This is a genomic window from Bacillus sp. CH140a_4T, assembly GCF_008923725.1.
In the GTDB taxonomy this organism is placed as follows: Bacteria; Bacillota; Bacilli; order Bacillales; family Bacillaceae_G; genus Bacillus_A.
The window spans coordinates 1-712,188 of record NZ_WBPF01000016.1 but is presented as its reverse complement, the minus strand read 5'-3'; the positions used below and the strand labels follow the sequence as shown (position 1 = coordinate 712,188).

General features: G+C 35.7%; 747 protein-coding genes, 10 tRNA genes, 17 pseudogenes, 12 riboswitches and 6 other annotated features. Of the genes and pseudogenes, 242 read left to right on the top strand and 532 right to left on the bottom strand.

Features of this window, described 5'->3' with window-relative positions:
• Positions 1–35: 35 nt before the first annotated feature.
• From folE to F8162_RS19205, 11 genes are all read right to left on the bottom strand, one after another.
• Positions 36–605 carry a GTP cyclohydrolase I FolE gene (gene folE, locus F8162_RS19255; protein ID WP_001151482.1) on the bottom strand — a complete coding sequence of 190 codons (570 nt, stop codon included), beginning with the start codon at positions 603–605 and terminating at the stop codon, positions 36–38.
• Between the two features lie 120 nt (positions 606–725).
• The gene (locus F8162_RS19250; RefSeq protein ID WP_001043860.1) at positions 726–998 is read right to left on the bottom strand and encodes an HU family DNA-binding protein; all 273 of its coding nucleotides are present in this window, start codon (positions 996–998) and stop codon (positions 726–728) included.
• A gap of 298 nt (positions 999–1,296) precedes the next feature.
• The gene (gene spoIVA / locus F8162_RS19245; RefSeq protein WP_000416519.1) at positions 1,297–2,775 is read right to left on the bottom strand and encodes a stage IV sporulation protein A; all 1,479 of its coding nucleotides are present in this window, start codon (positions 2,773–2,775) and stop codon (positions 1,297–1,299) included.
• A gap of 242 nt (positions 2,776–3,017) precedes the next feature.
• Positions 3,018–3,731: a hypothetical protein gene (locus F8162_RS19240; protein ID WP_151631074.1), complete on the bottom strand. Its 714-nt coding sequence runs from the start codon at positions 3,729–3,731 to the stop codon at positions 3,018–3,020.
• A gap of 63 nt (positions 3,732–3,794) precedes the next feature.
• Positions 3,795–3,998, bottom strand: coding sequence for a DUF2768 domain-containing protein (locus F8162_RS19235; RefSeq protein WP_001288997.1), 204 nt, complete (start codon positions 3,996–3,998; stop codon positions 3,795–3,797).
• A 268-nt stretch (positions 3,999–4,266) separates the two neighbouring features.
• Positions 4,267–4,518, bottom strand: coding sequence for a stage VI sporulation protein F (locus tag F8162_RS19230; protein WP_000369753.1), 252 nt, complete (start codon positions 4,516–4,518; stop codon positions 4,267–4,269).
• A gap of 115 nt (positions 4,519–4,633) precedes the next feature.
• On the bottom strand, positions 4,634–5,656 hold the full coding sequence (locus F8162_RS19225; RefSeq protein ID WP_151631075.1) for an NAD(P)H-dependent glycerol-3-phosphate dehydrogenase: 1,023 nt from the start codon (positions 5,654–5,656) through the stop codon (positions 4,634–4,636).
• Between the two features lie 18 nt (positions 5,657–5,674).
• Positions 5,675–6,985, bottom strand: coding sequence for a ribosome biogenesis GTPase Der (gene der / locus F8162_RS19220; RefSeq protein ID WP_001125888.1), 1,311 nt, complete (start codon positions 6,983–6,985; stop codon positions 5,675–5,677).
• Between the two features lie 124 nt (positions 6,986–7,109).
• The gene (locus tag F8162_RS19215) at positions 7,110–7,295 is read right to left on the bottom strand and encodes a capping complex subunit for YIEGIA (protein WP_151631076.1); all 186 of its coding nucleotides are present in this window, start codon (positions 7,293–7,295) and stop codon (positions 7,110–7,112) included.
• Positions 7,292–8,185 carry a YIEGIA family protein gene (locus F8162_RS19210; protein ID WP_151631077.1) on the bottom strand — a complete coding sequence of 298 codons (894 nt, stop codon included), beginning with the start codon at positions 8,183–8,185 and terminating at the stop codon, positions 7,292–7,294. The genes F8162_RS19215 and F8162_RS19210 overlap by 4 nt, the downstream gene beginning before the upstream one ends.
• On the bottom strand, positions 8,178–8,789 hold the full coding sequence (locus tag F8162_RS19205) for a hypothetical protein (RefSeq protein WP_151631768.1): 612 nt from the start codon (positions 8,787–8,789) through the stop codon (positions 8,178–8,180). The genes F8162_RS19210 and F8162_RS19205 overlap by 8 nt, the downstream gene beginning before the upstream one ends.
• Before the next feature lie 116 nt (positions 8,790–8,905).
• Between F8162_RS19205 and F8162_RS19200 the strand changes: the two genes are divergently transcribed.
• Positions 8,906–9,040: a YpzI family protein gene (locus tag F8162_RS19200; protein WP_000513900.1), complete on the top strand. Its 135-nt coding sequence runs from the start codon at positions 8,906–8,908 to the stop codon at positions 9,038–9,040.
• A 324-nt stretch (positions 9,041–9,364) separates the two neighbouring features.
• On the opposite strand, the gene F8162_RS19195 is transcribed toward F8162_RS19200, so the two are convergent.
• The 4 genes from F8162_RS19195 to F8162_RS28800 all read right to left on the bottom strand — a co-directional run bounded on the left by F8162_RS19195 (position 9,365) and on the right by F8162_RS28800 (position 12,889).
• Complete coding sequence (locus F8162_RS19195; RefSeq protein WP_151631078.1) at positions 9,365–10,414, bottom strand: type 2 isopentenyl-diphosphate Delta-isomerase; 1,050 nt, start codon at positions 10,412–10,414, stop codon at positions 9,365–9,367.
• 12 nt (positions 10,415–10,426) lie between these two features.
• Positions 10,427–11,575, bottom strand: coding sequence for a 30S ribosomal protein S1 (gene rpsA / locus F8162_RS19190; protein WP_151631079.1), 1,149 nt, complete (start codon positions 11,573–11,575; stop codon positions 10,427–10,429).
• A gap of 334 nt (positions 11,576–11,909) precedes the next feature.
• Positions 11,910–12,587 carry a (d)CMP kinase gene (cmk, locus tag F8162_RS19185; RefSeq protein WP_151631080.1) on the bottom strand — a complete coding sequence of 226 codons (678 nt, stop codon included), beginning with the start codon at positions 12,585–12,587 and terminating at the stop codon, positions 11,910–11,912.
• 128 nt (positions 12,588–12,715) lie between these two features.
• Positions 12,716–12,889, bottom strand: a complete 174-nt coding sequence (locus F8162_RS28800) for a YpfB family protein (RefSeq protein ID WP_192797639.1) — start codon at positions 12,887–12,889, stop codon at positions 12,716–12,718.
• Between the two features lie 158 nt (positions 12,890–13,047).
• Between F8162_RS28800 and ansA the strand changes: the two genes are divergently transcribed.
• A complete protein-coding gene (gene ansA, locus F8162_RS19180) occupies positions 13,048–14,022 on the top strand; it encodes an asparaginase (RefSeq protein ID WP_151631081.1) in 975 nt (324 codons plus the stop codon).
• Positions 14,023–14,081: 59 nt separating this feature from the next.
• Here the strand turns inward: ansA and F8162_RS19175 are convergent, their stop codons facing one another.
• The 12 genes from F8162_RS19175 to F8162_RS19120 all read right to left on the bottom strand — a co-directional run bounded on the left by F8162_RS19175 (position 14,082) and on the right by F8162_RS19120 (position 24,083).
• Positions 14,082–15,062, bottom strand: a complete 981-nt coding sequence (locus tag F8162_RS19175) for a YpdA family putative bacillithiol disulfide reductase (RefSeq protein WP_151631082.1) — start codon at positions 15,060–15,062, stop codon at positions 14,082–14,084.
• A 109-nt stretch (positions 15,063–15,171) separates the two neighbouring features.
• The gene (locus F8162_RS19170; protein ID WP_001240648.1) at positions 15,172–15,702 is read right to left on the bottom strand and encodes an N-acetylmuramoyl-L-alanine amidase family protein; all 531 of its coding nucleotides are present in this window, start codon (positions 15,700–15,702) and stop codon (positions 15,172–15,174) included.
• A gap of 79 nt (positions 15,703–15,781) precedes the next feature.
• On the bottom strand, positions 15,782–16,018 hold the full coding sequence (locus tag F8162_RS19165) for a DUF3961 domain-containing protein (RefSeq protein ID WP_098385274.1): 237 nt from the start codon (positions 16,016–16,018) through the stop codon (positions 15,782–15,784).
• 97 nt (positions 16,019–16,115) lie between these two features.
• Complete coding sequence (locus F8162_RS19160) at positions 16,116–16,325, bottom strand: hypothetical protein (RefSeq protein ID WP_151631083.1); 210 nt, start codon at positions 16,323–16,325, stop codon at positions 16,116–16,118.
• Between the two features lie 78 nt (positions 16,326–16,403).
• A complete protein-coding gene (gudB, locus tag F8162_RS19155; protein ID WP_000225171.1) occupies positions 16,404–17,690 on the bottom strand; it encodes an NAD-specific glutamate dehydrogenase in 1,287 nt (428 codons plus the stop codon).
• Positions 17,691–18,041: 351 nt separating this feature from the next.
• Positions 18,042–18,650, bottom strand: a complete 609-nt coding sequence (locus tag F8162_RS19150; RefSeq protein ID WP_001235391.1) for a genetic competence negative regulator — start codon at positions 18,648–18,650, stop codon at positions 18,042–18,044.
• Positions 18,651–18,727: 77 nt separating this feature from the next.
• Positions 18,728–19,603 (bottom strand): MerR family transcriptional regulator, encoded by an 876-nt coding sequence (locus F8162_RS19145; RefSeq protein ID WP_151631084.1) that lies wholly within the window; start codon positions 19,601–19,603, stop codon positions 18,728–18,730.
• On the bottom strand, positions 19,603–20,379 hold the full coding sequence (locus tag F8162_RS19140) for a metallophosphoesterase (RefSeq protein ID WP_151631085.1): 777 nt from the start codon (positions 20,377–20,379) through the stop codon (positions 19,603–19,605). The genes F8162_RS19145 and F8162_RS19140 overlap by 1 nt, the downstream gene beginning before the upstream one ends.
• Positions 20,380–20,437: 58 nt before the next feature.
• Complete coding sequence (locus F8162_RS19135) at positions 20,438–20,917, bottom strand: LysM peptidoglycan-binding domain-containing protein (RefSeq protein WP_151631086.1); 480 nt, start codon at positions 20,915–20,917, stop codon at positions 20,438–20,440.
• Positions 20,918–20,939: 22 nt separating this feature from the next.
• Complete coding sequence (locus F8162_RS19130; RefSeq protein ID WP_151631770.1) at positions 20,940–21,503, bottom strand: CPBP family intramembrane glutamic endopeptidase; 564 nt, start codon at positions 21,501–21,503, stop codon at positions 20,940–20,942.
• Positions 21,503–23,032 (bottom strand): RecQ family ATP-dependent DNA helicase, encoded by a 1,530-nt coding sequence (locus tag F8162_RS19125; protein WP_151631087.1) that lies wholly within the window; start codon positions 23,030–23,032, stop codon positions 21,503–21,505. The genes F8162_RS19130 and F8162_RS19125 overlap by 1 nt, the downstream gene beginning before the upstream one ends.
• On the bottom strand, positions 23,022–24,083 hold the full coding sequence (locus F8162_RS19120; protein WP_151631088.1) for a helix-turn-helix domain-containing protein: 1,062 nt from the start codon (positions 24,081–24,083) through the stop codon (positions 23,022–23,024). The genes F8162_RS19125 and F8162_RS19120 overlap by 11 nt, the downstream gene beginning before the upstream one ends.
• A gap of 298 nt (positions 24,084–24,381) precedes the next feature.
• Here F8162_RS19120 and F8162_RS19115 point away from each other — a divergent pair, with 298 nt between their 5' ends.
• On the top strand, positions 24,382–24,630 hold the full coding sequence (locus F8162_RS19115) for a ferredoxin (RefSeq protein ID WP_001151994.1): 249 nt from the start codon (positions 24,382–24,384) through the stop codon (positions 24,628–24,630).
• A gap of 122 nt (positions 24,631–24,752) precedes the next feature.
• Here the strand turns inward: F8162_RS19115 and F8162_RS19110 are convergent, their stop codons facing one another.
• Entirely contained in the window at positions 24,753–25,331 is a 579-nt protein-coding gene (locus F8162_RS19110; RefSeq protein ID WP_151631089.1) for an ECF transporter S component, read from the bottom strand.
• Between the two features lie 162 nt (positions 25,332–25,493).
• A riboswitch (FMN riboswitch) is annotated at positions 25,494–25,633 on the bottom strand.
• 245 nt (positions 25,634–25,878) lie between these two features.
• Here F8162_RS19110 and F8162_RS19105 point away from each other — a divergent pair.
• Positions 25,879–26,565 (top strand): hypothetical protein, encoded by a 687-nt coding sequence (locus F8162_RS19105; RefSeq protein WP_151631090.1) that lies wholly within the window; start codon positions 25,879–25,881, stop codon positions 26,563–26,565.
• A 28-nt stretch (positions 26,566–26,593) separates the two neighbouring features.
• Here F8162_RS19105 and F8162_RS19100 read toward each other — a convergent pair whose 3' ends face one another.
• The 14 genes from F8162_RS19100 to F8162_RS19035 form a co-directional block, all read right to left on the bottom strand.
• Positions 26,594–27,208 carry a peptidoglycan DD-metalloendopeptidase family protein gene (locus tag F8162_RS19100; protein ID WP_151631091.1) on the bottom strand — a complete coding sequence of 205 codons (615 nt, stop codon included), beginning with the start codon at positions 27,206–27,208 and terminating at the stop codon, positions 26,594–26,596.
• A gap of 84 nt (positions 27,209–27,292) precedes the next feature.
• Entirely contained in the window at positions 27,293–27,874 is a 582-nt protein-coding gene (locus F8162_RS19095; protein ID WP_151631092.1) for a cob(I)yrinic acid a,c-diamide adenosyltransferase, read from the bottom strand.
• 134 nt (positions 27,875–28,008) lie between these two features.
• Complete coding sequence (gene resE / locus F8162_RS19090; RefSeq protein ID WP_151631093.1) at positions 28,009–29,784, bottom strand: sensor histidine kinase ResE; 1,776 nt, start codon at positions 29,782–29,784, stop codon at positions 28,009–28,011.
• The gene (resD, locus tag F8162_RS19085; protein WP_000426862.1) at positions 29,784–30,500 is read right to left on the bottom strand and encodes a DNA-binding response regulator ResD; all 717 of its coding nucleotides are present in this window, start codon (positions 30,498–30,500) and stop codon (positions 29,784–29,786) included. Before resD ends, resE begins: the two co-directional genes overlap by 1 nt.
• Before the next feature lie 301 nt (positions 30,501–30,801).
• Positions 30,802–31,959, bottom strand: a complete 1,158-nt coding sequence (gene resC / locus F8162_RS19080; protein WP_151631094.1) for a cytochrome c biogenesis protein ResC — start codon at positions 31,957–31,959, stop codon at positions 30,802–30,804.
• A gap of 14 nt (positions 31,960–31,973) precedes the next feature.
• Positions 31,974–33,599: a cytochrome c biogenesis protein ResB gene (gene resB, locus F8162_RS19075; RefSeq protein ID WP_151631095.1), complete on the bottom strand. Its 1,626-nt coding sequence runs from the start codon at positions 33,597–33,599 to the stop codon at positions 31,974–31,976.
• 121 nt (positions 33,600–33,720) lie between these two features.
• Complete coding sequence (resA, locus tag F8162_RS19070; RefSeq protein ID WP_151631096.1) at positions 33,721–34,242, bottom strand: thiol-disulfide oxidoreductase ResA; 522 nt, start codon at positions 34,240–34,242, stop codon at positions 33,721–33,723.
• A 93-nt stretch (positions 34,243–34,335) separates the two neighbouring features.
• The gene (rluB, locus tag F8162_RS19065) at positions 34,336–35,064 is read right to left on the bottom strand and encodes a 23S rRNA pseudouridine(2605) synthase RluB (RefSeq protein ID WP_000440552.1); all 729 of its coding nucleotides are present in this window, start codon (positions 35,062–35,064) and stop codon (positions 34,336–34,338) included.
• A gap of 289 nt (positions 35,065–35,353) precedes the next feature.
• Positions 35,354–35,884 (bottom strand): spore maturation protein SpmB, encoded by a 531-nt coding sequence (gene spmB / locus F8162_RS19060; protein ID WP_000029510.1) that lies wholly within the window; start codon positions 35,882–35,884, stop codon positions 35,354–35,356.
• The gene (spmA, locus tag F8162_RS19055) at positions 35,881–36,477 is read right to left on the bottom strand and encodes a spore maturation protein SpmA (RefSeq protein ID WP_151631097.1); all 597 of its coding nucleotides are present in this window, start codon (positions 36,475–36,477) and stop codon (positions 35,881–35,883) included. The genes spmB and spmA overlap by 4 nt, the downstream gene beginning before the upstream one ends.
• A complete protein-coding gene (gene dacB, locus F8162_RS19050) occupies positions 36,470–37,594 on the bottom strand; it encodes a D-alanyl-D-alanine carboxypeptidase DacB (protein WP_151631098.1) in 1,125 nt (374 codons plus the stop codon). The genes spmA and dacB overlap by 8 nt, the downstream gene beginning before the upstream one ends.
• Before the next feature lie 111 nt (positions 37,595–37,705).
• Positions 37,706–38,620 carry a superoxide dismutase gene (locus F8162_RS19045; protein ID WP_151631099.1) on the bottom strand — a complete coding sequence of 305 codons (915 nt, stop codon included), beginning with the start codon at positions 38,618–38,620 and terminating at the stop codon, positions 37,706–37,708.
• A gap of 105 nt (positions 38,621–38,725) precedes the next feature.
• Positions 38,726–39,217 (bottom strand): YpuI family protein, encoded by a 492-nt coding sequence (locus F8162_RS19040; protein WP_151631100.1) that lies wholly within the window; start codon positions 39,215–39,217, stop codon positions 38,726–38,728.
• Positions 39,218–39,238: 21 nt separating this feature from the next.
• Positions 39,239–39,628 (bottom strand): hypothetical protein, encoded by a 390-nt coding sequence (locus F8162_RS19035; RefSeq protein ID WP_151631101.1) that lies wholly within the window; start codon positions 39,626–39,628, stop codon positions 39,239–39,241.
• A gap of 186 nt (positions 39,629–39,814) precedes the next feature.
• Between F8162_RS19035 and mprF the strand changes: the two genes are divergently transcribed.
• Entirely contained in the window at positions 39,815–42,400 is a 2,586-nt protein-coding gene (gene mprF / locus F8162_RS19030) for a bifunctional lysylphosphatidylglycerol flippase/synthetase MprF (RefSeq protein ID WP_151631102.1), read from the top strand.
• A 4-nt stretch (positions 42,401–42,404) separates the two neighbouring features.
• Here the strand turns inward: mprF and F8162_RS19025 are convergent, their stop codons facing one another.
• A complete protein-coding gene (locus tag F8162_RS19025; protein WP_151631103.1) occupies positions 42,405–43,193 on the bottom strand; it encodes a hypothetical protein in 789 nt (262 codons plus the stop codon).
• 175 nt (positions 43,194–43,368) lie between these two features.
• Here F8162_RS19025 and deoD point away from each other — a divergent pair, with 175 nt between their 5' ends.
• From deoD to F8162_RS19005, 4 genes are all read left to right on the top strand, one after another.
• Entirely contained in the window at positions 43,369–44,076 is a 708-nt protein-coding gene (gene deoD, locus F8162_RS19020; protein WP_151631104.1) for a purine-nucleoside phosphorylase, read from the top strand.
• A gap of 156 nt (positions 44,077–44,232) precedes the next feature.
• Positions 44,233–46,044, top strand: a complete 1,812-nt coding sequence (locus F8162_RS19015) for a sensor histidine kinase (RefSeq protein WP_151631105.1) — start codon at positions 44,233–44,235, stop codon at positions 46,042–46,044.
• Between the two features lie 107 nt (positions 46,045–46,151).
• On the top strand, positions 46,152–46,682 hold the full coding sequence (locus F8162_RS19010; protein WP_000806236.1) for a tyrosine-type recombinase/integrase: 531 nt from the start codon (positions 46,152–46,154) through the stop codon (positions 46,680–46,682).
• 120 nt (positions 46,683–46,802) lie between these two features.
• Complete coding sequence (locus F8162_RS19005) at positions 46,803–46,997, top strand: DUF3924 family protein (RefSeq protein ID WP_151631106.1); 195 nt, start codon at positions 46,803–46,805, stop codon at positions 46,995–46,997.
• Between the two features lie 289 nt (positions 46,998–47,286).
• On the opposite strand, the gene F8162_RS19000 is transcribed toward F8162_RS19005, so the two are convergent.
• A complete protein-coding gene (locus F8162_RS19000; protein ID WP_151631107.1) occupies positions 47,287–48,132 on the bottom strand; it encodes a DUF72 domain-containing protein in 846 nt (281 codons plus the stop codon).
• 160 nt (positions 48,133–48,292) lie between these two features.
• On the opposite strand from F8162_RS19000, the gene F8162_RS18995 reads away from it, so the two are divergent.
• The 3 genes and pseudogenes from F8162_RS18995 to F8162_RS18980 all read left to right on the top strand — a co-directional run bounded on the left by F8162_RS18995 (position 48,293) and on the right by F8162_RS18980 (position 51,385).
• Positions 48,293–49,564 (top strand): PAS domain-containing sensor histidine kinase, encoded by a 1,272-nt coding sequence (locus F8162_RS18995; RefSeq protein WP_151631108.1) that lies wholly within the window; start codon positions 48,293–48,295, stop codon positions 49,562–49,564.
• A gap of 228 nt (positions 49,565–49,792) precedes the next feature.
• Positions 49,793–50,761, top strand: a pseudogene (locus F8162_RS29350) (Gly-Xaa-Xaa repeat protein); the annotation flags it as partial.
• 195 nt (positions 50,762–50,956) lie between these two features.
• Positions 50,957–51,385: a hypothetical protein gene (locus tag F8162_RS18980; protein WP_151631109.1), complete on the top strand. Its 429-nt coding sequence runs from the start codon at positions 50,957–50,959 to the stop codon at positions 51,383–51,385.
• 124 nt (positions 51,386–51,509) lie between these two features.
• On the opposite strand, the gene F8162_RS18975 is transcribed toward F8162_RS18980, so the two are convergent.
• Positions 51,510–53,552 carry a transglycosylase domain-containing protein gene (locus F8162_RS18975; RefSeq protein WP_151631110.1) on the bottom strand — a complete coding sequence of 681 codons (2,043 nt, stop codon included), beginning with the start codon at positions 53,550–53,552 and terminating at the stop codon, positions 51,510–51,512.
• Positions 53,553–53,864: 312 nt separating this feature from the next.
• Between F8162_RS18975 and F8162_RS18970 the strand changes: the two genes are divergently transcribed.
• The 3 genes from F8162_RS18970 (at position 53,865) to F8162_RS18960 (ending at position 56,413) form a co-directional block, all read left to right on the top strand.
• Positions 53,865–54,485, top strand: coding sequence for a DUF47 domain-containing protein (locus F8162_RS18970; protein ID WP_000231446.1), 621 nt, complete (start codon positions 53,865–53,867; stop codon positions 54,483–54,485).
• Between the two features lie 11 nt (positions 54,486–54,496).
• The gene (locus F8162_RS18965; RefSeq protein ID WP_151631111.1) at positions 54,497–55,495 is read left to right on the top strand and encodes an inorganic phosphate transporter; all 999 of its coding nucleotides are present in this window, start codon (positions 54,497–54,499) and stop codon (positions 55,493–55,495) included.
• Positions 55,496–55,612: 117 nt separating this feature from the next.
• Positions 55,613–56,413 (top strand): sulfite exporter TauE/SafE family protein, encoded by an 801-nt coding sequence (locus tag F8162_RS18960; protein ID WP_000455763.1) that lies wholly within the window; start codon positions 55,613–55,615, stop codon positions 56,411–56,413.
• Positions 56,414–56,707: 294 nt separating this feature from the next.
• Here F8162_RS18960 and F8162_RS18955 read toward each other — a convergent pair whose 3' ends face one another.
• Positions 56,708–56,935, bottom strand: a complete 228-nt coding sequence (locus tag F8162_RS18955; RefSeq protein ID WP_000882907.1) for a hypothetical protein — start codon at positions 56,933–56,935, stop codon at positions 56,708–56,710.
• A 169-nt stretch (positions 56,936–57,104) separates the two neighbouring features.
• Between F8162_RS18955 and F8162_RS18950 the strand changes: the two genes are divergently transcribed.
• Positions 57,105–57,617 carry a Crp/Fnr family transcriptional regulator gene (locus tag F8162_RS18950; protein WP_000600574.1) on the top strand — a complete coding sequence of 171 codons (513 nt, stop codon included), beginning with the start codon at positions 57,105–57,107 and terminating at the stop codon, positions 57,615–57,617.
• Between the two features lie 31 nt (positions 57,618–57,648).
• Here F8162_RS18950 and hmpA read toward each other — a convergent pair whose 3' ends face one another.
• From hmpA to F8162_RS18935, 3 genes are all read right to left on the bottom strand, one after another.
• Positions 57,649–58,857 (bottom strand): NO-inducible flavohemoprotein, encoded by a 1,209-nt coding sequence (gene hmpA, locus F8162_RS18945; RefSeq protein WP_151631112.1) that lies wholly within the window; start codon positions 58,855–58,857, stop codon positions 57,649–57,651.
• 159 nt (positions 58,858–59,016) lie between these two features.
• A complete protein-coding gene (locus F8162_RS18940) occupies positions 59,017–59,535 on the bottom strand; it encodes a hypothetical protein (RefSeq protein ID WP_151631113.1) in 519 nt (172 codons plus the stop codon).
• Positions 59,536–59,649: 114 nt separating this feature from the next.
• Positions 59,650–60,747, bottom strand: coding sequence for a site-2 protease family protein (locus F8162_RS18935; RefSeq protein ID WP_151631114.1), 1,098 nt, complete (start codon positions 60,745–60,747; stop codon positions 59,650–59,652).
• Between the two features lie 147 nt (positions 60,748–60,894).
• Here F8162_RS18935 and F8162_RS18930 point away from each other — a divergent pair, with 147 nt between their 5' ends.
• Positions 60,895–61,092 (top strand): hypothetical protein, encoded by a 198-nt coding sequence (locus F8162_RS18930; RefSeq protein WP_001053353.1) that lies wholly within the window; start codon positions 60,895–60,897, stop codon positions 61,090–61,092.
• A 107-nt stretch (positions 61,093–61,199) separates the two neighbouring features.
• Here F8162_RS18930 and F8162_RS18925 read toward each other — a convergent pair whose 3' ends face one another.
• A complete protein-coding gene (locus F8162_RS18925; RefSeq protein ID WP_151631115.1) occupies positions 61,200–62,051 on the bottom strand; it encodes a hypothetical protein in 852 nt (283 codons plus the stop codon).
• A gap of 107 nt (positions 62,052–62,158) precedes the next feature.
• Between F8162_RS18925 and F8162_RS18920 the strand changes: the two genes are divergently transcribed.
• Complete coding sequence (locus tag F8162_RS18920; RefSeq protein WP_151631116.1) at positions 62,159–62,935, top strand: class I SAM-dependent methyltransferase; 777 nt, start codon at positions 62,159–62,161, stop codon at positions 62,933–62,935.
• 39 nt (positions 62,936–62,974) lie between these two features.
• Here the strand turns inward: F8162_RS18920 and F8162_RS18915 are convergent, their stop codons facing one another.
• Positions 62,975–63,184, bottom strand: coding sequence for a hypothetical protein (locus F8162_RS18915; RefSeq protein WP_000880630.1), 210 nt, complete (start codon positions 63,182–63,184; stop codon positions 62,975–62,977).
• A gap of 271 nt (positions 63,185–63,455) precedes the next feature.
• Positions 63,456–63,714, top strand: a binding site (T-box leader).
• A 56-nt stretch (positions 63,715–63,770) separates the two neighbouring features.
• Here F8162_RS18915 and brnQ3 point away from each other — a divergent pair.
• Entirely contained in the window at positions 63,771–65,126 is a 1,356-nt protein-coding gene (brnQ3, locus tag F8162_RS18910) for a branched-chain amino acid transport system II carrier protein BrnQ3 (protein WP_151631117.1), read from the top strand.
• 24 nt (positions 65,127–65,150) lie between these two features.
• Here the strand turns inward: brnQ3 and F8162_RS18905 are convergent, their stop codons facing one another.
• The 9 genes from F8162_RS18905 to gltP form a co-directional block, all read right to left on the bottom strand.
• Positions 65,151–65,489 (bottom strand): DUF3922 domain-containing protein, encoded by a 339-nt coding sequence (locus F8162_RS18905; RefSeq protein WP_151631118.1) that lies wholly within the window; start codon positions 65,487–65,489, stop codon positions 65,151–65,153.
• A gap of 205 nt (positions 65,490–65,694) precedes the next feature.
• Positions 65,695–66,327 carry a response regulator gene (locus tag F8162_RS18900; RefSeq protein ID WP_042982762.1) on the bottom strand — a complete coding sequence of 211 codons (633 nt, stop codon included), beginning with the start codon at positions 66,325–66,327 and terminating at the stop codon, positions 65,695–65,697.
• The gene (locus F8162_RS18895; protein ID WP_151631119.1) at positions 66,324–67,379 is read right to left on the bottom strand and encodes a sensor histidine kinase; all 1,056 of its coding nucleotides are present in this window, start codon (positions 67,377–67,379) and stop codon (positions 66,324–66,326) included. Before F8162_RS18895 ends, F8162_RS18900 begins: the two co-directional genes overlap by 4 nt.
• Positions 67,379–68,119, bottom strand: coding sequence for a cell wall-active antibiotics response protein LiaF (gene liaF / locus F8162_RS18890; protein WP_075308724.1), 741 nt, complete (start codon positions 68,117–68,119; stop codon positions 67,379–67,381). The genes F8162_RS18895 and liaF overlap by 1 nt, the downstream gene beginning before the upstream one ends.
• Before the next feature lie 106 nt (positions 68,120–68,225).
• A complete protein-coding gene (locus tag F8162_RS18885; protein ID WP_001980961.1) occupies positions 68,226–68,888 on the bottom strand; it encodes a PspA/IM30 family protein in 663 nt (220 codons plus the stop codon).
• A 51-nt stretch (positions 68,889–68,939) separates the two neighbouring features.
• Complete coding sequence (locus tag F8162_RS18880; RefSeq protein ID WP_151631120.1) at positions 68,940–69,296, bottom strand: flagellar basal body rod protein; 357 nt, start codon at positions 69,294–69,296, stop codon at positions 68,940–68,942.
• 229 nt (positions 69,297–69,525) lie between these two features.
• A complete protein-coding gene (locus tag F8162_RS18875) occupies positions 69,526–70,842 on the bottom strand; it encodes a Na+/H+ antiporter NhaC family protein (RefSeq protein ID WP_151631121.1) in 1,317 nt (438 codons plus the stop codon).
• Positions 70,843–70,936: 94 nt separating this feature from the next.
• A riboswitch (SAM riboswitch) is annotated at positions 70,937–71,042 on the bottom strand.
• 120 nt (positions 71,043–71,162) lie between these two features.
• On the bottom strand, positions 71,163–71,681 hold the full coding sequence (locus F8162_RS18870; protein ID WP_151631122.1) for a DUF402 domain-containing protein: 519 nt from the start codon (positions 71,679–71,681) through the stop codon (positions 71,163–71,165).
• Positions 71,682–71,747: 66 nt separating this feature from the next.
• The gene (gene gltP / locus F8162_RS18865; protein WP_151631123.1) at positions 71,748–73,019 is read right to left on the bottom strand and encodes a glutamate/aspartate:proton symporter GltP; all 1,272 of its coding nucleotides are present in this window, start codon (positions 73,017–73,019) and stop codon (positions 71,748–71,750) included.
• A 494-nt stretch (positions 73,020–73,513) separates the two neighbouring features.
• Between gltP and F8162_RS18860 the strand changes: the two genes are divergently transcribed.
• A complete protein-coding gene (locus tag F8162_RS18860) occupies positions 73,514–74,785 on the top strand; it encodes a murein hydrolase activator EnvC family protein (RefSeq protein ID WP_151631124.1) in 1,272 nt (423 codons plus the stop codon).
• A 102-nt stretch (positions 74,786–74,887) separates the two neighbouring features.
• Positions 74,888–75,049 carry a hypothetical protein gene (locus F8162_RS28795; RefSeq protein ID WP_192797638.1) on the top strand — a complete coding sequence of 54 codons (162 nt, stop codon included), beginning with the start codon at positions 74,888–74,890 and terminating at the stop codon, positions 75,047–75,049.
• A gap of 30 nt (positions 75,050–75,079) precedes the next feature.
• Here the strand turns inward: F8162_RS28795 and F8162_RS18855 are convergent, their stop codons facing one another.
• The 12 genes from F8162_RS18855 to F8162_RS18800 form a co-directional block, all read right to left on the bottom strand.
• Entirely contained in the window at positions 75,080–76,435 is a 1,356-nt protein-coding gene (locus F8162_RS18855; RefSeq protein WP_141499056.1) for a sodium-dependent transporter, read from the bottom strand.
• Between the two features lie 111 nt (positions 76,436–76,546).
• Positions 76,547–76,794: a binding site (T-box leader), on the bottom strand.
• A gap of 61 nt (positions 76,795–76,855) precedes the next feature.
• Complete coding sequence (locus F8162_RS18850; RefSeq protein WP_151631125.1) at positions 76,856–77,473, bottom strand: NAD(P)-binding protein; 618 nt, start codon at positions 77,471–77,473, stop codon at positions 76,856–76,858.
• Positions 77,448–78,203, bottom strand: coding sequence for a sirohydrochlorin chelatase (locus tag F8162_RS18845; protein ID WP_151631126.1), 756 nt, complete (start codon positions 78,201–78,203; stop codon positions 77,448–77,450). Before F8162_RS18845 ends, F8162_RS18850 begins: the two co-directional genes overlap by 26 nt.
• 1 nt (position 78,204) lies before the next feature.
• Entirely contained in the window at positions 78,205–78,981 is a 777-nt protein-coding gene (cobA, locus tag F8162_RS18840) for a uroporphyrinogen-III C-methyltransferase (protein ID WP_098130899.1), read from the bottom strand.
• A gap of 85 nt (positions 78,982–79,066) precedes the next feature.
• Positions 79,067–79,267, bottom strand: a complete 201-nt coding sequence (locus F8162_RS18835) for a DUF3906 family protein (RefSeq protein WP_071757530.1) — start codon at positions 79,265–79,267, stop codon at positions 79,067–79,069.
• 10 nt (positions 79,268–79,277) lie between these two features.
• Positions 79,278–80,900, bottom strand: a complete 1,623-nt coding sequence (locus F8162_RS18830; protein WP_151631127.1) for a nitrite/sulfite reductase — start codon at positions 80,898–80,900, stop codon at positions 79,278–79,280.
• A 12-nt stretch (positions 80,901–80,912) separates the two neighbouring features.
• A complete protein-coding gene (gene cysC, locus F8162_RS18825; protein WP_151631128.1) occupies positions 80,913–81,506 on the bottom strand; it encodes an adenylyl-sulfate kinase in 594 nt (197 codons plus the stop codon).
• A gap of 12 nt (positions 81,507–81,518) precedes the next feature.
• A complete protein-coding gene (gene sat, locus F8162_RS18820; RefSeq protein ID WP_151631129.1) occupies positions 81,519–82,655 on the bottom strand; it encodes a sulfate adenylyltransferase in 1,137 nt (378 codons plus the stop codon).
• Positions 82,656–82,693: 38 nt separating this feature from the next.
• Positions 82,694–83,398 carry a phosphoadenylyl-sulfate reductase gene (locus F8162_RS18815; RefSeq protein ID WP_151631130.1) on the bottom strand — a complete coding sequence of 235 codons (705 nt, stop codon included), beginning with the start codon at positions 83,396–83,398 and terminating at the stop codon, positions 82,694–82,696.
• A gap of 86 nt (positions 83,399–83,484) precedes the next feature.
• On the bottom strand, positions 83,485–83,628 hold the full coding sequence (locus tag F8162_RS18810) for a YezD family protein (protein WP_000116163.1): 144 nt from the start codon (positions 83,626–83,628) through the stop codon (positions 83,485–83,487).
• 72 nt (positions 83,629–83,700) lie between these two features.
• Positions 83,701–83,809: riboswitch (SAM riboswitch) on the bottom strand.
• A gap of 116 nt (positions 83,810–83,925) precedes the next feature.
• Positions 83,926–85,242 carry a diaminopimelate decarboxylase gene (gene lysA, locus F8162_RS18805; protein WP_151631131.1) on the bottom strand — a complete coding sequence of 439 codons (1,317 nt, stop codon included), beginning with the start codon at positions 85,240–85,242 and terminating at the stop codon, positions 83,926–83,928.
• A gap of 180 nt (positions 85,243–85,422) precedes the next feature.
• A riboswitch (Lysine riboswitch) is annotated at positions 85,423–85,604 on the bottom strand.
• 89 nt (positions 85,605–85,693) lie between these two features.
• Positions 85,694–86,089: a DUF3888 domain-containing protein gene (locus tag F8162_RS18800; protein ID WP_144613832.1), complete on the bottom strand. Its 396-nt coding sequence runs from the start codon at positions 86,087–86,089 to the stop codon at positions 85,694–85,696.
• Positions 86,090–86,343: 254 nt separating this feature from the next.
• Here F8162_RS18800 and F8162_RS18795 point away from each other — a divergent pair, with 254 nt between their 5' ends.
• Positions 86,344–88,230, top strand: coding sequence for an LTA synthase family protein (locus tag F8162_RS18795; protein ID WP_151631132.1), 1,887 nt, complete (start codon positions 86,344–86,346; stop codon positions 88,228–88,230).
• A gap of 181 nt (positions 88,231–88,411) precedes the next feature.
• Positions 88,412–89,113 (top strand): CDP-diacylglycerol--serine O-phosphatidyltransferase, encoded by a 702-nt coding sequence (gene pssA / locus F8162_RS18790; protein WP_151631133.1) that lies wholly within the window; start codon positions 88,412–88,414, stop codon positions 89,111–89,113.
• A gap of 103 nt (positions 89,114–89,216) precedes the next feature.
• On the opposite strand, the gene F8162_RS18785 is transcribed toward pssA (F8162_RS18790), so the two are convergent.
• The 21 genes and pseudogenes from F8162_RS18785 to F8162_RS29345 all read right to left on the bottom strand — a co-directional run bounded on the left by F8162_RS18785 (position 89,217) and on the right by F8162_RS29345 (position 107,810).
• Positions 89,217–90,188, bottom strand: a complete 972-nt coding sequence (locus F8162_RS18785) for an NAD(P)-dependent oxidoreductase (RefSeq protein ID WP_225990162.1) — start codon at positions 90,186–90,188, stop codon at positions 89,217–89,219.
• Between the two features lie 145 nt (positions 90,189–90,333).
• Entirely contained in the window at positions 90,334–90,501 is a 168-nt protein-coding gene (locus tag F8162_RS18780; RefSeq protein ID WP_001118881.1) for a YozQ family protein, read from the bottom strand.
• Between the two features lie 68 nt (positions 90,502–90,569).
• Positions 90,570–91,589: a histidinol phosphate phosphatase domain-containing protein gene (locus F8162_RS18775; RefSeq protein ID WP_151631135.1), complete on the bottom strand. Its 1,020-nt coding sequence runs from the start codon at positions 91,587–91,589 to the stop codon at positions 90,570–90,572.
• 13 nt (positions 91,590–91,602) lie between these two features.
• Positions 91,603–91,926 (bottom strand): phosphoribosyl-ATP diphosphatase, encoded by a 324-nt coding sequence (hisE, locus tag F8162_RS18770; RefSeq protein WP_151631136.1) that lies wholly within the window; start codon positions 91,924–91,926, stop codon positions 91,603–91,605.
• 10 nt (positions 91,927–91,936) lie between these two features.
• Complete coding sequence (hisI, locus tag F8162_RS18765) at positions 91,937–92,242, bottom strand: phosphoribosyl-AMP cyclohydrolase (RefSeq protein ID WP_151631137.1); 306 nt, start codon at positions 92,240–92,242, stop codon at positions 91,937–91,939.
• A complete protein-coding gene (gene hisF / locus F8162_RS18760) occupies positions 92,239–92,997 on the bottom strand; it encodes an imidazoleglycerol phosphate synthase cyclase subunit (protein ID WP_151631138.1) in 759 nt (252 codons plus the stop codon). The genes hisI and hisF overlap by 4 nt, the downstream gene beginning before the upstream one ends.
• Complete coding sequence (gene hisA / locus F8162_RS18755) at positions 92,991–93,710, bottom strand: 1-(5-phosphoribosyl)-5-[(5-phosphoribosylamino)methylideneamino]imidazole-4-carboxamide isomerase (RefSeq protein ID WP_151631139.1); 720 nt, start codon at positions 93,708–93,710, stop codon at positions 92,991–92,993. Before hisA ends, hisF begins: the two co-directional genes overlap by 7 nt.
• Positions 93,683–94,312, bottom strand: coding sequence for an imidazole glycerol phosphate synthase subunit HisH (hisH, locus tag F8162_RS18750; protein WP_151631140.1), 630 nt, complete (start codon positions 94,310–94,312; stop codon positions 93,683–93,685). The genes hisA and hisH overlap by 28 nt, the downstream gene beginning before the upstream one ends.
• Positions 94,313–94,897, bottom strand: a complete 585-nt coding sequence (gene hisB / locus F8162_RS18745) for an imidazoleglycerol-phosphate dehydratase HisB (RefSeq protein ID WP_151631141.1) — start codon at positions 94,895–94,897, stop codon at positions 94,313–94,315.
• On the bottom strand, positions 94,897–96,186 hold the full coding sequence (gene hisD / locus F8162_RS18740; RefSeq protein ID WP_151631142.1) for a histidinol dehydrogenase: 1,290 nt from the start codon (positions 96,184–96,186) through the stop codon (positions 94,897–94,899). Before hisD ends, hisB begins: the two co-directional genes overlap by 1 nt.
• A gap of 11 nt (positions 96,187–96,197) precedes the next feature.
• A complete protein-coding gene (gene hisG / locus F8162_RS18735; protein ID WP_151631143.1) occupies positions 96,198–96,833 on the bottom strand; it encodes an ATP phosphoribosyltransferase in 636 nt (211 codons plus the stop codon).
• Positions 96,809–98,071 (bottom strand): ATP phosphoribosyltransferase regulatory subunit, encoded by a 1,263-nt coding sequence (gene hisZ, locus F8162_RS18730; RefSeq protein ID WP_151631144.1) that lies wholly within the window; start codon positions 98,069–98,071, stop codon positions 96,809–96,811. Before hisZ ends, hisG begins: the two co-directional genes overlap by 25 nt.
• 308 nt (positions 98,072–98,379) lie before the next feature.
• Positions 98,380–98,961, bottom strand: coding sequence for a 3-isopropylmalate dehydratase small subunit (gene leuD, locus F8162_RS18725; RefSeq protein WP_151631145.1), 582 nt, complete (start codon positions 98,959–98,961; stop codon positions 98,380–98,382).
• Positions 98,939–100,333, bottom strand: coding sequence for a 3-isopropylmalate dehydratase large subunit (gene leuC / locus F8162_RS18720; protein WP_151631146.1), 1,395 nt, complete (start codon positions 100,331–100,333; stop codon positions 98,939–98,941). Before leuC ends, leuD begins: the two co-directional genes overlap by 23 nt.
• A complete protein-coding gene (gene leuB, locus F8162_RS18715; RefSeq protein ID WP_151631147.1) occupies positions 100,333–101,397 on the bottom strand; it encodes a 3-isopropylmalate dehydrogenase in 1,065 nt (354 codons plus the stop codon). The genes leuC and leuB overlap by 1 nt, the downstream gene beginning before the upstream one ends.
• A gap of 77 nt (positions 101,398–101,474) precedes the next feature.
• The gene (leuA, locus tag F8162_RS18710; RefSeq protein ID WP_151631148.1) at positions 101,475–102,995 is read right to left on the bottom strand and encodes a 2-isopropylmalate synthase; all 1,521 of its coding nucleotides are present in this window, start codon (positions 102,993–102,995) and stop codon (positions 101,475–101,477) included.
• Between the two features lies 1 nt (position 102,996).
• On the bottom strand, positions 102,997–104,007 hold the full coding sequence (gene ilvC / locus F8162_RS18705) for a ketol-acid reductoisomerase (protein ID WP_151631149.1): 1,011 nt from the start codon (positions 104,005–104,007) through the stop codon (positions 102,997–102,999).
• 26 nt (positions 104,008–104,033) lie between these two features.
• The gene (gene ilvN, locus F8162_RS18700; RefSeq protein WP_000822948.1) at positions 104,034–104,543 is read right to left on the bottom strand and encodes an acetolactate synthase small subunit; all 510 of its coding nucleotides are present in this window, start codon (positions 104,541–104,543) and stop codon (positions 104,034–104,036) included.
• Entirely contained in the window at positions 104,540–106,240 is a 1,701-nt protein-coding gene (gene ilvB / locus F8162_RS18695) for an acetolactate synthase large subunit (RefSeq protein WP_144613797.1), read from the bottom strand. Before ilvB ends, ilvN begins: the two co-directional genes overlap by 4 nt.
• 73 nt (positions 106,241–106,313) lie before the next feature.
• Positions 106,314–106,541: a binding site (T-box leader), on the bottom strand.
• Between the two features lie 16 nt (positions 106,542–106,557).
• Complete coding sequence (ilvE, locus tag F8162_RS18690) at positions 106,558–107,454, bottom strand: branched-chain-amino-acid transaminase (protein WP_001005497.1); 897 nt, start codon at positions 107,452–107,454, stop codon at positions 106,558–106,560.
• 158 nt (positions 107,455–107,612) lie between these two features.
• A pseudogene (locus tag F8162_RS29345) lies at positions 107,613–107,810 on the bottom strand (hypothetical protein).
• A 59-nt stretch (positions 107,811–107,869) separates the two neighbouring features.
• Between F8162_RS29345 and F8162_RS18680 the strand changes: the two are divergent.
• Together F8162_RS18680 and F8162_RS18675 are read left to right on the top strand one after the other, a co-directional pair.
• On the top strand, positions 107,870–108,109 hold the full coding sequence (locus tag F8162_RS18680) for a DUF3911 family protein (protein WP_000752504.1): 240 nt from the start codon (positions 107,870–107,872) through the stop codon (positions 108,107–108,109).
• A 126-nt stretch (positions 108,110–108,235) separates the two neighbouring features.
• Positions 108,236–108,460, top strand: a pseudogene (locus F8162_RS18675) (YkuS family protein); the annotation flags it as partial.
• A gap of 356 nt (positions 108,461–108,816) precedes the next feature.
• Here F8162_RS18675 and F8162_RS18670 read toward each other — a convergent pair.
• Both F8162_RS18670 and ytfJ read right to left on the bottom strand, forming a co-directional pair.
• Complete coding sequence (locus F8162_RS18670; RefSeq protein ID WP_000608225.1) at positions 108,817–108,906, bottom strand: hypothetical protein; 90 nt, start codon at positions 108,904–108,906, stop codon at positions 108,817–108,819.
• 108 nt (positions 108,907–109,014) lie between these two features.
• Positions 109,015–109,482, bottom strand: a complete 468-nt coding sequence (gene ytfJ / locus F8162_RS18665; RefSeq protein ID WP_151631150.1) for a GerW family sporulation protein — start codon at positions 109,480–109,482, stop codon at positions 109,015–109,017.
• 112 nt (positions 109,483–109,594) lie between these two features.
• Between ytfJ and F8162_RS18660 the strand changes: the two genes are divergently transcribed.
• The gene (locus F8162_RS18660; RefSeq protein WP_151631774.1) at positions 109,595–109,987 is read left to right on the top strand and encodes an imidazole glycerol phosphate synthase; all 393 of its coding nucleotides are present in this window, start codon (positions 109,595–109,597) and stop codon (positions 109,985–109,987) included.
• Between the two features lie 33 nt (positions 109,988–110,020).
• Here the strand turns inward: F8162_RS18660 and F8162_RS18655 are convergent, their stop codons facing one another.
• Positions 110,021–111,364 (bottom strand): TrkH family potassium uptake protein, encoded by a 1,344-nt coding sequence (locus F8162_RS18655; RefSeq protein WP_151631151.1) that lies wholly within the window; start codon positions 111,362–111,364, stop codon positions 110,021–110,023.
• A 1,204-nt stretch (positions 111,365–112,568) separates the two neighbouring features.
• On the opposite strand from F8162_RS18655, the gene F8162_RS18650 reads away from it, so the two are divergent.
• A complete protein-coding gene (locus tag F8162_RS18650) occupies positions 112,569–113,804 on the top strand; it encodes a dicarboxylate/amino acid:cation symporter (protein WP_098111732.1) in 1,236 nt (411 codons plus the stop codon).
• Positions 113,805–113,826: 22 nt separating this feature from the next.
• Here the strand turns inward: F8162_RS18650 and F8162_RS18645 are convergent, their stop codons facing one another.
• Both F8162_RS18645 and F8162_RS18640 read right to left on the bottom strand, forming a co-directional pair.
• Positions 113,827–113,982 carry a hypothetical protein gene (locus F8162_RS18645; protein ID WP_042982698.1) on the bottom strand — a complete coding sequence of 52 codons (156 nt, stop codon included), beginning with the start codon at positions 113,980–113,982 and terminating at the stop codon, positions 113,827–113,829.
• A gap of 136 nt (positions 113,983–114,118) precedes the next feature.
• Positions 114,119–114,538, bottom strand: a complete 420-nt coding sequence (locus tag F8162_RS18640; protein ID WP_000081442.1) for a MarR family winged helix-turn-helix transcriptional regulator — start codon at positions 114,536–114,538, stop codon at positions 114,119–114,121.
• Positions 114,539–114,674: 136 nt separating this feature from the next.
• On the opposite strand from F8162_RS18640, the gene F8162_RS18635 reads away from it, so the two are divergent.
• The gene (locus F8162_RS18635; protein ID WP_151631152.1) at positions 114,675–115,130 is read left to right on the top strand and encodes a regulatory YrvL family protein; all 456 of its coding nucleotides are present in this window, start codon (positions 114,675–114,677) and stop codon (positions 115,128–115,130) included.
• Between the two features lie 33 nt (positions 115,131–115,163).
• Positions 115,164–115,751 (top strand): thioredoxin family protein, encoded by a 588-nt coding sequence (locus tag F8162_RS18630; RefSeq protein ID WP_097816720.1) that lies wholly within the window; start codon positions 115,164–115,166, stop codon positions 115,749–115,751.
• A gap of 29 nt (positions 115,752–115,780) precedes the next feature.
• Here the strand turns inward: F8162_RS18630 and uppP are convergent, their stop codons facing one another.
• On the bottom strand, positions 115,781–116,575 hold the full coding sequence (gene uppP, locus F8162_RS18625) for a bacitracin resistance undecaprenyl-diphosphatase (protein WP_151631153.1): 795 nt from the start codon (positions 116,573–116,575) through the stop codon (positions 115,781–115,783).
• Positions 116,576–116,756: 181 nt separating this feature from the next.
• Between uppP and F8162_RS18620 the strand changes: the two genes are divergently transcribed.
• The 3 genes from F8162_RS18620 (at position 116,757) to F8162_RS28790 (ending at position 118,532) form a co-directional block, all read left to right on the top strand.
• Positions 116,757–118,121 (top strand): MATE family efflux transporter, encoded by a 1,365-nt coding sequence (locus tag F8162_RS18620; protein ID WP_151631154.1) that lies wholly within the window; start codon positions 116,757–116,759, stop codon positions 118,119–118,121.
• A 69-nt stretch (positions 118,122–118,190) separates the two neighbouring features.
• Positions 118,191–118,364 (top strand): hypothetical protein, encoded by a 174-nt coding sequence (locus F8162_RS18615; RefSeq protein ID WP_000343562.1) that lies wholly within the window; start codon positions 118,191–118,193, stop codon positions 118,362–118,364.
• Between the two features lie 18 nt (positions 118,365–118,382).
• Positions 118,383–118,532 carry a hypothetical protein gene (locus F8162_RS28790; protein ID WP_192797637.1) on the top strand — a complete coding sequence of 50 codons (150 nt, stop codon included), beginning with the start codon at positions 118,383–118,385 and terminating at the stop codon, positions 118,530–118,532.
• Positions 118,533–118,594: 62 nt separating this feature from the next.
• Here F8162_RS28790 and F8162_RS18610 read toward each other — a convergent pair.
• Positions 118,595–119,091 (bottom strand): annotated as a pseudogene (locus tag F8162_RS18610) (biotin transporter BioY).
• Positions 119,092–119,196: 105 nt separating this feature from the next.
• Here F8162_RS18610 and F8162_RS18605 point away from each other — a divergent pair.
• Positions 119,197–120,099: an aminoglycoside phosphotransferase family protein gene (locus F8162_RS18605; protein ID WP_151631155.1), complete on the top strand. Its 903-nt coding sequence runs from the start codon at positions 119,197–119,199 to the stop codon at positions 120,097–120,099.
• 2 nt (positions 120,100–120,101) lie between these two features.
• Here F8162_RS18605 and F8162_RS28785 read toward each other — a convergent pair whose 3' ends face one another.
• From F8162_RS28785 to amaA, 5 genes are all read right to left on the bottom strand, one after another.
• On the bottom strand, positions 120,102–120,263 hold the full coding sequence (locus tag F8162_RS28785; protein WP_016088745.1) for a hypothetical protein: 162 nt from the start codon (positions 120,261–120,263) through the stop codon (positions 120,102–120,104).
• Between the two features lie 98 nt (positions 120,264–120,361).
• Positions 120,362–121,135 carry a hypothetical protein gene (locus F8162_RS18600; RefSeq protein ID WP_151631156.1) on the bottom strand — a complete coding sequence of 258 codons (774 nt, stop codon included), beginning with the start codon at positions 121,133–121,135 and terminating at the stop codon, positions 120,362–120,364.
• A 24-nt stretch (positions 121,136–121,159) separates the two neighbouring features.
• The gene (locus F8162_RS18595) at positions 121,160–121,606 is read right to left on the bottom strand and encodes a flavodoxin (RefSeq protein WP_151631157.1); all 447 of its coding nucleotides are present in this window, start codon (positions 121,604–121,606) and stop codon (positions 121,160–121,162) included.
• Positions 121,599–121,781: a hypothetical protein gene (locus tag F8162_RS18590; protein WP_151631158.1), complete on the bottom strand. Its 183-nt coding sequence runs from the start codon at positions 121,779–121,781 to the stop codon at positions 121,599–121,601. The genes F8162_RS18595 and F8162_RS18590 overlap by 8 nt, the downstream gene beginning before the upstream one ends.
• Positions 121,782–122,001: 220 nt before the next feature.
• The gene (gene amaA, locus F8162_RS18585) at positions 122,002–123,171 is read right to left on the bottom strand and encodes an N-acyl-aliphatic-L-amino acid amidohydrolase (RefSeq protein ID WP_151631159.1); all 1,170 of its coding nucleotides are present in this window, start codon (positions 123,169–123,171) and stop codon (positions 122,002–122,004) included.
• A gap of 336 nt (positions 123,172–123,507) precedes the next feature.
• On the opposite strand from amaA, the gene F8162_RS18580 reads away from it, so the two are divergent.
• From F8162_RS18580 to dltD, 5 genes are all read left to right on the top strand, one after another.
• Complete coding sequence (locus tag F8162_RS18580; protein ID WP_000440293.1) at positions 123,508–123,654, top strand: teichoic acid D-Ala incorporation-associated protein DltX; 147 nt, start codon at positions 123,508–123,510, stop codon at positions 123,652–123,654.
• 12 nt (positions 123,655–123,666) lie between these two features.
• Positions 123,667–125,181 (top strand): D-alanine--poly(phosphoribitol) ligase subunit DltA, encoded by a 1,515-nt coding sequence (gene dltA / locus F8162_RS18575; RefSeq protein WP_151631160.1) that lies wholly within the window; start codon positions 123,667–123,669, stop codon positions 125,179–125,181.
• Positions 125,178–126,344 carry a D-alanyl-lipoteichoic acid biosynthesis protein DltB gene (gene dltB / locus F8162_RS18570; RefSeq protein WP_000127944.1) on the top strand — a complete coding sequence of 389 codons (1,167 nt, stop codon included), beginning with the start codon at positions 125,178–125,180 and terminating at the stop codon, positions 126,342–126,344. Before dltA ends, dltB begins: the two co-directional genes overlap by 4 nt.
• Positions 126,345–126,413: 69 nt before the next feature.
• Positions 126,414–126,653 carry a D-alanine--poly(phosphoribitol) ligase subunit DltC gene (gene dltC, locus F8162_RS18565; RefSeq protein WP_000807310.1) on the top strand — a complete coding sequence of 80 codons (240 nt, stop codon included), beginning with the start codon at positions 126,414–126,416 and terminating at the stop codon, positions 126,651–126,653.
• Positions 126,650–127,825, top strand: a complete 1,176-nt coding sequence (gene dltD, locus F8162_RS18560; RefSeq protein ID WP_151631161.1) for a D-alanyl-lipoteichoic acid biosynthesis protein DltD — start codon at positions 126,650–126,652, stop codon at positions 127,823–127,825. Before dltC ends, dltD begins: the two co-directional genes overlap by 4 nt.
• A gap of 17 nt (positions 127,826–127,842) precedes the next feature.
• Here dltD and F8162_RS18555 read toward each other — a convergent pair whose 3' ends face one another.
• Positions 127,843–128,937, bottom strand: coding sequence for an NAD(P)H-dependent flavin oxidoreductase (locus F8162_RS18555; RefSeq protein ID WP_151631162.1), 1,095 nt, complete (start codon positions 128,935–128,937; stop codon positions 127,843–127,845).
• Between the two features lie 115 nt (positions 128,938–129,052).
• Here F8162_RS18555 and F8162_RS18550 point away from each other — a divergent pair, with 115 nt between their 5' ends.
• Positions 129,053–129,973, top strand: a complete 921-nt coding sequence (locus F8162_RS18550; protein ID WP_151631163.1) for a S66 peptidase family protein — start codon at positions 129,053–129,055, stop codon at positions 129,971–129,973.
• 27 nt (positions 129,974–130,000) lie between these two features.
• Here the strand turns inward: F8162_RS18550 and F8162_RS18545 are convergent, their stop codons facing one another.
• A complete protein-coding gene (locus F8162_RS18545) occupies positions 130,001–130,399 on the bottom strand; it encodes an SseB family protein (RefSeq protein WP_087958001.1) in 399 nt (132 codons plus the stop codon).
• Positions 130,400–130,581: 182 nt separating this feature from the next.
• A complete protein-coding gene (locus F8162_RS18540; RefSeq protein ID WP_151631164.1) occupies positions 130,582–131,073 on the bottom strand; it encodes a carboxymuconolactone decarboxylase family protein in 492 nt (163 codons plus the stop codon).
• A gap of 63 nt (positions 131,074–131,136) precedes the next feature.
• On the opposite strand from F8162_RS18540, the gene F8162_RS18535 reads away from it, so the two are divergent.
• Together F8162_RS18535 and F8162_RS18530 are read left to right on the top strand one after the other, a co-directional pair.
• On the top strand, positions 131,137–131,589 hold the full coding sequence (locus F8162_RS18535) for an Lrp/AsnC family transcriptional regulator (protein ID WP_151631165.1): 453 nt from the start codon (positions 131,137–131,139) through the stop codon (positions 131,587–131,589).
• A gap of 100 nt (positions 131,590–131,689) precedes the next feature.
• Positions 131,690–131,872 carry a DUF3913 family protein gene (locus tag F8162_RS18530; RefSeq protein ID WP_000707104.1) on the top strand — a complete coding sequence of 61 codons (183 nt, stop codon included), beginning with the start codon at positions 131,690–131,692 and terminating at the stop codon, positions 131,870–131,872.
• Positions 131,873–131,901: 29 nt separating this feature from the next.
• Here the strand turns inward: F8162_RS18530 and F8162_RS18525 are convergent, their stop codons facing one another.
• From F8162_RS18525 to F8162_RS18465, 12 genes and pseudogenes are all read right to left on the bottom strand, one after another.
• Entirely contained in the window at positions 131,902–132,915 is a 1,014-nt protein-coding gene (locus F8162_RS18525; RefSeq protein ID WP_151631166.1) for a CPBP family intramembrane glutamic endopeptidase, read from the bottom strand.
• Positions 132,916–133,103: 188 nt separating this feature from the next.
• Positions 133,104–133,880, bottom strand: a complete 777-nt coding sequence (locus tag F8162_RS18520; protein WP_151631167.1) for an ABC transporter permease — start codon at positions 133,878–133,880, stop codon at positions 133,104–133,106.
• Complete coding sequence (locus tag F8162_RS18515) at positions 133,880–134,782, bottom strand: ABC transporter ATP-binding protein (protein ID WP_151631168.1); 903 nt, start codon at positions 134,780–134,782, stop codon at positions 133,880–133,882. The genes F8162_RS18520 and F8162_RS18515 overlap by 1 nt, the downstream gene beginning before the upstream one ends.
• A 14-nt stretch (positions 134,783–134,796) precedes the next feature.
• Positions 134,797–135,585, bottom strand: a complete 789-nt coding sequence (locus tag F8162_RS18510) for an ABC transporter permease (RefSeq protein ID WP_151631169.1) — start codon at positions 135,583–135,585, stop codon at positions 134,797–134,799.
• Entirely contained in the window at positions 135,582–136,280 is a 699-nt protein-coding gene (locus F8162_RS18505; RefSeq protein WP_151631170.1) for an ABC transporter ATP-binding protein, read from the bottom strand. Before F8162_RS18505 ends, F8162_RS18510 begins: the two co-directional genes overlap by 4 nt.
• Complete coding sequence (locus F8162_RS18500; protein WP_000687513.1) at positions 136,277–136,657, bottom strand: GntR family transcriptional regulator; 381 nt, start codon at positions 136,655–136,657, stop codon at positions 136,277–136,279. The genes F8162_RS18505 and F8162_RS18500 overlap by 4 nt, the downstream gene beginning before the upstream one ends.
• A 216-nt stretch (positions 136,658–136,873) precedes the next feature.
• Positions 136,874–137,842 (bottom strand): class 1b ribonucleoside-diphosphate reductase subunit beta, encoded by a 969-nt coding sequence (nrdF, locus tag F8162_RS18495; protein ID WP_151631171.1) that lies wholly within the window; start codon positions 137,840–137,842, stop codon positions 136,874–136,876.
• A 94-nt stretch (positions 137,843–137,936) separates the two neighbouring features.
• Entirely contained in the window at positions 137,937–138,887 is a 951-nt protein-coding gene (locus F8162_RS18490; protein ID WP_313956675.1) for a ribonucleotide reductase, read from the bottom strand.
• A 382-nt stretch (positions 138,888–139,269) separates the two neighbouring features.
• A pseudogene (locus F8162_RS18485) lies at positions 139,270–140,397 on the bottom strand (ribonucleotide reductase N-terminal alpha domain-containing protein); the annotation flags it as partial.
• Positions 140,384–140,743, bottom strand: a complete 360-nt coding sequence (gene nrdI / locus F8162_RS18480; protein ID WP_000634376.1) for a class Ib ribonucleoside-diphosphate reductase assembly flavoprotein NrdI — start codon at positions 140,741–140,743, stop codon at positions 140,384–140,386. The pseudogene F8162_RS18485 and the gene nrdI, both read right to left, overlap by 14 nt.
• Positions 140,744–141,219: 476 nt before the next feature.
• The gene (locus F8162_RS18470; RefSeq protein WP_000502201.1) at positions 141,220–141,537 is read right to left on the bottom strand and encodes a hypothetical protein; all 318 of its coding nucleotides are present in this window, start codon (positions 141,535–141,537) and stop codon (positions 141,220–141,222) included.
• A gap of 26 nt (positions 141,538–141,563) precedes the next feature.
• Entirely contained in the window at positions 141,564–141,758 is a 195-nt protein-coding gene (locus F8162_RS18465; RefSeq protein ID WP_000344283.1) for a hypothetical protein, read from the bottom strand.
• Positions 141,759–142,002: 244 nt separating this feature from the next.
• On the opposite strand from F8162_RS18465, the gene F8162_RS18460 reads away from it, so the two are divergent.
• The gene (locus F8162_RS18460) at positions 142,003–142,581 is read left to right on the top strand and encodes a GNAT family N-acetyltransferase (RefSeq protein ID WP_151631172.1); all 579 of its coding nucleotides are present in this window, start codon (positions 142,003–142,005) and stop codon (positions 142,579–142,581) included.
• Between the two features lie 35 nt (positions 142,582–142,616).
• Here the strand turns inward: F8162_RS18460 and F8162_RS18455 are convergent, their stop codons facing one another.
• Together F8162_RS18455 and F8162_RS18450 are read right to left on the bottom strand one after the other, a co-directional pair.
• Positions 142,617–143,219 (bottom strand): histidine phosphatase family protein, encoded by a 603-nt coding sequence (locus F8162_RS18455; RefSeq protein WP_151631173.1) that lies wholly within the window; start codon positions 143,217–143,219, stop codon positions 142,617–142,619.
• 88 nt (positions 143,220–143,307) lie between these two features.
• Positions 143,308–143,466 (bottom strand): hypothetical protein, encoded by a 159-nt coding sequence (locus tag F8162_RS18450; protein ID WP_192797646.1) that lies wholly within the window; start codon positions 143,464–143,466, stop codon positions 143,308–143,310.
• A gap of 257 nt (positions 143,467–143,723) precedes the next feature.
• Between F8162_RS18450 and F8162_RS18440 the strand changes: the two genes are divergently transcribed.
• Positions 143,724–143,909 (top strand): YkvS family protein, encoded by a 186-nt coding sequence (locus tag F8162_RS18440; protein WP_001165081.1) that lies wholly within the window; start codon positions 143,724–143,726, stop codon positions 143,907–143,909.
• Between the two features lie 55 nt (positions 143,910–143,964).
• On the opposite strand, the gene queF is transcribed toward F8162_RS18440, so the two are convergent.
• Genes queF through queC form a run of 4 tightly spaced genes read right to left on the bottom strand, consistent with a single transcriptional unit; the run spans position 143,965 to position 146,343 of the window.
• Complete coding sequence (queF, locus tag F8162_RS18435; protein ID WP_000918895.1) at positions 143,965–144,462, bottom strand: preQ(1) synthase; 498 nt, start codon at positions 144,460–144,462, stop codon at positions 143,965–143,967.
• 18 nt (positions 144,463–144,480) lie between these two features.
• On the bottom strand, positions 144,481–145,197 hold the full coding sequence (gene queE, locus F8162_RS18430) for a 7-carboxy-7-deazaguanine synthase QueE (protein ID WP_151631175.1): 717 nt from the start codon (positions 145,195–145,197) through the stop codon (positions 144,481–144,483).
• A complete protein-coding gene (queD, locus tag F8162_RS18425; protein ID WP_000368410.1) occupies positions 145,190–145,681 on the bottom strand; it encodes a 6-carboxytetrahydropterin synthase QueD in 492 nt (163 codons plus the stop codon). The genes queE and queD overlap by 8 nt, the downstream gene beginning before the upstream one ends.
• Entirely contained in the window at positions 145,681–146,343 is a 663-nt protein-coding gene (gene queC, locus F8162_RS18420; protein WP_151631176.1) for a 7-cyano-7-deazaguanine synthase QueC, read from the bottom strand. Before queC ends, queD begins: the two co-directional genes overlap by 1 nt.
• A 93-nt stretch (positions 146,344–146,436) precedes the next feature.
• A riboswitch (PreQ1 riboswitch) is annotated at positions 146,437–146,480 on the bottom strand.
• A gap of 212 nt (positions 146,481–146,692) precedes the next feature.
• Here queC and kinB point away from each other — a divergent pair.
• Complete coding sequence (gene kinB / locus F8162_RS18415; RefSeq protein ID WP_151631177.1) at positions 146,693–147,901, top strand: sporulation sensor histidine kinase KinB; 1,209 nt, start codon at positions 146,693–146,695, stop codon at positions 147,899–147,901.
• Between the two features lie 11 nt (positions 147,902–147,912).
• Here kinB and F8162_RS29090 read toward each other — a convergent pair whose 3' ends face one another.
• The 4 genes from F8162_RS29090 to F8162_RS18395 all read right to left on the bottom strand — a co-directional run bounded on the left by F8162_RS29090 (position 147,913) and on the right by F8162_RS18395 (position 151,104).
• A complete protein-coding gene (locus F8162_RS29090) occupies positions 147,913–148,029 on the bottom strand; it encodes a DUF6254 family protein (protein ID WP_000038254.1) in 117 nt (38 codons plus the stop codon).
• Positions 148,030–148,129: 100 nt separating this feature from the next.
• Positions 148,130–148,663, bottom strand: coding sequence for a DinB family protein (locus F8162_RS18405; protein ID WP_087979889.1), 534 nt, complete (start codon positions 148,661–148,663; stop codon positions 148,130–148,132).
• Between the two features lie 139 nt (positions 148,664–148,802).
• Positions 148,803–150,497: a M3 family oligoendopeptidase gene (locus F8162_RS18400; protein WP_151631178.1), complete on the bottom strand. Its 1,695-nt coding sequence runs from the start codon at positions 150,495–150,497 to the stop codon at positions 148,803–148,805.
• 160 nt (positions 150,498–150,657) lie between these two features.
• On the bottom strand, positions 150,658–151,104 hold the full coding sequence (locus F8162_RS18395; RefSeq protein WP_000203340.1) for a MarR family winged helix-turn-helix transcriptional regulator: 447 nt from the start codon (positions 151,102–151,104) through the stop codon (positions 150,658–150,660).
• 189 nt (positions 151,105–151,293) lie between these two features.
• Between F8162_RS18395 and F8162_RS18390 the strand changes: the two genes are divergently transcribed.
• Positions 151,294–152,790, top strand: coding sequence for a DUF3149 domain-containing protein (locus F8162_RS18390; protein ID WP_151631179.1), 1,497 nt, complete (start codon positions 151,294–151,296; stop codon positions 152,788–152,790).
• Positions 152,791–152,819: 29 nt separating this feature from the next.
• On the opposite strand, the gene F8162_RS18385 is transcribed toward F8162_RS18390, so the two are convergent.
• Positions 152,820–153,101: an aspartyl-phosphate phosphatase Spo0E family protein gene (locus F8162_RS18385; RefSeq protein ID WP_000495532.1), complete on the bottom strand. Its 282-nt coding sequence runs from the start codon at positions 153,099–153,101 to the stop codon at positions 152,820–152,822.
• A gap of 337 nt (positions 153,102–153,438) precedes the next feature.
• Here F8162_RS18385 and F8162_RS18380 point away from each other — a divergent pair, with 337 nt between their 5' ends.
• Positions 153,439–154,209 carry a divergent polysaccharide deacetylase family protein gene (locus F8162_RS18380; protein ID WP_151631180.1) on the top strand — a complete coding sequence of 257 codons (771 nt, stop codon included), beginning with the start codon at positions 153,439–153,441 and terminating at the stop codon, positions 154,207–154,209.
• Between the two features lie 67 nt (positions 154,210–154,276).
• Here F8162_RS18380 and cbpA read toward each other — a convergent pair whose 3' ends face one another.
• The 11 genes from cbpA to F8162_RS28780 form a co-directional block, all read right to left on the bottom strand.
• Positions 154,277–154,900 carry a cyclic di-AMP binding protein CbpA gene (gene cbpA, locus F8162_RS18375; protein ID WP_151631181.1) on the bottom strand — a complete coding sequence of 208 codons (624 nt, stop codon included), beginning with the start codon at positions 154,898–154,900 and terminating at the stop codon, positions 154,277–154,279.
• A 125-nt stretch (positions 154,901–155,025) separates the two neighbouring features.
• Entirely contained in the window at positions 155,026–155,655 is a 630-nt protein-coding gene (locus F8162_RS18370) for a class II aldolase/adducin family protein (protein ID WP_151631182.1), read from the bottom strand.
• Between the two features lie 248 nt (positions 155,656–155,903).
• The gene (locus F8162_RS18365; RefSeq protein WP_151631183.1) at positions 155,904–158,186 is read right to left on the bottom strand and encodes an NEAT domain-containing leucine-rich repeat protein; all 2,283 of its coding nucleotides are present in this window, start codon (positions 158,184–158,186) and stop codon (positions 155,904–155,906) included.
• A 431-nt stretch (positions 158,187–158,617) separates the two neighbouring features.
• On the bottom strand, positions 158,618–159,400 hold the full coding sequence (locus F8162_RS18360) for a DeoR/GlpR family DNA-binding transcription regulator (protein ID WP_151631184.1): 783 nt from the start codon (positions 159,398–159,400) through the stop codon (positions 158,618–158,620).
• Positions 159,401–159,440: 40 nt separating this feature from the next.
• Positions 159,441–160,625, bottom strand: coding sequence for a saccharopine dehydrogenase family protein (locus F8162_RS18355; RefSeq protein WP_151631185.1), 1,185 nt, complete (start codon positions 160,623–160,625; stop codon positions 159,441–159,443).
• Positions 160,622–161,719: a 2-aminoethylphosphonate--pyruvate transaminase gene (phnW, locus tag F8162_RS18350; RefSeq protein ID WP_151631186.1), complete on the bottom strand. Its 1,098-nt coding sequence runs from the start codon at positions 161,717–161,719 to the stop codon at positions 160,622–160,624. Before phnW ends, F8162_RS18355 begins: the two co-directional genes overlap by 4 nt.
• A 15-nt stretch (positions 161,720–161,734) precedes the next feature.
• Entirely contained in the window at positions 161,735–162,529 is a 795-nt protein-coding gene (gene phnX, locus F8162_RS18345) for a phosphonoacetaldehyde hydrolase (RefSeq protein ID WP_151631187.1), read from the bottom strand.
• Positions 162,530–162,703: 174 nt separating this feature from the next.
• Entirely contained in the window at positions 162,704–164,461 is a 1,758-nt protein-coding gene (locus F8162_RS18335; RefSeq protein WP_151631189.1) for a putative 2-aminoethylphosphonate ABC transporter permease subunit, read from the bottom strand.
• Positions 164,462–165,463: a putative 2-aminoethylphosphonate ABC transporter ATP-binding protein gene (locus F8162_RS18330; protein ID WP_151631190.1), complete on the bottom strand. Its 1,002-nt coding sequence runs from the start codon at positions 165,461–165,463 to the stop codon at positions 164,462–164,464.
• 20 nt (positions 165,464–165,483) lie between these two features.
• On the bottom strand, positions 165,484–166,560 hold the full coding sequence (locus F8162_RS18325) for a putative 2-aminoethylphosphonate ABC transporter substrate-binding protein (RefSeq protein WP_151631191.1): 1,077 nt from the start codon (positions 166,558–166,560) through the stop codon (positions 165,484–165,486).
• A 227-nt stretch (positions 166,561–166,787) separates the two neighbouring features.
• Entirely contained in the window at positions 166,788–166,940 is a 153-nt protein-coding gene (locus F8162_RS28780) for a hypothetical protein (protein WP_000240799.1), read from the bottom strand.
• A 147-nt stretch (positions 166,941–167,087) separates the two neighbouring features.
• On the opposite strand from F8162_RS28780, the gene F8162_RS18315 reads away from it, so the two are divergent.
• Complete coding sequence (locus F8162_RS18315) at positions 167,088–167,423, top strand: DUF3905 domain-containing protein (protein WP_151631192.1); 336 nt, start codon at positions 167,088–167,090, stop codon at positions 167,421–167,423.
• A 38-nt stretch (positions 167,424–167,461) separates the two neighbouring features.
• Here the strand turns inward: F8162_RS18315 and F8162_RS18310 are convergent, their stop codons facing one another.
• From F8162_RS18310 to phaR, 5 genes are all read right to left on the bottom strand, one after another.
• A complete protein-coding gene (locus F8162_RS18310; protein WP_151631193.1) occupies positions 167,462–168,811 on the bottom strand; it encodes a TrkH family potassium uptake protein in 1,350 nt (449 codons plus the stop codon).
• A 24-nt stretch (positions 168,812–168,835) separates the two neighbouring features.
• Positions 168,836–170,029 carry an NAD(P)/FAD-dependent oxidoreductase gene (locus tag F8162_RS18305; RefSeq protein WP_151631194.1) on the bottom strand — a complete coding sequence of 398 codons (1,194 nt, stop codon included), beginning with the start codon at positions 170,027–170,029 and terminating at the stop codon, positions 168,836–168,838.
• A 94-nt stretch (positions 170,030–170,123) separates the two neighbouring features.
• Entirely contained in the window at positions 170,124–171,209 is a 1,086-nt protein-coding gene (phaC, locus tag F8162_RS18300; RefSeq protein ID WP_000206842.1) for a class III poly(R)-hydroxyalkanoic acid synthase subunit PhaC, read from the bottom strand.
• 82 nt (positions 171,210–171,291) lie between these two features.
• A complete protein-coding gene (locus F8162_RS18295) occupies positions 171,292–172,035 on the bottom strand; it encodes an acetoacetyl-CoA reductase (protein WP_151631195.1) in 744 nt (247 codons plus the stop codon).
• A gap of 153 nt (positions 172,036–172,188) precedes the next feature.
• Entirely contained in the window at positions 172,189–172,671 is a 483-nt protein-coding gene (phaR, locus tag F8162_RS18290; protein ID WP_151631196.1) for a polyhydroxyalkanoic acid synthase subunit PhaR, read from the bottom strand.
• A 198-nt stretch (positions 172,672–172,869) separates the two neighbouring features.
• Between phaR and phaQ the strand changes: the two genes are divergently transcribed.
• From phaQ to F8162_RS18255, 7 genes are all read left to right on the top strand, one after another.
• Positions 172,870–173,322: a poly-beta-hydroxybutyrate-responsive repressor gene (gene phaQ, locus F8162_RS18285; RefSeq protein WP_000903018.1), complete on the top strand. Its 453-nt coding sequence runs from the start codon at positions 172,870–172,872 to the stop codon at positions 173,320–173,322.
• A 42-nt stretch (positions 173,323–173,364) separates the two neighbouring features.
• Entirely contained in the window at positions 173,365–173,889 is a 525-nt protein-coding gene (phaP, locus tag F8162_RS18280; RefSeq protein ID WP_000448584.1) for a polyhydroxyalkanoic acid inclusion protein PhaP, read from the top strand.
• A 101-nt stretch (positions 173,890–173,990) separates the two neighbouring features.
• Entirely contained in the window at positions 173,991–174,434 is a 444-nt protein-coding gene (locus F8162_RS18275) for a MaoC family dehydratase (RefSeq protein ID WP_151631197.1), read from the top strand.
• A 147-nt stretch (positions 174,435–174,581) separates the two neighbouring features.
• Positions 174,582–174,767, top strand: a complete 186-nt coding sequence (locus F8162_RS18270; RefSeq protein ID WP_000241212.1) for an alpha/beta-type small acid-soluble spore protein — start codon at positions 174,582–174,584, stop codon at positions 174,765–174,767.
• Positions 174,768–174,881: 114 nt separating this feature from the next.
• Complete coding sequence (locus F8162_RS18265; RefSeq protein WP_151631198.1) at positions 174,882–176,201, top strand: TrkH family potassium uptake protein; 1,320 nt, start codon at positions 174,882–174,884, stop codon at positions 176,199–176,201.
• A gap of 38 nt (positions 176,202–176,239) precedes the next feature.
• Positions 176,240–176,404: riboswitch (yybP-ykoY riboswitch) on the top strand.
• Positions 176,405–176,495: 91 nt separating this feature from the next.
• Positions 176,496–177,290, top strand: a complete 795-nt coding sequence (locus F8162_RS18260) for a TerC family protein (RefSeq protein ID WP_151631199.1) — start codon at positions 176,496–176,498, stop codon at positions 177,288–177,290.
• Between the two features lie 201 nt (positions 177,291–177,491).
• Positions 177,492–178,343 carry a formate/nitrite transporter family protein gene (locus F8162_RS18255; protein WP_151631200.1) on the top strand — a complete coding sequence of 284 codons (852 nt, stop codon included), beginning with the start codon at positions 177,492–177,494 and terminating at the stop codon, positions 178,341–178,343.
• A gap of 27 nt (positions 178,344–178,370) precedes the next feature.
• Here F8162_RS18255 and F8162_RS18250 read toward each other — a convergent pair whose 3' ends face one another.
• From F8162_RS18250 to F8162_RS18210, 9 genes and pseudogenes are all read right to left on the bottom strand, one after another.
• Positions 178,371–178,682: a cyclic-phosphate processing receiver domain-containing protein gene (locus tag F8162_RS18250; protein ID WP_151631201.1), complete on the bottom strand. Its 312-nt coding sequence runs from the start codon at positions 178,680–178,682 to the stop codon at positions 178,371–178,373.
• A gap of 14 nt (positions 178,683–178,696) precedes the next feature.
• Positions 178,697–179,419, bottom strand: coding sequence for a prepilin peptidase (locus F8162_RS18245; RefSeq protein WP_151631202.1), 723 nt, complete (start codon positions 179,417–179,419; stop codon positions 178,697–178,699).
• A 112-nt stretch (positions 179,420–179,531) separates the two neighbouring features.
• Positions 179,532–180,242, bottom strand: coding sequence for a LutC/YkgG family protein (locus tag F8162_RS18240; RefSeq protein WP_151631203.1), 711 nt, complete (start codon positions 180,240–180,242; stop codon positions 179,532–179,534).
• A complete protein-coding gene (locus F8162_RS18235; protein ID WP_151631204.1) occupies positions 180,242–181,663 on the bottom strand; it encodes a LutB/LldF family L-lactate oxidation iron-sulfur protein in 1,422 nt (473 codons plus the stop codon). The genes F8162_RS18240 and F8162_RS18235 overlap by 1 nt, the downstream gene beginning before the upstream one ends.
• 16 nt (positions 181,664–181,679) lie before the next feature.
• The gene (locus F8162_RS18230) at positions 181,680–182,399 is read right to left on the bottom strand and encodes a (Fe-S)-binding protein (RefSeq protein WP_120341896.1); all 720 of its coding nucleotides are present in this window, start codon (positions 182,397–182,399) and stop codon (positions 181,680–181,682) included.
• A gap of 168 nt (positions 182,400–182,567) precedes the next feature.
• A pseudogene (locus F8162_RS18225) lies at positions 182,568–183,223 on the bottom strand (FadR/GntR family transcriptional regulator).
• A 261-nt stretch (positions 183,224–183,484) separates the two neighbouring features.
• On the bottom strand, positions 183,485–184,885 hold the full coding sequence (locus tag F8162_RS18220; protein ID WP_151631206.1) for a sensor histidine kinase: 1,401 nt from the start codon (positions 184,883–184,885) through the stop codon (positions 183,485–183,487).
• A 3-nt stretch (positions 184,886–184,888) separates the two neighbouring features.
• A complete protein-coding gene (locus F8162_RS18215; RefSeq protein WP_000049882.1) occupies positions 184,889–185,560 on the bottom strand; it encodes a response regulator transcription factor in 672 nt (223 codons plus the stop codon).
• Positions 185,553–186,527, bottom strand: a complete 975-nt coding sequence (locus F8162_RS18210) for a YncE family protein (RefSeq protein WP_151631207.1) — start codon at positions 186,525–186,527, stop codon at positions 185,553–185,555. The genes F8162_RS18215 and F8162_RS18210 overlap by 8 nt, the downstream gene beginning before the upstream one ends.
• A gap of 136 nt (positions 186,528–186,663) precedes the next feature.
• On the opposite strand from F8162_RS18210, the gene F8162_RS18205 reads away from it, so the two are divergent.
• From F8162_RS18205 to F8162_RS18190, 4 genes are all read left to right on the top strand, one after another.
• Entirely contained in the window at positions 186,664–187,779 is a 1,116-nt protein-coding gene (locus F8162_RS18205) for a CdaR family transcriptional regulator (RefSeq protein ID WP_151631208.1), read from the top strand.
• 117 nt (positions 187,780–187,896) lie between these two features.
• Positions 187,897–189,309 (top strand): glycolate oxidase subunit GlcD, encoded by a 1,413-nt coding sequence (gene glcD, locus F8162_RS18200; protein ID WP_151631209.1) that lies wholly within the window; start codon positions 187,897–187,899, stop codon positions 189,307–189,309.
• Positions 189,306–190,634 carry a (Fe-S)-binding protein gene (locus tag F8162_RS18195; RefSeq protein WP_087957922.1) on the top strand — a complete coding sequence of 443 codons (1,329 nt, stop codon included), beginning with the start codon at positions 189,306–189,308 and terminating at the stop codon, positions 190,632–190,634. The genes glcD and F8162_RS18195 overlap by 4 nt, the downstream gene beginning before the upstream one ends.
• Positions 190,635–191,098: 464 nt before the next feature.
• A complete protein-coding gene (locus tag F8162_RS18190; RefSeq protein WP_088083445.1) occupies positions 191,099–191,926 on the top strand; it encodes a CAP domain-containing protein in 828 nt (275 codons plus the stop codon).
• 41 nt (positions 191,927–191,967) lie between these two features.
• On the opposite strand, the gene F8162_RS18185 is transcribed toward F8162_RS18190, so the two are convergent.
• From F8162_RS18185 to inhA1, 11 genes are all read right to left on the bottom strand, one after another.
• Positions 191,968–192,573: a DUF1648 domain-containing protein gene (locus F8162_RS18185; RefSeq protein WP_151631210.1), complete on the bottom strand. Its 606-nt coding sequence runs from the start codon at positions 192,571–192,573 to the stop codon at positions 191,968–191,970.
• Between the two features lie 91 nt (positions 192,574–192,664).
• A complete protein-coding gene (locus F8162_RS18180; protein WP_151631211.1) occupies positions 192,665–193,588 on the bottom strand; it encodes an RluA family pseudouridine synthase in 924 nt (307 codons plus the stop codon).
• Positions 193,589–193,688: 100 nt separating this feature from the next.
• Positions 193,689–194,105: a hypothetical protein gene (locus F8162_RS18175; protein WP_000490295.1), complete on the bottom strand. Its 417-nt coding sequence runs from the start codon at positions 194,103–194,105 to the stop codon at positions 193,689–193,691.
• Positions 194,106–194,205: 100 nt separating this feature from the next.
• Positions 194,206–196,398 carry an MMPL family transporter gene (locus F8162_RS18170; protein ID WP_151631212.1) on the bottom strand — a complete coding sequence of 731 codons (2,193 nt, stop codon included), beginning with the start codon at positions 196,396–196,398 and terminating at the stop codon, positions 194,206–194,208.
• Positions 196,399–196,508: 110 nt separating this feature from the next.
• A complete protein-coding gene (locus F8162_RS18165) occupies positions 196,509–197,156 on the bottom strand; it encodes a phosphatase PAP2 family protein (RefSeq protein WP_151631213.1) in 648 nt (215 codons plus the stop codon).
• 59 nt (positions 197,157–197,215) lie between these two features.
• Positions 197,216–198,265 (bottom strand): spermidine/putrescine ABC transporter substrate-binding protein PotD, encoded by a 1,050-nt coding sequence (gene potD, locus F8162_RS18160; RefSeq protein WP_048561458.1) that lies wholly within the window; start codon positions 198,263–198,265, stop codon positions 197,216–197,218.
• Between the two features lie 38 nt (positions 198,266–198,303).
• Positions 198,304–199,104 (bottom strand): spermidine/putrescine ABC transporter permease PotC, encoded by an 801-nt coding sequence (gene potC, locus F8162_RS18155; protein ID WP_048561459.1) that lies wholly within the window; start codon positions 199,102–199,104, stop codon positions 198,304–198,306.
• A 6-nt stretch (positions 199,105–199,110) separates the two neighbouring features.
• On the bottom strand, positions 199,111–199,959 hold the full coding sequence (gene potB, locus F8162_RS18150; protein ID WP_151631214.1) for a spermidine/putrescine ABC transporter permease PotB: 849 nt from the start codon (positions 199,957–199,959) through the stop codon (positions 199,111–199,113).
• Positions 199,956–200,939 carry a spermidine/putrescine ABC transporter ATP-binding protein PotA gene (potA, locus tag F8162_RS18145; RefSeq protein ID WP_151631215.1) on the bottom strand — a complete coding sequence of 328 codons (984 nt, stop codon included), beginning with the start codon at positions 200,937–200,939 and terminating at the stop codon, positions 199,956–199,958. The genes potB and potA overlap by 4 nt, the downstream gene beginning before the upstream one ends.
• A gap of 236 nt (positions 200,940–201,175) precedes the next feature.
• Positions 201,176–202,543 (bottom strand): aldehyde dehydrogenase, encoded by a 1,368-nt coding sequence (locus F8162_RS18140; RefSeq protein WP_151631216.1) that lies wholly within the window; start codon positions 202,541–202,543, stop codon positions 201,176–201,178.
• Between the two features lie 171 nt (positions 202,544–202,714).
• The gene (gene inhA1, locus F8162_RS18135) at positions 202,715–205,102 is read right to left on the bottom strand and encodes a M6 family metalloprotease immune inhibitor InhA1 (protein ID WP_151631217.1); all 2,388 of its coding nucleotides are present in this window, start codon (positions 205,100–205,102) and stop codon (positions 202,715–202,717) included.
• Between the two features lie 342 nt (positions 205,103–205,444).
• Here inhA1 and F8162_RS18130 point away from each other — a divergent pair, with 342 nt between their 5' ends.
• Positions 205,445–205,579 (top strand): anti-repressor SinI family protein, encoded by a 135-nt coding sequence (locus F8162_RS18130; RefSeq protein WP_000276217.1) that lies wholly within the window; start codon positions 205,445–205,447, stop codon positions 205,577–205,579.
• A 79-nt stretch (positions 205,580–205,658) separates the two neighbouring features.
• Complete coding sequence (locus F8162_RS18125) at positions 205,659–205,982, top strand: helix-turn-helix domain-containing protein (RefSeq protein WP_000578867.1); 324 nt, start codon at positions 205,659–205,661, stop codon at positions 205,980–205,982.
• A 74-nt stretch (positions 205,983–206,056) separates the two neighbouring features.
• Here the strand turns inward: F8162_RS18125 and calY are convergent, their stop codons facing one another.
• From calY to F8162_RS18095, 6 genes are all read right to left on the bottom strand, one after another.
• Positions 206,057–206,650 carry a biofilm matrix protein CalY gene (gene calY, locus F8162_RS18120; protein WP_151631218.1) on the bottom strand — a complete coding sequence of 198 codons (594 nt, stop codon included), beginning with the start codon at positions 206,648–206,650 and terminating at the stop codon, positions 206,057–206,059.
• A gap of 404 nt (positions 206,651–207,054) precedes the next feature.
• Positions 207,055–207,879, bottom strand: a complete 825-nt coding sequence (locus tag F8162_RS18115; RefSeq protein ID WP_151631219.1) for a DUF4047 domain-containing protein — start codon at positions 207,877–207,879, stop codon at positions 207,055–207,057.
• A gap of 162 nt (positions 207,880–208,041) precedes the next feature.
• Positions 208,042–208,629: a CalY family protein gene (locus tag F8162_RS18110; protein ID WP_151631220.1), complete on the bottom strand. Its 588-nt coding sequence runs from the start codon at positions 208,627–208,629 to the stop codon at positions 208,042–208,044.
• Between the two features lie 62 nt (positions 208,630–208,691).
• Positions 208,692–209,261, bottom strand: coding sequence for a signal peptidase I SipW (gene sipW, locus F8162_RS18105; protein WP_151631221.1), 570 nt, complete (start codon positions 209,259–209,261; stop codon positions 208,692–208,694).
• A gap of 193 nt (positions 209,262–209,454) precedes the next feature.
• Entirely contained in the window at positions 209,455–210,741 is a 1,287-nt protein-coding gene (locus tag F8162_RS18100) for a D-alanyl-D-alanine carboxypeptidase family protein (RefSeq protein ID WP_151631222.1), read from the bottom strand.
• A gap of 155 nt (positions 210,742–210,896) precedes the next feature.
• Positions 210,897–211,124: a hypothetical protein gene (locus tag F8162_RS18095; protein WP_151631223.1), complete on the bottom strand. Its 228-nt coding sequence runs from the start codon at positions 211,122–211,124 to the stop codon at positions 210,897–210,899.
• Between the two features lie 406 nt (positions 211,125–211,530).
• Between F8162_RS18095 and F8162_RS18090 the strand changes: the two are divergent.
• The 4 genes and pseudogenes from F8162_RS18090 to F8162_RS18075 all read left to right on the top strand — a co-directional run.
• A pseudogene (locus tag F8162_RS18090) lies at positions 211,531–211,752 on the top strand (hypothetical protein); the annotation flags it as partial.
• Positions 211,753–212,180: 428 nt separating this feature from the next.
• Entirely contained in the window at positions 212,181–213,101 is a 921-nt protein-coding gene (locus tag F8162_RS18085; RefSeq protein WP_061681411.1) for a tyrosine-type recombinase/integrase, read from the top strand.
• Positions 213,102–213,255: 154 nt separating this feature from the next.
• Entirely contained in the window at positions 213,256–214,038 is a 783-nt protein-coding gene (locus F8162_RS18080; RefSeq protein ID WP_151631225.1) for a helix-turn-helix domain-containing protein, read from the top strand.
• A 157-nt stretch (positions 214,039–214,195) separates the two neighbouring features.
• A complete protein-coding gene (locus F8162_RS18075) occupies positions 214,196–214,642 on the top strand; it encodes a hypothetical protein (RefSeq protein ID WP_151631226.1) in 447 nt (148 codons plus the stop codon).
• Positions 214,643–215,612: 970 nt separating this feature from the next.
• On the opposite strand, the gene F8162_RS18065 is transcribed toward F8162_RS18075, so the two are convergent.
• The 8 genes from F8162_RS18065 to F8162_RS18025 form a co-directional block, all read right to left on the bottom strand.
• Positions 215,613–216,128: a hypothetical protein gene (locus F8162_RS18065; protein ID WP_151631227.1), complete on the bottom strand. Its 516-nt coding sequence runs from the start codon at positions 216,126–216,128 to the stop codon at positions 215,613–215,615.
• Position 216,129: 1 nt separating this feature from the next.
• Entirely contained in the window at positions 216,130–216,330 is a 201-nt protein-coding gene (locus F8162_RS18060) for a hypothetical protein (RefSeq protein WP_000182715.1), read from the bottom strand.
• A gap of 12 nt (positions 216,331–216,342) precedes the next feature.
• Complete coding sequence (locus tag F8162_RS18055) at positions 216,343–216,831, bottom strand: hypothetical protein (RefSeq protein ID WP_151631228.1); 489 nt, start codon at positions 216,829–216,831, stop codon at positions 216,343–216,345.
• A 64-nt stretch (positions 216,832–216,895) separates the two neighbouring features.
• The gene (locus tag F8162_RS18050) at positions 216,896–217,792 is read right to left on the bottom strand and encodes a hypothetical protein (protein WP_151631229.1); all 897 of its coding nucleotides are present in this window, start codon (positions 217,790–217,792) and stop codon (positions 216,896–216,898) included.
• 212 nt (positions 217,793–218,004) lie between these two features.
• Positions 218,005–218,247, bottom strand: a complete 243-nt coding sequence (locus F8162_RS18045; protein WP_151631230.1) for a hypothetical protein — start codon at positions 218,245–218,247, stop codon at positions 218,005–218,007.
• Positions 218,248–218,653: 406 nt separating this feature from the next.
• Positions 218,654–219,142, bottom strand: coding sequence for a hypothetical protein (locus F8162_RS18040; protein WP_151631231.1), 489 nt, complete (start codon positions 219,140–219,142; stop codon positions 218,654–218,656).
• Positions 219,143–219,419: 277 nt separating this feature from the next.
• Positions 219,420–220,268 carry a hypothetical protein gene (locus F8162_RS18030; RefSeq protein WP_151631233.1) on the bottom strand — a complete coding sequence of 283 codons (849 nt, stop codon included), beginning with the start codon at positions 220,266–220,268 and terminating at the stop codon, positions 219,420–219,422.
• Positions 220,269–220,469, bottom strand: a complete 201-nt coding sequence (locus tag F8162_RS18025) for a helix-turn-helix domain-containing protein (protein WP_151631234.1) — start codon at positions 220,467–220,469, stop codon at positions 220,269–220,271.
• Between the two features lie 2,134 nt (positions 220,470–222,603).
• Here F8162_RS18025 and F8162_RS18020 point away from each other — a divergent pair.
• From F8162_RS18020 to F8162_RS17990, 7 genes are all read left to right on the top strand, one after another.
• Positions 222,604–222,897 carry a hypothetical protein gene (locus tag F8162_RS18020; RefSeq protein ID WP_225990161.1) on the top strand — a complete coding sequence of 98 codons (294 nt, stop codon included), beginning with the start codon at positions 222,604–222,606 and terminating at the stop codon, positions 222,895–222,897.
• A 132-nt stretch (positions 222,898–223,029) separates the two neighbouring features.
• Positions 223,030–223,102 (top strand) — tRNA-Val (locus F8162_RS18015).
• 117 nt (positions 223,103–223,219) lie between these two features.
• Positions 223,220–224,137 carry a tyrosine-type recombinase/integrase gene (locus F8162_RS18010; protein WP_225990160.1) on the top strand — a complete coding sequence of 306 codons (918 nt, stop codon included), beginning with the start codon at positions 223,220–223,222 and terminating at the stop codon, positions 224,135–224,137.
• Between the two features lie 796 nt (positions 224,138–224,933).
• Complete coding sequence (locus F8162_RS18005) at positions 224,934–226,199, top strand: DEAD/DEAH box helicase family protein (RefSeq protein WP_151631235.1); 1,266 nt, start codon at positions 224,934–224,936, stop codon at positions 226,197–226,199.
• Between the two features lie 306 nt (positions 226,200–226,505).
• Complete coding sequence (locus F8162_RS18000) at positions 226,506–226,739, top strand: hypothetical protein (RefSeq protein WP_151631236.1); 234 nt, start codon at positions 226,506–226,508, stop codon at positions 226,737–226,739.
• Positions 226,740–226,994: 255 nt separating this feature from the next.
• A complete protein-coding gene (locus F8162_RS17995) occupies positions 226,995–227,225 on the top strand; it encodes a hypothetical protein (protein WP_001973030.1) in 231 nt (76 codons plus the stop codon).
• Between the two features lie 50 nt (positions 227,226–227,275).
• Positions 227,276–227,506 carry a hypothetical protein gene (locus tag F8162_RS17990; RefSeq protein WP_098815415.1) on the top strand — a complete coding sequence of 77 codons (231 nt, stop codon included), beginning with the start codon at positions 227,276–227,278 and terminating at the stop codon, positions 227,504–227,506.
• 291 nt (positions 227,507–227,797) lie between these two features.
• Here F8162_RS17990 and F8162_RS17985 read toward each other — a convergent pair whose 3' ends face one another.
• A complete protein-coding gene (locus tag F8162_RS17985) occupies positions 227,798–228,352 on the bottom strand; it encodes a recombinase family protein (protein ID WP_151631237.1) in 555 nt (184 codons plus the stop codon).
• Between the two features lie 340 nt (positions 228,353–228,692).
• On the opposite strand from F8162_RS17985, the gene F8162_RS17980 reads away from it, so the two are divergent.
• The 5 genes from F8162_RS17980 to F8162_RS17960 all read left to right on the top strand — a co-directional run bounded on the left by F8162_RS17980 (position 228,693) and on the right by F8162_RS17960 (position 232,835).
• The gene (locus F8162_RS17980; RefSeq protein WP_151631238.1) at positions 228,693–228,971 is read left to right on the top strand and encodes a hypothetical protein; all 279 of its coding nucleotides are present in this window, start codon (positions 228,693–228,695) and stop codon (positions 228,969–228,971) included.
• A gap of 76 nt (positions 228,972–229,047) precedes the next feature.
• Positions 229,048–229,755 (top strand): hypothetical protein, encoded by a 708-nt coding sequence (locus F8162_RS17975; RefSeq protein ID WP_151631239.1) that lies wholly within the window; start codon positions 229,048–229,050, stop codon positions 229,753–229,755.
• Positions 229,739–230,401, top strand: a complete 663-nt coding sequence (locus F8162_RS17970) for a class I SAM-dependent methyltransferase (protein WP_192797636.1) — start codon at positions 229,739–229,741, stop codon at positions 230,399–230,401. The genes F8162_RS17975 and F8162_RS17970 overlap by 17 nt, the downstream gene beginning before the upstream one ends.
• Positions 230,402–231,494: 1,093 nt before the next feature.
• Positions 231,495–232,079 carry a hypothetical protein gene (locus F8162_RS17965; RefSeq protein ID WP_151631241.1) on the top strand — a complete coding sequence of 195 codons (585 nt, stop codon included), beginning with the start codon at positions 231,495–231,497 and terminating at the stop codon, positions 232,077–232,079.
• A 468-nt stretch (positions 232,080–232,547) separates the two neighbouring features.
• Positions 232,548–232,835, top strand: a complete 288-nt coding sequence (locus F8162_RS17960) for a chromosome segregation protein SMC (protein WP_151631242.1) — start codon at positions 232,548–232,550, stop codon at positions 232,833–232,835.
• On the opposite strand, the gene F8162_RS17955 is transcribed toward F8162_RS17960, so the two are convergent.
• From F8162_RS17955 to F8162_RS17875, 17 genes are all read right to left on the bottom strand, one after another.
• Positions 232,832–233,008: a helix-turn-helix domain-containing protein gene (locus F8162_RS17955; protein ID WP_151631243.1), complete on the bottom strand. Its 177-nt coding sequence runs from the start codon at positions 233,006–233,008 to the stop codon at positions 232,832–232,834. The genes F8162_RS17960 and F8162_RS17955 overlap by 4 nt on opposite strands.
• 84 nt (positions 233,009–233,092) lie before the next feature.
• Complete coding sequence (locus tag F8162_RS17950; protein WP_151631244.1) at positions 233,093–233,377, bottom strand: hypothetical protein; 285 nt, start codon at positions 233,375–233,377, stop codon at positions 233,093–233,095.
• A gap of 160 nt (positions 233,378–233,537) precedes the next feature.
• Positions 233,538–233,906 carry a cysteine-rich VLP protein gene (locus F8162_RS17945; RefSeq protein ID WP_151631245.1) on the bottom strand — a complete coding sequence of 123 codons (369 nt, stop codon included), beginning with the start codon at positions 233,904–233,906 and terminating at the stop codon, positions 233,538–233,540.
• A gap of 36 nt (positions 233,907–233,942) precedes the next feature.
• Positions 233,943–234,131: a hypothetical protein gene (locus tag F8162_RS17940; protein ID WP_151631246.1), complete on the bottom strand. Its 189-nt coding sequence runs from the start codon at positions 234,129–234,131 to the stop codon at positions 233,943–233,945.
• 2 nt (positions 234,132–234,133) lie between these two features.
• A complete protein-coding gene (locus F8162_RS17935) occupies positions 234,134–234,796 on the bottom strand; it encodes a hypothetical protein (RefSeq protein WP_151631247.1) in 663 nt (220 codons plus the stop codon).
• An 11-nt stretch (positions 234,797–234,807) separates the two neighbouring features.
• The gene (locus F8162_RS17930; RefSeq protein ID WP_151631248.1) at positions 234,808–235,089 is read right to left on the bottom strand and encodes a helix-turn-helix domain-containing protein; all 282 of its coding nucleotides are present in this window, start codon (positions 235,087–235,089) and stop codon (positions 234,808–234,810) included.
• Between the two features lie 924 nt (positions 235,090–236,013).
• Positions 236,014–236,202 (bottom strand): hypothetical protein, encoded by a 189-nt coding sequence (locus F8162_RS17925; protein WP_151631249.1) that lies wholly within the window; start codon positions 236,200–236,202, stop codon positions 236,014–236,016.
• A 40-nt stretch (positions 236,203–236,242) separates the two neighbouring features.
• Positions 236,243–236,491: a DUF4176 domain-containing protein gene (locus F8162_RS17920; protein WP_000771625.1), complete on the bottom strand. Its 249-nt coding sequence runs from the start codon at positions 236,489–236,491 to the stop codon at positions 236,243–236,245.
• Positions 236,492–236,493: 2 nt separating this feature from the next.
• On the bottom strand, positions 236,494–236,682 hold the full coding sequence (locus tag F8162_RS17915; RefSeq protein WP_000589989.1) for a hypothetical protein: 189 nt from the start codon (positions 236,680–236,682) through the stop codon (positions 236,494–236,496).
• Positions 236,683–236,686: 4 nt separating this feature from the next.
• Complete coding sequence (locus F8162_RS17910) at positions 236,687–237,574, bottom strand: WXG100 family type VII secretion target (RefSeq protein WP_192797635.1); 888 nt, start codon at positions 237,572–237,574, stop codon at positions 236,687–236,689.
• 446 nt (positions 237,575–238,020) lie between these two features.
• The gene (locus tag F8162_RS17905; RefSeq protein WP_048545067.1) at positions 238,021–238,617 is read right to left on the bottom strand and encodes a hypothetical protein; all 597 of its coding nucleotides are present in this window, start codon (positions 238,615–238,617) and stop codon (positions 238,021–238,023) included.
• A 157-nt stretch (positions 238,618–238,774) separates the two neighbouring features.
• A complete protein-coding gene (locus F8162_RS17900) occupies positions 238,775–239,320 on the bottom strand; it encodes a hypothetical protein (protein WP_151631251.1) in 546 nt (181 codons plus the stop codon).
• 81 nt (positions 239,321–239,401) lie between these two features.
• Entirely contained in the window at positions 239,402–239,671 is a 270-nt protein-coding gene (locus F8162_RS17895) for a hypothetical protein (protein WP_151631252.1), read from the bottom strand.
• 18 nt (positions 239,672–239,689) lie between these two features.
• Positions 239,690–240,049 carry a hypothetical protein gene (locus F8162_RS17890; RefSeq protein WP_151631253.1) on the bottom strand — a complete coding sequence of 120 codons (360 nt, stop codon included), beginning with the start codon at positions 240,047–240,049 and terminating at the stop codon, positions 239,690–239,692.
• A gap of 125 nt (positions 240,050–240,174) precedes the next feature.
• A complete protein-coding gene (locus F8162_RS17885; protein WP_001178300.1) occupies positions 240,175–240,357 on the bottom strand; it encodes a DUF3976 domain-containing protein in 183 nt (60 codons plus the stop codon).
• Positions 240,358–240,385: 28 nt separating this feature from the next.
• Positions 240,386–240,763: a permease gene (locus tag F8162_RS17880; protein ID WP_151631254.1), complete on the bottom strand. Its 378-nt coding sequence runs from the start codon at positions 240,761–240,763 to the stop codon at positions 240,386–240,388.
• A gap of 2 nt (positions 240,764–240,765) precedes the next feature.
• The gene (locus tag F8162_RS17875) at positions 240,766–240,975 is read right to left on the bottom strand and encodes a helix-turn-helix transcriptional regulator (RefSeq protein ID WP_000428510.1); all 210 of its coding nucleotides are present in this window, start codon (positions 240,973–240,975) and stop codon (positions 240,766–240,768) included.
• A gap of 812 nt (positions 240,976–241,787) precedes the next feature.
• Here F8162_RS17875 and odhA point away from each other — a divergent pair.
• From odhA to F8162_RS17850, 5 genes are all read left to right on the top strand, one after another.
• Complete coding sequence (odhA, locus tag F8162_RS17870) at positions 241,788–244,655, top strand: 2-oxoglutarate dehydrogenase E1 component (RefSeq protein WP_151631255.1); 2,868 nt, start codon at positions 241,788–241,790, stop codon at positions 244,653–244,655.
• Between the two features lie 132 nt (positions 244,656–244,787).
• Entirely contained in the window at positions 244,788–246,047 is a 1,260-nt protein-coding gene (gene odhB, locus F8162_RS17865; RefSeq protein ID WP_151631256.1) for a 2-oxoglutarate dehydrogenase complex dihydrolipoyllysine-residue succinyltransferase, read from the top strand.
• A gap of 124 nt (positions 246,048–246,171) precedes the next feature.
• Complete coding sequence (locus tag F8162_RS17860) at positions 246,172–248,091, top strand: putative thiazole-containing bacteriocin maturation protein (protein WP_151631257.1); 1,920 nt, start codon at positions 246,172–246,174, stop codon at positions 248,089–248,091.
• A complete protein-coding gene (locus F8162_RS17855) occupies positions 248,088–250,037 on the top strand; it encodes a TOMM precursor leader peptide-binding protein (protein ID WP_151631258.1) in 1,950 nt (649 codons plus the stop codon). Before F8162_RS17860 ends, F8162_RS17855 begins: the two co-directional genes overlap by 4 nt.
• Positions 250,038–250,052: 15 nt before the next feature.
• Positions 250,053–251,594: a SagB family peptide dehydrogenase gene (locus F8162_RS17850; RefSeq protein ID WP_151631259.1), complete on the top strand. Its 1,542-nt coding sequence runs from the start codon at positions 250,053–250,055 to the stop codon at positions 251,592–251,594.
• 30 nt (positions 251,595–251,624) lie between these two features.
• On the opposite strand, the gene F8162_RS17845 is transcribed toward F8162_RS17850, so the two are convergent.
• The 3 genes from F8162_RS17845 to F8162_RS17835 all read right to left on the bottom strand — a co-directional run bounded on the left by F8162_RS17845 (position 251,625) and on the right by F8162_RS17835 (position 254,105).
• Positions 251,625–252,035 (bottom strand): DUF3908 family protein, encoded by a 411-nt coding sequence (locus F8162_RS17845; RefSeq protein WP_151631260.1) that lies wholly within the window; start codon positions 252,033–252,035, stop codon positions 251,625–251,627.
• A gap of 145 nt (positions 252,036–252,180) precedes the next feature.
• On the bottom strand, positions 252,181–252,669 hold the full coding sequence (locus F8162_RS17840; protein ID WP_151631261.1) for a GNAT family N-acetyltransferase: 489 nt from the start codon (positions 252,667–252,669) through the stop codon (positions 252,181–252,183).
• A 101-nt stretch (positions 252,670–252,770) separates the two neighbouring features.
• On the bottom strand, positions 252,771–254,105 hold the full coding sequence (locus tag F8162_RS17835) for an FAD-dependent oxidoreductase (RefSeq protein WP_151631262.1): 1,335 nt from the start codon (positions 254,103–254,105) through the stop codon (positions 252,771–252,773).
• 205 nt (positions 254,106–254,310) lie between these two features.
• On the opposite strand from F8162_RS17835, the gene F8162_RS17830 reads away from it, so the two are divergent.
• Complete coding sequence (locus F8162_RS17830) at positions 254,311–254,802, top strand: hypothetical protein (RefSeq protein ID WP_151631263.1); 492 nt, start codon at positions 254,311–254,313, stop codon at positions 254,800–254,802.
• A gap of 43 nt (positions 254,803–254,845) precedes the next feature.
• On the opposite strand, the gene F8162_RS17825 is transcribed toward F8162_RS17830, so the two are convergent.
• Both F8162_RS17825 and F8162_RS17820 read right to left on the bottom strand, forming a co-directional pair.
• Positions 254,846–256,081: a TcaA 3rd/4th domain-containing protein gene (locus tag F8162_RS17825; protein ID WP_151631264.1), complete on the bottom strand. Its 1,236-nt coding sequence runs from the start codon at positions 256,079–256,081 to the stop codon at positions 254,846–254,848.
• A 19-nt stretch (positions 256,082–256,100) separates the two neighbouring features.
• Complete coding sequence (locus F8162_RS17820) at positions 256,101–256,886, bottom strand: zinc ribbon domain-containing protein (protein ID WP_151631265.1); 786 nt, start codon at positions 256,884–256,886, stop codon at positions 256,101–256,103.
• A 197-nt stretch (positions 256,887–257,083) separates the two neighbouring features.
• Between F8162_RS17820 and F8162_RS17815 the strand changes: the two genes are divergently transcribed.
• Positions 257,084–257,917, top strand: a complete 834-nt coding sequence (locus F8162_RS17815) for a hypothetical protein (RefSeq protein ID WP_151631266.1) — start codon at positions 257,084–257,086, stop codon at positions 257,915–257,917.
• A gap of 45 nt (positions 257,918–257,962) precedes the next feature.
• Here F8162_RS17815 and F8162_RS17810 read toward each other — a convergent pair whose 3' ends face one another.
• From F8162_RS17810 to trpE, 12 genes are all read right to left on the bottom strand, one after another.
• The gene (locus F8162_RS17810; protein WP_151631267.1) at positions 257,963–258,934 is read right to left on the bottom strand and encodes a DUF4179 domain-containing protein; all 972 of its coding nucleotides are present in this window, start codon (positions 258,932–258,934) and stop codon (positions 257,963–257,965) included.
• Positions 258,935–258,938: 4 nt separating this feature from the next.
• The gene (locus F8162_RS17805; protein WP_151631268.1) at positions 258,939–259,478 is read right to left on the bottom strand and encodes a sigma-70 family RNA polymerase sigma factor; all 540 of its coding nucleotides are present in this window, start codon (positions 259,476–259,478) and stop codon (positions 258,939–258,941) included.
• Between the two features lie 164 nt (positions 259,479–259,642).
• Positions 259,643–260,326 carry a DUF2278 family protein gene (locus F8162_RS17800; protein WP_151631269.1) on the bottom strand — a complete coding sequence of 228 codons (684 nt, stop codon included), beginning with the start codon at positions 260,324–260,326 and terminating at the stop codon, positions 259,643–259,645.
• Between the two features lie 90 nt (positions 260,327–260,416).
• Complete coding sequence (locus tag F8162_RS17795) at positions 260,417–261,916, bottom strand: L-lactate permease (RefSeq protein ID WP_151631270.1); 1,500 nt, start codon at positions 261,914–261,916, stop codon at positions 260,417–260,419.
• Between the two features lie 110 nt (positions 261,917–262,026).
• Positions 262,027–262,386 (bottom strand): DUF4029 domain-containing protein, encoded by a 360-nt coding sequence (locus F8162_RS17790; RefSeq protein ID WP_151631271.1) that lies wholly within the window; start codon positions 262,384–262,386, stop codon positions 262,027–262,029.
• A 74-nt stretch (positions 262,387–262,460) separates the two neighbouring features.
• Positions 262,461–263,237, bottom strand: a complete 777-nt coding sequence (gene trpA / locus F8162_RS17785; RefSeq protein WP_151631272.1) for a tryptophan synthase subunit alpha — start codon at positions 263,235–263,237, stop codon at positions 262,461–262,463.
• 3 nt (positions 263,238–263,240) lie between these two features.
• The gene (gene trpB / locus F8162_RS17780; RefSeq protein ID WP_151631273.1) at positions 263,241–264,434 is read right to left on the bottom strand and encodes a tryptophan synthase subunit beta; all 1,194 of its coding nucleotides are present in this window, start codon (positions 264,432–264,434) and stop codon (positions 263,241–263,243) included.
• Positions 264,431–265,045 carry a phosphoribosylanthranilate isomerase gene (locus F8162_RS17775; protein WP_151631274.1) on the bottom strand — a complete coding sequence of 205 codons (615 nt, stop codon included), beginning with the start codon at positions 265,043–265,045 and terminating at the stop codon, positions 264,431–264,433. Before F8162_RS17775 ends, trpB begins: the two co-directional genes overlap by 4 nt.
• Positions 265,042–265,803: an indole-3-glycerol phosphate synthase TrpC gene (gene trpC, locus F8162_RS17770; RefSeq protein WP_151631275.1), complete on the bottom strand. Its 762-nt coding sequence runs from the start codon at positions 265,801–265,803 to the stop codon at positions 265,042–265,044. Before trpC ends, F8162_RS17775 begins: the two co-directional genes overlap by 4 nt.
• 1 nt (position 265,804) lies before the next feature.
• Positions 265,805–266,830 carry an anthranilate phosphoribosyltransferase gene (gene trpD, locus F8162_RS17765; protein ID WP_151631276.1) on the bottom strand — a complete coding sequence of 342 codons (1,026 nt, stop codon included), beginning with the start codon at positions 266,828–266,830 and terminating at the stop codon, positions 265,805–265,807.
• A complete protein-coding gene (locus F8162_RS17760; protein WP_151631277.1) occupies positions 266,827–267,414 on the bottom strand; it encodes an aminodeoxychorismate/anthranilate synthase component II in 588 nt (195 codons plus the stop codon). Before F8162_RS17760 ends, trpD begins: the two co-directional genes overlap by 4 nt.
• Positions 267,411–268,829: an anthranilate synthase component I gene (gene trpE / locus F8162_RS17755; protein WP_151631278.1), complete on the bottom strand. Its 1,419-nt coding sequence runs from the start codon at positions 268,827–268,829 to the stop codon at positions 267,411–267,413. Before trpE ends, F8162_RS17760 begins: the two co-directional genes overlap by 4 nt.
• A gap of 52 nt (positions 268,830–268,881) precedes the next feature.
• Positions 268,882–269,126 (bottom strand) — a binding site (T-box leader).
• 42 nt (positions 269,127–269,168) lie between these two features.
• Positions 269,169–269,406: a binding site (T-box leader), on the bottom strand.
• 306 nt (positions 269,407–269,712) lie between these two features.
• Between trpE and putP the strand changes: the two genes are divergently transcribed.
• Entirely contained in the window at positions 269,713–271,191 is a 1,479-nt protein-coding gene (gene putP / locus F8162_RS17750; RefSeq protein ID WP_151631279.1) for a sodium/proline symporter PutP, read from the top strand.
• A 158-nt stretch (positions 271,192–271,349) separates the two neighbouring features.
• Entirely contained in the window at positions 271,350–271,748 is a 399-nt protein-coding gene (locus F8162_RS17745; protein WP_151631280.1) for an Ig-like domain-containing protein, read from the top strand.
• Positions 271,749–271,772: 24 nt separating this feature from the next.
• Here F8162_RS17745 and F8162_RS17740 read toward each other — a convergent pair whose 3' ends face one another.
• Entirely contained in the window at positions 271,773–272,168 is a 396-nt protein-coding gene (locus F8162_RS17740) for a PH domain-containing protein (protein ID WP_151631281.1), read from the bottom strand.
• 228 nt (positions 272,169–272,396) lie between these two features.
• Positions 272,397–273,308 carry a DMT family transporter gene (locus tag F8162_RS17735; protein WP_151631282.1) on the bottom strand — a complete coding sequence of 304 codons (912 nt, stop codon included), beginning with the start codon at positions 273,306–273,308 and terminating at the stop codon, positions 272,397–272,399.
• Positions 273,309–273,511: 203 nt separating this feature from the next.
• Here F8162_RS17735 and F8162_RS17730 point away from each other — a divergent pair, with 203 nt between their 5' ends.
• The 6 genes from F8162_RS17730 (at position 273,512) to exsF (ending at position 278,735) form a co-directional block, all read left to right on the top strand.
• Positions 273,512–274,243 (top strand): alpha/beta hydrolase, encoded by a 732-nt coding sequence (locus F8162_RS17730; protein ID WP_151631283.1) that lies wholly within the window; start codon positions 273,512–273,514, stop codon positions 274,241–274,243.
• A gap of 93 nt (positions 274,244–274,336) precedes the next feature.
• The gene (locus F8162_RS17725; RefSeq protein WP_151631284.1) at positions 274,337–274,855 is read left to right on the top strand and encodes a YjcG family protein; all 519 of its coding nucleotides are present in this window, start codon (positions 274,337–274,339) and stop codon (positions 274,853–274,855) included.
• A 1-nt stretch (position 274,856) separates the two neighbouring features.
• Positions 274,857–275,279: a GNAT family N-acetyltransferase gene (locus tag F8162_RS17720; RefSeq protein ID WP_151631285.1), complete on the top strand. Its 423-nt coding sequence runs from the start codon at positions 274,857–274,859 to the stop codon at positions 275,277–275,279.
• A gap of 99 nt (positions 275,280–275,378) precedes the next feature.
• A complete protein-coding gene (locus tag F8162_RS17715; protein WP_151631286.1) occupies positions 275,379–277,445 on the top strand; it encodes an ATP-dependent helicase in 2,067 nt (688 codons plus the stop codon).
• Between the two features lie 142 nt (positions 277,446–277,587).
• The gene (gene cotY / locus F8162_RS17710; protein WP_151631287.1) at positions 277,588–278,064 is read left to right on the top strand and encodes a spore coat protein CotY; all 477 of its coding nucleotides are present in this window, start codon (positions 277,588–277,590) and stop codon (positions 278,062–278,064) included.
• 167 nt (positions 278,065–278,231) lie between these two features.
• The gene (gene exsF / locus F8162_RS17705) at positions 278,232–278,735 is read left to right on the top strand and encodes an exosporium protein ExsF (protein WP_000492933.1); all 504 of its coding nucleotides are present in this window, start codon (positions 278,232–278,234) and stop codon (positions 278,733–278,735) included.
• A 78-nt stretch (positions 278,736–278,813) separates the two neighbouring features.
• Here the strand turns inward: exsF and F8162_RS17700 are convergent, their stop codons facing one another.
• Positions 278,814–278,999 (bottom strand): cytochrome C oxidase subunit III, encoded by a 186-nt coding sequence (locus F8162_RS17700; protein ID WP_151631288.1) that lies wholly within the window; start codon positions 278,997–278,999, stop codon positions 278,814–278,816.
• Between the two features lie 101 nt (positions 279,000–279,100).
• Positions 279,101–279,460, bottom strand: a complete 360-nt coding sequence (locus F8162_RS17695; RefSeq protein ID WP_000899661.1) for a DUF1360 domain-containing protein — start codon at positions 279,458–279,460, stop codon at positions 279,101–279,103.
• A gap of 125 nt (positions 279,461–279,585) precedes the next feature.
• Between F8162_RS17695 and exsY the strand changes: the two genes are divergently transcribed.
• Positions 279,586–280,044, top strand: a complete 459-nt coding sequence (gene exsY, locus F8162_RS17690; protein WP_001277728.1) for an exosporium assembly protein ExsY — start codon at positions 279,586–279,588, stop codon at positions 280,042–280,044.
• A 60-nt stretch (positions 280,045–280,104) separates the two neighbouring features.
• Here exsY and F8162_RS17685 read toward each other — a convergent pair whose 3' ends face one another.
• The 10 genes from F8162_RS17685 to F8162_RS17640 form a co-directional block, all read right to left on the bottom strand.
• Positions 280,105–280,635 carry a spore coat CotO family protein gene (locus F8162_RS17685; RefSeq protein WP_151631289.1) on the bottom strand — a complete coding sequence of 177 codons (531 nt, stop codon included), beginning with the start codon at positions 280,633–280,635 and terminating at the stop codon, positions 280,105–280,107.
• A gap of 141 nt (positions 280,636–280,776) precedes the next feature.
• Complete coding sequence (gene fabI / locus F8162_RS17680; RefSeq protein ID WP_000421885.1) at positions 280,777–281,547, bottom strand: enoyl-ACP reductase FabI; 771 nt, start codon at positions 281,545–281,547, stop codon at positions 280,777–280,779.
• 109 nt (positions 281,548–281,656) lie between these two features.
• A complete protein-coding gene (rfbD, locus tag F8162_RS17675; RefSeq protein ID WP_151631290.1) occupies positions 281,657–282,511 on the bottom strand; it encodes a dTDP-4-dehydrorhamnose reductase in 855 nt (284 codons plus the stop codon).
• Positions 282,508–283,494: a dTDP-glucose 4,6-dehydratase gene (gene rfbB, locus F8162_RS17670; RefSeq protein ID WP_151631291.1), complete on the bottom strand. Its 987-nt coding sequence runs from the start codon at positions 283,492–283,494 to the stop codon at positions 282,508–282,510. The genes rfbD and rfbB overlap by 4 nt, the downstream gene beginning before the upstream one ends.
• Positions 283,495–283,509: 15 nt before the next feature.
• The gene (gene rfbC / locus F8162_RS17665) at positions 283,510–284,055 is read right to left on the bottom strand and encodes a dTDP-4-dehydrorhamnose 3,5-epimerase (protein WP_151631292.1); all 546 of its coding nucleotides are present in this window, start codon (positions 284,053–284,055) and stop codon (positions 283,510–283,512) included.
• An 8-nt stretch (positions 284,056–284,063) separates the two neighbouring features.
• Complete coding sequence (locus tag F8162_RS17660) at positions 284,064–284,801, bottom strand: sugar phosphate nucleotidyltransferase (RefSeq protein WP_151631293.1); 738 nt, start codon at positions 284,799–284,801, stop codon at positions 284,064–284,066.
• Between the two features lie 14 nt (positions 284,802–284,815).
• Entirely contained in the window at positions 284,816–285,496 is a 681-nt protein-coding gene (locus F8162_RS17655) for a glycosyltransferase family protein (protein WP_151631294.1), read from the bottom strand.
• A 12-nt stretch (positions 285,497–285,508) separates the two neighbouring features.
• Positions 285,509–286,195: a glycosyltransferase family protein gene (locus F8162_RS17650; RefSeq protein WP_151631295.1), complete on the bottom strand. Its 687-nt coding sequence runs from the start codon at positions 286,193–286,195 to the stop codon at positions 285,509–285,511.
• A complete protein-coding gene (locus tag F8162_RS17645) occupies positions 286,192–286,881 on the bottom strand; it encodes a class I SAM-dependent methyltransferase (RefSeq protein WP_151631296.1) in 690 nt (229 codons plus the stop codon). The genes F8162_RS17650 and F8162_RS17645 overlap by 4 nt, the downstream gene beginning before the upstream one ends.
• 151 nt (positions 286,882–287,032) lie before the next feature.
• Entirely contained in the window at positions 287,033–288,133 is a 1,101-nt protein-coding gene (locus F8162_RS17640) for a glycosyltransferase (RefSeq protein WP_151631297.1), read from the bottom strand.
• Positions 288,134–288,298: 165 nt separating this feature from the next.
• Here F8162_RS17640 and F8162_RS17635 point away from each other — a divergent pair, with 165 nt between their 5' ends.
• The 7 genes from F8162_RS17635 to F8162_RS17605 all read left to right on the top strand — a co-directional run bounded on the left by F8162_RS17635 (position 288,299) and on the right by F8162_RS17605 (position 295,708).
• Complete coding sequence (locus F8162_RS17635; RefSeq protein WP_151631298.1) at positions 288,299–289,249, top strand: BclA C-terminal domain-containing protein; 951 nt, start codon at positions 288,299–288,301, stop codon at positions 289,247–289,249.
• Between the two features lie 123 nt (positions 289,250–289,372).
• The gene (locus tag F8162_RS17630) at positions 289,373–290,218 is read left to right on the top strand and encodes a TylF/MycF family methyltransferase (RefSeq protein ID WP_151631299.1); all 846 of its coding nucleotides are present in this window, start codon (positions 289,373–289,375) and stop codon (positions 290,216–290,218) included.
• 138 nt (positions 290,219–290,356) lie between these two features.
• Complete coding sequence (locus F8162_RS17625; RefSeq protein ID WP_151631300.1) at positions 290,357–291,115, top strand: class I SAM-dependent methyltransferase; 759 nt, start codon at positions 290,357–290,359, stop codon at positions 291,113–291,115.
• A 6-nt stretch (positions 291,116–291,121) separates the two neighbouring features.
• The gene (locus F8162_RS17620; protein ID WP_151631301.1) at positions 291,122–292,057 is read left to right on the top strand and encodes a glycosyltransferase family 2 protein; all 936 of its coding nucleotides are present in this window, start codon (positions 291,122–291,124) and stop codon (positions 292,055–292,057) included.
• Between the two features lie 146 nt (positions 292,058–292,203).
• Entirely contained in the window at positions 292,204–293,364 is a 1,161-nt protein-coding gene (locus tag F8162_RS17615) for an FtsW/RodA/SpoVE family cell cycle protein (protein ID WP_151631302.1), read from the top strand.
• A gap of 73 nt (positions 293,365–293,437) precedes the next feature.
• On the top strand, positions 293,438–294,178 hold the full coding sequence (gene prpE / locus F8162_RS17610; RefSeq protein WP_151631303.1) for a bis(5'-nucleosyl)-tetraphosphatase PrpE: 741 nt from the start codon (positions 293,438–293,440) through the stop codon (positions 294,176–294,178).
• Positions 294,179–294,319: 141 nt separating this feature from the next.
• Complete coding sequence (locus tag F8162_RS17605; protein ID WP_151631304.1) at positions 294,320–295,708, top strand: peptidase G2 autoproteolytic cleavage domain-containing protein; 1,389 nt, start codon at positions 294,320–294,322, stop codon at positions 295,706–295,708.
• A 48-nt stretch (positions 295,709–295,756) separates the two neighbouring features.
• On the opposite strand, the gene F8162_RS17600 is transcribed toward F8162_RS17605, so the two are convergent.
• From F8162_RS17600 to F8162_RS17585, 4 genes are read right to left on the bottom strand one after another with little or no spacing between them, the layout of a single operon-like run.
• Positions 295,757–296,650 (bottom strand): RluA family pseudouridine synthase, encoded by an 894-nt coding sequence (locus F8162_RS17600; RefSeq protein ID WP_151631305.1) that lies wholly within the window; start codon positions 296,648–296,650, stop codon positions 295,757–295,759.
• Positions 296,651–296,665: 15 nt separating this feature from the next.
• On the bottom strand, positions 296,666–297,463 hold the full coding sequence (locus F8162_RS17595) for an NAD kinase (RefSeq protein ID WP_151631306.1): 798 nt from the start codon (positions 297,461–297,463) through the stop codon (positions 296,666–296,668).
• A gap of 18 nt (positions 297,464–297,481) precedes the next feature.
• Positions 297,482–298,120 carry a GTP pyrophosphokinase family protein gene (locus F8162_RS17590; protein ID WP_151631307.1) on the bottom strand — a complete coding sequence of 213 codons (639 nt, stop codon included), beginning with the start codon at positions 298,118–298,120 and terminating at the stop codon, positions 297,482–297,484.
• A 30-nt stretch (positions 298,121–298,150) separates the two neighbouring features.
• Positions 298,151–298,522 carry a hypothetical protein gene (locus F8162_RS17585; RefSeq protein ID WP_151631308.1) on the bottom strand — a complete coding sequence of 124 codons (372 nt, stop codon included), beginning with the start codon at positions 298,520–298,522 and terminating at the stop codon, positions 298,151–298,153.
• Between the two features lie 146 nt (positions 298,523–298,668).
• On the opposite strand from F8162_RS17585, the gene F8162_RS17580 reads away from it, so the two are divergent.
• The 4 genes from F8162_RS17580 (at position 298,669) to F8162_RS28775 (ending at position 301,122) form a co-directional block, all read left to right on the top strand.
• Positions 298,669–299,247, top strand: coding sequence for a CYTH domain-containing protein (locus F8162_RS17580; protein ID WP_151631309.1), 579 nt, complete (start codon positions 298,669–298,671; stop codon positions 299,245–299,247).
• 179 nt (positions 299,248–299,426) lie between these two features.
• Positions 299,427–299,825, top strand: a complete 399-nt coding sequence (locus tag F8162_RS17575) for a hypothetical protein (RefSeq protein WP_000043382.1) — start codon at positions 299,427–299,429, stop codon at positions 299,823–299,825.
• Positions 299,825–300,718, top strand: coding sequence for a ClpXP adapter SpxH family protein (locus F8162_RS17570; protein WP_151631310.1), 894 nt, complete (start codon positions 299,825–299,827; stop codon positions 300,716–300,718). Before F8162_RS17575 ends, F8162_RS17570 begins: the two co-directional genes overlap by 1 nt.
• Positions 300,719–300,948: 230 nt before the next feature.
• On the top strand, positions 300,949–301,122 hold the full coding sequence (locus tag F8162_RS28775; RefSeq protein ID WP_046957017.1) for a hypothetical protein: 174 nt from the start codon (positions 300,949–300,951) through the stop codon (positions 301,120–301,122).
• A gap of 128 nt (positions 301,123–301,250) precedes the next feature.
• On the opposite strand, the gene pepF is transcribed toward F8162_RS28775, so the two are convergent.
• The 4 genes from pepF to mecA form a co-directional block, all read right to left on the bottom strand.
• A complete protein-coding gene (gene pepF, locus F8162_RS17565) occupies positions 301,251–303,077 on the bottom strand; it encodes an oligoendopeptidase F (RefSeq protein WP_151631311.1) in 1,827 nt (608 codons plus the stop codon).
• Positions 303,078–303,127: 50 nt separating this feature from the next.
• A complete protein-coding gene (locus F8162_RS17560) occupies positions 303,128–304,372 on the bottom strand; it encodes a competence protein CoiA (RefSeq protein WP_151631312.1) in 1,245 nt (414 codons plus the stop codon).
• An 80-nt stretch (positions 304,373–304,452) separates the two neighbouring features.
• Positions 304,453–305,997 (bottom strand): cardiolipin synthase, encoded by a 1,545-nt coding sequence (locus F8162_RS17555; protein WP_000799207.1) that lies wholly within the window; start codon positions 305,995–305,997, stop codon positions 304,453–304,455.
• 72 nt (positions 305,998–306,069) lie between these two features.
• Positions 306,070–306,753 (bottom strand): adaptor protein MecA, encoded by a 684-nt coding sequence (mecA, locus tag F8162_RS17550; RefSeq protein WP_000350711.1) that lies wholly within the window; start codon positions 306,751–306,753, stop codon positions 306,070–306,072.
• A 342-nt stretch (positions 306,754–307,095) separates the two neighbouring features.
• Between mecA and F8162_RS17545 the strand changes: the two genes are divergently transcribed.
• Positions 307,096–307,770, top strand: a complete 675-nt coding sequence (locus F8162_RS17545; protein ID WP_151631313.1) for a TerC family protein — start codon at positions 307,096–307,098, stop codon at positions 307,768–307,770.
• A gap of 49 nt (positions 307,771–307,819) precedes the next feature.
• On the opposite strand, the gene spx is transcribed toward F8162_RS17545, so the two are convergent.
• Positions 307,820–308,215, bottom strand: a complete 396-nt coding sequence (gene spx, locus F8162_RS17540) for a transcriptional regulator Spx (RefSeq protein WP_000258267.1) — start codon at positions 308,213–308,215, stop codon at positions 307,820–307,822.
• 593 nt (positions 308,216–308,808) lie between these two features.
• Here spx and F8162_RS17535 point away from each other — a divergent pair.
• The gene (locus tag F8162_RS17535; protein WP_000559976.1) at positions 308,809–309,012 is read left to right on the top strand and encodes a hypothetical protein; all 204 of its coding nucleotides are present in this window, start codon (positions 308,809–308,811) and stop codon (positions 309,010–309,012) included.
• Between the two features lie 28 nt (positions 309,013–309,040).
• Here F8162_RS17535 and F8162_RS17530 read toward each other — a convergent pair whose 3' ends face one another.
• Entirely contained in the window at positions 309,041–310,687 is a 1,647-nt protein-coding gene (locus tag F8162_RS17530; RefSeq protein ID WP_151631314.1) for a peptide ABC transporter substrate-binding protein, read from the bottom strand.
• A gap of 352 nt (positions 310,688–311,039) precedes the next feature.
• On the opposite strand from F8162_RS17530, the gene F8162_RS17525 reads away from it, so the two are divergent.
• Positions 311,040–312,485: an MATE family efflux transporter gene (locus F8162_RS17525; RefSeq protein ID WP_151631315.1), complete on the top strand. Its 1,446-nt coding sequence runs from the start codon at positions 311,040–311,042 to the stop codon at positions 312,483–312,485.
• A gap of 86 nt (positions 312,486–312,571) precedes the next feature.
• Here the strand turns inward: F8162_RS17525 and F8162_RS17520 are convergent, their stop codons facing one another.
• The 7 genes from F8162_RS17520 to F8162_RS17490 all read right to left on the bottom strand — a co-directional run bounded on the left by F8162_RS17520 (position 312,572) and on the right by F8162_RS17490 (position 319,849).
• A complete protein-coding gene (locus F8162_RS17520) occupies positions 312,572–313,261 on the bottom strand; it encodes a cardiolipin synthase (RefSeq protein WP_151631316.1) in 690 nt (229 codons plus the stop codon).
• Positions 313,262–313,280: 19 nt separating this feature from the next.
• Positions 313,281–313,787: a matrixin family metalloprotease gene (locus F8162_RS17515; protein ID WP_151631776.1), complete on the bottom strand. Its 507-nt coding sequence runs from the start codon at positions 313,785–313,787 to the stop codon at positions 313,281–313,283.
• Between the two features lie 370 nt (positions 313,788–314,157).
• Positions 314,158–315,093 carry an ABC transporter ATP-binding protein gene (locus F8162_RS17510; protein WP_144613526.1) on the bottom strand — a complete coding sequence of 312 codons (936 nt, stop codon included), beginning with the start codon at positions 315,091–315,093 and terminating at the stop codon, positions 314,158–314,160.
• Positions 315,086–316,129 (bottom strand): ABC transporter ATP-binding protein, encoded by a 1,044-nt coding sequence (locus F8162_RS17505; protein WP_000854348.1) that lies wholly within the window; start codon positions 316,127–316,129, stop codon positions 315,086–315,088. Before F8162_RS17505 ends, F8162_RS17510 begins: the two co-directional genes overlap by 8 nt.
• Before the next feature lie 18 nt (positions 316,130–316,147).
• Entirely contained in the window at positions 316,148–317,164 is a 1,017-nt protein-coding gene (gene opp3C, locus F8162_RS17500) for an oligopeptide ABC transporter permease (protein ID WP_000974097.1), read from the bottom strand.
• Positions 317,161–318,090, bottom strand: coding sequence for an oligopeptide ABC transporter permease (gene opp3b / locus F8162_RS17495; RefSeq protein ID WP_000534165.1), 930 nt, complete (start codon positions 318,088–318,090; stop codon positions 317,161–317,163). The genes opp3C and opp3b overlap by 4 nt, the downstream gene beginning before the upstream one ends.
• Before the next feature lie 127 nt (positions 318,091–318,217).
• Complete coding sequence (locus F8162_RS17490) at positions 318,218–319,849, bottom strand: peptide ABC transporter substrate-binding protein (protein WP_151631317.1); 1,632 nt, start codon at positions 319,847–319,849, stop codon at positions 318,218–318,220.
• Positions 319,850–320,168: 319 nt separating this feature from the next.
• Here F8162_RS17490 and F8162_RS17480 point away from each other — a divergent pair, with 319 nt between their 5' ends.
• The gene (locus F8162_RS17480) at positions 320,169–320,549 is read left to right on the top strand and encodes a DUF3899 domain-containing protein (RefSeq protein ID WP_001044993.1); all 381 of its coding nucleotides are present in this window, start codon (positions 320,169–320,171) and stop codon (positions 320,547–320,549) included.
• A gap of 105 nt (positions 320,550–320,654) precedes the next feature.
• Positions 320,655–320,871, top strand: a binding site (T-box leader).
• Between the two features lie 75 nt (positions 320,872–320,946).
• A complete protein-coding gene (gene trpS, locus F8162_RS17475; RefSeq protein ID WP_098254665.1) occupies positions 320,947–321,936 on the top strand; it encodes a tryptophan--tRNA ligase in 990 nt (329 codons plus the stop codon).
• Between the two features lie 278 nt (positions 321,937–322,214).
• On the opposite strand, the gene F8162_RS17470 is transcribed toward trpS, so the two are convergent.
• The 7 genes from F8162_RS17470 to F8162_RS17440 form a co-directional block, all read right to left on the bottom strand.
• Positions 322,215–322,961, bottom strand: a complete 747-nt coding sequence (locus F8162_RS17470; RefSeq protein WP_151631318.1) for a YjbA family protein — start codon at positions 322,959–322,961, stop codon at positions 322,215–322,217.
• A 142-nt stretch (positions 322,962–323,103) separates the two neighbouring features.
• Complete coding sequence (locus F8162_RS17465) at positions 323,104–323,892, bottom strand: DUF2268 domain-containing protein (RefSeq protein WP_151631319.1); 789 nt, start codon at positions 323,890–323,892, stop codon at positions 323,104–323,106.
• 106 nt (positions 323,893–323,998) lie between these two features.
• The gene (gene fabF / locus F8162_RS17460) at positions 323,999–325,237 is read right to left on the bottom strand and encodes a beta-ketoacyl-ACP synthase II (RefSeq protein ID WP_000412643.1); all 1,239 of its coding nucleotides are present in this window, start codon (positions 325,235–325,237) and stop codon (positions 323,999–324,001) included.
• Positions 325,238–325,268: 31 nt separating this feature from the next.
• On the bottom strand, positions 325,269–326,201 hold the full coding sequence (gene fabH, locus F8162_RS17455) for a beta-ketoacyl-ACP synthase III (RefSeq protein WP_151631320.1): 933 nt from the start codon (positions 326,199–326,201) through the stop codon (positions 325,269–325,271).
• 398 nt (positions 326,202–326,599) lie between these two features.
• Positions 326,600–326,776: a ComZ family protein gene (locus F8162_RS17450; protein ID WP_048559636.1), complete on the bottom strand. Its 177-nt coding sequence runs from the start codon at positions 326,774–326,776 to the stop codon at positions 326,600–326,602.
• 53 nt (positions 326,777–326,829) lie between these two features.
• Entirely contained in the window at positions 326,830–327,702 is an 873-nt protein-coding gene (locus F8162_RS17445) for an NAD-dependent epimerase/dehydratase family protein (protein ID WP_151631321.1), read from the bottom strand.
• A gap of 29 nt (positions 327,703–327,731) precedes the next feature.
• On the bottom strand, positions 327,732–328,466 hold the full coding sequence (locus F8162_RS17440) for a hydrolase (RefSeq protein WP_061678725.1): 735 nt from the start codon (positions 328,464–328,466) through the stop codon (positions 327,732–327,734).
• Positions 328,467–328,622: 156 nt separating this feature from the next.
• Here F8162_RS17440 and F8162_RS17435 point away from each other — a divergent pair, with 156 nt between their 5' ends.
• Entirely contained in the window at positions 328,623–328,805 is a 183-nt protein-coding gene (locus tag F8162_RS17435) for a YjzD family protein (RefSeq protein WP_001211112.1), read from the top strand.
• 37 nt (positions 328,806–328,842) lie between these two features.
• Here the strand turns inward: F8162_RS17435 and clpB are convergent, their stop codons facing one another.
• Together clpB and F8162_RS17425 are read right to left on the bottom strand one after the other, a co-directional pair.
• Positions 328,843–331,443 carry an ATP-dependent chaperone ClpB gene (gene clpB, locus F8162_RS17430; RefSeq protein ID WP_151631322.1) on the bottom strand — a complete coding sequence of 867 codons (2,601 nt, stop codon included), beginning with the start codon at positions 331,441–331,443 and terminating at the stop codon, positions 328,843–328,845.
• Positions 331,444–331,643: 200 nt separating this feature from the next.
• Positions 331,644–331,823 (bottom strand): YjzC family protein, encoded by a 180-nt coding sequence (locus F8162_RS17425; protein WP_000531421.1) that lies wholly within the window; start codon positions 331,821–331,823, stop codon positions 331,644–331,646.
• A gap of 491 nt (positions 331,824–332,314) precedes the next feature.
• On the opposite strand from F8162_RS17425, the gene F8162_RS17420 reads away from it, so the two are divergent.
• The 3 genes from F8162_RS17420 (at position 332,315) to F8162_RS17410 (ending at position 333,568) form a co-directional block, all read left to right on the top strand.
• Entirely contained in the window at positions 332,315–333,124 is an 810-nt protein-coding gene (locus F8162_RS17420; protein WP_151631323.1) for a Cof-type HAD-IIB family hydrolase, read from the top strand.
• Between the two features lie 105 nt (positions 333,125–333,229).
• Positions 333,230–333,370, top strand: a complete 141-nt coding sequence (locus F8162_RS17415; protein ID WP_000516816.1) for a hypothetical protein — start codon at positions 333,230–333,232, stop codon at positions 333,368–333,370.
• Entirely contained in the window at positions 333,371–333,568 is a 198-nt protein-coding gene (locus F8162_RS17410; RefSeq protein ID WP_000527398.1) for a DUF3813 domain-containing protein, read from the top strand. It abuts the gene before it with no gap.
• 25 nt (positions 333,569–333,593) lie between these two features.
• On the opposite strand, the gene F8162_RS17405 is transcribed toward F8162_RS17410, so the two are convergent.
• A complete protein-coding gene (locus F8162_RS17405; protein WP_098682216.1) occupies positions 333,594–334,451 on the bottom strand; it encodes a YitT family protein in 858 nt (285 codons plus the stop codon).
• A 100-nt stretch (positions 334,452–334,551) separates the two neighbouring features.
• Between F8162_RS17405 and F8162_RS17400 the strand changes: the two genes are divergently transcribed.
• Positions 334,552–334,683, top strand: a complete 132-nt coding sequence (locus F8162_RS17400) for a DUF3941 domain-containing protein (RefSeq protein ID WP_001120851.1) — start codon at positions 334,552–334,554, stop codon at positions 334,681–334,683.
• A gap of 129 nt (positions 334,684–334,812) precedes the next feature.
• Entirely contained in the window at positions 334,813–335,670 is an 858-nt protein-coding gene (gene prsA, locus F8162_RS17395; protein WP_151631324.1) for a peptidylprolyl isomerase PrsA, read from the top strand.
• Between the two features lie 201 nt (positions 335,671–335,871).
• Here prsA (F8162_RS17395) and F8162_RS17390 read toward each other — a convergent pair whose 3' ends face one another.
• The 3 genes from F8162_RS17390 to F8162_RS17380 form a co-directional block, all read right to left on the bottom strand.
• Complete coding sequence (locus F8162_RS17390; RefSeq protein ID WP_151631325.1) at positions 335,872–336,066, bottom strand: hypothetical protein; 195 nt, start codon at positions 336,064–336,066, stop codon at positions 335,872–335,874.
• Positions 336,067–336,092: 26 nt separating this feature from the next.
• A complete protein-coding gene (locus F8162_RS17385; protein WP_151631326.1) occupies positions 336,093–336,797 on the bottom strand; it encodes a hypothetical protein in 705 nt (234 codons plus the stop codon).
• Between the two features lie 185 nt (positions 336,798–336,982).
• Positions 336,983–337,837, bottom strand: coding sequence for a S1 RNA-binding domain-containing protein (locus F8162_RS17380; RefSeq protein ID WP_151631327.1), 855 nt, complete (start codon positions 337,835–337,837; stop codon positions 336,983–336,985).
• A gap of 359 nt (positions 337,838–338,196) precedes the next feature.
• Between F8162_RS17380 and F8162_RS17370 the strand changes: the two genes are divergently transcribed.
• Positions 338,197–338,688 carry a YajQ family cyclic di-GMP-binding protein gene (locus F8162_RS17370; protein ID WP_061678717.1) on the top strand — a complete coding sequence of 164 codons (492 nt, stop codon included), beginning with the start codon at positions 338,197–338,199 and terminating at the stop codon, positions 338,686–338,688.
• A gap of 732 nt (positions 338,689–339,420) precedes the next feature.
• On the opposite strand, the gene F8162_RS17365 is transcribed toward F8162_RS17370, so the two are convergent.
• From F8162_RS17365 to F8162_RS17355, 3 genes are all read right to left on the bottom strand, one after another.
• A complete protein-coding gene (locus F8162_RS17365) occupies positions 339,421–340,302 on the bottom strand; it encodes a helix-turn-helix domain-containing protein (protein ID WP_151631329.1) in 882 nt (293 codons plus the stop codon).
• A 215-nt stretch (positions 340,303–340,517) separates the two neighbouring features.
• A complete protein-coding gene (locus tag F8162_RS17360; protein ID WP_151631330.1) occupies positions 340,518–340,745 on the bottom strand; it encodes a hypothetical protein in 228 nt (75 codons plus the stop codon).
• A 46-nt stretch (positions 340,746–340,791) separates the two neighbouring features.
• Entirely contained in the window at positions 340,792–342,093 is a 1,302-nt protein-coding gene (locus tag F8162_RS17355; RefSeq protein WP_151631331.1) for an alpha-amylase family glycosyl hydrolase, read from the bottom strand.
• 213 nt (positions 342,094–342,306) lie between these two features.
• On the opposite strand from F8162_RS17355, the gene F8162_RS17350 reads away from it, so the two are divergent.
• The gene (locus tag F8162_RS17350; RefSeq protein WP_151631332.1) at positions 342,307–343,539 is read left to right on the top strand and encodes an ammonium transporter; all 1,233 of its coding nucleotides are present in this window, start codon (positions 342,307–342,309) and stop codon (positions 343,537–343,539) included.
• A gap of 228 nt (positions 343,540–343,767) precedes the next feature.
• Here the strand turns inward: F8162_RS17350 and katB are convergent, their stop codons facing one another.
• From katB to asnB, 3 genes are all read right to left on the bottom strand, one after another.
• Entirely contained in the window at positions 343,768–345,234 is a 1,467-nt protein-coding gene (gene katB, locus F8162_RS17345) for a catalase KatB (protein ID WP_151631333.1), read from the bottom strand.
• A gap of 59 nt (positions 345,235–345,293) precedes the next feature.
• Positions 345,294–346,253 carry a ferrochelatase gene (gene hemH, locus F8162_RS17340; RefSeq protein WP_151631334.1) on the bottom strand — a complete coding sequence of 320 codons (960 nt, stop codon included), beginning with the start codon at positions 346,251–346,253 and terminating at the stop codon, positions 345,294–345,296.
• Between the two features lie 187 nt (positions 346,254–346,440).
• The gene (asnB, locus tag F8162_RS17335; RefSeq protein ID WP_151631335.1) at positions 346,441–348,288 is read right to left on the bottom strand and encodes an asparagine synthase (glutamine-hydrolyzing); all 1,848 of its coding nucleotides are present in this window, start codon (positions 348,286–348,288) and stop codon (positions 346,441–346,443) included.
• A 239-nt stretch (positions 348,289–348,527) separates the two neighbouring features.
• Here asnB and F8162_RS17330 point away from each other — a divergent pair, with 239 nt between their 5' ends.
• Positions 348,528–349,082, top strand: a complete 555-nt coding sequence (locus F8162_RS17330; RefSeq protein ID WP_151631336.1) for a DUF2777 domain-containing protein — start codon at positions 348,528–348,530, stop codon at positions 349,080–349,082.
• Positions 349,083–349,140: 58 nt separating this feature from the next.
• On the opposite strand, the gene F8162_RS17325 is transcribed toward F8162_RS17330, so the two are convergent.
• Positions 349,141–349,506 carry a YisL family protein gene (locus F8162_RS17325; RefSeq protein ID WP_151631337.1) on the bottom strand — a complete coding sequence of 122 codons (366 nt, stop codon included), beginning with the start codon at positions 349,504–349,506 and terminating at the stop codon, positions 349,141–349,143.
• 150 nt (positions 349,507–349,656) lie between these two features.
• On the opposite strand from F8162_RS17325, the gene rocD reads away from it, so the two are divergent.
• Entirely contained in the window at positions 349,657–350,847 is a 1,191-nt protein-coding gene (gene rocD / locus F8162_RS17320; protein WP_151631338.1) for an ornithine aminotransferase, read from the top strand.
• 110 nt (positions 350,848–350,957) lie between these two features.
• Positions 350,958–351,242: a hypothetical protein gene (locus F8162_RS17315; protein ID WP_070805472.1), complete on the top strand. Its 285-nt coding sequence runs from the start codon at positions 350,958–350,960 to the stop codon at positions 351,240–351,242.
• A 40-nt stretch (positions 351,243–351,282) separates the two neighbouring features.
• Here the strand turns inward: F8162_RS17315 and F8162_RS17310 are convergent, their stop codons facing one another.
• Positions 351,283–352,182 (bottom strand): fumarylacetoacetate hydrolase family protein, encoded by a 900-nt coding sequence (locus tag F8162_RS17310; protein WP_192797634.1) that lies wholly within the window; start codon positions 352,180–352,182, stop codon positions 351,283–351,285.
• Between the two features lie 246 nt (positions 352,183–352,428).
• Between F8162_RS17310 and F8162_RS17305 the strand changes: the two genes are divergently transcribed.
• The 7 genes from F8162_RS17305 (at position 352,429) to gerPF (ending at position 354,690) form a co-directional block, all read left to right on the top strand.
• The gene (locus F8162_RS17305) at positions 352,429–352,608 is read left to right on the top strand and encodes an aspartyl-phosphate phosphatase Spo0E family protein (protein WP_000462840.1); all 180 of its coding nucleotides are present in this window, start codon (positions 352,429–352,431) and stop codon (positions 352,606–352,608) included.
• 96 nt (positions 352,609–352,704) lie between these two features.
• Positions 352,705–352,926, top strand: a complete 222-nt coding sequence (gerPA, locus tag F8162_RS17300) for a spore germination protein GerPA (protein WP_151631339.1) — start codon at positions 352,705–352,707, stop codon at positions 352,924–352,926.
• A gap of 14 nt (positions 352,927–352,940) precedes the next feature.
• Positions 352,941–353,147: a spore germination protein GerPB gene (gene gerPB, locus F8162_RS17295; protein WP_001012506.1), complete on the top strand. Its 207-nt coding sequence runs from the start codon at positions 352,941–352,943 to the stop codon at positions 353,145–353,147.
• A 67-nt stretch (positions 353,148–353,214) separates the two neighbouring features.
• On the top strand, positions 353,215–353,829 hold the full coding sequence (gene gerPC / locus F8162_RS17290) for a spore germination protein GerPC (RefSeq protein ID WP_151631340.1): 615 nt from the start codon (positions 353,215–353,217) through the stop codon (positions 353,827–353,829).
• 7 nt (positions 353,830–353,836) lie between these two features.
• On the top strand, positions 353,837–354,031 hold the full coding sequence (gerPD, locus tag F8162_RS17285) for a spore germination protein GerPD (protein ID WP_001052805.1): 195 nt from the start codon (positions 353,837–353,839) through the stop codon (positions 354,029–354,031).
• A 14-nt stretch (positions 354,032–354,045) separates the two neighbouring features.
• Positions 354,046–354,441, top strand: coding sequence for a spore germination protein GerPE (locus F8162_RS17280; RefSeq protein ID WP_151631341.1), 396 nt, complete (start codon positions 354,046–354,048; stop codon positions 354,439–354,441).
• 33 nt (positions 354,442–354,474) lie between these two features.
• Positions 354,475–354,690, top strand: coding sequence for a spore germination protein GerPF (gene gerPF / locus F8162_RS17275; protein WP_001141570.1), 216 nt, complete (start codon positions 354,475–354,477; stop codon positions 354,688–354,690).
• 80 nt (positions 354,691–354,770) lie between these two features.
• On the opposite strand, the gene F8162_RS17270 is transcribed toward gerPF, so the two are convergent.
• The 6 genes from F8162_RS17270 to F8162_RS17240 all read right to left on the bottom strand — a co-directional run bounded on the left by F8162_RS17270 (position 354,771) and on the right by F8162_RS17240 (position 364,554).
• A complete protein-coding gene (locus F8162_RS17270) occupies positions 354,771–355,058 on the bottom strand; it encodes an RNA polymerase alpha subunit C-terminal domain-containing protein (RefSeq protein ID WP_151631342.1) in 288 nt (95 codons plus the stop codon).
• 12 nt (positions 355,059–355,070) lie between these two features.
• Positions 355,071–358,796, bottom strand: coding sequence for a helicase-exonuclease AddAB subunit AddA (gene addA, locus F8162_RS17265; RefSeq protein WP_151631343.1), 3,726 nt, complete (start codon positions 358,794–358,796; stop codon positions 355,071–355,073).
• Complete coding sequence (gene addB / locus F8162_RS17260; RefSeq protein ID WP_151631344.1) at positions 358,793–362,308, bottom strand: helicase-exonuclease AddAB subunit AddB; 3,516 nt, start codon at positions 362,306–362,308, stop codon at positions 358,793–358,795. Before addB ends, addA begins: the two co-directional genes overlap by 4 nt.
• 116 nt (positions 362,309–362,424) lie before the next feature.
• The gene (gene lepB, locus F8162_RS17255) at positions 362,425–362,988 is read right to left on the bottom strand and encodes a signal peptidase I (RefSeq protein ID WP_151631345.1); all 564 of its coding nucleotides are present in this window, start codon (positions 362,986–362,988) and stop codon (positions 362,425–362,427) included.
• 56 nt (positions 362,989–363,044) lie between these two features.
• A complete protein-coding gene (locus F8162_RS17250) occupies positions 363,045–363,638 on the bottom strand; it encodes a TVP38/TMEM64 family protein (RefSeq protein ID WP_098669828.1) in 594 nt (197 codons plus the stop codon).
• 334 nt (positions 363,639–363,972) lie between these two features.
• Positions 363,973–364,554 carry a competence protein ComK gene (locus tag F8162_RS17240; protein WP_151631347.1) on the bottom strand — a complete coding sequence of 194 codons (582 nt, stop codon included), beginning with the start codon at positions 364,552–364,554 and terminating at the stop codon, positions 363,973–363,975.
• 284 nt (positions 364,555–364,838) lie between these two features.
• Here F8162_RS17240 and F8162_RS17235 point away from each other — a divergent pair, with 284 nt between their 5' ends.
• Entirely contained in the window at positions 364,839–365,024 is a 186-nt protein-coding gene (locus F8162_RS17235; protein ID WP_076535956.1) for a hypothetical protein, read from the top strand.
• Positions 365,025–365,049: 25 nt separating this feature from the next.
• Here the strand turns inward: F8162_RS17235 and F8162_RS17230 are convergent, their stop codons facing one another.
• Positions 365,050–365,325: a hypothetical protein gene (locus F8162_RS17230; RefSeq protein ID WP_151631348.1), complete on the bottom strand. Its 276-nt coding sequence runs from the start codon at positions 365,323–365,325 to the stop codon at positions 365,050–365,052.
• 103 nt (positions 365,326–365,428) lie between these two features.
• Complete coding sequence (gene cspA, locus F8162_RS17225) at positions 365,429–365,632, bottom strand: RNA chaperone/antiterminator CspA (RefSeq protein WP_000301522.1); 204 nt, start codon at positions 365,630–365,632, stop codon at positions 365,429–365,431.
• Between the two features lie 365 nt (positions 365,633–365,997).
• Between cspA and F8162_RS17220 the strand changes: the two genes are divergently transcribed.
• Positions 365,998–366,789: a phosphotransferase gene (locus tag F8162_RS17220; protein WP_151631349.1), complete on the top strand. Its 792-nt coding sequence runs from the start codon at positions 365,998–366,000 to the stop codon at positions 366,787–366,789.
• A gap of 161 nt (positions 366,790–366,950) precedes the next feature.
• Here F8162_RS17220 and aceA read toward each other — a convergent pair whose 3' ends face one another.
• The 13 genes and pseudogenes from aceA to F8162_RS17160 form a co-directional block, all read right to left on the bottom strand.
• On the bottom strand, positions 366,951–368,228 hold the full coding sequence (gene aceA, locus F8162_RS17215; protein ID WP_064476845.1) for an isocitrate lyase: 1,278 nt from the start codon (positions 368,226–368,228) through the stop codon (positions 366,951–366,953).
• 23 nt (positions 368,229–368,251) lie between these two features.
• The gene (aceB, locus tag F8162_RS17210; protein WP_151631350.1) at positions 368,252–369,841 is read right to left on the bottom strand and encodes a malate synthase A; all 1,590 of its coding nucleotides are present in this window, start codon (positions 369,839–369,841) and stop codon (positions 368,252–368,254) included.
• Positions 369,842–370,029: 188 nt separating this feature from the next.
• A complete protein-coding gene (locus F8162_RS17205) occupies positions 370,030–370,692 on the bottom strand; it encodes an S-layer homology domain-containing protein (protein WP_151631351.1) in 663 nt (220 codons plus the stop codon).
• A gap of 338 nt (positions 370,693–371,030) precedes the next feature.
• Positions 371,031–371,690: an S-layer homology domain-containing protein gene (locus F8162_RS17200; RefSeq protein WP_151631352.1), complete on the bottom strand. Its 660-nt coding sequence runs from the start codon at positions 371,688–371,690 to the stop codon at positions 371,031–371,033.
• 442 nt (positions 371,691–372,132) lie between these two features.
• Positions 372,133–372,804, bottom strand: coding sequence for an S-layer homology domain-containing protein (locus tag F8162_RS17195; RefSeq protein WP_151631353.1), 672 nt, complete (start codon positions 372,802–372,804; stop codon positions 372,133–372,135).
• A gap of 79 nt (positions 372,805–372,883) precedes the next feature.
• Positions 372,884–373,792, bottom strand: coding sequence for a DMT family transporter (locus F8162_RS17190; RefSeq protein ID WP_151631354.1), 909 nt, complete (start codon positions 373,790–373,792; stop codon positions 372,884–372,886).
• Between the two features lie 210 nt (positions 373,793–374,002).
• Positions 374,003–374,794 (bottom strand): methyl-accepting chemotaxis protein, encoded by a 792-nt coding sequence (locus F8162_RS29465; RefSeq protein ID WP_413226576.1) that lies wholly within the window; start codon positions 374,792–374,794, stop codon positions 374,003–374,005.
• 156 nt (positions 374,795–374,950) lie between these two features.
• A pseudogene (locus tag F8162_RS29460) lies at positions 374,951–375,730 on the bottom strand (MCP four helix bundle domain-containing protein); the annotation flags it as partial.
• Positions 375,731–375,865: 135 nt separating this feature from the next.
• On the bottom strand, positions 375,866–377,134 hold the full coding sequence (locus F8162_RS17180; protein WP_151631356.1) for a M48 family metallopeptidase: 1,269 nt from the start codon (positions 377,132–377,134) through the stop codon (positions 375,866–375,868).
• Between the two features lie 133 nt (positions 377,135–377,267).
• A pseudogene (locus F8162_RS17175) lies at positions 377,268–377,455 on the bottom strand (hypothetical protein).
• Between the two features lie 11 nt (positions 377,456–377,466).
• Entirely contained in the window at positions 377,467–377,766 is a 300-nt protein-coding gene (locus F8162_RS17170) for a hypothetical protein (protein WP_151631357.1), read from the bottom strand.
• A gap of 31 nt (positions 377,767–377,797) precedes the next feature.
• A pseudogene (locus F8162_RS17165) lies at positions 377,798–378,118 on the bottom strand (hypothetical protein).
• 1 nt (position 378,119) lies between these two features.
• Positions 378,120–378,974: a CPBP family intramembrane glutamic endopeptidase gene (locus F8162_RS17160; protein ID WP_151631358.1), complete on the bottom strand. Its 855-nt coding sequence runs from the start codon at positions 378,972–378,974 to the stop codon at positions 378,120–378,122.
• Between the two features lie 134 nt (positions 378,975–379,108).
• Between F8162_RS17160 and F8162_RS17155 the strand changes: the two genes are divergently transcribed.
• Together F8162_RS17155 and F8162_RS17150 are read left to right on the top strand one after the other, a co-directional pair.
• Positions 379,109–379,813, top strand: a complete 705-nt coding sequence (locus tag F8162_RS17155; RefSeq protein WP_151631359.1) for a response regulator transcription factor — start codon at positions 379,109–379,111, stop codon at positions 379,811–379,813.
• A gap of 9 nt (positions 379,814–379,822) precedes the next feature.
• Positions 379,823–381,565, top strand: a complete 1,743-nt coding sequence (locus tag F8162_RS17150; RefSeq protein WP_151631360.1) for a sensor histidine kinase — start codon at positions 379,823–379,825, stop codon at positions 381,563–381,565.
• Between the two features lie 218 nt (positions 381,566–381,783).
• Here F8162_RS17150 and F8162_RS17145 read toward each other — a convergent pair whose 3' ends face one another.
• Positions 381,784–382,686, bottom strand: a complete 903-nt coding sequence (locus F8162_RS17145; protein ID WP_087957680.1) for an AraC family transcriptional regulator — start codon at positions 382,684–382,686, stop codon at positions 381,784–381,786.
• A gap of 137 nt (positions 382,687–382,823) precedes the next feature.
• Here F8162_RS17145 and F8162_RS17140 point away from each other — a divergent pair, with 137 nt between their 5' ends.
• Complete coding sequence (locus F8162_RS17140; protein ID WP_151631361.1) at positions 382,824–383,309, top strand: RNA polymerase sigma factor; 486 nt, start codon at positions 382,824–382,826, stop codon at positions 383,307–383,309.
• A gap of 5 nt (positions 383,310–383,314) precedes the next feature.
• A complete protein-coding gene (locus F8162_RS17135; protein WP_151631362.1) occupies positions 383,315–384,439 on the top strand; it encodes an anti-sigma factor in 1,125 nt (374 codons plus the stop codon).
• 41 nt (positions 384,440–384,480) lie between these two features.
• Here the strand turns inward: F8162_RS17135 and F8162_RS17130 are convergent, their stop codons facing one another.
• On the bottom strand, positions 384,481–385,458 hold the full coding sequence (locus tag F8162_RS17130; protein WP_151631363.1) for an HD domain-containing protein: 978 nt from the start codon (positions 385,456–385,458) through the stop codon (positions 384,481–384,483).
• Positions 385,459–385,784: 326 nt separating this feature from the next.
• Here F8162_RS17130 and F8162_RS17125 point away from each other — a divergent pair, with 326 nt between their 5' ends.
• Together F8162_RS17125 and F8162_RS17120 are read left to right on the top strand one after the other, a co-directional pair.
• Positions 385,785–386,138, top strand: coding sequence for a DUF5412 family protein (locus tag F8162_RS17125; protein WP_151631364.1), 354 nt, complete (start codon positions 385,785–385,787; stop codon positions 386,136–386,138).
• Between the two features lie 181 nt (positions 386,139–386,319).
• A complete protein-coding gene (locus tag F8162_RS17120) occupies positions 386,320–387,210 on the top strand; it encodes a CPBP family intramembrane glutamic endopeptidase (protein ID WP_151631365.1) in 891 nt (296 codons plus the stop codon).
• 143 nt (positions 387,211–387,353) lie between these two features.
• Here the strand turns inward: F8162_RS17120 and F8162_RS17115 are convergent, their stop codons facing one another.
• A complete protein-coding gene (locus F8162_RS17115; RefSeq protein WP_151631366.1) occupies positions 387,354–388,460 on the bottom strand; it encodes a metallophosphoesterase in 1,107 nt (368 codons plus the stop codon).
• Between the two features lie 296 nt (positions 388,461–388,756).
• Between F8162_RS17115 and F8162_RS17110 the strand changes: the two genes are divergently transcribed.
• Positions 388,757–389,302: a TetR/AcrR family transcriptional regulator gene (locus F8162_RS17110; RefSeq protein ID WP_151631367.1), complete on the top strand. Its 546-nt coding sequence runs from the start codon at positions 388,757–388,759 to the stop codon at positions 389,300–389,302.
• A gap of 72 nt (positions 389,303–389,374) precedes the next feature.
• On the opposite strand, the gene F8162_RS17105 is transcribed toward F8162_RS17110, so the two are convergent.
• The 6 genes from F8162_RS17105 to F8162_RS17080 all read right to left on the bottom strand — a co-directional run bounded on the left by F8162_RS17105 (position 389,375) and on the right by F8162_RS17080 (position 394,917).
• Positions 389,375–390,400: an S-layer homology domain-containing protein gene (locus tag F8162_RS17105; RefSeq protein WP_151631368.1), complete on the bottom strand. Its 1,026-nt coding sequence runs from the start codon at positions 390,398–390,400 to the stop codon at positions 389,375–389,377.
• A gap of 82 nt (positions 390,401–390,482) precedes the next feature.
• A complete protein-coding gene (locus F8162_RS17100; RefSeq protein WP_151631369.1) occupies positions 390,483–390,734 on the bottom strand; it encodes a hypothetical protein in 252 nt (83 codons plus the stop codon).
• A gap of 112 nt (positions 390,735–390,846) precedes the next feature.
• Entirely contained in the window at positions 390,847–392,379 is a 1,533-nt protein-coding gene (locus F8162_RS17095; RefSeq protein ID WP_151631370.1) for a fatty acid--CoA ligase family protein, read from the bottom strand.
• 161 nt (positions 392,380–392,540) lie between these two features.
• Positions 392,541–392,969, bottom strand: a complete 429-nt coding sequence (locus tag F8162_RS17090; protein WP_151631371.1) for a hypothetical protein — start codon at positions 392,967–392,969, stop codon at positions 392,541–392,543.
• A gap of 214 nt (positions 392,970–393,183) precedes the next feature.
• Complete coding sequence (locus tag F8162_RS17085; protein ID WP_151631372.1) at positions 393,184–394,173, bottom strand: lipoate--protein ligase; 990 nt, start codon at positions 394,171–394,173, stop codon at positions 393,184–393,186.
• A gap of 9 nt (positions 394,174–394,182) precedes the next feature.
• Entirely contained in the window at positions 394,183–394,917 is a 735-nt protein-coding gene (locus F8162_RS17080) for an MBL fold metallo-hydrolase (protein ID WP_151631373.1), read from the bottom strand.
• 180 nt (positions 394,918–395,097) lie between these two features.
• Between F8162_RS17080 and yhfH the strand changes: the two genes are divergently transcribed.
• Entirely contained in the window at positions 395,098–395,226 is a 129-nt protein-coding gene (gene yhfH / locus F8162_RS17075; protein WP_000567010.1) for a protein YhfH, read from the top strand.
• 39 nt (positions 395,227–395,265) lie between these two features.
• Here yhfH and F8162_RS17070 read toward each other — a convergent pair whose 3' ends face one another.
• Positions 395,266–396,282: a LacI family DNA-binding transcriptional regulator gene (locus F8162_RS17070; protein ID WP_000103724.1), complete on the bottom strand. Its 1,017-nt coding sequence runs from the start codon at positions 396,280–396,282 to the stop codon at positions 395,266–395,268.
• A 197-nt stretch (positions 396,283–396,479) separates the two neighbouring features.
• On the opposite strand from F8162_RS17070, the pseudogene F8162_RS17065 reads away from it, so the two are divergent.
• Both F8162_RS17065 and F8162_RS17060 read left to right on the top strand, forming a co-directional pair.
• Positions 396,480–397,383: pseudogene (locus tag F8162_RS17065) on the top strand (helix-turn-helix transcriptional regulator).
• Between the two features lie 84 nt (positions 397,384–397,467).
• Positions 397,468–397,968 carry a DinB family protein gene (locus tag F8162_RS17060; RefSeq protein WP_151631374.1) on the top strand — a complete coding sequence of 167 codons (501 nt, stop codon included), beginning with the start codon at positions 397,468–397,470 and terminating at the stop codon, positions 397,966–397,968.
• Positions 397,969–398,087: 119 nt separating this feature from the next.
• On the opposite strand, the gene F8162_RS17055 is transcribed toward F8162_RS17060, so the two are convergent.
• The 5 genes from F8162_RS17055 to F8162_RS17035 form a co-directional block, all read right to left on the bottom strand.
• The gene (locus tag F8162_RS17055) at positions 398,088–398,597 is read right to left on the bottom strand and encodes a GNAT family N-acetyltransferase (RefSeq protein WP_151631375.1); all 510 of its coding nucleotides are present in this window, start codon (positions 398,595–398,597) and stop codon (positions 398,088–398,090) included.
• A gap of 71 nt (positions 398,598–398,668) precedes the next feature.
• The gene (locus tag F8162_RS17050) at positions 398,669–398,974 is read right to left on the bottom strand and encodes a DUF2087 domain-containing protein (protein ID WP_151631376.1); all 306 of its coding nucleotides are present in this window, start codon (positions 398,972–398,974) and stop codon (positions 398,669–398,671) included.
• A 36-nt stretch (positions 398,975–399,010) separates the two neighbouring features.
• Positions 399,011–399,226 (bottom strand): hypothetical protein, encoded by a 216-nt coding sequence (locus tag F8162_RS17045; protein ID WP_151631377.1) that lies wholly within the window; start codon positions 399,224–399,226, stop codon positions 399,011–399,013.
• Positions 399,227–399,370: 144 nt separating this feature from the next.
• On the bottom strand, positions 399,371–402,184 hold the full coding sequence (locus tag F8162_RS17040) for a YhgE/Pip domain-containing protein (RefSeq protein ID WP_151631378.1): 2,814 nt from the start codon (positions 402,182–402,184) through the stop codon (positions 399,371–399,373).
• 218 nt (positions 402,185–402,402) lie between these two features.
• Positions 402,403–402,975, bottom strand: coding sequence for a TetR/AcrR family transcriptional regulator (locus tag F8162_RS17035; protein WP_000963378.1), 573 nt, complete (start codon positions 402,973–402,975; stop codon positions 402,403–402,405).
• Positions 402,976–403,301: 326 nt separating this feature from the next.
• Between F8162_RS17035 and F8162_RS17030 the strand changes: the two genes are divergently transcribed.
• Positions 403,302–404,156 carry a hypothetical protein gene (locus F8162_RS17030; protein ID WP_151631379.1) on the top strand — a complete coding sequence of 285 codons (855 nt, stop codon included), beginning with the start codon at positions 403,302–403,304 and terminating at the stop codon, positions 404,154–404,156.
• Positions 404,157–404,216: 60 nt separating this feature from the next.
• Here the strand turns inward: F8162_RS17030 and F8162_RS17025 are convergent, their stop codons facing one another.
• Together F8162_RS17025 and F8162_RS17020 are read right to left on the bottom strand one after the other, a co-directional pair.
• Positions 404,217–404,510, bottom strand: a complete 294-nt coding sequence (locus F8162_RS17025) for a hypothetical protein (RefSeq protein ID WP_151631380.1) — start codon at positions 404,508–404,510, stop codon at positions 404,217–404,219.
• A 103-nt stretch (positions 404,511–404,613) separates the two neighbouring features.
• Positions 404,614–406,980, bottom strand: coding sequence for a DUF6359 domain-containing protein (locus F8162_RS17020; protein WP_151631381.1), 2,367 nt, complete (start codon positions 406,978–406,980; stop codon positions 404,614–404,616).
• 241 nt (positions 406,981–407,221) lie between these two features.
• Between F8162_RS17020 and F8162_RS17015 the strand changes: the two genes are divergently transcribed.
• Positions 407,222–408,574 (top strand): DUF4026 domain-containing protein, encoded by a 1,353-nt coding sequence (locus F8162_RS17015; RefSeq protein WP_151631382.1) that lies wholly within the window; start codon positions 407,222–407,224, stop codon positions 408,572–408,574.
• Between the two features lie 39 nt (positions 408,575–408,613).
• Here F8162_RS17015 and hemY read toward each other — a convergent pair whose 3' ends face one another.
• The 4 genes from hemY to F8162_RS16995 all read right to left on the bottom strand — a co-directional run bounded on the left by hemY (position 408,614) and on the right by F8162_RS16995 (position 414,346).
• Positions 408,614–410,035 (bottom strand): protoporphyrinogen oxidase, encoded by a 1,422-nt coding sequence (gene hemY, locus F8162_RS17010; protein ID WP_151631383.1) that lies wholly within the window; start codon positions 410,033–410,035, stop codon positions 408,614–408,616.
• Between the two features lie 19 nt (positions 410,036–410,054).
• Complete coding sequence (hemH, locus tag F8162_RS17005) at positions 410,055–410,990, bottom strand: ferrochelatase (protein ID WP_144613384.1); 936 nt, start codon at positions 410,988–410,990, stop codon at positions 410,055–410,057.
• A gap of 14 nt (positions 410,991–411,004) precedes the next feature.
• The gene (gene hemE / locus F8162_RS17000; RefSeq protein WP_151631384.1) at positions 411,005–412,051 is read right to left on the bottom strand and encodes a uroporphyrinogen decarboxylase; all 1,047 of its coding nucleotides are present in this window, start codon (positions 412,049–412,051) and stop codon (positions 411,005–411,007) included.
• A gap of 177 nt (positions 412,052–412,228) precedes the next feature.
• A complete protein-coding gene (locus F8162_RS16995; protein WP_151631385.1) occupies positions 412,229–414,346 on the bottom strand; it encodes a transglycosylase domain-containing protein in 2,118 nt (705 codons plus the stop codon).
• A gap of 128 nt (positions 414,347–414,474) precedes the next feature.
• Between F8162_RS16995 and hmoB the strand changes: the two genes are divergently transcribed.
• A complete protein-coding gene (gene hmoB, locus F8162_RS16990; RefSeq protein WP_002150035.1) occupies positions 414,475–414,978 on the top strand; it encodes a heme-degrading monooxygenase HmoB in 504 nt (167 codons plus the stop codon).
• A gap of 158 nt (positions 414,979–415,136) precedes the next feature.
• Here the strand turns inward: hmoB and F8162_RS16985 are convergent, their stop codons facing one another.
• From F8162_RS16985 to F8162_RS16945, 10 genes are all read right to left on the bottom strand, one after another.
• Positions 415,137–416,555 (bottom strand): PH domain-containing protein, encoded by a 1,419-nt coding sequence (locus tag F8162_RS16985; RefSeq protein WP_151631386.1) that lies wholly within the window; start codon positions 416,553–416,555, stop codon positions 415,137–415,139.
• Positions 416,548–417,024, bottom strand: coding sequence for a PH domain-containing protein (locus tag F8162_RS16980; protein ID WP_001182711.1), 477 nt, complete (start codon positions 417,022–417,024; stop codon positions 416,548–416,550). Before F8162_RS16980 ends, F8162_RS16985 begins: the two co-directional genes overlap by 8 nt.
• 75 nt (positions 417,025–417,099) lie before the next feature.
• Entirely contained in the window at positions 417,100–417,396 is a 297-nt protein-coding gene (locus F8162_RS16975; protein ID WP_151631387.1) for a protoporphyrinogen oxidase, read from the bottom strand.
• A gap of 250 nt (positions 417,397–417,646) precedes the next feature.
• Positions 417,647–418,636, bottom strand: coding sequence for a hypothetical protein (locus tag F8162_RS16970; protein WP_151631388.1), 990 nt, complete (start codon positions 418,634–418,636; stop codon positions 417,647–417,649).
• 999 nt (positions 418,637–419,635) lie between these two features.
• Positions 419,636–421,228: an S-layer homology domain-containing protein gene (locus F8162_RS16965; RefSeq protein ID WP_151631389.1), complete on the bottom strand. Its 1,593-nt coding sequence runs from the start codon at positions 421,226–421,228 to the stop codon at positions 419,636–419,638.
• A gap of 311 nt (positions 421,229–421,539) precedes the next feature.
• Positions 421,540–421,731: a hypothetical protein gene (locus F8162_RS16960; protein ID WP_151631390.1), complete on the bottom strand. Its 192-nt coding sequence runs from the start codon at positions 421,729–421,731 to the stop codon at positions 421,540–421,542.
• 461 nt (positions 421,732–422,192) lie between these two features.
• Positions 422,193–423,632: a PH domain-containing protein gene (locus F8162_RS16955; protein ID WP_151631391.1), complete on the bottom strand. Its 1,440-nt coding sequence runs from the start codon at positions 423,630–423,632 to the stop codon at positions 422,193–422,195.
• A complete protein-coding gene (locus F8162_RS16950; RefSeq protein WP_064473826.1) occupies positions 423,625–424,101 on the bottom strand; it encodes a PH domain-containing protein in 477 nt (158 codons plus the stop codon). The genes F8162_RS16955 and F8162_RS16950 overlap by 8 nt, the downstream gene beginning before the upstream one ends.
• 79 nt (positions 424,102–424,180) lie before the next feature.
• Positions 424,181–424,348, bottom strand: a complete 168-nt coding sequence (locus tag F8162_RS28770) for a hypothetical protein (protein ID WP_063222392.1) — start codon at positions 424,346–424,348, stop codon at positions 424,181–424,183.
• A gap of 2 nt (positions 424,349–424,350) precedes the next feature.
• Positions 424,351–424,932, bottom strand: coding sequence for a TetR/AcrR family transcriptional regulator (locus tag F8162_RS16945; protein WP_151631392.1), 582 nt, complete (start codon positions 424,930–424,932; stop codon positions 424,351–424,353).
• A 156-nt stretch (positions 424,933–425,088) separates the two neighbouring features.
• Here F8162_RS16945 and yjcZ point away from each other — a divergent pair, with 156 nt between their 5' ends.
• Positions 425,089–425,232: a sporulation protein YjcZ gene (gene yjcZ, locus F8162_RS16940; RefSeq protein WP_151631780.1), complete on the top strand. Its 144-nt coding sequence runs from the start codon at positions 425,089–425,091 to the stop codon at positions 425,230–425,232.
• 38 nt (positions 425,233–425,270) lie between these two features.
• On the opposite strand, the gene ecsC is transcribed toward yjcZ, so the two are convergent.
• From ecsC to ecsA, 3 genes are read right to left on the bottom strand one after another with little or no spacing between them, the layout of a single operon-like run.
• The gene (gene ecsC / locus F8162_RS16935; RefSeq protein ID WP_151631393.1) at positions 425,271–425,978 is read right to left on the bottom strand and encodes an ecs operon protein EcsC; all 708 of its coding nucleotides are present in this window, start codon (positions 425,976–425,978) and stop codon (positions 425,271–425,273) included.
• A 13-nt stretch (positions 425,979–425,991) separates the two neighbouring features.
• Entirely contained in the window at positions 425,992–427,203 is a 1,212-nt protein-coding gene (gene ecsB, locus F8162_RS16930) for an ABC transporter permease EcsB (protein WP_151631394.1), read from the bottom strand.
• Complete coding sequence (gene ecsA, locus F8162_RS16925) at positions 427,196–427,939, bottom strand: ABC transporter ATP-binding protein EcsA (protein ID WP_001292603.1); 744 nt, start codon at positions 427,937–427,939, stop codon at positions 427,196–427,198. The genes ecsB and ecsA overlap by 8 nt, the downstream gene beginning before the upstream one ends.
• Before the next feature lie 560 nt (positions 427,940–428,499).
• Here ecsA and F8162_RS16920 point away from each other — a divergent pair.
• From F8162_RS16920 to F8162_RS16910, 3 genes are all read left to right on the top strand, one after another.
• Positions 428,500–428,934 (top strand): HIT family protein, encoded by a 435-nt coding sequence (locus F8162_RS16920; protein WP_001016840.1) that lies wholly within the window; start codon positions 428,500–428,502, stop codon positions 428,932–428,934.
• 185 nt (positions 428,935–429,119) lie between these two features.
• Positions 429,120–429,482: a YtxH domain-containing protein gene (locus F8162_RS16915; RefSeq protein ID WP_000030296.1), complete on the top strand. Its 363-nt coding sequence runs from the start codon at positions 429,120–429,122 to the stop codon at positions 429,480–429,482.
• A gap of 298 nt (positions 429,483–429,780) precedes the next feature.
• Positions 429,781–430,338, top strand: coding sequence for an HTH-type transcriptional regulator Hpr (locus tag F8162_RS16910; protein WP_000834920.1), 558 nt, complete (start codon positions 429,781–429,783; stop codon positions 430,336–430,338).
• A 5-nt stretch (positions 430,339–430,343) separates the two neighbouring features.
• On the opposite strand, the gene F8162_RS16905 is transcribed toward F8162_RS16910, so the two are convergent.
• The gene (locus F8162_RS16905; protein ID WP_151631395.1) at positions 430,344–430,679 is read right to left on the bottom strand and encodes a DUF1878 family protein; all 336 of its coding nucleotides are present in this window, start codon (positions 430,677–430,679) and stop codon (positions 430,344–430,346) included.
• A gap of 118 nt (positions 430,680–430,797) precedes the next feature.
• On the opposite strand from F8162_RS16905, the gene F8162_RS16900 reads away from it, so the two are divergent.
• On the top strand, positions 430,798–430,992 hold the full coding sequence (locus F8162_RS16900; RefSeq protein ID WP_000172690.1) for a hypothetical protein: 195 nt from the start codon (positions 430,798–430,800) through the stop codon (positions 430,990–430,992).
• A 30-nt stretch (positions 430,993–431,022) separates the two neighbouring features.
• Here F8162_RS16900 and F8162_RS29340 read toward each other — a convergent pair whose 3' ends face one another.
• Entirely contained in the window at positions 431,023–431,136 is a 114-nt protein-coding gene (locus F8162_RS29340; RefSeq protein ID WP_002007073.1) for a hypothetical protein, read from the bottom strand.
• Positions 431,137–431,415: 279 nt separating this feature from the next.
• Here F8162_RS29340 and prsA (F8162_RS16895) point away from each other — a divergent pair, with 279 nt between their 5' ends.
• Positions 431,416–432,279: a peptidylprolyl isomerase PrsA gene (gene prsA, locus F8162_RS16895; protein ID WP_151631396.1), complete on the top strand. Its 864-nt coding sequence runs from the start codon at positions 431,416–431,418 to the stop codon at positions 432,277–432,279.
• 193 nt (positions 432,280–432,472) lie between these two features.
• Here prsA (F8162_RS16895) and F8162_RS16890 read toward each other — a convergent pair whose 3' ends face one another.
• Positions 432,473–432,718 (bottom strand): cytoplasmic protein, encoded by a 246-nt coding sequence (locus F8162_RS16890; RefSeq protein ID WP_151631397.1) that lies wholly within the window; start codon positions 432,716–432,718, stop codon positions 432,473–432,475.
• A gap of 279 nt (positions 432,719–432,997) precedes the next feature.
• Between F8162_RS16890 and helD the strand changes: the two genes are divergently transcribed.
• The gene (gene helD / locus F8162_RS16885) at positions 432,998–435,328 is read left to right on the top strand and encodes an RNA polymerase recycling motor HelD (RefSeq protein WP_151631398.1); all 2,331 of its coding nucleotides are present in this window, start codon (positions 432,998–433,000) and stop codon (positions 435,326–435,328) included.
• Between the two features lie 116 nt (positions 435,329–435,444).
• Here helD and F8162_RS16880 read toward each other — a convergent pair whose 3' ends face one another.
• The 16 genes from F8162_RS16880 to F8162_RS16800 form a co-directional block, all read right to left on the bottom strand.
• A complete protein-coding gene (locus tag F8162_RS16880) occupies positions 435,445–436,101 on the bottom strand; it encodes a CPBP family intramembrane glutamic endopeptidase (RefSeq protein WP_151631399.1) in 657 nt (218 codons plus the stop codon).
• 258 nt (positions 436,102–436,359) lie between these two features.
• Positions 436,360–437,607, bottom strand: a complete 1,248-nt coding sequence (locus tag F8162_RS16875) for an FtsW/RodA/SpoVE family cell cycle protein (protein ID WP_151631400.1) — start codon at positions 437,605–437,607, stop codon at positions 436,360–436,362.
• 7 nt (positions 437,608–437,614) lie between these two features.
• Entirely contained in the window at positions 437,615–438,022 is a 408-nt protein-coding gene (locus F8162_RS16870; RefSeq protein ID WP_151631401.1) for a PadR family transcriptional regulator, read from the bottom strand.
• Between the two features lie 4 nt (positions 438,023–438,026).
• Complete coding sequence (locus tag F8162_RS16865; RefSeq protein WP_151631402.1) at positions 438,027–438,560, bottom strand: sigma-70 family RNA polymerase sigma factor; 534 nt, start codon at positions 438,558–438,560, stop codon at positions 438,027–438,029.
• 281 nt (positions 438,561–438,841) lie between these two features.
• Positions 438,842–439,252: a DUF2283 domain-containing protein gene (locus F8162_RS16860; RefSeq protein ID WP_151631403.1), complete on the bottom strand. Its 411-nt coding sequence runs from the start codon at positions 439,250–439,252 to the stop codon at positions 438,842–438,844.
• 158 nt (positions 439,253–439,410) lie between these two features.
• The gene (gene glpD / locus F8162_RS16855; RefSeq protein ID WP_151631404.1) at positions 439,411–441,093 is read right to left on the bottom strand and encodes an aerobic glycerol-3-phosphate dehydrogenase; all 1,683 of its coding nucleotides are present in this window, start codon (positions 441,091–441,093) and stop codon (positions 439,411–439,413) included.
• Positions 441,094–441,226: 133 nt separating this feature from the next.
• Positions 441,227–442,717 carry a glycerol kinase GlpK gene (glpK, locus tag F8162_RS16850; protein WP_151631405.1) on the bottom strand — a complete coding sequence of 497 codons (1,491 nt, stop codon included), beginning with the start codon at positions 442,715–442,717 and terminating at the stop codon, positions 441,227–441,229.
• Between the two features lie 13 nt (positions 442,718–442,730).
• Positions 442,731–443,552 (bottom strand): glycerol uptake facilitator protein GlpF, encoded by an 822-nt coding sequence (glpF, locus tag F8162_RS16845; RefSeq protein WP_063222412.1) that lies wholly within the window; start codon positions 443,550–443,552, stop codon positions 442,731–442,733.
• A gap of 228 nt (positions 443,553–443,780) precedes the next feature.
• The gene (glpP, locus tag F8162_RS16840) at positions 443,781–444,341 is read right to left on the bottom strand and encodes a glycerol uptake operon antiterminator GlpP (RefSeq protein ID WP_060629825.1); all 561 of its coding nucleotides are present in this window, start codon (positions 444,339–444,341) and stop codon (positions 443,781–443,783) included.
• 97 nt (positions 444,342–444,438) lie between these two features.
• Complete coding sequence (locus F8162_RS16835) at positions 444,439–444,888, bottom strand: helix-turn-helix domain-containing protein (RefSeq protein ID WP_151631406.1); 450 nt, start codon at positions 444,886–444,888, stop codon at positions 444,439–444,441.
• Between the two features lie 353 nt (positions 444,889–445,241).
• Complete coding sequence (locus tag F8162_RS16825) at positions 445,242–445,442, bottom strand: sporulation YhaL family protein (protein WP_000449226.1); 201 nt, start codon at positions 445,440–445,442, stop codon at positions 445,242–445,244.
• Positions 445,443–445,518: 76 nt separating this feature from the next.
• Positions 445,519–446,391, bottom strand: a complete 873-nt coding sequence (locus tag F8162_RS16820) for an alpha/beta fold hydrolase (RefSeq protein ID WP_151631408.1) — start codon at positions 446,389–446,391, stop codon at positions 445,519–445,521.
• Between the two features lie 238 nt (positions 446,392–446,629).
• Positions 446,630–446,866, bottom strand: a complete 237-nt coding sequence (locus tag F8162_RS16815) for a Phr family secreted Rap phosphatase inhibitor (protein ID WP_151631409.1) — start codon at positions 446,864–446,866, stop codon at positions 446,630–446,632.
• On the bottom strand, positions 446,866–447,960 hold the full coding sequence (locus F8162_RS16810) for a hypothetical protein (RefSeq protein WP_151631410.1): 1,095 nt from the start codon (positions 447,958–447,960) through the stop codon (positions 446,866–446,868). The genes F8162_RS16815 and F8162_RS16810 overlap by 1 nt, the downstream gene beginning before the upstream one ends.
• Before the next feature lie 256 nt (positions 447,961–448,216).
• Positions 448,217–449,194 carry a ring-cleaving dioxygenase gene (locus F8162_RS16805; RefSeq protein ID WP_151631411.1) on the bottom strand — a complete coding sequence of 326 codons (978 nt, stop codon included), beginning with the start codon at positions 449,192–449,194 and terminating at the stop codon, positions 448,217–448,219.
• Between the two features lie 44 nt (positions 449,195–449,238).
• Positions 449,239–450,183: a ring-cleaving dioxygenase gene (locus F8162_RS16800; RefSeq protein WP_151631412.1), complete on the bottom strand. Its 945-nt coding sequence runs from the start codon at positions 450,181–450,183 to the stop codon at positions 449,239–449,241.
• A gap of 648 nt (positions 450,184–450,831) precedes the next feature.
• Here F8162_RS16800 and F8162_RS28765 point away from each other — a divergent pair.
• Positions 450,832–451,002, top strand: a complete 171-nt coding sequence (locus F8162_RS28765) for a hypothetical protein (protein ID WP_192797645.1) — start codon at positions 450,832–450,834, stop codon at positions 451,000–451,002.
• Between the two features lie 17 nt (positions 451,003–451,019).
• The gene (locus F8162_RS16790) at positions 451,020–451,808 is read left to right on the top strand and encodes an MBL fold metallo-hydrolase (RefSeq protein ID WP_151631414.1); all 789 of its coding nucleotides are present in this window, start codon (positions 451,020–451,022) and stop codon (positions 451,806–451,808) included.
• Positions 451,809–452,097: 289 nt separating this feature from the next.
• Here the strand turns inward: F8162_RS16790 and yhaM are convergent, their stop codons facing one another.
• The 3 genes from yhaM to F8162_RS16775 are packed head-to-tail and all read right to left on the bottom strand — an operon-like array spanning position 452,098 to position 457,246.
• Positions 452,098–453,042, bottom strand: a complete 945-nt coding sequence (gene yhaM, locus F8162_RS16785; protein ID WP_151631415.1) for a 3'-5' exoribonuclease YhaM — start codon at positions 453,040–453,042, stop codon at positions 452,098–452,100.
• Positions 453,043–453,083: 41 nt separating this feature from the next.
• Positions 453,084–456,008 carry an ATP-binding protein gene (locus F8162_RS16780; RefSeq protein ID WP_151631416.1) on the bottom strand — a complete coding sequence of 975 codons (2,925 nt, stop codon included), beginning with the start codon at positions 456,006–456,008 and terminating at the stop codon, positions 453,084–453,086.
• On the bottom strand, positions 456,005–457,246 hold the full coding sequence (locus tag F8162_RS16775) for a metallophosphoesterase family protein (RefSeq protein WP_151631417.1): 1,242 nt from the start codon (positions 457,244–457,246) through the stop codon (positions 456,005–456,007). Before F8162_RS16775 ends, F8162_RS16780 begins: the two co-directional genes overlap by 4 nt.
• Positions 457,247–457,473: 227 nt before the next feature.
• On the opposite strand from F8162_RS16775, the gene F8162_RS16770 reads away from it, so the two are divergent.
• The gene (locus tag F8162_RS16770) at positions 457,474–457,659 is read left to right on the top strand and encodes a YhzD family protein (protein WP_000539551.1); all 186 of its coding nucleotides are present in this window, start codon (positions 457,474–457,476) and stop codon (positions 457,657–457,659) included.
• A gap of 26 nt (positions 457,660–457,685) precedes the next feature.
• Here the strand turns inward: F8162_RS16770 and F8162_RS16765 are convergent, their stop codons facing one another.
• Positions 457,686–458,048, bottom strand: coding sequence for a hypothetical protein (locus F8162_RS16765; protein WP_151631418.1), 363 nt, complete (start codon positions 458,046–458,048; stop codon positions 457,686–457,688).
• Between the two features lie 154 nt (positions 458,049–458,202).
• Between F8162_RS16765 and F8162_RS16760 the strand changes: the two genes are divergently transcribed.
• Positions 458,203–458,343, top strand: coding sequence for a YflJ family protein (locus F8162_RS16760; RefSeq protein ID WP_000273536.1), 141 nt, complete (start codon positions 458,203–458,205; stop codon positions 458,341–458,343).
• 33 nt (positions 458,344–458,376) lie between these two features.
• Here the strand turns inward: F8162_RS16760 and F8162_RS16755 are convergent, their stop codons facing one another.
• The 4 genes from F8162_RS16755 to F8162_RS16740 all read right to left on the bottom strand — a co-directional run bounded on the left by F8162_RS16755 (position 458,377) and on the right by F8162_RS16740 (position 461,368).
• A complete protein-coding gene (locus tag F8162_RS16755) occupies positions 458,377–458,796 on the bottom strand; it encodes a hypothetical protein (RefSeq protein ID WP_151631419.1) in 420 nt (139 codons plus the stop codon).
• 122 nt (positions 458,797–458,918) lie between these two features.
• Entirely contained in the window at positions 458,919–459,353 is a 435-nt protein-coding gene (locus F8162_RS16750; protein ID WP_151631420.1) for a hypothetical protein, read from the bottom strand.
• 163 nt (positions 459,354–459,516) lie between these two features.
• Positions 459,517–460,161 (bottom strand): response regulator, encoded by a 645-nt coding sequence (locus F8162_RS16745; protein WP_151631421.1) that lies wholly within the window; start codon positions 460,159–460,161, stop codon positions 459,517–459,519.
• A complete protein-coding gene (locus F8162_RS16740) occupies positions 460,151–461,368 on the bottom strand; it encodes a sensor histidine kinase (protein ID WP_151631422.1) in 1,218 nt (405 codons plus the stop codon). The genes F8162_RS16745 and F8162_RS16740 overlap by 11 nt, the downstream gene beginning before the upstream one ends.
• A gap of 352 nt (positions 461,369–461,720) precedes the next feature.
• Here F8162_RS16740 and F8162_RS16735 point away from each other — a divergent pair, with 352 nt between their 5' ends.
• The 4 genes from F8162_RS16735 to F8162_RS16720 all read left to right on the top strand — a co-directional run bounded on the left by F8162_RS16735 (position 461,721) and on the right by F8162_RS16720 (position 465,179).
• Complete coding sequence (locus tag F8162_RS16735; protein WP_151631423.1) at positions 461,721–462,713, top strand: zinc-dependent alcohol dehydrogenase family protein; 993 nt, start codon at positions 461,721–461,723, stop codon at positions 462,711–462,713.
• A gap of 161 nt (positions 462,714–462,874) precedes the next feature.
• Positions 462,875–463,555: a FadR/GntR family transcriptional regulator gene (locus F8162_RS16730; protein ID WP_151631424.1), complete on the top strand. Its 681-nt coding sequence runs from the start codon at positions 462,875–462,877 to the stop codon at positions 463,553–463,555.
• 70 nt (positions 463,556–463,625) lie between these two features.
• Positions 463,626–464,816 (top strand): CynX/NimT family MFS transporter, encoded by a 1,191-nt coding sequence (locus tag F8162_RS16725; protein WP_151631425.1) that lies wholly within the window; start codon positions 463,626–463,628, stop codon positions 464,814–464,816.
• A 57-nt stretch (positions 464,817–464,873) separates the two neighbouring features.
• Positions 464,874–465,179, top strand: a complete 306-nt coding sequence (locus tag F8162_RS16720) for a hypothetical protein (RefSeq protein ID WP_151631426.1) — start codon at positions 464,874–464,876, stop codon at positions 465,177–465,179.
• Between the two features lie 495 nt (positions 465,180–465,674).
• Here F8162_RS16720 and F8162_RS16715 read toward each other — a convergent pair whose 3' ends face one another.
• The 4 genes from F8162_RS16715 to F8162_RS28760 form a co-directional block, all read right to left on the bottom strand.
• Positions 465,675–465,986, bottom strand: a complete 312-nt coding sequence (locus tag F8162_RS16715; RefSeq protein WP_071747895.1) for a heavy metal-binding domain-containing protein — start codon at positions 465,984–465,986, stop codon at positions 465,675–465,677.
• 138 nt (positions 465,987–466,124) lie between these two features.
• On the bottom strand, positions 466,125–466,328 hold the full coding sequence (locus F8162_RS16710; protein ID WP_151631427.1) for a DUF4028 family protein: 204 nt from the start codon (positions 466,326–466,328) through the stop codon (positions 466,125–466,127).
• A 138-nt stretch (positions 466,329–466,466) separates the two neighbouring features.
• Positions 466,467–466,997, bottom strand: coding sequence for a general stress protein (locus F8162_RS16705; RefSeq protein ID WP_151631428.1), 531 nt, complete (start codon positions 466,995–466,997; stop codon positions 466,467–466,469).
• Positions 466,998–467,033: 36 nt separating this feature from the next.
• The gene (locus tag F8162_RS28760) at positions 467,034–467,174 is read right to left on the bottom strand and encodes a hypothetical protein (RefSeq protein ID WP_016089038.1); all 141 of its coding nucleotides are present in this window, start codon (positions 467,172–467,174) and stop codon (positions 467,034–467,036) included.
• A 223-nt stretch (positions 467,175–467,397) separates the two neighbouring features.
• On the opposite strand from F8162_RS28760, the gene F8162_RS16700 reads away from it, so the two are divergent.
• From F8162_RS16700 to F8162_RS16690, 3 genes are all read left to right on the top strand, one after another.
• Positions 467,398–467,649, top strand: coding sequence for a hypothetical protein (locus tag F8162_RS16700; protein WP_151631429.1), 252 nt, complete (start codon positions 467,398–467,400; stop codon positions 467,647–467,649).
• A gap of 353 nt (positions 467,650–468,002) precedes the next feature.
• Positions 468,003–470,693 carry an ATP-binding protein gene (locus tag F8162_RS16695; protein ID WP_151631430.1) on the top strand — a complete coding sequence of 897 codons (2,691 nt, stop codon included), beginning with the start codon at positions 468,003–468,005 and terminating at the stop codon, positions 470,691–470,693.
• A gap of 16 nt (positions 470,694–470,709) precedes the next feature.
• Complete coding sequence (locus tag F8162_RS16690; protein ID WP_151631431.1) at positions 470,710–471,567, top strand: CheR family methyltransferase; 858 nt, start codon at positions 470,710–470,712, stop codon at positions 471,565–471,567.
• 39 nt (positions 471,568–471,606) lie between these two features.
• Here F8162_RS16690 and F8162_RS16685 read toward each other — a convergent pair whose 3' ends face one another.
• The 5 genes from F8162_RS16685 to rsbV all read right to left on the bottom strand — a co-directional run bounded on the left by F8162_RS16685 (position 471,607) and on the right by rsbV (position 475,057).
• Positions 471,607–472,749: a fused response regulator/phosphatase gene (locus F8162_RS16685; protein WP_151631432.1), complete on the bottom strand. Its 1,143-nt coding sequence runs from the start codon at positions 472,747–472,749 to the stop codon at positions 471,607–471,609.
• Positions 472,750–472,979: 230 nt separating this feature from the next.
• On the bottom strand, positions 472,980–473,420 hold the full coding sequence (locus F8162_RS16680; RefSeq protein ID WP_048526516.1) for a ferritin-like domain-containing protein: 441 nt from the start codon (positions 473,418–473,420) through the stop codon (positions 472,980–472,982).
• A gap of 70 nt (positions 473,421–473,490) precedes the next feature.
• Entirely contained in the window at positions 473,491–474,267 is a 777-nt protein-coding gene (gene sigB, locus F8162_RS16675) for an RNA polymerase sigma factor SigB (RefSeq protein WP_151631433.1), read from the bottom strand.
• The gene (gene rsbW, locus F8162_RS16670) at positions 474,230–474,712 is read right to left on the bottom strand and encodes an anti-sigma B factor RsbW (protein WP_151631434.1); all 483 of its coding nucleotides are present in this window, start codon (positions 474,710–474,712) and stop codon (positions 474,230–474,232) included. Before rsbW ends, sigB begins: the two co-directional genes overlap by 38 nt.
• A gap of 6 nt (positions 474,713–474,718) precedes the next feature.
• The gene (rsbV, locus tag F8162_RS16665) at positions 474,719–475,057 is read right to left on the bottom strand and encodes an anti sigma b factor antagonist RsbV (RefSeq protein ID WP_151631435.1); all 339 of its coding nucleotides are present in this window, start codon (positions 475,055–475,057) and stop codon (positions 474,719–474,721) included.
• Between the two features lie 198 nt (positions 475,058–475,255).
• Here rsbV and F8162_RS16660 point away from each other — a divergent pair, with 198 nt between their 5' ends.
• Positions 475,256–475,456: a methyltransferase gene (locus F8162_RS16660; protein WP_151631436.1), complete on the top strand. Its 201-nt coding sequence runs from the start codon at positions 475,256–475,258 to the stop codon at positions 475,454–475,456.
• Between the two features lie 163 nt (positions 475,457–475,619).
• On the opposite strand, the gene F8162_RS16655 is transcribed toward F8162_RS16660, so the two are convergent.
• The 3 genes from F8162_RS16655 to F8162_RS16645 form a co-directional block, all read right to left on the bottom strand.
• Positions 475,620–475,871: a GlsB/YeaQ/YmgE family stress response membrane protein gene (locus F8162_RS16655; RefSeq protein WP_000522903.1), complete on the bottom strand. Its 252-nt coding sequence runs from the start codon at positions 475,869–475,871 to the stop codon at positions 475,620–475,622.
• Positions 475,872–475,946: 75 nt separating this feature from the next.
• Positions 475,947–476,147 carry a CsbD family protein gene (locus tag F8162_RS16650; RefSeq protein ID WP_098221792.1) on the bottom strand — a complete coding sequence of 67 codons (201 nt, stop codon included), beginning with the start codon at positions 476,145–476,147 and terminating at the stop codon, positions 475,947–475,949.
• 35 nt (positions 476,148–476,182) lie between these two features.
• A complete protein-coding gene (locus tag F8162_RS16645; RefSeq protein ID WP_132133935.1) occupies positions 476,183–476,572 on the bottom strand; it encodes a general stress protein in 390 nt (129 codons plus the stop codon).
• Between the two features lie 107 nt (positions 476,573–476,679).
• Between F8162_RS16645 and F8162_RS16640 the strand changes: the two genes are divergently transcribed.
• Complete coding sequence (locus F8162_RS16640; RefSeq protein ID WP_151631437.1) at positions 476,680–477,048, top strand: VOC family protein; 369 nt, start codon at positions 476,680–476,682, stop codon at positions 477,046–477,048.
• 95 nt (positions 477,049–477,143) lie between these two features.
• The gene (locus F8162_RS16635) at positions 477,144–477,611 is read left to right on the top strand and encodes a hypothetical protein (RefSeq protein ID WP_151631438.1); all 468 of its coding nucleotides are present in this window, start codon (positions 477,144–477,146) and stop codon (positions 477,609–477,611) included.
• Positions 477,612–477,781: 170 nt separating this feature from the next.
• Here the strand turns inward: F8162_RS16635 and F8162_RS16630 are convergent, their stop codons facing one another.
• The 7 genes from F8162_RS16630 to F8162_RS16600 form a co-directional block, all read right to left on the bottom strand.
• On the bottom strand, positions 477,782–478,690 hold the full coding sequence (locus F8162_RS16630; protein WP_151631439.1) for an alpha/beta fold hydrolase: 909 nt from the start codon (positions 478,688–478,690) through the stop codon (positions 477,782–477,784).
• 419 nt (positions 478,691–479,109) lie between these two features.
• The gene (locus tag F8162_RS16620; protein WP_151631441.1) at positions 479,110–479,709 is read right to left on the bottom strand and encodes a DUF6241 domain-containing protein; all 600 of its coding nucleotides are present in this window, start codon (positions 479,707–479,709) and stop codon (positions 479,110–479,112) included.
• A gap of 145 nt (positions 479,710–479,854) precedes the next feature.
• The gene (locus tag F8162_RS16615; protein WP_151631442.1) at positions 479,855–481,591 is read right to left on the bottom strand and encodes an S-layer homology domain-containing protein; all 1,737 of its coding nucleotides are present in this window, start codon (positions 481,589–481,591) and stop codon (positions 479,855–479,857) included.
• A 545-nt stretch (positions 481,592–482,136) separates the two neighbouring features.
• Positions 482,137–482,382, bottom strand: coding sequence for a hypothetical protein (locus F8162_RS16610; RefSeq protein ID WP_225990159.1), 246 nt, complete (start codon positions 482,380–482,382; stop codon positions 482,137–482,139).
• A 207-nt stretch (positions 482,383–482,589) separates the two neighbouring features.
• On the bottom strand, positions 482,590–482,736 hold the full coding sequence (locus tag F8162_RS16605; RefSeq protein WP_151631443.1) for a class IIb bacteriocin, lactobin A/cerein 7B family: 147 nt from the start codon (positions 482,734–482,736) through the stop codon (positions 482,590–482,592).
• A 127-nt stretch (positions 482,737–482,863) separates the two neighbouring features.
• Positions 482,864–483,004 (bottom strand): hypothetical protein, encoded by a 141-nt coding sequence (locus tag F8162_RS28755; protein ID WP_000069042.1) that lies wholly within the window; start codon positions 483,002–483,004, stop codon positions 482,864–482,866.
• 479 nt (positions 483,005–483,483) lie between these two features.
• Positions 483,484–483,765, bottom strand: coding sequence for an LCI fold-containing protein (locus tag F8162_RS16600; protein ID WP_151631444.1), 282 nt, complete (start codon positions 483,763–483,765; stop codon positions 483,484–483,486).
• Positions 483,766–484,168: 403 nt separating this feature from the next.
• Between F8162_RS16600 and F8162_RS16595 the strand changes: the two genes are divergently transcribed.
• Positions 484,169–484,279, top strand: a complete 111-nt coding sequence (locus F8162_RS16595; protein ID WP_080470949.1) for a YjcZ family sporulation protein — start codon at positions 484,169–484,171, stop codon at positions 484,277–484,279.
• Between the two features lie 238 nt (positions 484,280–484,517).
• Here the strand turns inward: F8162_RS16595 and dhaK are convergent, their stop codons facing one another.
• Positions 484,518–486,269, bottom strand: coding sequence for a dihydroxyacetone kinase subunit DhaK (gene dhaK, locus F8162_RS16590; protein WP_151631445.1), 1,752 nt, complete (start codon positions 486,267–486,269; stop codon positions 484,518–484,520).
• Positions 486,270–486,447: 178 nt separating this feature from the next.
• Here dhaK and dhaS point away from each other — a divergent pair, with 178 nt between their 5' ends.
• Both dhaS and dhaQ read left to right on the top strand, forming a co-directional pair.
• Positions 486,448–487,014, top strand: a complete 567-nt coding sequence (gene dhaS / locus F8162_RS16580) for a dihydroxyacetone kinase transcriptional activator DhaS (RefSeq protein ID WP_000204220.1) — start codon at positions 486,448–486,450, stop codon at positions 487,012–487,014.
• Positions 487,015–487,033: 19 nt separating this feature from the next.
• On the top strand, positions 487,034–488,032 hold the full coding sequence (dhaQ, locus tag F8162_RS16575) for a DhaKLM operon coactivator DhaQ (RefSeq protein ID WP_151631446.1): 999 nt from the start codon (positions 487,034–487,036) through the stop codon (positions 488,030–488,032).
• Positions 488,033–488,130: 98 nt separating this feature from the next.
• On the opposite strand, the gene F8162_RS16570 is transcribed toward dhaQ, so the two are convergent.
• On the bottom strand, positions 488,131–488,769 hold the full coding sequence (locus F8162_RS16570) for a VanZ family protein (protein ID WP_151631447.1): 639 nt from the start codon (positions 488,767–488,769) through the stop codon (positions 488,131–488,133).
• 242 nt (positions 488,770–489,011) lie between these two features.
• Here F8162_RS16570 and F8162_RS16565 point away from each other — a divergent pair, with 242 nt between their 5' ends.
• Entirely contained in the window at positions 489,012–489,452 is a 441-nt protein-coding gene (locus tag F8162_RS16565) for a hypothetical protein (RefSeq protein ID WP_151631448.1), read from the top strand.
• Between the two features lie 95 nt (positions 489,453–489,547).
• Here the strand turns inward: F8162_RS16565 and F8162_RS16560 are convergent, their stop codons facing one another.
• The 3 genes from F8162_RS16560 to F8162_RS16550 are packed head-to-tail and all read right to left on the bottom strand — an operon-like array spanning position 489,548 to position 490,967.
• Complete coding sequence (locus F8162_RS16560) at positions 489,548–489,919, bottom strand: ATP synthase subunit I (RefSeq protein WP_151631449.1); 372 nt, start codon at positions 489,917–489,919, stop codon at positions 489,548–489,550.
• 22 nt (positions 489,920–489,941) lie between these two features.
• Complete coding sequence (gene pssA / locus F8162_RS16555) at positions 489,942–490,475, bottom strand: CDP-diacylglycerol--serine O-phosphatidyltransferase (RefSeq protein ID WP_151631782.1); 534 nt, start codon at positions 490,473–490,475, stop codon at positions 489,942–489,944.
• A gap of 33 nt (positions 490,476–490,508) precedes the next feature.
• The gene (locus F8162_RS16550) at positions 490,509–490,967 is read right to left on the bottom strand and encodes a MarR family winged helix-turn-helix transcriptional regulator (protein ID WP_151631450.1); all 459 of its coding nucleotides are present in this window, start codon (positions 490,965–490,967) and stop codon (positions 490,509–490,511) included.
• A gap of 438 nt (positions 490,968–491,405) precedes the next feature.
• Between F8162_RS16550 and F8162_RS16545 the strand changes: the two genes are divergently transcribed.
• Together F8162_RS16545 and F8162_RS16540 are read left to right on the top strand one after the other, a co-directional pair.
• Positions 491,406–491,672 (top strand): YmzC family protein, encoded by a 267-nt coding sequence (locus F8162_RS16545; protein WP_151631451.1) that lies wholly within the window; start codon positions 491,406–491,408, stop codon positions 491,670–491,672.
• Positions 491,673–491,825: 153 nt separating this feature from the next.
• Positions 491,826–491,936 carry a YjcZ family sporulation protein gene (locus F8162_RS16540; RefSeq protein WP_151298907.1) on the top strand — a complete coding sequence of 37 codons (111 nt, stop codon included), beginning with the start codon at positions 491,826–491,828 and terminating at the stop codon, positions 491,934–491,936.
• Positions 491,937–492,584: 648 nt separating this feature from the next.
• Here F8162_RS16540 and F8162_RS16535 read toward each other — a convergent pair.
• Positions 492,585–492,830: a hypothetical protein gene (locus tag F8162_RS16535; RefSeq protein WP_151631452.1), complete on the bottom strand. Its 246-nt coding sequence runs from the start codon at positions 492,828–492,830 to the stop codon at positions 492,585–492,587.
• Positions 492,831–493,440: 610 nt separating this feature from the next.
• On the opposite strand from F8162_RS16535, the gene F8162_RS16525 reads away from it, so the two are divergent.
• The 3 genes from F8162_RS16525 to F8162_RS16515 are packed head-to-tail and all read left to right on the top strand — an operon-like array spanning position 493,441 to position 494,824.
• Positions 493,441–494,316, top strand: a complete 876-nt coding sequence (locus tag F8162_RS16525) for a WXG100 family type VII secretion target (RefSeq protein ID WP_151631453.1) — start codon at positions 493,441–493,443, stop codon at positions 494,314–494,316.
• 20 nt (positions 494,317–494,336) lie between these two features.
• Positions 494,337–494,555 (top strand): hypothetical protein, encoded by a 219-nt coding sequence (locus F8162_RS16520; RefSeq protein WP_151631454.1) that lies wholly within the window; start codon positions 494,337–494,339, stop codon positions 494,553–494,555.
• 11 nt (positions 494,556–494,566) lie between these two features.
• Positions 494,567–494,824 carry a DUF4176 domain-containing protein gene (locus F8162_RS16515; protein ID WP_000432147.1) on the top strand — a complete coding sequence of 86 codons (258 nt, stop codon included), beginning with the start codon at positions 494,567–494,569 and terminating at the stop codon, positions 494,822–494,824.
• A 32-nt stretch (positions 494,825–494,856) separates the two neighbouring features.
• Here the strand turns inward: F8162_RS16515 and F8162_RS16510 are convergent, their stop codons facing one another.
• Both F8162_RS16510 and F8162_RS16505 read right to left on the bottom strand, forming a co-directional pair.
• Positions 494,857–495,639: a hypothetical protein gene (locus F8162_RS16510; RefSeq protein WP_151631455.1), complete on the bottom strand. Its 783-nt coding sequence runs from the start codon at positions 495,637–495,639 to the stop codon at positions 494,857–494,859.
• A 481-nt stretch (positions 495,640–496,120) separates the two neighbouring features.
• Positions 496,121–496,366 (bottom strand): hypothetical protein, encoded by a 246-nt coding sequence (locus F8162_RS16505; protein WP_151631456.1) that lies wholly within the window; start codon positions 496,364–496,366, stop codon positions 496,121–496,123.
• Between the two features lie 201 nt (positions 496,367–496,567).
• On the opposite strand from F8162_RS16505, the gene F8162_RS16500 reads away from it, so the two are divergent.
• From F8162_RS16500 to F8162_RS16480, 5 genes are all read left to right on the top strand, one after another.
• Entirely contained in the window at positions 496,568–496,693 is a 126-nt protein-coding gene (locus F8162_RS16500) for a YjcZ family sporulation protein (protein ID WP_000540385.1), read from the top strand.
• Between the two features lie 233 nt (positions 496,694–496,926).
• Positions 496,927–497,268: a PadR family transcriptional regulator gene (locus tag F8162_RS16495; protein WP_151631457.1), complete on the top strand. Its 342-nt coding sequence runs from the start codon at positions 496,927–496,929 to the stop codon at positions 497,266–497,268.
• Positions 497,261–497,743, top strand: coding sequence for a hypothetical protein (locus F8162_RS16490; RefSeq protein WP_151631458.1), 483 nt, complete (start codon positions 497,261–497,263; stop codon positions 497,741–497,743). Before F8162_RS16495 ends, F8162_RS16490 begins: the two co-directional genes overlap by 8 nt.
• Positions 497,740–498,267, top strand: coding sequence for a permease (locus tag F8162_RS16485; RefSeq protein ID WP_151631459.1), 528 nt, complete (start codon positions 497,740–497,742; stop codon positions 498,265–498,267). Before F8162_RS16490 ends, F8162_RS16485 begins: the two co-directional genes overlap by 4 nt.
• Positions 498,268–498,471: 204 nt before the next feature.
• Positions 498,472–498,672 carry a hypothetical protein gene (locus tag F8162_RS16480; RefSeq protein ID WP_151631460.1) on the top strand — a complete coding sequence of 67 codons (201 nt, stop codon included), beginning with the start codon at positions 498,472–498,474 and terminating at the stop codon, positions 498,670–498,672.
• Between the two features lie 191 nt (positions 498,673–498,863).
• On the opposite strand, the gene F8162_RS16475 is transcribed toward F8162_RS16480, so the two are convergent.
• Entirely contained in the window at positions 498,864–500,339 is a 1,476-nt protein-coding gene (locus F8162_RS16475) for an MDR family MFS transporter (protein WP_151631461.1), read from the bottom strand.
• Positions 500,340–500,481: 142 nt separating this feature from the next.
• On the opposite strand from F8162_RS16475, the gene F8162_RS16470 reads away from it, so the two are divergent.
• Together F8162_RS16470 and F8162_RS16460 are read left to right on the top strand one after the other, a co-directional pair.
• Positions 500,482–501,057 (top strand): TetR/AcrR family transcriptional regulator, encoded by a 576-nt coding sequence (locus F8162_RS16470; RefSeq protein WP_151631462.1) that lies wholly within the window; start codon positions 500,482–500,484, stop codon positions 501,055–501,057.
• Between the two features lie 108 nt (positions 501,058–501,165).
• Positions 501,166–501,363: pseudogene (locus F8162_RS16460) on the top strand (EamA family transporter); the annotation flags it as partial.
• A gap of 189 nt (positions 501,364–501,552) precedes the next feature.
• Here F8162_RS16460 and F8162_RS16455 read toward each other — a convergent pair.
• Positions 501,553–502,320: a TSUP family transporter gene (locus F8162_RS16455; RefSeq protein ID WP_151631463.1), complete on the bottom strand. Its 768-nt coding sequence runs from the start codon at positions 502,318–502,320 to the stop codon at positions 501,553–501,555.
• 188 nt (positions 502,321–502,508) lie between these two features.
• Between F8162_RS16455 and F8162_RS16450 the strand changes: the two genes are divergently transcribed.
• Positions 502,509–503,294 (top strand): TrmB family transcriptional regulator, encoded by a 786-nt coding sequence (locus F8162_RS16450; protein WP_151631464.1) that lies wholly within the window; start codon positions 502,509–502,511, stop codon positions 503,292–503,294.
• 91 nt (positions 503,295–503,385) lie between these two features.
• Here F8162_RS16450 and dnaB read toward each other — a convergent pair whose 3' ends face one another.
• The 8 genes and pseudogenes from dnaB to F8162_RS16405 all read right to left on the bottom strand — a co-directional run.
• Positions 503,386–504,672: a replicative DNA helicase gene (gene dnaB, locus F8162_RS16445; protein ID WP_151631465.1), complete on the bottom strand. Its 1,287-nt coding sequence runs from the start codon at positions 504,670–504,672 to the stop codon at positions 503,386–503,388.
• Entirely contained in the window at positions 504,669–505,529 is an 861-nt protein-coding gene (locus tag F8162_RS16440; RefSeq protein ID WP_151631466.1) for a DnaD domain-containing protein, read from the bottom strand. Before F8162_RS16440 ends, dnaB begins: the two co-directional genes overlap by 4 nt.
• A gap of 157 nt (positions 505,530–505,686) precedes the next feature.
• Positions 505,687–506,049: a nucleoside triphosphate pyrophosphohydrolase gene (locus F8162_RS16435; RefSeq protein WP_151631467.1), complete on the bottom strand. Its 363-nt coding sequence runs from the start codon at positions 506,047–506,049 to the stop codon at positions 505,687–505,689.
• A gap of 81 nt (positions 506,050–506,130) precedes the next feature.
• Entirely contained in the window at positions 506,131–506,862 is a 732-nt protein-coding gene (locus F8162_RS16430) for a hypothetical protein (protein ID WP_151631468.1), read from the bottom strand.
• Positions 506,863–507,169: 307 nt separating this feature from the next.
• Positions 507,170–507,907, bottom strand: coding sequence for a MerR family transcriptional regulator (locus F8162_RS16425; RefSeq protein WP_151631469.1), 738 nt, complete (start codon positions 507,905–507,907; stop codon positions 507,170–507,172).
• 8 nt (positions 507,908–507,915) lie between these two features.
• Positions 507,916–508,167 carry a hypothetical protein gene (locus F8162_RS16420; protein ID WP_151631470.1) on the bottom strand — a complete coding sequence of 84 codons (252 nt, stop codon included), beginning with the start codon at positions 508,165–508,167 and terminating at the stop codon, positions 507,916–507,918.
• Positions 508,168–508,170: 3 nt separating this feature from the next.
• Complete coding sequence (locus tag F8162_RS16415; RefSeq protein ID WP_151631471.1) at positions 508,171–508,509, bottom strand: DUF4870 domain-containing protein; 339 nt, start codon at positions 508,507–508,509, stop codon at positions 508,171–508,173.
• A gap of 485 nt (positions 508,510–508,994) precedes the next feature.
• Positions 508,995–509,411: pseudogene (locus F8162_RS16405) on the bottom strand (recombinase family protein); the annotation flags it as partial.
• 101 nt (positions 509,412–509,512) lie between these two features.
• Here F8162_RS16405 and F8162_RS16400 point away from each other — a divergent pair.
• The 3 genes from F8162_RS16400 to F8162_RS16390 all read left to right on the top strand — a co-directional run bounded on the left by F8162_RS16400 (position 509,513) and on the right by F8162_RS16390 (position 511,571).
• Positions 509,513–510,475 carry a hypothetical protein gene (locus F8162_RS16400; protein ID WP_151631472.1) on the top strand — a complete coding sequence of 321 codons (963 nt, stop codon included), beginning with the start codon at positions 509,513–509,515 and terminating at the stop codon, positions 510,473–510,475.
• A gap of 320 nt (positions 510,476–510,795) precedes the next feature.
• Positions 510,796–511,290 (top strand): hypothetical protein, encoded by a 495-nt coding sequence (locus tag F8162_RS16395; RefSeq protein WP_098541720.1) that lies wholly within the window; start codon positions 510,796–510,798, stop codon positions 511,288–511,290.
• An 83-nt stretch (positions 511,291–511,373) separates the two neighbouring features.
• A complete protein-coding gene (locus F8162_RS16390) occupies positions 511,374–511,571 on the top strand; it encodes a hypothetical protein (RefSeq protein WP_151631473.1) in 198 nt (65 codons plus the stop codon).
• Between the two features lie 335 nt (positions 511,572–511,906).
• Here F8162_RS16390 and F8162_RS16385 read toward each other — a convergent pair whose 3' ends face one another.
• The 10 genes from F8162_RS16385 to dcm form a co-directional block, all read right to left on the bottom strand.
• Positions 511,907–512,680 (bottom strand): DUF6339 family protein, encoded by a 774-nt coding sequence (locus F8162_RS16385; RefSeq protein WP_151631474.1) that lies wholly within the window; start codon positions 512,678–512,680, stop codon positions 511,907–511,909.
• Positions 512,673–513,536, bottom strand: coding sequence for a hypothetical protein (locus F8162_RS16380; RefSeq protein ID WP_151631475.1), 864 nt, complete (start codon positions 513,534–513,536; stop codon positions 512,673–512,675). The genes F8162_RS16385 and F8162_RS16380 overlap by 8 nt, the downstream gene beginning before the upstream one ends.
• A complete protein-coding gene (locus tag F8162_RS16375) occupies positions 513,520–515,478 on the bottom strand; it encodes a hypothetical protein (protein ID WP_151631476.1) in 1,959 nt (652 codons plus the stop codon). Before F8162_RS16375 ends, F8162_RS16380 begins: the two co-directional genes overlap by 17 nt.
• Positions 515,479–515,513: 35 nt before the next feature.
• Complete coding sequence (locus F8162_RS16370) at positions 515,514–515,747, bottom strand: hypothetical protein (RefSeq protein WP_151631477.1); 234 nt, start codon at positions 515,745–515,747, stop codon at positions 515,514–515,516.
• 900 nt (positions 515,748–516,647) lie between these two features.
• A complete protein-coding gene (locus tag F8162_RS16365) occupies positions 516,648–517,256 on the bottom strand; it encodes a BglII/BstYI family type II restriction endonuclease (protein ID WP_151631478.1) in 609 nt (202 codons plus the stop codon).
• A 161-nt stretch (positions 517,257–517,417) separates the two neighbouring features.
• Complete coding sequence (locus F8162_RS16360) at positions 517,418–518,824, bottom strand: UvrD-helicase domain-containing protein (RefSeq protein ID WP_151631479.1); 1,407 nt, start codon at positions 518,822–518,824, stop codon at positions 517,418–517,420.
• Positions 518,825–518,839: 15 nt separating this feature from the next.
• Complete coding sequence (locus tag F8162_RS28750; protein WP_151631480.1) at positions 518,840–519,022, bottom strand: hypothetical protein; 183 nt, start codon at positions 519,020–519,022, stop codon at positions 518,840–518,842.
• A complete protein-coding gene (locus F8162_RS16355) occupies positions 519,019–521,727 on the bottom strand; it encodes a hypothetical protein (protein WP_151631481.1) in 2,709 nt (902 codons plus the stop codon). The genes F8162_RS28750 and F8162_RS16355 overlap by 4 nt, the downstream gene beginning before the upstream one ends.
• 18 nt (positions 521,728–521,745) lie before the next feature.
• Complete coding sequence (locus F8162_RS16350; RefSeq protein ID WP_151631482.1) at positions 521,746–524,826, bottom strand: UvrD-helicase domain-containing protein; 3,081 nt, start codon at positions 524,824–524,826, stop codon at positions 521,746–521,748.
• Between the two features lie 578 nt (positions 524,827–525,404).
• Entirely contained in the window at positions 525,405–526,688 is a 1,284-nt protein-coding gene (gene dcm, locus F8162_RS16345; RefSeq protein WP_151631483.1) for a DNA (cytosine-5-)-methyltransferase, read from the bottom strand.
• A gap of 340 nt (positions 526,689–527,028) precedes the next feature.
• Between dcm and F8162_RS16340 the strand changes: the two genes are divergently transcribed.
• Positions 527,029–528,423, top strand: a complete 1,395-nt coding sequence (locus F8162_RS16340; protein ID WP_151631484.1) for a Sau3AI family type II restriction endonuclease — start codon at positions 527,029–527,031, stop codon at positions 528,421–528,423.
• 123 nt (positions 528,424–528,546) lie between these two features.
• Here F8162_RS16340 and F8162_RS16335 read toward each other — a convergent pair whose 3' ends face one another.
• From F8162_RS16335 to F8162_RS16325, 3 genes are read right to left on the bottom strand one after another with little or no spacing between them, the layout of a single operon-like run.
• On the bottom strand, positions 528,547–529,521 hold the full coding sequence (locus F8162_RS16335) for a tripartite tricarboxylate transporter substrate binding protein (protein WP_151631485.1): 975 nt from the start codon (positions 529,519–529,521) through the stop codon (positions 528,547–528,549).
• Positions 529,518–530,195, bottom strand: coding sequence for a response regulator (locus tag F8162_RS16330; protein ID WP_098022767.1), 678 nt, complete (start codon positions 530,193–530,195; stop codon positions 529,518–529,520). The genes F8162_RS16335 and F8162_RS16330 overlap by 4 nt, the downstream gene beginning before the upstream one ends.
• A gap of 19 nt (positions 530,196–530,214) precedes the next feature.
• On the bottom strand, positions 530,215–531,804 hold the full coding sequence (locus F8162_RS16325) for a sensor histidine kinase (RefSeq protein WP_151631486.1): 1,590 nt from the start codon (positions 531,802–531,804) through the stop codon (positions 530,215–530,217).
• Between the two features lie 224 nt (positions 531,805–532,028).
• Between F8162_RS16325 and F8162_RS16320 the strand changes: the two genes are divergently transcribed.
• Entirely contained in the window at positions 532,029–533,351 is a 1,323-nt protein-coding gene (locus tag F8162_RS16320; RefSeq protein WP_098639808.1) for an MFS transporter, read from the top strand.
• 266 nt (positions 533,352–533,617) lie between these two features.
• Here F8162_RS16320 and F8162_RS29455 read toward each other — a convergent pair whose 3' ends face one another.
• Both F8162_RS29455 and F8162_RS16310 read right to left on the bottom strand, forming a co-directional pair.
• On the bottom strand, positions 533,618–533,740 hold the full coding sequence (locus tag F8162_RS29455; RefSeq protein WP_151631487.1) for a DUF5065 family protein: 123 nt from the start codon (positions 533,738–533,740) through the stop codon (positions 533,618–533,620).
• 396 nt (positions 533,741–534,136) lie between these two features.
• Complete coding sequence (locus F8162_RS16310) at positions 534,137–534,592, bottom strand: DUF5065 family protein (protein WP_151631488.1); 456 nt, start codon at positions 534,590–534,592, stop codon at positions 534,137–534,139.
• 1,312 nt (positions 534,593–535,904) lie between these two features.
• Here F8162_RS16310 and F8162_RS16305 point away from each other — a divergent pair.
• Positions 535,905–536,147, top strand: coding sequence for a hypothetical protein (locus tag F8162_RS16305; RefSeq protein WP_151631489.1), 243 nt, complete (start codon positions 535,905–535,907; stop codon positions 536,145–536,147).
• Positions 536,148–536,216: 69 nt separating this feature from the next.
• Here F8162_RS16305 and F8162_RS16300 read toward each other — a convergent pair whose 3' ends face one another.
• Positions 536,217–538,529, bottom strand: a complete 2,313-nt coding sequence (locus F8162_RS16300; RefSeq protein WP_151631490.1) for a glycoside hydrolase domain-containing protein — start codon at positions 538,527–538,529, stop codon at positions 536,217–536,219.
• Positions 538,530–539,390: 861 nt separating this feature from the next.
• On the opposite strand from F8162_RS16300, the gene F8162_RS16295 reads away from it, so the two are divergent.
• Positions 539,391–539,744, top strand: coding sequence for a helix-turn-helix domain-containing protein (locus F8162_RS16295; RefSeq protein WP_000578775.1), 354 nt, complete (start codon positions 539,391–539,393; stop codon positions 539,742–539,744).
• Positions 539,745–539,950: 206 nt separating this feature from the next.
• On the opposite strand, the gene F8162_RS16290 is transcribed toward F8162_RS16295, so the two are convergent.
• The 5 genes from F8162_RS16290 to F8162_RS16270 all read right to left on the bottom strand — a co-directional run bounded on the left by F8162_RS16290 (position 539,951) and on the right by F8162_RS16270 (position 542,898).
• Positions 539,951–540,199: a glutaredoxin domain-containing protein gene (locus tag F8162_RS16290; RefSeq protein ID WP_225990158.1), complete on the bottom strand. Its 249-nt coding sequence runs from the start codon at positions 540,197–540,199 to the stop codon at positions 539,951–539,953.
• Between the two features lie 188 nt (positions 540,200–540,387).
• A complete protein-coding gene (locus tag F8162_RS16285; RefSeq protein WP_151631491.1) occupies positions 540,388–540,609 on the bottom strand; it encodes a hypothetical protein in 222 nt (73 codons plus the stop codon).
• Positions 540,610–540,612: 3 nt separating this feature from the next.
• Positions 540,613–541,206, bottom strand: a complete 594-nt coding sequence (locus F8162_RS16280) for a sigma-70 family RNA polymerase sigma factor (protein ID WP_225990157.1) — start codon at positions 541,204–541,206, stop codon at positions 540,613–540,615.
• A gap of 372 nt (positions 541,207–541,578) precedes the next feature.
• Positions 541,579–542,634: an N-acetylmuramoyl-L-alanine amidase gene (locus tag F8162_RS16275; protein WP_151631492.1), complete on the bottom strand. Its 1,056-nt coding sequence runs from the start codon at positions 542,632–542,634 to the stop codon at positions 541,579–541,581.
• Positions 542,635–542,637: 3 nt separating this feature from the next.
• Positions 542,638–542,898 (bottom strand): BhlA/UviB family holin-like peptide, encoded by a 261-nt coding sequence (locus F8162_RS16270; protein WP_000392449.1) that lies wholly within the window; start codon positions 542,896–542,898, stop codon positions 542,638–542,640.
• Positions 542,899–543,530: 632 nt separating this feature from the next.
• Here F8162_RS16270 and F8162_RS29450 point away from each other — a divergent pair.
• A pseudogene (locus tag F8162_RS29450) lies at positions 543,531–543,668 on the top strand (DDE-type integrase/transposase/recombinase); the annotation flags it as partial.
• A gap of 49 nt (positions 543,669–543,717) precedes the next feature.
• Here F8162_RS29450 and F8162_RS16260 read toward each other — a convergent pair.
• Positions 543,718–544,224 carry a DUF6241 domain-containing protein gene (locus tag F8162_RS16260; RefSeq protein WP_151631493.1) on the bottom strand — a complete coding sequence of 169 codons (507 nt, stop codon included), beginning with the start codon at positions 544,222–544,224 and terminating at the stop codon, positions 543,718–543,720.
• A gap of 490 nt (positions 544,225–544,714) precedes the next feature.
• On the opposite strand from F8162_RS16260, the pseudogene F8162_RS29070 reads away from it, so the two are divergent.
• Positions 544,715–545,013: pseudogene (locus F8162_RS29070) on the top strand (hypothetical protein).
• A 604-nt stretch (positions 545,014–545,617) separates the two neighbouring features.
• Here the strand turns inward: F8162_RS29070 and F8162_RS16250 are convergent.
• Complete coding sequence (locus F8162_RS16250) at positions 545,618–546,001, bottom strand: hypothetical protein (protein ID WP_151631494.1); 384 nt, start codon at positions 545,999–546,001, stop codon at positions 545,618–545,620.
• A 157-nt stretch (positions 546,002–546,158) separates the two neighbouring features.
• Here F8162_RS16250 and F8162_RS16245 point away from each other — a divergent pair, with 157 nt between their 5' ends.
• Entirely contained in the window at positions 546,159–546,545 is a 387-nt protein-coding gene (locus F8162_RS16245) for a hypothetical protein (RefSeq protein ID WP_151631495.1), read from the top strand.
• A 594-nt stretch (positions 546,546–547,139) separates the two neighbouring features.
• On the opposite strand, the gene F8162_RS16240 is transcribed toward F8162_RS16245, so the two are convergent.
• From F8162_RS16240 to F8162_RS16190, 10 genes are all read right to left on the bottom strand, one after another.
• On the bottom strand, positions 547,140–547,478 hold the full coding sequence (locus F8162_RS16240; RefSeq protein ID WP_151631496.1) for a hypothetical protein: 339 nt from the start codon (positions 547,476–547,478) through the stop codon (positions 547,140–547,142).
• A 1,080-nt stretch (positions 547,479–548,558) separates the two neighbouring features.
• On the bottom strand, positions 548,559–549,005 hold the full coding sequence (locus tag F8162_RS16235) for a sigma factor-like helix-turn-helix DNA-binding protein (protein ID WP_151631497.1): 447 nt from the start codon (positions 549,003–549,005) through the stop codon (positions 548,559–548,561).
• Positions 549,006–549,597: 592 nt separating this feature from the next.
• Positions 549,598–550,902 (bottom strand): DnaB-like helicase C-terminal domain-containing protein, encoded by a 1,305-nt coding sequence (locus F8162_RS16225; RefSeq protein ID WP_151631499.1) that lies wholly within the window; start codon positions 550,900–550,902, stop codon positions 549,598–549,600.
• A 10-nt stretch (positions 550,903–550,912) separates the two neighbouring features.
• On the bottom strand, positions 550,913–551,650 hold the full coding sequence (locus F8162_RS16220; RefSeq protein ID WP_151631500.1) for a helix-turn-helix domain-containing protein: 738 nt from the start codon (positions 551,648–551,650) through the stop codon (positions 550,913–550,915).
• A 123-nt stretch (positions 551,651–551,773) separates the two neighbouring features.
• Positions 551,774–551,956, bottom strand: coding sequence for a limonene cyclase (locus F8162_RS16215; protein ID WP_151631501.1), 183 nt, complete (start codon positions 551,954–551,956; stop codon positions 551,774–551,776).
• Between the two features lies 1 nt (position 551,957).
• Entirely contained in the window at positions 551,958–552,158 is a 201-nt protein-coding gene (locus F8162_RS16210; RefSeq protein WP_001970319.1) for a hypothetical protein, read from the bottom strand.
• Between the two features lie 129 nt (positions 552,159–552,287).
• On the bottom strand, positions 552,288–553,004 hold the full coding sequence (locus tag F8162_RS16205; protein ID WP_151631502.1) for a Rha family transcriptional regulator: 717 nt from the start codon (positions 553,002–553,004) through the stop codon (positions 552,288–552,290).
• Between the two features lie 368 nt (positions 553,005–553,372).
• The gene (locus tag F8162_RS29245; protein WP_001041146.1) at positions 553,373–553,495 is read right to left on the bottom strand and encodes a hypothetical protein; all 123 of its coding nucleotides are present in this window, start codon (positions 553,493–553,495) and stop codon (positions 553,373–553,375) included.
• Between the two features lie 1,031 nt (positions 553,496–554,526).
• Positions 554,527–555,504: an ornithine cyclodeaminase family protein gene (locus F8162_RS16195; RefSeq protein WP_151631503.1), complete on the bottom strand. Its 978-nt coding sequence runs from the start codon at positions 555,502–555,504 to the stop codon at positions 554,527–554,529.
• 19 nt (positions 555,505–555,523) lie between these two features.
• A complete protein-coding gene (locus F8162_RS16190; protein WP_151631504.1) occupies positions 555,524–556,528 on the bottom strand; it encodes a proline racemase family protein in 1,005 nt (334 codons plus the stop codon).
• 137 nt (positions 556,529–556,665) lie between these two features.
• Between F8162_RS16190 and F8162_RS16185 the strand changes: the two genes are divergently transcribed.
• Positions 556,666–556,908: a YflJ family protein gene (locus F8162_RS16185; protein ID WP_151631505.1), complete on the top strand. Its 243-nt coding sequence runs from the start codon at positions 556,666–556,668 to the stop codon at positions 556,906–556,908.
• 223 nt (positions 556,909–557,131) lie between these two features.
• Here F8162_RS16185 and F8162_RS16180 read toward each other — a convergent pair whose 3' ends face one another.
• The 3 genes from F8162_RS16180 to F8162_RS16170 form a co-directional block, all read right to left on the bottom strand.
• Entirely contained in the window at positions 557,132–558,085 is a 954-nt protein-coding gene (locus F8162_RS16180) for a TRM11 family SAM-dependent methyltransferase (protein ID WP_151631506.1), read from the bottom strand.
• A gap of 149 nt (positions 558,086–558,234) precedes the next feature.
• On the bottom strand, positions 558,235–559,824 hold the full coding sequence (locus F8162_RS16175; RefSeq protein WP_151631507.1) for an N-acetylmuramoyl-L-alanine amidase: 1,590 nt from the start codon (positions 559,822–559,824) through the stop codon (positions 558,235–558,237).
• 240 nt (positions 559,825–560,064) lie between these two features.
• Positions 560,065–561,114 carry a M42 family metallopeptidase gene (locus F8162_RS16170; protein WP_151631508.1) on the bottom strand — a complete coding sequence of 350 codons (1,050 nt, stop codon included), beginning with the start codon at positions 561,112–561,114 and terminating at the stop codon, positions 560,065–560,067.
• Positions 561,115–561,240: 126 nt separating this feature from the next.
• On the opposite strand from F8162_RS16170, the gene F8162_RS16165 reads away from it, so the two are divergent.
• On the top strand, positions 561,241–561,420 hold the full coding sequence (locus F8162_RS16165; protein WP_151631509.1) for a hypothetical protein: 180 nt from the start codon (positions 561,241–561,243) through the stop codon (positions 561,418–561,420).
• Positions 561,421–561,441: 21 nt separating this feature from the next.
• On the opposite strand, the gene F8162_RS16160 is transcribed toward F8162_RS16165, so the two are convergent.
• The 3 genes from F8162_RS16160 to F8162_RS16150 all read right to left on the bottom strand — a co-directional run bounded on the left by F8162_RS16160 (position 561,442) and on the right by F8162_RS16150 (position 563,007).
• Positions 561,442–561,768: a nucleoside triphosphate pyrophosphohydrolase gene (locus tag F8162_RS16160; RefSeq protein WP_001277353.1), complete on the bottom strand. Its 327-nt coding sequence runs from the start codon at positions 561,766–561,768 to the stop codon at positions 561,442–561,444.
• A 17-nt stretch (positions 561,769–561,785) separates the two neighbouring features.
• Positions 561,786–562,106: a hypothetical protein gene (locus tag F8162_RS16155; protein ID WP_151631510.1), complete on the bottom strand. Its 321-nt coding sequence runs from the start codon at positions 562,104–562,106 to the stop codon at positions 561,786–561,788.
• 112 nt (positions 562,107–562,218) lie between these two features.
• A complete protein-coding gene (locus tag F8162_RS16150) occupies positions 562,219–563,007 on the bottom strand; it encodes an enoyl-CoA hydratase (protein WP_048526430.1) in 789 nt (262 codons plus the stop codon).
• Positions 563,008–563,306: 299 nt separating this feature from the next.
• Here F8162_RS16150 and F8162_RS16145 point away from each other — a divergent pair, with 299 nt between their 5' ends.
• Positions 563,307–564,686 carry an O-antigen ligase family protein gene (locus tag F8162_RS16145; protein ID WP_151631511.1) on the top strand — a complete coding sequence of 460 codons (1,380 nt, stop codon included), beginning with the start codon at positions 563,307–563,309 and terminating at the stop codon, positions 564,684–564,686.
• A 39-nt stretch (positions 564,687–564,725) separates the two neighbouring features.
• Here F8162_RS16145 and F8162_RS16140 read toward each other — a convergent pair whose 3' ends face one another.
• Both F8162_RS16140 and F8162_RS16135 read right to left on the bottom strand, forming a co-directional pair.
• Positions 564,726–565,757 (bottom strand): hypothetical protein, encoded by a 1,032-nt coding sequence (locus tag F8162_RS16140; protein WP_151631512.1) that lies wholly within the window; start codon positions 565,755–565,757, stop codon positions 564,726–564,728.
• A gap of 9 nt (positions 565,758–565,766) precedes the next feature.
• Positions 565,767–567,224, bottom strand: a complete 1,458-nt coding sequence (locus tag F8162_RS16135; protein ID WP_151631513.1) for an MBOAT family O-acyltransferase — start codon at positions 567,222–567,224, stop codon at positions 565,767–565,769.
• 227 nt (positions 567,225–567,451) lie between these two features.
• Between F8162_RS16135 and F8162_RS16130 the strand changes: the two genes are divergently transcribed.
• Together F8162_RS16130 and patB1 are read left to right on the top strand one after the other, a co-directional pair.
• Positions 567,452–568,867 (top strand): MBOAT family O-acyltransferase, encoded by a 1,416-nt coding sequence (locus F8162_RS16130; RefSeq protein ID WP_087957520.1) that lies wholly within the window; start codon positions 567,452–567,454, stop codon positions 568,865–568,867.
• A 121-nt stretch (positions 568,868–568,988) separates the two neighbouring features.
• Positions 568,989–570,179 carry a secondary cell wall polysaccharide O-acetyltransferase PatB1 gene (patB1, locus tag F8162_RS16125; RefSeq protein WP_151631514.1) on the top strand — a complete coding sequence of 397 codons (1,191 nt, stop codon included), beginning with the start codon at positions 568,989–568,991 and terminating at the stop codon, positions 570,177–570,179.
• 97 nt (positions 570,180–570,276) lie between these two features.
• Here patB1 and ea1 read toward each other — a convergent pair whose 3' ends face one another.
• From ea1 to F8162_RS16105, 4 genes are all read right to left on the bottom strand, one after another.
• On the bottom strand, positions 570,277–572,865 hold the full coding sequence (gene ea1 / locus F8162_RS16120) for an S-layer protein EA1 (protein ID WP_151631515.1): 2,589 nt from the start codon (positions 572,863–572,865) through the stop codon (positions 570,277–570,279).
• Between the two features lie 726 nt (positions 572,866–573,591).
• On the bottom strand, positions 573,592–576,036 hold the full coding sequence (gene sap, locus F8162_RS16115) for an S-layer protein Sap (RefSeq protein ID WP_151631516.1): 2,445 nt from the start codon (positions 576,034–576,036) through the stop codon (positions 573,592–573,594).
• Positions 576,037–576,720: 684 nt separating this feature from the next.
• Positions 576,721–577,818, bottom strand: a complete 1,098-nt coding sequence (gene csaB, locus F8162_RS16110; RefSeq protein WP_151631517.1) for a polysaccharide pyruvyl transferase CsaB — start codon at positions 577,816–577,818, stop codon at positions 576,721–576,723.
• A 141-nt stretch (positions 577,819–577,959) separates the two neighbouring features.
• Positions 577,960–579,480, bottom strand: coding sequence for a polysaccharide biosynthesis protein (locus tag F8162_RS16105; RefSeq protein WP_151631518.1), 1,521 nt, complete (start codon positions 579,478–579,480; stop codon positions 577,960–577,962).
• Between the two features lie 282 nt (positions 579,481–579,762).
• On the opposite strand from F8162_RS16105, the gene secA2 reads away from it, so the two are divergent.
• Positions 579,763–582,129: an accessory Sec system translocase SecA2 gene (secA2, locus tag F8162_RS16100; protein WP_151631519.1), complete on the top strand. Its 2,367-nt coding sequence runs from the start codon at positions 579,763–579,765 to the stop codon at positions 582,127–582,129.
• A gap of 14 nt (positions 582,130–582,143) precedes the next feature.
• Positions 582,144–583,025, top strand: coding sequence for an accessory Sec system S-layer assembly protein (locus tag F8162_RS16095; protein WP_151631520.1), 882 nt, complete (start codon positions 582,144–582,146; stop codon positions 583,023–583,025).
• A 111-nt stretch (positions 583,026–583,136) separates the two neighbouring features.
• Here F8162_RS16095 and F8162_RS16090 read toward each other — a convergent pair whose 3' ends face one another.
• Positions 583,137–583,508, bottom strand: a complete 372-nt coding sequence (locus F8162_RS16090; RefSeq protein WP_151631521.1) for a hypothetical protein — start codon at positions 583,506–583,508, stop codon at positions 583,137–583,139.
• A 197-nt stretch (positions 583,509–583,705) separates the two neighbouring features.
• On the bottom strand, positions 583,706–585,184 hold the full coding sequence (locus F8162_RS16085) for a SulP family inorganic anion transporter (RefSeq protein ID WP_151631522.1): 1,479 nt from the start codon (positions 585,182–585,184) through the stop codon (positions 583,706–583,708).
• Positions 585,185–585,370: 186 nt separating this feature from the next.
• Here F8162_RS16085 and F8162_RS16080 point away from each other — a divergent pair, with 186 nt between their 5' ends.
• Positions 585,371–585,835 carry a hypothetical protein gene (locus F8162_RS16080; protein WP_000955004.1) on the top strand — a complete coding sequence of 155 codons (465 nt, stop codon included), beginning with the start codon at positions 585,371–585,373 and terminating at the stop codon, positions 585,833–585,835.
• A 27-nt stretch (positions 585,836–585,862) separates the two neighbouring features.
• On the opposite strand, the gene F8162_RS16075 is transcribed toward F8162_RS16080, so the two are convergent.
• Together F8162_RS16075 and F8162_RS16070 are read right to left on the bottom strand one after the other, a co-directional pair.
• Positions 585,863–587,419 carry a fatty acid--CoA ligase gene (locus F8162_RS16075; protein ID WP_151631523.1) on the bottom strand — a complete coding sequence of 519 codons (1,557 nt, stop codon included), beginning with the start codon at positions 587,417–587,419 and terminating at the stop codon, positions 585,863–585,865.
• Positions 587,420–587,770: 351 nt separating this feature from the next.
• Positions 587,771–589,261 (bottom strand): coproporphyrinogen III oxidase, encoded by a 1,491-nt coding sequence (locus F8162_RS16070; RefSeq protein WP_151631524.1) that lies wholly within the window; start codon positions 589,259–589,261, stop codon positions 587,771–587,773.
• 260 nt (positions 589,262–589,521) lie between these two features.
• Between F8162_RS16070 and F8162_RS16065 the strand changes: the two genes are divergently transcribed.
• Positions 589,522–591,261 (top strand): N-acetylmuramoyl-L-alanine amidase, encoded by a 1,740-nt coding sequence (locus tag F8162_RS16065; RefSeq protein WP_151631525.1) that lies wholly within the window; start codon positions 589,522–589,524, stop codon positions 591,259–591,261.
• Positions 591,262–591,298: 37 nt separating this feature from the next.
• On the opposite strand, the gene F8162_RS16060 is transcribed toward F8162_RS16065, so the two are convergent.
• On the bottom strand, positions 591,299–592,171 hold the full coding sequence (locus tag F8162_RS16060; RefSeq protein WP_151631526.1) for a Cof-type HAD-IIB family hydrolase: 873 nt from the start codon (positions 592,169–592,171) through the stop codon (positions 591,299–591,301).
• Between the two features lie 134 nt (positions 592,172–592,305).
• On the opposite strand from F8162_RS16060, the gene F8162_RS16055 reads away from it, so the two are divergent.
• Positions 592,306–592,923 carry a DNA-3-methyladenine glycosylase gene (locus F8162_RS16055; protein ID WP_151631527.1) on the top strand — a complete coding sequence of 206 codons (618 nt, stop codon included), beginning with the start codon at positions 592,306–592,308 and terminating at the stop codon, positions 592,921–592,923.
• A gap of 82 nt (positions 592,924–593,005) precedes the next feature.
• Here F8162_RS16055 and alsD read toward each other — a convergent pair whose 3' ends face one another.
• Both alsD and alsS read right to left on the bottom strand, forming a co-directional pair.
• Positions 593,006–593,764 (bottom strand): alpha-acetolactate decarboxylase, encoded by a 759-nt coding sequence (alsD, locus tag F8162_RS16050; RefSeq protein ID WP_151631528.1) that lies wholly within the window; start codon positions 593,762–593,764, stop codon positions 593,006–593,008.
• Between the two features lie 16 nt (positions 593,765–593,780).
• The gene (alsS, locus tag F8162_RS16045; RefSeq protein WP_151631529.1) at positions 593,781–595,469 is read right to left on the bottom strand and encodes an acetolactate synthase AlsS; all 1,689 of its coding nucleotides are present in this window, start codon (positions 595,467–595,469) and stop codon (positions 593,781–593,783) included.
• Between the two features lie 359 nt (positions 595,470–595,828).
• Between alsS and F8162_RS16040 the strand changes: the two genes are divergently transcribed.
• Together F8162_RS16040 and F8162_RS16035 are read left to right on the top strand one after the other, a co-directional pair.
• Positions 595,829–596,386: an HAAS signaling domain-containing protein gene (locus F8162_RS16040; protein ID WP_151631530.1), complete on the top strand. Its 558-nt coding sequence runs from the start codon at positions 595,829–595,831 to the stop codon at positions 596,384–596,386.
• 24 nt (positions 596,387–596,410) lie between these two features.
• Positions 596,411–597,031: an NDxxF motif lipoprotein gene (locus F8162_RS16035; protein WP_151631531.1), complete on the top strand. Its 621-nt coding sequence runs from the start codon at positions 596,411–596,413 to the stop codon at positions 597,029–597,031.
• A gap of 40 nt (positions 597,032–597,071) precedes the next feature.
• Here the strand turns inward: F8162_RS16035 and F8162_RS16030 are convergent, their stop codons facing one another.
• Both F8162_RS16030 and F8162_RS16025 read right to left on the bottom strand, forming a co-directional pair.
• Complete coding sequence (locus F8162_RS16030; protein ID WP_151631532.1) at positions 597,072–597,428, bottom strand: YlbF/YmcA family competence regulator; 357 nt, start codon at positions 597,426–597,428, stop codon at positions 597,072–597,074.
• Between the two features lie 143 nt (positions 597,429–597,571).
• Positions 597,572–598,708 carry a DUF445 domain-containing protein gene (locus tag F8162_RS16025; RefSeq protein ID WP_151631533.1) on the bottom strand — a complete coding sequence of 379 codons (1,137 nt, stop codon included), beginning with the start codon at positions 598,706–598,708 and terminating at the stop codon, positions 597,572–597,574.
• Between the two features lie 134 nt (positions 598,709–598,842).
• Here F8162_RS16025 and F8162_RS16020 point away from each other — a divergent pair, with 134 nt between their 5' ends.
• Together F8162_RS16020 and F8162_RS16015 are read left to right on the top strand one after the other, a co-directional pair.
• Positions 598,843–599,895 carry a YheC/YheD family protein gene (locus F8162_RS16020; RefSeq protein WP_151631534.1) on the top strand — a complete coding sequence of 351 codons (1,053 nt, stop codon included), beginning with the start codon at positions 598,843–598,845 and terminating at the stop codon, positions 599,893–599,895.
• 20 nt (positions 599,896–599,915) lie between these two features.
• The gene (locus F8162_RS16015; protein WP_151631535.1) at positions 599,916–601,376 is read left to right on the top strand and encodes a YheC/YheD family protein; all 1,461 of its coding nucleotides are present in this window, start codon (positions 599,916–599,918) and stop codon (positions 601,374–601,376) included.
• A 16-nt stretch (positions 601,377–601,392) separates the two neighbouring features.
• Here the strand turns inward: F8162_RS16015 and F8162_RS16010 are convergent, their stop codons facing one another.
• Entirely contained in the window at positions 601,393–601,638 is a 246-nt protein-coding gene (locus tag F8162_RS16010) for a hypothetical protein (protein WP_151631788.1), read from the bottom strand.
• A 398-nt stretch (positions 601,639–602,036) separates the two neighbouring features.
• Here F8162_RS16010 and sasP point away from each other — a divergent pair, with 398 nt between their 5' ends.
• Entirely contained in the window at positions 602,037–602,240 is a 204-nt protein-coding gene (gene sasP / locus F8162_RS16005; RefSeq protein ID WP_000013349.1) for a small acid-soluble spore protein, SasP family, read from the top strand.
• Between the two features lie 51 nt (positions 602,241–602,291).
• Here sasP and F8162_RS16000 read toward each other — a convergent pair whose 3' ends face one another.
• The 5 genes from F8162_RS16000 to F8162_RS15975 form a co-directional block, all read right to left on the bottom strand.
• On the bottom strand, positions 602,292–603,026 hold the full coding sequence (locus F8162_RS16000) for an amino acid ABC transporter ATP-binding protein (RefSeq protein WP_098884280.1): 735 nt from the start codon (positions 603,024–603,026) through the stop codon (positions 602,292–602,294).
• Positions 603,027–603,054: 28 nt separating this feature from the next.
• Entirely contained in the window at positions 603,055–603,753 is a 699-nt protein-coding gene (locus tag F8162_RS15995; protein WP_033657688.1) for an amino acid ABC transporter permease, read from the bottom strand.
• Positions 603,740–604,537, bottom strand: coding sequence for an amino acid ABC transporter substrate-binding protein (locus F8162_RS15990; RefSeq protein WP_151631536.1), 798 nt, complete (start codon positions 604,535–604,537; stop codon positions 603,740–603,742). The genes F8162_RS15995 and F8162_RS15990 overlap by 14 nt, the downstream gene beginning before the upstream one ends.
• Before the next feature lie 293 nt (positions 604,538–604,830).
• Positions 604,831–606,831: an ABC transporter ATP-binding protein gene (locus F8162_RS15980; protein ID WP_151631537.1), complete on the bottom strand. Its 2,001-nt coding sequence runs from the start codon at positions 606,829–606,831 to the stop codon at positions 604,831–604,833.
• The gene (locus tag F8162_RS15975; protein ID WP_151631538.1) at positions 606,828–608,588 is read right to left on the bottom strand and encodes an ABC transporter ATP-binding protein; all 1,761 of its coding nucleotides are present in this window, start codon (positions 608,586–608,588) and stop codon (positions 606,828–606,830) included. The genes F8162_RS15980 and F8162_RS15975 overlap by 4 nt, the downstream gene beginning before the upstream one ends.
• A gap of 585 nt (positions 608,589–609,173) precedes the next feature.
• Here F8162_RS15975 and gapN point away from each other — a divergent pair.
• The 5 genes from gapN to F8162_RS15945 all read left to right on the top strand — a co-directional run bounded on the left by gapN (position 609,174) and on the right by F8162_RS15945 (position 615,124).
• Positions 609,174–610,613, top strand: coding sequence for an NADP-dependent glyceraldehyde-3-phosphate dehydrogenase (gapN, locus tag F8162_RS15965; protein WP_061677872.1), 1,440 nt, complete (start codon positions 609,174–609,176; stop codon positions 610,611–610,613).
• 177 nt (positions 610,614–610,790) lie between these two features.
• Positions 610,791–610,972: riboswitch (Lysine riboswitch) on the top strand.
• Between the two features lie 146 nt (positions 610,973–611,118).
• Entirely contained in the window at positions 611,119–612,543 is a 1,425-nt protein-coding gene (locus F8162_RS15960; RefSeq protein WP_151631539.1) for an amino acid permease, read from the top strand.
• 60 nt (positions 612,544–612,603) lie between these two features.
• Positions 612,604–613,803 carry an ABC transporter permease gene (locus F8162_RS15955; RefSeq protein ID WP_151631540.1) on the top strand — a complete coding sequence of 400 codons (1,200 nt, stop codon included), beginning with the start codon at positions 612,604–612,606 and terminating at the stop codon, positions 613,801–613,803.
• A gap of 281 nt (positions 613,804–614,084) precedes the next feature.
• Positions 614,085–614,600 (top strand): type 1 glutamine amidotransferase domain-containing protein, encoded by a 516-nt coding sequence (locus F8162_RS15950; RefSeq protein ID WP_151631541.1) that lies wholly within the window; start codon positions 614,085–614,087, stop codon positions 614,598–614,600.
• 320 nt (positions 614,601–614,920) lie between these two features.
• Entirely contained in the window at positions 614,921–615,124 is a 204-nt protein-coding gene (locus F8162_RS15945; protein WP_151631542.1) for a hypothetical protein, read from the top strand.
• Between the two features lie 82 nt (positions 615,125–615,206).
• Here the strand turns inward: F8162_RS15945 and F8162_RS15940 are convergent, their stop codons facing one another.
• From F8162_RS15940 to F8162_RS15915, 6 genes are all read right to left on the bottom strand, one after another.
• Entirely contained in the window at positions 615,207–616,409 is a 1,203-nt protein-coding gene (locus F8162_RS15940; RefSeq protein ID WP_151631543.1) for an MFS transporter, read from the bottom strand.
• A 214-nt stretch (positions 616,410–616,623) separates the two neighbouring features.
• On the bottom strand, positions 616,624–617,202 hold the full coding sequence (locus F8162_RS15935) for a TetR family transcriptional regulator (protein WP_151631544.1): 579 nt from the start codon (positions 617,200–617,202) through the stop codon (positions 616,624–616,626).
• A 129-nt stretch (positions 617,203–617,331) separates the two neighbouring features.
• Positions 617,332–617,646, bottom strand: a complete 315-nt coding sequence (locus F8162_RS15930) for a DMT family transporter (protein ID WP_000539674.1) — start codon at positions 617,644–617,646, stop codon at positions 617,332–617,334.
• A 2-nt stretch (positions 617,647–617,648) separates the two neighbouring features.
• Complete coding sequence (locus tag F8162_RS15925; RefSeq protein WP_151631545.1) at positions 617,649–617,993, bottom strand: DMT family transporter; 345 nt, start codon at positions 617,991–617,993, stop codon at positions 617,649–617,651.
• A 356-nt stretch (positions 617,994–618,349) separates the two neighbouring features.
• Positions 618,350–618,805, bottom strand: a complete 456-nt coding sequence (locus F8162_RS15920; RefSeq protein WP_151631546.1) for an N-acetyltransferase — start codon at positions 618,803–618,805, stop codon at positions 618,350–618,352.
• 128 nt (positions 618,806–618,933) lie between these two features.
• Positions 618,934–619,428: an Lrp/AsnC family transcriptional regulator gene (locus tag F8162_RS15915; RefSeq protein ID WP_000446106.1), complete on the bottom strand. Its 495-nt coding sequence runs from the start codon at positions 619,426–619,428 to the stop codon at positions 618,934–618,936.
• 203 nt (positions 619,429–619,631) lie between these two features.
• On the opposite strand from F8162_RS15915, the gene F8162_RS15910 reads away from it, so the two are divergent.
• Positions 619,632–620,543, top strand: coding sequence for a DMT family transporter (locus tag F8162_RS15910; RefSeq protein WP_151631547.1), 912 nt, complete (start codon positions 619,632–619,634; stop codon positions 620,541–620,543).
• A 34-nt stretch (positions 620,544–620,577) separates the two neighbouring features.
• Here F8162_RS15910 and F8162_RS15905 read toward each other — a convergent pair whose 3' ends face one another.
• From F8162_RS15905 to F8162_RS15865, 9 genes are all read right to left on the bottom strand, one after another.
• Entirely contained in the window at positions 620,578–621,063 is a 486-nt protein-coding gene (locus F8162_RS15905; RefSeq protein WP_151631548.1) for a PRK06770 family protein, read from the bottom strand.
• Positions 621,063–621,464, bottom strand: a complete 402-nt coding sequence (locus F8162_RS15900; RefSeq protein WP_151631549.1) for a nuclear transport factor 2 family protein — start codon at positions 621,462–621,464, stop codon at positions 621,063–621,065. The genes F8162_RS15905 and F8162_RS15900 overlap by 1 nt, the downstream gene beginning before the upstream one ends.
• A 155-nt stretch (positions 621,465–621,619) precedes the next feature.
• Entirely contained in the window at positions 621,620–622,024 is a 405-nt protein-coding gene (locus F8162_RS15895; protein WP_151631550.1) for a DoxX family protein, read from the bottom strand.
• 160 nt (positions 622,025–622,184) lie between these two features.
• The gene (locus tag F8162_RS15890) at positions 622,185–623,249 is read right to left on the bottom strand and encodes a DUF871 domain-containing protein (RefSeq protein ID WP_151631551.1); all 1,065 of its coding nucleotides are present in this window, start codon (positions 623,247–623,249) and stop codon (positions 622,185–622,187) included.
• A 47-nt stretch (positions 623,250–623,296) separates the two neighbouring features.
• Positions 623,297–624,661 (bottom strand): PTS transporter subunit EIIC, encoded by a 1,365-nt coding sequence (locus tag F8162_RS15885; RefSeq protein ID WP_151631552.1) that lies wholly within the window; start codon positions 624,659–624,661, stop codon positions 623,297–623,299.
• A gap of 35 nt (positions 624,662–624,696) precedes the next feature.
• Positions 624,697–625,581: an N-acetylmuramic acid 6-phosphate etherase gene (murQ, locus tag F8162_RS15880; protein WP_098275716.1), complete on the bottom strand. Its 885-nt coding sequence runs from the start codon at positions 625,579–625,581 to the stop codon at positions 624,697–624,699.
• Between the two features lie 155 nt (positions 625,582–625,736).
• Positions 625,737–626,600 (bottom strand): MurR/RpiR family transcriptional regulator, encoded by an 864-nt coding sequence (locus F8162_RS15875; protein ID WP_151631553.1) that lies wholly within the window; start codon positions 626,598–626,600, stop codon positions 625,737–625,739.
• Positions 626,601–626,629: 29 nt separating this feature from the next.
• The gene (locus tag F8162_RS15870; RefSeq protein WP_151631554.1) at positions 626,630–626,944 is read right to left on the bottom strand and encodes an outer surface protein; all 315 of its coding nucleotides are present in this window, start codon (positions 626,942–626,944) and stop codon (positions 626,630–626,632) included.
• Between the two features lie 125 nt (positions 626,945–627,069).
• Positions 627,070–628,197, bottom strand: a complete 1,128-nt coding sequence (locus F8162_RS15865) for a cation:proton antiporter (protein WP_151631555.1) — start codon at positions 628,195–628,197, stop codon at positions 627,070–627,072.
• Positions 628,198–628,472: 275 nt separating this feature from the next.
• On the opposite strand from F8162_RS15865, the gene F8162_RS15860 reads away from it, so the two are divergent.
• Complete coding sequence (locus tag F8162_RS15860) at positions 628,473–629,876, top strand: amino acid permease (RefSeq protein ID WP_151631556.1); 1,404 nt, start codon at positions 628,473–628,475, stop codon at positions 629,874–629,876.
• A 28-nt stretch (positions 629,877–629,904) separates the two neighbouring features.
• On the opposite strand, the gene F8162_RS28740 is transcribed toward F8162_RS15860, so the two are convergent.
• The 3 genes from F8162_RS28740 to F8162_RS15850 all read right to left on the bottom strand — a co-directional run bounded on the left by F8162_RS28740 (position 629,905) and on the right by F8162_RS15850 (position 632,834).
• Complete coding sequence (locus F8162_RS28740) at positions 629,905–630,075, bottom strand: hypothetical protein (RefSeq protein ID WP_192797632.1); 171 nt, start codon at positions 630,073–630,075, stop codon at positions 629,905–629,907.
• 12 nt (positions 630,076–630,087) lie between these two features.
• Positions 630,088–630,291, bottom strand: coding sequence for a hypothetical protein (locus tag F8162_RS15855; RefSeq protein WP_000391504.1), 204 nt, complete (start codon positions 630,289–630,291; stop codon positions 630,088–630,090).
• Positions 630,292–630,371: 80 nt separating this feature from the next.
• A complete protein-coding gene (locus tag F8162_RS15850; RefSeq protein WP_151631557.1) occupies positions 630,372–632,834 on the bottom strand; it encodes a LamG-like jellyroll fold domain-containing protein in 2,463 nt (820 codons plus the stop codon).
• A 351-nt stretch (positions 632,835–633,185) separates the two neighbouring features.
• Here F8162_RS15850 and F8162_RS15845 point away from each other — a divergent pair, with 351 nt between their 5' ends.
• Positions 633,186–633,611 (top strand): S-Ena type endospore appendage, encoded by a 426-nt coding sequence (locus F8162_RS15845; protein ID WP_078184515.1) that lies wholly within the window; start codon positions 633,186–633,188, stop codon positions 633,609–633,611.
• A gap of 58 nt (positions 633,612–633,669) precedes the next feature.
• On the opposite strand, the gene F8162_RS15840 is transcribed toward F8162_RS15845, so the two are convergent.
• The 4 genes from F8162_RS15840 to F8162_RS15825 all read right to left on the bottom strand — a co-directional run bounded on the left by F8162_RS15840 (position 633,670) and on the right by F8162_RS15825 (position 635,412).
• A complete protein-coding gene (locus F8162_RS15840; RefSeq protein ID WP_000525812.1) occupies positions 633,670–634,014 on the bottom strand; it encodes a DUF3992 domain-containing protein in 345 nt (114 codons plus the stop codon).
• Between the two features lie 20 nt (positions 634,015–634,034).
• Positions 634,035–634,403, bottom strand: a complete 369-nt coding sequence (locus F8162_RS15835; protein WP_151631558.1) for a DUF3992 domain-containing protein — start codon at positions 634,401–634,403, stop codon at positions 634,035–634,037.
• 110 nt (positions 634,404–634,513) lie between these two features.
• Positions 634,514–635,119 carry a DedA family protein gene (locus tag F8162_RS15830; RefSeq protein ID WP_151631559.1) on the bottom strand — a complete coding sequence of 202 codons (606 nt, stop codon included), beginning with the start codon at positions 635,117–635,119 and terminating at the stop codon, positions 634,514–634,516.
• Between the two features lie 11 nt (positions 635,120–635,130).
• On the bottom strand, positions 635,131–635,412 hold the full coding sequence (locus F8162_RS15825; RefSeq protein ID WP_000733849.1) for a YkvA family protein: 282 nt from the start codon (positions 635,410–635,412) through the stop codon (positions 635,131–635,133).
• A 366-nt stretch (positions 635,413–635,778) separates the two neighbouring features.
• Here F8162_RS15825 and F8162_RS15820 point away from each other — a divergent pair.
• Positions 635,779–636,582, top strand: a pseudogene (locus F8162_RS15820) (Ku protein); the annotation flags it as partial.
• Between the two features lie 17 nt (positions 636,583–636,599).
• On the opposite strand, the gene F8162_RS15815 reads toward F8162_RS15820, so the two are convergent.
• Both F8162_RS15815 and F8162_RS15810 read right to left on the bottom strand, forming a co-directional pair.
• On the bottom strand, positions 636,600–637,379 hold the full coding sequence (locus F8162_RS15815) for a DUF2935 domain-containing protein (RefSeq protein WP_151631561.1): 780 nt from the start codon (positions 637,377–637,379) through the stop codon (positions 636,600–636,602).
• A 13-nt stretch (positions 637,380–637,392) separates the two neighbouring features.
• A complete protein-coding gene (locus tag F8162_RS15810) occupies positions 637,393–637,755 on the bottom strand; it encodes a VOC family protein (protein WP_151631562.1) in 363 nt (120 codons plus the stop codon).
• A gap of 108 nt (positions 637,756–637,863) precedes the next feature.
• Between F8162_RS15810 and F8162_RS15805 the strand changes: the two genes are divergently transcribed.
• The 4 genes from F8162_RS15805 to brnQ2 all read left to right on the top strand — a co-directional run bounded on the left by F8162_RS15805 (position 637,864) and on the right by brnQ2 (position 640,467).
• Positions 637,864–638,079 carry a spore coat associated protein CotJA gene (locus tag F8162_RS15805; RefSeq protein WP_098662787.1) on the top strand — a complete coding sequence of 72 codons (216 nt, stop codon included), beginning with the start codon at positions 637,864–637,866 and terminating at the stop codon, positions 638,077–638,079.
• A gap of 8 nt (positions 638,080–638,087) precedes the next feature.
• On the top strand, positions 638,088–638,351 hold the full coding sequence (locus F8162_RS15800) for a spore coat protein CotJB (RefSeq protein WP_136699588.1): 264 nt from the start codon (positions 638,088–638,090) through the stop codon (positions 638,349–638,351).
• Positions 638,352–638,363: 12 nt separating this feature from the next.
• Positions 638,364–638,933, top strand: coding sequence for a spore coat protein CotJC (gene cotJC / locus F8162_RS15795; RefSeq protein WP_151631563.1), 570 nt, complete (start codon positions 638,364–638,366; stop codon positions 638,931–638,933).
• A 217-nt stretch (positions 638,934–639,150) separates the two neighbouring features.
• Positions 639,151–640,467 carry a branched-chain amino acid transport system II carrier protein BrnQ2 gene (gene brnQ2, locus F8162_RS15790; protein WP_151631564.1) on the top strand — a complete coding sequence of 439 codons (1,317 nt, stop codon included), beginning with the start codon at positions 639,151–639,153 and terminating at the stop codon, positions 640,465–640,467.
• 37 nt (positions 640,468–640,504) lie between these two features.
• On the opposite strand, the gene F8162_RS15785 is transcribed toward brnQ2, so the two are convergent.
• The 4 genes from F8162_RS15785 to F8162_RS15770 form a co-directional block, all read right to left on the bottom strand.
• On the bottom strand, positions 640,505–642,427 hold the full coding sequence (locus tag F8162_RS15785) for an FtsX-like permease family protein (RefSeq protein WP_151631565.1): 1,923 nt from the start codon (positions 642,425–642,427) through the stop codon (positions 640,505–640,507).
• A 139-nt stretch (positions 642,428–642,566) separates the two neighbouring features.
• Positions 642,567–643,571, bottom strand: coding sequence for an ABC transporter permease (locus tag F8162_RS15780; RefSeq protein WP_151631566.1), 1,005 nt, complete (start codon positions 643,569–643,571; stop codon positions 642,567–642,569).
• A gap of 1 nt (position 643,572) precedes the next feature.
• Positions 643,573–644,439 carry an ABC transporter permease subunit gene (locus tag F8162_RS15775; protein ID WP_151631567.1) on the bottom strand — a complete coding sequence of 289 codons (867 nt, stop codon included), beginning with the start codon at positions 644,437–644,439 and terminating at the stop codon, positions 643,573–643,575.
• Between the two features lie 88 nt (positions 644,440–644,527).
• Entirely contained in the window at positions 644,528–645,262 is a 735-nt protein-coding gene (locus F8162_RS15770) for a TIGR02206 family membrane protein (RefSeq protein ID WP_151631568.1), read from the bottom strand.
• Between the two features lie 211 nt (positions 645,263–645,473).
• Between F8162_RS15770 and F8162_RS15765 the strand changes: the two genes are divergently transcribed.
• The 4 genes from F8162_RS15765 (at position 645,474) to entC (ending at position 650,402) form a co-directional block, all read left to right on the top strand.
• On the top strand, positions 645,474–646,580 hold the full coding sequence (locus F8162_RS15765; RefSeq protein ID WP_151631569.1) for an efflux RND transporter periplasmic adaptor subunit: 1,107 nt from the start codon (positions 645,474–645,476) through the stop codon (positions 646,578–646,580).
• On the top strand, positions 646,577–647,251 hold the full coding sequence (locus F8162_RS15760) for an ABC transporter ATP-binding protein (RefSeq protein WP_000609098.1): 675 nt from the start codon (positions 646,577–646,579) through the stop codon (positions 647,249–647,251). Before F8162_RS15765 ends, F8162_RS15760 begins: the two co-directional genes overlap by 4 nt.
• Positions 647,252–647,277: 26 nt before the next feature.
• A complete protein-coding gene (locus F8162_RS15755; protein WP_406517277.1) occupies positions 647,278–648,429 on the top strand; it encodes an ABC transporter permease in 1,152 nt (383 codons plus the stop codon).
• Positions 648,430–649,028: 599 nt separating this feature from the next.
• Positions 649,029–650,402, top strand: coding sequence for a cell wall-binding protein EntC (entC, locus tag F8162_RS15750; RefSeq protein WP_151631570.1), 1,374 nt, complete (start codon positions 649,029–649,031; stop codon positions 650,400–650,402).
• A gap of 103 nt (positions 650,403–650,505) precedes the next feature.
• On the opposite strand, the pseudogene F8162_RS15745 reads toward entC, so the two are convergent.
• From F8162_RS15745 to F8162_RS15710, 8 genes and pseudogenes are all read right to left on the bottom strand, one after another.
• Positions 650,506–651,378, bottom strand: a pseudogene (locus tag F8162_RS15745) (HEAT repeat domain-containing protein).
• A gap of 103 nt (positions 651,379–651,481) precedes the next feature.
• Positions 651,482–652,567, bottom strand: a complete 1,086-nt coding sequence (locus F8162_RS15740; RefSeq protein ID WP_151631571.1) for a DUF871 domain-containing protein — start codon at positions 652,565–652,567, stop codon at positions 651,482–651,484.
• On the bottom strand, positions 652,557–652,835 hold the full coding sequence (locus F8162_RS15735) for a hypothetical protein (RefSeq protein WP_151631572.1): 279 nt from the start codon (positions 652,833–652,835) through the stop codon (positions 652,557–652,559). Before F8162_RS15735 ends, F8162_RS15740 begins: the two co-directional genes overlap by 11 nt.
• Positions 652,811–654,121: a PTS sugar transporter subunit IIC gene (locus F8162_RS15730; RefSeq protein ID WP_151631573.1), complete on the bottom strand. Its 1,311-nt coding sequence runs from the start codon at positions 654,119–654,121 to the stop codon at positions 652,811–652,813. Before F8162_RS15730 ends, F8162_RS15735 begins: the two co-directional genes overlap by 25 nt.
• Before the next feature lie 82 nt (positions 654,122–654,203).
• Positions 654,204–654,509 (bottom strand): PTS sugar transporter subunit IIB, encoded by a 306-nt coding sequence (locus F8162_RS15725; RefSeq protein WP_151631574.1) that lies wholly within the window; start codon positions 654,507–654,509, stop codon positions 654,204–654,206.
• A 1-nt stretch (position 654,510) separates the two neighbouring features.
• The gene (locus F8162_RS15720; protein WP_097857971.1) at positions 654,511–654,831 is read right to left on the bottom strand and encodes a PTS lactose/cellobiose transporter subunit IIA; all 321 of its coding nucleotides are present in this window, start codon (positions 654,829–654,831) and stop codon (positions 654,511–654,513) included.
• Between the two features lie 110 nt (positions 654,832–654,941).
• Positions 654,942–656,882 (bottom strand): BglG family transcription antiterminator, encoded by a 1,941-nt coding sequence (locus F8162_RS15715; RefSeq protein ID WP_151631575.1) that lies wholly within the window; start codon positions 656,880–656,882, stop codon positions 654,942–654,944.
• Between the two features lie 225 nt (positions 656,883–657,107).
• On the bottom strand, positions 657,108–658,196 hold the full coding sequence (locus F8162_RS15710; RefSeq protein WP_151631576.1) for a DUF871 domain-containing protein: 1,089 nt from the start codon (positions 658,194–658,196) through the stop codon (positions 657,108–657,110).
• 318 nt (positions 658,197–658,514) lie between these two features.
• On the opposite strand from F8162_RS15710, the gene F8162_RS15700 reads away from it, so the two are divergent.
• Both F8162_RS15700 and F8162_RS15695 read left to right on the top strand, forming a co-directional pair.
• Entirely contained in the window at positions 658,515–659,717 is a 1,203-nt protein-coding gene (locus F8162_RS15700) for an MFS transporter (protein ID WP_048562484.1), read from the top strand.
• Positions 659,718–660,049: 332 nt separating this feature from the next.
• Entirely contained in the window at positions 660,050–661,705 is a 1,656-nt protein-coding gene (locus F8162_RS15695; RefSeq protein ID WP_151631577.1) for a Na/Pi cotransporter family protein, read from the top strand.
• A gap of 34 nt (positions 661,706–661,739) precedes the next feature.
• Here F8162_RS15695 and F8162_RS15690 read toward each other — a convergent pair whose 3' ends face one another.
• Positions 661,740–662,738: a YhdH/YhfP family quinone oxidoreductase gene (locus F8162_RS15690; RefSeq protein WP_151631578.1), complete on the bottom strand. Its 999-nt coding sequence runs from the start codon at positions 662,736–662,738 to the stop codon at positions 661,740–661,742.
• A 314-nt stretch (positions 662,739–663,052) separates the two neighbouring features.
• On the opposite strand from F8162_RS15690, the gene F8162_RS15685 reads away from it, so the two are divergent.
• On the top strand, positions 663,053–664,255 hold the full coding sequence (locus F8162_RS15685) for an LCP family protein (protein ID WP_151631579.1): 1,203 nt from the start codon (positions 663,053–663,055) through the stop codon (positions 664,253–664,255).
• Positions 664,256–664,403: 148 nt separating this feature from the next.
• A complete protein-coding gene (locus tag F8162_RS15680) occupies positions 664,404–664,844 on the top strand; it encodes a hypothetical protein (RefSeq protein WP_076535726.1) in 441 nt (146 codons plus the stop codon).
• Positions 664,845–664,883: 39 nt separating this feature from the next.
• Here F8162_RS15680 and F8162_RS15675 read toward each other — a convergent pair whose 3' ends face one another.
• The 9 genes from F8162_RS15675 to F8162_RS15635 form a co-directional block, all read right to left on the bottom strand.
• Positions 664,884–665,648: a sulfite exporter TauE/SafE family protein gene (locus F8162_RS15675; protein ID WP_151631580.1), complete on the bottom strand. Its 765-nt coding sequence runs from the start codon at positions 665,646–665,648 to the stop codon at positions 664,884–664,886.
• A gap of 33 nt (positions 665,649–665,681) precedes the next feature.
• Positions 665,682–666,161: a DsrE/DsrF/DrsH-like family protein gene (locus F8162_RS15670; RefSeq protein ID WP_151631581.1), complete on the bottom strand. Its 480-nt coding sequence runs from the start codon at positions 666,159–666,161 to the stop codon at positions 665,682–665,684.
• 66 nt (positions 666,162–666,227) lie between these two features.
• Positions 666,228–666,524 (bottom strand): rhodanese-like domain-containing protein, encoded by a 297-nt coding sequence (locus F8162_RS15665; protein WP_151631582.1) that lies wholly within the window; start codon positions 666,522–666,524, stop codon positions 666,228–666,230.
• A 14-nt stretch (positions 666,525–666,538) separates the two neighbouring features.
• Positions 666,539–666,898: a rhodanese-like domain-containing protein gene (locus tag F8162_RS15660; protein WP_151631583.1), complete on the bottom strand. Its 360-nt coding sequence runs from the start codon at positions 666,896–666,898 to the stop codon at positions 666,539–666,541.
• Between the two features lie 30 nt (positions 666,899–666,928).
• Positions 666,929–667,156, bottom strand: a complete 228-nt coding sequence (locus F8162_RS15655; RefSeq protein ID WP_151631584.1) for a sulfurtransferase TusA family protein — start codon at positions 667,154–667,156, stop codon at positions 666,929–666,931.
• 34 nt (positions 667,157–667,190) lie between these two features.
• On the bottom strand, positions 667,191–668,321 hold the full coding sequence (locus F8162_RS15650; RefSeq protein ID WP_151631585.1) for an MBL fold metallo-hydrolase: 1,131 nt from the start codon (positions 668,319–668,321) through the stop codon (positions 667,191–667,193).
• Between the two features lie 38 nt (positions 668,322–668,359).
• A complete protein-coding gene (locus F8162_RS15645; RefSeq protein WP_151631586.1) occupies positions 668,360–668,920 on the bottom strand; it encodes a sulfurtransferase TusA family protein in 561 nt (186 codons plus the stop codon).
• Positions 668,921–669,008: 88 nt separating this feature from the next.
• Entirely contained in the window at positions 669,009–669,272 is a 264-nt protein-coding gene (locus F8162_RS15640; RefSeq protein ID WP_000456206.1) for a metal-sensitive transcriptional regulator, read from the bottom strand.
• Between the two features lie 187 nt (positions 669,273–669,459).
• On the bottom strand, positions 669,460–670,044 hold the full coding sequence (locus F8162_RS15635) for a DUF3238 domain-containing protein (RefSeq protein ID WP_151631587.1): 585 nt from the start codon (positions 670,042–670,044) through the stop codon (positions 669,460–669,462).
• 143 nt (positions 670,045–670,187) lie between these two features.
• On the opposite strand from F8162_RS15635, the gene F8162_RS15630 reads away from it, so the two are divergent.
• The gene (locus F8162_RS15630; protein WP_151631588.1) at positions 670,188–670,661 is read left to right on the top strand and encodes a MarR family winged helix-turn-helix transcriptional regulator; all 474 of its coding nucleotides are present in this window, start codon (positions 670,188–670,190) and stop codon (positions 670,659–670,661) included.
• A 128-nt stretch (positions 670,662–670,789) separates the two neighbouring features.
• On the opposite strand, the gene F8162_RS15625 is transcribed toward F8162_RS15630, so the two are convergent.
• From F8162_RS15625 to F8162_RS15615, 3 genes are all read right to left on the bottom strand, one after another.
• Entirely contained in the window at positions 670,790–672,052 is a 1,263-nt protein-coding gene (locus F8162_RS15625; protein ID WP_151631589.1) for a neutral/alkaline non-lysosomal ceramidase N-terminal domain-containing protein, read from the bottom strand.
• A gap of 108 nt (positions 672,053–672,160) precedes the next feature.
• Positions 672,161–673,576 (bottom strand): stage V sporulation protein SpoVR, encoded by a 1,416-nt coding sequence (spoVR, locus tag F8162_RS15620; RefSeq protein ID WP_151631590.1) that lies wholly within the window; start codon positions 673,574–673,576, stop codon positions 672,161–672,163.
• A gap of 114 nt (positions 673,577–673,690) precedes the next feature.
• Positions 673,691–674,251 carry a nitroreductase gene (locus F8162_RS15615; protein WP_000214810.1) on the bottom strand — a complete coding sequence of 187 codons (561 nt, stop codon included), beginning with the start codon at positions 674,249–674,251 and terminating at the stop codon, positions 673,691–673,693.
• A 232-nt stretch (positions 674,252–674,483) separates the two neighbouring features.
• Between F8162_RS15615 and F8162_RS15610 the strand changes: the two genes are divergently transcribed.
• From F8162_RS15610 to F8162_RS15570, 9 genes are all read left to right on the top strand, one after another.
• On the top strand, positions 674,484–675,080 hold the full coding sequence (locus tag F8162_RS15610; RefSeq protein ID WP_151631591.1) for a hypothetical protein: 597 nt from the start codon (positions 674,484–674,486) through the stop codon (positions 675,078–675,080).
• A gap of 127 nt (positions 675,081–675,207) precedes the next feature.
• The gene (locus tag F8162_RS15605) at positions 675,208–676,713 is read left to right on the top strand and encodes a spore germination protein (RefSeq protein WP_151631592.1); all 1,506 of its coding nucleotides are present in this window, start codon (positions 675,208–675,210) and stop codon (positions 676,711–676,713) included.
• The gene (locus F8162_RS15600) at positions 676,710–677,792 is read left to right on the top strand and encodes a Ger(x)C family spore germination protein (protein ID WP_151631593.1); all 1,083 of its coding nucleotides are present in this window, start codon (positions 676,710–676,712) and stop codon (positions 677,790–677,792) included. Before F8162_RS15605 ends, F8162_RS15600 begins: the two co-directional genes overlap by 4 nt.
• Positions 677,793–677,804: 12 nt before the next feature.
• On the top strand, positions 677,805–678,905 hold the full coding sequence (locus F8162_RS15595; RefSeq protein ID WP_151631594.1) for a GerAB/ArcD/ProY family transporter: 1,101 nt from the start codon (positions 677,805–677,807) through the stop codon (positions 678,903–678,905).
• A gap of 52 nt (positions 678,906–678,957) precedes the next feature.
• Positions 678,958–679,467: a PCYCGC domain-containing protein gene (locus F8162_RS15590; protein ID WP_151631595.1), complete on the top strand. Its 510-nt coding sequence runs from the start codon at positions 678,958–678,960 to the stop codon at positions 679,465–679,467.
• Between the two features lie 120 nt (positions 679,468–679,587).
• Positions 679,588–679,836 (top strand): YhdB family protein, encoded by a 249-nt coding sequence (locus F8162_RS15585; protein ID WP_001195460.1) that lies wholly within the window; start codon positions 679,588–679,590, stop codon positions 679,834–679,836.
• Positions 679,837–680,000: 164 nt separating this feature from the next.
• Positions 680,001–680,420, top strand: coding sequence for a disulfide oxidoreductase (locus F8162_RS15580; protein WP_151631596.1), 420 nt, complete (start codon positions 680,001–680,003; stop codon positions 680,418–680,420).
• Between the two features lie 12 nt (positions 680,421–680,432).
• A complete protein-coding gene (locus F8162_RS15575) occupies positions 680,433–680,885 on the top strand; it encodes a thioredoxin family protein (RefSeq protein ID WP_151631597.1) in 453 nt (150 codons plus the stop codon).
• Positions 680,886–680,958: 73 nt separating this feature from the next.
• The gene (locus F8162_RS15570; protein ID WP_151631598.1) at positions 680,959–681,174 is read left to right on the top strand and encodes a DUF1540 domain-containing protein; all 216 of its coding nucleotides are present in this window, start codon (positions 680,959–680,961) and stop codon (positions 681,172–681,174) included.
• Positions 681,175–681,207: 33 nt separating this feature from the next.
• On the opposite strand, the gene F8162_RS15565 is transcribed toward F8162_RS15570, so the two are convergent.
• The 3 genes from F8162_RS15565 to F8162_RS15555 form a co-directional block, all read right to left on the bottom strand.
• Positions 681,208–681,459 (bottom strand): hypothetical protein, encoded by a 252-nt coding sequence (locus tag F8162_RS15565; protein ID WP_151631599.1) that lies wholly within the window; start codon positions 681,457–681,459, stop codon positions 681,208–681,210.
• A gap of 104 nt (positions 681,460–681,563) precedes the next feature.
• Positions 681,564–682,325: a L,D-transpeptidase gene (locus tag F8162_RS15560; protein WP_151631600.1), complete on the bottom strand. Its 762-nt coding sequence runs from the start codon at positions 682,323–682,325 to the stop codon at positions 681,564–681,566.
• A 68-nt stretch (positions 682,326–682,393) separates the two neighbouring features.
• The gene (locus F8162_RS15555) at positions 682,394–683,260 is read right to left on the bottom strand and encodes an SDR family oxidoreductase (protein WP_151631601.1); all 867 of its coding nucleotides are present in this window, start codon (positions 683,258–683,260) and stop codon (positions 682,394–682,396) included.
• Between the two features lie 202 nt (positions 683,261–683,462).
• On the opposite strand from F8162_RS15555, the gene F8162_RS15550 reads away from it, so the two are divergent.
• From F8162_RS15550 to F8162_RS15535, 4 genes are all read left to right on the top strand, one after another.
• Positions 683,463–684,764: an NCS2 family permease gene (locus tag F8162_RS15550; protein WP_097890211.1), complete on the top strand. Its 1,302-nt coding sequence runs from the start codon at positions 683,463–683,465 to the stop codon at positions 684,762–684,764.
• Between the two features lie 90 nt (positions 684,765–684,854).
• A riboswitch (SAM riboswitch) is annotated at positions 684,855–684,960 on the top strand.
• Positions 684,961–685,048: 88 nt separating this feature from the next.
• Complete coding sequence (locus F8162_RS15545; protein ID WP_151631602.1) at positions 685,049–686,161, top strand: sugar ABC transporter substrate-binding protein; 1,113 nt, start codon at positions 685,049–685,051, stop codon at positions 686,159–686,161.
• A complete protein-coding gene (locus tag F8162_RS15540; RefSeq protein ID WP_151631790.1) occupies positions 686,158–687,645 on the top strand; it encodes a sugar ABC transporter ATP-binding protein in 1,488 nt (495 codons plus the stop codon). The genes F8162_RS15545 and F8162_RS15540 overlap by 4 nt, the downstream gene beginning before the upstream one ends.
• Complete coding sequence (locus tag F8162_RS15535) at positions 687,629–688,618, top strand: ABC transporter permease (RefSeq protein ID WP_151631603.1); 990 nt, start codon at positions 687,629–687,631, stop codon at positions 688,616–688,618. The genes F8162_RS15540 and F8162_RS15535 overlap by 17 nt, the downstream gene beginning before the upstream one ends.
• A 27-nt stretch (positions 688,619–688,645) precedes the next feature.
• Here the strand turns inward: F8162_RS15535 and F8162_RS15530 are convergent, their stop codons facing one another.
• The 4 genes from F8162_RS15530 to F8162_RS15515 form a co-directional block, all read right to left on the bottom strand.
• Entirely contained in the window at positions 688,646–688,918 is a 273-nt protein-coding gene (locus tag F8162_RS15530) for a sugar ABC transporter ATPase (protein ID WP_151631604.1), read from the bottom strand.
• A 55-nt stretch (positions 688,919–688,973) separates the two neighbouring features.
• Positions 688,974–689,177 carry a hypothetical protein gene (locus tag F8162_RS15525; RefSeq protein ID WP_151631605.1) on the bottom strand — a complete coding sequence of 68 codons (204 nt, stop codon included), beginning with the start codon at positions 689,175–689,177 and terminating at the stop codon, positions 688,974–688,976.
• Between the two features lie 126 nt (positions 689,178–689,303).
• Positions 689,304–690,158, bottom strand: coding sequence for a patatin family protein (locus F8162_RS15520; protein ID WP_151631606.1), 855 nt, complete (start codon positions 690,156–690,158; stop codon positions 689,304–689,306).
• A gap of 128 nt (positions 690,159–690,286) precedes the next feature.
• Positions 690,287–690,748, bottom strand: a complete 462-nt coding sequence (locus F8162_RS15515; RefSeq protein WP_151631607.1) for a MarR family transcriptional regulator — start codon at positions 690,746–690,748, stop codon at positions 690,287–690,289.
• Between the two features lie 140 nt (positions 690,749–690,888).
• On the opposite strand from F8162_RS15515, the gene F8162_RS15510 reads away from it, so the two are divergent.
• Positions 690,889–692,070 (top strand): MFS transporter, encoded by a 1,182-nt coding sequence (locus F8162_RS15510; protein ID WP_151631608.1) that lies wholly within the window; start codon positions 690,889–690,891, stop codon positions 692,068–692,070.
• A gap of 22 nt (positions 692,071–692,092) precedes the next feature.
• On the opposite strand, the gene kdpDN is transcribed toward F8162_RS15510, so the two are convergent.
• The 18 genes from kdpDN to tenA all read right to left on the bottom strand — a co-directional run bounded on the left by kdpDN (position 692,093) and on the right by tenA (position 707,069).
• Positions 692,093–693,247 (bottom strand): KdpD-like non-kinase potassium sensor, encoded by a 1,155-nt coding sequence (kdpDN, locus tag F8162_RS15505; protein ID WP_151631609.1) that lies wholly within the window; start codon positions 693,245–693,247, stop codon positions 692,093–692,095.
• Between the two features lie 56 nt (positions 693,248–693,303).
• A complete protein-coding gene (gene kdpC / locus F8162_RS15500; RefSeq protein ID WP_151631610.1) occupies positions 693,304–693,885 on the bottom strand; it encodes a K(+)-transporting ATPase subunit C in 582 nt (193 codons plus the stop codon).
• A 16-nt stretch (positions 693,886–693,901) separates the two neighbouring features.
• Positions 693,902–695,992 carry a potassium-transporting ATPase subunit KdpB gene (gene kdpB, locus F8162_RS15495; RefSeq protein ID WP_151631611.1) on the bottom strand — a complete coding sequence of 697 codons (2,091 nt, stop codon included), beginning with the start codon at positions 695,990–695,992 and terminating at the stop codon, positions 693,902–693,904.
• A gap of 13 nt (positions 695,993–696,005) precedes the next feature.
• The gene (gene kdpA / locus F8162_RS15490) at positions 696,006–697,673 is read right to left on the bottom strand and encodes a potassium-transporting ATPase subunit KdpA (protein ID WP_151631612.1); all 1,668 of its coding nucleotides are present in this window, start codon (positions 697,671–697,673) and stop codon (positions 696,006–696,008) included.
• 19 nt (positions 697,674–697,692) lie between these two features.
• On the bottom strand, positions 697,693–697,773 hold the full coding sequence (kdpF, locus tag F8162_RS15485; protein WP_000150656.1) for a K(+)-transporting ATPase subunit F: 81 nt from the start codon (positions 697,771–697,773) through the stop codon (positions 697,693–697,695).
• The gene (locus tag F8162_RS15480) at positions 697,770–697,874 is read right to left on the bottom strand and encodes a SipW-dependent-type signal peptide-containing protein (protein ID WP_000887889.1); all 105 of its coding nucleotides are present in this window, start codon (positions 697,872–697,874) and stop codon (positions 697,770–697,772) included. Before F8162_RS15480 ends, kdpF begins: the two co-directional genes overlap by 4 nt.
• 99 nt (positions 697,875–697,973) lie before the next feature.
• A riboswitch (cyclic di-AMP (ydaO/yuaA leader) is annotated at positions 697,974–698,119 on the bottom strand.
• Positions 698,120–698,380: 261 nt separating this feature from the next.
• Positions 698,381–698,611, bottom strand: a complete 231-nt coding sequence (locus F8162_RS15475) for a hypothetical protein (protein ID WP_151631613.1) — start codon at positions 698,609–698,611, stop codon at positions 698,381–698,383.
• A gap of 16 nt (positions 698,612–698,627) precedes the next feature.
• Positions 698,628–699,014 (bottom strand): hypothetical protein, encoded by a 387-nt coding sequence (locus tag F8162_RS15470; protein ID WP_151631614.1) that lies wholly within the window; start codon positions 699,012–699,014, stop codon positions 698,628–698,630.
• Positions 699,015–699,107: 93 nt separating this feature from the next.
• Positions 699,108–699,255, bottom strand: a riboswitch (cyclic di-AMP (ydaO/yuaA leader).
• Between the two features lie 85 nt (positions 699,256–699,340).
• The gene (gene thiD / locus F8162_RS15465; RefSeq protein ID WP_151631615.1) at positions 699,341–700,162 is read right to left on the bottom strand and encodes a bifunctional hydroxymethylpyrimidine kinase/phosphomethylpyrimidine kinase; all 822 of its coding nucleotides are present in this window, start codon (positions 700,160–700,162) and stop codon (positions 699,341–699,343) included.
• Positions 700,163–700,168: 6 nt separating this feature from the next.
• On the bottom strand, positions 700,169–701,188 hold the full coding sequence (locus F8162_RS15460) for a thiazole biosynthesis adenylyltransferase ThiF (protein ID WP_151631616.1): 1,020 nt from the start codon (positions 701,186–701,188) through the stop codon (positions 700,169–700,171).
• The gene (gene thiG / locus F8162_RS15455; RefSeq protein ID WP_151631617.1) at positions 701,181–701,951 is read right to left on the bottom strand and encodes a thiazole synthase; all 771 of its coding nucleotides are present in this window, start codon (positions 701,949–701,951) and stop codon (positions 701,181–701,183) included. The genes F8162_RS15460 and thiG overlap by 8 nt, the downstream gene beginning before the upstream one ends.
• A 2-nt stretch (positions 701,952–701,953) precedes the next feature.
• On the bottom strand, positions 701,954–702,157 hold the full coding sequence (gene thiS, locus F8162_RS15450) for a sulfur carrier protein ThiS (RefSeq protein WP_001049508.1): 204 nt from the start codon (positions 702,155–702,157) through the stop codon (positions 701,954–701,956).
• A gap of 15 nt (positions 702,158–702,172) precedes the next feature.
• The gene (gene thiO / locus F8162_RS15445) at positions 702,173–703,282 is read right to left on the bottom strand and encodes a glycine oxidase ThiO (RefSeq protein ID WP_151631618.1); all 1,110 of its coding nucleotides are present in this window, start codon (positions 703,280–703,282) and stop codon (positions 702,173–702,175) included.
• Complete coding sequence (tenI, locus tag F8162_RS15440) at positions 703,275–703,895, bottom strand: thiazole tautomerase TenI (RefSeq protein ID WP_151631619.1); 621 nt, start codon at positions 703,893–703,895, stop codon at positions 703,275–703,277. The genes thiO and tenI overlap by 8 nt, the downstream gene beginning before the upstream one ends.
• Positions 703,896–703,905: 10 nt before the next feature.
• The gene (locus F8162_RS15435; RefSeq protein ID WP_151631620.1) at positions 703,906–704,907 is read right to left on the bottom strand and encodes an ABC transporter substrate-binding protein; all 1,002 of its coding nucleotides are present in this window, start codon (positions 704,905–704,907) and stop codon (positions 703,906–703,908) included.
• On the bottom strand, positions 704,904–705,656 hold the full coding sequence (locus tag F8162_RS15430; RefSeq protein WP_151631792.1) for an ABC transporter permease: 753 nt from the start codon (positions 705,654–705,656) through the stop codon (positions 704,904–704,906). Before F8162_RS15430 ends, F8162_RS15435 begins: the two co-directional genes overlap by 4 nt.
• Positions 705,656–706,405, bottom strand: coding sequence for an ABC transporter ATP-binding protein (locus F8162_RS15425; protein ID WP_151631621.1), 750 nt, complete (start codon positions 706,403–706,405; stop codon positions 705,656–705,658). Before F8162_RS15425 ends, F8162_RS15430 begins: the two co-directional genes overlap by 1 nt.
• Positions 706,374–707,069: a thiaminase II gene (gene tenA, locus F8162_RS15420; protein WP_087957401.1), complete on the bottom strand. Its 696-nt coding sequence runs from the start codon at positions 707,067–707,069 to the stop codon at positions 706,374–706,376. Before tenA ends, F8162_RS15425 begins: the two co-directional genes overlap by 32 nt.
• An 82-nt stretch (positions 707,070–707,151) precedes the next feature.
• Positions 707,152–707,254, bottom strand: a riboswitch (TPP riboswitch).
• 59 nt (positions 707,255–707,313) lie between these two features.
• Positions 707,314–707,425, bottom strand: a riboswitch (TPP riboswitch).
• A 265-nt stretch (positions 707,426–707,690) separates the two neighbouring features.
• Between tenA and F8162_RS15415 the strand changes: the two genes are divergently transcribed.
• Positions 707,691–708,845, top strand: coding sequence for an SH3 domain-containing protein (locus tag F8162_RS15415; RefSeq protein ID WP_151631622.1), 1,155 nt, complete (start codon positions 707,691–707,693; stop codon positions 708,843–708,845).
• Positions 708,846–708,850: 5 nt separating this feature from the next.
• On the top strand, positions 708,851–709,189 hold the full coding sequence (locus tag F8162_RS15410) for a hypothetical protein (protein ID WP_151631623.1): 339 nt from the start codon (positions 708,851–708,853) through the stop codon (positions 709,187–709,189).
• 241 nt (positions 709,190–709,430) lie between these two features.
• Here the strand turns inward: F8162_RS15410 and F8162_RS15405 are convergent, their stop codons facing one another.
• The 11 genes from F8162_RS15405 to F8162_RS15355 all read right to left on the bottom strand — a co-directional run bounded on the left by F8162_RS15405 (position 709,431) and on the right by F8162_RS15355 (position 712,188).
• The gene (locus F8162_RS15405; protein ID WP_151631624.1) at positions 709,431–710,582 is read right to left on the bottom strand and encodes a DUF3965 domain-containing protein; all 1,152 of its coding nucleotides are present in this window, start codon (positions 710,580–710,582) and stop codon (positions 709,431–709,433) included.
• Between the two features lie 297 nt (positions 710,583–710,879).
• Entirely contained in the window at positions 710,880–711,299 is a 420-nt protein-coding gene (locus tag F8162_RS15400) for a CBS domain-containing protein (RefSeq protein ID WP_151631625.1), read from the bottom strand.
• A 129-nt stretch (positions 711,300–711,428) separates the two neighbouring features.
• Positions 711,429–711,500 (bottom strand) — tRNA-Glu (locus F8162_RS15395).
• Position 711,501: 1 nt separating this feature from the next.
• Positions 711,502–711,576: transfer RNA gene (locus tag F8162_RS15390), tRNA-Asn, on the bottom strand.
• A gap of 10 nt (positions 711,577–711,586) precedes the next feature.
• A tRNA-Ile gene (locus tag F8162_RS15385) sits at positions 711,587–711,663 on the bottom strand.
• Positions 711,664–711,674: 11 nt separating this feature from the next.
• Positions 711,675–711,745, bottom strand: a tRNA-Trp gene (locus tag F8162_RS15380).
• Between the two features lie 6 nt (positions 711,746–711,751).
• A tRNA-Thr gene (locus tag F8162_RS15375) sits at positions 711,752–711,824 on the bottom strand.
• 9 nt (positions 711,825–711,833) lie between these two features.
• A tRNA-Phe gene (locus tag F8162_RS15370) sits at positions 711,834–711,909 on the bottom strand.
• An 8-nt stretch (positions 711,910–711,917) separates the two neighbouring features.
• A tRNA-Asp gene (locus tag F8162_RS15365) sits at positions 711,918–711,993 on the bottom strand.
• Positions 711,994–711,996: 3 nt separating this feature from the next.
• Positions 711,997–712,073 (bottom strand) — tRNA-Met (locus F8162_RS15360).
• 22 nt (positions 712,074–712,095) lie between these two features.
• A tRNA-Ser gene (locus tag F8162_RS15355) sits at positions 712,096–712,188 on the bottom strand.

Genomic DNA, 712,188 nt, shown 5'->3' with positions numbered 1-712,188 from the left:
AAAAAAAAAAAAGAAAAGCAGTTTCCCACTTTTCTTTACTTCGTTTTAATAAAAGATAAAATTTCACTACGTGCCGCAGCATCATTTTCTAGCACACCACGTACTGCTGTTGTTACTGTTTTCGCGCCTGGCTTTTTCACGCCACGCATCGTCATGCACATATGTTCCGCTTCTACTACTACCATTACACCATGCGGCTCTAGTACTTCCATAATAGAGTTCGCTACTGTTGATGTAATACGTTCTTGTAGTTGTGGACGACGTGCAATTGTATCTACAGTGCGAGCTAATTTACTTAACCCTGTCACTTTTCCGCCTTGCGGAATATATGCAACGTGAGCAACTCCATAGAATGGAACTAAATGATGCTCACACATCGAATAAAACGGTATATCTTTTACTAATACAAGCTCCTCGTGATCTTCTCCGAACACTTTATGTAAATGTTCTTTCGGATCTTCATGCATACCTGAGAACACTTCTGCGTACATTTTCGCAACACGCTTTGGTGTATCAAGTACTCCCTCACGATTTGGGTCATCTCCGATTGCCTCTAAAATAAGGCGTACTGCATGCTCAATTTGTTCTAAATTAACTTTTGCCATCCGCTAGCCCTCCCGAAAACCTAAAAGTGATACGAACACATTCTAGCATATTTATGTTTTTAAAAGCAAAAAGAAGAGTTTCCAAAAAGGAAACTCTTCTTCCCTGTTAATATGTAAGGATTATTTAACCGCATCTTTTAACGCTTTACCAGGTTTGAATGCAGGTACTTTACTTGCAGCGATTTCAATCTCCTCACCTGTTTGTGGGTTACGACCTTTACGAGCCGCACGCTCACGAACTTCGAAGTTACCGAATCCGATCAGTTGTACTTTATCACCTTGTTTTAAAGCTTCTAAGATAGAATCAAAAACAGCGTCTACTGCTTTTGTTGCGTCCTTTTTAGAAAGGGAACTTGCTTCTGCAACAGCATTGATTAAATCTGTCTTGTTCATGCCATTCACCTCCTCCCAAAGATAAGACTGTATAATGATCATAAAATGAGTCTTACTTTCATTTGTAGGCAATTTTTGCAAATTCTATACTACAAAGATGTAGATAAATCATTATCAACGCCTATATTATACGATTCTCCTTTATAATTCAATATTTTTAAGGAAATTCTTACTCTTAAAATGTGAAAATCTGATGAAACTTGACAATTTACAACAATATATTAGATAATGACTGTTTATTTTTCTATTTCATACGCGAAAATCAAAAAAATCCCTCTACGATGAGAGGGATTTTTTCTTATAATATAATCGCAATTAATCCGCCAGATCCTTCATTAATAATTCTTTCTAGCGTTTCTTTTAATTTATATCTCGCATTTTCTGGCATTAAAGATAGTTTCGCCTGAATGCCTTCTCGAACAATAGAGCTAAGCGAACGTCCAAATATGTCAGAATTCCAAATTGATAATGGATCATCTTCAAAATCTTGCATTAAATAACGAACTAATTCTTCACTTTGCTTTTCAGTACCAATGATTGGCTCAAACGTAGACTCCACATCTACTTTAATCATATGAATAGACGGAGCTACAGCTTTTAATTTCACACCAAACCTTGAACCGTGACGAATAATTTCTGGCTCATCTAAGCTCATATCAGCTAACGCAGGCGCCGCTACACCATATCCTGTTTGCTTTACCATACGCAGGGCATCCGCCACTTGATCGTATTCTATTTTCGCATGGGATAAATCGAGCATAAGCTTCAATAAATGATCTTTCCCTCGAATTTCCACTCCTACTACTTCTTTTAAAATTTGATCATATAATTCATCTGGTGCATATAAATCAATTTCTGCTACGCCTTGCCCCATATCAATGCCAGCTAGGCTCGCTCGATCAATAAATTCATACTGACTAAACTGCCACACGACACGGTCCACATCACGAAGACGTTTTATATCCTTAACAGTCTCTTGAACAGCTTCTTGATAACTTTGGCGTAACCAATGCCCTTCATTTAACACCATTACCCAGCTCGGAAGGTTCACATTCACTTCTAAAACAGGGAACTCAAATAACGCCTCTCGAAGTACATTGTACACATCTGTTTCTCTTAAACTTTCGACACTCATCGCAATGACTGGGATATCATATTCTTCAGATAAACTTTGGCGCAATTGCTCTGTATCTGGATGATACGGCTGTACAGTGTTGATGATCATAATGAAAGGTTTTCCGACTTCTTTTAACTCATTTACGACGCGTTCTTCTGCCTCTATATAATCTCTTCTTGGAATTTCACCAATCGTTCCATCTGTTGTAATTACAACACCAATCGTTGAATGTTCTTGAATTACTTTACGTGTGCCGATTTCTGCAGCTTCATGGAATGGAATAGGTTCTTCATACCAAGGAGTATTAATCATGCGCGGGCCATTCTCATCTTCATAGCCTTTTGCTCCTGGAACTGTATATCCAACGCAATCTACCAATCGAATATTCACTTCAAGACCTTCATCTACTTCGATAGAAACCGCTTGGTTTGGAACAAACTTCGGTTCCGTCGTCATAATTGTACGACCAGCAGCACTTTGAGGCAGTTCATCCTGCGCCCTTTGACGGTCAGACTCATTCTCAATATTAGGAATAACTACAAGTTCCATAAATTTTTTAATGAATGTTGATTTCCCTGTTCGAACAGCTCCTACAACTCCAAAATAAATATCACCGCCTGTGCGTTCCGCAATATCTTTAAAAATATCTACCTTTTCCAAGTGATTCCCTCCCTCAATATTTTTGGGAATAATTCCACGTTTATAGTCAACTAATACCTTCTCTAACGTTGTCTATAATATCTGATATAATATAATGGTATTCTAGAAGTTCGGACAATATATCATATAATTTTGTCCAATTTCATATGACTATTAAAAAATACCTTTTGTTTGCATCGTAAGTTGTGTAACATAAAAAACCTTTCTTCTAGAACTTATTCACTAAAAGAAAGGTTCATGACTTATGATTTTAAAAAAATTGGTTCTCCATTCTTTACCGTATACGGTAAAGAATACGCAGGTACAAATGGAGAATCTTTCGAAAGTATATTCCGAATATCTTCTCCCTCCTTAAATTGCCCTTCATTTTTTTTCAACGCTTCATATAAATCGATTCTATAATCAACAAAAACTTCTCCCTTTTCATTGATTACAAACGGAAGCCCTTTACCAGAATACGGACTTGTCACTTGCGGTACATCTTTATATCCTAGTTTTTTGAAATCTAATTCATACACTCCATCTGAAATTATCTTTTTAAAAGGTGGATATTGATGTTCATCCCGATACATCCGAAGCTTTAATGATAACTGCTGAATTTGTTCAGCCATCCTAACATCAATTAACTTTACTGTCGGGTTTGTTTCAACGTCTATTAATACGTATTGATATACTCCTCCGCTTTCATACGCGTTCCCTGGCGCTTCTTGTATGTAACGCGGAGCAATCTTTTGAAAATCGATTGGATACTTTTGATAAATAGGCGTATTCATATCCCGCGTCTTAATTGGCAATATCCCACCATTTTGCTCCTTAAATGTCGCAACAGCTTTTTGAACGACCTGTAGCTGATCTTCATAAGGAACAGCATTTTGTTTCATATTTTCTTTCGGATACAGACATCCTGTTAAAAGGCTCATACAACAAAATATTAAAATAATATGGACTTTTTTCACTAGCAATCACCTTTCATACTAATATAACTTACTCCGTATGTAGCATTTTCGAGACCATTCCCTTTACTGCTGTACAGGTCCACTAAATACAACAAGAAAAATAACAATTCCTGACACAACCATAAGGGTGTAGGCTACCAAAGCTGTAATCCCTTTCAAAATTTTATTCTTTATTTTATATCTGCTTAGCAAAATAAAACTTACTGCAAAAAACATAAATCCAATTGCCCCTAAAGCAAACCACATTTTTATAAGCCCTTCCGACATATACACACCCCTTTTTATTAATCTATTTTTATACTATTTTAACAAATTAAAATCTTTAAACAAATACAAAAAGAACATTTTACTGCAAATTGCGAATATGTAACTGTAATCAATAGGTTTTTCAGTATTTTCCACTAGTCTCCATAAACATAAAAACCGAAGCGAGTGTATCCTCTCGCTTCGGTTGACCAAATATGCCCAAAACAGCTCTATTCCAATACTTTCATGGCTATCATATGCAATCTACAAACTCTTTGTTTCTCATATTTTATTTTTTAAACATTTTGCTTAACGAGCCAAAATCTGCTGGCATATTATTGTTAATAATCGCTTTTACAATTTGATCCTCTTGTTCTTTTGGCACTTCACGTCCTGCCATAAGAGCCACTTGATGAATCAATTGACGAAGCACAGTCTCATCACGTAAATTCGCATTTTGTACAGATGATGCTAATTTAAAAATATCTTCTTTATTCACTTTCGCTTCTTTTTCAATGTTATTAAAAATGTTATTATCCATTCTTTTCACCCTCTCCTCAAGTTACTCTTCATCCTATGCAAAAATAAAAAAATGGTGAAAAGACCCAAACAAATAAAAAGCGACAGAAGTACAATTGTACTTCTGTCGCTTTTCTTTAAAGTAAATCAGGTATAGCTTCTACTTCGTGTTTTCGAACACGCCCCATTAATGAGCCTACTGCATCTTTTACATTATTCCCATTAAATAGCACGTCATATAAAGCAGCTGTAATCGGCATTTCCACTTCCATTTTCTCTGCCAATTCATGAGCAGCTTTCGTTGTTCTTACACCTTCCACAACCATACCCATGCTTTCTAACACTTCTTCTAAAGAGTGCCCTTTTCCAAGTAAATTACCCGCGCGCCAATTTCGGCTATGAACACTTGTACAAGTTACAATTAAGTCTCCCATACCAGTTAGACCAGCAAACGTTAACGGATTTCCGCCCATTTTTCTTCCTAAGCGAGCGATCTCTGTTAAACCACGTGTCATTAGTGCCGCTTTCGCATTATCACCTAATCCAAGACCATCAGTTATCCCAGCAGCTAACGCGATAATATTTTTTAACGCACCACCAAGTTCAACTCCAACGATATCTGGATTTGTGTATACACGGAAGTAACTATTCATAAACAAATCTTGTACTTCCTCAGCCGCTTCCATACGCTTTGCTGCAGACGTAACAGTTGTCGCTTGACGTAAACCAACTTCTTCAGCATGACTCGGTCCAGACAGTACAACAACATCTTTAATTAAGTCCTCTGGAATTTCTTCCTCAATCACTTCCGAAATACGTTTTGACGTACCAGGTTCAATTCCTTTACTTGCATGAATCCAAGTAGTCGGACCCGCTACATATTTCTTCATATCTTGTAATACTTCTCTATACGCTTTCGTTGGTACTACAAGAAGTACTACATTTACATCTACTAATGCTTCTTCTAAAGAAGAGTAGGCTACGATTGTGCTTGGCAATGTAATTCCTGGAAGGTATCGACTATTCTCATGTTTGGTATTAATCTCATCCATAAGTTCAGAACGATTTCCCCAAATACGTACATCATGTCCATTGTCAGCTAATACCATCGCTAACGCTGTTCCCCAGCTACCTGCTCCTATTACTGTGATTTTTGTCATAAAATCACATCCTCTCCATTAGTCTCTTGCTCTAGCGATAATGTGAATCGGTGTTCCTACAAAACCGAAAGCTTCACGTAAACGATTCTTTAAGAAGCGCTCATATGAAAAGTGCATTAATTCTGTATCGTTTACAAATATAACAAATGTTGGTGGTTTTACCGCAACCTGTGTCGCATAGAAGATTTTCAGACGGCTACCATTATGAGTTGGTGTTGGATTCATCGCTACCGCATCCATAATTACATCATTTAATACGTTCGTTTGAATACGGATACTATGGCTTTCATTTACTTCATTAATAACTGGTAATAATGTTTGTGTACGTTTTTTCGTTTTCGCAGATAAGAATACAATCGGTGCGTACTCTAAAAATTGGAAATGAGCACGGATGTTTTCTTCAAATGCTTTCATTGTTTTTTCATCTTTTTTCACTGCATCCCATTTGTTTACGACGATAATAACAGCACGTCCTGAATCATGAGCATATCCAGCGATTTTTTTATCCTGTTCAATAATACCTTCTTCTCCGTCTAAAACAACTAAAACAACGTCAGAACGTTCAATTGCTCTAAGTGCACGAAGTACACTATACTTTTCTGTGCTTTCGTATACTTTCCCTTTTTTACGCATACCAGCTGTATCGATGATTACATAATCTTGACCATCTTTACTATATGGTGTATCAACAGCATCACGTGTCGTTCCCGCTATATTACTTACAATTACACGTTCTTGCCCAAGAAGTGCATTTACAAGTGATGATTTCCCTACATTTGGACGTCCAATTAAAGAGAAACGGATTGTTTCATCGTCATACGCTTCTTCTTCAATCTTTGGAAAATGATTTGCAGCTTCATCTAACAAATCACCAAGTCCTAAACCGTGTGTACCTGAAATCGGGAATGGCTCACCAAATCCTAATGCATAAAAATCATAAATATCACTACGCATTTCTGGATTATCAACCTTATTTACCGCAAGTACAATTGGTTTTTTAGAACGATATAAAATTTTAGCAACTTCTTCATCTGCTGCAGTTACACCATCGCGACCATTCGTCATAAAAATGATAACATCCGCTTCATCAATCGCTACTTCCGCTTGTTGACGAATTTGTGTCAAGAACGGCTCGTCTCCAATATCAATTCCACCTGTATCAATAATGTTAAACTCATGATTTAACCATTCTCCCGCACTATAAATACGGTCTCGCGTTATACCTGGTATATCTTCTACGATTGAAACTCTTTCTCCAACAATTCTATTGAAAATAGTAGATTTTCCTACGTTCGGGCGGCCTACTATTGCTATTACTGGTTTCGGCATATACTTTCATCCTTTCAACTTGCTTCTGTTTATTATGTAAAAAACCCTTCTTTGTGCAAGAAGGGATTTGCATTCCAGAATATTTCTCAGCGTATCAAAACACCTCACATTATACCACACGTTACTAATGTTTCACAATAATATATACATTCTCTTGTAAGCGATGCGCAATACCATCTAAAATTGCCTCTAAATTATTTGCAACAAATTCTAATTCATCTGTCGATTCACAAGTAAACAAAGGGGCACCACCAGCAAATTTATCCGGTGTTGTTGTAATAACCGCGAGAATTACACTTTCTAACATCATCTTTTATCTCCCCTTCCTTTCGGGGCTTCCGATGACATATGAACAGCACTTTCTAACGTCGGCACATTCCCTATGACACCTATCGCTTTTTCTGCATCTTGATCTTGTGGCAAGACAAAAATCCCAACCCTACCATCTTCTAAATCACGCTTTGCTAACGGCACAAGCGCTGGCGTACCAGAATCTCTATAAATCCCTAAAGCAACAGAAACATCATGTAAAATAGCTTGTCGTTGTCCTAAGTTTGAGATTGTCACCATCGCATCAATTGTTTTCGGCCTTAAAATAAAGCCCATTCCATATTTCATAATTTCCTCTTGCCTTGCTGGCAATCCAATATTCATAATGTAAATATTATCAATATACAGCCCCGCTCCTTCAAAACGAAGTGGAACATGCTCGATATCAACAAGATCATGTAACCTTTTGCCAGACATTAATTTTTTCGCGATAATAAATGCGATGATAGCCATAATTACTCCTGCAATCCATGAACGGAACCCTATATACGCAAACGTCGTTGCAAACGACGTTAACATCGCCAAATAGTTGCGACTTTCAAAAACTAATGCAATCCCTTCAATATATGTATTTCCACGCGGTACGAGCTCATATCCATCTAATTGTTGAAGGGTATTTCTTTCCATATTACGCACATCACGAAACTGTGTTGCTGCTAATGTAAGAAATGTAATAGCAGAAAAATCTTTTTTCAAAATCGACGGAATCGCAATCGCTCCTAAAGCCGCTGCAATTAACCCCATCGCAACGTGAATAATTTTCCCGTGGAGCCTCGTCGGATATTGACGCGTATCTGTCCGGAGCATTAGCACTCTCGTTACTGTACCCGCTATTACTCCGCATAAAATGGCCGGTGTATATTCAGTCATGTATTACCCTCGCCTTTCTTTTACGTGCTTTCCTCTTAAACTGTTCCATGTATACTGATGCTTTTGCAATCCAAAATAAAATTGCCATGAAAAATGTAGCAACGGCGACGATATCAAAAAACGCTAAACTTCCGTAATCATAAGGGAAATGTAGTTTTCGAAAAATAAGTGTCACTAACAACTCCCCCTGTAACATCCCTATATAAAGAGAACATAATCGTAATATGCGATCCTCATGCAATACAACCGATGCATACACAAGAGCACCACTTAACAAAAACAACCTGTCCACCACAATCCAAATCGGATCATATACTTCTAACAAATGAAAACTTGTATATAACATTGCAATAATAAGTGCCGAAAGTAAGCTATATAATTTTTTCCAAATAGAATAGAGCGTGGTTCCTATAAAAGCTACAATACAAAGCAACAGTGCATTTACTGATACCGTGAATGAAGCAATCTTTACATGTAACGGAGAGCAAATAATAAAAATCAATATACAAGCGCTTATCTTCCACCGAATAGAGTCCTTTTTCATAAAAAAAGTTACAATAATCCACCCTATCCAAGCTACAAAATAAAAAGTACTCCCTTCCATCATTTCACCTCCTATGTTTTCCATTATGGGAACTTTTTATGAAAGTTAATCCACTTTCTTCGCGCATAGTTTTTTCATATAACAGCAACACTTTTAATAAGGAGGTGCTATTCATTATGGGTAAAGATCGTCAAGAACGAAAACTAAGAGAATCACGACGCGTTGAATCTGACCGTGACCAATCACTACAATATCCGGGGGCTACTGGACTGGATACACCAGAGCAAGCTCGCAAGCAGAATCAGCACTAATGAATACAAAAAGACGGTTTCGATATTGTACGAAACCGTCTTTCACATTTTTATTTATATCAAAATAATATTTCATGTATAAATCTTTCTAGGATTTATTTTTACCTCCACCTATTTTCTTTGACAAAATTAAACCCTTTCCAATAATTCATCAGTACAATATCTATATTTTTCAACCTCTATTTCAGTCGCAATTTTCACGAGCTAATGTTTATATACATAATAATAATTTTATTTTTTACTTTGATAGAATATTAATTCATTCCTCACTTTATATTACTAAAAAAGAACAGAAAACAAAAAATCAACCCCACGTTTGATTTTTTATCTTCTACTATAATGCGTCGTATCAATACCACGCTGCGTTAACCAATGATACGTTTCGCCCTTTACAACAAGAGGTACAGCCTGTAACTCTTCTATCGTCTTTGCACCAAGAGCTGTCATAATAAATTTCAAATCTGTATGTAAAAGATCAATTTCATCCACTAACTTCTCGATACCATCTTGCATTAAAATACGTAAAAAGTATCCAGCAAACGCAGTTGTATTCGCCCCTAATGCGATTGCTTTCGCTACGTCAAGTGCTGTTTGTATACCCCCAGATGCAATAAAAGAGAGGTTATTATTTGTAGAGGTTGCTTCAATAATCGAGGTAGCTGTTTGTATGCCCCAGTTATTAAAATAAGAAAGCATTCGCTGTCTTCTTTCATTTTCAACAGCAGCAAAATTCGTACCACCTTGTCCACCAATATCAATTGCCGTTACACCTACACTCGCTAACTGTTGTATTGTTTCCTTACTCATCCCAAATCCAACTTCTTTCACAATGACAGGAACTTTACTATTTAAAACAATTTTCTCAATGCGCTGAAGTACACCAGTAAAGTCACGGTCTCCTTCTGGCATCGTTAACTCTTGTATGACATTTAAATGAATTTGCAATGCATTTGCTTCAATCATATCAACAGCACGCTCTGCCTGTTCGATAGTTGCCTCACTACCTAAATTAGCAAAGAAAATACCATTCGGATTTACCTTTCTGATAATCTTATAAGAAGCAGCCTCACTTTCATCTTTTAACGCCGCCATTTGCGAACCTACAGCCATAGCAAGATTATGATGTTTCGCTACATATGCTAATTTCTCATTAATATGTAACGTTTTCTCTCCTCCACCACCAGTCATCGCATTGATAAAAATCGGCGAACTTAGTGAAAGTTCGCCGATTTTTGTTTCACATGTTATTGTGTCATAACTTGAATTTGGCAAACCTTGATGCACAAAATCAACATCATGAAAGCCATGCGTACGAGACTGACCAGTAGAAAGAGCGTATTCAATATGATCTAATTTACGTTTTGCCCTTACCACTTGTACCCCTCTTTATTTCTTTAATTTTTTCAGTTGTTCACCAATAATATCACTTAATTGGAAAGTAGCAGAATCAGCATTTGGCTCATACTGACTGTAATCTTCAATTACATTATTTTCCTCAAGCGCTTCTTTTATACTTAAAGAAATACGTTTCTCTGCTACATGGACTTCAAGTACTTTCACTTTTACTTCTTGTCCCATTTCCAATACTTCATTTGGATTTTTCACGTGACGATTTGCAATTTGAGATACGTGCACAAGACCTTCAACGCCAGGTAAAACTTCAACGAATGCACCGAATGTAACAAGACGTTTTACGACTCCTTCACGAATATCTCCAGCTTTTAGTTCGCCAGCCACATTTTCCCAAGGCCCTGGTTGAGCTGCTTTAATTGATAAAGAAATACGTTGTGTATCAGCATCAACAGATAACACCTTAACCTTTACCTTTTGACCTTGCTCTAATACTTCAGAAGGTTGCTCTACTCGTTCGTGTGAAATTTGTGAAATATGAACTAAACCGTCCACACCACCAACGTTAACGAAAGCACCAAAATCCGTTAATCGTTGCACTGTTCCTTCAACAACGTCTCCTTCTTTTAATGAAGAAATCGCTTCTTTTTTCTTAGAATCTAGTTCTAATTCTACTACTGCTTTATGCGAAAGGATTACACGATTTTTTTCGCGGTCTAATTCAACAATTTTCACGGCTAATGTTTTGCCTTTATAGTCAGTAAAATCTTCTACATAATGTACTTCTACAAGTGAAGCTGGGATAAAACCACGAACACCAAGGTCCACCACTAATCCACCATTCACAATATCTTTTACAGTAACATCAAACACATGACCAGAAGTGAATTTCTCTTGTAATTCTACCCATGCTTTTTCTGCATCAACAGCACGTTTAGATAAGACAAGATCTTCTTCTTCTAATTTAATAACCTTTAATTCTAGTGTTTGATCTAATTCTACAACATCGCTTGCTTTTTCAATATGAACGTTAGCTAATTCACTAATTGGAATTACGCCATCTGTTTTGTATCCAACATTTACAAGCACTTGTTTCTCTTCAACTTTCGTTACAGAACCTGTAACAACGTCACCAACTTGTAATTCTTTTGAATCCATAACTTCTTCATTCATTTTCTCTACCATGGAAATACCTCCCTACAGAATTGACAAAGCATTTTTTATGTATATACGAAATGAAAACAATTGTTTTCATTTGCATGTTTAAGAATTTATCATCACATACTTGATTTTCATAAATTTCACTAGAAAATATATTAAACTTATATAAATAGTATACAGCAAAATCATCTTGAAGAAAGTATGTTTTGAAATATAATAGCGAATATATTCTGAAAGTTTTATCTCTCTTTTACTAACTTCTTACAAATCTGATCATTTGTCAAGGAAAGAGACTCACAATTCACGTATCCTTTACATTTCTATACAAACAAAAAAAGAAAGAGGCTATCCCCTTTCTTTATTTCGCAAACACTCCTGAAACAATACTCATAATTTTTTGGACAACTTCTTCAATTGATAAAGAAGTTGTATCTAATTCCAATGCATCATCAGCCTTTTTGAGAGGAGAAACTTCGCGTTCTGAATCTAATTTATCACGCTGAGCAATTTCTTTTTTCAACTGCTCTAAATTAGAATCGAAACCTTTATTCATATTTTCTAAATGTCTTCTTTCTGCTCTTTCTTCAACAGAAGCAAGCATAAAGATCTTCACTTCAGCATCTGGTAACACATGTGTACCAATATCACGGCCATCCATTACAACGCCGCCTTTTTCCGCTAACTCTTGTTGACGACGTACCATTTCTTCACGAACAAGGCGATGTTTCGCCACAATAGATACTCGATTCGTCACCTCAGGTGTACGAATTACTTCAGAAACATCTTGTCCATTTAAAAATACAAGTTGTGTATTTTCTCCTTGCTGAAAGTCAATATTTACATTCTTTACAACTTCCATTAACTTCTCTTCATTCTCAATGTCCACTTTTTGTTCAAGGGCTGCATATGTAATCGTGCGGTACATTGCGCCTGTATCAATATAAACGTATGAAAGTTTCTTTGCCACAACTTTTGCAACCGTACTTTTTCCAGCAGCTGCTGGACCATCTATAGCAATTGAAATTCGTTTATCCATTGTAACACCTCATTTTTTCACTTATAAAACAAAACGAAAAGCAGGTATTCTCCTGCTTCTTCTCATTTGCTTCACGTCATTAAATCCTCAATTATTGTAGCATACTCCTTCATAGAAGAAAATGAAAACTACCTATTCACCTGTAAGATTTCTGTTTTGTTTTTTACCACGACACCTTCATAATAAACAATTTTAGATAAATATTTCACTGATGACTTATGTATAAATAACAATTGCACAATACAAAGACAAATGAATTGTATTACTAATATACGAATAAAAATTTTCTCCATCTTTTTCAACGTAATTGCTTCCTCCTATCCTATATTTACACATCGTACATATAGCAGTTAATTTTATTGTCATTTTCGAGGCATACTTTTATACATTTCCATTGTCGAATTTACTCAAAACATGTTATGTTCTAAATGTATTTTTCAACTTGAAAGGGGTATAAGCATTGAAAAGAATCCTAGTTTTACACACAGGTGGAACAATTGCAATGGAGGAAGATAAAGAAACTGGGGTCGTACAACCAGGTGAAAAAAATCCTCTTTTAAAATTTATTCCTGATTTAGAAGGCGATGTTGATTTAATCGTTGAAGATGTGTTCCATCTACCATCTCCTCATATGACACCGAGCGAAATGTTACAATTACAAGTCATCATTGATGAAAGAGTAAAACAAGACAACATTCATGGCGTAGTCATTACGCATGGTACGGATACATTAGAAGAAACAGCCTATTTCTTAGATTTAACAGTGCAAGCAACTATTCCAATCGTTGTAACAGGCGCAATGCGTTCTAGTAATGAATTAGGTGCTGATGGTCTATATAACTTCTTATCGGCTGTAAAAGTCGCTAGCTGTAGTGAAGCTGCTGAAAAAGGTGTTTTAGTCGTATTAAACGACGAAATTCATTGCGCTACAAATGTAACGAAAACACATACAAGTAACGTGGCAACATTCCAGAGTCCACAGTATGGACCAATTGGTATGGTAACAAAGCGCGGCGTTGTATTCCATCACGCTTTAGTACATCACGAAACATATTCAGTAAATAAGGTTTCTAAAAACGTAGTCGTTCTAAAAGCATACGCTGGTATGGATGATATATTGTTAGCAGCAATTGAAAATCTTCCAGTAGACGGGATTGTTATTGAAGCACTTGGACAAGGTAATTTACCTCCAAGAACACTTCCTAGTCTAGAACGATTAATAAACAAAGGAATTCCTGTCGTATTAGTTTCTCGCTGTTTCAACGGCATCGTTCAAGATGTATATTCATATGAAGGTGGCGGCAAACAATTAAAAGATATGGGTATTGTATTCACATACGGCTTAAATGCTCAAAAAGCACGTATTAAATTATTAGTTGCATTAGAGAATACAAATTCTCATGAAACAATCCAAAATATGTTTATGCACAATTAAAAATATGTTTATGCACAATTAAAAAAGAAGCTGTCGAAGTTTATTTCGACAGCTTCTTCTTATATTTCTCTTGACGCAATGATTTGCGCAATCGCATCCCCATGAAATCTACCGTTCTCGATAAATATTTCATTCGCATTATTTCCAGCAGCAATTACACCTGCAATGAAAATATTTTCAGCGTTCGTTTCCATCGTATCCTCTGCATAAATCGGACGTCCTGTTTTGTCATCAATCCGAACACCCATCTTCGTTAAGAAACTATGATCAGGATGGTAACCAGTCATCGCAAATACAAAATCATTTTGGATTGTATATGCCTCATCATCAACTGTAAACGTTAATGTATGTTCAGTAATTTTTTTCACGTGAGCCCCAAAATGCATTTGAATTGTGCCGCTTCGTACTAACGCCTCAAACTCCGGCAAAATCCACGGCTTAATGCTTGGTGAATACTCACTTCCGCGATATAGCACCGTTACACGCGCACCGGCTTTAACAAGTTCTAACGCGGCATCTACACTCGAGTTTTTTCCACCTATAACTACTACATCTCGATCAAAATAAGGATGTCCCTCTTTAAAATAGTGAGCTACTTTCTTCAGTTCCTCACCTGGAACGTTCATATAATTTGGATTGTCATAATATCCAGTTGCTACAACAATATATTTCGCTATATATATTTCTATACTTCCGTCACGCTTTGTCGTCTCAACCTGAAAAACTTCTCCATCCTTTTGAATGTTCTCCACTCGTTCAAAAGCATTTACACGTACAGATTTACGCTTTACTACTTCACGATAATACGCAAGTGCTTGATTTCGAACTGGCTTACGATTTTCTGTAATAAAAGCTACATCACCAATTTCTAATTTTTCACTAGAAGAGAAAAATGTTTGATGAGTTGGATAATTATAAATCGCATTTACAATGTTTCCTTTTTCAATTACTAACGGATTTATCCCTACCTTTTGCAACGAAATTGCCGCTGCTAATCCGCACGGACCGCCTCCAATTATGATAGCTGTTTCTTTCTGCATACTCAGCTCACTCCTAGTCTTCTACCAATACGCTATTTATAAAAACAAGAAAAAACCTACTTACAGCAGTAGGCACCTATCTTTATTGTATTCATTTTTCATATATTTGTCATCTAAACGAAACGTACATCCGATAGACATCTGCTAAAAACTGCTGAAATTTAATACCTTGTTTCCCTAATACATTTTCAGGATCAATCTTTCTAGCTGGATCAAGTGTTTTATGTGATACGATATCTTTCTTCGGATTCAAGCCGAAGTTTTGACATAAATACGCATGATACCACGTAAAACGAGTATATGCTTCCCAAAAGTTAACATCACCGCCATAACAAAGTTCCACTCCAATAGCAGCCTTATTGGCATCATAACCATATAAGTCATTATCTGTCGGCACACCATATCGAACATGATAGGCGACTTCATTTATAGGAACAATTTCCAATATTGTTTTATCATCTATAAATGTATGTGCCGAGGCTTTCGGTTGTATCTCATTAAAATAATCCCGATTGCCTATCGCATTGCTACCAGGGTTCCCCGTATCATGACTTACAATAAACCTGACTTTAGAAAGAGGAATTCCCGGTCGTGAACTTCCATATCCAATATAGTTACGCTCTATAGGAAACATCGCCATTACTACCAACTCCCGCTTCAGAAGATTACTTTACCTCCTTATATATGTATTCGGTAGCAATGTCCTTATAGCATATTTCTTACGCGAAGAGAAAATCGAAAATATTTGATGTGAATACCATAAATAGTAAAATACTTACAGCAACTCCATAAAAACCGTAAAACCAAACGCAATCTTCTTTCGTATCTAAACCGAAAAATGTATTTACTGATTGCAATAATGTGCCGCGCTTACTTTGTTTGTTTCTTAATACTTCCACTCGTTCTACAACATCTGCTGGCATCATAAATCTTTGGTCTACTGTCATTTTCATTATTTATCTCTCCTTAAAATCATTTCCGTTTTGTTTATCTAAGGAGAGTATAGCACATTTGTTCGTGCAGAACAAGCGTTCTTTTTATTTTTATTTTATTTTATTTTTCAGCCAACCAAGTAAGAATCGAGATTACAAAGGCTATAATCGGTCCTACTACAACTGCACCAAATATTAAAAACAATAACCCTTCTCCGAACACCCGAACGCTACTTGTTTTTTTGGCTTTCATCGTTCTTGCGAGTTCTCCCTCTAGCCTCTTAACCTTTTCTTCTAATTGTTCTACTCGTCCCATCATTTCATTTTCCATATACAACACCTCACACTAATACTTCAACAAAAAAACGTGATTCCCTCGAAAGGAATCACGTTTTCTCACAATATAATATTATACCCAACCTCTGAAGCGACTTGCCTCAGCCATTTTACGAACACCGACCATATACGCTGCTAAGCGCATGTTCACTTTACGAACTTGTGCTGTTTCATAAATAGAATCAAATGATCTTACCATTACTTTTTCTAAACGTTGTTCTACTTCTTCTTCAGTCCAGTAATAACCTTGGTTATTTTGCACCCACTCAAAGTAAGATACTGTTACACCACCAGCACTTGCTAATACGTCTGGAACAAGTAAAATTCCGCGATCTGTTAAAATTTTAGTTGCTTCTAATGTTGTTGGACCATTTGCAGCTTCAACAACGATTTTTGCTTTAATATTATTAGCATTTTCTTCTGTAATTTGGTTCTCAATTGCAGCTGGAACTAAAATGTCGCAATCAAGTTCTAACAATTCTTTGTTTGAAATTGTATTATTAAATAGTTTTGTTACTGTACCGAAGCTATCACGACGGTCTAATAAATAATCAATATCTAATCCGTTTGGATCATGCAATGCACCGTAAGCATCCGAAATTGCAATAACTTTCGCGCCTGCATCATGCATAAATTTAGCTAAGAAGCTACCAGCATTACCGAATCCTTGAACAACAACACGTGCACCTTTAATATCAATGTCGCGTTTTTTTGCAGCTTCGCGAATACAAATTGTTACACCTTTCGCCGTTGCTGTTTCACGTCCATGTGATCCACCTAATACAAGTGGCTTACCTGTAATAAATCCCGGTGAATTAAATTCATCAATACGGCTATATTCATCCATCATCCATGCCATAATTTGAGAGTTTGTGAATACATCTGGAGCTGGAATATCTTTCGTCGGTCCTACGATTTGGCTAATTGCTCGTACATAACCGCGGCTTAATCTTTCTAACTCACGGAATGACATTTCACGTGGGTCACAGATAATTCCACCTTTACCTCCACCGTATGGTAGATCAACAATACCACATTTTAAACTCATCCAAATCGAAAGTGCTTTCACTTCATTTTCTGTTACATTCGGATGGAAGCGAATTCCACCTTTCGTTGGACCAACAGCATCATTATGTTGCGCACGATATCCTGTAAATATTTTAACAGTCCCGTCATCCATACGAACTGGTATTTTCACTGTCATCATACGAATTGGTTCTTTTAATAATTCATATACTTCGTTTGGATAACCCAATTTTTCTAATGCTTCACTAATAACAATTTGTGTCGAATTCAATAGTTCAAAATGTTGTTCCCTTTGTTGTTGTGTTTTTGTTTGAGTTCCCTTTTCGGCTACCATAGTAAGTAAACCCCCTGTAATTTCACTTGTTTAGTAAACCTTCATTGCCTAGTATACACCGTTAAATTTGGAATGCAATAGAAAACGCTAACAAATATATACAAACTATTTCCTGTTGCAAGCGTTTTCACTATCATTATAGTCCTTTTATTACTTTTAGAAAAGTAAAATACTTAAATATTTAAATATTTTTTATTTTAATTACATACAGCACCTGGAAAAGATATATGTAAGTATAATAAAGAATGCTCCAATATTTATGATTCCCGCTATATCATTAATCATTTTGAAATTTTCAGACCGACATTTTAAGTTTTTCCAAATAAAAAACAAAACCTTAGCTATGTTATATTAGCTAAGGTTTTGTTTTTTCACAAAGTAATTGTGTATTTGTTCAATTGCTTGAGAAGCCATTAATTCTTTACCATACTCCATTAGACGATAAATAGTTGCTGTAGACGGATTACCATATTCCGCTAAAATCGCTATAAAATCTGCCTTCAGTAATTGAACTTGCTCCTCTTCTTCCATCCAAAGATAGAAACGACCATCCCACGTATATAGTTTTCCGCCAGTTACATCAAGGTTATATAAACGATTCGACAGGTTAATTACGTCGTCTAGTGTAGCAAACTCATAAAGTATATGCTCACTTTCATCTAGAGTCACTTGCATTTCAATAAACTCGTCACGGAACTCATCATCTGTATCCACATCTTGATGTTCTTTCGTTACAATTACGACCATTCCTTGCGCTTGTAGAGAAAATACTTCAACTGCAATCGGACCATCCGCTTCAAATCCTAGTTCCTTATTTGCTTCTTGCATCATATCACGAAATAATTGCTGTACTTTCGGTGCATTTCTCCACAAATCTTCTTTCGTTAATCCTCGTTCAGATAAATCATCAAATGTTAAGAAAATTTTTATCTTATTGTAATTTAATCGTTCCAGCCTCATCTCATACCCTCCCTACGTAACCAATGAATATAATTCTTATTATATGAAATAGAAAATAGATGGTTCTTTTCGAACAACTATTCTAACATTTTTAACCAATCATCCCATTCTTCTTTCGTATCACCAATTAGGCATGTTTGAATGTTCAACTGATCTCGAGAACCTATTTCTCCTATAAACCCAACAAAAAGGCTCTCACTTTTTTCTTGCAACAAATTCATGTCGTTCATCGCGTTCTTAAGTTCTCGTCCGTCATCAAAAGAGACTACTACATATGTAGGTTGTATTTGCTCAACAGCTAACAAAATACCATCTTCCGCTAAGCTTGACCTAATATATATCACCTCATATCCTTTTAAGCGTAAATACGTTGAGAAAACAAACCCTTTCAACATATTATTTTCTAACACGACAACTTTGTGTATAGAAGAAAATGATGATGCATTATGATACACCATTCCTAGACGAGTTTGTAAAAATGATACGACATATTGGAATTGCACCAATGTAACTTCATTATTATTTTTTAACGTTAACAATTTATTTGACACTTGAAGAACAATACTTGCTATAACTTTTTCTGTTGCATAAATACTGAAAGCCTCGTTTAACAATGCAGAAATTGTAATTTCATCAAATTTTAACAAAGCTTGTAGTAAATCGTCCACTAAAACAACTTCTCTATCGTAATGTATTTCTTTTTGAACATTACGCTGCAAACGATTCCCTTCTAATAATTGAACCGCTTGTCCAATCATCATGCCGGATGAAACCTTGTCCATTAACCATTTCAAAATTTGAATATGCTCTTCTGTATATAATCGATGCCCCGCATGATTCCGCTTTGGGGCAATAATTTGATATCGTCTTTCCCATGCACGAAGCGTACTCGGCTGAATTCCAATTATATTCGAAACCGCTTTTATGTTATATTTCCCGTTTAGAGTTGGCATCATTTCCCTCCGCATAACGTAATAATATGTGTTTGAGCAGGTGCCCGGAAGCGAAGTGGAATCAACGTTGTTCCATACCCATTACTAACAAAAAGCGTCATATTTGAACGCTTATATACGCCACCTTTTAAATATTTTTTAGATGGGAATAATCGAATCTGTCCCCCATGTGTATGTCCACTTAACACAAGTGAAATTTGTTCTTTTCCAGACATTTTATTTATTATATCAGGGTTGTGGCTAATTAATATGCGAAAACCATCTTCTTTGCAATCAGCCAACGCTAAATCTAAACGATCACGTTTCAAACCAACATCATCTACACCGAGTAAACAAATTTTTTCTCCTAGTTCAGACTCAAATACAACTCTTGTATTATCTAAAACTTTCACATTATTTTCTAATAACAAAGCATCTAATTCATGATATTCAATCTCATAATCATTATTTCCCCATACAAAATATACAGGAGCTATCGCTCTTAACTTTTGTATATTTGCAGAGATTTTCGATAAAGGGACGCCTCTTTCCGCTAAATCACCGCCAATAATTACAAGGTCTACTTTTCCTTTTACTTGTTCAATTAATGAACTTGAGATGACCCTTCTATGAATATCAGAAATAAAAAACACCTTTACTTCTTGAAAACTTTTCGGAAATTCTTCAAAAAGTAAAGTATGCTCTAACACAGTATTACGCATCGCTTCTGTATACATTACAAGAAGAAATATAATACCAATACATATGAGAGTACTTAATAAGATAATCCATATCATATATTTTTTACTCCCTTCCTCATAAAGATAACCCTCAGTTTTTATAGTAGGTATGTTACTAGCTCTCCTGCTTTACGGACTTATCTTTTATCGGAATTTTTATTTCTTGACCTACATTCACTTCATCTTCTTGTAAATCATTATACTTTTTAATCACTTCGATCCCAGTTTCATCTGAAAAATATTGCTTCGCTATACTTTCTAAAGTTTCTCCCTCTTTCACCGTATGCGTTACTACTTTCTCAGATGTTGCCTCAGACTCAGATTTAGCTGAATCAAAGAAAATGACCTCAAACGCACTTTTCCCAGCGTTATTACCATCACTTTTCACCTGAATATATTTATCTGTATACCATAAAATACTAATTGGCAGTAATATGAATAGAAATGTTAAAACTCGGACGAAAATATGATTCATTTTAAACTTTTCTTTTTTCTCTTTATTTCTATGAATTTCACTACGCGGCGGTAAACCTTCTTTTTCTTCCACTCGCTCAACTTCTAATTCCTCTTCAAAATCAGGAATTCGTTTTCTCATGTTGTTCACCACCACCTTCCATTTATTTTCTTAATTGGAGTCCCATTATAAAATCAACAAGAAAGTGTGCAAAGATTGTTATAAACAAATTCCCTGTCCATTCAAATACATAACCAAAGACAAAACTAATGAAACAGACGAAACAAAACAAAAATGGCTTTTTTATATACCGAATATGTAACACTGCAAATACTAAACTCGCTATTACAATTCCAAAGTGCGTCTGCACTACACCTCTAAATAGAAATTCTTCTGCAAAACCGATAATGAACGTAATAACGAGTAGATGTATAACTGACATTCCTTGAAACATCCTATCGTTAATACCACCATCATCAAACCAAGACTCTGGAAATACTCGCATTGCAACATAATCTAATAACACAATACCAATTGCTAATAAGCCACCTATTATAAATATAGACACCGGTTCCCACTTCCACAGACTATACACTGATTTTATATCTCGGAATAATATATATGCTAGTAAACAACCGATACCGATAATAATGAACTGTGTGATATACAGATTCAGCCTTATTTCTTTCGGACTCATATCTTCAATATTATGCCTTTGAATGTTCATCATTCCCCCATCTTTTCTAGACCGAAAAGCTTTTGTAACTCTGTTTCCCAATTATAGTCGAAATCCGATTGTAGCGCTTGTCTTTTTTTATAATCTGTTTTTGTAATACTACAATAGTCACAGCAATTTTTTAACTCATTCTCTTTTCTATAACCGAACTGTTGCAACAAATATTCACGTCTACACCCTTTCACTTGTATCCATGATTTCATGTTTTCTAGTTCACTATATTTATTACGTAGCCTTATTTCTACTTCAGCTATTAATCTGTTCATAATTTCATCTGACAAGCTCTCTAATTTTAATTTTCGCTGTTGTATGATTCCAAGCTGTTCGAGATGATAGCGGATGAAACGCCAATATTGTTCATTAAATCTTGCTGCATTATAACAAATTTCTTCTACCTCTTCTATTGGTAATTCTTTCGTTTGAAACATTTTTTCTTGTAGTAAAGAGAATAAAAATTGTATTTGCGACTGACTTGGCAATTCATCTTCAATTATTGAAATTGGTAAATCGTGATCTAACGGACTACATAGTAAGATAGCTATACTCGGTTCACCATTTCTTCCAGCTCTTCCGATTTCTTGTAAATAGGAAGCTATATTAGTCGGATAATGAAAATGAATAATATAGCTCGTATTCGACTTATTTACTCCCATACCAAAAGCACTTGTACATATTACAAGCTGCAACTGGTCATTCATAAACTGCTGTTGAATTAACATACGCTCTTCATGTTCCATACCACCATGATAAAAAGCGACACCAGTCACGCCTTTTCCTCTTAAATATTCCGTTAAACGTTCTGTCCACGCTCTACTTGAACAATATACAATCCCTGGTCCTTGCAAATACATCACCTGGTCCAAAAGCGCCTCTTTCTTCTCTTCTATCGTCTCCACAAATTGTACTTCCATTGCAATATTCGGACGATCAATAGAGTATACATGCTGGGCGACATTCTTTAAACTCAAACTCTCTGCTATATCCCGGAGTACATCTTTCGTCGCTGTCGCCGTTAATGCTAGCACCGCAGGAGACCCGATATTCTCAATGACTACATTTAGTTTTTTATAGTCTGGTCTAAAATCATAACCCCATTGTGAAATACAATGAGCCTCATCCACAACAAATAATGAAATATGAACTTTCTTCAATTCTCTTATTAACACTTCCGACTGCAACATCTCTGGTGAAACAAAAATAAATTTATATGAAGCTAATTTTTTCATCGCTTCTCTTTTTTCGTGTAATGTCCGAAAACTATTAAATGCTATTACTCGGTTTTTCACTACATACTTTAATTGTGTAACCTGATCTTCCATCAAAGATAATAATGGTGATACAACAAGTACTGTTCCTTCTTGCATTAGCCCTGGAAGTTGATAGCACATAGACTTCCCTCTTCCAGTCGGGAGCATCGCTATAACATCTTTTCCTTCTAATAAATCTGTAATTACCCCTTTTTGCCCTGGACGAAATTCAGAATATCCAAACCATCTATATAAATATTCCTCAAGCTTCATTTATACCCTCCATCCGCGCCAATACAAGACGAACTTCAAAATAAGAGATACCCTCTCCAACCGCTTGTTTCAACTCACGCAACTTACGTGTTTGTAATGCCTCAATTACTTTTGTTACTCTATCTATTTTGTCTTTTTCCATAAACATCTCGATTGAAAACTCTTTTTCCCTCAAAGCAATTTCAACAAAATGATCTTCTATCGTTGCAACCTTTAAATTTCTAATTATCGCTATTTCATCTAAAGAGCGTCCTTGTCTCCAAAAATTATATGTTTTTTTCGTTGATAAACTAAATAATTCAGCTCTCTCATTTGGATAAGAGATAATCTCAGCTAATAGCGGAAATTCATTTTCTTTATCGCGAACTTCTTGTATAAAGAAGTGAATTGTACCCCAAAATAAAAAATACACCTGGAATATATCTTGTTTCGTAATTTCCGCTAATTGCTGCAATGTACAACCGATACGTTCATATCCTGTTAATCGATATGTTACAATCGTCGCTTCTACCACATCACCTTTTCCTAAAAGATTATGTATTTCTTTCCATAATCTTTTCGCCAATTCACTTCGCCTATATGGTACACCTGTTAAAAAGCGTTTTACCCACACTGTTATTTCTGTATCTTGTTGAATGGGAATAAACTTCGTATTATTCTGTTGTAAATTAGATATAGTTTGAATAATTAATGATAATCGTTTCCAAAATGTTTCACCTAATTCACCATAGTGTAAACCATGTAAATACGCGGGAAAAGCATACACTTCCTCCCATGTATGCAACTGCATTTTACCTTTAGATGTTAACAAATATGTATTTTCATGTATTTCTTGAATCAAATCTGCTTGCAACAACTTTGTAACTTCACGATCATAGTCTGTTCTATTTAACGATTTATATATTCCAAACAAAAATGAAATTCGGAACATATTTCCATCTTGTAACGTTTGCGAAGATCGTTTTCCTTTTAATAAATAATAAATAGAAGAAACGGTCCTTTCACCATTCAATTGTTTTAAACAATACAATAAAGTATATTGTAGTTGCATTACCGCTTCCACCTTTCAATCTAACTTAATTACTTTTTAGTATGATTGCACCATTCTACGTTACTCATTAAACTTATCATATCGGCACTATGTACTTGTATATAGTATATTGTACCAAACGAAATAACATTTACGTATTTTGAAAATCTTATGACATAATGCAAAAATTAGTTGACACTCTAATTGATAAGGATTATCATTATAATTTTATGTTGAAAAGTTTTAAAAACCGTTTTACAATAAGGTTATAATTTTTATGGCGAGCTTTTCACATACATATTATCAGGAGGGAAAAAAGATGGCAAAATATACAATCGTTGATAAAGATACTTGTATCGCATGTGGTGCTTGCGGCGCTGCTGCACCAGACATTTATGATTATGATGATGAAGGTATTGCGTTTGTAACATTAGACGATAACCAAGGTATCGTTGAAATTCCAGATGTATTAATTGAAGATATGATGGATGCATTCGAAGGTTGTCCAACTGACTCAATTAAAGTTGCTGATGAATCATTTGATGGCGACTCTTTAAAATTCGAATAGTCTTTTATTAACTTCAAAAAATATCCCTCATTAATATGAGGGATATTTTTTGTTTTCTATTTTCATTCTACTTAATAAAAAACCATTAGTAGTTCCATACTACTAATGGTTTTATTTTACATTTATGCATTTTTCATTTTTGCAAACACCCATACTTTCAGGCGTGAGAATAACGCTACAAATACAATTGTCACAACAATTCCTTTAATCAAATTAAATGGTAAGATTGCAGTTACAACCGTCGTTCTTATAGCTTCGCTAGACATAGCTGGTGAATTTAAAAACCAAGTGTAAGCTGGGAATATGATGATGTAATTTAATACACTCATAATGAGCGCCATTGTAATTGTCCCTAGCATTAATCCTGTCGTTAAACTTTTAACAGTACGATACTTCCTAAATAAGAAAGCTGCTGGTCCAATAAATAAACATCCTGCAATAAAGTTAGCTATTTCTCCAACTGGTACTCCCGTTAAACTCCCTTGAATCCCGTAATGTAAAATGTTCTTTATCGCCTCTACAATTATCCCTGCAACTGGCCCGAAAATAATCGCAGCAATTAAAGCTGGTACATCACTAAAATCAATCTTTAAAAATGGCGGAAGCCCAGGGAACGGGAAGTCCAACATCATCAGTAAATATGCAATACTACTTAGCATCGCTACACTCACCATCTGCAATACACTGTTTTTTTGTTTCATCTTTCTCTCTCCTTTTCCATCGATCTTCTCATGGAAAGTGGAAAGGTTCTGCTATGCCTACTTTTTCATAGAACGAAAAAACCCTTTGTGTTTTACACAAAGGGAGAATTTAAGGCACATCAAACAGACGTTCAAATCCATATCTTTTTTGAACGCTTGAACCTCCATCTTCTCCCATCCAGACTGTACTGTCGGCTTTGGAATCACACCAAATCCTGCCTTAACGGCTCGCGGGCTTAGAACAAAATCACATATAGTTCATCACCGCCGGTCGGGATTTTCACCCTGCCCCGAAGATAGACCGATATTCTATTTTCCATTCCATTATACAACAACATGATCGTATTGTGAACAAAAAAAGCGTAACTTATTAAAAATAAGTTATTAATTTTATATAACCAAAACTAGTCATTTTATTTTACAATACACCCCATATTTTTTAGTATTCGGCATTTCTTCTATGAATCCCCTAGTCATATATAATTAAAAGTGATAAGATGTTGAATTGTTAAGATAAGAACATTTTCTGGATTACGGAGGAAATGTCATGGAGAAAGAAAAGAGACACTCTATTCGAGAAGCAATGAAAAAAAACTTACGAAAAGAATACTTTTACTTAAAAAAAGAATTACTTTTCTACTGCCCAATTGATTTAGGCACATTCTCAAGCGAGACATACTATGCTGCTTTCGACGAGGATGGCATCAGTATTTATCAGTATGATAAAAAAACAGAAAGTAAATTAAAATTATGTGAGCGTCATCCGTGGAAGAGTTGGAATAAAGTGAAGGTGGATCATTATTTAACAACCTCTCAATTTATTTTCCAAGGGGAGCGAAACTGGATATTATCCATTTTCCAAAAAGGAAAAGAAGCTCAAAAAATAATTGAAGAGCATACATCTTTACAAACTGAAGTTGTGTCCCGCTCTTTCTTGAAAAAACTTCCAGGTTTTCGTTCTAATGCACCATTGAATAAGTACATCGGCAGCATTTGCTACACTGCACTTATTGCATTTTTATTAAAATGGATGATTCCATTTCAAGCACCACAAATCGCCCTGTACTCCATTTCAATCGGTTTTATGCTTCTTGGTTTACTTTGTTTAACAATCGGTTTAATTGAACCGACTATTGTACTGTTTCGAACAAATGAAAAAACAAGAACGAAAGTATTTTACTTATATAGCTACTTAGCTATTTCTGGATTTATATGTGTCTTTATTTTTTGGTAAAAAAAGAGCTAGTTAAACTAGCTCTTTTTTACTTTACGTATAATTGTTGATTTGGATAAATAAGCTCTTGCTGCAAGTCGTTTTTTTCTTTTATTTCCTTAACTGACATACTAAATTTCCGTGCAATACTAACTAAAGTGTCTCCTTTTTGGACGACATATAATGATGAAGAAACGGCTTCATTTCTTTGTTCATGTAAAACAAGCAACGGATTCATCGCATTCTTTTTCGCCATCGTCCATCTTCCTTGATGAACTTCTAAATGCAAGTGCGCACCTCGCGATTCTCCTGTGTTTCCTACTTCTCCAATTATTTTTCCTTTTGAAATATAATCCCCTTGAACTACATATCTCTTATTTAAATGTGCATATACAGCCTCATATTCTCCATGTTTAATAAATACAACGTTTCCGTAACTACTGGAATAATAAGACTTTGTTACCTTACCTTCTTGAATTGCTGCCACAGGCGCGCCGATCGGTGCCGCTATATCTATACCGTAGTGTTTTCCGTGCCTTGTCCCAAAATAATCACTTATCTGTCCTTCAACAGGCCATGTCCATTGATTTTCCTCTGCGTATACATGTAATTGAGATAAAAACAATACTGTCAATAACATGACGCCACATTTTAACACTTTCATATACATCCTCCGTTTTCTAATTACCACCATACCTTCTCTATTTTGGTATATTACAGAAAAAAGTATACAAAAAAAGAAAGTGGATCACTCCACTTCCTTCTCATTTTTATCCCGAAAAACGATTGCACTACGATTATACTCTACATCTTTTACTTGTAATCGAGCATTTATTACTCTAGCTACTGCAAACAAATAATCAGATATTCTATTTACATACTTTAGAATAACTTCATTGATTTCTCCTTCTTTTTGTAAAGACACTATACATCGTTCTGCTCGCCTTACAACTGTACGTGCCATATGAATAGCAGCAGCCGGTTCGCTTCCACCTGGTAAAATAAAGCGCTCTAGCGGCGGTGCTTCTTCTATATACAAATCAATCCTTCTTTCTAAGCTTTCGACCATTTCAATCGTCACTTTATAAGGGATTTTCCCTGCTACTATCGCCAAGTCTCCTCCGCAATCAAATAATTCATGTTGAATATTTTCAAGTTCATTGTAAATATCTCCGAAAGACCCGCCTTGTAGCTTCGTCATTGCATACCCAATATGAGAATTCGCCTCATCTATTGTGCCATATGCTTCAACTCGGATATCATCTTTATCCACTCTGCCACCTATTACACTTGTTTTCCCTTTATCTCCTGTTTTTGTGTATAGTTTCATCGCTTTACGACACCCCTCTTATTATTCTTCATTCGACTAAGATAGAAAAAAGTTCTACTATTATTTATTTAATTGATTTACAAAAAAATAAAAACAGTAGAACTTTATTCATTATCAACTTTAAAAACGCATATCTAAATTATACGATTCGGTAAATATACAGAGAATGTAGTTCCCTCTCCAACAACACTTGAAACAGCAATTTTCCCCTCATGGCCTTGCACAATATTTTTTGCAATCGCAAGTCCGAGTCCTGTTCCACCTTTTTTCCCACGTGTTCTTGCTTTATCAGCTTTATAGAAACGATCAAATAAAAATGGAATATCTTCTTCGGGAATACCAGCGCCCGAATCTTGCACTTCAAAAATAAGTCCATTATTTTTCGTATCAATTACAAGCGTTACATGCCCGCCTGCATTCGTATGACGAATTGCGTTATCAATTAAATTCGTCAATACTTGTTCCATACGATCTGCATCAAACGGGTATTGCTCAATTGGATTTTGGAAATCAACCGTTAATTCGACTTCTTTATCCTTTGCAATCCCTTGGAATTTACGACCTATTTTTTCAACGAAAGGATGAATATCTACTTCACCGATATGTAACTCTACATTACCACTTTCCATACGCGCTAAATCTAACAATTCATTTACAAGTTTACCTAAACGAACGGATTCATCATAAATGATTTGAACAAACTCATTAATTTCTTCTTTCGTTTGCACAATATCATCTAAAATTGCTTCACTGTATCCTTGAAGCATTACCATCGGTGTACGAAGTTCATGTGATACGTTCGCAATAAAGTCTTGGCGCATCTTCTCAAGACGGCGTTCTTCCGTCATATCACGCAATACTGCTACAGCACCACGAATTTTTGTTTGATTGTAAAGCGGCGTCATAAGAACTACGTAGTTACCTTTTTGTAAATTAATTTCAACTACTTGTTGTTGTTCGCTTTCTACAACGAGATGGAATAGTTCAACAAGTTCAGAAGGTAGCTTTTTACTTAATTCTACTTCTTTTTCTTCTTGCCAAACTTGTAAGAAATGTTCAGCCGGCGGATTGATTACAACAACTTCGCCTTCCTGATTTAACGTAATAACCCCATCTGCCATACTACTTAAAATACTAGCTAACTGTTCTTTTTCTTGCTGCAGGGCATTCATATTAAACTTCAACTGTTTCCCCATTTGATTTAAGGCCGTTGCAAGCTCACCAATCTCGTCCTGAGATACCATAGGAGCTTTCGCATCAAACTTCCCACGCGATACCTCAAAAGCAACCTCACGCATTTTACGAAGTGGTGCTGTAATTCGAGTAGATAAGAAGAATGCAAAGAAAGTTGTTAATATAATCGCAATCCCTGCTGATAAGAATATAAAATCAGTCGTTCTTTCCATACCTTGTATCGGCACTTGTAACGATTCGTATACGAACACTGCACTTTGATTTTTTGAATGTACTGGTTTTCCGACAATCATAATATCATTTTCAGTGTTTTTATTCTTTCTACTATTAGAGGCTTTTCTAATGTTATTCTTAATTTCTTTTTTGTCTGTAAAAACAGCCGCTAATTCTTTATCTTCTTTCAAATCATCCATTGTAAGAGTGACTAAACCTTCTTGTTTCGGCGAAGAAGATATTTCTTTACCATCTTCTACAATAATGATCCTTGAAAGTGGATCAGAGAATTTGTACGCGATATTCTCAATCGTTTTTACATCGGCACCTTCTTCAATTAACTCTGAAACACTTGTTGCAACTTTTTGAAGCCTAGTTTCACTCATATCAACATAATATGTTCTAAAAAACTGTGAAAGTAAAATTGCAACAAATCCAAGCACAAACGAAACGAGAAGTAATATGGTCATCCATAACTTCCCTACTACACTTCTCCAAAGCATCAGTCGTTCACAACCTCAAACTTGTAACCTACGCCCCAAACGGTAACAATCATCTTCGCAGCATCTGGTGATTTTTTGCTTAACTTCTCACGTAAACGCTTTACATGCGTATCAACTGTACGTAAATCTCCGAAGAATTCATATTGCCATACTTCTTTTAACAATTGCTCACGATCAAACACTTTATCAGGCGCTTTCGCTAAGAATAATAGTAATTCGTACTCTTTCGGTGTTAGGTTCACCTCATTACCATCTGCTGTAACACGGTGTGCATCATTATCAATTGTTAAATGAGGGAACACAGTAACATCTTTTGTCGTTGTATCTTGTGTAAAGAATGTTGTTGGTACAGAACGGCGTAAGACCGCTTTCACACGAAGCACTACTTCACGTGGGCTAAATGGTTTCACAATATAATCATCTGTGCCTACCTCAAACCCTTGTACTCGGTTTACTTCTTCACCCTTTGCTGTCAACATAATAATTGGTGTCGCTTTCTTCTCACGAACCCCTTTACACACTTCAATACCATCTTTACCAGGCATCATAAGATCTAATAGGATTAAATCGTAATCATTTTGTAACGCCATTTCTAAAGCTGTATCACCATTGTCCGCTTCTTCAATTGTGTATTGTTCTCTTTCTAAATACATTTTCAACAAACGACGAATACGATCCTCATCATCTACAATTAAAATTCTTGATTCATTTTCCATTTCTACCCGTTGCGTACTTTACCACAACGGTTTACACCTACCCTTCTACACTAGTATGTTGCGCTATTCTCGTTTATTTAAGCAATCTTCTAAATGTTTCACTTCCCATATTATGCTTCACAAGAATAATAAAGTTTGTTCAATTTTTTTCCAAAACTATGTATTTTTTTTGAACAGTATATAATGTCCTCGACATCATTTTACAAAATCAACCGCTACTTTGTCATGTTTTTCTCAAAAAAGAAGAAAAGTTGACAAAAATAAAATAGGAAAGTGACATTCACTCTCCTATTTTATTTCTCTATGCGTATGAATGTAAACCCGCGATAATTAAGTTTACTACAATAAAGTTAAACATAATGATTGCAAAACCAATTACCGCTAACCACGCTGACTTCTCTCCGTGCCACCCTTTTGATAAGCGTAAATGTAATACCGCCGCATAAAAGAGCCAAGTAATAAGCGCCCAAACCTCTTTTGGATCCCAGCCCCAAAAACGCGTCCACGCTATTTGTGCCCAAATCATCGCAAAGACTAAAGCTCCTAATGTAAACACTGGGAATCCAATTGCAATAGATCGATATCCGATTTCATCTAGTAAATCACTATTTGTATTCTTTACTAACGGCTGAAGTGCTGCCGATACTCGTTTCCGTAAAACAAGTCTTAATACGATATATAGTAACGTTCCAACTAACACTGACCAAATTACAGTATTTAATTTTTTTGCATTTACAATCGCTGGAACTTCAACTGTCGGCTCTAATTTATTTTCTGTCAATAACTTTCCTTCGTGCGGTCCCACTAAAGCCGGCAGGTTGTACTTCATTTCCACTTGTTGTTCATTTTTATCAATCCATTGAAACTTCGCTTCATATTTCATACTAGAAAATACCGTTGTCACTCCAATAAAACCAACTGTACAAACAAGTGTGAACACGACCGTTTCTAGCCAAAATGTACGTTTGCTTCTCGTTGATTGATCTACATTTTTCAATAAATACATAACGCCCGTAATAAAACTAATTGCTAAAATTGCTTGTCCTGCTGCTGCAGTCGTCACGTGAATATGTAGCCAATTACTTTTTAAAGAAGGAATAAGCGGAGATATCTCCCTCGGAAACATACTTGCATAGGCAATTAATAAAAGCGCAACTGGTAATGCAAAGAGTCCAATTATACTTACGCGATACATAAAATACATGACAATAAATGCCCCGACAAGCATCATGCCGAAAAATGTACCGAATTCAAAAAAGTTACTAACTGGTGCATGTCCTGATGCAATCCATCTTGTAACAAAATATACTGTTTGTGCAATAAATCCTAAAATTGTAATCGTTATTCCTACATTTGCCCATTTATGACCCTTTTCTTTAATTGCTCCCCCGAAAAATAGAGTGGCAATTAAATATAAAATAAATGCGGTAAAGAGAAAGTTACTACTTATTTGCACCATATCGTTTCCCCACCTTAACTAAATTTTTTATCCACTATTTTATCGCTTGGTTGCGGAATTGCTGTACCTTCTAGTACTCTTTCAATATCTTTCTTTAAACCGAACCAATTTTTATTCGTATGTCCTGCAATCCACCATTCATCATTAACGCGTTGTATCCAAATACGGCGATGATTCCAATACATCCCTTGAATGACACCAACCATAAATATAAATCCTCCAATACCAAGAATCCAAAGCGTTAAATCTTTCCTTATAGTAAGTGCTGTTGCATTTTGCATTTCCACACCTGCAAATGACATTTTATATTTGTTATTCCCGTCTGGTTCTATATTTTGCTGAATACCAACAAAACTCACTTCACCGTCTGGTGTTTCAGGCGTAAACATTTTAAACACAAATGCAGGGTTGTTTGGCAATTTCGTTTTCGTATTTGGTCTTCCATTCTCATCAAAATAAAAATCAGGGAAATAGCTTAATAGTTCTAAAGAATAACCATTTCCTAAATCGAATTTTTCTGTAGGATTCGTTAAATCAACTTTGATTGGTCCCCACTTTTGGTTATTTTCTTTATTTTGCAAATGGAATGACATACTTTTAAATTCACTTTCTTTGTAATCCACTTGATATACAGCAAATTGATCAAATTTCAGCGGTTCATTTACTCGAATTTCCGCTTCTTTTACTTTTTCTAATTTCGGTTTTTGTCCTGCTATATTTTCGCCGACTGCTTTATACAATACAGCATTGGTTTGGAAGTTTTTCGCAATCATTTTATCACCTACACGGTCAATTGCTTCATCAAAAACTTCCTTGTCCTTACTTTTATCATAAACTTCCTTTATAAATTTCTCGTTTTTTAAATAGTATTGACCATCCGTTCCTGGTATTTCTTTCGTTTCACCGTCACGTAACCAAAGCGCTTCGTCTACGTACATACTCGGTAAAAAACGGAGCATTGCACCGAATAAAAAGATAATGAGACCAATATGATTCACATATGGACCCCAGCGTGAAAACCGTCCCTTTTCAGCTAAAATGTTACCGTCTTCCACTTTCACATTATAGTTCGTTTTCTTTAAATTCATTTGGACTCTTTCCAAATCACCATCTCGCGGTGTACCAGTGCCGTATAACCTTTGTCTCTTTAAAAAGCTAGGGTGTCTTTTCACACCTTGCTTCTTTAAAGCTTTATAAAGCGGAATGACACGGTCTAAGCTACATATCACAAGTGAAATACCAATTGAAGCAATTAAAATCATATACCACCATGAACCATATAAATTATTAAATCCTAATTGATAGTATAATTGCCCTAAAAATCCGTATTCTTGCTTATAATATTCAGCGGGTGCAACCCCTGGAGTTATGTACATTTCTTGCGGAAAAATAGTTCCAATCGCCGATGCAGCTAAAGTAATTACAATGAGCCATACACCCACTTTTACAGAAGAGAAAAAGCTCCAAATTTTATCGACTATCGTTTTTGTTTGCGTGAGAGATCTTCGAGCACTCCCCTCATAGCGCATATCCAATAGTTTTATATTTTCATTGCTTTCAAACGGTTTCCCGCAAGCTTCACAAAAAACAGTTCCTATTGGATTCACATGTCCACATTCACACTTAATTTCTTTCAACACTCTCACCGCCCTTGTATCTATGTGTACTATTGTATATTCTAACCTTAAGTTACCATAATACTCAGAATTTTTAAACCGAAGGTACTATAGGTAAGCACCTCCTATGTAAAGGCTTTCTTTATTAGGGAGTAATTTTCTTTAAATATCCTTCTAACTGTTCTTTCGTTTGTTCACCTATAATTTGTTCCACTACTATTCCATTTTTATCAATCAAGAAGCTTGTCGGTAATGGTCCTACCCCATATGTGCTTATGATTTTTGTTCCTTTATCAATAGCAACCGGGAATTTCAAATCATATTGTTTCACAAAGTTCTTAACAGCAATATCTGTTTCATCTGCATCTAACGCAATGATTTCTACGCCTTTTTCTTTATACTTTGGATATAATTCGTTCATATAAGGCATTTCTTTCTCACAAGGTTTACACCAAGTGCCCCAAAAGTTTAAAAATACACCTTTTCCCTTTAAATCTTTTAATTCAATTTTCTTTCCTTCTAAATCTGTCACAACAAAGTTAGGTGCTTCTTTTCCGATTTGCATTTTCTCTTTATCAGCAAAGAATCCTTGATAAAGTGTAAATCCTACAGCACCGCTTAAAATGAGCAGAATAATAACGCGAAATAATAAGCGATTTTTTTTCATATTGTCTCCCCTCTCTTCGACGAGTGATAAATATATGTATTTTTAATAAATCACCAGCGGAGCATTCCACTGGTGAAAGTTTCACACTATCGATTAGCGCGGCTTTGTAGAAGCCAATGCACGTAATTGTTTCACCTCATGTGGTGACAATTCTCTCGCATCACCAGGTCGCAAGCTACCCACTTCTAAAAAGGCGTAGCGTTCACGCTTTAGTTTCACTACTTTACAATCTAACGCTTCAAACATGCGGCGTACTTGACGATTACGTCCTTCATGAATCGTTAATTGTACAATCGCCGTTTCTTTACGCTTGTCCCAAGAAATAATTTTCACTTGTGCTGGTGCTGTTTTCCCATCTTCTAATGCAACACCTCGTTCTAACATGCGAATTTTCTCACCTGTTAATGGCCCTTTAATTTTTGCAACATATGTTTTTTCAACTTTATATCTCGGATGCATTAATACATTTGCAAATTCCCCATCATTTGTCATCAATAATACGCCAGACGTATCATAATCTAAGCGTCCAATTGGGAATAAACGTTGTCTAATTTCAGGGAAAAAGTCTGTTACAACACTTCTTCCTTTATCATCTGATACACTTGAAATTACGCCAGTTGGTTTATATAGTAAAAAATAAACAGGTTCTTCTTTTTCAAGAGGGATGTTATTTACTTCTACTTTATCTTGAGGAGTTACTTTCGTTCCTAACTCCTTTACTATTTTTCCATTCACTTTTACTTTTCCTTGCTGAATTAATTCCTCAGCCTTTCTTCTCGATGCAATACCTGCTTGCGCAATCACTTTTTGTAATCGTTCCATTTCTTTTTTTCACCTCGAATTTATCTTACCTTACATTAGAAAGACTTGGCAACCGCATACACTTGACGGCTTTTCGCTTCATCTCACTTAAACAACATAGCGATGATAATAAACATATAAAGGTCAAATCATGTTTTTACCTTTTATTATTGTCCACCTTTTTCATATTTCTCACAATAAAAGTTCATCATTTTGTCAAAATTACCGCATAAAAAAACCACTATTAAGCAACAACTTAATAGTGGTCGTATACGTATTATAAGCGAAATAGCATAAAAAATGAATAGCATTACTGAAACAATAAAGAAACAAACACAATTGAACAAATAATTCCGATTAAATCGGCAAAAAGTCCTACTTTTAATGCATCTCCCATTTTTCTAATTCCAACGGCTCCGAAGTATACTGTTAAAATATAAAAAGTTGTATCTGTACTTCCTTGCATCGTAGAAGCTAGCCTTCCAATAAACGAGTCTGGCCCATATGTGGCAATTAAATCGGTCGTAATACTTAAACCAGCAGAGCCTGAGATAGGGCGTATAAGTGCTAGCGGAACAATTTCTGCTGGGACATGAATTAAATCTAACATCGGCTTCATTACTGATATCATTGCATCTAATGCACCTGAAGCTCGAAATATAGAAATAGATACGAGCATCCCAACCATAAACGGTAAAATGGAGATCGCAATTTGAATTCCTTCTTTTCCTCCCTCAACAAACGATTCATAGGTTGGCACTTTCTTGATCGTTCCATATAAAAGGATAAAACCAATTACACAAGGGATTACCCATAATGAAATTGTATTTACAATGCTCATTTTTTCCGCCCCTTCCTACTCCTTCTTCGGTAAAAATAGCGGTCAATCCAAATCGCTCCGATCATAGAGAGTACTTGTGCAATGAATGTTACCCCAACAATTTCAGTAGGATTTGCTGATTCATACGTCATTCGAATCGAAATCACGGTTGTAGGAATTAAAGTAATTGCTGATGTATTTAACGCGAGAAACGTCACCATAGAACGGCTTGCCGAATCCTTCCCTCCATTTAACTCTTTCAATTGTTCCATCGCTTTAATACCAAGAGGAGTCGCTGCATTACCTAATCCAAAAAAGTTCGCCATCATATTCGATAAAATAAATCCCATTGACGGATGATCTTTCGGTATTTCTGGAAACAACCTTTTTACTATTGGCATAAAAAATGACACTAACTTTTTTAACAACCCTGCTTCCTCTGCAATTTTCATTAAACCGAGCCAAAATACTAAAACACTAATGAGTCCTATACAAATTGTTACTGCATCTTTTGCCCCGTCAAATACAGCTTTATTTATTTCTTCCATCGTTCCGTTTATCATGGCATAAACAATCCCTATGACCGCCATCGCTACCCATACGAGATTAACCATCGCTCCCAACACCTATCATATGAGAAAAGATTTCTTTCACATTATTCCAATACATTCCCGTCCTAGCTACTAACTTTCGTTTACTATAAAATAAATTCCGTTCTCCAACTCTCTCATTGCCAACATAAATTTCTGTCTTCCCAACCTTTACCCCATCTTTAAGTTTTGCACTTTTATCGAGTTCAACTTTTAATACGACATCCTTTCTTTCCTGCTCAGTTAACGGCACCGCAAAACTATTTTTCGTATATACATGATTGGCATATTTCTTTTCAGTTATTTCAGCAAGAGCTCCTTGTCCTATAACGTTCGTTTGCTTGAAACGTTCAAAACCTTTATCAAATAAATTCATATGATCATCCCAATCACTAGAAGCGCTCAAAGTTACAACGATTAGATCTAGTCCATCTTTTGATGCTGTGGTAACAAGCGTCCGTCCTGCTTTCTTCGTAAAACCTGTTTTTCCTCCTGTTGCAAATTCATAATACGACGTCACAAGTTTATGTTTGTTTTTCCACGGATAATCCCACGAATCTGATTTATAAGTTTTTGTCCCAAAAATCTTCTTAAAGGTTTCGTTCCCCATTGCATACTTCGTTAAAAGTGCCATATCATAAGCAGACGAATAATGAGATCCATCTCCATCCAAGCCATGTGGGTTTGAAAAGTGCGTATCTTTCATTCCAATTTGTTTCGCCTTTTCGTTCATTAAATATACGAACCCTTCTATACTCCCTCCTACATTTTCAGCAATTACTTGGGCTGCATCATTACCAGATCTAAGCATGAGTCCGTATACTAAATCCTCTAACTTCACTTTCTGTCCAGGCTTTAAATAAATTGCTGAACCTTCTACTCTTACTGCTTCATTACTAACCGATACCATTTCTTTCATTTTGCCTGATTCAGCAGCTAACAAGGCAGTCATAATTTTTGTTATACTAGCAATCTTTTGTGGCTCATGTTCTGCTTTTCCGTATAATACACGACCTGACTGTTGCTCCATTAATACAGCATTTCGAGCACTGACATTACTGTTCATCTTTGCATATGTAGGAATTGGCATAACACTTGCGTACATAATAAGAAGCGTGATTATTACACAAATTCGTCTCATATTTCCCCCCACGTCCTTTTGGCACTTTTTGTACAAGTGTATGCTTGGCCTTTTAAAATATGAACGAAATATCCCTCACATTCCAATAAAAAAGACGCAGAGAGCCTGCGTCTAATACGGTGTCCATTCAATTTGTTTCGCACTTTCAAATCTTTTTTCCACATCAGGCCAATTGACAACATTCCACCAGTTTTTAATATATTCATCTTTTCGATTTTGATATTGTAAATAATACGCATGTTCCCACACGTCTAGTACGAGGAGCGGTATCGTATCCCATTGTGTAAATAATTGATGAAGTGTACTCTGCAAAATTTCTAACCTTCCAGATCGTGGCACCCAAACGAGAATCGCCCATCCTGATCCTTCCACTTTAGAAGCTGCTTCTGTGAAATGTTTTTGAAAACGTAAAAAACTCCCAAAATCTTGTTCAATTTGTTGTGAAAGAGCCCCTCTTGGACTTCCGCCACCATCTTTTTTCATGTTATTCCAAAATATCGTGTGTAAGTAATGACCTGATCCATGAAACGCCGCTTCTCTTTCCCAATGCTTAATTAAATCAAATTGATTCGTTTTTCTCGCTTCTTCCATCATCTTTTCTGCTTTATTTAATCCTTCCACGTAACTACGATGATGTTTATCATGGTGTAACATCATAATTTCTCTAGAAATATACGGTTCTAACGCATTATACGGATAAGATAATGGTGGAAGTGTGTGTCCTCCAATTGGAACAGCTCGTTCACTATCCCCTCTTTCATATAGTTCATATTCCTCTTCTCCCTGCACGAACACTTCCTGCAAATGATGTTGAATATGCTCTACATCATCACTTATTTCATACATAAACTCTGCATCTGTATCATACTCATGCTCTTTCATACGGTCTAATAACGTTTGAATTTTATAAGCAAGCATATGGACATCATACACTTCCATTGCACGACTATCTAATACATGAAGAACACTTTCACACCAGCTTTCTACTTCATGAAAGTAATCTGTAAATACACCTTGCTGACTCATGTTACACCTCCTTAATGCTATCCCCTTAAATATATTCAAAGGAAATCCCTTATATAACTGTACAAAAGGAAAAGAAGCTAATTCCCCTTAGCTCCTTTTTCGCCATTAATATTTGTGTAACATCTTTGTTTGATAATCCGTCTCATAATATTCTAGTTCTTCACGCATCAATTGAAATTTACCTTCTAAACTCTTCATCACTTGCTCTATAGATGCAGGTGGCGTTTGTTGAAAAACGATGGAGTTTTTCCCTGTATAAGCAGATCGACTATTTTCGTACCAATGATCATTCTTTGGTGAAAAAAACTCAGCTATTACTTGATGATAAATTTTATATAGAATCTTTTCAGCTGCTGTTTTTCGAAATGGCTGGCTATTTAACAAAACAAAACATGCATCATGTCCTTCTTCACAAAAAACGAGAAGACGTCTTATTGACGCTAATAACCCTTTATAATATTGTTCATTCCCTGCTGGTGTCTCTTCTAATAAAGAAGGCAACGTATGATAATTTACATAATTGGTTATCAAAGTAATAACATCTTCTAAAAACATAGAAACTTGTTCTGTTTGATTTTCAACCATTAGATTAGACATTTTTCCCTCTCCTTTGCCATTTCACGCTATTTCTACTCTTTTATTTTTATGTAATTCAGCCAATATTTCTTGTGCTTTCACCACTGTTCCCGCATCAAAATATTGTTGGAATTCTTCTATATTATTTAAATACAAACGTTTTTGCATGCGAAGCTTATTCTCTTTCAGTAAACAACATATCGCTACAATATCCCGCAAATATATGTCTTGTTCTTCTACTTTACATACTGGATTTCCTTCAAAAGGAGTAATTTCTTGTAAAACTTCTTCAAAATACCGAACGTATAAAACGGAAAAGATTCTTTCTTTATCATTTAATATATATTTCACTTCAGATCTATTAAAAAAATCTTCTGATGTATTAGGTTTTGCTTTCTCTAGCTCATACCCCGCATAACCCATTATAATCATCTACTTCCCCTCTCTTCCTTCTTCCAATTCATTTTAACTTAATTTTCTGACAAACGAAATACTCTTTTAAATATAACTATCATAAAAAATAGCTTCCTTATACAGGAATTTACCTTTTTATTTTTCTTGAAGTTTGTCATAATAATATTATTGTCTCAGTTTTCTTATACAAGGAGAGTTGTATTTATGTCGTTTTCATGGAAACGTTTCTTACAAATCGGGAAAATTATCTTCCCATTTGTTGTATTAACAATTGTATTCTTTCAAGCAAAAAAAGAATTAGCAGGCATTTCTTTTTTAGAAGCAATCAATACAATTAAAAACATTCCAACCGGAGGAGTCTTTTTAGCAATTACACTTGGTGCATTTGCCGTATCAACAATGTTCTTTTATGACTATGTTATGCTTCGTTATTTAAAAGCTGATATACCCGTCCAAAAGATTTTCCGCATCTCATGGATTGCTAATACTTTAAATGGATTTATCGGATTTGGTGGTCTCGTTGGAGCTGGTGTACGCACAATGCTTTATCGTCCATACATAAAAGAAAATGGCAAACTTATTAAAAGTATCGCTTGGATGACAACCGCTTTTATTAACGGATTAGCTATTCTTTCATTCCTCGGACTTATCGGAATATTAGACACAAGTTTTATTTTGCATGAAAAACCGTGGCTATGGCCTGTTCTTATCTTTTTCGCTCTTTTCGTCCCTATATATATCGGCTTTTCTAAACTAAAAAATAGAAAAACAAAGCAAACCGAAGGACTAGAAGAAGGAGAAGAAGAGAAAAACCCAACTGTATTATACTCATTAGTTTCATTAGTCGAGTGGATATCTGCTGGTATTGTTATGTACGTCATATTAATATTATTTGGCATCGATATCGAATTTCAAAAGTTTTTAGGTGTATATGTAATCGCAGCTTTAGCTGGCGTTGTTAGCCTTGTACCTGGTGGACTTGGGTCATTTGATCTTGTCTTTTTAACTGGACTCGGACAATACGGCATTGATACAGGCGTATTACTACCTGCTATGTTATTATATCGCCTCGTTTATTACATTTTACCTTTCTGCCTTGGTCTTATTTTTGCAGCTTTTGAAATGACAGGCGTGGCCATTAAAAAGTTTGAAGATAAACCTTTTATTGCGCCTGCATTAGAAACGACTGGTGTTATATGGACTTTGCAGCGTGACTTTCTAGGAAAGTTAGGTTCTTGGGCATCTGCTGCTTTAACAGTATTTGCTGGCTTAATGGTTATTTTATCGACCATTCTACCGACAAGTATAAACCGAGCACACGCCTTACATATTCTAGCTCCAAAACATCTTATTCAATTTTCTTTTAGCTTATCACTAACATTCGGTATTCTCCTCCTGATCCTTTCACGAGGCATATATTATGGAACAAAGCGTTCTTACTATATGACGATTATTTCTTTAATAGGAGCAGCCATCTTTAATACGCTAAAAGGGATTGATATTGAAGAGACGTTTATTTTATTAATCGTACTCGCTGTATTATATATGCTTCGTAAAAGATTTGTACGCGAGAAAATGGAAGTCTCCCTTTCTGATATGGTAAAAGTTTTTATATTCTTACTCATAACTTTATATTTATATAAAAACTTAGGTATTTTATTTGCAGGTGCAAAAGAAGCTTTTAAACCTGATTTTGTCGTTCGTAATATTACGCAAGTGAAACGAAGTGCATTAGCAGCTGCCTTTTTCGTTCCTACATTTTTACTGATTGGCTCACTCATTGCTAATCGTTATCGAAATGAATTTCCCGGGCAACCAGCTAATGATAAAAGATTGCAAAACTTTTTAGATGAACATGATGGAAATGTACTGAGTCATTTAGGATTTTTAGGAGATAAACAATTCTTCTTCAGTAGTGATGGGAAAGCGCTCCTTCTCTTCTCTATAACTGGAAAACGTCTCGTTGTGCTAGGCGATCCAATCGGGGATCCCTCCTCCTACCGTACTGTGTTACAAGAGTTTTTAGCTGAGGCTGATCGATTTGGATACATTTGTGTATTCTACCAAATAGAAAGTAAATGGATGAGTTTATATCATGATTTTGGTTACAACTTCTTTAAGCTTGGCGAAGAAGCTGTCGTTGATTTGAATACATTTACAATAACGGGGAAAAAACGGGCCGGTATGCGAGCGACTTTCAACCGTTTTGAACGAGAAGGCTATACATTCTCTATTCACCAGCCACCTCTCTCAAACGAGTTATTTGAAGAGTTAAGAAAAGTTTCAGATGCGTGGCTCGGCGGAAAAAAAGAGAAAGGTTTTTCACTCGGATACTTTGACCGTGAATATATTAGCCGCGCACCTATTGCTACATTATCTGATGCGGATGGAAAAATCATCGCATTTACAACTTTTATGCCCGTATATCAAGACGGATCGTTGTCTGTTGATTTAATGCGATATTATCCAGATGCACCTAGCGGCATTATGGATGCAATTTTCATCCACCTATTCCAGTGGGCAAAAGAAAATGAATACCATTCCTTTAATATTGGTATGGCACCACTTTCAAATGTAGGTTTATCGACACAGTCTTTCTGGTCTGAACGAGTTGCTGCTGCCATCTTTAATAATGTTCGTTATACGTATAGTTTCAGCGGGTTACGACATTTTAAAGAAAAATACAAACCAGCATGGAGCGGTAAATATTTAGCATTTAGAAAGAATCATTCTTTACCAATTACAATGCTCTCTGTAACAAAATTAATAGGAAAAAGAAAAAACGGCTAAACATTTAGCTGTTTTTTCTTTTTTGAACTTGTACAATAAATTCTTTTTCATATTTCTTACCATTTATATAGAAATCTCCCCATATTTTATACGTTCCTTCAGCAGGGAATGTAATACGATATTGTAATTGCTCATCTGTATCAACAGGTATTGCGTATAAAAAATTTTCTCTCGTTTCGTCCACGATATAGAGCGACTCCACTTCTCCTCTCTCTGAATGTAATTTCAATTTCTCACCCTTTTTCGCTTGGAATTGAAATGTTAACGTCGCTGGTTCATTCGGATGTAATGCACCAAATAAAAGAGAAACTTCATACTCCCCTATTTTTTTTGTAAGTACACTATCGATTGGAAATTTGACTTTCTTCTTATTTTTCTCCTCTACTTCTTTCCCAAAATCTTTCTTCGAAAATGATTTCACCGACTTGTTTTTGTCTTCATATAAAAATATTGTATATCTTTCATCTTTCGCTATTTTGGAAGATACTTTATATGATCCATTCCCTGCAAATGTAGGTTTCATTTGTTGTACATGCTTTAATTGTCCGTCCACAATAACTGCCCGAATTTGATCATTTACACCACGAACTTCATTATTTTTATTATTTAGTAATTGAAACGAAATATCTACTTTCTCATTTCCTTTTCCATTTGACACATCCCATTTTACTTCCTGAACATCACCTACAGTCTCTGTAGTTTCTTGATACTTTTTTATGTAAAATCCGCCTACTACAATAAATAACAAAGCAACAAGTCCAATGACGAGATTTTTCAAAACATCACCTACCATTTTTATTGTCTCTGTTCATACAAAACTTCTTACATATATATTCTAGATTATGATTTATGAAATCCTCCTGTTTTGCACATATTACAAATAATAAAAAGATTTTAATTGAAAGGATTCGTAGTGTATAATGCAAATGATATTGATTTCTATCAATACATTATAAGGAGGACTTTTCATGAGTGTACATATTGAAGCAAAACAAGGCGAAATTGCTGAATCTATCCTATTACCTGGTGATCCATTACGTGCAAAATATATTGCGGAAACATTTCTAGAGGACGTTACGTGCTATAATAAAGTGCGTGGTATGTTAGGTTTCACTGGAACTTATAAAGGAAAACGTGTATCTGTTCAAGGTACAGGTATGGGTGTTCCTTCTATTTCTATTTATGTAAACGAATTAATCCAAAGCTACGGAGTTAAAAATTTAATTCGCGTTGGAACTTGCGGTGCGATTCAAAAAGACGTAAAAGTACGTGACGTTATTATTGCAATGACAGCTTGTACGGATTCTAATATGAATCGTTTAACATTCCCAGGTTTTGATTTTGCACCAGCTGCAAACTTTGACCTTTTAAAGAAAGCTTACGATGCTGGAACTGAAAAAGGCTTACACGTTCGTGTTGGTAATGTTTTAACAGCAGATGTATTTTACCGCGAAAGCATGGACATGGTTAAAAAACTTGGAGAGTACGGTGTACTAGCCGTAGAAATGGAAACAACTGCTCTTTATACATTAGCAGCAAAATACGGTGTAAATGCGTTATCTGTATTAACAGTAAGCGATCACATCTTCACTGGTGAAGAAACAACATCTGAAGAGCGTCAAACTACATTTAACGAAATGATTGAAATCGCTTTAGATGCAGCAATTCAACAATAATACATTAAAGAACTCGTCATACGTCTGTCGAGTTCTTTTTATGTGACTTTTTATTAAAAACTACTTTCAGAAGAGACAGATTTTCCCCTCTACTTTTTTGTAACGTTTGTTATAATTAAGAAATCATTTACAGTATTTCTCACAAGAGGTGACGCAGTGAAAAACAGAAGTATCGTCTTTAAACTATTTTTATTAACATCAACATTATTTACAATCATATTCCTCCTTTTTTTCTTAGGGCAATCTCTATTTTTAGAGAAATTTTATATTAATAAAAAAGTAAAAACCGTCCAAACAGCTTTTGAAAAATTCGTGGCCAATTATGAAAAAAGTGAAAAAGATCCTGAGGAAATTAGAAAACTAAAACAAGAATTTCATGATAAAACAAATGCTGATATGCAATTTTTAAATTCTGAGGGCATTATTAAAAGTGATAATAATTACTACATTGATATCATTAATCCTAAAAATAATGAAACATATTTCATTCCACTCAATAACCTTTTAACGCCCGAAGAATATAAGAAATTCGAAAACTTAGGATTGAAAAAAGATGGCATGATAAACGTCGTCGGTTTGGTACGAGGGAAAACAATAACACCACTAGAATTGACAACAAATTATAATCGATGGCAAAACGAACGTTTCAATTCAGATTTTCAATCCATTAATGGCAATCCTGCTAAAAATAGACTTACAAACCGGTCCAAAACTGTGACTCAAATTGAGTTTACTGGTATTGTATCTAAATTACAGCTTCCATCAAAAGCCGAGGTTCGTCTTGCAAATGATTTTGAAACATTACAAGCCGTTCAATATTTTGCAGAGATTATTAGAAATGGCACTGCTAACTCGCACCAATTAAACACTTATATAATAGATGGTGGAGAGAATATAAAAAATAGTATCTTTGTAAAACCTATTGTGGAAAATGGAAAAATTACAGAATACGCTTTTGCAATAGCATCTTTACAGCCTGTTAATGAAGCAATGCTCGTTTTAAAGGATTATTATGTCTATGCCTTAATCATCGTATTTCTCGTCATTATTTTATTATCCTTCTACTACTCAAAAATCATTGTGAAACCATTAATTAAAATTAATCGTGTTACAAAGAAAATGGCCAATTTTGATTTTAGCGAGAAATTACCTGTGACAGCAGACGATGAAATTGGTGGGCTTTCCGGTAGTATTAATACGTTATCTGTAAACTTAAAAGACCGAATCGATCGGTTAAATGTTGCCAATACAAAATTACAACAAGATATTGAACGCGAACGTCAATTAGAGAAAACGCGAAAAGAATTCATTTCTGGTGTATCACACGAATTAAAAACACCACTTAGTGTAATTAGAAGTTTCGCAGAAGGAATTAAAGATGGCGTTAGTAAAGACACGACGTATTACACAGATGTTATTTTAGAAGAAACCGAAAACATGAACAGACTTATTGTTGAAATGTTAGAATTAGCAAAATTAGAATCAGGTACGTACAAATTAGATATGACGACTTTCTCAATCGGCGAATTAATTCAACAAGTCTATACAAAGTTATTATTTAGCATGGAAGAAAAACATTTACAAGTGAACATAGATGTAGACTCTTCTATATTTGTTAAAGCAAATCGTAGTCGTATTGAGCAAGTGGTTGTGAACTTACTTAGCAATGCAATTCGCTATACGCCAGAAGGAGAAAAAATACAAGTTTCCGTTATAACAATGGAAGATACAGTAAAAGTCGAAATCGAAAACACAGGAAACCCTATCCCAGAAGAAAGTCTTGAAAAAATTTGGGATCGTTTCTACCGTTTAGATGCATCTCGTAGCCGTCATACTGGTGGTACTGGTCTCGGATTATCTATTGTAAAAAACATCTTAGACCTCCACCATGCCGAGTACGGTGTATATAACACAACTAATAGTGTTGTATTCTACTTTAATTTACAAAAAGTAAAAGAAGTCAAATAATTTGTCTTAATTTCACTAGGAGTTCACATGAAATTCACACTCTCCCTTTATAGTAAGAAACAAGTTAATCCTTTCCTTTACACATATAAAAGAGGAGAGTGCGTGAAATGAAACAAGCAGGACAACCTATTCAAAATGAAAAACAATTAGAAACTATCAAAAATATACTTTTACAATCTTCGAAACGTGATGGCTTATTATTCGTATTAGCTGTAAATTCTGGCTTAAAAGTAAGTGAAATCTTACAATTAAAAGTTAGTGATGTAATCGATGAAAATGAAAATGTTCGCCATTCCATTTTATTTTACAATGAAAAAGTAAAGAAACATAAATGGTTTGCTGTTAATGAAGACTTACAGCACGCGATCGAAGACTACATGAAAGAACGTAAAACCTGGAAACGTAATGAACCATTATTAAAGTCTCAAAAAGGAACAAAATCTATTACGAGACAACATGCATGGTACATTTTAAACAAAGCTGCAAAAGAAGTTGGATTAGAAGGGATTAGCTCACATACACTTCGAAAAACTTGGGGATATTGTGCATACAAATCAGGTGTTGACATCGCATTTTTACAACACTTCTTTGATCATAGTACTCCATCAAAAACTTTAAAGTATATCGGTATTGCTTAATAACTCTTATACATAAAAAAGGTTACCATTTTATAAATGGTAACCTTTTTTATGTTTCACATTCTCTTTCCTTGTCTCTCCTATATTGTAGTGGTACTCTAATAGTAAGGGGGAGAAATTATGAACACATTAACAATTGAATTACCGAAAGAAACGGCTGAAAAACTTGATTTATTAAAACAAGCTTATGAAAAGAAAACAGGTGCTTCCATTTCTGAGAGTACTCTAGTTCAAACACTTATCTCAAAAGAATTTATCCAAGCGATAACTCCTTTTGATTTACAACAATTCGTCACTGAAAAAGAACAGCATTAATTGCTGTTCTTTTTTTGGTACTTTATCAGTAGTTTTCTAGATACCCCGAAAAACTTCTTTACGTCAGCCACACTTTTTTAGGAATCTCCCTACTTTTAATGTCTCATAAAAAGTTTTTTATTTATTTTTCCGAAAACTATTGACAATGATAATGATAACCATTATCATTTATTACGAAGCCAACAATTGATGAATCAACCAAACGCTCAGTAACATTGTTACCCCTCTTTTTCATATAGAAAGGCACTGTACATTCCCCCTGTTTGTACAGTGCCTTTCTTGTTTATTATCATTCAAACAAATTTAATTGCTCGGGCTTCGGCTCGCCATATGTAACGTTCATCATTTTCATAAGCTGTTTCGCATTATCGGCTGCATCTCCGCCCGAATTGTTGTTAAATAGTACATATATGTTCTTTGTCTTCTTTTTTAATTGCTCTAATCTTTCTACCCATTCTTCTAATTCTTTATTGTTGTAGCGATATAAACAACGAACCGCTCTCCAATTTTCTCCTTTATCAAGCCAGCCATGAACATTTCGACCATGAAAACGTATTAACACCATCTCTGTATTCGTTACTTCTAATACGAGCGGTACCGAACCTATCCCGGCCTGTGGCTCATCACAAATGGTATGAATCCATTTCTCTTGTTCCAAAAACTGTAGCGTCTTATCTCTCATTTTCGGATAAAACCATGTTTGATTCCGAAATTCTATAGCACATGGCAAACCTTCCATTTTTTCTTTCGTATATCGAAGAAAATCTACATTTTTCTTTTTACAATCAAACCATGGTGGATATTGAAATAAAATCGTTTTTAATTTACCAGCTTCTATTAAAGGAAGAATGGATTGTTTATATACATCAAACATTTCGTCAAACGTAGAAAAAGGAATTTCACCTTTCATATGTCCCGTCATCCCTTGATATGCTTTTACAACAAAAGAAAAATCTTGCGGTGTCTCCATTGCCCATTTTGTATAGTTTCGTGCAGGTTGCATCGCATAAAATGAACTATCCACTTCTACAATAGGAAAATGCTCACTATATGTTCGTAATTTATTTCTATTTTCATAGGGATCTATATATAAAGAATCATGATCTCCCCATCCTGTTACTCCAATGAAAAGCAAATATATCCCTCCCTTTTTCACTTCACCTTCTGTTCATTCAACTCACTTCCTGAACACTTCGACTAATCAATTTCATTAAGTAGTCCCTTCTTTCAGAGTATCCGTATAAAAATATGATATACTAGATGGAAGAATTTTTAAATTGAGGGGTTATTTATTTATGCTTCCACACGATGATATTGTATCTCATGAAAAACGAATAGAAGAACTAGAAAATAAAGTGCGTTTTTATGAAGAACTTGTGAATCAATTGCCACATCATTTCACATACAAAAATCCACATATTGGTTTACACATAAAGAAAACGAGAACGACTCATTCCATTCAAAACATACAAAAAGAAAATAAAGAGGCTGATTTTCAACTTACTTGCGATTCATTATTTTTATTTGAACAACTTGAAACATACTTTGTTCATATTTTTGATGCTTTTTCACATCATGTAACCTTTGTTGATAATAAAGGAAATATAACTTTATGTAATCAAGCTGCAGCAGATGATTTTGGTGTAATACGAAATGATATAATTGGAAAACCAATTCAACAATTACTAAACTTGCCAGAAGAAAAAATTAAAGCTCTTGAAACATTAAGAACGGGAACAGAAATATATAATGAAGAAGTTTTAGACAAAAACTACGGCATTATAAATAACCGAATTATTCGTGATTATAACGGAGAGATTTTTAGAGTTATTAGTGTCTTTCATTATTTAAACACAGAACGTGATGCAGAGAAGTTTTCTTTAGCGGGACGAATCGCAGCTGGTATTGCACATGAAGTACGTAATCCTCTTACAACCGTACGGGGTTATTTACAATTTTTACAAGAAAGTGTTTCTCCGTCTAATAAAGAATTATTTAAAAACTTACTTATCCCTGAATTAGATCGTGCAAATAGTATTATTACAAAATTTTTATCTATTTCAAAAACACGCGAATTTACAAGAGAACCGTTTCCTATTAATACATTTTTACGAGAGTATATTCAACAGTTACTAGCTAGTGAAGTCTTTTTACACAACATTTCAATTGATTATAATTTTTCTACCGAATTAGATGATATATTAGTCCATATCGATCGTCACGAACTTGTGCAAGTTTTTTTAAACTTATTTCAGAACGCTGTCGATGCTCAAAGTGAAAAAAAACTTTCTATCCAAATCACTAGTTATCGCCTGGATAATTTTGTCCGTATTACTTTCACTGATAATGGAATTGGTATTCCCACAGCCATTCAAGAATATATCTTTGATCCATTCTTCTCAACAAAAGATTCGGGCACAGGACTGGGCTTGTCAGTAACGAAGAAAATTATTCAAAATCATAACGGTACATTAAAAATGACTAGTAATCAAGATGGTACAACTTTCACTATTTCAATTCCAATTTTACCTAAAACGACTATTGAAAGATTAAATGAATACACATGAGGTACTCCTTCACAAACTGCATGCCAATTGTTATATACTCCTAACAATTAGCATGCTTTTTTTATGTTAAACTATCCTTCTTTACGATCTATAAATCTTTCACTATTTCTTAATTATTTTTGCTTGATAGGCAAAATTCTTATTTTTTTAGAAATAGTAGTTTGTCCATCACGAATTTAGTATAATTTTCATTTTAATATATAGTAACGACTATTGATTCTATGAAAGAAAGGAAAAGTATTTTATGGTAATGATTGTTGCGAAGTAAGAGCTTGTAGTTTTATTAACATCTCTAAGTCCGAACTTACAGAGTTTGTTAGACCTCTTCAAGCCCTTGGTCAAGCTATTCAAGCTGTCTTTCAAAACCCTTCTCAATATAATATTGATAACTTAATTGATGCCCTAAATAACCTTCAAAAATTCCTCAATCTCTTAGATTTATCTCCTGCACAAAAACAAATTGGAAATTCTATTATTGCTAATCTATTAACTATTTTAACGACAAAGCCATTCTCATGCGGAGCATTGTACGTTGAGCTACAAAGCTTGCTTAATTATTTATTGTATATTGCTAAGTTATTCAAAGTAGATTGTTGTACAATCGACAAACTAGTTAAACTCATAACAGAAATCCAAACTATCCTAATTCAATACGGATCAGGTTGCCTTGGAGGAGGAGCAACAGGCGCTACTGGCGCTACCGGGCCTCAGGGTGCTACTGGACCTCAAGGACCGGCTGGGGCTCAAGGGGCTACTTGTACCTCAAGGTACAACTGGCGCTACTGGACCAGCGGGTACTCCAATTCCTGTAACTATCGCGGCAATCGGAAACTCAAATCCACAAACCATATCACCTGGAACAAACATCCAATTCAATCAAGTTTTTGAAATAAATAATATTAATTTTAATGATACTGCAGATACTTTAACAATTTTAGAAACAGGCGTATACGATATTAGTTCTCAGCGTCTACAACTTTCCCAGGATCTTCACCATTTGGATTCGGTATTTCATTCAATGGCCAACCACCTACTCGTAATTTCTCGACTAACGTTATCGGTAGTGCTGTTTCTTTCTCTACAATTGTCACTTTACAAGCTGGTACAACGATTTCTGTACAACCTACAGCAAACACTATTTCTATTCCTAACACAGGCGATACAACTGCAACACTATCTGTATTCCGAATTTACTAATTTTCACTCAATAAGTATATTTATAATAATATGTATTGTTTAACCGTGCATTAAATCTCTCTTTATATAGAAAGGAGCACTTATTTGGGAGGATAAGTGCTCCTTCTTTACGTTTCTTTACCTCAAATTTACTCTATCTTAATCCTCATTTTGTATGATAAATATTGAAGTCAAAGATATGAAAGAGGGATGATAATGAGAGTTATGTCACTAATGCGCACTTGGTTTGCTCTTATGATATGCATCATTTTATGTGTAGGATTTTTTTTAACTCTAAAATATTCCATAATATCAAAGGCAGAGAGAAAAACTGTTCCATACAAACTTTTGTATACAAAGCAAAGTAACATCCCTTATTCCAATACCACAAATAATGAAAAAAAAGTTATAAAAGGAATGCTTATTACGAAAGCTTCTAGTTCCGAAGCGTTACTTCAAATTGCTGAAACGATTAAAGACCAGTATACAAATAAAAAAATCGATGAAATCACACTTTCTATCCACAATGAAAATAATGGTAATTACGAAGAAGAATTACTTTACGAACCTATTAGTAAAGGGAAAATAGTCGTCACATACGATTCCGAATCCTTTGGCAGTACGAACATTTTACTTAACGAGTAATATTATGTACCTTAATGGATATGGATTAATAAATAGTAGGAATAGACAAAAATCTCCACCGATTAAAGTTTCATTTTGTTTTTCATACGAAAAAGAGGCGAATGTTGTTATTCGCCTCTTTCTTTCACCAAAATGAAGGAATCCACTCTTTCACTTTATCAAGCCACTCCTGTTGCTCTTGTTTTCGCTGTTGTTCCTCCTCTTTCCTTCTCTTCTCTTCTTCTTTTCTTCGTTTTTCCTCTTCTATTGTAGTCAATTGTTTTTTATAATCAGCCTCAGATATGAGCGATAACTGGAATGCTTTTTGAGCTGGATTGACATTCGCTTTTTTCATAATATCCCGGAACATTGTCGTCGTAATTTGACTTCCCCCCGGAACATAATGATCACTATCTGTTTTATCATATCCTACCCAAATCGCACCTACTAAATCTGGTGTGTATCCAACAAACCATGAATCCTTTGCACCAGTGCTCGGTCCATTTACAATTTGAGTAGTTCCTGTCTTACCTGCCGTATCAACATTATAAACTTTCGCCTTTTCGCCCGTTCCCTTTTCAACAACACCTTTTAATAAATATGTCATCTTTTGAGCAATTTTCTCGCTCGTCACCCGTGTCTCTTTCTTATACCACTTTCCAATTGTTTCACCTTCAGCATTTTGTATCTCCCTAATCGCATGAGCTTCCACTTGAACACCGTCATTTGCAAATGTACTATACGCTTGAGCCATTACAAACGGAGAGGTTCCCACATGCATCCCGCCTAAAGCAATCGGATACGTACGATCTTCTGGCACTAATGGAATACCAAATCGCTCTAAAGATTTCAATCCTTTATCTAATCCGATTTGCTCCAATAGCCAAACAGCTGACACATTGTACGACTTTGCCACGGCTTCATACATTGTCACATCACCGTGAAAAGTATGATCACTATTTTGTGGTTTATATTCTTTAATATTAAATGGTTCATCTTTTAATATATCGTATACTTCATACCCTTCCTCTAACGCTGGTACATATACAGCCAGAGGCTTTAACGTTGAGCCCGGTTGTCTTTTTAATTGGGTTGCATGGTTAAACTGTAAAAACTGATACGGACCTCTACCTCCAACTAAAGCTGGTACACCACCTGTTTTTGGATTCATAAGAACTACACCCGTTTGCATAAGCTGGTCCGATCCATTATCTTTGAAATAACTCTCATTATTCACAACGTCTTCCACAGCCTGTTGTTTTTTCGGATCAAGCTCTGTATAAATACGATAACCACCCGCTAAAATTTCATTTTGTGTTAATTCGTACTTGTCCATCGCTTCCCTAACAATATAGTCTACATATTGAGAGTATTTCCCCTTGTATTTATCATCCACACCACGTTTTAATACAAGGCCGCTCTCTTTTTCTTTATTATACTGTTCGTCAGAAATATATCCTTGCTCTTTCATTAAACTTAATACGACATTACGTCGTTCGATTGACTTATTAAAGTTTTTATAAGGCGAATACGCAGACGGTGCTTTAATCAAGCCTGCAATCGTTGCAGCTTCTGAAACTGTTAAATCTTTTACATCTTTATCAAAATAAGATTTAGCTGCCCTTTTTATCCCCCAAGCACCTTCACCAAAATAAATTTGATTCATATACATTTCAATAATTTCATCTTTCGTATACGTACGCTCTATTTTTTTTGTTAAAAAATATTCCTTTATTTTTCGAGAGTATGTGCGATCTTGTGTCAGAAATACATTTTTCGCAAGTTGTTGTGTAATTGTACTTCCCCCTGCTACAACTTCTCCTGCTGTAATATTTTTAAAAACTGCACTTATAATTCCACTATAGTAAATACCGTGATGGTTAAAAAATTCCTTATCTTCTACTGCAACAATTGCCTGTACCATAATATCAGGAATATCTTTCCTTTTAACACCTTCTGTTTTAGAAGAAGCTAATTTAGTCGCAACTTCATTATTTGCATCATAAATTAAGGTTGGTTGCGGAACAGCTTGTTTTAATTCAGATATGTCTTGAATAGAAATTATTATATTTATAGCAATAAATAGAGTAGCAAGTAAACTTCCTAATACAATTAATGAATTACGAAGTTTCTTCCTCTTGTTGAACCACTCCCGCATGTTTTTTAAGTGAGTGTTCTTCAATTTCATTCGTTCACTTCCTTCGTTTGTTTACACTCTTCTTTTCAAAAGGAAGAATATACCTCCTTTTAAATTTATTATAATAACGTAGTCTTTCCTGTAGTGTAAAGCTTTTCTTTCACATTCATACTTTTTGCAAGAAAAGGACATTCTACAAGTAAGATATTCAATATTGATTATTAATATTATTAATACAACAATGAGAGTTATGTTAAGTTTTTGTAAACTTTTCGATAAAATGTTTTAAAAAACGACAGTTTTTTGTTAGAATTGACTAGCCAATATATTTTACATATATTACTTTTGTGGGGGTAACTAATAATGGTCTTTAAATCAAAAAAAGATAAATTTTCTGAAATGTTAATGAATGTTTCCGAAAATTTAAAAGAAGGCGCGCAGTTTTTCGTGGAGTATAAAATTAAAAATGCTAGCGATTTAAAAGAGTTTTCTATGCGCATGAAAGAGTATGAGTCAAAAGGTGACTCATTTATTCACGAAATCATTATGGAGCTAAACAAAGCGTTTATTACTCCTATTGAACGTGAGGACATCCTACAACTTGCAATGAGTATGGATGATGTATTAGACGGATTAGATCATAGTGCTGGTCTATTCGAAATGTATTCTATTACAGAAGCTGATGAATACATGATTAAATTCGTTGAAGCAATTAATCAATGTGCGATTGAGATTGCAAATTCTGTTGAACTACTGTCTAAAAAGAAGTTAGTCGACATTCGTACGAACGCGATTAAGATTAAGGATTATGAATCACAATGTGATGATATTCGCCGTCATGCGATTAAGCACTTATTCTCTCGTGAGAAAGATCCGATTAAGATTATTCAATACAAAGAGATTTACGAAGAGCTTGAAGAAGTAGCGGATAGCTGCCAAAGCGTTGCAAACGTATTAGAAACAATTATTATGAAGAACGCGTAAGGAGTTTGATCATGGATACACTCTTGATACTGACCGTTTTAGTAGTCATTTGCGCTTTAGCTTTTGACTTTATCAATGGATTTCACGATACAGCAAACGCTATTGCAACGGCTGTTTCAACGAAAGCTCTAAAGCCTAGACATGCAATTATTATGGCAGCTATTATGAACTTTTTAGGTGCGATGACATTTACAGGTGTAGCAAAAACGATTACAAAAGATATCGTTGATCCATTTGCCTTGCAAAATGGTTCTCTTGTAATTTTAGCTGCTTTACTTGCGGCAATAGCTTGGAATTTAATTACTTGGTACTACGGTATTCCAAGTAGTTCTTCGCATGCAATTATTGGCTCAATCGCAGGTGCAGCTATCGCTGCTGCTGGTATTAGCTCTTTAAATCTTAAAGGGTTCATAAAAATTCTTGAAGCTTTAATCATTTCACCGATTATCGCTTTTGTTATTGGTTATATCGTATACAGTATTTTTAAAGTGGTCTTTAAAAACTTTAACTTAACGAAAACGAACAAAAACTTCCGTATATTCCAGATCTTCACTGCAGCATTACAAGCTTATACACATGGTACAAATGATGCACAAAAAGCAATGGGAATCATTACGATGGCTCTTATGGCCAATAACTATCATACTTCTGACGACATCCCGTTCTGGGTACAATTATCTTGTGCAATCGCAATGGGTCTTGGTACTTCTGTCGGCGGATGGAAAATTATTAAAACTGTCGGTGGACAAATTATGAAAATTCGTCCTGTAAATGGGGTAGCTGCTGATTTATCATCATCACTTGTTATTTTCGGTGCAACATTCATTCACTTACCAGTTAGTACAACGCACGTTATCTCTTCTTCTATTTTAGGGGTTGGTGCTTCACATCGTGTGAAAGGTGTAAAATGGGGAACTGCAAAACGCATGTTAATTACATGGGTTATTACACTTCCTATTTCAGCTTCGTTAGCTGCATTATTTTACTCTTTATTACACTTAATCTTTTAATTAAAAGTCGTCTTCCTTATTTTTCTAGGAAGACGACTTTTTTGTGAACAAACCTTTTTCTTATTAAAAAGCGTGTATAATAATTGGTGGATAAGTTATATAGAGGAGTTGGCAATTTTGGAATACATCATGTTACTTTTCATCGGGCTAATCGCCGGGACAGTCGGAAGTCTAGTCGGGCTTGGTGGCGGAATTATTATTGTTCCGTTATTAATCGGATTACACAGTCTATCACCACAACTTGCAGTAGGAACTTCAATGGTAACAGTCGTTTTTACAGGACTATCTTCCACCCTTACTTATATGAAACATAAACGAGTAGATTACAAAAGTGGACTTATTTTATTTATCGGGAGTGGCCCTGGTGGTATCATCGGCTCGTGGGCAAACAAATTTTTAAACCAAGATACATTTTCTTTATATTTTGGGATTTTCCTTATTTTCGTCTCCATTCTTCTTATGTTACGAGACAAATTAAACCCTCTTTCTTTATCAAATATGACGGTAATTAAGCGTTCTTTTACAGATAACGAAGGAAACACTGTACACTATCAATTCCCACCGCTTCTCGCTATCTTTATCGCCTTTATAGTTGGTTTTATATCTGGGTTATTTGGAATTGGCGGCGGTGCCTTACTTGTTCCAGCAATGATGCTACTTTTTGCATTCCCAGCACATATTGCTGTAGCAACTTCGATGTTTATCGTATTTCTATCAGCCATTGTAAGTTCTGCAACTCACATCTCTCTTGGAAATGTCAGCTGGATTTACGCATTAATTCTTATTCCTGGTGCATGGATTGGCGGAAAAATCGGGGCTTATATTAATACAAAATTAAGTGGTAAGGCCGTAATTAATTTATTACGTATCACATTAATTATTCTCGGAACTAGATTAATCATTACTTCTTTTTTATAACGCGTTCTTTTTAGAATGCGTTTTTTCTTATACACATGAATATAAAAATCCTCCTAAAAGAACAAATAAAATTAAACAAACACATAATAACATATAATTGGAAATATGTACTTTCTTCAAGTTGACCACTCCTATAACTGCGACTGTTATCTTTATGATAGCGAAAAAATAATTTACTTGCAGTTACAAAGTGCTAACAATGCAAAATCATTTATTACAAATTTTATCCTTATATTTCATTTCTTTGTATATTCTATCGGTTTAATAAAAAAAGATGTCATATTGACATCTTTTTTAATGAAGAAGTGACCATCCCATAAAATCCTCATGTACTTGGCACGCCCTCTTATCGTTTCGATCATATAATTCAGCATAACTATCTGTTTCTTCATCATAAGCCATCGTATAAATAATTTGGCCGTCTACTTCAACGGATAACACGACTCCACCTTTCATCTCTTCTACATGAATGATAGCATTCGCCGGAATTCTCATATCCGTCATTTTTATCGCATCTAACAATATACTAAACCCCCTACAGCGTATTCATTGCTAGTACTATTACACACTAAATAGTATACTACTGTAATAGCATATATTTCGTCAATGAAATTGCTGTTTAAAAGCATATTGTCTTTATACATATACGCTAAAATAAAAGAAATAGAAATGTTTAAATGGGGGGCTAACATTGATTCTACACAAAGGAGATGTACTATTCCGTCAAGGCGAGGACGGTCCTTTATATTTTATAAAAACAGGTTTATTAAAAGTAGTACGGATAGAAGAAGATGGAACACCATTTCTATTCAACATTATCGTTCCAGGTGAAACGATACCTCATCATTCTTTAATTTCACCGAAGGAATATCACGGTACAGCAATCGCTTTAATGAAAACAGAAGTTGAACCTATAATTAGTAATGAATGGTACGATCAACTTCAGGCAAACCCTGCATCATATGCAAATATTGCTATGCAACTACAATCAAAATTAAGAATGATGCAACAACGTATCGATCAATTGACAACCGTCTCTCCGAAAGAACGTCTACATCGTTTACAAGAGTGGTTCACACTATATTTAGGTGACATTCCTATATATGAAATATTAACACAAACTGAAATTGGTCAACTCATAGGTATACGCCGTGAAACAGTAAATCGGCTGTTACGAGAACAAATAAAAAACGAGGTAAAATAATACCTCGTTTTTTGCTTATTTCAAACCTCATCTATTGTAAGCTTGCTGCTGGACCGAAAAACTCATAGTGAATATGCTCTTGTTTCACACCTAAATCAGTTAGTGCAGCATTTATATGCTTCATAAATGGTACAGGACCACAGAAATAAAATGCTGCTTCAGTTGTCGGAATAATCGTTTGTAACCATTCAGCTTCAATGAAACCTTCTTTATCAAAGTTCCTCATTTCCAAATCTTTTTCAGTTGGTGCAGAATAGCAAGTATACGCTTTAACTTGTTCGTATTCATTATCTACTGCCTCAACGTGTTCTTTCATTGCATGTGTATTACTATTTATCGCTGCATGAACAAAACATACATTACGTTTTGAATCTTGTTCAATTAAAGTATTTAGCATACTCATCATTGGTGTAATACCTACTCCACCACTAATTAATACAACTGGTAATGTTGAATCCATATTTAATATGAAATCTCCTGCTGGTGCACTTACTGGTAACATATCCCCTTCTTCTACATGATCATGTAAGTAGTTAGATACTTTACCGTCCGGTGTATCTACACCTTTTTCTTTCTTTACACTAATACGATAATATTCTTTTCCTGGAGCATCTGATAAGCTATATTGACGATTATGTGTATATGTTTCACCTTCTATATTTATTTGAATCGTTACATATTGTCCTGGGATGAATGAAGAAACTTTCCCGCCATCTTCAGGTTTTAAATAAAATGATGTAATAACGTCGCTTTCCTTCACTTTTTTAACAACCACAAAGTTACGGAAATCTTTCCATCCACCTTCTTTATGTGCTGCTTCTTCATACATCTCTGCTTCAATGCTAATGAATGCATCAGCAATGACACCATATGCTTCTCCCCATGCATTTAAAACTTCATCAGGTGCACCTGCGACCTCTTTAATTGCACGTAGTAAACATGTACCTACAATTGGGTAATGCTCCGCTTTAATACCTAAACTTCTATGCTTATGACCAATTTGTTTTACAACTGGAATAATAGCTTCTAAATTATCAATATACGTTGCCGCTGCATAAACAGCATTCGCTAACGCTTGTTGTTGTCTTCCCTTTTTCTGATTTGTATGGTTGAAAATATTCAATAACTCCGGATGTTCCGAAAATAAAATTTCATAAAATCTCGTTGTAATTTCAACGCCTTTTTCTTGTAATAATGGTACTGTTGACTTTACGATTTCAATTGTTTTTTCACTTAACATTGTATCCCACTCCTCTATTTCCTTAACTGTTTTTAGTTTAACTGAATTGTATAATACAGATTGTGATTTTAATCACTATTAACACGGTGTTTTTGTGAAAAATATATGAACATTGTACTTACAAAAGAAAATAAGCCAACTAGAATTCTAGCTAGCTTATTATTTGGACTGTATAGCTTGTTCAATTACCCTTATATCTTTCCCATCTCCAAATTCTGTATACCCCCAGATGTTCGTTTCACCTCTATATTTATTTACGATAATATCTAAGTCATGGTATACACGATGTGCATAAACTACATACTCAATATTTTGAAGTTCCACACCTTTTTTTACAATTTCATAGCTTCTATTTACATCACGTTTTATTTTTTCATTCTTTATTTCTTTATGTATATTTTTTAAAGACGATTCTTGTTGTTGAAACCATTGTTTAAATTGGTTCCAGTCCCCTTCTGTATAATTCTCTGCTTTACCATAATTTAAGAAATTATTATAACTTTCATGTGTCGTACGAATAAAATCAAGCACTTTTGTCTCTTCTTGTACATCTTCTACTTGAGCTATTGTATTTACCTCAGCAGGCTTATTCGCATAATGTAACAGTACTTTCATAAGGCTATAGCTCGCAATGATCATTACGATAATAATCCCGAATACCCTTAACAATTTCTTCATATACAGAACTCCTTCTCTACTAAAGATATTACAAAATATGACTATACTTGTAACATTCTCTCGTAAAAATATAATTCCTGTATAAACCATTCCTATCATTTCGACAATATTTTTCTATACATTTCTCCTTGGCAAATGTTCTTGTAAAACAATATATCCTTCATAAGCTGTGTAACCGAGTATAGCCATTAATCCGATATAACAAGCAAATACTGTCCATTTCGTTTTCGTATCCACTTTGTAATAGTTTTCCTGTTGTCTCTTTTCTGCATCCCATTCCTGTAATTTTTTTTCTGACATTTCAAATGCTTCTCTTATATGAATTGTATATGTTTCTTTTTCATCTTCATATGGGACGTAATCAAGTGGCTCAAACTTTGGTAAAAGATACTCTAACACTTCAATCCTTTGAAGTTCTCCTGTTTTTAATTCTTTCTCTCGTTCTTTTTGTCTTAATATATTTATTTCATGTTGCATCATATAAATATTTCGATGCACTGCACCTGTTTCTTTTAACTCCTCTTCAAGCCTTGCAACATATTCTTTCATTCCATCAATTCTATATCCTAATTCCTTAATTGGCTCTTCTCTCTTTATTACTCTATATAATTCCATACAGCCGATAATAAAGATAAACCCTCCCAGAATACTTTTAAAGTAAATGGAATAACCGAGCAATACAATAAGGCCCGCTCCCCAAATCTTTGTACTTACAACTGAGATAATTCGTCCACCATCTAATGGAGAAACCGGAATCAAGTTAAAGAAGTTAATCATACTTCCAAGTAAAATAATTAATGCCCAAAATGGCTCTTTCGTTATTATATAAAGTGGAATCGCAGGTAAAAATGACAACAATCCGAAAAGAGGTCCCATGAAGGCGATGTAAGCCTCATCTTTTGCATTTTTCGGCATCTCTTTCATCCCAATAAGAGCGCCCATAAATGGAATAAATATTGCTGGCGATGTTGGTATCCCCTTTCTTTTCGCAGCCCATAAATGGCCCATTTCATGAATAAACAATAAATAAATGAGCGCTACCCCAAATTTCCAACCATATATAACTGCGTATGCACCAAGCGATAGAAACATACTAAATACCGTTGAAAACTTTGCTAATTTAAAAATTGCAAATACCCACTTTAACTTAGAAAGTAAAAATAACCCTATTGCAACAATAATTCCCCATAACCCTTTTCTATTATTTTTCATATTCCTCTCCTTTATCTCTCATTAATGATTCATATTCATGAAAGCTTGTTCTTTTCTCTATTATGACATATTTTTTTCTATCGTTAGAAATAATGTTTATTTAATCCATTTTTAGCCAAAAATATAAATACAAGGAGGTGTATACAGATGAATTTGCAATCTCTCATAATAGGCGCTCTATCGTTTTTAGCTTCAACTCTTATTTTTTATACCGTTAGCTACGTATTATTATTAGATTTGTTGCCCAATCACGTATTTATTGCTCTTATCATCCTTTCCGCTCTTATGATTTCTTTTCTTATTACACGAAAATCAATGAATGAGCCATCTGCAAAAGCAAAGTAATAGAGAGGGGTGTTTTCCCCCTCTCTATTATCATTTCCTAGGAAAGGCCATATAGACTTTACGAATTATATTCATTCCGATCCGTAAGGGCTGATTATAGTTTCACTTTATCTTTGTAAATTCATTTTTTCACCATACTCTTTAACAATTTGAATGATATTTTGAAAAACACCTATTTTTTCTTTTTTACTATTCAATATTTTCAAATCATAATTTTCATAATATGTTTCTAATGACTTTAATTGTGATTCTGAAGCATCTTTTATCGGAACAGTAGCATGCAATTCATACTGTTTATACCCTTCCTTTACCTTTTCACCTGAAATTTTTTCACTCTCTTTTGTTCCAATTAATTTTTGAACTTTTTCCGGATAAATGACTTGCAAATAATATTCTCGTTCCTTCTCTAACTTGTTGTATAGTGATTGTGAAATCGTATACCGTACCGTATAATTCACTTTTTGATCGCCTGCTTTAATATGAAACGCGGTAATTTGCAAATCTTTTTTTGTTACTTCCGTTAAAGGGCCTACCTGCATCTCATCTTCTTTTTGTTCTGAAGCATTTGGAAATATAGCCAACAGCTTTTCCGTATCTTTTTTATCCAACATATACATATCTGTCTTATGTTGTACCCAACCTCGTCTGTCTTCTCCTCTTAGCCATGCATAATATGTTTCTTTTTTTCCATCTCTACTAATTTGTATTTCATATTCCGGTTCACCAAAACTACCTGTTACTTCTTGTTTTTCCGCTTTATCTATAATGTCTATTACTAACTTCGCTTCTAATTCCTGTAACTTTTTCTCTTTATGTTTTTTTTGTATAACGGTTACCCCTATTGTTTCTTTCACTTCATTCACCGTCTCTTCTACTTTTTCTGTTTCTTTTTTTGGCTCTGTTTGACTACAAGATGCTAGTAACATAGCAAATAACAACAATACATATTTCCTTTTCAACTTAATCCTCCCTTTACAATAAGAAATCCTTATAATCTTCATACAAAAAACAAAAACGTGACACACTATAAAATACGCTATACTAAGCATTGAAGGGAGGTCTTTTCATGTCCATTAATTTTCATGATGCAAATAATAAATACACATACGCACAGCGAAACACCCATATTTCTTGGGGAGAAATGATAAAAAGTATTACAAATATACAAAACAAGCAAATAATTGATATCGGTTGTGGTGGCGGAATTTATACGAAAGAACTTGCTCTTATGGGAGCAAAAAGTGTTGTTGGACTGGATTTTTCCAAAGAAATATTACAAGCTGCAAAAGAAAATTGTAGCGGCTTTTCAAACATTTCATTCATTAACGGCGATGCGCATAGCGTCCCATCTCCTAATGATACATTCGACATTGTTATTTCGCGCGCAGTGATTCATCATTTACACGACATTCCTACATTTCTACGTGAAGCTTCTCGTATATTAAAGAAAAACGGTGTACTTATTGTACAAGACCGAACCATCGAAGATTGTACAATTCCTGGAAACCCCGAACACATCCGTGGATATTTTTTCTCTATCTTTCCAAAACTCATTGAAATTGAATCAAAAAGACGTCCAAAAACCGACACGATACAACAAGAATTACAAAAATATTTTCTTCACGTGTTCCCCACTCAAACACAATGGGAAGTACGAAAAATACATGATTCTGTAGAAGCATTGCTACAAGATTTATCACCTCGAACAGGTCGATCCATTCTATACGAATTAACAGATTATGAACTTTCTCAACTTCTACAACAAGTACAGACTGCCTTGCAAAACGTCTCTCCTATTATCGAAAGAGATCGGTGGACAATTTGGAGCGCTATGAAATTGTAAGGAAGGAAGCCTCACAAAATAATGTGAGGCTTCCTTCTTTCATAATCTAATTTTGCAACACTCTTGATATCCTCCACTTCTGGCCTGTGCACTTCCACACTTCGGACATACTAAATATCTAGACTGATTTGTCAACAAACTACCTTTTTGAAAGAGTAAAACTTCTGCTTGTTTAAACGAACGCGAATAATATAACCACATAAAACCAATTATAGCAATAATGCCAAATAATACTCCCATCGCAAGCATTTCAGTCACCTCTTTTGGTTTGTTCTTTCCAGCAAGTGGATTGTTGTATTATTCTCTGTAAATTCAAACAATACCTTCTTTACTCCTATAAATATCAACTTTCTCCACAAATTTTACAATTCTCTACAAAATTTTACTCCCATTTTACAATTCACCATTCCCTTTACCGCAACAAACATCTCATTCGATATTTCTGGATATAAATATATCTTTCAAAAAAATATTGACTTTCAAAAAAAAACATGCAACAATACTGTCAGAATACTTGAATAAAAATTCATTGACGAGAACGAGTACGTTATAGGACTGTCCCCCAGAGAGTTGGCGATTTGCTGAAAGCCAACGTTCAGTGCATAGCCGAAAATCATCTCCGAGAAGTAGAACCGAATGTTACAGTAAGTTCTTACCGGCTGTCCCCCGTTACAAGGAACACGTATCATGTTGTACGTTGTAAAGCCGTATACATATAGACTCATTTCTACATGTATAAATTAGGGTGGTATCGCGGGTAAATATAACTCGTCCCTTTCTTTAGGGACGAGTTTTTTGTGTTCTTACAAATGAATTTAAAAAAGGAGGAAAAACAATGAACACTGTATCAAAAAAACATATTTTTTCCACGGGTCTTATGCTATTTTCTTTATTTTTTGGGGCAGGTAATTTAATTTTCCCTCCCATGCTTGGACAAAATGCAGGTGAAAACTTTTGGCCAGCGATGATTGGATTTTTACTAACAGGAGTCGGTTTACCACTATTAACCGTTATTGCAATTTCTTTATCAGGAAATGGTATGCAACAACTCGCAAGTCATGTTCACCCATTATTCGGAATTTTCTTTACTGTAGTTGTATACATCGCAATTGGTCCTTCTATGGGAATTCCACGCGTTGCAAATGTCGCTTATGAAATGGGTGTGAGTTCTTTCTTGCCAGAAACAATTCGCTCTAGTAACCTAGCACTATTTTTATACACGGTCATCTTCTTCGCTATCGTATTTTGGCTTAGTTTAAATCCATCTAAACTCGTCGCTCGCATCGGAAATATATTAACACCTATTTTATTACTCTCTATTTTCTTATTATTTGTTAAAAGTGTATTTACACCACTCGGGCAATCAGGACAAGCAATGCAAGAGTATCAAACTTCTCCAATCTTCAAAGGTTTTATGGAAGGATACTTAACGATGGATACCATTTCTGCACTTGCATTTGGAATTATCGTTGTAAATGCCATTCGCTCTAACGGTGTGAAGGATCGTAAATCCATTGCCATTGCAACAGCAAAAGCAGGACTTATTGCCGCTACCGGTCTCGTACTTGTATATGGTGCACTTGGCTGGCTCGGTGCAACTAGCGTCTCTCTCGGATATGCAAAAAATGGCGGACAATTACTTACTGTTATCGTACAACAATTATTCGGTCCATACGGTTTACTTCTATTATCTCTAATCGTTACACTCGCCTGCTTAACAACATGTGTTGGACTTGTATCTGCATGTAGTCAATATTTCTCAACATTATTGACTACATTTTCATACAAAATGTTCGCTAGCATCATTTGTACATTAGGATTATTAGTTGCCAACTTAGGTTTAACAAAAATTATTGCCATCTCTGTTCCAATTCTACTTGTTGTATATCCAGTTGCAATTGTACTCGTCCTACTATCGTTACTTCATAAATATTTCGGTGGATATCGCTTTGTTTATGTAGGTGCTTTAATTGGAGCAGCAATCGTAAGTGTATTTGATGGATTAAAACAAGGTGGTATTTCAGTTTCATTTATCACACCATATTTTGAATTTATCCCTTTATATAAGGAAGGAATAGGCTGGTTAATACCAGCCTTAGCCGGAGCTCTCATCGGCCTTACAATCGCTAAACTAAGCGGTGCGAAAAAAGTGCCCTTACTAACCGAACCTCGTGAAGTAAAAGCATCCTAAAAAAACTCCCGCAAGGGAGTTTTTTTACATTTGATAAGCAGTATGATTAAAACTACTTATTTTATACGCTTTCGTATAATAGTCGATATTTGTATCCACTGTTTCTACTTTGACAACATCATAGCAATCTTCTTGCTTTACTAAAAATAAATAGTACTCTTCTGTCGCCTCAACAATTGCAATTTTATCTGTTTCAACATTATATTGTTCACAAAGCGCTTGTAATGCGTTCACATAATCCCCTAATTTTTTAGACTTATCCATACCAAATATAGTTTGAACTAACATATACATTCTCCCCTTTGTATGTACTGTTAATAACTTAATGATAACGCTTACATTTATTGACGTCAATAAAAAGATTTAGCACAAACTAATAATCAGTGGGGATAGCCCCCCACTGATTAAAGTTTCACTTTACCCCGCATTAACAGGCAGTAAAACTCCCACCTCAAAATTCAGCGACTGCGAAGATGTTAGGCGGAAGATAACTGCCCGTAAAAGCCCGATTGCTGAAGGCTAATAATCAGCAGGGATAACCCCTCCCACTGATTAAAGTTTCACTTTATCATTTCGTCAATTGATGTCTAAACGCATAAATAACCGCCTGCGTACGATCACTTACATTTAATTTATTTAATATATTACTCACATGTGTCTTTACTGTTTTGAGGGCAATAAACAGTTCATCTGCAATCTCTTGATTACTTTTCCCCTCTGCAATTAATAACAAAATTTCTGACTCTCTTTCTGTTAAGTCCTCATGCAAAGGTTGTTCTTTCTTCTGACGCATACGTGACATCATTTTACCAGTAACTTTTGGTTCTAATACCGTTTCTCCATCATAAGTAGCTCGTACAGCATCTGCTATATCACTCGCTCTTGAAGTTTTTAATAAATAACTTGTCGCTCCCGCCTCAATAACAGGATACAATTTCTCATCATCTAAAAAGCTCGTTACAACTACAATTTTTGCTTCTGGCCATTCCTGAATAATTGCACGTGTTGCTTCAACCCCATCCATTTCATCCATGACAAGGTCCATCAAAATAATATCCGGTCTTAATTGCAAAGCTAACTCTGCACCTTTTCTTCCATTTTCAGCTTCTCCAACTACTTCAATATCTGGCTGCGTTGATAAATATGCTGATACACCCATCCGAACCATTTCATGATCATCCACTAGTAATACTTTTATCATGATTCTCCCCCTTTCTCAATCATAATCGGTACTTTCACTTCTATTTGCGTACCTTTAGCCGGAAAACTAAGCACTTTTAATGTCCCACCAATTTCATGAACACGCTCTTGCATGGATCTTAGACCATATGAACCAGCTTTATTAACTCCAACTTCAAATCCAACGCCATCATCAATAATTTTTAGAATTGCATATTGATCAATTTTTCGAAGACGCACTTCCGTTTTCTTTGCCTTCGCATGCCGTAAAGTATTAGACAGCGCCTCTTGTACAATGCGGAATAAATGATCTTCTACACCTTTTTTCAATTCTATTGGCTCAATTAACCATTCAATTTTCATATGTTGCTTTCTAGACAGTTCTGTTAATAACTCTTCTATACCCTCTGTTAGTTTCTTACCTTCTAACTGCACCGGGCGTAAATGAAGAAGCAATGCTCTCATTTCTGACTGTGCATTTACAACCATATTTTCAACGAGCTGCAACTGTTTTTTCGTCATTTCTGGAATTTCAGCTACTTGTTCATTAATAGCCGACATCATCATCGACATTGCAAAAAGCTGCTGACTTACAGAATCATGCAGCTCCCTCGCTAACCGATGCCTTTCCTGGGAAATCGCTTCTTGTCTCATCTCTTCATTCCAATGAGCTCGTTCATTCGTTACTTTTTGAAAGAGTCCAGCTTGCTCCTCTAATCGACGAGCCAGAACGATTACTTTTCGTTCCACTTCATGAAATTCATCATCTGCAGTAAACGAAACATCGCTCGGAAAATTCCCTCGCTCTACTTCAAATAGAAAAGTATTTAATCCTTGTATACGCTGCTCTATATAATAACCGATTGCATATCCTACAATTCCCCCGATAAGTAAACTTGTAGTCATAATAAACAAGCCAATTGGAACAGAAGCGATGGATTCCTTCCATAATAAATCATACACTTGTTGCTCACTTTTCCATACATATACAATTGTACAAATAAGTGCGATACTAACAGAGGACAACATAGAATAACGAATATACATCCACGAAATATTTTTTTGTTTTTTCATTATACTTTCCTCACTTCCGTATCGCCTACGACAAGCGAAGAAATAATTTTAATACGACGAGGAGCCTCTTTATACTGCTCTGTTCTAAATGTAACATTGCGGTTAAATCCTGTTTCTTCATGACCTGGCAGAAGCACACGTCCGACAATAACAGAATGATTTAAAGACAGTTCAATATCATATGGCACATATAAACGAATATTACCAACGACACCGCGAATAACAATTACCGTCTCCCCTTCTGGGATCATAGCAGTTGTTAAATCTATTTCCACATCACAAGCACCATATTGAACATTAATATCCTCAAGTTCATAAATATGATCCATCATTCGTATATTCCCTACAAACATATTTTTTAAATACGGTTCTGTACGATATATTTGCTTCTCTTCGTCTATAATCCCTTTTTCTTTAATTTCAACCTTCATTGCTTTTTGCTGATGTCCTTGTTGAATCAGTTGATAACCAATTAAAGCTAAACAAGCAAATACGACAAGAACAAATGCTGCTGATGAAAATAAGAAGAATAAAAATACGATACCACCAACAAATAAAAAGACATTTCCCCTTACATAACGATTCTTCTTACGATAATGCCTTCCAAACATAAGCATAATAAATGCAAAAATGAGACCACCTGGTTCAAAATGTCCAAGTATCATATCAAGAAAAAGACCGAATCCAAATATGATGAGGAGCATCCCCATTAATTGTGTTTTTGAAAATTGTTTCTTCATTTCAGCTCCCCCCTTCTTGTTACATATACATAGAAGAAAAGGCATTGCTTTCCAACACCTTTTCTCCTATCACTATATCATAAGCCTGTTTTATAATATACTACTATTATTTTGTTAACTCTTTCGTTAACGATACATCATTCTTTTCTTTCATTTCGCGCTCCAGCTTTGCAATTTTCATATCAAATGTATCACGCTCATGCTCCTCATTCATACGAGTTTCTAAGTCACGAATATGATCTTCAATTTCTTCAAAGCGTAAGAACGGATTGTTTTCATCCATTTTATGCATCGCTGTATTCATACGACGATTTGCATGTGCCATATTTTCACGTGCCATTAGTTCCATGCGCTTTGCGTGCATTTCTTTTAATTTGTTTTTCATTTCAGAGAGACGACGCTCTAACTCATCGATTTGCTCTACAACACCTGCATACATTTCTTCTAATCGAGTTACTTGCCCTTCATAATAAGCTACTTCTTCTAATGCACGTTCGTGTAACTGTAATTCGCCTGCTTCTTGAGCGATGATAGCCTGTTTTGATCTTTTATTAACGAAATAACGTGCTTGCTCAAGCTCACGAGCGAAATTAGATTTTAATGTTTTATGACGCTGAATTAACTTCTCAATTTTTGTTGTTTCACGCTCACTATCGCGTAAATATTGGTTTAACATAGCAATTGGATTTTTTCTTTCTTTCTCATCTAACACATTATGAAAATCTGCTAAAATTGCATCGCGTACACGTCCGAATAAAGATTGTTTCATTATAATCTTCCTCTCTTCTACTTTATAAATTTGATTTTTATTAATTTTTTATTAGTTTTTCATTAACTTGTTCCACTCATCTTCAAAGTTGCTATATGGTTTAGAACTTTCTGATGCAGAATCAACAACTACATTTTTTTCTTTTTTCCACTCACGGTATCCGTAGTATAAAACTACTACTGCTGCGATACCGATTAGTGCTGGGGAATGAGAAAGGGCGATGGACAAGCCGATCAAACCAACAATACCCCAAGCTAACTTTCCAAAAAATGATTGTGCTCGCACAAATGATTTATAGCTCCAGTACACAACTCCTGCTCCAATTGCGAATCCTATAATACCAGCAAGACTGCCAAGAGCAATTAAAGCTAAAATACCAGCCGCGATAAACGCTAGAAATTGTTTCATCTTGTGCTTGCCTCCCTTCGATTTGATACTCTTATCTTAACTATTTTTTCTTTTTTCCATAACGAGCTTAAGAACCGTTTTCGACTCAGACTTAAGACTGAGTTGCATTCAGCCTTTTGTAAAAACATGCGGTAGCATCGCATCATTCACTCTTTTAGCGCACATAAAAAGCCGTACAGAGAACATTCTCTGTACGGCTTTCGTTTCAATTCATAAATTTCATTTTTCATTATGCTGTTTTGTGATACTCTTTCTTTCCCGCTACTTTAGAAAACCTCGGGAAACCAATTAATATAGAAATGATTCCACATACTCCAACTAAGATCGGATAAAACGCATATGGTAGCAATTCAATCGGAGATAACGCCGCAAACCCTGCTGCTGTTAACATTTGTGCGCCGTACGGTATTAATCCTTGCACACAACATGAGAAAAGATCTAATACACTCGCTGATTTACGTGGATCAATTTCATACTGATTTGCAATGTTTTTCGCAAGTGGACCTGTAAAGATAATAGAAATCGTATTATTCGCTGTACACATATTCGTCATACCTACTAAACCAGCAATACCAAACTCTGCTCCTTTTTTAGAACGAATATTACGTGTTAAAAGATTCATTAAATATTGAATGCCACCATTATATTGAATCAGTTCGACCATACCGCCAATTAAAATAGCAAGTAATACTAACTCCATCATACCGCCCATTCCAGTCGTTACACTTTTAAAGAAACTCTCTAACGTGTAACTGCCATCAAAAAGACCGATAACGCCAGATAGTACAGTTCCACCAGTTAACACAATAAGTACATTCCAGCCAAGCAATGCTGTAATAAGTACTCCTGCATACGGTAAAATCTTTATCCAGTCAAAGCTATGCGCTTTAACTTGCGTATCGCTTCCTAAAGTAAGTATTACTAACAGTACAATTGTAATAATAGCCGCTGGTAATACAATTAAAAAGTTCGTTTTAAACTTATCTTTCATTTCTGTTCCTTGTGAGCGTACAGCTGCAATTGTTGTATCTGAAATAAATGATAAATTATCACCAAACATTGCTCCACCAACAACAGTAGCCATCGTAAGTGCAATGGAGATATCAGTTTGCCCACTAATCCCTACAGCAATTGGTGCTAATGCAGCTATTGTTCCCATTGAAGTTCCCATCGCTAATGAAATAAATGCCCCGATAACAAAAATTCCAGCTACGATAAACCCTTGCGGTAAAATGGATAACGCTAAGTTAACTGTAGAATCAACGCCGCCCATCCCTTTTGCTGTTTCAGAAAACGCTCCTGCCAGTACAAAAATCAGAACCATAATCATAATATCTGGGTTCCCTGCACCTTTAGCAAATCGTTCTACTTTTACATTAAAACTTTCTTTACGATTCATTGCTAAAGCGACTCCTACAGCAATTGAAATTGCTACAAGTATCGGCAATTTATAGAAATCACCTGTAATAATTCCAGAACCAATAAATAGCGCCAAAAATATCCCAAGTGGTAATAAAGCCAAACCATTTCCTCTCGTTTCTTTCAAAGTACCATCTCTCCCTAGTTTCAACCTTTTTCTAATAAATAACAAAAGACCTCTTCCAATGAGAAGAGGTCTTATACATGTATAAGAAACGCTCTTCTCATCTTTCAAGCACATGCTTGCTGGATTTGGCACAGCACTCTGAAATCGAGTCCGCTGCCGAGGCATCGTAGGGCCAGTCCCTCCGCCTCTCTTTATAAGAAGGTTTCATATTTATTTTTTAATAATAATTTCTTCCCTAACTTTACTCGCTTACAAAACAAAAGTCAATTATTTTTTGTATAGATTTTTTTGGTAATTATGCAAAAAATTGAATACAACAATCATTTTAACTTTTTGATCTCTTCTTCCAATATTGAAATCCAATAAAATTCACTATTTTTTATTGCATCTATTATCCATTTCGTGGTGTACCAAGCTAACTCATACTCTTCTTTTGTAACATTGCCACTTTTATAAGCATCCTCTAGCTCATCTTCATCTAGTACATACACCTTACCGTTCGGTAATAATACTACATCTAAATATAAATCATCAAAATACGGTAATCCATGGTCGTCAATTTTATATTCTTTTGCCACATCGATGTAATATTGCACTAATTTTTTCTGATCATCTAACATAGCTGTAATCGCAAAGTTTTTCCCTTTTATGAAATATTGAATCCACGTATATTGATTCCCTGCAATACAAAGTTCTTTACCATCATATTCTTTACAACTAGGCTCTCTAACTTTTTTTATTTCCAGTATTCCTAGCATTCCTTCTTCTACTCGCTTAACCGTATAATCCTTCTCTATTAGTCGCTTCCACGAAGAACCGTCACCATATTTGCGTTTCATTACGTCCACTCCCCTTCTATATAGAAAAGCCCCCACATATTATGTGAGAGCTTGTTCAAATTATAATTAAGCTGCTTGCTTATTAGAAATTTCTTTCAAATAAGCTTGTCCTTTTTCAGCATCATACTGACCTTCCCACTTAGACATAACTACAGCTGCTAAAGAGTTACCTACAACGTTAACTGCTGTACGAGCCATATCTAAAATACGGTCAATACCAGCGATGAAGGCTAAACCTTCAGCTGGAATACCTACTGTACCAAGTGTCGCTAATAATACAACGAATGATACGCCCGGTACACCCGCAATACCTTTTGATGTAACCATTAATACAAGTAATAATGTAACTTGTTGAGAAATAGATAAATCAATACCGTACATTTGCGCTAAGAAAATAGCTGCAATTGCTTGATATAAAGTTGATCCATCTAAGTTAAATGAATAACCTGTCGGAATAACGAAAGATGTAATTGCTTTCGGACAACCAAACTTCTCCATTTTCTCCATAATTTTCGGTAAAACTGTTTCTGAACTTGCTGTAGAGTAAGCTAAGATCAGTTCGTCTTTTAAAATCTTGAAGAATTGGAAAATGTTAATTCCAAATATTTTCGCTGTAAGTCCTAAGACAACTACAACGAAGAAGATCATTGCTCCATAGACGACAATTAGTAATTTCCCTAATGGAATTAATGACGCAAGACCAAATGTAGAAACTGTAACACCGATTAGTGCAAATACACCAAATGGTGCAAATTTCATAACCTGGTTCGTTACGTAAAACATTGCATCAGCTACACCTTGGAAAAATTGAAGAACTGGTCTTCCTCTTTCACCAATTGCTGCGACACCTAAACCAAATAATACAGAGAAGAAGATAATAGCAAGCATATCTCCGTCAGCTAATGACTTCATAATGTTCGTTGGAACAATATTTACAAATGTATCTGCAAATGAATGACTTTGTACCTGCTCTGTCGTATGTGTATATTTCGAAATATCTGTCTTTGTTAACTGCTCCATATTTACGCCTTTTCCTGGTTGGAAAATATTAGCAATCAATAGACCAACAATAATTGCAAGTGTTGTAATAATTTCAAAATAAATAATTGTTTTTCCGCCTAGTCGGCCTAGTTTTTTAACATCGCCAACACCAGCAACCCCAACAACAATACTTGCTACAACAATTGGTACAACGATCATTTTAATTAATCGGATGAAAATATCACCAATTGGTTGTAAGTACTTCACTACAGCTGGATTATCAAAGAAAATCGCACCAACTGCAATACCTAACGCAAGACCAATTAATATTTGCCATGCAAGTCCTATTCTTTTCATATTTGTTGTAACCCCCTCTTCGATGTGTCACTCTACCTCTCATTCTATATCTATAAAACTTGAAATTAAGAGTATTACATATTGTTCGACAATTCACTACATTTTGTCCCTGTTAAAAATCATAAATCAAAATTTAAAATCTGACAACAAAATAAGTTTGCCCGAACGCAAATAATTTTCTTGACAAAAACAAAACCCATGTCAGAAAACCTCACATGAGAACGATTCCTTATCAGTGTTTTATTGGATTCCTCTCTACTATTTTACTATATAAAATAAATATATTTTTTCCTTTATTTTACAATAAAATCCAAAAAATACATCCTTGTTGAACGAATAAAAAAGCGCATCCAACATGACAATTATCATTAAAAAATGATAAATTCCGACAAAACTTAGCAATTTTATAAATTTTTCTTTACATTATGGTTACAACGATAGACACTCTTCTTCTTATGATATATAACATTCATAGGGAAAGGAGCCAGACAACCATGAAAAAGAAATTTGCAGCGTTTAGTGTTTTAGCAGCAGGAACGATTTTTGTTTCTCCACTACTTTCACCTGTATACGCTGAAACGAATCAAGATAAATTATCTAATATTCAATCTGAATTAGAAGGAAAACAAAATGACTTACAAAATAAATCAGCTGAGAAAGAACAAATAGAAAAGGAAATTCAAGAATTACAAAAGAAAATTGATGACTTAACTACTTCTATTAATAAAAACGAAGCTGAATTAAACGATACAAAAAAAGAAATTAGCAAAACACAACAAGTAATTACCGAGAAAAAGAAACATATAGAACAATTACAAACAAACATAGATACACGTCAGGAAGTTATTAAGCAACGTTTACAATCTATGCAAGAAAAACCTCGTACAAATATTATTACAGAGGTAATAACAACTTCTACAAATATCGCTGATCTTGTTGATAATATGTATTCTGTAAGTTTAATTTTAAACAACGATACAGATATTGTAAAAAAACAAACAACTGATCAAAATGCTGTGGCGAAAGAAAAAGAAGCTGTTGAGAAAAAAGAGCAACAACTGAAAGAATCCGAGCAAAAATTAGAACAAAAACAGCAAGAATTACAAAATAACCAACAACAGCAGCAAACCTTTATTAGCGATCTACATACGAAAGTAGCAAAAGTAGATTCAGAGATTGAAGGATTAGAAGAATCCAAAGGTATTTTAGAAAACCAGCGTCAAGCTGTTCAAAAAGCAATTGAAGAAGAAAAGCGTGCCGAAGAGGCTCGTAAAGCTGAGGAAGCTCGCAAGGCAGAAGAAGCTCGTAAACAAGCTACTACATCTGCTCAAACAGCTCAAGCAGCTCCAACACCACACGATACAAATATTGGCGGATTTATTAAGCCAGCAGCTGGATCAAAAACTTCTGGGTTTGGCGTGCGCTCTATAGATAACCATAAAGGAATCGATATCGCAGCCTCAGGAACTGTTCCAATTATTGCCGCTGCTGATGGCGTAGTTATTCGCTCAGAATTATCATCTAGTTACGGAAATGTTGTGTACTTATCTCACCGTATAAACGGAAAAACATATACGACAGTATATGCTCATATGAGTAGCCGTTCTGTATCAAATGGACAAACTGTAAAACAAGGCACTCAACTTGGATTTATGGGGAACACTGGCCAATCATACGGACAACATTTACACTTCGAACTTCACCTTGGAGAATGGAATGTCGGCAAGACAAATGCAGTTGATCCATCTCCTTATATCGGATTATAGAAAAAACTCGGTGCATACCGAGTTTTTTTATTTCCACTTCACAAACTATAGGCATTCCACATAGACTACTACTAAATGCCTATAGTTTACGAAGTGAATCATATGAATACACAATTACAACAAAAAATAGAAGAAGCTAGAGAAACTTACATTGGCCGGTTATTTACATTTGGCGGCTCAGCATTATTTTTAATCGGATCATTCATTGCAGTCGTCACAACCTATAAAGCGTATAATCGTTTATTAAATACACCTACAACATAATAAAAAGACGGAGAAATCTCCGTCTTTTTATTATGCAAACATTTTAAATACGCCTATCGCATTTAAAAATACAATAATTACAGTTACTGGAATAACATAACGAAGCAAGAAGAACCAAATATTAAATAATGTTTTCCCTTTCGTTTCCGTAACTTCTAATTCTTTCATTAACATCTCTTTACTCATTTTATTTGGTACGAATAGCGAAATGGCTAGTACTCCGAGCGGCAGCAATACATTACTTACCGAAAAATCGACGAAATCAAAGAATGTCTTACCAAATATTTTCACATCACTCATAATTCCAAACGATAATGCTGACGGGATTCCAACTGCAAAAATAAGAATACCAATTAATAATGATGCTGACGGACGCTTTTTCTCATTATCTTTCGCAACAGATGCTACTACAATTTCAAGCATGGAAATAGCAGATGTTAACGTTGCAAAGAAGAATAAAACTAAAAACATAATGAAGAAAAATTGTCCAAATGGTATTTTTGCAAATACTGCCGGAAGGACGATAAATAGTAGTCCTGGTCCTTCAGTCGGCTTAACGCCTAATGCGAAAATCGCCGGGAAAATTGCTAATCCTGCAAGCACTGTAATAAAAACAGTTAAACTTACAATAGATGTTGCTGATTTAGCTAAATGTTCTTCTTTCTTCAAATATGAACTATACGTGACCATTACTGAGGCACCTACTGTTAGCGAGAAGAACGATTGTCCCATCGCGTATAAAATCGTATCTGCTGTCAGCTTTGAAAAATCTGGTTTTAAGAAGAACTCTACCCCAGCAAATGCACCATCCAGTGTTAACGCACGAACAATGATCGCAATAAATAAAATAAATAATAGCGGCATCATATACTTACTTGCTTTTTCTATCCCTTTCTCTACACCTTTACTTACAACAAAAATAGTGCAAAGCATAAAGATAAATTGTGCTCCAATCGCGCTTACTGGATTTGAAATCGTTTCACCAAACAACTTTCCATAATCAACAACACCATTCCAGAAACTTCCTGTAACACTATAGTATAAATACAGTAATATCCATCCACCTACAACACTATAAAAAGAGAGTACACTAAAACAAGTTACAACTCCCATACGACCAATCCAAGGATATACTTTACTATTTGGTACTAGTACTTTATAAGCTGTAACCGCCTCTTTTTGAGTGCTACGTCCAATAACAAACTCCGCTAATAGTAAAGGCATACCTATAAATAAAGTTAATAGTAAAAATACAAGGAAGAATGCGCCTCCCCCACCATTACCTGCAACATATGGAAATTTCCATATGGCACCAAGACCTACTGCGGCTCCGGCTGCTGCGAGTACAAAGCCTATTTTCGACGTCCATTGCTGTGTTTCTTTCATCATAAATTCTCCTTTTCTGAATATTTAAACTTTTATTAATTATACACTTTCATTTCATACTCGCACACCTCCTTTAGAAAATAAAAAAGTCCCCTACACGCAAATATGCATGTAGAGGACGATATATGTAATGTAAATACCGTGGTACCACCTCAATTGGATTGATAAATCCCACTTGTTCAAGTACAGGAAAACTCCGATACTCTATCCTTTTAACGGCGGAACCCGGGTTGCCTACTACAATGTTCAACATACCTCTCGCAAGCCCATTCTGTATATTTTATCGTACCGGGCTCCCACCTTACCCCAGCTCTCTGAACGTATCAAATATACATACTCTTCTTGCTCATCGATTTCATTTATTGAAGTTACTTGTGATTATAAATTATATTTTTATAGTTGTAAAGTACAATTTATTCATTATCCTATATGAACTCTTCTCTCTAATTCTTGTAAAAACAATTCTCTTTTTTGTTCATTTTGAACATATATCGACTTTAATACTTCTTGTAACAATATATTTCTCTCTCTTTTCTCTATTTGTAATTCTTTCACTTTTATTCTAACTTCGTATAAAAAATCAAGATACGATTCATACACCTCATCATATTTATTTGCGATATCATCACGGATTTTTTTTGCCAGTTTCGGACTTGCCCCTCCAGTAGAAACAGCCACATTCAGTAATCCTCGATGAATCGCCGCCGGAAAATGAACATTCCCACTTTCCGGATTCGTAATAACATTTACTAATTGATTCTCTGCACTATCTTCAGCAACTTGTTCATTTAATACACCATCACCACTCGCTGCAACAACTAAAAAAGCACCTTGAATATCACTTTTTTCATACTCCCTTTGATACCAACGAATTTGCTTTTCTTCCACTAGTTTCACTAAATTCGCATCCAATTCAGGACTTATCACAATTATATCCGCACCTTGTTTTAGTAAAGGAATAATTTTAAATCCCGCGACTTTCCCTCCACCAATGACAACAACACGTTTCTTCTCAACTCGCACTGTAAGTGGATACATATTGATCCCCCTTCAATAATTTCTTCGTTTTTTGAATTAACATATACTGAAACGCTTCATTCTTTCCTAAATACGGACTTATTTTTATATCACCCAACTCATATCGGCCCACTTCTTTTTCAATATGTTTCATAAGTAAACCTGTAAATAACAAGTAAGGTAGCACAACGATGTTCTTTTCTTTTCGTTCTACAACTTCCTTTAACTTCTCCTCAAATTTCGGCTCAGCAGCCGCTAAATAACAAACCTCTACTTTTTTAATTCTCTCTTCCGTTTGAAATAAAGAAGCGATCCAGTTTATATCTCGTAATAAGTCAGGATCACTGCTCCCTCTTGCAACGAGAAGTAGCGTCACTTCATTCTTATCTTCCTGTTCAATGCCACTTCCGCTATATACCGATTTAACAAGTGTTTCTGATACACCAAACGGGTTACCATAGGTCACTTTAACATTCGAAAATTGATTATTTAACTTCTCCAATGCAAACGGGATATCTTTTTTCACATGACCTGCCGCTAATAAAAAAACTGGAACAACAATAATCTCTGTAGCACCACGCTTCACACATGTACGGAACCCTTCATCAATATTCGGACTCGCTAACTCCAAAAAACAAACTTCTTGAATACTTGCCTCTACACGGTTCATGCATGACGTAATAAATGCAACCGCTTCTTCTTTAGCTGCTTTCAAACGACTTCCATGACATATATATAAGATGGCTTTCATTTTATAACACTCCACTTACTTGATACGTACTTTCTGTCTGTTTCTCAAACCAATGGATTTTTTCTCTAAAACGGACCACTTCTCCAATTACAATCATGCTCGGATTTTGAATTTGTTCTTTTTTGGCAACATCTACAATTGTTCCTAACGTCCCAACAACTGTGCGCTGCATAGACGTCGTTCCTCGCTCAATAATAGCAGCAGGTGTACTTTTATCTTTTCCATGCTTCATCAGTTGCTCACATATGTAGGGTAAATTACTAACCCCCATATATACAGCTAAAGTCTCTACACCTTTCGCTAAATGTTCCCACTTCACTTCTTCTTCAGCATCTTCTTTCCTATGCCCTGTCACAATAGCAAAACTTGCGCTTGCATCACGATGTGTCACTGGAATACCAGCATAAGCAGGAGCAGCTATTCCAGCTGAAATACCAGGAACGATTTCAAATGGTACCCCTTGCTTTGCTAACGCTTCAGCTTCTTCTCCCCCTCTCCCAAATACAAATGGATCGCCGCCCTTAAGCCTCGTTACAACTTTTCCTTTTTTCGCATATTTAATAAGAAACGTGTTAATTGTCTCTTGCTTCATCGTGTGATAATTTGGTAGTTTTCCGCAATAAATTAAATCCGCTTCAGGCTTTGCATAGGAAAGTAACTCTTTATTTACGAGACGGTCGTACAAAATAACATCTGCCTTCTCAATACATTTTAACCCTTTCACAGTAATTAAATCTGGATCACCAGGACCCGCACCAACGATATAAACCTTCCCCATTATCTCTCCTCATTTCTACTATTAAAGTGAAACTTCCATCCTTATATACGAATGGAAGTTTTCATTATTTCGTATTACTTTTTCCTTACTCATGAATAACAAAAGCCGCCCCTTTTCGAATCTTCTTTTTTTCAAATAGGGAAATCTCCTTTACTTCTGGCAACGGTAAAAAATGCTTTTCAAGCTCCATCTCCGCGAGCTTAAATGCCTGTTCTTCACTTTGAGCAACGACAACAATCGGAACAATACTATTTATTAACACAGCTTCAAATCGATATAAATCCATATTGTCCCTCCTAAGACGCTATTAATTCTTCTAGCACGTTATTTAACGCTATTTGTAATGTATCTACACCAATACGACCGACAAAATCATAAAACGTTTCAGCTGGTAATTTATTCTCTTTGAAATAACTTATAAATGAAGCAAGTACATCAGGTAGATCCTCGCCATCTATTTTCCCTTTTAACTTTTGATTATAAGCACCACCATCTAACAACGTTCCACCTACATATATTTCAAATGCTTCAACAATTCCTTTTTCCTTCGTTTTCATTTTCACTCCTTGTAATCCAATATCAGCAATTTGACGTTGACCACATGAATTCGGGCATCCTACCATATGAATACGAACCGGAACATCGAGCGCAATTTGTGTATCTAAGTATTTGGCAATTTTTCGCAATCTTTCTTTCGTTTCTACTAAAGCAAGATTGCAATATTCAATACCAGTACAAGAAACCGCATGACCGATAAACGATTCCGGACTTGCTGATATTGCTTCAAACAATGGCTCATTTAGTAAACCCTTCACATTTTCTGGCGGAACATTCGGAATAATGAAGTTTTGCGAGTTACATGTACGAATCTGCCCATTTCCATACTGCTTAGCAATTTTTGCAATCTCAAACATTTCTTTTGCATGTAGACGTCCTACCGGCACATTAAAACCTACATATTTTAGTCCATCTTGTTTTTGATCTTGAACACCATAAAAGTATCCAGCATTCCAGCCTTTAAGAGCACTTTCACCTTTACTTTGCAATGGTCCTGTATACTCTATTAGTTTCTCTTTAAATTTCTCTGCTCCCCAGTCTGCAACAAGAAATTTCAAACGAGCTAAATGACGTTTTTCACGGTATCCAAAATCACGGAATATCGTAGCAATCGCAATCGCTACCGTCTTCACTTCTTCTGGTAAAACAAATACATCTAATTCATCAGCTAAATATGGACGAGCTGATAATCCACCGCCTACTTTTATATGAAAACCAACTTTTTTCTCACCATCTATTTCTTTCGTAGCAGGTGTAAATGCTACACAGTTAATCTCTGCATTTGCTGAATTATAAATGTTAGAACTAATAGACATTTTAAATTTACGTGGTAAGTTAGAAAACTCTTCATTATGTTGGAAATAGTCATATACCTCTTTTACAATACTAGTTGTATCAAACAGTTCATTTACATCAATGCCAGCAAGTGGATTTCCTGTAATATTACGCGTTATATCACCACACGCTCCAGCTGAAGATAACCCAACTCTCGCTAATCTTTTAAAAATATCTGGAATTTGATGAATTTCTAACCAATGAAACTGAATCGCCTGTCTTGTTGTAATATCTATTACGTCACGCCCATAATCCTCAGCGACAGAGGCAAGCACTTCTGCCTGTGCATTCGTAATAATCCCTGAAGGAATATTTACACGCATCATAAAATATCCAGCTTCTTTCGGTCTTTGTAAATACAACCCTGCCCATTTGAATGCGTCCCACTCTTCTTTCGGAATAGATTCGAAGCCATTCTCCGCATAGTAAGGAATATCATTAAAGATTTCCAATCCATCTTTTTTTAATTTATTTTTCTCAGTTTGATTTAATTTTTCCTTGTTAGCCCATACTTTTTCATAACTCATATTTTACTCCCCCTATATAAAACTACGCTCTTGTAGGTACTTCACGATTTGTTCTGCACATTCTTCAATAGAATACTTGTGTGTTTCTACAATTAATTCCGCTTGTTCTGGTTCCTCATACGGTGAATCAACACCAGTAAATTCTTTAATATCACCTTGTCTTGCTTTTTTATAAAGCCCTTTCGGGTCACGCTTCTCACACTCTTCAATTGGACACTTTACAAACACTTCTATAAACTCATCTACCGCTAATAGATCTCTAACTTGTTTTCGGTCTACTCGAAACGGTGAAATAAACGCTGTAAGAACAACAGTACCTTGATCTACAAATAGCTTCGCCACTTCACCAATCCGTCTTATATTTTCCATACGATCACTTTCAGAAAAACCTAAGTCTTTATTTAAACCGTGGCGTATATTATCTCCATCTAGTACATAGTTTCCAATATTCTTTTCAAATAGTTTACGAGCAACCGCGTTCGCCACCGTAGATTTACCTGAAGCTGATAGACCAGTAAACCAAACTACAAAACTATGATGCCCATTTCTTACTCTTCTCTCATCTTTTGAAACAGATGCTGTATGCCAAGTAATATTCGTATCCATGTCATTCTCTCCCTATTCTGTTACTACTTCTTTTTTCAAACCTTTAATTAGCACTTCCACTACTTCTTTACGACTAAATGTACTCGGCGGAACCTCACCGTTTCTTAATAGTTCTCTTACTTTTGTACCTGATAAAATGACATGATCTTCTTTTCCATGCGGGCATGTTTTCGTCGAAGCCATCGCTTCACATTTCGCGCAGTAAAAACTATGTTCAAAAAATAACGGTGTAATCCCTAACTCTTCCACTGTAAAGTTTGTAAAAATTTCTTGTGCTTCATAAGTCCCGTAATAATCTCCTACTCCTGCATGATCGCGCCCTACGATAAAATGGGTGCATCCAAAATTCTTTCTGACTAATGCATGGAATATCGCTTCCCTCGGTCCTGCGTAACGCATCGCTGCAGGAAATACACCTAAAAAGACACGATCTTTCGGATAATAGTTTTGAAGTAATACTTCATAGCTTTCCATCCTTACATCAGCAGGAATATCGTCTGACTTCGTTTCCCCAACGAGTGGATTTAAAAAGAGACCATCTACAATTTCAAGAGCAGATTTTTGAATGTATTCATGGGCACGATGTACCGGATTTCTCGTTTGAAATCCAACCACTGTTTTCCAACCACGTTTTTTAAATTCTTCTCTCGTTTCAATTGGATCTAAATGATAAGAAGGAAACGGATTATTTTCAAAGCGTTTTGTAAGAATAATAGCTCCTCCAACGTAAACGTTCGGTCGTTCATATAATTTTTTCACTCCCGGATGAGCCTCATCCGCCGTTTTATACACAAGTAACGCTTCTTTTTCCTTGTCAGGTACGAAAATATCTTCTATTTGAATGACACCATATACATTTCCAGCATTAACAAGTTTTACTCCCTCTCCAGCTTTCAGACTCTCTGCTACCTCTTCTGTTACTGGTAATGTAATCGGTATACTCCATACGCTCCCGTCTGCTAAGCGAAGCGTTTCTACGACTGAATCATAATCTTTCTTTCCTAAAAAACCAGTAAGCGGGCTATACCCCCCTGTCGCTAATAGCTCTAAATCACTTAACGCAATGTTGTCTAGTTCAATTTCTTTTTCGATTTGTGATACGTCGTAAGTCTCGTCTATACGATTTATTAATTCGTTTCTTGTACTCATTTTCTATTTCCTCTCTTAGCTTTATTTTCAAATTCATCTTATTGGTAATGAAGACCACATTCTGTTTTCACTTTCCCGGCCCACCTACCATCTCTCGAATCGCCACCCTCACCTACAGGTAATGTACACTTCTCACACCCAATACTTGGATACCCAACATCATGCAGCGGGTTATATGGTAAGCTATGTTTGTATACATATCGCCACACTTCTTTCCACGTCCAATGAATGAGTGGACAAACTTTAATAGATTGAAAGCGATGATCTTGATTTATAAACTTTGTATGCTTACGTGTTTCTGATTGTTCCCTCCTTAAGCCCGATATCCACGCTTTTTCCGCTGCTAATGATTTCTCTAACGGTAAAATTTTTCTAATTTTACAACAAAGATTTGGATTACTTTCCCATAATTTCTCACCATGCAACTTCGCTTGTTCATCAAGCGTAAGTTCCGGCTGTTTTTCTATAATATTTAATGAAGGAAATCGTTTCCGCACTTTTTGAATTAATTCATACGTTTCTTGAAAATGAACATTCGTATCTAAAAATACAACTTTAGCAGATGGATTTACTTGGTTTATAAGATGCAGCAATACCATCCCTTCCACCCCGAAGCTACATGCGTATACAATTTCACTTTTATATTCTTTATAAGCCCAACTTAATACAGATAGCGCGCCTTTCGTTTCATCTTCTTCTGAAAATGAAACATTATTTTCTTCCCACGTTTCATACGTCAACATGTTCTTTCCCCCTGTAAAAGCAAAAAGACGGTTTTAACCTAATAACATAGGTTAAAACCGCCTCTAGTTTTTCTAGTCAGCGCTTTTTACTTTAAACGTACTTTTTCACTTTTCTCTAATTGAATGACTTTCCCGTCTTGCACAACAATTGTAATTGAACCATATTTCATATCAGCAAGCATCGCTTGAATTTTCTCAGATACTTCCTCAAAATGTTCCCGTACGCTCACGCGAACAGCCCCCCTTTTTATTCATAAAAAAAATCTTTCCCATTTCGAAAAGACTGTTCGGTAATATATTTTACCTTATCTTTCAAAATGGATTCCATTTTGCTGGATTTAGCACCTTGCTTTCTATAAGCAGGTTGCCGAGCTTCGTCGGGCCAGTTCCCTCCGCTTCTCTTGATAAGCTTTGTATTTGTATTTTATCACAATTCTGATTTTTTTCAATCCTAGTTTTCCGATATATTTTAATTATTTTATTTTATAAAAAAGGAATTGCCCATCCGAACAACTCCTTTTCTCTATTTAAACAAGTTCTTTAATACGTATGCGATCGTTCCCAATAATATTTTCATATGTTTCGCGTTCCACTACAATTTGCGATGTTCCACCTTTCGCAAAGACGACAGCTGGTCTCCGAATTCGATTATAATTATTCGCCATCGAATAGCCATATGCTCCTGTACAAGAAATTGCTAGTAAATCGGAAGAAGCGACTTTCGGTAAGTGAATATCCCAAATCAGCATATCTCCACTCTCACAACATTTCCCAGCAATCGAAACGAGTTCCTCATTCGCATCATTCCCTCTATTCGCTAACATTGCTTCATAACGAGCGTTATATAAAGCAGGTCTTAAATTATCCGTCATTCCACCATCTACTGAAACATATTTTCTTATGCCAGGAATATCTTTCACCGATCCGACTGTATAAAGTGTCGTTCCAGCATCACCTACAATACTACGGCCTGGTTCAACCCAAATTTCTGGCAATGGATAGTTACATACTGTAAATTGTTCTCTCACTGCACTCGTTACAGCTCGCACATATGTCTCAAGTGTTAATGGCGTATCCGAATCTGTGTAGCGTATTCCGAAGCCTCCGCCTACGTTTAACACTTTTACTACATAGTTTGTTTGCTCTCTCACTTCTTCTAAAAATTGGCGAAGAACTTCAATTGCTCGAACAAAACCAGCTGTTTCAAATATTTGTGATCCAATATGGGAATGAATACCTAACACGTTATAATTTGATTTTTGTAAAGCAAGCTCAATTGCCTGCATCGCTTGACCATTTGAAACACCAAATCCAAATTTTGAATCCTCTTGGCCTGTTGTAATATATTCATGTGTGTGCGCCTCTACTCCAGGCGTTACACGAATTAATATGTTCACAAATTTCCCATGTTGCACTGCTAAATCATGCAAAATTTCTAATTCTAAAAAATTATCGACTACAAAACAACCAATATTCGCCTGAAGAGCCATCACGATCTCTTCTTCTGTTTTATTATTGCCGTGAAAATGAATGCGCGATGCCGGAAACCCTGCTTGAAGCGCAGTATATAATTCCCCTCCAGAAACAACATCTAACGACATATTTTCTTCACGAGCTACTCGGCACATCTCCATGCACAAGAACGCCTTGCTTGCATATGCTACTTGATAAGAGAAACCACTTTCTTTAAAAGCACGATGAAACGCGCGGCACTTTCCTCGAATTGACTCTTCATCGTATACATAAAGTGGTGTTCCGTATTGTTTTGCTAGCTGCGTCGTATCGCACCCTCCAATTTCTAAGTGTCCTTGCCCATTGATTCGGCTTGTGCCGTGTAAATACATTTGAATTCCTCCCTTATTTCCTCTAAAACTCATAACCCCAATCTTCTATTCATTGCAGCACGCTTTTAGATAGACAAAAAACGCGCGGAACAATGTTCACACGCGTTTCTTATTAGGAAAAATATATATTGAAAAAATAAACGAGTTGTTATCTCCTCAAAATAAGAAACCGCATCAACATCTCCAAATAGCTCTCCATAAAATAAATCTTATGACAGTACTACATTTATTCAATGCAGTCCCAATATATGAATAAGATGGTTATTCTTATATTTCGGCAATAGTCCCTTTCAACCTATGATCACAGATTCCATTAAATCTCCCATAGCTTACTCTTTCCTATTGCGGCCTCTACCTTTGAGAGTAGATGAGGTAAGTCTATTTAATTTTCAAACATCTAATTGTTGCTATTAACAATACCAAAGGACCATTTTATTTGTCAAACAATTTTTTATATTGTTTTTTTGCAGTTTAATTTCGTGTCATTTGGTAAGCGCTTTACTATTATCTTTGTTACTTCCCATTCGCCCTCTTCGTTATTAAAAGTAATCGTTACCTTCTCAAATGGTGGAACAATTTTCCCACCAATCTGTTCATACTTCGTCACTTCAATAACCGCTTGAAATAAATATGTACCGCTATACACTTTTTTTAAACTGATGATTTTAGGACATTGATAAGGTTTCAAATTCCCATATTGTTTTTCAATTGCTTTATTTATTTTCGGAAATAAAACAGAATAAAGGGCATCTTCCATAAGAGGTGCATCATATTGAGCTACCGACACACTCGGTGAAGCAAAAAGTATAACACTACTGCATACTATAAAATATAATAATTTTCGCATTATAACCTCCGTATTGTTACACGATTCTTTCTACGCACGACAATAATCATACATAGGAACTCCGTTTTATTGTCTCCTACCGCCCTTTTTCTACTCAATTATTATAAAAAAGCCCACAACTCTCTTTTATTTTCGTATAATGATACTCATAGTATAATAAACATAATAATAAAGGACTGTTCGTATATATATAATGAGGCGCTAATCAAATCGGCTCACAAGAACTGTCATGCTTTTTAGGAGAGGAGTATATTATGCTACAACGTCTGTTTCCAAAACTGCGATTTGCACTCGTTGCAGTCGTTTTATTATGGATAAAAACATATATTGTGTACAAGCTAGCATTTGATATTAAAATTGATAATTTCTTTGAAGAATTTATGCTTTTTATTAATCCACTAGCTGCGTTACTTTTATTTTTCGGTTTTGCTTTATTTGCGTCTAAAAACCGAAACCGCATTATAGTTGGAATTAGTTTTATACTATCATTCATTTTATTTGGAAATGCAATGTTTTATGGGTTTTATAACGATTTCGTTACATTCCCAGTATTATTTCAAACAAATAATATGGCTGATTTAGGGACAAGTATAAAAGAACTCTTTACGTATAAAACATTACTTTTATTTGCAGACGCAATTATTTTAATGTTTCTTTCACGTAAATTCCCATCATTTTGTGATAACTCACCACTTTCCCGCACAGAAAAGCGAACTTTCTTTGGCGGTGTAACAGCATTATTAGCCTTGCAAATTGTCGTTTCCGTTATTTATAAGCCACAAATGTTCTCACGCTCATTTGATCGTCAAACAGTCGTGAAAAATTTAGGTTTATACACATACCATCTATTTGATATTACACTTCAATCTAAATCTTCAGCTGAACGTGTATTTGCAAGTGGTGACGGGTTCTCTGAAATTAAAAACTATACAGACTCAAAAGATAAGCAAGTTGATAAAAACTTATTTGGAGCTGCAAAAGGTAAAAATGTCATTTTAATTTCCATGGAATCTACACAAAGTTTTGTTATTAATAAAAAAATAAATGGAAAAGAAATCACTCCATTTTTAAACGAATTTATTAAAGATAGTTTTTATTTCGATAACTTCTATCATCAAACAGGACAAGGCAAAACTTCTGATGCAGAATTTATCGTTGAAAATTCACTTTATCCGTTAGACCGCGGTTCTGTATTCTTTACTCACGCAACAAATGAATATACTGCTACACCAGAACAGTTAAAGAAATACGGATATTCTTCTGCTGTCTTCCATTCAAACGATAAAACATTTTGGAATCGTGATGTAATGTATCCTGCACTTGGATATGATCGTTACTTTAATTTAAATGATTACGTAGGCACAGAACAAATGTCTGTCGGTTGGGGGTTAAAAGATAAAGAGTTCTTTGAACAATCTATTCCAAAGCTAAAATCTTTACCACAGCCGTTCTATACAAAATTCATTACTTTAACAAACCATTTTCCGTTTCTTCTAAATCCAGAAGACCAATATGTTGATGAGTTCAATTCAGAAAGTGGTGTTGTAAACCGTTACTTCCCAACCGTTCGTTACACAGATGAAGCTCTTAAACGATTTATTAAACAATTAAAAGAAGAAGGACTATATGATAATTCCGTTATTGTCATTTACGGAGATCATTACGGTATTTCTGAAAACCATAACGCAGCAATGGCTCAGTTCCTTGGGAAAGACGCTATTACACCGTTTGATTCTATGCAATTACAACGCGTCCCTCTCATTATTCATGTACCTGGTCAAGAAGGAAAAGTCATTTCTAAAGTATCTGGTCAAATTGATATTAAACCAACGCTACTTCATTTACTTGGCATTAAAACAAATCAATCCGTTGAATTTGGAACTGACTTATTCATTGAAGAAGAAGACCCACTTATGGTAATGCGTGATGGTAGCTTCGTTTCAGAAGATTATGTGTATACAAAAAACATGTGCTATAAACGAAATACAGGTGAAGAAGCGGACATTTCATTATGCCAGCCGAATATTGAAAAAGCGAAAAATGAATTGAAACTCTCCGACAAACTCATTTATGGAGATTTATTACGTTTCGACCCTAACAATCGGTATAAAACTGGAACGATGACAACGAAATTTGAATAATACACGAAGCAACTTTATAAAAGTTGCTTCTTTTTTCACTTATTTTTCAAATCATTCTTCTATGAAATCTTTCACAAATTGGGAATTTTTTTCGTATGAGGAAGAAATTTATGGTATGATAAAATAAGTAAACTTTCATACACTAATTAAGAATTTATTACAGAAAGCAAGGGATCAGATTTTGTATAGAGCAGCTATTCCAAACTTATTTACGCTCGGAAATTTATATAGTGGATTCTTGTCAATCGGCTATGCATCTTTAGGATATTATAAATCAGCTGCTATTTTAGTACTTATCGGGATGATGTTAGATAGTCTTGATGGGCGTGTTGCTCGTTTATTACGCGTTGATTCACAAATGGGAAAAGAGCTTGATTCACTTGCAGATGTCGTAACATTTGGTGCAGCACCTGCTGTTCTTATGTATTACACATCTTTCTCCAATTACGGAATCATCGGACTATACATAGCGGGACTATTCCCTCTTTTCGGAGCATATCGTTTAGCACGATTTAATGTAACACCATCTTCTACTTCAATGAAATATTTCACTGGGGTACCGATTACAGCAGCGGGAGGGCTTGTTGCTTTCTTAACATTATTTTCACATACCATTCCAAAAATCGTTCTTATTACAGTCTTTGTAACGTTCGCATTTTTAATGGTGAGCCGCATTCGTATCCCAAGTTTAAAAGATGTACCACTTCCACGATATAGCATCATTATTACACTATTTTTAGTTGGAAGCATTATCACAATGTACCAAACAGGGATCGGTAATTTTTCTGTTTTCTTATTCATTGCTATTCCACTATACATTTTGTATATGCTATCTCAATTTCTTAGACAAAGACCATCTAAAAGAGCAAATAAAGAAAAATAAGAAAAACCTTCCGATTCCGGAAGGTTTCTTTTTATGCCATAAAAGCCCGATTGATGTAGGCTAATAATGAGAGGGGGATGCCCGCTCTCATTAAAGCTTCACTTTATTTTGTAATCAATACCTTTTGATTTACAAGTGTTACTGGCTCTTCACCGTTTAATACAGCTAAAATATTTTTCACTGCCATTTCAGCCATCGCATCACGCGTTTCGAATGTTGCATTTCCTACGTGAGGAGCAAGTACTACATTCTTTAATCCTTTTAGCTCTTCTGTAATTTTCGGTTCAAATTCAAACACGTCAAGAGCTGCCCCTTCAATTTCATTCGTTTTTAATGCATGAGCAAGTGCAAATTCATGCATAATTGGTCCACGAGAAGCATTTATAATATACGCTGTTTTCTTCATCATTTTGAACTGTTCTTCATCAATCATATGATGCAATTTCGGATTATAAGCACAATTAATTGTAATAAAGTCTGCTGTTTGTAATAATTCTTCTAATGTTACATATTTTACTTCCAGTTCACTTTCAGCTTCAAGCTTTCGATTTGGTCCTGTATATAAAACATTCATTCCAAATGCTTTCGCGCGCTTTGCAACTGCCTTTCCGATTTCTCCAAGGCCAATAATTCCAATTGTTTTACCGTGTACTTCGCGTCCTAAGAAAAATAACGGTGCCCATCCATTAAATCCAGTTGTACGACATAACGTATCACCTTCAGGAATTCTACGTGCAGCTGCTAAAAGAAGTGCAAATGTTAATTCAGCTGTCGCTTCCGTTGATACTTTCGGTGTATTCGTTACCGAAATCCCTTTTTCTCCAGCATACGTGTAATCAATATTATCGTAACCAGCACCATAGTTTGCAACAATCTTTAAATTAGGTGCCGCATCAATCACTTCTTTTGTCACCTTTGTAGAAAGTAGACTTAACAATGCATCTTTATCTTTAACACGCTCTGTTAATTCATCTAAAGAAATTAACGCCTCTTTATCGTACATTTCTACATCATGATCCTTTAATAATTCTAATCCGATTGCTGGAATTTTTCCTGCTACTAATATTTTTGCCACTACTAACACCTCTTCTACAGAAAATAAGATAGCTCTTATCTTTCATTGTAAGAAATCCACATATAAAAACCAAGGAATTTGATTATAGTTTTCAAAATCGACACTTTTCCATGAAAAAAAGAGGAGATGCAAGTCTCCTCTCTTCTTATGCTTTCTCTTGTGATTCTTTTCCAAGCTTCACATCGATCGTTCCTTCTGCAACTGTATCACTAATTTGTTCCTCGATAACGGATTGAGAAGTAGCATTCGTTTCAGAAGTATACGCTTGTTGCTGTGCACCTTGTACATTTTGTTTATTTTGTTGTTTCGCCATTTCTTACCCTCCTTTTTATTCTTTCTTATTTTGAACAAAAAGGAAGGTTTTCATCAAAAAAATCGTGATTATTTTGAAATTGTTACTTCTTCTTCCAGTAATCTCATCGTTCTGACTCGTTTCGTAAATGTAGCTAAATGAGTAATATCATGATTACGCAATGTCTTTATATTCTCTTCCACATATTTTCCTAAATCATTCGGATAATGAGCATCTGAGGAAAGGGTAATTGGGACGCCACGCTTAGCTAATACTTGTAAATATAGCGGACTCGGACACATTTCACGTACAGGATAACGAAAGTACAATCCCGCATTTATTTCCGTTGCCGTATTTGTTTCTACTAATGCACGCGCAATTTCCTTATAATACGAAAGTTGTTCATTCTCATCTAACCGATAATTAAATACTTTTATGTTATCAAGATGAGCTATAATATCAAATAATTCAGAGCGAACTGCACACTCAACCGTTTTGAAAAACGTTTCATATAAAGCATATAAGTCATGTTCCTCAAAATCTTCTTTCGTATCTGGATTATCAAATCCCCAGCCATTCAAAAAATGAACGGAACCAATTACATAATCAAAGTCTCCTAATGCGAGTAAAGATTGTAATTCTTGTTCACCACCAATAAAATAATCCGCTTCAATTCCAAGTTTAAGCGTAACACCTCTTTTACTCCACCGTTCTTTCGCCTCTTCAATTGCCTTTGTAAAATCATGTAGTGACGCTACCCTTACTTGGTCTAACCACTCCTTCTGTAAACGCCCCAGCCTCGAATCACTAATATCGACATATCTTTCATAGTATTCTTTTGCTTCATAAAAACGGTATAAATGATCGACAATACCAACTTCTTTTATACCTTTTCGCAAAGCTTCTTCTAAATATAAATCAATCCATTTCGTTGTAAATGGCCCTTCTTTCACACGTCTTTGCAGGCGTTCTTGTGTTTTCACAAGCCATTCCATAGAATATTTTTCTTCTTTAAGCGGTTCATAATGTTGTAATGCTTCATTTATTTTAGCTAGCCACCCTATTGAATATGGCCCTTCTTCTAAATGAATGTGATAATCCACCTTCATCTATATTCCCCCCTTATAATGTATCTATGTCTCTTCTGTCCCCTACTCTCGAAAGCTTCCCATTTCTTTCTGTCACTTCCTCCATAACATCTTCTAATGATATATTTTTTTCAGCTAATAAAACGAAGCAGTGATACAATACATCCACCATTTCTTTCACTAATTCTTCTTTATCATTATTTTTAGATGCGATAATTACTTCCGAACATTCCTCACCAATTTTTTTTAAAATTTTATCTTCTCCTTTTGAAAACAAGTAATTTGTATATGATTCAGGAAGTGGATTTCCCTTTCGTTCTTCAATTGTCTCAAACAGTAGTGTAAAGGCGTTTTCCATATGTATCCCCCTATATAATTTTATAATGAAAACACGTTTTCTCTCCCGTATGGCAAGCAGGTCCTACTTGCTTTACGACAACAACAATTGAATCTTGATCACAATCTAAATAAAGAGATTGCACATATTGGACATTTCCTGATGTTTTTCCTTTATTCCATAACGACCTTCTTGAACGAGAATAAAACCATGTTCTTTTCGTTTCTAGCGTTTTTTCATATGCTTCTTCATTCATATAAGCTAGCATTAAAATTTCTTTTGTACCTTCTTCAATTACGACTGCTGGTAGTAGTCCTTTTGAAAAGTTAGGTTTCATAACCGCACCTCAATGTTTGCGTTTCTTAATTTTCTCTTTACGTCCTGCACTGTCGCCTCACCATAATGAAAGATGGATGCTGCTAACGCTGCATCAACTGTTGTTTTTTGAAAAACTTCTATAATGTGATCAGCATGACCACAGCCACCTGACGCAATGACTGGTACGGAAACACTTTTTGAAATTTCTTCTGTTAAGCGAAGATCATATCCGTTTTTCGTTCCATCTGCATCCATACTCGTTAACAAAATTTCGCCTGCTCCTAGCTCGGTAACGCGCTTTGCCCACCCGATTGCATCCATTCCCGTATCAACTCTTCCGCCGTTCACATATACATTCCACTTACCTTCTGCTATTTGTCTAGCATCAATTGCTACTACAATACATTGTGAGCCAAAGTGTTCTGCCCCTTCTTCGATTAATCTTGGGTTTCGCATTGCTGCTGAGTTAATTGAAACTTTATCTGCCCCAGCTCTTAGTAAATTGTACATATCTTTAACACTTGAAATCCCCCCGCCAACTGTAAGAGGAATAAATACTTTTGATGCTGTTTTTTCTACAACATCTATAATCGTTTTTCGTCCTTCATGCGTTGCCGTAATATCTAAAAATACTATTTCATCTGCTCCCGCCTCATTATATAAAGCGGCTATTTCAACAGGATCACCGACATCTTGTAATCCTATAAAATTTACACCCTTTACGACTCGCCCTTCTTTCACATCTAGACATGGAATAATGCGTTTTGCTAACATAACTTCGTTACCTCTAACACTTCTTCTAAATCAATCTTTTTCTCGTAAAGAGCCTTACCAATTATGACGCCATATATATTCATATCATTTAATTTTTTCACATCTTGAATAGAGGCCACTCCTCCAGAAGCAATAAGACGCATAGCAACGTTTTTTTGTAGTAACTCCAATTGCTCTATATTCGGCCCTGCAAGTGTCCCGTCTTTCGAAATGTCTGTAAACACAATCGTTTGAACGCCTACATTCTCCATTTGCTTCGCTAAATCAATGTAAGAAATTTCAGACACATCAAGCCAGCCTCTCGTTGCTACGAAACCATTTTTCGCATCAATACCAACAATGATTTTTTCTTTATATAGAAGAACAGCCTCTTCTAAAAATGCCTTATCATAAAGAGCAGCTGTTCCTAAAATCACTTTATCTACACCTACTGACAATAGTTTCTCTACCGCTAGAAGCGATCGAATTCCTCCTCCAACTTGTACAGAAATACGTACTGCCTTGCAAATTTTTTCAATGATCGGCAAGTTTAACGAATCACCTGCAACTGCACCATCTAAATCAACGATGTGTAATCTTTTTGCTCCAAACTTTTCAAATATAATCGCTTGTGCAACCGGATCTTCATTCATTACTGTTTCTTTACTAAACTCCCCTTGATAAAGTCTAACGCAGCGTCCCCCTTTTAAATCGATAGCTGGGAAGATTTCCATGCTTCTACCACTCCTTTGAAATTTTTCAAAATTTGCATTCCTATATCACCACTTTTTTCAGGATGAAACTGTGCGCCATATATACTTCCTTTTGCTACAAAACCAGGTACGTTCACTCCATATTCACTTATTCCATACACAATTTCATTTGGACAATCTGCGTAATAAGAGTGGACATAGTATACGAAAGAACCATCTTCTACTCCATTCCAAAGTGCTATTTCTCCCTCTTTCTTTAACTCATTCCATCCCATATGTGGAATTTTATAAGGAACCTTTAACTTTCGAATAACACCTGGCAATAAACCTAATCCGTTACAGTCTTGCAGTTCCTCACTTTTTTCAAATAAAAGCTGCATTCCTAAGCAAATGCCTAGAAGCGGTTTTCCTGAACGTCCGACTTCTTTTAATACACGCACTAAATCTTTTTCTTCCAATACATCCATCGCTTTCGGAAATGCTCCTACTCCTGGTAAAATCACTCCATCACTTCTAAAAATCTCTTCTTTATCACTCGTTACGATGTACTCTGCTCCAATATATTTTAATGCTTGTTCTACACTACGAATATTTCCCATTCCATAATCTATAATAGCAATCAATTACAACATCCCTTTCGTTGAATTTACACCAGTAATGTTGGCATTTCTTTCGACCGCTTCTCTAAGCGCTCTACCAAACGCTTTAAATAACGCTTCAATTTTGTGATGTGTATTGCTTCCGTATAAAATGCGAGCATGTAATGTAATATTGGCAGCATGCGCAACTGCTCTAAAAAACTCTTCCGTTAGTTCTGTATCAAAATCCCCTAGCTTCGGATTCGTTAATTCTCCTTGAAATACAATATACGAGCGCCCGCTTATATCAATTGCGACAAAACCTAAAGACTCATCCATCGGTACATATGCGGAGCCGTAACGGTTAATTCCCTCTTTACTTTGCAATGCTTCTTTCAAACAATTTCCGAGTACAATTCCAACATCTTCAACTGTATGATGTGCATCAACGAATACATCGCCTTCCGCCTCCACTTGCAAACCGAATCTTCCATGCCTTGCAAATAAAGTTAGCATATGATCAAAAAATCCAACTCCCGTTTGTACAGAAACGCTCTTGCCTTCATCAAGCTGCAAACTTAATTTTATTTTTGTTTCTGTCGTCTCACGTATTTGACTGGACTCACGCATTATTCTTCCTCCTCAAATCGTATTTGAATTGCTCTCGCATGCGCATGTAACCCTTCTTTATTGGCAAGTTCTACAATATGATGTTGTACATCTCTTAACGCTTCCTCCGTATAAGACAGAAAGCTTGATTTTTTCACGAAATCATCGACTGATAACGGCGAGAAAAACCTTGCCGTTCCACTTGTGGGTAACACGTGATTCGGTCCTGCTAAATAATCACCGAGCGGTTCTGGTGCATATGGTCCAAGAAAGATAGATCCTGCATGCTTCACATAAGCTAGAGCATTCATCGGTTCTTTTATATGTAACTCTAAATGTTCTGGAGCGATTTCATTCGATAATTGGAGTGCCTCATCTAAAGAGGGAACGATACAAATAGCTCCATTTCTATTTATCGATTCACGTGCAATTTCGCTTCTTGGTAATGTTTCTAACTGTCTTTCTATCTCTTTTTCTACTTCTTTTGCTAACTCTATATTCGTTGTAATACAAATTGCCGTTGCTCTCTCGTCATGTTCTGCTTGTGATAATAAATCAGCAGCGATATATTTTGCATTACCGGTTTCATCAGCAATAACTACAATTTCTGACGGTCCAGCGATCATATCGATATTTACTATTCCGTATACTTCTCGTTTCGCTAGAGCGACATACAAATTTCCAGGTCCAACTATTTTATCCACTTTCGGAATCGATTCCGTCCCGTATGCTAAAGCAGCAATTGCTTGCGCACCACCTATCGTATAAATTTCATCTACCCCTGCAAGACTTGCAGCAACTAAAATATGTGGATCAATTCCTCCTTCTCTCGGCGGTGTTACCATTACAATCTTTTCCACACCAGCGAGTTTTGCTGGCAATACATTCATTAATACTGATGAAGGATACGAAGCAGTTCCGCCTGGCACATATACCCCTACATTTTCTAACGGTCGAATGATTTGTCCTCTAATAATGCCTTTACTCGCACAATCGAATATAGATTGCCTTTTTTGCTTTTCGTGATGCGAAATAATGTTTTTCTTCGCCTCTTGTAACGCTTCTAAAAATGAATTCTCTACAACTATACCCGCTTGTTTTATTTCTTCTTCACTTACACGAAACTCTTTCATCTTTACACCATCAAACTTGTTTGTATAAAAGGATAGGGCCTCATCCCTATTTTCCCTTACATTTCGAACGATTTCATTTACACTCCTTTGAACAGTTTCTTCTATTACAATAGCGTTTTCTCGTAGCAATTTTATTTTCGATAACGCCTTTTGAAAATCTTCAGAAACGATCTCCATTACAAGTCCCCCTATTTTCCTGACAAAATTTCTTGCTCCATCATATTTATAATACCGAATATTTCGTCTTTTTTAGTTTTTAATGCAGCCTTATTTACAATCATTCGAGCGGATATAGAACACATTTCTTCAAATACAACGAGCCCATTTTCTTGTAATGTTTTTCCTGTTTCAACAATATCAACAATCGCATCTGCCAATCCAAGAATAGGAGCAATTTCTACAGAACCTTCTATTTTTATAATTTCTACATCCTCTCCTTTATCATGAAAATAGTTAGAAGTAATATGTGGATATTTCGTCGCAATACGTTTCTTCCCGTAGCTCTTCGCGTTATAAGTAGGAATAGAAGCAACACAAAACTTACACACGCCTACTCCTAAATCCAACATTTCATAAATATCTTTTTCGTTTTCCATTAAAACATCTTTTCCAACGACCCCAATATCAGCTACTCCATGTTCTACATAAGTAGCAACATCTACTGCTTTCACTAAAATAAATGAAACATCTGTATTTTTACTTTGAAAGACAAGCTTTCGTCCCTTATTTTTGAGCTCTGAACAATCAATTCCAATCTGTTCAAAGAGCGGAATCACATGCTTCTCTAATCTTCCTTTCGTTAACGCAATTTGAATGTTACGCATGAAGTTTCTCCTTCTTTCTGGACTACCCATTTCTCTTTCCACACATATTCCACTAATGATTCATTCTTTGCCTCAACGACCGTTACGATTTGATTTTTTCTTGCAAATTGAAAAGTGTCGGTTACATTAGAGAATAAGGATAGCTCTACTTTTTTCCCGTCCTTTTGAAGTAAATTTCGTAACCTTTCCGCTTCTGCTAATCTATTTAACTCATAATGAACGATAATATCTATTCTCTTTCGTTCATATGGTTCTTGCTGCTCTTGCAGTGCCTTCACAATTTGATTGACTTGTACCGCGAGTCCAACAGCCGGCAGCATCTCTCCAAAATTTCCAATTAACTCATCATATCTTCCGCCACTAACAATTTCTTCTCCAATTTCATATATATATCCCTTGAAAATAACTCCCGTATAGTAATCTAAATGTTGGATCATACCTAAATCAATTGATATGTAAGATCCATAGCCTAGTTTTTCAATTGCTTCATATATCTCTTTCACTCTTGCAATAGCCATTTTCATTTCATTACTTGAGGCGAGTTTTTCTGCTTCCTCAATCACTTCTAAATTCCCAAATAGCCTTGGTAATTTCTCAAGTAATCTTACTGTTTCATCACATCGATCTAATTTCTTTTCTCTAATAAAATTTGATAGAGCAGCATAATTTTTACTTTCAATGTATGTCCTAAGTACTCTCTCTTCTTCCTCATGAATGGAGAGCTTTTTGACAATACATTTATATAACTGCACTTGCCCAATCTCTATTGTAAAAGATTGCACCTTCACTTTTTGAAGTGATTGAATGACGCTTATTACGCATTCAATTTCAGCTCTTACATTATCAATCCCAATAATTTCAATACCACTTTGTACAATTTCATTATATTTTCCAGTAAGGGACTCATTCGCCCGAAATACATTCCCACCATACGTCAGTTTTAGCGGCGTATCCCACCGCTGCGTTCCCATTACTCTCGCTAAAGGAATTGTCATATCTGGACGCAAGACGATAATCCGTCCCTTTTCATCAAAAAATTTATACATCTTTTCTTCATCTATCGGTCTATTTTGAAAGGCAAAAACATCATAAAATTCAATTGTAGGTGTCCTTATTTCCTCATAACCTCGCTCTAAAAAAGTACGTCTTAATTTTTGCTCCACTTCTTCAATTAACGTACATTCTTCGAATAAATAGTCTCTCGCTCCATTTGGATTTGCCCGTTTCCATTTTGTCATCTAAATTCTCACACCTTTCCCTTTCTAATGTATGCCTATTTCATTCACCTAAACCGAAAATAAAAAGAGCCTTGTAGACAAAATACCTACAAGGCTCTTTAGTAGAGTGTAGGTACAACGGGAATAACCCTTGTGCCTACACGTTTTCACGCTAGGTGCAAGGGCTTTATGTATGATGATGTATTTGTGTAAGCATTTTAATAGATTGTATTGTTTTCATAATACTTACTCCCTTTCTCCTCTGATTTTTACATAGTATATAATACTTAATTCTGAATGTAAATACATTTTGAAGATTCCGTTATTTCTTAATATAAAGCTACTTTCCTTTCATATTCTACAATTTCTTGTTCATATTGCATCGTAATACTAATTTCATCTAGACCATTTAATAATTTCTCTTTCCACATTTTCTCGATTGTAAAATGAAACCTGTGTGTACTCGTTGTAATGACTTCATTCTCTAAATCTACTTCTATTTGTTCTCTCGCATCCGTTTTGGCAAGTTGTTCTCCCATTTCTTTATCCATTACAATTGGTAACATACCATTTTTCATACAATTCATATAAAAAATATCTGCAAACCCGCCAGCGATAATAACGCGAAAACCATAATCAGCAAGCGCCCAAGGAGCATGTTCTCTTGAAGAACCGCAACCAAAATTATCACCTGTAATTAATATACTTGCTCCTTTTCTATCTTGTGCATTAAGCGGAAAATTAGGGCTTTCATGGCGGTTATTATCATACCGCCACTCATCAAATAAATATTTTCCAAATCCCGTCCTTTCAATTCTCTTTAAATATTGCTTCGGAATAATTTGATCTGTATCAATATTATCATTCATCAGTACTGCGGCAGTACCTTTATGAATACGAAATGGCTCCATCATAACTCTCCTTTCTAGTATCAACAAAATGACCATATAACGCAGCTGCTGCTGCCATTGCTGGGCTAACTAAATGTGTTCGTGCCCCTTTTCCTTGTCTTCCTTCAAAATTTCGATTTGAAGTGGAGGCACAATGTTCTCCTTCAGGTACTTGATCTGGATTCATTCCAAGACACATGGAACATCCAGGTTCTCTCCATTCAAATCCAGCTTCTTCAAATATGCGATGTAGTCCTTTTTGCATCGCTGCTTCTCTTACTCTTTTCGATCCCGGCACAACGAGTGCTCGCACACCTTCTTTTACCTTTCTCCCTTTCACAACAGATGCAGCAATTTCTAAATCAGAAAGCCTGGAATTTGTACAAGATCCAATAAAAACATGCTGAACTGGAATGTCATACGTACTTTGTCCAGGGCTTAATCCCATATAAGAAAATGCTCTTTCATCATTTGCATCATGCTTTTCCGGCAACTTTTCATCAATACGAACACCCATACTTGGGTTTGTCCCCCACGTAACGTACGGTGCTAAATCCGTCACATCTATCAAAATATGTAAATCATACATTGCATCTGCATCTGTATAAAGTTCAGACCATTTTTTCTCGAAAGTTTCATAGTCTTTCGGTGCATATTTACGCCCCTTTACATAAGCAAATGTTTTTTCATCTGGTGCTATAATACCAGCCTTCGCTCCCCCTTCAATTGCCATATTACAAAGCGTCATTCTCTCTTCCATCTCCATAGACCCAATCGTCTCTCCGTAAAATTCCATTACGTATCCAGTTCCAACTGCTACACCGTACTTTGAAAGGAGATGCAAAATAATATCTTTTGCGTAAACACCTTTCTGTAATTTCCCTTTTAACTCAATACCCATTGCTTTCGGTTTTCTTTGCCATAACGTTTGCGTTGCCAATACATGTTCCACTTCACTTGTACCAATACCAAATGCTAGTGCGCCAAACGCACCATGTGTGGCTGTATGACTATCACCACAAACAATTGTTTTCCCTGGCTGCGTGAGCCCAAGTTCTGGTCCGATAACATGAACGATTCCTTGTTCTTCATCCCCGATATCAGCTAACGGCACCTGAAATTGTTTACAATTTTCCCGAAGTGTATCTAGTTGTTGCTTCGCAATGCGATCGGTAATATTCCAAACATCTTTTGTTGGAATATTGTGATCCATCGTTGCGAATGTTAAATCAGGTCTGCGAACCGTTCGATTTGTAAGCCGCAAGCCTTCAAAGGCTTGCGGTGACGTTACTTCATGAACAAGATGAAGATCGATATATAATAAATCTAATCCATTTTCGTTTGTCGTAACTACGTGTCTTTCCCAAAGTTTATCTAGCAGCCTTTTTCCCATTATCTCCCTCTCCCCACTAACGCTTGCTCTTCCATCTCTTGTATAACTGCCTTCGTAAATGAAGTTGTCGTCTCATCTCCTCCAATATCTGCTGTACATTTTCCTAATTTAAGAACTGCAGATATCGCAGATTCAATTGCATTCCCTTCTCTCGTTAATTCAAATGATTGCCCAAGCATCATTGCAACAGAGCGCATCATTGCAATTGGATTCGCCTTATTTTTCCCGGCAATATCCGGTGCTGATCCGTGAATAGGCTCGTATAATGAAGGTCCCTTTTCCGCGTGACTTGCTGATGGAAGCATTCCTAATGATCCAGCTAATACGGAAGCTTCGTCGCTCAAAATATCCCCAAATAAATTTTCCGTTACAATTACATCAAACCTTCCTGGATTCCGAATTAACTCCATAGCAGCGGCATCTACTAAAATATGTTCTAGTTCAACGTCTGGATAACGAAGTGCTACTTCTTCCGTAACAGTTCTCCATAGTTTACTAGACTCTAAAACATTCGCCTTATCAATAGATGTTACTTTTTTCTTCCGCTTACTCGCTAGTTGAAAGGCATAAGAAACAATCCGTTCAATTTCATGACGATGATACGTAAGTGTATCTGTTGCTACTTCGTCCGTTCGTTCTTTCGGATAAGAAAAATAAATTCCACCTGTTAATTCACGAACGACAACGAAATCAATTTCATCAGCGTTTTTTAATGGCGATAAATGTGCCGTTGCGCTTTCTACCGTTACAGGGCGAACATTTGCAAATACACCAAGTCCTTTTCTTAGAGCTAATAATCCTTTCTCCGGTCTTTCTTTCGCAGCATCCCACCTTGGTCCACCAACCGCTCCCAGTAAAACCGCATCACTTGCTAAACAAGCGGCAAGCGTTCGTTGTGGTAATGGTTGCCCATTTAAATCGATAGCACTCCCGCCAAAGTACTCATCTTGCAAGTAAAAATGATGTCCATATAACCTTTCTACCATATGCAATACTTCCTTCGCACTTTCCATAATTTCTGGGCCAACACCATCACCAGCTAAACAAACGATACGTTTTTCCAATTTCAACACTCCTTTAACTGAATTTTCAGAACTTTAATTTGATAGGTAAGGAAGCTTCTCCCTCACCCATCAAAAACTTATTTCACAAGCGCTATAAGAGATTTTAATTTTCCTGCTGCATGGACATATGCTCTTGCCGACGCTTCCAATACGTCTTGCGCAACACCAAAACCTGATACTTGATGCGTTCCTTCTTTTAATTCAACATGAACATGAGCCAGTGCGTCTTGACCTTGTGTAATAGATTGTATGCGGTAATCCGCCAATTCACATTCTAATCCTAAAATTCTTTGGATTGCATTATAGATCGCCTCAATACTACCAGAACCAGTAGCTGCATCTTCGTATACATTTCCTTCCTCGTCTTTTAGTACAACTGTCGCGCATTGTGTACTATTTGATACGAAATGTACTTGCAGTTGCGTAATGTTATATTGCTGAGCCGCAAATGCTGCTTCCCCAAGCATAAGTGCACGTAAATCTTCCTCCGTAATCTCCTTCTTACGATCAGCTAATTTTTTAAACGCTTCAAACACCGCATCTCGTTCTTCCTTTGTAAATTCATAGCCAAGCTCTTTCATTTTTTCTGTAAACGCGTGACGGCCAGAATGTTTTCCAAGTACAAATAGGTTTTGAGATTCGCCTACTAGCTCTGGTTCAATAATTTCATATGTTGTCACTTCTTTTAGAACACCGTCTTGATGAATTCCTGATTCATGAGCGAACGCATTCGCTCCAACGATCGCTTTATTTTTCGGTACAACCATCCCTGTTAATCTGCTTACTAATGTACTTGTCGCTTTAATTTCTTTTAGCGTCATAGAAGATTCTGCTTTATAGAAATCTTTTCTAATATGAAGAGCAACTGCGACCTCTTCTAGCGCCGCATTCCCTGCTCTTTCTCCAATTCCATTCATTGTTCCTTCTACTTGCAACGCTCCGCCTTCAACCGCAGCTAATGAATTTGCCACTGCCATCCCAAGATCATCGTGACAATGACAAGAGAAAATTGCTTTTTCATATGAAGGAACGGATTCTTGTAAGTATTTAAAAAGAGAATAATATTCTTCTGGATTCGTATATCCAACTGTATCTGGAATATTAATTACATTCGCTCCTGCACGAATCGCAACTTCTACTGCTTCAGCTAAAAAATCTCTTGCTGTTCTTGTCGCATCTTCTGCAGAAAATTGTACTGTCGGAAATAATGATTTCCCGAGTGTAACCGAGCGGTGAATACTATCTAATACATCTTCTTTTGACATACAAAGTTTATATTTCATATGAATATCACTTGTAGCTAAGAATACGTGTAGACGAGGAGATACGGCACCTTTCACCGCTTCATATGCTCTTCGAATATCACTTTCTTTCGCTCTAGCTAAACTCATAACTGTAGCATTTTGAATCGTATTTGCGATGCGTTTTACCGATTGAAAATCCCCTTCGGAAGCTGCTGCAAAACCAGCTTCCATGACATTAATACCTAGTCTCTCTAATTGCCTTGCAATTTGCAATTTCTCTTGTTCATTTAAATTCACTCCTGGTGATTGTTCGCCATCACGTAGCGTCGTATCCATGAACAAAATCTGCTTCATATTATTTGACCCCTGCCTTTACTCGCGGCTGTACGAAAGGCATCATTTCACGTAATTTACGTCCAACTACTTCGATTTCATGTTCATTCTCTTTCTCATTTGTCGCATGGAAATTTGGTTTTCCTGCTTTATGCTCTGCAATCCAGCCTCTTGCAAATGTACCATCTTGAATTTCTGCTAGCACTGCACCCATCGCTTTCTTCGTATCTTCCGTTACAACGCGTGGTCCTGATACGAAGTCGCCCCACTGCGCTGTATCTGAAACTGAATATCTCATATTTTCAAGTCCGCCTTCATACATAAGGTCAACGATTAGTTTTAGTTCATGTAAACATTCAAAATATGCAAGTTCCGGCTGATATCCGGCATCAACTAACGTTTCAAATCCAGCTTTTACTAGCGCAGTTACTCCGCCGCAAAGCACAGCTTGCTCCCCAAATAAATCTGTTTCCGTTTCTTCTTTAAATGTCGTTTCTAGTACACCAGCTCTCGTAGCTCCAATTCCATCAGCATAAGAAAGTGCCTTTTCAGTCGCAACTCCTGTTGCATCTTGATATACTGCAAATAATGCAGGAACAGCTCCTCCTTCAGCAAACGTACGACGTACGAGATGCCCTGGTCCTTTTGGTGCTACTAGAAATACATCTACATTTGCTGGTGGTTTCACTTGATCAAAGTGAACATTAAATCCGTGTGCAAAAACGAGAGAATTTCCTGCCTGTAAATTCGGCTTAATTTCCGCTTCATATACTTCTGGCTGCAGTTCATCCGGTAGTAAAATCATTACTACATCAGCTTTTCCCGCTGCTTCTGCTACTGTATATACAGAAAATCCATCTTCTTTCGCCTTATCCCAAGACTTCCCTTTTCTTAAACCTACTACTACATCAAATCCGTTATCACGTAAGTTTTGCGCATGCGCATGACCTTGCGATCCGTATCCAATGATTGCTACTTTCTTTTCTTTTAATACATTTACCATTACATCTTTCTCATAATAAACTTTTGCCATTTTCATTTCCCCCTATATTTAAATGATTATTGAATTAACATAACTTGCTTATCTTGTTTTTTCATACTACGCGTAAATGCTGTTACACCTGTTCTAGCAATTTCTTTCAAACCGTACGGACGAAGTAATTCAATTAATGCTTCTACTTTCTCCTGCGTACCAGTTACTTGCACAACTATGGAATCCTTCCCAACATCTATTACAGCGGCTCGAAACGGTTCAATTAAACTATATAATTCTGCTCTTGCTACTGATGTTGCGACTTTAATAAGTGCAAGTTCTCTTGCGATCATCGCTTCTTCTGTAATATCTGATACTTTCAGAACATCAATTTGCTTATGAAGTTGTTTAATTAACTGCTCCACTTGCTGTTCATTTTCAACGTGTACAACAATCGTCATCCGCGATATATCTGATGATTCTGTATGACCTACTGAAATACTTTCAATATTAAAATGTCTTCGTGTCATAACACCTGTAATTCGGTTTAACACACCACTTTGATTTCGAACTGTCGCTGTAACAATTCTCTTCACCTTTTTTCCACTCCCTCCATTTGGTGAACACCTTTCCCTGGTGCAACCATCGGCATTACCTTTTCTGATTGAAGTACACGGCAATCAATTACGACTGGTTCTTGTAATTTAATCGCCTGCTGTATTTGCTTCTTTGCAAGAAGTGGATCATCTATGCGCACTCCTTTTATGCCATATGCATTCGCAAGAGCAACGAAATCTGGTTGACACGATAGTAAAGAGTGCGAATATCTTTTGTTATAAAATTCATCTTGCCATTGTCTTACCATTCCTAAAGCTTCATTATTTAAAATAAATACTTTAACAGGTAAAGAGTGTTCTTTTAACACACTTAATTCTTGCAAGGTCATTTGAAATCCAGCGTCACCGACAATTGCAATAACTAGTTCTTCAGGCTTTGCAATTTGTGCACCAATTGCTGCTGGAAATCCGAATCCCATCGTCCCTAATCCTCCTGAAGTTACCCATTTATCTGGGTTTTTCAGCGGATAATATTGGGCTGCCCACATTTGATGTTGCCCAACATCTGTTGTTACAATCGCTTCTCCTTTCGTAATTTCATATAACATATCAATTGCATATTGAGGCTTAATACTTTCTGAATTTCGTTTATAAGATAGTGGATACTTTTCTTTTCTACTCTTTAATAAAGAGAGCCACTTATGATGATTTTCTTTCCTTCCTTCTGGTTGAAGTAATACTTCTAGCGCTCGCTTAGCACTTGCAACAATAGGAATTTCAGTCGGTACATTTTTTCCGATTTCCGCCGGATCAATATCGATATGCGCAACAGTCGCCTCTTTAGCAAAATAAGCTAAATTTCCAGTAAGGCGATCATCGAATCTTGCACCTATATTAATAAGTAAGTCGCATTCATATAACGCCATATTAGCTGTGTAAGAACCATGCATCCCTCCCATCCCTAGAAAAAGCTCATCATCCGGCGGAAAACCACCAAGACCAAGTAATGTATGCACAACAGGAATTTCATATTTACGAGCAAAACTTGTTAATTCTTTCGAAGCTTTCGCATGCAATACACCTGCTCCAGCTAAAATTAACGGTTTTTTTGAAGTCTCAATTGCTTGTAATAATTTGTTTATTTGGAGTAGATTCGGTTCATAATTAGGGTTGTATCCTGGTAAATCCATTTGTACGTCATTACATCGTTCTCCTTGCTCTACTACCATATCTTTCGGAAGGTCAATAACGACTGGGCCTGGTCTTCCTGTTCTAGCAATATGAAATGCTTCTTTAATAATTCGAGGTAAATCTGAAGCCTTTCGCACTTGATAGTTATGTTTTGTCACCGGCATCGTAAGGCCCATAATATCCGCTTCTTGGAAAGCATCACTTCCAATTAACGTTGTTGCTACTTGCCCTGTAAATACAACAAGTGGTAATGAATCAATCATCGCATCTGCTAGACCCGTAATAACATTTGTAGCACCTGGTCCACTCGTTGCAATGACAACCCCTGGATTACCAGTAATTCTGGCATACCCTTCAGCGGCGTGAATAGCTCCTTGCTCATGCCTTGTTAAAATATGCGGAATTTCACAGTCATAGAGTGCATCATAAAGAGGTAAAACAGCACCACCAGGATAACCAAAAATCACCTCTACTCCTTCCTTTTCTAGCGCTTCTAACAATAGCTGTGCACCAGTTGCCAGTTTCTCTTCCGTTTTTGAAGACATTGTTCTTATAAGCCCCCTTTTTGAAAACTTTTATCAATAAAAAAAATCCTACGTCCACACTCCAGCTATGTGCTGAAGGGACGAAAGATTTCGCGGTACCACCCTTCTTTGCAAGAATACTCTTGCCTCAGTGACCCATAAATGAGTCTAGCTAATAACGGAGCTACCGTCTAAGCCTAGACAAACGCTTCAGCTTAGCACTCAAGGGCGATGTTCGTCGACGTGAACCATCGGTTTTCAGCAACCACCGACTCTCTGTGAGGCTTCACAATCAACTACTCCTCCCTCTCAACGCTTTCTTATGTTATAAAAAGTTGTTATCCAACTTTATTTTCTTCATAAATCTTCTCTCCATCTTCTATAACTAACTTTCGGAATTCTTCTAATAAACGATTCGTATGTGGACCTGTTTGCCCTAAACCAATCGTTCTACCATCTACTGTCGTAACAGCAATTACTTCAGCAGCCGTTCCTGTTAAAAATACTTCATCAGCTACATATACATCATGTCTTGTAAATAACTCTTCTCTAACGTCATATCCAAGTTTTTCACCGATTTCTAAAATAGCGTTTCGTGTAATACCTTCTAACGCTCCAGCAGAACTTGGGGGTGTAATTAATTTATTTCCTTTTACAATAAACACGTTATCTCCTGAGCCTTCAGCTACGTATCCTTGATCATTTAACATAAGTGCTTCTTGTACTCCAGCTAATTTCGCTTCAATACGAACTAAAATATTGTTTAAGTAATTTAATGATTTTACTTGAGGCGACAAAACATCTGGACGGTTTCGGCGCGTTGCAACTGTTACCACCGGAATCCCCTTTTCATAATATTCTTGAGGGAATAAAGATAGTTGTTCTGCAATTACTACTACATTCGGTTTCTTACAAGAATCAGGATCTAATCCAAGATTTCCTGCTCCTCTCGATACAACAAGGCGAATGTATCCATTAGATAATTTATTTTGTCGAATCGTCTCAACAACAATATTCGTTACTTCATCTAAAGAATATGGAATTTCTAACATGATGGATTTTGCTGATTCATATAACCGGACAAGATGCTCTCTCAAACGGAAAACATTACCGCTATATACTCTAATTCCTTCAAATACTCCATCGCCATATAAATAACCATGATCATATACTGAAACTTTTGCCTCGTCTTTTGGAACAAATTCTCCATTTAAGAAAATCCATTGCTCGTTCACTGGAAAGCGCCTCCTATGTTCTATGAATTTTTTATTGTTTCCTAGTTTACTCTCCTTTCTAAATAAATCAAGTGAATTTTTTGAAAATTTATAATTTTTAATCGTACGTACATCTTTGATTATATTGATTTAACAGCATTGTTAACGTTTACAAAAAGTCAAAATTTTTTTTCGCCAATTTTCACTAAAAAAAATATTTGTTTAAAAGAAGGATTTTCATCAATTGATACGAATCTATTGTATTCAATAAACGGACGTCCGTTTTTATAAATTCAGGAATATATAACGACTTTTGCTGAAAAAGGGGGAAAATAATAAAAATAACGCTGTCTAAAAATAACATTCATATTTTTCATCTCGCAATCATAATCCTATTTTTAAAAAACAATTTGTCAAAATGAAGGAGGAAATCAATATGGCGTGTGTACAAATTAAAGGAACGAGACAAGAGGTAGTAGAAATGCTTCAACTATTTGATCTAATGGATACGAAAGGTTTTTGTAAATTCGATAATTATGTAGAAGTAGAACCAAATAATAAAGAACATAATAATTTTATTGCTTCCATCGACATTCATTCAAATACTTCTTCTGCCCAAGATACTTTAAACGATCAATTCGTAAGTCAAATGCTTACTGGTGTATATAACGACTAAATAAAGTGATACTTTAATCAAGCTACCCGTAAATAGCAGGATAAATATATGCTTCCTACCGTCTTTGCGTAAATATATGCGATGTACTAGAGCATACTAGCAACTAGATGGTAGAAGATGCGAATTATGGCTAGAATCGGCGTTGAAAACTCATTAACAGATGTTCAGCAACAAGGACATGAAGTTGTTACCCTTAACTCCGAACAGAATGCACAAGGGTGCGATTGTTGTGTTGTAACTGGGCAAGATTCCAATATGATGGGTATTGCAGATGCATCCATTAAGAGAGCTGTAATTACAACTCATGGTTTAACAACGGATGAAATTTGTGAGCAAGTTGAGAGCCGTACTAAAAAAAGAAAGAGGACCCCTTTTGAAAAGGAGTCCTCTTTTTTATATTCACCTAACGGGAAAGTAACATATATACTGGATGAAAGCCCTACCTCTCTCTCATCATTACGGTTCCACTGACCGCTCCTTGATTCACTAGTATACATATAAAGCTTACAAATACAATTTATAGGGTTTGTTCACAAAAGTTGTTGGTAAGATTACCCGATCTTTTGCAAACTTTTCGTATTATATTCATAAGATCTATTTACTTTACACTAGCTGTAACCGAGACACGAATTAAAATTTTAACACCAATACAATAACTTGTCAACTTTTTTTACAAATTAAAAACAGACAGTAACGGTTTGTCTGTTTTAGAATGGAGCCTTTTCTTTTATTACATATACAACAAAGCCGCTTACTAACATACATAAGCCAACGACTAAGTTTTTGATATTAATCATAAATTCCTCTCCCTTATTCCACACATCATATATATTTAAAGTTCATTTATTCCGATCATCCTAAAGCGCACTTTTTCTAATATATCATAATTCCTAAAAAATGCAAGTTCACTTTTGACGATTATTTACAAATTTATCTACAGTGCTTGGTACAGTATTTAAAGCCTTCTCAATTAAATGCGTACTACTATTGAGGTGCAACACTTGCACACCGTTAGAACCAACTACTAAAAAAGCAACTGGGCTAATAGAAACTCCAGCCCCGCTCCCGCCTCCAAATGGATGACTTTGCTTGTGCTCTTTATGCTGCCCTTGTCCGTTATTATGTTTTTCAGAAATAAAATCACCTTTAAAGTCACTTCCGCCAGCTCCAAAACCGAAAGCCACTTGTGATACTGTTAATACTACATTTCCGTCAGCTGTTGAAACTGGGCTGCCCACAATTGTATTTACATCTACCATCTCTTTTAAATTTGTCATTGCTGTTTTCATTAAACTTTCAATTGGATGTTCCATTATGTATTGCACCCTTTCCTCATTATTCTTTTTTATACTTTCCAAAATAGAGGAAGTCATACTAACTTTTCCTATTTCAAAAAAACAATTTCCACCTTTTAAATGGATATTACTCCCTGTACATACTCGGATAAAAAGGAAAAAGAGATACATACTACTATTGAACCTTGTTATGAAAGGAGTCATGACTTTGACTGAGAAATTTGATGAGTATAAAAAAAGAGATAGAATAGATAGTGATTATAGTGACTATAAAGAAGAGTATGCAGCTGAAGTTGCACCACAGCGCATTGATTATGATTACGATGAGAAGGATCATACAGGTGATGTAAGATCGTCCGCCGCTGGATCAACTGCTGGCTTTATCGCTCTTGCCTTATCTATCTTATCACTCTTTACCTTCCCAACATTGTTTGGTCTTGTTTCTGTATTACTAGGTATTTACGCTTATAATCGCGGAGCTACTGTAACTGGTGGTATCGCTGCGATCGTCGGCGGAATTGCAGCACTCATTGCAATTTTATTCCGAGTAGCGCTTATCGGATTATTGTTCTCCCTTTTTTAAAAAGAAAAAGGTATCTCGCTTATGCGGGATACCTTATCCTGTAAATACATCTTCCGATGGATATTTAATTTTTTGTTTTGCTGGTCGCGCTAAAGAAAAGACAAGTGTTAACGGACCAATTAATCCGCAAAACATAACAAACATAATAATACATTTTCCAAACGCTGATAACTTTGCAGTAATCCCCATCGTTAACCCTACTGTACCGAACGCTGAAATTGTTTCAAATAGTAACTGAATAAAACTGAAGTTTTCTGTAAGCATTAATACAAATACAGCTGCAAAAATGAGTATTTGACTGGCAACAGCAATCGCTAACGCCCTCGTTACTGTCGACATTTTTATTGTGCGCTGAAATAATACGATTTCCTCTTTCTTTCTAAAGAAAGAAAGGACAGATGTAACTAAAATAACAAACGTTGTTAATTTAATCCCTCCACCTGTTGATACACTTCCTGCACCAATAAACATTAAAACCATCGTAAATAATATAGATGATTCTTCCATTCCCCCATAGTCAACTGTATTAAATCCAGCAGTACGAGGAGTAATACCTTGGAAGAAAGAAGCCCATAACTTTTCATTTAAAGGTAAATTCCCTAACGTCTTCACATTATTATATTCCAATACAAAAATCACAATCATCGCTATCACATTTAGCACTATTGTTCCAACAATCATGATTTTGGAATGAAGTGATAATTTTCGAAAACTACGGCTATACCATATATCAATTAATACAGTAAAACCGAGGCCACCTATTACAATTAAAGAACAAATCCCAATATTAATAATAGGATCTCCTACATACCTTGTTAAATTATCCGGCCATAGAGCAAATCCAGCATTATTATAAGAAGCAATAACGTGAAAAATACTATAGTATACACCTTTTCCAAAGCCAAACTCTGGAATAAAGCGAAATGATAAAAAGATGACCCCAATAAGCTCAATACAAATTGAAAATATAAAGACACGTTTTACTAATTTTACGAGACCACCTATATTTGTCTGATTAAATGCCTCTCCAATTAATAAGCGATGGCGTAACCCGATTTTTTTGCCTAATACCCAAACAATTAAAATGGCAATTGTCATAAGACCTAGACCGCCTGTTTGAATTAAAAACATAATTACAATTTCGCCAAACATCGTAAACGTACTTGCAGTATCTACTACTCCCAATCCCGTTACAGTTGCTGCTGACGTTGCCGTAAAGAAAGCATCTATCCAACTAATATGTACTTTCGTTGCAAATGGTAACTTTAATAACAAACCGCCTACCACAATTAAGCAGAAAAAACCTAATGCTAATATTTGTGGTGGATTTAATCGTATAAAACGATTATACAGCCCTTGTCTTTTTGTTACTTCCATTTCACTAACTCCCTTTTCCCCTTATAAATAAAAGCTTATAAGAAACCTTAAACAGCGCGATAAACCTTATATTCTTATAATATAGTTGAGCATAATCCTTTTTTTCCTAGTTTTCAACTTTTATTTATACTCGAACTTCATTTCATTTATGACAAGGCACCTTCTATTACATTTCTTCTTACTCTACAACTCTTGTAATAATCATTTTATATGTATTGTTTCTCAAATTCTCATATCTTTCACTCTATGTTCACATGAGGGTCACATCCACCTTTTATAGTATATGTATCGGAGCTGTTCCTCCCTAATTTATAAGACATTCCCCAGTGTCTTGAACAGCTTTCCATCCCTAATTAAATTGACATAAATTGTCCCCTTCCTTTGACCATCATTTGCGATGGTCTTATTTTTTGTTTACTCTACCATTTATTTAAAACTTCCTCTCTCTTTCACTCTATGTTCACAGCTCCGGTACATCCACCTTTTATAGTATATGTACCGGAGCTGTTCCTCCCTAATTTATAAGACATTCCCCAGTGTCTTGAACAGCTTTCCATCCCTAATTAAATTGACATAAATTGTCCCCTTCCTTTGGCCATCATTTGTGATGGTCTTATTTTTTGTTTACTCTACCATTTATTTAAAACTTCCTCTCTCTTTCACTCTATGTTCACATAGGGGTCACATCCATCTTTTATAGTATATGTATCGAAGTTGTTCCTCCCTAATTTATAAGACATTCCCCAGTGTCTTGAACAACTTCCATCCCTAATTAAATTGACATAAATTGTCCCCTTCCTTTGACCATCTCTTATGTGATGGTCTTATTTTTTGTTTACTCTACCTCTTATTTAAAACTCCCTCTCTCTTTCACTCTATGTTCACACCAAGGTCACATCTATCTTTTATAGTATATGTATCGAAGTTGTTCCTCCCTAATTTATAAGACATTCCCCAGTGTCTTGAACAACTTCCATCCCTAATTAAATTGACATAAATTGTCCCCTTCCCTAGACCATCCTATGCGATGGTCTATTTTGTTTTATAAATAGATTATTTAACTTTTTTTGCTTACTTTAGCAAAAGCAATCTATATTTAAATACAAATTTTTATACAAAATATTCAGAAAATACTGTCAAAACAAGTAGTTTTTCGGTACAATTAATGTAGAAAGCAATTTCACAAAAATAAGGGGGGGTTTTATTGAAACAAACAAAAGCAATCTTAATTGCATTATTTCTCGGTTTAGTTGTCGGACTCACTTTAAATTTAGCTGCACCATCCATTTTTGAACCATTAAATCAATATGTGTTCAATCCACTTGGTCAATTGTTTATTCGCCTCATTAAAATGCTAGTTGTTCCTGTTGTATTCATTTCTATCGTACTTGGAGCTGCTGGGCTTGGGGACCCGAAGCAACTTGGAAGAATTGGCTTAAAATCAATTTCATTCTTTCTTGTAACTACAGCCGTTGCCATCTCTATTGCAGTTACATTTGCACTTATTATACAACCAGGATCTGGTGGTAATTTTAAAACCGAAGGGCTTAAATATGAAGGTGCAAAAACCGAAACATCTTTCGTGGATACATTGCTAAATATCGTACCAGATAACCCAGCAAAAGCGATGGCTGATGGAAACATGTTACAAATTATTGCCTTTGCCGTATTAATCGGACTCGGTATAGCTATTTTAGGAAAACGGGTTCAAGGTATCCATTCATTACTTGAACAGGGCAACGAATTAATGATGTATCTCGTTAATCTCGTTATGAAATTAGCTCCAATCGGAACATTTGGATTGCTCGCTTCATCCGTTGGTAAAATGGGGCTTGCAGGCGTCGCTGCGATGTTCAAGTATATGATTGTCGTTATGCTAGTACTTATTATTCACGGCGTCTTCGTCTATGGCGGATTATTAAAGGTATTAGCAAAAGAAAGTATTGTCCGTTTCTTTAAACATTTCGGACCGGTAATGGCAATTGGATTTAGTACATCTAGCTCTAATGCATCTCTTCCATTTGCAATGAAAACCGCACAAGAAAAACTTGGTGTTCCAAAAGCGATTAGCTCTTTTGTACAACCACTAGGTGCAACGATTAATATGGATGGTACTGCCATTATGCAAGGTGTAGCAACTGTGTTTATCGCTCAAGTATACGGAGTTGATCTTACTATGTCCCAATTAGCTGTCGTCGTATTAACTGCTGTACTAGCTAGTATCGGTACTGCCGGTGTACCAGGTGTTGGACTAGTAATGCTGACGATGGTTTTAAATCAAGTAAATCTACCAGTAGAAGGTATTGCCTTAATTATCGGTATTGACCGCATTCTAGATATGTCACGAACAGCTGTAAACATTTCTGGTGATGCAATTTGCGCAATGATTGTCGCAAAATCAGAAGAAAAATATAATACGGATCAATCTGCAGCATCTTAAATCAAAAAAGGAGTGAATTATTTCACTCCTTTTTTGATTTACTTCCTTTTTTCGAACGATATTCTTTTCCTTTATTATCATTACCAGTCTCAAATTCAGAACTAAACTCTTGCTGAAATTGACCTGATTTCGGTGAGCCTTGATTTCCGCTCCCTTTACTACCATTACGATTTGTCATATTTCTGCCCCCTTTCTTTACTAGTAGTATGTTACATATTTTCTTTTTTATAATCTTTTACATACGAAAGAAGACCTTCCTCATATAAGGAAAGTCTTCACCTTTTTTGCGTAAGCGTTTTCTTACTAATAATGACTTAAATAAGTTTTTTAGAAATAGATATCATTATATTCATTTCTTCTTCTGAAAGCGCGGAGAATCTTTCTTGTAAATATTTCTTTTTCTCCCCTTCCATTTTCGCAACTAAATCTTTTCCTTGTTCTGTAATCTCCAAATATACAACTCTGCGATCTGACGTAGAACGTGAACGAGTTACAAAACCTTTATTAATTAATTTTTCTGTAACAGCTGTAATATGACTATTCGACACATTTAACTCATTGGCTACACGTGATACCATTTCTTTATTCGTACGATTCAATATTCTAAGGACGATGAACTCATTCCACGGTATGTAACCACCAAATATCTTTCCAATATCATTACGCAACGTGCGGAACATAGCAAAAACATTTGTCGATAGTTCTTCCATTAATTGCTCTCGATTTTGAGACAACTTTGACAGCCCCTTTATTTCATTTAGTTAAATAAAAACCTTATTAATAATCTTACATGAAATCTTACTTTTTGTCACCTTATTTCCCCATAATTCGTAGTTTTTTAATAGATATTTCATGATACAATAAAATTGAATTTCCAGAAAAAGGAGTTGGGATAGTGGGGAAGAAGACAAGTTTTCTAATCTTAATCTAAAAGATAAGACTTTGATTATTGGTTTTGTTATTCTGTTTCTCATTATAATTTTTGTATTTATATTCTTTGTATATGTAGGAATCTTTCATATTACAGGTATAGAGTATAGGTCACGCACTGCTTTACTTCTATTTTTTCTATTAATCACTTTCTTAGACGGTATTACATTCTTTATCTTCGGTCTCCTCAAGGCGTTACTATATCCAATGACAAAAAACATGCCAAATTGGCTGGCTATTACTCTTTTTGCAATCATTGAAATTACACTAGATTGGTTCGTCATTCATACTGCCGATGATTGGATAGAGAGCGTACAACTGTCCAATCTTACTGAATTATGTGTCGTACTATTCCTTTTCCTATTAAATCAATTATTAGGTGACAAGAAAGAGTAAGAATACAAGCTTTTCTATATAAAAATTGGTACAATGAAAACAAATCATACTAAAGAGGTGTTACTTATGAACTTACAACAATGGGCTGATAAAGGTATGTCCTTTGATACATATGTGAATGAAATGAAAGTAAATCAATACGAGCTACTGCACATTTACAATAACTTTTTAATTCCAAATGAATTACTTCCTGTATTAGAAGAACGCCAAAATGATCAGTGGCGTGTTATCGTATTAACAGCTGATTGGTGTGGTGACGCTCTTTTATGCGTACCTGTTATGAAACGAATTTCTGAAGTTGCAAATATTGATATGAGATTATTAATTCGCGATGAAAACTTAGAATTAATGGATCAATATTTAACAAATGGAACAGCACGTGCCATTCCAATTTTTATTTTCATTGATAAAGATGGAAATGAACAAGCCGTTTGGGGACCACGCGCTCCGAAAGTACAAGAATTAGTAACTTCAATGCGCGCTACATTGCCTGAAAAAGAAGATCCAACATTCGAAGAGAAACAAAAAGAAATGTACGCTAATTTCCGTGCCACATTAGCTGATGATACTTCTCTTTGGGAACATGTAATGGAAAGTATGATGGAAAAAGTAGTAAAATAAAAAAACTGCCGAACTCGGCAGTTTTTTTATTACATAATGAAGAAGAAATAGAATACCGCAGCTAAAATGAAACGGTAGTAAGCGAACGGTGTTAGTTTTACACGAGCTAATAATTTTAAGAATGAAACAATTGCAAGCATCGCAACAACGAATGCTGTAATAAATCCTGTTGCAAATAATGGGATATCAGCCGTACTTAATATATCCCAGCTTTTAATTAAATCTAAACCACTTGCAGCTACCATCATTGGTACTGCTAAAATAAATGTATATTCAGCCGCCGCTGTATGTGACACGCGAGCTAATAAACCACCACTTATTGTAGAACCAGAACGAGAAAATCCCGGCCAAAGCGCTAAACATTGGAACATTCCAATTGTAAAAGCTTGCTTATATGTGATTTCATCTAATGTTCTTGCTGTACTTGGTTTCGAAAACTTCTCAGCAACAATCATTAAAATACCACCAGCCACTAAACTGATGACAACTGGGCCTGGCCCAAATAAAACTTCTTTAATCGTACTATGGAATAATACACCAAGTACGCCGGCAGGAATCATCCCGATAATAATATGTAATAAATTTAACGATGGTCCTTCTGTTACTTTCCCTACACCTACTAAAGACCATAGACGCTTCCAAAATATAACGACAACTGCTAAAATCGATCCCAATTGAATAACAACTTCGAAAACTTTCGCTCTCTCGTCGTTAAATCCAAGTAAATGACCTGTTAAAATCATATGTCCTGTTGATGATACTGGTAAAAACTCTGTTAAACCTTCAACAGCACCCATGATTATTCCAATTAACCAATCAGCCACGAGTAGTGCCTCCTTAATAACGAATATGTAATTTTTCACACCTTATCATAATACCTTATCCCCTTTTAAAGTGCATCTTTTTTTTATTGCTTGTACATATTGTATACGCGTATTTCTTTTCTATTTTTTAATTAAATTGTATGATAGTAAGAGTTTGTTTTTTTAGCGGAAAGGGGATTTTATGAAAGAAACTAATTCATTCTCACAAAAATTAAAGCAATTTGTATTACTATTTTTCCCGATTTTCGTTACGCAAATGTCATTATTTGCAATGAGTTTTTTCGATACGACAATGTCAGGACATGCAAGCCCTATTGATTTAGCAGGTGTCGCGATTGGCACAAGTATATGGATTCCAGTTAGTACGGGATTAACAGGAATTTTGATGGCCACTACTCCAATTGTTGCACAACTCGTTGGATCTAAGAAAAAAGAAGATGTTCCACACGTTGTTATACAAGCAGTATATTTAGCTATTTGTGCTAGTTTTGTTGTTATCCTTATCGGATTCTTCGCTGTTTCGCCTATTTTAAACGGCATGCGATTAGAAGAACCTGTGGAACGTATTGCAGCGCAGTTTTTAAGTATTATTGCAATTGGAATTATTCCTTTATTTACTTACACTGTTTTACGCGGATTTATTGATGCATTAGGAAAAACTCGTACAACGATGATCATTACATTACTATCATTACCAATTAACGTAGTATTAAATTATGTATTAATTTTCGGTCATTTCGGTTTTCCAAAACTCGGTGGTGTCGGGGCAGCAATTGCTTCTGCAGCAACCTATTGGTGCATTTTAATTATTACCGTTATAATTATTCGTACGAAAGAGCCTTTCGCATCTTTCCATATCTTTAAACAATTATATCGTCCTTCTCTTTCGAGTTGGAAAGAATTCTTAAAACTTGGCGTCCCTATCGGATTTGCTATCTTTTTTGAAACGAGTATTTTCGCTGCGGTAACACTTATGATGAGTAATTTTAGTACGACAACAATTGCAGCCCACCAAGCAGCTATGAACTTCGCTTCCTTGTTATATATGACTCCTTTAAGTTTAGCAATGGCAATGACCATCGCTGTTGGATTCGAAGTTGGAGCAAAACGATATAATAACGCAAAACAATATGGATTTATAGGGATTGGCTTAGCACTTGCATTCGCCCTATTGTATTCCATTCTTCTTTACTTCTTTGATGATGAAATTGCTTCTATTTATACGACAGATGTACAAGTCCATCATTTAGCAAAAGAATTTCTTATATTTGCGATTTTATTTCAAATTTCAGATGCAATTGCAACGCCTGTACAAGGGGCTCTACGTGGTTATAAAGACGTAAATGTTGCCTTAATTATGACATTAATCGCTTATTGGGTAATCGGTCTCCCTCTCGGTTACATATTAGCAACGTATACGGACTGGGCAGCAAAAGGATACTGGATCGGTCTTATTATCGGTCTAGCATTTGGCGCCATTTTCCTTCTTTTCCGTCTCTTTCAAGTGCAAAGACAATATACAACAGAAAACCACCGCTCGCGATAGAGGGTGGTTTTCTTTATGCATATTTTTTCTATGAACGTATAACATAATGAAAAAGAAAGGTGGATGTATATGGACGAAAAAGAAAAAAAGCAATCATTCAATGAAGAATTCGCCCCTGAAATTTCACCTGGATATCGGCAAGATGTACATAAGCCACCGAAATATAAAAACACTTCGTTTTTAATGGGTATTACCATCTTTGCTGCTGTATTACTTGTACTTATCATTTTCGTTTATTTTTGATGGAAGGTGATTTATTATATGAAGAAACAAGATTCCAATCGTTCAAAAAGAACTGTAAAAACAGAAAAAGGATATGCAGGTGATTCTGTTCTTACGCAGAAACAAGTCGAGCAAGGAAATTTATATATTGCTCAAAAAGAATTTGGTCAACAAAATGAAAATCTTTAGAATCCCTCAAAGAACTGGGGGATTTTTTTATCGGCTATTTGTGGTACTATTTATGTTTCACTTTATTGTACATACTGCTTTTGTTCTAACACCTTAAATATATTATTAACCTTTACAATTTTTATTTCATAATTCAATTTCATTTCGCTTCTCTTACCATTCTCAGTCCCGCAACGTACGCTACAGTTTGATAGAGAAAGCTTTCATCCGTCACTTCACGTATGTCCTCGTTTATAAATTTATACTCTAAATCTCGAAAACGATTTGGATAATAATTTTCTATTAATCGGTCATATCCTCTATTTAAAAATATTTCTTCACTTTTTCGTTTCACAGCTTCTTTATTAATAAACTCAAACACTGATAGTTGCTCTGTCACAAAATGTTCTCCTACCTTTTTCATTTCATTATGAGTTAAAGTTTCTATACTTTTGTTCTGTAATCCCTTATTTAATTCGTACTGATTAATCGGTTTATAACTAGCAAAAACCTCCTCTTTATATGCCCAAAACAATCCAAAAGCGATACATAAAGAAGTAATTAGTATCCTTTTCTTCATAACAATCCCGCTCCCTCTTCATAATGATAGTTATATTTTAACATATAGAAAGAAAATTCTGATATCATAAACTAGAATAAGTTAACTTAGAAACGAGGAACAATTATGGACTCTTACAATCAATATATAAAAGAAGCCTTGCCTAATCTTTCTATACATTCCTATAGACAAAATGAAGAAGGGTGGGATAATGTAGCGGTTATCGTAAATGATGAGCTACTGTTTCGTTTCCCTAGAAAACAGGAATATGCAATGCGCATTCCGTTAGAAAAAGAACTATGCACACTTCTCTCTTATTCACTACGTGAAATTGAGGTTCCAAAGTACCACCTATTCTATAAAAAGGATACTGATACTATTCCACTTTGCAGTTACTATACTCTCATTCATGGTGAACCGTTAAAAACAGAAATAGTTACTACACTAGAAAAACAAGAACGGAAAGCACTTATTACACAATTAGCCACCTTCCTTGCGGCTCTACATAGTATTCCTTTAAAACGTGTGAAAGCGTTAGGATTCCCTGTTGAAAAAACACTTACCTACTGGAAAGAGCTACAAACTAAGTTAAATCAGTATGTTACTAATAGTCTTACTTCGTTACAGAAATCATCTTTAAATCGTTTATTCGAAAATTTCTTTACTTTTATCGATACAACCAATTTTCAAAATACAATTATTCACGCTGATTTTACACATCATCACATTTTATTTAATAAGCAGAACAAAAACATTTCAGGGATTATCGATTTTGGTGATGCTCAAATTGGCGATCCTGCTTTTGATTTTGCTGGGCTATATTATGATTTCGGACGTGAATTTACTACATCTGTATATGAACAATACAGTACGCTTATTTCACACGATGATCCACTACTCATTCACCGCATCACAAGTTTTTATCAGTACAGTCCTTTACTACATAATATTATTTATAGCTTTGAAACAAAGAATGAACTTGCATTCCTAGCGGGTACAGGACAATTGAAAGTAATACTACAGGGATGAGATTACATTCTCTCCCTATACTCTCTCTCCTCATACATCATTAACTTTTTATCCATTTCAACAATGACTTGATACAGTTGAAATGCTTGTAAAATTTGCAGTTGAATTCCAAAAGGAGCATTCTGTTCTTTTAACCATTGAAATACTTTCGTTTCATCCTTCATTGATTATTCCTCCCTTTATTAAAATCTGCTACAAATATACGGTAAATGATGAAAAGCTTTTCATGTCAATAACAAAAAAGGATACAAACTTGTATCCTTTAATGTACGATATTTTTCTTCTGTTTCGCTTCTTTCTTTGCTTCTTCCCTTTGGCATTCACTACGAAACGCACAACTTATACACTCAGAACGAAAATGACGCTCTGTATAATGCTCAGGTTGTTGTAACATTTCTTTCATTCTAGATAAATCAGCCATCCCAGTTATAATATCTTCCTGTTTCGGAATGTACTCGTACTTAGTTCCTTCTATTAAATTAATAACTTCAATTTTTCCAGGAAGAATGCCGAAAGCTTTATAACTAAATACTGTCATTAACTTTTGACAAAGAGCAAGCATTTCCTCATCCGCATCGACAACATACTTTTTAATTACAAACGACTCAGTACTCCACTCACCAACTTCTAATGTCAATGACATGTGGACACCTAGCTCTTCCATATATGTTTGAAATTTTTCATATAAAAATAACGGCGGTGTCTGACTATCATCTCTTTCAACAAACTGTAATAAGTGATCTGTTAGCTTTGCTAACACAATATAATACTCCGTCTTTGAAGCAAACATATTAATCCTTACTTTTTTCCAATACTTTTCTATTAATATTAAAAGTACGATTTTCGTTTGTTGGCCCGCAGGTAGTGTGTAATATTCGTTAATAATTCGATTCACAATCATTTGTGCGATTTGTTGCCACTCAAATGAAGAAGGTTCTCTTCTTTTTATATGACGAAAATAAAATTTGTGCGGACAACGCATAAAATCATACAAATGATAATCGGTCATCGTTTTGATTGCGATTTTCTCGTGCACTTGCTCTTCATCTCCCTTCTGCCATTAAGAAAGGTGTTTCACGAATTCAGCTCCAAACTGTAAACATTTTTCTACATCTTCATCTTCTGGCGTTAATTCTACTTTTAGTCCTTCTAACACAACTGCAGCTCCGCGCTCTTGTAGCTTTTCTATTAAAATGTCAACCGCCACGCCGTATTTCGGATAAGCTGAATCACATGATCCGAATACTGCGGCCTTTTTCCCATTTAAATCAATAGAATCCATTGCGTCATAAAAATCTAAAAAATCATCAGGAAGGTCACCATCTCCCCAAGTGTAAGCACCTAAAATAATTCCATCATACTGTTCTAGTATAGAAGCTTTTGGTGAGTCCATAATATCGATAACTTCAATTTCATTTTCTGTTTCACGAATTGCACCCGCAATATGATCAGCCATTTCCTCTGTATTTCCACTCATACTTGCAAAAATCATTACTAACTTACTCAACTGAATCTCTCCTTTTACCTTGTATCTCTTTTTCTGTTGGAAGTGTACTCTTCTCATCTACATATTCAGAACGAATTACATTTCGTTGCCATTCCATATGCTGATCAACATCTTTATTTTTATCTTTTAATCCCCTCCGCAGAAGGTGAAATTTTTTCTCATTAACATGTCGCATCCATCCCATTGATAATAATTATCAATTTCAACTACATTTAGATTAATTGACATTGATTATCACTGTCAACAACTATTTTTTAAAAAATGATTAAAATGTACAAGCTTGTCCGTTAGCTATTCATATACTATAAATGAGCATAGTTCTTTCTCAGCCCTCTCTGACGGAAAGAAATAAAAGCAACTGCGATAGAGCGCAGTTGCCTTTTTTTTATACTTTTCTATGATTTTAGTAGTCTTATCGCTGTCTCTAGAAATAATTCCACTCCATAAATTAAAGCTGATTCATCTACATCAAATTTTGGATGATGATGCGGATAGCAAGTATCTACCTTTTCATTCCCCGTCCCCAATTTAATGAAGCAACCTGGTGCCTTTCTTAAATATGCTGAAAAATCTTCTCCTCCCATAGAAGGTTCAAGCTTCACAACACGCTCATTCCCAAACAAATGTAGTGCACTTTCTTCTACTACTTTCGTAATATATTCATCATTAATAACCGGATCATATCCGTATCGATACGTATATGTATACTTTCCTCCATGTGCCTTTGTAATTCCTTTCACGATTTTCTCAATTTTCTCTTCTGCTTCTATCCTTAACGCTTGATTAAAAGAGCGCACAGTTCCCATTAAAGTTGCTGTGCTAGGAATGATATTATCAGCCATCCCCCCATGAAACTGTGTAACTGAAACGACTCTTTGCATGAAAGCACTTGTATTTCGTGATACGATATGTTGTAGATTTGTAATAATCTGCGCTCCGATAGCAATAGGATCTATCGTTTCTTCTGGCCTCGCTGCATGCCCTCCTTTCCCTTGAATTTCAACTGTAAATACGTCTGGTGCCGCCATCATCGGCCCATAAGCAATTCCGATTTTCCCGCTCTCAAGTCCTGACATAACATGTAAACCTATTACATAATCAACACCGTCCATCACGCCTGCCTCAACCATTTCTTGTCCGCCGCCGGGATATACCTCTTCTGCGTGCTGAAAAAATAGACGAATCTCACCTGCAAAATCTTCCTTTATATGTGATAGCACCTCTGCTGTACTTAACAAAATAGCTGCGTGAGCATCATGCCCACATGCATGCATCACTCCCTTATTCACAGATGTATAAGATTTCCTTGTCTCCTCTTGAATTGGCAAAGCATCTATATCAGCCCGAATCGCAACTACTTTCCCTTGTTCCGTTCCTCTTTTAATTGCTAGTACACTATACTTCGTCGGTCTCGTTACTTCAAAAGAAGAAAATGAGCATAACGTATCATATATAAATTGCGAAGTTTCTTTTTCATGAAATGATAATTCCGGATGTTTATGAAAATACCGTCTCCATTTCATAATGTTTTCTTCTGAAATAAGATCCTTCCACATGCTCTTCATCAGGAATGCCTCCTTTTATGAAACTTTAGCAATGCATACATTAACTATGAAAAACTCAAAAATTCAAACAAATATTACATTCCTATCCATTCTCCCAGATCACTTTTATACATTCACACAATCCACTTCCTATTTACATATCAAACCCATTACAAATTGATGCTGAATGTAATATAATTGCTAAGTTAGGGATTTTCTTTTTTAGTATTTAGTGCTAATATCAGAAAAGAGCCTTTTGACTTATTTTTACCTAAAATGTGGAATTTTGTTTTTTTCACAATAATGTAGGACATGATACCTACAAAGAGCTATTATTTCATTAAGAGAGGGAAAGACATGGAAAGATTAAAAGAGATATGGTCTCGACCACTCACACAATGGGTTGCAAAGACGGTTTATTACCTTGCAATTTTATTTGCATTACTTTGGTTGTATGGATTCCATGATACAAACACAAGTACATTTATTTACAATGAATTCTAGGGTGGGAACGTTATGAAGTTATTAGAACAAATTGAAAAGTGGGCTATTGAAACGCCTGATCAAACTGCTTTTGTTTGGCGAGATGCGAAAATTACGTACAAACAATTAAAGGAAGATTCTGATGCGTTAGCACATTGGATTTCTTCTGCGTATCCAGATGATCGTTCACCAATTATGGTGTATGGCCATATGCAACCTGAAATGATTATTAACTTTTTAGGTTGTGTAAAAGCTGGACATGCTTATATTCCTGTAGATTTATCTATCCCAGCTGATCGTGTACAACGTATCGCTGAAAATTCTGGTGCGAAACTACTTTTATCAGCAGCAGAAGTAACTGTAACTGATTTACCAGTTCGCATTGTAAGTGAAGACAACTTAAAAGATATTTTCTTTACTCATAAAGGGAACACTCCAAATCCTGAACATGCGGTAAAAGGTGATGAGAACTTCTACATTATTTACACATCAGGAAGCACAGGTAATCCGAAAGGGGTTCAGATTACTTATAACTGCCTTGTAAGCTTTACAAAATGGGCTGTAGAAGATTTCAACTTACAAACAGGGCAAGTATTCTTAAACCAAGCACCTTTCTCATTCGATTTATCTGTCATGGATATTTACCCATCATTAGTAACAGGTAGTACACTTTGGGCAATCGATAAAGATATGATTGCACGTCCAAAAGACTTGTTTGCTTCTTTAGAGCAATCGGATATACAAGTATGGACTTCAACACCCTCTTTCGCAGAGATGTGTTTAATGGAAGCATCTTTCTCTGAGAGTATGCTACCGAACATGAAAACATTCTTATTCTGCGGTGAAGTATTACCAAATGAAGTAGCTAGAAAATTAATTGAGCGTTTCCCGAAAGCAACAATTATGAATACGTACGGTCCAACAGAAGCTACTGTCGCTGTAACAGGTATTCACGTTACAACAGAAGTGCTTGATCAATACAAATCACTTCCAGTTGGCTACTGTAAATCAGACTGCCGCCTTCTTATTATGAAAGAAGATGGCACAATTGCACCTGATGGTGAAAAAGGTGAAATCGTAATTGTCGGTCCAAGCGTAAGCGTTGGATATTTAGGAAGCCCTGAATTAACAGAAAAAGCATTTACTATGATTGACGGTGAGCGCGCCTATAAAACAGGCGATGCTGGCTATGTTGAAAATGGTCTTCTATTCTATAATGGTCGTCTTGATTTCCAAATTAAGCTGCATGGTTATCGAATGGAATTAGAAGAAATTGAGCATCACCTTCGTGCGTGTTCTTACGTAGAAGGAGCAGTTATCGTTCCAATTAAAAAAGGTGAGAAATACGATTATTTATTAGCGGTTGTTGTTCCTGGCGAACATTCATTTGAAAAAGAATTCAAATTAACATCTGCAATCAAAAAAGAACTCAATGAGCGATTACCAAACTACATGATTCCACGTAAATTCATGTATCAATCTTCTATTCCAATGACACCAAATGGAAAGGTAGATCGCAAAAAATTATTGAGTGAGGTTACAGCATGACCGCATATGGATCATTTTATTTTTTCGCTATAGTGGGCATTTTATTAATACCTACTATCATAGCTGGATTAAAAGGTAAAATGTTGCGTAAATATAATGCCGTATTAACATTAGTCATGCTTGCTATTATCTTCTCGGATAAACCGAAGCAAGCAATTATGTTAGCCGCATTTATTATTTGGCAATATGCCCTGATTAAAGGCTATTTATTATTAAGAAAACAAAAGAATAGTACATTCACGTTTTGTATAGCTGTTATTTTATCGATTTTGCCACTTATTTTGGCGAAAGTCGCACCATTTGTTCCTGAACTAAAATTTGTTGTCTTTTTAGGAATGTCCTATGTAACATTTAGAGCAGTGCAAATGGTATTTGAAGTTCGTGATGGCTTAATTAAAGAACTTTCCTTCTTTAATTTTTGGGAATTTGTTTTATTCTTCCCAGCTATTTCAACGGGACCTATCGATCGTTATCGTAGATTCCAAAAAGATATTCAAAAGCCACCTAGCGCTGAGGAATATCAAAATTTACTATATACAGGATTAAACCGTATTTTCCAAGGTTTCTTGTATAAATTTATTATCGCTTACTTAATAAAACAATATTTTATGGATCCGGCATTTGCTCAGCAAGATACAATCCTATCTAATATGATATATATGTATAGCTATAGCTTATATTTATTCTTCGACTTTGCTGGTTATAGCTCATTTGTAATTGGTGTAAGTTATATGATGGGTATTAAAACGCCAGAAAACTTTAATAAACCATTCATTAGTCGTAACATTAAAGATTTCTGGAACCGCTGGCACATGAGTTTATCATTCTGGTTCCGTGATTTTATTTACATGCGTTTCGTCTTTTTTGCAACGAAGAAAAAGTTAATTAAAAACCGTTACACAATTTCGTATATCGGTGCATTTTTAAACTTTTTCATCATGGGAATTTGGCATATTACTGGTGAGCATGTGTATCAATACATTATTTATGGTCTATATCATGCCGCGCTGTTCATTTTATTCGACATTTTCGAACGAAAAAACAAGAAGCATAAGTTTTGGCCAAACAATAAATTTACACACGTCCTTGCGATTGTAATTACGTTCCACGTTGTATGTTTCGGTTTCCTAATTTTCTCTGGACACCTTAACAGATACTTTTAATGCACCCTTCTTATAACTAGTAAGAAGTTGCACATATAATATATTTCGGATATAAAGGAGATTTTAAAAATGGCAGAATTCAAAGAGCAAGTATTAGATATTTTAGAAGAAGTATGTGAAAACGATATTGTGAAAGAAAACTTAGATGTTCAATTATTTGAAGAAGGTATTCTTGATTCTTTCGCTGTAGTATCTTTATTAGTTGAATTCCAAGAGCGTTTAGATATTGAAGTTTCTATTTCTGATTTTGACCGTGACGAGTGGGCTACTCCAAACATGGTTATTAAGAAGTTGGAAGAAATCCGATGAACAAAGCAAAATTTGGTCCGATGCTTTTAGCATTGGCCCTTTTTGCTGTATTCTTACTTATTCCAACGCGCTTCCTACTTCCACTTTTAAGTGATGAAAAAGTAGAACAAGCTGCCACTTCTTTAAAAGAAGAAAAGATTCAAAGTATGATTTTACAGCAAAAGATGTTAGCAGACTCAAAATACCTTCCGATGTATGGTTCATCGGAATTCGCACGTATGGATGCTTACCATCCATCAAATTATTTCAAAGTAAAGCCTGAAGGATTCACACCATTCCTACTTGGACGCGGTGGAACACAAGACCTTGTACATGTATTAAACTTTGCATCTACAATGGATCAATTGAAGGATAAGAAAATGGTATTCGTTCTTTCCCCGCAATGGTTTGTGCCACAAGGTATTGATGAGACACACTTTGCACCTAACTTTTCAAAACAACAAGGTTACCACTTCATTTTCAACGATGATGTAAAACCTGAAATGAAAAAGCAAATTGCAAAGCGTTTATTAAACTTTGAGATTGTTAAGAAAGAAACTTTACTTAAAATTTCGCTTGAAGGTATCGTTTACGATGATACAAAGCATAAAGTAAAAGCACTTGCTGCTAAACCTTTCGCTTATATTTATCGTAACATTTTAGATCGCAAAGATTTATTTACAGCAATGTTTGATATTAAACCGCATAAAGAAAAACTTGACCCTTCATTAAAACAAATGAACTGGGATGAAACTCGTAAACATGCAGATCAAACAGGTGCAGCAGAATCTGGATCTAATGAATATGGTATCGAAGATGGTTACTTCAACAGCAAAATCAAGAAGAAATTAAAGCAACGTGAAGGCTACTTAAAAAATGATGCTTATGATCAATCGCCAGAATATGAAGATTTACAAATTGTACTTGATTTATTAAAACAATCTGGTGCAAAACCACTCTTCATTTCTGTTCCTGTAAAAGGTCCTTGGTACGATTACGCTGGCTTCCCGAAAGAACGCCGCGAATTGTACTATAAGAAAGTTCATGAGCAAATTGAGAAAGCTGGCTATCCAATTGCCGACTTCTCAAATCATGAGTATGATAAATACTTCTTAAAAGATCATATGCACTTAGGTTGGAAAGGCTGGGTTTATATCGATGAGGCCATCCAACAATTTTATAAAGCAAACTAATGAAAAGACCGCTTGAATTATTCAAGTGGTCTTTTTTTATATACATTTTGCAATTGTTCGATTACGTTATCTGCTTCTTCCATCACTCGCTCCACTACATGCTGAGCTGATTCTATTCGTGCTAATGATGACGCTTGTCCCGCCCAAAGCGACATATATTCTCCTTTATTTTGTTTTGCTGCTTCTTGGCGTATTTTAGAGGTTAATACATTTTGCACTGGATACATCGGAAGCCCTTCTTCTTTCCCTTCATGTCTCTTTATAAATTCATTACGAATGCCCCGTGCATATTTCCCTGAAAACGCACGAGTCACAGTTGTACTCGTATCTGTACTATGTAACACTGCTTCTTTATACACATCATGCGTAATACTTTCTTCACTCGTTAAAAAGGCTGATCCCATTTGAACAGCTTCTGCCCCCAGTGTAAATGCCGCAACAAGCCCTTGTCCGTTCATTACACCACCTGCTGCAACAATTGGGATATGCGGGACTGCTGCTACTAACTGCGGAATTAATGCGAACGTCCCAATCATAGCGTCCTGTTCTTTTCCGATAAATGTCCCTCTATGCCCTCCTGCCTCGCTACCTTGACCGACAATAATGTCTACTCCTAATTCAGCAAGCACTTTCGCCTCTCTCACATGAGTAGCTGTTCCGATGACTTTTATTCCCCTTCTTTTTAAGTCATCTATTTCTTCTTTTTCTAACGTTTGAAATGCAAAGCTAACAACTGGCACGTTTTCTTCTACTAACACTTGTAATTGTTCTTTATAACTTTTCGGAAGCTTTAACTGCTCTTCTTCCTCTATGCCGAATTCTCTATTCACTCCGCTAAGTAATCCCTTTGCCAAGTTTATCTTCTCTTCTTCTATCTGTATCTCTTTCGTTAACAGTAAATTAACACCGAAAGGCTTATCTGTTCGTTCCCTTATTTTATAAATCGCTTCACGAATTTGTTCAGCGCTCATATAGCCTGCTCCAAGCGTTCCTAACCCACCGCTATTACTTACAGCTGCAACAAGTTCTGGCGTCGTAATCGCACCCGCCATACCTGCTTGAATGATTGGATACTTAATTTGTAATATATCTATTACACGACTTGTAAACATCATTTCTCCTCCTATTCCCCTTATATCTTCTTTATTTGACAAACTTTCCCCTCCTTTTACAAGGGTTGAACTTCATAAGAAGCGAATATATTGAAAGGGAAGGAGGCTAAAAACAATGATATATCCAAATGCGTTACAACAAGGTGATACAGTAATGATTATTGCACCGTCCGGCCCACCAACAATTGAAAATGTATTAAAAGGTGTAAACGTACTACAAGCAATGGGGTTATCTGTAGTAATCGGGAAGAGTGTTTATGAGAAATATGGATATTTAGCTGGAAGTGATCAAGTTCGTCTCGATGATATACATGAAGCTTTTTCAAATCATGAAATAACGGCCATTTTCTGTGCACGAGGTGGTTACGGAAGTGCCCGTCTCCTCCCTCACATTCAATATGAAATCATTCGGCAAAATCCAAAAATCTTTTGGGGATATAGCGATATTACAGCTTTACATATTGCCTTTTCACGTTATGCGAAGCTCGTTACTTTTCATGGCCCAATGGTGGAAGAGTTAGGTAAAGGGGTAGATTCTCTTTCTTTATCTTCTTTCAATCAACTATTCCATCCGTGTTCCACCATCTTATCTGCTTCAGAATGTATCGTACCTACCTCTTCCTGTACCGTTACAGGCACGTTAGTTGGAGGGAATTTAACTGTATTAACGAGTATAATTGGCTCATCTTATGAGATAAATACGGCTAATAAACTTTTATTGCTTGAAGACATTGGAGAAGAACCGTATCGCATTGACCGTATGTTAAATCAGCTACTTTTATCTGGAAAATTCAATGAATGTAGTGGTGTTATTTTTACAAGTTGTCACGACTGCACTACATCTAAACCATCTCGATCATTGCAAACAATACTATATGAATATTTCGCACCATATCATATACCTGTCCTATTCGGTTTACAGATTGGACATATAAGCCCAAACATCGGGATTCCTCTTGGAGCCACAGCGACAATAAATACAAATAATAAAACACTCTCTATTTCTTCTGGCGTAGCCACTCCGTTTTCAAATTAAAAAGGAAAAGCGATTCAGCTTTTCCTTTTATTTATAATAATTAAAAATTCGTCCAGATGCGATATCTGCAATTTCTTCTGGAATAAATGTTTTACTTATATCAGTTCCAACATTTAATACTGCTGTAGCATCTTTCTCAATGCTACCAAATAACTCTTTCCCACGTATCGTAATAAGGGGCGTTCCTTCTGGCAACACGTCTTTTACAAATTCCATTTGTGTAAAGAACGGAACAATCCATCTATCCTCTCCTTGAAAATGACGCAAACGAAGTATTCCTTCTGTTGCCCCGTCCTCTGCTTCTAGTGAACCAGCAACATAAAACTCAGTAGATAAGAGCAATTCATAAAATTCCTTTTGCTTCTGTTTATCGTTCCCTGCTACAACAAGTACTTCTTCTATTCTCTTTACCGGAATTTGCTCCATATGATGCCACCCCTATTTCAAAATGATTGTACTTAGATTATACGAAATATTCTTATTTTTTTCTACATAATTCGCAATTATTTTCTTAAAATAATTTTAATACTTCTTTTGTCTTCACAATCGTAGCAAACTCTTCATGTTGCAACGCCTTTTGTACATCAATTATGATAACTGCTATTTGATTAGTCATCACTTTCTCCTTCATTCGGCTGTAATTGAAACAGAAAACCAAGTTGCTGTGACGCAGTAATAAAACAAATATAAGCGCAAAGCTCTACAATTTCTTTTTCCGTCCAATATTTTTTCAATACATGAAACATATTATCATCTATCGCCTTTTTGTCATGAACAAATGTATGTGCAAAAGTAACTGCTACACTCATTTCTTCTACCTTTTGCATATCATCAGGTCTTCCCTTTGCCATACAGTACGGACATTCATTCCCGTACGCTAATGTTCTTCTTACTTGCTCCTTCAACTCTGCCGAGAGAGTTCCCTTATTATATAGTGTATCCTCTAACGTACCCCATGAATGTAATAGATCCGGATTATGTCCTAATAACTTTTGAAACTTTGTATCTCCTACATTTGATAATGAAATTCTCTCCATCATTTCCCCTCCTATTTCCTTCCGTTTTATTGTAAAATAAATAAAGTTCACTTTACATTTCATATGAATTTTAATTTATATTTTTACTTTACAAAAATTATTATTTTACTGGAGGTATATTTACAAATGCAACTAGACCGTGTCGATCGAAAGATTTTAAATGAATTATATAATGATAGTCGCCTTTCCATGCGTGAATTGGCAAAGCGAGTAAACTTATCTGCTCCGTCTACTGCAGAACGTGTCCGCAAACTTGAAAGTGAAGGCGTTATTCAAAAATACACAATCGATATCGATTATAAAAAAGCAGGACTTGTTTTAGATTGTATTTTAGAAATCACTTTAAAAAATGGTGATACAACACGCATGCAACAGTTTATTCAGTCTTATCCATCTGCAAGTTTTTGTTACCGCGTAACAGGAAGCTTATGCTACATTGTAAAAATATCTGTTCCTTCACTCGTTGAACTTGAAGATTTTATCAATGATGTTTCTTCATATGCAACGACAGTTTCTCATATCGTATTATCAGAAGTATCTCTTACTCCTGATATTGAACATATCTTCCCAGAAGTTTAATTTATTTTTATTCGCAAAATACAAAAAAACCCCTTACAATAAGAATAAAAATAATATATTATGTATTAAAATACATAAAGTTCGAGAAAGGGGCTTTACATTGAAAATCTGGTTTTATGAAAAAACGGCACAATTAGATGACTTGCTTGGCATTTGGGATAATGTTCCCACTATCCCTCGAATTGGTGAAAAAGTGGAGATTTTAAAAACAGTCCGTATCGTTACAGATATTAAATATGTAAAGAACGGTAATAATTTTCGTGTAGAAATTATTACAAATTAAAAAGTAGCTCTTTAGGAGCTACTTTTTAATTATCTATCCTGTGCTTTCTTTATAACGATTTTATCTTCTTCTACAGATACTGTTACATAATCATTTTCTTCTAATCGAAGCTTATTTACTGCTTCATCTGGTAGCTCTACAGCCATCAGTCTATCTGTTACGATCACTTGACTATACACTTCATTTTCTGGTGATGTATTCACTACCTTTTCTTCATTTATGAAGCGTACTGGTGGCACACCCACTTCTTTTACTATACGCCATTGTTTCCAAACGTAAGGAATTAACCAAAGTAACCCAACAACTGTTAGACCGATACCGATCCATAAATTACTTTGCGCTTGCAATTCAATAATTGAGATTGCGCTACTCTCTTCTCCACCGACAAATTGCATACTTGTTGCAATTAAATTATTTAGAGCATGTACAGCGATATTCGTCCATATATTTTTCGTCTTCATGTATAAAAGACACATTACAATACCAAACATAAATGCACCAATAACATCAAAATGTCCTAAACCAAAAATAAGTGAAGATATGATTACAGCTTTTTTAATTCCCCATTTATAAGCCATTCGCTGTAAAAAGAATCCCCTAAAAATAACCTCTTCCATAATAGGTGCTAATACACATGCTGAAATGAAAGTAAATATCGTCATATATACGTTACTCGTGTTAATAACATTTCCGTCTTCTAACATAGTAACTAAGAAATTCGGTAACGTATGTGCTAATATGTAAAATTGAATATGAGATATACCAACTGAAAAAATCATTCCCATTATCGTCGCTAATATAATTAATCCCCACGGTAAACGTCCTGGCTTATCAAAAAAACTGTTAAATACAACATTATTTTTATTTGTTTTTACGTATAACCAAAATAACGGAAATACAAAAAATAATGTTATTTGTGAAATAACCTCCATCGTATTCTCAGAAACATTTGATAGACCTAATGGGATCATCGTAAGGAACACCCCTATAATCATCCATCCAAAAAAGCTACGTAGTCTTATACGTGAAAATGCATAGTGCATATAGAACACCCCCAAAGATAGTAAAATAAATGGTGTGATAACTAAATTATAATATGAATATAGTTGAAATTCTTCCTGTTTTTCTTAAATTCTTCCAAACAACATATAGTAATCATTTTTTTCAATTGAAATCTACAAGAAAGTTATGTAATAAAAATCCCCGTTTTTACATGCGGGGATTTCTTTTATTATAATACGTCACGTTTTTGGAATAATGCACTTGATGCTACAAGTAATACAACAAAGTATGCAGCTACAAGTAATAATGAAGTTGTAAATGTAAACTCTGTAAATGTTGGTTCCATTCCGCCACTTACTAGTTTATTACTATCGTACACACTTAAATTCAAATGGAAAAACACTACAAATTTCGCTACACCTTTTGCAAACATCATCAGTACCATATTAATTGGTCCTTGTAAGAAGAAGAGGAACATCGTAATAATTAATGGTAATACAGACTTTCTAAACACGTTTGCTAAGAAAAATGCAAGTGTCGCAAAGAAGAACGGTGAAAGTACTTGATATAAAGTAGATTTCATTACGATTCCTACCGTTAATTCTGTTTTACTACCATCCATTACAATTCCGCCAATCATCATTGAAATGATCGTGTTAGCAAATATGATAAATACTATAGTAAGTAATACTGTAATATATTTAGAGAATAAAACGGTAATTCTTTTTCTTGGACGGATTAATAATTGCTTAATTGTACCTTTTTGGAACTCATCCGTAATCATACGAGTAGCAATCGTAATACTAAAAATTGTTGCAAGTAAAGTAATTAAACCAATATCTGAACTTGCAAAATCTAAATATGATCCTTTAAATTCACTTCCGTCTCCCCATTTCAGCATCGCTAAAACTCCCAAAATCTCCAATACTGCAATGACACCAATTAAAATATACATACCTTTTTTCGCATGTAACTTTAAAAATTCATTTTGAATTAATTTAAACATTACGCCTTCACTCCCCCTGTAATCGCTAAGAACTCATCCTCTAACGTTTTATTTTTAACAGTAACTCCGTATACAAGCACATCGTCATTCACAAGTTTTTTTACAAGTTGTGGGATTTCTTCTTTCATTACAGATACTGCAATTACATTTCCTTGTGTCTTACCTTTAATGATTTCATTTGCTTTCTGTACTTGATCTACTTCAAATGCTACAACTACTGTCTCATCATGTTTCGCTTGTTCGTGTAAGTTGTACTCTTGCACAAACTCACCTTGCTTAATAATAACGACGCGATCACACATGAGTTCAATTTCACTTAATAAGTGACTTGATACGATTACAGCAATATTCTCTTCTTTCGCTAAACGTTGTAAATAATCTCGAATTTGGCGAATACCAGCTGGATCTAATCCATTTGTCGGCTCATCTAAAATCAAGATTTTCGGCTGATGAAGTAATGCCTGTGCAATTCCTAAACGTTGTTTCATACCAAGTGAATATGTTTTCACTTTTTTATGAATCGCATGCTCTAACTCAACAAGCTTTACAATTTCAGCAATGCGCTCTTTACTAATTGGTGTAATTGCCATATTCGCAAAATGCTTTAAGTTTTGCATTCCAGTCATATAATCATATAGTTCAGGATTTTCTACGATCGCTCCAATTTGCTCTAGCGCCTTTTCACGCTCCGTGCGAATACTATGACCACAAATTGTAATATCGCCCTCTGTCATTGATATAAGACCTGTCATCATACGAATTGTCGTCGTTTTACCACTACCGTTCGGTCCAAGGAACCCGTACACTTCCCCTTCACGAACTTCAAATGATAAACCACGGATAATTTCCGTTCCACCAATCTTTTTTCGAACATTCTCTAACTTTACTACTACGTTTCCCAATGTTGATTCCTCCTTTAGACTTCTAGTTTTTTGTCGATTATGCGACCTGTTATATAAACAAGTAAAATAAATATACCGATTGAAAAAGCAATACTATATAAATTCATAAGTTTTTCTGGATAGAGCAACACATTCGCTCCTGATGAATCATCTATATATATTAATTTTGTTATTAACGGCGCAGTAGGTGCAAGCCCGCCTAGCATGTCATATATCGTACCTAATAATTTTGTTACTAGCAAAAATAAGAAAAATACAATTGGATATTCTACCTTCTTCTTTTTTAAAGCAAACACTTTCACGCTCGCTACTACAAAAAGTAAAATAAGCAATATACTAGAAAAATTAAATATATACACAATAGTACTAAATAGGTGTTTTAATGGATTTAATACACTTTGGTCAAACAACACTTCGTAGAGCTCTGTACCTTTTATTATTTTCATAGAAATACTATATAAAAAAATAGAACTGATTACTTCAAAAATAAATAGACCAATTGCAGTATATAATAATGTTGCTAAAACAATCTTTTTACCTGATATCGATGTTAAACGAAATAATGTACTTTCAGTCATTTTCCCAAATGCAGAGACCGCCTGAATGTATATCATCGCTAGAAAGGCTAGATATACTAGAAGAACGAAACTAACTATAATTGTTTGCCTTACCTCTCCTGATTCTTGCTTAATATAATTCCCTAAACTTACGAAGGCTACAGCGATAACAAATATAAATAAAAGCAGCGAAATAATAATTTGCTTTTTATTCGCATTGTACATATATATTAAGCTCGGCTTCATCTACTAAACACCTCCTTAAACACATCTGTAACAGCTTTCCCTCGCTGGAAGCGTAACTCTTCTACATTTTCATACAATACAATTTCTCCATCTTTTAAAAAGATTACTTCATCAAAAATATTTTCAACTTCATTTATTAAATGAGTCGAGATTAGTATCGTACAATCTTCTCTATAAAATTGTAGAATGAGATTCAATACGTGCTCTCTAGAAACGAGATCAATTCCGCCAAGCGGTTCATCTAGTACGTACAACTTCGCTTTCCTCGAAAATGTTAAAATAATTTGTAGCTTTTCAATCATACCTTTTGATAAAGCTATAATTTTTTCTTCTAACGGTATTTTAAATTCCGCAATCGTATCTACCGCTTTTTGAATGTCGAAGTCTTTATAAAAATCTCGATAGAAAAATAAAGAATCTTTTACCGTCATCCAATTATCAAATACTGGTTTATCCGACATAAAAGAAACAATTTCTTTCGTTTCTAATCCGACCTTTTTACCAGCGATTGTAATACGCCCTTCGGAAGGATGCTGCAGACCGGCAATCATTTTCAATAACGTCGTTTTCCCGCTTCCGTTATCTCCGACGAGTCCTATAATTTTCCCTTCTGTAATCTCTATGTTTAATTCACGAATCACTGCTTTTAATCCGTATCTCTTCCATAAGTTTTCTATTTTTAATAACTCTGTCATTCGCTCTCCTCCCTCTTCTCATGTAATGAAGAACGAAGGATTGTAAGAATTTCTTCTTCTGAAAAACCTAAATTGTCCATTCCATCTATAAAAGAATGAAGTAATTCTTTCGCCATCTCTTTTCGCAGCTCCATAATTTTCTCCCCTTCATTCGTTACATATCGTCCCATTCCTCTACGCGTAACAACAACCCCATCCCGTTCTAGCTCTTGAAATGTACGCTGAATCGTATTTGGATTTACTTGTAATTCACTCGCTAATTCACGTACAGAGGGAATTTTGTCACCAGGCAATAAATGTCCTGTTACAATTTCTTTTTTTATGTATTCCATTACCTGAATGTAAATTGGTGTATTTGGAGAAAACTCTATTTTCATTTCTTCCCTCCTTTTGTATTAGTGTACTAGTTAAATAATACACCGATACAAAAGGATTGTAAATACCCATTTAATTACAAAAAAGTTCTATCCATTAGCCGGATAGAACTTTTTCCATAGAAATCGTTATACAAAAATAATAGTGTTATGTAAACAAACTCATAAAGAAAAGCTGTCTTATTCATTGATAAGACAGCTTTTCTTTATGAGCATATATTAAAAATTAAACACGAAGTCATCATCAGATAACTTTTCAACGTTCGTTGCTTTTACGTAACCATTTCCTTTTACAGAGAAGAAATCATGGTTTTTCGTATCTGTACGTAAACCATTTAAAACGATTGGGTTAATTTCTTCTTCTTCAAACTTCGGCTCAAGTCCTAAGTTCATAAGTCCTTTATTCGCATTGTAACGAACGAAACGATTTACATCCTCTACAAGACCGATAGAAGTGTAAATTTCTTCTGTGTATGCCATTTCAATTTCATATAGTTCCATTAATAACTCTTGCGTTTCTTTTTGCACTTCTTGCTGATCTTCTGCAGAAAGTTCCGCGAAGATTTGCTGTGCTAAAATACCAACGAATACGCCGTGAATTGACTCATCACGAATTATTAGGTTAATAATCTCACCACTTGCCGTCAATTTGCCTTGACCTGCTAAGTAAAGTGGATAGAAGAATCCACTATAGAATAAGTAACTTTCTAAGAATACACTTGCTACCATTGCCATGTATAACTCTTTTTTCGTTACTTCAGGCTTTAATAAACGACGATAGTAACTAGTAACAATACCAGCTTTTTTTTCAAGTAATGGATGATTGTCTACCCATTCAAAAATATCATCAATTTCTTCTTCAGTAGCTAACGTTGTGAAAATATGACTGTAACTCTTCGCATGTACTTCTTCCATAGCACCCATGAAAGCTAATACACTTTTCGCTTGTAAATTTTCAAGATGAACAAGTACAAGAGGCATCCCTTCGCCACCTTGTTTCGTATCTAAAAGTGTTAAACCACCTAATACACGCTTATAAGCAATTTGCTCTTCTTTTGATAACTGTGCCCAAGTATTTTTGTCAGAAGACACTGCGATTTCTTCTTCTGTCCAAAACTGAGCGATGTTTTGCTTCCAAAACATTAAACTAAAATCATCTTCTTTTTTGTTCCAGTTTACCGCACGCATTCAATCGCCCCTTCTCTAAATAAACATGAAAAATTAATAACTAAGCATGAGCAGGGTTCAAAAAACCCTGCTCATCATGTCTTACTTTTTTATATTAAACGGTACAAGCCACGCACTCTTCCACGCTTAACTTACGTGTTCTCGTATAATACAGACTCTTTAAGCCTTTTTTATGTGCATAGATATAGTAACGTGCTAACTCACGTGTTGAAATATCACTGTTAACGTAAAGAATTGTACTAATTCCTTGGTCAATATGTTCTTGAACTTCTGCGATCAAATCAATTAATTTAAACTGATTCATATCGTAAGACGATTTATAGTACCAGAACGTATCTTTTGATAAATACGGCATTGGATAATAGGTTGTCGCATTTGCATACGTTCTTGATTCGATTTGACTTACGATCGGCATTACGCTTGAAGTTGCATTTTGAACGTAACTGATCGATTGCGTAGGAGCGATGGCAAGACGATATGAGTTGTATAAACCATTCTTCTGTACTTGCTCTTTTAAACTTGTCCAATCTTCTTTTGTTGGAATGTGGATTCCTTCAAATAGTTGCTGAACTTTTTCAGTTACTGGGCTATAATCAGTCGTTTCATACTTTTCAAAGTATGTGCCGTTCGCATAATCAGACTTATCGAAGTCTTTAAATGTTTCGCCTTTTTCTTTAGCGATTTCCATACTCTTCTCAATAGAGTAGTAATTTAACATCATAAAGAATGTACGAGCGAACTCTTTCGCTTCTGCACTTTCATAAGCGAGTTTATTTTTAGCTAAATATCCGTGTAAGTTCATGGCACCAAGTCCAACTGAATGAAGCTCATCATTCGCTTTTTTCACAGTTGGTGCATTCGGAATAATCGTCATATCAGAAACAGCTGTTAAAGCTTCCATTCCCGCGTGAACGGCTTCACGAATTTCTTTATTTTCCATTACATTCACGATATTTAACGATCCTAAATTACAGTTAATATCACGGCGAATTATATCATCGGTACCGTAATCATTTATTTCAGAAGTTTCTTGAAGCTGGAAGATTTCTGTCTCGAATGTTCAACCGAGTTCGCTACTCCTCAGTCCGTTGCTCATGCAACTGCTGTATGTCACCATACAGGACAGACTATATCATCACCTACAGCATTACCTGATTAGGTGCTCCGCTTTTCGAACGCCAATCGCTTGCGCTCTACTCCCCTAAGGGATAGTCGTTAGGCTTTTACTTATCTTAATACTTCAGAAAGTCTCTTATTACTTTATGTTGTCCCATAACTCTGCTATACAAAATAATAAGATACATTCTGAACTTTTATATTTCCATTCTAAGATAAGATTTAGCACGGTAGGTTACCTCAAATTTGAGGCTTTCCCCGTTTAACGGAGTTTTCGACTAGCATTTCTACTAGAAGGTGCTACATATTTAACACAAGTTCGACATCTTCACAGTTCCAATATCCTTCAGTGGATGTTGGTTATTTGCATTTGATTTAAACATTAAGTACGGATAACCTGACTCAAGCTGAATCATAGCAATTTTAATAAGCATATCACGTGCACTAATATCTAGCGGCTTCTTCTTCACTTTCGGATTGCTCATTAATTCATCGTACATTTCATCGATATCAATATCATCTAAATGCTTTCCGTATTCTTTATACACCGTATAAGGCGCGAAAACATAGAAAGGTTCGTTTTTCTCAGCAAGCTCAAAGAACTTACTTGGAACAATAATTCCGATTGATAGAGACTGAATACGGCTCTTCTCATCGGCATTTATTTTTTTTGTATCAAGGAATTCAATAATATCCCAATGGAAAATGTTTAAGTATACTGCGCCGGCACCTTTTCGTTGGCCAAGCTGATTCGCATATGAAAACGAATCTTCAAGTAATTTCATAACAGGTACTACACCACTTGCAGCGTTATCGATACCTTTAATTTGCTCACCGCGTGCGCGTAGCTTAGATAAGTTTAAGGCTACTCCACCACCGATTTTTGATAATTGCATTGCAGTATTAATGTTAAAGCCGATTGAATTCAAGCTATCGTCCATCTCTAACAAGAAACAAGACACCATTTCTCCTCTTCTGCTTCGTCCCGCATTTAAAAAGGTTGGTGTCGCTGGTTGGTAGTTTTGTTTTACAATCATGCTTGCGAATTGTTTTGCCTTCGCAACATCACCGCGTCCTAAGTATAATGACACAATTGCTACACGATCTTCATAGCTTTCTAAGTATTGTTTTTGATCATTTGTTTTTAACGCATAATCTTTGTAGAACTTAGATGCTGCCATATAAGATTGGAACTCGAAGTTTTCACCATAAGCGATGTTATATACTTCTTCTACTTCCTCCAAGCTATACTCGTCCAGAACATTGTAATAGTAATCATGTTCTTTCATATACTCCATTCGCTCTGCCACGCTATTAAAAGGAACGGTATTCTCTCTAGCTTCTTCCATAAAGACTTCTAATGCCTCTTTATCTTTATGAAGCTGATAAAAACCGTCCTGCATTTGCGTGATTTCATTATTCAGTTCAATGTGTCGCAATCTCCCGCACCCTTTCCTTAAAATATTCTACATCGTTATTTGTTCCTGATAACTCAAATTTTGATACAATAGGCACTTCATATTTAGCAGAAATTTTGTCAGCACTTGCACCGAACATGTCTCCCCAGTTACGATTGCCGCTTGCAGATACGCCTTTTAATTTTTCATTATTGCGCTCTAAAAATTCTAAAACACGTTCTGGTACATTGCCAAAACCTGTTGTATACGTAATTAAAACAAAGTCTTCATCTATTACTAGATCTTCACCAATTTGAACGGCCGGCATATTTAATTTGTGAATGAAACGCTTCACGTTTCCTGTCATAGAATCATATGCAACTATCATTTCCGACCCTCCCTCTCCAATCTATACTCTCTGTATGTTGTTTCTTGTTTTCTCTATATATTGTATTACGTTTCAAAATAAGACACAAGATATATGTATAAATTCTTTCTTTTTTTAAATTTTACTTTTCGACAAGACAGTCGATTTTTTTCAATACAATGACTATGAAACAACATTCTAAAACTCATGTCAATAAAGTGCTTTTCAAAAAAGTTGTCAACGAATTTAACCTTATTTTTAAAAAAGTTGCCAATATATTTTGTCATAAAACGGCAAATGCTGGAGGAATATATTTCTCCAGCATCACGCAAAAAAGAACAGACATGAAACGATAATCTGTTCTAAAAAACGATTACATTTATCAATTTTAGTTTATTAAATATTATACATATACTTTCGGTTCGCGTTACATACTAAAAGATAACTATTATAGAAAAAGATTATTATTATGGAAATTCAACTTATTTATGAAAAAATTATTCAGAGTGCTCAATTCGCAAAATATCTTTTACAAATATATGATGTGGATTTTCATCTTTATCAATCATTGTACATACAGGGGCCTCTTCATCAAAGTACACAATCATTCCTTCTACGTACTGATATGTATGTTGAACTTGTACAGTTACTTTAATTTCTACAGCCTCTTCATATGCTCTTTTTATTTTCTGAAGCATTTTTGCCGAACACTTACGTTTCTCTGGATACATGACCATCCCCATAAACCTATTGCCGGCTCTATCTTTCCACATATAATCCCAATGCGGTAATATGCCTTGTTTAAAATCGCCCATAATTCTCCTCCCCTATATTCTTCTAGTTACGAACGTGGCGTTTCTGAATATGTATAAATTACCTGTCCGCCGCGCTGCGCGTTCCCAATAATATGTTTAAAATCTTCACGCCCTACTACAACTTTCCTAAACGTATAAAATACATCTTTCGTTGCAACATACTCCTTTATTTCACCATTTTTCAGCTGGTCTAAAATTGTATTTGCTAATTGTTCATCCATGTATTTCACCTCTATGCAATATTTTATTTTATCGTATATTCTATAGGTCAACAACTGTAAAATTATCCAGGTGCTATACCTTCATTTCATTTTCATTATTCGCAAACGATATCACTTTACTATATGTCCACTAAATATCATATACTAACATAGCTACTTCTCTATATCAAACATTTCGACATTCAATTATGCAAAGTTCCATACCACTATGCTACAATATATAAATAGAACTAGGAGGGATACTATGATTCGGAAAGCAAAAAAGACAGATGCGATGGCAATTGCGCCTTTATTGTATAACGCTCTGCACGAAATTGCTGAAAAAATCACAGGTAGCACAGTTGAGACCGAAGTATTACTAGGACTTGAAACATGGTTCTCAAAAGAGAGAAATCGACTGAGCTACGAAAACTGTTTTGTATATGAACAAGACGGAATTGCGGTCGGAATTATTGTCGCTTATCACGGTAGTGAAGCAACAATGCTCGATGCACCAATTGTACGTCACTTAAGAGAATTACATAAAAATGAATCGATTACGTTAGAAAAAGAAGCTGAGCTTGATGAATATTACATTGATACATTATCAGTTTCAAGTGCATATGGCGGAAAAGGAATTGGTTCTAAATTAATTGAAGCTGCTGAAATCCATGCAACTGAAAAGGTGTATGAAAAAATCGCATTACTTGTTAATTTAGAAAACACACGTGCCTATTCACTATACGAAAAACTAGGTTATAAAAAAGATCAAATCGTTATGCTTGTAGGCGAACCTTATGCACATCTCGTAAAAACATTAAACATCAAAATTTCTATATCTTAAAAAGAAAGCACACGATTTATATAAATCGTGTGCTTTTATGTTAAATTCGTATTCAATACATTTCCATTCATCGCCTCGTGAAACGTATATGTTGTACATCCCCATGGCTCTCTGTGCAAAATAGGCGTACCAGACCATCCCATCGCTCTCAGTTCCGCACCAATCATTACATTCACATAATTATGACCTACTAGAGCAATACTTCCATGTACGAGAGCGTAACGGTGTAATAAGTAAGCGGCTTGCTTTGCCCTCTCCCTTACTTCCTTATAAGACTCAACATTTTTATGGTAACCAAGTATCCACACTGTTCGTCCGATAAACATCCATATGTTAGGTTTACACTTCAACCATTTTGGAGCATAAAAACTCGTCGGAACTTCAGCTTCCCTAAAAAGGGAATTTTGCATAAAAGATAAAGAATCCATTAATTCAGCTGCTGACTGTATAGCACACCTTTGATCACTCGTTACAATCAATTTTGCTGCTTCAACCGCTTCCATTGTTTCCATTGGTATAGGTGCTTTTTCTGTTATAGTATGTAAGTCATATCCTTTCATCCATTCCTGAAAGGATGTAACCGTCATTGGTTCTATAGTACGATCTAAGCGACCATGACGAATAAAAGAAATCTTCATTCTTTCCACTCTCCATTCATCACTTACGAACTCTATTATGTACTATTTTTACATATCATACCACGCAAAAAAAGAAAGTTATACACCTTTACATATCCCCGCCACTCTCATGTGTGACCCCAGCATGTATACCATCCATCCCATCAAAATATGTAGTCGTTTCATGATGACGAATCTTTTTTAAATTTATATAAGAAAATACAAATAAAGTTAACGCTATAGCACTCCCCACAAACTCAAACATCATTTTACCGCCTCTAATTTCTCCCACTTTAGTAGGTTATTGCAATCTTCATTATACCCCGATATAAAGATATTCACATTTAAACCGTTCTTTTCTTCTAATAACTTGGCGTTCTTGCATATTTTCTTACAAAAAGTGAATATTTTTCGAATTTTTACTTTGGAAACATTTACAAAATGGACAATATGGTTCAAAATAAGAAGAAATAAAAAAACCAAAATTATTCTTTTTTGGGAAAACTGTAACAAGGAGAGTTGCTTATGCAGATCGCAGAAACTGGAGATATCATTGAATTTAAAGGTGGAATGCAAGGCCGTGTTCAAAAAGTAAATCAAAACTCCGTTATTGTAGATATAACAATTATGGAAAATTTTAGAGAACTAGATATGGAACCTCTTACAGTTGTAAGTCATAAAAACTATACTGTCATTAATCAAAATGCATAATATAACAGAAAGAAAGGATCTGTATGTCATACAGATCCTTTCTTTCTGTTATATATTAACGATTATCAATTGTTTCTGGATATAGATCATGGTTCATCATGCGGTAGTCTGCCATTTGTTCATACTTCGTTCCTGGGCGACCGTAGTTGCAGTAAGGATCAATTGAAATCCCTCCACGTGGCGTAAATTTACCCCATACCTCAATATAGCGCGGATCCATTAATTTAATTAAGTCATTCATAATAACGTTCATGCAATCTTCGTGGAAGTCACCGTGATTGCGGAAACTAAATAAATATAGCTTTAAAGATTTACTCTCTACCATTCTTTGTTCTGGAATGTAGCTAATATAAATTGTTGCAAAATCTGGTTGGCCTGTTTTCGGACATAAGCTTGTAAATTCAGGACAATTGAATTTAACAAAATAATCACGGTTTGGATGATTGTTATCAAATACCTCTAAAATTTCTGGGCTATATTCAAATAAATATTTTGTATTTTGATTTCCTAATAACGTTACATCTTTTAAATCTTCATCTAATCTTCCTGCCATTTTAAACATCCCTTCTCATTATACCCCGCGTTTATTTCCCCATACTAACGCATGAAGCTGCGGCAATACTTTTGCATTATTCATTTCTTTACAGTTAACCGCTTTTTCAATAAGCCACTCATACTTATCTAATAATTTTTTAATCAACATCGCGTCATCCACTGTTTTTGTATCATCATTCCCTACTTGTAAGAAAAATGGTACATCTGGATAACGTTCGTGCATCTTAACTGCATACTCAAAGTCATAATCGTCAAATACTACTACCTTTAAACTAATATCTTTTCCTGCTAGTTTCTGAATAACAGTATCTAACTTCTGAAAATCAGTATTCATTGCCGAACTTGGTGGTTTTGGAGAAATCGTTATCTCATCAATTTGAAGTAACCAATCTTGCCATTTACTCCCTTGCGTTTCGATTGCCGTTCGCATTCCATTCTCTTTTAATATAGAAAGAAGAAACTCAATATTTTTCAGCAACGCTGGATTTCCACCTGAAATCGTAACATGAGAAAAATTTTCGCCACCAATTTCTACAAGCTCATTCCAAACTTCCTCTGCTGTCATCTGTCTAATTTGATCTTTAGCCGATCCATCCCAAGTAAAAGCAGAATCACACCAAGCACAGCTGTAATCACAGCCAGCTGTACGGATAAACATCGTCTTTTGTCCTACAACCATTCCTTCACCTTGAATAGTCGGACCAAATATTTCTAAGACAGGGATTTTACTCATCGAGCATCCACTCCCGTCTTACTTCCGCATAACTAGTTGGCGTCTCGAAAAGACGAACAAATTCAACACGAGCTCCTTTATATTCGTTCGCACGATTATCTTTTATTAATGCTTCTGCCATCTTTTCGTAAATCCAAACGACCATGTTTTCAGCAGTCGTATTCATTGCTGGTAACGTTTCGTTTAAATAACGATGGTCTAAATAGATTTCTATTTCATTCTTCCAAATTTCTTTTATATCTCCAAAGTCAATCGCAAGACCGATTTCATTTACATATCCACTAATCCCAAATACAACTTTATATGTGTGACCATGTAAGTTTTTACATTTCCCTTCATAACAATGTAAATGGTGTGCTGCATCAAATGTAAATTCCTTGCTGACCATTACTCTTTTATTATGATATTTAAGCTGTTTACGCTGAATATCCTTGTCCATTTTTTGCAAATTTTCTACGATGCGAAATCCAAAGAAATTATCCATTAGTTATTTGCTCCTTCGCGTTCTTGTAGGTACGTATCTAATCCTGCTTTACGAAGCTGACATGCTGGACATTCACCGCAACCATCACCAATGATTCCGTTATAACATGTTAATGTTTTTTCTCGAACAAACTCGAATGCTCCAAGTTCATCTGATAATTTCCATGTTTCCGCTTTATCAATCCACATAAGTGGTGTATGAATTACAAACGGATAATCCATGGATAAATTTAAAGTAACGTTTAACGATTTCACAAACACGTCACGGCAATCTGGATAACCACTAAAATCAGTTTCACATACACCCGTTACAATATGACGTGCCCCAACTTGTTTTGCTAATACAGCAGCAAATGATAAAAATAGTAAATTTCGTCCATCTACAAACGTCGATGGCAATTCACCTTCTTCATGTGTAATCTCCATATCCGTTCTCGTTAACGCATTTGGAGCAAGTTGATTTAATAGACTCATATCTAGCACCGTATGTTTAACTCCTAGCTCATTTGCAATTTCCGCCGCACAATCAATTTCTAACTTATGACGTTGATTGTAATTAAACGTTACAGCTTCAACTTCTGCAAACTGCTCTATTGCCCAAAATAAACATGTCGTACTATCTTGTCCTCCACTAAAAACAACAACTGCCTTCTCTTTTTTCATTTCACTCATTCTCCTTCTCTACTACGAATAAGAAGAAAGAACGTTCTTGAACTGTCACAATAAAAAAACAAAACAATACCTAAAGATATTGTTGTTTCCATAGTTTTTTATAGAGGGAGTTCGCGAACCTCTCCCGCGCATTGCACGGAATTCCTTCTTTCATTGACAAAGCTTATTGTAACATATTGTATACTACCAGAAAAAATTTCTGATTTTTCCGCTATTTATCATTTCATTTCTTTCATTTTATAGTATGATTAATTTAATATGAGAAGAGAAGAGAGGAGGCATCCCACTGAAATCCTTTATTATTTATCTCTTTTTAAATATATTATTCATCCTTGTTACAATGCTCGTATACCATTTATTTTGGAATCAAAAAGGGAAACGCTCTCCTAAATTAAATTCAGCTATATTTATTGTATTATGTTGCCTCGTTACTATACTATGTATCACTTTCGCAGCAAAAACAGATTATGGATTTCAATTTGATATGCGTCATATCGTATTAGTTGTCGGTACATTAACCGGAGGTCCTATTGCCGGTGGATCAATATTAGTGGTATTAAATATATACCGCTTCTTATTAGGAGGAATAGGTGTTTTCCCATCGCTTATCGGTTCTATCCTTCTATTTATTGTTCTACTATTTACATACAAATTTTTCAATCGAACTTCTAATCGTATAAAAATAATACTTGCTATTATCTACAGTCTCACATACGGATTTAGTTGGATACCTTTCTTCCTTTCAAAGGTTACAAATAAGGCTGATTATATACCACATATTATTGTATATGAGTTATGTACGATACTTGGTACCATCCTTATTTTATATTTATTACACATATTACAAACTCAAGTTCGTCTACAAAACGAACTTATGAATGCTGAAAAATTTCATTTAATTGGTGAAATGGCAGCATCCATCTCTCATGAAATTCGCAACCCATTAACTTCAACGAAAGGATTTTTACAACTTTTGCAGTCAGATACCTGCACTGAGCAAGAGCGAAAATTATATATTGACATAGCCATCAACGGAATCGAACAAGCAAATCACGTTCTTACAGATTATTTAACCTTTGCAAAACCAAGTATTGAAAAAGAACAAAGATTACAGTTAGAAGACGAACTATTACATGCATTATCGCTAATTACACCGCTTGCTAATTTAGCAAATGTGCGTACTCATTATATAAAGCAAAGTACTTCTTTTTTTATCGCGGGAGAAAAACAAAAACTAAATCAATGCTTGTTAAATATTTTAAAAAACTGCATTGAGGCCATGCCAAAAGGCGGTGATCTTTATTTCACATTAGTTCCTGATCATAAGCATATTCAATTATATATAAAAGATACAGGAGTTGGCATGGATCAAGAACAAGTAAAACGCCTTGGATCCCCTTTCTACTCAACAAAAGACAAAGGTACTGGTCTTGGAATGATGGTCGTATTCAGCGTTGTGCAAGCTATGAATGGAAAAATTGATATTATAAGTGAAAAAGGGACTGGTACAACCTTCTTATTAACTTTTCCACTCATACAAAAAACGTGATGAGTATTTCATCACGTTTTTTCTGTTCCTTCAACTAATTCAGCAAAAGCTTTCACTTTTCCATGTGGTTTTTGATTTTCTTTACGTGCTTTCCACGCGCGCTCTTCTTCTTTCTTTTTCTTGGACATACTTTTCAACTCCTTCTTTTCTTTCTCCATGTAGTATTCCAAAATAAGAAAGAAAACTATGCACGTATCAAAAAAGAAGTGGTCTCCCACTTCCTTCTGATTATCGTTGCAAAATTGCGTGTTTCGCCTCTTTTAACTGCGTAAGATGTCTTTGTTCATGCAAATCAAGAAATTGAACCCACTGATACAAATTCAAATCATTAAAAATAGGATGCTTTAATCCATTTTCAAATAGATCTTTTTCATCTATCACACTATGAAGCGCGTGTAATAGTTCTTGTCGTGAATGTTCTAGCAATTGAATTCCTTGCTGTTTTTTCATTAACGTTTCTGTTGGTTGCATTTGCTGAGGTGCTTCTCGTTTATATGTGCGATCAAGCGTAAGTTGGAGGTCTTTAAATGGAGTCGTGTTTCTTTCATTTTTTTGTAAAGCATATACAAGGGCAGACGTAACTGATTGTTCAACTAAATGCAAGTGATGCAAAATTTGAATAATACTCCATTTATCACGGCGTGGCTTTACATTCACTTCTGTATCATTTAACATTTCAATTTCTGATAATAGCGTGCTTCGAGTAGACTGTAATGAGTTCACCAAACTTTCTAAACTCACATCCATATTAGATTGAAGCATACTTCTTTCCCCCCTTTTTGTTGGTCAAAAGAGGTGCTCCTTATTAGAAACACCTCTTTAATATTCTGAATTTTCTTTTATTATCTCATCATTTTCTCGTTATGTCGATGTTAAACATGTGAAAAAAAGCGCATGTTTTTTACAATTTTGTGTCGTCAATCGCATGTAGCCACGCTTCAATTTCTGTAATGACACTTTTCACACAGCCTTCAGAAAATGGTGATGTTAAATTTGCAACTTCTACTAGTTCCAAGAATGATTTACTTCCACCTTGTTGACACAGATTTACATAATCTTCCCACGCCTCTTGTCTATTATCTCTTGCACGTTTCCAAAATTGCAGTGCGCAAATTTGTGCTAATGTGTAGTCGATATAGTAGAACGGCGAGCTATAAATATGTCCTTGACGTTGCCAGAATCCACCACGCTCTAAATAATCATTATCTTCATAATCACGATGTGGCAAATACTTTTTCTCTATATTACGCCATGCTGTCTTACGCTCTTCTGGTGATGCTTCTGGATTCTCATATACATAATGTTGATATTCATCAACAGATACACCATACGGTAAAAACAGAAGTGCTGAACTTAAGTGAGAGAAATAATATTTATCTGCATCTTCTTCAAAGAATGACTTCATCCATGGCCATGTAAAGAATTCCATACTCATAGAATGAATTTCACATGCTTCATACGTTGGCCAATTGTATTCTGGAATTTCAAACTTACGGCTTTCATATACTTGGAAAGCGTGACCAGCTTCATGTGTTAATACGTCAATGTCGCCAGATGTTCCGTTGAAGTTTGAGAAAATAAATGGCGCTTTATAATTCTCAATATATGTACAATATCCGCCACCAGCTTTTCCTTTTTTCGCAACTAAATCTAATAAATCATTATCTAGCATGAAATTGAAAAATTCATCTGTTTCAGCCGATAACTCTTTATACATCGTTTTCCCATGATTAACAATCCAATCCGCATCTCCTTTTGGAGTTGGATTACCAGTAGCAAACTCAAAGTTTTCGTCGTAATACGCCAACTTCTCTACACCAATACGTGCTTGTTGTCGTTTTCTTAATTCCGTTGTAACTGGAACGATATAATCAAGTACTTGCTGACGATAATTCGCCACCATTTCCGCATTATAATCTGTACGGTACATTCTTGCATATCCAAGTTCAACAAAGTTTTTGAAACCTAAAGATTTGGCGATTTTCGTTCTCACTTTAACAAGCTCGTCATAAATACGATCTAACTCTTCCTCATTCTCAGCTAAAAATCCGTAATATGCTTCACTTGCTACTTTACGTTCACTTCTTTCTTTCCCTTGCATAAATGGAATAAGCTGTGATAACGTTCTTTCTTCTCCTGCAAAGTCAATTTTTGCAGATGCTAATAACTGCGTATACTGTGAAGACAATTTATTCTCTAATTGTAAATCTTTCACGACTTCATCAGAATATGTTTTCAAATCACACTCCGCTAAAGCAAATAATTGCTTTCCATAATACGCTTCTAATTCTTCGCGGAATGGAGAATGGATTAACGCATTATAATACTTTGTACCATATCCTTGTACAACTGGAGAGAATTCATCAAAGAAATCTTGCTCTTCCTTATAAAAAGCATCTGTCGTATCAACAGAATGACGAATGTAACAAAGATTCCCCATTGTACCAAAATCGTTGCGAATCTCGTTAATTGAATGAATAACTTGTTTTTGTTCTTCTACCGTTTTTGCGTTATCAAACTTCTCTAAAGCAACAGTAAACTTCTCTTTCAATTCTTCAATATTTGGCCGTTTATATTCATAGTCTTTAAATGACATGAACGAGCCTCCTCTCCATTATATGCATCCTTACTATAATTCAATGCTTACTTACAAATCTCCTCTTATTTCTTCAGCAAAATACGGCAAATGCTGTCATAATTACATGTATACAAAAAGCCTTGGATTTCTTTATCCAAAGCCCCTTTGGAACATACTATTATTTTTCATATTTTCCAATCTTTTTTAATAGATCAAGTAATTCATCCTTTTCCTCTTTCGTTAACATTTCAAAAGACTGATGTATAACTTGCTCATGCCCTGGAAAAATAGAAGCAATAAAGTTCTCTCCAGACTCAGTTAATTGTGCATAAATAACACGTCTATCATTCGGGCACGGAATTCTCTTTACTAGTCCCTTTTTTTCTAGCTTATCTACAACATATGTAATGCTGCCACTAGCGATTAAAATACGCTCACCAATTTGCTGAAGTGGTTGACCGCCTTTATGATATAGCAGTTCTAATACAGCAAATTCAGTTGGATTTAACCCGTTACTTTGTATAGATTTATTTGTAGTATCCATAACAGAACGATGTACACGAGATAATGCAATAAATACTTTTAGAGATTGAGAAATATCTTCTCGTTCATTATTTGATGTCATACAACTTTCAACCCTTCACTTAAATTCTCAGTAATAAAAAAACAGCTTAGTACTTCATGTAAATTCCGAATGAGTATTCACTCATTCATTTCCTCTCCCCAAATATATTATGAATGATTCTTGAATAAAAACATGACAATTTTAACATAGTTTATATATAATGATAATAAAAAAGAAGGAGTACCAAATTTGAAATTCAAATTCCACAGCATAGTTTTATATATGGTGCTTGTTATCCTACCAACGATAGGGATTGGTGCTACATTTTATTCATATCATTCGTATAAAATGAAACAGGAAAACAAACTATCTGCTCACACGGTTCTCTTTTTATATAGAGACTATTTAGATCATCACCTTGGTGAAGCAATTTCCGCATTAGAAATGCTCGCAAAGGTCGTAGGAACCGAGACTGGAAATATAAATGGAGTTAAAGAAATTGTACATGATACAGATGGAAACGATGCACGTTTTTCTGGTTTATATTATGCTACACCAGAAGGCATCATTACAATCGCATCCGAAGGCGACCGACCACCTGTTGATGTCTCAGATCGTAAATATATTCAAGACGTATTACAAACGAAGAAAACAACTGTATCATCAGTCATTACAGATCGTGTTCTTGGACATCAAGCTATTATGATTGCTTCTCCTATTTTCAATAAACAAAAGGAAATCTCAGGCTTATTGCTAGCAAGTTTACGATTTGACTACATTTCATCATCTTTAAATGCCATTAAGCCACAATACCATTTTGAAGTAACTGATAAACATGATGTAGTTTTTCTCACCGATGATAATAACGAAACAAGTGATGCGCATTCTAATATGCTGACCACTCCACTCCAAAGATTAGATTGGAAGGTCTCTGTTACCCCATTGCCTATCCATCAAAAAACTTTATACCAGTGGGTTTCAATAGAGTGTATAGCTACTTTATTTTTAATGTCTATTTTATTTTTACTTGCTCAATATATGTTGTTAAAACGTCAAACAAAACTGGAAAGACAACAAAATGAACTACAAAAAATTGAATTAGTTGGAACTTTTGCAGCTAGTACAGCCCACGAAATCCGTAATCCTCTTACCGGAATTAAAGGGCTCGTCGCTCTATTAAAAGAGAAATATAAAGATGAACAAGATCAGTTCTATTTTTCCATCATCGAACAAGAAATAGAACGGATTAATGAAATTGTAAGCGAATTTCTTATTCTTGGAAAGCCAACTGCTATCATTGAACAAACATATGATGTGAGAAACATTCTAAATGAGGTAGCATTAATTATTCAATCTGAGGCGAATCTACATAACATTGTATTCCATTTACATTTGCCAGACCATCCTGTTCATATCCGTTGTTCAAAAGACCATATGAAACAAGTGGTTTTAAACATTACAAAAAATGCAATTGAAGCCATGAATTCTGGTGACACACTAACTATTTTCGTAACAAACAATGAAACACACGCACAATTGCAAATTATAGATACTGGAAAAGGGATTCCAAAACATATTCAAAAACACCTCTTTCATCCGTTCTTTACTAATAAAGATACTGGAACAGGTCTTGGACTTGTCATATGTAAACGAATTGTAGAGATGTACAATGGGCATATTTTTATTGACAGTATAGAACACGAAGGAACGACAGTTCATATCGAAATTCCGTTACACATAGTATAATTATCCTTATCCCAAAAGGGTAATTATACTTATTTCATAAAACCAGCCACAAGCATTCGCCAAAAATTACTCGATTTCCCTTCATACCCAATTTGAAAAATAGGTACCTTTATAATTGATAACCATTTTGGTGTTTGTTTTTCTTTATAACACTGGTACTGTAAAATAAGCTTGTCCAATTCTTGACTAACTTGAATTGTCTCCATACTATTCAACCCACTCGTTAAACCTAATTGAATCATCTCTTCACGTTTCATATGAATATCACGTGAAAGCTTTTCTAATGTGTACTTCCTTTTTACAGTAAACATCCATATCCCCCTTATTATACTTCCATGCTCTCAACTTCACTTCTCCATCGGCCTTTTAACTACTTAATCACATTTGAATTTGAAGAATCAGAAAATTTAACATTTTCTCCCTGTAATTTACAAATCTTTACCCTCACTTTGAGAATTATTACAAATTATTCTATCTTTGTAAATACATTCGCAATAATAGACATTTTTTTCATCTTCTTTTTTTACAAATACCAATTAAATAGCGGATTCTCTATTTTCCATATACTTTTCTTCGACATTTTTTGTTTAATTTATATAAAAACGCAAACTATAATGATGATTGATAATATAGAAAGGAAATATTTATATGCGCAAATATACGATTGCATTGCTTATGTTTACTATGTTCTTACCATCCTTCTTGTTTCCTGTTCAAGCAAAGGCACATACAAAAAAAGTAGCTATTGTCATCGATGACTTCGGCAATAATATGAAAGGGACTGATAAAATGTTATCACTTCCTATTCCACTTACTGTTGCCGTTATGCCTTTTCTCCCTTCCACAAAGGAAGATGCGATAGCAGCTCATAAGAAAGGGCACGAAGTTATTATACATATGCCAATGGAACCTATTAAAGGAAAAAAAGAATGGCTTGGACCAAAAGCAATTACAACTGATTTAAGTGACGAAGAAATAAATAACCGACTCGAACAAGCGATTCAAGAAGTACCGCATGCAATTGGCATGAACAATCATATGGGATCAAAAGTGACCGCGGACGAAAGAATTGTACGACTTATACTTGCAGCTTGTAAAAAACACGGTTTATTTTATTTAGATAGCAAAACAAATCCTAAGAGTGTTGTCCCAAAAATCGGGAAAGAATTAGGAGTGCCGATTATTGAAAATCAATTATTTTTTGATGATGTGTATACAACGGCACATATTTCAAAACAAGCCCAATTACTCATCAAAAAACTTCAAGAAAAACCGATTATGGTAGCTATTGGACATGTTGGGCCTCCAGGTGAAATTACATCTCGTGTTATAGAAACTTCTATTCCTAAAATTCGCGAACATGCAGATTTTATTTTTTTATCTGATTTAGCGTTATCTCCGCCTCTTGTTTCAAAATAAAATTCATTACTCAAACTAAGAAAGGGAACAATCTGCATATAGCAAATTGCTCCCTTTCCTTTTCACCTTAAATATAATCTACATGACTAACCCTGAATCCTTTTTTCTCTATTTTTTCGATTAATTGCTTTAATCTTTTTTCATTTAATTCATCTGTTATATTTACGATAATGCGACGAATATATTGATCGCCGTTATCTAGCGTAAATAGTCCACCGATATTAAATGTTTTCAACAATGTCCCAAGTTCTTTAATGGTTCCCTTACAATCTTGTGTTGCAATTGTTAATATATAACCACCCGTCCGCATACCGAATGAATCTTCAATAACATCAAATATATTGGAATGCGTTAAGATACCGACAAATTCATTATAATCATTTAGCACAGCTAAAAATGGAAGACGACGAATAACATAAAATGCTCTGAAAAAAGAATCCTTTTCAAAAATAAATGCAGAGGTATCTTCCAGCATATGTTCCGTACTTAATTTCTCTAATCCGCTATTACACTTCTTTTCTAAAAGATCTACTTTATAAATAAGCCCCATGAATTTCTTTTCATCTTCTGCTAATACAGGGATTGCTCGAAATCCCGTTTCATTCATAATTTGCAAAGCCTCTTCACCTGAATCGTTCATTTTGCAAAATGTTACTTGCTGTTTTGGCAGAAAATGATATTTAACTCGCAAAATATGTTCCTCCTTACATGTCAACATGTAATCTATATATAATAAGGAGACCTATATTTTATGAGTAAATTTATTTTTAAAACGCTTTCATTTATTTATTGACTTGTAACAACATCACAAACATTTTATATAACAGAGCTCTTTGCACCTTTTATCATTAACAACTTTACATGGTAATTCATTAAATATTCTATACCCTCTAGCCATTTTTTTGTTTCTTCTGGAGTTTTCCCCCACACAATCATGCCATAATTATGAACAAGAACTACTCCTCCACCTTCAACGAAATTCGGCACTTTATTTTCTAATAAATCAGCGAATTTTTTCTCATCTTCTACAATAGGAATTGTCATTTCTGTTATACCTTCTTTTCCAAAAACACGTTCCACGCTACGTTTATCGAATGTTACTTCCCCTTCTTCTCCATATAACTCTGATATTAAATGACTATCTACAGTCTGCACTTGTAAAATACATTCTGCACTACTTTTTTTATAAATATCCGCATGCATAAATGATTCCGCAGCTGGTTTTTCTTCATTTTCAAATACTGGCTCACACATACAATTGACAACAATAAAATCTTCTTCTGAAAATAACCCTTTATCTCTTCCCTCAACGTTTACTAAAAAAGTTAGCGGCTCTTTTGACGTACAGAGTGATAAACTAATTTTTGTACCATAAAACCAATCACGAAGTGCCAATTCAGATTTCACATCTTTTAATTCATTCCATTTCTTTAGAAAAAATAACATTTCGTCACCCCCGGCGTAATATTTATATAATGTTCAAATCCTTTCTATGTAAAAGGTTTATTTTTTGATTATTCTAAAAATTTAATTGAATTATCACATGAGAATGCCTTTTTGTCAATATAGTTTCACAGCTCTTCTTTAAAATGGGCCATTCATATGTCTATACTCCTGTCTATTGCCTATTTCATTTTATACATAAAAAATACGTTATTCTTTTTAAATCAAAGAATAACGTATTTTCTCATCTTTTATTTCGTTATTGCGTTATATAAAAACTGTGCATATTGTTCACGTGTTACGAAATCATCACCTAAAAAGTTTCCTTTTCCATCACCTTTTGATATATTATTATCCGCTAACGTTTTCACATAACCTTCTGCCCAATGACCCGTTGGTACATCTTTAAAGTTCACTTTATTATTTCCATCTTCTTTTAACTGAAATACTTTATGCAATACTACAGACATTTCGTATCGAGTTAATACTCCCTCTGGACGAAACTCCCCAGTACCATCTCCTTGCATAATGCCAGCTTGCGCAACTGTAGCAATATCTTGCTCAAACATATGCCCTTTCGTATCTGTAAATCTCTCTTTCTGTTCTACTTTATTTTCTAATTTCAAGTACCTTTGTACTAAAGATGCAACTTGTCCACGAGTAATACTATCCCCAAATCCAAATTGTCCATTTCCATATCCCTTGAAAATATTTTCTTTCGCTAAATAATGAATTGCTTCTTCTGACCAATGTCCTTTTGGTACATCTTTAAATTCTACTACTTCTACTTTTTCATCTTCTTTAGAAGTGTTGTCCCCTTTACTTTCTACTACATTTTGAATTACAGATCCTGTAAAGAAGATTCCTGTATCCGCAAATGGATCTTTCACTCCAAATTCATATACTTTCTCACCTGCTGTACTCCACTTAACTGCATCGTTACTATACGTACCACCTTCACTCTTCAAACGAATTTTTGTAGAGATTTTACCATCTTTTTCGTATATAGGTACTTTGACGTCTTTATTTACTTCTGTATCCTCTAAAAAGACTTTTTGGTTTTGAACATTGATATAAGCTGTTTTACTTAGTTCTATAACTGGTCGAACATCACGGATTTCATTTGCAACAAAACTTAGAAATACTAACTTCTTCAAATTACTAACTGATGTTAAGTCTGAAATATAATTTGCTTCTAAATCAAGCTTTTGTAAGTTTACTAGACTTGATAATGGAGTAATATCCTTTAATTCATTGTTAGGTAAATCTAATTCTGTAAGTTGAGTCATTTTAGTAAGTGGTGTCACATCTTCTATTTGATTTTTCCCGATAAATAATTTACTTAATTGATTCATTTGATCAATACCCGATAAATCTTTAACTTTATTACGTGTTAATACTAAGTCTTTTAAAGGTAATGAATATAACGGTTTAATATCTTCAATTTGATTACCAGCTAAAGTTAAGTATGTTACATTTTTTAACGCGCTTAATGGAGCAACATTCGTAATTTTATTATTTGCTAAATTCAAGTAATCTAGTTGTTCCATTTTCGCTAATGCTGTTACATCTTCTATTTGGTTGCCCGATAGATATAAACTTTTTACATTTTTCATTTCAACTAATGGTGCAACGTTTGTAATTTTATTATTACTTAAATCAAGAGATTCTAAATTATTCATCTTAACAAGTGGCGTTACATCTGAAAATTCATTACCACGCAAAGCTAAATGATTTAATTGCTTTAAGTTCGCAAAGAACGACGGATCTGTTATCTTCGCATTCGCAACTGTTAAAGATTTTAAATTCGGCATATATTTTAATGCACTATAATCAAGAATCTCATTCGTATTTAAAAACAAATCCTTTACTTGTAATAACTCTTCTTTCGTAATCGGTGTATTTAAATCTTTTCTATTAAATACTTTTTTATTAACAAGTTCTCTTAATTTGTTATCTGTTATCATATTTTGACTATCAACTGGATGATCCGTTTCCGTATTGCCTGAATTAGAGTTATCATCTGGTTTCTCTGTTTCTTTGTCACCTACAGTTGGATCTTTAATTTCAAATTGAACTTGATATTTGTGATCATATCCGATGGCCGGAATAAGTATATGCATTTGCATATTATGCTTCTTCTCAAATTCGCCAATTTCAAATTGGACTACTTTCGTTCCATTTTTCCTCTTATCTTCTGATAAAACTTTCACATCTTGAAATACACCAGATTGGTTTTTATCCTCTATTCTAAGATATTGAAAATAATCGCTATCTTGTATTGTTACAGTAACAATTTTTTTCCCATCTTCAATTGCCACTTTAGGATTTTTTATGTACTGAGAAACCATAGATGGCTCATCTTTTTGATCCTTATATATTTTAATCTCAGTATCGTATGTACGTTCACTAGCTGCTGCCACCGACTGGTTTGCTTCAGCTTTTAGTGCTGCTAATGCTGGAGTAGAGTATGTAGCAAATGGAATTGCTAATGTTGTCGCTACTACTAGCGCCTTAATATAACTTTTTTTCAAAATAATATCCCCTATCATATATAATTTTTACAATTGATAATTCTTATCAATTACCTACAAATAAATGATAATGAATCTCATTATCATTGTCAATGATAATATTACATTAAGTTTATATTTTCATAGATAAAAAATAAAAAGCCCTTTATTCACAGGGCTTTTTTTCCTATCGTATGCAGAATTTCACTTTTTTCTTTTTCATTAATAACACCGATTTTTTGCAAAATATTTGCATACAATACGAGTTTATTATATACCCGTTCTGACATACTTTCCCCTTCTTTCCTTCGACCAACTTTTTTTGTATTGGTAAATTATATGAAAGAGATGAGAAAATGTGTCCACTTTTTTTGCATAAATACAAATCTTTTATCCCGCTATTTGCAGACAGTAAAACTCCCACCTCACAATCAGGTGGGAGTTCCATGTATTTAGCAAATTGTCCATTGAATATTATGCTTTTTGACTTCCTCTTCAAAACTATATGGCATTTTCTTATCACAAATTACATGTTGGATACGCGAAAACGCTGCTATTCGGTAATTTCCTTTTACCCCTACTTTTGTATGATCACATAAAATATATGTTTTCTCTGCTAATTTCATCATCACTTCTGACAGTTTTGCCTTTTCTAATTCAAAACTAGAAACCCCAAAACCAGGTAACAATCCATCAATCGAAACGAATGCTTTATGAAAATGAAATTGCTGGATTACTTGCTGTGAAATAGACCCTGACACACGTGAATGCTTTGGCGATACTTTTCCGCCAATAAATAAAACTTCACCGTGAAACATCTTTTTATTGATAGAAGAAATTAATTGTGTTGCTACTGGAAATGAACTTGTTATAATCGTTAAATTTTTACGATGGACAAGATATGGCACCATTTGAAGTGGTGTACTTCCGTCATCAATCGCAATAACATCTCCATCTTCCACAAACGTTGCTGCTTTATATCCAATTCTCTTCTTCTCTTCTATATGCAACATCTCTCGTTCTAACATTGGTGCCTCTATTCCAGCTCCCGGAAGTTGGACGGCTCCACCATACACTTTTTTCAACTTCTTTTCACGATCCAATTCTTCTAAATAACGGCGAATTGTCTCTGTTGATACAGCAAACTCTCTCGCTAACTCTGAAACTTTTACTTTCCCTTTAAATTCTACCTTCTCAAGAATGGTTCGCTTTCTTTCTTCACCTACTACAGACATAGCCTCACCCCATTGATTTCTACCTCATAAACTGCCTTACTTATACAAAGTTATAACTTTCTTTTTCAGTAAAAACTTCTTCATGAATATGAATACCACGTTTTTTTAGTTCATCAAAAATAATTTGTGGATTTACAAAAGCTTCCTCAGGTGTCACAACACCAGCTTGATTTACATTCCCATTTGCGATTAACTCTGTAGCAATCCCAAATGGAATACCAACGTTTCTCGTATAAGCTCTTAATTTTTCCCACCCTACAACAGTTCCATCAGATAACGGGTGGGTATGATATAATACGTGCCTTTGTTTCTCATTATTTTTCGTACCTATTACTTCTACATGAAGTGCGTAACCGTAAACTTCCGTTTCTTGTCCTTCTTTCGATTGCAATAAATACTTCGAGATACAATCCATAATGCCGATCGCTTCCCCATTTACTTCAACTTGATCATTACGCAATATACCATAATCATATAAAGCACGTACGAGCTGCATATTTTGCTTTGGCCAAGTTCCTCTCGTCTCTATCAGTTTGACGCCTTTATTTTCTAGTGCTTTCGCTAACGTAATCGTTTCAGAATGCGGGATTATATACTGCGTTTCCTTACCATAAGGCGCCGGTAATTCAATTTCTCTCGGACGCGCAAACGGAGGTACTTGCTTAAACTCACCATCTTCATACACGGTACGCGATGGTAAATGTGGATCATATTCATATGTCGTTGTTTCTGTAATTGATGCAGAAAAAGCAATTGGACGATACGAACCGTGACTGACACGAACTGACTCTACAGTATCAAGCTGATTTGCTGCATGCATCGCCATCATTTGCGTTACACCTGGCGTCATACCAAAACCAGGTAAACACGTTTTTCCATTTTGAACAAATATAGAATGTGAATCATTTTCTTCACCAAATCCATTCAAATTCACACCGTGACAACCTGCTTCTGCAATACATCGAGTAGACAAGCCATTTAACTTAATTGTCGTACCGTCCATTACAATGTCATAACCTTTCATTTTTGCAACCGTATCCTCGTGATTCGTTACGTCTACTTTCACAAAATCTACGCGAGGATCGTTGAGCCATTCTACTACTTTCAGGCCCTCTTCTTCATTAAAATCCGCTACTGTAATCGTCTCAAAAGATGAAAATTGTACTAAATCTAAAATTGCTTCACGACAAATTTTACCTGCTCCACCTAAGCAAAATACCTTCATCCTATAACAACCCCTTTAGCAATACTATCAACTAAGCGATTAATATCTACCTCATGTACATCACCGATATTCCCAATGCGGAATGTATCTACTTTTGAAATCTTACCTGGATAAATAACAAAGTCATCACGCTTTAATTCATTATATAATTGCTCAAAATCGAACCATTCTTCTGGATAAATAAATGATGTGATAATAGGCGACTGATATTTCTCATCTACTAGTGGCTTAAATCCGATTTCTCTCATTCTATTCACTAATAGTTTTTGATTGTTATAATATCGATTGTAACGTGCCTCTACTCCACCCTCTTTGTCTAATTCAAGTAGTGCTTGATAAAAAGCGTGTACAACATGTGTAGGTGACGTAAAACGCCATTTCCCATTTTGATTTTCCATCGTTTCCCACTGATCGTATAAATCTAGTGATAATGAACGTGCCTGTCCTTTACATTTCAACAATTCAGCACGCTTTGCAATAACAAAGCCGAACCCAGGAACACCTTGAATACATTTATTTGCACTACTAATTAAAAAGTCAATTTGCAACTCATCGATATCTATTTCAATACCACCAAAACTACTCATTGCATCAACTAGTGTTACTTTTCCGTATTGCTTCCCTAATTTACATACATCTACAATTGGATTGATGATACCTGTTGTTGTTTCACAATGAACAACTGCAATATGTGTAATCTCTTTATCTCGTTGCAATATCTTTTCTACTTCTGCAATATTAGTAGGCTCCCACTCTTCTGTTTGACTGACCACCACATCTATATGTAACATCTCTGCCATTTGTACAATTCGTTTACCGTACGCACCATTTGTACAAACGAGCAGCTTACCATTTTTAGGAATGACAGAACCAATGACTGCTTCAACTGAAAACGTACCGCTTCCTTGCATTAAAACCGTTGTATATTTCTCTTCTTCCTTCGTTGCTAACGATACAAGTTTAGCTCTTACCTCTTGTACCATTGTGTTATATTCAGCATCCCACGTACACCAATCGTATAACATAACCTCTTTTACTGTTTTTGTTGTCGTTAATGGCCCTGGCGTTAATAATAAGTAGTGATTTTCAGTCATGATCCTATTCCCCTTTTATGAAATAATAAGTTCTTGTTTTTCGATATGTTCCATTACGCTTTCAAGTTCCTGCATCGTTTCCATCGTAAAGTGCGCCCCATTTTCAACGAAACGATTGCGAACTACTTCTATTTTTTCACGAAGTTCTAACGGATCCATATTCTCCACTTCCTCTTCCGTTAAGCCGAGCTCGCTACTGCCAAGAATTACACCAATTGTCCACATCCCAGCATTTCTTCCCTCTTTCATATCTGATACTGTGTCCCCAACTTTTATCATACGATTCATTGGATATACACCAAGTTCCATCGCATTTTTATAGCACATCCACGGATATGGACGACCGGCTGGAACATCATCTGGTGTTACAAGAAAATCAGGTTTATACCCTTGTAATTTTGCTTCTTTTGCAACAATGTCCATCATTTCTCTCGTATAACCAGTCGTTGAACCAACTTTAATTCCTCTTTCACGTAAAGAAGCAATCACTTCTATTACTCCATTAATTGGCGACGCATAGCGCGGTAAAATAGCAAAGAGAATCTCTTCAAATTCTTCATACATCTCATGAATGTCTGCTTCTGTTGGTAATTTTCCAAAAACACGATTCCACTCACTCGCAATACGAGGCATTTCTGTAAGTGCCCTTACATGATCTATTTTTAATAACCCCATTGGCTTACGAGCTTCTTCTGCTGTAATTTCAACACCGCGTTTATGGAAAATCTCCATAAATACTTCCAGTGGTGCAAAACATCCATAATCAACTGTCGTACCTGCCCAATCAAAAATAACTGCTTCTATTTTCATTCAATCCATCACCCTTCTTATTTATCGCGCTATTCGCCGGGCAGTAAGACTTCCCCTCAAAATTCGGCTGGAGCAAAGAAGTTAAGTGGGAGTCGGGCTGCCCGTAAACGCCCGCTTGGTGCGGGCTAATAATCAGTGAGGAAGAACAAAACCCCCACTGATTAAAGTTTGACTTTATCTTTTTTGCCATTGTGACGTTCGGTTACGAAGTGCTTTCGTTCCCCATTCATATACAACTCTTACTACAATATTTGTAACAACAATCAGTACACTCATTGCAGCTGCTGGTGCTACATTTCCTGCATCATCCATATTTACAATTGATACGGCAGCTAGTTTAAAATCAGCTGCATATAGGAATACAACTGCTGAGACAGTTACCATTGAATTTACGAAATAGTACATTACCATTTCTAAAATGGCTGGTAAACACATCGGTACCGTAACTCGAAAGAATGTTTTATAAAACGGTATCCCCATCGACTGTGAAACAAGTTCAAATTCTCGATCTAGCTTCTTTAAAGCTGTCGTTGCCGTAACAAATGTTACAGAATAAAAATGAATGATATTGACTAGTACTAGAACAGCGATTGTTCCATATAGAGAATGAAACGGATTCGTTACGGAAAGTCCAAAGATTTGTATTGTTGGTTGACTAAAGAAGAAGACGTAACCTAACCCAAGTACTAAACCTGGTATCGCTAAAGGAACGATAGAGAAAAAGTAACCTGCTTTTCGGAAAAATTGTAGCTGATCTATTTTCTCAATCGCATAAGCGAACATAAATGTTAAAACCGCTCCAATAACCGCTGTAACTGCTGAAACAATTACGCTATTTTTAAATGCTTCAAGTCCATCTCCTGTTAAACTAGAAAAATTAAAATGCTCAAATGTAAAGCTCATATTATATGGCCATACTTTCACACTAGCAGCAATACCAACTGCCACAAATAATAGAATGATCATAAGCGTTACTACGCTACAATATACGAATGAAATAACATCTCTTTTCTTATTATTTATTATTCTGTAAGGTACTGATTTGGAAGATAAGAAATTCGCCTGCTTTCTTTGCGTAATGCGATCAACTGCAAATGCAAATATAGCTGGGATTAATAAAATCATTCCGACAGTTGCACCCATCGGCATATTTTGCTGCCCAATTACTTGCTTATATACGTCAGTAGCAAGTACATTATATTGCCCACCAACAATTTTTGGTGCCCCAAAATCAGTGAAACTAAGTGTAAACACAACGAACATCGCACTAATTAATCCGTACTTTACACTAGGTAAAGTAACAGTGAAAAATTGCTTTGTTTTACTCGCTCCTAACATATTAGAAGCTTCATATAAACGATAATCAGAGCCTTGAAAAGCAATTAATAATATAAGAAATGCTTGCGGAAATGTATACATGACTTCAGCCATTACAATTCCTACTGGTCCATATAAAGGAATTTGTATCCCTTCAAACAAACCAAACATCCCTTTCGTTACTAACCCTTGATTACCAAATAAATATGTAAGTGCGATACCATGCATCATCGTTGGTGCAAATAATGGTAACAACGCAACATATTGAAATACCCGCTTCCCAAACACATTCGTACGAGCGATCGCATAAGCGTAAGCGAAAGCAAGTGTCACTGCAATAATTGTTGTCACGCCCGAAATCCATATCGTATTTTGCAATGATTGAACTAGCGTTGGTGTTGTGAAATATTTACTGAAATTCGCAACACCAATAAAAGCACCATCTTTATCATAAAAAGCTTGTGTAAACAATTGTAATAGAGGTAATACAAGCATGATCAAAAACGCGAGAAGCATACCAATAATTAATAGTCTTTGTATCCACTCTTCTTTACCGATACGTCTCTTAATCTTTTTTTTCGTACTTTCTACCTTGAAATTTTCTAACATCTCCATCTATACAATGACCTTCTTTCCATATGACAACATATGATTTTCTGAGAAAGAGATTTGAATCGGCTTTCCTTTTCTAATTGCGGTTGCTTCTACTTCTGATGCCAATATATCCACTATAATTTTCTCGTTATAAAGATGTGTTTTTTCTTCTACGACACGCACTTCCGTCCGATATACCGATCCGCGAAATTCCATGCTTTCCACAACCGTTTTAATACCATCTTTTTGTACAACTGTTACATGCTCAGGACGAATTGCATGTTCTTCATTATTTTTGGAAAAGAAATTAATAGAACCAATAAAATCTGCCACAAACGGATTGGCTGGTCTTTGATAAATCTCCTCTGGTGTTCCAATCTGCATAATTTCCGCATGATTCATTACAACAATTTTATCAGCCATCGTTAATGCCTCTTCTTGATCATGCGTGACCATAATAGTTGTTACTCCTACTTTTTCTTGCAAATCACGCATTTCTCTACGTAACTTTTCACGTACTTTTGCATCTAAAGCAGATAACGGCTCATCGAGTAACAAAATATCCGGAGACAGAGCGAGCGCACGTGCAAGTGCTACTCGCTGCTGTTGTCCACCAGACATTTGAGCAGGATATTTATCTTTTACATTCAGCAAATCTACAAGTTCTAACGCCTCTAGCGCTTTCTCTTTTACTTCTGCTTTTCCATATTTTTTTGTCTTTAAGCCGTATTCAATATTTTCAAGTGCTGTTAAATTCGGAAATAATGCATACGATTGAAACACCATTCCAAAATTTCTCTTTCCAGGAGGTAATGCTGTAATATCTTTTCCACCCACAGCTATACTACCTGTTGTTGCCTCTTCTAGCCCTGCTAAAATTCGAAGCAATGTTGTTTTCCCACAACCACTTGGACCTAATAAACATACAAACTCATTTTTTTTCACAGTAAAAGAAATATCTTTTAACGCTGTAAATGCATCAAACTGTTTTTGAATGTGTTGAATTGATAAATACTCGCTCATTTTTTCTCTCTCCCACTCACTTACTTTTTCGGTTCTGCTTTTTGGCCAAACTCTTTTTCCCATTTTTCTAAAATTTCGTCACGATTTTCTGCTGCCCATTTAAAGTCATTCTTTTTGTATAACTTTTCTGTTACATCTTTAGGGAATCCATCTGGAAGTTTATAATCATTTTTAATTGTCGCAAATCCATTTTTCTCGAAGTATAACTTCATTACATCATCAGTAATTGCCCAATCTAAAAATGCTTGCGCTAATTTTTCATTTTTTGCATTATCTTTTTTAATAAGTGCGTTCGCTTCTACTTCCCAACCTAATCCTTCTTTCGGCAATACTACTTCAACTGGTGCACCTTTTTGTTTCTCTTTTAAAGCACTATAAACCATTGATACACCAACTGGATATTCACCTGCGCCTGCTAATTTCGCTGGTTTTGAACCTGAATGAGTATAAGTTGCCATATTATCATGAAGTTTCTTCATGTAATCCCAGCCTTTATCTTCACCCATAATTTGTAACCATGCAGAAACTGTTAAAAATCCTGTTCCAGAAGAAGCCGGATGTGGCATCACAAGCGTTCCTTTATATTCAGGTTTTGTTAAGTCTTCGTATGATTCTGGCATCGGTAAATTTTTCTTTTTCAATTCTTCTTTATTTATAGCAATCCCCGTCATAAACGCCGTATTACCTACCCATTTTTCTGGTTGCTTATCATCTTTAAATTGCGGAAGAACACGATCTGCTCCTTTTGGAGAGTATCCTTTTAACATATCTTTTTTATCTAAAGCTAATAGACTAGACGCTGCTGTTCCCCATACAACATCTGCTTGTGTATTTTTTCCTTCAGCTAGCAATTTCGCTGTAATAACTCCAGTTGAATCACGAACAATGTTCAGTTTCACATCTGGGTGCTTCTGTTTAAAAGAATCAAGATAAATTGGTACAAGTTCTTCTTCAATCGCTGTGTAAACAGTTAATGATCCAGATAATTTATCATCTTTTACTTTTGCCCCAGCACTTTCTTCTTTCTTTGCACCACACCCCATTAATAACGAAAATACCATTCCAGTTGCTACAGCTTTAAAGATTGTTTTTTTCACTGTCTCTCTCTCCTTTTACAAATCTTATGTACAACTCCAATATAAACAACTAGTGTAAAAGCAGTATTAAACCAACATTAATCTTTTGTTTGTTGTTTGTTTTTGTGTAATACGTTGCTACTTCTATGTTTTTTCGCATTTTTCTGCTAATAATGAATACTAAATTTACAAATAATTAAAAAAACCTTTATAATCCCACAAAAAAATGAGACGTTTGTAAAAACGCCTCATTTTTGTTTACCTTTTTTCGAATTACGATTTGCATACTTCGCGCTATTTTCTCCTTCATACTCTAATGCAAATTCTGCATCTGGTAAGCTTTCTTTCGGAGTTTTATTATTGTTGATTGCCGCATTTTGTTTCACTTTTCTTTTTACCAATACATTCACCTGCTCTCAAGAATTCACTTTCTATTCTAGTTTGAAGCAAGCTGAGATAATTATTACTGGCAAGTGTTAACAAGTACATAAGAGCCCCTATATGGATATACTACCTATGAAGAAAGCATTAGAAAAGGAGCGATTATTTTGAAGAAGAAAGATAAAATTCAGTCACCAATTTTAGATGAAACGCTCCCGCATCAAATGAATTTTCCATCTTTTAAAGGAACAGGAAAGAAGATGCAACAACCTTTCATAAATCAATATGACGTCGTAATCGGAGACAGTAAATATGATTCCGAGAATAGTCCACTTCACAATTGGAGTGATAAAGTAGATCCTGCCATTATGGCTGGAGAAGAATGGATTCATCCTACAAATGATATTGGGTGGATTTCAGAAGAAAATCAAGAGTTGCTAAAAAAAGAAGTGGATAATAAGAATGACGCTTTTATGCATCCCCAATTTGGCATTAACGACTAAAAAACCATTCTACCTCACATAGGTAGAATGGTTTCATACTATCCAATAATAATTCGCTCTTTCGGGTATTTATAGCGAGGTGGCTGTTCCCTTCCCCCACTAGCCAGTATAAATGTTAAAATACCGACACGCCCGATAAACATAAGTACAATGAGTACAAGTTTACCAACAGTTGTTAAATCTGGCGTAATACCTGTCGATAGCCCTGTCGTCCCGAAAGCAGAACACACTTCAACAATTAAACTCATAAGCGGTACATTTTCCGTAATAGATAAAATAAAGAGTGCTGTGGCACATAATAAAATCCCCATCGTCATAACGACAGATGCTTTCAGCACGTCCTCTTCATGTAGCTGACGTTTGAAGACTCTAACCGTTCTTCCGCCTCTTGCAAAAGTGTATAACGATAATATACTAACAGCAAATGTTGTTGTACGTATTCCGCCCCCAACCGAACTTGGAGATGCCCCTATAAACATTAATATACTCATAAATAAAAGCGTCGGTTGTGACAATTCACGTATATCCATTGTAGCCAGTCCACCACTTCGCGTCGTCACAGATTGGAATAATGTATAGAAAACTGTTTCATGCCATGACTTCCCTGCTAAAAACTGATTTCGTTCTAGTAGAAAAATCATAATTGTTCCAACGATAACGAGTGCAAAAAATGTCGTTGTCGTCAATTTTGTAAACAACGAAAAGCGGAATAGTTGCTGTTTCCTTTTACTAAAGAATTGCTTTACTTCCATTAACACCGGGAAGCCAATCGCCCCTAAAATAATAAGTAACATATGAATCATTTGCACAATATAATCTTTTTTGTACGGAATTAGTGATTGTCCCGTTAAATCAAATCCTCCGTTCGTAGTTGCACTAACAGCGGCAAAGAAACCGTGAAAATAAGCTTCTTGCCAAGTTGGAAAATAAAGTAGAAATCTTGTACCTAATAGTATTGCTCCAATAAGTTCTATTGAAATAATTACAATTAAAATAGAACGCATCAATTCTACAAGGCCTGATAAATTTCCTTGATTATGATCTGCCATAATGAGTCTTCTTCTCTGCAAACCGATCTTTTTCCCCGTTATAATCCAAACAAACGTACCAAGCGCCATAATTCCTAAGCCGCCTAATTGTAAAATAAGGGCTAAAACAATAATTCCTGCCGTAGTAAATGTATCTGAAATCGTAACAACAGACAGACCCGTAACACTTACCGCACTAACAGATGTAAAGAGGGCATCGATAAATGTCCATTTCACACCAGCCTTCGTAACAAACGGGAAACTAAGCAATATCACTGATACAACTACTGCTAATAAATAAAACAAAACAATAAGTTGTACAGGACGTAATTTTTGTAAAAACTTTTTTATATCTCTCATTCCATCACTTCGCTACCTTTTTTTCTATCGATTAAATAAAGAAAAATCTTCACTTTCTTTATTTGTAAATAACTGCTCAAATAAATTGGCAAATACCATTCCATACACAGTTCCATTACCTCCATACGGCAATGCGTAAAATAAATTATGTATTTTTTTGTCTTCTTTTAAAATAGGGAGACCATCATGACTACCGCCAAATGCTGCCGCCCAATAGTATTCTGCCTGTATATTTTTATACTGCGGGAACATCTCTTTTACAATGTTAATAAGGATATCACGCTTATGCAATAATTTCGTATCACCGATTGTTTGAATTTGCATCGCTTCATCTAATCCACCTACAATAATGCGTTTTTGATACGTTCGAAAATATAAGTAAGGCCGTGCCGTTTCCCAAATTAATGATTGTTCATGCCAACCTTCAAATGAATCTATCTTATTTGTCACAATCGCATAAGATGTTTCTACTGTTGTATTTTTTTCTTTCTTCCCGAAAAGCGCTTCATAACCTGTCGCCATAATAATATTCTTTGCTACAATTTGATTTCCTTTTTTCGTGTAACAAATTAAATCATTTTGGCGTTTTTTTATATGTATGGCCTCTGTATGCTCAAGTATAGTAGCTCCCATTTGATTTGCTTTATGCAAAAGGCTATGCGCTAATAAATATGGGTTCACTTCGGCATCACCGTGTGTATATAACGCTGCTTGTTTTGTAAATGAATACTTCTTTTTTATATCTAAATCGGTAAAATATTCAACCGGGAATCCATAATGACGTAACGTATTATATTCTTCTTGTAAAAATGAAGCGTCCTCATTTCTACTTGCATAATATAAACTACTTCGCGGAATAAAATGGGGATCAATATCAAGAGTCGGTACAACTTGCTCCATCGTTCGTAACGCTTCATAACAAAGCTTATATGCTCGTACCCCTTTTTCTTCACCAAATGTATGGATAAGTGAGGTTAACGATTTATCATTTGAAAATTGTAGTAAACCTGTATTAGCAGCTGTACTGCCGCAGGCGATTGCTCGTTTTTCAATGAGCGTAACACTCATTCCAATTTTCGCTAACGAATACGCTATATGAGCACCTGCTTCTCCACTTCCGACTACGAGCACATCACATATCATATCATTTTCTAATGGTGGATAACAAGGTACAGAAACTCCTGTATTCCAAAACAATTTACCAGTCATAAGTTTCATAATTATACTCCTAAAATTTAAATTTCTCCTTTCTATGTTTTGTTATTTCCCATAAAAAAATCCAACTAACGTGTGCTAGTTGGATTTTTTATTTTTAATTAGAACGCTCTTCTAGCCAATTTCCAACCGTCGGATATGTTTGTTTTACCGCTGTTCCACCGTAAACGATCGACATATGTCCCGTCGGTAAACATACATATTGTTTATCTGTGCTAGAAATATGATCTAGCAACGCTTCTACTTGGCATGGCAGAGCGATATGATCACGTTTCGCAGAAATATTTAAGACATTCGCCTTAATATTTGCAAGGTCTACCTTTTGTCCGCGAATAACGAGTTCACCTTTCACTAATTTATTATTTTGATAAAAATCACGAATCCATTGTCTATAAGATTCACCCGGGAATGGAATACCGTCACCAACCCACTTTTGAACTAATTTCCAACTTTCGACGAAGCGCTCATTTTCTGAACGATCGAGTAAAGCGACATATGGACCTACAAAGTTTGTGATTGGTTTTAACATCTTATTTCCGAAATCAATCATTTCTGGCGGAATATTTCCGAATGTATCAACCGCTTTATCTAAATTGAAGTATTTCTCATCTAATAAAGGACCATATAATCCTGTTTCAGAGAAATCAAAAGGACTTGTCATAAAGATTAAGTTACGAATTGGCATGTGCGGATGAAGTGCCGCATAAATAGAAGTTAGCGTTCCACCCATGCAATAACCAAGTAAAGAAATCTCGTCCGATTTCGCAGTTCGCATTACTTTCTTCACTGCTTTTGCAATATAGTCGAACACGAAATCATCAAATTTCAAATGACTATCTTCTAAACCAAATGTGCCCCAATCAAGCATATACACATCAAAACCACGATCTACTAAATATTCCACTAAACTATTTCCTGGAGTTAAATCCATAATATACGGTTTATTAATAAGCGCGTATATCAATAGGATAGGAACTCTCTGTGTTTTTTCTTGTTTTGGAATGTAACGATACAACTTCGTTTTATTCTTCGTCCAAATAACCTCTTTCGGTGTTAAACCAACTTGTGGTTCTGGTTCGCGTAATAAAACTTCGCTCGCTCTTTTCACACGGCGATATGCTTTACGATATTCTTCTGGGTACAACTCCAATTGCTTTTCCCATTCCGTTACGAATGTAGTCATTTTTCTATCTCCTTTTTGGTCGATTTCTTTCTAAAAAAAGAAGTGCATTCCTGCTATGGATATGCACTTTTTTCTTACTTCATTACATGTATAATCCGCCGTTAATGTTTAATTGCTGACCTGTGATATACGCACCGTCACGGCATAGATATACTACACCTTTTGCAATTTCATCAGCTTGACCAAAACGTTTTTTCGGGATTTTAGCAACGATTTTTTGACGCACTTCTTCTGGTACTTCTGCTACCATTTCAGTATCAATAAATCCTGGGCAAATTGCGTTTACAGTTACATTTGTTCTTGCAAGTTCTAACGCTAATGATTTTGTAAATCCTAACATACCTGCTTTTGCTGCTGAGTAGTTTGTTTGTCCAAATCCACCAGCTTGACCAATAATAGAAGAAATACTAATGATTCTTCCTTCTTCCGCTTCCGTTATGTATGGAAGTACAGCACTTGTTGTATTAAATACGCTGCTTAAGTTCACGTCAATTACGCGCTCCCAATCTTCACGATTTAACTTTTTGAATGTACGATCTCTTGTAATACCAGCATTATTAACAAGGATATCAACTTTACCAAAATGATTCACAGCTTCTTCTACAAGTCTGTTTGCATCTTCTACTTTCGAAACATCCGCTTGAACTGCATAAACGTCATGGCCTTCTTTTCCTAATTCATTTACTAAGTTTTCAGCTGCTTCTTTACTGCTGTTATAGTTAATAACTACTTTTGCTCCCTCTTGTGCTAATGCTACTGTAATTGCTTTTCCAATTCCTTTTGCCCCACCTGTTACGATTGCTACTTTGCCATTTAATTGAACCATTTCTTTTCCCCCTTAAATGAATTTGTGAACGATTGTTATGAATCATTTTGGTACTCATCTTAATAGAGTACATATATTAATTATGTTTCGTTGTTTATACATGAAAAAGAGATTCTCCCTTTCCCTTTTACACGTTATAAGCAAACGCAATTATCATTTTTTATTTTCCGGCTTATTCGCAGGCTTTACTTCTTCTTTTGCAGGTACTTGTAGTTTCGCTAGTACTGCATTTTGCTTTTCTAGCAATTCCAAAATTTGATCAACTTTCGTTTCTAATGTTCGCATATCTTGTTTTACTTTCGTAACATCACGCTTTAATGTAGGGGCTTGTCCTAATGAATCCACTTTCTCTTCTAGAACTTCCTCGATATTATCAACTTTATTTTCTAAGTTGATAACAAGCGTAGCTACTCTAGCGATATCCTCTCTCGTCGGCACATTCACCTGTTCTAAATAACTTTTTGTTGTATCATTTAATGCTTTTTGATAAAACAAATTCAAGTCTAGAACGCTGCCCATCCAAGCAGAATATTCTTCTGTTTTAATTGTTTCATTGAGCGCTTTTCCCCAAAATGTTTCGGTTTGTTCATAAGCATTTTTCCATGCTTGCAATGGATCGAATTTTTGATCAATCACTTCGCCTACACTCCCTTTTTCGTTTTTGAAACAATTCAACCTATTCACTATTTTCTAATATTCCGAATAAAACTTCAAGTATATATTTTATTTTTCTTTATTTTCCGATAAATGTATTGACATTAAAAACAGATAGGTGTAAATTGCACTTATAAGCAAAAAATTCCATCTAACTGATTCATGAGGTGATGTACAATCATGCTACATAATGAACCAGAACACCCAGAAAGTTTGGAAAAAAACCAAGCGAAACAACCAAACTCCATGCCAAAAAACTTCTTAGTTCCTTTCTTACTTCTCTGTCTAAAAGACTGGAGTCTTCATGGTTACAAACTCATTCAAATGCTAATGGACATCGGCTTTTCTTCTGTTGACCAAGGTAATGTGTATAGAACACTACGCAAATTAGAAAAAGAAAACCTTATTTCTTCTACTTGGGATACAAGCGAAGGCGGGCCAGCGAAACGAATTTATTCTTTAACAGAATATGGAGAGCAATATTTAACAACATGTGCGACTTCTTTTGAACATTATCAAAATATGTTGCGGACGTTTTTTACGTTATACACCAATGCATTCTTTCCATTTTCTACTTCTCCAGAAAAGGATGAAAAGGATTCTTCATCTTCACCTGGTGGTACAGCAGAGTAATCTGCGTTCACAATATGCAAAAAAATATTTGGAGGTCAAACAATGGAAACTAAGCCATACGAATTAGTCGATGCATTTTGGAAAAACTGGTCTCAATCTCTTTCCCTATTCTCTTCAGCGGGGAAACAATTAGAGCAACTTACTTTAGAAACGTTAAAACAACAACAAGACGCTTTGCATAAATTAACATCAGGAGTAGATGAACTAGAAAAAGAACTACAACAATTCACTGCTCAGTTCAATAACCAATATACAGATTACGTGAAGCAATTAACTGGAAACTCCTTAAATGATCAAATTAACGAGTGGCAAGGGAAATGGAATGAACTTTCTACTCAAATGCACCAACTTACTGTTTCTCCTACGAAAACATCTTTGTCTATTCTTACTCAAACTAGCGGTCAGTTTGAAGAAACAACAAAACAATTTATTGAACAACAACAATTACAACGTGACGAGGTTCAAAAACAGTTAGACGTTTTTTTGGGAGAGTTCAAGTCCAAACAACTAGAACTCGCAAAGCAGTTCGAGGAAAACTCAAAAAATTTATTTACTTCCATCAAGTAAGAAAAATGTGGGAGCTAACTGCAGCACAAACAAAACTCTTTCTTCCTCCTACTACATCAAGATGGCTGGCATTTTTCGATATGGAAAAGAAGGAGGCCAAAATGAATCCATTTCAAGAAGCACAAACTGTTCCGGAGCTTCGTTATGATGAGATTCAAGTCGGTGATCAAGCATCCCTTACAAAAACTATTACGGATGAGGACGTTATCAATTTTGCAAAATTGACTGGAGATGTGAATCCTATTCATATATTAGACGCTTTTGCAAAAACGACAATGTTTAAAGAACGTATTGCTCATGGTATGCTCGTTTCCAGTTTCATTTCGACGATTCTTGGAACGAAACTCCCTGGCAAAAACACGATTTATTTATCTCAAAACGTTTCATTCCGTGCTCCTGTCAAAATTGGCGATACCCTTCGCGTTGTGGCAGAAGTCATCAAAAAACGTGACGATAAAAAAATCATTACGTTGCAAACAAACATATATAATCAATCAGGTGATATTGTCGTGGAAGGTACAGCGACAATACTGAAAAAAGAGTAGCAAATTTGCTACTCTTTTTTCTATCCAATAACTTCTAATCACACCGATTACTTCCGCGTATGAGTATGTCGTTTCCACATAAAATAACGTTACCAGTTTAGATAAGTACTTAGCTGAACTGGACTACTCATAAGGATGTGTATCAACATGGTAAAAACAAACAAATTACTAGTTCCAGGTGCAGAACAAGCGCTTGAACAATTTAAATATGAAATTGCACAAGAATTCGGTGTTAGCTTAGGTTCTAATACAGCATCTCGTTCTAACGGTTCAGTTGGCGGTGAAGTAACGAAACGACTTGTTGCTTTAGCTCAACAACAATTACGTGGATAATACAATAAGCTATGGCTTAGAGGCAGATATTCTCTGCCTCTTTCTATTTTCAACATACATAATCGTCCTTTTTCACATACTAGTAAGAGCAAACTGAAAGGAACGATATATGACATGAAACGGATTAATATTAGCATGAGTCCTCCCCGTGTTCTTACTTTGTCTTTTATTATGTTATCAGTTATCGGTACATGCTTATTAAAGCTACCAATTGCTACAACAACGTCTATTTCATGGCTCGATGCTTTATTTACAACCGTTTCTGCTTGTACGGTTACAGGGCTTGGTGTTGTGGACACTGGGAAAGTATTTACCTTATTTGGCCAATGTGTCATTTTAACGCTTATACAAGTCGGCGGACTTGGCATTATGAGCTTTGCCGTTTTAATTGCGATTATGCTCGGCAGAAAAATTGGTCTTCAAAACCGAATTTTACTGCAACAAGCGTTAAATCAAACGAATATTGGAGGCGTCATTCGACTTGCCAAAGCATTATTTTTATTTTCTTTTACAGTCGAATGTATCGCTACTTTAATTCTTTCTTTTGAATGGGTACCAAAATACGGTATTGCTAAAGGGATCTATTATAGTTTTTTTCATTCAATCTCTGCTTTTAACAATGCTGGTTTTTCTGTATGGAGCGATAATTTAATGTCCCATTCTCATAGCATTCTTGTCAATCTCGTTATTTCCTCCCTCATTATTTTAGGTGGGATTGGTTTTACAGTAATCATAGACATAAAAAGAAAGAAAAACTTTAAAAACCTTACATTACACTCAAAACTTATGCTCTCTTCTACTCTAATCGTCAATATTATTGCAACTGTTTTTATTTTTATATTCGAGTTCCACAATTCCCTTTCTATGAGAGGATTTACCCCATTTGAAGAAGGAATGGCCGCTTATTTCCAGGCGGTTTCAACGCGTACTGCCGGGTTTAATACAGTTGATATTTCTGCATTATCAAAGCCTTCCCTACTATTAATGATGCTTCTAATGTTTATTGGAGCTGGTAGTGCTTCAACCGGTGGTGGAATTAAGTTAACAACCTTTTTAATCATGTTTTTTGGGGTATTTAAATTTTTACAAGAACAAGATGATATTGTCGTGTTTAAAAAATCTATTAAAGATACTCTCATTGTCAAATCATTGACCATCACTATTATCTCCATTTCATTTATCTTTTTTGCTATTTTAATTTTAAGTATTACTGAGCGAGTTCCTCTATTGATGAGTGCTTTCGAAGTATTTTCAGCATTTGGGACTGTCGGTCTCAGTATGAATTTCACACCACACTTAACTATGATCGGAAAAGCTATTATCATCTTTATGATGTTTTTTGGGAAAATGGGACCTTTAACATTGGCTTTTTCATTTGCACGTAAAAAGAACCGAAAAATAAAATATCCGAATGAAGATATTTTAACAGGTTGACAACCGTATAAATTATCCATATAATGAGAGTACAATAGCATATCTCCAAAGGGGAGTAGCGTCCAAGAATATTTCTTGGAAACAAAGTCGTCATTACGTAGAACTTAGTTCTTCCGGCTTTGTTGGCATTTTCATTACATATGTCTAGCAAGACCTTTGCCTATTAACGGCAGGGGTCTTTTTTGTATTAATTACCAAATTCTTCCAAAGTTAATAGGCAGGAGTATGGGGAAACTAAATAGTGGGGAAATTCTTCACTTATTTAGTACTTATAGAAATGAGAGGAGAATGTACATGGATGTATCATTATTATTGGAGTATGGTTGGGTATTACTCATCCTAATTGCACTTGAAGGAATTTTAGCAGCTGATAACGCTCTTGTTCTTGCAATTATGGTAAAACATTTACCAGAAGAAAAACGAAAGAAAGCACTATTTTACGGATTAGCGGGGGCATTTGTTTTCCGTTTCGGATCGTTATTTATGATTTCGTTCCTAGTCGACGTATGGCAAGTGCAAGCAATCGGTGCCATTTATCTTATGTTTATCGCTGGTAATCACTTATTTAAAACGTATGTTAAAAAGAATACGGATGAAGAAACAGAAGAAAAAGAAGCAAAGAAAAAACAAGAGAACTTTTGGTGGACTGTATTTAAAGTTGAGGTTGCTGATATCGCCTTCGCAGTTGATTCAATTTTAGCTGCTGTTGCATTAGCAATGACTTTACCGAAAACAGGCTTAGGTACAATTGGTAGTCTTGATACTGGGCAATTTGTTGTTATCTTTGTAGGTGGACTTATTGGATTAATCATTATGCGATTTGCAGCAACTGCTTTCGTACAAATCTTAAAACGTAAACCAGGACTTGAAACTGCAGCATTCTTAATTGTAGGTTGGGTTGGTGTGAAATTAGCAATTTATACATTAGCACATCCTGCATTAAATGTAATTCCGCATTCATTCCCAGAATCTACGCCATGGAAACTTACATTCTGGATTGTATTAGTTGGAATCGCAGTGGGCGGTTGGTTCTTCTCAAAAGAAGTAGAAGTAAAAGTAGACAAAAATTTAGACGAAAAAGCGCTGTAATTACAGCGCTTTTTCTTTTTCCTTTCTCCCTCTCAATGTCCAGAAAAATTTCTATTATACTACCTTTGTAAACGTTTTCTTAATGCATGTATGTCCTTTTTGTGAAATATTGCACAAACTTATTGAAACTGAGAACAATTCCATGTACTTTATTCATATAAGGAGTATTTATAGATGATGTACTAAAGGAGCGTATCACTCATGCTAGAACAAGGATTAGAATATGTTGTCAAACTGGCTAAGAGCAAAAAACAAATGCTAGATACAAACCCGATGCAATATTTCATTCGTGCTGCACTTGCGGGTATTTATATCGGTTTTATTATTGTACTATGTTTTAAATTAGGTAACTTTTTTCACATTGCAGATTCACCAGCAACTTATTTAGCGGCTTCTATGTTTTTCGGAATTGCCCTTGTCCTTATTATATATGGCGGTGCTGAATTGTTTACTGGAAACACAATGTACTTCACTGTAGCAACTTTAAGAAAAGAAACAACGATTTCTGATACACTTCGTAACTGGGTCGCTTGTTATGCAGGAAATTTAGCTGGCGCTTTATTCTTTGCCTTACTATTTTATGCAACTGGAATTTTCGAAGCAATTGATCACGGTCATTTCATGAATAAAGTAGTAGAAGGAAAAATGACTACACCTACAATGCAATTATTCTTTAAAGCAATTTTATGTAACTGGCTTGTATGTCTTGCTTGTTTCTTACCTTCTCAAGTGAAAGGTGATACAGCAAAAATTATGATGATGATGCTACTCGTTTTCACATTCTTCTTATCTGGTTACGAGCATAGCATTGCAAACTTATCACTGTTTGCCTTATCTTTAGTTTCACCGCATCCGGAGACAATTTCTTTTACAGGTGCTATTCATAACTTAATTCCAGTTACAATCGGTAACATTATTGGTGGGTCTGTATTTGTCGGTATGGTATACCATTACTTAACAAAGAAAGTACCTGACGTAAAACAAGAAGAAACTGAATTAGTAGCAACTCAACAAGAAGAGATTATTCCGTTGCAAGCTCATATGAAACATTAAAAAATCCAAAGTTTTACTTTGGATTTTTTAGCTCCCCACATATTTAACAACAAGCTGCGGATTAATTTCCCCTCCTTCCTTCCCCTTATTAATCCTCTGTTTCATCTTGTGCATACCGATGACATCATTCGTATGAAAGTACATTTCATTTACATATAAACCCTCTTTACAAAAAGCATCTACAAAATCTAATCCACTTTTTTCTCCCCATCCCATGTTAAAGTCAAGGGAAAGAATATTTACATCATAATCCCGAACCATTTGCAAAGCACATTCTACTGTAGTTGCGGGCACATACCCATATGGACAACTTCTTTGATCATCCATATATACATTCATGTTCTATCCCCTCTCTATTTTGCATACGTGATCAACATGTAACATATTGCCCCAAGGCTAATAAAGGGGCCAAATGGAATTTGAGTCCTCATTTTCATACGTTTTAATACTATACCTGCTCCAAAGAAACAAAGACTAAAGCAAGAGGCTAAAAATAAAATCATAAAAATCCCTTTCAGTCCCACTATAAATCCAAGTAGCGAAAGTAATTTTACATCACCTCCCCCAAGCCCTTCTGGATATATCTTTTGCATGCAATATAACACAATGAATATAACGCCACTACCAACTATACTATCTGCCCAAGTAACTAACGGTACAAAAATACATTCTAAAATGAGTAAACAAGAGAACCAAGCTAAAATACGATTTGGGATTAACATATATATGTAATCTGTAACTGAAATAATAAGAAGTAATGAAAAAAGCGATAAAATGATAATAAGCTCTCGTTCCAATCCGATTATATATACCGTAAGAAAAAATATCATTCCGGCTACAAGTTCAAATACTACGTACAAAGTTGAAATTTCCCTCTTACAATTCGTACAACGTCCCCTTTGTATACAAAAAGAAATAATTGGAATCAATTCCTTTGGCTTTAGCACATACTTACAATAATGACAATGTGAGCGAGGGACAATGATAGACTCCCCTAGTGGAACTCTCATCGCAATTACCATAAAAAAGGAACCAAACACCATCCCCACTAACAATGCATATACATAAGTGAACATCCCTTCCTCTCCTTTCCAGAAGAACATAACAAAAAAAGGAGAGAACTTCTACTTCATATTATCTCTATTCTATTAAAAAAGCAGGCCATTTTCTGGCCTGCTTTCCCCTCTTTTATACGATGAAATATACTGCTTTTAATGGTCCGTGTACGCCGACAACAAGATTCATTTCAATATCTGCCGAGTTACTAGGTCCTGTAATAAAGTTAATACAAGATGCCACAGTCTCACCATTTTCTACACGCGAGTTCATATCCTGAACTGCTTGTGTAATACGAGGTACAAGTGTTTCACGTGGAATAATAGCAAAGTATACAGTCGGTAAAAAGTGTAAAGAACGACCTTGGCCTTTATGACTTTGTACAACAATCGTACCAGATTCCGCTAAAGTATAATCACTAAAGGCAATTCCAATATTCGCTCTTTCCGCGATACGCATATTCTCTTCTTTTTTCTCAGGATTCCATACATTCACTTCAACATTTTGCTTTGGAAGCTCTTCTTTAAATAAAGAAGTCAATCCATAAGAATCAAAACGTTCATCTGCCGATAACATAATAGGTCCCCCACCGTTTTCCATGATTACTTTTTGAATATCTTCACGTAAACGGTCGTTTGTCGTTTCCACCACAGTTGTATGAATGTTTGTACATTGATTTTTAAATACTTGTAACAATTCTTCTTGTGAATAATCTTTTAGCGTTTCTACATTCACACTACTTTTCCATGCTGGACGCTTTACGCCTTCCGTTTTACGCGCGCGTCCGAGTTCTTTTGCAATATTCTCTAGAAAGGACTCACGGTTTTGAATTAATCCTGTCATTATTTGTCCCCGCCTTTCTTATGATCTTTATACCAATCACGGAATCTTTCTTTACTTGGAGCCGGGAATTCACGAATATCTGTCCAGTTTTTAAGTGGCCCAACACCTTTTGATACACGGTTACCAGATGTAAATGGACTCATTGCTGCTGGCGCCATTTTTGATCCCATTTTATATAAAGCTGCTGAAGATGCACCCATACTAAACATTTTCATTGCTAATTTTTCGGCAAGTGGAGCACGTCCTTCTTGCTCAACGATAACTTGACGATGTTTTAATAATAAATCATGTAATGGAATTTTTACTGGACAAGCTTCTGTACACGCTCCGCATAAACTAGAGGCATAAGGAAGCTCTTTGTAATCATCATATCCGCCTAAAAGTGGTGTTAATACCGCACCGATTGGCCCTGAGTATATAGAGCCATATGAATGTCCACCAACATGACGATATACAGGGCATACGTTCACACAAGCAGCACAACGAATACATTGCAATACTGAGCGGAATTCCGATCCAAGAATTTGAGAGCGGCCATTATCAACAACAACTAAGTGGAATTCTTCAGGTCCATCTACTTCCTCTTCTTGAATTGGTCCCGCTACAGTTACATAACTTGTTAACTTTTGACCTACTGCACTACGACATAGCAAACCAACTAAAACATCTAATTCTTCCATTGTAGGAACCATACGTTCCATACCCATTACTGCAATTTGAGTTTTCGGAATCGACATGACAAGATCGGCATTCCCCTCGTTTGTTACTAAACAAAGAGAACCAGTATTTGCAACAGCGAAGTTACAACCTGTCACACCAATTTCCGCATCCATAAATTTCTCACGGAGTTGTTTACGAACAAACTTCGTCATTTCGTATGGATCGTCAGAATTTTCATAACCAAGCTTTTCTTTAAATACATCACGAATTTGCGTTCTATTTTTATGAAGTGCAGGCGCAATAATATGTGAAGGTGGATCGTTATCTACTTGCAGAATATACTCTCCTAAGTCACTTTCTAACACTTCACAACCGATTTCTTCAAGCGCATGGTTCATACTAATTTCTTCTGTTACCATCGACTTTGATTTTACTACTTTTTTTGCCTGCTTCTTTTTGGCAACATCTTGAATATACTTTGCTGCTTCCTCTTTCGTTTTCGCAAAGTACACATATCCGCCTCTTTTTGATACATTTTCACTTAACTGCATTAAGTAATAATCAAGATTTTCTAACGTATGTTGACGAATTTCTTCACCGAGTTCACGCCATTCTTCCCAGTTTCCTAATTCATCCGCCGCTTTTAAGCGATTCGTATATAATCGTGTTTGTGCAGAAGATACTGCTCCGCGCATAAACGAATCTTGAATTCCATCGCCAACACGATCATTAAATTTTTTCTCACTGATTTTCATAGACATAGCTTATGTTCCCCCTTCATGAGCGACTATTCAGTACCTCAGCAATATGCATTACTTTTATTTCTTTTCCTAAACGCTCAATACGTCCGCCAATGTTTAACAAACACCCACAATCTGCACCGATTAAATAATCCGCACCTGTTTCCATTGCACTATCTACCTTTTCATCTACCATTTGCTCAGAAATTGGAGTCATCTTCACTGAAAATGTTCCCCCAAACCCACAACAATTTTGTGCGTTTGGCAGTTCTCTCACAGTTAATCCTTTTACGTTTGATAATAAAATTCCTGGTGCCTCTTTTACTCCAAGCAGGCGTGTCATATGACAAGATTTATGAATAGTAGCGATCCCTGGTAAACTTGCACCAACATCTGTCACTTTTAAAACATCTACAATAAATTGTGTAAATTCATATGTTTTATCAGCAACTTTTTGTGCACGTTTAGCCCACTTCGGATCATCTTTAAAAACATGCGGATACTCATGAAACATTGTCGCACAAGAACCAGATGGCGTAACGATATATTCTGCATCTTCGAAAGTTTCAATCATATGTTTCATCGCTTCTTTTGCTGCTTCTACATGGCCGCTATTATAAGCAGGCTGACCACAACAAACTTGTGCTTCTGGAAATTCAATTTCACAACCTAAACGCTCCAACACTTCAACTGTTGCTTTGCCGACGTTTGTTTCAAACATATCGACTAAACAAGTAACAAATAAAGTAACTTTCATAATTATTACTCCCCCTTTTTACAGCTCCACCAACAAACATATGGTCATCAGATGACTAAGAAAAGAAGAAATAGGCTCAACCATGGCCTATCCTCTCCCTCTTCTAAAGAAAACGCTTACTTAATCTCTCTCTATTTTATCAAAAAATTTGATTTTTAAAAGATTAAATTACGAATTTATATCGTTTTACCTGTGACAATATGTTCTACATTTGTTAAATGATCTAGCATCGCTTGCTGCGCTAATTCTACATCTTGCTTTAACACTGCATCATATATAACTTGATGCTCTTCTATAAGTCGTTCTGATGTTGTTTGTTCACCATATAAAATAATGCGTCTTGATTCACCAATTGTTTCAGCAATCATCTCTGAAACATGGTTCATGAGTTCAATCAAAATGTTGTTATGCGAAGACTCCGCAATTCCCATATGGAACTGAAAATCTGCTTTTTCACCAGCTTTTTCATCTCCAATGCTCTTTGCCATTTCATCTAACCAATGCTTCATATTTTTCAAATTCTCTTCCGTACGTTTTGCCGCAGCTGCTCGAACTGCCCCCACTTCAAGCACCTTTCGTACTTCTAATAAATTCAAAATATCTTCTTTCTTCATTAATAATCTATTGTTTAATGATTTTGTTAATGAAGAAGAATCGAAATTCTTCACATATGTACCTTCTCCTTGTTTCATCTCAATTAAGCCCATCGCTCTTAGCGCACTTAACGCTTCACGAACAGCAGATCTGCCAACTTGAAACTGCTCAGCTAATTGATGTACAGGAAGTAGTTTGTCACCAGGTTTTAACGTACCATTTTTAATCATTGTTAAAATAGCTTCAGATACTTCTTCGTAAATTTTTTTCGGTTTAATCGATTTGTACTCCAGTTAAATCACCTCAGTATCTTCCAAACAACAATTGAAACGATTTATAAGAACTTTGCATCATAACTATTTTAGAACGAATTGGTAAGAAGTACAAATGTTTTGTTCATAAAATCGTCAAAATTCCGATATTTATTACATATTAATTTATATCTTTCTGTATAACTATTGTCTCCTATACAAAAAAGCATGCCCTAAATATTAGAACATGCTCCCCTCATCCTGTACTTTCAATTTAATAATAACCGTCGTCCCATTTCCTTTTTCACTTTCAATTCGCCACTGTCCATCATGTATATGAACAATTTGTCTTACAATAGCAAGACCTAAACCTGTTCCACCATGTTGGCGACTTCTCGCTTTATCAACGCGGTAAAAACGTTCGCCAAGATTTTCTAAATGCTCTGTATCAATACCGATTCCCGTATCTTTTATGTTCAATTCACAGTATTCATCTATCTGCCTAAGCGTTATCATAATATCCCCATTTTGATTCGTATACCGTATCGCATTATCTAACACGTTATGAAGTACTTGCTGCATACGATCCTCATCAATCATTACAATAATTTCTGGATTTAAATTTGTTGAAATGCGAATTTTCTTTTCTATAAATTTAATCTCATACGTATCTAACACATCTTCAATCAGTTGTGAAAAAACGATAGGTTGTTTCTTTAACGGAAAATGTTCCCCTTCTAATTGTGCTAAATCTAACAAATCATGAACGAGACGCTGCATACGATCTGCTTCTTTATGAATGAGCTGTGTTACTTTTTCCTGCTGTGGTCCTTTCGCTACACCATCTAAAATAGCCTCGCTATATCCTTTTATATAACTAAGCGGTGTTCTTAGTTCATGTGAAACGTTAGCTAAAAATTCCTTACGCTTTACGTCTTCTGTCTCTAAAGAATTTGCCATTTTATTAAATGCTTTTCCTAATCTTCCAATTTCATCTTCGGAAGAAATTGTAATTCGTTCTGAGAAATCTCCCGTAGCTAAATGATTAGCAACTCGTTCCATTTGCGAAAGTGGTCTCGTAATAGCAATAATAATCTTTCTACCAATCCATATTGTTAGTAACGTTATAGCAAGTGCTAACGGTGCCAAAATAAGGCCCATATCATATATTAAGTCTTTTATACTTTTTAAAGGAATATAAGAATATACAATACCAACTAATTTTTTATTTTCTAAAACAGGGATGACAACCCCCATAATATTACGGTCAAAATGTTCCTCATACCCTATCTTTGTCACAGTTTTCCCATCTAATAATGCTTGCCTGTCCCCTTCACTTATAAGAGAATGATGATGTACATCAAAAGGTAAACATGCGCTTAAATCACGTGGGTTCGATACGAAAAGAACGTCTGAACTAGATATTTGATCAAATGCTCTTACTTTCTCTTCAAAAGTTGATATGCCTTCACGCTTATCATATTGCGCAGCAAGACCCTTCCCCTCCGTTACTAATGAATCTTTTAAATTATCAACGTATAGTTTTTCGTACGAGTATAAAGATACAAAATAAAGAAAAGAAACTGTTACAAATACTGCACATACTACTGTCAGCCAAAGCTTCTGTACCATCGTAAACATACGTTACACCTCAAATTTATAGCCTACACCCCAAACAGTTTGAATGTAGTTTCCACTTTCTCCAAGTTTCAAACGCATCGTTTTCACGTGCGTATCTACTGTTCTTGTACTTCCGGCATAATCATATCCCCATACCTTTTCCAACAATTGTTCTCGGCTAAATACTTGTCCCGTATGTTGGCAAAGAAAATAGAGTAAATCAAACTCTTTTACTGTAAGAGAAATCGGCTCACCATCCGCCTCAATCTTCCTACTTTTTTCATTAATCAGGATCGGTCCAAACTGAACCTCCTCTTGTTGTTCTTGCTTTGTATAACGTCTTAACACAGCTTCCATACGAGCAATTAATTCTCCAGGGCTAAATGGCTTTACAATATAATCATCTGCTCCCATACGTAAGCCGTTCACCCTATTCCACTCTTCACCTTTTGCTGTTAAAAATATAATTGGTACATCTGATGTTTTTCTAATTTCTTTACAAACTGAAAGTCCATCCATCTCTGGCATCATAATATCTAGTACAACGAAATCATAATGATTCGTCTCTAATTTTTGTAGAGCTTCTTTTCCATTTTCAGCTTCTCCCCACTCGTACCCGAAATTATCTAAGTACATGCCAACAAGCTGTCTCATATCACTTTCATCATCTACAACTAGCACCCTATATTTACTCATTGTCCTTCCCTTCTCTCTCTATGAGTTGAAACGGCCCTTTTCCGACTTTAATTGTTTGTTTTATTTTCAAATTCTTCATATCCATAACGCACACTTCATCACTATCGTAGCTTGCTACGTACCCTTCTGCTCCGCTCTTCAAAAATGCAAATGGGTTCGATCCTACTTCTACAGAAGCAACCTCTTTATACGTACCAACATCAAACTTTCTAAGTGTATTCGAACCGTGACTCAATGCATATACATACTTTTTATCCTTCGTTATATTCACAGGCATGAATGGAGCGTGTAAAGAACGTACCATTTCCCCGCTCTGTAAAGAATACACTAATACTTTCTCATTCACTTGATTTCCATCACCATGTCCGCCAATCCATATTTCTTTCCCATTCGGACTGATTGTCGCTCCCGTTGACGCTGGGGGAATCATAAAGGATTGGATCACTTCTTTTTTCTTTTTATCAATTGTCGTTAACTTCGTATCATAAAAGTTTAGTACTGATAACTGGTTATCGTGCTCTACCATCGTTATTGGCCCTTTTCCGGTTGACACACTCCCTGTCTCTTTCCCTTTTATCGTAAAAAACCTTACCTTTTGAGCCTTTTGATCAGCAGCAAATAATTGCTTTTTATCTTCTGATACGACCACATTTACAATGCCTTTTCCCGTTTTATATTTTTCCACTTGCCTTCCTTCTGCTAGTGAATATACATACATGTACTCTAGCTGCTTACCATATACAAGTATGTCCTCACCGTTTGGAAGCAGTGCAATTCCTGCCATTGGTTCATTAAGTTCCCATGTCGTAATTAACTTTTTAGTTTGTTTATCAACAAAACTAATACTACCTTCTTTTATATTCGTTGTTATAATAACACTTTTATCTTTAGCAATCGGTGTATATGAACTTCCTTGACACCCTACTAATAGAAATAAAAAACAGAGAAGAAAAACATACTTTCTCAAAAGATTCCCTCCATCTTCGGATGATTTCGTTATAATTGTAAAATAACAAATAAATGTGTGGAAAGTGTGAAATTTCCCTTTCTTACTTCATTTACATATATAATGTACAACAAATAGAATTTGAGGTGTGCAAATTATGCTTTTTCCTGATTTAGCGAATAAAATTGTACGAGAAGTACGCAGACTAATTAAAGAAAATATTATTATCATTAATATACAAGGCGTTATTATCGCAAGCACAGATATAGAAAGAATCGGTCAATTTCATGAAGGTGCACTCCGTTGTGCGAAGCAAAAGAAAACTGTCATTATTACAAAAGAAGATGAACGACGTTTGCAAGGCGTAAAGGCGGGTATGAACCTCCCCTTACTATTTCATGACGAAGTAATTGGTGTCATTGGAATTACAGGCGAACCTGAAAATATTTCGCAATACGGAGAAATATTACGTAAAATGACCGAACTACTCATTCACGAAAACTACTTTTTAGAACAACTAGAACTTGAACACCGTTCTTATGAAGCATTTGTCTTTGATTGGCTTCAAAATACAGACTGGTCTCCAAGCTTTCTCGATCGCGCAAAAACACTTGGTATTGATTTATATAAGAAGAAACAACTTATTTTGTTCTCAATCGATCAAAATGACACGATGCTTCAGCGTAAAGTTTGGCAACACGTACGCAATCTATTAACAAAGGAGCATTTATTTGTTCGTTGGGGAAATGATCGATTTATTTTATTTACAGCCACACACTCTAAAGAGCAAACATATCAATTTTTAAACCGATTAAAACAAGACTGTGAAACTTTATTTTCTATTCCTTTATATATTGGGATTGGACAATCTGTTACGCCAAACAATATGAACTTATCGTACGAACAAGCATTACAAGCTCTTTCTGTATCACTTGAAACGAAAGAAATTGTATTTAATGAAGATTTACGTTTAGAAATGTGCTTACAAGATATTTCTGCTGAAACGCGAGAACAGTTTCTAAGACGCACGATCGAAAACTTATTATCATCGCCTGAACTTATGCACACTTTACGTTTATTTATTGATTATAACCAATCTTATAAACAAACAGCTGAGCAATTACATATACACATTAACACATTGCATTACAGGCTTAAAAAAATCGAGGAGCATACAGGACTTGATCCGAAACAATTCAAAGACTTAAACATTTTATACTTCTCGCTCCTCTTATTAGACAATCATACAAAAAAGAATGATAAAACAGATTAATCTTTAGGTGATTATACATAGAAAGAATCCCCCAATTTTTTTATCATTATAATGAAAGCACTGTTACAACGTTTTTTATTATGACTAAATACGTTAACAGTTTGAGGGGGATTTCCAATGTTAGAAAAGCAAATTATTCATTCATTCGTATCCATTGTTGGCGAAGATAATGTAGATACATCCAATATGGGGCGTTTAACGTATAGTTATGATGCCACTCCAAACTTCCAAGCAATGCCTGCTGCAGTCATTGCTCCTCGTAATACAAATGAAGTAGCTGAAGTATTAAAAGTATGTAACACTCACAAAATTCCTGTATATGTTCGTGGTTCTGGAACAAACCTTTGTGCAGGTACATGTCCACTTGAAGGCGGTATCGTCCTTATCTTCCGCCATATGAATAATATTTTAGAAATTGATGAAGAGAATTTAACAATTACTGTACAAGCTGGTGTCATTACACTTGATATTATTAAAGCAGTAGAAGAAAAAGGTTTATTTTATCCACCAGATCCAAGCTCGATGAAGATTTCTACAATCGGCGGTAACATTAATGAAAACTCAGGTGGATTACGCGGATTAAAATATGGCGTTACACGTGATTATGTGATGGGTCTTGAACTTGTCTTACCAAATGGCGATATTATTCGTACTGGAGGTAAATTAGCAAAAGATGTAGCTGGTTACGATTTAACTCGTTTATTTATCGGTTCTGAAGGAACGCTGGGCGTCGTAACAGAGGCAATATTAAAACTCGTTCCTATGCCTGAAACGAAAAAAACGATGCTTGCGCTCTATGAAGATATAAATGAAGCTGCACGTGCTGTTTCTTCTATTATTGCAAATAAAATTATTCCAGCGACACTTGAGTTTTTAGACCAGCCGACAATTGAAGTTGTAGAAGAGTTTGCACAAATTGGTTTACCAACTGACGTAAAGGCAATTTTATTAATTGAACAAGATGGCCCGCCCGAAGTTGTCGATCGAGATATTGAAAAAATGGCTCACGTTTGCCGCTCTATGAATGCAGTCGATGTTCGCGTTGCAAAAGATGAAGCGGAAGCAGATGCGCTTCGGACAGCTCGCCGTAGTGCACTATCAGCACTTGCAAGATTAAAACCTACAACAATACTGGAAGATGCAACAGTACCACGCTCACAAATTGCTCCGATGGTTGAAGCAATTAATGCCATTGCAAAAAAATATAATATTCCTATTTGTACGTTTGGACATGCTGGTGATGGTAACCTACATCCAACTTGTATGACAGATGCTCGTAATGAAGAAGAAATGCACCGAGCTGAACAAGCTTTTGCTGAAATATTTGCGAAAGCAATTGAACTTGGCGGCACGATTACTGGTGAACATGGTGTTGGCGCGATGAAAGCTCCGTATTTAGAAATGAAATTAGGTAAAGAAGGTATTGCTGCTATGCAAGGAATTAAACAAGCCTTCGATCCAAATAACATTATGAATCCAGGCAAAATGTTCGCGAAAGACACTCGTAAAAGAGTGGTGGTTGAGCGATGACAACATTAAATAAAGAAAACATTCAAAAGGAATTTAAAGAACGATTAAGTGAAGATGAACTATTAAACTGTATGCGATGCGGTTTCTGCTTGCCAACTTGCCCTACTTACATTCAATCTGGATATAAAGAATCACATTCACCACGAGGACGTATCGCATTAATGAAAGCAGTCGTTGACGGTTTAATTGAGCCAGATGAAGATGTTGAAAATACATTAAATGTTTGCCTCGGTTGCCGCGCTTGTGAACCTGTTTGTCCATCGGGTGTGAATTATGGACATTTATTAGAAGAAGCTCGTGATATTATAAATCAAAATAAAAAGTTCTCGGTGCCAGTGAGAGCCGTTCGTAAAGTCGTGTTTGAAGGACTATTCCCGCATCAAAATCGAATGAGAACATTAACAGGATTAATCGGATTTTACCAACGTTCTGGTTTACAAACGCTAACACATAAAACAGGGATTATGAAGTTATTCCCTGAAACACTTGCAACGATGGATCTTGTTTTGCCAAAAGTCCCTAAAATGAAAGCAATGAAAGATCGCCCTGAATTTTTACCCGCTGAAAGTACAAAGAAGAAACAAGTTGCATTCTTCACAGGTTGTTTAATGGATACAATGTTTTTAGAAACAAATAACGCAACGATGAAACTTCTTCAGTTAGCTGGTTGTGATATCGTTATTCCGAAAACACAAAGTTGCTGCGGGGCATTACATGGACATGCTGGTGAGAAAAGCGGAGCAAAGGAACTAGCGAAACGCAATATAAAAGCATTCGAAGATTTAAACATCGACTATATTATTACGAATGCCGGTGGTTGCGGAGCTTACCTTGTAGACTACGATTATCTTTTAAAAGACGATCCACAGTGGGCTGAACGCGCAAAGCAGTTCGTTTCTAAAATTAAAGATATTACCGCTATTCTAGTAGAACTAGATTTCCATAAACGAAAGGACTTACGACTCACACCGCAAATTATTACGTATCAAGACTCTTGTCATTTACGCAATGTTATGCGAACATCTTCAGAACCTCGTATGCTACTAGAAGCAATTCAAGGCGCCACATACCGTGAGATGAAAGACGCGGATCGTTGCTGTGGTTCGGCTGGTATTTACAATATTGTTCATTCAGAGTTATCAATGGAATTTCTAGATTACAAAATGGACCGTGTGCATGAAACAGACGCAGCAACCATTGTTACTGCAAACCCAGGTTGTTTATTACAAATGAAATTAGGGATTGAACGAGAAGGTCTTTCTCATAAAATGAGAGGAATTCACATTGTAGATCTATTATTAGAAGCAATTGAAACCAACTCGTAATAACTCGTAACATACGTAATAATAAGAAAACGGCTATCTCCTTCGTCTACGTAAAGAGATAGCCGCTTTTTTGTCCGCTACAACATTAAAAATATGTTACTTTATTATAAAAAAGAACAACAGAAACATTACAGTTTTGTAAAAATCAATCCAGTATATTCCTCAAAAAAATGCCCAAACCATTGATACAATAGGATTCTTCATTTTCAATATAGGTACATTTATCCAAAAACACCCTCTTAAAATCAAGTATAAAAATGCTGAAAATTCCTTTTATACTCTATGTTTCTCTTATTTCCCCCCATTTCCCCTCTTAGGATAAATTAGGTAAATTTTAAGTCTATGAATTTTTTTCCATCTTTTTTCTTGCAAATTGTATGCTACGATGAATTTGTCAGTCGGACAGGCTGTCAAAACAAATCGTGTGAAAACAAATTAAAACTTTATATAGGGGGACACACATCATGAAAAAGCGTGTTTTATTATCTGTAGCTGCTGCAACAGCTCTTACTCTAGGAGTATCATCTTTAGATGCACAAGCTGCAACAGTACAACCATCTAACATAAAGGTTCAAAATATTCAGCATTCAAAAGTGATGATGAAGCAAATGAGCCAACAAGAATTACAAGCATTCTTACAATCTATGGGAGTTGAGTCATTAGCACAATGGCAACAAGGAAATTTCCAACCAAACTGCTTCATTCCTGGTCAACAACCAACTGAAAATGTTGTAACTGAGCAACCAACAGCTAAGCCAGAAACTCAAAAGCCTGTTGAACAAAAACCTGCTGAGCAAAAGCCTGCTGAAGAAGTTCAAAAACCAGAAACTCAAAAGCCTGCTGAAAACAACAATACTCAAAAACCTGCTGAACAAAAACCTGCTGAGCAAAAGCCTGCTGAAGAAGCAAAATCTTTAAGCGAATTCGAACAACGTGTTGTTGAATTAACAAACGCTGAGCGTACAAAACAAGGCTTACCAGCATTACAAATCGATACTGAATTAAGCAAAGTAGCACGTATCAAGTCTGAAGATATGCAAAAAAACAACTACTTTGATCATAACAGCCCTACATACGGGTCTCCGTTTGACATGATGAAGAAATTTGGTATTTCTTATAAGTCTGCAGGTGAAAACATCGCTCAAGGCCAACGTACACCTGAAGAAGTAGTACAAGCTTGGATGAACAGCGCTGGACACCGTGCAAACATCTTAAATAACGGCTTCACTCACATCGGTGTTGGTTATGTAGAAAGCGGCAACTACTGGACACAACAATTTATTACGAAGTAAATAGATTAAAAGAGTCTTCTCATAATGAGAAGACTCTTTTTTTAGGTTTCATAACTTTCTATTATGTATGAATACAATATGTAGAACATAAACAAAATAGAGCCACAACTTATTACAGTAAGTAACATATAAAATCCCCATTTCAAGTTCAAAAACAAGGAAAACAATATACTACATGCCATTACTTGAAAAATCCGCCTGCTCACTAAACGAATTTTTTGTAATTGAATTGGGTCTTTTTCCTTACTCTTAACTTCTTTAAACCCTTTACTAAGCATAAAGAGAAACATACTAATCCCAATTGTTAATCCTGTCTGAAAGGATATCACACTTCCAAAATTAATAAAGAGAATGAGCATATGGATAAACAACATAAATAAAGTAATCGTCTTTAGAAATCCACTTATAATGAAATGCTCGCCTTCATTCAACTTATATATATTATGTGAAATAATATACACGAATCCATGCAAAAAAATAATAAGACAAGGAATAAATGCTATAACAACTTGTTTACTCATAAACTCGTTCGGCCCACCATTTTCATTCCAATGTACTGCCATACGGTTTGGTAAATATGGATAGAGGCATAGAGTAACTAAAAGACAAGCGAAAAATATTCCTAGTATATATTTATATTTGACCAAGTGATTCTCACCTCTCTTTTCTCTTAACGGCTTCGCTTCTTTTAGAGAAATTCCTGCAAAAATCTACTTTTCTCAAATTTAAACTTACATTTTACGCATTCATTCTTTGAAATTCTTTCATTGTATTATTTAATTTTGTAGGAAATGGTACATCCACTTCAATCTCTTCTTTCATAATTGGATGTAAGAAGTTTATTTTCATCGCATGCAATGCTTGCCCAGACATATATTGCGTTTGTCCACCATATAATACATCCCCGACTAATGGATTACCATTGTAGCTCATATGAACACGAATTTGATGAGTTCTACCCGTTTCTAATTGTAACGTTACGAGCGTAATATTTTGGTTCTTAAAATACTCCTCTACTTTATAAAATGTGATTGCTTGGTCTCCATTTGGAGAAACACGTCGTCTCGTCGCATGATGGCGATCTCTTCCAATCGCCGCGTCAATTGTTCCTTGTTTCTTTTTCACTTTTCCTTCCACAAGCGCCGCGTATGTTCTTTTAATTTTTCGTTCCATTAATAAACGATCCATAATTGCACCCGCAATTCTATGCTTAGCAAACACGACACCACCTGTCGTATCTTTATCTAACCGATGAATATGACGAACCTTCGTCTCTAAACCTTGCATTTGAAAATGAAAGGCAACAAGGTTTGCAAGTGTTCCCATCCCACCTTTTTCAGCAGGATGCGTATCCATCTTCTCAGGCTTATTCACGATGAGTACGTGATCATCTTCATACACTACATCTAATTCACCATATTCAGGCTCTACATCGTATTCTTCTTCTATAAACATATGCACTTGTAACTTATCGCCTTCTTTTAAAAGCTCATTCCATCTTCGCTGGTCTCCGTTAACGGTAACACCTTTTTCCATACGAAGCTGATGTAACAACTTTTTCGGTATTTCCCATTCTATTTTTAATAATGACTCGATGCTTATACCATTCCATTTCGCTGGAACAGTAATTTCGCACCATTCGCCCTTTTTCTTCGTTTCCATACTGTATCACCTTATTTCTATTGATTCTCTCATTGTAACGGAAAACACAATTTGATGCACCGTCAAAAATAGAGGACAGTCTTATAGTAGACTGCCCCCCTCATGCTCTACGCCGTTTCATTTCCTGCAATACTTCTTCCGCTTTTTGCTCATACGATAAATCTTTAAAGAAATCCGCCAATCTTTTATAATCATTATACGTATCTAATAAGTCATCAATTTTTTCTACTTTCATCACTTGTTGTTTTTGCTTCATTTTTACTGGATAACGATAGCCCGATACTTCTTGTATTTTGTAATACTCATCCTCTACTTGAATGACCTTTACAAGTTCTTCCTCTTCCGCATCCATCGTATATCCATCAAAATCTCTCAGCAATTCATAAATAATATGAGTCCATTCATCTTTTGGATAAAATCCTTTTTCTAACCGATAACCGACAATGCGATACATATGCCCATCGTTTTCTGCAAACTGTACTGTATCATTTAGCTTAAACTTAAAATAACGAAACATTGCCTTCACCTACTTATATGTAATGTTCTTATCACATACTATTTGCAAAATGTAGGTCTTGCTATTCATAAAAAAATACTCATCTCATAGATGAGTATTTTTACGATGATTTTTCTCTTTTCTTTCGAAATGGTAACCACCAATTCCAGTCTCCAAACAATTTCATTAAACTTGGTACAAGCATAAGACGAATAATTGTTGCATCAAGGAATATCGCTAATGCAACGCCAAGCCCCATTTGCCGTACTGGTAAAATATCAGTAAAGGCGAACGCACCAGTTACAACAATCATAATTAGTGCAGCGGATGTAATGATTCTACTTGTTGACACAAGTCCTTCTAACGTCGCTTGATCGTTATCTCCTGTTTCTTCATATAACTCATGAATACGTGAAATAAGAAAGACTTCATAATCCATGCTAAGCCCAAATACAAGGCCGAAAATGAAGATTGGTAAGACAAATAGAACAGGACTCGCTTCTAATCCAAAATGCCCACCTTCAAATAACCAAACAACAATTCCAATTGTTGCACTTAAACTAAGTATATTCATAATAATTGCCTTAATCGGAATGAGTATAGATCGGAATGCAAATAATAATATAACAAAGGTCGATCCAAATATAACAGACATACCAATTGCAACTTTATCTTTAATTTCATCTTCTAACTCTTGTTGGAACGTCGTCATTCCGCCTAAATAATACGTAACATTCGTTCCTTTATAATTTTGTTTAAAATCACGAACCCACTGTTTAGCAGTTTCAGTACGTGGTTTTGTTTTTAGAAAGACTTCTATCGTCGTCTTATTCCCTTTCGTATATACTTCAAATACAGGAGCTAGTTTCGTTGCTTCTGGCGACGCTAATATTCCAGCAACTTGATCTGCTTTCATACCAGTTAACCCGTCGTATAAGCTTCTAACTTCATATACTTTCTTATCATCTTTTAACTTTTGAACGACTTCTTCTATCTTTTGTAAACTTTCTTTTTCTTTCATATCTTTTTTCGTCTCTATCACTAACGTAACATCAGCATGTTTTTTTGCAGTTTTATTAAATGCTTCTTCGTACTTCTCATATGCAAGTCTTGTATCACTTTGTTTAGGTAGAGCTTCTACGTCAGGGAACTGCAAATTAGCTGTACGTAATGGTAATAGACAAATCACAATAAATGTTGTAACAACAATAATCATCGCAATTGGATGTTTCATTACAAATTGTGCAAATGTACGCCAAGCTTTTGCCGGCGTATGTGCTACTTGATTCTTTTTTAATATCCGTTTCCCAATTAATGATAATAGCGCTGGAAGGAGTGTGAGTGAGAATAAAATACTCATAATCACAACAATCATTCCGCTAATTGCGACAGACTGAATATAATCAATTTTAAAGAAAAACAAGCCGGATAACCCAACAAATACACATAATCCTGAAAATACGATCGCACGCCCTGCTGTTTGATACGTAATTGCTATCGCTTCTTTTACCGCTCGTTTTGCAACTTCCTCTCGAAAGCGATTTACAAATAATAGCGCAAAATCAATGGATAACGCAAGTCCAATCATCGGTGCAACATTTAACACAAAGATAGATAGTTCCTTATCGACACCTATAAAGTATAATATGCCCATCGTACTAATAACACTAAGTGCCCCATTTACAATTGGTAAAATAGATGCCAAAAGGCTACCAAATGAAAATAGTAATACGAGAAATGCAATTGGCAGGCCAATCATCTCTGCTACTTTTAAATCATTTTGCGTTCTTTCATTAATCTCTTGATTAATTTTTGGAAATCCTGTTGGCGTTACTTTTAACGCTGCATTACTTTCTTTTTCGACTTTATCAGCAAATTGTAATGTCTTTTCCATTCGTTCCTTATTTGTTTTCCCGGAAAATAAAATTGTCGCATAGCCGATATCATCTTGTAACATTTCTTTATTTTGCACTGGGTGATGGAAAGATTCATAAGTCTCTTTCTCTTGTACATTCTTTACAATTTCCTCTACTTGCTTTTGAAATTCCTCATGTGAAACACCTTTATTTTTTTCAAAAACGAGTAAAAGTGTATCTTGAGACCTCTTAAAATCTTTATCTAAAATTTCTTTCGTTTTTTGATAGTCCCCTTCTGTTTGGAAACCATCACCACCTAATACTCCTGGTAGCTTTGGAGCGAAAATACCGAGTCCTATCGCAAGCAATAGTAATGCTACAATTACTGTATAACGAAACTGATACAAAAAAGCTCCTAACTTCCCCCACTTATCTACTTTATGTACATTTGTTTTCACACATTTTCACCTACTTTAAATAATTCAATTATTATTTATAATGTATCACATCTTCGTACAAACAAAAAACGTCTGGAAACACTATAATGATAGTTTTTCCAGACGTTTTTCTATCTCTCTTTATTAAGTCCTAATCTCTCTGTAAGTAAACGGTGATAGTAAATCGCCATAATTAACAAAATACCACCTACGCAATAACCAGCTAAAATATCAGTTGGATAATGCACATTTAAAATAACTCTGCTTAATCCAATCGATACAATTATGATTCCCATCAAAATCGTTATAACATATTTCCCAGTTACACTCTTCAAATTAGCGGCAATGATATAAGCAAGAAACCCGAATGTCATAATAGATAACATTGCATGCCCACTAGGGAAACTATACCCAAGTGCATCCAGCGCTTCATTTAACGACGGACGTTCTCTTTTCGCAATTTCCTTTATCCCTTTATTTACAAGATGTGTTACTAAAATACCAACTGGATACACGATCATCGCAGCATAATAACGTTTTCTCCAAAAAACAAGTAAACTTATAACGAGCGTAGTTACGATCCCAATGGCAGACCCTAATTTTGTATAATGCGAGAAAAATGTAAGCGAATCTTCTGTTTGTAATCCTTTTACTAATGCTCGGACATATGTATCCATCACTGTAACACCACCCGCATGTACGCGCCAAGCAACAATACCAAATACAGCAAGTAATAAAGCGATACATACTAGCTCATATTGATGTAACTTCTTTTTCAAACGATTTCCTCCTACTATGAAAAAATGCGATTTCTACTTTAGAAACCGCATTTTCTTACTTATTTACCTTTTGTTTTTAACTCTGTCCAGTAACGATCATAGTCTTTTAACTTATCATCTACATCAACAAGCCATTCTGTACGATCTAATTCTTCTTTCGTTAAGAAAATCATATGGTTATCACGATATTCTTTACTATGAAGGGGATGAGCTTTTTCATTTGGATTACTGTATCCAATTGACTCGTAGTTTTTCACACTTACTTTTTCATCTAATAAGTAGTTCATAAACTTCTCTGCAAGCTCTTTGTTTTTCGCACCTTTTGGAATTGCTAACGTATCAGCCCAAATTGTGCCGCCTTCTTTTGGTACAACATACTCTACATCTTTATTATCTTTTGCGATAAATGCTGCATCTCCAGACCAAACTGTTCCGATCCAAGCATCTTCTGTAATGAATTTTTGTTTAATATTATCTGTATCAAATGCTAATAAGTTTGGAAGTAGCTTCTGTAAATCAGTTGCTGCTGTCTTTAACTGTGCATCTTCTTTCGTGCTGTTTGAGAAGCCGTTTTTCTTAAGACCCATACCTAATACTTCACGAGAATCATTTAATAAAGTTACATGCCCTTTATATTTCTCATTCCATAGGTCAGCCCAGCTTGTAGGAGCTTCTTTCACATACTTTTTATTGTATGCAATCCCTGTTACACCCCAAGTATATACTAAAGAATATTTATTCTCTGGATCAAAAGCCGGTGTTTTGAAATTAGAAACCATATTTTCGATATTCGGGATATTCTTTTTGTCTAACGGCGCTAATAAATCCATTTTCGCCATTGTTTTAACCATGTAATCAGACGGCTGAATTAAATCATACTTCGCGCCACCAGCTTGTAATTTCGCAAGCATTTCTTCATTACTTGCATACTTATCATAGTTAATTTTTACGTTATATTTCTTTTCAAAATCTCTTAGCACTTGCTCATCAAAATTGTCAGCCCAGCTATAAATGTTTAACTCTTCTTTCTTTTCACCACAACCAGCAAGTACACCAGCAACAAGGCTAAAGCTAATTGCTGCGCCGGCTAATCTTTTCATTAATTTCATCGGTTTATTACCCCCTCGTACTTTCTATATCGTTCGTATTATAAAGGAAGGTGTCCTCCAGAGTTTTCTTCACCATCTGCACCTTTGTTACGGAAGATTTCAGATAGAACCATTAATCCTACGATAGCTACAATTAAAATTGTAGAAAGTGCATTAATTTCTGGTGATACTCCGCGCTTAACCATACTGTAAATGTATAATGGCAATGTTGTTGATCCTGGTCCTGATACGAAGAAACTAATTACAAAATCATCAATTGATAATGTGAATGTTAATAATGCTGCTGAAACAACTCCTGGTGCAATTGCCGGGAACGTTACATAACGAAACGTTTGCCACGGCGTTGCTCCTAAATCATTCGCAGCCTCTTCTAAATCACGTCCCATACCAGAAAGACGTGCTGCTAAAATAACGACAACAAATGAAATACTAAATGTAATGTGCGCGATAATAATTGTTGTTTTGCCAAGTTCCATACCTAATTGACTAAATAAGATAAGTAAAGATAATCCCATTAAAATATCAGGAATTAAAATTGGTAAATACACAAGACCGTTAATAGCCCCTTCATAACGATATTTATAACGATGTACTGCAAGCGCGAAAATCACACCAAGAACTGTCGTTACAATCGTCGTTACGATCGCAATCGTCATACTATTTACAAACGCATCAATAACATCTTGCTTTTGAAATAAATCTGTATACCAATGGAGCGTAAAACCTTCCCATTCCGCATTAATACGAGAATCATTGAAGGAATATACCATTAAAACCATCATTGGAAAATACAAGAACAATAAAATTAACCAAGAATAAGAAACTAAAAACTTCTTCATCTTTCTCTATTCCCCTCCGTTCCCATCATATTTATATACTTTCGTTGCACGATAATATAAGTAAATTAACAGAACAGAGAATAGAACAACAATCATAGACAACGCAGACCCAAACGGCCAGTCACGCGCTCCTAAGAATTGATTTTGAATTACGTTTCCGATTAACGCTACTTTCGATCCACCCATAACGTCTGATACAACAAACATTCCGATAGAAGAAACAAACACTAAAATAGAACCAGTAGCAATCCCTGACATTGTCATTGGTACTGTTACATTCCAAAATGCCTTCGCTGGTGTTGCTCCTAAATCATAAGCTGCTTCTAGCTTGCGCTTATCAAGCTGCTCAATCGCTGCATACACCGGTAAAATCATAAATGGTAATAAAGAATAGACCATTCCGAGTATTACAGAAGGTGTGTTATATAGTAAATTTAACGGTTCACTAATAATACCTAGTTTCAATAGCAATGTGTTTACAAGACCTTGTGAACGTAAAATAACAATCCATGCGTATGAACGAACAAGGAAGTTAATCCAAAACGGGATCGTTGCCAATAATAAAAGAATGGAACGGTATTTACGATCAACAATTGTAATTGTATAAGCAAATGGATAACCAATTAGTAAACAGATTACTGTTGTAATAACTGCAATCTTAACAGTTTCCCATAACGTTCCCATGTATAGTGGATCAAACACACGAGCTATATTCTCTAACGTAAATTTCATTTCCACTGTTCCGTATGCTCCGCGCTGCATGAAGGCAAATGCCAATACAAACAGAAGGGGAATTAGGAAGAAGATTAACAGCCACGCGACTGTAGGTAGTGCGAGTAATTTCCCTTTTTTCAATTTAAGGTCACCTCGTCCTCTTGCTCCCAGCCTACGTATACATTATCTCCAATGCTCCACTGCATTGCTTCTTCAGCAGTTTGATATGCCATTAGTAATTCTGATGTTTTCTCGTCACGTACATACAGCTTTTCCATATTTCCAACAAACTCAACGTCTTCAATATGTCCAAGATGGTATTCTTTTAAAATCGGCTCTTCAACCGAACGTACCTTTACGTTTTCAGGGCGAATTGCTACATAGCCTTCCCCGTTTTTCACAATATTATTTTCACCGATAAATGTCGCAACGAACATCGTTTTCGGCTTATTGTAAATTTCTTTCGGCGTTCCAATTTGTTCAATATGTCCTTTATTCATAACGACAATACGATCACTCATGCTCATCGCTTCTTCTTGATCGTGCGTTACGTATATGAACGTAATTCCTAAATTACGTTGTAAGTTTTTCAATTCACGTTGCAAATCTTTTCTTAATTTAAAGTCTAACGCCCCAAGTGGCTCATCTAGTAATAATACACGCGGGTTATTTACAATCGCTCTCGCAATTGCTACACGCTGCTGCTGTCCACCAGAAAGCTTTGCAGGTTTACGATTACGGAACTCAAGTAACTGCGTTAAACGCATTGCCTCTTCAGCACGCTCTTTCTGCTCTGCTGCCGGTACTTTCTGCATTTTCATACCGAAACAAATATTTTTCTCCACATTCATATGTGGGAATAGCGCATAATGTTGGAACACTAAGTTCATATGACGCTTATATGGTGGCAAATCGTTAATCTTTTCATCATCTAATAAAAGATTCCCTTTAGTTGGAGTTTCAAATCCTGCGATCATGCGAAGTAACGTTGTTTTCCCGCAACCACTCGGCCCTAAAATCGTTAAAAATTCCCCTTCTTTAATGTCTAAAGAAAGAGGTGGGATAATCACTTGATTTCCAAAATGTTTTTCTACTGCTTCAACTTTAATAATCTTTTTCATTTTCCCGTCCTATCTACCTTAAATTTTAATTTTTATATTCATGAATAAATATTTATGTTCTATAGACTATTTTTTGTTTCGATCCAAACAAAAATGGTTGTTTAGCAGCGTTCTCTTCTATTCTTTATGTAGTATGTTTGATTCATTTTCGCATGATACATATGTCGAACAGAAAAACCCCTTCCATTGCGAAGGGGTTATTATCATACGGCTACGCCTACTGATAAACACCATCATCATTTTAACAACTTTCGTATGAATTTTAAAGCACTTTTTGTAGAAGAGTAACGAATTTTCATATCGAATGCCGTAGATTGGGCTAAAATGCTTTTATAATGTGAAAAAGTCCGAAAACTTTCTTCCCCATGATAACTACCTAATCCACTACTTCCGACGCCACCAAAAGGTAAATATGGCGTTGCAAGATGATAGACAACATCATTAATACAGCCTCCGCCATATGAAATATTACTCGTCACTTTCTTTTGCACTTCTTTATCTTCAGAAAATACATATAACGCTAACGGCTTCGGATGTTGCTGAATTGTGCCAATTACCTCTTCTATGTTGTCGTATTCTACAATTGGTAAAATCGGACCAAAAATTTCATCTTCCATAACCGTACTTTGCCATGTAACATTTGTTAACACTGTTGGTTCTATATGTAAAGTTTCTTTTTTATAGTTCCCGCCGATTACCGTTTTACCATCTTTCAAAAATGTACATAAACGTTCAAAATGACGTTCAGTCACAATTCGTACATAATTGTCATTGTTCAGTGGATCTTTTCCATACTGCTCCGCAATTTCATGTCGTATCGCCTCGATTAACTGTTCTTTCACCGAGGCATGCACATACATATAATCAGGCGCTACACACGTCTGCCCTGCATTTAAAAACTTACCCCACACAATTCTTCTTGCTGTTACATCTATTTTTGCATCTTTATGTACAATACATGGGCTTTTTCCGCCAAGTTCTAACGTGAGTGGTGTCAACCGTTTCGCTGCTGCCTCCATGACAACTTTTCCAACACCGACACTACCTGTAAAGAACATATAATCAAACGGTTCCTTTAACAATTCCGTACTCTTTTCTACACCGCCTTCTACTACCGCTACAAGCTCTTCTTGGAATAATTCCTCTAACATCCTCGTAAGCACTTTAGAAACGTTTGGCGTTAGCTCTGATGGCTTTAAAACAATTGTATTTCCAGCCGCCAACGCTCCTACAAGAGGTGCAATTGCTAATTGAAATGGATAGTTCCATGGTGCAATAATAAGTGTCACACCGTACGGTTCAGGAACTACTTTCCCCTTTGATCCAAAATGAGTGAGTGCTGTTCGAACCCGCTTCGGTTTACTCCACGATGAAATATGCTTCAATTGAAAGGAAATTTCTTTTAATACATATCCAACTTCCGTTGTAAACGACTCATGAACTGACTTATTTAAATCTAATTTCAATGCCTGAAATATTTCTTCTTCAAAACGCTGAATGCCTTCATAAAGCTTCTTCAAATTATTCTTTCTCACTTCTACACTTCTCGTATGGCCATTATAAAAATATGCTTTTTGTTTATTTACAATAGAAGAAACACTCATTCATTCACCTTCTCCCACTATTTTTATCCAATTCTTTCATTATTTATATAGACTTCATATATAATAAATTTCTATTCGTAAAGTTACATTATATATAATTTCTTCTTTTATATAAAATTCATTGCTCACAAAAAAACTACCGAAAGAAAATCTCTCGGTAGTTTTACTGTATTAACGATATAAGCGAACAGCACCTGCAGAATTATCATCAGCTTGTCCTACTACTTCAAACTTTAGGCCAAGGTTCGGTAAAATACGTCCTGCATCTGGAATCTGTTGATTAATATACGTTTTCGAATCATCAAACTTCGACACACCTGCTAAGCCGTTATACGTATACGTTCCACGAGTTGGAGATACAACTTTCCATGCTGGCGTTTTATCGAATGAGAACGCCGCATCAGCGATTTGGAATCGTGTACTACTCTCAATTGTCGGTTTACCATTTAAAGTTCCTACAATTGCTTCTGGATGAGAGTCAACTACACCAAGGAAACCATGTCCTGGATGTAAACCAACCCAGTTATCTGTGTAAGCTGAGTCTGCATACCATACAACCATACCAGAGTTATATTCTGGACCGCGAGCAAATTTCAATGCGCTATCTGATCCAGTATGATTTCTCCACTCTACATAGTAGTTATGTTTTTTCTTCTCAGTTCCGTTAGAAACTGCGAAACCATCTAATTTAAATTGTGGTGTACCTTCTGCATCATCAGAGAATACTACTTTGCCATCTACTGTTAATGAAGCATTATCAAGTAGGAAACCGTTTAATGCTAAACCACCATCTGTAATGTATTCAAATGTTAATTTTACTTTCTTACCTTTGAATTGGCTTAAATCATATGATTTATCAACCCATTTTCCATTTGTCGAATGTGCATTTCCACTATTTGCTTTCTCACCAAGTTTTTCAATTAGCGTTTTTTGCCCATCTTCTGTTACAGCATGTACTTCAAGGAAATCATACTCTGCTTCGATTTCATATAACGATTTGAAATCAAATTTCGCATTCGTTGCATTCGTTAAATCGAACAATGGTGTTTCTAACGTTGTATGAAGATTGTCACCTTTTGTGCTGTAGTAGTACTGCTTACCAAATGCTGGAGCAATCGTTTTTATATCTTTATCAGGTAAGTTTACACGAATCATACCTGGACGGTTCGTTTTCGTAACACTTTGGTCTAAATATGTTGCTAGACCGATACCTTTATTTAATTTCTCGTAATCTACTTCTACGATATTCGCCCAGTTACCACCAATTGTTTTTTGGAAAAACTCTTTATTTTGTGGTGAGAAACTCGTTGGCGTTGTTCCTGCAATCTTACCAGCCCAGCTTCCGCCACTCATAACAGACCAAGCTTGAATTGGCTCACCATGACCAGTATAGTCTGTATCATACTCATCTGGAAGGCCTAAATCATGACCATATTCATGTGCGAATACACCAACTGCGCCATCTTCTGGCTCAATTGTGTAGTCGAATGCCGCTATCTTTCCGCCCCAATATGGAACTTTCGCTTGTGTACCTTCAATTGGGAATGGTTTTGGTCCAACTGTCCAGCGATGTGACCAAATTGCATCGTCACCTAATTTACCACCGCCCGCTTCTTGTCCAACACCTGCATGAATAATCATTAAGTGATCAATTAAACCGTCCGGTTGCTTTTGATTTCCATCACCATTTACATCGTATTGATCGAACTGATCAAACTCAGATAAATCAATACCGCTATCTACAGCTGCTTTTAATGCATCTTTTACTAAATCACGTGGTCCTTTTGGTCCTTTATTATCATGACCTGTAGCAGCATCCGCACCGTAATCAGCAGCTTTACCAGGAACTGTTAACCATTTTGTAACCGTTCCGTCTACTGTGTAACTACCACCAGATTGCTCTTCATAATATTGTTTAAACGTTTCGATTTTGCTTCCATCCTCTAACGCAAATGGCTCATCACCGAATAACATTTTTTCATAATGTTCTTTGTTAAAATCTTCCGAATACATATAGCCAGGCTCTTTATCGATATTGTTATGTTTAAAGTCAGCGTACTCTACAAGTAAAACGAGTACTTTATCTTTACGAACTTCACCGTTATATTCTTTTCCCTTTGCTGGAGATGTTGGTACTTTACCATTTAGACCACCCTTAACTGGGCCTGTCGCTGCAGGTGTTCCTGTTGCTGGTTTGTCTAACTTTTCTTTCGTATCTGCTTTTGCATCTTTCACTTTCTTTAAAAAGTCAGATGCTTCTTTCGTAAGTGGGTCCCCATTTGTTACTTCTTTCCCAGGATTTTCACCTTTTTTGTTCTCTACGTATTTTTCCACAGCTTTCTTTGTTTCTTTCTCTGAAGCTTTCGAATCAATTACCCCACGTTTTTTTAGCGCATCTGCTAAACGTTCTTCCGGAATTAAATGATCATCAACTGGGCTCGTAGCTGTCTTATTCACAGGCGTTTCAGCATATGCAGATTGAGTACCAGCTCCGAACGAAAGACCTAATACAGCTGTCAAAGCGATTGATGATAAAACTTTGAACGGTTTCTTGTTCATCCCTTATTTCCTCCCCTAATAAATAATATGTATTACAAATTGAATTTTATTAAAAATTCAATATTTTTTCAATATTTAGTCATATTATGTAATGTTTTTAATATATTTGTAAAAATTCCATAGTTAGCATACGAATATATCACAATTCAACAATGTTTTCTGAAAATATTGAAAATACTTGTCAAAAACTTTATAATTTCCATAGAGGGAATTTAATGGGGATTTTATCTTTGTTTTATCTACAAAATATTTGATAATTCACTATATAAAACACAAAATGCGATTGCATTATCATATATTCTGTAGCAGCAGTTATGACCGATAATTAGGGAGGAATTACATTTGTACAAAGATAAGACTGACGCACTGGACCAAGAATGGATTGATTTAATACTTGAAGCTCTAGATGCTGGTATCGCCCTGCAAGATATCGAACATTTTTTCCAACGTATGAAGCCATCCAGTCAGGCTCAATAGGCTTGTTCTTTTTAACGAAGTTTATGTTATAATAATGACATCATAAGACGACTACATATTGATAGAAAGGTGCGCAAATATGATTGGAGAACGTATAAAACGCCTTCGCTTACAAAAAGGTATTTCATTAACTGAACTTGCCGAAAAAGCTGGTGTTGCTAAATCTTACATTAGTTCTATAGAACGAAATTTACAAAAAAACCCTTCCATTCAGTTTCTTGAAAAAATTGCAGCAGTTCTACAAATTCCAGTTGATACTCTACTTCATGATGAAACAGCAAAGGAAAATCACTTAGACTCCGAATGGACACAACTCGTTAAAGATGCAATGAGCTCAGGTGTCTCCAAAGAACAATTTCGTGAATTTCTTGAATTTACAAAATGGAAGCACGATCAAAAATAATAAATAGAAAGAAGTGCTTACAACCAGCACTTCTTTTTTCTTTATAAAAAAAGCGGGGAATCCCCGCTTTTTAATTATTTTTCTTCGCCAGCTTCTTGGTTAGCATTGAATGTCCATTCTAAATCCAATGAATCACCTTGGAAGATATTTTGTTCTTTCCCATTATCTACAAATTCAAATTGTACCCACAGATAATCCTCTGTGCCTGCTTCTAATCCACCCTTTTCTCCCCACTCAGGAGCAAAGATGTCTTTAGCTAAAAGATCTGGATCAGCATTTTGTAAATCTGCTAAAGTTGTTTCATATACAGGCTCACTTTGTTTATCCCAGTTCCAAAGGAATTTCACTTTAACGTGCTTACCAAAGTCTTCACCAGCATTATCGCCTTTTGCATCTTTCACAGTATACTTTGTTGCTAGTTTAACGTCTTTAATTGTTAATGTACCGCTATTCTTTAATAAGAACTCTTTCTTAATAGAATCCCCTGGTTTTAAATCTTTAATATCTACAAGCGTTTTAGGGTCTAATGTAAGATCTAACGTCCCAGCTGCAAATGTATTGTTAGATACTTCTTTATCGCTAAAGTAAGCGAATGTTCCTCCACCAATTAAAGATAACCCCAATGCTGCTGATGCAACTCCCATACCTAATTTCTTTTTCAGACTCACAATCAATTCCCCCTAGCTGTTTTTTATATTTTTATTGCCATCTCTTATTTAAAATAAGAGATGTAACTAAAACTATATTAGCTTAGCTAATATTTGTTCTTTTTTAAAAACCTTATGTTCATTATAACGAACATGACTATATAAATACAACAACTTTTTATTAGTATTTTCAGTTATTTTCATTTCTCAATATTATTCTGAAATTTCTAAAAATATTAATTAATATTTAAATTAATTATTCTCCTTCACTATCATACTGCCAACTAATTTTCTCCTACCTTCTAGATTTTTACGTGTATTGTTAAAATAAAGAGGATACGCCGAATAGGTGAGGCGCAATGCTCTCTCTCACCTATTCGGCTTTATAACCGCTATTCGCTCTATATGTTGCTTTATTTTACTTGCTATTCTTGTTTCTTACTCTCTTCTTGCTTTTTTGATTCCTCTTGCTTCTTCTCTTCTAGTTTTTTCACTTCCTCTTGTTTCTTCTTCTCTTCTAATTTTTTCGCTTCTTCTTGTTTCTTACTCTCCTCTAATTTTTTTGCTTCTTCTTGTTTCTTATTCTCTTCTAGTTTTTTTGTTTCTTCTTGTTTCTTACTCTCTTCTAGTTTTTTTGTTTCTTCTTGTTTCTTACTCTCTTCTAATTTTTTCGCTTCTTCTCGTTTCTTACTCTCTTCTAGTTTTGCTGTTTCATCTACTAGTAACTTCTCAAAATCTTGAATTTGTTTATCAATCACTTGTAAATTAACTTCTTTATCAACATACTCACAGTTTTCTTTCACTATATGGAAGCCAGCATTCACATACGAGAATACTTGCTTATTCGATTCACTTTCATTTCCTTTTAGCTCTTCTTTCACTTGATTAAAAGGACCTTCTATTGATACATATACTTTTTGTAACAATTCTCTCTCAGCAACTATTTTCTCCCGCCCTTGCTTCCACGTAACAAGCGTCTGTTCTAACTCTTGAGTGGAAGTAACAGTTACTTTTGATTTCATCCCTTCATACTCATGCAAAATAACTTCCTTATGTTTCTTAGCTTGTTCTGTTAATTGATCAACTGTTTTTGGAAAAATACTTGCTGTAGAAATGGTAGCCGTTACTTTCGTTTCATGAACGAAAGCTGCTTCTGTATAAGTCATCATTTGAGAGCCTAAATAAAAAGTAATAGAACACAAACATGGCAATATAAGCATCTTTTTGAAATTGCGAGGTGGCTTCAGCATTTTAATCTCTCCTATCGAACAACTTGTTCTTTATCAAGAATCATAACTTTATTATAATAAAGTGAATTATAAAATGATATAAGAAATTATCTTTCTTTTTACATTTCCCTTTTAACAGAAAAGGAGACTATCATTTTTGATAGTCTCTTTTTATTGTCATTATTATTTTGCTTCAGCGTCGCCTTGTTGTGCGTCAAACGTCCAAGTTAATTGTAGCTTATCACCCTGGAATTCATTTTGATCTTTTTTATTATCAACAAACTCAAATTTCACTTTGAATTTATCAGATTTACCTGCAGATATACCTTTTTCATCCCAGAACCAAGCAGCTAGATCATTATCTACTGCTGTAAGTGTATCACCCTTCAATTTATCTAATGTAGTTTGTTTCACAATCGTCTCATGCTTATCTACATTTTTTAAGAATGTTACTTTAATATGTTTACCAAAATCATCTTTATTATCTTTCTTCGTATCTTCTACACTATATTCTGTTTTTAATAGAACTTTTTTAATATCTAATGTACCTTTATTTTCTAATTTAAATTCTTTTTCAACTGTATCACCAGGTTTTAAATTCGATACATTAACAACTGTTGATGGATTTAATGCTAAATCAAGCGTACCGGCCGCAAATGTATTGTTTGATACTTCTTTATCACTAAAGAATGCAAATGTTCCTCCGCCAACTAATGCCGCTCCCAATACAGCTGATGCGATACCCATCCCTAATTTTTTCTTTAAAGTCATGTCCATATCCCCTTGATTTATATATTTGTCAACTTCCGAAACGGAAAGTATAACCAAATGAACTAGACGGATTGTTCTACTTTTTTCTCTTTCTTTTCTCCGTCTATGCTACGAATCGCACTAAAAATAGTAATAGCGGAATATCCTAGTAAAAAGACTCCTGGAATAATAAGAAGTAAAGCAGCTCCAGCTTTTGAATTCGCATAATTTAATGCATACCCTGCATAAGGAACTGTAATATCCGCATATTTTCCAATTACATTCTCCGCAAGTACTGGTTCTAAATCAGCACCGTTGTTGTTATCCCCTTTTGTTTCATACATTACTTTTCCATTTGTATCTTTCACACCGATAATACGGTGAGTGATAATTTTTTCATCTTTCTCTTTAAAAGTAATAACATCACCTTTTTGATATTTAGAACCATCTTTCGTCGGCTCTATCGCAATGATTGATCCTGTTAAAAATGTTGGTTCCATCGATCCTGATAACACTGATTTAAATTGATATCCCATCACTGTCGGATCCCCACCGCTCGCTTTTGAAGAAATAACTACAAAAGCTAAACAAACCATCAATGCAAATAAAACAAATGAGATAACGTTGCTAATCACCTTCCAAATTAATTTCATCGTTTCTCTCCCTCTCCGTTGTTTTATATTATTTGAAGTATGCAATATTCATTTTTGTTCTTTAACAAGAACACAACTAAATAATATAACGAACATAGCGGAAATGCAATAAGAAAATTTACAATTATTAGTTATTTTAAATATATAAAAAAAGACTGTGAAAAAGTCTCTTCACAATCTTTTAACTAGTAATTTATTTTTCTTCTGATTTCATCCCTGTTGTATTTCGGCGTAGCACTACAAATAAAATGGCTCCAAATAGTACAGCCGCACCTATCCCAATGCTTATTATTTTCACATTTGATTCGTTTACTGCAGGCGTAGCCGAATCTTTTTTAGGCATCGCAAAAGTAACATCTTCTTTTGAAAGAACATTTACCGTCGCAATTGTTTGATTATTTTTCGTAATATCAACCGCCCCAACTACCTCACCACGATGAATTCCTTTATGATATAAAGAATCTTTATCTAATGAAGCTGCTCGGAAAGTCGTCCTTACGTTTTTCCCTTCATCTTTCTTAAGCATAAGTTCTGCACTTTGCTCAAGTTCGCTATCAATATCTTTATTTAAATACGTCGTCTTTTGATGCCAACTATGTTTATCTAGTACCGTTTGCTTCACAAATTGACCGAAAGAATAGTCCGCCATCTGCTTCAAATCTTCATAAATTTCAGGTCTTTGAGAAGCCATCACTACATTTATAATACGATTTCCATCCTTCTCATTTAATAAAACAAGTGTATTGCGCGCTTCATTTGTAAAACCCGTCTTACCACCAATGCTATATGGATTTTCAAAATAAGTAGACTTGTTAAAAATAGACACCGTCTGTCTAGATGTCGTAACTGTCGTTCTTTTCGTATTCATTGCTTGTAAAATCTCAGGATATTTTTGCGCACCTCTCGTAATCATAGCCATATCAAATGGCGTAGTATAATGATTCGGATCATGCAATCCATTTGGCGTGACAAAGTGACTATTTGTCGCACCTAATTGCTTCGCTCTCTCATTCATCATATGAGCGAAATTCTCAGCACTTCCGCCAATACGCTCCGCAATCGCATACGATACATCATTCGCACTCAGCACCATTAAAATCATAAGCGCAGTATTTCTATTAATCGTCTCACCAGGTTGAAACTCAATTTGATAATTACTCTTCTCTTGATCTAATGCTAATTGCGAAAACGTAAATTGATCCTCTGGCTTTGTATGCTCCATAAGTAAAATTGCTGTTAACACTTTCGTCATACTAGCCGGAAATGCACGATGATGTGCGTTTTTGTCATACAAAACATCTCCCGTTTTCGCATCAATCGTAGTTGCAAACTGACTAAAAACATTTGGCCCTTCCTTAGGTGGTGGTGCCACTTGTTCTGGATTCACTCCAATATTCGTCTCAGCACGTAACGTCATAGGTGTCAAAAAAAATAAACAAATAACGGTAATAAAAGCCAAAATTTTCTTAAAATTTACCATATGACTCTCCCTTTTCACTATACTCTCACAGCTTAAAAACTGAATCTACCAATCTATATGTAATTTGTATTAAATTGGAAGAACATTCACTGTTTTTTACTATATCATACTTTTACGATAAAGAACATGAATATACAATAAAAAATAAGAAGGAATTATTCTTTCTTATCCTTCTCATCAATCAATGAATCTATTAAATTTTGACTAGCTTCCTCGGGTGTAATCTCATCTGTCATCCCCATAAACGACCAACCTTTAGAATCGACCCACTCAATAAACTCTTGTAAAAACTCATCATGTGTAACATCCACATCAAGAATCGAGCCATTAATCGAAATCGTTCTATTTTTAGATACACGCATCTTGAACGTTTTCCTTACCATTACAATAATTCTCCCTCTACTTCTGAATATTTATAAAGTGAAACTTTAATCAGCCTTCACCAATCGGGCTTTTACGGGCAGCCCGCCCCCACCTAACTTCTTTGCTTTCGCTGAATTTTGAGGTAGGGATCTTACTGCCCGCAAATAGCGGGATAAAATAATCTTGTATCTCTGTTATACATGATTTTAAGTAAATTGTAAAAAGGATATATTGGCCAATTTGCATATTGAAACTGAAAATCTATCACCCTGCAAAAATAGCAAACGATATATAACTGATCATAAATGACTAAATAAATCCACATAAAAAACAAAACAACTTACATTTTATCACACCAAATACAAATGACTTCAGCACAATAAAATGGAATATACTAGAAGAAACCTTAACATGAGGAGGAACTCTATGGCGCGTTGTACATATTGTAAAACGAAGTGGACAATAAAAGATGTATGGTCGATACTCGTGACATTTGAAAAAGATTGTCCGTATTGTTTCGGAAGGCAGTATCTATCAAAGAAAACATTGAACGCTATGCCAGAACTTATTAGCTTACCTTTACACTTCTTATTCCCTTTTCTTGTTGATTTAAGTGATGAAGGTCCTTTAGATTGGTATCAAAAAAATAATATAACCACTTTATTCGAACCGACTTTTCATTACATTCTCTACTTATGTATTCCTTAATACACGACTAGCGCCATTCCAACTACTTTCTCTTCAAATTTAATATAAAACATTGTAAAATTTCAGTTAATTTCATATAATTACTTTAGCATAAAGATTAAAGATGCTGGTACATACGCATTTTTGAAGATCCCGTAGCTCAGCAGGGAGAGCGCCACCTTGACAGTTTTGTCACCGTAGGCTCTTAACCTGTCAAGTCTGCTATCTCAATGGTATCAATACTTGAGAGGCTATTCCCAAAAGCTGAAACTGTGGGAGTTCTATATAAACTCACAACTCGTAAAGAGGACTACTTAAAGTTAACCTATGAAGGTTAGCTAGGTAGTCCTCTTTTTTGTGTGCAACTACACAGGAAAGGACGTGTAGGAATGCTGTTACGTTTTGCTATGAAGGAGTTTCAAGAAGAGAAAGAATACAACAACCTATCTCATAGGACAATTGAGGTCTACATGGCTACATTAAATGAATTCCGGAACTTTTGCTCGGAGCTGGAAATAGTTGACTTAAGGGACATTCGAGAGGTAACTGTAAAGTCCTACCTCAGGTACTGCAAGAAGACGAGAGGGAATGGTGTAGTCACTTGCAACTCAAAGTTACATCACTTGAGGATATTCTTTAACTACTGGCAAAACGAGGAGGTAATAGAACACAAGGACAACCCTGTAAGAAAGCTCAAACCCGCTAAGGAGGATACTAAGATAGAAGTCTTCACAGATTATCACATCCAGCAAATGCTTAGATACTACCGTAGGTTAAAAACTAGAGATAAATCATTCTTTGGTTACAGAGATCACGCTATCATTGTACTGCTGCTGAGTACAGGAATCCGTCTAGGCGAGCTCGTGAACATACAGTGGAAGGATATTGACTTAGTAAATCAATCAGTTGTCCTCTTTGGTAAAGCGAGGAAACAACAGAGTATACCTATCACAGATAAGCTAACAAAGGAGATATGTGAATGGAGAATCTTTGTAGAGAAGGAGCTAGGGAGTTTACCTCAGTATCTGTTCACCTCGAGGGAAGGAAAACAACTTACACCTAATGCAGTAAAGTTAATCTTCCAAAGGTTATCTAAGGTGATGAACTTCAAAGACGTACGTTTAAGCTGTCATACTTTCCGACATAGCTTTGCTCATAGGTGTATCATGCAAGGAATGGACGTATTTACTTTGCAGAAGCTCCTCAGGCACTCAAACCTTAGAATGACCGAAAGGTATTTATCTCTTTGGGGAACAGCTCTACGAGAGCAAAATGAGAAGTTTAATCCACTTAATTCACTTGAGATTTAAGACAAATAAAAAGAGAATCCTGCTCTAGTTTGGCGGCCAGACAGGACTCTCTCTCGGAAGAAAACTCGAAGGAGCTTTCTTGTTTGCTATTGTATCATGCTTATTGGTACTAGCTCAAGGGGTGTTCCTTCTATAAAGATGGAGGACTATATTAATGAGGGAACTCAGAAAATACATATCATTTGATTCAATTAATGAGATGGACAAAACTATTGATCTTACCCTAAAAGAATACGACTTAAAGGACAGCGAACGAGTGATACTTCTAAAGCTATCAAACTACTCTTGTAAATTCGTTGGAGTTAGCTACCTCAAGAATAACACGCTAGCTGATCTAACAGGATACTCTAAGCGTACTATTCAGCGTGCCCTCAAACGTTTCAGCGAGCTAGGAATCATTACTCGTATTGAACAATTTAAACCTGTTAAGGGTGGCTACTCAGCATTCATCTGTGTAATTAATCCTTTTGAACGTCACCATGAGCTGGCATCTTGCAAGGAAGTTACCGAGCCTACTCCTGAGCAACTTGATGAGCCATCTCACGAGAACGAAGCCATTACAACTAAAACTAAAAGCTCTAAAGAATTAAAGATACGTAATAGCGCACCTGTTGAACTGGATGATTTAGATTCATCTTATTTGGTTAACTCATGTGTACCTATGGAATTTATCAATGCAGTATCCCCCTTCTTTGGTACAGCTAAGGAGATATATGCTATTTGGGGTAAAGTTAAATTGGCTGCAAGCAAGTATGCACCTGACTTAGTTGATACAACTGAGGTGGCTATCTCAGCGTTCAAACAATCTGTATTTGCTCTAAAGATGAACAAGATTAGAAAAGACTTCAAAGGTTATTTATTTGGCGTTCTCTCAAAAATGATGTCTGTTGAGCAAAGAAAACTGAAGAACAAACTTTTCAATTTCCTACAAAATTAAACTGAGGAGGTTTGTTAACTCCACAGGTTCAAACACATCTGTCTTGTCGAAAAGTAAAAGTTAAATAAAGAAAGAATTTATACATATATCTTGTGTCTTATTTTGAAACGTAGCAGAATGGTAAGTAAGAAGACGATAAACGAGGAGGAAACTAATTATGACAAACACTAAAGTATTATTCACAGAGGAAGAAATCCATCTAGCTCAGTATGTACAAATCATTAAGGCCCTAAAGATTACCGAGGCGGAGTTACCTGCAGAGATTACACTTAACCGCTCACCTAATCAGCCACCTGTGGGGACACCTATTGATGAAGCCATTGGATCAGTTGAGCAGAAGCTACTTAAGGAGTTACCAACTTTCATAGAAAGCATTCCTGATGATGTCCTACAAGAAGCTCTTATCCGTCTCCTAGAGGTATATGACTCTAATAGTGAAGCTATCACTAAGCTAGACCTACTAGAGGAAGTAGCCGAGGAGGAGGCTCATAATATTATCAAAGAGGTGTCGGTCTCTGGGGATGAACTAGCTCAAGCTTGGGATGATTTAATTAACGAGGTAGAGGGCTATGTAGAGGACGTTCTCAATGGTGTTACTAGATAGCTGATGCTAGGAGGCGGCTATATTCTATTATGAGTGTAGCCTCTTCTGTCGTCCTCTAGGGGTGTACGTATTGTGTAACACCTTCTCATCTTCATCGACCAAGGGTGTGCACATTATGCATAACCTTTCCTGACCGCTATATTGTATCGGTGAGGTGATAACTTCTTCTTTGACCTGCACTAAACATTGTTTCGACCAGCTTTCCTCTTGAGCTAAGCTCAACTTTGAGCCGAGTCCTTATAGGTTCGACTGTAAGAGTTAAATTAATTAACTCCATACGAGATGGATTATTAAAGGAACTACCTCTCAGAAAACAAAAAAACCTCCGTAGTTGTATTCTCCTCGATGTTTAACAACTGAGTACGAACCTCTTTAGCTACTTCCGAGTCACGTAGTAACATCCCTACTCTGAGGATTGCTCTCTTTGTGAATATATTAGCACCAACTTTTCCTATGCCTAGTTCTTTCATTGATTCTAGGTTAAGAGTTAATTAATTTAACTCTATACGAGATGGATTATTAAATGATCCATCTTAAAGGACCCGCCTCTCAGTAAAACAAAAATACCGAGAAGGCATATTCCCAGCAGTTAACCCTACCTATGTTCACCTAAGTAAAGTTAATCACCTTGGAATTGCTCTCTCGGTATCTTATTTCCTATATATAGTTACAGGCTCATGAGTGTGAGCATCATAACGATGCCTCCAAAGATTATCAGCATAGTAGCACCTATGAGCTTGTAGTAGTAATAGTCCGGTCTCACAAGATAATTACATCCTTTCTAGTTCCACTCCTATTAGTCTTCCATCTATAGTGTATCTGAATTGCTTATTATAACACTTGGTAATATCCTGTATCAGCCACTCCTCAGGGTTAGCGGTCTCAGTAGTAAACTCCGAGAGATACTCTCTACCTGAGTGTGTCCATCTCACATAACAACGGTACTTCATAAGCATTCCCCCTAGTGTTATTATTGCTTATCGTTCATACCATCAAAGAGTACTGATACGTCAAACTCTGACTTGTTCTCTACGTTACCCTTACTTAGTCGATACCTACGAGATAGTCCCAGCTCTTGGGCCATACGAACAGCTTCCTGGTCAAAGTTCATCTTACTAGAGCTACGATTCATAGCATACTCCATTCCTACAGAGTCAATCCGTCTCGTCTTAATCATTGCTACGAGGTAGCGGTCTAGCATATCCTCATCCATTTTGCTCAGAGAATATTCCTCTTTGTAGTGGCTCATAAAGTCATCATAGTAGGCTTGTTCCTCCTCTGTCCAACTATTGCGGAAGTTCTTTGAGTAGATGCCATGAATGTAATAATGTCCACTACCATCAGGCTTTTTAAGGTTAGCTAGAGAACGTTCCTTTGCTTCCTCTGAGGAATAAGTCCTCTTTTGTCCCTTCTGGGGAAGATTCGCTAACGCTCTAGCCTTTGCCTCCGGAGAGGAGTATCTATGCTTCTCACCTTTTTTAGTCATATTACTTCTCCTCCTTGTCTACTGAGAATAATTCTACAGATACGCTCGTTAGGTAGATTGTCTTCTTGTCATTTACCGAGATAGGAAACACTGAGGAAGACTCCTGCTCAATCCACTGAATGAAATCTGTTAGTTTACCGTCCTCTAGTTTTACTTCAAGTACACCACCTGAGTGGGTAACTATCTTTACCTTGTTAGTCATATGTTTTCCTCCTTACACTCGTAGTGATCGCTTATACTGTTGGTACATTTCTAGGTCATCCTCGTTAGTGTCCAACTCGCTAAATAAAGTAGCTCCTTTCAATTGAGGGAATGCTACTAGGGAGACCTCTCTTAGTCTCGTAGGGTTACCGCTAGAGTCTGTATAGAACGAGATAGACACCTTTTTAGCAAGTCCTTTTCGCACTCGTTCCTTAATGGAATCCTCTATAATACGTAACTTTCCGTAGAGCTTATCACCTATTACAGATACACTCTCTAGGAATCCTACAGTGTCTCTAGCTGACTCTGAGTGATCTAATTGAATAGGAATCTCATCCTCTTTGTTGAACGAGCTAGCCAAAGCATGAAGGTCTTTAATTGTATAGTTACGTCCTCTGTGTTTGCCTGTATAGAACAACTCAGCATCTTTCACTAGATCGTTTCCTTCCTCTGAGAAGGAGTCCACTAGCTCACCTGTATGATTAAACTTTACTAGTTCCATGTTTATCACCTCTGATAGAAATAAAAAAAGGAGATAACCAATTGGCTACCTCCCTATAGGATTATTAAACTGATAACACGTTCTCGTATACGAATACTGCACCTGGATCGGTAATGTAAGCAGTAGTATAACGAGTAACACGACCAATAGTCGTTTTGTCCTCAGGTTGGTTATACGTCTCAGTAGTTAACGGTTCTGCATCAGCAATCTCACCTGCGATATTACGTTCCATTAGTAACGCTAGGTCGCTAGGGTAGTTCTCATCAACGATAACGGATAAGCCTAAGAAGTCACCAATATAACCCTCTAAGAAAGCTACGTCCTCGTTGTCCTTCTTAAGTGAATCACGGACAGATTTACTAGAGAGAAGGATAGCTTCTACATCGATACCGATTACTAGCGTGTTTAACTTGTAGCCTTTCGACTTAGCTTTCTTTTTAGCATTTACGATGTCAGCGATCATATTGTCTGCTCCTGTAGGTGGTACAGGTTGTCCCTCTGTAGGTGCTGTGATAGGAGCATCCCAGTAGTTGCTTGATTTAACAACTCGGTTGCCTTCTCCTGCTGTAGCTGCTGCGTGAATCTTATCGTAAACTAGGTTATTCACCATAGCTACAACTGAGTTGGATAACTTACGGAATGCTCGTTCGAACTGGCCGTGAGTACCCCACTTTTGCATCTCATATGAGAACGTAAACTCTAGGCCGTACTTACGAATCATCTCTAAGCGAGCTTCCTCACTAAGTCCAATACGTTTGAATCCTGAGCCTTCTCCTACTTCAGGTACATCCTCATAAGAGCCGTATCCCTCAGCATCCTTGAAGAACTTAACAGCTAATGAGTCGGCAGAGACTTTCATTAGTAAAGCATCAGCTACAAAGCGTTTCTCTGCTAGCTCTCGTACTCGCATAGGCATTACTTTTTTCAATAAGGGGTGTTGACCTAAGATTAAATCTGACATGTATGTTCCTCCTGTGTGGCTACTATGTATGAGCCAATTAGTTTTTTATGGTAATAGTGTAGTAAGTGCTACTTAGTAGCTGAACTATTACAAAGGAAACAAAGTAGAATATAACCCTCAGGAGATTATATAAGTTTGTTCCCTTTGTAGTAGCTACGAGACAGTAACCTCCGGTAGTTTTATACCTTCAGCAGCTATCCGTCTCATTAGTGCTACTTAATTGTTGCTAACTCGTCATGGATACAACCCATGATGAATTGCATATGCTCACAAGCTCCTACACTAAAGTCGAACTTGTTAGCTAACCAATTTTGGAATGTACATCTGCTAAAGCCAATCTTGTTAGCGAATGCCGTATTAGAACAACCTGTGAGTTGTTTATACTTCTTGTAGCGGTCTCTTGTAGCTTCATTCAAGCAAATCTTAATTTCCTTTTCTTCGTAAGATAGTCTCATATACTATCAGCTCCTAATCAGTTAATCTATATAGGTACTAAGTTGTACCGATTAGTTATTTAAAAAGGACTCCCTGCTCGTGAGAACAAGGAGTAAGTCCTGATTAGATGTCCCCTTAAACATCACCTCAGGGGGTTATATAAATGGCAGAGGTTTAACCCTCTATGTTGCTAGTAAGTCAAGAGATAGTTAGCCCTCAGGAGGCATACACCTTACTAGCAACATACAAGATTAAGGTTGTACCTAGTAAGTTTTCCGTTCTCACTAGGTACTGGGAGGGGGATGATACAATGTGTAAAACTATGGAGGAAACAATAAAGAAGCAACTCTTTTGTTTCCCTACATATATATAGTAACAGTTGTGTTAGTTGTATATACAAGTGTATACCAAAAAGAGAACTAACTCCTATTGAGCCAGCTCTCTCAGGTATCTACCTATTGTGATCATATCATCGTACCCCATTGTTTTGCTTCCTCTTAGCCAATCATTGAAGACTTTCACGTTAACTCCTGTCTTCTCAGGGATGAAACTAAATGGGTCTGCTGCTAATCCGATTGTTCCTATTATTCTCCATGCTAGCTCTCTAGTATACTCTTCATAATCAGGAGTGATTATTCTAAAGTCCTCATATACCTTATTAGACTGGCTCTCTTGCTTCTCCTGAGGTGGTTCAAACACTTTGAGTACTTCGGGAGATGTTACTTTGGGGTTAAGCGGTATAGATACACCTGCTTCCTCGCAAGCACTAGACCAGTTGCCAAAGAGTCTGCGACCAGCACTATACAGAGAACGATTAGTTTTCTGTATAGATCCACCTCCATAGTTAACTCCTTGAGATTCTAACTCCTGTATCTTCTCAAGAATTAATTCCTTACTCCATTTGATTCTGCTCATTAGCATTCCTCCTTAATAGTCCATCTGTAAGTCTGTACCGGTATAGGTGTAACCTGTGAGATTGCATCTTCTAGGCTTTCAAAATAGCATCTAATGGCGTTATACAAACGAGGACGGTCTCTGGAGAGTCCTGCCTCTGTGATAGGTTTTCCAAGGTATTTCATTTCGGCTAGTAATTCTAAAGTAAACTGTTTAGTGTAGATCATTTATTTTTCCTCCTCGGGGTATTTTTAAGGCTGGCTCTAGTGGTGAGCCTATGAAGACAATGTTTTAGGGGTTACTTCTTGAAGTTACTAATAGAAAGAGAAGCCAACTCGATAGCATCAGCTAGCTCCCTAATATTTGGAGTTTTAATCTTCTTACTTACTAGCTGAGGATTCAAGATGATTACTTTCTTCACCAAGTTAATCTCCATTAATAACCCTGCTTTGATTAACTTAGGAATAGCTTTCTTAGTAAAATCAGTTGAACAACCCACCGAGGGAGCAATATGTTTTCTAGACCATATAGCTAACTCTGAGTGTTTTACCTCATGAGGGTTGTCCACTAAAATGTGGAGTTCAAAATGAAAATGACTTAGTAGCTTGAAGAACAACCCTAACTCCGAGAAGGAAATCTTCTTGGCTACCTCTAGGAGTTTCGTCTTATAGACCTTTGTGAATAAATCGTTACCCTCGTAGTTTCCTATATTAAAGAATTGCTCTCCCAGTGAGATAACTGTGTTACGTCCTTGTTTAGTTCTAACAATGAGACTTAACTTTTCCAGCTCATCTAGGATGCTTATTGTTGCTCTAGTTGTCTTACCGAGTAAATCTGCTAGTTTGCTAACTGTTAGCTTCTCAGCTTTCTTGTTATCTCCTGACTCAATATAGAGGTCGCCATTTTCACCTAACTTGGCAAACCCTAACAGAAACATCATTACTCCTGAGTTCTCTAATGATAAGTGCTCATGTACCATCTCTATATCTTTCTTTACCATAGTGAATTGCGTGTTACCCTCGTAGTACTTCTCTTTAGGGTTACCTTTTCTAGCTGCCTTTTGAGCTGGGCTAGTAATATCAGCTCCTACCTCCATTGCTTCCTCTACGGTCATTCCTCTCAAATCTTCAATAGTTGCTAAACTCATTTACTTTCCCTCCTTAGCATCAATGTAGTTTTCGATTCTTCTCAATGTATCTAGGCTAAACTGCATCTTATTCGCTCTCCACTTAGATATGTTGTTATAATGGAGACCGACCTGTTTAGATAAAAATTGAAAAGTAACCCCGTTGCTATCTCGGTAAGCGTTGAATCTTTCTAGTGTGCGCTTGTTTGCTTCTCTATTCATTTGTTTTCCTCCTTAAGTAACATAAAAGTTTATGCTTGTATGGGTAAATAAAACAGGATGAACTCCTTGTACACTAATAAAGTAGATGATGCGTAGTGTATCTCTTTTGTTTCCCTACTATATAGTACCCTTCCCGCGCTATCTCTTTTGCTGCCTTACAAATATAGTAGTTACACCATTACCCACTTTGTTTCCCCTATACAGTAGTACCTCCAAAGGCTCATCCAATTTTGGTGTATGAAACTTCACCTATTTGCCAATTTTGGCGTATGAAACTTCACCTATCGAAAGTACCTTCAGCCTTACTCTACCAAGGGATACAGCCGTTTTCAGTGTCGGGTTTCTCTGTATCTGTGTACCAAATAAGCTACCTCTCCAAAGGCACAACAAAAAGGAGACAACCTATAATCGGCCGCCTCGTTAGACTTCCTTATAATATTAGTCATGTACAAAATGTACATATACCTAAGTATAGGAAAAACTATAGAGAAGAAACTAATAGGCTACCTCATAGTTATTAACTTCTCAAAACAAAAATAAAGGACTGAGAAGGATAACCTATAGAGAATAGCTTTAAGGATCTGCCTTCTCGGTAACGAGAAAGAAAAGCCTTTAAAGATTAAGCTCTATTGTCCCAGCTCTAGGAGTCCTTATTTTTAAAATCATTAAATATAATACCTATGAGGAAGCAACTCTTAGATTATTCTATCAGGGTTATTCTTTCTCGTTACCGAGATAGGATATACTTGATAGGTTATTCTCATTAGTATCCGTTCTCGTTATTAATTATTCAAATGACTACTAGAGCTGGGACTCTTAGTTATTCTCTATAGGCTGTCTCACTGGTATATCTTTTCTAGTGAGTAATTCTATAGAGGTTATTCTTTAGAGTCCTTTTTTTTCTTTTTCTAAAGGTTACTTCTAATTTGTTAACTATAAGTTTTACCTATCTAGTAAACTCTTTTTAGATATTGTAGTACTTGTGTTACCTTTTTAGCTAAATCTCACGTATTTCACTACTAGATATTAACACTTGAGGACGCTAAAAAGGTAACTTAGGAGTACAATACTACATGTTACTGCTCCGTCTCATCTCAATAGTTAACTTGTATGAGATAGGCTGCTAGGTGATACCGATTAGTGCTGGCTAAAAGTGGTGATCTACCGAGACGGCAATCTCTAAGTAACGATCCGTTACTTAGAGACGGAAATCTCATTAGAATACAATTAGAGGTTTCTGGGAGACCGACTGAGAGGTTTTATCTTCTATCGGTTACATTCTATCTACCTTCATAGAACGTCTTACGGATAAATCTGAGAGGTCAAACGAGATAGGCGGTCTCAATAGGAAAACTTTCGGGGAAAAAATTTCTAATATATTTCGTCTACGTTTGTTAACAACCGTCGTGTGCACACCCCCTACCTGTCATGATTCCCAGCCACCGAGGAGGGGATTCCCCCACGTAGGCGCACTCACACGCATACACGAGGCAGACAAAGGAGTTATCCTAATAGGTAAGTCGACTAGTGAACTCCTCAGAGGCTCTATATTAGCCTGTACAAGGAGATAGACTGCTAGTTAGCTATAAAGGTTACCTACCTCATTAGAAGCCTACAGGGCATTCTAGAGCGTCTACCTCAGTTAAGGCTGGCTCGTTGAGTAATGAACATCTTGTTAACATAATGTTTATTATAGAACGTAACTCTAGAGGTAGCCAAACGAGGTTTAGCCTTAGAGCCACAAGGAGTTATGTACCCCTTATAGGTATCCGTTGTATATTTATCTGCATAGGATTCATGCTATCTCGTTGCATACTTATTAGACAGGAATGCTTTACTAATAGGGTTTACATACTCGTTTATGCATGATTGTATGCACTGTGTAGAAGTACCTAATGAGGTAGCAGACTATAAGGAAAGCTACTGAGGTGAATGACCATTCATTCTAACAGGAAGATAGCTAAAAGGGATCGCATCGAGGTGGGGGTTGAATAGTTACCACCTCATCAGACCCCCCTGTAGGTTCACCTCTGTAGTATACTGTGCGCTTGTCTCCTTCCTAAAAATAAGATCTATAAAGTATTTACATAGAGTTATACCTCCGATAATGTAGTATCTATAGGGGGAATGCAGAGTGATTAAGAAACTATTTAGGAAACTTGCGGATGACTTTAAGAGTGACTGGGGAGCTATGAAGGAACACAAAGAGAGAATGGATCATTTACCTACAAAGGCCGTCCTCGTGTATAGCGGTAGTAGAGAGTTCGTCTTTACAGGTGCAGATATGGTGCTGTTCCTAGGGAGTGGCCGCAATAAGAAGATGTACCTAAAGAATCAACTAACAGGGAGAAACGTTAACTTTTACAAAGACAGTAGAGTATCTTACGAGATGGTAGAATTTATAAAAGCTACAAAAGAAATACTATGAGGTAGCAACTCAAAAAGTAACTGTGGGGGTCGCTCCTCATTGTTATTGACTTATAATTCAAACTACTATAGAATTTTACTCAACAAATACTATTTTAAGTAGTTCACAACGAGTCAGCCTACTTATATAGCCGATCCCGTAGCTCAGCAGGGAGAGCGCCACCTTGACAGGGTGGAGGTCGTGAGTTCGAACCTCTCCGGGGTCATACAGTTAGTTATATCAAGGGTTTGAGTACGTTTCTTAACAATTAAAAATGTTATGGTCATTACCAAACCGGTACGACTAAACGAAAACCACTTCGCAAAAAATGCGGGGTGGTTTTTTGTTGTTAAAATTTGCTGTCCTTGATTTTTTGGACGATAGAGAGTTTAAGAATGTTACACCGAAAACGCTACAAAGCTATCGGGATATTCTGAAACAGTTTGAAAATTTCTGTTTAGAACATGATGTTATCAATGTCGAGGATATTACTACAAGTATTATGAAGCGATATATCTTGCATTATCAAAAGAAAGGAAACAACGCAACCACTACAAACTCTAAGCTGCAACGTATTCGTGCTTTTCTTAATTATATGATTGAATGTGAAGTCATTAAGAATAATCCTGCTAAGAAAATACAGAAAGCACGAGAAGATGTACGTATTGATGTATTTACGGATTATCACATTAAACAAATGCTTAACTACTATAGAAGGATTAAACAGCGTGAAAAAACCTTTTACGCATATCGTGACTATTCCATTATCGTTGTTTTACTTGGTACAGGGTTGAGACAATCTGAACTATGTTCCCTAAAGTGGACTGATATTGACTTCAAATATCAAACTTTATCTGTATTTGGGAAAAGTCGTAAAAGAGAATCTATTCCTGTTGCCGATAAGGTAATTATGGAGTTAGCGACATACAAAACATTTTGCGAACAGATCTTTGTAGAAAAAGGACTTTCAGAATACGTTTTTTCAAACCGTACTAATAAACAATTAACTCCTAATGCGGTACAAAACGTCTTTAAACGTCTAGCCAAGATTATGAATTTTAAAGATGTACGTCTTTCCAGCCATACATTTAGACATACATTCTGTCAACGCTGTATCCAATCGGGAATGAGTACATTTGCGGTTCAAAGGTTAATGAGACATTCGTCCATAGTAGTAACAGAAAGATACGCAGCTATGTGGGGAAATGACTTAAAAGAACAAAACGACAAGTTTAATCCTTTAAATACGATAGATATATAAATAGGAAAAAAGCCACCTACGGCAATAGGTGACCAAAATTCAAATTCAAAACTAAATAACGGAAATTCCGTACATTCAGCACCTCCATTATAAATTTTTCAAAAATATAATGCAAGAGGTCTAGTTTCCTATTGTCTTTTTTAGCTAGTGTACAGAGATTTTCGAATGTGGGAATGACCTAACACCACATTAAACACTTGAACAGGTTAGCTAAGCCAATGTCATAAAATTAAGCGTCCTAACAGATAACGGTTCCTTGTTTACGTTGTTAAGAGTCTAGGTGAGAACGACCACTAACGGTTCGGCTGGTTGCTTGGTGTACTACGGTACAGGTAGCAACGAATAAGAAAGATCATATTAGGTTACGAGTAATTAAGGGTATGTCAGTAGTACAATTCCTTCCCTAAGTTTTTCAGCATGTTGGACAAGCATGACATGTTAAAAGTTCGTTGCAGATGAAAATCTAGCGTTCAAACAAGGTGATACGATGGAAACCTCAGCAAACTCAGTTTAATTCAGTATTAAAGAACGTCTACTTTTATAGCACTTTGTTTTTTGAAGTGTTATAAAGGTAGTCATTCTTCTGTCCAATATTTCCTAGACAAATCTAGTTAATTCAGCGAAAAGGAAAACCTAAAGTCAAGAGATTCAAATCATTTTAATTACCACTAAATACGGATATTTGTAGAAGAAAGTAACTACTAATCAAATCTATTTGTCCTATTTTACTCTTTTCCTGCAAGTAGTTAAGTGTAAGACAAATCTTACAGAACTATATGAGAAAAGGAGTTTAGGTATGTTATTAAAACATCCAGTACAAACAAAAATTAACATCATTGACTCAATTATGGGTAGTGGTAAAACTAGTTGGGCAATACAGTTCATGAAAAACGCACCAGCATATCAAAAGTTTATTTACATTACCCCCTTCAAAAATGAGGTAGAACGAATAATTACTTCTGTTAATCGTAATTTTCAGCAACCACAAGCTGATTGTAAAGGAGAAACAAAGCTAGAAGATATAAAACGTCTCATCTCAGAGGGTAAAAACATTGTTTCTACACATTCACTTTTTAGAAATATAGATAATGAAGTCATTGATCTGTTAGACATGGAGAATTACACGCTAATCCTAGATGAAGTTATGAATGTTATTGAACAAGTAGATGTTTCAAAAGATGACTTGAAAATGCTAACAGAAAACGAGGTAATTGAAGTAGGTCAAAGCGGTGTTGTTCACTGGAAGCAACTTGATTATAAAAAAGGATACTTTGAAGCATTGAGGAACTTAGCCAATTCAGGAAAACTAATGATGTACGAAGACAAAGAAAATGAACCCAGTGCAGTATATTGGACATTTCCTGCTGAAACATTTAAGTGCTTTGAAGAAGTTTTTGTTCTAACCTATATGTTTGATGGACAGATCCAACGTGCGTATTTTGATTTATTTGGTCAAGAGTATGTCTATAAATCAGTTGTAAAGGAAGGTAGTAACTATAAGTTAGCACCATATGTGTCTTTTAAAAATGAAGACCGTTCACATTTGAAGGAACTGATTAACATTTATTATCTTTCACCTAAAGATAAAAAGGATATGAATAAGATGGGAAATAAGCATAATTATTTTAGTGTGTCTGATTTAAAAAAGAAAACAAAAAATAAGGATACAAAGAAATTCATTAGAGATAACGCTTATAACTTTTATCGTAATAAATGTAATGTACCTACAAATGAGGTCATGTGGACTACTTTTAAAGAGTTTAAAGATAGCCTAGCACCTATGGGGTTGAAAGAACACTTTGTAAGTGTAAATGCACGTGCTACAAACCAATTCCAGCATAAAAGGACGTGTATCTATTTAGCTAATATTTACACAAATCCTTTGATAAAACATTTCTTTAATAAGCGAGGTATACAGCTTAATGGTGATTTATTTGCATTATCAGAACTACTTCAATGGCTTTTCCGCAGTCGTATTCGTACAGGAAAGTCAATAGATGTTTTTATTCCATCTAAGCGAATGAGAACGTTGTTGGAACAGTATCTCAATAATGAAATTTAATTACTTTCTCTACTTTTATTGCTTAGTAAAGAAACGCTGTAACCCTTGATAACAATGAGTTTCTTGAATATTTCCTTATAAGAAAGATATAAAAATGTTATAAGTATTAAAAGACAATCCCGAATAACACTACAAGGGATAGCCTAAGCTACCCCTCTTCGTGATTATTCAGGGCATACTTTAATAGCTATATAGAATAGGATTATTTCTAGAAATAGTGGTGAGGGCATTCTTTGCCCGAACACGAGGCGTAGCCGAGGTAGAATAAAAAATCAATAACATGATATAAGTATAGGAGGAAATGGCTTGGAACTAGAACGATATTCTTACAATCCATATAAGAAGAAATACAAAGGGCATTGGCACTATCGCTGTAGACATTGCGACAAAGTTATATATGTTCCTAAAGAACCTGCGGATGGTGGATATTATATTTGGATTTACTGTGACGAATATAGCCCAACAGGTTCAATGTTCTGTTCAAAGGAATGTATAGAAGAAGTTGACCAAGAATATAAGAAAAGACGAGGATGGGCATAGTAGCCGATCCTTTTATTTTTTATCATTATATCTTTCCACGAGAATAGCATTGGAAAAGCATTAAGAATTTAAATCATAAAAGGAGATTTTTTAGTAAGATCACTTCAAGATTTGGCTTTTTCGTGTAAGGAATATAACTTTTTGTTGTTCTGATAAAAAACTTTCAATTTAATGTCCTATTATGAAATGAAATTGCAAGTACCTAAGTGTAAGGGCTGGTTCAAGCCCACAAAAAAATACTTGGAGGTACTAACAATGAAAACAAACGTTAAGAATAGCATTATTTATTTAGGGGAGTTTGCTACAGACACAGAAACTATTCGATTAGGGGACTGTGATATTTTAGGACTACAAATAGAGACAGAAAGTGATGGAGGTTGGTTTTCTGTACTTGGTGAAACAGATGAAAAAGGAATTGTTAAGCGTTTAATTATAGACCTGGAACCAATTGATGAGAATCCAGATGAAGAAGACTATGATAATTGAATAAGAAAAGCGAATTAAAAGGCTAAATTATTTGGAAAGGAAAAGTGTTTATGAATGGTATTGGATTTAACAACATAAAATTGACAGATAAGGATGTATATAAAATACTGTATCTAAACAAGGTGGAAGGATTACAACCACACCAGCTAAAAACAATGTTCCCAATCACTAAGGCAACTATTAGAAGTATTGTAAATGGTAAGAGTCGAAAAGATTGTTATGGCTTGTTTATGAAATACAAGGATAGCCACAGTGACGAGTTTATGAAACTAGCTAAATAGTGACTAGATAATCTTAATAGTATATTAACCCTCTCAGATTATTTCTGAGGGGGGAATTATATATCGTAATTTCATGGATCTTATGTGTGAATTCAGTTATGGGGTGCACAATCAGTGAAATGTTGAAAAGTAGTGTTCAGCCCTTGATACGACTGCATCCATTAGAATGGATTAGTTGTGCCTTTCTGTGCAATTGTCACTTTTTCCACTTCAACGCCCTCTTTATACAGCCGACTCAGAAATGTTTTTCCTGCACAATTGAACAGCCAAAATAAAAGAAGACCACCAGCATTAGCTGTTAGCCTTTCGTTTTGCACGTATTAAGGTACTTTTACTAATGCCCGTCTTATTTTCTACTTCTTTGTAAGACTCGGTTTCTAATAGCTTTAAAGCATGTTCTATCTGCTTTTTACTATATTTGTTTGGACGTCCTTCTCTAAAGTCGTCACGCTGTTTGGCAATGGCTTTGCCTTCCTGAGTACGTTCTACAATTAAGTTTCTTTCCATTTCTGCCACTGCTAATAATGTAGTTAAAAAGAACCTTCCCATAGTCGTATCTTCTAATAGTCCCACATTTAAAACATGGACTCTTACACCTTTTGAAAATAGTCCTTTTACGATCTCGATTCCCTCAACAGTGTTTCTTGCTAATCTATCTAGTTTAGTGACCACCAGTGTATCACCTTCTTTTAACAGTGAAAGAACTTCTTGTAATTGCGGTCTATCTGATTTTGTACCTGTGAACTTCTCAGAATAAATATTTTCACAGCCTTCATTTTCTAATGCTTTTAATTGTACCTCTAATTCCTGTGACACCGTACTTACTCGTGCGTATCCGTATTTCATTATGTATTATCCCCTTTTTTACGATTTATTTATGACACTAAGTTATGACACCTATCGATACGTTGATAATACTGCAATGACTTTTAGGTGTCAATACTATTAAGTTTTGGCACTTTGTTTATCACACTAATGACATCGTAATAATAAAAGGGTGTGTAGGGGGAAGTATTAAAGGGTCTATACACTACCCTACTACCGTGTTGACAATATGATAGTACAAAAAGAGAACAGTACAATGTAGTGTCATAAACTATCAAAAGGTACTCACAATGGCACTAACAAAAGGGTTACTAACAGGACAATTAAACATTCTGTAATTTCTCAATCAATAAGGGAAAACATGAATAGAGAATCTATTAAACATGCTTTAAGTAAATCAAAGGAAATTATATTAGGATGGGGAAAAGATGGGCAAGATTATTTTAAAGATTTAATAGAAGATGAAGAATTTAAAAATTTGTTTATAAAAAAATCTGCATACTGTAAAGTGTTTGGGTTTGGTAAAGATAATAAATTCCCTAAGCATCCAAGACCCAATAATCCGGATAGATATAAATTTAATGTTAGTTTGTCTTTAATAAAAACCTCTTCTCAATTATGTTTATGGATAAATAACTAAAATTTTTTCATACATAATTATAAAAACTCTGTATAATGGTTTGTGGATAGAAATAACATGAAAGGGGTTTTTTGAGATGCAGGTAAAAGACTATAATGGAATGTTAAGAATGACAGCTGTTGGTAGTGCTGTAATATTGTTTCTTTGTTTCATTTATTTAAAATATCAAACTGGTATCTTTGATAACTTTATTAAGGAATTCCCATCTGTTGAAGTTGAAATTAAAGGTGTTAAATTAAGTACTACCTATATTTTACCTCCATTAGTATGGATGTTTATTTCGCTTAGTATTAGAGTACATGATAGAATTTCTGATTTATTTAAAATAAGAAAAAATTTTGATTGTAATCATATTTTGCTACCTTTTACTCAAAAATTAAACATTCCTTTGAACGATACGAAGAAATTGAAATTATTTAAAAACAGAGAAGATTTAATGGCTAAAATATTCTATAAGTATGCCGATTCTACAAAAACAGAATCAGAAGATAATATTAGTCCGCATTTAATTCATAAAGCGTTAAATAATTGGGCGTATTTTTGGATTTTATTAGAGGGACAAATATTTATTGGTATTACAATAATAATTTATATCTGTCAAAAAGATTGGAAGAATATGTTGATAACTTTAATAGTTTTAATACTCACTCTCTTAATACAATTTTTGATTTATAAAGATGCCAAAAAAATAGTTAATCAAGAAATAAATGCGATTTTAGCATTGAAAAATGGAGAGTACAAAGAGAGGATTAAAAAGGAGATTAAACATGCATTACAAAATTAAATTAGACAAAGAAATTATCATCAAAAGTGAAAATGCGGCAAAGTCGGTATTACAACAAAATAAAAAATTATTAAAATATTTAGAATGTATACCTAAGGAGGCTAAAGTCCTTGATTATGGATGCGGTAAGTTAAGGTACTCTTTGTTTTTTTTACATAGGGGAAATAAAGTTTGTGCAGTAGACTCATCTGTACAAATAAGTAGAAAACAAAAAATAAACACAGATAGCAATGTATCAATTATTGATATAAAAAAATCCTTTGAAGATTTAGAAGTATATTTAATAGATGAGTTTAAAATGCAAAAGGAATTTGAATGGGCTATTTGTACAAATGTACTATCTGCAATACCGTTTGAACAGGTTAGATTTGATGTGCTAAAAAATATAAAAAAATCATTAAAGATAGGTGGGAAGTTGATACTTAGTTTACAGTACAGAAACTCTTATTTTAAAAGTTATGAAAAAAGAGAGAACGCTGTAAAATATGGGGATGGGTGGATTTTAGAAAATAATAATAACTATACATTCTATGGAATAATACCTCCAGAGAAAATTAAGCATATGTGTGAAACATTAGATTTTAAAATCTTAGAAGAAAAAATAATAGATGGTTCTATCATTTTAAAGCTAGAAAATAGTCTATAATATAGACAAATCTTCGCACGGCGTTTGAAAGTATGGAATATTGGCTAGCGGCGGAAGTCCTAAGTAAGTATGGAAAAGCCTCTAATCCCTTGCAATAGTAAGTATAGGTAGAAAAAATGTGGAATGCAAATGTGTTGAATATACTCGTAGGAACTTAAGTGTCATTACTTTAGAATATGGATTTGAATTTTTAAATATTTATACATAAGTATCCAACACCTTAAATTGAAGATGTTGGATATTTTTATTTAAAATCTAAAAGAACGGAATTACCTTTGTAGTAAAGAGAAAATTTAAGGTTGATTTTAATTATACATATTTATTTACTATCGATAGTGAACACACTACTGATTGAGGCTACACATCACCGCAATGACACAGGATCTCCTTCAACCATATGTGTCAATCAAAAACGTATTACTAGAACATAGATAAGGAAGGATTGTTTAATACCAATACTAGGCGATACTATGTTGGTAAGATAATAAGGTTAAGGACTACCATCCCCCCTCCCCACTACTATCAGCGGTGAGACACACGCCACGAGACGAGGACAGCAGCAAGGAAAGGAACAAAAAAAGAAGAACAAACAAACGAATAAAGAAAAGAAACAAGCAAGCAATCAATGAATGAGTAATGAACGAGATCAGCAAGGACAGTTGCAAGAACGTTATGCGGTGACGTTGTGACGTCTATTATATTTTCATATACGGATACCCCACCCTATGGGGGGCGGGGGTGTCTAGGAGGCTGTCTGCCGTCTGGAAAATATATGCTATGGTTTGTAAAATATATATGGTATTAAATGGAATTTACCTTCACATACCTATAACAAGTTAAACTTTTAGTGCGGAAGATTAGGGTTCTACTAAAATTTTCAAATTGCTTTTTTAGAAAAAAATCAAAGCAAGTTTTATACAATAATTTTTATGTTTATCAGTGTTAATCTGTGCATATCAGTGTAATCCAGTGAAACCTTGTATTATCTCGTGTAATCTACTAACTTCTAATTATATAAAAATGGGTATTAAAGACGCTGGCGGGGGGATATTAGCAATAGGACGTCCTAATACATTCACTAGGAGAGATTAAATTGAAAATACCACGTCAAAATCCTAATAACTTTGAAAGAGATATATTGACTAAATTGATTAAAAAGGATGGGAATGGATTTTTATATTGGCACATTTGGAAAGATGGAATGACATTAAAAGTTCATTCTGGTTCCGTGGGAGATATAGGAGAAACAAGAGAAATACAGTTGCCATTATCTAAAAAAGCAAATGAATCAATAGATGAATTAGTTAATCAAAAGATTAAAGAAGGGTTTCGATATATAGAAGAACATGACCTAATTACTCTTTTAGTGGAATATAACTATAAAAAAGATAAAATCCAAGAAACACACAAAAAAAGACATTACATGCAAGATATAATTGATGGAAGTTTATTTTGGACTGGGAACGGCTATTGTGATGGTGGAGGAATGGGAATGGGAATGGGAATGGGAATGGGAATGGGAATGGCAGTTGCCCAAATTTTTAATTATGTAATAGATGTTAAAAAGGCTGCAAAAGAAATTATCAAGGAACTTGAAAATGAACACTTGATTGAGGGAGTAGAAATCTCCTATCTTAATCCCCTAAATGTTCAATATATCACGTTGTACCCTAGTTGATTAGAACAATAACCATGAAAAGAGTATTGAGATCACTCAATACTCTCTTTATTATGCGGGGAAGGATAGTAATAGTGACGAGGTAAATATTGTAGAAAGTGGTCAACCGCAATTCATTAAGTTGTATGGCTGGAAGGGATACATGGATGGGACAAGGGGCTATAGCAGTCTAGTAGTTGAAACCATATACACCTGTTTTTCAAGCCTTTTTAGGGCTAATAGTGTGCTGAGAATTGCATTTCCGAACGATTTTGGGCATACTTCATGGACAATGCCTCATTAAGCGTGCAACGTACAGCCTCCATACAGATACCCCTCCTTACTGTTTGCACCAATCTGTATATTAGAAATCGGTAAGAAAAAATTAGCGGAATTTTTCAGGAACTTTTTGCCTTGCTGCGAGTCAACTGATAAAGTTGGTTTATTCCCTGAAACAATATACTAACAGTACACAAAGGAGGCTATTATATGGCAACAGATAAAGAGATGGAACTTGCAAAACAGATACTGGCGAAATTAACAGAAATGGATACTAAGTTAACTAGTATAGAGGATAGTTTAGATAAGGCGGACAGTAAAATGGATAAGTTAAATGGGGAAACCTCAACCTCAGCAGAGAGTAAGTTGGACAATTTGAAGGGTGTACATAAAGACCTACAAGACACTTTCAAGCAAGGATTTGCCGATGTACATAAAGGATTAGATGAGATAAAAGAAATAAAACAGATAAAGGGGAAAGGAAAGCCAGTTCATTAAATTAGAACTTTGCTTTCCTCGGCTTTCTTCAGATATTTAACTATTGTTGGACGACTCGCACCTATTTCAACAGCTATTTTAGAAACACTCATACCTTGTCTTTCTAGTTCCTGCATTTTAGCAATATCCTTATCAGTTACTTTTCGTTTAGATTTGAATGTAATATCACTCATTCGAACAGGGTCAACGCCACATATATGCTTCTGATCTTCTTTAGTTAATATCCATACGGGATTGGCATAGAACTCTTTAAGGCATCAACTACAACGGTGTAATAGCGTTGCACGAGGGTTAATGTATTTGTCCTTCACCGTAACAGAACCGCCATACTTCTTATTTAGTGCTTCCTGATATGGGGCTGTTCTTTCTAGTCTCTCATTTCCCTTTGCATTATGGAGATTAGTCTGTTCTTTAACTCTCATATCTTCAATCTCTCTAAAAGTCATATGAACAACTGGTGCTTCTGTAATCCGTTTTTGTAGTTGTCGTTTCATTTGTTTCTTTATTCTCTTTTTACGTTGTTTCGCTTTTGAATTTGCCATAATAGTTCCCCTCTTCATAATCGTATTTAACTTTGTCCCAATGAGGCCGATTTAAAGCCATTCTTGGAAAATACAAAGTAAGTTAGGTACAAATACCTTACCCACTCATTCCCCCTCAATCTAACCCCTCGGAAAGCCTGTCATATCAACATTCTTACATTTAACTTTGTCCTACATAATGCTTCCTTTTGGTCTGTTTTCGTAACACTAATCTACATTCATTTGAACACGTTAAAGTATTCTTAGAATCGGTTTTGAATTGCTTGTCACAGCCCTTACAAGTACGTTCATATTTGCCAATGGATTTCTCTACATAAATAATTCCATGCTGTTCTTTGTAGGCTTGTTCCAGTTCCTTATCTGCTGGTAGTACAGACTGTTCAAAGTAATCACATGAAATACTGCCTCCATACTTTGTAAAGTAATCGCAAGCACCACCGAAAATACAGCCACCGTCTACAAAATTGGCACATGTACTTTTAGCCAATGATTGAACTTCCTTATGTGTATCTTTATCTAATAAACTCATTTCTCCATATCTCCTTACATAGAAAAACCCCACCGATTACTCAGCAGGGTTTTCTTCTTCTGTATTTTTACTCTTTCTGAATCTCATAACTGCATATGGTGTAGCAACTACAATAGGTTCGTTACGTGCTGTAATGTATCTGTTAATTGCCTCATCGTCCATCGGTGTTGGTTCAACCTTTACAACCTCTTGTTTCAATCCTTGAGTAATTCTATCTAGTTGCATAATTATTTCACGTCCTTAGGTTTACGAATTTCAGAAGGCATGTTTCCACTACAAGCACTGAAAACGTGCATACGGTCAATTACTGACTTTTGGGATTCACTGTAATGTAAATTCGTAGCGTCAAACTCAAATAAACGCTGGAAACCTCTATTCGCTTCCATAACTTCCTTGTCGTCCAGAAACTCACTCATAGTTGCCATTAAAGGTGCTTGCTGGTTTCGAACTTCCCTAGCGTAATCATGAATGGACTTAATCAACTCATAACGTACATAGTCCACCATATCGTTAACAGGAAGTTTGTCCTTCTCTCTCAAATCCTTGCTGTACGTTGCTTGAATAGTTGGTGCAAACTCTTGTCGTAGTGCTGTGAAATCTTCTGTTAACTGGTCTTGAAGTGAAAGTAGTATCTTTACCTCATCATCAATTTTAGTTAGCTGTGCTGATAGGTATATATAATCAGATGGATTATCCTTTGCAATTTCTCTGTCCAGCATAGTTTGAGTATGTTGTTCCTGTAACTGTGCCAGGCGTTCCGTTAGTGCCTCTTCTCGTTTCTCCAATACCTCTTTCTCAGCCTCATAACTTGCAAGTACTTCCTTTGTAGCTGTAAATAGATCCATTTCCTCAATAGCTTTATCTACTGCTGTACGGTCAATCTTTAACATGTCAATTCCTCCTATTTAATTTCTCTTTGTTGTTTTAATTCAATGATTCTCTTCACTGATAGTAGTTCTAAATTTGATACTGAAAGTTCTTGTAATGCTTCATGGAATTTTGATTTATAGTGAACGGTGAATTTTAGCAAACCGTTTTCCAATCGGCTTAAATCAGCGACGTCCGTTTTCATATGAGTACTAAATTCAATCAAAGTAAGGTTGCGTAAACGCCTCACTTCTCGAATATAGCGATAGTCGTAATCATGAAAGAAAGGTATATCATCTTTGCTGTACAATGGCATATGTTTTCACCTCCAATAATTTTGGGATTATGGGTAAATAGAAAAGGCGAAGCTATTTAAAGCCTCGCCTTAAGACATAGGAAAACTACCCATTATGTTATTCACGCTGGAAACTCCTAAAGGATTTCCCTCTTACTCTTATATATCTTTGACGACTAGGGGTAGTACAGGTTATTCCAGCAAGTTTTAAAAAATAAATTTTAAAAATCAATGTCCTATTTCAATACTTATTTGTAAGTACCTAACTAACAAAACAAATTCAATGAGAAATTAACATATAGAGAATAATATTATGAGAAAAGATACTCCCTTGAATGTTTAGCCACTTTACAACAGTAAATGACCCTTTTATAATAAAATTAGTAAATAATTCATGTGAAGTGGGTTTTCGTTAGAAACGTAATAAACGCAATTGATATACATAAGATCCTAACTTTTAAACCTTGACAGGGTGGAGGTCGTGAGTTCGAGTCTCTCCGGGGTCATAAAACCTAATAGTATCAAGGTTTGAGAGGGTATTCTCAAAAGCTAAAACTGTGGAGGTCTCCATCAGACACCACAAGTTAAAAGAGGACTACTTCTAGTCAGCAAATCAGCTGGCTCAGGGGTCATCCTCTTTTTTGTTTCCATAAAACTGAGAAAGGACTGAAAAGAAAATGCTACTTAAGTTTGTATAGTAATTAAAATTATAGTTTTTACACTCGTTGAAATCAGTTAGATAACTCTTAAGACTACCGTTTATTTAACTCAGATCCCCCTAGTTTCGCCTACAATAATCCCCCTCAGATATCCTAATTTAACGATGCTCTACTTAGTAATTCTATACAAAAAATAAAGCAAGGATTTCTCCCTGCTTCTGTTAGCTTCTTTTATTGAGAAGATTAACCACCAATATTCTTATCTGCCATTCTATACATTTTATATCTATTTTTCCCTCTTCTTTTTTCGATTTCTAAATATTACCTCTAACACTACTACTGCGATGAATCCTACAGTTAGTTGTAAACCTGTAAACAGAAGTTTAACATTTAGAGGAATGTCAGGTGCACTCCACATTAACGCTGGAGGAATAAGGATACCAATAATTACAATAATTCTCATTATCTTCCCCATTTTGTTTCTCCTATCATATCTTTAAGATTTACGTTTCTTTTTACAATTCTACTAATTTCTCACGTAGAACCAATTCACTCTCAGTCATATACCCTCTATGCATTTCCTCTACAACCTTTTCATGATTAAAACATAATACTTTTTCATCACCTAGATAGCCTACTGGATAAGGAACACCCACGTAATCAAAATCACGTTTATCTGCTGATACAACCATTCTTCCAATAATCATAACAAATTGTTCTATCTCTTCTAGCTTAACTACTGTTCCAATTGGTAAAAGTTTCATAGTTATTCTCCTTTTCTTTTCTTTTTAATAATGTAGTCTATTAAAGTAAGTCCACCTAACCCGATTGCACCATAAATAATCATGCCGAATGTATGTACCATCTTTTCTTTTAATGAAAATGGGGCTATTAGCCCTGCAATGATTACAATTACAATTGCTATCATCATTACGATTCTCGCAATTTTTATCATTATACTACTCCTTTGTATTCTTCTCAAATTTAGCAAAAAAACCTCCGCCATGAGCTTTACCAAAGTATGCACCCATCTCTTGACCGAGATGTATTTTAGCCCCTCCAGTACCAAATCCATATTCTAAACGAACTGTTAAATCATGATCCTTAAAAAATGGGATAAAGTCTGGAATATCAATTTTTTCGAATAAAGCTTCATATTTCTGTGCTGTAACTTCTGCTCCTAACTGAAAAGTATACTCATCTATTCCAACAACAGCAGATGCATCTGCAAACTTTTGTGTAACTGTTGCTTTTTCTGCAAAACCGCTATTTATTTGTTTTTCTATTGAGTCCTCAAAAAGAGAAGCACCAACTTTAAACCCTACTAACCCCCCTCCTGCAACATCACTAATAAATGTCTTCCCGTCCATTGGGACACTGGTCTCTAAGGAGCCATTTCCCCCTTTAAAAGTAAGATTTGTTCCTTTCGAAATTTCATATTCACCTTTTATCAATGAACCTTCTGCTTTCATCCCCACTCGATTTCCTTCTGCTAATTTAAAATCACCTGTTAAAGTTTCGTAATCCCCTTTAAAAGGTTTCCCAGTTAAAATACTGGAGGCTAGTGCAATAGCAACATCCATGTTATCTACTTGTTCAAATTTATTAGCAGAATCAAGAAGAAACTTCTCAAGTGGCTCTAATATGATTATAAATTGTGCCATCTTAAAAGATGAATCACGGAAATCCGTATTAAATTTCATATAGGTTGAGCCCAACCAATTACTAGAAATCATATCAATATCTCGTTTTAGTCGCTCCTGTGTTGCAGTTGCATTCGTGATAGTTGATCTAATAGTTCCTGCCACTTTTCGCAACTGTTCAGGAGTAACTTTTATATCCCCCATATCCATTCCCCTTTTAAATATTTATATAGAATATTTTACCACAATAGAGTTTTCGCAACTACGAATATTTTATATAATCTTAAAACTCCGAAGTCTTTTTCTCCTCAAAGTTACCCTTTCGGCACTTGAATTTATAACTTATGCATTCGTACTAACTCAGTAATATCATCTAGTCCCATTCTACGAAATTATTTCTACTATTAAATATGTAGACTTACCCCCATCCTATTTTTCTAGATAAAACTAAAGAGGTATGCCTATCAACTGTTTCCTGTATAGTATCACTATGTAACGGAGCTACAACAACTTTCATCCCCTATCATCTGCTATAATCATGAAAGAGTGTTGGTGGAGATAGTGAGTTCGATCCTCTCCGGGGGCATAAAAAAAGAGAAACCATATCAACCTTCTACGTGATATGGTTTCTCTTTTTTTATCTAAGCTAATTACTTCCCACCAAACATCTTCTCTAAAGACTTCGCATTGGCAAATAATACTTCTTTCAAGTTATCATCTGCAACGATTTTATAGTCGCCATCTTTGTTTTTCTTTAAGTTCAATGTAACTTCGCGAGTTGCCATGATTGCATCTTTATCTGATAAATGTTTGACGATTGCTGATGTCATCGTTTTTTCTATTGCTTTTTCAGATTGTTCTTTGTCTTCGCTAAAGGCACTAGCGAAGGCCATTGGCATAACTTCTCCCACTGCTTTTGTTACAGCAACGGATAGGTCAGCAGATGTAATTTTCACTTTCACTTCTGCTTTGTCATCCTTTTTCGACACTTCTTCTGGCTTTTCAAATTTAAAGTTTTTCGTAATTGCACTCAGCATTGCTTTTGCCTCAGCATCATCTGTTTTTTCATTTAGTTTATTAAATTCTTTGTCACTCTCAACAAATGTACGAGCCTTTTCTACATCACCTTTTTGTATCGCAGTTAAAAATTCTTCTGTCGTATCTTTCGGGTTTGCACACCCTGCTAAAACACCTACTGTTAATCCTACTACCATCATTAACAGCAATAATTTTTGTATCTTTTGCACGTTCATTCTCCCCTTATCTTTTCTAGTAAGTCATCACTATATAATAGTATGAAACTGACATTACAAACATTTTTTAGTATAGCATTTATATGATTCATTTTCTATTCATTCCCAAAAGATAAAGAGCCTTGCAGCATTCCTACAAGGCCCTCTTCTATCAATCCGTATCCGTAGCACAAACTAACCACATTTTCTGCTCCTTACTATCTAACACCACCCAAGTAACATCCCACGCAACATCGTAAAACCAATCTGTCCAAGGATGATAGCTTTCGAACACTTTAATATCTTCGTATCGATCTTGGAACATATATTGACATAGATTAACTGCTAATTGTTTTGCGATAACTGGTCGTTCCTTAAATGTTTCATATGCTCCGCCCGACAAAATTTGAGCGGCAATGCTACCATCAAGCATGACTGTCAGATGCTCTTTAAAACGAAACTTATATTTTTCTGACGTATGTATTTTTAACTCTTCTAAGCTATTGATTATATCTAAAGAGTTAAAGATTCTTCTAAAGAAGTGCTCGTGTCCATCTTTCCAATATGGTATTTCTTTAAAAAAATTTTCGTTATGTACTTTAAAACAGCTTATAACCGCTCCGCCATTTACGTTTTGTTCCTTGAATGTATGTATAAGTTGCTCAATAGATGAGTCATTCGTTTCTATTTTTTCAAACGTTCCCTCTTTCCATCTCATAACGCCCACTACTCTCTATTAAAGATTTGTTTCTTCATTATAAATAGCAAAATAAAAACCAGCAACTTTAAGGTTGCTGGCCTATCTCTTATTCATATTCGAAATAACAATAACAATTGCTCCAAGCACATAATGCCCCGCTACCATCCACATACTCCGTTCAAAAGTCATAAGCGATAGCCAAAGCGATATATTAATCGCAGCAAATAATACATATAAAATGAAGTCTCTCTTTTGTAGCGCCTCTCGATTCAGCAAAATATAAATTGCACCGATTGGTGGAAGGACGAAGCAAAGGAAAAAAACAAACATTTTTCTTAACGACCATGGATATGAAGTTACTGTCTGCATATGAGTCTCCTTTTCACTTTATAGTACATGTAGCATCGGTCTTACTACTCTATATTCATCACTATAAGGCTCCTTTATGATTAAAGGTGAGTGAGGATCTTTTTCTTCTTCTATCATTGTGAATACTTCTGTTTTTTCTTGTACTATGTTGGATTCACTATTTTTAGTAGGCTTTTTACTTGTTTCGATTTTCTTTGTTACTTCTCCTAGCCTTTGCCCGGCTTCTTCTGCTTTGGCAGGTTCATGCGTTACATAGTATTCCTGCCCCTCCCATACTAACATAGGCGGCACTGGTTCTCGTTTGTTATATATTATATAAGTAATACTAGCTATAAGTAGTAGACATGTTAATAAAAAGAAGATAGTTTTTTTCTTCATATAATATGCTCCCTATCTATCATTTTATTAAATTGTATAACATCAATTATATGTAGTAAATGGATTATATGGAGATTTTCGGATTTTATAACAAAAAGAAAAACCTTACTCAAGTAAGGTTCATTCTATAGTGACTGATTTATTAAAACGATCATTACGATAATCGCTATAAACATAACAACTAAACAGCCGATCATTTTATAAAAGCCTCGTTTCGTTAACGTCCCACCTTGAACGTCTTTCCGAATAAATAAGAATACGGCTAAAAATAATACAAGTCCAATGCCAAAAGCATACATCATTTGCATATGTTAATCTTCCTTTCTCTCTTCCATCTTAATATCTTTTCGACAAAACAACAAATGAGATAAAAACTGTACTCATCGTAAGTGCCATTAGTATGTTCAATAGTTCAGTAGCAGATAGTGTAAATATTTTTAAGTTTAAGCCGAAAGAGAAAAGAAGATAATACGCTATTAATGCAAAAAAGGTTACGAACATTCCTTTATAACGAATGAGTTTCATTCGCTCATCTTTTTCTTTAAATTGTGGGTGTAAGTAACTTAGGCAGAAACACATAATCATCATACCAAGTAATGGATAAGTTGCTGGTGGTGGTGCAGAATTCGTCATTATTCCTGTTAGTATCATAAATCCACTCATAAATAGAAAGATAATTCCCATAATAACGAAGTACTTTTGTGAATAGTTCATCTTTATTCCTCCCCTTCTTTTCCTTCATAAATAAATACATGTTCTATCGTTGTCTGAAATGTTTTTGCTATTTCAAATGCTAACGGAAGTGATGGATCGTATTTTCCCTTTTCAATTGAAATGATAGTTTGTCTGGAAACTCCAAGTTTCTCAGCTAATTTTTCTTGAGATAGTCCAAATTTTTTTCGGTATTCAACCATTTTATTTTCCAAGGAAATTTCTCCCTCCTCTCTTATACTGAGTATATATGTAAAGTAAACTTTACGTCAAGTTTCCTTTACATGTAATTTAGTTTGTTTCACGCTATTTATATAGAAGAAACTTTTTCAATTTCAGCACGTCTATTTTGTAATGAAACATGGAACAATGTATATATCCGTTACTATATCTCCTCCCCGTTTCTGTGAAAATTTAATATCTCCATATTTGTTTTATCCTTTTAAAACATTTCTTTTTTGTAAAATGCGTTATTAGTTTTACGGCGTTTTTCGTCATATTTATAGAAACTAACTGTTTATAAAGCATTTTTTATGTTTAGCAACTTTTTTTGTAGAAATCCTTCACTTTCCTTTCAATATTTAACACTATCTAAATAAAATTTACGGTAAATTCATAATTTTTTATTTTTTATACTATATTCCGTTATATTGTTGTATAATATCAATGAAAGCGCTTATTATTTCAATATACATAATTCGAACTCATTTTTATCGAAACATTCTAACTATTATACTTATATTTACATGCAACAATTTTAGTTATCCGTATAGGTATACCAAATATATCCACCCTATTTTTCTGTAAAATTACTTTATAACATGAAAGATTAACTTGGGTGATAAGTTATTGTGAATGTTTTTTTACAAAACAGATAAGTAATAGTGTTTGGTATTATGTAAATTATTGTAATAACATAAGAGTAAAGAAAACATTTACATTGATTATTGGTTCATCAATTATTGAAAAGAGCAAAATGCACCTTTTGTATGGAAAAAGGATTATATGCATTGGGAGGTTTAAACAAATGACGAGGAAGAATACAACGACAAACCCTTGGGCCAAGTTCCACGGTCCGAACCTTGGTTATGTTATTGAGCAGTATGATCTTTACGTAACTGGAGCAGGTTCTGTTGATCCGGAATTACAAGAGCTTTTTGAAATTTTTGGAGCTCCTTCGTTTCAAGATGATGTCGTAACAGGGGACAACACAGCAACACATTTTTCTCCTCAAAACACAGGGAACATTGAAAAAATTCTTAAAGTCGTTCAACTTGTTGAACAGATTCGTTCTTTCGGGCATACGTTGGCTCACATCAACCCGATGGAAGATGCTGCTAATGGACAATCTCTTCTTGAGAAAGCAATGAACGAACTGAGTGATGCTGACTTGAAAGCGATTCCAGCGAAAACAGTATGGCAAGATGCACCAGAAGGTATTCACACTGCACTTGATGTAATTCATAGATTAAAAGACGTTTATACAAAATCTTTAGCTTATGAATTTTCTCATATACAAGATAGTGAAGAACGCGCGTGGTTGCATCAAATGGTGGAATCAAATTCATTGCGTCAACCACTATCAAATAAAAAACGAACTGCTCTTTTAAAACGTTTAACAGCTGTTGAAGGTTTCGAGCAATTCTTGCATAAAACATTTGTTGGGCAAAAGCGTTTCTCTATCGAGGGCGTTGATATGCTTGTGCCTGTTCTAGATGAAATTGTTCTAGAAGGTGCAAAGAACGGCGTAGAAGATGTCATGATTGGTATGGCTCACCGCGGTCGTCTAAGCGTACTTGCACACGTATTAGAAAAACCATATAGTCACATGTTCGCTGAGTTCAAACATGCAAAAATAGAAGGCGCAGTGGCAAATTCCGGCTGGACTGGCGACGTGAAATACCATTTAGGTAGAGAACAAGTCGTAAGTAACGAAGAAGTTAGCACCCGCGTTACATTAGCAAATAACCCAAGTCACCTTGAGTTCGTTAATCCTGTTGTAGAAGGTTTTGCACGTGCGGCTCAAGAGAATCGTAAAAAGTCTGGTCTTCCAGAACAAGATACTTCAAAATCATTCGTAATTTTAGTTCATGGTGATGCTGCATTCCCTGGTCAAGGTATTGTATCTGAAACGTTGAACTTAAGCAGATTGAACGCGTACCAAACGGGCGGAACAATTCATGTTATCGCAAACAATGCAGTTGGTTTTACGACTGATAGCTATGATTCTCGTTCTACGAAATATTCAAGTGACCTTGCAAAAGGTTTCGATATTCCGATCGTTCACGTGAACGCTGATGATCCGGAAGCTTGTCTTGCTGCTGCTAACCTTGCGATTCAATATCGTACATTATTCAAAAAAGATTTCTTAATCGATTTAATTGGTTACCGCCGCTACGGTCATAATGAAATGGATGACCCAGCAGTTACACAACCACAAGTGTACAAAAAGATTAAAAATCACCCAACTGTAAGAGCAATTTATGCAGATCAATTACAAGCTGCTGGTGTTCTAAATGCAGATGAGGTTGAAACAATTACACAGTTTACGCAAGAACAATTAAAGTCTGACTATGCACAAGTACCACCAGCTGATACGAGCGATGCAACAATTCACGTTAAAGTACCAGATGTTGTTGCAAAAGGCATTCAGCCAATTGATACTGGTATTGAGCTTGACTCACTTCGTGCAATTAATGAAGGTCTACTATCTTGGCCAGAAGGCTTTAACGTATATCCGAAAGTGAAAAAAATTCTTGAGCGCCGTAAAGATGCTCTTGAAGAAAACGGTAAAATTGAATGGGCACTTGCTGAGTCATTAGCATTCGCTTCTATTTTACAAGAAGGTACGCCAATTCGTTTAACTGGTCAAGATTCACAGCGTGGTACATTCGCGCACCGCCATATCGTATTACACGATACTGATACAAATGAAACATATTCACCATTACATCGCTTACCAAACATTAACGCTTCATTCTCTGTTCATAACAGTCCGTTATCAGAGGCTGCTGTTGTTGGTTACGAGTATGGTTATAACGTATTCGCTCCAGAAACGCTTGTTATGTGGGAAGCGCAATATGGTGACTTCTCAAACACTGCGCAAGCATTATTTGATCAATATGTTTCAGCTGGAAGAGCAAAATGGGGTCAGAAATCTGGTTTAGTTCTTCTATTACCACACGGTTATGAAGGTCAAGGACCAGAGCACTCTAGTGCACGTCCAGAGCGATTCTTACAGTTAGCTGCTGAGAATAACTGGACAGTTGCAAACTTAACGAGCGCGGCACAATACTTCCATATTTTACGTCGTCAAGCATCTATCTTAGGAACAGAAGCTGTTCGACCATTAGTATTGATGACGCCGAAGAGTTTATTACGTCACCCACTTACGCTTTCAACTGCTAGTCAGTTAAGCGAAGGACGTTTCCAGCCAGCTCTAGAACAAGAAAACCTTGGTACAAAACCAACTAAAGTAAAACGTCTTGTTTTAAGCACAGGTAAAATGGCGATTGACTTAGCAGCAGAAATTGAGTCTGGTAAACATGAGTATAACTTAGATGAAGTTCACGTCGTTCGTATTGAACAGCTGTATCCATTCCCTGCTGAGAAAGTTCAATCTATTATTAAACGCTTTAAAAACTTAGAAGAAATTATTTGGGTTCAAGAAGAACCTCGTAATATGGGCGCATGGCATTACATGGCTCCAATTCTGTTCGAACTTGCTGGAGATAAAGTGAAAACAGGTTATATTGGACGCCCAGATCGCTCTAGCCCATCTGGTGGCGATCCATTCGCTCACAAAGCTGAGCAAGAACTAATTGTTGCACACGCTTTAGATGTGAAATATAACTTCCGTCAAGATAAACAAGAAATTGAAGTTTTCAGCAACTGAAAGTAACAATGAAGGTTTCTATCCTGCTCCCCGGACAGATATTCTGCCCGGGGGCAAGCTAACAAATGGAGATTACCGAAGACAAAAGAAGAAAAAACACACCGTTAGGCAAATAAGGGGAGGACATTTAAAATGATCGAAATTAAAGTACCTGAGCTTGCAGAATCTATTACTGAAGGAACTATCTCACAATGGCTTATCAACGTAGGCGACAAAGTTGAGAAAGGTGGCAGCGTTGTTGAGCTTGAAACTGATAAAGTCAATGTAGAAATCATTGCAGAAGATTCAGGTATTGTATCGAAGTTACTAGGCGAACCTGGGGATACAGTTGAAGTTGGTGCAACTATCGCAATTTTAGATGCAAACGGAGCACCAGTTGCAGTAAGTACACCTGCACCAGTGGCTGAGCAAACCAAACAAGAAACAACTGAAGCACCGAAAGCTGCGGCTCCAACTACTGAGCAAGCTGCAACTTTACAAGGTTTACCAAATACGAACCGTCCTATCGCATCACCAGCTGCTAGAAAAATGGCTCGTGAATTAGGAATCGACTTAAATGACGTACGTAGCACAGATCCACTTGGACGTGTGAGACCACACGATGTACAAGCTCATGCTGCAGCACCAAAAGAAGCACCAGCTGCTCCAAAAAGTCCAGCTCCTGCTCCAGTTGCAAAAACGGAATTCGAAAAACCAGTTGAGCGCGTGAAAATGTCCCGCCGCCGTCAAACAATTGCAAAACGCCTTGTAGAAGTTCAACAAACATCTGCAATGTTAACAACATTTAACGAAGTTGATATGACTGCAATTATGGAATTACGTAAAGAGCGTAAAGATGCTTTCGAGAAAAAACATGATGTACGTCTTGGCTTCATGTCATTCTTCACAAAAGCTGTTGTTGCAGCATTAAAACAATTCCCATTATTAAATGCTGAAATTCAAGGCGACGAGCTTATCATTAAAAAATTCTATGATATCGGTATTGCAGTAGCAGCTCCAGATGGATTAGTTGTACCAGTTGTACGTGATGCTAACCAATTAAACTTCGCTGAAATCGAAAGTGAAATTCGTAATTTAGGTATGAAAGCACGTGACAACAAACTTTCATTAAAAGAGTTACAAGGTGGTACATTCACAATTACAAACGGTGGTGTGTTCGGTTCTCTAATGTCAACACCGATCCTAAACAGCCCACAAGTAGGTATTTTAGGAATGCACAAAATCCAAGTACGTCCAGTTGCAATTGATGCAGAACGTATGGAAAACCGTCCAATGATGTACATCGCTTTATCTTACGATCACCGTATTGTTGATGGTAAAGAAGCAGTTAGCTTCCTTGTTGCTGTTAAAGATATGCTTGAAGATCCAAAATCATTATTATTAGAAGGTTGATAGATTAATAATCTATTACAGGCTGTAGAATGAATTATTCTACAGCCTTTTTTTTTGCGTTCATACGGGACAAATTTCATAACATAAGCTAATAATGTATGCCTAAAGCGTAAGGAGGATTAAAATGAGTACCCTTCCAATTCATGCAAAACTGAAAGCAAATAAGGATACCTTCTTCCTCCCCGACTCAAACGGGGGTGTCTATTTTCGAAATAATGCCAGTTCATTTCGTATGGACGGTGATGGAATTTACAACTGGATTGAAAAATTAATGCCTATGTTTAACGGTAATTACTCTTTAGCAGAAATAACCGATGGTCTCCCTCTCCCCTATCAAAATCGTGTATTTGAAATCGGAGAGATTTTATATGAAAATGGTTTCGTTCGGGATGTAAGTCAAGATGCACCTCATGAATTAAATAGCGCATTACTTGATAGATACGCTTCACAAATTGAATTTTTAGAAGCTGATTCTCATTCAGGCGCTCTAAAATTCGAAACGTATCGCGCGGAAAATGTCCTTATAATTGGTTCTGGATATATGCTTACTTCCTTAGTTTCTTCTTTATTAGAATCTGGATTACCTACCTTTCATTACCTTATTACAGATTATGCGGAAACAAATTTCGAACGTATTCATGAGCTAGTAGAACTTGCACATGAAGTAGATGATCATGTCCTTGTTCAAGAAATAGATACGACAATTGATCGTCCCCTGCATGAAGTGTTTAAGCCTTTCGACTGGATTTTGTATGTTTCTCAAAATGGAGATATTGAAGGTTTAAGAGCGGTTCACACGATTTGTAGAGAGATAGGAAAGAACTTCATACCAGCTGTCTGTTTATCAGCACTTGGTATAGCCGGCCCTATCGTAACAGCTAATCGTGAAGAATGCTGGGAATCCGCATGGCACCGGCTACATGAAACGACTTTACAACATGAACATTCATCAGCATCATTTTCACCAGTTGCATCTGCAATGTTAGCAAATATAATCGTATTTGAATTATTTAAGCATATCGCTGATGATTCTTACCGAGAAAAAGAACCACAATTCTTTTTATTAAATTATGAAACACTTGAAGGGGCATGGCATCCTTTTATAAAACATCCTCTCGCAACTGATGAAAGTTTTACAATTGATACGATCGAAAATCTTTCTGAACAACTTGAGCATCGGTCTAACGAACATACTTCAACTGATTTATTCCGTTTTTTCGATTCATTAACTTCTAAAGAAGCTGGTATATTCCATGTATGGGATGAACAAGATTTATATCAATTACCGTTATCACAATGCCATATTCAAGTAACTACACCACTTTCAGATGGTCCTGCTTCCCTCCTGCCTCTTATGACTTGCGCTGGTTTGACTCATAACGAAGCGCGCCGAGAAGCTGGTTTAGCAGGAATTGAAACATATGTAGCGGAAATTATGCACCACCTTATTCCTGAACATAACGATATCGGTATTGGCGCTGGAGAAACGATGACAGAAGGTGTATACAGGGCACTGCAACAACATTTAAATAACAAATTGTATGAGCGGCAGTCACATATGCTAGAAGAAATAACAACGATCGATTTAACTGAAATTCATGATAAACATTGTAGATTTTATTACGATGCTCTCGCTACAATTCATGAAACACCGAAAATAGCAGTAAGTGAAGAGATTCTCAGCTTTCCAGTCGTTTGGGTCGGTATAAATGATCGATGGTACGGTGCATCTAATATTAATATGACGTTAGCGCTACGTAACGCACTACAACTATCACTTCTTCACATTCAAAATGAAGAGACTCCTTACAGAGCTAACATTTTAAACGAATCATCTATTATTTTATATGACACAGATTCTTTTAGAGTAGAAATACAGGAGGAAGAAGACATTCCAGGCGTGCAAGCTGTACAGCTTGCCTTACAACATTTAGAAGAACATAATTTTTATCCATTCGTGTTTGATTTAGCAATTGAATCATTTTTGAAAGAAAACTTAGATGGTGTGTACGGGGTATTAATTGCAAAGGAGGATAGTCTATGAATCAAAATATATTCCTTATAGGAGATGGCCTTCTTGCAGACTATGTACACGATCAATTAAGCGAACAATATTCCATCATTCGCCAACATACTATTACAGACGCACTCCCTGAAAATATTGAACTCGCTCTCGTATTACACGATGGCTCTCCTTCTGCTATTCATCATGATGCCGAGCTAATTTTTCGTTCCAATGAGATTCCGTGGTTACGCGGGTTTACTTCATTTGGTGAAGGTGTTATCGGTCCTTACATTCATCCTCTTGCAGCGGGATGTACCCATTGTGCCGATGGACGACGCTTTATCGCTGGCTTTGATCAAAAAGAAATGTGGGAGCTACAACGAAAATATGCGGTAAAAGAAGATAACGTAACGAGGCGTGATGTACGCGCCACCCAAAATGGCATGTTACAAATGTGCCATCTTATTTGCGCAGAAACAGAGAAAATATTAGCTCATCACCATTCTTCTTTAGAAAATGAACTCATTTTACTAAACTTACAAACACTGCAATGTACACGTCATTCTTTTCTTCCAGATCCGCTCTGCCCCGTATGTAGCAATTTGCCTGATGACACGGCAGATGCAGCTGTGATTTCATTACAACCGAGCTTAAAAACAAGTGATGCAACATATCGCTGTCGTTCCATTCATGAACTAAACACATTTTTAGCGAGAGATTATTTAGATTACCGAGTTGGCATGTTGAACGGAAAAATGCAGCATTCTTTATTACCATTCGCTGACGTTATTATAAACATGCCATTAATGTTTGGAAATGAAGGGGTTGCAGGCCGAACTCTTTCATTTGCAATGAGTGAAGCGACTGCTATTTTAGAAGGTTTAGAAAGATATTGTGGTATGTCACCTCGAGGAAAAAAGACGAATGTGCATGGTAGTTTTCATGATGTAGAGGATTATGCACTACATCCCCTCTCGCTCGGTGTACATACAAATGAACATTATAATCGTGATAGTTTTCCGTTTAAACCGTTTGATCCTGATTATGAACAAAACTGGGTATGGGGATACTCTTTATTACAAAACCAGCCAATTTTAGTTCCTGAATCAATCGCTTATTATAGCCTCGGTCATCGAGATGCTTTCGTATATGAAACATCAAATGGATGTGCCATTGGTGGTAGTTTAGAAGAAGCAATTTTTCACGGCATTTTAGAAATTGTAGAGCGTGACGCCTTCTTGCTCACTTGGTATGCTGAATTACCTCTTCCCCGTCTTGATCTTAGTTCAGCAAATGATCCGGAATTACAATTAATGATTCAGCGGCTGTACACGATTACCGGCTATGAATTGCACGCCTTTAACGCAACCATGGAACACGGCATCCCAAGCTTATGGGTAATCGCGAAAAATACGCGTAAAAATGGAATGAACGTTGTTTGTGCTGGAGGCTCTCATTTGGACCCAGTCCGCGCTTTAAAGAGTGCCATTCATGAAATAGCAGGCATGTTACTTATAACAGACGATGAACTCGAACAAAAAAGAGAGCACTACGAAAACTGCTTACAAGACCCTTATCTCGTAAATAAAATGGAAGACCATAGTATGCTGTACGGATTGAAAGAAGCGGAAGAACGTCTTCACTTCCTTTTACGTGGCGATGCACAGGTGCAAACATTCCAAGAAATGAATGCATTACAATCATTTGATCTAGATTTGACATCCGATCTTCATCAACTTTTAAACCGTCTAGAGCAAGCTGGACTTGAAGTAATCGTTGTAGATCAAACAGTACCTCTTATAGAAAAAAACGGATTACATTGCGTAAAAGTCATTATTCCAGGCATGCTACCGATGACGTTCGGTCACCATCTCATTCGGGTTACAGGACTAGATAGAGTATATACTGTGCCGATGACACTTGGATATACAAACGACCCTTTAACGAATGAACAATTAAATCCACATCCGCATCCGTTTCCATAGTAAAGGAGGGATTCTATGCAGCTGGATACTTTTTTACATCATCTCCATTTTTCTATAGACGAAATTATGCCGAACCATGAAGTGGACTGGAAAGATGCACCTCTTCCTTATAAACTATATCGAAATGTACCTATCATTCCTCTCTCTTTAGAAATCCCATTATCTTTACCTAACTCTTCTACTACACCTACTTTGAAGGAGATTGGTCATTACCTTTGGTCCTCATTTGGTTTAACACAATTATGTCAGCTAAATAGCGAGAAAATTTTATTCCGAAGACCTATCCCTTCAGGAGGCGCTTTATATCCAAATGAATTGTATATATATTTAAAGATTGACGATTATCCAGACGGTATTTACCATTACGACGCTGCGCACCACCGACTTGTTTTACTTCGCGAAGGAAATTTCGATTCTTACATTACAGAGGCACTTGGCAATCGTTGTAACATACAGTCTTGTTTTGGTGCTGCATTCGTATCCACTATGTTTTGGAAAAACTACTTTAAATACAATAACTTTTCGTATCGACTTCAAGGATTAGATAGCGGTGTTCTCATCGGACAATTACTGGAATGTGCCAAACAATTCGGCTACACAAATGGCGTATATTTTCAGTTTCTAGACCGGGCAATCAATCATTTACTCGGGCTGTCAGAGAGCGAAGAAAGTGTGTATGCTGTTGTTCCTTTCAGTACAGAACCACAAACTGATTGGTTTCATAATGATTATCTTGAAAATAAAACAGTTACTTCTCATGAGTTGTTGCAGCAAATTCCGCCGTTAACACATGAACATTTTGTTCGCTCAAAACATGTAAATGAATATCCACTGATAACAAAAATAAATGAAGCTTCTATGATCGAATCGACAGCACATTTCCAAACACTACATCATAAAGAGCACTTTCAACATAATGTGCACGCTGTACAGCTACCGAAAGTAAAGCGATTATCATATGACTTCTTACAACTTTGCAAACAACGGTATTCCCCTGATGCTGATTTTACTTTAACGAAATGGGATGCAGCAGACCTCGCTACTTTACTACAAGAAGCGGGCCTCTCCTTCCCTTATTACAACGATCTTGATGGTAAGTATATAAATGAAAATGCGCGAGTTTCATTATATGGATGCTTCTATAACGTAAAAGATATCAAAAATGGTGCTTACGCTTATAACAGTAAAACTCATTCCATACAACCTATACGGTATGGAGACCTTCGTTATCCCCTTCAATCTAGTATGACAATGGATAACGTAAATCTTTTTCAAGTACCGCTTTGCTTACATGTAGTCGGAAAGAAAGATTACTATACCAATACATTAAGCTATAGAGGATACCGTATTCACCAAATGGAAGCTGGTATCCTCGTTCATAAACTCGTTTTCGCCGCAACCGCGATGGGAATGGGTGGGCATCCGTTACTAAGTTTTGATACAAATTCATGTGACCAATTGTACGGAATAGATGCTGGAAATGAAACGTCACTTATTCAAATTCCTGTTGGGGCTTATCAGGATCGGAATTGGTTAAGAGGGGATTTGCGTAATTAGAAGCACGCCGGTGGACGGCGTGCTTTTTTACTAGATTAATTTAAAAATACTCTTAATTTGTCTCGCGAATAACCAATTTTTCGTACCGTAGTTATCATTTAAACTATCTAAATTGATAGATTGTCCATTAGCAAACTTTAATTCTAGTGTTGTATTTTTATCATTTGTTTTTAAATTACTATTTGTAATGGCATCATACTTTAATTTTTCAATTTCAATATATTCGTCTTTTTCTTGTCCAATCACGACATGGTCTTGGAAGAAGAACAATACTTCTACTTTCTTACCGAAACAAAATACATTTTTCGTATAAATTAATGTCGCATTATCAAGTCCAACGCATACTTCTTTCATCTCTTCAACAACGTTTCCAAAGTCTTCTTCATGTCTTGCGTTTGATTCAGCAATCCATTCTTCGATTGTTTTCATATTAATTGCCATACTGTGCCCCCTGTTTCGTTCATTGCTTTATTAAAAATAAATACTATATGAAAATATAAGCGATAAGTACTATGTTTTCAAGGGTGAAAGATATATTCAAAATAAAGTTAAATTTCAAAGTAATATACAAGTAGAATCTATTTCATTATATTTTAAACGTTTGAACGAGACATTCTTCATCATCGATTAACTGTGTTTTCTCATCAAATTCGATGTTTAACTCCCTATATACTTTCTTCCAAAAAGAAACAGCTGGTACATTTTTCACAAGTTCGATAACAAAATACTGTCCTCGTTTCTCTTTTAATAAATTCTCAATAACTCTTTTACCGATTCCTTTTCCCTTGTATTGATTCAATATGAAAATGTCATTTATGCCAAAGTCATTTTCTTTTTTCAAGTATGGACGTTCCAGTAGTAATAAAAACCCTACAATATCATTATCACTTTTAATAAAATACGGAGTGATTCCGTCATTTTCCCAAAACATGTGCAAATCTTCGTATTCAAAAAATCCATTTGTCCCAATCGTTATATTAGGAGTGAATGTAGAGAGGTCATGAAGATATAGTGCATACAAATTACGTAATATTTCTTTTTCTGATTCTTGAACTGTTTGAAATGTTACACCCATTTTTAATGATCCCCTTCCCTATACGTAACTATTTCCCAATCCTCTTCATTCGACAAAAATGACTATTCCCCTTTAACGAAAAAAATAGCACTTAAAAAGTGCTATTCTGCTCGCCTTGCCGCTTGTTGAATTGGATCCCAAACGCTGTTATATGGTGGTGCGTAACTTAAGTCGACATCTTCTAAATCGTGAATGCTCATTTTATTGAAAAGTGCCATTGCGATCACATCAATCCGTTTATCTACCCCTTCTTCTCCTATTACTTGTCCGCCTAATAATTGTTTCGTGTCAGAACGATATAGCAATTTCAAGTAAAGTGGTTTCGCATTTGGATAATAACCCGCCATATTTGTAGAATCTACTTTGACCGTTTTATACGGAATATGTAGTCCTTTTGCTTCTTTTTCATTTAAACCTGTTCTTGCAAGCGTCAAATCCATAAATTGAATAATACCTGTACCTAACGTTCCTTTAAAGGCTCTTCGTTTATCAAGCATATTCAGTCCAGCAAGTCGCCCTTGTTTATTAGCAGTCGTTCCGAGCGGGATATGATCATGAATTTCCTTTATAACGTGGTAATGTGTTGCGCAATCACCAGCTGCATATACGTCTTGCACATTCGTTTGCATATATGCATTTACTTCGATTGCCCCTTTATGATTTGTACGTATATTTGTTCCTTCAAGAAAATCAGTATTTGGCTTCACTCCAACTGATACTAGAACAAGATCCGCTTTATACGTTCCTTTATCCGTTTCAATTTGTTCCACTCTTTCGCTTCCTTTAAATGCTTTTACATTTTCATTCGTTAAAATTTCAATATGATGTTTATCCGCTTCTTTATGTATATATTCTGCCATATCTGTATCATAAATCGTACCGATATGATCATTTCGCTCAATCATTCTTACTTTCTTACCAAGTTCGACGAATGTCTCTGCCATCTCTAGTCCAATCGCACCGCCGCCAATAATGGTTACATCTTCAACTTTATTCGTTTCTAACGTTTTTAATATGTGCTCAGCATCCGGAATTGTTTTCAAAAGATGAACACCTTGTAACTCTCGTCCTTCCCACTCTGGCATAACCGGACGCACTCCAGTTGCAATTAATAAACGATCGTACGGAAATTCAAAAACATCTTTCGTCTTCGTATGCTCTGCGTACACCATTTTCTTTTCCGTATCTACTTTCGTTACTTCATGACGCACTTTCGCATCAATTCCGTATTTATCACGAAACGTCTTTACATTACGCGCAATTAATTTTTCAGTTGAAGCGATAGCACCACTAATAACATACGGTAACCCACACTGAGCGTAAGAATAAATTTCACCTTTTTCTAACGTTATAACATTTGCATTTTCATTGTTTCTAACAATTTGCATAGCTGCACTCATACCAGCTGCATCTCCGCCAATAATGACATAGTTCACTTTACCACTTCCTTTTTTAGTTAGTAAACATACTCTTTACGTTTTCCATCTTTCATAAAAATAACACCCTATTTCCATTCTAAAGAAACAAGTTTTAATTCACAAATATTGTGCAAAAAATACGATACATAGGCAAGTGTGGTGTCTTTTCAGACAGTTATTTAATATATTATAGCAGTTGCGCTTGAAAGTAGGTGAAATGTATATGTGCAGTAAATTCCTTTCTTCGCTTCCAGAAGAACCAAACGTCGCTTTACCTCTTGAACAAGAACTTTCCATTAATGCCGTCATTCAAAGTTCTAGCTCTAGCTCTAGCTCTAGTTCTAGTTCTAGTTCTAGTTCTAGCTCCAATTCTAATTACAATTCTAACTCTAATTCTAATTCTAATAATCGTCCGAGTATTAGCGACTCCTCTCAAACAATTTGGAAATCAACTTTATTTTCTTCTGCGTCGCACCCTAATCAAAATATATATCCTGTTGGTGTCGTTAAAATTGTAAACTTATCTGAGGATACTATAACTGTAATTACATCAAAAGGGAGAAATTCAGAACTAAAAATAAAAGTGCCACCTAAATCTGAAGCTTCATTAACTTCAAGTTCTTTGTGCACCATTCACGCTAGTACGACAGGTAGATCAAGTAGGGTTAATTTCTTATTACAACTATTTTTTTCACGTAGCCCCGCTACAGAATAACATGAAAAAGGTACAGTATAAAACTGTACCTTTTTCATGTTATTTACTCTCCTGATTTGATCAATTCAACATTATAAGTTTCAATATCCGTTAGCTTTCCTGTAAAATACGGATTTTCTCTATACCAAGACTGTTTTGAAAAGTACGCTTGCATATCTTTCGTTTGAAACACATGTCCATGCCTTGCATATATTTCGTTTCTCGCTATTTTCAATTGTTTTTTCGATAAATATGTTAAGTCTGCACTCGTTAGTTTTCGAATATCACTATCAGGGAAGATGAAACCATTATATACATACCGAGTTGTAGGCGGCGGAGTAACATTGTAAACAACTGTTTTTTCTGTACTTTTCTTTTGGAATGGAAGATTATAAGACGGAAGTGCCGTTACCGTTTCTACCTTCGTCGTTTCCCTTCCATTTTCTCCATTTCGTTCTAAATAAATCGTCGCACTTCCATCAGTTGCTACCGGTCCCCATGTAATTTCTTCTCCAGCTAGCGCTGTAACTGGCTTTTGATTCACGTACAATGTCGCACCGGGCGCGTTCGTTTGAACTGTAATATATTGCCCTTGCAACGTTAAATCTATCGTTACGTTATTTTGACTTTGTTTCATAAGTACAACCTTTTCTTCACGTGATAGTTTTACATAGTCATTTTTATATTCTGCTTGAAACATTTGAGTCCCTGGAAGAAACGGCCCATATTGCTTCTCAAACTTTTTGTCATCTGTTTTATCAATTTCTTTTCCGTTCATTTTTAAAGATGTACCTTTTTCATTTGTAAGCAGCGTCGTATAATACGTCTTCGCTTTCAATTTATACCGATCAAAGATAAAGAAATACTTTCCGTCTTTCGTTAATGAAAAGTCTGCTCTTTCAACTCCATTCCCTTGTTTTTCACCTATCCTCAACTGTTCTTTCAATTCATTTACGTAAGATGGATTTTCTTTTATATATGAAAATAGAGGCTTTACACTCTCTCCAGTTACAATAACTGACGGATCATTTGCTGTGATAACCTCGGCTAATTTCTCCCCGTCCCTCTCTTGTAAAATAGTAATGATCCGATCTACTTGTGCCGCCTGCTTATAATACGATAATCCATACAAATACAGTCCAACAATCACTACAGCAAGTAATGTTAAAAGTGTAATGCCAACTTTTGTACCGCTGTTCATTTTCTTCTTTACTACAAGGTTTTCCCTCTTCTGACCGCAGTTTTGACAAAATTGCACACCGTCTTCAAGCTGAGTCCCACACTTGGTACATCCATTCATCCATTCAACCACCTTTTCGTTAGAAGCCAGTTAATCCATGTGTAAAGGCTCGAATTATCGTACTAATGTAAGACCACAGTACAATGAATGTTGCAATTCCGTTTAAAACATTTGCTATTAGAAGCGTATAAATAACATCTAATCCACCATTATCTAGTTTTACTATAGCTACAATTACACTAATCCCCATATAAGTTGTAGCCACTCCTAATAATATTGGTAAAAAGAAGATTAATAAAAAGCTAAAAAGAAAAGAAAGAACTAATATAGCAATAGCTGGCGTCACTATCGTTCCCCATATACCGAATACTTCAAGAAACGAAAAAGATGATTTCATCATCTTTCCACTTACAAAAATAATAAATCCGACAAATAAAGTTAAAATTAATAAAAATAAAAAGACCTTTATAGACTCTCCAAAGAACGAAGGCGTAGATAAATCTGGCGCAAACGTTCTTGTAACATTCGCCGCCGTGCTCATTATTCTATAAAAAATACACGCTCCTAAAAAACAAATAAGTACAAGACTTGTAATTCCATTTCGCACTTCTACATTTCCACTTTTCATAACGGCCGATGGTGATTTAACAGCATTTTTAAAGAACTGAAAATAGCCACTTGCAAATCGCTTCGCTTGCTCAACTGTTTCATTTTGTCGAGTTTCCTTTGCTTGGACTACTCGTACTTGTTGCTCATCTTCTTCCTGTGCACCACTCGCTACTGCTTCCCCTGTTAACGAATGTCCACAATTCCCGCAAAACTTTGCCTCTGCTGTATTTTCCGTCTGACATGCCGGACATTTCATTCTCTCATTCCCTCCTTGAGCATATACCTTATAGGGTGTTACAAATTCAATATATGACTTTGTACATAAAACATGACTACAAGAAAAAGATTCTGAAATCCTTCTTTCAAAAGAAAATATATGTGCTAGCAATCTTGAAAAATAATGCTATTATGAAACAGAACAAATAACATTTTTAACAGATTGGATGACAGGCAATGAACTTGGTAAACTCAATTTTTCAAATACTCCTTACAAGCGTAATCCAATTATTTTCCTTAATTGGCGTTATCATTGTAATTGGATTTCTATTAGGCTATTTAGAATCTCTCACACGAATGTATTGGTCGAGAGCTTTCGGAAGAAAAGGATTCCTTTTAACAGCTTGGATAGGTGTTCCTATTCATGAACTTGGACATGCCATTATGTGTGTACTATTTCGTCATAAAATTGTAGCAACGCAGTTTTTCCCAACAGATACAAGTCAAGGTGCTTTAGGCTACGTACAACATCAATATAATCAAAAAAGTGTATATCAACGAATTGGGAACTTCTTCATTGGAATCGGTCCTATTATTTCCGGTATTACCGCATTAATCCTTTTAATGCGCTATTTCGTACCAAATTCATATTTCTTATTTAATACAACTCTCGAAAAAACAATTGCTTCTACTTCTATTAATATAGAAATGGTTCAAAACATGCTTTTGTCGACGTTCGTATTATTAAAGAGTTTATTTACAATAAGTAATGTATTGAACCCTTCCTTTTGGTTATTTTTATTTATCGCCATTTGTATTTCTGCCCATATAGCTTTAAGCAAACCAGATATTAAAGGATCAATAGACGGTGTGATCGTCATGTTTATCGTATTATTTTTATTCAATATAATCGCAGGACTGTTTCAGTTCGACAGTAACCAGCTCGTTGGCAAAGTGATGAAGTATAATATGTATATCATTGCATTTTCTAGTGTGGCACTGCTGTTCTCTTGTATTTCTACGCTTGTTAGTTTTAGTTTTTATAAAATAAGAGGAGGGCGTTCGTTTTGAACGTCCTCCCCTATTTTCAGATGACTATTTATCCGATTTAATAAGTTATTGAATCGGAATAGATGGCCCAATCACTTCGTTTTCTTTCCCCGAATACGGTACAAGTGAATATTTTCCTACCGATACATTAATTCCATCGAATCTACTAAAAGAAATGTCTCCTTCTTTATTCGATGCAAATGCCTCTGTACATATATATGTTTTTCCGGATTCTGATTCAATTTTAAAATAAATCTCTTCATTTGTACTTTGTGTTACATCATAATAAATTGTTGTAGAAATCGGCGTTGAAACTACTTTTTTAACATTTACTTTATTGCCATCAGATAAAACAATTGTTTCATTTAAATCAAACGTCTGCTTCTCTTTCATCAACTGAGCTTGCGATACTTCAATATCAAATATCCATGGTTGCTCAATTACAGTATCCCTGTTGAATGTATTATAAGTAATTTCGATTTGAAGTTCGTCAGTTTGTGGCATTTCACTTAACTCGACACCACCGTAGATTGTATACATAGAATCATTTACTTCAATTGATTGTGCATCCTTTATACTAGAAAAATCACGGCCATTTATTCGTACCTGTGGGATTAAATATGTTTGATAATCAAATTCCACACCCTTCGCTGGCTCAAATGTTGAACTGATGAGTAGTTTATTATCATCAACTATTACCTCGTTTAAAGTCAGTTTACCGTATTTATTTTCAGCAGTTTTTCCAATAGCTGTTTTATAGGGAGAATAGTCACGCAGTTGCTGTTCATCAAGATATTTTTCAATCAATCCAGCAATAAATGGAGTATTTGCTAAAGAAGATTGTCCAAGTGGGGCTGTAATACTGACCATTAACATGCAAGCTGCTGCAACTCCGAACCATTTCTTTGACTGTTTGTTTTTCCGGAGCTTATTTTTCACACGTTTTTCCCAATGTTTTTCCTCTAATTTGGTTAAGGGAATCTCTTCAAACTCTGTGATGTCCAGCTGAATATCGTTTAACTCTTTATAAATAGACATGCCCTCACACTCCATTTTTAAAAATAAAAATCTGTTTGAGCTTTTTTCTTCCACGTGACAGTTTGTTATGAACCCATGACTCTTTCACATTAAGGTGGGATGCAATTTCACGAGACGGTACACCTTCTAGATAATACTTTTCAAAAATGTTCCGCTCTGTTGCTGACAGTTCACTGAGCAATTCTTGTACGTCTACGAAATCGTTTTGTCTTCTTTGTTCTTGGTGCAGACGATCATTAATCTCCGTACAGACAGTTTGTTGCCAATTTCTCGCATTTTTCCGCTGATAATCAATTGCTCGATATTTAGCAATGGCTGCTATCCATTGTTTAAAGGTATTTTTGCTTGGATCGAATGAGTCGATATGAAACCAGATAGCTAGTAATACATCATCTAAACATTCTTCATAATCTTGCTGATTACTCTGTACATATCTTTTAATGATAGCGCTGAGTAAACTGCCGTATGTTTGAATAATAAACGTAATGCTTTTCTCATTACGTTTTTTTATTTGTTGCACAACATTTTCTTCCGTTATCTTCAAAGCTAGACCTCCTTGTACTGCTAATTGATACCTACTTTCTAATACGAATAAAAATCAATAACTCTATCACGATTTTTAATATTGCATACATAATCCCACCACTATATACCATTTATCTTGTTTACAATGAGAAGAGCTAGTTCATTACGAACTAGCTCTTCTCATCACTTATTGTTCTTATAATCACAATGCTCAACCGGAACGCGAGCATGTCCATCCTCATCGGTACACCACGACTGTGATTGAAAGGCAAGAAAGATACCAATCCATTCTTCTTCCTTTTCGAAGTGAATGAGTATGCCTCCGTCTTGCCATATACCATTATCACCTTTCCATTTCTCTACATTTCCTTGATTCATATGAATATCGTGTATACCGTTTCCTGGTTCAAAATGAAAGTAAGAATCAGGTGTATTTTCTTCTGGTCCCCATCTTTCACCGAACGCGTAAATAATTGCTTTTTCTTCTATCGCCCGTTTTATATAACGTTCTATTTTTTCATTTAAATCATTATCAACTCCTGCTTTTTCAGCAGGTAAAGGAATCATTTGCTTCGAATCAAATACATTACCTCTTACATAGTCTAACGCTACTTTCGGTTCATTGTTTTTTATTTCTGTAAAACCGAATGGTAATGTCGGTAAAATATGAATCGCCTCTGACCTGATATTATCACTCGCAAAATATAAAACTTCTGACGGATAACTTTGCGATTTCACATTAATTGCAATACGATAATCTACTCCTGCTTCGCCTTGTAAATGAACTTGATAATGAGGTGTTTTCCCTTTTCCAATCTTTGATTGTATAACTGTACCTTTTAACACACCGTAGTTTTTTAGGGGCATACATTTCATCTCCTATTCATTTAGTAGAAGCTTTTCATACTTTAAACATTATCCAATCATAAAAAAAATCCTCCTATGTTAGGAGGATTTTTAATTTCTCAACATATACCAAACAATAACCTCTACCACTACGAGCAACACCGCCCCAAAAATCATTAACGTCGTCTTCTTTAATAGTTCATTTTCACGATACGGGATATTACATAAATACGCACCTAGTGTAATTCGTGATGGACAAGCGATTGTCGCTACTGATGATGCGGTGTTTTGAAGTGTTGTAACGTATTGCCACGGGAGTGCTACGTTTTGCGCAGTTTGCATTTGTAGTTTTATAAACATTGCATTTGATCCTGCGTTACTACCTGTTAAAAAGCCACCAATTCCGCCGATGAACGGAGCAACGAAAATGAAAAATGTACCGAATGTTTCACCAGCTGTTTTTGCAAGCAATGAATGCATACCAGATGCACCCATTAGTTCTGAAATAGCGATAAACATTGTCGTCGTAATCGCAAAGGGAATCCATTGTTTTATCGTTTGCGAGATTGATTGTTTAATAATATGAGATGGAATACGGAAGAAAATAATAGTAAATAAACAAGTCATACCGAGCCAAAATCCTGGTGAATACAGCATTTCTAATTTGTAAGAGTATGATTTTAAATCAAGGACTGCATATGATCTGAATACATCATGTAATACTGGTACGAGGCGAGAAAGTAAAATACAAACTGTTAGGAATATATAAGGGCTAATAATTTTTATAATAGATACTTCTCTTTCCGCTGCAGCAGCATGTTCTGTCATTAGACTTTGTTCATTTTTCCCTTTTAATTTAATGATAAGAAAGCCAAATGTAATTGTAATGATAGAACTTAATATACCTGCTAGTTCAACACTTACGTATGCGTTAGAAAGGTAGATTCCGAGAGAGAATAATAGAAAGAAACCGAATCCTTCTTTCCACTTTTCAATCACGGCCTGCCAGCCACCAACAACGTGTAAAGACAGAATGACGAAATAGGCAAACATCGGAATGCTTAATAGTGCTGTATTTGTGCCAAGTGTTGTAAGCGGCATGTTTATAAGCTGCGAACCGATAATCGTACCAGTCGCCATTGCGCCCCATGAACTAGCTAGTAAACCGATAAATGAGAGCAGTACAGCTTGAAATGGTTTATAGCCTAACGAAAGAAAGATAGGTGCTGCAACCATGAAGCCGATACCGAATCCACTTACTGATTCAATTAGCGGACAAATACCAAAACACATAAGAAGCATTTGTAATAAACGATCGTGCGTCACTTCTTCTAAAAAACGCGCTACTTGATCGATGTACCCCATTTTATTCATGAGGTGAAATAAAAAAATACCGAAAAACAACACGTACCCGACAATAAAACAAATTAACCAACCTTTAATCGTTGCGTGCACAGTTTCACTTATCCCTAATTGAAACGTTGGCGAGAGTAAAACGATTCCAACAGACACAACGTAAGCAATTAAAGAGGACCGTAATGACGTTTGTTTAAATAAAAATAAACAAATGAAAATCATCATAATTGGGATAAGTGCCAACAATATGGCCATGTTATCATCTCTTTTCATTAAAAATACAATTTTTAACTATTATATAACAGATGTCATAATTTTCAATTGTTTTTACAACAGATTCAAAAAAGGAGCCAACTGACTCCTTTTCATTCCCATTTTCTATTATCCTGAAAAACGTTCTGCTGTCCGACTATTTTGTCTAACACAACAAACACAATATAAGCACATATTACTTGCAATACAACATTTCCAAATTTCATTAATTCAAATGAATGGATCCAGCGAAATAATTCATTTAATAATACAATCGAAACGATACTAAATAGTTCTATACTAATCGAAAATATACATATTTCTAAAATAGATTGCTCTTGAATGCGATTTAAGTTGGAAAAGATGAATACATATCCTAAAAATAGAGCCATCAACTCTATTTTCGTCATGCTAATGAGCCAAGCGTATAATGGTACAGTTAAAAGAAGATATAGTAGTTTCCGTCTTAGCATGCTTTCTCACCCTTTAAGTTGTATGTATTTTCTGTATATTTTAACATTTATTACGTAAAACAAAAAGAAGAGACTTACGCCTCTTCTTTTTGTTTTGTTGCCTGTATTAATTCACATATCTCTTCTCGTTTTTCATTTTCTAACAGCTCAATGACTTTACTTCCAACGACAACGCCGTCACATATTGTAATCATTTCTTCTACATGTTCCTTCGTTGAAATACCGAACCCTGCCACTACCGGTAAATGTGTATGTGATTTTACTTGTTCTAAGTAACTATGAATCTCACCTTTAAAGTTTTGACGTACTCCCGTTACGCCCGCTACTGTAACGGCGTAGACGAATCCTTCTGATTCACTCGTAATTTTTTCAATTCGCTCAATCGGGCTCGTTACGGTAACGAGTGGAATTAGCGCAATATTTGCCTCTCGAAGTAACGGTGCAATAATGTCTTGTTCTTCATACGGTAAATCTGGAACGATGATGCCGTCTACACCTGCTTCTATACAGTTTTCGATGAATCGTTCTTTTCCGAATGCGAGTACTGGATTTAAATATGTCATGAGTACAAACGGAATTTGCACTTCTTTCCTTACCTCTATTAATGCTTGAAAAATGCCTTTTACTGTTACACCGCTATCTAGTGCTCGTTTCCCTGCCCTTTGAATCGTTGGGCCGTCTGCGACTGGATCTGAAAACGGGATGCCGATTTCAACGATGCTTGCTCCTGCTTCGTCTAAAAAACGAATTCTTTCTTTTAATTTTTCAAGGCCACCATCTCCGCCCATTACGTACGGAATAAATGCTTTCTTACCATTTTCAAACGCTGTTTTAATTTTTTCTAATCCCATTTTTTACACCTCTTCCATATAACGTTTTATACTCTCTACATCTTTATCACCGCGGCCAGATAAACAAATGACAAGCCCTTCGTCTTTCTTCATTTGCGGCGCTAATTTTAAGGCGTATGCGACAGCATGTGAGCTTTCTAATGCCGGAATAATTCCTTCTTTTTTCGTTAATAATTGAAACGCTTCTAACGCTTCATCATCTGTAATGGAATGATAAGAAACGCGGCCAATATCTTTTAGTAAGCTATGTTCTGGCCCAACACCTGGATAATCGAGTCCTGCTGAAATAGAATGAGCTTCTTGAATTTGCCCCTCTTCATTTTGCAGAAGATACATCATTGATCCGTGTAAAACACCAACGCTTCCTTTCGTTAAAGTGGCTGCATGCTTTTCTGTATGAACGCCTTTTCCAGCTGCTTCTACACCGTAAAGAGCAACTTCTTCATCGTGTACGAACGGATAAAACATTCCCATCGCATTACTACCGCCGCCAATACAAGCAACGACTGCTTCTGGTAACTTTCCTTCTAACGCTTCATATTGTTTTTTCGTTTCATTTCCAATTACACTTTGGAAATCACGAACAATTTGCGGGAATGGATGTGGTCCGAGAACAGATCCCATGATGTAGTGTGTATCATGCACGTGTGAAACCCAGTAGCGAAGCGCCTCGTTCACCGCATCTTTTAATGTGCCGCTACCTGCCGCTACACTTTCTACTTTCGCTCCGAGTAATTCCATTCGGAACACATTTAATTTTTGACGTCTCACATCTTCTTCTCCCATAAAGATGACGCATTCTAATCCGAGTAGGGCACATACAGTAGCGGTTGCCACTCCGTGTTGTCCAGCCCCTGTTTCAGCAACAACTTTTTTCTTTCCCATTCGTACTGCAAGAAGTGCCTGACCGATTGTATTGTTAATTTTATGAGCTCCCGTATGGTTCAAATCTTCACGTTTTAAATAAATCTTTGCACCGCCGCAATACTTCGTCATATTTTCAGCGAAATAAAGCGGTGTTTCTCTTCCGACGTACGTTTTTAAATAATGATTTAATTCTTTTTGAAATGCTTCATCTTGCATCGCTTTTTTATATGCTTCTTCTAGTTCTAATACAGATTGCATTAACGTTTCTGGAACGTATCGTCCTCCGTATATACCGTAGTGACCTTTTTCATCTGGATATGTGTAATTCATTTGGAACACTCCTTCGCTTTTATAATAAATTGTTTTATTTTCTCTACATCTTTCTTTCCATCTGTCTCCACTCCGCTACTTATATCGACCATATATGGCTGAATCGTTCGAATCGCTTTTTCTATATTAAGAGCGTTTAATCCACCAGCTAATATCGTTTTCTCTCGCAATTCTTTTGGCATATGCGTGAGTAACTCCCATGAAAATGCCTTTCCATTTCCTCCGTGAAACTTTTCTTTCGGACTATCAAACAATATATAATCCGTTTCATATGCTTGAGCATTTTTCAAATCACTCTCTGAAGTTACTCCTAGTGATTTTATAGACGGAATATTCAATCTTCTAATTTGATGATTATCTTCATCCCCATGTAGTTGCACATGTGTTAACCCGCATTCATCTGCAATTTTCTGGATCTCTTCTACTGATTCATTTACGAAAACACCGACCTTTAACACATTTGCTGGAAGCTTCTCAATGATTTCTTTCGCTAGCCCCGGAGTGATTTTCCGCTTACTTTCTGCAAAAACAAATCCGAGTGCATCAGCCCCGTATTCACAAGCACGGTTTGCCGTTTCAACATCAGTGATCCCGCAAATTTTTACTTTCATATGTTCACCTTACAATCTTCAAAAAAGGTACGAATAGAAGATGATGTCATAAGTGCTTCTCCAACTAATACACCTTTCGCTCCAGCTCGTTTGACGCGAATAATATCTTCTTTTGAATGAATCCCGCTTTCACTAATCCAAAGTAATTTCCCCTCGTTTAATCGTTTTCCAAGCTTTTCTGTTTGGCTTAAATCGACTTCGAATGTTTTTAAATTACGGTTGTTAATACCGATAACGTGCGGATTTAATTGGATCGCAATTTCTAATTCCTGTTCATCATGAACTTCAACAATTGCTTCTAACCCTTTTTCTAGTACGTAGTTATACAGCTCTTGTAACTTCTCTTTCGTTAACGCGGCTACAATTAATAAAATAATATCTGCCCCAGCTTCATACGCCTTATCAATTTGAATCTTATCGATTATGAAATCTTTGCATAAAAGCGGAATGTTACTTTCTTCTCTTGCCGTTTGTAAATCATGAAACGATCCTTTAAAAAATTGACGGTCTGTTAAAACAGAAACTGCTCCTGCACCGCACTCTTCATATGTTTTCACTTGTTTTCGTACATCAACGTGTAAATTGATATCTCCTTTTGATGGTGATGCTCGCTTTACTTCTGCAATGACAGTAAACTGCTGTAATGCTTCTACAAGTGAATGTGTCTTTCTACTTTCTTTTAATGGAGTATACGTTTCATATAATGCCGCAACTTCCTTTTTCTTTTGGTCTACAATTTTGTCTAAAATCGTCCCCACTTTAATTCACCCTTTCTAATTTTTCATTACTTGCTGCAATTAATAAGTTTAGTTTGGCTAATGCTTTTCCAGAGTCAATGCTATGTGCCGCTAGTGTAATTCCTTCTTCAATCTTTTCTACTTTTCCATTTGCGAAAAGGGCTAGACCTGCATTTAATAACACTGTATCGCGGTAAACACTCGTTTCTCCGCTTAATACGCCGAGCGTAATCTTTGCATTTTCTTTTGAATTCCCGCCTCTAATCTCTTCATTTTTCACTATTTGGAAACCGTATTTCTCAGGTTCAATACTCGTTTCTACTATTTCATTATCTTTTAAAATGACAACACGATTTTCTCCTTGTAATGATGCTTCATCTAAAAAACCACTTCCGTTTACGACAAGCGCTTGTTTTCTTCCTAGTTTCTGTAATACTTGCGCAACTGGTAGTAACATATCTCGTTTATAAATGCCGACAAATTGTGTTTCTAGATTAACGGGATTCGTTAACGGTCCAATTAAGTTAAAGATCGTCGGCACATTTAATTCTTTTCTTATTTTCATAATGCGTCTTAATGCTGGATGCATCACTGGTGCGAATAAAAATGCAATTCCGACATGCTCTAATAAATAATCAATTTCGTTTGGTGTACTGCTAATATTTACACCGAGTTCTTCTAATAAATCCGCGCTTCCTGTTTTACTAGATACGGCACGGTTACCATGTTTTGCAACCTTTACGCCAGCTCCTGCCAGTACAAATGCTGATGTTGTACTAATATTAAACGTTTGGGCACCGTCACCACCCGTCCCGCAATTATCCATAGCTCCTTGTATATGGTTGGAAAACGGTAATGCCTTTTCGCGAAGAGCTCGAACAAGGCCGTATATTTCTTCTGCTGTTTCACCTTTCGCTTTCAGTAAGACTAAGAAGGCCGCAATTTCACTTTCCAATACGTTTTCATTTAATAAAAGAAGCCCTGCTTTATACATTTCCTCTTCTGTTAAATGTTGTCCCTCCACTAATTTACGAAGATAGTTATTCATACTCTTTCCTCCTCTTTCACTTCGCCTAAAAAGGCATGTATTAACTTTCCGCCTTCTTCTGTTGCTATTGATTCCGGATGAAACTGTAATCCGAATAGCGGAAAATAATTGTGACGAACTGCCATAATTTCTCCGTCGTCCATCGCTGTCGCTAGTATGTCAAAACACTCTGGCAAGCTCGTTTGCGCTGCAACAAGAGAATGGTAGCGCATCGCCGTTAATGGCTGTGTTACATATGAAAAGATTGAAGTTCCATTATGTTTCACACGAGATGTTTTTCCGTGTTTAATGCGTTCTGCTCTTACAATCTCTCCTCCAAATGCTGATATAATCGCCTGATGTCCGAGGCAAATCCCTAATATGGGAACGTTCTTATAAAAATGACGAATGACTTCGATACAAATGCCAGCATCCTCTGGTTTTCCTGGTCCTGGTGAAAGCACAATTCCTGTTGGATTCATCCCTTCTAGCTGTTCTATCGTTATTTGATCATTTCTTACGACTACAATATTTTCTTCGTATTCGCCTAATAGTTGATACAAGTTATATGTGAATGAGTCATAATTATCAATCAATACAATCATTTCATTACCTCCAAAAGCGCTCTCGCTTTATTTAATGTTTCTTCATATTCAGCTACTGGATCTGAATCGTAAACGATGCCTGCTCCTGCCTGAACGTAAGCTTTTTCATCTTTTACAACCATCGTTCGAATCGCAAGCGCCATATCAAGATTTCCAGAAAAACTAACGTATCCAACCGCACCGGCGTATACATTTCTTTTTTCATTCTCTAGCTCATTTATAATTTCCATCGCTCTAATTTTCGGAGCACCTGACACTGTTCCTGCTGGTAGGCAATACGCTAATGCATCAAATCCAACCATTTGTTTTCGTAATATTCCATAAACTTCAGATACAATGTGCATAACGTGAGAATATTTTTCTACTTTCATATATTTATCTATCGTCACGGATCCAATTTCACTCACTCTGCCAATATCATTTCGCCCAAGATCTACAAGCATCATGTGCTCCGCTCGTTCTTTCTCATCTTCTAACAATTCTTTTTCAATTTCCTCATCTTCCTGCTTCGTTTTCCCTCTCGGCCTCGTACCAGCAATTGGATTCGTCATCACTTTATCCTCTCTTACTGATAACAAACTTTCCGGCGAAGAACCGAGTACAACATAATCTTGAAAATCAATATAGAACATATATGGTGATGGGTTTGCAATGCGCAGTTTACGGTATAACGCGAAAGGATCACCAATACATTCACTTTGCAAACGCTGTGACAGTACGACTTGGAATATGTCCCCGGCCCTTATATGTTCTTTCGCTGTTTCTACCATCTCACAAAACTCTTTTTCTGTTATAGAAGAAGTGAATGATAATGTTGACCTTATTTGAGTTACTTCCGCTGCTTCTCCCTGTAACACTTCCTCTTTGTATACTTGCAACCTTTCATATACTTCGTCACAAGAAGCTGAATCGTCTTCCCTGCATACATATACAAATGATAATTTTTGGCGTAAGTGGTCATACACGATAAACTCACGGTACAGTAAAAGGTGTACTTCTGGAATATTCAATGGATCGTGTAAATCTGCTCCAATGTTTTCATACTGCCGGATGACGTCATAGCCAATATAACCAACTGCTCCTCCGCAAAATGGAAATGGACTGTCTACGTGTGCTGACTTGATTACTTCTTCTAACACTTGTAGTACGTTACCTTGCAGCTTTTCTGTTTGGCCGTAAATCGTTCGTTCCACTTCCGTACCAACGCTTTTCACTTCACCATACGGGTTACATCCTAAATATGAATAGCGTCCTTTATCTTGATGAAGCTGGGAGCTTTCTAATAAAAACTTTTTCTTTCCCTTCATACGTCTATATAAAGAAATTGGCGTAATGCTATCCCCTTCTTCTTCAGCGATTACTAAAAATGTTCTTCCCTTTTCTTTTTGCTTCATAAATTCCTCTTTTGTCATCATGCCTTTCACCTCAATCTGAAAAATAAAAAAGTCCTCTACATATCGAAAATATGTAGAGGACGATAAATTTACCGTGGTACCACCTCATGTTGGACGCAAAAGCATCCCGCTTTATTCAGGTACAAAATATATACCTTATCCTTGTAACGGCGGAACCCGGGTTGCCTACTGAAAACAATTGTTCAGCATACCTCTCGTAAGCCCATTCCGTATATGGCACCGCACCGGGCTCCCACCTATCCCCGGCTCTCTGTAACGTCTCCAATATACGTACTCTTCTTACTTCAACGATTTCATTTATTTAATTTTTTGTACACAAAAAGGGAGTACTCATCCTATAGAAAGGACGGGTACTCCCGTGGTGCCACCTTAATTCGTTACGAATGTAACGCACTTTACCGTATCAAAAACAATACGTGTCTCTTGTATCGATGAGATCATGTCGCCAAAGCCTACTTCTTTCGTTTCGGTTTGGAAGCTCCGAAGCCCATTCCACATCAATCCCATACTGATTCGCACCAACCATCAGCTCTCTGACATGTTCATCATGTGTACTCTTCTTCATCAACGCTTGCATTTTTTTAAGTTGAACTCATTATAGACCTAACTTTTTTCATAAGTCAATACTTTTAAAAAAATTTTATTTTTCTCTCCTTTCAATATTATATTGACAAAACAACCTCTTTTTATGTAAATATAATAAATACTCTATTAAAAATAAGGTTTTTTGTATGAATATTATATATTAAAAAAGTAAAATGACTTCAAAAAACGCTTACATTTCTGAAAATTCATATTTCTGTATGGATTTTTCAGAATAATCATGATAGATTATAAATATGCATAACGCATCAAAAGACATGACAAAAGGAAGGGGAACTACATGAGTACGCAGATGTTAACTTTAACTTCAATCTCTATTTACATGCTCGGGATGTTAGTCATTGGCTATTTCGCCTACAAACGAACGTCCAACTTAACAGATTATATGCTTGGCGGGCGTACACTAGGCCCCGCAGTAACAGCATTAAGTGCTGGAGCATCGGATATGAGTGGTTGGCTTTTAATGGGATTACCCGGTGCAATGTTTAGCGTTGGATTAAGTAGTAGTTGGATTGCGATCGGCCTAACACTAGGCGCATACGCAAACTGGCTTTATGTCGCTCCTCGCTTACGTACCTACTCTGAAATTGCAAACAACTCTATTACTATCCCAGAATTTTTGGAACACCGTTTCCACGACAAATCTCACATGCTACGCTTAGTATCCGGACTTGTTATTATGATTTTCTTTACTTTTTATGTAGCTTCAGGACTTGTTTCAGGCGCTGTATTATTTGAAAATTCATTTGGTATGAACTACCACTTTGGATTATTCATTGTTGCTGGCGTTGTTGTCGCTTACACATTATTTGGTGGTTTCTTAGCAGTAAGTTGGACAGACTTCGTGCAAGGAATCATTATGGTTGTTGCTCTTATTCTTGTTCCTATCGTAACAATTATGAATTCGAACGGACTTGGACCTGCATTTGATACAATTCAATCTGTAGATCCAACGCGTTTAGATATTTTTAAAGGAGCCTCTACTTTAGGGATTATTTCTTTATTTGCATGGGGCCTTGGTTATGTTGGACAACCTCATATTATCGTACGCTTTATGGCGATTTCCTCTGTAAAAGAAATTAAAAGCGCACGAAGAATTGGTATGAGCTGGATGATTTTCTCTGTTGTCGGAGCTATGTTTACTGGCCTTATCGGTATCGCTTACTACTCACAACAAGAGTTAACATTATCTAATCCAGAAACAATTTTCCTTGAACTAGGAAAAATTTTATTCCATCCACTTATTACTGGATTTTTATTAGCAGCTATTTTAGCTGCGATTATGAGTACAATTTCATCTCAATTACTCGTTACTTCTAGTGCTATAACAGAAGATTTATATCGTACATTCTTTAAACGTTCTGCTTCTGATAAAGAACTTGTATTTGTCGGTCGTATGGCTGTACTAGTTATTGCATTAGTTGGGTGCGCATTAGCGTTTAAACAAAATGATACGATTTTAGCTCTTGTTGGATACGCTTGGGCTGGGTTTGGTTCTTCATTCGGACCTGCTATTTTATTAAGCTTATATTGGAAACGTATGACAAAATGGGGCGCACTTGCTGGTATGATTTCTGGTGCCGCTACAGTAATTATTTGGACTCAATTCAAATTCTTAAAAGATTCCTTATATGAAATGATTCCTGGTTTCGCTATTAGTTTAATAATGATCATAATTGTTAGTTTACTAACGAAACCTTCAAAAGAAGTTGAAGAGCAATTTGAGAATTTCGAAAAGCAACATAGTCATAATCTATAAAAAGAAAGCTCTGCTGTTATGATAACAGCAGAGCTTTTTTTACAGTTCGACAATCTTCTTCTCAAATTTAACAAATTCTTTATGTTTCGTTAAATTTAACATAACACTACTCCTTTATAGTATGAATATCAGCACTTATACAGAAAGGGGACTCCAACATGTTAGCAGCTTTTCAGCGACAACAAACACGAAAATTTTCACCTATCACAAATACTTCTACCTCTTGTTTGAACATACAACCTAATCCACCTAAAATTTCAATTGCTCCTTCTGTTATTTCAGTCATCGGTGTTCATATGGAAAAAAATAAGTTAAAGGTAAGAACTGGACAAAGCACTGAGCTATCAGCTTCCGTTTTACCAATGCAAGCGACGAATAAAGAACTTATTTGGACAAATATGAATGCTGATGTTATCACAATATATCCAAAAGGTGATACGGTAACGATTACTGGAAAAAGTGCGGGAAGAGCAGTCGTAATTGTCACAACTACTGAAGGAAAGTTCCGTGACCTATGTATGATTCATGTACAACCTTATATGACAAATCCAAAGTAAAAGAGTGGCTTCGTAGCCACTCTTTTACTTCGTTTCAATTTTTGAATTTTTACTTGTAACAAGATTGATGAATTGTTCTTTATCTTTAGGAGAAATAACTTCTGTTTTATGTGCACCGTAAACAATTTCAAGTCGATCCAATGACAATGCATGAGCAGCTATTGGATTTTTCGTATTTGAAATTTGTTTTATATCTCGTATAAATATGCGTTTTTTAACGAGACCTGATCTAATTGTAATTGTTTCTTCTCCGACGATGTATTTTGTCGAAAACCAACTCCACATAAATAATATTGCTAACGGGATTGTAAAAAATAAAAGAAAATACTCTTTTCCTGCAAATAGAGGAGCAAAACACGCTCCAATGACAACGAAAAAAATCGGATATAACCATACGTCTTTTTTTGATGGAAATTCCATGTCCTTCCCCCTTCCTCACCTATATTTCTATAAAGTGAAACTTTAATCAGTGGGGGTTTTCCTCATCCCCCACTGATTATTAGTTGAACCAATCGGACTTTAATGGGCAGTTGATCCCCCACCTAAATTCTTTGCTTTCGCTGAATTTTGAGGTGGGGGTCTTACTGCCCATTAAAGTGGGATAAAACAAAAAGAGAAGTATCACAACTTCTCTTTTCTCCCCTAACATTATAATTCCTGTGTGTACACCGGCTCGTTTACTACATTTTTTGCTGTTCGTTTTTGTTGTTGTAGTAAGAAAACAGATACACCAAACAATACGAGCATGCTACCGATAATTTGCATAGCATTTAATCTTTCCCCGAGTAAGAAGAACGCTAGTATAGATGCTCCAACTGGTTCCCCTAAAATACTCATTGAAATTGTTGTTGCATTTACGTAGTTTAATAACCAATTATTAATAACGTGTGACACTGTCGGCACCACCGCAAGTAAAAGAAAAACGGTCCAGTCCCACTTCGAATAACCTGTAAAAGGCACTTGCAATACTATATTATACATCCCCATAAAAATACCTGCGAATGCAAAAACTGTAAAACTGTAAATCCAGTGTGATACTTTCTTTACTGTCGTTTGCCCGATAAATAAATAACCGACAACCGCTATTACACTTAAAAAGGATAATATATCTCCATAAATTGCTTGTTCACTTAGCCCTAAATCTCCCCACCCAATACACATTACGCCTAGTATCGCAATTCCCATTGTCGCAATGGCTGAGTATGTTGTTCTTTCTTTAAATAAGAAAAAACCTCCAACTAAAGATACGATTGGTTGAAGTGCTAAAATAATCGTCGAACTAGCAACTGTCGTATGCTTTAAAGATTCAAACCATAAGAGAAAATGAAGTGCTAAAAAGAAACCAGATCCAATTAAAAATCCCCAATCTTTTATTTGAATCTTACTAAATTCCTCCCGTTTTTTCCAAACGATTGGCAGCATAATAAGTACGATAATCCATAATCGGTACATACTTAATATGGAAGATGGTGCTGAGGACATCTTTACAAAAACTGCTGCGAATGAAATGGCTATAATGGAAATTGCTAATGGTAGTGCGATTGATCTTTCTTGTTTCAAATTCCGTCTCCCCTCTCACCTGTCAAAAATCCCACTTCATTATATCCGTTTTCTTTCATAACTTAAATACTAATTTTTTAGATTCTTCGTACCATTATGGTAAAATAGAAACGAAAGCACCTATTAGTGAATATTTCTTTCTTTTTCACTACAAGCGTCGCTCTTACAATCATTACAGTAAATTTTTATTTAGGGGGATCTATATGAATCAAACAATAGGGAGAATTGAAGAAATTTCATTTTATAGTGCATCACTTCAAGAAGATGTCACACTTCTCGTTTACTTACCAGTAAATTACACACCACTGCACAAACATACAGTTGTAATTGCACAAGATGGTAGAGATTATTTTCAGCTCGGTAAAGCGCACCGTGTAATTGAGCGCCTTCGTGAAACTGAAGAAATTGACCGTACAATTATTGTCGGTATTCCATATAAAAATGTACACGATCGTAAAGAAAAATATTTCCCAAATGAAGTGAAAAACGCTGCGTATATTCGTTTCCTTGCTCATGAACTTGCACCATATATCGATGAAAATTATCCAACGTACCAAATGGGAAAAGGTCGTGTGTTAATTGGGGATTCTCTTGGCGGAACAGTTTCCTTCATGACTGCACTTATGTATCCGCATACATTCGGTAAAGTCGTTATGCAATCACCATTTGTGGATGAAACAGTGATGAACTTAGCAAAAGACTTCAAAAATCCGGAGGCGCTAGACCTTTATCATGTCATTGGGACAGAAGAAACAGCTGTAAAGCGCACGGATGGACAAGTATCTGATTTCGTACAACCGAACCGTGAGCTCAATACGCTTCTGACAGATAGAAATTTCATCACGCATTACGAGGAGTTTGCAGGTAACCATACGTGGAAATATTGGCAAACTGATTTACCGAAAGCTTTCTCTCATATTCTATCAATGAAATAATAGAGAGCAGTATTCAGAATAATTTGATATAATAGATAGAGAGATTTGTTTTTCTCAAAATCTAACTAGACTTACAAAGGGAGGAATTGGAACATGAAATTAGGCATTGTAATTTTTCCATCTAAAATGATTCAAGATAAAGCGAACGGATTGCGTAAACGTTATGATCCGCACTACGCATTAGTTCCGCCACATATTACATTGAAAACACCCTTTGAGACGCAAGATGATCAACTAGAATCGATTGTAAACGAGTTACATACAATCGCAAATAAAACGAACCCTTTCACCCTTCATGTTGGAAAAGTTGGTTCATTCGCACCTGTTAATAATGTTCTTTATTTTAAAGTAGAAAAAACACCTGAACTCACTTTCTTAAATGAGGAAATGCATAGTGAATTCTTTACGCAAGAACGCGAGTACGCTTTCGTACCTCATTTAACAATCGGACAAGGCTTATCAGATGCAGAACATGCTGATGTATTAGGTCGATTACGTATGAAAGATTTCTATTATGAACAACCAATTGATCGCTTCCATCTTCTATATCAATTAGAAAATGGTACATGGACTGTACATGAAACATTTCACCTTGGAAAGGGGCACAACTAATTTGCACGCACAAATCGTACAAACGGACGAACAACTAAGAGACGCATTCTCTGTACGTAAGCAAGTCTTTGTGAATGAACAACAAGTTTCTGCTGAAGAAGAGTATGATGAATTTGAAGAAACTTCAACACACGTTGTTATATATGATAATGATGTTCCAGTTGGTGCTGGTCGCTTTCGCATACTGGATGGAATAGGAAAAATGGAACGCATTTGCGTACTAGCTTCCCATCGTAAAAAAGGGATTGGAAAAATTGTTATGGATGCACTTGAAGCGTATGCGAAGAAAAACTCGCTACCAAAATTAAAGCTGCACGCCCAAACACATGCTGAAGATTTCTATAAGAAACTTGGATATGTAACGAATTCTGATGTATTCATGGAAGCAAATATTCCTCACATCGTTATGATAAAAGAATTGTAATTTGAAAACAGGAGGTATCCCCTCCTGTTTTTTACATTGCTATTTTCTTTTTCTTCCGCTAAAGTTAAATGTTGATGCTATAGTTTTGAAGGTGAATATATGACACAAGAAAAATTTTCACAAAAATCATTAACGCATGCTGATATTCCGCGTGCAACATATCATATTCCGAAAACATCTACCCATTTAATTATGGAAGAAGATGCAGATGCAGCGTACTTTCGCGCTCTCGAGCAACAAAATGTATTTTTAAATGAAAAACAATTAGAAGCCGTGCGAACGACAGAAGGTCCTGTCCTTACATTAGCTGGTGCTGGAAGCGGGAAAACGTCTGTTTTAACAACTCGCGTAGGTTATTTAGTAAATGTAAAACAAGTTCATCCGCGCAATATTTTATTGCTTACATTTACACAAAAAGCAGCTGAAGAAATCCGAAATCGTGTAGCAAATTTACCAGGTATGAATCGTGCAGCAAGTAGCTACGTTGTTGCTGGTACATTCCACTCTGTCTTTTTAAAATTGCTTCGTAGTCAAGGATATAATCAGCAAATTTTAGCAAACGAAAAACATAAACAAATTATGATAAAGAAAATTTTAAAAGAATTACGCTTAAAAGACGATTATGATGCTGAAACGATGCTCGCTATGATTTCACTTGAGAAAAACAAATTGAATCGTCCGAAAGATGTAAAAGTAAAAACACCCGTTGAACAAGAATTTAAAGAAGTATACGAGCGTTTTGAAGAAGTGAAACAACGATATAATTATATTGATTTCGATGACATCTTATTAGAAACATATTATATGTTAGAAAATAACGCTCCTTTGCTTACCCAATTACAACAACGTTTCCACTATATTGAAGTAGATGAGTTCCAAGATACATCGTATGCACAATATGAAATTGTAAAATTGTTAGCCACGCCAAGAAATAATTTATTTATCGCAGGTGATGACGATCAGGCGATATACGGCTGGCGAGGAGCAAGTCACCAAATTATTTTATCTTTTCCAAAAGAATTTGATAACACTACGATTATCGCACTTAATACAAATTATCGATCCAACCCATTTATCGTCGGACTTGGAAATGAAGTTATCAAACTAAATCAGGAGCGTTTTGATAAAGAGCTATATTCTGTGCGCGAAGAAGGTGTACAACCTTTTTACGCAAGACCTGCTACGACTCTTGATGAAGCAAATCAAATTTTGCAGCTCATTCAAGAAAAAGTAGATAGCGGCGGACGTAACTTTAAAGATTTTTGTTTACTGTATCGCACACATTCTGTAAGCCGTTCGTTACTTGATCAGCTTACCATTCACAAAATCCCGTTTATTAAGCACGGGGCGAGCCAATCGTTTTATGAACATTCTTTAATTAAGCCTGTATTAGATCATTTAAGACTGGTAATTGAACCGTTTCGACTAGAATCACTTTCGAATATATTGCCAACGATGTATATTGGGCGTGATGATTGTATTTCATTTATTGAACGTGAACAATGGAAATATGGTGAGGGCCGTTTCCCTTCTCTTCTCCATTTCTTATTATTAAATCCGAGCTTAAAACCTTTTCAAGTGAAAAAGGTAAATGAGCGTATCGATTTTATTAAATTTATAAAAGAATTAGAACCGAAAAAAGCATTAAAAGAAATTATTCATGGTAAAGGAAAGTATTTAGAGTACTTACAAAGTAATGATCGCTCTTCCTTTACGATGCATAAAGATATACAAGAAGAAATGTTAGAAGAATTAATGGAGTCTGCAACTCGTTTCACCGACATTCCAGCTTATTTACAATTTATTGATGAAGCAATTCAAGGTCAAAAAGAAATGGAAGCATTAAAAACAATGCCACAAAAAGATGCTGTTTCGCTTATGTCTATTCATAACGCAAAAGGCCTTGAATTTCCATGCGTCTTTTTACTTGGAGCGAGCGATGGTATTCTCCCCCATACTTCTTCTTTAAAAGATGCAAATGATCGTGTTACAGAGACTTCTGAAGCTTTAGAGGAAGAACGCCGACTACTTTATGTCGCAATTACACGTGCGAAAGAAGAACTTTACATTTCCTCTCCGCAATTTTTTAGAGGAAAAAAATTAGATATATCTCGTTTTTTATATACTGCGCGAAAAGATTTACCTGAAAAGACATCCACTAAATAAGGATGTCTTTTTTTATATTGCATTATGTACATCCCTCCTATATAAATTCCCTGTTTTTATCATAAGAATTAACGTAATATCAACCATATCTCACTCATATTGTAATAGTGTATGTCAGAACTCACGATAAGGAGTGAACATAATGAGCTGCAATTGTAACGAAGACCATCATCATCATCATCATGATTGTGATTTCAACTGTGTATCGAATGTCGTTCGTTTTATACATGAATTACAAGAATGCGCAACGACAACATGTGGATCTGGTTGCGAAGTTCCATTTTTAGGAGCACATAATAGTGCATCAGTAGCCAATACACGCCCGTTTATTTTATACACAAAAACTGGAGAACCTTTTGAAGCATTTGCACCAACTGCAAGCCTTTCTAGCTGCCGATCCCCAATTTTCCGTGTCGAGAGTATAGATGATGATGATTGCGCTGTATTGCGTGTATTAACTGTAGTATTAGGTGATACTTCTCCTGTACCACCTGATAATGATCCAATTTGTACGTTTTTAGCTGTACCAAATGCAAGATTAATGTCGACCAACACTTGTCTTACTGTTGATTTAAGTTGCTTCTGCGCTATTCAATGCTTACGTGATGTTACGATTTAAAACTAAATAATGAGTTAAGCATGGATTGGGTGGCAGAAAATTCTGCCACCCAATCCATGCTTAAAAGGTATTATTATGTATTTTTCTTAAAATTGGGAACTTGTCTAGAACATAGAACCTGTCCTTTTCATTAACTGAAAGTAGAAACAGATAAAGGAGTGAAAAACATGTTCTCTTCTGATTGCGAATTTACTAAAATCGATTGTGAGGCGAAACCAGCTAGTACACTACCTGCCTTCGGTTTTGCTTTCAACGCTTCTGCCCCTCAGTTCGCTTCATTATTCACACCATTACTATTACCTAGCGTAAGTCCAAACCCAAATATTACTGTTCCTGTAATAAATGATACAGTAAGTGTCGGAGATGGCATTCGAATTCTACGAGCTGGTATTTATCAAATCAGTTATACATTAACAATTAGTCTTGATAACGCACCTGTTGCACCAGAAGCTGGTCGTTTCTTCTTATCATTAGGTACGCCAGCTAACATTATTCCTGGATCAGGTACAGCGGTTCGTTCTAACGTTATTGGTACTGGTGAAGTAGACGTATCCAGTGGTGTTATTCTAATTAACTTAAACCCTGGCGATTTAATTCAAATTGTACCAGTTGAGTTAATTGGAACTGTAGACATCCGTGCTGCAGCATTAACAGTTGCACAAATTAGCTAGTAAAAAGCGGTATTTCTTCCTTAGAAATACCGCTTTTTTATATTTATAATAAAAAACACTCACAGTAATATGAGTGTTTCATTCTTCATAATGTTTTATTGTGTTCTTCTTTTTCCCGCAATTACATCCCTTTTTCTTCACAAATCCTTGTTGGTGTAATTGTTCTTGGTATGCCTGTTGTTGTGCTTGGTGTTGTTGCTGTATATGATACCATTGCTGCAGGTCATATGAATTTTGCCTTGGACTATTACTCACAGCAAACATCTCCTCTACTGTCAATTCTGTCTATTTACTATATGAACAACTCTTTATTTCCGTTCCCTCATTCTTTTAAACTCCGCTTTTTCTCGTATTATGAAAATATATTATTCTCCTATAAAGTATCCTGTAATCGTTTCAATGATTGCTGCTGCTCCTGCAATAGCTAATAATGCAAGTAACGGCTCTGCAACGATAGGAATCCAATTATATAAAACTAATAAAAAAGCACTAACCCATACACCTGTACACCAATAACAGCTTAATAATTCTCCAATCCACTTTCTTAATCCTTTACCTTTTACTTTTGTAAAAGTTGATACACTTCCATCCGGCTCTGTAATCTCTAATTCATCAATAAACGGTCTTCGCAAAAAAGCTGTAATTTTATCATAAACAATTAAACGGGTGAGCCTAAAAGCAGCTAACGCGAAAATGAAAAATAAAAGCCAACTTGTAAACAGCATGATTCCACCTTCCCTTATCTTCTTTTGCCTATTTAAAAAAAAAGCTCTTGAGATTGTGACCAAATCTCCTCGACTCCAATATCTTATTAATGTAAATACAAACAAGAAGATAAGGAGTGACATTAATGAGTTGTAACGAAAATAAACACCATGGCTCTTCTCATTGTGTAGTTGACGTTGTAAAATTCATCAATGAATTACAAGATTGTTCTACAACAACGTGTGGATCTGGTTGTGAAATCCCATTTTTAGGAGCACACAATAGTGCTTCAGTAGCAAATACACGCCCTTTTATTTTATACACAAAAACTGGAGAACCTTTTGAAGCATTTGCACCAACTGCAAGCCTTTCTAGCTGCCGATCTCCAATTTTCCGTGTGGAAAGTGTAGATGATGATAGCTGTGCTGTATTACGTGTATTAACTGTAGTATTAGGTGATACTTCTCCTGTACCACCTGATAATGATCCAATTTGTACGTTTTTAGCTGTACCAAATGCAAGATTAGTATCGACTAACACTTGTCTTACTGTTGATTTAAGCTGCTTCTGTGCGATTCAGTGCTTACGCGACGTTTCTATCTAATAAGTGAAGTAAATTAAAAAACTATTGGGGTGGTAGAAGATTTCTACCACCTTTACATATTTAAAAGCCGGCCATACTAATCGATTGGATATCATCTATAGACAACTTAATATCTCGCATACTATTTTGCGGCATAATGGATACAATGCCATTACGATACGATATGATTGATCCAATATAAGAAACTGTATCCGTTTTTATTCTGCACCTTACTTTCGGAATGTAATGAGGACGGTTTAATAAGAAATGAATTTTCTCATCATTATTCATATCCTTAAATGATTTATTATACGGAACAGTTCTCACTGGCTCCTGCTGTTCTTGTACTTGTTCCTCTTCTTCTATTTCTTCTACTTGCTGCTCTTGTTGCTCTTTTTGTTCTATTACCTCTTCCACAGCACTACTTACAGCATTTTCATTTTCATTTCTATTACTTACTTCTCTTCGATCCTCATTTTCAAAGTTTGTTAAGATAATCCTCTTTATTTTCGGTGCAGCAAGTTCCAAACTTACTTGCGCAATATATAACAACGGTTTTCCAACTGTTGAACTTTTATTTTTATTCTTCACACTCGTCCCTCCCACTTCCATACGTAGCTGAATAAATCGTGTACTATTATAGTTATATTCATAACGTGGTAAGAACTTTCGTTAAAAATCGTTCTTTCTAAGAACAAATAAAAAGGACAATCTCAATATGTAGAGATTGTCCTTTAAAAATTCATATTATATTTATCCTAGGATATGATACCCTGAATCAACGTGAATGTTTTCTCCTGTTACGCCGCGTGCCAAATCACTGAATAAGAATACGGCTGTATCTCCAACTTCTTCTGGAGTTGTTGTACGACGAAGTGGTGCGCGTTCCTCAATTTCTCTTAAGATTGAGTTAAAGTCGCCTACACCTTTTGCAGATAACGTACGAATTGGCCCTGCAGAAATCGCGTTAACGCGAATGCCATGTTGACCTAAATCGTTAGCTAAATATTTCACGCTCGCTTCTAATGAAGCTTTCGCAACACCCATAACGTTATAGTTTTTCACAACGCGCTCGCCGCCAAGATATGTTAACGTTAAAATATTTCCGCCTTCTGTCATTACTTTCTTCGCTTCTCTTGCTACAGCTGTTAAAGAGAATGCACTAATATTTTGTGCGAGTAAAAATCCATCGCGAGAAGTGTCTACAAATTCACCTTTTAAGTCGTCACGATTTGCAAAAGCAATACAGTGTGCTACACCGTGAATTGTACCAACTTCTTGCTTGATTGTTTCAAAGCAAGCTGTAAGTTCTTCATCATTCGTTACATCACAAGGTAATACAAGTGATTCTTGTCCTTCTAATGTGTCTGCTAATTCACGAACGTTTCTCTCTAAACGTTCTCCTGCATATGTGAAGATTAATTTTGCACCTGCATTATGCAAAGAGCGAGCAATTCCCCACGCAATACTTCTTTGGTTCGCAACGCCCATAACAACAAATGTTTTCCCTTGTAATAGTTCCATGATATATCCTCCCAGAATTACTTATACTTGTTATTAGTACCTGATACTATAATTATAGTACCATAAAACCTCTTAAAGGCAAACAAAAAAGTCATTAACTTAAATTTTGTTAATGACTTTTTGTTTCTATAAAAAACCGCTCTAATCCTTCTTCCCAAGAAGGCATTTGTAAAAAACCATTTAATCGTAGCATGTTATGTTGAAAAACAGAATATTTCGGTCTCTCTGCTGCCGCCCCAAATTCTTCAGTTGAAACAGGTAATACATTCACTTTCATATTTGCATACGAAAATATTTTCTTTGCAAATTCAAACCAAGAGCATGAGCCTCTATTTGATACATGATACGTACCGTATAAAGAAGTATGAATGAGCTTATTAATCATCACATTTAAATCCGCCACATAAGTAGGAGAACCAATTTGATCCGCTACAACAGATACTTCTGCCCTCTCTTTCCCTAATCGCATCATCGTTTTCACAAAATTATTTCCATACTTACCATATAACCACGATGTACGAACGATAAAGTATTTATTATGTAACTCTTTGACGAACTGCTCTCCCGCATACTTAGAAGCTCCATATATATTTATCGGCGCTGGATTATGAAATTCATCATACCCTTCCGGTCTGTCGCCCTGAAATACATAATCAGTACTAATATAAACTAACTTCGCGCCTACTAATTGTGAAGCAACCGCTACATTTCGAGCTCCTAGTGCATTTATTCTATACGCAAGATCTTGTTCTTTCTCAGCATGATCAACTTTCGTATACGCTGCACAATGAATAATTATATGTGGCTTTATTTCTTGTACTACTTGCTGCATTCGGGATATATTTGTTATATCTAGTAACTTTTTATCAAATGGATATATGTCATATTCTTCAGGATTTAACTCTTCTTGTAGTTGCTTTCCCAATTGACCATTTGCTCCTGTTATGATAATCCGTTCTTTCATTTATATGCCCCTTGCTTTTCTTTTAGTGGTTTCCACCATTCCTTATGATGTTCATACCATTCCACTGTTTCTTTCAACCCTTGTTCAAACGTATACTGAGGCTCCCAATCTAGCTCAATCTTCATCTTTTGTGCATCGATCGCATAACGACGATCATGACCTAAACGGTCTGTAACATATTCAATATCTTTCTTTGTTTTTCCTAAAAGAGTAATAATTTGTTCCACAACATCTATATTTGTCTTTTCATTATTTCCGCCTATATTATATACTTCTCCTACACGTCCCTTATGCAGAACAACGTCAATCGCACTACAATGATCCGTTACATGTAACCAATCTCTTACATGTAATCCATCGCCATATAACGGTAGTTTTTTTCCTTCCAGCGCATTCGTTACCATTAACGGAATTAACTTTTCAGGATATTGATACGGTCCATAGTTATTGGAGCAACGCGTTACTATAACTGGTAATTGATATGTTTTATAATAAGATAAAGCTATCATGTCGGCGCTCGCCTTGCTTGAAGAATATGGACTATTTGGAGCTAACGGGGTTGCCTCAGTAAATTGCCCTGTTTTCCCTAAAGAGCCGTATACCTCATCTGTTGATACTTGCACGAGTTTAATATGTGGATATTTTTTTACTAATTCTAATAAGGTGACTGTCCCAATTACATTTGTATCATAAAAAGGAATCGGATTTTCAATGCTACGGTCCACGTGTGATTCAGCTGCGAAATTTACAATTACTTGCACGTCACGTTCCTTAATAACATGCTCCACCAGCTCTCCATTTTGAATTTCCCCTTTTACAAAAGAGTAATTCGGATGATCTTGAAGAGACTTCACGTTATTTAAATTCCCGCTATATGTTAATGAATCGAAATTAATAATTTTATATGTTTCATAGCTTTGTAACATGTAATGAACAAAATTACTTCCAATAAATCCGGCCCCACCTGTTACTAATATATTCATAAACAACTCTCCTACTCAAAAGCTATCTTCATATTCCTGAAGTAACGGTAATATTCGATCTTTGTCAGACAAAATAGGACTTGTTACCGGCCATGGAATTGCTAAGTCTTTATCGCTCCAAAGTACCCCTGAGTCATGCTCGGCGCTATAATACTCATCTACTTTATACATAACAATCGTATGCGGGACAAGTGTACAAAAGCCATGTGCAAATCCTTTTGGCACTAATAATTGCCGATGATTATCCGCACTTAAAATATAGCCTCTCCACTGTTTAAATGTTGTTGAATCTTTTCGCAAATCAACGATAACGTCATAGATTGCTCCTTGCATAACTTGAATAAGTTTCGTTTGTGCTTTCGGATTTTTTTGAAAGTGCAATCCCCGAATCGTTCCCGCTTCCGCTGAATACGAAACATTATCCTGTACAAATGAATACGTAACCCCTAATGTTTCCAGCACCTTCTTATTGTAACTTTCAGTAAAAAAGCCGCGCTCATCTCCAAATAACCTTGGTTCTAACAATTTTGCGTCGGTAAAGTTTGTTTCTACAACTTTCATATTCTCACCTATTCTCCGTTAAACTGTTTACCAAAGTTTATATCCCGCGCTAACGTATTCGCCTTTTGAAGAGAAACATGAGTTCCCGCATCCGTCCACCAACCGCTCATTTCATTATAAGTAAGTACCCCTCGTTTTAAATACCAATTATTAATATCTGTAATTTCAAGTTCTCCCCTTGCGGAAGGTTTTAATTCTCTTATATAAGAAAAGACTTTTGAATCATACAAATAAATTCCTGTGACTGCATAGGAACTTTTCGGCTCTTTCGGCTTTTCTTCAATTTCAATTATTTTTCGGTTTTGAATATGTGCTACACCAAATCTCTCCGGATCATCTACAGATTGCAGCAGTACTTTCGCACCTTCTTTTTGATTTGCAAACTCTTCAACGTACGGACGAATGTCATCAGAAAAGATATTATCTCCTAATATAACTACCATGCGATCTTTCCCGACGAAATTCTCACAAAGCCCTAACGCTTGCGCAATTCCGCCAGCCTTATCTTGCACACGATACGTAAAAGACACGCCAAACTCTTGACCGCTTCCTAAAAAACTAACAACATCTCCCATATGCTCTTTACCTGTAATAATCATAATATCTGTAATCTCGCATTGTTTTAGCTTATATACTGCATGATAAATCATTGGATAACGTCCAACAGGAAGCAAATGTTTATTCGTTACTTTCGTTATTGGATATAATCTCGATCCCGTTCCACCAGCTAAAATAATTCCTTTCATCCTGCATCTCTCCCTTATGATGGAGATAGTATATCTTTGTAATGCTCTACAAACACTTTCCGATCCTTCTCATATGTATCCGCATCAAACTCATCCCCGTTGTAGTGAATACACCATAAATTCGCTTGATTAGGGATACCAATTAAATAACCTGCCTTTTGAAACTCTAAAGACTGCGAAACATCATAAAAGTGGAATCCTTGAAACAAGTCTTCTCGCCACGGAATATCATATTGTGTGGCCATTAATAATCCATCAATTGCCTGAACTGACATAAATGATTGATTACCATAAAACAGCTGGTCTAAATTTAATAATTGATAATTCTGCCTTCTATATTCAATCACTTTCCCTACTAAATTTTTCCCTTCCCACCATATCCCGTTGCTCGGTAAAAACTGGGCTCCAGCTACGCCAATTAAACCGAGTTTTTCATTATCTTTAAAAAGAGAAATGAGTGTATAAAACATATCTCGATTAATAAGATACGTATCTTGATGTATATAAACCTTATACTTCGCGGGATATGAAAGTGCTCGGTTGTATGCACTTGCCATACTTTTCGCATCTCGTATCGGAAAAATTTGTACGACATAACCAGGGGGAACAAAAAGATTTCTTATTTGTCTCTCACATTGTTCAAACAGCTCTTCATTATTTATACAAACAACGACTAATATTGTATGATCTTTCATTTTGTAGCCCCTCTATTCGTCTTGATTTACATCTGACATATAGTGCTCCACAAATATCTTTCTATACTTATCATAGTTGGTCATATTCACATCAATATGATAGTGAATGCACCAAGCATCACGCTGTACAGGAACCCCAACTGTATAACCTGCTTTTCTAAATTCAAATGATTGAGACACATCATAATAATCAAACCCATCAAACAAATCTTCTCGCCACGGAATATCGTATTGCGTTGCCATTAATAATCCGTCAATACATTCAACGGGCATAAATGTTTTTGAGTCATGATACGGCTTTTCTTGACTGGCCATATAAAATAAATCATTCATATAACCAATGACTTTTCCAACAACTCCTCTGCCTACATTCCATATTCCATTTGGAGGAACATATTGGGCTCCAACCATACCAATCATTCCAAGATGTTCATGTTCTTGAAACAATTGCAGTAATCCATATAAAAATCCTACATTTACAATGAAAACATCTTGATGTATATACACTTTATATTTTGCTGGATGCGAAATTGCTTGATTATATCCGCTCGTCATACTTTTTGCATTCCGAATCGGCATAAACTGTACCGTGTATCCTGGAGGAACTGGCAATTGTAATATATGTCGCGCACATTGTGCATACAATTTCCGATCATTTATACACGTAACAAATAATATTGTTTTATCTGCCTCACTCATAATTGTGATTTTTCTGCTTCAATAATATATTGAAATACAACCGTCTCAGCCATGAAGCCACTTCCAAGACGATATTTTTTACAAATCCCATATAATTCCTCAATAAGCGGTTCATACATTTTATGATCAACATATACACGATCTACTTTACTAATCGAATAACCTGCTTTTAAAAACATTCGTAGCATTTCATTAAATGTAAAGAAGCGAATATGTGTTTTATCTAATAAACCATATTCTGTATACGTCCAATTTCCAGCGAGTAAGGGGGCTAATACTGAAATGTGCGAAACGTTCGGGATACTAGCCAAAATTACACCATTTTTCTTTATATATGGTTTTACTTTTTCTATTACAGCCCACGGATCAAATAAATGCTCTAATACGTCACCAAATATAACGCAATCAAATTGCTCCTCCTCATACGGCATATCCATTGTTTCTATATCACCTAAAACAACATGATCTAGTTTTTCTTTTGCTTGTTCTGCCGCCTCTGGGAATGCCTCAATTCCTGATACACGTGTGCCATTTTCTTTTATGGCAGCTCCCAATGTACCACTCGAGCAACCGATATCAAGAACTTCTTTCCATTCCTTTTTTATATGCTTTAATAAATTCGGATTCACAGCATTATAATAATGCCCAGACTTTTCTTCATATAAAGAATTTTTTGGGGAATTCATTTCACACACTCCTTATGCAAATTGAATTTGAAATATAAACCTCATATGAAGTCTATAGATGTAACCAACACGAGTTACATTGCCGATACTTTACTATATAGCCAATCTATTAGAGTTAGAATCATGATAAATCATTTCTAAAAAACGCAACCTATAACGATTTATATTGTTTATCAAAAACACTTCGAAAATATTTGCGGTTATATTCAATTGCAGCATTATTCGGAACATAAGAAGCTGCCAATTCATTGTAATAATAAGCTTTATCTTGCTCTCCTAACTTGCTATAACAAATACACATTTGTAAATAAGGAATCCATGTATAGCTAGCTGGACTGTGAAAAGGACTCTCTGTTGCCAGTGGCACTTCTGTTGCAAGTTTAAACCAAAAAATTGCTTCATTGTACTTTTGTTGTTCCATATATATATATCCTATTCTTGTACAATTCTCTCCTCTAGGAACATCATGCCTAAATGACTTTACACAAGATTCAACTGCCTTCTCCCACATTCCGAGCTTTGCATAGCAATCTCCTAATTTACCACATGCATAAATTTTCTCTTCATACCAACCTTCGTCTTGATTAAGAAATGCTTCATATAATAGAACTGCATCATCATATTTTTGATTATCCATAGATTCATTCGCGTAATAAAACAAATCTCTCGGACTCAATTCTTCCCCAGCTGCTACAGCATCTTGAAAAATTTTCAAATTACGGTTCGTTACTTGCTTTTCTTTCTTATGTGTAATCGCAACATTACTATTAAAAATCTCACCAAAAATAGCTAAATACTCATGTACTTTTCCAAACCATTGAAATTGTTTTTCACGCTTTACAAGCCGATATCTTTTTGTACAATATAACGGTTTCCCGTTAGAATCCATTACAAGATGATAAGGCATCGATACAGCATCCACATTAGGATCTAACTCTCTTTTTAATAAATTCAATGCCTCCTGCGCATCTTCTAATAACACATCATCAGCATCTAGCCATAATATATATTCTTGCGTTGCTTTCGAAAAAGAAAAATTTCTAGCTGCCGCAAAATCATTAATCCATGGAAAGTCATATATGTTAGAGGTATATTGAGCTACAATTTCTTTCGTTCGATCAATGGAACCTGTATCAACTATAATAATTTCATCAACAATTTTTTCTACTGCGTCTAAACATCGACCTATTGTATTTTCCTCATCTCGAACAATCATACATAAACTAATTGTAATTCCTTGCTTGTTCAACATAATCACCCTCTTCCAAATCAATCATATGTTATACATACAATAAACTTTCCATTTTTTTAACTTGCACAAGTAGTTTAAGATTTCTTTTCAATAATTCAAATGTCGGTGTCATTTTCTTCCGTTTTTGCATCTACTATATAATGAACGCTTTATGGAGGTGAATTTATGTCAAATAATAATTATTCAGATGGATTAAATCCCGATGAATCTTTATCAGCTAGTGCATTTGACCCTAATCTTGTAGGACCAACATTACCACCAATACCACCGTTTACCCTTCCTACCGGACCGACTGGACCGACTGGGCCGACTGGACCGACTGGACCGACTGTACCAACTGGACCGACTGGGCCAACTGGACCAACTGGACCGACTGGGCCAACTGGACCAACTGGACCGACTGGGCCAACTGGACCAACTGGACCGACTGGGCCAACTGGACCAACTGGGCCGACTGGACCGACTGGGCCGACTGGAGACACTGGCGCTACTGGACCAACTGGAGACACTGGCGCTACTGGACCAACTGGAGACACTGGCGCTACTGGACCAACTGGGCCAACTGGAGACACTGGCGCTACTGGACCAACTGGGCCAACTGGAGACACTGGTGCTACTGGACCAACTGGGCCAACTGGAGACACTGGCGCTACTGGACCAACTGGTGCTACCGGACCGACTGGACCGACTGGGCCAACTGGACCATCTGGATTAGGACTTCCAGCAGGATTGTATGCCTTTAACTCAGCTACAGTTTCTTTAGCTCTTGGAATTGATGATCCAGTACCATTTAATACCGTTGGATCTCAGTTTGGTACAGCAATTTCTCAAATGGATGCTGATACTTTCGTAATTAGTGAAACTGGTTTCTATAAAATTACTGTTATTGCTTATACAGCGGCAGTAAGTTTATTAGGAAGTCTTGCAATTCAAGTTAATGGCATTACTGTACCAGGTGCGGGCACAAGTTTAATTTCACTTGGAGCTCCTATCGTTATCCAAGCCATTACACAAATTACTACAACACCATCACTCGTTGAAGCAGTTGTTACAGGAATTGGATTATCACTAGCTTTTGGTACAAGTGCATCCATTATTATTGAGAAAATCGCTTAATTTTGCACTTAGCAGTAAGACTGATATCAGTCTTACTGCTTTTTCATTTGTAAATTCAATCATTAAATCTTTCTTTTCTACATAGTCATAATGTTGTATGACATTCCGGCAGGAGGCACTTATATGGAAAATAAATCAGCTGTTCAGCTTTATCTTGAATTATTAAAGAAAACAATTTTATTTGAAATATGGTTAGAATACGAACCATACTTACCTGCTTCGTTACATATCTCTAAAGAGCTATCATATGAACCGGTTACAGTTCCGCTTCCTTTATTTCTTAAGCAGTACGTAGAAAATCACAATTTAAAAATTGTTGATCCTAACGTTTCAAAAAGTGAGCGTCAAGGTGGTAAGGATTGGCCAAGAGCAGCACACAGTATGGTTGGCCGAAAACGTATGAATCAATTACATGAGGCTATGGAAACTGTTGTCCGTGAAAATATAAAAGGTGATTTTATTGAAACTGGTGTATGGCGCGGAGGATCTTGCATTTTTATGAATGGTTTTTTACAAGCAAACAACATTACGGATCGTACTGTGTGGGTTGCCGATTCGTTTGAAGGTCTGCCAGCACCTAACTTAGAACAATATCCGAAAGATTACGGTGATTATTTGCATACATTCGATTACTTACGAGTTTCTTTAGAAACAGTGCAAGAAAACTTTAGAAAATATGATTTATTAAATGATCAAGTGAAATTTTTAAAAGGTTGGTTTAAAGATACATTACCTTCAGCACCAGTAGAAAAAATTGCAATCGCTCGCCTTGATGGTGATATGTATGAATCAACGATGGATAGTCTTGTAAACTTATACGATAAAGTTTCAACAGGTGGCTTTATTATTATTGACGATTACGGATTAGTAACATGCGCAGAGGCTGTAACAGATTTCAGAAAGGAAAGAAACTTACAAGCTCCTATTACTAAAATTGATGATTTCGGTATTTATTGGCGAAAAGAATAGAATACAATTTTATTCTTTTGAGAGGAACTTTACACTACTTATTCATAAGAACGACTCGTGTAAAGTTCCCCTCACTACAAATGACTAACTTATATACAATAGAAATCCTCTACTTTACTACAAGGACGGAGTGAATGTATGAACGAAAATGAGAAAAAAATCACATTAATTCCACCCCCAGAACTCGTTCAATATGTAGGTGGTGACTTTGAAAAAGTTGGAAAAGAGTTTATGCAGTATTTTATTGAAATTGGCAACTTAAAATCAAATGAAACAGTGTTAGATGTAGGCTGCGGTATCGGCCGAATGGCGGTTCCATTAATGAACTATTTAAGCGATGAAGGTACTTATTATGGATTTGACTTATTCAATGCGGGAATTACATGGTGCAAAAATAACATTTCTACACGCCGTAACAATTTCCATTTTGAACATGTCGATATATATAATCAATTCTACAATCCCGATGGAAAAGAAGATGCTTCCCAATACAAGTTTCCATATGAAGATGCATCATTCGATTTTATTTTTTTAACGTCTGTATTTACCCATCTCCTTCCGAAAGAATTAGAACATTACGTATGCGAGATCTCACGAGTTCTGAAAAAAGATGGGAGATGTTTTATTACTTTCTTTTTAATTAATCCTGAATCTTCCTATTACTTAAATGCAGGAGTAAGTACGTTAGGTTTTTATCATCAAATTGACAAGTGTTATGTTCTAAATAAAGATATCCCGAATTTCGCAGTTGCCTATCCTGAAGAAGATATTCGTACCCTATTAAATAAGTATGGACTAGAAATGCAGACTCCTCCCCATTATGGTTCATGGTGTAGCAGAACTGAACACACAAGCTATCAAGATATTATTCTTACACAAAAAATTTCTGAAAGGTAGTTGTATATGAATAATATAAAACATCCGCCTCTCGTTTCCATCCTTATTCCCACCTATAATAGACCACACTATTTTAAAATTGCTCTAGAAAGTGCATTAGCACAAACCTATCCAAACATTGAAATTATTGTAGGAGACGATAGCACAAATCATGAAACAGAAAAATTACTATACAGACATTATTTACATAAGTATAAACATATAACGTACATTCGAAACGCCTCTACTCTAGGACAATTTCATAACGCCCTTATGCTCTTAGAACAGTCAAATGGAGAGTACATAAATTTCTTAATGGACGATGATATATTTTATAATAATAAAATCGAAAAAATGATGTTTCATTTCCAACAAGACTTAAATAAAAATCTCGCACTTATCACATCCTATCGTACTTGGATAAATGATGATGGAGATATACTTGAACAACATCCCTCCATGAAAAGATTATATGATGAAGATACTCTACTAAATGGGAAAGATTTTGGAAACCGTATGCTTATAGCAGGGCAAAACATTATCGGTGAACCTACAATCGTACTCTTTAGAAAAAGTCTATTAGCAGAACCTTTCGGCACTTTAAATGGCAGAAAATACGGCTGTAGTGTTGATATGGCCTCTTGGATAAGTTTACTTTCAAAAGGTGATGCGATGTATATCACTGAGCCTTTAAGTTCATTCCGCCTTCATACTGGACAGCAAGTACGCCACAAATTCCTTGAGGGCTGTGAAGATTTTTCCCAGCTCGTTTTAACCTCGAAAAAGTATGGTTTCTTACAAGACGCCAAATATTATAAAAAGGGGTTGGTAAGAGCTTACGGGTGGTATAAAAATGCGGTCAAATTTTACGATCTATTTCCAAACCTCATTCCAGATAAAAATACACATGCACGACTTTCCTATTGTTTAAATATCATTACAAAAGAACTACGTGCAATATAGTCCATCACAAGGGAGGAGCTATTCCTTCCTCGTGATGTATGACTTCCCACAAATAGTGGAATAAATGTATGCATAGTCTGCTTGTATATTATTTTTATCATGACATGATCCATATACTTACTAGGCGATAGAAAGGAATACATACATTGAAAGATCCAAATTCTCAATATCAAATAGACTACGTATTACTACTCATTTTATTCGCCATTGGGACTGTTAGTTGCTTTGCAATTGCAAGTGCACAAGCCTCTTTACCACCATTTTTGCAAAGTGTAAATTTTGTATTAAAACAAATCCAATGGTACTTCATTGGATTTATAGCTATTGGTATGATTATGATTATTGATTTCGATCGTTATCAAAAAATTGCTTGGTATTTATATAGCTTTGCATTGGTACTACTTATTGGACTAGAACTTCAAGTACCAGGTGCCGTTACAATTAAAGGTGCTACCGCTTGGTACAGGCTTCCCGGCATCGGAAATTTCCAGCCGTCTGAAATTATGAAATTGTTTTTAATTATCGTCACTGGACGAATTATAGCAAATCACAATGAGAAATATTTTTTCCGAACAATACACGGTGATTTTTTATTACTCGGAAAAATATGTGCAACAAGTTTGCCCCCCCTGCTACTGATTGCAAAGGAACCTGATTTAGGGAACACAATGGTAATTTCAGCTATGCTCGCAGCAATGATACTAGTTTCTGGTATACGTTGGCGTTTTATTTTCGGATTAGTTTCTGGTATTTTTGTAGTTGGCGTTACATTAACGTATATTTTTTTTACGCATACAAAATTCTTTAAAGCACACATTTTACAAGAATATCAACTAAATCGCTTCTACGGCTGGTTGGCGCCATACAAATATGATGCGCAAGGCTATCAATTAAGACAAGCTTTCTTAGCTACTGGGTCAGGGGAAATGCAAGGGAAAGGTTGGGAAAATGGACAAGTATACTTTCCAGAACCACATACAGATTTTATTTTCACTAATGTCGCTGAGCAATTCGGCTTTTTAGGCGCAAGTGTCATTATTTCACTTTTTTTCCTACTTATTTTCCGCATGATTCATATCGCCTTAGAAAGTAATGACCCTTTCGGTAGTTACATCTGCGCTGGTACAATTGGAATGTTTACTTTTCAAGTATTTCAAAATATCGGGATGACCATCGGATTACTACCTATTACAGGAATCACATTACCCCTTATGAGCTACGGAGGAAGTTCCTTACTCACATACATGATAGCGATTGGATTTGTTTTAAACGTTCGCTCTAGAACGAAAACCTTTATGTTCAACTAAAGTACAAAACGGTATATTTTTATCTCTATCCTTTTTTAGATATACTAATGAAAAATAGGATGGAGGTTTAAATATGAAATATGACATTATAGGGGATATTCATGGATGCTTCCAAGAGTTTCAAGATTTAACGATGAAACTCGGATATAACTGGAATAGTGATTTGCCGATTCACCCTGATCGACGTAGACTTGCGTTTGTTGGTGATATTACAGACCGTGGCCCTCATTCATTACGTATGATTGAAATTGTATGGGAACTTGTCATAAATAAAAAAGTAGCTTATTACGCTCCGGGAAATCACTGTAATAAACTATATCGATTTTTCCTTGGGCGTAATGTGACAATTGCCCATGGACTCGAAACAACTGTTGCCGAATATGAAGCACTGCCTTCTCATAAACAAAACATGATAAAAGAAAAATTCATCACACTTTACGAGCAATCCCCTTTGTATCACGTACTCGATGAAAAAAGGTTAATTGTGTGTCACGCGGGAATTCGGCAAGATTACATAGGAAGACAAGATAAAAAAGTACAAACCTTTGTATTATATGGCGATATTACAGGAGAAAAACATGCTGACGGCTCACCTGTCCGTCGCGACTGGGCGAAGGAGTATAAAGGAACAGCTTGGATTGTATATGGACATACACCCGTAAAAGAACCTCGCTTTGTCAATCATACAGTCAATATTGACACTGGCGCTGTATTTGGTGGCAAACTAACCGGACTACGTTATCCTGAAATGGAGGCTGTTTCCGTTCCTTCCTCCCTGCCTTTTGTCCCTGAAAAATTCCGCCCAATTTCATAACCCTTATTTAAGATTTACGAGGGAGTACCGTATCATTTAGGCGGCTCTCATAAAAAACTAGGTAAAGTAATGAAAAAAAGATGCATTAAAAGTGCATCTTTTTTTCATTACACGGCATATACTGTCGCAGGAGGTGACAGAATGAAGAAAAAATCTTCTAAACAAAAAAGAAAATGCCCGCCTTTTTATCTACCCATGTACGGAATTAACAACTGGTGCAGCATTCGAGCTGCAGCTGTAGAAGAACTGGAAGGACAAGAGCCATCCCCAAAAAGCAAAGCTAGACCAAAATATGTCTCTTTAGAAAATGCTGTAATGAGCCGCATAATTGACAATAGAAAAATAAAGATGCAGCAAAAAAATAAAAATCTCTCTACTCATAATGAAAAGATTGTTCCTTCTGAGCAAACAGAAAAAAATATAGAAGAAAATATACCTGTAGCAATAAATAAAAAAGCAGAATCAGAAATTCCAGCTGCTATTATAAATCAAGTGAAAAAAATAAAAGAAGCGTTAGCACCATCCAATACTATACAAACAGAAAAGACTATCATAATTCAAACCCCTACACCTGAAAATACAAAAGTAAAAAAAGGGGGGCGATATGCATATGCTGAGGGGCTGCACTCTCATGCAGAGGGTACAGCTTCACATGCAGAAGGGCTTCTGACACACGCAAAAGCTTCTTTCTCCCATGCAGAAGGATCAAAAACGAAAGCAACTGGACATAGTTCCCATAGTGAAGGTAGTGAAACGACAGCAGGTGGCGCTTATTCTCATGCGGAAGGTAAACATACAATTGCTTTAGGCGAAGCAGCACATGCAGAAGGAACCGCGACTATCTCTAACGGATTCTCTTCTCATGCGGAAGGTAATCATACATCAACAGCTCATTTTGCAGGTAGCCATATTATGGGACGCTTCGGCACAGCAGAAGAATCTTATTCTTGGTTTATTGCAAATGGTACAAATGAAACTGACCATAATATCGGTGCAAAGTGGCTTGCTCATAATGGGGAAATGTATATTGATGGTGCTTCTTACAATGCAAGTGGAACTGATTTTGCACAAATGTTTGAAACAGCAGACAATACTCTTATTGATGTAGGGTATTTCGTTACATTTAGTAACGAAGAAAAAATTCGAATCGCTACTTCAAACGATTCATTCATCTTAGGTATATCTAGTGCAACCCCTGCTCTTATAGGAAATAGCGGTGCTTTAAGTTGGCAAAAACGATATAAAACAGATACCTTCGGAAAACGTCAATATGTACGTACGGAATCGCAAGACATACAACCTCTTTTAAATACAGAATGGGACCCCGCTTGCAAATATATAGCAAGAAAAGATCGTACCGAGTGGCTTCCTGTCGGATTGATTGGACAAATGTTAGTACGCGATGACGGCACTTGCGAAACGCATGGATATTGTCATCCAAATAACGATGGCATTGCTACAAAATCCGAAAGTGGATTTTTCGTTATAAAGCGCACGGGTGAAAATCAAATTTTAATATTATTCCGCTAAGAAAAAAGGGAACAAAATTCTTCATTACATAAGAATTTTGTTCCCTTTTTAAGTATGCCTTAATACCCCTTGCATATCGCTTGGAATCTTTGTACTGAAAGACATTTCCTTCTCTAAAACAGGATGATAAAACGTCAAAGATGTACTATGAAGTGCTTGTCGTTTTATCACATCTCTTCGTCCTCCATATAAATCATCACCAAGTAACGGGTGTCCTATATGCGCCATATGTACACGAATTTGATGTGTTCTTCCTGTCTCAAGCTCGAGCGATACATGCGTCTTATGATTGGCACTATCAATCACTCTAAAATGAGTAACTGCTCTTTGCCCCTCCTCACAAACGGTTCGCTCAATAATGCTATCCGATTTTCGTCCAATCGGTGCCTCAATCGTTCCTTCTCGTTCTATCATCTCACCATGGACGATTGCTTCATATGTTCTTTTCACAGCTTTTTGTTGATGCTGTTTCGATAATAGATGATGCACGAAACGATTTTTTGCAATAAGCATAAGCCCTGAAGTATCACGATCTAACCTTGTTACGATGTGCACCGTACTTGCAAGATGTTGCTTATCATAATGAGATAAGAGCGCATTCGCAACACTCCCTGCCGGATGTTCTCTAGACGGAATCGTTGACATGTTCGCCTCTTTGTTTATGACAAGAACCGCATCATCTTCATATACAATACATAAAGGGATATCTTCTGCAATCATCCCTTCACTTCTTTCTTCCACTGGAAAAAAGACACGTAATTCCTCACCAGCTTGCAACTGATGACGAACGCTCGCATGTTGATTATTTACTTCAATAGCTCCGCCGCGAAATTTTATATCCGTTAATGCGGCTTTAGAAATCCCTTTTGTTTTTAAAAATTCTCTAACTAAAGTTCCCTCTTCAGCCGATTCTATATCCCACTTCAATGTAAATCTGTTCAAATATATAAACCCTTTCTATTTATCTGCAACAAACGAGTCACGAACTCGTTTCCAGAACGGGAATGGACGGAAACGAACAAATCTTACTTTCTCGTTTGCAACGCGATACTGAATTGATTTGACATCTTGATGAACCATCGTTAAATGGTCTACCGTAATTTGTAAGTTCATTCCTGCAGCCGGCTTCAACACACATGTATGATGCTTCGGCAGTACGAGCGGCGAACCTACTGTACGAAACACACGATTATTAATAGATGCCATTTCTGCAATTTGAATCGCTTCAATAGAAGGGTGAATAATTGCTCCGCCAAGCGCCTTATTATACGCAGTACTTCCCGAAGGAGTAGAAATACAAAGGCCATCCCCGCGGAACGTTTCAAAGTACTCTCCGCGTATTTCCACTTCTGTTACTAATGTACCTTCCGCACTTTTAACAGTTGCTTCATTCATCGCCAAATACTGTGACTCTTTACTCCCATTCACATAGCGAATAATCACTTCTAAAAGCGGATATTCCACCACTTGGAATGGTGTTTTAGCAATTGCAATTACTAATTTCTCTACTTCTGTCGGTAACCAATCTGCATAGAAACCTAAATGTCCTGTATGTACACCAACAAATGCTGTTTCAGCCAATCGATTATAATAACGATGAAACGCATATAAAAGCGTTCCATCTCCCCCAACAGAAATTACAATATCGGGTTCCTTTTCATCCATTATAAATCCAAAATCTAGCAAGTACTCTTTCATCGTGCCTGCCAATGTATCTGATGATTGATCTCCCTTTGACATAATTGTAAATTTCATCGCCCAACACCCTTTAGTTTATAATTCGGAATCTTTCGTTTCTTGTTTTCTTGAAAAAGCTTTCTGCGCTTCTTGAATCTCAAGACGAATAGAAGACATTTCTTCATCTAATAAAAATGCTGCTTCCGCTGCACGTTGTAAGCGTATTTTTATATCTTCAGGAAAACGTCCACTATATTTATAATTTAAAGAATGCTCAATTGTTGCCCAAAAATTCATTGCTAACGTGCGTATTTGGATTTCTACCAATACTTTTTTTTCTCCCTGAATCGTTTGAACGGGGTAACTAATGACAACGTGATAAGAGCGATAGCCGCTATCTTTCTTTTGCGTGACATAATCACGTTCTTCCACGATTTCAAAGTCATTTCGTTTTCGAAGATATTCTACAACAGGCTTAATCTCATCAACAAATTGACACATCATTCGAAGGCCCGCGATGTCTTGCATATCTTCTCTCAGCCGATCTAGCGGTACATTTCTCTTCTCCGCTTTATCAATAATACTGGCAACCGACTTTACCCTTCCTGTTACAAACTCAATTGGAGAATGCTCTGTTAACATTGCAAATTGAGTACGCATTCCTTTTAGTTTCACTTTCAGCTCTGCCACCGCTTGATGGTAAGGTGCTAAAAATTCTTCCCAATTTCGATTCATTTCAACCACCACCAAAATCAATCCATTTGCTTATAGAAATACTTTTTCTACAGCAGTTACTAGTTCTTCTCCGTAATTTGCATTACCTTCAATATTTTCAACTAAATATTCTACTTCTTCTTTTAAATTTTCTAATTCCATTTCAACGTCATTCACACGAACGAACATTACTATATCGTTATTCATCGCTTCATGCATTGCTTCCCAACATGTGTGTGGAATACTTACATAAATGAAAGTTGATTCGTTTTCTAAAATATATAAAAATGATAAATTGTCTGAGTCTACAAGTACGTGATTACGCGCACTTAACTCCTTTACCTCTATTTCATTATTTTCCGCACAAAAAATAAGCGCATTCTCTCTCTTTTCTACGCTCTTAACTTGAATTTTATTTTGCATGCTCTAACTCCTCCATCTCAACTTCCTGTCTTACTTAACAGTATTATTGTATCATAACATGGACGCAAACAAATAAAACATTGAACCAAATTTATGAAAAAGCGATAATGTGTAAAGAATTATTTTTTAAAAGGAGCACGCATACAATGACACAAGAAATTGAAATTGAATTTAAAAATATTGTTACAGAAGAAGAATTCGATACATTATGTAAATCATTCTCTATTGAGGTATTTACGAAACAGGTGAATCACTACTTTGAAACACCAGGCTTCTCATTAAAAGAAGCTGGCTCTGCACTTCGTATTCGTCATAAAGGAGAAACTTATACATTAACATTGAAACAACCTGCAGAAGTCGGCTTGTTAGAAACACATCAAGTCATAACAGAAGAAGAAGCAAAAATGATGATGGAAACAAACGTAATCATTCCAGGGGCTGTAATGGATCAACTACACAAATTACAAATTCCTGTTTCCACTTTAACTTATATGGGTAGTTTAACAACTGAAAGAGCCGAAACACTATTTGAAGGCGGAACGCTTGTCTTTGATCATAGTTTCTATTACAATCACGATGATTATGAAATTGAATTTGAAGTGCAAGATGAAGAAACAGGAAAAGCTGCATTTATTCATTTATTAAAACAGCACGACATACCAATCCGTCATACAAATAATAAAGTAAAACGCTTTTTCCTTGCCAAACAAAACAAAGCACGCTAAAGTGAAAATTCCACTAGTGAATACGTTCTACTAGTGGATACATCTCACTTTTAAAAGGAAAAGATTCTTTTACATTTGAAAAATAAGCAAAGAACGTTATGAAGGCTGTTTATTTGCCCTCTAGAACATTCCATTGCTACAATAGATATACATTTCATGGAAAAAGGAGTTTATAAAGGATGAGCAAGCAACCGATGACACCATTTGAAGCAATTGGCGGTGAACAATGCATTGCAATATTAGTAGACACGTTTTATTCCTATGTCAGTAAACACCCTGACCTATCTCCCATCTTCCCGGATGATTTAACAGAAACCGCTAGGAAGCAGAAACAATTTTTAACGCAATATTTAGGTGGTCCTAATTTGTACACTGAAGAACATGGTCATCCTATGTTAAGAGCACGCCATCTTCCGTTTGAGATTACTCCAAAACGAGCAGAGGCTTGGCTATCATGTATGGAGCAAGCAATGGATGACACAGGAGTGCACGGTCATATAAGAGAGTTCGTTTTTGAACGTTTAGCATTAACTGCTCAGCATATGGTTAATACTCCAAACGAAACAGGTGAAGTGTAATGGATAAGCAGGAAGCAAAGCATATAAATATGCCATCTCCTTCCGCATGTGAGCATAAGTCTGTAGAAGCATATTTATTTATTGATCCACTTTGTAAAGATTGCTGGGAAATTGAGCCCTTTATTATTAAACTATGGCTTGAATACGGGAAATACTTCTCTATTCGTCATATCGTAACAGGAAAAGTGGACGGAACGAACGCTTCCTCACACAAATGGAATAAACCTGCTAATATTCGATTTGTGTGGGAAAAGACAACAAGTTTACAAGGTTTTTCATGTGATGGAAAGGTACATATGCAAGAGGCATCGTCAACACCATATTTAGTTTCGATGGCAATTAAGGCAGCCGAGTTACAGGGCCGAAAAGCAGGTTCGAAGTTTTTGCGAAAACTCCAAGAATACATTTTCCTTAAAAATGTATCAAACCCTGACTGCGAATTATTACTTGCATGTGCAAGAGATAGCGCTATTGATGTAGAAGAATTTAAAAAAGACCTACATTCCGCTAGCGCAAAAAAAGCTTTCCAATGTGATTTAAAATTTACAAATGAGATGCATATTACAGAAATACCTTCTCTCGTATTCTTTCATGCGAATTCAGATGAAGAAGGTATTAAAATCGCTGGAACTTATTCCTACGACGTATACGTACAATTATTAAAAGAACTTGTAAAATGTGAAATCGAGCCAGAACCATTACCACCTTTAGAAGTGTTACTAGAAGCAACGCAATTTATATCTTCAAAAGAAGTAGCATTTATATATGACTGCTCGCAACAAGAGATCGAGCGTGAACTGAAAAAATTACAACTGAAACGAAAAGTACAAATGATTGACGTAAAATGTGAGCGTTATTGGAAATGGATAGCAAAAGAAAAAGACCTGGTGTAAAACACCAGGTCTTTTTCTTTACGGCTTATAAAAATATTAAAGGGGATGGGAGAAATTTTCACGTTCAAACAAAGGGGTATATGTTTGTATGTGAATTCGTTCACGCTTATTATATTACAAGATTCGACGTCAGATGACAACCCTTTTTGTCGAATTTCACACTTTTGTCACATTCTAAACGTTTTCATTTCTGAATAAGCTATAAAAAAGCTATTTTGGAGGTGTTCTGTATGAAAAAAACGTATATTTTACTTATCTTACTAGCTGTCATCGTTTCTTTTTTCTTGTACATCCTCTCTCTACTACAAGCTTTTCCTAAAATTATTGCCTTCCCTCTTTTATTTGGAGTCATTGTCATCGCTCTCTCTTATTTCAACCATAAAAAACGATTTAAAGGGTTTTAATTAAAAAAATCACCTGTAAAACTGCCTTCTAATTTAGAAAAAAGAACGAAATTCACCTTATCCTTTCGACAAATATCGACAAAAATATTTAAAACAAAAAAGACGAGGGAAATCCCTCGTCTTTTCTATTACTTCTCTTCAAATAATAATGCTTCTAATTCATTTAATTTCTCTTCAAATACTTGCAATGCTTCTTTTACCGGTTCTGGAGATGCCATATCTACTCCTGCTTTTTTCAACACTTCAATTGGATAATCTGAGCTTCCTGCTTTTAAGAATTCATTAATGTAACGTTCTACTGCTGGTTGCCCCTCTTCTAAAATTTGTTTAGATAAAGCCGTTGCTGCACTAAATCCTGTTGCGTATTGGTATACGTAATAGTTGTAGTAGAAGTGCGGAATACGAGACCACTCTAAACCAATTTCTTCATCGATTACTAAAGCATCACCGAAATATTTCTTATTTAAATCATAGTAGATCTCCGTTAACATGTCTGGCGTAACCGCATGTCCCTCTTGTACTTTCTTATGAATAATATGCTCAAACTCTGCGAACATCGTTTGACGGAATACAGTACCACGGAATCCTTCTAAATAATGATTTAATAAGTATAGACGCTCTTTCTTATCTTCCGTCGTTTTTAATAAATAATCATTTAGAAGCGCTTCATTACAAGTTGATGCTACTTCCGCAACGAAGATTGAATAGTCACCGTATACGTGCGGCTGCGTTTTTCTTGTGTAGTAGCTATGCACCGAATGACCAAACTCATGAGCAAGTGTAAATAAATTATTTACATTATCATGCCAGTTCATTAAAATATACGGATTTGTTCCATATGCACCAGATGAATATGCTCCGCTTCGTTTTCCTTTATTCTCATACACATCTACCCAGCGGTTTTCATATGCTTCTTTTAAAATATCAACATACTCATCACCAAGTACATTTAAAGACTTTAATAACATGTCTTGTGCTTCTTCATACTTCACATTCATTTTCACTTCTGGTACAAGTGGTGTATATAAATCATACATATGAAGCTCGTCAAGCCCTAGTGCACGCTTACGAATATCAATGTAACGATGTAGCAAGTGTAAATTATCATTTACAGATTCCATAAGTTGATCATACACCGCTTCAGGAATATTATTATTACTTAATGCAGCTTGACGTGCAGAATCGTATTTGCGAACGCGCGCATTGAAATTATTACGCTTCACAGCTCCGCTTAACGTACTTGCAAATGTGTTCTTATATTTTCCGTACGTTTCATATACAGCTTTGAACGCATCTTCGCGTACACGACGATCATCACTTTCTAAAAACTGAATGTAACGACCATGTGTAATTTCTATTTCTTCTCCATCCTCACCTTTAATAGATGGGAATTTTAAATCCGCATTATTCAACATACCAAATGTATTACTTGACGCACTCATTACTTCAGATGCTTCTGCTAATAGTGCCTCTTCCGCTTCGGATAATACGTGCGGGCGTTGACGCGTAATTTCTTCTAACGCATGTTCATATACACTTAAGTCTCTATTTTCTTTCAAGAATGTTTGCATTGTATCTTCTGAAATCGATAAAATTTCAGGCACGATATATGCCGTGCTACTAGATACTTGTGAATATAAATTTGTCGCGCGATCATTTAACGCTTGATACACAGAGTTTGTTGTATCTTGATCGTAACGCATATGTGCATATGTATATAGCTTACCTAATCGCATTGAAATTTCATCTTCATATTGTAATGCTTCAAGTAAATTGTTCGCTGAGTCACCAAGTTTCCCTTTAAATTCAGTTAACTTCGGTAATAGCTCTTTAATAGCTTGGAATTCTTTTTCCCATTCTGCATCTGTTTGGAAAATATCTTCTAATCGCCACGTACTTGATTCTTCAATCTCGTTGCGATTCGGTAATGTTTTTGCTGTGTTTTGTTCAGACATCCTTTAAGCCCTCCTTTAAATATCTCTACTTACATACAATTCGATTTTTCTTATGTAATTCCTTCACGATCAGTCTTTATTATATCCCCTTTTCCTTCTCTCATGTTGTACTTTGCCTCAAATAAAGATAAGGCATACGTTAAGCAAATTTCATCATATTTTATAACTTCCTCTTCAGTTTTCAACATAGCTATCCCCCTTATTTTCCGGTACTTATAAGTCCCTACTTTACGTAATACACCTGCATAACATAAAAATGTCATATATTCAGTAACTGCCACTTTCCATATATGCTGTGAAAAGTACGGGAGCATACGCCTTTTCGTATACGTTTTCACATAACTACATACATATTGAAGGGAAATACAATCGCCTACCGCAAGCTCGCCTATACACTTCATATATAGAAAAGCTTGCCATATAAATGGATTTGTTTGAAAAGCAAATGAGGACGGGAGCGGCACACCAATTTCAGAAGGGAAATTTGCTGGGGTACATTTACATTGATATAAGAGGCGTAATAGTGACTTATGATTATAATTGCAAATAGGCAAAGCATTTTTTCGAAAATAGTCCTTTCGCTGTTTCCATTCTCGGTCTAATGTTTCTTTTTGGAAAGTGACAGGAGAAAAGAGCATTTCAAAAGTAGTCGTTTCAGTTGGTAAATATATAATATTTGAGAAAGAGACGCTTGTAGAAAATGAAGTGAGAAACGCGCATTTCATAAATGATTTTTGTTTCGAACAGAAGAAAATAAGAAGTGGCTGAGGATAAGATTGTAAGGAGAAAGCCATAAGGGAGGAGAATTTCATCCAATATGCTGATTGCCTTTTCAATTGATTTCCACCAATGATCCAAATGATCTGTATACCAGCTCGCCAATACGAATAGGTTCGTTTGTACAGCAGCTCTATAGAGAGATTGGCGCATTGGTATTCAATCGCAATTGTTCTCCCTGCTCTCTCTATGAAAATATCTGGTCGTTGCTGAATTTCTGGAAGATAGTGCTCTATATACACAGGAAAGTTTTGACGTTTGAACCACCTATATAACAGTTCTTTACCGTGCATATGATACATCGATTCTGCTTCATAAAAGGCAAGACACGCGTCCATTTTCTTATGAGCAAAATGCCAACTTTTTTGTTTCCCTAATTTCATTTGCACTTCCTTCCCACAAGCTATGCAAAAGAAGCTTTCCATTTTACGCATACGATGTAAAAGTTCTTCATCATGATGATAGAGTAGATGAATTTTTTCTCCGTTTTCTCTTTTGGCGATAAACATCGGAATCACACCCTTTCAGCTCCTTATATTCTACAATTTATTACAAATTCCTTTTAAAAAAGAGATGTCCCAATTTCGGACATCTCTTTTTATAATAAAGGTGATAATAATCGATACGTCGATTCAACAATTCGTCTATGAAGACGCCTTTTATGAAAACGATCGACATGAATTTCACTTGATTCTTCTATATCCTCTTTATAATCTTGAACAAGTTTTCGAATGCTGTCTGTATCATATAAAAAGGCATTTACTTCAAAGTTCAAATGAAAACTTCTCATATCCATATTAGCAGTCCCAATTGAAGCTAAATCAGAATCGACAATGACAACTTTACTATGGAGAAAACCTTTTTCGTATTCATATATCTTTACCCCTGCATCTAAAAGCTCTGGGAAGTACGATCTCGATGCGTAAAAGACAGTGCGCTTATCAGGCTTACTCGGCATTAACAAACGGACATCAATACCAGCAAGCGCAGCTACCTTTAATGCGGATAAAATATCATCATCAGGAATGAAATACGGCGTCGCAATCCAAATGGATTTCCGCGCAGAAGCAATCATGGCAAAATATAAATGTTTAATTGTTTCCCATTTATTATCTGGTCCACCTGCAACGAGCTGTACGCCTCCCCAATGATCACCCTCAACTGCTTTCGCTTGTAAATATTCAGGGGCCAGCACAGCCTCACCAGTCATATAAAACCAATCTTGAAGGAAAATAAGTTGTAAGCTTTGAACAGCTTCACCACGCAAATATAAATGCGTGTCTCGCCAAAAGCCGAAATACTTATCCTTCCCTAAATATTCATCACCAATATTTAATCCACCTACAAATCCTTCATTTCCATCAATAATAACGATTTTTCGATGGTTTCGATAATTAATCTTATCGTTTAAAATCGGAAAGCGAACAGGAAAGAACGGAATCATTTCGACACCTGCATCGTTTAATTCTTCAATATACGAATTTGATAATCTAAAACTTCCAACCGCATCATATAAAAAACGAACGACTACGCCTTCTTTTGATTTTTGTATTAAAATATCTTTAATTTCGGTTCCAAGCTTATCATCACGTACAATGTAATATTCCATATGAATGTGATGTTTCGCTCGTTTTAATCCATCTAAAATGGCCTGAAACGTTTCATCTCCATTTGTTAATGTTCTCGTTTCAGTTTGAAATGAAATATTTAAAGCGCCTAAACGATCCGCTAAACGAAATAAAAGCTCTTGATGCTTATGATTGCGCAAAATCCGTTCCTCATAATCTTCATGCCCCTTATATTGTAAAAACGCTTGTTCATCGAGCAACGCCTTCTTTTGGAACATTCTCTTCCTCCGAAAGTTCTGTCCGAATAATAAATAAGCGAAGAATCCAAATACCGGAAAAATACCTAACACAATGAGCCATGTAAGTGTTTTAGACGGATGACGGTTCTCTAGGAAAATCACGCAGCCAATTAAAAATGCAGATACCGTAAATAAAATACTAATAATACCTAAAATCGAAACATCTTTTATCCCGATTACATCCGAATAAAATGCTACGTCAATAAACATACGTAACGAAACAAATAATGCGAACAATAATAAAACAAAGAAAATCAACTTTAACGTATTTTTCATCTCTTACCTCCTTACTAAGAAAGCTTTCCTATTCTTCATATAAAAAGCCGATTTCATACTACAGAAATCGGCCTACGTTTTAGCAGGAAAATTATTGCGAATTGTTTCAAGCGCATGCTCTTTCACAATTTGTTTTCCATACTCACTTACACGATGAATTGTTAAAGTTGATTCTTCTCCGTATTCTAAAACAATACTTAAAATACGATCAATTTCTTCTTCATCATGTAGCACTTCATCGAATTCCACATATACATAATAGCGGTTCTCAAATGAATACAGCTCATCTTTTATATCTTCAAAGATAAGACGGTGGCTTAATGAAATGACATCTTCAAAATCATTAAACTTAATTAAAAAGCCAAACGTACCATCTTCGTTAAAGTTTGTTCCTGCTTGTTCCTCTACCTCTTCCACTAATTCTTGCTGGAACAATGATTCAATGCCTTCATCTAGAGGAATGTCTATAATTTTATCTACACCTATTGGTAGTTCTAGCTTTTGTCCATCCTTTGAAAGCTCTGCTTTCGTTACAAGTACTTCAATCCCTTTATCGACTGCTTGCACTTGAATCCATAACGGTCCATCAATAAAGAAATCATCATGATCACGAGCTTCGTCCATCATCTCCCAAAAGAGCTCTTCACTTCGTTCGCGGTCATACCAAATTTCTTCACGATTAAACCCTCTATCCTCTATATCAATGTACGTAATAAAAAATTTCATCGTATGGTCATTAATTCTTTCAATATCCAAAATACAACTCTCCCTTCCTGCTTAGAATTGTTATGAAGGGATTCCCCACTCATATGACAAATCAATAGATTCTTGTACTCTCATTTTATGATAAGATTCTCCAGAATGGAAATAAAATCGATTTATTTTACAAAAATAGTTATATGCCTATCTTCATTCGACCATCTACACAAATATATCATTATAGCGATTTCTCACTCATGAAAAATTTGGACATACATTTCCACCTTCCCCCGTACACTGTAATAAAGTGAAACTTTTATTAGAGAAGATTATTTAGTCTCTCTCTTCACCACATACATATAGTTGGCTTATTAAAACATCATAAATGGAGGCAGACGAATGGACTTAGAGTTTTTAACATCTGTACTAATGATTGTCGGTATCGATGTTGTATTAGGTGGTGACAACGCAATTGTCATCGCACTAGCTAGCCGAAATTTACCTGAATCGAAACGAAATAAAGCCATTTTGATTGGTACTCTTTTAGCAATCGTGTTAAGAATTTTACTTACTATACTAGCTGTCTATTTACTCGACGTTCCATTTCTACAGCTTATCGGCGGCGTTTTACTCACATTAATCGCAGTAAATTTACTAACTGATAATAGCAACGATCTTTCTGCTATTCAGGGGAAAACAACTTTATTTCAAGCTGTGCGTACAATTGTATTCGCGGATCTCGTTATGGGGTTTGACAACGTTATTGCCATTGCAGGTGCAGCTCACGGAAGATTTTTACTCGTAATAATCGGCTTACTCATTTCTATCCCGATTATTATTTGGGGCAGCAAACTTATTTTAATACTGATGGAACGCTTTCCATTCCTCATTTATTGCGGAGCAGCGATTCTCGCCTATACAGCAGGAAAAATGGTTACACATGAAGACAGGCTTGCAACCTTCTTTCATAACAACCCAAGTTTCACTGCAAGCATTCCTTTTTTATTCATTTTCACTGTTCTATGCATCGGTATTATCGTTAAGCAAGTTCGATTACAAAATGTGAAACATTAAAAAAAACCTTCTACTATATAATAGGTAGAAGGTTTTCATATTATTATAATTAATTTACAAGACGCTGTGCTTCACGTAATTGGAACGTTCTTACTGTACGTGGTAAGAAACGGCGGATTTCATCTTCATTGTAACCTACTTGAAGGCGTTTCTCGTCAATCATAATTGGACGACGTAAAATCCCTGGATAGTCACGAATCATCTTATATAAATCTTGAAGTGGTAAAGACTCTAAGTTTACATTTAATTCTTGGAAAACTTTCGAACGAGTAGAAATAATCTCATCCGTTCCGCTTTCTGTCATACGTAAAATCTCTTTAATTTCCTCAATCGTTAATGGATCTGAGAAAATATTACGTTCTGTATAAGGAATATGATTTTCCTCTAGCCATAATTTCGCCTTTCTACAAGACGTACAGCTTGGAGAACTATATAATGTTACCATACAAAGCTCACTCTCCTTAAAGAGTACAAATTCTGTACTAATTACAGTTTAAATTTCTAAATTCAGCAATTTTTTGCGATACCTTGTCTTAAAACAAAGTGCAAAAATCGCATTTCATGTAAGCAACAACATTTAGCAAACAACAATTACTTTTAATAAGTAACTTCTATAATCATTATACAATAGATTTTGCAAGAAATATACAGTAAATTTCCTTCTAATTGAGAAAACTCTTCCGTGTATGCCACTGCTATGTAACATGATCACACTCACTTTATCTGTTCTTTAACAATAACCTCCAACCTTCTTAACGCTTGATTTTCATAGATTATTCATATGATATATAGTTATTTCCCCAGAATCTTTCCTATAAAAAAGAGAACGTTTTCTTACCTTTTCTTGATAAATTAATTAAGAAATGTAAGACTATACAAGTGAGAACGAAAAGGAACGTTTGTTCTTATTTTAACAAACATTCTCATTCATGTCTATACGATTTCTAAAATAAATCAATTATTTTTCTGACATTTCTTTCTTTTTTACCTTTTATCTCATACAATAAACATACAGACAGGCAAAGGGGGAATTTGCAAATGATTGCTTTCTTTATTGATTTTGTCACGGTTGCTGCCCTCATCATCGGAATCACAGCATTGATTGGTGTCATTACAAATAGCATTGGTGAAAAACTCTTTGGCGGAAAAGAAAAGATGAAGTTTGTTAATAAAAGTTTGGATGTACAATCCGGCTGGAACGAAGTCGGCGGGAAAGGTATTTATAAGAAACGTACGTATTAAAAAAAGCAGGTAATCACCTGCTTTTTTCTTATTTCTCTACTGACGCCCATTTAAAGCTTAAATCGCCGCCATATTTATGGTTGTACATATTTTTAATTGATTCTCTTTGTATATATGCTCTACCACGTTGATATACTGGAACAATCGCAGCGTCATCAAGTAACATTTTCTCTGCTTCTAGTAAGTTTTTCCAACGAGCATTTACATCGCTTCCATCTTTCTTCGCTTTCATGATAATTTCATCATATTTTGGATTAGAGTATTTCATTTTATTTTGTGATCCGTCCGTTACGAACATATCAAGGTATGTAACTGGATCTGGGAAGTCTGCACTCCATCCAGAGAATGACATCACATAATCGCCCGCATCTTCTAGTTTTAGTTTTTGCGCAAATGGTTGCTGTTTAATTTTCACTGTTAAACCTGGTAAATTCTTTTCTAATTCACCTTTTAAATATTCACCTGTTTTCTTCGATAATTCAACGTCTTCATTTAATAGCTCTAATTCGATTTCATTTTTACCAAGTTCTTTTTTACCAGCTTCCCAATATTTCTTCGCTTCTTTCACGTTTGGTTTTACAATATCACCATTTACAGCACGGAAGTCTTTCTTATCTGGCCCTTTAATGAAGTTATCAGGAATTAATCCTGTTGCTGGCTTAGAACCGTTATTTAATAATGTATCAACGAACGGCTTACGTTCAAAAGCAAGTGAAATGGCTTTACGAATATTTTTATTTGCTAAAGCTGGGTCTTTTTGATTTAAACGAAGGAAGAATACAGATGTATCTTCTACTGTTTGGAAATCTGGTTTTCCTTTATATTTATCGATGAACTCTGCTAATAACGTCGCTCGATCGACTGCGTTTGTTTCATATAAATTAATTGGCGTAGACGTATCTTTTACAATATTAAAGTTTACTTCCTCAATCTTCACTTCTTTATTGTCCCAATATGACGCGCTCTTTGTCATTTTAAAGCTACGTTCATGTTGCCAATCACTTAATGTAAATGGTCCGTTATAAAGTGTTGTATTCGCTTCCAAACCAAACTTCGTACCTTGCTCTTTTACAAATTTTTCACTCACAGGATAGAAGATTGGATATACCATTAAATCTACAAGGTATGGAATTGAATTGTCTAATTCCACTTCTAATGTATAATCATCAATCGCTTTTACCCCTAATTGATCCGGACTCATCTCTTTTTTATTAATTTTCTCTGCATTTTTTATATCATACATAATGTACGCTGATTTCGCAGCTGTATCTGGGTTAATCGCTCTTTGCCATGCGTATACGAAATCTTTCGCTGTCACAGGCTCACCATTTGACCATTTTGCGTCTTCACGTAATTTAAATGTATATTTTTTACCGTCTTCTGACTTTTGGAATTCCTTCGCTACACCAGGAACTAGCTTATCATCTTTTCCTAAACTGTATAAGCCTTCCATCGTATTAGTCATTACCCTTGAAGAAACTGCATCAGCTGATAACGCTGGGTCCATCGTTGGAATTTCTTGTGTTTCAATTAAGTTAATAACTTGCTTCGCACCGCTTTTCCCGCTATCCCCTTTTGCGTTCGCTTGCGGTTCATCTTTTTGGTAGCTACATGCCCCTAACATCATGCTCATCGCTACTGTTGATACTACAAAAACTGGCATCTTTTTTTTCATACTTCCACCCTCCACAAAAATGTTAGCCCTTTCATTTTCAAACAAATAGAAATATATATATGTTCTAACAATTCATATTATACACACAAATATATTTTTTGTATATTTATATTTCTATTTCATTAAAATTTTCTGTTAAGAAATAAACCTTTGTAAACGTTTCATATTGCTGATTTTCCTTACTAAAGTGTTGAAAAAGAGTATTTTTATATTTTTCTAAATTATCAGAGAAAAACAAATTTTGTATCTCATAATACTTTATGTATAATTATCCTTCTCTTTTTATCATAAAATAGCGCCCCCTTCATAATAAAGATATGTAGGCTAAAATGAGTGCAAAGGATAAGAAAGTATGTTACGATACACTTTGCTAAAAATAGATATCGGTAAAGAGGGGACGGACATGACAGCAATTCAGGCAAAAAACGGGCCGACAGAGAAATTAAGTTTATTCTTATTAACATGGCCTATTTTTCTAGAAGTTTTTCTATTTATGTTAATGGGGATCGCTGATACTTTCATGTTAAGTGCATTATCAGACGATGCTGTATCTGGGGTTGGTGCAGCGAATCAATATCTCCATATCGCTATTTTGGTACTAGAAGTCATCGGGAACGGCGCAGCTATCGTCGTATCTCAATACCTCGGTTCCAAACGTTTTATGGAAGCATCTAAAATATCAGCTTTAGCCGTTACATTAAATTTAGTGGTCGGACTCGTTATAAGCGCTGGTTTTCTTTTATTTTCAAAACATATGATGATGGCAATGAACTTACAAGGCGATGTACTCATGTATGCACAAAGCTATTTATCCATCGTCGGCGGAGCTATTTTCCTTCAAGCTATTATTAATTCATTAGCCGCAATTATCCGCGTACATGGCTTCACAAAGCAAGCCATGTTTATTTCACTTGGAATGAACATTATTCATATCGCTGGAAACTACGTACTTATTTTCGGGAAATTCGGTTTCCCAGAGCTCGGTGTACAAGGGGCTGCTATTTCTTCTGCTGTAAGCCGACTTATCGCACTTATCGTTTTCTTCTGGTTACTGTACCGCGTTATGGAATACCGTGTGAAATTACAATATTACTTCACCTTATCAAAAGAATACATCGGGAAAATTTTAAAGATCGGGATTCCATCTGCATTTGAGCAGGTTATGTATCAAGCTTGCCAAATTGTCTTCTTATACTATGCAACATATTTAGGAACGGAATCATTAGCGGCTAGACAATACGCTACGAACATTTCTATGTTTACTTATTTATTCGCTATTGCGATTGGTATGGGAACAGCCATTATTATCGGACGCCTCGTTGGCGGTGGTGAAAAAGATGAAGCGTATGAACGCGTATGGAAAAGTGTAAAGTGGGCAATTGGTGTCACTTTATGTATGGTCGCTCTCGTTATTATATTCCGCACACAATTAATGGGGCTATTTACAGATAATCCGCACATTATTGCGTTAGGTGCAAGCGTCCTTTTACTAAGTGTACTACTTGAAACAGGGCGTACGATGAACATCGTTATCATCAATTCACTTCGCGCAGCTGGCGATGCAAAGTACCCAGTTTTAATTGGCGCATTCTCTATGGTGTTAATGAGTTTGCCACTCGGTTACTTTTTCGCCTTCCATTTAGATATGGGGCTCGTTGGTATTTGGTTGGCGATTGCTATTGATGAATGGACACGTGCCATCATTATGTTCTTCCGCTGGAAAAGTAGAGCGTGGGAGCGTTATGCACTCGTTAAACCTGAAGAACAAGAAGAAATTGTTTCTGTTCAGGCACAGTAATAATCCCTTAATCGAGATGCAGTCATTTATAAATGAAATTTGCATTGAAGAAAAGCTGTTCCAACAAATTGTTGGAACAGCTTTTTTTAATTATACTTTTCAATTTCTATCTTCAATTCGTCAATATTCTTATTAGAAATCGTATCCGATATGGTATGATCCACTTGATTTTTTAAAATATATGTTTGGTTATCTTGTTTCTTTTTAACACTTAATCTCTCTTCGTCTACATGTAATAAGTTTGACTGTAAATACGCTATATCATTTTCATCAAACATTATGGAAAATGGTTCAATTGCGCCAAAGTAATGATTCATATTTTCATCTTTTTTCAAAAATAACATGTATTTCTTCCCAATCTCCGGCTTTATATAAAGAGGGTCTTCATTTACAACCTTACTATTCGAATCATCGATTTCAATTTGTTCTGCGTATCGATAATTAATTTTCATTCTATCTTGTAAGGGATCTCCTTTTAAAACTTCTTTTACGTTAAAATTGTATAAATGCCCCTCTACATAATTCTCCTGATCTTCTTGACTAATATCTTGTGGATTACGCGCCATATTCCAAGTTGAATCAAAGCCATCATAATTGCCTATTGCAACTACATCGGCTTCCTTAACCATGTCTTCTAATCTACTTGTGGATGGAAAATCTTTAGTTATTAAAATTGTTGTATCTTCGACTTCTCCAAAATAAATACTATATCCCCCTATACCTAAGAAAATTGCAAAAGGGACTGCCAACAAAATGAATTTCAATTTTTTATTCATTATAAATCCCTCCTTACTTTCATTTATAAATTGCATTTACACCATTCACATCATCTTTTTGAGGAACGTGCATTTTGGTACGATCTCTATCACTATTCATAATAGATTCCCCTGTATTATGATCGAGTCCTAATGCATGTCCTAGTTCATGAACAGCCGTACTTTTAGCGACATTTGATTTTGTGATATTTGTATTACCTGCATTAATGTCTCCAGAAAACTTCGTAACAATTTTATTATTTAGTTGAACAATCATTCTTCCATAATATGTGGACGAGGATTCATACCACGAATTTAATGTATGCACGGAAGATCCGTGATAAAAGAACTTGGCATTAGCTGCACTATTTTGCCAAGTTGAAATAGCATCCTGCCAACCACTCTTTATTACACTGCTTCCCGATAAACGGTCACCCCATTTAAAGCTTTGGTTTTTTGTCGATAATTTGTACCCTGTCTTTACATACGCATGTGACACATTAAAACTACTACCTACTATGAACACTATCCCAATAGCGACGAACATCGAAATAATTTTTTTCAACAAATTACTTCCTCCCCATTATTTTTAATGGATACTCGTTCTCTTTCATGATTCTATAAATCTTTTCGTTTACTATACAAAAACGCTTCTATTTCAAAAACACATCATGATGTATACCTACATATTAGTACTATCTCTTTCACCAATCAAAATAATAAAATAAGCTTCTCCTACTTAAAAAACACTTATTTTCTAGTCTCAAAATAGAAATAAACTTATGAAAAATTCTTTTTTATAAGTTTAAATTAAATCACAACTATTGAGATAAACTAATTTAAAGCAAGTCTAGCCTGTCATTCCTTCTATCAATAAAAAAAGCCAATCTTCCGTTATGGAAGATTGGCTTTTTTTATTATTGATAAATCTCTTTATATTTCTTATACTCTGCTTCAGAACATAATACGAAATGTCCTGGGCGAATTTCACGCATTGTTGGTGCTTCACTACCATAATCATGTTGAGATGGATCGTATACGATACGTTTACGATTGCGCTCATAATCTGGATCTGGAAGCGGAATTGCTGATAATAGTGATTTAGTATATGGATGAATTGGATTCGCATATAACTCTTCACTTGTTGTTAGCTCAACGATTTGACCACGGTACATTACGCCGATGCGATCACTAATGTATTTTACCATTGATAAATCATGGGCAATGAATAAGTATGTTAAACCTTTTTCCTTTTGTAACTTTTTCAGTAAATTTACAACTTGCGCCTGGATTGATACGTCAAGTGCTGAGATTGGCTCATCGGCAATGATAAATTCAGGTTCTACAGCAAGTGCGCGAGCTATACCGATACGTTGACGTTGTCCACCCGAGAATTCATGAGGGAAACGGTTTGCGTGCTCTTTATTTAAACCAACTGTGTTTAATAATTCATGAACACGGTCCATACGCTCTTTTTTGCCTTTTGCTAGTCCGTGAATATCAATACCTTCCGCAATAATATCCCCTACTGTCATACGAGGATTTAATGATGCATATGGATCCTGGAAAATCATTTGCATTTTACGGTTGAACTTCTTCAGTTGTGCGCGTGATTTTTTACCATGTACATTTTCACCATCGAACAATACTTCACCAGCAGTTGCATCATATAAACGAATAATCGTTCTTCCAGTTGTCGATTTACCACAACCTGATTCTCCTACAAGACCAAATGTTTCTCCGCGGTAAATATCAAATGAAATATCATTAACCGCTTTGACAACACCACCACTCACGTCGAAGTGCTGTTTTACATTTTTTACTTCAATTAATTTCTCACGTTGTTTAGTCATGTTGTTCACCTGCTTTCATTTGAAGAATGCGTTTTTCAACAACTGCTGGCGGTCTTACTTCTGGAGCTTGCTCGTGAAGTAACCAAGTTGCCGCATAGTGTGTATCACTTACTTTAAATAAAGGTGGATCCATTTCAAAATCAATTTTCAGTGCCTGTGGGTTACGTGGTGCAAAAGCATCTCCCTTTGGCGGCTTTAATAAATCTGGAGGCGTTCCAGGGATTGCATATAACTCTTCTTCTGAACCATCTAAACTTGGCATCGATGCGATTAAGCCCCAAGTGTACGGATGTTTTGGATTGTAGAAAATTTCATCAACCGTTCCAATTTCAACAACTTTACCAGCGTACATAACTGCTACGCGGTCCGCAACATTTGCCACTACACCTAAGTCATGCGTAATGAAAATGATTGCCGCTTCTGTTTTTTGCTGAATGTCTTTCATAAGCTCTAAAATTTGGGCCTGAATTGTAACGTCTAGCGCTGTTGTCGGCTCATCAGCAATTAATAATTTCGGGTTACAAGCTAACGCCATCGCAATAACTACACGCTGTCTCATACCACCTGAGAATTGGTGAGGATATTGTTTTAAGCGCGCTTCTGGATTTGGAATACCTACAAGGTCGATTAATTCTAACGCAACTTTACGTGCATCTGCTTTACTCATCCCTTGGTGTTTAATCAGACCTTCCATAATTTGATTTCCAATTGTCATCGTTGGGTTTAATGATGTCATTGGATCTTGGAAAATCATTGCGATATCTTTACCGCGTACTTGTTGCATTTCTTTTTCTGTTAATTTCGTTAAGTCACGACCTTCAAATACGATTTCACCATTTTTAATGCGTCCAGGAGGATTCGGAATTAATCCCATTAACGCTTTAGAAGTAACTGATTTCCCAGAACCAGATTCTCCTACAATCGCTAATGTTTCTCCTTTTTTCAAATCAAAAGTAACGCCGCGTACAGCTTGTACTTCACCTGCATGTGTATCAAAGGAGACTTGTAAATCTTTTACCTCTAACAATGTTTTCATTTTTGCCTCTCCCCTCTTTTACTTACGCATTTTTGGATCTAACGCGTCGCGCAATCCGTCTGCCATTAAATTGAATGCTAAGATTAACATACTGATGACAACCGCTGGGATGAACATCATATGTGGATACGTTTGAATTGATTTATAACCATCGTTTACAAGAGAACCAAGTGATGCGAATGGTGGCTGAATACCTAAACCGATGAAGCTTAAGAACGCCTCACCAAACACTGCTGTTGGAATTGTAAACATTGTCATTACGATAATTGGTCCCATTACGTTCGGGATTAAGTGTTTTACAATTAATTGTGTATTTGTTGCACCTAATGTACGAGATGCTAATACGTATTCTTGATTTTTTAATTTCAGGATTTGTCCACGAACGATACGCGACATCCCTATCCAACCTGTAATCGCCATTGCGAGTGTAATTGACCATATACCAGATCCCATAATGATTACCATTAAAATAACGATGATTAAGTATGGAATACCGTTAATAATCTCCATAATACGTTGCATAATATTATCTACTCTACCGCCATAGAACGCTGAAATACCTCCATAAGCAACTCCAATTACTAAGTCAATCGCCGCTGCTAAAAGAGCGATATATAATGATACACGCGTACCTTCCCATGTTCTTGTCCATAAATCGCGTCCAAGATCATCTGTACCAAACCAGAAATACTCTTTAATATCACGTTTTTCATATTGGTCAACACCATATTGATCTGTACCGTCAAATGGTAGCCAATGAACATTTTCAATAACAGGAATTTTCGGTGGTAATTTCGCACGACCTAAGTCTTGCTCTTTATAAGAATGCTTACTTACCATCGGTCCTAAAACTGCTAGTAATATAATAAGCGCTAATAAAACGAAACCGAACATCGCTCCTTTATGTTGGAACAAACGTCTTCTTACATCTTGCCAAAACGTTAAGCTTGGACGGGCAATGACTTCATTATCCACATTATTTTGATTGGCTTGTTGAAATAAATCTGGAGATAATTTTTGTACATCTTTCATCATTTTTTCCCTCCCGCTAAACGAATTCGAGGATCAATAATTCCGTATAAAATATCGACAATGAAAATAACTAAGATGAAAATCGCACTATAGAAAATTGTAGTTCCCATAATAACTGTATAGTCATTTACTGTAATAGATTTAACGAACTGTTCCCCCAGTCCTGGTACAGCATATATTTGCTCAATAACTAATGTCCCTGTAATTAAACCTGCAACCATTGGTCCTAAAATTGTTACTACCGGAATTAATGCGTTACGAAGTGCGTGTTTGATAATGATAACGCCTTGGCTAATCCCTTTCGCTTTCGCTGTTAAAATGTAGTCAGCTTGCATAACTTCAATTAACTCTGCACGAGCAAAACGTGCGATTGTTGCGATAACTGCCATCGATAAAGCGATTGTAGGCATTACGGTAAACTCTGGTCCTTTCCAGAATGCTACTGGGAACCATCCAAGTTTTACCCCTACGAAATATTGTAGTAATGCGGCAAATACGAACGATGGTACCGACATCCCGAGTACGGAAATAATTGTCGCCCCATAATCGACCCACGTATTGTTACGAAGTGCCGCAACGATTCCTAAAATTAAACCGATAAATGTTCCTAATATAATCGCCTGTAAACCAAGTTGTGCTGATGGTCCAATGCGATCCACAATCATATCTGTTACTGGACGGTTATCATATTGGAATGATACCCCTAAATCACCTTTTGCTAAGTTACCTAAGTAACGTGCATATTGAACTGGTACTGGATCATTTAAGCCATATTTTTCAAGAATGATTTCTTTTTGTGCCGGTGATAGCTTCTCCTGGTTTTTAAGCGGAGAACCCGGAAGTAATTTCATCAAAAAGAAAGTCAGTGTAGTAATTAAAAATAATGTCAAAGCCATGTACACGAAACGTTTTAATACATAACGTCCCATAGTCAAGCACCTCCCCGTTTTTCTCAAAAGCAATAAGATAGTTTGAAATATTCTTACTTTTATTTTTTTAAAATAAGAGCATATGCCCATCATAGGCATATACCCTTATTCATGATGGAAACCATTTTTAGTTTTTGAGTTCAACCCACTTGTAGCTAAATTCCCCGCCATATTTATGTTCTAATAGGCCAGTAATTGAACCGCGTTGTAAATATGCTTTTCCAGGTTGATATACTGGAGCAATCGCTGCGTCTTCAAGCAATTGTTTTTCTGCCTTTAATAGCGCATCCCAACGAGCTTGTACATCAACTTCTGTTTTCGCTTTTTTAATTAAATCATCATATGCTGCATTTGCATAATTTACTTTGTTTTGCGCATTACCTGTCGTATACATTTCAAGGAATGACATTGGGTCCATATAGTCTGGGCTCCATCCCGCATACGACATCGCATAATCTCCACTTGCTTCAAGTTTTAATTTTTGTGCAAATGGCTGCATTTTTGTTGAAACTGTTAAACCTGGTAAGTTCTTTTCAAATTGGCCTTTTAAATACTCTCCGATTTTTTTCGCATCATCAGTATCAAAGTTTAATAGCTCTAACTCTACCTTGTCTACACCAAGTTCTTTTTTACCAGCTGCCCAGTATTTTTGCGCTTCTTTAATATCCTCTTTTATAAGCTTTCCGTTTTCTTCACGGAAGTCTTTTCCATTCGGACCTTTTGCTAAGCCTTTCGGAACAAAACCATATATTCCTTCTGAACCATCGTTTAAGATCACTTTCCCGATGTTTTCACGTTCAAAGGACATTGCAATTGCTTTTCGGATATTTTTATTTGCTAAAAATTTATTCTTTTCATTTAAGCGAATAAATTGTGTAGATGGTCTCTTAATCGTTTTAAAGTCAGCATCTGATTTGTATTTATCTACAAACTCTGATGTTAAGACTACACGATCAATTGCTTTCGTTTCATATAAATTTATAGCAGTTGAACGATCCTTAACAATATTGAAGTTTATTTCCTCAAGTTTTACTTCTTTATTTTCCCAATACGTTGGATTCTTCTTCAGTTGGAAACTTTGTTCATGCTTCCATTCATTTAATACGAATGGACCATTATAAAGTGTCGTATTGGATTCTAATCCAAATTTTGCACCTTGTTCTGTTACAAACTTCTCATTCAAAGGATACAAAGTTGGATAGACTGTTAAACTTACAAAATAAGGAACAGGGTTATCTAATTCCACTTCAAGTGTATGATCATCAATTGCCTTTACACCAAGTTCTTCAACTGGCAATTCTTTTTTGTTAACTTTCTCCGCATTTTTAACATCAAATAGTATGTAAGCAAACTTGGCACCCGTATTTGAATCTACAGCTCTTCTCCAAGAATAAACGAAGTCTTTCGCTGTTACAGGTTCACCATTAGACCATTTCGCATCTTCACGTAACTTAAACACATACTTTTTGCCATCCTCTGATTTCTCATAAGATTTAGCGACACCTGGAACAAGTTTATCGTCTTTCCCCAGACGATACAATCCTTCCATTGTGTTATTCATGATGTTAGAAGATGTTGCATCTGTTGATAACGTCGTATCCATAGTTGGAATTTCAGCTGTCTCAGTTAAATTTAACACTTGCTTGTTTGAGGATTTTTCTTTTGCGCCTGCTTTATTATCCTCTTTTTGGTAACTACAAGCTCCTAACATACTGACAGTCAGCGTCGATGCAAGTAATAACGGTATCTTTTTCTTCATGTTGTGTTGCCTCCCCTAATTGCACTTCCTGTACCCTCACTTGTAAAAAAGTAGAATTGAAAGAATAATCTCCAAGTTTCTACAATTTTCATTATACATATAATATAACAATTGTGAATATAGTTTTTTGTTTTTTTGTTAAAATTTTTAATAAAATGTTTATTTTTTTATTTTTTTGTAAAGGGATAGGTTAACATTGCTACTATCATCTTGAAATCAGACCTTTAATTGCGTATAATTTTCAAAAAATTAATTCTAGTACATATTATAGCTTTTATAGTATAATAATTCTAGTAATATTTTGACGGAGGGGAATATTTTGAATAAAGTTTTTTTTCATACTTGTATACTAATTTTCATAGCGATAATCGCTTCTAGTATTGGCGCATTCCTCGTTTCATCGCAATTTTTGTTGAATTTTGTCAATATATCGTTTTATGTCGCACTATTTTTTATTCTTGTTGGCGGTTTTTTATTCATATTTCAAAATGGATTTTTCAATGTAACAATTTACGCCTTCCAAAGAGTATTTGGTACGAACAAAAAAATTGAGTCTTTAATTGAAGAAGTAGAGGAACCTGTCGATAAGAAAGAACGTATTTATAAAACATATTCATTCAAATGGACGTATCCAATTTGTATTACCGGTATCGTTCTTGGGTTGTTCTCGACCCTCATTAGCTTTACTATTTTGATGTAGTTTGCAAACACTATCCCATATGATATAATAATCAGCAAAACATTTTGTTATAAAACTTTAGTTCTTTCATATTAAAAGAGCTCAGGTAACAATAAATAAATTTATATGTATGCGATGATAAAGAAGAGTACATATTGAGGCAATTTCAGAGAGCTTGTGGCTGGTGTGAACAAGTAATTGTACAGTATGGAATGGGCTTTTGAGCACCAAACCGAACCGAAAGTAGTAGGCTTTGGCGTTATATCCAAACGTTATTATGGATTAGAGAGATTTCACAGTAGTGAAATAATTAGGGTGGTACCGCGGTCCATTCGTCCCTATAGTTTTTTGGGATGAATGGGCTTTTTTGTTTGCCTTCTCTTCCCCATCACGCATTCAAATTTAGGAGGAATTACTTATGTCAGTTATCTTTTCTGGTATTCAGCCGAGTGGAACGATTACACTTGGAAACTATTTAGGAGCTATGAAGCAATTTACAGAGCTTCAAAATGAACACGACTGTTATTTCTGTATTGTAAACCAACATGCGATTACAGTACCTCAAGATCCCGTACAACTTCGTAAAAACATCCGCAGTCTTGCTGCACTTTATGTAGCATGTGGCATCGACCCTGAAAAAGCTACTTTATTTGTACAATCAGAAGTACCAGCACACGCTCAACTAGGATGGATTATGCAATCAGTTGCTTACGTTGGAGAATTAGAGCGTATGACGCAATATAAAGATAAAGCATCGGGTAGAGATTCAGTTCCAGCTGGATTACTAACGTATCCACCATTAATGGCTGCTGATATTTTACTTTACAACACTGAAATCGTACCTGTTGGTGATGATCAAAAACAACATATGGAATTAACACGCGACCTAGCAGAGCGTTTCAACAAACGCTTCCGTGAAGTATTCACTGTTCCTGAAATTCGCATTCCAAAAGTAGGAGCTCGCGTTATGTCATTAACAGAACCTACGAAAAAAATGAGTAAATCTGATCCAAATCCAAAATCAATGATCAGCATGCTTGATGAACCAAAAACAATTGAAAAGAAAATTAAAAGTGCTGTAACTGATTCTGAAGGTATTGTGAAATTTGATAAAGAAAACAAACCTGGAATCTCTAACTTATTAACAATCTACTCTTCATTCTCTGGAAAAACAGTTGAAGAAATCGAAGCAATGTACGAAGGAAAAGGATACGGAGACTTCAAAGGCGACCTAGCACAAGTAGTCGTAGAAGCAATTCGTCCAATCCAAGACAAATATAACGAACTAATCAACTCACCAGAACTAGACGAAATTCTAGACAAAGGTGCCGAAAAAGCCAACCGCGTTGCATTCAAACAACTACGCAAAGTAGAAAACGCAATGGGACTAAGTAGAAAACGTAGGTAACATATAAAGCGGAGGCGACTGTTTAGCCCTGACGGCTAAGGTTCTTTCCCACAGAAGGTGCTTTTTACCTTCTCGTGGGGAAGGTTCTTAGACGCGAAGGGCTAGGAGCCGGAGCTAGATTTCATATAAAGCGGAAGCGGCTCGCTTAGAATGTGAGGGGGATGGAGCTCCTGACGTAGAGGCGCTTTTGCCTCGCAGGAAGGCGCGAAGCCACCGAACATTCTTGCCGCCGAAGCTAAGCTATAACAAATTAAAAAAACCGCCAATCGGCGGTTTTTTTAATTTACCTTTTGCTCGTTTTCCATTTCCCATAACTTTTCAAAAAATGGCTGTCCTTTTACGAGACGCTCGCATAATTGTTCGTGCTTCTCAGACCAGCCTGTTTTCGCTTCATCGTACAGTCTTGCCCAAATATCTTCAAATTCCATATGTTGAACCATTCCGTATGCTGATGGATCCCACTCTGTGAACCAATAGCGAATTTCTGCTGTGTTTTTCGTTGTATGTAATTGATCTAACGCCATAAATAATAATTGTTTCAGCTGCCTTTCTTTACGAGTTAAGCCATTCATAATGAAAGGTGATGGTGATAAAATATGATGTTCTTTTTCTATTTCTTCTACTTGGAACTCATACTTTTCTGCTTGTACGCTTTCTACCATCTCATATACCATCTGCTCTTGGCGCGGTATAAGTCTACTTTTTCGAATTGGTACATTGTAACCAATTGTGTCAATCGCAATAATTCCTTTTCCATCTGTAACAACAAAGCAATACTCTTGCTGCAAACGTTCATGATTTTTACGAATATAAGCCTTATGATGTACGTCTTCCAACAATTTTTGCGGAAGCTCTAACAATTCGTCCTCGATGTAATGATATAATGTGGAATCTACTTTTAATAATGGCACTTGATCTAATAGCTCAATCGTATCATCTTTTCGCCATTCGTAAAAATGACAAACGTTATACCCATTCTCTTCACCTTCAAACCAATTTATCCATACATCATGTAGATATAACATTCACTACCCCTCACTTCACTACTGTTTGTATCAATCATTATGTTCAATTTTGCTAAACTTTATTCCACCTAAGGAAATATATTCTAATTATTATTTTTTCTTCTATTAATAATAAAAAAACAGGAAATAGAGCTCCTGTTTTTTATATATGAAATGTATTTGCTTTATTCAATATTTCTTTCGCATCTATAGATAATAAAGAAAGTGTATCTACAGATGCGGAAGCTACACAATCTTTGACAATATGAAATCCAAGTGCATAGCCAAGCATCTTCGGATAAGAGTGAAATCCATTTAATAAGATGTCGTGCTCCCTTGTTCCTCGTTTTATACTTATTCTTTCATGCACAACGTTTTTCCAATAATAAACAGCCTCTTCTTTTGAAAGATACGTCGTCCACGGTGCATTGTTTTTTTCTGAATATCTTTCCGTTACCGCTTGCTCAGCTAGCCCTTCCATAATCATCGTATCAAGTAATGTATATTCTGTTTCTTTCGTCTCAATTTGATGTAACCTGCATATGTGATGATATTCATGTGCCAATAACACTTTTAATTCTTCCACCGAATTCCGTCCACATACGAATAAGAAAATAACGTGACGCATAGATAATCCAGCTCTACCGTTATACTCTTCTTGTACAGTTCGATTATAGGAATCTGATAATAAAATAAAGACAGGGACATCCGGACCTTTTAACCAATTTTTCAGTTTCTCATACTCCATACGTAACTCTTTCCAAATTCCCTTCTTCTCTAACTCTTTAATTTCTTGTTCTCCTCGCATAACCGGGCGATACATACCTTTAGAAATTAAAAAGCGATACAACCTTTCTTTTGGCAGCGGGACATACTTCGTAAACTTCTCACACAGCTTTTCTGGCCGTCCATAATATAGATGTAACCACTCAGCAGTTTCAACAATCCCCATCTTTATCCCTCCTTTTTCTTATGTATATGCAAAAAGAGAAAAAGGCGTAAAAATAAATAAGGAGTTTTTTCGCAATATGCTACGAAAAAACTCCTCATTTTATCTATTATTTATACGATTTAAATACTAATACTGCGTTATGACCACCGAATCCTAGTGAGTTACTTAATACTGCATTTACTTCTTGTTGTCTCGCTTTATTCGGTACATAATCTAAGTCACATTCTGGATCTGGTGTTTCATAGTTAATTGTTGGAGGAATTACTCCGTCTGTAATTGATTTAATTGAGAAGATCGCTTCAACAGCACCAGCTGCTCCTAATAAGTGACCTGTCATTGATTTCGTTGAGCTAATCGCTACTTTATACGCGTGCTCACCGAACGTTTCTTTAATTGCCATCGTTTCATACTTTTCATTCGCATCCGTACTTGTACCGTGCGCATTAATGTAATCAATATCTTCTGGCTGTAGACCTGCGTCCGCTAAAGCTTGACGCATTGCACGCACGCCACCTTCACCGCCAGGAGCCGGCATTGTAATATGGAATGCATCACCAGTTGCACCGTAACCAGCGATTTCCGCATAAATGTGAGCACCACGAGCTAATGCGTGCTCTAATTCTTCAAGAATTAAAATACCTGAACCTTCACCCATTACGAAACCGCTACGGTTTTTATCAAATGGACGGCAAGCTGTTGCTGGATCTTCATTAAATGTTAATGCTTTCGCTGAACTAAATCCGGCAAATGCCATACTTGTCAACGGCGCTTCTGCTCCGCCTGTTATCATTGCATCAGCATCACCGCGCTGAATTGCTTTAAACGCATCACCAATTGAGTTTGCACCAGATGCACAAGCCGTTACAGAACAAGTGTTAATCCCTTTTGCTCCTGTTGCGATCGATACTTGACCTGCTGCCATGTCTGGGATCATCATTGGTACGAAGAATGGGCTCACGCGGCGCGGACCTTTCTCAGTAAAAATCTTAAATTGTTCTTCGTATGTTTCCATACCGCCAATACCAGAACCAATCCATACACCAATTCGAGGTCCGTTTTCTTCTGTAATTTCAAGCTTTGCATCTGCAACTGCCATTTTCGCTGCTGCTACTGCATATTGTGTAAAGCGATCCATACGGCGCGCTTCTTTTTTATCAATATATTTCTCGACTTCAAAGTCGTTAATTTCTGCTGCTACTTTTGCTGGAAATAGTTCCGGATCAATTCTTGTAAGTCGTCCGATTCCAGATACACCCTTTTTAATGTTTTCCCACGCTGTTTCAACATCTGTACCGATCGGTGTAACAGCTCCTAGTCCTGTAATTACGACCCTCTTTTTTTCCATACAAAATACACTCCTTTTTTTCTCTCAGTCCTTATTTACCCCAACGAAGAGCAACTGCTCCCCATGTTAATCCGCCGCCGAAACCAACAAGTATAATTAAATCACCATCTTGAATACGTCCATTTTGCAATTCCTCTACCATTGCAATTGGAATTGAAGAAGCTGATGTATTACCAAACTTTTCAATTGTCATACTCATTTTTTCTTGTGGTAAATTTAATCTCTCTCTTGCAGATTCCATAATACGAATATTCGCTTGATGCGGTACTAAGAAATCCACATCCTCTTTCGTAAGACCAGCTTTATCCAGCACGCGAAGACAAGATTCACCAAGTTGACGAACTGCAAATTTAAAGACTTCTCTGCCATTCATCATAACATACTCGTCTTGATATAGATGCTTACCGCCACTTCCGTCTGCTCCTAATTCGAAAGATAGAACGCCTCTTCCTTCTGAAACAGCTCCCATTACGATAGCGCCGGCTCCGTCTCCAAATAGTACTGCTGTATTGCGATCATTCCAGTCTACAATTTTAGATAGTTTATCACTACCAACTACTAATACATTTTTATAAGTTCCCGTTTGAATAAATTGCTGCGCTGTAATCATTCCGTACATAAAACCAGCACATGCTGCACCTACATCCATTGCAGCTGCATGTTTCGCTCCAATCGCTTCTTGAATGACACAAGCTACCGCTGGAAATGCACGATCTGGTGTTACTGTTGCCACTAAAATAAGATCGATTTCCTCTCCGCTAACCCCTGCATCTTCAAGTGCTTTTATAGCAGCCTCTACGGCCATATATGAAGTATCTATTGTATCATCGGCAATGCGTCTTTCTGCAATTCCCGTTCTCGTACGTATCCATTCATCGGATGTATCCATTATTTTCTCTAAATCGTGATTTGTGACTACTTTTTCTGGCACATATCTTCCGATCCCTAAAATGCCCACGTTCACATCGCAGCCCTCCGTTTTATATCAATTATTATGACTTGGTACTAATTTTAAAACATAAATGTATTTTTGTCTAGAATATATTTCAGCTAAAACATAAAGCAAGAGCATTATTCACTTTATTGTTTATTAAAAGAAACAGAAACATACCTTTCCCTGCTTCTTTCGAAATATAAAAAAGCCCGAACCGCTTCTATTTGCGTTTCGGGCCTCTCTTCCACCTAAAAAGATGCTTTTTATTCTTGATCTGCTTTCCTTCTAAACTAAGGAGTTCTCCTCACTACTTTTCCTTTATCCTCTTCATATCTCTGGTTTTGCCCCAGTCGAGAATAAAAAAAGGCCCTGACCGCTTCTATCTACGGTTCGAGCCTTTCTTCCATCTAAAAAGATGCTTTAGCTTTTTATTCTTTTTCTGCTTTCCCAAGCTCATATGCTTCGTTCATAACTTTCATCAATAACTCTAATACTGGTTGTGCTTTCTCCATATCAAGCGCAATTCCATTCGAATCTAAGATGGCCTTTGCTTCTGGTAAATGCTTCATTGCGATTTGTAAAAATTGCATGCTTTTCTCATTCATATTACGTTCTTCCTCTCCATTAAAACTTTCACATACATAGTGTAACACGCTCGTTACCCTTCGTATAACTCTTTATATTTTTTCATATGTGCCAATTGTTTATTTAAACCGTATTCTAACGGGGTATTTCTTTTTATCGAAATAACCTCTACAGTTTCATCTCTTTCTCCCTCATTCTCTTTATTCACTTTATCCTCTGCACGTAAACGGTTCATACCTTTTTTCCATAATGATTTTTTACCACTAAGTAAATTGTATATGCCAAAATGCTCCTCGTTCAATCCATTTTCCCATAAGTATTCACATACATCTTCCACGTACAGTAGATCACTTCCGTCTTCTTCGCTCACATAATGGCACTCTTTCTCATCCAGTTCTGATAAAATGAGCTGATGATATATCATAAAAGATGGTTGCCATGGTCCATATAATGTAGGAACTCGAAATACACTATATTGTGCCTCTCCTTTTTTCAATCCTTCTTCCACTTTCGAAAATAGACGTTTATTTTCAGATTCATCTGCGTTCCCTATTTCAATAGAGGAAATTAGATTTAACTTCAATTTCTGTTCTGCACACAGCCTTATAATCCGCTTTAAATACTGTAATATAACTCTTTCATTCCGAAAGCCATTTTGTTGATTTGGCTCATACAAGCAAAAGTAAACCGTATCGAACTTCTCTTCTTCTACTGATCTCCATCCATCTTCATCTCTTATCGAATAATACGTAAATAACGCATTTCGCCCAATTAACAATAACTTCTCTTCATTAATTTTTGTCATATTCTCGAATTCATCAAAATCAAGACCGTACACTTCTACTTCCTCTGCAATCATTTTATTCACAAGGTGATAACCTACAAACGTAAGTGCACCTATAATTAGCACGCGCTCCATACCACCAACCCTTTCTCCTTGAAACAAATAGCTCCTCATTTATGTATATGGGAGCTTCACAATTCTTCTTCATATTTTTTAAAGAAATCAGTCGTTTGCCTAACCATTTTATATTTCACATCTTGCAGATGGAATAGGACAGAAGTATCGCATTGATTGAATTGCCTCATTTTCTCATATTTACGTAACAACTGTTTTCTCCCTCTTTTTTCTTGTGTTGATACGAAAACTTTAACAGGCACACAAGATGGAAGAAGCGTAAATGTTTTCTTATTTATTTTGGACTCCAATTCTTCTTCTTTGGAATCATACGCCAAACTTAATTCCTTCACTAATCTTTTGTAAAAAAACTTATGCTCTTTCTCAAACTCCACATATTCTGGTAAATCTAAACACGGATTTAACATAATGACAGAGCGTATACATTCAGGGTATTTGTTCATCATTTCAAGTGCTACAAGTGCCCCCATACCATCTGCCATAATGTGCATTTTCGCATTTAATGTCTCTTTTCTCAAAACAACATCATATAAGCGTTTTGCTAAACGAACAGATTGGTCGTTTCCCCAATGCCTTCCGTATAAATTAGAAGAAAAGACCGTGTAGCCTTCCTCAATAAGGCCATGTAAAAAATAAGATCTTCCTGCATGCTGTGTCCATAAACTTGTACCATTCTCAATAAAGTAGTTGTAATCACCAAGAAGCATTACAGAAAATCCATTTGGCTTCTCCGGTAAATAAATGACACATGGTTCTTTTTCTAAGTAAAAAAAACGTTCCGTAATACTCATTTTTCCCCCGCCTTATTTTCTAAACGTATAAAAGTACTCTTCTATAATGTATGAACGGAATGCAAATTTGCGTTGAAAAATCTACAAATATTTTTCTATATTCTTTTTTCAATTGTGTTACAATAAGGACAGATTGAACGAATAGAGGTGTAAAATATGCGTTTCATTTGGGCATTAATTTGGTCGTTCGCGCTTGTACATATGATGAGCTACGTAATCGGCTCTATGACTGGCGGTACATACGATTTTAACCAAGCGTCTATTTTCTCAGTTGTTCTTGCGGTATTAGTACTAGCAATTTCAGCTGCAATTCCAAACGAGCCAGTAGAACAACACTAAAAAAAGAGTCCGGATTTTATCCGAACTCTTTTTTATTTTACTTTACATGAACGACTAATTCGTTATTTTCTACATCAACCACTACATGACTATTGTCAGTAATCGTTCCTGCAATTAATTCTCTCGCTAATTTCGTCTCAACTTGACGCTGTACATATCGTTTTAATGGACGAGCTCCGTACATCGGATCAAAGCCAGCTTCTACAACAAATTCTTTCGCTGCGTTTGTTAATTCTACTGTAATATGACGGTCAGCTAAACGACCTTGTAATTCTTTTACAATTTTATCAACAATACCTTTAATTTCATTCGTTGTAAGAGGTTTGAATAAAATAATTTCATCGACACGGTTTAAAAACTCTGGTCGGAAATGTCCTCTTAATTGTCCCATTACAAGTTCCCTTGATTCCTCTTTAATTGAGCCATCTGCTTCTAATCCATCTAACAAATGAGCAGATCCAATATTTGAAGTCATAATAATAACCGTGTTTTTAAAGTCTACTGTACGTCCTTGCGAATCTGTAATGCGTCCATCATCTAACATTTGTAATAAAATGTTAAATACTTCTGGATGTGCTTTTTCGATTTCGTCTAACAAAATAACTGAATACGGTTTACGTCTTACTGCTTCTGTTAATTGACCGCCCTCTTCATATCCAACATATCCAGGAGGCGCACCAATTAAGCGTGACACAGCGTGTTTCTCCATATACTCAGACATGTCGATACGAATCATTTGCTCTTCACTATCGAATAAAGACTGCGCTAACGTTTTTGCAAGTTCTGTTTTACCAACACCTGTCGGTCCTAAGAAAATGAAGGAACCAATTGGACGGTTCGGGTCTTTAATACCAGCGCGTGCACGAAGAACTGCGTCTGATACTAAGCTTACCGCTTCCTCTTGTCCGATGACACGCTCTGATAAAATTTGCTCTAAGCGTAGTAATTTCTCACGCTCCCCTTCAACAAGTTTTGCGACAGGAATACCAGTCCAGCGTGAAACAATATCAGCAATCTCTTCTTCACTGACTTCCTCACGTAATAAACGATTTTCTTGTTTATTATGCGCGCCCATTTCTTCCGCTTCTTTTAACTCTTTTTCAATCGCAGGAATTTTCCCATGGCGAAGTTCCGCTGCTTTATTTAAATCGTAATTACCTTCTGCCTCTTCTAATTCGCGGCGCAGACGCTCTAAATGTTCACGTAAGTCACGAACTTTGTGAATATCTTCTTTTTCTTTCTCCCATTTCGCTCTCATACCACTTGCAACTTCTTTTAAATCCGATAATTCACGTTGCAACGTTTTTAGACGTTCTTGGCTACCAAAGTCCTTCTCTTTTCCAAGAGCTGCTTCTTCAATTTCCAGTTGCATAATGCGGCGCGTTACTTCATCTAATTCTGTTGGCATAGAATCAATCTCTGTTCGAATCGTTGCACACGCTTCGTCAACAAGATCAATTGCTTTATCTGGTAAGAAACGATCCGAAATATATCGATCTGATAAAACAGATGCTGCTACAATCGCACGGTCATGAATATTTACACCGTGATAAATTTCAAAACGCTCTCTTAAGCCGCGTAAAATGGAAATTGTATCTTCAACAGTTGGTTCTTCTGCTAATACTTGTTGGAAACGTCTTTCTAGGGCTGGATCTTTCTCAATATATTTACGATATTCATCTAACGTTGTCGCCCCAATGCAATGCAGTTCACCACGCGCAAGCATCGGTTTTAACATATTTCCTGCGTCCATCGCACCTTCTGTTTTACCAGCGCCGACGATTGTATGAAGTTCATCAATGAATAATAAAATGCGGCCTTCACTCTTTTTAATTTCATTTAATACAGCTTGCAGGCGCTCTTCAAACTCACCACGGAATTTCGCTCCAGCTACAAGCGCACTCATATCTAATGCAAAGATGGTTCTATCTTTTAACCCTTCTGGTACATCCTTTTTCACAATACGCTGCGCTAATCCTTCAACGATTGCTGTTTTACCAACACCTGGCTCACCAATTAAAACTGGGTTATTTTTCGTTTTACGTGAAAGAATGCGAATTACACGGCGAATTTCACTATCGCGGCCAATAACAGGGTCAATTTTCCCCGCTCTTACTTCCGCCACTAAATCACGGCCATATTTTTCTAACGCTTCATAAGTTGCTTCTGGATTTTGACTAGTCACTCTTTGATTCCCCCGAACTGTCATTAAAGACTGTAATAAATTATCTTTCGTAATATGAAATCTTGTAAGTAATTGATTTATATCGCCTTTTTCTTCAGAAAAAGCAAGTAGTACATGTTCAACTGAAATGTAGTCATCTTGCAATTTCTCTGCTTCTTTTCCTGCTCTTACAAGTAGTTGTTGCAGAGCACCTGTTATATATAATTTACCTGCTTCTGCACCGCTTCCCGTTACAGAGGGCTTTTTCTTAATTAAACTTTCAGCGCCTTGTTTTAACGCTTCTATATCGACATTCATTTTTTGAAAAATACGCACTGCTAACCCATCTTGCTCTTCTAATAATGTAAACAAGAGATGAACAGTATCTACTTCTTGATGATGATGAGATACCGCTAAAGATTGTGCACTCATAATCGCCTCTTGTGTTTTTGTTGTCATTTGATTTAAGTCCATCTTTACAGTCCTCCAAACGTTTGACTTTCTTTGACCTTTGATTTGATTATACGCCAACTGACTTTTTTATACAATAATTTTGCTTATGTATTTTCAAACTTATTATTAGAAAAAGAAAACAGGAACATTCATTATAGAAGTGGTAAATGAAATTATAATATGCAATGACAAAAAAGCCGCAATAATGATTGCGGCTTCTGTTACGGTTTTCTTTTATATGTCCACTGACGGTTATGATTCGTGTTATCTGGAAACTTTTCACCCGCAGTTAATTTCACCATTTGCGGGTCTTTCACCATACTTCCTGTTTCACCAATTTCTACGTAAATGCCATCATTCGGCGCTTTTTGCCCAGAACGAAACCTGCGATTTTGTCCCATTTCCATTCTCCTTCCATGACGTCTTTGCCTCATTAGTATATCCATTTTAAACGAAAGCTTTTCTGTCATGTTTAGGAAACAAGTACTACATTTCGTTCTTGTACATATACATGAATGACACAAACTTAGGAAGGGATTTCTTTCCTGTTTGTAGAAAAAAAAGAAACCAACCTACTATAGGCCAGCTTCAAAGGAGAGTCAAACATATACGAGAAGATTACATGTTCATTATAAGCCTCTTCATACGAGCAATGTAACCCTTTTCACAATTTGTACATAATGAAAGAAACATTGTTTGAACTTTCTAAAAAGATGTTGACTTTTCTTAATTTCCAGCGAGAAATAGTAGACACCACAGCACTTTGCGACGTAAGATGGATATATAGTGAACTTTCCATCTTTGGTGTTCTCATCCAGTTTAACCTCTTATTTCTGCATATTAAAACGGAAATACAGATAAAAACAAAAAAATTATTATAAGAGGTGAAATTATGAACAAACAGCATTTAATCGCCTTAGACTTAGACGGTACTTTATTAACAGACAACAAAATAATTTCCACTCGAACAAAACATACAATTGCAAAGGCAAAGGAACAAGGACATATTGTCGTTATTTCAACAGGACGTCCATTCCGAGCTAGCTATGATTACTATAAAGAACTTGGCCTTAATACACCAATCGTAAACTTTAATGGCGCTTACGTACATCATCCTCTTGATTCAAAGTGGGGCACACATCACTCTCCTCTTGAGCTAGCAACAGCCCAAGAAATTGTCCGAGCTTGCTTTGATTTTGGCGTAAGAAATATATACGCTGAAGTAATGGACGATGTGTATGTTCGTGAAATTGATGAAGATAAAAAACATATTTTCGAATTCGGCTCTCCAAAGATTTTTACAGGAGACTTATTAAATATTTTAAACGACCATCCAACTTGCTTATTAATTGACGCACATGACGAGCATTCTAGTGCAATTCGTCAACATTTAACTGATATGCATGCTGAAGTAATCGACCATAGAAAATGGGGCGCACCTTGGCCGATTATTGAAATTGTAAAAAGCGGGTTAAATAAAGCTGTCGGATTACAAAAAATTTCTAGTCATTACAACATTCCACAAGAGCGAATTATCGCTTTCGGTGATGAAGATAACGACTTTGAAATGATTGAATTTGCTGGTCACGGCATCGCAATGGGTAATGCAATTCCTGAATTAAAATCACTCGCAAACCATACGACATTAACGAATGAAGAAGATGGTATTGCACTATATTTAGAAGAGGTTCTTGGATTGTAATCTAAAAATTCCCTGCTTATAGTTTCTCGCCAAACGCTCATACTATTATTAGACGCAAAAGTCAGCGCGTCGATTGTTTTCAGCTAAATAAAGGGGGTTTTTCGAATGGGTAAAAAGAACAAATCAAAACGTTTTATCCAACAAGGAGCCGATGCTGTAATGAAGCATGATGCAAGATTCCCGTACCGTGGTACATTAGCTGAGGCAGAAAAAGCGAGAAGTAACTCTTCTTTTGGAGGGGTCTAAATGGGGAACTTACTATTCCAACAAGCTAGAGATGCTGTTGCAAATGCCGTATCTTGTTCAAGCGGCACCGAACAACAAGATCTCGTTTATAGAGCAAAAAACGCTTTGCACTCTGCTTATGCAAACTCTTCAACAGCTGAAAAAGTTCAGCTACGTGAAATGCAGGAGCAGTTGCAAAACATTACGAATTTACATTAAAAAAGAGGACCAACTTTGGTCCTCTTTAATCTTTTCGGAACAATCCAAACACCCCAACCGTTTGCAGTACGTTTGTAAATGCACCCGGGTCCACTTGTTTAATAACCCTCTCTAATTCATATAACTCGTAACGCGTAATAACAATCATTAACATTTCCTTATTTTCATTCGTATACGCACCTGTTGCCGGTATAGTTGTAATCCCCCTCACTAAGCGCGAGTGAATCGCCTTTCGTACATCTGCCCCATTCTTCGTAACGATTAATGCAGTAATTTTCACATGACGCGTATGAATTGCATCGATAATTCGCGTTGACACATACAAAGTTACCAAAGTATACAATGCTTTTTCCCATCCATATACATAGCCAGCAGCGATAATAATCAGTGCATTAAAGAAGAAAAAATACGTACCGACCGGCTTGTCTTTAATCTTTGATAAAATCATGGCGATAATATCTAAACCACCTGTAGAAGCCCCCCACTTCAACGCAATCCCCACACCTATTGCCGAAATAATCCCGCCAAAAATCGCATTTAATATGATGTCGTTCGAAACTGCTCTAACTGGGATAATTTCTAGAAACAAAGTCATAAATATAACGCAAAGAAAACTGAAGAAAGTAAAAGCCTTTCCAACCTTTTTCCACGCTAAAATAACGACGGGAATATTAAATAGACTAAACAACACCCCCGTTGATATGTGAATAGATAAAAAGTCACCTAATATTTGTGATAACAATTGAGACAATCCAGCAAAGCCACTCGCGTACACTTTCGCTGGCGTTAAAAATAAATTCATTCCAATCGCGTTCAACAAACCTGCGATGATTACAACGATTAACTTCTTTATAAGTTCAGCATAATTCAACTTCAAATCCATTTCTAATCCACCCTTATTATTCATGAATGCACTGCTATACATAGTCTTTACGAAAAAGGAAATGATAAACGTACAACGTTTAGAAATGGAGTTGATACATATGCCACATACGAGTGATAACGACAAAAAAGCACGCGATAATAATGCAAAGCGTACACAAAAAAATGAGCAAGAACAAAAAAATATTCAGCAAGGTAAGCGTGCCTATTCTAAAAAGACCGATCACCTTTGATCCCATCGTACATCAACAATATTGTTGATGTACTTTTTTTACATTTCACAGGAAAAAACATTAAAAATTCACTTCATGTTCACTTCTATATTCTACAATAGCGATAACATATTCGGATGAGGTGTTAGCATGAGAGGGAAACACATTTTCATTATTACTGCACTAATAAGTATATTAATGCTAGCTGCTTGTGGACAAAAAAACAGCTCAGCTACAGTCGCTACAGCAACAGACTCAACCATTAAGAAGAGCGACTTCGAAAAACAGTTGAAAGATCGTTACGGAAAAGACATGCTGTACGAAATGATGGCGCAAGACGTTATCACGAAAAAATATAAAGTATCTGACGATGATGTAGATAAAGAAGTACAAAAAGCGAAAAATCAATACGGAGACCAATTTAAAAACGTATTGAAAAACAACGGTTTAAAAGATGAAGCTGATTTCAAAAATCAAATTAAATTCAAACTTGCTATGAATGAAGCGATTAAGAAAAGCATTACAGAAAAAGACGTGAAAGACCACTATAAACCAGAAATTAAAGCGAGCCATATTTTAGTAAGCGATGAAAACGAAGCGAAAGAAATAAAGAAAAAATTAGATGCTGGTGCTTCATTTGAAGAATTAGCAAAACAAGAATCACAAGATCTACTATCAAAAGAAAAAGGCGGAGACCTTGGATACTTCAATTCAGGCAGAATGACGCCTGAATTTGAAACAGCTGCTTATAAACTAAAAGTCGGACAAATTAGCAATCCGGTTACATCACCAAACGGTTATCATATTATTAAATTAACTGATAAAAAAGAGTTAAAGCCCTATGATGAAGTGAAAGACTCTATTCGCAAAAACTTAGAAGAAGAACGTATTGCTGACCCTACATTCGGTCAAAAATTGATACAAAAGGAATTAAAAAAGGCAAATATTAAAATAAATGATAGTGACTTGGAAGATACGTTTACTCTTGTGCATGAGCAAGGGAATTAAAAAAGCACGATCTTATTGGAAAAATAAGATCGTGTTTTTTAATCTTCCATTAATAGTTCACATTGTATATTCCCTTTAATATTAAAAAATGTTTCAAAAATCTTTTTCTTTTCAGGATTTCCATTCGTTATAAATGGAACCTCTTTATCTAGCGTCATCTGAAGATATTCCACCTCATCCTGATCATTCATATCAGTTCTATCAACAGATAATATTTAAATACAAATCACTTCTTAATTGAATAGATATATCTGAACTTATTATCGTTTGATTTATATCATTTTCTAATACTACTGGTGTTACACTTAGTATATTTATATCTTTTTCTTTCTCTAAAGTATCTATTGCATAGGGATGAACCTGTACTGGAATTATATAATGTGGTATTCCTAACATTATCCTATCTCCCCTTCTCTAACACATTATGTGCACTTCACAATTAACCACGGATACCATAAGATTTCTTCTGCTTCAATTTCTCTATTATCAATTAAATGGATAATTTGTTTTGCATCTTCATAATTATCAACGAGTGATAAGTCATTTAAGTTCTTGCCAAACACTTTAAAGTCAGCTTGTAAATTATTGAAAATAAATGAGTAAAATCCATTAGACTCATAGCCGCATATATCAAATCCTAATACCCCATCATTTTTCACATCAGTAGGTAACGCACTTTTGAGAAAACCATATATGGAAACTTTAAAATCATTTTCTTCCCGCTCATTCATTAAAAAGTCCGTCCAATACTCTTCTGAAAGATTTAAGCCGATAACTTCTAAGCTTTCTATCCCCTTTAAATAATTTTTCTTAAAGAATCTCGCATCCTCTAAATTTTTAAAAACATTCGGCCACACAAACTTTTCTTCTTCCGTTAGTGTATCTAAAAAAGTTTGAGCACTTTCATGCTCTTCTTTACTAATCGCTAACTTTCCATTTATCATCTGAGCAATAGGATCATTTTTATTTGAATTACACCAAGAAAAAAACCAATAATCTGGAAATGTAGGGCGAACCCGATTACATATCGTTAAAATTATTTGTGATAGCCCTTCGATATTACATTCTTTATAGATAAGTTCCCTATCATAGGAAATTATGAGGTATCCAGCACTATAATACTTCATTTACATACCTCTTTTCTTTTCAATTAAAATTAAATTCACACTCTCTTCCATATAGATATAACTATCTATCCTTTCTATATTTTTTAAAATATCCCTCTTCCAATGATTCTCTTGCGGTAAACAAAAAAAAGAACTATCACTTCCCTAATAAACCTAGAGAAAAGATAGTTCTTTGTAGTCTCACTTTACTTCTTAAAGTACGTCCAGCCTTCTTCTTGATAAATCTTTTCTTCTTTCATCAACTTACCAAGCGCACGCTTAAATGCAGCTTTACTCATGCTGAAACGTTCTTTAATGTCTTCTGGATTGCTCTTATCCCAAAATGGCATTGCTCCGCCTCGTTCTTCCATATATGCATAAATTACAGCAGCATCATCTTCCATTCCTTCTTCTTTACGAGGAAGAAGTGAAATATTAATTGTACCATCATCTTTTACGTCAATAATACGGCCCGTTACACGTTCACCAATGCGTACTTGTTCTTTTCTTTCCGTATGGTGTAAGAAAGCACGGAAATGCTCATCAGTTAGTATGAATGAACCAACTTGAAGTGAACGATACACACGTCCATTTACGTTTTTATTACGCATAGATGGCGTCGCATCTACGATAATTTCTTGCATATCACTGTCTCTTGCCGGAAGAGCGATAAGGCGATCACGATTCGTTAATTTTAACGTACAATATAATTCGTCTCCAACCTCTGGCCATACTGGCATATAAATCGGGAACTCATCAGCTGGGATTAGTATATCTTTTGATACACCAATATTAACAAACACACCTAAACTAGGAATAACTTCTACAACCTTTACCCAATTCCAATCAAAAGTTGTAATAAGTGGCTCCTTCATTGTTGCTGAAACACGATTTTGATGATCAAGGTATAAGAATACATCAATCGTATCGCCTTCTTCAATTTCTCCAACTAATTCGTTTTTATGTAGGAAAATTTCTTCTTCTTCATTCCCAACCATATATCCGATTTCCGTTTCACGTAAAACAGTTACCTGCTCAATCGCTCCTAATTGTAAATACATATTTTTTAATTCCCTTCTCTATATAAAGTGAAACTTTAATCAGTGGGGGTTTTGTTCCTTCCCACTGATTATCAACCCTCACCAATCGGGCGTTTACGGCAGTGGATCTCCCACTTAACTTCTTTGCTCTAACTGAATGCCCGTTAATGCGGGATAACATTATCTTTTTTATCATTCCAAACAAAAGTTAATTATAACACGATTTCCCCTTTATTTGTCCAACAGCCCAAAATTCACTATAATAAAATGAGGTTACATGATTATAAGTATGAAAACACTTAAGTCTAAGCTCGTTTTCAGCTATACTTTAGTATGTACAGTACATAAAAAGATTAGAAATTTATTTGGAGGTGCTAACTATGGCAAAAGAGAGTTCTTTTGACATCGTTTCGAAAGTAGAATTACCTGAAGTAACAAACGCAATTAACATCGCATTAAAGGAAATCCAAAACCGATATGACTTTAAAGGAAGTAAAAGTGATATTAAATTAGAAAAAGAAGTACTAGTTCTAACTTCTGACGACGAGTTCAAATTAGACCAAGTAAAAGACGTTCTAATTGCTAAACTTGTAAAACGTAACGTTCCAATTAAAAACTTGGATTACGGAAAAGTTGAAGCTGCAACTGGTAACACTGTTCGCCAACGCGCAACACTTCAACAAGGTATCGATAAAGATAACGCGAAAAAAATTAACAACATCATTAAAGAAATGAAATTAAAAGTAAAAACACAAGTACAAGATGACCAAGTACGTGTTACAGCGAAAAGCCGTGATGACTTACAAGCAGTTATCGCAGCAGTTCGCAGTGCTGATTTACCGATTGACGTACAATTCATTAACTACCGCTAAAAAGAAAAACATCCTCTACACAGAGGATGTTTTTCTTTTTAGCGAGTAGGGAAACTCACAATCGGATAGTTTGCATAAAGTGAAACTTCAATCAGTGGAGTTTTCCTCATCCCCACTGATTATTAGCACTCACCAATCGGACTTTTATGGGCAGCCCGACCCCCACCTAACTTCTTTGCTTTCGCTGAATTTTGAGGTGGGGTCTTACTGCCCATTAAAGCGGGATAAATCAAGAAAGCCCTTTTGAAAATCGGTGCAAGATCACCCTCCCCGCTCAAATGTAACAAATTATGAGTATAAGAATATTTTCCACCCTTTCATGTAATGTAAAATTAGTAAGGAATTTATTTTATGAAAAATATTCATTAAAAAAGAGTTAGAAGTGGTTATTTGAAGAAATTAATACTATGGTTTTTATTAACTACATTCTGTCTACATATTGCAGGATGTTCTAATAATATGACTACACTCAAGGATAAATCTAAAACTTCAACACCAGCGAAGTGTAAACACATCAACAAAGCTTGGTATAAGAAACATACGTAATACAATAATCGAATCATCTTAATTTTAATACTATATAGACGGAAATATAAATTATTAACAAGGATACAAACTTCAAAAACGATTTTAGAATTAAGTTTATAGAAAATAATAAGATGTTTATAAGCGTAAAACCTACGGGAATTTCCCCTGTAGGTTTTGTTCTATGTATAAGTAATTCCCAAGAACTTATAGATGTTTTTTTAAATATTTTTCTTTAATCCTTTTTATATAATGCTCTTTTTCTGTTAGTTCAAATATAAATAATGCTTTTTTCATGTTACTAACAATATCTTCTTCATTATGTTCTTTAAGCCTTAATAAATTCCAACCCTTTAAATAGTATAGTTCACCTAATAGGTATAACGTGTTTAAATTAATAGCTAATTTGATGCCCTTATCAAGGTATTTCATTGCCTCTTCATGTTGGCATGCCTGACCTAAACAGTTCGCTAAATTAAAAATGATTTTTAATTTAATTTCTCTATCTCTAGGAAAATCTAACTTATTAAAGTTAGTTAAACATTTTCTTAATATATCAATACTTTTTTCATATTCTTTGTTTTCCGCATAAAATATAGACATTGTCTGCATAATATCTATTTCTCTTTCTGATAAAAAATCAGCATTGGTTAACGTTAATTTTAATGCATTATTTAAAAGATCTAACGCCGTTTTTGTTGATCTATTCACCATAAATATAGCAATTGCTTCATGCCATAGTAGAAATTGTTTATCTTCTTTCGTCTGGAAAGCATTTTCATCTTTTTCTTTTTTTACTATCTCATAAAGTTCTGTATATTGTTTTTGCTTTATGCAATCTCTTATTACACATTTTACGTTTTCTACATATTTCAATCTTTTATTTTGAGTTAGTGCAAATATATTATTCGGATCAATACCAAGTCTTTCAGATAGTTGATATAACAATATACTTGATGGAAAAATCATACCTTTTTCTATTTTGCTAATTTGACTTTGCGAACATATTCCATGACACAATTCAGATTGTGATATATTCTTTTTCACTCTAAGTTCTTTAATGGTAATACCCAAATCGTAAAATTCCATTTTTCCTCCTCAAATGTGTAACCCTTAATAAGTATAAGACTATTTTTCATCCTTTAATGTAATGTAAAATTCGTATAGTTGCAATTATTGTTTGTTCTAACAGACTTTTCATTTCTTTGCTCAGCTGCATTTTGAGGTGAGAGTCTTACTTCATAGAAAAACAGACTAGGGAGAAAATTTTCTCCTTAGCCTGTCCCACCGAGATTTCGCATTTATTAAGAGCAACACCATATCGCTTTATCAAATGATTTTTCAGGAATGTATACTTTATCATTTTCGATTTTGTATTTTATATCGTTTCTCTTCAGCACTGCCGTATCAACAGAATGAACACTATCGCCCCACCGAACAAATTCCCCATCATCACGGTTGTCCCAAAAATAAAAACTTACGAATACGATAAAAACACATACGCATAGAGCGAACCACTTCTTTTTCCGCAAATATCTCACCACCTTAAACTAAAGAAGAACTACTAAAAAACGCTACTCATTTCCGTCTCTTTTTAACCGCAAGTAAAAACGCAATAAACAATACGTTCACACCAACGATTAAAGAGATAAATAGCCAATTCACACCTGTTTCCCCGTTAACTTTATACACATTTGACTCTTCACGCTTTAAAACAAGATAAAAATTCCCATTCTCTTCTCTTATAATTTCATCTTCTAACAATCCTCGTAACTCTTGTTTTTCGCCAATTGTACTTACAGGTAAAGCAACTTTTTGTGTTTCTTTCGTATTATTAATTGCTACTACTGTCACTTCATCTTTATACTTTCGCTTTAGTACACTCATTCCATCTTTATCATACAAAAGTTCAAACGTACCGCGTCGTAGAGATGGTCTCGTTTGTCTAAGTTCACCGAGTTTCGTTATGTGCTGCATAAACTTTTCATCTGATTTGAAGTCCATTAATCGTCTATTATCTGGCGTATCTCCTCCATCTAATGCAATTTCAGTTCCGTAATAAAAATTCGGAATGCCCGGTGTTGTTAATAAATATGTAAGAGCTAGTTTCAAACGAGATGGCGGATAATTCATCTTCTCTTTTGCAATACGAGCAAATCTTTTCGTATCTTGATCATCTAAAAATGTAGCGGATTCTCCTTCTTTTTTACTCACATCAAATAAAGGTTTCACCGATACATCCGCTTCAGAAAACGCTTCTATTATTTTTTCGTTGTATTCACTATCTTCTTTTGTCATAATACGAAAATCTTTCTTTATCACTTGCATATCTTTTTGCACGTCATCCCAGAAAGAACGCGACTTTTTGTCACTATGTACTACATAACTTGCATCTAAATCGACTTCTTTGATCCACCATTTCATCGCGTCGATGACTTGTTGATCGTTCTCACCAAGCGGAAATTGAAGTACAACTTTCATTCCTTTTGCGTGAGCTGCTTGTACAAGTTCTTTCACATCATTTTCTGTTCCGAAATGTTCATTTACCTTTTTAAAATTGTGCACGTCTAATCCATCGTACTTTCCACTTTCAAAAAGAGGAGAAAGCATAACAGTGGTAAATCCCATTTCTTTTATGTAATCCAGTCTTTTTATAATCCCTCTTATATCTCCGCCTTGATACCCTTCTAAATTACCAACTTCTAACTGTTTGTCATTTTTCGGTTCTCCATTATTAAAGCGATCAATCATAATAGAATATATAACTTCGTCTCGCCACTCTCTTTTTTCATCTGCAAACGTATGTATTGGTACAAATAAAACGACAGCTAAACAAAAATAAATGAACAGTTTCCTAGTATGTATTTTCCCCACACGCATCCCCCATGTTTTTTAATTGTAAGAATATTATACCAATTATCCGGACGAATCGCATACGTTGATTTCATTCTCCTCAAAATACTTCATGTCAGATTTCCTTACATAAAGTATAAAGTTTTCTGAATTTTTAGTTGATTTTTCTTTTTATTTCGAATATGATATGAAACATAACATATTGATGTTATTTTTTATAACATTATAGGAGGAGAGAGAATGAATACAGGCGATACAGTTTTTATGTTTGTAACGACAGTAATGGTCATGTTAATGACACCAGGATTGGCACTTTTTTATGGGGGCATGGTTCGCAGTAAAAACGTACTCAGTACGACAATGCATAGTTATAGTGCAATGGCTATCGTTTCGATTCAGTGGATTGTGATCGGCTATTCTTTATCATTTGGACCAGATTGGCACGGACTTATCGGCACACTCGATTGGTTCGGTTTAAACGGAGTTACCTACGCACCAAATCCAGACTACTCATCTACTATTCCTCACAACTTATTTATGATGTTCCAACTCATGTTCGCCATTTTAACTCCCGCCTTAATTTCAGGTGCATTCGCCGAAAGAATGCGATTTTCTGCTTTCCTTATTTTCATACTTCTATGGACAACAATCGTTTACAATCCTGTCGCTCATTGGGTATGGGGCGTTGGCGGGTGGCTAAGAGAACTTGGCGCATTAGACTTCGCTGGTGGTAACGTCGTTCATATTACATCTGGCGTGGCCGGCCTTGTATTAGCTATTTTTCTTGGAAAACGAAAAAACATAAACGGTACTTCTCCTCACCATTTACCATTCACAATGTTAGGCGCCGGTCTACTATGGTTCGGCTGGTTTGGTTTTAACGTTGGTAGCGCATTATCTTTAAATGATGTAGCTTTAACTGCATTTATTAATACAAATATAGCCGCTGCTGCCTCCGCATTAACTTGGATGCTTTCAGAATGGCTCTTCCAATCAAAACCGACTGCGATGGGAGCTGCTTGCGGAGTTGTTTCCGGTTTAGTCGCTATTACACCAGCTTGCGGGTTCGTTACACCTTTCTCCGCTCTTCTTATCGGAGCGATCGGCGGCGTATTATGCTTCGGAGCAGTCTTTTTCTTAAAAACAAAATTCGGATACGACGACACACTCGACGCATTCGGATGCCATGGCATCGGTGGAACTTGGGGCGGCATTGCGACAGGGCTATTTGCAACTACTGCTGTAAACAGTGATGGTGCGAACGGGTTATTTTACGGAAACGCCGCTCTACTGTTCAAACAACTTGTAGCAATCGGCGCAACATATGCATTCACGATCATAATGACGTACGCCATTATTAAAGCGATTAACTTCTTCCTCCCTGTTCGGGTTGATGAGCAAGAAGAACATATGGGACTTGATATTTCGATGCACGGGGAGAAAGCTTATGAGTATACGGAGCGAGTGAACTAAAAAAGAGATGCAATCTATTCTTAGTAGATTGCATCTCTTTTTATTGTAGTTGTTGGCGTTGTATACCTCATATGGTATTTAGACGGATATATCAGCGATTATTCGGATATATCGACGATTTTTTAAATATATCGATTTACCAACAAATTCCGACATAACGAAACTGAAGAATACCCCGGCGTAATTTTATGCAAAAAAGACGACCGTTTAACAGTCGTCTTTTCCTATTTATTTCGGAGCATTCCCTACATATTGCGTAATATCAACATTTAAAGCTTGCGCTAAACGCATTCCGTAATCGTGATCTGCACGGAAGAAGTTACAAATAGCTAATAATTTCGTGCGTTCATTTACGTCTTTTAAGTCATTTGTTAAATTCGCAATTAAGTTGTCTTGCTCTTCTTTAGAGAATGAACGATAACGCTCACCTGCTTGTTTGAAGTCATTTGGTTTTTCAATTTTTTCACGAGATACATAGCCTTCAACTTTCATAGTTGAATCGCGGTAAGTTGGGTCTTCAACTGGATTTTCAGCATGACGGCTCGGTTCGTAGTTGATTGTAGATGGGTTTTGATTGATTTGCATCGCACCATCACGTTGTTGGTTATGAACAGCTGCGTATGGGCAGTTTACAGGAATTTGTAAGTAGTTTGCACCAAGACGATAACGCTGTGTATCTGGGTAAGAGAATAAACGACCTTGTAATAATTTATCTTCAGATGGTTCAATACCATTTACAGTTGCACTTGGAGAGAACGCCACTTGCTCTACTTCTGCGAAGAAGTTTTTCGGGTTACGATTTAACGTCATCGTCCCTACTTCAATTAATGGGAAGCGATCTTCTGGCCATACTTTCGTTGGGTCTAGTGGATCAAAGTCTAAAGAATCTGTTTCATCTAGTTGCATCACTTGTACGTGTAAATCCCACTTTGGATGATTTCCTTTTTCGATTGCATCGAACAAGTCACGAGTTGCATGATTGAAATCTTTTCCTTGTACTTCTTGCACCTCTTTTGCACTTAAGTTACGTACACTTTGCTGTGGTTTCCAGTGATATTTAATGTAGACGATTTTACCTTCTGCATTAATCCATTTAAATGAATGGACACCGAAACCTTCCATTTCGCGATAGCTCGCTGGTGTACCATAATCAGAAAACACCCATGTCATCATATGTGTAGATTCCGGACTTAACGTCATGAAATCCCAGTAACGATCTGGCGTTTGAATATTTGTATCAGGTGCTGGTTTTAAAGAATGCACCATATCAGGGAATTTAATTGCATCACGAATGAAGAAGACCGGTAAATGGTTACCTACGATATCGTAATTCCCTTCTTCTGTATAAAATTTAACAGCGAACCCACGTGGGTCACGAGCTGTTTCCGGAGAACCTTGACCATGGATAACCGTTGAGAAACGAACAAATACAGGCGTTTCAGTTCCTTCATTTTGTAAAAATGCTGCTTTCGTATATTGCTTCATGCTGTTTTTCGTTACGAATACACCGTGAGCACCTGCACCACGTGCATGTACAACACGCTCTGGAATACGTTCACGATCAAAGTGAGCCAGTTTTTCTACTAAATGATAGTCTTCTAATAATACCGGTCCACGGCGACCAGCTGTACGAGAATTTTGGTTGTCTCCAACTGGAGCACCTTGGTTTGTTGTTAAGCGATTATTTGGATTCATCTAGGGGGATCCTCCTCTTTCTTTCATAGTAATTATTACTTATTTAAAATTATTATAAACTAATTATTATTCAAAATTAAGTTCTTGTCAACTATTTCCTTCATTTTTTTGGAAACAATTTCAGCTAAGCAATCGATAAATACAGATTGTGAATTTGGCATATTCGGTCTAAAATATGTCACGTTTAATTCATCAGTTACAACTTTACATTCGTAATCGTTGTCATATAAAACTTCTAAATGCTCTGCCACAAAGCCAACTGGGCAATATACAAAAGATTCATATCCATGCTTTTCAAATAAATCTCTCGTTAAATCTTGTACATCCGGTCCAATCCATGGATCCTTTGTATTTCCAGCACTTTGCCAACCAATTGTATAGTTCTGAATATTTGCAGCTGCTGCGGTTAAATCCGCTGTATGTTGCACTTGCTCCACATAAGGGTCCCCTGCTGCAATAATTTTTTCTGGTAAACTATGTGCTGAAAAAATTAAGACTGCTTTCTCTTTATCTTCAATCTTTGTACATGTTTCTTTTATTTGATCTGCCCAATAGGAAATAAATTTCGGTTCCTCGTACCATTGTTCAATCGGTTCAATAACAGGGCCACCGATTTCTTTTGAAAGACGAGTCGCACGGTCATTATACGCTTTAATACTAAATGTAGAATAATGCGGCGCTAATACGATACTAATCGCCTGCTCAATTCCATCGTGCTTCATCTCTTCTACTGCATCTTCTATAAATGGAGCAATATGTTTTAAGCCTAAGTAACAAGTAAATTCATACTCTGTAAACATATTATTCATTGAATCTGTTAATTTATGCGCTTGCTCTTTCGTAATTTTTGCAAGTGGTGAAATTCCACCAATCGCTTTATAGCGCCCGATTAAGTCTTGGAGTGATTCTTCGGAAGGTTTACGACCGTGGCGAATATGTGTGTAGTACGCTTTTACATCATCTAATGATTCTGGCGTTCCATACGCCATTACGAGTAAACCTATTTTTTTCTTTGCCATCTATATAACACCTCAATTTTATAAATGAGAATCTTTTTCAAGAACATTTGTTTCCAATTATAACAACTAATAATAAATACGTAAAGATAATTATTCTAAATAAGTATTTTTTCTAATATGATTTTAAATTTTATTTGACAATTTTTTTAATAAAAAGCGACTTACATAAAAGTAAGTCGCTTTTCTTCTATTCTTTAATATTTACCCCGTATTCTTTAAACCAAACATGAATTTGCGCTAAATGGGCTAAAAGTTGAGGCCCAGTCATTAATTGACCGAACCATGGTGATTGAAATGCACTACCGCCTGAATCAATTAATCCACTCAGCTGCTGTTTATCAAATAGTTCATGTAAAATTGAGCCTTTATCCGTTAATAAATCCTGTAGCCATACTGTGACTGCTTTCGTATAGTGCGGATTATGCGTTTTCGGATACGGGCTCTTCTTTCTATATAAGATGTCATTTGGAAGTAATCCTTCTAACGCTTTACGCAATAGACCTTTTTCGCGGTTTTTATACATTTTCATTTCCCAAGGAATATTCCACGCATATTCGACAAGTCGATGATCCGCAAACGGAACGCGCACTTCTAAGCTTGCCCCCATGCTCATACGGTCTTTTCTGTCTAATAATGTTGTCATAAACCATACCATGTTCAAGTAAAATAACTGTCGTCTCTTTGCTTCAATTGGGCTTTCTCCCTCTAAAATAGGAACTTCTTGAATGGATTCTTCATAACGCTGCTGTACATATTGTTGTAAGTTTAATTTATTTCTCCATTCTTTCTTTAGCAATTGTTCACGTGCTTCTGTAGAGCGCATCCACGGAAACGCACTCGATTGCAAATCATCTTCTCTATAAAACCAAGGATAACCACCAAATATTTCATCTGCACATTCCCCAGATAAACCTACGACAAAATCTTGTTTAATTTCACGACAAAACCATAATAATGACGAATCAATATCTGCCATACCAGGCAAATCACGAACGAGTACGGCTTCTGTTAAATACTGCGCCAATTGTTCATTTGAAATGACGCAGCGATGATGAATCGTTTCAAACGTATCCGTCATCAAATTAATAAATGGTGCATCTGAATTTGGCTGGAACGCATTCGCTTTAAAGTATTTGTCATTATCTTCATAATCAACAGAGTATGTGTGTAATTGTCCTTTTCCTGACCTTGCATATTCTTTCGCAGCAATTGCTGTTATAGCGCTCGAATCTACACCGCCTGATAGAAAAGTACATAGTGGTACATCAGAAACGAGCTGCCTTGTAATCGCATCTTGTAATAAAAAGCGTGTTTTCTCCACTGTTTCTTCAAAGGAGTCTTCGTGCTTTTTGCTTTCCACATTCCAATATCTCCATATACATAAACCGTTCTTTGAAAATGTCATCGCATGCCCTGGACGTAATTCTTTTATACCAGCATAAATACCATGACCAGGCGTTCTAGATGGACCAAGGCCGAATATTTCAGATAAACCTTCTAACGTTACTTCCGCCTTCACATCTGGATGCGCCAGTATCGCTTTTAACTCTGAACCAAATAGTAATCGCCCGCTGTCATATTTATAAAATAGCGGTTTTACACCTAAACGATCTCTTGCAATAAATACTTGTTCTTTCTGTTCATCCCATACAGCAAACGCATATATACCGTTTAAATGATCGATACATTCTTCTTTCCATTCAATATACGACGCTAATAGCACCTCCGTATCAGAATGACCTTTGAACGTATATCCTCTTCTTAATAGTTCCTTTCGAATATCTTCCGTGTTATACAGTTCGCCGTTATAGCAAATTGCATAATTTGTTTCGTCCTTTAAACAAGTCATCGGCTGTTTGCCACCTTCAGGATCAACAACGATTAACCGTTTATGCCCAAATGCGACATTGCCTTTAATCCAAACTTTATTATCATCTGGGCCGCGCTTTGCTAACGTCTCAGCCATCTTCGTAACGACGTCCCGTTCTCCTTCTAATGAGCGTTTATAATCCACCCATCCTGTAATCCCGCACATACGAATCATCCTTCCATCTTATTTCTTTTCTTGAACGTGCAGTAATCCCCACCCTTAGAGGTGCGGATTAAAAAATGCAAAACTTGACGATAACCTACTATCCACATACGGAATAGCATTTTCACTCAGTAAAACGTGTTTTATTGTATGCCCACCTATGTCTAGATGTGTCTAGTTATAAAGAATGCGCGAACTGTCTATAACAGAAATAACTACTTTTCATAAAGGAGAAATCGTGTATGATACAACGTAACCATATTTTATATAACCAGCCTCGTGCTCATACGGTCGGTAATGTAGAATATATAAACAATGAATGGGTATTCTTTGATGATGAAAATGATGAAGCATTTTTATTAGAAGATGTTGCCGAAGATGGCTTTGAGATTTTATATAACAACAACTGGCTACCAGCTCGTTTCTATGAACAAGATGTATTACAAATCGCCAACGAGCAGCACCATTTGCAAAACGGGGAAATGATACGAATTCGAAAAAAATTACTACTTAGCTATACGGAATGGCTTGAGGAATTGCCTGACTCTGTCTTTACATTATTAACGGAATCATTGCAATCCCTTCATTACTCTTTATATGATTGCATGTATTGTCATAATTATTTATCTTTCTTACCGAAAGAGGAAGCATGCGAAGGAGTAAATATTCTTTTGTTTGATAACGAAGAGATGATTTGCACATTGCAGCACCATTTCGTTCGTCACGCTGCGTCCAATAAAAATATGTTTCGTTTTACGAAAGTAAACGGAGAAGAGTTGCATATCGATGCGACATAAAATAAAAAACCACCTTATCTCCCAAATATTTGAGAATATAAGGTGGTTTTATTTTTTATTAGAATACTTGCCAGCCAATCGGTAATTTCAGCCCAAGGTAAAATACTGCTACTAGTGCAACAATAAATAGCCCCCAAACTGCCCCTGTTGCTTTGTTCTTGCTCATTTTTACAAGAACCATTTCCATTCCACCGATAACTAAAATACCAGCTACCATTTTTAAACCATACCACATGTGTACGTTACTTGTTGCAGTCTTCATAATACCCATGTACAACATGAAACCTGTCACAATAATGATAATGTACATAAGACGAAGCCCCATATGTACACCTTTACCTTTTCTCCCTGCTGAATAAAGTGAATACGCAACGAAGAATAAAATTAAACCTAACGCCCATGCTGTAATATGCATATGTACCATCGTATCCCTTACCTCCTCTTTTCACACTTTTTCACTCTATATGATAACATGTTCATTTATTTTCAGGAAATGTTTCGCTTTTTTACATTTAAATGCTATAATATTTAGAGTATTTACAAACTTCTTGTAATAACAAAAGGGGGAACAATCATGATTCAAACTAAGGATATTATCGAACTTACAGACACATACGGAGCAAATAACTATCACCCACTTCCAATCGTTATTTCTAAAGCAGAAGGCGTTTGGGTAGAAGATCCTGAAGGAAACCGCTATATGGACTTATTAAGTGCATATTCTGCAGTAAACCAAGGTCATCGCCACCCAAAAATCATTAACGCTTTAATTGACCAAGCTAATCGTGTTACGTTAACTTCTCGTGCTTTCCATAGTGATCAATTAGGTCCTTGGTACGAAAAAGTTGCGAAACTAACTAATAAAGAAATGGTACTTCCAATGAACACAGGTGCAGAAGCTGTTGAAACTGCAATTAAAACAGCTCGCCGCTGGGCTTATGATGTAAAGAAAGTAGAAGCAAACCGTGCTGAAATTATCGTTTGTGAAGATAACTTCCACGGACGTACGATGGGTGCTGTTTCTATGTCTTCAAACGAAGAGTACAAGCGTGGATTCGGTCCAATGCTTCCTGGCATTATCGTAATTCCTTACGGTGATTTAGAAGCGTTAAAAGCTGCAATTACACCAAATACAGCTGCATTCATTTTAGAGCCAATCCAAGGTGAAGCAGGAATTAACATTCCACCAGCTGGTTACTTAAAAGAAGCTCTTGAAGTATGTAAAAAAGAAAACGTTTTATTTGTAGCAGATGAAATCCAAACAGGTTTAGGCCGTACTGGTAAAGTATTTGCTTGTGACTGGGACAATGTAACTCCTGACATGTACATACTTGGTAAAGCACTTGGCGGCGGCGTATTCCCAATCTCTTGCGTAGCAGCAAACCGCGACATTTTAGGCGTATTCGAGCCAGGTTCTCACGGTTCTACATTCGGTGGTAATCCACTTGCATGTGCTGTTTCTATCGCAGCTCTTGAAGTGTTAGAAGAAGAAAAATTAACAGAGCGTTCTCTTCAATTAGGTGAAAAATTAGTTGGGCAATTAAAAGAAATTGATAACCCAATGATTACTGACGTTCGCGGTAAAGGTTTATTCATCGGTATCGAATTAAACGAGCCAGCTCGTCCTTACTGTGAACAACTAAAAGCGGCTGGTCTGTTATGTAAAGAAACACACGAAAATGTAATTCGTATCGCACCACCTCTAGTAATCTCTGAAGAAGATTTAGAGTGGGCGTTCCAAAAAATTAAAGCTGTATTATCTTAATAATAGAGAGGTTGTCCTACATGTTGGGACAACCTCTTTCTTTTTATATTGATTTATACTAAAATAAAATTATAATTTTCTGTATTTTTAAACAACAAAGGAGGTGCAATATGTTATTAAGATACGGTAAACATATTAACTATTTAGCTACATCTTTTCTTTTAGTTACATTCTTTGGCTTCCTACTTTCCGTAACATTGCTTAGTCACTACTCAACTCCCACTACATTCACACTACTGAAAGCATCATTTTGGACTACTGTTATTCTTACTATCATTGGCTTTGGACGAGAAAAAAGCGCACTTACGGTTATACTATTTGGCATTTGTACACTTGCAGTCATTGGTCTTTACACTTTTTCCGTTATCGATTACCTCTATCACCCAAGGCCATAAAAAAGAGCTATCTTTTAATAAGATAGCTCTTTTCTTTTCTTCACTTCACTACATTTCGCAATGTACCAATTCCTTCTACTGTAATGACCACTTCATCACCCGCATGTAAAAACTTCGGTGGTGTGAAACCTTTTCCGACACCAGCTGGCGTTCCTGTTGCGATTATATCTCCTGGCTCTAATGTCATACCTTTACTTATCGTTGAAATAATTTCTTCTATTGAAAAAATCATTTTATTTGTATTTGAAGTTTGCCTTACTTCCCCGTTTACTACTGTTTCAATGTGTAACGCATTTGGCGTACTCACCATTGATTTATGAATTAAATATGGTCCCATTGGACAAAATGTATCGAAACTTTTTCCAAGGAAAAATTGTTTATGCTTCCTTTGAATATCCCGAGCAGTGATATCATTTATAATGGTATAACCAAAAACATGCTCAAGCGCTTTTTCTTTTTTTATTTGTTTCCCTCGCTTACCGATGATGATAGCTAATTCTCCTTCATAGTCTAATTCATTCGTTGCGTGGGGATGACTATTAATTTTTTCATCCATTCCAATAACTGTCGTTGGCGCTTTCGTAAAGATCATTATATTTTCTGGAATTGACTCTACTCCGCCCATTTCTATCGCATGCTCACGATAGTTTTTTCCAACGCAAAGAATATTCTTCCTTGGCCTTGGAATCGGTGCTAATATTTTTACCTCAGTTAACGGATAATACGCCGTCCCTTCATTTTCCTTCGCCCAATGTACAATATCACATATTTTTTCAAAGCATTCGGTTCCTCTTTCAATACACTCTAACATTGTGATTGGAATCGTAACCTTTTCCCCTTTTTGTCTTTGCGCTTCTCTTATATGCAATACCTTTTCTTCCTCTTCATCCACAACACCTACAAATACCTTTTCATCTTTTTTCGCCGTTACCAAACGCAATATTTCCACTCTCCATCCTAAAACTCATACCCTTTAATTGTATTCGCATCCGTAAGAAAAAAACCTTCTCATGCACGCTAATTTTTACAATATTCTTCTCATATCTTATTCGTTACTCCTTTACATTTGACATAAAATGTAGAAATTTTACTTTTTTTAGCGAAGTTGTTTCTTTTTTATGGGATTTTTGTATAATATGTACTACATATATACTAAAAATTTCATTTAGAGATGGAGCCGATTTCAATGTTTGAGCAAGCGATTGAAAAAAAACGTGAAAAAATGATTTATTTTGCTGAACGCTACGGAATGACTTCTCAAAAAACAGTGGATTGTAGCCAAGAACTGGACAGGCTCTTAAATGCAATTTGGCATGTACATACGGATTTTCACCCTAATCAAACACTCGATACACACACGCAATAACGTGTGTGTTTCTTTTATTTCAAAAAAATACACATTTTATTGAAAACGCCCATACAATAGTAGAAAAGAAAATTTTAAAAACGAAAGGTGTTTTGTATGCCAGCTATGGTCGGACATATTCGTATCGTCAATATTGGATCAAGTGGTATTTTTCATATTGGAGATGTATTTGCGATTAGGCCTATTAGTTATTCACGTGCTTTCGCCGGAGCCGGCTCTTTTAATGTTGGAGATAACGTTTCTGTCTACAATTATCAAAACGCTACGACTGTTAATGATTCAGATGTCGTTGATCAAGCGATAATTGGTTCAACTTAAAGGGGGCGATTGTATTGAATTTTTACGTAAACCAAAGCATCATTATTAACAGCATTAAAATTGATAGCATTACAACCTCTTCTGTATTCCAAATCGGTACTGCTGGAAGTATTAAAGCTCTATCTAAATTCTCAAATAGTGGTGGATTTACAGAACCCCTTCGCCCATTACAGGCGAAAGGACAAATTATTTCTATCAAACCATCAACTAGTTCTTCTTAAGACATCCTTGTCATAAATATATAGCAGGAATATATTTACCCTCCCTATTGAAAAGGAGGTTTCACAAATGAATCAAGATATATACACTTACTTACACCAACTTCACCAAGCTCTTCAAACACAACAAGCAGCCATCCTGAACCTAGAAGATCAAGTGCGCCTATTACAAGAAGAGCTTAACGAATTAAAAAATCGCCCCTCCTCTTCTGTAGGAAAAGTGGAATACAAATTCGATCAATTAAAAGTAGAAAATTTAAATGGCACTTTAAATATTGGTTTAAATCCGTTTTCAGCAAAAGGACAGCAAATTGAGGATTTTCAAGTTGATACAGAAACATTGAAGGTCAATCCTGAAACTGAAACAAATCCAGACTTTTACCAAGGCATCCTTCAAGAAATGCATCGTTACTTAGATGAAGAAGCATATAATCGAATTCTCCATTTTGAACAAGAAGAGAGAACGCCGCTCGATGAAATGTATCGACAAATGATGGTTGATGACATAAAAAAACAGATGGAACATAGACTTCCATATTATTTGTCACAAGTTCAATCGTATGAGGGTATTTCCACAGATCCCGATTATTTACGAGACGTTATTATTCAAGCAATGAAACAAGATATTGATAAAGCCTTTCTTTCCTTTATTCAACACATACCGGGCAATTTCCGAAAGGAGTAAGTAATATATGAATTTAAATGTTGTGAACCGTGAGTTAAAAGTAGGGCAGATTAAAATGAACGGGGTTTCTTCTTCCGCATTATTTTTAATTGGAGATGCTAACCTTCTCATCCTTTCTTCTATTCTTGATACACCATTCGAATCCGTTACAGAGGGGCCATTTGTACCATTAGTAACAGATGTCCCTCCGACTCCAGGTTGAGGAGAGGAAAAATTATGCTTCGTCATACTTCAATTGTACAAAATGTTTCTATCATTTCTATGGGGGTTACAGCCGTCTTCCAAGTCGGGGATGCTAATCAAATAGAATTAAAAAATAGAGCGCTTATCGTTCATCGAGAAATCCCTTGTTATATAAAAGGTGAAGGTCGTTTTGATGCGTTTGAAATCTTTACAGATGAGCACATTACAATTCCAAAGCGGACAACAGATGTAAAAATGAATATTGTAAATGAGTGCCCTTTTATTGAAGTAAATGATGTTCACTTGCGAACACTTTTAAATTCCGCATGCTTCCAAATCGGCAATGTTGACTATGTTTTTAATAATTCTCGCACGCTACAAATCCGCCAATTTATTTCAGATGAACCTTCCGCTCAATCATTCATATAGTAATTAAAAAGCTTAGAAAAGTAGGTGGATGGTATGCCCTCTGTTGTTGGAAATCTCGTCGTTCAAAACAGTAATGGTTCTTTTAATTTAGGGGATTTTTATAATGTGTCTCCGAAAGAAAATACGAAAGCTTATAATGGATCCGGAGCTTCCAATGTTGGATTTGTCGTGAATACTTTTAGCGGTGTTAGTGCAACAAATACGTTTGATTCTGATGTAGCTGATCAAGATCAGATCGGAACAGCATAAAAAAAGTAGGAGATATTCTCCTACTTTTTTCTTTTATCTCATTCAAGTTTATCAAAAAACCCGCTGTTTACTGCTTCATTTTATTTAAATGATAATCCGCTCTCCTCCAAAGCCTTTCTAAGCTTCGGCATAGACGCAGGTCCCATACCGTGCAGTTTTAAAATTTCTTTTTCACTATACTTTGAGAGTTCTTCTATAGTGTGAATTCTATGATGTTGCAACGCATTTCGTGCTGGTGATGAAAGAAGTGAAAGAAACCCTGTTGTTGGTTTCTTTTCTTTCTCACAAGCTGGGCAAGTTGGACAATCGCTACTTTTGTAGTATTCATGTCCTTTTTCACAAGTTCTTAACGTTTTTTCCGTTGCCATTTCCAAGTCCCTCTATTCTTCAATTTTCACAACATGATTGCCATCAAAGAAATATAAGCATTTCTCTTTCACAGGATGTTGTAAGCTTTTTTCAAGTGCCTTTGCATATAAAGAAAGCTGCACTTTGTATCGATCTTCTAAAATTGGCTTCGCTTGATCGAATCCGCCTGGGAACTTCCCTTCAATCGTATCCGTTTTAAAATCGATTAAAGTGATACCGTCTTCCTCTTCGATCATGCAGTCAATAACCCCTTGGACAAGTATCGATTCCCCGCTCTTACCTTGCCAATCTTGATATGCTTCTTCTGCTGCGAGCATCATCGTAAATGGTACTTCACGCTCAACACTTTTCGCCGCTAATACCCTTTTACCTAGATCACTGTCAAAGAATGAAATCACTTTTTCGATTGCTATTTCTTCGGCTTGTTCGAATGTTAATAGTTCTTTATTAACCATGCCACTAATTTGCTCCCGAATCACTTCTTCTGTAATCGGCTTCTTCAAATCAACATGCTGCATAACAGCATGAACTGCCGTACCTCTTTCAGCGTATGTTAATCCTTTTTTCTCCATAAAACGAGGACGTGTTTTAATTGGCGCACGCATTTTTTTAATAAAGGCGTTATCGCTACCTTCTTCAGATTGATAATTTCTCTTTATTTCTGTAACAGACTGTTTCGCACGATGAGATGTTGCTTCCTCATATCTGTACTTCCACATTAATCTGTCATACACTTCTTCTTTTCGTTCACTTTGCAGGGGAACAGCTTTTTTCTCACGAAGTGCTTCTAGTAATTCTTGTTTCTCTTCTTGAACTGGTTCTGGCGCAAGTAACGTGTTACCGTCAACAACTTCTACTTTCCAGCTCGTGTCGTATCCATAAATTTCACCTGGAATGCTCCCTTGTCCTAATTCAAGAAGCATTTCACTATCACGATGTCTATATAATGAAGGTGCAATCCAGTCTAAATAACAAGACGCTCCGGCACGAATGTGATCTGGTAATAACCATTCACTATGCTCTCTTGCATCAAGCCATTTTTCCATTTCCTTATTTGCATCCTTAACTGTACCAATTAAAATTAACTTCTCTTTCGCACGCGTTAACGCTACGTATAATACGCGCATTTCTTCCGCGATTAATTCCATTTTCATTTTACGCTTAATCGCTAGTTGCGATAATGTCGTATATTTAATTCGTTTACGAGGATCAATGAACTGTGAACCGAAACCGAAATCTTTATGCAGTAAGAAACGTTTCATTAAGTCTTGTGTATTAAAACGACGACCAAGTCCAGCTACGAATACGACTGGGAACTCTAGTCCTTTACTTTTATGAATTGTCATAATGCGAACGACATCTTCTTGTTCACCTAAAGCTCTCGCCGTTCCCATATCATCACCGCGTTCTAAAATACGCTCGATAAAGCGTAAGAAGCGGAATAATCCTCTAAACGATGTTGCTTCATATTGTCTTGCACGGTCATAAAGTACACGTAAGTTTGCTTGCCTTTGCTTGCCGGCTGGTAAACCGCCGACAAAGTCGTAATAACCTGTCTCACCGTACACTTTCCAAATTAAATCAGAAAGTGACTGTTGCCGCGCAAATTCACGCCATCCTTGCAGTAAGTTATAGAACCACTCTAATTTATCATGTAGTTCTTTTTCTTCCTCAAGCGGTGCCCCTTTTAAGAATGAGCTCATCACTTCATAAAACGAACCTTTCTTCCCGTGAGCACGAAGCGTCGCAAGTTCTTCATCATTTAATCCAACGATCGGTGAACGAAGTACTGCTGCAAGGGGAATATCTTGCATCGGATTATCGATAACTCGAAAGACGTTCATCATAATATTTACTTCTGTCGCTTCAAAGTAACCAGTCGCAAGATCAGCGTATACTGGAATTCCTTGCAATTTTAACTCTTCCATAATTTGCGGCGCCCACGGCATCGAGCGCAGTAAAATAACGAAATCACGGTATTGTACAGGGCGCATACTATCCGTTTTACGGTCATACACTTCATAACCTGAATCAACCATCGCTTTAATACGCTGCGCCATAAGGCGAGCTTCAAGCTGCGCTTTTTCTACTTCCGCACCCTCTTCACCGTCTAGCACTTCTTCTTCTGTTTGCTGAATGCATAGTAGTTCAGCCGCTACATCTTCACCTTCTGGATAGCTGGCACCTAACTTCAATTCAGCGTCAGCATCGTAGTCGATTTCTCCGACTTCTTCGCCCATAATTTGTTTGAAGATAAAGTTCGTTCCCGCTAACACTTCATGACGACTACGGAAGTTTTTCGCTAAATCAATCTTCATTCCGCCGCCCGATCCTTCTTGTGTGAAGCGTTTATACTTTCCTAGGAACAGGCCTGGTTCTGCTAGTCGGAAACGATAAATCGACTGCTTCACGTCACCTACCATGAATAAGTTTCCTTCACTCTCAGAATCTTTCGTTACGAATTTAATAATGGATTCTTGTACGAAGTTCGTATCTTGATACTCATCGACTAGTACTTCAGCAAATTTATTGCGATATTGAAGCGCTACTGCTGATGGCTTCATTTCACCGTTTTCACTTTGTTCACTTAAAATTTGTAAACAGAAATGCTCTAAATCTGTGAAATCGACCATTCCTTTATCTCGTTTCATCGCTTGGAAACGCTCTGTAAATATTTTTACAAGCTGTACGAGTTTTTCTAATACAGGATGCATATCTTGAAAATCTCGTAAGAAACTTTCAGGTTTGCGGCTAAATAGCTCTTCTTGTAATTTCTTCACTTCATCTTTCGCTTTATTACGAAGAGAATCTACTTGTTTTACAACATCCTCGTTGTAATCACTTTTCTTAATACGCTTTAACGTTTGCCACGATACATTTTGCATCGCTTCATACACACTTGTCCATGACTCACGAGCTGCTGATGATAACGTTCCGAGTAAAGCTGCGTCAGCTCGCAGAGTTTCAACGCGAGGCGCTGGACCGTCAGGAAGCATTGCGAGTTCAGTCGCTTTACGAATATGCGCCTCCGCTGTTTCAAGCTGGAATTTAACATCTTCTAATAAGTAAGAAGCGTATACTAAATCTTCAATTGTCTTTCCTTCTACGTCGTATGCTTCTACTAATTTATCGAGCCATTTTTCCGGATTCGGATGTGCTCTTGATTCTGTATGAAGCGCTAATATCATACGCTGTAAGTCATCATCACTACGATCACTCGTATAACGATCAACGAGTTCAAAGAATATCGTATTATCTTCAATTCCATACTCTGCTTCTAATATGTCATCTAACACTTCTTCTTTTAATAATTCGTTTTCTGTTTGATTCGCAATGCGGAAACGAGGATCAACATCAAGCATGTAGTAGTATCCTCTAATTACTTGTAAACAAAAGGAGTGAATCGTTGAAATAGAGGCCTTATTTAATAAGCTAAGCTGCTTTCTTACGTGCTGAGAGCCTGGCTCATCAATTAATACTTTTTCTAACGCTTCCCCAATTCTGTTTTTCATCTCTTGCGCCGCTGCATTCGTAAATGTTACAACGAGCAGGCGGTCGACATCGACTGGATTTTCTTCACTTATAATCTTTTTAATAATACGTTCAACTAATACTGCTGTTTTCCCTGATCCAGCTGCTGCTGCGACTAATATATCACGTCCGTTCGCTACAACCGCTTTCCACTGGTCATCCGTCCACTGACTACCTTCTGGTTTTTTAGGCCAATTTTCAATCATTCTCCGCCAACCTCCTCTCTAATTTTCTCCATCGCTTCGCTATCTTTCATATCTTTTAGCGTACGGAACTGGTTATCTTCAAGTGATTCATCGAACTGACAAACAGATTTGAAGTTACAGCACGTACACGCCGCTTTATTCCCCTTTTTATAAGGAGCAATATCGATCACGCCTTCTGTAATGTCTTTTCCGATATTTTCAAATGTATGGTGTACGTATTTTTGCAATACGTTAAACTCTTGTTCACTTGCAATGCTTGAACGTGCACTAAAGCTACCGTCTTTTTTCAGACCAGCAGAAATAATATCAGAGCTTCCTGTTGAGAGTTTATTATCCATTAAACGAACAACGTCTGCGTCTCCTAGTACGAGCCCTTTCATTTTAAATTTCTTTAAAATTTCTTTCTCAATTTCTGCTTCAGATGCGTCACCCTTCACCTCAACGATTGGGTTATGAATATGGAAGTACAGTACACCAGCCGGTGATGCCGTGCCACCTTTTTTCATCCACGTATGTGCATTTGAAGTAACAACATCTAAATACGTTAACATTTGAAGTGCTAATCCGTAATACACTTCTGTTAAGTCTAACGCTTTTGAGCTTGATTTATAGTCAATAATACGTAGGAACGTACCACTTTCATCTTCTGCCTTATCAACACGGTCAATACGGCCAACTACTTCCATCTTCACACCATTTGGTAATGAGAATTCCATCGGCGGAAGTGATCCTGTACCGCCCATACCGAATGGTACTTCTAAATCAACTGGTACGAAACCACTTGATTTCGCGTGCTCACGAAGAATGATTGACGTACGGAAAATGATTTGTTGTAGTTTTTGTTTTAAATAAAAATGACGGTTTGAACTTAATAAAATTTGTCTTTGTAATAACGGTGCAATCTCTTCTATTACTACAGCAGAAAGATGCTCACACTCTTTTATTGATAAATCCGCCCAAGTACGGTTTTCACGTAATAGCCTGTCTGCAATTCTCTTCAGCGCTGCATGGAATAATTCCCCGATATCTGGCGCATCCAGTTTGAAAATATCACGCTCTCTTAATGATAAACCGTGCTGCGCGAAATGAGCATATGCGCAACGGTTAAATAGTTCCATACGAGAGACGCTTCCTTTTATTGTGTCTCCGTATAAATCTCTACTTACAACTGAACTTAGCTTTTGCGCACGATTTCGGTAGAATAAGCTTGATAATACGCGGCTACTTTTTTGCTTCCATTCATCTGAAGTTACGTAGAAGTTATATACGTCCCACCAAAAGTCTAAATTCCCTTCAAATCCATATCGCTTCCATGTTTGAAGTTGCTGCATAACATATGACAACGTTACTTCTGGCGTTGCTACGTATGAAATTTGTTCCGAACGTGATAAATCATTTACGTCATTCGTAATAAACGAGTCTTTCACATCAGGGAACATTCTTTTTATTTTCTTAATAAAGCTAGAAGCAAGTAACGTCTTTCCTTCTTCATCTGCTAGCGGGCATGAAATGTATAACTTCTCGGTTGCTCTCGTTACCATTTGATACATAACGAACTGTTCTTCTAATAAAGTTTGTCTCGTCGTTGGTGCTAATTCGATACCTGCAGCGCTAAGAACATCTCTTTCCTCATCAGAAAGCATACCTTCATCCATCGGTGCTGCTGGAATCACACCTTCATTCACGCCAATGACAAATGTTGCTTTCACATTTGATAATCTAGAACGATCAATATTCGCAATTAACACTTGGTCTAATGACGGCGGAATGTTGGCGAATTGCAGCGCCTCCAGACCTGTCGACATAACGTCTGTGAACATAGAAAGTGACATTTTTTCTTCGCCAAGCATCTCTACGAACGTATCAAGAAGACTCATTACTTCTTCCCATACTTGTTCATGATCTGTCGCAAATAAGAAATCTCCGCTCTCTTCTGCACGAATACGTAATGCTTCTAGTTTTTTCGGAACGTCAAGCTCTTCTAAAAATAAGTAAACAGCTTCGCACATTTGCATAACTGTTCCCGCACGCTTCAGTCTTTTTTGCATACGAATAACTGGCGTTCTTACAACGTCGCGTAGCCTATTTATTTTCTCTTCCATTTCACGTTCACTGTCTGTAATCATCCCGTTTGTATCATCAAGAGAACGATAGCGACGATACATCCACGGATCTTCAGAAGTCCATCTCTTCCCTTGTACACCGTACGCTAAACAGTAGTTTTCAAACTCATCCATCTCTTCACGCATCGTTTCTTTTCTTACGTCTAATGGATATAAAAGCTCTGTTTTCACACAGCGGAACACTGCATCATAACGCCAATTCCCGCTAATAATCTCGAGTGCAGAACGAATGCATTCTACTAGCGGATGATGTGACATCGGGCGTTTTTCATCGATGAAGTGCGGGATATTATAATCTGTAAATAGCGTTCGCATTACATCGTAATAACTTTCCCCGTTACGAAGAAGAACCGCGATATCTCGGTAACGATAGTCTTCATCTGCCATAAGTCTACGAATTTCACGGGCAACGCCTTCTACTTCAGCTCGTAAATTCGCTGCTGTACTAATCGTTACACTTGCTTCTCCGTGAAACTTTTCATTTGGACGTGCTTCGTAATGCGTTTCTAAATGCGCTAATGCTTGCGACTGAAAACGCGGTTGTTCCATAAGTGGAATCGTTTTTTCAATTTCTATCTTCTCTTCACGCGCCACTTGCTTTATTTTTTCATATGTTAACGTCGTTTCATAAAATAAATCTAGTTCATTTACTGGCTGCGCTAACGTTTTTTCATCTATCGTTAACGTAATTGTAACTCTCGCACCGCAAATCATAAGCTGTCTTACAATTTCTAGTTCTTGCGGTGAGAATGAATGAAATCCATCTATATAAATTTCAGCCCCATTTACATACTCAGACTGCGGAAGCTTTTCGACTAGTAATTGCAAATAGTCTTCTGAATCTAAATATTTTCCGATTAAAGCACGCTCAAAATCATCATATAGTAGTTGTAAATCATACACTTTATTCGCTAATAGCTTTTGCTCGGCACTGCTACTATGTGCATCTAATTGTTGCCACATTTCATATACGTTAGATGGCGTCACGTTGTAACGTTTAAATTCTGCAATCATACTACCAAGATGTTCAAAAAAACCGTTTTGCTCCGCTGCTTTTTGGAACACCGATAATCCATCTTTACGAGACTCTACAATTTTACGAAGTAACATATGTACGCCCGCTTCATCAATGTGAAGACGACTCGCTCCGCCAACTTCTTGCAGTACCTTCCATGCTAACCGTGAAAAACTAAAAACTTGTGCCCGAATAGAACCTCTAACATCCTCACTTCCAATTAACGCCTGCTGCGTTTGGAATGTCATCTGTTCTGGCACAAGATATAATATTGTTTCCCCTCTTGGGCGTTGCTTTAACTCTTCCTGCACTTCGTGTAAACAAAGTGTACTTTTTCCACTTCCCGCTCTACCAATCACAAATCGAAGTGACATGTAACCCCACCTTTCACTTACATAACGAACGTTAGTTTGCTACTATAATTGTATTATAGGACACGAAAAAAGACAAACGGAGTAGTTTGTCTTTTTCTATACTTCTACCTATTATATCAACCTTTTGAAAAATTCGTTTGCACCTCTTTAATTGGCCAATATCGTAAATCAACTTTACCAACAACTGTATCAGCTTTTACAAATCCAAAGTGTCTACTATCCCAGCTCCCGAGGCGATTATCACCTACTACAAAAATATATCCAGGCGGCACCGAATTTTCTTTCGTTAACTCTTCTAGTTTAAAATCACCTGTTAGTTGTCGTCCATTTATCTCTTTCTTATATTTCTCTAAATAAGGTTCATCCACGAATTGTCCGTTTATATACAGTTTATCATGCTTATATTCAATTTGGTCCCCAGGTAGACCGATAATTCGTTTTACGTAGTCCTCTTTTTTATTCGCATGAAACACAACAACATCAAACCTGTTCAAGTCCCCTACTTGATAACTCACCTTATTTACAACGAGCATATTGCCATCTTGCAATGTCGGCATCATTGACTTCCCCTCTACAACATACGTTGAAAAGAAAAACGTTCGAAAAAATACAGCTAATAATACACCAATTAAAATTGTTCGTATCCACTCTATGCCTTCTTTTTTCAAAGTTTTCTTCATCCGCTTCTCCCCTTACCCTTTAATAATGAAGCCTGCATTTATAAAGAAGACTATTCTTAATGTAGTTCTAACTTTACTTCGATTTTCTTACCGACATACCATAAAATAAAAATACCAATTGCTACAATGACTGATTTCAACGGATTATGAATAAATGACATTAAATCATGACCGATATACGTTAAAATAAAAATCATCACAAGCTTTCCGAACGCGAGCGCAAGTCCAAACTGTTTTACACTAATTCGAGATAAACCAGCGACAACATTTATAAGCGCAGACGGTGTAAACGGAAAACAAAATATGACGAAAATCGGCGCGAACCCTTTCCTTTCAATCCATCCCATTGCCTTTCGTACTCTCTCATGCTTATTTACAAAAGAAAAGAAACGACTTCGGCCAAAATGGCGGATAATGAAAAAGACAAGTAAGGCGCCCATTACCGATCCAAGCCAAGAATAAAGAAAACCGAGCCAAAATCCAAATGCAACAGCATTCGCCAGTACAAATACGATAAGTGGCAATGCCGGAATCAACGCTTCTATCATTGGTAGACCAATACCAAGAAGTGGTCCGAACGCTTTATAGCTTTCAACAATATGATCCATATTTTCTGGTGAAAAATACTCTTTGATTGTCTGAAAATCCATTCTACACTTTACCCCTTTACTCTAAGTACTACCTCTACTGTATCATTGCTTATATGAAAGAGGAAATGGTAGATACGACATATGGAGATGTAATTATTAAATTTCCATATCTTTCATTAGAATTCCTTCATTATTACGCTATGATAATCTATCAATATTCGACAGGATATGAAGTTAATTTAGACAACGTACCCAGATTATCACTCAATGATTATTATAAAAAAGAAGAAAATACAGAAATTTATATTTTTAATTTTTAGAATTTTTTATGAAGCTTACAGCGTGATGGTATATAATAAAATCAAAAAAGGATGAGCCACCCCATCCTTTCCTCTCATACATCCTCTTCTCTAACGAAATACGCTTTCTCATAAGCTGGTCTTAATGTCGATTCATCCCTTTGATCAATTTCTTTAAAACAAGGATTTCCTTGTTTTTTTCTACGATCTTCATATTCAGTACGCAATTTCGCTGTACGATTTTGTTGATTTTCAAAACTACTTTTTGATATTTCTAATTTCACAGCCAGACCATTTATAAATCTAACAATGACATTTCCATCTTTTGACTCTTTATTACTTTCAATATAAAAATGAGACAACCAAGCGCACTCTTTTCTCGAGTAAGAATACGTAGGGAAAAAATAAAGTTGATCTGCCGGACTAATCGCAATCGGTGCTTTATGTGTAATATGAGTTAACTCTTTCGTTCCTTCTTTTCTACCTAAGAAACTAGAGCCATGCTTGCGACAACTTCTTTCTATAATATCTAAGGGCTTTTGAAATACGAAAAAAGAATCTTCCATCTCAACAACTCGTGTAACAATTTTCTTCTCACTTAGAATAACCGGAAGTAAGGCCATTGTATTTTTATTTACCACATAGTTTTCGACATAACGTTCTACTTTACTTTCCATATTCTACTGTCTCCTTTTTTCCATTTATATTAGCAGCTGCATATATAATTTTAGCATCTATGAAAAGGAAATGGTTTACAGATTCCGCTTTTTTACAATACTTTATCATTTATCAAACATCTTTCAAATTACAAAATAAATATATAGTCATTTTATAATTAAAAACCTATATAAAATGTATTTATATTACCTATAAATATTTACAACTGCTCCCTCATTTCGCATCATTACGACAATTAACTTTGCTATAATTAAAAGGAAAATCCAATAAATGGAGGTCCACTATGGAAGAAAAAGAAATTCAACCAACGATTCAAATGAAAAATAGTAGCATTGTAATCGTGAAAAATTCAACTAGTATTATATTCGGTTTGTTTTTCATTCTACTATTCTTCGCAAAACCTTTTCGTAAATCGAAATGCCCTGAATGTAAGAAACGCGCGAAGAATAAAGTTGAAAAAGAAGAGTAAAAGGCCTTCCATTTTGGAAAGCCTTTTACTCTTCTTCGTCCTCAAAAAAACCGACTATTTTTTCTTCTTCATATTCATATTTTCTTCCAAGATTCTTTGTATCTCTTTCAACTTGCAATAGAACTATATATCGCTCCTCATCTAAAACAGGAGAATGAGATTTCTTCAATTCAATTAACGTCACTTTATCATGTTCATACGTTTTCGCATACGCTTTTATCTCTTCAATCGTATTGTGTAAGTCTTCTTTATTTCCCCTACGAACATCGAGTATTACTTCATTTGTATACTTTTCCATCATATATATCCCTCTCTTGCCCCAAAATATAATCATTATGCTCGTATATTACAACAAAAAAAGGGATGGCAGCAGCCATCCCTTTTTTCCATAATAAACTATAAAATTATAGTTTGATTACGTTTTTAGCTTGAGGTCCACGGTTACCTTCTTCGATTTCGAAGCTAACTTTTTGACCTTCTTCTAAAGATTTGAAACCTTCAGTTTCGATTGCAGAGAAATGTACGAATACATCGTTTTCGCCTGGAACTTCGATGAAACCGAAGCCTTTTTCGTTGTTAAACCATTTTACTTGTCCTGTTACTGCCATGATTATTTCCTCCTAAGAAAATACAAATTTTATTTTTTTAGTCTTCCTGTCTAAAAAAAGAATCCACACATTATCAAATACGAAACATAAACTAGTTCTCACATACTTTTTCTCGTTCGTTTTCAGCACTTGATAACATATGGATTGCTTAATTTAACTATTCAACTGGGACTATCATAGCACATTAAAATAAAATGTACAATCTTTTTTGAAAATAACTGACAAATTAAATTGATTGTACATTCGTAAATATTTGATTTTAACATGTGCGGATTTCATTTTAAAAATGAACATACACATCATTCGAATGCGATTACATCCCTTGTTCTGAAGTGTTACAATATAATTTTATTGGAGGGGATTATATGTCAAACTACACAAACGAAGAAAAGCTTACAGGGGGAAACGTCTCAAACGTATATCGTTCTGAAAATACTGTTCGGCGAGAATTAAAGCCTGGCAGTGCAAAAATTCATACATTATTACAGCACTTAGAAAACAAAGGGTTTTATCACGCCCCAAAGTTTTTAGGTATAGATGAAAAAGATAGAGAGATTTTATCCTTTGTTGAAGGAGACGCTGGGAATTATCCGTTAAAAGAATATATGTGGTCTAATGATGTTTTAAAAGAAATAGCAAAGATGCTCCGCCTTTATCATGATGCGGTAAGTGACTTTCCGTTATTAGATGAATGGAAACCGATGGATCGTACTCCAAATGATATTGAGGTTGTATGCCATAACGATTTTGCCATATACAATATTATTTTTAATCAAAAAAAACCAGTAGGCATTATTGATTTCGATGTTGCTGCTCCTGGTCCAAGAATTTGGGATATCGCTTACACGCTGTATACTTGTATACCTTTAAGTAGAACGTATTATACAGAATCGGGTGAGGCAGTTCATTACGACTCATCGCAACATGCTAGCCGTATGAAAGAAAGAGTGAAATTATTTGTCCAGTCCTACGGTAAAAGTATGGACGAAGATTACTTAGGAATGGTGTTACTACGATTAGAAGCTTTATGTACATATATGAAACGAAAAGCGCAAGAAGGCGACTTAAATTTCCGAAGAATGATTGATGAAGGACATTTAGAGCATTATGAGAAAGATATGAAGTTTATTCGCGATCATAGAGCTGAGTGGATTTAATCATATTGTCTTTTTTGTCGGTAAGTCGATATATTTGAAAAATCGTTGATATATTTTAAATTATGATAGATATATCGAAAAAATCGTTGATATAATTTCGTTTACTCTGGAATCGTTCCGAAAATAACAAGGGGCACCCTTCAAACAGGTGCCCCTTCCTTTTATTTCGTAAACTGTGCTTCTTCTGTAGATCCTTTTAGCGCTGTCGTTGATGAAGTACCGCCTGTAATAACTTGTGCTACTTCATCAAAGTAACCTGTTCCTACTTCACGTTGGTGACGAGTTGCAGAGTAGCCATGTTTTTCTGCTGCGAATTCTGCTTGTTGTAGTTCAGAGTACGCTGCCATGCCGCGCTCTTTATAGCCGCGTGCTAATTCGAACATGCCGTAGTTTAATGAGTGGAATCCAGCAAGTGTTACGAACTGGAACTTATAGCCGTAAGATGCGATTTCTTTTTGGAAGCTCGCAATTGTTTTTTCATCTAGTTTTTGTTTCCAGTTAAATGAAGGTGAACAGTTGTATGCAAGCAATTTCCCTGGATGCTCTTTATGAATTGCGTCCGCAAATCGTTTTGCATCTTCTAAATTCGGTTCCGACGTCTCGCACCAAACGAGGTCTGCGTATGGTGCGTATGCTAAACCACGTGCAATTGCTTGATCAAGACCTGCTTTCGTACGGTAAAATCCTTCTGGAGTTCTTTCTCCTGTAATAAATGCTTTATCAACCGGATCAATATCACTCGTAATTAAATCTGCTGCATCCGCATCTGTTCTTGCCACGATAATTGTCGGCACTCCCATTACATCTGCAGCAAGGCGTGCCGAAATTAAATTACGCACCGCTGTTTGCGTCGGTAGTAATACTTTTCCGCCTAAATGCCCGCATTTTTTCTCTGAAGATAATTGATCTTCAAAGTGCACACCTGATGCACCTGCTTCAATCATACCTTTCATTAGTTCAAATACGTTTAATTGTCCGCCAAATCCAGCTTCTGCATCTGCTACAATCGGTACGAAATAATCTGTATCACCGCTTCCTTCCATATGCTGAATTTGATCCGCACGTTGCAGCGTTTGATTAATTCGTTTTACTACAGCAGGTACGCTGTTCGCTGGATATAAACTTTGGTCTGGATACATATGTCCAGAAAGGTTCGCATCAGCTGCTACTTGCCATCCACTTAAATAAATTGCTTTTAGCCCAGCTTTTACTTGTTGCATCGCTTGGTTTCCTGTTAATGCGCCAAGTGCGTTAATGTAATCTTCCGTATGAAGCGATGACCAAAGCTTTTCAGCACCGCGGCGCGCTAGTGTGTGTTCAATATCAATTGATCCGCGCAGGCGAATTACATCTTCTGCCGAATATGGACGTGTGATCCCTTTCCAGCGCGTATCTAATTCCCAGCTCTCTTGTAATTTCTCGATTCTTTCGTTTTTCATATGTTCCATCCCCTTTTCATATTTTATAAAATTTCATAACCCGGTAATGTTAAAAATGGTACGAATTCATCATTCCGAACGAGATTTGTAAACAATGTTGTCGCCTCTTGGAATCTCCCATTCTTAAAGGCTTCTTTGCCAATCTCTCTTTCTATTTTTGCTAGTTCTTCTTCTTTTAGCTCTTCCATCAATTCAAGCGTAATATTACGTCCGTCATGTAGCTTTCCACCTTCATGACGAATCCATTGCCATACTTGTGCTCTAGAAATTTCCGCTGTTGCTGCATCTTCCATTAAGTTATAAATTGGTGCTGCTCCCCGTCCGCTTAGCCAAGATGCGATATATTGAATGCCTACGCTAATATTTAGGCGAAGTCCCTCTTCTGTAATCGTTCCCATTGGTACTTCTAATAAATCCTTTTCTGTAACATGTATCTCTTCACGTTTTCTAAAAATTTGATTCGGTGTTTTCATAATGTGATTAAATACTTCCATCGCGACTGGTACAAGTCCCGGGTGGGCAACCCAAGTCCCGTCATGACCGTCTAAAGCTTCGCGCTCTTTATCTGCACGCACTTTTTCAAAAGCTGCTTCATTCGCTTCTGGATTGTTTTTAATCGGAATTTGTGCTGCCATTCCTCCAATAGCTGGCGCATTACGGCGGTGACACGTTTGAATGACTTTCAAAGAATACGCGCGCATAAACGGCGCCGTCATCGTGACTTGCGCTCTATCTGGAAGTAAAAATTCATTATGATTACGGAAACCCTTTAAAAAACTGAAAATATAATCCCACCTTCCGCAATTTAATCCAGCAGAATGATCTTTAAGCTCATACAAAATTTCATCCATTTCAAACGAAGCGTGAATCGTTTCCAGTAGCACCGTTGCTTTGATCGTTCCGTTTGGAATACCGATATATTTTTGAGCAAATACGAAAACATCATTCCACAACCTTGCTTCTAAATGGCTTTCCATTTTCGGTAAGTAAAAGTATGGACCGCTTCCTTTTGCTAGAAGAGCTTTCGCATTATGGAAAAAATAAAGTCCGAAATCTACTAAGCTACCAGACATATTCTTCCCTTCAACTTGCATATGTTTTTCTTCTAAATGCCATCCTCTTGGACGCACAATTAATACAGCTGTTTTACTATTTAAACGATATTCTTTCCCGTTTTCATTTTTATGTGAAATCGTTCCCTGCACAGCATCTCGTAAGTTTATTTGACCTTCAATCGCATTCTCCCAAGTTGGTGAATTCGAATCTTCAAAATCCGCCATAAAAAGATGTGCTCCTGAATTTAAAGCATTAATAACCATCTTTCTATCTACTGGTCCAGTAATCTCTACGCGGCGATCCTCTAAATCTTTTGGCAACTTGGCAATTGTCCAATCCGCTTCACGTATGTGCTTCGTTTCTTCTAAAAACTTCGGAAACTCTCCTGCATCAATTCTCTTTTGTTTCTCCGCACGATGTTGTAAAAGTTCTATGCGGCGCTCATTGAAATTTTCATGTAGTTTCTTTAAAAAACTAAGCGCCTCAGGTGTCAATATTTCGTTGTACGCTGGTAACATTTCTCCGGGCAATGTAACCCGTGAAGTTTGCGTCGACATATTAGCATCCCCTTCTTAAACTGTTTTATAACAGATTTGATTTTATGTTTTATATTATATAACAAATCTTCAGAAAAGGAAGTTTTTTTTGAAAATTTTATTGTTTTTTTATGAAACTGTATTCTTCTACCGGCATTACACATAAAAAAGAAGCTAGTGTTATACAACACTAGCTTCTTTTTTATTATTTATTCAAACATTGATTTAAATAAGAACTGCGCATATTGTTCACGTGTTACCTTCATGTTCGGAGCGAAGTTACCCTTCCCGTCTCCTACTGAAATACCATTTGAACCTACTGCATTAATCGCATTTTCTGCCCAATGTCCTTTTGGTACATCTTTAAATCCTTGCGTTCCTTTTACTTCTAATCTAAACGCTTTCGTAAGAACTTGCGCCATTTCTGCACGTGTTAACGTAGCTTTCGGTCTGAAGTTTCCATTTTCGTCACCTGTAAAAATGCCTAATTCTGTTACTGCTAACACTTCAAAAGGAAACATCGTTGATTTATCATCAACAATATCATTATATGGGCTTTCTAATACCTCATCTTCACCAAATTCTTCATCAAGATCCAGTGCACGATAAATTAAAGCGGCCACTTGTTCACGAGTTACGTTATGTCCAAAGCCGAACACACCATTTCCATAACCAAGCATAATTTCGTATTCTGCTAAAGTTTGAATTGCTTCATAAGACCAATGTCCTGCTGGTACATCTTTAAAGTTTGCCTGACTTGCTTGTTGTGGCTTTGCAGCTAATTCAGCTTTTGCTGTTGTCCCTTCAGCACTAAATACTACTCCACCCATAATTGTTAAAGCTGTTGCTACTTTTAAAAATTTTTTCTTCAAAGTATTCTCTCCCTAAAAACATATTTTTTCTAATATAAAGAATTAATGGAAGCGTAACAATACAATTCCCATGTGATTTTTGTCTAATTTATGAACTATATTTCATATACTTTTATTTACACTCTATTAACAATAAAGTTACTAAACCGTATATTTAACCAATGAAAAGTTACTTTATTCATTTTCTCCTTATCCAATAAATTCCAACAACTAAATTACGAATAGCAAATCGATATACTTATAAATAATTTAAAATAAGAAAAAAGCGTGGAATTCCCGCGCTTTTTTCTTAATATATATTATATTAATATAACTTAAACATCCTTATATTTTAACTTTTATTCATAATCCTCATCTTTTACTGGAAAATAAAAAACAGCTTTATTTAAAAACGTTGCATATTGCTCACGTGTGACAACTTTATTCAGTTCAAATTTCCCATTTCCTGTTCCTACGACGACATGATTAGACTGCAGTGCACTAATCGCATTTTTTGCCCAATGATTATTTGGTACATCTTTAAATGTATGGTTCTTCTTCACCTCAAATGTAAATGCCTTCGTAAGAATTTGCGCCATTTCTGCACGTGTTACTGGTGCGGCTGGTCTAAAGTTTCCTTTTTCATCACCTTGAAAAATACCATGCTCTGTTAATACTAAAATTTCATCTAAAAACATGGTTGCCCTCTCAGAAATATCTTTGTATGGATTTTTTAAAGGTCCTTCTTTTTTCAAATTCAATGTACGATAAAGTACTGCTGCTACTTGTTCTCGTGTTACATTATCTCCTACACCAAACTTACCATTCCCATATCCTAACATTACTTTATTGTATACTACGTCCATTATATCGTCATATGCCCAGTAATTTACTGGAACATCATCAAACACAATCATTTCTGGATATTCTTCTGCTTTTACGTTTGGAACATTTGTACTTACAAACAAGCCGCCCATAATAGTTACCGTTGCCATTATACGTAACATGTTCTTCTTCATTGCCCTCTCCCCTTTATCTCCATTTGAAAAAACGGAAAATAATAGACTGAAATCCTTTCCAATATTACATATGTTGCCTCCGCACCCATTATGCAATATATTACATTTAAAAAATCTATTATTGTGAAAATCACTACTAAAGGAGAGCCAATTCGCTCTCAATTTCAATTTTTATACCGAATTGTACGCAAATCATTTCCCTTTCCTATGGTCATTTAAAGGTGTTTCTATACATTAAGTATTCTACTTTCTTAAAAAGAAATCCTTCACATTCTAAAAGTTCATTTTCTAGACAAAAAACGCAAATATATGTATATTTGCGTTTTCCTAGCATAATAGATTAGTTGTTTAAACGATATACTATCATCGCTTTATGTAAAAACTTCGCATATCGCCCAATGATTTTCTACTGCATTTGGAAATGTATGAGCTTTCTCTTTATCTATTCCATTTTCCCTGGAGAATTATCAATTGCTCGTTGTAAAAACTTCGCAAATTGCCCGCGTGTAACGAGCATTTCAGGCTCGAACTTGCCATCTCCCGTTCCAACGACAACTTTATTAGACTGCAGTGCACTAATTGCATCTCTTGCCCAATAGTTTTCTTGTATATCTGTAAATGTATGCGGACGCTTTGTGTTCAACTCATATGCTTTTGTTAAAATTTGCGATAACTCTGCACGAGTCATTGTTGCTTTTGGACGGAAATCCCCATTTTCGTCTCCTTTAAAAATACCAAGCTGTGTTAAGCGTAAAATTTCGTAAGGGAACATGGTTGATTTCGTACTAATATCTCCATATGGATTCCCATTAATCGCACTTCCTTTTACATGAAGTGCGCGGTATAATACTGCCGCCGCTTGTTCACGTGTTATATGATCTTCTACACCAAACTTACCATTTCCATATCCATACATAATTCGATGATATACTAAATTCGTAATTTCATCATATGCCCAATGACCTGTTGGTACATCATCAAATTCTATCATAATATTAGGGCTAGATTTCTGGATAACATCTGTATTTGCAGACACACCGTTCGCACCTACAAATATTCCTCCCATTAATGTTAACGATGTCGCTATCTTTACTAGCTTTTTCATCTCTCTCATCTACCTTTTCCTTTATTTTCCTACCATTTATATTGTACAAAAAATAAGAGGATTTTCAATAGAACGCGGATTAAATTATTTAAAATTCAGAATACAAATTTTCTTTTATCGCTATTTTTTCTTCCTTCGTTTTTCGAAAAGTAAATGCCATCCCTACAAATATAAGAACAATCCCTACTATTTGCATACTAGTCGGTCTAAACCCGGTAAATACTGTATCTAATAGTATTGCAACCGCAGGATCTAAGAACACTAATACAGAAATTAATCTCGTCGATAAATCTCTTAAACTGTCAAAAAATAAGTAATATACAAATCCAGTATGTATAAGACCTGTCGCTGTGATCATCATCCAGTTCATTTCTGTTAACCCTTGAAACTTGCCAAAATCTACGAATGGTAGCAATAAAAATATACCTAAAAAAGTTTGTAAAAATGTCATCGCATATGCGCTCGTATGCTGAATTCCTTTTCCTAATAAAGTAGTAAAAGCATAAAATAATGCTGCAAGAAGTGCCCATACCATTCCAGACGACATCATTTTTTCAAGCGATAGACTTCCATCTACTCCAGCTACTAAAACGGTTCCGATAAAACAAATGACAATGGACATAACTGCAAACACTGTAAGTCTCTCTTTAAATACAATACTACCAATCATTAATACGATAATGGGTGCAAGATGGTAAACTGAAATCGCAATTGTAATCGACATAACTTCAAACGCTTTAAATAGAAATACCCAGTTAAAAACGAGAAATACACCGCATGCTAATATTTGCATAACCTCTTTTTTATTCCATTTCTCATTTTTATACTGTCCTGTTACGAGCCAACATAATGCTAAAAATATAGTCGCACAAATGCAACGAACGAATACTAATTCAAAAGACGGTAAACCTGTTTGAACAGAAAAAAATCCAATTGATCCAAAAATAGACATCGAAAGGATCATTTTTATAGCCGGCATTGATTTTTTATTGAACACCCTTTCTCTCCTCCTATAACCTATCTTTTACAAATGAGAAATCTCCAAAACATTACGTATTATTATATATTACAATCGGAAAATTGTAAAAAATTAGAATATAACAAGTGACAGCCGCACAAAATTCCCATAAAAAAATCATCCTTTTTTATATAGGATGATTTTTTATTATTGAGAGGAATTTCTCTATGTTAAAACTTAAATATACTACTACTTTTGAAGAGTAAACTGGGCAACTATTTGTTTTAATTCTCCTGCTGCGTTATGCATATGTTCAATTGAAACCGAAATCTCTTGAACAGATTTTTCTTGTTGTTGAATAGACTCTTTTACCCTATCAGTTCGGTCAGATGATCTTTGGGAAATTTGAGCTATGTCTTCTGCAGAAGCCGAAATCTCCTCACTGCTCGCTGCAATTTCATCTGTAGACATAGATACCGTTTGAATTTGCTCAGATACTTGCTGTACTTTTTCTGTAATTTTTCCAAATACTTTTTCTGTATGGATTACTACTTGTGTACCTGCCTGTACCTCATTATCTACTTTCCCCATCATATCTACGGTATTGCTCGTTGTTCCCATAACTTGAGTAATAAGCTTCTCAATTTGTTTTGCAGAATTACTAGATTGCTCCGCTAATTTCCGCACTTCATCTGCCACGATTGCAAACCCTCTACCACTTTCCCCAGCACGGGCAGCCTCAATTGCGGCATTTAATGCTAATAAGTTAATCTGAGAGGCAATACCTTGCATAACATCAATGATTTTAACAATTTCTTCTGATTGTTCTTTCATAGTCTCTACTTGTTTAACACCGCTATGTACTGAATTTTGGATTATATTCATCTGTTGAATCATTTGTTTCATTAACTTATTACCACTCTCTGCATCTAATGCTGATTGAGCAGACAATTCATTTACAGATGATGATGTATTCACTATACTCTGCATTCCTTGTGTCAACTCTTCCATCGCACCTGCAGTTTGTTCCATTGCTTGCATTTGACTCTCTGCACCATTTGCAACTTCTTCAATATCCATCGTTATTTTCTTCGCCGCACTGCTAGATACTTCTGATGCAGATACCACTCCGTCTGCATGTTGGAATAAAAGCTGAATATTATTATCTACTTCTTTCATATTTGTTCTTAACCCTGTAATCATTTCATTAAAATCACTTACTAATACACCTAATTCATCTTTAGCATTGTACTCACCATGTACAGTTAAATCCCCATCTTTTGCTCTTTCCATCATACGACTAACAGTTTGTAAAGGAGCAACTATAAGCTTACCAATAATATAACTTACTATGCATATAATGATTGTAGTAACTACTACAAGAATGATAAAAGTGACAACAGATCGATCTATCATTTTTTGAGAATCTTTAAATACTTGATCAGCTAAGTTTGAAACATACGATTCTAGATCTACCGCATATCCAGCTAACTCTACCCCCTTCGGTTTTAATTCCTTCTGAAATTCGTTTACCATTTGTGGCTCGTTTGTTACCTTCGCTTTCTCAAACAAATTTTTATATGCATCTATATAACTTGGTAAAAATTTCTTCATCTTCTGAAACAGTTCATCCTCTTGCTTACTTAAATTAAAGCCATCATCATATTCTTTTAATAAAGACTCATATTTTTTAAGATCCTTTTCAATATTACCAATAATACCTTCTTTATTTGTCCCCTCATTTTGTGACGCTGTAATTAATTCTAGCAAGTTATATTCTAGTGAATTTTGTGTACGAAGCATTCCTTCTAATAAAATTGCAGAATATTGATAATCATCGACTACAACCTCTGTATCATGCTTAATCTTATTAATAGAATTAATTGCTACACCGCTCATAATTACCATGCTCAAAACTGCTAATGAAATAAGCGATAATAATTTATATTTCACTTTTAAATTTTGTAAAAAATACATTTTTTCACCTTTATTCCTTCATATATAGATTTTTAGAATTTTATAGCTTATTATTTACAAAATCACAATAAAAAGCAATGATAAATATTCCCAATATAAAACTTATATCTCTATAAAAAAGAAGTAGCATAATAGCTACTTCTTTTTGCTTTGTTTCTCATATTGTTCAAACGTATGAATTCTTTCGAAAATTGGTGGATGTGTGTATAAGAAAAACTTTACTAACGCAGGAGGATTTACTTGACTTAAACTCGTTTTTGATAAATATTGAAACGTTTTTACACCAGATTTTCCGTCCTTCGTCATGTCTAAAGCATATTGATCTGCCGCTCGTTCTTCTATACGAGAAACATAGTTTGTTGCTGGCTGTGATGCAAAAGAGAGTACAGAAGAAATTAAGAAAAATAAAGGTAAAATCGAAAAACATGCTACTTTTGAAATTTGCAGTGTATCTCCCCATTTTCGAATACACATATTTATAATACGGCTAATGAGATACATCCCTATAAACGATAGCAACATATAACTCGCAACGCCCCAATATATATGTTTCATAACATAATGCCCCATCTCATGGGCCATTATAAATAAAATCTCTTTATCTTTTAATTGCTTAAGCGTTGTATCCCACATTACAATACGAGCGTTAGGGCCAATTCCTGTTACATATGCATTTAATGCATTCGTTTTTTCCGACATATTTACTTCATATACATGTTTAGCTGGAATGTCAGCTTTTTCTGCTATCGCTAAAATTTTAGTTTCTAATTCTTTATTTTTCAGCGTCGAAAAGTCGTTATAAAGTGGATCAATAACGACAGGCTGTATGAATGTTAAAAAAATTGTAAATGGTACAGAGAGCGCCCACCCTGCTAGCCACCATCTCTTCGGAAATTTACGGATAAGCCATAGAAGAACGGCAACTACAATTAACATCGTCGCATAACTTTCCCAAAAACCGATAACGTGATCTTTTATCCAGCTTTGTGTACTTTGCGTTGAAATGCCGTAATCAACGGACACTTTTCGGCTAATCCATTGCATCGGTAGTGCAAGAACTGTTGTGAGTAACGATAAATAAAAGAAATAAATCGCAACTTGCAGGACACTTATTTTCGTCGTTTCCTTCGACCATCTCTCAAACTTTCTTGAAACACCGAGCACAAGTACAAATAATAAAATAATCCATTCAAGAGGCGTCGCTAAAAAGTACAGTAAATTTTTCACGCGCGAATAATCTTGGCTTAGCGTAAGCTCTTTTGCATTCATAAACGTTTCTGGATCTGCACTCGTTCCTTTATACATGTCCGGAATTAGTTCATGATTCCATCCAAATAAATACCAATATATAAGCAACGCAAACCCAACGTACAAAAAAAGCGACCACCCAATAACCTTCCTCACGCTATTCCCTCCTCTATGCTGCCTGTCTATTATTATTGTAAGTTCGTACATGCTAAATTAGAACAAGCTTATTATGCGAATTGCTCGAAAGCCTTCTATTCACCAAAAAAACTCTTCTACAAAAAGAAGAGTTTTACCTACCTTTAGACACTTTCTTCGGTTCATACTCTGGGATAAGAAATATACTTACAACCCAGCATATGAAACCAGCGCCTTTTATATAGCGGATATATTCATATTCTTGAAAAAATAACGTCGTTACAATAATCGTAAAAAACCAATTAAAACTAGTACGTATCCTATTTGCTTCTTAGATAACATAACGCCACCCCTTAAGGAAGTACATCCATTAATAAACTAAAATCTTGTAAAGAAAAAGAACTATATTTCATAATACCCTGTACAGCTAAAAGTAAAATAAGACCGGTCACACACATATAATTAATGCTTTCTTCACTCTTTTTTTCAGCAACTATTCCGCCGCTTATACATAATACTCCTAACAAATGGAGTGCTAAATACATAAAGAAATAAGCTTCCTCCCAGCGAAGAATAACATTGACTGTCGTGATCAGTACTATACTAAGCAAAATCAAATAAAAAAACTTATTTGATGATATTGTTTCATTCATATAATTTTATACATCCCTTTCAAATTTTGAATTAATGATGTTTCAAAGCTATAAAGTAAATGATAGTTTGCATACCATAAAACAAAAGGAAAGCCCCCATTCCTTTCTCGAATACTTTATGAACCCACATATACTTCTCTTCATTTTTTTGAAGATACGCTTCATCATTGCTTCTACAATAAGACCAAATAATATTTTCTTTTAAATGAGTACTAGAAAATAAGTAATACTCTGGAAACACAATCGTATCTACTACAAGTTGCAACCAGTGACGAACACTTTTATCACACATATCTGTAAGTGACGTAGATTCTATAATGTCTTTCAATATTTCTCCAAACGTTTTCTTCATCTTACTTATCCCCGACTACGTCTGAAAAACTCTTTTCCTGCTCTACATATATAGCTGGCATTTCTTTATTCCAATATTTGCGGTTAACAAATAAAAAGATGAGTACTAAGTTTAATCCCGTCATAAAAATAATAAGTCCTGGAAAGAACGTCGTATAATTTGAGAAATCTGCAAAACTCATTATCTCTTCTTTATTTATTAGAAAAGAAGCACCGATTACAAATGCATTGTTTAACATGTGAATAGCAATTGGCATGAGTAAACTATTCGTACGAATATACACGATTGATAGTACAACGCTAAATACAACTGCACCCAGGAAATCAACGTGTAACAACGCAAACAACATCGCTACTACAATGATCGCTATACTCGTTCCCCATTTTGCTGCAAAACGTTGCAGTAAAAATCCCCGAAAAATAAATTCACCAATAATTGGTGCGATGAATACAACCATAATAACTTGGTATACATATCCCCCTGTGCTATCTATAATCGGTTCACGTAACGCATTCATAATAAATTTCGGTGTAATCCACGCAAAGCTATACATGTACAAAATAAGATACCCATAACTAAACACGCATAACATAATCGCAATGCATAAAACTTGCACCAGGTTAAATGTTTCATTTTTATTAATAAATAACGAAAAGGAAACACGGTGTTTTCTATATTCAAAAAAAATCCACGTAATCGGAAGGATATAGAATATAAGAATATTTATAAAAGTAGAATTTTGCATATGAAATGTATTTTCTATCAATTCATTACTGGCTCTTGCAACTAAAGTTAATAGTGCAAATATAATTAAAAAATATCTAGCTCGCATCGTTTGAAACGGATTCACACTCATCTCCTCCCCTATGTTACTTTTATCATATCATTTGATTCTTAATTTTTTGAGAAAGAAAACCTTAAAATTTCCTTAAAAATTCCATAAGTTACAGAAAGATGATATGATATTCGAGGAAATTAGGAGGGATTTTTATGTATGAAGCAAATATTTTGCTCGTTGATGATGAAACAGCAATTTTACAATTACTAACTACCATTCTTGAAAAAGAAGGTTTTTCTCATATTACAACTGCAACATCCGCTGAAATAGCTTTATCTCTCACCGAGCAAAACGATTACGATTTAATTATTTTAGATGTCATGCTTCCTGGTCAGTCTGGTTTTGATATTTGTCCCATCATTCGCAAAAAAACAGATTGTCCTATTTTCTTCCTCACAGCTAAAACATCTGATTTAGATAAAATATCTGGATTTTCACAAGGTGCAGATGATTATATTACGAAGCCATTTAATCCACTTGAAGTAGTAGCTCGTATGAAAGCACAACTCCGTAGACATATGAAACAAGCCGTACCACACGAACAAAAAGCACACTCCAGTTCATTTGGTAGATTTGAAATTGATCGATATTCCGCAGAACTTACAGTAAATGGACATGTTGTCGAATGTTCCGCCCAGCTGTTTCAGCTACTACTCTTCTTTTGCGAGAATCCGAACTACGTATTTTCGAAAGAAGAAATATACGAAAAAGTTTGGGGAGCACCTGCCTATAATGGCGATGATAATACCGTTATGGTCCACATTCGAAAACTACGTGAAAAAATTGAACAAGATCCAAGTAAACCAGAATATATAAAAACTGTACGCGGACTTGGCTATAAGTTCATTACAAAGTAGGGTGACGATATGAACTTTAATAAACGACTCATTATCCAGTTTATCATGCAACACGTATTTGTTTTGGTTACACTCTTGATTGCTGTAGTAGCTGCTTTCACGTATTTAATTTTTCTTGTTACGAGTACTTCATACGAACCGAACATTCCAGATGCTGATAATTTTATGATTTCAACATATCTCTCTTCAGAAGATGGCGATATTTCGTTAAAAGCTGAAGTAAAAGACTTAATTAAAGAAAAAAATGATTGGATGCAAGTTGTAGAGAAAAATGGAAAAGTTCTCTATCACTTTAATACGCCAAGTGACGTACCAAAATCTTATACGAAAGTATCTTTATTCTCATATATACAGAATCACATAGAAAGCCCTTATACATTTACATATTGGGAAATTGAATTAGAAGAAAAAAATGTACTTGTTATTTACGGCGGTACGTTAAAAAGCAATGTATTACTGAAATCAATCCAGAAAGAGCACCCTTCTGTATCTACAGATACGTTCACATTAACAGAAGAAGAAAAACAGTTACTTTCTAAAGAAAAGGCTACTCTTCAAATCTTTAATAGTGGCGGCGAAGAAGTATTCTCCTATCCAGATGGAAAGAAAAAACCGTTTTCTGTCATACAAGCTGCTCTTAGCGAAAAGGAACCGTGGAATCATAAAGAAAACACGTCTAGCTTTTACGACACAAATAGCAATCATCTTCTTGTCGTAACTGCCAAAAATGAGTACTACTACCCAGATGATGAAATAGACGATGTATTTACTAAAAAGTTTCTAATCGGATGCGTACTAATCCTTCTTATCGTATTTGTTTATTTAGTTATTCTTTCTATTTGGTACGGTAATAAATTCGGAAAACCGTTATTACATGCGATGCGCTGGCTTAAAAATATAGCTGGTGGAAAGTACGAAGAGCCTGTTAGTAAAAAAGGAAAGCCTGTCAGGTTCCGGCGATCTGGTAAAGAAAAATGGTCATTCCGTTTATTTAGTGATGTTACAAATTCACTAGAGCATCTTTCTATTACACTCAAAAAAAATGATGCAATGAGGCAAGTACTGCAACAAACACGTGAGGAATGGATTACTGGACTCACACATGATTTAAAAACACCACTTAGCTCTATATATGGCTACGCATTATTACTAGAATCACAGCAGTACAACTGGACCGATCGTGACATTCAACAATTCGGCAGCGTTATGAAAGAGAAATCTCAATATATGACGGCATTAATTGATGACTTAAGCTTAACGTATCAATTAAAAAACAACAGTCTTCCTGCGCAACATGTAAATATTGAAATGAATCAATTCGTCCAAAAAGTATTATTACAATTCATTAATAATCCGACACTTCAAAATCAAAATATTGAATTCGTACCGAGCTCAAACAAAATTCAATATTTTATTGAAGAAAAATGGTTCCAGCGTATTATCGGAAACTTACTCGTAAACGCTGTAAAACATAATAATGAAACGACAAACGTCATCGTAAAACTTTCACAAAATGAAAATTCATTTACACTCTCTATTTCAGATAACGGAAAAGGAATGGATGATAAAACGAAAGAACTTCTCTTTGAGCGATATTACAGAGGAACCAATACAGAAGAAAGCAACATCGGAACTGGACTTGGCCTCGCCATTACGAAACAGCTCGTTCATGCTCATAATGGAACAATTTCTATTGATAGCGAACTCGGAAAAGGAACAACGATTACACTTGTGTTCCCGTTTCACTCGTAGAAAAGGCGCTATGTGGCGTCTTTTCTTATGGAGGAGTTCGGTGGTACATGAAATTATATCGGCGATTTTCTGAATATATCGGCGCAACTCGAATTATATCAGCGATTTTTCAAATATATCGGCGCAAATCAAGATATATCGACTTACCGACAAAAATCGTCAAATATCGCAACCTATATGAAAAAAGCGAACCACTCAGTGGCTCGCTTTTCTTTCTATTATTTCTTCTTCACTGGTATCCAAAGTTCAATTTGAGCAAACTCACTCTTATCTGCATGGGAACGCTCATCGTATAGTTCAAATTCATTAACGCCGCAATGTTCGTATCCTGAATGCGGGAACCATTCTGAGAATACAGCATTCCACGTTTGGTGAATAGACGATACCATTTCTTCATGAGGTACTTTCGGCGTTGTAAATACAGCATATGTCGCTGCTGGGAAAGTACGCTTCGCAACTTCGTTTGGTACATTTTCAAAGCCTGTAACTTCCATTCCGATAATATAAGTGAAGTCGCCTGTTTCTAAATTAAAATCAGTACATAATCCAAGCTCTACCCATTGGCTCGTATCTTTACGATTCGGAATCGTTGTTCCAAGATCTTTTTGTAAATATTCTTGCCAAAATGCTGGGATGTCTTGATGGTTCTTCCCTTCTTTACTTGTCGTCTTCAGTTCATAACCTGCCATTAAAAATTCTGGTTTATTTACAATACGATATTCCATTTGTATGCCTCCTAAATACGGATTTAATTTTCTTTGCTTTACATTTACGCTGTAATACATCGGCGTTTCAATTTCTTGTTTTCGATATTCACTCGGTGTCATTTGAAATAATTTCTTAAAGGCCCTCGTGAACGTTTCGTGAGATTGAAAGCCATGCTCAAATGCGATATCAATAACTTTTTCATCCGTATGAGAAAGTTGATAAGCTGCCCGGGCTAACCTCCTCTTTCGAACATACTCCATTACTGTATCACCTACTAATGCCTGAAATACACGATGAAAATGCGACTCAGAAAAACCTGCAATACGTGCTAAATTACGCAGCGTCTGTTTTTCCATTACATCTTCCTCAATATAATCAATTGACCTTTGAATTTGTGTTTCATAGCTTTCCATCTCTGTTCACCCGCCTTATATGTATTATGATAAAAGAGAATCCTATCCAATTCTTGACGTTTTTTACTATAATTCCATAAAACATTGTAACTTTTTTATATGTATTTCGTTGTTATGTATGAAGGGAGGGAAATGTAGTGAAACGCAAACAATCATTAGAAGAAATTTACTCCGAGCATATGCAAGATTTATTTCGCTATCTTCTCTCCCTAACCGGAGATTCCCACTATGCGGAAGATCTCATGCAAGAAACATTTTACCGAATGCTCGTCCATATTGACTATTATAAAGGAGAAGAAATTAGGCCGTGGTTATTTACGATTGCCTACAACTCCTTTATCGATTGGTATCGAAAAGAAAAAAGATATAAAACAACAACAATTGAAGAATTCCATTTACCAAACGTGCCAAGTACAGAGCACTCTTATTTCGTAAAACATGAGATTGCTAGTTGGTTAGACGGTTTATCTTCTCTCCCCCTTGAAAGACGAAATGTCCTGCTACTACGAGATTACTACGGATTCTCGTATAAGGAAATAGCAGAGATGACTAGTCTCTCACTAGCGAAAGTGAAAATTGAATTACACAGGGGACGAAAAGAAACGCAAAGCATAAAGGAGTGATCAGGATGGGTTGTACAGCGTTTAAAAAACTATGGGAGAAGTACGAAAACGGAACACTCACGCATGATGAACAAGAGCAGTTAGAAAGTCATATTGAGACATGTGAAGAGTGTGAAGCTTACTTAGATGAGTTGCTTTCGAAGAGTGAACCGATAAAGAAAAGATTACCACCACAAAATTTGAAAGTCCCATTTTGGAAAATAAAATGGAAACAGCGTTGGCAAATCGTTAGCTTTGTCCTTGCCGTTTGTATAGCAATCTATTTTATTGGTCATTTTTCATCTTCCTTTTACTTCTATTCGAATAATATGAAAAACTTTTCTGAAGTAAATGAAATTCCAGCACTCGCACTAGAAGCAACAATTCCAAATAGTCGTTCCACTGGAGGCAGTACAAAAATAAAACCCTTTTTTCGTACAGAAAATGAAATGAATTTAGTTAAAACTGTCGGCAAAAAAGAAGTTCCAATTGGCACAGTAACAACGCATAGTTTCTTATCATCTGTAACTGCCAAAAATCCATCTTGGGAAAATAAACCCTATTCAAAAAAACTTTCCTTTGTTCATCCAAAAATCAAGGAAGAAGCTTCTTTGAAAGAATCATCTAAAAAAGTTTGGGATACACTTGGAAAGATACATGAGGGGACCGTTGCAGAAGTAGCGATATCTTTCGATAAAGCTTACACTTTACAAGAAGTCGAATCCATTCTATATAGCGCATTTGAAGCTCAAGAAATGCCGCCAACTCCTTTATGGTACGCTTTAGACACAGGACAAGAAAGAATAAATGAAAACGATTTTATCCTACATGGCGGAGATATGATTGGATTTCCAGAACATATAAATCTCCCTGATAATGAAGCAAAACGACCGAAGACAAAAGAAGATGAAGTAATCGAAATGATGCACATTCTTTCTGAACATAAAAAAACTGTAAGTGAAGCTACTCGGACTCGTGAAAAAGATCTGAACTTAGATAAGCGCTACCAGTATGTAAAAGATAACGGCGTAAAAGTATATGGCATTGTCATTACTGGCCCGTCGAAAGAATTGTTAAAATTACAAAACTCGCCGAACGTGCGTTATGCGACTCTTGGAGATATTGAGGTTTGGAATTGGTTTGATCAGTAATGTGAAACAAGTAGAGCATCTAGAAGTGATGCTCTACTTGTTTAATCCGAAATCACTTTCACATACATCCCTCTCACCGCTTTTTTATAAGCGACCTCACTCATCTGTCTCATTTTTTCCGATACAACAGACGATCGAACAACTTCACCTTCACGAAGTAATGGAGGATCAATAAGACGGACTTTATTTTTCTGATACAAATCATAATCGTTTCTATCTTCTTTTACTTTTACATTCGGATGAACTTTTCTTAATAAAGCATGTACTTCTGGATCATTACATTGCTGCAATTTCGAAATAAGCTCATCATCTTCAAGAAGGAAATCATCTGCATGAATAATCCCCTTATGAAGAGCTAACTTTAACGTTTTCGCTAACATATCGTTTCCGTAAATATTCATTGGTTTCATAAAGAAATCGATTACTTCTTTATAATACGTTTCTGTAAACCATTCTGCCATTTCGACACTTTGAAGAACCATTATCCCATCTACAGCGATGACATCATCTAAAAAACTGTGAACTTCTTCTAACGAAATATATCCATATGTATACATATCTCGTAATGTATAATCCACTCGGTCTGCACATAATTCTGGTGCTGATCTTTCGAGTAATGTCCACTTCGAATCATCTAACAAAATGTCCTCATAGTTATAACCATACTTTGAAAGAATCGCTGGAATTTCTGAGTTTTTCACGACAGAACTAAATATCTCTTCATGATAACTTTCACCCTCATTATGAAAAACGTAATCAATCACGTGGGAAAAAGCAGTATGTGATACGTCATGCAGTAAACCTGCAATTTGTTCTTCAACTGAACCACCGAGTTTTTTCACTAGTAACATAACACCAACAGAATGATCAAAGCGTGTTACGTTCCAGTTCTCATTCATTAAGTAGCTTGCGCCATTTTGATGAATACCTTTTAGTCTTTGCACAGGCTTGCTTAAAATTAATTCTTCTACTACTTGATCCACTTTAAACTCACCGTAAATAACATCTGATATAACCACTTATAATCCCCCTTTATTTCAGCAGAGTCTTCTAATCGTACCTCTTTTATGAAATCAACATCAATATAAATATTGTATATTATACATGTCTGTTATTTCTTTTAATTCATTTATATTTATTGAGCGCTCCTTATGTGGAGCCTTTTTTTATTGAAAAATATGGAGCCTTTCATTCCAAATTGAACACATGAATTTATTCATTTGAATTGCGAACATTACGTTAGAAATAGGAGCATACATATTCCAGCGAGAAAAAGGATAAGATTGCCAGTTTTATTCTTTTTTGATTTAATACAGGTATGGCCGTCAAGGAAAAGAGGGGAAACATGAAAAAGATTTTCTTCACCATTCTATTCATCATTATTGTATTAATTAGTTTAGGATATTGGAAGTTCTTCACTTTATCTGGGGTTTCAGGCGGTGAAAAAATTCAATCCATACACTCACCAGATAAAACGTATACTTTACATATATACAGGCATAACGGCGGCGCAACGACTAGCTTTGCTATAAGAGGAGAGCTTGTAACAAATAATAAAAAATTTATGAACAAGCAAAATATATACTGGAATTATCGTGAAGAAGATGCAACTGTACAATGGTTAGACGATCATACAGTGATGATTAATAAGCACAAATTACATGTAGAGACGGACACGTATGATTTTAGAAAAAACTAGTTTTACAATCGTACTCAATACTAGAAAAACGTTTTCTAACGTACAATCCTTTATAAAATTACTTCCTTGAAAAATGTTCAAATCTATTTAATCATATTGCCTAAATGCTGATAGATGTAAGGCACTGTCTAGAGTTAAAGGTAAAGCGGTTTACAGTTATAGTACGAAAGGTTGGGGATCTATGGGCAGTTATTTTCTAAAAATGGGGAAGTTAATTGGTGGATTATGTGTACTTGTCATTTTGCTTTCATCTCTTTGGCTTATATGGATTGGCGAAACAAATATTCGTTATAGTGGAGATCATAAGGGCACGATGCCTTTTTGGCACAAGTGGGTCCCTGTTATGGTTGGTATACTCCTTATCCGTTTCTTACCGTCTCATCATAAAAACTATAATCCTCTTCAACAGTTTGAACAAAGGCGCATCATGATTCAAGCTATTGTCTTGTTCTTAAGCGGATCCCTCTTCACAATTAGTCTTCTCACTACGAACTTTGAAGGGATGGCATTACAATTTTGGTTTATGATATTTAAAATCATTTTATTATTATTCACCCCATTCATGCTTCTTTTGCTTTATAAAAGTAATCCCCAAACAGAGAGACTAAAACCTATGAAATCAATAGAGAATCATAAATGGTATCATTTTACACCACTTATTGTCATTATAATATGGGGGTACTTCAACTTCTTTTCTACATTCTCTACACCATTTGTTTCGGCTAAAATGGAACCCATGGTTTTAATATTAATTTTACTTGTAGGCTTTCTTATAAATAGTGTACTGGAAGAGTTTTTTTATAGGGTTTGGTTGCAAACACGTTTGGAATTATTACTAGGTACTTGGCCGGCTATTCTTCTTACATCATTGTTATGGGCGAGCTGGCACATCGCATTACATGGCTCTGGTCATTGGGATATTGATACAGCTACAGTTATTGTGAACCTCGGTATCGTAGGTCTATTCCTCGGATATTTGTGGGCACGTTATCGCAAAGTATGGGCAATTATTATTGTCCATGGACTAATTAATGCGCATCCACTACAACTAATTGAAATTTTATTCAAGTAACGAGCGCGGTTGCGAAACAAAAAAGGATTATACATATTAGTCATGTATAATCCTCTTTTTACAATTCAAATTCTAGTAACGGATGAAATTTTCAGCTTAATGCGTATGTGATTCTACTTCTAAATAGGTAAAATTTTATAACACTATTCAAACGTAACTTCCACCTGCACAATCTCTGATCTACTTCCAAGTCTAAGCGGTGGTCCCCAGAATCCGAAACCAGAAGAAACAATCGCGTGGAATGTACCTTTTTGTGCGTATCCCCAGTCTAATTCGTACATTCTTCTCGTTACAATATGATTCGGCGCCATTTGTCCGCGGTGTGTATGACCTGATAATAGTAAATCGACGCCAGCATCCGCTGCTTGTTTCAACTCGAATGGTTGGTGATCCATTGCGATTACTGGCATAGATTTATCTACCGTACTCATTAGATTTTCAAAGCTTTGACGATCTCGCTCTGTTTTATCTCTTCTTCCAACGAGATAAAAATGATCTTCAATTGTAATCACTTCATCTAACAGAATACGAATATCAATCTTATCCATCTCTTGTAAAAATTCAGGAACCGCTCGTCCGTAATATTCGTGGTTTCCTAACACACCATATACGCCTAGTGGAGCTTTCATTTGTTTCATGATTGGTCCCATATTTTTTTGAATGAACACACCTGGATGATCATCGATAATATCACCTGGCAGTAAAATAATATCAGGCTCCATCTCATTTACATGACGGACAAGCCTTTTTAAATGCGAAACGCCAGATAATTTACCGAAATGCATATCAGAAGCCATCGCAATGCGTAAGCTTTTACGTCCCTCTACTTTTTTCGGTATGTGCACCTCGTACTTTCTAACTACTGGGCTATATGCGTTGAATACTCCATATGCAAAAATAAAGATAAACCCAAGTAACACGGCCGTTCCTGTCCAAATAATTGCCGCTTCTTTCTCCACTGAAAACTGTAAAAGAAAGACCGTAATATTCGCTAACGGCAACAGCATAAGCGCATATTGTATGACCGCAAACCAAATCGAACCTATCGTTCGTAGAAATGGTAAGAACTTAAACACTTGCACGAGAATGTACGCATATGAAATAAATCCGACTACGAAAGCGTAATATCCCCAAGATTCCCAGCCAAACACCGTACTAAGCCAAACCCAACCGTTCCAGCCGATGTAAAACATGAGTAGTGTGTATACAATTAACATAGTAAATATATTGAAATAACGAAGATTTTTCACAGCCAGCCTCCTTCTTGATTTCTTCTATTATAGCTTGTTATGTGCCTAGAACGTAAATAGTAAGCACATCAAAGTTATTTTCCTCTTACTTGTAATCCTCACGCATTAAATTACCCTTCTCTTTATAATAGCTATATTTAAACCACCTTTATTTTCAATTTTACACTTGTGAGAGTTAATACTCATGTGTATATTTATAATAAAGTGAGCATGAATCTGTTTCAATGACCACATTTAATTATTCGAGTATTAATACACATTTCACAAGATATGTGTATTAAAGAACGGAGGAACATATGGAGAAAATCGATAGAAGAATTATAAAATCACAAAACGCCATTCAATCCGCATTTATCGAAATGTTAATTGAAGATGGCTTTGACGAAATTACAGTAAAAAACATTACCGAAAAGGCGAACATCGGAAGAAAAACTTTCTACCTACATTATCTAGATAAATACAATTTATTAGACAAAATTGTGGACGATCATTTAAATCAATTAAGAGCAATATGCGATATAAAACAAACAAAAGGTTATATAGAAGGAACTATCATATGGTTTGAATACTTCAAAGAACACAAACCATTTTTCGCATCGTTATTTAGAAGCAACAGCACATTATCATTTCAGAAAAAGTTCCTAACGTTCATCATGGGTGAACTAGAGAAAAAACTAAACACGAATACGTCAGTAAATAAAAACATTGATAAACACATCGTCTTAAAGTTTTTAGGAACAGCTGTCATGGGCATTTTGGAATCTTACGTGTTGGATGAGATTGATAATGATGTTGAGTACGTTGCGACGCAGGTTGGGGAATTGATGAAGAGGAATATATAACAATGCAAAAAGGAAGATTTGAAGTTCAAATCTTCCTTTTTTATTTATACAAAATCTAGTATACGTTTTGATTTATTTCTTCAACTTATCCGTCTTCGCAATAAATTGTGCTGCTTCCGCACGGCTTACTGCTTTATCTGGAGCCCAACCATTATCTGTTCCAACTGAAATATTTTCTTGGATTAAAATATTGGCATACTTCGCACCCCAGTGATTTTTCAAGTCAGCAAATTCTTTTGGGAGTTTCATATTTTCATTTCTTTCTAATTTATATGCATTTACTAGCATTGTAGCCATTGATGCACGGTTAATGATTCCGTTCGGATTAAAGTTACCGCTCTCATCACCTTTTACAATACCTGCTTTTTCAACTGCTGCGATGTATGGAGTTGCCCAGTGATTTTGTGCGTCCGGGAATGATGGCTTTGCATCTTTATTAATTTCTAACCCTAGAACAGTTGCTAATATTTTTGCAGCTGAACTACGATCAATATTTTCAGCCGGAGCAAATGTACCGTTTGGCTTACCGTGCACTGCTTCTTTATCTACTAAGTATTGAACTGATTCTTGTGCCCAAGCTGGTACATCTGAGAATTTAGGCTTCTGTTCAATTGCACTTGCATCGATTTCAAACTGTAGTTGATATTTATGATCATATTTAATTGCTGGAATTAATATATGCATTTGCATATTATATTTTTTGGAGAACTCACCAATTTCAAATTGAACCACTTTCGTACCGTTATTCGCTTTATCTTCGGAGATTACTTTTACATCATGGAATGTCCCTGCTTTATTTGGATCTTCTACTCTAAGGTACTGAAAATAGCTACTATCTTGAACTGTTAACGTAACGATTTTCTTATCACCTTGAATGGTTACTTTTGGATTTTTCAAATATGTAGACGCAACTGATGTATCATTCGTTTGATCTTTATAAGTCTTTAAAATAACGTCATATGTGCCATCTGCTAGTTTACTATTTGCCTTCATTTCTACTGCCGCTTCTGCTTTCGCAATCGGTGTCATAACACCACTTAATGGAACTGCTAAAGTTGCCGCTATAACGAATGCATTAATATATTTTTTCTTAATCATTATCAATATGACATCTCCCTTTATAAAAATATACTCAACATAACTATCATATTGATAATGATTATCAATGTCAAATAAAAAATCATTTCCTGCACAAATATGCCTTTCGTTCATTTTTAAATAGTAAATAATGTGCCGTATGAACCTTTCTCTCTAAATAATCAATAGAATATGTACTAGATGGATCGACTAAATCACCTATCGCACCTGAAAGATGATCAATGACTTGCTGCAGTATTTCTAAGTTTTTCTTCTCATTTTCAGAATTCATTTCATCCATAATGTCACAAATAAGGTATTGAACTCTCCGTAAACGTAATTCCTTTTGCTCCACGTATATCTCCTCCTTATGAGTCATATTACGGTTTAAATATATGGGGTTATAGCTTAACCAATTCTAAAAAATATAAAGGCAACCACCTTCATAAAGATGGTTGCCCCTATTTTTATACTTGCATCGCTTTCTCTTTTAACGCTCTTCTTAACAATTTACCCGTCGTATTCTTCGGCAATTCTGTTAAAAATTCGATACTCATTGGCACTTTATATTTTGCTAAATGTAAAGTGCAATAGTGCATCAGTTCTTCTTCTGTTACTTGAGCTTGTTTCAAAACGACGTAAGCTCGTACTGCTTCTCCTAAGTTTTCATCAGGAACGCCAATTACAACAACCTCCGCTACAGATTCGTGTGTATATAATACTTCCTCTACTTCACGAGGGTATACGTTATAACCACCAACTAAAACGATATCCTTTTTGCGATCAACGATATAGAAGTAACCCTCTTCATCCCTTTTCGCTAAGTCTCCTGTATACAGCCAGCCGTCTTTCAATGTCGCTGCTGTATCTTCCGGTGCGTTATAGTATCCTTTCATAACGTTAGGTCCGCGAACAATTAATTCACCGACTGCGCCAACAGGTACTTCTTCCCCAAGTTCGTTCACAATTTTATTTTCTACATGCCAAATATTTGTACCGATCGATCCTGGTTTACGCGGACGATCTAGCGGGTTAAAACAAGTAACTGGTGATGCTTCTGATAAACCGTATCCTTCTGAAACGATAACGTCAAAACGTTTTTCAAAGTTTTGCAGAAGAGCAACAGGCATTGATGCACCACCTGAAATACAAAGACGAAGCGTCTTCACATCTTCTGCGCTTGCTTCTTCAAATAAATATAAATAATTGTACATCGTCGGTACACCAGCAAAAATCGTTGGTTCGTACGTGCGACAAATACGGAATACTTCTTTCGGACTAAATTTCGGTAACATTAAAATAGTTGCCCCGTTCACAATCGGCGCATTTACCGCCACTGTTAAGCAAAATACATGGAACATCGGCAATGCCGCAACGACGCGATCATCGGCAGTATATTGTAAATACGACGCCACATCGCTCGCATTACTATATAAATTTTTATGTGTTAACATAGCGCCTTTCGGTTTTCCGGTTGTGCCTGAAGTGTATAGAATAACCGCTACATCTTCTTCATCTAGCTCTGGGCCTTCGTAAGTTAAATCTCCAGCCCCCATCATGCCAGTAAACGTTTTCATTTTTTCAGTTTCTGTATGATTAAAATCTGATGAGGTTTCGCATATGATGATGTTTTCAAGTGAAGGAAGTCTTGTTGTAAGAGATTGTATAACAGGTAGAAGGACGTCGAGTACGATGATTGTTTTTACATCTCCATTTTGTAAAATGTAATGCATTTCGTCTGCTGTATAAATTGGATTAACTGGAATAACAGTTGCTCCAGCTTTCATTGTTCCATATAAACCGACCAAAAAATGTGGTGAGTTTCCAACAACTAATGCGACATTGTCCCCTTTTCCAATGCCCATTGCTGCTAAATTGCTAGAAAACCTTGTGACCATTTTGTTTAATTGGTCATACGAGACCGACTGATCCATAAATATATAAGCCGGTTTATCCCCCTTCTTTTTCGCCGTTTCAGCCAAAGATTGAACGAGATTCACACAAACCCCACCTTTATAAAATTTAGAATATTTAAAAATTCTAAATTAATTATATTAAAAGAAAATTAAAGTAGCAAGTGATATTCCATTAATTGCATATACAACGATCACCTCCTGTTGCCTCTCTTTGGAAGGATAAGGGAATTTTATTTGTTAGCACATTATGAAACGAGTGCTAAAATCATTTCAGGATAATATGCACTCATCTTTTCTCTCAGCGTTTCAAGTTCTTCTTTATTTAAGCTCGTATACTCCCTGTACAAGTTAAGAACGTCCGCTCCATCTTCATGAAAAAACAATGTAACATATAATGTCGGTAACCCGGTATTGGCCTCATCTATTGACAAGACAAGATCTGGCGTTTTATTCACTGTACTAAACGTTTCATTTCTTTTCCATTTCTTATTTTGAAACATAGTTTGTATATCATCTATCTTTCGTTTGTTTTCTGTATGCGTAAAATATATGACATGATCCTTCGCTGGCTTTCCAATAGATAAAAGTGTACGACTTGAGGACGTTTCATCGTTACAGGCTGTCATTCCGATAACGAAGCTGAGTAGCAATACAACGTACATTACCCTCTTCATTTCAATCCGCCCCCTTTTGAATATATATATGCCTTTATGAGGGGCAAATGTCATGTGATTTTATGGTATATGAAATTATATCAGCGATTTTCCGAATTTATCGACCGTAACTCAACTTATATCAGCAATTTTTAAAATATATCGACTTACCGACAAAACGTGACAATCTACGCAAAAAAAAAGAGGCTGCCCGTTACGGCAACCTCCCTTATTTTTAGAAGAATAAATGTAAGAAATCTTCTGTTGTAATATTACCGAAGTAACGCGCGATATCTACGCCTTCTAAAGCTGCAGTAAATGCATCTTTATCAAATTGTACACCTGTTAGACGCTCTTCAATGTCATGCACATCTAGTGAACCGAAGAAATCACCGTAAATTTTACATTCTGTTACTGTTCCTTTTTTCACTTCAAGACGAACGTCAACTTGTCCAACTGGGAAGCGGTGTGAATGTTGTAAGTTGAACTTCGGAGATTTTCCGTAGTTCCAGTCCCAATTTTGGTAACGTTCTTCAGAAAGTTTATGGATTTCTTTCCAATCATTTTCTGTTAATTCATACGTTGGAATTTCTGTTTCCCCTTCGAAAATTGTTTCTAGAAGAAGTTGTCTAAACTCTTCTGTCGTCATTTTTTCGTTTAAGAACTCTGTAATGTTCGCAACGCGGCTACGGATTGATTTGATTCCTTTTGATTGGATCTTATCCATTTTTACTTTTAACGCTGATACGACGTGATCGATTTCAGAGTCAAATAGTAACGTACCGTGACTGAACATACGACCTTTCGTTGAGAACTGCGCGTTACCTGAAATTTTTCTACCTTCAGCTAAAATGTCGTTACGACCACTTAATTCTGCATTTACACCTAATTTGCCAAGCGCTTTCGTTACAGGCTCTGTGAATTTTTTGAAGTTGCTGAAACTATCTCCATCATCTTTCGTAATAAAGCTGAAGTTTAAGTTTCCTAAATCGTGATATACTGCGCCTCCGCCTGATAGACGTCGAACGACATGAATACCTTGTTCTTTTACGTAATCTGCATTAATTTCTTCTACTGTGTTTTGGTTTTTACCAATGATAATGGAAGGTTCGTTAATGTAGAACAGTAAATATGTTTCATTAATATCTAAATTCTTCACACAATATTCTTCAATCGCTAAGTTTATTCTAGGATCTGTAATCCCTTTATTATCAATAAATAACATCGTATCACCTCATGAGTTCCAGATGTAACCACTATGCGCTAGCGTAATGTGGCCACTGAAAATTTGTTTTGCTTCTTCTACTAAATCAGATGGGTTTCCTGTATGCGGTAAGTGCGTTAATAAAAGTTCTTTTACATTCGCATCTTTCGCAATACTTGCCACTTCTGTACTATTCATATGCCCTGCTTTTGCAGCCTCTTGATGTGCATACATATTACACTCACAAATGAAAAGATCAGCATCTTTTGTGAATGGAATTAATTCAGGAATATAACTGGAATCAGCGCTATATACTACAGCGTCACTACCAGCTGTAATACGCATCGCAAAACATGTAACAGGATGAACAGTTTTTAAGAATGAAATGGAGAACGGTCCAACTTGAAGTGTTTCTTCTGGGTTGTACGCAATTCCTTTCGTATGCGGTTCATGCGTTAAAGAATGGAATCCATTCTCGTCAAACAGATGACCGTATATTGGTAATTCCGGTAGTTGCCTTGTTGTCGCACTCGTAATTAATCTCGCATATTGCAATACCCCAATGTCTGCAACATGATCGTGATGATAATGCGAAAGTACAACTGCATCTATATCAGAGGGGGTTATATATTTTTGGAGCTGTGCTAATACACCACTACCACAGTCTACAAGTAAACGAAAACCATCGTGTTCAAACAAATACCCCGACGTTGCTTCTCCCGCTTCTGGAAAGCCGCCCCAAAAGCCGACAACAGTCATTTTCATATGTATCCATCCTTTCTAAAACCGAGTAGGAATGCATGTTTCACTTACATCCTACATTGTTAACTATAATCCATTTCCTAAACTTTTTCATTAATTTTCATTTTTGTTATAAAACAGTTGTTGACTTTTGTTTTTTGTACTAATACAATGATAGTAAGAAATGGAAATGGAGGGATTGACATGATCGATCAACCAATGGAGTTTTTCAGAAATTTACCGACGAAAACTTGCGCGCACTGCGGGAAAGAAATTGATGAGCAGCACGAAGCATACCATAACAAATGTGATGACTGCGTTCACGAAGAATAGTAGTTTGTGAACATAAAAAAACCTAGCAGACATAGTCTACTAGGCTAATAACATCGTATCCTTCTTCATCGTTGAACCTTTCACCAAGAGCTCCAGTTCAAACTCATACAATTCTTTTTGTCGATAATTTTTCGTATGGATTTTATCCATCATCAGGTCGACAACTTTTCTAGCCATCTCATCGATTGGCTGTTCAATTGTCGTAATACCTGGCTCTGTAATCTGTGATAATATTTGATTATCAAAACCGATAACAGCGAGATCATCTGGAATGCTCCAGTCATGGCGTTTCGCCTCTGAAATGATTCCAGCTGCAACCTCGTCGCCTCCTGCCAAAATCGCGGTAGGATTTTTTTTGTCCTTTAATACTTCATGGAATATTCTCTTACCATCATCCCAAGAGAAAGCGTTTTCAAGAAAATCGATCGCTTCTACTTGACGGCTCTTCTCTGTTATGGCACGTAAAAAGCCCATTTTTCGCTGCTGGCTAACCACTTTGGTTTCGTTACCACGACAAAAAATAAGATTACGATATCCTTGTTCTAACACATGCTTAGCAGCTATGTATGCTCCTTGCGCATGATCAAACTTCACTGTCGGAACATTTGCTTCCTCAATATATTCATTACATAACACGATTGGACCGTGCTGTAAGTATGGCTCTACATCTTCCCACGGATTTTCTAGTGAACATAGAATAATCCCATCTACTTGTTTCGTAGATAATAATTGTAAATACTCCATCTCTTTTTCTGGTAAATATCTTGTTTGACAAATAATCAGTTTATATTTATGTTCAGAAGCAGCAATCTCGATTGCTTCGATAAATCTACTGAAGAAAGGATTTGTAATCCTTGGAACTAGCACCGCAATTGTTTCCGTCTTTTGTTTACGAAGCCTTCTCGCCGCAGAATTAGGAACGAAGCCTAAATGCTTCATTGCTAATTGAACCCTTTTTTTCTTCTCATCTGAAACATATGGATGATTATTAATCACCCTAGAAACCGTTGTCCTTGATAACCCCGCTAATTTCGCCACGTCCTCTATAGTCGACACGAAATTCTCCCCCTTTGCATGAAAACGTTTTCTTAAATTGATTATATAGTATATTATTGGAAACTGCAATATGGGTTGTTATGATTTTACTATATTAATATTATACATAGGAAAAAGTCTGTTAATGGGAGGAGGATTTATACTGCTTTTAGAAGTTTACAGTAGGCATATTTATTAAAGATAAAGGGAGATATTTCATGAATCGGACGGATCGTTTATTAGCTATATTAATTGAATTACAAAGAAGACAAACTGTTACAGCCCAAAGCTTAGCGGAAAAATTTGAGACAAATATAAGAACGATTTATCGAGACATGGATGCACTTAGTGAATCTGGCGTCCCACTTTTCGCCATGCCCGGCCACGGCTATTCATTAATGGATGGTTATTTCTTACCACCCATTCAACTTAAGCCTGAAGAGGCTGTTACTCTTTTATTAGGGGGTGATTATATCGAGAAAACCTTCACTTCCTCTTTTTCTGTACATGCACGATCAGCAAAAGAAAGCCCGGGAATTACTAGGAACTTTTCGTTTCCTTTCTCCTATATTTTCATATCAGCAATCTGAACAAGAAAAACTAGAAAATCAACTTCTCCTATTGCAAGAATCTATCCAAAAAGAACAGGCTATCTCTTTTTCTTATCGTAAACCAAGAGAGGCTACAAAAATAAAACGGACCGTGCATCCTTACGGTTTAGTCAATATTTCAGGAATTTGGTATATCGTTTCCCATTGTTTACTTCGAAAACAAATACGTAATTTCCGCTTAGATCGAATGGATGAACTACAGCAAGAACAAGAATTCTTTACAAAACCCGAAGACTTTTCTTTGCAAGAATATCAGCCTGAAAGCAACCGTACTGTGATGATTCATTTATTATTCCCAGCCCATATTGCACATAAAATTATTGAATCACGATACTTCTTTATAGATTCGTACGAGCATAGAAATAATGGTTTTCACGTCTTTTTGAAATCAAGAAACATAGATGAAGTGTTTCAATGGGTATTGAGCTGGGGAAGCCAAGTGCAAGTACTTGAGCCAAAAATTCTTTCTGAGAAAATCCTTGATGAAGCAAAAAAAATGTTAAAACTTTAATTTCACTACTGACATAATGTTGTCAGTATCCCTCTTTTATAGTAGGTATTAACAAATACATTTTCATAAAAAGGAGTTAATGATATGAAGAAATTTGAAGAGTTAGCAACGTACTACATAGAGGAATTAGAAAAGTACTCTATAGAACAATTTAGGATGAAGCCTTCTAGTGAGGAATGGTCTCTCGGTCAAATGTATAATCATTTAGTTTCAGCTACACGCATGCAATTAGATGCAATCGCGAAATGTAGCACTGCGGTGCCTTCTGCAGCTAATAAAAAAACGGATATAGGAGAAAAGGTATATATAATCGGCGCTTTCCCAGACATAAAAATCAAATTACCAGATCATCCTGAATATACGCCTGAAAACCCAGCTAATAAAGAAGACGTACAGAAACAGCTTCTAGAATTAATTACAATTGTTAAAGACATTGAGCCAACACTTTCTTCTATCCCAAGTGATTGTAAAGTCGAACATCCTGGGCTTGGTTACTTACATGCAGCAGAATGGTTCCAGCTTATTTCTATGCATTTTGCACATCATCTTCGTCAGAAAGAACGATTGGAACTTAAGGTTTGCTAAGTGTTAATATTTCCACTAAAAAGAGACTGCCAATATTGGCAGTCTCTTCACTACAATATGCACCGACTATACAATTACTCATAAAATCCCACTTTCTATCAATAGAAAACTCCTTTATTTCATTCAATGTAAAAACCCATCAATACGTCATCTCCATATGATCCATCTTCATACTTTATTTGCTTTCTTTGTCTTCCTTCTTCTACAAATCCCATACGTTTGTATACCTTAATCGCCCTATCATTAATAGAAACTACGCCTAAGCAAATTTTCTCTAAACCTTTCTGCCCTTTAGCCCAGCTAATAAGAAATTCAATTAGTTTTGTACCAATGCCTTGATTACAGTACGCCTCTCTAATCCCCATTCCCATTGTACCTGCATGCCGTAGACGTTCTAGTTCGTAGCGATTGAAAAGTAAAAAGCCAACGACCTTACTATCTACTTCATAAACTATATAAAGATTCCCTGTTTCATTGCTTTTCCGTATCTTATCTTTTTCTGCATCAATATCATTTGGCAATTTATTTGGAGATACTATAAAAAACTTTGTAGTAGTTTCCGATAATATAATTTCTTTTCTAATATTCATAATGGATTCTGCATCAACCTCTTTTGCTAATCGTATCACTGAATCACCTCATACCTTTTTCTAAAAACTACAAAGAAAGATAGATAACGTGAGGATTCTTCGCTAATTCATTATTTTAACTCCTCCCACTTCGTCCACACTTCTCTCCCGTTTACATGATACATATTATCCTCTCGATCCATAAACCCGTGCACAATAAACTCACGTCTAATCGTACAAAAATCATCGTGATACTGCTTTATAAAAGTATTCATTTCTTTTTCCGTGTACTGATTTTCAGCGTTTAATTTGCTAATTAAATGCTCCAACAATACTAGGTTTTTCTTCTTTTGACCTGGAATCGATTTTAGGCGATCCTCTTTATCGAAAAAGTTACGAATCGTCGTATCTCTGAATTTCATTTCATTTTCGGTCATTTTGTTATCCTCCATCGTTTTTTAAATAATACAACTTTATTGTTTGTCCTTATTATTTTTCTTCATTCTTTCACTTACAACATCCATAAGGTAATACCCGCTAATTAACACATAGTAGAATAGCAGTATTCCTAATGTATCTTTCATACTTGTATATTCCTCTTTGTGAAATAAGATAGGTGAAAGGATGAAAACAAGAAAGAAGATTAGTGGATACAAGATAAAATAGTAAGTACGATTTCCTTTCATCATATCAACTCCTCTATATCTAGTTTTCTCTGTAAATTGTTGTAATTCCTTTTCTTTCGTCTCTATAGCTTTTAAAAAAGTTTATATATAAACTACAGAAAAGACCCCCTACATTAAAATAAAAAAGCACCGGAAAGGTGCTTTTTTCTACGCTTCAATCGATTGATTTTCCGCAATATTTCTAAATTGTCGTTTGTGCATCCAAGTTAAGGATGCGATTGTTCCAAGTGATAACACAACGATGAAAATCATGAGTATTCCTACGTTTTGCCACATGAAGTCAAAGTCTCCACTTGATACGACTGCTTTCAATCCTGATACAGAGTATGTCATCGGCAACCAAGCATTGAATGGTTGTAAAAACTTCGGAATCAATTCTAGTGGGAATGTTCCAGCACTTGTTGTAAGCTGAATAATTAATGTGATGATGGCGATGAAACGCCCTGCATCACCAAATGCTGTTACTAAACATTGAATTAATGCGATAAACGCTAAACTTGTAACGATGCTAAAGAGTATGAAATACGGAATACTTTGTACTTCTACACCTAATCCGAATAGCAATATAACATCTGCTACAATCGCTTGAATAATACCGACTGATAGTAATACGCCGAACTTACTAATAAACCAACTAAATCCTGATTTCGGAACACCAACTGTATCACGTAATGGATATACAATTGATAGTAGTAATGCTCCAACAAATAAACCGAGTGATAAGAAATACGGTGTAAATCCAGTTCCATAGTTAGGAACTTCCGCCATTTTCTCCGTCTTCACTTTTACAGGACTTGCAAACATATCATACGTTTTATCCGTCCCTTTTACTTCACCAGTTTTCTCTGCCCCTTCGCCAAGTTTCTCAGCCAGTTCACCTGAACCATCATTTACTTTTACGAGACCATCTGTTACTTTACCAGATCCGTCTGCTAGTTTATTTACGCCGTCGATTAGCTGGGTTGAGCCAGTTGACATTTTATTTAGACCACCATTTAGATTACCTAAGCCAGTTGTTACTTGACTGGATCCATCTGCTAATTGATTTACTCCACCTGCCATTTGATTTGCTCCTACAGATAATGTTCCTAAACCGCCTGTTACTTTACCCGAACCATCTGCTAATTGATTTACTCCACCTGCCATTTGGTTTGCTCCTGCAGATAATGTTCCTAAACCGCCTGTTACTTTACCCGAACCATCTGCTAATTGATTTACTCCACCTGCCATTTGATTTGCTCCTGCAGATAATGTGTCTAAGCCGCCTGTTACTTTACGCGAACCATCTGCTAATTGATTTATCGCATCAATTAATTGACCGGATTCGTTTTTAAATTTATTTGCGCCTTCTTTAGCAGTATTTAACTGCGCACCAAACCCTTGAAATTTTTTAACAAACCCTTTTTGTTCACTGGATAATTGATCAATACCAACAGTTAAAGATTTTAATTCTGCTGGATTTGGTAGTTTGCTTTGCCCATCACCTGTTTTTTGATTTATTTCACCTTTTAATTGTTTTACTTCTTCATTTAATTTATTTGTTCCACCCGCTACTCCAGCAGTTTTTTGCTGAACTGTCGCTGTACTTTTTACAGCACTTGTTATAAATGGCTGTAACTGATCTTGGTATTCTTTTGGTAAACTTTCAATTTGCTTTTGTAAATTCGCTACATCTTGCGCTGCATTTTTTGCATCTCCTGCTGTTGATTGCGTAAGTTCATTTAACTGATTTACATTCGCCCCAGCACCATCTATTTTTTCATTTACTGTATTCAATATAGAAGGGCCTTTTGACTGCATTTCCTCTAACGCTGCAGCAGACTTTTGTACGTTACTATTTAACTCTTGCAATCCCTTTTGAATTTCTTGAGACCATTTTTCTAATTGACTTTGCCCTTCAGCAAGTTTTTCCATACCATTTGATAGGTCAGTTGTTCCTGTTTGTAATTCACCGGATTTACTTACTAATTTGTTCAAACCACCGGTCACTTTCTCAGATCCATCATGTAATTCACCAATTCCTTTTTGCATTTCACCCGTTTTGCTATTTAACGTATTTAAACCGTCTGTTACTTTTCCGGAGCCATCTATTAATTTTCCGATACCTGTCTGCATCTCACCCGTTTTACTATTTAACGTATTTAAACCGTTCGTTACTTTGCCAGATCCGTCTACTAATTTCCCGATACCTATCTGCATTTCACCTGTTTTGCTATTTAGCGTATTTAAACCTGCTGTCACTTTTCCTGATCCATCTATTAATTTATTAGATCCATCTGCTAATTTCTGAACTCCATTCTTCATCTCTCCAGACTTCCCTTGAAGTGTATGAAGGCCATCCGTCACTTTACTTGAACCATCATGCAGCTCACTTGATCCGTCGTGTAGTTTACTTGCTCCTTCTGCCCCATCTGCTAATCCTTTTGAGACGTCTTGAATAGAATCAAACATTTTCTCTGCATATGTTTTCGTTAACGTACTTGATACTTCACCTTTAATTTTTTCAATGGCTGTTCCACCAATTTGTGAAGATAAGAAGTTTAAGCTTTCGTTTGGAATATATTCTAAGTTTAATGGTTTTGGATCATCTTTTAATAACGTTGTAGCGTTACTTGAGAAGTCACCTGGAATGCGTACTAACATGTAATACTTTCTACCTTCCATTCCTTTTTTTGCTTCTTTTTCACTTACAAATTCCCATTTGAAACTTGTATTATCTTTTAAATTATCAACGAGCCCTTTTCCGACCTCAATTGGTTTCCCATCAAATACTGCACCTTTATCTAAATTGACTACCGCCACTGGTAAATCATCTAACTGTTTATACGGATCCCAAAAGGCCCATAAAAACATACCTGCATATAAAATTGGTACGAATAGAACCGCGATAATTGGAATTAATATTTTTTTGCTTTTTATAATTGCAGTAAACTCTTTACGAAGCAACTGATTCCATTTCATTATTTCTCCTCCTTTTTTCTAAATGACTAAAATGTTCATTCAGTCATTTCATCCCAAACAAAAAGGCTATACTTATTCATACATATGCCTTATTCCCGAATTTATACTATGCAACTTTTACTCAATATGAAATGAATATTTCTATTTTCTCCTCCTTAAATTAAATATATGACCATTTTGTTCATTCGGTCATATTTTATAATAATAAAAGGATTATCTTAGTTTGACAATCCTTTTAATAAATAAAGTTCAAATAATTCTGCGATTTTTTCTTTTTCTAGCGGTTCATGATTTTTTTCCCAATCAAAAATAAGCGATACGTATAAGCGAAGCATAATAAATGCTGTAATTTCTGGATCACATTTGCTAATTTCACCTTTTTCAATCGCAATCTTTAAATACGATTGAATGACAGAAACGATTTCCACATCTACTTGTTGCATCACTTCTTGTACTTCTTTCGTTCCCATATCGCGCTCTTCTTGAATTAACTTAATCATGAGCTGATGTTCTTTTCTGAATTCTAATATGCTATATAATGCTCTATGTACATTTTCAAAAAATGAAACATCTGAACGAATTGCATTTTCTGCAACTTGCTTCATTTCTGTAATTAAATTAGAAATAATTTCACCAAATAGCTCTTCTTTATTTTTGAAAAAAGTATAAATCGTTCCTTTTCCTACATTCGCTAACTTTGCTACTTGATCCATTGTTGTTGCTTTATAGCCGAACGCTGAAAAAGACTTTGTTGCAGCTTCAATAATAGAACGTTTTCGATCTATCGCCACATCGTCACCTCCAAAAATGACCAATTGGATAATATAGTCAATCAGTACATCTTTGATATTACCACACGCTTACATTGTATACAAGTTCTCTTTTTTATTATTTCCAGTATAAAAAAATTCCAGTCAAATTATATAATACTGTCATAGTGTATCAGAAGAAAAGCGAAAAAGAAAAGATGTTCTTAAGATGTGCAATTAAACCTTACTTAACGACAACAAATTTCCCCTTTTTCAAATAATCAAATAAAAAAACAAGAAAATCCTTACATTTAATAGTAATATAGAAAATAGACAAGTTTATTAAAATGGTGGAGGCTTTTTCAGTCATGATGCGTGCGCTTCGTTTAAATATAAAGCAAGCTTTTTGTAGTCGTATTTCTTTAATTATGATGCTTAGTGGATTCGTTCTTATTTGTATTTATCACTATTACTATGTCATTCGTTATTTAGGGGATGCAGCGAGTGGACCTATATCAACAGATATAAAATGGATCGGATTTCGCGACAATGAAATGGATGTTTATTTATTATTAATGCCTGTTATTGCGAGTTTCCCCTTTAGTACAAGTTACAATTCGGATAAGTCAGATGGTTTTAAACCGTTTGTTAGTAAGGGGATTTCTATATTTCCTTATTCAGTAACGAAATATATCGTTACGTTTTTTTGCGGAGGCTTTCTTTATACGCTTCCGTTCATATTATCATTATTATTTTGCAAATTAACCATTCCAGACGGAACACCTACGGCTGGTTCAGGCATCATAAATGATGATGGAATGTTCGCAAACCTATATTTAGATGCGCCTCTCACTTACATTACTGTATATATCGGAATTAATTTTTTATTTGCAGGTTTAATGGCCCTTTTAGGACTTGCTGCAGCTGTATGGTCACAAAAGGACTATATGGCAATTCTCTTTCCATTTGCAGTTGCCTCCATTCCGTACGTCCTGCTAAATACAATACTTCCTTCAATAGGCGGAGCACCTATTCATTTATATGATCCGAAACAACCATTGCAAGGCATGTCACCATACGTTTTAATGATGCAATGTGCTTTCTTCCTTTTCGTTAGCTTACTTATGTATATACAAGGAGTAAAGCGGGATAGAAAAAAATATAGAAGAAGACTACAAAAAAGAGAACGGTGTAGAAAAGCATTTCAAGTAATTTCAAACTAAATCGTTGAACGAATAAGAGCGTAATCCCCTAAGTTAGTTTAGGGGATTACGCTCTTATTATTATCCTCCCACTCCCCATAAAATAACGACCGCTGTAAAGTAAATCGCTTTAATACCTACAACTGAACATAATAAAATAATTGCATATTTACTTAGTTCTCTCCTTGCGCCTATTAAAGTAAAAATAACTGCTAAACTAAACGTTACATAGGAAGATGCTGTATATATTAAGTTATACGTAAGGTCTAAATTTTGAGTAAGTCCTGTTACATCAGCTACAAACTGAAACATGACGATCGTACTAAAAAAAATTGCAAGCTGATTTATTAATCTTCCACTTAACCATGCTTGCATCTTTAACCTCCTCGTTACAAAAACTGAATTTTTAATTAATTTTAACATGATTTTTACAGAAAAAGAACGCTCAGTATAGTTCTAAGCGTTCTTTTACAACGATTTAAGAAGCTTTCTTCAAATCAATTTGAGCAAGTACTGGGTCGTGATCACTTACACGTCCATGTTCTTTCATAATGTTTGAGTTTAAATGTACTGGATCTACAATTGTATATGGTGCGATGTTATTTGTTACTAAAATATGATCTAACACTTGTGCATTTCCTTCATGAATGTACGTGTAGCGGTTCTCTTTCGGCACTGTGTTTAACATATTTTTTAAGATTGTTCCTTCTAATGTTTTTAATGGTTTAGCGAACTCAAAATCGTTCATATCCCCTAACACAACAACTGGTGCATTCGTGTTCTTTTTCTGAATACCTTGTACGAAATTGTTTACTTCTTGTGCTAATTGAACTCGTTTTTCTTCACTCTTTAATACGAGCGGCTGCACTTTTCCAAATGGCGTTGCATCTCCTATTTTTGAGTTTAAGTGATTTGCAACGACAACAACGTTTTGTCCTTGGAATGTAAATTCTGCCGCAAGCGGTTTACGTGTACTTTCAAATAATGGGTTTTCGTCTCCAATGCGAACAACATTTTTATCAAGTAACTTCGGTACTGCTGCTAATTTCACGCGTGATGGGTTGTAGAAGAAACCAACGCGAATATTCGCTCCTGGTGCTCCCCCGTCTAGATTATTATGCGGAGCAATTTCTACATACTCATACTTTGGCCCGCGAATTTCTAGAACTGCATCAATGATACGTTTTGCGCTTAATGAAGCATCTGTTGTACCGTCATTAATTGATCCATTATTATCTTGCATTTCCTCTACACCGATAATATCTGGCATTTTTAAATTGTATTTAATAGAATACGCTAGCGCTTTTACTTTTTCATCTGTTGTTTCTTTTTTATTCGCCGAGAAGTTTTCAATGTTATATGTAGCAACTGTTAACTTATCAAGACGAGGCTGAATATTTGCGCCTACTTGCTTAAATCCACCGTCCACTACAGATGGTAATTCCGTTATTGGCGAAATACGGAACGAACCGTAATCATATCCGACTACCCCTGTTATATCTCCAGTAAAAGTATCTCCTACTTTTGCTACATAATCACGAGATACTTTTACAGAAAGACGTTCTGGGTTTAATTGATTTTCATCTAATACAGGTGTGCCATATTTCGTTACGACTTTATCTCCACCATTTTCTACTGTTACATATAAATTCCCGTTTTTCTGAGGTGCAATAATTTTTGGCGTTGGCATCGTAACGCGCATACCTTCAATACTTTCATAAAAGTCGATTGCATCTTCATTTGGATCAAATAAACCGAATGCATCATTATCAATAATTTGATCAGGGATTTTCACACCGTTTTCTCCAAGTACAATCGGTGCTGGTAAAGGTTGATCTTTTGCGATTACAGCAACGCGGCTCGCTTTAATTTCCGTCGTCGTTAAGTCTGTGTCAAATCTTTCTGCATATCCAGGCCCAACATATTCTTCTACTTCTCCATCAACTTGAATAAGATCTCCTACCGCTACATTCGCATCTTTTTTGTATACGTACATACCTTCTGAAGTAGCTGAATCATTATCCGGCTGGTTATCTTCAATATAAAAACCGTTTTTATCAAGCGCTGTTACAACGCCTTCCACATTGTATACTTTCTTCCCTTTGTAAGGAGAAATATGTGATTTACCTTGAATATCATGAATACGAACCTCTTCATTGTTTACGATAGTAAATGAAAATGTGGAAATTGCTGAAGAAGTAAGCCCTTCTTTCTCTGCAATTGCTTTAATCATACTATTTTTATTCACTATAATTTGTCCGTTATAACGAACGCTATTATTTGTAGGGTTAGAGCCATCTAACGTATAGTAGATTGTTGCTCCTTCTGTATTTGTTGTTAATGTTACCGCTGTGCCCTTCGCAACTTCTCCGCCACCAGGCGAAGCTACTACATCGCTAACACGGTTTTGTCCTTCCCCTTGAAACTTATGAGCTGTTACCGATTTTAAACCTGGGCTACTAAAATATAATTCAAGCGTCCCTGTTAAACTGACTTTCTTCCCGATATTTTCAGGATGATCTTTCACGTTTACTGCTGCTCTCACATCACCTTTTGGCAACTGAATTGGCATGATTTTGTCTGGATTCGTTTCATTTGGCGAATCCGCAATTGCTACGTTTGTATCATCAAACTTAGCCGGATCTTTCGTGTATTTAGAAGGACTTTGCGTATACCCAACGATATATCCTTCCACTATCCCCTTCGTTTTCCCTTGCTGCTTAAATACTTGAATTGCTTTTTCTACTGACATAGAAGTCGTTTCTTCTGCTTGTACTAAAGTTCCAGTAAATGAAAGCAATAGTATGAATGATAAAAAGACACTTAACAATTTCTTCACAGCCATTTCCCTCTCCCTATTTCATATTTTCTCAGCATTTCTATCATAACAAATGATTCGTTATATAGAACTACATTTCGACAAGTTTTACAAAAAATTTATTTAATTTACAAGCTTTCAAACTATAATACAAAATAATAATTTTACACCTTCTACGAATGCGCTCTATAATGTTAGAGAGAGAAAACAGAAAATATCGAAATTTCATTGGCATGTACAATGTATTCATTTGAATAGGAGTGATTGGATGGAAGTGCAAACAGAAACATACCGCGCAGCTATGAATGGAACATTAGAACGTCATTTTTCAGATATGATTGCTGTTATACCAACTAGAATTACGATTGAACAGTTAAAACAGCGCCTAGAAACGATCGCTACTAAAGTGGATGAATTAAAAATTGTTTACAGTGATGAGACAAGCCTTATTGTTGAGTTACATATGGATGAAAAAATCATACCGTATGAACTGCATATTGATGAGGCGAATGACCCAGAAGAATATAAAATATACAATAGACAAGATTCTACAATCATAGATCGTCATTTTGAAGATGCTGCTTATGGCACTGAAATTTTCACTCGTACGCTATTTGTAGGCGATGTGCTGGACTGCTTTTTCCAGCAGCTACAGTTTTTATGGCACCTCGCTCCAGACTTGTTATTTGTAATCGATTCAAGTGCAGCAATGAAAGTGATATCTAGAAGCTATATTGAATATCACGTTGAAAATGAATTATTACCTGACATTCCTGACTTGTACGTTATTCATTCTGTTTATGAAGACGATAAAGACGGTGAGCCTACACAATATTGGTTTCATACACATGGTCTTTCAAGAGCAGGTGTAACAGAAATAGAATTAATTATTCCAAATCGTATTTCTTCCTATTACGGCATTGGCGATCTTTTTCAAACATTTGCTAATAATGCCGTTGAGAATGGACAAGTCCCTATGAATGAGCCTATCGTTATCGCACATAGTCAGCAAGGTTCTATACATACAGTAGCTGTTCCATGGGAAAAGGGATTATCTTATATTGGGCATAAAACGAGTATGGATCAATTATCTTCAATCGAGGATGAAGAAGTGAAACTACAACCAATAGATGCACAAAACGTATTCTTAGGCGGGATGGATGACCGAGACGAATACCATCAATCTCCGTCCGTTCTCTTATTCAAATTTAATACTTCAGAAGAATATATTGAAAGTTTTTTCAAAGAACACGAGGAAGCTACTGGGCTTATGTTCTATAAAACAAATAGTGAAACCGATCGTATGGCTTACAATGCGAAGAATACTTTCGGGTATTTCAGCAACATTTTTCACATTGAACAATCGAATGAAGATTTTCGTTTCCTCGCTAAGTTTGGTGTCTCCTACGAAGAAGGAAAAAGTGAACATATGTGGTTTGAAATGCAAGAAATTACGGAAGATTTCATTCAAGGTATACTCATTAATGAACCATACTTTATAGAAAATATGAGCGAAGGAAATAGTTATCATTTAGATTTTGATAACTTAACAGAGTGGGTCATTTATGCGGGAGATGCCGTTATAAAGCCAAATAACTTATATATGTTTATCGGTGAATAAGTAACAAAACGCCTCCAATGTGATTGAAGGCGTTTCACTTTATTGTGCAATTAATTCCGTATCCATTACTTTCTCCAAATGAGAAAGTACACGCTTTGCGGCTTTCTCACCTTGATCAATACAGTCTGGAAGACCAGAACCAGCGTAAGAACTACCTGCCAAGTATATACCTGGCAACTCTTTTTCCATAAATGTTGTGAGTTTTTTCATTCGCTCGTCATGGCCTACTGTATATTGGGGCATCGCTTCTTTCCAGCGACTTACGACTGTAAATTCTGGATCCTCTGTAATATCCATCGTCTTTCGTAAGTCTTCTAGTACAAGCTGAACGAGTTCCTCTTCTGTTTGTTCTACAACTGCTTCATCACCAGGACGTCCAACGTAACAACGAAGAAGCGTTTTTCCTTCTGGCGCTGTATGTGGCCATTTTTTATGTGTCCACGTACATGCTGTAATTGTGTAATCACTATTTCTTGATACGACAAATCCTGTACCATCGATATCACGCTGAATGGCTGATTTCGGAAAAGCCATTGCCACATTCGCAACTGATGTGGACGGAATGTTACGGAAGAAACGAAACTGCTTGTACTGCGCGAACATAGATGGCAATACTTTATGTGAGCTTGCTACTACGACCGCGTCCGCTTCTATTTCTTTTCCGTTACTAAGAGCAATCGTATAACCATCACCCTGTTTTGCAATTTTTTCAATGCGAGTGCCCTTTATTATCGTACCTTCATGTATCTTCGCTTCGAGAGATTCTACTATAGATTCTAAACCTGTTTTCACTGTTTGGAAGATGCCCTTTTTCGGTTCAGATTTCTCTTTTTTCGGAGCGAGCGTTCGCATACCGAGTGAAATACTGCGATGTTTCTGCTCAATTTGATACATTTGCGGGAATGTTGACATTAAGCTCATTTCATCGATATCCCCTGCATAAATACCCGATAGTAGTGGTTCTATTAAATTTTCAACCACTTCGTTGCCGAGTCGATGTCTGAAAAAATGCCCGAGTGATTGGTCAGATACTGGCTTTGATCTCGGCATTAACAGATCAAAACCAGCTCTTAGCTTACCAATTGGGGAGAACAGCCTGGAAAATAGAAACGGCGTAATTTGCGTTGGAATTCCCATCATTGATCCGCTCGGCATTTTATGTAACCGATTGTTTACGAGGATAAATGATTGACCGGCCTTATTGTTTACAAGTTCATCGCCAAGACCTAATTCTTTCGTTAATCTTGCTGCACTTTCTTTTCGTGCTAAGAAAGAATCCGGTCCGCGTTCAATTGTAAATCCATCTTTTCGAACGGTTTGAATTTTCCCGCCAAGTTTACCCGATGCTTCTATCAGTAATGTATCGATCGACAAGTTCTTGTCATGAATTTCTTTTTGCAAGTTATACATTGTTGTTAATCCTGTGATGCCACCGCCGATGATTACAACTTTTTTCCTCAAGCAGGCTCCCCCTTTCTTTTTACATTACAGATTCTTTTTTCTTTAATACAACATCTGTTAAGCAATCAATAAATGCGTCAGATGCATTTGGCATTTCTGGACGATAATATTTCGCGCCAATTTCATCTGTTACAACTTTACACTCAAAGTCGTTGTCATATAAAACTTCTAAATGTTCCGCAACAAATCCAACTGGTGCGTATACGAATGAAGTATAACCGTACTTTTCATTTAATTCTCTCGTTAAATCTTGTACATCTGGACCAATCCAAGGGTCTGGTGTGTTTCCTGCACTTTGCCAACCTACTGCATAGTTTGCTACTTCAGCACCTCTTGCGATATAGTCAGCTGTTTCATTTAATTGATCTGGATATGGATCGCCAAGTGCAATAATTTTTTCTGGTAAGCTATGTGCAGATACGATTAATACTGCTTTTTCACGCTCTGCTTCTGCCATACCGTTATATATACCTTTCACTGCATCGACCCAGTACTGGATGAATTTCGGTTCTTTATACCAGCTATCAATGCCGTGAATTGTTAAGTTTCCAAGTTTCTCCGCTTCTTCTTGTGCTCGTCCTACATACGATTTCACGCTAAATGTAGAATAGTGCGGTGCAAGAACAAGTGCGATTGCATCTTGTATACCGTCGTTATGCATATCTTTCACTGCATCTTCAATGAACGGTTCGATATGTTTTAAGCCAAGATACATATGGTACTCTACTTCATCTTGTACTTCATTTAAACGCTGTTCTAACTTTTTAGCTTGCTCTAATGTAATAGTAGCTAAAGGAGAAATACCACCAATTGCACGGTAACGCTCTGTTAAATCTTCTAGCATTTCAGGACTTGGCTTTCTTCCTCTACGAATATGTGTATAGTAACGTTCAATATCTTCTTCTTTATATGGCGTTCCGTATGCCATTACAAGCAAACCAATTTTCTTTTTCATACAGCAATGCTCCTTTACTTCGCTAACTGCCCTTTAGAGTATTCATGAATAAATGTAGTTAAACGTTTTAATGTATCTGGATTTACTTCCGGGAATACACCGTGTCCTAAGTTAAAGATATAACCTGGCTCTTTCATCCCTTGATCTAAAATACCTTTTACATGTTCTTCAATAACAGACCATGGTGCAAGTAAGAATGAAGGGTCCATATTACCTTGTACCGCCTTATGAATGCCGCGTGCGCGTGCCTCTTCAATCGGTAAGCGCCAATCTAAGCCTACTACATCAAGCGGTAAGTCGTGCCATTCATTTACTAAATGTGCAGCTCCTACGCCGTGCATAATCATTGGAACACCCACCTTACGAACTTCTGCAAAAATACGCTCCATTGCTGGTTTAATAAATACGCGGTAATCTGCTACATTTACTGTTCCAACCCAAGAATCGAAAATTTGAACTGCTTTTGCTCCTGCGTTAATTTGCGCTTTTAAATATGTAATAACCATATCTGCTAACTTATCCATTAAAGCGAACCAAGCTTTCGGCTCTGCATACATGAACGCTTTCGTATTATGGTAATTACGAGATGGACCGCCTTCAATCATATAGCTCGCTAATGTAAATGGAGCTCCCGAAAAACCGATTAACGGTACGTCTAGCATTTCCGTCGTTAATAAACGAATCGTATCTAATATGTACGGTACGTCATCTTCTGGATTGATTTCCCCTAGTTTTTCTACGTCTTGTAAAGAACGAATTGGATTATCAATAACTGGGCCAATACCTGATTTAATTTCTACGTCCACACCAATTGCAGGTAGTGGTGACATAATATCTTTATACAGAATTGCTGCGTCTACGTTATATTGATCAACAGGCAACTTTGTAACGTAAGCACATAACTCTGGATTATGTGTAATTTCAAATAAAGAATACTTTTCTTTTATCTTTCTATATTCCGGCTGCGAACGACCTGCTTGACGCATATACCATGCTGGTACATAATCAGTACGTTCCCCCCTACATGCTTTTAAAAATGTCTCATTTATAGTTCTTACCAAGACCCTTGCTCCCTTCCTTACCAATGCTTCGAATACGTTCGATATTTATCTTTTTTTACTATACAGCTTGTAAAAACAAAATGCATAACATTATGTACGTTGTTCATTAAATTGACACAAACATTCTTAAAAACGCTTACTATTTTCACAACATTCTTATTATAACACAGAGAAAAACTATGGTTTAGCTACTTTTGACTTTTCTCCTTCGCGATTCGTTTGTGTGTTATATGGCACAACGTAAAAACTCGGTTTTGAAAAGATGTTAACGAACTTTTCCTCATATTCCCCGGCACCATTTACAGTGCCCACATGCGTATGGACTCCATTTTCCACTCTATAAATGCGATACATAATTCTATCATCCGGAAGTGGTGTCCAGCTTAATTTCGCTTTAAATAAACCGAAAGGGCTAAACGCTAATTTCATTTTCACATCTTCAATTTTGTGCAGACGAATCGGAGCGCCAATTGTTTCCACACCTTCTGGCTTCATAAACTGCTCTTTCTGTTCTACATTTGCCTTCGTTAAAATTTTCTTAAACAATTTCGTTGCTGACGCACTTTCTCCTTGCAACTGATGCTCTTTATCCGTACGGTCATAACCAATCCAAACAGCGCCTACTAAATTTGGCGTATAGCCAACGAACCACATATCTCTCGCTCCATTTTCGTCATTTGGCAATGAAGTTGTACCTGTTTTTCCAGCTAATGCCCCGTTATATACACCGGCTTTTGCTGTCCCTTCCTTTACAACTCCTTCAAGCATTTTCGTCATATACCAAGCCGTTTGTTTCGAGAAAATGTTCGTTTCTACTTTTGGCGATTCTCCAATAACTGCGCCGTGTCTATTTAACACTTTATCAATAACGTGCGGCTCAATAATATCACCATTTGCTAAAAATGCACGATACATTTTCACAAGATCAAATGTTGAAACACCATTTTTCAATCCTCCAAGTGCTGTACTTAAACCAGCATCAGCAATATGAACATTACCTTTCTCTAAATATTGCTTCCCTTCTTCAACCCCTAATTCATTTAATAAAGAAACTGCCGGTACGTTTGCTGATTCTAAAATTGCATCGTACATCGTCATTTCTTTCGAATACTCATGATTATAATTTCGAGGTTCATATCCTTCAAAAGAATGTCTTTCATTCGTTAATAAAGAATACGGATTATACTTTTTCGTTTCGAGTGCTGGTGCATAGACGATAAGTGGTTTTAGCACAGAACCGGGTTGTCTTTTTGCGAAAACACGATTGAACCCTCTCGGGACATACTTCCTTCCGCCGATCGCAGCTTTAATTCCGCCCGTACGATTATCCATTAATAAAAACGCACCTTGCGCCCCCTCTTCTTTCCCAGGGAAATTCCTTGCATCTTGAAACTGGTTATATGCTACCTTTTGAATCTTTTCATCCATCGGCACGACAAATGTATATCCTCCGCGAAGTACTTCTTGATGAGACAATCCGTATAAATGTGCGGCTTCATCTATGACCATATCAATATACGGCATATATGCGAGCTCATTTTCGTCTAAGTTTTTATATAAAGCAATTGTTTTTCCTTGATAACGTACGCTGTCTTCGGCAGTCAAATAGCCTTGTTTATGCATAAGCGACAATACGAGATCACGGCGCTCCTTACTTTTCTCTGGGGAAAAATAAGGTGAATATCCGTTTGGCGACTTCGGAAGACCTGCAAGCATAGCGCCCTCTTCTACTGTTAAATCTTCTACATTTTTATTAAAATACAACTTTGCTGCAGCTTGAATACCGTAAGCCCCATGCCCAAAATAAATATGATTCATATACATTTCAAGAATTTGTTGCTTCGTATATTTTTGTTCTAATTGAAGAGAAATTGCGACTTCCTTCAACTTACGCGTAACTGTTTTTTCACGAGTTAAAAAAACATTTTTAGCGAGTTGCTGCGTAATGGTACTACCGCCTTCTACCTTTTCTCCAGCTAACGTATCTTTATAAAGAGCACGGAATATAGAGGGGTAATCAATTCCTTGATGCTTATAAAAACGAGAATCCTCTACCGCAACAAACGCCTGCTGCACGTATTTCGGAATTTGCTCGATTGGTACGAGGTCTCTATTTTCTACGTATAATTTCGTAATTTCTTTCCCTCTCTGGTCAACGATACGTGATGAAGAGTGGAAAACGAGCTGCTTTTCATCCATCATATAGCCACCAGCTAACACGATAAGTTTATAAAGTACAATCGCTAATACGAGCGTTGCTAACCCAGCTAATAAAGTCCACTTTACTTTCTTCATACATCGGCCTTCTTTCCAAATGATGGTACATTTATTATTTGAAAAAGAAGTATCTTTATGTATATAATCTTCGAAGTTTTTTACGAGAGTTGATATAATAGAAACAAACAATTAAAGGGGGCATTAAAATGAAGGCTATTATTTCATACGAAACACCTCTAGAACAAGCACATTTCACTGCAAAAAATAATGAAAAAGATATGTTTTATAAAGAAAATACAGAAGAATCTGTAGAAGGTTCTCTTCAGTATGACGTACTAGACGCTGTAGGAGAATTTAAAGGACAACCTGGCTACATCGTTTGTAACAACATTTCTGTAACAGACGAAGGTCGCCCAGTATTTGAAAATCGTTTTAAAAACCGCGCAGGCCTTATCGAAAACGAACCTGGTTTCCAAGCAATCCGCGTTCTACGTCCATTAAGTAACGATACATATGTCATCTTAACGATGTGGGAAACGGAGCAGAACTTTAAAGACTGGACAGAATCACGTTCATTCGAAAACGCTCATAAAAAACGCCCTGCACAAGCAGAAGGACAAGCTCAAGCTCAGGCTCATCCACATGCAGAGCAGCAAAAAAGTATTTTCTCTCGTCCGTCATTTGTAACTACTTTTGATGTGTTAGTTTAATTTTCTGAGTTCGGAGTTGACGGTACATGAAATTATACCGGCGATTTTCCGAATATATCAGCGCAACTCGAAATATATCGGCGCAACTCAAATTATATCAGCGATTTTTGAGATATATCGACTTATCGACAAATTACGACGCGAAAAAGGAAACACCATTACTTACCGGTGTTTCCTTTTTCTTTATACCAATTATATATACGAAGCGCGTTTTCTTTTCGCATATGCTTCACTTTATACCTATGCCCCGCTACCGATACGACAGCTGTACATAGCTCGTCTTTCTTTTGAAAATGCGACTGGCTGTATCCTACTGCTTGAACATGCCTTCTTCGCATGATCCCCGTATATTTCGCGAGTCCTCGGTACACCATGACTAACTGATTGTCTCGTATCATATATCCACCACTTGTATACCGGGCGTATGCAAGTAACGTAAATATCATAAATAGCGGTATTAATGTGAATAACGCAACATTTTGTTTAAAATATATACTCACGCCGATAATCGGCACAGCAAGCACGGCACTTGTAATCCAGCCCATTATTACGTAACGACGTAATGCAGCCTTCGGTAAATGAACGATTTTCTCTTCCATTTCATACGGCAACTGCAAATATGTAAGTAACTGCTGGACATCTTTCTTTTTCATAAAGGGATGTAACATCACTTCATTCCCTGCCGCTTCTACACTTTGAATGACTTCCACCTCGACAGAACAATAACCGAATGGCTGGCGGAGAATTCCCTCTTTCACAGTAATCGCTTGAATGCGGTGTAGTTTTAAAACAAACTCTTTCTTATCAAATAACCCTTGCACGGTACGAACTTTATTTCCGTTTCGCTCTATTTTAAAGTTCGCATATTTTAACGCATAACCAGCTGTCGAAACGACCCACGAAACCGCCATTAAAATCGCGGCCATAACGATTAATTCATATACACCGTTATCCATCACATATGCTTCCACTTTATTGATGAGCCATTCTGGTAGAAATTCATTAAACTCTGTGTAAAGGATGACTAACATAGAAAATACTAATCCAAATCTACCAGATGTAATAGATGCGAATAAAATTTCTTTCGCTGTTAATTGATAAACCGCCCGACTACCTTCTCCCGCAAGCTCATCTTCCCTCACAACGCTTCTCTCTTTATGTAATAAAGCAATCAGTTCCTTCGCTTCATCTTCTCTAATGCCAGTTAACATCACTTCTGGCTCACTACCGCCGCTCGCTACTTCTATGTTTAATTTCGTTAGTCCGAGCACTTGATAAATGATGTTAGAAGACGTACTAATATTTTGCACACGTTCTTTATTTAAGTAACTTTCTTTCTTCACGAACACACCGTACTTTATATGTACAATATTATTTTCAACCCAGTACACTTTGAAATACCATTTTATCGCTGAGAAAATTGCCATAATGAATAATATGGCCAAAAGAACAAGATGAAAGACATACCAAGGTTCTACTTGACCATCTGATTTAAATAGAACAAGAAGAATAAAAGGCAACAAAGTCGCAACTCGAATCCCTAATAAAATCGTGATCGGATGTTGCCTCTTATACATCCTCATCACTCACTTTCGCAAGTTCTCCAATTTGTCTTTTCAACTGCTCTGCTTCTTCTTTCGTTAAGCCTGGAATACTATGAGAAGTTGCCGCTGTTGAAATATGTAATTCTGCTAAATTATACTTTCTCATAATTGGGCCCTGTTCAATCGTTACGTGCTGCACGCGGATCATCGGAATGAGTACGCGCTTAACAACGAACATTCCCTTTTGTATCTCAATCTCTTCTTCATTTAATCTGTAACTATAATAACGTTGACGTAAATTTGGAAACACAAAATAATCAAGCGGGATAAATGTAATAGCGCCTGTTACTAGCAAGCCAAACAACCAACCCCACCAATTAAAATTGATCATAAAAAAGAAATATGCAATTACGACTGCTAGTATAACTGCCGCCCCAATTAAAGCGTGAATTCGCCACACTTTCAGCATATTAGAATGAATCTCCCTTTCTAACGGCTGCATCTCATCACTCCAATTATATGAATTTATTAATTATATATTAGTTGGTATATACAGTTTTGTAAAATTATAGTTTCTTTACATCGTATCCATCATTTCTTTAAAATTCCCTTCATTAATCGAATACACTTGAAACTGAATGTAATCTATTTCATTCGTATTCGGATGAGCATATGGCAAAATAGTGAATTTAGAAGCTGATCTTCCTAACATATCTACAATCATTAAAGAAACGTCAATATACTCGAAGTCTACACGAAACACTACTTCTTCCCCCGTAAACTCATAATCTTTAATCGCATCATACGACTTATTCGCACTAATTAGCATCACTTTTAATAGTTGGTTTAAATTTTCTGGTTTAAAATTAATCATATACGCAGCTCCTTTTTTCAATAAAACACTATGAAAACAGTGTAATCTTATTATTTCATAGCTTTACACATCAATAATATAAAAAATAAAGCTAGTTTTTTATAAATTTTTTGATATAATTACTTACGGGAAACGGGAAGATATTTATTTTCCCTTGTGTTTTTATTTGCATCTAGTACTTTTGCTAGATGCCTTTTTTTATGCTAAAAAAGGTACCCTCAAATACTTTGAGGATACCTTTTTCATCGATTTAGTGCATTTCAATAATTGTACCGTCTTCGAATACTTTGAATACGCCAGTAAATCCTGGTCCACCTGCACCTTCTATTTTATATGTCGTATGCACTCTTATTTGATAATATTTCTTTCCATTCTCTACTTGCGTATTTTCTAGCGTGTAATCATAGTCTTCTTTATATTCATTTTTGATATATGCTTTCGCTTTCTCAAAAGTAAATGCATCTTGAGTCTTTCCTGTCTCTACTTTTTGGTTCTTTTCTGCTTCTACCTTTTGATTCTGGTCAGTCTCAGTTTTTTGGTTCTTTTCTGTTACTGCCTTTTGATTTTTTTCTGCCTCAGTTTTTTCGTTCTTTTCTGCTACTACCTTTTGATTTTTTTCTGCCTCAGTTTTTTGAGTCTTTTCTGTTGCTACCTTTTGATTCGTTACTACATTTGTTTTTTGTGCTTTCGCTGCTTCACTCTTTGCAGTTTTTTCTTCTTCATTCATTTTAGTAACTAATCCTACCGCTTTTTTATTATATTCTTCAAGATTCTTGTTATCTTTTGTTTCTGCAACTAGCTTATTTAAGATTTCTTTCGCTTCTGCGTAATTTTTCTTACTTATTAACTCTTCACTTTTCGTCAGTTGCTCACTATACTTCTTGTTTTGCTCTAAGATGGCTAGTAATGCTGTGCGTTCTTCCTTTGCCTGTTTTACAAGCGTAGCATTTCCATTCTTCATGTTCTCTACTTTTTCAAATGAATTGATTGATTCTTCTATCTTTGTTTCCTCTTTTAACTTCACTGCTTCAATCATTACTTTCGTTTGTTCTACAAGCATCTTTGCATCTGAATCGTCTTTTTTCTCATCTAGCGCTTTTTCAAATGATGATAAGGCATTTTTATATTCTTTATTCGTTAACGCGGTCTTCCCTTCATCCATTGCTTTGTCAAAATTTCCATTACTACATCCAGCTAACATTAAAAACGTAAGTCCAATTACCATTAATAACTTTTTCATTTTTTCTCCTCCTATATATCCCTAAAACGATAAAGTGAAACTTTAATCAGTGGGGCTTTTTGTTTCTCTCCCACTGATTATTAGTTGAACCAATCGGGCCTTTACGGGCAGTTGATCCCCCCACCTAACTTCTTTGCTTTCGCTGAATTTTGAGGTGGGGGGCTTACTGACCGTTAATGCGTGGTAACAGCATATGTATAAAAGTCTGTGTAGTAATTAGACTGAAAATAAAGATGTACTTTGTGTGTGGGAAAGGAAGTACATTTCATTTACTCTCATTACTTAAAACTCCTAAATAGTTGGTAGTTGGTTTTCTTCTTCTTTTAAAGACAGAAAGGAATTTTAATCATGTGCGTAAAGCTCTCACCAGGCTCTTTACTACACACACTCTTATACACATAGAAAAACTCTTTTTAGGTTGCTATTTTTTTAACTTTACATATTATCGGTCGTTTTGCTACGAACCTCATTTTGTAACATACCGAAAAACAAAAGAAAACAACTCGTAACATAAGTTACGTTTTGTAACTCTTCTGTAACATAAATGTAACATAAGGTTTTTAAATATACAATAGTTTTTTTACATTATTTTCCCCCGTCTATATTTTCAGGCAACAATCCGGTTCCAATCCTTAATGTAAATAAGGATTCTTCATAAAAGCATACAAATATCTCTCCTCATTATCATCAAGTTGAAAAATAAACAGTACTCTGAAACAAAAATCCCTTACGCTAAGCAAAGCGAAATAAAAAAGCCAACTTCTTTACATGAAAAGAAATTGACCTTTTATTTTATTCACTTTAATCCCTATATATTAAAAAATTTATTCATTAGTCTCAAAAAAACTACAAACAACCGTTTATGAAACCTTCCTAACGTATCGTAAATCCAAGTTTTTAATGAAATAATCCATTAGCGTTTGAGATTAACAAAAAAGCCTACTAATGAAAGTAGACTTTAAATAATGCCGTATACATTATATTTTTTAGAGTATCAAATTAATAATTTGTCAGTTCATTTTCAGGAGTTTGAATAATAACAGGATTTTTCCCTGGATCAATCCATCTTAAAATATCAATAACATTTTGTTTATCTACACCTGTACACCCTTCTGTCCATGAAGTAGAGACATGGAAGAAGATTGCGCTTCCTTTGTATGGTGTACGTGATTCGGTATTATAATTAATGACGAATCCATAATCATACGCCGGGATATACATATTTTCAGCTGATTTCCATCTACCTCTTACTGGCTTTTCTTGCAGCGTATTATAGTATGGGGATTTAGAATCATCTACCCATACATGATTTGGTGTTAAATTAATAAAGGGTAGTTTCGTACCAGGATTTCCTTGTCTACCGAACGCTGAACCAATTGTGTATTTTCCTCTAGGCGAACTCATACCACTTTCACTCATCTCAACTGCAAAACCTTTTTTCCCAATATATCCATTTATATTCTTTTGCTCTCTCCATTTCCCATTTGAATTTTCAAATGTACGAATTTGAGCTTGATTCGTATTGTAGCCTTTTGTTGTAACTAAAATAACTTGTTGATTATTTTGGATCGTTTTTAAGTTATCAATAACTGTTCGAGATTCATTCGTATTCATCCATTGTAGACCAGCACCAGTTCTTATACGCAACCACGTACCTCTTTCTTCCACTACTGTTACCATTTGCGGTGTATATTTTAACAGTACATTCGCTGAGTCTGCTGGATAATCATATGTGAAAAAGTCTCTATTAATATGAATTCTTTTCTCGTTTAATAAAATCCATTTAAACCCTTGATATGTATTGATTTTAACCCAGCCATCTCCTCTTTCTTCATACACTGTTACAGTTTGCGGTGTACATTCAAAAGCGATTCCTGAAGATAATGAAGCATCGTGATAAGCAAAGAAAGATTTGGACATTTGAATTTGTTTACGCTTAAACTCTTTATCTTTTGAAGTATCTGTTCGAGCGACTAAACTTACAGTTTCAGCACGAGTAATCGTTTGATCAGGCTTCCAATTATCATTACCGTATCCACTTGAAATACTTAATTCAACCAAAATATTTACATGTTTCTCACTCCAGTGCCCTTTTAAGTCTGTAAATACTGTTGGAGGATTCCCTGTCACTTTCTCTTGCAACTTGTATGCATTTACTAACATAGAAGCCATCGCGCCTCTCGTTAGCTTTCCATTCGGATTGAATTTCCCGTTCCCATCCCCTTTAATAACACCCGCTTTTTCTATAGCGGCAATATATGGAGCTGCCCAGTTCCTTTTGGAGTCCTCAAAAGTAGGCGTTGCCGATTGATCGACAGGAAGGTTCAATATTTTCGCCATCATTGTTGCGGCTGCACCTCTATCTATCTCTAAATTTGGCGAAAACGTACCATCAGGCATACCTGATAATACATTTTTATTTATAAGATAATCTACTGATGGCTTTACCCAGCCCGGAACATCAGGAAAACTACTTGGAGCTGCTTGTGCTTCATTTTTATTTACATTTTCTATTTCAGCTAAAGAACTTGAAGAAATAGAAAGAAATCCTACCGCAATCATACCTATCACTGCTATTTTTATAAGCTTCATATTTATCTATATTTCCCTCTTCTTGATTAAACTAAATCGTAGTACCCCGAGTTTTTGTGATTCACTTCACAAAAACTATCATAATTACAAATCCACAAATCTTAATTATAACCTTCTATCCTAAATATTCCAATAGATAGTTTAAAAGGAATAAATTTATTAACTGTAATAATCTACCTCTTATACGTCTAGTTATATCAGCAGCGAAATAAATAAGAGAACCAATTTTATACTTTCATAACTTTACACATCCAGCATATAAAAAATATAGAAGGCGTTTGTTGAAAACCGCCTTCTATGCCTTACTACTTTTACGTTATAGGTGCAATTGCATTAATTTTATTTGCTAAAACGAAAAATACACTACCATTAAAGCTAATCTGAACTGTGTTTCTATTAAAACCTAAGAAAATACCCTCTGTAATAGCTTGAGAGTTTAATTGGAATAGAATATTTGTACCAGGAGACAATGTTTTTAAAATTGCTAACGTTTGATTGTTCATATTGGCATACCTCCTTTCTTTTTATTTATACTATAATATTCAAATTTTCTTAAAATGATAGGATTAAATTACTAGAAATAGCATATTTTTTAATATTTTTAGATATAGCAGCACATCGCTATCAAGCGACATTTAATTTCAGGTGAGAGTTTTTCTTTTTTCTAAAAATAAATTGTAGAATATTTAAAGATTTTCATACCAAATAAACTCTATTAAATTCAGCTACATGAATGTAATATGAAAGATTTCTGATATATTTATAATTGCAAAATAGTGGATATTATTAAATTTAAGATGGTCCAAGTCGATGAAAGGCACCTTAGGGTGTCTTTTTACCACAATACATCTAGTGACCATGAGATGTTGAAGTTACTACATTCCAAACAGGGTACACAAAGTGTAAACTACTAGTTTCTCTATAACAAAAGGCCTGCCTTTCATAATAGGCAAGCCTTTTCATATTAACCCTCACTTAATTCCTTCTTATACCAACCCTGCATTCTCTCCGCATCTTCTACTCTCGTATGCTCTAATTTGTAATTCGATGATGCATTAGAGAACTTATACGTACATAAATTTGCACGGCGCTGAAAATATGATTGTGTCTTTTCCATTGATTGAACGTGCCTTCTTCTAACAAGCCCTGTATATTTTCCGACGCTGCGATATACAAGCATAATTTGCTCTCCGTTTACACTGTAACCATTTGTTTTAAATGTTGCGTATCCAAGTGTAAAGATGAGGATCACGAGCGGAATTAATGCCCACATGATGAAGTGCTTTTCAAAGTAAATACTTATTCCAATAAGCGGAATTGCTAACATAGCGAAAAAGATGAAACTATCAATGAGATAGCGGCGCAATGCTGCTTTTGGTAATGAAATAATGTTTGTATTCAGTTCGTATGGTAATTGTAAATGTGCGAGTAACTGTTGTACGCGATCTTTTCGAATGATTGGGTGCAGTGTAACTTTTTCTTTCTCGTCACCCAGTCCTTTACCTTGAATAACTTCTACTTGCACAGCGCAATAACCGAATGGCTGACGTAAAATACTTTCTTTTATCGTAATACCTTGAATACGATGCAATTTTAGCACGAGTTCTTTTTTCTCAAGTAATCCTTGCGAAATGCGGACTTCGTCATTCCTTCGATTCACCGTGAAATCTCCATGTTTTAGCGCATAACCGATTGTCGATATAATCCACGAAAGGACGATCAAAATGGCTACCATGAAAATCCAGCCATATATATCATGTTCCATTACATACGACTTTACGCTATTCTCTATCCATTTCGGAATGTACTCATCTACTTGATGATACACGAAAAAGATTAATGAGAATAATAGTCCAAACTGACCAGATGTAACAGAGGCTAGCACAATTTCTTTCCAAGTTAATTTATATTCAGTCGCTTGCTTTTCCTCTGTTACGATTTCTTTTGCTACTACTTCTTCTGATGTTTCTTCTGCCTTCACTTCTGGAGTTGGATCATTTAGCATTGCAATAAGCTCTGTTGCCTCTTCTACTGTAATACCAGCTAAGCTAACTTCTGCATCATCGCCCCCACCAGCTGTTTCAATTTGAATTTTCTTTAAGCCAAACATTTGATATAACACGTTAGAACTTGTATTAATCGTTTGCACACGTTCTTTATTTAAGTAGCTCTCCTTCTTCACAAAGAGCCCTTGTTTCACATGTAATACGTTATTTTCAACCCAATACGTTGTGTAATACCATTTTTCAAACGCTGAAAAGACGGTGAGTAAACCGAATGCAGCGGGAATTAAATACCAAAACGGGAACTTTCCGTTTAAACTAAACATGAAAATAATGAGTGGTATAAAGTCTGTTATTTTTAATTCTAATAACATCGTAATGGGATGCTGCCTCTTATACATCCTCATCACTCACTTTCGCTAATTCTGCGATTTTTGTTTTCAACATTTCTGCTTCATACATCGTTAAGCCTGGGATGCTGTGAGAAGTTGCCGCTGTTGAAATGTGTAATTCTGCTAAGCCATATTTTCTCATAATCGGACCTTGTTCAATCGTCACATGCTGCACACGAATCATCGGTACTAATACGCGCTTTACGACGAAAAGACCGTGCTGAATTTCAAGTTCTTCTTCATTTAGTTGATAGCTATAATAACGCTGACGAAGTTTCGGAAATACGAAGTACTCAAATGGTGCTAGTGCAACCGTTAACCCGATTAACACGTACAAAATCCACGCCCACCAATCAAACTTTATCATGAGGAAAAGGTAAGCTAAAATGACGAGAATACCAATCCCTTCTTCAATTACAGCACGAACTTTCCACACCTTGACCATGTCAGGATGAATTTCATTTTTCAATGGATCCATGTAACCACTCCAAATCTAGTAATCTAATATATGAATACTCTCAATCTATATTTTACATAACTTTACAGAAAATTGTAATTTAATTATCTTTCTTCTCAGGAATAAAATATCCGAACCAAAGTAACCAAATGAAACCGATTAACTTAAGCCAACTTCCATCCGCTTGAAAAGCTTCAATCATACCTGGGATTTTATAAATCCCAATGAATCCCAGAAAACCGAGCCACCAGTTTTTTTGCATTTTCACCTCTATTCCTCCTTCATGACGTTTTTCACATTTCGAATCCAAATTTCTTTATACTTTAACTCGAATCCCATTAACATGTAATTACTCATATTATCGATCACGAGCGCTAACGTATGAGCATTTTCTTCCGTTGCATGTTGTGACACAACGTCAAGTTCCACACCTTTCTTCAATAAATCGTGGAAACCATTTAAGAAATCTTCTTGTATTTCAAATAAGCGTTTCTGATACTTTTCATTTCGCGATGCAGTTACGATAAATTCATTTATAACGCGTAATATTCCTTCTTGCCCTTCATATTCAGAGAGCATATGTAAACCATCTGAAATTAACTTTTCTGCAAAGTTTTCTTTCATATATTGCTCTTTATCGAAATAACTCACGAAATGATACCCAGAAAAAATTTCTTCAAATAAAAAATCGACTAACGCTTCTTTAGAAGAAAAATGATAATAAATAGCCGGTTTTGAAATACCTACCTCTTTCGCAATCATGGAAAGGCTCATCTTCTCAATGCCGTGCTCTGCCATGAGTTTAAATGATGCCTCAACAATGTTTTGCGATGTTTGTAAATTCTTTGTCATACTGTACCTCACTTATTTTTACTTACCGGTCGGTAAATAAATTATAAAATGAAACGAAATGATTTGCAAGTTAGTTAGCGCTGTAAGAGGGATTTATTGGTAAATACAGAAAAGTATAAAGCAAAAGCAACATATAACAATAAGGAGGATATTCCTATGGGACTTGGCGGTAAAGGTGGTAACGGCGGCACTGGCGGCGGTGAAGCTGGACAAGATGGTAAGAGCGGATTTCCATTCATCATTGTACTCTTCATCGTATTGATTATTGCCAGAGTTAGCTATATCGGCATTAACTTCTAAAAAAAGCATCCTAAATCACAATTTAGGATGCTTTCTTTTTAATCCCTATTCAACAATCGCATACGATAACAGTTCATCGTCACTTCCCCGAGTCTTTGCAGTAGTTGATAATTCGCATATGCGCCGACTGGGGCACCGATTATTGGTACGAGCTGAAGCATTTTGGCTAAATCGATATAGTCTCGGTACTCTGTTTGGAACTTTTCCCAGTCCATATGATTTTCTTCTTCTGTGTCCCACGTTTCGATTGCTTTCCATATTTCTTTTCGGTGATCGTCACTTGAAAAGGCGAGTTGAAAGACGTGAAGGATAAAAAGGCGCTCTTCTTTTTCACTCGTATCAAATCCGTACAATGTTGCTGCATCGAATAAAAATTTAATTTTAATGCCGAGTAAAAGCGGAAAGTCAGCAAGGCCAAGGACAATACCGCCTGCTCCCGTCCCTGCTCCCTCTGCCGCTGCTATTTTTTTGTACTCATCCATTTTCTTACGTACTTCGTCGTCTCTTCTTTGCAATGACCAGTTCGTCTCTTTTAATTTCGGCTTTATAAAGTTTGATCCAGCACTAATCGTCTGCACCATCATCCGAATCGTTTCTGTTAATACTTTTTGCACTTTCGCCGGAATAAGCTGTTGTACTTTCGTCTGCACTTTCTTAGAGAACCGTGTCATCACAGAAGAATCTTTCATGAATGTAGCTTTCCACTGCTCCAATTCTTTTATAACCTTCTCTTCGTATGTAATCATAGGTTCATTCCCTTCAATTTAAACGCTCAATACGTTTCGCCCCGTATTGATAAACGAAACCGATACTAAATAGTATGCTTACGACTAATAAAATTCCCGTCATCATGAAATCTTTCGTCGCAAGGGCAAATATAACTGTAAATACAACGCTGCCAGTAAGAAGAATTGCATTTAATAAAGTAAGAAAATCTTTCTTCTTCTCTTCTCCCCCGACCGGATATAAATCAAGCCAAATCTTCATGCGGTGATGCTTCCATAAAGTTAATAGCTGATAACCGATTAAGTATAGGAAAATAAGGCTTACGATAAATCGTCCATATAAAAACGGAATGAAGTACAAAATAACTCCGCCAAGAGCAAGCAGACGCACATATAAACCGAAATAGTTACCAGATCGTAAAAACGTTCTCGTATATAAGTATAAATATGTACGCTTTTCACCAATCATTGAAAGAATGAAATCGAGCCATTTCCGGCGCGCTACTCTTTCTTTTAATGCAGGTACATCAACGAACATGTTCGCGATGCGGTACAGCAGCATCATCTTCTTACCTTCTTCAGAAATTAAATACTCCCAGTTTAGCGGCTTTCCCTTCACCATTTGATGCAGTACTACGAGGTATAACACCATGAGAAGGACGATTCCGCCAATAAACATAACGGAAGTACGCTCTACAAGGAAGTACACAAATAAGCCGTTTAAAATAAAACGAATGAACCAATCAGCTCTTTGTATATTTTGATCTGTTAAAAATGACTTTTCCCACGCGACGAATAAGTTCCACGCCTTTACAATGACAAACGCGAGTACAATCCATATGTAAGCCGCTCCTGTTTGCTTCATTTGCTGGAAGTATAACGGGGCAAGCGCTGCCGCTACGATTGCGATTATGTATAACTGAATCATAAACGTAAAAAGAAATGCCTTTGTGAAGTATGGTTTTAACTTTTGTTCAACTGGCAGTAAGTAAACGAGATCCGCTTCTTTTAATAACGTTTGGATTGATCCGGCCGTTAATACGAGTCCTAGCAACACTGCCATAACGAGCGCCGCCGGAAACGAAGGTGTTAACGTTTGTAACCATTGCTGGTAATAATACGCTCCTGCGCCGATGATAAATACAAAAATAAATTTCAAATGATCATTAAATACGTATTTACTGTATGTACGAACTTCTTTTAGAAAGTGACGAAATCGTTCTTTCCATAATGCTGTGCTATTCATAATCTTCTTCCTTCGTTAATGCAATATAAATATCATCTAACGTTGCACCTGGCATATTAAACTGTGATTGCAGCTCAGATAATGTTCCTTTCGCTCTTACTTCACCTTGATGAAGAATAATGAACGAATCACAATAACGCTCTGCCGTCGCTAAAATATGTGTACTCATTAAAATACCTGCACCACTCTTTTTCATTTGATCCATCATTTGAAGGAGTGATTGAATGGCTAACGGATCAAGCCCAACGAAAGGTTCGTCCACAATGTAAAGAGATGGCTCCACTAAAAACGCACTCATAATCATTACCTTTTGTTTCATCCCTTTTGAGAAATGAGACGGAAACCATTTTAAACGATTTTTCATGCGAAATTCTTGTAATAGTTGTCCTACACGTTCTTCATATTGTTTCTCATCAACACCGTACGCCATCGCTGTTAATTTCAAATGTTCTTCTAGCGTTAGCTCATCATATAATACTGGTGTTTCTGGGATGAACGAAAAACTAGAACGGTACGCTGTCATATCATCACGAATGGTTTTCCCATTAATTGTGACAGTTCCTTTTTTCGGTTCCATTAAACCGATAATATGTTTAATCGTCGTACTTTTACCCGCTCCATTTAAACCGATTAAGCCGACAAGTTCGCCTTTATTCACAGAGAACGAAACATCTTTTAGTACAGGTCGTTTCGTATACCCTCCTGTAACATTTTCTACACGCAATAACTCGCTCATACGACACCACTTTCTTCATTAGTATTCATTCTATATTCATCTTACCAAAAATAGCGCTGTACTACATAGTATCGATGCCCTCAAAAAAAATTTAAATTTGTTCGCATATATTTTTACGAAAGCGGACATCATAATTAGTGAAGAAGGAACACATTGAAAAAGCGACCACCAATTGATGAGTACAACAACATAGTGAAGTCATCATGAAATGGGGTGTCCATGTTGGACAAAGAAATTTACACATAACCAGATCATTTGTTTCATTTTAGAAACGGGGTGTCTCCGAAAGAGCATATACTGTTTTAAAAAATAAACAATTTCCTTTTATAAAAGATTGCAATTCATTTCACTTGAAAATGGGGTGTCTACGGCAGAAACTTTAGCCGATTTACCGTGCATTTCTTAAATAAATGAGGTGTCTGCGAAACGTAAATTACGATAATGCTTTTTCAATCCCTCTTCAGAAAACAGGAAGCTGAGTCAGCTTCCTGTTTTTCGTGTTTGTTCTCTTATGTAATTATGGTAAAATACGGCTAAGGCTACTTGAAAGGATGAGATCAATGAATCATACAGCGGACAATTGTATTTTTTGTAAAATTATTGACGGGCAAATCCCTTGCTCAAAAGTATACGAAGATGAACATGTGCTTGCATTTTTAGATATTAGTCAAGTAACAAAAGGACATACTCTTGTTATTCCAAAAGTTCACAAACAAGACATTTTTGCGTTAACGCCAGAAATCGCATCACACATTTTTTCTGTCGTTCCGAAAATCGCAAATGCGATTAAAGCAGAGTTTAATCCAGTTGGCTTTAACCTACTTAACAATAACGGTGAAAAAGCTGGACAAACTGTGTTCCACTTCCACCTTCATTTAATTCCACGCTACGGTGAAAACGATGGTTTCGGTGCTGTTTGGAAATCACATCAAAATGAATACACAATGGAAAATTTACAAAACATCGCAAGTACAATTGCAAATAGTGTGAAATAGTGACACTATAATAAGAAGTAATACATAACAAGCCACTTTCCTAAAGTGATTACATATTGCACGGCTTGTTTCTCCACTCAAGATGCCGGGGACTGTGCACTGCACACTTTTCTTCCCCTTGTCTTACAGATATGCATATGTTTTCACATCATGAATACGAACAAAAAATAAGGAGGTTTCCTTTTATGTCAAAAGCTAAATCCTTTATTACAGGTGTCATTTGCGGCGGAGCAGTTGCTGGACTAGCTGTTCTTTTCTCTACTCCTTCTTCTGGTAAAGCTATGCGCGGTAAGCTGAAAGAAAAAGGAACTGATATTAAAAAGACTTTAGCTGATATTACAGCTGATACAAAATTATTAAAACGTCAAATCGTTGAAACTGCTTCAGAAGGTAAAGAAGTGTTTCAAGAATTAAAAGACGATATGCAAGACACGCTTTCTAACTGGAAGCAAGACATTTCTCAAAACAAACGACATATTGAGAAAGAGATTTTGGACATTCAAAAATCAATTGAGAAACTACAAGAAGCTGTTCCGGAAAAAGCGTAATCAAATTCCTGCTTAGTTTTTTGCATATAACAAATATTTTTTATATAAATTGACCTTAACACGGCCTATCACATAGATATGCCGTGTTTTTATGCATTTACAATATATGTTATCACTTAACATGTATGGACAACGCATGTATTCACGACTCATAAAACGCTTCCATAGTTATGCATGATTTGTATAGAATGCCATTTTTCCGAAAAATTTTCACAATTCTCACAAAAAGACTTTATTAATTTTTACTTTACTGGCATAATAGATAGTAATGAAAAAGAATGTTAAAGTGGGTGAGTAAATGAAAAGTGGAGAAAAAGATTACTCGGTAAAAGAAGCGATGATTTTCAGCCAACGCATTGCTCAATTATCGAAAGCGTTATGGAAATGTGTAGAGAAAGATTGGCAACAGTGGATTAAGCCTTACGATTTAAACATTAATGAGCATCATATTTTGTCAATTGCTTATCATTTAAAAGGGGCTTCTATTTCTGAGATTGCTAAGTTTGGAGTTATGCACGTATCAACGGCGTTTAACTTCTCGAAAAAGCTGGAAGAACGCGGCTATCTTGTATTCTCGAAAAAAGAAGATGATAAACGAAATACGTACATTGAGATTACAGACAAAGGGGAAGAATTACTACTTCGCTTAATGGAGGAGTATGATCCTGAAAATAACTCTGTATTTAATGGGGCTCTTGCACTTCGTAATTTCTATGGTAAGTTCCCAGAAAATATCGAACTTATCGCTATCTTGCGCAACATTTACGGACAAGACTTCATCGATATTTTTGAGAAATCATTAGAGAATATTGAGGAGAACTTTACGGAATCCGATCAGAAGTTAGTTAAGAAGTAATCTATTTATTTTTTCGCAATCATGCTTAAGAATTCATTCATAAGCGGGTTAAATAAACCTTGTTTTGCTAGCGCTTCCGCAGTTTCGTGTACTTCGAGCTGATGTGGAAGCGCTTTTTCAAATTGATCTAACAGCGCATCGAACAAAAGAAGCCCTTCTGCTTTCTCCACTACATATTGCTCGTTCAGCATTTCACAAAGATGTAGTATACGTTCAACATCTTTTTTGCGAGCTTTTTTCTTTATGATTAAAGAATAAAATGGACACTTTTCTTCATCAATCATTTTAAATAGTAGGTCTACGTAGTATTCAGCTTGTTCTAATCTTCTAACAACGTCCATTTTCTCCCTCACTTTCTAACACAAAGTCTTCTATTTCTGAATTTTATAACACGAACAAAATATCGTATGATACAATATATAAAGTATATGTATTTTAGCCAAAAGGAGGTCTCGCCTCATGACACTTATAACAGTTGTTTTTGTCGCATTCGCACTTCTTGTTATATTTTACACGAATTTTATGACACATACACTGTGTGAACGAAAACAAATAGCTGCGAGCCGCCAACCCGGTGTCTTTCGGGTTATCAATGTATGTATAACAATTTTATTAATTTCTAGTTATATAGAAATTATATTTCATGGAAAGTGAGGAAGGAAGCCCCTTCCTCACTTTTTTCCTCTATAAGCAAATTATACCTACTATAACCAATAAAATAAACAGTACAAGTAATAAAATAAGTTGAGAATTCATCCCCATCCCCTCCTCTTTTCTATATATGCGGCATGCGCCCAATACGGAACACCTTCAAAATCTGACACGTACTGGTTAAATTTTCTTTATCAATATGAAATCGAGTCGAAATATGATATATTAAATTTTGTACATATTGCTTATACTATGAAATAAATGACACGCATCTTAACTTTATCCTCAGCCTCGGTAAGCCCTGTTAAGCGCGCTTTACCAATACAAAAAGCAAAAGTATCAGTGAGACTTAATCGGGCTCTTATGAACTAAAATTCATTGGTGTAGGATAAATTAAAAATACATAATAGTAGGAGTGTTTATCGAATGAAGAAAGCTATGCTTGCCTTAGCCGCAACAAGTGTAATCGCATTATCAGCATGTGGAACAGGATCATCATCAGACAAAATCGTTACATCTAAAGCTGGTGACATTACAAAAGACGAGTTCTACAATCAAATGAAGACACAAGCTGGTAAACAAGTACTAAACAACATGGTTATGGAAAAAGTACTTATTAAAAACTACAAAGTTGAAGACAAAGAAGTAGACAAAAAGTTCGATGAAATGAAAAAACAATACGGTGATCAATTCGATACACTATTAAAACAACAAGGTATTAAAGAAGAAACTTTAAAAACTGGTGTGCGTGCTCAATTAGCGCAAGAAAAAGCTATCGAGAAAACAATCACTGATAAAGAATTAAAAGATAACTACAAGCCTGAAATCAAAGTAAGCCACATTCTTGTAAAAGATGAAGCGACTGCGAAAAAGGTTAAAGAAGAACTTGGACAAGGTAAATCTTTCGAAGAGTTAGCAAAACAATACTCTGAAGATACTTCAAAAGAAAAAGGTGGAGACTTAGGATTCTTCGGACCTGGTAAAATGGTTAAAGAATTCGAAGATGCTGCTTATAAACTGAAAAAAGATGAAGTAAGCGAACCTGTAAAAACACAATTCGGTTACCACATCATTAAAGTTACAGACATTAAAGAACCAGAAAAATCATTCGAGCAATCAAAAGCTGACATCAAAAAAGAACTAGTTGAGAAGAAAGCACAAGATGGCGAATTCATGAACGATCTTATGATGAAAGAAATCAAAAAAGCTGACGTAAAAGTTGACGATAAAGATTTAAAAGATCTTTTCAAAGAGCCAAAAGCTGATGAAAAGAAAGACGAAAAGAAATAATGAATTGAAAAAAGCTTGGGCTTCAGCCCAAGCTTTTTTATTTTGCCCTCTCTTCGCGATACTTTGCGTCTATAGGTTTGATAAATGAAATTATATGGTTAGTTCCCCTATTTTACAGAATAATAATTTCTTTTTCGTTTTATAGATCGTGTAAAATCATAGTTAACAGAAGTTGATTTTGTCATTCATTTAACTAAAACCATCTTTTATGCATTTCACTTAAAAATATTTTTGTGATTTTAAATCCAGAACTTTCTCCAATAATAGAGTCAATCCCACAATGCGGACAAACTGCTGTGTTATCATCATCCCACCACTCTGTAATTTTGTCTGGATTGAAAATTTCCAAACAATAAAAACAACCACATACAACATCTTTTTCTAAGTGCTTTCTATTACGAGAACAAAAACGATGTGCTTCCTCAAAATATTTTTCCATCAGTATCCCCCTATTCCTGATTTTATTCTTTGGTTTACTTACATTCTCCTCAATAAAATTACAATTCTCCCTTAAAGAAAAACACAAAAAAACCTCGATCCACGCCACACGGAACCAAGGTTTATCTTATTATCATTGATTAAATGAAAAAACTATGTTAAATTAGTACAGAAACACGTTTTCTAAAATATACAGAACGTATTTATCCGTATCTTAATTTTACACCAAAACACATCTTCAGTCAACCTCTATTTTTCACTTTTAAAGGAGTGCTTACGTATGAACAAAAAACTTGATTTAGAGCAAAAACGATTGGATACCGTAATTGAGACGATTACGGAGCAAATTGATAAACTGGAAAACGAAACTGGCAGACGCCGGGCAGAAGTAATCAATATTCGTAAACACTTTTGGGATGACGTGAAAGTGAATACTGATACTTTCGATGATTATCTTGAAACAGTTATCAACTTAAGACAACAAGCTCAGTCACTAGCTGTCACACAAATTACCCATAAGCACACCTTTAATCGACTTGCCGCATTAAGACGCATGCATAAAGCACCTTACTTTGGACGAATTGATTTCAAAGAAGAAGGGGAATCTGCTGCGGAGAAAATTTACATCGGCGTAGCTACACTTACTGATGCAAGCGGAGAAAAATTTCTTATATATGACTGGCGCGCACCTATTTCGAGTGTGTACTACGATTATCCACCAGGACCGGCTGAATACAGTACACCAGGCGGCGTAATCCATGGTAATGTGGAGAAAAAATTACAATACATTATCCAAAATGGCGAGATTGATTCTATGTTCGATACGAGCCTTACAATTGGTGATGAAATCTTGCAACAAGCGCTCGGAAAAGGCACAAACAAACATATGCAAAGTATCGTCGCTACGATTCAGCGCGAGCAAAATGAAATTATTCGTCACGATGAAGGCCGACTCCTTATCGTGCAAGGAGCTGCTGGTAGTGGTAAAACGTCAGCTGCCCTGCAACGAATCGCCTACTTACTATATAAATATCGCGAATGGCTAAAAGCGGATCAAATTATTCTCTTCTCCCCTAACTCTATGTTCAATAGCTACGTTTCTAACGTACTACCTGAACTCGGTGAAGAAAATATGCAGCAAGTGACATTCCAAGAATATTTAAACCATAGATTAAGTAAAGCATTTGACGTTGAAGATCCTTATGAACAATTAGAATATATGTTAACTGAAACGAATAGTCCTACCTATAAAACGAGAGATGCTAGCATTCGATTTAAAGCATCTACTCAATTTTTCGAGATGATTAGAGCGTACAGACAATCACTTGAGTCTTCAGGCATGCTATTTAGAGGAATGAAATTTAGAGGAAAGTTAATTGTCTCTGCTAAAGAAATTACAGAACAATTTTACAACACTGACTCCTCCCTCCGTTTCCATAATCGAATTGAAAAGTTAACAGATTGGCTAAATAAACAAATAGATGCAATTGAAAAAGCAGAACTGAAAAAGCCTTGGGTAGAAGAGGAAATTGAATTACTTAGTAAAGATGAATACCAAAAGGCTTATAAATATTTACAGAAAAAAGGCGAGTTTGAAGACAACTCATTTCATGATTATGAGAAAGAAACGAAAGTACTCGGACGTATGATTGTCCGTAAAAAATTGAAGCCACTTCGTAAAGGTGTTCAAACATTGCGTTTCATCAATTTCACAGGCATATATAAACAACTCTTTACAGATGCATCATGGGTTACTGGGGAAAAACCGAAAGAGTGGGATGACATTTGCTCATTAACAGTAAATATGCTTGATGAAGGAAAACTATATTACGAGGATGCGACTCCCTTTTTACTTTTAAAAGAATTAATTGAAGGCTTCCAAACGAATAGATCGATTAAACACGTACTCGTAGACGAAGCACAAGATTATTCGCCGTTTCAATTTGAGTTTTTAAAACGTCTCTTCCCTGCTGCAAGAATGACTGTACTCGGAGACTTTAACCAAGCGATATTTGCCCATGCGAGTGAAGCAGTGGATTTCAATACACTTACTAGCTTATACGGACCGGATGAAACGAACGGCATCAACTTAACTCGTAGCTATCGCTCCACAAAACCGATTATTGAATTTACACGTGCTCTCGTACCGGAAGGAAAGAACATTCACGCCTTTGAACGTGATGGTGAGAAACCTACAGTGACGAAAGTATCGAATGACAGCGAACTGCACGAGCATATTACTGCCAAAGTTGCTGAACTACAAAAAGAGCAGCACAATACGATCGCAATTATATGTAAATCTGCAGCTGAAAGCGCCGCTGCCTACGAGGCACTTCGTCATATCGAGAATATTAAACTTGTGAAAAGTAACTCAGCCGAGTATGAGCAAGGCATTGTCGTGATCCCTGCTTACTTAGCGAAAGGTATCGAATTTGATGCTGTTATTATTTACGATGCTTCTAAAGATGTGTACAGCGATGAGAGCGTTCGTAGATTGTTCTACACTGCTTGCACACGCGCGATGCATGAATTGCAACTTTATAGCGTTGGCGAGGTTAGTCCTTTTATACTTGGGGCTAATTCGGATAGTTTTGAAGTTATTACACCTTGATATGAATCAAGGTGTTTCTTTTTAAAAACAAGTATGACCTCATCTAACATTTAGATAAGGTCATACTTGTTTTGTTTTGATGCAAGGTACTTCTGTTCACACGAAACTCGAAATTTTTATTTTAGAAAAAATTGTATAAATGCTAAACTATCATAAATATAATGGCAAATCCAACTTACCCAAACACTATTCGATTTTTTCCATACGTAATTTAGTGCCAATCTAATTGGAATTATAGTTATTAATAACTGCATTGGCACAAAACCATAGGCTGGAATATGCCACAAAGCGAACAAGACACTACATATGATTGACGCCGTGCCAAATTTCAACCCTAGTTTTTGTAATGCAAGAATTCCATTCGTACAAAGCAACTCTTCACCCATGAGCATAAATGGTACACGGAATAAAATCATAGAAATACTTATTACTTCTGCAACAGAATTTTTAGTTGCTGGTTCAAAAATGTAATTGAATATAGCGCCGGAACTCACACCTACGATAACTACTAAAGGTAAACCCCAAAGTAATGTCTTAAATTTAAAGTGTTTAAATTGGTCTAACGATATTTCCCCTAAAAAATAGTATCCAATAATTCCACACAATATAAGATTCCATGAAGATTCAAGAATCATTCTTAATACATTAGGTATAGCATCTCCCAAAACATTTCCTAAGAACTGATATGTAATTCCGGTAATCATCAATAACCCCAAAGCCAAGAGAGATTTCGAATCAACTTTTTTCTCTGTTTCTAAAAGCTTTGTTTCCACAACAACCCCTTCTTTCTTATTATTTCGTTAATTACGAATATATCATAGCATAATGACCTAATATCTATATAGAGACTGAATGGTAATTTTTTGAAGATATTATGAATTTTATCACTAAGTTAGAACCGTTACATTATAGGTATAGAAAAGCTGTGCGAATTCGAGAAAAATAAAACCACCTTTCCTCTAAAGAATATAGAGAACAGATGGTTTAGGTGTTTTGATGTACGTCCCATTTTCGGGGTGTATGTTAAATCATCAAGGTATTTTTCTCATTCTAAACGATATATCTTTACGCCTATATACACTCAGCACAATCCCCATTATAAATGCATGAAATAGAGTTGGTACTAATCCATAACTAATAAAAGGTAATGATATAGAAGTACGCGGTAATAATCCTAAAATCATGCCAACGTTACAAATAAAATGGATTATAAAAAGAGTCACTCCGCCAACGAGGAGCAATTTACCATAACCATCATTTATTATATAAGCTATGTTCATTATTCTTACTGCAAAAAGAGAAAGAATAATGCCAAGAACTAGCGCCAGCATATATCCATAATAGTAAGTCAAACTCGCGAATACAAAATCAGTATGCGCAGCAGGGATAGACTTTATATTTCCATATGTACCGAACCAACCTGCCGACGACATTGCCTCTTTTAAACGTAAATACCATAGATCATGCTCCGGGTTTACAAACCCTAAAATTCTAGCTATCCGGTATTCTTTTACGGCAGACCAGAAAAATAGATCCCTAATAACAAAGGGTAAAATTGGTAAAACTGTAATAAGCCATGCCGTTTTCTTTCCTAACTTACTCCACCAGAGCATAACGAATATCATTGTAATATAAATAAAAATTGGCACCATAGTTGAAAATAGATATAAAGAAAATACGTACAACATGAGAAGATGCATAAACTTTAACCTACTATTATTGAAAAAAGAAGCCCAAGCTAGAAAAAAGAATGGTATCGTCATTAAACAGTCAATTTTGATGGGACCAATTTTTATTATTGCTTCTCCAATCACGTAACCAGTCGGAAACCATTTTAACATTAACAGAATAAGTACTCCGATTGTATAAAACAGCCATCCAAACCTCTCTAACTTTCGATAATCAAGTAGCATCATTCCAATAGCTGTTGCAATGCCGAGAATCACAAAAACTACTTTATTCATTAGTAAATCGTTCGTATGGCCAAGAGCGATTATCGGTAAAAATCCTAACCCCATAGCAGCCACTAATAAAATAAGTAAGAACCAATCCACCTTTGGCTTATGCAGTTTGTTAAGTTCTTGCCCTAGTTTAATCGGACTTCCCATTTGTTCCACAGCTTTATTTTCAGCAACTTCCTCACTCAAGCCTTTTTCTATCCACGTGTTCTTCGCCTGTTTTAAATGAAAATCTAGTTCGGTTGCTACGAAGCTCTTTGCTTCTTTTGATTTAATATGATTCGTAACTTCGCTTACAAAACGCTCCCCTTTTTTATTCAATTTCTCCTCACTCCTGTACTAAGCCTTTTAATATAAATTGTACCTTCTTAGCATTTTTTTCTGCCTTTCGCAGCATCTTTCTTCCTTTATCATTTAGTTGATAATATTTCGCTCCTTCATGATCCCAACTAGATTGGATAAAACGATTCTGCTCTAGACGATGTAATACGGTATATAAAAACCCTTCATTTCCTTCAAATTTTCGAATCCCTCTCCCTCGTAGTAGCTGTGACAATTCGTATCCTGTTTTTTCATTACTGAGGAGCTGTAAAATTGCTAAAGAGATGTCCTCTTCCTTTTCGTTTGACGCATTGATTTTTTCACGCACCCGCTTTCGATGCTGATCAGAAAAACTCAAATGTTTAAACGTTGTATTCTCCATTGATTTTCGCAGGCCTTTTAATCGATCTTCCATTTGATTATTCCTCCAATCCTTTCTTCAAAAGCTCCTTCGCTTTTTTCAGTCTCGTTTTTATCGTGTTTTCCTTCACTTCTATTACCGTAGCAATCTCTTTAATTGATAGTTCTTCATAATAAAATAGATAAATGACTTCTCGATATTTTATCGGTAAATTCATTACTGCAGAAGCGAGCTCACGGTCCTCCGCATTTTGAATGACAATTTGTTCGACACTATCATTTTGAACCCCCATATAAGCAGAGTCATCCTCTGCCACGATCACCTTTTTGTTATACCAACTTTTTATATAGTCCTTACATTGATTAATCGCAATTCTCCATAACCACGTTTTCACATTCGACTTCCCTTTGTATGTATGAAGAGATTTATAACATTTCACAAATATATCTTGCGTTACATCCTCAGCAACCTCTTTATTATTCACATATGAATACACAAGCTGCAGCACTTCTTGTCCATATTTGTTCATGATTTCATCGATAAGTAGTTCCTTATCTTCTATTTCAAACGCTTCTACCATTAATTCATCCACATCATTTCCTCCTTCCCATATATTAGACGACGCACTGTATGGAAAAGTTTTATAAATTTATAAAAAATAAGGACGGCAATAACGCTTTTTATAAAACACTGCCGCAGCAACTTACATCTAATAAACCGAATAGTCGTTACAATACATTCACCTAAAGAGCACCTCTCTCCCAAGGCGCTCTTTAAGTATGCGATAAGGGTTTTGTGTTAGTTTTCTATCGTCAAGATTCCCCTCATCGCTAAATTAAAAAGAGAACCCATTTAATTGAGTCCTCTTTCTTTCTAACGCTCACTTAAAGAATCTAATATTTCATGTCCATACAAAGATGGATTAATAATATCAAAACCAATAAATTCTTCATACTTCTTATCTGCAAAATAAAATACGATATTATGAAATAACACTTTTTGCAAATAATTATCTTGAGAAAGTCTAAATGAGTATATGCATTCCTTATCGTTTGAAGTTTTCTTTTTATATATTTTACTCCTATTTGTTAAGTCTTTTAATTTACGAGCATTTTCTCCAAAAAACTCAATCCCCACTATACGATCAAATTGATCTATATCTAAATTTAGTTTTGGATTTTCTTCTAATTCTTCAGTCGACTCAATCTCAATCTGTGAAGTGAATGGAATTAAATAAAGATATGCCATCTGGATTTCAGAATCATAAGTAATTAATTTTTTCATGATACACCTCATATTCGTATTCATTTTATTTTTGATTGATTGTGCTAAATACCCTCAATAACCTAAATATTAGGTTTTTAGGTTATAAAATACAAGCATCGTATTTAAAACCATACAAAAAAACCACCTAAAGGCTCCCCTTCAGGTGGTTCTCTATTTTACGCTAACGCAGCTGCCTGCTCTTGTTGATCTACAGGAATGACAGCATCTGTTAATGCTTTTTCTAATTCAGCTGTGTATTTCATTTGCTCTTCTTTGCTCCAGCCTAGTTTCGCAGCCATGTAGTTGATTACTGCTTCTTTCCACTCATATACCCAGTGGATGTTGAAGAATACAGCGCCTCTACGGCGTACGAAGAAGTCAACTGGTTTTGCTGTCATTTCGTAATCCATTGCGTATACAAGTGGGATTAGAACGTCTAGCGGCATGTTGTATTCTTTCGCTTCGTCTTTATGTTTTTCCGCTAAGTCGAATAGTACGTCTACGTTAGAGCCGTAGAATTTCGCAAATTCTTCTGCTTGTGCTTTCGTTAAACCAGATTTCGTACCCTCGTCTGCTTTTTTCGCAACGAATGCTGGGAATCCGTGTGAACCACTTACATGTCCACCAGAGATTGGCATATGTTTCGTGTCGCTCTTCGGATATGCACTATGACCTTCTTTTTGTAATATGTTCGTTACGTAGTCTACTACCATTTCAGCCATTTTGCGGTATCCTGTTAATTTACCACCTGCGATTGTAATTAAACCAGATTCAGAAGTCCAAATTTCATCTTTACGAGAAATTTCAGATGCATTCTTACCTTCTTCATAAATTAACGGACGTACACCAGCCCAGCTTGACTCCACATCTTTTTCTGTGATTTTCACACTTGGGAACATGTAGTTAATCGCATTAATGATGTATGTGCGATCTTCTGTTGTCATGTGTGGTACAGCTGCGTCTTTATCATAGAACGTATCTGTTGTACCTACGTATGTTTTTCCGCCGCGAGGAATCGCGAACACCATACGTTTATCTGGTGTATCGAAGTAAATTGCTTGCCCTAATGGGAAACGTTTTTGGTCAATTACTAAATGCACACCTTTTGATAACTGAAGTACTTTCCCTTTTTTCGAGTTATCTTTTTCACGAAGTGTATCTACCCAAGGACCAGCTGCGTTTACAATTTTCTTACCGTACACTTCATACATTTCTCCATCAAGTAAATCGATTACACGTACACCGCATACTTTTCCATCTTTATATAAGAAACCGTCTACTTTTGCGTAGTTAACAGCTTTCGCACCGTGTTCAATTGCTTCTTTCATTACTTCAATTGTAAGACGCGCATCGTCTGTACGATATTCTACGTAGTAACCGCCGCCTTTTAATCCTTCTTTTTTTACAAGAGGCTCTTTGTTTAATGTTTCTTCACGGTTAAACATTTTTCTGCGCTCACTTCGTTTTACGCCTGCTAAGAAGTCATATACACGAAGACCAATTGATGTACTGAATGATCCGAACGTACCGCCTGTATGGAACGGAAGTAACATCCACTCTGGTGTTGTTACATGGGGACCGTTCTCATATACGATCGCACGCTCTTTCCCCACCTCTGCTACCATTTTCACTTCAAGTTGTTTTAAATAACGTAGACCACCGTGTACAAGCTTCGTTGAACGACTTGATGTACCTGCTGCAAAGTCCTGCATTTCAAACACAATTGTTGATAATCCGCGTGTTGCTCCATCTAATGCAATACCAGAACCAGTAATACCTCCACCAATTACGATCACATCTAACTCTTGTTTATTTACTCCGTTTAATACGTCTTTACGTTGTTTACTTGAAAATTTCATGGTAATTCCTCCCTTTGATAACGAAAAAAGAGACCACGAACTCCGCTATAGATTTCGCCTCTATAGCGTGTTGTGGTCTCTCCAAATCTCCTACCGAATTATTAACTTGTCATCATTATAACACTGTTTATGATTATTTGAAAGCTTTTGTTGCTTCAATTGCTTTTTTCCATCCAGCATATAGCTCTTCGCTTGTTTCCGCTTCCATCGTTGGTTCAAAACGTTTGTCCATATGCCACTGTGATTTAATTTCATCTTGGTTTTTCCAATACCCAACCGCAAGACCAGCTAAGTATGCTGCACCTAAAGCTGTCGTTTCGTTGATCACTGGACGCTCTACAGGAACGTCTAAAATATCACTTTGGAACTTCATTAAGAAGTTATTTTTAACCGCTCCGCCATCAACGCGTAATGTTTTTAGTTCAATACCTGAATCTGCTTCCATTGCGCATAATACATCTTTTGTTTGGTAAGCTAAAGATTCTAGTGTTGCACGGATGAAATGCTCTTTCGTCGTACCGCGCGTTACACCAAACATAGCACCGCGTACTTCACTATCCCAGTACGGTGTACCTAAACCTACGAATGCTGGTACAACGTATACACCTTCAGTTGATGCAACGCGTGATGCGTACACTTCACTCTCACTTGCATCTTTAAACATGCGCATTCCGTCACGTAACCACTGAATTGCAGAACCTGCTACGAAAATACTTCCTTCTAATGCGTATTTTACTTTACCATCTATTCCCCATGCAATTGTTGTTAATAGACCATGCTCAGAAGCTACTGCTTTTTCACCAGTGTTCATTAACATGAAGCAACCAGTTCCGTAAGTATTTTTCGCCATACCTTCACCGAAACAAGCTTGTCCAAATAATGCCGCTTGTTGGTCACCAGCTACACCGGCAATCGGTATGTTTTGACCGAAGAAGTGATAGTCAATTGTTTCAGCATATATTTCAGATGATGGACGTACTTCTGGAAGCATGCTCTTTGGTACTGTTAACATATCTAGAAGCTCTTCATCCCACTGTAAGTCGTGGATGTTAAACATTAATGTACGTGATGCATTTGAGTAATCCGTTACGTGCGCTTTACCACCAGATAGTTTCCATACAAGCCACGAATCAATTGTTCCGAATAATAGATCGCCGTTTTCTGCTTTTTCTCTTGCACCTTCAACGTTATCTAAAATCCATTTTACTTTAGTACCAGAGAAGTATGCGTCGATTAAAAGACCTGTTTTTTCGCGAACCATTTCGCTATAACCTTTTTCTTTTAACTCATCACAAATTTCAGCTGTTTGGCGAGATTGCCATACGATTGCGTTATAAATTGGTTTACTAGTTGTTTTATCCCATACAACCGTTGTTTCACGTTGGTTCGTAATACCGATACCAGCGATTTGTTCTGGTTTTACATCTGCTTCGCTTAAGCAAGTTGCGATAACTGCTAAAATAGATCCCCAAATTTCTTGTGCGTTATGCTCTACCCAACCTGGCTTTGGAAAATGTTGTGTAAATTCTTTTTGAGCTGAATGAACAATTTCACCTTTTTTATTGAAAAGAATTGCGCGTGAGCTAGTTGTTCCTTGGTCTAATGAAAGAATATATTTTTTCATATCGGTTTCCCCCTTATGCTACTTTTCTACTATTTGTATTGCTTCCACTTTTTTTGCTTGTCATATAAGAGATTGCTAGTACAATCACAGTTGCAATAATCACATAAATAAGTGCTGCGTTTTGTTTTCCTTCAAATACAACTTGATGGAATAATCCTGCAAGTGATCCACCTAAAATCGGACCTACTACTGGAATCCATGCATACTTCCAGTTTGAACCGCCTTTTCCTGCAATCGGAAGGAAGAAGTGCGCGATACGCGGACCTAAATCACGTGCTGGGTTGATTGCGTATCCTGTCGTTCCACCTAATGATAAACCAATACTTACAATTAAGAAACCTACGATAAATGGATTTAATCCATCTGCAAATTTATTTGCACCAATTGCTAATATACCAAATACTAAAACGAATGTTCCAATCATTTCACTTAAAAGGTTTGCAAATGTGTTCGGAATTGCTGGACCTGTTGCAAATACACCTAATTTTGTTCCTGCATCTTCTGTTTCTTTCCAGTGTGGTAAGTAATGTAAATATACAAGAACTGCCCCGATAATTGCCCCAATCATTTGTGCTGCGATATAACCTGGTACGTCACTCCATGGGAACGCTCCCTTAAATGCTAATCCTATCGTTAAAGCCGGATTCAAATGTGCCCCACTAATTGATCCAACCGCATACGCTGCAACCGCTACTGCTAAGCCCCAGCCCATCGTAATAACAATCCAACCAGAATCTTTCGCAAACGACTTCTTTAAACTTACACCAGCACAAACGCCGCCACCAAGTAAGATTAACAACGCAGTCCCTACTAACTCTCCTAAAAATGCTGACATAGTATCCCTCCACAATCAATTTAAACGCTTCCAAATGTGATAGAGGTAAAATGAATGGCCATTCGTTTTTGTCAAAAGAAAAAGACCCACAGCTTTGCACGCTTCTATATAAGTTTATATAGAAACAATGAAATGTGGATCTCTACTTTTCTCCGTCACGTTTATTAACTTGTCTATAATGTTAACCTCTCATGAAAGCGGTGTCAACAGAATTTTTTCACATTTTCGTCACTTTTTTTGGTAATGTTTCCATAGTTCGCGTTTTGATGTCGTAATTGCTGTCGCACCAGCATTTAACGCTTTCTCCACATCATCAACTGTACGAATAAAACCACCCGCCAAAATCGGTACACCAGTACGCTCTTTCACTTCAGCGATAATGTCCGTCATTGCTCCTGGAAGCACCTCTATATAATCTGGCTTCGTCTTTTCTAACAGATTGCAACTCTTCTCCATTGCACTCGAATCGATTAAAAAGATACGCTGAATTGCCACAACACCTTTTTGCTTCGCCTTCATAATTACGCTCGCCTTTGTCGAAAGTAACCCGTATGGTCTAAATTCCTGGCATAAATACTCCGTCGCATGCCCATCACTTTGTAATCCATGGATCAAATCAACATGTAAAAACACCTTCTTACAATATTGCTTCGCAAGTGATATAACACTCTTCAATTGACCAACATGAATATCTAAAATAACAATATACTCATACGAACTATGTAATAGCTTTTCCAAATCTTTAATTTGCCTCACTGCCGGCAAAATCTTTTGCTCATGAAATTCCATTCTAAATGTCCCCTTCTTTATGTCATCCTATCCTTTATAGTACACAATTTAAGTGAAAAGAACAGCTAGTGCAGGGGATTTCTTTCAAATCTTTCCTCTATTTATATATTTTCTTCAACTTATCAGAAGCCGTGCCACCTATAACCATTAATATGAGAGGTAAAAAGTTCATTACATACGGCGCATCCGCTAAAATTGTAATGCTCGCTCCTGCAAACTTATTTAATGTCCATACAACAATTTTGGTAAGAAACAAAAACACGCCCATCATAAAGAGACTATCGAAAAACACCTTCCATTTTGGATATGCTAATTGTTTGCTATCGTTAATTACTTTTTGTGTCAACTCTTCGTCACTCCTTAGTAGTTCATCAATCGTAATACCGAACAGATCGCTTAAATGAATAATAATTTCAATGCTCGGATAGTTCTTTCCCGTCTCCCATTTCGAAACAGATTGCCTACTTACATGAATTTTTTCAGCCAAATCATTTTGCGACCAATTTCGTTTTTCTCGTTCTTCTTTTAAACGTTCACTAAAAATCATACTGTGTTTATCACCTCTCTACGTCTAGTATGGGCAAATAACTGATGAAGAGTAAAGCTAGTTGTCGTTGCGTAGGTGGTGCAACTTTTGCGTTACATATCAAAATGGTGCAATTTCATACTTTATATCACGCTGGTTTTATATACTTTTCTTCTATAATAATTTCCCGAACAATAATCGTGCTTCTCAACATTGTCGTATTGTGTCGGTAAGTCGATATCTCATGTCGAATCGTTGATATATTGAAAAAAACGTTGATATATTCCAAGTTGCGTTCGATATATTTGAAAAATCGTTGATATATTTTAGGAAATAAAAAAGTGGATAACAATACGTTATCCACTCTTCTCTAATTATAATAAAACCGAATCTTTATCACTACTCTGATTACGCTTCTCTCGCTCTTCTTCTAAACGCTTCATATATACTTCGCCTTCTTTTTCGATAAACTCATTATCCATATCTTGTTCTTTTTTTGAAGTATATAAAACCATGTAGCCACTTAATACGATCCCTACGATTACAAGATACACCCACCATGGTAAAGTTTCCACTTAACTTCATTCCCTTCCTTAGACAAGCCTTATTAGTTTCACTGTATGAGGAAAGAAGTGGATTTATGCTTAAAATTTATTGTGGATTCTTCGCGAAGAACGCTTGTACATATTCCATAAATTCGATTGGCTCCTGGCGAAACGGTGCGTGGTATCCTTTTTCAATGATATGGAACGTACTATTTGCAAATAGCTCATGATACAGTTCACCATTTTCCCAAGAAACGCTCTTATCGTGTCGTCCCCATATAATTAAAGTCGGAACCTTAATCTTGTCTGCTTCCATCGCGATGCGGCGCTCTCTCATTTTCGTAAGCTGATCATAATGCTCTTTATCGTCGCGACTATTTTTCACTGCATTTTTATTATAATCCGTAATCTCTGTTACAGTTTGTAAGTCTGTTGATAGTGGCGGCACTTCATAACTTTCTTTTTGCTGGAAAGACTCTATCCCTGTAGAGTCTGCTAAAACGAGATGCGTTACTGCATCCGGATATAAATACGCTAAATTTAGAGACATCTCTCCGCCCATCGAATGACCCAGTACTGCGAATTGATCGTATCCGAGTTTCTTCATTAACTTATAATATAAATTCACTTGCGCAGGAAACGAATACTGAAAATCAACCGGCTTAGAAGAACGCCCAAATCCTAAAATATCAACCGCAATAATCGTATGATTCTTCATAAGTTCCGGATAAATATCACTAAATCCATCAGATGAACCACCAAATCCGTGAAGCATAAGTAAAGGCGGTTTTCCCTCGCCAATTTGCTTAAAATAAATCGTCTGCCCATCAATCTGTGCCATACTCTCTTTCGTATTCAGCTTCATCATAACAGTATCTTTCACTTCTCCAACCTTCGCAATCGGCTTATCAACGAAGTTACATACGATTAACAAAACGAGCATAATACCGCTAATGAAATAAAATTTAAACCGTTTCAAATTCCCGTCTCCTTTCTTAAATTGCTATTTAAAGTTTTTACATTATTTGGTTGTTTTATGATTAATTTTAATTGTAACTATTACGGTTACAATTATATTAAAAAAATATTACTCACTGTTATTATTAACGGTTACTTTGTAACTATTATAGTTACATATTTAAAGTAAGTCAATTCTTTTCTCTACATGGCCTAATAACAAAGAAAGAGACTTCAACATGAAGTCTCTTTCTTTGTTATTAGAGTTGGCTTACTCCACCGCCGTCGCCTCTATTATCTGCTGGTGCTCCGCCATCTCCTTTATTGAAGTTGGCTGGCGCTCCTCCACCGTCCCCGACACTTACATAATCTGGTCTTGCTGGTGCTCCGCCTGTCTCTCCTATATTTAATGCTTGATTTGTAAACGCACTGTTAACTCCAATTGATAACGCACCTACTAACGCAATCCCCAACATTCCAAAGTGAATCTTTTTCATTATTTTAGCGCTCCTTTTTTTAATAATTTTTTTTGAGCTTTATGACTCATGTAAAAATAGTGACTTGCTTTATTGTGATTCTCTTCTTTATGAAACCTTAGAGCTAACATTTCAGCGTATTCCTGTATACAATCCCATAGCTCTTCTTTTTCAAAATAAGTAATACCTTCTAAAACTACTTGCTCTAAGCTTAATGTAGGTGATTTTTCGTTTACACTTTTCAAAATCATAAAACGATATTGAAACTCTTCCTTATTTAATTCTTTACAAATATCCAAACCTTTTTCAACCAGATCTGCTGCCAATTGATATTGCCCTAATTTATAACATTCACGCGCTTCAACAAATAGCGCTTTAAAAAATTTCGGCTGTTTTTTTGTAACTTCGGATGCATGGCGAACTGCAAGTTCCGATAAATCTTGACTAGCATACAAAAAGGCTAAATTATGACGCACCATTAAAATATATTTTTCATAATTTACCTTTTGAAAAATATCCATAGCAGCATTAAAGCTTTCTTCCGCGAGTTCATAATTTTTCAAATCTACACAGCACAGACCAAAAGCATTTTCACATAGCGCTATATTTATTTCGCAACCTATATGTTTTTTGAACTCTTCTTTCGCTTTTCTCAAATAGTCAATTGCATTAACTTGTTGATATGTCTGATAGTAAAAATTACCCATACGATAATCAAACTCTGCATTTTCTAAAGAGTGTGAAACGTATTTCAGTAGTTCATTTGCTTTTTCATAACTTTCCTTCGCATCGCTATATTTAGACATTGAAGTACAATATATTCCTTTAAAAAAATGATAATAATACGCTAAAAACCCTTTAGTTGGAATTTCAAAAGATTCTATTCTCTCAAAACTATTTTCTTTTATATTCAACCAATCCGTCAGCATTTTATATCTAAAATCTAATAAGGTAAAATACAAAGATAACTCCTGATCCACATCCAGCCCACTAATCTTACTATCAATCTCCTCTTTCATTTCTGTGGCTTTCTCTATATTTTGCTGCAACATTACACGATACCAATCATCTAAAGAATGTTTCATTTGCTCCCGTGTTACTACGTCTGCTCCCATACACCTGCATCTCCTTTTCTCAAACTTACAAAATTAGGATATTTATACAATTATCCAAATTGTATATTACCACCCCTTTTCTATGTATTGAAAAATAATTGTCAGAAAATTTATAATTTAAATGAATTATACCAAATATTTCTATTTTAAAAACTTGAGAAACATTTTTCAGAAAATTTTATAAGCGAAATAAAAAAAACAAGCAGTTCCAGCGATTAGCTAAAACTACTTGCTCTCCTACTTATTCTCTCTATTGTTACTCTTTAATAAATTCCTTCGTACTTCTCACTGTATCAATTGGACGAACTAATTTTTCGATTTCTTCACGTTTTGGCTCTAGGAACGGAGGTAATGATAACTTTTCGCCAAGTGTTTCGTATGGCTCATCTCCCATAAATCCTGGGCCGTCTGTTGCAAATTCAAATAAAATTTGTGGTGCAACTCTTGCGTATAATGACTCAAAGAAGTGACGATTTACATAGCCAGATGATGGAAGTCCAACGCTACCGATTCTCTCAATCCACTCTTCTAATACAGCACGATCTTCTACGCGGAATGCAGCATGGTGCACTGTACCAAAACCTTGTTGTGCTTCTGGAAGAACCGTATTATGTTCTACAATAACAGATGCACCGTTTCCACCTTCGTTTACTTCAAATAAATAGAATTCTCCTTCTTGCTCAATCTCTTTAAATAATAGAACTTTTTCTAACACTTCTTTAAAGAAACTAAAGTTTGAAATGCGGATAAATACAGGTCCTAAGCCAGTAATTGCATATTCTAATGGAACTGGTCCGTTTTGCCACGGTGTACCTGATTCTATCCCGTTATCAAGTTCATCTGAGATTAATTGATAGTGTTGGTCATCAAAGTCAACGAAAGAAAGAGTCTTCTTACCAAATTGCTCTTTAATTCCTGTATGTTCTACTTCAAGACGGTCAAAACGTTTCACCCAATATGCTAACGCTACATCAGTTGGCACTCGGAATGAAGTTTTTGAAATTTCATTCGTACCGTGTACTCCTTTTGGAATACCTGGGAAGTCAAAGAATGTCATATCTGTTCCTGCACTACCTTTATCATCTGCAAAGAATAAATGGTACGTTTGAATATCATCTTGGTTTACTGTTTTTTTAACTAAACGCATTCCTAAAACGTGAGTGAAAAACTCATAGTTCTTTTCTGCACTACTTGTAATTGCTGTAACGTGGTGAATTCCTTTTAATTGGTTCATTTTATATTCCTCCAGTGGTTTTAAATTTTATATTTTCTCTTCTATTACTTCTCTTCAATAGGTGCTAATTTCGCTTCAATTTCTGCTCGCTGATCTTCTAAGAACGGCGGTAAATCAAGTTTTTCTCCTAAATGTTCTACATCGCCATCAACTGTAAATCCTGGTCCATCTGTCGCAATTTCAAATAGGATTCCGTTTGATTCGCGGAAGTATAAGCTTTTAAAGTAGAAACGGTCGATAATGCCTGAAGAATGGAAACCTTTTTGTATCACCTGTTCTTCCCAATAAGCTAGCTCTGCATCGTTTTTTACACGAATTGCTAAATGGTGAATGCTACCGCGGCCCGGCCTTTCAGTAGGACCATCTAAATATTTCACAACCATTTCTCCGAAGGCTTCCCCTTTAATAGACTGGAAAACCGCTTCTTCATCGCTTCGGCTAATCTCTGTATAACCAAATATGTCTGTAAGTGTACTCGCCAGTTTATCAAGCCTACGCACTGTCATTTCCACAGAACCCATTCCTTGAATTTGATGCTGTGCAGGAACTTCGGATTTCTCCCACGTTTCCCATTGCTCTACTTTTTCTCCGTTTGAAACGAGTAACACGAGGCGAAGACCTTCCGCATCCTCAAATTGCAAAGCAGGACGATTTGCATATGTTGTCATTTCACTATGTTCCACACCAAGTTTCTCAAATCGTTCTTTCCAGTAATGTAAGCTTTCCTCTGAAGGAACGAGTAATCCGATTCGCGTAATTGCATTCGTACCACGGTATGTTTTTCCTACTAAAGGCATTTCAAAAAATGATAATTCCGTACCTGGACTTCCTGTTTTATCTCCGTAAAATAAGTGATACATAGACGGATCATCTTGATTTACCGTCATTTTCACACGGCGTAAACCAAGTACGTTTTTATAAAAATGGTTATTCTCACTTCCGTTTTTTGTAACCATTGAAATGTGATGATGCCCTTTAATTTCATACATTGATAATTCCTCCATTTCATTTTACTAGTCAAGTGACAACTAAAAAATAATATGCTTCTTAGTTTTTTAATTTATTCTCATTATATTTTTGTAAATTCATCTTAGTTTTTACTGAATAAGTTACTTTTTTTTTTAATCGAAAGCAAGTGAGTGTATGTTTTTCATATGACTCAATCGCTTTCGTCACTATCACTTTACAACTCAAGTGATTAAAAAGCAAGTAATTTATCTCAAGTTCGAGATATTTTTTTATTGCATAACATTTTGAACTTGAGAATGATGAATTTCTATATGGGATAGTGTCATAAAAATGTGGATTTACAACGCTAAGTTCATTTTTCATAAATCGGAAAGTATCGATTTTGTTAATCCTACCCTTTATTTAGAAAGAGCTGTTCTTTTAAGACCTAATAACTAACGTTCTTGGACTAAAAATTCGCGAAATTCTTGGTTTGAGGACATTATAAAATTCATAAGTTGATGGATGTGAGATATCGCCAGCATTTTTGAAAAAACACGCTAAGAGCATGCAAGATTTTATACAGTTTTTCGGCTAATCCAGTAACAAACAAAAACCCTAAAACCGCACCAGGATAGAAATGTATAAAAAATACATAGATCCATAGAACGTAAAAAGGAGGTTCCCTTGTGAGAGCAGGGTTCCTCCTTGTCCTTGCTACCGATAATAGGACGTTATGTCAACCTAACATGTATAGGATATACACTGTTCCTTATCCAACTAAATGGCAGTTTAGTTCAAGAATGACAGTAGAGGTTTCAAGTAAGTTAATGGAGAATATTATTGATATGAGAGTTTAGAAAGGGGAATTTAATAAATGGTTGAAATTAAAGACTCCTGGTTTACAGTAAATCAAATAGATAATACAACTTTCGCTATTAGTGAGTATGGACATTGGGAACAAGTTCACTCTTATTTATTAATTGGCGAGGAGAAAGCTGCATTAATTGATACGGGTCTTGGGATTGATAACATAAAGAGGATTACAGACCAGCTTACAAATTTACCGATTATTGTTTTAACAACACACGTCCATTGGGATCATATTGGAAGTCATGGTGAATTTAAGAATATTTATGTACATAAGGATGAAGAAGACTGGCTAGTCAATGGTATTAAGAAACTTTCTATCGAACAAATCAGAAAAGATGTAAGTCGTGATATTACAATACCCATGCCAGCAACGTTTAATCCAGACACCTATAAACCCTTTCAGGGTAATCCTACAGGTTTGTTAAATGATGGTGATGAAATAGAGATAGGAAATAGAAAGTTGACTATCTACCATACTCCAGGACATTCTCCGGGACATATTTCAATTTTAGATAATAGTAAAGGTTATTTATTTACAGGTGATTTGCTTTATGATGGGACTCCAGTGTATGCTTTTTTCCCAACGACCAACCCTCTGGATTTAACGCAATCGTTAAAAAAAATATCCAACATTCCCAATGTAACGAAGATTTATGGAGGACATAATACAATAGGTCTTGATGCAAGCCTTTTACAAGAAGTGGGAAATGCAGTTGAAGAACTTAAAGAAAAAGATCAAGTAAGATTCGGAACTGGAATTCATAAATTCAAAGGATTTAGTGTGCAATTTTAATTATGCTTATTAAACTAACGGGGGCTTTAATTGAGCAAGAAACTAAAAACTTTTAACTACCGATATCGAGAATTATGTAAATAAGCTGCCCATATGGACAGCTTATTGTATTTTTTCTAAAATGCTGGCGTTACTCAACTAAAAAGTTGATATGATCCCTTTCTAGTGGCAAGATATGTTTTATTAGTTCTTCGTTACACCCATGCGTACTTCTTAACTATTTTATTTTCAATAAAAAACAGCCCCACTAAGCTTATTAACACTTAATGAGGCCACTTTATTCACATTATTAATTATGGAACGTCGGTTTATAGAACGAACGATTATCAAGTGCAAAGACACGCTCAGTGTATTCGCCTGGTTTTGTGCGCCCTAATGCACGGTCCATCATGTTCATTTTTGCATCTAAGTTATCGATGTAATGCAGAATTTCTGCTTCTTTTACTAATGGTGGTTTTGGACTACCCCATTCCGCTTTTCCGTGGTGAGAAAGGACGATGTGTTGAAGAATTAATACTTCTTCTGCATCGATGTTCAGCTCATCTGCTGCTTTACCAATTTCGTTCACCATAATAGAAATGTGGCCTAGTAAATTTCCTTCTAACGTGTACGTCGTAGAAATTGGACCAGATAATTCGATTACTTTACCAAGGTCGTGTAAAATAACGCCTGCATAAAGTAAGTCTTTATCTAATGATGGGTATAGATTTGAAATAGCTTTCGCTAAATCAAGCATCGATACGACGTGATAAGCTAATCCAGATACGAACTCGTGATGATTCTTTGTCGCTGCTGGATATTCTAAAAATTCATTTTGATGCTTATTTAATAAATGTCTTGTTAGACGTTGAATGTTTGGATTTCTCATTTCGAATATGTATTGCGTAATTTTCTCGACCATATCTTCTTTTTTCACTGGTGCTTTTTCTACGAAGTCTGAGACATCTGTTACTTCATTTTCATTCGCAACTCGGATTTGTTTCACACGTAATTGAATACGTCCTTTGTAGTTTAAAATATCACCAGCTACTTTAACGATTGTTTCCGCTACATATTGTTTCTCAACCTCTGGCGATACGTCCCATAGCTTCGCTTCAATATCTCCACTTGGATCTTGTAAGATTACTGTTAAAAACGGCTTTCCATTGCTTGCTAAACCTTTTGTCGCTGTTTTAATTAACAAGAAAACATCGACTTGTTCACCAACTTCATATTCTGCAATTTTCTTTTTCATTCGAATTCCTCCACCATATCAGTTACTTTTAGTATAGCACACTACAACTCATTTTCTTTACGCTTACGCACTAATTTTATAATCTGTTTTTCTGTAAAATACGTTAGTAAATGCGCATGACATGTAAAGAAGATGACTTGCCTATCTTCCGCAATTTCCTTTATGAGTTCAATTGTACGATTCGTCCTTACCGCATCAAAGTGCACGAAACTATCATCAATAATGAACGGATAGTCATGCTCAAATGTTTTCGCTAATGCAAATCGTAACGATAAATATAACTGCTCCGCTGTCGCTTGGCTTAGTTCATGACTGTAAAAACGCATACCGTCGTTACGCTCGACAATGAACGGTTCCGCCTCTGACGGTGAAAAGATTTTACTATATCGTCCGCCTGTTAAATAGACGAAATACTCTTCTGATTTTTGTAAAATAAGAGGAAGATGTACTTCGTGATAATATTGCTTCGTTTTCGTTAACACTGTCTTCGCGGCCGCATACGCAGCCCACTTCTTCACTTGTTCACGCACTTGCGCTTTTTTCATTTCCCATTCGTGCAGTAAATCACCGTACGTACTTCCTTCTTCTAAATTCGCAATTTCCATACGATGCTTCGCAATACGCTCTGTCAGTTCTTTCTCTTTCGTAAGACAGTTTTGCGCGGCTTTAATTTCTTGCTTTAATTTTTCATCATAACCGTCAGCCTCATAATGTTCAGCTAATGATAAACTCGTTAAACGCTGTTCTAACAGATCGATTTGCGGTAATAAACGTCCCACTTGTTTCTCGGCATCTTCACATTTTTCTGCTAGTTTACCCGCTTCTAAAAACATCTCTTCATCTGTAGAATGTGCGATATGCCATAAACTATCTCGTTCTACTAACAGTTGTTTCAATTGCTCTTGCATGAACTCATATTCTTCTTGCCATTCCGCAAGCTTCTCTTTTAGCTGCTTACAAGTTTGGCGCTTTTCTTTCTCATTTTGCATACGGATTTGCGCCTCGTGCAGCTTACTATACTCCGCACTACCGATAACAGTTTCTAGTTTATGTTCAAAATGCGAAATCATTTCATATAATGAAGATTTACGCTCACTTTTCTTCTCTAAATCACGATATAATTGCTGCATTTTTTCCATACGCTCAAACGCCGGTAATATGTGCGCATACGTATAAAATTCAGGGAACGTATAGCGCATTTTATACACATTTACTTGTTCGCTAATGCGGAACGTTTCTCGCTCCCATTCCTCATACGATGAAACGACTTTATCATACGCTCGCTCCATTTGCTGTAACTTATACGCCTCGCGTTCAAATAGCTTACGAAGCTCTTCATCTTTTTCTAACTGATAGCGCACAGACATCGCTTCTTCACTTTGTCTCCCGCCAGCACTTTGCTGAAGAGTAAGAAGCTCTTCTTGTAGCCCGCTTGACGGATCTTTATATAAAACGAGGGCAAGAACAATCCCTACAAAAACAATAACACTAATAAATAAGAGCAGGCGGTTATCTATAAATAAGCTTGTAAATAAAACGACTGTGTTAATAAGAAGTAAAAGAAGACAAACTCTTTGCCACTGTTTTTTCTTTTGCATAGCCGCTCCTGCTTTTTCCTCATACTTGCGCTTCATTCTCTCTGCGCCCATACCGATAAATGCCGCATCTTGGAACGACTTCTCTTTCTCAGCTAACGCATTTCGCTCTTCATCCGCTAACATTTGTTGCTTAATCTGTCTTATATTTTCTTCTTGTTCTTCTAATTGATCCTGCGCTACTTTAAAACGATCATCAAGTTGTGCTTTTTGCGTTTCTAATTCGCGTGCTTTTTGTACTGTTTGCGTAATTAACTCTTTTGTCGCCAAACTCATATCAAACGAAAGAACTGTTTCTTTTTCAAAAGTAGCACCAATTTGTTGCTCTAGTTCTGTCAGTTCTTCTTTTATATTCGTAATCGTTCCTGTCATATCGGGCATTTCTTGGCGTGCATTTTCATAAGACATATTCTGCATTCGAAGTTCTTCTACATAACTTTCTTTTTGTAAAAACTCTTCATCTATTTGAATCGATTCCATTTCCGATTGCACATTCTCAATTTTTTTATAGAGCGAATCAACTTGTAATTGGAGCGGCTCCATCTTCGCCTTAATCGCTTCATAACGCGCCGTTCCGTTTACAGGAAATTGCCCTCTCCCGTTTTCTAACACTTTCTCATGCGCACGCTTTTCAATAACGAGAGGCTCAAGCGCTGCTAATATTTCATAATCTTGCTTTCGTTTTTCTGCACTCTCTTTTTCCGCACGAACAGTAGCTAGTTTCTCTTCACTCTCTTTTAACTGCTCCACTTGCTTTTCATACGTGCCAATTTTCCCTTGCCATTCTTTCATCTTCTCTTCAAGCTTCTTCATTTCTTGCAGTGACACGTTAATTTCCGGTTTACGGCCACTCGGCTTAAAGCGCTGATCCATTTCTTTTTCTAGCTTTTTATCTAGCTGTAATAATGCATCACTTCCGACTGCGCTTGCCGAAAATAAATAATTTCCGATATCCGCTTCGCCGAGCTGATGAATATTTTGAAGACCGTGCATATCAAATGAAAAGACGGATTCAAATAAACTTTCATTCATCCCGCTTAATATATCGTGTAAAATTTCCTCGCCGCCTGTTTTCCCGTCCTCAAAATAAACGGTCACCTCGCCAGCTGCTGTCTTTGGCAATCGTTCAATTTTCAAACGGCCGTACTTCTCTGTTTGCACAGTCATCGCACCGCCATACTTGCCGCCTTCTTTCGGCTCATAACGGCGCTGTCCTCTCGTCGGAAAACCGAATAAAATGCTTTTCATAAATGAGCGAATTGTCGATTTACCCGCTTCATTTTCACCGTATAACACCGTCAGCATTGACAGATCCATTTCCACGTTTTCTAATTTTCCGTACCCATAAATATGGATTTTTTCAATTCTCATTTCTTATCCCTCTCTTGCTGGAATAATTGCTCTAAAATAATATTTTCTGCTTCCTTTTGAATCTCTTTCTTCTCTTCTTCTGTAAAAGATTCAATACTATTACGTGCTACAGGAGATGTCCAAATACTGCGCAACACGCCGTCCATATTGGTGAAAGCTTCTAACTCTTTTAGCACACTACCGACGAAATGATTTTCCTCTTTCAAACGCTCGATTTCCGCAAAAGAAACCGTCTCATTTTTCCACTTCATCGCATATACGAAGTCTTTTCGCTCTTCGCCAGCTGCTAAAATATGAAAAATCTCTTCCACACGTTTTTCATCACGTAAATAAGGAGAAAGTGGTCCCTGCCCTGTAAATACGACAGTTAAAAGCGTCCCTTCTTCTTCTCTTCGGCATTCATTCATCGCACTTGATATCACAGTCATAAGTTCATCGACATTTTCAAGCCCATCGATACTCACTTCTATCTCATCCCACAAAACATCCGCCGTATGGAAAAATGAACATTGCGTTCCTTGTTTCGTAAGTTCAATCAAGTACGCACCCTTCTCCCCTGTTTCCTTACGATGACGCCCTTGTATGTTCCCTGGATAAATAATGTATGGCTCTTCTGATAAAATTTCACGTTTATGTATATGGCCAAGAGCCCAATAATCAAACTGCTTTTCTTTCAGCTCACGAATTTGAAACGGTGCATAGCGATTATGCTCTGCATCCCCCTCCACACTACCGTGTAGCATACCAATATGAAAAGGCGCATCACTCATTTTCGTATACTGTGCTGTCATATTATCCGTTACCGCTTGCTGCAAATAACTAAATCCGTAAATAGAAGCTACTAGCTCACCATTTTTATAAAATGATTTCTCTTCTACATAAGGCTCCGTAAACACATGAACATTTTCCGGAAATTCAATTGCTGCCCAGCTTCCCCCTAAATGATCGTGGTTACCGTGAATAATAAAAACAGGGATATCGTATTGCGCCAGCCTCTTCATTTGCTCGCGCACAAACACTTGCGCTCTCAAACTTCTCGTCTCCGCATCATACAAATCCCCGGCTAGTAATACGAAATCAACGCGCTCTTGAATCGCTTTATCAACAATACGCTCGAACGATTCAAACGTACTCTGCTTCATTCTCTCCCAAACAGACTGCCCAACATTCATCTCCATCCCTTTAAACGGACTATCCAAATGCAAATCAGCCGCATGTATAAACTTCACTTGTTTCACAAATAACGATCCTTTCTATCTTTCAAAAGTTTCATTTTATCCGCATGAACACAAACAATACATGCTCAATTGGTGAAAACTAGTAATAAGCAGGAAATAAAAAACTCCCCACTGATTAAAGTTTCACCTTATTGTAACACGCAATGTCATATATTTCTTTGCATATTCTAGTGATTTATGCCAAAATAGTTATAAGATTCTGATTTTTATTATTGGAGGGAATTTTCATGGGAGTATACGTTCTAACAGTCTTTGAAAAAGATGGTTCTAAAGCATTAGATGAATCATTTGAGGCGGCAACTGAAAAAGAAGCGAAAGCAAAAGGTGAATCTATTTTACAAGAAAAAGGATTGTATGAAAAAACACATCGCTGCACATCTTCTGCAGGTAAGCTCGTTTTATTCCAGCGCTAAAAAAAGAAGCGTCATCCGCTTCTTTTTCACTCTACTATATCTTCGTCACACCACGTAAACGCCACATCTAGAATGCGATTACCGATATGTACGCGCTTATTCCATTTTCCTGTTTGGATCTGATGTTGCAATTCTGCTTTCATCTTTTCCGTCCAGTCGTGAATCGTTTCACTACCGTTGTACGGATATACGCCTGGAAACTCTTTCTGCAGTAGATGCAAGCTCTCTGCATCAAAATGAAAATGGAAGAAGTAGTTTGCTGTAAGCGATGGTTCTTGCAATCGTAAAAAATGATCATCAATTTGCTTTCTATTTCTATAGAAAGTAAAGATATTCACTTTACCGCTCGTAATTTGGTCAATTTGAATTTCGTGCTTCTCTATAATCACGTCTTGCCCACCTCGTTATATACTATCCTTAGTATATATGTCTTTTGCAACAAAGTTAACCATTTTCGCGCGAAATTCATTTCCTTCATTATATTACCTGTACCTCCAAGTACAATCAGAACAAATAAAAACAAAGTTGAAGGGGAGCGATCACATGTATTTCGGAAGCAAAGGTTGGTATGTAAAAGAACTTAAAAAATTAGGTATTCGTACTTACGAAGGTAAAAAACTAGAATCATATCGTACGCATGTGTTATCTAGTTTACTTGAGAGAATGAAGAAGGCTTCGGCTTAATAGATGTAGGAAGCGACTAAGGTTGCTTCCTTTTTATTTAGCTAAAAAAAGAAATAATCCTATCTTATTTACCATTATACTCTCTTGATAAAAACCACCCATTATCAACTGAATCTCTAGTACCAAATACTCTTCCAGATAATCATTTGTATATATTTCAAATTCTCCATACTTATTAACTCGTCCGCTTCCAACATACATATCACCACTTGTTATGATAATTGTTGAATGAGGTTCTGCACGGCCCAATATGCGATTATTACTATAGTCCAAAGCATCCACATTTATTTTTTGATGAATATTATTAACCGAATCTCTACATTTATTTTCACACAAATTAACATTGCTTTCTTCTGCCCTCAAAAGTGCTCGATTCCTGCTAGTCTTTTCTAAAGAGAAAGCAACATTCCCCAGCCAACTAAACCTATCAAATATAGTAATAGGTAGAAACATCTACGTTAACTCCCCCATTCTTCCAATACTTCCTTCTCATTTTTTATCAACTACAGTCTTTTAATGAGCTGACAGCAATACGTTTTATGTTGGGATAAAAGAAAACAGCTTTGATTTCCTATTCAATTTCGCACTGTTAATTTGTACAGAATACATAGAATACTGTTTTTTACCCCAGATGCAATAACAACGCTACACAAAAGAAACCACGGTCCATTAAATGTAAATCCATCTTCAAATATATTAATAATAATTATGTTGCCAATTATTAAGAGAATCCATGAAATGGAAAACTGTTTTCCATTTGTAATATATAAAACTTCATCCTCATAACAGACTGTAATTCCCCCACCTTGCCAAACACCAATAGCGAAAGAAAAAAGCGTAACTGCCAGTAACTCTGCTTGTAAATCCCTAGTCATTGGTTGCGGCACCATATAAGTAATAATCCCTATCATCATGAGAAAAGCTATAATATCTATCCAGTTTAATTTTCTTTGTTTGCTTTGCAGCCAAATAAAGAAAATTAATACAGGAATTAAAAGCAAAGTTTCCATTTACTTATTCTTCTTCCTTTCCTACATTAGAAACGTCTATAATTGTAATGCAATTAGATTGTTCTTAAATCTCTCATACTTTCTGAAGCATAACATGAGAAAGAAATAAAAAAATCGTACAAAAGGGCAAGCCTTTCATGTACGATTGGGCATATATAATGTTTTAAAAATGAATTAACTTTCTTTCAATAGATACAGCTACTGCTTCTGACCGTGAATTAACACCTAATTTATTGTATATATTTGTTAAATATGCTTTTACCGTTCGCTCAGCTATTCCCATATCAAATGCAATTTCTTTATTCTTATATCCGCGCGCAATAGCTTTCAGCACAAACAATTCTTTAACCGTTAAGTTATTTTCTGCAACCTTATCAGCATGTACTTCTTTCCTTTTATACTTCACTATCTTTTCCATAATATTTGGTTGTAGTAAAATCTCACCTCGAATAGCCGCTTCCAATGTTCGAAACAAATTCTCTCGATCCGTATCTTTTAGCAAATATCCTTTTGCCCCTAACTCAATTCCCTTTAACATTAATTCATCTTCGTTATAAGTAGTTAATATAATAATCGGCGTATAGTTTTGTTTTTCATTCAAAGCCTCAATTGTTTCTAAACCACTCATTTTAGGCATATTCAAATCCATTAAAATGACATCAGGTTTCTTCTTTTCTATGAAAGAAAGGGCCTCTTCTCCGTTTGCAGCCTCACCTATAATTTGAAATGAATCACTCGTTTCTATTATTAATTTCAGACCTTCTCTTACAACGAAATGATCATCTATAATTAATACGTTATGCTTCATGGCTATCTCCTTCTTTATTTATAGGCACTTGAATATACACTTTCGTACCTTTCATCTTTTCACTCAATATATGTATTTCTCCCTTAATCAATCGAACACGCTCATTTAGACCAATTAAACCATAATGTCCAGGATTCTTACCGATATATCTAGTGTCAAAACCAATTCCATTATCTTCAACTTCAATAGTAAGTTTTTCAAGATCATCGATATATTCAACATTTAAATTTACATCTGCTGCCTGTGAATGTTTTGCGATATTTGTTAAACATTCACTAATTACATATAAGCAGTGCTCTTTTACTACGCTTGAAATATACGGTGGACTTTGGATAGTGCATCTCACATGTATAGACGTAGCTTCAGAAAAACGTTGAACCTCTTCTTTTACTGCTCCATTAAATGAATTAGTAGTATGACGCAAATCATCAATAACCAACCTTGCATCATGTAAAGTTTGTCTCGCTCTTATCATAGTTTGTTTCATAATCTCTTGAGATCGTCCTGTATTCCCTTTTTGCATATGGGCGTCTATCGCTTCCAATTGCATAATTAAGCTTGCTAAACCTTGCGCTAACGTATCATGTAAATCTCTTGCCATACGTTGTCTTTCATTAGCTAATGTCAATTCTTCCACTCTCATATATGCAGACTCTAACTCTTGAATATAGCTCTGTATACGATTACGTGCATCAAATTGCTGCTTATTAATATAAGAAAAAGGAATAATAATTGCTAACACTAAAAGAAACATAGAGATAAGAATAGCTAATTTATTCACACCATAATTGATACTAATTGCAGCACAAAATATTGCATACATAAGAGTAAAAACTGCCATTACTTTAAATATATTGTTATAAACATATAAACTTTGGGCGATTAAAATAGGAGTTAATCCAACAAAAATCGCTATCGAAGCATTTGTTGCAATAAACGCAGCCAAAAACACAATGAAAAGTTGTACAAAAAAGAAGTACAACAATTGCCTATTTTTTAATGAACTGGCATACCAATGAAAAATAGTATGAATAACAATGACTATTGTAAAGAAAAAACTATCCATAGAGAAAATATTATTACGAAATTCTAAAAGTATTGAAGCTATATATACGAGTGTAATCCATAAAATAATAAACCTTCTTGGAATAAATACCACTTCCAATACATTTGTATCCAAATCTATATTTAAACTTATTTTTTTCATATCTGACCTCCACCATTACATTATACAAGATGCAACTTACATTTTGATAAAGTGAAGGCTTTTACATACAGCCCGACTCCCACAAATAGCGGGATAAGTCACTTATTCCTCTTCATCCTCATTACCAAATGCAAATATTAATTATTGTATATCGAAATGCATTGATATTTATGTAAGATTATTATTCAGCAATGCTACATAATTAATGTATATTTTAAAAGTTTGCACAATCAAAATCTCCTCGAAATATAAACGACAACTTTCTGTTCCCTTTTACTTAGTGCTAATGAAATAATCATTTAAACTGAAAATGCTATAATAAACCCAATCAAACTAAGGGGGCACATTTATCTTGCACGGAAAATACATACAATTTCATGAGTTCGGCAACCCAAAAGATGTATTACAAGTTGAATATAAAAATATAGAACCATTAAAAGATACTGAAGTTTTCGTTCGTATGTTAGTTAGGCCGATTAATCCATCTGACTTAATTCCAATAACGGGAGCGTACGCACATAGAATTCCGTTACCTAATATACCTGGTTATGAAGGTGTTGGTATTGTAGAAGATGTTGGCGCGGGCGTTACGAGAGACCTTATCGGTAAACGTGTTTTACCGTTACGCGGAGAAGGTACTTGGCAAGAATATATGAAGACATCGGCTGATTTTGTAGTCCCTATTCCTGATTCTATTGATGATTTTACAGCGGCACAAATGTATATTAATCCTCTTACGGCGTGGGTCACTTGTACAGAAACGCTAAACTTACAACGGAATGACGTTTTATTAGTGAATGCTTGCGGGTCCGCTATTGGACATCTATTTGCGCAGTTATCACAAATTTTAAACTTCCGATTCATTGCAGTTACAAGAAATAATAAGCATACAGAAGAATTACTGCATCTTGGTGCTGAGTATGTAATTGATACTTCCACTGACCCGCTTTATGAAACCGTTATGGAATTAACAAACGGGATTGGTGCAGATGCTGCGATTGATTCTATCGGGGGACCAGATGGAAATGAATTAGCTTTTTCCTTACGTCCAAACGGGCACTTTTTAACGATCGGCCTTCTATCAGGAATACAAGTAAACTGGGCAGAAATTGTCACGAAAGCAAAAGTGCACGCGAACATATTTCATTTACGACATTGGAATAAAGAAGTGTCACCATATAAATGGCAAGAAACGTTTCGTCATTTAATTCGCTTAGTGGAAAATGAGCAATTGCGTTTTATGAAAGTCCATTCTACATATGACTTAGCGGATGTGAAAGCAGCAGTTGATGTCGTGCAGTCTGCTGAGAAAACGAAAGGAAAAGTGTTTTTGACAAGTTATTAAATGCAATTGAAGGATCTATTTTGAGTGATTTTTTCAAAATAGGTTTTTTTATGTCTTATAAACCCGATTTTAGTATCCTCATTTCAACTACCTAAAAAATAACATTGTCAACCTAACTTAAATTGGTTATCATAAAAGCGAATATAACAGGAGATGAGCAGATGAATATGAATGAAAAGAAATCTTTTTCAAAAGTTTCTCGGCGGAAATTAGTCGATGAAGTGCTAGAACGTCTACAAGAGAAAATCTTTTCTGGCGAGTATGAAGTTGGTGATCGCCTCCCTACAGAGCCGCAATTAATGGAAGAGTTAGGAGTTGGACGTTCAACATTGCGAGAGAGCATAAAGATATTAGTACATGCCGGCATATTAGAAGTTCGCCAAGGACAAGGTACTCGTATTGTTTCACTCAATACAACGCAAGATTCATTTGAAAAACGACTGCAAGCAGCTAATATACATCATGTGTATGAAGCACGAAATATGTTAGATAAAGAAGTAGCGATGTTAGCGGCACAGCGCCGAACCGACGAGGATCTTTTATACTTAAAAGGACATTTGAGTAAAAGAAAAAATGCCCTTCAAGAAGGAAATTATGTAGCATACATAGATGCAGACATTCAGTTTCATCTAGCCATTGCAAAGGCGAGCAAAAACGAAGTTCTACTTGATTTATATCAATCTTTCGTACCTGCCCTTCGCCACATTTTAAGCCAATTTATATTAAATACAGCGGACTATGAAGATAACTCTGACATTCATGAAAAGTTATTCCAAGCTATTTTAAAACAAAATGCTGAAGAAGCGCGAACATACGCTGTTCAAAATTTGGAGCTGAAATAAGCTCCTTATCTATTACACTTAAACATCAGATGATATACTGAATAACATCTGATGTTTATGAGAGGAGAAAATGAAATTGAAACATCCAGAACGAACTTATTTGTATATACTAGCACTATTTTTTGTTTCTATTAATTTACGTATCGGAATTACATCTGTTTCACCTGTATTAGAAACAATCCGACAAGACTTACATATAAGCAATTTTTCCGTTAGTTTTTTAACAGCTATTCCTGTTTTTTGTATGGGGACATTCGCCTTACTGACTGGGAAAGTAATTAAGAAATACGGGGCAGAAAAATCCATTATGGCTTGTCTTATTTTAATCGGCTTGGCAACATGTATGAGGGCCTTTACCTTTTCCATTTCCACATTATTCGCGAGTGCTTTATTTATCGGTATTGGCATTGCACTTGCAGGTCCGTTACTATCAGGGTTTATTAAAGAAAAATTCCCTACGAAAATTGGCTTAATGATTGGCATATATTCAGTAGGTATGGGAACTGGTGCTTCTTTAAGTGCAGGGTTAACGATTCCTTTACAACATATATTAAAAGGATCTTGGAATATAGCACTCGCTTTTTGGGGTGTACTTACTATTATCGCCATTATATTTTGGTATCCCGTTATGAAACGAAAAAAGAATACGAGTACACAAAATAAAAAGAATAATAGCTTACCTTTAAGAAATAAAAAAGCATGGTTGTTTACAATCTTTTTCGGGCTACAATCAGGAATCTTTTACTCTATTACGACCTGGCTTGCGCCCGCAAATCAAAGTATGGGTGTCAGTAGCGAGCAAGCGGGTACTCTTATAACTGTTTTTACAGTGATTCAAATGATATGCAGCTTTTTAATTCCAACATTAGCGGATATTTATAAAAACAAAGCACTTTGGTTATTAGGGAGTATATGTTTTGTACTCGTAGGTTTATTGCCTATGATTTACCCATTAACTACACCATGGATCCCTTCTATCCTACTAGGTATCGGGCTCGGCGGCGTATTTCCACTCGCTCTCATGCTGCCGCTATATGAAACAAAAACTTCAGAAGATGCGAGTGCATGGACTGCTATGATGCAGTCAGGAGGATATATCATGGGCGGATTCATTCCTGTCCTAGCTGGAATCGCTCGTGACTATTTCAATAGTTATACGCAAGTTTTTATTATAATGGCACTTTTAAGCTTCATTTTATTCCTATTAACTTTAGTTATGAACAAAAAGAATGGAGAAGCGAAAGATCTTATCTCCGCTTAAACTAAAAAATGTTAATATATGGTATAATTTAATTAAAAAGCGAAAGGAGCTTCTAACATGTGGTTCATTTCGGCAGTCGCGCCTGTTGTAATAGTTGGTGGAATTGTAGTATTTGTAATTAAAAAATTGGAACATAAATATAAGAACGGAAAATTAGGTAAGAAAAAATCTCAAAAAGCTCAACTGTTATTAGATAGTTTAATACCTATAGGAATGCTTGTTGGCTGTATGATCAGCTTGATTTTCGGCATGTTTTTCCCGAATTTCTCACTGCTTTCCATTAGTTTAGGGGCCGGCATAGGCTATTTATTTGGTTTTTTTGCCTATGAATTTTATAGCAAAACAGGAAATAACTTTTCATAACCCAAAAGGAATAGGTGAGGACAGTGCATAACGTTCATATAAAATATGTACTGCCCTTTATTTTTGCATCAACGTTATCACCTTACCTTCCATATCCTATACACCTCTTTTATTGATGTTTCTCTCCTTACCTCAAATAACAATTTTACTATTTATCATAAAGTTAACACTTTCGTTAAACATATATAAAGATTGTTGTATTTCTTACTTTTCCCTTTGAAAACAATATATACTACATTTGAAATAAGCAAGTGTGTCTGCTTAGCTTATTATCTAAATTCCCGTGCAATACCCCCTCACGAAATGCTAGGAGCAACCCTAGCATTTTTTACAATAACGTTTTGCCCATTTTCAACATATGTACAGTATAGTTTTTTCAGCTTATCCTTTTAGCGAGTTAGTACATTCGTCCTCTTCTTCATTTTCACTTTAGCCATGAAATAAAAAAATCCCCTCAAAGTATAAACTTCAAGGGGGAGCCTGTTTTTTATTTACTTATATACGTACAGCTGTACCACTTACAGCAACCATTAACATTCCATCACGAACAACTTCGTAGTCTACGTCAATACCAACGATAGCGTTCGCACCTTTTTGTCTTGCAAGTTCTTTCATTTCATCCATTGCGATATCACGAGCTTCTTTTAGCTTACTTTCGTAAGAACCAGCACGACCACCGACAACATCACGAACGGAAGCGAATAAATCGCGGACAATATTTGCACCCATAATAGCTTCACCATTTACAATATCGATATACTCAATAATTTCTTTACCTTGAATTCCAGACGTTGTTGTTACAATCATGACTGACACTCTCCTAATAAGTTGTAGTTTTTTAATGCGCTTTCTTATGTCTTTATTATGACATAGAAAAAGTAACGAATCTATTGCATTACCTTACAGGAGTGTGACAATTTTGTAAGAATGACACGACTATTATGTTTAATAAAGCGCTTTAACATGAGGATACATAAACGATTCTCTATTCTCTTTCCAGTCCTTTTCTACTTCTTTAAAAGTTGGCCGTCTTAATTCTTCATTATTTTCCTGTTTACGAAACCATTTCTTTACGTACTTCTCTCCATTTCTATGTTGAACCGTACAAAGGAAATCATTACCTCTATCCTTTAATATTTTTACAATCACGAAAAGACACCTCTTTCCTTCTAAACTTGATCTTTTACTATAAGCCCTTCCTCTCTTATAGTCATACGACTCCTCGGTCGCGCCAAAGTTGTAAGATCAAAAAACGATATTCACTATGTTTAATATATGACGTACATATTATTTAAAGAAATCAGAGTTATACGCATTATGCTTATCAAATATTTTATAAATGTCTAACTTATCATCTAATTTTGCATCTACTAAAATTAATATATTTCCATCGTAAATGTATTCTTCATATTTCTTAGCGTGTTCTTCAGGAATTCCTAATCCGATAAATGCTCCTATTAAACTTCCTGCTCCCCCGCCAATACCGGCTCCTCCAATAGCTGCTGCAATCGGTCCCGCTGCTACGATTGGGCCCATTCCAGATACGGCAAGTATACCAAGACCTGTTAATAAACCACCGAGTCCGCCTGCTACTCCTCCTGCTACAAGCCCTGTCGCTGAAAAGATATCTGCTTTATGTGCAGTTTCATGATTCACTTTTTCACCCGATTTTTCTTCCAGATGTTCAATTTCCTTTTGATCCTTCGCAATAGCTGAAATGTTATCAGCCGAATATCCGTTATCTTTTAATTCATTAATAACGAGTGCTGCATCATCAATTGTTCTAAAAACACCTACTATTTTTCTATCTATATTCATAACTATTAACCTCCTAAAGTTTCATATAATGTATCTTTATCTTTCTTCATTTCTGTATACACTAATCTTCTTATTAACATAACCATTTACGAAAAAAGCGAATAGTAAAAGCATTACAAGCGAACTACTTAACAAGTAAATTAAATCAAATGTAATATCAATCATCATTTCATTCATGTATACCAGACTCCTTTTTATTTAAAGTAAAAATATATTTTTATAGGTTAGAAATCTTATAATTCATCTTCAGTCAATCTCTTTGTAGTATATGTATACCCTTCGTAACCCTTTCTAAACGTAAAAATACTATAATTATATTTTTTCTTATTTATATGTTTAACATTTTTTAAAACGGGTATGTTTATATTGTTATGCTTACTATATGGAAAGGAATATTTCGATGAATGCAATCCAATCTACTACTATTCTTTATAATGAAACACCTACAATAACGCAGATTCATCATTTTTATGCTTTAATGAAAACATTTCAAACGAATGTATTTATAAGTAAACACGGAACACTTACTTCTATTAAAAACTTAAGCATATTAGTATCGTTCTTCCTTACTGTCAAAAAGAGAGAACTTGTATTATTTATCTTTGAAGGAATAGATGCAAAAAAAGCTTTAAGAACACTCTTTCCTTCTTAAAAGTTTTATGCCCCCTATTCCCTCGATTGTTACTTTTCATATATAGTTTTATATTTCAAAATGATTTCCTCTATAAAGTGAAACTTTAATCAGTGGGGATTTTCTTCATCCCCCACTGATTATTAGTTGAACCAATCGGACTTTTATGGGCAGTTGATCCCCCACCTAACTTCTTTGCTTTCGCTGAATTTTGAGGTGGGGGTCTTACTGCCCATTAAAGCGGGATAAAAAATGAACCCCCTAATACAATAGGGGGATTTCTAGTTTGGCCTTACGAAAACTGATATAATATATATTACGTTTCATTCTTTACGGCCGAAAACTATTAATAACCTTGAAGGTAGGAATTTTTAATGGACTCGAAAGCAAAATTTAGTATTCGTTACAAAATTATGGCTGGTTATTTAGTTATCATTTTGTTCTTACTTATTTCTTTCATTATGCTAAACAATGAGATTTCCAATTTACAAAAATCTCGTAATTTTATTATTGATCACGATTTTAAAGTTCTTAATTTAACGAATCAAGTGGAGAAAGAATTGCTAACAATTGAAAATAAAGCGAAAGGATTTATCACTTCTAATAATGCAAATTACGTTCAATCCCTTAACGCTGCCGAAAAGGATTACGAAAAACATTATCAAGACCTTCTTGCCCTATTAGAGGATAACCCCTCTCAGCAAGAAAAATTAAAACAAATTAATGAAAACATTACTAGTTGGATTAATAAAGAGATTCACCCATTAATTACAAATCACAATAGTAATAACGTACAAGCAATCGACACGACTCAAATTCAGTCGCTACAATCGCAGCTAACGAACTTCCGTAGTGTGGAGGAGCAACTAACGAAAAAAAGAGCTGTACAATTAGATAATGAAAATAATAAATTAGAGATTTGGTTATACAGTTTATTGTTCTTACTTTCTTGTATTTCCATTATCATTTCACTCTATATTTCGAATTCCATTACAAAAACGATTAAAAATGTAATTCAAGTTATTAAATCTATTTCTTCAAAAGAAAAAATTACGGAAAGAATTCATGTAAACAGTCATGATGAAATAAAAGATCTAGCTCACACAACGAACCACTTACTAGACGAAATATCGAAAAGAGAGTGGTTGCAAACGGAGCTTGCAGAATTAATTTTAATGTATCAAGGTGTTTCTTCTATTGAGATGTTAGGTAATAAAATTCTTAGTGGAATGATACAAAAAACCCAAACTTCTTGCGGTGCATTTTATGTACGTGAAGAAATTGAAGACACTGTCTACTATGTGAAAAAAGCTTCTTTCGCAGATCAAGGTACTGATATTGGGAAACAATCCATTAAAATGGGTGAAGGTTTCATTGGACAGTCTGCTTTAGAAAAGAAAAGTTTTATTCTCAGGGACATACCTGAAGAGTTTCGTTACGTTACTACTGGATTATTAGAAATACGCCCTAAAAACCTACTAGTCATCCCTATCTTATTTGAGGATGAAGTAATCGCAGTAATGGAGTTAGTAAGTGTAACTGAGATTTCAGATTTACATCAAGATTTAATTCAACAAACTGTTGATAATCTAGGTTTAACAATCCATAGCATTATGGGACGTATGCGAATTCAAACTCTTTTACATGAATCACAAGCAATGACAGAAGAGCTGCAAGTTCAATCAGAAGAATTGCAAACGCAAGCTGAAGAACTACAAATGCAAGCCGAAGAATTAAGAACAACGAATGAACAACTAGAGTCTAGAACGGAAGAGGCGGAGCAAAAGACAGCTGACTTACAAATTACTAAATCAGAATTAGAAGAAAAAGCAAGTGAGTTATTACGTAGCTCAAAATACAAATCAGAATTTCTAGCAAATATGTCTCATGAATTACGCACACCGTTAAATAGTATTTTACTATTATCTGAAATGTTAAAAGAAAATCATGATAATCATTTATCCGATGATGAAATTGAATTAGCAACCGTTATTCATTCATCAGGGAAAGATTTACTTACTTTAATTAATGACATACTTGATTTATCGAAAGTAGAAGCCGGAAAACTAGATGTTATTTTTGAAGCAACGAACATAAGTGACATGGCAGCAAATATGCAGCAAAACTTTTTGCATATAGCTGCACAAAAAAACGTTGAATTTACGATTAAAGACAGTGATACGATTCCTAATCTGTTTTATACAGATGCAAAACGGATTGAACAAATTATTAAAAACTTATTATCCAATGCATTTAAATTTACAGAAAAAGGATCCGTTTCTTTACATTTCGATTCGATAGAAACAACCAATTTAACTCATGAAATGCAGTCTATCAGTAATGATTGGATGACAATTTCGGTAAAAGATACTGGTATTGGTATTGCTACAGAACAGCATCAACTCATTTTCGAAGCCTTTCAACAGGCAGATGGCGCAACGATTCGAAAATATGGTGGTACAGGCTTAGGGTTATCTATTTGTAAAGAGTTTGCTAGATTATTAGGTGGTTGGATTACGTTAGAGAGTAACGTAGGAGAAGGCAGTACTTTTACCGTATATATTCCTAACCTTCCAAATGGGTTAACTGATATACAAGTAGCCCACCTAGAAGTCGCAGCAACGATAGAAGACGTTGTTCCTGATGAAGTTGTTGAGGAAACTATCGTGACGCCAGAAACAAATAACGTCTTCCAAGAGAAAACCATTTTAATTGTTGATGATGATCATCGAAATATATTTGCATTACAAAATGCATTAAAAAAACAACATGCCAACATTATTACTGCACAAAACGGCATAGAGTGTTTAGACATACTAAAAAACAATGCAAATATTGACCTTATTTTAATGGATATTATGATGCCGAATATGGACGGTTATGAAACGATGGAACATATCCGAATGAATTTAGGGTTACATGAAATACCTATTATCGCATTAACTGCGAAAGCAATGCCAAATGATAAAGAAAAATGTTTATCTGCTGGCGCTTCAGATTATATAAGTAAACCATTAAATTTACATCAACTCTATTCGGTAATGAGTGTATGGTTAATAAAATAAGTGAGGTTTAGTTTCAGTGGAAAATAAGTATTATAATTTTGATCCATCTGTAGATACGGATAAGCGTACGAACTTAGAAATTGAATTACTATTGGAAGCGGTATTTAAACTATCAGGATTTGATTTTCGCCAATATGCTCGCACATCTATTTATAGAAGAATTTGTAATCGGATGCAGCTCTCTAATATCCCTACCATTTCAAAATTAATTGAAAAAGTAATTCATGAGGAAGGGGTTTTAGAACAGGTATTAAATGATTTCTCCATTAATGTAACTGAAATGTTCCGTAACCCTAGCTTTTTTAAAGCGCTAAGAGAGCATGTGATTCCTGAATTAAAAAAGTATCCTGAAATTAGAATTTGGCATGCTGGATGCGCAACTGGTGAAGAAGTATTATCAATGTCCATCTTACTTCATGAAGAAGGATTAAGTGAACGATCTGTTATTTACGCAACAGACATGAATACAAATGTGTTAGAAAAAGCAAAACAAGGTATCCTCCCGTTAAATAAAATGCAAACTTATACGAAAAACTATTTACAAGCCGGCGGTACACAAGCATTTTCTAACTATTATTCAACAGATAATCGTTTCGCTTATTTTAATCCATCTCTTTTACAAAACATTATTTTTGCGCAGCATAATTTAGTAACCGATCAATCTTTTAACGAATTTCATATTATACTGTGCCGTAACGTTTTAATTTACTTTACAAGTAAACTTCAAAACCAAGTACAGCAACTATTTTATGAAAGTTTAGGTCACAACGGATTCCTATGTTTAGGAAATAAAGAAACTCTCCGTTTTTCACATATAATGCCGCATTATATTCAATTTAATCCGAACGAACAAATCTATCAAAAAATACAATAAAAAGCGTATGAAATCCTCTGTTTGGATTTCATACGCTTTTTATTTCGCATTCGTTTGTATCATAATGAGGCACATATCATCTGATTGTGTTTTCTTCTGTTCTTCCTTATAAAACCCTTCTATCTCTTCTTCTAAATCTCCCCATTTTCTTTCTGTAAAAGCACGTAATTTCTCTTCAGACTCAAATTCATCATTTGCAATTGCTTCAAGAACACCATCTGTAAACAATACGATTTGAGCGTTCTTCTCAAAAGGTATAACTTTCTTTTCAACTTTTATTTCATCAAAAAATCCTACCGCGCAACTCCCGCGATCTAGTTCAACTACATTCTCTTCATCAACTAAAACGTATCCAGAAGGATGTCCTGCATTTACATATTCAATCGTTCTCTTTTCTGTATTAACTACTAAGTATATCGCTGTAAAATAATATGGAATATTGTCATTCTCATTATGTAAAAGAGTCATATATTTATTTAAGTCTTTAATGACAAGCTCTGGATCAATTAAACATTTAATCGTTTCACGCAATACAGACGAGATAAACATACAAACTAATGAAGCAGATACACCATGCCCCATCACATCTAACAATATAATACCGTAGCGGTTTTCATCGATTTTATACCAATAATACATATCTCCAGCTAGTTTGAATGAAGGTAAGTAACTTGCTTCGATTTTTATATGATCTTCTCTTAATGGGCTACTTAATAAGTTTCTTTGTACTTGTGTAGCTAAATCTAATTCATTACGAAGGTTTTCTTCTTGTTCTTTATGCCAATTTAATTCCGATTTCAAGCGTAATGCTACACGCATACGCGCTAACAATTCAACTTTATTTATGGGTTTCGTAATATAATCCATCGCGCCTATATCAAGCGCTTCAGCTAATTTATTCGCATCTTCTAAAGCTGTTACAAAAATAATAGGAATATCTTTAAACTTCTCTTCTTTTTGTAATCGCCTACAAACTTCAAGTCCATCAATTTCAGGCATCATAATATCTAATAGTATTAAATCAATTTCATTATGCCTGGAAGAATCTTTCCCAAAATGGATGTATTCGAAAAGCTCTTGTGCAGAATTAAGCGATACAAGATCCTGATATCCGGCTTGTTTTAAAATTTTTTCAATTACAAAGATGTTAACCGGATTATCATCGACAATTAAAATGGACACAAGTTATTTCCCCTTTTCTTATTTAAAATGTAAATCTATTATCATTTTCTATTTTTCTAGTATTGCACACTCAGTTGTAAAATGAAAATTTCCTACTCAAACATATTTATACAGCAAAAGAACAAACCCCCTAGAAATGAGGGTTTGTTCTTTCACTCTATAAAGTGAAACTTTAATCAGTGGGGGTTTTCTTCATCCCCCACTGATTATTAGTTGAACCAATCGGACTTTTAATTTAGCACCATCGCTTTATCACTTAAAAGACGATCTAATTCTTCCATATGATTTGTTTCATCTGCGATCATATCTTCTAACTTTACAACTAACTCTGTCATATTTAATTTGGCTGCCTGTTCTTTTCTCGTTTCATAACGCTTAATTGTTTCATATTCTGACTTCCTAGCTTCTTCTAACATTTCTCTAACATCTTCTACTTGTTTCACTCGTAAAGGGATCGTAGTAGGTGTACCACCTAGCGTCTTAATTTTCTCCGCTAAATATAGGGCATGTCCTTGTTCATCACTAATTTCAGATTCAAAGAAAGGTTTTAACACTTGTCTATATATACCAGAAACTGTAGCTGCATTATGGTTATACATAATAATTGCCGAGTATTCTCCTGCTAAATCTTCATTCAATCCTTCGATTAGTTCTTTCACATCGTGTGACATTTTCATATCTCCTCCTATACTTAATAACTACCCCTTTTCTCATGTTTTAAACATAATTACTTCAAATTTTTTATGTATCTAAAAATGCTGCTTGCTTCAATTTACTTATCGCTTGTCTTTTAATACGAGAAACATGCATTTGTGAAATACCTAACCGTTCCCCTGTATCCTTTTGATTTAAATTTTCGCCAAATATATAATGAATAACACTCTTTTCCGTATCATTTAATACGTTAAAAATATCATTTAAAACGAGACGTCTTTCTGTCTCTTCATATCCTTGCTCTACTTCACCTACAGATTCAATTCTCGCTACTGAACTGCCATCAGATGAATTTTCAACTACATCATCTAAGGAAGATACTTGATAATTATTTTTCGCATCCATAATTTCTAGTACTTCCTCTTCGGATAGTCCTAAATGATCCGCAATCTCTATAATTTTCGGTGAACGCTGCAGGTTATCTGTTAGCTCCTCTATCGCAAGTTTAATTTTCCCGCCTAAATCTTTAATTCGCCTTGGAACATGAATACCCCAAGTTTTATCACGTAAATACTTCTTTATTTCCCCTACTATCGTAGGTATTGCAAAAGGCTCAAAAGCATTCCCTATCGAATAATCATACCTTCTGATTGCGCCTAAGAGCCCTAACATCCCTACTTGTATAATATCCTCATGCATCGGCCCACCTTTTGAATAACGATATGCGATGGAATGTACGAGGTTTTTATAGTGATGAACCAATCTTTCCTGTGCTTCATCACATTGGTTTTGTTGGAAGTCTGCAATTAGTTTAATAACGTCTTCTTTAGCAAGATTTGTAGGTTGAGATTGGATTTCCATCATTCTCCACCTGCTCTCTTTGTATATATTTTGTCATTAAAACTGTCATGCCCTCATCATGCATAATTTGTATATCATCCATTAACGTATTGATTAAATATAAACCTAAACCATTTTCCGGCAAATGTTCTACTGGTTTATTAATATCATACGGACCAACTTTCCTTTTTAAAGTACTAAAATCAAAGCTAACTCCATTATCCGCAACCATAATTTCTAATCGATCTTCATATAGACCAAAGACGATTGTAATTTCTCCAACATCTTCTTTATATGCATGTTGCACAATGTTTGTACATGCTTCACTAATCGCAATTTTCATATCTTCTATATCGTCATAAGCAAAGCCCATTCGGTTCGCAACACCAGCCATTGTTAAACGAATAATAGCCACATATTCTGCCCTTGCAGGAATTTTCATTTCTATCTTTTCAAATTTCTCCATCATCCCTAGTCACCTTCTTTCTACTTTTTCAAAATCGGAATTCAAATTTAATATTTCTGTTAACCCTGTAATATCAAATAATCTTTTTAACCTTTTAGATACACCAATAAACTCTAGTTTTCCATCATTTTTCTTAACTGCTTTTAATAGCGCTATAAACACGCCTAAACCGGTACTATCCATATAATCTACCTTAGTAAAATCTACTACAATATAAACCTCTTTCTCACTTGCAATAGGCATAATCTTATTTTTTAAATCTGATGCCGTATACGCATCAATCTCACCATTAAGTTGTACTGTATAACCTAAATCATTTTGCAAAATATTTACTGCCAAATTCATCATTTCCGCCCCCTTATCTTAAACTTCTACTATGTAATTACCCATGAAAATTAGTTTTAAACATATTTTTTTAATTTTAATTATAAATAAATTTTCTACACCTTTCCCAGCTTAACACTTAAAAAATACTACCAAATGTTTAAATCTTTATAAATTTGTGTATGTATAACGTATAAACATTATTTTTAGGGGGTTCTATCTATGGAAGAGCACAAATTTAAAAAGGGAGATTTCGTTCAATTTTCTTATCGACACGATCACGCTACAAAATTAGTTGGTTCCATTATTAACATACTAACGAATACAATTGTAGTGGATATAGGTAATAGTGAGGGCTTATCTCATATAGAACCGAGGCAGGTTGTAAGAATAAATAATTGTAAAAAAGTAACGGTGGCTTAATGTGTAATCTCAATCGGTGGGGCCATCCCCACCGATTCCTATTTAAAATACATTAAAAAAGCATCCAAATTAGTTTAATTGGATGCCTTTTTATGTATATTTATCAGTTCATTCACTTTATAGCTATATATAATAAACTTAAGATTACTATTCATTATCATACTTACGCCTTCCGTAGCATTCTAGAAAAGAATGTAACGATTAAAATAAAGACGATTGCACCTAATAAAGCTGGAAGAACGAAAATACCTCCCCATTCAGGACCCCAATGACCAAATAATGCACTACCTACCCAAGATCCGATTAATCCAGCAATCACATTACCAACTATACCTAAAGGAAAGTCTTTTCCTGTAATCATTCCAGCTAACGCACCAATAAGTCCACCTACAATACAAGTAATAATAAGTCCCACAATTAACCCTCCTATATTCGTTTTATAATGGATTTATCAAGCTTTGGTATGTAACCAAAGCTTGATAAACATGTATTATTCTTTGTTATCCAATCCATCACTTATCTTTTGTTTCACTTTTCCGACTTTTTCTTTTATAGTTCCCTTCGTCTTCTCCCACTTCCCTTCATTTTTCAACTCCCTGTCCTCTGTAACTTCACCAATTCCTTCTTTTATTTGTCCTTTTTTCTTTTCAACTTTACCCGTAATTTGTTCTTTTAGCCCGCTCTCACTCATATTTTCCATCTCCTTTTCGTAATAGATTTATAGATTTAAAGAGTATACGTGCATCTTCTTTCTTGTAACCATTCACCAACTCTTTCTAAATCCTTAACGAATAACAAGATTTTCCCTTCATCCAGCTTTTCTTCATAAAAGTTAGCTTCTTCCTCATTAAGTCCTAACTCTTGCATCTTATTTCTTAACTGATCTCCCGTTTTTTGAAAGACGTTAATAATGCTTGTCCCAAGTCCCTCCTCTTTTATTCCAATTGTGTTCACGTCTGCATTGTCTGCGATTCTATCTGTCCTTTCTTTCTCATGTGTTAATACGTAAATATCTTTTTGCTCTATTCCTTTCTTCACTAGATCATTCGCCGCATTCATGACCTCTTTCTCCGTAATAAATTCATATACAAAAGGTTTACTATACTTCGTTTCCATCTTTAACTTCCTCCTCTAAAATGAATTATTTGTTATATTATATGTAGTACACCTATTTTCGAAATGTTAAACATAAAATATGAAAAAAAATGAAAAGGAGAGTACATATGCACTTTCGTCTAGAGCTATTTGTTGAAGATTTGCAAAGGTCTATTCGTTTTTATGAGGAAATCCTTACCCTTGTATTCTCAAAAAAGAATGCAGCAGGTGCAATGATTAAACTAGAGGATTTTTCTTTATTATTGACCCCTAATTATATCCTTAATGAAAATCATTATTTAAAAACAGGTGGACTTAATCCAAAAGGAAAAGGTGTTGAGGTTATCATAGTTTTTGAGAATATCGAACAAATATACCAACATGTACTAGAAAAAAATTACCCAGTGGAATCTAACCTTAAAATTCAATCCTGGGGAATGAAGGATTTTCGTCTGGTAGACCCCGATGGTTATTATTTAAGGTTAACCTCCTCTTGAATTTACTCCATCCCAAAACTAGTAGAATAAATCTACTTACAATAACTACCTAAATTAACAGAAAATTGTTATAATTAAAAGTGAGGAGGGATACTATGAAAAAAATCATATCTATATGCGCTCTAACCGCTCTATCTTTCACTTTAATAGGCTGTGCAAGTACCTCAGCTACAGACAAATCTTCACAAGCTAAGCAAGAACATACACAAACTACCTTTCAATTAAAATCTGCAAACATTACAGACATTGAAATACTTAGCACAATAAATAACAACATTTCAAAATCTCAAACAGACAACGAAGAAATGATACAATCTATCGTTTCAGCAGTCCAAAAAGGCACTCCTAAAGCAATCACACTAAATCAAAAAAAGAGAGAGTCTGCGCATTCTACTATTACCGTTACATATAAAGATGATTCAAAAGAAGAGTTTCTTGTGTGGGTTGATAATAAGGAGCAAATTACGATTGCTAAAGATGAGAAGAAAGATAAGGTAGAAGGTGTGGTAGTGAATATTGAAGATGTTAAAATGATGAAGGATTTCTTTAAGAAGGCACCTTAGAAGATATCTTCTCTTTGTATATTAAAAAAGCCCACCTATTTCCGTAGGCGGGCCTTATCTTTATTACACAATATCAAAGTATACTCTCTTTTCCTATGAATTTTTATGTAATTATACATATCCATGAAAATAGATAAAGTTGTTATTACAACGTATTTTCCACTTTCAACTTAGTTATCATTTGAATGTTTTTCTACAAAATCAAGAATTCTAGCATTCACTTCGTTAGAGAACTCACCATTAATTGCGTGAGATGCATTTTTCCAGTTCACTATATCTATATCTTTAACGTATTTTTTCCCAGTTTCAACTGCTTTTACTGAATTATGCATTGTACTTTTTTCAGCCATTAAGGCAAGCAATGGAACATTGATATTTTTTAAGTCTTCTTTACTAAATAAATCAGGTGCTGGCGTTTTCAGTTTATAATTACGCATACCCGACTCGATTAATTTAGCAATAGGTTCATCGTCATTTATTTCTGCTCCTCCAGAAACATAACTTAACATCTTTTCTCTTATAAACTTAGGCACAATAGGAACGGAAGCTGGAATAGATGCTAAAATCATCTTTATGGATATTTGCGCGAATACAAAGACTGGGTCCAATAAACTAGCCGTAGCAATATGCTCAGGATTATATCTAGCCAAGTTCATTGCTGTCCAACCTCCAATGGAAACACCGACGATATGCACTTTTTCTAAACCTAATCCTTCAATTACTTCATTTAACCATTCTGCTTGCTGTTTTTGGTTTTCAATCACCTTCGTTTGCACACTCATTCCAGGTTCACCGAGTAAATCGATTGTGTAAACAGGCCTTTTCTCCCTTAACTCTTCTAAATTCGGTACCCACATTGGAGTAGATGCACCACGTCCAGGGAGTAAAAGCATTGGTTCCTTATGTTTGTTTTCCTCTTTAGTAAAATAATACGTACGAATTGTGCCATATGTAGTTTTTATATCTTTCGTATCGTTAGGTGCTGGAAGAAGTGCCATTGATTCATCATAGGCAATTTGAAAGTCTTCTTTTCCTTTTTCAGATGTAAAGTGACCAATCTTATTATCATCTCTCTTCATTTCAATTCCTCCTCTCTACAAATATATGGATGAACTTTATTTATATATTCATGGGAATAATCCATTGAAAATTTATCTTCTTTAAGTCAAAACTGTCATTTGGAAAAAAGAAAAAGACACCCTAAGGTGCCTTCCTGTGACTTGAACCATCTTAATTTTAATAATATGTATTGGACTCCCATCCAACTATTATTTTACCGCATTAAATTGTTTTGTTTATTGAGAAATACAATAGTTTATTTAGGCTGGTCTTCCGTATTAGATCTTTTTGTAGTCCATACAGCGAGTAACAAGAGAACAAGCTATTAATTAATGGTAAAACCACATGCTAAGCCGGTGTAACACTATCTCCAAAGCAAATACCATATTGCAGGGTAAAAGCATTGTATTTCTTATTGGTATGCAATTCAGTTTTATTTCTATAACTCTCCATGTATCCACTCTTTATTATGAACATCTAACCCCTCTTGACCAAAGAAATGGAGAATAAATTCTTTTTCATCACTATCAGTTTTTTTAGCTAGTTTAGCTCCCTCCATACTTTGCTTTTTTCCAGAGCGTAAATAATGAATTTCACTATAGTCTTCAACTGCATATTCGAAATCTCCACCGTACCATTTGTTCAAAATAGATTCATATCTTTTTCTTTCATCATTATTGATAACATTTAAGTTTTGTTTTAAGTACTGAATGTTTTCTTTCGTCATTTGAAATCGTCCTACATCACGGGTACCAGAAACATGAAGATTATTCCCATTGAATGTAAGTTTTTGAAGAGACATATGTATCATCATGTCATTTATAGTTTGCTCGTTTTTGATTTCCCCAATCATCTGTGCCGCTTTAGATAATTGCTCTTCACTTACCACGTAACTATCTTTTTGTTGCTTTTGATTGGTTTGAACTTTTTCTTCTTGTTTAGGCTTTGCTTCAGTTGCAGTCTTCTCATTTGTGCTACAAGCAGCCATGCTCACAAGTAATGTACCGCATGCTAATGCTGTAAGTAATTTTCGTTTCATATTGTACGCCTCCGGTATGTACTAGTTATTTCATAAAAAATGTAAGATTTCTCACCTCATGGTAGCAAACAAGTCATTTATACATTGTCATATTTTGTCGGATAAAAATAAAAAAAGCATCCGAAACAGATGCTTTTTCTGATCACTACATAAACGTAATCGTCACTAAAGAATATCCTTCTTTCGCATTATACGGCTCCGCTTTATAAGAAACACGGTTTGCTCCTTGCGGATAACCGATTTCTCCAATTACTTTTTTCACATCTTGCAATGCGCCATCCATTGATTGTTTATAAAGGAGTTCAATCTTTGGTGACTTTTCTTTATAACGTTGCTGCATTTTATTTTTGAATTCATTATAGTTATTTGCAATGTATTCATTTCCTAAATAATTTAACTTTGTATCTTTTAATATTTGCTGATATGCAGGAGTTTTCGTACCACCTGCCGCAATTTTATTTGTTAATGTACTATAATAATTTGTTGTAGCTTGTGGATAGTCCCCGCGGTTCCACTCATGATTTCTTGCGATTTGTTCATCTGATAAGTTGAAATAAGAATACGTTACGCGCCCTTGTTCATCTGGCACTGGATCATCGAATGTTGTATCAAGGTGATACCATTTGTTTTCGATTTTCACCAAGTTCCAGGCATGAGGCTGACCGTCTCCAGTTCCTACTACAAAATGATTCTCAATTCCAGCTTCTTTTAATAATTGATAGGTTAATAGTGCATAACCTTGGCAAACCGCAGAACGATTTACGAGTGCTTCATATGCTGTGTAAGCTTTATAAGACGTATCATAAGAAACGTGTTTTACGACATAATCATGAATTGCCTTCACTTTCTCATGGTCATCCATTCCAACTTGAGTAACCGAAGAAACGATTGCCTTTGCTTGCTTCATTACATATTCCATTTGTTCTTTCGTTTCACGGTATGTAATCTTTAACGTAAACGTATAATTACCAGGTGATCCAGAAAGTCCATATGAAACATTCGATCTATTATTATTTGTATACTCATTTTTACTTGCCACTTCTTTATAGGCATTGAAAAGTGTATTCATCACTTCTTTTGTATTACTATTTGTCGTTTTATACGGAAGTGTAATATTCGTTTCGTACGCACTAATACGCTTTTGCACTTCATCTTTGAATGCTGCTAATAATGCCGCGTCTCCTGTATCTTGCACCGCAACTCCAGGCTTTTTATATTTCAAAGTATTATATAAAAACTGTGCATATTGTTCACGTTTGACCGTACTATATGGCTCAAATTTTCCTTCTCCTGTACCAGAAGCAATGCCGTTTGATTGCACTGCACTAATTGCATTTTCACCCCAAAAACCACTTGGAACATCGTTAAATGTATGCTTTTGTTTCGCAGAAAGTTGGAAAGCATTTGTAAGAATTTGCGCCATTTCTGCACGGCTAACAAAATCTTTCGGCCTAAATCCACCGTTTGCATCACCTTTAAAAATCCCTAATTTCGTTAACGTTAAAACCTCTTCAGGAAACAATGTTGAACCTGAGCGAATATCTCGATACGGATTGTTTAAAGTTGATCCATCTTGTAATACGTAACGAGCACTGTCATTACTAAACGTACCACCTTGCTTATTCGGTACTAACACACGATAAATTAAAGCTGCAACTTGTTCTCTCGTCGCAACATCACCGAAACCAAACTTTCCATTTCCATAACCGGAAATAATATTTTTACCCGCTAAATCTTTAATTGCTGGATACGACCAATGCGATGTAGGTACATCAGAAAAAATACCCGCCTCAGCAGCTCTCACGTCACTGCCGTTTGTATACAGTAAAGCACCACCAATAAGTGATAATGATGTAATTGATTTTAATAGTTTTGTGTACATAATTCCTTCTCCCAATTCGTTCTCTATTTATGTTGTTTTTTGTCGAAAAATCTAAAAGAATATGACAAAACATATTATACAATTAAAACTTTTTGAAGGGTACACTAATTTTTGAAATATGCAAAAACTCATATTTTAATATTTTTCCGTATTAATATTATGTTGTTTTGCTTGCGGATATATATGTATGGTGTCTTATGTTGAAAACATTATTTATAACCAAGTTGCTTTTCTTCTATATCAAAATCTGTATATTCTCTTCTTCCCGGGCTATTGATAGAGAAAAGGCATTCTTATGAATGCCTTTTCTCTCTTATATATGCTCTTCTGAATTTAGTTTATGATAAACCACTGAACATTTAATTATGAAAAAGTACCAATAACAAAAAAAGTTAAAAATAATGATACATATCCAAGATACATAAAACGTTTATCATGTGTTTTAAAATATAACGTAATACACAGTAAAGTGACCAGTAAAAAAACTGCTGTAGACACCATGAACATGAATGTTCCTCCTAAAAAGCTAATTTATTACTCTTTGTTTAATTACGTACATCTAGTTTTTCTAATATCAATGAAAGGATGTTTTTTTGATCTACTACAATTGCAGCTTTTCCAGTAGAACCCGACCGCAACTTCTTTTTCCCTTTATTTTGAATTGTTCCTTCTACAACAAAGAATGTAGTATCTTTATTCTTGCTAATAACAGGGTCATGATAGATTTGAACCACGCTTCCATCTTTAATATCGTGTTGTCTCACCCAATAATATTTTTTAAATAAAGACATACTTATTTAAAAAACCTCTCATATTTAACTTTTAAATGAATTCTCTCCCACATATGTTAATAAACACAGGAGTTTCAAACTTATTGTACTTAAAGATAACAATAAAATTTGTTGGCCTTTCAAAAATTTCATATTGAAAGGCTTTTTATAAAGAAGAAAAGATTGTACTATTAAGCGCATTCAATCTTTTCCTCTTTATAAAAATGTTTATTTTTTCTTCTTTGCTTGACTCTTTTCGTAAGTATCCCACATTCCAGAAATTGACAAAGGAACCAATCCACCATCAATGTTTTTTAATTCCTCATTACTTAATACTGCTAAATTAGGCATTTCTTTTTTTAATACTGAATTCATAATAATATCTATTATTCTTAAGTTTATTATTCTTAATTTAATTATATTACGTTTAAGTAATATTAATTTTATATTAATACACCTTTTGAAAAAATTCTTTTTTCTTGATTAAATTCCATTTTTCACTTTAAAATACAGCAGAACCCACCCACTTACCTACAATGTAACCAATATAAATAAGCAGAGCTCCTGTTAAGATATAAAAACAAGATTTAAAATACATACTCCTTTCAATCGCATCACCAATTTGATGAAACATGTTTGACATAAAGAAAACACCACCTTTTTATAATTATTAGAGTAGAACACACAGAGATATTATCAGAAAATAACTAATTAACACAACACTTATTGGAATAATAATATACAAAATAATAACAGTGTTAACAAAAAATTAAAATTTATGAAATGAATTACTTTTGAATTAATATTTAGAATTCAAAAGGTTTATTAGGTAAAAAACACTTTATATTACAACTAATTATATTTAATAAATCCCCTAACCTTTATGACAACGCTTGAGCATACCTTTCTATAAAGTTGAGTAATAATAGGATTGAATCATATTTCTCAACGACCCATATTGTTTACCATAATAAAATAATATTTAGACGGATGCCTAATACATATTATTAGAGTTTAAATGGGTTCAATCGGAGGAAAGAACCTTTGAGTGCCTTTTTTATGGAGAATCAGTTTAAAAACTAAAAATAAAAGAACCTCAATAAATGAGGTTCAAAAAATCTACTATTTTAAATTACCTTCGTAAAAAGCAACTCCATTTTGAACATGTTTTAAATACCACGTAATCGTCCCGCCACAAACATTTTCATTAAAGCTATTAGCATATACTCCATTTGAGTAATAAAGAGTTCTTTTGAATTTACCATTAGAATACTCATAAGGAATTGAACATGTTGCTTGCTTCGGAGAGCTCACATCATTTTGTGTATCAGCTGAAGCTGCCCCAATTCCTCCTGTTAATGCAATACCAGTTGCCAATAGCCCTACTACTAATTTCTTGAACATAATAAATCCCCCTTTAATAGTTTTTATAACTTACAACTTAAATGTATCACTTTTGTAATTTATGTAAATATCTTGAATATGTAGAAATATTTATTTAATTTTTGGTAATATTAGGATTTCATTTTATCAAATGAAAAATAGAGGGATTTAGAGAAGTATGTAACAATGCATAATAAATCAATCAGATATTATGATATACTCACAAAGAACTGATACAAAATTTCTTTAGATTGGAAAACTAAAGTCTTATCTACCTAAAAGGAAGGCGCCTAATGGCGTCTTTTCTTTATTTTCAAAAGGACCTGCTCCACTCGTTCTTTAAAACATAAAGTAAATTGAACCCGTTAAGATCAATGGAATGAATCCTAGTTTTACCCTTTTATCTAAAGGAGGCACTATTGTTATGGGATATGGTGGTAGTTGCGGCGAAGGCTGCGGTTTCTCTGGAGGATTTGCTTTATTAGTTGTATTATTTATTCTATTAATCATTATCGGATGCAGTTGTTTCTGCTAAAAAACTATTAGAAAAGGTACCTATATATAGGTACCTTTTCTTTATGTGCCTTATTCATTATCTCGTTCCAAACTTTTATCAAGATTGGATTCGGGTTTTTCATTTTTCGCATTCATCATACCTCAAATATGAATTGATTTAAGACATGAGCTTTTAACTAAAAGAATTTGGGACCATTTCTTCCCACAAAGGAAATACCTTTTTGAAAACCTCTACTGTAGAAGGGATCTTCTCATTCCTATTTCAAACTACCCGCAATCTCCGTAAAGATAACCCCAAGCGCATGTGCACCTGCATCTGGATAGCCTAAACTTCTTTCACCAACTGTACCGGCGCGGCCCATGCGAGCTACGATTTCTTTCGTATACTCCGCGCCTTTAATCGCTGCTTCTGCTCCTTTTTCAAAGGAAACTTTCATATCTTCTTCGTTTGAAGCGCTAGCTAACCAAGAGTCTACACATGGAGCAAGTGCGTCAACAAGTGTTTTATCACCAACTACCGCTCCTCTTCCAAACGATCTTTCACCGATAGATTGTATACCTTGCAGTGCTGCTTGCAGCATTTCAGCGAACTCTTTCACTGTTAACTCACGTTTTTCACCTGCTTCTTTACTAGCTGCGCGGAATGCACCGCCCCAAATTGGACCAGAAGCTCCGCCGCAATGTTCCATAATAATCATCGAACAACCGTCAAGGAATGATCCAATCGTTACGTTCTCTTGATCTACAATAGAATGCCACTCACGTTTTAATTGCTTAAATCCTTTTGCAACACTCATTCCGAAGTCGCCGTCACCAGCGTGCGTGTCTAACTCACAGAACGGTACTTCATTTTTAATAATAACGTTGCTCATTTTATCAACGAGATAAATCATGTTGTTTAATGTAATAACATTATCTTTTATAACAGCGTGCTCTTCCGCTGTTTCTATTTCAAAGGAAACTTCCTTCTCTTCTGCCTCTTCAAGCACATTCACGTACTCAATACTTTCAACTGGTCCATCTACTTTAAACGCAGGTGTATTACACTCTTTAGATAGTAATGTTTTTAACTCATCATCTAATTTCATTACTGTTAAAGACATACCAGCCATATCGATACTCGTCATATAATTACCGACGAATACTCTATTAATTGTAATGTTTCTAGCAGCTAGTTCTCTCGTCACTGCGTTGTTAAATAAGTAAAGTTCTTGCAGTGGTGTTCCGCCAAAACCGTTAACTAAAAGCGCAATTTCTTCGCCGTCTTTTACTCCTAAATCTTTTACAAGATCATTTGTCATACGGTTCGCTAATTCATCTGCTGACAACATTTTTTCACGTTTAATTCCTGGTTCACCGTGAATACCTACGCCGTATTCCATTTCATCTTCCGCAAGTGTGAAAGTAGGTGATCCGCTCGCTGGAACTGTACAAGACGTTAATGCTAAACCGATTGTGCGCACGTTAGCCGCTGCTTTTTCCGCGACAGCTTTCACCGCTCCTAAATCCATACCTGCTTCCGCGGCTGCGCCGGCAATTTTATGAACGAGAATAACGCCCGCAACGCCGCGGCGCCCTACTGTATATAGACTATCTTCTACCGCAATATCATCATCTACTTTTACGTAGTCGACTTCAATTCCATCTTCTGTCGCTAAATGCGCACCATTTTTGAAATTCATAATATCGCCGCTGTAATTTTTAATAATTAATAACGTACCTTTTTTACTAGCTGTCTCTTTAATTGCTTGATATACCTGAATTTGCGAAGGAGACGCGAACACATCTCCGCACACTGCCGCATCTAACATTCCTTTTCCGACTAGTCCTGCATGCGCTGGCTCATGACCACTACCGCCGCCACTAATTAACGTTACTTTATTTTCGTTCATTTCTTTCTTCTTAATCACTTTATATTTTTTCAAAAGCTCAAGCTCTGGGTGCGCCATCACCATTCCGTTACACATTTCCATTACTAATGTTTCTGGTTTGTTTATAATCTTTTTCATTGTAGTTCTCCCTCAATTCCTTTAATATATTGTGATATATTTGAAATCTTCTTCTTACTACTCATGTTAAAATGAAAGCGTTTTATAGTAAACGGACAAAATGGACAATCTGTCTAAAGACACCGCTCTCATTTGTAGGTAGGATTTTCATATTACTAACATTCTAGGGATGATTCAGATGACCTCTTCTATAATTTCTAAAAAGATAATCGCGAATTCATTGAAGTATTTAATGGAAACAGAGTCATTTCATAAAATATCAGTGAGCGATATTATGTTACACTGTCAAATGCGTAGGCAAACTTTTTATTATCATTTTAAAGATAAATTCGAACTATTAAGCTGGATTTATAGAGAAGAAACGAAAGAAAACATTATCGACTTTCTCGACTATGAAACATGGGAAAATATTTTCGATTTATTATTTGATTACTTTTATGAAAATCAAAAATTTTACCGAAATGCTTTTAAAGTCATTGAACAAAACTCGTTTAATCACTATTTATTTGAGCATACGAAAAACTTATATATGAAGATTATTGATGAGTTATCTGTGAGCTGTGGATTCAGCCTTTCTGATGAGACAAAAAATACGATTGCCTCCTTTTATAGTCACGGCTTCGTCGGAACGATTAAAGATTGGATTGAAAGCAAATGCGAAGTAGATCCTTCCATTATGTCTTCTCTCATGAAAAATATGATAAACAATCAATTACTACTATTACTGGAACAATCAGCAAAGTAATTAAAGGGTGGCAAAAGCAATGAAAAAGATTATGAATGATGTACAAAATATCGTTCAAGATATGATGCATGGCTTTTATTTTGAACATAACGACAAAGTGAATTACGACGAAACGAATAACATCATTTATGTAAAAGATATCGAAAAACTGAAACAAAACGTTGTCATCATAAGCGGCGGTGGTAGTGGACATGAGCCTGCTGATATCGGTTATGTAGGAAAAGGAATGCTTACGGCGGCCGTAAACGGAAGCATCTTCACTCCTCCAACAGTGGAACAAATCGTCGCAGCAACTCGCCTCATGCCAAAAGATAAAAGTATTTTATTCATCATTAAAAACTTTAAAGATGATGTAGCGAACTTTTTAGCGGCGAAGCAAATTACCAAAGAAGAAGGACGACAAATTGACCATATCATCGTAAATGACGACGTTTCAATTGAAGATGATGCTTCGTTTAATAAAAGAAGACGCGGCGTCGCTGGTACTGTTTTCGTTCAAAAAATACTTGGTGCGGCCGCTCTTGCAGGCCACTCTTTAGACGAACTAACAACACTCGGCCATTCTATCACCGAAAACTTACACACATTAGGAGTCGCCCTTTTACCTGCAAATGACCCAGTGAAAGGAAAAGCTTCATTCACATTAAACGATGATGAAGTCTTTTACGGCGTTGGCATTCACGGAGAAAAAGGTTACCGTAAAGAGGCGCTATCCTCTTCTGAAATATTAGCGATCGAACTAATGAACAAACTAAAAAGCATTTATCGCTGGCGAAAAGGTGACAACTTCGCCATCCTCATTAATGGACTCGGTGCAACCCCACTAATGGAGCAATACATTTTCGCAAATGACATTCGCCGTTTATGTGAGCTAGAAGGCTTACATGTGGAGTTCGTGAAAGTTGGTACCCTTCTAACTTCTTTAGATATGAAAGGTGTTTCGCTTAGTTTGCTTAAAGTAGAGGATTTGGATTGGGTGAAGTGGTTGAAGGCGGATGTTGGCGTGGGTAATTGGTGAGTAAAATTATGATGATAAAGGCCTTTAACTATAACAAGTTAAAGGCTTTTTGCAAATTGAAATATCGTACGAGCTTTCAAAAGAAATTCTTAATCACCTCACTGAAGGATGACAGGTCTTCCAAATAAAGCTGGATGATAAATTAACATCGCACCTACAAATGAACATACTAGACAAAAAACAGGTTCGTATTTTATGACTAAAGAAGAGTTCGTATCAAGCTTTTTTCCCTCTCTTTTCAATATCATTTTAAATAATGCTGTATATAATACATACCCAATAATTGCCCCGAGGGTGTTCGTAAATAAATCATCAATATCTGTAATTCTATTATTTAATAATTGATTTAACTCAATAGCCAATGAAAAAAAGAATCCCGCACATACGGTGTTTTTCATTTTTCTAAAGTGCGGCCAAATAGTCGGCAATAAAAAACCGAACGGCATAAACAGTACAATATTTAAAAGGTACGTCGTACTACCTGCCGTATCAAATAGAGTCAAATTAATTTGATTCACACGAATCCACGTTTCATATCTACTTATATCCCATACAGTCGCGATTTGCGTCACCTTATACACGAGCGAAAGGTAGAACAGAAAAACATATACCCATAAAAAATGCCGAATAGATATATTATTTTTCACTTTAAAATACAATCCAATTTGAAACACAATACAAAACATAATAGTAAAAAAATAAGTATACAAATAACTCATTAAAACTTCTCTATGCATGTAGAATCACCTAACTTTACATTTTCATCTATGACTTTGTTGTTTATAGGATAGGAAAAACTTTTAAAATAAAAAGTGGGGTAAATATAAAATTTTTCTTAAATCTTCACATGCAACCCTTGTAGTATTTTCATCAATGCAGTATATATAATCATGTGAAAGTCTAACAAGAGGAAAACAGTAAGCGTGAATGAAAAGGTACTTAATGAAATAAGAATTCGTGATGCGTGGGTGGATACATAATGTTAAAAAAGCTAGAAAATCTAATCACTTCGGCCGCTTTCGAAGAAGCTGAACAGTTATTTAAAAACAATAGATTTGAGGAATTCTCCGAAGAAATGCTATATGTTACTTATGAAAATAGTAGTATGACTAACTATACTTTTATAAATTATTTATTAACGAAAAAAGAATCAAGTGATTTACATGACCTTGCATTTGATTTATTAGTAAATCCTTTATGTCATATAGAAGGAGCATATCATTCTGCTTTGTATCATGCTACAAGATCAGTGGAATTAACAAAAGAAGAAAATGTGGATAGTTTATTACAATTACTCTTTTTGCATTCCGTACCAGACAAATTAATTTCTGATACACAAGCAATTGCAATTTGTAATAAAATTTTAGCGTTAGATGCTTCTAATAAAATTGCTACAGAAACGATTAAGGAATTATGTTAATTAAGGGATTGCCACATGGCAATCCCTTAATTTTTTCATGTAACACAAAAGCTATCAAAATAGCCACTTTTAAAAACGCCGATTAAAGTTCCACTTTATTCCTTCTCATCCCTCATACTATAATACCCCAAATTAATAATAACCAAGAAATACCCACCCATAATTCCAAAAGCAAATGTCCACATGTACTCACGGTGTTCAATTTCATACATAATAATCGCGCCGAGTATTGCGGCTGCAAACCGATTCATCATGCCAAGCATCGGTGCTTTTTCTTTTTTTACGATGCTATTTCCGAATTTTTCGATACGTCTTCCTAAAATCCAGGCGCAGTACATACTCACTAAAAGGCCGATGCTTATTCCTACAAACTGGGCTCGAAAAGGTGTCACCAACCATCCCAATAACATCACGCCTAGCAAACAATATATTTGTATGTTGAATGATCTTAATGCCATACGAATCATGTTATGCTCCTTATCTTTCCTATTAATCCCATCTTTCGGACTTCAAGCTTTCCGATATATCTTTTTTAAAATGGGGGAATTTGATTTTGCTTACCATTAAATAAGCAAGTACACATGTGCCAAATGCCACGGAAACCGGATTATTCAGAAGGCATAAAATGAGGAGACACATTGCCGCAAATGGAATGGGCATTCCGATAAATGTTGGGAGTTTGCTTTGCTTCGTATTAAATCTCGCAAGCCGCAGCATTCCGCAAATACTATAAGCGAGCGCACATAGCATCCCGATAGACTGCAAATCTTTTAAAGCAATACTATATGCAAGAATAGACGGTGCCACACCGAAGGTCACTAAATCCGCAAATGAGTCTAGCTCTCCGCCTATTTCCGAAACAGCATCTAGTTTCCGAGCAACCATGCCATCAAACAGATCAAATACCATTCCTGTAATAATGAACATAACTGCACCATACATATCGTGAACGAAAACAGCGTGAATAGCCAAAAGTCCACATACAAAGTTTGCTATCGTAAGCATATTCGGTATGTAACTCATCACACGCTTCTCCTCCTTTCTACTAATTGCTTCTTACTCATTAGATTCAAGATCCTTCTGTTTTTCTTCCAATATCACTTTATTTATTTTCGTTAACGTATCAGCCATTTGCTGCAAAGCTTCAATATCAATTTTCGAGAAATACTTCTCGATCAATACATCATCTAACTCAGACAATCTTTCGATATATTTACTACCATTTGGACCGAGCGTAAGGAAATACTCCCTTTTATTGTTAGGATTAACTTGTTTCGAAATCATCTTCTGCTTTTCCAATTTCGATAAAACTTGGCTCACAGCACTTTTCGTTATATTAAACGTACTCGCAATGTGATTTGCTGTTGTGTTTTCATTTAAATTGATATGAAATAGCATGCTCTCTTGCTGCCCAGTAAGACCGAACTCATCCTTTAAATCTTGAAATAGTAAAATGTAAAATTCATTATAGGCTCGATTCATTTCATTAATTACTTCTTTATACGATCTAGTCATAGTTTTCTTCCTCCATGCTGTTATTTCGTTCCAATAGTTTAGTTTAGTTAACTTAACTATATTATACCTTTATGTTCATGTAAAGGGAAATAGCGCTCCGTACTTTCCCATAATAATGAATAAGGTATGCTCCTTTATCATGTCTTCTGCTTTTAATTGATCAATTTTCGATTTCTCCGGTGCGCTACATCGGTCACTCTGAATAATCAAACATAATTATTAATAAAATTCCATATAGACCCATTAATGGTTAAAATGTTATAATAGAACTACCCTACATAGTTACTCATATTCATACTGAGGAACTAGCGTCTTATTAAGCAATGCGCATAACTCAAATAAAAAAGACACTTTTTACAGTGTCTTTTTTATTTATATTCTCATAGAAAATATCTCTTTTATACACAAAATCTATCAAATGAAAAAGGAGACTATCATATGGAGCATCCTGTAGCAAGAGAACTACGTTTCATACGTGTATGCCTTATTATTTTGATCATTGTCATTGCATTTTGGGATCGTGAGAAAACTGTGGAAATCACTGATCATGGTAGTGATCCTAACTTAAACATTAGCAATATGACCCCAGTTGGTGATAATACATTTGCCTATAAAGACGAATCTAATCAAATTAAAATATTTAAGTTTGACCCAGATACAAATGAAATAAAACTAATAAAAGAGTTTTATGCTAACGAATATTAATAAAATTACATTGGACAAAAGGCACCTCAAGGTGTCTTTTTTATTTTCAAAAGGACCTGCTCATGTTCATGCGTCAAAACATAGAGTAAATGGAATCCGTTAAAAAACATGAGTGACCCTTTGTTTTCCCCTCTTATTAAAGGAGGAACTATTATGGGATTTGGTGGTAGTTGCGGCGAAGGCTGCGGTTTTGCTGGAGGATTTGCTTTATTAGTTGTATTGTTTATTTTATTAATCATCGTTGGAGCTGCTTGCTTCTGCTAAACAAACTATCGGAAAAGACACTCTTATATGGGTGTCTTTTCTTCATAAACTAAAACGAATGAGAATGAAAGCCTTTGGTCATAATTACGACTAAAGGCTTTTTGTATGTAAATAAAAAAGGAGCTGACTGTATGGAACATAATAAAAATGGAATACTTGCTTTAATTGTTTTGTTTGTAGGACTAGCATTTTTTGTTGTCGGCATGGTTTATCACTTATGGGGTACAGTTTAAAAATAAATATTAATCTAATTAGAAGAAACTCAGACGCAACATCCATATCTTCATCTCAATAGGGCACCAATAATCATTTACCTAGTCATGAAACCCCTTACGATGCTTCAGGGGTTTCTGCTTTAACACAATTATAAAAAAAGGCCCCATCACTGGGGCACTCAAAAAATAATATAAATAAATGAATTAAAACAAATAACAGACAACTAAAATATATATCACACAACATCATATAATCCATATATATGCAATATTACATAAAAATATTTACTATTATATGCTATACTAAAAAAGGAGTCGACAATCGTTATTTTCTTCTTATTTTTAAAGCAATATGGATATATACCTTCTTATCGCATTTGGATTGTACAAGCAAAAGAAGACATCTTAATTGATGTCTTCTTTTCTTATATTTTTATGAATTCCTTTGAGCAGATGCTCTCCAATCACGAAAAGATGTTGGGCGTCCAGAATAAGCTCTTTGCTTTGTAACAGCAACAGCTGGTTTTTCCTCAATAATCATTGGTTTCTCTTCCACAATCACTGATTTTTCTTCAAGAATAGTCACAGCTGTTTGTATTTTTTCCAACTGCTCTTTTAAAGCTTGCTGTTCAATCTTTAAATCCGTAAGTAAGCGTAAAATCATTTCAGAATTGGCCATAAAGATCCTCTATATTATCGGGGGCTATACTTGCCCTAAGGGTTTCAATATAAACGAACTGCATTCATACTAACTAAAAAAGACCCATTACTGGCGTAATTTAACAATGTAAGCGTCAAATATTCCCCACCTACAATTTGTAAATAACCCTTAAGATAACCCTCCCTACATACTACATGTAGTTTTTTTATAAATAGATACCTAGTAAAATAAGAATGGGAAATGTATATTCAAGTCTATAAAAACAGTGTGCTACTCAAAGTGGTCTTGTGTCAAAAACAGATCCTACCAGTTCATCGTCTATACTAAATTATCATCTGTAACGGAGAAGCTAAATAAAACTGAGCATGTGAATTGAATTTCTATGTGATGTTCAGTTTAAAAAACATGTTAGACTGAACATCGGTAGTTTCATTAGATTTTCCTCTTGTAACAAAATTTAATCTCAGTCGGAAGTTCGACTGCTCGTTTTGCTGGTTACAAAGCAGACGATTGATAGATGAAACTAGCTTGCTTGAATCCTTATTTTATTCAAAAATCAATATCATAACAATATATAGATTCTGAAAATTGATTATGTTATTATTTTTCTATTAAGGGAGGATTAAATATGTTACTAAATGAAATAAAAGTTCCGCCTGAAGAACTTGAAAGAATTTCAAAAAATTTTCACCATGCAGGCATAGAGGCAAAAATGAAACATGAGAATCTCAAAAAAGATATTGATATGCTATATAACAGTTGGTATGGATTATCATCGCAAAACTTTTTTATAGCTTTCAACCTTTCAAGAGGCATACTTGATACATATGTAGACAAGCTAGAATATATTGAAAAAAAGCTTGCGCAAATTGCCGAAAAATTTAGAGACACAGATGAAAGTTATATATTTGAAGAGAGTTCTAATCTATTAAAAACTAGTAAAGATTATATACAAAGTGGACTGTATGGGGATACTTTAACATATGAAGTAACTGGAGAAATCCCGAAAAATTTTGATTCAATCCCATCTAAAATCCTAGCAGGCGAACAAATTGGTGGTGAAGCTAAAGGGGCTGTGGTAGATTCTGGATATAAATTTTCGGATGAAAGTACACTTCATGAAAAATTGGTAAGTGGCGAAGCTAAATTAGCTATGGAACAGGGAAAATTTGAAGCGTCTGCCGATGCATCCCTCATTGATTTTTCATATGATAGCGAGCAAGGGCGTGTAAGTACAGAATTTTTACATGGTGAAGCTAAAGCTGAAATTGGTGCTGGTGGAGGAGAAATAGCAGCAAAAATAGATGGAGCTAAAGTAGAAGGTGAATTCAAAATACCTATATGGGAAAACTGGGAAATTACTGTTGGTGGTGATGCCTCTTACGGTAGTTTAGGTATCGCAGCTGGAGGAAAAGTAAGCAATTCTGGCGGAGAAGCACACGGAAGCCTAGGTGTAGGTCCTTTTGGATTAGGATTTAAGTTAGGTGTAAATAAACACAATTAATGTAAAAAAGGGGTACTTTCATGATTTCATTTGAGACTATAAAAAAAATTTTTATCGGTTTTGGAACATTAATTTGTATAATCAATATTATTTCTATTTCATTTTTATCCGATTTAGATATTGGTTCGAAAATTAAAAATATAGCTTTTATATTAATTTTATTCCTTATCATTTGGTTTATCCTTTATAAAGTAATTGCATTTATTTATAAAAAACATGAAATTCGTAAGAAATACTAAGGAGATATATCATGGAGAATACAAAAGAATTCCTTCCAATTGGAACTGTTATTACAATTTATGGACTAGAACAAAAAGTTATGATTTATGGAAGAAAACAACAACAATCTAACGAAAAAAAAATTTGGGATTATGTTGGTTGTCTTTACCCTTATGGTAACCTTTCAAAAGATTATAATGTTTTTTTTGATCATATACAAATTGAAGAAATTTTATTTACTGGATATGAAAATGAAGAAGAACTTTCCTTACGAAAAGAACTCATATGAATTTTTAAAGAGGATGCAAAGATGCATCCTCTTTAATTTATCTTCCGTCCGAAAAATGTAAAAACAAAAACATCTTTTGTCCATTTTCCTTTCCCATACATATAAAATACAAATCCACTAATACTGGTTAGTATAAGAAGCACAACGAAATATATCCAATTTTTGTTATTATCATTCTTTAAGCTATCTATAATTTGCTCCTTAGTATTTCCAATATAAACAAAGTCTCCGTATCTACTAGGTAATTCTTTTATTGCTTTTCCATCTACTGACCCAAGTACAACTACATTTTCTTTATTTTCTACTGCTCTAAATGAATAAAAGCTTTTTTTTCCATCTGCTAACTTTGTAGTATTCGCCTGAATATCATTTATTCTTGTTGAAATTACATTCTGACTATTTAATTCCATAAAGGGGGTTTCAAGAGACACATTTTCTTTATTTATTAATTGTAATTCTTTATTTCCAATATGTATTGGTTCATTATAAAAAGCTGTTACTTGGCCGTTACTCCATAACGAACGATTTGGTGCAGAAGTCTGTGTATAATATGTCGTTTTTTTCTTTTGAATTCGATTCACTACCGCATACCCATCAGCAAGTAGCGTTTCATCCCCTGTTACATGTTCAGAATATACCTCTCCCCTTACAAAGTATATGCCGTTTTTAACCTCTTTATCGCTTGAAATCATCTGTATATCGCCGAGTTCATTCCAGGCTAAAAAACTATTTAAACTCTTATATCCATAAAAAACAAATACCATTAATAAAATTGTAAACAATGCCCCTATTTTAATTGTTGCCTTTTTATTCACTGATTGTTATACCCCCATATACTACGAATACTTTTATCTTAATTATAATTAGAGATATTATTGATGTACATATATTAATCTTTTTTCCCTAAGCTAACTTTGTTACCTCCTATTTAAGTAAACGTCAATTAACACTCTGAGAGATGAAAGGTTACTTTCGTCATAGAAATGAGAAGCTCCCACTTCAAGCTTTTCTAAGTGGCAAGTGGGAGCTAAGTATTTTTTCATCAAAAAACCTTCATATGTAATATGTAAGGAGAAATAACAGACCACTAAAATATATACAACAAAACATCAAATAGTTAATATATACGAAAAATCAAATAACAATATTTACTCTTACATGCTATACTAAAAAGGGAGTCGACAATCGTTATTTTCTTCTTATTTTTAAAGCACTATGGATATATACCTTCTTATCGCATTTGGATTGTACAAGCAAAAGAAGACATCTTAATAGATGTCTTCTTTTCTTATACTTTTATGAATTTTTCTGAGTTGATGCTCTCCAATCACGGAAAGATGTTGGGCGTCCAGAATAAGCTCTTTGCTTTGTAACAGCAACAGCTGGTTTTTCCTCAATAATCATTGGTTTCTCTTCCACAATCACTGATTTTTCTTCAAGAATAGTCACAGCTGTTTGCAGTTTTTCCAGCTGTTCTTTTAAAGCTTGCTGCTCAATTTTTAAATCCGTAAGTAATCGTAAAATCATTTCAGAATTAGCCATGCAGATCCTCCTTCCCCCAATACACAGAATAAAATACAATATGTAAACGCCACAGTACCGGTGACAAAAATAAGGTCGTCAACTCTTATATAATCCTAAGCCCCTTTTATTTTTTCAAAAGGACCTGCTCAAGTTTATCCGTAAAAACATAAAGTACATTAAATCCATTAATTAATGGTCTTTATGGAAGGAGGAGTTAATATGGGCTATGGAGGTACTTGTGGTGGAGGCTGCGGTTTCGGCGGTGGTTTCGCTTTACTTGTTGTACTCTTTATCTTATTAATCATCGTTGGAGCTAGTTGTTGGGGCGGCGGATTCGGCTGCTAATAAGAGGCACTCTTGAGAGTGTCTTTTTTTTGTGTGTTTTTGATGTACAACCCCTTCTTATTGGTAGTTTATCAACGTCAAAAATTACTGTCATAAGGAAATCGTATCCTTGTCATTCTCCTCGAAATTCTCACATTTTAAAATTGACATAGTACTTCACGCACCATATACTGTTAACAACAGTATACTGTCATTAACAGTATAAATCCTAATTCATTCAAGGAGGTATATCCATGAAACATACAGGAAGACATACAGGTGCATTTCTTTTGTTATTTTTGGCAGAAGGTGATAACTATGGCGGGCAATTACTGCAAAAGTGCGAAGAAGAACTTCCCGTCAATCCAATCGATAGCGCCATTTTATATCGTACGCTAAAGAAATTAGAAAACGAAGGTGCAATTGAATCTTACGTAAGTACAGATCATCAAGACAAACCGAGAAAGATGTACAAAATTACGCCTGCTGGAAAGGAACAATTGGCAGATTTCCAAATCGATATTGAAGAAAAAATGAAGAACTTATCCTTTTTCATAGACAAATATAAGGACTTAAAGGATTCCGACCATGATTAATGGCGTGATCCTTTACACTTTAGCCATTATTCTTACGGGGATTTCTTTTATGAAGGACCGCACAAAAACAAAAGAAGCTCTATGTAAGTCATGGAAAATGTTTCGTAACCTTCTACCTGCAATGCTTTCCATCATGCTTTTCGTTGGCTTATCGCTTTCTATATTAACGCCGTCTTTCCTCTCTTCTATTATTGGAGAACAGTCCGGATTTATCGGCATTATTTATTCAGCGATACTCGGATCCGTTGCACTTATTCCAAGCTTCGTCGTATTTCCTCTTGGGAATACGTTAGTACAACACGGCGCAGGCCTTCCTCAAGTTGCGGCACTTATGTCTACACTCATGTCAGTAGGAATTACAACCTTACCGATGGAACAAAAGATATTCGGACGAAGCTTTGCTTACGCACGTAATGCATCTGCATTGCTCATGTCACTTTTATTCTCCTATATCATTTGGGTGGTGATGGTATGAAAGAACTAAAAAGATACCGTTTCTTTTTCATCTTACTACTGGGGCTCATTGTATTAACTTTTATAAATCAATCTTTAGGATGGAGCACATTACAACTAACAGGGAATAGCATTTTAGATATGCTGTTTCTCCTTCCTCCTGTCCTACTATTTGTAGGATTACTTGATCAGTGGGTGAAGAAAGAAACGCTCATGAAATATATGGGCAAAAAATCCGGTATATACGGAATCTTATTCTCTCTATTATTAGGCGGCATTGCAGCTGGTCCTCTCTACGTTGCCTTTCCAATCGCAGCACTACTCCTAAAGAAAGGCGCAAGCATTCGTTACATCGTATTTTTCCTAGGCGTTTGGACAACTGCGAAATTGCCAATTCTCGTGTATGAATTTTCTTCATTTGGAGCTACTTTTACACTTATTCATGTTGGTTTCGGTTTAGTGTTCTTTTATGTAATGGGGCTTATTTTTGAGAGGTTTTATGATCAGGGACAGTTGCTAAAGTATGATGTTACGGAAGAAATGTAAGATTAACAAACATTGGATAACAGACGCAGAAGATCGATATTACTACTACTTAAAAGGAGCTGTTCCACGAGTCATTTTTTGACTATGTGACACCTCTTTTTTAATTTAGAAACATTACCATAACCTTAATTCGATACAGTATAATAAATGTATAACGAAAAAATTCCATATTTTGTATTACGCTATTTTTTGGAGGTGATTATCTTGAGTAAAAACGTGAATTTACTTCTTCAAATAGGAATTGGAATTATCATTATGATCACGCCCATTATCATCACAGGATTGATGTATGATGGATCGACAGCTATGGGCAACTTATTAGTTGCAGAATTTATAATGAGAATACTATCGCTTATTATCGGCCTTTTAGTCATTAGCAAAGCTTTGCATCGTTATTCTCAATAGTTATTCATACTTAAAAAGGAAAGACATTACACGTACCATATTTATACAAATAAACGAACAATTTTATTGTATCCTCACTTCATTAAGATTACACCGACCATTCTTCTGTATTAAGATATCCAAAATAACTGTTACGAAAGAAATATAAAAAAGACATCTTTTCTAGAAAAGATGTCTTTTTTATATAAACCTTAATTCTCGTTCTGTAAAACCCTCGCTGTCTTTACTCCCTCTTTCTCTTCTTTTAAAAACAGCGATACGATAAATGCAACAATGATAAAGATTAACCCTAGTGTAAATGCACCTTGGAATCCAGATGTTAAACCGTTTAACTTTTCGACTGGGTCCATTGGATTTGCGGAGCTCTCCATATAGCTAGTTGTTCCTGAAGACATTTTCGATATGAATATAGCTGTACCAATTGCGCCAGCTACTTGTTGCAACGTACTAAACAGTGCTGTTCCGTGCGGATATAAATCTGGTGTTAATTGATTTAAACCGTATGTTTGTGCTGTCATGACAAACATGAGTCCAACCATTAATACGCTATGCATAACAATAATTTGTACCATTGATGTGTCAGGAGTAATGCCTTTAAATAAGAACATTGCAATTCCCACTAACACAATGCCAGGAACGATAATAACTTTCGGACTAAATTTATCAAATAGTTTACCTGCGATTGGTCCCATTATGGCGCTAATAACACTTCCTGGAAGCATGATAATTCCTGATTTAAAAGCTGTAACGAGTAAAACTGTTTGCAGAAACATCGGTAATAAAGTCATCGTTGAAAATAATGACATCATCACAATGACTATTAATCCAACTGATAATGTAAACATCGGAACTTTAAATGCGCGTAATTCTAAAATTGGATTCTCAATTTTCAATTGTCGAACAGCAAAAATACATAATGAGATAAGCCCAACAAGTAAAGTGCCATACACTTTCGCATCAGACCATCCTAAATCACCCGATGCACTAAAGCTATATACAAGCCCGCCAAATCCTAATGTCGATAAAAGGATAGATGGATAATCTACTTTTGGTCTTGTTAACTCTGAAACATTTTGAATGTACTTCATCCCAATCATAATGGAAATGATCACGATTGGAATAACAATATAGAATAACCAGCGCCAATTTAATGAATCCACGATCACTCCAGATAATGTAGGGCCAATTGCCGGAGCTGCCATCATCACAAGTGCGATTAATCCCATTGTCGCACCCCGTTTTTCAGGCGGACAAATGATTAATATTGTATTCATTAATAACGGTGTAATTAATCCCGTCGCTACAGCTTGGACGATACGGCCGACTAATAAAACGGAAAATGTCGGTGCGAATCCCGCAATTAATGTACCGACTAAAAACGTTACCATAGCGATCAAAAACATTTGTCTCGTTGTGAGCCATTGCTGAAGTAACGCTGTAATTGGGACTAAAACCCCAACTACCAACATGTAAGCTGTAGAAAGCCATTGAATCGTTGAAGCTGTTACGCCAAATTCTTTCATTAATACCGTTAACGCATTACCAAGTAACGTTTCGTTTAACAATGCAACCATTGCCCCTAGAAGTAATGCGATTAAAATGGGGGTATGTTTCATATTAGAAGTATCAACTTTGCCACTTGCAGGGCTCTTAGTTGTCATATTCATTTGCAGATTCTCCTCCTGTTTCTTACTTAAAAAACTTTAAATACACCTGAACACATGTAATATAATATACATATGTAGATTAAAAAGGGAGAATCAATTTTCAGCCACTGTATATTTAATCTACAAAAAAGGAGAATTGTAGATGAACGATAGTGAAAAACAACTTGATTTACGTATTAGACGTACACATAAATTATTGTGGGATTCCTTATTTGAATTAATGACGCAATCAAAACAGAAATATAGTACCATCACGATTAACCAAATTTGTGACCGCGCGATGGTACACCGAACAACCTTTTATAAACACTTTGAAGATAAAGATGCTTTATTAGCATTTGGATTTAAACGATACAGCAAGATGATTGGTGAAATACCGGTTTCAGATCGATTAAGTAAACCATTTCAAGTAATGGAACAATTTCTACATCATGAAGAAATCGGTAAAATATTAGAGACGCAAATGTCTGATGAACAATTTATTAACCGGACACAGTATTTAAGTCACGAAACGAGAAAACAAGAAATAGAAGCATTAAATCAACTGTGCAAAAACCATACGATGCCAAATGATTTAATTATTGAATTTTATTCAGGCGCCATCACCTCATTAAGCGCATGGTGGTTTAAAAATGAAAGAAGCGTTTCTGCGGCTGAAATGGATAGGTATCTCCACCAACTTATTAACCGGGATATTTTTCAGTTTGAAGAGGAATAACTTCCCCATCAAAAAAACGCCTATATGAAATAGGCGTTTTTTTGTACATACTACTTACCAATCTTCTTCAAATCCGAACTTTCAATAATCGAATGAGAATATCCGTCTTTTTCAACACACACACATATAGGCCTTATCTTTTCATCAGAACCTGTATTTTCTGCAGGCTTCGCTTTCGTTTTCACAGGCGAAACACTCACAGGAAAAGGATACTTAGGCGCGACGCTTATATTAGTGAGTGTGTTGATTGCTGAGGTGGATTTTAAGGGATTGTTGCGGGTTGTTTATAAAAAGAATGTGGAATAGGTATTTCACTAAGATAGATAAACATCCCCCAGAAAAATATGAGTTTATATTATTTTCATTCTCTTCACTTAGATTTTCTTTTAAATAAGACTTTTTTTAAAGAAATTTTCCTGGTATCTTCTTATACTTTATGTAGTCTTCATATTTAACCTTTTCTACGTTCTTTGAAGAAAAGATGTCCAAAATTACTTACTGAATATAGTCATACAGATTTTTCGCTAACAATAAACAAGTCACTGTAATGAAAAGAGCACGAACATACCCGCTTCCTTTTTTTATAGCAAACTTAGAACCAACGACTCCTCCAGCAATTTGAGCAATCCCCATTATAAAACCATACGCATAATTTACTTGCCCTACATACATAAATATTAACAATGCACCAACATTACTTCCTAAATTAAGAAACTTCGCATTACCTGCTGCTTTTAAAAAATCATACCCAATAAATAAAAGAGCGAACATTAAAAACGAACCTGTGCCAGGCCCTAGAAATCCATCATAAAAACCAATAGCAAAAATAAAAAAGGTAAAACTAATGACGTGTCGACCAGATAATTTCTTATGAGTAGAAATACTACCCCAATCCTTTTTAAATATTGTATAAATAGCGACTGCACCAAGCATTATCAGCATCAATGGCTTCAGTACTTCTGGGTTCATTAAATGAACAGTCCATGCACCTACTATCGAGCCTATGAAAGTAATTGGAAATAATTTTAAAGCCGATTTCAAATCAAGATTACCAGAACGATAAAACACAATATTACTAGTTGCACTCCCCATTGTTGATGCTAGTTTATTCGTGGCTACTGCACTTGCTGGATTCAGCCCTGTAAATAATAAAGCTGGTAAGGCAATGAGTCCACCGCCACCTACAACTGAATCAATAAATGCAGCTAAAAATCCAAAAGCAATCAAAATTATTAATACGGATGGGTCTAAAGAAAACTCCATACTATTAACCTCCCCTTTAGTCACTATCAGAATAGTAACTAATAATTTGCTAAATGTAAACAGTTATTGTAACGTTGAAATATAAAGTGAAACTTTAATCAGTGGGGGCTTTGTTCATCCCCCACTGATTATTAGTTGAACCAATCGGGCTTTTACGGGATAAAAGCAAACATCGGAGGACGAAAAAAGTGGACTACATCGTACAACAGCTTAAAAAAATGGGTTTTAATGAATATGAAGCTAAATCTTATGTATCTCTTGTGAAACAGGGGCCTGTCACAGCCTACCAAGTAAGTAAGGATTCAGGTGTCCCAAGAGCACGAATTTATGAGATTTTAGGTAACCTTGTAGAAAAAGGAATTGTCATGAAGGAAGAAATAAATGACACCACTCGCTATTCACCTCTACCTGTTGAAATCTTTTTACAAAAGGCTCAATCAGAATGGCAGTCTACTTATGAAGGAATCAGTGATTCATTAAAAAAACTAGAAACTTCCGAGGAAAAAACGGATAATCGAGTGATTACTTTAAAAGACAACAAAACAATCATTAGCTATTGTCAGACATTAATAAAAAAAGCAGAACAACGTATTGTCATTTCAATGTGGGATGAGATGTATGAAGCGTTAAAAGAGGAACTATCTGAGGTAGCTGATAAAGTTTCAGTACAAGGTATTACCTTACATGTTGAAAATCCAATTAAAAATCTAGAAGCTCATCGTATCACACCCTATACAGAAACCCTCTCTACAGAACATTGGTTTATTTTATCGATAGATTCTAAAGAGATGATTTATGGACCATCAATTGAAGAGCGTAATATTGCTTTTTATACAGATGACCCCGTTCATATATACTTACTAGAGGATTATGTATGGCATGATGTTTTAGTAAATCGACTTGTCCGACGTAGCCAAGACGACTTGGAGCAATGGATTACGGCAGAGAGACGATCTTTCTTTATGGGGAAATAAGAAGGATATTAAAAGAATCAAAGAATAAAGCATAAGTTAATGAAATGAAAAACTTATGCTTTATTTGCAAAGTCATACTCAAGTCTTTCAACTATTTCCCCTCCACAAACCGCCCAAACTCCTTCAAAAATCTCAATTTAAAACTCCCCACAGGCCCATTCCGATGCTTTGCCACATGAATCTCCGTCATCTCTTTCTGCACCGTTTCCTTATCATAATAATCCTCGCGATACATAAGCATAATGACATCCGCATCTTGCTCAATTTGTCCTGTCTCTCTTAAATCAGATAAAAGAGGTCGCTTATCTTGACGTGCTTCTACAGAACGAGACAATTGCGATAATGCGACTACACAAACATTTAATTCACGTGCTAATACCTTAAGCTTACGAGAAATTTCACTAATCTCTTGAAATCGATTGCCCTTATGCTTCTGATCACCCGTAATAAGCTGCAAGTAATCTACAATAATTAAAATCTTTTTATCACCATGCTTCCTCTTTAACTTACGAGTTTGCATCCAAATATCTTGCACCGAAATGCCCGCGTTATCGTAAATCTCAAATGGTAACTCACCGATTTCTGCAAACGCCTTACTCACCTTTTCCCAGTCCTCTATCGCAAAACGATGCTTCGGATTTTTCAGCCTACCTCCTGACACTTCACCTACGCAAGACGCCATCCTTTTTAACAATTGTTTACTACTCATCTCTAACGAAAATAGTCCAACTGCCGCTCCAGACTTTGCCGCATGCAGTCCAACATTTAGCGCAAACGCAGTCTTCCCCATAGAAGGACGCGCACCAAGAACGACAAAATCACCTTCCTGCAATCCGCACGTCATTTTATTTAGCGATGTATAACCAGTCTCAATACCAGTAATCTCTTTCGCATCTTGATGAAGCTCTTCATATAAATCAACTAGCGCATCCTTCAAATCAAACTCACATACACAGTCCTTCTCCTCTAACTCACAAAGTGCCGTAATCGTCTCACCAATAATTTCCTCATTCTTCTCCGCAATAAGACGCTCGCCCATCTTGTGCCCGAGAACACCCGCCTGATACATTTTCCAGGCACCTCGAACAAGCCCCTCATAATAAGAGAAGTTGGCAGTTGTAGGTACACCATCCATTAACCCTATAAAATACTCCATTCCCTCGATCCCCTCTAAAAACTTCGGATCTACCCTAGAAATGAACGTCACAAGATCAATCGGTTGCCCCTCTTCTTCCATTTTTCGCATTAACTGAAATATAGACTTGTGCACTGGCATCGAAAAATACTGCTCCGTCAAACGGCACTCCTTAATAAGCTCTCCATCAAGTAATAGAGAACCTAATACCGTCTTTTCCGCCTCCACATTTTGAATACTCATGGACGCCACCCGCGCTCCGCTAAAAAGCGCTGCAACTCTTCCTCAGACGGCGCATTCTTCTCCCACTCCTCACACCTCGCCAAAAACTCCTCCGTCTCCCCCGTACTAACAGACGAATCCTTCTTCCGAAAATTAGCCGTATCCGCCTCAACCTCACACACTTTCGTAAATCCTTTCCCGTGCCAGCCTCTCAAAATCCCCTTCACATAAGCAACCGTCCGCTTATTATTCTCAAACGCAATTTGAAGAGCCTTTAGCACAAGCTCCTCTGACAAATCTTCCATCCACGCACTCAGTTCCTCTACAGTATGAGGAGACAAACTACCGAAATGCTGCTCATAAAAAGAAAACACGCGACTTCCCGTCTCTTCCTCTATAACCTCTTCTTCCTCTGTCTCCTCGCAAACTGGCTCAACATCATCCACAGCCAAATCACTCGGCATACCGAAATGCGCTAACAGCATCGGAACATTCAACTCCTCCTCTACGCACTTCTGAAGAAACATATGTACAAACTCCTTATTCTTCACACCCTTCAGCTCACGAAGCACACACTTCTCCACATTCGTATTCGTCACCGGATTATAACGAAGCCAATTTAAAACGAATAACTCTCGCGTCTCCGCATCATAAAGAATCTTCCCATAATCAATGAAGCGTTGCACAAGCTTATCAACAGTCTCCCGATTATAACCCGTCTCCATCTCCGCTAACCGCTTCGGAAAAGGAAAAATCCCACACTGCGTCGTCTTCGAACAAGTTAACAAATACACATAAAAATACCGCTCCTCCGGCGTCAAATCCAAAACAAAATCATCTTGCCAAAAATTCACCTGCACAGTACGATACACCGCCATCCAAATTCCTCCCGTCTCCATTCAAAAGTGAAAACCTCTTCATAATATATATGGGAGGAGGGCCGGTTTTTTGGCGTGTTATTTCAAAATTTTTTTCGACTCCTACTACGGTGTTTGTTGGTGTTTTTGTTTTGTTGTGTTTTTTCTTAGTGATTTATTACTTGGTAGGGGCTTGTAAGGGGCTTAGGAGGGGCTGTTTATCGGTTACTTCGATTAGAAAGACTCGATCTGAGAAGCCGCCTCTTTCTTCTGCTTTCTTTTTACGGATGCTGTTGATTTCTTCTAGCGTTGTGCCTTCATGTTCGGCTAGGGCGTTGATTAGTTCTAGTAGGTCGGATAGTTCTTCTAGTTTATCGGGTTTTGTTTTCGCTTCGATGTATTCTGTTAGTTCTTCTTGTGTTTTCTTGCAGATTTCTTTTATGTATTCGTCTTCGGGTAGAATTCTTGTTGTGGGTGTTTTTTCGTTAGATTTTATTATTTGTGGGATTTTGTTTCGGATTAGTTTGTTGTAGGTTGGCATGTGGGTTTCCCTCCGTTTGGTTTTTCTTCTATTATAATAGAAAAAGCAGTTTAACTAGTTGTTAAACTGCTTCATTTCTTCTTATTGATTAATATCAATTTTTTCTACTAACATTGCCGGAATACTAATTTCGCCACCCATAGTAGATTTATAAGTAAAGATACCTGCTGATTTCCCTTTAACAGTAACATTATCTTTTTCTAATACTCTTGAATTTAAAATATCACTTTTATAAGCAACATATAATACTTTGTCATAATTTCCATTAACCGCTACTCTTAATTGTGTCTCGCCTTCTCCTTCCATTACTTGAAGGACTTTCCCTGTAAATTGAGCTTTCTTTCCTTTAAACTCATCCGGTGTTCTAGCTAATTGATCATATGTAATTCCTGTTTCATACCCAATTCGCTCTTCTTCCTCTTTTGCTGCTTTCTCCGCTGCTGCTTTCTCTGCCGCTGCTTGTTCTGCTGCTGCCTTCTCTGCTGCTGCCTTCTCTGTTGCCGCTTTCTCTGCCGCTGCTTTCTCTGCCGCCGCTTGTTCTGCTGCTGCTTTTTCCTCTGCTGTTAACTCTTTCTTCTGTTCAGCTTTAGCTGGCTTAGCCTCAGTTTTTGCTTCTTCTGTCTTTTTCGTATCCTCAGAAGTTACACCAAATAAAATAAACGTTGCTACTACGCCTATTCCATAGAACTTTAGTACACTTTTTCTATTTCTTTTTTCTTCTGATCCCCATCTAACTACTAATTGAGGTTTAATAATCCCAATAATTAATGCTATTAAGCATACAAAAAATAATAATGCAAATAAAGTATTCAAATCGTTTATCCCTCTCACTCTTTTATTTAATTACAATTAATTTCATCCAAACTATATATTCCCATGTTTTAATATTTTTTTCAATATAAAAATATTTGATTCATTTGTCAGATAATATAATTTGAAATTCATCAAATGAACTACCTGTAAAAATACTTATAAAAGAAATAAACAGAAGAATTTATATTACGATGATAATCAATGAAAAAAAGAATAGAACATGATATCGGAAATAGTTTTTAGTCTTAATAAAATAGAAAGACAGCTTCCCTATTTTATTACTAATGGGAAACTGTCTACTTACAGGCTATATTTTATTCATTGCTTCTTTTATATACTGTTCTTCCTCACTCGTAAAAAGAGCGGGGAATTCGGCCAATGGGATTTTTGATTGTTTGATTAAATCCTCTATATCACTTTGAGGTGTATCAAGATAGTTCGTTACCTCTTCTATTACATTGAAAAATTCCTTCAAGGTAACTTGAACTTCATGATGACTCGGATCCTTCTCTTCTTCCTTATACTTTTTCAACTTCCCTATCACATCCATAAAACGCCGATCAAACTTTTCTTTTAGTTCCTTATTATTATAAAACGCTCGAACACTCTCCTTTGAAAAGTGTTCCTCTAACCATTCTTTATTTTCTTTCTCCCAAATAAAAGTTTGCAGAAATGAAGAAAACAAAGCAACATCCACTCGTTCTTCCTTTTGAAACTTCTTCGTCATCTCATCCATATGCGAAAGCACCTTTGCAATTCTTTCTTCCTCCACCAAAAGCAATTCCCTTTGAAAACGTATTTGTCTTAAAAATTCTTCCGTCTCTATATCACGCTGCAATATAATATTTTGAATTTCCCCAAGCGAAAAAACGAGATACTTAAACGATTGAATTTGCTGCAGCACATACAAATCATCTTTCGTATATAACCGATGCCCACCCTCAGTATAATCGCTCGGCTTTAATAAATTAATCTTGTCATAATAACGAAGCGTCCGCACCGTAACATCCCCAACACTTGCAAACTCACTAATCATCCACGCCATATCATCACCTACTCCGCTAACTTATCTTTCACATACTGAAGCATATGAGAAAAACTCATCTCATTTTGCCGACAATATTGAAACAAACCTACAACAAGTAACAAAAAAGGGACATTCCCCCTATAACGATTTTCATACTCGCTAATACCGTCATAAAAGTACTCATATTTTCTTTTTCGTAAAACGATATAAATCGCAATAAACAACACTGCAATCATGATAAAAGTTCGCTTTCCCCTTACCTCCACTTCTTGTTTCATCACCTATTCTCCTTCCACTACATACTTATCTTCTTTAAATAAAGGAATTCGAATGAAATAACGATATGGCTCGTCGCGTGTTACTTTCCACGCAACAATGATCACTTGAATTACCTCAAAGATAAATACAATCCAAAACAAAACATCACTAATACGCGAACTAATATTAAATAGAAGAAAGATTAACAAATGATAATTGAAGGCCTTTCGGCAATGGTATTTGTACACTTCATTTTTACGTGCAAGCGTGATGTACATGAGTAATGGTGAAAAGATTCCTATTGCAGCTGAGAGTAGTAGCATGATGATGGTGGTTCTTTTTTCTTTTGTGGTGGTTTTCATGAGTGGTTTGGTCCCCCTTTTTGATTTGTCTTCTTTAGGTTAGGGGGTGACGTTGGGGTAGGTGCAAGGGAATGTATAAAAAAAATTTAGTAACACTAATATAGGATAAGAGTTTTACAATGACAAGGTGGAAGTCGTGAATTCAAGCCTCTCCGGGTCATACAGTTAGTTATATCAAGAATTTGAGTACGTTTCTTAACAATTAAAAATGTTATGGTCATTACCAAACCGGTATGACTAAACGAAAACCACTTCGCAAAAAAGGCGGTGTGGTTTTTGTTGTTACAATTTGCTGTCCTTGATTTTTTGGACGATAGAGAGTTTAAAAATGTTACATTGAAAACGCTACAAAGCTATCGGGATATTCTGAAATAATTTGAAAATTTCTGTTTAGAACATGGTGTTATTAATGTCGAGGATATTACTACAATTATTATGAAGCGATACATCTTGCATTATCAAAAGAAAGGAAACAACGCAACGCTACCTTCCCTAAAGTCGTCACGCTGTTTGGCAATGGCTTTGCCTTCCTGAGTACGTTCTATAATTAAGTTTCTTTCCATTTCTGCCACTGCTAATAATGTAGTTAAAAAGAACCTTCCCATTGTCGTATCTTCTAATAGTCCCTCATTTAAAACATAAACTCTTACACCTTTAGAAAATAGTCCTTTTACGATCTCGATTCCCTCAACAGTGTTTCTTGCTAGTCTATCTAGTTTAGTGACAACTAATGTATCACCTTCTTTTAGGATTGAAAGAACTTCTTTTAATTGGGGTCTGTCTGATTTTGTTCCTGTAAACTTCTCAGAATAAATATTGTCACAACCTTCATTTTCTAATGCTGTTAATTGTACATCTAATTCTTGTGACACTGTACTTACTCGTGCGTATCCGTATTTCATTATGTAATAGCCTCTTTTTGAAAAAAGTAGAATTAAAATATCTGTAGTATTATATAATCAAATAGAATTATTTTACTAAAAAACAAAGGGTGGATATTTATATGGGAATCTATGAAAATCATGCAAAAATCCTTTTATTTTTACATGAAAATTACTTTAAATTGGTATCAAGCGATTTTAATCGGAATGAAAGTTTCGATAAAAAAGAATTTGAAAGTGGTATGCAATTAAATGATTATTATAAAAGTAGAATTACCTACAAAGAAAAATTTATTGGTGGCGGTTTAAAAAAGGTTAGACCATCTTTTAAAGTGTATGAGTCTACAAAGTATGGAACTTTTGGTATTGAGTACAGAAGCTACTCCGGGCTGGTAGGATTTAAAGCCAAAAAGAAGATTGAAAAAAAGATTGAAGATGGGATTTCTGCTGAGAGACTAAAGCAAGGTTGGGGAACTAGGGAATTTTGGAACGGAAGAAATGGAATGTTCGATTTTTATTTAGATACAGGAAATAGGTACGAGGTCTTGTATAATGGTGGGGATGCAACTCACTTTAATTTATTTGATGACTTGAAAAGACACGCAACATTTGAAGATTGTATTAAAGTTTGGTATGGTGAAGATTTTTATTCTGGAGAGAAAGATAAAGAAAAGTTAGAGGCACTTATAACATTATTTTTGTTAATGTTTGAACAAGAAGTAAACTATGGCGAGTTAGATTTTCAACAATATACTAATTTTAGTATTAGTGAGGGTTTTAGACCAAGAGATATGATTATGGGATTTTTGAATATGATGTACAATGGCAAAGATGATTTTGATTCTTATCCATTCTGGACTGAAAAAGATGGAATAAAGTTCTCGACACACTTTGGATTTGATAAAGAAAGGGAGGGTTATGCTAATTTAGAAAATCGGTACAAAAAATATTTCGAGGAATATAGAAATATTTATCCGGACGTGAAATCTTTATTTAGCAATGAGGATATAAAAAATTCCTTTATAGCTGCAGCTAATGCAGCTGGACAAAATCCTGAACTGGATAAACTTGTTATAAATAATTAACATTCTCTACTTTGGTGAGTTACCAAATAAAAAAACGAATGAAAGATACTACAAGTAGATGTGGTATCTTTCATTTGACTTGAATCTCTAGAAACCCACTAATATATCAAGCTACTCACTAGAAACAAAATAATAAAAACTAAGATAAAGGAACGAATGAAAGTATGTATCGGCAAATTTACTCTCAAAATAATGACTTTTCTTTCGTCGAGAATCTTTTGAAAATTCATAAGAAAAATGATATAGATTCAGATGAAACTTAATTCCAATAAAATAAAAAGTAAGAGTATTCTTCTATAGATTTATCAAGGGGGAAAAAGATGACTGAAGATATTAGGGATATATTAAAGGCAATGAATGACTATAATTTAATTAGTATTTACGGTGTGTGGCTAGAGGAATTGAAAGCTAGGGGAATGATTAGAACTAATAATGTTATTGGTGAACTCGGTGAATACCTAGCTATTAAATATTATAAGGAAAACCCTAAACTACCTAAACTTCAAGCTGCACCAACAGGAACCCAGAATATTGATGCAATAAGTATCAACGGAGATCGATATAGTATTAAATCAACAACAGGAAAAGTAACAGGTGTCTTCTATGGATTAAATGAACCGGATAGTGAAATTGAAGAAAAACAAAAATTTGAATATGTAGTAATAGTTGTTTTCAATAAAGATATAACATTAAATTCTATTTATGAAATTACATGGGAAAACTTCTTGAATCATAAACGTTGGCATAGCAGAATGAGGGCTTGGAACTTATCTATTAGCAAGGCACTTTTAGAAGATTGTATAAAGATTTTCTAACAAGGTTGCAAAGACTCAACAATACCATCAACTGTTAATTAAGGGGCGGCTTTATACCGTATAATATTTGGGTAGAGGAAATTATGGAAGCCTTGATTAAATTGGGTGCGAACGCTTCTTTAGTAGCTATTTATAATATGGTCGAAGAAAATGGTAAGACTTATTTATCAAAATATATCGACTGGAAATCAAAGATAAGGAAAACTACATATCTACATTCTAGCGATACTGATATTTTTAATTATACTGTTGGTGGAGAAATGGATTTTTCTATTCCATAGTTGGGAAAGGTAAAGGAATTTTTGGATTACGAAATTTCAAAAAAAACAATTCAAATGATGATACCGCTGAAACTGTTGAGAAGAAAAGGAGCTTAGATTCCTTTTAAATTAAGGTTTCTAAGCTTCTTTTAATTATTCCCATTCAAGAAAAGTTTAATTCTATTATAAAAAGAATTACTTTTAAATAAGGTCTTTATATGAAATTACGTTAGTCCAACCCCTATTTCAATGGGAGATGTTTTTGTTTTGTCTAACCCGAATAAGTCAGCTCATCACCCTACCTTTTAAACGTCTTTTATTCACTATGTACTATTATAAAATAGGATAATTTTTAATTATTGCATTTGTGGCACCCGAATCTTTTCTGTGTCTAAAAGATTCGCACAAATAATTTCTTTTACTTCCTCACGTGTTAGCATGTCTAATATTCTAACACCACCAATTTGATTTAAGATTTTATTTGCATTTGAGTAAGAATAGCGATTCACAATCATCTTATCTTGCTCAGCTAGCTCTTTAATGGCCTCTAAAATCCCTAATGAAATAGCTTTGTTAGAAATAATATTACTCGAGAACCAAGCAACTGCGTTACCACGGAATGCACCGTCTACAAAAAAGTCTGTTAAGTGGAATGGATTACTTGGATGTTCCACATCTACAGTGTAATAAGCTATCCACCATAGTAACGATAAATTATTAATCATCAGCGAGCGCTTATGGCCTTGGTTAAAAATTGTCCTACTTTCAATACTACGGTCCTTATCTTGAGATGAAATTAAATTCAACTGATTTAAATGATAATCTATGTAGTACGTATTGGCTAAAGCTACCCACATTTTCTCACTTTCAGCTTCTGAAATTGAAATATGCTTCAAACTACTCCATAGCGTTCGAATATTTTCTTTTGCAGCTTCACCATCAACCATTTCTAACTTCAATGGTACATAATTGAACACTGTCGAGCTTTCATGAACATTTCCAGGATTCGAAAAGAGTTTCGTAATTTCTACTGTATTATTTGTTTTATACAACGGTAAATAATCCGTTTTAAAATTAACTTTAAAATTTTCTAGAAATTCATCTGTTACATATGTAATAACATTAGTCATGCGTAAGCTCCGCTCCTTTATAGAAGTTATATAATGCATCTTCTACAGGTGCATCTAATAGCTGCTGTGCAACTTTCATGGCATCAGCAGTTAAAATCGTTTGTTCGTCATAGCCCGCTTTGTTTAGTAACTCAAATAACGCCGGTACCCATAAACTATCTCTGTTGAAATCACCATTTTTCACGCGCTCAATTACATATGTTAATGCGGGCACAACAATCATTACTAACAACATGCTTTGTTTAACTTGATCCGAGCGACTCATAACTTGATAAGCTTCGTGCGCATTTTTTGGTAAGTTGACTAAAATAATATCGCCATCAATATTAACATCCATAAACACATCATTAATCGCTGCAACACGAATCATCGACTTAGCATTTGGATTTTCTTTATTAGCAAATTTAATATTTAGCTCCGCCATTGTATCAAATGCTAAAATATCCCCTTTGATTAGCTTAAGTACATTAAAGTTATCACCGTAGTATTCATTATTGAAATTGGGATTACTATAATTTTCAATCACTTCATTAGCTAAAATCATCGTATTCACTTCAATTTTGCCACTGATTTCGTTAGCATTTAACGAAACCGTAAGCTCATTTTGTAACTTGGACGCTGTAAATAACTTACGATAACTTGAAGAAACCCCTTCTAAATGAACGGCATACAAAGCCTTTCCTTCATCAATGAATCGCTCTAACATCGCATCGTTTAATTTAAATTTCACCATAACATTCATTTTAGATGGTGATACTTTTTCAAAATCAATGTCGCTACTAAATTCGCTATTTTCATAGTCATTCATTTCACTACTTAAAACCGGATACGGAAATAAATCAGCTTTTAATTTCATATACCGTGCCCTCCATTTTTAACCGTAATTTACTATCAATTGAAATATCTGCACTGAATACAATGTTTTTCGATAGACTCTCTAATCGAACTGCGTTTCGTTTAATCGAAATTTCATTCGATTGACTTGCAACATCCACCACTTTCAATGGGTATGTCACACCATTTGCACCTATTGACTTCAATTCAACTTCAATTGCTTTTGATTTTTTCAATACTTTCCCGACAATTCGGTACTTCCCTTCAGCTGCATTAAGCTCAATAATTTTCAGCTTAATAGAAGTAGACGGACCTACTCGTTTTTCCTTATTCGCGATAACTTCCTCATCTTCACTATTTGAACCTTTATCGCCAGGTTCTTCATTTGATCCATAGTTTGTGTGAGGTGAGTCTCCACCGCCATTACCCTCACGTTTACCGCCGCTACCAGAAGTATCACCATCTCCGATTCCAACAGCTTCTAGTACATTCTTTAACAAATCTTCTTCTTTATTGCCATCTAATGTTTGATTCGTATTATTTTTTCGCGATAACTTAAAATCCTCAAAATTATTTTTTATACCCGAGTCTTTCTGTTTTTTCTCCCCTTCCGTTTGTTGCTCATTTAAAGGTAATAAATCATTCACTCCGAATGCATCAATAACATCCGTACTGATATCTGCAAATGCCTCTTGTACTTTAGCCTTATACCATTGTAATAAATCCTTTAAAAAATCTGCTGCTTCTTGATGTGCTACTCCCTGCTTACGATCAATACTCCATGTATCATGATTAGCATTCTCTAAATCTTTTAAATAAGCATTCAATTCTTTTCCTAACGCTTGAAATACGCCTGAGAAATTGATATTGCCACTAACACGATTACGCTCATAAATTTTCATACCAGCTGCACGGGTTTGCAATACTGTACGATTAGCTGGCTCATGCTGCAACAAATATAGTTTAGCATCCGCTACATCTTTAACAAATGGATATTTTATAAAACGTTCATCCAAGTCAAAATCTAGCGTTTGCTCGCTTGTTAGTACTTCATAAAAACGATACGTTTTTAAAAACTGCGCTTTTGTATCCCCACTAAGTGTATTTTCTTCATATATACGCTTCATTAAAGAATGTACAGTTACATCGTTAATAGTTTCTCTTTTACCAACTTTTACAACAAGCTTTCCTTGAATAATCGCAAGTAAAAAATTATTTAACGTTGAAAGAACAATATTTTGCGTCCACTCATCGTAATTTTTCAGACCGATTATAAAAATATCTGTCCCAAATTGGTCATTTTTTCTTTTAGGGTAACCAAATGTTTGCTGTTCAGCAATATAGTCTGTTTCAGCGTCCACACACGTCGCACGCTCTTGTGTAATGAAGTTTTCTTCTTTGATTTTGAATGAAACAAAATTCATTACACCTACTGACTTTTCAGTTCCTTCATTTGCTAGTGTATTATAAAACACCATCCGTAGATCTGAGGCTGCAAACGGTGCTGCTTTACCAATTCCTTTACTTCCCGCTGAATCAGTATCATCCTTTTCTGAATAACCGTCTCCCAAAACTAATGACTCATATTTCTTTTTATTTAACCCTGTTGTATTGTAGTCACTAATTTTTAAGACAGGTACTTTAGGTGCATGAAGCACATCACTAAAACGTTTTAAAAAATCGAGAGTGTCTTTGTTATTTTTTTCCCTCCATAATTCAAGTGCTTTCGGCAATGCCTCATCTTTAATAGATTTAATATTGGAGATGTTTTCTGTTGGCATTTCAAAAAAGTCAAACCTAATTTCAACTGCTTCTTCCTTGCTTTTATCTTTTGCATCCAATGAGTTTTGCAGTACCTCACGCGTCAAAGACTCCGCAACATTATCTAAGAATATTTCAATTGATGGATTATTTACCCCCTTTGGAGTTAACCCTTGTCCATTAGGAAATTTCCACTTAGGCATATCTTCCCCTCCTGTAGCTTTAAATAGTTATTTGTCTATTTGAATTTAAACTCCGTAGAACGTTGTTTACTTTCTTCTATAAATTTATTTTTCAAACTTTTAATCTCTGAATCTAGCGTGTCAATAATCTGCTTGACTTGTTCATCTGTATACTCATAGTTATTTTTATTCGCTAAATTACCAATCAACTGTAACTTTTTAAGCGTATCTGAAACACGTTTCTCTGCTAATTCTTTAAATTTCTCAGTTTTTTTACTATTATTTCCCACGAATATATCAATCTCCTTTTCAATTTACATATAATATAAAATTTATAATAACATGTAAACTTAATTTTATTAATACATTTTTAATATATTTATTACATTTTATTTATTTAGTTTTTACACACTACATATTGCACAAAAAATATAATTAATATTGCATAACTTTGCCAAAAAAAATCATGATAACCCAAACTTCATTTTGCATCAAATCAATAAATTCAAATACAGATGCTAATAATTCTAGCTTTCAAGCTACCAAATTAGCCCTTAAAATAAAAAAATAGTTATTATACTATCCCTCTTAACTACCTCCATATAAAAAGCCATCCGAATTCGGATGGCTTTTTATAATAGTGTTGTGCGGCTGTCATCGCAAACAAAATCCTAGCTAACGGGAGAAATTTCTGCGATACAGTGACTCTATACTTTTTAAATAATAACCTGGTAGCTTTGATTTAATTTCACACACAGGGCTAAAAAATATTGTTATATTAATGTTCACAGTTATCTCAAAGTAATTGATGCCTCTTAAAACCTACAGCATTTATTCAAGTCTAGTAGGTAAAGAGTGGTTTTACACTATTATTGAATTTGAATAATAAATCTGCATCAAACAAACTTTCTTTTACTCCCTAATAATTTTTCTGCTTTTTTAATAGTTCGTTGTTCTTCTTCACTAGGCAGAAAGGACTTTTTATGTAAATTATATATTCTTTTAATAAAATCTATACCTGCAACATGCAACCATTCATCGGTTTCTTTATAGATTAGATTCTCTCACTTGTTCCACTCGAAAATAAATTTTCTCTCTTCTCCATTATCTACCTTAATAAATCACAGAGCACTACTTCTATTCTTCACATCAGGATTATTCAAAAAAGAAACTATACCAAATTAGAATTATTATAGAAGTTCTACCTTTTTTGTTTTTTTATTAATTTTAAATGTTTTTGGTGGCTCCAGTCCAATAATCACTAATGGTACTGTAAGAATGTTCCTAAATGGATTTAAATATTGCAGGAACTTTTCATAGGTTCCGATGGAATTATCAAAATTACCAGCCTTCTTCATTAAATCCGTAGCTGTTATCAAGACTCCAGCCTTTGTTTGTATAGCCTTTTCAACATGATTTAATTCACCTGCTAATACAGGTTTTATCAAGTTCCATGCAACTGCTTCACCATGATTAAATGCCACTTCAATAGAAATTGTGTCCTTAGCAAAATCAAGGGTCCACCACCGATTCCTACTAGTAGGTCGATATTCAGAATTATTGAATATCGGGCTTTGACGCTCCCATTTCTTTTCACTTAATCTATGATCTATTAAATCATTAATTGAGTCAGAAATACTCTTCTTTGAAACTCTAGGATTATTATTATAATGTTGTATTAAATCGTCTTCTGTAATACTATCCAGTACATTTTTTATTTCCTGCCAGAGATGAACGAATTCAGGCTCATAGGAAAATAACTCTTCTCCATAACGAAATGAGTGCGTCTTATATTGCATAGAAACCTCCTAATATTATCACCCAAACTAAATTCTTTATATTACCATAATCTATATTAAACTAATAAAAACTATGCTTTCATGTCGCTAAAAAAATAAATATTATCACAAAGAAAGCAACCGATTTGTTAGTTGCTTTCTCTTTAATTAGGAACATAAAATTACATTACATTTTTATTATAAAACTGGGAATCAATCTCCTTCAGCAATGAAGACGGTTGATTATAATAATAGAGCTGTAAATACGTTTTGGCACGGGTGATGGATACGTAGAGAAGACGACGTTCAATTTCCTTATATTCCTCATCTTGAAGTTCTTGATCACCTGTATCATCCACTAAATCTAAAATAATAACATAATCAAATTCTAATCCTTTTGCAGAATGAAAGGTTGTGAGTTTGACTCCAGCAGTATGCGCATTACCTTGATCCTTTTTAATGTACTCGTGAGGAATCGATTCGGCTTGTAACGCATAATAAAATCGGTTAACACTTTTCCATTCCCTTGAGAGAACTCCTATCGTTTTATCTGGATTTTTCTGCAACAGCATCTTTATTGTGCTAACGATTGCAGTATCTTGTTTTTCTCTTGTACTACATTGATATACATCTGGTACAGGACCAGTATATTCTGGCAGAATAGGCATTACATATTCCTCGTCCTTAATAATAGAATCATTCAATTGTAGGCTATAAGCCATTTGAATAATCTGTTTCGTCGACCGGAAGGAATTTTGTAAAATTTTAGTCCTTCCTCCCAGGATATTAATACCTATTTCTTTCCATGTAAATGACGTCTTGTAAATCTTTTGCCCCTTATCCGCCGCGACTGCAAATCCCTTTTTGGCAATAAACCGTAGTAGCATTAGCTGAACTTGCTGTAAGTCCTGCCCTTCATCAATCATGACCTGATCAAATTTATAGTCATCCCTTATCTTTTCTTTATTTTCGAGAAGCGTCAATGCAAAGTCATCATAATCTATTTTCCCCGAATTTCGCTTCACCCTCTCATACTCTTCAAAAATACGATACATAATCTTACGATCTGGCTTCGTCACCCTAACCGAACTTCCTCTTCCGGTCCGCGACACATCTTGGTACTCGGTGAGATTCTTAATTCCTTTTCCTTTAACCCATGAAATTTCCTCGGCTAGGAATTCCCTAAATTTTTCTTCTGTGACAAAACGATGCGTGGAATCCTGTCTAACAATTTCAACGGCATTTTTTAGAAAATCCTTTTGATCTTTCGTATTTGTTACAAACAGTTTTCTTTTTTTCGTCACATCTCGCAACGCGCCGGCTGCCCAACCATGAAAAGTATAAACAAATAGATTGCGCGGGCCAATTTGTTCAGCAATTATCTTGGCATATTGACTGAGAGTTTTATTATAGGTAAAAAGTCCTATCCGAATGGAAGAATCCTTTTTAATCATTTTTTTTGCTTTATTAAGCAGCACCGTCGTTTTACCACTTCCAGCAATACCCTTTATTAATAATTCGTCCCCATCATAGTTGACGACTTCCTTCTGTTTATCCGTCAACGAATGTTCAATTGCAGCTAAAGTCATGATTTCCCCCCATTTTTACCAATCATCATCGTCATCGGCATTGATTGCATCTAATACCGACGGGACAGAATTGCTTTTCTCTATTATTTTCATCACATTATCCAGATTTCCACGAATGTCCTCTTCAAGCCTTGCTTTATCGATTTTCGGCTTACTGATACGCCACTCTTTAGCCATTCTCTCCCATATCGTTGTCATTTCATCCGCTTCCTTTCTGCGTCATCAACGGGATGAAAGGCTTCAGGACAAATTAGATTATGTGGACAATAGCGGCATTTGTCACTTGGGGTCGCTTCCATCTGGACTGGATGTTCTTGCAGCTGTTTTTCAAATTCCTCCCTCAAGGTCGGAAGAATGGTATCAGGCTGTTTATAAAGCTGTCCTATCGCAGCCGCAACAGCCTTACTTTCCTCATCCGCCTTGCTGTTTTGAAGAGCAGGAAAGAGAAACAACTTGCGCAAATCACTAAACTCCTCTTCTTGTCCATATGGCGTATATCCCCCATAATGCTTTTTAGCCCAATTTCGATACTTTAGATTTTCATCCGTAATCAAGTTTAATTTGAATTCGTTCCAATAAGGGAAAAGCTTAAACACTTCTTCCTTAATCTTCTCATCACCTAAATTCGGCAATAAAGCACCAACTGACTTTAAGAGGTTACCGAATAGAAATTCATGGACAAATTCACTATGAAACGTCTCCGAATTCCCTGATAGATAACTATAATAAAATCTCCGCGGGCAGAACTTGAATTCCGCTAAAGCATCAATCGGATAGGCCAAGAAGGAATCCAGTTCCTGCTTCGTGATTGCTCTCTCAAGCTTTACATCCATCAATTCATCTTGCTCATCCTTATCTTCACTATTTGGATTCAAGTTTAGCTGACTTAAATAGACGGCTTTATCAAGGTTCTTTTTATCCTCAAATTGTACCATCCACGATAATTCAAGCCTCTCAGAGAATTGAAGCAGATTATAGACCAAGTATCTCGTAATCTCCTTCACATAGTCATTTCGTAAAACTTGAAAAGACAGTGGGATATTCCTTTTGGCCAGATCATGGAAGACATCGTCACTCAGTGGCCATGGAAGCTTAAACTCAGAATACGGAAGACTGTTTTCATCAAGTCCTGTCACATGAGTGATGCCATTTTCCTTGAAAGCTTCCCCATCAATTTCAATAAACGGCCGAATTAACTCTTCCTCATGATAATCCTTTTGCAAATGCCCCGATAAGTATAGACTGATAGCAGTACTAATATCACCCACATGAAAGGCACCAATATCAGGAGTTGTCTGTAATGTTTTCTTCAGTTGGTCAATCAAGTCCCTTTCTTCCTTTAAAATTTCCTGCTCAAGGTACGGATTAGATGCATCGACCAGTTGACGAAGCTTAGAAAAATGGTTGGCGAGTGAAATCCGTTCTTTTCCATCACCGAACAAGTCAACAGCAATTTTAAAAATCATGTTCATAAAATGTACCAATTGAAGAACGTCCTCTTTTGCTGTCGCAAACTGCGAAAACATCGCAAACGGACTCGACATCCTTCTTTGAAAAGAGTCATCCTCTTCTTGTTTAAATACCGGGAGAACATTTTCGAAGATAGGAAGCAAATCCTTTACCCTTGTATCCCATGAATCTTTGGTCACGCACCCCTGAAAAAAGGGAAGCACGTCTTGAAGAATCTTTGTATACTCTCTTGCATTCTTCTTCGTTTCCTTATCATACAACCACCCCGAGGCAAAGCATTCAAAGAGACCATTCTCCGTCAAAATTAGGGTCTCCTCTTCCTCACTCCACATTTGATGAAGCTGGTAAAGAAATTGCCCAATTGGAAAACCAAGAAAATGCCTTTTAGCCTTGAATAGTTCTGGATAATATTCCTGTAATCGATTGTTCAAGGAAGTAGCATTCGGGGCAAGATACGTCTTATATACTTTCTTTTCGTCTTTATCTTTTTCAAGATTGGTTTCATAATCTTGAAGAAAGGTATAAAAATCCTGAAAATCCTTGACTCTTAAATGCGCTGGGTTTTTATAGCCTTCGATTCGTTCTCCTTCAAAATCAGCCAGAAACTTATCGGCTAAGGTCCGCACTTGTCTCAAGTGCTTCTCAATTTCCCACTGATTCCTATCTACCCAACCATGTCTTCCGTTTATGAATTTCTCAATAAATAAAAACGTCTCTGGATACCGCTCATCGTAAAGATTCAAAAAGACGATGTTCACTCCGGCTTCTTTTAACAATAAAAATACTCGCTGCTGTTCAGGCGTCATAAAGTAGAAACCGTGAAGAACAATCGTATCAAAACCGACCGAATGGTTAATCTTATGAAAGTCGACCTCTCTCTTATCATAAGAGTGTTCAATCATATCTTCGATTATATTATTCCAACGATTAGCTAATGTTTTCTTGAAGCCAAAAGTAAGGAGATTTCTTACTTTCTTGATGGATGGATGCACTTCAAACTTTTTCCAAATCGTTACAAATACTTTCTCTTTCGTGGAAAGAACGAGCTCGTCATCGTCTAAATCAGCAGGGGTTACTCCTGCTACTTCCATCATTCGAATGGTTTCAAGTACATCTATCTGATTACGGCGAAACGACGAAAGAAAGTTCTCTTCTAGCACCATTTCATTTTGGATAATCTCTGATAGATGCAAATATTGTTTTAGTTTCGTTTCCGAGCTGGACCAATTCCCCAGCAAGCTCTCTATCAATTGAATCGAACTCACAATCGGAGCGCTGATGAATGGGTGATTCTGCTGTTTTTGATATCGTTCATAGACCCCTTCCCTCATGTTTTTGGTGGCACATACATGAAGAACATCCCTATAAGGCTTAAGGCCGTCTAATCTGTCAAGAGTCTTAGGATTGGTATAGGTTACCACTTTACAATTCATACAAGCTGCACTCTCCTCCTAATTACCCATGTCTAATTGCATAGACCAGGTATCATCCATTCGTTTAATTGGTTGAAAAATAATGAGCCTCTCCCGAGATCTTGTCATCGCAACATACAGCAATCTTGTTTCTTCTTTAACAATTTCCTTTGTTTCTAAATCACTCAAATCATCATAATAACTGTTTTTAAGTTTCAGTTTCTTTAGAAACCAGCCGACTTTTTTCTTTTCATTATCAAATAAAATCTCATCCCATTCAAAATGGAAGGGTTGGTCTGTGAAAGGCATAATAACCGTATGGTATTCCAAGCCTTTTGATTTGTGAACGGTCACGATTTCGACTACATCCTCTGTATCAACTGCTTCCACTCGTGGTTCATCTTCTTCACGATTGGTTTTGATATTGATTCCAAGCCACGAGTGCAGGGCATACAATGTCGCATTCGTACTGTCAAACTGCTGATGAAGTAAGTTCATCAAATGATTTAGATTGGTTTGATATTTGTGAACCTCAAATTTAGCCTTTACTTTTTCCTTATTTGATGGCTCACCATCGATTAAAGCGAGTTTTTTAGAATAGAGAGTTTGAAAAACGTCCTGGGTCATGAACTTCCGAATCACCGCAAATACAGGCTTAATTCTTAATTCCTGCACAGCAACGTCGAAATCTTTATTTAGCCCATGGTTCTGCCGTAAATACGCAAGAATCCGATTATTATCACCCTTGAATTTCACTAAGTTCTCTAACAACACTTCCGTTTTGAAAAATGGAGTCGCCAATGCATTCAGCACGCTTTTCGCATCATTTGAATAGAGCAGTGCTCCTAATAAACGATAAAAATCCTTTACCGCCTCGCTATTATAAAAAGTTCCACCAACATTCATCTCCACAGTAATTCCATGCTCATCGAGCCATTCATAAGCACACTTCGCTTGCTTATTCGTCCGAACAAGCAAGGCAATCTTCTTTTTCTTTGATTCATGCGTCTGTTTTTTTACAAGCTCTTGCGCGTTCTCCACTTCATTCAATACTTTTCCTTTTAGTTCATCAGTCCATTTATTGTACTTTTTCACTCGGAATTCATTCATACCAAAAGTCGAATCTTCATTTCCAATCAATCGATCTTGTTGTTCATACGTTAACTCGCCACGCTTACCCCACGTCATAAAATAACAATCCAACTTTTCCAACAGTGTCTTGGAAGTACGGTAATTAATTTGAAGAGGTTCTTCAATGAATGCTTCGTCAACGTTTTCCCTCAGTTGAGTAAAGGACGTATAATCCGCCCCTCTGAAACGGTAGATTGATTGCTTGATGTCACCTACGACAAATAATCTTGCTTGAATCATTTTATTAATTTGGGCAACAAGCTTGATTTGGACATCGTCACTGTCCTGAAATTCATCGACAAACAAGTATGCAAACTGATACGGCATTTCTTTTAATATTTCAGGTTTTTCCGAACTGATTTCACTAATTTTCCGTACAAGATCTCCTATTGTGATAGCGTTCTCCCGCCGTTTTACTTGATTAAACTCTTCTTCACACCTCGGGAATACATATGCGAATAGGTCATTGAACTTCTCGAATACTTCTTCTGAGGAGTAATTTTCTCTCCACTCTAAGTCAGCAATTTGTTTCTTGCTTAACCCTTTACTTTCCATTTCATCCCAGAAAGACTCCACAATCTTTACAAGTTCATAGTGTCGGAACCCATCAAGCCCTAACTCATTACTAGGTCTGCCAGCCACATACTCATTTAAAATCGTACTGATGATTTCTTTACGTTTGACCTTGTACCCTTTAAGCTGTACATTGCGGCCAAAACCAAGGATAAAACCAAGATCCTTAATTAAAGATTTCGCAAAGGAATGTATAGTGCTGATGTTCATTTCCCTAAGTTCCTCTGCATACTTTAAGTACCTTGGCTGTCTCGTTACCTGTTGCCTAAGCACCAATTCCTTCTTCAAACGATGCTTCATCTCTTGAGCTGATTCTCTCGTAAAGGTAATCATCACGATATCCTTTAGAGAAAGCTCTGGAACCATCGCGAGCAAAAACATAATCCGTTGTGTCATGACCGTAGTTTTCCCGGTTCCAGCCCCCGCCGTAATCGTCAAGTTTTCCTCTACCGGAGAGTGCTCAACTTTGTACTGCCCCTTGTTAAAGTTCGGAAATTTGTCTAGCCAATCCTTCTCGAATTCCTTATCCACTCCAGCCCCATCGATAACATAAATTGGCTCTTCCAATTTATATGGCTGTTTTGAAGAAAAATATTGAAACAAATAGGCTTTTTCAAACTTTTGATAAAAATCAATTGGGAACCATTCTGGTTTCTTTTTAAAATGAGACAGAATGATGACTTTAACTCCTTTTTCCAATAGTGGTTCAAATAATCGCTTATCTTGCAGCAGCTTTGTTTCCGTTGAAGCTATGTAAAGCAGCGAATATTTCGGACCTTCTTCTACCCCAGAAGTCTCAGGTAACTTCCCACCATGGATTAATTCCGTTAAACTTTCCCACTCATTTTCCTTTAATGAACTATTAGTTCTACTTAAGGAGACAGATGTTATGCGTCCAAGAAACGCTTCCTTATTAGAAAGATCATCCTTGAATAAGATGGGCGGATTACTTGGCAAGCGATCAAATCCGCTCTCTTCCCACTCCACTTTTGTTATATATGGAAGGGCTACCAAAACTCGTCTTGAAAGCTTATTCGCTAAATCTCCTTTCTCTTTAATCCAATCCATCAAACTATGCATTTGATTCTCCGCCTGTTGATATGGATTTCCTTCTTCCATATAAAAGTTTTGATAAACCCATTTATGCCCTTGTATCGCAACAATTTGGTCAATCGTAATTCCTTTTACTTCAATAATATTAATCCCTAATTCTTTATCTAGAAGCAAGATGTCCGGTTCTTTTCTTCCGGAATAATCAGCTGAGAAAATAGGATAGTTCCAATAACCTAAACATTCTCTCTCCTTAAAGTTTTCTTTAATTGACTCCCATACAATCCCTTCCGCTTTGCTACCCTTCTTTTTTCTTACAAAGGTAGAAATAAACAATCCAGCCAATACTTCACCTACTTTAATCATTTTTTCCTATTATTCAATATCTATTATTATAGCAAAAAAGTGGTAAATTGTAAGCGGACCCAAACTTCCTACAAGCATAGTGGAAGGATATCATTTTTTCCTATTAAGGTGATAAAAGAAAACCTGCTATTAGGTGCGTACTCTTTTTTATTATATATAAATTTAATAATGTATTATAAAATGCAAATAGAACAGTATTTCTACTGTTCTATAATATAGTTATTATTACTAATCACCAAAGAAAAAGTGGTGCGAACAGCAATAAGTAAGAAGAAAAATATAGCAGGCATGCACCCAATCCTTCAAGTATCATTATAACTATATATAACATATTAAAACCTATAGTTATAATATTCACGTGTAATGTTTCTTGTATACTATTATACATTACTTAAAGCAAAACAATTCACCAGACTTTCTTGCACAATTTTAATAAGGCTAATCATACTTAATCAACTACTCCATTCTAAATTTCAAAAATCACATAAAAAATAACCCGAGCCTATAACTATAGAACCCAGGTTATCCCAACACTTTATTATTTTAAACGTATCAGAAGCCTATGCCACATTTATTTCCTAAAACAAACTCAATTGCACAATACTATCCATCTTCTCTTCTTCTTTGTTAATCTCTAAAATCCTTTGACCCATTCGCTCCACCAAATCAACCACTAAAGCATTTCCCATACAAAAGTACCTGTTTCTTTGTGGCATACCTGTATTTGTCCAATCCATCGGGAAACCATTTAACAATTCACATTCAACCGGTGTTAAATATCTTAGTCTTTTTGTATAAGGATCTTCAATGACATGGGAACTTCTATTACATGTTCCTTCACTTGTTAACATTGTACGCCCAGGCTTATCTAAATCATCAGGGAATGCCATTCCTCCCTCAGAGTAGAAATATTTATGACCTGTCGCCTTTGATACTCTTTCTTCTTTTTTAGGACCTTTAAGATACTTAAGTTCCTCAAATTCCGTTCTTCCCTTTTTGTTAACCTTATCCATTTTTAAATAATACAATTCATCTGCAGGGCCAAATTTATCATATACCTTTTGAACAACTTCACCTAAAGTCTCTGGATTTTCAGTTACTGGAACTAATTCTTCCGTATATACTTGTCCATCCATCATTACGCCAGAATTATAGTATTCAGCTTTAAATGTATCAGAAACCTCAATAATATCGACTGGCAACTCAAATTGCCCTCTTTTTTTGTTTTCTTCAGGTGCTTCATACACATTAAAAATTGGAGCGAAGAATCCATTTTCACACAATATCTCTAAAGGCTTCATTTTACTTTGAATAGATGTGAAATGAGATTCTTTTAAATACGCAAAAATAAATACTCTTCGTCTTCTTTGAGAATTTCCATAATCCGCAGCGTTAATAACTCTCCATTCCACTACATATCCTGCATCTCTAAAGCTCGCCAGCATAATAGAAAAATCACGACCTCTTTGTTTTGCTGGTGACTTTAATAATCTATCTACATTCTCTAACAAAACAAATCTTGGCTTGCGAGAATTAACTATGTTCATTATCTCCCAAAAAAGAACACCTTTTTTTCCTTGTATTCCTTTTTCATTTGATAAAGTACGTGCTACAGAATAGTCTTGGCAAGGAAAGCCTCCTACTAATAAATCATGCTCAGGTATTTCCGGCCAAGCTTCAGCTATATCTCTATTTACATGTATTCCTTTATTTTCAAAGCGAGTTGCATAACAATTAAATGCATGTTGTGCTTTAGTTGAGGGTTCCCATTGGTTTCCCCAAAGAACGTCAAAGTTTTCGTTTGCTTCTAGTCCTAATCTAAAACCTCCTACTCCCGCAAAAAGTTCTACTACTTTCACCATAAATACACGAACATCCTTTCGGTATTTTATTTATCTATGCTTCATTATAATAAAAAGTGAGGAAAAGATCAACTATAACATTTCAAGAACCGTACTTTTTTGTATTTCCTTGTTTGGCTTGTACCAATTAAGAAAACTGTTCGCACTTTATCAATATTATAAAGGACATAACTCATCTTGAATAAATTCAATATAACTGTTATCTAATAATATAAACTGTCTTTTCCCTCTTATAAATTTTACTTATATAAATTTGAAACAGCTTTTTATTATAGCATAACTTTAATATGTATTGTTTAAAATCATACAACGCAGCACTGGATACAGAAAGGAGATTATTATGGACTACACTACAATAGAAGAACTAATGAAAAAAGCACATGAAGCTGAAGGAAGAACATTTGGTGAAATCGATACAACTGACAGACTCGCAAATGCAAAATCAAAAGGTGGGCTAGGGCAAGTAATTGAGGAAAGCTTCTTTGGATATGAAGTCAATTCAAACGCAGAAGCTGACTTTAAACACCTTGGTATTGAACTTAAAGTAACTGCATTTAAACAAAATAAAAACGGTTCATTATCTGCCAAAGAGCGGCTAGTCTTAAATATTATCAACTATATGGAAGAAGTTCATACACACTTTGAAACCTCAAGCTTTTGGAAGAAAAACGAAAAACTACTATTAATGTTCTATGAATGGGTACCTGGTGTAGACCGTAAAGATTTTCACATTACAAAAAGCCTTTTATTTACCTATCCCGAAGCTGATTTAGAAATAATTAGACAAGACTGGGAAACCATCGTAAATAAAATTCGTGCCGGCCAAGCACATGAATTATCTGAAGGTGATACAAACTATTTAGGAGCTTGCACTAAGGGTTCCAATAAGAATTCACTTCGCTCACAACCGTATTCTGAAATTCCAGCAATGCAAAGAGCTTTTTCGTTAAAGCCTTCTTATATGACAGCACTAGTTCGCAGGTATCACCTAAACGAAGAACTAGTAAGTTTTACAACAAAAAATGAACTAAAAGAAAGATCTCTTGAAGAAATCCTTTATTCAAAATTTGAAAATTACATAGGCTTAACTGATCAAGAAATCGCTCAAAAATTATCTATTGATTACAAACCTACAACCAAAAGCTTTGTTCCACTATTAGTAAGCTCTTTACTTGGTATTAAAGGAACTCGACTCGATAAAATTGAAGAATTTGCGAAAGCTAATATAGAATTTAAAACAGTTCGTTTAGAGCCCAACCGGAAACCCGAACAAAGCATGTCATTTGAAACAATCGATTTTCATCAATGGACAAACGAATCATGGGAAGAAAGCGAAATTAGAGAACGCTTCTATCAAACCAAGTTTTTATTCGTAATTTTTGAATTTAACCAAACAAAAAAAGAAAATCCAAATCGTAAACTCTACTTTAAAGGTATTAAACTTTGGAACATGCCTGCTCCTACAATAGAAAAAGAAATACGTGAACTATGGGAAGAAGTTAATAAAGTAATACATGAGGGTATTCAAATTGAATATAAAAAACGCGGTGACAAAGTCGTCGAAGCAAATAACCTACCAAAAATAAACTTCAACGGTGTCGCGCACATTAGACCAAAAGCCCGCAACGGTGCCGATAAAGTAGCTTTACCTGATGGCCAACATATTACAAAGCAGTGTTATTGGTTGAATAATTCTTATATTGCTTCTGTTGTTGCCAATAACATTAACGAATAATTTACCTTAATCTATAATCTCTATACCATAAAAACACCTTCTCATCTCACATGCTTAGTACATGTAATAAGAAGGTGTTTTGTTATTTATATAACACTCTTATTGTAGGTGTGCTATCTCACATCATCTCAAACCAATTCCTCCTATCAACTCACCATACCCTAAATCACACTCCTCCAAAAACCCCCTACTCTCCCCACTCCCCTTATAAAAACTCTCCCAACCCCGCTCCCTCAAAATCCTCTTCCAACTATCACTCTCCACCATCCTTTTAATAACACTATCCCAATAAGCAACCTCTTCCTCTGTCATATCCTTCGGGCCCATAATTCCTTTCCAGTGTTGGAAGATTACGTTGATTCCTTGTTCTTTCCATGTTGGGATTTCTGGTAGTCGGTCTAGGCGTTTTGGTGCGGATACGGCTAGTATTTTTATTTTGCCGGCTTTGTATTGTTTTTCGGCTTCGGATAGAGTCATGGTTGCGGCGCCTATTTGTTTGTTCGTTAGGGCGTTTATGATTTTTTCTTTGTTTTCGTAGACGAAGAATTGTAGTTCGGCAGGGTTTATGCCGAAGGCTTTGCTTACTTGTACGAAGGATAGGTGATCGTCGTTTCCTAGGCCTGGGGCCACGCCGATTTTGAAGTTATTCTTGTCTCGTTTGAGTTGTTCCATGAGTTCGTTTGCGTTTTCTATGTTTGATTCTTTTGATACGACAACGACTTCCCAGTCCGATGCAAGTGTTGCGAGCGGCGTGAAGTCTTTATATGTTAGTTTACTGTGGCCTAGTAGGTTGTTCGTTATGAGTAAGCTTGAGTTAATCGCCAGTACTTGTCCGCCTTTTTGTTTCGTATATTTCCATCCGACGTCACCACTGCCACCTACTTTATTTGTGACTGTGATTGGTTTTGTGAAGATTTTTTCTTCTGCCAGCGTTTTTTGCATCGCTCGTGCTGTTAAGTCCCAGCCTGCGCCTTGAACGTTTGGCGCAACGATTTCTACTTTGTCGATGTTCACTTTATTCGTATGGGATGTTTCTGAGGAACAACCAGCTATTACTCCTGTCATGATCCATATGCATAGTAATAATTGTTTTTTCATAGTCCTCGTCCTATGCGATATTTTCGTTCTGGTCGTCCGATAATGCCGTATGTGTACTCTACTGTGCATTCGTTTGTCGCTACTAAGTATTCTAAATATCTTCTTGCGGTTGTTCGGGAGGCTCCCATTTGTTCTCCCATTTCTTCTATTGTAATGCCCTCTTCGAACCCTTTTATAATCCCTTTCACTTTTTGTAGTGTTAACGGATCTACACCTGTCGGTAAGTTTTTTATATCTTGTGTTTGCGAAGTACCGAAGAAGTTATCGATAAGTGCTTGATTCACTTCATTGTTACTATGTAATAATTGCTTCTTTCTTTTATAGTCTTCAATTGTGCGAACGAATTTTTCTAGCGTGACCGGTTTTATAAGGTAGTTGCTTACGCCGTTTCGAATTGCTTTTTCTAACATATGGTTTTCATTTGCCGCAGTCACCATAATGACGTCAACGTTTGGAAAGTCAGCGTGAATTTTCGGTAATAATTCTGTTCCGATTCCGTCTGGTAAATAATTATCTAATAGAAGTAAATCGATTTCTTCCCTTTGTAGTAGTTCCATCGTTTCTTTCGCGTTCAATGCTTTTCCAATCACTTTTACGTCCTTTATTTTTGACAAAAACTCTTCCTGAATTTGCGCGACGCGGAAATCATCTTCTGCAATTGCAACCTTCAACATATGTCCATCCCCCTGTTTGTCATGTACTTTCTTTCAATGTTTTCGGAAGGTAAATTGTAAAAATAGCTCCCCCATTTTTCTCGTTTTGAATTTCAATTGTTCCCTCTAGTAGATCTACCATTTCTTTCACGTTTGCTAGCCCGTAACCACGATCAGTTCCTTTCGTTGAAAATCCTTTTTGAAAAATGGTCGTTATTTTTTCTGCCGGTATCCCTATCCCGCTATCTATCACTTCAAACACAATATCGTGCCCAATATCCGTAACAAAGAAGGAAACATTCTTTTCCTCTCGTTCATTTACCGCATCAAATGCATTATCGATTACGTTTCCAAGAATCGTAATAAGATGCGACACCTTTATATGGTCTGGTAACGGATGAAGCGCACTATCTCCTTCAATATGAAAATCAATTTTCTTTTCAGACGCTGTTCCGATTTTTCCTAATAAAATAGCTTGTACTTTCGCATCGTGAATTTGATGAAATAAAATATGGTTTTGGCTTTGATGAATGTTAGATTCTTGCTGAATAAATTCAATTGCTTCTCTGTAGTGCCCTAGCTGAAGTAATCCTGATAAAACGAAAAGCTTATTTGTAAATTCATGCGTTTGAGCACGTAAGTCCTCTGAATACTTTCTTACCTCAGATATGGTGTTCACAAGGTTTTGCAGTTCTGTTTTATCTCTAAAACTACATACAATGCCTACCGTATTATCATTTTCGAGTATCGGTGTCATGTTTAAAATAAACACTTTATCTTGAAATGCGATTTCTTGATCGTTTTCTAGTACTCTCTCCATATGAAATTCTGGTAAAACTTTTGAAATGTGCTGCTGCATATAATCATCATTTACATGTAGCATCTCTTCTGCCGATGTGTTCATCATCGTAATAAACCCGTTTTGATCAATAGCGATAATTCCTTCTTTTATAGATAATAGTATCGCGCTTCGTTCCCGGTATAACGCCGCAATTTCATTCGGTTCCAAGCCAAGTGTATCTTTCCTAATACTACGTGCTAAAAGAATGCCACCAACAATGCCGGCTAGTAATACTGCTAAGGAAAAGAGTATAATTTCTTTCGTTCTGCTCAGTATGTTAGATTCGATACCTTTTATTAAAAACTCTACTGTCACAACACCTACTACTTGATCGTAGTCTCCGTTATGAACAATAATGGGCGCCTTCGCCATTAAAGCAGGACCACTTTCTCCATTTCCTTCGAGCGTATAATAGCCACCAAAAGTGAGTGCTTCATAGTTATATGGATTGTTACTCTTTGTACCAATCAACTCCGAATTAGAATGGGAATACATCACCCCAAAGCGATCTTCTATAATGACATAATCTGCACCCGCTTGCTCACGAACTTGTTCCGCAATGGATTGAATCGTACTTTTATGCTCGTTATTTTGAAAAGCATCTTTTATAGCTGGCATAAAAGAAAGCGACTTCGCTGTTTGCAGTGCTAACTGCTCCACTTGGCGCTTCGTATCAACGGACTGAATGTAAACAAATATTCCCGCTAATAGGAGAACGACAAATAATATTAACGTAATAATTAAGCTTACTATTTTCGTTTGCAATGACACTTTGCGTGATTTCTTCATGCTTCATATCCTTTGATAAAATATTCAAAACTATCAATCTCCTTTTTCTATTATTATGACAAAACTAATAATGAAGCAACTATTAAAACTCTCCATGTACATAAAGTACAAAAAGAATAAAATTGTCATAATATTGAGATTTAATTCTATAGACAGTACAATTCAACTGCAATGAACACGCTTTCATATATACCTTTTATTACTAAGCAAGAGGAGGAATGATTATGGCTCAAGCAAAATCTAATCGAGTCGCCGGCAATATTTTCAAAGGTTCTGTCGGCAATTTAATTGAATGGTACGATTGGTACGTTTACTCTGCTTTCGCTGTTTACTTCTCAGCGGAGTTCTTTCCTAAAGGAGATCCAACGAGTCAGTTACTGAACACTGCGGCTATTTTCGCAGTTGGGTTTTTAATGCGCCCTATCGGAAGTTTATTAATGGGACGCTATGCAGATCGGCATGGACGCCGGGCAGCATTAACGCTTTCGATTACAGTTATGGCCGGTGGTTCTTTAATTATCGCCTGTACACCTAGTTACGAAAGCATCGGTATTATGGCGCCAATTATTTTAGTTCTTGCCCGTTTACTACAAGGATTATCACTTGGCGGAGAGTACGGAACTTCCGCGACGTATTTATCTGAAATGGCTAGTAGTGGTCGCCGTGGCTTTTATTCCAGCTTCCAATATGTAACGCTCGTTGCTGGACAGATGGTTGCGTTAGGCGTTCAAATTGTTCTTCAGCAATTGCTAAGCGAACCAGATATGAAAGCTTGGGGCTGGCGCATTCCATTCATTATTGGAGCAATGGGTGCAGTAGCTGTATTATGGCTTCGCCGCACGATGGATGAATCAGAACAGTTCTCAAACATAAAATCGCAAAAACGCGAAAGCGCAGGAACCGTTCGCGCTCTTATGAAACACCCGAAAGCAGTATTAACAGTAGTCGGCCTAACACTAGGAGGCACTGTCGCATTCTATACGTACACAACATATTTACAAAAGTTCATGGTAAACACAGTCGGTCTTCCGAAAGAAGTTGTAAGCTGGATTAACTTTGTCGCACTACTTATTTTCGTCGTACTTCAACCAATTGCGGGGCTATTATCCGATAAAATTGGACGCCGCCCACTATTAATGGCATTCGGTATTCTCGGAACGTTACTAACAGCACCTATCTTCTTCTTCCTAGAAAAAACGACAGAACCAATGGTAGCATTTTTACTCATGATGGTCGGCCTTATTATCGTTACTGGTTACACATCGATTAACGCGATTGTAAAAGCAGAACTCTTCCCAACCGAAATTCGCGCACTTGGCGTAGGTTTACCATATGCATTAACCGTTGCGATATTCGGCGGAACTGCAGAGTTCATCGCACTATGGCTAAAGAGTATTGGGATGGAATCACTATTCTACTTCTACGTAGCTGGATGTATCGCGATAAGCTTTATCACATATTGGCGTATGGATGAGTCATCGAAAACTTCGCAGATTGAGGCGGAGCTTGGTGGTGGGGATACATTAGTTAATAATAAATCTAGTTAAAAGTATATATTCTATGATCTTCGTTTATCTGAAAAGCATAACAGAAAATATATTCTAACTTACTTATCTTCTATTTTTTACTTTTATATGGATAACCCCCAGTCATAAGTAGAAAACCTATTGTTTTTCTACTTATGACTGTTTTTTTCTTTTGATTGAGCTGTTTCTATCCATTTCCTTAAATTATGGGCAATACAACTACACACCCTTCTAACCTATTTTTAGAAAACCCTCGTAAGGTGAAGGGTTGGAAGAAACGATTGTATTTAATATGTCTGAAATGCTTTTTGTACAGATACCGTAGCTGCTGGCTGTGTATTAACTGCGCTAACTCCTGTGAAACCGCCTAGTGTTAACGCCTCAATTAATGCTAATTTTCCTAAATTCATCATTGTTTCTCCCAATATAGTTTCATAATTTCTAAAAGCTTATAACTATATATACAAAAAGATAACGTAGAGTACCTTCCTGCCATCCCTTGTCCAAAGCAAACTCACCTCTCAGCCACTCACTTCGCGTTCCTTGAGGAAGGAATCTTATTAGATAAAGTGATAAATAAAAAAGTCCTACATTCAGTAGGACTAAATAACTTTTGCAACGTCATAAACAACGGCAGTATTTGAACCATGATATAACCAATTTCAGGGCGAAGATATTAGGGGGAATTCTCGTTCCTAGCAATCCATCGCGTAACGATATAGTAAAAAAGAACTATTTTTCCTGAGTTACCTAATATCATTTTCTAGAACTTTAGGTATGTCTCTATTGCATTATTTAATACAATATTAATTAACTTGAAATTGCTTACTATATTCGAATGTAGAACCATCACGGAAAACAGCTACATATTTTCCAGAAGTGTAGACATCTGTAAATTCAGTCGCCCACACTGGATATACATGTCCAGGTTCACCAAAACTTGGATAAATTGTTTTATAGCGATGCATTGAACCATCTGCATGTACTTTGTATATTTTTAAAATAGCTTTATCATCTGTTTTTACCGTATCTTGAGTATAGTAAAATCTATCTCCAGATTCATAAGAATTTTTCACAAGCAAAGTTTGTGTACCTGCATAAGGTAACTGTCCAATATTAGTGAATCCCCATAAATCTTTAGATGGCTCTGTATAAGGCTCTTGGTAAGCTGCAGCAGCTTGTGTAGTTGGTTTAAGCATTTCTACTGCTGTAAATCCACCAAATGTTAATACTCCGATAAGTGCTAATTTACCTAATTTCATTATTATTCCTCCAATGTATTCATATAATAATTTCAAAATCCTTATATCTATTTATTTGAATTATAACATTTTTTGCTTTTTCAAATATATTCCTTAAAAAGTTAATATAGGTATTCTTTACACCTGATACTAACGTTGCTGTAACTCCCCTGAATTATATCTTTTGCAATAATACATAGCATCTTTTAAAATTGTAACAATCGATTTTTCTTTTCATCAGTAGGAACCTTTCCTAAAGTCATTTCACCCTACTGTTTATATTTAGAAGCTATAGTTGGTCCAAATGAATCTACAAGTGGACTAACACCGCTAAATCCATAATACTCCCTCCCTTTTCCTTATTAATAGAACTTAATTTAATAATGTAATTAAATTAGGCCCTTACTCTATTAAGTGAAAGGAAAAGAGAATAAATAAAAAAAGAGGAAATCTACAATAAACAAAATATTAATTTAATAGTTTGTCAAATCAGATGTTATAGAAGCTCTTATTTAATAATTTCCGTTGAATTTTGGAGTAGAAACTGGTTCATCATGTAGGAAGCCCCTTACATATTAAGTATCTATATAGTAAGTGAAATTAGAGTTATGAATTAAAACTAAGAAGGATTTATTCAATCTTGTTACTAAAGTTTCTTTATTAGCTCATAAAATATTTTCATGCACTTTTAATTGCGAATTTTTTTAAATTTAAACCATTTATATTTAGACGTTTGATAATATATTTTTCTTATTAATCAAATGAGTCAGATTATGGAGTAACTGTATAAATTGTTTCATTAAGATTGTGAAGAGGTGTACTTAAGCCAACAGGGCAGTTTAGTTGACTAAAGAATGCTATAATAGTATTAAAACTTTAGAAAAGTAGGAAGTAAAATGAAGAGTATTAAAAGGTTGATTCAAGTCACCTTAGTAAGTACATCATTATTAATTCTTAGTGGATGTTATTTCTCTAAAGATAAACTGAATCAACCCATACAAGAATATTTAAAAACACGTTTTTAATTTTTACTAGTTTATCAAGATTATTAGCATCCATGCATTTATATAAAAATACGTATAGATTAAAAGTAAAAAAGCTAGTAGTAGAGAAACTTTAAGATATTCAATTGTAAAGAATAGTATCTTTGTACTAGAAGTATATTTATGGCTTGGTTTGATTTTTTCTTACTTTCTATCTTCAATAAACATAAAATAGAAACCGTTTTAGTAGTCCAAAGAAAAATTCCCATACAAATATTTAATTGATACAATAATCTATAAATAAAATTAACATTCTATTTATCTTAAAACAATGAAAAAGGGGTGAAACTTTGAACAAATGGGCTATATTATCTTTATCCTGTGTACCTTATGCTCTTTTAACTATAATAAATGAGCATACATTAGAAATAGGTGGATCAGCGAATATCTTTTGGAAAGTTGGTTTATTTGCACCACTTATAGGCGTTTTATTTTCAGCTGGAGCCAGTAAAACTTATCAACGCGTTATGCTTGCAATATTTAATTTAAGTTACTATTTTGGACTTTACATCTATATGATATACACTTTTTAAAGTAATGTTTTTATAAAAATAAAAAAACATGCGATATTAAAATAATAATATCACATGTTTTTTTTATATCTATGCTAAAATAATTTCCTCTTCTTTTACAAATTTAAGTAATTTATCTTTCCAAGCACGACTAACATCTTCACCAATTTCCTTAGAAAAATTAGACATACCGAATTTATGCAAGAATGCTAATTTTACTGGAATCAACAGCTCTTCCGTTGCATTTAAGTAAAGAGTTGCATCTTTATATGCTTTATCAGCTGATCCGCCAAATTTATTATTATAGAACATAGTAAATCTCTTATCCTTATCATTGTCGAAATAATTAAGAATTGCATCTTTTACACTAATTTTATGATTGCTACTTAAAATTTTTCTAGCAATATTGTATGCATCAACATCTGATATTAAATCTGGATATGAAAAGGATGTTCCTGCACCGCCAATTGCTTTAAAAGCTGCAGTATAAATATCACCATTAAGTGTTTTATCTTCTTTAACCATATTGATAGAATCTCTAACTGAAGTCATTAAATCTCCTGCCCAACCAGCATAATTAGAAATTGCTGCATCATGAAGTGTAATCACAGAATCACATGTAGCAGCCATATGTTGTAGGTCTAGCTCGACTCCCGTTGTAGGATCTATAAGACTAGGGAAATTCTCAATATCTCCAAGAACCTTTTTAGCTTCTTCAATAAATTCTAAATCAAGTGGTCCTGCTACCGCATCCCATGCTAGACCTTGATAGTGTCCATATCGAAGGTAATCAAGACATTTGTCATTCGCATCTTCAATTGTACTTGACTCTTTCATGGCTAAATCGTGAAGCATTTCCAATTTTTTCTTAAAAAGAGCATTCGAATCCAATGGATTAGAAATAACAGAAGACTGCCCTTGATCACGTCCTGATTTTATATTTTTATCAATTGGAATAAGTCCTGCTCCATTACCAATTGTATATTCTTTAATTTGGTCAAAAGCCCAATTTTTTGGTAGCGGATATCCTAAGTTAGCACTATAACCTGCAGACATGCCGCTTACAAAGCTAGATACTACTTCTGAAAATTTATTAGATACCTGTATACATACTCCACGTGGCCCATAAACACCGACTTTATACTCTCCATTACTCATTTGCTTTAAATTCTGTACAACCCCTTCGAAATAAGGAATAACATTATTGTTAATATCTTCACCTAAAGCATCAAAATCCACAGCAAAATAAATTATAGTCCCTGGTTTAAATCCATATTTTCGAGCTGCATATACTGCTTCAGCTGCATCAGATCTTCCTTGCAATTTTCCAAAATAACCCTTTTCATTTCCGATTGTTTGATAAATAGGGAACACCGTTAAACCAGCATCAAAAATTGTTTTTAATTCACCAACTTGAATTTTCTTATTTCTACCTCCAGGAACAACATTCACTAAATAGCGTCCAACTGTTTGATATCCTTGACTTTTTAAAGTTTGAGCTCTAGCAGCCGTAACTTCAGTACTACAATCACATGCTGTTCCTGGACGATCAGGATCACCAGTACTAACTAATGTCGATAACCAAGTTCCCTTATTAGCAACACCATCAACAGGAAGTAATGTAAACGTTTGGAACTCTTTCACTTTATTTACTAGATTTGCATTATATGTTGTTGAAAATGAACCTGAATCATAACCATTAAAATATAAAGCGTATTGGAATAATGTAACGAATCTACTTGAACTTCCTTCTTTTAAAGTAGGTAAACCATCTCTTGTCGCAGGACCAATCGAACCAGTTTGAGAACCTGCAGCAATCCCCATTTCTGTTTGTAAACCATACACTAAAGCTTTGTTTGTACCTCGCTGGTAATGACCATCCGTTGGTTGAACACCAGACGTTTTGTAATATTTATTATTTAAATCTTGTTGAATTTGTCTTACTTTTGCATCTCCACCTGGAGTAAGACGATACGCATCCATTGTTAAGAATGCTTTAAAAATATAGTCATACACTTTACCATCAGTGATTGGAAGACCAGCATCTTTTTGCAAACTTACAACTGCATTTTTCGTATTCTCATCAAAAACATCATCAAATTTCCCCGGATTATATCCTTTACAATACATAGCACCTTTTAAAATTTGGACAATCGCTTTTCCTTTTGCATCAGTAGGAACTTTTCCTAAAGTCATTTCGCCCCACTGCTTATATTTAGAAGCTGTAGTTGGTCCAAATGCATCTGCAAGCGAAGTAATACCCAATTCAACTTGAAGGGCTCTTGTTAAAGCATAAACAGTTGACCAACTTGTTTTACCATTTAAAGGCGCTGGCTGAAAACCTGCGACTTTTCCATACTTATCATTTACCCATGTTTGTACTGCTAATACCGCTAAATCCATAATATTCTCTCCCTTTTTCTTTTTTATGAAGCTTAATGTAAATTAGGCTCTTACTCTATTAAGTGAAAGGAAAGTAGAATAAATAAAAAAAAAGACAAAAATTTAAAATAAAAAAAATAATGCTGGTCTCCCAAAAAATATGCGACTGATCTGATAAACTTGAACATCATGAGGGGTTGCCTTTATACAAAAGGACGTAGTCCATATGAAAAATGAGATTATATTTAAACGAAGGCATTAACAATTAGAGATTATTTTGTTAACTGTATATGGGCACCCAAGGTACACTCTAAGCTTTCTTGATTTTGTAGAAATTATGAAAGAACGAGAATTATTCTGAGTCTATACAATGACTATGTGACGGGCACATCCATATAGCCTGGATTTTGATAGACGACTCCAACGCCATCTCAAACAAACGAATAACTCTTGAAGTGTGGACAAAGCATGTATAAGTACAGGAGAAATTGTATTATTATATTCAATTGTTGATTCTGAGAGAAAAACGATGGATTCTTATTTGAACAAATAGAGAAGTCTTAAGAGTGCAAAGTCATTCTTTTTAAAAAACTTTGTGGCCATTCTATGTTTCCAATCTTCGTTTGATTTCTAAAATACGTGCCCTACTACCTATAAGGCTAATAACAAATTAAAAATTAATTTCAACTATCATATGTATATTGAGAAAGAAATTATCTATCCTCATCTATATACATTCATAAAATACTATTTCTTATTTCCACTCAAGTAAATCAGAGATTTATACTTTTTCATAAAATAAGAAACATTACTTGTAGTAAACATATTGTTTACTTTATAATTTATTAAGAACTGGATACTTTCTATAAAGGAGGTTGAATGATGATCGGAGAAATAATAAAAAAACTAAGAAAAGAAAAAAATATAACTCAAGAACAATTAGGTGCTGCTGTTGGTGTTTCCAAAATGGCTATATCTTATTTTGAAAAAGGAAAAAAAGCCCCTGGTCGTGAAACATTAGAAAAAATAGCTGATTTTTTCAACACTACAACTGATTATCTGTTAGGTAGATCAGATGACCCGGAATTAACTGAATTTGAATCTAGGGTTGTGACTGAAGAAGGAAATAATATAATAAAACTAATAGAAACTCTCCCGAAAGAAGAGCGTCAAAAAGCATGGGAACAACTAGAAATGTATGTTAACTATATAAAATTAAAAAATAACACTAAATAAAAAATAACCTCATTAGTTCATGTTTAATAAGTTAACAAAGATAAACCGAATGTTGAAACGCATCAGTTTATTTTGTTAACTATAGAATATAAATTTTAACATGCCACTTAAAAAATTCAGCATATTTTATTTTTTAAGTAGCATGTCAAATTGAAATTGTATATTCCTGAGTAATGCCCAGTATACTAAATGTTGCATATTTGGTATTATTTTTTTGGTTTTAACATTTTCTCATAACTTTTAGAATTGAAACTGATTACTTTTGTTTCTGTTTTTTGTTTATAGTCCTTAATAATTAGCACCGGAATAATCGATTCATTATATTTTCTAAACTGTTGCAGATTCCCTTCATCTGCAACATCCTTCATAATGAATGGAATAGAATTTTCCTGTAACCACTCTTTTGCATCTACACAATTTTCACATCGATTGTTTCCATTTTTTGTTCTTTGCACTGCTTTGTAGGTTTATTTTCACTACATGCTCCTAATAAGATAGTGGCTACTCCAACTATTAATAATAATCTCTTCGCTACGCTTTTCCCCTAGCTTTATAACACATACATAAATGTTAAATTTCCCTATCAACTAACACTCTCTTTGCTATGGGTTATTAATACAATACAGTCCATTCTTCTTCTCTTTTAACTATTTGTACTGGAATCTAAAAACTCAAAAAAACCAGGTACTTCCAATCCATTAATAACATCTATTTTTTCAAATATCTTCATCTTAATTTCTTGTTCTAAATCTTCTCTTTCTTGATAGGGCGTATTTTGTAAACAGCTACAAATTTTAAATTTGAAAATCCGTAAGATTTCCTCATAATTACAACTATTTAAATTTTGATCGTTTAATTCTATCATATATTATTCCACCCCTATTAATTGTGATTTAAGTATTTTTAAAGCTTTTTTATGATTATAAGAAATAGCCTGCTCTGATACCGATAGAATTCGTGAGATTTGTTTATTATTATATTGATGAACATAGTATAAATTTAATATTTCCAACTGCTTTTTACTTAATAAACTTAAACCTTCGTATAGTAATTCATCTGTTATATGCTCTTTTAAGTGAGTTTGCTTTTTTTCGAATTGCATATAAGTAATATCTGTTAAATCATCGCTCATTAAGTCTAAAATAGTCGTATGATTCTCCCCTTCATTAGTAATTGGTTTATCTAAATTTAATATATTTCTCTTATTATTAATGGAAACTTTTTTATCAAACCCTATAGAATAAAAGTAAATTAAGTTACTAATATAACTTATGATTTTTACTTTTTTAAAATAAGATTTAAAAGCTTTATCTAGTAACTGTTTGTTATCATTTGTTGGTTTTTCCATAGCATTAAGAAATAACCCATAATTATCTGAACCCTTAAGGAAATCACGTAAGATAGGATTTTCCAATTTTTTTTGATATAAGCTATAAAAATTATCCATGTCTATGTTATTCAAAAAATAACCTCCTACTATTAAAAAATACTGTAAGGATACAAAGTGTTTTTACATAGGTCCTAAAGTAATTGCAAGTAACCACAAAGCACTTTTCTTTTCTGCTTAGCAGTTTTTTAAAAAATGTATTTTTAGTACACAATATTTTTTTAAAAATATTTATTACTTCCTTGCGAAATTTGTTTTCTATTTCCTTATCCATTGTTAGTATTAGAAATAATTGTTTCAAACAGAATTCCTCCTTGTTTTGATTAGAAAAAAGATTTAAAGAATAAATACCTAACTAAGAAATTCATAAAATTATAGTTTTTAAAACGTTTCAAATACTTATAACAAACTAAACAAAAGCAATGCCCAAGGGACATTGCTTTTTAATCAGTATTTGATTGTTATATAAGACGGGCTTGCTGTAATATAAAATGTCATGTTTTTACTATTATGAACTTTATATTGTTTGGAACCATTCACCATAATCTCAGCATCTATAATAAAACCTTCTCCAACATTTACAACACCAGCAACATCTTTATCTTCCCAAGAAGGCGATTTATAGAAGCGTAAATTATCTACCTTAGATAAAACTCTGTGTCCTACAATTGATGAACTCACATTCTCCTTTGTATCGAGCCTAATATAAGATGGATCATATTTTATCCATTGATTGTCTCCAATGTTTAACCATCCATTTTGTTCACTTAATACAGCATAAGATTCTGGCTTATTTATCTGACGAATTACTGAATAGCTTGTCCCAGATCCTTTTCGTACATTAATATTCGTTCCTTCTACATAAACAACCTTATCACTAGAAGGTACATTTACTTCTAATGATTTCCTAACATCAAGTCCACCATTAGAATGAGCGTATGCCCACTTTACATCAGAACGAAACTGAGACTCTGAAACACCGTGTGTTAATAAATAATCCAAAGGATCTTCATGCGTTGTCCCCCCAAGATGTCTACGAACATCGTCATGTGTCCATAATCCTTCTTCAACCGATAATCCCTGATTACGCAAAAGCATCGCAAGTAGCTTCACATATTTATCATAGGAACGCTTGAATTTATCATAATCAGCAGTTTCACAAAGCTCTACATGTACAAATCGGCTATTTGCATTTGGACCTGCACCGTATGCAATATACTTTGTATCCGCAATTTGAATTGTTTCATTCCAATCTACTGCATAATGTACAAAGGCTGAGCGCCATGTACGAGTTTCATATTTTTGAATATTAATAGCTGGTGCCTCTGGTGTTGCTGTACTATGTGCGACAACTCCTTCATATGCACCAACACCATTTCGATAAGGAATTTTCGGTAAGTCTTCTATAAAAAGAGTCCTATCAGCAAAAGCACCTGTAGCAAAACTTACTAAAGACATACATGTGATAAATACAAGGGTAAATAGACTTGATACTTTTTTCATAAATCAGTCATCTCCCTTTTTCCCCAAAATTTGTTTAATTTCAGATACATCTTTAGATAGAGCACCAAATGCCTCAGCTTGTTTAGTAATAACAATTTGATTTTCTGTGATTGTTTGTTGATATCTTTCTTCTCGTCCTTTATTTTCCTGGCGTGTTGATTCTAATAATTCTTTACTCTCTTTCCTTGTTGAAAATAGCAGCCACACAAATAAGGCGCCAAAGGCACCTTGCGATAGCATGATATTTACAATCTGTTCTTCCATTATATTCATCTCCTTTTTTCCATAAAAAAATAGAAGCACTTATATGCTTCTATTTTTCAAACAATATTTTTTAAAATATTTAAAACCCATTTTACTTTAACGCTTTTTTAAGTATTTCTAATTGCTTATTTAGCAACATTTAATTTCCGATATTTAAAATTAAATATCTATTAACTTTCTACAATCCACACAATTATTTTATAAATGTATTAGTTACATACAAGCAAAACATTTTTCATAGATACAAAATTAGAAAAATATAGGATATATCATTATCCTAACCGACTTACTAACATTACTTGGAATAAAATTTATTTTTGATCCTCTCCCATCCACTCCTACTCACTAATATTATACCAATAATTAATCAAGTGCAGTGTAACATAAGTGTAGCATACGTGTATCATCTATTTATCAGGTTCTGGCGCATAAATTTTATGGCAATTGCAATAAACCTAAAAATTCCAGACATACTGATACTACTAATCTAAATAAGGTGCGTGATTAGTATGGAAAAGGAAAATGTATTCAAATAGAAACATTTTTAACCTGATATTATTTATTTAATAATAAAATGATGGAGGAACGAAGCTTATCCATTTCTCATACAACGATTACTCACTAGGTTCATTAAAGATGAAACATATATCAAAATAAAAGGTCAATGGATATACTTGTATCGTACTGTTAATCCAAAAGGAAATACATTCGATTTTCACCTAAGTAAAACAAGAGTTTCGAAGGCTGCTAGGCCCTTTCCAAGAATGGCTTGCAGCATAAAATACAATTCCATTAGGAGTCTATACGCTTTATTATCTTTTATTCTATTTTTGTACTAGAACCTTCTTTTTTGCTCTGTTCTTTAAGGTATGCCTTTTCTTCTTTTGAAGTAGCTAATCTTTTTGCTTTTCCCGTACTTTCCCCACCTGCTTGCTCCGACATATAATTATGTTCCTCAACTGCTTGAGAAAAATCGCCTTTTTCCCAACGATTTAAAATCTCAACATATTTTTCTTTTTCGAGTATTTTATCACTTTGATCTAACAAGTGACGAAGCTTTTTAATATTCTCAGGAGACATTACGATAAAACCAATCTTTTTATCAGCTATTACTTTTTGATGCAGCATTTTGTGCATAGAGTCGATTATAACACCCTCAGAGTTGACCAAATCGTCAATTTCCTCACCTTTGGCAACAACAATTTTCTCTTGTGCTTGCTTATTGTCACTTCCGGAATTGAAAAACATTCCTACCATATATCCTATAAATATACCAAATACCACAACACTGACTACAATCATTGAAAACTTTTTCCACCTATTCATTTGTTGAATCACCCCTTTTCAAGAAATCAATCCATTTGCAATATAGCCCCTATAAAGCACTTTAATATTTGCACTTTTTAGTAATTAGAGCATAAACTTAACCACTATTTTATATTTTGTATCTTTTACTAGAACATTACAATAATTTTCATCTTTTTTCTCTTCTACCGATAAACAACTGATGTTTTCAATCAATTTGATAACATTGATTTATGAGGGGGAACCCCATCACTATCAAGTAAAAAAACAAGTTACCCCCAAAACGATAAAAATAAATAATAATTTTTTCAATTTAATACAAATTTATTTTAGAATCCAATAGATTGCCTCTCAATTTAAGAGAATTTAAATTGTTAATATTTACCTAATAATTTTTTTAAAAAATTATGATACGGTATGCAAGATTTAATAAGAATTTCTAGCCAATTCACTAATAAATGAAAACTCTTACAATAGATCTGGATTCCTTCTTTTTCTTACTGATGATAGAATTAGATGGACGGAGGGATATTATGGATTTTATTTTGGATTACTGTTTCTTATAATTGGTACCGCATTATTTTTATTTATCATGGCTGCATTACCAAAAATATGGAATAAAAATCTATCATTTATACTGATCGGTTTAGGGATAAATATACTTGCTATTCCGTTGTCTTTTTTTATAGGCGGGATGGCAACAGATTCTCCGGATAGTACTAGGTTAGATTTTGGAAAGGATTTTTCTTTATTCAAATAATACCGCTCTTTTTACTGATTTTTTTATTACATTTAACTGTGGTGTTGTAATTTATTCGTAAGAACAAGAAACAAAAAAAAAGTAAACATGTAAAATTTTTAAAAATGTTTTTAAAGGTAAATTATACAAACGTTTGTTTTAAATATTTTAGTTATAGCTCAATGTATGAGACTAGATTAGTTACACTATTCAATTGTCTGCTTAGTTAATTTCTCATTTATTATAAAAATTTTATATAGCAAAGAAGAAAGCATCCTCTATGGATGCTTTCTCTAATAAATAATATGAAAAGGATCTAGGGTAAACATCACTAAGCTAAATACTAATATAAAAATTAATCCACTAAATAAGAAATACTTTAATTTCCCAATGTTCATTCTTTTATAAATGTATTTATTACCTAATATTCCTACTAAAACTAAGATTATAATAAATATTACGGTTATAGGGATTAATACAATAATTATGTCTTCTTCGCCGACAATATCTAATCCATCAAAATAACCAATGCTAGTCCCTATATAGTAAATACAGGTGAAAATAAATATTGTAGTATATGGAAGTAGGATTGCCAAAATTGAGTTAACAAACACATTTAAAAGTACAAATATCATTTTTATTTATATACTTCCTTTACATATCAACTAATAAATATTATTTTTTTCTTGCTGGTTGATTATATCTCTCAAAGGCTAAGTATAGTTTATATGCAGCCTCTCCATATTCTGCAGCTTTATCACCTTTGCCATTATACCTTGCTAATGCTTTCTTTATTTGATTCTCATCATAGTCATAATAATTATTATTTAACCCAACCAGGTTCGTTGCACGGATAAGTACCAATGGACCCGTTTTAAGATTAAATTCTTCATTACCTTTCCAATTATTTGTATCATAGATTTTTTCACTAATTAACTTAATATTAACAGCATAATAAATTGAATCAATAGCAGTAGAAGCAAAAATTTGTCCAAATCCAGTACTACTATCTTCTCTCATAACAGGCGGTGCTATAGGTGGAGGAGTAACTGCTTTCACACAATCAATAAACTTCTATTCCAAAAATCAATCAAAATATATTTGAAAGAAATTAGTTTTTTTTACTAAAATATGCAAATATGCATATTTTAGTATTTATTATATGCTATAGTTCTATATGTTAATAAAACATTTCAATTTAGAAAGGATGAAAAAAATGAAAAAATTTATACAAACTCTTTTAGCCGGTGTTGTTCTTTCAGGTGGACTTCTTTTTGGTACTTCTGATGCATTTGCATATGAGTCAAAAGGCGTTTACGGTAAAGGCAACAAAATCGATTTTCGTACTGACTCTAATTCATATAGAGGAAGTGCTACTATTGTTATAACTGGTACGGCACCTTCTGGAGGAGCTGCTATTGAGTTAGTAGAAAAAGGTACTGGAAAGGTCGTTAGACGACAAGATGTAGGTAGTGGATATTTTAAAGTTCAATGGCCAGCACGTGGAATTCCATCAGGTTTTTATGATGTTCATGCTGGTGTACAATTTGGTGGTCAAGCTTGGTATGGTGAATTAACAAGCTATATCAAAGTAAATATGTAATTTTTTAAAAAGACACTCATTAGAGTGTCTTTTTTGATTTTAGTGACAGAAAACCATATAAAATCATAGACTTTATAAAAATAGCCCGCCATCAGACCTTTTTTGGTTGGATGGCGGGCTATTTTTATATATTTTCACAAGATGTAGAGAAGACTTTCTTCACAGCCTGAAAAGAATCAACTCTTAATAGAATTGATCCTTTTTTCTATTACTCTTAATTAAATTTATACACTACCACTTTCTATCACCCTTAGTAACTAAAAACTTTACTAAACTACTTATAAAATATAAAAACTACAATAAGATACAAATATTACCAAAACAAAATAATCTTAAAAACCGAGTTCTTTCCCCTACCAGGGGTAGCACTACATTGCCGTCAAGCTAAGAAAAACAAGTACCCCAAAACGAAAAAATGTACATGTTTTTGAAATACGGGTTCATGATTGAGTGGCTCAATCAAATCTTTAAAGAACTTACACTGGATCTTTAGAAGTAGGAAAATCTCATGTGAACTAAAACTGATATAATCTTAGCTTGATAGGCATAAGAGAGAACCCCATTTGGTAGAAAACGAGGTTCTCTCTTTTATTTTTATCGGTAAATCTTGAAGATGTCTGTACGATTTTTAGAGCGGCTTCCAGATCCAACCCATAATGTACCCAATACGCGGTAATCGCCCGGTAGATTATCTGTGATATTGAAAGAGCGTGTCACGTTATTTTTAAAGCTACCTGATAAAGTATCAGTTGTTACAGGGGTTCCATTAACAAGACGCTGCAATTCAATTTGATAATTCCATGTAGCACCTGGAACATTGTTGATTTGTTTGAAATCTACTGTTGTAGCTCCCGATCCATAATAACTTGCATCTGTCCATCCAGACACCCCTGAAGTGTAATTATCGTAACCACCGTGAATATAACTTGCCATTTTGTTTCCTCCTTGAAATGTTGTAGTTTTTCTTTGTATTAATGGAACTTAATTATTAGCATAACTTTGGGAAATCTTTATTTAATCAAGTTATCTAGTAATTTAGCTCCTTACTTTATTAAGTGAAACAAAGGCATATTAAATCAAAAAATTATGTTTTTTTATAATTGTCATTTTAATAAATAACTAATGTACTTTCTCTATAAACTATAAAAGGAAAGATTCACATAATGGGTGTTCGTCCCATTACATCAAAAAAATACAATACGTGGTTCTGTTGTAAGAGCTTTGAAATATATGAAAATGATCTATCTAGCGGGGACATACCAATAGTATTAATCTATAAACGGTGTGTGATCAGTATGGAGAAAGAAAATATGTTTAAATAGAAATAATATTAACTAGCTGTTTGGAACAAAGGATTAACAGTTGATTCTATATTATTTATCATCTTTTTCATTAAAATCATTAGTTTAATTCCCCTCCCAATATCATCCCTTTTACAGACTACCGGAAACATAATTACCCTACTTATATACATTTTAAACCTATTTTTACACCTTCTTATTTTTAAGAAAGAAGTCTTCTATTGAAAAGTGAAAGAAAATAAATGATTTCTCTAGCATCTTAGAATAACCATATATTTTCTGAGAAAAACTAGGGGAGTATCTTAGAAAAACTAGAGGTAGTTTCTGAAGGAAACGATAACAATACTAATTTTAACAAGAATAACTTAACAAGAAATATTTACCGAAAATTAATAAGTAAAATTAAACATTCAAAAGAACCAAACTACCCATTCCAGAAATATACCATAACCTTTGTTAATGCTATGCACAATTTAAGAAGACAAGTATTTTACAAAACTACCCCCATTGTACCATCCAACATCTCTTTACTTGTTTCACGTACGCTAAAATATATAAAGGCGAAATCTTCAAAGAGACTCCGCCTTTTCAACGTACAATGAAATTCAAAAATCACTAGTTATTTTCTAAACATTGTTCTACATTTATCAACCTATTTATGCTTTTTTAAACTTTGCACCAGAACCTTTTACGCTAGAATAGTTACATATAATTAATGAACCATATTTTTCATATCACATCGTTTCATTTTACTACTCACTCTTCTAATATGACTATGGCTATAATTGAGTAATACAGCAATTTGTTTCAAATTCATTCCTTTTACATCTCGATAATACATAATACGTTTTTCTAAGTCTTTCATACTTGCCATTACGTCTTTAACTTGATTCATTACCTGTTGTTTCTCTTGTACCATCTCAGTTAATACATTAATTTTACCAGCAATCTTATTATGCCTATTATGAATGTCTACTAAATCTAACGGTATTTCTCCACCGTGAACACGTTCTTTTGTATAATCCACCACACCATTAAATTTCGGAGCGTTCATAGCCATATTTTTCATCAAAAATTTATGTTCTATCTCTAAGTCTCGTATTTGAATCTTCAACATATCTATTTCCTGTGCCAAGTCCTTAAGTAAAAGTTGTTCCATTATTACTCCTCCTATTAACCTTTTTTAATCCATAAACAGTATTTTTAGCACTAAAATATACTCAATCAAATTGATTAGAAAATAATTTTATATTTATCTTCTCTCTTCGAGTCCTTGATCTCGTTTATCTACCCTCTTTATTAATTTTTCTAATTGTTTTTTACTAAGTTCCCATAGTTGATATTTATTAAACTTGTATATTCCATTCTTAATTAAATACAAAATTAACTCGTCTTTTCTTGTCATTTGTTCACCTAAATCCACACACAATAAAAAATCATAATATTTTTATATAAAGATTTATTGTTTAATCTATTACTATATTACAGCTAGTTTATATATCCGTTATTTCATATAACTTTCAACATCTAAAAATTATTTATACATCACAATATTTCGCTTTCTCATATATCCCTTTAAATATTGATTCATAGAGTTTCTAAATCTAAATTCAAAATAGTAATCGAGACCATTAACCCGATCTTCAAAAGTCAGTACCTTCCGCTCAAACACAAGATATTCAATTAATAACCAAACACTTACTATTCCATCCCTCTTTGCCTCTGTATAAAGTTCTAATATTGTCATAGTACTAAATTCCTTTTTCAAGGTATAAATTTGTTTTTTTAACGAACTGGAATGGTAGTGTTCCCACAAATCCATTTCGATTTTTTGCAATAATTAATTCTACATCATGAATTTCCTCTTCTTGTTTCTCTCTATTAAAATATGCTGGACGGTGGGGGAAAATAATAAGATCAGCAATCTCCTCGATACTTCCCGATTCACGAATATCAGCCATTGTAGGCGCCTTGTCCTGCTTTCCCTCTACACTACGATTTAATTGTGCTACAAGCATAATTGGCACACTATGTTCTTTTTGTATTTCTTTTAGTTGTTTCATGATGTATGTAAATTTAAGGTGATTATTTTGAAACGATTCATTTACATCAATATGTCCTAAATGATCTATAGCAAAGAAGTGTTTTCTATCTGGGTTTTCTTTTACTACTTGACGAATTACTGTTCGAATTTGATCAATATTCTTTTCTGGACGAACATTAATGGAGAGCTCCGCTAATTTACCACATGCCTTGTGATATTTCTCCCAATATTTTTGTTTTTCATGAAAAAATTTATTTGGGTTATTCATTGTCGCAACTGGAATTTTTCCTTCTGCAGCAATCCATCTATCTATAATCTTATTTTCATCCATTTCACATGAAAAGAATGTTCCCATATATTCCTGGCTTTGATGTGCTCCACGCCGCATACTTTCTAGTACAAATGCTGTTTTTCCCACAGATGGACGGGCTGCTACTACTATTAAATCTGATGGTTGCCAACCATCTAAGCCTTTATCAAGGATATTAAAACCCGTAGGGGTTCCACTTATTCCATTTAAAGGCATTTGACTATGCATTAAAATACGGTTCTCTAATTTTTCTTTAAACGAAGGTTGTGATTTCATTGTAGTACCTGGAATATTATTTATTTCAGATAAAAGTTTGTTAAGTTGTTGGTAGCTATGTGTGAATTTCGATTTTTCTTTAAAATCTTCGAATGTAAGGAGGGCTTCATTTACCGCAATAAATTCAATCATCTTATCTTCTATATATTTAAAATTATGAGTTAAAATTCCTAATTCATATACATTACTTAACGTACTAACTCCACCAAATGTAGCCATCCTATCTTCACCAATTTGGGAAAGTGACATCATATCAACAGGTTTATCATTACTTTGAAGTTCTTTCATGACTTTGAATAAATTTCTATTATATCTATTTAAATAATGTTTAGTCTTTAACTTTGTTTCATATATTAAACTATTATCATGAATCATCATTCCAAGAATATAACATTCATTTTCGTAATGCACCTGATACTTATTCACTAAATTCACCTCAATCTAATAAACAATCTATAGCGAAATTACGTGTGCTAAATACCTTTGAAATTTCTTTCTCTTTTTTCATTTCAGCATAGTCTAGATAGCATTCATTGTTGAAAAAATTAGTAGCATGTTTTATATATCTTGTTTCTACACAATTTCCTTTAATATATTCAGCATATCTTTGTGTTCCCAAATTTATCAATTCAAAAGAATGTTTTTTAGTAGCCATATTAAATGATTTATAAGCTGATTTCTTATCAATTTTTTTAGGATATAACGCCCATACATGTTCAAATTCTTCGGAATACCCCGCGTTTAAATTTTGAATATTCTCAATATAAACCTTATTAAAGTTAACTTTACTTGTGCTTCCTCCAGTTACTACCTCTTTTTTCTCTAAAGCACTCTCTTTCTCTCTTTCTAATATCGTATCTTGCTTTTTTGAAATATTAGATGTAGGTAAAAGATGATATAAGTTAGAAAGATGATCACCCTTATTATCTTTCCTTAAAGTTTTTGATACATATCCCTTTTCCACCAAAATCTTGATACACTCAATAACCTTTTTCTTTCCACATCCAACCCTTTTAGCTAGTGTGTTCAGTGATGGAAAAGCTGATTTTGTTTTTTTATTTGCATATCTAACAATTACAGCATAAGTTTTAAACGCATAGACATCCAATTCACCATTATCTATAACTTCATTATCTATCATAAAAAAGCCGCCTCGTTTATCAATAAACTCCATTGATTCTCCTTCCCTCCCTTATATTATTAAACCTTATAAAGATATTCATTTCGTGAACATTCGGTAATTACCGAATATTAAAATTCATAAAACTTTAGGCATCTGCCAATCTATTTATTTAATTTAAAAAGGGTACTCCTCTTCTTTTTCTTGTTTGCTTAATTCATATATATCTTCTAATACTTGTAAACCATGTTCATATGCAAGAACCATTGTTGTTGAAAAAATATCCCGCTTTTGTTTATGGTTTTCAATTAATCGTATAAAAATCCTTTTTTCTAAATTAAATTTGTCGTCTAAGCTCATTTTATTCACCTGCTACTTTCTTTATAGAATAACTTTCAATAAATTGTTTTATACATTGTGTTTCACAATGAAGATAATCTCCGTCAAAATCATAATAATGCTCACCAAAATAAATTTCACCCTGACAACCTTCGCAATATTCCAAGTAATCATTCTCTCCGGAATCCATACATTTACTATCTATCATTGGATTTTCTATCAACTACAATTCCCCCCATTCATTAAAATATCTAGTAACTTATTAAAATCCATATAATATACACGCACTTTACTTTAACAATTGAATTCTCTTCTTATACATACTGAAAAAAATCCTTTGTAAATTTCTTTTTTATGCTGTCATATTCTTTTTATGTAACAGTACATCAGCTACCCTTATTGCATTTTCTAATTGATTTTTAACCGCTAAATATTGCGGAGCTGTTATTCGCTTCAATTTGTTCTTTTTTTTATAGTGATACATTTTTAATTTTAAATTTGTCCTATATGTTCTGTTATACATCGATCTAAATATTCTCCATGCCTTTTGAAAGCTAACATCTTTGCTAAAAGCTAAAAGCCGAATCATTTTATTTAAACGTTGCTGCAGACAACTTTCTGTATTTAGATTAATAAGAGTATTACTACAATGTTCTATAGTTCTTACCTCTTTCTCCAATTGTGGAATTCTAAATAAAACCTTGATTTGTATTTTGTCTAGATTCTGATGTTTTTTTGTTACATGTTCAAGATCGTTTAAGAATCTATCCTTCACCTTTAAAGCATTTATATTTCCCATTTTTCTATATGCAAATGTACTTTCTCTCAGTTTAAACTTGGAATAGTCTATGCCTTTCATTGAATAAATTGACTTAATAAATTTATCTAATAAAAAATTAATATTATTAATTATATTTAAGTTTTGTATCGGATTTATAATAGTACTCATTACAGAATTTGGATTATCCTTATACATGTCAGCAACAATCAAGCTATCCGTTACGATTGTATTTCCTTCCTTCAATACCAAATCATTAACTATACCTTCTCTTCTTTTGGTGCTAGCCATATATACCTCCCCTTTAATAAACCTTAAGTTTACTAATTCTATTTTAAAAAAAGATCTTTCGGATCATCTTCAAACGCTTTTGCAATTTTTACTACCAGATCTATTTTTAGATTCCTTTTACTATTTTCTATATACCACTAATGCAAATTTGTTATCTCAACTTTATTAGCAACCTCTTCACAAGTCCGTCCCGTTTCTACTCTTCTTTGTTTTAATTTTTCCAAATCATTTCCCCCTTCCATTATCCATACTCTAATTTTAAATAAACCTAAGGTTTATTTCAAGTCTTTTTTATATAAATTTCCTATATTTTTTTATGGACTATGTATTAATTCTACAGATTGATTAAACCTAGACGAAAAAGCTATCTATTGTTTTTTTTCTATATATACTCTAGATAGACACGCCTTTAGAATATCCTCTGTATTAATTTTTCTGCCCTCTTTTAACCATAGTTTGACTACTTCCTTAGCTAATTCTTGTTTATTCATCTCAATCCCCCATATTCAACATATTATTTATAAATCTCTTCATATAGTTTTACTTTTTGGTTAAATATAAATAGGAAATTCTTCTTAAAAGTAGGAATGACATCGCTCTATTCAAAACGATGTCATTCTAAATGCTAATAATATTCCGCGCATTGCTAGCCACCATTTGGATGAGCTATTGGAGCTAAACACTTCATCTTCTATTGTGTTGTATCATCTGTATTTGGCTCATTCAATATAAATATGGACTCGCCTAATAGAACCACTAAAATTATTAATCGATCTCAATTTTCTTCTTTCGCTTTGACTAGTTAATATCAATTTTTGAGAGTTAAATAATTTTACCAAATTTATCTTTCACTCTATAAATTTGTTTTAAAAAAGGAGCTCTTACTATTATCTATTACACTCGTATTCTAATAATAAATTATCATTTTACCTATCAAATTAATATTTCCATTTTTCAATCCCTATATGAATATTTTACCACAAAATAGAACTCATGTTCTACTTTTAGGTGCAGAAATTCTAATTAAATTTAAGCATGAAAATTTTTTGATACATTAATAATTACTTTAAAAGTAAATCACATACAAAATATCGTTAATACCTAATGAACGGTTTATTATTTATAAGAACTTAATTTTAGTAGTTCCGTACTCCCTTTGGCATTTTCCATAATACCCCTAATTCACTATACGTACCCAAGTTATTTTAATACACCCAATAAACTGATATACTACTATATCCCTCTATCGTTGTTTTGCTTTTTATTAACATTAGGCATAGAGAAAGAAATCCAAATAACATTCATTAGCATAGATCTTAAAAATACTGCATTACATTTACCAGATACTCAAAAAGAATAGTCATGGATATCAGCTATTAATTGAACAACTTTTATACAATTTATGCTTTTACTCCCTTGCTTACGAGCTACTCCCACTGTATCGTACACTCGTAATCCCCCTTCTACCAATGAATCCCGTACCTTACACTCCACAAAAAAAGACCACCAAAATGGCAGCCCCTCAAAACTCAATCCTATTCCCCACGCCACTCTCCACCGCTTTCTCATACAAATACTTCGCAACGATAATATCTACTACTGCCAAACCAACTGATTTGAAAATAGTAATCTCTTCGTCGTTTTGGCGGCCGGCTTTTTCTCCGCTTATGATTTGACCAAGTTCGGCATGGATGTCGCTAGCTTTGAATAAACCTTCCTGTATCGGAACTTGAAGGTCCCCTGTCTCTTCTAATGCTGCTTCTTTTGATTCGACTACTACTTTGCTTGCGCCCGCGATAGCGTGTGAGGGTAGTTCTTGCATGTTCGGTTTGAATGAGCCGACGGCGTTTACATGGACGCCTTTTTGTAGTTTTTCTGAGAAGACTGGTGTGGATGCGTTCGTAGTTGTGACGATAATGTCTGCTTCGCTTATTGCTTCATTTGCATTTGTGTGAACATAGGTAGGTTTACCAAATCTCTCTTGTATATATTGCGCAAATGCATATGCTTTTTCTTCTGTTCGATTGTATAAAATGACTTTTTCAATATCTCTCACCGCAAATACAGCTTCGGCAATTCCCTTCGCCTGTTCACCTGTCCCAATGATACATAAAGTTTTCGCGTTATGACGAGCTAAATGTTTTGTCGCTACTCCTGATAGGGCGCCTGTTCGAATCATCGTTAAGTAGGATCCTTCTAAAAGTGCAAGCGGTTCTCCCGTTTGAAAGTCTGATAGCATCACAATCCCGTTTATCGTTTTCTTTCCTACCTTTTTGTTCTCGGGGACTACTGTTACTACTTTTAAACCGATTGCCTCAAGTCCGTCCGCTACTGAAGGCATAATTAATGCCGTATTTTTCTCGTTCGCAAATGGTAATGAGCCGCGTATTGGTGTGATCGTTCTTTCTGCGGAAAATTCTTTTAAAGCAAGCGCCGCATATTCAATGACTTCGTTCATATTTACTAAGTTTCTTTGTTCGTTCGCGCTTATGACTAGCATATCTTTCCACCTCCTCCTCTTATCCTAACAAAAATCCCCGATTCAAATCATCTCTCGGGTCTACAACGAACTGATGAAATCCTGTAATAAATGCATTACCTGTTACTTTTGGAACGACAGCTTCATATGTATCTACTGCGGTTACCGACAATACTTCTCCTTCGAATTTCCCGTCAGTAATGCATTCATGGACGAAAATTTCTCCCTTTTGTAAAGCATCTCTTTCAAAAAGAGTTGCAATTCTTGCGGAAGTTCCTGTGCCGCAAGGAGAACGATCTACTTGCCCGTCAGCGAAGATCGTTACATTTCGCAAGCTAGCGTCTTCCCCTTTCGGTTCATCTGAGAAAATAACGCCGTATATTCCTTTTAACCCTTCTTCAAGTGGATGCTTCACTTCCATCTGGCTCTCAATGTAGTGCTTAATTTTACCGCCCCACATTTGAATAGCAGCTAAGTCTTTGAAATCGACTTTCAAACCAAATTCTTTACTACCTACTACCGCATAAAAAGCTCCGCCAAATGCGATATCTACTTGAAATTCATAGTCATCTATTTTAATAGGAACGTCTTTTTTGTATACAAATGAAGGGACATTTTCAAATGATACGGACTCTACTTCGCTCCCGTTATATTTTGCATACGCAATGACTTCTCCAGCAGGGCTATCAATAATGAACTTCTGTTTCTCACCTGTCACTTCAAACATACCTGTTTCAATTCCGACTGTAATAACAGCAATAATGCCGTGACCACACATCGTACTCCAGCCTTCATTGTGCATAAATAATACGCCAAAATCAGCGTGAGCACTTGCAGGCGGAGTAATGATACAACCGTACATACCGTGGTGCCCTCTCGGTTCATACATAAGAACTTCGCGAAGATGATCCAAATGTTCCATACAGTACGCACGTCTTTCTAGCTGCGTTTCCCCTTTTATTTCTGGCACGCCGCCTGTAATAATTCGCAGCGGCTCCCCAGCTACGTGAGCATCAATTGTCGTGTACACTTTACTAACCTTCATTTCTATCTCTCCCCTATAAGTTGATACTATTTTCATTGCAAATATCATGCCAACGCATAGGGTATAAATTTGTATACATTGTGTAAAAAAGCATACACTACTGTCTATTTTTTTATACACTGTCCGGAAACTATTTTATGGAACACCTTGATACAACTAGGCTTATTATTTTCATTGGAAAGTTACTTCCACCCCCAACATATACTGTTCAAAAGCAAAAAGGAAGTGATCCAATGTACTACGGAACAAAAGGCTGGTACGTAGCCGAGCTAAAAAAATTAGGTGTGCGCTATCACGAAGGGAGAAAACTAGAAAGTTACCGCGGACACGTCTTACGCAATTTATTAATCGCACAACAAGAAAAATTAAAAGAACAGTAATATATTAATGTAGCGATATCAACGATTCTTGGAATATATCAACGATTTTTCAAATATATCAGCGATTCAGCACAATATATCGGCGATTTTTTAAATATATCGACGATTCGACATGAGATATCGACTTACCCACAAATTCCGCCAAATCACTCCTCCATTCCACCAACCAATCACACATCAATACAAACCAAAAAAGGTCACCCAAACGGGTGACCTTCTTTTCTTATTCACAAACGAGAATTTGTCTAGTAAATGATCCTTTTCTTGTAACACAGCGATCTGTAATTTCGAATCCTGCTTCATGAATCATGTCGTCCATTGTTTCCATCGTGACAACGACTACCTTTTTAGCGATGCGGCGTGCACTTGAAAGAATGGAGAGTTGGTCTTCTGGTGTTGCGTGCGTAAATAAGTCGTACGGCATATCGATAATGGCAACGTCGTAGTTCTCAGTAATTTCCTCGATTGGACCTTTTGTTACTGTTCCTTCAAATCCGAAATGTGCAATATTTTTTCTCGTGCCAAGAACTACAAGTGGATTTATATCTCTACCAACGATGTTAATTCCCATAGAGAGTGCTTCTACTACTACTGTTCCAATACCACAGCACGGGTCAATTGCTCGTACTCCATCGGGATTTGGTACAGCGATATTTGCAACTGATCTCGCAACACGTGTACTAAGAGATGTCGAATAACTATGCGGTTTTTTTATGTGATGATACCAAACTGGCTCGCTTTCTACATAATGCCCGAAGTACCAACGTCCTCCAAGAGGAACAATCCCGAATACACGCTCTGGATTACGAACATCCGCTTCTCCTTCAATATGCATACCGAGGTCGCGTTCAATGAGACGTCTTTCCCCATATTCAATTTTATTTTCTTTCCCAAGGTCATTGATTTTAACGAAGATAACTTTAAATGACGCCCCCGCCAAATCAATTTGTTCTACTTGTTTTAAAATACTTTCTAAGTCGTCTCCTTCATACATAACCTCAACGCGCTCTTTCATAAACGCACTTCTACTCGGGTCAATTTTGACATCACTTTTCAAAATATTAACGTGAGACTCCGTCCCAAAGAACGAGCGCATTTCCAAATAACATAAAGCACGCTCCTCCTCGCGAAATGCGTACGTATATATACATGCAGGTGTTTTACTATGATTATTCAATCTATGATCATCCTCTATCGTTTAAAATTGTTCTGATTACAATTATTCAAATATCTTTTTTACGTAAAATTAAATGATATCACATGCCTGAAATAAAGAGAAACGTTAATAAATAAAAGAGACTGCCATTGGCAATCTCTTTTTATTTATTAACGGAAAGAAGATACGTTATTACCCTTCGCTTCGTAATAATCTAAAATACCTTGATAAATCGCTTCTGCTGCACGTTGTCTTTGTGCTGGTGTAGCAATTTTATCTGCATCACTTTTATTATCTACAAATGCTAATTCTGTTAATACAGCTGGCATTGTATTTTCTCTAGTTACGTATAAGTCCTGATGTCTTATACCACGATCTTTTGTTCCAAGTGCTGCTACAAGACGGTCTTGAATTTTTTGTGCTAATAACTTACTGTCTTCTACATGCGGATTCGTTACTTTTGCTCTTGCTGACTGATAATATAACGTTTCTGTACCTTGTCCATTTTTCTTTTCAGAACCATTAGCATGGATACTTACAAAAATATCTCCATTATTTTTTTGAGCAAACTCTACTCGTTTTTTCAATGAATCTGTTGAGTCTACTCCTGGACGTGTATTATCTGTACGAGTGAACATAACAGTAAATGGTGCCTTTTGCTCAAATATTTTCTTTAATCGTAATGATACGTCTAATACAGTTTCACTTTCTTTCTCATAATAACCAGGATTACCCGAGTCAATTCCACCGTGACCTGGATCAATAATAATTGCTTTACCTTCTAAGAAGTTACCTTGCTTCACTGGGTTTAATTGATTTTTATCAACCCACTGGAATCCAGCGCCCACACGGATACGAATCCAGCTGCCACTCTCTTCCATGATCGTTACTGTTTGTGCATTATATGTACCTAGCACTTTAGAACTATGTGAAGCTGTTTCATACGCAGTAAAGCCTTCATTAATCGTTTCTGTTTTTTCTTGTATAGGTGTCCACTTCTCACCTTTACTCGTTACAATTTTTAACCAGCCGTCTGCTCTTTGTTCTTTCACTACAACCATTTGTGGCTTATGCTGAACATCAGTAATACCAGATGATAATGATGGTTGATGATATGTAATAAAGTTTCTGTTCATATACATTCTTTTTGATGTATCTGTTTTATCTTTATCAGCCATCGCAATGAACTGAGCTGCTTCTGCACGAGTTACAGTTCCTTCAGGATTCCAGCCATTTCCCGTACCCTTAGAAATCTCTAAAGCTACTAAAATATTAGCTTGTTTCTTACCCCAATGAGGTCCCAAATCTTCAAACTGTGTTGGAAGTTCTCCAATAATTTTCTTATCTAATGAGTATGCTTGTACTAACATAGATGCCATAGATGCACGGTTAATTTTGCTGAATGGACTGAAATTACCAGTACCATCTCCACTAATTACACCTGCTTTTTCCACTGCAGCAATGTACGGAGCTGCCCAATGGCTTTGTGCATCTTTAAAAGATGGCTTTGCTTTTGGATCAATTGGTAAACCAAGAACGATCGCTAAGATTTTTGCAGCTGATCCTCTATCTACTGCTTCAGATGGAGAAAACGTTCCATCTGGCTTTCCATCAAGCGCTTTTTTACCTACTAAATAATCAACTGATTCTTGCGCCCATGTAGGAACATCCGAAAACTTCTTCGCTGCTGCGAAACTACTTACTGGAGACGATAATAAACTTGCGGCTAAAATACCTGCCGCGACTGCACGATACTTCATAAAAAATAATACTCCTCTCAACAATCACCTTTTAATAACGCGTAATCTTAATATATAAATTAGAATAAACTCAGACAAAAAAAATTAGTGCGCCTCTATCATTCTATAATACTCGAATTATGTAGTAAACCTACTTTCTTAATATTGTAAAATAAATTACAATTAATTCACTTTTTGTTACATACAGTCGATTTCTCTGCAAACAAAAAATAGGCTACTCCTAGCAGCCTATTTCTTTTCTTATTCCGCAATCATCTCTGATAATACATATGAATAAACAAGTGCTTCTGTATGTGAAATCGAACTTTCATGTGTGCGCTCAAATGCATGAGAAGAATCAATACCCGCTCCAATTAATGCATGTTTCACATCAAATCCAGCGTGAATCGCAGCTGACGCATCCGATCCATAGTACGGATAAATATCTACTTTATATTCAATATTGTTCGTCTTCGCAAGCTCTACTAAATGTTTACGCAGCGCATAATGATACGGACCGCTAGAGTCTTTTGCACAAATAGATACTGTATATTCGTCAGATGCTTGTCCATCACCTAACGCCCCCATATCAACCGCTAAATATTCAACCGTTTCTTCTGGAATGTTAGAATTACCACCGTATCCAATCTCTTCATTATTCGAAATTAAGAAATGCGTTGTATATGGTAATGTTACGTTTTCGTCTTGTAATCTCTTAATTAATTTCAATAGAATCGCAACACTTACTTTGTCATCTAAATGACGTGATTTTATGTATCCACTCTCTGTAATTTGAACGCGTGGGTCAAATGAAACGAAGTCTCCTACTTCAATTCCTAACTCGCGTACTTCATCAGCTGAAAATACACGCTCATCAATACGAACTTCAATATTTTTCTCATCACGTTTCGCTTCACCTGCATCTTTATATACATGGACAGATGTTTGATGCATTAAAATCGTTCCTGTATACGTCTTGCCACTTGACGTTTCAATTTCGCAATATTCCCCTTCTACAGAGTTCCAACGAAATCCACCAATCATAGAAAGACTTAGACGACCGTCAGGCTTAATTTCTTTCACCATCGCACCTAACGTGTCAACGTGTGCCGTTAATAAACGGTGCTGTGCATCATCTTTCCCTTTTACCGTTAAAATGAGCGCACCTTTATTGTTACGCTTCGTTTCTACGTTCCACTCACTTACATAGTTTTCAATAAAACGGATGATTTTCTCTGTATTCCCAGACGGACTTGGAATAGAGACAAGCTCCTTAATCAGTTCCATCGTTTCTTTCGCATGATGTGCCATTGTCGTTTCCTCCTCATTTTCTCTACTATTCAGTATACCGAATTTACTATAAATCCTCTACTCATATAGCTTAATTTTCTAAATTGTAGTAAAATTCTTTTTAGTATACAAAAGGAGTTATAAAATATGAATATATCAAAAAAATATATACACATTACACTCATTTGGTTTTTAGCATCATTATTTTGTTTACAAGTTTCTTATGCAGTCCACACTACTACTTCTATTACAATTGGCTGGGTAGTAACAGCTGTCTTCTTCATTATTAGTTTAATTGCAACAAAAAAGCATAGCGTTACTCACTAACGCTATGCTTCCTTTACAAAACTATTCTTCTGAAACATCTAATAAATAAATGCCTCTTTCAAACCCACCGCGCTCTATTTCTTTTTGCTTACGAAGACGTTCTACATCTTCAATGGTTGCACCTTCTGCACGCGCTAATGAGATGATTACTTCCAGTGCATCCGCAAGAGAATCAAGCGCATGTTCACGCTCTTTCATAGAAGCAAATTCACGAATTTCTTCTGTTCCGATTTTCGCTAAAGCTTGTATGTATGCTTGTCCTGTTAACTTTTGTGCTGTATATGTTTTTCCAGACATTAAAATCTTCTCTGGAACACGATCTCTTACTAACTTGTTATATGCTGACATCATTTATCCTCCTATGTTTAATAACATCCGAGCTCTGCTGTATAGAAAAACCATTTCTTCGTCACACATGCACTAATCATATCAATTCCTGATCCTTTTGCTCTTACGTGCGGAAAGAAATAGTGCTCTGACCCTTCTTCTTCCTTGCCATATAAAGTTTGGTACTCAGTTGGAATTGCTTCTTTTTTCACATCTGTTTCTTTCGTCACCCCGCCAGAAAACGCAACGCTTGGATGTCCTTCAAAAAACAAAGCAGTTCGCACCGCCATAGATGGTGTACTATGCAAAGCATAATATGCTATGACAATCATGCCGATAACACCGATAATTTTCTTCATATATTACTCCTTAAAAAAAGTGCTAACACAATTATACTAAAATGTGTTAGCACTTTCTCCCCTTTACCTTAAATTAACCGGCAGTAAAACGACCATTCATTAAAATTTCACTTTATTCCCCTTTAAATGCTGGTAAACGTTTTTCTAAAAATGCAGCGATGCCTTCTTTATGATCCGCTGTTTGTCTCATCGCATATTGGCCACGCTTTTCAAGTTGAAGCGTTTGTTCTAAATTAGAACGATTTACTTCACATAAAATTTGCTTCGTTTGAACCATTGCTTTGATCGGTTTTCGTGACCATTCACTAATTTTTTGCTTCACAGCCGTTTGGAAATCCTCACCGATTACTTCATCAATTAAACCGATATCAAGTGCTTCTGTCGCTGATAATTTCTTTCCTTCCCAAATAATTTGCTTCGTCATATTTTCACCGACGCGCTTTTGCAGGAAGAAATGGCCGCCACCATCTGGAATTAAAGCGATTCCAATAAAGTTCATCGCAATAATGGATGAAATATCCGCCATCACATAGTCAGCTGTTAATGCAATACTTAATCCAAGACCAGCAGTTGGTCCATGAATCGCACTAATCACAAGCTTTGGCATCGTATATAAAGTCACAACGACTTCAGAAATAGTATTCATAATACCATCAAACTTACTTTCATCATTACTTGAGAGCATCGATTTAATATCTCCGCCCGCAGAAAAACCACGGCCGTTCCCGCATAACACAACAATATGCGCAGAACTCTCCGCTACTTCTTTCAGTTTTTGTAATAACTCTTTTAACGTTGGCTCATCTAATGCATTTAACACCTCTGGGCGATTGACCATTACCGTTGCAACGTGCCCTTCATATTTCACAATGACAGATTCTGTTTTACTTGTTACTTCCATTATATATACCCCTCTTTTCTACATAAAGATTATACTTATATAATTATAGAAAGAAGGTAAAAAACCCTTCTTTTTTCTCAATTTTCTGTCTAATAATCTCATATTGTGTATATAGCCTTGTATAAAACATACAATTCCGTTAAAAAATATAGCAATTAAAGTCGGTTTATCGCCTCTTCTCATCTATTTACCATTACAATGAAATGGTGTATTCTTAAGTCTGATATAAAAAGAAATTCATTCCCCTTCCTATTAATAGAGGGGTGCTGAAATAAAGGAATGAAGAAATGGAGGAACATATGGTTACTAAGTTAAAACAGACGGCTAATTCCTTCCCGCATTTCCTACTGCTATTCATCGTGTTTCAACCAATCTTAGATTTATTAACGTCTTTTTCAATCTATGTATTACACATGAGCGCAACAGTCGGAATCGTAGTCCGTTTCGCCTTTATGCTTCTTGCATTAGGTTATCTACTTCTTCACCATAAACAACAAGGCGCGAAAAAGTATATTCTTTATTTATGTCTCTTTGGCATCGTACTCGCAATCGGCCTTGTGAATAATTTAATGGTTAAATCTCCAGTTTCATTTGGAGAAGAAGTGAAATTTATTTTGAAAAGTGTATATCCAATTGTACTACTGTTTGGATATATTATCGCACTAAAGGAATTAAAAAATAACGAATATGTATTTCATAAAATGATTACCTATTTCTTATATGCAACATTAATTTTGAGTATTTCACTCATTGCAGCGATGGTAACAGGTACAGACTTCCAAAGCTACCCGCACTCAAAGATCGGTTCAAGAGGCTGGTTCTTTGCGGGGAATGATTTAAGTGCTATTTTTGCAATTATGTTCCCAATCGTCGTCTTATACTCAATTCATAAAACAACGTCTTTCTCAAAATTCTATTACTGGATTCCAACTGTACTCGCGATGTATGCAAGCCTTATGGTCGGAACGAAAGTAGGATATGGTGCAATTATTGTTACGCTCGGCGTTGCACTACTATTCTCATTCATTCAATATATGATGCATCGTAAAAAAGAAGGAAAAGGATTCACATATCTTGTAAACACAGTTGTTGCTGCTGTCGTATTAGGTGGTTTACTCGTTCTTACACCGCAAACTCCTATCGCAAAAAACATGAGCATCCACTTACAAATATATGAATACAAAAAATCATTACAAGAAGAAAAAGACCGAAAAGAAGGTAAAGAAGTTCAAGAAGAAGAACATAAGCAAGGCGAACTAACAGACTCTGAAATGAAGAGTTTAATTTATAGTGATCGTGACAAGTTTTTAAAAGTATACAAACAATACTATAAAGAAGCACCACTATCTCAAAAACTATTTGGAATGGGCTACGCTGGTAACTATACAACGAAAATGAAGTTAGTTGAAATGGATTTCTACGACCTATTCTTTGCATTCGGAATTGTCGGTTTCCTTATGTACTTACTACCGCTTCTTTATTTCGGTATAAAAATATTCATTCGCTTGATCACAAACTTCCAGAAACTATTTAGCGTAAAACATATGCTACTAGCTAGTACACTCGTCTTATCGCTCGGTATCGCTTTTATGTCTGGACACGTGTTAACAGCACCAGCCGTTAGTATTTTCTTCGTTGTAATACTTGCTTACTTAATTGTTGATTTAGAAATAGAATAGAAAAAAAGCAGCATCTATTTGGATGCTGCTTCTTTTTTTCTACTGAAAAGACGCGCGAATTTCCTCCAGCACCTCATCGATATTATCCTTCGTAATAACAATACCGAAATCTGTCGGCACATTACTATCTTCTTCTTTTACAACTTTATGTGCAATCATCTTCCCGACTTCTGGTCTGAAATGATGTCCATCCATATAATTATCTAAGTTCTTTGTTACTGAATTTAAATACATGAAATGATGTACTTCTCCAAATACATCGACAGCATCATGGAGCCATCTTTTATACTCTTCCCATCGTCCTGATTGAATCATCGTACGGAACAATGGCTCTGAAACAGGCGTTGTGAAAATATAAAACTTTGCATTCGGATTATGAGATTTTACAGTACCCAATATTTCCTTCATATTTTGATACTCATAATTCCCGCCATAAATCTCTCTACTAAATTTCTCTACTTGCGCGGCAATTTGTGCATCGCGCTCTTCTTTCGTATACTCACGCATCGATTTTACATTATCACGATTATATACATCGATAGTTTTATTGTGATGAATGGAGTTTTGAATTGTATTTCGGGAATGTGTAATCCCATCCATACTCACATACGATTTAATTGGATATAGTAAGCTTTGCGCCTCATTAATATACACTTCTGGTTTATCAAAACCGATTTCTCTATTTTTGTTCGTTCCAAGGAAATCTAAACCAATCACAATAGAAGATAGTTCACTACCTTTTCGCTCTTTTGCATATTCAATGTACGCATCATATTCGCGCGGATCTGTACTGCTTACCGCATAATTAAATGCGTTTAATCCGGTAAAATCATTTTCATTAATAAACGTCGTTCTACTACTTCCAAGTATAACGCCATCATAAGTAAACGGACGATATGTTATATAATTCGTTTTTTGTTGTCTCTCATTAAACCCAAACTGAACATCATTCCACTTATTTTTATGCGAGAATAACCAAAGTGAATCTGTATAACCATTAAATATTCCAACACCAGCAAGTGGAACAAAAACACATACAAAAACGAAAATAAGCCACTGTTTGTTTTTCATATTCTCCACCTAGAAATTAAAGTATAAAAACTCACTAATACTCGTTAAATGCAACACACTATACACAAGTAATATTGCAGTAAATAACGCCGTCCACACTGTCGGACGGAATGAGTCTTTTAACTGAATTGAATTTTTTAAGAAGAAACTAATACATAATGCCCCGAAAATGTACGCTACTATTTCCGTATTTAATAATGAGACATGGTATGCCTCAGTAAATGAAACACCGTACTCTTTTAAAAATTGTAGTTTCTCAATAATAAATACCGGGAACACGCTATTTGCTAGTTCGAATCCATTAAATCCAAACATTCCTTTTAGCACTTTCACCGCATCATGCATCGATGTTGCTCTAAAGAATACCCACGTTATATTAATGAAGAAAAACGTCACGAGCCATCCTGCCCAGGCCGGCATGCGACCTCCTGCTTTATTCCACAAACGATGAACGACAGAAGCTAATCCGTGCAGAAATCCCCAAAAAATAAATGTCCAACCAGCACCATGCCAAAGCCCACTTATTAAGAAGACAATCATAATATTGACGTATGTACGCGTAATTCCTTTTCGATTTCCTCCAAGAGAAATATACACATATTTCGTTAAAAACTGGCTTAATGTCATATGCCAACGATGCCAAAAATCTTGTATACTCACTGCTTTATAAGGAGAATTAAAGTTTTGAGGCAATTTAATATTAAACATTAACGCAATCCCAATTGCCATATCACTATATCCACTGAAATCAAAGTATAGCTGGAATGTAAACGCTAATGATGAAAGCCATGCTTCAACAAATGTTAGCGACTGCTGTACATCAAACCCTTCCCGTACAACGGGAGATAAAACATCTGCAATCCCTACTTTTTTGAAAATACCGATGGCAAATACAAAAATACCGAGAACGATATAATTTGATTGCCAACGCTTTTTACTACGATCAGCAAACTGCGGCATAATTTGCGCATGGTGCACAATCGGACCTGCAATAAGTTGCGGGAAAAATGTTACAAACAGAGCGTAATCAAGAAAATGACATGCCTCCGTCTCCCCGCGATATGTATCTACTAAAAACGCAATCTTTTGGAATGTATAGAAACTAATCGCAAGCGGTAACGTTAATGATAATAATGTAAAATGAGTTCCAAATAACGAATTCACATTTTGCAAAAAGAAATCATAATACTTGAAATAACTAAGCATTCCTATATTAAATATTAAACCTACTGTTAAAAGGAATTTACTCTTATGCTTCACGAGCCTCATTCCAATAAAGTAGTTCACAATGAGCGATATTAACATAAGCGGCAAATATTTTATATTCCAATAACTATAGAAAAATAAAGATGCTGCCACAAGCCAAGCTTTCGCTAAAGTAGTTTGTCCCAATTTATTTAATAGAAAATATAAAAGAAATGCTATCGGTAAAAATAAAAAAATAAACTCAAACGAGTTAAATAACACACCATCTCTTCCCTTCTAAACAAATCACACCTTATTCATCTTATCTTATCCAGATAGCGAGTGTCAAAAGGATTCCATACCGCTTTTCTTCTATTATATAGAATAATTATTTTAATCGAATTATTAACATGATAAAATATTAAAGGCATCATTATATAAAAGAATATATAATAGATATGTCGGTTTTTTTTGCACGAAATGTATCTCAAAAAAGTGAGGAGAGTCCTTTGGTATTTAGTAGTTCGATTTTCTTATTTATCTTTTTACCTCTCGTATTATTTTTCTATTTTATAGTGCGTGCCGAGCTACGTAATTTCGTATTACTTGCATTTAGTTTAATTTTCTATGCATGGGGCGAACCACGTTTCGTTCTTTTAATGCTCTTTTCCATCGTATTAAACTACTGCTTTGGCCTACTCGTGCATCATTATGATAAACGAAAAAATATGAAAGTCACATTTTTAATTATGGCTGTGGTCGGAAATATTTTATTACTTTCTTATTTTAAATATATTTCATTTTTCACAGACATTTTAAACAACGTCTTGCACTTATCTATTCATGTGGAACCTATTCCACTACCAATTGGAATTTCATTTTATACATTCCAAGCGATGTCCTATGTCATCGATATATACCGTAAAGATGGGGATGTTCAAAAAAATCCACTTAACTTAGCGCTATATATATCTATTTTCCCTCAGCTTATTGCCGGACCAATTGTTCGTTACAATATCGTCGCTGAGCAAATTAAAACGCGCATCCATTCTTTTGAACGATTCACAGAAGGTATTCAAATTTTCGTTCTTGGACTAGCAAAAAAGATATTAATCGCCAACCAAGTCGGATTTGTCGCAGATAAAATATTTGCCTTACCACCATCTGAAATAAGTGTTGGAACGGCATGGATCGGTATTATCGCCTATACCCTGCAAATTTATTTCGATTTCTCAGGATACTCTGATATGGCAATCGGACTTGGAAAAATGTTCGGATTTGATTTCCCGAAAAACTTCAACTACCCATACATCTCTAAATCTATTTCAGAGTTTTGGAGAAGATGGCATATTACACTTGGCTCTTGGTTCCGCGATTACATATATATCCCGCTCGGCGGAAACCGCGTTTCAAAACTAGCGAATTATCGTAACCTCTTCATCGTATGGGGATTAACTGGTTTATGGCACGGGGCGAGCTGGACCTTTATCGCCTGGGGCTTATATTACGGCTTTATTATTTCAATTGAAAAAGCTGGATTTGAAAAAATATTAAACAAACTATGGAAACCGCTGCAACATGCATACGTATTACTAATCGTTATGATTGGCTGGGTGTTCTTCCGAGCTGACAACTTCGCTTACTCGTTCCAATATTTAAAAGCGATGTTCGGCATAGATGGGCAATCTCTCATTGATGACAATACAATGTTATACGTACATGAATACATTATCGTATTTCTCATTGCCTTTATCGCAGCGACACCAATTTTAAAACGAGTGAAAAACATACTAGAACTTGCACCAAAAACGTACATGTTCACGATGCAATTTGTACGTCCTATACTATTACTAACATTATTTATGATTTCGGTTATGTACTTGATTAACTCAACATATAATCCATTTATTTATTTCAGGTTTTAACTTATCCAGCTATTTGCCGGGCAGCCCTTAAAAGCCCAATTAGTTAAGGCTGATAATTAGCAGGGGGATGAATACCCTCCACTAATTAAAGTTTCACTTTATGTAGGAAGGAAAAGTTATTATGAAAAAATTGGGAAACCTCATCCTGTTTATCGGTTTTCTCACCATTATCTTTTCATTTGGCATATTATCGTTACTCAAAACAGACCGAGACATTTCACCAGTTGAAAATCGGCCGCTCGCTCAAAAACCAGCACTTACGAAAGAAGCTCTCCTAACTGGTAGCTTCTTTAAAGATTTTGAAACATACACAAATGATCAACTAATCGGACGAGATGAGCTAATTAAAAACTATACGATTGCTCAAATTAATATTGGGAAATCTCTCATTAACGACATTATTTTGACTGATGATAAATGGCTCCTTAAAAACCCAGCGTGGACGAAAAAATATAATGAAATTGACCAATCCATGCCCGCTATAAACGATTTATCTCAGTTTTTAAAAGAACAAAACGTTGAGTTTTACTTTGCTTTACCACCGTCAAAAACGAATGCATTATCATTTAAATTACCTTCTCATATTCACACATATGCACAGGAAAATTTAAATTACTTTCTAAAAAAACTTCCAGCTGACGTAAAGCCAATAAAACTGATGGAGCAATTCAAACAAAACTATACGAACGAAAAAATACAGGACATGTATTTCAAAACGGATCATCATTGGAATATGGACGGTGCCTTCGTAGGCTACCAATATATAATGAACACAATCGGGCAACAATCTTCTATATATAAAGGAAAAGAAATAAAAAAAGAAGACTACACTCGTACATGTGCGCAAAATAAGCATTTAGTCGGAAGCTTCAACAACCAACTATACCAACTCATCGATGCAACAGGTGAAAAATTGTGCTACTACACACCGAATGACGGTTTCAACTTCACAAGCGTAACCGCAAAAGATGTGAAAGGTACTGTTCATCAAAACTTAGATGACATATACGGCGTAGAAAAACAAAAAGATATAACTTCCTACGCAGGTTATTACACAGACGACTATCCAGAAATCGTCTTTGAAAATAACAATGCACAAAATGAAGTACGCGCCTTAGTCCTAAAAGACTCATTCGCAAACGCAATCGTGCCACACTTAGCACAAAGCTTTAAACATACATCCATACTCGACCTGCGTCACTATCACGAAAAAGATGTATATCAATACATTACAGAGAACAACATTAACATTGTATTGTTCGTGTATAGTGATTCGAATTTGAGCGGGGATATGTTTAAGTTTAAGAAATAGAAAGAAGCCTCTTGTAAATGTACAAGAGGCTTCTTTCTATAAAAAAATCAGTGGGGATTCAATCCTCACTGATTTTTTCACTTTATCTATAATCGACTTATAGATTTGGGTTGTTAAGAACGTTCACGTGTACAGCTTGTGAACCGATTTCGCTTGTTACAACGTTTTTATCTTTTAATACTTTGAATACTAATGTACCTTTGTCAGTGTACTTAGTAGTTAAAGTATTGTAAATGTCTGGATTGAAGTTTGGAAGTGCAGAATCACTTGTTTGAGATACTGTTACATCGCCAAGTGTTACATCACCAGCGTTTAATACAGCATCGCCATTTCTATCTAGGTAAAGTTTACCTTGATTGTCACCTGATTTTACAACACGTACTTTATGTTGTGTTTCTTTCGTTAAGTTAATACCTTTTACGATATCATCAAGGTTACTCTTCTCAAGCTCTAACACAGTACCGATGTTGATTTTCTTCTCAACAAAGTTTTCTGTTTGAACTGGCTTGAAGTTCACAGACTTAATTTCGATTTTCTCTTGAACGATTTCAAGTGTTGCTTTACCAGCAGTTGCACCATTTTTCGTTAAGTGGATATCAACTTTACCTGGATTTTTACCTGTAACGACAACTTTATTTCCAACAATTTTAGCATCAGCTATATCTGTGTTTTTAGACTCAACTACATAACCTTCTAAGTTTTCAGGATCAGAGTATACGCGATCTGAAGTGTACTTAGATAATTGATATTCAACTTTGTTAGAAACATTTAGATCAAGTTTTGTATCAGGTGATTGGCCATATTGACCTACTTTAGATACAAGTTCAAAGTTTTTAAATGCAACGTTACCCTCTGTTACATTCACATATAATGAGCCTAAAGTAGCGCCATTAGCATTTTGGAAGTGAACTGTACCTTCGCCTACTTCGTTACCTGTAACCGATACAGCTTTTGTACCGATTGAGCCAGCATCCGTTGTTACTACATCTAATCCACCTTCTGCAACTACACCTGTTTTTGGAAGAACTTCTTTAATCGCAGCTGAGTTTGCACCAAATGGATCGCCATATTGGTCAGTTGTTACGAATGTAACAGGTAATGTTTTATTTTGGACAACTTGTAATTTGTCTGGGTTAGCTTTTACTGATACTAATTTACGAGAATCAGTCGTTACTTTAAATTTAACATCTTTCGTTACGTCACCTACTTTAATAGTAAGTGTCGCTTCACCAGCAGCTTCAGCTGTAATGTAGTTATTTACTACAGAGATAATACCGTGGTTTGAAGATTTGATGCTAATTGATCCTGGATCAACTACTTTATCTTCTCCAGCAATTGTAGCAACTAATTTATTAAGAGATGCTTTTTCACCAACAACTAAGTTTTGGCTATTTAAAGCAAAGTCTTTACCAGCAAGCTTGCTACCATAGTTTACAGCACCATCATTATCAGCATCTACCGCAAATACAACATTTTTAATTGCAGAAGCTGGTGTATCAAGGTTTTTCACTGTGATAATACCAGTGTTAGAAACTGTTAAACCACCGCGTTTTGTAACTTGTACTTCTACTTTGTAGTCACCTGGCTTAATGCCAACAGCTAGTTTACCTGTAGTAGAAGTAGCTTCTCCACCTTCAAAGATGTTTGCTGATGTACCGTCTAAGTTATTTGCTACAAATTTGACGTCATGATCTGCTAAGTTTAAGTACTCAACATCAGCGTTACCTTTTTCATCGTTTAATTTGAAAGCAACTGTTTGACCAGCACGATCATCATCAAATGTAAGTTTTTCTACTGCTAATTTTTTAACTTCGTATACGAATTTCGTTACGAATGATTGATTTTTCACTTTTACAGTAAGATTTTTATTTGGAGCTACTTTACCACCAAGTGTTACAACTGCCGAATTACCATCAGCACTTGCTTCAATCGCAACAGCTTTGTCTCCTTCAAGAGTTACATCTTCAGCAGCAAGCTTATCTAAGCCAGTTCCTGTTAATGTTAATTTCGTTGGTTCAGAAACTTTAACATCAGTTACATATGCTTGTGCATTATCTTTTTTGCCATATTTTTTATCTGTTAATGCGATAAATTGAGCTGCTTCTGCACGAGATACAGATTTATTCGGCTCCCATTTACCACCAGTACCTACAGAAATTCCAAGGTTAATTAGGATGTTTGCTTTTTCTTCACCCCAATGATCTAATAAATCTTCAAATGTCGTAACTAACTCGCCGTTAACTTTATCTTTTAAGTTATAAGCACTTACTAACATAGAAGCAAATGAAGCACGGTCAATCTTTCCATCTGGATAGAAGTTTTCTTTTCCATCACCTTTAACGACACCAGCTTTTTCAACTGCTGCAATATATTTTGAAGACCAAAGATTTTTAGCATCTTTGAAAGAAGGTTGAGCATTTTCATCAACTGGTAAATTTAAAATTTTAGTGAAAATAACAGCTGCAGAAGCACGATCGATTGACTCGGTTGGACCATATGTACCGTCTGGCTTACCTGTAATTGCACCTTTTTCTACTAAGTAGTTAATAGAACCTTCTGCCCAATGACCAGCTGGAACGTCTGGGAATGATTTACCTGCTGCTGCTACTGGAGATACAATTCCTGCTACCATTGCCGCTGTCATCGTACCTGCGATTACTTTTTTGTAAGAGTTAGTCTTTGCCATTTTATAAATTTCCTCCTTCAGGAATATGCTACTAGTTTCATATCATATTAAATTTGAAAACTAGCTAGTTAGAAAAGCCATAAAACAATAAAAACACAAACAAAAATACTATAATGAAAAGTAGTTCACATAAAAAATGATATAAACCGCTAGATGTAAATATAAGGGTTAAATACCATTTTCTGAAACAAGTTCATCATACTATACAAAACTATTCGTTATCAAGAACTTTATCAAAAGAAAATTCGACACATTCTGATAATTCAGTCTCTTAATCGTATCATTATGATATTAATAATACTCAAATATAGAAATGAACAAGCTGTTTTTCCTACAAACCACTCTCACTGCGCTTCGTATATTTTTCATATCGAATACACAATTGGAATTATAGCACATATTTCCACTTCATCACTTAAATATTTTTTACAATAAATACAATTTTCAGACTATATTCGACTGAAATTATCGTATTTCGACATTTTATTCTTATTTTCGAATGATTTTTTAACAGAAAAAGGTGTTAATTTACAAATAATTTACATATCAATGAGGTATTCTTCTATTTTTGAAAACGTTTTCGATTTGTTTCTCAATAAAACTACTCCTTTCAACCGCAAATGTATATGAAATAAAGTCAAAATAAAAAGCCTATGATACTCATAGACTTTTATCTATTTTCTCATAGGCTTTTATTAATCATTTCATGTATCAAATGATTTTAAATTATTTTGTTGCAGGTTTTGCTTCTTTAATAGAAACTGCAACTTGTACAGCTTTATCAAATTCTACTTTTTGCTCTTTTCCATCTTTTACAACTGTCATGTTTTTCACATAGATAGATGTTGCACCTTTTGCACCAACTGTACCATTTTCAGCTACAACATTTGTATCAGCAGAAACGAATTCTACATTAGAAACTGTTGCTTTTGCTGTAGTTGCAGGTACACCATCAACAGATAAGATATTTAAAAGTGCAGCTTTTATATCAGCATTTGGAGCTACTTCTTTAAGAGATGTGCTTGTAAATTCTACTGCTAATCCTTTAGCAGTTGGTGCTGTATCAACAACTTTGAATGAATGAGTTGTGATTAATTTACCATCTAGTACAACTGTTACTTTATAAGTTTCACCAGCTTTTGCACCTTGACCAACAGTAATTACACTGTTATTTTGTACAGTAACTTGTGCATCAGTTGCGGCTACTTCTTTACCTTCTTTGTTTGTTGTTGTTACTTTTAGTTCAGCTGCTTCTGCACCTTTTAATACTAATCCATTTGCATCTACAGGAAGAACTGAAACAGTCATTGCATTCTTTTGATTTTCCTCAGTAACATATTTATCTAATTCTTTTTCTAAACCACGAACTTCAAATTTAGAGAATACACCTGGAGCTTTTAATTCTAGAGCTAATGTAGCTTTTGCTTCTTTTTCACCAGATTTTGCAGTTAATACAACTGTATAATTACCAGCTTCTTGACCCGCTGCATTCAGAACTAATTCTTTGTTCACATATTTAGCTTCTAATTTTTGATCTTTTAATTCTTTACCATCTTTATCAAGTACTTTCACTGTTACAGGAGCTGTAAACTCTTTACCGTATTGATCTAGTACTGGAGCTTTTACTTTTAAATCTGTTACATCTTTTGTAGAAAGCGCTACGTTAGTTTTTTCTAATTTAATTTCTTTCATTGCTTTTTGAGCAAAAGCTTCAATTTCAACTGTTTTTGAAACAAGTTCTTTACCTTTTGAATCTTTTACAGTTACTTTTACTGGTGCTTTTCCTGCAGATAATACAGTTACTTTACCAGTAGCTTTATCTACTACAGCAACTTCTGTGTTTAATGACTCATATTCAACTTTTCCAGTTGTTACTACATTAAATTGATCTTTCAATTCTACTTGAACGTAAGCATTGTCGCCTTCGTAAACTTTATTGTTTTGTTTGAAATCTTTAGAAGTAAAGTCAGCTTTATTTTGTTCTGCAACTGTCCAGTTAGAGATTGAAGCTACTGCAGCACCTTCAGCAGAAACTTTTACTTCTTTACTTTCAGCTACTACTTTACCGTCTTTTTTGTAAACAGCTTTTACAGTAGTTGAAGTACCTTTTGCTAAAGTGATTTCACCTTTTGCATTAATTTTTTCTGCAGCTGGAGTTACAAACTCAATACCCTCTGGTGAAACAACTTCAGTACCGTTTTCATCTTTAACTGTGAATTGTAATGCAGTTGGCTCATCAGCTACAACTGTTTGGTCAGCCATTTCAATTGTTTTTGCTTCTAAAGAACCTACAGTTACTTCTGCTTTACCAACTTTGTTTACATCTACAGTGTAAGTTTGTTTAGCTGCTAAGTTACTATATAATTCAACTGTAGCAGATTTTTTATCTTCTGATAAAGTTACTTCTTTAACTAGTACTTTATCGTTGTTAGCTTTGTTAGTTACTTTGATATCTTCTTTAGTTAATTTTTCAACAGCTTTGCTGAATTTAACTTCTACTTTTTGAGTTGTAACTGCTTTAGCAGATTCAACTTTTACTGCTTCTGTACCGAACTGCTTGTCAGTCTTAGCAATAAATTGAGCAGCTTCTGCTTTAGTTACAGTTTTCTTAGGCTCCCACTTGTCGCCAGTACCAACAGAGATTCCTAATTCAACTAGGATGTTAGCTTTTTCTTTACCCCAGTTTAATGTTTCTAAATCTTTGAATTTAGTTGCTGGAGTACCGTTTACTTTAGTATCTAATTTGTAAGCTTCTACAAGAAGAGATGCCATAGAAACGCGGTCGATTTTTCCGTTTGGCTCAAAGCCGTTGCCTGTACCTTTAATAACACCAGCTTTTTCTACAGCTGCGATGAATGGAGTATACCATTGGCCTTGAGAATCACCGAATGATGGTTTAGCATCTTTATCGATTGGTAAGTTTAAGATTTGAGCCATCATTGTAGCTGCTTCTGCACGAGTGATTTCTTTTCCAGGCTCGAACATTCCTTGTTCGTTACCTTTAACTGCGCCTTTTTCTACTAAGTAGTTAATAGATTCTTCGCCCCAGAATTTTTCTGGAACGTCAGGGAATGATTTTCCTGCTGCTGCTACTGGAGAAACAACTCCTGCTACCATTGCTGCTGTCATTGTACCAGCGATTACTTTTTTGTAAGAGTTAGTCTTTGCCATTTTATATATTTCCTCCTTAGGAATGTAATACTAGTTCCATAAGTTTTTAAATAGATATTCTATTTATTTTTGAAACTAGTAGATATAAATGTGGTTAAGGTATTCTTTATACAGAATAATAAGATATCCCGTATTATAGAATTACAAAGAAATCATACACCCTTTTCATCCAATTTAAAACCTTAAATTCGACAAAAAAGTGAATTTTCACAATTCTAAACGATCGTTTTTTCGACTTTCATTTTAAAAGATCCAGATTACAAAATCAGAATATTTTAAATGAATAGAAAAACGCGCTAGAATTACATTTTTAACAATCTTCTTATAACCATTTACAACTATAACAGAAAAAGGTTTCCAATTACAACATCTAACTATAGAGATATTACGACATTAATCGACAACTATTTTTTTATATAATTCGACATTTTTCTTACCGTCCGATTTTTCAAAATTACCATACCTATTTTCTTATAATTACCAAATAAAATGCCAAATCCTAACATGTTATATATATTAATGTTAGGATTATTAAACATACATCTTATCCCCAAAACTTCTATTTTTATGAGCATACATTTAAAATCACTTATGTATTTCGACATTTTTCTACAAATGTTTCTTTTCTTTCGACATTTTCTTTTTTTCAAAAAATAAAAAAGAGGATGTCCTCTTAAATTAAGATTACATTCCTCTTTTTTCAAACTCTTTTGAATTCAAGTCACTTATGATGTAGTGAGACGCTGTTGAAATTTGTTCTCGCAATTCTTCTACTCTTTGTTCCAATGTTGCTTGTACATATTCTTTTTGTTCTAGTTGCTTCGTTGCCACATTATACAAAGTTTCAGCCGTCCAGTCACCATCTACGTTTCCGATAATCGGCTGATTTACTTGTTGTAAAAATGAATCGATCTTTGGATCATATGAAATACCGACCATAGGAATATTAGCAACCGCAGATAATATGAGCGCATGAAGTCTCATCCCTATTAGAAGCGAACATTCCGACAAAATTGCAATTTTCTCATGAATATCCAGCTTATACGGAAGCATATGAGCTTCTTCTCCCATTAAGTTAATAATATCGCGTGATGCATTTTGATCAAATGGTCCATGCATTGGTACGAATAAAATATGATATCCTTCACGCTTAAATTTTTTCAGCGTATCTGCTAGCTTCTTCATATAATCTTCTTTCGCGTCCCAATACCTCACACTAACCGCAATTACTTTCCCTTGAATCGAATGTTTTCGCAGCCACTCCGACTTCATTCCTTCTGGTTGACATGCCAATACTGGATCTGGAACTAGTTCGATATCTTTCTTAATACCCATTTCTTTTAAATACAAAAATGAATCTTCATCACGAACTGATATATATGCCGCTTTGGATACTTGCCATTTCACTAATAAACGATTTTGTCTTTTCGTAATTGGACCAATTCCTTGCGCATAAATATAATACGGCTTCTTCAAAAAACGAGCAATCCGCATAATACCTGTATAGTACAAAATACTTTTAATACTCGTTTTATCTTGAAGGAGACTTCCCCCTCCGCTAATTAAACCATTACTTTTCTTTATTTCCTTATAAATCGCTCTTATATCCCAGCGATTTACTGCCTCTACACCGTACATTTTTCTTGTATAGTCGGGGTCATTCGAAAGTACAACAAGCTCAAGAGTAGGATCCTCTTCATGTAGCGCTTTAATAATTGATTGCAAAATTGCTTCGTCCCCAACATTATAAAAACCATAATATCCTGATAAAACTAACCGCACTCTTAATCTCCTCCAACATTTCGCAATCAACTTTTTGTCATTCAACAAATTGCTATCAACTCTTTAATAAGAAAAGTTGGATAACTTCAAATTGATTTCTTTCACAAACATATACATAGTCATACTCATTTATAGACAAATTTACTTACGTAAAAATGGAATTTGCTTTTTGGATATCCAGTTCAACTTTAATGCGCATATGCCATATATGAACAAGGCCACACAAAATGCTAAACCACTATACATTACTGCAATCAGTCTAGAATCTACCACATTTATTACAGTAGATGTGAAATATAATCCTATACCTACTATACTAGATACTCCAATTACAGTAAAAAATCTCCCCATGCGAATCGAATAAGCCAATTCTTTTCGAATGTATATATAATTTACGATACAAATCATGATATATATGATAAGTGTACTATAAGCCGCTCCAGTTATGCCAAATTGACTTACGAGTACTATATTTAATATGACTTTTACAAAACTCGCTCCAACAACTATCCACGCCGCTTGCTTAGAACGGTTAATTCCTTGCAAAATTCCTATTGATAATACCATAAGTGATGTGAAATACGAACTACCAATTAAAATAGCTAACATGCCGCTCCCTTTAGCATCTGTAAACAACCCTACATTTAACGGGACTGTAAGTGCCATGAGCCAGATTGTTATCGGCGTTGTTAAAACATGAGCAAGCTCATTTGTTCGTTCAATTGTGTGTTTTGCTAACGCTATATCTTTCTTTGTTAATGCAGCAGTTAACAACGGGATTAACGGAAATACCATTGCGCTTGCAAACACGACAATTAATTGTGTAAACGCAAAACCACGACTATATATACCAAATTGTTCTTGAATCGTTGTAGTGGATTCATGCAACATATGTGGAATCGTTACAGAATCAACTAAATTGAACAACGGCATCGATAATGCTCCAATCGCAATTGGAATCGAGACCCGAAGTATTTTTTTTGCATTTTCTTTAAAGTCTTGCAGTGAATATGTATTACTTTTATAACGATATATACTTTTTACATACTTCAATCTCAAATAGATAAGTGACGTAATTACCCCAAGGCAAGAACCAATCATTGCACCGCCTGTTACAACATCACTGTCTTTATTCCAAGATACGAATAAGAATGCAATTGCTAACATAAAGAAAACACGAATGAATTGCTCAATTACTTGTGACACCCCGGTAGGAATCATATCTCCAAAACCTTGGAAATACCCTCGATATACCGCCATATATGGTGCGATTAATAAAGCAAACGAAGTGACAATTAATGGGAGTCTCGTATCTTGTCCACCAAGCATATTTGCAAACATACTTGATCCAATCATAATAACCGAAAATCCAAGCACCCCAAATATTACTCCAATAATAGATGCTGACGTAAATAGTTTGGCAATCCCATCTTTATCATTCTTCTCATGAAGTTCAGCGATTAACTGTGATATAGCTAGCGGTACTCCCGCTACTGATAAAGTTAAAGCTATCATATATACAGGAAAAACAAGGCGAAAAATTCCAAGCACTTCATCTCCTGCTATATTTTGTAATGGGATTTGAAAAAAACTTCCCAACACTTTCGATAGAAACGTTGTAATCGTTAAAATCGCAGCGCCTTTCACAAACTTATTATTCATCTTCTAGCTCTTTTCTTTCAATATATAATTTCCATGCATATTACATCATAAAACGAGATAACTATATTCTTCTCTTTTTTGAAAAATTTCACTTTATCTCATTTAGCTATCATACCAAATTTATTATACATTGAATACTCTCTTTCTTTCTGGCTTTTAAATATATCATATGTAATAACACCTTATTTTTATCCAGTTTTTTCTTCAATTTACTACTTCTACTTATTCCGGATAAACATGTGCTATAATGTAGCTATTGTCAGTAAGAGGAGTGTTTACAACATGCTGAATTCGGTAAAAAAGCTGTTAGGAGATTCTCAAAAGAGAAAACTAAAAAAATATGAACAACTTGTTCAAGACATTAATAATCTAGAAGAAAAACTATCTGATTTATCTGATGAAGACTTACGTTATAAAACTATAACATTTAAAAACATGCTACAAGATGGAAAAACAGTGGACGATATAAAAGTAGAGGCGTTCGCTGTTGTACGTGAAGCAGCAAAGCGTGTACTTGGATTACGTCACTACGATGTGCAGTTAATTGGTGGTCTTGTACTATTAGAAGGTAATATTGCAGAGATGCCAACTGGCGAAGGAAAAACATTAGTTTCTTCTCTTCCAACATACGTACGTGCTCTTGAAGGAAAAGGTGTTCACGTTATTACTGTAAACGACTATTTAGCAAAACGAGATAAAGAATTGATTGGCCAAGTTCATGAGTTTCTAGGTTTAAAGGTTGGATTGAATATTCCTCAAATCGATCCTAACGAAAAGAAACTTGCTTACGAAGCTGATATTACATATGGTATTGGAACAGAATTTGGCTTTGACTATCTACGTGATAATATGGCCGCTTCAAAAAATGAACAGGTACAACGTCCCTATCATTTTGCTATTATCGATGAGGTTGATAGCGTTTTAATTGATGAAGCGAAGACGCCTCTTATTATCGCTGGTAAGCAATCCAGCAGCTCTGATTTACACTATTTATGTGCAAAAGTTATTAAATCATTCCAGGATACTCTTCATTACACGTACGATGCAGAAACGAAATCTGCTAGTTTTACAGAAGACGGTATTACAAAAATAGAAGATTTATTTGATATCGATAACCTATATGATTTAGAGCATCAAACTTTATATCATTATATGATTCAAGCATTACGAGCTCATGTCGCTTTCCAATGTGATGTTGATTATATTGTACATGATGAAAAAATTCTACTTGTAGATATTTTCACGGGCCGCGTTATGGATGGTCGCTCTTTAAGTGACGGTTTACACCAAGCTCTTGAAGCGAAAGAAGGTTTAGAAGTCACAGAAGAAAACCAAACACAAGCGTCCATTACAATTCAAAACTTCTTCCGTATGTATCCAGCATTATCTGGTATGACAGGTACAGCAAAAACGGAAGAAAAAGAATTTAACCGCGTATATAACATGGAAGTTATGCCGATTCCGACAAATCGTCCTATCATTCGTGAAGATAAAAATGACGTCGTGTACGTAACAGCCGATGCTAAATATAAAGCCGTACGTGAAGATGTTCTAAAACACAATAAACAAGGACGCCCAATTTTAATTGGGACAATGTCTATTTTACAATCAGAAACCGTTGCTCGTTACTTAGATGAAGCGCATATTACATATCAATTATTAAATGCAAAAAGCGCAGAACAAGAGGCCGATTTAATCGCAACAGCTGGACAAAAAGGACAAATTACAATTGCGACAAATATGGCTGGACGAGGTACTGATATTTTACTAGGTGAGGGTGTTCACGAACTTGGTGGGTTACATGTAATTGGGACAGAACGCCATGAATCAAGACGCGTTGACAATCAGCTAAAAGGTCGTGCTGGTCGTCAAGGAGATCCAGGTAGCTCTCAGTTCTTCCTTTCTTTAGAAGATGAAATGCTAAAACGTTTCGCACATGAAGAAGTGGAGAAATTCAATAAATCACTAAAGGCAGATGCAACTGGACTTATTCTAACTTCAAAAGTGCATGACTTCGTGAACCGTACACAATTAATTTGTGAAGGTAGCCACTTCTCAATGCGTGAGTACAATTTAAAGTTAGATGATGTAATTAATGATCAACGTAACGTTATTTATAAATTACGTAATAACTTGTTACAAGAAGATACAAATATGATTGAAATTATTATTCCAATGATTGATCATGCTGTAGAAGCCATTTCTAAGCAATATCTTTTAGAAGGTATGCTTCCGGAAGAATGGGATTTTGCTCGTTTAACAGAAAATATAAACGAAATTTTACCAGTAGAAAATATGCCATCACTATCAGCGAATAATGTACATTCACCGGAAGATTTACAATCCGTTTTGAAAGAAACATTATCTCTTTATAAAGAGCGCGTAAATGAGCTAAATAGCAATACTGATTTACAACAGTCGCTACGCTATGTTGCCCTTCATTTCCTAGATCAGAACTGGGTAAATCACTTAGATGCGATGACCCACTTAAAAGAAGGCATCGGGCTAAGACAATATCAACAAGAAGACCCTACTCGTCTTTATCAAAAAGAAGGTTTAGATATCTTTTTATACACATATGGTAATTTCGAAAAAGAAATGTGCCGCTATGTTGCAAGACATTTAGGTGTTCCTGAAAACGTACAATAACGAGGTGAAAGATAATGTTATCATTCCTAAAAAGAGCTAAGAAAAGCGGAAAAGATACGACTGTCTCTAGTAATCAATTATTCGGACAAGAAGAAACAAATACTGAAAATAAAACTGTAAAACCAACACTTTACTTCCACCCTAGCTGGGGTGCAGTAGCACAAGAACAAAAATACATTTATCAATTTTTACATAAAGAACTACCACGTTTAGAAGAATATCAAATTTCTTTATCTGGAATTGAGATTGAAAAACGTGATAACGGTTATGACGTAGCTGTATTTATTCGCAGCACTGTTCCGAAACCAATTTCTTTCGAAGAGGTTACATTAATCCTTCTAAATAAAGAGAAGAAACTATGCGCCCGCAATACATTTAACCTTTCTGCATTAGGAGATATTCCTGCAAATGTAAATATGCCATTCATCTTTACATTTGAGCAAGAAACAATTACAGATGTTGAATTATCGCAAACAGATTGGGAATTGGCATTTGAACTTGAAAGTAAGCATGCATTAGATTTAGACCCATCTTGGGAAGCTCAGTTACCTGAAGCAAGCAAAGAAGCTTTACGTAATTTCGTAGACAATTTAACACCTCCAAATGATGGTGAAATTAACTTCCTAGGTCTGCAAGCTGCAAGAAAAGAAAACGGTGATTTACATACAACGCTTCTTATTCGTAACGGTTGCAAAGACACGATTCAACTAGAGCAACTTCCTCTTCATATTGAAGATGCTTCAGGTGCAGTTGTTGTGAAAGGAGCTTTCACATTACCAAATCTTGAGATTAAAGCGAACACTACAAAACCGTGGTCATTTGTCTTCCCTGCTTCATCTATATTAAAAGAAGATATGGATCTATCTTCTTGGAAAGCGTTTGTACCACAAGACTAATAAGAGAGGCTGCTTCTAGAAGCAGCCTCTCTTATTCTTTTTCATACAAAAAGCCTGTTCAAAAAGATGGTCATCACACCTCCTTGGACAGGCTTATTCTTTATGTAAAATTTACTTCGTTACTAATAAACGTTCAATATGATATTCAGCTTCTAATTTGCACATTTCATCTACGTGTTCCACTTTATGCCTCTTTAATTGCTCTACTTGCTCTTCGCTCGGCTCTTCATTAATAAGCTCGTTAATTTTTTCATTCACTTTCACTGCTAACGCTTGATGGAAATCTGGATGTTCTTTCAACTCATCATCTACTTTATTGATCCAAGTTGATTTTGTGTATAAATATTGTTTCCACTGTTCAACAAATTGCTGCATATCAAATTTTTCTTCATTCCATTCAATTTCTCTCATATACTTCTCAAAAGAAACAACAATTGATCGCGTAATCCCGATCTTCACTCCATGTGGTAACTGTTTGTACATCAAATATTCCCTCCAGCTTAAAGCTCTTCCTTCTGAATATAAAGGAATCTCAAAATTCATATACCTTCTTATAATAGCACATTGCTAATCTAAGATGTTACTATACTGCTAAGATTAATAAATGTCAATAAACGCAAAATATCCCTATATAGAGATATTAAATACAATAAAAAACACCCTCATACGAGGGCGTTTCCTTATATAGCCTCAGCTTTTTCAAACTGTAATTTATCTTTCTGCTCATTAGTCGCCATCGTTACTAACGTGTTTTCAATATGAGCAGGCACTTGTTCCAGCGTCACACTCGCACCTACTTTATCCGACTGATCCACAAAGTTCAGCAAAGCCATTGCGCCTGATACATCCATATAGCGCACATCTTTCATACGTAAAACAACTGGAGATTTTACGTCTTGTAAAGTATGAAAAACGCGATCCACTGTTAGGAAAGAAAGTGGGCCTTTAATTTTATACGTCGCTTCCTTCTCTTTTACAATAGAAGCTTTACGTTCTTTACATTTCACCATATATATAATGAACGAAAGAATAATACCGAACGCAACAGCGATCATTAAATCAAACTTCACTGTGACAACCATCGTTACGAGCATAACAATGACATCACCTTTTGGTGCTACATGCATTTTCTTCATGCTTTCCCAATCAAACATGCCAATACCAGTTAAAATTAAAATACCTGATAATACGGCAAGCGGAATATATTGTACAACTGATCCAAGTCCCATAATAAAAATAAATAATATAACACTATGCATACATGCTGAAAGCGCCGTTTTACCACCACTTCTTATATTCACGATAGACCGTACAGTCGCCCCTGCCCCTGCTAATCCGCCAAACAATCCGCTCATCATATTACCGATACCTTGTCCGACCAGTTCTTTATTACTTTTATGACGTGTACCCGTCACATTATCCATTACGACCGATGTTAACAACGAGTCAATCGATCCTAATAAAGCAATGCTAATCGCTGGTAAAATAAGTTCTGCAATGCCTATTCCGCTTAAAGATGGAATATGAAGCGTCGGCATCGCTTCTGGAATCGTTCCAATCTTTTCAATCACCTTATTTAATGATAGGTTTCCGATAATCGGCAACTTCACTGTAAGCCCTTCTAACGCAGAAGAAAATAAAGGAAGCAAAGCAGTCACACCGACTAATGCAACTAAACTAGATGGAATAGCCTTAATCCATTTTCCAGAAACAATCATTACAATAATCGTTAATACTACGAGTAAAAAACTATTTTGCACATGCTTTATTTCACCTAAAATAATAATTAATGCGATACCGTTCATAAATCCTGAAACGACAGGATACGGAATATATCGCACGTAAGAGCCAAGCTTACATACACCGAATAAAATTTGAAACAGTCCCGCCATCATAAAGGCTATAAAACTCGCCTCTAACCCGTGCGTCGCAATAACCCCTGTCGCAATTACCGTAATCGGTCCAGTTGGCCCTGTAACCTGCCCCGGTGTCCCGCCAAATAAAGCCGCAAATAAACCTGCAAAAATCGCACCATACAATCCGACTAGTGCTCCCTCAGACGTTCCTGTTGCAGCAATACCAAATGCAATGGCAAGTGGCAACGCAACAATCGCAACAGTAAAACCTGCTAAACATTCCTTTGCTATTTTTTGAAACATATAATAACCACCTTCGTATTAAGTCCATTTTCCATTGTACACCTAAAAGAATACATTCGTTAGCCCACTTTTTACAGTATCGTGACGTAAACGCATTCAATTATAAGCCTCGCCTTATCTTTGGAAACCATTGTAACTGTGCTATAATAGATAAATTAAATCTTTTATTATATATTTGGAGGCACTATGCTAACTTTTGAAGAAAAATTATCAATCATTGAATCTTTCCCTGAATTAGAAAGAAAGAACGTATCATTAAAACGCGTGAACTTTCACTTTGAGGAAAGTCGTTTAGATAAAAAGAACGTTGTTTATCATTTACATCCAAACGGAAACGGATTTGTATATGCAAATGGTATTAAAGGTTATAAAACGGATGATAAAGGTATGATTAACATCCGCGAATTTTCAGCAGAAGAGTTACGTTCAGTAATTGAGCAATCAATTGAACTATTATCACAAGAAGAAATCGTAGTTCCTGCAGAACCTGCAAAAGAAGAAGAATGGCATAACGAAGACGGTCATATCCTTACTCTTATCTCAGAGGATGATATGTGGAACGTGTACGCTGGTGTAAACTTAGACGGTACATTCAACTCTTATCCAGAAGCTGCGGAATATCTTGATGAAGAAGGATTTTCACGTAAATAAAAATAGAAAGTGGGTATCCCCCACTTTCTATTTTTTTGCCCCTTTTAAAGACTCCCTCAACACAAACTTCTGTAATTTCCCACTCGCATTACGAGGCAGTTCATCCACAAATAAGTAATGACGTGGACGTTTATAATCTGCTAATTCATCACTCTCTTTACAATATTTTTCCAAATTATTTTCTGTAATCGCTTCATCTTTCTTTACAACGACAGCCACAACACGTTCTCCCCATAATTCGTCTGGCTCACCAAGCACCGCAACATCTAATACACCAGGGTGACTATGAAGGAAATCTTCAATTTCACGTGGATAAATATTAACGCCTCCGCTAATTACCATATCATCCACACGATCTGCGACGAATAAATAGCCATCTTTATCGAAGTAACCTAAATCACCAGAGTGGTACCATCCTTTATACATTGATTTTGCATTTGCTTCTTCTCGGTTATGATAACCAGCCATCATAGTTGGGCCGCGCAAAATAATCTCTCCTACTTCATAAGGAGGTAGTACATCATCTGGTTCTGCTGGTGCATCATCGTTTGGTTTTACAATGCGAATTTCATGGCTAAAGCATGGTGTTCCCGCTGAACCTGCTTTCGTAATTTGATCTTCTTCTACGAGAAACGCAACAACTGGTCCCATTTCTGTCATTCCGTAAATTTGGACAAGATCAATATAAAGACGTTCTTTACATTCCTTAACTAGCGCTGGAGCCATTGCTGCTCCTCCATATATACCAACCTTCATCGATGTTAAATCGTACTTTGTTAAATCTTTTTGCAGTAACATATTCCACATCGTCGGTGCTGCAAAAAACGTCGTAATCTTCTCTTCTTGAATCGTATGTAATACTCTATCCGTATCAAAATGATGTAAAATAACATTCTTTCCGCCAACTTGAATGCGCGGGATAATTCCAGCGTTTAACTCGCCGCAATGATATAAAGGCGCAACTACAAGTCCGGCACTATCTCTATTATATTTTAAGAAATACGTACAAATCATACTATGCTCAGCCATTTCACGATGGCGATGTAGCACGCCTTTCGGGTGACCAGTTGTACCGCTCGTATACAGCATAGAACAATAATCCATTTCATCGACTTCAATATCTACTTTTTCAGCTGGTGCTTCATTTACTTTTTCATGGTAAGAACTAGCATAGGAAGGTGTATCGTCTTCTACATACCAAAAAGACGAATTTGGAAAATCTCGTTCAATAATAGCAACCGTTGATTCAACCGCTTTTTCAAAGACTACTACTTTCGAGGCTGCATCTTGAAGGATATACGATAATTCTTTTGCTTTTAAACGGAAGTTAATCGGGTTAAAGATTGCCCCAATTTTCGCACAGGCTAAGTAAACGTTTACAAATTCACGGCAATTATATAAGTAAACAGATACAGTATCTCCCTTTCTTACCCCTTCTTTCAATAGAGCTTGCACCGTTTTATTTATTTGCTCATCCCACTCTTTATATGTCCAGCGAATATTCTTTTCCGGCTCTACTAACGCCTCTTTATTTGGATACTTACCAACAGCTAAATCAAATATTCTCCCTATCGTCATGTACATGCCAACAATTTCCCCCTTTTCTCTTTCATAAATCTATCATTTCGTCCATAAGTAGACATTGTCCTCTAATGATTTGACTAATTTTTCTGATTATTATCGACATAGTTTTACAAACAGTGCTGCTTATCGATAAGTGAAATTATATCGGCGGTTTTTCCAAATATATCGAACGTAACTTGAAATATATCAGCGATTTTTAAAATATATCGACCACAACTCAATTTATATCAGCGATTTTTCGAATATATCGACTTCCCGACAAAAACTGACAATATAAAGAAAAACTTTAATCACCTCACAAATAACAGAATAAAAAAGAGGCTGCCCCACATCGGAACAACCTCTTTCTTCCTATACAAATAGCTCTTCTAAAATTTTCAGTTTGTCTTCTGTATATTTTACGAAGCCATCGTTATATGATTTTGGATCTTTCGGATTTGCGAAGTGCGTAATTGCACCTGTCTTCGGATGAACAAATTTACTTGATGCACCACAGCCAAGTCCGATAATTGATTGTACTTCTTCCATAATGACAATGTTGTAAATACTTTCTTGCGTCGGCATTGCATAACCAACGTTCTCTAAGTTACCTAAAATATTCTTTTGACGATATAGGTAATATGGTACGTAATTATGCTTTTGCGTCCACTCTTCTGCTTCGTGCATCATCGCTGTAATTTCTTCGCGACCTGCAACTTTATATTTACGTTTGTTTTGCGTCATTTCAGAAGCACGTTTAAATGATAACGTATGAACTGTTAATGATTCTGGCATTAACTTTTCTGTTTCATCTAATGTGTGCTTAAAGATATCTAGTCCTTCACCAGGAAGACCAATAATTAAGTCCATATTAATATTGTTCATTCCCATTTCACGAGCTAAGTGATACTTCTCAATTGTCTCTTCTACAGTATGGTGGCGTCCAATCGCTTTTAGTGTCTCTTGATGGTATGACTGCGGATTAATACTAATACGGTCAATGTTCCATTTATTTAACACGTCTAGCTTCGCTGGCGTAATTGTATCTGGGCGACCTGCCTCAACTGTTACTTCACGCACATTTTTCACATCTGGGAACGCTTCATACATTTCTTCATACAGCATATCCATCTCTTCTGCTGTAATACTTGTCGGTGTACCACCGCCGTAATAAATCGTCGTAACTGTTACACCTTTTTCTTTTAAAAACTTACCAATTTCACGAACTTCATAATGTAAACCACCTAAGAACGAATCAACAGAGCCTTGGCGTCCGTTAATTGCATAAGCCGGGAATGTACAATATGCACATTTTGTTGGGCAGAATGGGATACCGATATAAATACTTACTTCTTCTTTCAAACGGTATAAATCCGGAACTACCGCTAATTGGCAATCAACAATACGCTGAAGAAGTTCAATTTTCTCTTCATGAATTAAATAGCTTTCACGAAGTTCTTGGTGTGCTTCTTCTTTTGACATACCATTTTGAAGCATTTTATGAAGAAGTTTTGTCGGACGAACCCCCGTTAAAATGCCCCAGCTTTGTTCAAGACCAGTTAACTGCTGAAGAACAGAAAGATATACATAAGAAACAACGTGCTTCACTTGCTTCATACGCTCTTTTTCATCTGTGAAAGCAGATAAATCTTTTGCGAATGTTTCTTCATACACATTTCCAGTAGCAACATCTGTTAAACGAGCTGATGCTTTCACATTCTCTTCAATGTGTATATCAACGATAAGATTTGCTTCCTCTTGTTCAAATCCAATCGTACTCTCTTCAAAAAATAAGCCGCCAATATTTTGCAGCGGACGTAAAAAACGATCATCTTGTAACGTTTTAATTGAAATTAACAACATTATCACCTTTTCATTTGCAAACTCTCTTTAGTTTACTTGAAGGGCGTTTGTAGGTCAATACAGAAGGTTTTACCTTATTTCTATATCCTATTTAAAACAAACTGAATATTGGTTTTTCACGAACTTTCCCTATTTATATAGACATTAGAATATACTCTTGTTACAATCTATAACGTAATTAGTACTTGCTACTAATTTAAATACATTTAAAGGAGGACTGTTAACACGACATAGATACTATAACGTGTTAAAAAACAACTATGAAAAAAAGGTTTTGCAACATTTTAGCACTATCTTTGGCATTACAAACATTTATAGCACCTACCCATTCATTCGCAGAAAATATAGAGAGAACTGCGGAATTGTCTATTGATGAACAAGCTTTAAAAAGCATTGAAGAACATGCAAAACAGCATAGACATGACGAAGAAAGTGATCTTGAAATCTCGGGTGAATACCTTCTCCACTTATCAACAAAACTTCCACTATACGATTCAAACGACTTAAAAACCAAAACAAATATTGAAATTGCTGAACCAGTAGTAAAGGCAACGAAGAAAAAAGGGAATGCATATTACGTGCAAACTACATTTGGTTCTGGTTGGGTTAATAAGGAAAATAATAGTTTAGAAGTACAAGAGATTCATAAACTCTCGGATCAAAAATTAATTGTAACAGAAGAAACATCAGTATATTCATTCCCTTTCCAATCGTTTAAAGAAGAAACGACATTACACCCACAAACAGTAGCTCCTACTGAACAAGCTGGGAATTGGTTTAAAATTCAAATGAATGGAACTGAAAAATGGATTTATGCACCTTCAGCTACATTTGAAGGTACGAAAGCATCATTATTTGAAAAAACAGGGTCTATCGAAAAGAGAAGCGCAACTTTCTTCAAAACACCATCTAATTTGCCTACAAATAACGTTTATGGTGTTACATTTAAAGAAATGATTGTTCCAAAAGGAAATGAAAACATTCGTCCTGGCTACGCAATGGAACCGAAATACATTACAATTCATGAAACTGCTAATACAAGTAAGGGTGCTAACGCGTTAAATCATGCGAAGTACTTAGATAGCCAAGCACGTGGGCAGACTGATCGTTCAGCATCTTGGCATTTTACTGTCGATGATAAAGAAATTTATCAACATCTTCCATTAAATGAAGTTGGTTGGCATGCTGGAAATAAGACAGGAAACTATGAATCTATCGGAATTGAAATTGCTGTGAATAGTGATGGAGATTATACGAAAGCGGTAGAAAATGCCCGCAAATTAGCTGCTTATTTAATGAACGAATTAAACATATCTCTAGATCACGTTCAAAAGCATCAATTTTGGAGCGGAAAAAACTGCCCTGCATTTATGATTCAACGCGGGCAATGGGATGCTTTCTTAAAAGGCACGAACGCTTACTATAATGAACATCATAAAGATGTTATTCCGCCTCCAGAAGTCCCTCATGAAAAAGACGACATTACAGGTGGATGGTATGAACAAGATATTCGTCAGTTAGCAGCTAGGAAAATCATGTTCGGTGATGGCAATGGTTCTTACTGGCCAAACCGCCTCGTAACACGAGCTGAATTTGCAAATTTAATGTCAAGAGCTTTAAATTTACCTGCTGGAAACGCTAAATTTACAGACTTACACGAAGCACATCCATCTTTAGTAGACGGAATTAATCGTGCCGCTAGCGCAGGTATCATTAGTGGCCGCGGGAATAATAAATTTGATCCAACCGCTACAATAAAGCGTGATGAAGCTGTTATTATGATTGACCGTGCATTAGCATATAACTCAATTTATAGAAAAGAAATGAAATTGCCATTCATTGACCAAGATTTAGCATATGATAAGAAGGCATTACAAAATGTTTACGCATACGGAATCGTAAAAGGGAACGAACGGAATGAATTCGTACCAAAAGGCACAGCAACACGTGCTGAATCAGCCGCATTTTTAAATCGCATGCTTAAGGTTATTGAAGCTTAAACAAGAAAAAACGTAGCGTTTTCGCTACGTTTTTCTTTCATCGTTTCGGTGTATTTTTATGATTCTTCAAAAACGGAAGCGGGAATTGCTTACGGAAATGTTCTTTAATCATATACTCTACACCGTTCTCACTATTTGAACGTGTAATCCAGTCGGCTGCTTGCTTTAATTCTACAGGCGAGTTCCCCATCGCTACACCAAGCCCTACATTTTCAATTACTTCTAGATCTTCTAAACTATCTCCAATCGCAACCATTTCGTTTAGCGAAATATTTAAATGCTCTCCAAGCAATTGTAATCCACGTAATTTTGATACATTTTGCGGCAAGATTTCTATTCGTTTTGAATCACAATCAACATACTCTATATCTTGAAATGCTTTTCGTAATGTATTTAACCCTCGTTCTTTTTCACCTTTACTTTGGAAAATAACATCAATTTTTGGTGCCGCTACTGGATGATCACGAAGCGCATCACCTAACGAGTCTACAAATTGAACTGGATAAAATAATGGATCTGCGCTTGATAATACAGTACGCGCAATTAAGTTTGGTGTATTTCTCTCACGATTTCCGATTGAAAACCGTTCATGAGAAATGCGTACGTTACAATCAAAGTGCTCTAACACTTGCACAATGTTAAACGTCTTCTCTTCCGATAATCTCCTTTGAACGTACGGCTTATCTATCGTTGCTGAAACGAAAGCACCGCCGTGTGTCACTAATATAGAATCTAATTTTAGCGCCTTTGCAACTTTATGAGCGGACTGAAAATTACGGCTCGTAAACAATGTAACGTATACATCTTTTCTTTTCACAAATTCAATTGTTTCTCGTAATCCTTTTGCAATTTTTCCGTTGTTGTATAGTAGTGTCCCATCTATATTAAGAGCTAGTAAGCGATAAATCATGTCGCACTCCCCCTCTTCGCTGTTGTACTCTATCCATAATTTATGAAATAAATGTAGCAAATAGAACGAGTTAGAATTACTACTGAAAATTTGGTTTACTATATACATATACACTTAGCAAAGGAGATAGTACAATGCAAGCACCACCTTCCTTTTATGAAGGCGATACGTTAGAAGTCGCAAAGAAGTTACTCGGACAAAAACTTGTACATATTGTAGATGGAATAAAACGAAGCGGAATCATTGTAGAAGTAGAAGCATACAAAGGTCCCGATGATAAGGCCGCACATAGTTACGGCGGCAGACGAACAGACCGTACAGAAGTCATGTTTGGCGCACCGGGACATGCTTACGTATATTTAATTTACGGTATGTATCATTGTTTTAACGTCATTACAGCGCCAGTTGGCACCCCACAAGGTGTTCTCATTCGAGCACTTGAACCGGTAGATGGAATAGAAGAAATAAAACTAGCACGCTACAACAAAACCGAAATTACAAAAGCGCAGTACAAAAATTTAACGAGCGGCCCTGGCAAACTATGCCGTGCACTCGGAATTACTTTAGAAGAACGCGGCGTATCGTTACAAAGTGACACATTACATATTGAACTGGTCCGAGAAGAAGAACACATGTCATCACAATATCAAATAACAGCAGGACCTCGCATTAACATCGCCTATGCAGAAGAAGCTGTACATTATCCGTGGCGTTTTTATTATGAAGGGCATCCGTTTGTTTCAAAAAAATAAATGATAGCAACGATTCGACAAGGAATATCGACTTACCGACAAATAAAAGAAGACTGCTCCACAATGGAACAGTCTCTCCCTTTTACTCCGCACCTTCCGCAGTCGCGATATTATCCTCTAAGTTTTCTCTTGATAATTCAGCCGCCATAAAATCAGCTGTTTCTGGAAGTGCTAAATGCATATGAGCCTTTTGACAAATTTGGATCGTACAGTTTTCTACAACATAATCGAAAACATGTCCGCCTCCGCTTCTTGCATCGTCAATGTAATGTAAGTGGAAACCAGCTACACCAATACCTTGCGCGTAATCTGGTGTCCAAAATCCAGCAAGCGTACCTTCTGTATGTTTAAATGAAAAGATTGGTTGTGATTTCGTCACTTCAACGAGCGGTGTATACGGTTTTTCTTGTCTTGGAACCGTTCTCGTTCTTACTTCACGGAATGTACCGTCCATTCGAATAGCGTAAAATAAATTTTTACTTGGCATTAATTCATGTAATAATGCCTCAACTTCTTCACGATTCATCGGGCGCTCTACTGTATAACTCATTTCTTTTTCAAAAAACGTTACAGTCGCAAACGGTGTTGTTTCTTCCGGTTCTACTTTTTCTGCTGAACCGTCTGAACGTAAATGATAAAATTCGTTATCAAACGCAATCATTTCACCATCTAATTGATCAAATGTGCCGATGCCGAAATCACCACGTTCTTTCAATTCCTCAAAGCTAATCACACCATCATATATACCATCTAATAGCGCAAGCATTGTAGATGTTTGATATACTTCATTACTCATTTTCGTTCTTTTTGCATCAATATCAATGAGTTGTGCAACAGTCATCTCAATCATGCCTCCATTAGTTTAATTGGTTTGGTAATAATTTTTCGCTTAATTTAATGTTATCACGGTAGTCAATTGGAACATCAATAATGACAGGGCCGTCTGCTGCTAGTGCTTCTTTTAATACACCTTCTAATTCATCAGGCGTGTTAACGCGAAGACCTTTTGCACCGAAGCTTTCTGCATATTTCACAAGATCGACATCGCCAAACTCTGTAGCTGATGTTCTACCGTATTTCATCATTTGTTGGAACGCAACCATATCATACGTACCGTCTCTCCATACAAGATGTACGATCGGTGCGTTTAAACGTACCGCTGTTTCTAATTCCATCGAAGAGAATAAGAAACCACCATCACCTGACACGGAAACAACTTTCTTGCCCGGTTCAACTAAAGTAGCGGCAATTGCCCAAGGAAGTGCAACACCTAACGTTTGCATACCGTTACTAAATAATAATCTACGTGGTTCATAAGAACGGAAACATCTTGCCATCCAAATAGAATGTGAACCGATGTCACATGTCACAGTTGTATCGTCACTAATTAAAGAACGAAGTGTACGAATAACTTGAAGCGGATGCGTAACACCTTCTGAAGCACGGTTTGGAACTTCTGCTTGTTCTGATAATTTCGCGCGTAATCGTTCTAACACTGCTTCTGATTTCGAACTTAATACAAGTTTCGGTAATTTTTCTGCAATGCTATTTACTGTTAAAGCGATATCGCCAATTAATTCACGCTCTGGTTGGTAATCATGGTCGATATCTGCTTGATGATCATCAAGATGAATAATTGTTCTGTCTCCAAGTTTATTCCAGAATTTCGGATCATACTCAATTGGGTCATAACCGATCGAAATAACAAGGTCTGCCTCTTCTAGTAAAATATCACCTGGTTGGTTACGGAATAATCCAACGCGGCCGAAGAAATGATCTTCTAACTCACGTGAAATGGCACCAGCTGCTTGATATGTTTCAACGACAGGAAGTTCTGTATCCGCAATTAATTTACGAACGGCTTTCGTCACTTCATTTGTGCTCGCTCTCATACCGAGTAAAATAACCGGTAATTTTGCTGCTTTTATTTTTTCTACTACATATGTAATATCATGTGTGGGAGCGATTCCAAGCTGTGGCTTAGAAAGCGCACCGATAGACTCTACAGTCGTTTCCGCAGTCATAACGTCTTGCGGCAGACTTACTAAAGTAGCGCCTGGATTTGTGGAAGTCGCACTTCTAAATGCATTACTAAGTGCTTCTGGCACATTATCAGGATGCTCTACTTCTACACTATATTTTGTGATTGGTTCGAATAATGCAGCATTATCCATAGATTGATGCGTACGTTTTAATCGATCCGTACGTGGAACTGCACCAGCTAAAGCAACAACGGGATCACTCTCCGCATTCGCAGTAACAAGACCTGTCGCTAAATTTGATGTCCCTGGTCCTGAAGTTACAAGACATACGCCCGGTTTCCCTGTTAATCTACCAATAGCAGCTGCCATGAATGCTGCGTTTTGTTCATGACGACAAACAATTAACTCTGGTCCTCTTTCTTGCAGTACATCAAATACAGAGTCAATCTTCGCTCCTGGAATACCGAAAACATGTGTAACACCTTGTTTAATTAAACAATCAACAACAAGATCTGCTCCTTTTGTTTTTGTCTTCACGTCGTTTGCTTTTACACCTGTACTCAAACTAATCATCCCTTTATTTCATAATGTGTGTAATAAAGATTTTTAATTTCACCTAGTTAATTAACGTGGTGAAGTATTGCTTATCATTATATTACAAATGCATTATTTTTCCAACGATATGAATTTGACAGTTTTTTGACAACCATTAAAGAATCCGCTTACAACCCTTTATTTATCCTAAAATAATATTTTTATATTTCATCTAAAAAAGCACGAAAAACTTTCATCTCATCACAGTATTAAAAACTTCACAGTACCTTGCAAAGAACAATACTAAATGATATATTTGTAAATATTGGAATGCCCAGCAATTGGAATGTGTTTTGTAATTCATCATTTTATAAAGGAAAGTGATTATTATGAACAAAAGTGAATTTTTGGAACAACTTAGTTCTTCCCTGCGGAATATGCCTAATGTAGAAAAGAAAGATATTATTTCGGAGTATGAAACTCATTTTATCAGTGGTAAACAAGATGGGAAATGTGAAGAAGAAATTGCTAGAAAACTAGGAAACCCTAAAACGATCGCGAAAGAACTTACTGTTTCCTATGCAATAAGCAATGCTGACAATAAACGAAGCTTTAAAAATATGATAACTGCACTATTTTCTGTTATGAGCTTAAGTGTTTTAAACTTTACCTTTATCATTATCGCCTTTTTCGTATTACTCTTTTTATTACCGATCCTTCTAGCACTTATCATTGCTACTCCATTATTAATTATTTCACCTATTTTATTAATAGGATTAGGATTTTTCAAAGGGTTTCATCAAATTAGTTATTCCGATGTTTATAATGTGTTCATCGCTTTTTGCAGCGGTTTGCTCATATCCGTCATATGTTATCAAATGATAAAACATCTATACGCAGCTTTAGTTAAGTACTTGAAATGGAATGTAGCTATTTTACAAAGATAATAATGAATGTAAAAGGAGATTAAAATGAAGAAATATACTTTATATCCACTTATGTTACTTACAATTTTATTGCTATCAGCTTGTTCACACGATACACAATCTAATGAAGCAAATGATACACGATATGATAAATTAGAAGATGTACAATCTATTAAAGATGTTACGATTAAAATTCCAGAAACGATATTCACTTCCTCAAAAAAGAATGAAACGATTAATGAAGATGAAATGAAACAAAATATAAAAAAGTATTTAGATTATAGCGGAGATTTAGACGAAAACATCGTTCCACTTTCGTCAGCCATGTCTGATGAGAATGTCACGGAATCCGACCGAAATAAATTACAACAACTTGTAGATTTAGCAAAACAAAACGACGCGAACTTCCATAATTTTATTAGTAACAATACGATCCCTAATGATTACATAAAACCTTCGAAAGAAATGTATGAATTCATTTCAGCGTCTACAGCACTATCAGTAGAACTAGAGCAAGAATTAGACAAACTCGCTCAAAATGGTAACTTATTCAAAACGGATTTTTCTTTTACAAAACGCTTTGAGAAAGTTAATGGAAGAAAGCAAAAAGAGATCGAAAAGTTTTTGAAGGAAAAGAATATTGAAACGAAGTATTTCCACAAATAACAAACAAAAAGACGCCCCATCCTAGGGGCGTCTTCCTTCATTACGCTTGTTGTTGCGCGTTATATAAATCTTCAAGTGGCTTCATGATAATTTTGTTAACGTCAGTGATAACGATGTTTAGGCGTTGCTCAGTTTCCATTAACTTTGTGATTTTAGCATCTTGTTGAATGCGAGCTACAACTTCTTGTGCTTTTTGGTTATCTTCTTCAGTGATTTCTTGACCTTGCATCATTTTTTGTTGTAGGCCAAGTTGCATTGTGCGGAACTCATCGAATAAGTTCTTTGACGCTTCGTCACCTTGTACTGCTGCGTAGCTCTCTTTTAATGTTTGGAAGTCTTCGTTTTCAGCGATTGCTTTTTGTAATTCATATGCAACATCATGAATGTTTTTTGTCATTTTATTTTTCCTCCTTTAGAAGGCTAGCGCTTTTCGCTCACACTGCCTTTTAAGTGCATTTACATACGCACCTCTTCTTACCATATCAAACTATGCAAGAGATGTGAAGAAATTTCACTTTTATTTCTATGTACTTATCTTTACTACCTAAGGAACAACAGTAATACCCCTTGTATGAGTCCAATCATCCCGCCTAATAAGGCACCTAAATACGTAATCATTTTTAGTTCATTTTTCGTAATGGATAGCACTAAATCTTCTAGTCTCTCCGTTGAAAATGTAGATACTTCTTGCTGGACAATTTCCGCAAGGTGGAGATTGTTTAATATACTCGCTACGTTTTCTGTTCCCCACTTCAAGCCTTTCGTTACAGCACTTGGGACTAGCTTTTCCTTGATTGTTTCTCGAACTGGCTCACATACTTGCTGCACAGATTGGTTTAAAAATTTACTCACTGTTTCCTCAACTTTAACTGCTGACAATATGGAGCTTACAATCATTTCTTTTTCTACAAACGTTTCTAATTCTTTTACATCTCTTCCTTTTAACTTTTCCCACTCTTTTTGCAGTACATCAGTTAAAAGCTGCTTTGTGCCATCTTGCCCTAAAAACTTAATAACTTCTGGTTGCACACGATCCACTACACTTACATTCCCTAAAAACATTCCGACTAAGTTAAGTAGCGTTCCCCTGGAAGCAAAGAAATCATCAATCATTTTTGAAAGACGCGCTTTCCCCTCTTCACTTTCAAAAAACCTAATGCCTCGCTCTAAGATAAACGCCGAAACATTTGGGATCGTATTTTTTATTTTTTCATGAACAGAATGAGGTAAAGCCTGTTCCCATGTATATGTATAGTACTCTTCTAAAAATGCCTCAATCTTTTCTGTAATCACATGTTCGATTTTCCTAGTTGCTTCTTTTTCTACATGCGCTACGTTCCATTTTTCTAACATTTGTCGCAGTGATTGTTCATTCGTCATTACTTTATCGACTTCTACTTGTGCCCAGTCGATTAAACCTTTTTGAAACTCTTCATTTGTTAGCTTCTTTCCGATTCCTTCTGGTGTTAACAAATGCTCAACAACCATTTTCCCTAATTGAACAGCAAGCTCATCACGGCGCTTCGGAATTAATCCTGGTGTAAATGGCAATTGAAACTTTCCAATATAAATAGGACGATGAGGACGAAATAACATTTTTATCGCTAAATGATTTGTGAATCCTCCAATAATTGCTCCGATCCCTGTCGTCGTTAACATACTTAACCATATATTCATTGCAATCAACCTTTCGCTTCTTCAAAACTATAGCATATCATCATACGGACAACAGTATAATGGTATAAAAACGTATTTGCAATATATAACTTCGCCTATTATGTCAACATTTTGTTAGTAAAGGAGTGATTTCGTTGGTTCTCGGTATTTTAACTTCTCAGCCTCATTATGAGCAAACGTATTACACCGAAATCGCTAAACGCGCTCGGCTTTATCATAATGTCGTTGCCCAGTTTACGCCATTTGGTATTGATCCTAAAACAGATCTTATTTCTGGTCTGATTTATGATACTGATACAGGAAAATGGAAAGAGCAAATATTCCCTATTCCTTCTTATATATACGATCGTTCCTCTTTTAACGAAGAAACAGACTTCGAAAAAGCAAAGTCAATTATTCACTCATTACACAACCGCCCTACCACTACCTTTTTAAATAACACACTCATTGACTTAAGCGAACTACACGATTTATTTCTCACGAATAAAAAATTATCTCCTTATATACCAAAATTTGAAACAGCAACGATACAAAACGTTTTTAAGCTGTTATTAAAAACAAAAGATATTATTATACGTCCTACTCATACATATTCTATTGAAAATCTGTACCGGATCGCTTACAAAAATAAAACGTTTCATATCGATATTATAAGTGACGCCTATCATACTTCTACTTCAATCAAACGGACAGATGAATTTATATCTTGGTACAAACGTAACATACGATCAGCACGTTACATCACCCATACAATGCTGCAGCCACCAAATCAATTAACATACCCACTCCATATTCGGACCATTTTGCAAAAGAATAAAGAACAGCAGTGGAACGTTATCGGTCAATTTATACAAAAAAGCTCATTTCCGAATCAACTTTTACTTTCGGCAACAGATGATTCTTCGCTGCATTCATTTTCAAAAATTAAATACATACTATCTAGTACTGGGGTACAATTATTACAAGATGCTTTACATGACATTATAAATGAAGTGTTTCAAGCATTAGATCAATCTTATTCTTCGTTATTCGAGCTAGAGCTTTCCACCATTATGGATCAAAAAGGGGCCATTTGGCTTATGTATGTCAACACGATTCCCCCGTACGAACATTACATTCATCATAGTGATTCATTAGCCGAGAAAATATATCACGGACCACTAAAATTTAGTCGCTTTACACCATAATGAAAGGAGGCAATTTCATTTTGAAAGAGCACATATATACATTAAACATTTCAGATGAGCACCCAAATAGTATTACTTTACCTTATATTTTTTCCATTACACCACCGATTACATCCCTCTCTTTCGGCATACGCCATGTTGCCAGTGAAGAGGTGAAAATTCATTATTCCTTTACTCGCGAAATCATTATCGGAAAACAAATCGCAGAGAAACTTTTACTTCCTCATTCCACTACCATCCATGCATTCACGCAAAATGAAACGATTATTTTCGGACCATTAATCGGGATTTTTACAACTGGTTTTAACGATGACTCTTCTAATCCTTTAGGACGCCGTTCAACTTCTCTTGGCGAGTTACTAACGCCGCCATTCACTTTGAGACCGTTTGTATTCGTTTTTGGTGTGGAACATATAGACTGGGAAGATGAAACAATTGAAGGATATTTCTTTCAAGAAGGGCAATGGATTAAGAAAAAAGTACCTTTCCCGAATGTCATTTATGACCGATTACCAAATCGGAAAGCCGAAAATTATAAACCGATCGTAAGAGCAAAAAGAAAATTAGAGCATAACTATGCTATTCCATGGTTTAATCCAGGTTTTTTTAATAAATGGGAAGTGCATCAACTTCTTGTGAAAGATGAATCCATTATGCCGTTCTTACCAAACACAGAAACATTTCAGCACTTCGAACAAGTTGAACGATTTCTCGGAACGTACAAATCGATTTACATGAAACCGATACACGGTAGCTTCGGGAGAAATATTCATCAACTATTTTATTCTCAAGCAGAGAATTGCTACTACTGTCGTTATCGCGAAAATGAAGAAAATAAACTAAGAAAGTACCAATCATTAGAAACGCTTTTAAATCATGTGTTAAAAGGACATGATTTAAAAAAATTTATCGTACAACAAGGTATTTCCTTACTTCGCTTCGATGGGCAACCTGTTGATTTCCGCATTCATACAAATAAAAATCACTTCGGCCAATGGATGGTCAGTGCAATCGTCGCAAAAATTGCTGGCAAAGGTAGCTTAACAACGCATGTAAATAGCGGCGGGAATACAAAATTACTGCAAGAACTTTTTCCAGATTCAACGAAACAAGTTCAAATTGAAAATAAATTAAAACATACAGCCTTACAAATCAGTTACGCGCTCGATGAACAAGTAACCGGAAATATCGGAGAAATCGGCTTTGATATCGGTTTAGACACGCAGGAAAACCCGTGGCTCTTTGAAGCAAACTCTAAACCTGGGCGGACTGTATTTCAAGATGAAAAGTTAAAAGAACAAAGTGAACTGACGCGCCAATTATTTTACGAATATGCCATCTACTTAACTGAACATTCTTTGCGCGATGCAAAAGAAAAAATGTCTCAAATAAAATCAGATGCTTCCTCAAACACCGAGCATATCCCTTCCCCTATGATTCACTCACAAATACGAAAACAAAAACTTCCACCTCATTCATAAGGTGGAAGTTTTCTATTTACACAAGTTTCACTACAACCTCTGTTTCCACATTACACATCCCGCAATAAAAAACATGATTGCAGTACTCTTGTGAATTACTATGTGTTAAACCATCTACTACGCTTAATAATTCTTGATCCATATACGCACTATAATCGTCTATGTAATCTACAGTTTTCCCATAATCTTGGAGTATACCTTGGCAATTTTGACAAGAATATGTTTGTGATTCTAATGCGTTACAAAGCGGGCAAATTCCCATCATGATTCCTCCATACGTTTTCGTTTAAAAGCATCTAGTCATACGTAGAACCGGCTATGAAGTTGCTACAGATTTAATTGTAATAAGTCATAAATAAGAAGTTAATGATTTGCCCCCGAGTAGCGGGATACAAAAAGAAAAGCATATTTCAAATCGCTCTTAGTTTAGCCTTCTTTCTAAAAAATACAACGATTACTCTTATTTCATAATTTACGAAATCACTAATATTTTTTACAAAATTTACAAATTATTATTTCGTATATCTTTCTAGGTAACATCCATACTATGAGTACAAACTTAATTACCGATGGATTAGCGCCAAACGGGGCGATAATCTGGTTCAAATCCAGCTAGTCCAACCAAAAAAATTTTTATAACTCTAAGGAGGATATATTCCTATGGCAAACCAAAGTTCTTACAATCAATTAGTAGTACCAGGTGCAACAGCTGCAATCGATCAAATGAAGTACGAAATCGCTCAAGAATTTGGTGTACAATTAGGAGCAGATTCTACGGCTCGTGCTAACGGTTCTGTTGGTGGAGAAATTACAAAACGTCTAGTTGCAATGGCTGAGCAAAGCCTTGGCGGATTCCAAAAATAAATATATATGGCAAAAAGGTCTCAAGGCATATACCTTGAGACCTTCCTTCATTTATTGCAACATTTGTAAAAACTTCTTCGTTCGTTCTTCTTTTGGATTTGTAAATACATCTTCTGGTGTACCTTGTTCGACAACGACACCGCCATCCATGAAAATAACGCGGTTCGCAATTTGATGTGCAAAGCGCATTTCGTGCGTTACAATCACCATCGTCATGCCTTCTTTCGCAAGTTCTTTCATTACTTTCAAAACTTCTTGAACGAGTTCAGGATCAAGCGCTGACGTTGGCTCATCAAATAGTAACACTTCCGGCTCCATCGCAAGCGCGCGAGCAATTCCAACGCGCTGTTGTTGTCCGCCTGATAATTGGAATGGATATAAGTCTACTTTATCCGCAAGACCAACTTTTTCAAGGAAATAGTTTGCCTTTTTCTTCGCTTCTTCTTTCCCCATCTTTTTCACTGTAACGAGCCCTTCCATTACATTTTGAAGTGCTGTTAAATGCGGAAATAGATTATGGTGCTGGAATACCATACCTGTTTGCGTACGAAGATTGACAATATCTTTCTTCGATACTTTTTGAGAGAAGTCGAGCTCTTTATTACCGATTCGAATACTACCAGCATTCGGCGTTTCTAACACGTTGAGACAACGTAAGAATGTCGTTTTACCAGATCCAGATGGGCCGATAATAACAACAACTTCCCCCTTCTCAACTGATAAATCTATATGCTTTAGTACGGTATTATCTCCGAAACTTTTTTGTAAATGTTGAATTGAAATCATAAAAACAAAAACTCCTTTTATGAAAGGGTTATTTTAGAGTGTAACGTTCTGAACGTTTTTCTAATATTTGTTGCACAATAGATAATAAGAAGCAAATTGCCCAATAAATTAGACCTGCTTCGAAATAAACAATTAAAAACTCGTAGTTCATTGCCGCAATTTCCTGCGCTTTTCGGAACATTTCTGTTACTAAAATTAACGATGCTAATGAAGTATCCTTCACTAAACTAATAAATGTATTCGAAAGCGGCGGGATAGATACGCGCGTTGCTTGCGGTAAAATAACACGTTTTAACGCTTGCGGATATGTCATCCCAATTGTGTAAGCTGCTTCCCACTGTCCTTTCGGGATTGAAAGGATAGAAGCACGAATAATTTCAGATGCATACGCACCAACATTTAATGAAAATCCAATAACTGCTGCTGTATATGGCTCAACTTCAATATTAAGAGTTGGAAGACCATAGAAAATAATAAATAACTGTACAAGAAGTGGCGTTCCGCGAATGATAGATACATAGATACGAGCAATCCATTGTAAAATACGACTACCTGAAATACGTGCGAGCGCCGTTAACGTCGCAAGTATAATCCCGATAATAAATGTAATAAGCGTTAATGGAATTGTCGTAAACACAGCTTCCTTCAGCATAGGCATGAAGGAAGACTGCATAATATCTATCCAAGTAGACAATCGATCTGAAACCAACGCACTACTTAGATACATTTTCACCGAACCATTTTTTCGCTATTTTATCGTACGTACCATCTTTTTTCATATCTTCTAACGCTTTATTTACTTCTTGTACTAGCTTGTCGCTACCTTTACGGAATAAGAATCCACTTTGTGACGCTTCTTTTTCTGTATCTACAATTTTAATTTTTGCATCTTTTTTCGTTTCTAAGTAGTTTAACACTGATAATTTATCATTAATTGTGAAATCAACGCGTCCAGTATTTAATAATTCTGCGGCTTGGCTAAAGCCTTCTACATTCGTAATTTCTGCGCCATTTTTCTTAGCAATATCTGCATAGTTACTTGTTAAAGATTGTGCTGCTTTTAATCCTTTTACATCAGTAAATGTAGCAGGTTTATCTTTATCCTTCGCAATAACTAATACCGCTGAAGATGAAACGTATGGGCTAGAGAAGTCATATTTCTTTTGACGATCTTCACGAATACCAACTTCGTTTGCAACCATGTCGAAACGTTTTGCATCTAGACCAGCAAGTAAGCTGTCCCATTGTGTTTCTTTAAATACAGGTTTTACCCCTAAACGTTTTGAAACTTCTTCTGCTAATTCAACGTCAAATCCAGTTAATTTATTGCTTGAATCGTGGAATGTGAACGGTGGATATGTACCTTCTGTTCCAATTACAAGTTCACCACTTTGTTTTATCTTTTGTAACGCATCTTGACTAGCTGTATCTTTTTTCTCTTCTTTACCGCAGCCCGCTACAATTCCGATCGCTAATGTAGTTACTGCAAGTACTGAAAATAATTTTTTCATAATGGTAATCCTCCAAGTATTCTGATAGGAATTTAAAAACTATATTGATTGTATGCAATCTTGAACAATTTTTCAATGAAAATGTTCTTATTTAGTTTATCCTTTTTCTTCATAATCAAACAAAAGGGGAAAAAACGCTACATACAAAAAATAAGTAACATTTTTTAATATAGCATTTATAAAGAAAAAGGTAAAACAATACTTCTTATTTAACTGTCGTGATTCTCTGAAGAATCGATGTGTTCACCAATAAAAAAGAACTTGCGAAAATCACAAGTTCTCCCCCGTACCTATTAAGCGCTCTGATTACCTTCCATTTGCGTTTTATACATATCGTAATAACGCCCACGCTTTTTCATTAGCTCATCATGAGAGCCTTTTTCTAAAATCGTTCCTCTATCAAGCACAATAATTTGATCTGCGCTTTTAATTGTTGAAAGACGGTGAGCGATAATAAATGTCGTTCTTCCTTTTTTCACAACTTCTAGCGCTTGTTGGATCATCGCCTCTGTTTCTGTATCGATACTAGACGTTGCCTCATCTAAAATTAAAATGGCTGGGTCAAAAGCGAGCGCCCTAGCAAACGATATAAGCTGACGTTCTCCGGTTGAAAGTGTACTTCCTTTCTCCGTAATTTCTTCATCTATATTGTTCGCAAACCGTTCAGCACCAACATCACGTAATGCTTTTACGATGCGCTCTTTTGAAATTTTTTCGTTCTCTAAGCTAACATTGGATGCCACCGTCCCGCTAAATAAAAACGGATCTTGCAGTACGATTCCCATATGTTCACGTGTTGCTTGTTTCGGCATCTCTTTTACATCATGACCGTCAATCGTAAGCTTTCCTTTTTCAAACTCATAAAACTGAAAGAGTACATTCATAATCGAACTTTTTCCTGATCCAGTATGACCGACAAGTGCCACTGTCTCGCCTTGTTTCGCTTCAAAAGAAATATTTTTTAGTACTTCATCTTTTCCATTATAAGAAAATGAAACATTATCAAACTTCACATTTCCTTGTAAGCGAGGCATACGTTCCTCTTCTACTGCTTCCCCTTTTTCCTCTAACAATTCAAAAACACGTTCTGATGCAACACGCGATTGTTCTAAGTTAGCAAGCTGATTTACCATATTTGTAATCGGAGAGAACAATCTCGTTAAATAATCAACGAACGCATACAGTATCCCTAGAGAAATGACGCCTGAAGCACTTAATGAAGCGCCACCGAAATACCAAATCACACCTGTAAAAGCGATATTTCTTAATACAGACACTAAATTATGAGAAGTTGCTGCATTTAAATTCAAAATTTTATTTTGATACTTAAAATAATCGCCATTTAATTCTTCAAACTCTTTTTTCGTTTCACGCTCTTGACGAAACGCTTGAATAATTGGCATCCCTTGAATAGATTCATTCACTGTTCCGTTAATATCAGATAAACGTGAGCGCATTTTATGATTGTATACAGACGCATACTTTCTATAAAGAATCGCCCACACAATTAAAATCGGGATGATAAGTAAACATAACGTCGCCAATTTTACATCGAGTAAAAATAGCGCAGCGAATATCCCGATAATATAAATGATACTAGAAACGAATGTCGCTAGTACCGTTACGTATAAATCACGAATGGCTTCCGTATCATTCGTTACACGCGATACAATTTTCCCTGCTGGTAAATGATCGAAATAACGAATCGGCAACGTTTGGATATGAGAAAAGACATCCTCCCTCATAATTTGAATAATTTTGTTCGCTGCCTTCTGTAAGAAAAATTGCTTTCCGTATGCAAATAATGAGACAACTACTAATAAAGCGAAATAACCACCACCAAGTAATAATAGGTGGGGGATTTCTGGTTTATAAAATGCAAACACTTCTTCTTTCGTTAATGCTTTCGCTTTATACACTTGCACTGCCTTACCATTTTGGACGGTAATCATATCATCTTTTACAGTACGTGACCCTTCAGCATTCACTTTATTTGGTACAAAGTAATATTGAAAACCGACTTGCATCACGCGTACTTCTTTTCCTTTTTTCTCACCTTCCTGGAAGCGATCACTTCGCTTATAAAAGGCGCCATTATACGAAACAGCCTCTTCACTCTTTTCTGTTTCATACCAAGGTTTCTCTATCCCGACGATATGATCGTCAATCATCGTTTTCGCGACGAAAGGACCAGCAAGCTCTGCGATGACGAAAATAAATAACATTAGCATCGCTGCAAAAATTGCCCCTTTCACTTTCATCGCATATTGAAACAATCGTTTTGAAACGCTCATATTTTCACCCCATTATCCGCACTTTCACTTTCCCCTTGTTGCCTTTCAAACTGCTCAGCATACCAACCCCCGCTTCGGATAAGCTGATCATGCGTACCTTCTTCCATAACTTTGCCTTCATCCATAACGAGAATCCAATCCGCATGTTGTACGGCCGATAAACGATGCGTCGTAATAATCGTCGTCTTTCCGCTTCTTTCTGTTCTTATATTTTCAATGATCGCTGCTTCCGTACGAGCATCAACAGCTGATAAAGAATCGTCCAAAATTAAAATTTCTGGATTTTGAATCACAGCTCGCGCAATTGAAATCCTTTGTTTTTGCCCTCCTGATAAAGAAACACCCTTCTCTCCAACGAGCGTTTCTAACCCTTCTGGTAAAAACTCTAAATCCTTTGTAAACGCCGCAATTTCAATCGCTTTCTCGAGTTCTTCTTCAGTCGCTTCTCGGTTTCCGAATAAAATATTTTCCCTCGCTGTTTTTGAGAACAAAATATGTTCCTGAGGTACATACCCAATCCATCCGAGTACATTTTCATTTGTTATTTTATCTAACGTCACATCAGAGACCGCAATATCCCCATCACCAAGCGGATATTGACGCAGAAGCTGACGTACAAGCGTCGTTTTTCCGCTTCCTGTTTTCCCGACAACCCCTAGCGTTTCTCCTTGTTTTAATGTAAACGAAACCTTCTTTAAATTTGTTTCAGTTGATGAAGGATATGAAAAGGTAACGTCATCAAACTGAATATAATCCGGCTCTTGTACAAGCTTTGGATTTTTTGGATCTTTTACATCTGGTTCATACGCTAACGTTTCATTCACACGGTCTAACGAAGCATTTCCTCTTTGCATAACATTGATTAATTCGCCAATTGCAAACATCGGCCAAATCATCATCCCTAAATACACGTTAAAAGAAACGAGTTCACCAAGTGTTACCTTTGATTGAAATACAAGATATGCGCCATATACTAAACCAATTAAATAACTAAGGCCAACAAGCATTTTCACAGTCGGCTGGAATAATGCATCAATTCTTGCTACTTTCATATTTTTTTCGTAGACGTCATCTCCTAAATGATGAAATCTTTCTTGATCTGCGTTCTCTTGTACATACGCACGAATAACGCGCACACCAGCGATTGATTCAAGTACTTTATCGTTCATATCACCAAATGCATCTTGCGCAACTGTAAATCTTTCATGCAATTTCTTTCCATATATATTCATCGCATACGCCATAATCGGAAGCGGTATAAGTGCCGCAAATGTAAGCTCCCAACTAATTGTAAATCCCATCATACAAACGATCGTAAGCATATATAAACTCGAATCCACGAGCGTTAATATACCGAAACCAGCTGTCATAGCAATTGCTTTTAAGTCATTTGTCGCTCTCGCCATTAAATCGCCAGTACGATTTTTTTGATAAAACGTCGGTGTCATTTTAAGTAAATGCCCCATAAATTTAGAGCGCATCGTTCTCTCCAGTACGAATGCACCGCCAAACAATTGATGTTGCCAAACGAAAGTAAGACCATATCCAATTACCGTAACCCCTACTAAAATAAGAATAAATTGCATAATCGCTGCATTCGTTAACGTTCCTGTTTTTATATTATCAATCGTAACCCCTAACACTTTCGGAGGAATAACTTCAACTATATTTACAATCAAAAGAGCTCCAATGGCGATACTATATCTCTTCCAATGCTCTTTAAAAAACCATTTTAACTTTAGTAATACTGATAACAATGTGACCTCTCCCTTCTCGTTCTCGTTTCACTCTCATTTCTTTACCCACTATCCAGATCCATCACATTTACATTTCGTAATCCATACAATCTCATCACATTTTTCCACCTTCCAAAGTTTTATATAGTAACGTGGAAAACAAAAAAAAGCATACCGCCGCTTGACGATATGCACAAAAATGCATAAAAGCGTACGTTACGATATACGCAACGTACGCTTTTTATAAGACAAAGATGCCTTATATATCCGCACGGGTTGCGTAATGATATGAATGTTTTCTGCCATTTAACAGAGCTAAGCCCATTACATTTACGATTACAATCATTACGCACACCCCCTTCATTTATTTTCCATTTATAATCTTACAACTTTATTGAGTATTCTGTCAATTGTTTTTTTACACACCGAATAAAAATATACGCTACCTCATTTTGAAATAAGGGAATCTTCTGTAAGAAAGGGCATACAAAATAAAAAAAGAATAAGAAATCGTTTTCACAAACATTTCATTTGAAAAATGTTATCAAACACCCTACAATCACCTTATACTCACTCTTACAAGTTGCTATTTTAGGAGGACTAATCATGACAACTAGCAATACGTACAAATTTTATTTAAACGGAGAATGGAGAGAAAGCTCTTCAGGAGAAACAATCGAAATTCCATCTCCATACTTACACGAAGTAATTGGACAAGTACAAGCAATTACTCGCGGAGAAGTAGATGAAGCAATTGCATCTGCAAAAGAAGCTCAAAAATCATGGGCAGAAGCTTCTCTACAAGATCGCGCAAAATATTTATATAAATGGGCTGATGAGCTCGTAAATATGCAAGACGAAATTGCCGATATCATTATGAAAGAAGTCGGTAAAGGATATAAAGATGCGAAGAAAGAAGTTGTTCGTACAGCTGATTTCATTCGTTACACGATTGAAGAAGCTCTTCATATGCACGGAGAAAGCATGATGGGCGATAGCTTCCCTGGCGGAACGAAATCTAAACTTGCGATCATCCAACGCGCACCACTTGGTGTTGTATTAGCAATCGCACCGTTTAACTACCCAGTAAACTTATCTGCTGCAAAACTTGCACCAGCATTAATTATGGGTAACGCTGTTATTTTCAAACCAGCAACTCAAGGTGCAATTAGCGGTATTAAAATGGTGGAAGCACTTCATAAAGCTGGCCTTCCAAAAGGACTTGTAAACGTAGCGACAGGACGCGGTTCTGTAATTGGTGACTACTTAGTAGAACACGAAGGTATCAATATGGTATCGTTCACAGGCGGTACAAACACAGGTAAACATTTAGCGAAAAAAGCTGCAATGATTCCACTTGTATTAGAACTTGGTGGTAAAGACCCTGGTATCGTTCGTGAAGATGCTGACTTACAAGATGCTGCAAACCATATCGTAAGCGGTGCATTCTCTTACTCTGGTCAACGTTGTACAGCTATTAAACGTGTACTTGTACACGAAAACGTAGCAGACGAGCTTGTTAGCTTATTAAAAGCGCAAGTAGCTGAACTATCAGTTGGATCTCCAGAACAAGATAGCACAATCGTTCCATTAATCGACGACAAGTCTGCTGACTTCGTTCAAGGTTTAGTTGACGACGCTGTAGAAAAAGGTGCTACGATCGTTATCGGTAACAAACGTGAGCGTAACTTAATTTATCCAACATTAATCGACCACGTAACAGAAGAAATGAAAGTTGCTTGGGAAGAGCCATTTGGCCCAATTCTTCCAATCATCCGTGTTTCTTCAGATGAGCAAGCAATTGAAATTGCTAACAAATCAGAGTTCGGTCTGCAAGCAAGTGTCTTCACAAAAGACATTAACAAAGCATTTGCAATTGCTAACAAAATCGAAACTGGTTCTGTTCAAATTAACGGACGCACAGAGCGCGGCCCTGACCACTTCCCATTCATCGGTGTAAAAGGTTCAGGTATGGGCGCACAAGGTATTCGTAAGAGCCTTGAGTCTATGACACGTGAAAAAGTAACTGTATTAAACTTAGTTTAATCTTATATGTAGAAGCTGATCTAGTTTTAGATCAGCTTCTTTTATATCAAATAATTATCCATTCCTAATGACTAACTCTTCTCTATAATCTGATTATTACTATATCCATTGACGTATAAAAATACATTTGTTACTCTTAAAGACGTTAATTTAATATTTAAATCCTCATTCGTATCTCGGTGAGGTAGAGGTTGCAATCATTAAGAGTATCGTTTCAGGAGATGTAGTGGCATTGATGAAGGAATGAGAAAGGAATGATTGCCGAAGTAAGTTGTGTCCACCATGCACGCTTGCTGGGTCTGCATTTAATAAGTGCAGAACTGTCACAAACGTTTCGTTTGTGGAGAGCTATCGAGAGGTATGTCGTGGGTTTCTTATAAGATAGAAAGCATGTAGCGGCAAATTACGTGCTTTTTTTGTTTTGTTTGGGACTTCTCTTCTCTACTAAGAAGACATACATATCTCCTCGCTTGACTTGGTTATACTAACTTTGGAGGTATTTTCTATGCAACAAAAAAAATGGGGCTTTTGGGTACTAACAGCTTTCGTTGTCGGTAACATGGTTGGCGCTGGGATTTTCATGGTGCCAAGTACGTTGGCACAAACAGCAAGCCCTCTCGGTGTCACTTTAGCTTGGTTAACAACAGGGTTTGGTGTTTTAATGCTAGCTCTTGTTTTCGGTAATTTAGCAATTCGTCGTCCTGATTTAACGACAGGACCACAAAGTCATGCATATGCTTTATTCTCATCACCAAAAAAGAAAAAAATGGCTGGTTTCAGTATGGTATGGGGATATTGGGTTGCAAACTGGGCAAGTAACGTTGCCATCATTACATCTTTCGCGGGATATTTATCACTCTTCTTCCCAATTATGAAAGATACACGACTACTATTTTCAATCGGCTCGTTCGATATAGAAGTTGGAAAACTCATTACATTTACTATTTGTTCCATCTTACTTTGGGGAACTCATATTATATTAACAAACGGTGTAAGCGGAGCTGGAAAGCTAAACTTCTTAGCAACAACAACGAAAGTAACTGGATTCCTTTTATTCATCGTCGTTACGTTATTTGCATTCGAAGCTTCTAAGTTTGGACAATGGTACACACCGATGATCGATAAATCAGGTGTATCACACGGCCTTCTTTCACAAGTAAATTTAGCCGCTCTTACGACGCTTTGGGCGTTTATCGGAATTGAATCAGCAGTACTTTTATCAAACCGTGCTACCTCTCCTAAAACGGTAAAACGCGCAACAGTAGCTGGATTACTTATTACAGTTGCGATTTACTTAGGAATTACCATTTTAACAATGGGTGTACTTCACGTTGATAAATTACAAGCTTCGGAACGTCCATTAGCAGACGCATTAAACGCTGCAATGGGTCATGGCGGCGGGAAACTGATGGCATTACTTGCTCTTACTTCCCTATTCGGTTCTATCTTAGGTTGGATTTTATTAAGCTCGGAAGTACCGTATCAAGCAGCAAAAGAAGGTTTCTTCCCTTCCTTCTTCACAAAAACGAACAAAAAAGGAAGTCCAATTTACTCATTACGATTAACAAACATTATGTCGCAAGTGTTCTTATTCTCAACATTATCAGGAACGATTGCGGAAGCTTATACATTCGTTATTACCGTATCAACACTAGCCTACCTCATTCCATATCTCGTTTCACCAATCTTCCAGTTAAAACTAGTCGCAACTGGTGAAACATATAAAAATGAAGTGCGAGCAAGAATTACAGATGGCATAGTCGCAGTAATCGCACTTTGTTACGCACTATGGGTTATTAAAACAGGTGCATCCGATATAAAAACGTTCCTTCTCGGAATTGGTTTATTCGTAATCGGCTTTGCCTTCTATCCATTAATGAATCGTGATCAGAAAAAAAATAACGAAAAGAAAAACGAGCAAGTTGCGTAACGCAATTTGCTCGTTTTTTCTTTTATAAAACATATATAATAGAACAAAGAGGTGAAAAACATGTCAATCGAATCGCTATGGAGCAGTCGCTTCCAACAACATATTCAAAATATCATTACATACTTTGCACGTATGATTAACGGTTTACTATATAGCTTTATCTTCGTTGTCTGTATAGGTGCTTACTATTACGCAAAGTTTCTTAAGACAGCTCCTGCTAAAGGACTATCTTTATTACTTATTACAATCGTCCTAACAGCGATTATAACGAGATGCCCTATCCGTACATTTATTCAGAAACCTGATGCTGTCTATTTACTCGCACTAGAAGAGAAACTAACATCTTATTTCAAAAAATCTCTTCTATATAATTACATCATTCAGCTTTTCCCATTATTATTTACGTTCCTTATTCTCGTTCCACTTGCATTGCAGTCATTACAATTAACGGTACCTTTCTTATGTACAATCTTTCTCGTTTTAATGATTACGAAAGCTTGGAACATGTACATACATTGGATATGGCGTGATAGTCACGAAAAAAACATATGGTTCATTATTCGGATTACTTGTAACGCACTAATTATTTACATGCTGTTTTACTCAGCAAATGTTCTCATATTAGGCGGATTACTCTTACTACTTGCTTTCCTGCTTCTATATACGAAAAAGCAGCCAACAAAACGAATACCGTGGGATTACATAATTGAACAAGAAGAAAAAATGAACGTTCGTTTTTATCAATTTGCTAGCATCTTCACCGATGTGCCGCAACTAAATAAGCAAGTAAATAAAAGAAAATGGCTTACAAATTGGATTGAACCTTTATTACATAAAAAGCGAGCAACTTTCTTCTACTTACATACACTAGCATTTTTACGCGGAAATGATTATTTCGGTATATATATTCGCTTAGGATTGATCGGTGCCTTCGCCTTATATTTTATACCAAACATATACGTAAAAGGCGCTATCGCATATATCGTCCTATATATGATTTCTATGCAGCTCCGTTCCTTGTGGAAATATTTTTCAGGAAATATTATCGTAGCATTATATCCGATTGATACTGAAAAACGAATGAATCAATTTCTTCGCTTAATCTTTATATTACTAAGTATTCAACTCGTTGTATTTTCAACTGTTATACTCATTGCTACAGGTCAATTTTTACATAGCCTTATCATTATGATTATCGGGTTAATCTGGATCAAATTTATTATTGTACCAAAAACGAAGCAACGCGTTTCTTCGTTTTAACGAAAAGAAGTATCTTAAAAGCCAAGGAGAAAATAAATTATCTCCTTGGCTTTTTTATTTTTTTCCTCAAACAAGAATTACCGCAACAACCGCTATTCTATGATTTTTACATACAAAGATGATAATACATGTTTACGTCCTAATAAAAAGGGTATGTATTAAATTAACAGGGCAAAGGAACTGAAGGGAATGGAAAAATATGAATTAAAGTTTCACTTTATAAAAGACATTGCTCAAGGACGATTCTGAAACCGATAATACAATATAAGGAGCTGATTGCACTGAGTAAAAAAATTGCTATTTTAATAACGGATTATTTCGAGGATACAGAATACACAGAGCCAGTGGAAGCTTTTCATCAAAAAGGATATGAATTAACAACTATTGAAGCAGAAAAAGGTAAAACAGTACACGGTAAACAAGGAAATAGTGAAGTCGTAATCGATAAAGGTATCGATGATGTTTCTTCAGAGGACTTTGATGCCCTCTTCATACCAGGCGGATTTTCCCCAGATATACTTCGTGCAGATGAACGTTTTGTTCGATTTAGCAAAGCATGTATGGATGCGAAAAAACCTGTTTTTGCTATTTGTCACGGACCCCAATTACTCATCACTGCACAAACACTTGAAGGACGCGATGTGACTGGCTATAAATCCATTGAGGTTGACTTAAAAAATGCTGGTGGACATTTTCATGACAAAGAGGTTGTCGTATGCCAAAATCAGCTAGTAACAAGTAGACAACCGGAGGATATCCCCGCGTTTATTGAAGAATCATTGCGTATATTAGGATAGTTACTTTGGCTAACCTCATTTTATTTGTATGAAAAAAATTTAATCAGTGGGGTTTTGTTCATCCCCTACTGATTATTAGCCCTCACCAACTGGTCGCTTACAGGCAATCCGACCTCCACAAATAGCGGGATAAATAAAAAGAGTGTAATCCAAAAGTGCAGTTTTAATGACCTTTTGGTTTACACTCTTTTCTCGTCCCAAAATTTCTAATCACTTTTCATAGGCAATTCTCATATAGTGAAAATGACTATACCATTCCTATCCATAAGTTAACTCATGATTTTACACATATATAAATACAAAAGATGGGAGCCTTAATTATGAATAACACTCCACCTTCAACGCCCCCAAATCCTACTGAAACAAATACTCGTGAAGTGAGCTTACAAACGTTACGCGTTATCGGGCTTATCGTACTGATTAGCGGCTACATATTAGTAGCTCTTTCTGAAGTAGGAACTTTAAAAAATCTTTTACTAAAGCCTAGAACTACTCCAAATTTAGCTGAAGTTGATCCATTTTAAAAATTATATAAAAAGCGAGTCCCGCATTCACATGCAAAAAGCCCCTTACAAAAAGGGGCTTTCCAATAACTCTTTATTCTCATTACTTCGCAAAACTTTCAGCTAGCTGTTTCTCTCTCCACATAAATGTAATAGCGAGACCAACTATTAAAACAACTCCTGAGAAAGCATATGGATAATGAATATTCATATCAAATAATATTCCGCCCATCGCTGGTCCTGCGATATTTCCTAAACTCGTATAAGTCGAGTTCATACCAGCAACGAATCCTTGCTCTTTTCCAGCTGCTTTTGATAAGAACGTCGTTAAAGCTGGACGTAGTAAATCAAATGCAAGGAAAATGAAGCAAGTAACGAGAAGTACAATCCAATAATTAAAGACTACAGTTGAAACAAACGCTAATACTGCACCTACAATTAAACAGATTTGAATTAACACTTTTTCACCGAACATGTCGACCAATTTGCCAAACATAAATACTTGCACAACTACCCCAAAGATTGAACTAATTGTAATAATCGCCGCAATATCTTTCGGTGTGAATCCAAACTTATGATCAGAGAACAGACTAAACACAGTTTCATACGCTGATAATCCGAATGCGAGTACAAATACGATAATAAATGCAATTGCATACATTGGATGTAATGATTTCTTTAAATCACCAATAAAACTTGATTCTTTCGTATTAGAAGAAATCTCTGCAAGCTCTTCTTTCGTTAACGGCTCTTTTAAAATAAAGATAGAAATTACACATGCTATAAAAGCAATTGCTGCTGCAACGAAAAACGGTACACGTATACCGTATTCTGCAATAAATCCGCCAATTCCAGGCCCTATAATAAACCCAGTACTAATCGCCGCAGATAAATATCCCATCGCCTTTGGACGTTCCTGCATAGATGTAATATCCGCAACATATGCCGTAACACCAGGCATAATAAATGCGGCACTAATTCCGCCTAACACCCGTGCTGCATAAAGCATCCACACATCTTTTCCTAATCCAAAAAGAAGTTCTGAAACACCAAAAATAAATAATCCAATGATGATCATTTTCTTCCTACCGTAAAGATCGACCCACCGGCCTGTAATAGGTGAAGCTATAAGCTGAGCCATTGCAAACACTGCAACGAGATACCCCATCGTCTTCCCTGTTAAACTCATGTCATTCATAAAGGACGGCATAACCGGAATGATTAATCCAATCCCTAAAAAAGCGATAAATATATTACTCAAAAGAATGACCAATACCATCTTTTGTTCTTTTATCGGTTTCTTCACTTTTTAACACCTCTTCCCGTAAGCTCCTCTCAAAAAAAATAATGCCCAAGAAGCTTTTTCTTTATCCTACTATTTGTGGGCTAATCATGAGTAGAGATGCCTCCACTCATTAGAATTTCACACTATCCTTCCACACATACATAAGCATTAGGTGAATGACTATCATTCATTTTCCCTCAAAAATAAACCTACCTTTTCAGACAGGTTCATTTTACTACTCCTTTATATGCAGTGCATGTGTTAAAAAGTCTAGTACTTCTACCTTTTGTAGCTCGACTTGCTCTTCATCTTTATGATCATATAAATAAACTTGTTCTGCTGCTGATTCAACAAGAGCGATAAATAACTTCGCTGTTCGCTCTGCGTGAACCGAATCACGAATTTCACCAGCTTCTTTCGCCGCACTTAAAAACTCACTTAGCCACATATAAAGAGGCTCATACACAGCTTCCCATTCTTTTATATGTTCCGTAGATGCAAGACCTGCATACATTAAAGCTTGTATTTCACGATACTCAGCTATGAAGTGAAACACCGCATCTATTACTTGCGTAACTTTACTTGAGAAAGGCGCATCATTTTGCACTTTTTCTTTCACTGCAAGGATCATCTTCTCAACCATCACTTCTGCTATTGCAGGCATAACAGATAACTTAGAAGGAAAATATAAATAGAAAGTTCCTTGTGCAATGCCAGCCAATTTCACGATATCAGAAATCTTCGTTTTTTCAACGCCCTTTTCCTGAAACACTTCAATAGCTGCATAGACAATTTTCTCTTTTTTATTCATCATCTAAACCCTTTCAAACGCGTATTGAATGACTGTCACTCATTTTATAAAATAACTAGCTGTACTGTCAATTATCGTGCACTTTTTATAACAAAAATCTCCTAACAACTTGTTAGGAGATACAATATATCTTTACGAAAGAGCCTTTAATCCTGTCACTCCGCATACAATAAGAGCCACACTAATGATACGCGCTTTACTTTTTGACTCACCAAACAGGAACATGTTTAATAAAACGGCACCTGCTGTTCCAATACCAATCCAAACCGCATACGCGACACTGACTTGTAAGAATAAGAAAGATGTATACAAGAATGCAAAGGATGTAGCAAACCCGCCTATATAAAGCGCACCGTTTGCTAACGTTTTATCTTTACTATACATTTTAAGACCGATCACACCGACTATTTCACTAATTGCAGCACAAAATACGAAAAACCAACCCATCTTTAAGCAGCTCCTTCCACAGTTTCTTCCTTATTATCAGCTAGCTTTAAACCGATAACGCCAGCTACAACCATTACGATAAAGAATAATTTCCCTACACTGAAACTTCCGCCGAAAAGGAATACATCCATTAAGAAAGTACCTACCGTACCAGCTCCAGCGAAAATGGCATATACAGTCCCTGTCGCAAGATGTTCACACGCTTTAGACAGGAAGTAAAAATCAACAGCGATAACTCCTAAAATAATAATCCAATGCCACCAAGTATCGGCCGTATTAAAACCAAACACCCAAAAAATTTCAAAGATACATGTTAATATGACATATAACCAAGCTTTATTTTTCATACCTCTCACCTCTTATGACTGACTATCAGTCATTTTTATTTTAAAAAAATATACTCCTTCATCACTACTATATATAAACAACTATCATCCTCATTTACCATTGTATTTGTTCCGTTTCCAAGCAAACTACATCCTGTCACATTAAAATGACTGAATGTCATTCATAAACATTGTACATGAATATTTTAAAAGCTGTCAATGCCTAAAGTTTATTTTAAATTTATTTCATCCGATTTGTATATTTCCTAATAATCTGTTAATACTGCTAGTAACATAATATTTTCTCCACTCCCCCTTGGAGAGATCCCTTTAATAGAGCAGTTAGCGTTTGCTAGCTGCTCTTTTTTACATTTGTTTCACCCAACATACCGAATCATCGCCACCTCATCACAATAATCAACCTTCGGACAATGCCTACAATCAATCCATACTTTCTCTGGTAACGCCCCTCTCTTCACAAAATCAAACCCGCACTTTTGAAAAAATTCCGTTTCATATGTTAAAGAAATAACTCTACTCACTTTTATTTTCGCTGCCTCATTTATTACATGGTTCACTAACATCCGCCCGATTCCCTTCCCTGCATATGTATGCGAAACGACTAATGACCGGACTTCTGCAAGATCCTCTCCTAACACATGTAAACCAGCAACTCCAACGATTTCTTCCCCTTCTTTCATAACATATAAACATTGTAAATATTGATAGAGAGATAAAAGAGAACGCGGTAAAACCACTCCCTCTTTTGCATAAGCTTCAATGAGACTATAAATTTCTTTCACATCACTCGTAACTGCATTAAAGATTTTCATATTCTATCCCCTTGCCCCCGATATTAATATTTATAAACTTAAATGAATTTTAATACATAATTTTATATAATAATACATCTCTCCTATCTCCTCGTCAATCACTTTATACAAACAAAAAACCAAGCAATCTAATCGATGCTCGGTTCCTCATTTCGTATCGGTAATACGGTCGAATATTTAATTTCACGAAGTGCTAAACTCGTCTGTATCCTTGTAATACCAAGCTTATTCAGCTTTCTAATAAACTGCTCCAGCTCTTTACGATCACGATTTGCAACCTTTAATAAATAATCATACTCTCCTGTTAAACAGTGACATTCTAACACTTCAGGCATCGCTTCTAACTCTTTCTCCAACACTTCAAGCTTATCCGATTGATGAATATTCGTACTCATAAAAATGAAGCATAACAAATCAAAACCAAGCTTTTCTTGATTTAAAATGGCTACTTGTTTATCAATGAACCCTTCTCCATCTAATCTTTTTATTCTCGCATGCATCGCAGCTGGTGATAAATTAACGCGTCGCGCAAGCTCTGCATTACTTACTTGAGACTCCTTCTGCAATATATCTAAAATTTGTACGTCTAAATCATCTAACACTTTAATAACTGACGATTCCATCAAAATCCCCCTTTTTATTACCGATGATTATTCGAAAAAACACTTTATAATCTACATAAAACTGAATATCTTTCCGTAAATAACATTAAAGACAAAATATTTTATCGAATTTTCCCCATTATACAAAAGAATATATTACATAATAAAGAAAAATGCTAAAATTATTTACAATTCACATTGATTACAACAAAGGGGATTTTAATATGCCTTATTTTTATGTTTTTTTACTATTATTAACGAGCTTATTATGGGGAGGAAATTTCGTCGTTGGAAAATCACTCGTTGATCACGCATCTCCGATGACACTTACAAGTTTAAGATGGATGATTGCGATCGTTTGTTTATTACCGATGGTATGGTTTAAAGAAAAGAAAATCATTCCGCCTCGTGCCGCAATACTGCCGTTACTACTAATGGGGATTTCAGGGGTCGCTCTTTTTAACATCTTTCAGTTTTTAGCACTAGAAAAAACATCCGCAACGAATGTAGGGCTTATTTCTACATTAAATGCGATTTCCATTGCACTATTTTCAGTATTATTTCTAAAAGAAAAAGTAAATACACTTCAAATTCTATCCATGATTCTTTCATTCTTCGGGGTTATTCTTGTCCTATTAAAAGGTAACTTTGCACTTTTATTTTCACTACATTTTAATAGCGGCGACTTATGGATGATTGCGGCTGTTTGTATTTGGGGAATGTATTCTGTTTGTAGTAAATGGGCAACAAAAACAACGACACCGCTCATGGCAACATTATACTCTGGTATTTTCGGTGTTATTTTGTTACTGCCATTTAACATCGGGAGCTTCACTGTTACAAATATAAATACTTCTTTCATCACATCCCTTTTATATACAGGACTTATTTCTACCGTTCTATGCATGGTGTTTTGGAATATTGGCGTACAAAAATTAGGAGCTACGACATCCGGGATTTTTCTAAACTTCAACCCGATTTTCACAGCGATTTTAGCATTCCTTTTCCTCGGTGAAGAACTAACGTGGATACAAATTTTCGGGACAATGATCGTTGTCACAGGCTGTTATTTATTTTCTCATTTCAAAACAGTTGCGGTTCAACCAACTAGAGCTTTAATGCGGAAACATTCTTAATGAAAAAACATCGTCATCCGAGTGGCGATGTTTTTTATTTACTCTTCATTTCTTTTATATACTGCTTTTCTTCTTCTGGCGATAAACGTTCTGTTGCCTTTCCAGTATCACCACCTTGAAGGCCCCATAAAAAGTTATGCTCCTCAACAGTTTGAGAAAAATCTCCTTTTTCCCATCTATTTATAATAGAAAGTAACTTCGTTTTATATTGAAAACCTATACTATTTTCAATACCTTTCTTTACGCTATAAATTTCTTTTGTTGTCATTTCTATAAATCCCCATTTCTCAGAGGATTTTACCTTTTGGTGTACCATTTTGTGCATAGTAGAAATAATTTCACCTTCGCTAACTTGTGGAGCTTCTTCTGCAACTTTCTTCTCTTTTTCGTTTGCTACTCGCTGGGTTTGAATATTTTTATTTTCTCTTTCTACATATGCCAGCAATTTCTTTCCGCCAACTATAGACGAGATAATTACCATAATTGTAATACATATACCTACAATCCATTTAAAAAGCATTAACTCTTCATCGCTTCCTTAACAATATAACTGTCTACATACTGCTTAAACTTCACGATTTTTCCATTTTCAAGTTGCCATACGTGAACGAAATCTGCTTCAAATGATTTTCCCGTTTCTTTATAAACTCCTGAATAAACACCTTCAGCAATAATTACATCTTTTCCGTTTACTTCATGGTACATATTTACACTCGCTTTATAATCATCCCATTCTGATCCTAATCGGCTAAATACATTTTCCATTATTGCTTCTACACCTATATAAGTTCCGCCGTACGGGAAACCTTCTGCCTCTGTCCATTCTACTTTTTCAGAGAGTGCTTCTACTAAATGTTTTGCATTTGAAGAAGCTGATCCTTCATACGTGCTTCGAATAATTTCTAAATTTGATTTAGGCATGTTACTTCCTCCCGTTTTATTTATTTTTCACACAAGTTGTAACAAGAATAGTTACAACTTGTGTGAAAAAATATTTAAATTGTTTCATTCTTAATCAATTAGTTGTAATCATTATAGTTACATTTATAATTCAAGTCAACAATTTATAAATAAGTTTACTTCGTTTTCATTACTTTCTCTTTTAAGAAACGATCTACATATCCTTCTGCTTTTACAACGAATAAATACGCACCCATTGCTAGTAATGCAAGATCTAATTCATATCCTGGATTCTTTCCATCTCCTAATAAACCTGCTGCTCCATTTACCTTTACGATAGCTCCAGCTAAAATAAGTGCAAATAACAATCCTACATATTTTACGCCTAAACCGATAATTAATAATACACCACCAACTAATTCTACAGTTGCTACGCCGTATGCAAGACCACCTGGTAAGCCGATGCTTGTAAACCATCCTGCTACGTTATCGATACCTGATTGAAACTTCGCTAAACCGTGCGCAAAGAATGTCACTCCTAACACGATGCGAATAATTAAATTCCCAATATATTGGTTCATTTTGAACTCTCCTTTTTGTTTTGTTATGGTGAACTTTTATTTACAAGTCAAAACAATACGGTATTTCATTTCATTCGTCAAATACTTTTTTTAAGAAAACAAAAAACATTATCCCTTTTACGGATAATGTTTTCTTACAAAATAGCGCTAATTCAAGCTTTTACTCTATCGCACAAAAAAGTTGAAACATTTTTCCAGCACCAACATACGGCAATAAAGACAAGTCCTCTTCTACAACCATGCCAACAACATTCACTTTCTCATTTTTAGACAAATCATGTTTGGCAACTTGCATCTCTCCAGCATATCTACCGTACAATTCATTATCAATTGTAATGCTGCCTTTCTTTCTTACAATGGTATGCATCGGCTGTAACATGACTTTATTTTCTTCTCGTGATTCTACAGAACGAATGACATCACGAGCTGGATCTAGTCTATTTGTATGCACTTGTTCTACCATTTTTAATACTTCACTTTTCTTTATCAATGGTTCATATCGCAGCGGAATAATCCCTCTACTCGCACTCGCTATCTCTTGTACACTTTCTACACTTCCACTTATATCTCCGAATAGCACCTTATCGACACCACAATCTTGTACAAGTTCTAAGTACGCTTCCAGCGGGCGCATATTCCGGTGCTTTTCTAACGTTGGTAAGCCTTCGTATAGCGGACCACGTTTTTCACCATCTCCCGGAATAAATGCCATCGTTTTTATTCCACACTCATGTAAGTATTCGTTTTGTTTTTGCAAGAATGATTTTGCTAGTCCTGTTTCTGGGTGCGGATAAAAATTATGCCACGCTTCTACATTCTCTACCCGTATCTTTTCAGTAATTAACTCTTTCCAAAATGAATCTGTAATCGTACTCGCATTTAAAGCTACTTTCATTTTATGAGATACGCGTGCGATTTCTTTCGGCGTGATGCCATAGTCCATTCGTAAACCAGTAATGCCCCAGTCTACTAACTCTTCGACATTTTCGTACGTCATACCTAAATGGTGTAACGATTTTGGAGAAACATCGACCATTAATTCCATTTCATTTTCGAGAGCTTGCTTCCCGAGTATTTGAATTAACTCTTTATACGTATTTGAATCATCTTCTGGAATGTGAAGTGATGTAAAAATAGATGAAAACCCGTTTTCTTTCGTTATTTTTAGCCACTCTTCTTGCTTCTTTACTCGTTCTTTTGAAAGATAAATTGAAACTCCTATCATATGAATCTCCCTTTCTATAAATAAAAAAGAGAAAGGAATCCCTTTCTCTATATGTTGTCTGCCATTTCTTCTTTGAATCCGAAGAAGTACGTAAAGATAAATCCAAAAGTATATGCCACTACTAACCCAAGGAAATATAATAAATATTTATTATCGGCAATTAACGGGATTAATGATAATCCTGATACGCCAATTCCGAGTGCGGCTGTTTTCATAACTGCTTGGAATGCACCACCAACAGCTGCTCCTAAACAAGCTGTAAGAAACGGTTTCCCCAGTGGTAATGTAACCCCGTATAATAACGGTTCGCCAATTCCTAAAAAACCAACTGGTAATGCACCTTTAATTACGTTACGAAGTCGTTTGTTTTTTGTTTTTACATAGATGGCAATCGCTGCTCCTACTTGCCCAGCACCAGCCATTGCTAATACTGGTAATAAAGGCGTTACGTGCGTTTGATTAATAAACTCCATATGAATTGGTGTTAAACCGTGATGTAATCCGACCATAACGAGAGGTAAAAATGTTCCAGCAAGCACTGCTCCAGCAAACGCTCCGCCAATACTTAAAATCCCATTAATTCCGCTCGTAATTCCTTCAGATAAGAAACCTGCTACCGGCTGAATAGCTAACATCGTTACGATACTTACGACTAACACAGTAATGAGTGGTGTCACGATAATATCAACTGCATTTGGCACTGCTTTTCGAACTTGTCTTTCCACTACAACCATAAGCCACGCTGCAAAAATAACTGCAAACAATCCGCCCCGCCCGGGTACCATTGCTTCACCAAATAATTTCACATTTGCCATCGCTGGATTGAAAATTAAAATACCCGCAATCGCTCCAAGAACTGGTGTCCCGCCAAATTCTTTGGCTGTATTCCAACCGACTAAAATCCCTAAAAATGTAAAGATACCGCCGCCAATAAGTAGTAACATTTGTAGCCATGTTGCATTCGGATCAGCACCTGCGTTTTTCGCGAAGTTAGCAACCCCGTTTATAATTCCTGACGCAACAAGACCAGGTATTAACGGAATAAAAATGTTACCTATTTTTCGTAAAAAGTTCTTCACTGGTGTATTATTTTTCTTCTTCATCTCTGATTTAATCTCTTGACCAATATCTTCAAGATGATGATCTGCAACCTCACCAATTCGCAGTCCCGTTAAACCTTCCATCTCAGCTGCTACTTTATTTACTGTCCCGGGTCCAACAACAACTTGAAGCGTCTCATCTTCAATAACGCCCATAACCCCTTCAACCTTTTTCAAAAGGTCCATGTTCACTTTACTTTCATCATGAAGCGTTAATCGCAGTCTCGTCATACAATGAGCAATGCCGCGAATATTTTTCACTCCCCCAAGTTGCTCCGAAATTTCTTTGGCCATTCTCTCTTCTTTCTTCATAATAGAATCCCCCTCCCTATTCTTATCGTTTCACTTTATAATGCCTTCTTCACAAAGCCTTTCGCTTCTTTTAGTTTTTCTTTTGCTTCCCCATACTCACACTGTAGTAATGCCATAACGATAGCAACTTTCACGTTACGCTTTGCTTTTTCGTAATAATCTGCCGCTACTTCATAACTAACTCCTGTTGCTTCCACAATAATTCGTTTTGATCGTTCTACTAACTTTTCATTCGTAGATTGAACATCTACCATTAAGTTTTTATATACTTTTCCTACACCAATCATTGACGCTGTTGAAATCATATTAAGCACTAATTTTTGCGCTGTACCAGCCTTCAAACGTGTTGAGCCTGTTAATATTTCTGCGCCTGTCTCCACTTCTACATTGAGTTTTGCATACTTACTTATTTCAGCATTTTTATTACAAGAAATACTCGCCGTACTAGCTCCCACACTATGTGCGTATTTCAATCCGCCAATTACGTAAGGAGTTCTACCACTTGCGGCAATACCAATCACTGTATCTTTCTCGTTTAATCCAATACTTTTCAAATCTTCTTCTGCTAACTCTTCGCGATCTTCGGCACCTTCCACCGCCTTAGTAAACGCTTTCAATCCACCTGCTATAAATCCTTGCACCATTTTATCTTCTGTGCCAAATGTCGGCGGGCATTCCACTGCGTCTAAAATACCTAAACGACCACTCGTACCAGCCCCAATATAAATTAATCGTCCCTCTGCTTCAAAAGATTTAATAACAGTCTGTACGACCTTTTCAATTTGTTCTATCTCTTTTTCAACTGCTAACGCAACAGTTCGATCTTCTTCATTCATACTCTGTAACACTTCTTTTATACTCATCTCATCTAGATTCGTCGTTTTCTCATTACGGTGTTCTGTCGATAAATTTTCTAACATATTGCCACCCTCTTTGAAATTATATTTCACACTTTTATTATAACTTTAAGAAATTAAAAATCAACATCAATTTCTTATTTTATGAAATAAAATTTCATAAAATGACATATTTGTGTCAAAGATAATAAAAAAGATGAGTCCCCTCATCTTTTCTTCTACTTTAACTTCCGTAACCGCACTGCTTCTTCTCGCGTCTCCATAAATTGATCCAGCACTTTATTACCAATACGATTAAAAGTAATCACATATAAAGCATCAATCATATTCAGCTGTGTCATTCTCGAAGCAATACTCGCAATACGATGATCTTGCTCTACATCTGGCATACAAAGACGAATATCCGCCTCCTTATATAACGGTGATGATTGATCAAGCTTCGTAATCGCAATAACAGTTGCACCTTGTCTCTTCGCATATTGCGCCATTTCAAGTACATCTTTCGTACGACCAGATGTTGAAATCGCAACAAATATATCGCCCTCTTTTAAATTCGTTACAAGCGGCAACATCATATGAAAATCAGATAGCATCATCGCTGTAAATCCGAGCCTTGTAAATTTATAAGCCCCGTCCATCGCCGGAGTAGCTGATCCGCCTACTCCGTAAAATATAATTTTATCCGCATTTACAATACGATCTGCAGCTTTCTCAAGTTCTTTCTTATCTATCGCCGTAACGCTCGCCTCAATTGCAGCTTTATTCACATACGTAACTTTATTAAACAAGTCATACGGTCCATCTTCCGTATTCATAACTGAAAAATCATTAATATTATAATCAGCAATCGTCAATTCACGAACGAGCGCGATTTTAAATGCTTTAAAGCTCCCAATCCCAATCGACTTACAAAAGCGAACAACACTCGCCTCACTTGCGCCTGCATTCGTTGACACTTCTTTCGTCGTTAAGTTCGGAACAATCTCTGCATTCCCCATTATGTACATGGCAACCTTCTTTTCAGCTGGTGAAAATAGATCCATATTACTTTCAATTTTAAATAGTAATGTTGAAGCTTTCACTATTTAACCTCCACTTCTTGCGGTTGCTTTCACTTATTTTCTCTTGCTTCAAAAAGATAAAAACCATCATCGCCAGGAGGATGGTGAACAATTACAGTTTGATCCCCTTTTTTATATGACGTTATTTCACCTTCAGATTGCTGTTCTTCCCATCCATGTATCCAAATTGCAAAATCAGGTACAAAAGCAGTGTACTTATAGTCTTTCGGGTTTTCGTCTTCTACATAGGAAGAAAAAATAGAAACTGGAAAGTCTTTCACTTTTGATTCTTTCCATGCAGTAAATGGTATACATATTGCAGTAAGTATGATTACACCGATAACCTTCCCCTTCGTAATCTTCACACTTTTTCTCCCCTCGACTTATCATATACGTAGATTTTACCATAATTACAACCTATTCACGCTATATGTATATTGCTTTTTCCAATAAAAAAAGAGCTTACCTACATCAGATAAGCCCTTCCTCTCTATACAAAATACTTCTTCAAAAGCGGTGGTGTAATAATCGTCGTTAATATAACAACAATAACAACCGCTGTGAAATTTTCTTTCGCTAATAAATTCGCCGCAAGTCCATTCGCTGCGATGATAAGTGCCACTTCTCCGCGCGATACCATCCCCGCACCGATACTAATAGAAGATTGAAGGTTAAATCCTGTTAGTCTTGCACCTAAACCTGATCCGATTAACTTTGTAAAAATTGCAATAAGCGTCATAATGATAATGAACCAAATCTGGCTTCCGATACCTTGAAATGTAATTTCCATTCCGATACTTACGAAGAACACTGGTACAAATATCGCATAAGCAATTGGCTCAATTTTATGTTCTACCTCGTGCTTATACTCTGTTTGCGAAATGGCAATTCCTGCTGCAAATGCTCCAATAATACCTGCAATCCCCATCATTTCACTGTAATACGAAAAAGAGAAACAAATAATAAGAGCTGCACTAATTAATGCTTCTGTTACGCGAAGTGGTACGAGCATTTTCATAATCCATGGAACAACTTTCCAAGAAATGAAAACGATACTTACAAAAAAGATAATTTTCTTTGCAATGACAAGCGTTACATTTACATCTTGTGTACCTAAAAAGCTCATCACAAATGCTAATAAAATAACAACAATTACATCATCAAATACAGCTGCACCTAAAATCGTCGTACTTTCTCTCGTATTCATTTTCCCTAAATCTCTTAATGTTTGAACAGAAATACTAACCGAAGTAGCACAAAGTAATAACCCTAAAAAGATCGCATGTGACTGTAACATTCCAAACGCAAGTCCCGCTAAATATCCACCAAGGAATGGGAAAATAATTCCTCCCATCGCTACTGCGAATGCAGATTTCAAATTCCGATTTAACTCTTCTAAATCTGTTTCAAGCCCTGCCATAAACATAAGTAGTAAAACACCAATCTCACTTAGTTCATCGATCAATTCAGAACTATTAATAATACCGAGTACAGCCGGACCGATAATAATACCAACAATTAATTTACCAAGTACAGAAGGCTGGCCAAGCCTAACGCTAATATCACCAGCTAATTTCGTACAAAGTAAAATGACAACTAGTTCAAAATAAAATAACATAGCATCTGCTCCTACTTTACTTTAATCAGTGGGGTTTCTCCATCCAAAGTAGATTATTAACCCTCGTCCATTCCTGCCAGTAGTTTCCCCTATTCATTCGCATTTTATTTGTCACATTTTTATTTTACAAAATATTCTGAATTATATTAAGATTAATCCAGCAATTTTAAAAACCATATACCATAACTGTACCTCCATTTACTTACATACTCTTTTCTATTGGGCTCCTACTATATTCGCAGTTATGGAAATGAAAAAACGGGGGAGAGTCCAAAGTGAAGTCATTATTACGAAAAAAAGCGCTTAGTACTGAATCACCACGGCAGTTAGATAGAACATTAACTGCACTTGATTTAACGTTTTTAGGAATTGGCGCCGTAATTGGGACAGGGATTTTTGTATTAACAGGTATTGTCGCAGCGAAACATTCTGGTCCTGGTATTATGTTATCATTCCTTATTGCTGCATTTACTTGTGCTTGTGTAGCCTTTTGCTATGCCGAATTTGCTTCTTCTATTCCTGTCTCAGGAAGTGTGTATACTTACGCATACATGACAGTCGGAGAAGTCGTCGCCTTCATCGTCGGCTGGTGTTTAATGCTCGAATATTTACTTGCAGTCGCGGCAGTAGCTGTCGGTTGGTCTGGTTATTTACAATCTTTACTACAAGGATTTAACATCCATCTGCCCGCCATAATCGCCTCGGCACCTGGCGTAGGAAAAGGTGGTCTTATCGATTTACCAGCTGTTTGTATTTTACTACTCATTACTGGTCTATTAAGTTTCGGTATACGCGAAAGCGCACGCATTAATAATATTATGGTTCTTATCAAATTAGCTGTTATTATCGCCTTTATCCTAGCAGGCGCGAAATATGTAAAACCTGAAAATTGGACGCCGTTCATTCCATTCGGATACGACGGTATTATTACTGGGGCTGCCACTGTATTCTTCGCCTTTTTAGGCTTTGATGCAATTGCAACCGCGGCGGAAGAAACGAAAAAGCCACAGCGTGATTTGCCAATTGGTATTATCGGTTCCCTTCTTATTTGTACTGTCTTATATATGATTGTATCTTTCGTTTTAACAGGAATGGTTCCGTATACACAATTAGACGTTTCTGATCCAGTTGCATTTGCCTTACATTTCGTTGGCGAAGATACAATTGCTGGACTACTCGCTGTTGGAGCGATGACTGGAATGACAACCGTTCTCCTAGTCGTTATGTATGGACAAGTTCGCGTTTCTTATGCGATGAGCCGCGACGGTCTACTTCCAAAAGCGCTATCACGTGTAAATAAAAGAGTAAAAATCCCTTTATTAAACACATGGATCACTGGTGTTGTTGCCGCTTTATTAGCAGGACTTTTAGATCTACACGTATTAGCTAATTTAGTGAACATCGGTACGTTAACAGCCTTTACATTCGTTTGCTGCGCGGTACTTATTTTACGAAAAACACACCCTGACTTAAAACGCGGATTCCGGACACCTTTCGTACCTGTATTACCAGTTGTCGCAATTCTTTGCTGTTTATATTTGATGGTTAATTTATCTAAAACGACGTGGATTAGCTTTATAGCTTGGCTTATAGTCGGCTTATGCTTCTATTTCTTCTACTCTAGAAAACATAGTCATTTAGCTACTGAAAAAACAAATGATGGACAGAAAAAAGCATAACAAAATAGCTCGCCGGTAAAACGGCGAGCTATTTTTCTGTACTATTATATTTTTTCGTTAACGATTGTAAAATGAAAAATATGCCGATGCAAGCTGTAAACGATGCCCAATTTCCTATTGGCGTTGCGTATTTAATAATTCCAATACCAACAAGCACTAAGAAAATAATCACCTGATATAGTAGCTTCCACTTTTGCATATATTCCCTCCTTTACTTCGTTCCCTTCTTTTTCTTCTTCCATGCATTTAAACTATCAAAGAAGAAGTTAATAAATAACGTGCCTAAACCCGCTAATAAAAACGTCATTAAAAATAGAACCCATATACTTTTTTCTTTTAAGAAATAATATCCTACAAGGAGCACAACCGCGATCCATACATATTCAAGAATTCTTTTCAGCTTTTTCTCTTCCAAATTATTCGCTCCTTCATTCTATGCTACTTTTAGTATAACAAAAAAGAAGCCTATCATGATAAGCTTCTTTTTCTTCTCTCTTATTTGTTTATGCTTTTTTCAACGAGTGAAATCGCATATTCTACCGTACGATTCATCGTTTCTACTTGTGCATCTTTTACTTTCGCATCTTTTAACACAGATTCTGCCACTGTAATTTTTTGACTCAATGATTTCACTGAACCGTCCGTTACATTTGCAGCTTGTGCTTTTTTCACTACCGATTTTGCAGATTCAATATTGATTTGTAATTTTTCTTTCGGTGTTTTCGGCTGTTCTTCTGCCACTTTTGATTGTACAAATGTTACATTGGCTGTTTTTAATTCGTTATATGTTTGAACGATTTGCTCTCCAGTACTTCCTACATTTTCAAATGCTTGCTTTGCAGTGTTATAGCTTTTCTCTAATTCTTGAAAAGCTTCTTTTGAATATTGACCTGGTTTGTCACCAAACTCATACGTACCAGCTAACACTTCTTTTACTTTTCCAAGCTCTTCATGTAACGCGTTTACTTCTTCTAACTTTGTACGATTAGAAAACTCATTATACGCTGCTAATACTTCTGAAGAACTTAACGCTTTACTATATAATTTCGCAAGCGCAATTTGTCCATTTAACGGAATACCACCATTCCCATTACTATCAGGGTCTGCCCCAAGTGCAAATGGTACGTTCGGATGAGACACTTTCCCTTTAGCTGGTTGGCTATTTACTTTTTTACCATCTACGTAAATTGCTACTTCACTTCCGTTATACGTTCCTGTTAAATGATACGTTTTGTTTGCCTCTAATTGAACACCGACACGTTTATAACTTCCACCAATATGAGCCCATAATTCTACATAGCCACTTCCTGTAGACTCAAAACCAATTCCGCCACTCTCTGTATTTTGCAAAATACCTTGTCCACGGATTTGATTCATTGAAAATACAGTTTCTAACGTAAACGTATTTGCTACTTTCTCTTTTTGTGCTGCTGAAAACGGAAGGTATCCAAATGTATTGGCTTGTCCATTCAATTTCATTACATTTGTTTTTAAAGCTTTATCGTATGCAATAGATACATTCCCTTTTACATCGCCTTTCGTTCCAAACGATGAGTTATCTTTAAATGTACCATCTAAAAAATTCACATCAAAGACGTCTGCCTTTGGTACTTTTACATTCGGATCAATATTATCTTTTTTCGTAGTGATTTCTGCTGTTAACGGCTGTACACTTTCATTGCCAAATGAATCAATCGCAACGACTTCAAGTGTATATGTTTTCCCACCATCTAATCCTGCCAGTGTAAATGTCAGTTCTTTCGGCACTGGGTCACGATAAAACTCTGAGAATGCCAACAATTTATTCTTTATTTCACCCGTTTGCTTATCTCTAGCTTGTACACGATAAGAATGAACAAGGAGATTGTCCAATGCTTGCATGAATGTTACTGTCGCTGCATTTTCTGTTACATTTGATACTGATAACTTTGCATCTTTTGCAAAGTTAGGCTTTTCTTTATCACGATCTTCGACATGTGTAAATGTTTCTTTCTTTGATGGCAACTGAATTTTCCACGGTTCGCCTGTCCAAGAATTTGTATGGAAATCGCGTCGATTAATCGTTACTTCTTTATCATCTACTTCTACTAATAAACCTTGACTTAACGTACTTGCTCCTGGTGGGATATTCCCTTGTACTTTACCACCTTCAACTTCCATATAGCTTACAGAAGATGTACCAACTGATGTAAAATCTTTTTGATGAATCGATCTTGGGTCATCTAACGGATAGTGTGAATGGCCAGAAAACGTAATAACTTGTGGGTACTGTTTTAATACCTCATTAATTTTTGCACTATCTTGTGTTCCCCATTCATGACTACCGTATACTGTCTCTTTAATGTGTTGATGTAAAAATACGAAAATCGGTTTTTCTGGGTCATCTTTTTGTGCTTTCGTCATCTCTTCTTTTAACCAATTAATTTGCTTATCTGAATAATATCCATGAGTTGTCCCGTTCTCTGGAGACATAACAAGAAAGTGATACCCTTTCACCACTTTATGATAATAAATCGATTCCATTCCTGTTTTTTCTAAGAAACGCTTCTGCGCTCCCTCTACAGATAAACCGTTCCAATAATCATGGTTTCCTAGAGAATTCATGCGTACTGCATCTTTATTTGCATTTTCATTGTATACTTGCATGAAACGATCATATTGCTGCAGTGACCCTGTATCTGTGAAATCACCTACGATAACAAACGCATCTTGCTTTGGTGCAAGCGTATTGAGCTGTTCAATCGCTCGTTTCCAGCGAAACGTATCATCCGTTCCACTATTTTTAATATGTACATCACTTACAACTGGAAAAACGATCTTCTTTTCACTTGGTGCCTTTTCTTGCTTCTTCTCTTCCGCTTTGATTGATGTACTCCACGGAAATGATACGAATGCTAATACAAAAACCATTAATAATCCAATAAGACCTTTTACTTTTCGTAAAGCTGTTCTTTCCACGTGAATCCTCCTCATAATAATTGATTCATTACAAGGGCTATTTTATCTAAAACATGTTAATGTCGTTTAAATAACAAATGAATTTTATTAGATTTTTGTAAATATACAGTTAATTAGAGGTTAAGTCCAACATTCCCCGTACTTATATACAACCACCTTTTGTCTAAAAGAGTCTGATCATTCTTTTCCTATGACTATTCACATATAATCTTTTCTATAACAATAATGATAAGTTAAGGTTTAAGCCTATTAGACAATCTTAATTTTTAAAATTTTCTTCTTTTCTTAACACATCGGCCATGCTTCTACATTTAATAGTAGTAAAAGACAACTTAAAAAGGAGGGGTTGTATTGAAGAATAAAAAAAACATTGGCTGTTTCGCTCCTTTATCTATTATTTGTCCAGACCCTTGTCCACCGCCCCCTCCTCCAAATCCAAGTTGTGAGCGAGTAACAAATGAATTTGCAGGGAATTTCCTCATAACTAACAACACCATCCCCTCTACCAAAGATGCACTACAATCAATGATACTGTGGCAAAGTGATGGGATACTACTTATATCAGGTACTGTCTCGGTTTACAATAGTACTAGCAGCACAGAAGCAATTACAATTCAAATCGTTGGAGCAGTAACCAATATTTTTACTGTGTTTCCCGGCAATACGATATCTTACACAGGAAAAGACTTGCAATCAGTCAGTATTATTAATATACAAAGTAATCCTTCACTATATTTAGAAGGCAAGTACTGTTGCCAATTTACATGTTGCTTATAGAATACCAATTTCATTACTTTCTCCATAAAAAAAAGCATACCATTTATGGTATGCTTTTTTATGAAATAGGATAACGTACAGTAATACAAAACTCTCCTTGATTAACAGTTGTTCCTGTCGTAGTAATTCGAACAGTCGTAAAATATCGGACAGTGAAAGTACCACTACTTTGTGGTTGTACAGTAATTGTGTCAACTACTGTTGCACCTACTAAAAAATCAACTGTAATCGGAGCCGCCCCTACATCATATTTCACGTAACCTGAACCATATACTTCTTGTGTAATATTATTCGTATATACAATTTGAGTACCAGCACCTGTAATAGACCAGTCTGTACATACTTGATCTTGCACAAGTGTTTTATTAGAACAACAAGACAAACTGGAACTTCTCATTCCCATTTTGATCCTCTCCTATTCTGCTATGAAAGTGGATAACGTGTTGTAATACAAAATTCTCCCTGATACGTTCCAGCAGGTGTTGCAGGTAACACAACTTGTATACTATCAAATCGGCGATACGTAAAAGCAATACTCGTTCCTGGGTTTAATGTTTGTGTATCAATTGCAGCCCCAGCAGAATCAAGCGCTTCTACAGTAATTGGACCTGGACCAACATCATATTTAACAAAACCAGTACCAACTACGTTTTGGTTAATATTATTTGTATAAAGAACATTATCAATTGCTGTTGCAACTACAGTAGCAGACCACGGACTACACACTTTATCTTGTACATAATTTTTATCTGGACAACAAGTTAATGCTGACCCTGAGCACTCACAAGACATAGTTGTTTCCCCTCTCTCTTTTATATTCCCTATATGTGTATGTCCTTCAGAGTCTTTTGCCTGTACTATTCATCTATTTTCAAAAAATAAGACGACTCCTGCACTAATGTCTAGATAGATTCCGTTCTGTTTCTTTTTTTCATAAATTTATAGATTAAAATACCACCTACAACAATAACTATGACTAGTAATATCGGTAGCATATATTGTCCAACAACATCCGCAGCCTTTTCCCAATGCGGACCTAATTTCATTCCAAAATAGACATATAAAGTCGTTAACGGGAACATTGCTACAAATGTATATATACTAAATTTCCATATGTTCATTTTTGCCATACCACATGGAACAGAAATAAGCGTTCGAACTCCTGGCACAAAGCGTCCAACAAACGCTACAACTGGTCCATATTTCTCAAAGAAATCATCTGCTTTTTGAATTTGTTCTTCTTTAATAAAGAAGTATTTCCCGTACTTTATTAATAGAGGACGGCCACCGTAATAACCGAGTGCGTATAACGTTAATGGTCCTGTCGTTCCGCCAAGTGTCCCAGCTAATACAGCTAACCAAAAATTCATATCACCCTCGTATACCCAATATCCAACCATGGGCAAAACAACTTCTGCTGGAATAAATTCAAACGTTAATGCTAGTACAACTCCAAAATAAGAAAACTGCTTTAAAAACTCGATTATATCTAAAATCATTTGCTCCATATTTTTAACTCCTATCCTACGTTTACATTATGCTTTTCTTGTAATTGCACTGGCGCCATCTTTACAATTCGGTTCAAAATAAATAACACAATTCCAATATCATCTAAAATACCGATAAACGGCAAGAAGTCTGGAATGAAATCAAGCGGCATCGCTACATACCCAACTAAAAAAGCAACAGATAAAATTTTCTTCTTTATTGAAACCTCTTTTGAAGTAAAAAAGTCAAATAGGAATGGAACGAAACGGCGAACATGAAATACAACTCTTAATCTACTAATAAGTTTTTTCATTTTTATTTCTCCTCTCTTTGTATACGAAAAGGACCCTACCAAATATGGTAAGGGTCCTCAAAAAGACAATAAGGGGCCTTTACCATTGCTGGTAAAGGTCTCACTAACAACGAAACGTTGCCAATAAAGCCGAGGGTTTCTCCCTGTAATGACGACTTTACTGTAATAAGTTACTCCCCTTTATATACACAATTTTATACAATCACATTAAAATATTTCGAAGGGCTTGTCAATATATTTTATATCCAAAGCTCTTCCGCTTACTCTTCACTAAAAAACAAAAAACGTATAGGAAATTTCTTACTATCTCATAATATACATACTTATTCTTTTAAATGAAAGGAGAAATTTCATTTAAAAGAATAAGTATGGAAAGGTGCTCTTTCACTCGGATTATTAAATATAGGAATCAAACTATATAGCGCCGTAGAAGAAAACGATATAAAGTTTTTAAGTCTCCATAAAGAATGCTTAACACCTATTAAATATAAAAAATTTGCCCCTGATTGTACGAATGAAGAAATTGATGATAAAGATATTGTAAAAGCCTATGAATATGCACCTCATAAATATATCATTATTGATGAAGAAGAATTAGCTGCGTTGCAAAAAAATCACGAACCACGATCCATTCGGATTATATCTTTTGTCCAAAATAACGAAATCGAGTCTGTTCTTTATGACCGCTCTTATTTTATAGGCCCTACCCCAGGACATGAAAAATCATATTTATTATTAAAAGAAGCTCTTGACCGTACAAATAAACTTGGGCTTATTCATATCTCTATTAGAAAAAAACAACATTTAGCTATTATCCGTAACTTTGAAGATGGACTGATGTTACAAACCATCCACTATCCTAATGAAATTCGCGATATAACAAAAACACCTAACTTACCAAGTAACGAAATTTATCCTATCCAAAAACAAGAACTCACCGCAGCAATCAATCTAATCCACCACCTTACAAATCCTTTTGAACAAGAAATGTATACAGATGAGTATAAAGAAGCTCTTACCGAATTAATCGAAAATAAAATTGAACAACAGGAAAAAACCGAAACAATCTCTCCAGCCCCAAACATCATCAATATTATGGAGACATTACAGGCAAGTATTGAGCAAGCAAAAATAAAAAAAGGAAATAACAAAGAACAAGAGGCCAAATGAAATTGGCCTCTTGTTCTTTAAAGCGGATTACATTTCGGCATTTCAATTCCAGACGATTGTGCCAACTTTAATACGTAATAACATTCCTCTCTTGCCATATGATCTGCCATTCTCGCTGATAGTGAACTTAATATTTCATTTGATAATTCCAATTCTTCAACTTCATGTAAAAAATGTGAAAATAATTTTAGTTCAAGCGAAACATCTTTTGTAAACTTCTTTAATGCAGGAAAATGATGTAGCTCTGTTCGTAAATACCCAGTCATTTCAACTGCCTTCAAATAAAATTGTTCAAAGTGCTTCGTAAATTCCTCACTCTTCTCTTTCAGCCTTTTTTCAACAAGATCTAACCCACTAGAAATAGAGCCTGCATGACCAGCTGCATCGGTTAACCACACGAGATGATAATGTAATTCATGAAAAACTGGTGGAACTTCCCCCTTCTTTAAAAATTCTAACACCGTTATATACTCCTCTACTTCATTTACCATATGATTAATAAAAGTTGGTGTAAAATGAATGGTAATTTTCCCTTCTAACTGCTTCTGTATAATATTTAATTTAAACGTCCGAATCTCCTTAGCAGCTTGTTCTGCCTCTTTTGAAAATGCCATCAGATTCACATTCTGAACTTTATTTAACAGATTCGTAAATGTTTCAACAAAGTAAGTAGCTTTTTTTATATCCTCTTTTTCCTTCGGAGCTAACGCATCAAGTAAAAACTGGGCATGATCACTCAGCACCTTTAGCCAAAATTGATGCTCAAACAACGCACTTTCTTCATAATTTCTCTCCACCAAACCCCTCCATCTATTCATCCTTTTCTATCACTTCAAGTTTATATCCATCTGGGTCTTTTACTACAATACTCTTTGCACATTCATTTTCTGTATATAAAATTTCATAAAATGCTAGCTTCTTTTTCAACTTCTCTATGTTAGAAATCGTAAATGTTAAAACCTCGTATGAATCTTTAACATCCTTCTCTGGCCCACCTAAAAGGCGATTTACAACAAAACAAATTCTCGTTGAATCGATATCATACCACACACCTGTTACACGTATCTGTGGCCTCTCCTTGCTCGGTTTAAACCCTAGAATTCCTTCATAAAAATATAATGTTTCCTTTAAGTTTTTAGATTCTAATACAATACATGTTGTAACGCTTTCCATCCACACTCCCCCTGCCCCTTTTAGTTTTCTATATGAGTCATAATTTACAATTATGTACGAATACAATACGTAGTGATGAATATTTCATTTATAAAGGAGGCGTGTAACATGGATAAATTTATGAGATCTTACATACCTTTTCATGGCCCAAACGACCCTTGCCCTCCAATTGGAAAGAAATATTACTCAACTCCCCCACACTTATTTATGGGCTTTCAACCACCTAACTTACCACAATTCCCACCAAAAGAAGCTTTAAGAAAAGGAACCCTATGGCCTGCTTTTTATGATTTTTATGAAAATCCTTACAAAAAAGGACGGTGAATAAAAACGTGACACAAACATTGCCTGATGAATATTACAAATGGATTGAAGAACTACAAGAACTAGACTTTGTATTAGTCGAACTTACCCTCTATTTAGATACGCACCCCGACGATACTGCCGCTATAAATCAATTCAATGATTTTTCTTATAAACGAAGAGTATTACAACAAAAAATCGAAGAAAAATACGGGCCGCTTCAGCAGTTTGGAAATAGTTATTCTAACGCTCCATGGGAATGGAGCAAAGGACCTTGGCCATGGCAAATATAAAGGAGAGAAACTATGTGGATTTATGAAAAGAAATTACAATATCCAGTTAAAGTGAGTACTTGTAATCCGGCACTCGCCAAATTATTAGTTGAACAGTATGGCGGTGCGGACGGCGAACTTGCTGCTGCTCTTCGCTACTTAAATCAACGCTATACAATTCCTGACAAAGTCGTTGGCTTACTAACCGACATTGGCACCGAAGAATTCGCGCATCTAGAAATGATTGCGACAATGATTTATAAATTAACAAAAGATGCAACACCAGAGCAAATGAAAGCTGCTGGATTAGACACACAGTACGCTAATCATGATAGTGCTTTGTTTTATCATAATGCTGGTGGCGTTCCTTTTACTGCTACTTATATTCAAGCAAAAGGAGACCCTATCGCAGATTTATATGAAGATATTGCTGCTGAAGAGAAAGCAAGAGCAACTTATCAATGGCTCATTGATTTATCTGACGATCCTGACATAAATGACAGCTTACGATTTTTACGTGAACGAGAAATTGTCCATTCACAACGTTTCCGAGAAGCTGTAGAAATTTTAAAAGAAGAACGCGATCGAAAAATTTATTTTTAATACACGTATCCTAGCGATATGTGTTTTTTTACGTTAAAAGTTAAATCCTTCCTATTAAAGATATAAATAGTATATTTATTCGATTTAATGCATTATTTTTTAATATTTTCAAAATTCCCTATTGCTTTCTAGTCATCAGACCTTTAAAATAGTAACAGTTACTCGACAAATTATTTGAATTTTCGACAAAAACACTCATTAGGAGGATTTTCTTTATATGCGTACAACTTTAAAACCAGCGCAAATACTTTCGATTAGTTTATTACTATTCGCGGTTTTCTTCGGTGCTGGTAATATGATTTTCCCGCCCCTTCTCGGTCTTTCTTCCGGAGAAAATATGTGGATTTCCATTACAGGATTTATTATTACAGACGTCGGTTTATCTTTACTTGCTATCGTCGCTGTTGCCCTTGCCGGTGGTAGTTTTAATACGTTAGCAAGCCGTGTTCATCCAAAATTCGCAGCAATATTCGCTATCATTATTTATCTTTCAATCGGCCCACTATTTGTTATTCCACGAACTGGATCTGTATCTTATGAAATTGGGATTGCACCACTTTTCCCGGACCAATGGTACTCTATGTTAGTCTTTAGTGCAATTTTCTTTGCAGTCGTCTACTTCTTATCATTAAATCCATCAAAATTAGTGGATCATATCGGAAAAATATTAACGCCAATTTTACTTGGAATTATTGCAATTATGGCAACAAAAGCGATTCTTTCACCAGGAACGTTTGCAGAACCTGTTGGTGACTATAAAGAAATTCCATTTTTCAAAGGATTTCTTGAAGGATTTTTAACGTTAGATGCAATTGGAGCACTCGTATTATCAACAATTGTTGTAAATGCAATTCGTCAAAACGGTATACAAGAGAAGAAATCGATTGCAAAATATACAATTATTTGCGGAAGTATCGCAGCTCTATTCTTAACAATTGTTTATTTCTTACTCGGTTATATTGGCGCTTCAAACGGCAATATAGGACAATTCGAAAACGGTGGTCAACTATTAGCTACTGTTATGTACCAATTCTTTGGGACAAGCGGTAATGTTTTATTAAGCATCGCCATTATCTTTGCTTGTTTAACGACAGCAATTGGTGTTGTAAGTGCATTCGCCAATTATTTCGCAACAGTACTTACAAACGTTTCATATAAGAAGCTTGTACTATACGTTTGTATCTTTAGCTTCGTTATTTCAAACTTAGGATTAAGCTTACTAATAAAAATTACATTACCTGTATTAATCATTTTGTATCCAATTACAATCATTTTAATTTTCGTATCATTTATTGATAAATATACGAAACGTAAACCTTCTGTCTACATCGGAGCAATGATTGCAGCATTCATTATTAGCTGTGTTCATGCACTTGATAATGTGGAAATGATACCAAACTTTATCGCTAACATCGTACACACCATTCCTTTTTACAACTTAGGAATCGGCTGGATTATTCCAGCAATCATCGGTGGCATAATCGGATACTATATTCCGCAAGCAGAAGCTGAAGGTGAAGTTTCTACAAAATAAAAAGAAGCAAGCATGAAATCCATGCTTGCTCCTTTTTTTATTTTCTATCGCTACATACAGTATTTGTGTACGAACGTACCGTTAACATATAGTAACCAAAGTAAATGATGATATACACGCCTATACTGCCTAGTAAAGGAAGACTATATTCAAACATACCTGTAAAGCCCATCAAACTTAAAAATGCAAAGAATGTATGACAAATCGCAAGGAGTAATGGTACTATGAATATCGCCCCTACTTGCTTTCTTACAGACTCTGTTGCTTCCTTTTTCGTTAGTCCAATTTTCTTTAACATTCCGTACGCTGGTCGCTCTGCCATCGCTTCTGTTATTTGTTTAAAGTATAAAATACAACCCGTTGCCAAAATAAAGACAATCCCTAAAAATACACTAGCAAATAATAACACTGCACCATCTTGCAATTCAGATTGACTCGCCTCTTCAAATGATTGGAATTTCGCTTCTTTAGGAATGATTGTCCCTAGCTCTTTCGTTAGTTCGCTATTACCATTTCCTTCAACGATAAATCCACTAACTGTTGAAACATCCTTTCCTTTCTGCAACTTATTAAATAACGAATCTCGAACAACAAGCCCCACTGGTGCAAGTTTCACACTAACAACTGTTTCTTCGCGGTGATCAACGATTGTTAAACCACTCTTCATCCCTTCAAAGGACACATTATTTCCTTCAAGCGAATTCTTTTCTATGTTATACGACTTATACGGATCTAATAAAACAACTTCCTTTTCAGAACCGAGAATAACTTGTTTGTTACCTAACTTAGAAGCTGATTTATTATAATCTGTCACTTTTATCATTTGTACATTGCCATTACCTATTAAGTACCCAGTTAATATTTGTTCTCCATCTATCTTCCCTTGCATAGAGAGCATCGCTACAGACGTTTCATTTTTAATCGCTAACTCATGTTTTTGAATTTTTTCTCTAACCTTCTTATCTAATTCCTTTCCAGTTGTTACATATTCATAACTAACTGGATTCATTAATGCCGCCGTTTTCTGCGCGCCATAATACATACTAGAACTAATTCCAATGGTACATAATGTTACCGCACTTAATAAAGATAATAGCGCAAGCATCTTTACGTTTCCTTTTATTCTGAAGAACAATGAAGAAATCGATAAAATGTTCGTTCCATTCCAATATTTCGTTTTATCTTCTTTTATTTTATGGAGTGCTTTCACTGTATATTGCTCAAATAGTAAAAACGTACCTTTTACTATACAACCAAAAATCAGTAGACCTGTAATAAAAATGGCTCCAAACCCAAAAACTTGTGTAAGTAGCGCAATGATATAACCTGTAATTAATAAAACAATCGCTCGCTTTGCCTTCTTACTTGAATACGTAGGTGCCTCTTCTTTTTGATTTTCACCATATAATAATTCAACTAAACGATGCTCATAAATTAACTTTTTACTTTTCCATGATGCAATAAAGAAAATTGCACCTATCGTTATAAGAACTTCTACTATAGATAAAAATGAAATCGTAAATGTAAAAGTAAACGCACTTCCCATTAACTTCACAAGAAGCCCTGCGCACATATTCGCTATAAATAAACCAGCAAGAATACCTAACACACTTGCCGCAGCACCAACTAATAACGTTTCATAAAAAAGTAACTTCGCAATTTCTTCTTTACGGATACCTAATAAACTGTATAGCGCAATTTCTTTTTTCTTCTTTCGTAAAAAGAAGCTATTACAATAAAAAATAAATATCGTTAAAAAGATAATTAACAATATTTGTGCAAACGTAAATGTCGTTTCCACTTTATCCGACTCTTTTAAAAGAGCTACTACACTTTCATTTCGTTTAATCGATACGAATGTAAAATAAATAATAATGCTGCCTACTAATGAAATAAAGTATAGAAAATAATCTTTCATATTTCGTTTTATACTACGTTTTGATACTTCTAAAAAATCCATCGTATACCTTCACCCGCTCTCGCATTTCTCTATACATGAAGTGTATACGAAATTGTATTTCTCCCCTATCGATTTTCATTACATCTCTCTTACGATATTGTAATATAACAAAATAAAAGAACCTAGTTTCCTAGGCTCTTCACATCGTATGTTTAAAAGTAAATAACTCTTCTTTTGACTGCACAGCAGATTGTTCCTCTTCTACAACATCCTTCTTTATCTCTCCTCCTAACCTTACTTTCATCATCGCCTCTTCTATACTTTTTACAATCATATTTCCTGAAAAAATAGTAAGTCCAAAAAATGTAATGGGAACGAGCGGAATCCACGGATGAACTGTTAATGATCTAAAATAGACTCCAATTAAACCTGACCATTCATGTGTGTATGACTCTATTTCTTCTATCGGTCCTAAAAACTTAACCGTTCCACCAAAGAATATTTCCAGTAATCCTAAGTGCAGTAAAATAGTAAGAGTTTGCGTAAACTGCTGGAAAAATACAAGTATAAACGTCATATAAAGATGCGGAAAAATATGTTTTATAACAATGTGCTTTCTTGATCCACCTAATATGCACGCAGCTTCAATAAATTCTTCGGTTCTCAATTTGCGAACTTCCTTCGCAACATACAATGCAATAACTGGCATCACAAGCATGACAAGTAATAAAACTTGAAACGAAGCCCTTTCAAAAAAAGTTGTTGTTTCCTCTCCACTCCCAAATGTATTTGCAAAGTGAAGAAAGAAATACGCAATCATAACTGTTGGAATAACTGTAAAACTATCAAAAAAAGCCTCGATTTTCGAAAACCCTCTTTTTACATATGTTCCAAGCACAACACCGAAAAACACACCTATTACCATTCTAAGTGCCGCAATTAAAATAGATATACCAATCGTCCACTTTGCGCCTTCAATGACTAAATGTAACAGGTCGTACCCTTTCCGATCGGTCCCAAGTAAAAATTGTAATGAAGGTGAAAACGGTGGTACTTGTGGATTTTCATCCGCATCATATTGCAATGTAACTTGTCTAATATGTCCATCATTCCATATCGTATTTCCGATGCTCAAAAGAACTAATAGGAGAAGAAAACCAATGCTTATCCAAAATCTTTTATCGCGTTTTATATACGTCCACATATTATAGTCTCTCCTTCATCGCAGCTGGAATGAAATAATGAAACAACTTAAACAAAATAAAAATCGGAATATAAATAAGCAGCACACTAACGATAAAAACTTCTACCCTAATACCTTCATACGATTTCAAAAACATAAAAATACCACCCGTATTAAAAATCCATTCTATAATATATAAATTTGATAACATAAAAAAGATATTCGTTTTCGCAAAGAAAAGTGTACTAAGCAACACATTTCGTAAAACATGACGATTTAAAATATGAAAACGATTCAACCCTTTCGCCTTAGCAAATAGTACATAATCTTTTTCTAGCTCATTTTCAAAACGAAGCACTAACATTTTTACAAACAGAATCGTAGTCGGTATACTCAAACAAAATATTGGCAATCCTCTAATCGACTCGCCCCCAATTGACGCAATTTGAAAAGGTAAAAAACCTGTTCTTTTAAAAAACCATACAACTAATATTTGTGATACTAAAATAAGAAGAATATCTGGAATAGATTCTAGGAAGATAAGAAATGATTTAATACGATGTTGTATACGTGGTGAACTACTCATAATGACATAAACAATACAAAATGCTACAAATAATGAAATGAAAAAAGCAGCCAAAAAAATAATAATCGTTTCTTTATAATGGACGAACAACTGCGGAAATAAAAATTTCCCTCTCACATATTGCAAATTGGAAATATCCATTAAGTTCACAAACACTTCTTTTAAACTCTGTATGTACTCTGATGCATGCAACTCAAATCCGTAAAACAATTTCGGCAATGCCCCTAAACAAATAATACCCAAAATCGAAATAATAAATTGAACCGTCACTTCCATCCCATTCAGAAAAACTTTTTTGACCACGTTTTCCCTTCTCTCTTTATATAATTTACCCTCTAATTTTATTCTTAATTTTCTGAATTGTAAATATTCTTATAAAAAAATCACTAGTTTATGATCCTAGTGATTCTTTATGCGCATGCCCTTCTCTTTTCACAAATGGCATATACAAAATAAAACATCCAATAAGCGCAGCTATTTCTAATGAAATAATATAGTAAGGATGCGGCCCTAACATATCGAGTAATGAAGCAGTTTCTGGCTTACGAGCTAAAAACATATAATTGCCTCCTGTTTTGTAGTTCACACAAGAGACGATTGGAATTATTATGTTTAAAAATATCATCGTACGCTTAATTGATTGCAAAGTCGGTCTATATCCTTCTACCCACGTCATAAAGAGTGGTGCCCAAATGAGTAATATATGTGCAACGAAGAATTCTATAAAGCGAAAATGCGGAAAAGCATATTGCACGTTCGGCGTTAAAATAGCTTGTGATGCACCGATAATTCCTGTAAAAAATACAATCTCATATATGCGGTAACTTTTCGTTACAATCATAATCGACGCTAACAATAAACTAATCGTACATAGCTCAAATGGTAATGAAGTGGCTAGTTCAAAAATCCCTGCTTTCCATTCCCACATATGAAGTCCAATTTCACTTCCAATAAATAAAAATGCAATCGCATATCGAACCGTTATATTCCACTCACTTTGCCGTAATACATCTTGGTATTGATACAGAAAAAATATCCCCACCAACATAATAAATAATATAAGGACGTGTTGCCTTGAGTATGGAATAAATGGTTTTAATGGATGCGCACTAAAATAAGCTTCCATCTTCCCTCCTCCTCTCTTTCATACAATATTATTGTAAGAAAAAAACGACGAGTCAATTCATTTGCTCACACTTGGACAAGCTCTACCTTACATTTACATATTCATACCTTACAAAACTGTAAGGTTATTGTAAGCTAAAACGATTTGTCAGATTCTTCACCTCTTTTATACTAAATGTAGATACTAAAACGAACGAAAAGGTGATAAATAGATGAAGAAGAAAAATAAAGTGTTAATTACTAGTGTAGTAGCAATCGGAATTGCAGCTGGATCATATTTTGCATTTGCTGGTGGCGGTGGTTCAGAAGTAGCAATGGCATATAGCGGATATAAAGTAACAGAAAAACAAATTGAAAACGCGCAAAAATTTGGCGGTGAAGTCATTCCAAACGGCATCGAAACAATTTCATTTGATCCAACAAAAGGTACGTATGAATTAGCTGTAAAAAAAGGTGATGAAGTAAAAAAAGGTCAACTCCTTTTTAAATATAATGACCCAACTGCGAAACAAGGTGTAACAGAAGCAGAAATGCAAAAGAAAATCGCACAAAAAGAAGTAACATTGTTCCAAAAACAAATTGATGCAGCGAAACAAAAATTACAAAAAGATAAAAATGCAGGCCTTCCTGCTGAAGCATTAAAAGCATCAGAAATCGAAGTACAACAATTAGAATCACAACTTGAAATGAAAAAGTTTGAAGTTGAAAAATCTGATGAAATGATTAAAGCAGCAAAAGAGAAAGTAAACACACTTTCTGTAACGAGCCCTACTGATGGCGTAATTGATGACATCGTAAAAATTGCTGATGAAAAAACAGGTATGAGCGGCATTACACTTCGTCACGCTGGTCCATTTAAAGTAAAAGGTCAACTTTCTGAATATGAGCTTGCTAGTATGAAAGTTGGGCAAGAAGTAACTGTTTCATCAAAAACGGTTGCTGGTAAGACTTGGACAGGAAAAGTAACAGAAATCGGTTCTACACCATTAAAGAGCATGGACGAAAACAAAACAGTTTCTAACTATCAATTCACTGTCACATTAGACAATAGTGAAGAATTACAAAACGGCTTCCACGTTTACGTAACAAGTAGATCTGGCGAAGCAACTGGCACAATTGTTCCGAAAAGCAGCATTGTGAAAAAAGGTGACAAAAATGTTGTCTTCGTTATAAAAGACGGTAAAGCGAAAGAACAAGCGGTTACTGTTGAATTCGAAACAGATAGCGAAGCAAAAGTTTCTGGAGTGAAAAAAGGAGAACAAATTATCTCTAAACCTGAAAAAGACTTAAAAGATGGTATGGAGGTTGTCGTTGAATGATTAACTTAAAAGGCATCACGAAATCTTTCCAAAATGGTGCAGAATCCGTTCAAATATTACACGGCATTGACGTAACACTGAACCAGGGAGAATTCACTTCTATTATGGGACCATCTGGTTCTGGTAAATCAACATTAATGAACATTATCGGTTGCTTAGATAAACCGACGACAGGCGCGTATGAACTAGCTGGTCAAAATATTTCAAACATGTCTGAAACAGAACTTGCACGCGTTCGTAATAAAGAGATCGGATTCGTATTCCAAAACTTCATGTTATTACCGAGACTTACAGCACTTCAAAATGTAGAGCTACCTCTTATTTACGCTGGAGTTGATAAAAAAGAAAGACGTGAGCGCTCATTAGCCGCTTTAACAAAAGTAGGTTTAGCTGATCGCGCTACTCACCTGCCGAACGAATTGTCAGGTGGACAAAAACAGCGTGTCGCAGTTGCACGTGCAATCGTAAATAATCCAAAATTCATTTTAGCCGATGAACCGACGGGGGCACTTGATACGAAAACAAGTACACAAATTATGGACCTCTTTTACGAATTAAACAAACAAGGCTCAACAATCATTATGATTACCCACGATCGTGAAATTGGGGAAGCTGCAGCACGTCAAATTGTAATTCGTGACGGAAATATCGTCCAAGATTGGAGAGGTTAATTTTGAATACGAGTGAAAATATACGCATGGCCCTTTCCTCTATCTTTGCCCACAAAATGCGTTCTATCTTAACGATGCTAGGAATTATTATCGGTATTAGTGCCATTATTACTATCATTTCAATGGGTGATGGTACAAATGCAAAGTTTAAAGAAGAATTAGGCCAAGGAAAAGATAATGAAATAACCATTTACTACAACAATCCTGACTATGGAACAGATAGTGCCAAAATCACACCTGATATGCTAAACCGTCTTCAAACCGTACCAGGCGTTAAAGATGTGTATCCAGATGTAAGTATGAAAGTAAAAGCATCTGCTGGTTCAAAAGATGTAAATCTTGATTTAAAAGGTGGAACAGGCGCCTTTATGACAGATTCGAAAATAAAATTAGTTCACGGTCGTGAATTAAACGACAGCGAATTAAACCAAGCAATCCCTGCTGTTATATTAAATGAAGAAGCTTTCAACAAATTATTTAGTGGTTGGGAATCAAATCAATACACAGATATAAAAGGAAAGCCGTATAAAATAGTCGGTGTATACGAAACGAAAAACGACTTCGGAATGCCTATGCCTGAAGGTTATACGTCACTTGAAAACGCGCCTGTCATTTCAGGAGTAAATGAGTATGACTCTGTAAGATTAACAATGACCTCTCCAACAGAACGTAAAAGTGTAGAAAAACAAGCCGTTTCTGTGTTAAACGAAATGAAAGCTCCTAAATTTGAGCACAAATTCGAAGCACAAGATTTAGGTGAATTTACGAAGCAATTAGACGAATCTATCGGTATGATGAAAATGGTATTCGGTGGTATTGCTGCGATCTCCTTACTTGTTGGTGGTATCGGTGTAATGAATATCATGCTTGTATCTGTAACAGAACGTACACGTGAGATTGGTATTCGTAAAGCACTTGGTGCAACGCGCGGTAAAGTATTAACACAATTCTTAATTGAATCTTGTATTTTAACAGGACTCGGTGGTTTCATCGGATTCATGCTCGGTATCTTCTTCGCTTGGATCGTCTCCATCTTTGCCGGATGGCCACTCGTTGTCTCAAAAGAACTTGGACTTCTTGCAGTAGGTATCTCCATGTTAATCGGTATTATATTCGGTCTACTACCAGCTAACAAAGCTGCAAAACTAGATCCAATTGAATGTTTACGATATGAATAAATAAAAAGCGTAGGAGTTTACACTCCTACGCTTTTTATTTATCCCGCTTTAATGGGCAGTAAGACCCCCACCTCAAAATTCAGCGAAAGCAAAGAATTTAGGTGGGGGATCAACTGCCCATAAAAGTCCGATTGGTTCAACTAATAATCAGTGGGGGATGAAAAAAAAACCACTGATTAAAGTTTCACTTTATCTATTGAATCGTGTTTCTTCTATTATATATGTTTCACGTTATAAACACCTTTAATTATTTTAGCGTACTAAAGCTATTATAGAATCCTATTATTGCAAAAATAATATGTGAAAGATTAAAATCAAGGCGTAATTTTTTCCATACCTCGACTTATTTTGTAACAATTATGGCGATATTTCATTGATTTTCACCTCATTTATATTTCTCCACAACTAAAATAGTTATTTTTACATAACTAATCTCCCGTTCCAACAGCAAAAAACGTCGTTTTTGTAACGATTAAGAAACAATTACGTAATACTACAGAAACATTATTAATCCATTAGAAATTGAAATACTCTCATTTTTATGTATCACATGCTCTAACCTCCCCTAACAACTATAAGAAAGCGCTTTTAGGATATTACTGGAATTATTACAGAATATTAATGACCCGTTACGAATGCTTTGTAGTTTTGTGTTTTCCGCAAATAAGAAAATAATGGTTGCTATAATGAGGTCAACGAAAACAAATGCAATGGAGGCTATTATGAAAAAAATTATGGGTATAGCAACAGCAGCGGTTTTTGGTCTTGGGATTTTCACAACATCTGCTAAAGCAGAAACGATTGTAACAACTGACGTACTAAACGTACGAGAAAACCCAACTACTGAATCACAAGTTGTCGGAAAGTTATTAGATGGATATAAAGTTAACGTTTTACATACAGAAAACGGATGGTCAAAAGTGAAATTAAACAGCGGTAAAGAAGCTTTCATTAGCGCTGACTATACAAAAGACACTTACTACGTAACAGCAAACGTATTAAACGTACGTGCTGGTGCAAACACAGACTCAGAAATTCTTGGTAAATTGAAACAAGATGATGTAATTGAAACAACACACCAAGTACAAAATGACTGGATTCAATTTGAATATAACGGAAAAACAGCTTATGTTCATGTTCCTTACTTAACAGGTAAAGCTCCAGTTAAAGTTCAACCAGCAGTTAAAGTAGAAAAAACAACTAAAGTTCAAGATACAGCTAAAGCAGTGGAAGCAACTAAAGCTCGTGAAGTAGCTGAAACGCAAGCAAAAGCTAAAGCTCAAGAGGCAACTAAAGCTCGTGAAGCAGCTGAAGCTCAAGCAGAAGCTAAAGCTCAAGAAGCGGCTAAAGCTCGTGAAGCAGCTAAAGCTCAAGCTTCTGCTCAAGCTCAGGCAGCAGCTGAAGCTCAAGCAGAAGCTAAGGCTCAAGAAGCAGCTAAAGCTCGTGAAGCAGCTAAAGCTCAAGAAGCAGCTGAAGCTCAAGCAGCGGCTAAAGCTCAAGAGGCAGCTAAAGCTCGTGAAGCAGCTAAAGCTCAAGCAGCAGCTGAAGCTCAAGCAGCGGCTAAAGCTCAAGAGGCAGCTAAAGCTCAAGAGGCAGCTAAAGCTCAAAAACCAGCTACACAACAACCTGTTGTAAAAGAAACTGAAACAAATGCACCATCATCTTCTCGTGAATTACGTGTTGTAGCAACAGCTTACACAGCAGATCCACTTGAAAATGGTTATAAAGCAGGCGACCAAGTAAAATCAGCTATGGGTCATAACTTAACAGCTAATCCAAACATGAAACTAATTGCAGTTGATCCAAGTGTCATTCCATTAGGTTCAAAAGTATGGGTTGAAGGTTACGGAGTAGCAATCGCTGGTGATACTGGTGGAGCTATTAAAGGAAATAAAATCGACGTTTTAATGCCAGATAAAGGCACATCAAGTAACTGGGGACGTAAAACAGTTACAGTAAAAGTTTTAAACTAATTACGCAAAAGAGTCAGTCTCAATAATGAGACTGACTCTTTTTTTATGATTCTTACATTCTATCTTTCTCTTGAAAGTAACTAATATGATCCCGAAGCCACTTTCACTCTGACATAAATAAATTCCCTCATTTTTTATATACTTTATCAAACGTCTTTAAAACTTCTTCATAATCAGCAAACTTATGTAAGAAATGCAGAGCAATAATAATCTCTGATTCATCGGTAGGCTCTACTTCATTTTTACGTCTTCTGGAAACAATTTTATTCACACGTTCGCAAATTGGCTTACTCGCCATTTCGTCTCCATATGCATAAATAGCTCGCACAGCTTCATATTTCACCATTACATTTGTATCCTGTAAAGCCTCAATATAAACTATTTGTAAGTCTGTTCTTCCAATTTCCGCTAAAGTCTCAATAGCTGCTGAACGAATATACGCACTATCGCAGTGTAAAAGTTTCGTTAAAGATAGAATTGATCGCTTTGTTCCAATATCATATAAAGTGGCACAGATATTTACAATATCTTCTCGATTCTCTTCCACTGTAAGTAATTTCAATAAAGCATCTTCTGCTTCCAACGATTTACACAACTTTAAAGCGATAACAGCAGAATAACGGACTCCACTATTTTTATGATATATGTAAGGAATAATTTTATGGGCATTGCTTGCTTCAGATAATTTACTTAAATCTATGAGCATGCTATTTAACACTATCCTGCTTCCTTCACTTTCTAACCGATCTATCAAATAATCTGCAATGTACATCTCTTTAGTATTTATTGCAAGTTGTGTAATTAAAAAATAAAGGTTTGTTTTTATATATACTTTTCGTGCTTCCGTTACTTTCTCTTGGAAACAAGAAAAAAGTGATAAATCATTTAACTGCCTTGCTTCTTCATACGCACATTGTCGAATACCTGCTTCTTCATCATCCATCCGCCTTAATAAATCATCTATATACTCTTCCATCTCCTTCTCTCCCGTCCAAATTAAATCTACCTCTTTGCATTCTATATAAGATAGATTACTATTTAAACAGAAAAAAGAGGATGCCATAGCATCCTCTCTTTCCCTATTCTACACAAGTAAACTGTGTCCAAGCTCCTACATAATCTAGTAAGAATAACTCTTCTTCTGCAATTGTACCGACAATATTTTTCCGTTCATCTATCGGCATTTCTTTCAAAATGATTTGTAGTTCACCTTTATACTTACCAAATGAGTTGTTCCCAATTACAACTTGCCCTCTTTCCTGTAATACACTTTCGCGCACTGGGAAGTCATAGTCTTTATACTTTTTACGTACTTCTGTAGAGCGCACCATATATTCTGTTATGTCGCCGCGTCTTACGTGTAATTCTTGCAGCGTCGCTTTCTTCTCTACTTCAGTCGCTTCGTCTACAAAGTTTACCTTTAGCTGTAACATGTAACGATTTAAGTTTCCTAGTTTCTCTAACTCTTCTTCACTCGCATAAGCATTTCCGATAATAACATCATCGATAAGCCCTGTTGCCCATAAGTGTTTCGCTTGTACTTCAATTGGTAAGTTACGATGCTCTTCTAGCGTACATAATCCGTCATTAATATCCCATGGACCGATGTTAGCTGCATGTGACGTAATAAATGCTGCCGTGCGAATACCGTGTTTTTTAAAGCGTTCACTACAGCGAATGAAATAATCGTACGGAAGACCCGTGAATTTTTGCGGATAGAAGTTATGACAACCAATTAAAGCTGGTTTATTCGCCTGATGCGAAAGGATATTTTCTAAGTATGCAATATCGTTACTTACGTTCAGTTCAATTTTTAAGCCATACGGATTATTCGTCATTTTCGCTTCTGTTAAACCGTCAAAACCTAAATCTAAACGGATACCATCTGCACCTAACTCTGCAAAGAATGATAGATCGCTATAGCTAATACCAAGTTGATCAAATACTGCCGGAGCTACATCTAAAATAACTTCCATATTGTTATCTTTTGCATGATTAATAATTTCTTTAAATTCAGCTACAATTTCTTCTTTCGGACGATTCACAGATAATAAACATGTGAATATTCTTGAAAAACCGTGACGTGCCGCTGCCGAAATGTATGCCATATCTTTTTCTTTCGTTGAATGCTCTGGATAAAGTGAAATTCCTAATTTACGCTCCATGCTTTTGCATCTCCTTTACACGTTGTATTAATGCCATGCTCGTAAATCTATATTTTGCCGATAAACATGTTGCACATAAAATCGTTGGTACAATAATTACGTACGGTGATTGTAAGCTTAGCATTACATATGCACCCATTGAACTACCGATAAATAAAATTGATACGAGTAGTAAAACTAATAACGATTTACTTTGTACCCATTTTGAATAATGTGCAATACACTGCCCCGCTACGAATGTAATTAAGATGATAATTGCTCCGAGCATTCTGTTTTCTCCTCTCCTGCTACTTGTTGTTTCTCGTACATTTTGAAGAACGGATAGTAAATAACGAATGAGATAACAAAGTTAACCAGTACAAGTACACCAGCCATAATTGTCCAGTCCGTACTAATAACCGCTGCAATTGGTGCTAACATCGTAAATGGCAATTTCGCCATCATGAGCGGAATCATGCCTGAAACAACTGCGAAATATGATACTGTCGTTGTCACTAACGGTGTTATAACGAATGGAATAATTAAGATTGGGTTCATTACAATTGGTGCCCCGAAAATAATCGGTTCGTTAATATTGAATAAACCTGGCACGAATGATAATCTACCTAACTCTTTTAGGAATTTAGATTTAGAGAACATAAACATAATAACTAAAGCTAACGTTGATCCTGATCCGCCAATCCATACGAACCATTGAATAAATTGCTCTGTAAATAAGTTTGGTAATTGATGTGCATTTCCTGTAGCTGTGAATACTTCCATATTTTCAAGAATTGCTGAATCCCACATCGGACGAATGATTGGTCCTAAAATCGCAGGGCCATGTATACCGAATGACCAGAAGAACACGATTAAGAATACTGTTAATAAACCGCCGAATAAATTATTTCCTACTAATACTGATTTTAGTGGTGCGATTAAATATGTGATTGTTGTATTTACATCAAATTTTAAACCGTAACGAATACCCCAGAATAAAAGAATAACGACTAAAGTTGGAATTAATGCTGCAAACGAATTTGAAACTGCTGGTGGTACACTATCTGGTAATTTAATCGAGATATTATGCTTAATCATAAAGTGATAAATTTCTACTGCAATTAATGCTGTAACAATTGCTCCGAATAAAGATGTTGCACTTAATGTTCCTACTGAAATATATCTACCTGCATCAATAACACCTGGTACAGCTTTCGTAATTTGAATTGGTTCAACCGATGCTAGTAAAAAGGCGAGTACAGATAATAACCCTGCACTTAACTGATTGAGCTGATAAAAGTTCGCGAGTGAAGCTCCTACTCCAAATGCTGCGTATAACGCCATTAAACCTACTGTAAATCGGAATGGAATATCTAAAATATGGCGAAACGGTGCAATCCACTCCATATATGCATCAATTGGTAAATTTAAAAAGATAACGAAAAATGATCCGACAATCGTTAACGGCAATGTAGAAATAACTCCGTTTCGAATTGCTAATAAATGTCGTTGTCCTGCAATCTTTTGCGTTGTTGGCATAATCTTTTGTTCCATAAAACTCATAAAACCATTCATCAATACCCCTCCTCTTTCTCTTTACTACGAAAGAATGAAATAAAGTTATAACATTATAATGTTTATATTTAAAAAAATATAATTATGTTAAAACTAATTGTTCTGCTTGTTTCAGTACTTTTAAACCATCACACATGCCATAGTCTCGCTGTTCTATTATTGCGACTGGTATATCGTATGACTTCGCAAGAAACTGTACCGCTGGAAACAAATACTTCACTTGTGGTCCGATTAAAACAACATCAGCATTTTTTATTTCCAGTTTCACAAGTTCTGAATCAACTGCTTTAATTTTATAATCTTTCCCTTGTTTCATTGCCTCTTCTTGCATTTTTCTGACAACCATACTCGTTGACATGCCTGCTGCACAACATAATAAAATGTACATCTTATACTGTCACTTTCTCTTCTACTCGTTTATGAAGAGTGATAAATTCTTCAGCAAGTTCTTTCACTGTAATTGCATTCATTAAATGATCTTGCGCATGCACTAACAGTAAACTGATTTCTGCATGATTTCCTCTTGCTTCTTCTTGAATTAAGTCTGTTTGAATGCGATGAGCTGCTGAAATCTCTTCACTAGCAAGTTTCATCTTTTCACTCGCATTCTCAAAATCTCCTTGTCTTGCAAAAGCGATTGCTTCCAGCGCCGCGCTTCTCGCGTTGCCACCATGTAAAATTAACGCAAATGGAGTTTGCATATCAGTCATTTTAAATTCCCCCAACCTATCTTTTTTCTATATTGTTATCTTATTATGAAAACGCATACAATTAAACATAAAAAACTTCCGTTGTATAACGGAAGTTTTTACATACTTTTTTATATAGACAGTAATACCTCTTGGAAATCTTCAATTACTTCAGCATGCGTTAATTTCTCTATCGCACTTTGACTAGACATAATATCATATAAAAAATCATAAAGCTTTTGTAAATCTTCATTATTATTGCGCTTTACACTAAATAAAATAATAACTTGTACCTTCTTATCTCCCCAGTCAACCGCTTTATCGAGTGTACAAAACATTAAAAATGTTTTCTCACTTAATAACTGCATCGGATGTGGAATCGCAACTAAATTTCCAACCGCTGTAGGAGATGTATTCTCTCTTTCCATAACAGAATCATAAAAGTTTTCTGGTACATAGTTTTTCTCAACGGCTTTCTCACATAAAAATTGGATAACCTCTTCTTTCGTAGAAGCACTATGATTTAAAAAGATTAAATCTTCCTTTATATACTGCTGCACACTAGTATTCACATGCGTAAACAACTGCTGACCGATTGACTTAATCTCTTTATCATCAAATATTGAGTTTACTTTTATAACAGGCACAGGCAAACCACTTGGTATATGAATCGTACTAATAATACAATCTATCTTTTCTTTATAAAGATCTTCTACTTTCAATTGATAATAGCCTGTAATCCCTACAATCTCTAATTTATCTCGGAACTGTGATAAAATTTTATATTTCAATAGCTGGGCGCTTCCTTGACCAGTCGCACACACTAATAAACATCTTTTCTTTTGATTCTGCTCCTGCAAACGACTCATCGCTCCGCCAAAGTGAATCGCAATATAACCAATTTCACTTTCCGGAATCGATTCTCCTGTATATTCACCAATTATATCTCCAACGAGAACCGCAATTTCAAAAGCATACGGATAATTCTTTTTCACTTCTGCCAAAAGAGGGTTTCTCGTATTTAACTTATACTTCAAACGGTTTAATAACGTTTTTAAATGAACACCAAATCCAAATAATAATTCTTCATCATAATAAAAAATAAGATTCCGTTCTTCCGCTACTTTAAAAAGAATATGTTGCATAAATGCATATAGATCTTTCCCTAATAACTCTTCCACATTTTCATAACGATCTTTCGCTGTAACGGCAGTACTTAATAAATGCATCGTCACATATAAAACTTCTTCTTCGGGAAATGAAAGATGCAACGCTTTCTCTAAATCCCCTACAATCTCTTTCGCAATTGTATATTCTTTCTTTATGATAAGTTCAGCTTGCTCCTTATTTAGCCCTTTCATATAATGTTGATCTTCACAACGCTTTAACGCGATCGCAATATGAATGACTAAATTATCAATCTCTATATCTGATAAATATATCGTTCCTCCCTCGATATACTTTAATATAACCGAACGGATAAGCGGTATATGAGGTAACGATACATATGTATCACTCTGCTCAAATTGTTCATGAAACGGAGTATGGTCATAACGCGGTAAACCATATTGTGATAAACAAGAACGAATATGAAACTCCTCTCCCACAATACGTATACCATAATACGGTCTCTTTTCAATTTGTAATTGATAACGACCACATATATCTGTAACATCTTTCATAATTAAATTTACAGTCGATTTACTTACATAAATCTCCTCTGCTAACTGTGAAAGCTTCACATACCCCTCTGTCGTTAAAATACGTTGCAGAATGTACGCTATCCTTTCTTCATAAGAAGTTGGGATCTTTTCCGTCTGTTTTTGAAATAGACCCACGCAAAACTCTTCAAACTTCTTCATTTGTATAACTTCTAGTTCGTATCCAGTCCCTCTTTGCGATTCTATTTTTGCTCCGTTTTCTTCCAATATATCATTTAATAATTTTATATCTTTTTGAATCGTCTTCGTTGATACATGTAAACGGCTCGCTAAAAAAGCTCGATTTAACATCGATTTCTCTTCTAAAAACTCCTCTAAAATAGAAATTAATCGCTGATGCACTTTTGTCATAGCTCTTCCTCTCGCAGTTATATAAAGTGAAACTTTAATCAGTGGGGGTTTTGTTCATCCCCCACTGATTATTAGTTGAACCAATCGGGCTTTTACGGGCAGTTGATCCTCCACCTAACTTCTTTGTTTTCGCTAAATGTTGAGGTGGGGGTCTTACTGCCCGTTAATGCGGGGTAAAAAGGAAAAAGCTGCTGAGGTCAGTAGTTTTTTCCTTTTTTATTTAATCTATTTCTTTAATGTAAACCCGAATTTATCCCATGCTTGTAAATAATCTAATAAGAAAATTTCTTCTTCCACAATTCGGCCAACTACATTTGTTTTTCCTGTGTTCACCATATCTTTTAAAGCAATTTGTAATTCACCTTTATATTGACCATACTGTTCATTATCAATTAAAAGATCACCGCGTTTAATTTCGCGTGTATTATGTGGTTTGAACTCTTCTTTCTTATACTTCACACGACTTTGTGTCGAGCGAATCATGTATTCAGATACATCTCCGCGATAAAAATGCGGTTCCTCTAATACGATAATTTTTTCTAATTCTGTTGTTGTATCATATAACTCTATATCAAAAGTTTGTTTTTCTTTATTTAATGCACCTAATGCCTCTAATTCTTTTTCTGATGCATATGCATTCGCAATAATAACATCATCAATTAATTCTGTCGCAAACAAATGCTTCGCCTGTGTTGTCATCGGTAATTCACGATGCTGCTCTAACGTACATAATCCTTCTGTTACTGGCCAAGGTCCGTATGTTGCATCAAATGATGAAATAAAAGCAGCCGTTCTCATACCGTAATCTTTAAATTGTTTCGAGCATTTAATGAAATGATTGTATGATAATCCTGAATAACGATGCGGATAAAAATTATGGCAACCAATTAAATTTTCACGATTTGGTCTATGGCTCATGATATTATCAACATATTTCGTGCCGTTACTCATATTAATTTCAATTTTTAAGCCATATGGATTGTAAGTCATAATCGATTCTTCTAAACCAGAGAATCCAACATCTAAACGAATACCGTACGCACCTAATTCATGGAAGAACGATAAATCATTATATGAAATACCTAATTGTGTAAAGACAGCTGGACTAATATCAACTAATACTTGGAACCCTAATGCATTTGCATGAGAGATCGTTTCTTTAAACTCTTCTATAATTTTCTCTTTCTCTCCATCTACAGACAATAAGCATGTGAATACACGTGTAAATCCGTATTTACTTGCTACTGTTAAATATTCTTTATCTTTCTCTACTGTTGAATGTTCTGGATAAATAGAAATACCTAATCGTCTCATATGTACACGCCTCTTTCTTCATTGTTTTGTAAACCTTTTCAAATATATGTAGTGAAAAAGTATATATCCCCTTCTCATTCACCACTTTTTGAATCCGCTTTCTTTAAAGAAAAAACAATTTCTATCATTCACAACAACTACAAGTCTATACATCTATACTTTACAACTTTTTTTCATAGTTGTGTAGCTTTTACACAAATTTGTCAGTTTTTCCACCTCGAAAATTGTTATACGTTTTCAAGGCACCTTCCTTGACTGTTACATTGACCAATACATATACTCGAAAGAAAAGAGAAATTTTATATAGGGGATGAATATATGGGAGAAGCAATACTCGTAAAACGAGAATCGTTATGGACGAAAGAGTTTGTCGCTTTAATTTTTGCAAACTTATGTATGTTTTTAGGGTTTCAAATGTTAATTCCTACTTTACCTGTTTATGTGAAAGAAATTGGTGGCACAAGTTCTAATATCGGATTTGTTGTAGGCATGTTTACCGTGGCGGCACTTTTTGTTCGACCACTAACTGGAAACGCCTTGCAAAAATTCAATAAAAAAATCATTTTAATGATCGGTACTGCTATTTGTTTACTCGCTATGGGTAGTTATCTTTTCGCTTCAACCGTTTTCCTATTACTTGCCGTTCGAATTTTACACGGAGCTGGCTTTGGTATTACAACGACTACATATGGAACTGTCGTTTCAGATTTAATTCCGCAAGCTCGACGCGGCGAAGGCATGGGATATTTCGGTCTTTCTGGAACAATTGCAATGGCGCTCGGTCCACTTATCGGACTTTGGCTTATGCAAACATATAACTTCACGATTCTTTTTTTATGTGCACTTTCATGTACAATTGTTTCATTAATATTAACGAAACTACTTCAAATCAAAAAATCGCCGCAACCACCACAGCAAACATCTGGTACTTTTCTCGATGGATTTATTGAGCGCAAAGCTTTACTTCCTTCATTATTAATATTATGTATTACATTAATGTACGGCGGAATCGGGAGCTTTATTACATTATTTGCTACGGAAGTCGGAATTGCTGATATAAGCCTCTTCTTCTTATTTAATGCACTTGCAATCGCTGTCACTCGTCCGTTTTCTGGAAAGTTATACGATGCGAAAGGTCATGCATTCGTTATTATTCCAGGGGTTATCATTACGTTTACAGGTATTATTTTATTGTCGTATACAACTACCATTCCGAGTTTAATTATTGCAGCAGCATGCTACGGAAGTGGTTTTGGAGCGATTCAACCTGCACTACAAGCATGGATGATCGACCGAGTAGCACCGCACCGACGAGGAGTCGCAACAGCTACATTCTTCTCAGCATTTGACCTCGGCATTGGCGCTGGCGCAATTATATTTGGATTCATTGCACATTTTACAAACTACGCAACTGTATATCGTTATTCCTCTCTATTACTTATTGCTTTCCTATTCATTTACATTACAAGTATAAGAAAGCAAAAGCATGGAGATAAAAACAGAGAAAAAGCTGCTGGATAATTTCAGTGGCTTTTTTTATCGTATTTTTGCTGTTATAAAACTACATGCATTTTCCTACATATTTTTTTAACTTTCATCAAAAAATATACGATGAACTCGCAGACGCTTTCCTTGATATTTAATTGAAAAACACTATTCTAAAAAGTGTGATTTCTTTACAAAAACACCGTTTATATAAGGATAAAACCAATTAAATCCAGCTGTTTCTTTAAAGATTTGTAAACTTTTTATCCCTTTGTAAATTTAGTGTAAATTTTACTGATAAACCGTTTACAGTGCCTCAAGGTTTAGTTAATAATTACATCGTACATGAAATTTAAGGAGTGGAATGCGTGGAATACAATATTCAAGATATGATCTTCCAGTTCATTGGTGGATTAGGTATTTTCTTATTCGGTATTAAATACATGGGCGATGGACTGCAACAAGCAGCTGGAGATCGTCTTCGCGATATTTTAGATCGCTTTACAACAAACCCACTTATGGGTGTACTAGCAGGTATGTTAGTTACTGTATTAATCCAATCAAGTTCAGGAACAACCGCTTTAACAGTCGGACTTGTAAGTGCCGGATTTATGACATTAAGACAAGCAATTGGTGTTATTATGGGTGCGAACATCGGAACGACAGTTACTGCCTTTATTATCGGAATTAAAATCGGAGAATACGCTCTCCCAATTATGGCAGTTGGAGCTATCTTACTATTCTTCTTTAAAAATAAAAAAGTACATTCTCTAGGTCAAGTTATATTCGGTTTTGGTATGTTATTCTTCGGTTTAGAATTAATGAGTGCAGGTATGAAACCTCTTCGCTCTTTAGAGTCATTCCAAGAGTTAACGGTTAGCATGAGTGATAACCCAATTTTAGGAGTTGTTGTTGGTACAGTCTTCACTTTAATTGTACAAAGTTCAAGTGCCACAATCGGTATTTTGCAAGAACTATTCGGTCAAGGTGCAATCGATTTACAAGCTGCCCTTCCTGTATTATTCGGTGATAATATCGGTACAACAATTACAGCTGTATTAGCAGCAATCGGTACTTCAATTGCAGCAAGACGTGCAGCATTAGTTCACGTTATCTTTAATATCGTCGGTACAATCATATTTACGATTTTATTAGTACCATTTACAAGCTTAATTCAATATTTCCAAACGTCATTAAATTTAAATCCAGAAATGACAATTGCATTTGCACACGGAACATTTAACATAACAAATGCAGTTATTCAATTCCCGTTCATCGCTGTATTAGCATGGATTGTAACAAAACTTATTCGCGGCGAAGATTCTGCTATTGATTTCAAACCGCAACATTTAAATCCAATCTTTATTGAGCAATCGCCAGCTATCGCTTTAACAGAAGCTCAAAAAGAAATCATCCGTATGGCTGAGTTTTCATTACATGGATTAAAAGAAGCAAACAAATTTTTAAATACACAAGACAAAAAACACGCTGATATGGCTACTCAATTAGAAGGAGCTATTAACAATTTAGATAAAAAAATTACCGAGTATTTAGTTTTACTATCAGAAAAACCACTTTCACCAACAGACTCTGAGAAGCATTCTGTTTTAGCAGGTGTTGTTGGAGATATTGAACGTGTCGGTGATCATGTAGAAAACCTTGTAGAACTTGTAGACTTCCAAATTTCAAACCGTGTTTCCCTATCAGACGAAGCGCTAGCTGAATTAAATGAAATGCTTGAGTTAACAATTTCAACATTACAAGATGCAATCAACGCTTTAACAAACTTTGACACTGAACTAGCTCAAACGGTTATTGCAAAAGAACGTAAAATTGACCAAATGGAACGTGTTCTTCGTAAACGTCATGTATTACGTCTGAACGAACGTAGCTGTTCAGGTGATGCAAGTATCATCTACGTTGATATGGTAAGTAACTTAGAGCGTATTGGTGATCACGCTGTAAATATTGCTGATGGTGTTTTAGGTGAACAAGGTAAAATCAATTTAAAACAATCATTATAATAGGAAAGAGACGCTAATGTAAGCGTCTCTTTTTTCATTTCATATTTATAACTGTTCTTCCTTTTAACCTTCCTTGCAATATAAGTGTAAACTTTTCATCTAACTCTTCTAATGTACATTCTTCTGTATAAGATCGTAGCTCTTTATTTTCCCATTCACTTGCTAAAAGCGTCCATACATCTCTTCTCACATCCACTGGGCATTGCACAGAATCTATTCCTAAAAGGCTTATACCTCGCAAAATAAACGGATATACCGTCGTTTGTAGTTCCTGCCCTGCCACATTACCGCACGTCGTTACACAACCACCATACTTTACCGTTTTTAAAGCTGTTTCTAACATCCTTCCACCTACAGTATCGATAACCCCGGCGTATATCCCTTTTAACATCGGCCTTCCTGATTCATCATTCAATTCCGCACGATGAATCACTTTTTTCGCTCCTAGACGTAGTAGCATCTCTTCCTCTTCCATTTTTCCTGTCGCTCCTACTACGTTAAATCCTAATTTACTTAAAATACTAACAGCTACACTCCCTACGCCGCCTGTTGCACCCGTTACTAAAACATCTCCCATACTAGGCGTTATGCCTGCTCCAATAAGCTTATATACTGATAAAGCAGCTGTAAAACCTGCTGTTCCGTACATCATACTTTCCTTTAATGACATTCCCTCTGGTAAAGGGATGATCCAAGATGCTGGCACGCGAATATACTCTCCGAAACCACCAGAAGTATTCATACCTAAATCATATCCCGTTACAATGACTTGATCTCCTACCTTAATGGTTTCATCTGAACTACTCACAACCACTCCTGCTGCATCAATCCCTGGCGTATGAGGATATGTTCTCGTAACACCTTTATTACCCGTGGCTGAAAGCACATCTTTATAATTTAATGAAGAATAATGAACCTGTATTAATACGTCTCCCTCAGGTAAACTACTTACTTCTCTCTCTACAACGTTTCTTACAAACTGCTGACTTTCTGTTTCGTTCACAACGATTGCTCGGAATGATGTATGATTCACTATGCCCTCTCCTCTATCCGTAAATTTCTTCTTTATTATATAGAAGAAATAAGTAAACCTACTCATTTCTTCTTGGCTATATTTCAACAAATCTTACTTCTCTATTACTTTCTCACAATACATATTTCCATTTCTACTAAAACAACTTATACTTATTCTACATCTGAAAAATAAAATATAAAAAATCTGACTTTTTATAAATATATTGAATTTTTACGAAATGTAAATGATTTGTAATGTTTTTTTTCGTCAAATTTCATTATAATAAGGGGATATGAGTGTCGTATTTCAATTCAAATGAAGGAGTACAAGAAATGGAGCAAAACCCATCTTTGCAAGAAAATACACGCAGTAAACCGAAAAAAGGTAAGAAAAAAACAAAAATTATTATAAGCGTTATTCTATTCTTTTTAATAATAGGTGGCGGTTATACTTGGTTTTTAGTAAATAAAGCATCTTCTGCTGTTCGAAATGCCGCACACGATTTAGCGCGCGGTGATAAATCTAATTTACGTGATAAAGCTGTAAAACCTATCACAAATAACGTCTCTGTCTTAGTCATGGGTGTTGATGAAAGCGATGTCCGTGGGAAAGAATATGGTGAAGCTATAAGAACGGATGCCCTATTACTTGCAACATTTAATAAGGATAGCAAAACTGTAAAACTATTAAGTATTCCACGAGATACATATACTTATATCCCAGTGGAAAAGAAAAAAGATAAAATTACACACGCTCATGCATACGGTTCTACTAAAAACGGAAAAGATGGTGGACCACAAGCAAGTATTGATGCAGTTGAAAAATTAATGAATGTTCCTGTCGATTACTTTGTAAAGTTTAACTTCAAATCATTTATGAAAATTGTCGATGATTTAGGCGGGATTGAAGTCGATGTACCAGTTGAATTTACTGAACAAGATAGCAATGATAATGCTGATGCAATTCATCTGAAGAAAGGTGTTCAAAAGCTAAACAGTGAAGAAGCTCTTGCTCTTGCTAGAACGCGCCACATCGATAGTGATGCAATGCGTGGACAACGTCAACAACTCGTTATTGAAGCAATTTTAAAGAAACTAACAAGCGTTGGATCTGTAACAAAAGTTGGTAACATCATTGATGATATTAACGGACAATTCGTTACTAACTTAACATTCGATGATATGCTTTCATTCTACAAGTACGGATCGGATTCAGAAATTGAGAAATTACAAATTCAAGGTGAAGACTGCTATATGGAAAAAGGTGACGATACATGTAGCAAATCTGCTGGTGGCGGCCGAACGTATTACTACAATCCAGATAAAAAAGAATTAGCAACTGTTACAAACGAACTTCGTACTCACCTTGGATTACCTGCATATACAAAAACAGACTCTAATTCGAAGAAAACAAGCACAGAGAAAACAAAAGAATCTAAGTCTGAAAATTCAAGTGAACGCGAATCAAGTAACAATGAAGTGAAAAATAAAAATAGCAGTGAAGACACAGAAACATCGTCTAATGACAATGAATAAAAAAGAAGCAGCTCTCTATGGAGGTAGAGAGCTGTTTCTTTTTATTTCTTCGAAATCAAAAATCAGAACTTTCTAACTATCTTTTTTAATATTTTTAAATTATAATAAATAGTAGCAATCTATTCCAATTATCAGGGGGCTCATACATATGAAAGCTGCAGTAAAACATAACATCTCAGATTTTAAAGACTACTTAAAGTCAAACGATATATTCATGGAAGAAAATATAGATGAAAATGATGGATCTGTTCACTTTTCAGTAGGATTAGAGACAGAAGCTGGCGCAAAAATTCAACTTATCGCTGCTTTCCAAAACGAACATCCTACTGTAGATATATACTGCTTCAATGTTGCTCACGTACCGGATGCAACAGCAACAAATGATATTTTGCACGTTATCAATGAATTAAACACATCTTATCGATTTGCAAAATTCACATTAAACAAGCAAAATGCAATTGATATTTCAGCATCACTTGCATTCTCAGAACCAAACTTTAATCCAGCACTTGTCTTTGAACATACGAGAATGCTATATAAATTAGCAAATGACGAATATAAAAACTTAATGAAAGTTATTTGGGCATAAGAAAAAAATGGTGTTGCACGTTAAGCAACACCATTTTTTTTACTTCAATATCATATCAATCCACATCTTAACAGCAGTGCCTACAATTAAAATTGATAACATATATTGCAATACTTTTTGATTTAATCTCTTCCCAACTCGCGCTCCAAGCGGCGCAGCAAAGATACTTGCAACCGCAATAATAAGAGCTGGAATTACAACTACTTGACCAGTTATCACTTTTCCAGTCGTAATCCCTACTGAGGAAATAAACGTAATAGCGATAGATGTCGCTATTGTTGTACGTATCGGCAATTTTAAAATAACTAGCATAATCGGAACTAATAAAAAAGAACCTCCAGCACCTATAATGCCTGATGCTCCTCCTACAATAAACGCTAACAAACTTGCTAACCATCTATTGTATTTCACTTCATCACTATTATTTCGTTTCGGTACGAACATCATAATAGCAGCAATTGTTGCTAATGCGGCATAAACAAGATTGACCGTATGTTCCTCTAATACATTAGCACCAAAACTCCCTATGAAACTTCCTATTAAAATACTAGCTCCCATATACATAACTAGCGTTTTATCCATATCATTACTTTTCCGATAGGCCCATGCCCCTGCAAAAGTTGCAAAGAATACTTGCACCGCTGTAATACCACTCACTTCATGTGACGTATAGCCAGTAAATCCTAGCAATACCGGAATGTATAGGATCATCGGATAATTAATAATCGCACCGCCAATTCCAACCATTCCTGATATAAACGATCCTATAAACCCAATTATAAAAAGTAATACGACTAAACTCACCTTATATCCCCCGCCTTCTAAAAAGAAGGTGATTTAAATGAATAAATTTACATTCCCATCCGAAGCATCTGCTAAATAAGCTCCTACTCCTGCAAACTCTACCCCTTCCATAATCTCTTCCTCTTTTAACCCTAATAAATCTACCGTCATTTGACAAGCTACAAGTTTAATTCCCTGTTCTTTCGCCAAATCCATTAAATCTGGTAAAGGCATCGCATTTTGTTTTTTCATAATACCTTTAATCATTTTTGGTCCCATACCGGCAAAATTCATTTTGGATAATCCCATCTTATCCACACCACGCGGCATCATTTTTCCAAATACTTTTTCTATGAAAGTTTTCTTCACCTTCACATGTTCATCTTTCCTTAAAGCATTTAATCCCCAAAAAGTATGAAAAATAGTTACCTCTTGATCATACGCCGCTGCACCATTTGCAATTATATAAGCAGCCATCGCTTTATCATAATCTCCGCTAAATAAAACAATTGTTGTTTTCTTCTGTTGTTCCATGTTGTTCTCCCTCCAATTACCTATAGGGGTATTCATTTGTTTATAAAAAGGCTCAAATCACTTACTTCATATGACTTTACCTTCCCACGCTAACATACCACCTACCATATTGATTGCTTGAAAACCGTAGCTCTCTAAAAACTGAACTGCTCGTGCACTTCTTCCGCCAGAGCGACAAACGATAATATACTCTTTCTTTTTATCCAACTCATGCATTCGAAATTCCAATAATCCTAGTGGAATATTACACGCTTCTGAGATTTTCCCCTCGGCGACTTCTTCTACTTCACGTACGTCTACGATATTTACTGCTTCTTTACGTAACAATTTTTCTTCTAATTCTTTTACTGTCATTTCTTTCATTTCAAATTCCCTCCTCACAAACCATTCATACCACCTGAAACATTGATAACGTGCTGGAATCCTAATTTCTTTAGTACTTTTGCCGCTTGCTTACTTCTCATCCCGCTCTGACAAATAACGATTATTTCCTGATTTTTATCTAACTGACTTGCCTTACTCGCTAACTCATTTAGCGGGATATTTTTGAATCCTTTCATATGATTTCCTCTATATTCACCTACTGTGCGAACATCGATAAATTGTTTCCCCTTTTTCCCCGCTATACTCTTTAATTCTTTCCCACTTATATTTTGAACACCTTTTACCGGTAAAAAACGTGAAATAACAAACACTGCAGCCAGTACAATGAAAAGCGTACTTAATATTGTATTCATATAACCAACCCCTCTACATTTATAAACATGCTACGCCTTCTTAATCCAGAATTTCAGCACATCAGCTTCTTCTACATGCTTTACAATGTCATGACCACCTTTATTTGCCCACACTGGAATATCCTTAACTGACCCTTTATCCGTTACATGTACTTCTAACACTTCTCCAGTTTGCAAAGTATCCATCGCTTTCTTCGTTCTTACAATCGGCATTGGACATGCTAAACCTTTCGCATCTAATACTTGTTTTATATTCATCGTCGATTCCTCCATTTTTTATTTGTTTATTTCATTATTCATGCACTGCACAACGATTTGGACCAATCTCCATTTCACGCTCTTCATCCGCACTCGGATGGATTTTACCCATATTCGTTTGACGAATTTCTTCGTAAGCATTCGGCTGAGGTGGTAAATTCTCTGTTACAACTTTACGAAACTCTCCCACATCCTCAATGTTTAGCCCTGTATTATACGCAAATAAATCTTTTAGCTTTGCGCTCACAACACCATGCTCATCCATTTCACTTATTTTTGAATAATGAGCTGGTAACACAATTAATTGTTGAGATAGTACTTTATATCGGTCATATAGAGTTTCTCGTAAATCACTCACCCAATCTTCAGCCTTTCCAGCAAGATCTGGACGCCCGATTGAATCTACAAATAAAATATCGCCTGATAATAAATAGGAATCATCTACAATAAATGATGTACTTCCAATCGTATGCCCCGGTGAGTATAATGCGTCAATTTCAATTGTGGTACCCCCCACCGTAATAACAGACCCTTCAACAAGCGGTTTATATGAGAAAACAACTTCCTCCGCATCTTTCGGCGGTAACCAATACGTGCCACCTACGCTTTCAGCTAACTTACGTCCTCCAGAAATATGGTCTGCATGCAAATGTGTATCCATTACATTCGTAATCGTAACGCCATGCTCTTTCGCAAACTCTTCATATGCTTCAACAGTTCTTACCGCATCAATAACTGCTGCTTCTCCGTTTGAAACGACCATATAAGATAAACAGCCTTTTCCAAGGCGGTTAAATTGATATATACTTCCTCCGCCCTGTACATCTCCTACTTTTAGCGGTTTCACATACTCACTCCATGCTTTCATACCGCCAGCTAAATAAAAAACATTCTGGAAGCCAGCCTCCAACAATTGCTCAGCAACAAACAGTGAAGAACCTTCTTTTGCACATACGACTAATATTTCTTTCTCCCTCGGCAATTCACTTGCAATATGATCTACACCATCTAATAAATCAAAATACGGTTTATTTATAGAAGAAATTTGTTTCCCTTCAATTTTCCAATCTTCATAATCCGGCTCATTACGAACATCTAAAATGAACAACTCTCCGAATAAAACTTTCTCTGCAACATCTTTTGCATATAACGGTTTAATGCCCATCTAATTACCCCCATAGGTATATTTTTATTTAAAAAATTTTATTTTTCCACATTCCCTTGCCACTCTAACATACCTGGAATGACATTTTTCACATTTGCATACCCTTTCTCTTTCAACATGTGGCAAGCTACATCACTACGGTTACCAGTTCGGCAAACAACATAAATTTGCTTCGTCTGATCTAATGCTGCACTGCCCAGTTCTCCTAACGGAACTGAAATAGCCGATGGAATATGACCAAAAGCAAATTCAGCCGCTTCACGAACATCTAATACAATGCACTCTTCACCACTTAATAATATCTCTTGCAATTCCGCATTTGTAATTGTTTGAGGATAATTCACTACTTCATTCACTTCATGCTCATGTGCTTTTCTAACGTAATGCATCAATAGATCGCCTTCTTGTTTCGTCCCGATATATTGATGACCTACTTTACTCGCCCAACTTTGTATATCTACAGTAGACCCTTTATCTGTTGCCTGAACTTCAATCACTTGCCCTGATGTCAAACCTTCCATCGCCTTCTTCGTCTTCACAATCGGCATCGGGCAAGCCAAACCTTTACAATCTAAACTCATATCCACTTTTATACTCATAGTCGATTCCTCCATAATTTATATACATATACCTGTAGGGGTATAATAAAGTGTTTTTGAAAATCTGTCAACACTTATGTTTGACAGATTATCGGCTTTTTACAAGTAATTGAACCGCTTCTTTAATTAACTCTTCATTTGAACCATTACCGCTTTCAAACTGCTCACGTAAACATTGCTCTAAATTTGTTCCCACAACAAGTCCAATTGTACGATCAAGTGCAGAACGAGATGCCGTTAACTGTGTAATAACCTCTCGGCAATCTTTTCCTTCTTCCATCATACGAAGTACACCACGAACTTGCCCTTCAATACGTTTCAATCTATTTTTCATATCTTGATTGTATTCCAATGCAACCCACCTCCGTATTTATAACTATATTATACATTACTTTGTAACTTTGTATAATATCATATACCCTTAAGGGTATATTGTAAAGCGTTTTGTTTTTTTGAACCTTACTAACGTATAGTAAAAATGCAAAAGCCACTGATCCTATTGGCTTTTGCACTTCTCAACTACACTGCATTATTATTTCTTATAAACTCTTTGTAAAACTATAATCCATTTCTCCACCTAGTGCTGCAGCTGTATCACCAGTTTCTCTAAAATCATGTGTATATATTTTTTCAAATGAACCGAAATCTACTTGCTTATAAAATTCAAAACAAGGGAATCCATCATGCTCTCCTTGCATATCAATACTACCATCCTTTTTCACACATACATGTAATACATAATCTACAGGAGGTGCATATATATTTAACGGATTACTTGCGCTCGCACTCATTTTAAATTGCACACTATCAAGATTCCATACAATATTCGTACACACAATATTTTCAGTACTCGCTTTTCCTGTTCTTTTATTCACAGAACCATCTGGATTCGTAACCTTCTCTGTCGTAATACCCGTGTTCGCATATGAAAACACTTCTTCTTTATAAAAATCAACTACTACCTCTTGCTCAACTCTAGAGCGCATAGTATTTACCGCATGTGGTGTAAATTCGCGTGAATCACCTTCGAATTGAATTATTTTTCCTGTTTCCATATCCTTCTTCGGTTCTGTCCAAGACATTGGAATAAATACGTTAGCTCTAATTTTTACGATATTAACCATATGAAACCTCCGTTAACTCTATTTATATAAATTATTATTTGTACTATACAGGATATAGTCAATTTGATTGACTATATCCTGTATAGTACAATAGGTTCCATATGTAGTCAACTTAATTGACTATAGTTTCGGAGGTTATATACATGAATCATCAAACATTTAACGAACTAGACCTTACTTCACTTTTATCATTATCTTTCAGTACATTAATTACTGAACTGCATGACAAATTAAGTGAATTGGGATTTGAAGATATTAGGCCAGCACACGGTTTTATGTTCAAACGTATCCTTCCTAATGGAGCAACAGGTATAGAATTAGCTGAGTATTTAGGGGTTTCTAAGCAAGCTGTAAGCAAAATGATCGATTCTCTTGAAAACAGTGGTTATGTCACGCGCAAAAAGCATCCTACTGATAAAAGAGGTAAAATCATTATTTTAACCGAACGTGGTTTAGCCGTAATGAAAGCGAAAGAGAAAATAGTAGCTGAAATAGAGCTGCGCTGGATTGAAAATATAGGTGCAGAACGAATGCAAATGCTGAAAGAGGATTTAACAACATTCGTCGCTAAAGAAAATACAGAGAAATTATCATCAAATATACGACCTGTTTGGTAAGCGAACACTCCATATAAAAAACGAATCCACTTTGATCAGTCTTTTTCAAAATGGATTCGTTTTCTACAGTTTTATTAATAATTATTGCTTCTGTTAAATTTCATATCAAATATGCAAGAGTCTATATTTTACGCATTATATAATTCCCTAACTCTCTGCACGACTAATTCTGCCGTATTCTCCTTCGGTGGCATCAACAAATTTGTAACCATTCCATACACAATAGGGCTTAAGTCCACTTCATATCCGCCATATGCATACTCCTCTTTTATTGGTAAATAACCAAGATATCCATTCGTATATCCACCAAAGAAAGCTAATTCATTTTGAAGACTCTCTTTCATTTCTAACGCAGTTTCTGAAAAAGGTTCCATCGGTATACCAGAGAACATACCATCATTAACTTGAAACAGTTGAACTTCTAAATCAATACGTAACTGCCGAATACCTTGCTTATATTTCTCTAAAACGATAGTAAGCCATTCATCCGTATTCACACCCCACTGCTTCTCCGCTAATTGAGCCATGCTTCGTATCTCATTCATTTCAGGAATATCTTTCAACTTCATTTGCATCGTACTCGAAACTGTTCTTAAATTTACAATTGGGCTGTATGTAACTGTTGGCAACATCGTTAATACATGTCCACTAAGTGTGTAAGCCATTTGCTTTAATGCTTCCCTTGAACCGCGATACTTCGCATTTACATTACCAGCAGCTCCTTGCACAATAATAACAGGGCAGTTTACGATCTTCTCAAGAATCTCCCTCGTCATTCCAGGATAATCCGCTGATAATACATCGCTATCACCTTTTAAAACATTCGGATGCGCAGTACAAAATACTACAATACCAAATAGCTCCTTCGTTTCAGCATTTCTTATTGCTAACATGCCAATTCGTTTATCTACAACGCCCTCTATATTTGTTCCCATCTTTGCTCTTCCATCAGATGTTCTCTCTCTTCGATTTATCCCAATATCACCTGTCGTAACACCCCAGCCCACTTCACATAACTTCAAATTGTTATTAACAGTAACAGCACTCTGCACTACATTATTTACTAAAATTGTTTTATACGACTTTACTAAAGGTTGCTCACCAACAGTTTCCGGACCAGAGTGTGTATGTGTATAAACAACTGTTATTCGCTCGAATGGCACATGAAGCCTACTAGCTACTCGCTCACGAATGATACTCGTATCTTCTACTAACATTCCAATATTATCAATACTTATAAACACAGTTTTCATTTCATCTTTTTCAAATACAAAAACTGTCCCATAAATACGCTCTTCAATATTATTTATTCCTGTCTCTCTATGGTATCCAACAAAATCAATACCGACAGGCGGCGTAATATCTACCTTGCAAACCCCTACTTTGCTCATTTGAATTGCTCCATTTCTATATGTAACTCCTTTTCTTCAAGAATAGCATATTTGACTTTGTTCCAAATAAAAAAGAACGGACATAGCATTCTATGTCCGTTCTTTCCTTCACACATACTTCCGATGCACCATCTTCCCATCATAAGAAAACACAACGCCCTTACTCTCCACAATGGACTCCATATGCACTGTTCTTCCCCATAACTGATGAAGGTATGGCAGTACTTTTTCTAAGTATTTTAAATCAAGCTCGATTCCTTCGTAACTATGCTTAATGTATAATTCTCCGTTCTTTAAGTAGTCCCCATCTTCTACTACTAAGTACGGGAAACCTCCATTTGTACGCATATTTACGAGCTGATCACGTACCTGTTCCCACTCTTTATCTATTACTTTATATTCTTTTCCTTGGCGTTGGAATAAGTACATATCTTCTCTCATTACGAGATCTTTATTTAAGTAGTTTCTTAAGAATGATACATCCCACTCAATTTCGCGTACTTCAAAGATTTTGTCACGACCAGATCCTGGTTTTACACCGCGTCGTTTCATTTCTTCTGTCGGGTTGTTGTAGCGTTCTTCAATATCTTCAAACATTTTAATACCGAGGTAGTATGGGTTAATACTCGTTTTTGATGGCTGAACGACACCTGCATTAAGCTTTGCGAATTCAATTGCTTCAGAAGATGTTAAGTCCATTTCACGGAGTATGCGTTGATGCCAGTACGAAGCCCAACCTTCGTTCATAATCTTCGTTTCAAGCTGCGGCCAGAAATATAACATTTCCTCGCGCATCATCGTTAATATATCGCGTTGCCAATCTTCTAGCTCACGGCTATATTCTTCAATAAAGAGTAGTAAATCTTTCTCTGGTTGCGGCGGAATTTTCTTCTTTTTATGCATATTAGGTCGTTCTCTCTTTTTGTTTCGATCATCTAAATTCCATAAATCATCGTACTGTGATATCTTTTTCTTTTCTACCTCCTCTTCTAAATCTTCAATACTCCACGCAAGTTTTGGACGCATAAGCGATGGATCAATGTGCTCTTGAATAGCAAGTACGGCATCCAAAAATGTTTCTACTTCTGCCTTTCCGTACTTATGCTCATATGCTTTCACGCGATCAGCCGTTGCTGCCATACTCTCCACCATATCCCGTTTCGTATTAGAGAAGCGAATATTATTTTTAAAGAAATCACAGTGTGCTAAAACGTGCGCTACAATTAATTTATTTTGAATTAGCGAGTTCGTATCTAATAAAAAGGCATAACATGGATCAGAGTTAATAACGAGTTCGTATATTTTACTAAGACCTAAATCGTATTGTAATTTCATTCTGAAAAACTGTTTTCCAAAACTCCAATGTGAAAACCGCGTCGGCATCCCATATGCACCAAATGTATAAATAATTTCCGCTGGACATATTTCATAACGCATCGGATAAAAATCAAGCCCAAATCCAGTCGCAATTTCCGTAATTTCCGCAATCGCATATTGCAGTGCTTTATCGTCACTTGCTCTCATTATTTTCCCTCCTTACACTTTCCCTTAAGAAAGTGTATGACGAGGAACAAGCTTTCATGAGGATTGATTGCATAATAAAAAGACATCCTCATAAAAACGAGAATGTCTCATCTATTAACCTTCAATAATCTCCATTTTCTCCGTAATCGGTGTACGAGCTTTTCCTTCTGGCGCTTTATCGAAATAGCCAAGGTGGAGAATTCCAACGATACGTTGACCTCTTGTTAAACCCAGTCCTTCTATAAATAATGGATTGTAGTTTAATCCGCCTGATTTCCAAACACAACCTAATCCACGTTCCCAAGCAAGCAGTTGGAAGTTTTGCATAAATGCACATGTTGCAGCGTAATCTTCATCACGTTGAATTTGACGAGGGTCCTCATTTATATATACAACGATTTGTGCTGGCGTGCTTAAGAAACGATCTGATAAAATTTTACCGCGTTTCGCTCTTTCTTCTTCTGTGAAAGAGTTTAATACTGCGTCGACCAATTTCTGACGGCCTTCTCCAATGTATAATTTACAATTCCATGGTTCACGGTGTTTATGATTCGGTGCCCACGTTGCGTCGTTTAATAGTTCAATTAATAACTCTTTATCTACTGCTTTATCTGTAAATGTACGAACAGAACGTCTTTCTTTAATCACATTTGCGATGGAAGTATATGTAGTCATATTTTTCTCTCCCTTATTTTATCTATATGTATAAGTTTGTTATTGATATTGATTTTCAATTTCGATTATACCCTAGTTTTTTACTATTAATCAATGTTTTATGTTGGAAAACTTCTAAAAACGTCATTTCATACTTGTGAATAAAAAAACTTGATTTGTTCACAAGTATTTCACATTTTATGGAAATGATATGCGTACAGTTTTCCACATTATCCATCTAGGAGGAGTTTATATGTACAAAAAAATCGCAGTAAGTATGACCATGGTAACATTATTATTCGGGGCAACCGTCTTCCCTACTTTCGCTGCCACGCCAAAAGAAGTAACATTGCACCATCATAAACCTATTTCAGAAGAAGAAATGCAGTCGTTCGAAAAACTCGGCTATAACAAACATGAAATTTGGAAAGCTGCTCATATTGCAAGAATGAGTAAAAAAGAAATAAAAGACGTTTTAGCTTACTATAAACAAAATAAATCTTGGGAGAAAACAGCCGAGCATTTCGGTGTAGATCCAAGTAAGTTGAAAAAGCATCATATGAATAAAGAAACAAAGCAAGCACTGCTACAACATTTAGCAACTATGCAAAAATCCACACCGGATCAGCTAAAGCAAAAAATGAAGGAATATAATATCGGCTTGCGGCAGCTCACGGTATTAACAATCATTTCTCAAAAAAGTAATACCCCTCTTGATGATGTGCTAAAAATGAAAAAAGATGGAATGGACATTAAACAAATTGCTGAAAAACTAAATGTAAAAAAAGAAGATATAAAAGCGGAAATGATGGAATTAGTGAAGTCTATTAAAGAAAAGAAAACAAATTAACATGCCAAAAAGGAAGAGATTTTCAATACTCTTCCTTTTCTTTATGAACTTTCAATTTTCAAGTATAAATTCCCGTCTTTCCCAAAAACTAACACAAGTAAATGATATATGTCAGGGGGGTGTGAAAATGTTTCGTGTAACATCAAAAAAGAAAAAACAAACAGTCTGTTCTATTCCAGAATTTATCCATACTATGAAAGAATCAAGCGATTTTTCTTCTTATAACGTCATAGAAGATGGGACATTATGTTTGTTTTATTATAAATCTACAGTTGAATCACTTATTATTAATCGGTTCATTTTAACACCTATCAAAAAAGAATTAGATCGCATTCAAAATATAAATGACATAGCTAATATCGTTACACTTGAAGAGATTATCACCACTCCTTCTATTGATGATATCCGTGAAAAACTATTAGGTGGCTATGTACTTTTGCAGCTAAAAATTGATTCTCAAACAGCCGAATATGCACTTATTCGCGCTGAAAGTTTAGCTTTAGGTACACGATTATATAACGACACAGAAAATGAATATAGTGTCATCGGTCCTAAAATTGGATTCGTTGAGAATATTGATACGAATATACATTTACTTCGCCGAAGCATTGTAACAGAGCAATTAATTTTCAAGGAGCTTTCCGTTGGCTCTATCTCAAAAACAAAAATTATAGTCGCTTATATGGCGGATATTACAAATGAACAGCATGTGAATACTGCAGTGCAACGCCTGCAAGATATTGACTTTGATTTTCCATTCGATGCAACTATGATTGAACAGTTAATTAGCGATAATAGCAACTCCCCCTTCCCTGTTTTACTACCTACAGAGCGTTTAGACCGCTCCGTTTATTCATTATTGAATGGAGGAGTTGTCATTTTAACAGACGGTTCACCGTACGCATTAGCTGGACCAGCGACATTACTCGATTTCTTCGTCTCTCCAGAAGATTATTATTTGCCATGGATAGCAGGCTCATTTCTTAGAATGGTTCGTTTTTTTGGAGCAGCATTCTCACTATTTTCATCGGCTATTTATACAGCTGTATTAACGTATCACTATCAAATGATTCCTGCAGATTTACTTGGCCCTATTATTTACTCTCGAGCTAATGTACCGTTTCCACCTGTTTTGGAAGCACTTTTTTTAGAAATTACCATTGAACTGCTGCGGGAGGCTGGCGCTCGTTTACCGACTAAAGTCGGCCAAACGATCGGTATTGTTGGGGGGATTGTAATCGGGCAAGCATCTGTTGAGGCTGCTTTAACAAGTACCATTTTATTAATCGCGGTTGCGTTATCTGCGCTTGCGTCTTTTACAACACCAACAGTAAAAATGTCATCCACTATCCGGATATTACGATTTCCACTCATCATTTTAGCTGGAGCATTTGGGGGGGTAGGCCTCATTGTTGGCTTTGTATTTATATTAGCTCATTTAATTCGCTTAAAATCACTTGGATCACCTTATTTACTACCTTTATACCCATTTCGCGGGTTAGGTACAGCTGAAGGACTGCTTCGCCTTCCATTTAGTCAAACTGCAGGACGTGCTTCGTTTCTAAGACCGAAAAAGAAATGGCGCTATGATCCGAACAAAGCGAAAGAAAAACACGATGGTGAAGAAAAATGAAAAATATTTTATTATGCTGTTCCGTTATCATTTTAATTTTTCAATCCGGCTGTACACAACCTAATATAGTAGACACACAGCGAATTATTCATGTAGGTGGATTTGATATAACGAAAGATAAAACATTTCGCGGGACGATTTTATATCCTGATTACACAAAAGGTGTGCAATCAAAGCCAGAAACACAGTCAACTACCGCTGGCACGATTGAAACAATTTCCTCACTGCTAAATGCCAAATCGCCACATACAATCGCTGTAGGTCAAATGCGTGTTGTTCTATTTGGAAAATCATTTGGCGAACGTGGAATTGGAAATATTATTAACAACTTACAACGCGATCCTAACATAGGGCGTGATGTGCAACTAGCACTTGTAGACGGCTCAACTGAACAACTACTCAAGCATGTCAAAACAAATGGATCCCTATATCTTTCTGATTTACTGGAGCAAAATATAGACAGTGAGACAATCCCTCGGACAGCTTTAAATATTTTTTTATATAATTTTTATTCATCTGGCTGCGATCCGTTTCTACCTTACATTCAAGTTGCAGAAGACAAGTCTGCTTCTATTAAAGGACTCGCTTTTTTAAAAAAGGATAAAGTGGCTATGTATACAGATAAAAAAGGGGCCTTTTTATTTAAATTACTTATTAATCCTACTAATAATGGTCGTTATGAAGTTCCGATACGTCAAGGGAAACATAAAGGATTAATCGCCACTCAAAATTTATCTGGAAAGAGTGTTTGTTCTCTTTCCGAAATTGGTGACATTCCGAAACTTCACATTCGCCTAAAATTAAATGGACTCATAAAAAATGCGCCTGATTGGCTCGATTTATCAAAAAACAAAAATATAACTTACGTAAAAAAACATGTGGAAAAAACAATTGAAAAACATTTAAACGAATTAATAAAACAATTCCAAGAAAAAGAAATCGATCCAATAGGTATACGTGAAGAAATTCGTAGTCACTCAAGAAAATGGAGCATGAAACAAATTCAAGAAATGTATCCTAACGTAGACGTTGCTGTTAGTGTGCAGATTAATGTCGTACAATCTGGTATCGGAGAATAGTGAGGTGCTATCATGGCTGGACAAGATAAAACACATACTGTTTCCCCTTATTTCACATTCCTTCTATTGCACTCTCTTCAAGTCGGAGTAGGTGTGTTAGGATACCAAAGAATTATTGCACAATACGCCGGTTATGATTCTTGGATTTCCCTTATCGCTGCCGGCATTGTAACTCATATCATATTATTTTGCATGCTTAAAATGTTAGAAAAAGATAATGATTTAATGGATATTCATACGACATGTTTCGGAAAATGGATTGGAACATTTTTTTCTGTATGCTTCGCCGCATACCTTCTATTGTTTTGTCTTACTGTTCTTCGTACATATATTGAAGTTATTCAAGTTTGGGTCTTTCCTACAATTAAGCCGTGGAAATTAACTTTATTATTTTTACTTGTAGCTTATTACGTAATTAGAGGCGGCTTTCGCTCTGTAACAGGAATATGTTTTTGGGGCGTTGTCATACCGATTTTCGTCCTATTCTTCTTAGTTTTCCCAATGAAATATGCGCATGTTCGTAACATCTTTCCAATTCTAACTCATTCACCTTTAGACATTTTAACTGCAGCGAAAGCATCTGCATTAGAATTTCTCGGATTTGAAGCAATCCTTGTTTTTTATCCATTTATTAAAAAAGGAAAATCTTTAAATAAATGGGCGCACGGTGGTATTGCTTTTACAACGATTCTATACGTAATACTAGCCATCGTTTCCCTTATGTACTATAGCCAAGGGCAACTACACCATACAATTTGGCCAACATTAACGATGCTAAAAATCATAAAGGTTCCTTTCATCCAAAGGTTTGAGTACATCATTATTTTCATATGGTATCTTATTATTTTACCTAATCTTTGTTTAACAATTTGGTCTTCTTGTTGCATTAGTAAAAGATCGTTTCGCATACCTTTTAAAATTACACTACCATTTTTTATCGCAGCCATCTTTATTTCGTCCTTATTTTTCACAAACCGCGAAAGTATCAACACATTAAATACAGTGCTATCTCAAGCTGGTTTGTATATTGTATACGCTTATATCCCAATTTTATTTCTATTTCATTCACTACGATGGCACTTCAAAAATCGTTCAAAAAAAGCTTCTCCCTAGGTGTTTTAGTCTGATACAATTTGATTAATACATTTGTAAAGGGGACAAGCGTATGAAGAAATATGTATTTTCTTTACTTGCAGTATTGAGTTTAATTCTTGCTGGTTGCGGAGCTACTAGTACAAACGAAAAAAAATCATCGCAATCAAAAGAAGAGCATGACCACGCATCACATACTCAGCAAGCTGACATTCAAGAAAAAACAAAAGGAGTCGACGTACTTCCTACCTTCTTAGACAAGCTTGATCCACAAATGAAAGATATCTACACTGTCGCTGGACAAAATGCAGAGCTATTAGATTGGATTCCATGTTACTGCGGTTGTGGTGAGAGTGTAGGACATAAAAATAATAAAAACTGCTTTATTCGTGAAATTAAAAAGAATGGTGAAGTTGTTTGGGATTCCCACGCAACGACTTGTGTCAATTGCCTAGAAATCGCAGTTGAATCTGCTTCCATGAAACAAAAAGGAAAATCAACGCTGGAAATTCGCAACTATATTGACAATAAGTATAAGGAAGGATATGGAAAACCAACACCTACACCAATGCCAAAAGCTTAAAAACGAGGAAACACCTCGTTTTTTCTTTTCATTCACATTTTTTCTTAACAAATTCTTTCAAGTGTATTTCTCCTTGCTTGTCACACACTATATATAACTCCTCAGTAAGGAGGGTACACAGTGCAAACATATAACGACTATGATAAAGCTCTCTATTACACGTATTGCTGTAATTGGGATAAATTACTCGTTCTTATGGTTCAAACGAACGATCAATTATTTTCTAAGCGTATTGAACATTTTTTACACGCTTATCAATACAGTAAAGAAATGCCAGAAGTTGATAAACAATTGCAGCTTCTATTTCAATATATTGACCACGCATCCCAAAAGTCACATATAGAAGAAGTAGAGCAAATTCAAATGTAAAATATAGCGCTATTCTCTTTATGAGAATAGCGCTTTTTAAAATGTTTATATCAATAAAAGTTTCCCCTTATAAAACTTTTATTGATAAACATATTTTTTCTTTCTTTTCTGTGCTACTTCATACTATAATTTAGTATGTAACTATTATAAGAGAGGTATAAAATATGGAACGAGAAAAAAAGCAAGAATATGCTTTACTTACCGCATGGGGAGCTTCTTTTGTCGCTACACTAGGAAGTCTGTACTTTTCCGAAATCATGAAATTTGAGCCTTGTGTACTTTGTTGGTATCAACGTATTATTATGTATCCATTCGTTTTATGGCTTGGTATCGCTGTAGCAAAGAAAGATTATCGCATCGCAAGTTATTCTTTACCAATTGCAAGTGTTGGTGCTTGTATTTCTTTATATCACTATGCCATTCAAAAAGTCGCAGCATTTTCAGCTGCTGGGGCAGCTTGCGGCCGTGTACCTTGCACCGGAGAATTCATAAACTGGTTTGGTTTTATTACAATCCCGTTTTTAGCACTTATCGGCTTTATTACAATCGCTGTATGTAGTTTTATTGTAATAAAAAACAAATAAGGAGATGAAAAAATGAAAAAAATGCTTATATTTGGTGGTATTATTATCGCCTTGTTTGCAGCAATTTTCGCTGTCACACAAATGGAAGAAAAAAATGCTACTAGCCAAAAAATTGATAATGCTACTGGTAGTACAACAAATGGTCCTGACTACTATACAAACAAAATCTCTCTTGCAGATCTTCAAAAAAATTTAAAAGAGAAAAAAGAAGAAACAGTATACTTTTATCAAACATCTTGTGTTCATTGTCAAAAGCTATCTCCTGTCTTAGTACCGATGGCTAAAGACTTGAACGTTGATATGAAAGTTATGGATATTGAAAAAATAGATGCTCCTTGGGATGAATATAAAATTAAAGGAACCCCAACAATTATTCATTTCAAAGATGGCAAAGAAGTAAGCCGTATTAGTGGTGAACAACCGAAAGACAAATTAAAAGAATGGCTTGAGCAAACGAAAAAATAACGAGAAAAGGAAACTCCTTCTACACATGAAAGTGGGCGTAAAATCCCAAACTAATGTATAAGGAGGGGGTTTTATGCCAGAAGTAAAATGCTCTGTTTCCAATTGCTCATTTTGGGGACAAGGTAACTTTTGTCAAGCAACTGCAATCGTTGTGCAACCAGATGCACAAGAAACTGGTTCGAATGCAAATGATTCATATACAGGCGCGGTTTTAACAAACGAGACGCTAGAAAGTTCTGTAACAACGAGTGTAGAAACTTGTTGTCATACATTTAAGCCAAAATATTAAACATAAAAAGCATACGAGTAATCGTATGCTTTTTTACATTCCTCTCCAAAAATCATGCATGATAAAAAAGTACAAAATAACGAGAACAACTGTCCCACATAAGGTAATGCGCCGGTATATACTCTTCTCTCCTTCTCTTGCTTTCACAAATGCCCAAATAAATCCGAAGAATAATATTAAATCAACATATGGAACATAAAAAGAAAAGACGAGAAATGCATACAAATACACCATAAATAAACAGGTCGTTACTAAGAAAATTTTAAAAGCGAATTCACTTTTCATAATGTAACCGCCCCCCTATCTGTACTGTATTATATTCAGCAAAATCCAATAGTTGCAGTTAAACTCAAAGTAGAAATAAGCTACCGTCTATAATACGGTAGCCATTATGGAACATTATATTTCCGTTTATATATATTACTTAAAGCCGAAGAAGGAATTTGCTCATAACGAATTTTTTCTCCTGTTTCATCCACTATATACAAATTGTTTCCTATATAATATATTCCATCTTTTCGTTTTGAATACACTGGATATCTTTCGTTTGGCAATACCGTTTTCACTTTCGTTAACTGCCCATTTGGTTCTTGCCAATATATACCCACGCGATCTACTAACGTAAGCATACCAATTTGCTCTTCTTCTACTTTACGACCATTCCAGCTCACAACGCGATAACCAAGCTTATTCGCTTCATATTCAGGGCTCGTATGAAAACGAGCAATGATTACTTTTGTTTGCAACTGTACTCGGTCATATAGCCACTGTATATCTCTGTCATGCATACGAATACAACCATTTGATTCTCTACTACCAATTGTCCCTTCTCGATTTGTCCCGTGAATTGCATATTCATTTTTATCTAATCCAAGCCACCTCGTACCAAGGGGATTATTCGGTGCACCACCAGGTATTTTTTTTCGATGGTATTCTTTATTTTTATATTTAGTTATAATACAAAAATTACCTTCAGGTGTAGGTGTACGATCTCTTCCAGTCGTTATCGGAAATGTTTTCGTATAGTTCCCCTCATCAAAGAAAGACAGCTGATTCGTCGTAAGGTTCACTAATATTAAATGATCTGTATCAGCAAAAGCACTAACCGGCAGGATGAAAAATAGGATTACGATAAACAATACTTTCTTCATCTAAATCCTCCCTAGCACTAATATCATAATAAATGCAATTAGCTTTACTTTGCTCTTATCGAAGAAAACTATCCATTTACAATAACGCCCCCATTTACATGTATCATTTGTCCAGTAACATAGGATGAATCGCCAGATGCTAAGTATACGTATGCTGGCGATAATTCATATGGTTGACCAGGTCTTTGCATCGGGACATTACTCCCAAACTGAGAAACTTTTTTCTCATCAAAACTCGATGGGATAAGTGGCGTCCAAATTGGTCCCGGAGCCACACCATTTACACGAATACCTTTTTGCACTAACGACTGAGCTAATGACCTTGTAAAAGCAACAATCGCTCCTTTCGTCGCGGAATAATCAATTAACGTTTCATTTCCTTCATACGCAACGATAGACGCTGTATTTATAATGGCATCCCCTTGTTTGAAATGAGAAAGTGCTGCTTTCGTAACGTGAAAATAAGAAAAAATGTTAATACGAAAAGTCTTTTCTAACTGGTCTGCCGTAATATATTCTAACCCTTGCTGCGGATATTGCTGAGCAACGTTATTCACCAAAATATTTAAACTACCCAGCTGCTGGACGGTCTCTTCTACAATATATTTGCAATGTTGTTCATCGCTTAAATCTCCCGGTAACAATACACACTTTACACCTTCTTTTTCAACATACTGCTTCGTCTCATTTGCATCTCCCTCTTCATCTAAATAAGCAATCGCAATATTTGCTCCCTCTTTTGCAAAAGCAATGGAAACAGCTCGTCCAATTCCACTATCTCCACCTGTAATTAATACATTCTTTCCTTTTAACTTTTCGCTACCTTTATAATTCGGATCTTCAAACTGCGGAAGTGGATCCATTAACGATTCAATACCAGGTTGTTTATTTTGATGTTGAGCAGGCATTGTTACAAAGTTTTTTTGCTGCGGCATATCTTCATTCAACTCCTTTTCCTTATAATGCACACAATAAAAAACTACAATTCACACGTACTTTTACGATTAACATTCGAATTTAAGACACAAAATATGAATTGTTGTAAACTTTTTATGCAAAACTATTGCAAAATAGTTAAAAAACGAATATTATATATAACTGTTGTGGAAATTATTCGTAAACAGAAAGGATGTTTATATGTTTAACCTTTCAAAACATAAAACTTCTATTAAAACTGAAATTATGGCAGGTATTATTACCTTCTTAACAATGGCATATATCATTGTCGTAAACCCTGTCATCCTTGGGGATGCAGGAGTTCCATTTGAACAAGCATTTACAGCAACAATTATTGCTGCTGTTGTCGGAACATTATTTATGGCGATTTTTACAAACTTACCAATCGCAATTGCACCAGGTATGGGATTAAATGCTTACTTCTCTTACTCTGTTGTAAAAGCTCATGAAGGCATGACTTTCGCGATTGCATTCTCTGCTGTATTCGTAGCAGGTATGATTTTAATTTTGTTATCATTCACTTCTTTCCGTACAAAATTAATGGAAGCAATTCCTGAAAACTTAAAGCATGCAATTACTGCTGGTATCGGTCTTTTCATTGCCTTTATCGGTTTACGTTTAACAGGTATCGTTACAAAAAATGAAGCAAACTTAGTTGGGCTTGGTGATCTTCACTCTGCTCCAGTACTACTAGCATTAGCTGGACTTGGAATTACAATTGTCCTTATGTCTTTAAATGTAAATGGCGCACTATTTATCGGAATGCTATTAACTGGTATTATCGCTTACTTCACAGGACAATTATCGTTCTCAAACGGTGTTACATCAATGCCTGGATTACCAGAAGGAATCATCGTTTCCAATCCAATTACTGCTGTATCTGATGTAATTAACTACGGATTATACGGCGTTGTATTTTCATTCTTCCTTGTTACATTATTCGATACAACAGGTACATTACTTGGCGTTGCTCAACAAGGTGGATTTATGAAAGATGGAAAGCTTCCAAAAGCTGGACGAGCTCTTCTATCTGACTCATTCTCAGCAACAATCGGTTCTATGTTCGGAACAACACCATCAACAGCGTACATTGAATCATCTGCTGGTGTTGCAGCTGGAGGTCGTACTGGTTTAACAACTGTTACAGTAGCTGTTCTATTCGCACTAGCAGCATTCTTCGGACCATTAGTAAGTGCCGTTTCTGGTGTATCAGCTATTACTGCACCATCATTAATTATCGTTGGTAGTCTTATGATGGGCTCAGTTCGCCATATCGATTGGGACGCATTTGATGAAGCATTCCCAGCATTCTTAGTAATCTTAAGCATGCCACTTACATCAAGTATCGCAACAGGTATCGCACTTGGATTTATTTCATACCCACTTATGAAAGTGGCAAAAGGTAAATTCCGTTCTGTTCACCCACTTGTGTATGTATTCGGAATCTTGTTCGCTTATCAATTGATTTTCTTACCACATTAAAATCCCTCATAAAGAGGGATTTTTTTTATAAAAAATCATTTGACAACACCATAAACTTGTGGAATAATTCAAAATAGTTGAATATTCGATGTCTTATCAAGAGCAGGTGGAGGGATGAGCCCTACGAAGCCCGGCAACCGACCCATTTATGGGCACGGTGCTAATTCTTACAACACGTTGTGTTGAAAGATAAGAGTAATATGATAAGACGTCTTTTCTATATGAAAAGGCGTTTTTTATTTTCACTCCCTCCCCTCTCTTCTTAGTTTAGGAGGGATTTTTTTATGAAGAAATTGTGTTCCATCGTACTCATTGTTCTCTTACTTACATTAACTGCTTGTACAAATGAACAAGACGCTGTCTCTTCACAAAAGCAACAAACTGTAAAAAAAGTGACTACAACAGTAGAAAATCATTTACAAACAGAAATTCCAAACCAAATAAAGAAACCATTAAAAATTGCATTAATTATGCAAATGTCTATCGGAACTTTTTCCTCTCAATATATTGAGGGCGTCAAAAGACAAGCCGAGCTATTTGGCGGCAGTGTACAAGTCTATAATTCTGATAACGATTTAGCAAAAATGGCGGCAAATTTAGATACTGCCATTAATTCAAAAGTGGATGGTATTTTAATTGATCATGGCCGATCAGAAGCGCTAAAACCTGGAGTCGAAAAGGCAATACAAGCGAACATTCCCGTAGTAGCATTTGATAATGATCTACGCTTGCCGGGCGTAACTATTATTGATCAAGATGACTATAGTCTTGCATGGAAATCATTAAAAACATTAGCGGAAGATTTGAATGGACAAGGAAATATCGCAGTCGTATGGGTTGGCGGATTCGCTCCAATGGAACGTCGCAATATTATCATTGATGCTTTTTATAAACGTTATCCAAATATAAAAGAAGTTGCACGATTCGGTACTGCAAGTAATAACACACCGCTTGATACACAAACACAAGTAGAAGCTTTACTAAAAAAATATCCGAAAAAAGGAGATTTACAAGCTATCTTTGCTTCATGGGATGAATTTGCTAAGGGGGCTGTCAAAGCGCTCGAACAAGCTGGTCGTACAGATATAAAAGTATACGGCATTGACTTAAGCAATGAAGATTTGCAACTCATGCAAAAAGAAAACTCACCTTGGACTGCTACAGCTGCAACTGATCCAGCTGAGGTAGGTAAAGTTCAAGTACGATTTTTATATAAAAAAATCGCTGGTGAACAAACTCCAGATATTTATTCATTAGAACCTTATTTAGTGAGGAAAAATAATTTACCAAAAGAAAATTTAACAATGGATCATTTATCAAAACATATAAATGGTTGGGGAGATTCAAAGGATGGGTATTCTCCTTGGATGAAAAAATTAGAGAAGGAGAAAAAATAATGGCATTCTCTCTTCAAAACATTACACATTCTTATCACGTAGCTACACCTGTTCTAGAAGATATTTCTATTCATATTGAAAAAGGCAAAGTGCACGCTTTACTAGGAATGAACGGCGCAGGAAAAAGTACTTTACTCAAAATAGCAACTGGTGAAATTCAACCAGTTGCTGGCGATATAAAAATTGATAATCGGTCTGTTTCCTTTACTTCACCACGAGATGCAAAGAAGCACGGTATTTCTTTCGTCACACAAGAAGTCGATCACGGACTTATCCCAGGATTATCCGTCTTAGAAAATGTACTAATCGATCAATTAGCAATGCAAAACAGAGCCCTATTTTCAAAATCAAAATTAGTCGCACTCGCGAAACAACACTTACAAACTGTACAGGTCGATTTAAATGTTTTGGAAGACGTTTCAAACTGCTCATTACATGAAAAACAGTTACTTCTTATCGCAAGAGCTTTATCTAACAATACAAATTATCTTTTATTAGATGAGCCCACTTCTTCTCTTGGGCCAAAAGAAGTTGAAACCTTTGGAAAGCTCTTAAAAGATTTAACATCAAAAGGTATTGGCATTATTTTAATTTCTCATCGTCTATTAGAGATTCGAAACTTTGCGGATGATGTCACTGTATTACATGACGGTAAAGTTGCACTTTCTGAAGCTATTACAAATATTACGGATCAACAAATTGTGGAAGCAATGACTGGAAAACAACTTACGCTTCCAATTAATACAACACCAAAAACCGGAAGAGAAGAATTATTTAAAATACCAGAACTTCAATTACACAAAGGTCATTCTCCCCTTTCTCTCACCGTACGGAAAGGCGAAACAGTCGTGATATATGGATTAATTGGCAGTGGAAAAACAACACTTGCTGAAACGTTATTTGGTGCTCGTCATACTTATCACGCAGAAATAGACGGTCAAAAACTAACGATTAAAACACCACGAGATGCGATTAAAGCGAAAATCGCACTTGTACCAGAAGAAAGGAGAAAACAAGGCGTATTTCTTTCGGAAGATATTATAAGTCACACAAATTTACACCAATCAGGATGGCGACGAAAACAAACTGAATTAAATAATGCTACTACAGCAATTTCTTCTTTCGGTATTTCACCAACTGACCCAAAGGCCTTTATTCATTCACTTAGTGGCGGAAACCAACAAAAAGTCTCAATTGCAAAGTGGAGTGGATTCAAACCTAATCTATTTCTTTTAGACGAGCCAACTAAAGGTGTAGACGTCGCTGCGAAACAAGACATTTTTCAATTCATTCGCAACATTACAGAAAACGGAAGTTCCGTAATTTATTTCACAGGAGAACAAGATGAGGCGTTGCATATCGCTGATCGTATTCTTATACTGGCAAACGGAGAATTTGTAGGTGAATACTTACCAAACGAACTATCTCCTGAACAGCTTTTACATTTATCTGAAGGGAGTTATTCCATTGAATCTCGTTCATAAAACTAAGAAACTATATTTACCTACTCATCTTTTTTATCAATTTAGTACAATTGCTATCATTATAGGTGTTACAATTTTTTTCTCTATCGTCAATGATTCTTTTTTAACATACAACAATATTAGTGATATTTTACGCTCTATTTCTATCGTAACGTTACTCGCAATTGGTGTTACCTTTACATTAATTGTAGAAGGATTTGATTTATCGGTCGGCTCTACCGCTAGTTTAGCAACAATTGCCGCTGCTTCCTGTCTCGTTTTATATCGACAAGAACTATTAGTTACACTCCTTGTTCCTATTCTTTGCGGGCTATTAATTGGATTATGTAATGCACTACTCGTTATCCGAATTAAACTACCAGATTTACTTGCTACACTAAGTATCATGTATATCGTTAACGGACTACACTTAACATTTTCAAAAGGATCTTCTATTTATGAAGGAATGTCTGGGGCTAAAGGACATTTTATTCCATCCTTTTTATTTATCGGTCAAGGTTCTGTGCTAGGAATTCCAGTCCCTGTCATTATCATGCTTATCGTCGTTTTAATTGCACATCTATTTTTAGAAAAAACAACGTACGGTCGTTTCTTTTATATGACAGGTGGGAATCGAGAAGCTGCGAGATTAGCAGGTATCCCTACTGATCGTTACCGTGTATATGCTTATATGATTAGTGGTTTACTAGCTTCTATTGGCGGAATTATTCTATGTAGCCGCGTTGGAACAGGGCAAGTTTCGGCTGGTGCCCCATTGTTAATGGATGCAGTTGCAGCTGCCTATATCGGTTACGCAATGTTTGGTGCCAAGAAACCAAATGTCATCGGAACATTCCTCGGTTCTATATTAATTGGAATCATATTAAATGGACTTACAATGATGAACGTTCCTTATTATGCACAAGATATCATTAAAGGCAGTATTTTAATTACAGCTTTAGCCTTTTCATTTATTAAAAAGAAGCGTAAATAAAAAAGTAGCGCATCGAATTTCGATACGCTACTTTCCTTTTGCAACAATCAAACGAACTACTTTCAATACAAGAAGTAAAAGACAGTTCACTATTGCTGCAATCCCTAAAAATACCGCTATCATCAGCTCTCCCATTCCGTTATTCAATACAAACATAACAGAAGAAATGAATGCCAAAATAAGCAATATTAACGTTGGTATATATTTCATAACAGGCTTCTTATATGATTTTTTTGAAAGAAGAAATGTAATTACTAATGTCATAATGACCATAAAATATACTGCAAATAAGAAAACCATACGAAAGCCTCCACTATTCCTAAACTATGAAAAAGATAAAAGAAGTTAAAACTTATTAATATTTTTCATTCACCTGTAATTCTTTACTATACTTTTGAATGAAAACGGATGAAATAACCATTACCATCCCTACACTAAATCCAATAAGCTGATCTAGTAGCATTTCATCATGAGTGAACCAGCGTAATAAAAATACGCCACCAAAAATAAACATCATAGTAAATCCAGTATGTCTAAGCCCTTTATATACATTTTCCATATGTATCACCTCTCCACATACTTTTATCCATATTATACCATGATACTAGAAGTGTATAACCGTTATTCGACATTCAAACCAATAATAAAAAAGACTGCAGAGAAATTTTTCTCCACAGCCTAATACTTATTTTTGTAAAAACGACTGTAAATCTGCAAACTGTCTCTTTGCATCTTCATAGCCTTGCTCATATAGATTTTGTAGTTTTGCTGTATCTTTTTCCATACGATCTACTTGAAGCAGCACTTCTGGGCGAATAACAAATAAATTCCCGGCTTGTTCTTCTTTTTCAATGTAGTGAAGTGTTTCATTATACACTTCATAACGATTTAGCATCGTGTTAACAAGGTTCGGATATTTTTTATACGCTTTCGCTGCCACCCATCCAAACTTTGACTTTTTCTTCGCGTAACCATGATTTCTCGTCAAAATAACGACTGATTTTTTAAACCCATCTTCCTGTGCTTTACGAACTGGAATTGGATCAGAAATCCCGCCATCTAATAACTGCTTACCACGATAATCTACTACAGGTGCAATGAAAGGTAATGAACTAGATGCTTGTAATAAATTTAATGCATCATCATTCGTTCCCTCTTTTTCGAAATAAATAGACTTTCCTGTTTCACAATCCGTCGTCCCTACAAGGAAACGCTCTGGGCTATTAAAGTATGTTTCAAAGTCAAATGGGACATGTTTTTCTGGAATTTCATGAAAAATGAAATCCATATCAAATAACTGGCGTTTTCTCCATAAATTTTTATACGATAAATATTGTGGGTGTGATGCATAATCAATATTTACTGTTTTATTTCTATTTCTTTGTCTGGAAAGATACGACGCTGCATGACAAGCACCAGCTGATACACCAATTACATATGGAAAATATAAATCTTGTTCCATAAAGTATTCTAATATCCCGCCCGTATATACACCACGCATACCGCCGCCTTCTAATACTAATCCCGTATTTTCAAGCATGTTATTCTCTCCTCTTTATATATTGACTCTTTAATTATTCACTATGTTAAGTATCTTTCTCTATTATATATGAGTTTTTTTAGAAATTATATTCAAAAGGCTTGAAATAAAGGAGTTTTTTCTTCCAATTATATTTCCAAATGTTTGGAGACATCCTTTATAAACCTTTGAATAAAATCTTGCTCTTCTTCCGTATATCCATCTAACAGTAGCAGCCACTTTTCTTCAGCTTGTTTATGCAGTTTATCATGAGCTTTATATATTTCATTTCCGCTTTCCGTTAAGCGGAAGAATATTTCTTTTTGATTATCTAATATTTGCATCTTCTCAACGAATTGCTTTTGAAACAACTTTGTACAAATTTTAGAAATTGCACCCTTCGTCATTCCCATTTCTGTCGTAATAGCAGTTACATTCATCAAACCATTTTTGCCGATACACTCGATCACATGTAACTCAGATAAAGACATACCACTTATACCTGTCTCACGAAGAAACTTCTCATTTTGTCCTTTCAAATGTTCTTCTTTTTTATGTAAAAGTGTACGAATGTCCGAAAGTATTTCCATTTGTTTCGTTGCATGATCCAATCCGTTCGCCCCCTAAGTTTCCAAAGAAACAATTTAACTATATACCATTTTAAAATCATTTTTTCATATTTACAAGTGAGAAAAACATGTTAAAATAAATTTAGTTTCCGAGGAAACTAAATTACAAGGAGGTTAACATAATGAAAAAATCCAAACTTCATTTCATTTTATACGTTGTCTGTATGAGTGCCTTACTCGGTTCCTTCGCTCAAAATATTTACACACCTATCTTGCCTATGATTCAAGCTTCTTTTCACACTTCTCTTTATCTAGTAAATTTAACAGTTTCACTATTCACATTCGTTCTTGCAATTATGCAGCTCATATATGGACCTTTAATTGATACAAAAGGGAGAAAATCTGTCCTTATCCCTAGTTTAATCATTAGTACAATTGGTTCAATCGGATGTGCTTTTTCGGCGAACGTTTATTTTTTTCTATTTTTTAGGGCTGTTCAAGCTATAGGAATAGCAGCTATCCCTGTAGTTGCAGCAACGATTATCGGTGATTTATTTGAAGGAAAAGAGCGCGGAGAAGCGATGAGCCTGTATCAAATGTTACTTGCTTTCGCACCTGCAATCGGTCCTCTCATTGGTGGTTATCTCGGTAGTATAAATGGCCACTTATCCGTATTTCTGTTTTTATCTATACTCAGCATTCTCTTATTAATTATAAATATTTCACTACTTCCAGAAACAAAACCAAATGTAATGAAGCAACCGCAAGCAAAAAAGAGTTACTGGTTTATCTTAAAAAATAAAACTGGATTTTCTATTACTCTTATTGGCTTCATTCAATTTTGTATTTACTTTTGCTTCCTCGTTTTTTTACCAAGCATTTTAACAAATTCATTTCACTTAACTGCAAGTAAAATTGGTCTTATATTTGTACCGATGTCCCTTTCTATTATGTTAGGAAGTTATTGCTACAAGCTTTTGCAAAAACGCCTCACAACAAAGCAAGCTTTATTCATCACTAGTTTCTTCAATATTATATGTGTCACTTTATTCTCTTTCACATATAGCATCAATATTCCATTCATCATTATCGTTACATCTTTATACGGTTTTAGTATGGGACTTTCTATGCCAACTCACACTACTTTATTAACGGAAGAATTCGTGCAAGAACGCGCAACCGCTATCGGTATGTACAACTTCATCCGCTATCTCGGCATGGGCACAGGGCCACTTGTAGGTGGATTTCTTGTATTTAATCAAAATTACTTTTGGATTTTCTTCCTAGGTGCAATTATGTTTCTACTCATAATCTTATATGCGATGAAAATGCTACGTTTTCATGTTGTACAAAAAGTAAAATAGGGACCTATAGATGGTCTCTATTTTAAGCTCTTTGATCCGCGACGATATGAATATCAATATACTTCGTTTCTCTCATAATTTCATTTACAATTGAACCTTTTCGAATTTCTTCCCACCTTGTTCTTGCCGATTGTCCGAGTAAAATTTGCGTTACTTGTAGTCTTTTCGCAACTTCAATAATAACATTAGCCGGCTTTCTACCGTTTGCTTCTTCTAATACAAAACTTGCATCAAATTGATTCGTTAGCGACTTCCACTCTTCAATTGTTTGCTTTTTCCCTGCTGATAGAGAATCTATATTTTCCCTTTCTACGTTTAAGACATACAATTCAGCGTTTAACCGATCCGCCATGCGCCATCCCCGTCTTATTAATTTCTCTGCTGTTGAACTGTATTGTACACAAACGAGAATTTTTTCTTTCACGCCAATCGGTTCTATCACTGTTTGGCTAATTTTCTCGTCCATATCATCTGCAACTTCACGAAGCGATAATTCCCTTAGTGCCCCTAAATTATTGAGCGTAAAGAAATTTTGTAAGCTTTGCTCTATTTTTCCCTCCTTATATATCTTTCCGTCTATTAATCTCTTCCTTAATACTTCCGGCGTTGCATCAACAAGCTGAATTTCATTTGCTTTTTGTAAAATAAAATCTGGGATACGTTCCCTTACTTTTACATTCGTAATTTGAGCAACAATGTCATGAACACTTTCTAAATGCTGAATATTAAACGCTGATAAGACGGATATACCAGCATCTAGCAATTCCTGTACATCCATATAACGTTTCTTATTTTTAGATCCAGGAATATTACTATGCGCGAGTTCATCCACAACAACGACTTGCGGTGTACGTTTTATAATTCCTTCCACATCGAGTTCGTAAAATACTTTTCCTTTATACTGTATTTCTTTTAAAGGAACTTTTTCTAAATCAGCAATTGCGTCTTCTGTCTCTTTTCTTCCGTGCGTTTCAATTAAACCAATTACAATATCCGTACCATCCTTTTTCATCTCTCTAGCATCAAGTAGCATTTTATAACTTTTCCCTACTCCTGGAGCTGCTCCTACATATAGCTTTAACTTCCCGCGATTTTGCTGAAGAATATATTCTAAATACTCTTCTGGTGTTCGCCTTTGAAAAGTTGGTTTATAATCATCCGCATACAAAACATTCACAACCCTTCTTTCGAAACAACGCTACCTCAATCCGTTAGATTGAGGTAGCACTGTTACTATTTCAGTAATTTCTGTAATTCTAAGTTTAATTTTAAGACGTTCACGCGATCTTCTCCAAATAAACCAAGTGCCGCACCTTCCGTTTGATCTTTAATCAATTGATTTAGCGTTTCTTTCGGAATATTCGTCAATTTCGAGATGCGCTCTACCTGTACGGAAGCTGCCTTCGGACTAATGTCAGGATCAAGCCCTGAACCTGAATTTGTCACTAAATCGATCGGCACCTCTGTAACTGGAACAGTGGGATTTTGTTTCTTCCACTCTTCAATACTTTTCTCTACTCGTTTCTCTAAATCTGGATTAGACGGTGCATAGTTATTTGAACCAGATGCTTCTGCTTTATATTCAATACTAGAAACACGTCCATGAAAATAACGTGGATCTGTGAAATTTTGACCGATTAATTTAGAACCAATCACTTCATTTTTATCATTATATATTAGACTTCCATCCGCATTATCCTTCATTACTGCTTGTGCAATACCAGTTACAATAAGCGGATATACAAGGCCGCACAACACTAAAAATGTAAAAGTAATACGGATGATTGGTGATAGTATACTTTGTTTCTTCGCCATCTTTTTCCCCTCTTCCTTATATGAACAAGCCGACAATTATATCAATTACTTTAATTCCAATGAACGGTACAATAACCCCGCCAAGTCCATAAATAAGTAGGTTTCGGCCAAGTAGTGCATTCGAACTCATCGGTTTATATGCGATACCTTTCATCGCCAATGGAATGAGTAATGGAATAATAACCGCATTAAATAGTAATGCTGACAAAATCGCTGACAGTGGTGATGTTAGTTTCATAATGTTTAATGCTTCCATTTGCGGAATTGCAAGTGTAAACATCGCTGGAATGATAGCGAAATATTTCGCTATATCATTCGCAATACTAAACGTCGTTAATGCACCACGCGTCATTAACAATTGCTTACCGATTCCTACAACCTCAATAATTTTTGTCGGGTTCGAATCTAAATCAATCATATTCGCAGCTTCTTTCGCAGCTGTCGTACCACTATTCATCGCTAATCCAACGTCAGCCTGTGCTAATGCCGGCGCATCATTTGTACCATCACCCGTCATCGCTACAAGTTTCCCTTTATCTTGCTCTGCTTTAATAACCGCAATTTTATCTTCTGGTTTACACTCAGCAACGAATTCATCTACCCCTGCTTCTTTTGCAATCGTTGCTGCTGTTAACGGGTTATCACCAGTACACATAACCGTTTTAATCCCCATTTGGCGCAATTGTTCGAAACGCTCACGCATACCAGGTTTTACTGTATCCTTTAAATATATTAAACCGTAAATACGATTATTCACTGCAACCACCAATGGTGTTCCGCCCTCTTTGGAGATGGAATCTGCTTTTTGATTTACATCTTTCGGAATCGTTCCACCTTGTGACCTAACCCATTCAATAATGCTACCAACAGCACCTTTTCTCACTTTCGTTCCGTCCTGTAAATCAACACCACTCATTCTCGTTTCTGCTTTAAACGGAACAAACTCACCTTGTTCTGCAATTTCTCGATTATATGATATAGATTTCGTTTTTACATATTCGATAACTGATCGACCTTCTGGTGTTTCATCTAAAACTGAACTAATCGCAGCCCATTTCCCTACTTGCTCGATCGTCTCATTTCCTACAGGAAGCAATGTATGTGCCATTCGGTTTCCGAAAGTAATCGTACCTGTTTTATCTAAAATGATTGTATTAATATCACCTGCAGCTTCTACTGCTTTACCCGACATCGCTAACACATTAAACTTTGTCACCCGGTCCATCCCAGCAATACCAATTGCTGATAATAAACCACCAATTGTCGTTGGAATTAAACAAACTAACAACGCGACAAGTACAGCTGTATCAATTTGAAACCCTAAATAGTTTGTAAAAATCGGTAACGTCACAACGACGATTAAGAAAATAAGCGTTAAGCTCGTTAATACTGTATTTAAGGCAATCTCATTCGGCGTTTTTTGACGAGCAGCTCCTTCTACTAACGAAATCATTTTATCAATAAATGATTCACCAGGATTACTCGTAATGACAATTGTAATCTCATCACTTACGACCATCGTTCCGCCTGTTACGGAACAAAAATCACCGCCCGCTTCTTTTATTACAGGAGCTGATTCCCCTGTAATCGCAGATTCATCAACAGACGCTAATCCTTTTATTACTTCTCCATCACTCGGAATCATTTCTCCTTGTTTTACAATAACAACGTCATCTTTTCTCAAATCAGTTGCTGAAACTTGAACAATGTCTCCATTTTCTTTTACAACATTTGCAAACACATCTTTCTTCGACTGTTTTAAAGAATCAGCTTGCGCTTTCCCCCGCCCTTCCGCTAACGCTTCTGCAAAGTTAGCAAATAAAACTGTAAATAATAGAATGAGAGAAACTGTTATATTAAACCATCCTGGTACACTACTAGAATGACTTGGAAGAAAAGATAAAATGAACGTAATGATAAATCCAATTTCTACAACGAACATAATCGGATTCTTTATCATGACTTTCGGATTCAATTTCGCAAAGGATTGTTTCATCGCATGTTTCACGATATCACGATCCATCGTTTTCGCTTGTCTAACTTCATCCTCTACAGCATGTATTTGTGACTCATTTACTCTTTTTTCTTTTACTACTACCGGTCTCATTATTTACCCTCCATTACTTCAATGTAAGAAATTCTGCAATTGGACCAAGTACTAACATCGGGAAGAATGTTAATGCACCGACAATTACAATTGTTCCGATAAAAATGCCGCCAAATAAACTATTATCCGTACGGAACGTTCCGACTGTTTCTGGTACAACCGTCTTTTCTTTCAATGAAGCTGCAACAGCTAGCATCGTAATTAAACTGAAATAGCGTCCTAAAAACATAACTAAACCAGTTGTAATATTCCAAAACGGTGTATTATCCGCTAATCCTTCAAATCCAGATCCGTTATTCGCAGCTGACGATGTATATTCATATACCACTTGCGTCAAACCGTGGAAACCGGAATGCGAGATAGCATCCGTTCCTAAACTTGTTGAAAGAGCTAATGCTGAAAACCCTAAAATAAGCAGTGGATGAAATAGTATCGTTACCGCAATTAATTTCATTTCCTTCCCTTCAATTTTCTTACCTAAAAACTCTGGCGTCCGTCCAACCATCAATCCAGATATAAAGACTGCGATAATCGCATACATAATAATGTTCACAAAGCCTGCTCCAACGCCGCCGTATACTGTATTTAACATCATATTTACGAGTGGTACTAACCCGCCAATTGGTGTTAACGTATCATGCATCGTATTAACGGCTCCTGTTTCAGCAGCTGTCGTTACTGTTGCGTATAGGGAAGAAAATACTGTTCCAAATCGTACTTCCTTTCCTTCCGTACTTCCTTGTATGTGTTCAATCCCCATTCCATTTAACGCTGGATTTCCATGTAGTTCAGATGTCGTAATCGTTATAAACCCTAGTAGAAACACCATGAATAGTGATACGAAAAGGATACGACCTTGTTTTTTATTTCCTACCATTCGTCCGTACGTAAACGGAAGTGCTGTTGGCAATAACATCATAAGCATCATTTGCAAAATATTACTCATTTGTCCTGGATTTTCGAAAGGATGTGTAGAGTTTGCTCCGAAAAATCCACCGCCATTATTTCCAAGTTCCTTAATGGAAACGAATGATGCAACAGGCCCGCGTAATATACTTTGCTTTGCCCCATCAATCGTTTGTGCCCTAACGGCACCGTCTAACGTTTGTGGTACACCAAGTGCGACAAAGACTAGCGCCGCAATAAATGCGATAGGAAGAAATACTCTCGTTAATGCTCTCGTAAAATCAACGAAAAAGTTACCGAGTTCTTTTCCAGCGAGCCCTCTTATAAATGCCATAACGAGTGCTAACGTCGTTGCTGGTGCTGCAAACATTAAAAATGTAATTCCGATTAATTGTGATAAATAAGATAAACCATTTTCACCGCTATAATGCTGTAAATTTGTATCAGCCATAAAACTAATTGCTGTATTAAAAGCGAGCGTAGGCTCCATTCCTTCAATGTGTGCTGGGTTTAATGGCAATACCCCTTGTAGTCTGAAAATGAAATATACGACAACAATCATAAATCCATTTAATAAAACTAATGACAATGCGTACTGTTTCCACGTTTGATTGTATTCTTTTACACCCGTAATTTTAAAAATAAGTTTTTCAAAAGGCCCGAATACTTTATCTAGCTTTTTACTACCTTGAAAAGCTTTCTCTAAATAAATTCCCGTTGGCTTTGCCACAAGAATAAACAACAGCATTGTAATAACAACTGCGACCCAGATCATAATGAATGACTCCCCCTAATTAAAACTTTTCCGGATTTAATAATGCATACACTAAGTACACCGTAATTGCTGCAACAATAACCGATAAGGCAATCGTCATGATTGCTTCCCTTCTTTCACAACTTTATCTGACCAACTTGCAAGACTTGCCATCGATGCGACTAACACAACAAAAATCCCGATCATTACAACATCTAACATAGCTATCCCTCGCTCTCTTTTGTTAAAATTTACCATAGAAATATTAAAAAAGAACACTGAGCTCTACTCAGTGTTCAAAAAATGAACAACAAAAAGTAAACCTCCTCTCTAAACGCTTACGAGGTTAGCTGTCGGATTCGGGCCTAAAGAGTAGCCCTACTTTCAAAACTGAAAGATTCACCCCAAGTGACGATGCACAAAATTGGTTCCCCCGCTCCATTTCTGGAACTCAGCGATTTTAGGTTTTTTTGGAAATTTTATGAATGATTTATGAGAGTAAATATACTCCTCTATATTTCACTTGTAAAGAGGCAAATTACTTAAAATAAGAAAATATCCATCTATTTAAACGCTTACATTGAGTATTATTAATATCCTTTCATCTATTTTCTCGTCTTTTCTTTCTTTTTCATAGAAATGATCTTTTAAATACGAAATAAAAAGAGCGAATGACATAAAGTGCATAGCTTGTTGCACTTAGCATTCGCTCTTTTTTCATTCACTATTTATTCTCCTCGTAAAAAAGTACGTAAATTTCTCCCGCGAATATAAACTTGTGACAATTCTGCATGTAGCTGCTCATATTCGATAACATCTGTTTTTAAATATAAAGCGTCTTTTGATGGCAATATGATATAGGGCCTTGGAAAAATAGGATCAAGCACCACCAATTCTTGAACTCGATCTACTGATACTGCCCAACGATTCGCTATATCTCCTAATAAAAACACCTTCATCTTCTTTTCCCCCGCCCTATTCAAAAAATAAAAAAGAAATATTATCACAATTCGTAAACACGACAAATGTAGCTCCAATTGTTTCATAGAGCCTCGCTGGATATCGTTTATTCCTTGTAACAACAGTAATAGGTGCTCGAAAAGAAAAGCGAATGTGTTCTGTGAAGAAACTAACGATTGGAAGCTCATCCCCTAGTAAAATCACCTTCTTAATACACTCACAAATACTAGTAAAATCCTGCGCCTTACTACAGCTATAAGTCCAATCAAACCCACAATTCCTAACTTCAACCGCTATCTCTTCATTTGCTGTAAAAATAATTAACTCATGTTGAAATGCTACTAAATCTCTTAAACTATTTACCTTACTTTCTTCTCCAACACAAATAAGTGTTAATTCCATGTACCTCATCCTCCTTAGCATAAAAGAACTCAAACATAGATTGATATTCCCCTATACTAATCAGATCGATGAAGTGATGTATCCATCATGGCACCGTCCTCTCTCAAGACGCTTACGAAGTTAGCTGTCGGATTCGGACTTTGAGAGTAGCCCTACTTTCAAAATTGAAAGATTCACCCCTAGTGACACTGCACAAATTGGTTCCTCCGCTCCTTATATTTGGACTCAGCGTTTACAAAAAAATGTATTCTGGCTGATATATTACTCCTGTATTTGGAAAAAGTAAACAGAAAAAAAGCCAGTTATAAAACTGACTTTTCCTTTCTTTATGCTCTTGTTCTATTCAATTTATACGCAAAATGATTCGTCGGTCCATGACCACTTCCAATATTTAATGGCTCTTCAATTGCTATACTAATAAATCGTTTTGCTTCTTGAACTGCCTCTTCAATTGAGTATCCTTTCGCAAGTCCTGCTGTAACCGCTGAAGCAAATGTGCACCCGCTTCCGTGTGTTTGCTTTGAAGGAATTCGTTTACTTCTAAATTCAATAAACGTTTCTCCATCAAAGAGTAAATCAATTACCTCATTACCTTGATATTCTGCATGTCCGCCCTTCATAAGCACGTATTTCGCACCTAATTCATGCAGTACTTTCGCAGCTTCCTTACTATCTTCAACATTATGAATTTCCATTCCAGTTAACACTTCTGCCTCAGGAACATTCGGCGTTACAACGGTTGCTACTGGTAATAAATATTCTTTTAATGCTTGTACTGCTTCTTGTTGTAATAATGATGCACCGCCCTTAGCAATCATAACAGGATCTAGCACAATATTATTCCAGCCAAATTTATTAATATGTTCTGCTACAATTTGAATAATTTCGCTGCTAAATAACATTCCTAGTTTCACAGCATCTGGTGTTAAATCCGTACCAATTGAATTCAGCTGTTCCGTAATACCTTCTAACGGAACTGGATATACACCTTGAACGCCAAGCGTGTTTTGAGCAGTAATTGCCGTAATAGCCGTCATCCCATACACACCAAGCTCTTGGAATGTTTTTAAATCTGCTTGAATGCCGGCACCGCCGCCACTATCGGATCCTGCAATTGTTAAAGCTTTATTTACTTTCATCCCACTCATCCTTTTCTATCCAAAATAGCGATGATAAATCGTTTTTGCTTCGCTTATATCTTTCGTTCCATGTACAAGTACACGCCCATCTTTAAAAGCAACTAATCTCTTTTCTTCCACAGAAAATGATAATAAATATGGGTTTACATTTAAATCATTCACACGATCATTCAGCAGCTCTTTGTATCGTTCAAAATCCATTTCTTCTTTATGAGGTGGTCTAATTTGAACTGTATTTCTCCCGCATAACACTGCTGTTTTCGATGTGTTTTCTTTATTTAAATACGGGTATATCGCATTCTCTCCGCACGAAGGACAATTGTGTTTACGAAGCTTTTGCACATTCATACATGAATATTCATTCTTCCATACATCAAACGATACAAGTCCATCTCGAAGCGATTCGTAATCTTCTACTAACAGTTTAAGAGCTTCCGTTACTTGATGAGAAACGACGAGAGATACAGCAGGTGATATAATCCCCGCTGTATCACATGTCGCCCCGCCAAGCGGAATCGATTGTAATAAACAAGATAAACATGGCGTTTTACTAGGAAGAATTGTGTAAGAAAGGCCGTAACTCCCTACACATGCTCCGTAAATCCATGGAATAGAATGTTTTTGTGCTATATCATTTACAATGAAACGCGTTTCGAAATTATCAGTTGCATCAATAATTACATTAACGTTTGTAACGAGTTCTTCTAATTCTTCAGCTGTTACGTCTTGAACGAGAGCTTCTACTCTTACTTCACGATTGATCTCTTCTAGGCGTTTCTTTGCCGCTACAGCCTTCGGAAGATTATTTTCCACATCACTCTCTGCATACAATTGCTGCCTTTGTAAATTACTCCAATCGACATAATCCCGGTCAACAATCGTTACTGCGCCTACACCAGCTCTTACAAACATCTCTGCATTTGCACTACCTAATGCACCTGCACCGATAATGAGTACATGCTTTTCTCTTATCTTTCGTTGCCCTTCTTCTCCAATTGGAGAAAATAATTCTTGGCGAGAATATCGATTATTCAACTACGCTCATTCCTTCTAAAGGACTACTTGCTGTTGCACAACGTTTACGTGCAATACGACCTGCCTCAAATCCTAAACGGCCTGCTTCAATACCTAATTTCATTGCCTGTGCCATTTTAATAGGATCTTTTGCTCCTGACACAGCAGTATTTAATAACACACCATCGGCTCCTAATTCCATCGCAAATGCTGCATCAGCTGGACTACCAATACCAGCGTCAACTATAACTGGTACTTTCGCTTGTTCAATAATGAAGCTTAAATTTAACGGATTTACAATACCAAGCCCTGATCCAATCGGTGATGCTCCTGGCATAATTGCATGCACACCTAGTTCTTGTAATTTACGTGCTAATACAACATCATCAGATGTATATGGAAGTACTATGAATCCTTCTTCTAATAACATTTCAGATGCTCTTAATGTTTCTACCGGATCAGGTAATAACGTTCTATCATCACCTATAACTTCTACTTTAATCATGTCGCAAAGCCCTGAAGCTTTTGCTAATTTTGCAATACGAACAGCTTCTTCAGCATTTTTTGCTCCAGCTGTATTCGGTAATAACTTATATTTTTTCACATCAAGTTTCTCTAATAAATTTGGTTGCTTTGCATCAAATATATCCATACGGCGTACTGCGAACGTTAAAATCTCAGCCTCAGATACATCAATTGCCTTTTGCTGCACATCAAAATCAGGGAATTTTCCTGTTCCTAATAAAAGTCTAGAATGAAATGAAAATGGTCCAATGTTTAACATAATCAACCGCCTCCTACGAAAGTTACAATCTCAATTTGGTCTCCATCAAAAACAGATGTATCTGTATGATCATCTTTTTGTAAAATATCTTTATTACGCTCTACTACAACAATTCTGTTTTCTAACTCTAAATGTGTAAGTAACTCAGCTACTGTTTTTACACTCTCTGGTACCTCAATTTGATTACCATTAATTTTTAAATTCAAACTTCCATCCCCTTTCTAAACTGTTTTAGAAAGCAATGAATCTAGCAAGTGATTCGCCTGCTTTCCTTCTATTAAATCCGCCATATACTGACCGGAAACAGGACTTAATAAAATACCGTTTCGATAATGGCCCGTACAAGCATATAAACCTTTTATTTCTTCATGCTCTCCCATATAAGGAGCTTCGTGATTCGATTGTGGTCTTAACCCTGCCCATGCGCTTTCCCACTCTGCTTCTTTTAAAGCTGGCAATATTGTATACGCGCGCTCTAATATAGAAGTAATACTTTCCGGTTGCACAGTTTTATTAAACGTATGAGGCTTCATCGTTGCTCCAATTACGTAACGTCCGCCGCGCTTTGGTGCAATGTAAAATCTTTCTTGGAAAATAGGCGCCTTTAAAAGTGGTTTTCTACTTCTTACCGCTACTACTTCTCCTTTAACTGGATATGTACCCCATTCGTGGTGAAAATAACCTAGTAACTTCGTACTCCATGAGCCACCCGCAATAACCACTTTCTCGCAAGTGATAATACCTTCGCTTGTCACAATTCCAGTCACTTTATTATTTTCAATACGAATATCAAACACTTCTGTCTGTTCATATAGATCAGCGCCCGAAAATGATGCGGAATGTGCGAATGCTTTCGTAAGCTCTGATGCAATAACATGACCATCTTTTGGATAATATACAGCCCCTATAATTGACTCAAATAGATACGGCTCTTTCTCTCGTAAACGATCTCCCGTTAGAAAGTAAGAATCTTCACCTGTTTTCTGCTGCCAATCCATAATGCGAAGAATTCTTTCCTTCTCATTTTCATTTTGAGCAATGCGATAAATGCCTTTCTCTTCATATCCAATATCGATGCCTGTTTTTTCACGTAAAACTTCTGCAAGTTGTGGAAATATAGCACGGCTTTCTCTAGCAAGTTCAAATAGCGGATCATATTCATCCCATTCTGCCTGAACCCCAAGTAAACCAGCAGCTGCTTTCGAGGCTTCAGATGCAATTCTTTGCTTCTCTACAATCGCTACTTTATATCCTCTTTCTGCTAGAAAATGTGCAACTGAACTACCAATTACACCACCGCCAATTATCGCTACATCATACTTCTTACACATGTTTTTCCGCCCACTTTCTTATTGAGTCCTTATAAGACTTCGCTTTGTTATACGGGTTACTACTACTTATAATCCCAGACATAACAGCAATACCACTGACGCCGTTAGTAAGAACATCCCCGGTGTTTTCCGTGGTAATTCCTCCAATTGCTGTAATCGGTATGGATAAACACTTTGCAATGTTTGAAATTTCTTCAAGCCCTCTCGCTGACACACCCTTTTTGCAATCTGTCGGAAATACATGACCATAGACAAGTGAATCCGCTCCATTCTTAAATGCATCAATCGCCTCTTCTAAAGAATGCACAGAATAACCGACATGCAAATAAGAAAACTTTTCTTTCACTGACCTTACATCTGCACTTCGATATCCTAGCTGCACGCGCGGAATGTTTAATAAAATAGCAATATCAATTCGATCGTTTATTACTATTTTCGATGCCGGAAAGCCTTTCTTCAAAAGACTTTCCACACCTTCATACAATTCCTTCGTACTTTTCTCACGCTCACGAATATGCAAATAATCAATCTCACTCTCAATTTGCATTGCTATATTCACTAACTCTTGGAATGACATGTGACCATTTGAGATTACATGAAGCTCATTTTTCATATTCATTCGCCTACTTTAAAATGTTTTCGAATAACTCCTCGGCCGGAACGATTTCTTTCGTCATTCCTTTATCTTTTAGCCATTTATTTTGTTTCTCCCATGACTCTTTTGAATCCGATAAGAATGGCTCATCTTTCGTTTCCATCTTCTCTAATAAAATTTTCATACTTTCTTTTTCAACTTCTGGTACAAGCGGGAAGTTTTCTTTTTCTTGATGATTTAATAAAATATTTAATGCTTCATCTGGGTTTTTCTTCATGAAATCATATCCTTTTTTCGTACCACGTAAGAAGGCTTGCAACGCTTCTTTATCTTTTTTCAACGTTTTATCACCTGTTACAAATACAAGTTCATGATAATTCGGTACACCGTAATCTGCTGGGTTAAAGTATGCTGGTTCATGACCTTCATGACGCATAACAGGTACTTCATGGTTAATGTATGCCCCTGTTACCGCATCCACTTTTTTCGTAATTACTGCTGGTACTAAATCAAAGCCAACATCGACTACTTTCACTGTATCTGGATTACCACCAGCTTCTTTTATCATCGTTTTTAAATACATCTCACTTAAAGGTGTTCCAGAATATCCAACTGTTTTCCCCTCTAAATCTTTTGGCGATTGAATGCCTGCTGACTTCAGCGATATAACATGATTTAATGGTGAACGTACGACAGCTCCAATTGATTTCACTGGAATTTGTTCATTTGCTTTTGCCATAACAACATCTGGCTGATAATATAGGCCCACTGTTACTTTTCCTGCAGCTGCTAAAGTTAATGGGTCAGTCGGGTTGGAAGGGAATTTAATATTCACCTTTACTCCTTCTTCTTTAAAGTAGCCTTTTTCAATAGCCGCATAAATAAAGCTATGTACCGCATTTGGATACCAATCAAGCATGACCGTTATTTCTTTTTCTTTTTTACTCTTCTCTGATGCCGAATTACTAGAACATCCAGCGATCATTGCAACTAATAATGTAAACACAAAGATGCGTTTTAATAATTTCATGAATGCTTCCTCCAACTAATAAATTTCTTTTCTAATACCGAAATAAGTATGACGAAGAAAATAGCTAATAATGATAACAATACAATGGGTGCAAATACACCTGCTCCGTCTAACTGCGTCATCATTCTTTTACTGAAATATCCTAGCCCAGCTTGTGCACCGAGCCATTCACCAATTGCTGCTCCAATCACACTAAGCGGAACTGCAATTTTTAAAGCTGAGAAAAAATAAGGAAGAGCAGATGGCAACTTTAATTTAAGAAAAACATCTTTTTTCGTTGCTCCATACGTAACTAAGAGCTCCTCCCATTCTTTTTTCGTACTGCGTAGTCCATCATACGTATTGACCGCAATTGGGAAAAACGTAATTAAAACCGTAACAACAACCTTACTCCAAATTGTATATCCAAACCATAAAACAAAAAGCGGAGCAAGTGCTGTAATAGGAATTGTTTGTGAAGCGACTAATAATGGATAAAATGCTCTCTCCATCCAATTACTCGCATTCATTAACATCGCTATCCCTACCCCAAGTACGATAGAAATAGCCACCCCTATTAAAACGACGGATAAGGTTGCCGGTAAATGAACCGTAAATAATATATCTTTTAGTTTCCATATCTTCACTACAATTGCAGACGGTGACGGTAAAATGTACATTTCATCTACAATTCTTGCTCCTACTTCCCAAAGGGCAAGTAAAATACTAGAAAGTGTAAGAGCAGGTAATAGCTCCTTCAACCGGTTCATCATACGAGTACCTGCCTTTGTAACATACTAAGAAGCTCATCTTTCAGCGCTAACACTTCCGGCTTATATAAATCTTTTCTTGTCCGGTTACAATCAAGCGGTACAATCCTCTCGGTTAAAGTAGTTATCGGTTGATTTTCTACAACGAAAATTCGATTAGAAAGAAATAATGCTTCTTCCACATCATGAGTGATAAACAAAATTGTTTTTTCCCACTCTTTCCATTGTTCAAACAACCATTCTTGCAAAGATGCCTTCGTTAAAGCATCCAGCGCGCTAAACGGTTCATCTAACAGCAATATCTCCCCGCCTGTTAATAAAGTTCGGATAAAGGATACGCGTTGCCTCATACCACCAGATAAATCTTTCGGATATTTAGTCTCATACCCTTGTAGTCCAAATTTATGTAGCAGTTCCTTCGCCTTTATTTGTGCATTTTTCTTCTGTACACCTTGGCACTCTAGCGGCAGGGCAGCATTCTCAATAATCGTTCTCCACGGCAAGAGCATATCTTTTTGGGGCATATATCCTACAGGATGGCTCTTCGTTTCTGTCAGCTCTATCTGCCCAGTACTTGCTTCTTCTAAACCTGTAATAAGGCGAAATAGAGTACTTTTCCCGCATCCACTCGGTCCGATAATACTTACAAACTCTTTATCTTGTATAGAAGCATTTAATTCCTTGATGATTGGCTTCTCATCATAATGAAAAGAAACATTATGAAACTGTAGTATGTTCTTGCTCCTCAAATCCCCACATCTCCTTACGGTAGGACATATCCCAGAATAAATATTCAAATCGACTGGAATATAGGAAAATCTCCTCTAATCGATCTAGCTCTTTGTCAGACTTTCCAACTGCCATTTCATTTAATAAATCTATTAACCAAATACAAAGGTTACCGTATTCTTCAGAACTATATCCTTGAATCCACTCACCAAAAAACTCATGATCTCTTGCTCCAGGAATATCATTTAAACGCTTTCCAATTTCCCAATAGCTCCACATACATGGAAGAAGTGCTGCTATTAATTCCGCAAGTGTGCCATTTTGAGATACAGACATCATGTAATTTGTATAAGCTAAATTTTTAGCAGATGGTTTTGCTGACTCTATCTCCTCTATAGAAATTCCAAGTCTTTTTGCATACTGTTTATGGATCGTCATTTCTCCATTTAATATTCCATCAATTTGTTCAGCGAATTTCCCCATTACTTGTGGATTCGTTGCCTTTACAACACCAATCGCATATAGCTTTGCATAATCTAACAAATATAAATAATCTTGAATAATATAATACTGAAACTTATCTTTTTCTAACGTGCCATCCCCCATACCTACTACAAACGGATGATTATGACTCATCTCCCAAACTGGTTGTACAGTTTCTAATAATCTATCGCAAAATTTCATTTCCCTATCCCCTTCCGGTATGTGTATATAAATAAAAAACCACTTCTAAATAAGAAGTGGTTACAGCAAACAAAATTATAATTTATTCGTTGCTCCACTTCCCTTCGCTAGTATTACCTAGATCAGGTCTGTAAGGGTTAAGGATTATTCCTCTCTCAGCACAACAAGCACCCCTAGTGGTTCAATATGAAATTTTCAAATAAAAAAGCCCCGTTTCTATACGCAAAGAAACGGGGACTCATTATTAGTGTCCGAATTGCTTCCCTACGCTAGCATAATCTAGATCAGGTAATGAAAAGGATCAAAGGCTTACGGCCTACTCTCAGCTGGCAACACCAGCTCTCCTAGCAAACTATGAAATTAACACTGTCAGTATAACACCGTAATAAGACATCATCAACTGTTTTAATTTTCTCAATTATCAACAAAATAACGAAGCTATATAATATATTCTATGTTAGAAATTATTATCCTAATTAATTAGGTAAAAAGGAATCATTATCCTCAAAAAATTTATTTTTATATTGATTTCATATTACATTTATGTGAATAAACCCACTATATTATATCTTTATACTATAATAAAATTACAACTATACAACTAGAGGAGGTCTCTATTATATGAATATGAAAGCTACTGCTTTAACAGCAACTACTGTCGCAATTGCTTCTTTACTTCCTTCTATGGGAGAAACAAATGTACAAACAGCCAACGCTGAACAATTATCTAATGTGAAAACTGGATATGTAAAAGTCGATCAGGTAGCCTTACATACAAAAGATAACGCAAATAGCTCATCAATTGATACAATTCGCTTTAATACGAAGGTGAACATACTTGAAACAACTAATGGTTGGTATAAAGTATCTGTTAATAATAAAGTAGGTTACGTACAAAAAGATTCTATTCTACTAAAAAACAAACTTCAATCTAATAATCAATATATCGTTAATGCCAATGCATTAAATGTTCGATCTGAACCTAATTTAGAATCTTCAATTTTAGATGTATTACCAAATGGAAAATTCGTTACCATTCAAGAAGAACAAGGCGATTGGTATAAAATTTTACATAATGGCAAAACAGGTTACGTACAAAAAGCATTCGTTTCTAATGGTTCACAGCCTTTAGTAAAAGGTATCACAGTTCAAAATAATACAAAATACACAGTTGCAACACCTAAACTTAATGTACGTAGCACCGCTAGTACAAGTAGTGCACTACTTGGTTCATTACAAAATGGAACACAACTACAAGTAGTGGAAACTGTAGGAACTTGGTATAAAATTCGTTTTGGCACAGGATACGGATACGTGGCAAAACATTATGTAGTGCAAAATCAAGCACAAGTTCAAAAAGCCCAAACTGCTTCCATTCCAGCAGTTTTCAAATTCCCTACTCAAGGAAGAATTAGCTCAACCTTTGATATGCGTTGGGAACAGATGCATTACGGTATAGATATTGCAGCTCCAGGTAATGTCTCTATCCAGGCGGCGGCTGCAGGCAAAGTTGTGAAATCATATTATTCAGCTAGCTATGGCAATGTTGTGTTCATCGCCCATCAAATAAACGGGAAATTATATACAACAGTCTATGCTCACATGAAAGATCGCACTGTACAAGCTGGTGATCAAGTACAAGCTGGACAATTAGTAGGTCATATGGGAAACACAGGTCATTCATACGGGCAACATCTTCATTTTGAATTACACAATGGAGAATGGAATTTTGAAAAAACAAATGCAGTAAACCCACTGCCATATTTAGTTAGGTAAATTGTATGTCACGCAATATCAATATACCTCTCTTAATTGAATACTTAGCCTTTTTAGGTTTAATCTGTTGTTTAATCATTTACAATACAAATACTGTATTTTTATCTATTATCATTGCTTTTGTTGCTTTAGAAATTATGATGGAATCTTTTCAAGTTCAACTTAAACAAAAAATTGCCCATATTTATAATGCCATCTTTCTATTAAGTGCCCTAATAGCAAATATTATTAGTAATGGTTTTTATTTATCTACCGTATTTCCTGTATTTTTTATGGCTGTTTTATTATTCATAGCTAGATACATTCATGTTCCTACTAACAAAAAACACGAACAAGAAGCTTAGAAAGAGGAGACACTTTGTACCAATCTTTCAAAGATAATCCGATAAAATATATATTGAATTTATATGCAAAAGTAAATAGTTTTTTTGGTATACAAGGAAGTTATACTGCACAATTTCTCCTTTATGGCATGTTATTTCTTGTCTTAATTACGTTCTCCTTGCTTTACTAATAAAAAAAGGATCTCACATAAACTTGAGATCCTTTTTAATTTATATTAATTTTTCATATTGAAAATGCTCTTTATCCGCACGCATATTTTTCATAAATAAAGCTAAGATTATATTTTTTCTCTAAGCTCATTCTTTGTTCATCATCACACCAATAGAACAGAATGTCATGAATCGTTGCATAACGTTTATTTTTAAGAAATAGTTTAAAGAATGATGGTAAACAATCATGTAATTGTATAAATATATAATTGCGTAATATTTCTTCTTTATATTCAATGCCCTTACAAATATACAGTAATTCTTCACAATAATATGCATGTTGTGGAACTTGAATCATTTCGAAAAATGGCACATATGATAATAACTTTCCGATAAAATGATCATATCGATCCATTATTCCTATCGTCATATGCTCCATCATTTCTTTCATTACATATAAATAATCATCTACATGAGTAGTTTTCAATGGGTCTAATCGATCTGAAATTTGAGAAAGTACAGCTCTTTGACAAGCTAACACCGCTTGACTAGGTCCATAATATGATAGAAAGTCTGTACATTTACGATATTTTCGTAATAAGTCATGTGTGTATAAGTCATACACAAACGTATTACAATACATCGCTAGACTCATCATATCACTATTCAATTGTTCTTTTGATAGTAATTTAGCCCTCTTACACATATAAAAGAATGTAAATTCCAATACTTCTTTATGAGATAATAGATGTTTACAATCCGTTATACATTTCTCATTAAATTTAACTCTATCCCAAATTTCTACATCCCCATCAGTCAATTCACCAATACGATATTTAATAATTAAATAGTTTAAAGCAACCGCTTGCGTCAAAAGATCCCACGTTTCATATTCCAATGAAGTATGAACAAACTCAGCTAGTCCTTGAGTTACCATAAAAGTATTTGCTTCTTCATACCAACCAATCTCTTGGCATAAACGAAGAATACGTACTAAAGTTGGAATTTCATCTTTATGAAACTGCGGTAAATTCTTTACTTTATTCATTCCATATACGATAAATGACGCTAAATTTTCTTCTTTATAAAATTCTTTTTCTTTCCAAACTAATATAGTTCGTTCTTTCCCTTCACCTTTTGGATGACAAGGTACAAGCAAAGAAAATAATTCAGCGAAATTATTTGGTTCTATATATGTATCTGTAACCAAATTCCAATTTGGATCGCGCTGTACAGCCCTCATATAATTCCCCTTCCCTTTTGTCTACATAGGAAATATTAATCCATTATTACATCATTAACAATGAATATTGTTATATTCGAAATTTCTCATAATACTTATATCTATCAGTATATCATTTTTTCTGTTATTTAAAATTAGGAATGACAAATTTAAAAAAACTTTCGAAATTACTAACTGTATACTTATATTATATAATGTCTCAGATACATCATGCTAACATATTAGTTTAATCCATATATACTAGAATAATGCATCTGATTTTTATACGTAACTTATCCCACTAATGAAAGTCTCTCTTCATTCCGTATGCTCCGAAATTTCACTTAAAGCAAATCCAGCTTGATCATCTGCCGATTCTCTTATAGCTAAATCACCTAGTGCTAGCATCCCAACCAGTTGACCACCCTCCACTACTGGTAATCGTCTAATTTGATACTGTGCCATTAACTCTGTAGCTTTTTCAATAGAATCATCTGGAGAGACTGAAACAATGCTTGTTGTCATTACATTTGTAATTTTATTAGATCCAGGATGTTTCTCAGCAATCCCTCGAACAACTAAATCTCGGTCCGTAACAAGCCCAACAACTTGTTCATTTTCAACAACTGGAATCAATCCAATCGATTCTTCTTTCATCTTTACAGCAGCCTCATATACATTGTCTAGCGGTGTACAATGTACAATATGAGTACTCATAATATCTCTCACTCGTGTCATTTTTGTCTCCTCCTTTTTATACATACCATAGCTTTTCCTAAATCCCTTTATTTATTTCAGGAAAATCAGTTGATAAAGGAGGATTCTACAAAATAAAAAAGAGTCAGCATATTGCTGACTCTTTTTTTATGACCCGTACGGGATTCGAACCCGTGTTACCGCCGTGAAAGGGCGGTGTCTTAACCACTTGACCAACGGGCCATGGCTCCGCAGGTAGGACTCGAACCTACGACCGATCGGTTAACAGCCGATAGCTCTACCACTGAGCTACTGCGGAATAATATATATGGTGGGCCTAAATGGACTCGAACCATCGACCTCACGCTTATCAGGCGTGCGCTCTAACCAGCTGAGCTATAGGCCCATATACTTTAACAGGGGCAGTAGGAATCGAACCCACACTGGAGGTTTTGGAGACCTCAGTTCTACCTTTAAACTATGCCCCTAAAGGATGCCGACTAGAGGACTTGAACCCCCAACCTACTGATTACAAGTCAGTTGCTCTACCAATTGAGCTAAGTCGGCATAAAAAAATGGTGGCTCGGGACGGAATCGAACCGCCGACACGAGGATTTTCAGTCCTCTGCTCTACCGACTGAGCTACCGAGCCAACATAAATGGCGGTCCCGACCGGGGTCGAACCGGCGATCTCCTGCGTGACAGGCAGGCATGTTAACCACTACACCACGGGACCATTTGGTTGCGGGGACAGGATTTGAACCTGCGACCTTCGGGTTATGAGCCCGACGAGCTACCGTGCTGCTCCACCCCGCGACAATATAATGTTTTAAAAAAATGGAGGAGGTAGAGGGATTCGAACCCCCGCGCGACTCTCGCCGCCTGTCGGTTTTCAAGACCGATCCCTTCAGCCGAACTTGGGTATACCTCC

Excerpts from the sequence above, each read along its gene's own strand:
- F8162_RS19210 (WP_151631077.1), bottom strand. The coding sequence starts at position 8,185 with ATGACTGAATATACACCGGCCATTTTATGCGGAGTAATAGCGGGTACA.
- yhfH (WP_000567010.1), top strand. The coding sequence starts at position 395,098 with ATGATCGATCAACCAATGGAGTTTTTCAGAAATTTACCGACGAAAACT.
- F8162_RS16035 (WP_151631531.1), top strand. The coding sequence starts at position 596,411 with ATGAAGAAATATACTTTATATCCACTTATGTTACTTACAATTTTATTG.
- F8162_RS17725 (WP_151631284.1), top strand. The coding sequence starts at position 274,337 with ATGAAATTAGGCATTGTAATTTTTCCATCTAAAATGATTCAAGATAAA.
- F8162_RS18440 (WP_001165081.1), top strand. The coding sequence starts at position 143,724 with ATGCAGATCGCAGAAACTGGAGATATCATTGAATTTAAAGGTGGAATG.
- F8162_RS16745 (WP_151631421.1), bottom strand. The coding sequence starts at position 460,161 with ATGAAGCATAACGTATTAATTATAGATGATCATTTCGTTGTAAGAGAA.
- F8162_RS18915 (WP_000880630.1), bottom strand. The coding sequence starts at position 63,184 with ATGCTTGCGATGGGAGTATTATTTGGCATTATTGCTATAATTGGTTTT.
- F8162_RS17220 (WP_151631349.1), top strand. The coding sequence starts at position 365,998 with ATGTCAAACTACACAAACGAAGAAAAGCTTACAGGGGGAAACGTCTCA.
- F8162_RS19225 (WP_151631075.1), bottom strand. The coding sequence starts at position 5,656 with ATGACAAAAATCACAGTAATAGGAGCAGGTAGCTGGGGAACAGCGTTA.
- F8162_RS18115 (WP_151631219.1), bottom strand. The coding sequence starts at position 207,879 with ATGCTGAAGCCACCTCGCAATTTCAAAAAGATGCTTATATTGCCATGT.
- F8162_RS16550 (WP_151631450.1), bottom strand. The coding sequence starts at position 490,967 with ATGACTAGATCGTATAAAGAAGTAATTAATGAAATGAATCGAGCCTAT.
- F8162_RS16595 (WP_080470949.1), top strand. The coding sequence starts at position 484,169 with ATGGGATATGGTGGTAGTTGCGGCGAAGGCTGCGGTTTCTCTGGAGGA.
- F8162_RS16945 (WP_151631392.1), bottom strand. The coding sequence starts at position 424,932 with ATGACAAAGAATTTACAAACATCGCAAAACATTGTTGAGGCATCATTT.
- F8162_RS18670 (WP_000608225.1), bottom strand. The coding sequence starts at position 108,906 with ATGATTAATATCAAAAACTTAGTCGTTGGCTTATGTATGTTAGTAAGC.
- kdpC (WP_151631610.1), bottom strand. The coding sequence starts at position 693,885 with ATGGCGAAGAAACAAAGTATACTATCACCAATCATCCGTATTACTTTT.
- F8162_RS16780 (WP_151631416.1), bottom strand. The coding sequence starts at position 456,008 with ATGAGAATTGAAAAAATCCATATTTATGGGTACGGAAAATTAGAAAAC.
- F8162_RS18920 (WP_151631116.1), top strand. The coding sequence starts at position 62,159 with ATGTCCATTAATTTTCATGATGCAAATAATAAATACACATACGCACAG.
- F8162_RS16340 (WP_151631484.1), top strand. The coding sequence starts at position 527,029 with ATGGACTACACTACAATAGAAGAACTAATGAAAAAAGCACATGAAGCT.
- F8162_RS17195 (WP_151631353.1), bottom strand. The coding sequence starts at position 372,804 with ATGAGAGAGATGAAAAAGCTAGTAAAGATAGCGACATCGTTAACATTA.
- F8162_RS15680 (WP_076535726.1), top strand. The coding sequence starts at position 664,404 with ATGAAAGCTGCAGTAAAACATAACATCTCAGATTTTAAAGACTACTTA.
- F8162_RS15410 (WP_151631623.1), top strand. The coding sequence starts at position 708,851 with ATGTCACGCAATATCAATATACCTCTCTTAATTGAATACTTAGCCTTT.
- F8162_RS18395 (WP_000203340.1), bottom strand. The coding sequence starts at position 151,104 with ATGACATCAAATAATGAACGAGAAGATATTTCTCAATCTCTAAAAGTA.
- sap (WP_151631516.1), bottom strand. The coding sequence starts at position 576,036 with ATGGCAAAGACTAACTCTTACAAAAAAGTAATCGCTGGTACAATGACA.
- F8162_RS18400 (WP_151631178.1), bottom strand. The coding sequence starts at position 150,497 with ATGTCATTTAAAGACTATGAATATAAACGGCCAAATATTGAAGAATTG.
- F8162_RS17135 (WP_151631362.1), top strand. The coding sequence starts at position 383,315 with ATGGGTTGTACAGCGTTTAAAAAACTATGGGAGAAGTACGAAAACGGA.
- gudB (WP_000225171.1), bottom strand. The coding sequence starts at position 17,690 with ATGGTAGCCGAAAAGGGAACTCAAACAAAAACACAACAACAAAGGGAA.
- F8162_RS29245 (WP_001041146.1), bottom strand. The coding sequence starts at position 553,495 with ATGAATAAACAAGAATTAGCTAAGGAAGTAGTCAAACTATGGTTAAAA.
- F8162_RS17410 (WP_000527398.1), top strand. The coding sequence starts at position 333,371 with ATGGGGAACTTACTATTCCAACAAGCTAGAGATGCTGTTGCAAATGCC.
- amaA (WP_151631159.1), bottom strand. The coding sequence starts at position 123,171 with ATGAAGAGCATGTGGAAGGATCTTATTTCAGAAGAAAACATTATGAAA.
- F8162_RS15885 (WP_151631552.1), bottom strand. The coding sequence starts at position 624,661 with ATGAAGAAAGAAGAGAGAATGGCCAAAGAAATTTCGGAGCAACTTGGG.
- cspA (WP_000301522.1), bottom strand. The coding sequence starts at position 365,632 with ATGGCAGTAACAGGACAAGTAAAATGGTTTAACAACGAAAAAGGCTTC.
- yhaM (WP_151631415.1), bottom strand. The coding sequence starts at position 453,042 with ATGAAAAAGAAAATTGCAGAATATGAAGTTGGTGAACAAGTCGATGTT.
- F8162_RS18250 (WP_151631201.1), bottom strand. The coding sequence starts at position 178,682 with ATGAATGTATATATGGATGATCAAAGAAGTTGTCCATATGGGTATGTG.
- F8162_RS16620 (WP_151631441.1), bottom strand. The coding sequence starts at position 479,709 with ATGAAACGAAAATTACTTACAGCATTAGCATGCGGTACATTACTTGTG.
- hmpA (WP_151631112.1), bottom strand. The coding sequence starts at position 58,857 with ATGTTAAGTGAAAAAACAATTGAAATCGTAAAGTCAACAGTACCATTA.
- F8162_RS16900 (WP_000172690.1), top strand. The coding sequence starts at position 430,798 with ATGACACTTATAACAGTTGTTTTTGTCGCATTCGCACTTCTTGTTATA.
- hisG (WP_151631143.1), bottom strand. The coding sequence starts at position 96,833 with ATGCGTAACATTCAAATTGCGTTAACGAAAGGAAGATTAGAGAAGCAT.
- F8162_RS17030 (WP_151631379.1), top strand. The coding sequence starts at position 403,302 with ATGATGCGTGCGCTTCGTTTAAATATAAAGCAAGCTTTTTGTAGTCGT.
- F8162_RS18855 (WP_141499056.1), bottom strand. The coding sequence starts at position 76,435 with ATGAAAGAAACACAGCAATGGACGTCGAAAATAGGCTTTGTACTCGCA.
- F8162_RS17640 (WP_151631297.1), bottom strand. The coding sequence starts at position 288,133 with ATGTTGAACAAGCAAGGAATTACAATTAGTTTATGTATGATTGTTCGA.
- F8162_RS15405 (WP_151631624.1), bottom strand. The coding sequence starts at position 710,582 with ATGAGGGCTGTACAGCGCGATCCAAATTGGAATTTGGTTACAGATACA.
- F8162_RS18980 (WP_151631109.1), top strand. The coding sequence starts at position 50,957 with ATGAGAGTTATGTCACTAATGCGCACTTGGTTTGCTCTTATGATATGC.
- nrdF (WP_151631171.1), bottom strand. The coding sequence starts at position 137,842 with ATGCGTGCGGTAAACTGGAACAAAAAAGAAGATGATTTTAGTTTAATG.
- F8162_RS17660 (WP_151631293.1), bottom strand. The coding sequence starts at position 284,801 with ATGAAAGGAATTATTTTAGCTGGTGGAACGGGATCGAGATTATATCCA.
- F8162_RS17440 (WP_061678725.1), bottom strand. The coding sequence starts at position 328,466 with ATGAGTATTACGGAACGTTTTTTTTACTTAGAAAAAGAACCATGTGTC.
- F8162_RS17450 (WP_048559636.1), bottom strand. The coding sequence starts at position 326,776 with ATGAATGAGAAAAGCATGCAATTTTTACAAATCGCAATGAAGCATTTA.
- F8162_RS18195 (WP_087957922.1), top strand. The coding sequence starts at position 189,306 with ATGACAACATTAAATAAAGAAAACATTCAAAAGGAATTTAAAGAACGA.
- F8162_RS16495 (WP_151631457.1), top strand. The coding sequence starts at position 496,927 with ATGAAACATACAGGAAGACATACAGGTGCATTTCTTTTGTTATTTTTG.
- F8162_RS17775 (WP_151631274.1), bottom strand. The coding sequence starts at position 265,045 with ATGAAAGTAAAAATTTGCGGGATCACTGATGTTGAAACGGCAAACCGT.
- F8162_RS16650 (WP_098221792.1), bottom strand. The coding sequence starts at position 476,147 with ATGAGTGAGAGCGGGCTAAAAGAACAAATTACGGGTAAAGTTGAAAAG.
- cmk (WP_151631080.1), bottom strand. The coding sequence starts at position 12,587 with ATGGATAAACGAATTTCAATTGCTATAGATGGTCCAGCAGCTGCTGGA.
- F8162_RS19135 (WP_151631086.1), bottom strand. The coding sequence starts at position 20,917 with ATGAGAAAACGAATTCCTGATTTTGAAGAGGAATTAGAAGTTGAGCGA.
- F8162_RS17020 (WP_151631381.1), bottom strand. The coding sequence starts at position 406,980 with ATGGCTGTGAAGAAATTGTTAAGTGTCTTTTTATCATTCATACTATTG.
- F8162_RS17915 (WP_000589989.1), bottom strand. The coding sequence starts at position 236,682 with ATGATAAAAATTGCGAGAATCGTAATGATGATAGCAATTGTAATTGTA.
- F8162_RS16085 (WP_151631522.1), bottom strand. The coding sequence starts at position 585,184 with ATGTTTCAAAAAATAGCAAAGGAATGTTTAGCAGGTTTTACTGTTGCG.
- F8162_RS16170 (WP_151631508.1), bottom strand. The coding sequence starts at position 561,114 with ATGGCACATCATGCGAAAGAAACGATGGAACTGATTAAGGAGCTTGTC.
- putP (WP_151631279.1), top strand. The coding sequence starts at position 269,713 with ATGAGTACGCAGATGTTAACTTTAACTTCAATCTCTATTTACATGCTC.
- folE (WP_001151482.1), bottom strand. The coding sequence starts at position 605 with ATGGCAAAAGTTAATTTAGAACAAATTGAGCATGCAGTACGCCTTATT.
- F8162_RS17390 (WP_151631325.1), bottom strand. The coding sequence starts at position 336,066 with ATGTTAGGAATACCACATTATATAATTCCAGTACAGGTTCATCCCTAT.
- F8162_RS17405 (WP_098682216.1), bottom strand. The coding sequence starts at position 334,451 with ATGGATTTGAAGTTGAATTATGCTGAACTTATAAAGAAGTTAATCGTT.
- F8162_RS17090 (WP_151631371.1), bottom strand. The coding sequence starts at position 392,969 with ATGAAGAGGGTAATGTACGTTGTATTGCTACTCAGCTTCGTTATCGGA.
- F8162_RS16630 (WP_151631439.1), bottom strand. The coding sequence starts at position 478,690 with ATGAAGAGAGATGATAATAAGATTGGTCACTTTACATCTGAAAAAGGA.
- fabF (WP_000412643.1), bottom strand. The coding sequence starts at position 325,237 with ATGGAAAAAAAGAGGGTCGTAATTACAGGACTAGGAGCTGTTACACCG.
- cotY (WP_151631287.1), top strand. The coding sequence starts at position 277,588 with ATGAGCTGCAATTGTAACGAAGACCATCATCATCATCATCATGATTGT.
- dltC (WP_000807310.1), top strand. The coding sequence starts at position 126,414 with ATGGCAGAATTCAAAGAGCAAGTATTAGATATTTTAGAAGAAGTATGT.
- glpD (WP_151631404.1), bottom strand. The coding sequence starts at position 441,093 with ATGAAATTTTCAAGTAAACAACGTAAAGACGTATTAAACGGAGTAAAT.
- F8162_RS18310 (WP_151631193.1), bottom strand. The coding sequence starts at position 168,811 with ATGAGAGATATAAAAAAGTTTTTACAAAAATTACGTCCTGTACAACTT.
- F8162_RS16060 (WP_151631526.1), bottom strand. The coding sequence starts at position 592,171 with ATGATTTATCGCTTACTAGCTCTTAATATAGATGGGACACTACTATAC.
- F8162_RS18620 (WP_151631154.1), top strand. The coding sequence starts at position 116,757 with ATGAAAGAAACTAATTCATTCTCACAAAAATTAAAGCAATTTGTATTA.
- F8162_RS17585 (WP_151631308.1), bottom strand. The coding sequence starts at position 298,522 with ATGCAAAATAAAATTCAAGTTAAGAGCGTAGAAAAGAGAGAGAATGCG.
- F8162_RS16965 (WP_151631389.1), bottom strand. The coding sequence starts at position 421,228 with ATGAAGCTTATAAAAATAGCAGTGATAGGTATGATTGCGGTAGGATTT.
- F8162_RS15905 (WP_151631548.1), bottom strand. The coding sequence starts at position 621,063 with ATGCTTTTTAAATGGATTGTAGGTATATGTATTACAATTATGGTAATT.
- gerPC (WP_151631340.1), top strand. The coding sequence starts at position 353,215 with ATGAATCAAGATATATACACTTACTTACACCAACTTCACCAAGCTCTT.
- F8162_RS18270 (WP_000241212.1), top strand. The coding sequence starts at position 174,582 with ATGGTAAAAACAAACAAATTACTAGTTCCAGGTGCAGAACAAGCGCTT.
- F8162_RS18140 (WP_151631216.1), bottom strand. The coding sequence starts at position 202,543 with ATGAGTGTTTCTTCTATTGTAAATAAACAAAAAGCATATTTTTATAAT.
- spmA (WP_151631097.1), bottom strand. The coding sequence starts at position 36,477 with ATGGTTAATCTCGTATGGGTAGCGATGGCGGTCATAGGGATTGTTTAT.
- dnaB (WP_151631465.1), bottom strand. The coding sequence starts at position 504,672 with ATGAGTATTCAAAATGTGGAGGCGGAAAAGACGGTATTAGGTTCTCTA.
- F8162_RS16150 (WP_048526430.1), bottom strand. The coding sequence starts at position 563,007 with ATGGAAGTAACAAGTAAAACAGAATCTGTCATTGTGAAATATGAAGGG.
- F8162_RS19040 (WP_151631100.1), bottom strand. The coding sequence starts at position 39,217 with ATGTCTAATCTAATGGTTGAAAATCAAACAGAACAAGTTTCTATGTTT.
- cobA (WP_098130899.1), bottom strand. The coding sequence starts at position 78,981 with ATGGGGAAGGTTTATATCGTTGGTGCGGGTCCTGGTGATCCAGATTTA.
- resA (WP_151631096.1), bottom strand. The coding sequence starts at position 34,242 with ATGAAAAAAAATCGCTTATTATTTCGCGTTATTATTCTGCTCATTTTA.
- F8162_RS16975 (WP_151631387.1), bottom strand. The coding sequence starts at position 417,396 with ATGATTAATTTTAAACCAGAAAATTTAAACCAACTATTAAAAGTGATG.
- kdpA (WP_151631612.1), bottom strand. The coding sequence starts at position 697,673 with ATGATCTGGGTCGCAGTTGTTATTACAATGCTGTTGTTTATTCTTGTG.
- F8162_RS15960 (WP_151631539.1), top strand. The coding sequence starts at position 611,119 with ATGCAACAAAAAAAATGGGGCTTTTGGGTACTAACAGCTTTCGTTGTC.
- F8162_RS16000 (WP_098884280.1), bottom strand. The coding sequence starts at position 603,026 with ATGATTTCAATTCAACATTTACAAAAAAGTTTCGGAGATAATACCGTA.
- F8162_RS18060 (WP_000182715.1), bottom strand. The coding sequence starts at position 216,330 with ATGACTAACAAGGTAAAGATAGTTACCCACTCAGGTGGTGTACTTGAA.
- F8162_RS19130 (WP_151631770.1), bottom strand. The coding sequence starts at position 21,503 with ATGAACATTCAAAGGCATAATATTGAAGATATGAGTCCGAAAGAAATA.
- hemH (WP_151631334.1), bottom strand. The coding sequence starts at position 346,253 with ATGGCAAAGAAAAAAATAGGTTTACTCGTAATGGCGTATGGAACGCCA.
- F8162_RS16140 (WP_151631512.1), bottom strand. The coding sequence starts at position 565,757 with ATGAAAAACAAACAGTGGCTTATTTTCGTTTTTGTATGTGTTTTTGTT.
- sigB (WP_151631433.1), bottom strand. The coding sequence starts at position 474,267 with ATGATGGAAATCCAATCTCAACCTACAAATCTTGCTAAAGAAGACGTT.
- F8162_RS16915 (WP_000030296.1), top strand. The coding sequence starts at position 429,120 with ATGTCAAAAGCTAAATCCTTTATTACAGGTGTCATTTGCGGCGGAGCA.
- F8162_RS18615 (WP_000343562.1), top strand. The coding sequence starts at position 118,191 with ATGGACGAAAAAGAAAAAAAGCAATCATTCAATGAAGAATTCGCCCCT.
- trpD (WP_151631276.1), bottom strand. The coding sequence starts at position 266,830 with ATGAATAACTATCTTCGTAAATTAGTGGAGGGACAACATTTAACAGAA.
- F8162_RS17970 (WP_192797636.1), top strand. The coding sequence starts at position 229,739 with ATGCATTACAAAATTAAATTAGACAAAGAAATTATCATCAAAAGTGAA.
- F8162_RS16355 (WP_151631481.1), bottom strand. The coding sequence starts at position 521,727 with ATGAATTGTAAAGTGGTAACCTATACCAATCCTAAGACTCTTGACAGA.
- F8162_RS18605 (WP_151631155.1), top strand. The coding sequence starts at position 119,197 with ATGGACTCTTACAATCAATATATAAAAGAAGCCTTGCCTAATCTTTCT.
- F8162_RS19010 (WP_000806236.1), top strand. The coding sequence starts at position 46,152 with ATGAAACAAGCAGGACAACCTATTCAAAATGAAAAACAATTAGAAACT.
- F8162_RS15565 (WP_151631599.1), bottom strand. The coding sequence starts at position 681,459 with ATGAAAAGTGAATTCGCTTTTAAAATTTTCTTAGTAACGACCTGTTTA.
- F8162_RS16400 (WP_151631472.1), top strand. The coding sequence starts at position 509,513 with ATGGGAATCTATGAAAATCATGCAAAAATCCTTTTATTTTTACATGAA.
- F8162_RS17085 (WP_151631372.1), bottom strand. The coding sequence starts at position 394,173 with ATGTTATTTATTGATAATAAAGGGATTACAGATCCTAGAATAAACTTA.
- F8162_RS17650 (WP_151631295.1), bottom strand. The coding sequence starts at position 286,195 with ATGAGTGAGGCAGATAAAACAATATTATTTGTTACGTGTATAAATGAT.
- F8162_RS16055 (WP_151631527.1), top strand. The coding sequence starts at position 592,306 with ATGCAAGCACCACCTTCCTTTTATGAAGGCGATACGTTAGAAGTCGCA.
- F8162_RS15470 (WP_151631614.1), bottom strand. The coding sequence starts at position 699,014 with ATGGAATTAACACTTATTTGTGTTGGAGAAGAAAGTAAGGTAAATAGT.
- F8162_RS16385 (WP_151631474.1), bottom strand. The coding sequence starts at position 512,680 with ATGACTAATGTTATTACATATGTAACAGATGAATTTCTAGAAAATTTT.
- F8162_RS15700 (WP_048562484.1), top strand. The coding sequence starts at position 658,515 with ATGGGAGAAGCAATACTCGTAAAACGAGAATCGTTATGGACGAAAGAG.
- F8162_RS18655 (WP_151631151.1), bottom strand. The coding sequence starts at position 111,364 with ATGGAAGTAACAAAAAGACAAGGGCTGTATAATCGTTTTATACGATTA.
- lepB (WP_151631345.1), bottom strand. The coding sequence starts at position 362,988 with ATGAAGAAAACTTTGAAAAAAGAAGGCATAGAGTGGATACGAACAATT.
- F8162_RS16800 (WP_151631412.1), bottom strand. The coding sequence starts at position 450,183 with ATGTATGAAATTAAAGGGCATCATCACATTTCAATGGTTACAAAAAAC.
- F8162_RS16285 (WP_151631491.1), bottom strand. The coding sequence starts at position 540,609 with ATGATAGAATTAAACGATCAAAATTTAAATAGTTGTAATTATGAGGAA.
- F8162_RS15575 (WP_151631597.1), top strand. The coding sequence starts at position 680,433 with ATGAAAAAAATGCTTATATTTGGTGGTATTATTATCGCCTTGTTTGCA.
- F8162_RS17810 (WP_151631267.1), bottom strand. The coding sequence starts at position 258,934 with ATGTCTATTTATAAAGAGTTAAACGATATTCAGCTGGACATCACAGAG.
- F8162_RS18100 (WP_151631222.1), bottom strand. The coding sequence starts at position 210,741 with ATGGTAAATTTTAAGAAAATTTTGGCTTTTATTACCGTTATTTGTTTA.
- spmB (WP_000029510.1), bottom strand. The coding sequence starts at position 35,884 with ATGAGCATTGTAAATACAATTTCATTATGGGTAATCCCTTGTGTAATT.
- F8162_RS18520 (WP_151631167.1), bottom strand. The coding sequence starts at position 133,880 with ATGTTTAAATTAATTCAAAATGAATTTTTAAAGTTACATGCGAAAAAA.
- F8162_RS18175 (WP_000490295.1), bottom strand. The coding sequence starts at position 194,105 with ATGTTTCGTTATTTTAAGTTTAAGCTAAATGATACAGTACAGTTTGCA.
- F8162_RS18550 (WP_151631163.1), top strand. The coding sequence starts at position 129,053 with ATGATATATCCAAATGCGTTACAACAAGGTGATACAGTAATGATTATT.
- F8162_RS17045 (WP_151631377.1), bottom strand. The coding sequence starts at position 399,226 with ATGATGAAAGGAAATCGTACTTACTATTTTATCTTGTATCCACTAATC.
- F8162_RS17555 (WP_000799207.1), bottom strand. The coding sequence starts at position 305,997 with ATGAAAAATACGTTAAAGTTGATTTTCTTTGTTTTATTATTGTTCGCA.
- F8162_RS16365 (WP_151631478.1), bottom strand. The coding sequence starts at position 517,256 with ATGCAATATAAGACGCACTCATTTCGTTATGGAGAAGAGTTATTTTCC.
- ilvC (WP_151631149.1), bottom strand. The coding sequence starts at position 104,007 with ATGGCAAAAGTTTATTATGAGAAAGATGTAATGGTAAATGTATTAAAA.
- F8162_RS16640 (WP_151631437.1), top strand. The coding sequence starts at position 476,680 with ATGCACTTTCGTCTAGAGCTATTTGTTGAAGATTTGCAAAGGTCTATT.
- F8162_RS16240 (WP_151631496.1), bottom strand. The coding sequence starts at position 547,478 with ATGGCAAGTTATATTCACGGTGGTTACGATAATTACACTTCAGGGGTG.
- F8162_RS16950 (WP_064473826.1), bottom strand. The coding sequence starts at position 424,101 with ATGGATCCATTGAAAAATGAAATTCATCCTGACATGGTCAAGGTGTGG.
- trpE (WP_151631278.1), bottom strand. The coding sequence starts at position 268,829 with ATGATGACAAAAGAGGAATTTATGAAGCAAAAAGAAAAGGGAAGAACA.
- F8162_RS18085 (WP_061681411.1), top strand. The coding sequence starts at position 212,181 with ATGCTGTTACGTTTTGCTATGAAGGAGTTTCAAGAAGAGAAAGAATAC.
- dltD (WP_151631161.1), top strand. The coding sequence starts at position 126,650 with ATGAACAAAGCAAAATTTGGTCCGATGCTTTTAGCATTGGCCCTTTTT.
- F8162_RS16475 (WP_151631461.1), bottom strand. The coding sequence starts at position 500,339 with ATGAATATGACAACTAAGAGCCCTGCAAGTGGCAAAGTTGATACTTCT.
- F8162_RS15560 (WP_151631600.1), bottom strand. The coding sequence starts at position 682,325 with ATGAAGAAAGTATTGTTTATCGTAATCCTATTTTTCATCCTGCCGGTT.
- F8162_RS19105 (WP_151631090.1), top strand. The coding sequence starts at position 25,879 with ATGGAGAAAGAAAAGAGACACTCTATTCGAGAAGCAATGAAAAAAAAC.
- F8162_RS16300 (WP_151631490.1), bottom strand. The coding sequence starts at position 538,529 with ATGGATTTAGCGGTATTAGCAGTACAAACATGGGTAAATGATAAGTAT.
- F8162_RS17025 (WP_151631380.1), bottom strand. The coding sequence starts at position 404,510 with ATGCAAGCATGGTTAAGTGGAAGATTAATAAATCAGCTTGCAATTTTT.
- F8162_RS16500 (WP_000540385.1), top strand. The coding sequence starts at position 496,568 with ATGGGCTATGGAGGTACTTGTGGTGGAGGCTGCGGTTTCGGCGGTGGT.
- F8162_RS19100 (WP_151631091.1), bottom strand. The coding sequence starts at position 27,208 with ATGAAAGTGTTAAAATGTGGCGTCATGTTATTGACAGTATTGTTTTTA.
- hisA (WP_151631139.1), bottom strand. The coding sequence starts at position 93,710 with ATGGAAATCTTCCCAGCTATCGATTTAAAAGGGGGACGCTGCGTTAGA.
- F8162_RS15435 (WP_151631620.1), bottom strand. The coding sequence starts at position 704,907 with ATGAAATTATTAAAACGCATCTTTGTGTTTACATTATTAGTTGCAATG.
- F8162_RS15785 (WP_151631565.1), bottom strand. The coding sequence starts at position 642,427 with ATGGATTTTTTAGAAGTATCAAAACGTAGTATAAAACGAAATATGAAA.
- F8162_RS17200 (WP_151631352.1), bottom strand. The coding sequence starts at position 371,690 with ATGAAGAAGAACATGTTACGTATAATGGCAACGGTAACTATTATGGGC.
- F8162_RS16395 (WP_098541720.1), top strand. The coding sequence starts at position 510,796 with ATGACTGAAGATATTAGGGATATATTAAAGGCAATGAATGACTATAAT.
- F8162_RS18525 (WP_151631166.1), bottom strand. The coding sequence starts at position 132,915 with ATGCACTATGCATTTTCACGTATAAGACTACGTAGCTTTTTTGGATGG.
- F8162_RS16145 (WP_151631511.1), top strand. The coding sequence starts at position 563,307 with ATGGTTACTAAGTTAAAACAGACGGCTAATTCCTTCCCGCATTTCCTA.
- F8162_RS17105 (WP_151631368.1), bottom strand. The coding sequence starts at position 390,400 with ATGATTAAGAAAAAATATATTAATGCATTCGTTATAGCGGCAACTTTA.
- cotJC (WP_151631563.1), top strand. The coding sequence starts at position 638,364 with ATGTGGATTTATGAAAAGAAATTACAATATCCAGTTAAAGTGAGTACT.
- F8162_RS17795 (WP_151631270.1), bottom strand. The coding sequence starts at position 261,916 with ATGGCCATATTGTTGGCACTTATCCCAATTATGATGATTTTCATTTGT.
- F8162_RS17015 (WP_151631382.1), top strand. The coding sequence starts at position 407,222 with ATGGAAGTGCAAACAGAAACATACCGCGCAGCTATGAATGGAACATTA.
- F8162_RS17510 (WP_144613526.1), bottom strand. The coding sequence starts at position 315,093 with ATGACTAAACAACGTGAGAAATTAATTGAAGTAAAAAATGTAAAACAG.
- F8162_RS17975 (WP_151631239.1), top strand. The coding sequence starts at position 229,048 with ATGCAGGTAAAAGACTATAATGGAATGTTAAGAATGACAGCTGTTGGT.
- F8162_RS15710 (WP_151631576.1), bottom strand. The coding sequence starts at position 658,196 with ATGAGACGATTAGGTATTTCTATTTATCCAGAACATTCAACAGTAGAG.
- F8162_RS16065 (WP_151631525.1), top strand. The coding sequence starts at position 589,522 with ATGAAAAAAAGGTTTTGCAACATTTTAGCACTATCTTTGGCATTACAA.
- ecsA (WP_001292603.1), bottom strand. The coding sequence starts at position 427,939 with ATGAGCGAGTTATTGCGTGTAGAAAATGTTACAGGAGGGTATACGAAA.
- potA (WP_151631215.1), bottom strand. The coding sequence starts at position 200,939 with ATGAAAAAGATTATTAAAGTTGAAGCAGTAGAAAAACATTTTGGAAAT.
- F8162_RS16755 (WP_151631419.1), bottom strand. The coding sequence starts at position 458,796 with ATGTTTCTACCTATTACTATATTTGATAGGTTTAGTTGGCTGGGGAAT.
- F8162_RS28740 (WP_192797632.1), bottom strand. The coding sequence starts at position 630,075 with ATGCAAAAGTGGAAGCTACTATATCAGGTGATTATTTTCTTAGTGCTT.
- F8162_RS18780 (WP_001118881.1), bottom strand. The coding sequence starts at position 90,501 with ATGGCGAAACAACAAAATAAACAAAATGTACAAGGTGCACAGCAACAA.
- F8162_RS17530 (WP_151631314.1), bottom strand. The coding sequence starts at position 310,687 with ATGAAAAAAAAGATGCCAGTTTTTGTAGTATCAACAGTAGCGATGAGC.
- F8162_RS16615 (WP_151631442.1), bottom strand. The coding sequence starts at position 481,591 with ATGTACACAAAACTATTAAAATCAATTACATCATTATCACTTATTGGT.
- F8162_RS19095 (WP_151631092.1), bottom strand. The coding sequence starts at position 27,874 with ATGAAACTATACACAAAAACAGGAGATAAAGGGAAAACAAGTGTAATA.
- F8162_RS17620 (WP_151631301.1), top strand. The coding sequence starts at position 291,122 with ATGAATAATATAAAACATCCGCCTCTCGTTTCCATCCTTATTCCCACC.
- F8162_RS16350 (WP_151631482.1), bottom strand. The coding sequence starts at position 524,826 with ATGATTAAAGTAGGTGAAGTATTGGCTGGATTGTTTATTTCTACCTTT.
- mprF (WP_151631102.1), top strand. The coding sequence starts at position 39,815 with ATGTCGTTTTCATGGAAACGTTTCTTACAAATCGGGAAAATTATCTTC.
- F8162_RS16245 (WP_151631495.1), top strand. The coding sequence starts at position 546,159 with ATGAAAAAATTTATACAAACTCTTTTAGCCGGTGTTGTTCTTTCAGGT.
- F8162_RS18215 (WP_000049882.1), bottom strand. The coding sequence starts at position 185,560 with ATGAGTAAATATAGGGTGCTAGTTGTAGATGATGAAAGTGATATGAGA.
- fabI (WP_000421885.1), bottom strand. The coding sequence starts at position 281,547 with ATGGAACTATTACAAGGGAAAACATTTGTTGTTATGGGCGTTGCGAAC.
- F8162_RS18110 (WP_151631220.1), bottom strand. The coding sequence starts at position 208,629 with ATGACTTTAAAGAAAAAATTAGGGATGGGTATCGCATCAGCTGTATTG.
- F8162_RS16470 (WP_151631462.1), top strand. The coding sequence starts at position 500,482 with ATGAACGATAGTGAAAAACAACTTGATTTACGTATTAGACGTACACAT.
- sipW (WP_151631221.1), bottom strand. The coding sequence starts at position 209,261 with ATGAAATTAATTTGGAAGGTGATTAGCAACGTTATCTCATTTGTTTTA.
- F8162_RS15720 (WP_097857971.1), bottom strand. The coding sequence starts at position 654,831 with ATGACTGATATGCAAACTCCATTTGCGTTAATTTTACATGGTGGCAAC.
- F8162_RS15760 (WP_000609098.1), top strand. The coding sequence starts at position 646,577 with ATGATTAACTTAAAAGGCATCACGAAATCTTTCCAAAATGGTGCAGAA.
- pepF (WP_151631311.1), bottom strand. The coding sequence starts at position 303,077 with ATGTCTGAACAAAACACAGCAAAAACATTACCGAATCGCAACGAGATT.
- der (WP_001125888.1), bottom strand. The coding sequence starts at position 6,985 with ATGCCGAAACCAGTAATAGCAATAGTAGGCCGCCCGAACGTAGGAAAA.
- F8162_RS15475 (WP_151631613.1), bottom strand. The coding sequence starts at position 698,611 with ATGAAGGTGTTTTTATTAGGAGATATAGCGAATCGTTGGGCAGTATCA.
- hmoB (WP_002150035.1), top strand. The coding sequence starts at position 414,475 with ATGAAGGCTATTATTTCATACGAAACACCTCTAGAACAAGCACATTTC.
- F8162_RS15625 (WP_151631589.1), bottom strand. The coding sequence starts at position 672,052 with ATGAGCAAAGTAGGGGTTTGCAAGGTAGATATTACGCCGCCTGTCGGT.
- F8162_RS17745 (WP_151631280.1), top strand. The coding sequence starts at position 271,350 with ATGTTAGCAGCTTTTCAGCGACAACAAACACGAAAATTTTCACCTATC.
- F8162_RS17545 (WP_151631313.1), top strand. The coding sequence starts at position 307,096 with ATGGACTTAGAGTTTTTAACATCTGTACTAATGATTGTCGGTATCGAT.
- F8162_RS15545 (WP_151631602.1), top strand. The coding sequence starts at position 685,049 with ATGAAGAAATTGTGTTCCATCGTACTCATTGTTCTCTTACTTACATTA.
- hisD (WP_151631142.1), bottom strand. The coding sequence starts at position 96,186 with ATGGAGATCGTTTCTGAAGATTTTCAAAAGGCGTTATCGAAAATAAAA.
- F8162_RS16075 (WP_151631523.1), bottom strand. The coding sequence starts at position 587,419 with ATGTACATGACGATAGGGAGAATATTTGATTTAGCTGTTGGTAAGTAT.
- F8162_RS17695 (WP_000899661.1), bottom strand. The coding sequence starts at position 279,460 with ATGCTGTTTACAAGTTGGCTTTTATTTTTCATTTTCGCGTTAGCTGCT.
- F8162_RS18795 (WP_151631132.1), top strand. The coding sequence starts at position 86,344 with ATGCTACAACGTCTGTTTCCAAAACTGCGATTTGCACTCGTTGCAGTC.
- F8162_RS18450 (WP_192797646.1), bottom strand. The coding sequence starts at position 143,466 with ATGATGTTTGAGTTTGTGGGGAGTGCTATAGCGTTAACTTTATTTGTA.
- F8162_RS15530 (WP_151631604.1), bottom strand. The coding sequence starts at position 688,918 with ATGGTTTTCTTATTTGCAGTATATTTTATGGTCATTATGACATTAGTA.
- F8162_RS17850 (WP_151631259.1), top strand. The coding sequence starts at position 250,053 with ATGCAGCTGGATACTTTTTTACATCATCTCCATTTTTCTATAGACGAA.
- F8162_RS16235 (WP_151631497.1), bottom strand. The coding sequence starts at position 549,005 with ATGGAACAACTTTTACTTAAGGACTTGGCACAGGAAATAGATATGTTG.
- F8162_RS16570 (WP_151631447.1), bottom strand. The coding sequence starts at position 488,769 with ATGCATAGAGAAGTTTTAATGAGTTATTTGTATACTTATTTTTTTACT.
- F8162_RS16750 (WP_151631420.1), bottom strand. The coding sequence starts at position 459,353 with ATGGAAACTTTGCTTTTAATTCCTGTATTAATTTTCTTTATTTGGCTG.
- F8162_RS16420 (WP_151631470.1), bottom strand. The coding sequence starts at position 508,167 with ATGAAACAAGAAGTGGAGGTAAGGGGAAAGCGAACTTTTATCATGATT.
- F8162_RS18970 (WP_000231446.1), top strand. The coding sequence starts at position 53,865 with ATGGTCTTTAAATCAAAAAAAGATAAATTTTCTGAAATGTTAATGAAT.
- F8162_RS15615 (WP_000214810.1), bottom strand. The coding sequence starts at position 674,251 with ATGACTACATATACTTCCATCGCAAATGTGATTAAAGAAAGACGTTCT.
- opp3b (WP_000534165.1), bottom strand. The coding sequence starts at position 318,090 with ATGGGACGTTATGTATTAAAACGTTTCGTGTACATGGCTTTGACATTA.
- kinB (WP_151631177.1), top strand. The coding sequence starts at position 146,693 with ATGCTCGTATACCATTTATTTTGGAATCAAAAAGGGAAACGCTCTCCT.
- phnX (WP_151631187.1), bottom strand. The coding sequence starts at position 162,529 with ATGAAAATAGAAGCAGTTATTTTTGATTGGGCAGGTACGACAGTTGAT.
- F8162_RS17930 (WP_151631248.1), bottom strand. The coding sequence starts at position 235,089 with ATGCCATTGTACAGCAAAGATGATATACCTTTCTTTCATGATTACGAC.
- dltA (WP_151631160.1), top strand. The coding sequence starts at position 123,667 with ATGAAGTTATTAGAACAAATTGAAAAGTGGGCTATTGAAACGCCTGAT.
- F8162_RS28750 (WP_151631480.1), bottom strand. The coding sequence starts at position 519,022 with ATGACAACGATATGGGAGAGAATGGCTAAAGAGTGGCGTATCAGTAAG.
- F8162_RS18305 (WP_151631194.1), bottom strand. The coding sequence starts at position 170,029 with ATGAAACTTATGACTGGTAAATTGTTTTGGAATACAGGAGTTTCTGTA.
- phaC (WP_000206842.1), bottom strand. The coding sequence starts at position 171,209 with ATGACTACATTCGTAACGGAATGGGAAAAGCAATTGGAGTTGTACCCA.
- F8162_RS19250 (WP_001043860.1), bottom strand. The coding sequence starts at position 998 with ATGAACAAGACAGATTTAATCAATGCTGTTGCAGAAGCAAGTTCCCTT.
- glpK (WP_151631405.1), bottom strand. The coding sequence starts at position 442,717 with ATGAAAAAATATATTCTTTCATTAGACCAAGGAACAACTAGCTCACGC.
- F8162_RS15655 (WP_151631584.1), bottom strand. The coding sequence starts at position 667,156 with ATGAATATAAAACAAGTATTAGATGCGAAAGGTTTAGCATGTCCAATG.
- F8162_RS18065 (WP_151631227.1), bottom strand. The coding sequence starts at position 216,128 with ATGACTAAAAAAGGTGAGAAGCATAGATACTCCTCTCCGGAGGCAAAG.
- F8162_RS16415 (WP_151631471.1), bottom strand. The coding sequence starts at position 508,509 with ATGAAAACCACCACAAAAGAAAAAAGAACCACCATCATCATGCTACTA.
- F8162_RS17990 (WP_098815415.1), top strand. The coding sequence starts at position 227,276 with ATGAATGGTATTGGATTTAACAACATAAAATTGACAGATAAGGATGTA.
- F8162_RS17840 (WP_151631261.1), bottom strand. The coding sequence starts at position 252,669 with ATGGGTGTAACATTTCAAACAGTTCAAGAATCAGAAAAAGAAATATTA.
- secA2 (WP_151631519.1), top strand. The coding sequence starts at position 579,763 with ATGCTGAATTCGGTAAAAAAGCTGTTAGGAGATTCTCAAAAGAGAAAA.
- leuA (WP_151631148.1), bottom strand. The coding sequence starts at position 102,995 with ATGAAGCAGATTTTGTTCATGGATACGACGCTACGTGATGGCGAACAA.
- F8162_RS17895 (WP_151631252.1), bottom strand. The coding sequence starts at position 239,671 with ATGCAGACAGTAACTTCATATCCATGGTCGTTAAGAAAAATGTTTGTT.
- F8162_RS15400 (WP_151631625.1), bottom strand. The coding sequence starts at position 711,299 with ATGACACGAGTGAGAGATATTATGAGTACTCATATTGTACATTGTACA.
- F8162_RS16295 (WP_000578775.1), top strand. The coding sequence starts at position 539,391 with ATGATCGGAGAAATAATAAAAAAACTAAGAAAAGAAAAAAATATAACT.
- F8162_RS19025 (WP_151631103.1), bottom strand. The coding sequence starts at position 43,193 with ATGGTAGGTGATGTTTTGAAAAATCTCGTCATTGGACTTGTTGCTTTG.
- F8162_RS16095 (WP_151631520.1), top strand. The coding sequence starts at position 582,144 with ATGTTATCATTCCTAAAAAGAGCTAAGAAAAGCGGAAAAGATACGACT.
- F8162_RS15825 (WP_000733849.1), bottom strand. The coding sequence starts at position 635,412 with ATGAAAAAACTTATTAGTAGATTAAGAGTTGTATTTCATGTTCGCCGT.
- F8162_RS19140 (WP_151631085.1), bottom strand. The coding sequence starts at position 20,379 with ATGATATGGATTATCTTATTAAGTACTCTCATATGTATTGGTATTATA.
- odhB (WP_151631256.1), top strand. The coding sequence starts at position 244,788 with ATGATCGAAATTAAAGTACCTGAGCTTGCAGAATCTATTACTGAAGGA.
- F8162_RS18455 (WP_151631173.1), bottom strand. The coding sequence starts at position 143,219 with ATGAAGATTTCTTTTATTCGTCATGGTCGCTTAGATCGTACTATAGAA.
- rfbB (WP_151631291.1), bottom strand. The coding sequence starts at position 283,494 with ATGAATATATTAGTAACAGGTGGGGCCGGATTTATTGGAAGTAATTTT.
- F8162_RS19200 (WP_000513900.1), top strand. The coding sequence starts at position 8,906 with ATGGGTAAAGATCGTCAAGAACGAAAACTAAGAGAATCACGACGCGTT.
- F8162_RS15735 (WP_151631572.1), bottom strand. The coding sequence starts at position 652,835 with ATGCTCGGAGCAATTATCATCTTAATTACATTCGTAGCGGGGCAGTGT.
- F8162_RS16890 (WP_151631397.1), bottom strand. The coding sequence starts at position 432,718 with ATGGAAAAATATTTTGAGGAAGCACATCGTTTTTGTTCTCGTAATAGA.
- F8162_RS15550 (WP_097890211.1), top strand. The coding sequence starts at position 683,463 with ATGTTTAACCTTTCAAAACATAAAACTTCTATTAAAACTGAAATTATG.
- F8162_RS18005 (WP_151631235.1), top strand. The coding sequence starts at position 224,934 with ATGTTATTAAAACATCCAGTACAAACAAAAATTAACATCATTGACTCA.
- F8162_RS17325 (WP_151631337.1), bottom strand. The coding sequence starts at position 349,506 with ATGGTACATATGCATATTACAGCATGGGCGTTAGGTTTAATTTTATTC.
- F8162_RS17435 (WP_001211112.1), top strand. The coding sequence starts at position 328,623 with ATGCGTTTCATTTGGGCATTAATTTGGTCGTTCGCGCTTGTACATATG.
- hisI (WP_151631137.1), bottom strand. The coding sequence starts at position 92,242 with ATGAAACCTAACTTTTCAAAAGGACTACTACCAGCAGTCGTAATTGAA.
- F8162_RS16635 (WP_151631438.1), top strand. The coding sequence starts at position 477,144 with ATGAAAAAAATCATATCTATATGCGCTCTAACCGCTCTATCTTTCACT.
- F8162_RS15805 (WP_098662787.1), top strand. The coding sequence starts at position 637,864 with ATGGATAAATTTATGAGATCTTACATACCTTTTCATGGCCCAAACGAC.
- asnB (WP_151631335.1), bottom strand. The coding sequence starts at position 348,288 with ATGTGCGGGATTACAGGATGGGTGGATTATAAACGCTCATTAGAAGGA.
- F8162_RS29455 (WP_151631487.1), bottom strand. The coding sequence starts at position 533,740 with ATGAATTTAGGAAAATTAGCATTAATTGAGGCGTTAACACTAGGCGGT.
- F8162_RS17715 (WP_151631286.1), top strand. The coding sequence starts at position 275,379 with ATGACACAAGAAAAATTTTCACAAAAATCATTAACGCATGCTGATATT.
- F8162_RS17355 (WP_151631331.1), bottom strand. The coding sequence starts at position 342,093 with ATGCGTGTGGGGAAAATACATACTAGGAAACTGTTCATTTATTTTTGT.
- hemH (WP_144613384.1), bottom strand. The coding sequence starts at position 410,990 with ATGAAAAAGAAAATTGGTTTGCTTGTAATGGCATACGGAACGCCATAT.
- liaF (WP_075308724.1), bottom strand. The coding sequence starts at position 68,119 with ATGAAGAAACAATTTTCAAAAACACAATTAATGGGGATGCTCCTCATC.
- F8162_RS16375 (WP_151631476.1), bottom strand. The coding sequence starts at position 515,478 with ATGCCTAAGTGGAAATTTCCTAATGGACAAGGGTTAACTCCAAAGGGG.
- F8162_RS28760 (WP_016089038.1), bottom strand. The coding sequence starts at position 467,174 with ATGAATGAAATGATGATTGATATTACATTTGATTTAATTTACTTGTTA.
- F8162_RS17820 (WP_151631265.1), bottom strand. The coding sequence starts at position 256,886 with ATGAAATGTCCGGCATGTCAGACGGAAAATACAGCAGAGGCAAAGTTT.
- F8162_RS15980 (WP_151631537.1), bottom strand. The coding sequence starts at position 606,831 with ATGAGCGTTTCAAAACGATTGTTTCAATATGCGATGAAAGTGAAAGGG.
- F8162_RS16760 (WP_000273536.1), top strand. The coding sequence starts at position 458,203 with ATGTATTTCGGAAGCAAAGGTTGGTATGTAAAAGAACTTAAAAAATTA.
- F8162_RS17420 (WP_151631323.1), top strand. The coding sequence starts at position 332,315 with ATGAACAAACAGCATTTAATCGCCTTAGACTTAGACGGTACTTTATTA.
- F8162_RS17040 (WP_151631378.1), bottom strand. The coding sequence starts at position 402,184 with ATGAAATGGAATCAGTTGCTTCGTAAAGAGTTTACTGCAATTATAAAA.
- F8162_RS17880 (WP_151631254.1), bottom strand. The coding sequence starts at position 240,763 with ATGAACTATTCACAAAAGTACTTCGTTATTATGGGAATTATCTTTCTA.
- F8162_RS18870 (WP_151631122.1), bottom strand. The coding sequence starts at position 71,681 with ATGAAACGCAAATATGGTGACGGTTCTTCGTGGAAGCGACTAATAGAG.
- F8162_RS18295 (WP_151631195.1), bottom strand. The coding sequence starts at position 172,035 with ATGGTTCAATTAAATGGCAAAGTAGCAATCGTAACAGGTGGGGCAAAA.
- F8162_RS16175 (WP_151631507.1), bottom strand. The coding sequence starts at position 559,824 with ATGAAGTATCGTGCAGTCGCGGCAGGTATTTTAGCCGCAAGTTTATTA.
- F8162_RS16740 (WP_151631422.1), bottom strand. The coding sequence starts at position 461,368 with ATGAAAAAAATAAGTTTAAATATAGATTTGGATACAAATGTATTGGAA.
- yjcZ (WP_151631780.1), top strand. The coding sequence starts at position 425,089 with ATGGGACTTGGCGGTAAAGGTGGTAACGGCGGCACTGGCGGCGGTGAA.
- F8162_RS15600 (WP_151631593.1), top strand. The coding sequence starts at position 676,710 with ATGAAAAATATTTTATTATGCTGTTCCGTTATCATTTTAATTTTTCAA.
- F8162_RS15910 (WP_151631547.1), top strand. The coding sequence starts at position 619,632 with ATGCCTTATTTTTATGTTTTTTTACTATTATTAACGAGCTTATTATGG.
- F8162_RS18055 (WP_151631228.1), bottom strand. The coding sequence starts at position 216,831 with ATGGAACTAGTAAAGTTTAATCATACAGGTGAGCTAGTGGACTCCTTC.
- F8162_RS16515 (WP_000432147.1), top strand. The coding sequence starts at position 494,567 with ATGGAGAATACAAAAGAATTCCTTCCAATTGGAACTGTTATTACAATT.
- F8162_RS16010 (WP_151631788.1), bottom strand. The coding sequence starts at position 601,638 with ATGGGAATTTGCCCGCTTTGTAACGCATTAGAATCACAAACATATTCT.
- rfbD (WP_151631290.1), bottom strand. The coding sequence starts at position 282,511 with ATGAAAGAACGGATTATCATAACAGGAGCAAATGGTCAATTGGGAAAG.
- F8162_RS18040 (WP_151631231.1), bottom strand. The coding sequence starts at position 219,142 with ATGAGCAGAATCAAATGGAGTAAGGAATTAATTCTTGAGAAGATACAG.
- queF (WP_000918895.1), bottom strand. The coding sequence starts at position 144,462 with ATGGCAGGAAGATTAGATGAAGATTTAAAAGATGTAACGTTATTAGGA.
- F8162_RS19045 (WP_151631099.1), bottom strand. The coding sequence starts at position 38,620 with ATGAGTCAGCAAGGTGTATTTACAGATTACTTTCATGAAGTAGAAAGC.
- F8162_RS15935 (WP_151631544.1), bottom strand. The coding sequence starts at position 617,202 with ATGATGAATAAAAAAGAGAAAATTGTCTATGCAGCTATTGAAGTGTTT.
- F8162_RS18025 (WP_151631234.1), bottom strand. The coding sequence starts at position 220,469 with ATGAATAGAGAAGCAAACAAGCGCACACTAGAAAGATTCAACGCTTAC.
- F8162_RS17655 (WP_151631294.1), bottom strand. The coding sequence starts at position 285,496 with ATGAAAGATCATACAATATTAGTCGTTGTTTGTATAAATAATGAAGAG.
- F8162_RS18465 (WP_000344283.1), bottom strand. The coding sequence starts at position 141,758 with ATGGATGAACAATTAGCAAATACAATTTTAGACCAGCTGAAAAATGGT.
- F8162_RS17240 (WP_151631347.1), bottom strand. The coding sequence starts at position 364,554 with ATGGAAAGTAAAGTAGAACGTTATGTCGAAAACTATGTGGTAAATAAA.
- F8162_RS17170 (WP_151631357.1), bottom strand. The coding sequence starts at position 377,766 with ATGAATGAAACAATATCATCAAATAAGTTTTTTTATTTGATTTTGCTT.
- F8162_RS17920 (WP_000771625.1), bottom strand. The coding sequence starts at position 236,491 with ATGAAACTTTTACCAATTGGAACAGTAGTTAAGCTAGAAGAGATAGAA.
- kdpF (WP_000150656.1), bottom strand. The coding sequence starts at position 697,773 with ATGACGATTGCCTTATCGGTTATTGTTGCAGCAATTACGGTGTACTTA.
- thiO (WP_151631618.1), bottom strand. The coding sequence starts at position 703,282 with ATGTGTAAGAAGTATGATGTAGCGATAATTGGCGGTGGTGTAATTGGT.
- F8162_RS16205 (WP_151631502.1), bottom strand. The coding sequence starts at position 553,004 with ATGGCTAGCACCAAAAGAAGAGAAGGTATAGTTAATGATTTGGTATTG.
- F8162_RS18180 (WP_151631211.1), bottom strand. The coding sequence starts at position 193,588 with ATGGAAACGAAGAAAAAGGGCGAATGGTGCGAAATTACTGTTCCAGCG.
- gapN (WP_061677872.1), top strand. The coding sequence starts at position 609,174 with ATGACAACTAGCAATACGTACAAATTTTATTTAAACGGAGAATGGAGA.
- F8162_RS16195 (WP_151631503.1), bottom strand. The coding sequence starts at position 555,504 with ATGCTAGTCATAAGCGCGAACGAACAAAGAAACTTAGTAAATATGAAC.
- F8162_RS16955 (WP_151631391.1), bottom strand. The coding sequence starts at position 423,632 with ATGTATAAGAGGCAGCATCCCATTACGATGTTATTAGAATTAAAAATA.
- spoVR (WP_151631590.1), bottom strand. The coding sequence starts at position 673,576 with ATGAGAGCAAGTGACGATAAAGCACTGCAATATGCGATTGCGGAAATT.
- F8162_RS18245 (WP_151631202.1), bottom strand. The coding sequence starts at position 179,419 with ATGTTCACTTATGTATATGCATTGTTAGTGGGGATGGTGTTTGGTTCC.
- F8162_RS17425 (WP_000531421.1), bottom strand. The coding sequence starts at position 331,823 with ATGGGACAAAATCGCAGGTTTCGTTCTGGGCAAAAAGCGCCGAATGAT.
- F8162_RS18125 (WP_000578867.1), top strand. The coding sequence starts at position 205,659 with ATGATTGGAGAACGTATAAAACGCCTTCGCTTACAAAAAGGTATTTCA.
- F8162_RS16215 (WP_151631501.1), bottom strand. The coding sequence starts at position 551,956 with ATGAGCTTAGACGACAAATTTAATTTAGAAAAAAGGATTTTTATACGA.
- F8162_RS15685 (WP_151631579.1), top strand. The coding sequence starts at position 663,053 with ATGGAGCAAAACCCATCTTTGCAAGAAAATACACGCAGTAAACCGAAA.
- F8162_RS17955 (WP_151631243.1), bottom strand. The coding sequence starts at position 233,008 with ATGAGTGATATTACATTCAAATCTAAACGAAAAGTAACTGATAAGGAT.
- F8162_RS17145 (WP_087957680.1), bottom strand. The coding sequence starts at position 382,686 with ATGGAAAGCTATGAAACACAAATTCAAAGGTCAATTGATTATATTGAG.
- F8162_RS17415 (WP_000516816.1), top strand. The coding sequence starts at position 333,230 with ATGGGTAAAAAGAACAAATCAAAACGTTTTATCCAACAAGGAGCCGAT.
- F8162_RS18510 (WP_151631169.1), bottom strand. The coding sequence starts at position 135,585 with ATGAAGCCGAGCTTAATATATATGTACAATGCGAATAAAAAGCAAATT.
- resC (WP_151631094.1), bottom strand. The coding sequence starts at position 31,959 with ATGGTGCAAATAAGTAGTAACTTTCTCTTTACCGCATTTATTTTATAT.
- F8162_RS17945 (WP_151631245.1), bottom strand. The coding sequence starts at position 233,906 with ATGAGTTTATTAGATAAAGATACACATAAGGAAGTTCAATCATTGGCT.
- F8162_RS18190 (WP_088083445.1), top strand. The coding sequence starts at position 191,099 with ATGAAAAAGCGTGTTTTATTATCTGTAGCTGCTGCAACAGCTCTTACT.
- F8162_RS18500 (WP_000687513.1), bottom strand. The coding sequence starts at position 136,657 with ATGAAAATAGAGTTTTCTCCAAATACACCAATTTACATTCAGGTAATG.
- F8162_RS17940 (WP_151631246.1), bottom strand. The coding sequence starts at position 234,131 with ATGCAACTAGATAGAATTACTCAAGGATTGAAACAAGAGGTTGTAAAG.
- F8162_RS15645 (WP_151631586.1), bottom strand. The coding sequence starts at position 668,920 with ATGAGTATAAAAGTGGATATGAGTTTAGATTGTAAAGGTTTGGCTTGC.
- brnQ3 (WP_151631117.1), top strand. The coding sequence starts at position 63,771 with ATGAACACTGTATCAAAAAAACATATTTTTTCCACGGGTCTTATGCTA.
- F8162_RS18555 (WP_151631162.1), bottom strand. The coding sequence starts at position 128,937 with ATGTTTACAAGTCGTGTAATAGATATATTACAAATTAAGTATCCAATC.
- F8162_RS18580 (WP_000440293.1), top strand. The coding sequence starts at position 123,508 with ATGGAAAGATTAAAAGAGATATGGTCTCGACCACTCACACAATGGGTT.
- dacB (WP_151631098.1), bottom strand. The coding sequence starts at position 37,594 with ATGAGACGAATTTGTGTAATAATCACGCTTCTTATTATGTACGCAAGT.
- F8162_RS17910 (WP_192797635.1), bottom strand. The coding sequence starts at position 237,574 with ATGGGGGATATAAAAGTTACTCCTGAACAGTTGCGAAAAGTGGCAGGA.
- F8162_RS17900 (WP_151631251.1), bottom strand. The coding sequence starts at position 239,320 with ATGAGATGGAAAGAGGGAACGTTTGAAAAAATAGAAACGAATGACTCA.
- F8162_RS16810 (WP_151631410.1), bottom strand. The coding sequence starts at position 447,960 with ATGGGAGCAGACGTAGTAACACGGGAGCAAATGAAACATTCTTTAGAT.
- thiD (WP_151631615.1), bottom strand. The coding sequence starts at position 700,162 with ATGAGTGGGATGAAAGTAAATAAAGCTTTAACAATTGCAGGATCCGAT.
- F8162_RS15840 (WP_000525812.1), bottom strand. The coding sequence starts at position 634,014 with ATGGGAATGAGAAGTTCCAGTTTGTCTTGTTGTTCTAATAAAACACTT.
- F8162_RS17860 (WP_151631257.1), top strand. The coding sequence starts at position 246,172 with ATGAGTACCCTTCCAATTCATGCAAAACTGAAAGCAAATAAGGATACC.
- aceB (WP_151631350.1), bottom strand. The coding sequence starts at position 369,841 with ATGTCGACGCAAACTTCACGGGTTACATTGCCCGGAGAAATGTTACCA.
- F8162_RS18275 (WP_151631197.1), top strand. The coding sequence starts at position 173,991 with ATGAATCCATTTCAAGAAGCACAAACTGTTCCGGAGCTTCGTTATGAT.
- tenA (WP_087957401.1), bottom strand. The coding sequence starts at position 707,069 with ATGAAATTTTGCGATAGATTATTAGAAACTGTACAACCAGTTTGGGAG.
- F8162_RS16985 (WP_151631386.1), bottom strand. The coding sequence starts at position 416,555 with ATGTATAAGAGGCAACATCCGATCACGATTTTATTAGGGATTCGAGTT.
- F8162_RS18965 (WP_151631111.1), top strand. The coding sequence starts at position 54,497 with ATGGATACACTCTTGATACTGACCGTTTTAGTAGTCATTTGCGCTTTA.
- F8162_RS19035 (WP_151631101.1), bottom strand. The coding sequence starts at position 39,628 with ATGATTATAATGGGTTATGCGGGGTATGAGCTAGAGAAAGCAAAACCT.
- F8162_RS29465 (WP_413226576.1), bottom strand. The coding sequence starts at position 374,794 with ATGCAAGCAATGGAACAAACTGCAGGTGCGATGGAAGAGTTGACACAA.
- F8162_RS17685 (WP_151631289.1), bottom strand. The coding sequence starts at position 280,635 with ATGGAAGTGGGAGGGACGAGTGTGAAGAATAAAAATAAAAGTTCAACA.
- F8162_RS16705 (WP_151631428.1), bottom strand. The coding sequence starts at position 466,997 with ATGAATATAGATAGAAAAATAGTAGGTGTTTTTAGAACAATTGATGAT.
- F8162_RS16220 (WP_151631500.1), bottom strand. The coding sequence starts at position 551,650 with ATGGAGTTTATTGATAAACGAGGCGGCTTTTTTATGATAGATAATGAA.
- queD (WP_000368410.1), bottom strand. The coding sequence starts at position 145,681 with ATGGATAATTTCTTTGGATTTCGCATCGTAGAAAATTTGCAAAAAATG.
- glpF (WP_063222412.1), bottom strand. The coding sequence starts at position 443,552 with ATGTCAGCATTTTTAGGAGAGTTAGTAGGGACTGCGTTGTTAATCTTA.
- F8162_RS17490 (WP_151631317.1), bottom strand. The coding sequence starts at position 319,849 with ATGAAGAAAAAGATACCGTTATTACTTGCATCGACGCTGACTGTCAGT.
- F8162_RS16105 (WP_151631518.1), bottom strand. The coding sequence starts at position 579,480 with ATGAATAATAAGTTTGTGAAAGGCGCTGCGATTTTAACGATTACAACG.
- tenI (WP_151631619.1), bottom strand. The coding sequence starts at position 703,895 with ATGAAAAATGAGCTTCATGTAATCTCAAATGGTCACATGTCATTCCAA.
- queC (WP_151631176.1), bottom strand. The coding sequence starts at position 146,343 with ATGAAAAAAGAGAAGGCAGTTGTTGTTTTTAGTGGAGGACAAGATAGT.
- F8162_RS16380 (WP_151631475.1), bottom strand. The coding sequence starts at position 513,536 with ATGAAATTAAAAGCTGATTTATTTCCGTATCCGGTTTTAAGTAGTGAA.
- F8162_RS17050 (WP_151631376.1), bottom strand. The coding sequence starts at position 398,974 with ATGACCGAAAATGAAATGAAATTCAGAGATACGACGATTCGTAACTTT.
- phaP (WP_000448584.1), top strand. The coding sequence starts at position 173,365 with ATGGAAACTAAGCCATACGAATTAGTCGATGCATTTTGGAAAAACTGG.
- F8162_RS18080 (WP_151631225.1), top strand. The coding sequence starts at position 213,256 with ATGAGGGAACTCAGAAAATACATATCATTTGATTCAATTAATGAGATG.
- potC (WP_048561459.1), bottom strand. The coding sequence starts at position 199,104 with ATGAAGAAGTTTTTAGTTTCTTATTCTTGGTTAATTTTATTGTTCTTG.
- resD (WP_000426862.1), bottom strand. The coding sequence starts at position 30,500 with ATGGAAAATGAATCAAGAATTTTAATTGTAGATGATGAGGATCGTATT.
- F8162_RS17155 (WP_151631359.1), top strand. The coding sequence starts at position 379,109 with ATGTATGAAGCAAATATTTTGCTCGTTGATGATGAAACAGCAATTTTA.
- F8162_RS17625 (WP_151631300.1), top strand. The coding sequence starts at position 290,357 with ATGAACGAAAATGAGAAAAAAATCACATTAATTCCACCCCCAGAACTC.
- F8162_RS16185 (WP_151631505.1), top strand. The coding sequence starts at position 556,666 with ATGGAACACCTTGATACAACTAGGCTTATTATTTTCATTGGAAAGTTA.
- F8162_RS16270 (WP_000392449.1), bottom strand. The coding sequence starts at position 542,898 with ATGGAAGAACAGATTGTAAATATCATGCTATCGCAAGGTGCCTTTGGC.
- exsF (WP_000492933.1), top strand. The coding sequence starts at position 278,232 with ATGTTCTCTTCTGATTGCGAATTTACTAAAATCGATTGTGAGGCGAAA.
- F8162_RS17270 (WP_151631342.1), bottom strand. The coding sequence starts at position 355,058 with ATGGCAACGGAAAAAACGTTAAGAACTTGTGAAAAAGGACATGAATAC.
- F8162_RS18830 (WP_151631127.1), bottom strand. The coding sequence starts at position 80,900 with ATGAGTTATGAAAAAGTATGGGCTAACAAGGAAAAATTAAATCAAACT.
- F8162_RS17465 (WP_151631319.1), bottom strand. The coding sequence starts at position 323,892 with ATGGGGATTGTTGAAACTGCTGAGTGGTTACATCTATATTATGGACGG.
- F8162_RS15665 (WP_151631582.1), bottom strand. The coding sequence starts at position 666,524 with ATGAAAGAAATGACAGTAAAAGAATTAGAAGAAAAATTGTTACGTAAA.
- F8162_RS18540 (WP_151631164.1), bottom strand. The coding sequence starts at position 131,073 with ATGAAATGTAAAGTGAACTTTATTTATTTTACAATAAAACGGAAGGAA.
- dhaQ (WP_151631446.1), top strand. The coding sequence starts at position 487,034 with ATGAAAAAGATTATGAATGATGTACAAAATATCGTTCAAGATATGATG.
- F8162_RS18900 (WP_042982762.1), bottom strand. The coding sequence starts at position 66,327 with ATGATAAAAGTATTACTAGTGGATGATCATGAAATGGTTCGGATGGGT.
- F8162_RS15580 (WP_151631596.1), top strand. The coding sequence starts at position 680,001 with ATGGAACGAGAAAAAAAGCAAGAATATGCTTTACTTACCGCATGGGGA.
- F8162_RS16920 (WP_001016840.1), top strand. The coding sequence starts at position 428,500 with ATGAATCATACAGCGGACAATTGTATTTTTTGTAAAATTATTGACGGG.
- F8162_RS15520 (WP_151631606.1), bottom strand. The coding sequence starts at position 690,158 with ATGCTTGAAAATACGGGATTAGTATTAGAAGGCGGCGGTATGCGTGGT.
- gerPF (WP_001141570.1), top strand. The coding sequence starts at position 354,475 with ATGCCCTCTGTTGTTGGAAATCTCGTCGTTCAAAACAGTAATGGTTCT.
- F8162_RS19235 (WP_001288997.1), bottom strand. The coding sequence starts at position 3,998 with ATGTCGGAAGGGCTTATAAAAATGTGGTTTGCTTTAGGGGCAATTGGA.
- rsbV (WP_151631435.1), bottom strand. The coding sequence starts at position 475,057 with ATGATGAATTTGGCAGTAAATATTTTGCAAAATGATTTAGGTTATACA.
- rocD (WP_151631338.1), top strand. The coding sequence starts at position 349,657 with ATGATTCAAACTAAGGATATTATCGAACTTACAGACACATACGGAGCA.
- F8162_RS16660 (WP_151631436.1), top strand. The coding sequence starts at position 475,256 with ATGGAAGAGCACAAATTTAAAAAGGGAGATTTCGTTCAATTTTCTTAT.
- F8162_RS18680 (WP_000752504.1), top strand. The coding sequence starts at position 107,870 with ATGGCGTGTGTACAAATTAAAGGAACGAGACAAGAGGTAGTAGAAATG.
- odhA (WP_151631255.1), top strand. The coding sequence starts at position 241,788 with ATGACGAGGAAGAATACAACGACAAACCCTTGGGCCAAGTTCCACGGT.
- addB (WP_151631344.1), bottom strand. The coding sequence starts at position 362,308 with ATGTCACTTCGATTTGTGATTGGTAGAGCGGGAAGTGGAAAAAGTACA.
- F8162_RS16860 (WP_151631403.1), bottom strand. The coding sequence starts at position 439,252 with ATGAAAAAATTAATTACTTATGATTCTGAAATCCAGATGGCATATCTT.
- F8162_RS17825 (WP_151631264.1), bottom strand. The coding sequence starts at position 256,081 with ATGAATGGATGTACCAAGTGTGGGACTCAGCTTGAAGACGGTGTGCAA.
- F8162_RS15920 (WP_151631546.1), bottom strand. The coding sequence starts at position 618,805 with ATGAAAATCTTTAATGCAGTTACGAGTGATGTGAAAGAAATTTATAGT.
- F8162_RS17575 (WP_000043382.1), top strand. The coding sequence starts at position 299,427 with ATGAGCAAGCAACCGATGACACCATTTGAAGCAATTGGCGGTGAACAA.
- F8162_RS28795 (WP_192797638.1), top strand. The coding sequence starts at position 74,888 with ATGAATACACAATTACAACAAAAAATAGAAGAAGCTAGAGAAACTTAC.
- F8162_RS18835 (WP_071757530.1), bottom strand. The coding sequence starts at position 79,267 with ATGGATTTATATCGATTTGAAGCTGTGTTAATAAATAGTATTGTTCCG.
- F8162_RS18850 (WP_151631125.1), bottom strand. The coding sequence starts at position 77,473 with ATGTATCCACTTACAGTGCGAGTTGAGAAGAAACGTGTTGTTGTCATT.
- F8162_RS17380 (WP_151631327.1), bottom strand. The coding sequence starts at position 337,837 with ATGTATTTACAATTAGGAGCGATTGAGCAGGTAACTGTTTTACGTGAA.
- glcD (WP_151631209.1), top strand. The coding sequence starts at position 187,897 with ATGTTAGAAAAGCAAATTATTCATTCATTCGTATCCATTGTTGGCGAA.
- F8162_RS15830 (WP_151631559.1), bottom strand. The coding sequence starts at position 635,119 with ATGGAGCAAATGATTTTAGATATAATCGAGTTTTTAAAGCAGTTTTCT.
- F8162_RS18895 (WP_151631119.1), bottom strand. The coding sequence starts at position 67,379 with ATGAAAAAACAAAAAAATATTTCGTGGATGTATATTCGTTATTCTATG.
- F8162_RS18815 (WP_151631130.1), bottom strand. The coding sequence starts at position 83,398 with ATGTTGACGTATGAAACGTGGGAAGAAAATAATGTTTCATTTTCAGAA.
- F8162_RS16805 (WP_151631411.1), bottom strand. The coding sequence starts at position 449,194 with ATGAACCAATTAAAAGGAATTCACCACGTTACAGCAATTACAAGTAGT.
- F8162_RS18505 (WP_151631170.1), bottom strand. The coding sequence starts at position 136,280 with ATGACAGAGTTATTAAAAATAGAAAACTTATGGAAGAGATACGGATTA.
- F8162_RS17535 (WP_000559976.1), top strand. The coding sequence starts at position 308,809 with ATGATTGCTTTCTTTATTGATTTTGTCACGGTTGCTGCCCTCATCATC.
- F8162_RS16715 (WP_071747895.1), bottom strand. The coding sequence starts at position 465,986 with ATGATTGTAACAACAACGTCTGGAATTCAAGGTAAAGAAATTATTGAG.
- F8162_RS17590 (WP_151631307.1), bottom strand. The coding sequence starts at position 298,120 with ATGAATCGAAATTGGGAAGAATTTTTAGCACCTTACCATCAAGCGGTG.
- F8162_RS18880 (WP_151631120.1), bottom strand. The coding sequence starts at position 69,296 with ATGAAACAATTTCTAGCGTTTATCGCGGCTGGTATTTTAGCTTTAATT.
- F8162_RS16325 (WP_151631486.1), bottom strand. The coding sequence starts at position 531,804 with ATGAAGAAATCACGCAAAGTGTCATTGCAAACGAAAATAGTAAGCTTA.
- F8162_RS15725 (WP_151631574.1), bottom strand. The coding sequence starts at position 654,509 with ATGTACATTTTATTATGTTGTGCAGCAGGCATGTCAACGAGTATGGTT.
- F8162_RS17470 (WP_151631318.1), bottom strand. The coding sequence starts at position 322,961 with ATGTTATATCTACATGATGTATGGATAAATTGGTTTGAAGGTGAAGAG.
- F8162_RS17595 (WP_151631306.1), bottom strand. The coding sequence starts at position 297,463 with ATGAAATTTACAATTATGTCAAAGGGAGATCAATCATCAGATACATTG.
- F8162_RS15415 (WP_151631622.1), top strand. The coding sequence starts at position 707,691 with ATGAATATGAAAGCTACTGCTTTAACAGCAACTACTGTCGCAATTGCT.
- F8162_RS17385 (WP_151631326.1), bottom strand. The coding sequence starts at position 336,797 with ATGAAGTATTATAGTGCTGGATACCTCATAATTTCCTATGATAGGGAA.
- F8162_RS17815 (WP_151631266.1), top strand. The coding sequence starts at position 257,084 with ATGAACTTGGTAAACTCAATTTTTCAAATACTCCTTACAAGCGTAATC.
- F8162_RS15765 (WP_151631569.1), top strand. The coding sequence starts at position 645,474 with ATGAAGAAGAAAAATAAAGTGTTAATTACTAGTGTAGTAGCAATCGGA.
- F8162_RS16535 (WP_151631452.1), bottom strand. The coding sequence starts at position 492,830 with ATGGCCAATTCTGAAATGATTTTACGCTTACTTACGGATTTAAAGATT.
- F8162_RS16090 (WP_151631521.1), bottom strand. The coding sequence starts at position 583,508 with ATGTACAAACAGTTACCACATGGAGTGAAGATCGGGATTACGCGATCA.
- F8162_RS19175 (WP_151631082.1), bottom strand. The coding sequence starts at position 15,062 with ATGCAGAAAGAAACAGCTATCATAATTGGAGGCGGTCCGTGCGGATTA.
- F8162_RS15510 (WP_151631608.1), top strand. The coding sequence starts at position 690,889 with ATGAAAAAATCCAAACTTCATTTCATTTTATACGTTGTCTGTATGAGT.
- F8162_RS16565 (WP_151631448.1), top strand. The coding sequence starts at position 489,012 with ATGTTAAAAAAGCTAGAAAATCTAATCACTTCGGCCGCTTTCGAAGAA.
- F8162_RS17740 (WP_151631281.1), bottom strand. The coding sequence starts at position 272,168 with ATGGAATTTCCATCAAAAAAAGACGTATGGTTATATCCGATTTTTTTC.
- F8162_RS15570 (WP_151631598.1), top strand. The coding sequence starts at position 680,959 with ATGCCAGAAGTAAAATGCTCTGTTTCCAATTGCTCATTTTGGGGACAA.
- F8162_RS16980 (WP_001182711.1), bottom strand. The coding sequence starts at position 417,024 with ATGCAGCCGTTAGAAAGGGAGATTCATTCTAATATGCTGAAAGTGTGG.
- F8162_RS15480 (WP_000887889.1), bottom strand. The coding sequence starts at position 697,874 with ATGTTAGATGTTGTAATGATCGGGATTTTTGTTGTGTTAGTCGCATCG.
- F8162_RS17800 (WP_151631269.1), bottom strand. The coding sequence starts at position 260,326 with ATGCCCCTAAAAAACTACGGTGTGTTAAAAGGTACAGTTATACAATCA.
- rsbW (WP_151631434.1), bottom strand. The coding sequence starts at position 474,712 with ATGATGGAGAAATTTGAAAAGATAGAAATGAAAATTCCTGCAAGGGCA.
- F8162_RS17505 (WP_000854348.1), bottom strand. The coding sequence starts at position 316,129 with ATGAAAACATTGTTAGAGGTAAAAGATTTACAAGTCTCCTTTGATACA.
- F8162_RS16030 (WP_151631532.1), bottom strand. The coding sequence starts at position 597,428 with ATGACAAAAAACATTCATGATGTTGCATATGAATTACAAAAAGCAATC.
- exsY (WP_001277728.1), top strand. The coding sequence starts at position 279,586 with ATGAGTTGTAACGAAAATAAACACCATGGCTCTTCTCATTGTGTAGTT.
- F8162_RS17110 (WP_151631367.1), top strand. The coding sequence starts at position 388,757 with ATGGAGAAAATCGATAGAAGAATTATAAAATCACAAAACGCCATTCAA.
- F8162_RS15650 (WP_151631585.1), bottom strand. The coding sequence starts at position 668,321 with ATGGGCATTAAACCGTTATATGCAAAAGATGTTGCAGAGAAAGTTTTA.
- F8162_RS18255 (WP_151631200.1), top strand. The coding sequence starts at position 177,492 with ATGCTAGAACAAGGATTAGAATATGTTGTCAAACTGGCTAAGAGCAAA.
- F8162_RS17950 (WP_151631244.1), bottom strand. The coding sequence starts at position 233,377 with ATGGCAAATTCAAAAGCGAAACAACGTAAAAAGAGAATAAAGAAACAA.
- rpsA (WP_151631079.1), bottom strand. The coding sequence starts at position 11,575 with ATGGTAGAGAAAATGAATGAAGAAGTTATGGATTCAAAAGAATTACAA.
- lysA (WP_151631131.1), bottom strand. The coding sequence starts at position 85,242 with ATGTATTTACACGGCACAAGCCGAATCAATGGGCAAGGACACTTAGAA.
- glpP (WP_060629825.1), bottom strand. The coding sequence starts at position 444,341 with ATGGAATTTCATGAGCAAAAGATTTTGCCGGCAGTGAGGCAAATTAAA.
- F8162_RS17250 (WP_098669828.1), bottom strand. The coding sequence starts at position 363,638 with ATGGATTTTCAGACAATCAAAGAGTATTTTTCACCAGAAAATATGGAT.
- ecsC (WP_151631393.1), bottom strand. The coding sequence starts at position 425,978 with ATGATTACATACGAAGAGAAGGTTATAAAAGAATTGGAGCAGTGGAAA.
- F8162_RS18860 (WP_151631124.1), top strand. The coding sequence starts at position 73,514 with ATGAAAAAGAAATTTGCAGCGTTTAGTGTTTTAGCAGCAGGAACGATT.
- F8162_RS16960 (WP_151631390.1), bottom strand. The coding sequence starts at position 421,731 with ATGAACAATCAAACGTTAGCAATTTTAAAAACATTGTCTCCTGGTACA.
- kdpB (WP_151631611.1), bottom strand. The coding sequence starts at position 695,992 with ATGAGACCGGTAGTAGTAAAAGAAAAAAGAGTAAATGAGTCACAAATA.
- F8162_RS17830 (WP_151631263.1), top strand. The coding sequence starts at position 254,311 with ATGTGCAGTAAATTCCTTTCTTCGCTTCCAGAAGAACCAAACGTCGCT.
- F8162_RS19150 (WP_001235391.1), bottom strand. The coding sequence starts at position 18,650 with ATGAGGCTGGAACGATTAAATTACAATAAGATAAAAATTTTCTTAACA.
- F8162_RS19230 (WP_000369753.1), bottom strand. The coding sequence starts at position 4,518 with ATGGATAATAACATTTTTAATAACATTGAAAAAGAAGCGAAAGTGAAT.
- F8162_RS19125 (WP_151631087.1), bottom strand. The coding sequence starts at position 23,032 with ATGAAGCTTGAGGAATATTTATATAGATGGTTTGGATATTCTGAATTT.
- F8162_RS16560 (WP_151631449.1), bottom strand. The coding sequence starts at position 489,919 with ATGATTCGTATGGCATTAAGATCATTCAACATACAAATATATTGTTTG.
- F8162_RS17525 (WP_151631315.1), top strand. The coding sequence starts at position 311,040 with ATGTTACGATACACTTTGCTAAAAATAGATATCGGTAAAGAGGGGACG.
- F8162_RS17080 (WP_151631373.1), bottom strand. The coding sequence starts at position 394,917 with ATGAAAATGACTGTTGTCGGCTTTTGGGGCGGCTTTCCAGAAGCGGGA.
- F8162_RS18360 (WP_151631184.1), bottom strand. The coding sequence starts at position 159,400 with ATGTCTGTAGTAGGTGAAGAAAGAAAGCGAACCATTCTTGAGAAGGTA.
- F8162_RS17605 (WP_151631304.1), top strand. The coding sequence starts at position 294,320 with ATGAAGAAAAAATCTTCTAAACAAAAAAGAAAATGCCCGCCTTTTTAT.
- queE (WP_151631175.1), bottom strand. The coding sequence starts at position 145,197 with ATGAGTAAAATCCCTGTCTTAGAAATATTTGGTCCGACTATTCAAGGT.
- F8162_RS15670 (WP_151631581.1), bottom strand. The coding sequence starts at position 666,161 with ATGGAACAACAGAAGAAAACAACAATTGTTTTATTTAGCGGAGATTAT.
- F8162_RS16335 (WP_151631485.1), bottom strand. The coding sequence starts at position 529,521 with ATGAAAAAACAATTATTACTATGCATATGGATCATGACAGGAGTAATA.
- F8162_RS18045 (WP_151631230.1), bottom strand. The coding sequence starts at position 218,247 with ATGAGACTATCTTACGAAGAAAAGGAAATTAAGATTTGCTTGAATGAA.
- F8162_RS17700 (WP_151631288.1), bottom strand. The coding sequence starts at position 278,999 with ATGTTTGCTGTGAGTAATAGTCCAAGGCAAAATTCATATGACCTGCAG.
- F8162_RS17160 (WP_151631358.1), bottom strand. The coding sequence starts at position 378,974 with ATGAGTGTGAATCCGTTTCAAACGATGCGAGCTAGATATTTTTTAATT.
- ilvB (WP_144613797.1), bottom strand. The coding sequence starts at position 106,240 with ATGTCTTCAAAAACGGAAGAGAAACTGGCAACTGGTGCACAGCTATTG.
- F8162_RS15995 (WP_033657688.1), bottom strand. The coding sequence starts at position 603,753 with ATGTATCTAAGTAGTGCGTTGGTTTCAGATCGATTGTCTACTTGGATA.
- F8162_RS15865 (WP_151631555.1), bottom strand. The coding sequence starts at position 628,197 with ATGTTATTTTATTTTGAACTAGTTGTCATTTTACTTTGTACGAAATTA.
- F8162_RS16505 (WP_151631456.1), bottom strand. The coding sequence starts at position 496,366 with ATGGCTAATTCTGAAATGATTTTACGATTACTTACGGATTTAAAAATT.
- F8162_RS17365 (WP_151631329.1), bottom strand. The coding sequence starts at position 340,302 with ATGGAATTTTACGATTTGGGTATTACCATTAAAGAACTTAGAGTGAAA.
- F8162_RS15590 (WP_151631595.1), top strand. The coding sequence starts at position 678,958 with ATGAAGAAATATGTATTTTCTTTACTTGCAGTATTGAGTTTAATTCTT.
- murQ (WP_098275716.1), bottom strand. The coding sequence starts at position 625,581 with ATGTTAGAAAATTTATCGACAGAACACCGTAATGAGAAAACGACGAAT.
- F8162_RS15740 (WP_151631571.1), bottom strand. The coding sequence starts at position 652,567 with ATGGAGCGTAAATTAGGAATTTCACTTTATCCAGAGCATTCAACGAAA.
- hisZ (WP_151631144.1), bottom strand. The coding sequence starts at position 98,071 with ATGACAAAATGGAAACGGGCAAATCCAAATGGAGCGAGAGACTATTTA.
- F8162_RS16425 (WP_151631469.1), bottom strand. The coding sequence starts at position 507,907 with ATGGCGTGGATGATTAGTGAGTTTGCAAGTGTTGGGGATGTTACGGTG.
- F8162_RS16435 (WP_151631467.1), bottom strand. The coding sequence starts at position 506,049 with ATGCCAACCTACAACAAACTAATCCGAAACAAAATCCCACAAATAATA.
- F8162_RS18545 (WP_087958001.1), bottom strand. The coding sequence starts at position 130,399 with ATGGAGCAAATTCCGGTAAAGAGAATAGAAGAAGTACTTGTTGTAGCA.
- prsA (WP_151631396.1), top strand. The coding sequence starts at position 431,416 with ATGAAGAAAGCTATGCTTGCCTTAGCCGCAACAAGTGTAATCGCATTA.
- sasP (WP_000013349.1), top strand. The coding sequence starts at position 602,037 with ATGGCAAACCAAAGTTCTTACAATCAATTAGTAGTACCAGGTGCAACA.
- F8162_RS18205 (WP_151631208.1), top strand. The coding sequence starts at position 186,664 with ATGCTTTTTCCTGATTTAGCGAATAAAATTGTACGAGAAGTACGCAGA.
- F8162_RS17645 (WP_151631296.1), bottom strand. The coding sequence starts at position 286,881 with ATGAATTCCCCAAAAAATTCTTTATATGAAGAAAAGTCTGGGCATTAT.
- F8162_RS17885 (WP_001178300.1), bottom strand. The coding sequence starts at position 240,357 with ATGCAAATGATGTATGCTTTTGGCATTGGACTTGTATTATTTTTAGCC.
- F8162_RS18470 (WP_000502201.1), bottom strand. The coding sequence starts at position 141,537 with ATGGGCGATTTTAAACAAGGCATATTACCGCATTGGGATTATATGTGG.
- F8162_RS18405 (WP_087979889.1), bottom strand. The coding sequence starts at position 148,663 with ATGCTTCAATCTAATATGGATGTGAGTTTAGAAAGTTTGGTGAACTCA.
- phnW (WP_151631186.1), bottom strand. The coding sequence starts at position 161,719 with ATGACTGAAAATCACTACTTATTATTAACGCCAGGGCCATTAACGACA.
- F8162_RS16260 (WP_151631493.1), bottom strand. The coding sequence starts at position 544,224 with ATGAATAGGTGGAAAAAGTTTTCAATGATTGTAGTCAGTGTTGTGGTA.
- opp3C (WP_000974097.1), bottom strand. The coding sequence starts at position 317,164 with ATGATGAAAGATGTACAAAAATTATCTCCAGATTTATTTCAACAAGCC.
- F8162_RS19170 (WP_001240648.1), bottom strand. The coding sequence starts at position 15,702 with ATGGCGATGTTTCCTATAGAGCGTAACTATATTGGATATGGAAGTTCA.
- F8162_RS16390 (WP_151631473.1), top strand. The coding sequence starts at position 511,374 with ATGGAAGCCTTGATTAAATTGGGTGCGAACGCTTCTTTAGTAGCTATT.
- F8162_RS19205 (WP_151631768.1), bottom strand. The coding sequence starts at position 8,789 with ATGGAAGGGAGTACTTTTTATTTTGTAGCTTGGATAGGGTGGATTATT.
- F8162_RS17570 (WP_151631310.1), top strand. The coding sequence starts at position 299,825 with ATGGATAAGCAGGAAGCAAAGCATATAAATATGCCATCTCCTTCCGCA.
- F8162_RS16275 (WP_151631492.1), bottom strand. The coding sequence starts at position 542,634 with ATGAAAAAAGTATCAAGTCTATTTACCCTTGTATTTATCACATGTATG.
- rfbC (WP_151631292.1), bottom strand. The coding sequence starts at position 284,055 with ATGAAAGTTGTAGAAACAAACTTTACCGACGCAAAATTGTTAGAACCA.
- F8162_RS15890 (WP_151631551.1), bottom strand. The coding sequence starts at position 623,249 with ATGATAGGAGTTTCAATTTATCTTTCAAAAGAACGAGTAAAGAAGCAA.
- F8162_RS18845 (WP_151631126.1), bottom strand. The coding sequence starts at position 78,203 with ATGAAAGCCATCTTATATATATGTCATGGAAGTCGTTTGAAAGCAGCT.
- F8162_RS17630 (WP_151631299.1), top strand. The coding sequence starts at position 289,373 with ATGGAAAATAAATCAGCTGTTCAGCTTTATCTTGAATTATTAAAGAAA.
- F8162_RS17760 (WP_151631277.1), bottom strand. The coding sequence starts at position 267,414 with ATGATTGTATTGATTGATAATTATGACTCATTCACATATAACTTGTAT.
- F8162_RS17925 (WP_151631249.1), bottom strand. The coding sequence starts at position 236,202 with ATGGGGAAGATAATGAGAATTATTGTAATTATTGGTATCCTTATTCCT.
- F8162_RS16025 (WP_151631533.1), bottom strand. The coding sequence starts at position 598,708 with ATGAATATATGGTTAAGTATGTTAACGACGACAGGGATCGGAGCAATT.
- leuC (WP_151631146.1), bottom strand. The coding sequence starts at position 100,333 with ATGGGAAAAAGGCTGCTAGATAAACTTTGGGAAAGACACGTAGTTACG.
- F8162_RS18075 (WP_151631226.1), top strand. The coding sequence starts at position 214,196 with ATGACAAACACTAAAGTATTATTCACAGAGGAAGAAATCCATCTAGCT.
- F8162_RS28785 (WP_016088745.1), bottom strand. The coding sequence starts at position 120,263 with ATGAAGGATGAAACGAAAGTATTTCAATGGTTAAAAGAACAGAATGCT.
- F8162_RS29090 (WP_000038254.1), bottom strand. The coding sequence starts at position 148,029 with ATGTCCAAGAAAAAGAAAGAAGAAGAGCGCGCGTGGAAAGCACGTAAA.
- F8162_RS16970 (WP_151631388.1), bottom strand. The coding sequence starts at position 418,636 with ATGAAAAAGTTATTAATGGTAATTGGACTTACGTTTTTAATGTTAGCT.
- dcm (WP_151631483.1), bottom strand. The coding sequence starts at position 526,688 with ATGGTGAAAGTAGTAGAACTTTTTGCGGGAGTAGGAGGTTTTAGATTA.
- F8162_RS18335 (WP_151631189.1), bottom strand. The coding sequence starts at position 164,461 with ATGGAGATGTTAGAAAATTTCAAGGTAGAAAGTACGAAAAAAAAGATT.
- F8162_RS16790 (WP_151631414.1), top strand. The coding sequence starts at position 451,020 with ATGGTTGAAATTAAAGACTCCTGGTTTACAGTAAATCAAATAGATAAT.
- F8162_RS15610 (WP_151631591.1), top strand. The coding sequence starts at position 674,484 with ATGTACAAAAAAATCGCAGTAAGTATGACCATGGTAACATTATTATTC.
- F8162_RS18370 (WP_151631182.1), bottom strand. The coding sequence starts at position 155,655 with ATGTTATTTTTTCTAAAGAAATGGAATGAATTAAAAGATGTGAAATCT.
- F8162_RS18385 (WP_000495532.1), bottom strand. The coding sequence starts at position 153,101 with ATGTTTACTGTAAAAAGGAAGTACACATTAGAAAAGCTTTCACGTGAT.
- F8162_RS17635 (WP_151631298.1), top strand. The coding sequence starts at position 288,299 with ATGTCAAATAATAATTATTCAGATGGATTAAATCCCGATGAATCTTTA.
- F8162_RS15835 (WP_151631558.1), bottom strand. The coding sequence starts at position 634,403 with ATGTCTTGTGAGTGCTCAGGGTCAGCATTAACTTGTTGTCCAGATAAA.
- F8162_RS16725 (WP_151631425.1), top strand. The coding sequence starts at position 463,626 with ATGAAATTGAAACATCCAGAACGAACTTATTTGTATATACTAGCACTA.
- addA (WP_151631343.1), bottom strand. The coding sequence starts at position 358,796 with ATGATTGAAAATTGGCCTAAAAAACCAGAAGGTAGTCAGTGGACGGAT.
- F8162_RS17730 (WP_151631283.1), top strand. The coding sequence starts at position 273,512 with ATGAATCAAACAATAGGGAGAATTGAAGAAATTTCATTTTATAGTGCA.
- F8162_RS16190 (WP_151631504.1), bottom strand. The coding sequence starts at position 556,528 with ATGAAGGTTAGTAAAGTGTACACGACAATTGATGCTCACGTAGCTGGG.
- F8162_RS17150 (WP_151631360.1), top strand. The coding sequence starts at position 379,823 with ATGAACTTTAATAAACGACTCATTATCCAGTTTATCATGCAACACGTA.
- F8162_RS15915 (WP_000446106.1), bottom strand. The coding sequence starts at position 619,428 with ATGGAATCGTCAGTTATTAAAGTGTTAGATGATTTAGACGTACAAATT.
- F8162_RS16360 (WP_151631479.1), bottom strand. The coding sequence starts at position 518,824 with ATGACTTTAGCTGCAATTGAACATTCGTTGACGGATAAACAGAAGGAA.
- brnQ2 (WP_151631564.1), top strand. The coding sequence starts at position 639,151 with ATGCGTACAACTTTAAAACCAGCGCAAATACTTTCGATTAGTTTATTA.
- F8162_RS15715 (WP_151631575.1), bottom strand. The coding sequence starts at position 656,882 with ATGACAAAAGTGCATCAGCGATTAATTTCTATTTTAGAGGAGTTTTTA.
- F8162_RS18095 (WP_151631223.1), bottom strand. The coding sequence starts at position 211,124 with ATGGTAAGGAAAACGTTCAAGATGCGTGTATCTAAAAATAGAACGATT.
- clpB (WP_151631322.1), bottom strand. The coding sequence starts at position 331,443 with ATGGACTTAAATCAAATGACAACAAAAACACAAGAGGCGATTATGAGT.
- spx (WP_000258267.1), bottom strand. The coding sequence starts at position 308,215 with ATGGTAACATTATATAGTTCTCCAAGCTGTACGTCTTGTAGAAAGGCG.
- F8162_RS18975 (WP_151631110.1), bottom strand. The coding sequence starts at position 53,552 with ATGAAATTGAAGAACACTCACTTAAAAAACATGCGGGAGTGGTTCAAC.
- hisB (WP_151631141.1), bottom strand. The coding sequence starts at position 94,897 with ATGCGTGAGTCCAGTCAAATACGTGAGACGACAGAAACAAAAATAAAA.
- F8162_RS16770 (WP_000539551.1), top strand. The coding sequence starts at position 457,474 with ATGGGAGTATACGTTCTAACAGTCTTTGAAAAAGATGGTTCTAAAGCA.
- F8162_RS18330 (WP_151631190.1), bottom strand. The coding sequence starts at position 165,463 with ATGAGCGAGTATTTATCAATTCAACACATTCAAAAACAGTTTGATGCA.
- F8162_RS16695 (WP_151631430.1), top strand. The coding sequence starts at position 468,003 with ATGGACTCGAAAGCAAAATTTAGTATTCGTTACAAAATTATGGCTGGT.
- F8162_RS18380 (WP_151631180.1), top strand. The coding sequence starts at position 153,439 with ATGCGCAAATATACGATTGCATTGCTTATGTTTACTATGTTCTTACCA.
- F8162_RS17995 (WP_001973030.1), top strand. The coding sequence starts at position 226,995 with ATGAAAACAAACGTTAAGAATAGCATTATTTATTTAGGGGAGTTTGCT.
- F8162_RS18940 (WP_151631113.1), bottom strand. The coding sequence starts at position 59,535 with ATGAAGAAATTGTTAAGGGTATTCGGGATTATTATCGTAATGATCATT.
- F8162_RS18265 (WP_151631198.1), top strand. The coding sequence starts at position 174,882 with ATGAAACGGATTAATATTAGCATGAGTCCTCCCCGTGTTCTTACTTTG.
- F8162_RS16040 (WP_151631530.1), top strand. The coding sequence starts at position 595,829 with ATGAACAAAAGTGAATTTTTGGAACAACTTAGTTCTTCCCTGCGGAAT.
- F8162_RS16310 (WP_151631488.1), bottom strand. The coding sequence starts at position 534,592 with ATGAAATTAGGTAAATTAGCACTTATCGGAGTATTAACATTTGGTGGA.
- F8162_RS18630 (WP_097816720.1), top strand. The coding sequence starts at position 115,164 with ATGAAAACAAATCATACTAAAGAGGTGTTACTTATGAACTTACAACAA.
- cysC (WP_151631128.1), bottom strand. The coding sequence starts at position 81,506 with ATGGATACGAATATTACTTGGCATACAGCATCTGTTTCAAAAGATGAG.
- F8162_RS18645 (WP_042982698.1), bottom strand. The coding sequence starts at position 113,982 with ATGACAAATCGTAATGGTAGTAAAGGGAGCGGAAATCAAGGCTCACCG.
- F8162_RS15990 (WP_151631536.1), bottom strand. The coding sequence starts at position 604,537 with ATGAAAAAATTATTTTCAGTACTTGCAGTAACTACATTAGCGATCGGA.
- F8162_RS15605 (WP_151631592.1), top strand. The coding sequence starts at position 675,208 with ATGTTTCGTGTAACATCAAAAAAGAAAAAACAAACAGTCTGTTCTATT.
- F8162_RS17305 (WP_000462840.1), top strand. The coding sequence starts at position 352,429 with ATGTTTGAGCAAGCGATTGAAAAAAAACGTGAAAAAATGATTTATTTT.
- prsA (WP_151631324.1), top strand. The coding sequence starts at position 334,813 with ATGAGAGGGAAACACATTTTCATTATTACTGCACTAATAAGTATATTA.
- phaQ (WP_000903018.1), top strand. The coding sequence starts at position 172,870 with ATGCTACATAATGAACCAGAACACCCAGAAAGTTTGGAAAAAAACCAA.
- F8162_RS16815 (WP_151631409.1), bottom strand. The coding sequence starts at position 446,866 with ATGAAAAAGATTCACTTTGGAATGTTGGGGATTGCGTTAGTAGGTGCG.
- F8162_RS16490 (WP_151631458.1), top strand. The coding sequence starts at position 497,261 with ATGATTAATGGCGTGATCCTTTACACTTTAGCCATTATTCTTACGGGG.
- trpA (WP_151631272.1), bottom strand. The coding sequence starts at position 263,237 with ATGGGATTAGAAAAAATTAAAACAGCGTTTGAAAATGGTAAGAAAGCA.
- F8162_RS18660 (WP_151631774.1), top strand. The coding sequence starts at position 109,595 with ATGAAAGGAGTCATGACTTTGACTGAGAAATTTGATGAGTATAAAAAA.
- F8162_RS17845 (WP_151631260.1), bottom strand. The coding sequence starts at position 252,035 with ATGGCAATTAATATGAAAACAATCGAAGAATGGATTGCTGAATCAAAC.
- F8162_RS15555 (WP_151631601.1), bottom strand. The coding sequence starts at position 683,260 with ATGCCGCAGCAAAAAAACTTTGTAACAATGCCTGCTCAACATCAAAAT.
- F8162_RS17280 (WP_151631341.1), top strand. The coding sequence starts at position 354,046 with ATGCTTCGTCATACTTCAATTGTACAAAATGTTTCTATCATTTCTATG.
- F8162_RS28775 (WP_046957017.1), top strand. The coding sequence starts at position 300,949 with ATGAAAAAAACGTATATTTTACTTATCTTACTAGCTGTCATCGTTTCT.
- F8162_RS16600 (WP_151631444.1), bottom strand. The coding sequence starts at position 483,765 with ATGTTCAAGAAATTAGTAGTAGGGCTATTGGCAACTGGTATTGCATTA.
- F8162_RS17580 (WP_151631309.1), top strand. The coding sequence starts at position 298,669 with ATGACACAAGAAATTGAAATTGAATTTAAAAATATTGTTACAGAAGAA.
- inhA1 (WP_151631217.1), bottom strand. The coding sequence starts at position 205,102 with ATGAACAAGAAACCGTTCAAAGTTTTATCATCAATCGCTTTGACAGCT.
- F8162_RS19005 (WP_151631106.1), top strand. The coding sequence starts at position 46,803 with ATGAACACATTAACAATTGAATTACCGAAAGAAACGGCTGAAAAACTT.
- prpE (WP_151631303.1), top strand. The coding sequence starts at position 293,438 with ATGAAATATGACATTATAGGGGATATTCATGGATGCTTCCAAGAGTTT.
- F8162_RS17120 (WP_151631365.1), top strand. The coding sequence starts at position 386,320 with ATGGGCAGTTATTTTCTAAAAATGGGGAAGTTAATTGGTGGATTATGT.
- F8162_RS16485 (WP_151631459.1), top strand. The coding sequence starts at position 497,740 with ATGAAAGAACTAAAAAGATACCGTTTCTTTTTCATCTTACTACTGGGG.
- resE (WP_151631093.1), bottom strand. The coding sequence starts at position 29,784 with ATGCTTTGGAGAAGTGTAGTAGGGAAGTTATGGATGACCATATTACTT.
- katB (WP_151631333.1), bottom strand. The coding sequence starts at position 345,234 with ATGAATCCAAATAATCGCTTAACAACAAACCAAGGTGCTCCAGTTGGA.
- rluB (WP_000440552.1), bottom strand. The coding sequence starts at position 35,064 with ATGGAACGATTACAAAAAGTGATTGCGCAAGCAGGTATTGCATCGAGA.
- F8162_RS17230 (WP_151631348.1), bottom strand. The coding sequence starts at position 365,325 with ATGATGGAAAAGTATACAAATGAAGTAATACTCGATGTTCGTAGGGGA.
- F8162_RS16080 (WP_000955004.1), top strand. The coding sequence starts at position 585,371 with ATGCTAACTTTTGAAGAAAAATTATCAATCATTGAATCTTTCCCTGAA.
- F8162_RS15780 (WP_151631566.1), bottom strand. The coding sequence starts at position 643,571 with ATGTGGACGTATATAAAACGCGATAAAAGATTTTGGATAAGCATTGGT.
- dhaK (WP_151631445.1), bottom strand. The coding sequence starts at position 486,269 with ATGAAAAAGATTATAAACAAACCAGAAACATTAGTAATGGAAATGTGT.
- thiG (WP_151631617.1), bottom strand. The coding sequence starts at position 701,951 with ATGTTAAACATTGGACCATTTTCATTTCATTCTAGACTTTTATTAGGA.
- F8162_RS18775 (WP_151631135.1), bottom strand. The coding sequence starts at position 91,589 with ATGAAGGTGGATTATCACATTCATTTAGAAGAAGGGCCATATTCAATA.
- aceA (WP_064476845.1), bottom strand. The coding sequence starts at position 368,228 with ATGAAAAACGAAAGAATCGAGAAATTACAAGAGAGCTGGGAATTAGAT.
- F8162_RS17315 (WP_070805472.1), top strand. The coding sequence starts at position 350,958 with ATGTTATTAAGATACGGTAAACATATTAACTATTTAGCTACATCTTTT.
- F8162_RS15945 (WP_151631542.1), top strand. The coding sequence starts at position 614,921 with ATGAATAACACTCCACCTTCAACGCCCCCAAATCCTACTGAAACAAAT.
- F8162_RS17060 (WP_151631374.1), top strand. The coding sequence starts at position 397,468 with ATGAAGAAATTTGAAGAGTTAGCAACGTACTACATAGAGGAATTAGAA.
- leuD (WP_151631145.1), bottom strand. The coding sequence starts at position 98,961 with ATGGAGCCATTTCGTATTCATAAAGGTACTGCCGCAGTACTGATGAAT.
- F8162_RS16330 (WP_098022767.1), bottom strand. The coding sequence starts at position 530,195 with ATGTTGAAGGTTGCAATTGCAGAAGATGATTTCCGCGTCGCGCAAATT.
- F8162_RS19110 (WP_151631089.1), bottom strand. The coding sequence starts at position 25,331 with ATGAAACAAAAAAACAGTGTATTGCAGATGGTGAGTGTAGCGATGCTA.
- F8162_RS15525 (WP_151631605.1), bottom strand. The coding sequence starts at position 689,177 with ATGGAAAATGTATATAAAGGGCTTAGACATACTGGATTTACTATGATG.
- hisE (WP_151631136.1), bottom strand. The coding sequence starts at position 91,926 with ATGGAAAACGCCTTTACACTACTGTTTGAGACAATTGAAGAACGAAAG.
- F8162_RS16720 (WP_151631426.1), top strand. The coding sequence starts at position 464,874 with ATGTGGTTCATTTCGGCAGTCGCGCCTGTTGTAATAGTTGGTGGAATT.
- F8162_RS17350 (WP_151631332.1), top strand. The coding sequence starts at position 342,307 with ATGAATACAGGCGATACAGTTTTTATGTTTGTAACGACAGTAATGGTC.
- F8162_RS16995 (WP_151631385.1), bottom strand. The coding sequence starts at position 414,346 with ATGAAGAAAGTAAAGTGGACTTTATTAGCTGGGTTAGCAACGCTCGTA.
- deoD (WP_151631104.1), top strand. The coding sequence starts at position 43,369 with ATGAGTGTACATATTGAAGCAAAACAAGGCGAAATTGCTGAATCTATC.
- F8162_RS17960 (WP_151631242.1), top strand. The coding sequence starts at position 232,548 with ATGGCAACAGATAAAGAGATGGAACTTGCAAAACAGATACTGGCGAAA.
- F8162_RS15770 (WP_151631568.1), bottom strand. The coding sequence starts at position 645,262 with ATGGAAGCTTATTTTAGTGCGCATCCATTAAAACCATTTATTCCATAC.
- F8162_RS15895 (WP_151631550.1), bottom strand. The coding sequence starts at position 622,024 with ATGAACCAATATATTGGGAATTTAATTATTCGCATCGTGTTAGGAGTG.
- pssA (WP_151631782.1), bottom strand. The coding sequence starts at position 490,475 with ATGAGTTACATACCGAATATGCTTACGATAGCAAACTTTGTATGTGGA.
- F8162_RS19215 (WP_151631076.1), bottom strand. The coding sequence starts at position 7,295 with ATGATGTTAGAAAGTGTAATTCTCGCGGTTATTACAACAACACCGGAT.
- F8162_RS28755 (WP_000069042.1), bottom strand. The coding sequence starts at position 483,004 with ATGTCAAACATGTTTCATCAAATTGGTGATGCGATTGAAAGGAGTATG.
- F8162_RS15730 (WP_151631573.1), bottom strand. The coding sequence starts at position 654,121 with ATGAATGGTTTTATGAGTTTTATGGAACAAAAGATTATGCCAACAACG.
- F8162_RS15630 (WP_151631588.1), top strand. The coding sequence starts at position 670,188 with ATGAATCATCAAACATTTAACGAACTAGACCTTACTTCACTTTTATCA.
- F8162_RS18590 (WP_151631158.1), bottom strand. The coding sequence starts at position 121,781 with ATGCGACATGTTAATGAGAAAAAATTTCACCTTCTGCGGAGGGGATTA.
- dhaS (WP_000204220.1), top strand. The coding sequence starts at position 486,448 with ATGACCTCTTCTATAATTTCTAAAAAGATAATCGCGAATTCATTGAAG.
- F8162_RS17400 (WP_001120851.1), top strand. The coding sequence starts at position 334,552 with ATGCCACATACGAGTGATAACGACAAAAAAGCACGCGATAATAATGCA.
- F8162_RS18460 (WP_151631172.1), top strand. The coding sequence starts at position 142,003 with ATGATTCGGAAAGCAAAAAAGACAGATGCGATGGCAATTGCGCCTTTA.
- F8162_RS17235 (WP_076535956.1), top strand. The coding sequence starts at position 364,839 with ATGGAAGAAAAAGAAATTCAACCAACGATTCAAATGAAAAATAGTAGC.
- F8162_RS18935 (WP_151631114.1), bottom strand. The coding sequence starts at position 60,747 with ATGAAAAATAATAGAAAAGGGTTATGGGGAATTATTGTTGCAATAGGG.
- F8162_RS16645 (WP_132133935.1), bottom strand. The coding sequence starts at position 476,572 with ATGGAAACGAAGTATAGTAAACCTTTTGTATATGAATTTATTACGGAG.
- F8162_RS19120 (WP_151631088.1), bottom strand. The coding sequence starts at position 24,083 with ATGCAACTACAATATACTTTATTGTATTGTTTAAAACAATTGAATGGT.
- F8162_RS15930 (WP_000539674.1), bottom strand. The coding sequence starts at position 617,646 with ATGGGTTGGTTTTTCGTATTTTGTGCTGCAATTAGTGAAATAGTCGGT.
- F8162_RS17980 (WP_151631238.1), top strand. The coding sequence starts at position 228,693 with ATGAATAGAGAATCTATTAAACATGCTTTAAGTAAATCAAAGGAAATT.
- F8162_RS17330 (WP_151631336.1), top strand. The coding sequence starts at position 348,528 with ATGATACAACGTAACCATATTTTATATAACCAGCCTCGTGCTCATACG.
- dltB (WP_000127944.1), top strand. The coding sequence starts at position 125,178 with ATGACCGCATATGGATCATTTTATTTTTTCGCTATAGTGGGCATTTTA.
- F8162_RS16070 (WP_151631524.1), bottom strand. The coding sequence starts at position 589,261 with ATGTTGTTAATTTCAATTAAAACGTTACAAGATGATCGTTTTTTACGT.
- F8162_RS18260 (WP_151631199.1), top strand. The coding sequence starts at position 176,496 with ATGGATGTATCATTATTATTGGAGTATGGTTGGGTATTACTCATCCTA.
- F8162_RS16160 (WP_001277353.1), bottom strand. The coding sequence starts at position 561,768 with ATGTCAGCATATAACAAGTTAGTAAGAGATCGTGTTCCAGAGAAGATT.
- sat (WP_151631129.1), bottom strand. The coding sequence starts at position 82,655 with ATGAGTACAAGAAACGAATTAATAAATCGTATAGACGAGACTTACGAC.
- F8162_RS19115 (WP_001151994.1), top strand. The coding sequence starts at position 24,382 with ATGGCAAAATATACAATCGTTGATAAAGATACTTGTATCGCATGTGGT.
- F8162_RS18230 (WP_120341896.1), bottom strand. The coding sequence starts at position 182,399 with ATGAAAGTTACTTTATTTGTTACTTGTTTAGTCGATATGTTTGAAACA.
- nrdI (WP_000634376.1), bottom strand. The coding sequence starts at position 140,743 with ATGATAGTTGCATATGATTCTATGACAGGAAACGTGAAGCGTTTCATT.
- F8162_RS16525 (WP_151631453.1), top strand. The coding sequence starts at position 493,441 with ATGTTACTAAATGAAATAAAAGTTCCGCCTGAAGAACTTGAAAGAATT.
- F8162_RS16835 (WP_151631406.1), bottom strand. The coding sequence starts at position 444,888 with ATGATTTTTAGTGAACGTTTAAAAGAAGAACGAGAAAAACGAAATTGG.
- F8162_RS15660 (WP_151631583.1), bottom strand. The coding sequence starts at position 666,898 with ATGAATACAATATTAAGTACGCTTTTCATTGTACTGGCTGCAGTGTTT.
- hisF (WP_151631138.1), bottom strand. The coding sequence starts at position 92,997 with ATGTTAGCAAAACGCATTATTCCATGTCTAGATGTGAAAGAAGGGCGA.
- F8162_RS16610 (WP_225990159.1), bottom strand. The coding sequence starts at position 482,382 with ATGTCTTTATTTAAAAAATATTATTGGGTGAGACAACACGATATTAAA.
- helD (WP_151631398.1), top strand. The coding sequence starts at position 432,998 with ATGAACAAAAAACTTGATTTAGAGCAAAAACGATTGGATACCGTAATT.
- F8162_RS17520 (WP_151631316.1), bottom strand. The coding sequence starts at position 313,261 with ATGAATAAAAAATTGAAATTCATTTTGTTGGCAGTCCCTTTTGCAATT.
- F8162_RS15955 (WP_151631540.1), top strand. The coding sequence starts at position 612,604 with ATGTCAATCGAATCGCTATGGAGCAGTCGCTTCCAACAACATATTCAA.
- F8162_RS17855 (WP_151631258.1), top strand. The coding sequence starts at position 248,088 with ATGAATCAAAATATATTCCTTATAGGAGATGGCCTTCTTGCAGACTAT.
- F8162_RS18235 (WP_151631204.1), bottom strand. The coding sequence starts at position 181,663 with ATGTCTATGAAAATCAGTGAGAAAAAATTTAATGATCGTGTTGGCGAT.
- F8162_RS16320 (WP_098639808.1), top strand. The coding sequence starts at position 532,029 with ATGGCTCAAGCAAAATCTAATCGAGTCGCCGGCAATATTTTCAAAGGT.
- alsD (WP_151631528.1), bottom strand. The coding sequence starts at position 593,764 with ATGACTGTTGCACAACTCATTGATATTGATGCAAAAAGAACGAAAATG.
- potD (WP_048561458.1), bottom strand. The coding sequence starts at position 198,265 with ATGAAATTAATGAAAAGATTAGCCGGCGCAGCAATTAGCTTTAGCCTT.
- F8162_RS15595 (WP_151631594.1), top strand. The coding sequence starts at position 677,805 with ATGGCTGGACAAGATAAAACACATACTGTTTCCCCTTATTTCACATTC.
- F8162_RS18885 (WP_001980961.1), bottom strand. The coding sequence starts at position 68,888 with ATGAAACAATCTTTATTCGGACGTGTACGCGATGCAATTTTAGCAGAT.
- F8162_RS17370 (WP_061678717.1), top strand. The coding sequence starts at position 338,197 with ATGGCAAAAGAGAGTTCTTTTGACATCGTTTCGAAAGTAGAATTACCT.
- ecsB (WP_151631394.1), bottom strand. The coding sequence starts at position 427,203 with ATGAATAGCACAGCATTATGGAAAGAACGATTTCGTCACTTTCTAAAA.
- F8162_RS17125 (WP_151631364.1), top strand. The coding sequence starts at position 385,785 with ATGAAAAAGATTTTCTTCACCATTCTATTCATCATTATTGTATTAATT.
- F8162_RS15900 (WP_151631549.1), bottom strand. The coding sequence starts at position 621,464 with ATGCCTAAATCAAATTTAGAAATTATTCGAAGCACGTATGAAGGATCA.
- F8162_RS15810 (WP_151631562.1), bottom strand. The coding sequence starts at position 637,755 with ATGGAAAGCGTTACAACATGTATTGTATTAGAATCTAAAAACTTAAAG.
- F8162_RS18800 (WP_144613832.1), bottom strand. The coding sequence starts at position 86,089 with ATGCGAAAATTATTATATTTTATAGTATGCAGTAGTGTTATACTTTTT.
- F8162_RS16520 (WP_151631454.1), top strand. The coding sequence starts at position 494,337 with ATGATTTCATTTGAGACTATAAAAAAAATTTTTATCGGTTTTGGAACA.
- F8162_RS18240 (WP_151631203.1), bottom strand. The coding sequence starts at position 180,242 with ATGACAGGATTAATTCAAAACCGTGAGTCCTTTCTAGAGAATATTGCA.
- F8162_RS16155 (WP_151631510.1), bottom strand. The coding sequence starts at position 562,106 with ATGAAGAAAATTATCGGTGTTATCGGCATGATTGTCATAGCATATTAT.
- F8162_RS19145 (WP_151631084.1), bottom strand. The coding sequence starts at position 19,603 with ATGCCAACTCTAAACGGGAAATATAACATAAAAGCGGTTTCGAATATA.
- F8162_RS16540 (WP_151298907.1), top strand. The coding sequence starts at position 491,826 with ATGGGATTTGGTGGTAGTTGCGGCGAAGGCTGCGGTTTTGCTGGAGGA.
- gerPD (WP_001052805.1), top strand. The coding sequence starts at position 353,837 with ATGAATTTAAATGTTGTGAACCGTGAGTTAAAAGTAGGGCAGATTAAA.
- F8162_RS16910 (WP_000834920.1), top strand. The coding sequence starts at position 429,781 with ATGAAAAGTGGAGAAAAAGATTACTCGGTAAAAGAAGCGATGATTTTC.
- F8162_RS18355 (WP_151631185.1), bottom strand. The coding sequence starts at position 160,625 with ATGAAGGTATTTTGCTTAGGTGGAGCAGGTAAAATTTGTCGTGAAGCA.
- gltP (WP_151631123.1), bottom strand. The coding sequence starts at position 73,019 with ATGAAAAGAATAGGACTTGCATGGCAAATATTAATTGGTCTTGCGTTA.
- F8162_RS16545 (WP_151631451.1), top strand. The coding sequence starts at position 491,406 with ATGGAGCATCCTGTAGCAAGAGAACTACGTTTCATACGTGTATGCCTT.
- trpB (WP_151631273.1), bottom strand. The coding sequence starts at position 264,434 with ATGAATTACACATATCCAGATGAAAAAGGTCACTACGGTATATACGGA.
- F8162_RS16440 (WP_151631466.1), bottom strand. The coding sequence starts at position 505,529 with ATGGCGGTGTATCGTACTGTGCAGGTGAATTTTTGGCAAGATGATTTT.
- F8162_RS16730 (WP_151631424.1), top strand. The coding sequence starts at position 462,875 with ATGAATATGAATGAAAAGAAATCTTTTTCAAAAGTTTCTCGGCGGAAA.
- gerPA (WP_151631339.1), top strand. The coding sequence starts at position 352,705 with ATGCCAGCTATGGTCGGACATATTCGTATCGTCAATATTGGATCAAGT.
- F8162_RS17515 (WP_151631776.1), bottom strand. The coding sequence starts at position 313,787 with ATGTTCGTCGCTATTGGGATAGTGTTCATAGTAGGTAGTAGTTTTAAT.
- trpS (WP_098254665.1), top strand. The coding sequence starts at position 320,947 with ATGTCAGTTATCTTTTCTGGTATTCAGCCGAGTGGAACGATTACACTT.
- F8162_RS16870 (WP_151631401.1), bottom strand. The coding sequence starts at position 438,022 with ATGGAAGATCGATTAAAAGGCCTGCGAAAATCAATGGAGAATACAACG.
- F8162_RS17985 (WP_151631237.1), bottom strand. The coding sequence starts at position 228,352 with ATGAAATACGGATACGCACGAGTAAGTACGGTGTCACAGGAATTAGAG.
- F8162_RS16680 (WP_048526516.1), bottom strand. The coding sequence starts at position 473,420 with ATGTCACACGATGTGAAAGAACTAATCGAAGGATTGAATGAAGATTTA.
- F8162_RS16605 (WP_151631443.1), bottom strand. The coding sequence starts at position 482,736 with ATGAATTCAGTATTAAAAAAAGAAATGCCTAATTTAGCAGTATTAAGT.
- F8162_RS17935 (WP_151631247.1), bottom strand. The coding sequence starts at position 234,796 with ATGTTAAAGATTGACCGTACAGCAGTAGATAAAGCTATTGAGGAAATG.
- F8162_RS15430 (WP_151631792.1), bottom strand. The coding sequence starts at position 705,656 with ATGAACCGGTTGAAGGAGCTATTACCTGCTCTTACACTTTCTAGTATT.
- F8162_RS28790 (WP_192797637.1), top strand. The coding sequence starts at position 118,383 with ATGAAGAAACAAGATTCCAATCGTTCAAAAAGAACTGTAAAAACAGAA.
- F8162_RS15635 (WP_151631587.1), bottom strand. The coding sequence starts at position 670,044 with ATGGTTAATATCGTAAAAATTAGAGCTAACGTATTTATTCCAATGTCT.
- F8162_RS18220 (WP_151631206.1), bottom strand. The coding sequence starts at position 184,885 with ATGTTTACGATGGTACAGAAGCTTTGGCTGACAGTAGTATGTGCAGTA.
- F8162_RS18030 (WP_151631233.1), bottom strand. The coding sequence starts at position 220,268 with ATGAGTTTAGCAACTATTGAAGATTTGAGAGGAATGACCGTAGAGGAA.
- F8162_RS18995 (WP_151631108.1), top strand. The coding sequence starts at position 48,293 with ATGCTTCCACACGATGATATTGTATCTCATGAAAAACGAATAGAAGAA.
- F8162_RS16455 (WP_151631463.1), bottom strand. The coding sequence starts at position 502,320 with ATGGAGTTTTCTTTAGACCCATCCGTATTAATAATTTTGATTGCTTTT.
- ytfJ (WP_151631150.1), bottom strand. The coding sequence starts at position 109,482 with ATGACTTCCTCTATTTTGGAAAGTATAAAAAAGAATAATGAGGAAAGG.
- F8162_RS18535 (WP_151631165.1), top strand. The coding sequence starts at position 131,137 with ATGCAACTAGACCGTGTCGATCGAAAGATTTTAAATGAATTATATAAT.
- ea1 (WP_151631515.1), bottom strand. The coding sequence starts at position 572,865 with ATGGCAAAGACTAACTCTTACAAAAAAGTAATCGCAGGTACGATGACA.
- F8162_RS18930 (WP_001053353.1), top strand. The coding sequence starts at position 60,895 with ATGAATTTGCAATCTCTCATAATAGGCGCTCTATCGTTTTTAGCTTCA.
- patB1 (WP_151631514.1), top strand. The coding sequence starts at position 568,989 with ATGAAAAAATTGGGAAACCTCATCCTGTTTATCGGTTTTCTCACCATT.
- F8162_RS16165 (WP_151631509.1), top strand. The coding sequence starts at position 561,241 with ATGAATATATCAAAAAAATATATACACATTACACTCATTTGGTTTTTA.
- F8162_RS16905 (WP_151631395.1), bottom strand. The coding sequence starts at position 430,679 with ATGGACGTTGTTAGAAGATTAGAACAAGCTGAATACTACGTAGACCTA.
- F8162_RS19160 (WP_151631083.1), bottom strand. The coding sequence starts at position 16,325 with ATGGAAAATGAAATGATGGGACGAGTAGAACAATTAGAAGAAAAGGTT.
- F8162_RS17890 (WP_151631253.1), bottom strand. The coding sequence starts at position 240,049 with ATGAAGAAAAAAACTATCTTCTTTTTATTAACATGTCTACTACTTATA.
- F8162_RS15925 (WP_151631545.1), bottom strand. The coding sequence starts at position 617,993 with ATGAAAAATAAAGCTTGGTTATATGTCATATTAACATGTATCTTTGAA.
- F8162_RS18050 (WP_151631229.1), bottom strand. The coding sequence starts at position 217,792 with ATGTCAGATTTAATCTTAGGTCAACACCCCTTATTGAAAAAAGTAATG.
- F8162_RS16700 (WP_151631429.1), top strand. The coding sequence starts at position 467,398 with ATGAATGCAATCCAATCTACTACTATTCTTTATAATGAAACACCTACA.
- F8162_RS17790 (WP_151631271.1), bottom strand. The coding sequence starts at position 262,386 with ATGCTAAGACGGAAACTACTATATCTTCTTTTAACTGTACCATTATAC.
- F8162_RS15755 (WP_406517277.1), top strand. The coding sequence starts at position 647,278 with ATGGCCCTTTCCTCTATCTTTGCCCACAAAATGCGTTCTATCTTAACG.